We start from the raw sequence: 902069 nt of genomic DNA, 5'->3' as shown, positions 1-902069 counted from the left end.
CTGCGGAGGAGACCGGAGCTGCCCATTGCCAGATCGATAACCCGACGCTGGGCATGGAATATATTTGCGACTGGCTCGCGGACAAGCTGGGCGTGGACCAGACGGCGCTGCCAGCCCTGCTGCTGAAGCCGTTTCGCTAAGCCTGGCGGCGGCGTCGGCCTGATAGAATGAAGATAGAAGGAGGAGCGGAGATGGCGCGCGAGGCCCAGTTTCGTCCGATGCAGCACTGGCCCCTTACGGTGGACAAATTCATCGACCATGCCGCGCGCTGGCATGGGCAGACTGAGATTGTGTCCCGCGGTAACGACGGCATGGTCTCACGGACTTGCTGGGCTGACTTGCGGCTGAAGGCAAAGCGCATTTCGAACGCTTTGCTGGCAGAGGGTATCCAGCCGGGAGACCGGGTCGGGACCTTGTCGATGAACAGTGCGGATCATCTGGCCGCCTGGTTCGGGATCATGGGCATTGGTGCAGTATGCCACACGCTTAACCCGCGTCTCGCCGCAGAGCAGCTCGAATATATCGTCCGGCATGCCGGCGATCAGATCATTTTCGCCGATGCTGAGTTCGCGCCGCTCATTTCCGCCGCCGCCGCCCCGAACCCCGCCGTCCGCAGGATCATCTGGCTCGACGGCGATGGCCCGGAAGGGCTGGGTGCGTTCATCTCGCCCCATGGGGAGGATTGCGCCTGGGGGGAGTTTCACGAGGATAGCCCGGCCGGTCTCTGTTACACATCCGGCACGACGGGCAATCCAAAGGGTGTGATGTATACCCATCGCTCCAACTATCTGCATACGCTGATGGCGATGCAGCCGGACGCGCTTGACCTTAGCGCACGCGATGTCTGGTTGCCGGTCGTGCCCATGTTCCATGCCAATGCCTGGGGGCTGACCTTCGCCGCAGCGGCGGTGGGTGCAAAGCTTGTTCTGCCGGGGCGGCATGTCGACGGGGAATCGCTCTACAATCTTATGGAGGCGGAGGGCGTGACCGTGACCGCCGGCGTGCCGACAGTTTGGCAGAGCCTGCTCAACCATATGGACGCACGCGGCGTAAATCTGGATAAGCTGACACGCGCGCTCGTCGGCGGTGCGGCCTGTTCGCAGGCGCTGTACCTGGCCTTCGAGAAGCGCAACATTCTTGTCCAGCATAATTGGGGGATGACCGAAACCTCGCCGCTGGGCACGGCCTGCACCCTGACCACCAACGTCGCTGCCCTGCCGGCCGAAGCACAGTTGCGGCAGAGACTGAAGCAGGGACGGGTTGCGATCGGCGTCGACATGCGGATCGTGAACGAGCGGGGGGAGGCGATGCCGCATGACGGTCGGTCCCCCGGCTTTCTGCAGGTCCGCGGCCATTCCATTGTCGACACATATTTCGGGGCGGGCCGCTCCGCTCTCGACGCCGACGGCTTTTTCGACACGGGCGATGTCGCGACCATCGATGCGATGGGATATATGCAGATCACCGACCGTGCGAAGGACGTCATCAAGTCCGGCGGGGAATGGATCAGCTCTGTCGACATGGAAAATGCGGTGTTGATGCACCCTGCTGCGGAAGCGGCTGCCGTCATCGCCATTCCGCATCCCAAATGGGACGAGCGCCCGCTTCTGATGGTGAAGGCCAAGCCTGGTTGTTTGATCAGCGAAGAGGATGTGCGCCAGCATCTGGCGCGGCAGTTCGCCAAATGGGAACTGCCCGACATCATCCTTTTCGTGTCGACCGTGCCGCTGGGAGCGACGGGCAAGATCGACAAGAAGCTGTTGCGCGATCGCTATGCCACGGGCGGAGTTCATGCCCTAATGGAGCTGTAGACATGGGACGCTTGGGAGCGTTGCTCAATCTTTCGGGTCGGGTCGCCGTGGTGACCGGCGGGTCGCGCGGCCTTGGCATGCAGATAGCCGAGGCGCTGGGAGAATTTGGCGCGCAGGTAGTCCTGATCTCCCGCAAGGTGGCCGATCTCGATGAGGCGAAGGACCGGATGTCGGCCAATGGCGCGAAGGTACACGCTGTGGCGGCCAACCTTGCCGATCATGGTGCCATCGCTGCGCTCGCCGACGATATCGGTGCGCGCTTCGGCCGCGTCGACATCCTCGTCAACAATGCCGGCACGACCTGGGGCGCGCCGGCGGAGGATCATCCGCTCGACGTCTGGACCAAGGTCATCGATCTCAACGTCACCAGCCTATTCCTGCTGTCACAGGCGATGGCGCGCAATTTCTTCCTCCCCCAGCGCAAGGGCGCGATCATCAATGTCGCGTCGGTGGAGGGATTGCAGGCCCATCACCCGGCGTTGCCGGGCACCGTAGCTTACAACACGGCCAAGGGGGCCGTGGTCAACCTTACGCGCGCGCTGGCGGCAGAGTGGGGGCCGAAGGGCATAAGAGTGAACGCTATTGCTCCGGGATATTTCCCCTCACGGATGACGGCCGGGACGCTTGCGCAGTGGGAGGAGCGGCTCATCGACAACACGCCGCTCGGCAAGCTCGGCGGGCCTGACGACCTCAAGGGCGTGGCGCTTCTGCTCGCCTCGGATGCCGGGGGTCACATCAGCGGACAAACCATCGTCGTCGATGGCGGCGCGGCGATCATTTGAAGGAAAAAATTTGTGAAGCTCTACTGGTCTGCCCCCATGGCGTCGCTGGCGATCCTGATTCTTGCCTATGAAACGGATATTCCCGTCGAGCTGGTGGAGATGGACGTAGACAGTCGGCGCATGGCCGATGGACGCCATCTCTCTGAAATCAATCCCAAAAACTGCATGCCGGTGCTGGAAAGGGACGACGGATCGATCATCACGGAAACGCCGGTAATGCTCGACTGGCTTGCCGCCCAGGATCCGCAGCGGCGCTTCGCCGCGCCCGCAGGCAGTGAAGAGCATCTGCGCATCAGTGAGTGGATGGTCTATTTCGCGACGGAGCAGCACAAGCTTGCCGCCCTGCTGTTCTGGGACATCGACGATAGCGCGAAGCAGGCTGTCAGAAACCGTATGGCCGCACGCTTCGCGCTTCCCGAGATATCGCTTGAGGACAGCGGCTTCCTGGTCGGCGACAGGTTCACGATTGCCGACATCTACCTGTTCATCATGGCAAGAGGTTGCCAGCATCTGATCCCTGGATTCGATCTTGGCGCCAGCTTTCCACGCGTACATGCCTTTGTTGAACGGGTCGTCACGCGGCCAGCCGTTATCCGCGCTTTGCAGGACCATGCACCCCGCGGCGCGGCGCACTGACCCCGCCAAGAAAATTTGCCGCGCGCAGCGGCAGCAGTCATGAGGAAGAAAATGTCGATCGATTTAGCAGGGCGTGTAGCCATTGTGACCGGTGCCGGCGGCGGACTGGGGCGCGCGCATGCGCTGCTTCTGGCGCGCCGTGGCGCGAAGGTGGTTGTGAATGACCTGGGCGGCGCCTCCGATGGGAGCGGAGGGTCGATCTCCGCCGCGCAGAAGGTCGTCGCCGACATCGAGGCAATGGGTGGAGAGGCGATGGCGAGCGGCGCGTCCGTCACAGATCATCTCGAAGTAGAGGCGATGGTCGCCGACGCGGTGGGGCGCTGGGGGCGGGTCGATATCCTCGTCAACAACGCAGGCATCCTGCGCGACAGGACTTTCTCCAAGATGGAGTTAGCCGACTTCCGCGCGGTGGTGGATGTCCACCTGATGGGAGCGGTCAACTGCACAAAGGCAGTGTGGGAGCTGATGCGCGCGCAGAAATATGGCCGCATCGTAATGACCACTTCATCGTCCGGCCTGTACGGCAATTTCGGCCAGTCCAATTATGGCGCGGCCAAGATGGCGCTGGTCGGGCTAATGCAGACGCTGGGTCTGGAGGGTGAGAAATATAATGTCCGGGTCAATTGCTTGGCGCCAACGGCGGCGACGCGGATGATGGAAGGGGTGCTGCCGCAGCCGATGCTGGATGCGCTGGCGCCTGAGCGGGTGAGTCCGGCCGTGCTCGCGCTGGTTTCCGAAGACGCGCCGAACCGCAAGATCATTTGTGCTGGTGGCGGCAGTTTCGAGCAGGCGAATGTGACGCTTACGGTGGGCCTGTTTATCGAAGATCGACCGGACGCAGCCGAACAATTGCTGGCAGGCCATGATATCGTGGCGGACAGGAGCGGGGAGGTAATCCCCGTCAATGCGACCGTTCAGGGGCAGGTGGAGCTGGCAAAGGGCGGGTTTGACCTGGCCGCAATGCTGTGATGCAAGTGAGGGACTGTCCACTCTGAAATCTATGACGCTGGACCCGCCCGGGCCGTCAACATTGAACGACGTTGAGGCCTCCGAGCGAGGTTTCCTATGTCGAGGCTCCCGCAGCGCATCGTCTCTATGCCTGATCCAGGCTGACCCGGTGCGTTCCGCGACCCAGTCAGATGCAGGTCCTTCATGTCCTTGCACGCACTTTGGACCGGCCCCGGCAGGCATAGGCGGCCGCGCCTCCGGCAACGGCGGTGATGAGACGCCGCCGGCTGATCGCGATGCTGGCTTTCTCGTCCAGTTGGTCGAATGCGCGCTCTTATCCTAAGAGAGGCCCAACAGGTGGATCGCGGCATAGGCCATCATGCCCAGCAGGAACAGCGACGCCGCCACGACGGTCACGACGCGCGGTCCTCGCCTTCACATCGTCGCTGGATTGCCAGCCCGGCTAAATGGGAAGCTGGCTCGTATATTTGATCTGCTCCATTGCGAAGGAGGAGCTGATGTCGAAAATCGATGTTCGCTTGATCAGAGATTTGTAGATGCGGTCATAATCGTCAATGTCGCGGCATATCACCTTGAGCATATAGTCGACATTGCCGCTCATCCGGTAGAATTCGACGACCTCCGGAATATCTGCAACGGACCGTGCAAATTCGCGCAGCCACTCCTCTTGATGCTGGTTCGTCTTGATCGTCACGAAGACAGTGACGCCCAGGTCCAGGATTTTACGGTCGAGGATGGCAACGCGTTCCTTGATATAGCCGTCGGCCTCCAGGCGCTTGATTCGCTTCCAGCAGGGACTCGTCGACAGGCCGACTTCTTCTGCCACCTCGGACAAGGGGAGAGACGCGTCGCGTTGCAGGGATCGTAAAATCTTACGGTCGAGTGCGTCGAGCAATATTATCCTCCGAAGTGGATGATACCGAGAACATATTAATGGCAGATTCCGCAAAATGCCAAAAATTTGGAAGCAATTTTTGCCGCTGGTATCATAAACCGGGTCCAACGGAGGACCTATGATCAAACGGCATTTTACCGGACACCCCGCGACGGTCGGAGAAAGCTATGGACAGCATCTGTGGCACTCCATGTCCTTTGCCGCGGCGATGCTGGCAGGGGCCATTGTCTGCTTTGTCCACGCGCTGATCCCGTCAATGTTCGAACGGACCGGCAGCGGCATTATTCAACGCCTGCATGAACGGATGGTGAGCAACAGGAATCGTCAGCACGAGGTCTGAGCGCCCGCGTGCATGATTGCGCATATCTCCTTCAGCGGCCCAGTTGCGCCGGCAATCCCTTTTAAGTCAGGGCGCGCCTCTTGATGAATGGAGATCGGCCGCCTTTTCCCGAGGACGGGCGGGATACCAAGATCAATAATTTCCTTCCATTTCGCTCTTGACTCGCGGACGTTATCGCCTTTATTACGGATCGGTAATTCCAGCATAGCCCTCCATCGAGTTCCGATGGGCATGGCGGATAAAGCCTATGCGATTGGCGTATGCTGGAGCGTCACTTCGCTTAAATCTTGCAGGACATTTGATCATGAACATCGATCTTTCCGGCCGCGTCGCCATTGTAGCGGGCACCGGGGGCGACCTTGGGCGCGCCGCCCAGGTGCATGTCATTCTGACCCAAGGTACGCCCGAAAAGATTCTCGCCCGCATGGGGGAGGTTGGCGACCGTGCCGGACAGATCGCGCCCGGCAGTAGAACAGCGCAGGGCCAAGTCGAACTTGCCGACGCTGGCTATGTGGCGGTCGCGTCTGTGGGGGCATGAGCGTGAGCATGGGGATGGAGCCAATAGCGCTCAGCGCATATCGCGCGCTTGTCGGACAGGAAATCGGCGTGTCGCGCTGGTTCGAAATCGACCAGGCACGCGTAGATCGCTTCGCGGACGTGACCGAAGACTGGCAATATATTCATGTGGATCCCGTTGCCGCAGCCAATAGCCCGTTGGGCGGCACAATCGCTCATGGCTATCTGACCCTCTCGCTGCTGACGCCCATGGCGTTCGATGTGCTGCCTTCGGTCGCCGGTGCCGAGATGCTGGTCAATTATGGGATGAACAGCCTGCGCTTCCTCAGCCCGGTGCCGGTGGGCAGCCGCATATGCGGCCGCTTCCAGTTTCGGTCGCTGGAGCGGCGCGGCGACAGGCAATGGCGGTCGGAATTCGGGGTTTCGGTAGAAATTGAAGGGGCAAGCGCGCCGGCGTTGGTCGCGGAGTGGGTGACCCTTACCATGATGCCACCGCAATGATCCGCCCGCTGACCACCCGTTACCGCCGGGTGACGGGTGGTCATTATGTTCGCCGAGCAAGCTCTGTGTTTGATCCCATGGTTTGAGGTGGGATCGTGTCGTTGGCCTCGAAGGAAGCTATATAGGGCTTGTACCTCACGGAAGCGCCGCAAACACGTCGGTGGTCGCCGACCTTGCCGTGCACGACCGCGCTCAGCATATCCCTATTCGATCGCGTGCGCCGTTCATTGACCCCGGCCTTGATGTAGTTGCCTATGTCCCGCTTGACCCTAGCGCATATCTCGGAGCCAAGTAGCGGAAAGGGCATGATGATCGTGCGGCATGACACGTATTCGGGCTTGTCCGACTGATTTTGCGCGATGCTTTCCGACAGCGTGATGCCGCCGACGCTCAGAAACTGGCCCGCGCAGAGGCCGAAGCATTATGGGAACTGGCGCTCGCGGGAGGTTGTGACGACAGCGAATGCGAAAGACAGTCGCGCAAATTTCAGAACAGCATATTTCAGTGCAGAACCAGCAATCCGCTGCTCCTGCCTTTTGTCTATCGTTGGCTCCCATCCGGAATGGAGATCGACATTCGCCTAGGGTCAGGACTCGTTGATCAGAGCCAGAAGATGACGGTGGCAGCGAGGGCAATGGCCGAGAAGAAGGCGTTGGGGCACCGGTCGTAGCGCGTCGCGACCCGCCGCCAGTCCTTGATGCGGTCGAACATGATCTCGATCCGGTTGCGGCGCCTGTAGCGACTTTTGTCGTATTTGACGGCCTTGTTCCGGGATTTACGACCCGGGATGCAGGGGGTGATGCCCTTTTCCTGCAAAGCATCGCGGAATCAGTCGGCATCGCCGCGATCGGCAAGCCGCCATTGGCTTTGGGAAGTTCGTCCAGCAAGGCCGCCGCACCGATGTAGTCGCTGACCTGACCTGCGGTCATAAAGAAGCTGATCGGCCGACCATTGGTATCCGTCACGGCATGGAGCTTGGTGTTCATGCCGCCTTTCGTGCATCCGATCGGGTGTTCCGCGCCCCCTTTTTTTCGCAAAGCTCGATGCCGTGCGGTGTACCTTGAGATAGGTTGCGTCGATCATCACCGTCGTGCGTTCGGATGCCTGAGGCGCTGCCAGACCTTCCATCATCCGGATGAAAACGCCCTTGTCACACCACCGCTTCCAACGGGTGTAGAGCGTGTTGTGTGGTCCATAATCCTTCGGTGCGTCGCGCCACCGCAGCCCGGTTGCGATTGACGAAAATAATCCCGCTCAACACGCGGCGATTGTCAACCCGGTGTTTGCCGTGGCTCTTCGGAAATATGGATCAAGCCGCGTCATCTGCTCGTCCGTCAGCCAATATAGGTCGCCGCTCATATCCAGTCTCCTCACGGAGCCTGAAGCAGATCGGAGCGCTCAGATCAGTGGGTCCTGACCATAAGCGTCACAATCGGCAGCGATCGTGTAGTGGCCGGCGTCATCGCCCAGGCAGGCTTTGGCAGCTTCGTGCTGGCGGTGACCGACGCAAAACCGTTACAAGTCCACCGAGAGCATTGGCAGCAGGAAGATCCGACGATGAATGAGTCATCACAGCAAACAGCCACAGCCAGCATGTATGCGCGATATATCGCGTGCCTGAATCGCCGTGCCTGGAGCGAGCTCGGCGAATTCGTGGCCGCCGATGTGGTCCACAACGGGCGCATGCTTGGGGTGGATGGCTACCGGGCCATGCTTGAGGGGAATTTTCGAGACATTCCGGACCTGTATTTCAACGCCGATCTCGTCGTAGCGGATGAAAGTCACGTCGCCTCACGCCTTCGGTTCGACTGCACGCCCATCGGACAATTCATGGGTGTTCCAGTCAATGGGCGGCGCGTGGTCTTCTACGAACATGCTTTCTACACGTTGCGGGCAGGCAAGATCGCAGAAGTTTTATCGGTCATCGACAAGGCCGCAGTCGAAGCGCTGATGCGGCCGTAACAAGCCTGCTCCACCGCGATCGACATCTCCAACCACCTACCCCTTCAACCGTAGCGGCAGCCCGGCTGCCACAAGGACGACTTCCTCCACGACCGCAGCGATATCCTGATGGAGCCGCCCGGCCTCATCGCGGAACCGGCGGGCCAGCGCGTTGTCCGGCACGATCCCCAGTCCCACTTCGTTCGCGATCAGAACCAGCGGGACCGATATATTGCCGATCGCGCGGATAAGCGCGCTTTTCGCTATGGTCAGATCATGATTGCCCAGCATGATATTGGAAAGCCACAATGTCAGGCAGTCGACCAGCACTGCATCGGCATGCCGCGCTGCGTCGACGATGGCATCGCCAAGGGCAATGGGGGCTTCCATGGCCTGCCAGCACGGCCCGCGTTCCGACCGATGGCGGGCGATGCGTTCTGCCATCTCGTCATCGCCAGCTTCGGCGGTGGCAATGTAGACGAGCCGCCTCCCCACCGCCTCGCATTGCGCCTGCGCATAGCGGCTCTTGCCCGACCGCGCGCCGCCCAGCACCAGCAGGCGCTTCACGGCCCGTGCTCCCGAGCCAAAGCAATCAGCCCGTCCATGTCAAGATGCTGCTCCAGCGCGGCGGCAAGTTGATCCAGCGCCCTGTCCACCAGTGCGGCATGGTCATGGCCGCTGCTTCGCACGCCGATCCGCGCCAGCAGCGCCCCGCGCAGGGCCGCGCCGCCCAGCAGCCCGTGGCAATAGGTGCCAAGCACACGCCCGTCCGCGCTCGTCGCGCCGTCGCTTTCACCCCCCAGGGTCCGGGCGAAGGGCCGCGCGCAGTCAGGCCCAGCGGTTTCGCCCATATGCATCTCATATCCTTCGAAGCCCGCGCCCAATGCCGTGCCGGTCACCCTGCGCAGGGCTTTTCGGGGCGTCAGTTCGGTCGTCACGTCGAGCAGCCCGAGGCCTGCCATGCGCCCGGCAGCCCCTTCGATGCCGTGCGGATCGCACACCTCGCGTCCCAGCATCTGATATCCGCCGCAGATGCCGAGCACGGCGCCGCCATGACGGTGATGGTGGAGGATGTCGATGTCCCAGCCCTGCTCCCGAACGAAGGCCAGATCCGCCATGGTGGCTTTCGACCCCGGCAGCACGATCAGGTCGGCCTGCGGCGGGATCGGCTGACTCGGCGGCACCATCGTCACCGCCACATCGGGTTCGTGCCGCAGCGGATCGAGATCGTCGAAATTGGCGATGCGGGGCAGCATCGGGCACGCCACCAGCCGACGCGACGATCGTGCGGTGTGCGGGCGATCCAGCACCACTGCATCCTCGCTCGGCAGGCTGGCGATGCAGGGGAGCCAGGGCACCAGCCCCATGCCGCGCCAGCCCGTCAGTCGCCCGATCGCTTCATAGCCATCGGCGAAAAGCGCCGGGTCTCCCCGGAACTTGTTGACGATGAAGCCCCGGATCATCGCGGCGTCTTCCAGATCGAGGACCGCGCGTGTGCCCACCAGCGATGCGATCACGCCGCCCCTGTCGATGTCGCCCGCCAGCACCACCGGCAGCTTTGCCGCCCGGGCAAAACCCATATTGGCGATGTCGCCATCCCGAAGGTTGATCTCCGCGGGCGAACCCGCGCCTTCGACCACGACCATATCGCAGCGCGCCTGCAGACGCCGCCAGCTTTCGAGGACTTCGGGCATCAGGCTGCGCCGCCCCTCGCGGAAATTCTCCGCGCCCAGCCGCCCGCGCACCCTGCCATGCACCACAAGTTGCGATGTGCGGTCGGCTTCGGGCTTCAGCAGCACCGGGTTCATGTCGGTGTGAAGCTCCGCCCGGGCCGCGAGCGCCTGCAAGGCCTGAGCGCGCCCGATCTCTCCGCCATCGGCGGTCACGGCCGCGTTGTTCGACATATTCTGCGGCTTGAACGGCAGAACCGTCAGACCCCGGTTGGCAAGCGCCCGGCACAGCCCCGCCACCAGCACCGACTTGCCTACATCGGACCCGGTGCCCTGTATCATCAGGCCAGCCATGCCACTCCTCCCGCCAGCGCCCAGCATAAAGCGCAGGCTCGATGATAGATGCGTCGCGCCTGCGCCATGGCTGGCGCATCCGCTTCGCCGCCTTCGCCGATCCACGGCTTGTCCGCAACCGCGCCATCATAACGGACCGGCCCCGCCAGCCTTATGCCCAGCGCCCCGGCCATCGCCGCTTCGGGCCAGCCTGCATTGGGGGAGGCGTGGGCACGGCGATACCGCCATCCGATCCGCCACCCACCCGGAGCGGCAAGGCAGATCAGCAGGGCGGACAGGCGCGCGGGCACGAAGTTCATCGCGTCGTCCAGCCGTGCGGCCGCCCAGCCGAAGTCCCGCCATGGCGCTTCCTTGTGGCCGATCAGGCTGTCGGCGGTGTTGACCGCCTTCATCACCCAGATGCCGGGCAGGCCCGCCACGATCAGCCAGAAAAGGGGTGCGACGACGCCGTCGCAGAAGCTTTCCGCGAGACTCTCGATCGCAGCGCGCGCTATCCCTGCTTCTTCCAGCGTAGCGGTGTCCCGTCCGACGATCATGCCGACCGCCTGTCGTGCCTGCGCCAGATCCTTCCCCTGCAATGCAGCCACGACTGCCCCGAAATGCGTGTCGAGGCTGCGCTGCGCGAGAGCGGGCCATGCCATCGCCGCCAGCACAACCCACCCCGCCTTGGCCGCGACCAGCGTGAGTGCAACGCCCGCACCCCCTGCAAGAACCACGAGCGTCAGCACGGTGGCGATTCCACTCAGCCTGCGCGCGCGGGCGCTCCGTTCGCTCCCGTTCCAGCGGCGCGCGCATGCGCCGACGATCCGTGCAAAAGCACCAACGGGATGGCCGACACGTGCGTATAACGCCTGCGGCCAGCCCAGCACTGCGTCGATTGCAAGTGCAGCGAGGGCAACCGGCTCAGCCAAGCGCCGCCTCCAGCCGTTCCAGTGCATTCGCATCGGCGGGCAGCGCGATCCGCAGCAGATCGGGATAGTCTGCAAAAGGCCGGGTCAGGATATGACGCTGCGCCAGCCGTCGGAACAATGAGCCTGCGTCCGGAGATTCGATCAGGCGGAACAGCGGGCATGACCCTCGCCCGATGAGGCCAAACCGGCTCAGCACCGCATCGAGCGTAGCCGCCCGGCGCGTAAGCGCATGCCTCGTCGCGCCGATCCACGCGGCATCGGCATAGGCGGCAGCGCCCAGCGTCAACGCCGCAGCGTGAAGCGGCCAGTCGCCCAAGGTCGCGCGCATCTCGGCCAGAACTGCACGCGGCGCGATGACGAAGCCGAGGCGCAGACCTGCAAGCCCGAAGAACTTCCCGAACGATCGCAGCACGATCAGCCGCCGCCGGTCGGAGACTTGCCCGGCGATGCTCCATCCCGGATCGCAATCGGCGAAAGCTTCATCCGCGATCATCCAGCCGCCGTGCCGCTCCTGATGATCGAGCAGGGCAAGGAGATGATCGCGGGGGATGACCGCGCCATCGGGATTGTTGGGGTTGCCCAAGACCAGAATGGTGGGGCGGGTGGGCAGATCGGCGAGACCATCTACCGCATCCGCCCGAGCGAAGGCGGCGCCATAGCTGCCATAGGCAAGCCGCAGGTGGACGGCGGGCCGCCTGAGAAGCCGGGCGAGCAACCGCAGCCCGGCTTCGCTACCGGGGACGCCGCCGCAATATGCGGGATCGCACCCGAAGTGGCGGGCCGCCACCCTTTCCAGTCGTTCCAGCGCATCGGGTTCCGGCAAGGCCCGCCAGTCCACGTCGAGGGTCTGTGGCGGCTGCCAGCCGTTCGGATTGATCCCGGTGGAAAGATCGAGCCATGCCCCGCGCGGGCCGCCGAAGCGGGCGCGGGCGGCTTCGATCCTTCCTCCATGATGCATGAAGCCGGCTGTCATCGCGCCATTACCAGCGCTAGCAGTGCGCAGCTTTCGACCAGTTCGATCCCCGCGCCATGCCCGTCTCCCGATATGCCGCCGATCCGGGCGCGGAGCCACAGGGGCCAAAGGGCGAGGGCGGGCAGTGCCGCCAGCAGCATCGGCCCGACCGCAAGGGCGCAGCACGCCCACGCCAGCAACCATGTGACCAGTACCGGCAGGCTCGCGCCGCCCCGGAACAGCGTGCCGAACCCTTCGTGCAACGGCCGCAGCCAGCGCGCCCACGCGAGCGGCCCGATGCGCGCGAGCACCGGCGCCAGAGCGAGCGCGCCGAAGGCTCCTCCCCGCAAAATCAGCCAGATGAGAACCCCCTTCGCGAGCAGTTGCAGCGCGATGGCGGTCACGCCGAAGCTCCCCAGATGCGGGTCTGCCAGCACTTCGCGCATGCGTTTCGGATCGCCATGGGCCGCGCCCGCCGCATCCGCAATGTCGCCCAGTCCGTCGAGATGCAGCGCGCCGGTCAGGCCGACCCATGCCACTAACGCCAACAGAGCGCCCAGCGCCGGATCGCGCAGCGCGCCCAGCCATCCGGCCGCCGCCACGCCCGCGCCAACGACCATACCCGCCAGCGGAAACCAGCGGATCGCCGCGGCGAAATCCTCCTTCGCGGCAGCGATCGATGGAAGCGGCAGCCGCGTCATGAATTGCACGGCGAGGATCGCGCTCTTCATCCCGCCCCGCTTGCCCGCAGGCCGACGATCTGCCCGGAAAGCGGCGTCCCCGGCCAGATCCGCAGGCTCAGCAAGGCGCCATAAGGCAGGTCGACCGCCCAGACCTGCCGGAAATCGAGGCCGGTCAGCACCGATATCGCCGCCCGCATCGCGCCTGCGTGCGTGACCACCAGTGCGTCGGGTGGCAGGTCCGCCAAGGCCGCGCCGACTCTTGACGTGATGGCGGACCAGTTCTCCCCGCCCGGTGGCGGATGGGCCTCAGGATCGTTCCAGAAGCGCGCCAGCGATTCCGCGTCGACGCTGTCGGGGTCTGCGCCGTCCCAGCCGCCGAAATCCAGCTCCCGCCAGCGGCGATCGGCCTTCGCCGTCATGCCCCGCGCGCGCGCCAGGGTTTCCGCTCCGGCCCGTGCGCGCAGCAGGTCGGAACATGTGACCGTCATGATCGCAAAGCTGTCGGGCACGGCGTGGGTGACACCCCCGGCCGGATCGGCGGGAGGTTCATCGCCATGACCGTGCAGCAGGCCCGGCCGCAACGGCGGGCCATGGCGCACCAGATGGACCAGCCTTTCGCTCATATCGCCTGCGCCACCGCCGCCTGGGCGAAGGTTGCCATGCCGTTGTGCGCGGCCAGTGCCGCACGCACGAGATGCACCGCCACCGCCGCGCCCGATCCTTCGCCCAGCCGCATGTCCAGTTGGAGGAGCGGTCGCAGCCCGAAATGCCGCAGCAGCCGCGCGTGCGCCTGTTCGGCGGAACAATGGCCCGCGAGGCAATGATCCACAAAGCCATGCTGCGCGGCCACCAGCGGAGCGATGCTCGCGCAGCAGATGAACCCATCGAGCATGACCGGAACACGTTGCAATCGCGCCGCGAGGATCGCGCCGGTCATCGCCGCGATCTCCCGCCCGCCAAGGCGGCGCAGCGTTTCGAAAGGCGAGGTGCAATGGGAGCCGTGCAGCGCGATGGCGGCCTCCACCGCTTGCGTCTTGCGCGTCACGCCCGCCTCGTCCACGCCGCTGCCGCGCCCGCACCAGTCCTGTGCCGTGCCGCCAAAGGCCTGAAGACACAGCGCGGCGGCGGGCGTGGTGTTGGCGATGCCCATTTCCCCGACCACCAGCAAATGGGTGTCAGGCGCGACGGCGGCAGCACCGGCATTCAACGCATCGAGGCATTCGCCGGGCGACATGGCCGGTTCGAGCGCAATATCGCCGGTTGGCCGGTCGAGGTCGAGCGCCACGACCGACAGTTCCGCCCCGCATGCCTTCGCCAGTTGGTTGATGGCCGCACCGCCGTTGCGGAAGTTGGCGACCATCTGCGCCGTCACCTCGACCGGGAATGCGCTCACCCCTCGACTGGCCACGCCATGATTGCCGGCGAAGACCACCGCCTGCACCCGGTCCAGCGCAGGAAGCGTGCTGCCTTGCCACCCGCATAGGAAGGTCGCGATGTCCTCCAGCCGGCCGAGCGATCCGGCAGGCTTGGTGAGGCTCGCCTGCCGCTCGCGCGCCAGCCGAACCCACCCGTCATCCGCGCCGGGCAATGCATCCAGCGCGCGGGCGAATGGGGTTTCGTCATCGAAGCGGATCATGTGCAGACATATCCTTCGGGTGGGGTGCGGGCGATGAAATGGCCCTTCACCCCCTGTGGCCAGCGGGCATAAGGCACGGTGCCATCGGCGCTGTCGGCATGAAGCGCGGCATAGCGCAGGATCGCACGCGCATCCTCCTCGCCCGGCGCGAACCGGCCGAGCACATAACCGATCTTGCCGGGCGCGCGCACATGCACGGCGCAATGGCTCTGGCAGGCGAACAGGCAGGCCATTTCCTGCACCTGCACCCCGGCAAGGTCCGGGTCGTCCTGCTGCACCGTGTGCAGCGCCTGCATCAGCAGCGCGCCGCCCCGGCGACCGTTTTCGTCCTCACGCCGGTCGGGCGACAGGCGGCAGGTGAAACATACCACCACCGCCGGACCGGATTCCACCGCGCGCAGCATCAGAAACGGCTCCGGAGGCCGAGATAGACGGTCCGCCCAAGCGCGCCGTATCCACCCGCCGTTTCGTAATGCCTGTCGGCCAGATTCTCGACACGGCCGTGAAGCGTCAGGCCGTCCGTGACGCGCCACTGGGCGCGCAGGTCGATCAGCCAATAGTCCGGCAGCACGGTCGCGCTTCCTGCCCGGTCGAAGGTTCTGCCTGCATAACGCGCGGCCAGGCTCGCCCGCAGACCCTGAGGCAGATCGACGCCGCCTTCGACATTGGCGAGATGCCGGGGCACGCGGGCAAGCTGTCGCCCGAGATCGGCGCTGCCGGGCGAGCGATCTTCCGCCGCAATCCAACTATAATTGCCGGATGCGAACAGGATGCCCGCCTGTGCGCGTCCCGCCAGTTCCAGCCCTCTGGCGCGCGCCCTGCGCACATTGGCATAATAGCCAAAGCGGGTGGTGGCGGTGCCGGGAATGAAGCAGGCGGCGGGCAGGCTGCCGGTCGTCGGACAGGTGGCGAAATCAATGAGGTTGCGGGTATCCCGGTTGAACCAGGTCGCCGACAGGTGAACCTTGTCTCCCAATGTCTGCTCTGCCCCGACCGACCAGCCTTTCGCCTTTTCCGGCTGGAGCGCCGCCGATCCGTAGAGGCTGAAGAGCTGGTAGAGCGAAGGCGCCTTGAACCCCTCGTCATAGCTGGCGCGCAGCAATGTGCGGCCCTCATTGGGGGTGAAGACCGCGCCCGCAGTGAAGACCGTGTTGCCGCCAAACCGCGACTGGTCGTCATGCCGCGCGCCGCCGTTGAGGGTAAGGCCGTCGAGCGGCGTCACGCGCAGTTCGGCATAGACGCTGTTGGTGTCGGCGCTCTGCGGCACCAGCGCATAGGCCGCCCTGTTGTTACCGGGCGAGGCGCTGGTCATGCGCTGCTCTTCCCGTTCTGCGCCGAACACTGCCTGCACCTGATCCGACGCCCTTAGCGTCCCCTGATATTCGAAGCGGCGCACGCGGCCATGCGCATCGAAGTTCAGCGGGCGGATCGAGCGGGCCGGATCGTAATTCTCGCGGTCGGTTTCGGTCTGGAGCACCGCGAACCGGTTGGCGAGGCGGCCATCGAAAAGCGCCAGATTGACGCCCGCATAACCGGTCCACTCCCTTGTCAGCCCATAAGCGAGCGAATCGCCGGACGTGGCGTCGAACTCGTTGCGGGCATCGGCCCAATAGCCGCGAAGATCGACGGAGAGGTTGGGCGCGACTTTCAGCGTCGCAGTGCCGCTGGCCGAAGTGCGGCGATAGCCGTCCGCTTCGGTGCCATTGCTGCGCGCCGAAATGCCGTCCGTGCTGAAGGTCGAGCCGGAAACGCGCCAGTCGAGCAGCGCGCCCGCCCCGCCGATCCCGGCCTGCGCATTGACGGTGTCATGGGTGCCCGCTTCCACCGCCACGCTGCCTTCCAGCGGGCGTTCGGCGCGACGGGTCAGCACATTGACCACCCCGCCGATGGCATCGCTGCCCCACAGAATCGACTGCGGCCCGCGCAGGATTTCGACGCGGTCGATGTCGTCGATCAGCAGGTTGGAAAAGCCATAGCCGCCGCCGGTCGCCGAAGGATCGGAAATCCGTACGCCGTCGATCACCATGACCGTCTGCGAGGCATCGGCGCCCCGGATGCGCAGTGACGTCGCCGTGCCGAAGCCGCCGTTGCGGGTCAGGCTGATCCCCGGCGTTCGCAGCAGCAGGTCAGTGAGCGCGATGGGCTGCTGCGCACGGATGGCGGGTTCGTCAAGCACAGTGACGGTGGCGGAAGTCCGCGCCTGCTCCACGGGGCTGCGCAGCGCGGTAACGACGATGGACGGATCGGGCGCTGGCTCCATTCCGGCCTCTCCGGCCAGAGCGGGAGAAGCGAGAAGGGCGGAAACATAAACAGCAGAAAAATAGGCAGGACGCATGGTGCGGCTCCCTCCGGTACGAACGGCGTGGACCTGCCGTTCCGACCCGCGAGAGAAGCGCGCGCCCGACCGCGCCTTCAATGCGGCACGGACAGAGCATCGCTTCCCGCGCGGGGCATCCCGGCAGGCAGTGGCTGTCGTTGCGCGAGGGTGTGTGCCGACCTCGTGGAGGACGGCAACCTCGAACGTCCGGTGCACCCTGCCCGAACGAAGAACGACCGCGTCAGGCAGGTCTCCTGGCTCACGGGTCAAGGCCGGTCCGGCCGCCTTCTCAGGACGGTGAAGTCCCAATGGCGTAATGGCCGGTCGGCTCGCCGCTTACAGTTGCAGGGGCAGCCGGGGTTTTACACTCCGTTCCCTTTTGATCCCCTCTCGGGGAACCTGTCGCGGAGCCGCCCCTAGCGGCGTGTTTCGCGCGCCGCAAGCGGGAAGTGTTGCGCGCGCCTGCGGGCTGGCTTATGGACGCCGCTGCAACGGGTGCCCGAAAGGGCTTAATCGGGAAGTCCGGGCGGTGGCGACAAGCCACCCAATCCGGCACTGCTCCCGCAACTGTAACCGGTGAGCGCATCGCCATCATGCCATTGGGATCCGTCCCGAGAAGGCGGCGAGAGCGCGATGATCCGGAAGTCAGGAAACCGGCCTGTTGCGGTCGTTTCTCTGCGCGGGCGGGATGAACCGGGCGGACGAAGGCACACCTTCGCGGACGACACATTGTGCGTTGTTGCCGAAGGGAGCCTGTGATGACCAGCATCTGACATTGCCCGAGCGCGCCGTCCCCGGTGCGCAACCCGATCCCCTGCGCAGGCCGGCAGGCCCGGCGCTGCGCTGCTTCGTCCGTCTCATTCGTCAGGAGGCCTTCATGGTCCGTCCTTCCCGACACGATCTCGCCCTGTTCGGCGCGCTCGTCCTCGTCATGCTCGCTACCCGCACCCATTACGTCAGCAATCTCGTGCACCTGCCCGACACCAGCCTCGCCAGCTTCTTCGTGCTGGGCTTTTTCGTGCGCAGGCCATGGGCTTTTGCGGGTCTGTTCCTGCTTGCCGTCGTTATCGACTTCATCATGATCGGCTGGTTAGGCCGGTCGAGCTTCTGCGTCACCCCTGCCTACTGGATGCTCGCGCCCGCCTATGGCACGATGTGGCTTGCCGGACGTTTCGGCGCTGAAAGGCTCGGCCCCGTCGCCTCCGCGCTGCCGCTGTTGCTCCTGCTTCTTGTGGCCGCGGCGTTCCTGTCGCAGCTTTTTTCGAGCGGCGGCTTCTACTTTCTGGGCGACCGTTTCGCCGATCCCTCGCTGGCTGGCTTCCTGCCGCGCCTCGCCCGCCATTTCCCGCTTACCCTCTATTCGACCCTGTTGTGGAGCGCTGTTGCCGCAGGCGTTTACGGGCTGCTGTCCACCGCGCGATCCCTGTTCGCCGCGCGAGCATCCCGATGAGCGAAAGCGAGGAAGCCCATCGCGAACGCACCCGCAGACACAAGGCGGTGGTCGACGCCAAGATCGCCGCCGCCACGCGGGACAAGGGGTTGCTGCTGGTTCTCACCGGCAATGGCAAGGGCAAGTCGTCCAGCGCCTTCGGCATGGTCGCGCGCACTCTGGGATATGGCCGCAGGGCCGCGGTTTTCCAGTTCATCAAGGGGACGGAGAATGTGGGCGAACGCGCCTTCTTCTCCACCCATCCCGATGTGATCTGGGAAAAGTGCGGCGAAGGCTTCACCTGGGAAACGCAGGATCGCGCGCGCGACATCGCCGCCGCCCGGGCAGGCTGGGAAAAGGCCAGAGCCGCGCTATCCGATCCATCGATCAGCCTCGTCGTGCTCGACGAACTGACCTATCCGATCACCTATCGCTATCTCGCTGTCGGCGAGATCATGGCCGCCATCGAAGCGCGTCCGCCGATGCAGCATGTGGTGATTACCGGCCGCGCGGCGGATGACGCCCTGATCGCGGCCGCCGACACGGTCAGCGCCATCCGCGATGTCAAGCACGCCTTCCGCGACGGCGTGCGCGCGCAGGAAGGGATCGACCGATGACGATCGCCCGCTGCCCCGCGCTGATGGTCAGCGCACCGGCGTCGGAGCGGTAAACGGCAAGCGAGGGGCACAAGAGGCTGGACCTTGCGCCGATTGGTCCCTATCCTGTGCCGCATTCCCCGGGGGACCGTCCACAGACGGTTGAGAGGCGGCTGATGTAGCCGCGACCCGCTGAACCTGATCCGGTTGACACCGGCGGAGGGAGGGAGCGCCTGTATGACCCACAGTCCGCGCCCGCTTTCCACCCCTTTATGGAGGAAATGCGCCATGGACACGATTTCCCTCCTGACGCTGCGGCTTGCCGAGGCGATGGGCCTCTACATGATCCTGATCGGCATCGGCGGACTTGCCAGCCCTGCCCGCTGGAAGGCGGTGATGGACGATCTGAACGGCAGCCCCGCCCTTGTCCTGACGCTGGGCTTCGCGGTGTTCGCCGTGGGTGTCACGCTCGTCATGATCCACAGCATCTGGACCGACTCGCTGGCGATCATCGTCAGCCTGATCGGCTATGTCGCGCTGATCGAGGGCGCGCTGCTGATCGCGGTGCCGGGGCCGCTCATTCGTGTGGGCCATGGCTCGATTTCCTTCACCCGCGCCTGGGCGGTCTTTTCGCTTGTCCTTGGCATCCTCCTCTTTCTCGCGGGCCTGACGGGCCGCGCCACCGCCATCGTCTGAAAGGTATCATCATGGCAGATGTCCCCGCCCGCACCGAAATGCGCGTCACCACCGGACCCATACGCGGGTCGAAGAAGATTCATGTCGGGCCGCTCGGCGTCGCCATGCGCGAGATCGCGCTGGAGCCGGGCAGCGGGGAGCCGCCGGTCCGCGTCTACGACACGTCCGGCCCCTATACCGACCCCGATGCCCGCATCGACATCATGGCGGGCCTTCCGGCGCTGCGCCGCGAATGGATCATGGCGCGCGGCGATGTCGAGGATTATGACGCCCGCGCGATCCTGCCCGAAGACAATGGCATGAAGGGGCCGGACCGCTCGGGTGGCGTCCAACCCTTCCCCAACGTCGTCCGGCGTCCGCTACGGGCGAAAGCGGGCGGCAATGTCAGCCAGATGCACTATGCCCGCCGCGGCATCATCACGCCCGAGATGGAATATGTCGCCGTGCGCGAGAATCTGGGGCGTGAGCGGCTGGCCGAATATGTGCGGGACGGGCAGGACTGGGGCGCTTCGATCCCCGATTATGTGACGCCCGAATTCGTCCGGGACGAGGTGGCGCGGGGCCGGGCGATCATTCCGAGCAACATCAACCACCCGGAAAGCGAGCCGATGGCGATCGGGCGCAATTTCCTGGTCAAGATCAACGCCAATATCGGCAACAGCGCCGTCGCGTCCGATGTCGCGAGCGAGGTCGACAAGCTGGTCTGGTCGATCCGCTGGGGCGCCGACACGGTGATGGACCTTTCGACCGGGCGCAATATTCACGACACGCGCGAATGGATCTTGCGCAATTCGCCCGTGCCGATCGGCACGGTTCCCATCTATCAGGCGCTGGAGAAGGTCGGCGGCATCGCCGAGGAGCTGACGTGGGAGATTTTCCGCGACACGCTGATCGAGCAGGCCGAGCAGGGCGTCGACTATTTCACCATCCATGCGGGCGTCCGCCTGCCCTATATCCCGATGACGGCGAAGCGCGTTACCGGCATCGTCAGCCGTGGCGGGTCGATCATGGCGAAATGGTGTCTCGCCCACCACAAGGAGAGCTTCCTCTACGAGCGGTTCGACGAGATCACCGAGATCATGAAGGCATACGACATTGCCTATTCGCTGGGCGACGGGCTGCGCCCCGGCTCCATCGCCGACGCCAATGACGAGGCGCAGTTCGCCGAACTCTACACGCTGGGAGAACTCACGAAGCGCGCCTGGGAACAGGATGTGCAGGTGATGATCGAGGGGCCGGGCCATGTGCCGATGCACAAGATCAAGCAGAATATGGACAAGCAGCTTGAGGCTTGCGGCGAAGCGCCCTTCTATACGCTTGGGCCGCTGACCACCGACATCGCGCCGGGCTACGACCATATCACCAGCGGCATCGGCGCGGCGATGATCGGATGGTATGGCACGGCGATGCTCTGCTACGTCACGCCCAAGGAGCATTTGGGCCTGCCCGACCGCGACGATGTGAAGGTCGGCGTCGTGACTTACAAGCTCGCGGCGCATGCGGCCGATCTGGCCAAGGGGCACCCGGCGTCCAAGGTGCGCGACGATGCGCTGTCCCGCGCGCGGTTCGAGTTCCGCTGGCGCGACCAGTTCAACCTGTCGCTCGACCCCGATACGGCAGAGCAGTATCACGACCAGACCCTTCCGGCGGAGGGCGCCAAGACGGCGCATTTCTGTTCGATGTGCGGTCCCAAATTCTGTTCGATGAAGATCACGCAGGAAGTGCGTGACTTCGCCGCCCGGCAGAACCAGCCCGCCGACGCCTTCATCGCGGCGGACGAAGCGGAAGCCGGGATGCAGCAGATGAGCGAAGTCTTCCGCGAAAAAGGCAGTGAGCTTTATATGGGTTCGGCCGGGCGGGAGCACGACTGAGTTTGGACTGCCGCCATCATCAAAATGTCATGAGCTGTTGCGATGGCGGCACAAATCTATTGACCTGACCGTCATCGCAAACAAACATTGTCGGCGTTTCAGAACGATCCAACTGCGAGAGGAGAAGCCTCTGGATTTTCAGTCCAGAGGCGGCTTTATCGGCGCGCGTCCCTGTTGCGAGCGAGAGAGTTGAGATGAAGATAGCTGTTTTTGGGCTTGGCTATGTCGGGCTGTCGAACGCGGTGCTGCTGGCGCAGCATAATGAGGTTGTGGCGGTCGACATATCGGAGGAGCGGGTTGCGCAGCTCAATGCCCGCCAGTCGCCGATCAGCGATGTGGAGCTGGAGGATTTCCTCGCCAACCGGCCGCTCGATCTGCGCGCGACGACGGACGCGCAGGAAGCGCTCGCGGGAGCGGACTTCGCCATCGTCGCGACGCCGACCAACTATGACGCCGACACCAACAAGTTCGACACGCGTTCGGTCGACGCGGTGATCGCGACCGCCATCGCCGCCAGCGCGACCGTGACGGTGGTGGTCAAGTCGACCATTCCGGTGGGCTATATCGACGATGTGCGCGCGAGCCTTGGCACCGATCAGGTGATCTTCAGCCCCGAATTCCTGCGCGAAGGACGCGCGCTCTACGACAATCTCCACCCTTCGCGCATCATCGTGGGCGAGCGGTCGGAGCGGGCGCGGGTCTTTGCCGGGCTGCTGCTTCAGGGGGCGGAGAAGAAGGACGCGCAGATCCTCTTCACCGACGCGCGCGAGGCCGAGGCGATCAAGCTCTTCGCCAACACCTATCTCGCAATGCGGGTCGCCTTCTTCAACGAACTGGACAGCTACGCCATCGCAGGCGGCATGGACACGCGCCAGATCATCGACGGCGTCAGCCTCGATCCCCGGATCGGCGCGCATTATAACAATCCCAGCTTCGGCTATGGCGGCTACTGCCTGCCCAAGGACACCAAGCAGCTCCTCGCCAACTATGCGCAGGTGCCCCAGAACCTGATCCACGCCATCGTCGAGGCCAACCGCACGCGCAAGGATTTCCTCGCCGACCGGATCATCGCACAGAAGCCCAGAACCGTGGGCGTGTTCCGCCTCGTCATGAAGGCGGGGTCCGACAATTTCCGCCAGTCCTCGATCCAGGGCATCATGAAGCGGGTCAAGGCCAAGGGCATATCCGTCGTCATCTACGAACCCGCGCTCAATGAAGACGCCTTCTTCGGATCGCCCGTCATCCGCGACCTCGACCAGTTCCTCCAGACCTCCGACGTCATCATCGCCAACCGCATGACACCCGAACTCCAGCCCGCAGGCGACAAGGTCTTCACACGAGACCTCTTCGGGTCAGATTGAAATAAGGCTAGTTGCGGGACACCGCCGGAGTCCAGGTCTGGTAGGTGCGCCCGCGCAGGCCGTCGATGACGCCGAGCAGGGTCGCGACGACCGAAAGCAGGATCTGGTAGAGGCCGCCCAGCAGCGGAAAACCGGCCCGGCCCAGCAGCAGCGCGATGAGCGCGAGGCCGAACGCGGCGGCGGCGAGCAGGGGCTGGCCCGCCGCCAGCAGTCCCGCAAGGCCGAGCGTCGCGCCCGACAGCAACGGCACCAGCCCGAACCAGCGCAGCAGCTTGTGCGAGATATATTTGTAGCGGTCGCCCGGTCCATAGGCCGCGCGGATCGCGGGCCAGAGATAGCGGTGCGTGTTGAACGCGCGGCAGGCGATGCGCCGCTTGCGCCGAAATTCGTCGCGGCTCTCGGTCGTATTTTTTTCATAGGCGACGACATCGGTGGCGTGGATCAGCCGCTGACCCTTGAGCGTCACCGTCATCGACACGGTCATGTCGTCGAGCAGGTGCGGCGGCACCTGCGGATAGAGGCTGCGCCGCGTGGCGAAGATCGAGCCGTCCGCGCCCATGATCGACCCGACGGCAGATTCGCGGCGCTTGATCGCTTCCTCCAGCCGCCAGTATAGCCCGCCGACCTTCGCCACCGCGCCTGCATCCTCGTTGATATAGCGCAATGCCCCCGCGACGCCGCCGACCGCAGGGTCCGAGAAATAGCGCAGGAGGGGGTCGATAGCCTCGGGATCGAGCAGGACGTTGGCGTCGGTGAAGATCATGATCTCGCCCCGAGCCTCTTCGACCATGCGGCGCATTCCGGTCGCCTTGCCGGTGCGTTCGGTGGAAGGAACGACGCGCAGGAGGTCAGCCTCGGCCAGCAGCATCGGGAGCGTGGCGTCGGTGCTGCAATCGGAATAGGCGAGAATCTCGACAGCGGGATGCTGCGCCCGGATCGCGCGGAGATTGGCGATCTTGGCCGGGAGCGAGGCTTGCTCGTTGAAGGCGGAGAAGACCAGAGTGGCCGAAGGCAGCGGCGCCGCAGGATCGGGGTGGACGGGACGGCGCGCGAAGAGCCGCAGCGATAGCGGATATGTCACATAGGGATGCAGGAAGAGCAGCAGGCAAGCGCATGCCGCGAGCAGCAGGACAGCCGCCATGATCTATGAACCCTTTGCCTTTACCGGACGTTTGTCGTCGGGCAAAGCGATGTCGCCCCAACCACCGCGCGTCAAGGCTTGCATGTCATTACGGCGCAGGAGAGGGGTATGAAGGGCTTTCGATCGGGAAAGGGCAGGACGAGTGAGCCATAGATTGCCCACGCGGCAGGTGGAGAAGCCCTGGGGACGTGACGCACTGCCCGCGCCTTTCAAGGCGGACGCAGGCGAACGGATCGGCGAAATCTGGTTCGAGCCGCCCGCCGCGCTGCCCGACCTTCTCGTCAAATATATCTTCACCAGCGAGAAACTGTCGGTGCAGGTGCATCCTTCCGATGCTCAGACGCAGGCGCAGGGGCTTGGCCGTCAGGGCAAGGAAGAATGCTGGCTGGTCATCGCGGCAGACGCCGGTGCGGCGCTCGGCATCGGTTTCGATGCGCCCATCGCGGCGGAGGCGATGCGGGCGGCGGCGCTGGACGGGTCCATCGAGCAGCGTATGACATGGCATTCGGTAAAGCCGGGCGACTTCTTCTACATTCCCGCCAACACGGTTCATGCCATCGGCGGAGGCATCGCCCTGATCGAGGTGCAGCAGAACAGCGACATCACCTATCGCCTCTACGACTATGGTCGCCCGCGCGAACTGCATCTGGAAGACGGCATCGCGGTCGCGAAGGGCGAGCGATATGATAGCGGACGCTGGCACAGGGAAGTTGGCGAGCGGGACAGCGCGCAACTGGCCGACGGGCCGTTTTTCCGGCTGGATCAGGTTCGGGGCGCGCCCGGCGGCGAGGTGGCGGCGCGCTATCCCGGCGCGCTGCTGGTGATCCCGCGCACGGGCGCGGTGGAGATTGGCGGGGAACGGATCGCCGCAGGGAGTTGCGGGCTGGCGCAGCGGCTCAGCGATGTCGCATTCGACAGCGACAGCGTGGTGCTGCTGGCGGCCGCGTGTGGCACGCGCTGATCCGGCTATCCTCCTGATCTTTGAGGAGGATAGCCCGTTAAAGCGACAGCTATGTAGACAGCCGAAACGTTGTTGCAAAAATCGTTAGTTAGCTAACGAACGATTATGCCGTCTGTGCTTTCAATATCTTGTCGATGGTGAGCGGATAGTCGCGCAGACGGATGCCGGTGGCGTTATAGATGGCGTTCGCCACCGCCGCGCCCGCCCCGCAGATGCCGAGTTCTCCCACGCCCTTCGCCTTCATCGGCGAACTTTTGTCGTCCAGCTCGTCGATGAAGAGCACGTCCTGTTCCGGGATGTCCGCATGCACGGGCACAAGATATTCGGCCATGTCGTGATTGGCGAAAAAGCCGAAGCGCGTGTCCACGTCGAGCGCCTCCATCAGCGCCGCGCCCACGCCCATGGTCATCGCGCCGATCACCTGACTGCGCGCGGACTTGGGATTGAGGATGCGCCCGGCGGCGAATGCCCCGCCCATGCGGCGCACGCGCACTTCGCCGGTGTCCATATCGACCCCCACTTCGCAGAAATGCGCGCCGAAGGTCGCCTGCGCATAGCGTTTGTCGAGGTCGCCATATTCCATCGCATCTTCGGCCCACAGCCCTTCGCGGCCCGCAAGGCTGGCGAGCGTCTGCGACTGGTTGCCCTGTTTGACGAGGCCGTCCTCGAAGATCGCCTGACCGGCGGCATAGCCCGCCTTTTCCGCGAGTCTGGCGCGGAGCGCCATCGCTGCGGCATAGACGCCCGCCGTCGCGCTGTTCGCGCCCCACTGGCCGCCCGATCCGGCGGCGGCGGGGAAGCGGCTGTCGCCCAGCCGCACCGTCACCTGATCCAGCGGCACGCCGAGCATTTCGGCGGCGGTCTGGCCGATGATGGTATAGCTGCCGGTGCCGATGTCGGTCATGTCGGTTTCCACCGTCACGCGCCCCTGCGCATCGACCCCGATCCGCGCCGCCGACTTTGCCACGATGTTGTTGCGGAAGGCGGCGGCCATGCCCATGCCGACGCGCCAGCGCCCGTCGCGAACCTGTCCGGGTTTCGGGTTGCGCTTCGCCCAGCCGAAACGATCCGCCCCCGCGCGTAGACATTCGACCAGCTTGCGGCTGGAAAAGGGCCGCTGCGGACCGGCCTCGGGATCATATTGTACATCGTTGCGGATGCGCAGTTCGACCGGGTCGATGCCGCAGGCTTCGGCCAGTTCGTCCATCGCGACTTCGAGCGCGAGCAGGCCGACCGCTTCGCCCGGCGCGCGCATCGCATTGCCTTCGGGCAGGTCCAGCGTGACGAGCCGGTGCGCGGTGAGGCGGTGGGAGCCGCGATAGAGAAGGCGCGTCTGCATCGCCGCGACTTCGGGTCCGCCGCCCGGCTGGTCTCCCGACCAGACCTCGTGCGCGATGGCGTCGATCACGCCGTTCCTGTCCGCGCCCAGCCGGACGCGCTGGATCGTGGCGGGCCTGTGCGTCGTGTTGTTGGGAATCTGATGCCGCGCGAGCGCGACCTTCACCGGCCGTCCGACCTTGCGCGCGCCCAGCGCCGCCATCACGGCGTCGGCGCGCACGAACAGCTTCGATCCGAAACCGCCGCCGATATAGGGGGAAACCAGCCGGACATTCTGCTTCGGGATACCGAGCGTCTTGGCAACTTCGCCGACGCCCCATGCGATCATCTGGTTGGAGGTCCAGAGCGTCAGCTTGTCTCCATTCCAAGCGGCCATGGTCGCATGCGGCTCCATCATCGCATGGCTCTGGTCGGGCGTGGTGTATGTCTGATCGACCTTCACCGCCGCTCCGGCAAAGCCCGCGTCGAAATCGCCGGCACGGGTATCGGCTGGACCGTTAAAGCCCGTGGGCGGAATCGCTCCGTTCATCCGCTCCGCCGCCAGATCGAACCTTCCGCTTTCGGGGCTATAGTCGACGAGGACGAGCTTGGCCGCATCCCGCGCATTTTCGAACGTGTCGGCAACGACCAGCGCCACCGCCTGATCATAATGATCGACCTGCGGACCACCCAGCAACGGCACCGTGTTCATGTCGCCCTTGCCGAGCTTTCCGGCATTGGCATGGGTGACGACGCCGAGCACGCCCGGTGCGCCTTCCGCCGCGCGCGTGTCGATGGACGCGATCCGCCCCTTCGCGATCGCCGCGCCGACGATCCAGCCATAGGCGGCGTTGGGTGCGGCATCGTGGCGTTCATAAGCATAGGGCGCGGTGCCCGTCACCTTTGCCGCGCCTTCGATACGGTCGTGCGGGATGCCGACCACGCGGCCCCGGTCGATTGGGTTCGGCCCGGCAGGCGTGTCGAACTTCATGCCCGTGCCTCCTTCTGGCGGAAGACGGATGTCAGTGTCCGTTCGACCAGCAGTTTCTTGAAATCATTGTGCGGCGTCGTCCGGGCGCCGGCGAGCGCGGCTTCGGCGACGGCCTTCGCCCCGGTGCGCCCTGCCGCGTCCGCTTCCGCGACGCGCCAGGGTTTCGCGCCGATGCCGCCGAAAGCGAAGCGGGTCTTGCCATCCCGGCCCCACACCGCCGCCACCGACACCAGCGCGAAGGCGTAGGAACTGCGGTCGCGGACCTTGCGATAGACATGGGTGCCGCCGAGCGGTTTGGGCAGGGTGACGGAGGTGATGATCTCGCCCGGTTTCAGCACCGTTTCCTTGTCCGGCGTGTCGCCGGGGAGCAGGTGAAAATCGGCGATGGGGATGGCGCGCTGCGCGCCGGTCGCGTCCATCGTTTCAACATTGGCGTCGAGCAGGCGCATCGCCACCGCCATGTCGCTGGGATGCTGGGCGATGCAGGCGTCGCTCACGCCCATGATGGCGAGCGCGCGGCTGATCCCTTCGAGCGCGCCGCAGCCGCTGCCCGGCTTGCGCTTGTTGCAGGGCATGCGCGTGTCGTAGAAATAGACGCAGCGGGTGCGCTGGAGCAGGTTGCCGCCGGTCGTCGCCTTGTTGCGCAACTGGCCCGACGCGCCGGACACCAGCGCGCGGCTGAGCACCGCATAGTCGCGCCGCACGCGCCTGTCGGCGGCAAGATCGGTGTTGCGCACGAGCGCGCCGATCCGCAGGCCGCCCTCCGCCGTCTCCTCGATCCGGTCGAGGCCCAGATGATTGACGTCGATCAGATGCGCCGGCGTTTCGATCTGCAGTTTCATGAGGTCGAGCAGGTTGGTGCCGCCCGCGATGAAGCGCGCGCCCTGCACCGACCCGGCGGCGCGGGCGGCGTCCTGAACGCTCGTCGCGCGTTCATAGGTGAAGGGCTTCATGCCTTGGCCTCCCCGGCGACATCGCGCATCGCCGCGATGATGTTGGGGTAGGCGGCGCAGCGGCAGATATTGCCGCTCATCCGTTCGCGCAGTTCGGCGTCGGACAGGGCGACCCTGTCGAGATCGGCGGTGGCGTGGCTCGGGATGCCCGCCGCGATCTCGTCCAGCACCGCGACCGCCGAGCAGATCTGCCCCGGCGTGCAATAGCCGCACTGATAGCCGTCATGGACGATGAACGCCTTTTGCATCGGGTGAAGATTTTCGGGCGTGCCGAGACCCTCGATCGTCGTCACCTTCTCGCCATCGTGCATCACCGCCAGCGTCAGGCAACTGTTGATGCGGCGGCCCTCGACGATGACGGTGCAGGCGCCGCACTGGCCATGGTCGCAGCCCTTCTTGGTGCCGGTGAGGTGAAGATGTTCGCGCAGGACGTCGAGCAGGCTGGTGCGCGGATCGAGCTGCAGATGGACTTCGCGGCCATTGACGGTGAGTTCGACGGGGATCATCCGCCCTCCTTCCTGAGATGCGCCCGAAGGCCGGGGTGTCGCCGCCTCAACCTGCGTCGCCAGCGGCGCGGCGGCGGCGACCGCCGCCCCTCCCGCCAGCAGCCCGCGACGCGTCATCGGATTGGACGACATGAAAGCTCCTCCCTGTTCGCGCTGTCATTACGAAGGGGAAGCCAAAACGATCCCGGCCTTCGTTTCCGACGGGTTTCTATCATGACAGCGTTACCAGGCGAAGGGGTCGAATCGCGTATCGCAACGATAGCGGGGTGCGTCTGCACGGGGCAGGGGTGGATCGCCGATGCGGCGGTCCAGGGGCAAATCCCTGAATTTGCTGGGGATGAAGAAGCGGCGGGGAGAATCTGAATTTTCTGCGATTCACCCCTTGCCCCTCAAGCCGACCGCTGCTAGTTCCCCGCCACCCGCCGAGAGACACTTGTCCCGGCCGCCAGAGCGGGCGTAGCTCAGGGGTAGAGCACAACCTTGCCAAGGTTGGGGTCGAGGGTTCGAATCCCTTCGCCCGCTCCAGAAATCAAGGGGTTAGAAGAACCCCAGTTCCCGAAATTGTCGAAACCCTGCATATACGGATCGCATACGGATACCGGATATGAGAGACGGATTTTGGGAAAATCTCAGACCAGCAAACCAACGGGTTCCTCCAGCGAATCTCCGGACGGTGAATCGATGACCGGCAAGAATGTGCTGGTGTCCAAGAGTTTTCGCGATGGAGGTATCTACCTCTTCCTGCGCGGGGATTATAAGAAACCCACCTGGATGTGCCGGGTGAAGGCACCGGGTCAGACGGGATATATCTACAGGTCCACCCGCAGCACCGACGAACATCAGGCATATCGATTTGCCGACGACCTTTATCACCAGCAGCTGGTCAAAGCCTATTCCGGTGAGACCGAAAAGGGGACGAAGGTCTCCGTCGGGATCGATGCCTATATTGCCCGGTTCGAATCCGAGTGCGAGCAGCTGTCTGTCCGCTATCGTATTCTCCTGCTCAAGCGTGTCCTGACCCATATCGGCAAGCAAACCTTCGAAGGTCTGTTGATTGCCGCTGAGAAGTGACCCGGGGAAGCCAGTAATTTTCACTGAGAAGTGACCCATGTTTGAACACGTCCCTGGCTTTGAGCGGGGGACCATGGAGTGTTGGACATGGCATTATTGAGCGTCATCCGGCGCTGGCATTACCGCGATCATCTGTCGATCCGGGAGATAGCCAAGCGTACCGGTCTATCCCGCAACACGGTCCGTAAATATCTGCGGTCAGACACAGTCGAGCCGCAGTTCAAAGTGCCCGAGCGGCCGAGCAAGCTGGATCCGTTCGTCGATCGGCTGACGGTCTGGCTCAGGCGAGAGATGGGCCGATCGCGCAAGCAGAAGCGCACGATCAAGCAGTTGCATGCCGATCTGGTGAGCCTGGGCTTTGACGGGTCCTATGGCCGTGTCGCGGCCTTTGCTCGTGCCTGGCGCGATGATTATCGCCGCCAGCAGCAGATGAGCGGCAAGGGCACCTTCGTGCCGTTGTCGTTCGCACCGGGTGAAGCATTCCAGTTTGACTGGAGCGAGGACTGGGCGATCATCGATGGTGTCCGCACCAAGCTGCAGGTTGCACACTTCAAGCTCAGCTACAGCCGGGCCTTCTTCGTTCGAGCCTATCTGCTCCAGACCCACGAGATGCTGTTCGACGCCCATAATCACGCGTTCCGCGTGCTGGGCGGGGTGCCGCGCCGCGGCATCTATGACAACATGCGCACTGCCGTCGACAAGGTCGGGCGCGGCAAGGATCGGACCGTCAACGCCCGCTTCCTCACGATGGTGAGCCATTATCTGTTCGAGGCAGAGTTCTGTAATCCGGCAGCGGGTTGGGAGAAGGGGCAGGTCGAGAAGAACGTCCAGGATGCGCGGCATCGCCTGTGGCAGCCCGTTCCCCAGACCGAGACGCTCGACGCCCTGAACAGCTGGCTGGAGGATCGCTGCAAGGCGCTGTGGCAGGATATCCCGCACGGGATCGAACCGGGCTCTGTCGCTGATGCCTGGGCCGAGGAGGTGGCAAGCCTGATGCCGATGGGCAGGCCGTTCGACGGCTTTGTCGAATATGGCAAGCGGGTCTCACCGACCTGCCTCGTCCATCTGGAGCGCAACCGCTACAGCGTGCCGGCATCCTTTGCCAACCGCCCTGTCAGCGTGCGGCTCTATCCCGACCGCTTCCTCGTGGTGGCCGAGGGGCAGTTGCTGTGCGAACACCAGCGCATCATCGAACGATCCCATGATGGGCCAGGACGCACTGTTTATGACTGGCGCCATTATCTGGCAGTGGTCCAGCGCAAGCCTGGCGCCCTGCGCAATGGCGCGCCGTTCCTAGAGATGCCCGATGCCTTCCAGCGGTTACAGCGCCATCTGTTGCGCGCTCCCGGCGGCGACAGAGAGATGGTCGAGATCCTTGCCCTGGTGCTGCATCATGACGAGCAGGTCGTACTGCGCGCGGTTACCATGGCGCTGGAGTCCGGTGTTCCGACCAAAACCCATATCCTCAACTTGCTGCACCGGCTGATCGACGGCAAGCCGCTGACGACACCGCCGATCACGGCGCCCCAGGCGCTGAGGCTGGTCAGCGAGCCCCTTGCCAATGTGGAACGCTATGATGCGCTGCGCGGGGAGAACCGCCATGCGTCATGATCCCGCCAGCGGCGCCATCATCGTCATGCTGCGCAGCCTCAAGATGCATGGCATGGCGCAGGCCGTCACCGATCTCATGGAGCAAGGCGCGCCCGCGTTCGACGCGGCCGTCCCGATCCTGTCCCAGCTTTTGAAGGCGGAGACTGCCGAACGGGAAGTGCGGTCGGTATCCTATCAGCTCAAGATCGCACGGTTCCCGGCCTATCGCGATCTGGCGAGCTTCGACTTTGCCAGCAGCGAGGTCAACGAGGCGCTGGTCCGCCAGCTTCACCGCTGCGAGTTTATGGACGTGGCCGACAATATCGTGCTGGTCGGCGGACCCGGAACCGGCAAGACCCACATCGCCACCGCCCTAGGCGTCCAGGCCATCGAGCATCATCGCAAGCGCGTGCGGTTCTTCTCCACGGTCGAGCTGGTCAACGCGCTGGAACAGGAGAAGGCGCAGGGCAAGGCAGGGCAGATCGCCGGAAGGCTTGCCCACTCCGATCTCGTGATCCTCGACGAGCTTGGTTATCTGCCGTTCAGCGCCTCAGGCGGCGCCCTGCTGTTCCATCTGCTGAGCAAGCTTTACGAGCGCACCAGCGTCATCATCACCACCAACCTCAGCTTCAGCGAATGGGCCACCGTGTTCGGAGATGCCAAGATGACCACCGCGCTCCTCGATCGGCTCACCCATCACTGCCACATCCTCGAGACCGGCAACGACAGCTTCAGGTTCAAGAACAGCTCCGCTCAGCAGCCCAAAACCCGGAAGGAGAAAACCCCATCTTGACCCACCCCTGACATCCGAAACATAATCGCAAGGTGGGTCACTTCTCGATGAAAACCCCGGGTCACTTCTCAGCAGCAATCAACACGTACCGGGAATTCGCTCGTGCATGGGCTGGCGACGACGCATTGGGCGTAAGATGGCGCAACATTGGGAGCGACCTGTGCTGGAGGGCTGCCATGGCAGCACCATTTCTCCCTCATCCTGTCACCCGCCCCCCTTATGTCGGCGTGAAGAGCAGCGGCATGCCCGTCCGCGGGCGGATGGTGAGGCGGCTGATCGGCTCGGGCGTGAACCCCGGCGGCACGGCGATGCGGTAGCGGCGCACGACGCTGGCGATCACGGTCATGACTTCCTGCTGGGCAAAGCCCGCGCCGACGCAGACGCGCGGTCCCCGGCCGAAGGGGAACCATGCCTGCTTCGCCATCTCCGCATTAGCGGGATCGTCGAAGCGGTCCGGGTCGAAGGCATGGGGACAGGCCCAGTTGTCGCGGTTGCGCTGGGTGAGCCACGGGGCGACCACCAGCATCGCGCCCGCTTCCAGATGCTTGTCGCGCATGTCCATTGGGCAAGTCACCTCGCGCGGCAGGAAGGAGACCGGCGGATAGAGGCGCAGCGTTTCGCGGAAGATGTTGCGCACATGGCTCATGTCCTTGAGCATCGCGCCGGTCAGCGGCCGGTCGCCCGCGATCCCCGCCACCTCTTCTCGCACCCGATCCTGAATATGCGCGCATTCAGCGAGCATGTAGAGCGCCCAGGTCATCGTGCTCGCCGATGTCTCATGACCCGCGAGGAAGATGGTGGATACCTGTTCCATGACCTGCTGGCAGGTGAAATGCGCGCCGGTGTCGGGATGCTTCGCTTCGATCAGCGACTGGAGGATGTCGCGTGTTCCCTGTTCGCCGCGCGCATGAAAGCCTTCGTAGCGGGCTTCGACGATCGGGCGGAACACGTCATGGATCGACCTCGCCGGGCCCCGCGAGCGCCTTTCGAACCAGCCCGCCGGAATGCCGTAGAGCCGCAGCATCGAGGCGCTGTGGGCGAGCCGCTGGAATTTGCCGAAGGCGGTGTGGATGATGTTGGACCGTCGCGCGTCCAGCGTCTCGCTGAACAGGGTGCGGAAGATGATGTCGGCGGCGACATGGGTCATCATCGGGTCGATGTCGACCGGCCCGCCCGCCTGCCTCGCCGCCTCGATCCGCGCGAGCAGGTCGTCGGCTGCCGCGACCATCAGCGGCATGGAGCGGCCGAGCGCGGTGTGGGCGAAGGCGGGGTTCACCATCGCCCGCTGGCTTTCCCAATCCTCGCCATTGGCGGAGAAGACCGAATTGCCGATCAGCGGATCGAGGTTGCGGACCAGTTCGCTATGCTTGGGGTAAGCGGTGCCGCCGCGAAGGATCTGGTCCACCAGGCTCAGTTCGTTGGCGATATACATGGTGCGGCCGGGCAGGCGGATCTCGCCCATCTTCATCGTATAGCTCTTGTCGAAGAGCACGTGAATCCAGCTATGCCAGCCGCGCAGGAAGCGTTTCACGAGGCCGCGCTTGCTTTTGGGCGGCTGGGGGTAGGGGGGCGTAAAAAGGTCGGTCACGGAATCGTCCTGAAGGCGGCGACGGCCTGATCGACGGTGCGGGGTCCGGCGGTCAGGCTTATGAAGTCGAGCGGGGACAGGCGGTCGCCGACGCGCAGATAGTCGAAATGCGCCTCATATTTGTTCGACCAGCCGCCATGATAATTTTCCGGCTCGTAGAAGAGGTGGAAGCGCGGCGAGAGCATGTCGACCCTCGCGGCGTGGGCGGGCGCGACGAGGGTGAAGGGGTTGACGTCGAAATAGGCCGCGCCATCGGGCGGGGAACTGATGTCGATATAGCGGAAGGACTGGTCGGCCAGCGCCCTCAGGTCGTCATGATACCAGCGCGCGTCGCGGCGCAGGCCGATCACCGGCACCACCTGTCCCAGTCCCAGCATTGCGAACCGATCCGGCAGATGGCCGCCGCGCAGCGCGATCACCCGGCGCAGCAGGCGCATGCCAAGGATGGTGCCCGCGCTGTGGGTGACGAGTTGGATCTCGTCCCAGTCGCCGTCCAGTTCCGATGCGATCCGCGCGGCAAAGGCGTCGAGCCGCTCGTCGAGCGCTTCGCCTGGTCCGTGCCGCGCCAGCGCGCCATGATAGGTCATGAAACGCAGCAGCCATGGCACCACCAGCTTGGCGAGGATGCGACCTGACAGGAGAGCGCTCACCCCGACCCCGACGAGCGCGGCCGCCCACCATGGCAGCAGCGGCGACAGGACCAGCGCGGGAACGAGCGCGAGGAGCAGCGGGATCAGGAGGGCGAACAGCGGCGGATAGAGGATGGTGATGACCGGTCCCCTGCGCAGCCGCCGCATGCGGAGGAAGTCCATGTGCCGGGCGTGCCCCACATAGGCGCGCGCGGACCTGATGGCGAGGGAGAGGGGATTGCGAATCCAGACCTTCCCGATGAGGTCTTCCCAGCGCAGATATTCATAGTCGGTCTCGACCCCGGCGGTCGCGTTGGTGACGGTCCAGCCGGCGGATATGGCGGCGCCCGAAGGCCCGGCCTGCCGCCCGCTCACCTCCACCGCTTCGCCGGTCAGCGCCGTGTAGCGCGCGGCCTGCTCCCGATAGAGCTGGTGGTAGAAACGCACGCCGCGAGGGTCGAAGCCGCCGAGATAAAAGACTTTACGCTTGAACTTTTCCAACGGTCCCGCCCTAATCGCGCGCATGACCACGCCCGAACGCGACTACTGCTATTTCATCGACCATCGCAAATACAACCGCAATGTCGGCTGCCGCAAACATGACAATATGTATGGCATCAACGGCGGGGGGAGCGAGCGGGACCGCTGGCACGCCGACCTGACCTTTTACCGTCACATGCGGTCGAACGGCGATCCGATGGCGCTGCCGTCGCTGCTCGCCTGCCTCGTCTTTGGCTGGTTCTGCTGGAACTATCATCCGGGCAAGGGGCTGTGGCGCGGACAATTGTTGCGCCGCTTCGTAAAAGCGCCCAAGTGACCGCGCCATGACCAGTCCCAAGCATGTCAGCGTCGGTCCGATCGCCATCGGCAACGACCTGCCCTTCGTCCTTATTTCCGGTCCCTGCCAGATCGAGAGCCGCGACCATGCGCTGTTCATGGCGGAGGCGCTGGCCAAGGCGGCGGGCGCGGCGGGGGTGCCCTTCATCTTCAAGAGCAGCTTCGACAAGGCGAACCGCACGTCCGTGTCGGGCCAGCGGGGCGTCGGGATCGACGCGGGGCTGGCGATATTGGCGGAGGTCAGGGCGACGCTGGGCTGTCCGGTCCTGACCGACATTCATGACGCGACGCAGGTCGAGGCGGCGGCGCAGGCGGTGGACATCCTCCAGATCCCGGCCTTTCTCTGCCGCCAGACCGACCTGCTGCTGGCGGCGGGGCGGACGGGGGCGGTGGTCAATGTCAAGAAGGGGCAGTTCCTCGCCCCTTGGGACATGGCGGCGGTCGCGCAGAAGGTGGCGTCGACCGGCAATGAGCGCATCCTGCTGACCGAACGGGGGGCGAGTTTCGGCTATAATACGCTGGTGAGCGACATGCGGGCGCTGCCGGTGATGGCGCAGACCGGCTATCCGGTGGTGTTCGACGCCACCCATTCGGTGCAGCAGCCCGGCGGCCTCGGTTCGGCGTCGGGCGGGCAGCGCGAGTTTGCGCCCCTGCTCGCCCGCAGCGCGGTGGCGGCGGGCGTCGCGGCGATCTTTGCCGAAGCGCATGACAATCCCGATCATGCCCCTTCGGACGGGCCGGTCATGCTGCCGCTCGACTGGGTCGGGCCGATGCTGGAAACGCTCCGGGCCATCGACGGGGTGGTGAAGGGGCGATAGGATATCGCGCCCTTAACTTCGCATATTTCCCGCAAGTTTTGACATAAAGTTACGCACTCCTGATCCTATCGGAAAGTCCCGATCAGATCATAGTGCCGAAAATCGCAGGGTCGCGCCGCATAGGACAGGGCGGTCAGGGGCGCGTCTGTCCCGTGCCCCGCACGATCCACTTATAGGTCGTCAGCCCCTCCAGCGCCACCGGCCCGCGCGCATGGAGACGCCCGGTCGAGATGCCGATTTCCGCCCCCAGCCCGAATTCGCCGCCATCGGCGAACTGGGTCGAGGCGTTCCACATGACGATGGCGCTGTCCACCGCATTGAGGAAGCGGGCGGCGGCGTCCGCATCTTCCGTAATGATCGCGTCGGTGTGGTGGCTGGCATGGGCGGCGACATGGGCGATGGCGTCGTCCACCCCATCGACCTGCCGGATCGAGACGATGGCTTCGAGATATTCGGTGTCCCAGTCCTCGTCGGTGGCGGGCTTCACCCGCGCGTCCATCGCCTGCACCGCTGCGTCGCCGCGCACTTCGCAGCCCGCCTCGACCAGCGCGCCGACCAGCGCGGGCGCCTGCCCATAGGCGCGGTCGATCAGCACGGTTTCGGTCGCGCCGCACACGCCCGTGCGCCGCATCTTGGCGTTGACGACGAGCGCCTGCGCCATGGCGGGGTTCGCCGCGCCATCGACATAGCTGTGGTTGATGCCGTCAAGATGCGCGAGCACGGGCACGCGCGCTTCTTCCTGCACCCGCGCGACAAGGCTCTTGCCGCCGCGCGGCACGATGAGGTCGATGAAGGCCGCTGCCTTCAGCAGCGCGCCCACCGCCGCCCGGTCGGTCGTGGGGACGAGCTGCACGCAGTCGGCGGGCAAGCCCGCGCCGGTGATGCCTTCGATCATGGCGGCGTGGATGGCGCGGTTGCTTTCCTTCGCCTCGCTGCCGCCGCGCAGTATGACCGCATTGCCCGCGCGTAGACAGAGGGCGGCGGCGTCGGCCGTCACATTGGGGCGGCTTTCATAGATGATGCCGATGACGCCCAGAGGCACGCGGACGCGGCTCAGCTCCAGCCCGTTGGGGCGAACCTGCGTGTCGATCACCTGACCCAGCGGATTGTCGAGGCTGGCGACCTGTTCGACGCCCGCCGCTGCGCCTTCCAGCCGCGCTTCGTCCAGCCGGAGCCGGTCGAGCATCGCGGGCGACAGGCCGTTGGCGGCGGCGTTTTCCATATCGCGCATGTTGGCGGCGAGGATGTCCGGCGCATGATCCCGCAACGCCTGCGCCGCGCGGCGCAGCGCGTCGGCCTTTTGCGCATCTGTCGCCTGCGCCAGCGACGCGGCGGCCTGTCTGGCGCGGCCGCCCATCGTGGCGATCAGCATTTCGGGCGTCTGTGTCAGGTCGTTCATGGATGGTCTCGCCGAAAGGGTCGGCGCGCCTTAGCATGAAAGTCCGGGCCGGTGGAAGCGCTGGAGGCGGCTTAGGCCGACGACCGGACCATGGGTCGCGAATGGTCCGGCCGTCGACGGGACGGAAATCCGCCGCGCGTGGATTTCTATGCCCGTCCGAACCGGGGCGCATACCCTATTCAGGGGAGACGGGCGATTTTGCGGCCGGTCAGGCGGCTTGCGCCAGATCCTGCGTCCGGGTGGCGCGGATCAGGTGGCAGGGCGGGATGTTGCGCCATTCGCGCTCGTCGGTCACATCGTCGAAGACCGGTGCGAGCAGGCGGCGCACGAAGCGCGAATATTGGTAGATGAGGAACGCCCCGCCCGGCCGCAGCGCGGCGCGTGTTTCCGCGCAGATTGCCGCGCCCACGCCGCCCGGCAACGTCGAGAAAGGGATGCCCGAGAGAACATAATCCGCCTGATAATGGCCCGCTTCCCGAATGAAGCGGCGCACGTCGGCGGCGGAACCGTGGACGACGCGCAGGCGGGGATCGTCGATCTGCGCCTCCAGATAGGCGACGAAATCGAGATTGAGGTCGATCGCCAGCAGCGTCGCGTCGGCGGGCAGCCGGTCGAGGATGGTGCGGGTGAAGGTGCCCACGCCCGGCCCATATTCGACGAACAGGCGCGTGCCGCGCCAGTCCACCGTTTCCAGCATCCGGTCCACCAGCGCGGATGAGGAGGGAATGATCGACCCGATCATGCCGGGATGGCGGACGAACTGGCGGAAGAACATGCCCCACTGGCTGAAAAAGGCCCGCGCGCCCGTCTGTCCGCCCGTCCTGCTCTTCTTCAAGGGAATAGAGGCCATTCACACTCGCCTGTTCGATCCGATGGTTGCGATTCGCAAATCCCGCGCCCGCTGGCAAGATGGCTGCAACCCGATTGTCATGAACGCGGCGGCGGCGGATGGGTTTCCGTCCGCCGCCGTCACATAGGTTATCGCGCGGACGGTCCCGCCTCAGTCGCCCTGCGTGCGCGACCGGACCATGCCGGGCGACACGAAGCCGATGGGGTCGACCTGCATCGCGCGCTGTTTGAGCTGAGACTGGATCTGCTCATATTCGCGTTCCATTTCGGGCGTGACCGATGCGCGCGTTTCCTCCAGCGCTTCCTCGAAATGCGCCTGCGTCACCTTGTCGACGCTGAGCGACTGTCGCAGCGCGACGAGGCCCGCGCGGCGGACGAGGTCTTCGAGGTCCGCGCCGGTGAAGCGCTCGGTCCGTTCGGCGAGGCTGTCGATGTCGACATCGTCGGCGAGCGGCATTTTACCGGTGTGGATGCCAAGGATGCGCGCCCGGCCCGCCCTGTCGGGGACCGCGACATAGATCAGTTCGTCGAAGCGGCCGGGGCGGAGCAGCGCCGGATCGACCAGCGTGGGCCGGTTGGTCGCGCCGATCACCACCACCGATTGCAGTTCCTCCAGCCCGTCCATTTCGGCAAGGATGGTGTTCACCACCCGCTCCGTCACCGCCGGTTCGCCAAGTCCGCCGCCGCGCGCGGGCACGAGGCTGTCGAGTTCGTCGATGAAGATGACGGTCGGCGCCACCTGCCGCGCACGGGCGAAGAGGCGGGCGATCTGCTGCTCGCTCTCGCCATACCATTTGGACAGGAGGTCGCTCGACTTGGTGGCGATGAAGTTCGCCTGCGCTTCGCGCGCGACGGCCTTCGCCAGCAGCGTCTTGCCGGTGCCGGGCGGGCCGTAGAGCAGGAAGCCCTTGGCCGGGCGGATGCCGATGCGGCGGAAGGCGTCGGGGTCTTTCAGCGGCAGCTCGACCCCTTCCTTGAGGCGCATCTGCGCGTCGTCGAGACCGCCGATGTCGGCCCAGCCGATATTGGGCGCCTGCACCATCACCTCGCGCATGGCGGACGGCTGGACGCGCTTGATCGCGGCCATGAAATCCTCGCGCGTGACGGACAGTTCCTCCAGCACGTCGGGCGGGATCGTCCCTTCCTCCAGGTTGAGGCGGGGCATGAAGCGGCGCACCGTCTCGATCGCCGCTTCCCGGCTGAGCGCCGCGAGGTCCGCGCCGACAAAGCCATAGGTCATGCGCGCGAGTTCGGAGAGGTCCACCCGGTCGCCCAGCGGCATGCCGCGCGTGTGAATGCCTAGGATCTCGCGCCGGCCGCGCTCGTCGGGGACGCCGACGATGATCTCGCGGTCGAAGCGGCCGGGGCGGCGGAGCGCCTCGTCAATGGCTTCGGGCCGGTTGGTCGCGGCGATGACGACAAGGTTGGTGCGCGGTTCGAGGCCGTCCATCAGCGTCAGCAACTGGGCGACGAGGCGCTTTTCGGTCTCGCCCGTCACCTGGCCGCGCTTGGGCGCGATCGAGTCGATCTCGTCGATGAAGAGGATCGACGGCGCGGACTTGGCCGCCGCCTCGAAAATCTCGCGAAGCTGCTTTTCCGATTCGCCATAGGCAGACCCCATGATCTCCGGCCCGTTGATGAGGAAAAACTCGGCGTCGGATTCATTGGCGACGGCGCGCGCGAGGCGGGTCTTGCCCGTGCCCGGCGGGCCGTGGAGCAGCACGCCCTTGGGCGGATCGACGCCGAGGCGCTCGAACAGTTCGGGATAGCGCAGCGGCAGCTCGACCATCTCGCGGAGCTGGTCGATGGTTTCGGCCATGCCGCCGACATCGTCATAGGTGACGTCAGCGCGGCGCGATTCGCGCGGCTCTTCATATTCGGCGCGCAGTTCGACTTCGGTTTCCGCGTCGATGCGGACGATGCCCTTGGGCGTGGTCGATACGACGACGAGGCGGATTTCCTGAAGCGCGTAGGCAGGCGCGGCGAGCATCTGGCGAAGCTGGGGCGGCATGTCGCCGGGCGGCACCTGCTGCTGCCCGGAGGTCGCGACGATGTCGCCCGCCGAGAGCGGACGCTGAAAGAAAACCCGCTTGAGCGCATCGGGATTGCCCTGAAGCCGGAGGTTGTTTTGTGCAGGCGCGAACACGACGCGCTGGGCGGGGCGGGGGTCGGCCTTTTCGATCTGGACGAAATCGCCGGAGCCGACACCGGCATTGGCGCGCTGAAGCCCGTCGAGGCGAAGCACGTCGAGGCCTTCATCCTCCTTGTACGGGCGCACCACCCGCGCGGAGGTATTGCGCTTGCCCGCGATCTCGATCACGTCGCCTTCGGAAAGCTGCAACTCGGCCATGACCGCGATGGGAAGCCGCGCCAGCCCGCGCCCCGCATCCTCCGGCCGGGCGTTGGCCACCTGAATTTTCCGTCCGGTGCTTTCCTGATCGGCCACGTGCCATCCTCGTCTTTGCTGATGCGAAACGACATAGGAAACGCAGTGGCATTCGGAAAGTCCCCGCAGGCGATGCCGATGCGGAACAAAAAAAGGGCCGACCCGAAGGCCAGCCCGAAAAGTTTTAGGAGAGGATGCCTGAAAGGCCCGTTCTATGTGCACTGCGGCACGGGATATTGCAACTGCGAAAAGCAACATTCGGTTGCAAATTTTGCATCTTGCCATTTCCACGGATTTCCGGCTCATTAGGGGGAGGATGCTTGAGACCCGGATGCGGCTGTTCGATAAAGAGAATTGACGCGGCGCAGCGGATGGGCTTCGGAAACGTGACGGATCGATGCGCAGATTGCCGCCCCTTACGGCCCTGGAGGCCTTTGTGCAGGTCGCGCGCCTTGGCTCGGTGAAAGCCGCGGCCGAGGAACTGGCGCTGTCCACGCCCGCGCTCAGCCGCCGGGTGCAGGCGCTGGAGCGCTTCATCGGCCGCCCGCTGTTCGACCGCAAGCATCAGGCGCTGGAGATCAATGTCGACGGCCAGCGGCTGCTGGACGACATCGCGCCCGCGCTCGATTCGCTCAGTCAGGCGCTGGAAACGATCCAGAGCGGCGGCAACCAGTTACGGCTGCGGCTGGCGGTGATGCCGCTGTTCGCCACGCAGCGCCTGTTCCCCCATCTGGGCCAGTTGCGGCAACAGCATCCGCAGCTCCATATCGACATCGAGACGACGCCTCATGCGGTGGCGCGGCTGGGCGAAGGGCTGGACGCGGCGATCGTGCTGGTCGCCAAGGACATGGACCCGGCGCTCTATGCGCATGAACTGGACCATGAGGAAATCTACCTGATTGGCCGGCGCCAGTTGCTCGAAGGGCCGCAGGCGTTGAAGTCGCCGGAGGAACTGGCGCAGCAGACCGTCCTGCTGCACCGCGATATGGCGCTGTCCTTCGACGCGTGGAAAGAAGCGGCGGGCCTGCCCGAGTTGCAGCCGCTGGCGATCGACAATTATGATTCGGGCCAGCTCATGCTGGAGGCGGCGGCGCAGGGGCTGGGCGTCGCGGTGATGCACGCCAGCCATTTCGAGCAGGCGGGCGATTCGCGGCTGGTGCGGCTGTTCCCGATCCGGGTCGAAAGCCCCTATCGCTACATGTTCGTGTGCCGCCCCCGCGCGCTCCAGACGCGGGCGGTGCGCATTTTCCGCGACTGGCTGATCGCCGCCGACATCTGAACGAAAATCGGTAAGCGGCGGTTTAAGGATATTGAGCCGCTGCCGTTATGACCGGCATGACTGGGGCAATATCACCTTCCGCTGGCGGCCATCATGGGCTGACCGATCGTCTCGCGCGCTGGGCCAAAGGCCTGTCGGGCCGCACCGAGACCGAGGACGACATAGCAGAGGGCGAGGAGCCGCAGCGCGCGCGCGCCGGGACCGCCGCCAACCGCGAGGTCGTGCGCCGCCGCCAGCTCTATAACGACATCGGCGATTTCCTCTTCGCCCATGATCTCGACCTGACGCCCGTCAATTTCAGCGTCGCGCTGGATTATCTGACCGGCGCCAATGTGGGGGTCGAAAAGGCGATCAAGGCTGTGCTGATGGAGCGCGGCAAGATTACGAACGGGTGGGTCGAAGCGCTTTCCGCCGGGCAGCGGGCCGATGAAGTAACGCCCGAATCGCTCGCGTCGATGCTCGACAAGGTCGAGGAAAATCTGACCCATTTCAGCGGGCTGATGCATGAATCGCGCAATTCCGCGAAGGATTATGGCGCGGCGCTGCAGGAACATGCCAAGGATCTAACGGGCGAAGGCGACAATGAGCCGGTGCTCGCGCGCCTCGTCGGCCTGACCCGGTCGATGGTGGAAAAGACGCGGCAGGTCGAAGGCCAGTTGCGCGAAAACCAGAAACAGACGCAGGCGCTCAAGTCGAGCCTCGAAAATGCGCGCCGCGCCGCCGAGCACGACCATCTGACCGGCCTGCCCAACCGCCGCGCCTTCGAAGGCGTGCTGCGCGAGGAACTGGCGCTGGCGCAGGAAAATGGCGAGCAGCTATCGGTCGCCTTCTGCGACATCGACCATTTCAAGGTCATCAACGACACCCATGGTCACGATACCGGCGACCGGGTGCTGAAATTCGTGGCGGGCCTGCTGTCCAAGGCGTCCGACGACCGCTGCCATGTTGCGCGGCACGGCGGCGAGGAGTTCGTGATGCTGTTCCGCGGCAAGACGGCGGGCGAAACCTGCGAGGCGGTGGACCGGGTGCGGCAGGATCTGGCGGGGCGCAGTCTCGTCAACCGCGCCAATGGCGAGCGGATGGAGCGGGTGAGCTTTTCCGCGGGGGTCGCCAATGTGCTGGCCTATGAAGACCCGCGCGCCGCGCTCAAGGCCGCCGACCGGGCGCTTTACCTCGCCAAGGAACATGGCCGCAACCGTGTCTATCTGGCGGCGGAAGCCGACTAGAAGTCCGGCTTCTCGTAATGGGGCGGGGGGGTGATGACCTCCATCCGCTCTGACAGCAGGGGGCGGAAGGACGGGCGCGACTTGAAGCCCGCATACCAGCGGCGCACCGGCTCATGGCCCGCCCAGTCGATGCCGCCCAGATAATCCGCGACCGACAGGTGCGCCGCCGCTGCGATGTCGGCGAGGCTGAGGGTCGCGCCCGCCATCCAGCTCCGGTGGTCGAGCAGATAGTCCATATAGTCCATGTGGACATTGGCGCGCTTCATCGCCTCGCGCAGCACGCGCGCGTCGGGCGGCGCGCGTTCGATCAGGCGCTTCTTCATCCGCTCATGCAGCAGCGGGCCGACCACATCGCCGTAGAAATTCTGGTCGAAGAAAGCGGTCAGCCGCCGCACCTCCGCCCGCGCCGCCGCCGCGCCGGAGATCAGCGGGAATTTTTCCACCGTCTCCTCGAAATATTCGCAGATCGCCTGACTGTCGATCAGCGTCAGCCCCTTGTCCTGATCCACCATCACCGGCGTCGTGCCGGCGGGATTGAGGTCGAGAAACTCGTCCCGCTGCGCCCAGGGCGATTCGCGCACCAGATCGTACCCCACGCCCTTTTCCCCAAGGAGGAGCCGGACCTTGCGCGAAAAGGGGCAGAGCGGGAATTGATAGAGCAGCCACATAGGCGTTTCCTGTTAGGCGCGCGCGTGCCCGTGGGGAAGCGGCAAAATGCCGGGGCATGGTCCGCGCGGATCGTATCGGCCCGAAGAACGGCGATAAAGCGCGCTGCCTGCCCTTTCGATCCCGCAATCATGGCGATAGAAGGAGCCGCGATTGCGAGAATGATGTGTCGAAAGGATGCCGGATGTCTGACGATTTCTTCCCTGTGCCGAAGATCTGGGCGGAGGAAGCCGCTTTCGACCGGGCGGGGCGTGCGGCGGACTATGCGCGGTCGATCGAGGCGCCCGAAGCCTATTGGCTGGAGCAGGCAAAGCGGCTCGACTGGATCAGGACGCCGACGAAGGCCGACGAAAGCAGCTTCGACGAAGCTGATTTCGGGGTGAAGTGGTTCGCCGACGGGCAGCTCAATGTCAGCGTCAACTGCATCGACCGGCATCTGCCCACGCGCGGCGATCAGACCGCGATCATCTGGGAACCCGATTCGCCCGATGCGGCGCCGCGCCGCTACACCTACCGGCAGGTCCATGAAGAGGTGTGCCGGCTTGCCAATGTGCTGAAGAAAGCGGGCGCGCGGAAGGGCGACCGCATCACCATCTATCTGCCGATGATCCCTGAAGCGGCCTTTGCCCTGCTGGCCTGCGCACGCATCGGCGCGATCCATTCGGTCGTGTTCGGCGGCTTTTCGCCAGAGGCGCTGGCGGGGCGGTTGCAGGATTGCGATTCGACGCTGGTCGTGACCGCCGACGAAGGATGCCGCGCGGGCAGGAAGGTGCCGCTCAAGGCCAATGTCGACGCGGCGCTGAAGGACTGCCCCGGCGTCAAGACGGTGCTGGTCGTGAAGGCGACCGGCGGCGACGTGCATATGGAGGATGGCCGCGACCTGTGGCTGCATGAGGAGATGGCGGGCGTGGAGGCGGACTGCCTGCCCGAACCGATGAATGCGGAAGACCCGCTGTTCATCCTCTACACCTCCGGCTCCACCGGCAAGCCCAAGGGGGTGCTGCACACGAGCGGCGGCTATCTGCTGTGGGCGAGCCTGACCCACGAACTCTGTTTCGACTATCGGCCGGGCGATGTGTGGTGGTGCGCGGCGGACATCGGCTGGGTCACGGGGCACAGCTATATCGTCTACGGGCCGCTGGCGAACGGGGCGACGACGCTGATGTATGAAGGCGTGCCCAACTGGCCGACGCCGAGCCGCATCTGGGAAGTGGTGGACCGGCATCAGGTCCATACGATCTTCACCGCGCCGACTGCGCTGCGCGCGCTGATGAAGGAAGGCGACGGCTTCGTCCATGCGACCAGCCGCCAGTCCCTCAGGCTGCTGGGCACGGTGGGCGAACCGATCAATCCCGAAGCGTGGCGCTGGTATCATAATGTGGTGGGCGAAGGGCGCTGCCCGATCATCGACACATGGTGGCAGACCGAGACGGGCGGCGCGATGATCGCGCCGATGCCGGGTGCGACCGACCTCAAGCCCGGCTCCGCGACGCTGCCGATGCCGGGCGTGGTGCCGCAGATCGTCGATGCGGAGGGCAGGGTGCAGGACGGAGCGATCGAAGGCAATCTGGTCATCGCACGGAGCTGGCCGGGGCAGATGCGCACGGTGTGGGGCGATCATGAGCGCTTCTTCCAGACCTATTTCACGACCTTCCCCGGCAAATATACGACCGGCGACGGTGCGCGGCGCGACGCGGACGGCTATTACTGGATCACGGGCCGCGTCGACGACGTCATCAACGTGTCGGGGCACCGCATGGGCACCGCCGAGGTCGAAAGCGCGCTGGTGCTGCACGAAGCGGTCGCCGAAGCGGCGGTCGTGGGCTTCCCCCATGACGTCAAGGGGCAGGGCATCTATGCCTATGTGACGCTGAACAGCGGACAGGAGGGCGACGACGCGCTGCGCAGGACGCTGGTGCAGTGGGTGCGGACCGAGATCGGTCCCATCGCCACGCCCGACGCGATCCAGTTCGCGCCCGGCCTGCCCAAGACCCGGTCGGGCAAGATCATGCGCCGCATCCTGCGCAAGATCGCGGAAGGCGAGGTGTCGGCGCAGGCGCTGGGCGACACGAGCACGCTTGCGGACCCCTCAGTGGTGGAAAATCTGGTGGCCAACCGTCAGGGATGACGGCCGAAAGGCGACCCTGAACGCTCACGGGTGTTGACGATTGGTAAGGTGGGTCGAGGGTTTGCATCCCCTCGGCCGCTCCAAGTCTCTCAGTGAAGACCGTGCCGGATCGGCAGGGTCATTTCATATTGGACGTCGAGGGTTTGAAGGCTTTGGGGCGAAGGCCGAACTTGTTGTGGAATGCGCGGGTGAAGGCCGAAATGTCGGAATATCCGACGCTGAAGGCCGCTTCGGTCACGCTGACCTGCCCCGATTTGAGCAGTTCCCGCGCATGGTTGAGCCGCAGATCGCGCCAGTAGGCGTGAACGCTGTCGCCATAGGTCGCCTTGAAACCCTGCGCCAGTTTGGTCCGGTTCAGGCCCACCTTGCGCGCGAGCGATGCAAGGGAGAGCGGCTGTTCGAGATCGTCCATCATGAACGTCCGCGCCGCCGCGAGCTTGGAAAAGTCGGAGTGATTGAGCCGCAGTTCCTTCTCCGAACGGCTCATGTCCGCGCTGTCGAGCGCGTGCGTGAGGGTCGCCAGTATCTCCAGACTCTTCGCGCGCATGAAAGTGCGCCGCGCCGGACCGCGAAACTCGCACGCGAATATGTCGCTGAGCGGGGCCATCATCATCGGGCTGATCGGCAGGGTCTGATAACGAAACTCGCCCGAACGGCGCTTTGCCATCCAACTGCTGCTTTCCGGAAGGACCGTCTCGTCAATGTCGAGCAGGTTCGCAAAGGCGCTGGGGCAGAGATAGAGGCATGCATATTTCCATACGTCCGCGCACTCGATCTTGCGATTGATGACGGACCCGTCGGGATAGCGCGACACGATGCAGGAGCGCTCGGGCGTTTCGACGACATGCCGTTCCCCGACATGTTCATATCCCGCGCCGCGGAAACGGAACTGGATATGGAGCCAGTCGTCGCCGTCGACGACCTGCACCTGGCTCCTGTCGTCGGTCGGCGAGAGTTCGGTCATCAGCAGGTAGGCGCCGTCCGAAATCCTGACCGCCTCATGAAAAAATTTGGGATGAGACCGGTCGCCCTCGGCGGAGCGGAACTGCACGCCGTCGCCCTTGGCATACACACCGGCCTGCGAATAGAGTCCCGCATGGGTCGTTGATGGATCTATCAAAGTCCGATAGTCGGTGCTGTCCATTCTGAAAAACCCGCGCTTTTCGACTGCCGTCATGGAGCAGCAACATTGAGCATAACATCCCGGTCCCGGCTTTAGAAGCCGCAGGCCCGCGCGGGGCGGCAGAAAGAACCGCCTGCCCAATTTCCCGAACGAGAAGCAGAGAGATTTCCCCCCGATCCGATCATTGTGAATCGGCGAGAATCGTAATGCTGAAGAGCAAAAGGGGGTATCGTGGAACAGGATAAGAAACGGGGATATATCGGCTTTTGCGACACTTCGGTCGTTCCGGGCGAGGCGCGCGCGCGCCGGTTCCGCGGTCGATCCGCGAAAAGTCTCTTCCTTATCGCAGCGCAGGCGTCTTCCGCATTGCTGATGGCGGGCGCTGCCCACGCCCAGACGGCTGCGGCCAGCCGGGCGAACGACGACCCGGAGATCGTGGTCACGGCGCAGAAGCGGTCGGAAAAGCTGACCGAAGTGCCGCTGGCCATGTCCGTCATCCAGGCGGCGGATCTCGCCAAGCGGGGCGCGGCATCGCTGGCGGACATCGCGGCCTATATGCCGGGCGTCGCGATCTCCAACGGCGGTGCGCCGGGCCAGAACGGCGTCGTCATTCGCGGTCTGGCCACCAGCTATAACAATTCTTTCAACGCTCCGCTGGTCGTCACCTATATCGACGATCAGCCGACCGGCGCTTCGGCGGGCGGCTTTGGCGGTGCGCGCGGGGGCGCCTATACGCTCGACCTCATGCCCTACGACATCGAAAAGGTCGAAGTGCTGCGCGGCCCGCAGGGCACGCTCTATGGCGCCAATGCGATGGGCGGCATATTGAAATATTCGCTCAAGCGCCCCGACCTCACCAATATCGAGGCTCAGGCGGGTGGAGAAATCGCCCATGTGGCGTCCGCCAGCGGGCTGGACTGGGGGGTGCGCGGCGCGATCAACCTGCCGGTCGTGACCGACAAGCTCGGCCTTCGGGTCAGCATCTATAACCGCGAAACCGCGGGCTATATCGACAATATCGGGATCGGCCGCAAAAACTCCAATTCCACCCAGACAATCGGCGGCCGCGTCGCTGCGCTGTTCGTGCCGACCGAGCGGCTCAGCATCGAGGCGTCCGCGCTGTTCCAGCGCATCACATCGGACGACAGCACCGCCGTCACCCTTGTCGGACAGACCGGCGTGCCTGCCTATGGGCGCTATGTGCGTTCGACGAAATTCCCGGAAACCTACCGGCAGAGAGCGCAGAATTACGCGCTCAAGATCGACTGGGATCTCGATTTCGCGACGCTGACCAGCTCCACCAGCTATGCGAGCATGAAATATAACCAGCAGATCGACCTTTCGGGCATTCCCTATGTCCCGAGCGCGCCGACGGCCCTCATCCCCTATATCTTCAACAACAGCGTCAAGAAATTCACCCAGGAAACGCGCCTCGCATCGCCCAACAACGAGACGTTCACATGGATGGTCGGCAGCTTCTTCACGCGGGAAAAGCCGCATGAATATAACGATTTCCGCGCCTATTCGGCCTATGACGTGCCGCTGCCCGCGCCCAACAATATCCTGCTGCTGGGCACCACGCCGGGATCGCGCAACACCTATACCGAATGGGGCGCTTTCGCGAACGGCACTTTCCGCTTCAGCGAGAAGTTCGATATCGGTGCGGGCCTGCGTTACGGCGAAAACCGTTCCAGAGGCTGCGACGAGGGCTTCACCGGCATCTACGGCAATGGCGGAACCTATGCCTGCCAGACGCGCCCGTGGGACGGCGTGACGACATGGATGGTCAACGCGCGCTATCATTTCCAGCCGGACGCGATGATCTATGGGCGGATCGCCACGGGCTATCGCCCCGGCGGCGGGTGCGACACGTGCGGCAACCCCCTGCTGGGCGTGCCGCCAACCTATGATCCGGACCGGCTGACCAACTATGAGCTGGGGGTCAAGGGTCTCTTCCTCGACCGCCGCCTGCAATTTGAACTGTCGGCCTTCTACATCGACTGGACCGACATTCAGTTGCGTGTGACCAATTCGCAGGGCTTCAGCTATCCGGGCAACGGCGACACTGCCGTCAGCAAGGGCGTGGAACTCAACAGCTCCTATTCCTTCCGCAACGGATTGAAGCTGGGCGGCTTCGTGACCTACACCGATGCCAAGCTGACCGCACCGGCGCCGGGGGTGGGCGGCAAGGACGGCGATCAGCTTCCCGGATCGGCGCGCTGGGCCGCAGCGGCCATGGCGGACTATGCGCATGAGATCGGCAACGGCCTCAACGGGGTCGCGGGCATCGCCTATCGCTACAAGGACAAGGTGAACAGCCAGCTCGCGGGCACCGGCCAGCCCTTCCCGATGGGCGCGCAGAACATCGTCGATATCTACGGCGGTGTGGAGTTAAACGGGACTTCGGTTCGCCTCTACGCGAAGAACCTGTTCAACGACCGTTCCTATACCGGGCTGACCTTCCTCACCGACCGGACGCGGCCGCTGTTCATCCCGGTCCAGCCGTTCACGGTCGGGTTGCAGATCGACCACAGCTTCTGACCGTCCGGCGCCGTGGTCGTCGCGACCACGGCGCCGACACCGATTATCCCGAACGGACGCAAAATGATGTCGAACCTGATCGCCCTGCAAAGCCGGCTGGCGCAAACCGACTGTTCCGCGCTCCTGCTCCCGTCGTCAGACGAGTTTCTGAGCGAATATGCGAGACCCCGCGACCGGCGGCTGAGCTGGGTGAGCGGCTTTACCGGTTCGATGGGGGCGATGATCGTCGCGCGGGACGCTGCGGCGATATTCGTCGATGGCCGCTACACCGAACAGGCCACGCGGCAGGTGGATAGCGAGCGGGTCGAGGTGTGCGGTTTCGGGATCGCCGCGCAGGTCGCCTGGCTGCAGTCCCGGCTGGGAGCGGGTGCAACGCTGGCCATCGACACCCGCCTGCACAGCGAGCAGGAGCTGCGCCGGCTGAGCGACGCGCTGCGGGACGCGCGAATCGAGCCGGTGCTTCAGCCGCGTAACCTGATCGACGAGGTCTGGCTGGACGGGCGGCCGGAGGACAGCCGCGCCTCCGTATTCGACTATGACGTGCGCTATGCCGGGCTGCCGCGCGAAGAGAAAATCGCGACGGCGCGGTCGCGGATCGCCACGCGGGGGCAAAGTCTGCTGGTCGTGGCCGACCCCGAAGATGTGGCGTGGCTGCTGAACATCCGCTCGAACGACAGCCGCGAGGCGCTCGCCCGGCAATCCTTGTCCGATCCGGTGTCGCAGTTCCGCGTGCCCGTTCCCCTCTCCCGCGTGCTGCTTCCGGCGGAAGGCGCTCCGCTCTGGTTCATGGACCGGTCGCGGCTCGAACCCGCGCTGATCGCGGCGCTGGAGGGCATGGTCACGATTTGCCCGCCCGACGATTTCGATGCGGCGCTGGCCCGGCTGGCGGAGGGACAGAGGGTGGCGGCCAATGTGCGCCGGACGAACCATCATCACGCCACGATCGTCCAGTCCGCCGGGACGCTGGAAAATGACGCGGGCGTCGTCGCGGCGCGCGGCATCAAGCATGAGAATGAGATTGCCGCAGCGCGCCATGGTCACAAGGTGGACGCCGCGGCGGTCATCCGTTTCCTCGCCTGGCTGCAGGACAGCGTCGGCAAGGGGACCGTCACCGAACTGGACGCCGCCGAAAAGGTCACGCGCATCCGGGCGGAGCATGAGGAGTATCTCGGCCCGTCCATGAGCAACCTGAGCGCCAGCGGGCCGAACGCGGCCCTGCCCCATTATGTGCCTTCGCCCGACACCAACCGGGTCATCAACGATCATCCGATCTACTGGCTGGATTCGGGCGGGCAGTATCTGGGCTGTTCGACCGACAATACGGTCTGCTTCGCGGTCGGCGAGCCGGAACGCAAGCATGTGCTGGCGCATACTCTCGTGGTCAAGGGCTGGCTCGCGCTGGGACGTGCCCGTTTCCCCGAGGGCGTCGATTCAAGCCAGTTGGACAGTTTTGCCCGGCAGCATCTGTGGCATCATGGCATGGATTTCCGTCACGGCACGGGCCATGGCGTCGGCAATTTCATGAACATCCACGAGGTGCCGCATATCCGCCGGGAAATCGACCATCCGGCAATCGCGCCGATTGTCGCGGGCATGATCATTTCGAACGAGCCGGGCTATTATGAGGAAGGCGATTTCGGCGTGCGGATCGAAAGCCATATCCTTGCGGTGCCATCGCAATTTCCCGGTTATCTGGAGTTCGAGACGCTTTCCACGCTTCCGCTCGACCCGAACCTTGTGGACGAGACGCTGCTCGACCGGAGCGAAGCCGAATGGCTGGCCGCTTACCATGACCGGCTGGTGGACGGTTATCGGGACATGCTCGATGGCCCGTCATTGACGTGGCTGGAGAATATCGCGGGCAAGTTCCGGGCCATGGCGCTGGCCAAGGGCGCATGAGCGGTGGCCGGCATGATCCGCAGGAGGCGCAGGCCGTGACGCATCCCGTCGCCCTATTGCTGTCGCACTTTGGCGACGCCTTCAACGGACAGCGCGTCGACGAGATGGCGCGCTGCTACACGGACGGTTTCGCGGCGGTCGTCAACGGCGCGTTCGTCGACCGCGCGCCCTATCTCGAATCCAGCGTGCAGCTCCTTGCCGCGGGATATCGCGACATCCGTTTCGCGCTGCGCCAGTGCCGCGACCTCGGCGCAGACATGTTCCTGGCGGATGGCACGACCTTCGTCATCGACCCCGAAGGCGTGGAGCGCTGGTCCATCTTCTCGATCCTTTGCGTGGACGAAGGGCAAGGCCTGCAATTTTCCTATACCCATTCCTCGATGCCGGTGCCCGTGTCATGAGCAGACAGCATTTCGACTATGTCATCGTCGGCGGCGGTTCGGCGGGGTGCGCGGCGGCCGCGCGCCTGATCGCGCAGGGTGCGGGCACGGTCCTGCTGATCGAGGCGGGCAAGGATGTGCGCACCCTCGAAACCCGCATTCCCGGCTTCGTGCGGCAGGCGATCGGCAAGTTCGACTGGGGGTATGTGTCCGAACCGGACGCAAGCCGGCAGGGCCGGTCGGAGGGATGGGCGCGGGGGCGCATTCTGGGCGGCAGCAGCGCCATCAACGGCATGATGTTCGTTCGCGGCGCACCGCAGGACTATGACCGCTGGGCCGCGATGCAGAATCCCGGCTGGGACTGGGAGTCGGTCGCGCCGATATTCCGCGACATGGAGACCAGCGACCGCCCCGGCCCGGCACGCGGCCATTCCGGGCCGCTGAATGTCCGGACGGTGCGCAGGCCGCATGCGCTGACCCGCGCGTTTCTGGATGCCGCCGCCAATGCGGGCTATCCGATCAACGACGATTATAATGCAGGGGACCAGAGCGGTTTCGGGCTGGCGCAGCTTTCGCAGCGGCGCGGCATCCGCAACAGTTCGGCGGACGCTTTCCTGTCGGCCGTCCGCGACCGGGACGCTTTCACCCTGTGGGACGAGTGCGACGTCCAGCGTATCCTGTTCAGCAACGGCAGCGCCACCCATCTGGTCTGTTCAAGGCGGGGGGAGGAAATCCTGGTCGGCGCGGACAGGATCATCCTGAGCGCCGGTGCGGCGGGAACGCCCAAGCTGCTGATGCAGTCGGGCGTCGGCGATCCGGACGAGCTGGCAGCCTTCGGCATCTTCACCGCCATCGCCTCCCGAGAGGTAGGCAGGAACATGATGGAGCATCCGCTGGTCCGGATGGTGTATGAAACGTCGGTTCCGTCGCGCAACATGACCGGAGGTATCCGGCAGTCCATCGGCGAACTGGCCGATTTCCTGCTGCGCGGAGAAGGCATATTGGCCGGCGCCTTCGAAGCCGCCGGTTTCGTGAAGAGCGACGAGCGGCTGTCCGCGCCCGACATCCAGTATCATTTCCTGCCGCTGGGCATTCTCGATCCGGTCACCCATGCCGATCCGCTGCTCAAGCGGCCATCGCTGACCATCTACGCCAATCTGAGCCATCCCGCCGGACGCGGACGCATCACGCTGGCGTCGGCAGATCCGGCGGCGGCCCCGCGTATCATGCCCAATCTGCTCGGCGGCGGCGAACAGGACGTCAAGGCGCTGGCCGCCGCGATCCGCATCGCGCGCCGGATCATGGAGGCCGATCCCATGCGGGGGCTGGCAACGAGGGAACTGACGCCGGGGGCGGATTGCGGGGACGAGGCTGCGCTCATGAATCATGTCCGCGGCAATACGGAGATCGCCTATCATATTTCGGGCACCTGCCGGATGGGAAGCGATCCGGACGCGGTCGTGGCGCCCGACCTTAAACTGAACGGGGCCGATAATATCTGGGTCGCCGATGCATCGGTGTTTCCCGACCTCATCAGCGGCAACACCAACGCGGCCTGCATGATGATCGGATCGAAACTGGCCCTGCAACTGTCCGGCGGGCAGACCGGCCGATGAGGTCGCTGTATCCCGAAATCCAGCCGGGCGAGACAGGCTATCTCGATGTCGGCGACGGGCACCGGGTCTATTATGAACGCTGCGGAACGCCCGGAGCCAAGCCGGCGATATTCCTGCACGGGGGACCGGGGACCGGCATATCGCCCCAGCATCGCAGGCTGTTCAATCCGGACCGTTATGACCTGATCCTCTTCGACCAGAGGGGGTGCGGGAAATCGACGCCTCATGCCTCGGTCCGCTGCAACACGACATGGCATCTGATCGAGGACATAGAGCGTCTGCGCGCCATGTTCGGTTTCGACAAATGGCTCGTTCTGGGCGGCTCATGGGGATCGACGCTGGCGCTGGCCTATGCGCAGACGCATCCCGGCCGGGTCAGCGAACTGGTCCTGAGGGGCGTTTTCCTGGGCGATCAGGCGAGCCTCGACTGGTTCTACCGCTTCGGCGCTTCGGAAATCTTTCCTCACCACTGGGCGGCCTTTTCCGGCGCGATCCCGCCGGAGGAGCGGAACGACCTCATCGCCGCCTATGATCGCAGGCTGACGGCGCTCGAAGGGGCGGCGCAACTGGAAGTGGCGCGCGCATGGAGCCAGTGGGAAGCGGCCACGGTGTCGCTGCTCCCCGATCCGGCGCGCGAGGAAAGCGCACGGGAAGCGGACTATGCCCGCGCGCTGGCGCGGATCGAAACCCATTATTTCGTCAACAGATGCTGGTTGCGGCCCGATGCCCTGCTGAAGGACGCGACCCGGCTCGCCGACATTCCCGGCATCATCGTGCATGGCCGATACGACATCTGCTGTTCGGCCCGGAACGCATGGGAACTGCACCGCCGCTGGCCGCTGTCCGAACTGCATATGATCGAGGACGGCGGACATGTTTTCTCCGAGCCGGGCATTACCGACCGGCTGATCCGCGCGACCGACCGGTTTGCCGGCATTGCTGAAATTCCGTCGCCAACGAACTGATGGCCAAAACGAACTGACGGGGTGTCGAACGGAGTGGGAATGGCTTTGCTAGGTCAACGCTGATGCCGACGGTTCAGGAAAGATGGGTGCGATGATTCAACAGACGACTGTCCCAACGCCAGTTGAAGAACGCCTTTCAATCAAAGACCTGACGCCTGTCGAACCCTATATCGACGGGCGGTCGTCGCCATCCTCGTCCGAGGATCGCTTTTCCACCTATAATCCCGCCAATGGCGCCAGGCTGCTCGACATCGCGCATGGTTCGCAGGCGGACGTGGACCGGGCCGTCCGTGCCGCGCGCCTCAGTTTCGAGAAGGGCGCGTGGCGCAACGCGTCCCCCGGCGAGAAAAAGGCCGTCCTGATGCGATGGGCGGAGCTGATCGCGGATAACGCCGCGCATCTCGACCGCCTCGACGCGCTGGAGATGGGCAAGCCCGTCAGCCTGCCTGTGTTCAATGCGAGAATCGCGGCGGGCTTTCTGCAGTTCAACGCCGAAGCGATCGACAAGGTCGCCGGAGACGTGCTGACGAGCGACAGCCTGTCCACCGTCATCCAGCCGCGCGGGCCGCATGGCGTGGTCGCGGCGATCGTCCCGTGGAATTTCCCGACCTATAATTGCATCCTCAAGCTGGCCCCGGCGCTGGCCGCAGGCAACAGCGTGGTTCTCAAACCCTCCGAATTCTCGTCGCAGTCCGCCATGATGCTGGTCAGGTTCGCCCATGACGCAGGGCTGCCCGAAGGCGTGCTCAACATCGTTCCGGGCTGCGGCCATATCGTCGGTCGCGCGCTCGCCGAACATATGGATGTGGACATGGTGACGTTCACCGGATCGTCCGCAGTCGGCAAGCTCATCATGCAATATGCAGGCGCGTCCAACATGAAGGTGGTGGGCGCCGAATGCGGCGGAAAGTCGCCCCAGATCATCTTCGACGACGGGATAGATGCCGACAGGATCGCCCATTATATCGCCCGCACGATCGTCACCAATCAGGGGCAGGTGTGCAGTTTCGGTTCCCGCATCCTTGTGCAGGACAGCCTGCAGGCGGCGCTGGTTGAGAAGATCTCCGGCTACCTCGGCGAGATCGTTCCGGGCGACCCGCAGTTTCCATCGACCACCTATGGCCCGCTGGTGTCGGCAGGACAATTTGCCAAGGTCACGGATTTTGTGGATCAGGCGCAGGCGCAGGGCGCCAGACTGGCCCATGGGGGCCGCCGGCTGCTGGAGGAAACAGGCGGATATTTCATCGAACCCACCATCGTGACGAACGCGGCGGCCGACAGCCCGATCGTGCAGGAGGAGGTGTTCGGGCCGGTCGTGACGGTGCTTCCCTTCGCCGATATGGAAGAAGCGATCCGGCTGGCGAACGGCACCCGCTACGGCCTTGCCGCCTATATCTGGTCGACCCGCGCGGCGACGGGTTTCCAGATGGCGAATGCGCTGCGGACCTCGGTGACGGTGGTCAATGCCGATGCTGTCGCCAGCACCGGGCCGGGCTTCGCATTTTCCGGCGAGCCGTCCGGCCTCTCCGGCGTCGGCGTGGAAGGCGGCGTAGCGGGACTGGAGGCCTATCAGCGGCGCCAGACGCTCTGGTTCAATCACGGATAGGCGGATGAGGGGAGCCGCCTCTGCCGGTCCCGAGGAGGACGCCGGGGTGGCAAGACCGCCAGCGGAGGGCGGCGTTCCGGCGCGTCTCAGCCGCTTCGGGAATATCTACGTGCTCATCCTTCTGGTGGCGATCAATATCGTCAACTATGCGGACCGGACGCTGATCTCCGTCCTCGCGCCCGCCATCCAGCGCGAACTGTCGCTGAGCGACACGCAGGTGGGGGCGATCACCGGGCTGGCCTTCGCCCTGACCTACGGCATGGCCGGGTTGATGATCGCCCGCTGGGCGGACCGCTACGGCCATGCGCGCGTGCTGGTGACGGCGGTCGCGGTGTGGAGCGTCATGTGCCTGCTGACCGCGCACGTCCGCTCGTTCGCCCAGCTCTTCATCGTCCGGCTTGGACTGGGCATCGGCGAATCCGGTGCCGCGCCCGCTTCGCTGGCGTTGATCCATGGCGGCTTTTCGACGCGCGCGCGCCCCATTGCCTTTGCGATATTCTCGGCCGGAACGACGGTGGGGATCGGGGCGGGGGTGGCGCTGGGGGGATGGCTGGGATCGGAATATGGCTGGCGCAAGACCATGGCGCTCATGGCGATACCGGGATTGCTGCTCGCCCTGCTCTTTGCGGCGACGGTCAGACAGCCGGCAGCGGCGGTCACGCGACGGTCGGGAGCCGGCGGCTCTGTCCTGTCCGTCATATCGGGCATCGCCACGGACCCGCTGCGCCGGTCGCTGACATGCGCCTATGCCTGCGCCAGCTTTGCCTATGCAGGGTTCGCGCAATGGGCGCCGACCTTCTACATGCGCGATCATGGCATGAGCATGCGGGAAGTCGGGGCGACCTATTCCGTCACCTCGTCGGGCGGCGCGCTGTTCGGCATCCTGCTGGGCGGCATTGTCGGTGGCCGGACGCTGGCGCGCAATCCCGCGCTGGCGTTGCGCCTGTGCGGTGTGCTGGCGCTTTGCGCCGCGGCGGCCAGTGCGTCGGCCTTTCTCGTTGCGGACCGGTCGCTGTCGCTGCTGCTCTTCGCCCTGTTCGGGGTCGCGGCGGGAGCCACCTATGCGCCCACAATCGCCATGTTTCAGGAGCACAGCCCGGCCAGCACGCTCGCCTTCGCCAATGCCGCCATGCTGCTGGTGGCCGTCATCTTGGGGCAGGGGTTCGGCCCCTTTTCGATCGGCCTTGCCAGCGATATGCTGCACGATGGCGGCGTCGGAACGCCCCTTGCCATGGCGCTGGTGATCGCAAGCGCTTCGCTCCTGTTTTCCGCCGGTTTCCAGTTTGCCGCTTCCCGCGCGATGCGGCGCAAAAGCGCGGTTCCGCAGACGGAAATCTAGGTAGCGTTGAACACGGCAGGGCAGGAGCGGCACGCCCAACTAATTGTTAATTAACCATCATTCTTGCTCCAACAATCTGTTTCATTGAACTTTTTCTTCCGCGGCGGGTTAGCGGCGGAGGATCAGGAAGATCCCGATAAAGGCAAACCGGCGGTGACGCCGGGACGCAAAGCCTCCGGCCTTGGTGCAAGGTAGCGGGGCTGCCGAAGGACCGTGGTTCGATGGAAAAGCGCCCTATCGTACGACCATTGCGCAAACCTCCAACCTGCCGTCGCCGGGCAGCTCCTCCTGCCGCGCAGCCGCGCGTCCGGACCAGTCAGGAGAAGCCCAATGTTTTCCTTCGATCGGACATCATCTCACGGTAAATTGCTGGCCCTTTCGGCCTGTTCGACCTTCGCCCTGCTGCTGAGCGCCTGCGAAAGCAGCGGCGGCCTGCGCGTCGCCAGTGTCGGGTCGGGCGCGCCCGGCGCGGGAAGCGGCGGATCGGGTGGCGGATCAGGCACTGACAATGGCGGCGGCGCAGGCGGCGGCACGGGTGGCAGTGGCTCGGGCGGTAGCGGCTCTGGCAGCGGCGGTTCCGGCAGCGGCGGTTCCGGGTCCGGGACGGGCAGCGGCGGTTCCGGCACCGGTGGAACGACAACCACTGCTGGCCTGCTTCAGCAGGTTTCGCCGGTGCTCACCACCGCCGGCAACGCCGTGCTCGCCGTCTCCGACGGGCAGGGCAATGTCACAACGCCCGTCGCCACCGCTCTTCCCATATTGCAGCCCGTCACCGGCACGATCACGCGCGTCCTGAACGATACCGGCACGGTGCTGGTCGATGCGGGCGCGGGCCGAACCCTGCTCCTCCAGGGCGCGCAGGGCGTCGTGGGCGACGTCGTTTCGATCGACGTCGGCGGTCGGACAGTGACCAGCGGACTCGACGGCACTGCGGGCGCGGTCGGCGTCGGGCTGCTGGGCGATACCCAGCCGACCGGCACCGTGGCCAGCGTGGGCGTGCTCAATGCCGGGAATACGGCACTGGCGAGCGTCAACGGCATAGCGGACGTGCGCGTGACCAATGTCACTGCGCCGACCGGCGGCGTGGCCGACAATCTGCTGAACGTCGCGCTCGGCAGCAATCAGCTTCTGGGCAGCGGCGATCCCGCGCTGGTGAATGCCAGCCTGCTGCCCAATGGCATCGGTTCCACCGGCGCGGGGAGCGCGACGGGTGCGCTTGCCCCTGTGACATCTGTGGTTCAGCCGGTGACATCCGTGGTTCAGACTGCGGGAGCGGGGGTCACATCCACCGTGCAGGATGTAACCGGCGGCGCCCTGTCGCCGCTGGGCGTCAGCGCCGGGGCGGGGGCGTCAGCCGGGACGGGAGCCACTGTCACGACCGGTTCGGGCAGCCTGCTTGCGCCGGTGACGGGAACGGTCAGCAATACCGTCACCACGCTGACGGGCGGGCTGGGCCTGCACCACTGACCCATCGACCGGGGCGCGCCGACCGCGCGCCCCGGCTTCGCCGCTATTTATCGCAGGAACGTTTCATGCTCCTTGTCCTCGCCGCGCTGCCCGCGCCTGCGGCTGCGATGCCGCCTTCGACATTGTCGCCGCCCCTCATCCAGCAGGGCGAGCAGCCTGCCGCGCCCAACATTCCCGAAAAGGCCAATGGCGCGCCGCTTCGGGGCGACGTCGCCGTCGATGCGGACGACAGCAGCGCGGCCATTCGCGGCATCGACTTTGTCGGCGTGGACGCGCCCGAACGGGTCGCGCATGCCGCGCGCCAGTTCCTCGGCCGCCCCGCATCCCGCCAGACGCTTGCCGCGCTCGCCCGCGCGATTTCCGACGCCTATGCGAGGAGCGACATCGCCCTCTACACCGTCGCCATTCCGCAGCAGGATCTGTCGACCGGGCAGGTCAAGGTGCTGCTGGCCGAAGGGTTTGTGGAGGACATCGTCTATCCAAAGGGCGCAAGTCCCCTGATCCGGGCCTATGCAGAGCGCATGCGGGCGGAAAAGCCGCTCAGCCGCCGCGCGCTGGAGCGTTATCTTTCGCTGATCCGCGACATTCCCGGAGCGAAGGTCGACGTCGCGCTGGAACGGGGCACGAAGCCCGGCGGCGTCAAACTGGCGATCACACCGGCGCGCAAGCGCTTCGACGTCAGCTTCGGCATCGACAACCGCACGCAGAGCGGCCTTGGCAGCGGGCAGCTCCGCGCCACGGCGCAGGCCAACAGCCTGCTGCGCGACGGCGACCGGACCGATCTGGTGATGCTGGGCGCGACGGACCTGCGGCGTTACCAATATGTCGGACTCAGCCATCAGACGCCGCTGGGGTCCGACGGCCTCGCGCTGGGTCTCTCAGGATCTTGGCTGCGCACCCGGCTCAAAAATTTTCCCGTCACGGGGGAGGCGAAAAGCCTCGGGCTTTCGCTCAGCTATCCCGTCATCCGCAGCTATAGGCGCAACCTGACGGTCAGCACGGGACTTGACGGTCTGGACAGCGATGCGGCGCTTCTTGGTGCGGTGCTCTCTTCCGACCATATCCGCGCCGTCCGGGCAGCGGCCGGCTATTCGGCCATCGGCGACAGGGATGTGCTGACAGCAGGCCTCACCCTCAGCCGGGGACTCGACATATTGGACGCGCGCGGGACGCCGGGCTTTGCCGATACCGTCTTTACCAAGGTCACGGCCCGCGCGGGCTATGACCGGATGCTGGGAAAGCGCTTCGTGGGCCGCCTGCGCATGACGGGGCAATATAGCGCGGACCGGCTGGCGGGCAATGAGAGGTTCGCGGTCGGCGGGGCGGACTATGGGCGCGCCTTCGACACCGCTTTGCTCAGCGGAGACCGGGGCGCTGCGGGTTCCTTCGAATTCGCCTATCGCCCGGAACTGGGGAAGCCGCTCAAGGGCACCGAAGTCTACGGTTTCATCGACGGGGCCAGCGTCCGGATCAACCGCCGCACAGGCTTCGAAGGCCGCGACTACAGCCTTGCCTCGGCAGGCGGCGGCGTGAGGCTGGCCTATGCGTCCAAGGCGTCGCTGGGTCTGGAGGGCGCGCGCGTCATCAAATCTCCCTTTGCGGGCGTGGGCGACTGGCGTTTCAATGTGAGCTGGTACTGGAAGCTGAACCGATAGGAAGAAGGCGAAGGCATCGCCGGAATGGACGCGCGCCGAGTGAGCGGCAATCATGCACGTCACGCTCCGGCATCGCTCTTGAAAAATGGTGCCCGGGGACGGAGTCGAACCGCCGACACTGCGATTTTCAGTCGCATGCTCTACCAACTGAGCTACCCGGGCACGGGCCTTCGGGCGAACGGGCCGCCGGATGGAGGCGTGCCTATAAGCGTCAATCCGCTTCGCTGTCCAGCCCTTCGCCGTCATTTTTTTGGAAGCCTGCGGCGGCCGATGCGCCGGGCACGCGATAGCCTTCGCCCAGCCATTGCAGCAGGTCGCGGTCGCGGCAGGCGGGGCTGCAAAAGGGGCGGGTGGCGGCCTGTGCGGGCTGGCCGCAAATGGAGCAGGAGGCGGGTTTAGGCGACATGGCCCGCCGATATGGCGAGGGCAGGGTCGGCCTGCAAGCCGATCTCGCCACCGCGCCGCCGCGCCAGTTGCTCGATCCAGTCGGTGCGCTTGCGCAACAGGCCGATGATGGCGGGGGCGGCCGTGATCGTCGCCGCGCCGCCCCGGCCATGCCGTTCCGCCCGCCGCAGCAGCGCAAGGGCCGCCGTCAGCACCGGATCTTCGCGCATCAGTTCCATGAGATTCGCCCGCTCGCGCTTGCGGATGATCTGGAGGAAGCCGAAGCCGTTTACGGCGGTGCGCTCAAAGGGGAGGGGCAGATATTTGTCGATCTGCGCCGCCGCGATCATCCGCTCGTCCTTGTTGTTCATCGTCGGCAGGTCGATGCCGATGGAGCCGCTCAGCCCCATCCGCCGGACCGTCTGCGCGGCGAGCTTCGCGCCCTTGGGACCGAGCTGGGCCGGCGGGAGCGATCCGTCCACGTCGATCAGCAGCATCGCGGGCGTCAGATAGAGGCGCAGGGCCGCCGCTTCGGTCCCGACTTCCCCGCTCATCGCTTCTTCGAGCAGTTCGCTCCAGCCATGCGCTTCGAGCCGGTCTTCCTCATGCGCGGGGCAGGGAATGACCAGAGTGCCGGTGGCGCGGATGCGCTGGAGCAGGCTGGGGCCGGGATGCGGCTTGACGCCGGGCTGCGCGGCCCGCGCCTTGGCGCGCTTGGGGCGGCCTTCCTCGGGCACGGCCTCGCGCAGGATTTCGACGAGGACATTGGCCCCTTCCGCAAGACGGGGCGGCAGCGGTTCGAGCAGCGCTTCCTCGCCCGACACCAGTCGCACGATGCCGCGCTTCTTCGGAATGACGGTGGCGATGAGGCGGCCCTGCACCACGGCGCCCGCGCGCGCCGCGTCGCTCTCCCGCTCGACCAGCGCCTCGACCAGCCGGCCATGTTCGATCAGCGCGGCGCGGGCCTCGCCAATCCCTTCTTCGTAAAGCCATTCGGCCATGGATCAGTCCAATAGATAGCCCGCTGCCTTCAGCAGCGCGCGGGTTTCGTAGAGCGGCAGGCCCATGATCGCGCTGTGGCTGCCCTGGATCGCGCGGATGAGTCCGGCGGCCCTGCCCTGAATGGCGTAGCCGCCCGCCTTGCCGCGCCATTCGTCGCTGGCGATGTAGGCGTCGATCTCCATGCGGTCGAGCCGCTTGAAGATGACGACATTGGTCGACAGCCGATGGCGCGCGCGTCCTTCCGCGTCGATGAGCGTGATCGCGCTCAGCACGCGGTGCCGCCGCCCCGACAGAAGCGAGAGGCAGGCGCGTGCTTCCTCCTCGCTCTCCGCCTTGGGGAGGATGCGGCGGCCTGCCGCCACGACCGTGTCGCCCGACAGGATCAGGGCGCCGGGATGACGCTGCGCCACCAGCGCCGCTTTTTCGGCAGCGACACGCGCGGCGTAGAGCGCGGGCAGTTCCGCCTTGCGCGGCGTTTCGTCGATGTCCGCCGGATCGACGGCATCGGGAGCAACGCCGATCTGGCCCAGAAGGTCGAGCCGTCTGGGAGACGCAGAAGCCAGAATGAGCCGCATCCCGATGTGCGGCTTATTTGAAGCGATAGGTGATCCGACCCTTGGTCAGGTCGTAAGGCGTCAGTTCGACGAGCACTTCGTCGCCGACCAGCACACGAATGCGGTTCTTGCGCATCTTGCCGGCTGTATGGCCAAGAATTTCGTGATCATTTTCCAGTCGCACGCGGAACATGGCGTTGGGGAGAAGCTCCACAACCTGTCCGCGCATCTCAAGCAGTTCTTCTTTGGCCATAATATCCCGGATGTGCGTAAAATCGCGCCGCCATAGCGCCAAATGGTGCAAAATGAAAGTCAGGCGTGCGGGCCGAAGATTTCGCCCGCATCGTGCAGCGCCGCGAAGATCGCGTCGAGCTGGGTCGCGCCGATGCAATAGGGCGGCATGATATAGATGGTGTTGCCCAGCGGGCGCAGCAAGAGGCCGCGCTCCATGAACCAGGCGCGCAGCCGTGGGGCGAGGTCGGAGAGATAGCCTGCGTCATCGGTCCGCAGGTCGATCGCGGCGATGGCGCCGAGCTGACGGGGGTTGGCGAAGGCGGGATGGCCCGACAGGCGCGCCATCCGTTCGGCGATGGCGTCTGAAAGCCCGGCGATGCGCGCCAGCACATCGTCTTCGCGCCAGATGGCGAGGTTGGCGGCCGCCGCCGCGCAGGCGATGGCGTTGGCGGTATAGCTCGACGAATGGTAGAAGAGCCGCGCGCGGTCGGTCGAGCGGTGCGCTTCGAAGATCGGCGCGCTCGCCAGCGTGGCCGCAAGCGGCAGCGCGCCGCCGGTGATCCCCTTTGCGACCGGCATGATGTCCGGGACCACGCCCGCCTGTTCGCAGGCGAAGAGCGTGCCGGTGCGGCCCCAGCCCGTCATCACTTCGTCGGCGATGAACAGCACGCCATGGCGGCGGCAGATGGCGGCCATTTCGCGCAGCAGGTTCGCCGGATAGACGAGCATCCCGCCCGCGCCGAGAATCAGCGGTTCCACGATGAAGGCGGCGGGACGCTCGGCGCAGGCGGCTTCGAGCGCGTCGAGGCATGCCTGCTCGGAGCCGGGAGCGGGAAAGGGGACGGTGCCGACATCGAACAGCAGGGGCGTCCATGCCGCATTATAAACGCCGCGTTCGCCCACCGACATCGCGCCGATCGTGTCGCCATGATAGCTGTGCTGCATGACGAGAATGCGGTGCCGCTGCGGCTGCCCGATATTGTGCCAGTATCCCAGCGCCATCTTGAGCGCGACTTCGACGGCGGTCGATCCGCTGTCCGAATAGAAGACATGGGCGAGTCGCGGCTGACCGTCAAAGCGCGGCGCGATGTCGATCAGGCCTCGCGCAACCTCTTCCGCCGGGGCGTGGGTGTAGCCTGCGAAGATGAGCTGATCGAGGGTCGCGGCCTGCCGCGCGATGGCGGCGGCGATGCGGGGTTCGCAATGGCCATGGGTTGTGACCCACCAGCTCGAAATGCCGTCTATCAGCGAACGGCCGTCAGTGAGATGCAGCAATGCCCCGCGCGCGCTGGCGACAGGGGGGATCGGCTCATCGAGACCATGCTGGAAGAAAGGATGCCAGACCGGAGACGTCATGGCCGATGCGCTTATCGCGCAAAAAGGGGGAGGCCAAGAGCCTCCCCCGAATTAGCGGATCACTGTGCCGGGTTATTGGGCCGGGGTCGCCGGAGTGGCGGGGGCCGCCGGTTGTGCCGGGGCCGCTGCCGGAGCGGCGGGCGCGGCAGCCTGAATGCGCTGCTGAAGCGCGGGGTCGGCTGCTGCGGCCTGACCGATCTGGTTGAACTTTTCAGGCGCGATGCCCGATGCCTGAAGCGCTGCGACCATCTTGGGCTGCTTGTCGGCGTCGGAGATCGAGGCGTCCTGCTGAATCTTCGTCACTTCGACGGCGGCGGCTGCGAACTGCTTGATGTCGGCGTCGCTGAAATTACCAGCCTCTGCCGCAGGAGCGGGAGTCGCCGCCGGAGCGGGGGCTGCCGCAGGCGCCGCCTGGGCGAATGCGGGGAATGCGGCGAACAAGGCGGCCGATGCGATGCCGGCTTTCAGAAATTTGCTGTTGAGACCCGTCAACGTTCTTCTCCTCTTCGATCACACACTGAATATCAGACGGACAAGCTGGGAAATCCGTTCCGCCGGGGGAAGGGCGGAACGGCGAGTCGTGCGATTCAGGGGATGACGAGTCGACAAAATGCAGCACGCCGCGCCACGATAACGGTTCGTGGAACGGCGTAGGGGCCGACGACGGACGCGCCGACCCCCTTCCAGATGCTACCAGATCTTCACGCGATCTTTGGGCGCGAGATAGATCTTGCCGCCGGGCGCAGGCTTGAACGCGCCATACCAGCTATCGAAATTGCGCACGATGTCGGCGCGATATTGCGACGGGGCGTGCGGATCGGTCACGAGCCGCTGGCGCAGGTTCGCCTCGCGATAGTTACGCCGCCACACCTGTGCCCAGCCGAGGAAGAAGCGCTGGTCGCCGGTTGTGCCGTCGATCACCGGCGCCTTCTTGCCTTTCAATGACGCATGATAGGCGTCCAGCGCGACGGCAAGGCCGCCCAGATCGCCGATATTTTCGCCCAGCGTGAACGCCCCCTTCACATGCGATCCGGGGAAAGGCTCATAGGCGTCATATTGTTTCACCAGCTTGCCCGTCAGCTCCTTGAAGTTGGCGACATCCTGATCGGTCCACCACTGGTTGAGCTTGCCGGTCTCATCATATTTCGCGCCCTGATCGTCGAAATGGTGGCTCAGTTCATGGCCGATCACCGCGCCGATGCCGCCATAATTGACCGCCGGGTCGGCATGGGGATCGAAGAAGGGCGGTTGCAGGATCGCGGCGGGGAAGACGATCTCCACCATGCCGAAATTGGCGTAGGCGTTGATTTCCATCGGGGTCATGCCCCATTCCCAGCGGTAGATGGGCTTGCCGAGCTTCCCGACATTATAGTCGAACTCGAAAGCGCTGGAGCGCATCGCGTTGCCGAGCAAGTCGTCGCGGCGGATTTCCAGCCCGGCATAGTCGCGCCACTTGTCGGGATAGCCGATCTTGGGCGTGAAGGCGGCGAGCTTTTTGTGGGCGCGGGCCTTGGCGGTGGCGCTCATCCACGGCAGCGCGTCGATGCGGCGGCCCATGGCGGCGAGCACATTTTTGACGAGGTCGTCCATCGCCGCCTTGGTTTCGGGCGGGAAATATTGGGCGACATAGACCTTGCCCACTTCCTCGCCGAGCGTTTCCTTGAGGAAATCGACGCCCTGCTTCCAGCGTTCCGACCGCTGCGGCGTGCCTGACAGGGTGGTGCCGTAGAAGGCGAAGTCCGCGTCGGCGATGCTGTCGGGCAGATAATCGGCATAGGTGTGGAGGCTGGAGAGCAGCAGGCCGTCCTTGAGCACCTGAAGCGGCGCTTTGGCGATGAGCGCGGCTTCGCCGGTGATGGCGCTGGGCTGCGCCACCAGAAGGTCGGCGGGCCTGAGGGCGTTGGCGGCGTAATAGGCCGCGAAGTCGAAGCCCGGCGCGGACTGCGCGAGCTGGGCCAGCGTCATCTTGTTATAGGTCTTGTCGGCGTCGCGGCTGTCGATCTGGGTCCAGTGGACCTTCGCCACTTCGGTTTCGAACGCCATCAGCGCGGCGGCGCGGGCTTTCGCGCCGCTTTCCCCGGCCAGCGTCAGCATCTTTTCCAGATGCGCGACATAGGCGGTGCGGATCGCCGCCATCTTGTCGCCCGCGTCGAGATAATAGTCGCGGTCGGGCAGGCCGAGGCCGCCCTGCATCATCGAGAGGATGTAGGTTTCCGGGTCTTTGTCATCCTGTCCCACATAGAAGCGGAAGGGACCGCCTATGCCCTGCCGGGCGGCCTTCGCCGCGACCTTTGCATAGGCGTTTCTGTCGGCGATGTCCCGGATTTCGCCGAGCCACGGCTGAAGCGGGGCAAGTCCCCTGGCTTCGACCGCGGCCTTGTCCATGAAGCTGGCATAGGCGTTGCCGATCTTGCTCGACGGGTCGTTCTGCGCGGCTTCCAGGATGCCGCGCGTGCGCTTCTGCGACAGTTCCTCCAGCACGGTGAACGCGCCATAGTTGGACTTGTCCGCCGGAATGGGCGTGTTCTTCGCCCATGTGCCGTTGGCGTGATCGTAGAAATCGTCGCCCGGCTTTACCGACCGGTCCATGCCCGCCGTGTCGAAGCCGTAGGTGCCGTAGGTCGCCTTCGCGGGCGCCGGAGCGGCGGGCGGGGCGGCCTGTTCGGCGCTGGCGGAGGTGGCGGCGAGCGCGAGTGCGCTGACGGCCGCGTGGAGGAAAAGGCTCTTCATCTGTGCGTCCCTTGCAAGTCCCATGAAGCGCGCGCTGGCGCACGGGGGATGATGCGGACTTGAACGCCCGTCAAACATCGAAGTCCATGTCGTTGGTCGAAATTTATCGACCGTTGAAAGTTTCGGAAAGGTCGATGTGCTGCGCGAAGGCGGCGGCCAGAGTGGCGGGGGTCAGCGGGTCGAGCATCGGCAGTCGGCCTAGCGAGGGAACGCCGCCAAGCTGCGGGATGATCCGCTCATTTTCCGCATGCGGATCGCCGATGAAGGCGATGCCCGCGACCGGAATGTGGCGGGCCTTCAGCGCTTCGATGCTGAGCAGGCTGTGGTTGATCGTGCCGAGCGCAGTGCGGGCGCAGAGGATCACCGGCCGTCCCCAGTGGGCGAAGAGGTCGATCATCAGCAGTGTCTCGCCGATCGGCACCATCAGGCCGCCCGCGCCCTCGACCACCAGAGGCCCGTCGACCTGCGGCAGGGCGAGCCGGTCGAGTTCGATCTCCACCCCGTCGATCCGCGCGGCGAGGTGCGGCGAGGCGGGCGTGGTGAGGCGATAGGCTTCGGGCAGGATGCGGTGCGGCGGGAGGCCGGACAGGGCGGCGACGGTTTCCCTGTCGCCTTCGGGATCGACGCCCGCCTGGATCGGCTTCCAGTAAGAGGCGCCGAGCGCGCCTGCGAGACCGGCGGCGAACACCGTCTTGCCGATGCCGGTATCGGTTCCCGTGACGACGAGGACGGTCATGCGATGATGCCCTGCAGCGCTTTCCCGAGCGCGGCGACATCGGCGCGGCTGGCGTTGAGCGTCAGGGAAATGCGCAGGCGGCTAGTCCCGGCGGGCACGGTCGGCGGGCGGATGCCGCGCACGTCGAAGCCCGCCTCCTGCAGGGCGGCGGCGGCGGCCATGGCGCGGCTGTCATCGCCCAGAATGACGGGCAGGATCTGGCTGCGCGGGGCGGGCAGGCGCAGCGGGGCGCAGATCGCCTCTGCCGCGTCCTGCCGCAGCGTCTTGAGCCGATCGCGCAGATCGTCCGCCTGCTCGATCCGGTCGAGCGCGGCGGACACGGCGACCGCCATCAGCGGCGACGGCGCGGTCGAGAAGATGAAGGCGCGGGCGCGGTTGATGAGATAGTCGATATGGGTGCGCGGGCCGCAGATCAGCGCGCCCTCCGCGCCCATCGCCTTGCCACAGGTGTGGAGGGTGATGACGTTGTGGAGGCCGTCGAGTCCCGAGGACAGCCCCCTGCCGCCCGGACCGAAGACGCCCGTGCCATGCGCTTCGTCGAGCAGCAGCATCGCGTCGTGCACCGCCGCCAGCCGGGCGAGATCGGTAAGCGGGGCCATGTCGCCGTCCATCGAATAGAGCGTTTCGACCGCGATCCAGACCCGCCCCTTGCCGCCTTCGGCGCGGAAGGCGGCGATGAGATCGGAGAAGCTCTGCACGTCATTGTGGCGGGCGAAGACGGCGGTCGCCTTGCTCATGCGGATGCCGTCATGGGCGCTGGCGTGGATCAGTTCGTCCGCGACGATCAGGTCGCCGCGCTGGGGCAGGGTGGAAAACAGCGCCAGATTGCCCGCATAGCCATTGGCGACGAACAGGGCGGCCTGGGTGCGGAAGAAGTCGGCGGCCTTCGCCTCCAGCCCTTCATGTTCGGGCGCATTGCCGCGCAGCAGCCGCGATCCGCCAGATCCCAGCGGCACGCCGCGCGCCACCGCGTCGGCAACGGCCTGCGCGATGAGGGGATCGCCTGCAAGGCCCAGATAATCGTTGGAGGCGAAGTCGCGCCCGGCGCGCGGGCTGAGCCGGCGGAGCCGCCCGCGCTGTTCCAGTGCGGCAAGCTGGGACCGGAAGGGTTCGGCAGTCATGGGCGGCGCTATAGGCCCGCCCGACCCCGGCGGCAAGGCGGGCGGAGCGGGTGCCGGTGACGGCGCGCTTTCCCCTTAGCTTCGCATATTTCCCGCAAGTTTTGACATAAAGTTACGCGGCGCCGATCCTATCGGAAAGCGGCACCCTGTTTGTAGAGGGCCAACTCCCGTTAGGACAGCGGGCCGGTCAGGCCGGGTTGTGGGCTTTGAGGAAAGCGTCGAGCTGCTGGAGAAATTCCACTCTGTCCGCCTGCCGCGTGAAATGATGGTCGGCGAGCGGCTGTTCGATATAGATATAGTCGCGGCCCGCCACCTTGCCCGCGTCCTTCAGCCGGTCGGCCATCATGCGCGACTGGCTGACCTGCACCCGGCGGTCCTTCCTGCCGTGCATGAGGAGGATGGGGGTGGAAAACTGCGCGGCGAAATTGACCGGAGACACCGCCGAAAAATCGGGCGCCTGTTCCTTCAGCCAGTCCTTGCGCGAGGCGCTGTTGAGGAAGCGGCTGTCGTAGCGGGTCATGGCCCCAAGGTCCGACACGCCCGCATAGGACACGGCGCAGCGATATTTCGATCCGTTACGCTGGGCGGCGCGCATCGCGGCATAGCCGCCATAGGAGGCGCCGACCATGCAGACGCGCCCGGCGTCGGCAATGCCTTCCTTCACGGCCCAGTCGACCGCATCGTCGAGGTCGTCCTGCATCGCGAGACCCCATTGGCCTTCTCCCTTTTCGGCGAAGGCGACGCCATAGCCCGACGAGCCGCGATAATTGGGCTGGAGCACAGCATAGCCGCGCCAGGCGAGGAACTGCACCCACCAGTCCCATTCCTCCGCGTCGCGTGCGAAGGGGCCGCCATGGGGCATGAGGATGAGCGGCAGCTTCTTCGCTTCCCGCCCGGCGGGCAGCGTCAGCACGGCGGCGATGTCGAGGCCGTCGCGCGCCTTGTAATGGATGGTCTTCACCGGGCCGAAATGCGCCTTGGTGGGGAAACGGTCGCTGACGCGGGACAGCAGGCTCATCGCACCGGCGGACGTGTCGTAATAATAATAGGCGCCGGGCTGGTCGGCCGATCCGACATGCACGATCATCCGCTGTCCGTCGCGGCTGGTCGATACGATCCGGGCATGTCGGTCGCCCACCGCCTTGTCGATGTCCGCCTGAATCTTCGCGAGGTTGGCGTCAAACCAGTGGACCGACGGCGCGTCGGCGACATAATGCACCCCGGCAAGCCCCGTGCCCGCCGCATCTTCCTCGACCGATCCGATGTCGAAGCCCGGCGCGTCGAACAGCTTCTTGCCCAGTTCCAGCGTATCGAGATTGAGTTCGTAGAGCGCTTCGGTTCCCTCATGCGCGTCGCTGGCGATGGCGCGGGACGGGTCTGCCGTGAAGAGAATCGGCGCGATCAGCGTTTCACTGCGGCGGCGGTTCGCGCGGTCCACGATGCGGAAGCTGCTTTTCCCGTCGGGCCGGTAGAGGAGCTTGGCGGTGCGGGTGGCGTCGTTATAACCGACGCCCATCCGGACAGCGCCGGTCGCATCGGCATACCAACTCCGCACAAACTCGCGGGAGGGAACGACATTTTTGCGCCTGCCCGTGCTGACGTCCACTTCGTCGACCTGCGGCCAGAAGCCGGGATCGGAATAATAGATGGAGCTTTGATAGGCGAGCAGGATGCGCGGCGTGCCGTCGCGCGCGGTCCAGATCACGTCGCCTGCATTCTGTGCCGCCACATCCTTGGCGAGCAGGTTCATCTTCGATCCGTCCTGCCTGACGCTGACCACGCGGCTGATCGACCAGGGGGTGCCTTCGACATTGGATTCGGCGCCGATGCCCGCGATCAGCCATTCGTCATTAACCCAGCGCCACCAGTTGAGATCATTTTCGCCAAGCGCGAAGGAGCGGACGGGCTTGCCGCCGACGGCGACGTCCGCGACGATCAGCTTCTGCTCGCCGTTGACCGCCACGCGGCTCGCGATCCGCAGGCCGTCGGGCGACAGCGCGGGCGCGTCCATCATCGGCAGGGTCGCGAAATCTTCGAGCGTCCAGGTTTGAGCGGCGGGCGCGGGCGGCGCGGGTGCCGCCGTTTGCGCCATTGCCGCCATGGTCCACAGGCTGACACACCCAGCCAGCAGCGCGATCGACCGTTTCATTCACTCCCCCGAACGGATCATTTCCCCGCGGTCAAACTAGGCGGGATTTCGCCCGGGGTCATCCCGAATTTTGTGCCGGAACAGGAGTTTGCAGGAAAAGGGCCGCATCGGCGGAGCGGCCCCTCCTGCCTTGGCCTTATGCCCCGTGCGCCAGCGCGGCGAGGAGGAGCAGGGCGACGATGTTGGTGATCTTGATCATCGGATTGACTGCCGGGCCTGCGGTATCCTTGTAGGGATCGCCTACCGTGTCGCCCGTCACGGCCGCCTTGTGGGCTTCGCTGCCCTTGCCGCCATGATGGCCGTCCTCGATATATTTCTTGGCATTGTCCCACGCGCCGCCGCCCGAGGTCATCGACAGGGCGACAAAAAGCCCCGAGATGATGACGCCCAGCAGCAGCGCGCCCAGCGCCGCGAAGCCGTTGTCGGTGCCCGCGACCGCCGCGATCACGAAATAGACGAGGATCGGGGCCAGCACCGGAAGGAGCGAGGGGACGATCATCTCCTTGATCGCGGCGCGGGTGACGAGGTCCACCGTGCGGGCATAGTCGGGGCGAGACGTTCCTTCCATGATGCCTTTATTGCTGGCGAACTGGTCGCGCACGTCCTTCACCACATCGCCCGCCGCGCGGCCCACGGCGGTCATGCCCATTGCGCCGAACAGATAGGGCAGCAATGCGCCCAGCAGCAGGCCGACGATGACATAGGGGTTGGAGAGGCTGAAATCGACCGGCGCGGTGAGGCCGAGAGCCGAATTGTAGAATTTCAGATCCTCCGTGTAGGCGCCGAACAGCACCAGCGCGGCAAGGCCCGCGGAGCCTATGGCATAGCCCTTCGTCACCGCCTTGGTCGTGTTGCCCACCGCGTCGAGCGCGTCTGTCCTGACGCGGACGCTGTCGTCCATATGGCTCATTTCCGCGATGCCGCCGGCATTGTCGGTGACGGGACCATAGGCGTCCAGCGCCACCACCATGCCCGCCAGCGCCAGCATCGCGGTCGCGGCGAAGGCGATGCCGATGAGGCCCGCGAGCTGATGCGCGACGACGATGCCGACGACGATGACGAGCGTCGGCAGCGCGGTCGCTTCGAGGCTGATGGCGAGACCCTGGATGACGTTGGTGCCATGGCCGGTTTCCGAGGCTCTGGCGATGGAGCGGACCGGACGATAGTTCGTGCCGGTATAATATTCGGTGATGACGACGAGCAGGCCAGTAACGGCAAGGCCCACCATCATCGACCAGAACAGCGCCATGCCGGTATAGCCGCCCACCCCGTCGAGGTCCGCGCCGAAGACGGCGTTCATGTCGCCCAGCACCTGCGCCGTTACATAATAGATGGCCGGGATCGAAAGGATGGCGGTGGTCCAGAAGCCCTTGTAGAGCGCCCCCATGATCGACTGGCTGGCGCCGAGGCGCACCATATAGGTGCCGACGATCGAGGTGATGATGCAGATGCCGCCCACCACCAGCGGCAGAGCCATGAGCCGCAGCAGGAAGCCGTTGTCCACGCCGGTGACGAGCAGGGCGGTCAGCACCATCGTCGCGCCCACGGTCACGACATAGGTTTCGAACAGGTCGGCGGCCATGCCCGCGCAGTCGCCGACATTGTCGCCGACATTGTCCGCGATGACGGCGGGGTTGCGGGGGTCATCCTCCGGAATGCCCGCTTCCACCTTGCCGACGAGGTCGGCGCCGACGTCCGCCGCCTTGGTGAAGATGCCGCCGCCCAGCCGCGCGAAGATCGAGATGAGGCTGGCGCCGAAGGCCAGCGCGACGAGGCTGTCGATGACGAGCCGGTCGTCGGGGGCATGGCCTGCGGGGCCGACGAGATACCAGAAGAAGACGCTGATCGCGAGCAGGGCGAGGCCCGCCACGAGCATGCCGGTGATCGCGCCCGCCCGGAAGGCGACGGTGAGGCCGCTCTGCAGCGAGCCGCGCGCGGCTTCGGCGGTGCGGACATTGGCGCGGACGGAAATGTTCATGCCGATGAAGCCCGCCGCGCCCGACAGGATCGCGCCGATGAGGAAGCCGATGGCCGAGGTGAGGCCGAGGAAGAGGGCGACCAGCACGGCGACGACCACACCGACGATGGCGATGGTGGTATATTGGCGGCCGAGATAGGCCTTCGCGCCTTCCTGGATGGCGCCGGCGATCGCCTGCATGGTGTCGTTGCCGGGCGATGCGCTCAGCACCTGACGACTGGTGAATAATCCATAGAGCACGGCCAGCAGGCCGCACCCTATCGCAATGATGACGATGTCCATGCTTGTTCCTCTCCCCCTTCTGTTATGAAATCATCGCGCGCTCCGCAGGGAATGACGGACGGGCGAAGGGCAGGCAGGCGGGCGGCCGGACAGGAACAGTCCGGCGCAGGGCACCGCGGCAATCAGCATCGGGGCATGGCACAGGACACGCGCTCCAGCCGGCTGAGGATCAGGCGAACGAAGCTACAGCCCTGACCGCCCGCGTCAAGATGGCGGCGCGACGAGGGAGGTCAGCCGTCCGCCGCCGCGGTGGAGAGGCCGAGGCCCGGCACGCCGATGGAGCGCTTCCCCGAGAAATCGGTGCGGGCGACGATGACGCCGAGCTTTTCCATATAGTCGATGAGGCGGCGGACGCGGCCGGGCGAGCTGGTGCCATAGGCGCGGGCGAGGCAATGGTCGTCGGGGCAGGGCCGCCCGTCGAGCGCAGCGCGGGCGATGAGGAGGAAGGGCGCGAGCATATCCTCCGGCACGGGCGCTGCGGCCTTCAGCGCATCCTGCCAACGCGGGTCGTCGGCGTCGGCCATGCCCGCCTGCGCCATGGCGAAGCGTTTGCGGAAGGCGGGGAGGTCGAGCGGCGACTGTTTCAACCCCCTCATGCGGCAGCGGACGCCGAAATCCTGATAGAGGGTCGCGACCGAAGGGGCGGCGTCGCCGAGGTCGGCGACGATCTCCTCCAGCACGGCGACGACGACCGGCTCGTTCTGGGCGAAATCGAGTTCGGGCGCGGCGGGTTTCGCCTGCGGGGCGTCGGCGAGCTGGCGCATGATGTCTTCGGCCGGGCGCGGCGGGGGATCGGCGCGCGGCGGGGGAGGCGGCAGCGCATCCTCCGCTGTTCGGGCGAAGAGCAGTTCCTGAAAATCCTCGCCGGTCGTGACCGGGGGCGGCATCAGCTTGTGCGATCCGCCGCGCGTACCGGTCCTGACCGCGCCGATCCGCACATTGACCGGGCGGCGGGCGATGGCGGGACCGAGGCCGAGGAAGCGCCCGCGTTCGAGGTCGCGTATCTGTTCGGCCTGCCGCCGTTCCATGCCGAGCAGGTCGGCAGCGCGCGCCATGTCGATGTCGAGGAAGGTGCGGCCCATGAGGAAGTTCGAGGCTTCCGCCGCGACATTCTTGGCGAGCTTGGCGAGGCGCTGGGTGGCGATGACCCCGGCAAGGCCGCGCTTGCGGCCCCGGCACATGAGGTTGGTCATGGCGGCGAGGGAGAGGCGGCGCGCCTCGTCCGACACGTCCCCGGCGGCGACGGGCGCGAACATCTGCGCTTCGTCGACCACCACCAGCGCGGGATACCAGTGGTCGCGCGGCGCGTCGAACAGGGTGGAGAGGAAGGTCGCGGCGCATTTCATCTGCGCTTCGAGTTCGAGCGCGTCGAGGCTGAGCACCACCGAGGCGCGATGTTCGCGGATGCGGGCGGCCATGCGGACGATGTCGCGTTCATTATGGTCGCCCGCGTCGATGACGACATGGCCATATTCGTCCGCCAGCGTGACGAAGTCGCCTTCCGGGTCGATCACCACCTGCTGCACCATGGCGGCGCTTTCCTCCAGCAGGCGGCGCAGGAGGTGCGACTTGCCCGAACCCGAATTACCCTGAACGAGCAGGCGGGTGGCGAGCAGTTCCTCCACGTCGACCGTCACGTCCTTGCCGTGGCTGTCGGTTCCTATGCTGATGCTGGCGGTCACGCCCGGCTTTTGGCGCGGCGGGGCGGGGAGCGCAAGGGCGGTGAGGCGACATCGGCGCAACAGCCGAAGTTCACACCGTCGTCGAGGGGGCGGGAACGCAAATCCGCCATTTTGTGCGAACGGCGGCAGCGCGACGCGCCGCCCACGCGCCTGCGAAGCGACACCGGCGCGCCACAGTCGCGACACAGACGCGACGCCAGGGGGGCCGGGGCGCGGGCTTTTTCTTGACCGTCCGGTTGCTGCGATGCAGCATCGGCGTCCATGGCGACTCTGGCATCCAATCCGTCCGCACCCGCGATCACGCAGAACCCCGACATCCGCTATCTCGGGCGGCTGCTGGGCGATGTCATCCGCGCCTATGGGGGCGAGAAGCTCTACAAGCAGACCGAATATATCCGTTCCGCCTCGGTCGACCGGGCGCGCGGGTTGCAGGGGGCGGACCTGACCGACACGGGTCTCGATGCGCTGAGCCTCGACGACACGCTCAACTTCACGCGCGGTTTCATGCTGTTTTCGATGCTGGCGAATCTGGCCGAGGACCGGCAGGGCGTCGCCGCCGAGCCGGGCGCGGATGTCGCGTCGGCGGTGCAGCGGCTGGAGGGCGAGGGCGTCGGGCGGGAGGCGGTGCTGGAACTTCTGTCCCATGCCCTCATCGTGCCGGTGCTGACCGCGCACCCGACCGAAGTGCGGCGCAAGAGCATGATCGACCACAAGAACCGCATCGCCGACCTCATGCTGATGAAGGATGCGGGGCGGACCGAAACGGTCGAGGGCGAAAGTCTGGACGAGGCGATTTTCCGCCAGATCGCCCTGCTGTGGCAGACGCGCCCGCTGCGGCGCGAGAAGCTGTTCGTGCAGGACGAGATCGACAATGTCCTCACCTATTTCCGCGACATCTTCCTGCCCGTGCTGCCCGCGCTCTATGCCCGGTGGGAGCGGGTGCTGGGCGCGCGGCCGCAGAGTTTCCTGCGGGTGGGCAACTGGATCGGCGGCGACCGCGACGGAAATCCCTTCGTGCAGGCGCCGCAGCTCAAATCGGCGCTGGGGCGCGGGTGCGAGGCGGCGCTGGCCTTCTATATGGACGGGGTGCACGGGCTGGGGGCGGAACTGTCCCTTTCGACCGAACTCGCCCATGTGCCGCAGACGGTGATCGACCTGGCCGACGCCAGCGGCGACATGTCGGCGAGCCGGCAGGACGAACCCTATCGCCGCGCGCTGTCGGGCATCTATGCGCGGCTGGCGGCGACCTATGCGGCGCTGGTGGGGAAAGCGCCGCCGCGTCCCTCCGCGCTCAGGGGCGAGGCCTATGCCAGCCCGCAGGATTTCCGCCGCGACCTCGTCACCGTGGCGCAGGGTCTGGCGAGCGAGGGCGACGGCGCGCTGGCGACGGGCGGGGCGCTGGGGCGGCTCATTCGCGCGGTCGAGACGTTCGGCTTCCACCTCGCGACGCTCGATATGCGGCAGAACAGCGCCGTGCACGAGCGGGTCGTGGCCGAACTGCTCAAGGAAGCGGGAGTCGAGGCAGACTATCTCGCGCTCGACGAATATGCGCGGATCGCGCTGCTGCGGCGGGAACTGGCGAACAACCGTCCGCTGGCCGCGCCCTTTTCCGGCTTTTCGGAAGAGACCGCGTCTGAACTCGCCATCGTCCACGCGGCGGCATGGGCGCACCGGACCTACGGCCCGGCATGCATCACCCACTATATCATCTCCATGGCGCAGAGCGTGTCAGACCTGCTGGAAGTCAACATTCTGCTGAAGGAAGCGGGGCTGTGGCGCGCGGGCGTGGACGGCGCGCCGCCGCAGGCCGCGATCATGGCGATCCCGCTGTTCGAAACCGTGTCCGATCTGGAAGCCGCGCCGTCGATCATGACCGCCTATTTCGGCCTGCCCGAAATCGCGGGGGTGGTGAAGGCGCGGGGCCATCAGGAAGTGATGATCGGCTATTCCGACAGCAACAAGGACGGCGGATACCTGACCTCCACATGGAGCCTCTACAAGGCGAGCGAGGCGCTGGAGCCGGTGTTCGCCGATGCGGGCGCGGCGATGCAGTTGTTCCACGGGCGCGGCGGCGCGGTGGGGCGGGGCGGCGGCTCCGCCTTCGCCGCGATCCAGGCGCAGCCCAGGGGCAGCGTGCAGGGACGCATCCGTATCACCGAACAGGGCGAGGTGATCGCCGCGAAGTTCGGCACGCGCGATGTCGCCATGGCCAATCTGGAAGCGATGACGAGCGCGACGCTGCTCGCCAGCCTGGAGCCGGACGGCGTGTCGGCGCGCGACAATGCCCGGTTCGCAGCGGCGATGGACGAACTGTCGAACGCCGCCTTCAACGCCTATCGCGACCTCGTCTACGGGACGGAGGGGTTCAACATCTTCTTCCGGCAACTCACCCCCATTCAGGAGATTTCGGGCCTGAAGATCGGGTCGCGCCCGGCGAGCCGGACCAAGAGCACGCGGATCGAGGATCTGCGCGCGATTCCGTGGGTGTTCAGCTGGGCGCAGGCGCGGGTGATGCTGCCGGGCTGGTACGGCGTGGGGCAGGCGATCGCCGGGTTCGAGGACAAGGCGCTGCTGGCCGACATGGCGCAGCACTGGGCGTTCCTCAAATCCGCGCTCGCCAATCTGGAGATGGTGCTGGCGAAATCCGACCTCGGCATTGCGGCGCGATATCTGCCGCTGGTCGAGGATCAGGCGCAGGGCGAAGCGATCTTCGCGCGCATCCGCGACGGCTGGGCGCAGGCGCATGACGGGCTGCTGGCGATCAGCGGCCAGTCGCGGCTGCTGGAGAAAAGCCCGGCGCTGGAAACCTCGATCCGGCTGCGGCTGCCCTATATCGAGCCGCTGAACCTGTTGCAGGTCGAACTGCTCAAGCGCCATCGCGCGGGGGAAGACGACGCCCGGATCAAGGAGGGGATCGAACTTTCGATCAACGCCATCGCGACCGCGCTGCGCAACAGCGGATGAGGCGGTCCATTCACAACCAATTCAACCATGCCGCGTTATCCCCGTCAGTATGGCGATAAGGAGACGGACGATGACGGGCTTCCGACATCGGTTACTGGCGGCGGCGGGCCTTGTGGGCGCGCTGGCGCTCGGCGGCTGTTACGACGACGGCTACGGCTATGGCGGGGTGGGCGTGGGCAGCGGCTATTATGGCGGGGGCTATTACGACCCCTACTGGAATGGCGGCGGCTATTATCCCGGCGGCTATGGCTGGTATGACGGCTATTATTATCCGGGCAACGGCTATTATGTCTACGACCGGGGCGGACGGCGGCAGCGCTGGAACGACGCGCAGCGGCGCTACTGGGAAGGACGGCGCGGCGACGGGCGCTGGCGTGACGGGCGCAACTGGCAGGGACGGCCGCCGCAGGGCGGGAACTGGCAGGGCAGGCCTCCGCGCGATGGTAACGGCAACTGGCAAGGAAGACCCCCGCGCGGTGATGGCGATGGAAACTGGCAGGGCCGCCCGCCGCGTGGCGACGGGAACTGGCAGGGTCGTCCGCCCGGTGACGGGAACGGAGCGGGCCGCCCTCCGCAGGGCAACTGGACGCCGCCTCAGGGCGGCGGTGACGCGCCGCGCGGGCCGGGCCGCTGGCGCGGCGACGGGCCGGGACGCGGCATGACGCAGCCGGGCCTGCGCGATCCGCAGCGCGCAGCGCCGCGCATGGAACGGCCGCAGCGCCCCTCGGGCGATTTCCGCCCACGGGGACCGGGCCGCCTCTCCCCCCGTCCGGCGCCCGCCCAATAATGCGGGGTTCGGCGAAGGCTCTCGCGCTCATTCCCCTCCTGCTCGTCGCGGCGTGCGACGGGCGGGAGGAAAGCGCGATCGACAATCTGGCCAATGGCGCGAACCAGACGCAGGTCGAGAATAATGTGCGGTCCGAAGCGATGGCGGTGATGGAGCCGCTCGCTCCGCCCGCGCCGGGAACGCCCGGCGGCCTGCCGGTCGATCCCGCCCCCATTGCCGAAGGGGCCATCGACCCCGACAGCGCGCAGGGCGCGGCGCAGGTGGTGCAGGGCTATTACGGGCTGCTGGAGGAAAAGCGGTTCGAGGACGCGCAGGATCTGTGGAACCAGACGGGCGAGATCGGAGCGCAGGACGATGCGCATTTCGCCGCGCGATTCCGGGGGTTCAGCGAAATCCACGCGAATGTCGGCGCGCCGTCCGATCCGGAAGGGGCGGCGGGGTCCAGCTATGTGACGGTGCCGGTGCAGGTCTATGGCCGCATCGCCGCGACGGGCAAGCCGTTCCATACGCTGCGGCAGGTGACGCTGCGCCGGGTCAACGATGTCGACGGATCGACCGCCGAGCAGCGCCGCTGGCATATCGAGGCGATCGGTGCCTATGTCGCGCCCGAAACACCGCCTGAGGATGCCGCGAAGATCAGCGCCACCGACGGGATCGCGCGAAGGACGCCATAAGAGAAGGGCGGGACCGTCGCTGGTCCCGCCCTTTTGTCATCAGGCGACGGTCGCCTTGACGATCTTGCCGGGGGTGCGGGGCGGTTCGCCCTTGGGCAGCGCGTCCACATGCTCCATGCCGGAGGTGACTTCGCCCCAGACGGTATATTGGCCGTCGAGGAAAGTGGCGTCGTCGAAGCAGATGAAGAACTGGCTGTTCGCGCTGTTCGGGTTGGACGCGCGCGCCATCGAGCAGACGCCCCGGACGTGCGGCTCGCGGCTGAATTCGGCCTTGAGGTCGGGCTTGTTCGGATGGCCGCCCATGCCGGTGCCGGTCGGGTCGCCGCCCTGCGCCATGAAGCCGGGGATGACGCGGTGGAACACCACGCCGTCATAAAAGCCTTCCTTCGCATTTTCGACGATGCGGGCGACATGGCCGGGCGCGAGGTCGGGGCGCAGTTTGATGACGACGTCGCCGCCGCTGTCGAGGGAAAGGGTGAGCGTGTCGTCGGCCATGGATGATCCTCTTTTGGATGCCGGGGAAGAATGGACGCCCCATATAGGGAAGGGCGGCGGCAGGGCAAAGAAACTTGTGCCGCGCACAGGTTGCAATTCGCCCGAGCATCGGCGAAAGCGAAGCCATGTTACAGGAACCGGACAGTAGGGGGCGCGATGAGCGAGCGCGGCGATTCCGCCCAGCCCCCTCTTCACGGGGAAGAATTTGACGACATCCTGACCGAGCCGGCGGAAGCCAGCCTGGACGAGGACGACCGGCTGAAACCCGGTTTCGTCACCGCCGTTCTCGACGCGGTCGAGGAAGGCAATGACGAGGCTGCGCGCGATCTGGTGTCGCCGCTCCACCCGGCGGACGTCGCCGACCTTCTGGAACTGACGCCCGCCGAACGGCGCGGGCAGGTGGCCGCCGCGCTGGGCGACATCGTCGGCGCGGAAGTCCTGTCCGAACTCAACGACTATGTCCGCGACGACCTGATCGGGGCGCTGGCGCCCGAGCAGGTGGCGGAGTTCGCCGCCGAACTCGACACCGACGACGCGGTCGCCATCATCGAGGATATGGAGGAGGCCGACCAGCAGGCCGTCCTCGACGCGATGGAGCCGGAGGATCGCGCCGCGATCGAATCGGCGCTCGCTTACCCTGAAGAATCCGCCGGCCGCCTGATGCAGCGCGACCTCGTCGCAGTGCCCGAACATATGACGGTCGGGCAGGTGATCGACTATCTGCGCGACAATGACGACCTGACCCGCGACTTCTGGGAAATCTTCGTCGTCGACGCCGCGCACAAGCCCATCGGCACCTGCCAGTTGAGCTGGGTGCTGACCTGCCCGCGCGGCATCGCCATGGCCGACCTCATGAAGCGCGAGCAGACGCTGATCCCGGTCGACATGGATCAGGAGGAAGTGGCGCTGCGCTTCCAGAAATATGCGCTGATTTCCGCCGCTGTCGTGGACGGATCGGGGCGGCTGGTCGGCATGATTACGGTGGACGATGTGGTCCACATCATTTCCGAGGAAGCGGGCGAGGACATATTGCGCCTGTCGGGCGCGGGCGAAGGCGACATCAACGAACCGGTGATGGACAGCTATCGCGCGCGGGTGCGCTGGCTGCTGACCAACCTGCTGACGGCGCTGGTGGCGTCCACCATCATCGGTTTCTTCGAAGGCACCATCGAAAAGATGGTCGCGCTGGCGACGCTGATGCCGATCGTCGCGGGCGTGGGCGGCAATGCGGGCAGTCAGACGATGGCGGTGACGGTGCGCGCGCTCGCGACCAACCAGATCACCGGGTCGAACGCGCGGCGCACCATCCTGCGCGAGATCCGCGTGGCGCTGCTCAACGGGACCACGGTCGCGGTGGTGCTGGGCATCGGCGTGGCGCTGGTGTTCCAGAACCCGCATCTGGGCGGCGTGATCGCGGCGGCGATGATGACCAATATCGTGACGGCGGGGCTGGCCGGGGCAGCGGTGCCGCTGGCGTTCGACCGGCTGAACCTCGATCCGGCAGTCGCATCCTCCATCTTCGTGACGATGATTACCGATTCGATGGGATTCTTCGCCTTCCTCGGCCTTGCGACGGCGGCGGGATTGACGGGCTGACGCGAGCGCCCATCTTGGCAGTGCCATGCCGCTTCACATGACCAAGATCGCCTTCGGGGCGGAAAGCCCCGCCACGCTGCGCGCATGGCTGGAAAGCCAGCCGGGCGAGGCGCGCACCTCCACGCGATACCTGCCCAAGCGGGTGGCGGAGATGGCGGGCGGATCGCTGTTCTGGATTCACCAGCACCGGATCGTGGGCCGCAGCCCGATCATCGGGTTCGAGGAAACGGGAACCGGGCGGCACTGGATCAGGCTGGAGCCGCGCCTGATCGGCGTGCGGTCGACCCCGAAGCGCGCGCATCAGGGCTGGCGCTATCTGGAGGGGAAGGACGCGCCGCCCGACCTGACGGGGGGCGAGGCGGACGATCTGGACGCGATGCCGCCCGCGATGCTGGGGGAGCTGGCGCGGCTGGGGCTGCTTTAGGGCCGACCGACCTGCTTCTCGACTTCGCTCGAAGCGAACGGACGCGGTCCTAGCGTTCGCGGGTGGCGCTGAACTTCACCTTGGGGTGGCGTTCCTGCTGGTAGCCGATGTCCCATGCGCTCTTCGCCATGAAGACGAGATTGCCGTCGCGGTCCTTGGCCATGTTGGCGCCATTATAGGCGATGAGATCCTTCACCGCCGCTTCGTCGCCGCTGATCCAGCGGGCGGTGTCGAAGGGCGAGGCTTCGAGACCGGCGGCGACCTTATATTCCGCTTCGAGGCGGGAGATCAGCACTTCCAGTTGAAGCTGGCCGACGACGCCGACGATCCACTGGCTGCCGATTTCGGGATAGAAGACCTGGATGACGCCTTCTTCGCTGAGGTCGTCCAGCGCCTTGCGGAGCTGCTTGGTCTTGGTCGGGTCTTTCAGCGCCACGCGGCGCAGGATTTCGGGCGCGAAATTGGGCAGGCCGGTGAAGCGCAGGCCCGGCTTTTCGGAGAGCGTGTCGCCCACGCGCAGCGCGCCATGGTTGGGGATGCCGATGATGTCGCCGGGAAAGGCTTCGTCGGCCAGTTCGCGGTCCTGCGCGAAGAAGAGGATCGGCGAGTGGACCGCGAGCGGCTTGCCGGACCCTGAGGGGGTGAGCTTCATGCCGCGGCGGAACTTGCCCGAGACGAGGCGCATGAAGGCGATGCGGTCGCGGTGCATCGGGTCCATGTTCGCCTGAACCTTGAAGATGAAGCCGGTGACTTCGCTCTGATCGGGTTCGACGGCGGCGGGTTCGGCGGGCTGGGGGCGCGGCGGCGGGGCGTGCTGGCCCAGCGCGTCGATCAGTTCGGTGACGCCGAAGAGCTTCAACGCCGATCCGAAATAGACCGGGGTCAGATCGCCCGCACGATAGCGGTCGAGGTCGAATTCGGCATAGCCGCCCTGCGCCAGTTCCGCTTCCTCGCGCAGGCGATCCAGCGCCTGGGGGGAGAGGAGATCGGCAAGGGCGGGGTCGTCGAGGCCGGAGAGATGCGCTTCCTTCCCCTCATATTCGCGCGACGGGCCGGTCGGCTGGCGCAGGCGGTTCGTCGCGAAATCATAGATGCCCTCAAATTCGCCGCCCATGCCGGCGGGCCAGCTCATCGGGCAGACGTCGAGCTGGAGCTGGTCGGCGACTTCATCGAGCAGGCCGAAGATTTCGCGGCCCTCGCGGTCCACCTTGTTGACGAAGGTGATGATGGGGACGTTGCGCAGGCGGCACACCTCGAACAGCTTGCGGGTCTGCGGCTCGATGCCCTTGGCCGCGTCGATCACCATGACGGCGGAGTCGACGGCGGTCAGGGTGCGGTAGGTGTCCTCGGAGAAATCCTCGTGGCCCGGCGTGTCGAGCAGGTTGAAGGTGATCGTCTCGCCGTCGCGCGTGCGCTCGAACGTCATGACCGATGAGGTGACGCTAATACCGCGCTGCTGCTCGATCTTCATCCAGTCGGACCGGGCGCGGCGGTTGGCCCCGCGCGCCTTCACTTCGCCCGCAAGGTGGATCGCGCCGCCTTCCAGCAGCAGCTTTTCGGTGAGCGTGGTCTTGCCCGCGTCGGGGTGCGAGATGATGGCGAAGGTGCGGCGGGAAGGGATGGTCATGGCGCGCCCATATAGGGATTTTTGGGGCCAAGGCGAGTCGGGCGTTACGCGACCAGCGTCACGTCCATGCGGAAGCTGCGGGTGTCGCCGGGGAGGAGGGCCATGATGCCGGGCTTGTCCCACACATCGCCGGTGAAGCCGACCGGATCGGCCATTCCGGCCCAGGGTTCGACGCAGAGATAATGGGCACCGGGCTTCTGCCAGAGGCCGAGCCAGGGTGTGTCGGGGAAGGCGATACGCAGGTGCGGCTGGCCGGGCACGCCCCATGTGAGCGCGCGGCTGGCGAGATCGTCCCAGATGAGCGCGTCGCCTTCGAACATCGCATGGGTCGGGGCGAGCGTGTCGCCTTCGACCGGCGAGGGGAAGGTATCGCGGGCGATGAGGCCGGGTTCGTCGCCGACGCGGCGGATGGGGGCGGGTTCGGGATGCTCGAAGACGATGCGGTGATCCTCCGCCGCGCCGCCATAGGGGAGCGGCCATGCAAAGGCGGGGTGATAGCCGAAAGCGAAGGGCATTTTCGCTTCCCCCATATTGGCGACGGTCGCCGTCATCCGCAGGGTCGGGCCGTCGAGCGCGAAATCCATGTCGAGGCGGAAGTCGAAGGGATAGGCGGCGCGGCTTTCGTCGTCGGCGTCGAGGCGCAGCGTCACCCGCGCGTCGGACTGGTGGACGAGGGCGAAGGGCTTGCGGCGGGCGAAGCCGTGCTGGGGCATGGGATAGTCGCGCCCGTCGAGGCGATAGACGTCGCCGCGCGACCGGCCGACGAAGGGGAAGAGCAGGGGCGCGTGGCCCGTCCACCAGCGCGGATCGGCATCGGTCATGAGATCGCGGCCGTGCGCGTCCGCGAGAGACCAGAGTTCCGCACCTTCGGGCGCGATGCTGGCGGACAGGGCGGGCGAGGCGATGGTGAAGCGGGCGTCTGGGTCGGGCAAGAGGGCGGCTCCTGAAGCGGGACAGGACAGCGCATAGCGCGGCTGCGCAGGCCTGTCTCGACCGCTGATCGTTTCGGGGCGGGAACCGTTGCCGCGCGTCGGCGGTTTGGAGCGGCGGGAGGACGGAAAAGATGATGAAGATTGCCGCTGCCGCGCTTTGCATGACGCTGGCCCTGCCTGCGATGGCGCAGGACAAGCCGAAGCAGGAAGAGGAAAAGCCCCGCGATCAGACGATGGACAAGGCGGGCAGGATCGCGACCCAGCCCGCGCGCGACATCGGGCTGGACAAGGACGAGATACCGCCCGTGCTGCTGAAAGCCGTGGAGAACCCCTATGCCGCGCCGCCTTCGCGCACCTGCAAGGGGATCGCGGCGTCGCTCAAGGAGCTGAACGCGGTGCTGGGACAGGACTTCACCGTGGGCAAGGAAGCCAATGAGAACCGCACAGGCAAGATTGCCGAAGCGGTCGGCAAGACGGTGGTCAATTCGCTGATCCCGTTCCGCGGGCTGGTGCGCGAGATCAGCGGCGCGGCTCCCGCAGAGCGGCGGTTGCAGGCGGCGGTGACGGCGGGGATCGCGCGGCGCGGCTATTTGCGCGGGCTGGCGAGCGCGAAAGGGTGCAAGGTCGGCTGACCGAAATTCCGTTCATGCGGGCCTGCAAAGCGCGCCGACCTGCGCTCCGGTGCTCGGACGTCACGCTTTTCGGCTCCACCTGTTCGAAATTTCAGCCAGCCTTTCAGCGCTTATATCCGGCTTCCCCCTGCCGCATTTCCCCCTATATGGCGGGCATGACCGATCTGCCGACCATTGCCGACCTTCAGGACGAATATGAGTTTCTCGATGCGGACGACCGCTATCGGCTGCTGATCGACCTCGGCAAAAAGCTGGAGCCGATGCCCGACGCGCTCAAGACCGACGCGACGCTGGTGCGCGGCTGTTCGGCGGCGGTGTGGGTCTATCCGACGCGGACAGAGGATGGGCGGCTGCATTTCCTGGCCGACAGCAACGCCGCGATCACCAAGGGGATCATCGCGCTGGTCCTGCTGACCGTGCAGGACCGTTCGCCCGCCGAGATCGGGGCGATGGACATCGAAGGGGCGCTCGCGCCGTTCGACCTTAAAAATCAGCTCAGTTCCAACCGGACGCAGGGCATTCCCAACATGATCGCGCTCATCCGCGAAACCGCCGCGCGCTATGCCTGAGGCAACCTTATCGCAGGTTAGAACATTCTCCTCGCGTAACCACATGCATGAGGAGACGAGCGATGCGGGCCATCCTGACGATCGCGGCGGCCACGCTGGCGCTGGCGGCCTGTTCGGGCAAGAAGGACGAAGGGCCGACCCAGCGCGAGCAGATCGGCCAGACGTGGAAATATGAGGGCGGGGAAAGCGGCCGCCCGCGCCTTGCCTATATCGGCAGCCAGAATGCGGTGCAGACGATGACCGCGCCCGATACTTTTTCGGTACTGCTGCTCCAGCCGCTGAAGGAAGGCGGGGCGGACGTGACGGTGAAGCTGGTCGGCGCGCCCTTCACCTGCGACCTGTCCGACTGCCGCATCACCGCGACCACCGATGACGGGAAGACGCATGAGTGGAAGGGGCGGATGGCGACCACGGATGACGGCATCGCGATCCCGCCGTCGCAGGGCGCCTATGAGGCGATCCGCGACGCGAAGCGGGTCAAGGTGAACCTGATCGTCGACGGGAAGGAGAAGGTCGCGCCCTTCACCTTCGAGGTTTCGGGGCTGAACCTGAAAGGGTGAGCCTTATTCCTGCAAGGAGACGCCAGGGCTGCGCGGGTCGGCGGCGCCCTGCCAGTGGCCGTCGGGCAGCCGCTCGGCGGCGTTGGCCTTGAGGCCGAGGCGGGTGACGCTGACGCGGTGGCCGAGCTTTTCCAGCGGGGCTTTCAGGGCTTCGACCCCGGTGCCCTGTTCGAGCACGAGGCCATTGCCGTCGAAGAAGACAAGACCCTGCGCGATCGAATCCTGCGCGGACATGCCCCAGTCGAAATGGGCGATCAGCGCCTTTGCGACCTGCATGATGATGGTCTTGCCGCCCGCCGCGCCCACGGTGAAGACGGGCTTGCCCTTCGCATCATAGACGATGGTGGGGGACATGGACGAGAGCGGACGCTTGCCCGGCTCGACGCGATTGGCGACGGGCGCGCCGTTCTTTTCCGGCGTGAAGCTGAAGTCGGTCAGTTCGTTGTTGAGGATCACGCCGTTGGCGATCAACTGGCTGCCGAAGAAGCTTTCGATGGTGGATGTCCATGCCGCGATGTCGCCATTGCGGTCGACGGCGAGGAAATGGCTGGTGCCTTCTTCGGGCTGCGGTTTCGCAGGGGTGCGGCGTGGCGCGCCGGGCGGGGTGCCGGGCTTATAGTCGTTGAGTGCCCTGTTGATCCGGATGAGGGCGGAGCGGCGCCTGAGATAGGCGGGGGAGGTCAAACCCTTTACCGGGACCGATACGAAGGCGGGGTCGCCCAGCCATGTGTCGCGGTCGGCATAAGCGAGCTGCATCGCTTCGGCGATGACGTGCCAGCTTCGCGGATCGTCCCTGCCCCATTGTTTGAGCGGAAAGCGTTCGACCATGCCGAGGATTTCGAGCACGGTGACGCCGCCCGCCGAAGCCGGACCCATGCCGCAGACTTTCCAGACGCGATATGTGCCGCAGACCGGCTGGCGCGGGATCGCCCTGTAACCGGCGATGTCCGCCTCCGTCATGGGGACGGGGTTTCTGGGGGCGCCCGTGACGGCGGCGCTCAGCAGCTTCGCATTTTCGCCGGTGTAGAAGGCGTCCGGTCCTTCGGCGGCGATCCGCTTGTAGAGGGCGGCGAGCGGCGGATTTTTAAGGAGCGTGCCGACCGGCGGAGGCGCGCCGTCGACCCAGAAGAGTTTCTGGATTTCGGGGAAGCCGGCCCAAACCTGCTGCGTGGCGCGGAGCGCGGTGGCGGTGCGCTCGCCGAGCTGGAAGCCGTCTTCCGCATAGCGGATCGCTGGCTGGAACAGATCGGCCCAGGGCAGCCTGCCCCATTTGCGATGCGCGTCCCACGCCATGCGCAGATTGCCCGGCACGCCGACCGAATAGCCGCCGGGCCAGGCGTCGAGGAAGGCGAGCGGCTTGCCGTCCTTCATGAAGCGGTCGGGGCGGGCGGCGGCGGGGGCGGTTTCCCGGCCGTCGATCGTGTCGAGCGCGCCGGTGCGGCCGTCATGATGGAGGATGAAGCCGCCGCCGCCGATGCCGCTATTGTGCGGCTCCACCACGCCCAGCGTCAGCATCATGGCGATGGCGGCGTCGGTCGCGCTGCCGCCCTTGCGCAAAATCTCCTGCCCCGCGAGCGCGGCGCGCGGGTCGGCGGCGGAGACGGTGGCGCTGGCGGCGACGGGTTCGCGCGCGAGGATGGGCTGGGGAGCGAGGGCAGCGAGAGCGAGCGGGGCCAGCAGGCCGAGGAAGCGGGAAGTCATGGGCGGCACGATAGCCGGAAGGGGGCGCGCCGCAACCCGCTATGCGTCCGCCCCCACGGCGTCGGCGACATTGGCGAAGCCATCGCGGGCGAGCAGCGCCTTCAGCCCGCGGTTGATGCGGCGGGCGAGATATGGCCCCTCATAGACCATGGCGCTGTAGAGCTGGACGAGGGAGGCTCCGGCGCGGATGCGGGCATAGGCGTGATCTGCGGTGGCGATGCCGCCCACACCGATCAGCGGCAGACGCGCGCCCAGCAGGCGGCGGAAGTCCCGAAGGCGCTGGTGCGACAGGTCGGTGAGCGGCGCGCCGGAGAGGCCGCCCGCTTCCCCGGCATGGGGCGAACGCAGCGCGGGCCGGGTGATGGTGGTGTTGGAAACGATCAGCGCATCGACCCGGTGGTCGAGGCAGGCGGCGGCGATGTCCTCCACATCGGCGGGTTCGAGGTCGGGCGCGACCTTGAGGAAGATCGGCGTCGGGTCGCCGCCCCGCGCCGCCATCACCGCGCCCAGCAGCTCGTCGAGCGCGGCGCGGCCCTGAAGCGCGCGCAGGCCCGGCGTGTTGGGGGAGGAGATGTTGACGGTGAGATAATCGGCAAGCGGAGCCATGACCTGAACCCCCGTCGCATAGTCGGCGATGCCGCGCCCGGCGGCGGTCGCGTCCTTGTTCGCGCCGATGTTGATGCCGATGACCGGGCCGCCGCTGCCCTTGGGCCTGCGGTAGCGGGCGATGCGGTCGGCCGCCGCGCCCTGCCCGCCATTGTTGAAGCCGAAACGGTTGATGACGGCGCGGTCCTCGACGAGGCGGAACAGGCGCGGCTGAGGATTGCCCGGCTGCGCCAGCGGCGTCAGCGTGCCGAGTTCGGCAAAGCCGAAGCCAAGGCCGTGCATCTTGTGCGCGATCCGCCCGTCCTTGTCATAACCGGCGGCAAGGCCCACGGGGTTGGGGAAGCGGATGCCCGCCACTGTCGTCTCCAGCGCGGGATCGGGCGCGGGCATCGCCGGAACCGGCAGGAAGCGCAGCGCCGCGATCGAGAGATGATGCGCGCGCTCGGCATCGAGGGCGAAAAGCAGCGGGCGGAGCAGGCGGTAGGACATGCCCGGCCCATGCCATAGCGCCTCCGGGGCGTCGAGTCGGTGTCACCGGAAAACAACATTGCCCAAAAACCCGCAAAATGGATTGAATGGGAACGTCATCATCGGCGTTCGGGCGCCGGAAATGTCCGATCCATCCAATAAATCCCCCGCGATTCGGGCGTAAGGCCCGCCTGCGACCCGAAGGCTCCAAGGCTTTTTGCCGAAGAGACCTTTTCCTGACCCGGCGGCCAAACCGCCGGGTCATTTTTTTTGCCCTGAGACGGCGCGCAGCATGTGCAGCCATGACGTCACACCGCTTGCATCGCATGTGTCTTCCCTATTACAGGGGTAAGTGGGGTGAAAACATGGGGTTGCATCACGTCGATGGGACCGGCGGCGGTCTGGCGCTGCCTGATGGGAAGGGGCCGCTATCCTATCGGGTGGACGGGGCGCAAGGGCCGGTAAAGCTGCGCTATATCGCGCCGCCCGCGGCGTTGCGCGCCTATGTCGGGTCGCTTTACCTGTTCACGGTGTCCGCGCCGACATTCGCCGACCAGACACGCGCGGACGTGCCGCAGCTTCGCTTCATGCTGGAGGGCGAGGGCGACTATCATTTCCGCGACGGAACGGTGACGGCGACGCCGCCCGTCTGCCTGCTCGGTCCGACCATGGGCGCGACGCGGTTCCAACTGGATCGACCGTCGCGCGTGCTGGGCCTGTCGCTGCTGCCCGCCGGATGGATTTCGCTCCATGGCGGGGATGCGGACGCGATGGCGGACCGGCTGACGGATATGGGCGCGGCGAAGGGCGGCGTGCTCGCCGACCTGCTGGAACGGCTGCGGCCGCTGGGCGAGGATGCGGACGCGATGGCGGCGATATGCTGGGCGGCGCTGGCGCCCGTGATGCGGCCGCTGCGGCAGGCGACATGGGATCTGCTGGCGGCGGTGGACGACTGGCTGATGGGGGACGGATCGCCCCGGCCGGAGGCGCTGGCGGAGGCGACGGGTCTGTCGGCGCGCCAGCTTGCCCGGCTCACCAACCGCTATTATGGCGCGCCGCCCAAGCTGCTGGCGCGCAAGTACCGGGCGCTGCGCTGTTCGGCGAAGATCGCGCTCGACGGCATTAGCTGGCAGCAATTGTGCGAGGAGGGCGGCTTTTACGACCAGTCGCACTTCATCCGGGAAATCAAGCATTTCATCGGCCTGACCCCGCACCAGTTGCAGACCGAACCGAGCGCCGTCGCGCAACTGACGCTGCTGCGCCGGTCGCTGGGGGGCGATGTGGCGGTCATCAACCGGCTGTCCTGAAGGCTGGCCCGAGGACTGGCATAAATGGCTTGATTCTGGGTGCGCGCGGGACCACATGCGCAATCGGATCGAATCGGTCCGATTTGAGAATGGTTCGCAATGCGCCTGTCGAGTTTCGCCGATTATGCCGTGGTGCTGATGAGCGCCGCCGCGCGCCATTGCGGTGCTGCCCGTATGAACGCGACCACGCTGAGCGCCGAAACGGGCATCCCGCTGCCCACCGCGCAGAAGCTGGTGAGCCGTCTTTCGGCGGCGGGCTTGCTCGAATCGAGCCGGGGAACGGGCGGCGGCGTGCGCCTGTCCCGTCCGCCCGCCGCGATCACGCTGGCGGACGTGGTGGAAGCGGTGGAAGGCCCCATCGCCATGACCGCCTGCGCAGAGACGGGCGCGCATGACTGCAGTCTGGAAACGGACTGCCGCATCCGCCCGCACATGAATGTGGCGAACAACGCGATCCGCTCCGCGCTCGCCGGAGTGACGATCGCGAGTTTGACGAGAGAAATGGCATGACCGACGACGTAACCACCATCCGCAATCAGGAAGCGCATGAGGCGGCGCAGCGCGCATCCGCCTATGAGCATGGCTGGTCGTCGGCCATCGAACAGGATTTCGCGCCCAAGGGGCTGAACGAGGATACGGTCCGCTTCATTTCGGCCAAGAAGGGGGAGCCGCAGTGGCTGCTCGACTGGCGGCTGAAGGCGTTCGCCATGTGGCAGCAGATGGAAGCGCCCGACTGGGCGAAGCTCAACGTGCCGCCGATCGACTATCAGGACGCCTATTATTATGCCGAGCCGAAGAAGAAGGCGGAGCTGAATTCGCTGGACGAGGTCGATCCCGAGATCCTCGCCACCTATCAGAAGCTGGGCATTCCCATCGCCGAGCAGGAAGTGCTGGCCGGGGTCAAGGGCGCGCGCAAGGTCGCGGTGGACGCGGTGTTCGACAGCGTCTCGGTCGCCACCACCTTCCGCAAGGAGCTGGAGGAAGCGGGCGTCATCTTCCGCTCGATCAGCGAGGCGGTGAAGGAATATCCCGACCTGATCCGCAAATGGCTGGGCAAGGTCGTGCCGATGCACGACAATTATTTTGCCACTTTGAACTGCGCGGTCTTTTCCGACGGGACGTTCGTCTACATCCCCAAGGGCGTGCGCTGCCCGATGGAGCTTTCCACCTATTTCCGCATCAATGCGGAGAATACGGGGCAGTTCGAACGCACGCTGATCGTCGCGGACGAGGGCAGCTATGTGAGCTATCTCGAAGGCTGCACCGCGCCGATGCGCGACGAGAACCAGTTGCACGCCGCGGTCGTCGAACTGGTCGCGCTGGACGATGCGGAGATCAAATATTCGACCGTGCAGAACTGGTATCCCGGCGACGAGCAGGGCAAGGGCGGCATCTATAATTTCGTGACGAAGCGGGCGCTGTGCCAGGGGCGCAACAGCAAGGTGAGCTGGACGCAGGTGGAAACGGGCAGCGCGATCACCTGGAAATATCCGTCCTGCGTGCTGAACGGCGAGAACAGCGTAGGCGAATTCTACTCGGTCGCGCTTACCAACAATATGCAGCAGGCCGATACCGGCACGAAGATGATCCACAACGGCAAGGGATCGCGGTCGACCATCGTGTCGAAGGGGATCAGCGCGGGGCGGTCGAACAACACCTATCGTGGGTTGGTGCGCGTGGCGCCGGGGGCTGAGGGCGTGCGCAACTTCACCCAGTGCGATTCGCTGCTGCTCGGGGATCAGTGCGGGGCGCATACCGTGCCCTATATCGAGGTGCGCAATCCGAGCGCCCAGATCGAGCATGAGGCGACGACGAGCAAGATCAGCGACGACCAGCTTTTCTACGCGATGCAGCGCGGGCTGGATCAGGAAGCGGCGGTGGGGCTGATCGTTAACGGCTTCGCCCGCGAGGTATTGCAGCAGCTGCCGATGGAGTTCGCGGTCGAGGCGCAGAAGCTGCTGGGCATCAGCCTTGAGGGGAGCGTGGGGTGAGTAGGCCAACCCCCACCCCAACCCCTCCCCTGAAGGGGAGGGGCTTAAGTAGTCGCGAGACGAGCGGACGCCTGGACTCCCCTCCCCTTCAGGGGAGGGGCAGGGGGTGGGGGCTTTCGGTAGAGCGCCTCGATGCGATGGCGGAACACGCCCGCGCCAACCGCCGCAATCCGGCCGAGCCGGAAATCAGGCTATGGAGCATCCTCTCTGGCTCCCAGTTGGGCGGCTTCAAGTTTCGTCGGCAGGCGGCGGTCGGCGAAGCCATCGCTGATTTCCTGTGCCCGCAGAAAAGGCTGATCGTCGAAGTCGATGGGGATAGCCACGTCGATCTCTCTGCCGACGCCCGTCGCACGGCGAAGCTGGAAGCACTGGGCTATCATGTTTTCCGCGTCACGAACGCCGATGTGATGCAAAATCTGGACGGCGTGGCGCGAGCGTTGCTCGACCGTCTCGAAAGCCTTCCCGATCGGGGAGCGCCCCACCCCAACCCCTCCCCTGAAGGGGAGGCGCTTATCACACCTCAAGGACAAGAATTTTGAGCGACGAAGACGATATTCAGGATGCCCTTGCCGATTTCGCGGAGGATGTGGGGAACGGGCAGTCCTGGACTGCCGCGATCCGCATCCTGACCGAGGATTATGAGCTGGAAGAGGGCGAGCTGGAGGCGCGGGCGCGCAAGGATTTCGGCGATCTCGATGCCTATCAGGCCGAGGCGCGGGCCGCGCTGGAGAAGGGCGATACGGCCTTCGCCGAGAAGCTAAAATCCGACAAGGCGTTCCACAAGGCGAAGGCGCCCAACCTCGCCCGTATGGGTCCGGTGACGGAGTTCGTGACCGGCGTGTTGGAAAAGGGCGCGCCCGAGCCGGGGGCGGACTGGTGGCCCTATATGCCGATCAAGCGCCATATCGACACGCTATTCCCCGCGCCGGGCGACGTGCGCGACATGGCGTTCTGGACCGCGCGGACGCTCCAGCGCGCGCACAAGGGTTAAAGCGATGGCCGGCGCATCTTTCATCCTCCCCTGGAAGGGGAGGTGGCAGGGCGAAGCCCTGACGGAGGGGTGTCCCGCTATCGAGAGGGCGACACCCCTCCACCACTTCGTGGTCCCCCTCCCCTTCCAGGGGAGGAATTCTAAAAATTCAGCGCCGGGAATGGCTCATGCTTGATATTGAAAACCTGACCAACGAAATCGACGGCAAGGCGATCCTGAAAGGACTGTCGCTCCGCATCGACGCGGGCGAGGTCCATGCGATCATGGGGCCGAACGGCGCGGGCAAATCGACGCTGGCCTATACGCTGGGCGGGCGGCCGGGCTATGAGGTGACGGGCGGCAGCGCGACCTTCGAGGGCGCGGACCTGCTCGACATGGCGCCGCATGAACGCGCGGCGGCGGGACTGTTCCTGGGCTTCCAGTATCCGGTCGAGATACCGGGCGTTTCCAACCTGCAGTTCCTGCGCGAATCCCTGAACAGCCAGAAGCGCGCAAGGGGCGAGGCGGAGCTGAACGGCGGCGAGTTCATCCGGCTCGCGAAGGAAAAGGCGGGGCTTCTGGGCCTCGATATGGAGATGCTCAAGCGCCCGGTGAATGTCGGCTTTTCGGGCGGCGAGAAGAAGCGGGCCGAGATGGTGCAGATGGGCATCCTCGACCCGAAGCTGGCGATCCTCGACGAAACGGACAGCGGCCTCGACATCGACGCATTGAAGATCGTGGGCGCGGGCATCAACGCGATCATGCGCAAGAGCGACAAGGCGGTGCTGCTCATCACCCATTATCAGCGGCTGCTCGACTATGTGAAGCCGGACTATGTGCATGTGCTGGCCGGCGGGCGGATCGTGAAGTCGGGCGGGCCGGAACTGGCGCTGGAACTGGAGCGCGAGGGCTATGCCGAGGTGGTGGCCGCGTGAACGCTCTTGCCCTTCCAACGAGACGAGACGAGGCGTGGCGCTATAGCGATCTCGATGCGCTGGCGACCATATGGCCGGTGCCCGCACCTGTGCACATCGACGTGGAGGCTGGTCAGAGCGCGGCGCATCATCTGTTGCAGGACGCGGCGGACGGCGTGGCGGCGGTGCATGACCATGTCATTACGGTCGCGGATGGGGCGCGGTGCGATTTCCATCTGCTCAATGTCGGCGGCAGGCTGGGGCGCGTGACCTTCGACGTGACGCTGGGCAGAGGGGCGCATTTCGAACTCCATGCCGCGATCATCGGCGGCGGGGAGCAGGTGCTGGAGATCGTGACGAAGGTGCGCCACGCGCAGCCCGATGCCACCAGCGGCCAGACCATCCGCTCAATCCTTGGCCAGAGGGCGACGGGCAGTTACCTCGGCTCCATCAACGTGGCGCGCGATGCGCAGCGGACCGACGCCTTCCAGTCGGTGAAGGCGATGCTGCTGGACCGCACGGCGACGGCCAACGCCAAGCCGGAACTGGAGATTTACGCCGACGACGTGAAATGCGCCCATGGCGCGACGGTGGGCGAACTGGACCGGGCGGCGCTGTTCTACATGGCGTCGCGCGGCATGGACCCGGCGACCGCCAAGACGCTGCTGCTCAAGGCCTTCGTCGCGGGCGTGTTCGACGGGGTTGCGGACGAGGCGGTGAAGGACGCGCTGGAAGCGGCGGCGCTCGCGAAGCTGGAGACTTTGGTATGAGTGAGGATCGGGCAGCTTCACCGTTCGGGCTGAGCCTGTCGAAGCCCTCCACTGAGCGTAGCGAAGGGGCTTCGCCTGCGGCTCAGCCGAGCCCTTCGACTTCGCTCAGGGCGAACGGTTTGTTGAGGCTCCGCCACGACTTCCCCGGCGTGGGCGACTGGCATTATCTCGACAGCGCGGCGACGGCGCAGAAGCCGCAGGCGGTGATCGACGCTATCGCGCGGGCTTATGGTCCCGATTATGCGACGGTGCATCGCGGCGTCTATGAGCGGTCGGCGAACATGACGCTGGCCTATGAGGCTGCGCGGCGGAAGGTCGCGGGCTTCATCGGCGCGGCGTCGGACAGCGAGATCGTCTATGTGCGCGGCGCGACGGAGGGGATCAACCTCGTCGCACAAAGCTGGGCGGGGACGCAGCTCAAGGCCGGGGATCGCATCCTCCTGTCCTGCCTTGAGCATCACAGCAATATCGTGCCGTGGCAGATCGTCGCGGAGCGCGTGGGGGCTGAGATCGACGTGGTGCCGCTGACCGGCGAGGGCAAGATCGACCTCGACGCGATGGCGGCGATGATCCGGCCGCAACACAGGCTGGTCGCGTTGGCCCATGTGTCGAACGTGCTGGGCAGCGTGCTCGACGTGCGGCGCGCGGCGGAGATCGCGCATCGGCAAGGCGCGAAGATCCTGATCGACGGATGTCAGGCTGTGCCGCGGCTGGCGGTCGATGTGCAGGCGGCGGGCTGCGACTTCTACGTCTTTTCCGCGCACAAGCTCTATGGCCCGACCGGGATTGGCGTGCTGTGGGCGCGCAAGGAACTGCTCGACGCGATGCCGCCCTATCAGGGCGGGGGGTCGATGATCGACAGGGTGACGTTCGAGAAGACGACCTACGCGCCCGCGCCGACGCGGTTCGAGGCGGGGACGCCGCATATCACCGGCGTCGTGGGCCTTTCCGCCGCCATCGACTATGTGGAAAGCGTCGGCCTCGACCGCATCCATGCGCATGAGTGCGCGCTGGTCGGCAAGGCGCGGGCGGCGCTCGAAAGCCTTAACAGCGTGCGCGTGTTCGGTCCGGAGGACAGCGCGGGCATCCTTTCCTTCGAGGTGGAGGGGGTGCATCCGCACGATGTCGGCACCATATTGGACGAGAGCGGCGTCGCGATCCGCGCCGGCCATCACTGCGCGCAGCCGCTGATGCGGCATCTGGGCGTCGAGGCGACCGCGCGGGCGAGCTTCGGCATCTACAGCGACGAAAGCGACGTGGACGCGCTGGTCGCGGGACTGGAACGGGTCAGGAAGATTTTTGGATGAGTGACGAGCGGAAGATCATGGTCGAGGAAGTGGACGCGGTGGAAGCGCCACCCAAGGCGCGCGTGGAGGAGGCTCCGCGCCAGCGCGATTATCTGGACGGGTTTCTGGCGCAGAAGCCCGCCGAGACTCCGGCGGGCGAGCCGGGCGGGAGCCTGTATGACGGGATCATCGACGCGCTCAAGGAAATTTACGACCCTGAAATTCCGGTCAATATCTATGACCTTGGCCTTATCTACGGCGTCGATGTGACGGAGGATGGCCATGCCGTCGTCACCATGACGCTGACGACGCCGCACTGCCCGGTCGCCGAATCCATGCCGGGCGAGGTCGAATTGCGCGTCGGCGCGGTGCCGGGCGTGGGCGACGCGCAGGTGAACCTCGTCTGGGACCCGCCATGGGACCCGCAGAAGATGAGCGACGAGGCCAAGCTCGAACTGGGAATGTTGTGATGAGCACCGAGACCAAGACCCGCGCCCGCCCCGCCGCCGTCATCCTGACGCCAAGCGCGCAGTCGCGCATTGCCGAGTTGATGGGGCAGGCGCCCCACGGCGCGATCGGCGTCAAGCTGTCCACGCCGCGCCGGGGCTGTTCGGGGCTTGCCTATTCGGTCGACTATGTGAGCGAAGAGGCGAAATTCGACGAGAAGATCGAGACGCCGGGCGGCGTGCTCTATATCGACGGGGCGTCGGTGCTCTATCTCGTCGGGTCGACGATGGACTGGGTGGAGGATGATTTCGCCGCCGGGTTCGTCTTCAACAATCCCAATGCCAAGGGAAGCTGCGGCTGCGGAGAGAGCTTCACGGTCTGACGCCCGCCATGCCGGCTATGCTGATCCTTGGGCTGGGCTATACCGCCGGGCGGCTGGCGGAGCGGTTGCGGGGCGAGGGCTGGCGGGTGACGGGCGTGCGGCGGACGGCGGGGCCGGATGTGCTGGCGTTCGGTGACGACCACGCGGTGCGCGCGGCGATTGCCGGGGCGAGCCATATTCTTTCCTCCGTGCCGCCCGAAGGCGATGGCGATCCGGTGCTGGCGCGCTATGGCGACGCCCTTGCCGCTGCCCCGGCGGTCTGGAGCGGCTATCTGTCCTCCACTGGCGTCTATGGCGATGCGGGCGGCGCGTGGGTGGATGAGAGCAGCCCTACGGGCGCGGGACGGCGCAGCGCGCGGGCGCGGGCGGACGAGGACTGGGGAGCGCTGCGCCCCGATATGCGGCGCTTTCGCCTGCCGGGCATCTACGGGCCGGGGCGATCCGCGCTGGACCGGGTGCGGGAAGGCCGCGCGCATCGCATCGACCTGCCCGGACAGGTCTTCAGCCGGGTGCATGTGGACGACATCGTCGCGGGTGTGATCGCGTCGTTCGACGGACCGCCGGGCACCTATAATCTGGCCGACGACCTGCCCTGTTCGCAGAACTGCGTGATCGAGGCGGCATGCGACCTGCTGGGCGCGCCATGGCCGCCGCTGCAATCCATGGAGGAGGCGGCGCTGACGCCGATGGCGCGGGGCTTCTATGCCGAAAACCGGCGCGTCGCGAACGGGCGGGCGAAGCGGCTGCTGGGGTGGCGGCCGGCTTATCCGACCTTTGCAGAAGGGCTGCGGGCATGCCTGTGACGCAGGTCGGCACGTGGTTTACGCGCTGTTAACCATGGAATCGGCAGAAGCGGCACATGACCCGCTTCGACAAGAATTTCGCCGCCGTGCGCCAGCGCATGACCAGCCTGTCCGGCCCTGTGGGAGCCGTGCAAGGCGCGGTCCCGATCGCCAGCCTCATCGACCGGGTGAACGCCGTCAAGGGCCGTATCCAGCCCCGCTAGGCCGCCTTGGCGCGCAGGGCGACGGCCATGCCCGCTACCGCGAGCAGCGCGCCTGCCGCCGCCAAGGGCGACCAGCGATAGCCCTCCACCAGCGTCGAGATGAGCATCGCGATAACGGGAACCAGCACGTTGATATAGGCGGCGCGGCCCGCGCCCATGCGCTGAATCAGCGTGAAATAGAGCGGGAAGGTGACGACCGATCCGGCGATGCCCAGCCATGCGACGCCCAGCAGGAAACCGGGGCGCGGATCGAGGACCGGGGGGCCGACCGTTGCCCATGCCAGCGCCGCGTTGAACGCCGCGCCGATCAGCATCGCCCATGCCAGCACCGCCACCATCGGGAGCCGCCGCGCGATCTGCGTTCCCTGCATGACGTTCGAGGCCGATGCGCTCAGCAGACCCGCAAGTGCGAAGCCCGCACCCAGCAGCACCAGTGCGGGAGCGACCGCGCCCGTCTGGTCCGTCGAGGCATGATATTCGTGGATCAGCATCATGACGATGCCCGCGACCGCGACGACCGATCCGCCGATGAACGCGCGGCTGACCGGCTGGCGGAAGAAGAGGAAGGCCAGAATCGAATTGGGGATGAGCAGCATCGCATAGATCGCCGCGACCACGCCCGAGGTCAGAAAATGTTCGGCGCGATAGACGAAGTTGAAGTTCATGACGAACTGGGTCACGCCGACCGCGGTGGCGAAGGCGAAACCGGGCGCCCCGAGCGACAGCGGCACGCGGCGCATCCGTGCGAAGATCGCCATGGCGACGCCCGCCAGCGCGAAACGGTAACAGACCGACCAGCTTGCCGGAACGCTGCCGATCTGGTCGCGGATGACGATCCAGGTCGAGCCCCAGATGAGCGTGACGAGCGCGAACGGGACGACGATCCCGCCCTGCCGCCCGCTCATGGATCGAGCGCTTTCAGCGCGGCGGCGAGGGGCGCGACGCTCGCCGCATCCTGCGACCAGTTGGTGACGAGGCGGACCGCGCCTTCGCCCCAGTCGTAGAAGTCGAAGCCGTCGCTCCGAAGCTGCGCGGCTTCTCCGGCGGTCAGGCGGACGAACAGCTCGTTAGCTTCGACGGGATGGAGCAGGCGCGCGGGAATGGCGGCGGCCAGCGCCTGCGCGGCTTCATTGGCGGCGCGGGCGTTGGCGAGCCACAGGCCGCCCTCCACCATGGCGAGAAGCTGGGCTGCGAGATAGCGGCCCTTGGAGAAGAGATGGCCCGACCGTTTGCGCCAGCGCTTCGCTTCGGCGGCGCGGGCGGCGGCATCGGGGCCGAAATAGAGCAGGGCTTCGCCGATCATGCCGCCATTTTTGACGCAGCCGAAGGACAGCGCATCGACGCCCGCGCGCCATGTCACATCGGCGGGCGCGCAGCCCAGATGCGCGACGGCATTGGCGAAGCGCGCGCCGTCCATGTGGAAGCCGATGCCGTGCGTGCGGGCAAGGTCGCCCAGCGCCGCCACCTCGGCGGGTGTGTAGGCGCGGCCATATTCGGTCGCCTGCGTGATGCTGAGCGCGCGCGGGGGAGACTGATGCACGCCGGACCGCATGGCGGCGAGCTTCGCCGCGACGGCATCGGGGGTCAGCTTCGCGCCTTCGCCGGGCAGCGTCATCAGCGTCGCGCCGTGGGTGAAGAAGCCGGGCGCGCCGCCTTCGTCGGTGACGATATGCGCCTCTTCATGCGTGAGGATGCCGCCATAGGGCGGGCAGAGCGTCGCCAGCGCGATGCAGTTCGCCGCCGTCCCGCTCGCCACCCAGAGCGCCTTCACATCGGTTTCGAACAGCGTGGAAAAGGCCGCGTCGAGCCGCGCGCTCCATGCATCGCCGTCATAGCCATGGTCGGCGCGGTCGGCAGCGGCGATGGCGGCCATGACCTGCGGAGAAACGGGGGTGGTGTTGTCGGAGAAGAAATGCATGGGCGATGCGATAGCGGGGCGGCAGGGCAGCGGGAAGAGGCCAGCGCGGGATCGCTGGCTCTAATCGCCGCCAAATAGGTCAGTATAGATGACCCATTGTTTCGCGCGCCACTCTGTGACATAGGCGGCGCCTTCGAGCCAGAACAAGGAGACTCACCATGGCCGCCGAGCAGAAGTCGCGCTTCACCGTCACCCGCAACAGCCAGGCGGTAGCGGCGAACGAGCGCGCCGTACTGCTGGAAGACCCTGGTTTCGGGCGGATCTTCACCGATCATATGGTGACGATCCGCTACACCGACGGGCAGGGCTGGCACAGCCACAAGGTCGAGCCGCGCAAGCCGTTCGAAATGGACCCGGCCTGCGCCGTGCTTCATTATGCGCAGGAGATTTTCGAGGGCATGAAGGCATACCGGCTGGGGGACGGGCGGATCGCCATGTTCCGTCCGGAAGAAAATGCCCGCCGCTTCACCGTTTCCGCCGAACGGATGGCGATGCCGATCCTTCCCGAAGATCTGTTCCTTGAAGCCTGCACCGAACTGGCCCGGATCGACGGCGACTGGATTCCCGGCGGGGAGGGGACGCTCTATCTGCGCCCGTTCATGTTCGCGAGCGAGACGTTTCTGGGCGTGCGCCCGGCCAAGGAGTATATCTTCTGCGTGATCGCTTCGCCCGCAGGCGCCTATTTCAAGGGCGGTAAGAAGGCGGTGACGCTCTGGGTTTCGGAGCATTTCACACGCGCGGCGCGGGGCGGCACGGGCGCGGCCAAATGCGGCGGCAATTATGCCGCCAGCCTCGTCGCGCAATCCGAAGCCATCGACAATGGATGCGATCAGGTCGTCTTCCTCGACGCCGCCGAGAATAAGTGGGTCGAGGAACTGGGCGGCATGAACGTCTTCTTCGTGATGGAGGACGGGTCGATCATCACGCCGCCGCTGACCGGCACGATCCTGCCGGGCATCACCCGCGATTCCGTGATCCGGCTGGCCCGCGCCAAGGGCCATGACGTGCGCGAGGAACCCTACAGCTTTGCCCAGTGGCGCGCGGATGCGGGCAGCGGACGGCTGCGCGAGGCCTTCGCCTGCGGGACGGCGGCGGTGGTGACGCCCATTGGCACGGTCAAGAGCGCGAGCGGCGACTTCACCATCGGCAATGGCGACGGCGGGATCGTGACGGAAGGCCTGCGCGCCGAGCTGACGGGCATCCAGCGCGGGACGGTCGCCGATCCGGCGGGCTGGGTTTATACGCTCTGACAGGGCGCGCTTCGCGGTAACGGCATCGGGGGCCGGGCGGACGGGGGTTCGCCCGGCCCCTTTCTTTTCTGCGCAAGCCCTGTCCCTTTGTCGCAGGACAGACCGCCCCGCCGCCGCCCGCTAACCCGGTTCGCAGAAATTGGGAGAGGCGTGAATGTTACCCGACAACAAGGTCATTATCACAGTCGCCGTCAACGGCGGCATGCAGCAGGATCGCGACGGCTGCGTCGTGCCGAAACAGCCTGCCGAGATCGGCGAAGCGGCGGCGCGCGCCTATGAAGCGGGCGCAGCGATGGTGCATTTCCACGCGCGCGACAAAAATGGCCGGAACAGCGGCGACAAGGCGATCTATGCCGAAACCATCCGCGAGATCCGGGCGCGCTCGCCGATCCTGATCCAGACCACCAACGGCATCGGCGTGCGCCGCGATCCGGCCACCGGCCAGTTGCACTGGCCGTCCGACGAGGAGCGGCTGGGCATCCTCGGCATAGACCCGCCGCAGGATCTGTTCGGCATCGCAGCCGGTTCGGCCGACTTCTACAATCCGGGCGGCAATTATCCGGGCGAAACCCCCTATGTGAACTCGCCCGAACTGCTCAAGAGCACGATCAGGGCGGTGTATGAGCGCGGATCGGCGCTGGAATATGAAGTGGTGGAGGCGAGCGCGCTCCATCGGCTGATGCGCTACGCCAATGAGGGGATATTCGACCGCGAGCGGGACAATATCTGGCTGCTCCACGGCGGCGGCTTCGGCGCGACCCCGGCCATCGCGCGGAATGTGATCTTCTCGATCGACGAAGGGTTGCGGCTGTTCCCCAAGGCCATCGTCGGCGTGACCGCGACGGGCCACGACATGTTCCGCTTCGTCACGCTGGGGCTGGCGATGGGATGCGATCTGGTCCGCGTCGGGCTGGAGGACAGCATCCACCTGCCCGACGGATCGGTCGCCCGCGACAATACCGACATGGTGCGCGCGGCGGTGGAGATCGCGAAAATCTACGGCGCGCGGCCCGCGAGCGTGGACGAGGCGCGGGCGCGGTTCGGCCTCCGCCCCTGAGGTTCGCCTGTGTCCTTCGCGTGAAGGACAGAAACAAACGGGCAAAGCCGATAGGCAAACAAGAAAATATGAGAGAGGGAGAGGATATGTCCAATCGGCTTATGACGCTGCTGCTCGCAGGCACGAGCCTCGCCATGGCGTGCGGCGTCGCGCAGGCGCAGGATGCCGCGCCGCAGGGGGGAGCGACCACCGGGCTGGACGAGATCATCGTCACGGCCCAGCGGCGCGAGGAAAATCTGCAACGCGCGGCGGTGTCCGTCACCGCCGTGTCGGGCGATCAACTGGCGACGCGCGGGGTCACGACCGCACAGCAACTGACGCAGGTCGCCCCGGCGCTTCAGGTGTCGCCGGCGGCCGGTCCCTATACGGTCTTCACCATCCGCAGCGTCAGCAATTTCGGCGGCAACGCCTTTTCCGATCCCGCCATCGCGGTGAATATGGCGGGCGTCTACCTCGCCACGCCGACTGCGGTGCAGGGGCTGTTCTACGATCTGGAGCGCGTCGAGGTGCTGAAAGGCCCGCAGGGTACGCTCTATGGCCGCAACGCGACCGGCGGCGCGATCAACATCCTGCCGCGCCGCGCGCGGATAGGGGAGCGCGGCATGGATTTCAACCTGGAGGTGGGCAATTACGCGCGGGTGGCGACGTCCGGCGGGATCAACCTGCCGGTCAGCGAGAACAGCGCGCTGCGCGCCGCCTTCCAGATCGTCAAGCGCGACGGCTTTTTTTCGGACGGGACCGAGGATGAATCGGGCGAGGCGGCCCGCCTGTCCTATCGCATCCAGCCGTCGAGCGCCGTCACCATCGACATCATCGGCGACTATACGCATCAGGGCGGACGCGGCGGCGGGGCGACCGTGGTCAAGCGCTGCGGCACCCAAGTCTGCTTCTACGGCGACAAATGGACCAGCCTTTCGGACCAGCCGGGCGCTTACGCCCCGCTCGCGCCGCAGAGCCGGACGCAGTTCATCGACAGCGACTATTACGGCATCGCCGCCAATATCGACATTGATACAGGCTTCGGCACGCTGACCATGATCCCGGCCTATCGCAAGGCGGACCTGCGCTACAACAGCACGCAGGCGGGCTTTCAGATTCTGGAACGGCAGAAGCCCGAGCAGCTTTCGATGGAAGCGCGGCTCGCTTCGCCTGCCGGACAGCGGCTGGGCTGGCTGATCGGCGGCTATTATCTGCATACGAAGGCGGATGCGCGGTCGAACACCGAAAGCGCGGCGGCGCGGACCTATAGCGACCAGCTCATCAACACGTCGGGCGAGACGGCGGCGGGTTTCGGTCAACTGACCTTCGCGGTGACGCCTGCGCTGCGCCTGACCGGCGGCCTGCGCTATACGTGGGAAAAGAAGAGCAGCGACAGCGAGCGCTACACGGTGCGCAACGTGCCGGGGCCGGACCCCGTGATCCCGGTGGTGCCGGTCGGCGCGCCTGCCTTCACGGTCGACCAGTCGCTGACATTCGACGCGGTGACGTGGCGGGCGGGCGTGGAGTTCGACGCGGGTCCGCGCTCGCTGGTCTACGCCAATGTCGGCACGGGCTTCAAGGCGGGCGGCTTCTTCCTCGGCCCGCCGGGCGCCAACACCTATGATCCGGAACGGGTGACGGCCTACACCATCGGCACCAAGAACCGCTTTTTCGGCAATCGCCTCCAGATCAATGCCGAGGCGTTCTGGCTCGATTATAAGGACCAGCAGCTCGGCTATGTGAAGCTGGTGCCGCCCGCGGTGGTGCTGGTGACGGAAAATATCGGGCAGGTGCGCACCAGGGGCGTCGAGGTCGAAGCCGAACTGCTGGTGACGCAGACCACAAAGCTTGGCCTTCAGGCGCAGTGGCTCGACGCCAAGGTGAAGGAACTGATCTACAACACCATCGCGCCGCCCGCCGCCACGTCGCAGTGCCGCATCACCGGGACAGTGGTGAATTGCAGCGGCCTGCGTGCGCTGCGGTCGCCCGAATGGGTGTTCGCGGGCAATATCGAACAGCGTTTTCCGCTGGCAAACGGCGATTCCATCACCGCCAGCGTCTTCAGCCGTTACGAAAGCGGGCGCGAGCTCGACATCAGCTATATCCCGGAAACCCACGCCGGATCGTCGACGCGGACGGATGCGGTGCTGACCTACACGCTGGCGGATTCGAGCCTGTCGATCAGCGCTTTCGTCAACAATATCGAGGACAAGGCCGTCATCAGCAACGCCACGCCCAACCCGTCCTACTCGGCCAACGGCGTGGTCGCGGTGACATTGCGCGCGCCGCGCACCTACGGGTTGCGCCTGTCGGGCAAGTTTTGAGCGGGCCAGCCCGTCAGACCGGCCACGCCGCGCCGGTGGCGGCGTGGCTGACGGTCGGGATCTGTGCGCTCGTCTATTTTCTCGACGGGCTGGTCCACACCATCATGGGGCCGCTGGCGCCGGAATTCGCGCCGGCGCTCCGGCTCGACAGTGCGGCGCTGGGGCCGATCTTTTCGGCCAACCTGATCGGCCAGTGCATCGGGCTGATCGCCCTGCCGCCGGTCGCGGCCCGCTATGGCGACCGCTGGACGGTGGGGCTGTGCCTTGCCGGTTTCGGCGTTGCACAGGCGGCGAGCGGGCTGATGATGTCGGGCGGCAGCCTGTTCTGGATGCGGCTGGTGACGGGCGTGTTCCTCGGCGGCTGCCTGCCAAGCTGTCTGGCGATGGTGACGGCCGTGGCTCCGGTGGAGCGGCGGGGTCTGGCGATCACGGCGCTGTTCACGGGCTATGGGCTGGGCGCGGCGGTGGCGGGCATGGTCGCCGTGGCGTTTCTGGGGCTGGGCGGCTGGCGCGTGGCGATGATCGCGGTCGGCGCGATCTGTCTGGCGAGCGCGGCCGTCGCGCTGCTGTTCCTGCGCGATGTGCCCGATCCCGATGCGGCGGCGGGGGAGCGGGTGCCGCGCGCCAGTCCGCTGGCGCTGCTGTCGCGCCGCTATCGGATCGGCACGCTGATGCTGTGGCTGGTGTTCATCGCGCTGCTGACGATCAGCTATTGCCTCAGTTCATGGCTGCCGGTGCTGCTGGTGCGGCTGGGATATGACGCGGCGTTCGCGGCGGTGGCGCTGACGATCTTCTCGTTCGGCGGGATCGCGGCGGCGCTGTGCGTCGGGCTGCTGATCGACCGGTTCGGGGCAGTTCGGGTGCTGGTCATATTTCTGCTGATCTCTTCCGCGCTGTTTCTGGCGACCGGGCTGCTGATTTCGACGGCTGCCGCGCTGGCGGTGCGGGCGGCGCTGGCGCTCTGCGGCTTCTTCGCGCTCGGCGCTTATGGCGGGGTCAATGTCGTGCTCGCCGCCTTCTATCCCTATGCGCTGAGGTCGACCGGGATCGGCTGGGCCAAGAGCGTCGGGCGGATCGGCACGGTCGCAGCGCCCGTGCTGATCGGGTGGGGGCTGAAGGCCGGAATCGCCGAAACCGACATTCTGGCATCCTTTGCAGCGCCCGCCTTGCTATCGGCGGTTGCCTTGATGCTGTTTAGCGTGTCCAACCGACGAAAGGCCGTGGACGAACAACGCGGCTGATCGCGGCAAAGGAGAGCAAGGGTGTCCTACATCCGCAAGATCGAGGACTGGCGCGTCCCCGCTTCGATGGGCGGAGCCTATGAACGGCTGCTCGATACCGTGGGGACCGGCCAGTTCGGCGCGGCCATCCACGATTCGGTGATGGCCGTGACCGGCGGGGTGCGGCGCATCTACCTGTTCGAGGCGACGGATCGGGAAAATAGCGACCTGCAATATTTCTTCGGCGAACCGCGGCTGGAGGCGATGCTGCCCGCCTACAGCCAGTATTTCCACAATGTCGATCCGGTCTGCGACGCCTATGGCGCCGCGCCCGCGCTCAGCGATGTCGCGATCCAGCGCATCAGACCGGACGATGTCGCGCCGCAGGATTTCCGCCGCCGCTTCTTCGATCAGGCGGGCATCGTCGAGCGCGTGTCGATCATCCAGCGCGGGCCGTCCGCGTGGCGCGTCATGAATGTGTCCCGCCATCGGTCGAGCGGCATGTTCAGCGATCGCGAACTGGAGGCGCTGGTGGGCCTGGCCTGCCTCGCCCTGCCGATGCTGCCGCTCAACCGCCGCCGGTCGGCCGGGCGCGTGCCATCCACGATGGAGATCGAGCATAGGCTCGGCCATCTCTATCCCTGCCTGACGAAGCGCGAGCAGGAAGTGTGCGCGCGCGCGACCATGGGCATGTCGGTAGAGGCGACGGCGCTGGATCTGGGCATCGCGAAGACGAGCGTGATGACCTACCGCAAGCGCGGCTATCAGAGGATCGGGATCAGCAGCGTCAACGAACTGTGCGCGCTGGTATCGCATTGAAATGGAGTTGAAGGATGCGTCTGGCGAGTTTGAAGCGCGGAGGGCGTGACGGCACGCTGGTGGCCGTCAGCAGCGACGGCGCGCGCGTGGCGGCGGTGGCGGGCTATCCGACATTGCAGGCGGCGCTCGACGACTGGGATGCGGCGCAGGGCGCGCTGGGTGACGCTGTCGCGGCTGCGGAAACCGGGGAAGCCGTGTCGCTGGAGGATTTCGCCGCGCCCCTGCCGCGCGCGTGGCAGTGGCTCGACGGATCGGCCTTTCCCAATCATGGCGCGCTGATGCAGCTTGCGCTGGGCCATGCGCCGATCGAAACCGACCTGCCGCTGATGTATCAGGGGATGAGCCACCGTTTCATCGGCCCCGCGGACGATGTGCAGTTACCGAGCGAGGCGGACGGCATTGATTTCGAGGGCGAGTTCGCCGTGGTCACGGGCGATGTTCCGATGGGATGTCCCGCCGCCGAGGCGCTGGGGCATGTCCGCCTGCTGATGCTGGTCAACGACTGGTCGCTGCGCGCGATTGCGCCGGTCGAGATGAAGACGGGCTTCGGCTGGATTCAGGCCAAGCCCGCATGCAGCGCGGCGCCCTTTGCCGTGACGCCCGATGAACTGGGCGAGGCATGGCGCGACGGCCGCGTCTGCCTGCCGCTGACGGTCGAGGTGGACGGGCGGTGGTTCGGCCATCCCAACGGGTCGGCCATGGGTTACGGCTTTCACGAACTGATCGCGCATGCAGCGCGCACGCGCGCCCTGCCCGCCGGGACCATCATCGGGTCGGGCACGGTATCCAACGCGGACTATGACGAGGTCGGTTCGACCTGCATATCCGAGCGGCGCGCCATCGAAATGATCGCCAGCGGCAAGGCGGAAACGCCGTTCCTGTCGTTCGGCACGCGGGTGTCGATGCGGGGCGGAGCGGGCGCTTCCCCCTTCGGCCGGACCGATCAGCGGGTGGTGCGGGGTTAGCCCATTTGGGCGAGCGCCGTGACGGATGGCGCGATTTCAGGAATGATGGTGCGGTCGAGAAGACTCGAACTTCCACGGCCTTTCGGCCACAACGACCTCAACGTTGCGCGTCTACCAATTCCGCCACGACCGCACATCAACAGGGAAACCGGCGCGGCCGGTGCCTTGGTAGGAGGCGGCCCTTAGCAAAGGCTTTTACCCCATGCAACAACCGATCGCACTTTGCGTTGTGATTGATCGGAGACGATGACGCCGTCGGTAAGAGAGGGCCGCCGGCGCGGGAGACAGGGTTATGCTGCTGACGAAGTGGATGCCGGCGGGCGCGACTTTGGCCGCTGCGATGGTGATGGGCGTCAGCCTGGGTTCCTACGCCACCAGCCAGCCGAAGGCGGCCGCGGACGAGCCGGTGGAGGAGGCGCTATACGATCCCTCCATCCCCACGCAGGCCGAGGAAGCGGTGGTGATGCGCGGCCCTGCCGAAGTCCGGTGCACCGGATGCGGTCCGACTCTGGAAGAGCGGCGCTGGCGCGCGGAAACGGCGGGATGGGACAGCAACGGGACCGCGGGCGAGAGCAGTGACCCGGTGGTGCGCGACTATCTCGCCAGCCAGCCGCAGGAGGACGCGCCGCCGCCCGATCCGGTCGAGGTGGAGCAGTTGCCGGTCAACGTCATGCGCTTTGCCGCGAGCGATGTCGCAGGACAGCGGCGGGATGCGCAGGCACCCGTAGAGGACGCTGAAACGCCGCCGCCTCTGGTGAGGACGGCGGCGCTGCAATAGGCTTTTACTCTGCGGCGACCGTTTCGGCGGGCGCGTCGCTCAGGGGACTGGCGAGGCGGTTCACCATCTCCTTCGGGCACACCTGCCAGATGTACCGCCGCCAGCGATCCCAGTCGTCGAGGATGGTGTTCGACCATTTGCTGTCGGTGGCGACGGCATGTTCGGCGATCAGCGCCTTTACCTGCGCTTCCCAATAGGCGCTGTCGAGCCGCTGCCAGACGATGCTTTCGGGATTGGCCTGAGACGGGAAGCTGCCATCCTCGTCGAGGATGAAGGCCATGCCGCCGGTCATGCCCGCGCCGAAATTCGCGCCGGTCTTGCCCAGGATCACGGCGGTGCCGCCGGTCATATATTCGCACCCGTTCGCGCCGCAGCCTTCGACCACGACCTGCGCGCCCGAGTTGCGGACCGCGAACCGCTCGCCCGCCTGACCCGCCGCGAACAGCTTGCCGCTGGTCGCGCCGTAGAGGACGGTGTTGCCGATGATCGTATTGTCCTTCGACGACAAGGGCGAGGAGACGGTGGTGCGCACCTTGATGATGCCGCCCGACAGCCCCTTGCCGACATAGTCGTTCGCGTCGCCGAACACTTCGAGCGTGATCCCCTTGCAGAGGAACGCGCCGAGCGACTGGCCCGCCGACCCGCGGAGACGGACGGTCAGGTGCCCGTCGGCGAGCGTCGACATGCCGAATTTCTCGGTGACGGCGGCGGACAGGCGCGTGCCCACGGCGCGATGCGTGTTGCGCACCGTGTAGGTGAGCTGCATCTTTTCGCCGCGCTCGAAAACGGCGCGCGCGTCCTTCATCATCTGCGCGTCGAGGCTGTCGGGCACGGGGTTGCGCCCTTCCAGACTGAAGCGGCGCTGATCGTCGGGCGCGTCCACCTTCGCGAGGATGGGGTTGAGGTCGAGGTCGTCGAGATGTTCGGCGCCCCGGTTGACCTGTTTCAGCAACTCCGTCCGCCCGATGACTTCATCGAGGCTGCGGAAGCCGAGGCGGGCCAGGACTTCGCGCACTTCCTCCGCGATGAAGGTCATGAGGTTGATGACCTTCTCCGGCGTGCCGGTGAACTTCTGGCGCAGCTTCTCGTCCTGCACGCACACACCCACCGGACAGGTGTTGCTGTGGCACTGGCGCACCATGATGCAGCCCATGGCGACGAGCGAGAGCGTGCCGATGCCGAATTCCTCCGCACCCAGGATCGCGGCGATGACGATGTCGCGCCCGGTCTTGAGGCCGCCGTCGGTGCGCAGCTTCACCCGGTGGCGCAGCCCGTTGAGGGTCAGCACCTGATTGGTTTCGCTGAGGCCCATTTCCCACGGCGTGCCGGCATATTTGATCGACGTCTGCGGCGACGCGCCGGTGCCGCCGACATGCCCCGCGACGAGGATCACGTCCGCATGCGCCTTCGCCACTCCCGCCGCGACGGTGCCGATGCCCGCCTGACTGACGAGCTTCACGCATACCTTCGCGCGCGGGTTGATCTGCTTGCAGTCGTAGATGAGCTGCGCGAGATCCTCGATCGAATAGATGTCGTGGTGCGGCGGCGGCGAGATCAGCGTTACGCCGGGCGTCGAATGGCGCAGCTTCGCGATGAACTCCGTCACCTTGAAACCGGGAAGCTGGCCGCCCTCGCCGGGCTTGGCGCCCTGCGCGACCTTGATCTCGATTTCCTCGGCGGACCCCAGATATTCGGCATGGACGCCGAAGCGGCCGGACGCGATCTGCTTGATGACGCTGTTCGCGTTGTCGCCATTTTCATAGGGTTTGAAGCGGTTCGCGTCCTCCCCGCCTTCGCCCGAAACCGCCTTCGCGCCGATCCGGTTCATCGCGATGGCGAGCGTTTCATGCGCTTCGGGGGACAGCGCGCCAAGGCTCATGCCCGGCGTCACGAAGCGCTTGCGGATTTCCGTGGTCGCTTCGACTTCGTCGATCGGCACGGCTTCCCGCGCGAAGTTGAACTCCATGAGGTCGCGCAGATAGACCGGCGGCAGATCGCGCACGCCGCGCGAGAATTGCAGATAGGTCGAATAGCTGTCGGTCGCCACGGCGGTCTGGAGCAGGTGCATGAGCTGCGCCGAATAGGCGTGGCTCTCGCCGCCGCTGCGCTGGCGGTAGAAGCCGCCCACCGGCAGGCGCACCGCCGCCGCGTCATAGGCCGCTTCGTGGCGCAGCGTCGCGCTGTGATGGAGCGAGGCATAGCCTTCGCCCGAAATCTTCGCCGGCATGCCGGGGAAAAGATCGTTCACCAGCGCGCGGGACAGGCCCACCGCTTCGAAATTATAGCCGCCGCGATAGGAGCTGATGACCGCGATGCCCATTTTGGACATGATCTTGAGCAGCCCTTCGTTGACCGCCGTGCGATAGCGCTCAAGGCACTGGTCGAGCGTCAGGTCGCCGAACAGCCCACGCCCGTGGCGGTCGGCGATGCTGGCTTCGGCCAGATAGGCGTTCACCGTGGTCGCGCCCACGCCGATCAGCACGGCGAAATAATGGGTGTCGAGCGCTTCGGCGCTGCGCACGTTGATCGACGCGTAGGAGCGCAGCCCCTTGCGCACCAGATGGGTGTGGACCGCGGCCGCGGCGAGGATGCCCTGAATCGCCACGCGGTCGTCGCTGACGCCCTCGTCCGTCAGGAAGATTTCGGTGCGCCCTTCGCGCACCGCCTGCTCCGCTTCCTCGCGGATGCGGGCGATGGCGCTGCGCAACTGCTCCTGCCCGCCGGTCGCGGGGAAGGTGCAGTCGATTTCCGCCACGGCGGGACCGAAATAGGACTTGAGCCGCGCCCATTCGCCGCTGGTGATGACCGGCGAGTCGAGCACGAGCACATGGCTGTTCTGCGCCCCTTCCTCCAGAATGTTGTGGAGGTTGGAAAAGCGCGTCTTGAGGCTCATCACATAGCGTTCGCGCAGCGGGTCGATCGGCGGGTTCGTGACCTGGCTGAAATTCTGCCGGAAGAAATGGCTGATCGTGCGCGGCTTGTCGGAAATGACGGCGAGCGGGGTGTCGTCGCCCATGGAGCCGATCGCTTCCTTCGCGTCCTCCACCATGGGGCTGAGGATCAGTTCCATGTCCTCCAGCGTCAGGTTGGCGGCGACCTGACGGCGGGTCAGTTCCGTCTTGTCCCATTGCGGCAGCGCGCTGGGCGCGTCGGCAAGGTCCGCGACGGTCAGGAAGTCCTTGATGAGATCGCCATAGGGGCGCTCGCCCGCGATGCGGTCCTTGATCGCGCGGTCGTCGTAGATTTCGCCTTCCGCAAGATCGACCGCGATCATCTGGCCCGGACCCATGCGGCCTTTCCGGACGATGCTGGTTTCGGGCACGACCACCATGCCGGTTTCGGAGCCGACGATCAGCAGATTGTCGCCGGTCAGCGTGTAGCGCAGGGGACGCAGCGCGTTGCGGTCCACGCCCGCGACGACCCAGCGCCCGTCCGTCATGGCGAGCGCCGCTGGGCCGTCCCACGGCTCCATCACCGAGGCGAGATATTCATACATGTCGGCATGGGGCTTGGGCAGGTCGGCGCTGTCCGACTGCCATGCTTCGGGGACGAGCATGAGCTTGGCCGTGGGCGCGTCGCGGCCCGAGCGGCAGATCGCCTCGAACACCGCGTCGAGCGCGGCGGTGTCCGACGCGCCCGCCGGGATCACGGGCTTGATGTCCTCCGACTCCTCGCCGAAGGCGAGGGAGGCCATCTTGATCTCGTGGCTCTTCATCCAGTTCTTGTTGCCGCGGATCGTGTTGATCTCGCCATTATGGGCGAGCGTGCGGAAGGGCTGGGCCAGCCACCATTGCGGGAAGGTGTTGGTCGAATAGCGCTGGTGGAAGATGGCGACGCGGCTTTCGAACCGTTCGTCCTGAAGGTCCGGGTAGAAGACCGACAGCGATTCGGCGAGGAACAGCCCCTTGTAGATGATCGAGCGGCAGGACAGCGAGCAGACGTAGAAATCCTGGATCTGCGCGGCAATCACCTTCTTCTCGATCCGGCGGCGGATGAGGTAGAGATCCTTTTCGAATTCCGCGACGTCGCGTTCCTCCGGCATCGGGCCGGCGATCATGATCTGCTCGATCTCGGGGCGGGTGCGCTGCGCCTTTTCGCCGATGACCGACACGTCGACCGGCACCTGACGCCAGCCATAGATGGTGTAGCCCGCGTCGATGATCTCCGCCTCGACGATGGTGCGGCAGGTTTCCTGCGCGCTGAGGTCCGTGCGCGGCAGGAAGATCATGCCGACGGCAAGGCGGTTGGGCAGAGGCTTGTGGCCGGAGTCCGCGATGGCGTCGTCGAAGAAGCGGACGGGCAGGTCGACATGGATGCCCGCGCCGTCACCGGTCTTGCCATCCGCATCGACCGCGCCGCGATGCCAAACGGCTTTCAGCGCATCAATGGCGGAGGCGACGACGCGGCGGGAGGGCCGCCCATCGGTCGCGGCGACAAGGCCCACGCCACAGGCGTCGCCTTCCAGGTCCGGGTGATACATGCCCTCGGCAGCGATACGCGCGCGCTCTTGCGGGCTGGCCATATAGGGAGTGTCGGTCATCGGCGCTTCCTCTTGCATTCGGTCGGTTCGAGCCTGTCGAAAATCCTGTTCCCCGTTCTCGACAAGCTCGAACCGAACGGAGGGAAGTGGGATCAGGCGGCCACGCGCTCGCCCGCCGCTGCCCTGGCCTTGGTTTTCAGGTAGCGGTGCATATGTTCGGTTACGTCGCGGCCGTCGCGGATGGCCCAGACGACGAGGCTTGCGCCGCGCACGATGTCGCCTGCGGCGAAGACGCCGTCGAGCGAGGTCATCATCGTCTTGTGATCGACGCGCAGCGTGCCCCAGCGGGTGACGGACAGGTCTTCGCTGCCGAACAGCCGCGGCAGTTCCTCCGGGTCATATCCCAGCGCCTTGATGACGAGATCGGCGTCGAGCACATGCTCGCTGCCCGGATCGGCTTCGGGCGCGCGGCGACCGGATGCGTCGGGCTGGCCGAGGCGCATCTTCGTCACCTTGACGCCGGTGACATGCTCCGTGCCCTCGAAGGCGATGGGGGCGGTGAGCCAGACGAACTCGACGCCTTCCTCCTCGGCATTGGCGACTTCGCGCTGCGACCCCGGCATATTGTCGCGGTCGCGGCGGTAGAGGCACTTCACCGACTTCGCACCCTGACGGATGGCGGTGCGCACGCAGTCCATCGCGGTGTCGCCGCCGCCGATGACGACGACATTCTTGCCGGTCGCGAGCAGCGTGCCGTCCTCATGTTCGGGCACCGCGTCGCCGAAGCCCGCGCGATTGGAAGCGGTGAGATAGTCGAGCGCCTTGACCACGCCCGCCGCGCCGACGCCGGGCGCCTTGATGTCGCGGGGCTTGTAGACGCCGGTGGCGATCAGGATCGCGTCATGCTTCTGGCGCAGTTGCTCCAGCGTCGCGTCGCGGCCGACCTCGAAGCTCTGGTGGAAGACGATGCCGCCGTCGATGAGGCGCTGGACGCGGCGCATGACCACGTCCTTTTCCAGCTTGAAGCCGGGGATGCCGTAGGTCAGCAGGCCGCCCGCGCGGTCGTGCCGGTCGTAGACATGCACTTCATGTCCCGCCGCGCGCAGATATTCGGCGGTGGTGAGGCCCGCCGGACCTGCGCCGATGACGCCGACCGACTGGCCGGTCGGGCTGCCGGGAACGAGCGGTTCGACCCAGCCTTCCTTCCACGCGGTGTCGGTGATGAACTTTTCGACCGAGCCGATGGTGACGGCGCCGTGGCCGGAAAATTCGATGACGCAATTGCCTTCGCAGAGGCGATCCTGCGGGCAGATGCGGCCGCAGATTTCGGGCATGGTGCTGGTGAGATTGCTCAGCTCATAGGCTTCGCGCAGGCGGCCCTCGGCGGTGAGGCGCAGCCAGTCGGGGATATGATTGTGCAGCGGGCAGTGGGTCGAGCAATAGGGCACGCCGCATTGCGAACAGCGCGACGCCTGCTCTTCCGCCTTTTCGATGAGGAAGCTGCGGCTGATTTCCAGGAAATCGTCGGCACGATCGTCGGCTGCGCGCTTTTCGGGATAGGATTGCTCCTTGCCCACGAATTTCAGCATCGGATTGTCGGCCATAGCGCGTCCCTCACCAGTGTTCGGGCGCGGGATTAGCAGAAAAACCCGCAGAGTCACGCGCTTTCTGCTATTTAAGGAAGCTATATTGACCTAATTACCGGCATATCCCTTCGGATATTGTCGATTGGCGAAAGAATCGTTCAAATATTATGGCCGGATCGGCCTTATCTCACCGCGAGCCAGATCAGCGCGGCGGTTCCGGCGACGATTCGATACCAGGCGAAGGGCGCGAATCCATGGCGCGAGACGAGGCCGACAAATGCCTTGATGACGACGATCGCGACGACGAACGACACTGCGAAGCCCAGCGCGATGTCGCCCCAGCCGACCGTCGCGCTGGTGAGCTGGTCCCCCTTCTTGAGCAGTTCGAGCGCGGTCGCGCCCAGCATCGTGGGGATGGCGAGGAAGAAGCTGAATTCGGCGGCGGTGCGGCGCTCCACCCCCAGCGACAGCGCGCCCATGATCGTTGCGCCCGACCGGCTGACGCCGGGGATCATCGCGATGCACTGGATGAAGCCGATGCCGATCACGCGGACGAGCGGGATGTCCGCGATCCCGTGGAACCGCTGTTCCCTGACCAGCCGTTCGATGATGAGGATCGCGACGCCGCCCGCGATCAGCGCCCATGCGACCACGTGCGGCGCGCCGAGGAGCATTTCGATATAGTCGTGCAGCGCCAGACCGATGACGACCGCCGGGATGAAAGCGACGACAAGGTTGCGCAGGAAGCGCCAGCTTACCGGCTCCCGGCGCAGGAGGCCCATGCCCACGGCCCAGAAAGTGCGCCAGTAGAGGACCACCACGGCCAGAATCGCGCCCAACTGGATGACGACATTGAACATCGCCCAGACCGATGCGTCATAGCCCAGCAGTTCGCTGGCGAGGATGAGGTGCCCGGTCGACGAGACGGGCAGAAACTCTGTCAGCCCCTCGACGATGCCCAGCAGGATGACGGTCAGGAAATGAAAGTCCATGGCGGCGATGTCCTCATGGAAAAACGCCTCCCCCGGTCGGGAGAGGCGTGGGAAGGAAAAGGGCGGTCAGGGGAAAATCCGGCGCGCTGGCGTCAGGCGCTCACGCGCCCGGCGAAGCGGCCATGGCGTCGATAGCGCACCAGCCACTTGTCCGCGACGGCGGCCAGCGGCGTGGGCGACACGCCCAGATCCGCAAGGCCCGGCGCGCCCGGCGAGACGATATTGTCGCGCCCCAGCATCGCGAGCTGGTCGCGGGTGATCGGTGCGCCCGGCAGCATCGCCAGCAGGGAGGCCGCGCCATTCGGCACATCGACCAGCGTCCGGTCGCGGCCGATGGTCTTCGCGATCCAGGCGTTGATCTCCTTCATGCTCAGGATCTGCGGGCCGCCCAGTTCGAACGTCCTGCCGCCATGGATGCCCGGCGACTGCGCCGCATTGGCGATGGCGTGGGCGACATCGGCGACATAGACGGGCTGGAACTTCGTCGCGCCGCCGATCACCGGCACTATGGGGAAGAGTCGGATGAGTTCGGCGAAGCGGTTGAGGAACTGGTCCTCCGGCCCGAAGACGATGGAGGGGCGGATGATCGTGGCGGTGGGGAAGGCGGCCTTCACCGCTTGCTCGCCCGCCGCCTTCGACCGCCCATAGGCGGACGGACTGTCCGCGTCCGCGCCGATGGCCGAGACATGGACCAGTGCCGTCACGCCCGCCGCGGCCGCAGCCCTCGCCACATTGGCCGCGCCCTGATGGTGGAAGGCGTCGAAGTCGCCCGTCAGCACGCCGACCAGATTGATGACGACATCGCTGCCATGGATCGCGCGGGCGACGCTCTCGGGCTTGCGGATGTCGGCCGCGACGAACTGCGTCTGCCCCAGATTGCCGAGCGACTTCACCTTGGCCGCGGTGGCGAGGTTGCGCTGGGCGATGCGCACGCGCGCGCCCCGTTCCATCAGCGCCTGTGCGACCTGCCGTCCGAGGAAGCCGCCGCCGCCCAGCAGCGTAACCAGTGTGTCCTTCATCGCGCGCGTCCCATGTCTTGCCAAAGGGGAGGAAAGTCCGTTCCGTCCCTTGCAACAGCCGCCGCGCGCTGACAACCGCCCGCGCGCGCGGGCTGTGCCTTTTTTAGCCCAGCCAGCCCTGAAGACCGGCGATCATCCAGAGGCCGAGGCCCAGGAACAGCAGCGCCGCGCCGACCTGAAGCGCGCGTATCGGCACCTTCTTCGCCAGCGCTTCGCCGAACAGCACGGCAGGCACGTTGGCGGCCATCATGCCGAGCGTGGTGCCCGCCGTCACCGCGAACAGATTGTCGAAGCGCGCACCCAGCGCGACCGTCGCCACCTGCGTCTTGTCGCCCATCTCGACGAGGAAGAAGGCGATCAGCGTCGTCACGAACACGCCGGCCTTCGACGGTGCGGCGAGCGGCGCGTCCTCGTCGATCTTGTCGGGAATCAGCGTCCACCCCGCCATCAGGATGAAGGAAGCGGCGACGGCATAGCGGAACCATGGCTGCGTCAGCACACCCGCAATCGAATGGCCGATCAGCGCGGCGAGGAAATGGTTGGCGAGCGTCGCGGCGAAAATGCCGAAGATGATCGGCACGGGCTTTCGGAACCGGGTGGCGAGCAGCATCGCCAGCAATTGCGTCTTGTCGCCCATTTCGGCGAGTGCCACCAGCGCGGCGGAGGTGAGGAGAGCTTCCATCGAACGATCCGGGGCCGGGTGGGAAGAAAGCGCAATGCCACCGCCGCTTCCCACCCGGCCGGGCAGACAAGCGTCGATGCCATTGGTCTCGCCCGATGCGGCGCGATGCCGCGTCCCATATGCCATGGCCTCTCGGCCAAATATGTTGACATATGGCCCGTCCGCTTTGCGCCGGACGGCTGGCTACTCCCCAGATGACGGATCGCCCTTACGCCAGATTGCGGCGCGGCGCAAGGAAGGGCGCCGGGATCAGGGATTGGCTTCCGATTGCATCCGGCGGCGTTCGGCGAACCATTGCGCCATCATCTGTGCGTAGCAGCCGGTGTTCGCGCCGCCGATGGGGGAACAGCCCATGGGCGTCGTGTTGCGCTGAACCTGTTCCATCGTCGCAACCTGACTGCCCCAGCCGGGCCCACCAGCGACCTCCGGCTTTTCGCGCAGTTTCTTCGGGATGCGATAGCGTTCGGATTCGGGGCGGCGGGCGCAGACGACGATGTCTTCGCCCTCGCTCTTGGGACAGGGGTCTTCGCCATAGACGGTGAGGTTGAGGACGCGCTGCGGCGGCGGGGCGGGCTGCGCCGCGACGGGCAGCGGGGCAAGAAGGGCGATCAGTGGCAGGATCAGGCGAACGCGGCGCATGGCTAAGGTTCCTTCAACGCCCCCGTTGCGGATTGGCACGAACAGGACGCCGCGAGGCCGCCCCAGCCGTCATGGCTGGGCCGGAGAGGTGGTGTCCTGCGGCTGTTGTCCGGCGGCGGCCTTTTCCTCCGCCTGCACGCGCGCCTCGATCGCCTTGCTGTCGGCGTCGATGGTGGAAAGGCGCTTGGCCCGCTCGGCCGCGACCAGATCCTTCCAGCTTGCATTGTCCGCCGCCTGCCGCTCCGCCTTGGCGAGGCGGGAGAGCTGAGCGAAGCAGCCGGTCGCGCCGCCCGCGCCCACGGGCGAGCAGCTTTCGGTGCCCGACCGGCCGACATATTCCATCGAGCGGACGCGCTCGCCCCATGCCTGTTTGCTCGGTTCATTGGGATCGCCGCGCAGCGGTTCGGGGATGCGGTATCGTTCCTCCTCGCCCTTGCGCGCGCAGACCACGATGTCGCCGCCCTGGCTCTGCGGGCAGGCATCTTCGCCATAGACGATGACGATGTTTACTTTCTCGTTGCCGGGATCGGTGACGGCGGTGGGCGAGGCGGGTTGCTGGGCCAGCGCGGGGACCGATCCGCCCGCCAGCAGCGCGGCGGTGGCGATCAGGAAAATCTTGGTCATCGGTCCGTCCTCTCTCAGATGCGCTTCGAGAGCGCGATGGCAGCGCGGCAGCCCAGCCTGATGGCGCCCGACAGCAGCGGATAGGCCGGCGCCTGCTCCGCCCCATGGGCGATGGCGGCGTCGCGATGCTCGACCTCTTCCGCCTGAAAATCCGCGATGGCCCCGGCAAGTTCCGGGTCGTCATCCCGCAACTGCTGAAGCTGCTCGGCATAATGGCGGTCGATCTCCGTCTCGATGGCGGCGGTGCAGGCCATCGCGGCTTTCGGCCCGATGGCCGCCGTGACCGCGCCCAGCGCGAAACCGGCGGCGGACCAGATCGGCGCAAGTGCGGTCGGGCGCACGCCGCGCCGCACGATCATCGCGTCGAACGCCTCGCGGTGGCGCTCTTCCTGCGCGGCCATGCCGGAGATGACGCGGCCCAGCGGATGACGGTCGCCCATGACGGCGAGCTGCCCTGCATAGATGCGCGTCGCGCCGAACTCGCCCGCCTGATCGACGCGCAGCATGGCGGTGCGATCGGCGGCGCTGGAACGGCGGGTCGGGCGGGGGAAGCCGGGGGTTGCGCTCATGCCTTCCTCGCTTTGACGATCAGGGCCAAGATGGCGAGCGCGGCGGCGCTGGACAAGAGGCCGTTATAGCCCGCGAGCGAGATGCCGAAGAGATCCCATGGCGCGACGTCGCAGCGGGTGATGGGGCTGGCCATGATCTGATTCAGCAGGTCTGTGCCGCTGCCGCCCGTGGGCGTGGTGGAGCAGGTCGTCAGCCCTTCCCACCAGCCATATTCGACGCCCGCGTGGAACAGGCCGATGAGACCGCTGATGCCGATGGCAAGCCCCGCAAGGCCTGTGAAGCCGAGGCTCCAGCACGCGCGGGCGCGCAGGCCATAGGCGATCAGCGCGAGCGGGATCGCGGCCATATGCGGATAACGCTGCCACCAGCACATCTCGCAGGGGTGCAGCCCGCCGAAATATTGCGAGGCATAGGCGCCGCCCAGCAGCAGGACGGGCGCCGACAGCGCGATCAGACGGGCGAGGGGCAGGCTCTTCATGGCCGATACCTAGACCCTTCCCATGCTTTCGTCATGCTGAACCTTTTTGCGGCAGCGCCTATTTGCCGCGCGGCGGCTGCGCCATTGCGATGGTGGCGGCGGGCGTGGAGGCGAGGCGGCCGATGGTTTTCAGCGCATAGTCGAGCTGAAAATCGGTGATGCCCTTCTTCTTCAGCTCCTCCGCGCTCATGGCGAAGCGCGGATCGTCCTTCGCATCCTCCTCCAGCGTCTTGTCGTCGCTCCTGATCTCGTTGATGAGATGGCGGCGCAGGTCGCTTTCGCGGAATTTCGGGCGGTTCTTGTAGTCGGGATCGCTGATCTGCGGCACCTTGATGTCCGGCTCGATCCCGCCTTCCTGCACGCTGCGGCCCGAAGGTGTATAATAGCGTGCGGTGGTGAGCTTGAGCGCGGTGGTGCTGGACAGCGGCAGCATCGTCTGGACGCTGCCCTTGCCGAAGCTGCGTTCGCCCATGACGAGCGCGCGATGCTGGTCCTGAAGCGCGCCCGCGACGATTTCGGACGCGGAGGCCGATCCCGAATCGACCAGCACGATGACCGGCAGCCCCTTCGCATCGTCGCCGGGCTTGGCATAATAGCGTTCGACATCGCCCTTGGCGCGGCCGCGCTGCGACACGATTTCGCCGCGTTCGAGGAAACTGTCGCTCACGCTCACCGCCTCGTCCAGCAGGCCGCCGGGGTTGGAGCGCAGGTCGAGGACATAGCCGGTGGGCTTGTGGCCCAGGCTCTTGTCGATGCTGCGGATCGCCTGCCGCAGGTCCGCGCCGGTGTTGGCCGAGAAGCTGACGATGGTGATGACGCCGATATTGTCCTTCACCTCCCACTTCACGGGCTTGAGCTGAATGATTTCGCGCGTGAGGGTCAGGTCGATGGGCTTGTCCCGGCCCGCGCGCACGATGGTGAGCTTGATCGCGGTGCCGGGCGCACCGCGCATCTTGTCCACCGCCTCGTCGAGCGTGCCGCCGTAGATGAGCTGCCCGTCGATATGGGTGATATAGTCGCCCGCCTTGATCCCCGCGCGCCACGCGGGCGTATCCTGCGTCGGGGCGATCACCTTGACCGCGCCATCCTCCTGCGTGACCGACAGGCCAAGGCCGCCATAGCTGCCCTCGGTCTGGGTCTTGAGATTCTGGAAATCGCGCGCGTCGAGGAAACTGGAGTGCGGGTCGAGGCTGGCGAGCATGCCGTCTATCGCGCCCTTGATGAGCTTTTCATCGTCGACCTTCTCGACATAGTCGGTGCGGACCTTCTGGAACACGTCCATGAACTCGTCGAGCGCCTTGTAGCTGGACGCTTCGCCCGCCGACAGCGCAGCCGTGGTGGCGGGAATGAGCGCGAGCGCCCCGAGCGCGACCGCGCCCTGGAGAAAAGTGGATTTCATGGCTGTCCTGCGATTGGGCATCAAGCGTCCGATATAGGGCGATTCGCGGGCGAAGGCAAAAGCGCGCTTCGGCCAACCGTCGTTCATCGCCGATGAGCGTCGGGTTAACGCACCCCTAGCCCAGCCCCACCAGCGGCACGATGTCGACCGGGCGGCCGTTGCGGCGCAGTTCGACGGTGATGGCGGGGCGTTCGGCGCCGGTGACGCCCACGGGATCGCCCTGCCGCACGGTGTCGCCGACCTGCGCCGTCACCCGGTGGAGGCCGGTGATGAGCGTGGTCCAGCCCTGCCCATGGTCGATGATGAGGATCTGGCCATAGTCGCGATACGGCCCGGCGAAGGCGACGCGCCCGGCGGTCGGCGCGATGGCCTGCGCGCCGGGGCGGGTAACGAGCGTCAGGCCGCGCGAGCGGACGCCGCCGTCATTCACCTCGCCCATGCCGGTGACGAGCTGGCCGAGGACGGGCAGGCGGTAGGGCGGCGGGCCGGAGTCGGCGCGGGCGCGTTCGGGCGCGGGGGCGGCGGCTTCGTCGGGGCGGGCGGGGCGGAGCAGCGGTCCCGACAGGGCGGCGAGCCGGTCGCGCACATCGCCCGCTTCCTCCAGCCGATCCATGAGATCGCCGATGTCGCGCGCCTTTTCGCTGAGCGCCAGCGCGCGTTCGCTCTCCAGTCCCGCATTGGCGCGGTAGTCGCGGGCGGCGACGCGCTTTTGCGCTTCGAGCGCGGCGAGCGCGGCCTGCCGCTGCTGGCGGTCGCCCTGCGCCTGCGCCAGCGCATCGGCGGCCTGCTGCGCGGTGGCGCGCAGGGCGCGGCTCGCCTCCAGTTCGGCGCGAAGGCCCGCGGTGCGCTGTTCGATGACGGGCAGGATCTGGCCGAGCACGGCGCGCATATGGACCGCATCGGCGATGCTGCCGGGCTGCACCAGCGCCAGCGCGAGCGGACGGCGCGCCATCATCTGAAGCGCAGCGGTGAGGCGCACGACCGGTTCCTGCTTCGCGGCGAGGCGGGCGGTCTGGGCGCGCTGCATTCGCGCGATGATGGCGATGCGGGCGCGGGCGGCTTCGATGTCGGCTTCGGCCTGCTGGATGCGGGCGGCGAGCGCGGCGGCCCTGCGGCGGGCCTGTTCGGCTTCGTCGCGGGCGAGGCTGGCCTGCTGTTCGAGGCGAGCCGAGCGGTCGCGCGCCTCGTCCGACTGGCGGCGCGCGGCCCTGAGCGCCTGCTGCTCCTGCGCCAGCGTGGTCCCGGCGGTGCCCGAAAGGATGATCGCGCTGTCGGGCGCGGCGGGCAGGCGCGTGGCGGCGAGGGCGATGAGGCCCGTCATGACGCCTGTGATGATGAACGCGCGTTTCACCGTCCGCCCCCGCTTCCCCGCCTGACTAGGGGCAAAGCGGCAGCGTGGCTAGCCTTCGCGGTGATAGGGGTGGCCCGACAGGATCGAGCAGGCGCGCCAGAGCTGTTCGGCGAGCATCGCGCGCGCCATCATGTGCGGCCATGTCATCGCGCCGAACGCGATGAGGAGGTCGGCGCTTGCCCGCTCCGTGTCGTCGAACCCGTCCGCCGCGCCGATGAGGAAGCGGCACTCGCGCGCGCCATTGTCGCGCCAGCCCTCGATCCGGCGGGCGAAGTCCATCGAGGAAAGCTGCCTGCCCTTTTCATCGAGCATGACTGTGATCGTGCCGGGACCGGCGGGGGGCAGCCTGCCACCCCCGCCCTTGCCGGAACCCTCCGGCAGTTCGGTGATGCGATACGGCATCGTCAGCCGCTTCACATAGCGGTCGACCAGATCGGCTTCGGGTGAGCGCCCGATCTTCCCGCGCGCGATGATGTGGAGGAGCATCGATCACAGTCCGTTCGGGCTGAGCCCTTCGACTGCCTGCTTGCAGCAGGCGCTCAGGATAAACTTCACCAAAGGTGAAGTCGAAGCCCCATGCCGACCGACGGGAGGCAGACCCTCGCTACGCTCGGGCGAGCCCTTCGACAGGCTCAGGGCGAACGGGTGTGTTTCGTTGCCGATCAGGCGTTGCCCGCGACCGGCGCGTCGACGAAGCCCCACATGCGCTCCAGATTGTAGAAGCTGCGCACTTCGGGCTTGAAGAGGTGGACGATCACGTCGCCCGCGTCGATCAGCACCCAGTCGGCGACCGGCAGCCCTTCGACCCGTGCGGAGCGGCCCGTTTCCTTCTTGATCCGTTCGGCAAGATGCTGGGCCATCGCCGCGACCTGACGCGACGAACGGCCGCTCGCGATCACCATGTGATCGGCGATGCTGCTCTTGCCTTCGAGGGGGATGGAGACGGTTTCCTGCGCCTGGTCGTCGTCGAGCGACTGCATGACAAGGGCGTGCAGGGCGGCCACGGATTCGGCGCTGGAGGCCGTATCGTTGGCAGGGGCGGCGTTGGTCAATTAAACTCCAATCTAGACGATATACCGGCGCGTGAGCGGATCGCGCACACGCGTTGCTTCATATTCGCGATGCCAGAGGGGGTCCGCCTGCCGCAGCAGGGTCGCCGATCTTGGATCAGGGCGGAAGCGCAATAGCACGAGCGCCGGCACTCTCCAATTCGTCCAGTCTGCACTCTGGCGCGCGGGCCGGACGAAGCGCCGCAGCCAGCTCATGGCCACAGAGCCACGGGCACCCGCATCATAACCCGGACGGGCGATCACCGCAATGGGCATGTGCCGCGCGATGCCGCGCCAGTCGCGCCACTGGCTGAACTGGGCCAGATTGTCCGCCCCCATCAGCCAGATGAAGCGGTGGCGCGGGTAACGCCGGGTGAGCGCTTTGAGGGTGTCGACGGTGTAGCGGGTGCGCAGGTCGCGCTCGATCGCGGTGGCGCGGATCGGGGCGCGGCGGGCAATTTTGCGCGCATGGGCGAGGCGGGCGGGGAGCGGGGCCATGCCTCTGGCGGGCTTCAGAGGATTGCCCGGAGAGACGAGCCACCACACTTCGTCGAGACCCAGCGCCTTCGCCGCGAAGAGCGAAATGGCGCGATGCCCGCCGTGCGCCGGATTGAAGGAGCCGCCGAGCAGGCCGATGCGTGTCATGCCGCGGTTATGGAGGGCCGGGGGAGCGGGGGCAAGAAGCGCTGCTTCAAAGCCGGTTCCTGCGTCCCCCTTCCGGAAATACCATGTCAGGCCGGCATGCGGTAAAGCGCGCACAGCTTGTTGCCGGCCGGATCGCGCAGATAGGCGAGGTAGAGGAACCCGTGCGAGCCCATGTCCCGGACGCCGGGCGCTTCCTCGCACGGGGTGCCGCCCGCCTTCAGCCCCGCGGCGTGCCACGCGTTTGCCTGCTCGGGCGATTCGGCATTGAAACCGATGGTGCCGCCGTTGGCGCAGCAGGCCTGCTCGCCGTTGATCGGCTTCGTGATGGAAAAAACGCCCGAGGGCGTCACGTAGAAAAAGCGTCCCTTCTCGTCCGCGAAGCCGGGGCCGATGCCCAGCGCACCCAGCGTGGCGTCGTAAAAGGCCTTCGAAGCGTCGATGTCGTTGGCGCCGACCATGATGTGACTGAACATGGCGTCATTCCTCTTTCTCTGTCTGAATCGGGGCGTGGAACGGCCCGGACTGCGCGCGACGGGATGCATAAGCGGGCCGGGGATGTCCAGCCTGCCGCTCCTTTTCCGGGCGACGGGAGCGCCGGACCTACTCGCCCACCGGCAACGCTCTCGCTTCGTCCGCCTGCGAATCGCGGATCAGCAGTTCCAGCGGCTCCACCGCCTCGATCTCCTTGCCGCCGGTCTCGACGTCAAGGTCACGGAAGCGGCGGCCTGCGGGGAGGACGCTGCGGTCGAAGCTGCCGACGAACTTGTTGTAATTGTCGACCGCGCTGCTGAGACCCGAGCCAAGGCGTTTCAGGTGCGTGGCGGCGGTGGCGAGGCGTTCGTAGAGCTGCTTGCCGAGGTCGGCGACCTCCTTCGCCTGATCCTGCATCTTCGCCTGCCGCCAGTGGCCCGCGAGCGTGCGTGCGAGGGGGAGGAAGGTCGCGGGACCGCAGATGATGACGCGGTTGCGCGCGGCGCGTTCCCACAGTTCCATGTCGGCTTCGAGCGCGGCGGTGACGAAATTGTCGCCGGGCACATACATGATGACGAAGTCGGGCGCTTTGGCGAACTGTTCCCAATAGGCCTTGCGCCCGAGCGCGTCGGCGTGGGTGCGCACGGCGCGGGCATGATCGGCGAGGAAGCGTTCGCGGGTCGGATTATCGACCGAATCGACCGCGTTCAGATAGGCTTCGAGCGAGCATTTCACGTCGACCACCAGCTGCTGGTCGCCGGGCAGGCGGATGATGAAGTCGGGGCGGAGGCGGCCGTCTTCCACTGCGACCGACACTTCCTCCTGAAAATCGACGAAGGGGGAGAGGCCCGCGGTTTCGATGAGGTTCTTGAACTGCTGCTCGCCCCAGCGGCCGCGCGTCTTGGGCGCGGCGCGCAGCGCGTTGACGAGCTTGGCGGTTTCCTCGCGCACCTGACCCTGACCCGCATGGACCGCCGCGATCGCCTCGCGCAGTTCGGCGTAGCTGCCCACCCGCTCCTTCTCGACGCGGGCGAGGCCTTCCTCATAGCGTCTGAGCGTGGTCTCGACGGGGTTGAGCAGGGTCTTGAGTTGCGCCTCGCTCTTCTCGTTTGCCTGGGCGAAGCGCTGGTCGGCGCGGGTGAGGAACTGGGTCTGGGCCGCGTCGAGCAGGCGGCCGCCGATTTCGCTGAACTGGGCCGAAAGCTGTTCCTTGGCGTCCTTCAGGGCCGCGATCTGCGCCTCGAAAGCTTTGGCTCTCTCCTGCGCTTCGGAGCGGAGCGCCGCGAGGTCGCGCAGCGCGGCTTCGCGTTCGGCGCGGACGGCGTCGAGATGGCGGGCAGCATCGGCCTGCGCCGATTCGAGGCGGGCGATCTGGGCGGCGGCCTGCGCCACCCGCTCCTTCTCCACCGCCAGTTCGGCAAGGGCGGCGTTGCGCTGCGCTGTCGCAGTTTCGAGGCGGGCGGACAGGTCGGCGCGTTCGGCGGCAAGCGACGCGGTCGCTTTCCCGCGCAGCAGCCAGCCTGCGGCAAGGCCGATGAGCAGGGCGGCGAGGGTGAGGAGGGCGGCGATGCTGTCCATAAGAGCCTTGCGCGAGTGAACGAAACAGGAACCTAGCGGGGGCGGTCAAGCCCTGCAAGTGAGACAGCGATGTGGACAGCCAAACAGATTTTCAAAAATCGTTAGTTAGCTTACTAATGATATGCGGGAGGCGGCGAGCCGGGCGACGGCTTCGTCCAGCATCGCATCGCTCTTGCAGAAGCACAGGCGCACGAGGTGCGTCACAGGATGGGCGGGGTAGAAGGCGGAAACGGGGATGGCGGCGACCCCGGCTTCTTCGACGATGCGGTCGCAGAATGTGCGGTCGTCCATGGCGATGCCCGATGCGGGCAGGTCGATGGACAGGAACCATGTGCCCGCGCCCGGCAGCACGGCATAGCCCGCCGCGCCAAGCCCCGCCGCCAGCCGGTCGCGCGATGCCCGATAGGCGGCGCGCTGGTTGTCGAACCAGTCGGCGCTCCACGCCAGCGCCTGCGCGCAGGCCCATTGCAGCGCGGGCGGGGTGGTGAAGGTCAGGAACTGGTGCGCGCGGGCGAGCAGCACGGCGAGCGGCGGGGCGGCGCACATCCAGCCGACCTTCCAGCCCGTCACGGAAAAAATCTTGCCCGCCGACCCGATCTTGACCGTGCGGTCGCGCATGCCGGGAAAGGCCATCAGCGGACGATGGGCCGCGCCGTCGAACACCATATGCTCCCACACCTCGTCGCAGATCGCGATCAGGTCATGGGCGACGCACAGGTCGGCGAGCAGCGCCAGTTCTTCCTCGCGCAGCACCGCGCCCGCCGGGTTCAGCGGATTGTTGAGGAGGATGAAGCGCGTGCGCGGCCCGATGGCGGCTTCCAGCGCCGCGCGGTCGAGGGACCAGCGGGGCGGGGCGAGCCGAAGGACTTTCGCGACGCCGCCCGCCCGCTCTACGAGCGGCAGATAGGCGTCATAGAGCGGCGCGAACATGAGCACCTCGTCGCCCGGCCGCACCAGCGCCAGCAGGCTGGCCGCCAGCGCCTCGGTCGCGCCGGAGGTGACGATCACCTCTTCGGACGCGAGGTTCAGCGCCTGATGGCGGGCATAATGATCCGCGACCGCCGCGCGCAGTTCGGGCAGGCCCGGCATCGGCGGATACTGGCTCGACCGTTCCAGCATCGCCTGCGCGGCGGCGGCCAGCACTTCGCGCGGGCCGGCGCTTTCGGGGAAACCCTGCCCCAGATTGATCGCACCGCTGGTCCGCGCGCGGGCGGACATATGTTCGAAAATGGTGGTGGGCATGTCCCGGAAGACGGGATGGCCGGGCGCTGCGGTGGTCATCGCGCGGTTATAGCGGGCGGGCGCGGCGCGTCCATCGGGCGGGTGGTGAGGATAATTTTAAGGATCGCACGCTAGCTTCTGCGGATCATGTCGCGTTTCACCCTGCGTCCCCCATCTTCGCTGACTCCGCTGTTGACGGGCTGCGTCTATTTCGCGGCGGCGTCGGCCGCGCTGCTGGTGTCGCGATTCGAGGGCGGGCTGGCGTTCATCTGGGGCGCCAACGCCTTTCTGATGGCCGAACTGATGACGTCGCGCAAACAGCACTGGCCGCGCGCGCTGATCGCGTGCGGCGTGGCCAGCGCTGCGGCGACGGCGCTGTTCGGCATGGGGCCATGGGCCGCGATCCCGATGGCGTTCATCAACCTCGCCGAATCGCTGATCGTCGCGCTGCTGTGCCGCCGCTTCGTGCCCGATCATCGCGTGGTGGGTTCCATCCGCCCGCTGATGGTCTTCATCCTCGCGCTGTGCGGATGCGCCAACGTCGTCGCCGGGCTGCTGGCGGCGGGGGTGGCGTCGTGGCTGACGCCGGTCACTTTCGCGGCTTCCTTCGCCCAGTGGTATGCCGGTCATATTCTGGGCGCTCTGACCTTCACGCCGATCCTGATCCTGCTGTTGCAGGGCGAATTCAGGCGGTGGGTGCGCGACACGTCGCGGCGCGACAAAGCGGAAGCGGCGCTGCTGATCGGCCTGTTCGTCGCGGTGACGGTTGCGGTGTTCCTGTCGCCCCTGCCGCTGCTGTTCCTGCCGCTGCTGCCGCTCATGCTGATCGCCTTTCGCATCGGCCAGATCGGCACGGCGGCGGCGATCATCCTGCTGGCGGGCATCGGCGGCGTGGCGACCATCGCGGGGCTGGGACCGATCGGCGCGGCGGCGGGGCATACCGGCGGCCATGTGCAGTTCTTCCAGTTCTTCCTTTCCATCAGCTTCCTGCTGTCGGTGCCAGTCGCGGCGGAACTGAATGCGCGCCGCCGCCTGTTCCGATTGTTGCAGGAAAGCGAGGCGCGCTATCGCGCCATTACCGAACATAGCGGCGACGTGGTGCTGACGGTGGGGATCGACGGCATCACCCGCTACGCATCGCCCGCCGCGCGCGAGCAGATCGGCTGCGCGCCCGAACTGCTGGTGGGACAGCCCGCCGTCGATCTGGTCGATCCGGAGGACCGCGCCCCGGTCATCGCCGCCCATCGCGCGGCGATGTTGCAGCCCGGCAGCGTGCACCGGGTGGAGTTCCGCCCGGTGGCGCGATCCTCCGATGCCTATGAATATTGCGAGATGGTGACGCGCGCGTTGGTCGATGAAAGGGGCATTCCCAACGGCGTCGTCGCCACGGTGCGCGACATTTCGCGGCACAAGGCGCGGCAGCGCGCGCTGATGCAGGCGGCGGCGCGCGATTCGCTGACGGGGGCGGACAGCCGCCGGGCGTTCCTTCACAAGCTGGACCGCGCCATCGCGCAGGCGGCGGAGGGCGAACGATCCTGCCTGCTGCTGATCGACATCGACCATTTCAAGGCCGTGAACGACCAGCATGGCCATGGCGCGGGCGACCGGGTGCTGGCCGGCTTCGTGCAGCGGCTGGCGGCCGGTCTCGACGGCGGCGAAAGCATCGGGCGGCTGGGCGGCGAGGAGTTCGCCATCCTGATGCGGGGCTATAGCCTCGAGGACGCATCGCGGCGCTGCGAGCGGCTGCGCGCGCTGCTGCGCGAGCCGATCCCGACCGGCGGCGGCGTCGATATCGCCATCACCTTCAGCGCGGGGCTGGCCGAACTGCATGGCGCGGCGGAACGGTCCACGGTGCTGGAGGCGGCCGACGCTGCGCTCTATCGGGCCAAGCGCAGCGGGCGCAACTGCGTGCGGCTGGCGGCGTAGGAACATTCTGCCGCCCCGGCCGCAAAATTCCGAATGATATGTTGTAACTTCTACCGCGCTAGCCTATGTAGCGGCGACCATGAAGCTGACCCTGCGCCACGCCCTGATGACCGGCCGGATCGATCGCATCGCGATCGGCCTGTCGGGCCTGTGCGTCGCGCACTGTTTCGTGACCGCCGTGATACTGGGTGTGCTGGCGTCGGCGGGGGGCATTTTCGAAAGCCCGATCTATCATGAGGCGGGCCTCGTGCTCGCGATCCTGCTGGGCGCGGTGGCGCTGGGCCATGGCGCGGTCGTCCACGGCTATATGATGCCCGCTGCCATCGGATCGCTGGGGCTGGGCGTGATGGCGGGCGCGCTGACGATGGACCATGGCGTGCAGGAAAGCCTCTACACGCTGCTGGGCGTCGGCATCCTTGCGCTCGGCCACGACCTCAATCACCGCGCCGGGCGATAGCGGCTTTTCAGACCGGGCGCCGGTCCTGCCGGTGTTCGCCCTTGACCCAGCGCACCGTGCCGGTGCTCGCCCGCATCACCACGCTCTGCGTCGTCAGCTTGCCACCGGGCAGGCGCTTCACCCCGTCAAGCAGCGATCCGTCCGTGACTCCGGTCGCGGCGAAGATGCAGTCGCCCTTCGCCAGATCCGCAAGATCGTAGATGCGGTCGAGATCGGTGATGCCCCATTTGCGCGCGCGGGCGCGCTCATCCTCGTTGCGGAAGAGGAGGCGGCCCTTGAACTGCCCGCCGACGCAGCGCAGCGCCGCGCAGGCGAGCACCCCTTCGGGCGCGCCGCCCGACCCCATATAGATGTCGATGCCGGTTTCGGGGTCGCTGGTGGCGATCACCCCCGCCACGTCGCCATCGGGGATCAGCATGATGCCGCAGCCGACTTCGCGCAACTGGGCGATCAGCTTCTCGTGGCGCGGACGGTCGAGCACGCAGACGATGATGTCCTGCGGATCGACGCCCTTGGCCGCCGCCACCGCCTCGACATTCTCGCGCGGGGACCGGTCGAGGCCGATGGTGCCTTCGGGATAGTCCGGCCCGATGGCGAGCTTTTCCATATAGACGTCGGGCGCGTTGAGCAGGCCGCCTTCCTCCGCGATGGCGAGGACGGCGAGCGCGTTGGGACCGGCCTTTGCGGTGATGGTCGTGCCTTCCAGCGGGTCGAGCGCGATGTCGATCCGGGGACCGGTGCCGATCGCGCTGCCGACCTTCTCGCCGATATAGAGCATCGGCGCTTCGTCGCGCTCGCCCTCGCCGATGACCACGGTGCCGTCCATGTAGAGGCTGTTGAAGGCGTGGCGCATCGCCTCCACCGCGGCGGCATCCGCCGCCTTCTCGTCGCCGCGCCCGATCAGGCGCGAGGCGGCGATGGCCGCCGCTTCGGTGACGCGCACCATTTCGAGCACCAGCACGCGATCGAGCACCGCACTTGCCTGCACCATCGTTCCTCGCCTCATATTCGCCCTGTCGCAGCGGCGATTAGGCGCATGGACCCGGCTTGTCGAGCGCGCGCGGCACCGCGTCAGTCGAGGATGTGCATCACCATCGGCGTGTCGAGCAGGCTGTCGGACCCGGCGAGCCGCTCCAGCGTGTCGCGCACGCAGCGTTCCTCGCCCGCATGGGTGACGATGGCGACGAGCACGCCGTCCGCCTGATTCGCGCCGCGCTGGATCATGCTTTCGATCGAAACGCCCGCGTCGCGCGTGGCCGCCGCGATTTCCGCGAGAACGCCGGGACGGTCCTGAACCTTGAAGCGCAGATAGGCGCGGCCGATGCGCGCACCCGCATCGGCGGGATGCTGCGGCGTCAGCGCAGCGACGGGCATGGCGAAGGCGTCGCCATATTCGTCACGCGCGACGTCGATGAGGTCGGCGACGACGGCCGATGCGGTCGGCCCTTCGCCCGCGCCCCGCCCCTGAAAGAAGAGGCGGCCGACGAAATTCCCCTCCGCCACCACGGCATTGAGCGATCCGTCGACATGGGCGAGCGGGTGATCCACCGGCACCAGCATCGGGTGGACGCGCTGGAACAGCCCTTCGGGGCCATTCTGCGCCATGCCGACGAGGCGGATACGAAAGCCCAGCGCGGCGGCTTCGGCAATGTCGGCGGCGATGACGTGACGGATGCCGGTGGTGGCGACCGCGCCGAAATCCAGCTCCGTGCCAAAAGCGAGGCTGGCGAGGATGGTCAGCTTGTGCGCGGCGTCCACGCCGTCGATGTCGAAGCTCGGGTCCGCCTCCGCATAGCCCAGCTCCTGCGCTTCCTTCAGCACCTCCTGGAAGTCGCGGCCTTCCTTCTCCATGGTGGTGAGGATGTAATTGCAGGTGCCGTTGAGGATGCCGTAGACACGGGCGATCTCATTGGCGGCGGCGCCTTCGCGCATCCCCTTGATGACCGGGATGCCGCCCGCGACCGCGGCTTCATATTTGAGCGCGATGCCGCCCTGTTCGGCGAGGCGCGCGAGGTCGAGGCCGTGATGCGCCAGCATCGCCTTGTTCGCGGTGACGAAGGGTTTGCCGGCGGCAAGGCATTGGCGCGCGAGGGTGAGGGCCGGGCCGTCCGACCCGCCGATCAGTTCCACCACCACATCGACATCGTCGCGCGCGGCGAGCGTCGTCATGTCGTCCACCCACTCATAGGCGGAAAGGTCTACGCCGCGATCCTTGTTACGGTCGCGCGCGGAGATGGCGACCACCTGAATCGGGCAACCCGCGCGGCGCGCGATCAGGTCGCCGTTGGTTTCGAGCAGGCGAATGACGCCGCCGCCCACCGTGCCCAGACCGACCAGCGCGACGCGCAGCGGGGCATGGCGGTGCAGATTGGACATGGCGGCTGGTCTTTCGCTGATGAATGAAGTGCGCGCGCTGATAGCCGCCCGCGCGCGCCTGTCCAAGCAAAAGCGTGGTCCGCCGCTACGGCCTTCCTCTTACGCGGGCGCGCGCGTCCGGCCGCAGGGGCCGAGCGCCGCGATCACCAGCGCATAATCCTCGCGCGCGGCGGCGGCGTCCTGCGGGCCGAGCGCGCGGACCGACTGCGCCGGAAGCACGGACGGCAGGCTGCAGGCGAGACGATACCAGAGCAGCGTGCCGGGCTGGGGGGCGTGCGCGGCTTCATCGACGATCTCGCCGAGCGCGACGGCCCAGCGCGGCTCCTGACCCGGCCGGCGCAGGATGGAAAGCGAAACGGGATCGCCGTTCTGCGTGCGCAGGAAAATCTGCGTCTCGCCCTCGCCCGTGATCGTGCCCGCGACATGGAAGGCGTCGCCTACGCCCAATATGCGCGGCGGCGCGTCGGTGGCGACAAGCGCGGCCTGCACCGCCTTCACCTGCGCCAGCCGTTCGGGCGTGGCGGCAATCTGCGCGTCGGGCGCGACCAACTGAAGCTCGCCGGGGCGCGGTGCCGCGCGCGCGAAAAGGATGACGGACGCTTTCTTGAGCTTCGGCAGCTTGCCGCGCGCGTCGACGGGCGCATCGTAAAGATAGGTGACGCGAGGTGCGATTCCCGACTCTCCGCGAATCAGATTCGTCACATCGGCCTCCACAAACAGCCTTTTCCGGCCCGTCGCAGGCGCACCGGCGGCGTCATTCCGGATCGCGACGATGTTGCGGATGCGCACTTGGGCCACGATCGGCGCGCCATCGGACAGATCGGCCACATCGGCGTAGGACAGGGACGCGGCCGAAGAATATGGTGACGCTACCATATTTTGTGCGGCGGCAAAGCCATAGAAAACCGCGGGATCTACGGCAAAAGTGAGGCACAGCGCCCCGAGCGTCGCAAAGGTTGTGGCGGGTTTCATAGTCAGCTTCGTCCTAGGGTTGTAGCTTGTGGCAATCATGTCACATGCAAGTCATTCCGATATGAAATGGTAAACCGAAATAAGGAATTCGATAAAGCGTTTGCGTGCCACGATGCGCCGCGATAGGAGTTTCCGCGGTAGCAAATGAACGGATAGGGGCCACAGGTGACCGGGACACTCCCGGTCGGCTAGGGTCGTTTTTGGCTGATTTGTATAAACCACTGGTAAGTTGAGTTAAGGAGTGTCGTTGCCGAATGGCCTATGCTGACCACTCGCAAGGATCGAGTCGCACGATATCGATCGTCATCGTCGCCCTGATTCACGCTGTTCTCGGCTATGCCTTCGTCACCGGTCTTGGCATGAAATATGTCAAAAAGGCGGCGGAACAGCTGAACGTGATCGACGTGAAGGAGGAACCGCCACCACCGGATGAGGAGCCGCCGCCGCCGCCGCCAGACCAGCCGGTCGAACCGCCGCCGGTCGTCGCGCCGCCGCCGATCGTGCAGACGCCTGTTCAGGCGCCGCCGATCCAGACCGTGAGAACGCCGCCTCCGGTGTTCAACCCGGTTCCGGTCGCCTCGCCCCCGCCCCCGGCACCGCCGCCCCCGCCTGTCGCCGCCACCCGCGCTTCGCCGCGTGGCGCGCCGGGAAGCTGGGTCAGCGACGCCGACTATCCGAGCCGCGCGCAGCGTGAAGAACGCTCGGGCACGGCCGGGTTCCGCCTGGAAATCGGGCCGGACGGGCGCGTCACCAACTGCACCATCACCTCGTCGACCGGTCATGCCGACCTCGACGAAGCGACCTGCCGCCTGCTGCCGCGCCGTGCGCGCTTCAAGCCTGCGACGGGCAGTGACGGGCAGCCGATGGCGGACACCTATAATGGCCGCATCACCTGGCGCCTGCCGGAATAATCGAAATCGGCGGGCGGGCGCATGGGCGCCGCCCCGCCTAGCTGGATCTCATTGAGAGGGAAGTCTTGAACATGTTGATGTATCTCGCAGCCGCGGCTCCGAAGCCGGAAAACCCCTATGGTCTGATGGAAGCTCTGGAACAGGGCGGCACTATCGCATGGACCGTGTTCCTCATCCTGTGCGCCATGTCGGTCGGCACCTTCTATATCCTGTTCACCAAGCTGATCGAACAGCAGAAGGTCATCAACCAGGGCAAGAAGGTCCGCGCGACCTTCTGGCGCGCCGCGTCGCTGCGTGAAGCATCGGCCAAGCTGGAAAAGAACTCGGCCTACAAGCAGATCGTCGATGACGGCATCAAGGCTCAGGAAGAGCATGGCAAGCTGAAGGACCCGGTCGAAGCGCATGACTGGCTGCACGGCTCGCTGGCGCGTTCGGAAGCCGCGATCAACTCGTCGCTGGGCGGCGGTCTCGCCTTCCTCGCGACCGTGGGTTCGACCTCGCCGTTCATCGGTCTGTTCGGTACGGTTATCGGCATCTACCGCGCGCTCATCAAGATCGGCGCCGCCGGTCAGGCGTCGATCGACGCGGTCGCCGGTCCGGTCGGTGAAGCGCTCATCATGACCGCGCTGGGTCTGGCCGTGGCCGTTCCCGCGGTGCTCGCCTACAACTTCCTGCAGCGCCGCAACAAGGCGATCGCCGAGCAGCTCAACGGCTTCACCGTCGACCTGCTGGCCTTCCTGGTTTCGGACGGCGCGGTGAAGCCGACCGTCGCGGCCGCTCCGGCTGCTGCGGCCGCCAAGCCCGCTGCTGCCCCGACCAAGGCCTGATCGGTCTTTTCAAGACGCCGGTGTGAGGACCGGGCGGCGGCTGCGACCGCCCGGTTCCTCCCGCCGATCATGGCTCCCCGCGGCTCCTGTAGTAACGGGGCGCCATCGACACCAAGGTTAGGATAGTATCAATGGCAATGAGTGTTGGCTCCGACGGCGGTGACGACAAGCCGATGTCCGACATCAACACGACGCCGCTCGTCGACGTCATGCTGGTGTTGCTCATCATCTTTCTCATCGCGGTCCCGGTCGTCGTCCAGACGGTCGACTTGCAGCTTCCCAAGGTGGCGTTCGAGCCGACCACGACGAAGCCGGAAAATGTGTCCCTTTCGGTCACGACCGGTTCCGACGGTAGCTGCGCGGTGTTCTGGGGCATGACCCCGGTCAATTCGAGCGAACTGCTCGACCGCGCGGTCAAGAAGCTCGAAGCGGATATCAAGAAGGCAGGCGGCGTCGAAAATCTGACGCCCGAAGATCTGCCCGAAGTGCATATCCGTGGCGACATCAACACCCCCTATCGCTGCATCGGTGGCACCATCTACACGATGCAGCGCGCCGGTTTCCCCAAGGTCGGATTCATTTCCGAACCGGAACCGGGCCAGGGCGTGCAGCGGCTTTAATCTAGGAGTAGTCTCCCATGGCTATGAGTGCCGGCCGCGATGACGGCGAACCAATGGTGGAAATGAACACGACGCCGCTTATCGACGTCATGCTCGTTCTCCTCATCATGTTCATCATCACCATCCCGATCCAGACCCATGCGGTGAAGATCGACCTGCCCCAGAACGCGCCGCCCACGGATACCGTGGTCGACCCGATCAAGAACAAGGTCGCGATCGACGCCGGCGGCGTCATCACCTGGAACGGATCACCGATCGACCTGCTGACACTGCGTCAGTATCTGCAGCAGTCGCTGCGGTTGCCGGTCGAACCGGAGCTTCAGTTCCAGCCCAGCGCCCAGACCCGTTACGTGGTCGTCGACGAGGTGCTGGCTGAGATCAAGCGCGCTGGCGTGACCAAGCTGGGTTTCGTCGGCAACGAACAATATGGCAATTTCTGATCGCTGACCGCCCCGCCGCCCAACGCACGACTTCCCGGAATGCGGGGGTGGGGCGGGCAGAAGCAGAATGCCGATGTTCCGGAGGGTCGCTTCATGCGGCCCTCTTTTTTTATCCCTCGTCCGGGCAGCCGCGGCGTTCCGCAGCACCCGCTGCACCTGACCCGCTCCCCATGCAAAGTCCGGTCCAGCGCGGACGGATCTTAACCTTTGGCTAACCGCGATCTGCGAAAACCGGCGATCGGATAGGCACAGTGCGGGCTTATGGGCGCGGAACCACACATCGAACAGGACCGGACCGCACGGGCGACCGACCGCCGCCCCGTGCACATCCCGGTCAAGGTGCGCCGCCCCGGTGAGACGTGGCACAGCAGCTGCATCGCCGACCTGTCGCTCAGCGGCTTCCGGTTACAGAGTTTCATGAAGCTGGCGCGGGGCACGGACCTGTGGATCATGCTGCCCGGCTTCGAAGGCCGCCGCGCGCATGTGACGTGGAGCCGCGCGCATGAATCCGGATGCACTTTCGAACGCCCGCTGCATCCCGCCATTCTCGACCATATCGTGAAGCTCAGCCAGCACGTCTGATCCGTCCTGCCCGGCGGCACGGCAGTGAGCGGGAACGGGGATGTGGCCGCGGCCTCCGAGCTACGCTCGTATATCGTGGGCAATGGGCGGATATGGCCCGAAACGCCGCCCCGATCCGCACCTGCCCGCCCCTCAGGCCGTCAGCGCATCCTGAAACTGGAGGCTCGCAAGGCGGGCGTAAAGGCCGCCCTGCGCCACCAGCGCGGCATGATCGCCCTGCTCGACGATGCGGCCTCCATCCATCACGAGGATGCGGTCGGCGGCGCGGACGGTCGCGAGCCGGTGGGCGATGACGACGGTCGTGCGATCCCGCATCAGCCGCCCGAGCGCGTCCTGCACCAGCCGTTCCGATTCGGCGTCGAGCGCCGATGTGGCTTCGTCCAGCAGCAGGATCGGCGCGTCGCGCAGCAGCGCGCGCGCGATGGCGATCCTCTGGCGCTGCCCACCCGAAAGGCGCGCCCCGCTTTCGCCGAGGAAGGTGTCCAGCCCCTGCGGCAGGGCGCGCAGGAATGCGTCGGCATTGGCGGCGCGGGCGGCGTCCCAGATCTGCTCGTCGGTCGCATCCCAGCGCCCATAGCGCAGATTGTCGCGCGCCGACGCGGCGAACACGACGCTGTCCTGCGGCACCATCGCCATCGTCGCGCGGATCGCCGCGGGATCGGCCTGCGGCAGAGGCACCCCGTTCAGCAGCACGCGCCCGCTGTCGGGATCGTAGAAGCGCAGCGCGAGCTGGATCAGGGTCGATTTGCCCGCGCCCGAAGGGCCGACGACCGCCACCGTCTCGCCCGGCGCGACGCTGAAGCTGACGCCGTGCAGCGCCGCCTGATCGGGGCGGGTGGGATAATGGAAATGCACATCCTCGAACGCCAGCCGCGCGCCGCCTTCGCCGGTGCCGAGCGGACGAGGCGCGGCGGGCGGTGCGATGTCGGGCTGCGCAGACATAAGCTCGTGCAGCCGGCTCGCCGCGCCCGCGCCGCGCAGCAGGTCGCCCCAGCTTTCCGACAGCGATCCGAACGCGCCCGCGACAAGGCCGCCGGTCAGGACGAAGGCGGCGATGCTGCCCCCCGACAGGTTACCGTTCGCCACATCGAGCGCGCCCTGCCACATCACCGCCGTGATCGACCCGAAGACCAGCGCGATGACCACTCCGGTCATCAGCGCGCGCAGGCGAATGCGCGCCTTCGCGGTCCGGAATCCCGCGCCGACCGTCGCATCGAAACGGGCCGCCTCGCGTGTTTCCTGCCCGAACGCCTGCACGATCTTCATCGCGCCCAGCACTTCGGCGGTGACGCTGCCCACGTCCGCGAGCCGGTCCTGACTGGCGCGCGAAAGGCCGCGCACCCGGCGGCCAAGGCCGATGAGGACGATGAGGATGACCGGGATGCCGAGTAGCAGCATCGCCGCCAGCTTGGGCGCGAGGATGAAGAGATAGGCGAGGCCGCCGATGCCCGTGACGAGGTTGCGCAGCGCGACCGACACGGTGGAGCCGACCACCTGTTCGACGATGGCGGTGTCGGCGGTCATGCGCGACGCGATTTCGGACGGGCGGTTTTCCTCGAAGAAGCGGGGCGCCTGACGCAGCAGATTGGCCTGCGTCGCGCTGCGGATGTCGGCGACGACCCGTTCGCCCAGCCACGACACGAAATAGAAGCGCAGCGCGCTGGCAATGGCGAGCACGACGACGATCATCAGCAGATATTCGAACCAGCGGCTGATGTCCCCGCCGCCCATGAAGCCCCGGTCGATGACGAGGCGAAAGCCGCTGGGGATGCCGAGCGTGGCGGCGGACGACACGATCAGCGCGGCGAGCGCGGCGGCGATACGGCCGGGATAGGCGCGGGCGAAACGCCACAACATAGCGAGGCTGCCGAGCGTCGGGCGCGGCGTCGCCGGGGGCGGGGTCTGCGGTTCGTCCTGCATGGACCCGGCGCTTAGCAGGGCAGGCGCGCGTCCTCAATCCTGCCGGACACGAAGGCTCACGCGTCGGGCGCGACCGCGTCGGCCCAGCGCATCACCTGCCGCGCGTCACCCGCGCCGGTCAGCGCATAGGCCATGTCGCCCCGCTCCCAGTAGGCGATGGTTTCGCCCGCGCGGCGCGCCATCAGCGGCGTCGCTTCCGCCGGGGTTTCCGCCCGGTCGGCGAAGAGCGAGAGATGGTCGCCGTCGGGCGTCGTGACGCTCATGGCGACGGCGGGGCTGCCCGGCGAGGGGACGAGCTGCACATCGGTGACGCGCCAGCCTGCCGGGAGCGTCGGCAGCGACAGGCCTGCCGACCGCGCGACCTCCTCCCGGTCCAGGGGCGCGCTTTCGATCTTCGACGCCATCGCCTGCCGCAGAAGGCCCGCGCGGCGGGACGCGGCGGCTTCGTCGAGGAAGCTGCTCGCCTGCGCGGGCTGCGGAAATTCGCCCAGCGCGCCGCGCGCGATCCAGCCGGTCGCGACTAGCGCGGCGACGGCGGCGGCCCTGCCCATATGCCGCCATAGCCGACCCCCGTCATTGTCATTGGCCACCGGCAGGCGCGTGTCGCGCGCGCGGCCCACAAGGGTGCCCTTCGTCCCGTCCTTCATCAGGCGGAAGTCGATATGCGGCCAGCGCCTGCGCCAGCGCCGCGCGACGAGGCGCTCGCCGGGGCGGGCGGCATCGTCCAGCAGCACGACACCGCCGGACGACAGGCGCGAAAACAGGCTGTCCGCCGCGCCCCGCACCAGCGGATGCACGCTCCATGGCGGACCGTCAATGATGAGCAGGTCGATGCGTTCGGGCAGATGATCGACCGCATACCAGCGGCCCGGCCAGTCGGCGCTTTCGTGAGTCAGCGGGGCGTGGCGGATGTCTACGTCAAGCCCATGGTCGCCGAGCCACTGGCGCGTCGCATCGACAAAGCCGCCATGCTGGTCGAAACTGTGCAGCCGCCCGCCGCCATGCAGTTGCAGCGCCCGCGCCGCGATGAGCGAGGACGCGCCCGCGCCCAGTTCCACCACATGCGCCGGGCGCAGCCGGGCGATTTCGCGCACGATATGGCGCAGGAAACCGACATCGGCCTTCCAGCTTCCCAGATGCGGCAGCGCGTCGTGCGGCAGGTCCAGCTCGTCGAGCAGCGCGCGCTTGTCGGCGGGGCGGCCGCCCGACAGGCTGGCGAGCAGCCACGGCCAGCCGATCGCGCCGAAACCGATCCGCCACGCCATGTCGGACGCGCGGCGGCGCAGGTCCGTGCGCGCGCCATCCTCCTCTTCGAGCGGCAGGAAGCGGGTAAGCTCGCGCGATGTCACGGGACGGGACGCTCCTCTGGCGGATGGGGCCGGACCTGTGCATATGGCACTGGACCGCGCCGTCAATCGCGCATGACAGGAAGGCCGATGATCCGTCTCATTTCAGCGACCGTCGAACGCTGGCCCGTCCGGGGCGCCTTCATCATCAGCCGGGGAGCCAAGCGCCATGTCGATGTCGTGGTCTGCACCGTGAGCGACGGCGCGCATGAAGGCCGGGGCGAGGGCACCGCCATCTATTATGAAGGCGAGAGCGCGGAGGGCTGTGTCGCGGCGCTGCGCTCCTATGCCGGGCCGATGGAGCGCGAGGCGCTGCTCTCCCACATGCCGCGCGGAGCGGCGCGCAACGCGCTGGACTGCGCGCTGTGGGATCTGGAGGCGAAGCGCGCGGGCGCGCCGGTGTGGCAACTGGCGGGCCTTGCAAAGCCGCAGCCGATGCCCACCGCCTTCACCATCAGCCTTGGCGATCCGGCGACGATGGAAGCGGATGCGCGGGCGGCGGCGGAGCGGGGCTTCGCGCTCCTCAAATGCAAGCTGACGGGCGAGGGCGACCGGGCGCGGATCGCGGCGGTGCGGCAGGGTGCGCCCGACGCGCGGCTGATCGTCGACGCCAACGAAAGCTGGCACGATCGCGACATCGCGGCGGAGGCGGCGGCGCTGGCCGCTCTGGGTGTCGAGATGGTGGAGCAGCCCGTGCTGCACGGGCAGGAGGGGCGGCTGTCGGGCGTGGCGTCCCCGGTACCGCTCTGCGCCGACGAGAGCTGCCACACGCGCGCCGACCTCGACCGGCTGGGCGATTTCGATGCGGTCAATATCAAGCTCGACAAGGCGGGCGGGCTGACCGAGGCGCTGGCGCTGCGGGCGGAGGCGCGGGCGCGGGGGTTTCGCGTGATGGTCGGCTGCATGCTCGGCACCTCGCTCGGCATCGCGCCCGCCGCGCTGGTGGCGCAGGGGGCGGACTGGATCGACCTGGACGGCGCGCTGCTGCTGGCGGAGGACCGGGCGGGCGGGCTGACGGTCGAGGGCGGGATGTTGCAGCCGGGGACGCTGTGGGGGCTGGGGCGGTAGGCAACTCCGTCCTCCCCTGTAAGGGGAGGGGGACCGGCGCAGCCGGTGGAGGCACGCGCTCGGCTACGGCTTCCCGCTGACGTCCCGCACCGGCTGGACCGGGGGATAGGGCATGATCGCGCTGCCGTCCGGCGCGGCGGTGAAGCTGGTCTGCGTCGGATAGGCGAACTCGATCCCCTCCGCCTTGAACCGTTTCCAGATGGCGAGGCCGATGCGGTGGCGCATCTGGAAATAATCGTGATGATCGGGATCGGGCACGTCGAAATTGAGCTGATAGTCGAGGCTGCTCGCCCCGAAGGCGACGATCCCTGCGTTGACGAAGATCATGCCCTCCCCCTCCACGATGGCGCGCAACAGGGCCGGGATCGCCTCCGCCTTCTCGTCCGGCGTCTGGTAGATGATGCCGATGGCGTAGGTCACGCGGCGCTGGGTCAGCGTCTGGAGGCTGGTGATCTCCTTCTGCAGCAGGTTGGCGTTGGACATGACCTTTTTTTCGCCGCTCATGGCGCGAAGGCGCGTGCTTTTGAGGCCGATGCGTTCGACGCGCGCGGTGGTCTGGTCATAGGTGATGACCTCGCCCCGGCGGAACGGCTTGTCGAAGATGATGGAAAGCGCGGCGAACAGGTCGGAAAAGATGCCCTGCGCGGCGAGACCGATCGCGATGCCGCCGATGCCGAGGCCCGCGACGAGGCCGGTGACGTTGACGCCCAGATTGTCGAGCACGACGATGGTCGCGATGGCGAACAGGGCGAAGGTGACGAGCACGCGGATGAGGCCCATCGCGTTGGCCAGCGTCTCCGCCCCGCCATCCTCCGCCAGCGTCTTGCGCTCGATGAGGCCAAGGATGATCTCCCGCGCCCAGATCGCGCCCTGAAAGACGGTGGCGATGGTGAAGAGGAAAGCGACCGTGCGGAACAGGCTTTCGGGTGCGTCGGCATAGCCCACGACCAGCCGCGCCGCGACCATGATGCGGAAGAAATGGCCTGTTCTGGACGCGGCGCGGCCAACGACATTGGCGTAGCTCAGGGGATCGCCCCGCGTCCCGCGCCAGCGCTTGCCCGCGCCCTTGAGCGCGGAAAGGGCGAGATAGATGAGAACGCCCGCGCCGAAGGCGATCAGGATCGAAAGATAATGGACCTGCACCCAGTGCGTCGTCGTGTGCCACATCTCGGCCAGATTGGGTGCTGGAAGATCGAGGTCGAGAGCGGGGGCGGCGGTCTTCTTGTCGGCCATGATGTCCTGTCGATCCGGTGGATCACGCCGCCTTGGGCAGCGGGGCGCAATCCGAAATAGCGTCGAGGAAGGCGATGAGGCCGCGTTCCTCGCGCGAGAGATAGCGCGTCCGGCGCGGCAAGCGAAGCCCTGCGCGCCATTCGTCCTGCCCTTCGTGACAGAGCGCGATCAGGGCGGGGTGAACATAGCTTTTGCGGCTGATCGCGGGGGTGTTGCCCAGCGCCTGCGCCACCGGGTCGAGCAGTTGCTTCAGCGTCACGTGGCCATCGGCCAGCGTCCCGAACGCGATGGCGGTGGCGCCCCATGTGCGGAAATGCTTGGCGGTGAAGGGACCGCCCATGGCCTCGGCGATATAGGCGTTGACGTCGTTCGAGGTGATCGGGCGCGGATCGCCGTTCTCGTCGAGATACTGGAAGAGGTGCTGCCCCGGCAGATCCTGCACCTGCCGCACGAAGCGGAGCAGCCGCGCGTCGGTGATCGTCTGCTGCTGTTCCTTGCCCGACTTGGCGCGGAAGCGGAGCGTCAGCGATTTGCCGTTGAGGTCGACATGGCGGCGGCGCAGCGTGGTCGCGCCGAAACTGTTGTTGGTCGTCGCATAATGTTCGTTGCCCACGCGCAGCTTGGCGAGATCGAGCAGGCGCACGACCGCAGCGACGGTCCTGTCCTTGCGCAGCCCGCGCTTCGACAGGTCGCTTTCGAGGCGCGCGCGCAGCCGGGGCAGGGCGCGCCCGAATTCGGGGCAGCCGGCATATTTCTCCGCCTCGCGCGCGGCGCGGAAATCGGGGTGATAGCGATATTGGCGGCGACCCCGGTCATCGTAGCCCACCGCCTGAATATGGCCCCATGGCGACGGGCAGAACCAGCAGTCGCGATAGGCGGGCGGCAGGGCGATGCGGTTGAGCCGGTCGATCTCGTCCCGGTCGGTGATGCGATCGCCCGTCGCGTCATAATAGGCCCAGCCGCGTTTCAGGGCGCGGCGCGTGATGCCGGGAATGCTGTGGTCCGCATGGGTGACGCTGGGCTGGGGCATGGCTGTCCTTCTCATGCCCGAAAACCCGCCGTTCATCGCTTCGTTCCGCAACCCCTGGGGCCGCGGGCCGTTGACCCACCTCCCCCCAAGCCGGAGAAGTGCCATGCCATCCGTTGACCAAAGCCGTATCCTGATCGTCGCCACCGACGGTTTTGAGCAGTCCGAACTGTTCGATCCGCGCCAGAGCCTGATCGACGCAGGCGCGAAAGTGACGCTCGCCTCGCCCGCGACCGATCCCATTCAGGGCATGAAGCATGATGAGAAGGGCGACACGATCACCCCCGACATCACATTGGATCAGGTGAAGATCGAGGAATATGACGGGCTGCTGCTGCCCGGCGGTGTCGCCAATCCCGATACGCTGCGCACCAACGACAAGGCCGTCGAGATCGTGCGCAACTTTGCCGTATCGGGCAAGCCGGTCGCCGCGATCTGCCACGGGCCGTGGCTGCTGGTGGAGGCCGATGTGGTCGACGGGCGGACGGTTACGTCATGGCCCTCGGTCCGCACCGACCTTGCCAATGCGGGGGCGAGCGTCGTGGATCGCGAAGTGGTGGTCGACGGCAATCTCATCACCAGCCGCAAGCCGGACGATATTCCCGCCTTCGTCGACGCCTTCAAGGCTGCCGTAGCGGATGTTGCCACAGCGGACGCCTGAGGAAAGAGCCGCTGCCGCCGCCCGGCTGCCGCCAGGGCACGGGGCGGCGGCGCAGCACCGAAAGATGCGCCAGCGCGAGGAGCGCGCTGACGGTGGCGAGCGGCGTCATCCACGGCAGCAGCGCGGGTTCGAGCAGGGCTGCGATCCCCGCCAGCGTCAGGATGCAGAGCGCGGTGACAAAGGCGCGCGCCTCGCCATCGGGACCGCGCAGCCAGAAAAGGCAGGTAGCGACGCCGGTCAGGAACGCGGCCGCGAAAGCGACGGCTTCGACCGGCACGCTCGCGCTCAGCGCCATGAGCGGCAGCAGGAACAGGGCGATGCGCATGCGCGTCTGGCGCGCCAGTGCGTTGGCGCACAGCGGATAGAGCAGCGTTTCGCCCGCCAGCGCCGCCAGCAGGATCGCGGCGGCGCGACCCCCGTGGCCGCTCGCCAGCGCGCCGAGCGCGGCCGCCCCCCATGGCAGCAGGCGCCGGGGCGTCATGCGGATATGGCTGATCCACGATTCCGCGCCGCGCAGCGTGAAGCGCCGGTCGGCGAGGCGCAACTGGAAGCCGCCCAGCAGGAACAGCGCCATCGTCGCGTGCGGCAGGATCGCGGGCGCGAGCACGGGCGCGGCCAGCAGCAGGCCGAGCAGCAGCCCGTGCGCGAGGCTGACGAGGCGCAGCTCGCCGCTCATGCGGGCAGCCCCTGCCGGGCGACCAGCGCCGCCTGAAGATCGCGCCGCGCCGCGTCCTTCGCACGGCGGCTGACATAGGTGTCCAGCCCGATCTGGAGCGCGAGCATCATGAAGATGAAGGGCTGATAGGCGATGCCCACGAACAGCGATCCGATCATATAGACGACATGCCCCTGCTGGAGCGCGAGAGCGAAGGGCGCGATCCACGCGTCCTGCGGTCCGTCGCGGGTGCGGAAGCGGCGGCGGATCGCTTCGGTGCGGATGAAACAGATGCCGTGCAGCAGCGCCCAGAGGGCGAAACCGAAATAGCCCTGTTCGCCCAGCATCTCGAAATAGGCGCTGTGATAGGCGCGGCCCTTGTCGGTGACGAGGCGGCTTTCGACGCGCGTGCCCGCGCCGTCGCTCACCGTTTCGCGGGTGTGGTAGGTGAAGCTGTTGGCGAGATAATTGTCGAACCCGCCGCCGCCGGGGTGCTGCTTCACATAGTCGAGCGTCCACATCCACACAGCGACGCGGGTGGAGGCGCTTTCGTCGCCCTGATGATTCTCGATGGTCTTCATCCGGTCGGTGAAGCTCGCGGGCAGGAAGGGGATGGCGGCGAGGCCCGCGAAGGCGAGCAGCGGCGCGTAGACGAATTTCCGCTTTGACCGCATCAGCATCATGCCCGCAAGTATGACGAGGCAGACAAGGCCGGTGCGCGCTTCGGTGCCGATGGGCATCAGCATGCAGGCGAAGCACAGGCAGTAGGCAAAGAGCTTCACGCGCCAGTCGGGCGGGAAAACTGTGCCATGATGCGTGAACCAGAGGATGAGCGGGATCAGCGAGATGGCGACGCAGGAGATGATGGAGCCTTCGTAAAGGCCGCTGTTATTCTCTACCATCAGGTTGAGCACGCCGTAGCCGCCGCCCGACAGCGCCGTCTTCATGCCGCCGTTGATGATGATCGTGCTCGCGCACAGGATCATGAAAAGCGCCAGCGCCTCGATCCGCAGCCTTGTGCGCAGGACGAGGGGAAGGAACACGCCCGCGACGATCGCCTTCCACACCCAGTTCCATTTCGTCATCGCCTCCAGCGGGAAGTCGGCGGTCATGGTGGTGTAGCCGCACCAGGCGAGCAGCAGCAGCATCAGCCCCTGCCGCGCGGAGAAGCGGCAGTCCTTCTTGTCGTCCACCGCCAGCCACGCCCCCACCATCAGCGCGAAGGCGATGGCGGAGATGGGAATGGCGTTGAGCAGGAAATAGGACAGCCGCTGGGGCGAGACGATGTCGATATAGGCGTAGAGCGCGACCAGCAGGAACGGGCGCCTGAGGCCCATGACGCCGAACAGCCCCAGAAAGGCGAGGAAGAAGAGGTCACGCATCGGCCGGAGCCTCCGCGCCCATGTCCGATTCGTCCGGCGCGGGATCGCGGTCCAGATCGGCGCGCGGCAGCAGCCGCCACGCCGCCAGCAGAATCGCGCCATGGCTTACCAGCAGGGACAGCGCGTCGATCATGGGAGAAGGATGGTTCCGGTCAGCACGGCCCTTTCCCTAGCGCGACAGAGTTTATGGGCCGTTAAACCTTTTCGGGCAGACCGTGCGGGCTATGACTCGCATTCTTCATGTGCTGGACCACAGCCTGCCGCTGCACAGCGGCTACACCTTCCGGACACGGGCGATCCTGCGCGCGCAGGTGGCGCGGGGCTGGGAGGTGCGCGGCATCACCGGGCACCGCCACACCGCGCAGGGACCGCTGGTGGAGGAGGTCGACGGTCTCATCTTCCACCGCACGCCCGGCATCGCGGCGGAGGGCAATCCGCTGATTCGCGAATGGCGCGACATCGCCGCCCATGCCGACGCCATCGACGCGCTGGTGCGGCAATGGCGGCCGGACATCATCCACGCCCATTCCCCCGTGCTGAACGCCATGGCGGCGCAGAAAGTGGCGAAGCGTCACGGCCTGCCCCTGATCTACGAGATTCGCGCCTTCTGGGAGGATGCGGCGGTCGGCAACGGCACCGGCGTCGAGGGCAGCCCGCGTTACTGGCTGACGCGTCAGCTCGAAACCCATGCGGTGCGGCAGGCGGATGCGGTGGCGGTGATCTGCGAAGGGCTGCGCGGCGACCTGATCGCACGTGGCGTCGATCCCGCCCGGATCGTCGTGTCGCCCAACGGCGTCGATATGGACCAGTTCGGCACGCCGGTGCCGCGCGACCCGGCGCTGACGGCGAAGCTGGGGCTGGAAGATGCCGATGTCGTCGGCTTCATCGGCAGCTTCTATGATTATGAAGGGCTGGATGACCTGATCGCCGCCATGCCGCGACTCGTGCGCGCCCGGCCGAAGGCGAAGCTGCTGCTGGTGGGCGGCGGCCCGCGCGAGGATGCGCTGCGCGATCAGGCGACGGCATCGCCCTTCGCCGACCGCATCCGCTTCGTCGGGCGCGTGCCGCATGACGAGGTCGAACATTATTATGCGCAGGTCGACGTGCTTGCCTATCCGAGGAAAGCGATGCGCCTCACCGATCTGGTGACGCCATTGAAGCCGCTGGAGGCGATGGCGCAGGGGCGGCTGGTTGCGGCGTCGGGCGTTGGCGGCCATCGCGAACTGATCGAGGATGGCGTCACCGGCACGCTGTTCGCTCCGGACGATCCGGCGGCGATCGCGCAGGCTCTCGCGGGTCTGTTCGCGCAGCGGGCGCAGTGGGACGAGCGCCGCGCCGCCGCCCGCGCCTTCGTCGAGGCTGAGCGTAACTGGGCCGCCAACATCCTGCGCTACGAACCCGTTTACGAGCGGCTGCTCGCCCGCCCCGCCGACGCGCGGGCGGCGGCCTGAGCGGCGGACATGATGCGACATTCCCGCAGGGCAGGCACGATGGCGGCGCTGGGCGCGCTGGCGGCAGCGCTGGCGGTGCTGTTCATGCCGGTCGGCCTCATCGAAACGGTCGTCGCGTCGAGCGGCATCAGCGAGGCGGTGCCCGCCGCCGCACCGCCGCTGGGACAGACGGCACGGCTGCTGCTGGCGGGCTTTGCCGGGCTGATGGCGGCGGGGATCACGGGATTGACGGCGCGCACGCAGGACGGTGGGCGCGAGGATAGTGAAGAGCAGGTGCGCGAGCCACGCGCCCGAGGAGCAAAGACAATGGGTTTCGCCTTTTCCAAGCTGACCGCGCTGGCACGGGGCCGCGCTGCCCCTGTCGAGGATGCGCCGGTGCCTGCGCTGCGCCGCGCCGACGCGCATCCCGACGCGCCGGCGCGCGCGCCGATCTTCGCCAGCAAGGATTTCGACGGCCTGGATATTTTCGACCGCGCCCCGCCCGCTGACGAGGCCGCGGCCCCCGCCGAACCGACCTTCCTGCGCGCCGCTCCCCCCGCGTTGGAGCCGGACGTGGAAGAGGCGGAGCCGCTGTGGGACGAGCCTTTGTCCTTCGCCGCTCCCGCCGACCGCCGGCCCGCCGACCGCCTGGAAGAGCCGCTCGCGCCGCTGCCGCTCCGCGCGCCGACGCAGGGTCTGTCGATCACCGAACTGACCGAGCGGCTGGAACGCGGCCTGTCGCAGCGCACCCGCGCCACCGTGCCGCCCGTCGCATGCAGCGGCGTCATCGCCGACATGCCGGTCGCGCAGCCCGTGCCGGTGCGCGACCATGTCGCCCGCGATACCGACGCCGCACTGCGCGAGGCGCTGGGCACGCTGCGGTCGATGGCGGGCCGCCGATAGGGCGTTACCAGTCGGCGATGGTCAGGGCGGAAATTTCGACCCACGGACCATATTGATCCTGTCCGCTGGCATCGACCTGGATGTCGGCGACGAAATGGCCGGGGAGAGCGAACTCGGCCGATTCGATCCCCTCATGATAGGCCGCGGCGCGCTCGGCGGCGTTCGGCCCGTGCAGGCGCAGGCGGACGATGTGGCGGCGCCCTTCGAACAGGGCGCTGGCCCAGGGACGGCTGGTCGCCCGCTCGATCTCCGTGGTGCGCCCCCCGCGCACGATCAGATGCGCCAGCAGGCGGGACAGCGGATCGGACCCTCTTGGCCCGATCGCTTTGTTTCGGACCAGATTGGCGGAACCCGATTGCGGAACAACTCTTGTCATTGGCCATGGCTCCTGCGATAAGTGTTCATGAAATGTTCTATCCTTCGCGACACCCGTGCGCCCGGTTCGCGCCCCAGCCGCAGGTCGAAGACCAGTCGCGGATCGCGCACGCAATCCCGCCCGAACCGCGTCGGCGGAATGTGGAATTCCCGCAGAAACTTCTCGATTTTCATCAGCAACATCAAATTCTTCTCCCCCGTGAACCGCGACTCGTGCCCCGCGATTCGATAGGCAGATTCCTATCTCTAACCCAATTTCCTACTTGTCTAGGAAAATTCCTATCATTATGGACCTGATATGGATGAATCTCAGCACGCCCGCATCGCTCTCGACCGGCTGATCGCCGAACGGGGGGAGAATTATGCCGATCTGTCGCGGCTGATCGGGCGCAATCCCGCCTATATCCAGCAGTTCATCAAGCGCGGCACGCCCCGCAAGCTGGACGAGGACGACCGGCGCGTTCTGGCGCGCTATTTCGGCGTGGCGGAAGAAATGCTGGGGGCGGCCGCGCCCGATCCGGCGCGCCTCGCCACGCGCGGGCGCAGGCTGCCCGCGGTCGTCGCCGTGCCCCGGCTGGCGCTGGGCGCATCGGCGGGCGTGGGATCGCTCGACGACGATGAGCGGGCGGCGGGCGCGCTGGCGTTCGACGCGGGCTGGCTGCGCCACATGGGGGTGCGACCGCAGCGCGTGTCGATCATCCGCGTCGACGGCGAATCGATGGCGCCCACGCTCAACGATGGCGACGACATCATGGTCGACCATGACGATGCCGCCGACCGGCTGCGCGACGGCATCTATGTGCTGCGGCTCGACGGCGTGCTGATGGTGAAGCGCGTGGCGATGGGGCCGCTGCGCGGACGCTTCAGCGTCCTGAGCGACAACGCCCATTATCCCGACTGGGCCGACATCGACCCCGAACTGGTCGACATTGTCGGGCGCGTCGTGTGGACCGGGCGGCGGTTGCACTAGTGTGGTGGATTTGAAATACGCTACATAGTGCGGCAAGGCGGTGAGCGTATTTCAAATCCATAAACCACAATAGAATCATGTAGTTACCAGTGACCCTGATGAATCTGAAGTTCGCTCAGCCTCACCGGATAATGTGACGAACTTCAGATTCGGGTCACTAGGACGCTGCGATGCGCATCTGTGTCGCCGCACGAGGAGATACGCACGCATGAACGACAATGGCGCGGTGATCGCGAAGGCGCTCGAATGGCGCGGCGCGCCGATGGCGCTGGCGACGGTGGTGTCGACCTGGGGATCGGCCCCGCGCCCACGCGGCAGCCATATGATCGTCCATGCCGATGGCCGTTTCGAAGGCAGCATATCAGGCGGCTGCGTCGAAAGCGACGTGCTGCAACGCGCCGCCGAGGTGATCGCCGGGCGGGACGCGCATCTTCAGACCTACGGCGTCGCCGACGGCGATGCGTGGGAGGTGGGGCTGCCCTGCGGCGGCGAGATCGCGGTGCTGGTGCAGCCGGTGAGCGGCAAGGGCTTCCCGCCCGCCCTGTTCGAACGCATCATGGAGGAAAGCGGGCAGGGCCGCGCGCTGACGCTCTGCACCGATCTTGCCACCGGGATCACGCGCGAGGGAAGGGCGGAGGGCGAGTTCCTCAACCGTTACGATCCGCCCCGGCGGCTGCTGATCGTGGGGGCGGTGCAGATCGCGCAGAGTCTGGTGCCACTGGCGCAGGCGATCGGGGTGACGCCGGTGGTGATCGACCCGCGCGGGCGTTTCCTGACGCCCGAGCGCTTTCCCGGCGTCGAGCTGGACGACCGCTGGCCCGACGAGGCGGTGGCGGCGCGCGCGCCCGGCGAGGCGACGGCGGTGGTGACGCTGAGCCATGACATCAAGATCGACGATCCCGCGCTCGCGGCGGCGCTGCGTGCGCCGACCGGCTATATCGCGGCGCTGGGATCGCGCCGCAGCCATGCCGCCCGGCTGGAGCGGCTCGGCGCGGCGGGCTTCGGGGCGGAGGATCTGGCGCGGATCGACGGGCCTGCAGGGCTGGACATCCGGGCGGTCGGCGCGGCGGAGATCGCGCTGTCCATCGCCGCCGGGATGATCGCGGGCTTCAATGCGGTGTGCTGAGGGGAAAGTTTGCCCTCCGCCGCAAGGGTGGCGGAGGGCATATCCTCAAGGCTGTCGGGCACCAAGGACATGGCGCGGATATCAGAGAGTCTGCAAACGGCAATACCCAAAATGCGGTATAACCCAATTATTCATTCGTAAAATTTCCCGGTTTTGTAATTTTATTGCAATTTCAGCAGCATCGCCCGCCGCCTTTTCCGCCATATTTCGCCTCTTGTCGGTCCCGGAAAAAGGCGGTGCGGTCCATCGGCTGCCGGTCGGGGTGATGCGCCGCCATATGCGCGACATAGGCGTCATAATCGGGCAGCCCCACCATGAGTCGCGCGCTCGCCCGCAGGCGGTGGAAAAGGCCGCTCATGCCGCCGCACCCGCTGCCTGCGCGCCGATCTCCCGCACGCTCGGCGCGTCCGCACGCCGCGCGGCGAGGCAGGCGCGGATCGTGAAGCCGAGCAGCGAGAGCACAACGAGGAGGAAGATCGCCACCAGCGCGGCGTCGACCCGGTCGTTGAAGACGATGGCGTTCATTTCCGCCGCCGACCTGGCGGGCGCCAGCAATTCTCCCCGCTCCGCCGCCGCGCCGAATTTGCGCGCATGGGCGAGGAAACCGACCTTGGGATCGGCGGAGAAGAGCTTGAGCCAGCCCGCCGACAGTGTGCACACAAGCAGCCAGCCCGCCGGCACCATCGTCACGAACGCATAACGCTCTCGCTTCATGCGGAAAAGGACGGCGGTGCCGAGCATCAGCGCGATGGCCGCGAGCATCTGGTTGGAGATGCCGAACACCGGCCAGAGCGTGTTCACGCCGCCCAGTGGATCGGTGACGCCCTGATAGAGGAAGAAGCCCCATGCCGCGACGGTTAGGCCCGTGGCGACGAAGCCGGGCCACTGCCGCGCGCTGTCCTTGAAGGAGGGCACGGCGAGCGCGATCAGATCCTGCAGCATGAAACGCCCCGCGCGCGTGCCCGCGTCCACGGCCGTCAGGATGAAGAGCGCTTCGAACAGGATCGCGAAATGATACCAGAAGGCCTTCATGCCCACGCCGCCGACCACATGGCTGAAAATTTCCGCCATCGCCACGGCCAGAGTCGGCGCGCCGCCCACGCGCGAAATGATGCTGTGTTCGCCCACATCTTTCGCCGTCTGCGCGATCAGGTCGGGGGTGATGGGAAAGCCCATGGCGGTGACGGCGGCGGATGCGCTCGCGGCGTCGGTGCCGATCAGCGCGGCGGGGCTGTTCATCGTGAAATAGATGCCGGGGTCGAGGATCGACGCGCCGACCAGCGCCATGATCGCCACGAACGCCTCCATCAGCATCGCGCCATAGCCGATCATCGGCGCGTCGCCCTCGCTCGCGATCAGCTTGGGCGTGGTGCCGCTGGCGATGAGCGCATGGAAGCCTGACACCGCCCCGCAGGCGATGGTGATGAACAGGAAGGGGAAGAGGCCGCCCGCCCACACCGGCCCGTCGCCGCCGACGAACTGGGTGACCGCGTGCATCTTCAGCGGCGGGGCCATGATGACGATGCCGATGGCGAGCGCCGCGATCGCCCCGATCTTGAGGAAGGTCGACAGATAGTCGCGCGGCGCGAGCAGCAGCCAGACCGGCAGGACGGAGGCGACCGCGCCATAGCCGATCAATATCCAGCAGAGCTGCACCGGCGTGAAGGTGAAGGCCGGTCCCCAGACGGGCGACGCTGCGACCGCCTGCCCGTAGACGATGGCGGCGATCAGGCCGATCAGGCCCAGCAGCGACACTTCGCCGATCCGCCCCGGCCTGATCCAGCGGGTATATGCGCCCATCAGCATGGCGAGCGGCACGGTCGCGGCGACCGTGAACATGCCCCACGGGCTTTCGGCCAGCGCCTTCACCACGATCAGCGCCAGCACCGCGAGGATGATGACCATGATCATGAAGGCGCCGAACAGCGCGATGGTGCCCGCCGCCTGCCCCATTTCCATGCGGATCAGTTCGCCCAGCGACTTCCCGTCGCGCCGCATCGAGATGAAGAGGACCATGAAATCCTGCACCGCGCCCGCCAGCACCACGCCCGCGATGATCCACAGCGTGCCGGGGAGGTAGCCCATCTGCGCGGCGAGCACCGGACCCACCAGCGGCCCCGCCCCCGCGATGGCGGCGAAATGATGGCCGAACAGCACGGTGCGGTCGGTCGCGACATAATCGAGACCGTCCGCGCGCCGGATCGCGGGCGTGGGCCGCGCGGGATCGAGCCGCATGACATGGCGTGCGATGAACAGCGCATAATAGCGATAGGCGACGAGGAAACAGCTCACCGCCGCGACCACGATCCAGAGCGCGTTGACATTTTCCCCACGCGAGACGGCAACGACGCACAGCGCCACCGCGCCCAGGATGGCGGTCAATATCCATGGGATGTGCCGGGTCACGCAGGCCTCGCTGGAACGGGATCGGAAAGCCCGCACCCTAGGCATCCTGTCCCGGAAGGCAAGCTGCCCGCCGCATCGGAACGGAAGCGGCGGCTCGCTGGTTCCCTTTCTCCCCGCCCGATCAGGATGGCCATGACCCGCGACCCCCATGCCTTCGACCCGCCGCCCGAGGCACGGCAATTCTACACCGACAGCCTGCGGGAACTGGTGAGTTCCGGCATCCCCTTCATGCTGTCGGGCACCTATGCGCTGGGCTGCTACACCGGGATCGTGCGGCCGACCAAGGATCTGGACGTATTCTGCAAGGCGGGCGACGCGCCCCGCATCCTCGCCCATTTCCGGCAGCTTGGCCATGAAGTCGAGTTCGAGGACGAACGCTGGATCGGCAAGGTGTGGCAGGGGGACAATTTCTTCGACGTCATCTACAATATCTCGTCGGCCAGCCTGCCCGTGACGGAGGAATGGTTCCGCAGCGCCGCCCATGCCGAAGTCTATGGCGTCACCGTGCGCATCACCCCGCCGACCGAATTCATCCTCTCCAAAATCTATATTCAGGACCGCTACCGCTACGACGGCGCGGACGTGGCGCACATGATCCTGAAACAGCATGAGGCGATCGACTGGCAGAAGCTGCTCGACGCGGTGGAGCTGCACTGGGAAGTGCTGCTCATCCACCTTCTCAACTTCCGCTTCATCTATCCGACCGAACGGCACTGCATTCCGCTCTGGCTGTTCGAGGAACTGCTGGGCCGGTTGCAGACGCGCGCCGAACTGCCGGTGCCCAACATCCGCGTGTGCCGGGGGCGGCTGCTGTCCCCGCGCGATTATCTCGTCGACATCACCGACTGGGGCTTCGCCGATGTTGTCGGCAAGGGACTGGAGGAAAGCCATGAGCGCAACAAGTGACGCCGAAGCGAGGTTTGGCCCGCCGGGCAGCCTGACCGTCGCCGCGATCGGCGACCTGCACGTGACCGAAGCGTCGGAGCATAAATATCGCGACCTTTTCGCCGAAATTTCGCAGAAGGCGGACGTGCTGGCGCTGTGCGGCGACCTCACCAATTTCGGCAAGACGCGCGAGGCGGAGATCCTGGCTGAAGACCTGCGCGCCTGCACCATTCCCACCGTCGCGGTGCTGGGCAATCACGATCATGAATGCGGCCAGCCGCAGGAAGTCGCGCGCATCCTGCACGGCGCGGGCGTCACCGTGCTGGACGAGCAGGCGGTCGAGATCGGGGGCGTGGGCTTTGCCGGGGTGAAGGGCTTTGTCGGTGGCTTCGGGCGCGGTGAGCTGGGTGCGTTCGGCGAAGCGGCGATCAAGGGCTTCGTCGAGGAATCCATCAACGAAGCGCGCAAGCTCGAAAACGCGCTCCGCTCGCTGCGGACGGAGCGGGTCGTGGCGGTGCTGCATTATGCGCCGGTCGCCGAAACCGTGGCGGGCGAACCGGCGGAAATCTTTCCCTTTCTCGGGTCGTCGCGCCTCGCCGACGCGATCGACCGTTTTGACAATGTGCGTTTCGCGGTCCATGGCCATGCCCATCGCGGCACTTTCGAAGGGAAGACGCCGCGCGGCGTGCCAGTCTATAACTGCGCGCAATTTGTGGTGTCGGAACAGTTCGGCCGGCCCTATGCGCTGATCGCGGTGTAGGCGCCGCTCCGATCGGCGCTGCGGCGGCCGCAAGGGAGGCAGGCGGACGATGGCGGATCGGGCAGGCAGGGGGAGCAGGACGCGGCGGCTGGCGCTGATGGCGATGCTGGCGCCGCTCGCTTCCTGCGTCGCGCCGGGCACGAATCGCCCAACGCCGCAGCCTGTCGCGCAGGCCGCCCCGCAACCGTCCAGCCCTGCGCCCGCTCCGGTGCAGCCGGTCGCTCCGGTCGAATGGCAGGACCGCCCGGTTCTGCCCGGCCAGTGGACCTATGCGGCTGACGCGGGCGGGTCCGTGGCGGCATTCGGCGCTGACGGGCGGCTCACGCTGCGATGCGACCGGGCGGCGGGGCGCGTGGCGCTGGGCGGGCCGGGCGCGGCGGCATCGGTGACGGTGCGGACCAGCTACGGCGCGGCGTCCTGGCCTGCCACGGCGGGAAGCACCCCCGGCACATGGATCGCGGCGCGGGCGGCGTCCGATCCGGTGCTCGACCAGATCGCTTACAGCCGGGGCAAGATCGCGGTCGAAGTGCCGGGTCAGCCCGCGCTCATCCTGCCGGCCTGGGCGGAACTGGGCCGCGTTGTCGAGGATTGCCGGGGATAGCGTGACGCGGCGCGAAACGCGGACGCGCAAGTATGATTCCAAAAAAGAAAATTACAAGGCTTGATCGCGCGGCGCGTCTGATTCACAGTCATCCCGTGGCCGAACAAAGGCTTGAAGCTGGCGACGGCCATACGGGCTTCAACATAGCGAAAGGAGGTGATCCGATGTCTCATGGTTCAGCAATGGGATCGGTCAAGTCCATTCGGGGAATGCGCCGCTGAGCGACGCCGCTGCGTCGGTCCTCTCCATCACGATTGAGCGATTTGCGCGCCACCATACAGGCCGTCGCTCGTCGTAGGACGGGATAGCGCGACTATCATTCTCCTTGGGCGGCACTTCCGGCCGCTGACCATGTCAATGATGGGCCGTCGGGGCGGGCTTCATGGCGCGCGTCCGGCGGCCCCTCTCATTTTTTTCGCCTATCGCTCCGCGCCCTTCGCCTTGTCCCACGCGCGCGCGGCGGTATAGCCCAGATAGCCGGTGCCGAAGAGCGCATAGAGCGGTTCGGGCAGCGCGTTCAGATAGGCGCGCATTCCCGCCGTCATCGCCGCCGCCAGTTCCGGGCGCACGCCCGCGATCAGGCCCATCGGGATCGACCAGAGCAGCAGCGCATAGATGAGGTAGAGGAAAGCCGGACGCGCGCGGGCGGCGAACCTGTCGGGCGGCGGATCGTTCTGTGGGCGCATGATTCTAACCGATCCGGTTCGCAAGCCAGCCATAGAGGAAGGCTTCGTTGGCGGGCCGCTGTTCGGCGAGATGGATGTAGCGTTCCCCCTGCAGGGACTCCAGCGCCTTCAGCAGCACACTGTCCCCCGCAGGCCCGCGCAGCAGGCGAAACGCCCGGAACGCGCCGAGCGTGCGCGCCCCCATCGCCCGGTCGACCTTGAGGTCGGGATAATCCTGCTGGTTGCGGTTGAGCGCGTTCAGCGCCCGCTGGAAAAAGCCGATGGCGGTGCCCGCGCCCATATTCACGGCGGTGTCGAACAGTTCGGCCGCCACAGGCCAGCTTCCCTCCGCGACGAAAGCGAAGCCCGGCTGATCCCAGTAAAGCCGCCGGTAAATGCCCGCCGCGATCTTGCGCGGCAGCGTCCGCATGTCGCCGAAATAGCCATTGTCGCGCGCCACATCCAGCGTGACGCCCATGTTCGTCGGCCCGCCGCGGTCGGCGGGATGGTGCACATAGCCGCCTTCGCGGGCGATGACGTCGTCGATCAGGTCGTCAATGGTCATGGAAAGCCTTTCGCATGGGAGAGGCCGGATATTTATCCCATATGGTTTGTTGTAGGACAGCATTTAATCTCGCCCCCCCATGCTTCCCTGCCGCCCGCTCCGGCGTTAGAGGCAGGACGAACAGGACAGGAAAGGCCCGAAGCGCATGGACATCGACATCCCCCACTCGCTGGGCCGCGACGAAGCGAAGCGCCGGGTCGAGGCGGGCCTGCCCAAGCTGGAGCAGCATATTCCGGGCGGCGGCACGGTCACGGCGCACTGGCCCGAACCCTATCGCCTCGACATGCGGATCGACGTGATGGGCCAGTCGATCCCGACGCAGTTGCTGATCGAGGAGGCGAACATCCGCGCCACCGTATCGGTGCCGATGATGCTCAAGATGATGTCCGGCCCGATCTCCGACTTCATCCGAGGCAGCGCGCAGAAGATGCTGACGAAACCTGTGTGACGCTGCGCCCCCAGAAACGAAAACGCCGTCCCCTGCATGTCGCAAGAAACGGCGGTTTTCCTTGGTCGGGACGAGAGGATTCGAACCTCCGACCCCCACACCCCCAGTGTGATGCGCTACCAGGCTGCGCTACGTCCCGACCGGAGGGCGCGCTTTAGAGGGGCGCGGGGGAAGTTGCAAGGGCTGTTGTGCGGGGGTCGGCGGCCTGATTGCACCACCCTAATCATATTGCTTCGCCGCCCCCATTTGTGTTAGCCGCCCCCGCTTGATCCGTGGGCCGCATGGCGGCGCGCGGTCCTTAAAAAAACAAGGCGAAAGTCCACTCATGTTCATTACCCCAGCCTTTGCCCAGACCGCCGGCGGGCAAGCCTCCGGCGCTGGAATCCTGGTGCAGATGGCGCCGCTGGTCCTGATCTTCGTCGTCTTCTACTTCCTGCTCATCCGTCCGCAGCAGACGAAGATGAAGCAGCACAAGGCCAAGATCGACGCGGTGAAGAAGGGCGATCAGGTCGTGACCGGCGGTGGTCTCGTCGGCAAGGTGGTGCGCGTGGACGACATCTACGCCGACATCGAACTCGCGCCGGGGATGAAGGTGAAGGCGGTCAAGTCGACCCTCGCCGACGTGATCGACCCCACCACCGCCAAGCCCGCGAACGACTGAGCGCCCCTGCGATGCTGAACTTCTCGCGCTGGGCGGTCTTCGCGATCCTCCTGCCTCTGGCGATCGGCGCTCTGTGCGCGATCCCGACCTTCCTGCCCGAATCGACCGTCGCGCAGCTTCCGCGCTTCATGCAGACGCGCGTCAATCTCGGCCTCGACCTTGCGGGCGGCAGCCACCTGCTGCTGGAAGCGTCGACGCAGGACGTGGCGAAGCAGCGGCTCACCAACATGGAGGAGCAGGTCCGCACCGAACTGCGCCGGGGCGACCCGAAGATCGCCATCGGCGACATTTCGAGCCGCGACGGCAAGCTCAGCTTCATGGTGCGCGACCCGAGTCAGGTCGACGCCGCCGTTGAGCGCATCCGCCCGCTGACGCAGGGCGCGGGCCTCACCGGGCAGCGCGATTTCAATGTCGAGGTGGTGAACAGCAGCAGCATCGTCATCACGCCGACCGACGCGGGCATCGGCAATGCGGTCAAGAGCGCGATGGAAGTCGCGACCGAAGTCATCCGCAAGCGCATCGACGAAATGGGCACGCGCGAACCCACGATCCAGCAGCAGGGCAGCAACCGCATCGTCGTGCAGGTGCCGGGGCTGCAGGATCCCAAGGCGCTGAAAGACCTGCTGGGCCAGACCGCCAAGCTCGAATTCAAGCTGGTCGACACGACCGCCAACCCCGCCGAAGTGGCGCAGGGCCGTGCGCCGGTGGGCAGCGAAGTGCTGCCCTATCCCGGCAATCCGTCCGGCTCTCCCGTGATCGCTGTCAAGCGGCAGGTGATGGTGTCGGGCGAGGATCTGACCGACGCCACGCAGGGATACGACCAGAATAATCAGGCCATCGTCAACATCCGCTTCAACGGCTCTGGCGGGCGCAAGTTCGGTCAGGTGACGTCGCAGAATGTCAACCGCCCCTTCGCGATCATCCTCGACGGCAAGGTGCTCTCCGCCCCCAACATCAACGAACCGATCCTGGGCGGCAGCGCGCAGGTCAGCGGCAATTTCACCGTCGAAAGCGCGAACCAGCTCGCCATCGCGCTGCGTTCGGGCAAGCTGCCCGTCGCGCTGACCGTGGTGGAGGAACGCACGGTCGGGCCGGGCCTTGGCGCGGACTCGATCCGGGCGGGCCTCATCGCCTCGATCATCGCGGTGGTCGCGGTCGCCGTCTTCATGTTCGTGAGCTACGGGCGCTTCGGCATCTACGCCAACATCGCCGTCACCATCAACGTGCTGGTGATCCTTGGCGTCATGGGCATCCTCGGCGCGACGCTGACGCTGCCGGGCATCGCGGGCTTCGTGCTGACCATCGGCACGGCGGTCGACGCCAACGTCCTCATCTACGAACGCATCCGCGAGGAGCGGCGGCGCGGGCGCAACATCGTCGCGTCGATCGAACATGGCTATAAGGAAGCGAGCCGCACCATCTTCGAAGCGAACGTGACCCACGCCATTGCGGGCGGCATCATGCTCGCGCTCGGATCGGGGCCGGTCAAGGGCTTCGCCATCGTGCTGCTGATCGGCATCGCGACCAGCGTGTTCACCGCCGTCACCTTCACCCGCCTGCTCGTCGCCCGCTGGGTCCGCACCCATCGCCCGACCGAAATCAACATCTGATGCGCTCGGAGCCACTTCTTCCGTTCGCCCTGAGCCGCAGGCGAAGCGTGCCTCGCTCCGCTCGGCAAAGGGCTTCGACTTCGTTCAGCCCGAACGGGTTAAGGTAACGCCATGAAACTGCTCAAACTCGTCCCCGACAATACGAACATCGGCTTCGTCGCGATGCGCAAATGGGCGTTCGCGCTCACCGCGCTGCTGACCGTGCTGGCCGTGGGCGCGACGCTGCACAAGGGGCTGAACATGGGCGTCGACTTCGTCGGCGGCCTGATGATCGAGGCGAAGTTCCCGCAGACCGTGGAAACGGACAGGGTCCGCACGACCATCGCCCGGCTCAATGTCGGCGAAAGCTCGCTGCAACAGTTCGGCGATCCCAAGACGGTGCAGATCCGCCTGCCCCTGCCCGAACAGGGCGGCGCGGGCGCCTCCAACGCCGTGGTCGAAAAGACCCGCAAGGCGATGGAAGCCGAGTTCCCCGGCGTCACCTTCTCCCGCTACGACACCGTGTCGGGCAAGGTGTCGGGCGAACTGGTCCAGACCGGCGTGCTGGCGGTGATGCTCGCGGTGATCGGCATCGCGATCTTCTCCTGGTTCCGCTACGAATGGCAGTTCGGCATCTCGACCTTCGTCGCGATCATGCACGACGTGCTGATGACGCTCGGCTTCTTCGCCGTCACCCAGCTTGAATTTGATCTCAACATCGTCGCGGCAGTGCTCACCATCGTGGGCTATTCGATCAACGACAAGATGGTGATTGACGACCGCATCCGCGAAAATATGCGCAAATATCGCAAGATGGACAAGAAGGCGCTGATCGACCTGTCCGTCAACGAAACCCTGCCGCGCACGGTCATGACCTCGATGACCATCCTGCTGGCGCTGGGCGCGCTGCTGCTGTTCGGCGGCCATGTGCTGCGCGGCTTTACCGCCGCGATGATGCTGGGCGTCGTGGTCGGCACCTATTCGTCGATCTACGTCTCCTCCTCGCTGCTGATCTCGCTGGGCCTCACCCCGGCGGCGGCGGAGAAGAAGGCTGCGAAGAAGAGCTTCGTGGGCGATGCCGAGCGCGTGGGGCCGCGCGACGACGGGGCGAAGCCCTGAGCGATACGGGCATCAAGCTCCGCCGCGATGAGAGCGGGCAGGGGCCGATCGTCACCGGCTTTCAGGGGCGCGGCTTTCGCGTGCGCGACGATGTGTTTCCTGACGGCCTGCTGCTGTCGCCCGTGCGCGCGCTCGCGTGGGCGAATGCGCCCGCGGTGGATGCGCTGACGCCGGACGCGCTGGGCGACCTGCTCGACCTCGATCCCGCGCCCGAATTTCTGCTGCTGGGCACCGGTGCGGGCCTGCGCCAGCCGCCGCGCGCCTTCGTCCGGGCGCTGGAGGCGCGGAGCGTGGGCGTCGAAGCGATGGACAGCCGCGCCGCCGCCCGCGCATGGGGCGTCCTGCGCGCCGAGGAGCGGCAGATCGTGGCGGCGCTCCTCCCGCTCTGACCCGCCTGTCCTACCCCGCCCGCAAAGGGCAGGGTGCAGGGCATGATCCGGAGGCGGAATAGGAAAGCAAATGTCCTACCCGCGCAACTCTCTGTCAAAACTTGCGGGAAATATGCGAAGTTAAGCGGAAGCGGACGCCGCGCCCCCCGATCGGGCGCGCCCCATGCGCCAGCCTTGCGCGCTCCTGCATATCTGCCTAAGACGGAAGGCAAGTTCCGGTCTCCCGTGAGACTGGCGATCGTTGATGAAAGTTTCGGCCATGGTGCAGCACAGCCGCCCATCGCCGCAGAGTTCCGGTCCGTCCGGACGGGGCGCGGGCAATCCTGCCCGGCCCGGTGCGGACACAGGGAGCAAGGCTGCGGCCATTCCTCCCCCGTCCAAGCAGCGGGGCCATGGCGCCTCCGGGCAGCGCGAACGGCGGTCCTATGCCGCCATCGACCTTGGCACCAACAATTGCCGCCTCCTGATCGCCCGGCCATCGGCGGACGGCTTCATCGTCGTTGACGCCTTTTCGCGCATCGTGCGGCTGGGCGAAGGGCTGGCCGCGACCGGACGGATCAGCGACGCGGCCATCGACCGCGCCATCGCCGCTCTTTCCGTCTGCGCCGACAAGCTGCGGCGGCGGCATGTGACGCTGGCCCGCTCGGTCGCGACCGAAGCCTGCCGCCGCGCCTCCAACGGCGCGGATTTCATCCAGCGCGTCTATCGCGAAACCGGCATCGCGCTCGACATCATCAGCGCGCAGGAGGAAGCGCGGCTGGCGGTGATGGGGTGCCATGCGCTGCTGGAGCCGGGCAACGGCCCCGCGCTCATCTTCGACATTGGCGGCGGATCGACCGAACTGGTGCTGGTGGACGCGCAGGGCGACGGTGCTCCCCGCATCGTCGACTGGGTCAGCGCGCCGTGGGGCGTTGTGTCGCTGACCGAAAGCGAGGCGTTCGACCATGACGATCCCGTCCAGCGCGCCGCCGCCTATGGCCGGATGCGGGCGCGCGTGGCCGAAGCCTTCCTGCCCCTCGCCCGCCGCCTTCCGCGCGACGCCGACGGCATCCGCCTGCTCGGCACATCGGGCACGGTGACGACGCTCGCCAGCCTGCATCTGGGCCTGCCGCGCTATGACAGGCAGGCGATAGACGGCCTCATCGTGCCATGCGAATCGATGCGCGCCATATCGGAGCGATTGTCCGGCATGGCGCTGGCGGAACGGCAGAAGCTGCCCTGCATCGGCACCGAGCGCGCCGATCTGGTGGTGGCGGGCTGCGCCATCCTCGAATCCATCCTCGACATCTGGCCGGCGCAGCGGCTGGGCGTCGCCGACCGGGGCATTCGCGAAGGCATATTGCGCGGCCTGATGGACCGCGACGGGAGGCCGATGTGAGGGGGGCGGGCGCAGGCAAGGTGCGCGTCAAAACCGCCAAGGGCCGCACCGCGCAGTCGGTCCGCTGGCTCGAACGGCATCTCAACGACCCCTATGTCCGCAAGGCGAAGGCCGAAGGCTGGCGCAGCCGCGCCGCCTTCAAGCTGATCGAACTCGACGAGAAATTCCATTTCGTGAAGGGATCGAAGGCGGTCGTCGATCTGGGCGTCGCGCCGGGCGGCTGGGCGCAGGTCGTGCGCAAGATGGCGCCGAAGGCTGCGGTGGTCGGCATCGACCTCCTGCCCACCGATCCGATCCCCGGCGTCACCCTGTTCCAGATGGATTTCATGGACGACGCCGCGCCCGACCTGCTGCGCGAAGCGCTGGGGCAGGAGCCGGACCTCGTCATTTCGGACATGGCGGCCAACACGGTCGGCCATGCCCAGACCGATCATCTGCGCACCATGGGCCTGGTCGAGGCGGCGGCGATGTTCGCGGTGGAAAATCTGCGCAAGGGCGGCACCTTCGTCGCCAAGGTGTTCGCAGGGGGCACCGACGCCGACCTCCTCGCCATCCTCAAGAAGCATTTCACGACGATCAAGCACGCCAAGCCCCCCGCCAGCCGCAAGGGCAGCGTCGAATGGTATGTCGTGGCGCAGGGGTTCAAGGGGCGCGCGGACGAAGCGGCCTGAACGGCCAAGAGGGGGAATATTGGTCGCCACGGTTTCGACGGTCGCCTATCTCGGGCTGGAAGCGCGCGGGGTGGAAGTGCAGTGCCAGCTCGTCGCGGGCCTCCCCAATTTCATCCTCGTCGGCCTGCCCGACAAGGCCGTGGCCGAAAGCCGCGAGCGGGTGCGCAACGCCATCGCCGCCATTGGCCTGTCGCTGCCGCCCAAGCGGATCACGGTGAACCTGTCGCCCGCCGATCTGCCCAAGGAAGGATCGCATTTCGATCTGCCGATCGCGCTCGCCCTGCTGGGCGCGATGGGGGTGATCGACGCCGAAACGCTGGCGGGATACGTCGTGGTGGGCGAACTGGGCCTTGACGGGCGCACTGCCCCGTCGCCCGGCGTGCTGCTGGCCGCGCTCCATGCGGGCGGGCGGGAGATGGGTCTGGTCTGCCCGGCGGCGCAGGGGGCGGAAGCGGCATGGGCGGGGCAGGTCGAAGTCGTCGCCGCGCCCGACCTTTTGAGCCTGCTCAACCATTTCAAGGGCACTGCCGCGCTGTCTCCGCCGCAACCCGGCGCGGTCGAAGCGCCGCTCCGCACTGCCGATCTGCGTCAGGTGAAAGGGCAGGAAGTCGCCAAGCGCGCGCTGGAGATCGCGGCGGCGGGCGGGCACAATCTTCTGATGGTCGGTCCACCGGGCGCGGGCAAGTCGCTGATGGCGAGCTGCATGCCCGGCATCCTGCCCGACATGACGCCCGCCGAAGCGCTGGAAAGTTCGATGGTGGCGAGCGTCGCGGGCACGCTGGAGGGCGGGCGGATCAGCCGCGCGCGTCCCTTCCGTGCGCCGCATCACAGCGCGTCGATGGCGGCGCTGGTCGGCGGCGGCCTGAAGGCCCGGCCCGGCGAGGTCAGCATGGCGCATCTGGGCGTGCTGTTCCTCGACGAACTGCCCGAATTCCAGCGCACCGTGCTCGATTCGCTGCGTCAGCCGCTGGAGACGGGCGAGGTGACGGTCGCGCGGGCCAACGCGCATGTCACTTTCCCCGCGCGGGTGCAGTTGGTCGCGGCGATGAACCCGTGCCGCTGCGGCCATCTGGGCGATCCGGCGCTCGCCTGCTCGCGCGCGCCGCGCTGCGCCGCCGATTATCAGGCGAAGGTGTCGGGACCGCTGCTCGACCGCATCGACCTGCACGTCGAAGTGCAGGCCGTCACCGCCGCCGATCTCGTCCTGCCGCCGCCCGCCGAAGGATCGGCCGAGGTCGCCGCGCGCGTGGCGGCGGCGCGGCGGGTGCAGACGGGCCGCTATGCGGGAACGGCGACGCGCACCAATGCCGAAGTCGATGGCGATGCGCTGGAACGATGGGCCGGGCCGGACGCGGCGGGGCGGCAACTGCTGGCGGAGGCAGCGGCTGCCATGAAGCTGTCGGCGCGCGGCTATACGCGCGTCCTGCGCGTGGCGCGGACCATCGCCGATCTGGCGGGAACCGACCGGGTGGGCCGCGTGCATGTCGCCGAAGCGCTCAGCTACCGCCGCCGCGCCCCGGTCAACTGACCGCCTTATTTCTTCTTGCCGAAATCCACCGTGACGACGTTGGAGCCGTCTTCGCTCACCACCGGCGGCGCGTCATTCTCCGCCTCTTCATGCGGCTCGGGCGCTTCGTCGGCATTCACCTGGAACTGGAGCGCGAAGTTGACCGCCGGATCGACGAAGGCCGTGATCGCGGAGAAGGGGATATAGAGGTGCGCCGCGACCTGATTGAAGGTCAGGCTCACCTCGAAATGCTGGTCGCTGACCTTGAGATCCCAGAATTTATTCTGGAGCACGATGGTCATTTCGTCGGGGAAACGCTCGACCAGATGGCGCGGAATATCGACGCCGGGCGCCTGCGTCTTGAAGGTGATGTAGAAATGATGCGCGCCCGGCAGCCCGCCGGTCGCCTGCACTTCCCCCAGCACCCGGCCGACGACCGCGCGCAGCGCTTCCTGCACGATCTCGTCATAGGGAATCAGGCTGTCGGGCAGGTCTTCGCTCATGGGTGAATGTCCTAGCGACGGGAAACCGGGGGTCAACCCCGCGCGCGTCATTGCATGATGGGCGCGAGGCGCTATAGGGCGGCCATGCGCACGGCCGAAATTCACCGCAACACTGCGGAAACCCGCATCGACGTGACCGTCAATCTGGACGGCACGGGCCTCTATACGGTGTCGACCGGCATCGGCTTCCTCGACCATATGATCGAGCAGCTTTCGCGCCACTCGCTCATAGACATGGACGTGAAGACGGTGGGCGACCTTCATGTCGACCAGCATCACACGACCGAGGATACGGCCATCGCCATCGGCGAGGCGGTGGCGAAGGCGCTCGGCGACAAGCGCGGCATTTCCCGCTACGGCAGCGTCTATTCGCCCATGGACGAGACGCTGACGCGCGTTGCGCTCGACATTTCGGGCCGCCCCTGGCTGGTGTGCAAACTCCCCTTCACCGTCGAGAAGATCGGCGAGTGGGACGCGGAGATGGTGGAGCATTTCTTCCACAGCTTCGCACAGGCGGCGGGCGTCACGCTGCACATCGAAAATCTTTACGGCAGCAACAACCACCATATCGTCGAAAGCGCGTTCAAGGGGCTGGCCCGCGCGCTTCGGCAGGCGGTGGAGATCGACCCGCGCAAGGCCGACGCGATCCCGTCGACCAAGGGCATGCTGTAACGCGATGACCGTTGCGCTGATCGACTATGGCGCGGGCAACCTCCATTCGGTGCACAATGCGCTGCGCAAGGCGGGCGCGCGGGATGTCGTCATCACCGCAGACGCCGAAGTCGTCCGTACCGCCGACCGCATCGTCCTGCCGGGCGTGGGTGCCTTCCGCGCCTGCCGCGACGCGCTGGTGGCCATACCCGGCATGGTCGAGGCGATGGGCGATGCGGTGCGGACGCGGGGCGTGCCCTTCCTGGGCGTGTGCGTGGGCATGCAGTTGCTGGCCGACGCGGGCGAAGAGTTCGGGCGGCATGAGGGGCTGGGCTGGGTGCCCGGCACAGTGCGGCGGATCGAGCCTGCCGACCCCGCCGTCAAGGTGCCGCACATGGGCTGGAACGATGTGCGCCTGACCGCCGCCGCGCCCGGGCTGCTGGAAGGCGGGGAGGCCTATTTCCTGCACAGCTATCATTTCGACGCCGCCGATCCGGCGCATGTCGCCGCGCTGACCGACCATGGCGGCCCACTGGTCGCTGCGGTCGCGCGCGACACGATCGTCGGCTGCCAGTTCCACCCGGAAAAGAGCCAGCGCTACGGCCTTTCCTTCCTCACCCGTTTCCTGGAGTGGCGTCCGTGAGCCTCATCGTCTTCCCCGCCATCGACCTCAAGGGCGGACAGGTCGTTCGCCTTGCCGAAGGCGATATGGACCGCGCGACCGTCTATGGCGACGATCCCGCGGCGCAGGCCGTCCTGTTCGCGCAGGCCGGGGCGCAGCATCTGCATGTCGTCGATCTCGACGGCAGCTTCGCGGGCCATGCCGTCAATGCCGTAGCGGTCGAAGCGATCGTCGAAGCCTTTCCGGGCCATGTCCAGCTCGGTGGCGGCATCCGCAACCGCGAGGCGGTGGAGCGCTGGTTCGACCTTGGCGTCTCGCGCATCGTCATTGGCACGGCGGCGCTCAAGGACCCCGCTTTCGTGAAGGCGGCGGCGCGCGACTTTCCCGGCGGCATCGTCGTCGCGGTGGATGCGCGCGACGGCTTCGTCGCGACCGACGGCTGGGCGGAAAAGAGCGACATGCCCGTCATCGACCTCGCCCGCCGGTTCGAGGATGCGGGCGTCGCCAGCCTGCTCTTCACCGATGTGGGCCGCGACGGGCTGCTCAAGGGATGCAATATCGACGCGACCGTGGACCTCGCCCGCGCGACCGACATCCCGGTGATCGCGAGCGGCGGCGTGGCGGGCATCGCCGACATTCGCATCCTCAGCCTCCATGCCGACGAAGGAATTGAAGGCGTCATCACCGGCCGCGCGCTTTATGACGGGAGGCTCGACCTCAGGACCGCGCTCGCAGTGGCGCAGGCGGCGGCGTGAGGCCATGACCGTCCGCACCCGCGTCATTCCCTGCCTCGATGTCGCGGGCGGCCGCGTGGTGAAGGGCGTCAATTTCGTCGACCTGAAAGACGCGGGCGATCCGGTCGAGCAGGCGCGGCTGTACGACGCGGCGGGCGCCGACGAACTCTGCTTCCTCGACATCACCGCCACGCATGAGGCGCGGGGCACGATCCTCGACGTGGTGCGGCGCACGGCGGAAGTGTGCTTCATGCCCGTGACGGTCGGCGGCGGCGTGCGGACGCCCGAGGATGCGCGCGCGCTGCTGCTGGCGGGCGCGGACAAGGTGGCGGTCAACAGCGCGGCGGTCGCTCGGCCCGAACTGGTCGCCGACATCGCCGACCGCTTCGGCAGCCAGTGCATCGTCGGATCGGTGGACGCGCGGCGCGTGGGCGAAGGGCGCTGGGAAATCTTCACCCATGGCGGGCGCAGGCCGACCGGGATCGACGCGCTGGACCATGCCGCCCGGCTCGCAGAGCTTGGCGCAGGCGAACTGCTCGTCACCTCGATGGACGGCGACGGCACGAAGCGCGGCTATGATCTGGCGCTGACCCGCGCCATTGCCGATGCCGTGTCGGTGCCGGTGATCGCAAGCGGGGGTGTCGGCACGCTCGACCATCTGGTCGAAGGCGTGGTCGAAGGTCATGCCAGCGCGGTGCTGGCCGCTTCCATCTTCCACTTCGGCCAGCATAGCGTGGGCGAAGCCCATGCCGCGCTCGCCGCCGCCGGGGTGCCGGTGCGCACGCCCGTTCCACCCCGCCAGTGAGGCTTGCCCATGCGCTCGACCCTGCACCAGCTTGAAGCCACGATCCGGGATCGGCGAAGCGCCGACCCGGCATCCTCCTATGTCGCGAAGATGGCGCACAAGGGCCGCGCCAAGATCGCGCAGAAGGTGGGCGAGGAAGCGGTCGAGACCGTTATCGCCGCCATGGCCGGACACCGCGACGAAGTGGTCGGAGAAAGCGCGGACCTGCTCTTCCACCTGCTGCTGCTGCTCGCCGACATGGACGTGCCGTTCGACGCGGTGCTCGACGAACTGGAGCGGCGCGAGGGCATATCGGGCATCGCCGAAAAGGCGGCCCGCCCGAAGGACTGATCCGCCAGCGGAAAGAAGTTGCGTCCCCTGCGTTGATGCGCGAACCTTTTGCATCGAAACAGGGGGAGGGCAGATATGCTTCGTTCCGTGATCGGCGGCCTGCTGGGCGGGCTGGCCTTGTTCGTCACCGGCTTTATCTTCTGGGGCACGCCGCTGTCCGCCATCGCCATGAGCCGGGCGGACGATCAGGCGAGCGCCAATCTGCAGGCCGCGCTGGCGCAGGCGCTCAACGCCAGCGGCACCGGCGTCTATGTCATCCCCGATCCCTCCACCGCGCAGGGCACCATCCTCTACGGACGCGGGCCGGTGGCGCAGATCTTCTACAACAGCAGCGGCTTTCCCGTGATGGACGGAGCGTCGCTGATCGGCGGTCTGATCCTGTCGCTGATCGTCGGGCTGCTGATCGCACTGGCGCTGCGGCTGGCGCTTCCCGACTTTGTCAGCCGGGTGCGCGCGGCGGTGTTCTTCGCGCTCGCGGCCGTGCTGTGGATGGACATCGGGCAGGCCGTGTTCAACCATGCGCCGTGGGGCTATATCCTCTATCTCGCGTTCAGCGATTTCGTCGGTCTGGCGCTCGCCGGGCTGGTTGCGGCGAAGCTGATGGAGAGCAGGGCGACGGTCACGGGCGCCGATACGCTGCACTGACCGCTTCGTCCGCCATGCGGATCATGCAGGCGGCGTGGCGGCGGGCGACCGCCATCCGGTCCGCGCCATAGCCGCCGCCCATGGTGCTGGCGACCGGGATGCACCGCCCCAGCGCCTGCGCGACGACGAAACGGTCCCGCGCCGCCAGCCCCTCGTCGGTCAGCGCCAGCCGCCCCAGCCGGTCCTCGCCATGGGGGTCCACTCCGGCCTGATAGAGGATGAGATCCGGCCCGAAATCGTCGAGCACGCGGGGCAGCACGTCGCGCACCGTCGCCAGATAGGCGTCATCGCCCGTCCCGTCGGGCAGCCCGATGTCGAGCGTCGAGCGCGCCTTCCTCACCGGGAAATTCTTCTCCGCATGGACCGACAGGGTGAAGATGTCGCTCCGTCCCGCCAGCAGCGACGCGGTGCCGTCCCCCTGATGCACGTCGAGGTCGAGAATCAGGATGCGCGCCGCGTCCCCTTCCGCGATCAGGCGGCTGGCGGCGATGGCCAGATCGTTGAACACGCAATAGCCCGCGCCCGTATCGGCCAGCGCATGATGGCTCCCGCCCGCGGCATTGGCGGCATAGCCATGCTGCTGCGCCAGCTTGGCCGCCGCCCATGTGCCGCCCGGCGACAGCAGCGAGCGGCGCATCACCCGCTCCGTCACGGGAAAGCCGATGCGCCGTTCCTTGGCGGCGGGCACGGTCAGGCTCAGCACTTCCTCGACATAGACGGGATCATGGACCGCCTCGATCCAGCGGCGCGGCATCGGTTGGGGCGTGTGGCGAAGGAACGGCGCACCGCTTTCCGCCAGCGCATCCATCACCAGCCCATATTTGTCGAAACGAAAGCCGCTGCCGGGTGTTGCAGGCGAGACATAGGCGGGGTGGTGAACAACGTGCAGCATGATCTTTTCGGGCTATCGCGATTTGAACGATGGCCGCTTTGCGCTATCTGGTCCAGCATGAACCGTCCCATGATGATCCGTTTGCCCCTGCTGGCGCTTGCCGGCCTGTCTTCCCTTCCTCTTTCCGCCCAGACCCCGCCCCCCGCCGTCGCCCCGACGCTGGCGCCGCCCACCGTCCAGCCCGTTCCCGCCCCACCGCCGCCGGTGCCGATCCCCGCTCTCTCTCCGGCGCAGGAGGCATGGGCGAACCAGTGGCTGAAGAACGGCGCGGCGCAGGGGCTGATGGCGCGGCAGAAGGACAGCGTAGCCCTGAAGGGCGACGCGCTGGTGACGGCGCTGCTCGACCGGGCGAAGGCGCTGGGGACCGGGCGGGTCGATACCGCCGACTTCCTCGACATCTGGGCGCTGCGCCCCGCGGCCTTCGATCCCCGGCCCGGCCTCGCCAGGGCGGTGAGCGAGGACCGGCTGGCGCAGTGGGCCAGCGGACTGACGCCGCCCTGGGCGGGCTATGAGACGCTGCGCAAGGGTCTTGCCCGATATGAGGCGATCCGCGACAAGGGCGGCTGGCCGTCGCTGGCGGCGACTTCTCCCGCCGATGCGGTGCGCAGGCGCATCGCGCTGGAAGATCCGGCGGTGACGCCCGGCGAGCCGCTGACTGCGGTGATCCAGCGGGCGCAGCGCCGCTATGGCCTCAACCCCACCGGCACTCTCGACACGCGCACGCTGGCCGCTCTCAATATCGGGGTGGACGACCGGATCGCCGCGATCATGGCGAATATGGAACGCTGGCGCTGGATGCCGCGCAGCCTGCCGGTCAACCGGGTGCAGGTGAACATCGCCGCCGCCGTGCTGACGGTGTTCGAAGGCGACCAGCCGGTCAGCTCGATGCGGGCCGTCACCGGCAGCCCGGACAATGCAACGCCGATGCTGGCGTCGAGCATCCATTCGATCGTCGTCAATCCGCCATGGAACGTTCCGATGTCGATCGCGAAGCGCGAACTGTTTCCCAAGGGCCGCGCGACCCTCCTCAAGCAGGGTTACAAGATCATCAAGACGCCCGAGGGCGGCGAGCGGATCGTGCAGCCCGCCGGTCCCAACAGCGCGCTGGGCCGGTTGAAGTTCGATTTCAACAACCCCTTCGCCGTCTACCTGCACGACACGCCCTCGCGCGGGAAGTTCGCCAGCTATGACCGGCTGGCGAGCCATGGCTGCATCCGCCTCGAAAAGCCCGTGGCGCTCGCCGAGCAGATGGTGGCGGGCGACCCGACGCTCGACGGACAGATCCAGGCCCTGATCGACGAGGGCAAGACGCAGCGGGTTTCGTTGCCGAAGGAAGTCGCGGTCTATCTGCTCTACTGGACCGCCTTCGCCAACAATGACGGCGTGGTCAGCTTCCGCGCCGACCCCTATGGCTGGGACAAGCTGCTCGCGTCGAAGATCGAGGCGTCGAGCCGCCGGGTCGATCCGACCGCCGCGCCATCCCCCTCCCTTGCATCGAAGGACTGACGTTCCATGCGCAAAATCGCCCTCATTGCCCTTGCCGGCACGCTGATCCTCGCTGCCTGCGGCAAGAAGGAGGAAGAGGCGCCTGCGACCAACAATCTGGTCGAGCCGCCGGTCGAAAATTTCATCGTCGACGAACCCGACGCGCCGCTGCCCGAACCGCAGAACAACGCCGCCGCGACTCCGGCCGCGCCGCCGCCATCCGTGTCGGAACAGCAGCAGATTCTCGACGATGCCGAAGCGACCGGCATGACGGCCCGGCTGCCCGAAGGCGGCGAACAGAGCCAGCCTGCGGACGAGGCGAGCAGGACAGGCGAATGAAGGCCGCCGCCCCGGTCTTCAAACAGAGCGCAGCATTTGTTATACGGCGGTCATGGATCGCCGCAATTTTACGAAGTTCGCTTTAAGCGGACTCGCCTTTTCGTTTCTGTCGGACAGCATGGGTCGCGCCGCTCTGCCGACGATGGCTGAACCCGCCAGTCTGGCTCCGGTTCCCGCCACGCCGAAGGCCGTCGCCGCCAAGCCCTACGCGCCGCTGCTGGAGCGGGCTAAGGCCGCGCTCGACAATCACGCGCATCATTTCGAACTGCGCGACAGGGTCGCCATCGTCGATTTCGATGCGCCCTCACGCGATATGCGGATGCACATCGTCGATCTCATCGGCGGGCAGACGAGCAGCTATCTGGTCTCGCACGGTCGCGGCTCCGATCCCGCCCATTCCGGCTGGCTGCACAGCTTTTCCAACGAACCCAATTCGCTGGCCAGCAGTCAGGGCGCGTTCAAGACCGGCGACATGTATTTCGGGCAGCATGGCCGCTCGATGCGCCTCATCGGTCTCGATCCGCAGAACAGCAATGCGGAGACCCGCGCCATCGTCATCCACGGCGCCGACTATGTAAGTGAGGATCATGTCGCCGCATGGGGCAAGTGCGGCCGGTCCGAAGGCTGCTTCGCCGTCGCGCCGCATCTGGTGCCGCAGGTTCTGGGCATGATGGGGCCGGGACGGATGCTCTACGCCGACCGCATCGGTAACGCCTGACCGGCAGACGGCAGGATCGGTCCTGCAGCTAGGATGCGCCGATCAGCGCCGGGCCACCTGCGCCGCGCGCAGCATCGTCTCGGCGGCGGCGGGAGAAACCGCCGGGCTGAAATGGAATCCCTGGCCGACATGGCACCCGCCCGCGCGCAGATAGTCCACCTGCTGCGGCGTCTCGACGCCTTCGGCCACCGTCCTGATCCCAAGGCTGTAAGCCAGATTCAGCACCGCCCGCACGATGGCGGCGTCGTCCGGATCGGTTTCGAGATCGCGCACGAACTGGCGGTCGATCTTGATGACGTCGATCGGAAACTGCTTGAGGTGGGATAACGAGGCATAGCCGGTGCCGAAATCGTCCAGCGCGATGGCGATGCCCTGACCGCTCAGGCGCTTGAGCGTGCGCGCCACACGATCCGCGTTACGGCCCAGAAACACCGATTCGGTAACTTCCAGTTCGATGGTGGATGTCGGGAGGCCCGCTTCATTCAGGCGGTCGAGCAGGCGGTCGTGGAATCCGCTGTCGTCGAGGTCCGCGCCTGACAGGTTGATCGCGACATGGCCGACATCGAGGCCGCCCGCCCGCCAGCGCGCGCAATCGCGCACGATGTGGCGGATCATCTGGTCGGTGATGGCGGGGCCGAGTTCGGGATGTTCGAAGGCGGCGGCGATGTCGCACGGCATGACGATGCCGCCGCCGGGTGTTGGGGAGCGGAACAGCGCTTCGAACCCTATGATGGCGCCGCTGTCGAGCGCGACCTTGGGCTGATACCAGGCGCAGGCGGCGTCGCGCGCCAGCAGGTCGCGCGCCCGGTCCAGCATCGCCACTTCGCTTTGCCAGTGGGTCAGCAGTTCCGGCCCGAACAGGGTCGCGCGGCCCCGGCCATTATCCTTCGCGTCATAGAGCGCGATGTCGGCATGTTTGATGAGCGAGGCGCTGTCCCGTCCGTGATCGGGAAACATTGCCACGCCGATGCTGGCGCGGCAGTCGATCGGGCGGCCATCGTGGCTGAAGGGCGCATGGAGATGCTCGGTAATGCGCGCCAGCAGCGGGTGAAGCGCCCGCGCGCCCGTCAGCCGGGTCAGCAGCACCGCGAATTCGTCGCCGCCCATCCGGGCGATCAGGTCGCCCGGCCGTAACGCGTCGCGCAGCCGTTCGGCCACGGCGCACAGCAGCGCGTCACCGGCGGCGTGCCCCGCCGTATCGTTGACGCGCTTGAATTCGTCGAGGTCGATCAGCAGCACGGCGGCATGGCTGGCCCTCCGGCTCCCCCCGCCGGGACGCGTCGTCGCCTCGTCCAGCGCTTTCAGGAAATGGGTGCGGTTGGCAAGGCCGGTAAGGGCGTCGGTCATCGCCTGCCGTTCCAGATGCCGCTCGGCCGCCTTGCGGTCCGTAATATCGACGACACTGGTCATGAAGCAGGTTTCGCCGTCGATCATGACCGGCCGGGAAGACAGCAGCGCGTTGCGGATCGCCCCGTCGCCGCGACGCAGGCGGCATTCGAAATTGTCGATGGCTTCTTCGCGCAGCAGGTGATGGACCAGCGCGCTCCGCTCCGCCGCGTCGACATAGCACTGGTCAGCGCTGGCCAGCACGGTGGCTGCGCCCCCGCCATAGGCTTCCTGCGCCGCGCGATTCTGCCGGACGATGCTGCCATCCTTGCGCGTGACGAGCAGGGGCAGCGGAACCGCCATGAACATGCGCTCCAGCGTATCGCGGCCCGTGGCCAGCGCATCCTGCGCCCTGCGCGCGGCGTGCATGGCCACCCATTCCTGCCGTTGCAGGCGATTGCTGCGCACGACGGCGATGCACATGCCGCAGTGGAGGATGAGAAGCGCCATCGCCATGCCGGGCAGGGTGGCGGAATGGGGCGCGGGCGCGGCATAGCCCGTCAGCAGGATGAGCGCGCAGACGAGCCCGCCGCCCGCATTGCCGCGAAAGCTGGTCGGCACCACCAGATAGAAGACCAGCGGCAGCATGACGAGCACGAAGATCGCGATGTCGCTGCGCGAACTCACCAGAAAGGCGACGCCGATCGCCGTCACCACCTGCCAGACCGCGCACAGCCGCACGAGCGCGGGGAAGGTCGTGACCCGGCGGCAGAGATACAGACATGCGAGCGACCAGACCACGATGGCGACGCGCGCGGGCACGGCGACCCAGAAATGCGGCGTTCCGGCAAAGCGCCAGTCGCTGATGAGGAACAGGGCGTTGAGCAGGACGGACAGCAGGAAGAGGCGGCGTGCGTGGCGGCACGACTCGGGCACGCGCTCTGCCTGGAAGGCCGCCTCCCGTTCACGGCTGCGGAATTCGCCGGTAAAGGTAGAAATGTCAGTCACATCGTGTCCGGGCTGAGGAGAGGCCGTATTACCGGAATCGCCGTTACGATTTTCCTAACCACGAAGGCTTCCGGCGGGGAAAAGCGGAAGGGCGGGGGCGGGTTGACCCTGTGGGCGCGCGTCGCTATAGGCGCGGCTGCCCAGCGGCCTGCCGTGCGAAGACTCGTCTCCCTGCGACTATCGGCTGAGCGACATTAGAGCTGAACATTGCCGGGTGCTCTTGCGGCTCCAGGGGGCTTTCACGCCCACCGGGGCCTTTGCTGTTTGGCGGAATCTCCGTCAGGCCGCACAGACGCGGGAATGCCGGTAAAGTAACTGAAAAGGTGAAGGGCTTCATGCCAACGATCAACCAGCTGGTCCGCAAGGGCCGCGAATTGCAGAAGACCAAGTCCAAGGTCCCTGCCATGGAAGCGAACCCGCAGAAGCGCGGCGTTTGCACCCGCGTCTACACGACGACCCCGAAGAAGCCGAACTCGGCGCTCCGCAAGGTGGCGAAGGTGCGTCTGGTCAACCAGCGCGAAGTCATCACCTATATTCCGGGTGAAGGCCACAATCTTCAGGAGCACTCGGTCGTGCTGATCCGTGGCGGCCGCGTTCGCGACCTTCCCGGTGTGCGTTACCACGTGCTGCGCGGCGTTCTGGATACCCAGGGCGTCAAGGACCGCAAGCAGAGCCGTTCCAAATACGGCGCGAAGCGTCCGAAGTAAGAAGGGGAGACCAGAAACATGTCACGTCGTCGTCGCCCCGAAAAGCGCGTTATCCTGCCGGACCCCAAGTTCGGCGACATCGTGCTGTCGAAGTTCATGAACAGCATCATGCAGGACGGCAAGAAAGCCGTTGCCGAATCGATCGTCTATGGCGCTCTCGAAACCGTCGAGACCCGCGCCAAGAAGGATCCGATCGGCATGTTCCACGATGCGCTGAACAATGTGAAGCCGGGCATCGAGGTCCGCAGCCGCCGCGTCGGCGGTGCGACCTATCAGGTTCCCGTCGAAGTGCGTCCCGAACGCGCGCAGGCGCTGGCCATCCGCTGGCTCATCACCGCCGCGCGCAACCGCAGCGAAACCACGATGGCCGCGCGCCTGTCGGGCGAGCTGCTGGACGCTGCCAACAACCGCGGCAATGCGGTCAAGAAGCGCGAAGACACGCACCGCATGGCGGAAGCGAACCGCGCCTTCTCGCACTATCGCTGGTAAGGGGCATGGCGGGCGCCTATATGTCCGCCATCCCAATCAGGTTCCTAAAAGTCGGTCCGTTCGTCAGGGGTGCTACCCATGGCGGACGGATTGGTTTAGGGGCCACGCGCACATCCTAAACGAATCCCCAACCGCCGGCGCGCCGGCAACGGAGAAGCATCATGGCCCGCAGCCATCCGCTCGAACGCTATCGTAACTTCGGCATCATGGCCCACATCGACGCCGGCAAGACCACCACGACCGAGCGTATCCTTTACTATACCGGCAAGTCCTACAAGATCGGCGAAGTCCATGACGGCGCCGCCACGATGGACTGGATGGAGCAGGAGCAGGAGCGCGGGATCACGATCACGTCGGCTGCGACCACCTGTGTGTGGAAAGCCGATGAGGGCAAGGGGCTTGAGCACCGGCTGAACATCATCGACACCCCCGGCCACGTCGACTTCACCATCGAAGTCGAGCGTTCGCTGCGCGTGCTCGACGGCGCGGTCGCTGCGTTCGACGGCGTTGCGGGCGTGGAGCCGCAGTCGGAAACGGTGTGGCGTCAGGCGGACAAGTACAAGGTGCCGCGGATGTGCTTCATCAACAAGCTCGACCGCACCGGCGCCAATTTCTATTATTGCGTGCAGACGATCATCGACCGTCTGGGCGCGACCCCGGCCGTTCTCTATCTGCCCATCGGCGCGGAAAGCGACTTCAAGGGTCTGGTCGATCTGGTCAACGATCGCGCGATCATCTGGAAGGATGAGAATCTCGGCGCCGAGTTCACCTATGAAGCGATCCCCGACGATCTCGCCGACAAGGCCGCCGAATATCGCGAAAAGCTGATCGAACTGGCCGTCGAGCAGGACGACGAGGCGATGGAAGCCTATCTGGAAGGCAACCTGCCCGACACCGCGACGCTGAAGGCGCTGATCCGCAAGGGCACGCTGAACCAGTCGTTCGTGCCCGTGCTGTGCGGTTCGGCGTTCAAGAACAAGGGCGTGCAGCCGCTGCTCGACGCCGTTGTCGACTATCTGCCTTCGCCGCTCGACATTCCCGACGTGCAGGGCATCAACCCCGACACCGAGGAACCCGACAGCCGCGCGACGGCGGACGACGCGCCCTTCTCGGGCCTTGCGTTCAAGATCATGAACGACCCGTTCGTGGGTTCGCTCACCTTCCTGCGCGTCTATTCGGGCACCCTGACCAAGGGCACCTATCTGAACTCGGTCAAGGACAAGAAGGAAAAGGTCGGCCGCATGCTGCTGATGCATGCGAACAGCCGCGAGGACATCGACACGGCCTATGCCGGCGACATCGTCGCGCTGGCCGGCATGAAGGAAACCACCACCGGTGACACGCTGTGCGCCGAGCGCCAGCCGATCATTCTGGAGCGGATGGAATTTCCCGAGCCGGTCATCGAACTGTCGGTGGAGCCCAAGACCAAGGCCGACCAGGAAAAGATGGGCGTCGCGCTCAACCGTCTGGCCGCCGAAGATCCCTCGTTCCGCGTCTCGACCGATCACGAATCGGGCCAGACCATCATCAAGGGCATGGGCGAACTTCACCTCGAAATCCTCGTCGACCGCATGAAGCGCGAGTTCAAGGTCGAGGCGAATGTCGGCGCGCCGCAGGTGGCCTATCGCGAATATCTCAAGAAGCCGGTCGATGTCGACTACACCCACAAGAAGCAGTCGGGCGGCACCGGCCAGTTCGGCCGCATCAAGGTGAAGCTGACGCCGGGCGAACGCGGTGCGGGCATCATCTTCAAGGATGAGATCAAGGGCGGCAATATTCCCAAGGAATATATCCCCGCGATCGAAAAGGGCATGCGCGAAACCGCCGCCACCGGCTCGCTGATCGGCTTCCCGATCATCGACTTCGAAATCCTGCTCTACGACGGCGCCTATCACGACGTCGACTCGTCGGCGCTGGCGTTCGAAATCACCGGCCGCGCCGCGATGCGCGAAGCGGCGCAGAAGGCGGGCATCACCCTGCTGGAGCCGGTCATGAAGGTCGAGGTCGTCACCCCGGAGGAATATCTGGGCGACGTCATCGGCGACATGAACAGCCGCCGCGGCCAGATCCAGGGCACCGACACCCGCGGCAACGCGCAGGTGGTCGAAGCCATGGTGCCGCTGGCCAACATGTTCGGCTATGTGAACTCGCTGCGTTCGTTCACCCAGGGGCGTGCGAACTACTCGATGATCTTCTCGCACTATGACGAAGTGCCGCAGAATGTGGCGGACGAAGTCAAGGCGAAGATGGCCTGACGACTTTCCCCGGCCGGGCCGTGCGAACGGCTCGGTTAGGGGCTGGTAATCTCGAAATTTGCTGCTATGGACGCGCCTTCGCGAGGCGCGGCCGAGCGGTCAGACCAAAGCTGATTTTGATTAGAAGGTAGGATAAAATGGCTAAGGCTAAGTTTGAGCGGAACAAGCCGCACTGCAACATCGGCACCATCGGTCACGTCGACCATGGCAAGACCTCGCTGACCGCAGCGATCACCAAGGTGCTGGCCGAAACCGGCGGCGCGACCTTCGTCGATTACGCCAACATCGACAAGGCTCCCGAAGAGCGCGAACGCGGCATCACCATCTCGACCGCGCACGTCGAGTATGAGACCGAAGCGCGCCACTATGCGCACGTCGACTGCCCCGGCCACGCCGACTACGTCAAGAACATGATCACCGGTGCCGCCCAGATGGACGGCGCGATCCTGGTCGTGTCCGCCACCGACGGCCCGATGCCCCAGACCCGTGAGCACATCCTGCTCGCCCGTCAGGTCGGCGTGCCGCAGCTCGTCGTGTTCATGAACAAGGTCGACCTCGTCGACGACGCCGAAATCCTCGAGCTGGTCGAGCTGGAAATCCGCGAACTGCTCAGCAGCTACGATTTCGACGGCGACAACATCCCCGTCATCCCCGGTTCGGCCGTGAAGGCGCTGGACGGTTCGAACGACGAAATCGGCAAGAACGCCGTTCTCAAGCTGATGGCTGCCGTCGACGAATTCATTCCGCAGCCCGAGCGTCCCGTCGACAAGGCGTTCCTGATGCCGATCGAAGACGTGTTCTCGATCTCGGGTCGCGGCACCGTCGTCACCGGCCGTGTCGAAACCGGCATCGTGAAGGTCGGTGAGGAAGTCGAGATCGTCGGCCTCAAGGACACTGCCAAGACCACCGTCACCGGCGTGGAAATGTTCCGCAAGCTGCTCGACGAAGGTCGCGCGGGCGACAATATCGGCGCGCTGGTTCGCGGCGTGAAGCGTGAGGAAGTCGAGCGCGGTCAGGTTCTGGCCAAGCCCGGCACCATCACCCCGCACACCGAATTCGACGCCGAAGTCTACGTGCTGTCGAAGGAAGAAGGCGGCCGTCACACGCCGTTCTTCGCCAACTATCGTCCGCAGTTCTACTTCCGCACCACCGACGTGACCGGCGAAGTGATCCTGCCCGAAGGCACCGAGATGGTCATGCCCGGCGACAACGTGAAGCTCGGCGTCAAGCTGATCGCCCCGATCGCCATGGACGCGGGTCTCCGCTTCGCCATCCGCGAAGGCGGCCGCACCGTGGGTGCAGGGGTTGTCGGCACGATCTCGAAGTAATATAGGCCCAGCGGCGCGGATCACCCGATTCGCGCCGCTCGGTTTTTTCAACCGCCTCGGATCGCCTTTCTCCGGCTTCCAAAAAGCTAGAAGGGCAAGAAGAGGCGGATATTTTTTGTGAGCGCATTTTTACAAATCAACGGCTGCTCCGGCTGATTTTTGAAAATGCGTGGGTTTTTGGCTCTTTCGCATCGGTACAGGAATTATGGACAGCAACATCCGCATTCGCCTCAAGGCGTTCGATCATCGCGTGCTCGATCAGGCGACCGGCGACATCGCCGACACCGCCCGCCGCACCGGCGCCCTCATCCGCGGTCCGATTCCCCTGCCGACGCGCATCGAGAAGTTCACGGTCAACCGTGGCCCGCACATCGACAAGAAGTCGCGCGAGCAGTTCGAGGTCCGTACCTACAAGCGTATGCTTGACATTGTGCAGCCGACGCCGCAGACGGTCGACGCGCTGATGAAGCTGGATCTGGCTGCCGGCGTGAACGTGGAAATCAAGCTGGCCTGATCGCTGGCAAGTCCCTGCCACCCGCAAGGAGGGCAGGGTATCGGGCATTCCGGCCTCCTGTCTTCGGGTAGGGCCGGAAGCTCAAACGACACAAGGGATACCGCACGGCCGCTCCGGTGAACCGGTCAGGTCCGTGGTCTCTGGTCCCCCGTCGCCTTTCCCGAGAGGGATCGGCATCCAACCCTGACGGGGTGATCGCTATATTCGGGTTGGGCCGCGCGGGAGGAATCCCGAGCGGTTTTTTCGTTGGATACGCCCGCTGCTACGGCGGGCCTCTATGGGAGTAATCAGTGATGCGCACAGGCGTGATCGCTAAGAAAGTCGGGATGACCCGTCTGTTCCAGGAGGACGGACGTCATATACCGGTTACGGTTCTGGCCCTTGAGGGCAATCAGGTCGTGGCCCGCAAGGAAGTCGAGCGCGACGGCTATGTCGCGGTTCAGCTCGGCGCGGGCGTCGCGAAGGTCAAGAATGTCGCCAAGCCGCAGCGCGGTCACTTCGCCAAGGCGGAAGTGGAGCCGAAGGCGCGTCTGGTCGAATTCCGCGTCGCCGAGGATGCGCTCCTCGATGTCGGCGCCGAGATCGCGGCCGATCATTTCATCGCCGGCCAGTTGGTCGACGTCGCCGGTCACACCCAGGGTAAGGGCTTCGCCGGTGCCATGAAGCGCTGGGGCTTCGGGGGCATGCGCGCCACCCATGGCGTGTCGATCAGCCACCGTGCCCACGGTTCGACCGGTAACCGCCAGGACCCGGGCCGCGTCTTCAAGAACAAGAAGATGGCCGGCCACATGGGCGACCGTGAGCGGACCCAGCAGAATCTGGAGATCGTCCGCACCGACGTCGAGCGCGGCCTGCTGTTCGTCAAGGGCAGCGTTCCGGGCGCCAAGGGCACCTGGCTCACCGTCTCCGACGCCGTCAAGGTGAAGCGCCCGGCCGATGTGCCGTATCCGGCCAGCCTCAAGGCTGCTGCCAACAGCAACAATGGTCCGGCCGAGACGCCTGCTGAAGAAGCAGCCGCTCCCGAAGCGACCGAAGGCCAGGAGGGCTAAACCATGAAGGTCAATGTACAGACCCTCGACGCCGCAGCCGCCGGTGAGCTGGAGCTGAACGATGCCGTGTTCGGTATCGAGCCTCGCACCGACATCCTGCACCGCGTCGTCACCTGGCAGCTTGAAAAGCGCCGCGCTCCCGCCCGCGCCACCCGCGAGCGTTCGGACGTGGCCCGCACGGGCAAGAAGTTCGGTCGTCAGAAAGGCGGCGGCACCGCCCGTCACGGCGATCGCAAGGCGCCGATCTTTATCGGCGGCGGTAAGGCGCACGGCGCCCGCGCCCGCGACTTCGGTCACGACCTCAACAAGAAGGTGCGTGCGCTGGGTCTCAAGATGGCGCTGTCGGCCAAGGCCAAGGACGGTTCGCTGATCGTCCTCGACAATCTCGACGTGGCGGAAGGCAAGACCAAGGCTCTGGTCGCGCACCTCGCCAAGCTGAACCTGAACAAGGCGCTGTTCATCGACGGCGACGCCGTGAACGTCAGCTTTGCGAAGGCTTCGGCGAACATCGTCGGCGTGGACCTGCTGCCTGCCGTTGGCGCCAACGTCTACGACATCCTTAAGGCGGATTCGCTGGTGCTGACGCGCGCCGCGGTCGAAAAGCTGGAGGCGCGTTTCAATGGCTAAGAAAGAAGCCGCGACCGTGGACAACCGTCATTACGACGTGATTGTCTCGCCGGTCATCACCGAGAAGTCGACGCTTCTCTCCGAGAACAACGCCTACGTCTTCAAGGTCGCCAACGACGCGTCCAAGCCGGAGATCAAGGCCGCGATTGAGGCTCTCTGGGGCAAGACCGTCGTCAGCGTGAACACGCTGGTCGCCAAGGGCAAGACGAAGCGCTGGAAGGGCAAGCCCTACAAGCGCAGCGACGTGAAGAAGGCGATCGTTCGTCTGGCCGAAGGTCAGTCGATCGACATCACCGAAGGAGTGCGCTGATCATGGCGCTTAAGAGCTACAACCCGACCAGCCCCGCCCAGCGCGGCCTGATCCTCGTCGACAAGTCGAGCCTGCACAAGGGCAAGCCCGTCAAGGCGCTGACCGAAGGCAAGCGCAAGACCGGCGGGCGCAACAACAAGGGTCATGTGACCTCGCGCGGCATCGCGGGCGGTCACAAGCAGCGCTATCGCATCATCGACTTCAAGCGTCGCCTGTGGGACGTGGAAGGCACGGTCGAGCGTCTGGAATATGACCCCAACCGCACCGCCTTCATCGCGCTCGTCAACTATCCCGACGGCACCCAGGCCTATATCCTGGCTCCCCAGCGCCTCGCGCCGGGCGACAAGGTGATCGCGGGCAAGAAGACCGACGTGAAGCCGGGCAACGCGATGGAACTGGGCCAGATGCCGGTCGGCACCATCATCCACAATATCGAGATGAAGCCGGGCAAGGGCGGTCAGCTCTGCCGTTCGGCGGGCACCTATGCCCAGCTCGTCGGTCGCGATCGCGGCATGGTGATGGTCCGCCTGTCCTCGGGCGAGCAGCGCTACATCCGTTCGGACTGCATGGGCACCATTGGCGCCGTGTCGAACCCCGACAACGCCAACACCAACCTTGCCAAGGCCGGCCGTAACCGCTGGCTCGGCAAGCGCCCGCTGACGCGCGGCGTGGCGAAGAACCCGGTCGATCACCCGCACGGCGGTGGCGAAGGCCGGACCTCGGGCGGCCGTCATCCGGTGACCCCGTGGGGCAAGCCGACCAAGGGTGCCCGCACCCGCCACAACAAGGCGACGGACAAGTTCATCATCCGTAGCCGCCACGCGAAGAAGAAGAGGTAAGCGAGATGGCTCGTTCCGTCTGGAAAGGTCCGTTCGTGGACCTCAGCCTTCTGAAGAAGGCGGAAGTCGCCCAGGACGCCAATGGTCGCTCCGGTCCCATCAAGACCTGGTCGCGCCGTTCGACGATCCTGCCGCAGTTCGTCGGCCTGACGTTCAACGTCTATAACGGCCGCAAGCATGTTCCGGTGCTGGTGAACGAGGATATGGTGGGTCATAAGCTGGGCGAATTCGCCCCGACCCGCTACTTCCCCGGCCACGCCGCCGACAAGAAGGGCAAGCGCTGATGAGCAAGGAAAAGGCTCCCCGTCGCGTCGCCGACAATGAAGCGCTCGCCGTCGGCACGCAGATCCGCGGTTCGGCCCAGAAGCTGAACCTCGTCGCCACGCTCATCCGCGGCCGCAAGGTCGAGGACGCGCTGAACATCCTCGCTTTCTCCAAGAAGGCGATGGCGGTCGACGTGCGCAAGGTGCTGGCTTCGGCCATCGCCAACGCGGAAAACAATCACAATCTGGACGTCGACGCACTGGTCGTCGCGGAAGCATCGGTCGGCAAGAGCTTCACCCTGAAGCGCTTCCACGCCCGCGGCCGCGGCAAGTCGACCCGGATCCTCAAGCCCTTCAGCCGCGTGCGCATCGTCGTGCGTGAAGCTGGCGAAGAAGCGGAGGCTTAAGCACATGGGTCACAAGAGCAACCCGATCGGTCTGCGTCTGCAGATCAACCGCACCTGGGACAGCCGCTGGTTCGCGGAAGGCCAGGATTATGGCCGCCTTCTGCTGGAAGATCTCAAGATCCGCCAGTTCATCATGAAGACGCTGCCGCAGGCCGCGATTTCCAAGGTCGTGATCGAACGCCCGGCCAAGCTGTGCCGCGTGTCGATCTACGCCGCCCGCCCCGGTGTCATCATCGGCAAGAAGGGCGCGGACATCGAGAAGCTGCGCAAGAAGCTGGGCAGCCTGACCTCTTCGGACGTCAGCCTGAACATCGTCGAAATCCGCAAGCCGGAAATCGACTCCAAGCTCGTCGCGCAGGGCATTGCCGATCAGCTTGAGCGCCGCGTGGCGTTCCGCCGCGCCATGAAGCGCGCGGTGCAGTCGGCCCTGCGTCTGGGTGCCGAAGGCATCAAGATCACCTGCGGCGGCCGTCTGGGCGGCGCGGAGATCGCGCGCGTCGAATGGTATCGCGAAGGTCGCGTTCCGCTGCACACGCTGCGCGCGAACGTCGATTATGCCGAAGCCACGGCCCACACCGCCTATGGCGTGTGCGGCATCAAGGTGTGGATCTTTAAGGGCGAGATTCTCGGCCACGATCCGTTCGCCACCGACCGGCTGATGCTGGAGGCTCAGACCTCCGGTGTGCGCCCGGCGCGCTGAGAATAAGGTAGGTATAGCGTCATGCTGCAACCGAAGAAGATGAAGTTCCGCAAGGCCTTCAAGGGCAGGATCAAGGGCGACGCCAAGGGCGGTTCGGCCTTGAACTTCGGCTCTTACGGCCTCAAGGCTCTGGAACCCGAGCGCGTCACCGCCCGCCAGATCGAAGCGGCCCGCCGCGCGATCACCCGCCACATCCGCCGTCAGGGCCGGTTGTGGATCCGCGTGTTCCCCGACGTGCCGGTTTCCAAGAAGCCTGCCGAAGTCCGTCAGGGCAAGGGCAAGGGTTCGGTCGAATATTGGGCGGCCCGCGTAAAGCCCGGCCGCATCCTGTTCGAACTGGACGGCGTGCCCGGTCCGCTCGCAGCAGAGGCCTTCTCGCGCGCCGCGATGAAGCTGCCCATCAAGACGAAGGTCGTTGCCCGCCTCGGCGACACCTCGCACCTGGAGGGTTAAGCCGTGGCGAACGTCGCAGACCTCAAGACCAAGACGGACGACGAACTGTCGACCGAACTCAACAACCTGAAGCGCGAGCAGTTCAACCTGCGTTTTCAGGCGGCCACCAACCAGCTCGAAAAGCCGAGCCGGGTGCGTGAAGTCCGTCGGTCGATCGCGCAGATCAAGACCCTCCAGACCGAGCGTTCGCGCTCGGCTGCGAAGTAAGAAGGAAATCACACGATGCCCAAGCGCGTGCTGACGGGAACGGTGGTTTCCGACAAGACCGACAAGACGGTGGTGGTTCGTGTGGAGCGCAAGGTTAAGCATGCGCTCTACGGCAAGATCATCCGCCTGTCGAAAAAGTATCACGCCCATGACGAGGGCAATGTCTACAAGGAAGGCGAGACGGTCCGCATCGAGGAGACCGCCCCGATTTCCAAGCTCAAGACCTGGAAGGTCATCGAGCGCGTGGACACCCACAAGTCGCCGGAAGTCTCCCACTAAGGGAAGCCTTCCGGTCTTGTGACCGGTCGCCGATCCTTCAAGGATCGAAAAAGTTCGGACGCGGGCTGGCCTTTTCCCTTGGGAGGCGGTACAGGCCCGCGCTTCGCGCATTTCGATTCACCGGGTCGAACGCATGAATTCGGAACCGCCGGGAATTGCCCCGGTAGGCCAAATGAGAAGGAACCGGATCTATGATCCAGATGCAATCCAATCTTGACGTCGCTGACAACAGCGGCGCCAAGCGCGTCCAGTGCATCAAGGTGCTGGGCGGGTCGAAGCGCCGCTTCGCCGGCGTGGGCGACATCATCGTCGTCTCGATCAAGGAAGCCGCGCCGCGCGGCAAGGTGAAGAAGGGTGACGTGCACCGCGCCGTCATCGTCCGCACCGCCAAGGACATCCGCCGCGCCGACGGTTCGGTGATCCGCTTCGACGGCAACGCCGCCGTGCTGATCAACAAGAACCAGGAGCCGATCGGCACCCGTATCTTTGGCCCGGTCGTCCGTGAGCTGCGCGCGAAGCAGCACATGAAGATCATCAGCCTTGCGCCCGAGGTGCTGTAATGAGCGCTGCCAGAATCAAGAAGGGCGACACGGTCGTCGTCCTGGCCGGCAAGGACAAGGGCCGCACCGGCTCCGTCCTTCAGGTGATGCCGAAGGATGACAAGGTGCTCGTCGAGGGCATCAACATCCATGCGCGCCACCGCAAGCCCGACCAGTCGAACCCGCAGGGCGGCATCGACCGCAAGCCTGCGCCGCTCCACATTTCGAACGTGGCCGTGGCCGGCGCGGACGGCAAGCCGACCCGCGTCCGTTTCGAGGATCGCGACGGCAAGAAGGTCCGCGTGGCCGTCAAGTCCGGTGAGGTGCTGTAATGGCCGACAAATATACCCCGCGCTCCAAGGCGCTCTATGACGCCGAGATCGCCAAGGCGATGACCGAGAAGTTCGGTTACAAGAACGTCATGGAAGTCCCCCGGATCGAAAAGATCACGCTCAACATGGGTGTGGGCGAAGCGACCCAGGACAAGAAGAAGGTGACTTCGGCCGCCGAGGAAATGGAACTGATCGCCGGTCAGAAGCCGGTCATCACCAAGGCCCGCAAGTCGATTGCGCAGTTCAAGCTGCGTGAAGGCATGCCGATCGGCGCCAAGGTGACGCTGCGCCGCGAGCGCATGTATGAGTTTCTCGACCGCCTCATCAACGTCGCGCTCCCCCGCGTGCGCGACTTCCGTGGTCTGAACCCGAAGAGCTTCGATGGCCGTGGCAACTATGCCTTCGGTATCAAGGAGCAGATCATCTTCCCCGAGATCAACTATGACCGCATCGACAAGGTGCGCGGCATGGACATCATCGTGACCACCACGGCGAAGACGGACGATGAAGCGCGCGAGCTGCTGCGCCTCTTCGGCTTCCCCTTCCCGCTCGAAGAGAAGCAGGCGGCCTGAAACGGTCCCGCTTCTCTTCCATCAACTTTGCAAGGAAGAGAACTTAAGTCATGGCGAAACTGAGTTCGATCAACAAGAACGAGCGTCGCAAGAAGCTGGTGAAGAAATATGCCGGCCGCTATGCGAAGCTCAAGGCGATCGCGAATGATACCGCGGCCGACGACAGCGATCGTCTGATCGCGCGTCTGAAGATGGCGGAGATCCCCCGCAACGGCAATCCGACCCGTGTCCGGAACCGCTGCGAACTGACCGGGCGTCCCCGCGCTTATTACCGCAAATTCCGTCTCTGCCGCGTGCAGCTTCGTGATCTGGCCAACAAAGGCCTGATCCCCGGCGTCACCAAGTCGAGCTGGTAAGGATCATTTGAGATGGCATTGACCGATCCCCTGGGTGATATGCTCACCCGCATCCGCAACGGGCAGCAGGCGAAGAAGGATAGCGTGGTTTCCCCCGCGTCCAAGCTGCGCGCCCGCGTGCTCGACGTGCTCCAGCGCGAAGGCTATATCCGCGGCTATTCCGAGGAAGCCCTCGGCAAGCATGCCGGCCTCCGCATCGAGCTGAAATATTTCGAGGGCCAGCCGGCGATCAAGCATGTCGCCCGCGTGTCCAAGCCTGGCCGCCGCGTCTATTCGGGTTCCAAGGAACTTCCGGTGATCCGCAACGGCCTTGGCATCACCATTGTCTCGACGCCCAAGGGCGTTCTGTCCGACGCCGAAGCGCGCGAGCAGAATGTCGGCGGCGAAGTGCTGGCGGAGGTGTTCTGATGAGCCGCATCGGTAAAAAGCCGGTCGCGATCCCTGCCGGGGTCACAGCGACCATCGAAGGCGGGCAACTGTCGGTGAAGGGTCCCAAGGGCACCCTCGCAATGCCGCTGCGCGACGAGATCAGCTACACGCTGGAAAATGACGGCATCTCGGTGCAGCCGGCCAACAAGACCAAGCAGGCGCGCGCCTTCTGGGGCATGCAGCGCACGCTGGTCCAGAACCTCGTCACCGGCGTGACCGAGGGCTTCTCGAAGAAGCTGCTCATCACCGGTGTCGGCTATCGCGCCAATTCGCAGGGCAAGACGCTGAAGCTTCAGCTCGGCTATTCGCACGACGTCGATTTCGCGGTGCCTGAAGGCATCGAGATCAAGACCCCGGATAACACCACGGTCGAGATCAGCGGCATCGACAAGCAGAAGGTGGGCCAGGTGGCCGCCGAAATCCGTCGCTGGCGCAAGCCCGAACCCTATAAGGGCAAGGGCATCAAATATGACGGCGAGTTCATCTTCCGCAAGGAAGGGAAGAAGAAGTAAGATGGCAAAGCTTTCCCTCTTCGCGCGGCGTCGTCGCCGCGTCCGCACCGCGCTCAAGGCGGTTTCCGGTCACAAGCCGCGCCTCAGCGTTCACCGCTCGGGCCGTCACATCTACGCTCAGGTCATTGATGACGCCGCCGGCAAGACCGTCGCCGCCGCTTCGACCCTGGACAAGGACGTGCGCGGCAAGACCGGCGCCACGGCCGAGGCCGCTGCCGATGTCGGCAAGCGCGTCGCTGCTGCGGCGACTGCTGCCGGCGTCACCAGGGTCGTGTTCGACCGCGGTGGCTTCCTGTTCCATGGCCGCGTCAAGGCGCTGGCCGATGCCGCCCGCGAAGGCGGGCTGGAGTTCTGATGATGGCTGACGAAAACGAAATCCAGTCGCAGGCGGGCGCTCCCGCTGCGGTCGAAGGCGGCGAGCAGCCGACGGAAAACCGCGGTCCCGGCCGTGGCCGTGGCAACCGTGGCGGCGGCGACCGCAACCGTGGCGATCGCGGCGGCCGTGGCCGTCGTGACGACCGTCGCGGTGGCAACCGTGACGAGGAGCAGGGCGAGGAACTGATCGAGAAGCTGGTCCACATCAACCGCGTCTCGAAGACCGTCAAGGGCGGCAAGCGCTTCGGCTTCGCGGCGCTGGTCGTCGTGGGCGACGGCAAGGGCCGTGTGGGCTTCGGCCATGGCAAGGCGCGCGAAGTGCCCGAAGCCATCAGCAAGGCGACCGCATCGGCCAAGAAGGCGATGGTTCGCGTTCCGCTGAAGGAAGGCCGCACGCTGCACCATGACGGTCTCGGTCATTTCGGCGCCGGCAAGGTGACGGTGCGTTCGGCTCCGGCGGGCACCGGCATCATCGCGGGCGGTCCGATGCGCGCCGTGTTCGAAAGCCTCGGCGTCGCGGACGTCGTGACCAAGTCGAACGGCACGTCGAACCCCTATAACATGATCCGTGCGACCTTCGCGGCGCTGGGCGAACAGACCAGCCCCAAGTCGGTGGCGCAGCGTCGCGGCAAGAAGGTCGCCGACCTTCTGCGTCGTGGCGGTGCCTCGGCCGAAGTCGCGCAGGCCGACGCCGAAGCGATTGCGGAGTAACAGGATATGGCGAAGATCAAGATCAAGCAGATCGGTTCGCCGATCCGCCGCCCCGCCGACCAGAAGAAGATTCTGATCGGCCTGGGCCTTGGCAAGATGCACCGCGTGGTGGAGCTGGAAGACACGGCGGAAGTCCGCGGTGCCATCAAGAAGCTGCCCCACATGGTGCAGGTGGTCGAAGGCTAAGCCTTCTTCCCGAAGCGAAAACAGGAAAAGGCCGGGGTGCGCAGGCACGCCGGCCTTTTCCGCGTCCGGTGCACACTATCCTATATCGCCGCGCCGACGCTAGACGATGGCGGTCGCCTGCCGGCGGCTCGCAGGCCCGCCGCGCATGAAGATTTCCTACCGGCGACAGTTAATGTGTATCCGTCATCCCAGACCCACGTGGCGTAGATGGCCATGAGCTTTGAGTGTCCCGCGTGCATATCGCGTAATTTGATTCGGCGGGGTGACTGTGGAGCAAGAGATCGACGGCAGTGGCGGCGTGGAGAACGGGCGCCGACGGCGCTGGACGCTGGAAGAGAAGCGCGCGGTGGTGGAGCTGTCGCTCGATCCGGCGTGCAGCATGGCGGAGGTGGCCGCGTGTTTCGATGTCCTTCCGGCCCAGATATATGCCTGGCGCCGCGAGTTGCGCGAGATGGCGGAGGACGCGGCGCGCGAGGACAGGGCGATGTTCCTGCCGGCGGTCATCGAGCCGACATCGGTGCCGGCGGTGCTGCTCGAACCGGAGGCCGCGAACGCGCGGCTGCTGCCGGACGCGGTGGTGCAGGTCGCAATGGAAGTGCGCGGCGTGCCAGTGATGGTCGCCCACGGCGCAAGTTCGACGCTGGTCGCCTCGGTAATCGCAGCGCTGCTGAGGGCGCGATGATCGGGCCGGGCAGCGACGCCAAGGTGCTGATCTACACCAAGCCGATCGATTTCCGCTGCGGCATCGACACGCTGGTGGCCAAGGTCCAGCACGAGTTGAGCCAGGATCCGTGGCGCGGAGTCGCCTATATTTTTCGTTCCAAGAGGAAGGACAGGCTGAAGATTCTGTGGTTCGACGGCACCGGCATCTGGCTGATGACCAAGCGCGCCGAGGCCGCCGAAGGATTCGCCTGGCCGCCGGCGGTCGATGGCAGTTTTTCGATCACGGCGGCGCAGATGGCAGCACTCACCTCGGGCATGGACTGGCGTCGGCACCGCGCGCCAAGGCGCGTAAATCCGCCTAAAATCGAGGGTTTCGCTGATGCGTGAGATAGTCGCGACAGGCCGAGTCAACTGCGCTGGACGCGTCGTTACGCATGTGATTCGATGCCTGCCATGGACCCGCTGACGGCCTCCTGCAAAGACCCAGTTGCGCTGCTCGCGACCATCGCGAAGCTGACCGCCGAGGCGGCCGAACGCGACCAGCAGATCGTTCGCATCAACGCCGAGAACGAGGCGCTCGCCCGCGCTGCGGCCCAAGCTGAGGCGCGCGAGATCATCGCGCTCGCCACCGCGAAAGCGGCCGAACACGCCGCCGTCATCGCCGAGGCGAAGGCCGCCGAGATGGAGGACGCGCTCGCGGCCGCCCGCGATGAGGTCAAGCGCCTCAACGACATTCTCGACCAGTTCAAGCGCCACCGTTTCGGCCAGAGCGCCGAGCGGCTCGATCCCGACCAGTACCAGCTCGTGCTCGAAGAGCTCGAAGCTGCCTTGTCGCGCGCCGAGGCCGGGCTCGAAGCGCTGATCGACCAGGCTGACGCGACCGGCGAGACAAAGCGCCGCCGCCGCAACAACCGTGGAGCGCTGCCCGCCCATCTCGAGCGTATCGAGCAGGTCGTCGACATCGAAGACAAGCAGTGTGCCTGCTGCGGCAACGATCTTCATGTCATCGGCGAGGACGTCACCGAGCGCCTCGACGTCGTGCCCACCATCTTCCGCGTGCTGGTCACCCGCCGTCCGCGCTATGGCTGCCGCGGCTGCGACGAGGGCGGCGTCACCCAGGCGCCGGCGCCAAGCTTCATCGTCGATCAGGGCCTGCCCACCGACGCGCTCGTCGCCCAGGTCATCGTCGCGCGCTACGCCGATCACCTTCCGCTTTACCGGCAAGCCCAGATCTACGCCCGCCAGGGGATCGATCTCGACCGGGCAACGCTCGCCGACTGGGTCGGGCGCGTCGGATGGTGGCTGACTCCGCTCAGGCAGCATCTGCTCGCCGAGCTGCGAAGTTCGGTGAAGCTGTTCGCCGACGAGACGCGCATGCCCGTGCTGGCGCCCGGGACCGGCAAGACCAAGAGCGGCCAGCTGTGGGCCTATGCCCGCGACGATCGGCCATGGGGCGGACTCGCGCCGCCCGCCGTCGTCTACATGTACGCCGCCGGCCGCGGCGGCATGCATCCGATCGACCATCTCGGCGACTTCGCCGGGGTGCTCCAGGTGGACGGCTATGCCGGCTACAATGAGATCAAGCGCCGCAATGGCGTCACCCTCGCATTCTGCCTGCTTCACGCGCGGCGCAAGTTCTACGATTTCCGCGAAAAGGAGCCCGTTGCCGACGAGGTGCTCCGTCGCTTCTCGGCGATCTACAAGATCGAGGCGACGCTCAGGGACACCTCGCCCGAGGCGCGGTTCGAAGGGCGGCAGCTGATACTGAAGCCGCTGTTCGATAACCTGCGCGACTATCTCTCGAAGAACCTCGGCCGGTTCAGCGCCAAGGGCAAGATGGCCGAAGCGATCAACTATATGCTCAACCACTGGCAGCAGCTCACCTATTGCCTGCTCGACGGCCGCGTCGAGCTCGATACCAACACGGTCGAAAGAAGCATCCGCCCGATTGCCCTGTCGCGCCGCAACTCGTTGTTCGCCGGCAGCGATGCCGGGGCAGACAATTGGGCGGTGCTCGCCAGCCTTCTCGAAACGTGCAAACTCTCGGACGTCGATCCGCTCGCCTGGCTCACCGCCACCCTCACCAAGCTTGCCAACGGTCATAGCAACAAGGACCTCGATTCCCTCATGCCCTGGCACTTCCCCAAGATCGCCGGGCGCAACGCCCCCTCTTAAGACGCTTGACCGGCACGTTTCCGCCACGTGGGTCTGGGATGACGGATACGTTAATGTCGAAACTTGCGGGAAATATGCGAAGCTAAGCCCCGCCACCTCCGTTCGAGCGGCCGCGACAAAAGGCGTGACAAGCCCGCCCGATCCGACTAAAGGGCGCGCTTTCCATCAGCGCGAACATAGCGAAAGCGAGTGCACATCATGACTTTCAAGCTCAACGAACTCACCGATAATGAAGGCGCCCGCAAGGGCCGGATGCGCGTGGGCCGCGGTATCGGCTCGGGCAAGGGCAAGACCGCCGGTCGCGGCCAGAAGGGTGCGAAGGCGCGCTCGGGCGTCAGCATCAACGGCTTCGAAGGCGGCCAGATGCCGCTCCACATGCGCCTGCCGAAGCGCGGCTTCAACAACATCTTCGCCAAGGATTATGCCATCGTGAACCTGGGCGCGCTGCAGAAGGCGATCGACGCCGGCAAGCTCGACGCGAAGGCCACCATCGACCATGCGGCGCTCAAGGCCGCTTCGCTCGCCCGTGGAGGCAAGGACGGTGTCCGCCTGCTCGGCAAGGGTGAACTGACCGCCAAGGTCAGCCTGCTGGTCGCCGGCGCGTCGAAGGGCGCTGTCGAGGCGGTCGAGAAGGCCGGCGGCAAGGTCGAAGTGATCGAAGTCGTCGCGGCAGCCGACAAGGCGAAGGCGAAGAAGGGCACTGCCCTTGCCGCCAAGAAGGCTGCCAAGCAGGGCTGATCGCAGTCCAGATCTTGCAAGCGTGACCCCGCTGCCCGATATGGGCTGGCGGGGTCGCGCATTTGGGGGAATCCTCTTGTCGCTTCTGTGACAACTCCCGTTCGACAGGATCGATCAGCCCCGCTAAGGGAGTGAACGATTCCGACCCGCGGACCCGTTTTCGCGGCATGTGTGATTTGAAGGGCAGCCACCATGGCATCGAGAGCCGACCAGCTCGCATCCAATCTCAGCCTCGCCAAGTTCAGCCAGGCGACCGACCTCAAGAAGCGCCTCTGGTTCACGCTGGGCGCGCTGATCGTGTTCCGCTTCCTGAGCTTTGTGCCGCTGCCCGGCGTCGATCCGACCGCCCTGTCTCAGCTCTACAGCCAGACCAACGGCGGCATTCTCGACATCTTCAACACCTTCTCGGGCGGTTCGCTGTCGCGCATGAGCCTCATCGCGCTCGGCGTCATGCCCTATATCACCGCGTCGATCGTGGTGCAGCTCGCCGCCTCGCTGTCGCCGCAACTCGCCGCGATCAAGAAGGAAGGCGAGAGCGGGCGCAAGAAGCTCAACCAGTATACCCGCTACGGCACGGTCGGCCTGACCGCCGTTCAGGGTTATTTCATCGCGGTCGGCCTTGAAGGGTTCGGCGCGCAGCAGGGGCTTCAGGCGGTGGTCGATCCCGGCCTGCTGTTCCGCCTGACCGCGGTGATCTCGCTGATCGGCGGCACCATGTTTCTGATGTGGCTGGGCGAGCAGATCACCTCGCGCGGGATCGGCAACGGCACGTCGCTCATCATCATGGCGGGCATCGTTGCCCAGTTGCCGGTGACGCTCAGCAATCTGTTCAAGTCGGGCAGCGAAGGCTCGATCTCGGGCCTGCTCATCGTGGCGATCATCATTCTGGCGCTCGGCCTCATCCTGCTGATCTGCTACATGGAGCGCGCGCAGCGCCGCGTCCTCATCCAGTATCCCAAGCGCCAGACGCGTCAGGGGCTGATGCAGGCGGACCGCAGCCATCTGCCGCTCAAGGTGAATACCGCGGGCGTCATCCCGCCGATCTTTGCCAGCTCGCTGCTGCTGATGCCGCTGACCATTTCGCAGTTCGCCGGCCGCACCGTCGCGGGCGAAAGCCGGATGGGCGATTTCGTCCTGACGCTGAACCAGTATCTGTCGCACGGCAGCCCGGTCTACATGGCGCTCTATGGCCTCGGCATCGTCTTCTTCTGCTTCTTCTACACCGCCGTGGTGTTCAATCCGGAAGAGACGGCCGACAATCTCAAGCGCAACGGCGGGTTCATTCCGGGCATCCGTCCGGGCAAGAACACCGAAAATTATCTCGACTATGTGCTGACGCGCATCACCGTCATCGGCGCGGCCTATCTGGCCTTTATCTGCCTGGTGCCGGAATTCGCCATCGCACGGGCGGGCATCCCCTTCTACCTGGGGGGAACCAGCCTGCTGATCGTGGTCAACGTCACGGTCGATACCGTGACCCAGATTCAGAGCCACCTTCTCGCCCATCAATATGGCGATCTCATCAAGAAGGCGAAGCTCAAGGGACGCCTGCGCTAACAGGGCAGCCCGCACGAAGCGCAAGCAAAGGGGAGAATGCGCGCAATGAACATCATTCTGCTTGGCCCTCCGGGTGCCGGGAAAGGCACACAGGCATCGCGGCTGGTGGAGAGCCGGGGCATGGTGCAGTTGTCGACCGGCGACATGCTGCGCGCTGCGGTGAAAGCAGGCACGCCGGTGGGTCTCAAGGCCAAGGCGGTGATGGAAGCGGGCGAACTGGTGTCCGACGAGATCGTGTCGGGCATCATCGGCGAAGCGCTCGACGCACTCGCCGCCGACACCGGCGTCATTTTCGACGGCTATCCCCGGACCGAAGCGCAGGCGCATTCGCTCGACACGATCCTTTCGACACGCAACCGCACGCTCGATCATGTGATCGAACTCGAAGTCGATGAGGATGCGCTGGTCGAGCGCATCACCGGCCGCTTCACCTGCGCCACCTGCGGCGCGGGCTATCATGACAGCTTCAAGCAGCCCAGGGTCGAAGGCGAGTGCGACAAGTGCCACGGGCACGAGTTCAAGCGCCGTCCCGACGACAATGAGGAAACCGTGCGCACCCGCATGGCCGAATATCGCGCCAAGACCGCGCCGATCCTGCCGATCTATGAGGCGCGCGGCATTGTGTCGCGGGTGGACGGCATGGCGGACATGGACGATGTGACCGTGGCGATCGCCGCGATCCTCGATGGGAAAGCGGGCTGACCAGGGACGGACGCTTCTGTCCGGATCTGCCACGATCTTAACGGAATCGTTGCTCGCCTGTTGCTAAGGGAGCGTCGATGGTTGCATCGACGCATTCCCGAAGCCGGTTGACGGAGCTGGACGCCCTGCGCGGCATCGGCGCGCTCTGCGTTCTCGTCTTCCATTATTCGACCCGCTTCCACGAACTGTTTCCGCAGGCGGCGCACGTCCCGTTCAGTTTCCCCGGCGGCAATTACCGGGTGCTGCTGTTCTTCACTATTTCGGGCTTCGCGATCTTCTTCACGCTGGATCGCATCGGGTCGGTCGCGGACTTCATCGTCAACCGCTTCGCCCGGCTCTATCCCGCCTATCTGGTGGCGATGCTCGTGACGCTGGCGGTCGAATATGCCGGTCATGCCAGCCGCCTGCTGGTGGGGCCGCTGGCCATTCTCGCCAACATGACGATGTTGCAGGGCTTCGCCTTCATTCCAGAGGTCGATGGCGCCTACTGGACGCTGACGGTCGAGATCGCTTTCTACATCTGCATGGCGGCGATCTGGACATGCGGCGGCGTGCGCAGGCTGGAGCCGGTGCTGGCCGGGTGGCTGGCGCTGCGCTGGCTGTGGTGGCTCTGGCCCGACATGCCCGAACGCATCATCATGCTGCTGGCGCTCCGCTATGTGCCCTTCTTCGTGCTGGGGATGCTGGCCCACCGCATCTGGTCGGGACAGAGACGATTGATGCAGCAACTCCCCGTCGCGCTGTTCGCGCTTCTCTCCATCGCGGTCATGGAGACCTGGGACATCGTGGTGATGGGCCTGCTGATGGTGGCGCTGTTCGTGGCGCTCATTCACGGATGGCTGCGCTTCCTCGCGCTGCGCCCGCTCGTCTGGATGGGCGGGATCAGCTATTCCTTCTACCTCGTCCACCAGCATATCGGCTTTGTCGTGATGCTGGAGGTCGCAAGGGCGGGGTATAGCCCGTGGATCGCCTTTTTCGCGGCCTTCCTCGTCGCCCTGCTGTTGGGGACGATCATCAACCGCCTTGTCGAGCGCCCCGCCGCCGACGCGATACTGGCGCGATGGAAGGGACGAAAGGGCAGGCGCGGGGCCGCGACAGGCGCCCGCCTCGCCGGATAGAGGGGTGGGGCGGACGCCTTGCAGCACCCGCCCACGCCGCCTTATTTCTTCGCGACCGGAGCCGCCGCCGCGGCGTTGGCGGGAAGTCCGCCCAGTTGCGTCACCAGCTTGCGATAGGCGTCGAGATAGGCGAGCACGATGACCTGTCCGATCTCGGTATTCTGGTATCCGCTGCCGCCGGCCGCCGCGAAGCCGCCCCACCAGCCACCGCCCGCGCCGCCGCCGAAACCGACGTCCGTCTTGCGGGCATAGCCTTCGGTCAGCGCTTCTTCCTCGGTCGTGCGCGCATTGACGATGGAAAGCGTGACGTTCGCTTCCTTCTTCTTGATGTTGAGGCCGCCGATAAGCGCGCCGCCAAAACCGCCCATCAGGCCGCCCAGCGCGCCGCCGATGCCGCCGCCGCCCGAATTGCGGTTGGACGACACGATGTCAGGCTCCAGATAATAATCCGCCGCCTTGACCTGTCCCTTGCCTAGGTTCGATCCGGCCTGAAGCTCGCCCGAATCCGCCATGGCGCGCTCCATCGCGCGGCTCTGCATCGACCGGCCGCGATTGACGATCCTGAAGCAGCCCGACTGCTGGATGAAGACCTTGAGGATGGCTTCCGGGCTGCCGAGGTTCAGTTCGCGCCACCACTGATTGTCCGGCTCGACGATGGCGACGGTGCCGAGATTGCGGGTGCAGACCGGGATTTCCTGCGTCGCGCGCTCCTGATCGCGGCGGCCCGAAGACGCGCCCTTGGTCGTTCCGTCCTTGTAGGTCTTGCCCGACGAACTCATGTTCGTCTGCGCCATCGACGCGGTCGGCATCGCCACCAGCGCCACCGTCGCGAGCAGCGCGGAAACCGTCTTCACCATTGCTTCAAACCCCCATTCATGCAGTTACGTGCCTGTTGTTAAGCCTGTGGTGCGACCCCGCTGTTACGCCGCCGTCTTAGCATGACGCTCCAGCCGATTCCACCGTGCTGACAAGCGTGCGAAGCCCTGCTATCGGCGCGCGATGACCGATCTTTCGCATATCCGCAATTTTTCCATCATCGCGCATATCGACCATGGCAAATCCACCCTGGCCGACCGCCTGATCCAGCGCACCGGAGGCCTGACCGACCGGGAAATGAGCGCGCAGGTGCTCGACAATATGGACATTGAGAAAGAGCGGGGCATCACCATCAAGGCGCAGACCGTGCGCCTCGATTATGTCGCGAAGAACGGCGAGACCTATGAACTGAACCTCATGGACACGCCGGGCCATGTCGACTTCGCCTATGAGGTGTCGCGCAGTCTGGCCGCGTGCGAAGGCGCGCTGCTGGTCGTGGACGCCGCACAGGGGGTGGAGGCGCAGACGCTCGCCAACGTCTACCAGTCGATCGAGCATGACCATGAGATCGTGCCGGTGCTGAACAAGATCGACCTGCCCGCCGCCGAACCGGAAAAGGTGCGCGCGGAGATCGAGGAGGTGATCGGTCTCGACGCGTCGGAAGCCGTGCTGGCGTCGGCCAAGTCCGGCATCGGCATCGACGAGGTGCTGGAAGCTATCGTCGCCAAGATCCCGCCGCCCAAGGGCGACCGCGACGCGCCGCTGGAGGCGATGCTCGTCGATAGCTGGTATGACCCCTATCTGGGCGTCGTCATTCTGGTGCGCGTCATCAACGGCGTCATCAAAAAGGGTCAGAACATCAAGTTCATGATCGGCGGCACCGAACATCTGATCGACCGCGTCGGCTGCATGCGCCCGAAGATCGAGGCGCTGCCCGAGCTTGGCCCCGGCGAGATCGGCTTCATCACCGCGCAGATCAAGGACATCAGCCAGACCCGCGTCGGTGACACCATCACCACGGTCAAGAACCCCGCCGCCGCGCCGCTGCCGGGCTTCAAGGAGGTGCAGCCGGTCGTCTTTTGCGGCCTGTTCCCGGTCGACGCCAACGACTTTGAAAAGCTGCGCGATTCGATCAGCAAGCTTCGCCTCAACGACGCCAGCTTCTCGTTCGAGATGGAAACATCGGCTGCGCTGGGCTTCGGCTTCCGCTGCGGATTCCTGGGGCTGCTCCATCTGGAGATCATTCAGGAGCGGCTGACCCGCGAATATGATCTCGACCTCATCACCACCGCGCCTTCGGTCGTCTACGACATGCATATGAAGGACGGCAGCGTGAAGCATCTTCACAACCCCGCCGACATGCCCGATCCCAACCATATCGAGATGATCGAGGAGCCGTGGATCGAGGCGGTGATCTACTGCCCCGACGAATATCTCGGCTCCATCCTGAAACTCTGTCAGGACCGGCGCGGCATCCAGAAGAATCTGACCTATGTCGGCGGACGCGCGCAGGTGACATATGAACTGCCGCTCAACGAAGTCGTGTTCGACTTCTACGACCGGCTGAAGTCGATCAGCCGTGGCTATGCGAGCTTCGACTATCACCAGATCGGCACGCGCGAAGGCGATCTCGTCAAGATGAGCATCCTCGTCAACAATGAGCCGGTCGATGCGCTCTCCATGATCGTTCACCGCTCCGCCGCCGAAGCGCGCGGACGGCACATGTGCGAGCGGCTGAAGGATCTGATCCCCCGCCACCTGTTCAAGATCCCGATTCAGGCAGCGATCGGCGGCAAGGTGATCGCGCGCGAAACCATCGCCGCGATGCGCAAGGACGTCACGGCGAAATGCTATGGCGGCGACATCACCCGCAAGAAGAAGCTGCTGGAGAAGCAGAAGGAAGGCAAGAAGCGGATGCGCGAATATGGCAGCGTCCAGATTCCGCAGGAAGCCTTCATCGCCGCGCTGCGCATGGGGGACGAAAACTGAGGCGGCTTGGCTCCGGCCCGGCGATCTGCGAGAGTCGCGCTTCCTGACGGGAGAGCGACATGCGTGTGATGGTGCTGGTCAAGGCGACGGCGGACAGCGAGGCGGATGGCCCCATCGATCCTGCCATGATGGCGGCGATGGGCCGGTTCAACGACGAGCTGGAGGCGGCGGGACTGCTGGTGGAGGCCAATGGCCTCAAGCCCTCCTCCTACGGCAAGCGGATCGCGTTCGACGGCGCGGAGAGGCGCGTGATCGAAGGACCATTCCTGCCTGCGCGGGAACAGGTCGCGGGCTACTGGATCTGGAGCGTCGCCAACATGGACGAGGCGGTCGCATGGGCGAAGCGCTGTCCCAATCCCATGCCCGGCCCCAGCGAGATCGAGATTCGTCCCTTCTACGAACTGGACGATCTGTCCTGACCGCAGCCGCGCGGGTTGACGCGTTGCCGGGCGCATGATGATAGTGGCCCCATAGCGCGAACAAGGGAGGCGGCGTGAGCGACACCTGGCTGTATGACGAACATCCCGCGATGGTCCGCGCCAACCCGCTGCTGTTCCTGCTGCTGCTCGTGTCGGTGGTCGGCATCCTCGCCATTGCGGTCTGGTGGATACGCTGCAAGGGGGAGCGGCTCGCGCTTTCCGACCGCGAAGTGCTGATGGAACGGGGCATCCTGTCGAAGCAGCGCACCGAAATCGCGCTGTCCTCGATCCGGTCGGTCCGCATTACCCAGTCGCTGTCCCAGCGGATGTTCGGCGTTGGCCATGTCGAACTTTTCAGCGCGGGAGACATGGCGGAAATCGCCATCCGCAACATGCCCCGACCCGACCGTATCCGTGCGCTCGCGGCGTCGCGCAACCTCGATCTTCTGCCCCAACGATAGACAATTTCAGAGCGCCCCTTGACTCGGGGCCATTTATTTCAACGATAAGTCGCACAGGGGGCCGCCCGAGCACCCGCCACGCAAGAGGACGCCATGTCAGGACCGTCCGTTCACACAGGGGTGGACGGCGCTGCTAAAGGGTGTCGCCATGGTGGGCTTGCGAGTGATGCCGTCCTTGCCGGATCTGAGCGCGGAGGAACGCGCGGCGGTTCGGCAGGCCTGCGGCTTCGCCTGCGTGCGGTGCGGTGTCACCATCTACCGCTATCTGGGGCTGCCGGACGGACCGGGCGCTACCCTGCTGTGCCCGACCTGTCACGGTCTGGTCGAGGAAGGGCGGCTGACGGCGACTCAGGTGCACAGCTTTCACGCCAACCCGGTCGTGCGGCAGCGCCATTTCGCGCGCGACCGCCTGCCTTTTTCGGCGGAACTGCCGCAGCTCATCGTCGGCGGATCGCGGCTGCTGCGCGACACGCCGATCCCGATCACGCTGGAAGGCGAGCCGGTGCTGGTCTTCGCCCCGCCGCGCCGTGCCAATGGCGCCACCCGCATCAGCGTGCGTCTGGGCGGGGTGGATGGACAGCCCGAACAGATTGTCGACGGCAATGAATGGATGCCCGCCAATGGCAGTTGGCATTTCCTGCTGCGCGGCGACCGCTATTCGATGATGGCGACGCGGGGCGATGGCCTGTGCGTCCTGCGCATCGTCGCGCGCAACCGCATCGCGGTCGAGCATCTGCGCACGACGCTCAAGGGGCGCAGGCTGGAAGTCACGCCCGACTGGTTCGAGATCGACGGAAAACGTTATATCGACCGGATCGGCAGCGGCACGCTCGTGGGGCTGGAGCTTTAGCGCTTTACCCTGATTTCGAACAGCTTGGGCCAGAACTTGCCGGTGATGAACACGCGGTCGCTGGCCGCGTCATAGGCGATCCCGTTCGCCACCGCCTCGCTGTCGGTAACGCCCGCCGCCTTGCGCAGCGGCGCGACGTCGATCCAGTCGATCACCGCGCCGGTCGCCGGGTCGATCCGCGCGATTTTCGTGTCATACCAGATATTCGCCCACACCTCGCCGCGCACATATTCCAGCTCGTTCAGCCGTTCGACCGGGCGGCCGTTCCACGTCACGGTAATCCGCCGCTGCTCGGCCAGCGTATCGGGATCGAGGAATCGCAACTGCGCCGTCCCGTCGCTCATGATGATGTGCCGCCCGTCCTGCGTCAGCGCCCATCCTTCCCCCTCGTAGCGAAAGTCCGACAGCGGCCTGAAGCCCGACAGCGACCAGACGAAACCCTGCCGGTGCCGCCATGTCAGGCTGACGATCCGGTCCTTCCAGTTGACGATTCCTTCGCCGAAATAGCGGCTGTCGAGCACGCGCCGCTCAAGTATCTTGCCGCTTTTCAGCGCGACCTTGCGGATGTCCGACCGGCCCTCCAGCCCCGTGCTCTCATAGAGCGCCCCGTCGAGGTAGAAGAGGCCTTCGGTAAAGGCGCCCGGATCGTGCGGATAGGTTTTCACCAGCGTCCATGGCGTATCGGCACGGGCTGGCGCGGCAAGGACGAAGGCGCAGGCCAGCGCCAGCAGCGCCCGCTTCATTCCGCGACCGGCGCAGCGAGGGCGGCGGCCAGCCAGACCGGCGCGGTCGCGGGGTCGATTGCCTCCACACGGCGCAATTCAATCGAAAGGCCAAGGTCGGGCAGGGCGGCACGCTGCCGCCTTTCGTCGGCCCGGTCCAGCGGCACCGCCACCAGCCGCCGGTTCACCTTGCTGCGGTAATGCATCCGCGCGGTATTCTCCTGCCCGACATAGCAGCCCTTGTCATAATCGACGCCGTGCAGTTCCTCCGCATTGGCTTCCAGCCACAGGACTGCGTCCTGTCCCAGTTCGCCCACGCCCTCGAACACGCCCAGCGCCAGCCGGTGCACCCGGAAAGCAGGGGCGGCATCGCCATCGCCCGGCGCGGCCAGCCAGCGATGGCCAAGGTCCGGCAGGCGCGGATCGAAAGGCCGGTCGCGCGCCTCCAGTGACCAGTGCGCAGCGAGTCCGTCTTCCCGCGCGATCGTCACCCTGCGTCGCAACCGGTAAAGCGCCAGCCGCTTTGCCAGCGCGTCCGCCTGCGCCGCTTCGCAATCGATCAGCACGTCGTCGCCATCTGCCCACAGGATGAAGTCGAACAGCGCCTTGCCCTGCGGCGTCAGCAATCCGGTCCAGCGCGGCTCCCCTTCCGCCAGCGTCAGCACATCGCGCGTCAGCAACCCCTGCAGGAAGGGGCGCGCCTCGTCTCCGGAAATTCTCAGGATCGCGCGGTCGGTGAGGGTGGTGCCGGTCATCGCCTTTAGGTAGGACGGCGGCACGCATTCGCCAAGCCGCCAGCCGACACAGGAGTCCGCCATGCCCCAGACCTTCGACATGATCCTGAAAAACGGCACCGTCCATACACCCGGCGGGGCGGAGAGTGCGGACGTGGGCGTGCGCAGCGGGCGGATCGCCGCCATCGGCGCCAGCCTTGGCGACGCAGGCGAAGTGATCGACTGCACCGGCCTCGACGTGCTGCCCGGCTGCATCGACAGTCAGGTCCATTTTCGCGAGCCGGGTCTGGAACATAAGGAAGATCTCGAATCGGGGAGCCGCGCCGCCGTGCTGGGCGGCGTCACCGCGGTGTTCGAAATGCCCAACACCAATCCCAACACCGACACGGCCGAGCGCGTCCATGACAAGCTCGCCCGCGCGCATCATCGCATGTGGTGCGACCATGCCTTCTATGTCGGGGCGACGGCGGACAATGCCGAGCAGTTGAAGGAACTGGAGCGTATTCCGGGCACGTCAGGCGTCAAGATCTTCATGGGCGCATCGACCGGCAGCCTGCTGGTCGACGATGACGACGCGCTGTCGCGCGTGCTGGCGTCGGGCAACCGCCGCGTCGCCATCCATGCCGAGGACGAAGCGCGGATGAATGCGCGCAAGGATCTGCGGGTGGAAGGCGATCCGTCGTCCCATCCTGTCTGGCGCGACGACGAAAGCGCGATGATCGCGACGAAGCGGATCATCGCGCTCGCCCGCAAGGCGCGGCGCCGCATCCACATCCTGCACATCACGACGCCCGCCGAACTCGAATATATCGGCCAGAACAAGGACATCGCGACCTGCGAGGTGACGCCGCAGCATCTGACGCTCGCCGGGGAGGATGCCTATCCGCGCCTTGGCACCTATGCGCAGATGAATCCCCCGATCCGCAGCGCCGCGCATCGCGACGGTCTGTGGTTCTGGCTCAATCAGGGCGTGCCTGATGTGCTGGGAAGCGACCATGCACCCCACACCGTCGAGGAAAAGGCCAAGCCCTATCCCGCCTCGCCCAGCGGCATGCCGGGCGTGCAGACGCTCGTGCCGCTGCTGCTCAACCATGTGGCGGAGGGGCGTCTGACGCTGCGCCGCTTCATCGAACTCACCTCATCCGGGCCGCAGCGCGTGTTCGGGCTGACCGGGAAGGGGCGGATCGCGGTCGGCTATGACGCGGACTTCACGGTCGTCGATCTCAAAAAGCGCTGGACGGTGGGCAAGGACTGGCTCGCCTCCCGCTGCGACTGGTCGCCGTTCGAGGGGATGGACCTGACCGGAAAGGCTGTGGGCACGATCGTTCGCGGGCACAGGGTCATGTGGGAAGACGCGCTTGCCAACGCCGCCATCGGCGAGCCGGTGCGGTTCGAAGCGACGCAGTTCTAGTCAGGCGCGGGCTGTCCGGCTGCGGCGGGCGACGGCAATCCCGTCGCTGGCGAAGAAGACAAGACCCACCCAGATAAGGCCGAAGCTCACCATCTGCCCGGTGCTCAGCTTCTCCCCGAACAGCAGAACGCCGCACAGGAACTGGAGCGTCGGCCCCAGATATTGCAGCAGCCCCAGCGTGGCCATTGACAGACGCTGCGCCGCGACGGCGAACAGCACCAGCGGCACGGTCGTCACCGCGCCCGTCACGATCAGCAGCAGGGTGGTCGCCAGATCCTGCCCGAAACCCATCCCGCCATGGCCCGCTTCCCAGACGAGATAGGCGAGGGCAGGCGGCGCGAGCAGCGCGGTTTCGACGCCCAGCCCGGTCATCGGCGCCACGACCGTCAGCTTGCGCACCAGTCCGTAGAAAGCGAAGCTGAGTGCGAGGGTCAGGCTGATCCACAGAGTCGTCAGCGCCGACGCCGCGAGGATCGCCACGCCCAGCGCGGCGATCGCGATCGCCGCCACCTGCCACTGGCGCAGCCTTTCCTTCAGCACCACCACGCCCAGCGCCACATTGACCAGCGGATTGAGGAAATAGCCAAGGCTCGCCGCCACCACCTGTCCCTGATGCACAGCCCAGACATAGGTCAGCCAGTTGATCGCGATCAGCGCCGCCGAAATAGCGAGCGGAAGGGCAATCCGCCGGTCCCTCAGCGCAATCACCAACACCTTAAGGCCGCCCCGCGCGGCGAGGATCGCCACGATCAGCAGCAGCGACCAGATGATGCGCTGCATCACGATCTCGGTCGGATTGACATGGTGGAGCATGCGGAAGAACAGCGGCAACAGACCCCACAGCCCATAGGCCGCGATACCCGCGATCAGTCCCCTGCGCAGTTCGGCATCGGCGTCGGTCAGATGATGCCTCCGCCCAGAAACAGGCGCAAAGCACCGAAAGCGGCCACCAGCAGGCAGAAATTCTGCCCGCTCCTCTTCGATGAGATCAGGCCGATCAATGCGCCGAACAGCGCCATCGGCACCAGAATCCAGTTGAGCGCGCCCAGCAGCGGAAACACTGCCGGGATCATCAGGATCAGCGTCACGATGCCGACGAAGATGGACATGATGTTGAACATACGGCGTAGATGGCCCCTTCGACGGTTCAGGACAAGCCGACGCGGCGGGCCAGTGCGGTGAAACTGGACCGGCGTTCAACAAAAAGGCTGCGATTCACCAAATTTCCTAACGCAAAATTAACGCTTGTTCTTCATCGCCTGTTTACGAAGGAGTGAAGGATGGCGCTTTTCCGGTCTGTTTCGGTCGTGGCCCTTTTGCTGGCGCTTTCCGCCTGTGGGAAGGGCGACAAGGACGCCAATCTTGCGGCGCTCGACGCGCAACTCACGAACAACAGCGCGGACCCTGCGGTCAGGGGCGCGCTGGCCGATCCCATCGTCGTCGACCCGCAACTGGTCGGCCAGTCCGACCGCAATGCCGTGCGCACGACGCCCAAGCTGCCGACCGGAGGCGCGCCGGTGCTGCCGCAGGATGTGCGCGCCGCCCAGGCGCAGGCAGTGAAGACTGCGGGTGGCAAGCTGCTGACCGCGCCCGCGCCGACCACTGCCGAACCTCTCGATTCGACCGTCACGCTCGGTGCGCTGGCGCGGAACAGCGGCAATGCGGGCTGCGCGAAGAAGCTCGTCTATGGCGCGCAATGGGCGACGCGCCTGCCCGAACCCTTCGGCGCTTATCCCGGCGCGCAACTCACCGAAGCGGCGGGCGCAGAAACGGACGGCTGCACCCTGCGCGCGGCGAGCTTCGTGACCGCAGCGCCCCGGCAGGCGGCGATGGACTATTATTACACCATCGCCCGGCGCGCGGGCTATGACGGACAGCATCGCGTGATGGGCGGCGATCATGTGCTGGGCGGAACGCGCGGCTCGGATGGCGCGGCCTACTTCATCCTGTTCACCGACGCGCCGGGCGGCCGCACCAGCGTGGACATCATCGCCGACAGGGGCCGCTGACCCTCGGGGGATTGCGGCCTTTCGCCCCGCGCCGATTCGCGATAGGGGCTGCTTCCATGACCAATTTGTTTCTCGTGATGGGCGGCGGGGCCGTGGGGGCCGCGCTGCGCTATCAGCTCGGGCGCTTCGCCGGGCAGATCGCGCCGGGCGTGGCGTGGCCCTGGGGCACCTTCGCCGCCAATCTGATCGGCGGCTTCGCCATGGGCTTGCTTGCCGGATGGCTGGCGCGGGGTGGAGCAGGCGCGGGCGAGCCGATGCGCCTGCTGCTGGGCGTCGGTCTTCTGGGCGGATTTACGACCTTTTCGGCCTTCAGCCTTGAAACGATACTGATGATCGAGCGCGGGCAGGCGACGCTGGCGCTCGCCTATGCGCTCGCTTCGGTGATCGGCGCGGTCGTCGCGCTGGCACTGGGCCTCACCGTCATGCGGAGCGTCGCGGCATGAAGGGCCGCCCGCCCGCCAGAGGCAGCGCGCCGCGCAAGGGCGCGCCGGGCCGCAAGCCCGCAGGCCCGCGCAAGGATGGCAAGCCTGCCTTCAAGCCCCGCGCGCCTGCCGCCACCAAATCCGCCGCCAAGCCTGCTGCGGTCAAGGCTGCTCCGCCCAAGGCCGCTCCGGCAAAGCCGAACCCTGCCAGGGGCGTATCGCTCGACGTGCGCCAGTTTCGCGTCGGCGCGGACGATGACGGCATCCGGCTCGACCGCTGGTTTCAGCGGCATCTGCCCGATGTCGGCTTCAACCTCGTTTCGCGCTGGTCGCGCACCGGCCAGTTGCGCGTCGACGGCGCGCGCGCCGCGCCGGGCGACCGCATCGCCGAAGGGCAGACCATCCGCGTCCCTCCCGCCGAGCAGAAGCCGGAAGCGGCCGAAAAGCCAAAGCGCGTCCGCGTCATCGACCTGACGCCCGAAGAGATCGCCTATGCGCAGGAGATGGTGATCCATCGCGACGCGCAGGCCATCGTCATTAACAAGCCGCCCGGCCTCGCGACGCAGGGCGGGACGAAGACCGACGAGCATGTCGACAAGCTGCTCGACGCGCTGCTCTACGATCTCGACAGCCGCCCGAAGCTGGTCCACCGGCTCGACAAGGACACGTCCGGCGCGCTGCTGCTCGCGCGCACCAGCCGCGCCGCCGCCCATTTCGCCAAAAGCTTTTCCAGCCGCACCGCCCGGAAGGTCTACTGGGCGCTGGTGATGGGCGTGCCGAGCATCGAGGACGGCATGGTCGAACTGCCCATCGCCAAGCAGCCCGGCACCGGCGGCGAAAAAATGCATGTCGATCAGGAGGAAGGGCTGCCCGCCCGGTCGCGCTACCGCGTGATCGAGCGTGCCGGGAACCGCGCGGCCTGGGTCGAGCTTCAACCCTATACCGGCCGCACCCATCAGCTCCGCGTTCACATGGCTGCCATCGGCCATCCCATCGTGGGCGACGGTAAATATGGCGGGAAGGACGCATTCCTGAGCGGCACGATCAGCCGCAAGATGCACCTCCACGCCCGCCGTATCCGCGTCGATCATCCCGACGGCGGGCGCGTCGACGTGACGGCGCAATTGCCCCCGCATTTCGCCAACAGCCTCACCGACCTCGGCTTCGATCTGGCGCTGGGCGACATGCCGCTCGACGACGAGATCGACCGCACACCCACGCGCGAGGATGAGAAGAAGGTCGCGCGCCAGCACGCCAAGCAGATCCGCAAGGGCCGCAAGGGCGAACGCCGCGCGCGGGGTGGTGCGCGCAAGGCATGACGAACCGCCTTGTCGTTTTCGACTGCGACGGCACGCTGGTCGACAGCCAGCATGGCATCTGCACGGCAATGACACGCACGTTCGAGGAGGCGAATCTGCCGCCGCCCGACCGACTGGCGATCCTTTCGGTCGTCGGCCTGTCGCTGCCGCACGCCATAGCGCGGCTGCTGCCCGACGCGGAGGACGATTATCACCATCATCTCGCTGATCGCTACAAGCTCGCCTTTCAGGCGATGCGGAAGGCGGAGGGGGTGCAGGAGCCGCTCTATCCCGGCATCGCCGATCTTATCGTGGCGCTGGACGACGAGGGCTGGATGCTGGGCGTTGCGACGGGAAAGTCGGATCGCGGTCTTGCGCTCTGCCTCGCCCATCATGACATCGCGCATCATTTCGTGACGCTCCAGACCGCCGACCGGCATCCGTCGAAGCCGCATCCCTCCATGCTGCTGGCCGCCATGGCGGACGCGGGCGCCTCACCCGAAACGACGGTGATGATCGGGGACACCAGCTTCGACATCGCCATGGCGCTGGCGGCGGGCACGCGCGCCATCGGCGTCGGCTGGGGCTATCACGCGCCTACGGAACTGGTGGAAGCGGGCGCGCAGGCCGTAGCGATGGACAGCGCACAGTTGCATGCGCATATCGGCGCGGCATGAGCGATCTTCCTCCCTCGCCGCCGGTCGATCCCGACCGGGTTGCGCGCCAGCGCCATTTCGCCATATCGCTGTTCCGCCTCTCGGGCGCGTTCATCGTGATGTTCGGCTTCCTCGCCATCGCGCAGCGTTTCTCATGGGTGCAGGGGACGAAGGCCAAGGCGTTCGGCACGATCATGGTGCTGACCGGCCTGTTCCAGTTCGTCATCGTGCCGCGCCTGCTCGCCGCCCTGTTCCGAAAGAGGCCGCCGGAATGAAGCGCTTCTACAAGGAGGTGGCCCTCACGAAAGCAGAGGGCGGCTGGTCCATCGCGCTCGACGCCCGCCCGGTCCGCACGCCCGCCCGCGCGCTGCTGGTGCTGCCGACGCCCGCGCTGGCGGAGGCTGTCGCCGATGAGTGGCGCGGGCAGGGCGACACCGTCGATCCCGCCTCGATGGCGATGACCGGTCTCGCCAATGCGGCGATAGACCATGTCGCGACCGATCCCGCCGCCTTTGCCGCCACCATCGCCCGCTACGCGCAGAGCGACCTGCTCTGCTATCGCGCGGATGGTCCCGATGCGCTGGTCGCGCGGCAGGAGGCGGCATGGAATCCGCTGCTCGAATGGGCGCGGGCGCGCTACGATGTCGCCTTTGCGGTAACGCAGGGCATCATCCCCGTGCCGCAACCCGAGGAGACCCTTTCGCGTCTCGCGGCGGCGGTGCTGACGCTCGATCCCTTCACCATGGCGGGGCTGTCGACTCTGGTGACGATCAGCGGCTCGCTCGTCTGTGGCCTCGCCATCGTCGAGGGAGGGCACAACCCTGAAAGCATCTGGCGCGCCGCAGAGATCGACGAGGCGTGGCAGGTGGAACAGTGGGGCGAGGATGCCGAGGCGACTGCCCGTTCCGCCCGCCGCTACGCGGACTTCGCGACAGCCGCTGCCTTTTGCGCGCTGTGTCGCAACCGAAACGACTAGGAACCTGCCCGCTTCTTCATGCATTATGCGGCAAAAGGGGCGCGCAGGACGCGGCCCGTTCCCGACGACATGAGGAGAAGCCCCTTGGCTCACAGGTTGACCAGGTCGATTGTGCCCGCGCTGCTGGTTCTGGCTGCTGCGCCCGCTTTCGCGCAGGACGCGCCGCCCGCCGCGCCACCCGGAGTCGCGCCCGCGCCGGAGGCTGCCGCCCCGGAAGCGCCCCCCGCCGCGCGCGAACTGACCTCCGCCGAAATTGTCGCTTTCAACAAGGCCCTTACCGACTTCTCCGCCGCGCAGGCGGCGCAGCAGAAGGGCGACAATCAGGGCGCAGTCGCCAGATATGACGCGGCGCTGCCCGCGATCCGCACGGCGGTGGAAGCGGACCCGTCCAAGATCGACAATGTGAATTTCCTCGCCAACGCCCTCTATGCCGACGCCGCCGCCTATGGCGTGCTGGGCCAGATGGACAAGGTGATCCCGCTTTACGAGGAATCGCTGCCGCACTGGCGCACCATCGTCGCGGCGAAGCCGGAGGACGCGGCCAGCCGCGCCATTCTCGCCGGCATCCTCGTGCAGATCGGCAATCTGAAGCTGGGCGTGCAGGATCGGTCGGGCGCGCGGCCCTATTATGCGGAGGCGCTGGCCCTGTCCCGCAAGGCGGTGGCTGACGCACCCGCGGACAATGTGGCGAAGAATCTGCTTCTTTCTGCGCTGATCGGCGCAGGCCAGACCTCGACCGAGGAGGGGATGCTGGAGGAAGCGCTGGCGATGGGCAAGGCGATGATGGCGGACGGCACGATCGACGCGTCCAACCGCCCGACCGTGGAGGCGATGACGCAGAGCGCGGGATAGTCGGCGACAATCTGGCGCGCCCTCTTCATCTTGGCGGCAGCTTGTTCTATGCCCCTTGGGCTTCACCCCGATGGGACATCAGAATTTGATCCTGGACCTTGCCGCCGCCGCTTCGGGCGCCATCCGCTTCGACGATCTGGGGCTGGACCCCGTCGCCCTGAACCTCGGCTTCTTCACTATCAAATGGTATAGCCTCGCCTATCTGGCGGGAATCCTCATCGGCTACTGGTATCTGCTGAAACTGGTGGCCCAGCCCGGTTCGCCGATGGCGCGCCGCCATGCCGACGACATGATCTTCTACGCGACGCTCGGCATCATCATCGGCGGGCGGCTGGCTTATGTCATCTTCTACCAGCCCGAAATCCTCGCGCATCCGCTCGACATCTTCAAGCTCTGGAACGGCGGCATGTCCTTCCACGGCGGTGCGGTCGGCGTGTCGCTCGGCATCCTGTATATGGGGTGGAAGGAAAAGCTGAACTGGCTGCGCATCCACGACTATGTCGCCTGCGTCGTGCCCTTCGGCCTGTTCTTCGGCCGCCTCGCCAATTTTGTGAACGGCGAATTGTGGGGGAAGGAAACGGATGTGCCATGGGCCATCATCTTCCCGACCGGCGGACCCTTCCCGCGTCACCCGAGCCAGCTTTATGAAGCCGCGCTGGAAGGCGTCCTGCTCTTCCTCATCCTCGCCTACGCCTTCTGGCGGACCAAAGCGCGCTACGAACCGGGCAAGCTCGTCGGCATATTCCTCCTCGGCTATGGCTGCTTCCGCTTTGCGGTCGAATATTTCCGGGAAGCGGACGCGCAGTTGATGGAGTTCGCCGCGCGCACCGGCCTTCATATGGGCCAGTGGCTCTGTCTGCCGATGATTGCGGGCGGCCTGTTCCTTATCGCCACCGCCAGGGGCCGACGCCAGCGGGTCGAGCCGGTCGCGGGCAGCGCCAGTGTTGGCTGAGCCGCTCTGGCAGCGGCTCGCGCGCCAGATCGAGGCGGGCGGGCCGATTTCCGTCGCTTATTATATGGGCGAAGCAAACCAGCATTATTACGCCACGCGCGATCCGCTGGGCGCGGACGGCGATTTCACGACCGCGCCGGAAATCAGCCAGATGTTCGGCGAACTGATCGGCCTTGCGCTCGCGGATGTCTGGATGCGGTCGGGGCGTCGGCCCGACGCCTATTATGTCGAACTGGGGCCGGGACGCGGGACGCTGGCGTCCGACGCGGCGCGGTCGATGGAGCGCGCCGCCTTCGCGCCGCGCATGCATCTGGTGGAAACCAGCCCCGTCCTGCGCGGCCGCCAGAGCGCCATGCTGCCCACCGCGATCCATCATGACACGGTCGAGAGCCTGCCCGATCATGGTCCGCTGCTGGTCGTCGCGAACGAGTTTTTCGACGCCCTGCCCGTGCGCCAGTCGATCCGCGTTGGCGATGAATGGCGCGAGCGCGTTGTGGTGCCACGTGCGGAGGACGGGCGCTTCATTCCCGTTGCGGGCTATCGCCGCATCGAATCGGGCCTGCCGCCCATTGCCGCGCAGGCGGAGGATGGCGCGATCATCGAAACGCCGCTCGCGGGCGCCAGCGTCGCCTTCGCACTCGCCAACCGCATTGCGCGGCAGGGCGGGGCGGCGATCATCGTCGACTATGGCTATGAAGGTCCGGCTTTCGGCGACACGGTGCAGGCGGTGAGGGACCACGGGTTCGCGGACCCCTTTGCCGATCCGGGGGAGGTGGACCTGACCGCCCATGTCGATTTCACGGTGCTGAAGAACATGGCGCTCCAGGCCGGGCTGCGCGTCTATGGCACGGTGGGGCAGGGTGAATTTCTGCGGCAACTGGGGATAGAGGCGCGCGCCGAACAACTGGCCCGCACCGCGCCGGAGCGCGCCGCCGAAGTAGAGGCCGCCGTTCGCCGCCTGACCGATCCGGATCAGATGGGCACGCTGTTCCGCGCAATGGCGTGGACTCACCCCGACTGGGGCGATCCCGCCGGGTTCGAAGGCTGACCGCCGATCAGTCGTCCTGGTGGTAGCGGCTCAGCTTGCGGATGAAGCCGATAAGGCCGGTCTGCCGGCTGCGCTTCATGCGTTCGGCGTGGAGGATGGTCTGCACCCGCGCGAAGCAATCGTCGGCATCGACATTGCAAAGCACATAGTCATAGCCGTCCCAGTGCGCGATTTCGCCCGCCGCGCGCTCCATGCGGCCTTCGATGACTTCGTTGCTGTCGGTCGCGCGTCCGCGCAGGCGCCGTTCCAGCTCCTCCATCGACGGCGGCAGGATGAAGATGCGCACCACGTCCCCGCCCGCGATCTGGTGCAACTGCTGCGCCCCCTGCCAGTCGATGTCGAACAGCACGTCCTTGCCCGACTTCAGCATCGCTTCCACAGGCGCGCGGGGCGTGCCGTAACGCTGTCCGAAAACATGCGCCCATTCCAGAAACTCATGCTCGTTCGCCATGCGACGGAACTCTTCCAGATCGACGAAGCGATAATCCTTGCCGTCCACCTCACCGGGGCGCATCGGCCGCGTGGTGGCGGACACCGACATGGACAGGTCCGGCTCGGCCGCCAGCAATTTGCGCGCGATAGTGGACTTGCCCGCGCCCGAGGGCGAGGAAAGGACAAAGAGCACGCCCCGGCGCTTGAAGTCGGGCGTCTGGTTCTGGATGCTGTCGGCCATGGCCGCTAGTGCCGCCAAGGACGGATTTTTGCAAGAGGGGGGAGCCACGATGAGCAGGAGCAACAGACGGAGGAACCGGCGCGGCTATCTGCTGGCGGCCGCTATCGCAGCGGCGGCCTGCGCGCTGCTGTTCCTCATGCACCGCCCGCCCATCTGCACCTGTGGCCGGATCGAGCTGTGGCATGGCGCGCTCGACAGCGGCAACAGCCAGCATATTGCCGACTGGTACAGCCTCAGCCACATCATCCACGGCTTCCTGTTCTACGGAGCAGCCTTCCTGCTGCTGCGGCGACATCCCGTGGGTGTCAGGCTGGCGGCGGCGGTCGCGGTGGAGGCCGCATGGGAACTGCTGGAAAATTCCCCGCTCATCATCGACCGCTATCGCACCGCCACCATCGCGCTCGGCTATTCGGGCGATACGATCCTCAACTCGATGAGCGACATCGGCATGATGACGGTCGGCTTTCTGTTCGCCGCCCGTGCGCCGACATGGCTGACTGTTGGCACCGCGATCTTTCTGGAACTGCTCGCGCTCGCGGTCATCCGCGACAATCTGACGCTCAATATCCTGATGCTGACATGGCCGGTCGACGCTGTCCGCGACTGGCAGGCCGCGCTTTAGGCTTCGCCCGTTCTCCGGGCGCTGCGGATCGGAATCGGCTGGTTCGCGCTGGCCGGATCGCTCTGGTCGGTGAGCAGCTTCTGGGTCTTGCGCCGTTCCGCCTCTCGCCTGGTTTCGAAAAGGCGGCCCGCGAGATAAGCGCCGCCGACGAACAGCGCGCCCGCCGGATAGCGCATGATGAGCCGCTTGGCCCCTGCGCCCGCGACAAGGCCGACGATGCCCTTCTTGCCCGTCGATGCGGCGACGCGCGCGGCGATCACCGTTGCGCCAAGCTGAGCCGCCTTGCGCAGGATGCTGCGCTTGCGGGGCGGGCGGACCGTGACCAGCGGAGCGGAGGGCGTCAGGCTTTTCTTCTTCATACCACCTCAATGGTTCGGCAGGCTGGGGGTTCCGCCACGGTCATACCATATTTTCCGGCCGCACCAGCCGGTCGAAGGTCGCTTCGTCCACCAGCCCCAGTTCCAGCCCCGCTTCGCGCAGGGTCAGCCCCTTTTTATGTGCATGTTTGGCGATGGCGGCGGCATTGTCATAGCCGATCTCGGGCGCCAGCGCCGTCACCAGCATCAGCGACCGGTCGACCAGCTCCGCGATTCGCGCCTCGTTCGCCTCCAGCCCGTCGATGCAGCGTTCGACGAAACTGTCCATGCCGACGCTCAGCAGGTGAATGGACCGCAGCACCGCCGCACCGATCAGCGGCTTGAAAACGTTCAGCTCCATATGCCCCTGCATGCCGCCGACCGTCACCGCCTGATGATTGCCGATCACCTGCGCCGCCACCATGGTCAGCATCTCGCACTGGGTCGGGTTGACCTTGCCCGGCATGATCGAGCTGCCCGGTTCATTGGCGGGAAGGTCCAGTTCCCCCAGCCCCGAACGCGGCCCGCTGCCCAGCAGGCGGATGTCGTTGGCGATCTTGGTGAGCGCCACCGCGATGCTGTTGAGACGGCCGGAAAAATCGACCAGCGTGTCATGGCTGGCGAGCGCCTCGAACTTGTTGGGCGCCGTGACGAAGGGGAAGCCGGTGATCGCGGCGATCTCCGCCGCCACATCTTCGGCGAACCCTTCGGGTGCATTGAGGCCGGTGCCGACCGCCGTCCCGCCCTGCGCCAAGCGGGACAGGCCATGCTCGACCAGCGGCTGCGTGCGCGTCCGGGCGAGGCGGATCTGCGCATGATAGCCGGAAAATTCCTGCCCCAGCGTCAGCGGTGTCGCGTCCTGCAGATGGGTGCGTCCGATCTTGACGATATGGCCCCATGCCTGCGCCTTCGTCAACAGCGCCGCCTCCAGCCGTTCGAGTGCAGGCAGCAGATGATCGCGCGCGGCCAGCGCGCCGGCGATGTGCATGGCGGTCGGGAAACTGTCGTTGGAAGACTGGCCTGCATTCACATGATCGTTGGGGTGCACCGGCGACTTGCCCCCGCGAGTTCCCGTCAGCATCTCGTTGGCGCGGCCCGCGATCGCTTCGTTCACGTTCATGTTGGACTGGGTGCCGCTGCCCGTCTGCCAGATGACGAGCGGAAACTGGTCATCATGCTTGCCCGCGATCACTTCGGCGGCAGCGGCTTCGATGGCGTCCGCCAGCGTCGCGTCGAGGCCGTGGCGGCGGTTCACCCGCGCAGCCGCCTGCTTCACGATGGCCAGCGCATGGACGATGCCGATGGGCATGCGCTCGCTCGCGCCGAAGGGGAAATTCTCGATGCTGCGCTGGGTCTGTGCGCCCCAATAGGCGTCGGCGGGAACTTCGATGGCGCCGATGCTGTCGGTTTCGGTGCGGGTCGCGGACATGGAGATGCGCCTTTCGGGTGGGTCACGCCGATGTAGGGCGCGCCCGGTCAAATCCAATGGCGTTCAGCCGTCGGCGGCGACGCTGTTCGCGCCCCTGGCGGCGCGCACGCCCGCGCGGCCATTCTCGGCCAGTTGCCGCTTCAGGTCCGTGGGGTGCGGCGCGACGAGGAAGCCGAAGCTGACCGTTCCTTCCTTCGTCTCGACCGCATGATGAAGCCGATGGGCCTGCACGATCCGCTTCATGTAGCGCGAGCGCGCGACATAGCGGTTGCGGATGCGCTGGTGCACGATGATGTCGTGGAAGCCGAGATAGATCGCACCATAGCCCGCAATGCCCGCGCCCATGGCCGTCGCCCATCCGCCCCAGCCCCATTGCACTCCGCCCAGCAACAGCAGGATGGAGGGGAGGGCGAAGATCACGAAATAAAGGTCGTTCGCTTCCCAGTTGCCCTTGCGGGGGCGGTGATGGCTGGCGTGCAGGAACCAGCCCGGCCCGTGCATCACCCAGCGGTGCATGACATAGGCGAAGCCTTCCATCGCGGCGAGCGTGGCGAAGAAAATCAGCAGCAGGGCGACGGGCGGCATGGTCCCCATATAGTCCACCCGGCCGCTATGCGCGACCCCCATCGCGCAATGCCCGGAACCGGGTGAGGCCCGCATCGAGATCGGCGATGAGGTCGGTCGGATCTTCAAGGCCGATGTGCAGGCGCACCACCGGCCCTTCCGCTTCCCACCGCGTCGCGCTGCGATAGCGGGCCGGATCGACGGGGAGAGCCAGACTCTCGAACCCGCCCCAGCTATAGCCGACGCCGAAATGCTGGAGGCCGTCGATCAGAGCGGCGCGCGCCGCTTCGTCGCCGCCCTCCAGCACGATGCCGAACAGCCCCGTCGATCCGCTGAAATCCCGCTGCCACAGCGCATGGCCGGGACAGTCGGGCAGGGCGGGGTGCAGCACCCGCGCGACGCCCGGCTGGTCCTTCAGCCAGCGGGCGACGGCCAGCGCGCTGTCCCGATGCTGCGCCAGCCGCACGCCCAGCGTCCGCAGGCCCCGCGCGGCGAGCCATGCGTCGTCGGGACTGACCATCTGGCCGAAGAGATAGGCGGTCTGCCGCAACCTGCCGAACCACTGCGCGGTTGCGGTGGCGCTGCCCATCATCACGTCGGAATGGCCGACGATATATTTGGTGCAGGCGAGGATCGAAATATCGACGCCATGGGTCAGCGCCGGGAAATAGAGCGGCGTCGCCCATGTATTGTCCATCAGCGTGACGATCCCGTTCGCCTTTGCCCAGCCGGTGAGGGCGGGAATATCCTGCACCTCGAAAGTCAGGCTGCCGGGGCTTTCGAGGAACAGCGCGCGGACCGGACCGTCCTTTAAGTAGACATCGAGTGAGACAGCTTGCGGGTCATAATAGATCGTTTCGATACCGAAACCACGTAGGGTCTGCTCGCAGAAGTTGCGGGTCGGATCATAGGCGCTGTCGGCCATCAGCAGCCGGTCGCCGGGCTTCAGCACCGCCATCAACGCGCAGGCGATTGCCGCCACCCCCGAGGGAAAGAGCATCGTCCCTTCCGCGCCCGGCTCCATCTCCGTCAGCGCGTCGGCGAGGGACCAAGCGGTCGGCGTCCCCTTGCGCCCGTAGAAGAGCCGCTCATGCGTGCTGCTGCCCGCGGCCTTCCGCAGATGCGCGACATCGTCGTAGAGAATGGTGGAGGCGCGCCACACCGGCGGGCTAACGATGGCGCCCGGCTGGCCCGGCATCCCCGTCCACTCAGGCTTGCGCCCCGCCTGCGCCAGCTTCGTCAGCGGTCTGCGCTTGTCCTCGTCACTCACGCTTCACCTGTCGCCTTCGGTGTCTCTTTATCCGCGCCCCATTCGGACCAGCTTCCGTCATAAAGCGCCACGTCGCCCTTGCCGAGATGCTCCAGTCCCGCGAGGAGGATGGCGGCGGTGACGCCGCTGCCGCAGGTGGTGACGATCGGACGGTCCAGGTCGATCCCGGCCTGCTCATAAAGCGCGCGAAGGTCTGCACCCGACTTCATGCTGCCATCGGCGGCGAAGAGCGCGGAATAGGGCAGGTTGCGGGAACCGGGGATATGGCCCGATGCCATGCCGGGGCGCGGTTCCGCCTCCGCGCCGGTGAAGCGGCCCGCTCCCCGCGCATCCAGCACCTGCGCCGCGCCGCTTTCCAGATTGGCGAGTATATCCGCCTTGGACCGCACCTGCGCGCGGTCCAGCTTCGCGATGGCCGTGCCGGATGCGGATGCCTGCGCGCCGCTTTCCACAGGGCGTCCTTCCGCCTGCCAATTGGCGAGGCCGCCGTCGAGGATCGCGAGCGATGCGCCGATGCCATAGGCGCGGATCATCCACCAGGCCCGCGCCGCGCTGCGGATCGGGCTGTTGTCGTAGACGACGATGCGGCTGTCGCCATGCACGCCCAACGCCTGCATCCGCTGCGTCATCATGCTGTCGCTCGGCAGCATGTGCGGCGCGGGATCGTCCGGGTCGGCGAGCGTGTCGAGGTCGAGAAAGGCCGCGCCAGCTATGTGCGCCGCCTCAAACTCCGCGCGGGCATCCCGCCCTGATCCGGGCAGGAACAGCGTGGCGTCGAGGATGATGAGGCCGGCCTGCCCCAGTTCCCCGGCAAGCTGGGCGGTGGTGACGAAAATGGTCATGGCGTCCCCAAGGAAAAAGCGAAGGATCGGACCTGCCTTAACGCCCGGCGACCCGACTGGCAAAGGCCGCTGCGCGTTGTCAGGTCGGGGTCAGTTCGGCGGCGGCGCGGGCGGCGGGGCGGCGATACTGGCGCGGTCCCCGATCGAGCCGCAGCGGCGCGAGCCGGTCGGCGGGCGGCTCCTGCTCCTGCCCGATCACGAAGGCGCGGACGGTGCGGCCTTGTCCTGCTTCCCATCCATAGGCAGAATCGAAGGCGGCAAGCGGGACCAGCAGGCTGCGTTCGCCCACCGTTACCGGCTCGATCTGAGCGGAACCGAGCCGCAACTCGCCTGTCAGCGTCAGCGTCTCACCGGGCGCGATGCCGACCACGCTGTGCAGCGGCAGGCCGACCTGCCCCGCAAGAAAGCCCTGAAGCAGCGCATCCTGCTGCGCACCGGCGTTGCCGATGACGCCGCGCACCAGCATATCCTGCGCCGTGGCTGCCCCATTGTTGGTGAGGTGCAGGCTGTAGGCGATGGTGACGCCCATGAGCGAGAAGCGCGCCTGCGTGATGCTCAGGTCCATGCCGATCCACGGACGGGCAGGATCTGGCGCAACCGGTTCGGGTGGCGGCGGAGCGGGCCGGGGCGGGCGGGGCGCGGGAGGGGTTCTGGCTGTCTCTATCGGTGCCTCGATCACCGGTTCCGCGACCAGCGCGACAGGCGCGCGCCGACGCCGCGCCAGCATGAAGACAGCGATCCCCGCCGCTCCTGCGATCAACAGGCCGACGACCCAAGGAAGCGGGCTGGCTTCGCCTTGTGCCGCCGCTGCTTCGCGACCGGCGAGGGCATCGTCGGCCTCCGGTGCCGAGGCCGGATCGGGCGTCGCAGCCACCGGCGGGGGCGGGAGGCTTTCGGCTGCGGGCTGCCGCGCGGGATCGGGGGCTGCGGTGCGCTCGGGCGTCCCCTCCGCCGGTGGCGGTGCGGGGCGTTCGCGCTGCGCCTTGGGCCTGGGGGACGCTGGTGCGGGCTGAACCGCGACCGGAGGCGGGACGACCGTGGGGGTGACGGTCGGCGGCGCAGCGTTCTGCGCCGGAGGATCGCGGTAGATGTTGATTTCCGGTCCCTGCCGGTTGCTATCCGGCGGCGATGCCGATCCGGCGGGCGGCAGGGAGAAAACGGGCGCGGTCTGCTCCCCCTGTTGCGCGAGGGCGGGCGCGGCCAGCAGCAGCGGCGCTGCGATCAACAACGGACGAATGAGCGACCCCATGACGGTCCAGCCAAGGCACAAGATGCGCTGAACCGCAAGTGAACGAAGCGGATACATGACATTGACCGTGCGATGGCGTAGATGGCCGCCCATGACCGACCTTTCCAAGCCTCCCCTCCATCTGGGCCAGACCAGCGCGCTTCCCGCGTCCCCGGAAGCGGCAGTGCTCGACTATGTGCCCAATCCCCGCCCCGGCAAACCCTATCTCGTCCGCTTCACCGCGCCCGAGTTCACCTCGCTCTGCCCTGTGACCGGCCAGCCCGACTTTGCCCATCTGGTGATCGACTATGCGCCCGGCGAGACCATCGTCGAATCGAAATCGCTGAAGCTCTTCCTCGGCGCATTCCGCAATCATGCCGCCTTCCACGAGGATTGCACCGTGGGCATCGGCGAGCGCCTGTTTGCGGAAATGAACCCGGTCTGGCTGCGCATCGGCGGCTACTGGTATCCGCGCGGCGGCATTCCCATCGACGTGTTCTGGCAGTCGGGTGAACCGCCCGCTGGCCTGTGGCTGCCGCCGCAGGACGTGCCGGGCTATCGCGGCCGGGGCTGATCAACCGCCTTCCCGCCCTATTGTTTGACGAATGCACAGGATGGTTCGACCAACGACATGCCGTCGCTTGACCGATGCGACGAAACGGTTGATCGCGCGTTCATCGGGCGCGCGATAGTCTCTCTCGCGCCTCTTCAAGACGTGTCGGAGTCTGTCGAACCTATGTCCCTCACCAAGATCCTGCCGCTGCTTGTCGCAGCAGCCCCGCTGGCCATGGCCGTTCCCGCCCTCGCGCAGGGCGCAGCGCCCTCCGGCCCTGCCGCCGGCATCACCACCCAGCTTCCGCGCGGCGCCGCGCCCAGCCATTATGCGATCGAGGTGACGCCCGACGCGGCGAACCTCAATTTCACGGGCAAGACCGTCATCGACGTGACCGTGAGCCAGAGCTTGCCGACGCTCGTGCTGAATGCAGCGGACCTGATTTTCGGCGACGTGACGCTGACGCCCGCGAGCGGTCAGGCCATGAAAGGCACTGCAAAGGTCGATGCGGAAGCGCAGACTGTGACCTTCGACTTCGGCACGCCGCTCGCGCCCGGCAGATACAAGCTCGCCATCGCCTATGCGGGCGTCATCAACCAGCAGGCGAACGGCCTCTTCGCGCTCGATTATACCGATAATGCGGGGCAGGCGAAGCGCGCGCTCTTCACCCAGTTCGAAGCGCCCGATGCGCGCCGTTTCGTGCCCAGCTTCGACGAGCCGAGCTACAAGGCGACGTTCGATCTGTCGGCGGTGGTCCCCACCGGACTGATGGCGGTGGGTAACATGCCGGTCAAAAGCTCGACCAACCTTGGCGGCGGCAAGACCCGCGTGACGTTCGGCACGTCGCCGAAAATGTCGTCCTACCTGCTCTTCTTCGGCCTTGGCGAACTCGATCGCGCGACCAAGATGGCGGGCAGCACCGAAGTCGGCGTCATTACCGGCAAGGGCAATACCGGCAAGGCACAGCTTGCGCTCGACGCGTCAGCCGCGATCCTGCCGTACTATAACGACTATTTCGGTGTGCCCTATCCGCTGCCCAAGCTCGACAATGTCGCCGGGCCGGGCCAGAGCCAGTTCTTCAGCGCGATGGAAAACTGGGGCGCGATCTTTACCTTCGAACGCGCGCTGCTGGTCGATCCGCGCTTCACTTCGGAAGCGACCAAGCGCCGCATCTACGAAACCGTCGCACATGAAATGGCGCACCAGTGGTTCGGCGACCTCGTTACGATGGCGTGGTGGGACGACCTGTGGCTGAACGAAGGCTTTGCGAGCTGGATGGCGACCAAGGTGACGGACAGGCTGCAACCCGAATGGGAAATGCTGCTGACCCGCGTCGACGGGCGGGAGGCGGCGATGAGCTTGGATGCGCTCGCGACCACGCACCCGGTCGTGCAGAAGATCACGACCGTGGATCAGGTCAATCAGGCGTTCGACGCCATTACCTATCAGAAGGGTGAAGCTGTCATCACCATGCTGGAAGGCTATGCCGGCGAGGATGCGTGGAAGTCAGGTATTCAGGCCTATATGAAGGCCCACGCCTACGGCAATACCGTGACCGACGATCTGTGGAAGGCGGTAGAGGGCGCGGGTGCCAAGGGGCTTGTCAGCATCGCGCATGATTTCACCAGCCAGCCGGGCATTCCGCTGGTGAAGGTGGAGAGTGCGCAGTGCCGGGGCGGCCAGACGGTCCTGACGCTGAGCCAGAGCGAGTTCAGCCGGGACCAGAAGGGCAAGACCCCGCTCAGGTGGAATGTGCCGGTGAAGGCGCAGACGCTGGGCGGCGAAGCGCAGCGCCTGATCCTGCAGGGCAATGGCCAGATCACGCTGCCGGGCTGCGGTGCCTATGTCGTCAATGCGGGTCAGACGGGCTATTATCGCTCGCTCTACCCGCAGGCCAATGTAAAGGCGCTGGCGAAGGACTTTACGAAGCTTGCCAGTATCGACCAGACCGGCCTCCTCGCCGACAATTTCGCGCTGGGGCTGGGCGGCTATCAGCCCATCGGCCTTGCGATGGATCTGGTGGATGCGGTGCCCGCCAGCGCGACGCCTGCCGTGCTGGCCGAAGTGCCCGGTTATCTGTCCAGCGCCTATTCCATGCTGGAAAGCGACAAGGCGGCGCAGGGCCGCGTGGTCGCTTACAGCTCGCGCAAGCTGACGCCGTTGCTGTCTTCCATCGGCTATGACGCGAAGGCGGGCGAGGGGCCGCAGGTTCCCGTGCTGCGTCAGGCGCTGGTTTCGACGCTGGGCGATATGGGCGACAGGGCGGTGGTGGCCGAAGCCAACCGCCGCTTCGCCGCTCTATCCACCAACCCGCAGGCGCTCGACGGGCCGCTGCGCGAGACGTGGTTGGCGATCATCGCCAAAAATGCCGATCAGGCGACCTGGGACAGGCTGCGCGCGATGGCGAAGGGCGCGAAGAGCGATCTGGAAAAGAGCAGCACCTACGCGCTGCTGGGCAGCGCCCGCGACGAGAAGCTGTCGGCTCAGGCGCTCACCCTCGCGCTGACCGATGAGCCGGGCAAGACCACCAGCGCCGCGATCATCAGCGCCGTGGGTTATGAGCATCCGATGCAGGCGGTCGACTTCGTGCTGGCGCACCGCCAGCAATATGAAGCGCTGATCGACGTATCGGCGCGCAGTCAGGCGCTGGGCCGTCTGGGTGGCGGATCGGCCGATCCGGCGATGGTGACGAAGCTCGACGCCTATGCCACGCGGTATCTGACGCCCGAATCGCGCAAGGTCATCGACCGGTCGATTGCCGCGATCAGGACGCGGATCGAGACGCGCGGCCGCCTCAAGGCTCCGCTCGCTTCATGGTTCGCGGGCAGGCGGTAAGGAATGGGAGGGCGGTGGAGCGATCCACCGCCCTTTTTCACTGGAGGCCGAGCGCCTTCACGATGTCGTCCCAGGCGACCAGCTTGAAATTCTGCGCCGCCGCGGCGTTGTGGCCGTCCTGCGCAATGAAGATGCCGCCGGGATAGCCGGGGCCGAAGTCGCCCAGCATCAGTTCAATGCCGTCCGTTTCCTCCGCCCCGCCAATGACGCCAGCCACGATGCGGAAACGGCCGACATAGCTGTCATCGGACAGGCGGTAGAGGACATAGGCGTTGTCGCCCTGGCTCGACACGACGACATAGCCGTCCTTTTCGCCGATGGGCGCGATGGCGACTCCTTCCGCGTCCATGACGAGGTGCCTGCCGTCCGCTGCCGCGATCTTTGTCGGGCTGGTCGGTCCGGTCGCGCGCGCATCGAACCGCCAGAGGCCGACATCCTCCTCCGCGACATAGAGGATGTGCGTGCGGTCATCGACCGCGCAGCCTTCCGACTGCGTGCCCAGCTTCATCGTGCGGACGATCCGGCCGCTGGGAGTTGCGCCGGATGCGTCGACCAGCACCTGATTTACGGTGCCGTCCTTGAGCACGATGAAGGCGGACAGTCCCGCCTCGTCCCGGCCAAGGCAGATGCCATAGGCTTCGCCGCTGCCCCCATCGACTTTGCCGAGCGCGGTCAGCTTCGCGGTGGCGGGATCGAGCCTGAAAAGCGCGACCTTTGCACGGGCGATGTCGTTGCGGTCGGATGCCGCGACGAGGATACCCGCCGTGCCGTCAATGGTAACGCCCTCCTTCAGGTCGACATTATTGACCCGGCCCGCGTCCAGAAAGTCGCGGGTCTTCCCGTCAAGTCCATAGACATAGAGGCCCGCTTTCTTGTCGGTGCCCACGATCAGGCTTTGCGCGGGGTCGGCCGCGTTGCGCCAGATCGCGGGATCGTCGGCAGCATCGGCATTGGGCGTGCCCACCGGCGTCGTTTCGCCGCGCGCGGTCACTGACGCTGCCGGAGCGGCGTTGGCAATGCGCACCGCTACCGGCACTTCGGTTTCACTGGCAGCGCAGCCAGCAAGCGCCAGAGCGCTGGCCGCAAACGCGGCGCTATATATTATCTTCATCGGTGACGGTCCCTGCCCTGTGTGCGCGGCACTGCTGGCGCGCAACGGTGACAGGGGCGTGACGCCTGCATGACAATATTGTCGCAAGGCGGCGCCCGTCTGTCACTGAAATGTCTCCGGATCGACGCTCAACCGTAAGCTGCGAACCTTAAGAGCCGCCCCGACCGCGCCGGACAAGGCACGATCACACACAGGGGACCATCATGATTTCGACGCGCCAGCGGCCGATGCGCCGCGCTCTCATTCTTTGCCTGCTCGCCTCCGCCGCGACGCCTGTCGCCGCGTTCGCGCAGGCGCCCGCCGAAGCGGAAGCCGAAGCAATCGTTGTCACCGGCACCCGCCCGATTGCGGAGTCGGAGGCCGCCGCACTCGAAATCCAGAAGAATTCGGACTCGCTGGTGACGGTCGCAGCATCGGATTCGGTCGGCCGCCTGCCGGACCAGAATATCGCGCAGGCCGCCAGCCGCCTGCCGGGCATCAGCGTCGAGCGCGATCAGGGTCAGGCTCGCTACATCAACCTGCGCGGCGCGCCCAAGACCTGGACCACCCTGTCCTTCGACGGCATCAACGTCGTCAGCCCCGAGGGGCGCGACGCCCGTTTCGATTCGATCCCGTCCGCCATCGCGGGCAAGATCATCGTGTCGAAGGCGGTGACGCCGGACATGCCGGGCGAAACCGTCGCGGGCAACGTCAATGTCGTGACCCGCTCGGCCTTCGACTATGCGGGCTTCCACATCGCGGGGAAGGGCGGCCTTGGCTTTGCCGAACTGGGCGACCGCAAGGAATATGAAGGCAATCTGGTCCTGTCGAACCGCTTCGACACGGGCATTGGCGAGATCGGCGTGCTGCTGTCGGGCAGCTATTACGAACGCAACATGGTCACCGACAATTTCGAGAACGACTATGAGCGCGTGTCGCGCGATGCGCGTCCCGGCAACGCCACCCGCTTCTGGGTGCACGAGACCGAGAACAAGCTCTATCGCCTGACCCGCAAGAACTGGTCGGTGTCGGGCCGCGTCGACTGGAAGCCCGACGACCGCACGACCATTTCCGCCCGTTCGATCTACACGATCTTCACCGACGACGAGGCGCGCGACAATTACCGCTTCGACCTCGACGACCGGGAAAATGATCTGGTCGCCAACACCGCCGCCTGCGGCGCGAGCACGGCCAACACCACATCGGGCTATGCCGACATCTGTGCGGGCAACACGCCGCAGAAGGGCACGATCTACGGCATCGACATCCGCCAGCGTTCGACCCTGCGCGCTTACAAACAGTCGGTGTTCACCAATACGCTGGAGGGCAGTCACGAACTGGCGGACGGCTGGAAACTGAGCTGGACGGGTAACTACACCGAATCGAAGGACGACCGTTCGGTCGTGGGCGAGGTAAGCTGGGAAAGCCCTTCGGCCCGGAACCTGCGGCCGACCGTCGCCTATGATTTCACCGATCCCAATTTTTCGCGCCTGACGCTGTTCCGCACGATCCAGACCGGCACGGGTGCGGCCACGCGCTACACGGCGGGCGATCAGGTGACGGCGGTGGACAGCTTTGCCAAGACGCCGACCGGCTTCACCGTGCTGGACGCTGTGGATACGACGAAGGCCTATACCGGCCGCGTCGTGCTGGCGCGCGAGCTGGACAATGCGACGCTGAAGGCCGGTTTCCAGTATGACCGCCGCAACAAGATTGCCGACGAAAACCAGATTTCCCTGAACGCCGCGCAGGCGGCCACGATCCTGCCGCAGGATTATGCCCAGTTCTCACTCGACCAGAAATTCCTCGGCGAAATTCCGATGGGCTACACCTTCCGCTATTTCGATCAGGACAAGATGCGTGCTGCGTCGGCCGCCGCGCGCAAGGCATTCTCCTTCACGCCAAACACCGGCAACAATTACAACGTCCGCGAGGAAGTGTTCGCGGGCTACCTGGTGGGCACCTTCCGTTACGACTGGGGCACCGTCGTCGGCGGCGTCCGGGTCGAGCATATCAAGAATGAGGGGCGCGCCATCGGAACCGTTGGCACCGCGTCGCAACTGATCGTCGCGAAAGCGGACCAGACGCTCGCTTTCCCCAGCATGCACATCAACTATAATCTGGACGATACCAAGAAGCTGCGCCTGTCCTTCAACAGCGGCGCGGCGCGGGCTGACTATGACCAGCTTCGTCCCAATGTCGTCATCAACGACACCAATGAGACCATCTCGGGCGGCAATCCTGCGGTCCGGCCAGAGCGCGCCTATGGCGTGGACGCCTATTTCGAATGGTATGTCCGTCCGCAGGGCTATCTGATGGTCGGCGCTTTCTACAAGAAGATCGAAGATGTGCTCTACACCGCGCGGCGCATCTACAACTCGCCTGCGCTCAACAGCAACAATATCGACCGCTCCGGCTACCAGTTCAGCGGCATCGTGAACGGCGGCACCGGCCGCCTCTTCGGCATGGAAGCCGCCGCGCAGCTTCAGCTCGAACCCTGGACGCAGGATCTGGGCCTTCCCGATTTCCTCGGCGGCTTCGGCGTGTCGGCCAATGTGACGCTGAACGACAGCAAGGTCGATATCGACGGACGCAGGATGCGCCTGCCGGGCACGTCCGACTTCGTCTATAATATCGGCGGCTATTATGAGAAATATGGCCTGTCGGTCCGCCTCCAGTATCAGAACCGCAGCAAGTGGCTCGATACGGTGGGCACCCTGACCGATGGTGGCGACACTTACTGGGCCTCGGACGACGAACTCGATTTTTCGGCGCGCTATGCGGTCACGAAGAATTTCGAGATTTATTTCGACGCCTCGAACCTGCTCAACAATCCGGGCCGCCGCTTCTCCGATCCGGGCAGCCTGCTGCGCGCCAGCGGTGTCGCCGCCGCCGATACGAGCAATCAGACGATCGAGTGGGAGCGGTTCGGCCGCCGCTATACGGGCGGTATCCGTTTCAACTTCTGACGGCGACGTTATCGATTGTTGGGAAGGGGCGGCGGACCATGGTCCAGCCGCCCCTTTTGCGTCCGCCGATAGAGCGGTCAGTCGAGCGCGACGCCGAGATAGGCGGCGACCGCTTCGGGCGCATCGCCCACGGCATCGACCGCCTCCTCCAGTTCCTCGCGCGAAACGCCCAGCCGCCCGGTCCAGTAGGACAGATGCACCTCGTCCTCTATCCCGATATGATCGCCGGGGGCGGCACGGTCCTGATCTTTACGCATATCAGCTCCTTGTCGCTGCCGGGGTGGAAGGCAAGAAACGCATAAATCGCCTGCTCTTGCCTCTTCCCTTTAGGACAGGGGCGAGGCTGCCCAGTGGCGCAACCGTGCATAGAGCGCAGCGATCACCCCGCCGAAGATCAGGATCGCGAGCGGCACGGCCCAGTGATTTTCGCCCACAAGCGCCAGCGGCGTATCGCTGTCCGTCCCCGCGACGATCCCGGCGAAGGCGACGCCGAACAGGCTTTCGCCCACGATGAAGCCGGTTGCCATCAGCACGCCCATGCGCTCGGCGAACTCGGGATTGGACTGGCGCAGCGCCCACCGATTGTAGAGATGGCCGATCAGCGCCCCCACCGGAATGAGCAGGGTGAGCGCCATCGGCAGGTAGATGCCCATGCCCACGGCAAGCGGCGGCAGGCGCAGCTTGCCCGCGCGGCCCAGCATTTCGTCGATGGCGATGACCACAACACCAATGCCCGCGCCGATACCGATGAGACCCCAGTCGAGATCGCCGCCGAGCACACCCTTGGCGAGCGCGGAGATGAGCGCGGCCTGCGGCGCGGGCAGGGCGTTCGCCCCCGCGCCGCTCGCGCCCGCAAAGCCAAAGGCGCTGTTGAGCAGGTCGAGCACCGGCGGGATCACCAGCGATCCGAAGATCACGCCCAGCACCAGCGCGATCTGCTGCTTCCACGGCGTCGCGCCGACAAGCTGGCCGGTCTTCAGATCCTGAAGATTGTCGTTGGAGATGGTGGCGATGCCGAACACGATGGCGGTGGTGAAAAGCGCATAGGCGATCAGCGCCTGAGTCTGTGTCGGGTCGCCGCCCGATCCGTAGAGCGCGGCGAGCATCAGCGACGCGCCCAGCACGGCAAGGATGCCGACGCCCGAGATCGGGCTGTTCGACGCGCCGATGAGGCCCGCCATATAGCCGCACACCGATGCGATCACGATGCCCGCGACCAGCACATAGGCCAGCGTCAGGCCGATCACCGGCACGGGATTGGCGGCGATAGGGCCGCCCTGCGCGAACACCCACAGGAGGACGCCGATCGGCACCAGCGTCAGCAGGATGGTGCCGCCGACGATGCCGATGGGCAGGTCTCGCTCCGTAATGTCGAGGCTGGCGGCGTTCCCCGCCCTGCGCGTGGCGTTGGCGACGAGCGCGGAGCGGATGCCGCTGACGATGGGGCCGAGGATCTTGAGCAGGGTCCAGATCGCGGCGATGCCGATGGTGCCTGCGCCGATGAAACGCGCCTTCATTCGGAACGTCGTGCCGACGATTTCTGCAAGGTCGGCTCCTGCCGGCAACGGGGCAGTGAGGTAGGGGACGAGGCCGACCCAACTGATGAGCAGGCCGATGAACATCGCAACGCCCACCGACAGCCCGACCAGATGGCCCACGCCAATGAGCGCCATGGAGAAGCTGGTAGATACGGATGTCGCGCCCGCGCCGAATTTGAAGAAGGTTGCAGCTTCCTCGGCGATCAGCCTCGTCTTGGCGACGATGGAAAAGGCGGCTGCGGACACGGCGCTGGCGACGATGGCGGCTAGCCCGCGCCTGTTCTCCTCCAGCCCCTCGCGCGATCCCGCGCCGACCTTCAGCACTTCGGCGGCTGCGACGCCCTCGGGATAGGGGAGATCCGATCCGGTGACGAGCGCGCGGCGCAGTGGCACCGAATACATGACCCCCAATATGCCGCCCAGCGCGATGGTGCAGGCCGACAGCCAGTAGGGGAAGCCATGCCACCAGCCGATGATGACGAGGCCCGGAAGCACGAAGATGATCGCGGACAGCGTGCCCGCGGCCGAAGCGATCGTCTGGACAATGTTGTTTTCCAGAATCGTGCCGGTGGAAAACAGCCGCAGCACTGCCATCGAAATGACGGCGGCGGGGATAGAGGTCGCGAACGTCAGCCCAATCTTGAGGCCTAGATAGACATTGGCGGCCGTGAAGACGAGTGTGATAAGCCCGCCCAGAATGACGCCGCGCAGCGTCAATTCCGCCATTGCCGGGCCTGCGGCCTTGTCAGTTGTCACGCTAAATCCCCTCGCCTGAGCGCACCTACTTTACGTCTGTAATAATGTTGCTTGGCCGTGGATCAATCGTAAAGTGTCAGCGAGCGTTGGCCGCTATCGCACGGACCGGCACGGTAAGCGCGTCGAGCCATGCATCGACCTGCGCCGTCCACCGGGCATAGCCCCGCTCGTTCATGTGCAGCCCGTCCGGGCGGAACAGCGACGCATCGGGCAGACCGTCCGCAGCCAGCAGAGCCTTGCCCACATCGAGATAGTCGAATCTGATGGCCGCCGCCTGCGCCGCGACACCTGCATTGACAGCCGCCATATGCGGGCGGAGCGTCCAGCGGATCGGGCTGGGCTTCAGGGAGAGATAGGCGAGCGGGACGCGCGGATAGTCCGCCCGCAGCCGTTTGAGCAATGTCAGGACGTCCCGCGTCACCGCCTCGGGCGTCGCGCCCGCCGCCAGATCATTCTCTCCGACATAGACGATGATGGCACGGGGCGGGGCGGCGGGCAGCAGCCGCTTGTAATAATGCAGCACATGCGCCGTCGTCGCTCCGCCGAAGCCGCGATTGACGGTGCCGCGATCGCTGAAACTATGGGCGACATCCCACAGGCGAATGCTCGAACTGCCCAGGAACAGGACCGCATCGCGCGTGACCGGTCCTGCCACATTGGCCTTGGCGAACAGGTCGATCTCGCGGGAGAAGGGGAAGCTCGGATCGGCGTTGGGCTTTTCCGGCGACTGCGCGAGGGCGAGCGCCGGGATGGCGAGCATGAGCGCCCAGCCCGCCGCTCCGGCAGCGCGCCCGGCCCAGAGCGCCTTAATGGCTATGCAGCCGCCGCAGCCGGTATTTGCCATCGGCATAGGGTCCGAACATGTCGGTGATCGCCGGATGCTCGACCGGTTCGTCGCTGTCGTCCGCCACCAGATTCTGCTGGCTGACATAGGCCACATAGCTGGATTCGCCATTTTCGGCGAGCAGGTGGTAGAAAGGCTGATGCTTGTCGGGCCGGGCGGCTTCGGGGATCGCTTCATACCATTCCTCGCTGTTGGCGAAGACCGGGTCTATGTCGAACACCACGCCGCGAAAGCCGAACATCCGGTGTTTGAGGACATCGCCGATGCTGAAACGGGCATGAACGATCGGAGGAGCAATCACGCCAGCACCGAAAATCTGGGCGGCGGCGGAAAGCGGAGCGGTGTCTTTCATATCTTCAATTTAGGAGCGTTCCGCGCGGACACAAGAAAAATACCCGACAGCCCGCTTGGCAACACCGATTTCATTCGCTAATGGCCGCCGCTCGACCGGGACCGAGCCGCTTTGCGGCGCGAGACCCATCTGCGGAGAGGTGGCAGAGTGGTCGAATGCGCCGCACTCGAAATGCGGTGTGCCTTTACGGGTACCGTGGGTTCGAATCCCACCCTCTCCGCCAGAGCTTCCGAAAGTGGCTGAAATGCGCTAATCTGCGCTATGGCCAAGGAAAAATCTCACAAATTGCTACACAAGGCTGCTACACAAGGCGGCGAGGAAATGGTTAAGCCAGCGGGTCTCATCTCGCGCGGCGGAAGCTGGGGCGTCAGGGTCCGTGTGCCCGATCGGCTACGCGCTCATCTCGGAAAAAGAGAGATTTGGAAGTCGTTCGGGGCTGTCAGTTACGCAGATGCCTGTCGGCTCGCGCGGATCGAGCGTGTGGCTATCGATAGGCGCTTTCTAGAAGCGGAGGTCGAGCTTGGACGTGCCCCAGCCGCACCGCTCAACGATGAGGAACTGTTGCACCTTGCCCGCGCATTTCTACACAAGATGGAAGTGGACGCCGGACCATTGCCGATCATGCCAGCCGATCGTGAGGCAGAAAGTGATGCGGTGGATGAGGAGGCTGCGTTGGTTGGTCAGGGCGTCGAAGATGCTTCCGTGCAACGCGTTGCAAAATCCTTCGCTGCCTGGGCTGGCCGAAAGGTCGATGACGGCAATCCGGAACTGCTGAGGCTCAGCGAGGCGGTCCAGCAGGCCTGGCTAGAGCATCTCGGGCGACGCTCTGCCCGGCTCGCGGGTAGGACGGTGGCGACGGTCGATCCCATATTCGCGGGCGTAGACGGCTCGCAGCCGCTATCGGCGCCGCTGACCGTCCGCGCGGCAATCACGGCCTACAAGAATGATCCAGAGCGATCAGGTGTAGCGGCGAAAACGCGAGCGGCTTGGGATTTCCGCTTTCGCGCTATCGAAGAAATTCTTGGCCCCGATCGCTTGATTGGGTCCATTCGGCGGGAGGATGTGCGAGCCTGCCGTGACGCGCTGATGAAGATGCCCGCCAATGCGCCGAAGCACTTCCCCGGCCTGCCGATTGCGGAAGCAACGATGCTGGGCGAGAAGCAAGGACTACCCAAGCTCTCGCCGAAGAGCGTCATGTTGTATGTCGAACTGTTGAGCAGCCTGTTCAAATGGCTAGAGCGCGAGGAAATGGTGGCGCGCAACCCCGCCCAGGGTATCAAGGGTCCGCCCCAGTCTAGCGAAAAGCCCAAGCGTCCGCTGACTGCGGAAGAAATCAACGCATTGCTGCTGGCGACGGCACCTGAGGACGGCGTCTCTACTTCGTGGACCTACTGGATGGTGCGAATTGCCCTGTTGAACGGGATGCGGCTTGGCGAAATCGCGGGGCTGGCGGTCGACGACATCGAGAAGGTAGGCGACGTTTGGGTCTTTAGAGTGCGCCCTAATGCGTTTCGAGACCTGAAAACAGATGCGTCGCGACGCGACATTCCAATACATCCTGTTCTCATTGCGTGCCGATTGCTGAATTTAATCCGAGACCGTCAGCCCGGAGAAATGCTCCTGCGCGATGCCCCTGCCGTGGGAGGTACATCGAATGCCGCTCAGAAGCGTTTGGCACGGCTAGTGAGAGGTTCGATCGCGGACCGGAAAGCAAGCTTCCACTCGCTTCGACACAACTTCCGGGATGCGATGCGTGCTGCGGGCACGCCGCATGACATCGCTGCGAAGCTGGGCGGTTGGTCCAACCAGGGAAGTGAAGTCATGGAAAGCTACGGTGCGGGTCATACGCCCAATGTACTTAGTATTTGGATTCAAAAAGTCGAATATGCCGAGGTAATTTTTAGTCACAACACTTAGCGCCACGCATGCATCAACTTGTTTGTCAATAAAAAAGCTGTTGATGCGATGAATATTACTATCTATATCGTTATGCAGAAGTCATTGCGGCGGTGATAGGTAGTTATTGTGAATGTTATCATTGATCCGGTGAGCTCACGGCGGCGGCAAAATATCTGCCTGCGTGCATCACCAGTTTTGCTTGATGCGTTAGACTTGGCCGTTGAGCGGTGGAATGGGAGTTCGCTGGGCGAACCTATCTCGCGCTCTGGATTTGTTCGCCGACTTCTCGCGGAACATCTCGATCTAGCGCCTGCGGAATTGAACCCAGTTGCAATGGGCGATGTCAAGGAGAACCGACATGACTGATTGGCGGCTAGCCTCTCTTATTCACGACGCTCGGTTTCGGGCCCGCTCTGGGCATTTGCTGCGGCTGGCTGTATTGCGCGGACGACCGGCATCGCTGGCGTTTGTTTCACCGCATTCGGATTGATGGGCTTTTCGGGTTGAAGGGCTGGGCTCGGAGTTCTGCGGCGCTGCCGCATGGGCTACGTCGGCGCAGGCTTCAGCCGGAGAACGAGGGCGCGGAACAGGTCGGCATCCGGACAGGCGGAAGCGAAGGCAATGCGGATGCGGCTAGCACTTTCTACGACGCGCGCAGCGACCTTGAGCAGCCGCAGGCGCAAGGTGGTAAACTCCGCGCTTGCCAGAGCAGCGGTCCTGGGCATCGCCTGCTGGATGCGCCATAGCAGCCAGTATGCGGCAGTGTGCAGTATCAGGCGCATCTGATTGGCATTGGCCGAGCGGCACGAGGTTCGGTCGCTGGCGAGCTGGGACTTGTGGCGCTTGATCAGGTTCTCGGCCTGACCACGCGCGCAGTAGAGCGTGTCGTAGATGTGCTCGGCCGATCCTGTTGCCAACGAGGTGACGACATAGCGGATGTCCATGCCCAGCGTGCTGGCCTCGATCCGTGCAACGACGCGACGCTGGCACTTCCAGGTCTTTGCCCCATAGCGGGTCTCGGCATAGTTGCGCAGGACGGGACACTGACGCTGGGCGCGCTTGACCGCGCAGGCATCGGCGACCGCAACAATGGCGGGATCGGCGCGCAGCGCTGAATTGGTGGGCAGGCCGAACACGTAATCGACGCGGGCCGCATCGCAGTAGGCCATGACCTCGGGTCGACCATAGTGCCCGTCGCCGCGGATAGTGATGTGGGTATCGGGCCAATTACGGCGCAGGTGACGCACCAGGCGTCGGATGTGCCCCGCCGCCTCCTTTCCAGAAGGCGTCTTGCCTGTGCGCAGCAGCATGGCCACCGGCCTGCCGGTCGCGGTGTCGTAGATATGGATCGGTAGGAAGCAGCGCTCCCCATGATGCCCGTTCCAGAACGAGAGCTGTTGATAGCCATGCACGACGTCGCACGTGTCGTCGATATCCAGCGTGACCGCTGTCGGAGGGGCGGGATAGCTGGCGCAGTAGATGTCGATCATCGCGGCCATCATGCTGGCCAGTTCGCGCGTAGTCGGTGCATTTTCCCACCGGCTCATCGTCGGTTGGCTGGCCAGCCCCGCGCCCGATTCCGGCAGCTTGCCGAGCGCCAGGCGGAAGCCTGGATCGTCGCGCAGAGCATCGAGATCATCGGCATCCTCATAGCCGCACGCAATCGCGAACACACGGGCACGCAGAATGTCATCCAGGCGATGGATCACCCGCGCTGGATCGCGCGGATCGGCAATACAAGCCGCCAGGCGCTGGCAAATCCCCATCGCGCGCTCGGCCTGTGCAAGCAGTAGAACACCGCCATCCGAGGTAAGCCGGCCACCGTCGAACGCAGCTGTGATTTTCTTGCGGCCGACTGCTGGGAATCCAAATGAGCTTGCGATATCATCGTTCATGGCGGGTGTGGCCCGTGGCATTTTCTGCCCTGCGGCAGGTTCGGCTTAGACACCCAGTTCCTAATTCAGATCAGAGGCTTACGCCACTCCCGCCAACCCTTCAGGACACTTTTGGTGAATAAGGCGGGCTAGGATTATCTACACTGAAATCGGAACTGCTTCCAACACTGGCGGATCGCAAGTTGAATGAGCAGCGGCGGCAAGCCGGACGTGTTCATCGCGCAGTTGCGTCATCGGCTGGCGGTGCTGCGCCAACGACTGGCGCAGCCGTGGAGCAGGCATTCGCGTTGCAACTCGGCAGCCATACTCCGACCCAAGCTCAGAAGAGGGATCAAGTTAAGCTCGACCCATGTATTGCCAAGCTGCGTCTGTCGCCGGATGGCGGATTGCTTCTTGTGGCAATGAAGTCGGAGGCGGAGCGAAATAACGGGCGTCCTGTAGACTTAGTAGCTGAGCGTGCCGGTGAAGTACTGGGTATTGGTCGCATCCGGGCCGTATGTGCCAAGGATGAACTGCTCAGGCGCGGGCTGATCCGACCTGTGGTCAACAGCTTGGGTGGCCCAGATGGTTATCGGGTCATTATGCCGCGGGAAGCTTAACGTGCCACTGGACGGCTATATATCGGGACGGGAAATTGTCGCTGGAGTGCGTACACAATTGTCCGGCCTCAAGGCGGGGCAGCGGGCAGCTTTTGGCTGGGATCAGGTCAATGCCTTGTCAGAATGCCCTGCCAACGTGATGCGTGTTCCGCCGGAAGACCTGCTCCCGGCGTGGCAAGCGCTCCAGGCGTCATTCCGGCTTGAATACGTTGCTGGCTTCGTTCGGGATATTGTCCCACGCGAGACGGCACGCTGGTTTTTGTTCCAAGCCACCAAATTCAACGCTGAGGCAGCCACACTGTTTGACAAGGCTGGTGCGCGGCTGGTGGCTGACGTGATCGTCCCTCGATCTGTGGTGGACGCGATCGTCCGGCGCAAAGCCAGACAAGCAGCCTGAGCGGCTGGCGATGCTCGAGGCTATGGGCGGCGGGAAATGATGCGGGAAGTGGGAAAAGTAAAGCAGGATGCGGTGATGACCCGTTGTTCGATCTGCAATCATTCGCACTCGGCTGCGATCGACACAGCGTTGGCGACCGGCGGGAAGTTGATCGCGACCGCTGCGAATTTCGGGGTCTCAAAGTCTGCATTACATCGCCATCAACGGCGGTGCACAGAGCGAGCGCTTGCCTACGCCGGCAACGTCGACGCATTCTTGTTCTCTTCGCGTCCCATCCCTGCAAGCGTTGCTCCTGCCGACGCACCGCGCGTCTGTCTATCTGGCGAACTACTGGAAGCGATGTGCCCACTCGAAAAAGCAGAGGATGCAATTGGTGAGATGCTGGAGACGAAGCTGAGGCATCTCAACGCCATATATGCTTATGCATTGTCGCGGGGCGTGGCGAAAGACGACGTGACCAGCATTCTGCGGGCCGGCCGGGCGATGCAGCGCCTCTTTGAACTTGACCTTGTGACCGCTCCGCAGCGGCTGCGCTATCAAGCCGAGCAGGCTGTAGACCCTATTATGAAGATGCTCGCGACTATCCTCGATAGTGCGCACACATCGCAAAATACGAACGGGACGCGAGATTTTGCAACCCGTTGCAACGAGGCAACCGAACTCGGACGTCATCGCTATCGCTATGGTGGGCAATATGCATAACGGTGCTAGCCCCGCAAGAGAAGCCAATCGGCCGGCATGGCGAAACTTGACCAAGCGTGCCGTTCGCGCTCAGGCTAAGGTGGATCGCCGGATCGCAACGGCGCTAGCGAATGGAGAGGTTTATCGCGCTAGGGCGATAATGCAGCGTTCCCTTCGGGGTCGTGCGAGCAAAATCGTCGCGGCGATTGAAGCGAATGCAAATTTGCGCCCAGTCGATCGCCTGAAAAAGCGAGATGCTGTCGCTCGTGCGGAGACTTTGTCGCCGTGGCGGGGCACAATGGAATACGTTGAAGTGCGAGCGAAACGCAAACCAAGCGGCGGCGAAAGGCTCTACCTCGCATTCGGATGGGAAAGCCGCGTTCTACAAGAACAGGTAGGCCATGCTATCCAGCCGTTTCTAAAACGCGATGACCGCTGTTTTCTCCAGCGCGGCGTTGATCACGCGGTCCGACATGCCATCGCGCTGATGCGCGATCGGGATTGGCGTTGGATTATCGAAGCCGACATCACCAATTTCTACCCCTCGATTGGTAAAGAGGAAGTCGCAAGACTTCTTCCTGTCGACGGTAGGATATCCCACGTAGTGATTACGTCGGACCATGCTAACCCGAGGTATACCTACCCACGGTTTATGAAAGGCTGCAGCACGGCCGTACATGCTTTGACTGCGTTTAGGGGATTACCCCAGGGGGCGAGAACCTCTCCTGCCGTTGCGGATGCGTTCGTTGCGCAGCAGCTCGCAAAGCTGTCGCCTGATTTCGCGACCGTCAATTTCGGTGACAACTTCCTTGTTGGAGGTCGGACCCGTCGAGAGGCTCTCCAGAATTTCGAGGCCCTGGTCGCTGCATTTGGCGGCTGCTCCAACTCACAGTTGACCGTTGTACAAAAGCAATTACGCCGTTGCGATCAAGGCTTCAAATTCCTCGGATACCAACTCAGGATGCAGCGCCACCGAACGATCGTAGGTCCGCAGGATCACCATCTTCACCGAGCGATCCTCCAATTCGACCGCATCTTAAATCGGGCAGACGGCCCTAGCGGCCCGATGAAAGTCTGGCACGAAGTGTCATCACGAATTGGCTCTTTCTCATTGTGGCAAGGAGCGGCAAGTTGGTCCTTCCGCATGATACAAGTGTTAGCCAGGTACAATCCCAAACGCTCGTTCATGGCTCGGCTGGCATTGGATCGCCTCAAGGAAAAAATGCGATCGCAGATGATGCTCTAATAATGCGTGCGGTTTCAAAGCTGGCGTAAGCCCACCATCAATCAGGCCACTAGCTCGGTGACCGCGACGCCTAGCGCGTCGGAAATGCGAACCATGACGAGCAAGCTGGGATTGCGCTTTCCGCGCTCGATGCCGCCCAAATAGGTAAGATCGATTTTCGCGTCGAAGGCTATCCGTTCTTGGGTCAGGCCACGATCTTCTCGCAACCTGCGCACATTTTTGCCGACCCTGATCCGCCAATCCTCCATCGTCGAGTGAATCGGCGACAATGACTATAGTCACCAGGGACTATAGTCCCTAATGATGGTTGAAAGGTAATTGGCTTCCGGAGGGAATATGGAATTGGCGCGAGTGATTATCGGATTGGCTGCAGTATCGGTGCCGTCGGTGGCTCAAGCGGGTTGGCAATACACCCAGTGGGGCATGTCGTCGGCAGAGGTTGCGGGCGCATCAGGTGGCAAAACGCAGCCGCTGGTATTTGACCCGAATTCGGTCGATCCGATGCTCAGAGATCATCTTCCAGAAATTGCTGCGGATGCTCCAACCATGCATGCGCCATACCAAACAGGCGGACGTCAATTTGATGTGGAATTCCATTTTTCAAATGATCGGCTGGACCGGGCGACGCTACACCTGAAGGCACCCCTAGATTGCTTCAAACTTGCTGGTGAGATGGCTGCCGCATATGGAATTCCAGACAAGCATTATGAGCGCTCAAATACATCATGGTGGCGGGACAAGGAAAAAGGCAACCATGTTATGTTTTCGGCATGGGCCAATGAACAATGCACAATAACTTATCAACCACTATCAAATAAAAGTGATTCAGGACTTTAAGATAATTTTGATAGAAAAATGACGAACACTTTGCTATTGCATCATGCAACATCGTTGGTTGTTGCTGAGTGCCGATGGCAAAGTGTTGGGATAATTTACGGTTCATAGCTTATTACCGGGTGTCTACAGACCGGCAGGGGCGAAGTGGTCTTGGTTTGGAGGCACAGCAGGAAGCGGTTCACAAATTTCTGTCTCAGCGCCCACACACATTGATCGCTGAAAAGATTGAAGTCGAAAGTGGGCGTAACGCTGATCGGCCGGAACTGGCGAAAGCATTTGGCCTTTGCCGTCTCCACCGGGCCACTCTTATAATCGCCAAACTTGATCGGCTCGCGCGTAGCGTAGCGTTCGTCTCTAACATTTTAGAAAGTGGCGTCGATTTCGTCGCGGCCGATTTTCCGGAAGCTAACCGGCTTACGATCCACATTTTGTCAGCCGTTGCCGAACACGAGGCGCGGATGATCTCCGATCGTACCAAGGCAGCTTTGAAAGCTGCGAAGGCGCGTGGCGTGGTTCTCGGTGGTGACAGAGGCAACCTTCCCAGTGTTGCCGCCAGAGGTGCGCAAGCGAGTGCTGTTGCCCGCTCGAGACAAGCTGATGAGCGAGCGCAAGACGTGGCCCCGTTGATTATGTCGCTTCGCGATGCCGGGAAAAATTTTGAGGATATCGCGATTGAACTTCAAGGTCGCGAAATTCCAACAGCAAGGGGAGGTGTATGGACCGGGCAGAAGGTTTCGCGCTTGATGCGCCGTGCGTTGCAACTGTGAAGCGCCCAAGGCAAAATCGCGTCACGCCGTTTGGCACGATTGAAGCAACCCATCATAAGGGTTCGCTTATGGGAAACCGCGGTGATCTTCACGCGCCCGATGGAACGCTCGGCCGGGAATGGCGCAGCCGTCGCTGGTTGAGCTGTATTCTTGACGGCAAAGGGTGGAAAGCGCCAATGGACACGCCGGGCCATTATTATCCTTTATTTTTTCATGACGAGGCAGTTGCTATGGCGGCGGGGCACAGGCCGTGTGGAGAATGTCGTCCCGCTGCTCTTGCTGCATTCATCACTGCCTGGAAAATTGGTCAGGGGTTTTCTCCGCGTGATTGGGTTCCGCTGCGACAAATTGACCAAGGCTGTCATGGAGCGCGCATTTCTGAGCGGACAAATAGGCGGAAGGTTGAACTTTCTAACATGCCTGATGGGGTATTTGTATTTGCTCCGGAAATCGACAGACGGCCCCTCCTTTGGCAAGATGATATGTTATGGCCCTGGCAGCATGGTGGTTATGGGCACCCAATCAGTCGATGCAAGCTCATGGATTGTATCCAGCTAACGCCAGAGCCAATGGTTGCTTCTCTGCGAGCCGGATATGTCCCGCTTGCTGGCGTCGAATTGCAACCCGTTGCAAATTTCTAATAGGTCGAGTTGCCGACGCGACAATTTGCGCCATTGTCGATCATTCCGCTAGTAAGCCGCTATCCCCAAAAGCTGCCGTTCGTTTAACTTGATGATGGTTACATCTTTGCGTGGCGTCAGCCGCCCATCTATCGTCAGATGGAAAAGTCGGGAGGAAGAACGAGCGTGGCCGAATTGGACAAATCTCTCCAGCTTGAGGCTGTCTACTACAGCGCACCTGCTCCGCGCTCCTTGGCGGGTCGCGTCCGTCAAGGTGGTGTAATTTCGGCTGTGGCCGTGGGCCATCGTCAGGCGGCTTTGGCGGTGATGTGTAGGGGCTGATTTTCCTCCTCGATCATGGGTTGGTTGAGTTCGGCCATGCCTTCGATCTGCATGTATCGGTGCTGGAGCTGCCACTCGTCGTTCTGCTCCATCAGCACAGCCCCGACGAGGCGGATGATGCTGTCTTCGTTCGGGAAGATTCCGACGACGTCGGCGCGGCGCTTGACCTCCTTGTTGAGCCGCTCGAGCGGATTGGTTGAGTGTAACTTCGTGCGGTGCTGGGTGGGGAAGCCGGTGTAGGCGAGCACGTCGGTTTCGGCCTCGTCCATGCAGGCGCCGAGCTTGGGCCAACGGGTGCGCAACTGGTCGGCGACCTGTCGCCAGACCTGCGTTGCGCTTTTCTGATCGGGCTGCAGGAAGACCTGGCGGATCGCGGCGGCGACGACAGTGTTCTGGCCCTTGGGCACATAGGACAGGGCATTGCGCATGAAGTGCACCCGGCAGCGCTGCCAGGTGGCGCCCATGACGCGGGTGATCGCGCCCTTGAGGCCCTCGTGAGCATCGGAGATGACCAGCTTCACGCCGGTAAGACCGCGCCGAACAAGGTCCTTCAGGAAGTCGGACCAGAAGACCTCCGCTTCCGAGGGGCCGATATGCAGGCCGACGATCTCGCGCCGGCCCTCGGTGTTGACGGCCATGGCGATTATTGCGGCAACGCTGATGATCCGCCCGCCTTCGCGTACCTTGAGATAGGTGGCATCGAGCCAGAGATACGGCCATTCGCCGGTGAGCGGGCGTTTCAGAAAGGCATGGACGCGCTCGTCAATGTCCTTGCAAAGCTTGGAGACGGTGGACTTGGAGATGCCGGTCATGCCCATGGCCTGGACGAGTTCATCGACCCGCCGGGTGCTGACCCCGCCGATCCACGCTTCCTGGATCACCGCAACCAGCGCTTTCTCGACCATCTTGCGGGGCTCAAGGAAGCCCGGAAAATAGGACCCAGCACGCAGCTTGGGGATTTTCAGGTTCAGCGTGCCTACCCGGGTATCCAGCGAACGGTCGCGATAGCCGTTGCGCCAGGTCGCGCGCTCGCTGCTGCGTTCGTGGCGACCCGCGCCGATCAGGCCATCAACGTCGGCCTCCATGATCAGCTGCAGCACGTTCTCGGCGATGGTGCGCAAAAAATCCGGTTGGCCGCCCTTTGCAGCCAGCTCTTCGATCAGTAATCTGTCCTCGGTCATCGGGAACTCCTCTTCGTCACGGTTGAAGTGTGCAAACTCCACCATAACGATGAACCCGGTGGCCACCAGCGACGCCGCATTCCGGGGTGGGGCATGCCCCACCCCGGAATACACCATCGCCTACACCGGAAATTACACCACGAGCGCGGACGCTAACCCTTGGCGAGCATCGTTGCGCTGGGCCTAGTGTTCGACCGGGTCCATTTTCCGGGGGTCTACGTGCCGCAGGGCGACTACGATCGCGATGCATGGAAGGCAGAAATCGACCGCATTGCTGCGCTGTCTCCAAGCAGATTTGATGATCCGCGCGCACTAGTCACATTGATGAAATTTGCCGACCTGTCCGAAAGAATGCCGGGCTTCTTTGCCTTCGACCGTACAAAGGACGATCCACTGGACAAGGATAACGCCGACCGCGAGATGGTCGAACGGATGTACGCGGAAATGTGGGGGCCCCCGTCGAAGAATTTCATCCCAACTTTCGCGCCTTGGCATCACAAGGGAGTACCGGGCAGTGACGAGCACCTAACCTACCCCGGCGACTACTACTACCAGGCTGCCGCCCTCCGGAAGTCAGGAGAGCTTGGCGCTCCACTCGTTAGCGACATGCCGGGCCTTCCTGTACCGGGCGCTGTAGGCGACATGACGGGTGACGCAAAGGCATTATCTGGGTTCCTTGCACTACAAACCATGCACGTTGCGCTAGACGGTGTGCCGCTCCTCGCGCCAGACGACATCATGGAATTCAGGAATGCAAACTCTCAGGCGTTGCGAGCATTCCGTCGCGCGATGTTGCGCTACGCTGGGGAGTGGCGTGACAAGCTCAAGGAGCTACCGCCCGAGGAGGTTGTGCGCGAAACTGCATTCCTCGTGCAAACCGAAATCGTACCTGCGCTTGATGAACTTCGCCAGCTTGCCAGTGACCCTGCACGGCCTTGGTATAAGCGCGCGGTTGATGGGATAAAAATGGCTGCTGCGTTGGCAGGTGCCTGCATGATGGTGGACAAGGAGAAGGCGTTCGGTGCGATGCTTGCTGCCGCTGCGCCTATGTTTTTCGCGGAGGTCGACGCTAAGGGTGACAAGTCACAGAAGGTGCGTCGAAGTGACCTCTACTACCTGCTCAAACTTCAGCGAGTGGGGTAGGTAGATGCTTTGTCTGACGCTGGTTTGAACACGCCACGCAGACAATTTAGGTCGATTTTCTACCTCTTCCAACATTCTGCCTAGGAACTTCGGTCATATTGAAGGCCGTCGGCTTTCGCTCTCACCTTGCCCTAACGGGACCGACCGCTATCGGCCCAAAAGCCGACGAACTGCCGGGCGGTAATGCGCCCATCCAAACCGTTCGATTGACGGATCAGCGCGCCTCTGAGCGGACAATCTGCTTCTGCGAGGACTGCTACGCTTCTGCCGTTCAAACACTCAGAACTGAACGTCAGCTCTTGCTTGAAGCTGACACTCGGCGTTCTCCTGAGTGGTATCGTGCTGTCATAATGGTTTAATGGCCTAGCCCGTCCTATTCACCAGACGGGATCTGGTGGTTTGGCGGGAGTGGCATAAGCCTCTGATCTGAATTAGGAACTGGGTGTCGAAGCCGAACCTGCCGCAGGGCAGAAAATGCCACAGGCCACACCCGCCATGAATGACGATATCGCAAGCACATTCCGATTCCCAGCGGCCGGGCGCAAGAAAGTCACAGCCGCTTTCGACGGTGGCCGGCTGACATCGGACGGCGGTGTCCTACTCCTGGCGCAGGCCGAGCGCACGATGGGGATTTGCCAGCGGCTTGCGGCTTGCATTGCCGACTGGCGCGATCCTGCGCGGGTGGTTCATCGCCTCGACGATATCCTGCGCGCCCGCGTGTTCGCGATCGCCTGCGGCTACGAGGACGCCGATGACCTCGACGCCCTGCGCGACGATCCGGGCTTCCGGCTGGCGCTGGGCAAGCTGCCGGGATCGGGTGCGGGGCTGGCCAGTCAGCCGACGATGAGCCGGTGGGAGAACGCACCGACTACGCGCGAACTGGCCAGAATGATGGCCGCGATGATCGACATCTACTGCGCCAGCTATCCCGCCCCGCCCGCGGCGGTGACGCTGGATATCGATGATACCTGCGATGTCGTGCACGGTTATCAGCAGTTGTCGTTCTGGAACGGGCATCATGGCGAGCGCTGTTTCCTGCCGATCCATGTCTACGACACCGCCACCGGCCGGCCGGTGGCGATGCTGCTGCGCACCGGCAAGACACCGTCGGGTGTCGAAGCTGCTGGCCACATCCGGCGCCTGGTGCGTCACATCCGCCGAAACTGGCCGGAAACGCACATCACCATCCGCGGCGACGGGCACTATGGCCGGCCCGAGGTCATGGCCTTCTGCGAGGCGGCCAGCGTCGATTACGTCTTCGGCCTGCCGACCAACGCCGCGCTGCGTGGCGATCCGGTCATCGTCGCTGTCGCCGATGCCTGCGCGGTCAAGCGAGCTCAGCGCCAATATCCGGTCCTGCGCACCTATGCTGAGACCAGCTACGGCGCGAAGAGCTGGAACTGCCAGCGCCGCGTCGTCGCCCGGATCGAGGCCAGCACAATGGGCATGGACATCCGCTATGTCGTCACCTCGCTGGCCAAAGGCTCGGCCGAGCACATCTACGACACGCTCTACTGCGCTCGCGGCAACGCCGAGAACCTGATCAAGCGCCACAAAACTCAGCTCGCCAGCGATCGCACCTCGTGCCGCTCTGCAAACGCCAATCAGATGCGCCTCATCCTGCACACCGCCGCCTACTGGCTCCTGTGGCGCATCCAGCAGGAAATCCCAAAAGCCACCGCACTCGCCGCCGCCGAGTTCGCAACGCTGCGCCTGCGGCTGCTCAAGGTCGCTGCCCGCGTCATAGAAACCGCCACTCGCATCCGCGTCGCCTTCGCGTCAGCCTGCCCGGATGCCAGCGTGTTCAGAGCCATCGCCATCAGCCTCAGACCAGCACCCACATAGCCAGCGCGGCTGTGCCGCCGAATCCCCGAGCCCCAGTCCATCAACCTCGAAAAGCCCATTGCTCCTGCCGCGCTGAAAAACGCCGGCCAAGCCGCTCGCCCAGGTCACGCGGCCACCGACAGATCTAGGCGGACCGCCCCCGAGGAGCAGTCTCATGAATAGGCCGGGCTAGATGCCCGGGCGTAACCTATCCAACGCCCCCCGCTGCCCGATGCACAAGGCTCTTGAGCTGGCTCAAGAAGCCGATAGCACTTCCTGTTTGTACATCCATTGGATACACTCGCCACCATGTTGGGGAAAGATTTCGAACTTCGCATTCGCGTTTAAAAAGCTCTTCGCGGTAAATTCTTGGAAACCTGTCACCGGCAGGACCAACCTGCCGCGCAGGTCATCCGGAATTCATGCGGAAATAGGTCGCCAAGGCAAAGTTGGATAGCGGATCGAAGGGATTCAAAAAGTAAGATGCTCACCGGGGAAATTCGCAATCAGGTCGATCAAATTTGGAACGCCTTTTGGTCTGGAGGTGTCTCCAATCCGCTCTCGGTGATCGAGCAGATCACGTATCTCTTGTTTATCAAGCGGCTGGATGACCTCCACACGCTGGAGGAAAACAAGGCGGCGGCGCTCGGCATCGCCATGGAGCGCCGGATTTTCCCCGAAGGCCAAGACGAAAAGGGCCGCGCCTACGCCGATCTTCGCTGGTCGCGCTTCAAGAATTTCGAAGCCCGCGAAATGATGGACGTGGTGGCGGAACACGTTTTTCCCTTCCTGCGCCAGCTTGGCGAGGAAGGCTCCAGCTACGGCCACCACATGAAGGATGCGCGGCTCGGGTTCAGCAACGCTGCGCTGCTCGCCAAGACCGTCGATATGCTCGACAAAATCCCGATGGAGGATCGCGACACCAAGGGCGACCTCTACGAGTATATGCTCGGCAGGATCGCGAGCGCAGGAACGAACGGCCAGTTCCGCACGCCGCGTCATATTATCCGCCTGATGGTCGAGATGACGCGCCCGACGCCCGAGGACGTGATTTGCGATCCCGCGGCTGGCACCTGCGGCTTCCTCGTCGCGGCTGGGGAGTACCTACGCGACAATCACCCGGCGCTATTCCGGGATGAGCGGCTGCGCAAACACTTCCACAGCAACTTGTTCCACGGGTTCGACTTCGACCCGACCATGCTCCGTATCGGTAACATGAACATGACGCTGCACGGCGTCGATAGCCCGGATATCAGCTACCGTGACAGCCTCGCACAGGAGCATGATAGCGACGCCGGGCGCTACTCGCTGATCCTAGCAAACCCGCCGTTCGCCGGATCGCTGGATTACGAGGTTACGGCCAAAGACCTCCAGCAGATCGTCAAAACCAAAAAGACTGAGCTGCTGTTCCTCGCGCTATTCCTGCGTCTTCTCAAGACCGGCGGGCGGGCCGCCGTTATTGTGCCCGATGGCGTGCTGTTCGGCTCGTCCAAGGCGCACCAATCCTTACGCGAAATGCTGGTTGAAAAGCATAAGCTGGAGGGCGTGGTGAAACTGCCTTCCGGCGTGTTCCGCCCCTATGCGGGCGTGTCCACCGCCATCTTGTTCTTCACCAAGACGGGCGTGGGCGGGACCGAGAATGTCTGGTTCTATGACCTCCAGGCCGATGGCTACTCTCTCGATGATAAGCGCACCGCGCTGCTGGATGACGACAAGCTGGGCGTGTTACCTGCATCGCCGCTGAATGATGCCGATCACGCAAAAAGCAATTTGCCCGATGCGCTGGCGCGCTGGCTGCGCCGGGAAGAGGGTGAGCTTGAAAACCCGCGCACGGCGCAGAGCTTCTGCGTGCCCAAGGCCGATATCGCCGCCACCGGCACCTATGATCTTTCGCTCAACCGCTACAAGGAGGTCGACCACGCGGAGGTCACGCACGACAGCCCCGCCGACATCATCGAGGAATTGCGCCAGCTCGAAGCGGAAATCAGCGATGGTCTCACCAAGCTGGAGGCGATGCTGGGATGAGTGCGGTTTCAATGCAAAGGTTAGGTGACGTTGCTGAGTTTGTTCGCGGCATCACATTTAAGCCGGATGATGTAATCGACATTAATGCCCCTGATGCAGTCGTCTGCATGAGAACAAAAAATGTGCAAGCAGACTTGGATGTTTCTGACTTGTTGGCAATTCCACCGTCATTTGTGAAGCGTCCGGATAAGTATCTCAACGAAGGGGATATTCTCGTTTCCACCGCTAATAGCTGGAATTTAGTTGGGAAATGCTGCTGGGTTCCAAAACTGAATATGAAAGCTACGCTCGGTGGTTTCATATCTGCGCTGCGCAGCACTAGCACAAATCTTGATGGGCGATATCTTTATCATTGGTTTTCATTTGACCCTGTTCAAACATTAGTTCGAAATTGCGCACGACAGACAACCAACATTGCAAACTTGAGTTTTGATCAGTGCCTAGGCGGCGTGGACAAATTTGAGCCAGTATCTGGCGGTGGCGAGGTGGACCATTCCGAGGAAGCTGTTGGCCAGTTGGTCGTAGCGGGTGGCAATGGCGCGATTGATCTTGAGATGGCCGAACATGCGCTCGATGCGATTGCGCTGTCGGTAGAGCACCCGATCATAATGGATTTTCACACGGCGGTTTGATCGGCCCGGAATGACGGCCTTGATCGTCCTTTCGGCGAGGTCCGCGCGGATGGCGTCGGCGTCATAACCCTTGTCTGCAAGGAAGGCATCGGGTGCGCGCTCGGGCAAATCGATCAGCGCATCATACGCCTTGCAGTCCGCTGCTTCACCGCCAGTCAGAATGAAGGCGAGCGGTCGTCCGAGGGCATCAGCCAGGCAGTGAAGCTTACTGGTGAACCCGCCCCGCGAGCGGCCAAGAGCGCGTCGATGAGTCCCCCTTTTCCGCCCGCTGCCGAGACGTGGGCGCGGACTGTGGTGCTGTCGATGCTATAGTGGCCGCTGTCCGCCATGATCTCAGCCAGGGTGACCGCAACCGTTTCCCAGACGCCAGCCTCGCTCCATCGTCGGAACCGCCGATAGATTGTGTTCCAGCTACCATATTTGGGCGGCACGTCTCGCCACGGAGCGCCACACCGGAGCCGCCAGAGAATGCCGTTGATGATCGAACGGTTCTGCTCAGGTGGCCTGCCTCGGCCACGGTTCTCCGGCTCGATCGGCAGCAAGTCCTTTAAAACGCGCCACTCTGCTTCGGTTAAATCGCCCCGGCTCAAGCCTGCCTCCAAAAAGCAGCCTTGAATCAAGGCAAGTGTGCCACGTCAATCGCTAACCCATGCGGCAATCGTTTGGCGAAAGCCCGGTTCCGTGCGAGCATGGTTACATGGAAGTGCTGACAATCCTCGTTGTGATCGTCGCGGTGCTCTCGGCAGCCACGACAAACGCAATCGTGCAAAGGCGCCTGCTCGCTTCAGGACGTGGATGGTTCCGCAGCACAGTCGTTTCCGGCTTTACAGGCTTTCTTGCAGCTATTGGCATCATCGCTGTTGATTTCCACTGAGAGTTGACCCGGGAGGGGCATAAGTTTCCACTGAGAAGTGACCCATGTTTTGACTTCCCTCTGGCTGATTGGTCGGAGGATTCAGGAGTGATCGACATGGCGTTATTGAGTGTAATCCGGCGCTGGCATTTCCGGCAGCAGGTTCCGATCCGGGAGATCGAGCGGCGCACTGGTTTGTCGCGCAACACGATCCGCAAGTACCTGCGGGCGGACACGGTAGAGCCGCAGTTCAAGGTTCCCGAGCGGCCGAGCAAGCTGGACCCGTATGCGGAGAAGCTGTCAGGCTGGCTGCGGATCGAGGCTGGCAAGTCGCGCAAGCAGCGGCGCACGGCGAAGCAGATGCACGCCGATCTCGTGGTCCTGGGCTATAACGGCTCATACGGGCGCGTTGCGGCCTTCGTGCGGACCTGGAAGGCCGATCGTCAGCGCGAGCAGCAGACCAGTGGTCGCGGCACGTTCGTGCCGCTGGTCTTTGCGCCGGGCGAGGCGTTCCAGTTCGACTGGAGCGAGGACTGGGCCTTGCTGGGCGGCAAGCAGACCAAGCTGCAGGTGGCGCACACCAAGCTGTCACACAGCCGCGCCTTCACCGTCCGAGCTTATCTGCTCCAGACTCACGAGATGCTGTTCGACGCTCTGACCCAGGCCTTCCGGGTGCTGGGCGGCGTGCCGCAGCGCGGGATTTTCGACAACATGAAGACCGCGGTTGATCGGATCGGCACGGGCAAGGCTCGGCAGGTCAACGCGCGCTTTGCCGCGATGGCCAGTCATTACCTGTTCGAGCCCGAGTTCTGTAACCCGGCTTCCGGTTGGGAGAAGGGACAGGTCGAGAAGAACGTGCAGGATGCACGGCGCCGGCTGTGGCAACCCATGCCCAGCTTCCCCGACATCGATGCGCTCAACGTCTGGCTCGAGGAGCAGTGCATCGCGCAATGGGGTCAGATCCAGCATGGCGTCCTGCCCGGCACCATCGCCGATGTGCATGCCGAAGAGGTCGCCAGTCTGATGCCGCTGGGCCGGCCCTTCGATGGCTTCGTCGAGCACACCAAGCGGGTATCGCCGACCTGCCTGGTCTCCTTCGAGCGCAATCGCTACAGCGTGCCAGCCTCTTTCGCCAACCGGCCGGTGAGCCTGCGGGTCTACCCTGACCGGCTCGTCATCGCCGCCGAGGGCCAGGTCCTGTGCGAGCATGGCCGGATCATCGAGCGGTCCCATGACCAGCCAGGGCGGACCATCTATGACTGGCGGCATTACCTGGCGGTGATCCAGCGCAAGCCTGGCGCCCTGCGCAACGGCGCGCCCTTTGCCGAGATGCCCGAGGCCTTCCGGCAGTTGCAGGGCTTCCTGCTCAAGCGCCCCGGCGGTGACCGGGAGATGGTGGAGATCCTCGCGCTGGTCCTGCAACATGATGAGCAGGCGGTGCTCTGTTCCGTCGAACTGGCGCTGGAAGCTGGCGTGCCGACCAAGACCCATATCCTCAACATCCTCCACCGGCTGCTCGACGGCAAGCCAACCAGCATCGCCGCCATCGATACCCCACAGGCGTTGAGCCTGCGCCGGGAGCCGAAGGCCAATGTCGCGCGCTATGATACGCTGCGCGGGAAGGATCTGCGTCATGCGTCATGATCCCGCCAGCGCCGCCGTCATGGTCATGCTGCGCTCCCTCAAGATGTACGGCATGGCCCAGGCCGTCGCTGACCTCATCGAGCAGGGGGCACCCGCCTTCGATGCGGCCATCCCCATCCTCTCCCAGTTGCTCAAGGCCGAGATGGCCGAGCGCGAGGTTCGGTCCATCGCCTACCAGATCAAGGCGGCCCGGTTCCCGGCCTACAAGGACCTGGCCGGCTTCGACTTCGCTTCCAGCGAGGTCAACGAAGCCATGGTCCGCCAGTTGCATCGCGGCGAGTTTATCGATGGCGCCCATAACGTCGTCCTGATCGGTGGCCCCGGCACCGGCAAGACGCACGTCGCCACCGCACTTGGCGTCCAGGCGGTCGAGCATCACCGCAAGAAGGTCCGCTTCTTCGCCACCGTCGACCTGGTCAACGCGCTGGAACAGGAAAAGGCCATGAACAAGGCAGGCCAACTGTCCGAACGGCTCCTGCGCCTCGACCTCGTCATCCTCGACGAGCTCGGATACTTGCCGTTCAGCCCGTCAGGCGGCGCGCTGCTGTTCCACCTGCTGAGCAAGCTTTACGAGCGCACCAGCGTCGTCATCACCACCAACCTCAGCTTCAGCGAATGGGCTGGCGTGTTCGGTGATGCCAAGATGACAACGGCTCTGCTGGACCGGCTCACCCACCACTGTCACATCCTCGAGACCGGCAATGACAGCTTTCGGTTCAGGGCCAGCGCCGCGGACCCCAAATCACGAAAGGAAAAATAACCCGCTTGACCCACCACCCGCATAGCGGGACATACCTTCCAACCGGGTCACTTCTCGATGAAAATCCCGGGTCAACTCTCAGTGGAAATCAACACTCAAGCACCTGATGATGCACGGCCTCAAGGTCGCCGAGGGCGACCGGCTAGGCAAGTCGATCATTTTTGCCAAAAACCACGACCACGCGCAGTTCATAGCCAAGCGGTTCGACACAAACTATCCGCATTTGGCTGGTCAGTTCGCACGCGTGATCGATTTCAAAACCGAGTATGTGCAGTCGTTGATCGATGATTTTTCCGATCCTGAAAAGTCGCCGCACATCGCGATCTCGGTCGATATGTTGGATACGGGCATCGACGTACCCGAGGTGCTAAATCTCGTGTTCTTCAAGATCGTGCGCTCCCGAACCAAATTCTGGCAGATGATCGGGCGTGGAACGCGCTTGCGTTACGACCTGTTCGGCCCAGCGCGGCACAAAGAAACCTTCAACATTTTCGATTTCTGCCAGAACTTCGAGTTCTTCAATCAGAACCCCAAAGTCGTCGATAGCCCAGTGGGCGAGTCGCTAAGCCAGCGTCTTTTCACCGCGAGAGTGGCGATTGCCGCGCATCTCCAGGAATTGCCGGAGGCGGAGCGGGAGGGCGGACTGGCGCAGCTCAATTCCGATATTCGGGGGCGGCTGTTCGATGAAGTCAGCGGCATGAGTCTCGACAATTTTCTCGTGCGCGTCAAACGCCGCGCCGTTGAGCAGTTCCAGCAGCGCGAAGCGTGGGATCGTTTCAGCGGCGAGGACCAGAACACCCTGATCCATGAGGTGGCGGGGCTTCCCACGGCGCTGGTCGATAACGACATCGCCGCCAAGCAGTTCGATTATATTGTTCTGAGCGGCCAGCTTGCTCTCCTGCAAAACGATGCGATCTTCTCCCGGTGCAAGGAAAAGGTCGTGGCGCTCGCCGGGAAGCTTGAAGAGCTGGGCAATGTGCCCATGGTCGCCGCCGAGATGCAGCTCATTATGGAAGTGCAGACCGACGAATATTGGCAGGACATCAATGCCTGGACGCTGGAGCAGATGCGCCGGCGTTTGCGCTCGCTCATCAAACTGATCGAAGGCGATGAACGACAGATTGTCTACACAGACTTTGAGGACGAGATTGGCGAAGGCGCAGTCATAGCGCTGCCGGACGTGAGTGTGGGCACCGACAAGGCGCGCTTTCATATGAAGGTCCGCCACTTCCTGAAATCCCATGCCGATCACATCACGATTCAAAAGCTCCGCCGTAACGAGCAGTTGACGCCACAAGACCTCGCAGAGTTGGAACGACTTTTGCGTAATGAGGCGGATGCGTCAGACGACGATTTCGCCCTATTGCAGGAGGAGGGAGGGCTTGGGCTGTTTGTCCGTTCTCTGATTGGTCTAGATCGCGAAGCGGCAAAATCCGCCTTCGGCGATTTTCTGGCGGCGCAAAATCACAGTGCCAATCAGATTGAGTTCATCAATCTAATTATCGATTATCTGACTGAACGGGGTGCAATGGACCCGCGCCGCCTCTATGAGAGCCCGTTTACGGACTTTGATGACCAGGGCGTGAGTGGTGTATTCCAGCAGGCCGACGTCATGCGAATTGTGCGAGTCTTGAATGATTTGCGTGAGAGAGCGGCCGCATAACGCTCAGTACGAACGGCGCTTTGGATCAAGAGTTCTGACTGTCGGACGTCGTGTAGCAGGGCGTGTTGCTGTGAAGCGGCGTCGCGTTGGCCAATGGCAAGTTGTGTCAGAAGGTGCCGTTCAAAAAGTCGACTGGCGAACGGTTGGATTTGGTCGTCTGCTGCCGACAGCCGCCGCGAGTGATGTCGGCTATTCCCGCAACTTCCTCGGAACCGGACAGTCGCCTATCGAGCATTTCTAGCCCTCTAAATTGCTACATAAAAATTGAAGCTTGCTCGCAGCGGTAATGCTAATATACTGATTTTAATATGAATTATTGCTATGGGATAGTCTCCCACCCTCTCCGCCATTTATGTCCCCTCCGGATCGCCGCTGTCCGCCAGTCCGGAAGGTCCGGCCGCCGCTTATCGGTCGGCGGTGTCAAGGTTCGCTATTTCCGCGAGGAGGCGTGTCGCGTGCTCCGGTCGGCATATCAGAATGTCCGGCATGTGCGGGTTAGGCTGGTTGTAGCGGGGCGGGGTGCCGTCGATACGGGAGGCGTGGAGGCCGTGGGCGCGCGCGACGGCGACGGGCGCGCAGCTATCCCATTCATACTGGCCGCCGGAATGGAGATAGATGTCGGCCTGGCCGAGGATCAGGGCCATGGCCTTTGCGCCGGCGCTGCCCATAGGGACGAGGTCCGCGCCGATCGCCTGCGCGACGGCGAGCGCCTCGCGCGCAGGGCGGGTGCGCGACACCACCATGCGCAATCTTTCCGGCGCAGGCGGCAGCGCGAGCGGCTGGTCGGTGCGCAGGACGACGCCGCCGTCGAGGCCGGGGAGGGCGACCGCGCCCACGCTCGCCACGCCGTCGATGGCAAGGCCGACATGCACCGCCCAGTCGGTCCGCGCCTCGCCATATTCGCGCGTGCCGTCGACCGGATCGACGATCCAGACGCGCGACCGGGTAAGGCGGTCAGGATTGTCCCTCTCTTCCTCGGAGAGCAGCCCGTCGTCGGGCCGCTGTTCGCGCAGCGCGTGGCACAGATACTGGTTGGCGGTGGCGTCGCCCGCCTTGCCCAGCGCCTTGAGGCTCAGCACGCCGCTGTCGCGCACCGCCAGCAGCAGCCGCCCCGTCACCTCGGCCAGATGGGCGGCAAGCTGCGCGTCGGTCATGGCCCCGCTCATTTGAGGGGCATGATCGCGCGGACGATATGGTCGGCGGCTTCTTCGGCGGTCATTTCCGCGGTGTTGACGCGCACTTCGGGGTTTTCGGGCGCCTCATAGGGGCTGTCGATGCCGGTGAAGTTCTTGAGCTGGCCCGCCCGTGCCTTCCTGTAGAGACCCTTGACGTCGCGCGCCTCCGCGACCTCGATAGGCGTGTCGACATGGATCTCGATGAACTCGCCTTCGGGCAGCATCCTGCGCACCATCTCGCGTTCGGCGCGGAAGGGGGAGATGAAGGCTGTGAGGACGATGAGGCCCGCGTCGGCCATCAGCTTCGCCACTTCGCCCACACGGCGGATATTTTCGATCCGGTCCGCCTCGGTAAAGCCCAGATCCTTGTTGAGACCGTGGCGCACATTGTCCCCATCCAGCAGGAACGTGTGGCGGTTCATGAGGTGGAGGCGCTTTTCCACCTCATTTGCGATGGTCGATTTTCCTGCGCCGGACAACCCTGTGAACCACAGGATGCGCGGCACCTGATTCTTCATCTGCGCATGCTGCTCGCGACCGATGTCTGTGGCCTGCCAGTGGACATTCTGCGCCCGGCGTAACGCGAAGTGCAGCATGCCCGCGCCGACCGTGCGGTTGGTGATCTTGTCGATCAGGATGAAACCGCCCAGCGTGCGGTTGTCGGCATAGGGCTCGAAAGTGATCGGCCGGTCGGTCGCCACCTCCGCAACGCCGATGGCGTTGAGGTCCAGCGTCTTGGCGGCGAGATGCTCCATCGTGTTGACGTTGACGACATATTTGGGCGCCTGCACCGTCGCCGACACGCTCTGCGTACCGATCTTGAGCCAGTAGGAGCGGCCCGGCAGCAGGGCGTCGTCGTCCATCCATACGATCGTCGCCTCGAACTGGCTGGATACCTGCGGCGGATCGTCTGACAGGGCGATCACGTCGCCGCGCGAACAGTCGATCTCGTCGGCAAGGCAGAGCGTGACCGACTGGCCCGCCACGGCGGCGTCCCGGTCGCCCTCAAGCGTCACGATGCGGCTGACGGTGGACGTCTTGCCCGAAGGCAGCACCCGCACCGCATCGCCCGGCCGCACCGATCCGCTGGCGATCAGGCCCGAAAAGCCCCGGAAGTCGAGATTGGGGCGGTTGACCCACTGGACCGGCATCCGGAAGGGCCGCGCCTGATCGCCCGCCGTGCGCACCTCGACCGTTTCGAGATGATCGATCAGCGTCGGGCCGTCATACCAGGGAGTGTTGGCCGAACGGGTCGTGATATTGTCACCCCGGAAGCCCGAGATCGGCATGGCGGTGAAGCTGTCGATGCCGATCGAGCGCGCGAATTCGCCATAGTCCTTTACGATCGCGTCGAAGACGGCAGGGTCGTAATCGACCAGATCCATCTTGTTGACCGCCAGCACGATGTTGCGGATGCCGATCAGGTGGCAGAGATAGCTGTGCCGCCGCGTCTGAACCAGCACACCCTTGCGCGCGTCGATCAGGATGACGGCCAGATCGGCGGTCGATGCACCCGTCACCATATTGCGCGTATATTGTTCGTGCCCCGGACAGTCGGCGACGATGAACTTGCGCTTTTCGGTGTTGAAGAAGCGGTAGGCGACGTCGATGGTGATGCCCTGTTCGCGCTCGGCGGCAAGGCCGTCGACGAGCAGGGCGAAGTCGATCTCCTGCCCCTGCGTGCCGACTTTCCGGCTGTCGCTTTCCAGCGCGGCAAGCTGATCCTCGAAGATCATCTTCGAATCGTAGAGCAGCCGCCCGATCAGCGTCGACTTGCCGTCGTCCACACTGCCGCAGGTGATGAAACGCAGCATCGTCTTGTGCTGATGCGTTTCGAGATAGGCGTCGATGTCCTGCGCGATGAGCGCGTCGGTCCGGTAGATGGGGTCTGCGATGGTGTCGGTGCCGGTCATCAGAAATACCCCTCCTGCTTCTTTTTCTCCATCCCCGCGCCGCCTGCGTCCTTGTCGATGACGCGGCCCTGCCGTTCGCTGGTGGTGGTGAGCAAAGTCTCCTGGATCACTTCGGGCAGCGTCCTGGCTGTGCTTTCGACCGCGCCGGTCAGCGGGAAGCAGCCCAATGTGCGGAAGCGGATGGAGCGGTTGACGATCTCGGGCCGCCGACCCAGCACCTTTTCCAGCCGTTCGATGTCGTCGGCCATGAAGAGCTGGCCTTCCCATTCATAGGTCGGCCGTTCCTCGGCGAAGTAGAGCGGGACGATGGGCACGTCGTTCAGGTGAATATATTGCCAGATGTCCAGCTCGGTCCAGTTGCTGATCGGGAAGACTCGGATGCTCTCGCCCTTGTTCTTGCGCGCGTTGTAGAGGTTCCACAGTTCCGGCCGCTGGTTCTTGGGGTCCCAGCCGTGCGAGGCGGTGCGGAAGGAAAAGATCCGCTCCTTGGCCCGGCTCTTTTCCTCGTCGCGGCGCGCCCCGCCGAAGGCCGCGTCGAAGCCGTAAAGGTCGAGCGCCTGCTTCAGCCCCTCCGTCTTCCACATGTCGGTGTGCAGCGGGCCATGGTCGAACGGGTTGATCCCCCGCTCGCCTGCTTCAGGGTTCTGGTAGACCAGCAATTCCATCCCGCTCTCGCGCGCCATCCGGTCGCGCAGATCGTACATCGCCTTGAACTTCCACGTCGTATCGACATGGAGCAGCGGGAAGGGCGGCGGCGAGGGGTAGAAGGCCTTGCGCGCGAGATGCAGCATCACCGCGCTGTCCTTCCCCACGCTATAGAGCATCACCGGCCGTTCAGCCTCCGCCACAACCTCCCGCATGATATGGATCGCCTCTGCCTCAAGACGGTCCAGATGGGTCTGCGTTACGTGGTCGGCCATGATCGCTCCAAACATGATGCGGCCCTCATGCACCACTGGAATCATAATAGATCATCCCATATGGGAGGGTATGTTGCGAAGGAGATTTTCGGGTGCGCTGGGATCAATCGCGGCTGGTGGAAGCGCTGCATCGGGGCATTTTCGACCGCCCGTTGTGGAGTGAATTTCTCGATCAGTTGAGGGATATGGCAGGCGTTGCGCATGTCGGGCTGCGCGTGCGGACAGGGGATGAGGATGCCTCTCTCCTGCTGCATTCCGCACGCGGTCGGGGCGCATCCGTGCCGCTCGACCCGTCGGTTTACGACCGGATGCGGCCGGGGCGCGTCTATGCGCTGGAGGAATTGATGGAACGAGATGACGATTCCATGGCCGGCTCGCTGGCGCTGCGCCATATGCGGATCGTGCGCGTGAGCGACGGGGGCGAGATGGCCGCATGGCTTCATTGCGCGGACGATACGGAACTGAAGCCGAGCGTCGGTGCGCTGCTGTCGGCCATGGTTCCGCACCTTGCCATCGTCCTTAAAACCTATGGTGTGCTGGAGCAGGAGCGGCAGCGCGCTTCTGTCGCGGCGGAGACCTTCGGTCGCCTTAACGCTGGCTGGATCACGGTGGACGCGTCCTGCCGCATCGTTGACATGACTCCCTATGCCGACGAATTTTTCCGCAAGTCGCCGCTGCTGCGGCGCGGTCGTTACGATCGGCTGGTGCCGGCTTCGCCGGTCGTGGATCGGGAACTGACGGCGTTGGTCAAGGCCTTCGGGAAGGGGGAGGACAGGCCGCCAAGAGCCTTCAATCTAAGCCGCGATCCGCTTGCCGACATTTTGGTCGCCCCGTTGCGGAACGGTGCCGCCGGATCGCAGAAGGCGGCGGTCGCGATCCTGTATCTCAGTGGCGATCACTGGTCGCGGCAGGACCGTCACGAACAGATCGCCGCGCTGTTCGGCCTCCTGCCCAGCGAAGCGCGCATGGCATGGGCGATGACGCAGGGGCTGTCCATTGCGCAGGCGGCGGCGTCCATCGGCCTCAGCATCGAGACGGGGCGTCATTATTCCAAGAATATCTACGCCAAGACCGGCGCTAGGGGCCATGCCGATCTGGTCCGGATCATCCTGACGAGCGCGCTCGCCATCGTCTGACCGTCAATGTTTGGCGCCGACCTTGCCTTCGTGGCTGGACGCGGAGGGGTTGAGCAGTTGGGCGCCGGTGGGGAGGCCGGTGCCGCCCATATCGAGCCGCTGCGCCTGTTCTTTCGCCACCCGCATCGGGTCGTCGCGCTCGGCGATCGCGGCGCGGGTCGCCGCGTCGGCCTCGGCGTCTTGGCCATCGTCCGCGCCACCGCGAGTCCAGCCGAGGATGATCGACATGCGACGGTTGCGCGGGTCGTAGGCGTCGTCCTTGATGAACGGCTCGCGGTCGGCGACCCCCTCGATCCGGGCGAAACGGCTGCCCGGAATGCCGCCCTGGCTCAGCGCCTGCCGCGTCGATTCGGCGCGCGCGGATGACAGCATCCAGTTGTTCATCGTCCGTCCCGCCGCATAGGGCAGGCCATCGGTATGACCCCGCACGATCAGCGGATTGGGCATGGTGCCCAGCGCCTGCGACACTTCGCCGATCAGCGCGCGCGCCTGCGGCACCAGCGTCGCCGTTCCCGACTGGAACATGGCGAAATCCGCCTCGTCGATCAGGTCGATGCGCAGTCCTTCACGGGTTTCGGTGAAGCGCACATTCTTGCGCAGCTTGGCCAGACCCTTGCGGGTCATGCGGTCTTCAAGGCTCTTCTTGATCGCCTCGAACTTCTGCCTGTCGGCGGCGCGCATCGCCTTGCCGCCTTCGTCCTTGGTGCCGCTGGCATCGCGCGGAATGGTGATGGCGAGCGTCCCCTGACCGCCGGTCGTCGGATAATTTTCCTTGCTCATCATGCTGTCGCCGCCGAGCAGGCCGGTCGACCCGGCCGACGCCATCTTGAGTTCCACCAGCGTCGGCGTGAAATAGTCGGCCAGCCCCTTGCGCTGCTTTTCGGTGGTCGCGCCCAGCAGCCACATCAGCAGGAAGAAGGCCATCATCGCCGTCACGAAGTCGGCATAGGCGACCTTCCATGCGCCGCCATGATGGCCTCCATGGCCATCGACGATGATCTTCTTGACGATGATCGGCCTTGGTTCAGGCTCGTTCGCGCCGCGCTTTTTCTCGGCCATGGCTTATTTGTTCCGCATGCCGTCGAACACCTCGGCGAAGCCGGGCTGGTTGGCGTGGATCAGGCTGGATCGCGCGGCCTCGATCACCAGCGGCTGCGGATGGCCGTGCAGCGAGGCGATGATGATCTGCTTCACCACATGATAGATGGCGCCGTCCTGCTCGATCACCGCGCGGCAGCGGTTGGCGAAGGGGTTGACCATGCCATATGCGAGCAGCACGCCAAGGAAGGTGCCGACGAGCGCCGAGCCGATCATCGCGCCCAGCACCGAAGGCGGCTGGTCGATCGACCCCATGGTCTTCACCACGCCCAGAACCGCCGCGACGATGCCGAGCGCGGGGAGGGCGTCCGCCAGTCCCTGAAGATTGTCGGCGGGCTTCAGTGCTTCGTGGTGGTGTGTCTTGAGGCTGTTGTCCATCACCTCCTCGACTGCGTGCGGATCGAGCGTGCCCGAGGACACGACGACGAGGCGCAGCGTGTCGCTGATGAGGTGGATCAGCGTCTTGTCCTTCATCAGCTTGGGATATTCGCCGAAGATGGGCGATGTGCCCGGATCTTCGATATGCGGCTCCAGCGCCACCGGACCTTCGACCCGCAGCGTCTTCATGAGCTTGCTGACAAGGAAGATGCAGTCGAGGAAATCCTGCTTCTTATATTGCGGACCCTTGAACACCTTGCCGAGGCCGCCGCCCAGCGCCTTCAGGTCCGAACCTGAATTGCCGATGATAAGAGCGCCGACAGCCGCGCCGCCGATGATGATCATTTCGTGGGGAAGGGCATGCAGAACCGGGCCGATGTCGCCGCCGGTAAAGATGAAGCCGCCGAACACCATGCCGAGCAGGACGACAAGGCCGATGATTGCGAACATGAATATCCCCGAAGTTACCGGCCTTGTCAGGCCCCTGATCTGTCCGGCATCGAACCGATGCCCGTCAGATGGTTAATACGGACTGGTTAGCGTCCGGTTTAGGACCGGCGATTCTTTTTGCCGGTCAGTTGATGAGGTCGAACAGCGTCTGCTTGTTGATCCGTGCGAAAGCCGACTGCGCCGCTTCGAGCTGAAGCAGTTGCGACTGGACGCGGGAGATGACTTCCTGAAGGTCGGTCGATTCCAGAGCGCCCTGACGCTCCTTCAGGTTGATGTCGACTTCGGTGAGACGGTTGCCCACCGTTTCCAGCCGATCCGCCCGCACGCCCTGCTTTGCCTGTTCGACCGTGATATGGCCCTGCGCCGCCTGCACGCCTTTCAGCGCTGCGGCGACATCGGTATCGGTGCCGGTCTGGAGCGCGGTGATGCTCTGCTGGAAGATCGCGTCGATCGACATGGCGGTGCCGTTGACGTCGATGCCTTCGGACACTTCCTGCCTCGTCCCCGCCACCGACAGGTTGAGGCCGCGGCTGACCGGAACCAGAACGCTCTGCCCGTCGTCGAACACGGACGTGCCCTGATAATCTTTCTGGTTCAGCAATTCGTTGACCGTAGTGCGCAGCGTCGACATTTTCTCGACGAAGGCGGCGCGGCTGGTGTCGTTCAGCGAACCGTTACGCGCGTTCGTCATCAGTTCCTGCGCCTGCACCAGCAGGTTGTTGATTTCGTTCAGATTGGCTTCCGCGTTGCTGGCGCGGGTGGTGCCATATTTGACATTGTCCTGCCATGCGGCCTGCTGCGCCTGCGACCGGCCCACTTCCGACAACTGGACCCAGGACAGCACATCCTGCGAAGGCTTGGTCAGCGTGACGCCGCTGGAAATCGCCGTCTGCCCGTCAACGATGCTCTGCGACAGTTGCTGCTGGCGGCGCATTTCGGCGACGATGATCTTGTTGGTGATGCCTACCATGATTCGTCCTTCCCCTGTCAACTGATCCGAAGGATCGAATCGACTACATCTTTGGCGACCTGAATGATCTTCGCGCTCGCCGAATAGGCTTGCTGGATGCGCAGAAGGTCTGCGGCCTCCATGTCGAGATCGACGCCGCTCACCGATTCGCGCGCAGCCACCGCCTGATCGTTACGGCTGGTCGCCGTGTCGCTTTCCGCCTTGGTCGACGCCAGCAGATTGGCATGCGCGGTGATGATGCCGGTCCAGCCCTGCTCGACGCTGCCATTGCCGCGCAGCGCGGACGTGACGGTGAGGAGATTTCCGTTGAGCGTCCCGTCCGCGGACCGCGTCGCAAGGTCGACCGGGTCGGTGATGAGCGTCGCAAGGGTCGCAGCGGTGGTGCCGGACAGCAGAGCGCCGCCCGCCTGCCCCGCATCCGTCAGACCCTGCGCGTGCCAGGTGTTGAGGTCGGTCACGAACTTCGCCGCGAGCGTGTCGAGATCGGCCCGCCGGTCCGCAACGGTCGACGCAGCCGAGAAATAGCCGCCCAGCTTGCCGCTGCCCGGCGCGCCGAGCGCGGTGCCGTCGGCGAGACTGAACGCCAGCGTGCCGTTCGCGTTGGTGTCGACGGCAACGCTCGTCGCTGTGTTGCCGGTGACGAGCGCCTGGCCGCCATAGGTGATTTCCGCACTGTCGTGCGCACCGAAGCTGATCGTAACGTTGAGATTTTCGGAAAGCGCGGCAAGTGCGGAATCGCGGCCGTCGAGCAATTGCGCATAGGCAGACGTGCCCGGCCGCGCGCGCAGCAGGCTGTTGTTGATGTCGGCGAGCGCGGAGAGCGACGCGTTGATGCTCTCGACCGAACTGCGCGCTTCGGTCGCGATGCCCGTGGAGACGTTCTGAAGATCGCCCGCCGTCTGGTTGAAGGCCTGCGTCACGCGGCTGATGCTGTCTATGGTGGTGACGCGCAGCGACTTGTCGTTCGGGCTGGCGGCCAGTTTCTCCATATTCTGATACATGCCAGCCATCAGCTTGCCGATGCCGGTGCCTGTGTCGTTGAGCGCGGTTTCTGCGTCCGTCAGCCAGCGCAGCCGCGCCGAAGCGCTGCCCAGCGCCATGCCGGTCGAGCGCACGGTCGAATCGAGATAGGGATCGGTCGCGCGGTTGATGCTCAGCACCTGCGTGCCGCCGAAATTGGCGTTCGACACATAGGTCGCCATGGTCGCCGTCGATGCGCCCGATTCCCCCGTCGTCGCCGATCGCCGCGCATAGCCCGTCGTGCTCGCGTTGGAGATATTTTCCGAAATCGCGGCCATCGCTGTGCGGTAGGCCTTGGTGCCCGACGCACCGATGATGAAGAGGTCGCTCATGCGCCTTCAGCCGCAGCCGGGGCGTCCGGCGCTGCCGGTGACGGTGGGGCAGGCGAGGCAGCGACGCGGCTGCCGAACTGCTGAATCAACAGCTCGGCAATGCCCATCGCGCCCTTTGACGCCATGCTGTCTGCGGTGCGGGCGTCGGCCATGTCCTGAAACTGCTGCGTCGCGCTCGAATCGCTGATGCCTTCCGCAAGGCTGGCCGAGCGCATCGCGCCGATCATCTGGCGCAGGAACACAGCCTCGAACTGCTGCGCGACTTTTTCGAGCGCAGCCTTGCCGCTGTTGGCGGGAGCGGGCGTCGCGCCCGGCGAAATCTTTGCAACCTGCATCACAGCACCACCAGTTCAGCCTTGAGTGCGCCAGCCTGCTTGAGTGCTTCCAGGATCGCGACCATGTCTGCGGGGGAAGCGCCTATGGCGTTCACCGCCTTGACTATATCGGCCAGCGACGCCCCACCTTTAAAATTAATCATGGGCTTCTTCTGCTCGTCGATGCTGATGCTGCTCGACTGCTCGGTCGCGGTGCGGCCCTGGCTGAAGGGCGCGGGCTGCACGACGCGGGGGCTTTCGTTGACGCTGACCGTGATCTTGCCGTGCGCGATGGCGGCGGGGTGGATCTTCACCGCGCCGTTGATGACGACGGTGCCGGTGCGGGCGTTGACGATGACCTTGGCCGGCGCGTCTGCGGGCGACACTTCGATATTCTCGATCATGCCCATCATCATGATGCGGCTTTCCGCGCCCTGCGGCGCATTGACCGCGATCGAAACCGCATCGACTGCGCTCGCGCGCTTGTCTCCGAAGGCGCGGTTGATGCCGTCCGCCACGCGCAGCGCGGTGGTCAGGTCGGCTTCGGAAAGGTTGAACGTCAGCGTGGGCGCGGTGTCGAAGCCGGTGGCGACCGCGCGCTCGACCGTAGCTCCGCCCGGAATGCGCCCGGCGGACGGGACGTTCACCGAGACCTGACTGCCGTCCGCGCCTGAAACGCCGAGACCGCCGACGGCAAGATTGCCCTGCGCCATGGCGTAGATTTCGTTATCGGCACCGCGCAGCGGTGTCATGATGAGCGTGCCGCCGCGCAGCGACTTGGCCTTGCCCAGCGCCGAAACGGTCACGTCCAGCCGCTGACCGGGCTTGGAGAATGCGGGGAGGTCCGCCGTCACCAGCACCGCTGCCGCATTCTTGAGCGCCGGATTGACGCCCTGCGGCAGCGTAAGGCCGAAGCGCGAGACGACGCCCTTCATGCCCTCGGTCGCATATTGGATGCTGTCGTCGCCCGTTCCGGCGAGACCCACGACGATGCCGTAGCCGGTAAGCTGGTTGGGCCGCACCCCCTGAAAGGTGCCAAGATCCTTGACCCTTTCGGCATGGGCGACAGGCGCCCCGATCAGGACGAAGGCAGCGAGGATAAGGCGCAGGAGGCGGATCATGATGCTGTCCAAATCCTCGTCAGAAGGGGCTGATGGCCGAGAAGAAACGCTGGAGCCAGCCCTGCCGGCTCGCATTCGCGATCTCGCCCTTGCCCTTGTAGATGATCTTCGCGTCGGCCACGCGGGTCGAAGCGATGCGGTTGTCGGGCGCGATGTCGGCTTGGCGGACGAGGCCGCTGAGCTGGATATATTCGTCGCCCCGGTTGAGCGTCAGCGCCTTTTCGCCCTTCACCATCATGGTGCCGTTGGGATAGACCGCCGCGATCGTCACCGTGATTTCGCCCGACAGCGCGTTGGACTGGCTCGCCCCGCCCTTGCCAGTGAAACTGTTGGTGCCGCCTGCCGCTACATCGCTGGCGGAGAACAGCTTGGAGAAGATGCCGGTGGTCGGCGGCGTCAGGCCGATGGAGCCGTTGCGGGCCGTGTCGGCGCTGGTGCTCTTGGTCGCCTGCGTCCGTTCGACGAGGACGATGGTGATGATGTCGCCGACGCTGGTCGCCCGCGCGCCGCTGGTCAGCGGCGTGTAGCCCATCGACGCCTGAAAGATGGAGCCGTTCGCCGGTGCGGCGGCCGGCTGAGCGACGACGGTCGGCGCGTAATAGTCGCGTTCGATGTCGCGCTTCTTGCGGCCCGCGTCGGCTGGCGCGGCGGCCAGCGCGAGGGCCGAAGCGGCGATGAGAAGGGAAGTGAGGCGCATCTGTCAGCCCTCAGATATTCTGGTTGGCGTACTGGAGCATTTCGTCCGTCGCCTTGATCATCTTGCTGTTCACCTCATAGGCGCGCTGCGTCTCGATCATGTCGACCAGTTCCTCGACGATGTTGACGTTCGAGGTTTCGAGGAAACCGGAGCGGATAACGCCGCGGCCTTCGAGACCCGCGACGCCCACCTGCGGTGTGCCGCTGGCGGCCGTCTCGACGAGCAGGTTGCCGCCCAGCGACTGAAGGCCCGCCGGGTTCATGAAGCTTGCGACTTCGATCTGGCCGAGCTGGCTCGGTTCGCTCTGACCCTGCAGCGTCGCGGAGATCGTGCCGTCATTGCCGACCGACACCGAAGTCGCACCCTGCGGCACAGTGATCTGAGGAATCAGCGGCAGCCCTTCCGACGTGACGACCGTGCCTTCGGCGCTGACGCTGAAATTGCCCGCGCGGGTATAGGCGATGGAACCGTCCGGGCGCTGCACCTGAAAATAGCCCGACCCCTCGATTGCCATGTCGAGCGTGTTGCCGGTCTGGTTCAGCGTCCCCTGCGTGTTGATCTTGCTGGTGCCCTGAAGCGCGACGCCCGACCCCAGATTGAGGCCGTTGGCGAACTTGTTCTCGCTGTCGCTGTTCGCGCCTGCCTGAATGATCTGCTGATAGGCCAGCGTCTCGAAATCGGCGCGGTCCTTTTTGAAGCCGGTCGTGTTGACGTTCGCCAGATTGTTGGCGATCACGCGCATCTTCGTGTTCTGCGCGTCGAGGCCGGTGCGGGCGACATGAAGGGCGGCGTTGCTCATCGTGACATCTCCAGGGTGCGGCCCTCAGGCGGGCTGCTCATGCACGCATCTAAGCAAGAGGCGTGCCAAAATTAACCATCTGCCGTTCAGCTATCGAGGCGCATCAGCGAAGCGCCGCCATCGTCAAGCTGCTTGGCGGTGTCGATCATCTTGATCTGCGTTTCATAGGCGCGGCTGGCCTCGATCATCTGGATAAGGGCGGTGGTCGCATTGACGTTCGATCCTTCGAGCGATCCAGACGTCACGGTCGCGAGCGGGTCTGAGGGGAGGGCGCCGCCATTGACTTCGCGGAACAGCCCGTCCTTGCCCTTGGCGATGCCCGAACCTGCGGCATTGACGAGCTTGAGCTTGTCGACCTGCTGCGGGTTTGCGGGATCGCCGCCCTGCGGCACGCCCCAGATGCTGCCATCCTGCGCGATGGAGACGCTGTCCATCTGCGGCAGGACGATGGGTCCGCCTTCGCCCAGAACGGCAAGGCCGTCGCCGGTGGTCAGGAGGCCGCTGTCCGTGACCTTGAGGTCGCCGCGGCGCGTATAGGCTTCGCTGCCGTCCTCGGCCTGGACAGTGAGCAGTGCGTCCCCGTCCATGGCCACGTCGAGCGGATTGCCGGTAGAAGTGACCGCGCCTTGCGCCATGTCGGCGGCGATCACCTGTTCGGACGCCTGTGCCCGTGTGTCGAAGGTATCGCCCTTGATCCAGCGTGTCTCGGCATTCGCCACTTCGGCGCGGAAGCCGACAGTGTTGACGTTCGCGAGATTGTTCGCGACCGACGCCTGCCGCGCCATCGCGCCGCGCATGGCGGTAAGAGCCGTGTTGACGAGCCGATCCATAGGCGATTCCTTCTATTGCGGCTTTTACGTGCGCATGTTGACGATGGTGGTGGTCAGCGTGTTCGCTGCCTCGATCGCCTTGCTGTTCGCCTGGAAATTGCGCTGCGCCGCGATCAGCGCGACCAGTTCGTCGGTAATATCGACGTTGGAACGTTCCAGCGAGCCGGAGTTGACCGATCCATACATGCCCTGATTGGCGGTGCCGAAGATCGGGCTGCCGCTCGCGACCGTCGCGGACCAGTGGGCATTACCCTGCTGGCGCAGACCTTCCATGCTGTTGAACGAAGCCATCGCGACCTGACCCAGATAGCGGGTAGTGCCATCCGCATAGATCGCCGAAACCAGACCGGCCTTGTTCACGCCGACGCTGGTGAGCTGAGGCCCGTTGGCGACACCGTCCAGCGTGGTGGGAATTTGCAGATCGGTCAGGTCGGCCGGGGTCGTGGCGCTGGTCGGAGCGGCGGTCAATGTGCCGGTCTGCGGATCGACCGCCAGAACCTGCATGCGCGCGCCGGTCGTGTCGACGGCATAGCGGTCGTCATCGACGGCGAACGCGCCGTTGCGGGTGTAGCCGACCGTGCCGTCGGCCGCCTTGACGGTGAAGAAGCCTTCGCCGGTGATGGCGAGGTCCAGCGTCTTGTCCGTGGTTTCGATCGTGCCCTGCGTATATTGCTGGTTGATGCCCAGAACGCGGACGCCCTGACCCGCGACCTGATGCGTGGTCTGCATCGGCGATGCGGCGAAGATGTCGCCGAACTGCGCCTTGCTCTTCTTGAAGGCGGTCGAGTTCACGTTGGCGACGTTGTTGGAGATGGTCGACAGGTCGGCTTGCGCGCCCTTGAGACCGGAAAGCGAGACGTAGAAGGACATGGCGTTGCTCCTTGGGTGAAAAGGATGGGTTGAAAGACGTTACATGAGGCTCAGCGCGTCGGACGGGCTGTAGCTGCCGAGCGCGGTGATGAGTTTGGAAGAGGAACCGTCGGCGGGGGACTGGACCGCCGCGATGGTGGCCCAGGTCGCGACCTTGCTGGGGCTGGCGCCGTTGACCTTCACCTGAAGCGCCGAGGTGGCGAGCGTTTCGCCCGCGTCATTCTTGCCGTTCCAGTAGAAGGTGACGTCGCCGGCCGCCTGCGGTCCCATTTCGATGGTCTTGACCGTGTTGCCGGCGGCATCGACCAGATCAATGGAGGCGCCTTCGACGGCCTTGGTCAGGGTGATCTGCCCGGCATAGCCGCCCGCGGCGTCCGGCGCGGCGATGTTGCTCTGGACCAGCATGGACTTGCCGATCCAGCTTGCAGCGTCGCCAAGTCGGCTGCCCGTGAGCTGGCTCGCGAGGTTCTTGAGCGTCGCGTTCATTTCCGCGATGCCCGACGAGTTGGTGATGGTCGCCATCTGCGACACCATCTGCGCGTTGTCGACCGGCTCGAACGGGTCCTGATACTGCATCTGCGCGGTCAGGAGGGTCAGAAAGCTCGCTTGATCCATCGTCGACTTGCCGGTGCCGACATTCTTGTTCGGATTATAGACGGACAGCCCCGCGCTGTCGGTGGCGGTGGTCGTCGTCATTTGCCGATCCTTATGGTTTCCATCATCAGCGATTTGGCGGTGTTCAGCACCTGCACGTTGTTCTGGTACATGCGGGCGGTTTCGATCATGTCGACCAGCTCGGCATTCTCATCGACCGCCGCTTCCCACACATCGCCGTTCGCGTCGGCGAGCGGGTGGTTGGGATCGTGGCGCTTGGTCGGCTGCGCGCTGGTGGTTACGACATTCTTGACCTTCACCGTCGATACGCCCGGCGTGTCGGTAACGCTTTCGAACACCGGCTTGATCGCGCGATAGGCTTCGCCCGCGCTGCCGGTGACGTTGCCCGCATTCGCCATATTGGACGCGGTGGCGTTGAGGCGCACGAGCTGCGCGCTCATGGCGCGGCCGGCGATGTCGAAGACGTTCATGGGCGCATGGTTGCTCATGCTCATTCTCCCTTCAGCGCGCGGTTGATGGTGTTGATGCGGCCCTCAAGAAAAGAGAGAGTGGTGCGATATTTGACCGCATTTTCCGCAAAGAGCGTCTGTTCGGTGCTGAGTTCGACCGTATTGCCGTCGAGGCTGGGCTGAAGCGGGACGCGATAACCCATCGAATCATCGACCGCTTTGGACACGTCGGTCGCCGATCCGCCGTTCCGCGCAGTCGCTTCCTTGAGCGCCGCCTCGAAATCAATGTCGCGCGCCTTGTATCCGGGCGTGGAGGCATTGGCGATGTTGGACGCGAGCAGTGACAGCCGCTGCGACCGCAGCGCCAGCGCCTTCCCGTGTATCCCGAACAGATTGTCTTCGACCGACATGCTCATATTCGCTCTAAAGTTTCACCTTCACCCGCCGTTCTGAAGCCTGATGGCGTCTCCTGCGGGTGATCCAGCCGGTTATCAGCAAGAGCCGTGCCAGTTTGCGTGGGTGACGCATCGGCAAGGCGGCAATCGCTGGAAATCGGCGGCTTTCTGCGTGTGAGCGGCAAGGGCGGCAATTTTCTGCCGCCCGCCGGAAAGATGTTGCCGCGCTCGGTGCGGCGGGAATTTTCGCAAGGTAAGGCGGTGGTCGGAATGGCGTGGCTGGGGCAGTTTTTCGATCCGCTGACGTTGCTGGCCATGTTTGCAGGCATTGTCGCCGTGACCGTCATGCAGAATGGCTGGACGGCCTGGCGCCGCGCCATCGCTTCGCTGCGTCCGCTTTTCTCCGCCGATCCTGCCGCCGACCGGGACGCCGCGCGCAATGCGATGCTGCGGATAGATCAGGTCGCGCAGTTGCGTGGCCTCGCCTGCACCGACAGGGTCCGGACGACCAATCCCTTTTTGGCGGATGCCGCGCGCCGGCTTGCAAACAGTGACCGCGTCGATGCGTTCGAACTCTGGGTCAGTCAGGCGCTGGCCGACCGCGCGCAGCGCCACGGAGCGGTGCACAGGCTATGGTTCTCCATTGCCGATGCCGCGCCCGCGCTCGGCATGGCGGGCACGATCATCGGCCTTGTCGGCATGTTCGCGGCGATGGACGACCCTGCGAAACTCGGCCCTTCGATGGCGCTTGCGCTGCTGACGACCTTTTACGGCGTCGTCATCGCCAACATGATTGCAGCGCCTGTCGCAGCCCGTCTTTCCGACCTTTCGGAGCGCGAGCTTGCCTGGCAGCGCGAAGCGGCCGAGCGGATGCTCGCCATCGCCCGCCGCGAAAGCGCGCCCGCGCGCCGCGCCGCGATCCGCGAAGTCGCATGAGCGCCTCGACTGCCAACGCAGCCGCCCGGCGCAACCGCTGGGCGGTGAGCTTCGCCGATCTGCTGCTTCTCATCCTCGGCTTTTTCGTGATGCTTCAGGCGAGTGGACCGCGCCGCGACGCGATGCTGGCGCAGGTCAGCCGCCAGTTCGGCGGCCGGGCCATGGCGCAGGGCGAGGAGTTGCGCGCCGCCGATCTGTTCGCGCCCGGCGAGGCGCTGTTGACCCCCGCTGGCCATGCGAAGCTGGCCGCCATCGCCCGGCGCTTCAGGCAAGGGAAGGGCGGGATCGACCTGCGCAGCAGTGGCGTCGATGCAGCACACCAGCGTTTCGACGCATGGGATCTTGCCGCCGCCCGGCTGGGCGCGGTCGCCCGCGCACTTCGCGCCGGGGGCATAGCGCAGGATCGCCTGCGCATCCGCGGTCTCGATCAGGCCGACGCCGTTTCGGGCGAAGGACAGCGTATCCGCATCGCTCCCGGCGGGCGCTAGGAAGGACTGGCACGGAATTTGCTTAAAGCGGCGAAAGACTGTCCGACCTTTACCGGAGCCAGGCCCGTGATCCGCTTCTCTTACGTCCTTCTCGTCGCAGCCGCGCTGACAGGCGCTCAGTCCGCCACCGCGCAGGCTCCGCAGAAATTCGAAAATCTCGACAGGATCGACAGCCTCGTCGCCATGACCGTTGGCGCGAACCTCGGCGAACCGGGCGGACCCGCTGCGCCGGTCGACCGCCGCCTGCGCCTCGCCGCCTGTCCCGTGACGCCGAGCGTCGAAGGCCCGGTCTTCGGCGCGGCGATGGTGAAGTGCGATGCGCTAGGCTGGCGCATCCGCGTGCCGCTGGTCGCCGGAGCCGCCGCTGCCGCGTCCGGCCCGCTGCCCCGCGCGGCCGCGGCACCCGCGAACCGCTTCGCCCGCCCCGTTGCCGCTGCTCTGAAGGAAGCCGTCGTGCGCAAGGGCGATCCCGTGCAACTGATGGCTGGCAATGCGGCCTTCAGCGTGTCACGCATGATGCTGGCGGACGAGGATGGCGCCCTGGGCGACACGATCCGCGTGCGCGAGGACAAGAAAAGCGCGCCCATTTTTGCGCAGGTTGTCGAAATGGGCGTGGTGCGGATACCAGGATTTAATGATTTTTGAACTTGTCCGTTATAGTCATGAGGGACGAGTGAAGGATTTACCCGATGATTAATTCCGTTGGCCAGGGCATCAGCAGCGCGATCGGCGCGAACAGCCTGCGCGAAACCGGCAAGGCCCGTGCCTCTTCGACCGGCAGCGCAAGCGCGCCCGCTTCGTCGACCGCGTCCGCCAGCCCTGCCGCCCGCATGGCTGCCGAAGGCGCTCCGGTCGATCTCGACCGCATCGCACAGATCAAGGCCGCGATCGCTTCGGGCAACTACCCGGTCGATGCCGACGCCATCGCCGAGCGCATGATCGCGCTCGACCTGCCGGCCTGACAATCATGCCGCTGGGCCTTGCAGCGCTCGACAGCCTCGGCCACGCGTTCGAGGATCTGCGCCGCGTGCTGGGCGGGAACGATCCGCAGGCGATCGAAGCCGCCACCGCGCGCGTTGCGGAAGCCGCCGCCTCGGTGCAAGCCATCGGCGCATGGCGCAGCGATCCGGAGCTGACGGAGCGCCTTCACGCTCTTGCTCCCCTTATCGAAAGCGCACGCATCCGCGTGGCCCTGCTCGCCGATCATGCGGGCCAGCGGCTCTCCGCTCTCGCGGCGCACGGCGCCACCGCCGCGCCGCTGACTTACGGCCGCTGAAGATATTTTTTCATTTCGGGCTAAAGCGGCGCCATCTGGCGCCGTTTTTCGTTCTGCCGGTTCTTTTTCTGAAGCGGCGTTAACCAAATCTTGGCACAAGCCTTGCTCTAATATCCCTGCTAGCAATTGGGGTATTGGGTTCAGTGGCGCTGTTTTCAGGCATATCGGCAATGCAGGGTTCGCCCGGCAATCGCGTGACCAACGCGATCGCCATGGCCAGCCGCCGCACGGGTGTCGACTTCAGCTACCTGCTGGGCCAGGCAAAGATCGAATCGAGCCTTAACCCCACTGCGCGTGCGGCGACATCGTCCGCGACCGGCCTCTATCAGTTCATCGACCAGAGCTGGCTCGCCGTCGTCAACAAGCATGGGTCGGAATATGGCCTCGGCTGGGCGGCCGATGCGATCAAGCAGAGCGGCGGGCGCTATTATGTCGCCGATCCCGATCTGCGGCAGCAGATCCTCGATCTGCGCAAGCATCCCGAAACGGCATCGGTCATGGCGGCGGAACATGCCGCCGACAACAAGGCCTATCTCGAAAGCCGCCTCGGCCGCGAGGCGCAGCCGGTCGACCTTTATCTCGCACATTTTCTGGGCGTGGGCGGCGCGGCCAAATTCCTTTCGGCGCATGACGCCAATCCCGACGCGACCGCCGCCTCGCTGTTTCCGTCCGCGGCGCGCGCCAACCGCTCGATCTTTTACGACAGGTCGGGCAACGCGCGCAGCTTCGCCGAAATCCGCGACCGCTTCGCCGCCAAGCTCCAGAAGGGCAGCGACGCCATTGGCGATCCTGTCCAATATGCCGACGCTTCGCTGCCCGACGGCGCGAAGATGGTTCAGCCCGCCGATTATGTGCGGATCGAAACCCAGCGCCTGAGCGACCAGCCCGACGTGACCGTCGCGCCGCAGCCGCAGACGGCGCGCCTCGCCTATCTCATGCTCGCCACCCTCGGAAGGTAACGGCCCGATATGACGCCTGCTCAGGTCAAATCGAAAATCTGGATGTCGACCGCAAAGGGGGCGGTGCTGCCCTTCGCGACGCTGATGGTCGTAATGTTCATGATGGTGCCGGTGCCGGCGATCATGCTGGACGTGGGGTTCATCACCAACATCATGATTTCGCTCGCGGTGCTGATGGTGGCGCTCAATGCCGCCAAGCCGCTCGACTTCTCCAGTTTTCCGACCGTGCTCCTGTTCGCGACGCTGCTACGGCTTGCGCTCAACGTTGCCTCGACCCGCGTCGTGCTGGTGTCGGGGCATGAAGGATCGGATGCGGCAGGGCAGGTGATCGAGGCATTCGGTCACTTCCTGATCGGCGGCGACTATGTCGTGGGCATCTTCGTCTTCGCGATCCTGATGATCATCAACCTCGTCGTCATCACCAAGGGCGCGGGCCGCGTGTCCGAAGTGTCGGCGCGCTTCACCCTCGACGCGCTGCCCGGCAAGCAGATGGCGATCGACGCCGACCTGAACGCGGGCCTGCTGACGCCAGAGGAAGCCAAGATCCGCCGGCAGGAAGTCGCGACCGAGGCCGACTTCTACGGCTCGATGGACGGCGCCAGCAAGTTCGTGAAGGGCGACGCGGTCGCAGGCATCCTGATCCTCGTCATCAATATCGTCGGCGGCATCATCCTCGGCGTCGTCAGCCACAAACTGCCCATTGGCGAAGCTGCGCAGACCTATGTTGTCCTCGCCATCGGTGACGCGCTGGTGGCGCAGATCCCCGCGCTGCTGCTCTCCATCGCCGCCGCCTCCATCGTCACGCGCGTCAAGAGCGAGCAGGATCTGTCGTCGCAGGTCGCGGGCCAGTTCGGCAGCGGCAAGGCATGGGTGCCCGTCGCTGCGATCCTCGGCTTCCTCGGCGTTCTGCCGGGTATGCCGCACATGATCATCCTGCCCGCCGCCGCCGTTGCTGGCGGCATCGCGTGGCAGTTGCGCAAGGCGAGCCAGAAGAAGGCTGCCGAGCCTGCTCCCTTGCCGCCCGCGCCTAACCCCGCGCTCATCGAATGGGACGATGTATCGGACGGCGCGATTCTGGGCCTCGAAATCGGCTATGGCCTCATCGCCCTCGTCGACGAGCGCAAGGGCGCGCCGCTCATGGCGCGGATCACCGGTATCCGCCGCCAGCTTTCGAAGGAACTGGGCTTTGTCGTGCCGATGGTGCGCGTGAAGGATAATCTCGCGCTCGAACCCAACCAGTATCGCATCACAATCGCCGGAGTCGTCGTGGGCGAGGATGAAATCTGGCCCGAGGATCTGCTCGCGCTCGACAGCGGTGCGCTGGAAGGCACCGTGCAGGGCCGCGCGGCGAAAGACCCCACATTCGGTCTCGATGCGGTCTGGATCAGCCAGGCGACGCGCAGCGAGGCGGTCATCGCCGGCTATACCGTGGTCGATCCGCCGACGGTGGTCGCCACGCACCTCAACCAGCTCATCGCGATGAACGCTGCCGAGATGTTCGGCCTCGACGAAGCGCGCAAGCTGCTCGACAATCTCAAGGACGTTGCGCCCCAGCTCGTCGATGGCCTGACGCCGGGCACGCTCAGCCTGACGCAGATCAGCGCCGTCTGCCGCGCGCTTCTGTCCGAAGGCATCGCGCTCAAGGACTTCCGCCGCATCTGCGAAGCGATGGTCGACGCCGCGCGCCCCGACATGACGCACGAGCAACTGGTGGAGGCGGTGCGCCAGCGCATCGGCGCGCTCATCATTCAGGGGCTGGTGCCCGTAAAGATGCCGCTTCCCGTCATCACGCTCGACGGCGAACTCGAAGCCATGCTGGCGCAGGCGATGCGCGTGGCGGGCGACGCCAAGCATCCGATCGAACCCAGCCTCGCCAATCGCATCGTCGAGCAGGTGGTGAACGCCGCCCGCCCGATCATGGGGCAGGCGCGCAATTTCGCCATCGTCACCTCGCCGGTCGCGCGCCGCGCCCTCGCGCGCCTGTTCAAGCCGCATCTGCCCGAAACGCCGGTGCTGTCCTTCCTGGAAATTCCGGACGGTAAGGGAGTGGAAGTGGTTGCGGTCGTAGGAAACGAATCACGCATCCAGCCGCGGCACGATCCCCTGCCGCAGCGGGAACGGGTCGCCTGAGGGAAAGCTGAGCCATGTATATGAACAAGATCGCGGCCGGTGCCCACACTTATGCCAAGCCTGGGGATAACAGCCCCGAACGGCTCGCCCGCCAATATATGCCGCTGGTGCGCAAGATCGCCTGGCACGTCCATGGCCGCGTTTCGACCGCGATTGAGGTGGAAGACCTGCTTCAGATCGGCATGGTCGCGCTGGTCGAAGCCGCCAACAGTTTCGAGGACCGGGGTCTGGGCTTTGGCGCCTATGCGCAACTGCGCGTGCGCGGCGCGATGATCGACCATCTGCGGCGGCAGGCTACGCTGTGTCGCTCCGCGATGGCCAAGCGCAAGGAACTGGGCAAGGTTCGCAACAGCCTTGAGCAGCGACTGGGGCGCCTCCCCACCGAAGCGGAAATGTCGGCCGAAATGGGCCTCGACCCTTCCGACTTCCGCGAGATCGCCGACAGCGTGGAGATGGTCCAGCATACCAGCATGGACGAGGTCTATTCCGACCAGTCGATGTGGTTCGCCGATGTGGAGGATCGCGCCGATCAGGTGCTGGAACGCGAATCGCTCAAGAAGGCACTGGCCGCCTGCATCGGCGAACTGCCCCAGCGCGAGGCGATGGTGCTCCAGCTCTATTTCGTCGAGGAACTGAACCTTGAGGAAATCGGCCAGACGCTCGACATCGGCGCGGCGCGGGTCTGCCAGATCAAGAAGGCGGCGCTCGACAAGCTGCGCGAAAAACTGCGCGACTGGAACGATTGACCCGCGCGCCTGCGTTGCCGTCTCACTCGTCGTTCGCGGCGAGCACGGGGCGGCTCGCACCCGTGGGCCAGCGGAAGCGGAGCGGGCGATAGCTTTGCGCCTGCCACCATGGGTCGGCAACTTGGAACAGGCCGTGCTCGGCGGCCCAGCGGCCAACGTCCTTTCGCGCTGTCAGCGCCGCCAGTATCGGCGAGGCGAATAGGCCCGCCACCACCGGCAGAGTCCAGCCCAGCGCATCCGCCCGGATCGCCAGCAGCGTGAGGCCCGCGCCCAGCAGCAGATGCCATTTGAACAGCCAGATCGCGCCGCTCATGGCCATGCCGTCGCGGTCGCGGGTCTGGCCGTTCCAGTTGCTCTTGCGGCCCATCAGGATGCCGAACAGGTTGATCGTCTGCGTCAGCATCGCGACCGGGGCCATCAGGATCGACAGCAGGATGTCGGCGATCACCCCCCGCGTCATGCGCAATCCGCCGCCAAACCCTATGCGTCGCGCCGGATCGGCCAGTGCCCAGAGGATCGCGAGGATTTTCGGGCCGAACAGCAATACCGCCGTGACCGCCAGCAGCCCGCCCGAAGGCAGCACCGCCGCCGGTGGCCAAAGTCCGCTCGCCGCTCCGCCCAGCACTACCAGAATGAGTGCGAGCCATAGGGGCGAAGTGCAATAGGCGCTCGCGCCCACCAGAAGCTGGAAGCGGCTCACCGGATGCAGCCCGGCTATCCTGAAGAGCAGCGGGACGTGCTGGATATTGCCCTGACACCAGCGGCGGTCGCGGGTGAACAGGTCCGGCATCGAAGGGGGAAATTCCTCGAAACTGTCGTCGGCTGTGACCATGTGCACATCCCACCCGCGACGGCGCAGCAGCGCGGCTTCCAGCATATCGTGGCTCATGATGTGGCCGCCGAAGGGCGCGCGACCGGGGAGTTCGGGCAGGCCGCAGCTTTCGGCGAAGGCGTGCACGCGCACGATCGCGTTATGGCCCCAGAACATCCCTTCGGACCCCGCCCACCAGATCATCCCCGCGGCGGAAATCGGCCCGAACAGGCGGCTGGCAAATTGCTGCCATCGCGCGAAAAGCGTCGTCGCGCCCATCACCGTGGGCACGGTCTGGATCAGTCCGACATGCGGATGTCGTTCCATGTCGGATGCGAGCCGTGCCATCGTCTGCCCACTCATCACGCTGTCGGCGTCGAGCACGACCATATGGTCATAGCCACCGCCGAACCGCTGCACCCATTCGGCGATATTGCCGGGCTTGCGCCCGACATTGAGGGCACGGCGGCGGTAATGAACCGGGCGGGAAAAGGACGCGCGCATTTCCTGAAAGGCGCGCCGCTCCGCCTCGCCATTTTCCGCGTTGGAATCGGACAGGATGAAAAATTCGAACCGCTCCCCGCCCATCACCTGCGCGAGGCTCCGTTCCATGATCGACAGCCGACCCAGAACGCCGAGAAAATCCTCATTGCACACGGGCAGCAGGATCGCGGTCCGGCCCCGTAGCGGCTCGGACGCCAGCAGCGGGCGAGGGGTGACGCTGCGCCCCTGACCCACCGTCAGCAGCAGGAAGCCGATGGTCGCGGTGGAAAAGCCGAACGCGATCCAGGCGAAGAGCGACACGAAGAGGGCAAGATAGACCCCCTCCATCGCGCTGATGCCGTCGAGACCGATGGAGCGGCGCATTTCATGCGCGGCCATGGCGGCGGGGAGGAGGGCGAGCGCGATCACCAGCAGGCGGCGCGCCCAAATGTCGATGTTGAAGGGACGACCCGTCAGCGCAGGGGGGCGCTCGGCGAAATCCTGCTCGGGCATGTCGAGCGGCTGTTCCGCCGGAACCTCTTCGAACGCCCGCGCCAATGGCTTCTCCCCGGCTGCGGCGCCTGCCGCCGGACCGCCTCCCTGCCTCATATCACAAACACCTGCAACTGACCCGCGCCTTTGAACCATCGCGTGAGGATGCGGTTCCGTTCATGCGCCCAGCGGGTAATGCAGCATCTCGCTGAACCCACGATTGCCGGACCGCAATTGCAGGCGGACATCCGCCGGAACGGCGCTGCTCCGCCGAACGTCGATGACGGCCCGGAACAGGCCGGGCTTGCCCAGCACGGGATAGCCCGCCGTCTTGACGATATTGCCGTTGGCGACATCGCTCCAGACCTGCGGCTTTGAATCCTGCGGCACATCGGAAAAATCGACAACCAGCCGTTCGACCCCGTCCGCACCGCCACGGCCGCGCCAGATATTTTCGACGATGGCCAGCCCGGACGAAGCGGGAAACCGTGCCGCACTCCAGTCCAGCCGATAGCGTGCGTCGATCCTGCGGCCCGGCCGCACGGCTCCATCGGGCGTCCAATATGCCGCAACATTATCGGTATATTCGCTGTCGGTGGGAAAGGCGTAGAGCCGCACCTGTCCCGACCCCCACGGGGCTGTGGGGGTGGCCCAGAGCGAAGGGCGACGGTCGTAGAAGACGCCGTCATCCTGATAATGGTCGAAATCGCGGTCGCGCTGGAGCAGGCCGAAGCCCCTGGGGGCGCGTTCGACAAAGGCGCTGAAATGCGGGTTCGCCGGATTGACGATCGGCCGCGCCTGCACGCTGCCGTCCCCGCTGGCGATGGACAGCATGTCGCTGTCGTGAATTTCCGAACGCCAGTCCGTCCCTTTTGAGCGGCTCGCCTGATCGTACCAGAACATGCTGGTCATCGGCATCAGGCCAAGTTCGCGGATGGCGCGGCGGGGGAAGAGCGCGGCAGTCACGTCCTGCCTGACGCCGTCCCTGCCAAGGCTGCTGACGAAGCGGAACGCGCCGGTGATCGACGGGCCATCCAGCAGGGCATAAATGGTAACTCTGCCGGTGCCCGTGCGCTCCAGCCAGAAATGGGTGAAGCGGGGAAATTCTTCCTGACCGACGATGCTGGTGTTGATCGCGACGGCGCGGGCGGACAGGCCGAACTGCTTCTGCGGGCCGGGCGCACGGAAATAGCTTGCGCCAAGGAAGGACAGCCAGTCTCCGTCGCGCGCGGCGTTCATGATGCGGAAGCCTGCAAAACCCGCGCCCGGCCCCAGCGCGGCCACCGCATTGCCTTCAGGCGCGTCGAACATCGACGGGTCGTAACGTAGCGGGGTGGCGCGGCCCTTTTCCACGGTCGCGATCTCGACCGGCTGGGGCGCGGTGGCGGACAAAGGGAAAAAACGCACGCCCGTGTCGCCGGGCAGACCGCCCCACAAGGTCCGCTCGTCGCGGAAGCGCGCGGCGTGAAGCGCGTCATAATCGACCTTCGCGGCACCCGGATGCGGCGGGGTTTCCCGATAGGGCGCACTGGCAAGCCCCTGCGCTCGCGCGACCAGCGCTTCCCAAGAGAATGCGCCGCCCTTCGTCTGGGCGCGGAGGCGCTCGGGCAGGAGGAGGGCAGCGCTGGAAGCGGCGATCATCGCGCGGCGGTTCATTTGCGTCATGGGCGTCATCATGGATCGGGCAAACGCGCGCGCCAAGCCCTGTATCCATCGCCGGCTCCTCGAACGCGATGAAGCCTCCGTCCGGGGGGACGGAGGCTTCGAAGAGGTTGGTCGTTCGATCGAAGGTGTCGCCACGGCGCGGTGGGGACTGTTGGTGCGCCGGGGTTACTTGGGCGGCTGGCGGTGACCAGACCTCAGCCGACCAATCTTGTATTCAGCCTTAGCTGATCAGCTTCAGCACGCCCTGCTGGCTCTGGTTGGCCTGCGCCAGCATCGCGGTCGAAGCCTGGCTCAGGATCTGCTGCTTGGCGAGCGCGGTCGATTCTGCCGAGAAGTCGGCGTCTTCGATGCGGCTGCGGGCGTCGGTCAGGTTGGTGACGTTGGCCGTCAGGTTGTTGACCGTCGATTCGAGGCGGTTCTGGGCGGCACCAAGCGTAGCGCGGGTCGTCGCAACCGTCTGGAGAGCGGTGTTATAGACGGTCAGCGAACCATCGGCGGCTTCCACGGCACCGGCGTTCGTTGCAACCGCCGAAAGGTCGAGGGCGGCGAAGGAGAGGTCGACCGTGTCCGAAGCGCCCGAACCGGCCTGGATGGTCACGACGCCTGCCGTGCCGGCGGTGCCGTCGAACAGTTTCTGGCCGTTGAATTCGGTGTTGGTCAGGATGTTGTCGATCTGCTTGCCCAGTTCGTCCAGCTCCGCCTTGATGTTCGCCTTGGCGTTGGTGTCGTTGGTGCCGTTCTTACCCTGGACGGTCAGTTCACGCATACGCTGGAGCATGTTGCTGACTTCGCCGAGCGCGCCTTCCGCGGTCTGCGCCATCGACATGCCGTCATTGGCGTTGCGGATGCCCTGGGTCATGCCCTTGATCGAGGCGGTCATGGTCGAAGCGATGGCGAGGCCGGCGGCGTCGTCCTTCGCGCTGTTGATGCGCTTGCCGGTCGACAGGCGTTCCATCGCCGAAGACAGCGCCTTGCTGGCCATGGTCGAAGCATTGGCCGCACGCAGGGCCGAAGAGTTGGTTCCGATAACAGTCATGATATTCCCTTTCCGTTCAATCACTCGGTCGCTGCCATCAGGGCGCTTGCGGCCTCGAAAGGGGATAACGGCGGGGGGCGTCAGGGCTTTAACGCGGCCTGTCATTTTTTTGCGAACGGATATGATTCGAACGCCGCGGCCGGTCCCTTACGCGCGCGCAACGCGCGCCTGTTAGACCAAGGTCGAACAAGTTGCCGTTTTTACCGGAAAAAAATTGCCGGTCGGGCGGCAAGCTGCCGGCCGGCGTTAACCATCTAATAACCACGCTCACGGTAAAACCCATTCATCGAAGGGGCAGGGGCGTACGGGGGTACAAGCCAGCCATTATGTGGGATTTTGGTCATGTCATCGCTTGACGTGAGCCGTGGGGTCTGTGCGCTCGTTCCGGGCCTGCAGCACTGGCTCGAAAATGCGTTCTATGCCGTGCGGGTCGTCGATGCCGCCAGCCCTCGTGACAGGGACAGCCGCCGCGTGCTGCTGGCGACGGAAATCGGTCATGCGACCCACCGGGACATCCTCATCACGATCGTTGAAGGCGCGCCGTCGCTGCTGGCCGCTGCGAACGGCCTGCCTGCGCGGATCGCCTTCGGCATGGCGGACATGGGCTTCGCCTTCGCCCTCATCGCCGAACTCGCTCGCCCCGCCAATGTCCCGGCGGTCGGCGATAACGGTAGCGCGCGCCTGATGACGATGGCCGGACGCGTCGCCCGCAGCGACGCCACCGTGCTCATCCAGGGCGATACCGGCACCGGCAAGGAAGGCATGGCGCGCTTCCTTCATGCCCAGTCGGGCCGCTCGACCCACGATTTCATCGCCGTCAATTGCGCCGCGCTTCCCGAAACCATGATGGAAGCGATGCTGTTCGGTCACAAGAAAGGCAGCTTCACCGGCGCGGCCAACGCTTCCGAGGGTCTGTTCCTCGCGGCGGATGGCGGCACCTTGTTCCTCGACGAAATCGCCGAACTCCCGCTGGCGCTTCAGGCGAAGCTGCTGCGTGCCCTGCAGGAAGGCGAAGTGCTGCCCGTCGGCGCGACCCATCCGGTGCCGGTCAATGTCCGCGTGATCGCGGCGTGCAACCGCAACCTTGCCGAGGAAGTCGCCGCAGGCCGCTTCCGCGAAGATCTTTACTGGCGGCTCAACGTCATGCCGCTCGAACTGCGCCCGCTCAGCCAACGGCGCGGCGACGTGAGTGCGATCACTGCCGCCATGCTGTTGCGCCTGTCCGACATGGGCAAGGCCGACCTCATCTGGCCAACGACCGACGCTATCGACAAGCTTTCGGTCCATAACTGGCCCGGCAACGCCCGCGAACTGGGCAACGTGCTCCAGCGCGCGATGGTCCTGCGCGACGGAGACCGGATCGAAGCCGACGACCTTCACATGGGCGCCGCCCCACAGATCGCCGCCGCGCCCGCGCAGCCGATCATCGCCCCTGCCGCCTTCGCGCCCGCGGAGCCGGTGCGCCTGCGCGATGTCGCCCGCCATTCCAAGCTGGAGGCGATCCGCACCGCGCTGCGCGAGACGGACGGCCACCGTGCCGCCGCCGCGCGGAAGCTCGGCATTTCCGAACGCACGCTGCGCTACCGGCTCGCCGAAATGCGCGAGCTGGCGGCAGCCTGAGGGAGCGCTGAACCATGGCGATCAACGGCCTATCCCCGACCGACAGCGTGATGGCGATCCGCAACGCCATCCTGCAGAAGAACGCCGCCCTGCGCGACGTATCGTCCGCGCCGACGGTTGGCGGCAACGCTCCGCTGGGCGGTGTTCAGGACAGCAAGCCCGGCGCCTTCACCGATGCGCTCTCCAGCGCGCTGCAACAGGTGAACGGCCTCCAGAATCAGGCAGGCGAAGCCGCCGCCGCGTTCGAACGGGGCGAAACCACTGACATTGCCGCCGTGATGCTGGCCAAGCAGCAGGCGTCGGTCAGCTTCGAAGCGACCCTTCAGGTCCGCAACAAACTCCTGTCCGCCTACAAGGACATCATGAGCATGCCGGTATAATCCATGAGCGAGAACGCCCTCTCCACCACGGTCGGCACTGCCGCCCCCGCCATCCCCGCTGCTCCGGCCGCCGCCTTTGGCGGTGGGCCGGGGGGCTTCGACGCCATCAAGGCCCGCTTCACCGGTCTCATCCGGCAGCCTGCGGTGGCCAGGAGCATGCCGCTGATCGGCCTGCTCGGCACCGTCGCCATCGCCGGGGCTGCCTGGCTGGCGCTGCGCGAACCGCCGCAGCGCGACCTGTTCCGCGGCCTTCCCGATTCCGACAAGTCGGCGGTCGCGCAGGTGCTGGACCAGAACGGCATCAAATATGACTTCGACAATGGCGGCGCGATGACCGTGGGCGAAGGCGATTATTTCAAGGCGAAGATGATGCTTGCCGCGCAGGGCCTGCCCAAGAGCGCGCCCGACGGCAACAGCATGATCGACAGCCTGCCGATGGGCGCGAGCCGCGCGGTGGAGGGCGAGAAGCTGCGCTCCGCCCGCGAAATGGACCTCGCCCGCACGATCGAGGCGATCGACAGCGTTGAAAGCGCCAAGGTGCACCTTGCGGTCGAACCGCCCAGCGTCTTCCTGCGCGAACGGACGAAGCCTTCCGCTTCGGTGATGCTGCGCCTTGCCAATGGCCGGTCGCTGACCGACCAGCAGGTGAGCGCCATCGTTCACCTCGTCGCGTCCTCGATCCCGGAACTCAGCCCCGACGATATTTCGGTGGTGGACCAGAATGGCCGGCTGCTCAGCAACAATGACGGCAACGCCGCCGACGACCGCCAGATCGCCATCCAGTCGCGAATGGAAGATCGCTACAAACAGTCGGTGATCGCGCTGCTGACGCCGATCCTCGGACAGGGCAATTTCTCCACCGAGGTCCACGCGGAACTCAACTTCGCCGAGCGTCAGGCAACGCGCGAAACCTATCCTCAGGATGAAGCGCGCCTGCGGACCGAACAGGGCACCTGGGCATCCGACCCGCGCGGTCAGGGCGCTGGCGAAGCGTCGGGCATTCCGGGCGCACTGAGCAATCAGGCGCCGGTCAACCCGACCGTGACGCAGACCAACCCCAACGGTCAGGCGGTGGCGCAGGGCCAGACCGCGCAGGCGGGCCAGCCCGGCACGCCGCCCAATCCGCTGATGAAGACGGAAGAAACCTTCAACCGCTCGTTCGAACTGGGACGTGAGGTGTCGGTGACGAAGGACGCGGTCGGCACGGTCAAGCGCCTGTCGGTCGCCGTCGCGCTCGACAATGGCGCGGACGGGAAACCACGCTCGGCGCAGGAAATCGCGGCGCTCGAAGCGCTGGTGAAGGGCGCGATCGGCTTCGATCAGGCGCGCGGCGACGTGGTCGCTCTGTCTTCGCGCAGCTTCGTCAAGGAAGCCGCCGTAGAAGCGCCATGGTATGAGGCCGACTGGATCGCGCCGCTCACCCGCAATGTCTCGGCCCTGCTGGTCGCCTTGCTGGTCATCTTCGGGATCGGCAGGCCGCTGCTCAAGCGCCGTGCTGCCGCGCAGGAAGCGGGCGGCGTGGCGCAGGCGCAGGCGGGTCAGAAGATCGGCCGCGAAATTTCGGGCGAACTCATGCGCCAGGCGGCTGCACCCTCCGCCAACGGAGGGGAGGCTCGCGTCACGCTCGACATGATCTCCTCCACTTATGATTACGCCCAGCGCGCTGACCTCATTCGCAATTTCGTGAAGCAGGACCCGGATCGCGCCGCTCTGGTCGTCCGCGACCTTCTCAAGGAAGCGAAGAAGGAAAAGGAAAATGCCTGAGATCGTCCCCGGCCGTCCCGAGGCGCTCAAGGGCAGCGCCGCCGCCGCCGTTCTCCTGATGCTGTTCGACGAGGATGAGGCCGCGCAGATCCTCTCGCGTCTCGAACCCGACGAAGTGCGCCAGCTCGGCTACGCCATGTATGACGTGCAGGATGTCGAGCCGGAGGAAGTGAACGAGGCGCTCGACCATTTCGTCAACAAGGCCAAGAAGCGGACCACCATCGGCTATGGCGCAACCCGCCACATCCGCGGCGCGATGACCAAGGCGCTGGGTGAGGAGCGTGCCGAAACCATCCTTGCCCGCATCACCCCGCCGACCCGCTCCACCCAGCTTGAGATGCTCAAGTGGATGGATGCCAAGGAAATCGCCACGCTGATCGAGGCGGAGCATCCGCAGATCATGGCGATCGTCCTCGCCCATCTCGAAGCGCCTGTTGCCGCCGATGTGCTGCAACTGCTGCCGGTCGAATATCAGGAAGAGATCGTCTACCGCATCGCCACGCTCGGCCCGGTGTCGAACGAGGCGCTGGAGGATCTGGAGAATCTTCTCCTGCGCGGCCCCGTCAACAAGCAGGGCGCGGCGTCGCAGCGCGGCGGCACGGGCGAAGCGGCCGCGATCATGAACAATGTCCGCAAGGACAGCGAGCAGCGGATCATGAAGGCCGTCGCCAAGCGCGACAAGATGATCGCCCAGACCATCGAGGAGGAGATGTTCGTCTTCGACAACCTCATCGACATGGACGACAAGAATCTCGGCACCCTCATGCGCACCATCGACAGCAGCGTGCTGGTCGTGGCGCTCAAGGGCGCGAACGACATGCTGAAGGCCAAGATATTCAGTTGCATGTCCGCCCGCGCCGCGCAGGCCATCGCCGACGAGATCGAGGAACGCGGACCCATCCGCCTTGCCGAAGTGATCGACGCGCAGAAGCTCATCATCGCGACCGCACGCCGCATGGCGGACGCGGGCACCATCATGCTCGGCGGAAAGGGCAATGATTTTGTATAGGATCTGGGGCGCAGACGCGGCGAGCGAAGCCGCACCGGTTGCGGTTGCGGGCTTCCGCCCGGTCGAAGGCGGCTTCCGCAGTCTCTACACTGCACCCGCAGGGCAGCAGACCGCTGCGCTGCGCGGCGAACGGTCGCCCGCAGAACCCGTCGACGCGCTCGAAGAAGCGCGTGTGGAAGCCTTCACCATGGGTTTCGAGGAAGGGTGCCGCATCACCGGCGAAGCTCAGGCAAGCGAGGTCGAGGCGCAGGAGCGTCTGGCCGGAGCGCTCGAAATGCTCGCGCCCGCGCCCAGCGGCATGCTGTCCACCATGCTGTCCGCCACTGTCGTGCGCCTCGTCGAACAGATTGTCGGCGAAGTCGAGATCGACATGGAACGGCTCGTCCAGCGGTGCGATACCGTCGCGGCCTTTATCGAGAATAATCAGGATCGCAGCGCCCTCCACGTCCATCCCGACGATGCCGATCTGCTCAAGGACGAAGTCATCGGCGTGCCCCTGATCGCCGACAAAGCGATGCAGCGCGGCTGTGTCCGTCTGGAAACGGCGGACGGCTGGGTCGAGGATGGCCCGGATGTGCGCCTGTCGCGCTTGCGCGCCCTGCTCGACGACATGGAAGGAAAGGCATGATCCGCGCGGCGCTGGCGCAGGCGGAAAGCCTGTTCGACCATCTTCAGGTGCAGAACCGCGCGCCGCGCCATGTCGGCCGCCTCGTCAGCCATGACGCAGGCATGCTCGAAGTGAGCGGCTTCCGCCGCCCCATCGGATCGGGCGCGCGCGTGCTGGCGAGCGACGGTTCGGTCTGCCGCGCCGAAGTAGTGGGCTTTCGCGGCGACCGCACGCTGCTCGTGCCGCTCGATGCCGACGCGCCGCTCGAAAACGGCATCCGCGTCGAGCCGGACAGTCAGGCGAACATGGTGCAGGTGGGCGACGGCCTCATCGGCCGCGTCATCGACGCGATGGGCCAGCCGCTCGACCGCAAGGGTCCGATCATCGCGGGCGGCGTCTGGCCGCTCAACGGCGTCAAGGGCAACGTCCTCGACCGGGGCCGTGTCACCGAACCCTTCGATCTGGGCGTCCGAGCCGTCAACGCGCTGCTGACCGCGGGCCGCGGCCAGCGCATCGCCATCATCGCCGGGTCGGGCGTCGGCAAATCGGTTCTGATGGGCCAGATGATTGCCGGGGCCGAAGCCGATGTGGTGGTCGTCGGCCTCATCGGCGAACGTGGCCGCGAAGTCAGCGACTTCCTCGAAACCAAACTCAAGCACACGATGGGCAAGAGCGTGGTCGTAGCCGTGCCTGCCGATCATCCCCCTGTGCTGCGCCTGCGCGCCGCCGCGCGCGCCACCGCCATCGCCGAATATTTCCGCGCGCGGGGAAAGAAGGTGCTGCTCCTGATCGACAGTCTTACCCGCTGCGCCCATGCCCAGCGCGAAATCGGCCTCGCATTGGGCGAGCCGCCCGCGATGAAGGGCTATCCGCCCTCCGCCCTCGCGCTGATCCCCCGCCTTGTGGAGCGGGCAGGCGTGGACGCGCGCAGTGGCGGCTCGATCACCGCGCTCTACACCGTGCTCGCCGATGGCGACGATACGGACGATCCCATCGTGGATGCGGCGCGCGCCATCGTGGACGGGCATTTCGTCCTGTCGCGCCACCTGTCGGAACAGGCGATCTTTCCCGCCATCGACATCGGCAAGTCGCTCTCGCGCGTCATGGCCGATGTGGTGAATGACGAACATAGGCAGGCGGCGGCGGGCTATCGCCGCCTCTGGGCCGCCTATGAGGAAAATCGCGACCTCATCCTGATGGGCGCCTATCGCCCCGGTAACGATCCGGTGATCGACGAAGCGGTGCAGCGTCGCCAGGAAATTCTCGACTTCATCCGGCAGGATCAGAAGAGCCGCGTCGATCTGTCCACCAGCGCCGACGCGCTTGTCGCGGGCTTTGGCGCATGAAGGGGCTTGTCGGACGCCGCCAGCGCGTTTTGCGCGTCCGTCATGCACAGCATGCGATGGCGGCCGCCGAAACCGCGCGCGCGCGGGACGAGGCGGCGGGCATCGCGCATAATATCGAACGGCTTTCGCGCGTTCGACACGAGCTTTTCGGCGCGCAGGGTCTCGCCACCGGCGCGTCCTTCGCCGCGATGCAGGAACTGGCGACCCGGCTGGAGCAGGCCGGAAGGCAGCTCGACGGCGCGCTCTATGACGCCAATCGCAAGGTCGAGACCAAGGAAGGCCTGACGCTCGCGGCGAACCGCGAAAAGGAGATCGCCACCCGCCTCAAGGACCGCGCTCGCGCGGATCTGGAGGAATGGCGCGAAAACAAACTGGCCGCATTGCCGCGCTGTCGCCGGATGCTGCGGTCGGGGGAGGCATGAGAAAATGAATATGCTGACCAGTCTCAAGGCTCTGCTGCTGCCAGGCATTGCGCCCGCCAGCGCGAAGACGGGCGATGCCGCCGTTGGCGAGGGCGTGGATTTCGCCGCGATGATGCAGGACGCAGCCGCGCCGCTGTCTCCAGCGTCGCCATCCACTGCAACGATCCCTGCGGCGCCCATGCGCAATCCCGATCCCGCTCTGGAAGATGGCATGGCTTTGCCGGAGGAAATTGCGGCCGAGCCTGCGGATCAGATGGCGATGCCCTTGATCCAGCCCGCCCCACCTCCAGCGCTGTCGACGCCCCGGCTGGACTCGCCGCCGGACGATGAGGCGCCGCTGACGAAGCAGGCCAACGCTCCCCTGCCGTCCGTTTCTGCGCACACGAAAACTGCCCCTGCCATTCACGGCGGCTCACATCCGCTCGAGGATGAAGCGGCCATTCCCGCGCCGGACGATGGCGCAGACGACCTGCCCGGCGAAGAAACGTCCACCGGGCCGGATCTGCTGTCTGCGACGCAGCCGACGCTGTCTGCGCCCTCGATTGTCGTGGCCCCCGTTCCGGCGTCGACCGATGCCGCCGTGACGCAGCAGGTCGAACAGTCGCAGCCTGCTTCGATACCGGCTGCCCCGGCCATTGCTGCGCCTCCGCAGCGACAGGAGGCTGCCGAGGGACCGCAGGCGGCGCTCACGCCTTCTCCGGCGATGCAGTTCGACGCGTCCGCCGCAGAATCTCCGTCACCGCCGGTCGCAGCGGCCCAGCTCGCCGCGTCTGGCTCGAAACTACCCGCTCTGACGGCTGTGCCGGACGTTGCGGTTCCATCGTCGGACGGCCCGGAAATACCCACGCGTGCCGCTGCTCCTGCATCGGCCAAGGCTGTCGATGCGCCTGCCACGCCGCGCCGGTCGATGAGCGAAGTGATGTCGCTGCTGCAACTGGCCCGCGACCAACTGCACAGCCGCGACACCGCCGCTCCTGCGCCGGTCGTGGGTGGCAAGGCGGATACGCCGCCGGATCGTTCCGGCGCGACGCCCGATCCAGCCGCGCCGCCGGTGATTGCGGCGCCCTCCGCGATGCCGCAGCCTGTTGTTCAGGGCGGCAACGCGCTTCCGACCGTCAATCTTTCCGCCGCACTCGGCGCGCAGTTCGTGGACATGGGCGTTTCGGGCCAGTGGATCGACGGTCTCGCCCGCGACATCGCGCGCTTTTCCGTTGACGGGGCGCAGGGCCGTTTCCAGATCGACGCAGGCCAGCTCGGCCCGGTTCAGGTGGACATCCGCCAGTCGCAGGACGGCGCGGCGGTCAGCCTTACCGTAGTAAGCGAGGGAGCTGAGCAGGTGCTGCGGCAGGAAAGCGACCGCCTGCGCACCGACACGAGCCTCTCTGCCGTCCGCATCACCGATGTGAAGATCGAGCGCGGTCATGTCGTCACGGAAGCGGCGCGCTCCGATAGCGGCAACAGCGCCGCTTCGCAGCAGCAGGGCCAGCATCCGGCGTGGGGTCAGTCCTCCACGCAATCGCATATGCAGGGGCGGGGACAGGGCCGCGAAAATTTCGCTACCGGCGCTAAAGCGCAGGGCGAAGCGGCCGTTCTCAAGAGCGAACAGGCCGGCGGAAACGCAGCGGACCTGCCGCGCGCGCGCTACGCGTGAGCCAGATTAAGCCCGGGGGACCGAAACGATGAGCGAAGAGCCGAAGGCCAAGAAGAAAAAAGGTGGGAGCATGAAAATGATCCTGCTGCTGGTCGTCGGCATCGTCGTGGGTGGAGCCGGGGCGGCGGGCGGCCTTTATGCCGCGGGTTTCTTCAGCTCCAAGGCGGAAGGTCCGAAAGAAGATCCCAACAAGCCCGTGCTGGTGCTTGCGGGAGAGGATGCGCAGGCTGTCGCGACCGCGCATGGCTGGGCCGGTGAGGCAGGCGGCGGCGGCGGCGGTGAGGGCGGCGGTCATGGTGGCGGCGCTGCACCCGAAGGGCACGCGCCCTCCGCAGGACATGCGCCGGGCAAGGGCATCGACCTGCCTACCCCCGCCAATCCCGCTGCCTATCAGGCGACCTATTTCCAGTTGCCCCAGCCCTTCACGTCAAACATGTCGGACACTGACGCCTTCGCGCAGATCAGCGTCGCAGTGTCGACCTATTACGACTATCGCGTCATCGCGGCCGTCAAGCAGCATGAGATGCCGATCCGCAGCCAGGTGCTGATGATGCTGGCGGAACAGCCGCAGGAACTGCTCGACACGCCCAAGGGCAAGCAGATGCTGCAAAAAAAGATTCGCGACGTGGTGAACGATGTCCTGAAGCAGAAGACCGGCTATGGCGGCGTGGACAATGTCTATTTCACCAACTTCGTGATCCAGTAACAGCGCGACCGGGCCGTCCCCGGCTCAGTTCGGGGCGGCCGGCTTAACCGGAATTTTACCATTTTCGTTATTTTATAGGCCTGCCCTGGAAGGGAGCGGGACGTCCCCGTTCGCTTGGCCAGGGCAGGGGACGAAGATGACGGATGTTCAGACCTACGCTTTCGGGCGGGGGGAAAGCCAGGCGCCGATCATGCTGTCGGGGCTGGACCGGCTGGCGGAAAAGCTCGGGCGGCGCATTCGCGCGCTTGTCGAGCCGCTTGCCGGGGTGCGGCCGCATATTGCGCCTCAGGACACCCGCGTGCTCGATTTTGGCGCATGGTCGGCGGATGTCCCGCCCTTTTGCAGCCTGTCCATCTACCGCCTGCTGCCGTTGAAGGGACAGATGATGCTGCGCCTCGACGCCGGCATGATCTCTACCCTTGTCGATTGCTTCTACGGCGGTATCGGCAACCGCCCGCTTCCCGCCCGCAGCGAATTCACGCCGACCGAGGATCGCCTGATCGTGCGGCTCGCCGATTCGATCGTTGCCCGGCTGGTCGAAACCTGGACCGACATCCTCGTGCTCGACCCCGGCCTTATCCTGCGTGAAAGCGGCGTGGGCTACGCCGCCGCGGCGCAGCCCAGCGACCAGATGGTGCTTCAGCGCTTCATGGTGTCGCTGACGCGCGGTCAGGAATGGCCCATCGACATTCTCTTCCCCCTTGCGGCGCTGCGCGCGGTCGAGGCGCTGACGGGCACGAACCTCCCGGCCGACGACGAACATCGCGATCCGGTATGGCAGACGCGCATCGCGCGCCGCATGCGCGACATCCGCCTGCCCGCGCGCACCGTGGTGGCGCGCCCCAATCTGTCCATCGCCGACCTCATGCAGTTGAAGGTCGGCGATGTCATCCCCGTCACCATCGGCCGTTCGCTGCCCCTCATCGTGGGCAACCGCATCGTCGCCCATGGCAGCGTCGGCGAACAGGATGGCCGCGCCGCATTCCAGATTGAAAAGCTTGCACAGGAAACCGACCAATGAGCGATATGAGCGAAGCGCCCCGCCTGGATCAGGGCGACGATCCGGTGAGCCGGATGACGAATAACCGGCAGTTCAGGCTGCTGGCCGACATTCCCGTGCGCATGTCGGTGGAGGTCGGCTCGACATCGCTGCGCCTCGCCGAGGTCATGGATCTGGCCGAAGGCTCCATCGTGGAGCTGGACCGGCAGGCCGACGATCTGCTCGACATCATGGTCAACGGCGCGCTGATCGCAAAGGGGGAGGTCGTCACGGTCAACGGCCGTTATGGCATCCGTATCGTCGACATCGCCGCCACCGAAAACCGCCTCGCGGGCATCGAACGGCGCGGCTGACCGCAGGCCTTGTGATTTTGCGCTTGCCTTGGACGCGGAAAGTGCGAATCGACAGGCATTAACCACGACAAGCGGGCGGCCCTTCAATGGTCTGGTATTTCGTCAAACTGCTGATCCTCCTGCCGCTGGTCGGCGGCATGGCGTTCGGCGCGCTGTGGCTGTGGCGCAAATATCAGCCCGGCATGATCGGCGCGGGGCAGGGCGACCGTTCGCTCAAACTTCTGGAAGCGCTGCCCATGGGCGCGTTCGGCAAGCTCGCCGTTGTCGAGTTCGAGGGCAGGAAGATCCTCGTCGCCGTCACCCGCAACCGGATCGAGAAGATCGCGGAAGGCGACGCCACCCGTGCGCGGTAAGACGCTCTGGCTGATCGGCGGCGCGCTGCTCGTCGCTGGCCTCGCCCTTGCCGAACCCGCGCTGGCGCAGGCAGCGGCAACGCCTGCCGCGCCGGTCGACAATGGCGGTGCGCTGACCCGCGCGCTGGGTCAGGTGTCGGGCGACGGGCGTTCGCTTTCGCTATCCCTGCAAATCCTGATCCTCATGAGCCTGCTGACGGTGCTGCCGTCGCTGATCCTCATGATGACCAGCTTCACCCGCATCATCATTGTCCTGTCGCTGCTGCGTCAGGCGCTGGGCCTGCAACAGACCCCTCCCAATCAGGTGCTGGTGGGCCTTGCGCTCTTCCTCTCGCTTTTCGTGATGCGGCCCGCCATCGACACGATCAATGCGCAGGCCTTCGATCCCTATGGCAAGGGGCAGATCAGCATCGAGGAAGCGGTAGGCCGGTCGGGCAAGGTGCTGCACGGGTTCATGGCCAAGCAGACGCGCGAGAGCGATCTGAAGCTCTTCGCCAATCTCGCCAAGGCGCCCGCCTTCCGCACGCCCGACGACATCCCCTTCACAATCCTGCTTCCGGCTTTCGTCACCAGCGAACTCAAGACCGCGTTCCAGATCGGGTTCATGATCTTCCTCCCCTTCCTCATCATCGACCTGGTGGTCGCTTCGACGCTGATGGCGCTCGGCATGATGATGCTGTCTCCCACCATCATCTCGATGCCCTTCAAGCTGCTGCTTTTCGTGCTGGTCGATGGATGGGCGCTGACCATGGGGTCGCTGGCGGGGTCGTTCGCGATATGACGCGCCGCTGCATCTCCTCTCCGTTCGGTTCGAGCGCAGTCGAGAACCGTTTGCGCGGATGTTTCTCGACTTCGCTCGAAACGAACGGGCGTGGGGTGTAGCCTCTGATGGAAAACGCCGACTTCTTCATGGGTCTGGCCCAGCAGGCGCTGTGGATCACGGCGCTCGCGGCTGCGCCCATCCTGATACCGGCGCTGATCGCGGGCCTCGTCATCGGCATGGTTCAGGCGGCCACGTCCATCAACGAACAGACGTTGAGCTTCATTCCCAAACTGCTGGTGGTTGGCGGCATGCTGGTGCTGTTCGGCGGGTCGATCATGGTCCTCATCGCCGATTTCACCCGCGAGATATTCGAGCGCATTCCGGACCTTCTCCAATGATCGCGCCGGGCTTTGCGGGCGTCGAAACGCAGCTCTGGATCTGGCTGATCGCCATGATCCGACCGGGAGCGGCCTTCATCGCCGCGCCGGTGTTCGGCGCGCCCGCCGTGCCGCTTCAGCTCCGCCTCATCCTCGCGCTCGCGCTCGGCCTTGCCGCGCTCAACAGCGTCACGATCCAGCTCCCCCAGGACGGCGTCGCCAGCATCGAGGGCATCATGCTGGTCGCGGGCGAAGTGCTTGCGGGCCTCGCCATGGGGTTCGCCGTGCAGATCGGCTATGCCGCCGCCTTCGTCGCGGGCGAAGTGATCGGCAACGCCATGGGTCTCAACTTCGCGGCGATGGTCGATCCGTCTTCCGGGCAGGGGACGCAGGCGGTGGGGCAGTTCCTGTCGATCCTCGCCACCTTCCTTCTGCTCGGGATGGACGGACACCTGCTGCTCGCCAGCTTCGTCGTGCAAAGCTATGTCGCGATCCCGCCGGGCGCGGGGCTGCTGTCGAACGACACGATATGGCGCATGATCGAATTCGGCGGATCGCTGCTGGGCGCGGGCGTCACCGTCGCGCTGCCGGTCGCCTTCGCGCTCGTCCTCGTGCAGATCATGATGGGGATGCTGTCCCGCGCGGCACCTTCGCTCAACCTTTTCGCCGTGGGCATGCCGATGGCGATGATGGCGGGGCTGGTGCTCCTCGCGATCGGCGTGCCGATCATGGCGGAGGGGATGACCGCAGCGCTCAAGGCAGGTCTCGAACAGGCGCGCGACCTGTCGGAGGGCCGCTGACATGGCGGGCGGGAGCGAAGCGGGCGAAAAGACCGAAAAGCCGACAGCCAAGAAATTGCAGGACGCCGCCAAAAAGGGCGACATCCTCCAGTCCCGCGAACTCGGCACAGCGCTGGTCGTGATGGCGGGCATCGGCTGTATGGCGGTGATCGGCCCTGCGCTGATCGACGCCCTGTCGCACATGCTGACCGATGCGCTCCGCTTCCGGCGCGAGGACATCGTCGATTTTTCCCCGGCGGATCGCGGCGCTGTTTTGCTGACGGGCATCCTGCTGCCGGTCGGAGGCGTGATGCTGGCGACTTTCCTCGCCGCCATCGCCGCGCCCGCCCTGCTGGGATCGCTGGGTTTCCGCCCCGGCGCCTTCGCGCCCAAGCCCGAAAAGCTCAACCCGGCCGCGGGCCTCAAGCGGATCTTCGGGATGCAGGGGCTGATCGAACTGATGAAGTCCATCGCCAAGGTGCTGCTGCTCGGCAGCATCGGCGTGTGGATATTGTGGGACCGGCTGAGCCAGATCACCGGCCTTGGCAGGACGAATGTCAGCTCGGCTATCGCGGATGTCGGCGACATCTTCATCTTCACCTGCCTCGCCATGGCGGGCGGGCTGTTCCTGATCGCCGGGATCGACGTGCCCGCGCAGATCATGCAGCGCGCCAAGCGCCTCGGCATGAGCAAGCAGGAAATCAAGGATGAGCATAAGGAGAGCGAAGGCTCGCCCGAGCTCAAGGGGCATATCCGCCGCCGCCAGTTCGAGGTGCTGAGCGGATCGACGCGGAAGGCCGTGGCGGAATCGACCGTCATCATCACCAACCCGACCCACTTCGCCGTCGCTCTGCGCTATCGCCCCGGTCAGGACTCCGCGCCGGTCGTCGTCGCGCGCGGGTGCGACGCCATTGCCGCGGCGATCCGCGAACTGGCCGACACCAACGGCGTCACCGTCCTCCAATATCCCGAACTCGCCCGCGCCATCTACTTTACCAGCCGCGCGGGGCAGATCATCAACGAAGGGCTGTATATGGCGGTCGCGACCGTCATCGCCTTCGTCTTCCGCGTTCAGAACCGCATGGCGAGCGAGATGGACCGCCCCTTCATCACGGTTCCCGACGAACTGCGCTTCGACGCCGAAGGACAGAAAGAGACAGCGAAGTAGACAGCCAAACGCATTTTCTTCGGCTTTTGAATCAACGTTCTAGCTGTCTACTTCGGTGTCGCTTTAAAAAAATGGCGATGACGCCCTAAAGCCTTTGCGTGGCGATCCGTTATCGGTTGTCGGGGACACGTAAGGATCGTGCGTCATGGACGAGTTTAGATCGCGGACAGAGATCGCGCCTGTCGACCGTTCGGTCGTGCGGGCAGCGGCGCCCGCACCGGCGGTGAAGCCGGTGACCGCCAGCCAGGGCGCGGACGGTCCGGCTGCGCGTGCGCGCCGGGCGCCATCCGAGGTTGCCGCCAAGCCGCTGGACGACGATCTGGCCAGCGTCGCCGAGTTTGTGGAAGTGCATGCGCGCGTATCCGCGATCCTGTCCGATCTCGACGCCGGGTCGCTGGACGTCGAGGATGCCACCAGCCAGCTCGTCCCCAAGCCCATCGTGATCGTGCCCCTGCCGCCCGCCAGCCGCGAAGCGGTGGAGCATGCGGAAACCGTCGCAAAGCGGATCGTCGAGCGCGCCTCCTACGCGCACAGCGCCCACGCGCAGATTTCGCGCGGCACGGTGGAGCATATCGCGAGCCAGTGACCCGCCTTTTGCGCGGCCGCGACAATCTTTCCTAAAGGTCTGGCTGCTAGGGCCGTTCTATCTCACTGAAAGGACGGCGCATGAGCACCCTAGGCAGCAGCATTGTGACGGCGCTCGGCGCAGGGTCGGGTATCGACACGTCCGCCCTCGTCAAAAGCCTGGTCAGCGCCAGCCGCGATCCCAAGCAACAGGCGATCACCAGCCAGCAGTCGCTCAACAGTTCCCGTATTTCAGCGGTCGGATCGGCGATCAGTTCGCTCGACACCTTCGCCGACGCGCTGACCGAAGTGCTCTCCGGCGCGGCCTATACCGGAACGCCCAGCAGCAGCGACGCGGCTACGGCGAACATCTCCGTGCTGAGCGGCGGCACGCCCGCCGGACTCCCCGTCCGCCTTTCCGTGCAGCAGCTCGCGACCGCGCGCGCCCTGTCCTCCACCGCCGTCGCAGGCGCCAAGAGCAGCGATCCCGTCGGCACCGGCACGCTGACGATCAAGGGCGCTGACGGCACAGAAACCGAAATCACGGTCGATTACCGCAACAACAGCTATTCCGGCCTCGCCGCCGCGATCAACGCCAGCGGCAGCGGCGTTACCGCGCGCGTCGTCACCGACCAGTCGGGAACGCGTCTGGTCCTCAAGGGCGAAACGGGCGTTGAAAACGACTTCACGGTCGCGGTTACGGGCGCTGCCGACGGCACCGTGCTCAAGGGGCTTGCCTGGGACAATGGCGTCACGGCATCGACCATGACCAGCAATTCCGAGCCGCAGAACGCGAAGATCACGCTCGACGGTCAGGCATATGAATATGCCAGCAACACGATCGACGGCGCGATCCCCTATCTGCGCATCGGCATCGCGAAGGTTTCTGAGCCGGGCACCAGCGTCACGCTGTCGATGACACAGCCGACGGCGGGGCTGTCCGATCTGCTCAAGGAATTTGTCAGCGCCTACAATACATTGTCCAAAGCGCTGGCGACCGCCACGTCCAAGGGCACGGACTCATCCAATGCGGGCGTGCTCAACGGTGTGTCCGCGGTGCGTGACATGCAGCGGCAGCTTGCGGCGCTTACGTCCACCCCGCTCGCCAGCACCGGAACCTTCCGCACGCTGGCCGACATCGGCATCACGACCAACCGCGACGGCACGCTCACACTCGACAGCACGCGGCTGGCCGCGGCGATGGAAGCGGACCCAGAAGGCGTGACCAACATGGTCAACCCCAAGACCGCTACTGCCGCCAATCCCGGCCTTTCCAAGCTGATGGACGATGTGCGCGACAATATCGAGCAGGACAATGGTTCGCTCAAGCTGTTGCAGAAACGCTATCAGGATCTGGCGAAAGGCTTCACCGATCAGCTCACCAAGCTGGACACCCAGATGTCCAGTTATGAGGAGCAGCTCACCAAAATCTATGCGGCGATGGACACGCGGCTGGCCGCGCTCAAGGCGACGCAAAGCTACCTTGACCAGCAGGTCAAGGTCTGGACGAACAGCAAAGACTAAGAACGGGACGACGACACAATGTTCTACAGCCAGGGTTATGCAGGTGGTGCGGCGGCGCGGCGTTATGCGGCGGTCCATTCGGGCAGCCGGACCGAAGGCGCGACGCCCCACGCTCTCGTCAAGATCCTGTTCGACGAACTGCTGCTTGCCATGGACGCGGCGGCGCTCGCCGAGCGCAATGGCGACCGCATGAAGGTGTCCGACAAGCAGGCGCGCGCCATGTCGATCATCTATGCGCTCGAATCGAGTCTCGACTTCGACAAGGGCGGCGACGTTGCCATGGGCCTTGCGCAGATCTACCGCGAAGCGCGCCGGCTGCTGCTGGAAGGCGCGAAGGATCACACGGCGGAGCCGGTGGAACGCGCCCGCGCTATCGTCGCGGAAATCGCCGACGCGTGGAACCAGATCGGCTGATCCACCTGGCCCCGACTGGCCTGCCGCGACGGGGTTGCACCCCCATGCGGCGGGCGGTATAGGCGGCACTCGCAAAGGGCGGCCCGGCGGGGTCGCCTTTTTGCGTTTCGCGCAAATCAGACCGCGCATCGAACGTCACAGTCCAGAAAGGGAAGGCCCATGTCGATTACGCCGCTCATGCCCGTTTACCCCCGGTGCGACGTGCGTCCGGTGCGAGGCGAGGGCTGCTACCTGATCGGCGAACGCGGCGAGCGCTATCTGGATTTTGCCAGCGGCATCGCGGTCAATCTGCTGGGCCATGGCCATCCCACGCTCGTCAAGGCGATTGCGGATCAGGCCGCGACCCTGATGCATACCTCGAACCTCTACGGCATGCCGCTGGGCGAAAAATTCGCGCAACGCCTCGTCGACAACACGTTCGCCGACACTGTCTTCTTCACCAATTCGGGCGCGGAAGCGGTCGAATGCGCGATCAAGACCGCGCGCCGCTATCATTACGCCAACGGCGAAGCGCACCGGCACAGGATCGTCAGCTTCGACAACGCCTTCCACGGGCGGACGCTGGGGACGATCTCGGCCACCAGCCAGCCCAAGATGCGCGACGGCTTCGAACCGCTGCTGCCCGGTTTTCAGGTCGTGCCGTTCAACGATCTGGAAGCCGCGACGGCTGCGGTCGATGACAATACGGCCGGCTTCCTGCTGGAGCCGGTGCAGGGCGAGGGCGGCGTGACGCCCGCGACGCAGGAATTTCTCAAGGGGCTGCGTCAGCTCTGTGACGAGAAGGGGCTGCTCCTCATCCTCGACGAAGTGCAGTGCGGCTATGCGCGCACCGGCACCTTCTTCGCGCATGAGCAATATGGCGTGAAGCCCGACATCATGGCGGTGGCCAAGGGCATCGGCGCGGGCTTCCCGCTGGGCGCCTGCCTCGCCACCGAGGAAGCGGCCAAGGGCATGGTGTTCGGAACGCACGGGTCCACCTATGGCGGCAACCCGCTCGCCATGGCGGTGGGCCTTGCCGTGCTGGACGAAGTGCTGGCCGATGGCTTCATGGATCATGTGAAGGCGATGGCCGCGCGCCTGCGCTCGTCGCTCGAACAGCTCATCCCCAATCATGACGACATGTTCGAGGATGTGCGCGGCATGGGCCTGATGCTGGGCATCAGGATGAACGACGCCTATGACGCGCGCGGCTTCGTGGCGCATCTGCGCGACCATCATGGCCTGCTGGCGGTGTCGGCGGGGCAGAATGTCGTGCGCATCCTGCCGCCCCTCGTCATCGAGGAAAGCCATATCGCCGAAGCCATGGAAAAGATGTCCGCCGGCGCGCGGACCTTTGCCTCGGCCAAGGCGGCCTAGTCCAACCCCCGTCCGGGCCTGAACGCAGTGCCCGGACGGATGAGGGGGTTCATCATGACCAAGCATTTTCTCAACCTCTCCGATGCGGGCGGCGACGCCATCGCCGCGATGATCGCCGACGCCATCGACCGCAAGGCTGCGCGGGCGGGCAAGCCCAAAGGCGCGGTCGACGCCGATGCGCCACTCGCGGGCCATACGCTCGCGATGATCTTCGAGAAGAACTCTACCCGCACGCGCGTCAGCTTCGACATGGCGATCCGGCAGCTCGGCGGCACATCGCTGATCCTCGACGGCGCGACCAGCCAGCTCGGGCGCGGCGAAAGCATCGCCGATACCGCGCGCGTCCTGTCGCGCATGGTCGATGCGATCATGATCCGCACCGACGATCATGCCAAGATCGAGGAGATGGCGCACTACGCCACCGTGCCGGTCATCAACGGCCTTACCGACCTGTCGCATCCGTGCCAGATCGTCGCGGACCTTCTGACCGTGGTGGAGCATGGCCTTGCGCTGCCCGGCAGCCAGTGGGCATGGCTGGGTGACGGCAACAACGTCCTTCATTCGATCATCGAAGCGGCGGGCCTGCTGAAGTTCGATGTGCGCGTGGGCGTGCCGCAGGGCTATGATCCCGATCCGTCCTTCATGGAGGCCGCGCGCGCCGCCGGATCGACCGTCACCCTGACGCGCGATGCGGTGGAGGCGGTTGCGGACGCGGACGTGGTCGTCACCGATACCTGGATTTCGATGGGGCAGGCCCATGCCGAGGAAAAGCTCAAGGCGATGATGCCCTATCAGGTGACGCCGGACCTGATGGCGCATGCAAAGCCGCAGGCGAAGTTCCTCCACTGCCTGCCCGCACACCGCGGCGAGGAAGTCGTGCCCGAAGTCATCGACGGTCCCCAATCGCTGATCTGGGACGAGGCGGAAAACCGCATCCATGGCCAGAAGTCGGTGCTGCTCTGGGCGCTGGGGCGGCTCGGTTGAGATCGGCGGGCAGGCTTCCTATCTGGGGCGCCTGCCCGCATCATCGGATGCTTGACCTGTTCCGTCGCGCCGCTCGCGCGCTTCGGACCACCGGAGCTGTGACGTGACCGCCGACCATCTCGATACGGCCCTTGGCTTCACCATCCCCTCGCGCCATGTGCGCGGGCGCGTCGTGCGCCTGGGGCCGGTGCTGGACGAGGTGCTGGCCGCACACGCCTATCCCCCGCCGATCGAGCGGCTGCTGGCGAGCGCGCTGGTGCTCGCGGCGCTGCTCGGCAGCACGCTGAAGCAGGAAGGCGGGCAGATGACGCTTCAGGCGCAGACGCAGAATGGCGTCGTCAGCCTGCTGGTCGCGGACTATAAGGACGCGGCCCTGCGCGGCTATGTGAAGTTCGATGCGGATCGCCTCGCCGAACTGGGCACCGATCCGTCGCTCTTCGGCCTGTTCGGCAAGGGCTATCTCGCGATCACTTTCGACCTTGCCGAAACTGGCGAGCGCTATCAGGGCATCGTGCCGCTGGAGGGGCAGTCGCTGGCCGAAGCCGCGGAGCATTATTTCTTCCAGTCGGAACAGATCCCCAGCGTCATCCGCATCGCGACGCGCCACGACGCGGGCGAAGGCTGCATCGCGGCGGGGATGCTGCTCCAGCACCTGCCCGAAGGAGAGGTCGGGCGCGAGCGGCTGCATGTGCGGCACGACGAGCCGGAATGGGAACATGTGCAGGCGCTGGCCGAAACGCTGCGCGCCGATGAACTCACCGACACCGCGCTGCCGCTCTCCGACATCCTCTGGCGGCTGTTCCATGAGGAAGAGGAAGTGCGCGTCACGGAGGAAGGGCAGCTTGCCAAGGGGTGCCGCTGCGACCTGACGCACATCCGCGACGTGATCGGCCGCTTTCCGGCGAGCGAGCGGTCCGAAATGGCGGACGAACAGGGCATCATCGGCGTCGATTGTGCTTTCTGCTCGCGCATCTTCCCGATCGCGCTCGACAGTTTCGTTCCGAATTGAAGGGGCTTTTCCGCTGTCCCCGGAATGAGGCAGGCGGTGCCTTTTACGTTATGAAATTGCCGCAATTATGGTGCAGGGGACGGCTGGTCGCGGTCTGAACGAGCGCGACGCCAGTCAGACGGAACTGGACAGGGGCATGAATAAAGGTTTTCAACAGGGTCTTTGCGCCCTCGCCATTCTGATGGCTTCCAGCGCTGCCTACGCGGCTGGAGCGCCCGCACCGGCCCTGCCTTCCGCGCTTCAGTCGCTGGAGACGGGGGAGTGGGAATTGCGCGGGCGCGGCGAAGGGGCGGAAGTCCGCAAGCTCTGCGTCACCGACCTGCGCCAGTTGCTTCAGGTCCGGCATGGGAAGGCACAGTGCCGCAGCTTCGTCATCAGCGACGCGCCGCATGACATGTCCGTCACCTACGATTGCGCGGCGGCGGGCAATGGGCGCACGGACCTAAGGGTCGAAACGTCGCGCCTCGTGCAGATCCGCTCGCAGGGCGTGGCGGAAGGTGCGCCCTTCGCTTTCTCGGCCGAAGGGCGGCGCGTGGGTGCGTGCAAGGGGTGAGGGAGCGCCCGCCGCTTGCGTTGCACCCGATGGAGCGATAGCGCGGCCCCATGGTTGCCAAAGAAACAAAATTCGCTGTCGTGCTGCTTTCGGGCGGACTCGACTCCATGGTCGCGGGCGGTCTGGCGCGGGAAGCGGGCTACCGCATCCTTGCCCTGTCGATCGACTATAACCAGCGGCACCGGGTCGAACTTCGCGCCGCCGCGCGGGTCGCCGAATCGCTCAATGCGATGCGGCATATCGTCCTGCCGCTCGACCTCACCGCCTTCGGCGGATCGGCGCTCACCGCCGATATCGCGGTGCCCAAAGGCGGGGTGGGACCGGAGATTCCCGTCACCTATGTGCCCGCGCGCAACACCATCTTCCTGTCGCTGACGCTGGGCCTTGCCGAAGTGGCGGGGGCGAGCGACATCTTCATCGGCGTCAATGCGCTCGACTATTCGGGCTATCCGGATTGCCGCCCCGAATTTATCGACGCCTTTCAGAAAATGGCGACGCTCGCCACCAAGGCGGGTGTGGAGGGGCACCCCATCCGCATCAACACCCCGCTGCAATATATGAGCAAGGCCGACATCGTGCGGGAGGCCAACCGGCTGGGCATGGACGCGGGGATAAGTTGGTCCTGCTACGATCCCACGCCCGACGGCAAGCATTGCGGCCTGTGCGATAGCTGCCGCCTGCGCGCCAAGGGCTTCGACGAAGCGGGCCTGCCCGATCCCACCGTCTATGCCACCCGGCCCTGACACCGGAGTGGCGCGATGAGCTACGCGGTCAAGGAAATGTTCCTGACCCTTCAGGGGGAGGGCGTGCAGGCAGGACGGCGCGCGGTTTTCCTGCGCTTTGCCGGCTGCAACCTGTGGAGTGGGCGCGAGCAGGATCGGGCGAGCGCGGTCTGCCGCTTCTGCGACACCGATTTCGTCGGCACCGATGGCCTTGGCGGCGGGCGCTTCGCGGACGCGCGGGATCTGGCGGATGCGGCGCTGCGTTTCTGGGGTGAACGGACCGAGGGACGCTATATCGTGCTGACCGGCGGCGAGCCGATGCTCCAGATCGACGATGCGCTGATAGACGCGCTACATGGGCACGGCTTCACCATCGCGATAGAAAGCAACGGCACAATCCCGGTCCATCCCGGCATCGACTGGGTCTGCATCAGCCCCAAGGCGGGCAGCGATGTGGTGCAGAGATCGGGCGACGAACTCAAGCTCGTCTGGCCGCAGCCGGGCGCGGGGCACAGCCTTGCCGATGTGGCGGAGATGGAGGCCTGGGCCTTTGCCCATCACCTGATCCAGCCGCTCGACGACGCGCGGGCGGCGGACAATGCGCGCGCGGCGGTCGATCTGGTCATGGACCGCCCGGTGTGGCGTCTGACGGTGCAGGCCCATAAATATCTGGGTCTGCGCTAAAGCATTTTCGAATCGGACGGGCTCGTCCGCTGGCTCGGAAAATGCGGCACACAAAGAAATCTAGACCGGTCAGGGCTTCCCGACGCCGGTGCGGTCGTTCCACGCCTGATGGCAGGCGGGCTGGAGCACGCCCTTCTTCCAGCAGGCCGCTTCCATCGACGGCAGGGCGATGACATAGTCGTATCCCGGCGTGCCATAGGCCTGTTCCCCGGCCAGCACGGTCGCCTTGCGGATGGAGCCGAGGCCGTTGCGCCCCACCTCATTGAGTTTTCCCCGGTCGGCGAAGATCGCCTCACGCCCGACGCGCGCCGCCGCCTGGCAGAATCCCTTTTGCGCCTGCACCGTCGAATAGCTGGAATAGATGCGGGTATTATACATGTCGGACGCGGACTGGCCGGGCTTGCCCTTCCCCTTGGTGCGTTGGAAATAGCCGAGCAGCGCGGCCTGCGCGGCGTCCAGTTCCGCGTCATGATGGGCGATCATGGCGTTGTAGTTGCTGGTGGTGAGCAGGGTCGGATCGAAATCGCACTGGAGCGCCGCCACATTGAGCGCGGCGCGCAGGTTCCAGGCGAGGCCCGCCCTGATCTCCGCAGGCGTCGCGCCCGGCAGGCCCAGCGCCGTGGCGGCGGCGTCGTCCGTCAGCGGCGGGGCGCTGAGATCGGGGGGCGACCAGAAGAACTGGGCGGCGGCAGGCTGCGCGGCCATTGCCGCGACGGTGAGAGTGGCGGCGGCCATGGCGCGGCGCAGGAAGGGGGGCTTCGTCATCTCAAACCTCTTTGTCGGTGCGGATCGCCGCCTGTGCTGCCCGCTTCTGTTGAAGTGCGCTGTCTTTCCGGACGCTGAACGGAGCGCCTACTGATCAGACAACACTTCAGCCTCCTGATCGGCCGGCGCGGCTTCCGCTTTTTTCGCCGGAGCGGCCGCGCTCATGTTGCTGACGGCGTTGGCGCCGGGCATGGCCACTGCCGCGCCTTCGCTCTGCACGCCGTCGAGGTCGGTCATGGCGTCGGTCGCCGTGCCGTCCACCACGTCCATATCCTTCATCTGCACCTTGGTCTCGCTCTCGTCCTTGCCGCCGCACGAGGCGAGCGGAAGAGCGATGAGCATGGCGGAAAGGGCAGTGATGGCGGTCCGGCGCATCCGGGTCTCCCTGGCAATAAGGTCAAGCCCGGCGGCCCCCCACCTGGCGAAGAGCGCCGACCCTAGCGAGCGGATTCGCATTGCTCAAGTCCCCCGCCACATCGCCGCAGCCGGCTGAGAAAGGCCGGGAAATGCGCATGCAGCGCCAGATCGAGCGCCGCCATGGAGGCATCGCCGCCCAGCGCCGCGATGCTGGTCACGGGATATTCGCTGATGCCGCACGGCACGATGCCGCCGAAATGGGACAGGTCGGGATCGACGTTGATCGAAAAGCCGTGCAGCGTAACCCAGCGCCGCACGCGGATGCCGAGCGCGCCGATCTTCGCTTCCCGGCCCTCCCGGTCGTCGGTCCAGATGCCGATCCGTCCCTCCGCCCGTCGCGCCGCGATGCCGAGGTCGGCGAGCGCCGCGATCATCCACCCTTCGAGATGATGGACGAAGTTGCGCACGTCCCTGCCGCGCTGCCCCAGATCTATGCTGAGATAGCCGATCCGCTGCCCCGGCCCATGATAGGTGTATCGCCCGCCGCGCCCGGCATCGTGCACCGGAAAGCGCGGGTCGAGCAGTTCCGCCGGATCGGCGCTGGTCCCGGCGGTGTAGAGCGGCGGATGCTCCAGCAGCCAGACCCGCTCGTTCGCTTCGCCCGCGTAGATGGCGGCGGCGCGCGCTTCCATGTCGGCGAGCGCGGCGGGGTAATCGACAGGCGACGCATCGACGCGCCATTCCACCGATGGCTGGAAGGGCAGGGGCGCTTCGCTCTGCTGTTGCGATGGCGTTTCGGCAGACATGGGCGTTCCTTGACTTGGACGCGGCGAGCGATCAAGTCTCGCGCTCATTTTCGCTCCATAAGGGCAGGCATAAAGATATGGCGACACTGTCGATCGGCAAGGCGTGGGAGGAAGCGGTGGCCTTCGTCGCGCGCGAAGCGGCGTTGCTGCTGCCTGTCGCCCTGCTGTTCGTGGCGCTGCCCATCGTGCTGCTTCAGGAGATGACGCCGCCCGAACTGGTGCAATGGTCAGCGACCATGAAGGGGACGATGCCGGCAGTGCCGCCGAGCTACTGGCTGAGCCTGACGCTCGCCATCCTGCTCATCTGGTTCGGGTCGCTGACGCTGTTCGCGCTGGCGCTGCGGCCGGGGATCAGCGTGGCCGAAGCGCTCCGGCTTGCGTTGCATCGCCTCCCGGTGCTCATCGGGACGAGCGTGCTGGCGGGGCTGCTGCTGTTCGTCATCGTCATCCTGGTATCCGCGCCGCTCATTCTGCTGGGTGGCAATACCGGGGCGGTGATCGCCATGGTGGGCGTCGGCCTGTTCGTGGGAACGCGGCTGGCGCTGCTCAACCCGGTGGTGATCGACGATCATCTGGGCGTGCTGGCGTCGCTCAGGCGCGCATGGGCGCTGACCAAAGGCGGTTTCTGGCGGCTTCTGGGCTTCATCGCCATCGTGCTTGTCGTCTCGACCATAGCGGGTTCGGCGGCGCAGGCCGTGTTCGGCGTCATCGGCGGTCTGGTCGCGGGCGTGGACGGCGCGCGCCTCGCAGGCGGCATCGCCGCTGCGGGTGTGTCGGGCGTGGTGCAGGTCTATATGCTTGTGATGCTGGCGCGGCTCTATCGTCAGGCGGCGGACTGATCCAGCACGGGCACATGGCGCGCCGCTTCACGCGGCAGGATGCCGGCAAGGCGCGGATCGGCGAACGTCTCGACTTCGCGCGCGAACGGCACGAAGCCCGATTTGATGTAGAAACCCATCGCCGCCGGGCTGTCCAGCGTGCAGGTGTGCACCCAGAAGCGCTCCACCCCCTTGCGCCAGGCGAGCGACACCGCCTGTGCCATCAGCCAGCGGCCCAGCCCCTTGCCGGTATAGCCGGGCGCGAGGCCGAAAAAGCTCAGTTCGCAATCGGGAAGCGCGCGGAAATCCAGTTCCAGCAGGCCCACTTCGGTCCCGCGCGGATCGGTGACGGCATAGACCTCCACCGCCGGGTCATGGATGATGGCGCGCAGCGCGTCATCCGCCATGACGAGCCGGGAAAACCACAACCACTCCTCGCCCACGCGGCGGAAAAGCGTGCGGTAGGCGTCGAGGTCCGGGCTTTTCCAGCGCACCAACCGCAGCGGCGCGGGCGGAACCGGCGCGGGCCTGGGCCGGTCCCGCATTTCCAGATGAGTGACGATGGTCGCCACCATCCCTGGCTCCACCGGCGTCAGGCCCACGGGGCTAGCTCCAACTCGCCATCGGCGGCAGGCTCATCAGGATGGCGTCGATATTGCCGCCGGTCTTGAGGCCGAACAGCGTGCCGCGATCGTGGACGAGGTTGAATTCCGCATAGCGCCCGCGCCATTCCAGCATCGTCGCATAGTCCGCATCGGTCCAGTCCTCTCCCATCCGCCGCCGCACGATCGGCGGGAAAGCGGCGAGGAATGCGTCCCCCACCGCGCGGGTGAAGGCGAAGTTCGCATCGAACGCCGCATCGTCCGGGCATTCGAGATGATCGTAGAAAATGCCGCCGACGCCCCGATGCACGCCGCGATGGGGGATGAAGAAATAGTCGTCCGCCCATGCCTTGAACCGGGGATAATGATCCGGATCGTGCGCGTCGCACGCCTCTTTCAGCACGGCGTGAAAATGCGCTGTATCGTCTTCGCGGGGCAGAGGCGGATTAAGATCAGCGCCCCCGCCGAACCAGCTTTTGGTGGTGACGAGGTAGCGCGTATTCATATGCACGGCCGGGACATGGGGGTTGGCCATATGCGCAACCAGGCTGATGCCGGTCGCGAAGAAGGCGGGATTGTCCGCCGCGCCATGGATCGTCTGGGCAAAGGCCGGGGCGAACTCGCCGCCCACGGTCGATATGTTGACGCCGACCTTCTCGAATATCCTGCCCTTCATGACGCCGCGCACGCCGCCGCCGCCTTCGCCCGGCGCCTGTCCCTCCGCCTCCCGGTCCCATGCCGTGTAGGTAAAAGACGCATCGCTTCCTGCCTCGCGTTCGATGGTTTCGAACTCGGCGCAGATGCGGTCCCGCAGCGATTCGAACCAGCCGCGCGCCGCCTGCTGCCGGGCGTCGAGCGGGAAGGGGACGGCGGGCACGGGATTGGTCATGCGGGAAAGGCCTCTGTCTGGCGCAGCGCTTCGGCGACCGCGATGCCGGTCGATACGGCAAGGTTGAGCGACCGGAAGCCCGGCGCCATGGGGATGCGCACGCGGATGTCCGCGATGTCACGCACCTCCGGCGGCACACCGGCGCTTTCCGATCCCATCATCAGCACGTCGCTCTCCTCGAACCGGACATCGGGCAGGCGCTGCGACGCATGCGCGCTCAGCAGCAGCAGGCGGCGGCCCTGCGCGCGGCGTTCCGCGTCGAAGGCGGCGAAATTGGCGTGGCGCGTCACGTCCGCGGCCTCCCCATAATCCATGGCCGCGCGTTTCAGCCGCGCGTCCGAAAAGGCGAATCCGGTCGGCATGATGATGTCGACGGGGACGGAAAAGCAGGCGGCAAGGCGCAGCACCGCGCCGACATTGCCCGCGATCTCCGGTTGGTAGAGAGCGATACGCATGGCCGCCGCCATAATGCACTGCGGCAAATTGTCATAGGGTGCGCGAGTTTGCTGTTGGCAAAGCGCTTGCAGTCTGGTTATCAGGCCCACGAACCACGCCGGGGGGAAGGCGGGGCCAGCCATGGCTGACATCCCAAATTCCTTGATTAACAGTGTCGGCGACGGCAATGCGGTGTGCAGGGAAGTCTTGCAAGGGTAGAGGTGCATGGCGAGCGTAGAGCATTCTGACGGACAGGCATTATCCGGCGAGGAAGGTGTGCGTCGCCGCGATTTCATCAATATCGCAGCCGTGAGCTTCGCGGGCGTAGGGGCGGTGGTGACCGTTCTCCCGCTGATCGACCAGATGAATCCCAGCGCCGACGTGCTGGCGCTCGCATCGACCGAGGTCGATCTGTCGGCGATCCAGCCGGGGCAGGCGATCAAGACGACTTTCCGCTCGCAACCTCTTTTCGTGCGTCACCTGACCCCGGCGGAAATCGCTGAGGCGGACAAGGTCGATGTGTCGAGCCTGCGCGATCCGCAGACGCTGGACGAGCGCACGGTCGACGGCAAGAAGGAATGGCTCATCACCATGGGCGTGTGCACGCACCTCGGCTGCGTGCCGCTCGGCGCGGGCGAGGGCGAGAATCGGGGTGAGTTTGGCGGCTATTTCTGCCCCTGCCACGGTTCGTCCTACGACACCGCCGCCCGCATCCGTAAGGGGCCGGCGCCCAAGAATCTGGAAGTTCCGAAGTTCAGCTTCACTTCCGACACCGCCATTCTCGTGGGTTAAGGGGGTAATTTCATGAGCTTTCCCTGGGCTGAACATTATACCCCCAAGCATCCGCTGATGCAGTGGGTGGACGAGAAGCTGCCGCTGCCGCGCCTCGTCTACAACGCCATCGGCGCGGGCTATCCGGTGCCGCGCAACCTCAACTATTTCTGGAATTTCGGCGTGCTCGCCGGTCTTGCTCTGGTGATCCAGATCGTCACCGGCGTCATCATGGCGATGCACTATGGCGCCAACGACCTGGTGGCGTTCGGCACCGTCGAACAGACGATGCGCGACGTCAATGCGGGCTGGCTGATGCGCTATGCGCACGCCAACGGCGCGAGCTTCTTCTTCATCGTCGTCTATCTCCACATCTTCCGCGGCCTCTTTTACGGTTCCTACAAGGCGCCGCGCGAAATGGTGTGGCTGCTGGGCCTCGTCATCTTCCTGCTCATGATGGCGACCGCCTTCATGGGCTATGTGCTTCCCTGGGGGCAGATGAGCTACTGGGGCGCGAAGGTCATTACCGGCCTGTTCGGCGCGATCCCGGTCGTCGGCGAACCGATCCAGACCTGGCTGCTGGGCGGCTTCGCCCCGGGCAATGCGTCGCTCAACCGCTTCTTCTCGCTGCACTTCCTGCTGCCCTTCGTGATCGCGGGCGTCATCATCCTGCACATCTGGGCGCTGCATATTCCGGGTTCGTCGAACCCGACGGGCGTGGAGGTGAAGGGGCCGCAGGACACTGTGCCCTTCCACCCCTATTACACCGCCAAGGACGGTTTCGGGGTCGGCGTGTTCCTGATCCTCTTCGCGATCATGCTGTTCTTCGCACCCAATTATCTTGGCCATCCGGACAATTATATCGAAGCGAACCCGCTTTCGACGCCCGCGCACATCGTGCCCGAATGGTATTTCTGGCCATTCTACGCGATCCTGCGCGCCTTCACGGTGGACTTCTTCTTCGTGCCGGCAAAGCTGCTGGGCGTGCTGGCGATGTTCGCGTCGATCCTGCTGCTCTTCTTCCTGCCCTGGCTCGATACCTCGCCGGTGCGGTCGGGCAATTATCGTCCGACGTTCAAGAAGTTCTTCTGGATTCTCATCCTCGACGTGCTGATCCTGGGCTATTGCGGCGGGGCGCCGGCGGCGGAACCCTATGTGATGATCTCACAGGTCGCGGCGGCCTATTATTTCGCGCACTTCCTCATCATCCTGCCGCTGATCGCGCGCTTTGAAAAGCCGCTGCCGCTGCCGGGGTCGATCACGGAATCGGTGCTCAATCGCCACAACATCAAAGGCGAAGAGGACGCGCTGCCCGGCATGGGCGCCGATCCCCAGCCTTCGAACGCCGGTTAAGGGGGAACAGGTTCCATGGTTCGCATCGGCGCATTTCTGGTCGGCCTCTTCTTTTCGGGCTGGCTGCTGATTTCCTTCCTGTTCGGCGCGGCTGCCTTCGTGTCCGATCCGCCGCAGGCGACGGTGGAACATGAGTTCCATCGCGACCCCAAGCATGTGTCCTTCTCGTTCGAAGGGCCGTTCGGCAAATATGACCGCCGTCAGTTGCAGCGCGGCTTTCAGGTGTTCAAGGAAGTCTGCTCGGCCTGCCACAGCCTGAAGTTCGTCGCGTTCCGCGACCTGCAGCAGCTTGGCTATAGCGAAGCGGAAGTGAAGGCGATCGCGAAGCAGTGGGCGATCAAGACGCCTGACGTCGATCCCAAGACCGGCGAAGCGTCCACGCGCGATCCCGTTCCGGCCGATCACTTCCCCAAGCCGTTCGCGAACAATGTCGCGGCGGCGGCGGCGAACAATAACGCCATCCCGCCAGACCTGTCGCTGATGACCAAGGCCCGCCATCATGGCAGCGCCTATGTCTATTCGCTGCTGACCGGCTTCCAGCCGCAGCCCGCCGAACTGCTGAAGGAATTTCCGGACGCCAAGACGCCGGAAGGGCTGCACTATAACCCCTATTTCGCCAACCTGAACCTCGCCATGGCGCCGCCGCTGACGGCGGACGGTCAGGTCACTTACGGCGACGGCACCAAGCCGACCGTCGACCAGATGGCGCAGGATGTCGCGGCCTTCCTGACGTGGACGGCGGAACCGAAGCTGGAAAACCGCCACCGCGCGGGTGTGGCGACGGTCCTGTTCCTCCTGATCGCGACGGCTCTGGCCTACATGGCCTACCAGAATATCTGGGCGGAAAAGAAAAAGGCCGTCTGATCGGATCAGGCGCGAAGATAGAGGGCGCGGCTTCCTTGAGGGAGCCGCGCCCTTTCTTTATGGAGGCGGGCATGAGCCGCGACACGCTGACCGCTCTCGTGCGGACAATCCCAGATTTCCCCAAGCCCGGCATCCAGTTTCGCGACATCACGACGCTGCTGGCGGATGGCGAAGGCCTGCGCGAACTGGTCGAGCGGCTGGTCGCAATCGCGCGTCCGCTCGACGCCGACCTCATCGTCGGGATCGAGGCGCGGGGCTTCATTCTGGGGGCGGCGCTCGCCACGGCGTTGGGCAAGGGCTTCGTGCCGGTGCGCAAGGCGGGCAAGCTCCCCGGTCCGACAGTGGGCATCGACTATGTGCTGGAATATGGCACCGACCGTCTGGAACTGCATGAAGGGCAGGCTCCGGTGGGCAGCCGCGTCATCCTGATTGACGACCTCATCGCGACGGGCGGCACCGCCATCGCCGCCGCGCAACTGCTGCAGGAGCAGGGCGCGAGCGTGCTGATGGCGCTCTTCGCCATCGACCTTCCCGATCTGGGCGGAATGGCGGCATTGAAGGCGCAAGGGATTCCGGCGGAAGCGATACTCACTTTCGAGGGGCATTGACGCGCCGCCGTCAGGCCGCCGGATCGAGCCTTCCTGCGAGCAGCGCCGGTTCGATCCCGTCCACCGCCACCGCCAGCCGCTCGTCGATCAGGTCCAGAAGCTGCGTCCAGCTATCAATATGGTCGAGTTCGCCGGGGCCATCGGAAATGCCGCGCAATCCCGTCATCGGTATCCCGAACCGCGCGCAGGCACGCGCTATGGCGAAAGTTTCCATGTCGACCATATCGGCGTCTATGGCGGCATAATCGTCGCCCCCCACCACATTCGCGCCGGTCGAAAGGCGCGCGGACGGCAGGTCGAGCGGCGTCAGGAGCGGCACGTCCACCGGATGATCCATCAGCGGCGTCACCCCCTTGGTGAAGCCCAGCCGCGACGCATCCATGTCGCGCCACGACACGCTCCGCACCTGAAATATCTCGCCCAGCGGGCAACGCCGCGATCCTGCCGAGCCGAGCGAGACAATCAGGTCGGGCAGCGCGTTATCCGCCGCCATGCGCTGCAACGCCATGCCGGTGGCGAGCGCCGCCTCGATCGGGCCGACGCCGGTCAGCAAGGCATCGAACCGCGCCCGCAGATGCGGCCCATATTCCATCTCGACCGCCATGACGAACAGCACCCGCTTGCCCGCCAGCATTTCGCATTGCGCCATGTCGTTCCCCGCTCGTGACTCCGCCATAGCGGGCGGATCGACGGGCGCAAGCGGGGGCTAGAAGGAGGCGGTCAGGTTGAACGAATGATAGAGGGTCCAGTCGCCCGCAGGCGCGTTGGGTGCATTGCGCAGGAACGCCCCCTTGGCCAGCGCCACGCCGTCATATTCGAAGCGCAGCCTTTTGGGGATCAGCCAGTATCGCAGCCGCGCCTCCATCTGATGCCCGGCAAAGCGGCCTGACGCACCGCTCGCATCGCGCACTCCAGTGGCTGAAAAGGCATCGGTGCGGGAGGCGAGCCAGAAGGCGCGATAGCCGACGAACCAGTCCCACGCCTTGTTCGGCGTCGCTTCCAGCCGCAGCCCCGGACCGAGGATGTTGGTACGCGCCATGGCATTGTAGAGCCCGGCTGGCGCGAGGTCCGCGCGGCGCATTCCGAACAGCGTGTCGAACCGGCCGTAGCGCCCGCCCGGCCGGTCACCGCTCGCCCAGTCGAACTCGGCGCTGAGGCGCGGCGTCCAGGCGACAGGGAACGTATAACCGGCATCGGCATGGAAGAAACCGGCACTGACCTGCTGGCGGGCAGCGTCGGGAAGTGCGGAGGCGCTGATATGGCCGGTCTGGTGGAACGCCTCGACTTCAAAATCCACCAATCCCGCCTTGGGTTCGCGGATGATCCGCCCGCCCCATGTGTCGAGCGACCGGTCGCGCGTCGGGCGACCCGGCTCGTCCCGCTCGCCGAGGTGGAAATAGCTTCCCTCCGCCATCACGCCGCCCGGAAGGCCCGCCTTGCTAACGATGCCGCCCCACAGCACCAGATCCAGCCCTTCATAATCGAAGCGGACGCGCGCGTTCCGGATGCCGTCGCGGTCATCGGGGCGGCGCTGCTGGGGCAGGGTGTAGATGGCGACGGCGCTCAATCCGTGCCGCGCGGTGAGGTCGGCCCGCAGCCCCGTATAGCCGTTGGTGGTGTTGCGATAATCGTCCGCCGCGACCAGACGCCGGGAGCCGAGATTCAGCATCATCCGCCCCGCCGTCAGCGTCAGGCGCGATCCCGCGCCCATCGGCGCGCGAATGTCCCGGCTGACATAGGCCTGAACCAGTTCGAGCGTATTCACTTCCCCGGTCGAAACCGGCGTGCCGGGATCGTCGCCATAGACGCGGCTGTCGAAGAGTTCCGCGCCGATATGCCAGCCGCCCGAACGGTAATCGGCGGCGACCTGCGTGCGGATATTGAACAGACTGTCATCACGGTCATAACCGGCGCGTGCCTGCCCCGAAATGCTCTCGAACCGCAGCCGGGTCGCGCCCGACAGCGTCAGCCCGTCACGGGCGTCGGCGGACACCGGGACCGCCAGCACGAGCAGCGACAGGCAACGCCACAATTTCATGATACAGCTATTTCTCCAAATCAATTGATTTGATACATATGCATCATGACAACGCCTGATGCCAATGGCTGGCTTGCACTCCTGCATCAATTGCCCGCCCGGCCGCCCTATGCACGCGTGAAAATCTGGCGGCGGCTGCAGGCGATGGGAGCCGTGCCGCTCAAGAACGCCGCGCATGTGCTGCCGCGCACGCCCAAAGCGGAGGTGGCGTTCCGCGCGCTGATGGAGGAAGTCAACGCCAGCGGCGGCGAAGCGACCCTGATCGACGCGCGGCTTCTTGCCGGGCAGAGCGACGATGATGTGCGGCAACTGTTCGACGCCGCCCGCGACGCGGACTATCGGGAGATCGTCGAGTCTTCACGTCAGCTTCTCGAGACCGGGCCTGTCAGCGGCGCGGAGATCGCGCGGCTGCAGAAGCGCATGGCTGACATCGAAGCGATCGACTTTTTCGGCGCGCCGGGCCAGCAGGCGGCACAGGCCGCGCTCGCCGATCTCGACCGCCAGCGTTACGCCCATCCCGACGTCGGCCGGGCAAACGCGCACCCACCGGAACAGCCGCTCAATCTCAAGAGGCGTATCTGGGTGACGCGCAGCGGCGTGCATGTCGATCGCATCGCCTGCGCCTGGGCGATCCGGCGGTTTATCGACGGCAAGGCCCGCTTTCGTTTCGTCGATGCACGGCATCACACGCCGCAACCCGACGAGCTGCGTTTCGATATGGCGGACGGCGAAATCACGCATGAAGAAGACCGGTGCAGCTTCGAAACGCTGCTGCTGCATGCGGAGCTGACCGGCGACGCGGCGCTCGTCGCCATCGGCGAGATCATCCATGACCTCGACATCGGCGACGGCAGGTTCGCGCGGCCCGAAGCGGCGGGGCTTGGCGCGATACTGTCTGGCATCTGCGCGTCGAGCGACGACGATCTCCAGCGCATCGCGATGGGAAGCGATGCGCTGAACCAGTTCCATGCCTATTTCAGCAGCAGGACCGCGACATGACCCGCCCGACACCCGATCATGGCATATCCTTCGCCGAAGCGGTGAAGACATGGGCGCAGATCGCGGCGCTCAGCTTCGGCGGGCCTGCGGGCCAGATCGCGGTCATGCACCGTATTCTCGTCGAGGAGAAAAAGTGGATCGGCGAGGGGCGTTTCCTGCATGCGCTCAACTATTGCATGCTGCTGCCCGGTCCGGAAGCGCAGCAACTGGCCATCTATATCGGCTGGCTGCTTCATAGGACGAAGGGCGGGCTGGTGGCGGGCGGCCTGTTCGTGCTGCCCGGCTTCCTTGCGATTCTGGCGCTGAGTTTTGTCTATGTCCTGCTCGGCCATGTGCCGCTGGTCGAAGGTCTGTTCTTCGGTCTCAAGGCGGCGGTGCTGGCGGTCGTGGCGCAGGCAGTGGTGCGCGTGGGATCGCGCGCCCTGCGCAACGGCGCGATGCGCGGCATCGCGGCAGCGGCGTTCGTCGCGATCTTCTTTCTGGGCGCGCCCTTCCCGCTGATCGTGCTGGCGGCGGGCCTCGCCGGCTATGCGGGCGGGCGGGCGGGGCTGGCGCAGTTTGGCGGGGCTGGCCATGGAGGGCATGGGCAGGGAGCGATTGTCCATGACCGCGACACGGCGCTGGGCGAAGGCCTGCCCGACCATGCGCGACCCGATCTGCGCTGGTCGCTGCGCATCTGCGGGACGCTGCTGCTGCTCTGGCTCGGTCCGGTGCTGGCGCTGTTCCTGACACTGGGCGATGAAGCGACCTTCTTCCGGATCGCCAGCTTCTTCAGCCAGATGGCGGTCGTGACCTTCGGCGGCGCCTATGCGGTGCTCGCCTATGTGGCGCAGCAGGCGGTGGAGGGCTTCGGCTGGCTGCGGCCCGGCGAGATGCTCGATGGTCTCGGCATGGCGGAAACCACGCCCGGACCGCTCATCATGGTGACGCAGTTCGTGGGCTTCCTGGCCGCCTATCGCGACGCGGGTGCGCTGACGCCGCTTCTGGCCGCGACACTGGGCGCGGTGCTGACGACATGGGTGACGTTCCTGCCCTGCTTCCTCTGGATTTTCGCGGGCGCCCCCTTTGTCGAGCGGCTGCGCGGCAACCGGGCGCTTTCGGCGGCACTCGGCGCGATCACCGCGGCGGTGGTCGGCGTCATCCTGAACCTCGCACTGTGGTTCGCGATCCATAGCCTGTTTCGGCAGGTACGACCTGTAACGATAGCGACGGGAACCATCGACCTGCCGGTCCTGTCCTCCATCGACCCGATTGCCGCCGCCCTGTCCGCCGCCGCGCTGGTTGCCGTGTTCCGGTTCCGGATGGGTGTGTTGCCGGTTTTAGCAGCCTGCGCTGTGGCCGGAGCGGCGATCCGGCTGGCAGTCTGAACTCCACGCCACATGGGATGGAGCGTGCGCTGGCACCCGGACGCGCTATCTTGTCGCGCCGTTTCAGGGATCGGCGGTCTTCGGCCTAACCGCCGATCCGCACCCCGATCCATAATGTGCGCGGTGTGCCGAGGTCGATCGACCCGCCCGCATTGCGCGTCACCACCCGCGCGTCGAAGATATTTTCGGCGCGGCCGATCAGGCTGACAGTTCGGCCGATGGGGAAGCGCGCGAAACCATCGACGGTGAGCGCGTCGGGCAGCGTATCGGTCTGCAGGTCGTCCTCATATTGACGTCCGACATAACGAACGGTCCCGGACAGCGAGAACACGTTTTCAACTGTCCACATCGCTGTCGCACTTGCCGAATGACGCGGCGACTGCGCGGGGGCAAGTCCGTCGAGCGCAGTGCCCGGCGCATCCACCTTGCTGTGGCTGTAGGCGTAGGATGCGCTGAGCGAGAGATGCGGGGTCAGAGCCGCGCTTGCCGTCAGTTCGATCCCGCGCGCAAGCACTGCGTCGACATTCTGCCGCTGTCGGGTGTTGGGTGCGACAGTCACGTTGGCGATGGCGTTGTCCAGCCGGTTGACGAAAAGGGTCGCCGCCAGATCCACGCCCTTCGCCGGATGAAGTTCCAGCCCGGCTTCCGCGCCTTTCAGCTTTTCGGGCTTGAGCGCCGCATTGGCCTGCGTCGTGATCGGGAAGACCACGAACGGACGGTAAAGCTCGTTCAGCGTCGGCAGGCGAAAGCCGCTATAGGCCGCGGCGCGAAGCGACAACGCCTCATTGACCCGATAAAGCGCGCCCGCCCGCCCGGAAAAGGCCCAGTCGGACCGGTCAGGGAAGTTGCTCGTGCTGGTCACGACGCCGGTCGGCCCCACGGACCTGAACGACGCATCGCTGATCGACCAGTGATCCGCCCGCGCGCCCGCCGTCAGCACCAGCCGCCCATCGAAGGCAGGGGGCGTCCAGTCATCCTCCACGAACAGGCCCGTGGTGACCTGCTTTCCTCCTGCGTGGCGCCGGGCGGTCAGCGGGTTGGCCGCGAGGTTCGCGTTATAGGCGTCCTCCATCATGTCGCCCTGGGCAAAGCGCGTGTCCGCCCCGATCCGCAGCACATGGTCCGCGCCGACAGGGGGGCGCAGTTCCAGCTTGCCGCCGATACCCGTGGACGGCGTATTGCGCTGATCCAGAGACTTGCGGAAGCTGGTGGCGGAAATGACGATGTTGGAGAAATTGCGCGCCTGAAGATAGGCAAGGGCGTCGACCTGCCACGGCCCGCGGCTGACAAGGCGGATGCTGGCATCCTGACCCTGGCTCATGCTGTCCGCGCCGCGAAAGCGCAGCGTCCGGCGATCCTCGAACAGCGTCGCGCGGAACTGGACTTCCGCACTGGCAGACAGCGGCGCGACGGCGCGCAGATTGGCCGACCAGCTTTCATAGGCGGCGGGCGTCGTTGCGCTCACCCGCTGGGATCGCGGCGTCGTCTGGAACCCGTCGCCGCGGTCCCAGCGTCCCGACAGGCTGGCATAGCCGTTGCCCAGATCCGGCGTGATGGACGCAGCTACTTCGGTGGCGTCCCGGCTACCGGTAAAGGCGCTGGCGGAGAAGGCGGGCAACGCGTCGCGCGTCGCGCTCGAAAGCTCGATCGTGCCTGCGACCGCGCCTGCTCCGAAGGGGCCGATCCCGCCGCCCCGCGTCACCCGCACCGATGACAGCCGGTCAGGCACGATGGCGCTGAACGGGATATAGCCGAAGAAGGGATCGGCCACCGGCACGCCGTCCAGGAGGACGAGCGTCCGGCTCGACGCGTTGCCGCCCAGCGCCCGCAGTGTTGCGCCCTGATTGGAGGGGTTGGACGAGCGGCTGTCCGACCGCCGGAACTGCTGGAACCCGGCCACATCGGCAAGGAGATTCTCGATCCGCCCCGGCGCATTGTCGACCAGCCGCGCCCGGTCGATCTCGACTGACCCATAAGCCGGAGCGCCCGGCGGCTGTCCAAGGCCGGTGCCGGTTACGATGATCGTGGGCGCGGGGCCGCCCGCATTGTCCTGCGCGTGAACGCTGCAGGGGGTTAGTAACGCAAGCGTAATCAAGGGCGCATGTTTCATGGCGCGGCCTTCTGCCTTCAAGGCGCGAGCTTGTCACTCCGTCCAAAGGATAAGCTGCATAATTTTCCCTGTCGGGACGGGAACCGCCACATTGTCCCCGCCGGTCCGCGCGGCTAGGGTTGCCCATGGCCGCTCCGCCTTCCCTCGACCGCCCCTCGCTGGTCCTCGCCGCGCTTTCCACCATTGTTGAATGGTATGATTTCACCCTGTTTCTCTATCTCGCGACAGTCATAGCGCGGCTCTTCTTCGTCGGGCACGATCCCGTGCTCGCGGCGCTGGCCGGCTTTGCCGTCGCCTATCTCATGCGACCGCTCGGTGCGATGGTGTTCGGTCATTTCGGTGACCGGCACGGACGCCGCACGACGCTGCTGGCGTCGATGACGCTGATGACGGCCGCGATGCTGGCGACGGCCCTGCTTCCGACCGCGGCGCAGATCGGTCCGTTGGCGGGCGTGCTGCTGATCCTCCTGCGCTGTATCATGGGTTTCGCCGTGGGCGGAGAATATACCGGCGTCGTCGCCTATATGCTGGAAGGCGCGCCGGTTCACAGGCGCGGCCTCGTCACCTCGCTGGCCGCCGCGACGAGCGAGGTGGGCGGTCTGCTGGCCGCCGGGATCAGCGCGCTGACCGTTTCGCTGCTGCCAGCGCCGGCGCTCGACAGTTGGGGGTGGCGGCTGCCTTTCCTTTTCGGCGCGCTGCTGGCCGGGCTGATCCTGATCGTGCGATCGTTCATGGCGGAATCACCCGCGTTCGAAGCGGCACGTGAAGCCGGGACCCTCTCCCGAAGACCGGTCGGCGAAGCGCTGGCGCACCATCGCGCCGGTATTATGCGTGGCTTCGTCATCTCCGCTTTGGGGTCGATCACCTATTATATCGGCATCACCTACCTGCCGGTGCATCTGGTGGCGCAGGGCGGCCTTTCCGAAGCACTCGCGTTACAGCTCGCTACCTTGGCCGCTGTCGCGGTGATCGTGGCGACCCCGTTCGCGGGCATCGCCGCCGACCGGTTCGGGCGGAGGCCGACCTTGGTCGTTCTGGCCATCCTTGCTGCGGCGCTGCCATATCCGGCGTTCAGACTGCTTGCTGGAGCGGATGCTCTCGCTGTCGTGGGGAGCGCGCTGGCGCTCGCCGCGCTGGCGGGAGGCGTTAGTGCCGTGGGCGCCGTCGCCACGGCTGAGCAATTCCCCGCGCGTGAACGCCTGAGCGGTCTCGCGCTGGGCGCTACGAGTGCAACAGCCCTGTTCGGCGGCCTGACGCCGTTGCTCGCCCAATGGGCCATCGGCCAAAGCGGCTCACCGGCGGCCCCCGGCATCATGATCGCGATTGTGGCGCTGGCCTGCCTTCCTGTGCTGTTTGCGCTTCCTGAGGGGCGGCTCGACGCTTGACGCGGCACGCCAGAGTGGTGGCTCGACGCGCGCGCCTTTTGCCCTTGCCTCATCCGCCTCCCCACGATAGGGAGCCGCCTTCCAGTGCGATGGAAAAGAAGCTGATTGAACCCGCTTCCAGCGAAAATCAGGTTCATGCGGAGCGGTGGCCGAGTGGTCGAAGGCGCTCGCCTGGAAAGTGAGTATACGTCAAAAGCGTATCGAGGGTTCGAATCCCTCCCGCTCCGCCAATTCACCATTTTGATCGCCGACAGCCTTCAACACCTTGAAGGGGAAGGATAATTCAGGGGTTCGAACACCCTCATTCCAGTCATAAACGACTGGGGTGTCCAAAGTCAGTTTTAGAACGATTCTCTTGTCCTCAAAGGTCCCATTCTTCCAAAGATTCCAAGGGTTTCCGATAAAATCAAAAGCGGTTCGAAAAGTCGCGTCGTAGTCTGGTAGAGCGGTCCCGCACTTCGCCGTTTTTTCCGCGATCACGAGTTTGTCGCGCTCCAGAATCTCAATCTCGCTCTCGTAGCGTTTGATGACCGTTGCGCTTTCAGAAGCCATGATACGGTCGAGCAGGCCAGCAATCTTTTTGTCCGCCGCAGCGGCTTGGATTCGAAGCGTGGCCTTCATCTCCTTCGCTTTGCCGCTCGCCTCATCCCAACGCTTCCGAAACAGCTTGGAGAATAGGTCGAAGAGCGCATCGCTTGGCTTGAGCTTCACAAGCAGCGACTCAAAAGCGTCCTCGACGATTTCACGCCGGACGGACTTGCCGAATTTCTCACAACCGCGATGGCGGCAGACATAGTATGGGAAACGCTTGCCGCTCCGCCCTGTACTGTAGTTGCTCGTCATCGGGTGATGGCAGCAGCCGCAGGTCACGACCCCGCGCATGGGGAAGTCGATGTGGACGTCGGCCCGCGCCGGGGCCATCGGCTTCCCGAACAAGCGTTCTTGGTTCTTCTCGAAGGTTTCGACAGAAATCAGTGCGGGGTGATGACCCTTGCGCGGTGACACGTCCCACTTCTTGCTCTGAATCAGTCCGCAGTAAAGCGGGTGTGTCAGGATGCGCTTGGCCTGTTGATTGGTAACATGCCCGTGGCGTGTTTTGGGGAACGCGGGATGCGCTTCAAGGAAGCGTTTGAATTCCGCCTGCGTACCCAAACGCCCGCTCGCGAAGGCCTCAAGACCCTCGGCGATGATCGAGGCAATCGGCTCTCGCCTTACCAGCACGCTCCCGCCCGCCGGGCTTTTCTCGTACACATAGCCGAGCGTTGGATTGTGGACGTAGAAACCCGACTGCATCCGCGCGCGCATCCGCGATGTCGCCTGCTGACCATTCTTCAACCGCTGATGCTGGGCGAGCGTGGCGGTCAAAGTTTCTAGAAAAACGCTGTCGGGGTCATCGTCGAAATCGTGGTTCGGCGATTCAATCGTTCCTCCGGCAAGGACGATCAGGTCTTTCAAATCGAAATGAGTACGCACTTCGCGCGCGAGACGGCTGGGGTCATCGACGATGACGACGATGCCCAGCTTGCGGTTCTTCCGCATGAACGCAATCATCTGATCGAAGCCGGGACGCTTGGCGAGCTTGCCCGACACGTCGTCCATGAAGACGGCAATCACTTCATGATTGCGATGGCCTGCATATTCCCGGCAACGAGTTTCCTGTGAGGCAAGACCATTACCCTCCCGGGCCTGCTTTTTGGTGCTAACCCGGCAATAAACAACAGCTTTTTGATCGGTTTTTCTCATGGCGCAAAATACCCCTTCGGGGTGTCGTCGATGTTGAGCGCGCCCTCCTCCCGGAGGTCAACAATTTCCGCATTCGCGGTCGCTGTCAGACTAGCATGGCGGCTATGCCCTTTGAAAGCATAGTTTGCCCGTGCAGAAAGGGACAATTGAAGCGGATGAAATCCAAAAGCCTGATCGACGAAAGATGTTGCTATCGAATCCAGATAGCGGATTATTTCGTCTTTTTCGGTATCCGGCAGATGAAGCTGGCTCATTGATGAGCGCAATTCTTCCATTTCGTCTGGCGTCAGAGGTTTCATCAAACCCGTCCCCGCCGCTACAGCGGCGCTCGATTGAGCATGGTCAGGTTGATCTACGAGCGCGTCATGGCGCTCGCGGGGGGATAATCGAAAGCCCCCTAGCCATTCCCCTAAATATTGGGCGTCCCTCACGCCCTTATCATTTTTGCCTTCGCTTCCGCTTTCAGCTTATTGTTACATCGTAACATCAAGGAAATGCAGGATGCAATTTTCCTGCGTGCTGCGACGCTTCATGCATCCGGCTGTATGCGATATAGTGCCAGCACGAATTCTATATGATCAGGAAGGGCCGTTACCGTCTGGCGCAGCGTCCACGCTTTTACCATCGAGCCATTGAGCTTGTCGTGCGGCACTGTTGCCTTATCGAGAATTTTCGAGGCTGGAATGCCAGTCCGCTCAATCTCGTGGCGAAGGGCGTAGAAATCCGCTCGACTGATCTTGCGATATCCGTCGCGTCGAGGTGATGGGTAATTCTCTCGCACTTCACGGGGCGACTTGTCAGGCTGGCCGGATAAATGACCGATGAGAAAATCCCAGTGATCGGCGCGCACCTTTCGGACGCTTCCACGGCGTAGCGCCACCAGAACGCCAAGCGTCAAACCTGCCGGAGCCGTATCATGCCTTGCAAGACCTTCGACGGATTGGCCTGATCGCGTCAGTTCATGCCTGAAGCGCACAACCATGTCGGATGTGACGTCGATACGATGCTCATCGCGCCCTCGCGGACCACTCTTGGATTTATGCGCTATTCCGTCCGGGCAATCCGTTGCCGATGGAAGAGCTGCCAACACGGCACAGACAAATTTCAGATGATCGACACGCGCCGAAGGTGATGCGCGCAACCATCCATTGACGGTTCGGGCATCAAGACCGGATGGCAGATCGCGCAGTCCCTTGAACAGCAGGCGCGCAGATAGCCCGGTGCGTTGAAATTCGGTTTTCAACGCCCTTCTGATGGGCTTCGTCAGGTCAATGGTGTCCGCATCGCTAGAATAGCTTTGCAGGGCAATCAGGTTTTCGACGGTCACGTGAAAGGATACATCGGGATAGATAAAATTTTAGATAAATTTGCCGCAAATTGTAGGTAAAAATAATAATGCCTTATTCATAACCCGCTATTCTGTGTCGCATGACAGTTACACCTGAACAGCAAGGCCGGAATAATAACAGAAGCGATGCTTCGGCTGCAAATTTGTTCGAAGGCGGCGCGCTTAGATTCATGGATCGCGTAGGCGATGCGATGACAAAGCGTTTCGACGAAATGTACTCGTCAGAGAATTTGCACAAGATGATGGATAAGGCGCTGGAAAATCTTCCGCCCGAAATCCGCGAAGGGTTAAGTCAGCTCTTCAACGCTTTGAGTGGCGCGCTCTCGGGCAACGATCCGGCGAAAAGCCAGGAATATGAAACCATCAAGGAAGTGTACGGCACGGGCGGAACCGATAATGAAGCCGTGCGCATGGCGTCCAATTTTGCTCAGCGCGATGACGCCCAGTTCGCAGCAGCCGTAACCATCGGCAACGGCAGCGGCGCGATCACGGAAGTGAACGGAATTCAGTATGTGAACGGCAAGCCGATCAACGACAGCGACGACGACGACGCTGAGGCTCTTCAGGAAATGGCCGACGAGATGGAGCGTCAACGCAAGTGGTCGGAAGAGACTCACCGCTTCGGCGACGTGGAGATGTCCGGCGAAGAGTGGGAAGAATTAAGCGAACAGCTCTCCGGGAACACGCCGTTGCGTAAGCGGATGATCGAAAGATTGATGGCGCAGGGACAATCCCAGAAACAAGCCGAAGAGACCGTCGATAAGGCGGCTGAAGTTTCGCACATCATGAATGTACCGGAATCCCAGCGCACCCCAGAGCAGCGACAGATTTTGACCGAGGCTGAGAAAAAGCCGGGCGTCGCACAGGTGATAAAATGGGGTGCTGAAGCCCGCAGTAATGAGGTCTCCAGAGACGAAAGTTATGCGCCTATGGAAGCTGACAGAAATGTTTCCGTTCGAAACAGGACCGACGCATTCGCCTCTGATATTGATCAGTCAGGTTCAGGAACGAAAATTTTGAATTCCAACGATGGCACAACGCGTACATTTGCCTCCGCACCAGATTTGACAGCGGTCTACACAAAGGCTGTAGCTGCAACCGAGCCGCTTGAGCGCGGCCCGCAGCAAATTGCAGCGGCGAGCGTTAAGCCGCCAGCGCCAGCCGCAAACATGAGTGGTTTGGACGTTTAATTCCCGCCGGGAGCGATACCGCGCACATCGAGGGAGGCCAAAGCGGTGCCGCGAGCGCGTTCAAGTCCGGCAGGCGTATAGTCCAGCGTACCCAGACGAACGAGTAATAGCGGTTCACCATCCGCCTTGCGGGCATAGATTGCACCGACGCGTGCAGGTACATTTCCGGTAAGCACCATTGGAAGACCGATGCGCTCAGTTCCGTCCTTTGCGCGGTGAACCGTATCAGCGACGACCATTGGGCGCGCTCCTACCTTTGCGTCCGCTCGCAGCATATCGTCGATCCTGCCCCCGAGAAGTGCCTGTTGTGGAATTTCCGACCGTGCGGCATCAAAGATGCGGACATTCGTCAGTTTGGCTGCGACGCACATGCTTGTTGAAGTCTGAGAGCGGGAACGGTCGCCTTCGAGCTGGTAGCCGACTGATCCATCGGCGTTTGAGGTCACGGCGTTCGCATATTCATCGACGGCTAGACCGCCATCTCTCTGAGCGTCGTTACGGAGTGAAAGGCGGTCGCCAATAATCATGGTGCGCTGGCCTTCGGCTTTCAGTGCGGCGTTCATTTCCGCCATCGGCAGACACTGCTTTGCGTCCATCGCCATCGCGGGCGCAGAACATGCCATAGCCGCAGCCATCGTTGCACCAAATGCTGAACGCAGAACCGTTGATCTTTTCATCTTAGCCTCGAAATATTGATCGTCCAATCACACCATCTGGCCCGTCAATTCTCGGCTTTGTCTGCTGGCTTGAGCCAGTCTCTAATCCCATCGTTTATGGGACTGGCGGCAACCGCCGCCTTCTCCGCCCCATGAAACGACCGCAAAGCCGCTTTTCCTTGGAAAAAGAGATACCACGTATCGAAATAGAAAAGAAGAAAATTCGATCCCATAAACGATGGCTCCCGAGACCAAGCCTGACCCCGTAAGCCATGACCGCCAGAGAGTTAACGCCCGCCGGGGCCGAACCCGGTCGCCTGATAGGCTATGCCCGTGTCAGCACCCAAGACCAGAACCCGGCTCTCCAGCATGACGCCCTGCTGGCGGCAGGGTGCCACGCCGTCTATGAGGACCGGATTTCCGGTGTTGATTTCCACTGAGAGTTGACCCGGGATTTTCATCGAGAAGTGACCCGGTTGGAAGGTATGTCCCGCTATGCGGGTGGTGGGTCAAGCGGGTTATTTTTCCTTTCGTGATTTGGGGTCCGCGGCGCTGGCCCTGAACCGAAAGCTGTCATTGCCGGTCTCGAGGATGTGACAGTGGTGGGTGAGCCGGTCCAGCAGAGCCGTTGTCATCTTGGCATCACCGAACACGCCAGCCCATTCGCTGAAGCTGAGGTTGGTGGTGATGACGACGCTGGTGCGCTCGTAAAGCTTGCTCAGCAGGTGGAACAGCAGCGCGCCGCCTGACGGGCTGAACGGCAAGTATCCGAGCTCGTCGAGGATGACGAGGTCGAGGCGCAGGAGCCGTTCGGACAGTTGGCCTGCCTTGTTCATGGCCTTTTCCTGTTCCAGCGCGTTGACCAGGTCGACGGTGGCGAAGAAGCGGACCTTCTTGCGGTGATGCTCGACCGCCTGGACGCCAAGTGCGGTGGCGACGTGCGTCTTGCCGGTGCCGGGGCCACCGATCAGGACGACGTTATGGGCGCCATCGATAAACTCGCCGCGATGCAACTGGCGGACCATGGCTTCGTTGACCTCGCTGGAAGCGAAGTCGAAGCCGGCCAGGTCCTTGTAGGCCGGGAACCGGGCCGCCTTGATCTGGTAGGCGATGGACCGAACCTCGCGCTCGGCCATCTCGGCCTTGAGCAACTGGGAGAGGATGGGGATGGCCGCATCGAAGGCGGGTGCCCCCTGCTCGATGAGGTCAGCGACGGCCTGGGCCATGCCGTACATCTTGAGGGAGCGCAGCATGACCATGACGGCGGCGCTGGCGGGATCATGACGCATGACGCAGATCCTTCCCGCGCAGCGTATCATAGCGCGCGACATTGGCCTTCGGCTCCCGGCGCAGGCTCAACGCCTGTGGGGTATCGATGGCGGCGATGCTGGTTGGCTTGCCGTCGAGCAGCCGGTGGAGGATGTTGAGGATATGGGTCTTGGTCGGCACGCCAGCTTCCAGCGCCAGTTCGACGGAACAGAGCACCGCCTGCTCATCATGTTGCAGGACCAGCGCGAGGATCTCCACCATCTCCCGGTCACCGCCGGGGCGCTTGAGCAGGAAGCCCTGCAACTGCCGGAAGGCCTCGGGCATCTCGGCAAAGGGCGCGCCGTTGCGCAGGGCGCCAGGCTTGCGCTGGATCACCGCCAGGTAATGCCGCCAGTCATAGATGGTCCGCCCTGGCTGGTCATGGGACCGCTCGATGATCCGGCCATGCTCGCACAGGACCTGGCCCTCGGCGGCGATGACGAGCCGGTCAGGGTAGACCCGCAGGCTCACCGGCCGGTTGGCGAAAGAGGCTGGCACGCTGTAGCGATTGCGCTCGAAGGAGACCAGGCAGGTCGGCGATACCCGCTTGGTGTGCTCGACGAAGCCATCGAAGGGCCGGCCCAGCGGCATCAGACTGGCGACCTCTTCGGCATGCACATCGGCGATGGTGCCGGGCAGGACGCCATGCTGGATCTGACCCCATTGCGCGATGCACTGCTCCTCGAGCCAGACGTTGAGCGCATCGATGTCGGGGAAGCTGGGCATGGGTTGCCACAGCCGGCGCCGTGCATCCTGCACGTTCTTCTCGACCTGTCCCTTCTCCCAACCGGAAGCCGGGTTACAGAACTCGGGCTCGAACAGGTAATGACTGGCCATCGCGGCAAAGCGCGCGTTGACCTGCCGAGCCTTGCCCGTGCCGATCCGATCAACCGCGGTCTTCATGTTGTCGAAAATCCCGCGCTGCGGCACGCCGCCCAGCACCCGGAAGGCCTGGGTCAGAGCGTCGAACAGCATCTCGTGAGTCTGGAGCAGATAAGCTCGGACGGTGAAGGCGCGGCTGTGTGACAGCTTGGTGTGCGCCACCTGCAGCTTGGTCTGCTTGCCGCCCAGCAAGGCCCAGTCCTCGCTCCAGTCGAACTGGAACGCCTCGCCCGGCGCAAAGACCAGCGGCACGAACGTGCCGCGACCACTGGTCTGCTGCTCGCGCTGACGATCGGCCTTCCAGGTCCGCACGAAGGCCGCAACGCGCCCGTATGAGCCGTTATAGCCCAGGACCACGAGATCGGCGTGCATCTGCTTCGCCGTGCGCCGCTGCTTGCGCGACTTGCCAGCCTCGATCCGCAGCCAGCCTGACAGCTTCTCCGCATACGGGTCCAGCTTGCTCGGCCGCTCGGGAACCTTGAACTGCGGCTCTACCGTGTCCGCCCGCAGGTACTTGCGGATCGTGTTGCGCGACAAACCAGTGCGCCGCTCGATCTCCCGGATCGGAACCTGCTGCCGGAAATGCCAGCGCCGGATTACACTCAATAACGCCATGTCGATCACTCCTGAATCCTCCGACCAATCAGCCAGAGGGAAGTCAAAACATGGGTCACTTCTCAGTGGAAACTTATGCCCCTCCCGGGTCAACTCTCAGTGGAAATCAACAGTCCTGGTACTACCAGGCATCTTGGCAAGGGAGACGCTGCGCTCTCCCGTTGCATCCCTCTGGCCATTGGCGCATCACCGGCATTGAGCCGGATGACACGCCATCGGGGAGACTTCCGCTCTCCCCAAACAGAGATGCTTTCGCCCCTCTTGCCCCATCGACCAAACGGGCGTGCCTGCCCCTTGGAACCCAACCGCCTCCGGCGCGGCAAGGAGCGTTCCTGCTCCCTTGACCCATGCCCATGGCGTGTGCCGCCCGTGGACCCTGCACGATGGTTTCGCCCATCGAGACGACCAATCCCGCGCCGATTGGATGGCGTCAGAGCATCCGTTCTCTGGACGGCAGTCGCAAAAATTGGGGACTATCGCCTAAGGTCACTAGCCTGCACATTCGGTTTTGGATAACAATTGAACAAAGCGCGAACCTGGAGGAAATTATGAGTTTCGAGCCTGGCGATGTAGTTCGACTAAAATCAGGCGGCCCTCTAATGACTGTCGAGCAGGTAGGCACGGCTGCAATGACCGGTGAGGACACCGTTTGGTGCGTCTGGTTTGAGAAGATCGGAAACCGCCAAGCCAGACAAGAGGCCACGTTCCGACCATCCTCTTTGGAAAAGCGGTCTCCGTCATATGGCGGTAGCTTCAGCGTTTCGAGGGCTTGAGCATGTTGCGCGCAGCCTTCTTCGGAATTGACCGGCATCGCGACCCATATGTGGGAGACCTCACCGGTGCCGCGCGTGACGCAACCGCACTTTGGGCGATCATGTCGGATTCCATCGATGGTCTCGATGCGCAACTCATCACCAACGAGGATGCCACGCTGGAGGCAATGCGCGCAGCGCTTGATGCAACCTTAGCATCAGCCGACGAAACGGACGTCGTGATCCTCGGCTTCGCAGGTCACGGGACGCCCGACCATCGGCTTGTTCTCCACGATACTGACGTAGATAATCTTCCTGGCACGACGTTCGGTATGGACGAATTGGCGCAACGATTTCGCGATACTAGGGCGCGCGCTGTTATCCTGTTGCTTGATTGCTGTTTCAGCGGCGGCGCGCCAGCCCGTGTCCTCGACGTTGGACTCGTGCCAAGAAATGCGATCGCCTTTCCCTTGGTTGATGTTGCCGGACAAGGCCGCATCCTTTTCGCAGCTTCGTCGGCTCAGCAGGAGGCGCTCGAAGATCCGCAAACCCGGCACGGTTTGTTCACCAAAGCCGTCATTGACACACTGCTCGCGGCGGATGCACCGCTCGGCGTTCTTGAGTTGGTTGATCGCGTCACTCGTCTAGTCGGAGCCAATGCCGGACGCTTTGGATACGAGCAATCGCCTACCATGTTCGGTCAGACCCAAGGCGACTTTATGCTACCGCCGGGCCGTGTGGGTGAACGCTATAGAGCAGCCTTCCCTGAGTACAATGCTCTTCAGACTACCGGTGATATCCGGGAATTGAGCCAAGTAGGCATTCCGCAAGAAGCAATTGACGCTTGGCATGAACGTTTCCCCGCTGGCTTGAATGCTTTGCAAATCGCCGCAGTCAACGAAAGAGGCGTGCTGGGCGGCAACTCGCTGATGGTTATTGCGCCTACAAGCGCAGGCAAAACCTTCGTGGGCGAACTGGCCGCGTTAAAGGCCATCGCAGATGGCAGAAAAGCTGTCTTCTTATTACCCTATAAAGCGCTCGTGAATGAGAAGTTTGAAGATTTTTCTGCACTCTATGGAGAGCGGCTTGGCCTACGGATCGCGCGATGCAGTGGCGATTGGCAAGATCAAGTAGGCGAAGTTCTGCGTGGTAAATACGACATCGCCTTCTTCACTTACGAGAAATTTTTGAGCCTTTCGGTTTCTTCGTCGCACATTCTTAATCAGATTGGCCTTGTAGTTCTTGATGAGGCGCAGTTCATCACTGAACCCGGCCGTGGCATGGTAGTAGAGCTTCTACTTACCAGCTTGGTTAGCGCGCGCCAGCGTGGCGTATGTCCGCAACTCATCACATTGAGTGCGGTTATTGGCCATGCCAACAGTTTTGATCGCTGGCTTGATTGCGCCCTGCTTCAAACCGACGAGCGACCTGTTCCCTTGGTTGAAGGAGTGATGGACCGCACCGGAGCATTCACCAAAATGGGGCCGAACGGTGCTGAAACGATTCAGATGATCGAACGCCATCGGGTTCAGCAACGTAGGACAAGGCCATCCTCACAAGACGTGATTGTTCCGCTCGTCCAGCACCTTGTGGAAGCGGGCGAAAAGGTCATTGTGTTCCGAAATGCGCGCGGTCCTGCAAGCGGCTGCGCCGAATATCTTGCCAACGAACTTGGCTTGGAACCCGCGTTGGATGTTCTGGACGCCTTACCAGAAGGCGATCCGTCTGCAATGTCGGACAGCCTACGCCGCGCCCTTGCGGGCGGAGTAGCCTTCCATAACGGCGACCTGACACGTGACGAACGCGTTGCCGTCGAGCGAGGTTTTCGTAGCCTGAACGGCAATATCAAGGTTCTTGTCGCGACCAGCACTGTTGCGGCTGGCGTCAACACTCCGGCCTCAACGGTCATCATCGCCGAGACAGATTTCCCAGGCCGCGAACGCATCCCCTATACAGTAGCGCAGTACAAGAACATGGCTGGGCGCGCGGGCCGACTAGGCTTTGAGGCTGAAGGAAAATCCATCCTGCTCGCCGAAACGCCGATGGAGCGGAACCAACTTTTTAGAAGATATGTCCAAGGCCAGCCGGAGGCGATTACGTCGTCTTTCAACCCCAATCAGCCAGGCACGTGGGTTATTCGCCTGCTTGCACAAGTTCGTGACGTTCCGCGTGAAGCGGTCATTGATCTTATCGCAAACACTTACGGCGGATATCTGGCCGCAATCCAAAATCCAGCTTGGCGCGATCATATGGCTGACTCGTTGGAGCGACTTCTGAACCGCATGATTGCGGACGGGCTAGTTGACGAAGAAGGCGATAGCCTCCGGCTCACAATGCTCGGACGGGCCTGCGGTGAATCGCCTCTAAGTCTGGAATCTGCAATGCGTTTAGTTGAGCTGCTGGGTCGCATCGACCCGACTGACGCATCGCTGGAAAACCTCTTGGTACTGGTCGAGTGTCTGCCGGAGCGCGACGAAGATTATACACCACAGAGCGGCAAGAATGGTGAGCCGCGCTGGCAACAAGAGGCTAGTGGGCGGTTCGGCTTCAACATTGGGCGCTCATTGGCCCATCGTGCAGAAAGCGATGTGGCATTCTATGCACGTTGCAAACGCGCCCTTATCGTGAGCGACTGGATAGCAGGCGAACCCACTACCGACATCGAGGCCCGATATTCGTCGAATGCGTTCTCGCGCGTGGGGCATGGCGACATCAGAGGATATGCGGATGGCTCGCGTTTTCTCTTAGATTCGGCATTACGTATTTCTGCCATCGTGCTTGGTCGGGCCGAGGATCAGGATGCGGCAGCCCTACTGATGACCAGGCTTGACCTTGGGCTTCCGGCTGACGCGCTTGCCATCTCTGCACTCGCATTTCCGCTGACACGTGGCGAAATTCTTGCGCTCTATCATGCTGGGCATCGCAACCAAGATGCCATCGCATTGCTCAATCCTGATCAGTTAACCGCGATCATTGGACGGCGCGGCGATGCGCTTCATCGAACGTTCCAACCAATTATAGCGGGCGCGGCGTGATAGAAAAAAATTGCGTGATTTTCTGCCATGGAAAAATAAAGCCAGCACTTGGATGATTGGCAGATAAAGGGAACATGATGTCTTTTGGTCTTGCACGGGAAAACACCGATCTCCTTTTTTGCAATGTAGATTGGTTTAGCGTCGAGCGTGGGCAGCAGGCCGCTCTTGAGAATGAGATTGACGCCTACCATGCTGAAAGGCTTCTCAATACGTCAGATGATGCTCTCATAGAGTATTTTAACTCTAAATATTCTATGGAAGTCCCAGAACTTCACACTGAAAATATCACCGCCGATCAAAGGGAAGTGAATATTGATGTCAGTCAGGATCATGGGCGATACATCCGCGATAGAAGCCGACCGTTCCATATCGCGGGGACCCAAATCGAAGTTGAAGTTCCATTTTCAGGGGATGGGCAGTTTTTTCGGGTCCAGCCTACAACGTTCTCTATGTCGCCGCCACGGGGACAGGTGCGCGGTAACAATCTGATACTTTCAATCCAAGGGACGAATCTTGCAGGCGAACAGGTCAGGAATCAAATCGATCGCACAATTGGCGAAATAGAAGCAAATCTTACGAACCTGCGAGCCTCCGCTTCCACGTTCAATGCCAGCATAGCTGGCCGTGTTCAGACACGTCTTTCAGGTCGAAAGGAAAAGTTACTTAGAGATCGAAACCTTGTTGCCAGTCTGGGTTTTGCGATGAAACCCCGCGACAATGCGGGTAGTACATACGCCAGCCCGCAAGTCCGGAAAAAGCTGCCACCTGTGCAGCCACCAGCCAGCAGTGCCCCCTACAAGCCGGAGCCAGCGCTGGCGGATGAGCAATACGAGAACATTCTGCAAATCATGTCAAACATGGTCCGCGTGATGGAATATAGCCCTTCCGCATTCGCTCATGCCGACGAGGAAGCAATACGCACTCACTTCCTGATGCAGCTCAATGGCCAGTATCAGGGACAGGCGACTGGCGAGACATTCAATTATGAGGGCAAAACCGATATCCTCATTAAGGACCAAGGCCGAAATATCTTTATCGCGGAATGTAAATTTTGGCGCGGTGAAAAGAATTATTCCGAAACGATAGACCAGCTTCTCGGCTACCTATCATGGCGCGACACGAAAGCGGCCGTCGTCGTCTTTAATCGCAACAAGGACTTTTCGGCGGTCTTAGCAAAGATAAAGGAGACTACCGAAGATCATCCCAATTGCAAGAAGCTCATTCGACAAAAGACGGAAACAAGCTGGCAATATCGTTTTACCCACCGCGACGATCCTAATCGCGAAATGGTCATTACGGTCATGGCGTTTGATGTTCCTCATGCTCATTAAGCAGAATGAACCATGAGCCGAAAAATGAACGATTTGGAGACCGATGACAGTCCCGCGCCAAAGGCTGGCGACCTCGTAAGTAATCTTGGCAATCCAATTCTCCTCAAGAACGTGAACATGGCTGGAGTAAGCGCGGAAGCGGCGCAAGGTGGCCAGAAAATCCAGATATGGACAAGGATGGCGCTTACCTCCGACCAAGACCTCTTCCAGAAGATCATCGCCAACATCGCTGGCGCTATTGAACATGCAGCCAACGCCGTTGGGGAATATCCAAGCTTGAGTCGGGCGCAGACCGTTTTCCTCGTGCTACGCCCTGATGACACTGGGGAGCTGTGGGTCGATAAAGCGGCGATGTGTACCTACAGCGCCCTCAAGCGGCCCGGTCCCATGGCGGCTGGCACGGTGCTTTTCGAGAATGATATCGCTGACATCACCGGGTTGTGGTTCCCGCTTGTAGAGGTTGGACCGAAAGACCGCATTCTTTGCATCATCCGCGAAGGATGGCGCTTCGCCTTGTATTTCGATTTCAATCCGGACGGGGACTTGGTGATTGAAGAGGCCAAGCGGGCGCTTGGCACGCTGTTCCGGCGCATGCGGTACGCCGACCTCTATGCGTCTCTAGCTCACGAGCCGACCTTCAAAAGCATGGTCGGAGTTGGCTGGTTCCCATTTCTTGAATTGGGTATCGCCGAAATCAGGACTCTTCTGGGCATGATCGAAGCGGAGTTCGCGCTGAATGAGGCGGAGCAAAATCTCATATCCGCGTTCGATGAGACCCGGCTGGAGCGAATGTTCTCGCGCTGGATGGAGCGGGCACACCTAAATGAACGGGAAGCGATCCTGCGACCAGCGATCAACGCATTCAAAAACTCCGAACCCGTCACCGTTATTAAAATCATCCTGAGCGAGATCGAGGGCGTGATGTCGGATGCCTATTATCAGGTGCATGGCGAAAGACCCTATCGTTCCAATAAGCTCCCCGATTTCATGATCGAACAGGCCGAGCTTCGAGCAGGCGGCAAGGACACCCTGTTTTTCCCGGTAGAATTTGGGAAGTATCTCAAGGATTACACCTATGCCGATTTCAAAAAAGACGATGTTGGAACAGCAGGGTCACGCCATGCTGTCAGCCATGGCAGAGTGGCAGGCAACGAATACACCATGGCCAGAGCATTGCAGGCATTGCTGACGCTCGATCAATTGGCTTTCTATATGTAGCGCCCCGCCTTCAATTATGGGACAAAACCGCGAGGAGCGCGCTCTGCGTTGGCAGGCCTATCTTCCTAATCAGTTCGGTAGACCATTCTCCCGGTTCTCTTCATGGGGTTTTCCGCGAACGCGCCGCCGTTCAAGGCCGCTCGCTTCCTTCGTGCAGCTCCGCGCCGCTGGTGGCTGCGCCAGCCTTTGATCGGCGACTTCGCCGTCCGCTCGTCCTTCTCCCCACGAACCGAGGGAATGGTCCTTCGGACGACATGAAGGAGGATATCATGACCGACATCAACCAGAACCGTCCCGGCAATCAACCGAGCCACAGGCTCTACACCGTCAACGGCGATGGCGAAAACGCCCGCTGGACCGACATAGGTGTCGCCTTTGAAATCCGCGACCGCAAGGGCTTCACGCTCTGCCTGAATGCCTTGCCATTGAATGGCCGCGTGGTGATGCGCATTGCCGATACCAAGGACGACAAAAAGGGGCGCGCATAGCGCCCCTTTCACCGTCATCGCGGAGACGGGCCGCGAATGGCGATTTCGGCACGGATCATCGCGAGATGCGATTGCGCCGATGCGACGTGCGATTGCGCAGCACTGAGGCCGAGGCTGGCCTGCTGGAAAAGAGCTGCGAGCTGCGCATCGGTTTTCTTCGCCAGATCGTCTTTGATCATTTTGAACATGGATTCCTCCTGTTGTTTGCGCCGCCCCCGATGGGCCGCGTTGACGAGGCAGGAATCTGTGCGGTGAATGAGGTGCATTGCCCGTAATCGAAATGGACATGGAGAAGGCTGAACAACGCCTTGCACCAAACCAGTTCATCGACACGGATACACGACATCAATGGAAAGGCCCAACGGGGCGGACAGACGTCAGGCCGGAAAACTTGGAAGACCAAGCGACTGGCAAACCGCAAGCGGCTTGCCTTTCTTGCCGCAGGCAATCGGGTAAAACTCAGATTGGATAGAAACATCCGGCGTTTCCCATTCGGGCCGCGCCCTATGCGCTTATTGCGCACCGAGCCTGTCGTCTCGGCCAGAAGGTGACGGTCGCTATCGCAAGAGCTTGGGGCCTTGCCCCTGGCGCACTTCGGAATGGCTTCCGCCCAGCTTCCTCCACTGCGTTCCGTGCAGCCGGTCCCCCGCGAAGCCACTCGCTCCGTTTGCACTCCCATTCTCGCCGAAGGGCAGAGGTTCATAAGCCAGCCGAGGCTCAGGAAACCTCAAGCCCGATGGGGAGATATAATGGGAGAAACCACACCAAGAATTTATGTCGCGTGCCTTGCCGCCTATAATAACGGCTATCTGCACGGCGAATGGATAAACGAGGAAGCAGACGCCTCAGAATGGCGGCAGTACCTTGATACCAGCCCTCAGCTTTCGCTTTTTTGAGCGAAAGCGAGTTTTCCAAACCGGAAAAACGCTAAGCTCCGCTTAGTGTATGGATAAAAACATAAACTTGCTTTTGGTTTGATAATCTGATAAAATCCTAAGTATGGCTTTGCGTTCTGACAGTAAATTAAACCGACTTCAGCAGGAACTCCCCGAAGGGCTTCTGGTGGATGCCGCATGGCTGGAAGCGCATGGCTATTCATCGGCGCTGCGAAGCCAGTATGTCAGCTCCGGCTGGCTCGATAATCCGGCGCGGCGCGTCTATCGCCGTTCGCGCGCGCCGCTCACATGGGAACAGGCGGTAACATCGCTTCAGACATTGCTAAAACTCCCGCTGACCGTTGGCGGTCGCACCGCGCTCGAACAGCAAGGCTATGCTCATTATCTGTCCGCCAGTTTGCGCGAAGTTCACCTCTACGGGCCGAAACGTCCGCCAACATGGCTGGACAGCCTTCCGCTCGACGTGAAATTTCATTGGCATAACAGCCTGCGGCTCTTTCCCGGCGACGATCAATCAGGAGCGCCAAGCCCCGTCATGCTGAGCGGCGGCGGATTGATATCATTTTCAATCCGCTATTCGAGCAAGGAACGCGCCGTTCTCGAATTGCTCGACGAATTGCCTGACCATGAAAGTTTCCATCAGGTAGATGCACTGATGGAAGGGATGAGCGATTTGAGTCCGCGCCGCCTGCAAACGCTTCTTGAGGCGTGCGCCAGCGTGAAGGTGAAGCGGCTCTTTCTCTTTTTTGCCGACCGCCATAATCATGCATGGCGTAGCCGTCTCGATATGACCCGCATCGATCTTGGATCAGGCAAGCGCGTTCTCGTCAAAGGCGGCAAGCTCGACCCGCATTATCACATCACCGTGCCATCCGATCTGGGAGGTCATTGACCGTCATGGCTTTCCTCGACGCTTATCGGCAGCAGGTAGCACTTCTCATCCGCGTCATTCCTTTCGTGGCGAAGGAGGAAGTTTTCGCACTCAAGGGCGGCACGGCGATCAATCTGTTCGTGCGCGACATGCCGCGCCTTTCGGTGGACATCGACCTAACCTACCTTCCGGTCGAAGACCGCAAATCCTCGCTTGCCGCAATTGACGCTGCCATGCTGCGGATCAAAGACAGGATCGAACGGGCAATACTGGGCGCAAAGGTCAATGCCTCACGCTCGGCGGATGAAAATATCATCACCAAACTGGTCGTTCGTGCAGCCGATGTGCAGATCAAAATCGAGGTGACGCCCGTGCTGCGCGGCACGGTCTATGATCCTGTCATGACCGCCGTAGTGCCCACCGTTGAAGACGATTTTGGTTTCGCCGAGATTTCGGTTGTGTCGTTTGCAGACCTCTATGCAGGCAAGATCGTGGCTGCGTTCGACCGCCAGCATCCGCGCGATCTTTTCGATGTGCGTGACCTGCTGGCGCATGAGGGCATCAATGATGAGCTGCGCCGGGCCTTTCTTGTCTATCTCATCAGCCACAACCGCCCGATGGCGGAAGTTCTGGCCCCGACGCGCAAGCCTCTTGAAGAGGAATTCCTGCGCGGCTTTGACGGCATGACGCAGGAGCCGGTTGCACTTGCCGACCTTAAAGCCGCACGAGAAGAAATCATCGACGCGATGGTTGCGGACATGCCCGATGAGCATCGGCGTTTTCTCGTCGGTTTCAAACGCGGCGAGCCGGATTGGAGCCTTCTCGGAATCCCGGAAGCGCAGAACCTGCCCGCCGTGCTGTGGAAACAGCGCAATCTGGACAAGCTTCCCGCTGCCAAACGGCGCGAGTTGGTAGATGCCCTTGAGCGCGTGCTGTTTTCGTGAGCGACCAATTTGACTTATCTTTACTTCAAGCCGTGAGCGATTGGCAGCGCGGCGGCGATGCCAAGCAAAATATTCGTCGTGGCCAAACGCTGAAAGAAGCCTGCGCGCACCTTCCTGTACGTTTTCGTACTTCTGCGTTGTGCTGCTTTCGGCAAATCGCTCTGCCGAAAGGCGGCGTATGGAACCTCATCGGTGAGGATCGCCTCTCCGAGAAAATTTCATCGTGGACAATCGATATCGAGGTCGCAAAGAATTTTAAAAATGGAGTGCCCCCTGAAGGACAAGGTTATCAAGGTGTAATCCTCTGCATTTCTCCACCTTCTGGAAGCGTAATTGTCAATCTTCGAGAACTCTATGGCGACGCATATTTTCGGGATGCTATGGAGAAAAATAGAGATGCAATTGTCGGTTATCATGACGGAGCGGGCCGATATGGCGGGAAGCAAAATGAAATTATTCTTGAAATAGCAGCCATCACGCAGGAAGATATTTATTCCATGGGTGGGCATTCAAGCTCTTTCGAGCAGCTTGTGAACGAAGCTGCGACAGAAATTTATGGGCCTAATGCGACGTTCCAACAACGCGAGGCGCTACTGCTTAAAGTCAGCCATATTCGATCCGAAGCAGGGCCTAACTGGTTGAGCACCGAGGCGACACAGCGTGTCCTTTCTCGCATGAAGCCTCATGCCGAACGGTTGGGAGACATTAAGCAGCGTCAGGAAAAAACGTAATCGTTACAGCGGGTACAGTCTCATCCCAGCTCAGGGCCGCGCGGCTGCTGGCTTCTCGCGCGTCCACGATCCGCACCGTCCGGCTGATAATCGCCGCGCACCATCCCGCGGTATTGAGCGGCATCGCGGTAAAGGTCCAGAATCTGCGCGGCGTGAAGTCCGCGCACCTGACTGATTTGCTGCTGAAGGTTCTGGCGGTCCTTCATCTGGGCAGTGACAAGATCATGCCGCTGCGCCCTGTCACGTTGCACACCGAAAAAGGCTTCCATCTCGTTCCGCTTCCGCGTTTTGAAGTACCGCCCCGTCATAATGTCCCACACGCCAGCAACCCCTTTGCGGACACGCGCCGAGCGCGCCAGCTGTTCCGCGATATTCCGCTCGCGCTGTTTATCGGCGAGGATTTTGCGTTCTTGGCTGTGCTGCTGTTTCATGTCCTGCTTGCGCTCATTGAGCGGCTTCATCGCATTATGAGCGATGCGCTTGGCTTCCGAGATATAGCGCGACAGGCGCGGCGCGACGGTTTCACCGATTTCGCGCACGGCATCGGCAACACCGCGAAGCTGTTTCGGATCGCCAAGGCGCGCGCGCACATCTTTTGATTTTTCGCCCGTGACACGGGCAATGGCGAACACGCGCCCGTCAATAGTGACGGCGACATGGTTTTTCCGCCCGCCCTGTGCCAGAAACATGCCGCGCTCTTCCAGCGCACGAGCAAAGGCCGGGCCGTTAACGTCTGATTTCCAGCATTCCATGATGGCGGCTTTCACCTCGCGCGGGTCGAGGTCTTTGCGTTTCGATTCCTGCCACTGGTCCAGCGTGAAATTACGCGGATCGCGCAGACGCGCATCACGGAAACCATCCGGCATCTGCCAGCCAAGTTCGAGGTAAAGCTGTTTGGACACGTCGCGCAGCCGCATCTTGAAATACGGCATCGGGATCGCGGTCATTTTTTCGCTGTCGATGCGCGACCATACCGCATGGGCATGGCGGCGACCTTCCTTCTCATGGAAAACGATCATGCGCGGCTGACCGGAAAGGCCGAGGCGCTGTTCGATCAGATTGCACGCCTGTTCGAATGTTTCGACATGCACCGCCTCACCCGCAGGCGGATTGAGCGACACGGAAAAGAGGTGTTGCCGGCATTTCGTGCCGAGCGACAGCGCATAGGATTCCTTCATAGCGCCCATGAGGTTGTCAGAAATGAAGCCACTGACTTCATGCACCTCGATAAGCTCATTCTGTTCGCCGTTCAGGAGATGCCGTCCAAGCTGCATCGCGCCGCCGCGCTTGGATGCCTGAATAATCATGGCTCTATCTCCAGATTGAGGGCTTCAATCAGCAGGCGGCGTATCTCGTGAACGGCAGTCGCGGCTTCGTTCAGCGCCGCTTCCGTGTCGGGCGTGACAGACAGACTTCCCGTGTTGGCGGCTTTGGCGAGCTGGTTTAGGTTCGAGGAAAGACGGGATTGCCCCAGCATTCCCATCAATTGGGCCAGAGCCTTTTCATCAGCCACGGGCTTGCGTGGACGGCGGCGGCGCTCCGCCAGTCCTAAATCATCCTCCCCGAACAGACGGGAATGGATATAGGCCGCAAGCGACATCTTGCCCGCCTCGGCTTCCAGCCGGGCACGCTGCTCGAATGTCAGGCGAAGCGAAAACGGGGCCGGGCGTTTTGCCATCCCGCCCCCGCTCAACCAGTTTTGCGCCTCCGCACGGCAGCCGGACGGCTGACGCACGGCGCGTCTCCATCCTTGCCTTCATTCTCGTTGCTGGGTTGTCCGCGACCGAGGCTGGAACGACGAAGCACGTCATTCCATTCCTTCAGGATTTCGGTAAGATGGTTCGAACCTGCTCCCAGCAGGTCCGCCACTGAGTCTGAAGATATCGCCCTGACGCACCAATTGCGCTCAGAAGCCCGCAAATTTGCGCCATTGCGTTTCGATTTCCACGGTGGAGAATCGATTCCAGACCGTGAATGCGTACTTTCCCCGTACCTTTCTCCGCAGGCCATGGGCGCAGTACGGTTTACCTTTTCAGCCCTGCGGTTCCCATTTATCCTGAACGCGAGAAATCATCCGCGCTTCAGATGCGCTGCATCCGGGAGAAAATGGCTCTATTCTGCGGCTTCCGGCTCCGGCCTGCGAGACGTTTCCCGATTTTAAATGGGAATCCTGCGGTCCATCAATAATGGAATTGCGGGACTGCCGATGGGAAAAGATGGCGCCCAGACCGCAAAATCCGGGCGATCCCGCGTTAACTTTTGCGCGCTAGCGGAAGAGCGCAGTTAACGGAGGACGCCATGGCACCGAATTCACCTCATTATCAGTTCGATCCTTCCAGCATCGGCTGGCTGCATCGCAAAGTGGCGCTACAGCGACAGGGGAGGGAAAGCGGCGTTTTCGTAACGGCGGCCGATCTGAAGCGTATCGCAGAAGCCGACCCTTCGGTCTTTACCGACCCGGTCTTTCAGGAGCAGATACGCCTTGCGCTCGAAGACCGCCTGCCGACCCGGACTGGACGGCTTCCGGCCGATCCCGTCCTGTGGTTCAGGACGCTCATGGCCGACATTCTCATCGAAGACCTGGCCGAGGAAATCCGCGCAGAGCGCAGGGCCGGTGGCCGCAAGCGCCTGAGAGGCGATTGGGAACCCCGCGTCGAGGCAGCCGAAAAAATATCCGCAGATCTTTGCATGCACATGACCGGCCGTTCGCTCCTCAACAGGATATCCGCACAGAAACGGGGATGATTTATAATGATGTCGGCATTTCCGATGTGCTGACATGTGAGCCCTCCATCGACATGGAGGTGACGATATGAATGAAACGGCCAGGTGCGGCGCACGGCAGCTCGAGGAGCGCGCCGTCGCGCTGCTCAAGCCGCATGCGCGCAATGCCCGCACCCACTCTCCCGCGCAGCTCAGGAAGCTCGAGGCAAGCATAAGGCGCTTTGGCTTCGTGAACCCGGTACTGATCGACGATGAGGACCAGATCCTTGCCGGCCACGGTCGTGTCGCTGCTGCAGAGGCTCTCGGCATGGCGAGCGTCCCGGTGGTACGCATCTCCGGGATGACGCAGGCCGAGCGCAGAGCCTATATCATTGCCGACAACCGGCTGGCGGAACTTGCAGGCTGGGACGAGGAACTGCTTCGGCTCGAACTTGCCGCGATCGAGGATCTCGATTTCGGGTTCGATCTGGAACTGACAGGCTTTGCAACGGCGGAGATCGAAAAGCTGCTCGGCAGCGCCGCGACCGCTGCAGCGGAAAGCCCCGTGCCAGAGCCTGTCACCGATGCTCCCGCAGTCTCGATGCCAGGCATATTGTGGCAGATGGGAAGACATCGGCTGATCTGCGGCGATGCACGGGACTATGGGGTGGTGGACCGGCTGATGGCCGGCGAGCAGGCGCAGATGATCTTCACCGATCCGCCCTACAATGTCCGCGTCGACAACATAGGCGGTCTGGGCAGGGTCAGGCATGCCGAGTTCGCCATGGCTTCGGGAGAAATGAGCGAGGCGGAGTTCGAGGCGTTTCTGAGAGGGGTGCTCGGCAATCTGGCGCGGGCCAGCGCGGATGGTTCGATCCACTTTGTCTGCATGGACTGGCGACACATGCGCGAACTGCAGGCAGCAGGTGAAGCGGTTTACGACGAGCTCAAGAACCTGATTGTCTGGAACAAGGACAATGGGGGGATGGGCAGCTTCTACCGCTCGAAGCACGAACTGATCTACGCGTTCAAGAAGGGCAGGGCACCGCACATCAACAACTTCGAACTGGGACAGCACGGCCGCTACAGAACAAATGTATGGGATTATCCCGGAATCAGTTCGCTCTCGGCCACCCGCGCATCGGAACTGGCGATGCACCCGACAGTGAAGCCTGTGGCGCTGGTGGCAGATGCGATCAGGGACTGCTCGAAGCGCAACGGGATCGTTCTCGATGCCTTTTCCGGCTCGGGCACGACGATCGTGGCGGCGCAGGAGACCGGCCGCCGTGGCTACGCGGTGGAAATAGAACCCCGCTACGTCGATGTGGCCGTGCGCCGGTGGCAGGAGGCGACCGGTGGGGAAGCGATCGATGAGGTGACCGGCATGACCTTTGCCGAACTGGAAAGGAGCTGAGGGAAGCGGAAGGCCCGGCGCCGGTGGCGCCGGGCCGGATCGCCAGCCGCCATCACGGAAAGGGTCGGCATTTTCCATGATGTCGAGGGAACCCGGTCCTGTGCCAGGCGGCATCCTCCAACAGCGCGGAGGCACGATTGAGCGATTACGAGGTTGGCTACCGCAAGCCCCCCCGATCCGGACGGATCAGACCTGGCGAGGTACGCAACCCCTTCGGCCGGGCAGGCCGGAAGCCCGGAGCGATTTCTGCGCCGGGGCTGGACGAAGCAGGGCTGCTCGAACGCATCGCAGGCGAGCCGGTATCGATCGATGGCCGTGTCATGACGCGGCGGGAGGCCTCGGTCCGGACCCGGTATATGAGCGCGCTCAAGGGCAAGGGTTCGGCCATCCGGTATATCGATCGGCTGAGCGCAGACGCCGGGGCGGAGGCGAACGGTGGGCGCGTGCTGCATCTTCCGTGCGACGATTTCGAGAAGTGGAACACCGAAGACGCGATGAGGCAGAAGGATGCCCGACTGAAGCAGGAACGGCGTAACATGAGGCGGCGCAGGCGACGCGCCGGTGCAAAGCAGGACGCCGGTGCCATGCCTGCCCTGAAGTCAGAGCGCGAAATATTTCTCGATATTGAAGAAGAAGCGTTAGAGCGGGAGGGAAAGCAGATCAGTATGCGCGAGCTGCGGCTGCGGATGTTTGTGGCGCACGCGGCGAAAGGCAATCAGGCGGCGCAGGCCGCTATCGCCCGGATCGAAGCGGCTGCCAGAATGCCGGAAGGCAGAAGGCCAGGCTATCTCGTTGTCCCGGAAACGCCGACGCTGGAAATATGGGCTGTGGCTGCGGCGAAGCAGCAGGCGCGATATCGTACGCAGTCGGTCTGCGACGAGGATTTTCCGGAATCCGGACCGTGATGCCGGGCCGTGCTACCGTGCGGCCCCTGTCCGATCGTCGATACCGCATGCAGCCAGTCCTGCGCGGAACGAGGCGTCGAGCGGATAGGGGTGCAGGCCTTTTGCGGTGATCTGGCCGGTCAGGACCATACTCTCCTGAGGCATGCCATATACCGACGCTGCAGCCGCCTGCCGGAACTGGAGCGTGTGACCGGCGCGCATCTTATCGAGCATTGCCCGGGCGGCCTCGCCGCTGGCGAGCGTTGCGGTTGCGGTCATGGCCCGGCTCATCCGCAGGGCCTGCGCGGTCACGCCGGCAACCGTATCCGCAGGCATGTCCGGCCGATCGCCGACCGGATTGTCGGCCGCCCTGAGCTCGCGATAGGGGAGGGCATCGACCCGCCAGAGAATGTCGCCGCTCGGCAGGCGGATGCGCCCGCCGCTGCCGACGCCCACCAGCAGGCCGAACTGCGAGTTCATCTCGACCATCGGATAGAGCCCGCCCGAGCGGGTGAAGGACAGGCCGGCCGCACGGTCGTGGACGGCGACCACGCAGCTCGAGCGGCCGGTAATGGGGTCGGCGGTGCGCTCGACCTGCCAGACCGGCCCTGACTTTGCCTGAACTCCGCCTGCGGCCAGAAACGCAAGCGCAAGGGCGATCGCCTGACGGCCCGTCATGCCCGAACCTCGCCGACAAGATGATCGACAAGCGCTGCCACGTCCGGCAGGCGGCTGAAGCGCGACAGCGGCAGCGACCGCAGGCCGGGCCGGATCGCCTTGACGCCATCGGCACTGGCGCGGCTGTGCCGCACGGCTCTGGTGCCCAGGTCTGGCAGCGGCTCGCCGGGGGCAGCGCCAAACCAGCGATATTCGGTAAAGCAGCGCATGGCAGGATCGAAGGGTGTCCAGATGACGCAGCCTGAAGGCTTTGCGGCGAGCCGGACGTTGACCGGCACCTCTCTCGTGCTGCCACCTGCAACGGAGCTTTTGAGCTGGATGTGGCGCATGAGTGCGCCCACCTCGACGACCATATCATAGCCATCGCGATCTGCGTCCGAATACAGGTAGCTGAAGTCGATGCCGCGCGACAGGAGCTCGATGCCAAGCTCGCCCAGCAGCCTGTGGCGGAATACCGTCTCGCGCAGCGACGACTGGTGGGTCAGGTGCCCGGCCCGCGCGGAAACGGGCAGGCCATCGTCAGGGGCAGCAGCAGTGGCAATCATCGACACATCTCCCAGAATGGGCGACGGCCTGATCCCGATGACTTCCCCGTCGCGCCTATGTCCTCTCGGAGCGACGGCCGAAGCCGGATGTTCGAAACCTGCTATGCACAGGCGCATGCGCCTTTACCGTTGCCGGCTGGACATGCGCGCATGCCACCCGGCCCCGAATAATCCGTGACCGAGTATGCATAGTGAGGTTTCGACGCCCCGCCTCCCGGCTTTCACGGGAGGCACCTGCACATTGCTCGACTGGCGTGCGCAGGCAAGTGGAATGTGGCGCTGGAAGGCAGATTGCGGGCTGGACGCCATCACAGGGCCGGCGGGGACCGGATCTCCCGTCATGGTGACTATTATCCAGCAACCAGCGGAGCAGCGCGCAAAGGCCAGCGAGATCGGCCGGCACAGGGGCTTACGGCAAGCTCTGGGACTTTGTGCTCGCTCCGGTTTGGAGCGGCACAAAGTTGCTAACAGACATTCAGTGCGCGAGCCGCCACGTCCGCTTAGCGCCCTAGTTTCAGCCGTTCGGTTGATTGTCGGCCGATTCCAAAAGCCGCTGTTCGTTCATCAAATTGGGCAGGGTTGGGTGAGGATCTGAGTTTTACGGTTTGGACCTCGTTTTAATCTCGCGTGGTCGGATTGTGATACGGTTAACGATGCTTTCGACCAGCTCCGCCGATCCGCACAGAATTTCAGAATAATCTTGTAAAACGCAAAAATTCATATATAAATTCCCTCAACGTGGGGAATTCACTATGATTGATATTCGGCAGGCAATTTTGGAAACGCTTCCCAAGGATCTGTTGTTGGACCTTGAAGACCGGCTGCGTGCCGAAGCGCTGACAGCTTTTGAGGTCGTTCGCCGCGAACTTCCGTTGAATGCTAAGCGCAGCCGCGAGGCGGAAGGACAGATCAGATTTCGTCTTCAAGAGCAGGGTTATGAGGAAGTGGTTCAGCGCCACGGTGGTCAGTTGCTGATCGATGGCGTAATGCTCGGCACCGACCTCAAGGTGTTCCAACCTTTTGCGCGGTTTGTAGGACCGAACTTGGGTGTGGTGCTAGGGTTTGCGGCGATGCCAGAACCGCGCAAGATGCCAGCAAAGAATCAGTCGCGCGCGGCAGGCGTGTGCCTTAACGTGCATCTGCAGCCAAGCATGTTCGAGGATGAACACAGCCCAAAGGCTACGGATATATTCGCGCTCTTCCTTACCGCTCGTGACCGGCAGCGGGCCGGAATGATCGAAGAGATCGCAATCGGCGTGATCGGTTCGTCGTATAAGGACTTTTTATTTTACGAATCTCTCGACGCCTTTATGACAGGCTATGCGGCGACGCCCGTCGTCCCCGAGGGACCGGAAGATGGTACGGCAACCGTAAAGCTGCGCAAAACCAGAAAACTGTTCGTACCGCCGGAAGCGCAGCCCGACCCGGAAGTCGGCGACGGGTCGCCCCAGTAAGTTTGCGTTGATCGTTTCGATTTAGCGGACGCTCCGTGCCCCCGGGTACGGAGCCATAGGGATTCAAACAGATGCGCATAGGTACTCCTGGGTTCATGCCCACTCGACTTCTAGAGGCACGCAATGCCCGCCGGATTGCGACAAAGTCCGCGCTTGCGCGCCGTCTCGGCATCAGCCCCACCACCGTGTCGCGCTGGGAGGATGAGTCGTCGGACCAGTCCCCCGACCATACAACCTTGGTTCGACTAGCGGATGAATTACAGGTCCGCCCTGAGTTTTTCCTCCGCCCTCCGTTCCATAGCGATCGGCCAACCTTCCTGCGCTCGCTCGCCAGTACGTTGGTGCGCGACCTCGATTACCAGAAGGCGCAGATGCGTTGGCTGCAGGAGATCAGCTTCGTCCTTGGCCATTATGTCGACCTCCCCGAACTCGACATCCCGGACGTGTTGGAGGGGGGGAGCTACAGCCAGCTACGTGAAGATGATATAGAGCGCATTGCCCTACGTCTCCGCCAGCATTGGAATATGGGCGAAGGGCCGTGCGGCGATGTTGTAGCGCTCATGGAGCGCATTGGTATTGTCGTCGCGGCGATTCCCATGAACACAACCAAGCTCGACGGCCTATGCAGTTGGTCGCCTGTGGATGGCCGTCCCCATGTGCTACTCGCGACGGACAAGATGTGTTTCACGCGGCGGCAAATGGATGCCGCCCATGAATTGGCCCATGCCGTGCTGCATCAGGCGGTTCCAGAGGAAGAGTTCCAAGCGAACTTGCGCATGATCGAACAGCAGGCATTCCGCTTGGGCAGTGCCCTTCTGATGCCTTCGACTACCTATCCGCATGAGGTCCGTCATCCCTCGCTTGCGATGTTCACGAGCTTGAAGGAGCGCTGGCGAGTCTCGATCAAGGCGCAGATCAAACGTCTGTCTGACCTTGGTATCCTCCCAGACGACTATGCGCGCCAACTCTACAAATTATATTCGGCCAAAGGCTGGTCAAAGGGCGAGCCGCTCGATCAGCACTGGCCGGTGCCGGCGCCACGGGCATTGCGCGATAGCTTAAACCTGATTGTTGAAAATGGGGTTCGCAGCAAAGCTGACCTGCTTGCTACCGAGTTCACCGTCTGGGCCAGCGACATCGAACGGCTATGCGCGCTTCCCCAGGGGTGGTTTGAGCGGGATGCCGCAGAAGTTGTATCGCTCAAGACGCGTGACGATGCGACGCATACGCTAGGTTCAAGCGGGGCGGAGGTCATTCAGTTCCCAACCCGACAACCACGCCGCTAGAGCACCATTGCGACTAAAGGAGTTTGGGTGAACATGGCGACGGCGTTCTGATCGTGGCAGAGTGATTGGTCAGCACGAGAAACGCGCGACCTTATCCGTGATGCCCTGATTGGGGCCATTGAGAGGATCGCGGCTAAATTTGAAGAAGCCGATCGGCCGGAGATCGATTATGATAGCCGGACGTCAGCGCCTCACTGAAAGCTAGGCTAGTAAAACCATGCCGCTAGCGGCAGTATCTGGATCCCCCGGGTGTGGTTTATCGAAGCCGGACCTTCATCATCATCAATAGCTGCGATCCTATTGCTGCAGCAAGTCCAGCGCCTCACGCCGCCCAGCATGGGCGCGCAGCGCAACCTTGGTGCGTTCCGAAAGTTCGCCTTTCCCGCACGCCGCAGCGAGGATAAGCTCATGTCCGAGGTCGCAGACATGCCCAGCCGGGTTTTCTACGATATCGCTAATCAGGCCCTGGCGCACCTCTTCGGCGTCCCGACCCGCATAAACGAGTTCGTCTGGCGCCGCGGCTCGTAGAAACGCGGCGCGCACGATCGAGTCCGTATAGGTGTCTAGCAGATAGTCGGTTGCCTTGAGCACCGTCGATAGCGGATGCCGCCGCGGGCCTAGAAGTGGCAGGTCCGGCTCCAAGACCGTTCGCATGGTCTGACACGCGGACGCGACCGATGCAAACACGGCGGCCTGGCTGGCGTCAGGTGGCGCGAAGATCGATCCCTGCTGGAGTTGCAGCGGTGGCGCAAAACCGTCCTGCAACAAGGCATCGTGGATCAGGCCGCTATCCTTTGCGGCGACAAGCCGTTGCCGCCGGGCGGCGAAGAAAGCCGGAAGCGTGATGCCGCGATCGACCAGATCGTCATATTGCAACAGTTCGGCGCACCACGGGCAGCCTCGTTCTTGCCAGTTGGGCAAGCATAGCTCGTATGTCGCATCGACCGTGTTGCGGGCATGGAGGACCGCATCCTCCGGGCTGCGCCATCCCAACATCGATTTGGCGTTGCGCCACCGGGCCAGATCGGCCGGTCGGGCAATCGCGACGTGATAGTGCAACCGCGCCTTACAACCCATGGCGCGCAGCCGGCCCTGATAAGCCGACATCCGCGTTCCGGTGATGAACGCATCATCGAGAACCAGTAATGCTTCATCGGAACCTAGGCCCAATATCGCCTTCCGCAGTGCGAGATTCGGTTCGCGATCAGGGCCTTCCTCGTCCAGCGCCAGCGTTGAATGCTCATAATGTTCTACCGCCCCATCGCCGCTGAGAATAGATGCAGCGAGTTGGCCAAGTTCCCGGGCTGCGGCGTGCAGCGGGGTGACCACCACCGAAGGGCGTGGCTCAAGCGCGCGTAGCTGCTCGGCGAACCGCGCTCGAAATGGCGCAGACCGCGCCAACATCTCGGTATCGATGTGAATGGCATTATGCCGCGTCGGGCCATCCGTCCGGTGATCCCGGTGCAAGGAAACCAAGCCCGCCTCGGGGAACGTTTCGATGAACGCTTTTGCCGCTTCCGAATGGCGAATGCGGACCACACGTTCGACGTCATTGTGGGTGAGTGGAAAATAGGATCGTGGATCAACCTCGACAATCGTTCGCCCACCTTCCTCGCCTTGCTCAAGCGGCTGGAACTCGGGCATTCCGGAAATATCGCTGAGCGAAGCCAGACCAAGATCCGCGCCCATCTGAAATATCGCGACGTAGGAAAGGACGAGCGGAAAGTCACTCATTTCGACCAGATCGTTTAGAACCCCGATCAGCGATCCGGAATGGGTTGCACTCAGGATACATGCAACCTTTGCAGGGTTTGCGGCCGCTTCCCCATCGGTGCTCGCATCAAGTTCGGCGGATAGCCGGTCCAGTGCCTCGGCGGCGACTGCCATGCGCTCGGTCGATCCGTCCTGATATTCGCTGAGCATTTCGACCGGCAACGGCGCAGTCCCCCGGGAATCGCCGACCAGTCCGGCTAGATCGAATGCGATCGATGAGATCGACCAAGTATCAACCAATATCGCGGTGCAATCGTGCATATACGGCAGCAGCCAAAAGCATACCGCGTCAATTGCGTGGCGCGAGAACTGGATATTACCGACGCGCAGGAAAGCACGCGCCAAACGCTGCGACGGGGCGCGATAGAAGCTCCCGGGAATCATCGGCAGCAGCGCCCTGCTGCGCTCGACGAGACAGGCGAGCTCGCGATCCCGAAGTGCGCTCAGGATTGCGATTTCGTCCAGCTTTCTCGATGCAAATGGCGTGTCGGGACCGGCAGGGTTGATATTTGCCGAGAGATGCAAGGTCTCTCCGGAGGTGTGGAGCACCGCGATCGGCATGTCGGGCATGCGCGCAAAAGCGAAATCTGGCGTCGAAAGCGCATCGCGCAACGCATCAAGAAAGGGGCTGCCTCGTCTTGCGCCAGTCACTGCCTCAGCAAGGTCGTCCGGCACGAAGCGGTCGCGAACGTCGGGCCTGACGACGACGCAGGCGGCTTGCTGTCGCGCATCGGAATGGTCCGTATACAGCGTCTCGAACATCGCTTCCATCGATTGCCCGGCGGAGTGCTGCACCACCAGCACGCCAAGCGCCGCCTCTCCGGTCCCGACAGTTGCCGTGAAAACGTGCACCTTGTCGCTCGCTCAGGGCTGCGGCCAGAGGAACTGCCAATGCGTTCCCCGGACACGTCCGCGTGCGCCGTCTGCTGCGACATCCAGCATCCGGATCTCGGGCGCTGCATTTACGAAGGAAGCCGTCAGCCAGAACTCAGCGGTTCGCAGGGACACGAATGCCTGCATCTGGTTTGCCGCCCGAAGCGCACGTTGAATGCCAAGTCCGGATGCCGGGTCGATCCCCTTGGAACTCAATCGCTCGAAAAGCAGACCATCCAGCAACTCACGGCGGTTGCGATTGACATGACTGGCGCCGGCCGACGACGCTAAAAAGCCGTCCACAATGCCGGGGCCAAAGTCAGAGATCGAGGCTTCGACGATGGCGGAGGCGCGAATCCGTTCAAGATAGGCCCGGACTTCCGCGACGCCGCCATGTCGCTCGGCCAGTTCCTCCGGTCGGTTCGCGACATGCTTGCGGACACGAAGCATGCGGCTGCCCTGTTGATTGCCGCTGAGAAGTGACCCGGGGAAGCCAGTAATTTTCACTGAGAAGTGACCCATGTTTGAACACGTCCCTGGCTTTGAGCGGGGGACCATGGAGTGTTGGACATGGCATTATTGAGCGTCATCCGGCGCTGGCATTACCTCGATCATCTGTCGATCCGGGAGATAGCCAAGCGTACCGGTCTATCCCGCAACACGGTCCGTAAATATCTGCGGTCAGACACAGTCGAGCCGCAGTTCAAAGTGCCCGAGCGGCCGAGCAAGCTGGATCCGTTCGTCGATCGGCTGACGGTCTGGCTCAGGCGAGAGATGGGCCGATCGCGCAAGCAGAAGCGCACGATCAAGCAGTTGCATGCCGATCTGGTGAGCCTGGGCTTTGACGGGTCCTATGGCCGTGTCGCGGCCTTTGCTCGTGCCTGGCGCGATGATTATCGCCGCCAGCAGCAGATGAGCGGCAAGGGCACCTTCGTGCCGTTGTCGTTCGCACCGGGTGAAGCATTCCAGTTTGACTGGAGCGAGGACTGGGCGATCATCGATGGTGTCCGCACCAAGCTGCAGGTTGCACACTTCAAGCTCAGCTACAGCCGGGCCTTCTTCGTTCGAGCCTATCTGCTCCAGACCCACGAGATGCTGTTCGACGCCCATAATCACGCGTTCCGCGTGCTGGGCGGGGTGCCGCGCCGCGGCATCTATGACAACATGCGCACTGCCGTCGACAAGGTCGGGCGCGGCAAGGATCGGACCGTCAACGCCCGCTTCCTCACGATGGTGAGCCATTATCTGTTCGAGGCAGAGTTCTGTAATCCGGCAGCGGGTTGGGAGAAGGGGCAGGTCGAGAAGAACGTCCAGGATGCGCGGCATCGCCTGTGGCAGCCCGTTCCCCAGACCGAGACGCTCGACGCCCTGAACAGCTGGCTGGAGGATCGCTGCAAGGCGCTGTGGCAGGATATCCCGCACGGGATCGAACCGGGCTCTGTCGCTGATGCCTGGGCCGAGGAGGTGGCAAGCCTGATGCCGATGGGCAGGCCGTTCGACGGCTTTGTCGAATATGGCAAGCGGGTCTCACCGACCTGCCTCGTCCATCTGGAGCGCAACCGCTACAGCGTGCCGGCATCCTTTGCCAACCGCCCTGTCAGCGTGCGGCTCTATCCCGACCGCTTCCTCGTGGTGGCCGAGGGGCAGTTGCTGTGCGAACACCAGCGCATCATCGAACGATCCCATGATGGGCCAGGACGCACTGTTTATGACTGGCGCCATTATCTGGCAGTGGTCCAGCGCAAGCCTGGCGCCCTGCGCAATGGCGCGCCGTTCCTAGAGATGCCCGATGCCTTCCAGCGGTTACAGCGCCATCTGTTGCGCGCTCCCGGCGGCGACAGAGAGATGGTCGAGATCCTTGCCCTGGTGCTGCATCATGACGAGCAGGTCGTACTGCGCGCGGTTACCATGGCGCTGGAGTCCGGTGTTCCGACCAAAACCCATATCCTCAACTTGCTGCACCGGCTGATCGACGGCAAGCCGCTGACGACACCGCCGATCACGGCGCCCCAGGCGCTGAGGCTGGTCAGCGAGCCCCTTGCCAATGTGGAACGCTATGATGCGCTGCGCGGGGAGAACCGCCATGCGTCATGATCCCGCCAGCGGCGCCATCATCGTCATGCTGCGCAGCCTCAAGATGCATGGCATGGCGCAGGCCGTCACCGATCTCATGGAGCAAGGCGCGCCCGCGTTCGACGCGGCCGTCCCGATCCTGTCCCAGCTTTTGAAGGCGGAGACTGCCGAACGGGAAGTGCGGTCGGTATCCTATCAGCTCAAGATCGCACGGTTCCCGGCCTATCGCGATCTGGCGAGCTTCGACTTTGCCAGCAGCGAGGTCAACGAGGCGCTGGTCCGCCAGCTTCACCGCTGCGAGTTTATGGACGTGGCCGACAATATCGTGCTGGTCGGCGGACCCGGAACCGGCAAGACCCACATCGCCACCGCCCTAGGCGTCCAGGCCATCGAGCATCATCGCAAGCGCGTGCGGTTCTTCTCCACGGTCGAGCTGGTCAACGCGCTGGAACAGGAGAAGGCGCAGGGCAAGGCAGGGCAGATCGCCGGAAGGCTTGCCCACTCCGATCTCGTGATCCTCGACGAGCTTGGTTATCTGCCGTTCAGCGCCTCAGGCGGCGCCCTGCTGTTCCATCTGCTGAGCAAGCTTTACGAGCGCACCAGCGTCATCATCACCACCAACCTCAGCTTCAGCGAATGGGCCACCGTGTTCGGAGATGCCAAGATGACCACCGCGCTCCTCGATCGGCTCACCCATCACTGCCACATCCTCGAGACCGGCAACGACAGCTTCAGGTTCAAGAACAGCTCCGCTCAGCAGCCCAAAACCCGGAAGGAGAAAACCCCATCTTGACCCACCCCTGACATCCGAAACATAATCGCAAGGTGGGTCACTTCTCGATGAAAACCCCGGGTCACTTCTCAGCAGCAATCAACACAACAACAGGGTGGAGAACAGCCACCTTCCGTTCCGACGAAGGGAGCGGGCGATGCTGCGTTTCAGGCAGATGAAGGCGCTGCAGAAGTTCGCCTCGGTTCATGCCAATCTCCACAACCACTTTTCACTGGAGCGCCATCTCGTCGATCGGAAAACCTACAAGGAAAGACGCTCTGCCGCCCTGGCAGAGTGGTGGTCCATCGCGAGCTGAGGGCAGGCGCCCCAGGCCCGAAATGCATCCGGTGGAGACGAGTTCGCATTAGACTGACAGCACCGTGATAGGGCATGGCCCGTTCCTTCGTGTCATTCTGATGTGCCGACGATTAAGCCGTCGCCGATCCACTGACCGAGCAAAGCGGCGGCGCGGGCAATGCCGTCGGCCTCGCCAAGCGTTTCGACCAGAGACCCGCACATGGCGCCGAAATCCGCGCCGCTTGCGCACAGCGATATCGCCCCTTCTTCCACGCCATCGATCGTCCGGAAGCAGGGCGTGAAATCCTGTCGCCACACCAGCAGCGCTGCAGGTTCAGGCAATGCGACAGCCTTGGGTGGCATTTCGCTCTTGGAGAGCGCCGCCCAGATCGCGGCGGCATTGCAGGTTGCCGGAAGGACCGCGAGGCTGGGCGTGAAGTGAAGTGCGGCGCTGTCCCAATCGACACTGGCCAGCGCCTCGGGCGTCATGGCTGTCGCATCGGCGGCGGTGAAGGCACGGGACAGTCCCCATTCTAGCGCCGCCAGTTCGGCGACTTCCGGGTCGTCGGGATAGATCGAATCCAATGTATCGGCAAAGCCGGCCGGATAGGCGTCGAGCGTCCAGGCGCTTGGAGGGTTTGCGTCGATGTGGGTGGCTGCGGCGGCGAGAAAGGCTTCGTCGCCCAGCCATGCCTGCGTCTGCTCATAGGTTTCGGCGAGGCAGGCCATCAACTGCGCTCGGTAATTATTCTGGTAGACCGACAGGCCGGGGGCAGCGGCGCGACCGATGCGGCGCGCGGCATCCAGCGATCCGTCCATTAGCCATGCGCGGAAATCGCCCTGAAGCGTGGCCAGGCTCATGCCGCTTTCCGTTTCATTGATGTGCCGATGGCACGTGCCGTTACAAGCTCGTCCAGCAAGTCACCGAGCGGCGGGATGGCGTCGTCCCGCTCGATCATCGTCGCCACCGGGCCGACGCGGGCAATGGCCTGTTCGTAGAGCGCCCATACCGGCGGCGGGACGGGCTGGTCATGGGTATCGATCAGCATGTCGGCGCCCTGGCTGTGCCCGGCGAGATGGATCTGGCGCACGCGGTTCGTGGGGACGCCGTCCAGATAGGCAAGGGGATCGAAGCCGTGATTGCTGGCGCTCACGAAGATATTGTTGACGTCGAGTAGCAGATGGCAGCCGGTACGGGCGCACATCGCGTCGATGAATTGCCATTCGGTCATCGTCGATCCGTCGAAGGCGACATAGCTGGACGGATTTTCGATCAGCATCGTCCGGCCCAGCACATCCTGCGCCATTTCGATATTGGCGCACACCGTATCCAGCGCCTCCTGCGTATAGGGAAGCGGCAGCAGATCGTGGGAATTAAAGCCCTGGAAGCGTGACCAGCTGAGGTGATCGGAAACGAACAGCGGTTCGATCTCGTCGACCAGGGCCTTCAGCCGATCCAGATAGGCACGGTCGAGACCATCCGCCGACCCGATCGACATGGAGACGCCATGCAGCGCGACTGGATGACGCTCGCGCACCCGGCGCAACATATCGCGCGGCCGCCCGCCGGGCACCATGAAATTCTCCGAGATGACCTCGACGAAATCCACCGCGACATCCGTTTCCAGGAAGTCGCGATAATGGTCCTTGCGTAGGCCCAAGCCAAAGCCGGGAACTGACGTGGTCATGGCGAAACTCTCGCGCGAAAGGGTCTGCCCGGCCCGGGGGAAGAGACGGCCGGGCAGGAGCGGTCAGTTGGCTTTGGGTTCGGTAGTGGTGCCGCCGGCGGCGGCGCAGGCCTTGGCCGACATTTCCTTGAAGCCATGACCCTTGCACACATTCATGCCCTTGCAGTCATTCTGCGCGGTCTTGCAGTCAGACGTACCCTTGCAGCTGTTGACGCCATAACAATGGACGGAGTCGGCCTTCTCACCCTTGGCGTTGGCGGGAACGGAGGTAGCGGCGGCGGCGAGCGCGATCAGGGCGGCGGTGGCGGCGAAGCTGATGCCGGTCTTGGTGGGGGTCATGGGATGCTCTCCAATAGGATGTGCCTCGTTGGCCCTGGAGATACGTGCCGAGAATGCCGACGGTTACATCTCGGCCATATTATTTTTCACCAGCGCAGCAGCCGCGGCCCGAGCAGCGCACCCATGGCCGCCGCCAGAGCGATCCCCAGCGTATACCATGTCAGCACGAAGATGGCCGAAACCTCCGGGCAGTGCAGGCAATAGAGCGTCGCGGCGCAGGATCCCGCCGCGAGGCCCGCCGCCGCGCCCGCCGCCCGCAATCGGGTCGGTGCGAGTCGACGGAACGACCAGAGCAGGCCAATAAAGATCGGTGCCGACAGGGAGAGCACCAGCCAGGGGCATATCTTCCAGCTGTGGCCAAGCCACATCGCCAGCCAGTCTCGCGGCGGCGCATGGGCCAGTTCCAGTCCGCCGATTGTCGCCAGCAGGCAGACAGGGATCGCCATCAGCCACAGCCAGCGCAGATCCGTCCTGTCGGGCCGCGCCAGCCGCGCGACCATAAACAGCGCGCACAAGCTGAGCGAGAGAGTGTAGGTCCACTTCACCCAGAAGGAATAGCCGCGCATCGCGAGACCAAGGTCGGGACGGATACCGAGGCCCCAGGCAATGAGGATCACCGTCACGACCGCGCCGACCGCGATGCCGAGCGCGATCCGCCGTCCGACCGCAAAACGGCGCACGGGTCGCAGGTTCGCCGAGAGGGATTCGATCAGGGAGTCGGTGTTCATCGCCGCTCTCCCGTGATGCGGGCGGCCAGCGCCTTGAGGCCGCGATGGATGGAGACCTTGACGTCGGACTCGCCTATCCCGGCGCGATCCGCCGCTTCCGAAACAGACAGGCCATCGATCTTCGTCGCGCGGATGACATCGGCCTGCTTCGGCGGCAGGCCGTCCAGCAGCCGGTCCATGTCCATGCGCGCGTTACTCGCGCCTTCGAACCCTTCCGTGGCCAAAATCTCTTCCAGCCCTTCGACCGCGCAAGTCTGGCGGCGCGCGCGGAAATGATCGATCATCTTGTAGCGCGCGATGGCGAACAGCCAAGCGGTGAACGGGCGGTCCAGATCATAAGTGGCGCGGCGTGTATGCACGGCGATAAGCGTTTCCTGCACAAGATCCTCGATATCGTCCGCGCCCTCGCGCATCCGGCGACGGTAGAAGGCGTGGAGCAGGGGCACGATCGCGCGCAATAGCGCGGCATGGACCACGGCGTCGCCGTTCAGGCCGCCGATCATCATCCCCCGCAACTGGTCTTCGCTTGCCCGCATCGATGCTCCTGACCCTCGTTCGGGGAGGACGTCGCAAAGGTTACAGGATGCATAGAATAAATTTCCGTGGCCCGCACCGTAACCTTTGCGAGAGCGACGTCGAATGGCCCTGCATCACCGGCCCGATTCACGGGTCCGGGACGGAGACCCGAAATGAACAAGACCCATGCCACCCTCGCCGCCGCGCTCGCTCTTTCCATCGCTGGCGGTGCCGCCGCCGCGCCCGCCGCCAAGCCGATGGAGAAATGCTACGGCGTGTCGCTCGCCGGCAAGAATGACTGCAAGGCGGGGGCCGGCACCAGCTGCGCGGGCACCTCGAAGATCGACTATCAGGGTAATGCCTGGAAGCTGGTGAAGGCCGGCACCTGCGTCAGGACGAAGACGCCCAAGGGCCTCGGCTCGCTGACGCCCAAGGCCTGATGCGCACCCCAATGCCCGCCCGCATCCTCTATAGGATGCGGGCTTCCCATTCCCTTCTGTGGAGCATATCGCCATGTCGCTGATCGTGACTACTTATGATCGCATGACCGCGATCCTCGCCCGATTGGTGCCCGTGGCGCTGCTGCTGCTGATCGCGCGTCTTGGCATTGCTGCCATCTTCTTCCTGTCGGGGCGAACCAAAGTGGACGGGTTGCTCACGATCACGCCCGCTACCTATGAACTGTTCCGCGCCGAATATGCGCTACCGCTCGTTCCGCCAGAAGTTGCAGCACATGCCGCGACTTATTCAGAGCATCTCTTTCCCATCCTGCTGGTGCTGGGCCTCTTTACCCGCCCCGCTGCGGTGGCCCTGCTCGGCATGACCGCCGTTATCGAGATCTTCGTCTATCCCGACGCATGGCCGACGCACCTGAGCTGGGCGGCGATCCTGCTGCCGCTCATCGCGCGCGGCGGTGGACGCTGGTCGCTCGACGCCTTGATCCGCGCGCGTCTCCGGACGACGATGTCGGTAACCTGATAGGCAGGCCGTTCAAACAAATGTCGGGACAGAACGGTCCAGCCACGAAACGTTCTATCGCCGCGGTCGCTACTGCCTCATAAGCTGTATTCCAGCGAACAAGGCGAATCCGATGGCGCGAACGGAGGATGGCGAGGCGCGCCTGGCGCGTGAACGGTTAAGCGCCGCGCTACGCCTGACGGCTTCGGGCGATCCCAAGGCCTTGAGGCGGGTCTATGATCTCACCTCAATGAAGCTGTTCGGCATTTGCCTGCGTATCTCCGGCGACAGGGAGGCGGCGGAGGATATTTTGCAGGATGTCTATGTGAAGGTATGGCGGCGGGCGTCAGCGTTCGACGAGCGCTGCGCGAGCCCGATCAGCTGGCTCGCGATGATCGCGCGCAACGCCGCCATCGACTGGCGCCGCGCGGAAAAGCGGTATTTCGCCGACGGAGATGACCGGCTCGAGGCGATGGCGGACGACGCCCCTTTGGCCGATTATGTGATGCAACAGGACGAGGCGCGACGCCGGCTGCTCGCCTGCCTTGATGGATTGGACGAGAAGCAGTCCGACGCGATCCGGCGAACCTTTTTGGGTGGCCTCAGCTATCCCGAACTCGCCGCGCAACTGGGCGCGCCGCTCGGGACGGTGAAAAGCTGGATCAGGCGGGGCATGCAGGGCTTGAAGGAGTGCCTTGGCGATGGTTGACGATCCGACGCCGCCCGACCGGCAAGAACTCGCGGCCGAACTGGCGCTGGGCCTTCTGGAGGGGGCGGATCGCGCCGAGGCGCTGCGCCGGTGCCTTTCCGACCCTGCTTTCGCGGCGGAGGTCGAGGCATGGGGCCATCGACTCTCGCCCTTGCTCGACATGACGCGCGCCAAGGCGCCGTCCGAGCGCGTATGGTCCGCGATCGAGGCACGCACGGCGGATATGGGATCGCTCAGGCGCGAACTGCGGCTGTGGCGCGGCGGCGCGATCGTCGCCGGCGCCATCGCAGCGTCCCTGGCCCTGGTCATGATCCTGCCCGTGACCCGACCCGTTGTTGACCCGGTGGGCGTCTCGCAACTGGCGGACGCCCAGCGCGCGACCCTGATGGCGGTCAGCTACGATCCGCGAACGGGCTCGCTCCGGCTGAGCGCCAGCGGATTGGGCGGAGAGGGCAAGAGCCCCGAACTGTGGGTGATCCCCGAGGATGGCGTGCCGCGCTCGCTTGGGCTGATCGGCGCCCAGGGCGGATCCCTGCCTGTCGACCCGGGCCTGCGGGCCTTTCTGCGCGACGGCGTGACCCTCGCCATCACGATGGAAGATTCCGCGACCGCGCCGCATCGGGCGCCGAGCGCGGCACCGGTCCTGACCGGCAAAATATCAATCATCTGACCACGCTGCATCTGCTGGGCCGTTGGCTCCGTATCTTGTCTCGCGCCCCGCCTCCCGGGCGTGCCAGAAGAAGGATGCTCCCATGAAAGCCCAAAATCGTAAAATCGCCTTCGCCTTTGCCGGCGCGCTCCTCCTGATCGGGCCCGTCTCGGTCCAGGCCAAGAACCCGATGGTGGGTGGCGCGGCCATGTATCCGACCAAGACCATCGTCGAAAACGCTGTGAACTCGAAAGATCACACAACGCTGGTCGCCGCCGTGAAGGCGGCAGGCCTCGTCGACACGCTGTCCGGCCCCGGACCCTTCACCGTGTTCGCGCCCACCAACGAAGCCTTCGCCAAGCTGCCGGCCGGAACCGTCGACATGCTCGTCAAGCCCGAGAACAAGGAGAAGCTGACCGGTATCCTGACCTATCATGTCGTGCCCGGTCGCATGACCGCGATGGACATCGCGGCCAACGCCAAGGCGCATGGCGGCAAGGCGATGCTCACCACTGTCCAGGGCGAGCAGTTGACGCTGTGGAAGGGCAAGATGGGTGGTTGGTGGATCTCCGACGTTCATGGTGGCAAGGCCAAGATCACGATCGCCAATGTCATGCAGTCCAATGGCGTCATCCATGTCATCGACACGGTGCTGATGCCCTGAACGCTGCGCTCCCCGGGGCTGTCGGTGGACGGCCCCGGGAATAGGCCACGCGAAGTTTTCACGACCGGGGAGTGGCAACATGACCTATGTCACCATTGGCGACGAGCTTGTCCGGCTCTTCAGCCGCCACGAAGCGCGTGATATCACCACCGCTTTCGTCTAGCGCCGAAAGCGCCAACTGCTCAACTATTCGAAAATGTCACCTGTCGCGTCGGGTTCCTCGTTGGCTGCAAGGCTGATCAGCGCTTTATGCGGAGGCTTCCACCCATCGCGTTCAAGTTCGAAGCGAGAGATCAGAAGCGGAAGCTGGCAGTCGCTATCACGCTTTGGGTGTCGGATTTGTTATCGCGATTGGTACTGGCGCTGTCGCTATTATAAGCATTCCGCGCCGGTATGCGCAGCCCGTTATCCGCCACCTTCTCGAGCAGTGCTCTGCCACAATAACGATGGCGAACCTGGTCCAGCAGGAAAGCGGACCGGCGGCATTTGAGGAACCAAAATTGGTGGCTGAATGGCGACATAGGGTCGATGGTTGCCCCCGCCGATGCCGCGTCGTGGGACAAAGCTGCCGTTCGTTGGAGATCGGTCGTATGGCAGCTTACGGCGCCCGACCTGCCAGTCGGGCAGCGACGTAGATGATCTTGTCCCTTTTGCGCACGTCGGCGGCAGGATCGCTTATTCTGACTGTAAAGCCAAACGTGACGAAGCTCGCGGCCGATTAGGCGCGCGTCGGGCTGTAGGCATGGTCATTCGGGAGGGGATGATATGTCATGCTAATCGAAATCGGTGCGGCCTATCGCCGAGACTGTGACCTCCACTGTCATTCCGAGAAAGGCGTCGGCGCCGCCGACATAGCGGCCATCGACAGGGCTCAACTGCGCGATGCTCCGGCCGACCGCGACGGGGACCAGATGCGCTTCTCCCATGCGGCCATTGGTCGGGTCGAACGCGACCCAGTCCGCGCAGGGCAAATATACCTCCGCCCACGCATGCGTCGTCCCGTGCGGGCTGGCGACCTCGGCGGGATTGCCCAAGATGGGTGGATCGAAGAGATAGCCGGACACCGCGCGGGCTCCGAAACCGAGATGTCGGACGGCTTCAATGAACAGCGTGGCGAGATCGCGGCACGAGCCCGAGGCGAGATCGAGTGTCTCCTGCGGGGACTGCGTCCCGACCTCTTCTCGCGTGACATAGGTCATACCAGCGCGGGCGGCCGCGTTCATGTCTTGCAGGAGCGACAGCGTGTCGGTGCCGGCGCCAAGCACCTGCGCATGCGCCCAGGCCGCGACAGATCCATCCGGATCCGCATGCTCCGGAACGAGGAGTGCGCCGAGGTCTGCCCGCTCCTCGTGCGAATAGTCGAAAGGATAGCGGTGTGCATGTGGCGCGATCTTGAGGATGGGCCAAGCAGCCGCGGTCTGGTCAACAATCACGCAATTGGTGATCTTCAGGCGTTCCGAAGGGTTCGGAAAGGAGGCTGTGGCGATAAGGTTGCCGAAGACGTCTTGCGTCCACTCCAGTTCCGCCGCGGGTTCGAAACTGAGGTCGGCGGAGATGAGGCGTAGTGCGTGCGAACTGCGCGGTGTGAGCATCACCCGATGCGCGAGAATCTCGACGGGCTCGCGATACCTATAAGTGGTGACATGCAAGATATGCAGCCGCATTCCGTCGCCTCCTGACTCGGGACATTGGGTCCGGAAGCCTTCTCAACTCCGATCGGCATGCCCGCGATCGGGATTTTCGCGCCGCACTGCCGCCGCGCCTTCCTTGGCCCAGGCGGCAGCGGCGACGTTTGCGACCAGCCTGACATTGTCGAGCGTGGCAGCGCGAGCGACGGCATGGTGATGCGCTTCCTGAGCGCGGCAGAGGATTGAGGATAGCTGCATGAGGATGGCCTTCTCTTGAAAAAGATAATCAGTCCTTTTTGGACTGTTGCGCCGGAGGCGTTCCCTTGAGAGATGGATTGGAGGCATTCTGCTTGGGCGGCTCCGGCTTCTTCGGTTTTCGCGCTTCGCGGTTGCCGCGTTGTTGTCCCTTGGCCATGTTGTTGTTTCCTTGATTTAGGGCCCGGCTGGCCCTTGGTGCGGATGTTCAGCGCTCCGACAGCGGCTCGTGTTGATGTGCTCCGCCTGCGGGTGGTGGGGTGCGAAACTGTGCATGCGCCGCCTTCTCGGTGTCGGCGGTCGGGTTGCGAAGGAGGGCGATGCGTGCCCTGGGCCGCGCAAAGCTTGAATGTGAGATAGACGGCATAAGAAGCTCCGCGTCAGAGCGGGAGCATGAACGACTCTCAGTCGCGACCAGGCTCGATACGGACGGCGCGATAATGGTTATATGGGGACGCGGGTCCCCGCACGCCAGTCCCACTTGGCGGATCCGCAGATAATTCATCTGCATCCTTGATATTTGCTCCGTCCAGCCCGACATTGTGCAGCGCAGCAATTCGATTGGACTGGTCTGCATGTCAGGGCTTCCGCCGTGGCCAGGAGAACGCCGCATGCGAAGCTTGAACGACACGCTCAGCCGTCTGTCCCGATTGCGGGACCACGCCTTGCCCGGCTTACCGGGCAGGTTCGCTGAAGACCGGCTGTCGGATCTCGCGGCATTCGGGTCCAATCCAGGTGCACTCCGGGGCCGCTTCTACATTCCCCACATTCGGGATGCATCGACAGCGCTGGTGGTCGTGCTACACGGCTGCACCCAAAATGCGGCCGGATATGACCATGGCTCGGGCTGGTCGCGGCTGGCCGACGAACAGGGGTTCGCGTTGCTTTACCCGGAACAGCAACGCGGCAACAACGCCAATCTTTGCTTCAACTGGTTCAACCCGGGCGACACGAAGCGCGATGCTGGGGAGGCGCTGTCGATCCGCCAGATGGTCACGGCAATGGTCAAGGAGCATGGAATCGATCCATCCCGCATTTTCGTGACCGGGCTTTCGGCGGGCGGCGCGATGGCGTCGGTGATGCTCGCCACCTATCCGGATGTTTTTGCGGGCGGCGCGATTATCGCCGGTCTGCCCTATGGTACAGCCACCTCCATCCCCGAGGCGTTCGATCGCATGCGGGCGCATGGCGGCCCTCCGGCGGTCGCGCTGGGCAAACTCGTCACCGCTGCCTCGTCGCACAAGGGTCCTTGGCCGACGATCTCGGTGTGGCACGGCGATAGCGACGCGACCGTCAGTCACCGAAATTCGGCACTTATCGTCGAGCAATGGCGCGCCGTCCACGGCCTCGATCACGCGTTGGGCTCCATCGAGAAAGGCGAAGGCTATCTTCGCCGAGTGTGGCGCGATGCCAACGGGCGCGACCTGATCGAGGAATATTGCATCTCTGGCCTTGGCCATGGCACTCCACTCAGTACCTCCGGCGCGGACGCCTGCGGAACGGCGGGGCCGTACATGCTCGAGGCCGGGATTTCTTCGACACGGCGGATCGCGAGCTTCTGGGGACTGGCTGAGGCGCGGGCCGAAGACGGAGCCCAGCTTGCACGATCGCAGCCCTCCGCCGCGCCGCCGGGCGCAGGCATGACCGTTGCCACCGGGTCTCACCGCGCCGCCCGTTCGCAGGTCGCTTCCGGCAGCGTTGGACGCGTGATTGAAGATGCTCTGCGCGCTGCCGGCCTGATGCGCTAAGCAGCGCGCGAAAGGACTCCGATGGAGCTCTCGCAACAGTTTTACGTCCTGCTGCTTGCCGGGCTGGGTGTGCTGGTGCTGATGACGGCCTGGCTGCCAATGCTGCTTCGTAAGGCTCCCTTGTCTCTTCCGATCCTGTGCGTCGCCGCAGGCGCAGCGCTGTTCGCGCTGCCGCCGCTCCGGCCCTTCGCGATCCATCCGCTGCGATTTCCGGTCGTGGCGGAGCGACTGAGCGAGCTTGTCGTCATCGTCTCGCTGATGGGTGCGGGCCTCAAGATTGATCGGATGATCGGGCTGCGGAGTTGGTCGCTCACGTGGCGGCTGCTGGGCATCGCAATGCCGATCACCATGCTGGTTGTCGCTGGCTTAGCATGGGGGCTTGGGTTAGCCGGGCCGGCGTCGGCGCTGCTGATCGCCGCCGTACTCGCGCCAACGGATCCGGTGCTTGCCAGCGATATTCAGGTGGGCGGTCCCGGGGAGGGGAAAGAGGACGAAGCACGTTTCGCCTTGACCTCCGAGGCCGGGCTCAATGACGGTCTCGCTTTCCCCTTCATCCATCTTGCGATTGCGCTCAGCGCAGCTTCTTCGGAAGCGCCGACCTGCTCGAATGGTTCGGGCACAATCTTCTTTGGAAGACCTTGCTTGGGGCGGCCGCAGGCTATGCCATTGGACGCGGCCTCGGTTATCTGACCTTTCACCTGCCGATGCGCGCGAGTCTCTCGCGCACAGGGGACGGCTTCGTCGCGCTGGCGGTTACGCTGATCGCCTACGGTGTGGTCGAAATGCTGGGCGGGTTCGGCTTCCTGGCCGTCTTCGTCTCGGCGCTGGCACTGCGCAACGCCAGCCGCGACGACGACTATCACGACCGGCTGCATGGGTTCGCCGAAGAGGCGGAACGGTTGCTGATGATGCTGCTGCTCGTACTGTTCGGCGGCATCCTTGCCTTCGGCCGCCTGCTCGTTGGCTTCGACTGGTCAATGCTGCTGTTCGTCGCGGGTGTCCTGCTGGTGGCCCGCCCGGCTGCAGGCCTGCTCAGCCTAGTTGGATCGAAGCTGCCTTGGCGCGAGCAGCTAGTGATTTCCTTTTTCGGCATCCGTGGGATGGGTTCGATCTACTATCTCGCCTACGCGCTCAATCATGGGTCTTTCGTCGACCCACACCGGCTCTGGGCGATCATCGGCGGTGTCGTGCTCGCTTCGATTCTGTTGCACGGCGTCACCGTAACGCCGGCGTTACGATTGCTCGACCGGTGGCAGCGGCTCCGGGGTGGACCATACCCCGACTCGGAACGAAAGGTGTTGCCGCCGGTTAGAGGATAGCTTGCGATCATCCCTCGTCAGCCGAGGGTAGATATGAGCAAATCTAGAATTCTTGTCGTCGAAGACCAAGCTTTGCTTCGTTGGCACGCAGTCGACATGATCGAGAACGCCGGCTTCATCGCCTTGGAGGCCGAAGATGCCGATGCGGCTATTGCTTCCTTGAAGCTAAGCGCGGACGTTCAGTTGGTTTTCACCGATATCGAAATGCCGGGGTCGATGGACGGCATTCAGCTTGCAGCACTCATTCGTGATCGATGGCCTTCCATGCATGTCATCGTGACCTCAGGACGAGAACCAGTTGACGTGAGCACATTGCCAGCCGGCTGTCCGTTCGTCGCAAAGCCACCGATGTGGCCCGCCTTGATCGAAACAATGAGGTGTCTCACCGCGGCCTGAGAACGCGTTCGAAGCTGGGTTCCATCTTTTCCCGGACAGCCTTGCGGCAAGCGTGTAGAGCGAAGGTCTCTCTTACGATTGGACGAACGATGTTGGCCGCCCGGACGCCCGATATGCATGACTGGCGCCCCGATCAACTGCGTCATGCGATCAGGGCGGCTGGGGTCGCGTTATGGTCGTGGAATGTCGATACAGATGCCTTCGCGATGGACGAATTGGGGTTCGAACTCTGGGATCTGCCCGCCAGCGACCAAGTGACCTTCGGCGAGTTGTCCGCGCGGATTCACTCGGCGGACCGTGATCGCGTTCAGTCTGCCTTCAGTGCCACCCGCGCAATCCTTGGACCCTACGAGACTGACTTTCGGATCATCGTTGGCGACACGGTCCGCTGGGTGGCGGCGCGTGGCCAGGGAGAGGATGTCGGCATCGTCGGCCGGACGATGTACGGCATCTTCCTCGATGTAACGGGGCGCAAGCAGGCCGAAGAAGGCCACGAACTGCTGGCCGGCGAAATGAGCCATCGCGTCAAGAACCTGTTGGCGATCGCTTCGGGTCTGACGGCTATCTCATCCCGCTCGGCCGGCAGCGTCGAGGATCTGGCGCGCGAATTGACCGGTCGGCTCTCGGCACTCGGTCGCGCGCATGATCTGGTGCGGCCGCTCCCCAATGGCCAAGGGAACGCCGCACTGCTCGGAGACCTGCTGGCCGTGCTGTTGGCTCCCTATGATGGCCTTGGCGCCTTCAAGGGCCGAATTCGCGTGGCGGTTGAACGCATGGGCGTAGGCGAGAGCACGGCGACCGGCCTTGCCCTTGTGATCCACGAGCTGGCCACCAACTCGATGAAATATGGGGCGCTTTCGGCCCCCGTTGGCACGCTCGACCTCTCCAGCATTGCTGACGGCGAAGACCTGGTGTTCACATGGCTGGAACATGGTGGGCCCAAGGTCCTCGATCCGGTGGGACGTGCTGGTTTCGGGAGCAAGCTTGTCCAGCGCAGCGTGACCGGTCAGCTCGGCGGCACGATCCAATACGACTGGGCCGAGAGCGGTCTCGTGGTGACGCTCCGCATAGATCGCGGCCGGCTTGGCAGCTAACAGTCCAAACTGGGTTGGTTTGCGCCGCCAATGCCCGTTTTCCTGCGCGGACCGGCCGACACAAGCGCCACCTTGTTTTCTGGATTGCCGGTCCCCACATTAAGGCCGTTGGCATTCGCGTCTCCGCGATATTCAATCGCAAATCGGCAGCGCTGGCTCCCCGCTTGTGAAGCGACGACATCTCGTCGCGGTCCAGCGGGAGGATGCTATTCATGACATTTCGACCTCTTCACGATCGCGTGCTGGTCCGCCGTATCGAGGCTGCCGACAAAAGCGCCGGCGGCATCATCGTCCCCGATATCGCCAAGGAAAAGCCACAGGAGGGCGAGATCGTTGCCGCGGGCACGGGCGTCAAAGCGGAGAACGGCGTGCTCACGCCGCTCGACCTCAAGGCGGGTGACCGCATCCTGTTCGGCAAGTGGTCCGGTTCGGAAATCAGGCTGGACGGCGAGGATCTCCTCATCGTGAAGGAAAGCGATGTCCTCGGGGTCGTTGGCTGACCTAAGTTTTCCCGCCTTACGTCGATGCTCGCCCCGGCAGCAGCCGACCCTCCATAAAAGGATGAGATAAAATGCCTGCCAAAGACGTTAAATTCTCGCGCGACGCCCGCGAAGGCATTGCGCGCGGTGTCGATATTCTCGCCAACGCCGTCCGCGTAACGCTTGGCCCCAAAGGCCGCAACGTCCTCATCAACAAGAGCTATGGCGCGCCACGTATCACCAAGGACGGCGTGACCGTCGCCAGGGAAATAGAGCTTAGCGACAAGTTCGAGAATATGGGCGCGCAGATGATCCGGGCGGTCGCGTCCAGGGCGCAGGACCATGCCGGCGACGGCACGACGACCGCGACCGTGCTCGCTCAGGCGATCGTGCGGGAAGGCATGAAATCCGTCTCCGCGGGCATTGATCCGATGGACTTGAAGCGCGGCATCGACATTGCCGTCGGGGCTGTTGTGGCCGAACTCAAGGCCCGCTCGAAGCCGGTTTCCAACAATCAGGAGATCGCCCAGGTCGGCATCGTCTCGGCCAATGGCGACGAAGTCGTCGGTCGCAAGATCGCCGAGGCGATGGAAAAGGTCGGCAAGGAAGGCGTCATCACGATCGAGGAAGCGACCGGTGTCGAGTTCGAGCTGGACGTGGTCGAAGGCATGCAGTTCGACCGTGGCTATCTTTCGCCCCACTTCATTACCAACGCTGAGAGGAGCCTGGTCGAGTTTCAGGATCCCTATATTCTGATCCACGAGAAGAAGCTCGGCGCTCTCCAGGGGCTGCTCCCGATCCTGGAGGCGGTCGTTCAGGCGGGTCGCCCCCTGCTCATCATCGCCGAAGACATTGAGGGAGAGTCTCTCTCCACGCTTGTCGTCAACAAGCTGCGCGGCAGCCTGAACGTCGCCGCCGTCAAGGCGCCAGGCTTCGGTGACCGGCGCAAGGCGATGCTCGAAGACATAGCGGTCCTGACCGGAGGCAATCTCATCGCCGAGGATCTCGGCATCAAGCTCGAAACGGTGACGCTGGACATGCTGGGACAGGCCAAGCGTGTCACGATCGACAAGGACACAACGACCATTGTAGATGGCGCCGGCGATGCCGGCGCCATCAAGGGGCGCGTCGAATCGCTCCGGTCGCAGGTCGAGAACAGCGGCAGCGATTATGATCGCGAGAAGCTGCAGGAGCGGCTTGCCAAGCTCGCCGGCGGCGTGGCCGTCATGAAAGTGGGCGGTGTGTCCGAGACGGAAGTGAAGGAGCGGAAGGATCGCGTCGACGACGCGTTGCACGCAACGCGCGCGGCGGTGGAAGAAGGCGTCGTGCCCGGTGGTGGCACCGCCTTGCTCTATGCCTCCAAGGCGCTGGATGGCCTCAATCCAGTCAATGACGATCAGCGGCGCGGTATCGACATCGTCCGCAAGGCGCTTCAGGCTCCGTTGCGGCAGATCGCCGAAAATGCCGGACATGATGGTGGCGTGATCGCCGGCCGCCTGCTCGATGAGCGTGACGAGAATTTGGGCTTCAATGCCCAGACCGAGCAATTTGAGAACCTGTTCCAGTCCGGCGTGATCGATCCGACGAAGGTGGTGCGGATTGCCTTGCAGGACGCGGCCTCGGTTGCGGGCCTGCTGATCACCACCGAAGCGGCTGTTGCGGATTTCACCGAAGAAAGCAGCCATTCGTCCATGACCGGCGGCATCGGCGGCAGGGGCTTCTGACAAACGGCGACGGGGTCGGGCGGCAACGCTTGCCCCTGCGGTTGCCCCATCTCGTCTTCTCGTCATCAGGAGCAGCTTCATGACCTCCCAACCGACACCCGACATCGATCTGACCGACGAAGAATTGATGCTTAAATACGGGATCCAGCGCGTCCCCACCGACCGCTTTCACTACAGGTCCTTCCGCTACTCACGGCTGGAGGATGCCCTGCGACAGGCCATGAGGGATCAGCCTCCGGCCTAGCGTCGACCGCTTGTCACCTGCCCGAACCGTCGTCGCAAAGGAGTTGCCTCATGGCCCATACATCCGCATTCTGCCTGGCTCAGGAGGCCTTGCATCGCGACCGGGCGGCGGGGACCAATCTCGCTAATGTCCGGATCATCGCGGAATCTGCGGCCGCAGCCTGGGCGCGCGAAGCCGTTCTTGCCCTTCGCCGCGAAGGTAAGCTTGGCGGCGAAGACCGCCTGCCGGCCGCGGCTTCGCTATCCGAAGAGGCAGAGGATGCGGCCTTCAGCGAAAATCCCGACCGCAGTCTCGCAATCTGATGGCGCTGCGGACCACCCGAACGTCGATCACCTTCAAGGCGCCATTTCATCTGACCGCTTTGGACGAGACCCTGCCCGCGGGCACCTACGACATCGATACCGAAGAGGAAATCATCGAGGGGAATGAGCGCACGGTCTACCTGCGGGTGGCAACGCTCATTCATGTGCGGACCCATAATATGGTCCAAACCTTCACGATCGATCCAAAGGAGTTGCAGGCAGCCTTCGACGCCGATGATCGCTCCTGAAGCGACCGTGCATTCATCCCGTTTCCCGGCAACAGACTTCGCCCGCAAGTTCGACATGAACGCGGATAGCGAGATTTTCGATCTGCTGGAGCGCCATCTCGCGTCGCTGGCGGCTGCGAACTTCAATCCCTTGAACGATCGGTGCGTCGTCCGGAGGGGGCGTCAATTCCACGGATCTCAAGCGGCCTGGGCGACCCGGTGCCGGCGAGCTGACCCGGCATCGAACCTCAATTCTGAGGTAACGGCCTGGTCGCCAGCCAAATCACATGGCGGTCACCCCGGCCGTGCTCGCCGGTACGCATGTGCACCTCTTCGACGATGAAGCCCGCATTTTCGAGTTGGTCGGCAAAGCCATAAGCCGGATAGCCGGACCAGATTGCGAGAACACCGCCGGGACGCAGTGCTGCATGCGCCAATTGCAAACCTCCAACCGAATAAAGACGGTCATTGGCGAGACTGATCAACCCATCGGGTCCGTTGTCGACATCCAGCAGGATCGCGTCAAATCTTTCGGGCGATCCGGCGATAAGGTCGTGTACATCGCAAATTTCCACCGCGAGCCGCGGATCGGCCAGCGCATCGCCGAACAGATGGGCCAGCGGTCCCTTGGCCCAATCCAGAACCTTGGGGACGAGTTCGGCAACGACCACGCCGGCATTTGCGGGCAAGACGGCCAGCGCCGCGGTCAGGGTAAAGCCCATGCCGAGCCCGCCGATCAGCAATTGTGCATCGTCTCTGCGAACGCGCTGGCAGGCAAGCGTTGCCAGAGCCTGCTCCGACCGGCTGACCCAGCTTACCATCAACTGGATTTCACCATATTCGATCGCGAAATCGCTGCCCCGCTGGCGCAGAAGCAATTGACCGCCGCCAGGAATATCCGCCGTGTCGATCAATTCAATCGGCAGATCGCGGGTGTCGATGACGCCGCTCAGGAGACGCTTCGTTCTGATTTGGTCTCGCTGGCCGGTCGCGCAGCCGTATCATCGCCCGCCAAGATTTCTGCGGCAGCGCGTCGGCGTCCGATCGCATTGCGAACCGCGTAGTTGCGCCGGTTATTTGCTGTACGCAATTGGCCCATATTCATCCTGTCAGGTTGATATCGCGCGCGGCGTCGGCCGGGTTCGGCATTCATCAGGCAGCGAGATCATGTCCCTGCTCACATCGATGCAATGAAGACAAGTGCTATCTTGAAATTGCCCGCCCCATCGCCGCTCAGGGGTAAATGCGATGCCAATGGCATCATTGACAGAGCCAAGTAAAGGCGCAAGGTTCGCGTGGTCCTGATGCTGTATCTGCTAGCTGCCGCAAACCGGCGGCAGGCTCCCCAGCAGCGCCTCAGCCTCCTGCAACCCCTCCATACTTTCGATGGCACGGTCAAGCGGTCTCCCACCAAGCCCATCATCATGGCGGTTAAGGAAAGCAATCGCGCCCGGCGCGCCTAATCTGGCGATCGCCGCTCGAGAGATGCGGCCTTGCCGGGCAGCCTGTTCGGGCGAAAGGCGCGGCGTGCTGTCAGCTTTGCGGAAGCCCCTAGACATGGGAAATCCCCACTGCAATCCCGTAAGCGGCCTTACGTGGAGGGTATGTTACGGTGCTAGAGAAGCGCTCGGCCAAAAGCCGCCAAGCCTTGCCCGGCCCCGAGCAACGCGCACGTATATCTTTGGGAGCGGCCCTGCCGGCTTCGCGATCACACTGGGCGACGCGTGCCAGGTAAAAATCCTTGGTGACCGACATGACTGTCTCCTCGATAAGTCAGAATGTTTATTTCAACCGAGCATCTCCGCGACCACGCGGCGTAGTTCGCGGGGCGGAAGAACGCCGACGGGATAGTGGCCCGATGGCATCTGCGTTTTATGCCGATGCATCGATACGGCCGAGGGGCAGCAAACGGGTACGAATTTGAATTTCATTATGGTCCTGTGCGCCTTTGACGCAGAGTCTATAAATTGGTCGCAAGGCCGAGATGATCGGCGAGGGGCGATAACGTTCGATCCGGGGGGATCGGGTTAGCGCGTTCGGACTGTTGTACGTGCATGGTGGCGACAGTGGTTTAACGCCGCCAATTAGCGCACGCGGCAGCCGTCCAGAGAACTGTCCAGCACGATTGAGACCCAGAAGGCCTTGTCAATGGGCCGACAGAAAGCCGGCCGCGCGGTCAGGCAGATTCGAGATTCACCGCAGACTGTTTGCCGCGTTGATCGGTCTCGACTTCATATTGAAGACGCTGATCTTTCTGCAGCGTCACCATGCCAGCGCGTTCTACGGCGCTGATATGGACGAAGCTATCATCGCCACCCGTTTCAGGAGCTAGAAAACCATAGCCTTTGTCTGCATTGAAGAATTTTACTGTGCCGATGGGCATGAGGATGTCCTTTTCAATATGAGATATCCACCCGCAAAGATCGCAGGCGGAGCTGGTAGCGCAAGAAAAGGAAGAAGCGCCCTTGGGGGCAAAATCCGTCGCAGGCGACGATAGCAAATTACCTATGGCGTATCGAAATATAAAAGTCAAATGACGGCGCTATGGTCGGTTATTGGAAGCCGCTCGCTGCCTCATCGGTTCAAATTGCCCAGTCTAGGGCGCGTGGACAAATTGGCTACTGCGCCAACTTCCAGATCAGGTGGCCTATGATGAAGTAGGTTGCGATGATGCCAATAGCTGCAAGAAAGCCTGTAAAGCCGGAAACGACTGTGCTGCGGAACCATCCACGTCCTGAAGCGAGCAGGCGCCTTTGCACGATTGCGTTTGTCGTGGCTGCCGAGAGCACCGCGACGATCACAACGAGGATTGTCAGCACTTCCATGTAACCATGCTCGCACGGAACCGGGCTTTCGCCAAACGATTGCCGCATGGGTTAGCGATTGACGTGGCACACTTGCCTTGATTCAAGGCTGCTTTTTGGAGGCAGGCTTGAGCCGGGGCGATTTAACCGAAGCAGAGTGGCGCGTTTTAAAGGACTTGCTGCCGATCGAGCCGGAGAACCGTGGCCGAGGCAGGCCACCTGAGCAGAACCGTTCGATCATCAACGGCATTCTCTGGCGGCTCCGGTGTGGCGCTCCGTGGCGAGACGTGCCGCCCAAATATGGTAGCTGGAACACAATCTATCGGCGGTTCCGACGATGGAGCGAGGCTGGCGTCTGGGAAACGGTTGCGGTCACCCTGGCTGAGATCATGGCGGACAGCGGCCACTATAGCATCGACAGCACCACAGTCCGCGCCCACGTCTCGGCAGCGGGCGGAAAAGGGGGACTCATCGACGCGCTCTTGGCCGCTCGCGGGGCGGGTTCACCAGTAAGCTTCACTGCCTGGCTGATGCCCTCGGACGACCGCTCGCCTTCATTCTGACTGGCGGTGAAGCAGCGGACTGCAAGGCGTATGATGCGCTGATCGATTTGCCCGAGCGCGCACCCGATGCCTTCCTTGCAGACAAGGGTTATGACGCCGACGCCATCCGCGCGGACCTCGCCGAAAGGACGATCAAGGCCGTCATTCCGGGCCGATCAAACCGCCGTGTGAAAATCCATTATGATCGGGTGCTCTACCGACAGCGCAATCGCATCGAGCGCATGTTCGGCCATCTCAAGATCAATCGCGCCATTGCCACCCGCTACGACCAACTGGCCAACAGCTTCCTCGGAATGGTCCACCTCGCCACCGCCAGATACTGGCTCAAATTTGTCCACGCCGCCTAGCTTGCAGGAATACAGATGAAGCCGCGGAACTTATCAAGCTGCTGCAGCTATCGCACTTGCGAATGACGGCTTCGGATGTAAGCCGACATACTGAAACCTGGATCTTTGGTCGACTGCGGCCCCCAACGAAAGAGAACGTAGACGCAAACGATAGTGCAAGATCGGGTTGCATCAAAGGAGCGCGCAGCCAATGATCCCGTGATGCAAACGAACGATGGCCCAACAGACCCCGAGCTGATCCGCTTCCTGCGCGAGGAACTGGGCGGAGACGTCTCACCTGCCGAGACAGCTTGGGAGCATGTCGGGCCTATCTGGTTGTGGCGCGGGGAAGGCAAGGATGGCCAGCCCTCATCGATGTCGTGGCATTTTCTGACGATCGACGGCGAGGTCGCCGAAGCCATCCGTGTAGCATCCTCTGGCCAATCGGCGGCTTGGGGGTCGGTCTACGTAGAGGCTGGCATCGGCAAAACATGTTGGCGTACATCGGTCTTCCCGAGCAAGGCCCGCCAGGGCTACATGCTGCCCATCAAGGCGAGCGTGAGAAAAGCAGAAAAGTTGGCCGAAGGCGACGTGATCACGGTGCGCGTTACCCTATCCAAGGGACCATCACGCTAGAAATGAGCGCCCGGCGTCAGGGAAGGTGGTCCGCGCAGTTCTGACCGGCGTGGTGACAACTTTCCTGGACGGCTCCATCCTCGCGCTTCGCTGCTCGCCAGTCGTCATTCGAGAAAATGGCCTGTTTCGAAGTAATCCGGCATGGCCAGCATAGCTCCAGAACGGCGCAAGTGGGCCGCGAGCGGCCGGAAAAGCATAAGATCTGCACCTAAGGAGCTGAACTCTGGTTCTGGGCCTCCCGAAAGGGTCGCCCTTCGCCATCACGAGAAGCGTTGCCGAACTAACGGCCCGAGGATAAAGTTGTAAAACAAACTCGATATATTCTTTCATCGGGTTTGCTGATTTTTCTATCCGCGCACCATCTGCCACTGGCAATACAGATATTAACTCATTACGGTAGCGGAATCGGGTGAAAACCCCTTACTTGTGTGGGGGACCTTCCGCAAATGCAGGCGTTCCTGATCGATCCCCGATCCTATTTCCTGAAATTCTCGCTCTATCTTTTCACTTTCGTCCTGTTCTCGATGCTGCTGCTCTTTCTTTGCGCAGCCGTTGTATTTCGTTTGGACGAGATTGATGGTCACAGTGTCAGCGATATCAGCAGGATCGGATTTGATACTCGCGATACAGGGAAGTCGCGCATGCTGAGCGAAATGATATATGCACAGGTTAAAGACAGCCAAGCCTTGTCGACGCCGCCAAGTTCCGCGATCCAGGAAGAGTTCTCAATGGTCACCACGGCCCCGGTCGGGAGGATCGTCTCTTATTATCCAGACTATAGGAGAATCTTCAAAGGCCAGACAATCAGTACATTATGGGATCTTCTGCCTTATCTCTCTTTTCAGGATCGTGAGGTTGCAATCTATCGTTCGCTGAGCGATTACCGGTCAGAACGCAAATGGGCATTCGAGATCTATGCAGAGTCCGGAGATGGGGAAGTCTCCTCCGAGGCTCGTGTCAATCTTGTTGCCTATCTCTGGTACTGCCGGACCATCGTCATGCCGAAGCTCAGGCGCCTGCTGGCATCTAGGCAGATACATCCTGCCGAGAGGCTTATAAATACAACCCTTGATACGTTGAGGCTGTTCAGGGTGGACGACGATCAGGTCGATCGATGGACGACAAAGTGGATGAGCGTGCTTTATTTTATCGGAGTGCTATTCGGTCGTCCCGACGAAGTCATGGCCAATCCGATCGCCGCCCAGGAATCGCTGGATAAGCTGATTGAAGCGATGGATGCCGAAGCCTCCCATGTAACGTTGCCCCATATGGCAGGTCCGCCTTTCTTCAAGGCTCTGGTCGAGCTCTCCATCTCGACCCGCGGCGAAGATACAGATATGCACCTTGAGCCGTCCGCCAGCGGCGCATTCATCTCTGCTCTTCAGTCGCGCAACCAACTGGAAAGCGACCTTATCAACCTGCTCGTCATACGCGGCGCGTTCTGGCGCGCTTGGGGACTGTGCGTACCGAAGCCGATCGGGGACCAAGGGCGCTGCACGAGCGCACGCAGCGCCTTTAATGCCACCTATGGCCGGTCCAGGCCTCTCATAAAGAGCGAGGGCTTCGGACGGACCGTGGACTGGCTAAAGAGCCGCTCAAATGAGTGGTAAGATAGTGAAGACATTCAGAGAGTTCAGGGTCTGGCTGCTGGCGATCATTACGGGGATGGCAGGCCTTCTGCCAGCCGCCTTCGGTTATCTTTCATCAAGCGATGGAGTGACGATCGGCGAAAATATTCAGATCGCCTTCGAGATGCTGTGGCCAGACATGGCCATGGCCGTAACAGCCCTGGCGCTGCTCTTTTACGCCGACATCATCGGCAAATTTCTTTTGCGCGAACTGAAATTCTTACGTTTCAGCCATTATCATATCGTAAGGGGGAATGACAGGCGGGCCAAGATCGGATCCTATACGATCCTGTCGTTGGCCTCTCTACTACTCGTCGTTTTTATGCCGATCTTTCTGATTTCATCCATCTTCATTGTGAAGAACGAGATCAAATATCTAACTCGTTCGGCGCAGATGGATTTCAAATATCGTCATGTCAATCTCGCTGAAAGCTATATTAAGGCTTATAAATTTGATGACGCGGATCGGATCTTCCACTATTTGGACAAGCATTATGGCGATGTATTTGCGCAGAGCCGGATCGCTGTCATTCGTGAGCGCAAACGCCACTTCATTTTATTGAGCGACTTGGCCAAGGATCAGGAGAATCGCCTCGGGCTCGTTCCAGCCAACGCCTATCGCAAAGCGGCCATCTATCTGATGAGCCCCTATGAACCTGACAACGGCATCCTCCTTGCAAAATATAAGGCAACCTATCGGGACGCCTTAGGCAGCCATCTGTGGCTTCTGGGCCGGTGCCGCAGAGGGCATGAAGACAGGGATCTTGTCATAGGCAAGCTCAAACTTCTCGTCGAACCGGAAATTCTGCGCGGCCTCGTGAGGGCGGCAGGAGATCCGCTCCGCTGGTATTGCCGTATGGCCAAGGTTGGCAGCTACAGCGAACAGGTGATCCGCGAGCGCTGGCAATATGAAGATATCGCGCGCCTCACAGAAATACGGGCGGCGCGGCGTCGTGGTGTGATTCCCATAGGGAGCGCACCGCAATAGGCTAGCAATGCGCACCGGTGTCGCTGTTCGCTACATCGATGCCGCTCACATGCTCCGTCGACTAGGGGCCGTTTGTCTGGGGCTGCCCATGGTCCTGCCGCCGACCTGTTGATCATGCAGGTCGCGTAACGCAGCACTGCCCTGCGCCAGGCGTCGTGTCAGTCATCGGATTCAATAACGCGGTAGTGGAGATATCGGGCATATTGAGCGACGGCGCGGTGAGACGGCGCGGCGCGTCCAGTCAGGTGCCAGGCGTGCGGCTTGAGGCGAGCTGACGCGCATCGCCCATTGGGGAGGCCGCCATATGCTAGAACCTGCTTGACGCACGCTCCGGCCCCTGCAATCAATCGGAAGTAAATTGGGGGAACGCTATGAAAGTTAAAGCCTTATTCGTCGCGGCATTGGCGACGGCCGTTGTTACGCCGGCCCAGATCCTGGCTGCAGCGCCAGAAGCCAAGCACTATGTAGTGGTCAACGAGGAAATAGGCCTTCCCGTCTTCCCATATGACATAACTGACCGTCCTTATACGGTTATCGGCGAGGTAAAAGCGGGTGTGCGCAAGGCCACCATCTTCAGCAAGGCGCCCAGCCAAGAGAAGATTTACCGCGAGTTATGGGAGCGCGGCGAAAAGCTGGGCGCCGACGCGGTGATCAAGGCGCAGTATGGCGACGCTCACGTGACTGCCTTGAGCTGGGGCTCCAGCAGCGCTACCGGGGTAGCGATCAAGTTCCTCGATCCCGCAGCGCCCGCGAGCAACTGATGCTCGCCTTAGCGGCGATGCTGACAATTGCCGCCTTCGGCGCGGCCGGGTCGCAGGCTCAGCCAGCGGTTTTGCCCTCTAGTCCTCAGGCTGCAGGCGGGATGATTGCGACGACAACGCCGCCAGTCGCAACGCCGCTGCTTCCCGCTGGCACGCCCGTGCGCCTGATGGTCCTCAAAGAGATCAACAGCCGCACGGCGCGTCTGGGCGACAGGTTTAAACTGCGAGTAGACGAACCGATCTACATCGACGGCGCGTCGGCGGTGCCTGTTGGATCGACCGCTTGGGGCGAGATAGCGAGCGTCGAAAAGAACGGCGCTGTGGGTAAGGGCGGGCGACTGGGCGCCAAGCTCCTCTACCTCGATCTTCCCTCCGGCCGTGTGCCCTTGCGCGGCGGTTACGCTGACAAAGGCGACGGCAACGGTGCCGGCGTGGTGCTGGCGGTTGTAGGTTTCGGCATCTTGGGCCTCCTTACCGGAGGCGACAGCGCCAGGTTGAAAGCGGGGGACAGCTTTACCGGCTATGTGGATGTGACGCCGCCACCGGCAGCTCCACCCTCGGTCGTCGCGATCCCCTCCGCGCCGCTGCAGGCGTCGGCCGCTATTGCCGACTGACGATCCCAGGCATCGGTATTTGCCGATCGATCGACAGATACTCTCGCACGGAAACCCGTGCCAGTCCGGACGTCGACATAGCGCGAGACGGCGGCCGAACATATGTAAGCGGGGTCTGACGGTCGCCTTGCGCGCCATGCATCTGCCGGGATGATTGCCGCTCTTTGAGCGGAGTGGCCGGTGTCGGACGGGATTGAAGATTCAGCTGGGAGCCTGTTTCCATTCGCCAGAGCAAAAGGCGGCCGGGGTTCGGATGCCCGTCACGCTGACCGATCGTTCCGTGCATCGTCCGTTCCGTGCCGCCGGTAGTGGTGGGCCGCAACGCGCAGATCCGCGCACTGCACAATCTGCTCGACTTGCCGGGCGGTCGGAGCGACAGCGACACCGCTGAATCGGACGGGCGCGCTGCGTTGGGCGCGCGCTGCCCCGCCATGATTATGGACGGGGCTCTGGGCAGTGGAAGCGGCATCGGGCCGCCTTCCGCTGCGAAAGGACCATCCATGGCACGTCCCGTCAAACTGGACGATCTCGACCTCATCCTGCTCTCGACCGCATCGGCACGAGAGAGCGGGCTGCTGCATCCGCTGCGCGAAAGCATCCGCCACAGGAGCGACGCGGTGGAGGCAGCCATTGCCGGTCTGCTGCGGCGCAGGCTGGTGGAGAAGGGGGCGGTCACGGACCGGTCGGCGATATGGAAGGAGGAGGGCGGGGAACGCATCGGCCTTGTCCTGACGCCAAAGGCCCGTGCACTCATCGACGGGGAGGCAGAAGCGTCCTGCGTGACGGATGAGGCCACGCCGGTTGCCGCGCCGCGTTCCGGCTCGAAGAGCGCGACGGTGCTCGCCATGCTCGGACGTGAGGGTGGCGCATCGCCGGCCGAGCTCATCGATGCGACCGGCTGGCTGCCCCATACGATGCGCGCCGCCCTGAGCGGCCTGCGCCGGAAGGGCCATGCCATCGGCCGGGAGAAACGGGGCGAGGTTGCGGTCTATCGCCTCGTCACGGGCGCCTGACGATGAGCCCGATGGACGCCCGCATCGAGGCGGAACTTGCAGCCCTTGAAGGCCTGTCGTCGGCGGCGCTGAAGGAGCGCTGGGTAACGATGACCTCAAGTCCCGTGCCCCGCATCAGTCCGGCCATGCTGCGGCTGGCACTGGGCCGGGAGATACAGGCACGGGCGCTGGGGGGCTTTGACCGCCAGACGGGCCAGAGACTGGCGCAGGCGATGGCGGCGGGAAGCGGCACCGTGGCGGTATCGCCCGGCACGCGGCTGGTGCGCGAATGGCAGGGCAGGGCCCATGTCGTGACCGTCGGCGAGGATGGCGCGGTGCGCTGGGAGGGGAGGGGTGTATCGCTCCCTCTCCGACGTTGCCCGCGCCATCACCGGCACGCGCTGGTCCGGGCCTGCCTTCTTCGGCCTCAGGAAGAGGATGGCGGCATGAAGAGCGTGCGCTGCGCCATCTACACGCGCAAGTCGAGCGAGGAGGGACTGGCACAGGACTTCAACTCGCTCGACGCAAAGCGCGAGGCCTGTTCCGCCTATATCCTCAGTCAGGCGAGCGAGGGCTGGAGCCAGGTTCCGGACCGCTATGACGATGGCGGCCTCTCGGGCGGCACGCTCGAGAGGCCGGCCCTGAGACGGCTGCTGGAGGATGTGGCGCAGGGGCGGATCGACATCGTCGTCGTCTACAAGGTCGACCGCCTTACCCGCTCGCTCCTCGACTTCTCGAAACTGGTCGAGGCGTTCGATGCCGCCAGCGCGTCGTTCGTCTCGATCACCCAGTCGTTCAACACCACCACCAGCATGGGACGCCTGACGCTCAACATGCTGCTCTCCTTTGCCCAGTTCGAGCGTGAGGTGACCGCCGAGCGCATCCGCGACAAGATCGCGGCCTCGAAAGCGAAGGGCATGTGGATGGGCGGCATCCCGCCGCTCGGCTATCGGCCCGACGGGCGCAGCCTCGCTGTCGTCGAAGAGCATGCCGCGCTCGTGCGCACGATCTTCGGGCTCTATCTCGAAACCGGCAATGTCCGCTGTCTGGCGCAAAGGCTCGAGCGGGACGGGCTGCTGGCGCCGATGCGCACCACCGGCACCGGCCGGCGCATCGGCGGACGCCCGCTCAGCCGGGGCCAGCTCTATCTGATGCTCAAATGCCGGACCTACACCGGCAGGGTGCAGCATGGGGACCAGGTCTATCCCGGCCTCCATGACGCCATCGTCCCGGACGAACTCTACGATGCGGTACAGGCGCAGCTTGCCGCCAATACCCATGGGCATCGCCAGAGGATCCGCGCGGCAGCGCCCAGCCTTCTGGCCGGCAGGATCGTCGATCGGACCGGCGTCCCGTTCATCGCCAGCCATGCGTCGAAGGGGAGCGCGACAGGGGCGCAGAAGCGCTGGCGCTACTATGCCAGCGCGCCGCGGCAGTCTGGCGGGCAGGGATCGACCGTGCGTATTCCCGCGCGCGAGATCGACGCGATGGTCCTGCACCGCATCGCCACGCTGTTCGAGGACATGCTGGATCTCATCGAGAGGACTGCGCTCGAGGTGGACCCCAGGCGGCTCCCGGCGCTCGAAATAAGGGGCAGGGAGATCGCGGCCCAGCTCCGGGGCAGGAACAGGGAACTGCTCGACACCGTCCTCCTGCGCGTCGAGGTGGAGGAGGGGAGGACCATGATCCACTGCAGCAGCGAGGCCATTGCCGCGCTGCTGCAGGCAGAGCAGGCCGATCACGCGCCTGCGCGGGTTACGCTCGTCGACGGGGCGCGGCTGCGCCGCTCTGGCCGCGCCATGAAGCTTGTACAGCAGGACGGGCGCACGGTCATGGCGCAGCCCGATGCCTCGCTCGTCCGCCTCATCGTGCAGGCGCACCGCTGGTGGGATGAGCTCCGGAAGGGCGAGGTCAACATCACCATGCTGTGCGAGCGCGAGAAGGTCTCCGACGCATGGATGAGCCGGGTGCTGCGGCTCGCCTTCCCCTCGCCCGCCATCACCGGCGCCATCCTCACAGGGCGGCAGCCTGCAGGGCTCAACAGCGCAGCGCTCCTCGCCACCGGCGCTGTGCCCGTGCGATGGTGCGAGCAGGAAAGGATGATGATGCAGACCAGCTAGCGGATCACGGGAGCCCTTAGATGGAAATGGAGCTGCTCAAACGGCTCGACCCGATGAGCAAGGATTATCTCGACAAACTCGAGCATGTTCGTGGTGCGGTCGCTCACCATGTCTATTCCGAGGAAGGTACTTGGTTTCCCAAGCTGGCTGAAGACATTGACAGTGCGGAGCAAACCCGTATTTCCGATCGCTCCGAAGAGGAATTTTCGCAGTATGCGCTAATCGATCCGCCGAATAATCTTGAAGACCAATGGCTTGATCAGACGTTCAACGTCGAATTTGTACATTGAGATTGTAACGCCTGCATCGCGACTGCCGACCCGCCCAAAGGCCCGGCATTCGCACCCAGTCCTGCAAAGCGTATGCGCTTCTGTAAATCGGCCGACGCGCATTTGTGGAGATAACCGCTGAGGCGCTGCGCGACTTCCGCATGGATCGTCGGCAGCAACATCGGTCGTCCCAGCGCGACTCCGCCGCCCAGGAGGATGCGCTCGGCGGACGTGACCAACAGAAGTATCGTCAGAAATTCGGCGAGGTCATGCGCAACATGCGCCCAGATGGGATCTCTCGCGGAAAGTTGATCAACCGGCCCACCCGCTCTGCTGATAAGGGCGGGGCCGCTTATCAAGCCTTCGAGACAATCGCGATGGAAAGAGCAGATGCCTCGAAAGGTGTCGCCCGGCGATCGGCGGAGCCGCACATGGCCGGCTTCGGGATGCAGTGCGCCATGATGGACCTTTCCATCGACGACCAGCCCCAATCCCACGCCCGTTCCGATCGTCAGATAGGCATGGGTGCGGCAGCCTGTCGAAGCCCCCCACAGCCCTTCGGCCAGGGCAGCGCCGCCGACATCGGTGTCGAAACCGATCGGCAGATCGAAGCTGTCCCTGATGCGCCGCAGCAGGTTGAAGTTGGACCAGCCGGGCTTCGGCGTGGTCAATATATATCCAAAGTCCTCACGGCTGGTGTCGAGGCCGACAGGTCCGAAACTCGCGACGCCGATCGCCGCGAACGGCGTCTCGCTCATCCACCGTTGAAGCGTCTCGATCATGAAGGCCAATACCGCCTCTGGACGGTCGCCCGTGGCCATGCGCTCCTGCCGGAGGATGCGCGTCCCCTGCGTCAGCGAAGCGATGGATTTGGTGCCGCCCAGTTCGAGCGACGCGACGACGGGAGTCTCGGTCATGCGACGATGCTGCTGCTGTCGCCGTCGAGCGCGATTTGCAGCACCGGCGCAGGCGATCCGGCGAAGGCGGACCGCGCCTCCGCCGGATCGCGGGCAGGCGTAGCAAGGCCGACCAGATCCGCAAAGCTCCAGACGCTCAGGTCGTCGAGCACGAGCCAGCTATAGGCTTGGAACGGGGCGTCTTCGGGGTTGCCGACGACCAGACCGGTTCCGTTGAGCAGCCGCCATGGCCCCAGCAGATTGTCGCTCACTACGCCATAAAGCCCGTTCGGTCCTCTTGGACCGCCAGCGGCGAAGACCTTCGCCTGCGTCGACCAGAAGAGATAGAAGCGCCCGCCATGGCGAACCATATGGGGCCGCTCAAGCTCGTTGTTCAATCGGTCGGCATCGACCAGCGGGGGGAGAAACGTGCAGACTCCTCCCTCCCGCCGGGCGACCCCGATCAGCCCGTTCCAGTCGGATGGTGAGCCCGGCTTGGACGCGCTGAACAGGATGAACTCTTCGCCGGTTTCCGGATGGATGACAGGGAATGGGTCTCGGAATGCCTTGATGGTGCCGACGGCGCCACCCCCCGTCATATCCGACCGGTACAGGCGGTCGTCCGGAACGAACAGCTCTTCGGGCGTCGTCCAGTCATTCACCCCGGCCCCGGCCTCGGACAGCCGAAGCGTGCCGCGGATGAGGAGCATTCGCTGGAGGAAAGTAGGCACTGCCTCCCCGCGAACCCCTGCCGAAGTATAGTAGAGCGAGAGCGTCTTGCCGTCCTCTTCCAGCACGGCCGTTCCCGCCCATTCCCTGCTTCCCGGATTGAGGTCGTCAGGCAGAAGGTGGCCCAAGTCCAGCCAGCCTTCCTGCCTTTTCTGCATCAGCCGGAGGCGGGCTACGGCGTGGCGTGCCTCCGGGTCCGGCATGACGGGCGCCGTCAGGGCGATGACCAGCGGGCCGCCGGAGAACTTAACCGTCCGCCCTTGCCTGTCGATGATCGGCCAATGATCCCAAAGGTCTGTCCCGGGCAGCACCGGAGCGGACTTCTCGATCACGGGCGCTCGATGGTCATCGCCGATGGCGGCAACATGGGTCGCAGTCCAGTGGAAGGTGGATATGTCCACTTCAGTCGCAACCCCGTTCCCTGATGTCACCGCTGACGTCATCGCTCAGAAGCCCACCTTGACTGCGGCGGAAATGGTGCGCCCGTTGATCGACCGCGCCCGAACGATGCCGTTCTCCGGGATCGCGCCTTCTTCCGCCTCGGTGAAGCCCTTGACGTTGAAGAGGTTGTTGGCGTTCAGCGACAGCTGCACCCGCTCGATGGGCCGGTATTGCAGGAAAGCATTGACGGTGGTGTAGCCCGGCAGCTTCAACTGATCGCTGTCCTGCGCGTAGCTGGACGTCGTCCCGATAACGTTTGCACCCACCGTGACCGGACCGAGATCGACCTGTGGCGTCGCCTGGAACACGAACTCAGCCTGACGACGCGGCACCTTGCCAACGACCCCCGGATTCAATGCATCGCTGCAGATCTTGGACTTGGTCCAGGTGCCGCCAGCGGTCAGGCTGAAGATACCGGCGCGGTAATTGCCCTCCAGTTCCAGGCCATAGGCGCGATATTTGCGATCGACGAACCGCTGTGTGGTGGCTTCGAAATTCTGCTCTTCCGTGCGCGCCCAGAAGGCGGTTGCGTAGAGGGCAAGGTCGCCCGTGCGATATTTGACGCCGCCTTCGGCCTGCTTGACCATGTCGACCGCCGCGTTCGAATCGACCAGATGCCCGTCCACGGTGCTGACGGCCGGGCCGAACAGCAGGCGATCGGCATTGGCGCGGCCGCCCTGGCTGTAGCGGGCGAAGACCGCCAGATCGTCAGCGAGGCGATAGTTCGCGCCCAGCGAATAGGACCAGTAGTGGAAATTATAGTTCACCGGCGCCGGGCTGCTGAGCGGAATGACCGAGACGCGCGTTTCCGCGTCGGAGATTACGCCGTCGCCATTCACGTCGCGCGACACCGTGCCGGTGCGGCCACCGCCCAGGTCGGCGCCCGCGATCGATCCGTTGGCGTCCCCGAAATCATAGCGGATGCTGCCGTCCAGCGTCAGCTTGTCCGACGCCCAGCTGAGCGAGGCGAAGGGCGCGTTCGTATTATAGTCGATATTATAGCTGCGCCGGCAGCAGCCGCCAAAATAGCTGGCGCCATAGCCGAAGATGCCGTCCTGCGTCACGGGCACACCCATCGCGGACTGCACATTGACGAGCGCCGCCCTGCCGCCGCCGACCACGTCGGACAGCAACGACGTCCAGAGCCATTCGGTGTCGATCGTCTGACGCGATTTGTAGAAGCCCGCCGTGAAGCTGAGCTTGCCGCTGCCCATTTCGAAATCGCGCGTCACGCGGATATCGTTGGTGATGTTGTTGAGGCTGTTGAGCTTAGTGTCGAACACGACGATCTGGGCGAGGAGCCCGTTGCCGTTCAGCGACGAGGGATTGGCGATCGCCTGCCCGGCGTTGGGACCGTTCGCATAGCTGAGGGTCGCGCCGGCGCCGCCCATGGCTGTGGCGATGCTCGTCGCGGAATCGATATTGGCGGGGAAGTTCGAGATGAAGCGCCCGGACACGTCCGAGTAGCGGAAACGCTCGGTCACTTCCCAGCCATCGGCGATCTCGAACCGGCTCTCCAGCCCGAACGCCTTGACGACGGGATGCTGCCCGTCACGGATATCGTCGACGACCGGGTTGTTGTTGCCGTCCAGCGTCACGTTGCGCGTGATGTAGCGCGAATGCAGCGTGTCCTGGTTGATGCTGAAGCCGGGAATGTTGCTATATTTCGGGTCTTTGTTCGTGCCCGTCACCCGCACCGGGTTGGGCAGATAGCCGATGGCCCGGTCGTTCAGATATTTGCCGTAGAGCCGGATATAGCCGCCGGCAAATTCCTTGGTGATGTTGAACTTGAGCTGCCCGCCCTTGTTGCCGTCATAGCCGGCCTGGCGCGGGCCGGTGCCCTGCCGGTAGAAGCCGCCGATATGGAAGCGCAGGTCGTCCGACAGCTTGCCGCCATAATCGACGTCGAGCCGGTAGTCGCTATAGTCGAGCCCGGTCGAAGCCTGGATCGCGCCGCCCTCGGTCTCGCCGGTCTTCGAGATGAGGTTGATGACGCCGCCGGGCGAATTGGACGCGAAGGTGGACGCCGAACCGCCGCGTATGGCTTCGACCCGCTGCACGTTGAAGTCCGACCGCAGGAAGATGTCGGCGTTGCCGAAGGTGATGTCGCCATATTCCAGAGCGGGCAGGCCGTCTTCCTGCAACTGCAGGAATTTGGCGCCGCCGGACGCGACGGGCAGCCCACGGACTGCGATGTTGGCATTGCCTTCGCCGCCCGAGGATTCGGACCTGATGCCCGGAATGTTGCGGAAAATCTCCGCGACCGAGCGCGGCGCGGCCTGCTGAATGGCGTCGGCGCTGAGCGAGCTGACCGAGACGGAACTGTCCAGCTTGTTCTGGCCGCGCGCGACAGCGGTAACGATGATATCGGAAGAGTCGGTTCCAGCAGGCTGGGCATCCGCCGCGTCGCTTTGAGCCAGGGCCGAAGCAGGCATCATCAACGCGGTCGTTGCCAGCAAAATTCCAAATGCTTTCATGTCATCACTCCCCAAATGGTCGGTTGCGCCGACTCGATGCACCTATTGCATAGGATGTGCGCAAACGTTTGCCAAGAATTATTTGGCAAACGTTTGCGCAATCGGTTATGACAATGATCGACAGACCGGAAATCGCAGCGAATCCGGCAAGTTTTGGGAGAGGGAAGGCCGTGTTGTTTCGACCCAAGCCACGTCTGAGCGCTATCCGGATCGCCGAAATGAATCTGGGCTTTTTCGGCCTGCAATTCTCGTTCGGCCTGCAACAGGCGAACATGAGTCCCATCTACAGCTTTCTGGGCGCGGACGAAGCGTCGATGCCGTTGTTGTGGCTGGCCGGACCCATAACCGGCCTCCTCGTGCAGCCGCTGGTCGGCGCGCTGAGCGACCGCACGAACAGCCGCCTGGGAAGGCGTACGCCCTATTTCCTGATCGGGGCCGCCCTATGCAGCATCTGCCTGTTCGCCATGCCCTATAGTCCCGTCCTGTGGGTCGCCGCGTCGCTTCTGTGGATACTCGACGCTGCCAACAACGTCGCCATGGAACCCTATCGTGCCTATGTGAGCGACCGCCTCGACCCCAGCCAGCAGAGCTTGGGCTTTCTTACGCAATCCGCTTTTACGGGTCTTGCGCAGACACTCGCCTATTTGGCTCCCACCCTGCTCGTCCAGGCGGGCGTCAGCGCCGACCTGATCGACGCCAACGGCATTCCGGAGATTACGCGGATCGCCTTTCTCATCGGCGCGGTCCTGTCGATCACCACCATTGTCTATTCGGTCCTGCGCGTGCCGGAATTGCCTCTGGAGGCAGACGAGCGCCAGCGCATGACGGGCGAAGGGCTGGCCGCGAGCGCCGCGCTCGGCGATTTCGTCGCGGCGTTCAAGGATATGCCGCGCCCCATGCGGCAACTGGCTGTCGCGATGCTTTTTCAATGGTTCGCGATGTTCGCTTACTGGCAATATATCGCCTTTGCCCTCGGCCGATCGCTGTTCGGCACGGCGGACGCGGGCAGCGCGGCCTTTCGGCAGGCCGTTCTACTCACCGGCCAGGCAGGCGCGCTTTATAATTTCGTCGCCTTCTTCGCCGCGTTCGCGATGATGCCGATCGTGCAGCGCGCGGGTGCAAAACCGGTCCACGCCGGGGCGATGCTGCTCTCGGGCCTCGCCATGCTGTCGCTCGGTCTGGTCACGACCAGGATGGGCCTTATTCCTGCGATGATCGGCATCGGCATTGGCTGGGCCAGCCTGATGGGCAACCCCTATGTCATGCTGGCCGGCGCCATTCCCCCCGCCAGAACCGGCGTCTATATGGGTATCTTCAACATGTTCATCGTCGTCCCGATGATGATCGAAACGCTGGTTATGCCGCTCATCTATCGGCCCCTGCTGGCCGGGGATCCGCGCAATGTCCTGCTCCTGTCGGGCGCCATGATGCTGATCGCGGCTGCGGCGACCCTGCGCGTGAAGGAAGGCAGGACCGAAGCGGCTAGCGCGAACTGACCTATGCCGACCCGCGCAGGATCAGTTCCGGCTTCATCGCGACGGACGTGACCGTCTCTCCCGCCATGCGCCGCATGAGCAGGTCGACCAGCAGTCTCGCGCCATTGCGCATATCCTGCCGAACGGTGGTGAGGGGCGGGACCGTATGCGCCGAAATGCTGATGTCGTCATAGCCCACGATCGACACATCCTGCGGCACCCGCAGCCCTTGGTCGGCAACCGCCCGCATGGCGCTCATGGCGATCACGTCGGACGCGGCGAAGATACCGTCGGGCGACGGATGACTTTCAAGGTAACGCGCCATGTCTTCATAGGCGTCCTGGTCCGTCAGGTGCAGCGGCAACAGGATTTCCTCGACCTCCGCGGCTTGGTCAATGGCGCGATGGAAGCCCGCATAGCGATCGGCGAATTCGGGAACGGCCGGGTCACCCAGAAACGCCAGCCTGCGGCGGCCAATGGTGATAAGGTGCCTCGCTGCGATTTCGCCTCCCGTCAGATTGTCGGTGCCGACGGTGATCTGAACCAGGTCCGGGCGATTTGCGCCCCACACGACCAGCGGCGCAAACTGCTTCGCCACGCCTTCTATGACATCGGTCTGGTCCGATTGTCCGATCAGGATGATGCCATCGACCCGCCCGGACAGGACCATATTCTCCAGCCAGCTTGCGTCGCCCGGGACGACCCTGGACAGCAGCAGGTCGTAGCCTTGTTCCGCCAGGGCATCGGCAAGAGGGCCGAGCAGACCCATGAAGAACGGGTCGGACAGGCTTTGCTGTACCTCATGACCCAAGGGGAAAACCACGCCCACCGCGCCGGTGCGGCGCTTGCGGAAGAAGCTCGCGGTCTGGTTCAGCCTGAAACCATGTTCTTCCGCAAGGGCCCTGATGCGTGCCTTAGTCTTTGCCGAAACCCGTGGATTGTCATCAAGCGCGCGCGAGACCGTCGACACATGGACGCCAGCTATCTTCGCCAGTTCCACCAAGCCTATGGTCTTCATCGGAATAGAAAATCCTCCAGCAATTGATGGCTCCCTTATAAGAAGTCTTTATCATGTTTCGATGCTCGACTCTAATGTCGCAGCTTCCATCGTTTCCAAAGGGAAGGCGCGGTATTGTCGACAAATGCGCTCATTGCAATGACGCTGCCGATTGTCCGGTTCCTGAATGATTCAATCAAAACCGGAGCCTGAATCACATCGAGACCATCACATCAATGGGCCTGAACCTAACTCCGCGGTCGAATTTTTAAGGTCGGTCGGTCGCTGAGCCGCGGTCGCAGAAGCTCTGGATAAGTTCCTCGGAGGCTTCCCAAAGACGCCTTGCGATAATCTCGTCCAGTGCAGCCAACGGAATCCGCGCCGGTGAGGGATATCCGCGCGTTTCGCCGAGCGCGTCCGGGCCGTAATAGCCGCCCGGCTTGACGTCGGCAGATGTTGCGGCGAACAGCGTCGGGAGAGCGCCTTGCGGGGCCGGCTGGAAAAGAAACCATAACAGTGTCCGTGCCAGGCCCATTCCGCTCCAGCGACCCGGAGCATTGTGCAAGAGGTCGGTACGCGCGACGCCGGGATGCGCGATGATGCTTGTCACGCCCCAACCGCCGGTAATGCTGCGGCGCTGCAACTCGAAGCCGAACATCAGGCAGGCGAGCTTGGATTGGCTGTACGCCGGCATTGGCTTGTAGCCCTTCTCGCTGTTGAGATTGTCAAGGTTGATCGCGCCGCTGCGCGCGGCGACGCTCGAAAGAGAGACGACCCTTGCGTTGCCTGCCTTGCGAAGCAGCGGGAGCAGATAGTTCGTAAGCGCGAAGTGCCCGAGGTAATTGGTTCCGAACTGAAGCTCGAAACCGTCCCTCGTCTCCTCGCGCCTGGGAGGAACCATCACGCCGGCATTGTTTATCAGTAGGTCGAGCTTCTCCTCCTGGCCTGCCAGTCGGGCCGCGAACGTCGCGACGGAAGCCAGGCATGCGAGGTCGAGCAACTCGAACCGCACGCGCGCGGATGGAAGCTCGGCGAAGATCCGGGCCAACGCGGCCGCCCCCTTCTGCGAACTCCGGCCAGCGATGATCGTGTTCGCGCCCGCGCGCGCCAAGGCGAGTGCGGTCTCGTACCCGAGGCCTCCCGTCCCGGTGACCACCGCGACGCGGCCTTCCTGAGAGGGAATATCTGCCACCGTCCATTTACGCATGTTTCATCCGTTCATATATATGCACCGAGTGCAGGATAATATTTGCACTCAGTGCATATTTCAAGAAGGTCAGCATGCCGGCGGGGTCCCACGGGGGGAAATCAGAGGAAGGTGCCAGGGCTCGCAAACACCGCGAGACCATGGAGCGCATCACCGAGGCCGGGATACGCCTCTTTCTCGATCGCGGTTACGAAGCGACCACGCTGGACGATATTGCCGCCGCGGCCGCGATCTCGCGGCGAAGCTTCTTCCATTACTTCAAGTCCAAAGACGACATCCTCATCTCCCTGCAGAGCGGGATGGGGACCACGATCGCCGAGGCGATCCGCAATGCGCCCCCGGACAAGCGCCCGATCGAGGCCGTGCGTGATGCCGTCCTCGATGTATGCGCCGCGGTCCCCCCCGACGACATGCTCGCGATCGACCGATTAATGCGATCGAGCAACACCGTGCAGGCCCGCAAGCAGGCCAGCTATGTCGACCAGGAACGAACCTTGCTCGCGGCCTTGCGCGAGCGCTGGCCCGAACCGGAACGGGAATCCGCGCTCAAGCTCGTCGCGATGATCGCGATGGGCGCCATTCGCCTGTCCACCGAAGCGTTCAATCAGGAAGACGGCGCGCGCACGATGCCCACCCTGTTGCGAGAAACCTTCGGCGCTCTGGAGACAGAGTTGCTCACGCGCCGGTGAGCTCGGGAGCGCTGCAGGCGACGTCGTCTACATCAGGCCGCCTTCGACCGCTTCGCGGACTGTGCGCACGCTGGGCCGAAAACCGAGCCTGCGGGCTAGGGATCCATCCACATGCAGATACCATGGGTCCGGCATCGGTTCTGACGATGCGTCCATATCCTTGCCGACGAAGCGCACCAGTTCGTAGAGTGTCGTCGCCGCGTCGTCCGCGATATTGACGATCTGCCCGTCGAACGTACCAGTCAACGCCAGTCGGATGGCCGCTGCAATATCGATGTGGTGGACGGTGCTCATCCGCTGCGCCGGGTGGAAGGCGAACGCACGCAGGTGGGACGGCAGCGCCTCAAGATGACCGTCACCGTCGCCATACACAAATGGGAAGCGCAGGACGGACCAGGTGAGGCCGCTTCCCCGGAGTACCCGCTCGGCAGCCACTTTGCTCGCGGGATAGGCCTGCTGCGGATCGACGATATCGCTTTCCCGACCTGGATGGGGGCCGCTCCGACCGGAAACATGGGCGGTGCTGGCCATGACGAAGCGTGCGTCGGGAGCGCGCGCCTTTGCTGCGGCGATCAGGTTTTGCGTCCCCTCAAGATTGCTCTTCCAGATCAGATCCGTATCGGCGGTGCGAAACACGGCGGCAAGATGCACGATTGCCGAGATGCCATCGACCGCCCTTTCAAGCGCGTCGCGGTCGAAAAGGTCGCCTCACAGACGTTGGCACCGACACTAACGGTCTTGCCCGCCCGGACCAGGGCGCGGCAGCTGACGCCGGCTTGGACGAGTCGGGTCAGCAGGCGTTCTCCGACGAGCCCGGTTGCGCCGGTCAAAAGGATTGTCATCCCATTCCTCCTTCGGATCTTTGAACGAGGCGCTCGGTGGCAGTCCGAAGAACCCGCGCCACGATCTCAGCATCGGCCTCGCTGACGCCGCCGAACGCCGCTTCGTGAATGAAACTGAGGTCAGGCAGTTCTGCCCAGAGCTGCTCGCCGGCGGGCGTGAGGCGAAGCGATTTCTGCCGCAGATCGACGCTATCCTGCACCTGCTCGACCAAATTTTTGGCCACGAGCGTCCCGACCACGGCGCTCAGGGTCGCCCGTTCGACCTGGAGCTTCGTTACAAGGTCGCGCTGCTTCGAGGGGCCGACTGTGGCGAGTTCATGCAGGACGTACCATTGCGTGGCACCCAGCCCATGGACACGAAGCGTGTCCTCCATCACCGCTCTTCCCGCGAAATAGCATCGCTTCGCCCACATGGCGATCGACGGGAGACCTTGTTTGGAATTATTGTCAGGAGACTAACAACGTGTCAAGCACCTCTCATGTCGACCTCTCGTTAAGAGGGGAAGCGGCTATGAGCCCGGGAACGGCGGTAATGGCCGTGCACTGCTGCCCATCAAAATGAGGCGGGAATGGCGCGTCTTGGCAGATGCAGCCGTTCGGGGGCTGGTCCGTGAAGGGCTTGAGTTGGTCGGATTCAGTCCTCCTCGCCGTCCGCCAGCAACCGCATCGCCGCACCGTCCAGATCGTCATACTGGCCGCTGCGCATCGCCCAGAAAAAGGCCGCAAGGCCCATCATGCCGCAGCCCAGTGCCAGCGGGATGAGCAAGGCGAGGCCAGTCATCGCGCCGCCCCCTTCAGCCGCAGAGCATTGGCGATCACCACCAGCGAGGACAGCGACATGGCGATAGCGGCCACCAGCGGGGTCACCTTGCCCGCGATGGCGAGCGGCACCGCCAGCACATTATAGCCAATGGCGAGCGCAAAATTCTGCTTTACCACCCGCACTGTGCGCCGTGCGGCGCGCAGCGCAATCGCGACTGGCGCCAGCCTGTCGCCCAAGAAGACGATATCGGCTGTAAGCTGGCTGGCATCGCTAGCCGACGCCGGCGCCATGCTGGCGTGCCCTGCGGCAAGCGCAGGGCCGTCATTTAGCCCGTCACCGACCATCAGCACCTTCTGCCCCTGCGCCTTGAGACGGTCGAGCAGCGCCAACTTGTCCGCAGGTCGAAGTCGGCCGATAGCGGTCGTGCCAGTCGAGCGCGCGATTTCCTCCAGCGCCTCGGGCCGGTCCCCACTGGCGATGAGTGTCCCAAGACCTGCAGCGCGCAACGCGGCCAGCGTCTCGGCCGCATCGGGCCGCAGAACATCGTTGAACGGGAGCAGGTGAACATCCGCGCCGTGGCGATATTCGCTCGCCAACTCAAACAGGGTGATCAGGCTGTGCGGCCGGGCGAGCGATACCGGCACGCCGCGATGGTCGGCGAACAACCCCTCGCCTGGCACCTCACGGATGGAGTCCAGCGTGGCGGGTCGGACGCCCTCAGCCTCCAGCGCCTGTCGCAGCGCGATGCTCAGAGGGTGGCGGCTCGCCTGCGCCAACGCGAGCAGGATGGAGCGGTCTTCCCCATTCAGACAGTCAAGGGCGCGCGGCACTGGACGGCCCAAGGTCAGCGTGCCGGTCTTGTCGAACACGGCCTCAGTGATTTCGGCCAGACGTTCCAGCGCCGAACCCTCTTTGACCAACACGCCCTGCCGCATCAGCGCGCTGCAAGCCACGATTTGCGCGGCAGGGACAGCGAGGCCGAGCGCACAGGGACAAGTGATGAGCAGCACCGCGACCGCGATCAGCAGCGACTGGTGCACGCCCGCACCACCGACCATCCAGCCGATGAAAGACAGGGCGGCGAGCAGATGGACGCAGGGCGCGTACCAGCGCGCCGCCCGATCGGCGAGGCGGACATGACGCGATTTGCTTTGCCCCGCCTCCTCCATCAGCCTTGCGATGTCTGCGATCACCGTGTCGGCGCCCGCCGCCGTCACCTCGACCGTCAACGGGCCGGCGACGTTAAGCGCCCCGGCCCGCACGACATCGCCCGCATGGACGCGAACGGGCGTGCTTTCTCCAGTAAGGAACGAAATGTCGAGGCTGCTGTCTCCCGCCAGAACGCGCCCGTCCGCCGCCAGCCGTTCTCCCGCCGCGACCAGCATACGCATGCCGGGACGAAGCGCGTCGCCCTTCGTCCAGCGGCTTTGTCCCGCCTCGTCCAGCACCAGCGCGCCAGGCGCTGTCTGCTTCAGCAGCGCCGCGACCCCGGCCCGCGCCCGACCGCGCATCATGCCATCGAGGCAGCGTCCCGCGAGCAGGAAGAAGAGCAGCATTACCGCCCCGTCGAACCAGGCATGCGCGCCGCCGCTTATGGTCTCGAACAGGCTCATACTCGTGGTCAGCAGCACGCCAATGCTGATCGGAACGTCCATGTTGGTGCGTCCTTGCCGCAGCGCCGCCCAGGCGGAACGGAAGAAGGGTTGGCCGGCGTAGGCGACGGTCGGCAGCGCGATCAGGGCGGAGAGCCAGTGGAACATCTGCCGAGTGGCGCCTTCCGCACCGGACCAGATGGATACCGACAGCAGCATGATGTTCATCGCGGCGAAGCCGGCAACGGCGAGGGCTCGGAGCATGGCCCGGTTCTCCGCCGCCGCAACGTCAAGGCTAGGGTCGGCCAGCGCCTCGGCCTCGAAACCGAGCCGGGCGAGCGCCGCCTTCAGGTCTGGCGGGCTCAAAGCCGGATCATGCCGGATTGCGACGCGCCTGGCCCCCATGTTGACGCGGGCCGATTCGATACCGTTCACCTTCGGCAGGCCGTTCTCGATTTTCGAGATGCAGCCCGCGCAGTGGATGCCAGGGACGGCTAGGAGGCTTTCGCGTGTTTCGGCCAGCGGTGCGGGTTCAGGGAGGAGCGCCCGTGTCGCCATCAGTCGATCTCCCGCAGCAGATGCTGCTCGCTGCCACCATGCCAGACGTCGAGGCGAACGCGCCAGCGACCGGGTGGCAGCGCAGCTTCGCTGACATAGCGGCCGGGCGCGGCCTCACGAAAAGCGAGCGGAATATCGGCGGCCCGGCCGAGCGGATGCTGCGCGAGCGCCTTCACAGTCCCGCCCCGGACCGGCGCGCCGGTCCCGCTGCCCAGCGTCAGCACGACGTGGCGCGCACCATCCGTCGCCACCCCGTCCTTCCAGCGCAACCCATCCTGAGCGCGGGCAGCGGCCAGCCAGCCATTGAAGCGCTGGCTCGCGACATAGCTGTTCTCGACCACCGTGCCGCCGAAGGACCGGACGGCGACGGTCGCCATCAGAAAGTTGACGGCGATCACCACCGCGAAGAAGGCGACCAGGATCGCAGTCATGTGCCAGCCGGTGAAGCGGCGCGCGGGAAGGCTGTTGGACATTATCGGGACCTTTCGAAACGGGCGGGCTCGCTGTCGCCGCCGCCCTCGCGGTCAGTAGCGCGAACGGTGAAACGGAAGTCCTGGCGCTGCGGCCCGGCGCCTGGGAGGGCGACGAACAGGCGCAGCCTGGCGACGCTGTCGGCGGGCACGGTTGTGCCGACGTCGGCTTGGGCCTCGTCACGAGTCATGCCGTCGGTCCAGAGGCGCGCCCCCGGCAGCCCTTCGACCGTCACCACGATCGGGCGTGGCCGAGCCTCCATGTTGCGGAGCTTCACCGTATAGGCGTTGCGGACCATGCCGTCGGACAGGCGCACGGCGATCGGATTGCGGTCCTGCTGCGCGCTGACGTCGATGCGGGTGCGCGCGCCGAGCGTGAACAGCATAGCAAGGCCGATCCCGCACCACAGCGTGAAATAGGCGATGGTGCGGGGACGCAGCAGCGTCCTCAACACCGGTTGGGGCGCTGCGCCCTTCTTCTCCGCTTCCGCATCGTCCTCGGTGCAATAATCGATCAGGCCGCGCGGGCGGCCGACCTGTGCCATCACCTTGTCGCAGGCGTCGATGCACAGCGCGCAGGTGATGCAGCCGATCTGCGGCCCTTCACGGATGTCGATGCCGGTCGGGCACACCGCAACGCACTGGTTGCAGTCGATGCAGTCGCCATAATCGCCCGGATGCGCCTCCGCCTTCTTTAGGCTGCCGCGCTTTTCCCCGCGCCAGTCCTTGTAGGTGACGACCAGCGACTTCTCGTCCAGCATCGCGGTCTGGATGCGCGGCCAGGGACACATGTAGATGCACACCTGCTCGCGCATGAAACCGCCCAGGACGAAGGTGGTGGCGGTCAGCACGCCGACCGTCGCATAGGCCACGGGCGCGGCGGTGCCGTCCCAGAATTGCTGCTGGAGCGTCGGCGCGTCGGCAAAGTAGAAGATCCAGGCGCCGCCCGTCAGGAAGGCGATGGCCAGCCATGCGGTCCATTTGAGCAGGCGCCTCGCCAGCTTCGCCGGGGTCCAGGGCGCCTTCGCCAGCCGGATCTGCGCGTTGCGGTCGCCGTCGATAAAGCGTTCGACATGCTGGTAGAGGTCGGTCCACACCGTCTGCGGGCAGGCATAGCCGCACCAGGCCCGCCCGACTGCCGAGGTGACCAGGAACAGCCCCACCCCCGCCATGATCAGCAGGCCGGCGACATAATAGAATTCATGCGGCCAGATCTCGATCGCGAACATGTAGAAGCGCCGGTGGGCGAGGTCGATCAGCACCGCCTGATCGGGCGCATAGGGCCCGCGATCCCAGCGCAGCCACGGCGTCACCCAGTAGATGGCGAGCGTCGCCACCATCACCGCCCATTTCAGGCGGCGATAGAAGCCGTCCACCGCCTTGGGATAGACGCCGTTGCGCTTTTCGTAGAGGTCGGAGGAGCCCGCAGGCATCAGCATGCTGCCTGCCCCCGAGCGAGCTTATTTGCCGACATCGCGCGCCCCTTCGGCAGTCGCAACGACCGGCGCCGCTTCGCCGCCCCCCAGGCTGTGGACATAGGCGGCGAGCATCCGCACGGTCGCGCTGTCGAGCTTATCGCCCCAACGAGGCATCACGCCCTGGCGGCTGTTCCACACGGTCTCCCGGATCGTGTCGGGGTCGCCGCCATAGAGCCAGATGCCGTCTGTGAGGTTGGGCGCGCCGAGTTCGCGACTGCCGTGCCCAGTGGGGCCGTGGCAGACGGCGCAATTGTCAGCGAAGAGCCTTGCGCCGCGCTGCGCCGTCGCGCCGGGACGATCCTGCCGGCTGATGGCGCGGACATAGGCGACGACATCATCCACCTGCGCTGCGGTCAGCAGCTGGTCGCGGCCGAAGGCGGGCATCTGCGACATGCGGGTAGCCGTATGGTCGGGATTGCGCACGCCATCGAAGATCGTCTGCTCGATCGTCGCCAGGTCGCCACCCCACAGCCAGTCGTCGTCATTGAGGTTGGGATAGCCCTTCGACCCCGCCGCACCTGAACCATGGCACTGCACGCAATGCACGCGGAACGCGGCCCGCCCGCCCTCGACCGCCGCCTGCATCAGCTGCGGCTTTCCGGGTAGCGCCTCGATCGGCGTTTCGGCGATCGCCTTGCGGATCGGCGCGACCTGCGCCTCCCGCGCAGCCAGCTCCTTGTCCAGCGCGCCCCGGCTCGACCAGCCGAGTATGCCCTGCGTGGCGCTGTGGATCATCGGCCAGGCGGGATAGGCGATGGTGTAGGCGACCGCGAAGAGAATGGTGGCGTAGAAGGTCCACAGCCACCAGCGCGGCAGCGGCGTATCCAGCTCCCGGATGCCATCCCATTCATGGCCCTTGAGCTCCGTGCCCGTCGCGGTGTCGACATGCTTGTCGTCAGCCATGATCGGCCTCCGTATCTTCGCGATCCTTGAAGATCATCGTGGATGCGGCGCGGCTGTGCGCCCGGCCGCGCGGCAGGAAATGCCAACCCACCAGAACGAGGTAGCTTACCCCCATGAACACCAGCCCCCAGCTGTCGGCGAAATGCCGCAGCGTGTCATAGCTGCTCATCGCTCCACCTCCTGCGGCTCGGCGGCGTTCACGTCGACCAGCGTCCCCAGCATCTGGAGATAGGCCACCAGCGCGTCCATCTCCGTCAGCCTGTTCGGATCGCCGTCGAAATCGCGCACCTGCGCCTTGGGATAGCGCTTCAGCAGGTCGACAGTGTCGGCGGTTGGGTCCGCCTGGGCCGCGAGGTCGGCATTCGCCTTGGCCACGTCATCCTTGCTATAGGGCACGCCGACATCGGACAGCGCCGTCAGATGCGCGGCCATGTCGCCCACCTTCAGGTCGCGCTCGGCGAGGAAGGGATAGGTCGGCATGATCGATTCCGGCACCACCGCGCGCGGGTCCTTGAGGTGCTGGACATGCCATTCGTCCGAATAGCGACCGCCCACGCGGGCAAGGTCCGGCCCGGTGCGCTTCGACCCCCATTGGAACGGGTGGTCGTACATGCTCTCGGCGGCGAGGCTGTAATGGCCGTACCGCTCGGTCTCGTCCCGGAAGGGGCGGATCATCTGGCTATGGCAGTTGTAGCAGCCTTCGCGGATGTAGATGTTGCGCCCCGCCAGCTCCAGCGGCGTGTAGGGGCGCACCCCCTCCACCTTCTCGATCGTGTTGTCGATCCAGAAGAGGGGCGCGATCTCCACGATGCCGCCGATGGCCACGACGATCAGAGCGGCGATGCCCAGCAGCGATACGTTCCGCTCGAGCTTGCCATGGTCGAAAAATCGGGATGCCATGAGGGCGTCTCCTTAAGCGGGCTGGGCGATCAGCGGCTTGTCGGCCGCCGGGTCATAAGGCCGCGTCGTGCATCGGCTTTTCAACGCGCAGCGGGCTGCCGGCAATGGTCCGGCCGATGTTCCAGGCCATGATGATCGCGCCGGAAAGGTAGAGCAGGCCGCCGGCCGCGCGGCTCAGGTACATGGGCAGCATGGCGCTCACGACCTCCGAGAACGAATAGACCAGATAGCCGTCCGACCCATATTCGCGCCACATCAGCCCCTGCATGATGCCCGCGACCCACATCGACGCGGCGTAGAGGACGATCCCCACCGTCGCGAGCCAGAAGTGCCAGTTGACGAGACGCAGCGAATAGAGCCTTGTCCGCTTCCACAGGCGGGGGGCGAGATAGTAGAGCGAGGCGAAGGTGATCATGCCGTTCCAGCCGAGCGCGCCCGAATGGACGTGGCCGATGGTCCAGTCGGTATAGTGCGACAGGCTGTTCACCGCCTTCACCGACATCATCGGGCCTTCGAAGGTCGACATGCCGTAGAAAGCGAGCGCCATCACCATCATGCGGATGATCGGATCGGTGCGGATCTTGTCCCAGGCGCCGTTCAGCGTCATCAGCCCGTTGATCATGCCGCCCCAGCTCGGCATCCACAGCATGATCGAGAAGACCATGCCCAGCGTCTGCGCCCAGTCGGGCAGCGCGGTGTAGTGCAGGTGATGCGGCCCCGCCCAGATGTAGAGGAAGATCAGCGACCAGAAGTGGATGATCGACAGGCGGTAGCTGTAGACCGGCCGTTCCGCCTGCTTCGGCACGAAATAATACATCATGGCGAGGAAGCCGGCGGTCAGGAAGAAGCCCACCGCATTATGGCCGTACCACCACTGGGTCAGCGCATCCTGCACGCCCGCGAAGGCGCTGTAGCTCTTGGAGCCCAGAAAGCTGACCGGCACCGTCAGGTTGTTGACGATGTGCAGCATCGCGATCGTCAGGATGAACGACAGGTAGAACCAGTTCGCCACATAGATGTGCGGCTCGCTGCGCTTCAGGATCGTGCCGCCGAAGACCACGAGATAGGCGACCCATACGATGGTCAGCCACAGGTCGACATACCATTCGGGTTCGGCATATTCGCGGCCCTCGGTCACGCCCATCAGGTAGCCGGTAGCGGCCAGCACGATGAAAAGCTGGTATCCCCAGAAGACGAAGTTCGCGAGCGCGGGCGAGAAGAGTCGGGCGCGGCAGGTGCGCTGGACGACGTAGAAGCTGGTGGCGATAAGCGCATTGCCGCCGAAGGCGAAGATGACCGCGGAGGTGTGCAGCGGCCGCAGCCGCCCGAAGCTGGTATATTCAAGGCCCAGGTTGAGCGCCGGGAAGGCGAGCTGCAAAGCGATGTAGAGGCCCGCCAGGAACCCCGCGAGGCCCCAGAAGACGGTGGCGATCACGCCCCAGCGGATCACATCGTCATAATAGCGCCCTCGATCATGCTGCCTCCTGACCAGTCCTCGCGCGAAGGCTGCATAATCGGCGGTGCGCATGCCGTAGATGGCCAGGCCGAGCGCCACCGCGCTCACGATCCCCATATGAACGGAAAAGCCGCTGTCGCGCGCCGCCAGCATCGCCGCGAAGGCGAGCAGCGCCAGCGCGAACCAGCCGCCCGTCCGCATTACCAGTCTGTCCATGGATCTACCCCGCAAAGGCTTTGCGGCGCCCTGTTGGAAAGTGCCCGCCGCTATGCCCCGACCTCTGTCAAAAGCGATGCGGCGGGTCTTTACGGGAAAATGCGTAGGCCGTGAGGTTCGCGGTGAATGAGCCGGACGGGCAAGCGTCAGGCCGCCTCGGACAGCGTCTTCAGTGCAGCCATGTTCACCAGCCGCACGCCGCGTCGCCCGACCAAGTCGATGAAGCCGTCACGTTTCATCTCGGTCATCTGCCGGGAGACCGTTTCAATGGTAATGCCCAGAATGTCGGCGATCTGCTGCCGCGACAGCGGGAGCGCGATCACGCCGTCCCTGTCCGCGTGCAGCCGCCGGCTTATGTCGAGGAGGAAAGTGGCGACTTTCTCCCGCGCAGACTTGCGCCCCAACAGGAGCATCCAGGCGCGGGTGCGGTCGAGATCATCCAGCGTTCGTTGCAACAAGCGATGCTGCAATTCCCCGTGCCGCATGGCGAAACCATCGAAACCGCCACGCGGGAAAAGACACAGCCGCGCGTCGGTCAACGCCGTAACACTATGCGGCGTTCGTGCGCCGAAAGGGCGGCCGATGAAGTCGGAGGCATAGACGACGCCGACAATCTGCTCGCGCCCGTCGCCTGTGGACGTGGCGAGCTTCAGCGTGCCCTCGATCACATTGGCGACGACCATGCTATCGTCTCCTTCCCACATCACCGTCTGTCCCGCCTGCAATGTGACCCGCCGCCCCAGGCGGCTCAGCGCGTGGCGATCGCCTTCGCTGAGGTCTGCGCAGATGGCACGGTGGCGCACGATGCAAGCGTTGCAGCACTGGCTACCGCAGGATCGTGCCGGGATCGGGAAGGCGCCATTTTGCGCCATGTCAAATCGCATATCCATGCCGCTGGATGACGAGAGCGCATGCCGCGACCTATCCGTAAATGTCCCTATCGGTGCGCGGGGTCGAAGGAATGAAGCCGGAAATTGCGTGTCAGGCTTCACTCATCATACTGATGAATTCTTCGTCTCCTCTACCCGGCGTGAAAGGCGATACGCAGCGCCTCCGCCAGACTCTTCACCCTTAGCTTCTGCATCAGGTTGGCACGGTGGATTTCCACGGTCCTGGGACTGATCCCCAGATCGTAGGCGATGCTCTTATTGGGCAGGCCCTGCACGAGCCCGTGCAGCACGTCGCGTTCGCGATCCGTCAGCACGTTGAGCCGCGCCCGCGCCTCCTCAGCGCGCGCGATGGCGCCGCGCTCCGCCAGGGACAGCGCCTTGGCGGCCTCGATAGAGGCAAGCAGGGCTGCCTTCTCAAAGGGCTTTTCGATGAAGTCGCTGGCGCCCGTCTTCATCGCCGCGACCGCCATGTCAACATCGCCATGGCCAGTCATGATCACGACCGGCAGGGTGATGCCGCGCGCGCGCAGTTCCCGCTGTACCTCCAGCCCGTCGATGTCGGGCATGCGCACGTCAAGCAGCACGCAGCCGCGAGGCAGCGCGCCCGCCTCCTTCAGGAACTCCAGACCGCCCGCGAACAGGCGCACGGCATAGCCGCTGGTCCGGAGCATGAAGGACAGCGAGCGGCGGATCGCCTCGTCATCGTCCACGACATAGATGATGTAGGGTTCGCTCATGCCGGTCTTCCGTTGCTAGTCCGCGGCGTCCAGGGTGAAATGGAAGGCGGTGCCGCCCCATTGCGACGGCGTGGCCCAGATGCGGCCGCCATGCCCCTCCAGGATGGTCTGGCTGATCGAGAGGCCGAGGCCCATCCCGTGCGCCTTGGTGGTTGTGAAAGGGGTAAAGAGCGTGCGCGACATTTCAACATCCAGTCCCGGCCCGCTGTCGGCCACCACGACCTCCACCCGGCCGTCCTCCGCCGGGGTGGCGGTCAGGCGCAGGATGCGCGCCGGGCGGTTCTGCATCGCCTCCACTGCATTCTTCACCAGGTTGATGATCACCTGCTGGAGTTGGACCCGGTTGACCAGCACCTTGTCCACCTGTCGGTCGACGGCGATGTCCATGTCGATCCCGCGGCTGTCCACGCCGATGAACGCCAGAGCGACGCCCTCGGCCAGAGCGACGCGCAGCGGCTCTGGCTGGCGCAGAGTTTCGCCCTGACGGATGAATTCGCGAAGCGACCGGATGATCTCCCCCGCGCGCAGAGCCTGGTTGGCACTTTCGGCCATCGCCTCGCGCAGCATGTCCCGATCAACCGGGCCGTCCACGTCGAGAAGGTCGCGCCCTGCCTCCATATAGTTGGCGATCGCGGTCAGCGGCTGGTTCAGCTCGTGCGCGAGGGCGGAGGCCAGTGTGCCCATCGCCGTGACGCGGCTGGCATGGGCCAGTTCGGCCTGGAGGTCGGCGACGCGCCGCTCGGCCTGCTGCCGTTCCGTGAGGTCGCGGATGAAGCCGGTGAACAGCCGCCGCGTCCCGTCGTTCACCTCACCCACCGACAGTTCGATGGGGAAAGTGGACCCGTCCCGCCGCCGCGCGCTGGTGAGCCGCCCAATGCCGATGATCCGCTTTTCGCCCGTGGCAAGATAATGGCCGATATAGCCGTCATGCCGCTCGCGGTCGGGGGACGGCATAAGGATCGAGATGTTCTCGCCCAGCACATCGCTTTCGGCATATTGGAACATGCGCTGCGCCGCCGCGCCGAAGGAGACGATGTGCCCCGCCATGTCGATGACGATCAGCGCATCGGGCACCGTCGCCAAGATAGATCCCAGCAACGCCTGCTCCAGGCTGTGCGCGCGCTCGCTCAGCCCGTCCGTCTCGTCATCCGCCACCGCCATGCCGCGACCATGCCGCCCTTTCAGTGCGCCAGCAAGAGCGGGACGGGCGCATCGCGCAGCAGGCGGCGGGTTACGCCGCCAAACACCGTTTCGCGCAACCGGCTATGGCCGTATGCGCCCATGACGATCCAATCGATCGCTAGGTCGCCCACGACGCGCAGCAGCGCCTCGTCAACAGTTTCCTCCTGCCGCGGCCAGCTACGCAATTCGGCCTCGATGCGATGGCGGGACAGATATTCCAGCGCGTCGGTGGCCGGCAAGACATGCTTCCCGCCCTCCTCAATCGTCACGACCAGCACCGCATCCGCCAGTTTGAGGAGCGGAACGGCGGAGCGGAGCGCAGTGCCGGCTTCCTGCGACCCGTCCCAGGCCACCAGAGCCCGCCCGGCAACGGCGAAGCGCGTCGCCGCCTGCGGTACGCCCAGTACCGGTCCGCAGCGGCTCAGCGCCAGGTCCGGGACGATGGAAAGCGGGTCGAGCATGCCGCTGCGCGGCCCTCGCGGCAGGGTTGCCACGACCAGGTCGGCCAGGCGTGCGGCGGACAGGATACCGCTTACGGCCTCGCCCTCGCACTGAATCCAGTCCCATTGCACGCCTTCCCGCGCCAGCCGCGCCTCGACCTCCGTCTGCGCTTTGCGGTCGATGTCCCGCAGTTCCGCCATGATCGTCGGCGCGAAGCCCGCACCGCCATAGAGATCGGCCGCCACCAAATCCGGCAGCATCGTCACCTGCACGCAACGAATATGGGCACTGGTCGCCCGCGCGATGTCGAAGGCGGCCTGAAGTCGGCTTTCCTGACCCAGATCGTCATGGATATGAAGCAATATCGATTTCATGGCCCCGGCCTTTCCGAGCGGATGCTTCCGATCGCCTTTCCCTAGGCCGGAGGTCCGAGATCGCACCATCAGGGATAGTCCTTATTTCCTCGGACGCCCGGAAACCGGAAAGAGAGGCCATGACATGGACGACGATACGCCTGGAACTGGCCCGCACGGAGGGTTTCCCCAATGGTTCGGCGGCGCGCAGCTATGTGCTGCGCCTGCCGCTGCAATCCGACGGGCTGATCGACGAGCAGGAATATCGGACCCACCCTGAACTGGCGACCGCCCGCCGTTTCTGGCCGAACGAGCCGGATCGGCGCGGCTATCTGCTACGGACGCCGGAGGGGTGGGTGCTGTCCTATGCCCGCGGGGAAGAGGATGACGAAAGGATATTCCGGCTGGAAGCGCACAGCGTCCGACCGGGCAGCTATCTGACGCTGACGGAGCCCGACGGCGCGCAGCTCCCCTTCCTGGTCAAGGGCCTCGCGCCCGCCTGAACGAAAGGACATGGCTATGATCCATCTCGAAACCCGCGCCGGCTTCAGCCTCGCGGTCCGCCCTGCCACGCCCGCCGATGCCGCCGCAGTGATCGACTTCTTCGACCGGGTGTCGGACGAGGATCGCCGGTTCCGCTTCCTGTCCTCGATCCGCCACCTGACGGCGGCGCAAGCAAAGGACATCATCGACTTCGACTATCACCGGCGCGAGACCTTCCTCGCCTTCCTGCCCGGCACGGACGAGATTATCGCTGCCGCCACGCTCGCAGCCGACCGGACCGGGGAGAGCGCCGAAGTCGCGATCTCCATCGACGCTGACTATAAGGGACGCGGCATCGGCTGGACTCTGCTCGATCACGCAGCTGTCGAGGCCCGGCAATGGGGCATCCGCCGACTGCGTTCGATCGAAAGTCGCGAAAATCACTCCGCGATCTCGCTGGAGCGGGAGAAGGGTTTCTCCGCGCGAGCCGTGGATGGTGATGCTACCCTAGTGATGCTGGAGCGCTGTTTCTGAACAGCGCTGGCACCGAGAGGCGCTACCGTGCCAGCGCCGGATCGATGCTGTTCGCGAGAGGCCGTCCCGCCTCGAAATCGCTAATGTTCCCCAGCGTCGTTTCGGCGATGCCCTCCAGCGCCTCCTGCGTCAGGAAGGCCTGGTGCCCGGTGACGAGGACGTTGGGGAAGGTCAGAAGGCGCTGGAAATCGTCGTCTTCGATGATCTCGTTCGACAGGTCCTCGAAGAAGAGATCGGCCTCCTGCTCATAGACGTCGAGCGCGACGCCGCCGATCCTGCGGGCCTTGAGTCCGGCGATCAGCGCCCGCGTGTCGATGAGCGCACCACGGCTCGTGTTGACGATTACCAGTCCCTCGCGCGCCTTCGCAATTGCATCGGCGTCAATGATATGGCGCGTCTTGGGTGTCAGCGGGCAATGCAGCGAGACGATCTCGGCCCGCTCCAACAACTCGGCGGACGGCACATAGGAAACGCCTATCGCCGCCAGCTCCGGATCCTCGACGACGTCGCTCGCCAACACTTGGCAGCCGAAGCCTAGTTGCAGCGTGCGCGCCACCAGCGCGCCGATCCGGCCGGTGCCGATGACACCTGCGGTACGACCGTGCAGGTTGCGGCCAATCAGGCCGTCTAAGGAAAAATTATTCTCCCGCACCCGCGCCCAAGCGCGATGCACCTTGCGGTCGAGTGCCAGCAGCAGCGCAATAGTGAACTCGGCGACGGCATGCGGCGAATAGGCTGGCACCCGTACGACAGCGACACCCAGCCTCGCCGCAGCCCGGAGGTCGGTATTGTTGTACCCCGCACAGCGCAACGCCACCAGCCGCGTGCCTTGCGCCGCCAGCCGTTCCAGCACGGCAGCGTCGGCCCGGTCGTTGACGAAGATGCAAACAGCCGGAAACCCCTGCGCCAGAGGCGCCGTGCTCTCATCCAGCCGGGGTTCCAGGAAATGGAGCTCATGCCCGTGCACAATATTGGCCCCGCTCAGGAACTGCCGATCATAGTCTTTGGTGCCGAAGATCGCGATGCGCATGGCCGCATAGTGGCAGGACCAGTTGGGCGGTCAATGGTTCGGATACCCGCAAACAGAGAAGGGCACCGTTTCAGCGGCGGCACCCCTCTCGGAGGTCAGAAGCGCATACCCAAGCCAACGCCGAAGACCAGTGGGTCTAGCTCCACATGGACCTTCTGCACGCCCGCAGCGCTCGTGCTAAGCCGCGCGTTGGTGTCGATGTCGATATATTTGATGTCGAAGTTCAGGAAGACCTTATCGGTCAGGTCGATGTCCACGCCGGCCTGCGCCGCCCAGCCGAAGCTGTCGGACATGTGCACCTTGGTCTTGCCGACAGCGCCCTCCAGAGCCGTGGAAGCGTCCTCATTGTAGAACAGCGTGTAGTTGATGCCGGCACCTACATATGGACGTACCTTGCCCTGGGGCAGGATATGATATTGCGCCGTGAGCGTCGGTGGCAGCACCCAAGTGGAAGCGAGCTTGCCGATGCTGCCCGTCGTGCCGGTACGACCACTGGCGCTATGCTTGGTGGTCGCTGCGATCAGTTCGAAGCCGATATGGTCGGCTGCCATCCAGGTGAAGTCGATCTCCGGCGCGATTGCATTATCGATGCTCACCTTTTCGCCGGGGAACCCAGGCAGCACACTACCACTTTTTTCGTTGGGCGCGACGATGATGCCGCGCAGGCGGATCAGCACATCGCCCTGTTTCGCCTGCGCCGGCGTGGCGAGCGCGCCGGCAATGGCTGCGGCACCCAGCAATAGGACTGTCCTGTTCATAGGGGTCTCCTTCCCTTCTGGTTGGTGACTGCCCTTTGCGCCCCACCGGCCGATTGGACATTGATCCGGCGCAACGCGTTATTTGACATGGCGCAATGTGCACTGACCGCGCCCGTGCGATCACGTGTGGATGTGGACCTATTATCACGATCTGCTCGCGCGTCCGGTGCCGCGCTACACCAGCTATCCCACCGCAGCCCAGTTCAGCGATGCTGTGGGAGAGGCTGAATTGATGGCACGGCTGGACGCACTGGAGACGGACACGTCGCTCTCCCTCTATGTCCATATTCCCTATTGTCATGATATCTGCTGGTATTGCGGCTGCAACACCGGAGCGGCTAATCGCATCCAACGCCTGACTGCCTATATCGAGGCGCTGGAGCGCGAAATAGCAATGATTGCCACGCGTTTGTCCGGCCGCGGCCGGGTGCGGCGCATCGCCTTTGGCGGGGGCAGTCCCAATTCCCTGCCGCTGGTCGATTTCGTCCGGTTGTCGCAACAGCTGAGCCGCTGTTTCGATGCGCATGATGCGCAGATCTCGGTGGAGCTGGACCCCCGCCGACTGGACAACCAATGGATCACGACGATGGCGGCCATGGGGGTGAGTCGCGTCAATCTGGGCGTGCAGACCTTCGCACCGGCGGTGCAGGCGCGGATCGGTCGCATTCAGCCGCACGACCTGGTGAAGCGCGCGGTGGAGGGCTTCGCCCGCGCCGGCGTGGCGACCGGTTTCGACCTGATGTACGGCCTGCCGGGACAGACAATTGAAGACCTCATCGCTACGCTGGACGCCAGCATCGTGCTTGCGCCCGCACGGATCGCGCTGTTTGGCTATGCCCATATGCCACGCCTGCTGCCGCGCCAGCAGCGGATCGACGCCAACGACCTGCCGGATTTGGCAACCCGCTTCGCCATGGCGGCGCAGGGGCACGATCGGCTGATCGACACGGGGTATGAAGCGGTCGGTTTCGACCATTTCGCCCTCCCTGGGGACGGGCTGGCGCACGCCACGCGCGAGGGGAGGCTGCGGCGCAATTTCCAAGGCTTCACCGACGATGACGCCGACATACTCATCGGAATGGGCGCGAGCGCGATCAGCGCCTTTCCCGATCTGCTAGTCCAGAATGAGAAGCGCGCCGGGGCCTGGCGCGAGCGGATCGCTGCCGGCCGGCTTACTGCCACCCGCGGGCTCATCCGCGATGGGGAAGACCGGCGGCGGGGGCGCATCATAGAGGCACTGCTCTGCCGGGGCGAGGCCCATCCGGGTGAGACACCCATGCCCGATCTGTCGGATTTAGAGGCGCTGGGGCTGGTCCGGCGCAGCGAGGGACGCATGCTTCTGACGCCGGCCGCTCGTCCCTATGCGCGGGCCATTGCAGCACGATTCGACGCCTATCTGGCGGCCGAGGAAAGGCGTTTCAGCCATGCGGTCTAGCGCGGCATGGCTAACGGCTGCTGCTTGCCTCAATCTGGCGGCGGGAGCTCTGCCGGCACCGGCGGTTGCGCGCTCCATCCCATTTTGCGGCGCGCCGCCGCCTGGCTGGGTTCCGATCGACCGTCGCCATACGCCAAGACAACCCGCGCAGGGCAGTGCCTGCCATGTTCTGCTGTGCAACGCCGATCGCGAGAGGCGGAGAGGTTTCGGCGATCCGCTCGATCTAAGAAGGTGAGCGCTTCCAAAAAAATGAAAGATTAGTCGCTGAACTGCGTGGAGTCACGCGGATGCGCTTGCCGGCTGATGAAACCTTGAATGACCGGTTCCGGCGTAAGTCGACATTCCGTCCGCGGCATCGGAACGGCTTGAAGTGGTCGCGACCTGCCGGTTAGAGGAACGACCGCTGTTGGTAGTCGAAAATCGCGCGCTGACCGTCCGATTTGGGTCGAAAACGGAACGCCGCATCGTGGGGCAAGCGGCCGTATCGGTAGTGCGGACTGCGTGGTAGATCTGAACGGAAGCGGTAGTTCGGCGGCTGGGGGCAAAGCCCTGTTGGGGCACTGTCAAAGCAAATGCACCGGCCGTTAGGATGTCGGAGTTAGGCGCTGGTTCATGCCCCGCCTCCGCAAACCAGCCAATCCATTCCGCTACTTCAACTCGTCGCCCGAGGTGATCCGGCTCGTGGTGCTGATGTATGTCCGCTATCCGCTGTCGCTGCGGAATGTGGAGGATCTGCTGTTCGAGCGTGGGATCGACATCTGCCATGAGACGGTGCGGCTCTGGTGGAACAGGTTCGGTCCGCTGTTTGCGGGGGACATCCGCCGGCAGCGGATCAGCCGCATGCGAGGCTTCCGCCACTGGCGCTGGCACCTCGATGAGATGTACGTGAAGATCAATGGAGAGATGGTCTATATCTGGCGTGCCGTCGATCACGAAGGCGAGGTTCTCGAGAGCTACGTCACCAGGACGCGCGATAAACGGGCAGCTCTTGCCTTCATGAAGAAGGCGCTCAAGCGCCATGGATCACCCGAGGCGATCACCACGGACGGACTGCGCTCCTACGGTGCCGCAATGAATGAGCTTGGTAATCGCGACAGGCAGGAAGTCGGACGCTGGGCCAACAACAGGACGGAAAACAGCCACCTGCCTTTTCGGCGACGAGAGCGGGCGATGCTGCGCTTCAGGCAGATGAAGGCGTTACAGAAGTTCGCCTCAGTCCACGCCAATCTCCACAACCACTTCTCACTGGAGCGCCACCTCGTTAACCGAAAGACCTACAGGGAGAGACGCTCTGCCGCCCTGGCAGAGTGGTGGTCCATCGCGAGCTGAGGGCAGGCATCCCAAGTCCGAAATACATCCGGTGGAGACGAGTTCGCATTAGACTGACAGCACCTCCCGGTGGCTATGCGCGGCGATCCGGGTATGTGCCGGAACGCGGATCTGGATCGTGTAGGGGCCTTCCTTTGTGGGATCGCCCGACAATATGATGCTTTGAATGCCCGCGACGCCGGAGGTTCCAGCGCCCGGGCCGGCCTTGACTAGGCGGCGTGGACAAATTTGAGCCAGTATCTGGCGGTGGCGAGGTGGACCATTCCGAGGAAGCTGTTGGCCAGTTGGTCGTAGCGGGTGGCAATGGCGCGATTGATCTTGAGATGGCCGAACATGCGCTCGATGCGATTGCGCTGTCGGTAGAGCACCCGATCATAATGGATTTTCACACGGCGGTTTGATCGGCCCGGAATGACGGCCTTGATCGTCCTTTCGGCGAGGTCCGCGCGGATGGCGTCGGCGTCATAACCCTTGTCTGCAAGGAAGGCATCGGGTGCGCGCTCGGGCAAATCGATCAGCGCATCATACGCCTTGCAGTCCGCTGCTTCACCGCCAGTCAGAATGAAGGCGAGCGGTCGTCCGAGGGCATCAGCCAGGCAGTGAAGCTTACTGGTGAACCCGCCCCGCGAGCGGCCAAGAGCGCGTCGATGAGTCCCCCTTTTCCGCCCGCTGCCGAGACGTGGGCGCGGACTGTGGTGCTGTCGATGCTATAGTGGCCGCTGTCCGCCATGATCTCAGCCAGGGTGACCGCAACCGTTTCCCAGACGCCAGCCTCGCTCCATCGTCGGAACCGCCGATAGATTGTGTTCCAGCTACCATATTTGGGCGGCACGTCTCGCCACGGAGCGCCACACCGGAGCCGCCAGAGAATGCCGTTGATGATCGAACGGTTCTGCTCAGGTGGCCTGCCTCGGCCACGGTTCTCCGGCTCGATCGGCAGCAAGTCCTTTAAAACGCGCCACTCTGCTTCGGTTAAATCGCCCCGGCTCAAGCCTGCCTCCAAAAAGCAGCCTTGAATCAAGGCAAGTGTGCCACGTCAATCGCTAACCCATGCGGCAATCGTTTGGCGAAAGCCCGGTTCCGTGCGAGCATGGTTACATGGAAGTGCTGACAATCCTCGTTGTGATCGTCGCGGTGCTCTCGGCAGCCACGACAAACGCAATCGTGCAAAGGCGCCTGCTCGCTTCAGGACGTGGATGGTTCCGCAGCACAGTCGTTTCCGGCTTTACAGGCTTTCTTGCAGCTATTGGCATCATCGCAACCTACTTCATCATAGGCCACCTGATCTGGAAGTTGGCGCAGTAGCCAATTTGTCCACGCGCCCTAGAGCGTCGATTTCCGCGGGGGTGAGCCTGATCTGCGTCTCCCGCGCGAAGGCGACACCGTAGGAGAAGAGCAGCGATGCCAATCCCAGCATGGGCGCCAGCCGGCTGCTCACTTTCCGCCCCGCACGAAGGCGGAGACCATGGCGATGGTTGCCTTGGGCTGTTCCTCCATCAGCCAGTGGCCGGCGTCGGGTATCACGCCTTCGGTCACATCGGTCGCGGCATAGCGCATGACGGTCGCCATCATCGGGCCAAAGGACTTCTCCCCGCCGATCGCCAGAACCGGCATTGTCAGCTTGCCCTGGGCGAGGAAGGCTTTGTCGTCGATCGCATCCTGATCGAAGGCCGCGAACTGGGAGAAACCCGCATGCATCGCGCCCGGCTGCGCATAGAGGCTGGCATAATGTTCGCGCGAGGCTTCGCTGAACCGGGCCGGCGTGGCCGAGAACTCGTTCCAGAAGCGGTCGAGGTAGATGCGTTCGCGCCCGGCGACCAGTCGCTCTATGTCCGGCCCGCCAAAGCGGAAGTGCCAGAGCAGCGGATTCTTCAATATCTCCTCCCACGGCCCGACGCCGGGCAGCGGCGCATCCATGAGGACGAAGCGCTTGACCCGGTCGCGGTTCTGCGCCGCAAAGGCATAGCCGACCATATTACCGATATCATGGGTGATGAGATCGACCTGACCGATCTTCAGCGCGTCGAGCAGACCCGCCATGTCGGCGCCCTGCGTTTTCTTGTCGTAGCCCGACGCAGGCCTGGCCGAGAGGCCCATGCCCCGCAGGTCAGGCACGATCACGGTATGGTCGCGCATGAGGTCGCGCGCGAGCGGTGCCCACATGTCGCCCGTCTCGCCATAGCCGTGCAGCATCAGCACCGCCGGCCCCTTGCCGCCGATCCGCACATGCAGTGTCGTCCCGTCGGTCGCAATCTCCTTCATCTGGAAACCGGGCGGAAAGACGAAATCCTGGGCCGAGGCCGGCAAGGGCGCCAGCGCCATGCCAAACAGCATCAAAGACAAGGCAAACGGCTTCATGATGTCCCCCATCAGATCTCAGGATAAGTCCGGTAGATGCCTGTAATCGCTCGATTGGCATTCGCTCTCCTTTGACATTATGCTCGGAACGAAACGATCAGGGTAGGTCGGAAAAGGCGAACCGATATCTCGGAAAAGGCGAACCATGAAGCTCGACGGCATCATCGCTTTTGTGACAGTCGCGGACTGCGGATCGATAAACGAGGCGGCGCGGCAGCTTCGCCTGTCGAAATCCGCCGTGAGCGAGCGGCTGACCGAACTGGAACATGCTGTGGGCGCCCGGCTACTGAGCCGCAACAGCCGCCAGCTTGCCCTGACGGAAGACGGCCTGGCGCTGCTCGACCGCGCGCGGCGGATCGTCGCAGAAACGCGTGAGGCGAAGGAGGATCTGGCGCGGAGGCGCGGTGAAATATCGGGACCGCTGCGCATCGCCGTGCCGCGCGCCTTTGGAGATCTGCATCTGGGGCCGATCCTCTACGACTTCATGCATCGCTATCCGGATGTCAGCGTCACGGCGGACTTCGACGACCGGATCAGCGATCTGGGCAGCAGCTTCGACGCGCTGGTGCGCATCGCGCCTGCGGACCTGCCCAAGATGGCGAGCGAGCGCCTCACAATCAGCCGCCGGACACTGGTGGCCGCCCCGTCCTATCTCGACCGGCATGGCAGGCCGGAGACGGTCGATCAACTGGAGCAGCACAAGGCCATCCACTATATGGAGCGCGGCCCCGACGACTGGACGTTCAAGGCGGAGATCGAGCGCGTCGTCGCGCGGGTGACGCCGAGGCTCCGGGTCACGTCCTGCTATGCCATGCGCGACGCCGCCATCGCGGGGATCGGCATCGCGTGGCTACCGACTTTCCACAGCTATCAGGCGGTCAGGGATGGCACGCTCGAAATATTAGATATCGGCGTCGATCCTGATGTGACGCCGATCACGATCGCCTATCATAACGGCCTTGGCCCATCCGCGAAGATGCGCGCGCTGATCGATCATTTAAAACTTAGCATCGGCGATCCGCCCTATTGGGATGAAGGCATGCCTCTCGCCACGGTTGCAACAGTTTGAATGGTGGTAGTAGTCTAATGCGAACTCGTCTCTGCCGGATATAATTTGGGCTTTGGAGGCACGTCCTGAGCTCAAGATGGATCGCCACTCTCAACCGCTCCGGCTTCCCGGAGGCATTTTCAATCGGATCGTGGAGGCGCTTTGGCAATTGGAACCCACACAATCAAATCGCCACCAAACCGCGTTCGTCCGCCCACGCGCCGTGTCCCGTAAAATCCTGCTCGACTTCGCAGCCGACCAGAGGGCACTGTCAAAGCAAATGCACCAGCCGTTAGGATGTCGGAGTTAGGCGAGGCTCCATGTCTCGTCCACGAAAACCAGCCAATCCATTCCGCTACTTCAACTCGTCGCCCTAGGTGATCCGCCTCGTGGCGCTGATGTATGTCCGCTATCCGTTGTCGCTGCGGAATGTAGAGGATCTGCTGTTCGAGCGTGGGATCGACATCTGTCACGAGACGGTACGGCTCTGGTGGAACAGGTTCGGCCCTCTGTTCGCAGGAGACATCCGCCGGCAGCGGATCAGCCGGATGAGAGGCTTCCGCTACTGGCGCTGGCACCTTGATGAGATGTACGTCAGGATCAATGGAGAGATGGTCTATCTCTGGCGTGCCGTCGACCACGAAGGCGAGATCCTCGAGAGCTACGTCACCAAGACGCGCGATAAACGGGCTGCTCTTACCTTCATGAAGAAGGCGCTCGCTCAAGCGCCACGCAACACCCGAGGTGATCACCACAGATGGCCTGCGCTCCTACAGCGCCGCAATTGAATGAACTTGGTAATCGCGACAGGCAGTTGGTCGGACGCTGGGCCAACAACAGGGTGGAGAACAGCCACCTACCCTTCCGGCGACGAGAGCGTGCGATGCTGCGCTTCAGGCAGATGAAGGCATTACAGAAGTTCGCCTCCGTCCACGCCAATCTCCACAATCACTTTTCACTGGAACGCCATCTCGTCGACAGAAAGACCTACAAGGAGAGACGCTCTGCCGCCCTGGCAGGGTGGTGGTCCATTGCGGGCTGAGGGCAGGCGTCGAAAGCCCGAAATGCATCCGGTAGAGACGAGTTCGCATTAGACTGACAGTGCCGCATTATTCGAATGTAAAATATTGATATAGAACAAGAAAGAAGAAGAAATTTGCGCGCGGCGTGCTGGCGACCGGGTTTCGTCAAGCGTGTAGAGGTGACTTGCGGCCGCTGAACAGCAAGATGCCATACGAAACAAACGTTTGTGGCTGAGATGGCTATATGGGCCGAACTCGCGAACATTTAAATGGTTGTCGGAGTGACGGAGGGGAATCGAACCCCTCCCTGGCGCTAGCTTGATGAGGCATTCCGCTAAAACGAATCTCACGCTATCGCTTGCGTGGATCAGCTACCCCACCAGGGATCACGTCAGCACCCGCTTTTCCGTGCACGATAAGTTCGGCATATGCATCCATACCAACCTCCATGTTTGGCACCTGAATGGTGACCGTGGGTGATCTGCCCCCGCCGAGTAAGCCGGTTGATTTGTCAGTGGATTATTTCCGCCGCCGTTGCCCATTGGTCGCATGTGGGACACGATACTTTCAGTGAAGTCCTTGGGTGTATCGGCTTACAAATCAATGTCTGTTTCTATTATTTGCAGCCATTGATCCAATAACAGCGCGCCAAAGCCGGTGCCGCCTTTGCCGCCTAGCGAGCGGCGGCGGGTGGCCCATACGACCCCCTCAATATCAAGGTGCGCCCATTTCGTATGTTCGCGAAACTTTTCCAAGAAAAGAGCGCCGGCAAGCGGGGAGCCCCAGCCCATACCGAGATAGCCGGGCACCCCGACATTGGAGACATCGGCAACTTCGGATTCAACCACGTATTCTTGTGAAGAATGGTAAGGGAAGCGCCAGAGCCACTCTCCAGACGCACGGCCAGCCCGAACGAGATCTTCGGCCAGTTGATCATCCGAGGCATAAAATGCTGCATATTCTTCTGAAAGTATTGCACCGGCCATGCCTGTCAGCGTCGCGACATCGATCGTCCATGTCGGCCGATATTTGCGAATTCCCCACGTCATGGCGTCGGCCAGCACCAGCCGGCCTTCTGCGTCGGTATTTCCCACTTCAATTGTCAGCCCTGACATTGAGGTGAGTATATCACCTGGCCGATATGACAGTGCGTCAATCTGATTCTCGGACATTGGCACGATCGCGACAACGTTCACTCGCGATGCACGTTTCGCGGCAAGTTCCAGAGCTCCAAAGACAGCCGCACCGCCGCCCATGTCCGAACGCATCTTGTGCATTTCGCTAGCGGACTTCACGTTGAGTCCGCCCGCATCGAAGGTCAGGCCTTTGCCGACCAGGATGGCATCCCAACTACTGCGCCCCGGGTCGCCGCACCATTCCACGGAAACCAGACGGGCGCCAAACTCGCCGCCTCTTGCAACCGCGAGAAGGGCGCCCGCCCCGGCGGCTTCGAGTTCGGCCGGGCCAAGCACACTCACTTTGCAACCCAATGCTTCAAAGACCGTCTGACTTTCCGCAGCCCACGTTACCGGATTGAGCAAATTGGAAGGCGACTCGACCCAGGCGCGGCTACGGTTGACTGCCTCGACAATCGTTGAGATCACGTCGGCAGATGCCCTGTCCGCCTCCTGCACGATCAGCCGCTGAGGCCGAAATCCCCTACGCGCTGTCTTCCTTCCATTTTCAAGCTGAAAACCATGCAGCAAGGCTCCCTTCAACATGGCATGGAAAGCATCGATGCCGATGAGGGAAACCGCAGGAAGGGAAATTTCTTCAAACCGGTGCGCCACCATCGCGTCGAACAGGTGGCCACCCGCCAGAAGCCAACAATCCTTTGTGCCGGTGTCGACGCCGAGGACCAGCAGTCGTCGCTTCTGATCTGCGCCGAAGAGTTCGATCGCACGTCCGGGCTCGATCGGCGCGAGCGATCCCACGATCGCGGCCAGATCGTCGACATTCGCGACATCGCTAATGATCTCGCCCGATCCGGTTAGAAGCACCAGTCCAGCCAGCACATGGTCAGACGAAGCAACCGGATCGACCCTCAATGTCTGCCAGCGCGTTTGGGTCAATTCTGTTCTTCCTCCCGGATTAGATGCAAAGGAATATGGACATTCGCGTGGGACGAACTGTGCCTAGGAATGATCCACCAGTGTCGGCGTCCAGCCGCCCGGCCGCTTCTCAAGGATGAGCCGACTCCAGAACACCGCCGCAATCGTGATACCGCCCATGATAATCAGGCTTGGCCTTCCATATTCCTCATCAGTCACCTTGGCGATCGCAAATACCAAGGCCAGAGCAAGGCCGAGCACAGGAGCAAAAATTCCAAAAGGCGCCCGCCAATAGCCATCTTGCCCCGTTTTCCCTTTCAGGCGGCCGATCAACACGGCAAGGCAGACGAGGCCCCAAGCGTAGACCAGCAAGCCGCTCATAAACACCAGCAAGGCATGCGCGCTGGCCAGGCAGCACAGGGCCGAAAAGACGGCCAACACAAGCGTCGCGCGGCGCGGCACGCCGGATTTATGGCTCACATGGTTCAGGAACCGGTTAACTGGGCCGGAAAACACCCCATCGCGCCCGAGGCTGAAATATAGCCGCGCACCCAGCATGATTTGGACGATCATGGCGTTGAAAATGGCGAGAGCGATGCAGACGCTGATTAGCTTGCCGGCTCCCGAACCAAGAGTTTGGGTCAGAAATGTCGCCAGAGGTGCGGGACTGCGCAGGATAGCGCCGAGATCGGGAGCTCCAAGGACCACCAGGACCATCGGCACGGCGATGGCGAACGCGCCGACGAAACACGCAATCAGCACCACGCGCCCCATGGCCTTGTGAGGGTCGATCAGCTCCTCACCGAAATAGAGCGCTTGATTGCCGCCGATCGTGGCATAGGCCGCGTTGACACCGCCAAGTGCCAAAGCGGCCAAAGTTGGCGCTACGAGCAGCCCCTCGGGTCCGGCCACCACGGGATTGGCGATGATCGTCAGCGGATCGCCCGAGGAATGGAGCAGGCCGGCTGCACCGAGGGCGACGATGGCCAGCATCTCAATCAGGAGGAACACGCCCGTGACCCAGGCACCGGCACGCACGGCCAGCAAGGCTATACCCACCGAAGCAGCCAATGCGATCCCAGTTAGGAGGCTGGCCGAGACGTCCGGTAGGACGTAGTTGATATAAGTCGCGAAGGCTTTGGCTTCAAAGGCGATCAGTGGTGCCAATGTCGTTGCCCAGATGGCCAGCGTGACTGCGGCGGCCCAGGCGCCCAATATCGTGCCGACCCCCACATAGTCGCCGCCTGCATAGGGATAGGCCGATCCGAGTTCGGCATAGACCGTGCCCCAGATCACCGCGACGCCGATGCTCAAAAGGAACAGGGGGGCAGCGGCGGAGCCGGTCTGCAACAGCACGTCCGATCCTATGCCGAATACCGAAAGCGCCGGCGACAGGCCGGACATGGCCAGGAACAGGCATCCCCAAGTGGTGAGCTGCTTGTGGAGCTTACCTGCGACCGGACGCTGTGCATCCGCAGCGTTGCCGTCTACCATATCGACTGTTTCACTGATGGCCATGCCATTCCCCATGTCTTGCGGCCTTCCATCGCCGTACATTGACGCCGTTCGGCGCTCAGGCCGCGCATTGCGCCGCGATACGCTGGAAAAGGTCGAGATGTGCTTCGCGCCAATGGTCTCTGGAGGCTTCCGGCAAAGAAGAGAATTTCACGATGACCACATCCCGGTCCAGATCGACCCAGAGATATTGACCATAAACCCCGACCCCCAGGAGTATCCGTTGCGACCGATCCGGTACCCACAGCTGGTTCCGGTAATGTCCATCGGGGAAGCGTCGCTGTCCTACCTCCGACGCCAGCCACGCGGCGCGGCTTTCGGCATCGCCTGCCAACGTATCTTCAACGAAAGCGGGCGGCACCAGCGCGCGATCCGAGAATGCCAATCCGAACCTTGCGAGATCCCTGGCCGTCGATAAGAAGCATCCGTCATAGAGTGCGTTGCCCGTTGGCCCGAGCATACAGCGGGCGTCATGCGCTGCGCCGATCTTGACCCACAGTTCCTGGGATATGAGCTGGGGCAGCCGAAGACCCGACAGCCGTTCCAATATCCAGCCGAGGACATCCGTGATGCAACTGCGATAAGCCCATCGCTCGCCATGGGGTCGATCATTCACTGTGGTGAGCAGGAAATCGTAGATCGTGTCCGGGACTGACGGATCGCGCTTGAAATCCCACCCGTCTGCCTGACCCTTGATCCGGATCTCAGCATCCGGGTCTTCGTAATCCTCGCTGAATTTCGTGCCCGTGGTCATGTCGAGCACCTGTTGCACGGCGGCGTCTCCGAACGATGAGTTCGCCAGTTCCGGAAGATAGTCCTTCACGGGAGCGCGGACGTTCAGCTGCCCTCTGTGCGCCATGATCCCGGCGATCGTCCCCAAGAGGGACTTGGTAATGGACGCCGCCATGTGCAGCGTCGATGGTTTCATGCCATTGTCGTAATGTTCGACCAGCAACTTGCGGCGATGCACTACAACGAACGCATCAGTGTAGGTCGCATCAAGAACTTCGCGAACGGATCGCCCAGCTCCGACCTGAAGCGTATCAATCGTGTATCGCGGCGTGCTGAGGTCGCGCTCGAACGCCGGGTTCCGCTCGACCTCGCCAGTGGCAAAGATCGCAGGCATGTTCTGGAATGCCCAGCGGTTGAATGGCGGATATTCCCAGTTCCTGTGCGTAACGATCCGTTCGGAAGGCGGAGGCGATCCCACCATCAGCCCCATTTCCAAAGCGGTTGATGGCTTTTTTCCGCCGAACTCGATGGGGGAAGACGTCGACAATACCAACTCCAGAGATTGCAGGCCGCACCTTGCCGTGTTTGCGTCTAATCACGAAGCGCCTTCGAAATGCCCTCCAGACCTGCGTGAAGCTCATCTTGGGTGGGCCACAGATAGCCGATGCGGAAGAAATTGGTCGGCATCTCGAACCAGTGCCCCGGCCCCACATATGTCCCATGTTTCTCCAGCAGACGTGCATAGAATGCTTTGGTATCGAATGCCGCGTCTGCCACGATTTTCGGGAAGCAGACGACGCCCCCGCTGGGTTCGATCCAGTCGATCATCGGCTCGCTGGCAACCCAATCGCGCACGATGGACAAGCGCTTGCGCATCTCCACCCGCAGCAGGGCCAGGAAATCGTCTCGCTGCTCCAGCACAGCCCCACTTATCCACTCGTCGACGATGCTGCCACAGATGTTGATCTGCTCCTTCGCAGCCAGAAATTTGACATACAGCTCGGGATCCTTGGTGATGAGCCACCCCGTCCGTACGCCCGGAATGCCATAGGCCTTAGACAGCGACGAAACGCTGATCACATGATCCGCAAGGCTTGAGCTGATAGGAAGCTGCACATCGTATGAGAGATCGCGGTAGGTCTCATCGACCAGCAGATGGATGCCCAAATCCCCGGTGAGCGAAACAAGGCCATCAAGCTGCTCACGCGTAAGCATCGTTCCCGTTGGATTGTGCGGGCAGGTGACACTCACTAGCCGCGTGTTGGCCTGGATCGCCTGCCTCACTGCGTCGAGATTGATCGCGAAGCCGTCTTCGAACTTGAGATCGATCAGGCTGATCTGGCAACCGATCGCCCTCGGCGTTTCGATATTGGTCGCGTAATTCGGCCGAATGACGACCAGATGGTCGGCTGGCCGAAGCAGCGTGGTCGATATGATGAAGAGCGCCCCTGCGGCGCCGGTAGTGACGAGAACGTCGTCCGCCGACAGACCGGAACCCTGCGCCGCGACCAGCTCCCGAAGGCGCTTGTCCCCCCTATGCTCGCCATAGAGCAATGTCAGGTTGGGAATGGTAAGGCCGAAATCGGCGATCGTCCGATCGCGGATCGAGCTTTCGGAAAGATTGTTGCGGATGAGGTCGTAGCCATATTCTTCGGGCGATTCGACTTCGATCGCCATTCTTGCATATTTCATTGCCGATCCTCAGCCTTGTCGTTGTTCAGATGCGGAGCTGGCGCCCGCCAATATATGTGTGAACCCGAAGGAGGCGTGGCGCCATGGAAGGAGACGCTCTTCGTCATCCTCAGAAAGTTCGCGCGATCGAAAGACCAACTCTGCGCGGCGGCAGGTAACGGAAGGAATAGGGGAAAAGGGAGGCCGCACCGCCGGTAAGGACGCCACGGCGATTGGTCAGGTTGTTAGCAAATAGATTGATGGCCCAGGGACCGTTTTCAACGCCCGCCTTGAGGTCTACCTTCACATAGCTCGGATAGACCTGACGCTCGGCCGGCGGTGGCCCGGTGAACGCGCCGATGCGTCGACCGACATAATCAAGCTGACCGCCAACAAATCCCGACCAGTTGTCGGATAGTGGAAAGTCCTGCTGGAGCGACAGGCTAGCGGAATAGCGGCTGGTGAAGGGCAGGCGATCACCTTTGACGCCGTAGACCGTGGACGCAGCCGGGAACGGCTCTGAAAGCTCCGCGACGTTGAATGCTCCCCAAGCTGTTGCCGTCATGCCCTGCCAGGGCTTGGCCGTCAGCGAGAGTTCAATGCCCTGGCTCTTCGCCTTGGCGCCATTTGCGTTGTAGGTCAGACTGGTCGCCGCATCCACGAGCGAGATCTGAATGTCGCGCCAGTCGATATGGTAAAGCGATGCGTCGACGAACAATTTGTTGTCGAAGATGCTGCCTTTCATCCCGATTTCATAGTTGGTCGTCGTGTCCGGCTTGTAGCTCAAGGGCAAGCCAAACAGAGCTGCTGTCGAATTTGGACCGCCGGGGCGATAGCCTGTCGCAAGTCTGGCATAGATCATCCAGCTCGACGCGAGCTTCAGCCGGGGTGTGATCAGATAGGTGAATTTTGAATCGCGTGTCATCGTCTTGGGGAAAATAGCCGGCGATCCACCTTCGAACGCATCCGCATAGGGGCCGGTATCGACCTCGCCATAGCTTTGCCTGATCCAGCTTTTGCGGCCGCCAAACTGGATGTCGAACATCGGCGAGAGTTTCACCGTCACGTCCGAAAAAGCCGCATATTCGCGGTACGTGACTTTCCAGTCGAATAACGCAAGCTCGCCGGCGACCGCCCCGGTCAGGGGGTCCGCCGCGTCGATACGCTGCCAGTCGGGGGATTGTTCATCCGTGAAGAATGCACCCACGCGCCAGTCGATCCAATCCTTGATCTGCGCGGATGCTCGCAATTCCTGCGAAAATTTCTTGGTGAGATAACGCTCTTTCAGCGGAGCGCCGGCAACGCCGAAGGTGGCGTCGCTGAACGATCCCGGCGCCTGGCCGAGATAGAAACTGTAATCGAACGAGTCCCGGAGATCATTGACGCTGTAGCCCGTGAGCGACGTCAGATCCACCTTGCCCAGATCGAGGTTCATCACGACGCTATAGGCTTGCACCTCGTGTTCGCCGACCCCTACGCCTCGCACGACACTTTGTTCGCGGGCCGCCAGATTATAGCCTGGGCCAGTGTGCTCTTCATCAAGGGCCCCAGTCTTGGTCTTCTGATAAAGGGCGCTCGCACGAACTGAAAAACTCTCGGACAGGTTCAGCAGCGCCGAAAGTCTTCCCCCAAAAGCCTTGCTATGGTTCACATCCTTCTGGCCGGTCAGAACATTGTCGATATAGCCAGGGTCAAACCGGCTGAACCCGGTTGCCCGAAACGCAAAGGTTTCGCTGACGGGGACGTTCACTGCGCCGCGGACGACATAACCAATGTCACCAGAATGCGAAACGCTGTTGAGACCCGCCTCGACACGGCCTTTGAACTCCGTCAGCGATGGGGCCGTCGTTACATATTTGAGAAGCCCGCCAATACTGCTGGCGCCGTAAAGCGTGCCTTGCGGTCCGCGAAGCACCTCTATGCTGGAGAGATCGCTCGGGTCGAGATCGAGAGCCGGGGTGCCGCCGCCAAGGCTGGTGGATGAACCGAATGGCACATCGTCGATCGTGACGCCGACCGTGGGATTGGTAAAGCCGCCTGTCGTGACGCCGCGAATGGCGATCGACGCTGCGCCATTCGTTTCAAACGGCACGAGCGCCAGCCCCGGAACGGCGGAGAAATAGTCCTTGATCGACGTCTTGTTGCTGCCAACAAGCGTGTTGACCTTCAATACGGTCACAGGCACCGCCACGTCTTTCAGCAATTCGTCCCGCTTCTGGGCCGTCACGATGATCTCGGCGGTTGATGCCTCGCCTGCGGCACTGACCTGCGCCGTAGCCATGGTGGGCATTATCAGGCCCGCTAGGCCAAGCGAAATTTTCATGCGGCGCGAAAAACTGGTTCCCATTTCTCTTACCCCCGATGACCGGGCCGGCGTTGGTGCAGGCTCCCAATTAGGCCTCATGATCAGGGCAGATCCTGCTTCACGGAAGGTGCGAAGGATATAAATATGGTGCTTTGAAGGCACCATATTGTTAGATATTAGCCGCGACGAAATCCTGGGCGCGCTGACGCAGAAAATGCCGAAGCGAGGCCAGCACTGGCGTAGACCAGCGATCCTCTCGCGCGACGAGGATATAGCCGCCGAGCACGGCTGGACGAGTATCCGGGATATTGACCTGCACGAGCGAACCTTCTGCCAGATCCGCTTCAACCAGGAAGCGGCTGGCGAGCGCGACGCCGCGACCCTGCTTGGCGGCGGCGATGGCGAGATGCGCGTGCCAGCAGACCGGACCTTCGAGGCTGGCAGGAGGCTCTATGCCGTTGAGCCGCAGCCATGCCCGCCATTCGCTATCATCTTCCTCGTGAAGAAAAGGCAGGCGGCGAGCATCGATCGGGCCAAGCGCGGACGCAACCGCAGCGCTGGCGACCGCCATCACCTCCGGCCGGGCCAGCTCGAAGCAACGCAACCCACGACCGCCGGGCACGGTCGGCCCATCGTCGCGATAATAGCGTATGTCGGCATCGGCCTCATGTATCGAGAGATTCGGCGGGATATCGGTTGGCTTCAGTTCCACGCGGAAATCGGCATTGGCGCGCTCGAACGCGGCAAGCTGAGCGGAAAGCCATTGGATCGAAAGGCCGGGCACGCACCACAGGCGCAAGGGACCGTTGCGACGGCGACCTTCGAATTCCTGGGTGGCGAACAGCAGTTCGGCAAAGGCGGCAGAGACCCGGCTATGGAAGCGCTCGCCCTCGGGGGTAAGCGCCAGTCGGTTGCCGGACCGTGAGATCAACGGCCCGCCCAGCCATTCTTCCAGCTGCTTGACATGGCGGCTTACGACAGCGTGGTTGAGCCTGAGGTGCGCTGCCGCCTTCCGAATGCCGCCGAGCCGGAACACCGCTTCGAACGCGCGCAACGAGGCAAATGGGGGCAGCGCAATCTCGCCTGACGATTCTGCGAGGGTATCTGCGCTTGAGGAACGAGGGGCAGCGTCCGGCTCTTTGGTCATGATCCCGTCGATGATGCGCCGACTGTGGCAGGAATTGCCCAGCGAACGCGCCGACGGTGCTGCCAGAGCACCACATTGTCAATCTAGGCGACTTCAATGGCACCGGGTTCCGACTGCACATATGCCTGTCATACGCCCGAAAACGGGTATCTGCGACGGGGCCAATGCATGTCCGATAACGGGTTGATCCAGAAAGATCGCCGCCATCTCATCCATTCCGTGCTGTCCTGGGGGGAGCATGAACGGCGAGGTGCGACCATTCTCACTTCGGGCGATGGCGTCTGGCTTACCGATGGCGACGGCAATCGTCTGCTTGACGCTTTCTCGGGATTGTGGTGCGTCAACATCGGCTATGGTCAGCAGAGCGTGGTGGCTGCAGCAGCCGAACAGATGGCGCGCCTGCCCTATGCCACAAACTATTTTCATTTCGCGAGTGAGTCCGCGGTCGAGTTGGCCGCGCGGCTCGCCGAACGTGCGCCGGGCGATCTCGATCATGTGTTCTTCACTCAGGGCGGGTCGGACGCGGTCGATACCGCCATCAGGCTGATCCGCTACTATTTCAACGTTACCGGGCGACCGGAAAAGAAGCACATGATCGCGGTCGATCGGGGCTATCACGGGTCGAGTGCGGCTGGCTCAGGGATCACGGGCCTGGCTGTGTTCCACACCCATTTCGACGCGCCAGTTGCGACGCAACATCATATACCCACCGCCTGGCCCTATCGCTTCGATGGCAGCGACGCCGATCTAATCGCCGCGTCCGTCCGCCATCTGCGCGCGAAAGTGGCTGAGATCGGTCCCGACAGGGTCGCGGCTTTCTTTGCCGAGCCGGTCGTCGGCTCCGGCGGCGTGATCGTGCCGCCCGATGGCTGGTTCAGGGCGATGCGGGATACCTGCGCCGAACTGGACATAGTATTTGTGGCAGACGAAGTGATCACCGGCTTCGGACGCACCGGGCCAATGTTCGGATCAGCGTATGACGGCGTCGCCCCTGATGTCATGACCCTCGCCAAAGGCCTGACCTCGGGGTACGTCCCGATGGGGGCTACGCTTCTGTCCGACCGGCTTTATCGCGCGATCGTTGACGCAAGCGGCAAGGCAGTGATCGGCCATGGCCAGACCTATTCTGGGCATCCGGTAAGCGCGGCCGTCGGCCTCGAGGTGCTCCGCCTTTACGAGGAAGGCGGGATCATCGCCAACGGTCAGGCCAGCGGCGCTCACCTCGCCAGCGCGTTGACGGCGCTAAGCGACCATCCGCTGGTGGGCGATGTCCGCTCCCGTGGGCTGCTTGCCTGCATAGAGCTTGTAACCGACAAGGTTGCAAAAACACGGCCTGATCCTGCGCTCGGCCTGCCCGACGCACTTGCCCGCTGCGGCTTTGAACGGCGCGTCCTGTTTCGCGCATTCGGCGATGCGATGATCGGGCTTGCGCCGCCGCTTATCAGCACGATCGACGAGATCGACGAGATGGTCGCGCGGGTGAAATCGACACTCGACGACATGCTCGCCATCCCCGCTATTCGTGAAGCCCTCAACGGTTGAGACGGACGCTACCGCGCCCGGATGCCGTCAGATCTGCGCGAGAGCGGCTAACGGCAAGCGATGTTCCGCCAATGCCGAGCTAAGCCGCCATTCCGCCGACAGAGGGCCAGCCGGATGAGGGGCTTCCGCCACTGGCGCTGGCACCTCGATGAGATGTACGTGAAGATCAATGGAGAGATGGTCTATATCTGGCGTGCCGTCGATCACGAAGGCGAGGTTCTCGAGAGCTACGTCACCAGGACGCGCGATAAACGGGCAGCTCTTGCCTTCATGAAGAAGGCGCTCAAGCGCCATGGATCACCCGAGGCGATCACCACGGACGGACTGCGCTCCTACGGTGCCGCAATGAATGAGCTTGGTAATCGCGACAGGCAGGAAGTCGGACGCTGGGCCAACAACAGGACGGAAAACAGCCACCTGCCTTTTCGGCGACGAGAGCGGGCGATGCTGCGCTTCAGGCAGATGAAGGCGTTACAGAAGTTCGCCTCAGTCCACGCCAATCTCCACAACCACTTCTCACTGGAGCGCCACCTCGTTAACCGAAAGACCTACAGGGAGAGACGCTCTGCCGCCCTGGCAGAGTGGTGGTCCATCGCGAGCTGAGGGCAGGCATCCCAAGTCCGAAATACATCCGGTGGAGACGAGTTCGCATTAGACTGACAGTGCCCGTATCGGCAGTGTTCATCTGGAGCTATCGTTCACAGCGGTTGATTTAAGCGACCGACTTTGATCGACGCTCGACAGAGAAGTCCACGATCGGCACGTGAGAATCAGAAATGACGATGACAGACCAATATGGGTCGGTGGCCGGTCGACAGCGGTTCGTCGCCGATCATCGCAAGCCGGACTGTCTCCTGCCGGCCCAAGTCTGTTCATTGACAGAGGCCATCAAGAAACGCCCGTTTCTGGCGCACCGGAGCGCGGGACCGAGCAGCGATAAAATGGCGCTTTCGCCTGCCTCACATATGAGCACCGGCGGCAGCCAATGACTCTTTCACCCGCGCCGTTGCCATTTCAGGAGGGTCGGTTTCGCCGAGGAGCGCGAAACTGCCATTCAAGGCGAACGTGCAATGGCCGTGCACCGTCGCAACCAGCGAACGTGCGAGGCGTGGAGCCTTTTCCCGTGCGTCCGCGGGTAATATCGCTTCGACTTCGCGCACGACTATATCGGTCAGCACGCCGCGGCGCTCGGCGAGAATTTCCGGAATGACACCGTCTGCGGGCAGTCGATGGTCATAAATCGCCATCCAGAGGTTGGGGTGCTGCGTCGCAAAACTGAAATAGCCTTCGACGAGCGATGCAATCCGGTCCCCGTTATCCTGGGCGAGTTGGCGTTCGAGATGCGCTGCCCATTGCTCAAATGTCCGCGTATTGATCGTGGCCAGCAGCACGTCATAACTGCCGAAAATATTATAGAGCGTGCCCACCGTGTAGCCGATCCGTTTGGCGACCTCGCGACCGGAAAAGCGTGCAAAGCCCACCTCGGCCAGCAATTTATGGCCTTCATCGAGGATCAGTGCTTCCAGCTCCGCGCGGCTATGGTCGGATCGTCTGCCCATAGGATCGTCTAGGATTTTAATTGAACACTGTCCAATATTTTAATTGAACACCGTTCAATTTACCTGTATCGAGCAATCTCCACGTCGAATGGAAGGTGAGTCATGCTGGTTGCGTTGCTTTTGATCGTGGGCGGGATCGTGCTCTTTGATACGCGGCGCCGCGTCATGGAGCTGGAAGACCGTATCATCATGATCGAGACGGAGGCCCAACCAGCGGCAGCACCGGGTGCGCCGGAGCCAGTCCGGGCCGAGCACGCACCGGCAGAAGAACAGCCGCCTTTCACGCCGACTGCAGCGGCGCGTCGTTCACCATGGACTGAGACCTTCGCCGAGCCGGAAGTTGCGGCTGAGCCTGAGGTCATCGGTGACGAGCAGATCGGTGAGGCCGCTTATGTTCAGCCCGCCTCTGGGTTTGAAGACCTGTTTGGACGGCGTCTTCCGATCTGGGCGGGAGGTGTCACGCTGGCGGTTGCGGGCGCACTGCTGGTCAAATATTCGATCGATTCCGGGCTGCTGTCGCCTATCATCCGCGTTCTGCTGGGCCTGATCTTCGGTGCCGGGCTGATTGGCGGGGCGGAAGTCGCATTGCGGCAGGAGGCGCGGGTGCGCGATGTCCGCGTGCGGCAGGCGCTGGCGGGGGCTGGGCTTGCCACCCTCTATGCCGTCATACTGGCGGCGGCCAATCTTTATCATCTGATGGGGCCGGGTATGGCATTTGCCGGTCTGGCCGGAGTGACCGCGCTGGCCATGGGCCTGTCGCTGCGCTTCGGTCCGCCCAGCGCGATGCTGGGGCTGGTGGGTGGTCTGGCCGCGCCGGCACTGGCGGGGGCGGATGAGCCAAATATCCCTCTGTTGTCCTGCTATCTTGCACTCACCGTCGGTGGCCTTTGCGCCCTGTCGCGGACCCAGCGCTGGATGTGGCTGGGCGTGGGCGCGTTGATCGGGGGTGCGGGCTGGGGCGGCTTGCTGCTGCTGTCGGGCGCGCTGGATCTGGCGTCTTCCCTGTCGGTGGGCCTGTTCATTCTGGCGCTCGGCATTGCCTTTCCGCTGTTCGCTTTCTCGGGCAGCCGGGCCACGCTGATCCGCATGGTGTCGGCTGTCGCGGCATCGGCGCAGATGGCGGCGCTGATCGCGACCGGCGGTTTTACGCTGCTGCACTGGGCGCTGTTTGGCCTGCTTTCGGCCGCCTTCCTCTGGCTGAGCGGTCGGGAGCCGGCGCTGCGCCGCCTGATGCCTGTCGGGCTGGCAGTGGGGCTGCTGCTGTCCGGAGCCTGGCCTGCACCTGCTGCTTCCAGCTTCGCGCCGGTCATTCTGGGGCTGGTCCTGATCTATGGCGGCGGCGCGCTGTGGCGGCTCTGGCGCCCGGCGGGTGGCCTGATCGAAGCGGGACAGGTTGCCGGCGCAGCGCTGGGCAGTCTGGCGGTGAGCGCACTGCACTTCTACCGCGGGTCGGCGGCCGACGATCTGCGCTTCGCCCTGATGGCGCTTGTCGCCAGCGCCTTGCCTGCCCTCGCTATGGCGATGGGGTGGAGCAATCCGGCGCAGCGGAGTGATGCGCGCGCTGCCCTGTTGGCAACCGGCGCGGCGATCCTGCTCGTCCTTGCCGGCATTTTTGGCTTGGCCGGATGGACCCTGCCGCTGGTGGTCGGAATCGTCGCAGTCGCCCTGTTGCTGCTGGCGGCGCAGGCCGGGAATGCGCGGATCGAATGGAGCGGCTGGGCCTTTGCTTTCACGGCCGTCGCCTCGCTCGTGTCCGGCGGTCGGGGTCTGGACGAGCTGGGCCGGTTGGCCGGGATGGGCGCGGACGCCGCGCCGGGCATAGCCCTGCTGCGCTGGAGCGGCGTGGCGCTGGCCCTGACTCTCTTTGCGTGGCGGGCGAGACTGGCCGAAGGGCGGCTGGTGGCGCAGATCGTCGGTGCGCTCTGCGCCTATGGCGCCATTGCGCAGGTCGCGCCGGTCCTCTGGCTTGGCCCCATCGCTGCGCTTGGCCTTCCGTTACTGGCCGAAGGGGCGCGCCGCCTGCCGCCGCTGCGCCTGCTGCCTGCGCTGGCGACCCTGTTCCTGCTGACGCTGCTGTGGGCGGCGGAACCGCTGCTGGCCTGGGTTGAACCGGCGGTGATGTCGCTGCTAGGGCGGCCGCTGCTGGTGAACCTGTTGCCCGATATGACCGACATGCTGCTTCACCTTGCCCTGCCGGCCGCGCTGATTGCGCTGGCGCTGGTCCGGGGGAAAGCCGCGATCGGGCCGATCGGACGGCAACTGGCGGCGATCGTGATCGGCCTGTTTGGCACGATTGCCCTGCATATCCTCTACAGGCAGGCCTTCGCCATCGCCGACCACGCCGCCTTCGTGCGGGCCGGGCTTGCCGAGCGTACGATCTGGGAAGGCCTGCTGATCATGGCGGGCTGGGCCGCATGGCGCCGGTTCAACAGGCGGGGGGTCGCCCTGACGCTGCTGGCGGCCGGTATCGCCCATAACCTGCTCTACACGCTGTTGCTCCATAACCCGCTCTGGGCGGCGCAGGCGGTTGGTAGCGTGCCGCTGTTCAACCTGCTGGCGCCTGCCTTTGCCATTCCATTGGCCGGGCTATGGCTGGCCGGACGGATAATGCCCGAACCGGCCGAGCGTTGCGCGCGCTTTCGCGACGGTGGCTTCATGGTCCTGATCCTGCTTTTCGCCTTCGCCACGCTGCGCCAGTTGTTCACCGGGCCGATGCTGAACCTGCGACACCTGTCGGCGGGCGAGGATATTGGCCGCTCCGTGCTGGCGATCATATTGGCCACCGGCTTCCTGCTGTGGGGCATTCGCCGGGGTGGACGCGACTGGCGGATCGCATCGCTGCTGCTGATGCTGGGTGCCGTGGCAAAGGTGTTCCTGCTCGATGCATCGGGCCTGACCGGCCTGCTGCGCATCGCATCCTTCCTGGCGCTGGGCTTCAGCCTGATTGGCATCGGCTGGCTCTACAGCAGGCATCTGCGCGCCGACACCCATTAACGTGTCGTCATCATCTCGCGCTTATGGCCTTGATCATAAGGGGTATTGTTCATGTCCGCACCTGATCTGTCACTGCTTGCCAAACGTCGGTTCGCGCCTTTGTTCGTTGTCCAGTTTCTGGGGGCGTTCAACGACAATCTGCTGAAGTTCGCTCTGCTGTTTCTGGCCAATTTCGTCCTGTTCCGGACGGCGCCTGGCAAGGCGGAACTGCTGGCGACGATCGCGACGGGCCTGTTCATCCTGCCCTATTTCCTCTTCTCCGCGCTGGCCGGGCAGATTGCCGACGCCTGGGACAAGGCGAAGCTGGTGCGGGCGGTCAAGGCGGCGGAAATTGCCATCATGACGCTGGCACTCATCGGTTTCTGGCTGCAGTCCGTGCCGTTGCTGCTGACCTGCCTGTTCCTGATGGGTCTGCATTCCACCATTTTCGGCCCGGTCAAATTCTCGATCCTGCCGCAGCATCTGCATCATCGGGAAATGATGGGCGGCACGGGCCTGATCGAGGCGGGTACATTTCTCGCGATCCTGAGCGGGCAGTTGCTGGCCGGGGTGATTTCGGCGCAGACGGCGGGCCTTGTCGCGGTCGGCGTCGCGCTGCTGGGTTTTATCGCCAGCCTTGCCGTCCCGTCCGCGCCGCCGGTGGCGAAGGGGCTGCGGATCGACGCCAATATCTTTCGCAGCACCTGGCAGATACTGAAGGCGGCGCGCCATGGGCGCGGCGTGTGGCTGTCCATCCTGGGGATAAGCTGGTTCTTCGCCGTGGGAGCCGTCCTGCTGGCGCAGTTCGCGCCGCTGGTCAGCGGCGTGCTGCATGCGCGGCAGGAAGTCGCCACCCTGTTCCTGCTGGTCTTCTCGCTGAGCGTGGCGCTGGGGTCGCTGCTGGTCAATCGCCTGCTGCGCGGCGAGGTTTCGGCCCGTTTCGTGCCGGTGTCAGCGCTGGCGCTGGCTGGCTGCATGATCGACCTGTGGCTGTCGACCGGCGCCTATGTTCCGCAGGGTGGCGAAGCGGGCATTGCCGCCTTCGTCGCGTCGGCGGGGAGCTGGCGCATCCTGATCGACCTGTTCGGCATCGCCTTTGCCGGGGGCATGTTCATCGTGCCGCTCTATGCGATCCTTCAGACCCACGCCCCGCGCGAGGAGCGATCGCGCACCATCGCGGCGAACAATATCGTCAATGCCGCCGTCAGCGTGGCCGTGGTGCTGGCGGTGACGCTGATGCTGGCGCGCGGGGAAAGCGTGCCCGGCGTGATCGGCGCGATGGGCTTTGCGACGCTGACGATCGCGCTGATTTCCTGCTGGCTTCTGCCTGAAACGGTAATCAAGTCGCTGTTCCGGGGGCTGTTGCGGCTGCTCTATCGCGTCGAGGTGACGGGCGTCGAGAACATGCCGCAGGCGGGGACGCCTGCCGTGGTCGTGGTCAACCATGTGTCCTTTCTCGACGGGTTGCTGCTCGCCGCCTTCCTGCCGGGCAAGCCGACCTTTGCGGTGCATACCCGCATTGCGAGAGCCTGGTGGATCAAGCCCTTCCTGCCGCTGTTCGACGCTTTCCCGGTCGATCCGACCAATCCGATGGCGGCCAAGGCGATGGTGAAAGCGGTGCGCGAAGGACGGACGCTGGTGATCTTCCCGGAAGGGCGTATCACCGTGACCGGCGCACTGATGAAGGTGTTCGACGGCCCCGGTATGGTTGCCGACAAGGCCGACGCGCCGATCATCCCGGTGCGCATCGACGGCGCGCAATATACGCCTTTTTCGCGCCTGCGCGGCAAGGTGCGGTTGCGCAGCTTCCCCAGGGTTAAACTGACCGTTCTGCCGCCGCGCCGCTTCAGCATAGAGGGGGAAATGACTGCGCGGGCGCGCCGCGCCATCGCCGGACGTCGCCTGTATGACGAGATGAGCGCGATGATCTTCGCCACCTCACGCACGGAAGAGACGCTGTTTCAGGCGCTGCTGGAGGCACGGTATATCCATGGGCGCAAGGCGCCAGTGGTGGAGGACATCAAGCGCGAGCCCATGTCATATGACCGGCTTGTCACCGGCAGTCTTGCGCTCGGCCGTCCGCTGGCGGCTGCCAGCCGCCGGGGCGAGGCGGTCGGCGTGCTGCTGCCCAATGTGGCGGCGGTGGTCGCGACCTTCTTCGCATTGCAGGCGCACGGCCGGGTGCCGGCGATGCTGAACTATACGGCGGGCCTTGCCAGTTTGAAGGCCGCCTGCACAGCTGCGCAGATCCGCACCATCGTCACCGCCCGAGCCTTCGTGGATCAGGCGAAGCTCGGCGAGATCGTCGCTGCGCTTGCGGGCGAAGGCCTGAACATCCTCTGGCTGGAGGATATCGGCGCGACCATCGGCACCGGGGCGAAGCTGCGCGCGCTGATCGCCAGCCGCTTTGCCGGGCGGGCGCACAGGAGGTTGCGCATCGCGCCCGATGCCCCGGCGGTGATCCTGTTCACCAGCGGATCGGAAGGGCTGCCCAAGGGCGTGGTGCTGAGCCACCGCAACCTGCTGTCCAACTGTCGCCAGTTGGCCGCGCGGATTGATTTCAACACGGCGGACATGGTGCTGAACGCGCTGCCGGTGTTCCACAGCTTCGGCCTGACCGGGGGCACGCTGCTGCCGATCCTGCACGGGGTGAAGACGCTGCTCTATCCCAGCCCGCTTCATTACCGCATCGTGCCGGCGCTGGCCTATGACAGCAATGCGACGATCCTGTTCGGCACCGACACTTTCCTGTCCGGCTATGCCCGCATGGCGCACGGCTACGACTTCTACTCCGTTCGCTACATCTTTGCGGGGGCGGAGCGAGTGCGCGATGAAACGCGCAAGGTCTATGCCGACAAGTTCGGCCTGCGCATCCTGGAAGGCTATGGCGCAACCGAGGCGGGGCCGGTGATCGCGGTCAATACGCCGATGCATTTCCGCGCCGGCACCGTCGGCCGCCTGCTGCCGGGCATCGAGGCGAAGCTGGACGATGTGCCCGGCATCACCGAAGGTGGCCGCCTGTCGATCCGTGGTCCCAATATCATGGCCGGCTATATGAAGGCCGATGCACCGGGCGTGCTTCAACCGCCGGAGGAAGGCTGGCATGATAGCGGCGACATCGTCACCATCGACGGCGAAGGCTTCGTCACCATTCGCGGCCGCGCCAAGCGCTTTGCCAAGATCGGCGGAGAGATCGTGTCTTTGCCGGCGGTGGAGGGCTATGCCGCAGCGCTCTGGCCCGACGCCGAACATGCCGTCGTCACCCGTCCGGACGCGCGCAAGGGTGAGCAACTTGTGCTCTTCACCACCCGCAGGGGCGCGAAGGCAGGCGATCTTCAGGCATGGGGCCGCGCCAATGGCGTCACGGAACTCGCCATCCCGCGCGACATTCGCGAAGTGGACGCTCTGCCCGTGCTGGGCACGGGCAAGCTCGACTATGTCACCATGGGGCAACTGGCGGCAGCGTGACTGGCGAAACGCGCGCGCGATGGCGATCCCAGCGTCTCAGATTGAAAGCGGAATGCAGGACGCAAGGCAGGTGCAAGGCGAGCGCTCAAACCCCGTCGGATTTGAGCCATCCGCTTCTTCCTGGATCACGGGGTCGGGATCAAATGGGGCATACGAAGATCGAAAGCACGGTCAGATACCTCGGGTAGATGTGGAGGGGGCACTCACATCGGCAGAGGGCACGAAAATCTAAGGCAGCCTGACTCCTCGCCATTGCGGGGGCCAATGAGCGCGCCGCGTTCCTTGAATGAGGCGGTAAACTGAAGATTCTGGGTAACCAGACTTTGGAAGATGAGGTGGCTGCGCTGGAACGCCGCAGGATCAGCGAAGCACTGGATCGCACCGGGCGCAATCACACCCATGCAGCGCGTGAACTTGGCCTCTCGCGAGCGGGACTGCTAAAAAAGATGGATCGGATGGGACTACGCTGAACAAACATCCGTCTTTTCATTGCATCATATGAATAAGGGGCAGCGACCGGACGGCAGGCGGTCAGTTCCAGTCCGGGGGTGGCAGTTGGCCCGGTGGATGCCCGGCGTTGGGGAAACGTCCGCACGCGACCTTGGAGGAAGCAGCGGTAAGCGGCGACGGAGGATCGGCAATGATATGGCCGGCCGCTCGGATATCACTGGCCCATGCCGAAGGGACAGGCGCGTGTCTCGGGCGCGACGATCGCCGGTGTCGCGAAGGTGACCGAACTGGCGAGCCTCTGCAACTCCCCTGCATATTGCTGGACCAGCGCATCGCGCTGAAACCCTGCGCCGTTTAGTTCTTCCTGCTTCCCGTCACGCGCTTTGGCGCTTGCGGCGGCAGTCGCGGCCAGTGCGGCATCGGCGGGGCTGGCCTTCGCGGCCTCGGCATCCTGCTTTGCCTTCTTCGCGAAGGCGTCCAGCTCCTGCGTCAATGTCGCGACGTTCGCCTGTGCAGAAGCGAGTTTTGCATTGGTCGCCGTCACGGACGACAGATCGGGGGTCGCCATCGGACCTGCAACCGGGGTCGGGGTTCCTGCCTTCCCGACTTCCTCCGCCTGCCGCACGAGCGCCGCATATTGGGCGAGGCTGTTGCGCATCGCGTCAAGGCCCGGATTCTGGCTGCGCTCCACCGCGATCGCGGCCTCTGCGAGGCCCACGCTGATCGAACAGGCTCCATGATACTGGAAAATATCCTCCAGCCCGCGACTGAGCGTGTAACTGCTGGTGGAACAGGCCTCGCGATTGGTGATGTCGCGACGCAGCCGGTCGCGCGCCTTTTCCATCGCAGCGGCCAGAACGTGAATGGTGAGATTGCTGAGGTAGGTCTGGTTGATCGCTTCGCGCGATCCGCTCAGGATCGCGGCGGACCCGGACAGCGCCTTTGCGGTATTGACGCCGCCGACGAAGGAACCGAGGCCGCTGGTGATGATGGCGCTGATGCTGAGAGAGGAATTGACGGCGGCGTCCGCATTTTTGAGCATGGCAACGTAGCGCGTGCATTTGCGGTTGGACGTGGCCATCAGGATGTCGATGATCTCGTTCCGCTGCTGGGTGGTGTAGCGACTGCTGGACAGCCCGCCTTCCGAACTGCTTCCGATGACATGCTGGAACGATGCCGCAATCGCCCCGCAGTCGGAATGCCGGCCCCCCGCCTGGACCGGCTTTGCCATCTGGTCTTCATCCACCGGTCCGAAAATGGCTGTCAGGAACTGATCCCCGCTGTCGAAGCATTTTTCCTCCCGTTCGGAAAAAAGAGGCTCCGCCGATGCGAGGTTGCGGTCTCCGATAACAGCGCCAAGGCCCAGCGGTCCGGCGCCGGAGCCTGCGCAGCCGGACAGGGCAAAGATGAGCGCCACGGCGAATGGATGGAAATGACGTGCCAGCAAAGAACCCCCCAAGGCCAGGAAATGGACTTGCTACCCTGAAGAAGAGGGTCAATTTTCTGCATCGACAAGTCAATACGACAGCAAGATTGTTTCCATCCCTTTCGGATGGACTACAGGCTGGCCATTCCTCACCATGGCAGACACGGAGATATTCTGGAGGTGATGCCTGCGCCCCCGCTCATAGGAGGCTGCAAGGTTTCTTCTCACGCGAGCGCCGCCAGCCGATTGGAAAACCTATAAGGAGAGGCACACAGGTCGTCAGGAAGCGGAAAGCAGGCGATGCGATGCCTTGCCCACGCCAATCTCCTACGCAGCGAAACGTGATCGTCCAGAGCGGCTCATCGCGAGCAGAATGGTGAAGGCCGTCAGCGAAGAAACCATACCCACTGCGAAAAAGATTGTTGCGGGGATCTGTCCCCAGTAACTGCCCATGATTCCCGCGAGCAGGCTGCCAAGAAACTTGGCGATGTACCATGCGCCCATAAGCATGGCGGCGATCCGAACCGGTGAAAGCGTGCCGATCAGGCTCAGGCCAACCGGCAGGGTCAGCAACTCCCCAACGGTGAGAAACAGAAAATAGGCCAGCACCCAGCCAGCGCTTACCGGCTGGCCGGTTGATGCATGGAGCGCTGCTGCCCCCATCATGACCAACATCGCCATCGCGGCAACTGCGCAGCCGATGCTCATCCGGCGCAGCAGCGCGGCGGGCGATCCATCACGGTCGTGCCGCCGCCAGAAGCGGATCAGCGGTGGCGTGAGCAGAATGATGAGGAGCGGATTGATCGCCTGAAACCAGGTCGCGGGTATCTCGAACTGCCATCCGCCGATGACGACATGACGGTCGGTCTGGTCGGCCACCCACAACGCAATGACATTGCCGCTTTGCTCATAGCCGATGCGGAACAGGACGACCACCAGAACGATCGCCAGTATCAGGCGAAGATTGCGCCAGTCGTCCCCACTCAACGACGGACTTTGTATGCGATTTCGATGGTGGATGCCCGGTTCCGGTGGCAGGAATCGCAGCGATGCCAGATAGATTGCCAGTCCCACCGCCATGCCGATCCCGGCGGCAGAAAAGCCCCAGTGCCAGCCATATAGCTCGCCCAGCGTCCCGCAGACAAAGGGCGCCAGCAGGCCACCCAGGTTGATGCCCATATAGTAGGCGCTGAACGCCTGAGGTCGGCGTAGGTCGCCCTCGTCATAGAGGCTCCCGACCTGCACCGCGAGCGGCGGGATGAACAGTCCGTTGCCGATGGCGACCAGCCCCAGCGCAGGAAAAAGCATATCCTCGAACGCCATCAGGAAATGCCCCGCCATCATCAATACGCCGCCGATCACGACGCTGCGCGTCCGGCCCAGCCAGCGATCCGCGATGATGCCGCCGAAGAAGGGACTGAAGAAGGCGGCCGCGCCATAAAGACCGTAGATCAGCGACGACTGCGCCTGTGGGAAGTGCAGGTGCCGCGTCATATAGTAGACCAGCAATGCCTGAAGGCCGAAATAGGAGAATTCGGCCCACATCTGTGTCAGGAACAGGCTGGTGAGTCCCGGCGGATGACCGAAAAGCGAGCGGGGGGCACCGCGTCCGGGGGGCGCTGCCCGTGCCGCAGATGAGGTCAGCGGTGTGTTCCTCACGTCAATAATCAAGCCCGATGGTCAGCAGGCCCATGCTGAGCACGACCCAGGTGAGAAACAGGCCCGCCACCGGGACCAGTATCGACCAGATTTTCGCAAACCAGCGCCGATCAGGGCTGCGAAGCACCACATAGGCGTTGTAGACCGAAACCAGCGTGCCAAGAATGGCGGCGACTTCCATAAGCTGAATCAGGCGCATCCAGATGTCGAGGCGCCCATCGAGCAGCCCGACATCGGTGTTGATCGCCGCGATCATGCCCATCCACCCGGCCGCCACCAATAGCGCGACAACCGCAGTAAACCGCATGACGCGATCAAACAGAAGCGCACGTCCCGACACGGGTGAGCGGTAACCGTAGACCTTCCGCATCCCCGCCACGACCGGCCATGCCAGCGCCGTGAGCAGCATGATGCCCAGCGCCGCCAACAGCGCGGGCATGATCCATCCGGCATCGAGATCAGCGGGCGCGGGCAGGAAAAGTATGATCGGGGCGAACTCGGCGATGGAAAAGGCAGCTACCCGGCCATGTTCCACCCTCGCGGCCAGCCGTCCGCTGCCGCCGACCTCACGCCACTGGAACGGCGCCACTTCGCGCCAGCGCTTTGGCACGCCGGCAGGATCGAGCAGCGCAGAGACGGTGATCGTGTCGTCGCTGTTCTGGCTTACCTCGACCTCCCCCAGAAGACCGATGAAGCGCAGCCAGTTGGATGTGGACGCCCGGCTGCTGACATAATGACCGACCATAAGCCGCCCATGGTCCCGCGCGGTGGACGCGGTGCGGCGTTCAGAACCCGATTCCGGGAAGTAGCGCGCCATGAACTGATCGAACAGCCTCTGGCGGATAACGTGCGCAGCCGCTTCTTTTCCCGCGCTGTTGAACGACATGTAGATGCCGACATTGCTGTTCACCAGCAGATGCAGGTCCGAATGGAACCAGTTGGTATCGCCGCCATGGCCCACGATCACCTGTCCGTTGCGATCCTCATGATAGAAGCCCAGCGCCATCGCGGGGAGCGCCGGGATGGGCCGGTTGACATCCGCAAACATCCGCGCGCGCGTCTCCGGCTTCATCAGCGCACCGCGATTGTCGAGAAACGCGAGCATGAAGCGGGCCATGTCCTGGCCCGTGGACGACAATGCACCGGCGGGCGACAGTTCGATAATCTCGTAAGGCTTGGGTTCTTCGGACGCGACGTTATAGCCTTTCGACAGGAGCGGCGCGAGCGATGCGGGAAGGGGCTGCTCGAAGCTCGAATGGCGCATGTTCAGCGGTGCGAAGATGTGCCGCTGAACATAATCCTCGAACCTCTCGCCGGACACCCGCTCCACGACATAACCGGCAAGCGACGCGCCATAGTTGGAATAGGCCGGCATTTCACCCGGCGCATAGATGCGCGCCGGCACCCAGCGCTTGAGCACATCGCCCAGCGGGTGTTTCTGCCCGGCCTTCTCGACAATCAGATATTTCGCCGTTTCCTCGAAACCGCCCGTATGCGTCATCAGGTGCCGCATGGTGATCGGCTTGCCGTGCGACGGCGGAATGCGGAAATCGAGATAGGCATTGATGTCGCGGTTGAGGTCGATCTTGCCCGCCTCGACCTGCTGCATCACCGCCGTCCATGTGAACAGCTTTGAGATCGAGCCGGGCCGGAACATCGTCCGCGCCGGATCGACCGGCACGCGCGAACGCATGTCCGAATATCCATATCCGCGCGCCGTCAGCACCTGCCCATCCTTCACGACAACAACGACCGCGCCTGCGATGCCGCCCGCATCGAGCGAATAGGGCAGCAGGCCATCGAGCCAGGCGTTGATGTCTGCCGCCGTCAGCGAGGCCGGTGCGTGCCCATTTGTCGACGTTTGCGTTCCGGAAGCGGAAACCGCCGCGCGCGCGGGATTGAGGTCGGCGGACGATTGCGCGGTCGCGGCCGTCGCCGACATGGTCAGCATCGAGAGGAGGGCAATCCAGCGAGTGAACAGGCTTGCCATCAGAAACTTGCTCCTACCGTCATGCCAAAGCTCCTCGGCCGGATCGGCGACGCGTTCAGCAAGGTGCCCGGCCGCGTCTGGAACTGGCCCGCGTTGATGAGGCCATGCGAATTGTTGAGGTTGCGAGCGTAGAACTGGACGTTGAAGCGGCCAACCTCGAAGCCCGCCCGCACATCGACCGTGGCATAACCGTCAATTGTCAGGCGGCGTCCATAGGTCAGCAGGTAGGCCAGGTCGAAATCGGTCGTCTGATCGCTGACGATACGGATGCTGCCTCCGGCAAAAGCGTTGACGCTTCTGCTCATCGGCCAGCGATAATCGGCGGAGATATTGCCGCTCCACTTCGGCGCATAGGGCAGGCGATCGCCTTTCACCCCCGGAGCCACCAGATCCGGCGCGCCGATGTCGATGCCGGGCAAGTCGTCTTTCAACTTCGCATCGTTATAGGCGATGCTGGCGGTAAAATCGAAGCCCCTGATCGGGCGCAGGGCAACGGTGATTTCGGCTCCCTTGCTTCGAGCCTTGTCGCCATTGCCATCGGCGCTCACCGGACCGATGCTGGTCTGGTAGGTCACAACGGTCTGGATGTTCCGCCAGTCGAGATAGTAAACGGACGCATCGACGGCGAGCGATCGGTCGGCGGTCTCCGCGCGCAGGCCCGCCTCATAGCTGACCAGCGTGTCAGCGTCGAACTGACGCGGGAAATCGGATGGAGCGCCGGGGGGCACGACATTCGGCCCGCCGGGGCGATAACCTTTCGCTACCCGCGCATAGACCGACGCATGATCGCTCAATTCGAGGCGCGGAGACATGGACCAGGTAAGGACATTTTCGGACGACCTGCCACGCTCGATTTCCGGCCCGACCGCTCCGCCCGACAGAGGCAGGAAGGACCCGTCCAGAAGCTGTGCCGTCGATTGGGTGTTATGGCTGTAACGGACACCCCCGGTCAGGTCGAACCGGGACCCCAGATGCAGCGTTGCGCTGCCGAAACCCGCATATTCCTTATAGATCGAGTCGAGGCGAGCTACCAGGAAATCGGGAAAGGAAATGTCGGCCCCGCCCGGCCCGACCGGCAGCACGAGAGTAGGATCGACCGTCTCTCCGGTGGCCAGATCGAAGGGCACATATTGCTGGAAAATCCGCCCCTTCTCGCGCGTGTAGTAACCGCCGACCAGCCATTCGAGCCGGTCATTATCGGGCGAAGCGAGCCGTAGTTCCTGCGTGAACTTCTTCTGCGTCACTTCAGAGGGGAAGAGCAGCCCGCGCGTATCCGGCTCGGTCCCGAAAATCGCATCGGCAACGCCCGGAAGCTGGTATGTCGCATCGTTCCGATCTTTGGAGAACAGCTTGCCGTAGCTCGTCACGGACGTCAGCGTCGCAAAGCCCCAGTCCCAATCCAGCGTGCCATTGTAGAGCCGATAATCGACGCTGGTTCTGCCGGGGGAAAACTCCGTCCGGGTGAGGCCGGAAACCGGGGCGCCTGTGGCGGGATCGGTCGGTTGCGGCGCGAGACTTACCGGATCGGCATCGAAGGACGCGCGCGAATCCCCGCGCAGATTCTGCAACAGCGCTGACAGACGTACAGTCAGTTGATCGGAAGGTTTCACCAGGATCGAGACTCTTCCGCCGTAGCTGTCCACGTCATTGGCGTCCCGCCGCGCCGCCCCAAGCGTGTCGATGAAGCCACCCGTTCTCCGGTAAAAGCCGCTGGCGCGCACCGCGATGCCGTCGGACACGGGCATATTCAGGACGCCGTTGGCGGACCACCCCATATCGCCGCCCTTGACCGTTTCAATTCCCGCTTGCGCCTTGCTCTCCCACTCGCCGATCTTCGGCGCAGCCGTCACATATTTGACGACACCGCCCAGCGAGTTGGCGCCATAGAGAGTGCCCTGAGGTCCGCGCAGCACTTCAATCCGCTCGACATCGAAAGGGTCAATGTCGCCCGCCAGTCCTGCCGCGTTGCTCTGCCCGGTGCTCGAACCGAACGGCGTATCGTCGACATAGACCGCGACGGTCGGACTGGCGCCACCGGTGTTGATGCCGCGCAAAACGACACGCGTCTGGCCGGGCGTTGATTGCTGGATGCTGAGGCCGGGCACCAGCGCCGTATAATCCGCAATATTGCGGACCTGCTGCCGTTCCAGAGTGGCCGACGATACCACCGAAATCGACTGGGGCACGTCGAGCAGCCGCTCTTCCCGTTTCTGGGCCGTGACAACGATCTCGTCGGGTTGATAGGTGTCCGCTGCCGGCGGCACGTCCGGTCCAGCCTGCCGAGCCGCCGCTGATGGAATTGCGATCAGTGCCGCGCCTGCCAGACAGACCGCTTTTCGCCTTACCGCCATGTGAAACTCCCTTGGATGCGCCCTTAGGATGCCCTATGTTTCATTTTTGGCAACATATTTCTTTCATAGCATCGCCGTAGTTCACAAAGCCACCGCTTTCCGCTAAATTCGAAACTTCGATCATGGCTAAGATACCCCGCAACACCTCACATCCCGGCCCAGCGATTCGCGCGGCACGTCTCGATCAGGGTCTCAGCCTTCGCGACCTTGCGGTCCGGACCGGACTTCCCTTCTCCACCCTGTCGAAGCTGGAAAACGGCAAGATGGGGATGAGCTATGACAAGCTGGTCCTGTTGGCTCAGGCTTTGGGTGTTGAAATCGGCAAGCTCTTCTCGTCCGCGCCTCTCGCCCCTCCGCCAAGGCAGGCGGTGGGCCGTCGCAGCGTCACGCGGGCGGGAAAATGGCCCGAATCCAGCTCCGAGCGCTACCGCCATCATTATCTGGCGGCCGAGCTGCTCGATAAGATGATGGTCCCCATGATCATCGACGTGCAGGCCCGCTCGCTGGAAGAGTATCGCGGCATCGCGAGACATGAGGGCGAAGAATATCTGTATGTGCTCAGCGGCGCGATGGAACTCCATTCCGATCTTTACGCGCCATTGCGGCTCGATCAGGGGGATTCCATCTATTTCGACAGCGGCATGGCGCATGCCTATGTCCGCGTGAGCGATGAGCCTTGCCAGCTTCTGTCGATCTGCGCCGGGCCTGGCATTCAGCGTTTTGCGGAAACGGCCAATCATCGCTGGAGCGACATGCCTGAGGAACGGCCGCAGGCGGAATCATCCAATAGCGACGACTGAAGTTTGGCGATGTTTCATATATTGAAACATGTTTCGCATTATGCGATGAGCCGGCCATGGACATGTCTTTCAACCGGTGGAGCGTCGTGCTCCCAGCCGCCCCGGCGCTCTTCCAGCTAACCGCCGGTGCCGGTCGATGAGCCGGCGGCTCCTGACGCATCGGCGGATCGAAAATCGCATGCGCGAGCCGTTTCGGATCGCGGGTTATCAGTTTCATTCGATGCCGTCGGTCGTCGTATCGCTCCGGCAGGACGGTGTGTGTGGGCGAGGGGAAGCGGCGGGGGTCTATTATCTCGATGACGATCCCGGCCATATGGCGGCAGAGATTGAGCGCGTTCGCCCTGCGATAGAGGCTGGCGCAGGGCGGGCGGACCTGCTGCAACTGCTTCCCCACGGTGGTGCCCGCAACGCGATCGACTGTGCGCTCTGGGATCTGGAAGCAGGTCTGAGCGGCCGGTCGGTGTGTGACATGGCCGGACTGGGCGTCGCCAAGCCGCTTGTCACCACCTTCACGCTTCCAGCCGACACGCCCGCCGCAATTCTCGATCGCCTTGCCAGCTTCCCTGCCGCTCATGCTCTCAAACTGAAGCTGGATGGAGACCTGGATGCGGACGTAGCGCGCATGCGCGCCGTGCGGGTCGCGCGTCCCGACATCTGGCTGAGTGTCGACGCCAATCAGGGCTATGGGCCAGAGTCCTTCGACGCGCTTGCAGCCGCACTGGTGGAAAATAATGTCGCGCTGCTGGAGCAGCCGAACCGGCGCGGGGAGGAGGCCGGTCTGGACGGCTGGCGCTGCCCGGTCCCCCTGGCTGCGGACGAAAGCATCCTCGACAGTCAGGAACTGGAACGGCACGCCAGTCGCTTCGATGTGGTTAACATAAAACTCGACAAATGCGGCGGCCTGACCGAGGCGCTGCGCATGGTCGAACTGGCCCGAAAGCTGGGCGTCAGGCTTATGGTCGGCAACATGGCAGGGTCCAGCCTCGCAATGGCGCCTGCATTCGTCGTCGGGCAAGTCTGTGAAATCGTCGATCTTGACGGAGCGTGGTTCCTGGCCGACGACGCCGTTGCCTCCAGCATGTATCGGGCCGGAACCTGTGTCGTTCCAGGAGGATTCTGGGGCGGATTATAAGATGGGCGCTGTCGAAGCACGAGCGTCAGCCGCTTGCTGCCTCATCGTGCAAAGCGCCAGTGATCGAGATCGAATAGCGTGCGGTCGCCCGGCCCCTTAAAAACGAGGTAGAGATCGCGGGTGCCGATTGCGTCCTTGATGGAGGTGGTGCGTTCCTGCCACTTCCCGATCGGGTCGGTCTCGCCGACCTGAAGCGTTCCGATCACCGGACCGTCGACGCGATCCAGGCGCAGTTCGATGGCCGATCCTCGCGCGCCGTTCGCGACCGATGCGATGAAGCGCTTTGCCCCGGCCGCCCCGAAGTCGACACCTGCAACCCTGATATAGGTGCGGTCGAGCGTTCGGGTCACGTACACGCCGTCCAGGGGGTTGCCGGCAGTCGTGACGCCCGGCGCCCAGTCATAGGGCCGATCGCGATTGCGCCTGATCCGGGAGGTCCAGGCGATCGTTTCCGCTTCCACCCGTTTATAGGGATTGAGAGCTTCCAGTTGCGGCGCACCGGTGACATCCCACCAGTGCAGGTTGGGGATGGTGCCATCCGCATTATAGCTGAACTTTGCCACGCTTACCGAGCGCCGTTCATGATGGATCGGCGTCACCGCGAAGTTCAGTTCATAGTGGAAGCCGAACAGATAAGACCCGCCCTTATAGTCGATGATGCCGGGATGATTGCCCGTGGCGCGTGCATCATGATCCATGATCGGACCTTTATAGGTCCAGGGTCCGGTTGGCCTGTCACTCATCGCATAGCCGATCCCTTCGGAACAGCAGGTCGAGGCAAAGGCCATATAGTAGCGATCATTGTGCTTATAGAACCACGGCCCCTCCTGATAATCGAGAATCCGGTCGACCTTGGTGATTGGTCCTGAATAGGAGGTCATGTCCTCGTCGAGTCTGACATACCAGAGATCGGGATTGCCCCAGTAAAGATAGGCCTGCCCGTCATCATCGACCCAGACTGTAGGATCAATGAAGCCATCTTGAGCAGCGATCAGTGGTTTGCCAAGCACGTCGACGAACGGCCCTTCCGGTTTGTCGGCGACCGCTACGGCGATGACGTTCTTCGGCGATCCAGTGACGCTGACCGGGGCATAGAGGTAAAATTTCCCGTTCCGCGCCACCACCTGCGGTGCCCAGGCATCGTTGGTCTGCACCGCCCACGGGAAGGTTTTGAGCGATGCGACCGTTCCGCGATCCGTCCAGTTGACCATGTCAGTCGAACTGTAGAGCAGCCAGTCGCGCATCTCGAAACCGGTGGCGTCGTCCTCGTCATGGCTGGTGTAGAGATAGACGACGCCGTCATGCACCAGGGGAGCCGGATCGGCGGTGAAGCGGGTCTGAATGATGGGCGGACCCGGCTGGGCGATAGCTGGCAGCGTTGCGGCGAAAGCGGAAAGCGCGGGAAGGCCCACCTGCAACCAGCGAAGCGATCCTTTCATCAGAACCGCACCTTTGCAGCTTTGCCGGTATAGGAGATGAGCTTCGTCGCGGGCAGCATGTCCAACCCGCCTTTGCCAGTGCCGCTCATGAGGACGAGCTTGAGGTCGCGGCGCGCTGTCATGCCCGGGAAGCGGCCCCGGCGAGCGCCTACGCTCAGCGTCTTCGCTGCGTCGTTCCAGACCAGATCATAAGTGGCGCGGGCGCCCTTTTCGTAAGCGTAGGTTTCGTTGTCATCCTCGTAGAGGGTGAAGTGCGCGTCGGCGCCGGGATAGATGCGAATCTCGTATGCCGCGCCGGGGTCTTGTGTCGCATATTGGATATTCGGCCCCATGGGCAAAATCGACCCCGCCCGCACATAGAGCGGAATCAGATCGAGTGGCGTTTGGCGCATCACCCGTCGGCCGCCGTCGAAACGCTCGTTTGTCCAGAAATCATACCAGCCAGCGCCTTGGGGCAGATAGGTTTCCATCCGCTCGTCCAGGGCCGTCGACGTTCCGTCACTCGCCTGCCGCTCGCTCGGTCGACGCCAGGCGAGGCGCAGCGCGCGATTGCCGTCGACCTGATAATAGTCGATCCCGACCTTGACGGCCTGCCCTTTGCGCAACGTGACGAGAGCGCCCTTGTAGCGCGCGGCGCCCGCCGCCCAGTCTTCCACGACGGTCCTGCCGTTCAGCTTCAGGCGAAAGCCGTCATTGCCTTCCAGCCCGATTTCATATTCGCCATCTTCAGGCGCCGTGATCGTGCCTTCCCATCTCGCGGAAAAATGCTGGAGATCGGCGAGCCCGCCAGGAATTTCGGCAAGGGGAGGGTCGGGCCAGTTATGGTCGACCTTGAGATCGACGAACTTGCCCTTGGGCGCCTCGAAATTCTGCCCTTCGAAATATTGCCCCGCAAGCCCCGGCTGGCCGTCCGGGGTGCGCAGATATTCGGTCGGAATCGTCGCGGCTGGAGGCTGCACGATGTTGTACATCGCGCGCGTTACCGGATGGACGAGGATGGACGGTCCGAACATGAAGCTGTCGTCGATCCTGTCGGTCGTGCGATCGTCGGGGAAGTCCATCATCAACGGCCGCATCAGCGTATAGCTGTCCGACGTCACCTTCGCGCTAAGGCTGTAGATATAAGGCAGCATTCGGTAGCGCAGCCGCGTGGACCTGAGCAGCGAGGCATAGACGGCCGGGTCGGTCTCCCTGAACAGATAGGGTTCGCGCTCGACGTTGGTGCCGTGAATCCGCATGATCGGATTGAAGGCCGAAAATTGCAGCCAGCGGGCGTAGAGTTCGCGCCACGCCGGGTTCTTCTCGCCGCCGGGAAAGTCCGCGACGAAGAAGCCGCCCGTGTCCTGCGTCCAGTAAGGGTTGCCGGTGACGGTCACGTTGACGCCGTCGGCCACCTGCTGCTTCAGCGTCTTCCAGCTTGCATAGATGTCCCCGCTCCACGATGCCGCAGCCGTCCGCTGAGCGCCCGCCCAGCCCGACCGGGTGAGCGTGAAGACGCGCCTGTCGCTGGTCGCCCGCTGCCCGTCATAGGTGCCCTGCGTCGTCAGCAGGGAATAGGGATTGAGATAGCGCGTGAAATCGCCCAGCGCGTTGCGGCCCAGCGCCTTGGTGTCGCGGATATTGTCCTGCGCGTTCCACATCGCGCTCGACACCTCGATTTCGGTGCCGTCCATCCAGAGCGCATCGACGCCCTTGTCGAGCAGGCCGGACTTGATGTGCCTGAAATAGATTTGTCGTCCCAGCGGACTATATGCGTCGTAAACCCGCGCATGTTTCGATATCCAGTGCAGCGGCTCGAAGCGCAGGCCGTGGCTGTCCAGTTCCCTGGCCAGCGCCGTATCGTTGCCGATAGACGGCCAGATCGACACCATCAGCTTCATGTGCATGTCATGCACATCGCGCGCCATGCCGGCGGGATCGGGATAGCGCGCCGCGTCCCAGGTCATGCCGCTCCAGCTACCGTCCTTGTCCGAACCCCAATATTGCCAGTCCTGCACGATATAATCGAGCGGGAAGCCGTCCTTCCGGAAGCTGCGGGCAACATCGAGCAACTGGGCCTGCGTCTTGTATCGTTCCTTGCTCATGAACAGGCCGAATGCCTGTTTGGGATACATCGGCGCCTGGCCGGTCAGGGCGCGATAGGCTCCTACCACCGCGTCCGGGGTCTCGCCTGCCATGAAATAATAGTCCACACCCCCCGGCGCGCTTTCGGCCCACATCGACGCGCCACCGGCATCGTCCTTGAACTTCATCTGGGAATAGCTGTCCCACATCACGCCATAGCGACGGGAGGACATCAGCACCGGGATGACGATGCCGACATTGGTCTGGACCAGGAGCAGTTCCTTGCCCCGGCGATTGCTCGTGTCGGTGCCGTTGAACCCCAGGCCATAAATCGCCTCGTCAGGGTGCAGGGTGAAGCTGTTGGTCGCCTCCAGCGTCGGCGCGCCGGAGATGGTGCGCTTGGTCAGCGTCTGCGGCGCGGCGGCATTCTCTTCAGTGTAGAGCTCTCCCGAAGTATCGAAGAAGCGCAGCGCGCCATTCGCCTTGCTAATTTCGACCCGCAGCTTCGCGCTTCTGATCGTCAACGCGGCGGCGGTCTCCGATACGGTGAAATGAATGGGCTGAGGCTTGGCGATCACCGCCAGACTGGGCGCGGTCCAGTAATTTTCGCCGAGCGTCGCGTTCACGCGAAGGGTCGCTGGGCCGTAGAAGATGAGGTTCTTGGTGACGCTGTCGACGCGGATCTGCACGCCTTGGGCGAGGCGGGTGAAGGCAAAGCCACTCGCAGCGGCCGGCATGACGTTTTTCATGTGACCGCGCGCATCGAGGCCGGTCGAGGAGGCGCTCACCCGCGGCTCCTTTGCCGCTGCTATGGTTGGCACAGAACCGACAGCCAGCACGGCCGCTGACAGCCAGAAACGGCATTTTACACCCATCGCGCCTCTCCATTTTTCAGCGTCGCTCCGGTTTGCGCCGACGTTTACGTAAACATTCCCCGACCCAGGCGCCTTCATGAGACACTTCTCCTGAAGGCTCCATGGTGACGGCAATCGACGTGGCAGATCCGCCGCGTTGTTGGCGCGCCGCCGATTCCGCTCCGCCGGTTAGCCCTTAGTCGTGCAGCCGGACTGTAAGGAATTACTCCGACTATTGCCATTGGAAATAATCCACCCGATTTCCTAGGACGCGGCCCCGCATGGCTTGGCGCCCACCGGACATTCGTCACAACGCGTCAGCATGGCGAGGTTGGACCGCCACCGGAGACGGCCATGACGTTTCGACCCACGCCTCCGTGTGGGAGGCGACCCGCTGTAGGTGGCATGGCCGATATAGCCGTTGTCGTTTCGATCCACGCCTCCGTGTGGGAGGCGACGCGTCGTCATCGCCCCGTCCTTCGCGCCCAGCAGTTTCGATCCACGCCTCCGTGTGGGAGGCGACTGCCCGACCCCACCGGGCCGATGATGATCTTGATGTTTCGATCCACGCCTCCGTGTGGGAGGCGACTGGCGTGCGCCGCCCATGGCGTGACGAACATCGCGTTTCGATCCACGCCTCCGTGTGGGAGGCGACACTCCGTTTTCGGAAGTGAGGCGGCGGCGAAGGTCGTTTCGATCCACGCCTCCGTGTGGGAGGCGACCCGCCAATCTTGAGGATTGGGTGGTGCGGGTGGAGGTTTCGATCCACGCCTCCGTGTGGGAGGCGACGGCCAGCGGTTCACGGGATCACGCCGGAATATGAGTTTCGATCCACGCCTCCGTGTGGGAGGCGACGCGCGGCCGCTGCTTCGACATCCAGGCCGCCTACGTTTCGATCCACGCCTCCGTGTGGGAGGCGACCTGGCCGACACCCGCCAATGCGGCAAGGCGATTGGCGTTTCGATCCACGCCTCCGTGTGGGAGGCGACGGCACCAAATTCGAAATTGGCGACATAGACACGTCGTTTCGATCCACGCCTCCGTGTGGGAGGCGACGGGTTCCATGCGGGCGAAGGCGAGGGGATCGAATGTTTCGATCCACGCCTCCGTGTGGGAGGCGACGCCGGTATCGCAACGACATGCGCAAGAAGGACCCGTTTCGATCCACGCCTCCGTGTGGGAGGCGACAAGATGCCGAGGCAGCGAAAAGCATCATGGCGCGGTTTCGATCCACGCCTCCGTGTGGGAGGCGACACGTGCCGCCCGGCGCGGCGCTGAATTTCATAGAGTTTCGATCCACGCCTCCGTGTGGGAGGCGACCGGAGCGGCCTTTACCCCACCGCCCTGCCCCTGACGCGTTTCGATCCACGCCTCCGTGTGGGAGGCGACGTTCCGCCTGCGCGGCCTTCAGGCGTTCCATACGGTTTCGATCCACGCCTCCGTGTGGGAGGCGACGGTCAGAGCCATGGCGTTGCGCAGCAGTTCGATGTTTCGATCCACGCCTCCGTGTGGGAGGCGACAATCTGCAACTGCACTTCGAGCCGCGCCGTGGTGTTTCGATCCACGCCTCCGTGTGGGAGGCGACCGGAAGGCGTCGGCATAATCGGACGCCCAATCGTGTTTCGATCCACGCCTCCGTGTGGGAGGCGACCGGTAGGCGTGATTGCGACCGCGTGGCGTGGTAATGTTTCGATCCACGCCTCCGTGTGGGAGGCGACTCGCGAGTAGATTGCGCCGCTGGCTGCGCGTGAGAGTTTCGATCCACGCCTCCGTGTGGGAGGCGACCGTCAGTATCAGCGGTAATACTTTTCATGATGAAGTTTCGATCCACGCCTCCGTGTGGGAGGCGACGCGCCGGAAAGGGGCACACGCCAAGCGTCGAGGTGTTTCGATCCACGCCTCCGTGTGGGAGGCGACCCGACGGTCACCTCCGAGCGCACCCTCGCGACCGTTTCGATCCACGCCTCCGTGTGGGAGGCGACGCGTCGTCATCGCCCCGTCCTTCGCGCCCAGCAGTTTCGATCCACGCCTCCGTGTGGGAGGCGACCTGGCCTGCGTCACAATCAAGGTTTCGATCCACGCCTCCGTGTGGGAGGCGACGCCCGTAACAGCATCCTTGGGCCACGCCTGCGCGAGTTTCGATCCACGCCTCCGTGTGGGAGGCGACTGCCCGACCCCACCGGGCCGATGATGATCTTGATGTTTCGATCCACGCCTCCGTGTGGGAGGCGACAAGGTCTCTACGCGGCCGGCGTAGTGCTGCAGCGGTTTCGATCCACGCCTCCGTGTGGGAGGCGACGCGTGCCGCGCGGGATCACGCCGATCAGCGGACATGTTTCGATCCACGCCTCCGTGTGGGAGGCGACGGGTGGCGTTAAGCCCGTGCAGCATTCCCTTCGTGTTTCGATCCACGCCTCCGTGTGGGAGGCGACCATCTGCTTGACCCGATCGTCAGTCGCATCCGGGTTTCGATCCACGCCTCCGTGTGGGAGGCGACCGGGAGACGAAGGCGAGGCCGTTTATGAGCATCTGTTTCGATCCACGCCTCCGTGTGGGAGGCGACGGGGGCCGCTGGACGTCGGCGGCGCGGCGGCACGGTTTCGATCCACGCCTCCGTGTGGGAGGCGACCGGTGTCTCCGTTGACAAGAGGCGTCGAAAGCGCGTTTCGATCCACGCCTCCGTGTGGGAGGCGACGGGTAGCCCGTCCGATGATCTGGGTATCGTCGACGTTTCGATCCACGCCTCCGTGTGGGAGGCGACTATTGGCGTCGTTGATGCCGATCGACGTTACGACGTTTCGATCCACGCCTCCGTGTGGGAGGCGACGTTCGAGCGCCTATTTCTGATCGGATCGACCATGTTTCGATCCACGCCTCCGTGTGGGAGGCGACTGCTGGAGCGCGATGGCTCGCTGGCAAGGCGCTGGTTTCGATCCACGCCTCCGTGTGGGAGGCGACCAGAGCGCCGGGCCAAAACGCTGGCCCTCATGATGTTTCGATCCACGCCTCCGTGTGGGAGGCGACGCGAAAGCGATGTGGAGCCGTTCGACGCATTCATGTTTCGATCCACGCCTCCGTGTGGGAGGCGACGCCCCGCGTCGACGCCTTCCGTCGTCTCCAGCTTGTTTCGATCCACGCCTCCGTGTGGGAGGCGACTTTCTCCTCGGACGGATCGACGCGCCAGCTCTTGTTTCGATCCACGCCTCCGTGTGGGAGGCGACGCCCTATTGCTTATGACAATGAGAAAGAACCGTAAATCTGGAACTTTGCGCGAACTCCACGGAATTGGCCCGCCGATGAGACCCCGGATATGGCGGCATTGCCCAAACCTCAGCTTTTCCGGAGGTTACGGCGGATTGCGAACATGCCGGACTTTCACCCACAGATATAGGTTCGCGCGTCGTCAAAAAAGCAGCGGGCCGTCCAGATCAATGACCGGGCTTGCGCCAACATGTTCGATCCGACGCTTGCCGTCCGCGCCCAGTCTGTAGAATCGCAAACTGTCCTTCGACTGATTGATCTCAGCAAGCAAATGTGCCCGCAAGCGCGTCCATTGCGCTGGGTCCACCTCGCATTCGAACACCGAATTCTGAACCCGCTGGCCGTAATCCAGGCAAGCGCGCGCGACCCGGCGCAATCGGCGGCGCCCCTCCGCATCCTGCGTGTTCACGTCATAGGTTACAAGCATCAGCATGGATCATTTCCAGATGAATGGCGGATAGCCGTCCAGGTCGCCGCGGACATGGCGCGACAGAAGCAGCGCCTGGACATGCGGCACCAGCCCCATCGGCATGGTCTCGCCCAGGAAAGGATGGCGCAGGTCGCGCTTCTTGCGATCCTGCCAGGCGACCAGCACCGCTTTGCGCCCATCCTCTGTGAGCGATACGGCGCCACCTTCGTCGATCGCGAAGTCACGAGCCTTTAGTTGTCCGCGGTTTATCAATGTCAGCGCTTGCCGGTCTGCCAGCACCGGGCGCAACTCTTCCATCAAATCCAGCGACAGGCTGGCCCGTCCCGGTCGATCGGCGTGCAGAAAGCCGACCTGCGGATCGAACCCGACACTTTCCAGCGCGGACCGGCAATCATGCCCCAGCATGGCATAAAGGAAAGACAGAAGCGCGTTGACCCGATCGAGCGGAGGCCGACGGGAGCGGCCGCGAAAGGAAAAGGCGGTGCGATCACCCTGTATCATGGCATCAAAGGCGCCGAAATATACGAGCGCCGCTTCCCCTTCATGGCCTCGCAAAGTCGCGACATCCTGTGCTGCTGCGGCGCGACGTGCGATATGGACGAGGCGCGCTTCGGCGGTTTCGATCGTGGCGCGGGCTGCCGCTTCCATCCTGTCGCCATGGTCGCGCAACGCTCGGCGCAGCACGGTCCGCTGGTTGGCGGCCTTGGCTGTGACGATGCCCCGCACAATCGGCACGGCGCGCGCCGGATCGTCCGCCATCCTGTACTGGGTCCGCCGCAGCAGGACGTTGCCGGTGCGCAGCCCCTCCATCCGGGCCAGGAATTTGCCATTGGGTGTCAGGAAGGACAGGGCGATCCCCGCATCGGCGCAGGCCGCCATCAGCGCCGGGGAAGCGCCCGGACGGCCAAAGCACACAACGCCGCCGATCATGTGCAAGGGTGCGCGGCCGCGTTCCTGTCCATCCACTTCCACTACGATGTTGGCGCCGTCCTTGCGTAACCAGGCATTCTCGCTGGTCACATAGATGGTGTTGAGATGACGACGCATTTTCTCTCCTCAGTCATCTAACTGAGCGGTCAGCCAGCGCTGCACGCACGGCGGCTTCTCCAGCCTTGTGGGCCGACATTGATCGGCGAGCGAACAATGTTTGCATCCCGGGCCGAAGCGCGGCGGCGGTGTGTGGGTTTCCGCGATCATCGTGCGGACATCGGCGGCGACTTGCAGGGTCAACGCGCGCAGGGCTTCGTCGAATGTCACAATCAGGCGCTTTTTCGTTTGTGCGTAAAAGAGCGCGCCTTCCGGCACCGCCTGGCCGAACATTTCCTCCAGGCAGATGGCCTGGGCGCAGAGTTGCACCTCGTCCGCGCGGTGGGACTTGGGGCGGCCTCTTTTATATTCGACGGGATAGGGCGCCGCACCCCGTTCGCGGAACTCGACCGCATCAGCCTTGCCCGTCAGCCCATGGGCCAAGGACCGTAGCGCGATGCCCCGCACCGTGCGGACGCCCTGCCGCCGGTCGGGGCGTCCGCCATCGACGCGTTCGTGGAGAATGCGCCCTTCTGCGGTGGCGCCGTCCTCGGCCCATATCCGCTCGACATGGATCAGCGCGCATTGGCGCGGGCAGAAAAGATAATGCTGCAAGGCCGACACCGGCACCAGTGCGTCCTCGACGGCAGGGTCCGGTGGGGGCGGTTGCATCAATAATCGTTCTCCATACAATATGCATCAAAAAATTGACCAATTCATGTGCTTCGATTACTGCCCTCTTGCCGACCGGGAGTGAGAGCGCGCAATGAGAAGATCGAGACATATCAAGATCAAAATCCTTGGAATCAGCGTGATCGAGATCGAATGGTGGCCACCATAGTATGTCGTCTCCGCATGGAGGCGTGGATTGAAATTCCATTCAATACGCATGAGAAATAGCGGGCCTTGCACTGACAAGGCCCGCACCCTCACCGTTCGATGATCTCGACCCCGGACGGGAGATTCTCGCGATCAATGGTCACGCGATAATCCTCCCAGCGGCGCGCGGGCGGCCAGTTGTCGGTATTCTTGTAATAGCCATCGCTGCCGATTTCATGCGCCGCGCCCTGATGCACGCGCAGTGTCCTGACCCGGTCGAACAAAGACTGCGCCTGCGCATTGCCTAGCGCGCTTTGATGCCGGAACAGGATGAGCTTGCGGCTGGCCATCTCGCCCCGCGCGGCGGAGCGGTCATGGTCGAACATATTGCCCAGCGCCTGCCACAACAGTTCCAGATCATCCTCGGAAAAGCCCGTGCCCTTGACCGGGTGGGACGCAAGCGGCGCGGAGACATAGCCATGCGCGCGATACAGGCCATAGGGCACGATATGCTTGCGGCCCATGGTGCGCGCACCCTTTTCCTCAGCATCCTTTTCGGTCGTTGCGGCCATGCGGGTGATGGAGATTTCCAGCGGCAGGATCGGCTCGACCGACCTGGCGAAGCTGAACTGGACCGGCCCGCGCACCTGCCCTGCGTTGACGCCCGTGGACATCACCGCGCCGAATGTGCGAACGTCCCAGAAATTGGAACACATCCACGCCGTCAATTCACGCGCCTTGGCCTCCTCCTTCGGCAGTTTCTTGAAATCTTCCGTCTTGGTCACATCCGGCATGACAGCCGCCCAGGCTTCCTTGTGCAGCAGATTGAGTGTCGATCCTTCGGACATGTAGATGCGGTTGTCCGACGCCATCGCCACATAGTTGCGAACCTTGCGCTTCAAGGCCACGTCCGACACCAGCCCCAGATTGGTTTCCGGGTCCAGCCGCGGCATGTTGCCGGCATCGGGATCGCCATTGGGATTGCCGTTCGTGACATCGAAATAGAGGATGAATTCGTGGCGGTTCGTTACCGGATTGCTCATTCTTCGTCCCCCTGTTCAGTTGCGCTTTCGGCTGCTTCCAGTTCGGCAGCCACCTCGGGCCGGCCTTTGAACTGATCCTTCCGCTGATGATAATAGCCCACGGCAAAACGCCCCTGTTCGGCCAGCGGCAGGGCGCGGGGCAGGTCGAGCGACAGCTTTTCGAGGATATCCTCGATCTCGCGTTCGACCCATCCGCCCTTGCCGGACTTGCGGAGCTTGCCCAGATGGTTCTGCGCGCCGCGCAACAGCAGCGGAAAGACACTGGCGGGCGTTGCGGACGCCGCGCCGAAGTAGCGGTCGCGGATGGTGGCGTTGACCCGGCCCAGCGCCATGCGCTGCGCCGTTTCCAGCACCGCGAACAGGCGGCCCAGTTGATAGGCCCGGTTGGGTTCGTCAGGCGCAAGGCTCACAGGCACATCCTCCTTTTTCGGGTCGATACGATGGTCTCGGTGCAGCACCGCGCGGATCACGGCGGCATGCCAGCCGCTCAGCGGGTCGTCGCCCGCGCGCAGCCGGATGATCGCGGCCGCCAGCAGGCTTTGCGGATAGCGGCCGCCCGACAGGACCGCGCGCATCACCTCGCCGGCAAGCAGCGGCGGGATATTCTCGAACTTTTCCTGCAAAGCGGTGGTGCGCGCCAGCAGGCGGTTGACCGAAGGCGCCCGGCCCCAGCCCATCGGCACAGGTTCGATACGCAAGTCGGCATGGTGATCGGCCAGACGCCGGGCGAACTCGTCCAGCGTGCCCGTCAGCCAGTAGCGCACGGACAAGCGCGCGGCGTTAGGCGACAGGCCGAGGATGTGGAAGCGCGTGCCCGGCTCAATGTCGGCACGCAGTTCCGCGATTGGCCTACCCTTGCTGACGGCGTCCATCTCCTCGCCGATCTTGCGGGCCTCTTCCGCGTCGGTGATGTCACCTGCCATCCAGTTGCCGAACAGCGCATCCGCCGCCTCCGCCGCTTTGGCATCGCTGGCGTCCGCCCAGAAAACGACCGTCGCGTCGCCGATGGGGCGGCGGACGCGGTTGGGACCGTCGCGGGTCAGCAAATGATTGAGTGCGGCCCCGTAGCGAAAGGCGGCGGCCTGGCTGGTGGGCGCATTGGCGCCCTGATCCTTGCCCAAAGACGTAAAGGCGTCGAGATTGAAGGAAACGAGCGCCGCTCCGGCAGTTTGTGCGCCTTCCACGCCCTTGATGGTGGGATGCAGCCGCGCTATCGGTCCTCGCTCCCCCGATATCAGGCAGAAAACGCCGTCGCCCTCTTCATCGCCCGCCCGCGCGCTGGCCAGCGCCCGCGCCGCGGGGCGGTCGTGCAGATAAGCCATGTCGCCGTCGAGACGGAACATGAAATTGGCGTCGAGCATTTCCGGTCTGAACTTGTCCGACTGATCGAAATGCTCGGGCCGCCATTGTTCAAGAAACCGCCTGAGCGCAACAAGCCCTTCATCCTCCTGCCCCGCCAGCCGTTCCAGATGCGTGGTTACGAAGGCCGCATGTTCCTGCGCGGTGCGTTTGCCTTCACCGGCGGTGCGGCCAAGCACATAGGCGCTCTTGTCCCACAGGAAATTCGGGGCGATGCCGACCGTCCGCTTGACCGCGGCGGGCACCATATGGATTTTAGGGCGCGGCTTCTTGCCCGAAAGGTCATGCCGATCCTCGACATCGACAACCCTGCCGTCAGGATCGAGTATGATGCACCAGCCGAATTTTTCCGGACTGCACCCCGGCTCCGCGACGCCCTCAAGCCGATGATAATAACGGTCGAGCGCCTGGAGGATCGTCATGCCACCACCTCGTCCGCACTGAAGGGCGGCACTTCGATAACGCCGTCTTTCATCTTTGCGCGGAAGAAGCGGGATTCATTTCCATTCGCGAAGTCTATGTCGTGCAGCATCCAGCCGAGATCGGCGTCGCGCCGATCGGCCGGCAGTTCGCAGGGCGGCAGGGGTTCGCCGTCGGCGATCAGGGCAAATTCGGCGTCAAATTCCCGCGTCCCCAGGCAGGGGCGGTGAAAACATTGGCCCTGCGCGGCGCGGCGGTTGAACATGCTCACATGTTTGGCGGCGCTGTCCTCCGGCCCGGCCTTGCCGGTCAGGGTGAAATGCGCCTCGATCACATAAGCAACATCGACCAGCACCAGCGCCGCGCGTTGCTGGCGATTTTCATCCACGGCGATGCCCAACCCTTCGGTCGTGCCGCGCTTCATGGCACTGACTACATTGGCGGCGCTCGCCTTCGCGCCCACCTCGTTGCGGCGGATCGACCGGAAGCGGACCGGCCTCAGCACGTGGATGCGGTCGACATGCCAGCGGATCGCCGGCTTCCAGTGGATCGCCTCCAAAATGCCGCGCGCCGCCGACGGCGTAATCACATCATAGCTGACGCGCTCGACCTTCATCTCCGGTCTCGTGAAACAGGCGCGTTCGCCCCAGACATGCAGTCGAATACCCATTTGGTGAATCCCCCAGCGCGATCTCATGTTCTGTTATTGTTCTGAATCAATCAAGCTATTTGTATACTCCATTTCGGTGTTATTACATGATATTACTCTCGCTGGTCCGCCATGTGGGATCGTCCAGCCGCAGGCCGAACCGCTCATCATAAAGCGACGGGTTTTCGAGCAGGACGAAGCTGTCGCCATAGTCTTTTGCGCGAATAGCCTGCGCCGCGCCGCTGGCCAGCAGGGTTTGGCGCGCTCCGGACGGCACAGGCACGATATATTGCTGAAGCCTGCGTTGCGCGCCGGACGGCAGGAAAGGTCGGCTTTCATCCTTCATTTCGGCGATCAGTGCGTCGATCGACGCTTTCTCTTCGGTCGTTGCGCCCCACGGCACGATCACCGGGTCCATCACATCGTCGATCATGCGGAAAGCCTGCGCGATGCGCGCAAAGGGGAACTCAAGCCTGCGGCAGCTATCGCGGATGGCCGCGATGATCTCGATCGGGGATCCATCCGGCAGGCGCGCCTTGTCCAGCGCGGCATAGCCCTGCTCCCAGTAAAGCCAGCGATAATATTCCCGCACCGCCTCCAGACCCAGAATGTCCGCGTCGGGATCACGCATGATCTTACGCTCCGCGTTCTTCGCCGCCTGGTAAAAGGGGATCATCGCCCGCGGCACGGGCTTGCGACCTTCCACCTCGGCCGGTTCGAACACCACCGTTCGTCCCAGCCCTTCAATCCGGCCTTCGCGATTGCACCGCCCGGCCGCCTGCGCGATATTGGACAGGCCCGCCACCGCGCGCCACACCTCGGGAAAGTCGACGTCGACGCCGGCCTCGATCAGGCTGGTCGCCACCAGCCGCACGGGCAGGCGTGCAGCTAGGCGCTGGCGCAAGTCCGCCAGCACGGCGCGGCGATGGCGCGCGCACATCAGGGTCGTCAGATGCGCGGCGCCATCCTGCTTCTCTATCGCCTCGAACAGGTCGCGCGCGTGGGCGCGGCTGTTGACGATGCAAAGCATCTGCGGCTGCGCAGCAAAGCGCGCTGCGATCTCCGCGTCGCTGACCGGATCGTGACGCCATTCCACGCGCACACGGCGAAGCTGTTTATAGAGACCCTGCGGATCGGGCGCGAGTTCGCGGTCGTCGCCGATCTCCAGTCCCTCGGCGTGGCCATCCCTCGTTTTTCTGGGCAGCGCACCGTCCTGGACCCGCAGTGCCGGCTGGGTAGCGGTGCACAGGATGACGGTCGCGCCATAATTGCGCGCCAGTTCGTCGATCGCGGCCATGCAAGGGCGCAACAGGTGGATCGGGATGGATTGCGCCTCGTCCAGAATGATGACGCTTTTGGCGAGATTATGGAGCTTGCGCGCCTTGCTGGTCCGGGCTGCAAACAGACTTTCGAAAAATTGCACCGCGGTCGTGACGATCAGCGGCGCATCCCAATTCTGTGCGTCGCGCCGCAATTTGGCCAGCCCGGCCGGCCCTTCGTCATCTTCATCATTCTCTCGCGCGGGTTCGCGCCGATCCCAATCGAAGCTGGAATGATGTTCCAACACATCTTCGTCGCCCAGGATCTTGCGGAAAATCTCCGCCGTCTGTTCGATGATCGAGGTGAAGGGGATGACGTAGATGATGCGGCGCAGATCATGGGCCGCCGCATGTTCCATCGCAAAGCTAAGCGATGTCAGCGTCTTGCCTCCGCCAGTCGGCACCGTCATGGTGAAAAGGCCCGTCGGCAGCCCCGCCTTTCCATTGGCATGATCGAGTATTTGCGAGCGCAGCCGGTTGAGCGGGGTGTCGCAACGCCTGTGCCCCGCCATATAAGTGCGAACTTTGGCAAGATGATCGGCAGTGATGACCCCGCCCCGGGCAGGCAGCGGTTCGCCGCTGGCCTGCGTAAGAAAGGCTTCGGTGGCAAGAAAATCGGCATCGACCAGGCAGGAAAATAGCATCCGTACGAAAAAGGACGGGGAAAAAGTGGCGTCGATGCGATTGCGATCGAAGCGCGGCAGTCCTGTCGTCAGCACCTCGGCGCCGGGCAGCCCAAGGACATGATCCTCCCAGCCGGTATAATCTTCAACCGATTTGGTCAGCCGCATCGACAGGTTGCCGCCTTCATGGCCGCCGCCATCCATCAGCCCGGCATGATGGCCCGCCAGGCCAAATGCCATGATGCGGCCAAGATATGGCTGATAGAGGCGCGCGGCCTCTTTCGCCCCGGCGCTGCTGTGATCCGGCCCCTTGGGACCGCCAGCCTTGGGCGCGCTTCGGATATAATTCTGGTAGGACTCTGACATTTTACCAATGTCGTGCAGCAGACCCATGGCGCACGATATGTCGGCCGCGCCGAACAGCGATGCAAATGCTGCCGCGCGATGACCAACTTGCGACAAGTGGTGAGACAGAGGCTCCCAATGGGCCTCCGGTCGCCCATCAACAGAGTGAGCAAATATTTCCATCTGTCCCCTCATAGTGAATTGCTTGGGCAGATCCATTGACCTGGTTCTTCGTCGCCAGGCGCATCCAAACCCCGTTGCCAAAATGAGCATTATCCGGATCATCGCCACTGGTTTTCGGGCTATCGAGTGTTAGACGCAGCCTCGCAAGGGGACGACAGTGTTATCGTATCTGGACAGATGGGTTCGGTTTGCGAAACCGTGATTGATCGCTGGAAAATCTGGCGACATTATTGCACTATAGACAGATGAAAGATGCTCGCATTTACTTATTGTTTCTGTCGCTTCTGTCGGTCGCCGCGGCGCCCGCCCCTGCTGAGCCCAAACATAGGGCGACCCCACTAACAAGTCCGGGCACATGGTTCACGGATGACGATTATCCCATGGAGGCCGCGCGCGCCGAAATCGAAGGGACCACCGCATTCCGGCTGGAGATCGACAGGGCAGGGATGCCCCAGCGCTGCATCGTCACCATAAGTAGCGGGTCTGCCAGTCTCGACAACGCCACCTGCGACAAGCTTATGGTCCGCGCCCGCTTTACAATCCCGAAAGATGCCAGAGGCAGGTCTGTTTCCGACATATACAACGGCAGGATAACCTGGCGGCTTCCAGATGCAGACGCGCCCGCGCAACTGCCTTCCATTCCTCACATCATGAAGGTGACTTTCTATGTGAATCCCGATGGAACCACCTCTGACTGCAGTGCGACATTAAATGATGTTGAGCCTGGTCCTTCTGAAATATGCGCCGCCCAGGTCTTGGGCAGGCATTTCCCCATACAAACAGATGCGTCGGGTAAGCCAGTGCGGCAGAAATTGCGAATGGTGATGGGCATCGAAAAGGCTTCCGATTAATCGCAGCTAGGCGGCGTGGACAAATTTGAGCCAGTATCTGGCGGTGGCGAGGTGGACCATTCCGAGGAAGCTGTTGGCCAGTTGGTCGTAGCGGGTGGCAATGGCGCGATTGATCTTGAGATGGCCGAACATGCGCTCGATGCGATTGCGCTGTCGGTAGAGCACCCGATCATAATGGATTTTCACACGGCGGTTTGATCGGCCCGGAATGACGGCCTTGATCGTCCTTTCGGCGAGGTCCGCGCGGATGGCGTCGGCGTCATAACCCTTGTCTGCAAGGAAGGCATCGGGTGCGCGCTCGGGCAAATCGATCAGCGCATCATACGCCTTGCAGTCCGCTGCTTCACCGCCAGTCAGAATGAAGGCGAGCGGTCGTCCGAGGGCATCAGCCAGGCAGTGAAGCTTACTGGTGAACCCGCCCCGCGAGCGGCCAAGAGCGCGTCGATGAGTCCCCCTTTTCCGCCCGCTGCCGAGACGTGGGCGCGGACTGTGGTGCTGTCGATGCTATAGTGGCCGCTGTCCGCCATGATCTCAGCCAGGGTGACCGCAACCGTTTCCCAGACGCCAGCCTCGCTCCATCGTCGGAACCGCCGATAGATTGTGTTCCAGCTACCATATTTGGGCGGCACGTCTCGCCACGGAGCGCCACACCGGAGCCGCCAGAGAATGCCGTTGATGATCGAACGGTTCTGCTCAGGTGGCCTGCCTCGGCCACGGTTCTCCGGCTCGATCGGCAGCAAGTCCTTTAAAACGCGCCACTCTGCTTCGGTTAAATCGCCCCGGCTCAAGCCTGCCTCCAAAAAGCAGCCTTGAATCAAGGCAAGTGTGCCACGTCAATCGCTAACCCATGCGGCAATCGTTTGGCGAAAGCCCGGTTCCGTGCGAGCATGGTTACATGGAAGTGCTGACAATCCTCGTTGTGATCGTCGCGGTGCTCTCGGCAGCCACGACAAACGCAATCGTGCAAAGGCGCCTGCTCGCTTCAGGACGTGGATGGTTCCGCAGCACAGTCGTTTCCGGCTTTACAGGCTTTCTTGCAGCTATTGGCATCATCGCAACCTACTTCATCATAGGCCACCTGATCTGGAAGTTGGCGCAGTAGCCAATTTGTCCACGCGCCCTAGGGCTTGCTTCACCACCACTTCATTTGCCCGGCCCCTGGCACGGCGTATCGGCGGCGGTCCAATCAATTTGATCGCCCTTGTCGAGCAGGGGCTCGCTCCGGCCGACGTCGGCCTTCAAAGCAAAATCCTGTTCCACTCTTGTCATATCATTGTCAAAGCCCGGAATGAGATCATTTGCGGTCCGGACATCTTCCGCGCTGATCTCCGGGGTTAGACTTCGGGTGGATTGAACGGATCGCACGACATTGTCATTGATTGAAATGCCCCGCCAATAGGCGACACCACCGAGAGTGCGGCGCATGCGCTTGCCCGCCACGTTCCAGTGCCAGCTGCCGTTGGGCTTGGGCAGGCGCAACACCGTCGCCCAGCAGCGGAAGCGAGGAAATTCAATGGCAAAGGGAGCTGACTGATCCTGTTCCTTGGGACGCTTCCGTTTGTTAGGGGCGTAAAGACCCGCACCGTGCATGTAGCTGTACCAGCCGTCTTCATCGCTGCCTTTCCATTCGAGCTTTCCCCGTCCGGTCAGGGTGAGGATCAACGCGGCCTGATCGTCGGCATAGCGCCACTCAACCTTATCCGCATCGACCCAGTCAGCCTGTTGTTGCCAATAGCTCTGCAACTGGCGGTCGGTTTCCTCAGGTGACAGACTGGCCAACATTGTTCGCATGGAATAGATTCCGTCTCCGCGCAGAATATTACGAAGCGTCACCTTGGCGGGCTTTGCTATTCCTTCGCGCATATCGACTTCCTCGAAGCCGATCAGTTGAGGCTCCTTTGGAACGGCAGGCGCAACGGACTCCAGTGTCCCGCCTTCCTTGCGCAGCGGGAGCACCCAGCGGAAGGGCGGTGGCGGGATTAGCGCAAGATGCTGATCGCCGAGCCTCGTGCCGTCCAGCCAATAAGGTTTGCCGCCTATCGTTGCGCGAACCAGAACATGGTCGAACAGGACGGGACTTGGCAACCGCTGATCCATCCCGTCGCCGCCAGCGGCCTGAACCAGCACCGCTTCTGCTGAAACGTCCAGTTCACGCAGGATGGCAAGCAACAATGCGGTTTTGGCCTTGCAGTCCCCAAACCGGCGCGTCCAGCTTTCGTCTGTAGTGGCAGGGCGATAATTTCCGCCGTTCAGCCCCACATAGACGTAGCGGATATGGTTCTGCACCAGTGCCAAAGCGGCTTCGGCACGCGCCGCCGGGTTCTCGTCGGCTGCGGCGATCTTTGCGATCTCCTGCCTGAGCTGCGATCCCGGTTTCAATGCCGACGCTTCGTCGAAAAGTCTCCACATGCGCTTGGAAACATCTGTCCAATCGGCGAAATCAGAATATTCCAGCAACCGGCGGACGTTATAACGCGCTGGCGCTCCATCGGTCGGCGTGGCGGCTTTGGGATCACGCAACATATAGTCGACCGCCTCGTATTTATACTCAGCCTTGGGCGTGAGTTCCCCCATGTCGGGCGTTCCCTGCCAACGCAGCTTTTGGCCCGCAGGCCAGCTCAGTCGCATGCGATAAGCGCCCGGATTTCCTTGCGGCGGCAATGCACTGAGGCCGAAATGATGGTCGCCCAAGGTCGGGTCTCGTCCGTGTATGGTGGCTGCGAACTCGAGTTCGTCGCCGACCTGAAGTCCGGGCGTTTGCAAATTTGCCGTCAGGATTCCGGTCAGCGTGGAGGCTTCGAGGTCTACCTCTTGCCGTACGACAGCGAAGCGCGTCTTCTTCAGTACATCTAGCGGCTTGCCATCGCGCCAGATGCGCAGTTGATGGACGGTTACAGAGCCGCTTGCAGGATTCCAACTGGTGGCAATATTGCCGATGGGCAAAGCGTCGGCGGTGAGCAGCCTGACGCGCCATGCCGTGTAAATATCTTCACCGTCGTCGCCTATCCGTGTCTGCGTATCAGAGTAAATGGTGCGCGCCGCCGCCCCAATCTGCGCAATCCCATCCGTCGGCGCAGGTGGTGGCAATACCCAGGTGGCAGGCTTGCCATATTGAACTTTGTCGGCGGCGAATGCCGTATTTGCTGCTGCAACAGCCGCAACGGTCAGACCCATGATAATCCGCAGCAAAACTACCCCCAAATTGCCGTAAGACTTGGCAAGAGCTTGTCTTTCGTAGCGACTCTAACACGTCGGTTGGTCGGATGGCGAGAGCATCGTCAGAGCCGCTAGATAGCCCGCGGCTCTTGCTGCGCACCCCATGTCAGGCTCGGGTCAGCGAAATGCAATATTTTCCTGCCCCATCCGTTTCAGGCACATCAGGGGCAAACAATATATGACCGAAAATGAGCGGCGCGCTCATCATCCGCATGTGGCGTCGGTAGAGCCTGGCGATCGCCTCGTGATACTCGCGCGGGCGATACAGGTGCGGGATCGTGACGCCGCGACCCTGCTCGAGGCGCAGGCCGCCAACTGGGCGCGGCTTGGGGACGCATGTCTGGGATATTCTCTTTACCGCCAACGCTCGGTCTTCGGGAATGCAGCCGATGTGTCGGAGTGGAGTCACCTTGAACTGAGCTATTTCCGTAAAATAGTGCCCGCTGATGTCATATCCGAACTGGTCCTGAAGCCACAGGCGAAGGGAGTGGAACTGCTCCGCGCGGAGATACTTTTGACCAGTCCTTCCAGCTTTGTCCTGCCGCATGATTGGCAAGGCTCGGCCGGTCGGACCGAATGGCAGGCGTCGCTGGAATATATTGATGTGCTACCCGCCCATCTCGGCGAATATCGGGACTATATGGCGGAATATTTCGGGCCTGCCGCCGCGACTCTCGTCCAAACGAATAGAATCGGAACCTTCAGGTCGATGGAAACGGCGGCGGTCCTGTATCGGAACCCTGAGCTGAAAATCGACTGGAACCAGATACATTTGTGCGAGGTGGATGCCGATCATTTCGACGGCTTCGGCCCGTTGTTCAGTTCGGTCTTCGAGCAAGGTTCGCCGGACGATCGACTGGCGGGCGTCTTCGCGAAGCTGGGGCAGATACGCACGGTGCCGCTCTGGACCTCGAACGAAACCCTCGTGGAAGATTTTGTAGCAGCGGGAGATTAAGGCAAATGCGCCGGCGGTCAGGAGATGGGCGCTAGAGGTTAATCTCTGCTTCGTCTCCGCAAGCCGGCCAACCCGTTCCTTTCCCCATGAGGAGAGAGAGGGGGGAGCAATGCCTTGCCCCATCAGAACTATTCACGAATGCAAACGGACAGGATGCGGCAAGGCGCCTCTGACGCTGCGAGATAGGCATGCCCCATGCCGCTATCGAAATACACCGAATCCCCCTGTTTCAGACGCACCGGTGCATAATCCTCGCAGCAAAATTCTATCTCTCCCTCGATGACGAACGCAAACTCTTCGCCCTCGTGGCGAATCCATTCGCCAAACTCTTCAATCGTTTTTGTCTTGACGGTGGAAACGATCGGATTGGCTCTTTTTCTCAAGAGATCCATCGACAGGTAGGAATTGACATAGTTGTCGGATTCGACCGCTACGGCGTCAACGATCCGTGTGACGGCGAGCCGTCGGGCATGGGCGGAGCGGGATGCCTCCGGATTATGGCCCTTCGCGTCGAAGAGGCGGGCGATGTCCACCCCCAGTCCCTCACCCACCTGCACGAGCTTTTCGTAGGTCAGCGACGCTTTGCCGTTCTCCACCTTCGAAAGCGTGGTTCGAGGCAGTCCTGTGCGCGACGCGAGTTCGGCAAGCGTCAGCCCGCATTCTTTGCGGACCGTGCGCAGGGATTCGGCAAGGGATAACCGGGGCTTCATGATCTGGCTCAAACTTCAGCACCCTATTGCCATATTTCTGCAATAGTGCAAACGTTCCGATACAGAACATAATTTCTGATTCGGAACATACCGCTATGGGCAAGTCTGCATCCGCAGGCGGGAATCATGCGATTGTTCCTATAACAAAAAATCTCCGAAAATTGCGTAATTAAATATAGAATTTCAAAAGTTGACGATATTTGTTTCGAAGAAATAATAATAAGTTATTTTGATTATTTAAGACAGCGCGATTTAATAATGCAGTTTTTGTTGAGATTGAAACTGCGAATATAATCTTGAGATTATCTGGCGGCCCGTCGCGGCACTTAAACAGGGAGACTATTGTGGCAGGGTTCCAGGATCGTAAGTGGCAGCGTCGGAAACCGGTAACGCGACTGCGGAATGCGACGGCGCTTGGCGTCGCCCTGTGCGCGCAGATGCTATCGGCTCATGCTTTCGCGCAAACTGCTGATCCGCAATCTGCACCATCGGCTGAGCAGGCGAAGCAGGGCGCCCCGTCGGGCGATACCGACATCGTCGTCACCGGCTCCCGCGTGCAGCGCGACGGTTTCAAGGCGCCGACGCCGACCACCGTATTGGGCGTGGCGCAGATCGCGGCCAGTTCTCCCAACAACATCGCGGATGTCGTCAATCAATTGCCCGCCCTCTCGACCGGCTTTTCACCCCGTGCCGCCAATATCGGCAGCAGCAACGGGACCGGCGGCCTCAACGTTCTCAACCTCCGTGCGCTGGGCGCTACAAGGACGCTGGTGTTGCTAGACAGCCGCCGCGTCGTTGGCTCGAACCCCAGCGGCAATGTCAATATCAATACCATCCCCCAACAGCTCGTCGAACGCGTGGACATCGTGACCGGGGGCGCATCGGCGGCCTATGGCTCGGATGCCGTCACGGGCGTCGTAAACTTCATTTTGAACAAGAAATTCAACGGATTAGCAATTGATATTCAGGGCGGAATTACCGAAAGGGGCGACGGCGAAAGCGGCAAGATCGAAGCCACCTTCGGCACCGGTTTCGCGGACGATCGGGGCCATTTCGAAATCAGCGGATCGGCGTCCAACCAGGCAGGCGTTTTCAGCACCGATTCCCGATCATGGTTCAACAGCACGAAGCTGGTGGGCAACACGGTCGCCGGCGGCCCGGCACGCATTTTCGCCTCCGATGTCAATCTTTCGACCGCGACCGCCGGCGGCCTGATCATCAGGGACCCGGCAAATGGGCCGCTCCAGGGGATTCAGTTCGGCGCGGGCGGCGTCCCGACGCAGTTCCAGTTCGGCGCCGCCACCGGCACATCGAATCTGATGATCGGCGGTGAAAAAAATGACATCGCGGCGTCTGTTCCGCTCGCGCTGCAGGTGCATAACCGCAATCTGTTCGGTCGGCTGAGTTATAAATTGTCGGACGACATCACCGTCTACGGCGAAGGCTCCTTCGGCAGTTCGCGGGTGTTCAACCCCTCGGTCTATCAGTTCAAGCTCGGTAACCTCATCATAAAGGCGGATAACGCCTTCCTGCCCGCAAGTGTCAGCACGGCCATGGCGAATGCCGGTTTGTCGCAGGTCAAATTCGGCACATGGAATCAGGATCTGGGGAAGCTGGACGTTCGCAACTCCCTTGAAACCTATCGCGCTGTCGCGGGTCTTGACGGGATGTTCGGCAGCGGCTGGACGTGGAACGCCTATTATCAATATGGCCGGACGAACCTCGTCAATCGCGTCGACAACGAGTCCATCACCGCACGCTATAATCAGGCCATCGACGCCGTCTTCAACGCGCAGGGCGCGATCGTCTGCCGAAACCCTTCAAACGGCTGCGTTCCGCTCAACATCATCGGGACGGGCGTTGCTTCGCAGGCCGCGAAAGACTGGGTGTTGGGCACGGCGATCCGGCATTCGAAAATAGAGCAGCAGGTTGCGGCCGCGAGCATCCAGGGTGAGCCTTTCTCGACATGGGCAGGCCCGGTTTCGATGGCGTTCGGCGCAGAATATCGCAAGGAATCCACTCACGAAACCTCCGACGCCCTGTCGCTGGTGAACGGCTATTTCTCAGGCAATTTCAAGCCGACGAACGGCGCCTATAATGTGAAGGAAGCGTTCCTCGAAACGGTCATACCGCTGGCCAAGGATCTTCCCTTCGCGCAATCGCTCGAACTGAACGGCGCACTGCGTGCCACCGACTACAGCACATCGGGATATGTCACGACCTGGAAACTGGGCGCCACCTGGCGGCCGGTCAACGATCTGCTGTTCCGCGCGGTGCGCTCCCGCGACATCCGGGCGCCCAACATCGCCGACCTTTTTGCGAACGCGCCGATTACCTCGACCGTTACCGATCCATTCAACGGGGGCCGCGCCGATACCGTTGCTGCCTACCTTACCAGCGGCAACCCGAATCTGGTGCCGGAAATTGCGTCGAACCTTGGCCTGGGTGTCGTCTATTCGCCTTCCTGGCTGCCCGGTTTCCAGGCGTCCTTCGATTATTACCGCATCGACATAAAGGGCGGCATCACGACGCTGGCGTCCAGCGCCCAGCAGGCGGTCGACCTCTGCTATCAGGGGATCGCGGTCGTCTGCTCCTATATCACGCGGGACAATAGCGGGCATATCACGGCTCTTCGCCTTGCGGGGATCAATGCGGGCCGCATCCTGAACACCGGCTTCGACATCGAACTATCCTATCGCAAGGATCTGTCCGAGTGGCACGATGGACTTGGCAACCTGACCTTGCGCGCCTTGATCAATCGCGTGGACAAGCTGACCGTGGACACCGGCATCACAAAAAAGGACTATGCGGGCGAAGTCGCCAACCAGACCTCGCCCTTCGGCGCCCTGTCGGCCTTTTTTCCGGATCTTCAGGCGACACTGTCCGCAAATTATGTGCAGGGTCCTGCGACCGTCAATCTGACCGGCCGCTACATCGGTTCCGGCGTGGTCGATAACAGTTTCACCGCAGCATCAATCTCCCGCAATCGCGTCTCGCCGGTTTTCTATCTGGACGGATCATTCGCGTGGAAATTGCGGAGCCTTCCGGGACAGCCGGAATTTTACGTGGCAGTCGACAATATATTCGATCGGGCGCCGCCCGTCGTCGCACCGCTTGCGGCCAATCCGTTCCTGAACTCCGGCACGAGTCCGGGTCTGTATGACACGCTGGGCCGCGCCTACCGCGCCGGCATCAGAGCGAGGTTCTGAACGGTCCCGTCCGGAGCACGGTCAAGCCGACCGCCGCTGCAGAAAGGGGACTTTCGGCAGCGGCGGCCCCGCCTGTCCGATCTCAGCGGGGTTCCGCATCGCCCGAAGGGATAACGGGCAGCACGATATGCGAAGGATAGCGCGAACCGTGGTAGATCTTCTGCCGCGCGACGACCGCGTCCTTGTCGTCGACCAGCCCGTTATTGTCCGCCCCGGTGTTCAGGTTGCGAAGATAATAGGGGTAATAGCTGCTCTGGACGTCAATGCGGATACGGTGGCCTTTCCGGAAGAGATTGCCCGTCGCTCTCCAGAAGTCGATCGTATATTCGTAGACCTTGCCCGGCTCGATAGTGCTCAGCGCCGCCGGATTGAACGCCCCGGCCCTGGCGGGATCGCGGTATCGGGCGCGCATCACGCCTTCGGTCAGGAGCGCGGCATAGCCGTCCGGGTGAACGTCCACCAGATGAACGATCCAGTCGGTGTCGCGGGCCGATGTCGCGGCGAAGAGCTTGATCTGGATGGGGCCGATCACTTCGGTGTCTTCGGTGAGCGGCGGGGTGGTGTAGACCAGCACTTCGCGCCCTGACTCGGGCTTTCGCGCGTCGACCGCTCCGTCCTCGATCTCCCCTCCGGTCCAGGGCGACAGCGTCGGCTTGCCCGGATCGTAGATATAGCTGTCCGATCCGTTGGCGCGGGGCGCCTGCGTTGTCAGAACCCCGTCGCCCGAAAGGGAATTGGCGTTCCCCCCACTGGCGAGATAATATTTGGTCCAGCGCGTTTCCGGCAGCGGCCAGTCCGACGCATTCCGCCATATATTCGGACCCATTACAAAGACCCGCACGGGCGGATCTTTTTCCACGCCATTGTCGATCTTTTTCAGATAGTGATCGAACCACCGCAGCGTTTCTTCACGGAAGTCGACTGCCAGCGCCTCCGGACCGTAATCGACATTCCCGACCTTCCGAACCGGCCAGCCGTGCGGCCAGGGGCCGATGATCAGCCGGGGCGATCTGGCTTCCGCTGTCGCTCCATACCGTTTCATGCCCATGTAATTCATCGGCGATCCGGGCTGGTCCACGTCGAACCACCCGGTGAAATTCAGAGACGGAACCGTTATCTTTGAATAGCCCTCCGGACCCTGATAACTGACGTCGGCGAAATATTTCGACGTCGATATGTTGTTGACGATGAGTTTTTCGAACCACGGTGAATCGAGCATTCCCCGCCGCTTGTTGATGTCGACATATGGGCCTTTCCAGGCGTCCTTGAAGCGGGTTTCGGAAAAGCCGCCATAGCCCGCCTTGCTGCGCACCTGAAATGTCCGGCCGGACATCCATGCGGCCCAGTCGAGAAACCAGGGCATCATCAGCCCCTGCTGATAGGGGATATTCCACATCGGATCGGGCGGCGCCATGTTGGGAACGATCGCCTTCAGCGACGGCGGCGCCATGCTCGCCGTAAACCATTGGGTCCATCCGTCGAACGACGTCCCCTTCATGCCGACGCGTCCGTTGCTCCAGCTTTGTCTGGCGAGCCATTCGACAAGGTCGTAGCCGTCGGTCTTGTGCTTCGGATCGAACGGTTCCCACTTGCCATCAGAATCGAAACGCCCGCGCATGTCGGCGATCGCGACCGCATAGCCCCGCTCCGCGAACCAGCGGGCTTCGTCCCAGCCGCCCGCGCTCAGGCGGCCGTCATTGCTGTAGGGCGTCAGGACGAAAATGACGGGCAGGGGTTCTTGCACATCGGGGCGGTAGATGTCGACGGACAGTTCCACGCCGTCGCGCATCGCTACTTTCTGGCCGCGCGTTTCGATGAATACAGGCGATTTGGCGGGTGCTTCGGTAAGGGCGGACGGCTGCGCGACGGCGGTGCCATTGCCCCATGCTGCCATCGTCAGCAGCGCGCCTGTCGTAAAGATCGTCGTTCGCATCAAAGCTCCTCCTCTCATTAGCCGCGCGTCGATGGATTCAGAATGATCTGCCGATGAAAAAGCCGATCGACCGCAGACGCTATATTCTCCCCATAATTTTCATAAATGACCTATTTTTGCCGAATTGGCAAAAATTTGTTTTTGAATGATTATGTGCGGGGCAGAACCGTGGAATCGCCGCCATTCACACTGGAATCTGCTGCGCCGGACTCCCGGAACTTCGAGCAGAGCCCGCCCTTATCCCCACGGCCTTTCGCGAAACCATTTGGTGACGACATATTTGGTGCCGCGCTCCACTGGGCGCGCGGCGTGTAGGCTGGCGCGGTTGGGCGCGCCGTCGCGGTCCAGATTGTTCCAGATCAGGATCATGCCCTCGACCGGAGGCACCATGAATTCGCACAGGGGGAAATGCGTCTCACCGCCCGCTTCGACGGGGGAAAGGTAGATCATCGCCGTCCAGGTGCGCTGGCCGCCGCTCTTACGCATCGCCTGCCAGTAATCGGCCTCGGGCGGGAAATAATCGCAATGGGCGCGATATTCCTGCCCTGCGGTGTAGCGCTGCCCCTGTAGCGTCTCGCCATGGTCGGCGGGCAGGCCGGTGAGCGCGCAGATTCGCCCGGTGACAGCCTCCACCAGCGGATGCGACGGCGACAGGTTGCCGCTGTGGCTGGTGCGATAATCGGCATTGGCGCTGCCGGAAAAGAGCGTGGACGGTCTGGCGCTGGCGTCAATCATCGCGCGCATCTCCGCGCATTCCTCGACGCTCATGAAATTCTGGCGGCCGTAGATTTCGAGAGCGGGGGCGTCGATGCGGCTGACCATGGGATTGCGGTCGAGCTTGCGCCGCACGCTTTCGCCAAAGGCCGCGCGCGTGGGGGAGGCGGTGCCGCCATCGTCGGTCGGATCGGTCATGCGCGCGTCCTGCCACAGGGGATGCGGTCATGAAAAGACCCCGGCACGTCGCCGCGCCGGGGCCAGGGGTTCCTGAAGGCCAGTCCAGGAAGGGCGATTACCAGAAGAAGTTGTGGATCACATCGACGACATAGCCGTCGCGGATGTCGACCAGCAGCGCGTCGTCATAATAACGGACCCAGCGCAGCGTGCCGTAAGCGGGCGGCAGGCGGTAGCTGTAGGGATCGTCCAGCCAGTAGCTGTTCCCGTAGAGCAGGCTGTTCAGGTAAATGCCGATCGAAAAGCGCTGATAGCCATAGCCCCACCCGCGCGGCGCATAATAGCGGCCGATGCGGTAACGGTCTCCGTAGCGGGCGCGATAACCCTGCCAGTCATAGCGCCGGTCCTGCCGCCAGCCATTGTCCCACCGCCGCTGGTCGTTCCAGCGCGCGCGGTCGTCGAGGCGGCGGCCCCAGTCGCGGTTGTCGGCACGGTCACGGCCGTTCCAGCCTTCATTGTTCCAGTTCGCGCCGCCGTTCCAGCCGCGCCGGTCGTCGTCACGCCTGTCGTTGCGCCAGTCGCGGCGGTCGTCGCGGCGATCCCGCCGCCAGTCCTGCCGGTCATCGCGACGATCGTTGCGCCAGTCCTGCCGCTGTTGCCGCTGGGCGTCGGTCCAGCCGGGTTGCGGCGCAACCGGGCGGTCGCGCACCCCGTTGTCGGCGGGGCGAGGGGTATCGCGCTGCCAGCCTCCCGAACCGGGCTGCACGACGGGCCGTTCGGGCCGTTCGCGGCCCTGCCAGTTCGCACCGGGGCCGGATTGGCCGACCGCACGGTCCGCGCGCTCCGGGCCGCGCTGCTGCCAGCCGCGTCCCACGCTGTCGCCGCGCGGGCCATTGTCGCCGCGCGCGCCGCGATTGCCCCACTGGGGCCGCTCGCCGCGCTGCTGCTCGGCCTGTGCATAGGCGGGCGCGATCCCGCCCATCACGGTGGCGGTCATCATGCCCGCCAAGATCATCTTCCTCAACATCGTCGTTCGTCCTCGGGCGGGGGCATGATGCCCACCGATAAAGCGCTTCTAGAAGGCGCGCCATGTCGAGATGCTGAACCTGATCGTCAGCGATTTGAAAGAAACCGGCCCCGACATTTATGTCGCCGCAGCGATGCAAAGGCGCGGTCGGCGCAAAAGCTGATCCAGATCAAAGCATGCTGCCCGTTCTGTCTATAGGGACGCTGTGTGAAAGCTGTTTCCAATGCCGGTCATGTCCGCATGGCCCTGCGCGATGCCACGATGGACGACCATCGCCGTGTCGATAGCATCTATACCGGGTTTTCCCTCGGTACGCCTCGGTCTTACGCGGCTTTCCTGACAGCCCATGCGCGCGTGCTGGGCGCGCTGGAAGCCGCCGTCGCGCCCGACCGGCCGCGCCAGCCGCTGCTGGCCGACGATCTCGCCGCGCTGGGCGTCGCCATGCCCGATCCGCTGGCGCAGCCCGATGTGCGCCGCGACGGCGCGCGCTGGGGCGTGCGCTACGCGCTGGAGGGATCGCGGCTCGGCGGCGCGATGCTCGCGCGACAGGTGGGGGAGGGGCTGCCCCGCGCCTATCTGACCGCCGCGCATGGCAAGGGCGAATGGATAGCCTTCCAGCGCGCGCTCGACAGCGCGGCGGCGGAGGGCGGCGAAGGCTGGCTGGAGGACGCCGTGCAGGGCGCTCGGGCCGCCTTCGCCCTGTTTGCGCAGGCTGGCGAAGCCGAACAGGCCGCCGCGCGTGCCTGACCGGAACGGCGCGCCCCTCCACGAACCGGTCGACCTTACCAACTGCGACCGCGAACCGATCCATGTGCTCGGCATGGTGCAGCCCTTCGGGTTCCTGATGGCGCTGACCGCCGACTGGCTGGTGGCGCGCGTGTCCGCGAACAGCGCGGACTTCATCGGCCTGCCGCCCGACCGGATGCTGGGCAAGCCCATAGCGGCGCTGCTGAGCGGGGAGGCGATCCACACCCTGCGCAACCGCATCACCCTGCTGCGCGGCCCCGATTCGGTCGAGCGCATCTTCTCGCTGGCGCTGGTCGAGGGCGGCGCGCTGTTCGACGTGGCGGTGCATTTTTCGGGACCGCTGGTCGTGATCGAGGCGGAACCGGCCAGCCATGACGAGATGGAGGCGAGCAGCACGGTCCGTTCCATGGTGTCGCGGCTGGGGCAGGTGGAAGGCATGGCCGCTTTCCTGCGCGACGGCGCGCGGCAGGTGCGGGCGCTCACCGGCTTCGACCGGGTGATGGTCTACCGATTTGCGGGCAATGGCGATGGCGAGGTGGTCGCCGAGGCGCTGCGGCCCGGCGTCGAGAGCTTCTTCGGTCTCCATTATCCCGCGTCCGACATTCCGGTGCAGGCGCGCGCGCTCTATCTCCGCAACATCTTCCGCATCATCGCCGATGTCGATGCGCAGCCGGTGCCCGTGGTGCCGCAGCTCGATCCGGTGGGCGCGGCGCTCGACATGTCGCTGTGCCTGACGCGCGCGGTGTCGCCGATCCACGTCGAATATCTGCGCAACATGGGGGTGGGGGCGTCGCTGTCCATCTCCATCATCGTGGAGGGGCGGCTGTGGGGTCTCTTTGCCTGCCACCATTATGGCCCGCGCCTGCCGACCTTCGCGCAGAGGAGCGCGGCGGAGCTGTTCGGCCAGATCTTCTCGATGATGCTCGAAAGCCGCGAGCGGGCGGAAACGGCGGCCTATGAAGGGCGCGCGCGGCAGGTCGCCGACCGTCTGCTGGCGGCGGTGGCGCAGGACCATGACCTGCTGACCAACGCGCGCTGGATGGGCGACATCATCTTCGACACGATCCCGGCCGACGGCGTGGGCGTCTATATCGACGGGCAGATGACCCTTTCGGGCCTGACGCCCGACGAACCGGCCTTCGCCGCCATTGTCGCCATGCTCAACCGGGTAGCGGCGAGTCAGGTCTATACGACCGACCGATTGTCCGAAGTCCTGCCAGAAGCGGCGGCCTATGCCGACCGGGCGGCGGGCCTGCTCGCCATCCCGCTGTCGCGTCGGCCGCGCGATTATGTGGTGCTGTTCCGGGCCGAACAACTGCGGTCGGTGCGCTGGGCGGGCGATCAGGAAAAGGCCGTCGAATACGGTCCCAACGGCCCGCGCCTGACGCCGCGCAAGAGTTTCGAGGCATGGTCCCAGATCGTGCAGGGCACGGCGACCCCCTTCATGCCCGCCGAAATGCGCGTCGCCGAAGCGCTGCGCACCGCGCTGCTGGAAGTGGTGCTGCGCCTGTCCGATTCCGCCGATGCCGAACGGCAGCGGGCGCAGGAGAAGCAGGAACTTCTGATCGCCGAACTCAACCACCGGGTGCGCAATATCCTGTCGCTGATCCGGGGGCTGGTGTCGCAGACGAAGGGCAGCGCGGCTTCGGTCGAGGAGTTTATCGGCACGCTCGAAAGCCGCATTCACGCGCTCGCCCGCGCGCATGACCAGATTACGGCGGACCGGTGGAGTCCCGCGCGGCTCGTCGACCTGATCGAGGTGGAGGCGGGCGCCTATCTGGGCGAAAAGCGCGACCGGGTGCGCCTGTCCGGTCCCAATGTGCTGCTGACGCCGGGCTGCTTCACCGTGCTGGCGCTGGTGATCCACGAGATGCTGACCAATGCGGCCAAATATGGCGCGCTGTCCGACAGCGGAGCCGTGTCGATCGGGTGGCGCGTGGACGAGGATGGAAGCCTGCTGATCGACTGGACCGAAAGCGGCGGCCCGGCGGTGGTTGCACCGACGCGGCGCGGCTTCGGATCGACGGTGGTGGAGCGCTCCATCCCCTATGATCTGGGCGGTCAGGCGGAGATCCATTTCCGGTTGGCGGGGATCGTCGCGCATTTCTGCATCCCCTCGCGCCATGTCGTGTCGGTGCTGCCGGACCTGAAGGATGGCGAGCGGCGAAAGGCCGTCCCGCCGGTGCCGCCCGGCCTGCTGAAGGGGCGCACGGTGCTGCTGGTCGAGGACAATATGATTATCGCCATGGACGGCGAGGATGCCCTGCGCGATCTGGGGGCGGACGTGCTGACCGCCGCGAGCGTCGCACGGGCGCGCGAAACCATCGCCACGCACGCGGTGGACGTGGCTGTGCTCGACTTCAACCTCGGCGATGAGAGCAGCCTGCCGATCGCCGACCTGCTGGCGGAACGGGGCATCCCTTTCCTGTTCGCCACGGGATATGGCGACGGGCTGGAACTGCCCGCCCGATTTTCCGGCGTGACGCTGGTGAAGAAACCCTATTCCGGCGAAGCTCTGGCGCAGGCGCTGGCGCGCTGACATCGCCCGCGAAACGATCGGTTTCATGTCCCATCCTTGCGGTTCGGCGCCCATCCCAATATCGGCCATGCCTGTCCTATTCCGGCACCCGGCTGCATGATCCTGTTGCTGACGGCCCGGCGCCGGACTTTTCGATAGGATCAGGAGCGCGCAACAAAATGTCAAAACTTGCGGGAAATATGCGAAGCTAAGCGCCCGCGGTGCCATCGAACGGACCCCAGCATGACCTTGCCCAGCCTCTTCATTCCGCATGGCGGCGGCCCCTGCTTCTTCATGGACCCGGCAGACCCGCAGAACCCCCATTGCGCGCCGATGTGGCAGCCGATGCAGGACTATCTCTCCGCCCTGGTCGCCGGTCTGCCGCAAAGGCCGCGCGCGATCCTGCTGGTGTCCGGCCACTGGGAGGAAGAAGCCTTCACCGTCCATACAGGCGAGCGGCCCGGCCTGCTGTTCGACTATCACGGCTTTCCGCCCCACACCTACACGCTGCGCTGGGACGCGCCGGGCGCGCCCAATGTCGCCGCGCGCGCGGCGGCGCTGCTGGGTGCGGCAGGGTTCGCCACCGCGACCGAAAGCGAACGGGGATGGGATCACGGCGTCTTCATCCCCATGAAGGTCGCGGTGCCGGGCGCCGACATTCCGCTGGCCCAGCTTTCGCTCCGCCACGATCTCGATCCCGCCGCCCATATCGCCGCCGGCCGGGCGCTTGCGCCTCTGCGCGACGAGGGCGTGCTGATCGTCGGATCGGGCATGAGCTTCCACAATCTGCGCGTTCGCGGCGGTGAGGCGACGGCGCCTTCGGTCGAGTGGGACGATGCACTGACGCAGGCCGTGACCGATCCCGACCCGGATCGCCGCGCCGCCCGCGTGGCCGCGTGGGAGGCGCTGCCCCATGCGCGCTTCGCTCATCCGCGCGAGGAGCATCTCTTGCCGCTGATGGTGGCGCTGGGCGCGGGCGGCGATGACGCGGCAACGTTCGCACATCGCAGCACCGTGCTGGGCTGGGCCGTGTCCGGCTACCGCTTTGGCTGAGCGCCGGGATGGCCGAGCGCCGGGACGGTGCGGGCGGCTTCTTCGGGCGTGATGCCCGGCGGGGGCGCGGCGGCGATCTGTTCCTCGCCGCGCATGATTCGGCCCGCCCGCTGGATCGCGCCGCGCAGGCGGGGATAGATGCCGCAGCGGCAGATGTTCGTAATGGCGGCGTCGATCTGCTCGTCGCTGGGATCGCTGGTCCGGCGCAGCAGCACCGAAGCGGCCATGATGACGCCGGGGATGCAATAGCCGCATTGCGACACATTCTCCGCCGCGAACGCCTGTTGCAGCGGGTGGCCGCGATCGGGCGACAGCGCCTCTATGGTGGTGACGAACCGGCCTTCGGTCTTGCCGATCGTGACCTGACAGGACCGCACCGCTTCCCCGTCGATATCGACCGTGCACGCGCCGCAATCGCCGGTGCCGCAGCCATATTTGGTGCCGGTGAGGTTGGAGGCGTCACGCAGCGCCCACAGAAGCGGCGTGTCCGGGTCCATCCTATAGTGCACCGGGCGGTCGTTGACGGTGAACTTCGTCATGCCGCCGCCTCTTCCTCCTCGGCTTCCGCCTTGTGGTAGAGGACTTCGTTGCGGATGTGGATCGTGCGCGAGGCGAGGCGGATTTCCTGGATGAAGGTCGCGAACGCGCCCGCCTGCAACAACATGGCGAGGCTGAACAGGATCGCGACCGGCGTGCCGAGATGCGCCCCGAACAGGTTGCCCGCGAACAGCAGGATGACGACGAGGCAGACCGCGCAGGCGGACGCGACCGACAGGAAGATCGACGCGTTGACGACGCTCATCCGACGGTCGAGCACCCGGATTTCGGCGACCATCCGGTCATGTTCCTTGCCGCGCGTGGTCAGCACAAGATCCTCGACTGCACGGGCGCGGTCGATGATGCGCGCCAGCCGGCTGACGCACACGTTGAGGAACGCGCCGATGCCCGCGAGCAGGAACACGGGCGCAAGTGCGAGCTGGATGGTCTGCGCGACCTGACTGACCTGAGGAAGCGCGGGGATCATGGTCATGGATGGACGATGCCTGCTGCTGTTGTTCCCCGGCCAGGGCCAGGGAACAGAAAGTCAGACTATGGCCGATAAATCAAGCCACGCCCTTCGACGAGGGCGTGTTGATGCCCATCGACTTGAGATACTGCTTGATGTTGCGCGCGGCCTGCCGCAGCCGCTGCTCGTTCTCGACCATGGCGATGCGCACGAAGCCTTCGCCATCCTCGCCATAGCCGACGCCCGGCGCGACCGCGACCTTGGCATGGGTGAGGAGCTGCTTGGAGAATTCGAGGCTCCCCATGTCCTTGAGCGCGGGGGGCAGCGGCGCCCAGCAGAACATCGACGCACGCGCCGGGGGAATGTCCCACCCCGCCCGCGCAAAGCTTTCCACCAGCACGTCGCGGCGCTTGTGGTAAAGCTGGCGGTTCTTCTCGACAATGTCCTGCGGGCCGTTGAGCGCGGCGCAGGCTGCCGCCTGAATCGGCGTGAACGCGCCATAGTCGAGATAGGATTTCACCCGCGTCATCGCCGCGATCAGCTTGCGGTTGCCGACGGCAAAGCCCATCCGCCACCCGGCCATCGAATAGGTCTTCGACAGGGATGTGAACTCGATCGCCACGTCCTTCGCGCCCGGCACCTGAAGGATGGAGGGCGTCGGGTTGCCGTCATAATAAAGCTCGGAATAGGCGAGGTCGCTGAGCACCCAGACCTTGTTCTCCTTCGCCCATGCGACCAGCCGCTCGTAGAAAGCAAGGTCGACGGTCTCCGCCGTGGGATTGGACGGATAGTTGACGACGAGGATCGACGGGCGCGGCACGGTGAAGGCCATGGCGCGGTCCAGCGAGCGGAAATAATTCTCGTCCGGCGTCGTCGGCACCGACCGGATGGTCGCGCCCGCGATGATGAAGCCGAATGTGTGGATCGGGTAGCTGGGATTGGGCGCCAGCACCACGTCGCCCGGCTCGGTGATGGCGGTCGCAAGGCTGGCGAGGCCTTCCTTCGATCCCATGGTCACGACGACCTCGGTATCGGGGTCGATGTCCACCCCGAAACGGCGGCCGTAATAATTGGCCTGCGCCTTGCGTAGACCCGGAATGCCGCGCGACTGGGAATAGCCGTGTGCGCTCGGCTTCTGCGCCACTTCGATCAGCTTCTGGATGACATGATCGGGCGGCGGCAGATCGGGATTGCCCATGCCAAGGTCGATAATGTCCTCCCCCGCCGCACGGGCGGCCGCGCGCATCGCATTGACTTCAGCGATGACATAGGGCGGCAGGCGCTTCATGCGGTAGAATTCTTCGGACATTATAGGGGCTTTCCTGAAAGCTCTCGGTGAGGAATAGTGCGTGACGCGCCGTGAGCGTGTCACATTCCGGCTATAACCCGCCGGTGGGAGACGCGCCAGCGAAAGCGGCATGGGTGCGAATGCCAGGAAGAGGACGGTGGCCATGGAAAAGAACGACGTCATGGAACCGCATCTGCCGACGCTGGAAGAGATGCAGCAGTGGACGCAGGTCATCGGCCGCGCGCAGCAGTTGATGCTGGAGCAGGCGGCAAGCGTCACCGGCCAGAGCCTGCCCTTCGACCCTGAACTCATCGCGCGCATCCAGAGCAGCTTCGCTGACGAAGGGCTGGCGCTGTGGCAGCGGTTCCTCGACAATGGCGGCTTGCTCCGCGACGCGCCCGATCCGGCTCCCGCCGGCAGCCCCGCGGCGCAGCGGGACCGGCGTTTCGCCGACCCGTCCTGGACCGAGCATCCCTTTTACGACCTCATCCGGCAGAGCTATCTGCTGGTGTCGGACTATCTGATGAAGGTGGTGGACGCGGTGGATGGCGTCGATCCCAAACAGAAGGCGAAGATGCGGTTCGCGACCAGCGGCCTGGTCGATGCGCTGGCCCCCAGCAACTTCCCGCTGATGAACCCGCAGGTCGTGCAGAAGACGATCGAGAGCGGCGGAGAAAATCTGGTCAAAGGCCTGAAACATATGCTGGCCGACCTTCAGCGCGGGCAACTGACGCATACGGACGGCACGGTGTTCGAACTGGGCCGCAACATCGCCTCGACACCCGGCAAGGTGATCCACGAAACGCCGCTCTACCAGTTGATCCACTATACGCCTTCGACCGAAGCGGTCTTGGAAACGCCGCTCATCATCTTCCCGCCGTGGATCAACCGCTTCTATATTCTCGACCTGTCGCCCGAAAAGAGCTTCGTCAAATGGGCGGTGGATCAGGGACTGAGCGTCTTCCTCGTATCCTGGAAGTCGGCGGATGCGTCGATGAAGGACATGGTCTGGGATGACTATATCCTGCGGGGCCAGATCGACGCGATCGACACGGTGCGCGGCCTGCTGGGGGTGGAGAGCGTCCACACCATCGGCTATTGCGTGGCGGGGACGACGCTCGCCGCGACGCTGGCGCTTCTGGCGGCGCGGGACGAAGCGGACAAGGTGGCGAGCGCGACCTTCTTCACCGCGCAGGTGGATTTCAGCGAGGCGGGCGATCTCGCGCTCTTCGTCGATGATGAACAGATGAAGCTGGTCGATCAGCTTTCCGCTTCGGGCTTCCTCGACGGTCGCTACATGGCGGCGACGTTCAACCTGCTGCGCGGGCGCGACCTCATCTGGAACTATGTGGTCAATAATTATCTGCTGGGGCAGGATTATCCGCCCTTCGACCTGCTCCACTGGAATGGCGACACGACCAACCTGCCTGCGCGCTGGCACCGCGACTATCTGACGCAGCTTTATCGCGACAATCTGCTGGTGGTGCCGGGCGCAATCAGCGTGGATGGGACGCCGATCGACCTTACGCAGGTGAAGACCCCCGCTTATGTGCAGGCGGGGCGGGAAGACCATATCGCGCCGCTGCAAAGCGTGTGGAAGCTCACCCGCCATCTTGGCGGACCGGTGCGTTTCCTACTCGCGGGGTCGGGTCATATAGCGGGCGTGGTCAACCCGCCCTCGGCGATGAAATATCAATATTGGTCCTGCGAGGACGCGCAGGAGACGCTGGACGCATTTCTTGCGACCGCGAAGGAAACCAAGGGCAGTTGGTGGCCGGACTGGCGGCAATGGATCGAAGGGATCGATTCGCACACGGTCAAGGTGAAGGGGGCGCGCATTCCCGGAGAAGGCACGCTCAGTGCGATAGAGGATGCGCCGGGGCGCTACGTCAAGGAACGGTGAGGCCTAGCAAGCTACTACGAGTTTTGTTGCAGCGCACAAAAAGAACTTGCATCGTGTAGGTTGATGCATTATTGTGCAGTGCAGCAAATCGGAGAACGGGCATGGCAGTTCCCCCCAAGACCCCGGCGCGCAAACCGCGCAAGAAGGCCGGATCGACGACCCTGTCGGCCAGCGAGGCGCTGAAGGCGGCGGAAGCCGCGATCAGCGTTCCGGCCAAGCCGGCACGTCGTGCCGCGCCTGCAAAGCCTGCTCGCCCGGTCGCGGCCATCGCCGCCACCACGGCGGTCGACGCCGCGCCGGAGCCGCAGGAGGTGCTGCCCACGCCCGCGGAGCCTGTCGCTCCGTCCCCGATCACAGAGAGCCTGCCGGAACAGGCCGATCCCGTTGCGACCCAGCCGCTGTCCGGCCCAGAAGGAACCAAGATCATGAACGAAGTTATCGAAAACGGTAAGAAGTTCGCGGAAGAAGCCAAGGCCAAGCTCGAAACGGCCTATGCCGACTTCAACGAGAAGACCAAGGCTCATGTCGAAAAATCGACCAAGGCGATCGAAGAGCTGAGCGACCTTGCCAAGGGCAATGTCGAAGCGATGGTCGAATCGGGCAAGATCGCGGCCAAGGCCATGGAAACGCTCGGTCAGGAAGCCGTCGACTACAGCCGCAAGAGCTTCGAGAAGGCGACCGCTTCGTTCAAGACCTTCTCGACCGTCAAGACGCCGACCGAATTCTTCCAGCTCCAGTCGCAGCTCCTCTCCAGCAGCTTCGACGAGTTCACCAAGGAAGCCGCGCGTCACAGCGAAGCTCTGGTGAAGCTGGCCGGCGAAGTCGCCCAGCCGCTGACCGAGCGCGTCACCGTCGTCACCGACAAGGTGAAGGCGCTCGCCGCCTGAAGGCAGGCCAGCGACCGGAATTGAAAAGAAGGGCGCGCTTCCCACAGGAAGCGCGCCCTTTTCCATGGATCAATATGGGCCTTCGGCACGGCGGGCGGCGCGCTCGCCTCTTGTCATGGACAGCCGAATCGCCATATCCTCACCCATCATGGACATCCGCAGCATCCCTTCATCGGCACTGGCCGCCCGCATGGCTGACCGCGACTCGGACGATCAGGGCGAAGGTCCGGGCGGCCCCAGCGTCGGCATTGCGACGCGCACCCGCACGAGGACCAAGAAGCCCTCGCTTTACAAGGTGCTGATGCTGAACGACGACTACACGCCGATGGAGTTCGTCGTCCATGTGCTCCAGAGCTTCTTCCGCATGGACATGGAAGAAGCGACGCGGGTGATGCTCCATGTGCACCAGCGCGGCGTCGGGGTTTGCGGCATCTTCAGCTATGAGGTCGCCGAAACGAAGGTCAATCAGGTGATGGATTTCGCCCGGCAGAACCAGCACCCGCTCCAGTGCACGCTGGAAAAGGCGTAAGCGAAACGGCTAGATGCGAAGGCCGCTCGCCCGGTCGAAGATGGCGAGCACCAGCGGGTCGCTTTCTGCGGCCCGCACGGCGACATGAAATTCGATCTGCGGCAGGGAAGGCATGTGCGGCACCGGAGCCAGCCGGCCGCTGTCGACATGTTCGCCCACCATCGGCGCGGGAAAGGCGCCTATCCCTCCGCCCTGCACCACGATGTCGATCATCGTGCGGACATTGTTGCACAGATTGACCGGACTGTCCGCCAGGCGCGAGGCGGCGAGTGCCTCCTTGACCACGCGATAGAGCGGCGATGCGTCGGAGAGCGACCAGACCGGCGCGCGCTCGGGAATGGAGGCCGCCATGTCCGGACTGGCGAGCCAGACCAGATCGACCGCGCCGATGGGCAGGGTGCGGAGCATCGGATGCGCGACCCGTCCCGCGCCGAAAATCATGTCGGCCCGCCCTGACGCGAGCTGCTGGATGAGGTCGACGGTGAGCGCGATGTCGATCTCAAGGCTGACGTTCGGCAGGTCGCGGGTCAGGCCGGTGACGAAGCCGGGCAGACAGATCGCCGCCGCGATCTCTCCTGCGCCCACGCGGACGACACCGCGCGCGCCGCTTGCGTCGGCGCATCCCATGAGCACACCCTGAAAGCGTGCCCAGAGCGGCTCGCTTTCGCGCACCAGCTCGCGGCCTGCGGGGGTGAGCGCCATGCTGCGACCCTCCCGACGGAAAAGCGCGGTGCCGAGGTGGCTTTCCAGTTCGCGCACGCGAGCGGAAATCGCGGGCTGCGTCGTGTTGAGCCGCGCCGCCGCCGCCGCGAACGTCCCCAGCCGCGCGATCCAGAACAGCGTTTCGAGATGATAGAAAGCGATACGATTGATAGCCATGATTTGGGTTTAACGGAAAAAACAAATCATTGGTATTGATCGTTCGTCCCCCTTAGACCGGCTCACAAATTGAGGAGAATGCGCCCCATGGTGAACAAGCTCTACCCCGATGCCGCTGCCGCTCTGGAAGGTCTGCTGTTCGACGGGATGCATCTGTGCGCGGGCGGCTTTGGCCTGTGCGGCATTCCCGAGCGGCTGATCGACGCGATCCGCGATGCGGGGGTGAAGAATCTGACCATTGCGTCCAACAACGCCGGGATCGACGGCGAGGGGCTGGGCAAGCTGCTGCGCACACGGCAGGTGAAGAAAATGATCTCCTCCTATGTCGGTGAGAACAAGGAGTTCGAGCGGCAGTTTCTGGCAGGCGAACTGGAGGTCGAGTTCTGTCCGCAGGGGACGCTCGCCGAACGCTGCCGCGCGGGCGGGGCGGGGATTCCGGGCTTCTATACCAAGACCGGCGTCGGCACGCAGGTGGCCGAGGGCAAGGAAGTCAAGACGTTCGACGGGCAGGACTATATCCTCGAACGCGGCATTTTCGCCGATGTCGCCATCATCAAGGGGTGGAAGGCCGACGAAAGCGGCAACCTCATCTTCCGCAAGACCGCGCGCAACTTCAATCAGCCGATGGCGACCGCCGCGAAGATCTGCGTCGCGGAAGTGGAGGAAGTGGTGCCGACCGGCAGCCTCGATCCCGACGCGATCCACCTGCCCGGCATCTATGTGAAGCGCATGATCGTGGGCGCGCCCTACGACAAGAAGATCGAGTTCCGCACGACCCGGACACGGGAAGCGGCGTGATGCGCCGCGCCGCCCTGGCGGCGGGTGCGTTCGCGGGTCTTGCCGCCTGCTCTCCGGCTGCGCAGGTCGCGGCCCCGGCGCCAACACCCGCGCCCGCGCCTGCCAATCCGCCCGCCGGGATGCAATATCTCTACGGATCGGGCGAAGCCGCCGCCCTGTCGGTGCAGGTATGGCAGGCGCTGGCGGCCTATGTCAGCGACAGGGTGAAGGCGCGACCCGCCAATTCGGTGGTGCTGGCGGACGGCGCGTCGCTCGCCACGCCGTCCTTCGCGCCGTGCGGGACCAAGCCCTATGCGGCGATCTTCGACGTCGATGAGACGGTGGTGCTCAACATCGGGTTCGAATTTCACGATGCGCGCACGGGCCGGGGCTGGAACGCCGCCGACTGGGACGCGTGGGAAAAGACGGGCGAAGGCGCGGTCGCTGCGGTTCCGGGCGCGGCGGAAGGCGTGGCGAGGCTGCGCGGCATGGGCGTGACGGTGATCTTCAACACCAATCGCGCCGTCGCCAATGCCGAAGCGACCGCGCGCGCCATCCGTGCGGCGGGGCTGGGCGAGGCGGTGCATGGCGAGACGCTCTACCTCGCGGGCGACGATGGACAGGGCAATCGCAAGGACGGCCGCCGCGCGACAATCGCGGCGAAATATTGCGTGCTGGCGCAGGGCGGCGACCAGTTGGGAGACTTTTCCGATCTGTTCAATGCGACCGGCCAGAGCGTCCCGGCGCGCCGCGCGCTGACGGTCGGGACGCCCGTTTCGACATTATGGGGGCGGGGCTGGTTCGTGCTGCCCAACCCTGTCTACGGCACGGCCCTCAGGGGCGGCTTTGACGATGTGTTTCCGATGGACAAAAGGTGGGACTTGCCCGCCGATGGAGGGAAGAACTGATGCCCTGGACTCGTGACGAGATGGCCGCGCGCGCGGCGAAGGAACTCAAGGACGGTTTTTACGTGAACCTCGGCATCGGCATCCCGACGCTGGTGGCGAACCATATCCCGGCAGGGGTCGAGGTGACGCTCCAGTCGGAAAACGGAATGCTGGGCATCGGGCCGTTCCCCTATGAGGGCGAGGAGGACGCCGACCTTATCAACGCGGGCAAACAGACGATCAGCGAACTGCCGCAGTCGGCCTATTTTTCCTCCGCCGACAGCTTCGCGATGATTCGGGGCGGGCATATCGACCTTACCGTGCTGGGCGCGATGGAAGTGGCGGAAAATGGCGACATCGCCAACTGGATGATTCCCGGCAAGATGATCAAGGGGATGGGCGGCGCGATGGATCTCGTCGCGGGCGTCAAGAAGATCATCGTCGTGATGGAGCACAATGCCAAGGACGGCAGCCCCAAGTTCATCCCCTCCTGCACCCTGCCGCTGACCGGCAAGAATGTGGTGGACATGATCGTCACCGATCTCTGCGTTTTCCAGCGTCCCGACCATGACAGTCCGTTCCGGCTGATCGAGTGCGCGCCCGGCGTGACGGCGGAGGAAGTCGCTGCTAAGACGAGCGCCCATTATATCAATTAAGGCGCGTTCATGAGCCTCGACGGCACTTATGATGAGGGCAATGTCTTTGCCCTCATCCTGCAAGGCAAGATTCCTTCGGTCAGGCTCTATGAGGATGCGCATACGCTTTCCTTCCTCGACATCATGCCACAGACGAAAGGCCATGCCCTCGTCATTTCCAGATGGTCCAGGGCGCGCAACCTGCTGGAGATGGAGGAGCAGGCCATCGCGCAGGTAATGGCCACCGCGAAGAGGGTGGCGATCGCGATCCGTCAGGCGCTCAACCCTGACGGCATCCAGATCGCGCAGTATAATGGCGCGCCCGCGGGACAGACGATCTTTCACATGCACGTCCATATCCTGCCGCGCTGGTCGGGAGACGCTACGGGCTTTGCAGCCCATGGGCAGGCGGGGCAGGCCGATCCGGCGCAACTCGCCGCGCTGGCGCAAGAGATACGCGCATACCTCTGATGCGGGATGGCGTCGCAATCGGCCCGTGCGACAGGGTCTGAGATGGCATTGCGTCCCTTCAACGCGCCCGGTGCGCGGCTGGCGCTGCGCACCAAGCGGCGTGCCGACCGGCTGACCGCGCTTGCCGGTGAGAGCGAGGTCATCCTCGATGTGTCGCGCCTGCTCTCGCGCGCCTTCCATGCCTCGCCCACCGGGATCGACCGGGTGGAATATGTCTATGCGCGCGAGCTGCTTGAACGGATGCCCGACCGGCTGGCCTTCGCCGCCGTGCATCCGGCGGGCGGCTATTATGGGCGGCTGAGCGGCGCGGCGGTGCGCCAGTTCCTCGCCTTCACCGCCGCCAAATGGCGCAACGCGGATGCGGCGGACCTGCGGGAAGGCAAGTCGGTGATCCGGCATATGTTCGCCACCCGCCCCCGCCCGGTTCCACGACCCACGCGTCCGCGCATCTATCTTCAGGTATCGCCCCATCATCTCGACGACCATGAACAGGTCGGCGCGATCCTTCGGGCGGAAGGGGCGAAATTCGTCACTCTCGTCCATGATGTGATCCCGCTGAGCCACCCTGAATATGCCCGGCCGCAAGGCGCGGCAGAGCATGGCAGGCGGGTGCGCACGATCGACCGCTATGCCGCAGGGATCATCGGCAACAGTCAGGCGACGCTCGACGCGCTCGCTCCGCACCTGACGCGTGGCCTGACAGACCGGATCGTGCGGGTCGCGCATTTCGGAGCCGACGCGCCCGACATCTTCGGCGCAAGCGGGGAGCCGCTGCCCGAGCGGCCCTATTTCGTCTATATCTCGACCATAGAGCCGCGGAAGAATCATCTGCTGCTGCTCAATGTCTGGCGGCGGCTGGTCGAAACGCTGGGGGATGCCGCGCCCATGCTGGTGCTGATCGGACGGCGGGGCTGGGAAAATGAGAATGTCGTCGACATCCTCGAACGCGGCGAAATTCTGCGCGGTCATGTGATCGAGGCGGGCGAGGTGTCGGACGCGCGAATGCAGGCGCTGACTGCGGGTGCACGCGCGATGCTGATGCCGTCCTTCGTGGAAGGGTTCGGGATGCCGGTGGTCGAGGCGCTGGCGGCGGGCGTGCCGGTCATATGCAGCGACATCAGCGCGCATCGCGAAGTCGGCGGCGACGCGCCCGACTATCTCGATCCGCTCGACGGCCCCGGCTGGATCGGCGCGATAAACGCTTATGCGTCCGAAGAATCGCCGCAGCGGGCGGCGCAGATGGAGCGGATCGCCGAATGGCGCGCGCCGACATGGCGCGGCTATTTCGACATCGTGACGGACCTGCTGGACGAACTGCAGGCCAGCTTCGCATGACCCCTGCGCTGCCATTCCTGCGGTCGCCCCCCTTTCCCGGCGTGGCGGCGCATGCGGCGGCGATCAGCGTCGAGGCGGAGGAGGGCGCGCCGGTTTCCGAAGCGCTGCTCGACCGTATCGCGCGCGAGCGGGTCGGCGGATGCTTCTGGGGCGCACAGCCCGAGGGGATACGGATTGTCATCGGCAGCGGCGTCCCTGTCCCGGTGTCGGGAATACAGGGGATGGATGTGGAGCAGGTCGGCATCCTGTCGGGCGCGAAGGCGCGCAAGTGCGGCGGGCGCAGGCTGCCCGCCGACTGCGACCTGTGGGCGCTCATCGGCGGGGCGGATCGGGTTCATGCCAGCATCGACGAAGAGGCTGCGCTGATTGCCGGGCTGCTGGGCGTGCCGGTGGTCGGGGGAGATGGCGAGCCGATTTCCGGCGCAGCCCTGCACGCCGAAGCGGCGCGGCGGATCGGCGCTGCACGCTATCGCGACTGCTTCACCGGCGAACCGATCGACGTGGAGGCGGCGGTCACGATCCTGTCCGACTGGCGGCGGCACATGGACGGCAATCGTGGCCTTTCGGCGGCGAGCGGCATGGCTTTCTGGAAGCGCGATGCGATGAACCGCCTGCTGTGGGACGGCCATCGCGCGCCGCCCTTCCTGTCGGCGCGGCGCGGCCTTGCCAGAGCGAAGCGGGAGCGGGGCACGCTCGCGATCTGGCCCAGCCGCGTGCCGGAAACGCTGCGCACGGAAGCGGAACAGGCGGGCGTTCCGGTCGCGCGGGTGGAGGACGGGTTCCTGCGCTCCAAAGGGCTGGGCGCGGCGCTGCATCCGCCCGGGTCGGTCGTGGTGGACCGCAGTGGCATCTATTATGACGCGCAGGGGCCGAGCGACCTTGAAACGCTGCTGGCCACGCAGGATTTCGCGCCGGAGATGATCGCGCGGGCGAAGGCGCTGCGCGAGCGGCTATGTGCGTCCGGCGTCACCAAATATGGACGCGGCGCCGGCCAGGTGATCGACCTGCCGCAAGGGGTGCGCACCGTTCTGGCGGTGGGGCAGGTGGACGATGACCTGTCCGTGCGGCAGGGCGGTGCGGGAGTGGCGGGCAATCTCGATTTTCTCACCCGCGTGCGCGCGGCGGAGCCGGACGCGTGGATCGTCTACCGTCCGCATCCCGATGTGCAGGCGGGGCTGCGCAGGGGGCATATCCCTGATACGGTCGTCCTGTCCCACGCCGATGCGATCGACACGGGATCGCCGCTCATGGACCTCGTGCAGGCGGTGGACGAAGTACATGTTCTCTCGTCGCTGACCGGATTCGAGGCGCTGATGCGCGGATGCGGCGTGACGGTGCACGGCATGCCCTTCTATGCGGGATGGGGGCTGACGCGCGATCTCGCGCCGCCCTGCCCGCGCCGGGGGCGGGTGTTGCATATTGATCAGCTTGTCGCCGGTGCGTTGATTCTCTATCCACGCTATGTTGATCCGGTGACCGGGCTTGCATGTGGTCCCGAATTGATGGCGGAACGGATCGCCAGCGGTCCCGCGCCGGCGTCGAACTGGCTGATACGGCTGCGAACATTGCAGGGCAGAGTGCAGAGATTTATGACCTTGTCAGCCGAGCGGGCCAATGGCTGAGACGCGTTTCAAGACTTTCCTCTTCCTTCAGGGGCCGCACGGTCCCTTCTTCTCGATGCTGGCGGATGCGCTCCGGGCGAAGGGGCACGGTGCGCTGCGGATCAACATCAACGGCGGCGACAAGGTGGACTGGCCGGGCGAAGGCGCGACCGACTATCGCGGAACGCTGAACGACTGGCCGCTCTATTTCGACGATTTCGTGGTCAATCACGGCGTCACCGACCTGATCCTCTATGGCGACTGCCGCCCCTATCATACGTCGGCGCATGGCATGGCGCGGCTGCGCGGCATCCGCGTTCATGTCATGGAGGAAGGCTATATCCGGCCCGATTTCATGACGTTGCAGGATGACGGCGTGAACGGCAATTCGACGCTGCCGCTCGATCCGCAATGGTATCGCGATCAGGCGAAAGGGCTGCCGCCGCTGCGGTTGGACGAAACGCCCGTCCCGTCGACCTTCCGCCAGCGGGCCCGCAACACGATGCGCAACGGCCTCGCCGCCGCGGCGATGGGCCTCTATTTCCCGCATTACCGCACGCACCGGCCGCACAGCATGCTGGCGGAATCGGTGGGCTGGTTCCGCAAGCTGGCGGGCAGGGATGCGGAACGGCGGCGGTCGGCCGAGACATGGGCGTCGGTGCGCGATGAAGCCTTCTTCACCCTGCCGCTGCAACTCAATTCCGATTACCAGATCAGGGTTCATTCCCCTTTCGGGGACATGCGCGCTGCGCTGCGCTTCGTCATCAAGAGCTTTGCCCATCACGCGCCCGCGCACACGCATCTGGTGGTGAAGCGCCATCCGCTCGACGCGGGGCTGGTGGGCTGGGGGCGGCTGACCAAGAAGCTGGCGCGGCGCTATGGCGTGGCGGACCGGGTTGCCTATCTCGCCGACTGGGACATTGCCGAAGTGGTGGAACTGTCGCTGGGCGTCGTAACCGTCAACAGCACGGTGGGGACGCTGGCGCTCAACCGCGCCAAACCCGTGGCGGTGATGGGTCATGCGGTCTACAAGGTGCCGGGCGTCGTCCATGGCGGGCCACTCGATGATTTCTGGTCGCGTCCGCAGGCGCCCGATTGCGAACTCTATGGATGTTTCCGACAGGTGCTGGAGGATCGCTGCCTGATCCGGGGCGGCCTGCTGAGCGATGTGGGCCTCAATATGCTGATCGAGAATGCTTTGCCCCGGCTGATCGGCGACAGGGATGCTGGCAAAGTATCGGCAGACAGCGCATTGCCGCCGCCACACAAGGCGTGGAAAGTCGTCGCGGCAGCGGAGTAGCGCTGTGCGGCAGTCATGACGATCGTTCGCGCGCAATGCGGCCAGTGCGCCGTCGGCTGCGGTATTCGTGCAATGGTGCGCGAAGGGCGCGCGCTTTCCATCGAGGGGGACCGACAGCATCCTGCAAATATGGGTGCGTTGTGCGAACGGGTGGAAGCGCTCGATGCGCAGGCGGGGGCGCTGGAGGGGCGATTGCTGACGCCGCGTATCGGGGGGCGGCGGCAAAGCTGGGACCGGACCGTCTTGCTCGCCGCGAAGCGCCTGGCGCAGATCGTGGCGAGGCACGGGTCGGGATCGGTGGCTCTGCATGTCGGCGGGGGCATGCTGATCGAGGATCTTTACGTCGCCAACAAGCTGGTGAAGGGTTTTCTAGGTTCCGGCCATATCCATGCGCCCGGTGCCGGAGGCGGCGCGGCGGCGCAGCGCTTCGGGTTCGGTGAGGATGTGGTGCCCGCCACCGGCGAGCATGTCGACCGGGCGGAGATGATCCTGATCGCGGGTTTCGATCCGGGGCGCAGCCATCCGGTGCTGATGGAACGGATCTCGGCGGCGCGGGCCGATCATGACGCGCAGGTGATCGTGCTCGCACCCGCTTTCGAAGACGCATGCGATCTTCACGTCGGCGCGACGGCGCAGGACAGTGCGCTGCTGGTTGAGGGACTGCTGCTGCATTGCCGGAACATGGGGCTGCTTGACGAATTGTGGCTGCGCGATCATGTCGCGGTGCCGGACGATTTCTGGATGAAGCTGCGCCACGGTCGGGATCTCTGGTCGCTGGCGCGTCGGTGCGGGATGAGCGTGGCCGACCTGCGCGCGCTGTTCGACCGATGGGCGCGGACGCCGGCGGCGGTGACGCTCTACCCGCAGGACGATGTGGCGCTGGCGGCGGCGGTCGGCAACCTTCATGTCGCAACCGGACGGATCGGGCGCAGCGACGCCGCGCCCTTCCCTGTTCCGGCGAGCGCGCACGGCATGGCGCTGCGCGAGACGGGGTGCGTGGCGTATGAGCTGGCGGCGCATCGCGGCTTCGATGCGCAGGCGCGGGCGCAGGTGGCGCGCTTCTGGGGCGCGCGGGCGATGGCTGAAGAGCCGGGTCTGGAAAGCGATGCGCTGCTGGACGCGATGGCGGACGGGCGGGTGAAGGCGCTCTGGAGCATCGGTGAAGCGGGCGATGACGCCGGATGGCTGGCGCAGGCGCGGGCAAGTGTGCCGCTCGCCATCCGCTCCACTGCGCAGGCGGGCGAAGAGGGCTGGGATTTTGAATTTCCCGCGCCCGTCTGGGTGGAGAAGGACGGGACGCTGACGGGTCTCGACCGACTTATCAGCCGTCATCGCCGCCTGCTGGACCTGCCCTGCGAGGCGCGGCCGGACTGGTGGGCCATGACCAGGGTCGCGCAGGCGATGGGCTGGGGCGACGCTTTCCATTATGAACGGCCGGCGGACATCTATCGCGAGCATGTGCGGCTGACCGCTTATGGCAATGACGGCGCGCGTGTGCTGAACCTCAAACGCCATGCGCCGATCTCGAACCCCGCCTATGACGAGCTGACGCCATGGCGCTGGGGAGAGGTGCCGTTCGAGGACGGCCGGTTCGCGACACCGGACGGGCGGGCGCGGCTGATCCCGCCTCAGTCGGTGGCGGCGATGCCCTGAAGATGCGCGAGCAGCGTGTCGCCATTGGCTTCCCATGTGAAGCGCAGGGCGGCGGCGCGCACCGCCTGCCGATCCGGCGGATCGTCGAGCGTGTCGCGGATCGCTTCCGCAATCGCTTCGGGCGTGCGGTCCACGATACGGCCCGCTTCCGGACGGTCGACCAGTTCGCGCGCGCCGCCGACATCGCTGATGACCAGCGGCGTGCCACAGGCGAGCGCTTCGACCCAGGCGTTGGCCAGCCCTTCGGACTCGGACGGCATCGCCATCACGTCCGCGGCGGCGAAGATGCGCGGCAGCTTGTGATGGGGCACGGAGCCGAGAAAGCCGATGCGCCGCTCCACGCCCAGTTCCTGCGCCAGAGTCTCCAGTGTGCGGCGATAGGCGCCCTGACCCGCAAGCAGCAGCGTGACGCCGGGCAGCAGCGGCAGCGCGCGGACCAGAAGATCCTGCCCCTTGCGCGGGATGAGCGCCCCCACGCACAACACTACCGGGCCGCTGAACCCCAGCGCCGCCTTCGCCGCGTCCTGATCGGCGAGTTCGAACGTGTCGAGATCGACCCCGGTATAGTGGACGCGGATCTTGTCGCCGTCGATGCCCATGCGCTCCATCGACCGCTTCATCGCGCCCGATACGGCGAGCAGGCCTGCCGCCCGGTCCGCCGCGCGGCGGACGAGTTTTCTGGTGCCTGGCTGCACGCCCCAATAATGGATGTCCGCGCCGCGCGCCTTCACCGAATAAGGGATGCCGAGCGCTTTCGACAGGCGCTGCGCGACCGGGCCGTCAGGAAAGAAGAAACTGGCGTCGATCACGTCGAACGGGCGCTGCGCATGGAGCCGCTTCACCAACGGCAGGATCGCGCGGGTCATCGCGCCTACATTGCGCGCGCGGCCGAATTTGGGGATGAGCGTGAAGATCGGGCGATAGACGGTGAGTTCGCGCCAGCGCTCCTTGCGCGGCAGCGCGCGCAGAGCGGCATAGCGTCCCGCACTGGAGAAAGGCCATGGCGGAAGGCCGACCGGCGCGATGACGGTCACGTCCGCTTCCGGACGGCTTGCCAGTTCACGCGCCTGCCGTTCCACGAACACGCCGAAATTGGGCCGGCTGATGTCGGGGAAGAGCGTCGATAGCATCAGTATGTTGAGCGCCATGGTCCCTCTCCTCTAGCCGCCCGGCTTTAGCAAAGGGTTACGGCTGTAAAATCCGCTTGGCTAGAGCCGTCGGACGAGTTGCACCGCGACGGCGGCCCATGGCGGGTCGGTCAGCACCAGTTGGCGTGCGCCCGACCCCAGCGGCAGGATCTGGAGCCGGTCGCCCTCGCGCCCGATAAGGCGGCCGAAGAGGAAGCGCCCGGCGGGGCGGGGAAAGAGGATGTCGCGGTTAAGCATCGTGCCGAATTCTGCGGGCGCGATGCGGCGGCACCAGATGGCGTCGCCGCTCCGATAGTCGCCGATGCTGGCATTGACATGGACGCCGACCATGCCTTCGGACCCGACCGGGGCGGGGAAGGACAGGGGGCGGGTCGGCGCGCGTGTGCCATCGGGGCCGAGCAGGGCGGCGACCGGCACGTCGGCCTGTCCCGGCAGCGCCACCAGCTCGGCGCTGGTGACGCCGAGCGCGGTCGCGATGCGATTGAGCCATTTCACCGATACGGTGCGCGTTCCAGTTTCAAGCCGCCCGATTGTCTGCGCCGTGGTCGGCGGTTCGCAGAGCGCGCCCACCTGTTCGAGCGTCAGCCCCTTCGCCTTGCGCACTTCGCGGATGCGGGTAATCATCTCATGATCCTGAATAACCTATCTGGTTCAATCTTTCCTACAAAAACGCCGCCATGGCAAGCGCTTCGCTCGACCGGAGCGAGGTTTTCCATGGGCCAGATCAAATATATCGAGCAGCAGATCGAGGGGCTGGATGGACGGATGCAGAGCGTGCTGGTCCATATCGGCGAATCGCCGCTGGCCTGGCTTCATGCGCGCGGGATGCTCACCGCGCGGCGCTATGCGGCGGGGGAGGCGCTGCGCCGCGACTGGGAGCGGGCGGGGCTGCGCGCGCGGGTGACGATGCACTGGGACAGCGCGCCGCGACAGGGCAAGCGCGACAGCGGGGCGCAGCCAGCCGACCCGACGCTGACGCAGATGGCGGCACGCGAGCGGTTCGACGGCGCGATCGCGGCGGCGGGACCGGGCCTTGCCGACATATTATGGCGCGTGGCCTGCGCGGGGGAGGGGCTGGCCGCGGCGGAAAAGGCGCTGGGCTGGCCGACGCGTGCGGGCAAGCTGGTGTTGACGCTGGCGCTCGACCGGGTGGCGGACTGGTATCGCGTGCCCTGAGCGGCGATCAGCCAACCATGCCTGCGCCAAGCAGAAGCAGCAGCTTCACATCCATCGCATAGCCCTCCGCCCGCCACGCCGCGATCCGGTCCGCAAGGGCGGCAAGGGGAATGCGATGGACGCGAATGTCCTCCCCCGCCACTCCCCCGCCGTCGCCGGTTTTTTCAAGGCCGTGAGCGCGAAAGAGCGTGAAGCTTTCCGACACCATGCCGGGCGAGCTCCAGAACTGGCCGAGCGATTCGAGGCGGTCCGGTCGGTAGCCGGTTTCCTCCTCCAGTTCGCGCGCGGCGGCGAGATGCGCGTCCTCGCCTTCGTCCTCGTCGCCGACCAGTCCCGCGGGCAGTTCGATGCAGCGGCGGCCCAGCGGCACGCGATACTGATCGACCAGCAGGACGTGGCGCCCGTCTGCCGCTTCGTCGACGGCAAGGATGACGGCGGCATGGATGCCGCGCGCGCGGCCGACATATTCCCATTTGCCGCGCCGCTTGGCCGTGATGAAGCGGCCCTCCCACATCACTTCTTCCGCTGCGTCGCGGTCCGGGTCGGTCATAGTTCGATCAGCCTGTCGGGAAGCTCGTTGATGTCATCGGCTTCGCGCGGGAAATGCTCGGCGAGGACGACGCCGATCTGCCGCACCGCGTCGGCCATCCCCTCGCCGGGCCGCCCGTCGCGGATCGCGGCGACGAGAGCGGCCATCGCGTCGCCCCAGACTTCGGGCGCGACTTTCGTGTTGATGGCGCTGTCGGCGACCAGTTCCGCCCGATGTTCGTCGAGGCTCAGATAAAGGAGGACGCCGGTGCGGCCATGGGTTCGCGCTTCGGCGGCGGTGCGGAAGAGGAGGATGGCGCGGCGGCGCACCCGACGCGCCTTGGTCGCGCGCGGCGTCACCAGCATCCGCAGAGGCATGATCGCCAGAAGATAGCGCACCACGAGGAATTTGAGGATGAGGAGGCCGAGCAGGCCCGTCAGCAGCTTCCAGTCGGCCAGTTCATGCTCCCAGTCGAGCATCAGCATCGAAAGCAGCGCGCGCAGATGCGCCGGGAAGGCCGCCATCAGGGCAAGTGCGATGAACACCGCCGCCGCCGCCCAGCTCAGCCCCACATCATGATAGCTGTCGGACCGCCGCGCGACGATGGTGACGATCTCGCCGGAGGTATCGGCTTCGGCGGCCGTCACGGCAGCCGTGACAAGGTCGCGGTCGGCAGGGGTCAGGCGCATTACCATCACCAGCCTCCCGACGCGCCGCCGCCGCCGAAGCTGCCGCCGCCCGAAAAGCCGCCGCCGCTGAACCCGCCGCCGCCATCGCCGCCCCAGCCGCTACCGCCCGATCCCCATCCCGAACCCGTTCCCGGCCCCCAGATGATGACCGGCCCTGCGCCGCCGCGATAACGCTGCCCGCCCCGCGCACGGGAGAGGAGTGGCAGGAGGACGAAAAAGACAACGAAAAGGATGATCCAGAACGCGACGATGCCACCGCCGCCGCTGTCATGGCTTCGCGCCTCCTGTTCCGCCTGTGCGACGCGTTGCCGCGCCTGATCGGGCGGAAGGGCAAGGATCGTGGTGATGGCGTTCACGCCCGCGTCGATGCCGCCCGCCATGTCCCCCGCCTTGAAGCGGGGCGCGATGTCGTTGCGCACGATCTGCGAGGACAGCGCGTCGGTCAGCACACCTTCAAGCCCGTAGCCGACTTCGATCCGGATCTTGCGTTCGGCAGGCGCGACGATCAGCAGAGCGCCGTTGCTGTCCTTGTCCCCGATGCCCCACGCGCGGCCCAGACGATAGCCATAGTCCGATATGTCATAGCCTTGCAAATCGGGGATGGTGGCAACCACCAGCGACCGGCCGCTCGCCTGCTTCTGCGCGATCAGTTTCTGACTGAGCGCCTGCTCCTGTTCGGGCGACAGCAGGTTCGCCGCATCGACCACGCCCTTGTCGTCGAACGCGGGAAAGCTCTGCGCCCACGCGCACGGCGCGAACGCCAGCAGCGCGAGGACGAGGAGCATGCGGCGCAGCACGGGCGGCGTCAGTTGCCGAAGTCGACCTTCGGCGCCTCCTCCGCGCCTGGCGTCGTCGCCTGGAACGGGGTCATGGGCTTGGCCCCATGGATCAGCTTGGCGCCGATCGCGTCGGGGAAGGTGCGGATGCGGGTGTTATACGCCTGCACCGCTTCATTATAGTCGCGGATGGCGACAGCAATGCGGTTTTCCGTCCCCTCAAGCTGCGACTGGAGCTGGAGGAAATTCTCGTTGGTCTTGAGGTCGGGATAGGCTTCGGCGGTCGCCAGCAGGCGTCCCAGCCCCTGACTCAATTGCGCCTGCGCTTCCTGATATTGCGCGACCTTGGCGGGATCGTTGAGGTCGGCGGCATTGATCTGGATCGAGGACGCCTTCGCCCGCGCTTCGGTGACGCGGGTCAGCGTCTCCTGCTCCTGCTTGCCCGCCGCCTTCACCGTGGCGACCAGATTGCCGATCAGGTTGGCGCGGCGCTGATATTGCGCCTGCACGTCCGCCCATTTGGCCTTGGCGGTCTCCTCGGCGGTGGGGACGCTGTTGATACCGCAGGCGGAGAGCGCCAGCGCCCCCATCAGCGGCAGGAAAATGGACGTCAGGCGGCGCAAGAGCATGGACTGGTCCCCGGCATGGTTTCGTGCCTGAAATAGGGCGTTGCCCCAAGCCACGCAACGGGCCATCCTGACATTATTGAACAGCCACAGGGAAGGCGCGCGCATGGGACTGATTTTCGAGTTCAAGACCTTCATCAATCGCGGCAATGTGATTGATCTGGCGGTTGGCGTCATCATCGGCGGCGCATTCGCCACCATCACCAAATCGCTGACCGACGACATCATCATGCCGGTGATCGGCTTCCTGTTCGGCGGGGTCGATTTCTCCCGCTTCTTCGTCCGGCTGGGGGAAATACCTGCGGGGTTCAAGGGCAATCCCGACAGCTATGCCGACCTCAAGTCCGCCGGCGTCGCGATGCTGGGTTGGGGCGAGTTCCTGACGGTGATGGTGAATTTCGTCATTCTCGCCTTCATCATCTTTCTGCTGGTGAAGGCAGTCAACCGGCTGACCCATAAACCGGAAGAGGAAGCACCCGCGGCTCCCGCGCCGACGCCCGAGGACATCGTGCTGCTGCGCGAGATCCGGGACAGTCTTAAAAAATAATCGTTTTTGCGACGAAACGAGCGTGCGACGGGAACCATCTTTGGCGCGGCCGGTTGATCGGCGTCAGGGTTCGGGATGGCACAGATGCTTGTCGGACCCGGTGCCGATACGTCAGCCCCAGGGGGCGCAACAGGAGAATACGCCGTGAAAACCTTCGTCACTGTCCTTGGCCTTGCCAGCATGGTCGCACTCGCCGCTTGCGATTCCAAGCAGGAGAACAAGGTCGAGAACGCATACGAGAACAAGGCGGACGCACTCGACAACCAGGCCGACAATATGGAGGACATGGCGGACAATCTGAGCGGTAACGCCGCTGCCGCCGCCGAAAACGCCGCCGACCATCTGGAGAACAAGGCCGACGCCACGCGCGACGCGGGCGAAAAGGCCGAAGAAGCCGTGGAAAAGAGCGAAGGCAAATAAGCTTCGCCATCAAGGATTGAAGAGGCGCTGCGGGCAACCGCGGCGCCTTTTTCGTTTCATCTCAACGCGGCCTTCCTTTAACGGGCCTTTAACCACAGTCCGCCCATGGTGCCTCCGCGCGCATCCACGGGACCGGCTTAATGGACGAACTGCTTCAGGAATTTATCTCGGAAACGCAGGAGACGCTGGAGGCGCTGGCCGGAGAAGTCGTCGCCTGGGAAGCCGATCCCGCCGACCGCGACCGTCTGGATGCGATTTTCCGTTTCTTCCACACCGTCAAGGGGAGCTGCGGCTTCCTCAACCTGCCACGCTTCGAACGGCTGAGTCATGCCGCCGAAGACGTGCTGTCAGAGATTCGCGCCGGAAATCGTGAGGCTGATCCTGCCACGGTGAGCGCTGTGCTGGGCGTGATGGACCGCATCGGCGAACTCGCCGAAGCCGTGGCGGCGGGCGCGGCCCTGCCCAACGAGAATGACGATTTCCTGATCGGCGCGCTGATGGCCAAGGCTGAAGCGGTGGACGATGGTATCCCGGATACGGCCGCAGCGCCCGTCGCCATCGCGCGGCTGGGCGGCGCGCAGAGCGGTCCGCGCACCATCCGCCTGCCGCTGAGCCTCATCGACCAGCTTATGAACGGCGTGTCGGACATGGTGCTGGCGCGCAACGAAATGTCGCGCAAGCTGCGCGAGCGGACCGGCGATCCGGAACTCGACAATGTGTTCGAGCGCCTGTCCACTTGTGTCGCGGACATGCGCGATGTCATTTCCAAGACGCGGATGCAGCGCGTCGACCGGCTGTTCGCCGCGATCCCGCGCATGGTGCGCGACCTTGGCCGCGATCTTGGCAAGCGGATCGACCTGACGCTGGAGGGCGGCGACGTCGAAATGGACCGCGAAATGGTGGAGATGGTCGTCGACCCGCTCACCCATATCGTGCGCAACAGCATCGACCATGGTATCGAAACCCCGGAGCGCCGCCGTGCGGCAGGCAAGCCCGAAGCGGGCAGCCTGCGCCTCGAAGCGCGCCAGTCGGGTAACCAGATCGTCATCGCTATCGCCGACGACGGCGCGGGCATCGACACGGCGCGGCTGGTTGAAAAAGCGATTGCCGCCGGACGACTGACGCCCGAGGCGGCAGCGCGCATGAGCAATGCGGAAAAGCTCGACCTCATTTTTCAGGCGGGGCTGTCGACGGCCCGGCAGGTGACGCAGGTGTCCGGACGTGGCGTGGGCATGGATGTCGTGCGCGCCAATGTCGAACGGATCGGCGGCGTCATCGCGCTGGACAATCATCCCGGACAAGGCCTCACCATCACGCTGCGCGTGCCACTGACGCTGACGATCATCCCCGGCCTCATCGTCCGGGCGGGCGGGCAGCATTTCGCGATTCCGCGCGCGGCTGTTGTCGAAATTCTCCACGACACCAACGAGACGCTGCAGATCAGCGTCGTGGGCGGCGCGAAGGTCGCGACGATCCGTTCGGTGCGCCATTCGATGATCGACCTTGAGGATGTGCTGGGCCTCGAAAAGCCCGATCAGTCCGCGCCGCGCGCGATCATGGTGGTGCGGTCGGCTTCGGGCGTCCCCTTCGCCATGGGCGTTTCGGCGGTCGACAATCATGAGGAACTGGTGATCCGTCCCGCGTCGCCGCTGGTGATGGCGAGCGGCGTCTATGCCGGCATGACGCTGCCCGACAATGGCAAGCCGATGCTGCTGCTCGACGCGGCGGGCCTCGCCAACGCGGCGCGGCTTCCCAATATCGCCGATGACCGCGCCGCGCGCCAGCAGGAAGAGCGCGATGGCGCGACGAGCGGCGTCGAAATGGTCGCTGCACTGCGCTTCGAGGAAGTGACGGGCGAGAGGCGGCTGCTCAAGCTGGCGCTGATCGAGCGGGTCGAGGATATCGACGCCAGTCTGTTCGGCCAGTCCGCCGGTCGCGCCTTCGTGCGTCTGGACGGGCGGCTGGTGCCAGTGGTGAACGGCATCTCGCGCTTCGACCGGGAAAAGGTGTCGGCGCTGCGCCTGCGCGACGGGCAGCGCGAAGCCTGCTATCCGGTCGCCGCCGTGCTCGACATCGTGCAGATGCCCGCCGTGCCCGACATGGTCGCGCTGCAGGGCGTGTTGAGTGGCGTCGCGGTTATCGACGGCGAGCATCTGGAAGTGCTCAATCCTTTCGCACTCTTTGCCGCCCTGCCCGAGGAGGCGGCGGGCGAACAGCCGCGCGGACGCTGCCTGCTGGCCGATGGCGAGGATGGATGGACACGCGAAATCCTTGCGCCGCTGCTGCGGCAGGCGGGTCAGGATGTCGTGATCGGCCTGCCCGCCGATGGCGAGGTGGGACCGCAGGACGTGGTGCTGTGCATGGATTCGAACGCCGCGCAGGCTGCTGAGATCATGGGATGCCGCGTCGTCCAGCTTCGCACGTCCCCGCGTCCGGCCGGGCCGCAGGAACAGGGCAGCATCTATCGTTACGATCAGGACGCGCTGATGGCGGCGATCACGGGACGCTGAGGGGACAGCCATGATGAACAATCTCTATCTTCTCGCGACGCTGGCCGGCACGCGGATCGCCGTGGAAGCGTGCGAGGTCGAAGCGGTGGTGCGCCTGACCGACATATCGCCGGTGCCGGGCATGGGGCCGCATGTGGCCGGGCTTTCCGCGCTGCGCAGCCGGGTGCTGACGATCATTGATGTGGCGGCGCTGATCCACGGACATCCGACCCCGGTGCAGGACCGGGGGCTTGCCATCATCGCCAACATCAGCGGCCACAGCTATGGCCTGATGGTCGACGCCGTGTCCGATATCAGCCATGTGCCCGGCGGCGAAGTGCCGTTGCGTGGACAGTTGTCGGCGGCGTGGGCGCCCCATGCGCGCGCCATCGTCGAGCATGACGGCCATCCCTGGTTGCTGGTGTCGCTGGCCGCTTTCATCGAAGGCAACAGCCTGCCGCAGGCGGCGTAAATCCCCACCATCGCGTTTACCAAATCCTCGCTATTGGCTGCTAGGCCGTTCGCACGGCACATAAAGCTAAGGGACGCCTCATGAAGAACTGCCTCGTCGTCGACGACTCGAAGGTTATCCGCAAGGTCGCCCGACACATATTGGAATCGCTCGACCTGACGGTCAGCGAGGCGGTGGACGGTCAGGATGCGCTGACGCAGTGCGAAGCATCCGCGCCCGATGTTGTCCTGCTCGACTGGAACATGCCGGTGATGAGCGGGATGGAGTTCCTTCAGGCGCTTTCGACCGCGAATGTCGCGGCGCGGCCAAAGATCATTTTCTGCACCACCGAAAACGGCATCAGCCACATCAAGGCGGCGGTGGAAGCGGGCGCGGACGAATATGTCATGAAGCCTTTCGACCGCGAAACGCTGGAGAGCAAACTGGCCATAGTGGGCGTGATCTGATCCGCCGCCGCCGGGCTGTCAGACAAGTCCGGCCTTCGCCTGCCTTCGCACCCTGGACTTCTGCCATGACCGTGAGCGCATATTCCACCGCTTCCTTCCGCGACAGCCAGCCGCCCGTCCGCGTGCTGGTGGTGGACGATTCGGTTGTGGTGCGCACGGTGATGGAGCGCATTCTGAGCGACAAGCCCGGCTTCGCCGTCGTCCAGAAGGCGAGCAATGCCGAGCTGGCGCTGGCGTTTCTGGCGCAGCAGGACGTCGATCTGGTCCTGCTGGACATCGAGCTTCCCGGCCAGAGCGGCATGGCGGTCCTGCCGCAGATTCTTTCGATGCGGCCTAACGCCAAGGTCGTCGTTCTGTCGGGCAAGTGCGAGGAAGGAAGCGCCGCTGCCGTCGAGGCGCTCGCGCTCGGCGCCAGCGACATTCTTTCCAAACCGGGCAGCGGCAGCTTTGGCGAGCAGTTTCCCGAAGAACTGATCGGACGGCTTGCGCGCCTGTTCGGCGACCGGCCGATGCCGCATGCGCCGGCCAGACCGCCCCGGCCCGTCGTCGCGACGCCGGCTGCCGAACCGCTCGCCTGTCTCGGCATCGGCGCATCGACCGGCGGCATTCATGCGCTCGGCCAGTTGCTCGGCGGGCTGAAGGCGCCGCTGGGCGTTCCGGTGCTGTTGACCCAGCATCTGCCCGCGAGCTTCACGGTCTATTTCGCGCAGCAGCTTGCCCGTATGACGGCGATGCGCGTCAAGGTGGCGCAGACCGGCGACCTGCTGAACGCCGATACGCTCTATGTCGCGCCGGGCGACGCCAATCTCCAGATCCGGCGGGGGCTGCATGGAAGGGTGCATGTGGCGCTCAACACGCAGCGCACGCCTTCGGGCAATCTTCCGGGCGTCGATCCCATGTTCTCCGCCATGGCCGAAGCCTATGGCGCAGGCTCGGCAGGCATCGTGCTGACCGGCATGGGGCGCGACGGGACGACCGGCGCGCGGGACATCGTGACGGCCGGGGGATGGGTCGTTGCACAGGATGAAGCAAGCAGCGTGGTGTGGGGCATGCCGGGGTCCGTCGCGGGCGCCGGGCTCACCTGCGCGATCATGGAACCGGGAGCGATGATGGGTTATGTTGCGCAACGCGGGCGGGTGGCCGCCTGATGAACGATCCGCAGACTCCGTCCGACGCCTTTCGCGGCACCGCGCAGATCTTCACGCGCCTGCTGGAAGCCCGGACGGGGCAGACCCTGTCGGAAAGCCGCGCGTGGCGGATGGAAACCGCGCTGCGTCCGGTTCTGCGCGCGCACGACCTGCGCGACGTGCAGGAACTGGCGACGAAGATATTGAGCCGGCGCAGCCCAGCGCTGGAAGATGCGGTGATCGACGCGCTGCTCAACAATGAGAGCAGCTTCTTCCGCGATCTCCAGATATTCGACATGATCCATCGCCATGTCCTGCCCCGCATCCGCGAGGAGCGGCAGGATCGCACGCTGCGCATCTGGAGCGCGGGCTGTTCGACCGGGCAGGAAGCCTATTCGCTGGCCATCCGCCTGCGCAACGAGGCTGCGCGCTGGGAAGGGTGGCGGATCGAGATACTGGCGACCGACATTTCGACCGCCGCCATCACGCAGGCGCGGGCGGGGCTGTTTTCGCAGATCGACGTGCAGCGCGGGCTGGGCGTCGGCGACCTCATCAAATGGTTCGAACCGCAGGGCGACGACTGGCGCGCAAGCGACGAATTGCGCCGGATGATCGACTTCAGGCAGGACAATCTGTTCGACGCGAAAGCGCCTTCGGGCGCATATGACCTGCTGCTGTGCCGCAACGTGCTGCTCTATTTCTCGCCCGAGCGGCGCAGGGCGGTGCTCAGCCTGCTGGCGAACCATAGTCATGACCGCTCCGTCCTGTTGCTGGGCGCGGGAGAAACCGTCATCGGGCAGGGCGACATGTTCGTGCCGCATGGCGACTATCGGGGCGCCTATGCCCCGAAATCCGGTTCCCTCGACCGTTCGGACGGTCTGGCGCTCCGCTTCGGCTAGGCCGTCGTATCGCTTGATTGCCGGGTCTGTCTCCGCCATGGTCGGGCTGGTTCGGGCAAAGGGCGCGACCGATCGCACTGCGGGAAATGACTGGCCTATCGCGATGACCGACATGCCGATGATCGAGACGCCGTCTCCCAATTATGATGACCGCAGCCTGCCGATCACCATGCTGGTGCTGCACTATACCGGGATGCCGGACGCCGCGAGCGCGATCAACTGGCTCGCGAACCCGGAATCGAAGGTGTCGGCTCATTATGTCGTGACCGAGGACGGGCAGATCATCCATATGGTCGACGAAGAAAGGCGCGCCTGGCACGCGGGGCGGTCGCACTGGCGCGGCATCGACGACATCAATTCCGCCAGCATCGGCATAGAGATCGTCAATCCGGGGCATGAGTGGGGCTATCGTCCCTTTCCCGAAGCGCAGATGGGGTCGCTGATCCCGCTGGTCCACGACATCGTGACGCGCCGCGGGATCACGCGCGGCAACATCGTAGGTCACAGCGACATCGCGCCCGCGCGCAAGCAGGACCCTGGCGAGCTGTTTCCATGGGGCCAGCTCGCGCGGCTGCGGCTGGCGCTCCCGCGGCCGACCAAGAACCTCATGGACCCGCACTGGACCGACAGCGGCTTCATGCTGGCGCTGGAACGGTTCGGATATGACATCGCCGATCCGCAGGCGGCGGTCGTCGCATTTCAGCGGCGCTTCCGCCCCGAGCGGATGGACGGCGTGATCGACGGCGAATGCCGCGCCATCCTGCTGGCGCTGCTCCTGCCCAAGCCGCAGGGTGACGATTAAGCGGGATGACTAAAGCATTGCGACGCGCTAAGGCCTGCTCTGCCAGAGGGCCGGGCGGCCGCGGCGTGGCGGGTAACTTCCACGGCGAGGAAAGTCCGGGCTTCACGAAATGACGGTGCCGGCTAACGGCCGGCTGGAGTGATCCAAGGGACAGTGCAACAGAAAGCAGGTCGCTCAGGTTTCGACCCAGTGACATTGAAAGGGTGCGGTAAGAGCGCACCGCGCCCCCGGCAACGGGCGGCGGCACGGTAAACCCCACCGGAAGCAAGACCGAATAGGGGCGGCGCGCAGCGGCAACGCTGCTAGGCTTGTTTCGGCCGAGACCGTCCGGGTTGGTTGCTGGAGGGGCGGAGCAATCCGTCCCCTAGAGGAATGGTCGCCTATCCCCGAAAGGGGTGGACAGAACCCGGCTTACAGGCTCTCTGGCATTTTTCCCCTGAAGACAGCGCGGCGCGGGCTGGCCTTTTGCCAGGGCAGTCCCTACTCTTTACCGATGGCAAGACAGAGCCGATCCAACGACTGGGGCTTTCCCCGCTGGCGCAGCTATGGTGCGGCGCGCGAAGCGCAGCAGGTGCGGCTGTGCGACCGGCATGGCTGCGACAGGCCCGGCGACTGCCCCGCGCCCAAATCGCCCAACAGCCCGGAACGCTGGTATTTCTGCAGCGACCATGCGGGCGAATATAACCGGAACTGGGATTATTTTCAGGGACTGGACGCCGAGGAACGCGAGCAGCGCGCGCGGGCCGAGCGGAGGGACGCGGGCGGATACCAGTCGAGCGCCTATCATGGCTGGGGCGGGCCGGGCGACGGCACCCGCTCGCGCGACGAGCTTCATGCGCTGAAGGCGCTGGAGCTGGAGGACGACGCCGATTTCGAGGCGGTGAAGAAGAGCTGGCGGCGGCTGGCCAAGGAAAATCACCCGGACGTGAAGCCGGGCGACGCACAGGCGGCGGTGCGGTTCCAGACGATTCAGGCAGCCTATGAAGTGCTGCGCTCTGCCGAAGAGCGAAGGACATGGAAGCCGCGGGGGGACGCGGATTGAAGGATCATGTCCGTGCCAACTGGCGCAATGTCGTGCTGGTGTGCCGCAAATGTTCCAAGAAGATCGACGGCGGCTTCGGTCCCGATGGCGACGAGCGGCTGGCCAGGGCGCTCCGTCGGCACCTTTCACTCAAGAAGGGGCGCAAGGCGGCAGCGGGGATCGTCGAGGTCGGCTGCCTTGGCGTCTGCCCCAAGGGGGCGGTGACGGTGGTCGATGGCGCGGACAGCCGCGAATGGGTGCTGGTGCGCCCCGGCGCCGATCTGGATGAGCTGGCGGGGACGCTGCATCTTGGAGAGAATGCGCGCGCCTGACAATGAAAAGGGCGGCGTGTCGCCACGCCGCCCCTTCGCTTTTCATGCCCTGAGGGGGCGCACTCAGCCCTGCTGGTCGGCGCGGCTGACGCCCTGACCGTCGAGATTCTGGGCCGCGAAGTCCCAGTTGATCGCTTCCTTGAGCACGCGCTCCGCATAGTTGGGGCGCGCGTTGCGATAGTCGATATAATAGGCATGTTCCCACACATCGAGGATCAGCAGCGGCGTGTGGCCTTCGTGCGCGACGGGCGTGTCGGCGTCGTGATAGCTGGTGACTTCGAGCTTGCCGTCCTTGAGGATCAGCGCGGCCCAGCCGCTGGCGAAATGGCCCACGGCCTCCGCCTTCAGCTTGTCGATCAGCGCGTCGACCGAACCGAAGGCTTCGTTGATCTTCGTCAGCAGTTCGCCCGATGGCTGCGTCTTGGCAGGGCTGAGCGAGTGCCAATAGAAAGTGTGGTTCCAGATCTGGCCCACCTGATTGAACAGGCCGCCCTTGGACGACTTGATGAGTTCGACCAGCGACTTGCCCTGAAGCGAGGCGTCGGCGGCGACCAGCTCGTTCGCCTTCACAACATAGGCATTGTGGTGCTTGCCATGGTGATAGTCGAAGGTTTCGGCGGACAGAATGTCGCCGAAGGCGTCCTTGGCATAGGGCAGGTCGGGCAGAACAAAGGCCATGGCGGAACTCCTCGGTTTCGTTATGGGGCGGCCGCTCAACGGACGGAGCGAGCCAATGGTTCAATGATGCCGGCGTGGCTGCAAGCCTGCCGCGCCCCCCATATGCGCTCCCTTTCGCGGATTGGAAGGGTAATGTGCCTATTGCGAAACGATTGCAGAAACCGGCGGCGCGCCTCAGCCTTGCGGGGGGCTGGTCTCGCCGATCTCGTCGGCCTTGGCTTCGTCCCCCAGCGTCAGGCCATGGCGCATCAGCATGGGCAGATTTGCGGCGGCGAAGACCACCGACACGATGGTGACGCCCCACACCTTGACCGCGAGCCACGCGTCGAAGCTCATCGTGCGGCGCATGACTTCGTTGGCGATGGCCATGGCGACGAAGAAAAGCGCCCAGTTGCGCGACAGTTTCATCCAGCCTTCATGCGTCAGCCCGTCATAGGCGGCCTGAAGCAGCACCTTGAGTAGCGGCTGGCCGCGCACCAGCCCGGCGAATAGCATCATCGCGAAGAAAGCGTAGATGATCGTCGGTTTGATCTGGATGAAGGTTTCGTCGTGGAAATAGAGGGTCAGGCCGCCGAAGAAGAGGATCAGCAGCGCCGAGAGCCACAGCATCGGCGACACACGGCCCAGCTTCACCTTCGACACGATGACGGCGACGACGATCGCGGCCATGAAGGCGGCGGTGCCGATGCTCATCGCGGTGATCGGATTGCCCGCGCCGAAGAACCAGCCCGCGCCCTTGTAGCTGAGGAAGAAGACAAGCAGCGGCCCGAAATCGAGCGCGAGACTCAATGTGCCGCCATGGGCGGGCGCTTTGGGAGGCAGGGCTTCAGCGGGCATAGGCCGTGCCCGCAATGGCCTTGGCCATGTCGCCCGGATCGAAGGGGCGCAGATCCTTGATCTTTTCGCCGACGCCGATGGCGTGGATGGGCAGGCGATATTTCTCCGCCGCCGCGACCAGCACGCCGCCGCGCGCCGTGCCGTCGAGCTTCGTCATGACGAGGCCCGTCACCTGCGCGGTTTCCTTGAAGACTTCGATCTGGTTCAACGCATTCTGTCCCGTGGTCGCATCGAGAACCAGCACAACGTCGTGCGGGGCGGCGGGGTTCAATCGGCCGAGCACACGGCGGACCTTGGCGAGCTCGTCCATCAGTTCTGTCTTGTTCTGGAGGCGCCCTGCGGTATCGACGATGAGCACGTCGATACCCGTGGCGGTCGCCTGCTTCACGGCATCGAATACGATCCCCGCCGCGTCCCCGCCTTCCTTGCCTGCGACGATGGGGACGCCGAGGCGTTCGGCCCATATCTTGAGCTGCCCGATGGCCGCCGCGCGGAAGGTGTCGCCCGCCGCCAGCATCACGCCATAATCCTGCTCCAGGAAATTATTGGCGAGCTTGGCGATGGTGGTGGTCTTGCCCGATCCGTTGACGCCGATGACGAGGATCACCTGCGGGCGGGGGAACGCCTCGATCTCCAGCGGGCGGGCGACGGGGGCCAGCACCTTTTCGATCTCTTCGGCGATGATCTCGCGCAGATATTCCTCGGTGATCTCGCGATTGTAGCGGCCCGCCGCCAGCCGGTCGCGCACGCGCGCGGCCATGGCGGGGCCGAGGTCGGTCATGATGAGCGCTTCCTCGATCTCGTCGAGGGTCCGGTCGTCGAGCGCGGCCTTGAACAGGCCGGACAGATTCTCGCCGAGCCGGTCGGATGTGCGGCGGAGACCCCCGAAGAGACGGTCGCGCCAACTGCTGCCAGTATTTTCGGTCATTATGCCGCCTCTTGCGCCAACAGGACGCCCTTCTCAAGCCCCGTGATGGCCGCCGTCACGATGGTGGAGGGCGTCTGCGGCGTCGAAAAGCAGACGGGCGCGAAATTTTCGGCGTGGCCGGTGAGACCGCTGCGCTCGACCAGCACATTCTGGGTCGTGCCGGTGAGGCTCGCGAGCCAGCCCGAGCGCCGGGCGGCGCAGGCGTCGCGGAGGCGCGCGGCGCGGGCCTTTATGGTGGCGCGGTCGACCTGAGGCATCCGGGCGGCGGGTGTGCCTTCGCGCGGGGAGTAGGGGAAGATATGGCCGTGAACGATGTCGCAGTCTTCGATCAGCGACAGGCTGTTTTCGAACATCGCCTCGTCTTCGGTCGGGAAGCCGGCGATGATGTCCGCGCCGATGCTGATGTCGGGGCGGGCGGCCTTGAGCCGCCGGACAATGGCGACCGCGTCGGCGCGGCTGTGGCGGCGCTTCATGCGCTTCAGGATCATGTCGTCGCCCGCCTGAAGCGAGAGATGAACGTGCGGCATCATGCGCGGGTGATGGGCGAGGAGGTCGAACAGCCGCTCGTCCATCTCCACGCTGTCGATGGAGGAGAGGCGCAGGCGCGGCAGGTCGGGCACGCCCTTCAGGATGCGCTCGACCAGCAGGCCGAGCGACGGGCTGCCGGGCAGGTCAGGTCCGTAACTGGTGACATCGACGCCTGTCAGCACGATTTCCCGATAGCCCGCATCGACCAGTTCCCGCGCCTTGCCGATCACAGCGCCTGCGGGGACCGAGCGGCTGTTACCCCGGCCATAAGGGATGATGCAGAAGGTGCAGCGATGGTCGCAGCCATTCTGCACTTCCAGGAAAGCGCGGGCATGATCGGCAAAGGCGCTGGCCAGATGCGGCGCGGTGTCGCGCACGGTCATGATGTCGGCGACCTTCACGCGGTCGGTGGCGGGCAGGAAGGACGCGGCGTCCATCTTCTCCCGATTGCCGATCACGCCGTCCACTTCGGCCATGGCGGCGAAGCTCTGCGGCTCTGTCTGCGCGGCGCAGCCGGTGACGAGGATGCGGGCGTCGGGGCGCTCGCGGCGGGCGCGGCGGATCGCCTGCCGCGTCTGGCGCACGGCCTGCGCGGTGACGGCGCAGCTATTGACGACGATAAGGTCGTCCTGATCCGCCGCCAACTGTCGGATCGCCTCGCTCTCCGCGATGTTGAGGCGGCAGCCCATGGTGATGATCTGCGGCCCGCTCATCAGAAGCGGGACCAGTCGGCCTCGCCATCGAAGACATGGGTGGCGGGGCCGGTCATCTGGATATGGCCGCGCGGCGTCCAGCCGATGAGGAGGTCGCCGCCCGGCAGGCTGACCGTGACGGGGCCGGTCATGAGCTTCCGCCGGATCGCCGCGACGGCGGTGGCGCAGGCTCCGGTGCCGCAGGCGCGGGTGAGGCCCGCGCCGCGTTCCCAGACGACAAGGCGGATGTGATTTTCGCCCACGACCTGCGCGAAGTTGACGTTGACGCGCGCCGGGAAGAGCGGGTCATGCTCGATCAGCGGACCGAGCCGGTCGAAGTTCACACCGTCGAGAGCGTCCACGAAGAAGACGACATGGGGATTGCCGACATTGACGGCGGCGGGGGCGGGCAGGTCTTCCCAGCTTGCCGCCATCGTCAGCGTGTCCATCGGGTATGCGAGAGGGATAGCATCCCATTCGAAGCGCGGCGCGCCCATGTCGACGCTGGCGCCGCCGTCGATCAGGCGCGCGTCGAGCAGGCCCGCCTGCGTGCGGATGGTGACATCGCGGCCCACGAACAGCGGCACGCAGCGGGTCGCGTTGCCGCACGCCTCGACCTCGCTGCCGTCGGCGTTGAAGATGCGCATGGAGACATCGGCGTCCGCAGCTTCGCCGATGACGATCAACTGGTCGCAGCCGATCCCGGCATGGCGGTCGGCGATGGCGCGGGCGCGCGCCTCGCTCATGGCGAGCGGGGCGGAGCGCGCGTCGATCACGACGAAGTCGTTGCCGAGGCCATGCATTTTGGAAAAGCGTCCCATGATGGGCGCGCATGTACTGCGGATCGGGCAAAAAGGCCAGCCGCGCCGCTGCGGAGGGTGCGGCTGGCCGGTGCGCTTATTTGAGGATGACCTCACCCCACAGCATCGACCCCACCAGCGTGCGGAACTTGCCGCGGTCCCCGCTTTCCTGATCGAGCGTCTGGAGCGACTTCTTCTGCCAGGCGAGATAGGCGTCGCGCTGCTTCATCGCTGCCTGCGCGTTGGGCATGTCGGCGTAGGTGACCATCAGGTAGAGGTCCGGTTCGCCCTCACGCGGGTAGAGATTGCTCATGACCTTGTAGCTCTTGATCCAGCCCTGCGACTTGGCGAATTCCTGCTGCTTCTTCCATTCGGTCGCGAGGAACTGGGTGTAGGCGGTGTCGCCGCCCGGCAGCACCTTGATCATCGACACATCGGTGAAGTCGCCTGGATCGGCGGGGTAGGTCTGCGCCAGCAGCGGCGCGGCGCAGGTCAGGGCAGCGGCCATCAGGCCGGCGCGCAACATCGTCTTCATGAAATCACCCCTTGCTTGAAGCGCGGCTGGCGAGCCTGCCAGACGCATCCGCGCCAGCGGCCAGCGACCTCTTATAATGAGTCGCGGACGGGGACGTTGGGGAGATTATCAGCCGTGGAGAGTAGAGCAATGTTTATTGCTGGCGTGTTTCCTGTTTGGTTGTGCAGCATCATTTAATGCTCTACTACAAAAGAAACCCTGAAGGTCTGCACGGATTTGACTGGCTTGCCAAATTCATCCTTGAGTGCGGTAGCATCCTGCATGCGAACTTGCATACAAGCAACATCCACCAAGCCGCCCATTCCAATGTCTGCTGGCGTTCTGGAACAACCTGTCACCTTGCCTGCGGCGTCGATGGCCACGGCGACGGTCACGGTCTTCTCTTTTGCGCCACGGGGCAAGCTACGAACATTCAAAGTCAGGTCGGGTGGCCATTTGAGTGACCAGTTAAATTGCCCTTGCCATAAGATAGCGCCGATGATCACGCCGTATCGTACAACCCCTTGCTCATCAGTCGCAGGTTTGTAGCTCGCACCGCTCATGCCCTCGCATGTTTGTCGGTCCAGTTCGGCTGACCCGCTCGAATGAAGCAATGTGCAATCATAAGGCTTGCCATCGGCTGACACGAGAAGCCGGTAAATTGTTACGCCTTCTTCACCTGCTTCCAAAGTTTCCTTAGGGAATTGCAACTTGGGAATCCAGCTCTTGACTTTGGTCGGCGCTGGCGGGGTCACTAGCCCGCCTTATTCACCAAAAGTGTCCTGAAGGGTTGGCGGGAGTGGCGTAAGCCTCTGATCTGAATTAGGAACTGGGTGTCTAAGCCGAACCTGCCGCAGGGCAGAAAATGCCACGGGCCACACCCGCCATGAACGATGATATCGCAAGCTCATTTGGATTCCCAGCAGTCGGCCGCAAGAAAATCACAGCTGCGTTCGACGGTGGCCGGCTTACCTCGGATGGCGGTGTTCTACTGCTTGCACAGGCCGAGCGCGCGATGGGGATTTGCCAGCGCCTGGCGGCTTGTATTGCCGATCCGCGCGATCCAGCGCGGGTGATCCATCGCCTGGATGACATTCTGCGTGCCCGTGTGTTCGCGATTGCGTGCGGCTATGAGGATGCCGATGATCTCGATGCTCTGCGCGACGATCCAGGCTTCCGCCTGGCGCTCGGCAAGCTGCCGGAATCGGGCGCGGGGCTGGCCAGCCAACCGACGATGAGCCGGTGGGAAAATGCACCGACTACGCGCGAACTGGCCAGCATGATGGCCGCGATGATCGACATCTACTGCGCCAGCTATCCCGCCCCTCCGACAGCGGTCACGCTGGATATCGACGACACGTGCGACGTCGTGCATGGCTATCAACAGCTCTCGTTCTGGAACGGGCATCATGGGGAGCGCTGCTTCCTACCGATCCATATCTACGACACCGCGACCGGCAGGCCGGTGGCCATGCTGCTGCGCACAGGCAAGACGCCTTCTGGAAAGGAGGCGGCGGGGCACATCCGACGCCTGGTGCGTCACCTGCGCCGTAATTGGCCCGATACCCACATCACTATCCGCGGCGACGGGCACTATGGTCGACCCGAGGTCATGGCCTACTGCGATGCGGCCCGCGTCGATTACGTGTTCGGCCTGCCCACCAATTCAGCGCTGCGCGCCGATCCCGCCATTGTTGCGGTCGCCGATGCCTGCGCGGTCAAGCGCGCCCAGCGTCAGTGTCCCGTCCTGCGCAACTATGCCGAGACCCGCTATGGGGCAAAGACCTGGAAGTGCCAGCGTCGCGTCGTTGCACGGATCGAGGCCAGCACGCTGGGCATGGACATCCGCTATGTCGTCACCTCGTTGGCAACAGGATCGGCCGAGCACATCTACGACACGCTCTACTGCGCGCGTGGTCAGGCCGAGAACCTGATCAAGCGCCACAAGTCCCAGCTCGCCAGCGACCGAACCTCGTGCCGCTCGGCCAATGCCAATCAGATGCGCCTGATACTGCACACTGCCGCATACTGGCTGCTATGGCGCATCCAGCAGGCGATGCCCAGGACCGCTGCTCTGGCAAGCGCGGAGTTTACCACCTTGCGCCTGCGGCTGCTCAAGGTCGCTGCGCGCGTCGTAGAAAGTGCTAGCCGCATCCGCATTGCCTTCGCTTCCGCCTGTCCGGATGCCGACCTGTTCCGCGCCCTCGTTCTCCGGCTGAAGCCTGCGCCGACGTAGCCCATGCGGCAGCGCCGCAGAACTCCGAGCCCAGCCCTTCAACCCGAAAAGCCCATCAATCCGAATGCGGTGAAACAAACGCCAGCGATGCCGGTCGTCCGCGCAATACAGCCAGCCGCAGCAAATGCCCAGAGCGGACCCGAAACCGAGCGTCGTGAATAAGAGAGGCTAGAGCAGCCGCCAGAATGAAAGGCATCATTTCATCCGATCCTTATCTAAGGCCACGGCAGCCTTGCGCTGCCCGTAGAGGAAATAGACGAGCAGCCCCACCGCGTTCCACGCCGCGCAGGCGAGGATGGTCTTCACGGGTAAGCTCATGAAAAGATAGGCGCAGCCCGCGACCGCGCCGATGCCGACGACCCAGGCGGCGGGCGTGCGGAACGGGCGGCGCAGGTCCGGCGCGCGGCGGCGCAGGACGAGGAGGCAGAGGCCCACCGCGGCAAAGGCGATCAGCGTGCCCGCGTTCGCCAGCGCCGCGATCTCGTCGATGGGGAGCAGGCCCGCGATGACCGCCACCAGCACCGCCGTGACGGCGGTGATGCGCGCGGGCGTTCCGCGCTTCGAGATGTGGGCGAGGCTCTGCGGGAGGAAGCCGTCGCGCGCCATGACCAGGAAGATGCGGCTCTGCCCGTAGAGGAAGCCGAGCAGCACGGTCGGCAGCGCGATGACGGCGGCGATGGCGACGACGCGCGCGACGCCGCCCTGACCCATTTCGCGCAGGATGAGCGCGAGCGGCTCGGGGCTGTCGGCGAAGCGGATGAAGGGCATGGCGCCGATGGCGGCGGCGGCGACGAGGACGTAGATCAGCGTGCAGACGATCAGCGATCCGACGATCCCGATGGCAAGGTCGCGGTCCGGGTTCTTCGCTTCCTCCGCCGCCGTGGAGATGGCGTCGAAACCGTAGAAAGCGAAGAAGATGATCGCGGCCGCCGCCATCACCCCGCGCTCCACCCCGTCCGGCCCCATATGCTTGGCGAAACCGAAAGGCATGAAGGGTTCGAGGTTCGCCGTGTCGAAGGCGGGCAGGGCGTAGGCGACGAAGAGGCTCAGCGTCACGATCTTGATGAGAACGAGGATGGTGTTGAGGCGGGCGCTTTCCTTCGTGCCGACCATCAGCAGCCCGGCGACGACCGCGATGATGAAGATGGCGGGCAGGTTGACGATGCCGCCCAGCTCCGGCCCCCGGGTGAGCGCCTCCGGGAAGCCGAGCGGGGTCAGCAGCGGCCCGGCATAGCCTGACCAGCCCACCGCCACCGTCGAGACGACGAGGCTATATTCGAGGATGAGGGACCAGCCGACGATCCACGCAATCCCTTCGCCCAGCACGACATAGGAGTAGCTGTAGGCGCTGCCCGCTGCGGGCATCATCGTCGAGAGTTCGGCATAGGCGAGCGCGGCGCAGGCGCAGATCGCGCCCGCTATGGCGAAGGAGAGGAGGACGGCCGGCCCGGCCCGGTCCGCGCCGACACCGATCAGCGTCAGGATGCCCGTCCCCACAATTGCGCCGACGCCGAGCGCGAGCAGGTGCGGCCATGACAGGGTGCGGGCGAGCCGGTGCCCGCTCTCCTGCGGCACCATCGCCTCCATCGGCTTGCGGCGTGTCCAGCTCATCGCGGTCGGCTCCCCTCTGCTTTCCCCTTAGCTTCGCATATTTCCCGCACAATGCGACATAAAATTGCGCGGGGGCGATCCTATCGGAAAGTGGGGGCTTGGCCGCGGCATTGTGGATCACAGCTTAGCAACGAGGGGCCGGATAGGAGAGGCTCAGGCACCGTGGGTCATCCGCAACCGTCATCCCGGCCTTGAGCCGGGGTCCCGCTTTTCATGGGGGCAGAAGCGGGATGCCGGGTCAAGCCCGGCATGACGAAGGGGTAGCCGGAGTCGACCATTTATTGCCGGTTGATAGGCCTTAGCGGGCTTCCTGATAGCTGACATCAAGCGATAAGGCTAAAGCGGCAGAAGGAGACTACCATGCAGACCGTCGAACTGTTCGAGAAAGATGAGATGACGCCCCTTTTTCAAGGCGATTTCTCCTTTTTGCCCCGGATAGGGGAATATATCTCCAAGGACGCGGGAGGATATTTTAACCACTACAACGTGGTTGAGGTCTGGCACCGTGAAGAGGGCGCAACTGGCGTCTTTCGAGCGTGCATTCGTGTCGAAATCAACGACTAGGCCTTAACCGAGGATAGGTGGCAGCCGACCATTAGGAGACATTCCGGTCCCGAACGAACGCATTCCATGCAGCGTCCCGATCTTCTAGCTTTTCCTTTCGTCTTCGGATCAACGCTCTCACGGAAAGCCATAGAGCCAAAAGGCCGACAATGACTCCGACGACAATCAGCACAGGCTTTGGAACGGGAATAATGCGCGACGCAGCTAAACCCAAAGCGCCTCCCGCCATCAGGAACTTGTCTGTTTTGGTGTATGATCTCGCCATTCTACAGGCCTCCGCAGAGCCATGTAGCGTCTCTGAGTTAATGACCGCTTTCCACCCAAGTCCGTTACCCACCCTCCCGCTTGCCATTCCCCCCGCTTTCCCCTAAGGGCACCCCCAGCATCGGGCGGCGTGCCGTTCGACTCTGACGACTCCAGGACGCCCAGATGGGGCATCGGATGGACGCTGGCCGGCGAGGTTTCGCCCGCCGGCGATTTTGTCGTTTGGGGATGCAAGGGTTTTTAAGCGGGGCGGGACGCTCCGGTTTTGAGGTGGTGATGTTCGATTCGCTCAGCGATCGTCTAGGCGGGGTCTTCGACAAGCTGCGGGGGCGCGGTGCGCTCACGGAGGACGATGTCCGCGCCGCGATGCGCGAGGTGCGGATCGCGCTGCTCGAAGCCGACGTCGCGCTGCCGGTGGTGCGCCAGTTCGTCGATCAGGCGACCGAGCGCGCGGTGGGCAGCGACGTGCTGCGCTCCGTCACGCCCGGCCAGATGGTCGTCAAGATCGTCTCCGACACGCTGACCGAAACGCTGGGGTCGGAAAGCAGCGACCTGCTGATCGACGTGACGCCGCCCGCCGTCATCATGATGGTGGGCCTTCAGGGGTCGGGCAAGACGACCTCCACCGCCAAGATCGCCAGGCGGCTGAAGGAAAAAGAGCGCAAGAAGGTGCTGATGGCGTCGCTCGACGTGCAGCGCCCGGCCGCGCAGGAGCAGTTGGCGGTGCTCGGCACGCAGACCGATGTCGCGACGCTGCCCATCGTTCCGGGGCAGCAGCCGGTCGAGATCGCGAAGCGCGCGCTCCAGTCGGCGAAGCTGCAGGGCTTCGACGTGGTGATGCTCGACACGGCGGGCCGCCTCCATGTCGATCAGGCGCTGATGGACGAGATGAAGGCGGTCGCCGATGTGGCGAATCCGGCGGAAATCCTGCTTGTCGTCGACTCGCTGACGGGGCAGGACGCCGTCAATGTTGCGACCAGCTTTACCGCGCAGGTGCCGCTGACCGGCGTCGTTCTGACGCGGATGGACGGCGATGCGCGCGGCGGCGCGGCGCTGTCGATGCGCGCGGTCACGGGCCGCCCGATCAAGTTCGCGGGCACGGGCGAGAAGCTCGACGCGCTCGAACCCTTCCACCCCGCGCGCGTGGCGCAGCGCATCCTCGGCATGGGCGATGTCGTGTCGCTGGTGGAGCGCGCGGCGGAAACCATCGACGCGGAAGAAGCCGACAAGCTCGCCAAGAAGATGGCGAAGGGTCAGTTCGACATGAACGACCTGCGCATGCAGCTCAACCAGATGCGCCGCATGGGTGGGCTTGGCGCGCTGGCGGGCATGCTGCCGGGCCTCAAGAAGGCGCAGGCGGCGATGGCGGCGAGCGGGGCGAACGACAAGACGCTGATCCATCTGGACGCCATGATCGGCTCCATGACGCCCAAGGAGCGGGAAAAGCCCGCGCTCATCAACGCCAAGCGCAAGATCCGCATCGCCAAGGGCGCGGGCCGCACCGTGCAGGACGTCAACAAGCTCCTGAAAATGCATCAGGAGATGGAAACGGCGATGAAGAAAATCCGCAAGATGGGCGGATTGAAGGGTCTCGCCAAGATGTTCGGCGGCGGGGGCATGGGTGGTCTGGGCGGCCTTGGCGGGCCGGAGGGCGGATCGCCGCCCGACCTGTCGGGGCTTGGCGGCCTGGGCGGCGCCATGCCCAAGCTGCCGCCCGGCTTTCAGAATTTCATGAAGAAGTAATCCGTTTCAAATCATTGAATAGTAAGTAGAAAGGCAAGAATTTCATGGCAACCTCCATCCGTCTGTCGCGCGGCGGCTCCAAGAAGCGTCCCTATTACCGCATCGTTGTGGCCGACAGCCGCGCGCCGCGTGACGGCAAGTTCATCGAGCGTATCGGCAGCTACAACCCGCAGCTCCCCAAGGGCGACGAAAAGCGCGTGATCCTCGACACCGAGCGCGCGAAGCACTGGGTCGAAGCCGGCGCGCAGCCGACCGACCGTGTCGCCCGCTTCCTCGACGCCGCGGGCGTGAAGGAGCGCGCCGCGCGCAACAACCCCAAGAAGGCCGAGCCGGGCCAGAAGGCCAAGGAACGCGCCGAAGATCGCGCCGCGAAGCTGGCCGAGGCCGAAGAAGCCCGCAAGGCTGCCGAAGAAGCCGCCAGCGCCCCGGCCGAAGCGCCTGCCGAGGAAGCCGCTCCTGTTGAGGAAGCTGCCGCCGAAGACGCCGCTCCCGCCGAGGAAGCCGCCGCCGAGCAGGCCGAGGGCTGAACCCCTTGAACGACAGGCCCGTCACTCTGGCCGTGATGATCGGCGCCCATGGAGTGACGGGCGAAGTCCGCCTGAAGCTGTTCGGCGAAGGGGCGGAAAGCCTCAAAAGCTATGACGGGTTCGACGCGGCGGGGCGCAGGCTGACGCTGAAGTCGGTGCGCCCCGGCCCGAACGGCGCGGTGGCGCGCTTTGCCGAGATCGGCGACCGCAGCGCTGCCGAAGCGCTGCGGGGCATGGAACTCACCGTGCCCCGATCCGCCCTGCCGCCGCTGGGCGAGGGCGAATATTATCATGCCGACCTGATCGGCCTGCCCTGCATATCGAGCGAGGGCGAGGCGCTGGGCGAAATCGTCGCGGTCGAGAATTTCGGCGCGGGCGACATCGTCGAAGTGCAGCGGCCCGGCGTGGACGGCAAGCCCGGCAAGCGCTTCATGGCACCTATGCACATGGTGACGCTGGGCGAGGGCGGCGCGGTGATTGACGCGGCTTACGCCCAATAGTATACAGGACGTATATACGAAAGGCGCCGTCATGGGCGAAAGCTACAAGGCCAAAATCTTCAAGTCGGGCAACAGTCTGGCGCTCCGCCTGCCCAAGGCGCTCGGCCTTACCGAAGGGGCCGAGATGGTCCTGCGCGAGGAACAGGGCCGCTATATCATCGAACCCGCCGACACGCCCCGGCGCAAGATCGACGTCAGCAAATTCGCGGGCAAGGTGCCGTGGCTGGAGCCGCGCACCTATGAAGAGGGCGAATTTGAGGACAGCCCGCGCGACTGGCATCTGCTTGGCCGTGACGATGGCGCATGACCATAAGGCTGCTCGATACCAATAGCTGCATCTACGCCTTTACCGGCATCTATCCCGCGCTGACCGCTCGCATGGCGGACCAGCCCGAAGGCAGCCTGTTCATATCGTCGATCACCTATGCCGAACTTGCCTATGGCACGGTGAGGGGCAAGCCGCCCCCGCAGGCAACACTGGACGCGTTCATCAATGCGGTGGGCGTTCTGCCGTTCGATGAAGCAGCGGCGATGGCCTATGCACAGATTCCGTTTCGGCGCGGCAGTTTCGACCGGTTGATCGCCGCGCATGCGCTTGCTCTCGGCGCACATCTCGTGTCGCGGAACGCGCGGGACTTCGCCGACATTCCCGGCCTGCGCGTCGAGGACTGGACGGCCTGACGAACTGGACGCTGGCCGCATCATCGCCTATGCGGCGCGCATGGCCCGCATCGTCACCGCCGTCTATCTGATCTTCATGCTGGTCGCTGGCTGGCGGCTATATGCGGTGCGCTGGACGGTCGCGGGGAAGGTGGGGGCGGCGCTGGCGCTTTTGCTGCCCATTCCGCTGCTGCTGCTGATCCCTGCGCTGACGCATCCAGAGCGGCCCTTCGCCGACATGCTGCGCATGATCGGCCTTGCGCTGCTGGTGTGCGGCATCCTGTGCATGGGCGGTGGCTGGTCGGCGGCGCGCATCCGGGCGCGGCGCAAATGAGTTTCACCGCGCAGATCCTGACGCTCTATCCGGAGATGTTTCCCGGACCGCTGGGCGTATCGCTGGCGGGGCGGGCGCTGGGCGAAGGCAGATGGGCGTGCGATCCGATCCAGATCCGCGATTTCGCGACCGACCGGCATCGCACCGTGGACGATACGCCTGCGGGCGGCGGCGCGGGCATGGTGCTGCGCGCCGACATATTGGCGCGGGCCGTCGACCATGCGCTGGAGAAGCGGCCCGACCTGCCCGTGCTGGCGATGACGCCGCGCGGCGCGCCGATCACGCAGGGGCGCGTGCGCGCGCTGGCGGAAGGGCCGGGTGCGACGATATTGTGCGGCCGGTTCGAGGGGTTCGACGAGCGGATTTTCGATGCGCGCCCCATCGAACAGGTCAGCATGGGCGACATCATCCTGTCCGGCGGAGAGATGGGCGCTCTGCTGCTGCTCGACGCTTGCGTGCGGCTGCTTCCCGGTGTAATGGGCGCGGCTTCCAGCGGAGTCGAAGAGTCCTTTGAAACGGGGCTGCTCGAATATCCGCACTATACCCGCCCGGTGGAATGGGAGGGGCGCACGATCCCTGAAGTGTTGCGATCGGGGGATCATGCGAAGATCGCCGCCTGGCGGAAACAACGGGCGGAGGACGATACACGGCTAAGGCGGCCGGACCTTTGGGAACGCCACATCGGCGTTCGGGACCAGCCGCCCTCTGGTGCGCGACGACAGAAGGACTGAGTTTAGACATGAACATCATCCAGCAGATCGAGGCGGAAAGCATCGCCGCTCTGGCCAGGGACATCCCCGAATTCCGCCCCGGCGACACGCTGCGCGTCGGCGTGAAGGTGATCGAAGGCGACCGCAGCCGCGTCCAGAATTATGAAGGCGTGTGCATCGCCCGCTCGAACAAGGGCATGGGTTCCAACTTTACAGTGCGCAAGATTTCGTTCGGCGAAGGCGTGGAGCGCGTGTTCCCGCTCTATTCGCCCAACATCGACAGCATCACCGTGGTCCGCCGCGGCGTGGTGCGTCGCGCCAAGCTCTACTATCTGCGCGGCCGCACCGGCAAGCGCGCCCGCATCGCCGAGCGCCGCGACAACCGCGAGGGCTGAAGTCCGCGCGGGCAGATGCCCGCTGCGGCTTGACAGTTGTAAAATGGAGACAGGCGGTGCCCATGTGGCGCCGCCTTTTTCTTTGTCTTTCCGTCGCTTGGACGCGAATCGATCCCGGCGGGGTAGGTTCGTTACGGAAATGATAGGAAGTGCCATTTGCCCCATGGTGGATTTGCCGCCGCGTTCCGTTTCCCACTGTTGCTGAATGTTTCCGATCCTCGCTGAAGGGACAAAGGGGGCGGGCCGGAGCCGCATTGAGCCAGCGATACTATGGAGGAGAGGCCCATCTGACACGAGATTAGGGGGCTGTTCATGAACGTCAGAACTATGGTTTCCTTGGCGGCGCTGAGCGTCGCGATCGCTTCTTCGGCAACGGCATATGCACAGGACGCTGCACCACAGGGCGCCGCAGCGGACGAGGGCGCAGCCATTATCGTCACCGGCACGCGCGCGACGGGCATCACGGCAGCCGAGAGCGCTGCACCGATCAAGGTTCTCGACAGCGCGATGCTGGACAAGGTTGGCCAGCCCAACCTCAATCAGGTGCTGACGCAGCTGGTCCCGTCCTTCACGGCGGAAGCCTTTGGCGGCGACACGGCCAATCTCACTTTGTCGGCGCGCCTGCGCGGCCTCAGCCCCAACCATGCACTAGTGCTGGTCAACGGCAAGCGTCGGCATGGCACCGCCAATCTCCATGTCCTCGGCGGACCTTATCAGGGTGGCGCTGCGCCCGACCTCGACATGATCCCGCCCGGTGCGATCGGGCGGATCGAAGTTCTGGAAGACGGCGCAGCCGCACAATATGGGTCCGACGCGATTGCGGGCGTCATCAATATCATACTGAAGAGCGACAAAGACAGCATTTCCGGCAATCTGACCGGTGGCCAGCATTATGAAGGCGATGGAACCACTTATTCGGGCAGCGTCACTTTCGCGCCCTATATCGGGGAAGACACCTATCTCAACTTCACCATGTTCCACCGCTATCATGGATTTACGCAACGCGGCGGCGTGGACTCGCGTATCTACAATCCCGATGGCTCTCTTCGCTCGGATCTGGGCGCAGCGCATACGGCAATGGCGGCAGTCGGTCTGCCGGGTGCGCCCTATACCAACCGCATCGTAGGCGATTCCCGATCGACACTGAGCACTGTCATGTACAATGCGGGTCATGATTTTGGGGGTGTGGAGATCTACGCGTTCGGCAGCTACGGCCGCCGCGAGGCCAGCGCTTACGAAAATTATCGCCAGCCATGGCGTGTGTCCCGCTCTCCGGTATTGGGGGTTGCTGGCGAGGAAATTCTTTTCAGCAAGACCGGCTTCAACCCGCGTGAGGCGATCAAGGAAGATGATTTTTCGAACACCGCCGGCATCAAGGGGGAAGCAGGCAGTTTCCGCTGGGACATCAGCACCACTTACGGCCAGGATTATGCGAAGCTCTACACGCTGGATTCAGCCAACCGGACATTGTTCATCAACACCGGCACGACCCCGACCAATTTCTATGACGGCTTCCTGAAAGCGTCAGAATGGACGACGAACATCGACATCGCCAAGGAAATCGAAGCCGGGCTGGCCGCGCCGATCAACGTCGCGTTCGGCGGAGAATATCGGGAGAACCTGTTCCAGATCGGCAAGGGCGACTTTGCGTCCACCTATTTCGAGGGCGGCCAATCCTATCCTGGCTTCCTCGCGACCGATGCCGGCAAGCATAAACGGAACAACAAGGCGGCTTACCTGGACGTAGCGATCAACCCGGTCGAGATGTGGAAGATCGACGGCGCGGTGCGCTACGAGGATTATAGCGATTTCGGCACCAAATGGACGTGGAAGGTCACAAGCCGCGTCGATTTTACCGATCAGATCGCGTTACGCGGCACCGTCAGCACAGGCTTCCGGGCGCCTTCGTTGCTCGAATCCTACTACAGTTCAACCAATGTCGGCCCGACGACCGCCTATGTTCAGTTGCCGCCCAACAGCGCGGCCGCCAAGCTGCTGGGCTATGACGATCTGAAGCCGGAAACGTCGACCAACTACAGCGTCGGACTGGTGCTGCGGCCGACGCCCAAGCTCAACATCACGCTCGATGCCTATCAGGTGAAACTGAAGAACCGGATCGTCGGGACCGGGTCGATCGTCGGCCTGACCGGCGGCGAAGTGACGAACCAGGCCGTGCTGGACGCGATCGCTGCCCATGGCAATGTGCTCGACCCCTATGTGCTGGAGGTCGGTGATGCGGGCATCAACCTCTTCACCAACGGCGCTGATACCCGCACGCGCGGCGTCGATCTGACGGCCAGCTATCCTACGCCGCTGGCAGATGGGTCAATTCTCTGGACGCTGTCGGCCAACTATAATGAGACGAAGATCACGCGGTTGCGCCTGCCTGACGATCTCTACGCGGCGGATGCGCGCAGTATCCTCGAAAAGGCGTCGCCCAAATACAAGATCATCGCCGGCGCGCTGCTGAACATGGGGGCGCTCAGCGTCAACCTGCGAGAGACCTTCTACGGCAAATCGTCGCAGGTCGTCATCTATAACGGCACGACGCCCACGGTGACGGCGGGAGCGGCGGCGATCACCGATCTTGAGGTCAGCTATGAGTTGAGCAAGGGGCTGACCGTCAGCGTCGGAGCCAACAACCTGCTCAACAAGAAAGCTGACGCGGTGCCGAACGGGCCTGACGGCTTGCCGATCGACGGTGGCGCGGTGCTGGATGCGCCTGTCACCTTCACCCCCTATGGTATTAACGGGGGCTATTGGTACGGGAAGATCGGCTTCAAATTCTAGCAGCCGCAATGGATGATGGCCGGGCTGATCCGGCCATCATCACTCAGCCCTCAGCCTTTCCGGCTCGTCCACCACAGCCCTGCCAGGCTGATCGCGGCGGCGGCAGACATGTAGAGGCCGACGATGGCGATGCCATGCGCGCCGATCAGCCAGGTCGCGACGATGGGGGCGAGCGCGCCGCCGATGATGCCGCCGAGGTTGAATGCGAAGGACGCGCCGGTATAGCGCAACTGGATCGGGAAGAGCGCGGGCAGGTAAGCGCCCAGCGGCCCGTAGACGAAGCCCATCAGGAACAGCGCGGCGCTCAGGATCAGGAAGATCGGCAGCAGCGCGCCCGTCCCCATCATCGGCCCGAAGGCGATCCCCATGGCGATCGTGCCCGCGCATCCCCATGCCAGCACCCGCGTCGGGCTGGAACGATCCGCCCACCAGCCCGCGAGCACGATGCTGCCCGCCATGAACAGGATCGCGCCCAGCTGCAGCGACAGGAAGGCGCTGCGGTCGATCTTCAATGCCGTGGTGCCGTAGCCCAGCGCGAAGGCGGTCGCGATATAGTAGATGGCGAAGCAGGCCGCGCAGGCGAAGGTGCCCGCAATGGCCGCGCCCAGATGCGAGGAGAGGAGGGTCGCGAGCGGGACGGCGGGTGGCGGGCTTTCCGCCTTGGCCGCAGCAAACTCCGGCGTCTCGGTGAGCTTCAGCCGGACCCACAGGCCCAGGAACACCAGCACCGCGCTGCCCAGGAAGGGCAGGCGCCAGCCCCAGGCGTAGAAGTCTGCGTCCGACAGCATGGTGCCGAGGATCAGGAACAGGCCGTTCGCCGCGATGAAGCCCACCGGCGCGCCCAGTTGCGGGAACATGCCGAAGCGCGCGCGCCAGCCGGGCGGGGCGTTTTCCACCGCCAGAAGCGCCGCGCCGCCCCATTCGCCGCCGAGGCCCAGCCCCTGTCCGAAGCGCAGCAGGCACAGGATCAGCGGCGCCCACCAGCCGATCTGCGCATGGGTGGGGAGGAAACCGATCAGCAGCGTGCATCCGCCCATCAGCATGAGCGACGTGACGAGCGTCGCCTTGCGCCCCACGCGGTCGCCATAATGGCCGAAGATCGCGGCGCCCAGCGGCCTTGCGAAGAAGGCGAGTGCGAGGCTGCCATAGGAGGCCATGAGCTGCGCGGTGGGGGATGAGGCGGGGAAGAAGAGCGACGGGAAGATCAGGCTGGCGGCGGTGGCGTAGATGTAGAAGTCGTAAAATTCGACTGCCGTGCCGATGAGGCTCGCCGCCAGCACGCGCTTGTGCCGCCACATTTCGCCGATGCCGTTGCTGCTGGTCATGTCGTCCCCCCTCTGCCCGTGCCTTCCTATCTCGCGTCAAAAGGCGGAATGGCAAGCCCGGCGATGCAAAAAGGGCCGGAAGGCATGTGCCCCCGGCCCTTCGCTTGTCCTGTTTGCGCGATCAGGCGGCGGCGACAAGCGCCGCGCTGCGGACGCCGTCGTCCACATGATCCTCGAACTGGGCGAAATTATCGACGAACGCCTTGACCAGCGTCGCGGCGGTGGCGTCATAGCCGTCCTTGTCCGCCCACATGGCGCGCGGATCGAGGATGGTCGAATCGACGCCGTTCACCGCCACCGGCACTTCGAAGCCGAAGTTCGGGTCGGTGCGGAATTCGACATTGTTGAGGCTGCCGTCGAGCGCGGCGTTGAGCAGCGCGCGCGTCACCTTGATCGGCATGCGCTTGATCCCCGGCATCGTCGCCTTGCCGCCCGCCCAGCCGGTGTTGACCAGCCAGCAGGTGACGCCGCCCTTGTTGATCCGCTCCTTCAGCAGATTGCCGTAGACGCTGGGGTGGCGCGGCATGAACGGCGCGCCGAAGCAGGTGGAGAAGGTGGCGGTCGGTTCGGTCACGCCGATCTCGGTCCCGGCGACGCGCGCGGTATAGCCCGAGAGGAAGTGATACATCGCCTGCTCGGGCGTCAACCGCGCGATCGGCGGCAGCACGCCATAGGCGTCGGCGGTCAGGAAGATGATGTTCTTGGGCACCGGACCCAGATTCTTCTCCGACGTGTTGGGGATGAAGTCGATCGGGTAGGAGCCGCGGCTGTTTTCCGCGAGGCTGTTGTCGTCGAGGTCGATGGCGCGGGTTTCCTCGTCCATCACGACATTTTCCAGCACCGTGCCGAATCGCTTGGTGGTGGCGAAAATCTCCGGCTCCGCCTCGGCGGAGAGGTTAATCATCTTGGCGTAGCAGCCGCCTTCGAAATTGAAGACCGCCGTGTCCGACCAGCCATGCTCGTCGTCGCCGATCAGGGTGCGGCTGGCGTCCGCCGACAGCGTCGTCTTGCCGGTGCCCGACAGGCCGAAGAAGACCGCCGTGTCGCCATCCGGGCCGATATTGGCCGAACAGTGCATCGGCATCACGCCCTTCACGGGCAGCAGATAGTTGAGGATGCCGAAGACCGACTTCTTCATCTCGCCGGCATAGGCGGTGCCGCCGATCAGGATCAGCTTCTCGGTGAAGTTGACCGCGATCACGGTTTCGGTGCGGCTGCCGTGGCGCGCCGGATCGGCGCGGAAGCTGGGCAGGTCGATGATGGTATATTCGGGCGCGAAGCCGGGCAGCTCATCGGCGGTCGGGCGGACCAGCAGCGTGCGGATGAACAGGTTGTGCCAGGCGAACTCGTTGATGACGCGCACCTTGACGCGATGTTCGGGCTGCGACCCGCCGAACAGGTCGGCGACGTAGAGCGTTTCCTTTTCACCCAGCGCCTTGAAGAAATCTTCCTTGAGCGCGGCGAAATGGTCGGGCGTCATGGGCACGTTGGTGTTGCCCCACCAGACGGTGCTTTCGGTCTCCGCGTCGCGGACGATGAACTTGTCCTTCGCGCTGCGGCCGGTGTGCTTGCCGGTCTTGACGACCAGCGGCCCGTCCTTCGACAGCTTGCCCTCGCCATTGCGCACGGCGGCTTCCACGAGCGCCGCGGTGCCGAGATTCCAGTGCTGGGTGGCATGGGTGGAGATTCCCTGGTCAGCCAGGGTGATTGAGGATTTGGCCTGCACGCCGTAGCTCCTATATGTTGATGTCGGCTGCGTCCCCTGAGGAACGGCCGATCCGCCCATTGAGCGCCGCCTGCCGCAGCGTCTTCATTCGCAGACGGGATAAGGCCATAGGGCGTCGGACCCCAACCGTCAAATCCCGCCGCCGCGCGCCCTGTGCCGAAATCGTCCACACAGGTAAGCGAATCGGATGGACCGCCGCACCCGACCCTTTCTTGCGAGGGCGGGCCGCATCGTCTAACGCTCGCTCTCGCCCTTTTCCGATCGTCTGGAATGCTGCATGACCGCGACCATCGCCCTGGTGGATGACGACAAGAATATCCTGACTTCCGTGTCGATCGCGCTTCAGGCGGAAGGCTTTCTGACGCGCGTCTATTCGGACCCTGAAAGCGCGCTCAAGGCGCTGCTGGAAAACCCCGCCGACCTCGCCGTCTTCGACATCAAGATGCCGCGCATGGATGGCCTAGAACTGCTGCGCCGCCTGCGCGAACGCAGCCAGATGCCGGTCATCTTCCTCACGTCCAAGGCGGATGAGCTGGACGAGGCGCTGGGCCTTGCGATGGGGGCGGACGACTATATCGCCAAGCCCTTTTCGCAGCGGCTGCTGATCGCGCGCATCCGCGCCATCCTGCGCCGGTCGGAAATGCGCGCGACGCCCGAAACGCCCGACGAGCCGGTCGCCGACCCGATCCTGCGCGGGCGGCTGGAGATGGACCCGGCGCGGCATCGGGTGAAATGGAACGGGAAGGACGTGACGCTGACCGTCACCGAATTCCTGATCCTCGAAACGCTGGCCCAGCGCCCCGGCGTCGTCAAGAACCGCAATCAGTTGATGGACGCCGCCTATCAGGACGATGTCTATGTCGACGACCGCACCATCGACAGCCACATCAAGCGGCTGCGCCGCAAATTCCGCGAGGCAGATCCCGATTTCAATGCAATCGACACCCTCTATGGCGCCGGCTACCGATTCTCGGAGGAGTGAGGCGGCGCCGCTGGCGGTGCGCTGGTCGGGGCGGCTGAGCCTCACCCCGCGTATCCTTGCGGTCAACGTCTTCGCGCTCGCGCTGCTGGCGGGCGGCTTCTTCTATCTCGACAGCTATCGCACGCGCATCGTCGACGCGCGCCTCGAACAGTCGACGCGCGAGCTGAAGCTCCTTGCGCTCGGCCTGCAGGCCGCGCCGCCAAGCCGCGACGACGCGCTGATCGCCGCCTATGCGCGCCAGACGGAGGACCGGGTGCGCCGCTATGGCGCGGACGGGCGACTGATCGCCGACAGCTTTGCGATGGATGCGCCGCGTTACGAACTGCGGTCGCCCGAAAGCGAGGAGTGGCAGCGGCACGTCGCCCGCTTCCTCGACAAGGTGGTGGACAAGGTGGTCGACGCCGACCGTCCTCCCGATTTCGAGGAACCGGCGCTCGACCGGGCGGAGGCGTGGCCCGAACTGCTGCTGGCGCGCAAGACGGGCCATCCCCAGTCGATGAACCGTTACGCGCCCGACCGCACCTTCATGATCTCCGCCGCCGTGCCGCTGCCGGACGGAACGCTGCTGCTGGCGACGGAGAATGCGCGCGACATCACCCGCATCGTGCGGGCGGAGCGGCTGCGGCTCGGCATGGTGCTGGCGGTCGCGGTGCTGGCTTCGGTGCTGCTGTCCCTGTTCCTTGCGCGCACCATCGTCCAGCCGCTCCAGCGCCTCGCCCGCGCCGCCGTCCGCGTGCGCCTCGGCCGTGCGCGCGAGGTGATGGTGCCGCGCCTGCCCGAGCGGCGCGACGAGATCGGGATGCTCGCGCGCGCCCTGTCCGACATGAGCCAGGCGCTGCGCCAGCGGATCGACGCGACCGACGCCTTCGCGGCGGATGTGAGCCATGAGCTGAAAAATCCCATCGCCTCGCTGCGCTCCGCGCTCGACGCGCTCGACCGGGTGGAGCGGCCGGATCTGCGCACGCAGCTCATGGCCATCGCGCAGGACGATGTGCGGCGGCTCGACCGGCTCGTCACCGACATTGCCGAGGCATCGCGCGTCGACGCCGAACTGTCCCGCACGCGCTTCGAGCCGATCGACCTTGGCATCCTCATCGAACGGATGGTGATCGCGCGGGAAGCGCGCGGGGTTCCGCGCGGCGTCCGCCTCGCCTTCGCCCGCCCGCGCAAGGATGTGGCGGTGGTGCCGGGCGACGAGGGCCGCCTGATCCGCGTGCTCGACAACCTCATAGACAATGCCGTGTCCTTCTCGCCCGACGGCGGCCTCGTCCGCATCGTCGCGACGGTGGCGGACGGGCAGGTGCTGGTCAGCGTCGAGGATGAAGGTCCGGGCGTTCCCGAATCCGAGCGCGAGCATATTTTCCGCCGCTTCCACAGCGTCCGCCCCGAAGGCGAGGCGTTCGGCAAGCATTCGGGTCTCGGCCTTGCCATCGCGCGCTCTATCGTCGAGGGGCATCAGGGCACCATCGCCATCGGCGACCGCGAGGACGCGCAGAAAGGGGCGCGCTTCGTCGTCCGCCTGCCGATGGCGGTCGCGCGCGATCCGGGCATCGTGTCGGAATAGGACGGCATCTGCCATTTGCTTCGCTGCCCCAAGGGGCTACAAGGGACGCGGGGGACACGGGGCCGGACCATGGCGCGCGCATTATCGTCTGAAACGCTTCACGCGACGAGCGTGGCCATCGCCGGCCGCGCCGTGCTGCTGTCCGGGCCGAGCGGCAGCGGCAAGTCCGACCTCGCGCTGCGCCTCGTCGACCGGGGCGGCATTCTGGTCAGCGACGACTATACGCTGGTGAAGCGGGTCGACGGCCGTCTCGTCGCCACCGCGCCCACGACCATCGCGGGAAAGATGGAGGTGCGCGGCATCGGCATCGTCGACCTGCCCCGCATCCCAGAAGCGCCCGTCGCTCTGCTCATCGACCTGTTCGACCGGGTGGAGCGGATGCCGCTCGACCCGCTGCTGCGCATCGTCGCAGGGATGCAGGTGCCCGTCATCAAGATCGCGCCGTTCGAGGCTTCCGCCCCGATCAAGGTCGAACTCGCGCTCGACAAGATCGGCCTCAGGTGAACGAGCCGAAAACCATCCTGCTGCTGTCCGGCCTGTCGGGCGCGGGCAAGACCACCGCGCTCAAGACGCTGGAGGATATGGGCTGGGAAGTGGTCGACAATATCCCGCTCGTCCTGCTCGACCGGCTGCTCGACACGCCGCTGCCCGAAGGCCATGCCGGGGAGTATGCCCGCCCGCTGGCGCTCGGCATCGACGCGCGGACGCGCGGCTTCGACGCCGCCGCTATCGTCCAGCGGATCAAGACGCTGCGCGAACGGCACGGGCATGACATCGAAACGCTGTTCCTCGACTGTTCGGGCAGCGAGCTGGAGCGGCGCTTTGCCGAGACCCGCCGCCGCCACCCCCTCGCGCTCGACCGTCCCGCCGCCGACGGCATCGCGCGCGAGCGGGAGCTGACCGAACCGCTGCGCCGCTGGGCCGGGCAGGTGATCGACACGACCGGCACCACCACCAACGCGCTGCAACAGGAAATCCGCGCGCGATTTTCCCGCGAGCGGCTGTCGGACCCGGTGCTGACGATCCTGTCCTTCGGCTTTTCGCGCGGCGTGCCCCGCAACGCCGACCTGATGTTCGACATGCGCTTTCTGCGCAATCCGCACTGGGTCGACGCGCTGCGGCCGAAGACGGGCCTCGACCCGGAGGTCGCCGCCTATATCCGCGAAGACCCCGCCTATGAGGATGCGGTCGGCCGGATCGAGCAACTGCTCGCCACGCTGCTGCCCCGCTATGCCGAGGGCGGCAAGACATACATCACCGTCGCCTTCGGCTGCACGGGGGGCAAGCACCGCTCCGTCCACGTCGCCGCGCGCGTCGCGAAATACTTGCAAGCGGCGGGCTTTTCGCCCACCCTCTTGCACCGCAATATTGAATCGGTGCCCCAGGAAAGCCTGGAGAAGCACCGACCGGGAGGCCCGAAAGCATCACATGACACAAATGGGCCGTAGAATCAGATGATCGGACTCGTACTCGTCACCCACGGATCGCTCGCCACGGAATTCGTCGTCGCGATGGAGCATGTCGTGGGACCACAGCAGCAGATCGCGACGATCTGCATCGGCCCGGAAGACGACATGGAGCTGCGCCGTGCGGACATCGCCGCCGCCGTCGCCCGCGTCAATGACGGGTCGGGCGTGATCCTGCTGACCGACCTGTTCGGCGGCACGCCGTCGAACCTCGCCATCTCGCTGCTGAAGGCGGGCGAGATCGAGGTGATCGCGGGCATCAACCTCCCCATGCTCATCCGCCTCGAAAGCGCGCGCAAGGTGATGGACGTGCGCGCCGCCGTCGCCGCCGCGCGCGAGGCGGGGCAGAAATATATCAGCGTCGCGTCGGAACTATTGGGTAGCACTGCATGACAGAAATCAGCCGGGAAGTCCGGATCAGCAACAGGCGCGGCCTTCACGCCCGCGCGAGCGCCAAGTTCGTCACGCTGGCGAGTGGCCTGCCCGCCGACATCACCGTCAGCAAGGACGGCAATCACGTCACCGGCACGTCGATCATGGGCCTCATGATGCTGGGCGCGGCGATGGGCGACCATATCGTCATCAAGGCGGCCGGGCCGGAAGCGGAGGATTCGCTCGGCAAGCTCGTCACGCTGGTCGAGGAGAAGTTCGGCGAAGAGTGATCCTCAGCCGTCGCCGACTTCGCCCACCTTGCGCATCTGGGTGAAAATGTCCCAGGTCGCAATAAAGAGCGCGGCGATCACCGGCCCGATGACGATGCCGTTGAAGCCGAACAGCTCGATCCCGCCCAGCGTGGTGATGAGCACGACATAGTCGGGAATGCGCGTTTCACGCCCCACCAGGATCGGGCGGAGCAGATTGTCGACCGACCCGATGATGAGCGCCCCGCACCCGACCAGCACCGCGCCCTGCCACACCGCGCCGGTCGCGAACAGGTAAAGCGCCACCGGCACCCAGACCAGTCCCGATCCGATCGCCGGCAGCAGCGAGAAGATCCCCATCAGCACGCCCCACAGCAGCGCGCCCTGTATCCCCAGCATCCAGAAGACGACGCCGCCGATCAGCCCCTGAACGATGGCGACGATGATGCTGCCCTTCACCGTCGCGCGGATGACGACGACGAACTGGCGCAGCAGCGCCTCGCGCTGGTGCGGGCGCAGCGGGGCCGCTTCGGCAAAGCGCTGCGACAGCCGGTCGCCGTCGCGCAGCAGGAAGAAGGCGAGGTAGAGCATGACGCCGAGCGCGATGATGAAGCTGAACGCGCCCTGCCCGATCAGCAGCGCCTGCCCCGCGAGCGAGCGGAAGCTGCTGGTGAGGCCGCGCGTGACGGTGAGGCGGGCGGCGTCGAAATTGCTGACGCCGAAACGCCGCAGGATGGCGTGCGACCAGTCGGGCAGCGCGCCGACCATCTGGGCGAACATGCGTTCGAAATTGATCTGGCCCGACTGGATGAGGCCATAGAAATGCGCCGCTTCCTGCACCAGCGCGAAGGCGAGGAAGATGGCGGGCACGATGACGATGGCGATGATCGCCACCAGCGTCATCAGCGCGGCGCTGTTGCGGTGCTTTGGCATCGCCTTCAGCAGCCACTGGTTGAGCGGCCAGAACAGGATGGCGACGATCACGCCCCACAGCACCGCGGCGAAGAAAGGTTCCAGCACCGCGGCGAAGGCGATCGACACCAGCGCCACGAGCGTCAGGAAGAAGCCGTCCTCGATGCGGTGCGATTGCTTGTCGGTCATTCCACCCCCGTAAGAAAATCCAGCGGGCAAATCCATGGGGAACGGCTCCTGTTCCATGCCCCCTGTCATTTTGTTCGTCGCGCCGCTAGAGAAGCCGCCTTCCCTGCTGGAGCATCGGACGACGTGGCGCGCGAAATCACCGGCTTTTCCAACCCGCTGGTCAAGCGCGTCCGATCCCTGCGCGAAAAGAAATATCGCAAGGCCGAAGGACTGTTCCTGGCCGAAGGGCTGCGCATCCTGACCGAAGCGCGCGAAGAGGGCGTGCTGCCCGAAATGCTGTTCCACGCCGGGTCGACGCATCCGCTGGCCCGCGACCTGATTGCCGCGATGGAGTCGGCGGGGGGCGATGTGATCGAAACCACGCCCGACATCCTGTCCAAGATCAGCGGCAAGGACAATGCGCAGGCGGTGGTCGGCGTCTATCGCGACCGGCTGACCCCGCTCGCCGATCTGGACCGGGGCAGCGCCGACATCTGGATCGTCGCCCAGTCGCTGCGCGATCCGGGCAATCTGGGCACGATCCTGCGCACCGGGGACGCGGTGGGGGCGGGCGGTCTTATCCTGATCGACGATTGCGTCGATCCCTTTTCGGTCGAATCGGTGCGGGCCAGCATGGGCGCGCTCTTCACCCAGAAGATCGCGCAGGCGCGGTGGGAGGAATTCATCCCCTGGCTGCGCTCCGGCCCCGGCCAGTTGATCGGCACCAGCCTCAAGGCGACGCACGATTATCAGGAGCCGTCCTACGAAAGCCCGAGCTTCCTCCTCGTCGGCAACGAGGCGCAGGGGCTGCCCGAAGCCTATGAGGCGCAGTGCGACCTGCTGGTGAAGATGCCGATGCTGGGCAAGGCGGACAGCCTGAACGCGGCGGTGGCGACTGCGGTGATGGCCTATGAGCTGCTGAACCAGAAGCGGCGGGTGCGCTGATCCTTCGCTTGCGGGGGAGGAGGCTGGACTGCTATCCTGCGCGCCGGTGACAGGGAGTGACGGCGCATGTTCGACGATCTGATCGGGAAGCTGGGTGGCCTTGAAGCGGTGGCGGCGCAGGTGGGCCTCGAGCCGGCGCAGATGCAGGCGCTGATGAGCGAGATCGCGGCGAAGATCGGCTCGGGCGAAACCAGCGTCGCCGCACTCGCCGAAGTGGCGGCGGAACATGGCGTGTCGGCGGACGCGCTTCAGGGACTGCTCGGCAACCTCACCGGGCCGGAAGGGCTGCTCGGCCAGTTGGGCGGGATGTTCGACCGGGACGGCGACGGCAATCCGCTCAATGAGCTGGGCAGCATCGCCAAGGGCCTGTTCGGCTGACAGGTTTAGCGACGCAAAGATTTTTTGGCCTTGCCTTGGCGGCGCGAACCGGCCAATTCGCGGACATCATCATTATTGCGAACGATCCGCAACTGGCTGCGCGCGGCCAGACTGAAACGCAAGGACGACTTTGTTGACCGACGTGACGACCGACAAGCCGGCTCTGGAACCGACCGGCGCGCTTTCCGTGGAGACCGTGCTGTCGGTCCGGCACTGGAACGAGCATCTGTTCAGCTTCCGCATCACGCGGCCCGCCAGCTTCCGCTTCCGGTCGGGCGAGTTCGTGATGATCGGCCTGCCCGGCGACAACGGCAAGCCGCTGCTGCGCGCCTATTCGGTCGCCAGCCCGAGCTGGGACGAGGAGATCGAGTTCCTGTCGATCAAGGTGCAGGACGGGCCGCTGACGTCGAAGCTGCAACTCATCCAGCCGGGCGACCAGATCTATCTCGGCCGCAAGCCGACCGGCACGCTCGTCACCGACGCTCTGCTGCCGGGCAGGCGGCTGTTCATGCTGTCGACCGGCACGGGCCTTGCGCCCTTCCTCAGCCTGTCGCGCGACCCGGACGTGTATGAGTTTTACGAGCAGGTGGTGATCGTCCATTCGGTGCGCCGGGTGAGCGACCTTGCCTTCCGCGACGAGCTGGAGGGCAAATGGGCGGAAGATCCGCTGGTGTCCGAACAGGCGCCCGCGCAGTTCCATTATGTGCCGACCGTGACGCGCGAACCGTTCGAGGGCAACACGCAGCGCATCGACGCGCTGGTCGAGAGCGGCGCGCTGTTCGAAGGCATTCCGGGCGCGGCGAAGTTCGACCCCGAAACCGACCGGATCATGATGTGCGGCAGCATGGAGATGATCAAGCAGTTCGCGGCGTTCTTCGAGGCCGAAGGCTTCACCGAAGGCAGCAACGCCGCGCCGGGACAGTTTGTGATCGAAAGAGCGTTCGTGGGTTAAGCCTGACGACGCGGGGATAGGAAAGGCCGGAGGTGTGATCCTCCGGCCTTTTTTGTGGCACAAGTCGAAGCGGGACCCCGGCTCAGGGCCGGGGTGACGAATGGAGGGGCAAGCGTGCTATCTCCCTTGCTGTTCGACCACCTGAATTGTCCGTCACCCCGGGCTTGACCCGGGGTCTCGCTTCTTTGAAGCTGCGGCGATGGGACAGGGCGGCTGGGTCTATATCATGGCAGACCGCTACCGGGGGACGATGTATGTCGGGGTCACTGCTGACATTGCCGCCCGCATTTACCAGCATCGCAGTGGCGCCGGATCGGACTTTTGCGCGCGTTATGGATTGCGGCGGCTGGTCTGGGCGGAACGGGGCGAGGACATACGGGCCTGTATCGAGCAGGAAAAACGGGTGAAGCGGTGGCGGCGCGAGTGGAAGTTCGACCTGATCGAGCGGGTCAATCCTGAATGGCGCGATCTGTCCGAGACGTTGGCCTGAAAGGCAGCGCGACCCCGGCTCAGGGCCGGGGTGACGTGAGCGTGGTTACGCCCGCCCTTTCATCCACGCGTCCACATTGGCGGCCAGGACGGTCATCGGGACGCCGCCGCCTTTCACCACCATGTCATTGAACAGGCGGAAGTCGAAGCGGTCGCCGAGCGCCTTCTGCGCCGCCCCGCGAAGCCGCACGATTTCGCCGTGGCCGACCTTGTAGCCGCAGGCCTGACCCGGCCACGCGCAGTAGCGGTCCACCTCGCCCTGCACATCCTCGACGCTGGAGCCGTTGGTGGTGGCGAACCAGTGGATCGCCTGTTCGCGGGTCCAGCGTTTCGCGTGGAGGCCGGTGTCGACCACGAGGCGGCAGCAGCGATAGGCGATGGACTGGAGATAGCCGAGCCGCCCGGCGGGATCGCCTTCATAAGCGCCCAGTTCGTCGCCGAGCTGTTCGGCGTAGAGCGCCCAGCCTTCCGAATAGGCGTTGAAGGCGAGGAGCGAGCGGATGAGCGGCAGCCGGTAGGTATATTCGCCCTGCCAGATATGGCCGGGTATCCCCTCATGATAGCAGAGGGTCGGCAGCGAATAGCGCGGCCAGATGCCCGTATCGCGCAGGTTGATATAATAGTTGCCGGGGACCGATCCGTCGATCGTGCCCGCGCCGGCATAGGCGCCCGGCGCGCCCGCCTCGATCTCCACCGGAACGCGCTTGACGATCAGCTTTGCCGGAACCAGCGTCGCGAAGGCGCGGGGGAGGCGGGTGCGGATATCGGTCAGGCGCCCGTCGATATAGGCGAGGATCTGGGCGCGGCCCGTATCGTCATTGGGAAAGAGGTAGCGCGGGTCTTTGCCCATGGCGGTCATGCGTTCGCCGACCGTGCCCTTGGTCATGCCGAGGCCTTTGAGCAGGGCGTCCATCTGCCCTTCCAGCGCGGCGAGCTGGTCGAGGCCGAGGCGGTGCACCTCGTCCGGGGTCATGCGAGTGGTGGTGCCTGCCTGAAGCGCCCATGCGTAATAATCCTCGCCTTGGGGCAGCTTCCACACGCCCGCGTCCATGGTCGCGGCGGCGCGCTGGCGCTGGAGTTCGGCGATCTGGGCCGCGAGGGCGGGTGCGACCTTTTCGCGCACGATGGCGGCGGCTCTGGCGGCGTAACCGCCGGGCACGTCCTTCGTGCGGCGGACGAGGGATGCGACGGGCACCCATTGCTCGACGGGCTGGGCCTGAACGGCGGTCATCTGGCGCAGCGTCTTGTCGAGGAGGAAGGCGGGGGCGGTGACGCCGATGCCTGCGTCATGGCGGAGGCGCTCGGTCTCTCCCGCAAGATTGGCGGCATAGGCGTCGAGGCGGGCGAGGTAAGCGTCGGCATCGGCGACCGTCCCGATCGCATGGTTGCTGTCGAGGAAGTCGGGCGTTTCGACGAAGCTGCCGGTATTCTGCGCGACGGCATAGGGGCTGTTGCGGTAGGACCAGTTGCTGTTCATCATCGCCATGTCGCCGAAGGGGAAGGCGAAGCCCGCCGCCGCCAGTTCATGCGCGGCGAGCGTCACGTCCACATCGGTGCGGGTGGCCGGGGAAAGGGCGGCGCGGTCGATGGCGCGCAGCTTTGCGAGGCGGTCCTTTACATGGGCGGCGACAAGTGCCTGCCCGGCGGGGCTTTTGTCGCCGAGGCGCGATTTGAGCGCGGCGCGGGGGCCGGTGTCCAGCCCCAGGCCGCTGGCGCTTTCGGGTGCGTCGGCGAGCATCTGTTCCGCCATGTCGGCGAGCGTCGCCTGCGCGGCGGCATCCGGCCCCTGCGCGGCGCGGGCGGGCAGGGCGGTGAGCGCGAGGGCGGAGGAACCGGCGATCAGGAAGTCGCGGCGGGTGGCGGTCATGGAGCGGCTCCGTCTGTGTCTTTTCCTCCTTAGCTTCGCATATTTCCCGCAAGTTTTGACAGACTATTTCCTATCGCCGACAGATTGTTACCCGTCCGCCGCTCCGATGGCGGCCGCGAGCGCGGGGCGGAGCAGCGCCCATTCGTCCGATGCGAACGGCCCGGCGTCGAGCAGATGGTGGAGAAGCTCGCGCAGGGCGATGCGCTGGCGATGGGGCATGGCGGCGTGCTGGCCATTCCGGTCCGCGCCGAGCGCGCGCATCGCGGCATAGAGCAGGCGCAGGTCGGTGTCGGTGCGCGTGCCGATGCGCTGCCCCCGGCGCATCATCGGGCGGACGCGCTTTTGGCGGGCGAGCGCGAGCGCGCGGTCCCGGCTTTCTTCAAGGCCCATTTCCAGCGCCCAGTCCCACGCGGCCGCGAAGCTTTCCGCCCCCGCCTTCTGCCGCAGATGATAGGCCGAACGGGCCGAAAGGCCGACGCTGCGCGCCGCATGGGCGATGACGCCGCAGCGCGCGAGCATGGCGATGAAGGCGCGCTGCGCCTCCGTCGTCCAGCCGCGCGCGCGGCGCAGGTGGGTCACGGGGGTGAAGAGGAGGGGATCGCTGTCTGTCATGCGGGCGAGGCTGCCAGAAGCGCGGGCGGGTAGGACAGATGCGAGGAGGGGCTTTTCCTGCGGGCGCGATGGGCTAAGGGCGGATCGACATTCAGCCCTGGCGGACTGCAAATGGCGGCTTTCCGAGCTTCCGGTGCTCACGTACTTTTAGTACGCTGCGCTCCGGGTCTCAAAAAGCCACCATTTTCGTCACACCATCATCTGAATGCCGGCCCGCCCTAGAGGGGGGCAACCCGATCTGGAGATACGCCATGCTGCTGCGCCATGCCCGTTCGCTGCTGTTCCTGCCCGCGTCCAACCCGCGCGCTATCGCCAAGGCGCGGAGCCTGCCGTGCGACATGGTGATCCTGGACCTGGAGGACGCCGTGCCGCCCCATGCCAAGCAGGCGGCGCTGGACGGCGCGGTCGAGGCGCTGGGCGAAGGCTTTGGCGGGCGGATCGCCGCAGTGCGCATCAATGCCGAGGACGCGCCGAGCCACGGGACCGAGATGGTGGCGGTGAAGGGCAGCGCGGCGGACTATGTGGTGCTGCCCAAGGTGGAGCGGGCGGGGCAGGTGAAGGACGTGTTCGCGGTGACGGGGAAGCCCGTGATCGCGATGATCGAAAGCGCGCGCGGCGTGCTGGCCGCGCCTGCCATCGCCGCGGAGGAAGGTTGCGCGGGGCTGTTCATGGGCAATAACGATTTGCGCCGCGACCTTGGCATCCCGCCGTCTGCCGACCGGGCGGGGCTGTCTTATGCGATGCAGGCGGTGGTGCTGGCGGCACGGGCGGCGGGCATCGCGGTGTTCGACGGGGTGTTCAACCGGCTGGACGACGAGACCGGGCTGGAAGTGGAATGCGCGGAGGGGCATGCGCTGGGCTTCGACGGCAAGACGCTGATCCATCCGGGGCAGATCCCGGTCGCCAATCAGATTTTCGGCCCGGACGCACAGGCGGTGGCGGACGCGCGGCGGCTGATCGAAGCGGCGACCGGCGGGGCGGAACGCTTCGAGGGACGGATGATCGAGACGATGCATGTGGAGGAGGCCAGAGCGCTGATCGCGCGGGCGGATGCGGTGGGATGACCGCAGAGCCAAGTGTTGCATGCAGGTGACAGCGTTGGCTGAAAAGCGCCCTTTCCGGCTCGGCTCATCGCTGCCGGGTTGATCCCATCTGACCCTTTTGGCGTTTTCTCCCCATCGAGTTCTTCCCCCGAACTCCGGTGAAAAAAGGGTCTTATCATGAATCGCACCACGCTTGTGGCGCGCCGGCTGCTTGCGGCCAGCGCGCTCCCGACGCTTTGCCTCGCGCCCGCCTTCGCGCAGGACGCCGCGCCCGCCGACGAGGGCGACACCATCGTCGTCACCGGCAGCCGCATCCAGCGCAGCGATTATAATGTCCCCAATCCGGTCGTCACGGTGACGGCGGAGAATCTGGAGCAGGCGGGCAACGTCCAGCTGGTCGATACGCTGCGGCAGAACCCGGCGCTCATCGCATCCTTCGGCGGGGCGCAGACGTCCGGGTCCAATTCCGATTTCGGCGCGGTCGGCGTTCAGTTGCTCAACCTGCGCGGGCTGGGCGAAAACCGCACGCTGGTGCTGGTGAACGGCCGCCGCCATGTGTCGAGCATTTCCGGTTCCGCCGCCGTCGACATCAACACCATCCCCAACGACCTGATCGAGGGCGTCGACGTGCTGACCGGCGGCGCATCCGCCATTTACGGCGCGGACGGGGTGTCGGGCGTGGTCAATTTCCGTCTGATGCGGAATTTCGACGGGTTCAAGGCCAGCGGACAGGTGGGCATTTCCAGCCGGGGCGATGCGGGCCAGCGCTACGGTTCGATCACCTATGGCAAGAATTTCAGCGACGGGCGCGGCAATATCGCGCTGTCCTACGAATATCGCGATCAGGATCGCCTGAGCAGCGCGAACCGTTACCGCACCGGCAATCCACTGGGTTCCTATGGCATCGTGCGCGATCCCAATGACATTCCCGACGATCCGACCCGGCCCGACCGCGTGCCGACCAACAATCTGCGTTATGCCGACAGTTCGCCGGACGGCGCAGTGGACTTCGACGTGCTGGCCTGCATCAACGATGGCGACTGCATCCCCGACTTCACAGGCTCTGGCAAGGTCTACGATCGTGGGCGGCTGCTGCCTTCGTCGGGCGGGCTGACGCAGGGCGGGGACAGCACGCAGCTTGCGGGCTATCAGGGCGATCTTCAGGCCTATAATCGCGTCCATAATTTCAATCTTCTGTCGCATTACGACTTCAGTGATGCGTTCAAGGTCTTCGTCGAGGCCAAATATGTGAAGAACCGCACCTTCACGCTGGCGCAGCCTTCGTTCGATTTCTTCACCTATCTGTCGCCCGACAATCCCTATCTGCAGGACCGGTTCGCAGGGCTGGCCGACACGTCGCAGGGCGCGTTCATCTCGCGCGACAATTACGACCTTGGCGTGCGCGGGGAACGGAACGACCGCGAGACGATGCGCTTCGTCGGCGGGGCGGAGGGGCGCATTTCCGACCATGCGAGCTATGAGCTGTCCTATACTTTCGGCCAGACCAAGTCGAAGGTGCTGCTGACCGACTATCGCATCGGCGACCGTTACTGGGCGGCGATCGACGCGGTGCGCGATCCGGCGACCGGCAATATCGTGTGCCGATCCACGCTCGATCCCACGGCGAACATCAATCCCGACAATTATGACGCTCCTGCGAGCAGCTTCACGCCGGGCGCCAACAGCGGATGCCGTCCGCTCAACCTTTTGGGCAACAATGTGCGCGATCAGGCGGCGCTCGACTGGGTGAACGCCGACATCCTGAACCGCGCGCGGGTGCAGCAGCATGTCGTGTCGGGGTCCATCTCCGGCGACTTCGGCCAGTTTTTCGAACTGCCCGGCGGCCCGGTCGGCTTCGCCATCGGCGCGGAATATCGCAAGGAAAAGAGCCGGTTCGTGCCCGACCAGTTGCTGCAGGAGGGGGCGCTTCAGGACTTTTCGCTGCAACTGCCCGAAAGCGGCAGCTTCGACGTCAAGGAAGTGTTCGGCGAGCTTTCCGTGCCGGTGCTCAAGGAAGTGCCCTTCGCCTATAATCTGAGCTTCGGCGCGGCGATCCGCCTGTCGGATTATTCGACCATCGGCAAGACGACGACGTGGAAGGTGGACGGCACCTATGCGCCGATCCCCGACCTGACGCTGCGCGGCACCTGGTCCGAAGCGGTGCGCGCGCCCAACATCACGGAACTGTTCGCCCCGCGCAACGGCGGCTTTTCCTTCATCACCGATCCGTGCGATCCCGTCGCGCTGCCCAACGGCACACAATATCGCGCCGCCAACTGTCAGGCGACGCTGGCGGCGGCGGGGCTTTCTCCGGCGCAGATCGCCGCGTTCAACCCCGAAAACGATCCGACCGCGACGGTCAGCCTGCCGGGCTTTTCCGGCGGCAACCGCAATCTGCGCGAGGAAACGGCGCGGACCTGGACGGCAGGCGTGGTGCTGCGGCCCCGCTTCATTCCGGGCCTGACCGCGTCGTTCGACTGGTATGACATCAAGCTCAAAAATGCGGTGAACACGCCGACCGCCGAGGAACTGGCGCAGCTCTGCGTCGATCAGCCGACGCTCGACAATGTCTATTGCCAGAACATCACGCGCGCGCAGGGCACGGGCTATATCAGCAGCTATTTCGTGCAGCCGCAGAATGTCGCCAATTTCCGCACGGCGGGCGCGGACTTCAAACTGAACTACGGGTTCGACACGGCGAAGGTCGGCAGCTTCGCCATCGGCATCGTCGGCGGCTATCTCGACCGGCTGGAGTTCATCCCGACGCCGGGCGCGACCGTCAATATCGACCGGGGCGAGGCCTATTATCCCAAGTGGAACGCCACCGGCGACGTGACGTGGAAACTGAATGCCCTGACCGTCAATTACGGCATAAGCTGGTTCAGCAAGACCGACCGCTACACGCGCGAGGAACTGGCCGGCAACCCGGACATCGCCGCGCCCGAATACCTCAAATATAAGGAAAAATGGCAGCATGACCTCTACGTCGCCTATGACGTGGACAAGCGCTTCCGCTTCTACATGGGCGTCAACAACCTGTTCGACCAGCAGCCGTCCATCGCGTCGGCCAACTATCCGGTCAGCTTCGTCGGCCGCTATATGTATGCGGGCGCGAAGATCACGATGTGATCGCGCGGGTCATCGGATGAGGGGAGGGGCGGCGGTGGGCCGTCCTCCCTTTTTGAGCCGGATGCCGTTTTGCCGGAGGAGCAGGGAAGCGGAATGCCGGGTCAGGCCCGGCATGACGCTTTCGGCCCAGTGTGGACATCCCCCTCCCGCAGGCGGGAGGGGGATGTCTGTGTCCGCTTACCACCCATACTACCGTTCCCGCCTGCCTTAAACCGCCCCATGCCGCGCGGTCAGCAGGTAGTTGATCGCCTTGTTCTGCGACAGTGCGAAGCCACGCGCGGGGTCGAAGGAGAGGCCGCTGCTGTCGGTGACGGCGAGGCCTGCGTCGGTGAGCAGGGCGGTGAGTTCCTCGGGGGTCAGGAATTTGCCCCAGTCGTGCGTGCCTTTGGGGATGCCGCCGACGCTTTCGCCCACGGTAATCATCGCGAGGCGCGACAAAGGCGTGCGGTTGGGGGTGGAGAGGATGAGGAGGCCACCGGGGGCGAGCTTGCCGGCCAGCGCGGCGACGAAGGCGGCGGGGTCGGCGACATGTTCTATCACTTCCATCGAGGTGACGAGGTCGAAGCCGCTTTCGGCAAGCTGCTCCACCGGCGTCGCGCGATAGTCGATGGCGAGGTTCTGGCCGGTCGCATGGGCCTTTGCCGCGGCGATATTTTCCGGCGCGGCGTCGAGGCCGGTCGCCTGCGCGCCCAGCCGCGCGAGCGGTTCGGTGAGGAGACCGGCGCCGCAGCCGACATCGAGCGCGCGTTTCCCTTCGAGCGGGCGGAAGCTGCGCTCGCGCCCCGGCCAGTGCGCGTCGATGGCGGCGCGGATGTAGCGCAGGCGCACCGGGTTGAGCCTGTGCAGCATCGCGCTGGAGCCGTCGGGGTTCCACCAGTCGGCAGCCATCTCGCCGAAATGGGCTGCTTCGCGGGGGTCGATGGTGGCGGTGCTGTCGGTCATGCGCCTCTTTATAGCCGCTGCGTCCGCGATGCCTAGCCGCCGTCCGCGCGCCCGAGGGCAGCAGGGTTGCTTGCCATATCCGCCCCGGCTGCTAAAGAAGCGCCGTTTTTAGCCCCTCGGGACATTTTCTTTCACGCAGACAGGGTGGTTCGACAAGCAAATGGCGCGTATCGTGATGAAATTCGGCGGCACCTCGATGGCGGGGATGGAGCGAATTCGCAGCGTCGCCGCGCGGGTGCGCCATGTCGTCGAACAGGGGCATGAGGTCGCGGTCGTCGTGTCCGCCATGGCGGGCGACACCGACCGGCTGGTCGGATTCTGCAAGGAAGCATCGCCGCTCTACGATCCGGCGGAATATGATGTCGTGGTCGCCAGCGGCGAGCAGGTGACGAGCGGCCTCCTTGCCATGACGCTCAAGGCGATGGGCGTGGAGGCGCGGAGTTGGCTCGGCTGGCAGTTGCCGATCCGCACGACCGAAGCCCATGCCAAGGCGCGCATCTCCACCATCGAAACCGACGCGCTGGTCGCCGCGATGCAGTCGGGTCAGGTCGCGGTCATCCCCGGATTTCAGGGGATGATGGAGGACGGGCGCGTCTCCACGCTGGGACGTGGGGGGTCGGATACTTCGGCGGTGGCGGTCGCAGCGGCGGTCAAGGCCGACCGGTGCGACATCTATACCGATGTCGACGGCGTCTACACCACCGACCCGCGCATCGTTGCGCGCGCGCGCAAGCTCGACCTCGTGACTTACGAGGAAATGCTGGAACTGGCGTCGGTGGGCGCCAAGGTGCTCCAGACCCGTTCGGTCGGCCTCGCCATGAAGGAAGGCGTGGTCGTGCAGGTGCTTTCCTCCTTCGACGACCCCTCCCAGGACGACCTTCCCGGCACGCTGATCGTGAGCGACGAGGAACTGGACGCCAAGCTCAAGGAAACCAAGATGGAACGGCAACTCATCACCGGCATCGCCCACGACAAGAACGAGGCGAAGATCATCGTCACCCGCGTGCCCGACAAGCCGGGCGCGGTCGCCAGCATCTTCGGCCCGCTGGCGGATGCGGCGATCAATGTCGACATGATCATCCAGAACGACAGCAAGGACAATGAGGAGACCGACGTCACCTTCACCGTCCCGCGCGCCGACCTCGCCCGCAGCGTCGACATCCTCGAAGCGAACAAGGATTCGATCGGCTTCCGCCGCATCATCACCGACACCGAAGTCGCCAAGATCAGCGTCGTGGGCGTTGGCATGCGCAGCCATGCGGGCGTCGCGGCGACGATGTTCAAGACGCTGGCGGACCGCGGCATCAACATCGAGGCGATCTCCACCAGCGAGATCAAGGTTTCGGTGCTGATCGACGAGGACGAGACGGAGCTTGCCGTGCGCGTGCTGCACACGGCCTATGGGCTGGACGCGCCGGCGGCCTGATCGCGGAGGGCTTGCGGCAGGGATCATGCGCATCTATTCTGCGCATGATCCACGGAGCCAAGCCCATGAACGAGCAGACGCGGCCCCCGCGCAGGGCGACCAATATATCGCTGGACACAGCGCTGCTGGCCGAGGCGAAGGCGCTGGGCGTCAACATCTCACGCGCCTGTGAAAAAGGGCTGGCGGATCAGATCCGCATTTCCCGCGCGCAGCGGTGGCGGGAGGAAAACCGCGATGCGCTGGCGTCGTCCAATGCGCATGTCGAGCGGGAAGGGCTGCCGCTTTCGCGCCATCGCGCTTTCTAATGGCGAAGTTCGACCTGTATCGCGCCAAGGATGGCGATCTCTATCTGCTCGACTGTCAGGCCGACCTGCTGGGCGACCTCAACAGCCGGTTCGTCGTGCCGCTGATGCCGCAGGATCAGGCGCCCAAAGCTGCGGCCCGTCTCAATCCGGTCTTCGATATAGCGGGCGAAGCGCTTGTCATGGTGACGCAGTTCGCCGCGACCGTGCCGCTGAGGGAGCTGGGCGCGCCGCTGATGTCGTTGCAGGCGCATGAGCGGGAGATCGGCAATGCGCTCGACATGCTGATCTGCGGATTTTGACGCGAGTTGCGATTTTTGCCCAACCCTTCTAACTGCCGCTCGCTCTTGCTGATACGGATGATCCCATGACCCACGCCCGACTTTCCTCCCTCATGGCGCGCGGCGCCGAGTTTCTCGGGTGCGAGACGGCGATCCTGTGCGGGGCGATGAGCTGGGTGAGCGAGCGCAATCTCGTTTCGGCGATCTCGAACGCGGGCGGGTTCGGCGTGATCGCGTGCGGGGCGATGACGCCCGAGCTGCTCGACGCGGAGATCGCGGCGACGAAGACGCTGACGGACCGGCCCTTCGGCGTCAACCTCATCACCATGCATCCGCAGCTTTTCGACCTGATCGACGTGTGCGCGCGGCACGATGTGGGGCATGTCGTGCTGGCGGGCGGGCTGCCGCCCAAGGGCAGCATCGAGGCGATCAAGGCGAAAGGCGCGAAGCTGATCTGCTTCGCCCCGGCACTGGCGCTGGCGAAGAAGCTGGCGCGGTCGGGCGTCGATGCGCTGGTGGTCGAGGGGATGGAAGCGGGCGGCCATATCGGCCCGGTGTCGACCAGCGTTCTGGCGCAGGAAATCCTGCCCGAGATGGCGGAGCAGCTTCCCGTGTTCGTCGCGGGCGGGATCGGCCGGGGCGAGGCGATCGCCGCCTATCTGGAGATGGGTGCGGCGGGCGTGCAGCTTGGCACGCGCTTCGCCTGCGCGACCGAGAGCATCGCGCATCCGGCGTTCAAGAAGGCGTTTTTCCGCGCGTCGGCCCGCGACGCCATCGCCAGCGTCCAGATTGACCCGCGCCTGCCGGTGATCCCCGTGCGCGCGCTCAAAAATGCGGGGACGGAGAGCTTCACCGCCAAGCAGCGGGAAGTCGCCAATCTGCTCGACAGCGGGACCATCGAGATGATGGAAGCGCAGCTTCAGATCGAGCATTATTGGGCAGGGGCGCTGCGCCGCGCGGTGATCGACGGGGATGTCGAGGGCGGATCGCTGATGGCCGGGCAGTCGGTCGGTATGGTGACGAAGGAGGAGCCGGTCGCCGCGATCATCGCGCAGCTTCTGGACGAGGCCGCGCAGGCGCTGGAGCGGCGAGCCGCCTGAAGACTTGCGACGAACCGAGTCGACGGGGCATTTCCACAAGAGGCTTTGACCGGCATGAGGGGCACTTCCCCAACGGAGAAGCTGATGTCCGCGACCCGCCGTTTTCTTGGGCGAATTTCCCTGGTGTCGCTCGTCGCCATCGCCGCCTGTTCGACCCCGCCGCCGCCTCCTCCGCCCACGCCGCCGCCCCCGGTCGTGCCGACGATCCGCCCGACACCGCCCGACAATGCGGTCGAGGGGATGAGCATTCCGGAAAAGGGCGCGGACGGCAAATATCTGACCGCCAATCGCGGCGTCACGGCCAATACGGCGTTGTGGCATGTGCGCATGGCGCTGAATGTCGCTGCGCTCAACTGCGACAAATATGGGCCGACCGCGCGGACGCAATATAACCAGATCCTGTCGGTCCATCGCGACATGCTGGACAGCGCCAACGATGCGGTCGACCGCAATTACACCGCCGCCTATGGCAGTTCGGCGGTGGGGATGCGCGAGCGGCTGAATACCGTGGTCTATAATTTCTTCGCGCTGCCGCCCGTCATCAAGCATTTCTGCCCGGTGGCGGTCACGGTCGGGGCGAAGCTGCTGTCGACGCCCTCGTCGCAGATGCTGGTGATGGCCCCCGAATGGCTCGCGGAGCTGGAGAAGCCGTTTCAGGATTTCTACGAAGCCTATGCCGACTATCTTCGGCGGCTGGCCGAGTGGCAGTCGCGTTTCGGGGCCACGGTGACGCTGCGCCTGTCGCCCGCGCCGCTGCCGCCGCCGCCGGTGCCGCCGGGCGAAGCGCCTGTGGGATGGAAGCCGGGGATGGCGCTGCCGCCGTCTTCGCTGCCGCCTGCACCCATGCCCGCGCCTGCGGCGTCGGGCGGGGCGACGGTGCAGCCGGTGCCGTCCGCGAGCGCGCCTGCACCCGCCGGGCCGCCCGCTCCGGCGCAGGCCGTGCCGGGTGACACGCCCTTCGGCCCGCCGCCGGTCACGCGCACGCTGCCGGGCAACGGCGCGCCCACGCTGTCGGTGCAGCCGCTCCCCGCGGGCAACGAATAAGCGAGTTCAGGCGCGCGCGTCGAAGGCGGCGCGCGCGGCCTCCACGGCTTCGCGGTGCCGCTCCGCCCACATCCACACGCCGCAGAAGGCGGCGCTGAGGCTGTTGCCGAGCGGGGTCAGCGCATAGTCGACATGGGGCGGCACCACCGGGTGCACGGTGCGGGTGAGCAGGCCGTCGCGCTCCATCTGGCGCAGCGTCTGGGTCAGCATCTTCTGGCTGATGCCGTCCACCGCGCGGCCGATGTCGCTGAAGCGCATTGTGCCTTTCTCCTCCAGTTCCTCCAGCACGAGCAGCGTCCATTTGTCCGCGACGCGGCCGATGAGTTCGTTGACGAGCCGCTCGACGCGCGGGTCGGTCGTCTCCTCCTCCGGCCCGGCCAGATAGGCTTCGGCATCGGCACGGACGGGAGCGGGGAAGCGGCTGCTGACGGATTTGACCATTGTTACTCCGTGGTGAGTATGGAACTTTTCGGTGCCTTCTTTCCAGAGGAGAGCATAGCCCCATATAGAGCGTCGGGCCAAGTCACAAAGGAGCCAGTCCCATGCAGATCACAGGCAACACCATCCTCATCACCGGCGGCGGATCGGGCATCGGCGCGGCGCTGGCGCATGAATTTCATGCGGCGGGCAATCAGGTCATCGTCGCCGGGCGGCGGCAGGCGGCGCTCGATGCGGTGGTGGCGGAGCATCCCGGCATGGCCGCGATGACGCTCGACATGGCGGACGCAGCGGGGATCGTGGCGTTCGCGCAGGAGGTCGTGGCGAAATTCCCGGCGCTCAATGCCGTGCTGCTGAATGCGGGCATCATGGTGGCGGAGAAGGAGATCGAGCTGCCGACCGCCGAAGCGACGGTCGCGACCAATCTGCTGGGGCCGATCCGGCTCGCCCACGCGCTGCTGCCGCATCTCAAGGCGCAGGCGGCCTCGACCGTCCTGACGGTGTCGTCGGGTCTCGCCTTCGTGCCGCTGGCGGCGACGCCGACCTACAGCGCGACCAAGGCGGCGATCCATAGCTGGTCGCTGTCGATGCGCGAGCAGCTCAGGGATACAAGCGTCGAGGTGATCGAGATCGCGCCGCCGGGCGTGCAGACCGACCTGATGCCGGGCCATGCCGAGAATGCGGAGATGATGCCGCTCGACGCCTTCATCGCCGAGACGATGGCGCTGCTGCGGCAACAGCCTGCGCTGCCGGAAATCCATGTCGAGCGGGTCAAATTCCTGAGCGAGGCGACGCGGCGCGGCGAATTCGATCAGGTGTTCGCCATGCTCAACCGGCAGCACCGCTAACGGTAGAGGGCGCTTTGGGGGGCAGGGGGAAGAGGCGCGCGAACCGCTGCGCCAGCGCCCTGTCCCCCTCGACCCGCAGCGCGCCCGCAAAGCCCTCCCACGGCGCGCCGCCATAGATGATGGCGACCAGCGCATTCTGGTCGCCGTCGATCAGCACGTCCGCGCCCGCCGCCGCGCCCCGGTCGATATGGAAATCGCCGTCGCGGAAGCTGCCCAGAAACTCTTCCTCGCCGAAGCGCAGGCCGATGGTGGCGTTCATGTCGCCGATGCGGCTGCGGTCGATCATCGTGCGCAGCGACAGGATCACCGAGACGGGACTCATCGGCTTGCCCGGCTCCATCGTGGGGGATCGCGCGGCCCAGCGGCCCAGCACCTGAAACAGGATTTCCGATTCGCGGCCCCAGTCGGTCAGCTCGTAAATCTGGCTGGCGGCGGGCGGGGGCAGGCGGCGGCGCACGAGGATGCTCGCCGCCTCCAGCTCCTCCAGCCGCTGCGTCAGCACATTGGCGCTCAGGCCGGGCAGTCCGGCGCGAATATCGGTGAAGCGCTTTGGCCCCAGCATCAGTTCGCGCATGATCGGCATCGCCCAGCGATCGCCGATGATGTCGAGCGCGTGCGCGACGGCGCAGCCATCCTGATAGGCGCGTTTGCGGGTTTGGGACTTCATGGTTATCTTTTCTAACTTAACTGTTGCATAAAATAATCACGAAGCGCAGAAAGTTCAAGGGGCGAGTCGGCTGTCGAGCCACCCGGCGCGGATGATAGAGGAGAGAGCAATGGCCTATATGGACGGTTTCGTGATCCCGGTGCCCAAGGGCAACAAGGAACGATACAGGGAGGTCGCCGCCTATGCCGCGCCGATCTTCATCGAACATGGCGCGCTGCGCGTCGTGGAATGCTGGGCCGACGATGTGAAGCCGGGCAAGGTCAACGATTTCCGCACCGCCGTGATCGCGGAGGAGGGCGAGGACGTCGTCTTTTCCTGGATCGAGTGGCCCGACAGGGCGACCCGCGACGCCGGCGCGGAAAAAGTCATGAAGGATGAACGGATGCAGCCCAAGGAAGGGGAGGACATGCCTTTCGCGGGCGCCCGCCTCATCTACGGTGGATTCGAAGTGCTGCTGGACGCGAAAGCCTGAGGGAGAGGGACGATGGCTGATCTGAACGGCAAATTCTTCTGGTATGAACTGATGACGAGCGATCCGCAGGGCGCGCTCGCTTTCTATGGCGATGTGGTCGGCTGGACATCGCAGCCCTTCGGCGGCGGGCAGGTGGAGGAACCCTATCATGTGGTCTCCGGCAGCGCGGGCGGCATGGGCGGCGTCATGGCGATCACGCCCCAGATGGCGGAGTGCGGGATGCGGCCATGGTGGGGCGGCTATATCGGGTCGGCGGATGTGGACGCCGACGCAGCAAGGCTGGAAGCGGCGGGCGGCAAGGTGATGCGCGCGCCGGAGGACATTCCCGGCGTCGGGCGCTTTGCGGTCATGAACGATCCGGGCGGCGCGACCTTCATGCTGCTGAAAGGCAACAGCCCCGAGGGCATGGAGCCTGCCCCGCCGATGGCGCAGGGGCATGTCGGCTGGCACGAGCTTTACAGCGGCGATTTCGACCGCGACCTTGGCTTCTACACCGGGCAGTTCGGCTGGAGCCGGGGCGAGGCGATGGATATGGGGCCGATGGGCAGCTACCAGCTCGTATCACAGACGGGCGGGACCGATTTCCAGAGCATGACCGGCGGCATCATGCCGCGCCCCAAGGAAGTGCCGGTGCCGCTGTGGCTCTTCTATTTCGTGGTGGGCGACATTGACGCGGCGGCGGGCAGGGTCTCGGCGGGCGGCGGGCAGGTGCTCAACGGACCGATGGAAGTGCCCGGCGGCGGCTGGATCGTCCAGGCGACCGACCCGCAGGGCGCGATGTTCGCGCTGGTGGGCATGCGGAGCGCGGCGGCATGAGCGACGCCATCGTCCCGTGCCTCTGGTTCGACGGGCAGGCGCTGGAGGCGGCGCGCTTCTACGTCTCCGTCTTCGGCGGATCGGTGGATCATGTGAGCCATTATCCCGCCGATGCGGGCGCGCCGGGCGAGCGGGTGCTGCTGGTCGAGTTCACGCTGCGCGGCCAGAGCTATCAGGCGCTGAACGGCGGGCCGCACTTCCAGTTCAACGAAGCGGTGTCGCTGTCCGTCGCGTGCGAGGATCAGGCTGAGCTGGACCGGCTGTTCGACGCGCTGACGGCGGACGGCGGGGCGGACGGCCCATGCGGATGGGTGAAGGATCGCTACGGCCTGTCGTGGCAACTGGTGACGCGCGGGATCATGGCCAATTATCGCAGCGGCGACGCCGCCGGGATCGCGCGGATGATGCAGGTGATGATGACGATGCGGAAGCTGGACACGGTGGCCATGCAGGCCGCGTTCGAGGGAGAGGCGGCATGAGCGGGCACGATCTGTCGGTAAGCGCGCCGGTCGCTGCGCCGCGCGAAATCTGCTGGAAGGTGTGGACCGACCTCAAAGACCAGTGGTTCTGCCCGAAACCGTGGCGGGCGGAGGTGATCGAGGAGGATCTGCGGCCCGGCGGGCGCAGCGCGATCCGGATGTTCGGTCCCGATGGCGAGGACACCGGGCCGATGGAAGGGATCGTGCTGGAGGCCGTGCCGGGCGAACGGGTCGTGACGACGGACGCCTATGCGGCGGGATGGGTGCCGCAGACGCCGTTTCTCACGATCGTCTGGACCTTCGCGCCGGAGGGTGAGGGGACGCGCGTCACAGCGACGGCGCGGCACTGGGACGCCGATGCGATGCAGCGGCATCTCGACATGGGGTTTCATCCCGGCTGGGACCAGATGCTCGCCCAGTTCGTCGCATTGTGCGAGGAATCGGCGGCGAGCGCATGAACCCTGGCGCCTGAACGAAAAAAGGGCGCTCCGCAGCGGGAGCGCCCTTCCTTCGCGACCGTGAAGGAAATCGCTTACGCCTTGTAGACCCTGTCCACGGCGGCGCGGAACTTCGCCATATCGTCCGCCGAACCCACGGTCACGCGCGAGACGGTGGGCCAGATCGCCCAGTTGCGGCCGATCTGCACCTTTTCGGGAGCGGCGAGCAGAGCGGCCTGCATGTCCTTGGCGGGCTTTTTCCAGTCGACCATGAACATGTTGGCCTGGCTGCCCGGCTGGACCGAAATGCCCTTCTTCGTGAGCCAGGCGATCGTTTCCTCGCGGTTGCCGATCATTTCCGCGCGGCGCGCCTTGATGAGGGCGGCTTCCTTGTAGACCGCGTTGCCGCAGTGCATCGCCGTGATGGCGAGGCCGCCGGCTGCCGGGCCGAACAGCATGATGCGCTTCTGCACTTCGGGATCGGCGAAGGTGAGGCCGAGGCGGACACCCGCCATGCCGAACAGCTTGGAGAAGGTCCGCATGACGATGATGTCCTTGCGGTTGCCGATCAGGCTGGCGGCGCTGGGCGCTTCCGAGAAGTGGAGATAGGCTTCGTCGACCAGCAGCATCGCGTCGGCGGGCTTGTTGTCGAGCAGCCACTGGATGTCGGCGAGCGGCGTGATCGTGCCGGTCGGGTTGTTGGGGGTGCAGATATAATAGAGGCCCGCGTTCGGATTGGCGGCGAGCATCGCCTTCACGTCATGGCCCTTGCCGATGGCCTGCGGCGCCTTGGCGATGGGGGCTTTCAGATAGTCGGCGGTGCGCCATGCGGATTCGAAGGTCGGGTCGGCGGTGACGAGACCCTTGGTCGGCGAGCAGTAGGCCGCGACGATGCTGACCAGCGGGCCGCCCGAACCGGGCCACGGCACGATCTGTTCTTCGGCAATGCCCTCGACCGACGCGACGGTCTTGATAAGGTCGCCGCGATAATTGTCCGGGTCATACCAGTTGCCGAAGGATGCGGCTTCGGCGGCGGCCTGAACGCCCGAGGGGAAGGGGCCGGTCCAGCATTCGTTCGCACCGATGCGCACCGCGCCCTTGATGCCGCGCCCGGCCTGCTGCTGCGCCAGCGCCGCGGCGGGGAGGAGCGAACTGGCGGCGACGCCCGCGCCGACCAGCGCGGTGATTTCGGCCAACTGGCGGCGCGAATAGCCGCGGTCCATCAGGTCTTCTCTGGCTTCCTTGTTCAGCATCATGGTCATGGTGTGATGTCCCCTGTCTGCGATGAGAGCGTCTCGGTTCTTTTTCGGTATACTCAGACGGGGAAACGAAGCGGCGGCGCATTTCCGCAATGTGCCGTTTGATTTTCTGTTTCCCTCACGGGAAACGAAACGGCAGCGGCCCGCTCTGCCCTGCGCCTTCAGGCGCCGGGCAAAAGGATTACGCCTTCCACACCTTGTCGACGGCGGCGTTGAAGGCTTCCATTTCTTCCATCGAGCCGACCGACACGCGCGACACGTTGGGCCAGATGGGCCAGCTCCGTCCGATCTGCACGCCCTGCGCGAGAAGGGCGTCGAGCATCGGTCTGGCGGGCTTGCCCCAGTCGATCATGAACATATTGGCCTGACTGCCGGGGATCACCTTGATCCCCTTCGCCTTCAGATGGCTGACCGACTTTTCGCGCGCGGCGTTCATTTCGGCGCGGCGCTGCTTGATGAGCGCGGCTTCGGTGACGGACGCGGTGCCGCAGGCGACGGCGGTCATCGGCAGCATCGCCGTCACCTGCCCGCCATCGTAGCGGATCATCTTTTCCATGAGCGTGGGGCTGGCGAAGGTGAGGCCGAGGCGCATGCCCGCCATGCCGAACAGTTTCGAGAAGGTGCGCAGGATCATCACATCGTCGCGCGTGGCGGCGAGCTTCGCGGCGTGGGGACCGTCGACCCAGTGGATATAGGCTTCGTCGACGACGAGGATCGCGTCTTTCGGCTTGTTGTTCGCCAGCCATTCGATGTCGGCGATGGGCGTCACCGTGCCGGTCGGATTATTGGGCGAGCAGATATAATAGACGCCCGCATTGGGGTCCGCCGCCAGCATCGCCTTCACGTCATGGCGGTAGTCGCTGGTGAGCGGCACTTTCCTGACCGGTGCGCCGATCCAGTCGCCGGTGCGCCAGATCGCTTCATAGGTGGGGTTGGCGGTGACGATGCCGCGCGTGGGCGAGGCGTAGGCGACCGCGACGCGGCTCAGCGGATCGGACGAGCCGGGCCATGCGAGGATGCGGTCGGCAGGAATGCCCTCGACCGAGGCGACGGCGGCGAACAGCTTGGCATGTTCATCGTCCGGCTCGTAGCGGTTGCCCTCCTGCGCCAGCTTCGTGGCGGCGGCGACGCCCGAGGGGAAGGGGCCGGTCCAGCATTCGTTCGCGCCGATGCGCACCGCGCCCGCGACCGCCTTTGCCGCCTGCTGCGCCTGCGCTTCGGGCATGCGGTTCGTCGCGGCGGCGGCGCCCAGCAGCGCGGCGGCCTTAGCCATCTGGCGGCGGGAATAGCCGCGGTCGATCAAGTCCTGCCGGAATGTGGGTTGCGCGTCGGTGGCCATCGTTCCTGTCCCTCTCTCCACGGAGCGAAGCGCGCCCCGGTCATCCAGTTGGACGATTGTGAGGATTGTTTCCGCCATGTAAACGGACAAAGTGGATGAATAATGCGCGGCCACCTATTGAAATCGCCTTGGTAAGCCCGCCGTCAATCTGATAGCGCAACGACATGCTCAGCACGCCCGCCGCCGCCGCCCGCCAGATCCTGATCCGATTGCAGGAAGTCATGGCCGCGCGCACCAGCGCGCAGGCGAAGCTGAACAAGGTGGTGGAGATCATCGGCGAATCGCTGTCGAGCGAAGTCTGTTCCATCTATCTGGTGCGCGAAGGGCTGCTGGAGCTGTTCGCGACGCGCGGGCTGAAGCAGGAGGCGGTGCACGTCACCCGCATGGCGATGGGCGAAGGTCTGGTCGGCCTGATCGCCACCAATGTCGAGACGCTGAACCTCGACGAAGCGGCGGCGCACCCGGACTTTTCCTACCGCCCCGAAACCGGCGAGGACATGTTCCACAGCTTCGCGGGCGTGCCCATCGTGCGACGCGAGCGCGCGCTGGGCGTGCTGTGCGTCCAGCATGTCGAGCCGCGCCGTTATGAGGAAGTCGAGATCGAGGCGTTGCAGACGGTCGCCATGGTGCTGTCCGAACTGATCGCCAATGCCGAGCTGGCCGACGACGGACCGTCCGATTCGCGTGTCGCCGATACCGGCACGACGATGCTGCACGGGCTGCAACTGGTGATGGGCATGGCGCGGGGCCATGCCGTGTTCCACCAGCCGCGCATCCATGTCGAACATACGGTGGCGGAGGATACGGAGGCGGAGCGCGCGCGCGTCATTTCCGCCTTCACCAAGATGCGCGAACAGATCGACCGGATGACCGGCGCGGCGGAGTTCGGCACCGAGGGCGAGCATCAGGAGGTGCTCGAAACCTACAAGATGTTCGCCTATGACGAAGGGTGGATCAGGCGCATCAACGAGGCGATCGACAGCGGCCTGACCGCCGAGGCCGCGATCGAGCGGGTGCAGCAGCGCACGCGCATGCGGATGCGGCAGATCGACGATCCGCTGCTGCAGGACCGGATGCACGATCTGGAGGATATGGCGAACCGCCTGCTGCGCACCGTTTCGGGGCAGCTCGGCACGGCGGCGACGATGGGCCTGCGGCAGGACGCGATCCTGATCGCGCGCAACCTTGGCCCCGCCGAACTGCTGGAATATGACCGCCGCCGCCTGAAAGGTGTGATCCTGGAGGAAGGGTCGCTGACGGCGCACGTCACCATCGTCGCGCGCGCGATGGGCGTGCCCGTGCTGGGCCGCGTGCGCGACGTGCGGCATCAGGTGAATGAGGGCGACCTCATCCTGATGGACGTCAACGAAAACGCCCTGCTGATCCGCCCCAGCGCGGACATGGACGAGGCGTTCGAGAACAAGCTGACCATCACGCAGAAGCGCCGCGCCGAGTTCGCCGCGATGCGCGACCTGCCTTCGGTGACGCTGGACGGTCAGCGGGTCGAGCTGATGGTCAATGCCGGGCTGCGCGAGGATGCGCAGGCGCTCGATCTGGTGGGGGCGGACGGCATCGGCCTGTTCCGCACCGAGTTTCAGTTCCTCGTGTCGGCGACGCTGCCGCAGCGGGAAAAGCAGCAGCGGCTCTACAAGGATGTGCTCGACGCGGCGGGCGACCGGCCCGTCATCTTCCGCACGGTCGACATCGGCGGCGACAAGGCGCTGCCCTATATGCAGCGCGACGAGGACGAGCAGGAGGATAATCCGGCGATGGGATGGCGCGCGCTGCGCCTTGCGCTCGACCGCGACGGTCTCATGAAAGCGCAGGCGCGCGCGCTGCTGGAGGCGAGCGCGGGGAAGGTGCTGAACATCATGTTCCCGATGGTGTCGGAACCGTGGGAATATGAGCAGGCGCGCGCGCTGGTGGAGGCGCAGCGCGACTGGCTGGCGGGGCAGCGCAAGAAGCTGCCCATCGCGGTCAGATATGGCGCGATGCTGGAAGTGCCCGCGCTTGCCGAAGTGCTGGACCTGCTGCTGCCCCGGCTCGATTTCCTGTCGATCGGCACCAATGACCTGACCCAGTTCCTCTTCGCCGCGGACCGCGCGCATCCGCGCCTTGCCGAGCGTTACGACTGGCTGAGCATCGCGATCCTGCGCTTCCTCGACCGGGTGGTGCGGGCGTGCGCGGCGCATGACGTGCCGGTGGGCGTGTGCGGCGAAATGGGCGGACGGACGCTGGAGGCGATGGCGCTCATCGGGCTTGGCATCCGCCGCCTGTCGATCACGCCCGCGTCGGTCGGGCCGGTCAAGGCGATGATCCGCGCCATCGACGCCGGCGAAGTGCAGGCGGGCATGCGGCAATGGCTGGACAGCGGCGTCACCGATATTCGCGGGCGGCTGTCCGGACTGGCGAGCGCGCGCAATATCGAACAGGGCTGATTTCCGGCAGTTAGAGGGCCGGCAGCGTTGACAAGCGCCGTGCCACAATGAGACAAGGCCAGCGCTAAAAAAGGTCGCGGAGCAGCATGGCGGAAGAGACAGAATTCGACACCGGCGCACCCACGCCGCCCGAAGCGCAGCCCACCACGCCGGGCGCGAAGCTGCGCGCCGCGCGCGAGGCGCAGGGTCTGTCGATTCAGGATGTCGCGACCCGAACCCGCATCGCCCAGCGCCAGTTGGAAGCGGTGGAGCGGGACGATTATGCCGCGCTGCCGGGCATTCCCTACGCCGTGGGCTTCGCGCGCGCCTATGCGCGCGCGGTCGATCTGGACGAAGTGGCCATCGCCGCCGATGTGCGCCACGCGGTCCACAACAGCGACATGGGCGCGAACCGCTATGAGGCGTTCGAGCCGCTCGACCCCGCGCGCGTGCCGCCGCGCCGCCTTGCCTGGGTGGCGCTGGCCATCGTGGTGCTGCTGGTGGCGGGCTATCTCGTCTGGCGCACGCAGATCCTGACCCCGCCGACGGGCGAGGAGATCGCCCGCGAGGAGAGCGCCCCGGCGCCCGCCCGCACGGTCGGCGCGCCCGCGCCGGTTCCGCCCGCCGCGCAGCCGGTGGTGTTCACCGCCGTCGACGATGTGTGGCTGCGCATCTATGACGAGGCAGGCGAGCGGCTGAAGGACGGCCTGCTCAAAAAGGGCGAGCGCTTCACCCTGCCCGCGACGGCGAAGGGGCCGATGATCCTGACCGGGCGGCCGCAGGCGCTGTCGGTGACGGTCGGCGGCAAGGCGATTGCGCCGCTCGGCCCGGCGGACCGCACCATCGCGGACGTGCCGGTCAATGCCGAGGCTCTGCTGGCACGCGGCGCTGCGCCTGTGTCCGCTGCCGCGCCCGCTGCGGCGACCGCGCCCAAGCCCGCCGCGCCAAGGCCCGTTCCGGCCGCCACGCCCGCGCCCGCCGCAGCGGAGCCTGCCGCGCCCGCGCCGCAGCCCGCAGGCGAACCCTGATTTCCCGCAACGTCGCGCTTTACCGCGCGAATTTAGCGCTTATGGTTAAGCGCCAAGTGACAGAAGTCGGGGAATATCATGCGTAACGCCCTTTTTGCGACATCGGCTGTGCTGATGGCGCTCGCCATGCCTGCCGCCGCCCAGACCACGGTCGAAGGACGGGTGGACCGGCTGGAGAAGGAAATGCGCGCCGTCCAGCGCAAGGTGTTTCCCGCCGGGCAGCCGCTGGAGGCGGAGATCACCAAGCCTGCAGTCACCGCGCCCGCGCCGGGCACTCCGGCGAGCACGCCGATTGCGGACCTGACGGCGCGCGTGGGCGCGCTCGAATCGCAGCTCGCGCAGATGACGGGCCAAGTCGAGGAAAACAGCTTCAAGCTGAAGCAGCTCGAAGAGGCGTTCAACCGTTACAAGGCGGAAAGCGACGCGCGCGTCGCGGCCGCTGCGCCCGCGCCTGCACCTGCGGTTTCCGAACCGCGGCCCGCGCCTGCCGCGACCGCGCCCAAGCCTGCTGCACCGAAGCCCGCCGCCGCATCCCCCGCCGCGAGCGAGGAGCGCAAGACCGCCGTCGCCGCCATCGAACGGCCGGGCACCGGCAACGCCGCCGAGGACGCCTATACCTATGGCTTCCGCCTGTGGGACGCGAAATTCTACCCCGAAGCGCAGGCGCAGTTGAAGGCGACGGTCGACAAATATGGCGACAGCGCCGTCGCCAGCAAGGCGCAGAACCTGCTGGGCCGCGCCTATCTGGACGAAGGCAAGCCCGCACTCGCGTCGGTCGCCTTCTACGAAAATTACCAGAAGCGCCCGCGCGGCGACCGCGCCGCCGACAGCCTCGCCTGGCTGGGCGAAGCGCTGATCCAGCTCAAAAAGCCCGCCGACGCGTGCAAGGTCTATCAGGAACTGGAAGAGGTCTATGGCGCGACCATGTCCTCTTCGCTGAAAGCGATGATGGCGAAGGGGCGCACGACGGCGAAGTGCAGCAGCTAGGGTGCTTGGACACATCCGGTGGCCGGTCGAATGGCGGCTTTTGGGTTGGAAGCCGATCGAAGCTGCCGGTTCAATTACGCGGCCTGTAAATGTGTCCCGCTTATATTGGGGTTTTTCTGCTTCCCCAAATTTACTTCACAACGCCCGGTGGCAGTAACTGAATGGTCAGATAAACAACTTGCTCAGGTTTGTTGAGCTTGCTCGCAGTAACAGTCACACGAGGGATACGCCCCTCGATAGGCGATCCGAGCCAGATACCATAGCCGTATTTTGGTTTCTCGACGCGCTTTGTAGCCGTAAAGCCTGGCAGCGCAGCTTGAACCGCATCGATAAGTTCTTTGCTATCGGTAATTTTGTTCACTTTGACAATAAAATTACATTGCGGCGCATAACTATTCTTGGTTCCAAACGGTCCCGTTATGATCAAGCTGCCTGAAAACCGTGCGAACGGACGATTGTTGAGGTTCTCTCCGTCCTCGCCAAGCCAGATATCGGAAATCCCATAGTCTGAGACATTTTGAGAGAGAGTGGTCGCTGCAACGCTAAACGATCCGATCAGCGGCTTCGGAGCGGAAAAGTCCGGGAGATTGGCGACCGTTGGGCGAAATTCCGGCGCATTTGATTTCATTGCTTCGGCATAGGCGGCGGCATCGAACGGCTTGGCAAGGCAGGTCTTCTGAAAAAGGGAAGCGACCTCCGAACCGGATAAATTGCCCGCCGAAAACCCGTCCATAGGGTCATCGATTGACCGCGCCCCATAGCCGGCCATCAGGCCGACATAGCCAGGGTCGCCATATTTGTCGGAGAGAAGAATATAGTTTGGGCCTTGCGCAGTCTGGGCGATGCCAACGAATGGTACGGCCATCGCGGCCAGGATGTAGAGACTGAAATGGACCTTGAACTTCATAATAGGCTCCAAAAATAATCCAAGCTTCCGCCATCGACGCCGTAAGTATAGGCCAGACCGGCGTCATTTCGAGCTTGCTGGTGAACAGGTGAATTGAGGGGGGAACGGGTCTCAGCCGGGTACGTAAATCCAGATATGACGGGGGCCACCGGCTAATGACCTGAGAGTTTTCGCTGCTTCGGATTGGACCGGCCTTCCCTGGCAAGGGTATTCATACAAATCCGACATCGCTACCAACGTCCCCGCAGGCGCGTTGTTCAGCTCGTAAGTCCCGTAAATCATGTTGCGGTACAGCGCCAAGCTACCCCACAGATCATGAAGCTGCTTATCCTTCGGACATAAAGCACCAGTTTCGAGCATCTGCCGGATAGCTGCCACGGCGCGCGGATCGCCACCCACAGCGGCGCCGGTCAGTAAAAGTTCGGCCTGTACTGGATCTTGCGCGATGTTAGCGTCCGCGCTCGTGGTGTAATTTCCGGTGTAGGCGATGGTGTATTCCGGGGTGGGGCATGCCCCACCCCGGAATGCGGCGTCGCTGGTGGCCACCGGGTTCATCGTTATGGTGGAGTTTGCACACTTCAACCGTGACGAAGAGGAGTTCCCGATGACCGAGGACAGATTACTGATCGAAGAGCTGGCTGCAAAGGGCGGCCAACCGGATTTTTTGCGCACCATCGCCGAGAACGTGCTGCAGCTGATCATGGAGGCCGACGTTGATGGCCTGATCGGCGCGGGTCGCCACGAACGCAGCAGCGAGCGCGCGACCTGGCGCAACGGCTATCGCGACCGTTCGCTGGATACCCGGGTAGGCACGCTGAACCTGAAAATCCCCAAGCTGCGTGCTGGGTCCTATTTTCCGGGCTTCCTTGAGCCCCGCAAGATGGTCGAGAAAGCGCTGGTTGCGGTGATCCAGGAAGCGTGGATCGGCGGGGTCAGCACCCGGCGGGTCGATGAACTCGTCCAGGCCATGGGCATGACCGGCATCTCCAAGTCCACCGTCTCCAAGCTTTGCAAGGACATTGACGAGCGCGTCCATGCCTTTCTGAAACGCCCGCTCACCGGCGAATGGCCGTATCTCTGGCTCGATGCCACCTATCTCAAGGTACGCGAAGGCGGGCGGATCATCAGCGTTGCCGCAATAATCGCCATGGCCGTCAACACCGAGGGCCGGCGCGAGATCGTCGGCCTGCATATCGGCCCCTCGGAAGCGGAGGTCTTCTGGTCCGACTTCCTGAAGGACCTTGTTCGGCGCGGTCTTACCGGCGTGAAGCTGGTCATCTCCGATGCTCACGAGGGCCTCAAGGGCGCGATCACCCGCGTCATGGGCGCCACCTGGCAGCGCTGCCGGGTGCACTTCATGCGCAATGCCCTGTCCTATGTGCCCAAGGGCCAGAACACTGTCGTCGCCGCCGCGATCCGCCAGGTCTTCCTGCAGCCCGATCAGAAAAGCGCAACGCAGGTCTGGCGACAGGTCGCCGACCAGTTGCGCACCCGTTGGCCCAAGCTCGGCGCCTGCATGGACGAGGCCGAAACCGACGTGCTCGCCTACACCGGCTTCCCCACCCAGCACCGCACGAAGTTACACTCAACCAATCCGCTCGAGCGGCTCAACAAGGAGGTCAAGCGCCGCGCCGACGTCGTCGGAATCTTCCCGAACGAAGACAGCATCATCCGCCTCGTCGGGGCTGTGCTGATGGAGCAGAACGACGAGTGGCAGCTCCAGCACCGATACATGCAGATCGAAGGCATGGCCGAACTCAACCAACCCATGATCGAGGAGGAAAATCAGCCCCTACACATCACCGCCAAAGCCGCCTGACGATGGCCCACGGCCACAGCCGAAATTACACCACCTTGACGGACGCGACCTTGCGCGATCCCATTTCCGTCCCGATAGGCCAAGCCGAGAGAGTAACGAGCCGATACGTCACCGCCCTCAATTTCTTTTTTGAGAAGCGGAATTGCGGTGGCGTAATCAGCATTACTATAGGCCTTCATGCCTGCGGTACGCTTCACTCCGACCGAACAACCAGCCAACAACACTGCAATTGAGGCAGAAAGCAACAATTTTGCTGTAAATTTCATTTCTACCCCCCAGGATGCGGCATGAATAATGAAATAGGATGCTGGCTGTCCAGCAAAAATACCTGTTGTCGAGCGTCGTAAATAAGAACCGGGAAGGCACATCTGATTTGGATGAAAATCTCTTTATTTTGGACCAACACGGGACGCGCTCTAGATTTTCGAGTTGGTGCGAACTGTCAGTATCTCGGTGATGTCCGGTTTCTGGATGTAATGAACAGCGTCAGAATGTCTGTAGCTGGGTCGTTGGAGACGGCCCCAATTCATCCCCTGCGCCCTAACCCGCTAAAATTCCTCGGCGATGTCCATGAGGCCGAGCAGTTTTTTGGGTGCGACCTGTCGCCAACTTGCGCGGATGCGGGTGGCGAGGTGGTCCCAGTCATTCTCGCCGCGGTCGAGCCGGATGCCGATCCATTCGTCGCCGAAATAGGCGGGGCGGTAATAGATGTCCGGGTCCATTTCGATCAGGCTCGCCTGTTCGTCTGGCGCGGTGGTCTTGACCAGCAGGGCGGTGATGCCGTCGCCATGATGATCGCGCGACACCCAGGCGAACTTCTTGCCCTTCGCGATGCCGAAGCAGGGCATGCCGTGCGACAGCGTCTCTTCCGCCTGCGGCTGCGCCAGCGCGATTTCGCGCACCTTGTTGAGCAGCCAGTCGGGCTGCCGTTCGCGCGTGACGAAGGCGGCGAGGGTGCGGGAATAGAGCTGATGCTCGGCGATGAGGATGCGCGCGGCGAGGCTGTCGGCGGTGTCGCCGGGCAGGATCGCGACCGGCGTCTGGCCCAGCACCGGCCCGTCGTCCAGCTCCGCCGTCACGATATGGACCGAGCATCCGGCAAAGGCATCGCCCGCGTCGATGGCGCGCTGGTGCGTGTCCAGCCCCTTATATCTGGGCAGCAGGCTGGGGTGGATGTTGAGCATCCGGTTCTCCCAACCGGCGACGAACTCGGGCGAGAGGAGGCGCATATAGCCCGCGAGCGCGACATAATCCGCGCCAGCCGCGCGCAGTTGCGCGTCGATGACGGCGTCGAATTCGGCGCGCTTCATCCCCTTGTGGCTTTGCCCGAAGGTCGCGATCCCCTCCGCCGCCGCGAGGGCGAGGCCGGGCGCATCCGGATCGTTGGCCGCGACCAGCACGATCTCATAGGGGCAGTCGTCGGCCTTCGCGGCGTAGAGCAGGGCCGCCATGTTCGACCCGCGACCGGAGATGAGAACGCCGACTTTTGCCTTTTGCATGAGGAACTCCCCTCCCGCTTGCGGGAGGGGTCGGGGGAGGGCCGGTTCGGCACCACCTGACACCCTCCCCTAACCCCTCCCGCAGGCGGGAGGGGGATTGGTCGTGCTTACCCTGAATGCGTGGCGGACCAGTCCGCCTTCGCGCTCCATGTTTCGGCGGAGCCGCGCACGGTGCAGCCCTTTTCGCCCTGCACGATGGAGCCGATGAGGAAGACGGTTTCGCCCGCATCCTCCAGCGACTTGGTGACGCCCGCGACATGCGCTTCGTCCACGGCCAGCACCATGCCGACGCCGCAGTTGAAGGTGCGAGCCATCTCCTCCGGCTCAATATGGCCCTGCGCCTGGAGGAAGGCCATGAGGCGCGGCTGGTCCCATGCGTCGGCATCGACGAGCGCATGGCTGCCTTCGGGCAGGACGCGGGGGATGTTTTCGAGCAGGCCGCCGCCGGTGATGTGGGCGAGCGCGTTGATCATGCCCGCGCGCACCAGCGGCAGCAGGCTCTTCACATAGATTTTCGTCGGCGCCATCAGCGCGTCGATCAGCAGCACATCCTGATCGAACAGGGCGGGGCGGTCGAGCTTCCACCACTTGTCGGCGGCGAGGCGGCGGACGAGCGAATAGCCGTTCGAATGCACGCCCGAGGACGCGAGGCCCAGCAGCACGTCGCCCGGCTTCACCCGGTTGCCGGTCAGCGCCTTGGACCGTTCCACCGCGCCCACGCAGAAGCCCGCGAGATCATAGTCGCCATCGGCATACATGCCCGGCATTTCCGCCGTTTCCCCGCCAATGAGCGCGCATCCGGCGAGGCGGCATCCTTCGGCGATGCCGGCGATGACGCGTTCGGCCACGCCCCCTTCGAGGCGGCCGGTGGCGTAATAATCGAGGAAGAAGAGCGGCTCCGCGCCCTGCACGATGAGGTCGTTGGCGCACATGGCGACAAGGTCGATGCCCACGCCATCGTGGCGGTCATGGTCGATGGCGAGCTTGAGCTTCGTGCCGACGCCGTCATTGGCCGCCACCAGCAGCGGGTCGTCGTATCCGGCGGCCTTCAGGTCGAAGAAGCCGCCGAAGCCGCCGAGATCGGCATCCGCGCCGGGGCGTCGGGTGGCCTTGGCAAGGGGGGCGATCGCGCGGACGAGGGCGTTGCCGGCGGCGATGTCGACGCCAGCCTTGGCGTAGCTGTAGGATTCGGTGTCGCTCATATCTGCGCGCCCTAGAGCAAAGGGGGGCAAAACGGAAGGCTTGGCAGGGCCGCCGTTTCCCGCCAAAAGGGCGCGCGTGAGCCTCAGCCTGTCCTTTTCCCGCTTTTCGCCCCGCGCGGTGCTGCGGTCGCTGTCCCGCCCGGCGCAGATCATGATCGCGGTCGGCATCGGCCTCGCCGCCGCGACTCTGGTGGCGCAGATGGAGGGAGAGCGGGGCGTGCCCCCCATCGCCAGCGGCGGCGATTTCGAGGTGCGCGGCGTCAGGGTCGACGTGGCCGCGAAGGATGCGGACAGCGCGCGCTACGCCGGATGGCGCATGGCGCAGCGGCAGGCGTGGCGGATGCTGTGGGCGCGCACCCATGGCGGCGCGGGCGCGCCAGCCCTCTCCGATTCGCAGCTTGAGGGGATGATTTCGGGCGTCGAGATCGAAAGCGAACAGGTCGGCCCCACGCGCTATGTCGCGACTTTGGGCATATTGTTCGACCGGGCGCGCACGGGCGCGCTGCTGGGCGTTTCGGGCAATGTCATGCGATCTCCCCCGCTGCTGGTGATCCCGGTGCTGTGGGACGGGGGCAGCGCCGTGTCCTACGAACGCACGAACGAGTGGCAGAAGGCGTGGGCGCGATACCGCACCGGCGACAGCGCCATCGACTATGTGCGCGTGGCCGGGTCCATCGCCGATCCGATCCTGCTCAATGCCGGGCAGGCGGGGCGGCGCGGGCGGCTGTGGTGGCGCGTGCTGCTCGATCAATATGGCGCGGCGGACGTGGTGGTGCCCATCGCGCGGCTCGACCGCAGCTATCCGGGCGGTCCCGTCACCGGCACCTTCACCGCCCGCTACGGTCCCGACGACACGCTGATCGGCAGCGTTCAGCTCCGAGCGTCGAACGACAGCGGCATTCCGCAGATGCTGGACGAAGGGGCGCGGCGGATCGACGAGATGTATATCCGCGCATTGAACGATGGCCGCCTGCGCCCCGACCCCTCGCTCATCATCGAGGAGCCGGTCGATCCCGACACGCTGGGTCTGGAAAACACCGCCGATGCGGCCATCGAGGCCATAGACGCGCCCATTCCCGGCGCGGCGACGGCGGCGGGCTTCACCATCCAGTTCGACACGCCCGATGTCGCCTCGGTCGGCGCGGGCGAGGCGGCGGTGCGCGCGGTGCCGGGCGTCCGCTCCGCCGCGACGAGCAGCCTCGCGCTGGGCGGCACATCGGTGATGCAGGTGAGCTTCGACGGCACCGCCGACATGCTGCGCGCCGGATTGCAGGCGCGCGGCTATCAGGTCGCGGCGTCCGGCAACACGCTGCGCATCGTCAGAAGGGCGTCCGCGCCCGCGCAATGAGCCAGATCAGCCTGCCCTTCGACTGGCATGGGGAAAGACAGCAGGGCGATTTCCTTGTCAGCGACGCCAATCGCATTGCGGTCGCGCATCTGGAGCAGTGGCGCGACTGGCCGCTGGGGGTGAGCGTGCTCAGCGGCCCGCCGCGTTCGGGACGCTCGACGCTCGCGCGCCTGTTCGCGGCGATGAGCGGGGGGGAGGCCATCGACGACGCGCAGGCGATGGACGACCGCGCGCTGTTCCACGCATGGAACGAGGCGCAGACCGCGCACCGCCCGCTGCTGCTGGTGGGCGATGCGCCGCCCGAGCAATGGCCGGCCGCGCTGCCCGACCTTCGTTCCCGCCTCGCCGCCGCGCCCCATGTCGCCATCGCGCAGCCGGACGAAGCGCTCGCCCGCGCGCTTTTCTGCCGTCATCTCGACGCGGCGGGGGCGGGCTATGCCGCCGATCTGCCCGACTGGCTGCTGCGCCGGGTGGAACGCAGCTATGCGGCAATCGAGGAGGCCGCCCGCCTGCTCGACCGCGCGGCACTGTCATCTGGCCGTAAGATTTCGCTCCCAATGGCGAAAGAGGCTCTGCAAAGCGCCGGTTTTCTGCCTATAGTCCCGTCCGATCCCGCCACCCCCCAGCGCGAGTAAAAAGTGGCCGAAGCCGATCCCTCCGCCAGCCTTGCCCCGGCAGAAGCGCGCTATTTCAATCGCGAACTGTCCTGGCTGGCGTTCAACCAGCGGGTGCTGGAGGAGGCGATGAACCGCGCGCATCCGCTGCTGGAGCGGCTGCGATTCCTTTCCATCTCGGGCGCGAATCTCGACGAATTTTTCTCGGTGCGGGTGGCGGGCCTCAAGGGACAGCAGATTCAGGATGTGGACCTGCGTTCGGCGGACGGCCTCACCCCCGCGCAGCAGCTTGCGGGCATCACCGAAGCGACCGCGCATCTGATGGCGGCGCAGCAGCGCGTCTGGGCCGCGTTGCATGGCGAACTGGCGCAGGTGGGGATCGAGGTGATCGGCCCTTCGGCGGAGATGGACGGCGATTGCGCCGACTGGCTGCGCAACCATTTCCTGACGCAGATCTTCCCGATCCTGACGCCGCAGGCGCTCGATCCGGCCCATCCCTTCCCCTTCATCCCCAATCAGGGTCTGTCCATCGTCTTCGATCTGGAGCGGCTGTCGGACAAGCAGCCGATCCGCGAGCTGGTGATGATCCCGCCCTCGCTCGCGCGGTTCGTGCGGGTGCCGGGCGATCCGGCGCGCTATATGGCGCTGGAAGCCGTGATCCGGCGCTTTTCCGTCGACCTTTTCCCCGGATACCGGGTGCGCAACAGCGGCGTGTTCCGCATCATCCGCGACAGTGACATCGAGATCGAGGAAGAGGCCGAAGACCTCGTCCGCTATTTCCGCAGCGCCATCAAGCGCCGCCGCCGGGGCCGCGTGATCCGGATGGAGATCGAGGAGCGGATTCCCGAACCGGTCGAGGACATGTTGCAGGACATGCTTCAGGGCCACGACGCCATCGTCGAGGAAGTGGAAGGCTTCATCGGCATCGGCGACCTGTCCGGCATCGTCGAGGAGGATAGGCCCGACCTCAAGTTCGAACCCTATGTCCCGCGCTTTCCCGAGCGCATCCGCGAATATGGCGGCGACTGTTTCGCCGCGATCCGGGCCAAGGATATCCTCGTCCACCATCCCTATGAGGCGTTCGACGTCGTCGTTTCCTTCCTCAAGCAGGCGGCGTCCGATCCCGATGTGGTGGCGATCAAGCAGACGCTCTACCGCGCGGGCAAGCAGTCGGCGATCATCCGCGCGCTGATCGACGCCGCCGAAGCGGGGAAGTCCGTCACCGCGGTCGTGGAACTGAAGGCGCGGTTCGACGAGGAACAGAATCTCCTGTGGGCCGACGCGCTGGAGCGGGCGGGCGTTCAGGTGGTCTACGGTTTCATCGACTGGAAAACGCACGCCAAGGTGTCGATGGTCGTGCGGCGCGAGGGCGAGCAGTTCCGCACCTACTGCCATTTCGGCACCGGCAATTATCACCCCGTCACCGCGCGCATCTACACCGATTTGAGCTTCTTTACCGCCGACCCCGCCTATTGCCGGGATGCCGCCGCGCTGTTCAACTATATCACCGGCTATGTAGAGCCGGAGCGGCTCGAGAAGCTGGTGATGTCGCCCCGCGACCTGCGCAACACGCTGTGCGCGCGGATCGACGCGGAGATCGACCATGTGCGCGCCGGACGGCCCGGCACCATCTGGGCGAAGATGAACAGCCTCGTCGACCCCGCCATCATCGAAAAACTCTATGCGGCGAGCAATGCAGGCGTGCAGATCGACCTTATCGTTCGGGGCATCTGCTGCCTGCGTCCGGGCGTGCCGGGCATGTCGGAAAATATCCGGGTGAAGTCGGTCGTCGGCCGCTTCCTGGAGCATAGCCGCATCGCCATATTCGGCAACGGCAAGGCGCTGCCCAACAATGGCGCCATCGTCTATATCAGTTCGGCCGACTGGATGCCGCGCAACTTCGACCGCCGTGTCGAGTTCATGGCACCTGTGGAAAATCCGACAGTGCATGACCAGATCGTCGATCAGGTGATGGTGGCGAACCTCATCGACACAGAGCAGAGCTGGACGCTGGACGCGCACGGCCATTACAGCCGTGTTGAGGCGGGCGAGAGGCCGTTCAACCTGCACCGCTATTTCATGACCAACCCGTCGCTGTCCGGGCGCGGCGCGGCGTTCGACAATGAGGCGGTGCCCACGCTGCGGCTGCGCGGGCGGGCCTGACCCCCATGAACTCCATGCTCCGCCGCCTGCGGGACGCCGCCGAACTGGTGGCGGGCGCCGCCGACCCCGCCCATGCGCGCACCGCGATCATCGATATCGGGTCGAACAGCGTGCGCCTCGTCGTCTATGACGGGCCGCCGCGCATCCCCTTCATCCTCTTCAACGAAAAGGTGATGGCGGGCCTTGGCGCGTCGCTGGCGAAGACCGGGACCATCGAAACCGAGGCGATGGAGCGAGGACTGCGGGCCGTCAGCCGCTTCGCCCGCCTGTGCCGGACGATGAAGGTCGGCGACATACGCTGCGTCGCCACCGCCGCCGTGCGGGACGCGAGCAACGGTCCCGATTTCATCGCGCGGGCGCAGGCGATGGGACTGACCGTCGAACTGCTGAGCGGCGCGCAGGAAGCCATTGGCGCGGCGATGGGCGTGCTGTCGGGCATCCCGCAGGCGGACGGCATCGTTGGCGATCTGGGCGGCGGAAGCTTGGAACTGGCGCGGATCAGGGGCGGGCAGGTCGAACAGACCATCTCTCTTCCGCTGGGCGTGCTGCGCCTGCCGCAGATCCGCGCCAAGGGGCCGCGCGCGCTGGAACGCAGCGTCGTCAGGATGCTGGACAAGGCGGGATGGGCGCCGGAACCGGGCCTGCCCTTCTACATGGTGGGCGGATCGTGGCGCGCGCTCGCCCGGTTCGACATGCAGATCACGCAGTTCCCGCTGCCGGTCGTCCACCAATATGAGATGACCGCCGCGCGCGCCGAACAGTTGACCCGCATCGTCAGCCATATCGACAAGGCCCGGCTGAAGCTCATTCCCGCGATGACCGGGTCGCGCGTGCCGACGCTGCCCGACGCCGCCGCACTGCTGTCGGTCGTGGTGCGGCAGTTGAAGTCGAGCCGGCTGGTCGTGTCCGCTTACGGACTGCGCGAAGGGCTGCTCTACGAAGCGCTGCCGCCCGACTGGCGCGCGCAGGACCCGCTGCTGGTCGCGGCCGAGGCGGAAGGGGAAGCGCAGGCGCGCTTTCGCGGCCATGGCAACCGCATCGACCGCTGGATCGCGCCGCTCTTCCCCGACGATGCGCCCGACATGGCGCGCATCCGCCGCGCTGCCTGCCTGCTGGCGGACGTAAGCTGGCGCGCGAACCCGGATTTCCGCGCCGAGCGTGGCGTGGAGATCGCGCTGCACAGCAACTGGGTCGGCATCAGCGCGGTCGAGCGGGCGATGCTGGGGCAGGCGCTGCACAGCCATTTCGGGGGCGGGCTTTCGTCTCCGCCGGGCCTCGACCGCATCGCCTCGCCCGATCTGCTGCGCCGCGCCGCGCTCTGGGGGCTGGCCATCCGTCTCGCCCAGCGGCTGTCGGGCGGAGTCGAGGGGCCGCTCGACCTGTCGCGGCTGGAGCGGGAGGCGGATCGTATCACGCTGCGCCTCGACGATGAGGATGCCGATCTGTTCGGGGAGGCGGTGGACCGGCGGCTGCGCAATCTGGCGCAGGCGATGGGGCTTAAATACCGGATGGTGACGGAAGCGGGCTGATCGCCGCGACGGAGCGGTCGGCGCGCAGACGGATGGTCAGGTCGGCGCGGCCCGGCATGTCGGCGAGCATGTGCCGCGTCAGCCGCTCATAATGCTGGATGAAGCGGGCGATCTGGGCCGGGTTCATGACGCCAGCGCCGCCCCGCGCGCGCAGCCCGTCCTCCTGCTCGCCGCGCCAGCGCTCCACGACGCCGAAGTCCGGCGCGGCGAGGAAGGCGACGGCGTCGATGCGGGCGAAGAAGGCGCGATAATCGCCTGCCAGCGCGGCGTTCACATGGGCGCGCCAGCGGCCGTCGCGATCCTCCTGCGCCTCCAGTGCGTTGACGGGTGGGGCGAGCGCCGCATCCGCCTGCGGTCGCGCGCCGACACACCAGCCTTCCAGAATCAACAGCCGCGTGCCCGCCGGAGCGCTCGTCCATCGCTCGGGCGGCATCCGGTCGTCGGCGCTCTTGTCGAAGCGTGGGAGCGCGGTGGCCTCGCCCCGCGCCAGCGTGTCGATGATCCGTCTGCCAAGCGCCACGTCATGCGTCCCCGGCACACCGCGCGTCCGCAGCAGCGGATGGACCCGCGCCGCCAGCGTCTCCCGCTCCGCGCGGGTCAGGTAGAGGTCGTCGATGGAGAGGAGCGCGCAGGGGACGCCCCGCGCCCCGATCCGATCGCGCACCGCCTGCGCCAGCGTCGATTTGCCGCTGCCCTGCGCGCCCGCGATGCCCAGAATGGCGAGCGGCCTCCCCCTCGCAAGCAGCCGCTCCGCCAGCGCGGTCACGGCGTCGATGGCGGTCAGACCGCCGCCACCAGCAGCTTGTCGATCTTGCGCCCGTCCATGTCGACGATCTCGAAGCGCCAGCCCTGATCCTCCGCATAGTCGCCGACTTCGGGCAGGCGCTTGAGCAGCCAGAGCGCATGGCCCGCGACCGTCGCATAGTCGCGATCTTCCGACAGGTTGATCTCGATCCGTTCGGCAAGCTGGTCGATGGGCATCTGGCCCGACACCAGCAGGCTGCCGTCCTCGCGCTCCACCATATCGGGTTCGTCATAGGCGTCGCGGTCGGACGCGAAATGGCCCGCGATGGCGGACAGGAGGTCGGCGGGGGTCACGATCCCTTCGAAATGGCCATATTCGTCATGGACCATCACCATCGGCACATCGGACCGGCGCAGCACCTCCAGCGTGTCCATCGCATCGACCTGATCGGGGACGACATCGACCTTGCGCATCAGCGCTTCGAGGTTGAGCGGCTCGCCCCGGAACAGCGCGGTCATGATGTCGCGCGCCTGCACGATGCCGATAATCTCTTCCACCGACCCGCGCCCCACCGGCAGTCGGGTATGCGGCGTCGCCAGCAGCTTGGCGCGAATCGTTTCGTCGTCCGCGCCGATGTCGATCCAGTCCACGTCCATGCGCTGCGTCATCACTTCGCGCACGGGACGGTCGGCGAGGCGCACGACGCCCGAGATGATCGCGCGCTCGCTTTCCTCGATGATGCCCGACCGGCTCGCTTCGGCGACGATCAGGTGCAGTTCCTCCGCCGTTACATGGCTTTCCGATTCGCGCGCGAGGCCCAGCAGCTTGAAGATGAGAGCGCTCGATGCGTCCAGCACCCAGACGATCGGCGCGGTGACTTTTGCCAGCCCCATCATCGGCTTTGCGACAAAGATGGCGATGGGTTCGGGCGCGCGCAGGGCGAACTGCTTGGGCACCAGTTCCCCTACGATCAGCGAGGCATAGGTGGTGAGGCCGATGACGAGCGCGAAGCCCAGAGTCTGCGCCAGATGCGCGGACAGGCCCAGCATCGCCAGCCTTTCGCCCACCGGCCCGCCAAGGCTCGCGCCCGAATAGGCGCCGGTGCCGATGCCGATGAGGGTGATGCCGATCTGAACCGTCGACAGGAACTTGCCGGGGTCCGCCGCCAGCGCCAGCGCGGCGCGCGCGCCCTTGCGCCCCGCCTTCTCCATCGCCTGAAGCCGGGGCCGCCGGGCGGACACCACCGCCAGTTCGGACATGGCGAACACACCGTTCAGCGCCACCAGCACGAGGATGATGACGAGGTCTGCCCAGGGGAAGGGCGTGGATGGGGGAGGGGGGATCGTGGCCATGTCGGTCGGAAACCCCTATAACCGCAAATCTTTCATTTTCACAACATCGACACCGCAGCGCCGCTCAAGACGGCAGTCAGCGGCAGTTCAGTTCGCGAGTGGAACAAAGCGGCTGGCTTCGCCTTTTTGCAGGCAGTCGGAAGAACAAGGGACATGAACGACATGAAGATCACCCATCGCCTGATGTGCGCCGCCGGCCTTGCCGCGATGCTCGCCACCACCGCCTGCACCACCGATCCCGATACCGGCGAGCGCCGCGTGTCGAAGGCCGCGATCGGCGGCATCGGCGGCGCGCTGGGCGGCTATCTGCTCGGCGACCTCGTCGGCGGACGGCGCGACCGCACGGAAAAGATCCTCGGCGCGGGCATCGGCGCGGTCGCGGGCGCGGGCATCGGCGCCTATATGGACGCGCAGGAGCGCAAGCTGCGCGAACAGACCGCAGGCACGGGTGTCGACGTGATCCGCGACGGCGACAATCTGCTGCTGCGCATGCCTTCGGGCATCACCTTCGCCTATGACCGGGCGGACGTGCAGCCGCAGTTCCAGCCGACGCTGAACGATGTGGCGTCGGTGCTGGCGCAATATCCCAAGACCTATATCGACGTATATGGTCACACCGACAGCGACGGCACGGACGCCTATAACCAGACGCTGTCGGAACGGCGCGCGCAGGCGGTGGCGGACTATCTGGTGCGGCAGGGTGTGCAGTCGGCGCGCATCGCGACGCGCGGTTTCGGCGAGAGCCAGCCCATTGCGTCGAACGCGACCGAGGAAGGCAAGGCCGCCAACCGCCGGGTCGAAATCAAGATCGCGCCGGTGACGGAAAGCGACGTGCGCGGATGATGCATGAGGGGGGCGGGCCGGATGCGGCTCGCCCTTTTCTCAGAAGCTCGCCTTGACGCCGTCGATCACGAACTGGGCGGCGAGCGCGGCGAGCAGGACGCCGAGCAGGCGGGTGATGACCGCCTCTATCTTTGCGCCGAGCAGCGCCATGATTGGCCCGGCGGCGAGCAGCGACCCCAGCATCAGCGCCAGCGTGAGAACCACCGCGCCCAGCACCACGCCGCGTTCGGCGATGCCATCGGCGCGCGACATCAGCAGCATGACGGTGGCGATAGACCCCGGCCCGGCGATCATCGGCATCGCCATGGGGAAGACCGACACATCCTCGATCTCGGGCGTGTCCGCGATCTTCTGCGCCCGGTCCTCGCGCCGCTGGGTGCGTTTTTCGAACACCATGTCCATCGCGATGATGAACAGCATGATGCCGCCCGCGATGCGGAAACTGTCGAGCTGAATGCCCAGAACGCCCAGCAACTGTTTTCCCCAGAGGGCGAAGACCAGGAGAATCGCCGCCGCGATGCCGACTGCGCGGATCGCCATGGCGCGCCGTTGCGCATGGCTCGCGCCGGTGGTGAGGCTGGCATAGATGGGCGCGCAGCCCGGCGGGTCGATGACGACGAAGAGCGTCACGAAGGCGGAGAGGAACAGCGCGATCATCGCGCCTTCACCCGATCGTCGATGACCGTTTCATACTCCTGCCCGGTCCACATGCGCACGGTGACGCGGCGGGCATTGCCGGGTTCGACATCCGCGCTCCAGAGCAGGCTTTCGTCCGGGGGCGGCGGGGCGTCCTTCGACGGCGGACCGTCGGGGCGCGGGCCGCGCCTGCACGTCGCGACCTTGCCGGTCAGGGCGTCGGGCGCGGGGCGCGGCTCAGCCAGGGTGTCGCCATGGTCGAGCACCCATTTCCATGCGCCCTTTTTGTCGCGCCGCCAGATGGTCGTGAAATAGCCCGCCGATCCGTCAGGCCGGGTCCAGTTGCCCGTGCTCGCGGCGAGATTGCCGTCGCAGGAAACATAGACGATGGCGGGGGACCATGTGACGGATTTCGGCGGATCGGCCTGTTTTTTGAGCCAGTCCTTCGCCAGCACCCTTTGCGGCACGAACATCACCGCATCGTCGGCGGCGGTGGCGCGGAAGGCGGTCCATTGGCCCTTTTCCTGCGCCAGCCGGTTGAAAGCGATTTCCGCCGCGATCACGCTGCTGGGGTCGGGCTGGTAGCGCATCGGCGGCTTCGCACCGATGAGCGCGCCCGCCGCCAGAGCGAGGATCGCGGCGCGCCTCACAGCCCCTCCGGCTTCGCCAGCCCCGCGCGCGCATGGGCCGCGACCAGCGTGTTACGCAGCAGCACCGCGATGGTCATCGGGCCGACGCCGCCCGGCACCGGCGTGATCGCGCGGACATGGGCGAGCGCTTCGGCGGTCGCGACATCGCCGACGATCCGGCTTTTTGTCGCGTCATCGGGATCGGCGACGCGGTTGATGCCCACGTCGATCACGGTCGCGCCCGGCCTGATCCATTCGCCCTTCACCATTTCCGCCCGGCCCACCGCCGCCACGACGATGTCGGCGCGGTGGACGACGCTGGCGAGGTCGCGGGTGCGGCTGTGGGCGATGGTTACGGTCGCGTTTTCGGCGAGCAGCAGTTGCGCCATCGGCTTGCCCACGATGTTGGAGCGGCCGACGACGACCGCTTCCAGACCCGACAGGTCGCCCAGTTCGTCCTTCAGCAGCATGATGCAGCCCATCGGCGTGCAGGGCACCAGCGCTTCCTGCCCGGTCGCGAGCAGGCCCGCATTGACGACATGGAAGCCGTCCACATCCTTGGCCGGGTCAATGGCGGCGATCACCTTCGCTTCGTCGATGTGCCTCGGCAAGGGCAACTGGACGAGGATGCCGTCCACCCGCTCATCCTGATTGAGTTCCTCGATCAGGTCGAGCAGATCGTCCTCGCCGATGCTGTCGGGCCGCTTGAACTCGAAGCTTTCCATGCCGACCGCGACGGTCATCTTGCCCTTGGAGCGGACATAGACGGCGCTCGCCGGGTCTTCGCCGACCAGCACGACGGCAAGGCCGGGCTTGCGCCCCGTGCTGCCGACGAAACCGGCGACCCGTTCCGCCACCCGTTCGCGCAGCCCGGCTGCAAAGGCTTTTCCGTCGATGATCTTGCCGAGTGTCATGGGGGTCATACCAGTCCGAAAAGCGGCGGCAGGATCGCCTGCCGGATGATGAGGATGGCGAGCAGCACGACCATGGGCGACAGGTCGAGCGCGCCGAGATCGGGCAGGACGCGCCGGATCGGATTGTAGATGGGGGCGGTCATCCGATCGAGCGCGATCAGCACCGTGCGCACGAAGTCGTTGCCGATGTTGATGATGTTGAACGCGATCAGCCAGCTCATGATCGCCTGGATGATGATGATCCACCACAGGACATCGAGCAGGATGACGATGATCTGATAAAGCGCGTAGGCCACGAGGCTCTCCGATTATGGGTGACTGCCGCTCTAGCCGAGGGGGAGGGGCGGGGACAAGCATTGTCGGGCATGAGCCTTTGCCGGACAACGCACGCGCCTGCGTTCCGCGCCGCCCATTTACAGGAATCAATATTCTAATTAAGGGTCGTTCGGAAGAAATGACGGAGGGGAAACGGGATGTCGGGCAGAAACGCGGCCTATCGCTTTGGCCTCTATGGCGCGCTCGGCGCGATGAGCCTGCTGCTTGCCGCCTTCTTCCTGTTCGTGGGGTATATGAAGGCGAGTGCGCCTCTGCCGGAGTTGGCGCTGCACGGGGCATGGACGGTGCATCTGCCCGAAGCGGCGGGGCGTGCGGTGGGGGTCAGCGAAATGGCGCTGGCGCTCGCGCTCCTTGCGGGGCTGGCGCGGCCGGGCGCAGGAGCGGTGGCTGCGCTGATTCTTGTCCTCAACCAGATCGCCGCCGCTGCGGTCCATGCCGGATCGGGCGAAAGTGCGGCGCTGCCCCAGAACGCCGTGCTTATCGCCCTGTGCCTCGCCGTCGCGGGGCTGCAGCGGGTTCGGATGAGGAGGGCGGGCGCGCCATCGCCCGTGGCTTAAGCGCCTCTCGCTGCGCCGTCACGGGCGGCAGGGCTTGCCCTCATATTCGAAGCGGTGCCGGGCATAGGCGCGGCCGTTCCAGCGCAGCACCGGAAAGCAGAAGCCGGGGCTGCCAACCAGCAGGTCGGGATAGCCGCCCGCTCCCTTTGTGGGGCGGAACTCGGGGATGCCCAGCGCCTCCGTCATCAGCTTCCACGCGCCGTCCGCCTGTTTCGACAGCAGCCAGAAATTCTGACCGGTGTTGCCGTAGCACATGCCGCCACCCTCGGTGACGACCGCTTCGGGCCGTCCGTCGCCGTTCAGATCCCGATAGGTCGCGATCGCTCCGGGTTCGTAGGATGCCTCGGGCGGCTCGCAATTGCCCGACCGCCACTGCCGCCCGTGCGGCTTGAAGCCCGCCGCCTTGAAGATCGCAGCCTGTTCGGCGGGCGGGGGCGGGGGCGGAGGCGCGGCGAGGGCCGGAGCGCTCGCTCCCAAAAGGATGGCAAGGCCGAGAAAAGAAACGCGCATCCTCTGCTCCCCAATGATGGCGATGGGGAGCGTAACACAGGCGTGCGCCGGGGAGAATAGCGCCGAAGCGACCGGAAACCGGGCGACAGAGAGGTGTGCTATGGCGGTTATTTCCGCACCAGCGTGCCTGCGCCGCGGTCGGTGAAGATTTCCAGCAGCATGGCGTGCGGCACCCGCCCGTCGAGGATGACGGCGGCGTCCACTCCGCCTTCGACGGCGCGGACGCAGGTTTCGAGCTTGGGGATCATGCCGCCGCTGATCGTGCCGTCCGCCTGCAATCCCGCGATGGCGACAGGATCGAGGTCGGTCATCAGTTCGCCCTGCTTGTCGAGCACGCCCGCGACATCGGTCAGCAGGAAGAAGCGCGAGGCTTTCAGCTCCGCCGCGATGGCGCCCGCCATCGTGTCGGCGTTGACATTATAGGTGTGCCCGTCCGCGCCGATGCCCACGGGCGCGACCACCGGGATGATGCCGTTCTGGCTCAGCGTGTCGAGGATCGCGCGGTCGACCGAAACGGGATCGCCCACAAAGCCCAGATCGACATTGCGCTCGATCCCGCTGTTGGGATCGGCCTCGCGCTTGCCGAGCACCTTTTCGCAGGTGACGAGGCCGCCGTCCTTGCCCGAAATGCCGACCGCGCGCCCGCCCGCGCCGGCGATCCAGCCGACGATTTCCTTGTTGATGGAGCCTGCCAGCACCATTTCGGCGATCTTGGCGGTTTCGGCGTCGGTGACGCGCAGACCGCCCACGAACTGCGATTCGACGCCCAGCTTCTTGAGCATCGCGCCGATCTGCGGTCCGCCGCCATGGACGACCACCACATTGATGCCGACCGCCTTCATGAGCACCACATCCTCGGCGAAGTCGCGCGCGGCTTCCGGGTCGCCCATCGCGTGCCCGCCATATTTGACGACGAAGGTCTTGCCCGCATAGCGCTGCATATAGGGCAGCGCTTCGACGAGGACTTCGGCCTTGGCGAGCAGGGCGGGATCGGGGGCGTTGTTGCTGGTCATGCGCGCGCGCATAGGGCCATAAGGCCGGAGCCGCAAGAAAAGCCTCGTCCGTCCGGCTGTCTACTTCGCTGTCGCGCTATCGCCGTCCAGTCGCCTGCCCAGCGCCACCAGCAGATAGATGACGGGCGGCACCAGGAGCGCGGACAGGATGACCTTGGCCAGCATCTGCCCCAGCAGCAGCTCGCCGATGGGAAAGACGCCGTAGAAGGCGATGCTGACGAAGAGCAGGGTATCGACGATCTGCGACAGGATGCTCGCCAGCGCGGCGCGCAGCCACAGGAGGCTGCCGCCCTCGCGACCTTTCAGCGCCGCGAACAGGGTGACGTTGAGCGTCTGGGAAATGCCGTAGGCGACGATGCCGCCGAGCCAGATGCGCGGCGTTCCGCCAATCATCATGGCGAAGGCTTCGGCGCGTTTGGGGTCCATGTCTCCGGCGGCGGGCGCGGCCAGCACGACGACCGAGAGCAGGATCGAGGCGATCAGCGGCAGGAAGCCGATCTGCACCAGCCGGTTGGCGACCGCGCGCCCATGGAGTTCCGCCACCGCACTGGAGATCGTGACCAGCAGCAGGAAGGCGAAGATGCCTGCCTCCACCGCCAGCGGACCCAGCCCGACCATCGGCCCGATGGCGGACAGCGGACCCAGCGCCACCTGCTTGTTCCCCAGCACGCCCGCGATGCAGACCATGCCGCCGTAGAAGATCGAGAAGGAGAAGAGCGAGCGGCTGATGGGCGCGGGCGTCGGGGTCATCGCCGCGCCTTATCGGGATTCGCGCCGGGGGGAAAGACGGGGCCGCTTCATCCCGCCGTGGGCCGCAGAAAGGGGAGCATATGCGCCACATAGTCGCCCTTTCCGAGCGGCACGCCGTTCGCGCGCAGGATCGCATAGGCGGTCATGACGTGGAAATAGAACTGCGCCAGCACCCAGTCGCGCACATATTGCCCGGCGGTAAGGTCGAAGGTCATTCCGATGGGGAGCGCATGGGCGATGGGCCGGTCCGTGTCGGCCGAGGCATGCTCCCCGAACGCATCGAGCAGCGCCAGCGTTTCGGCGATCCGCGCGCGGGCGTCGGCCATGGTGCCGGGACGGTCGCCCGCGTTGCGGCCTTCGTTCAGCAGGTCGGTGAGAGATTGCGGAAAATCCTCCCCTTTCAGGCGATGCATCCCTTCGCGCGGCTGGACGCAGGCGAAGCGGATCTGGGTCGCGAGCGGGAACATGTCGGGCGCGAGCCGCGCGGACAGCAGCGCGTCGCCGCTGCCAGCCGCCTCCGCTTTGTCGAGCCAGGCGGAAAGCGTGCGCAGCATCGGCGCGCAGGTCGAGACGAGGAGCGTTTCGGGGGTCATGCGGCTTTATAGGGCGCGCCGCCCCAACGGACAATCAGGGTTCGCGCCGCATCCAGAACTGCATCGGATGCGCGCTTTCCCCCGTTTCGCCCACGTCGCGCCAGTCGAAGCTGGCGATCATCCCCGCCACCGGCGCATAGCCGCGCCCGCGCCAGAAGGGGTCGAGCGGGGCATAGCCGGCCGGGCGGGCGGGGTGATCGGGTGGGCGGATCACGGCGCAGAAACAGGTGGCTGCAAAACCCAGCGTGCGCGCCTTCGCCTCGCGCCGGTCGAAGAAAGCGTGGCCGATACCCTGCCCGCGCCATTCCGGCAGCAGCACCGATTCGCCGAAATAATAGAGGCTGGAAAGGTCGAAGCCGTGCGCCGCGACGGGGGCGGCGAAGGCGTCGGCATGATCGCGCATCGGTGCGGCGGTGGCGGCGCCGACCAGAGCGTCCCCGGCAAAAGCCCCCACGACGATCGCGCCGGGGCTTTGCGCATAGGCGTTCAGATAATCGCGCTCATAGGCGCGGTCGCCTTCGTAGAGATAGGGGAAAGCGCGGAACACCGCGATCCGCAGGTCGGCAAGGGCGTCGAGCGCCGACAGCAGCGACGCGCCCGTCAGATCCTCGATCCGGACGGGCGGCGGCGCCAGACCGCTTATTCCTTGGTCGGAGCGGCGTTGGCGGGCGCCGCGCCATTGACGCTTTCGGCGGCGTTGGTGGCGTTGGACGCAGCGCCCTCGGCGGTCGCGCTCGCTTCGGCGGGTGCGGCGTCGGCGGCGGGCAGCGGCAGGTTGGAACCCTGCGTGTTGAGCCATGCGATCAGGTTGGCGCGATCCTTGGGATTGCCAAGGCCCGCGAAGGTCATCTTCGTGCCCGGCGCAAATTCACGCGGGCTGGTCAGCCAGTGGTCGAGATTCTCGAAGGTCCAGGCGCCGCCCTTGCTCTTGAGCGCGTCGGAGAAGGGGTAGCCGCCCTTGCCCTGACCGACGGGTTCGCCGACCGTGGCGTAAAGGTTGGGACCGATGCCGTTCGCGCCGCCCTGATTGACGGTGTGGCAGGCAGCGCATTTGGCGAAGACCTTCTCGCCCGCCGCGACATCGGCGCTGGCGAGCAGGGTGTTGAGGCCCGGACCCGACGCCGCGCCGCCTTCACCTTCCGCCTCGACGCCCTCGATGGCGTAGCCCATCTTTTCGGGGCGGTGGCTGTCGAAATATTTGGAACTGACGATCGCACCGCCCAAGGCGATGATGCCCGCAAACAAAGCCCAGCCCGCAACGGTATTGAAACGATCGCCCATCTCGCTTGACTTCCCTTACCCAATCGTTGGCGGATGTCGGCCCCGCCCCCTGTCGCCGGATGCCATAATGGCGGACACGCGAGCGCGCAAGCCGGGTTGATCCCAAATGCTTGCGCGCGCGGGACGGAGACCTTAAGCGGCGCCAAGCCCATGGACAATTACCCCGCCCCCGCCCGCGCCATCGTCGCCGACCTCATGCAGAAGGCCGCCGCCGACCCGGCGCGCGCCGTCGCCTATCAGGGCGCGCCCGGCGCCAATTCGCACCTCGCCGCGCTCGGCTATGCGCCCGATTGCGTGCCCCTGCCCTGCTTCGCGTTCGAGGACGCGATCGACGCCGTGCGATCCGGCCTTGCCGCGCGGGCGATCATCCCGATCGAAAACAGCCTGCACGGCCGCGTCGCCGACATGCATTTCCTGCTGCCCGAATCGGGCCTGTCCATCGTCGACGAATATTTCCTGCGCATCCGCCACTGCCTGATGGCCCCGGACGAAAGCCCGATTTCCAGCGCATTGAGCCATCCGCAGGCGCTGGGCCAGTGCCGCCATTATCTGCGCGAGCGCGGCATCCAGCCGGTCGCCTATGCCGACACCGCAGGCGCGGCGGCGCTGGTGGCGGAGCGGCGGATCGCGGGCGAAGGCGCCATCGCGCCCTATCTCGCCGCCGAAATCTACGGCCTGCGCCTGATTTCCGAGAATATCGAGGACAGCGACGACAATATGACGCGCTTCCTCGTCCTCGCGCACGAACCGAAGATGCCCGCGCCCGATGTCGGGCCGGTCATGACCACCTTCCTGTTCGAGGTGAAGAACATCCCCGCCGCGCTCTACAAGGCGATGGGCGGCTTTGCGACCAACGGGGTCAACATGACCAAGCTGGAAAGCTACCAGCGCGGCGCGAGTTTCGCGGCAACGGAATTTTTCTGCGATATCGAGGGCATGCCGGGCGATCCGGCTGTCGACCGGGCGCTCGCCGAACTGGAGTTTCACACCAAATGGGTGCGCCAGCTCGGCAGCTACCGGCAGGCGCGTCCGCGCACCTGAGGGTGACGGGACGGCGCGGGGCGGTTATAGCATGGCCATGGTCGCAGCCATCCTCCTGTCCGCGCTGGCGATGAGCGCCATCGTCGCCGTGCGCTATCTGCTGGCGAGCGGCGGCTTCGCGCTGGCGACGCGCATCCGCCAGCCGGGCCTCTATCGCGGGCTGGAAGGACAGATGGGGCGCGAGGTGGGCTGGTCGCTGCTGTCGGCGTTCATCTATGGCGTTCCCGCGGGGATCGTCGCCTGGGGCTGGCAGGCGCGGGGATGGACGCGCATCTATACCGATGTTGCGGCCTATCCGCTCTGGTGGCTGCCGGTGTCGGTGCTGCTCTATCTGGCGGCGCACGACACATGGTTTTACTGGACGCACCGCTGGATGCACCGGCCGCGCCTGTTCCGCATCGCCCATGCCGTCCATCACGCCAGCCGCCCGCCGACCGCCTGGGCGGCGATGAGCTTTCATCCGTGGGAGGCGCTGACCGGCGCGGTCGTGATCCCGGCGCTCGTCTTCCTCATCCCCATCCATGTCGGCGCGCTGGCCGCTGTGCTGACAATCATGACGGTGATGGGGGTGAGCAATCATATGGGGTGGGAGATGTTTCCGCGCTGGATGGTGAGGGGGCCGCTCGGCGGCTGGCTCATCACCGCGACCCATCATCAGCGGCACCATGACCAGTATCGCTGCAATTACGGCCTTTATTTCCGCGTCTGGGACCGCCTGTGCGGCACCGACCGGGGGCTGGGAGACTTTTCGAAGGGCAGGGCATGACGGCAAGGGCAGGCACGATCGTAACGGCGCTTGCGGCGATGGCGGGGCTGACCGGAGCCGCGCCCGCCGACCTCGCCCAGCCGCTCAGCATGGACATGCTGGGACTGCGGTCGGCGAAGGGCAAGGTGCTGGTGTGCGTCACCCGCCGTCCCGATCATTTCCCCGACTGCCGCGACGACCCGGAAAAGCGGGCCTTCACCGTCCCGGCGAAGACGGGGCAGATCCCGCTCGGCATGCTGACGCCGGGCCAATATGCCATCGCCATCATCCATGACGAGAACGGCAATGGCCGGCTCGATACCTTCGCGGGCATTCCGCGCGAGGGCGTGGGCTTCTCGCGCAATCCCGCTCTGCGCTTCGGTGCGCCCAGCTTCCGGTCGGCGAGCTTCGCCGTTGCGGGATCGGCGGTGGAACAGGACATCCGCCTCAAATATTTCCTCTGATGCACGGGGCGACATAGCGGACGCATCCCTTGCGCGCATGGGGTGACGCGCCCCATATTGCGGTCTAAGGGCGGAGCGATCCGCATCGACAGCAGGAGACAAGAGCGTGGCGACCCTGGGACTGAGCGAAACCGAAAAGGCGGCGGTGGAGGATTTCCGCCGCGACGTGGTGGAGCCGTCGCGCACCAGCCTGGTGATCGTCGATTTCTGGGCCGAATGGTGCGGCCCCTGCAAGCAGCTCACGCCCGTCATCGAGAAAGTGTGCGCCGAATATGCGGCCAAGGGCGTCAAGCTGGTCAAGGTGAATGTGGACGAAAATGGCTTCATCGCCAGCCAGTTCCGCGTCCAGTCGATCCCGACCGTCTATGCCATGTTTCAGGGTCAGCCGGTCGCGGACCTTTCGCAGGCACGCACCGAAGGACAGCTCAAACAATATCTCGATCAGCTTCTGGCTCAACTGCCGATCCAGTCCGATGAAAAGGCGCTGGCGCAGGAAATCGCGCCGCTGATCGCCATGGGAGAGCAGTTGCTGGCCGATGGCGAGGCGGATCGCGCCCTGTCGGTCTTTTCCCAGATTGCCGAAATGGACCCCGATAACGCCGAAGTCGCCGCCGGTCAGGCGCGCGCGCTGGTGGCGCTGGGGCAACTGGACGAGGCGGAAGCCGCGCTGGCGGCGCTGCCCGCGGAGGCGGCGAAGCACGCCGCCGTCGATCAGGCACGCGCCGCCATCGCGCTGGCCCGCGATGCGAAGCCTGTCGCCGACCTTTCCGGCATCGCGGCGAAGGTCGCGGCCGATCCGAACGATCATGACGCGCGCTTCGAACTGGCGGGCGGACTGATGGCGAACGGCGACCGCGACGGCGCGGCCGAAGCGCTGCTGGAAATCGTCCGCCGCGACCGGGCATGGAACGATGGCGCGGCGAAGGCGCAACTGCTCACGATCTTCGAGGCGGTGGGTCTGGAAGATCCTTGGGTCGCCGGGCAGCGGCGCAGGCTGTCGCAGATCCTCTTTTCGTAACGCCCATGCCGCTCGCCCGCGTTTCGATCTTTCCGCTGTCCGGCGCGCTGCTGCTGCCGGGGATGGAGTTGCCGCTCCACATCTTCGAGCCGCGCTACCGGGCGCTGATCCACGACGCGATGGCGCGCGACCGGCGCATCGGCATGATCCAGCCGCGCGGGGCGGGCGCTGTGCCGCCGCTGTTCGACATGGGATGTCTCGGCCATGTCAGCCATATCGAGGCGCTGGAGGACGGGCGTTTCAACATCATCCTGACCGGCCTTGCCCGCTTCCGGGTGGTGCGCGAACTGTCGGTCGCGACGCAGTTCCGGCAGGTCGAGGCCGATGTCGAACAGGCGCCGCAGGAGGACGAATCCCTCGCTGCCGTGGAACGCGCAGCGCTGGAGCAGGAATCTCGCCGCTTCGCCGATTCGCTGGGCTATGTGGTGGACTGGACGGCGGTATCGCGGCTGGACGATACCGCGCTGGTCAACGGCATCGCGCAGATCGCGCCCTTCGACCCCGCCGCCAAGCAGACGCTGCTGGAGGCCGACAGCCTGTCCGAACGGTCGGAGCGGATCATCCAGTTGATGCAGATCGTCGGCCGCATCGAGCGCGATGGCGGAGCGACGATGCAATGAGCGGGGCAGTGAGCGGGCAATGAGCGGCGCTGCGCCGATAGAGCCGTGGCTGCTGGAAAAGCTGGTCTGCCCGGTCAGCCGCGCGCCGCTGCGCTGGGATGAGGCGCGGCAGACGCTGGTGTCGGACGCGGCGGGTCTTGCCTTTCCGGTGCGGGACGGAGTGCCGGTGCTGGTGGCGCGGGAGGCGACGCCGCTCTAGCGCGCCTTCGTGAAGGCGGCGATGCATTCGACTTCGAGCGGTGCGCCCGCCGCCAGCCCGTCCGCTCCGAACGCGCTGCGGGCGGGCAGGCGATGTCCCGAGAAATAGGGCAGATAGGCAGCGTTGAAGCGCGGCCAGTCGGCCATGTCGTCCAGCATCACCGTGCATTTGACGACATCGCCGAAGCCAAGGCCGTTGTCCTTCAGAATGCGCTCGATCGAGTCCATCGCGCCGCGCACCGCGGCGTCGAAACCCTCGCCATGCCGGTCCATGCCCTGCGGCACCTGCCCGATCTGCCCCGACAGGTAGAGCGTGTCCCCAACCCGCACGGCGGGGGAGAAGGGCAGTTTCGCCGGGAGCGGCTGGGGCGGGGGCGCTGGCTGCGCGGCGAGGGGCATGGCGGCGGTCATGAAGGCGGCGGCGAAGAGGCGTTTCATCGTCTTTCTCCTCAAGGAGAAAGGGGCCGGTCCGTTCCCGAACCGGCCCCTTTCACCCGTGCACTTCGGTCAGAATTTGAAGTCGAGACGGGCGTAATAGTAGCCGCCTGACGTGCCGTAGGGACCGTGGCCGTAAGAGGCGCTGTAAGCGCCTGCGCCGTTGATGTAGGGCGACACGCCCGCGCCAACGACAACGCCTTCCAGCAGCTTGGGAATTTCCGGCTTCTTGTTGAAGAGGTTGTTCGCGCCGATGGAGAAGGTCACGGCATCGGTGAAGTCGAACCCTGCCTCCAGATCGGTGATCGCCGTCGCCTTGACTACGCCGTTGAAATAGAGCTGGTTCGCATTGACGCCGTTCACGATCGCGCCGTCTGCGATCAGGAAGCCGCCCGCAGGCAGATCGCCCGAAGGGGTCCGGGCGTTGAACGCCGGACGAACGAGCACGCTGGTCTTGCCATAGAATGTTTCGCGCGCGTTGAGTGTGAACCGGCCCGACTTGAACAGGGCGTTGGCGACGACCTTATAGTCGGGATTGGAGCGCTCGATATTGCTTTCCGACGCGGCGTTGAAGATCGGATAGCCCACCTTGTTGTTGGTGATCTTCGTCTTGTTGTAGTTCGCGGTCAGCGACAGGTTGAGCGTGCCGAAATCCAGCGCGACGGGATAGGCGGCGGAGAAGTCGATGCCCCATGTGCGGGTGTCGATGCCGTTGGTGAAGCTCGACACGCCGATGGTGCCGCTGGTGAAGAGCGCGCTGTCGAGCACGATGCCCGCCGCGTTCAGCGCGGACAGGATTTCGCTGCCGCCCGGTTGTGCAACGCCGTTGAGAACGGCGTTGCGTGCCGCCGTGCCCGTGATACGGTCCTTGATCTTGATGAGGTAGCCGTCGACCGTGACCGCGAGCTTGGGGACGGGACGCAGCACGAACCCGGCGGAGAAGTTCTTCGACTTTTCCGCCTTCAGGCTGCCGAAGCCCAGCAGCGCGGCGGCAGGCGTGCCGGCGGGAAGCTGCGCGATGGCGCTGGTCGGACCCACGTTGATGGTCGAATATTTCTGCTCGGCAAGGGTCGGTGCGCGGAAGCCGGTGCTGGCCGTGCCGCGGATCGCGAAGGCGGGCGAGAAGTCGTAGCGCGTGGTCGCCTTCCAGATCGCGGTGTCGCCGAAGTCGGTATAATCTTCATACCGTCCCGCGAGGTCGACGCTCCAGCCGTCCACCGGCTCGGCAATGAAGTTGATGTAGCCCGCCTTGGAACTGCGCGCGAAGTCGCCCGCGTCGGTCGCCTTGTATCCGGGGAAGGACTGGACGCCGGTCTTGTAGGTGGAGATGGGGTCGCCCTGAAGGATCTCGTAGGTGTCGCGGCGATATTCGCCGCCGAACGCCACGGTGAGGGGGGACGCCATGCCGGTGTCGAATTCCTTGCGGATGTCGGCGGTGACGGTGGTCTGGCTGAGCTTGAACCCGCCGTCATAGGCGCTGGTGGGCGAATTGGCGGTGCCGATGCCGCGAAGCTGGTTTTGATAGCTTTCCTGCCAGATTTCGCGGTGCGCCGACGATTCGGTGTAGATCGAATCCTTCTGCGCGCCGTAGGTGGTGCTGAGGTCGTAGTTCCAGCCGCCGCCAAACTCGCCCTTCGCGCCAACGGTGAAGCTATATTCGTCCTCGACGACATGCTGGAGCGGCACCATGCCGACGACGCCCGTGTTGCCGAAGCAGATATTGGGGTCGTAGGCGGCAGGCGTTACGTTGCCGCCGACGTTGCCGGTTTCGTAGCAGATGCGCTTGGGATGGCGATAACCCTGCTTCGCCCAGCCTTCGCGGCGGGCATAGTCGCCGAAGCTGTAGAGTTCGACGCCGCCGAAATCATAGCCCATATTGTAGAAGGCGATGCTGAGCTTCGTCTTGGGCTGGCCGCCGTTGATCCCGGCGAGTGCGTCGCCGGTGAGGTTCGACCATTGCGCGGGCGCGTTGGGCTGGAGCGTGCCGTCCATCTTCGTGACCTGCACCTGACCCTGACCGACCGTGGTGTAATTCTGACGGCGGTGAAACAGGGTCAGATTGAAGAAGCCGTCTTCGCCCAGCCTGAAGCCCATATTGCCCGAGGCGGAGAAGAGTTCGCCTTCGCTGTCATAATATTGGCCGCCCGTGACCTTGAAGCTGCCGCCTTCGGTCTGGTCTTTCAGGATGAAATTGATGACGCCCGCGATGGCATCGGTGCCGTAGACGGCGGCGGCTCCCTCCTGAAGCACCTCGACGCGCGCGACCGAGTCGGGCGGGATGAGGTCGATGCTGGGCGCGGCGGAACCTTGGAACGCCCCCGAGATGACCTGAAGGATGCCGTTGCCGTGGCGGCGCTTGCCGTTCACCAGCACCAGAGTGTGATTGGGCGACAGGCCGCGCAGGCGTGCCGAAAGCGAGAAGCTGGAAAGGTCGGTGCCCTGCGTCTGCGCCGTGAAGCTCGGCACGATCTGCGTCAGCACCTGATTGAGGTTCGGCTGGCCGACATGGCTGATCGCTTCCTGGCTCAGCACCTGAACGGGCGCGGCGGCTTCGGCCGCCTGCATCCCCATGGCGCGCGTGCCGGTGACGATGATCGCGGCGCCTTCGTCGGACTGTGGCTCCTGCGCGGTCTGCGGTTCCTGCGCCATAGCGCATGCGGTCCAGGACGAGGCGAGGACCAAGGATAGTTTGAGTGCGGCAAAGCGCGTCATTCATGCCCCCTGTTTTGCATTCGTTTGATGACATCAGGGGAAACGAAACAGCGGACGGCGATCCGCTACTGCGCTGCACAATTTTTACATGATTTCGTAATGTTTCCGTAATGTTTCTGGAAATTTCAAGCCGGAAGTCGGGCGATTCCAACTGCGAATCGAGCGACTTCCCGCTTGTGCGATTGCGAGAGGTTCAGGAGGCGACGGCTTCCGCGATCAGCTTCCGCCCCTCCGCGCTTTCCCAGTCCATCGCGCCCACCACGCGCGCGATTTCCCTGCCCTGTGCGTCGTAGACGACGGTCGTGGGCAGCACTCCGGTCGCGTAGTGGAAGCCGAAGCGGTTTTCCGGGTCGGCATAGGCGGGGAGGTGGGGCAGCTTATGCTTTTCGAAGAAGGGCTTTACCGCCGTCAGTCCCTGCGTGTCCTGAGAGATGGTGAGGACTGCCGCGCCCTTCGCGCCCTGCTGGGCCGCCAGCGCGTCGAGCGTCGGCATTTCCGCGACACAGGGCGTGCACCATGTCGCCCACAGGTTGACGATCAGCGGGCGGCCCGCAAAATCCTGCAGCGTCTTCTCGCCCCCGGCGGGATCGAGGAAGGCGAAATCGGGCATGGGCTGGCCCGCCTTGCTGCGGTCCACCTTATAGTTGAAGCCTTCGCCCTTGCCGGGCGCGGCCTCGCCGGGCGTAGCGGCAACCTCTCCGCTGGCGGCTGCATTGGCTTGCTCCTTGGGCTGCGATTGCCTATCGCAAGCCGCCAACGGGCCAAGCAGGAGCAGTATCATTAGCGCGCGGGAAGACGATAGCATGGCAGCAGGCTCCAACAGCATGTGGGGCGGCCGGTTTGCCGCCGGCCCGGCGTCGATCATGCGCGAGATAAATGCGTCCATTCCTTTCGACAAGCGCCTGTGGAAACAGGACATCGCAGGGTCGAAGGCGCATGTCGCGATGCTGGCGAAGCAGGGCATCGTGTCGCAGGCGGATGCGGATGCGATTGCGGCGGGCCTCGACACCATCGCGGCGGAATATGAAGAAAGCGGCGTGCCGGTGAACCTCGACCTTGAGGATATTCACATGGTGACGGAATCGCGCCTCGCCGAACTGATCGGTCCGGCTGCGGGCCGCCTGCACACCGCGCGCAGCCGCAACGATCAGGTCGCAACCGATTTCCGCCTCTGGGTGCGCGACGCCATCGACGAGGTGGAGCAGGGGCTTTCCGGCCTCCAGCGCGCGCTCGTTGCGCGGGCGGAGGAGAATGCCGACGCGGTGATGCCGGGCTTTACCCATCTGCAATCGGCGCAGCCGGTGACGCTGGGCCATCACCTGATGGCTTATTATGAGATGGTGCGGCGGGATCGCAGCCGCTTTGCCGACGCGCGCGCGCGGCTGAACGAATGTCCGCTGGGCGCGGCGGCACTGGCCGGGACGGGCTTCCCGACCGACCGGCATATGACGGCGGAAGCGCTGGGCTTTGCAAAGCCCACGGACAACAGCCTCGACAGCGTCAGCGACCGCGACTTTGCGCTCGATTATCTGATGGCGGCGACGCAGGCGGCGCTGCATCTTTCGCGGCTGGCCGAAGAGTTCATCATCTGGGCGAGCCAGCCCTTCGGCTTCGTAAAGCTGCCCGACGCCTATTCGACCGGCAGTTCGATCATGCCGCAGAAGCGCAACCCCGACGCCGCCGAACTGGTGCGCGGCCATGCGGGGCGGATCATGGGGTGCATGACCGCGCTCTGCGTCACGATGAAGGGGCTGCCGCTCGCCTATTCCAAGGATATGCAGGACGACAAGCCGCCGGTGTTCGAGGCGCATGACCTGCTGGCGCTCTCTATCGCCGCGATGACGGGCATGGTGGAGACCGTGACCTTCCGCACCGAGCGGATGCGGGGGTTGGCCGAAAGCGGTTTTGCGACCGCGACCGATCTGGCCGACTGGCTGGTGCGCGAAGGGGGCATCCCCTTCCGCGAGGCGCATCACATCACGGGCCGGGCGGTGGCGGCGGCGGAGGAAGCGGGCGTGCCGCTCGACCGGCTGCCGCTGGAGACGCTGAAAGCCATCGACGCGCGGATCGACGAGCGTGTTTATGCGGTGCTGACGGTCGATGCATCGGTCGCCAGCCGCAGGAGCCATGGCGGCACCGCGCCGGAACAGGTGCGCGCGCGCATCGCGCAGGCCAGGGAGGAACTGGGGTCATGAAAAAAGCGGCAACGGGCGCGCTGGCGCTGGCTCTCCTCGCGCTCGGCGGATGCGGCGGCAAGGAGCAGCTCAAACCCGTGCAGGGACAGAGAGTGCCCGCCGTGCCGGTGGGTGCGGCGACGGCCCCGACCGGCACGCAGTTGATGGAGCCGAGCGTCCAGTCGCGTCCCGGACGCAACGTGGAACTCCTAACCCAGTCGCGCAAGCGGCAGGACGATGAATTCGACCTGCCGCCCGAAGCCGACCCCAAATAGACCGACAGGACAGTCTCTTGGATCATTTCACTTATGTCGATGGCGCCATGCAGGTGGAGCAGGTGCCGATGGAAGCGATCGCGCAGGCGGTCGGCACGCCCGTCTATGTCTATTCGACCGCCACGCTGGAGCGGCATGTCGGCGTTTTTCGCGACGGGCTGGCGCAGCTTGCCGATCCGCTGATCGCCTTCGCGGTCAAGGCCAACCCGAACGCCGCCGTCCTAGCGACGCTGGCGAAGCTGGGGCTTGGCGCGGACGTGGTGTCGGGCGGTGAGCTGCTGCGCGCCATCGCGGCGGGCATTCCGGCCAGCCGCATCGTCTTTTCGGGCGTCGGCAAGACGGCGGACGAGATGCGCCTCGCGCTCGACCACGGCATCTACCAGTTCAATCTGGAAAGCGAGCCGGAGGCGGAGATGCTGTCGGACGTCGCGCTGGCGATGGGCCGCAAAGCGCCGGTCGCCTACCGCATCAATCCCGACGTGGATGCAGGCACCCACGCGAAGATTTCGACCGGCAAGTCGGAAAACAAGTTCGGCATCCCCTATGCCCGCGCGCTGGAAAGCTATGCCGCCGCCCGCGCGCTGCCGGGCCTCGACGTGCAGGGGGTGGCGGTTCATATCGGCAGCCAGCTCACCGACCTCGCGCCGCTCGAAGCCGCGTTCGTCAAGGTCGGTGCGCTGATCGAGGCGTTGCGGGGCGAGGGGCATGCGATCCGCACGGCGGACCTCGGCGGAGGCCTTGGTGTGCCCTACGATCCCTCGCAGCCGGTGCCGCCCAGCCCCGCCGACTATGGCGCGATGGTGACGCGCGTGACGCAGGGGTGGAATGTCCGCCTGATGTTCGAGCCGGGACGGGTGATCGTGGGCAATGCGGGTGCGCTGCTGTCGCGCGTGGTGCGGGTGAAGCAGGGCGCGCAGGCGCCGTTCGTCATCGTCGACGCGGCCATGAACGACCTGCTGCGCCCCAGCCTCTACGATGCTTGGCACGACATCCGCGCGGTGCAGCCCTCGGGTGAGCGGGCCACCGCCAATGTCGTGGGTCCGGTCTGCGAAACGGGCGACACCTTCGCGATGCACCGCGACATGGACGTGGTGGGTCCGGGCGATCTCGTCGCGTTCATGACGGCGGGAGCCTATGGCGCGACGATGGCGGGCACCTATAACAGCCGCCCGCTGACCCCCGAAGTACTGGTGTCGGGCGACAGATGGGCGGTGGTGCGCGAGCGGCCCCCGATCGAGGCGCTGATCGCGGGCGACATCATTCCCGACTGGGTCGCCGCCTGATGCACAGCCTGCCCGTCTTTCTCCGTCTGGAGGGGCGGGCGGTGATCCTGACCGGGGAAGGCGAGGCGGCGGACGCCAAGCGCCGTCTGCTCGAACGCGCGGGCGCGCGCATCGTCGGGGCCGACGACCCGGAGGCGCGCGTCGCCATCGTATCGGATGGAGACGAGGAGATGGCGCGGCTGTTGCGGGCGCGCGGCATATTGGTGAACGCCACCGACAATCTCGCGCTCTGCGACTTTACTCTGCCTGCCATCGTGGAACGCGACCCCGTGCTGATCGCCATCGGCACAGGCGGCGCGTCAGCGGGGCTGGCCAAGGCGCTGCGGCAGCGGCTGGAGCGCTGGCTCCCCGCGCGGCTGGGCGCGCTGGCCGAAGCGCTGGCGGGGGCGCGGGAGGCGATCCGGGCGCGCTGGCCCGATGCAGCGGAGCGCCGCCGCGCCATCGACGCGGGGCTGGCGGAGGGCGGGATGATCGACCCGCTGAAAGAGGAAGCTGGCGAGGCCGTCGCCGGATGGCTGGCGGCGGGTGCGGATGTGCGGGGGGCGGGCCTTGTGCCCGTCCGCCTCCTGTCCGCCGATCCCGACGATCTGACGCTGCGCGCCGCGCGCCTGCTGGGGGAAGCGGATCGCGTCTATCATGCGCCCGATGTGCCGCCCGTCATTCTCGACCGGGCGCGCGCCGACGCGGTGCGCATCGTTATGGTGCAGCCGCCCGCCGATCCGGGCGAGGGGCTGTCGCTCTGGCTAAGCCTGGTCTGATTGCAGCCGTTCGATCTCGGCATGGAGCGCCGCGATCGAGGAGACGAGCCGCGCGCGGTCCATTTCCATTTCCTGCAGGGCGTCGCGCGTTTCGCCCAGTTCCACCGCGCGCCGCGCGATCCGGGCGTCGAGTTCGGCATTGTGCCGGGCCAGCACGCCCATCTGTTCGGCCCGCTGGCACAGGTGCCGCAGCCGCGCATCGAGTATGTCGAAGTCGAAGGGCTTGACGATCAGGTCGTCCGCGCCCGCTTCCAGCGCCGCGACGGTCGCAGGCGCATCGGGCCGGTCGGCGATCATGACGAAGCAGGCATCGGGCGCGATCCGCCCCGAACGGATCTTCCGCATCACCGTGACGGCAGGCAGAAGCAGCAGGTCCATGTCGATGAGGACGATGTCCACCGGCCGGGTCTGGAGCAGCGAAAGCGCGCGGAAGCCGTCCTCGGCCAGCGCCACATCATAAGCGAGATGCGACAGGCGGCGTGCGATGACGTCGCGCGCGGTCGGATTTTCGTCCACCAGCAACAGCCGCAACCGCCGCTGCGCCCGTGCCGGTTCGCCCGCCGGTCCATTGTCCTGCCGTGCCAGCATGCGCTTCAAGAACTGCATCGGTCCCACCTTCCTGACGATGGACCATAGGATTGCAGCGCGAAGAAATGGTTAACGCGCCGCGCGCGCGATCAACGGCGTTCAGTTCGCCTGTTCGCGCCCCTGCTTTTCCGGCTCGGGCGCATAGGCGCGCAGGAACAGGCCGACGGCGACCAGCGCCTCCCGCTCAAGGTCGGCCGGTTCGGCTTCCTCCAGCCGTCCCATTATCAGTTCATGGTAGGATTCCGCCATCAGGAGGGACATCAGGCTCCGTGCTGCTTCCGCCGGATCAGCGCGACGCAACTGCCCCCTTTCCATCGCATCCGCAAGGAACGTCGCCAGCAGCTTGCGCGTCGCATTGCGCGTCAGTTCGAAGAAGATGCGCGACATTTCGGGGAAACGCCGCCCTTCGGCGATAATCAGGCGATGCAGGGCAATACCCTCCGCCGAGGTGATTTTCACGATCAGGCTGATCGCTGCCCGTTGCAGCGTCAGCGCAAGCACCCCACATGGGTCGAGAATTTGCGAAAGCTGCTCCCGATATGCCTCAGTCGCCCGTTCCAGCATGGCCGAAAACAGCGCTTCCTTGGACGGGAAATAATTCCACAACGTCCCCTTCGATCCGCCCAGTTCGGCGGCGATCGAGGACATCGTCGTGCCCGCATAGCCATGTTCCACAAAGGACGCATGTGCCGTATCCAGAATGGCGTTGCGCCGATCCATTCGCCGGGCTTCTCGCCGGGAGGGGGAAGGATGGGATGCCGGCTCGGTCATAAAAACGTACCATAGAGTACGATAAACCTGTTGACAAGGTGAAACGGGGGAGGCAATGCGAAAATCCATACTATGTGGTACGGTTTGATATGTCGCTGAGTCGGTCGGCCTCCCGCTTTCGTCTCGGGGGCGCACTTTCTTCCTTCGCGTTGCTGGGCGCCTGCGCCGCTGTCCCGAAGCTGGGACCGGAGCCTGTCGTGCGTGCGCCGCAGTCGGTGGAGGCGGGACGCAGCCTTGCCGCGCCCGTGGCGGCGTGGCCGGGCGATGGGTGGTGGCGTGCCTATGGCGATCCGCAGCTCGACGGGCTGATCGAGGAAGGGCTGCGCGCGTCCCCCGATGTCGCCGCGGCGGGCGCCCGTTTCCGCCGTGCCGCCGCGATGGCGCAGCAGGCGGGCGCGGCGCTGCTTCCTTCCGTCGATGCGGAAGCGAGCGCGGCCGCCACCAAGCAGAGCTATAATATGGGCCTGCCCAAGCAATTCGTCCCGCAGGGATGGCTGGGCACCGGGCGAGTGGCGCTGGACCTCGGCTTCGACCTCGACCTATGGGGCCGGAACCGTGCGCAGCTTGCCGCCGCTACATCCGAAGCGCGGGCGGCGCAGATCGACGCGCAGCAGGCGCGGCTCGCGCTCACCACCGCGATTGCGGATGCCTATGCCGATCTCGCCCGCCTTTTCGATGAGGCGGATATTGCGCAGCGGACGCTCGACATCCGGCTCGCCAGCCAGAAGCTGGTGGCGGATCGCAGCGCCAACGGCCTCGAAACGCGCGGCAGCGTGCGACAGACGGACGCTACCGTAGCGACCGCCCGCGCCCAGCTTTCCGGAGCGCGCATGGCGATCGAGCTGCGCCAGCACCAGATCGCGGCGCTGATCGGCGCCGGGCCTGACCGAGGCCTGTCGATCACGCAGCCGCGGGTCGGCGCGCTCGCGCCGCTCGGCCTGCCCGCCGATGTGACCACCGATCTCGTGTCCCGCCGCCCCGACATCGCCGCCGCGCTCGCCCGCACGGAAGCCGCCGCGAAGCGGATCAAGGTGGCGCGCGCCGACTTCTTCCCCGCCATTCGGCTGAGCGCGCTCGTCGGTGTCCAGTCGCTCGGCTATGATACCGTGTTCGGCGCGAACGGCGCATCGGGCGCGCCCGTGCCGTTCCTTGACCGCCTGTTCAAGGCGGATTCGCTGTTCGGCACGGTCGGTCCCGCGATCAGCCTGCCGATCTTCCACGGCGGCGCGTTGCAGGGGCAATATCGCGGCGCGCGGGCCAGCTATGACGAAGCGGTTGCGAATTACGACAGGACCGTGCTTGCCGCCTATCAGCAGGTCGCCGACGCCGTGACCATGCGGCGCACGCTGGACCAGCGCCTCACCGAAGCGCGTGCGGCTCTGGCGGCGACCCAGGATGCCTATACCGTGGCCCAGCGCCGCTATCAGGGCGGCCTGTCCACCTATCTCGACGTCCTGAATGTGGAGGATCAGTTGCTCGCCGCCCGCCAGACTCTCGCCGGTCTGGAGGCGAGCGCCTTCTCCACCGACATCGCACTCATCCGGGCGCTGGGCGGGGGCTTTGCCGCCGGCGCCGCTTTCTCCGAGGACCGACCGCATGGCTGACGCCGAAACCCTGCCTCAGGACGAGGCATCCGATGCCAGCGCCGACGGACGGCAGTCCGCGCGCCGGACATGGCTCTATCGCCTCGGCGCGCTCGTCATCGTCGCGGCGCTGGTCTGGGGCGTCTATTATCTGCTGTTCGGGCGTAATCATGTGGGCACCGACAATGCCTATGTGAACGCGGAAATGGCGCAGGTGACGCCGCTCGTTTCGGCGCAGGCCATCGACGTGCGCGTGACCGACACGCAGCCCGTGCGCAAGGGCGACCTGCTCGTCCGGCTCGACCCGACCAATGCGCAGATCGCCATCGCGCAGGCGGAGGCCGACCTTGCCGAGGCCCGCCGCAGGTTCCGCCAGACCGGCGCGACCAGCCAGTCGCTATCGGCGCAGGTGGTCGCGCGCGACGCCGACATCGTTCAAGCTCGCGCCGCGCTGCAGAGTGCGCAGGCGGATTATGAGAAGGCCCGCGTCGATCTCCAGCGCCGCGAAGCGCTGGTCGGCGAGGGCGCGGTGTCGGGCGAGGAACTCACCGCCGCGCGCAAGGCGTTCGCCAGCGCGCAGGCGGCGCTTGCGCAGGCGCGCGCCGGGGTGAGCACTGCGCAGGCGACGCGCAACGCCGCGACCGGGCAACTGGAGGCGAACGATGCGCTGGTGCGCGGATCGACGGTGGAAACCGACCCGTCCGTGCTGGCCGCCAAGGCGCGGCTGCGTTCGGCGAAACTGGATCTGGAGCGCACGATCATCCGCGCGCCCATCGACGGCGTGGTGACGAAGCGGCAGGTGCAGGTGGGGCAGCGCGTCGCGCAGGGCAGCCCGATCATGACCATCGTTCCGCTCGACAAGGTCTATGTCGATGCCAACTTCAAGGAAAAGCAATTGCGCGGCGTCCGGGTCGGCATGCCCGCGAAGGTCACGTCCGACCTTTATGGCGGCGACGTGGTCTACCATGGCAAGGTCGTGGGCTTCGCCGGCGGGACGGGATCGTCCATGTCGCTGATCCCGGCGCAGAACGCGACCGGCAACTGGATCAAGGTGGTCCAGCGGCTGCCGCTTCGCATCGAACTCGATCCTAAGGAACTGAAGGCGCATCCGCTGCGCGTGGGGCTTTCGATGGACGTGGAACTCGACCTTTCCGACAGATAAGGACGCGCCCGGCATGAGCGGCGACGAAGACATTTATTCCCGGCTTTCGCCGCGCACCCGGACCCTCGCCATGCTGGTGCTGGCGCTCAGCAACCTGATGGTGGTGCTCGACCTCACCATCGCCAATGTGTCGGTGCCGCATATCGCGGGCAATCTGGGCATTTCGCCCGATCAGGGGACGTGGATCATCACCTCCTATGCGGTCGCGGAAGCCATCTGCGTGCCGCTGACCGGATGGCTGGCGCAGCGGTTCGGGGTGGTGCGTGTCTTTACGCTGGCGATGGTGGGATTTGGCATCTTCTCCCTCCTGTGCGGGCTGTCGCCGACGCTCGGCATGCTGGTCGCCGCGCGGATCGGTCAGGGCATTTGCGGCGGACCGATCATGCCGATGTCGCAGACGCTGCTCATCCGCATCTTTCCTCCCGAAATTCGCGGGCGGGCGATGGGGCTGTGGGCGATGACGACGCTGATGGGACCGGCGCTGGGACCGATCGTGGGCGGTTACATCAGCGACAACTGGAGTTGGCACTGGATCTTCTTCATCAACCTGCCGATTGCGGTGCTGTGCGTTCTTGCCGCGCAGGCGCTGCTGCGCCCTGTGGAAACGGAGATCGCCATCGTCCCGATCGACAAGATCGGGCTGTTCCTGCTCGTCTTCTGGATCGGTTGCCTCCAGATCGTGCTGGACATCGGCCGCGATCATGACTGGTTTGCCGACCCGATGATCGTGGCGCTCGCGGTGATGGCCTTCATCGGATTTCTGGTGTTCGTCATCTGGGAACTGACCGAGGAACACCCGGTTGTCGATCTGCGCGTCTTTCGCCATGTCGGCTTCAGTTCGGGCCTGTTCACCCTCTCCCTCTGTTTCGGCTCCTATTTCGCGAGCATCGTCGTCATCCCGCAATGGTTGCAGATGTCGATGGGCTATACCGCGACCTGGGCGGGCATCGTCACGGCGCTGACCGCCATGGCTGCGCTCTTCACCGCGCCCATCGCTGCGCGGCTCATGTCGAGCGTGGACGCGCGGCTGCTCATTTCGTGCGCCGTCGCATGGATCGGCGTCATGTCGCTGTGGCGGGCGCACTGGACCAGCGACATCAGCTTCGGCGAAATGGCTCTGCCCCAGTTCATCCAGGGGTTTGCGCTGCCCTTCTTCTTCATTCCGCTGACATCCCTGACGCTGGGGTCGGTCCTGCCGAGCGAGACGGCATCGGCGGCGGGGCTTCAGAATTTCGTCCGCACCATGGCGACCGCCATCGCGACATCGCTGGTGCTGACCGAGTGGGGCGATTCGCAGCGCGTGTCGCGCAGCGAGATGGCGGGCGCGCTGCAACCCGACCAGACCCAGACGCTTCTGGGCAATCTTGGCCTGTCCGCCGATCAGGCGCGCCAGACCATATCCAACATCGTCGAGCAGGAAGCGATCGTCATCGCCGTCGACCATGTCTTCTTCATATCGGCGATCATCCTTTTTGCCGCTGCCATTATCGTATGGTTCGCGCCCAAGCCGCGTTCCAATGTGGACACGTCCGCCGCGCATTGAGGTCAGGCGCGGGGAAGGTCTCCGGGCCGGTTGATATTGGGCAGGGTCAAGCCGGGAATCGCGACCTCCCGCGCGCCGGTCCGTTCCATCCAGCCGCGGATCGAGCGGCTGTTCTCCTCCTTCAGATGGGCATCGAGCAGCGGCGCCAGCGACGCAGGCCACCAGCCGAGCAGGGGCTGCCCCTCCAGCACCGCAGCCTCCGGCCCGAAGAGCAGCGGGGGCAGGGCAGGAGGATAGACCGGCATGTCGCATCCGGTGGTCAGCACTCCGGCAAAGCCCCCGGCCGCTGCATGATGGAGCGCGGCGTTCAGCCCGCCCAGCGGCCCGAGGCCGGGCGCGGGCCGGTCGGAAAGCCCGCCTTCCCGGCCGCAGATCACCCATGCGTCGACATGCGGGGTGAGCGCGGCGGTGGCGTGGTCGATCAGCGTCCGCCCGTCCGGCATCGCCGCCAGCGCCTTGTCGCTGCCGAAGCGGCTGGACCGGCCACCGGCGAGGATCGCGCCCAATAGGGGTGAAGGCCGCATCGCCGCTCCTTTTGTTGCGCGTCCGCAGTGCCTATAGCAGAAGCGATGCACAAGCCCGATCCCGCGCCGCTTTCCCGCTTCGACCGCATAGATGCCGCAGGATCAGTGCTGCCCGTCGACCGTCCGCTGGCCGAAGAAGTGCCCGTCGCCATCGAATTTAACGGCATCGGCTATGCCGTGCTGATGGCGACGCCTGCCGACCTGCCCGACCTCGTCACCGGTTTCGCGCTGGCGGAGCGGCTGCTGGGGGAAGGGGACGCGGCGCTCGATGTGGACCTGCATGAGAGCGGAGCGGGCGTCGTCGCGCGCGCGACGCTGCCTGCGGGGCGGACCGATGCCCTGCTCGAACGGGTGCGGCACCGCGCGACCGACTCCTCCTGCGGCCTGTGCGGGATCGAGAATCTGGAACAGGCGATCCGGCCCCTGCCGCCCGTCACCGCAAGGACGCAGGCCGACCGGGCCGCGATCTTCCGCGCGCTCGACGGGCTGCGGGCGCATCAGCCGCTCAATGCTGCGACCGGCGCGGCACATGCGGCGGCGCACGTAGATGCGGACGGGGCGATCCGCCTCGTGCGGGAGGATGTCGGGCGGCACAATGCCTTCGACAAGCTGATCGGTGCGATGCGGCGCGGGGGGAACGGCTGGGATGGCGGCTTTGCGCTGCTGTCGTCGCGCTGCTCCTACGAACTGGTGGAAAAGGCGGTGCTGGCGGGATGCCCGCTGCTCGTCACAATCTCCGCGCCGACCCGGCTTGCCGCGCAGCGCGCGCGCGAGGCTGGCCTGCCGCTGGTGGTGCTGGCGCGGGCCGACGCGGTGCTGGCGCAGGGAATCGCGCTGGACTGAACGCTCTTGGCAGAGGCTATCCTTTCCCCTAAGGGCGCGGACGCGGGGGCTTTGAGCGCCCGTATCTGACTCGCGCCGGTGCCCTTCGATGGGCTGAAAACGGGAATGTGGTGAGGGATATGGTCCCAATTCCACGGCTGTCCCTGCAACTGTAAGCGGTGAGCGCGATGCATCTGGCTCCATGTCCGGAGCCGGCCACTGGATTTGCGTCCGGGAAGGCCCGTGCATCGAAGCTGCGACCCGCAAGCCAGGAGACCTGCCGGCGTAAAGTCGCTCTTGCTGCGGTTCAGGGGATGGCCGGAGCACGGTTTTCCGTCGAGCGACGCCATGCGGCCGGGGCCGCATCGTGCCGCGCGCGGGGGACAATCAGGCGTCATCCCCTTCCGCATGGCGCGACCGCTTGCGCGGCAGACCCCGGCATCCAAGTCGTTCGACGCCGGGGCAAAGAGAATGAAAACACTGGGACTTTCAATAGTGGCCGTGCTGGCCGCCACGCCGGCGCTGGCGCAGGACGACAATATCGTCGTCACCGCCGCCGGAATCGAACAGCCGCGCGACGAGGTCGGGCAGGCGATCACCGTCATCGACGCGAAGACCATCGAAACGCGGCAGGCGGTCGACGTGGTCGATCTGCTGGCGACGACGCCGGGCGTCCGCTTCAACCGCAACGGATCGGTCGGCAGCGTGACCGGCGTGTCGCTGCGCGGCGCGGAGACGACGCAGACGCTCGTGCTGATCGACGGGGTCAAGGTCAACGACCCGAGCGGCATCGGCGACGGTTATGATTTCGGCCCGTTGCTGACCGCCAATGTCCGCCGCATCGAAGTGCTGCGCGGATCGAACTCGGTCGTCCATGGCAGCCAGGCCATCGGCGGCGTCGTCAACATCATGACGGGCGTTCCGGCGCAGGGCTTCGGCGCCAACGCTTCCGTCGAATATGGCTATAGCGACACATGGAGCGCGAAGGCGGACGTGTCGGGCAGCAGCGGCATCGCATCGGGCGGCGTGGGCGCGGCCTATTTCCGCACCGACGGCATATCCTCTGCGGCGGGCGGCACGGAGCGCGACGGGACGAAGAATATCGCCACCAACGCGCGGCTGAAGCTCGCTTTTTCCGACGCGCTGAGCCTCGACCTGCGCGGCTATTATATTCACGCCGACCTCGATTATGACAGCTTCTTCGGCGCGCCCGCCGACAGCAGCGACGTGAGCAAGCTGGACCAATATGTCGGCTATGCGGGCCTCAACCTCTCGCTGATGGACGGCAGGCTGACGCAGCGTGCCGCCGTCACCTGGCTGCGCAACGACCGCGACTATTATTTCGTGCCCGCGACCGACCCCGACTATGGTTACAAGGGCACGAACCTGCGCTTCGAATATGAGGGCGTCTATGCCCCCGTCGATGCCGCCAAATTCATCCTGGGCTATGAGCATGAGCGGCCGGACTATGATTTCTTCGGCTTCGGATCGACCGACAGCGCGCGGATCAACATCGACAGCGTCTATGGCCTCGCCATCGTCAAGCCGCTCGAAGGCCTCGCCGTGACGGGCGGCGTGCGCCACGACGATCACAGCCAGTTCGGCGGCGCGACCACCTTTGGCGCGAACGCCAATTATTCGCCCAATGCCGGGGCGACCAATGTGCGTCTGAGCTACGGCGAAGGGTTCAAGGCGCCGTCGCTTTACCAGCTTTACGACAGCTTCAGCGGCAATGCGGCGCTGCGGCCCGAGCGGTCGAAGAGCTACGACGTCGGGTTCGACCAGCGCCTTGACGACGGACGTGCCACCCTGTCGCTCACGGCCTTCCGCCGCGATACGCGCAACCAGATCAACTATGACAATGCGACCTTCACCTACGGCAATCTCGACCGCACCCGCGCGAAGGGCGTTGAGGCTTCGGTGGCGCTGAAGCCCGTGGAGGCGCTGACCGTCACGGGCAGCTATTCCTATATCGACGCGCGCGACCGGTCGCGCGGCTCGGCGAATTTCGGCAATCGCCTTGCGCGGCGGGCGGTCAATCAGGTGAGCGTTTCGGCGGACTATGACTGGTCCTTCGGCCTGTCGACCGGCGCGACCGTCACGATGGTGGGCGACAGTTTCGACAATGCGGCGAACACGCGGCGGCTCGACGGCTATGCGCTGGTGGGCGTGCGCGCGTCGCTGCCGATTGGCGAGCATCTGGAGATTTATGGCCGGATCGACAACCTGACCGATGAAGCCTACGCCACCGCCTATGGCTACAGCACCTATGGCCGCTCCGCCTATGGCGGCGTGCGTGTCCGCTTCTGACGCACAACCGGGGGAGGCGGGCGCAGCGCCCGCCTTCTTCCTATCGCGCGGCGTTCACCCGCGCGACGATGCGCCGCGCGGCGAGCACGTATGCGGGGCCGCCGCACACGGTCCACGCCTGCGGCACGCTGATGCGCGGGATGGCGGCGAGGGCGCGGTGGTGCAGCATTTCCGTGCCCTGATCCTGCACCCGGTCGGTCGCGCTTTCGACGATCAGCCAGTCGGGCCGCGCGGCCACCATTTCTTCCAGACCGACCTGAGCCAGCGCGGGCTTGCCGAGCCGCGCGGCGAGGTTGGTGAGGCCGACGCGCCGCATCATATCGTCGATCAGCGTGCCGGTGCCGGTCAGATAGCCGCGCCGCTGATAATAGGCCGCGACGCCCCCGCGCCTGACGCGGGGCAGGGCGGCGAGGTCGCGGTTCATTTGCGCGATCAGCGCTTCGCCGCGCGCGGGATGGCCGATGGCGCGCGCGACCTGCCGGATCTGGTCGAGGATCGCGCCGTAACTTTCCGCGCTGGCGAGGCCGAGGGTCGTCCAGCGTCCCGGCGGCGCGCCCGCGACCTGCCCCGGCCCGGTGGGAAAGCCGAGCAGCAGGTCGGGCTGGATCGCCAGCACTTCCTCCGCGCCCCGGTGCAGCATAGGGAAGGCGCGCGCGCGGTCCGCCGCCGCCGACAGTTCGGGATCGCGCGCATTGTGGCTGAGCGCGGCGATCTGTTCCGGATCGGCGAGCGCCAGAAGATATTGATCGGCGCAGACGTTGAGCGAGACGATGCGGCGCGGCCTGTGCGGCGCGGCAGCTCCGGTCAGCAGGCCAAGGGCAAGAGTGGCGGTCAGGGCGGCGCGGATCATGCCGCCCCGCTTAGCGGCCCCGCGCGCCGAGGCAAGCCATGACGCGCCGCCGCCATCCGCTGCTGCTGCCGGTCCTTATCCTGCTGGTGCTGGCGGGAGCGCTGGGATCGGTCGCGCTCGGCACCGTGCCGCTCAGCCCGGCGCGGGTGCTGGCGACGCTGACCGGTGGAGGCGACGAAATCGCGCGCACCATCGTCATCGACCTTCGCCTGCCGCGTATGGCGCTCAGCCTGATCGTCGGCGCGATGCTGGGCCTGTCGGGCGCGGCGTTGCAGGGCTATCTGCGCAATCCGCTGGCCGAACCCGGCGTGCTGGGCGCGTCCAACGCCGCCGCGCTGGGGGCGGTGGTGGCGCTCTATTTCGGTTTCAGCACCGTCCACCCGCTCGCCCTGCCGCTGCTGGCCATCGGCGCGGCATTGGCCGCCATCGGCCTTCTCTTCCTGCTCGCCGGAACCGCTGAAAGCCCGCTGACGCTGATCCTCGCGGGCATCGCCGTCGCCACCCTGTCGGGCGCGGGGATCAGCCTGTCGCTCAACCTTTCGCCCAATCCCTTCGCCGCGATGGAGATCATGAGCTGGCTGATGGGCAGCCTTGAAAACCGGGGGATGGACCATGTGGCGATCGCGCTGCCGTGCGTCGCCGTCGGGTGCGCGCTGCTGATCGCCGACGCGCGGGCGCTCGATGCGCTGAGCCTTGGCGAAGAGGGCGCGCAGGCGCTGGGCGTCGATCTGCCGCGCACCCGGCTGCGCCTGATGCTGGGGCTGGCCATCGGCGTGGGCGGGGCGGTCGCGGTGTCGGGCGCCATCGGTTTCATCGGCCTGATCGTGCCCCATCTGGTGCGGCCGCTGACCGACCGTTCGCCATCCGCCGTGCTGCTGCCATCGCTGCTGGGCGGGGCGGCGCTGCTGACCTTCGCCGACATCGGCGTGCGCCTGATCCCGACGACCAATGAGCTGAAGCTCGGCGTCGTCACTGCGCTGCTGGGCGTGCCCGTCTTCCTCGTCCACCTGATGCGGGAGCGGCGCTTATGGTGAGCATTGCCGCCCAGTCCCTTTCCGTGCGGTTGGGCCGTCACCCCGCCGTGCGCGGCGTCGATCTGGCGCTGGAACCGGGCGCGCTGGTGGGGATCGTCGGTCCCAATGGCGCGGGCAAATCGACGTTGATCCGCGCGCTGCTGGGCCTTGCGAAGGCGGACGAGGGGCGCGTCCTCATCGACGGGCAGGATGCCGCGCGGCTCGACCGGCGGGCGGTCGCGCGGGCGGTCGCCTATCTGCCGCAGGGGCAGACGCTGCACTGGCCGCTCGGCGTCGAGCGGCTGGTGGCGCTGGGCCGCCTGCCGCATCTGGGGCCGCTGTCCCGCCTGTCGCCGCAGGACGAGGCGGCGGTCGCGCAGGCGATGGCGCGCGCCGATGTGCTGCACCTGCGCGACCGGATCGCGACCGAACTGTCGGGGGGAGAGCGCGCCCGCGTCCTGCTGGCGCGGGCGCTGGCGGTGGGAGCGCGGGCGCTGATCGCCGACGAACCGCTCGCCTCGCTCGATCCGGGGCATCAGATCGACGTGATGGCGCTGCTGAAGGCGGAAGCGCAGGGCGGTGCGCTGGTCGTCACGGTGCTGCACGACCTTGGCATGGCGGCGCGCTGGTGCGACCGTCTGGTGCTGATGGACCGGGGGACGCTCGTGGCGGAAGGCGCGCCGCTCGATGTGCTGACGGCGGAGCGGTTGCGCCAGGTTTACGGCATCACCGCCCGGATCGGGCAGGAGGACGGCGTGCCGCTCGTCCTGCCCACCGGGCGCGTGCGTTAATCGCCGAAGCCGCGCGGGGCGGCGTCGACCACGCCCGCGCCGACCTCGTTCACCTCCAGGGCGCGCTCGGCGACGCCCGCCCGGTTGAAGCGGAACGCGCCATCGATGCCGGAAAAGCCGCCCGCATCGCGCAGCCGCGCGGCGGGGAAGGGCGTGCCGGGCTTCCAGTCCTGCGCGATGCGCACCGTCAGCAACACCGAATCATAACCGAGCGACGACAGCCGGTAGGGCGCGCTGCCGAAGCGGGCGCGATATTTGGTGACAAGCTGGCGATAGAAGGCGTCCGACACGCTGGCGAACCATGCGCCGCGCAGCACCGGGCTGGCGGCGAGCGCGGTGTCCGCGTTCCACAGTTCGGTGCCGAGCAGCCGTGCGGTCGCGCCGCCATTCTTGCGCACCAGCGGCGCGATCTGAAGCGCGACGCGCCCGCTGTCGGCGATCAGCAGCGCGTCGTAGCTGGACGATGCCTCCAGTTTCCGGACCGCCGCCGTCATCGAGGCGGGAGAGCGGTCGAACGTCTGCATCGAAACGACCGTGCCGCCCGCCTGTTCGACCGCGCGCAGCATCGCATTGCCCGCCCGCTCGCCATAGGTGCCGCGCGGCACCAGCGCGCCGAAGCGGGTCAGACCCTTCGACTTGGCGAAATCCACGACCCGCTCGATCGACTGGCCGGGATTATAGCCCATGACGTAAACGCCGCTGCCCGCCGCGCTGACATCGTTGGAAAAGCTGATGACGGGCACGTTCGCGCGCGCCGCGATGGGACCGACGATCCGCGCGTCCTCCGCCAGCAGCGGCCCAAGGATCAGGCGATTGCCATCGGCCAGCGCCTTGTTGACGGCCACCGCCGCGCCCATCGCCGTGTCATAGGTGGTGATGCGCACGCGGTCGGTCTTCGTGTCGAGCAGCGCCAGCGTGGTGGCGTTGGCGATGGACTGGCCGACGCCCGCATTGGCGCCGCTCATCGGCACGAGCAGCGCGACGCGGTGGCGCGCGGTGTCGGTGGGCAGACCCTGCACCACTTCGGGCGCGGTCGGGCGCGTGGGGGCGGTGGGTGCTGTCGGCGCGTTCCCCTTGGGCACGATGGACTGACAGGCGGCGAGGAACAGCGCGCTCGCGACGAAAGCGATCCGCGCGCCCTGCTTTACGGCGGCGAACGGTTTGGCGAGCCGTGGGGCTTGCCGGGCGGCATCCGTCTCTGTCATCTGGCGTCCTTATGGAAACTGAACCTCTTGAGCCGGGGCTTTACATCGTCGCAGGGCCGATCGGCAACCTTGGAGACCTTACGCCGCGCGCAGCCGATGTCCTGCGGCGGGCCGATGTGGTCGCCGTGGAAGATACACGGGTGAGCGCACGGCTGCTGCGCCATGCCGGGTCCGACCGTCCGATGGTGCCCTATCACGACCATAGCGCCGACCATGTGCGCCAGCGGCTGATCGAGCGGATGGGGCAGGAGGCGGTGGCGCTGCTGTCGGACGCGGGCACGCCGCTCATTTCCGATCCGGGATACAAGCTGGTGCGCGACGCGCGGGCGGCGGGCCGGAAGGTGACGACGCTGCCCGGCCCCAGCGCCGCCATCGCCGCGCTGACGCTGTCGGGCCTGCCGACCGACCGCTTCCTGTTCATGGGCTTCCTGCCCGCCAAGGCGAAGGCGCGGGGCGATGCGCTGGACGAAGTGGCGGGGCTGCGCGCGACTCTTGTCTTCTACGAGAGCGGCCCGCGCCTGTCGGACAGTCTTGCCGCGATGGCCGCGCATCTGGGCGACCGCGAGGCGGCGGTGAGCCGGGAGATCAGCAAGGCGTTCGAGGAGACGGCGACGGGCACTCTGACGCAGCTTTCCGTCCGCTACGCCGATGCGCCGCCCAGGGGAGAGATCGTCGTGACGGTCGGCCCGCCCGGCGAAGCGCCGCCCGCCAGCGCCGAAGATGCCGACGCAGCGCTGCGCGAGGCGCTCACCCGGCTGCCCGTGTCGAAGGCGGCGGGCGAGGTGGCGAAGAAGCTCGGCCTCGACCGGCGCGCGCTCTACGACCGGGCGATGGACCTGAAAGGGTGAAGAAGCAGCGGGCCGAACAGCGCGGGCGGCAGGCGGAACGGATCGCGGCATGGTGGCTGCGCCTCAAGGGGTGGGAGATACTGGGCCGCCGCCTGCGCACGCCCGCGGGCGAGGTCGATCTGGTGGCGCGCAGGGGCGCGATGATCGCTTTCGTCGAGGTGAAGGCGCGCGGGACGGCAGCGGAACTGGAGCTTTCCATCGACGAGCGGCGGCTGGCGCGGGTTGCGGCGGCCGCCGAAATCCTGTGGCACGACTTGGCGCGGCCGGGCGACGACATGCGAATCGACGTGATGCTCCTTGCGCCGGGGCATCCGCCGCGCCATCTGGCGAACGTCTGGCACGGGGGGTGACTATCCGATCGGCCATCAACCCCGTTCGGGCTGAGCGAAGTCGAAGCCCATGCCTGAGCGCAAGCGAAGGCGCGGGCACCTCGCTAACGCTCGGCGGAGCCCTTCGACTTCGCTCAGGGCGAACGGATAAGGAATGACGATGACCAACCTTAACCCCCTGACCGTCGCCGTGCAGATGGACCCGATGGAGGGCATCAACATCGCGGGCGATTCGACCTTCCACATCATGCTGGCGGGGCAGGCGCGGGGGCATCGCCTCTACCATTATCTCGCGCCGGACCTGACGTTCCGCGAGGGCCGGGTGCTCGCGAAGGCGCGGCCAGTAAAGGTGCAGAAGGTCAGGGGCGACCATTACGTGCTGGGTGAGCCGGAGATGCTGGACCTTGGCCGCGACGTGGACGTGGTGCTGATGCGGCAGGACCCCCCCTTCGATTTGAGCTACATCACCGCCACCCATCTGCTCGAACGGGTGCAGGAAGAGACGCTGGTGGTGAACGACCCGGCGAGCGTCCGGAACGCGCCCGAAAAGCTGTTCGTGCTCGATTATGCGCGCTTCATGCCGCCGACGATGATTACCCGCGATCTGGCCGAGGTCCGCTCCTTCCTGGCCGAACATGGCGAGATCGTGGTGAAGCCGCTCTACGGCAATGGCGGGGTCGCGGTGTTCCATGTCGGGGCCAACGGGGCGAACCTGTCCTCGCTGGTCGAGCTGTTCAAGACGAGCTGGGTCGAACCCTTCATGGTGCAGGCGTTCATCCCCGGCGTGGCGCAGGGCGACAAGCGGATCGTGCTGGTGGATGGCGAGGTCATGGGCGCGGTCAATCGCATTCCGGGCAAGGGCGAAATCCGATCCAACCTCGCGGTCGGGGGATCGGCGGCCAAGACCGAACTGACCGAGAAGGAGCGCGAGATCTGCGCGGCGCTGGGTCCGGAACTCAAGCGCCGGGGGCTGCTGTTCGTGGGGATCGACGTGATTGGCGGCGAGTGGCTGACGGAGATCAACGTGACCTCTCCGACCGGCATCGTGTCCATCGAGGCGTTCGACGGCACCGATACCGGCGGCCTGATCTGGGACGCGATCGACGCGCGGCTGGCGGAGCGGGCGGCGGCCTGACTGAACGCGGCGGGGATTCGTGCGTTGGACGGCTTTGATCCGTTAGCAAGGCTTCGTCCGCCCATGAGCATTCCGACATGACCGACTGGGTTCTGCGCCTCATCGACGCGGGCGGCTATTGGGGCATCGGCTTCCTCATGGTGCTGGAGAATGTCTTTCCGCCCATCCCGTCCGAACTCATCATGGGCATCGGCGGCATCCGCGTGGGACAGGGGCGGATGGCGATGGAATGGCTGCTGCTGGCGGGGACGGTCGGCACCACCGTCGGCAATTATTTCTGGTATCTGGTCGGGCACATATTGGGCTTCGCGCGGCTTAAGCCTCTCGTCGACCGCTATGGCCGCTGGGCGACGCTGGAGTGGAAGGATGTGGAGGCGCTGGACCGGCTGTTCGGCAAATATGGCCAGATCGTCGTCTTCGTCTTCCGCTTCATGCCTGCGTTTCGGACGATGGTGTCGCTGCCCGCCGGTCTGTTCCGCATGGGGCATGTGCGCTTCCTCCTCTGGACGGCGGCAGGCGCGCTGATCTGGAATGTCATCCTCGCCTATGCGGGCTATTTCCTCGGAAAGGCGTTCCGCAACATCGACGCCTATCTGGGGCCGGTGACGACCGCCTTCATCGTCGCGGCGGTGATCGCCTATCTGTGGCGGCTGGCGACGTGGAGGCCTGCCGCACCGCGATCCTGATGCGTCAGGCGCGGGGGTGGGCGTTGCGGTAGATGTCGAGCAGGTGGGCGGCGTCGACCTGCGTATAGACCTGCGTCGAGGAAAGGCTGGCGTGGCCCAGCAGTTCCTGAAGCGAGCGCAGGTCCGCGCCGCGCCCCAGCAGGTGCGTGGCGAAGCTGTGGCGCAGGGCGTGGGGCGTGGTGCGATCCGACAGGCCCAGCCGTCCGCGCGCGCCCTGCACCGCGCGGCGGATGAGCGCGGGGGAGAGGGGGCCGCCGCGCGCGCCGAGGAACAGGGCTGTGCTCCGGTCGATGCGGTGGGGGCAGTGTTCGACATAGGTTTCGATGGCGGCGCGCACCTGCGGCAGGAGGGGCACGATCCGGGTCTTGCCGCGCTTGCCCGTGACGCGCAGCGTGTCGCCGAGCGGCAATATCTCGCCGGTCAGCCCCATCGCCTCGCCGATGCGAAGGCCCGCGCCATAGAGCAGCAGCAGCACCGCCCAGTCGCGCGCGCCGATCCACGGTTCGCGCGCCGTTTCCGCGATGTCGCCCGCCAGCGCCACGGCTTCGTCCGGGGAGACGGGGCGGGGGAGGCCGCGCTTGACGCGCGGGCCTTTGAGTTGAGGGACGCGGGCGTCCTCGCCGCCGATGAAGCGCAGAAAGCCGCGCACCGCCGACAGTTCCCGCGCGGCGGAGAGGTTGCCGATGCCGTCCATGCGGCGATGGGTCAGGAAGGCGCGGAGGTCCGCCTGCTCGATCCGCGCCAGCTCTGCCGCGTCGACCGGCCCGCCGCGATGTTCGGCGAGGAAAGCGAGCAGGCGTTCCGCCGTCGCGACATAGGCGCGCACCGTGTGGGTGGACCGCCGCCGGTCGAGCGCCAGATGCGCGCGCCAGCGTTCGAGGAGAGAGGGGGCGGCAGGTGTCATCGACCGCTTAGCTTCGCATATTTCCCGCAAGTTTTGACATAGAATTGCGCGGATAGGACATAATAGGATCGCGCGGATGGGAATGCGGCAAAGGGAAGCGAGCGCGTCATGGGGTCCACGCTACCAGAGGGCGCGGTGCTAGGACAGCGGCGCGGGTCCGTTGCTGTCGGCGGCTTCGCGCCGCGCGCGGGCGGTGTCGGTCAGATCCTGCCGTCGGGCCATGGCGAGCCATGCGCTTTCGGCGCGCAGGAAGCGGTCGCGCACATTGGTGAGGGTCGCGGCGGCGGCATCGTCATGCGCCTGCGCCGCAAGGGCGCGATAGTCGGGAGCGGCCACGTCGATCTCCTCGGAAATGGGGGTAGGAAGCTGGCGCGGAGCCGGACGAGCCGGCTCCGCAGCCGTCACGTCATTCGGCGTGCGCGATGTTCACCGCAGCCATCTTGCCGCGCTTGTCCTGCTCCAGATCGTAGGACACGCGGTCCTTTTCACGCAGCGTGGCAAGGCCGGCGCGCTCGACGGCGCTGATGTGAACGAAGGCGTCGGTTCCGCCATTGTCGGGGGCGATGAAGCCATAGCCCTTGTCCGCGTTGAAGAATTTGACGGTGCCGATAATGCTGCTCATGAGAGCGTCCTTTCTTTCAGAACGGCGGACCCTGTGTGGACCCGCCGGGTCGCTAAAGGGGCAGGGAAAGAAGGAAGAGGGAGCAGCAAAGCGCCGAAGACCGTCGATTTGCGACTGTAGCCCGCGCCTTATAGCGCATCGGGGCCGCAATAGCAAAGGCGGGCGGCCCGGCGGCGCGCGCGTCCTTGAAATCCGCGCCGAAATGGGCACATGGGACTTATGCAGCCTCCCTTCGATCCGGCCGATCTGCCGACCGGCGTCCTGATGCAGGTCAGCCCGCTCGTCGCGCGGGTGCTGGCGCCCAATCCCTCGCCCTTCACCTATACGGGCACGCAGACCTATCTTGTGGGAACGGACGCCGTGGCGGTGATCGACCCCGGCCCGGACGATCCGGCGCATCTGGGGGCGCTGACGGCGGGGATCGCCGGGCGTCCGGTCGTCGCGATCCTTTGCACCCACACGCATCGCGACCACAGCCCCGCCGCCCGGCCGTTGAGCGAGCTGACCGGAGCGCCGATCGTCGGCTGCGCGCCGCTGACGCTGGAGGACGACGGGCCGCGCGCCGACGCCGCGTTCGACGCGCATTATATGCCCGACCGCATCATGGCCGACGGCGAACGGGTGAGCGGCCCCGGCTGGACGCTGGAGGCGGTGGCGACGCCGGGGCACACGTCCAATCATCTGTGCTTTGCGCTGATCGAGGAAAAGGCGCTGTTCAGCGGCGATCATGTCATGGGCTGGTCCACCAGCGTCATATCGCCCCCCGATGGCGACATGACCGCCTATATGGCGTCGATGCAGCGGCTGCTGGAGCGCGACGACGCCATCTATTATCCTGCGCATGGCGATCCGGTCGAGCAGCCGCAAAGGCTGGTGCGCGGCATGATGGGGCATCGCAAACAACGCGAGGGGCAGATATTGCGCTTTCTGGAGCGCAACGGATCGGGCGCGATCCCCGACATGGTGGCGGAAATGTACAGGGGCGTCGATCCGCGGCTGCATTCCGCCGCCGGGCGCTCCGTGCTGGCGCACCTCATCGACCTCGACGCTCGCGGGCTGGCGCGCCCGGCCGGGAATGGCCTGTGGCGGACGGGCTGAAGCGCTATGGCCCGCCGGTCGCGCTGGCGCTGCTGATCCTTGCCGTGGGCGCGGCGATGCTGGTGGGCTGGCAGCGCTATAATCGCGACTATGTGGTGAGCGTGGAGGATGACGGTTCCGCCGTCACCAAGATCATCGCTGAACGCATTTCGGGCGCGAGCGCGCTGCGCGTCAGCCGGCTCAACGGCACGATCCAGAGCACGGCGCAGGATGTGCGCGGATTTGGCCTGCTGAAATCCGATCAGGTGGTGAAGATGCCCTATTCGGTCGATTATTTCGTCGACCTGTCGGGCCTGTCCGCGCGCGATCTGGAATGGAACCCGAACACGCGCACGCTGATCGTGAACGCCCCGGACGTGCGGCCTGACACGCCCAATGTCGATGAAAGCCGCCGCACGCTGGTGCGCACCAACGGTGTCTTCGTGACGCGGCAGGCGGGCGAGGAACTCAGCCGCCGGCCGTCCGCCCATGCGCAGGCGCGGGCGATGGCCTCCTCCCGATCGCCCGAGCGCATGGCGCAGGCGCGGGAATATGGGCGCGCCGCCGTCGCGAAGATCATGGGCGCGCCGCTCGCCGCCATCGGCTATGGCGACGCGCGCGTGCTTGTGACCTTTCCGCCCGAACGCCGCGACACGAACCGCGAGCGCTGGGACGTGACCACCCCGATCAACGAGGTGCTGGCCAACCGCCAGCCGCAGCGCTAGGGCGCAGCAGAAACCAAGGAGCGACGAGGGCCATGAACGCATTTACCGGCATCCCGCAGGGCACCGATCTGCGCGCGGAAATCGACCGCCTGCGCAAGGAGCGCAACGCCGTGATCCTGGGCCATTATTACCAGAAGCCCGAAATTCAGGATCTGTCCGATTTCGTCGGCGACAGCCTGGAACTGTCGCGCAAGGCGGCGGAGACGGACGCGGAGGTGATCGCCTTTTGCGGCGTGCGTTTCATGGCGGAGACGGCCAAGATCCTGTCGCCCGAAAAGATCGTCGTGCTGCCCGACATGGACGCGGGCTGTTCGCTTGAAGACAGTTGCCCGCCCGCCCAGTTCAAGGCGTTTCGGGAGGCGCATCCCGATCATATTGCCTTGAGCTACATCAACTGCTCGACCGAGGTGAAGGCGCTTTCCGACATCATCGTCACGTCATCGTCGGCGGAAAAGATCATCGCGCAACTGCCGAAGGACCAGAAGATCATCTTCGGTCCCGACAAGCATCTGGGCGGCTACCTCAAGCGCAAGCTGGGGCGCGACATGCTGCTGTGGCCGGGCGTGTGCATCGTGCATGAGGCTTTCAGCGAGACCGAACTGCTCAAGCTCAAGGCCCAGCACCCGGACGCGCCCATCGCCGCGCATCCCGAATGCCCGCCCTATATCGCCGATCATGCCGACTATATCGGATCGACCAGCGGCATCCTCGACTATTCGCGGACGATGCCGGGCGACACGCTGATCGTCGCGACCGAACCGCACATCATCCACCAGATGCGCAAGACCATGCCGGACAAGAATTTCATCGGCGCGCCCGGCGCGGACGGCAACTGCAACTGCAATGTGTGCCCCTATATGGCGCTCAACACGCTGGAGAAGCTCTACCTCGCGCTGCGCGACCTCAAGCCGCGGATCGAGATGGAGGAAGGGCTGCGTCTGCAGGCCAAGAAGAGCCTCGACCGGATGCTGGAAATGGCGAGCGGCACGGTGGGGCAGGGGGACGTGGGGCCGCGCTAATCCCAGAGCGTCGTGCAGGGAAAGGCCGCAAAGACGGGGTCGCGGGTCAGCAGCGTCAGCCCCTCAAGTTCCGCCTGAGCGGCGAGCAGCCGATCAAACGGGTCGCCATGCGTCAGCGCATATCGTCCTGCACGCAGGGCGTGACCCAGCTTGACGTCGAGCGGGAGGAAGCCTTCGGCCTCCACCGCGTCGGCAAAGGCATCCATGGCGACGCCGGGCTGCAATTTGCCGAGACGGTGCTTGGTCGCAATTTCCCACGCGGTCGCGGCGCTCACGAAAATGTCGCCCGAAGGCGCGGTGATGTGACGGATCGCCTTGCCCAACCGCGTGCGATCATTTGCCCACCACCAGATCAGCACATGGCTGTCGAGCAGCAGGTTCAATCGTCACGCCCTTCCCAAAGGCGCAATTCTTCCTCTGGCAGCGGATCGAAGAAGGCAGCGTCGTCGTAGACGATCTGCCCTTCGAACCGTCCCGGCCTGCGCTCAGGACGTTCGGTGGCGATGGGCACCAGCTTGGCGTAGGGCTTGCCCGCTTTCGCCAGAATGATCTCCTCGCCCGCATGGGCGCGATCGAGCAGTTTCGAGAAATGGGTTTTCGCTTCGTGGACATTGACGATGGCGTTCATCTCGCAAAAGTGGACTAAGTCGTGGACTAAGTCAAGATGAAGGTGGTTGCGACGATGCATCGTCTGATTGTAGAGAGCGCCGCATGAGCTTCTCCCTTCCCGGTTTCGACCTTGCCGCATTCGTCGCTTCCACGCTGGCCGAAGATCTCGGTCCCGATGGGCGCGATGTGACGAGCGAGGCGGTGATTCCGGCCGATGCGCTGTTCGACGGGGTGATGGACAGCCGTGACGCGGTGACGCTGGCCGGGCTGCCGATTGCGGCTGCTTTCTTCCGCGCGCTCGATCCCGATGTGGAGATCGAGCTGCTGCACCGGGATGGCGACCGGGTCGCGGCGGGCACCGACCTGATGCGCATCCGGGGCAAGGCGCGGGCGATGCTGACGGCGGAGCGGTCGGCGCTGAACACTGTCCAGCATCTGACCGGCATCGCCACCATGACCCGCGCCTATGTCGATGCCATCGAGGGCACGGGCGCGACCCTGCTCGACACGCGCAAGACGATACCGGGCCTGCGCGTGCTGGAGAAATATGCGACGCGCATGGGCGGGGCGACCAATCACCGTATGGGCCTGTGGGACGCGGCGATGATCAAGGACAATCATGTCGCGGTCGCGGGATCGGTGGAGGAAGCGGCGCGCCGCGCCGTCGCCGCCGGAGTGGCGAGCATCATCGTCGAGGTCGACAGCATCGGCCAGATCGAACCTGCGCTGGCCGCCGGGGCGACGCACCTGCTGCTCGACAATATGGATGCGGCGATGCTGCGCGAGGCGGTCGCTCTGGTGAACGGGCGCGTGCCGACCGAAGCGTCGGGCGGCGTCACGCTGGAGACCATCCGGGCGCGGGCGGAAAGCGGCGTCACCTATATCAGCGTCGGGCGGCTTACCCAGTCCGCGCCCGCCGCCGACATCGGGCTGGATTTCGCCTATGCCTAGGGCGCTGCTGCCCCTCATCGCGCTCGCCGCGCCGGCCACCGCCATGGCGCAGGAGACGCAGTGCCGCATCCCCGTCATCCTGCCGCGCCCGCAGGTCGAGGGGCCGAGCGCCGACGAGCCGAAGCGGGTGCTGCCCATCGGCAGCTACACGCTCGCGGTGAGCTGGTCGCCCGCTTATTGCGCGCGGTCGAAGGGCGGGGCGAAGGACGATTTCCAGTGCCGGTCCGGCCATGATTTCGGCTTCACCCTGCATGGGCTTTGGCCGGACGGCTATGGCAAGGAGTGGCCGCAATATTGCAAGCCCGCGCCGGTGTTGCCGCGCAAGGTGGTGCGGGATCATCTCTGTGCCACGCCCTCAGTCCAGTTGATCCAGCATGAATGGGTGAAGCACGGCACATGCATGCCGACGACGCCCACGAAATTCTTCGCCCTGTCGCGGAAACTCTACCGGGCGCTGCGCTATCCCGACATGGCGGAACTGGCGGCGCGGCCCAGCCTGTCGGCGCGTAGCTTCGCGACCGCCTTCGCCGCCGCCAACCGGGGCATGCGCGCCGACATGCTGAAGCTCAACGTCAACCGCGACGGGACGCTGGGCGAAGTGTGGATCTGCATGAACCGGCAGTTCCGCTATACGCGCTGCCCCGCGCATCAGGGCGGGGTCAATGACGGCAGCCGGATCGCCATCGTCCCCCGCGGTTAGGCGTCGATCGTCGCCGTCGAGGGATGGTGGCGGTCCAGATGTTTGCGGATGATGCGCAGATTCTTCGTGTTCGACTTGAAGAAGAAGTCGAACGCGTCGCCCGCGAAGGGGATCGCGCCCACCAGCGTGTCGAACCCGACATTGGCCGCCATGCGGGTGAGCTGCCATTTCGACATGCCGAGGTTGCGCGCTTCCCAGACGATCCACGCGCCCATCGCCGCCGTGGCGACATCGCCCACCACCGGGATCAGGCCGACGATGCTGTCGAGGCCGACGCGGCGGGTGGTGCCGGGGATGACGAACAATCCCTCCAGCAACTGCTCCATCGCTTCGATCCGGCGGCGGATCGACGCGGGATCGCGCCCGAAGCCTGGCATGTCGCGCATCACGCGGTCGAACTGATCCTGTGAAATCGCCATCCGTCCTGTCTCCTTAAGACACTCAGTTGGTGCTGCGGAACAGATGGTTCAATGGGTGGCGTGCACGGGGCGAGGGGAGGAAGCCGCTCAGCCGCCGCGAGACGAGCGACCAGCGCACCGGCGCACCGAGCGGAATATAGCCGTTATGCGCCGTCATCCGCGCTTCGGCGTCGGCGATGCGGGCGGCGCGTTCGGCTTCGCTGGTGGCGAGGCTGGCGGCGGTGAGCTGGGCATCGGCCTGCGGATCGCAATGCACTTTGCGCGGGCAGCCGATGCGGCCGAGATACCAGATCGCGCTGTCATAGGCGGCCACTTCGTCCACCAGCCGCAGGTCGGCGTCCGCGCGCATCGCCACGCGCTTCGCGGGCAGGCCGACGGTGGCAAGGTCGCGGGCGATCAGCGCGAACAGCAGGGTCGATCCGGGACCGTTGGGAAGAGCGATGCGCAGCGGTGGCGGGTCGCCATGATCGGCGCGCCAGCGGGTGACGCTGGCCGCTGCCTGCGCCCGCCGCTCATCGAGCGGCATGGCCGCCCACGCGGGCGGCGTCGGATCGCGGCCAAGATCGAGCGCGCCGGGCAGGATCGTCTCGCTCGTCGCCCACCCGCCGAGCGGGAAGACGGCGGGCAACTGGCTGCGGTCGATGGCCATGTTGATCGCGGCGCGTATGCCTTCGTCGTCCAGCAGGTCGCCCGATCCCACCACCGCAAAGCCGAGCAGCCCCTGCACGGGATCGACGCGCACATCGTTGCGGTCCACCCCGGCGGGCACGAGCAGCGGCAGGTCGGAATAGCGCCCGCCCAGCACCAGCGCGGCGTCCCCCTCGCGATAGCGTATGATGGCGAGCGCGGCACGTTCGGCGCGGACGACGCGGGTCTGCCAGGGCGGAATCGGCTGATCCTCATCGCCATCGTCGCCGCTCAGCCGGTCGATGGGTGTCAGGAACAGGGCGCTGCCCTGCGTCGCGCGGCGATAGGGTCCGGTGCCACCCGCCCGGGACAGCACCGCCATCTGCGGCTGGGCGAGCATCTGGAGGATGAAGGGGCGGGGCGCGGCCAGCCGGATCTCGATCACCTCGCCGGTCATGGGGATCACCGCCTGCACGGCGTCGAGCGGTCCTTCCGGGTCGAGCCGCCGCAGCATTTCGATTCGCGCCATCAGCATCCGGGCGACATCGGGCGCGGTGACGCGCGATCCATCCTCCCAGAAGGCGCGGCGCAGGCGGAAGATGTAGCTGCGCCCATCATCCTGCACGATCCAGCGCTGGGCCAGCGCGGGCAGGATGTCGCCGCTCGCGTCGAAGGCGACGAGACCCTGCGCCGTCGTTTCGAGGATGAGCTTGGCGGCGGGATCGGGCAGGTTGGGGAGCGGGCGGGCGAAATCGTCCCTGTCGCCGATGACGCTGACGACGACCGGCCCGCGTCCTTCGTCCGAACATCCGCGCGCCAGCAGACCGAGCGCCGCTGCGGCGGTCAGGAGGGCGAGGCGGCGGCGGGGAGCGGGGGCGGTCATGCGGCGCCGACCCTAGCCTGCGCCGCCGCTCCCGCCAACACTCGACGCGATCAGGGGTGGCGTGCGGCCTTCGCTTCGCCCTGCGGGCCGAACAGCATCACCTGGTCCGCCTGGCTGTCGTAACGCGGCCAGGCGGGAAGGCCGCCGCCGTTGGGATCGCCCCGGCGCACGAAATTCACGACATAGCCACTCATCGCCCGGCCCATGGCGTTGTCGCGGGGCGTGGTCGCCGCGCCATATTTGATCGCCTGCGTATCGAAGAAGAAGGGGATGTCGCTGGCATGGGCCGCGCCGGGCCTGCCGAGCGACTGCGCCACATAGTCGAAATAATAGGCGTAGACGGGGAGTTTGCGCTCCGTGAGCGTCGCGGCGAGACGGTGCGCGCCCGCGATCATGTAACCGTCCGGTCCGCCGATGTCGGCGCTGGTCGCGCCGATCATCACCGGCACATGCGCGAAGCGGTCGGCGGCATAGGCGTCGGCGGGCGACACGGCGATGCGCCCGTCCGGGTAGGGCGGGACGTAATGGAGGCGTGCGGCGTCGGCCAGCGTGGCGAGGTTGAGATTGTCTATGACCTGCGCAGGGGTGAGCGCGCGCAACTGCGCGAGCGCGTCCGCGCCGCTGCCGACGCCCTTGCTCGCTGCGAAGTCTGCGCCGACCTGCTCCGCCTGCGCGGGCGAGCCTTTCATCGCGCCGTCGCCGCCCGACAGGATGATGGCCCGCGCGAAAAGGCCTTTCGTCATCGGCGATGTCAGCAGCGCGTGGACCGACATGCCGCCCGCGCTTTCGCCCATGATCGTCACCTGCGCGGGATCGCCGCCGAAGCGCGCGATGTTGCGCCGGACCCACCGGAGCGCGGCGATCTGGTCCATCAGGCCGTAATTGCCGAGCAGCCCCCTGTCGGCATCGGCGGCGGTCAGGGCGGGGTGGGCGAAGGTGCCGAAGCGACCGATCCGGTAGTTGAAGCTGACGACCATGATCCCCTGCTTCGCCAGCAGCGCGCCCGAATAGGTGGGGGGCGAGGAGCCGCCGTTCACGAAGCCGCCGCCATAGATCCACACGAGCACGGGCAGCTTCGCCGCAGCGGACGCGCGCGCAGGCTTCCAGACATTGACGTAGAGGCAGTCTTCCGAAGGCGGCGTGCCGAGAGGAGCGGCGTCGCTCGGGAAGGGAAGCTGCATACAGTCGTTGCGATAGGCGGTGGCGTCGCGCACGTCGCGCCACGGCTGCGCGGGCTGCGGCATCCGCCAGCGCAGGTCGCCGACCGGCGGGGCGGCGAAGGGAATGCCCTTCCAGCTTGCGATATCCTGCTCGACCTGACCGCGCACCCTGCCGAGATCGGTCGCGACGACAGGGGAAGCGGGCGGGGCGGCGGCGGCGGGCGCGAGCGCCGACAGAGCGGCGAGCAGCGAGAACAGGGCTTTGGGACGCACGGGCTTTTCCGCTCCGGTGGAATGAGGAGCGGGGAATAGAGGCATTTTACAGGCGCGATGGCAATGGCTTCTACGACCATTGGCTGACCCCGGCGGGGGAAAAGAAAAGGGCGGCGCCTCCCATGGAGACGCCGCCCTTTGCAGATCGGGCCGGCCCCGCCGTGTGGCGAGGCGGCTGGCCGATTACTTCAGCTCGACGGTCGCGCCGGCTTCTTCGAGCTGCTTCTTCAGCTTCTCGGCTTCGTCCTTGTTCACGCCTTCCTTGACGGCCTTCGGCGCGCCTTCGACCAGCGCCTTGGCTTCGGTCAGACCGAGGCCGGTGATGGCGCGGACTTCCTTGATGACGTTGATCTTCTTGCCGCCGTCGCCGGTCAGGATGACGTCGAATTCGGTCTGCTCTTCAGCAGCGGCAGCAGCCGGGGCGCCAGCGGCGGGGCCGGCGACGGCGACGGCAGCGGCGGCCGAAACGCCCCACTTTTCTTCGAGAGCCTTCGAAAGCTCAGCGGCTTCGAGGACGGTGAGGGCCGAAAGCTGATCGACCAGAGCGTTGATGTCTGCCATGTGTCTAATTCCTTGTTTGGGGCGGAATGCCCCGTCAGATGAGGGTCAAAAAATCGGTTCGGGAAAGGCTTACGCCGCTTCCTTCTCCGCATAGGCGTTGAAGACGCGCGCCAACTGCGCAGCCGGTGCCTGGGTGACGGTCGCGAGCTTGGTAGCCGGGGCGACCAGAAGGCCGACCAGCTTCGCACGCAGTTCATCCAGCGACGGCATCGACGCGAGAGCCTTCACGCCCTCCGCATCGAGCAGCACTTCGCCCATCGCGCCGCCAACGATCTCGAGACGATCGTTGGTCTTTGCGAAATCGATCGCAACCTTGGCGGCGGCGACCGGATCGGCCGAGGTGGCGAGACCGACCGGACCGGTCAGCAGGTCGCTGAGGCCGGTATAGGCGGTGCCATCAAGGGCGATGCGGGCGAGGCGGTTCTTCGTAACCTTGTAGGAAGCGCCGGCTTCGCGCATCTTCTGGCGCAGGACGGTCGACTGGGCGACGGTCATGCCAAGGTTGCGGGTCACGACGACCACGCCAACATTTGCCAGCTCTGCGTTCAGCGCGGAAACGACCTCAGCTTTCTGATTACGATCCATGCCATTACTCCACTTCATGTCCGTGCAGACGAACCGCACGGACGACTAAAACCCGCGCGAACGCGGGGCACTGGGGTCCGAAGGGGAGAGATCGACCGGCCCGCGCCATCAAGGAACAGGCAGACCCGGAAGGGCGTCGAAACCCGTCCGGCAAAGAACTTTTCCCCGTCTAGGCCGGGCATTAAGAAGGGCATATTCCCTTCACCGACTGTCTCGGACGGAAGACGCGCGGGACGAATCCCGTGCGTCTGCTGCGCGCGCCCTTAAGGCATCGCGCCCCGCGCGTCAATCGAGGTTGGGCCGCAGATAGCGTTCGGCGGTGTCCAGGTCGATGCCGCGCCGCTGCGCATAATCCTCCATCTGGTCGCGGCCCACGCGCGCGACGCCGAAATATTCGGCCTGCGCATGGCCGAAATAAAAGCCGCTGACCGCCGCTGTGGGCAGCATCGCGAAGCTTTCGGTCAGCGTCACGCCGGTCGCATGATGGGCGTCCAGCATGTCGAACAATATGGGCTTCAGGCTATGTTCCGGGCAGGCGGGATAGCCGGGCGCGGGGCGGATGCCGCGATATTGTTCCTTGATCAGCGCCTCGTTGGTGAGCTGCTCCCCTTCCGCGTAGCCCCAGAGCGCGGTGCGGACATAATGGTGCAGCCGCTCGGCAAAGGCTTCGGCGAGGCGGTCGGCCAGCGCCTTGAGAAGGATGTCCGAATAATCGTCGATTGCTGCCTTGAACCGCGCCAGATGCGGTTCGATGCCGTGTATCGACACGGCAAAGCCGCCCATCCAGTCGCCATTGGGGCTGATGAAGTCGGCAAGGCACATGTTCGCCCGCCCTTCCCGCTTGGCGATCTGCTGGCGCAGCATGGGCAGGCGCACATGTTTTTCGTCCTCGACATGGACAACGATGTCGTCGCCTTCGCGGCGGCAGGGCCACAGGCCCGCGACGCCGCGCGCGGTCAGCCATTTCTCGTTGAGGATGCGGTCCAGCATCTTCTGCGCGTCGGCGAACAGGCTGCGCGCGCTCTCGCCCACGACCGCGTCGTCGAGGATCGCGGGATAGTTGCCCGCCAGTTCCCACGCGCGGAAGAAGGGAGTCCAGTCGATATAGTTGACCAGATCCTTCAGATCCCAGTCGGGGAAGCGATGCACGCCGGGCAGGAGCGGGCGGGGCGCTTTGAGCGCCTCGTCCATCTCGAATCCGTTGGCGCGGGCGTCCTCGATGCTGAGCAACTGGCTCTGCCCCTTGCCCTCGCGCGCGGCGCGTACATGGGCATAATCGTCCTTCGTCTTCTGCACGAAGTCGGTCTTCTGCGTGTCGGACACGAGCGCCGTCGCCACGCCCACGGCGCGGCTGGCGTCGAGCACATGGACGACCGGGCCGGTGAAGGCCGGGTCGATGCGCAGCGCCGTGTGCACTTTCGACGTGGTCGCGCCGCCGATGAGGAGCGGCATCGTCATGTTCGCGCGCTGCATTTCCGCGGCCACCGTCACCATCTCGTCGAGCGATGGGGTGATGAGGCCGGACAGGCCGATCATGTCGGCGTCATTCTCGTTCGCGGCCTTGATGATGTCCTGCCAGGGCACCATCACGCCCATGTCGATGACTTCGAAGCCGTTGCACTGGAGCACGACGCCGACGATGTTCTTGCCGATGTCGTGCACGTCGCCCTTGACCGTCGCCATGACGATCTTGCCCTTGCCCTTCGCGCCCGGCTCCTTCGCCGCCTCGATATAGGGGAGGAGGTGGGCGACCGCCTTCTTCATGACGCGGGCGGATTTGACGACCTGCGGCAGGAACATCTTGCCCGCGCCGAACAGGTCGCCGACGACATTCATGCCGTCCATCAGCGGGCCTTCGATCACCTCGATGGGGCGGGCGGCGGCGAGGCGGGCTTCCTCCGTATCCTCGACCACATACATGTCGATGCCCTTGACCAGCGCATGTTCGAGGCGCTTTTCGACCGGCCAGCCGCGCCATTCCTGCGCCGCCTTTTCCGACGCGGCGTCCTTGCCCTTGTAGCTTTCGGCGAGGGCGACAAGGCGGTCGCCCGCTTCCGGGTCGGTGTTGAGCAGCACATCCTCGCACGCCTTGCGCAGCGCGGGGTCGATGGCGTCATACACGTCGAGCTGGCCCGCGTTGACGATGGCCATGTCGAGTCCGGCGGGAATCGCGTGGTAGAGGAAGACGCTGTGCATCGCGCGGCGGACCGGCTCGTTGCCGCGGAAGGAGAAGGAGAAGTTCGACAGGCCGCCCGAAATATGGACGTGCGGGCAGCGGGCCTTGATCTCCCGGCAGGCCTCGATGAAATCGACGCCGTAATTATTGTGCTCCTCGATCCCCGTCGCCACGGCGAAGATGTTGGGATCGAAAATGATGTCTTCGGGCGGGAAGCCGATCCCGACCAGCAGCTTGTAGGCGCGCTCGCAGATTTCGACCTTGCGCGCCTGCGTGTCGGCCTGACCCGTTTCGTCGAACGCCATGACGACGACCGCCGCGCCATAGGCCATGCATTTGCGGGCATGTTCGAGGAAGATCGCCTCGCCTTCCTTCATGCTGATCGAATTAACGACCGGCTTGCCGCTGACGCATTTCAGGCCCGCTTCGATCACTTCCCATTTGGAGCTGTCGATCATGACGGGGACGCGGCTGATATCGGGTTCCGACGTCATGAGCTTGAGGAAGGTTGTCATCGCCTCGACCGCGTCGAGCAGACCTTCGTCCATGTTCACGTCGACGATCTGCGCGCCGTTTTCGACCTGATCGCGCGCGATGTCGATGGCGGCGGCATAGTCGCCCGCCATGATGAGCTTCTTGAACTTGGCCGAGCCGGTGACGTTGGTGCGCTCGCCGATATTGACGAAGGTGGCGGTGGAGGTTTGGGTCATTTCGGCCTTCTTCTCCCCTCCCGCTTGCGGGAGGGGTCGGGGGAGGGTCTGTAATGAGGCGGGCAGAACATGCCCTGCCCTAACCCCTCCCGCAGGCGGGAGGGGGACTAAGCGCTACGCCGCGATGTGCATCGGTTCGAGGCCCGCGAGCCGCGTCACGACCGGCAGCTCCGGCACCGTGCGCGGCTTTTCGCCCGCGAGCGCACGCGCCACTGCGCCGATATGCGCGGGGGTCGTGCCGCAGCAGCCTCCGACCATGTTGACGAGGCCTTCGTCCACCCAGTCGCGGATCAGCTTCGCGGTGGTTTCGGGGAGTTCGTCATATTGTCCGAGTTCGTTGGGCAGGCCGGCATTGGGATAGGCCAGGATCAGCGTGTCGGCATTCTTCGACAATTCGCTGAGATAAGGCCGCAGCAGGTCCGCGCCGAACGCGCAATTGACGCCGATGGTGAGCGGCTTCAGGTGGCGCAGCGAATACCAGAAGGCGTTGATCGTGTGGCCCGACAAGTTGCGGCCCGACATGTCGGTGATGGTGAAGCTGAGCATCAGCGGCACCGGGCGGCCGGCCGCCGCTTCCGCCTCGCGCGCGGCCATGCCCGCCGCCTTGGCGTTGAGCGTATCGAAGCAGGTTTCGACCAGCAGGAAGTCCACGCCCCCCGCGATCAGCGCGTCGCACTGCTCGCGATAATCGGCCTTGAGCGTGTCATAATCGACTTCGCGATAGGCGGGATCGTTGACGTCGGGCGAGATGCTGAGCGTCTTGTTGGTGGGACCGATGGATCCGGCGACGAAGCGGGGCTGGCCGTCCTTCGCCGTCGCCTTCTCGCAGGCCGAGCGCGCCAGCTTCGCGGCGGCGACGTTGATGTCCCACACCAGATGTTCGCAGCCATAGTCGGCCATGGCGATCTTCGTGGAGGAAAAGGTGTTGGTCTCCACCATGTCCGCGCCCGCCTCCAGATAGGCAGTGTGGATGCCCTCCACGATGTCGGGGCGGGTCAGGCAGAGAAGATCGTTATTGCCCTTCTGGTCCTTGGGCAGGTCAAGGTCGCCGCGATAGTCGGCTTCGGTCAGGCCGTGCTTCTGGATCGACGTGCCATAGCCGCCGTCGAAGATCAGGATCTTTTCGGCGGCAAGTTTACGCAACTGGTCTTCGGCGGTCATGCGGCTTTCTCCGATGAGGCAAGTGCCGCCCTGGGCCGCAGCCCGAGCAGGTGGCAGATCGCATAGCTGAGTTCCGCCCGGTTGAGCGTGTAGAAATGGAAGTCGCGCACGCCGCCTTCGTAGAGGCTGCGGCACAGTTCCGCCGCGATGGTGGCGGAGACGAGCTGGCGCGATCCGGGATGGTCGTCCAGCCCTTCGAACAGGCGCGCCATCCAGCTCGGCACGGCAGTGTTGCACATGGCGGCCATGCGCTTGGTCGCGGCGAAATTGCTGACGGGCATGATGCCGGGCACGATGTCGGCGGTGATCCCTCCGGCCAACACCTTGTCCATGAAGCGGAAATAGGCTTCGGGCGAGAAGAAGAACTGGGTGATCGCGCGGGTCGCGCCTGCGTCCAGCTTGCGTTTCAGATTGTCGAGATCGCTCTGCGCGCTGGCGGCGTCTGGATGGACTTCGGGATAGGCCGACACGCTGATCTCGAACGGATGGAGCTTCACCAGTCCCTCGACCAGTTCCGCCGCCCCATTGTAGCCGTCCGGATGCGGCTCGAACCTGCCGCCCGCTTCGGGCGGATCGCCGCGCAGCGCGACGATGTGGCGCACGCCCGCATTCCAGTAGGCGTCGGCGATCTCCGCGATCTCGGCCTTGCTCGCGGCCACGCAGGTCAGGTGCGCGGCGGCGGCGAGCGGGGTTTCCTGCGCGATACGGGCGACGGTCGCATGGGTGCGCTCGCGCGTCGATCCGCCCGCGCCATAGGTGACGGACACGAACTGCGGCGCCAGCGGCGTCAGCGTTTCGATCGCCGACCAGAGCTGCGCTTCCATCTTCTCCGTCTTGGGGGGGAAAAATTCGAAGCTCACGCGCGCGTCGCCAGCCAGGTCCGCATAGAGCGGCGCGGCAGGATCATTGAGGGTCATGCGGAAATCCGTCCTTCGATAGGCAGGACGCGCGCGCCCTTGCGCCGTCCCAGCCAGAGTTGCACCGTGAGTTGATCGCCCGGCAGCGTTTCGACCCGCTCCAGGGCAAGGCCCGCCGCCGCGAACCAGCCGTCGATCTGTTCGTCCGAAAAGCCGAGCCGCGCATGCTGGTCGCGGGTGCGCAGTTCTTCCCGCTCGTGCGGGGCGAAATCTGCGATGAGGACGCGGCCGTCCGCCGCCATCACGCGCGCGGCTTCGGCGATTACGGCTTCGGGCGCCTGCGCATAATGCAGCACCTGATGCAGCACGACCGTGTCCACGCTGCCCGCGTCGAGCGGCAGGTCCATGAAATCGCCCAGCAGCAGCGCGTAGCGGTCGCCCGCATCCTGCGGCAGCTTGGCGCGGGCGAGGCGGAGCATGTCGGGGCTGCGGTCCAGCGCGGTCACGGCGCGGGCGTCCTGCCCGAACAGTTCGATCATGCGCCCGGTCCCGGTGCCGATGTCGAGCAGATGGCCGATGGGTTCGGGCGTCAGCAGCGCGCGCATCGCGGCTTCCACCTCTCCTTCCGCGACATGGAGCGAGCGGATCGCGTCCCATTGTTCGGCATGATCGGCGAAATAGCTTTCCGCCGCCTTCGCCCTGTCCGCACGCACCGCGGCCAGCCGGGCAAGGTCCGCCGTCTGCCACAGCGCTTCGGCGGCGGACGGTTCGAGCCGGTCGAACAGCGTCAGGAAAGGTTCGACGGCGCGGGTGCGGGGCAGGCGCAGGAACACCCAGTTTCCTTCCTTGCGCCGTTCGACGAGGCCCGCTTCGGCAAGGATGCGCACATGGCGCGACACGCGCGGCTGGCTTTGCCCGACCACCTGTGCGATTTCGCCCACGGCCAGTTCCATCGCGCGCAACAGGTGCACGATCCGCAGCCGCGTCGGATCGCCCAGGGCGCGGAAAATGTCGAGCGACGCTGCCATGGCCAATTCATATAAAGAAATCTTTATATACGTCAATGCCGGTGCGCCGGGTTGGCCTTTACCGGGTTCTTTACCGCAAGCGTCATGAAATGGGATTGAATTGCTTCGCCCAAGGCATTACGAATCGGTGCGCAGGCGCAATGGGGGGTGAGCTTTTCTCCGAGAGTGGTCTGCAATTTGTTTTTCTCAGAGAGGGGTTTTTGCCCATGACCAAGTCGATTGCTCTTTCGCTCGTTCTCGCCGCTTCGCTCGGCCTCGCTGCTTGCTCGGGCAAGAGCGAAGAAAACGCCGCCAACAACGCCGCCAATGCGGCCGAGAACGCGTCGAACGCTGCCGACAACGCCATGAACGCCGCGCTGAACGCCGCCGACAACGCCGCCAACGCTGCGTCGAACGCGACCAACAACGCCGCGAACGCGATGTAAGACCCGTTCGGGTTTTGAGATTACGAAAGGGTCGCGCCGATAACGGTGCGGCCCTTTTGCTTTTGAGGAGCCGATGCGAATGATCCGTTTTGCCATGGCGTTCGCCATGCTTCTACCGCTGGCCGCGTGCGGCGGAGGAGACGGCGAGGGGGATGGGGTCGGCGGTGTGACGGCGGCGCAGGCCGACGCGCTCAACCGCGCGGCGGCGCGGGTGGATGCGCAAGGAGAGGTCGCGAACGACGCCGTTCCTGCGTCCTCTCCGTCGTCGAAGCCCTGACACGACGCAAAAAAGGGCCGCCCTTGCGGGCGACCCTTCTGCCATGGGGAATGGCGCTGCCTTAGCAGTTGCGGTCGATGGCCCGACCGGCCAGCGCACCCACGCCCGCGCCAATGATGGCGCCCGTGGTGCCGTCCCCGCCCCGGCGATAGCCGTAGCGGTCGCGGCCGCCCTTGCCGATCTCGTTACCGAGCAGGCCGCCGGCGATGGCGCCGATGATCGTGCCGCCCGTGCCATTGTCCCGGCAGCGATAGCCGCCGCGATACCCGCGATAGCCATTGTTGCGATAATAGCGGTCGCCACGATAGCTGCGATAATAGTCGCCACGGTCGTATCCGCCGCGATAGCCGCGGTAGCCGCGATCATAGCCGCCGCGATAATAATCCCCGCGGTCGTATCCGCCGCGATAATATTGCGCGCTGGCCGGGGCCGTGGTGGCCGCGAAGGACGCGACGCCCATGGCGAGGGCCGCGCCCAGATTCACAAGAAACTTCGTCTTCATGGCGGTTCTCCTCATCTTGCCATCCTCTGGGGCGGCCGTCTGACAGAACGGGAAAGCCCTTCGATTGCACCCCTTATGGCCGAGTCGCCTTGAGCCGAGGCTGAATGCGGGTGACAGGCTGCGTTCAGGGACCGACATTCTATCACATGCCTGCTGCGGCCTGTCGACAAATCGCATAAGGCCAGTGCCGATGCTGCGAATCCTGATCGTGCTGGCGCTGGCCATCCTGCTGCTGCCGCCCGCGCCTCCATCCAAGCCTGCGGCGATCCGGCCCGCAGACCTGCTGGTGCGGGCGCAGCCGCTGGCGCTCAGCAGCGCCGATCCCGCGCTCCGGCGGGCAGGGGCGCTCACCTATCTGGGCGGCTGGTCGCTCGAAAGCGACAATCCGGGCTTCGGCGGCATTTCGTCCATGCTGGTGGGGGAGGGCGGACAGGTGCTGGCCTTGAGCGATTCCGGCATCCTGATGGGATTTCACATGGGGGCGGGCGAGCCGCGCCGCCGCCCCTTCATCGCGCCGCTGCCGATCCGGCCGCAGGACCGGGACCGGCCTTGGTGGCAATGGGATTCGGAATCGCTGACTCACGATCCCGCGACCGACCGTTACTGGGTGGGGTTCGAGATGTTGCAGGCGATCTGCCGCTATTCGCCCGGCTTCGCACGGGTGGAGGCGTGCCGGACATGGCCGGAGATCGTGGCGTGGCCCGAAACCGGCTCCATCGAATCGCTCGCGCGGCTGCCGGACGGGCGTTTCCTTGCCATCGGCGAGATGGGGATGACGAGCGACGGGCGGCATGAGGTGCTGCTGTTCAGCGGCGATCCGGCGGAAAAGAGCACGCCCGATCCCGTCCACCTGCGCTACGCCCCGCCGCAGGGGTTCCGCCCCACCGACGCGGTGGCGCTGGACGCGCGGCACCTGCTGGTGCTCAATCGCCGCCTGACGATGAAAGATCTGTTCACCGCCACGGTCGCCATCGTCGATCTGCCCGAACGGCTGGAGCCGGGCGCGCTGCTCAGGGCGCGGACGCTGGCTCTGCTTGCGCCGCCGCTGCTGGCCGACAATTTCGAGGGGCTGGCCGTGACCCGCGAGGGCGGTCGGCCGGTCGTGTGGATCGTGTCGGACGACAACCACGAATTTTTCCAGCGCACGCTGCTGCTGAAATTTGCGCTGCCCGGCTATTCTTGAACGAAGGACGCAAAAAAGCGGCCCGGTGAGGGGCCGCTCCTTATGCCGAAACCTTACAGAAGGCGATCAGGCCGCGACGGCGGCCTTCTTCTTGAGGATGTCGCGCTTCAGGCGGCGGGCCTTGAGCGACAGCTTCTCGTCGCCGGTCTTGACCAGCCAGTTGTCGAGGCCGCCATTATGCTCGACCGAACGCAGGCCATGGGTCGACACGCGCAGCTTCACCGTGGTTTCCAGCGCCTCGGAAATCAGCGAGACATTCTGGAGGTTGGGCAGGAACACACGCTTGGTCTTGTTGTTGGCGTGGGACACATTGTGACCCACCTGGCGGCCCTTGCCGGTCAGCTCGCAGATGCGCGACATATCAAATCAACCTTCAAAAATTCGGGTTCGTTCGGAAAGCCGCGCCGATAACGGGATTCGGGCCAGCCGTCAACCCGCGGCGGCGCTTGACCGCAACCCTTTGGCGCACGCGGCGTTGAGATGTTTCGTTAGCGCAAAGGAGCCGGATATGAAAGCCATCGGTGGCATATTGATCGTCCTGTTGCTGATCCTGGCCGGGGGCATCGCCACCGGTTTCATCGACCTGCAACGCACGCAGACGGGCAGCCTGCCGGAAGTGCAGGTGAAGGGTGGTCAGCTTCCCAAATATGAGGCGAGCGTCGCCAAGGTTGAGGTCGGCACCCGGAACGAGACGGTGGAAGTGCCCACGGTCGACGTGAAGAAGCCCTGATCTTTCCCTGACGCGCGCGGGCGGGTAGGGCAGGGCGATGGTTTCGCCCTTTCCCCTGCCCGATCCGATGCGCCGCGCGCTCGATCTCGCGCGTCTGGCGGGGGAGTCGGGCGAGGTGCCGATCGGCGCTGTCGTGACGAGGGACGGTGCGATCGTCGGCGAAGGGCAGAACCGCAACCGCCGCGATCTCGATCCCACCGCTCATGCAGAGATCGTCGCGATGCGGGCGGCGGCGGCGCATCTGGGCGATTTTCGCCTGACCGGCTGCGACCTGTGGGTGACGCTGGAACCCTGCGCGATGTGCGCGGGGGCGATTTCCCATGCGCGGATTGCGCGGCTTTACTATGCCGTCGCCGATCCCAAGGGGGGAGCGGTGGAACAGGGACCGCGCCTTTTTACCCAGTCGCAATGCCTGCACCGGCCCGAAGTCTATGGCGGCCTTGCCGAGGCGGAAGCGTCAGCGCTGCTGCGCGACTTTTTCGCCGCCCGGCGCTGAATAGTCGATGCGGTAGAGCCGGTAGGGCAGCGTCATGCCCGTGCGCAGCGTCACGGGCCGGAGCCATGCCGGAACCTGTCCCCGCATGAGGCCCGCATAGAAGCCCTGGGGACTGCGCGCCTGATAGATGGTGCCTTCGGGGAAGTTGGGACAGAGCAGCAGATAGGTCGCATGATGCTTCGCCGCGATGGCGCGGAAGCCGCTTGGCCGACCGTCGAACGCATGATGGATGTCGAGGATGGTCGCGCCGTTGCGGTGATAGGGTCCGGCGAGCGCGCTGTGATGCGTCGTCGCGATCAGGCGCGGCCCCAGATCGACCATGGTGAAGATCGTCGCGGGCGGCAACTGGTCCAGCACTTCGAGCGCGGGCAGCGTGCGGCAGCGCCCGTTCGCCTTGTTGATCGCATCGGTCCTCGCCTTGGCGGAGGGGCGCCAGGGTTTCGGCACGGTGCCGGTCGCCTGCCGGTAGAGGTTCAGCGCCTGCGGGTAGAGCGGATAGGCGAAGGCGATGGTCGCCAGCAGCGCCGCGCCCGCCCCCGCCACGATCCGCGCGCGGCGCGATCCGGTGAGTAGCATCGCCGCCAGCCGGTGCGCGGCCCATGCGGCGGGCGGGATCGCCATCAGTTGCGCCGCCGGACCCGCGCGGAGCTGCCAGAAGAGGAGCGCGGTCGAAAAGAGCATCATCAGGCCGACCGTCGCCCAGGCCCAGAGCCGTTCGCTGTCACGCCGCGCGTCCCACAGCGCCCAGAGCAGGCCGAGCAGCCCCGCCACCGGCACGGCAAGCAGCGGCACGACGAGGCTCTGCGCCTGCGCGGTGATGGGCTTGGCCTCGCGGATGTTGACGAGCCAGAGCCGCTGGAGTTCGGGCGAAATCTGATAGGGGGACAGGCATTGCGGCCAGTTGAGATAGAGGAACGCCGCCACCGCGCCGCCCACGACCGCTCCCGCCGCCATCCGCACGGGCCATGTCCGCAAGGGCAGGAGCGCCAGCATCGTCATGCCCGCGCCCGCCGCGCCGAACACCGCGACCCAGATGGGGGAGATCGCGTCGCATACCATCGCCCGATTGGCGTAGCTCGCGAACAGCAGGTATAGGATCGACGTGCCGCCCGCGAGGCTCAGCGCATAGGGCAGCATCCGCCTCTCCGCGCCGGGCCGGAACACCCAGCGCAGCGCGATCAGCGCGCCGCCCGCCGCCAGATAGACGATCATTTCCATGCCGATGGCGACGGACAGCGCGCTGGTCAGCCCCGCGACGATGCCGCCGCGCACGCGCCGTTCGTCGATCACCCCCGCGAGCATCGCCAGCGCCAGCGCCAGTTGCCAGCCATGATGATCTATGCGCATCGGCGCATACATTCCGAGCGCCATCTGTGTGGCGAGCGGGGCCAGCGCGGCGAGCAGCCAGCCGTTCGGCCCCGCCAGCCGCCGCCCGATGAAGCCGAGGCTCAGCATCAGCGGAAAGAGCGGGAACAGCGGCGCGATGCCGCAGGCCAGCCGATCCGCCAGCCCCTGATCCACGAAGGCGCGGAAGAACAGCATGAGGGCCGCGATGGGCAGGTCCACCAGCCGCGACCAGTGGATGTTCGCCCCGCCCGGCGGATCGAGCCGATATTGCCGCAGGTCATACCAGCCCTGTCCGGCGAGCCAGTCCTTCACCTGCACATAGCGGATGTTGTCGTCGGTATCCCCCAGCACAAGCCAGTGGATCGCCTGCCATCGGTCCGCGACATTGGCGGCCGCGATCACGACCCACAGGAGGAAGGTCAGCCACACCCAGTGCCGTGCGCCATAGCCGCCGACGATCCGCAGCCAGTGGGGAAAGCGGGCGCGCAGGGATTGGCGGCTAGGCAAGGTCATGGCGGTGGATTAGACGCTCGTCCGTAAAGCGCAACGGGGCCGTTCATGAATTTGCTGTCACGATTGTCACCGGAGCAGCAGGCGCTCTTCTGGCAGATCGCCCGCTATGGCGTGACGGGCCTGTTCGTCACCGCCTGTCAGGCCGCGATCTACTGGACGCTGGCCGCGCCCGTGGGGCTGCACCCGCAACTCGCCAACACGGCGGGATTCTGCGCGGCGGTGCTGATCGGCTATGTCAGCCATAACGCCTTCACCTTTCGCGGGCAGGAGAAAGAGGGCAGCCATGCCGCACGTGGCGTCCGCTTCGCGGCGGTGTCGCTGGTCAGCTATGCGCTGAATGCGCTGTGGGTTTTCCTGTGCGTCACGCATATGGGCTGGCCGGAATGGTCGCCCATTCCGGCCATGATCTTCGTGACGCCGGCGGTGGTGTTCGCGCTCAACCGCCAGTGGGTGTTCCGGTAAAGGCCGCCGGTCCGCCAAAATCCTCCCCTTGCAGGGGAGGATGTTTTCAGTGGACGAAGCGGGCGACCACGTCGCGGTAGGATCGGCTGACCTTCACCTGCGCGCCGCTTTCGAGGACGAGGAAGCATTCGCCGTTGGTGTGGGGCTTCACCTGCCGCACCTGGCTCAGATTGACGATGGTGGAGCGGTGCACGCGCTGGAAATTCCGGGGGTCGAGCCGCTTTTCCAGATCCTTCATCGTTTCTCGCAGGATCAGCGAATTGTCGGCGGTGTAGATGCACATATAGTCGCCCGCCGCGTCGATCCGCTCGATCGAATCCACATCCACGCGGAAAATCTGCCCGCGATCCTTGATGTTGATGAGCTTTTCAAAGCGGTTGGACGCGGGCGCATCGTCGTCCGCCGCGAAATCGTTCATCGCCTGCGGGGCGACTTCGGCCAGCACCTCGCGCAGCTTTTCCACCTCCTGCACCTGCCGCTTTTCGGACAGGCGCTGGCGCACCCGGTCGAGCGCGTCGGCAAGGCGGCCTTCCTCGACCGGCTTCATGAGATAGTCGACCGCCTGCGCTTCGAACGCGCGGATCGCATAGTCGCTGTAGGCGGTGACGAAGATGAACAGCGGCGGCTCCACCTCCATCATCCCCTGCACGACGGAAAAGCCGTCGAAGCCGGGCATCTGGATGTCGAGGAACACAAGGTCGGGTTTATGCGTCTTGATCGCACGGATGGCTTCGCGGCCATTGGTGCAGGTTTCGATGATTTCCACATCCTCATGCGCTTGCAGACGGAGTGCAAGGCCTTGAATAGCCAGGCTTTCGTCGTCGACGAGGATCGTTCTGATGGTCATGCGGCCACTTTCGATGTTTCATCCATGTTCAGCGGAAGTTCGATGATGACCGAAAATCCGCCCGGAGTGGAACGCGTTTCGAAGCTCTGCCGTTCCCCGAAGGCCTGAATTAGCCGGTCGCGGATATTCGGCAGGCCAACGCCGGTCCCTTCGCTCATGGGAATGTGCGGCGTCATTCCGCTTTCGTTCAATCCCGGCCCGGTGTCCGATACGACGATCCGGACGTTTTCACCGGCAGGCTGCGCGCTGACCGTGATGTCCGCGCCTTCCTCCTTGGGGGTGACGGCATATTTGATCGCATTTTCGACCAGCGGCTGAAGAAGGAGCGAGGGAAGCCGCGCCTTGCCCACCGCCGGGTCGATGCTGAAACTGGTGCGCAGCCGGTCCTCGAAGCGCATCTTCTCTATCTCCAGATAGAGTTTCAGCGTCTCGATCTCCTGTTCGATCGTCACCTGCGCGGTGGGTTCGTTGATGAGCGTGTAGCGCAGGAAGGAAGAAAGGCGTGAGAGCATCGCGTTCGCGCGGTCCGTCTGCTTCAGCAGCACCAGCGTCGAGATGGAGTTGAGCGTGTTGAACAGGAAATGGGGATTGAGCTGATAGCGCAGCATCGCGAGCTGCGCGTTCGCCGCCTGATTTTCAAGCCGCAGCAACTGGTCCGCCTGTTCTTCGACCGTCAGGTAGAAGTTGATCGCGTAATAGAGCGCGGACCATGCGCCGATCAGCGTGACGGACAGGTAGAAAGCGCCGAGGAAAAGCTGCAACCCCGCCGTTTCGCTCGCGCGGTTCTGGGTCGAGAAGACCCATGCGTCGATGAAGGCGACGAGACCCGCCGCCAGCACTACGGTGACGATGGACACGCCCCATGTGACGATGGGCCGCTGCCTTTGCAGGAAGCGGAAGACGACCGCGATCAGCAGCGTCACCGAATAGCCGGTGATAGTGGAGATGAGCACCGGGATCAGGCTGGAGAGCGGCTGTCCGTTGGCGACGGTCGAGGAGCCGCGCAGCAGGAAGGCGCCCGCCCATCCCAGCGACTGAAGGTTCCAGAAAGCGCGGTTCTTGTCCGCGAAGAAGGGCTGGGGCTGAATGCGGGTCGCGGACATGACGCTGACGACCCTAGAGGCTTTCGGCGCGCTCGGGAAGCGGGGTCAGGCGGCGACCGCCGGCTCGTCCGCCATGGGCGTCACCTCGTCGGTGCAGATCCAGCAGAGTTCGGTCAGGTCCAGTGCGCGGCCGTCATGCGCCTGAATCATCACACCGAGGATCGGCTGCCGGTCGCGAATGTCGGCCAGCACCTGACAGGAGGGCGGAGCGCAGCCCCATTTTTCACCCCACACGCGCAGCGCGATCATCGCGGGAGCGAGATCCTGCCCCTTTTCGGTGAGGCGATATTCGACCTTCCGCCGGTCGCACATCATCGGCTGGCGCAGCATGATGCCGTTTTCGACGAGGCGCGACAGCCGGTTGGCGAGGATGTTGCGGGCGATGCCCAGCGTGGACTGGAACTCTTCGAAATGGCGCAGGCCCGCGAGCGCGCCGCGCAGGATGAGGAAGGACCAGCGCTCGCCCATCGCCTCCAGCGCGGCCGGGAGCGCGCATTGTTCCAGATCCTGGGCAAGATTATGTTTCATAAGCCAACATGCATAGCGCAAAGCGGCGTTTGATGCAAAAGCTCCGCTTGTCTGACCATAAGTGGGATTTTTTAGTTGCGCCGCAAGCCTGTTCTCACACAATCGGGCCACGATGCTGCGTCAATATGAACTTGTCGAACGGGTGAAGCGCTACGATCCGGATGCGGACGAAGCGATGATCAACCGCGCCTACGTCTTTTCGGTCCAGAAGCACGGGAGCCAGAAGCGCGCCAGCGGCGACCCCTATTTCAGTCACCCGATCGAGGTGGCGGGCATCCTGACCGATTTCAATCTCGACGATCAGACCATCGTCACCGCGCTGCTCCACGACACGATCGAGGACACGCTCGTCACCTATGAGGAGATAGAGAGCGCCTTCGGTCCCGATGTCGCGCGCATGGTCGATGGCGTCACGAAGCTCAGCAAGATCGAGGCGATGAGCGAGAATGAGCGGGCTGCGGAAAATCTCCGCAAATTCCTGCTCGCCATGTCGGACGACATCCGCGTGCTGCTGGTGAAGCTGGCCGACCGGCTGCACAATATGCGCACGCTGCATTTCATCAAGAACCCGGACAAGCGCCGCCGCATCGCGCGCGAGACGATGGACATCTACGCCCCGCTCGCCGAGCGGATCGGCATGTATGACTTTATGCGCGAGATGCAGCTCCTCGCCTTCCGCGAGATCGAGCCGGAAGCCTATGACAGCATCACCCGGCGGCTGGAGCAACTGAAGGAAGGCGGCCATGACAAGGTCGACCGCATCGGCGCGGAACTCCAACTGCTGCTGGCGGGCAAGGGGCTGTCGGTCAGCGTGTCGGGCCGCGAAAAGCATCCCTACTCCATCTGGAAGAAGATGCAGGAACGGCACATCAGCTTCGAACAACTGACAGACGTGATGGCGTTCCGCGTCATCACCGACAGCACCGAGGACTGCTACCGCGCGCTCGGCATCATCCACCAGACGTTCAAGATGGTGCCGGGCCGGTTCAAGGATTATATCTCGACCCCCAAGCGCAACGGCTACCAGTCGCTGCACACCACCGTCATCCATCAGGACAACGCCCGGATCGAGGTGCAGATCCGCAGCCGGTCGATGCATAATGACGCCGAACTGGGCCTCGCCGCGCACTGGGCCTACAAGCAGAAGGGCGACGCCGCCGACCAGCATGCCGCATGGCTGCGCGACCTCGTCGAAATATTGGAGCAGAGCCAGGACGCGGACGAACTGCTCGAACATACCCGCATGGCGATGTATCAGGACCGCATCTTCGCTTTCACCCCCAAGGGCGAGCTGCACCAGTTGCCCAAGGGATCGACCACGGTCGATTTCGCCTATGCCGTGCACACGTCGCTCGGCAACCAGACGGTAGGCGCAAAGGTCAACGGGCGGGTCGTGCCGCTGCGCACGGCGCTGGAAAATGGCGATCAGGTCGAAATCCTGAAATCGGTGGGGCAGGAACCGCAGCCCGGCTGGCTGACCTTCGCCATCACCGGCAAGGCGCGCGCCGCCATCCGCCGCTACATCCGCCAGAAGCAGCGCGGCGAGGAAATCAAGCTGGGCGAAAAACTCTATGAGGAGATTGTCGGCCGCTTTTCCCCCGATCTGGCGAAGGAGCTGGGGGACAAGGCGCTCACCGCCGCGATCAAGCGACTGAAGCTGGAGGATCGCGCGGCGCTGATGGTCGCCATCGCGACGCACCGCGTGCTCGACCATGAGGTGATGGAAGCGCTCGTCCCCGGCTCCACCACCGCCGAAGGCGTGGAGGAAGCGCATCCGCGTCAGCATCAGCCGGTCTCGATCCGGGGGCTTACGCCCGGCATCGCCTACAGCCTGGGCGATTGCTGCCACCCGGTGCCGGGCGACCGGATCGTGGGCGTGCGCCGCACCGGCGAGCCGATCGAGGTGCACACGATCGACTGCCGGTCGCTGGAGGTGGAGCAGGACGACGACTGGGTCGACCTTGCCTGGGACAGCAAGTCGAAGGGCGGGACCGCGCGCCTGTCCGTCATCGTCAAGAACCAGCCCGGCGCGCTCGCCGCCGTCGCCAACGTATTCGGCGCGACGAAGGCGAACATCCTCAACCTGCAACTGGTGAACCGCGAAGGGCCGTTCCACACCGACGTCATCGACCTGGAGGTCGCCGACGCGCAGCATCTCAATCGTATCCTGTCCGCCCTGCGCGCGCTCGACATCGTGGTGCAGGCGGACCGGGTGTAGATCGCCGCTGTTCCGCCTGTGCCAGAACGGGGCAGGTTTCCGTTAACCCTGTTCCGATGTTGGAGTGCGGGCAGGCGAGGCCTATCGTCCCGGCCATGCGCACCCTGTCCACCTGTCTCCTCGTCTCCGTCGCGGTCATCTCATCGGCGATGGCGCAGGCGGGGCGGGCGCCCTTCACCGTTGCGGAAACCGGAGCCACCTACGGCACCATCGGCGATGCGCTCGCCGCCATCGGGGACGGGCGCGGCACGGTGGTGGTCGCGCCGGGCACCTACCGCCAGTGCGGCGTGCAGCAGGGCGGCGACGTCACCATCCGCGCCGCGACGCCCGGCACCGCGATCTTCGACGGCGTGCCGTGCGAGGGCAAGGGCGCGCTTGTCCTGCGCGGCCGGTCGAGCAGTATCGACGGCCTCATCTTCCAGAATATCCGTGTGCCTGACGGCAATGGCGCGGGCATCCGCCTCGAAAGCGGGAACCTCTCCGTCGCCAACAGCCTGTTCCGCAACAGCGAGGAAGGTATTTTGACCGGCGACTATGCGGGCGGGCAGGTGACGATCGACAAGTCGACCTTCCGCAAGCTCGGCCGGTGCGACCGCGACCTCGACTGCGCGCACGGCGTCTATATCGGTAGGCTCGCCAGCCTTTCCGTCACCAACAGCCGCTTCGACCAGGGTGATGGCGGTCATTATCTCAAGACCCGCACGGCGCGCGTCACCATCACCGGCAACAGCTTCGACGACAGCGCCGGACATCTCACCAACTATATGATCGACCTGTCCAACGGCGCGAGCGGGGTCATTTCGGGCAATGAGATGGTGCAGGGCAGGGACAAGGACAACTGGTCCGCCTTCATCACCGTCGCGCCCGAAGGCCGCGAACATTCGAGCGCGGGGCTGACGATCGAGGGGAACAGCGCCGGTTTCGTGCCGGGGCTGGAGCGCGGCTCCACCTTCGTTGCCAATTTCACCGACGATCCGGTGAAGATCGGCGCGAACCGGCTTGCGCCCTCGATGAAGGTCAAGGACCGCCGCTGATCCTCCGGCGCTGACTTTCCCGCGCGGCGCGTGTAGGGTGGCGCGATGCGCACCACCTATTACAGCGCCACCGTGCGCCTCTATCACCTGAGCGACGACGGCGGCGCGACCACCATCCTCTACGGCCCCCTGAGCGAAGCGCTGCGCGTCGCGGAACAGCAACCGGCCGAGGTGCAGGACGGGCTGTTCCTCGCGACCGACAATGACGTGGTGGCTTATCTGGATTTTGTGGAGGGGTGATGCCTACCCCTCGAAACCGAAGGGCGCGCGCGTCCTTCTGTAATCGTCGGGCAGCATTTCGCGGCCGATGGGCGGGGCGGAGCGGGCCATGCAGTTGGCGCGGTGGCACAGGCGGCAGGTGACGCCGATGGGGGTCGGCTCGGCCGGAGCCGCGTCCCGCGTATAGACCAGCCGGTGTGCGTGTTCGGCTGCGCAGCACAGCGCGATGGCGCGTTCGACCTTCGCCGCGCCCCAGCCGCCGCCACCCGCCGTCACCGTGCGCGCGATGGAGAAAAATCGCTGGCCGTCGGGCAGTTCCAGCCATTGCGTCACCACTTCGCGCGGGCGCTCGAACACCCGGTGCACCGACCAGAGCGGGCAGGAACCGCCGTGCCGCGCGAAGGGAAAGCCCGCGCCGTCGAGCCGCTTGGAGACATTGCCCGCCGGATCGACGCGCAGGAAGAAGAAGGGCACGCGCTCCTGCCCCGGCTTTTGCAGCGTGGTCAGCCGGTGCGCGGTCTGTTCGAAGCTGGCGCCGAACTGCCGCCCCAGCGCCTCGACATCGTAAGCCTTGGCCTCCACGGCCTTGGCGAAGGCGGAATAGGGCATCAGGATCGCCGCCGCGCCGTAGCTCGCCAGCGCCCGCCGCGCGAGCCGCTGGCCGCTGGCGCCCGAAAACTGCCCTTCCTTCAGCAGCGCGTCGAAGCCCTTGCGCATTTCGAGATAGGCGATCTGGAGCGCGAGCTGGAACTGCGCGCTCGCTCCGTCCAGCGTCTCGTCCAGCAGCACGGCGTCGCGATGCCGGTCGAGCCGCCGCATCGACCCCGCCATCACATCCGAAGGCAGGTGCCGCACCCGCAGATTGTGCCGTGCGCGCAGCCACCCGGACAGCCCGCCTTCGGCCTCCGCCTCCGCTGCCAGCCGCTCACCCAGATCGTCGAGCAGCGGGAAACAGTTGCGACGCGCGGCGAGGAAGCGGCGCGATTCGGCGACCGGATCGGCGGCGTCCTCCGCCGGAGCCGCATCCGCGCCCCGGTCGGCGAGCGCCAGATGCTCCTCGCGATAACTGGTGTAGAGCCGCAGCAGCGCTTCGGTGATGCCGGGATAATTGACCGCGACATCGCCCGTCGCCAACGCGGGCAGGTCGATGTCCGCGAACATCGGATCGCGAAGGACGGCCTGCAGCCGCGCCGTCTGTTCCGCGCCGCCATCGCCCGCGACCTCCGCCATGTCGAGCCTGTAGGTGCGGGCGAGGCGCAGCAGCATGTCGGCGGTCAGCGGCCTCTGGTTGCGTTCCAGCAGCGCGACATAGGAAGCGCTGATGTCCAGATCGGCCGCCATGTCCGCCTGCGTCAGACCCAGCTCGCGCCGCAGCCGCCGCAGCCGCGGACCCATATAGACCGGGCGGTCCTTCGCCATCAGATCGTCTCCCTTGTGCACTCTTTACAACTTTACACCGGATTTCTGTAAAGATCGACAACTGAACTTCGGCCCCTCTGCGCAAAGTCGCTTTACCTGTCTACTTCGCCGTCCATTCCCGCACTCAAGGATGGACGATCATGACCTATCACAGCGAAATCGCGAAAGCCGGCGAACTGCTTGGCGGCCAGCAGGACTGGGACGGCATCGCCGCCGAATCGGTCGCGCGCATGCGCCTTCAGAACCGGTTCCAGACCGGCCTCGACATTGCGCGCTACACCGCGAAGATCATGCGCGAGGACATGGCCGCCTATGATGCGGACCCGGCCAACTACACGCAGTCGCTGGGCTGCTGGCACGGTTTCATCGGCCAGCAGAAGATGATCTCCATCAAGAAGCATTTCGGCACGACCAAGGGCCGCTACCTCTATCTGTCGGGCTGGATGGTCGCCGCGCTGCGCAGCGAGTTCGGCCCGCTGCCCGACCAGTCGATGCATGAAAAGACCAGCGTCCCCGCGCTGATCGAGGAACTCTACACCTTCCTGCGTCAGGCGGACGCCCGCGAACTGGGCATGATGTTCCGCGAGCTGGATGCGGCCAAGGCGGCGGGCGACGCGGTCGCCACCCACCGGCTGCTGCACAAGATCGACGAATATGAGACGCATGTCGTCCCCATCATCGCCGACATCGACGCGGGCTTCGGCAATGCCGAGGCGACCTATCTGCTCGCCCGCAAGTTCATCGAGGCGGGCGCCTGCTGCATCCAGATCGAAAACCAGGTGTCGGACGAAAAGCAGTGCGGCCACCAGGACGGCAAGGTCACGGTGCCGCATGAGGACTTCCTCGCGAAGATCCGCGCGGTCCGCTACGCCTTCCTCGAACTGGGCGTCGACGATGGCATCATCGTTGCGCGCACCGACAGCCTTGGCGCGGGCCTGACCAAGCAGATCGCCTACAGCCGCGAGGCGGGTGACATCGGCGATCTCTATAATGGTTTCCTCGACTGCGACCCGGTCGATCCCGCCGCGCTGGGCCATGGCGACGTGCTCATCAGCCGCGACGGCAAGCTGGTGCGTCCCAAGCGCCTGCCTTCGAACCTCTATCAGTTCCGCGCGGGCACCGGCGAGGATCGCTGCGTCCTCGACTGCATCACCGCGCTGCAGAACGGCGCGGACCTGCTGTGGATCGAGACGGAAAAGCCGCATATCGGCCAGATCGGCGGCATGGTCAGCCGCATCCGGGAAGTCATCCCCAACGCCAAGCTGGTCTACAATAACTCGCCCAGCTTCAACTGGACGCTGAACTTCCGCCAGCAGGTGTTCGACGCATGGGAGAAGGAAGGTCGCGACCTGTCCGCCTATGACCGCGCGAAGCTGATGAGCGTGGACTATGACGGCACCGACCTCGCCGCCGAAGCCGACGAGCGCATCCGCACCTTCCAGAAGGATGCGGCGCGCGAGGCAGGCATTTTCCACCACCTCATCACCCTGCCGACCTATCACACGGCGGCGCTCAGCACGGACAATCTCGCCAAGGAATATTTCGGCGATCAGGGCATGCTGGGCTACGTCAAGGGCGTGCAGCGGCAGGAAATCCGCCAGGGTATCGCCTGCGTCAAACATCAGAACATGGCCGGGTCCGATCTGGGCGACGACCATAAGGAATATTTCGCGGGCGAAGCGGCGCTCAAGGCGGGCGGCGCACACAATACGATGAACCAGTTCGCGGCCTGACCGGCCGCGGGGGAACCTGTTCGCCGCCTGATCCCATTCCGCTGCGCGGTGTGCAGACCATGCAGCGACGCCTTCCCGGCCGGTTAACCCGATGCCGGTCGGGAAGGCAGCTATTTCCGCAATTTCGTGGCGCGCCACGATCGAGAGCCATCATGCGGCCCGAGGGGCACTCTCGTCCGCATGCTTGGGTGGAAGAACTGGACGGTCCGGCGGCGCACGCCGGGCCGTCTTTTTTTGCCGTTGTGCCGGTCCGGTGAAATCCGTCCGGCCCTGTATCCCGCGCGGACGATGGGCTATGTGGACGCCATGGCCTACACGCTCATCACCGCCAATCGCAATTACAGTAGCTGGTCGCTGCGCCCATGGGTGCTGATGAAGGCGCTCGGCATCGCGTTCGAGGACCGGGTCGAACCCTTCGCCGCGGCGACCAACTATGCCGCCTTCCGCAGCTTTTCGCCAACGGGGCAGGTGCCTGCGCTGGTGGACGGGGACCGCACCGCCTGGGATTCGCTCGGCATCGCGCTCTACCTTGCCGACCGGCACCCCGGCGTCTGGCCCGCCGACGAAGCCGCGCGCGCCTTCGCGCAGTGCGCCGTTGCGGAAATGCACAGCGGCTTCGCTACCCTGCGCAACGACTGCACGATGAATGTCGGCGTCCGGGTCGAACCCAATATGCCCTCGCCCGCACTCCATCGCGACATCGCCCGTTTGCGCGAACTGTGGGGTCAGGGGCTGGACCGCTTCGGCGGGCCGTTCCTCGCGGGCAGCGTCTTCACCGCCGCCGACGCCTTCTACGCGCCGGTTGCCTTCCGGGTGCGCACATACCGCCTTGACGTGGGGCCGGTGGCGCAGCGCTGGGTCGACCATATGCTCGATCACCCCGCCATGCGGCAGTGGGAGGCGGAGGCGCTCGCCGAAACATGGCGGGAGGACGCGCATGAGGCGGAACTGGCGGCGGCGGGCCGGATCGTCGCGGATTATCGGGCGACGTAACTTTCTTGTCGCAGACAAAGAAAAAACGGCCACTTCCTGTCGTGCGGCCCCTTCCCCGAATGGCTTTCCGGGTCTAGGGGGTGGCATCATGGTTAAGCCCCGCACCCTTTATGAGAAGATCTGGGACGCGCACGTTGTCGAGCGCCGCCCGGACGGCACCTGCCTCATCTATATCGACCGGCACCTCGTCCATGAGGTGACGTCGCCGCAGGCGTTCGAGGGGCTTCGCATCGCAGGGCGCAAGGTGCGGCGGCCCGACCTGACGCTGGCGGTGCCCGATCACAACCTGCCCACCACCGCGCGGCGCGATGCGGCGGGCAACCGCATTCCCATCGCCGACCCCGAAAGCGCGCAGCAGCTTGCCGCGCTGGAGAAGAACGCGCCCGAATTCGGCGTCCGCCTGATCGGCGACGCGGACCCGGAGCAGGGCATCGTCCATGTGATCGGCCCGGAACAGGGCTTCACCCTGCCGGGCACGACGCTGGTGTGCGGTGACAGCCATACCAGCTCGCACGGGGCGCTGGGCGCTCTGGCCTTCGGCATCGGCACGAGCGAGGTCGAGCATGTGCTGGCGACGCAGACTCTGCTGCTCAAGCAGTCGAAGACGATGGAAGTCGTGGTCGAGGGCGAACTGGCCCCCGGCGTCACGCCCAAGGATGTCGCGCTCGCCATCTGCGGCCGGATCGGCACGGCGGGCGGGACGGGTCATGTCATGGAATATCGCGGGTCGGTCTTCCGCGACATGTCGATCGAGGGCCGGCTGACCGTCGCCAACATGTCGATCGAGGCGGGCGCGCGATCGGGCCTGTTCGCGCCCGACGACAAGACCTTCGCCTATCTGGAAGGCCGCCCGATGGCGCCCAAGGGGGCGGACTGGGACGCGGCTGTCGCTTACTGGCGGACGCTGCACACCGACGAGGGCGCGACTTTCGACCGGACGGTCGTGATCGACGCCGCCGACATCGTGCCGACCGTCACCTGGGGCACAAGTCCCGAAGATGTGGTGGCCGTGACCGGCACCGTGCCCGATCCGCTGAGTTTCGCCGATCCGAGCAAGCAGGCCGCCGCGCAGAAGTCGCTCGACTATATGGGCCTCACCGCCGGGCAGCGGATGCAGGATGTCGCCATCGAGCATATCTTCATCGGAAGCTGCACCAACAGCCGGATCGAGGATCTGCGCGCCGCCGCCGCTCTGCTGAAAGGACGGACCAAGGCGCCGGGGGTCAAGCATGCGATGGTCGTTCCCGGCTCCGGCCTCGTCAAGCGGCAGGCGGAGGAAGAGGGGCTGGACCGCATCTTCCTCGACGCCGGGTTCGAATGGCGCGAGCCGGGCTGTTCGGCGTGCCTGGGCATGAACCCCGACAAGGTGCCCGCGGGCGAACGCTGCGCATCGACCAGCAACCGCAACTTCATGGGCCGTCAGGGACCGGGATCGCGCACCCATCTGGTCTCGCCAGCGATGGCCGCCGCCGCCGCCATCACGGGCCGGCTGACCGACGTGCGCGAATTGCTGAACAAGTAAAACGGGGAGAGGTCGCGATGAAGAAGATATTCTGGCTGCTGACGCTGGGCGCTCTGGCCAGCGCCGCCATGGCCGCGACGCTGGGCCGCGCCGAAGACTCGCCGCCCACGGACATCAAGAAGAGCCGTTGATGGAAAAACTGACCACAGTCGAAGGACGCGCCTACCCGTTCGGAATGAAGAATGTCGACACCGACATCGTCATTCCGGCGCACTGGCTCAAGACCATTTCGCGTTCCGGCCTTGGGCGCGGGGCGTTCGAGGTTCTGCGCAAGGAACCGGGCAACGTCTTCGACGATCCGCGCTATGCAGGCAGCCCGATCCTGATCGCGGGCGACAATTTCGGTTGCGGGTCGAGCCGCGAACATGCCGCCTGGGCGCTCGACGACCTCGGCATCCGCGTCGTGATCGCGCCCAGCTTTTCCGACATCTTCTCGGGCAACGCGTTCAAGAACGGCATCCTGACCGTGGTGCTGCCGCAGGACGCGGTCGACCGGCTGCTGGAAGTCGCGAAGACGGACGAGATACACGTCGATCTGGAAGCGCAGACCGTCACCACGCAGTTTCAGGACCGCTTCTCCTTCGAGATCGATCCGTTCCGCAAGCATTGCCTGCTGGGCGGCCTCGACGAAATCGGCCTGACGCTGGGCGATGCGGACGTGATCGACCGCTACGAAGCCGTTCAGGCGCAGGAACGTCCATGGCTGGCGCCCGCCGCCGTTGCGTAATCGCGCGTCAGTTCCTATCACAGGATAACGGACCGGCATCAGGACAGGGCAGACCCGCATGACAACTTTCGACGATCGCGAAAAAGCGTTCGAAAATATGTTCGCCCACGATCAGGAAATGGAATTTCGCATCCAGGCGCGCCGCAACCGGCTGCTGGGCGAATGGGCGGGAGCGAAGATGGGCCTGACACCCGAAGAGACGGACGCCTATGCCAAGGCCGTCGTGCAGGCGGATTTCGAGGAAGCGGGCGACGAGGATGTGATCCGCAAGCTGCTGGGCGACATGACGCAGGCGGGCGTCGACATCGACGAAGCAGGCGTGCGCGCCGCGCTGGACGAGCAGGCGGTGATCGCGCGCCGCATGTTCATCGAATAAGGACGCGCCGCAGCGATGCCGATGGCAGCCGACGATATTGCGGACATGATCCGCGCCGCAATCCCCGATGCGCAGGTGGAGATCACCGATCTGGCCGGGGACGGCGACCATTATGCCGCGCGCGTCGTGGCGGAAAGCTTTCGCGGCATGACCCGCGTGGCGCAGCAGCGCGCGGTCTATGCGGCGCTGGGCGGGCGGATGGGCGGCGTGCTTCACGCCTTGCAACTCACCACCGCCGTTCCCAACTAGATCGCCAGCGACTTTTCGCGCGCCATCGCGAAGCCAGACAGAATGGACACCACTTACATGACCGACGCCGTGCACCAGCGCATCGCCGACATCGTCAACGGAAACGATGTCGTCCTCTTCATGAAGGGCACGCCGCTCTTCCCCCAATGCGGCTTTTCCAGCCGCGCCATCGCGATCCTGGAGCATCTGGGCGTCGCCTATGACACCGTCGACGTGTTGCAGGATCAGGGCATCCGTCAGGGGATCAAGGCTTTCTCGGACTGGCCGACCATCCCGCAGCTTTATGTGAAGGGTGAATTCGTCGGCGGCAGCGACATCATGATGGAGATGTATGAGGCCGGCGAACTGCAGCAGCTGATGACCGATCAGGGCGTCGCCGCCGCAAACTGACCCCGCGCGCCGGGAATAAATATGGGGCGGTCCGGGATGCCGGGCCGCCCCTTTTGCATACCTGCATGAAGCCGATTGACTACATCCGTAATCAATGCGATTACATCTGTAGTTGCCAAAGACGAATCGGGTGCGGGTCAGGTGAGCGAGAAGATCAGCGAAGCGGAACTGGTGGTGATGGAGGCGCTGTGGGAACAGTCGCCGCAGACCGCCAGCGATGTCGCCGAGCGCGTCGCCCGCGAACGGGACTGGAGCGTCCAGACGGTCAAGACCCTGCTGTCGCGGCTGATGGCGAAGGACGCCATCGCCGCCGATCAGGACGGCCGCCGCTTTCTCTACCGCCCGCTGGTGCAGCGCGACGATTATGTCGCGGGCGAATCCGGGCGGCTGGTCAATCGCCTGTTCGGCGGGCGCGTGTCGCCGCTGGTGGCGCAACTGGCGCAGCAGGATCAGTTGACGGCGGACGACATCGCCGAGCTTGAGGAAATCCTGAAAGGGCTGAAATCATGAGCGTCTGGGTCGCCGAAACGCTGATCGCCACGACATTGCTGATGGCGCTGGTGATGATGGTGCGGCGGCCCGTGGCGCGCTGGCTGGGGGCGGGGACGGCCTATATGCTCTGGGCGCTGCCGCTCGCGCGCATGGCGCTGCCCGCGCTGCCCAATGACGTCGATCCATCGCCGCTGCATGTCGCGGTCGATCAGGCGGGGTTGCCCGCGCTGCTCGCCGTGGCGCCCGCAACGGCGGCGGCGCCTGTCGCCGACACCGCTATGCCATGGCTGGAGATCGCTATTACGCTGTGGCTTATGGGGCTGATCGCCTTTCTCGCGGTGCAGGCGGTCGGCTATGTGCGCTTTCGCCGCCACATGCTCGACGGCGCGACCGATCTGGGGCGGGAGGGGCGCATCCGCCTCATCGCCAGCCCCCATGCGTCGGGGCCGCTGGCCTTCGGCGTGCTGCGGCCCTTCATCGTGCTGCCCGCCGATTTCGGCCTGCGCTACGACCCGCAGGAACAGGACATGGCCATCGCCCACGAACGCGCGCACCATGAGCGCGGCGATCTTGCCGCCAACATGATCGCGCTGCTGCTGCTGGCGGTTCACTGGTGCAACCCCGTCGCCTGGATCGCCTATCGCGCCTATCGCGCCGATCAGGAAACCGCCTGCGACGCCCGCGTGCTGGGAGTTTATGGCCGCGATCAGGCCCATGCCTATGGCCGCGCCATCCTGAAGGCGGCGGGCGGACGGCAGTTCGCCGGTGCCTGTCACCTGACCCGCATCACCGCCTTGAAAGGGAGGCTGAAAATGCTTTCGAACCACGATATGTCGTTGCGCCGCATCAGTTGGGGCATGGCCGCCGTCGCGCTCGTCACCGCCACCGGCCTTGCGCTGACCGCATCGGGCAGCCGCGCCGCGCAGCAGATGGCGGCGATCACGCAGAAGGTGGAGACGGCCGACTTCGCGCGCCTTTCCGATCTGGTGGCGGAGCCTGCGGCCATCGCTGCCCCCGCTGAACCCGCCGCGCCCTCTGCCCCGGCACAGTCCGCGCGCGCTTCCTCAGCCTCGCCGGTCGCCGTCGCCGCTCTAGCCGCGCCCGATGCGCCGATTGCGCCCGCCGCCGACATGATCGCGCCGGTCCCGCCGACACCGCCCGCGCCGCCGGTCGTGCGTTCGGGCAGGGACGGCATCACCGTCACCTACGCCGACGGTCGCGTCGAAACCCACCGCATCCCTTCCGCCGCAGACATCGCCCGCTCCGTTCCCGTGATCGACGTGCGCGAAGGCTGCGACGCGGGCAAGGACAGCACCACCCATCGCGAATTTACCGACAGCAGCGGCCGCAGGCATGTGCGCGTGCGCATCTGCACGGCGGGCGCAGACCGCGCGGCGGCGATGGCCGACCGTCAGGCCCGCATCGCCGAGCGGGAAGCGGAACGCGCCGCGCGCTATGAGGAGATGGCCGCCGACAGGGCAGCGCGTCAGGCAGAACTGGAAGCGGCACGCGCCGAACGGTCGGTGCAGGTCGTCACGCTGGGTCGCCTGCGCGCCGCTCGTGCCCAGATGGCGGTCAATCCCTCCATCCCCGCCGATGCCCGCACGCAGGCGCTGCGGGAGATGGACAAGTCCATCGCGCGGCTGAGCACGGATCGCGACTAGACCGTAACGATTTCCGGCAGGATGGCGTCGAGCAGCAGCATGCCCGCTGCCGTCACCTGCACACGCGGCCCTGAGCGGCGGATCAGCCCCAGCGCCGTCAGCCGTTCCACTGCGGCATGGTCGATCAGGGCGTCGTCCGCGATCTCGCTCGACCCGGCGATCCGGCTGAGGTCCACGCCCTCGTGCAGGCGCAGCCCCATCAGCAACGCCTCGCGCGCGCGATCTTCCCCCGCCAGCGGCTCTTCGCTCTGGATGCCGTGGCCGTTGCGCCCGATCCCGCTCATCCAGTTTTCGGGCTTACGGTGCCGCAGCGTCGCGATGCCGCCGCGCCGCCCGTGCGCGCCCGGCCCGATCCCGGCATAGTCGCCATAGCGCCAATAGGTGAGGTTATGGCGGCTTTCCTGCCCCGCGCGGGCATGGTTGCTGATCTCATAGGCGGGAATGCCCGCCGCGACCGTCATCGCCTGCGTGCATTCATAGAGGGTCGCGCCATGATCGGGATCGGCCGGGGTCAGCCTGCCCTGCGCCACCAGCGTCGCAAAGCGCGTCCCCGGCTCGATCGTCAACTGGTAGAGCGAAAGGTGCCCCGTGCCGAAGGAGAGGGCGCGGGCCAGTTCCGCTTCCCAGTCGGCTTCGCTCTGCCCCGGCCGCGCGTAGATGAGATCGAAGCTCACCCGCCCGAACGCGCGCTGCGCCGTGTCGAGCGCCGCCAGCCCCTCCGATACGTCATGCGCGCGCCCTAGGAAATGCAGCGCCTCGTCCTCCAGCGCCTGCAAACCCAGCGACACGCGGTTGACGCCCGCCGCCGCCAGATCGGCAAAGCGCGCCGCCTCGACCGAATTGGGATTGGCCTCCAGCGTGATTTCGATGTCCGGCGTGAAGCCCCAGTGCCGTTCCGCCGCGCCGATCAGCGTTTCCACGAGGGCAGGGGGCATCAGCGATGGCGTGCCGCCTCCGAAGAAGATCGAGGAAAGCGGCCGCTCCCCGGTCAGCGCCGCCTCATGCGCCATGTCCGCCAGCAGCGCCGCCTGCCACGCAGCCACATCCACGCTGTCGCGCACATGGCTGTTAAAATCGCAGTAAGGACATTTGGAAATGCAAAAGGGCCAATGAATATATAAAGCGAGAGGCTGGCCGGTGGACGGCTGGGGCGGGGGTTTGGTGGACATGATCGGGGGCTTCCCTAAACGGGTTTGGCGCGGCTTGCCATGGGCGCTGTGCGTTGCCGCGCTGTGCGGCGGCGGCGAGGCTGGCGTGGCGTCGGAGGCGATCCTGCCGCCAGCGCCTGTCATTGCGCCGACGCCTGCCGCCCCGGTGGCCGCCGCGCCCGCCGCGCGGACTGCCTATGCCTATCCCGTCGCGCCGACTGCCGCTGTCATGGCCGCGAGCTTTTACGGCATGGAGGAAGCGCCGCGCGGGAATGCGCTGCTTCGTCAGGCGATGCTCGACGCGCATAATGACGAGCGCGCCGCCCTGCGTCTTGCGCCGCTGGCGTGGGACGATGCGCTCGCCGCCGACGCGGCCCGCTACGCCGAAGAAATGGCGCGCACGGGCGCCTACCGTCACAGCGCCAGAGCGAGCCGCACGATCCCCAGCGGCGAAAATCTGTGGATGGGGCCGCGCCGCCTCTCCAGCTATCAGGTTATGGCGCAGGCCTTCCTCAACGAGAAGGCGGACTTCATCCCGACCGCGAAGCTGCCCGACTTCAGCCGGACCGGCCACTGGCAGCAGGTCGCGCATTACACCCAGATGATCTGGCGCGGCACGCAGAAGGTGGGCTGCGCGCTGGGCGAGGGGCGCGATTATGATTATCTCGTCTGCCGCTATTTCCCGGCGGGCAACGCCTTTGGCAAAGGTCCGTTCGATGCCGACGAGGCGACGCTTGCGATGGCCTCGCCGGGCGAGGGGCCGCGTTAGAAGACTGCCGCCACCAGCCTGGCGAAGGCGTCGGCGCGGTGGCTCATCGCATGTTTGGCGTCAGGGTCCATCTCGCCGAAGCTGATCGCATGGCCGTGCGGCTGGAACATCGGATCGTAGCCGAAGCCTTTGTCGCCGCGCGGCGGCCATACCAGCGTGCCGTCGACCCGCCCCTCGAACGCCTCGACATGCCCATCGGGCCATGCGAGCGCCAGCGCGCAGACGAAATGCGCGTCATGGCCCGCATCCGGCCCGCTGGCCTCTACGCCCTCCCACACCTTGCGCATCGCAAGGCCGAAATCCTTGTCCGGCCCGGCCCAGCGCGCGGAGAAAAGCCCCGGATCGCCGCCCAGCGCCTCGACGCACAGGCCGCTGTCATCGGCGAGCGCAGGCAGACCTGAAAGGTCCGCCGCCTGCATCGCCTTGAGTTCGGCGTTGGCGATGAAGGTCGTGCCGGTCTCCTCCGGTTCGGGCAGGTCGAGGCTGGCGGCCGAAATCGGCTCGATGCCATAGGGGCCGAGCAGCGCCGCGATCTCCCGCACCTTGCCCGCATTATGGCTGGCGATCACCAGCTTGCCGGGACCAAGCTTGCGGATCGCCTGTTCCTGCCCGAAATCGTCAGACATTGATGTTCCTCTTCGTCATCCCGGCCCTGAGCCGGGATCCCGCTTTTCTTCAAGGGGAAGCTGGACCCCGGGTCAAGCCCGGGGTGACGAAGGGTTTCAGCGCCCCGTCGCTGCGTCCTGCGCGGCGAAAATCTTTGCGCAGCCGATACGGGCGAGGCGCAGGAGGCGGAGCAGTTCCTCCTCGTCATAGGCTGCGCCTTCCGCTGTCGCCTGCACCTCGGCGAACTTGCCGTCGCCCGTCAGGATCAGGTTGGCGTCGGTCTCCGCATTGCTGTCCTCGGCATAGTCGAGGTCGAGCACGGGCGTTCCTTCATAGATGCCGCAACTGATCGCCGCGACCTTCTGGATGATCGGGTCTTGCGCCAGCGCGCCACTCGCCAGCAGCTTGTCCACCGCGATGCGCAGCGCGACCCAGCTCCCCGAAATCGCCGCCGTGCGCGTGCCGCCATCGGCCTGGATCACGTCGCAGTCGATCACGATCTGCCGCTCGCCCAGCTTCTTCATGTCGACGACCGTGCGCAGCGAACGGCCGATCAGGCGCTGGATTTCCTGCGTGCGGCCCGACTGCTTGCCCTTCGCTGCCTCGCGGCTGCCGCGCGTGTGGGTGGCGCGGGGCAGCATCCCATATTCCGCCGTGACCCAGCCCGATCCCTTGCCGCGCAGGAAGGGCGGCACTTTCTCCTCCACCGACGCGGTGCACAGCACCCGCGTGTCGCCGAAACTGACGAGGCAGCTTCCCTCGGCATGGATGGTGAAGCCGGGCTCCATGGTGATGTCGCGCATCTGGTCGGGCGCGCGGCCGGAAGGACGCATAGAAATTCTCCGCAAATCAGGTTGCGGCCGCCTTAGAGCATCGGTGCCGATTGTGGGAACCGCTTTTTCCAAAGGCGTCGAAATGCCCCGCCGCGTCAGGGCGGCGGGGCATCGCGTCCGGTCAGAAGCGGTAGCCGATCGTCAGTTGAAGGATCGGATAGACCTTGTAGCCGTCAATGTCGTCCTGCACGCTCTGGCGTTCGGCTTCGAGGTCGGCGCGCAGTTCGGCCGAATCGAGCGTGCCGGTGTAGGTCAGCGGCTTGATCCTGACGCGGCCCTGGAACAGCGCGCCCGCCTCGACCCCGAACACGAAGCCCGACGACAGGCCGCCGCCATAGCCCAGCGTCAGCGCCGGCGCGAAATTCTTGATGTCGGTGTTGGCGCGCAGCGTGCCGATCTCCGCCGCCGTATAGGTCGTGCCGTTGATGTCGTAGGTGCCGCCGCTCGGCTCCGCCGTGGCGCGCGCCTTGTTGCCGTTGATGCGGAAGCCGCCCGACAGGCGGAAGCCGCCGCCGAAGGGATAGACGTCGAGCATCGCGCCGAAGGACTGCAGCTTCACCTTGCCGTCATATTCGATGTCGTCGGACTCGAAGCCGTGGCTGATCGACAGGAAGCTGGCATTGGCGCGGATGCCGATATTTTTCGACAGGCGGTATCCCACTTCCGGGCCGATGCCCAGCGTGCCGCCGGTGATGCCGGCATAGAGCCGGGCGTCGTCGTCCTGCGCCGCGAAGGCGGGAGCGGACAGCAAAGCGGCGGCCGTGGCCGCTGTAACAGCAAGAAACTTCATATAAATCCCCCAATAAGCAGGTCCCTGTACAGGACCGGAATGCGACCACGGCGGCGTCTTAGCCGCAGGACATGGCGTCGCATCCCGCAAATGGGGGAGGAGCGGTCGCAGGCGGCGGAGGCCACGCAGGGGCGTGGCAATCGCGCCACAAGATGCTAGGGACGCGATCATGACGATAAGAATGGCGATGGCTGCGGCGATGCTCGCGGTGCTTGCGGGATGCGCCGCAAAGGAAGAGGGGCTGGAGCCGCCCAGGGCGCCGGGCGATGTCATCCGCTTTACCGCCGGACGCTGCTTCGGCGCGTGCCCGGCCTATACGTTGCAGGTGTCGCCCGACGGTTCGGGCCTGCTGGAGCCGCAGCGCTTCACTTCGGTGCCCGGCCCGACGCGCTTTACCGTGACGAATGTCCAGTATCGCAAGCTGGTGGCGACGCTCGCGCCGCACCGCCCCGCGACCGGCACGGCCAAGCGGATCGCGCAGGGGCAGGATTGCGAACGCTTCGCCACCGACATGCCTGCCTATGTCATCGAATGGACGCGGCCCGATCAGCCGGTCACGAAGCTGGAATATCAGTCCGGCTGCATGGACGCCCGCTACGGCCGCCTGCGCGTGGCGATCGCGGCGGTGCCGAAGATCCTCGACCTGCAGCCGATGCTGAACCCCAAGGCGGTGACGCCTTGAGGCGGCGGCGCGCCTCGATTACATAAGCGCCATGTCGGTCATCCCGATTTCCGAACTGAACGATCGCGCCCGCGACGTTTTCCGCCTGGTGGTGGAAAGCTATCTGGGCACCGGCCTGCCGGTCGGATCGCGCACGATCAGCAAGATCGCGTCGCTCAGCCTGTCGCCTGCCTCGATCCGTAACGTGATGCAGGATCTGGAGGAACTGGGCCTGCTCGCCGCGCCGCACACATCGGCGGGGCGGATGCCGACCGAAACGGGGCTGCGCCTCTTCGTCGACGGCATGATGCAGGCCGCCGAACCCTCGGTCGAGGAACGCCGCGCCATCGAGGCGGGGATCGCCGAAAGCGGCCCGATCGAGGAAGCGCTCTCCGCCGCCACCGCCACGCTTTCGGGCCTGTCCGCCTGCGCGGGCATCGTCATGGTGCCCAAGCGCGAGCCGGTGCTGCGCCAGTTCGGCTTCGTGCCGCTGAACGGGCGGCAGGCGCTCGCCGTGCTGGTGGGCCAAGATGGATCGGTCGAGAACCGCGTGCTCGACCTGCCCGAAGGCGTCAGCGCGGTCGCCATGAACGAGGCGGCGAATTTCATGTCCGCGCGCTTTGGCGGCATGACGCTGCGCGAAGCGGGCGAGGCGCTGGCGCGGGAGATGGAGGCGGAACGCAACGCGCTGGACCAGAGCGCCCGCGATCTCGTCGCGCGCGGCCTCGCCATCTGGTCGCACGATGCGGACGACCGCCCGGTCCTGATCGTGCGCGGCCAGTCGCACCTGCTGGACGATGCCGCCGCAGCCGACCTCGAACGCGCGCGGCAATTGCTCGAAGCGCTGGAGGGCAAGCAGGACATTCTCGACCTGCTGCGCGGCGCACTGGCAGGCAGCGCGACCAAAATCTTCATCGGATCGGAAAACAAGCTCTTTTCCCTGTCGGGTTCTTCGGTCATAGCCGCGCCCTACCGTGGCGCGGACGGCCGGGTCGTCGGCGTGGTCGGCGTGATCGGCCCCACGCGCTTGAACTATGCACGGGTGATCCCCATGGTGGATTTCACCGCACAGACGCTGTCGAGATTGATGAGATGAGCGAAGACAAAAATCAGGAAAATACCGAAGTCGTGGACATTCTGCCCGAAGACGCCGCGCCCGCCGCCGATGCGCCGGTGGATCGCGTCGCCGCGCTGGAAGCCGAGCTGGCGAGCGCGAAGCAGGACATCCTCTACGCCCATGCCGACACGCAGAATGTGCGCCGCCGTCTGGAAAAGGAACTGGCCGACGCGCGCGCCTATGCCGCGACCGCCTTCGCGCGCGACATGCTGTCGGTGGCGGACAATCTGAGCCGCGCGCTCGCCGCGATTCCCGCCGACCTGCGCGAGGACGAGAAGTTCAAGAGCCTCGTCGTCGGCCTTGAAGCCACCGGGCGCGAGCTGGAGAGCGTGTTCAGCCGCAACGGCATCGTGAAGCTGGAGTCTGTCGGCCAGCCGCTCGACCCCAACAGGCATCAGGCGATGATGGAAGTGCCGTCCGCCGATGCGGAGCCGGGCACGATCCTCGTCGAAATGCAGGCGGGTTACACGATCAAGGACCGGCTGCTGCGCCCCGCCATGGTCAGCGTGGCGAAAAAGCCGGACTGAAGGCGCGCGAGGGGAGGGGCTGACCCTTTCCTCGCCGGGCATCTCTCATGAAGATGCAATAAAAATATATCGTAACTCTTGACGCTTTCCCTTTTTAAGATATATCGCAAAGCATCATGACATATATGAAAGATGCACAGATGCGATTTTCCCATCCCTTCCACGGCCGCCATGGCGGCCCGATTCGCGGCCATGGCCGCTTCGCTTTCCCGCACGGCTTCGGTCGCGGCGGCTCGCGTCCCGACGGCTTTGGCGATGAGGGCGAACGCGGAGGCCGGGGCGGCGGGCGCGGGGGCGGGCGCCGCCGCCTGTTCGACAATGAGACGCTGCGCCTCATCCTGCTGAAGCTCATCGCCGACGAACCGCGCCACGGCTACGACCTGATCCGCGCCATCGAGGCGCTGTCGGGCGAAGCCTATGCGCCCAGTCCCGGCGTGGTCTATCCGACGCTGACCCTGCTTGCCGAGATGGACTTGATCGCCGAACAGCCCGGCGAAGGCAGCCGCAAGCGCTTCGCGATCACCGATGCGGGCCGCGCGCAGATCGACGAGCGCCGCGCCGCGCTCGACCTCGCGCTCGAACGCCTGTCCTCGCTCGCGAAGAAGGCGCAGCGCATGGATGGCGGCCCCGTCCGCCGGGCGATGCACAATCTCCGCTTCGCGCTCCAGAACCGCCTCGAAAAGGAAGGCGCGGACGAGCAGACCCTGCTCGATGTCGTCGCCCTGATCGACGAGGCCGCCCACAAGATCGAAAGGCTCTGATCCATGACCGTCACCGCCACTGTCCCCACGACAAACGCCAGCCGTTATCTCCAGCAGCTTTCCAAGCACTGGAGCCACAAGTTCGACGTCACCTTCGACGCGGACAAGAGCGTCATCGCCTTTCCCATGGGCGCTTTACGCATGGAGGCGCAGGCCGATGCGCTGATCGTTACACTCGACCCGACGCCGGAGGCCGATGTGGAGCGGTTCAAGCAGGTCGTCGCCGACCATCTCGACCGCTTCGCCTTCAAGGAAGCGCCGCTCGCCTTCGACTGGAAATAGGCGGGTCGTTCAGACCGCGTCGATCATCTCCGCCAGCACGGCGAGGCAATCCCTGCCAAGCTGCGCTGAGCGGGCGGGCGACCAGCCATAATCGGCGTCGGGCAGATCGTCATTGTCCTTGAACGGCATTTCCAGCGTCATCGCGACCGCGCCGAAGCGCTCGGCGATCTGGTTGGTCGACATGGACAGGTTCGCCTTGCCCGCGCCCGCCACCGGATAACCGAGCCGCGTCTGGAAATCGGGCGTCCGCGCCGCCAGTGTGTCGCGATAGCGGTGATAGAGCGCGAGCTGCCCCTCGGTGATCGAAGGAATGCCCTCGAACCCGGCGATGAAGACGGCGGGAATCGCCTCGTCGCCATGAACGTCCATCGCGAAATCCACGCCTGTCGCATCCATCGCGTCGCGCACCAGCTTCACCTCGGGGCTGCGCTCCATCGTCGGCTCGTGCCATTCGCGGTTGAGGTTCACGCCCGCCGCATTGGTGCGCAGGTGGCCGCGGCGGCTGCCGTCCGGATTCATGTTCGGAACGACATGGATCGTCGCCTTCTGGCGCAGCAGCCGGGCGACGGCGTCCTGTTCGTCGCACAGCCGCTCCAGCGCGCCTTCCATCCACCATTCCGCCATCGTCTCGCCGGGGTGCTGCCGGGCATAGAGCCACACCTGCTTCGCCCCGTCGCCCAGCGTCAGCAGGTCGATCGGCTGCCCGTCCAGCGTCAGTCCCAGTTCGCGATGCGCGACGCCCGGCTGAGTTGCGGCCCAGGCGATCAGGTCATGGTGCCGCTCCATCGAGTAGGGCGCGAAATAGGCGAACCAGACCGCGTTGCTGTCCGGCGTCGCCCGGATCGTCAGCACGCCATCGGCATAGCCGGTGTCTGCGAGGAACCAGTTTTCCCGATCCTCGCTCATCCGCGCGCGATAGCCCGGCCAGCCGCCGGGATAGGCCGACTTTGCGCCGTTGGCGATGGCCAGTTCCACCTCACGCCCCGCCGCGTTGGCGAGGCGGAAGTGGAACCACTGGTAAAAGTCGCTCCGGTGATCGGTCACGATCTCCAGTTCGGCGCGCACCGCGCCGCCCGGCGTGTCTGTGATGGAAAGGACGCGGATATTGCCGCTGTCGAAGCCGCTCGAAATGCTGATGGTCATTTGACGATCATAGTGCGCCCCGATTCGCCCGGATAGCCCCCGATCAGCACATCGGCGAGTTTCTGCGCGGCGGCGGCGGGCTGCGACGCGGGCGTCCCCTGCCGCGCTTCGGTCATGGCGCGGCCTTCCCAGACGGTCTGCGAATCGGACCGGCGGCGCAGTTGCACCTGCAATTCGGTGGTCACGATGTCCTTGGGCTTGCCCGACAGGTTGATGCCGATGCCAAGGCCAAGTCCGCCGAAGCTGCCGCCCCGGCTCCCGCCACCGAAGCCGCCGCCCACGCCTACGCTAACCGGACTGCCGCTGCGGTCGACGCCGGTCGGGCGGAAGCCCCGGCGAAAGCTCACCAGCGCCACATAGTCGCTGGCCGCGCCCGCCGGCGCGGGGGTGAAGCCGACCCGCTGCCACGCCTGCGCCACGGCGCCAGCATAGGTCTGGAATTCCAGGCTCACGTCCGGGTTGCCGGGCATCTCCTCCACCGCGACGGTGCCCGACCGCGCGGGATCTGGGACGTGGAAGCGCGTCACCTCCACCGGCGGCGTGCTGGCGGCGCAGGCGGCGAGGGGGAGGGCAAGGGCGGCGGTGAGGATCAGGCGCTTGGACATGGATGTATCGCTCCGGATAGGGCTTTGCTGCGTAGACGGCACGGGCGGTTCACTTCCCTCTAACGCGTCATCCACGAATGTGCTGCATGAACGATGAACGGCGGCAAAAAGCGGCTCCGCGCCCTTGACTTTGCCCGGATCGACCCATAGGGGCTGCGCTTCGATTTTCCGACCTCATTTCGATTCATCAAAGGCCGATAGCCATGAAGATCCGCAACTCGCTCAAGTCGCTCAAGGGCCGCCACCGGGACAACCGCGTGATCCGTCGCCGTGGCCGCACCTACGTCATCAACAAGACCAACCGCCGCTTCAAGGCCCGCCAGGGCTAAGGCAGCGCGCGCCGCTCCGGCGGCGGCGGTTTTATCGAGCATGGCAGGCGCCCGGTCGATGGCCGGGCGCTTTTCGCATGTCTGCGTCAGAAGCTCGGGCTTTCGTCCCGGCCCTTGAGTTCATCGCCGCGCACCGCCGCGACGTGAAGGACGTTGGTCGATCCCGGCGTTCCGAACGGCACGCCCGCCAGCACCACGATCTTGCCGCCCTTTTCGACCATGCCGTGACGCAGCGCCATGCGCCGGGCCTTGCCGATCATCTCTTCGAAATTGCCGATGTCCTTGGTGCGCACCGCATGCACGCCCCATGTGAGGCCGAGCTTGCGCGCGGTGTCGGATCGCGGCGTCAGCGCGAGGATGGGCGCTGCGGGCCGTTCCCGCGCGACGCGGCGCACCGTGCTGCCCGACGAGGTGAAGCAGGTGATGGCGCTCGCCCCGGTGACGGCGACGATGCCGCCCGCCGCTTCGGCCAGCGCGTCGGCGGTGGTGGGATCGGGCAGCGTCTCGGTATAATGGAGCCGCCCGAAATAGCCCGGATCGCGCTCCACGCTGTGCGCGATGCTGTCCATCATCGTGACGGCCTCGACCGGCCAGTCGCCCGCCGCCGTTTCCGCCGACAGCATGATCGCGTCCGCCCCGTCATAGACCGCCGTCGCCACGTCCGACACTTCGGCGCGGGTGGGGGAGGGAGATTTTATCATGGATTCGAGCATCTGCGTCGCGACCACCACCGGGCGGCCCAGCCTGCGCGCGGTGGCGACGATCTGCTTCTGGAGCGGGGGCACGGCCTGCGGCGGCAGTTCGACGCCCAGATCGCCGCGCGCCACCATGACGCCGTCGGCCAGTTCGACGATCTCCTCCAGCCGCTGCACGGCGGAGGGCTTCTCGATTTTGGCCATCAGCGCGCCATAGCCGCCCATCAGCTTGCGCGCCTCGGCCAGATCCTCGGGCCGCTGCACGAAGCTCAAGGCGATCCAGTCGCATCCCTGGCTGATCGCGAAGCTGAGATCGCGCCGGTCCTTGTCGGTCAGCGCGGGGACGGGCACCACCACGTCCGGCACATTGACGCCCTTGCGGTTGGACAGCGCGCCGCCGACCTCGACCACCGTGTCGATCCGCGCGTCGCTGACCGCCTTGACCCGCAGCACCAGCTTGCCGTCGTCGAGCAGCAGCCGCGTTTCGGGCACCAGCGCGGCATAGATTTCGGGATGCGGCAGGTTGACGCGGCGCGCATCGCCGGGCGTTTCGTCCCGGTCCAGCACGAAGGACGCGCCGGTTTCGAGGATCGCCAGCCCCTTCTCGAACGTCCCCACCCGCAGCTTTGGCCCCTGAAGGTCGCCAAGGATTGTTGTGGGTCGGTGAAATTCCTTTTCCAGTTCACGGATGGTCGCGATGCGCCGGGCATGATCCTCATGCGCGCCATGGCTCATGTTGATGCGGAACGCGTCGGCGCCCGCCACGAACAGCGCCCGGATCATTTCCGCGCTGTCGCTCGCAGGGCCAAGGGTCGCGAGGATGCGGACCTTGCGTGAGCGGGGCGGTAACTTCGTCATGGTTTCTCCTGACCGTCTTGACCGTCGCTGGCCCGGCCTCGGCGGCCTTGCCAGTGCGTCGTTATGGGTTATCCGTGCTGCACGACAGGATGATGTATTTTCAGCGAAAGGAACGCCGATGGCCGACACCATACTCACAGATGCCGTGGCTGCAACCGCCTTCCGCCGCCTGATCGCGCATTTGCAGCACCGCACCGATGTCCAGAATATCGACCTCATGGGAACGGCGGGCTTCTGCCGCAACTGCCTCGCCGACTGGATCGCGGAGGCGGACGGCGCGATCACGAGGGACGAGGCGCGGGAGATCGTCCACGGGATGCCCTTCGCCGAATGGAAGGCAAAGCATCAGGGCGAAGCGACGCCCGAACAGATCGCCCGCATGAAGGAGAGTGTAGCGAAGAACGCCGACACTCATTAGAGGCGAGCGCCAACCCGATTCACATATGGAGATTTTTGCATGAGCGAGGGCAATGTCGCCGCCGACCAGCTACGGCTTCTGATCGAACGCATCGAGCGGCTGGAAGAAGAAAAGAAGGGCATCGGCGACGACATCAAGGACGTCTATCTGGAGGCCAAGGCGACCGGATATGATGCCAAGATCATGCGCCAGATCATCCGCCTGCGGAAGATGCAGCCCCACGACCGGCAGGAAATGGAAGCGATCCTTCAGACTTACCTTGCCGCGCTGGGCATGGAATAAGGGCGCATCGACACCGTAAGGAGAGCGCCCATGACCGAGATGATCGTCAGCACCACCAGCCGCCTCGAAGGCAGACCGGCGAAGGAATATCTCGGCGTCGTCACCGGTGAGGTGATCGTGGGCGCCAACCTGTTCCGCGATCTTTTCGCCAGCGTGCGCGACATCGTGGGCGGGCGTTCGGGCGCTTATGAGGATGTGCTCCAGCGCGCCCGCGATCAGGCGCTGGGCGAAATGCGGATGCGTGCCGCGACACTGGGCGCGAATGCGGTGGTGGGCGTCGATCTCGACTATGAGGTGATCGGCTCCAACGGGTCGATGCTGATGGTGTCGGCGTCGGGGACCGCGATCATCTGCTGACTGCGATTCACCCCAGAAAGCCGCTGAGCGCGGATGGATCGAAGGTGATCGCGGTGAAGCCGAATATCCCCATGGCGACCCCCATCGCGCCGAAAACCCATCCGATCAGAAGCGGCAGCGATGTTTCCGCCAGCGCGGCGACGGCCGCCAGCGATACGGCGGTGGAGACCATCGCCTCGCTGGCGTCGAACTGGTCGTCATGGACGTTGAGCGCGTCGTAGCGATCGCTCGACGCCCGGGCCTGTTGCGCCAGTTTCGGTGCTTCGGCCCGATATTTGCCGATCTGCCGATCGAAGTCTTCGAGCGTCGCTTTCGCTGCCGGAGCCGTGACGGCGATCTGGGCGCGGGCGGTTTCCACGATATGCTGCTTGGTGCGCGTCGCCTGATACTGGCCCCATCGGTCAACCGCATCGGACTGGGCCTGCTGCATCGCCTGGACGATATTGCCGTCCTTGATGTTGCACAGGGCCATGAACACGGACAGCATCACGACGGTGATCGCAACCCGGCGGTTGAGCCGCCTGTCCTTGGCCTGCGCGCTCACTTCTATTTCCATGGCGCGCAGATAACGCGGGCGGCGCGGCGAACGCCAGTTACAAGCGGTTCATGTCGCTTGCCGCCTCGTCTTGCGTCGGGCGGCGGGTGAAGCTAGAGACCGCGCTTCTCATTCCGACAGCAGCAGGAGACGGCCGTGGCCGGCCATTCCAAATTCAAGAACATCATGCATCGCAAGGGCGCGCAGGACAAAAAGCGTTCCTCGATGTTCTCCAAGCTGAGCCGTGAAATCACGGTGGCGGCCAAGATGGGCATGCCCGATCCGGACATGAACCCGCGCCTGCGCCTCGCGGTGAACGCGGCCAAGGCCCAGTCCATGCCCAAGGACAATATCCAGCGCGCCATCGACAAGGCGTCGGGCGGCGATCTGGAGAATTATGAAGAGGTGCGTTATGAAGGCTATGGCCCCGGCGGCGTCGCCATCATCGTCGAGGCGCTGACGGACAACCGCAACCGCACCGCCACCAACGTCCGCACCGCTTTCTCCAAGAATGGCGGCAATCTGGGCGCGTCGGGCGCGGTCAGCCACGGGTTCGAGCGGCTCGGCCTCATCACCTATCCCGCGAGCGCGGGCGACGCCGACGCGGTGTTCGAAGCCGCGCTGGAAGCGGGCGCGGACGATGTCGCCTCGAACGAGGATGAGCACGAGATCTGGACCGCGATGGACGCGCTCCACGAAGTCGCCAAGGCGCTGGAAACCAAGCTCGGCGCGGCGGACAGCGCCAAGCTCGCGTGGAAGCCCACCACCACCGTCGAAGTCGACGAAAGCAACGCCGCGACGCTCCTCAAGCTGGTCGACGTGCTGGAGGACGATGACGACGTCCAGACCGTGTGGGGCAATTACGAAGTGTCCGACGCGGTGATGGAGAAGCTGGGTTGACGCAGTTTCCCTCTCCCCGTGGGGGAGAGGGTTGCGCAGCCTTGGCGGCTGTGTCGCCTAGGCGAAGCTGGGAGAGGGGTTGGTCCAACGCCCGAGACCGCCGCCCCCCTCTCCAAGCGCGGCTAGCCGGCAAACCGGCAAGCCTTGCTATCCTCTTCCCCAGGGGGAGAGGATTACAGTTATGATCCTCCTCGGTCTCGATCCCGGCCTTGGCACTACGGGCTGGGGTCTTATCTCCGCTGACGGCAATCGCCTCACGCATATCGCCAACGGGCAGATCAGGACCGATGCGGAGATGGCGCTGGCCAGCCGTCTTCTGGCGCTCGATCTGGCGCTCGCCGACCTTATCCTTGAGCACAGGCCCGATGGCGCGGCGGTCGAGGAGGTGTTCGTCAACGTGAACCCGCAATCGACGCTGAAGCTGGGGCAGGCGCGCGGCGTGGTGCTGTTGGCGGCGTCGCGCTCGGGCATGGAGGTGGGCGAATATGCCGCCCGGCTCGTCAAGAAATCGGTCGTGGGCGTCGGCAATGCGTCCAAGGATCAGGTGCATGCGATGGTGCAGCGGCTGCTGCCCGGCGCGAAGATCGCCGGGCCGGACGCCGCCGATGCGCTCGCCGTCGCCATCACCCACGCCCACCATCTCGCGAGCGCGCGCCGTATCCCCACGCGCTGAGCGGCGTCAGCCGAACAGGTCGGCGAAGAAGTCCCGCATCGACCGGAAGCTGCGAGCGTCCGCGTCGGCGCTGTAGGCGAGCCGCTTTTCCGGCATGTTCACCGCCTTGTCGGTGAAGGCGTGGCCGGTATGGCCATAGGCGTGGATCTGCCAGTCGCATCCCGCCTGCGTCAGTTCCTTCGCCAGTGCGACAGTGGCGTCCGGCGGCGCGATAGGATCGTCCCAGCCGTGGCAGACGAGCAGCTTGGCCTTGATCTCCGCGTTGGGAAAGGGCGGCGCATCATAAACGCCGTGGAAGCTCACCCCGCCCGCGAAATCCGCGCCCGACCGCGCGAGGTCGAGCACGCATTTGCCGCCGAAGCAGAAACCGATGGCGGCGGTGCGCGCCGCATCGACCTGCGGCAGCGCTTTCAGCCAGCCGAGCGGCGCGTTGACCCGGTCCCGCATCAGCGCCCGGTCGTCGTTCAGTTCGGCCATGTATCGGCCCATGTCGGGATCGTCCCGGCGCGTCCGCTTGCCCTGCCCGTAAACATCGGCGACCAGCACGACATAGCCCAGAGCCGCCACCCGCTCCGCATAGGCGAAGTCCGATTCCTTGGTGCCGAGGATATTGGGAAAGAGCAGCACGCCGGGCCGCGGCCCTTCTGCCGCGTCGTCGAAGACCGCGACATTCTCGAACGGCGCGCCGCTCTGTTCCTGCACTAGCACCTGCCGCACGATCGCCATCACCTGTCTCCTTCGCTGTCTCTTTATATGCTGCCGAAGCCCGGCGCTTCGCCCCGCGCCGCGCGGTCGATCCGGCGCGGGCGCTTCCAGCCGATCGCGGGCCGCTTGCGCAGGTGCAGCGTCGGCCAGTCGCCGCGGTCGCTCCGTTCGGCAAGGCGCATCCCCTGCCGCCGGTAGGCCGCGATCACCGCATCCGCCTGTTCGTTCAGCAGCCCCGCCAGCACCACCGATCCGCCCTCCTCCACCAGCGCGCAGAGCGACGGCGCCAGTTCGATCAGCGGCCCGGCAAGGATGTTGGCGATGAGCAGATCGTAGGGCGCGCGCCCGGTCAGCGCGACATGATCCGCGCCCGCCGCCGTGACCAGCGCCAGTCGCCCCGGCCCGTCGCCCAGCGGCACCCCGTTGGCGCGCGCATTGTCCGCGCTGATATCGACGGCGACCGGGTCGATGTCCGACGCGATGGCATGGGCGCGCGGCCATAGTGTGAGCGCGGCGAAGGCGAGCAGCCCGGTGCCGGTGCCGATGTCGGCGACGTTGCGAAAGCGCATTCCCACGCGCCGCATCCGGTCCAGCATGGCGAGGCAGCCCGCTGTCGTTTCATGCTGCCCGGTGCCAAAGGCGCGTCCCGCCTCGATCAGCAGGTTGACGTGGCCGGGCAGTTCCGGATCGCCCGCGATGTTGCGCACATGGAAGCGGCCTGCGGTCACGGGTTCCAGCCCCTGCTGGCTGATCGTCACCCAATCCTCGTCGGGCAGCGCTTCGACCTGCGGCTTCACGCCCGCTGCGCTCGGCACCAGTGTCTTGAGCAATTTGATGGCGGCGGGGCCGGGCCGCCCCTCGAAATAGGCGTCAAGCCGCCAGACGCTCCCGTCATCCTCCGCCTCGCTGGTCATGAGCACCGGCGGATGCTCCATCAGCGCGAAGGCCGCGATGTCTCCGTCCAGCGCTTCGGCTTCGGCGCGGGTGCAGGGCAGGGTGACTTTCCAGCTTTGCGCTGGCGCGGCATCGTTGGTCATCCCGCCGCCTTTAGAGCAGGGGGACGGTAAGGGGAAGCGAGATGGAAAGTGGATCAGCCTTGCTCGTCACCCCGGCCGAAGAGCCGGGGTCCCGCTGCCTTGAACCGAAGGAAGAAGCGGAACCCCGGATCAAGTCCGGGGTGACGGAGGTGGCCGGCTTTAAAGTTAAGCGACCTGCCGTCCGAAGTCGGAGGATGCATTGCGCAGGCTGGTGAGCTTGCCCTCGACGCTGACGAAGCCGCGTTCGAGCTGGTCGATTTCCGACGCGACGACTTCGGTGTCCTGACGGATGGCCGAGATGGTGCTCGACATCGAATCGGCGGCGAGCGCGGTTTCATCGACGGCGGCGGTAATCATCGTGACGGTCTGCGCCTGCGCATCCATTGCGTGACGGATGCGTTCGGCGCTGGCCTTCACTTCGCCAACCGTGTCGCGGATGCGCTCGTTCGTCTCGACGGACTGGCGGGTCGATGCCTGAATGTCGGCGATCTTGCCCGCGATTTCATCGGTCGCGCGCGCGGTCTGGTTGGCGAGGCTCTTCACTTCCTGCGCGACGACGGCAAAGCCGCGCCCCGCATCGCCCGCGCGCGCCGCCTCGATGGTGGCGTTGAGGGCGAGGAGGTTGGTCTGGCCCGCAATGTCGCGGATCAGGCCCAGGATCGATTCGATCGACTTGGCATGTTCGGACAGGGTGGCGGACATGGTGACGGCGTCGCCTGACTGGGCGGAAGCGCGCTGCGCAACTTCGGCGGCGCTTTCCACTTCGGTGCGCGCATCCTCGATGGCGCGGATGAGACCGGCGGAGGTGCGTGCGGCTTCGCGCATGGCGATGGCGGACTGTTCGGCGGCGGCGGCGACTTCGGACGCCTTGCCCAGCATTCCGCGCGTGGCGGCGGACGCGTCCTTCGCCTGCTCGCGCAGCGATTCGCCCAGCTTCGATGCGCCGTCTATCTCGCCCACAATCCGCTGTTCGAACAGCGTGCCATAGCGTTGCCGTTCCACCCGCTGATAATCGGCCTGGTCCTGCGCCAGCACATTGCTCATGAAGCCCGCGTCCAGCATCGCCATTTTCAGCATCGGCGCGGTGAAACGGCGGACATCGGCCATGTCGCCGCCGCTCTTTTCCCACAATATCTCAAGGATGCAGTCGTTCGCCGCAGCGACGGCCCGCAGGACGGATTCGACCGCCACGCCATGCTTTCGCGCATGACGCACGCAGTCGGCGGCGGATTTCGCCCACTCGCCTTCGCGGAAATGCAGCAGTTTCTGCGTGATATAATTGTCGGTCTCGCGCCGGATGCGGTCGACCACATCCGCATCGAGTTGCCGGTCCAGCCCGGTATCGCCGATGTAGAGTTCATAAAAGGCGCGGCTGATTTTCGGTATGTCAGGCTGCACCAGCATGCCGATCTCGCCGATTTGACGGGCGAGGTCGGTTTCCCGTTCGAGACTGGCCATAAATTCGGCCTGATGGCTGGCGGCGGGCATGAAGGACAGCATGAACGCAAAAACCCCTGTCGGTGCGATGACTCCGAATAACAGGGGCGGTTCTAGGCCATTCTGGTTAATCAGTTCTTATTCGTCCGGGCTTTTATGTCGCGGCGCTTTATCCGCACCCGAGGGCGTCTTGCCCTTGCGTGCGTTCGTGCCTAAGGGGACGGGACTCAACGGGACAGCACTGAGGACAGGGTTAGACATGGCGCGAACCAACAGCCGGCCGCTCTCGCCGCATTTGACGATCTGGAAATGGGGTCCGCACATGGCGGTTTCCATCATGCACCGCGTCACCGGCAACGGCCTTGCCACCGCTGGCGCGCTCGGTGTCGTGTGGTGGCTGATGGCCGCGGCGATGGGACCGGAAGCCTATGCCTTCTTCATCAGGTGCGCGACTTCGCCGATCGGCTATCTGGTGATGGTGGGGCTGAGCTGGTTCTTCTTTCAGCATCTGGTCTCGGGCCTGCGCCACTTCGTGCTCGACATGGGCGCGGGCTATGAGCTGCGCACCAACAAGAGCTGGTCGCTCGCCACCTTCGCGCTGTCGGCGGGGCTGACCGTCCTCTTCTGGCTCTTCATCTTCGGAAAGGCGTTCTGATGGGCAACGGCACTGGCATCGGTCGCGTTCGCGGCCTCGGATCGGCCCGGCACGGCGCGCATCACTGGCTGGCGCAGCGCTATACGGCGGCAGGCAATCTGCTTCTGGTCGTGTGGCTGCTCATCAGCCTCGCGACGCTGCCCGGCCTCGATTATCAGAGCGTGACGGGCTGGATCGCCAATCCGCTGGTCGCGGTGCCGCTGATGCTGATGCTGGTCAGCGTCTTCTGGCACCTGCGCCTCGGCATGCAGGTGATGCTGGAGGATTATGTTCACGACAAGGGGCTGGCCTTCCTGTCCATGCTGCTGCTGAACTTCTACGCCATTGGCGGCGCGGCCGCCGGCATCTTCGCGATCGCCAAGATCGCCTTCACGGGGATCGTCAAGTAATGAGCGAAGCCTACAAGATCATCGACCACACATATGACACCGTGGTCGTCGGCGCGGGCGGTTCGGGCCTGCGCGCGACCATGGGCAGCGCCGAAGCGGGCCTCAAGACCGCCTGCATCACCAAGCTGTTTCCGACGCGCTCGCACACCGTCGCGGCGCAGGGCGGCATCGCCGCTTCGCTCGGCAACAATTCGCCCGATCACTGGACCTGGCATATGTATGACACCGTCAAGGGGTCCGACTGGCTGGGCGATCAGGACGCCATCGAATATATGGTGCGCGAAGCGCCCGCCGCCGTGATCGAGCTGGAACATGCGGGCGTTCCGTTCAGCCGCAATGAGAATGGGACGATTTACCAGCGGCCCTTCGGCGGCCATATGCAGAATATGGGCGCCGGCCCGCCGGTGCAGCGCACCTGCGCCGCGGCCGACCGCACCGGCCACGCCATGTTGCACGCGCTCTATCAGCAGTCGCTGAAATATGACGCGGACTTCTACATCGAATATTTCGCCATCGACCTCATCATGGAAAATGGGGAATGCCGGGGCGTCATCGCCATCTGCATGGAGGATGGCAGCATCCACCGCTTCCGTGCCCATGCGGTCGTGCTGGCGACGGGCGGCTATGGCCGCGCCTATTTCTCCGCGACTTCGGCACATAGCTGCACCGGCGACGGCGGCGGCATGGTGCTGCGCGCGGGGCTGCCGCTTCAGGATCTGGAGTTTGTGCAGTTCCACCCGACCGGCATCTACGGCGCCGGCGTGCTCATCACCGAAGGCGCGCGCGGCGAGGGCGGCTACCTCACCAACTCGGAAGGCGAGCGCTTCATGGAGCGTTATGCGCCGTCCGCGAAGGATCTGGCCTCGCGCGATGTCGTGTCGCGGTCGATGGCCATGGAAATGCGCGAAGGACGCGGAGTCGGTCCCAACAAGGACCATATCTTCCTGCACCTCGACCATATCGACCCCAAGGTGCTGGCCGAACGTCTCCCCGGCATCACCGAAAGCGGCAAGATCTTCGCAGGCGTCGACTTGACCCGTCAGCCGCTGCCGGTGACGCCTACGGTCCATTACAATATGGGCGGCATCCCCTGTAACTATCATGGGCAGGTAGTGACCAAGGTCGGCGACGATCCCGAAGTTGTGGTGCCGGGTCTCTATGCGGTTGGCGAAGCGGCGTGCGTGTCGGTCCATGGCGCGAACCGCCTCGGCTCCAACAGCCTGATCGACCTCGTCGTGTTCGGCCGCGCCACCGGCCTGCACCTCAAGGAAACGCTGAAGCCCAACGGCAGCCACAAGCCGCTGCCGCAGGATTCGGCCGATCTGGCCCTGTCGCGCCTCGACAAATATCGGAACGCGAAGGGCGGATCGCCGACCGCGCAGATCCGTCTCGAAATGCAGCACACCATGCAGAAGCATGCCGCCGTGTTCCGCGACAGCGCGCTACTGGCAGAGGGCGTCACCAAGATGGAGCAGGTCAACAAGCGTCTGGAGGATGTCTCCGTCGCCGACCGTTCGCTCATCTGGAACACCGACCTCATCGAGACGCTGGAACTGGACAACCTCATGTCGCAGGCGGTGTGTACGATGGTGAGCGCCGAAAATCGCAAGGAAAGCCGTGGCGCGCATGCGCATGAGGATTTCCCGAACCGCGACGACGCAAACTGGATGAAGCACACCGTAAGCTGGTTCGAAGGCTGGGGCGGCGCGGGCGGCAAGGTCAGCCTCGATTACCGCCCGGTCCACGACTATACGCTCACGGACGAAGCCGAATATATCAAGCCCAAGGCGCGCGTTTACTAAGACGCGCCGGAGCCGGAAAAGAAAGAAGGGCGGGCCGCATGGATCCGCCCTTTTTCATGATGACGGGAAGGGCAGAAGGGCGTCGTACGTCGCGCGATCCGGTTTTCCGTCGATCTTCTGCCCCTGCCGCAGCAGAAAAGCGTGACGGACGATTTCCGCCTGCTGCTCGATCCCGTAGCGGGCGAAGGGCTTGCCCGGAACGACCTCATAACCGTAGCGGCAGAAGGGGTGACGCATCAGCGGCAGCCACCATTTCCCCGACCGCTGCGCCTGCCAGACATGCGTCATCTCATGGATGAAATGCGCCTGATGATGAAGCGGCGTCGCGCAGAAATCGTCGCAGAAGAGACCGCCTTCGGGATGGAACCACAGGTCGCCATTGGGCGCCATGGTGACGCCGCGCGGCTGGAGCGGCCACCAGCGCCGGTTGTGGACCCGCACCCTGCCATAGTCGATGGCGCCGCCGAACATGGATCGCGCCAGCGCGGCCTCTCCATCCGTCAGCGCCCGGCCGGTCAATGCTCGTCATGCTCCTTCGCCGGCCCCGAAGCGCCAGCCGCCTCGGGCTTGCGGATCACCGCGTCCACCAGCAGCCGGTCGCCATTGCCCATCAGGAAGGTGAGTTGCATCTTGCCGCGCCCGATCGCCGTATCGTTGACGCCCCACAGCATCAGATGCTTGCCGCCGGGCGCGAAGGCGACTTCGCCCTTGGCGGGCACATCCACGCTGTCGACCGGCTTCATCGACATGACACCGTTTTTCGCCACGCTTTCATGCATTTCGACCTTGAGCGCATAATCGGTGATGACGCCCCGGATCTGCGCGCCCGAGTCCCCGCCATGCGCGACGAAATAACCGGCCGAGGGCATGTCCTTGTTGGGCGACAGGCGCACCCACGCCTGATCAATATAGGACGGCGCGGGATCGCCGCATGCGCCCAGCGCCAGCGGGGCGAGCAGGGCGGTAAGGGCGAAAGCGTTGCGCATCCATGTCTCCGTGATTGTCTCGTTTCCGGTCGTTCCTCCACGCTAATCGCGCACGCTTCTTGTGCCAAGAAAAAGCGCGCTTATATCGCCCATGCAAACCGGCCTTGCCCTGGCGCATTCGTGGGGTATGGGGCCATCAACCGCTGAACGCATGATTTGGGGTTAAAAGAGGAAGAAATGGCAAAAGTTATCGGGATCGACCTGGGCACCACCAATAGCTGTGTGGCTGTGATGGACGGGGGCAAGCCCAAGGTCATCGAAAATGCGGAAGGGGCGCGGACCACGCCCTCGATCGTCGCCTTCGCCAAGGATGGCGAGCGCCTGATCGGTCAGCCGGCCAAGCGCCAGGCGGTCACCAACCCGGACAACACGATCTTCGCGGTCAAGCGCCTCATCGGCCGCCGCTTCGACGATCCCATGACCAAGAAGGACATGGAACTCGTCCCCTACGACATCGCAAAGGGTCCGAACGGCGACGCATGGGTCAAGGCGGGCGGAGAGGATTACTCGCCCTCGCAGATCAGCGCTTTCATTCTCCAGAAGATGAAGGAAACCGCCGAGAGCTATCTGGGTGAGACGGTCACGCAGGCGGTCATCACCGTTCCCGCCTACTTCAACGACGCCCAGCGTCAGGCGACGAAGGACGCGGGCCAGATCGCGGGTCTCGAAGTGCTGCGCATCATCAACGAGCCGACCGCGGCCGCGCTCGCCTACGGGCTGGAGAAGCAGGACGGCAAGACCATCGCGGTATACGACCTTGGCGGCGGCACCTTCGACATTTCGATCCTCGAAATCGGCGACGGCGTGTTCGAAGTGAAGTCGACCAACGGCGACACTTTCCTCGGCGGCGAGGATTTCGACGCCAAGCTGGTCGAATATCTGGCGGCCGACTTCCAGAAGGCCGAAGGCATCGACCTCACCAAGGACAAGCTGGCGCTCCAGCGGCTCAAGGAAGCCGCCGAAAAGGCGAAGATCGAACTGTCTTCGGCGCAGACGACCGAAGTCAACCTGCCCTTCATCACCGCCGACCAGAACGGGCCGAAGCACCTCGTCAAGACCGTGACGCGCGCCGATCTGGAGCGTCTGGTCGCCGACCTCATCAAGCGGACGATGGAGCCTTGCAAGAAGGCGCTGGCCGATGCGGGCGTCACCGCCAGCGAGATCAGCGAAGTCGTGCTGGTGGGCGGCATGACCCGCATGCCCAAGGTGCGCGATGCGGTGAAGGACTTTTTCGGCAAGGAACCGCACACCGGCGTCAACCCCGACGAAGTCGTCGCCATGGGCGCGGCGATTCAGGCGGGCGTGCTTCAGGGCGACGTCAAGGACGTGCTGCTGCTCGACGTGACTCCGCTTTCGCTCGGCATTGAGACGCTCGGCGGCGTGTTCACCCGCATGATCGACCGCAACACCACGATCCCCGCCAAGAAGAGCCAGGTCTACTCGACTGCCGACGACAATCAGCAGGCGGTGACGATCCGCGTGTTCCAGGGTGAGCGTGAAATGGCGGCGGACAACAAGCTGCTGGGCCAGTTCGACCTCGTCGGCATTCCGCCCGCTCCGCGCGGCGTGCCGCAGATCGAAGTGACGTTCGACATCGACGCCAACGGCCTTGTCAACGTTTCCGCCAAGGACAAGGGCACCGGCAAGGAACAGCAGATCCGCATTCAGGCATCGGGCGGCCTCAGCGACTCCGACATCGAGCAGATGGTCAAGGACGCCGAGCGCTTCGCCGAAGAGGACAAGAAGCGGCGCGAGGCTGCGGAGGCCAAGAATAACGCCGAAAGCCTCGTCCACACGACCGAGGCCCAGCTTGCCGAGCATGGCGACAAGGTCGACGCGTCGCTCAAGGGTGAGATCGAAACCGCGATCGCGGCGACCAAATCCGCGATCGAGGGTGGCGACGCCGAAGCCATGAAGAGCAAGGCGCAGGAACTCGCCACCGTCGCGATGAAGCTGGGTCAGGCCATTTACGAGAAGGAACAGGCTGCCGCCGCTTCGCCAGAAGCCGATGCGCCCAAGGCTGACGACGGTGTCGTCGATGCCGAATTTTCCGAAGTGGACGACAACAAGGCGTAAGCCGATAGACTGTCCCCGCCGCCCGCATATCCGGCGCGGCGGGGACAGCCGGGAACGATATGACCGAGACGGATTATTACTCGCTGCTCGAAATCGAGCGCACGGCGGACGGCGCGACCATCAAGAGCGCCTATCGCAAGCTCGCGATGAAGTATCACCCGGATCGCAACGGGGGATGCACCGACAGCGAATCCAAATTCAAGGCCGTGTCGGAAGCCTATGAGTGCCTGAAAGACCCTCAGAAGCGCGCCGCCTATGACCGCTACGGTCACGACGCCTATGTCAATGCACAGAACGGCGGAGGCGGCGGCGGGTTCCGCGGGCAGGCGGGCGGCTTTTCCGACCTTGGCGATATTTTCGAGACGATCTTCGGCCAGTCGGGCTTCGGCGGCGGCGGGCGTCAGCAGCAGCGCCGGGGTGCCGACCTGCGCTACGACATGGAGATCAGCCTCGACGAGGCCTATCATGGCAAGCAGACCGAAATTCAGATCGAAGTGTCCGCCGCCTGCGAAACGTGCGACGGATCGGGCGCGCAGCCCGGCACCGGGGTCAAGACCTGCGCCACCTGTCAGGGCCATGGTCAGGTCCGTGCGCAGCAGGGCTTCTTCGTGGTCGAACGCACCTGTCCGTCCTGCCATGGCGCGGGACAGGTGATCGAAAGCCCGTGCCGCTCCTGCCGGGGCGAAGGGCGGGTCGACAGGCCCAAAACGCTCTCGGTCAACATCCCGGCCGGTGTCGACGAAGGCACGCGCATCCGCCTGTCCGGCGAAGGCGAGGCGGGCGCACGCGGCGCACCGGCAGGCGACCTCTACATCTTCCTCCACGTAAAGCGCCATTCGATCTTCGAACGCGACGGCACCACGCTCTTTTGCCGCGCGCCTGTCAGCTTCACCACGGCGGCGTTGGGCGGCGTCATCGAAGTGCCCGGCCTCGATGGCAGCCGCAACGAGATCAAGATTCCCGCGGGCATCCAGTCGGGCAAGCAGATCCGCCAGCGCGGCGCGGGCATGCCAGTGCTCAACGGCCGGGGGCAGGGCGACCTCGTCATCCAGGTCGATGTCGAAACGCCCACGAAGCTCAGCGCCCGGCAGAAGGAACTGCTCGAAGCCTTCCGCGAAACCGAAACGGGTGAGGAATGCCCGGCATCGACCGGCTTCTTTGGCAAGCTCAAGGAATTGTGGGGGGACTAAAGTCTCCCCGCTTCCCGCCGCGCCCACCAGTAGAAGGGCAGGCCCGCCGCCATCAGCAGGAAGCTCGAACCGCTCGGGACCAGCCCCGCGCCCCACAGCGTCCAGAGCGCATAGCCAAGCCCCAGCAGCGCCGCCGGAACCGCCAGCCGGAACCGCAGGCTGGCGAGCGCGCAGCCGACATAGAGCCACAGCGTCGCCGATGTCGCCAGCAGCGCCATCGCGGTAAACAGCGCCACCAGCCCCTGCAGGCTGTTCGCCACCAGCAGCAGGCTGGCCAGCACGGTAGACAGGATGAGGCCGCGCACCGGCGTGCCCTGCGCATCGGTCTTCGCCAGCCAGCGCGGCAGCTCGCCCGCCCGAGCCATCGCCAGAGGGGCTTCCCCCTGCAACAGCGTCCATCCGTTGAGCGCGCCAAGGCAGCTCACCGCGACGAAGATCGCGATGAAATGCGCCGGGCCGGGTGACCAGTAGCGGCTGACGAACGCACCGAAGGGCGATCCGGTCTGCGTTTCCGCCGCAGGCAGCGTCAGCGCGATGCCCGAACAGACGATGAGGTAGATGAGGCCCGTTGCCGCCGTCCCGATCAGCGTCGCGCGCGGGATGGTGCGCGCCGGGTCGCGCACCTTGTCGGCGGCGATGCTGGCGGACTCGAAGCCGAGCAGCGCCCAGAGAGTGAGCGCCGCCGAAGCCGTGATTCCCGCGCCGGTCAGCCCCTGCGCAGGGAAGGGCGCGACCTGCGCTTCGCCGCGTCCGAGGATCATCGCCAGCAGCACCAGCACGACGGCAATGGGCACCAGTTTGACGACTGTGGTCCAGATCTGCGTCAGTCCCGCCGCCCGCGCGCCCAGCAGGTTGACGCCGGTCATCGCCCAGAGAAAACCGATGGAGCAGGCCACGCCCATGCCGGGTCGTGCCAGCACCGGCGCGATGCTGCTGAGATTCGCCGTCGCCGCGACCGCGATGGTGACGTTGGTGATGATGATCGAAAGCCAGTAGATCCACCCGATCGCGAACCCGGCCAGCGGTCCATAAGCGCGCGCGATCATCTGCGACGCATTGGCGTCCGGCATCGCCACCGTCAGCCGTGCGATCACGAAAGCCAGCAGCAGCGATCCCGCGATGGTGAAACCCCATCCCGCCACCGCGTCCCAGCCGAAGGGGGCGAGGGCGGCGGGCAGGAGAAACACGCCCGACCCGATCATATTGCCCATGACGAGGGCGATGCAGGCGGCAAGGCCCAATGTGCGGGACGAAGAGGGAGGCGCGCCGCGCTCGATGCTCATGCGCGCGATGCTAGAGAAGGGGAGGGTGTCTGGCCAGATGCATGCTGACCCATCCTTTCCGCCAAAGGAAAGGAAGGGTCAGCGCGCCCTGCGGCTCACGCCGCCAGGAACAGGTCCGGGTCGAGCGCCATCAGCGTTTCGGCCCCGCCCTCGATCTTGCGGCGCAGCGCGCCCGCATCGGGCATGATCCGCTCCGCAAAGAAGCGCGCCGTCACCAGCTTGGCCTGCAGGAACCCGGCGTCTCCTTCACCCGCCGCGATCAGCGCGGCGGCCGCCTTCGCCATGCGCAGCCACATGAGGCCGGTCGCGACGATGCCGAGAATGTGCATATAATGATGCGCGCCCGCCCCGGCATTGTCCGGGTTCTTCATCGCATTCTGCATCAGCCACATGGTCGCCGCGCCCAACTGGCCGCTCGCCTTTTCCAGCGCATCGGCAATAGGCGCGAGCTGTTCGTCGCCCTTCGCGGCGGCGACTTCCTCACCCACCGTCTTGAGGAACGCCTGCAACGCCCGGCCGCCGTTCATCGGCAGCTTGCGGCCCACAAGGTCCATCGCCTGAATGCCGTTGGTGCCTTCGTAAATCTGGGCGATGCGGGCGTCGCGCACATATTGTTCAACGCCATTTTCCCAGATGTAGCCATGGCCGCCGAACACCTGCTGCGCCGCGACCGCCACGTCGAAGCCCTTGTCGGTGCCGTAACCCTTAACCACCGGAGTCAGCAACTGGAGCATGTCGTCGGCCGCCTGCCGCTCTTCCTCGCTCGCCGCATTGTGCGACAGGTCGACCTGAAGCGCGGTCCACAGGATGAGCGCGCGGAGCCCTTCGGTGATCGCCTTGCCCTCCATCAGCATCCGTCGCACATCGGGGTGAACGAACAGCGTATCGGCCTTTTCCTGCGGTTCCCTGGGGCCAGTGAGAGCGCGGCCCTGACGGCGGTCCTTCGCATAATGGACGGCGTTCTGGAACGCGATATCCGCCTGACCCAGCCCCTGAAGGCCGACGCCCAGCCGCGCCGCGTTCATCATGATGAACATGGCGGCCAGACCCTTATTCTCCTCGCCGACCATCCATCCGGTCGCGCCGTCATAGTTCATGACGCAGGTCGCGTTGCCGTGGATGCCCATCTTGTGTTCGATGGAGCCGCAGGACACAGCGTTCCGCTCGCCCAGCGATCCGTCCTCCTTCACGAAGACCTTGGGCACGACGAACAGAGAAATGCCCTTGCTGCCCTCCGGCGCATCCGGCGTCTTGGCGAGGACAAGGTGGATGATGTTGTCGACAAGGTCATGCTCGCCCGACGAAATGAAGATCTTGGTGCCGGTGATGGCGTAGCTGCCATCGGCCTGCGGCACCGCTTTCGTCTTGATGAGGCCGAGGTCGGTGCCGCAATGCGGCTCGGTCAGGTTCATGGTGCCGGTCCATTCGCCGCTCACCATCCGGGGAATATAGCGATGCTGCAACTCGCTGCTGCCCTTCGCCAGCAGGGCGGAGATCGCGCCCGAGGTCAGGCCGAAATACATTTCGAACGCCTGATTGGCCGCCGACATATATTCGCCCACCGCCGTGGCGATCACCATAGGGAGACCCTGGCCCCCGAACTCCTCGGGCGCGTGGAGCGTCGTCCATCCGCTCGCGACATACTGGTCATAGGCCGCCTTGAAGCCCATGGGCGTCGTCACGCTGCCATCGGCGTTGCGGACGCAGCCTTCCTTGTCACCCGATAGGTTGAGCGGAAACAGCACTTCGGCGGCCATCTTGCCGCCTTCGGTCAGGATCGCCTCGACCAGATCAGGGGAGGCCGCCGCGAATCCGGGGAGATTGGCATAGCGATCAAGCCCCACGACATGATCCAGCACGAAACGGGTGTCGCGAACGGGGGCGGCGTAGGTCGGCATGATCGTCTCCTGAAAACTTTTATCGGTAGTCGAAGGAATTACTTGTTCTCGATGGACGCGACGAACGCGGCCACATCGTCACCCGCGCTCTTCTGCTCCAGCGCCGACACGAAGGCGGCGAGTTCGGCGATGGCGGCGTCGATGTCTTCCTTCTGCCGGGTGAGAAGGTCGATGCGCGCCCTGCACTTGTCCACCGTGACGCGGCGCTGCGCCTCATGCTCCTCGTCGGCATCGTAAAGGTCGATCATCTCGCGAATGTCAGTCAGGCTGAAGCCCACGCGCTTGCCGCGCAATATCCACGCCAGCCGTGCCCGGTCGCGCCGTGAGTAGATGCGCGAAAGCCCGTGCCGCTCGGGTGAAATCAGCCCCTCATCCTCGTAAAAGCGCAGCGCCCGTGCGGTCACGCCGAACTCGTCCGACAGGTCGGTGATGCTATAACTCTGCCGCTCGCTATGATCGGGCACGTCGATGGCGGCGATGCTGCTGCGTGTGGTCATGGCTCCGATGTAATCCTGCTTTACGTTTACGTCAAGGTTAGAGACGGTCGGCCGCGATCCGGCCCCGGACCTTTTGCCCGAGTGACAGGGCCGGGCCAAGCGGCTAGGGCAGGGCCATGATGGGGGGCATAAGATCCAGCGCGACCGCACGCGGCCTGCTTCAGGCGCTGGCGCTGCTCGTCCTCGCCGTCCATCTCGTCGCGCCGACCGGCTTCATGCCCATGCGCACCGAGCGGGGCGTCGTCGTCACGCTCTGCACCGGGCAGGGCGCGGTCAACATGGTCGTGCCACAGGACAAGGCGCCCGGCCGCGGCGACCGTCGCCCCGACGATGGCATGAAGGGGCAGCAGCATTGCCCCTTCGCCATGTCGGCGCAGCCCGCCGTTCCGCCGCTCGTGCTCGCCGATCTGCCGCTCCCGGCATGGCAGGTCGCCTTCGGGCCTGTCGCTTTCGCGCTCAAGACCGGCCTCATTGCGCGCCTCGCCGCGCCGCCGCCGCCCTCTTCGGGACCGCCCACCGCTTTCTGATCCCCGCTGCCACGCCATAGCGCGCGGCCTCTTCCGGTTTTTCAGAAAGCATCCTCATGCCAAGCATCCATGCCGCGCGCAGCCTGCCGCTGTGCGCCCTCGTCCTTGCCCTCTCAGGTCGTCCGGCCTTCGCCGAAGAGGAAGCCGGTCGCCCGGCCATCATCGTCACCGCCGCCGCGCTCGACGATGCCGCGACGGAGCGCGTCCGGCGCACCCCCGGCGGCGTCGATCTCGTCGCTTCTACGGAATATGAAAACCGCCTCGCCGTGTCGTTGCGCGATGTCCTTGCCTTCTCCCCCGGCGTCTACACCCAGCCGCGATTCGGGCAGGAAGTGCGCATCTCGATTCGCGGATCGGGCCTGTCGCGCGGCTTCCACATGCGCGGCCTGACGCTGCTTCAGGACGGCATCCCGATCAACATGGCCGACGACAATGGCGATTTTCAGGAACTCGACCCGCAGGTCTTTTCGCAGGTGGAGGTGTATCGCGGCGCCAACGCCCTGCGCCTCGGCGGATCGACGCTGGGCGGCGCGATCAACGCCGTGACGCCGACCGGGCGAAGCGCGCCGGGTATCGAAGCGCGCATGGACGGCGGCAGCTTCGACACGCTGCGTGGCAAGCTCGCCTACGGCCATGCGGATGCGCGCGGAGATGTCTACATCGCTGTCTCAGGAGACCGTTCGGACGGCGATCGCGCCCATGCGGACCGCAGGGCGCTGCGCTTCAACAGCAATGCCGGATTGCGGATCGGCCACAGCGTCGAAACCCGTTTCTACGCCAGCGTCCAGACGATCCGGCAGAAGCTGCCCGGCGCGCTCACCGAACGGGCGGCGCTGAACGATCCGGGGCGCGGCAATTTCGCGGGCGATCAGGCGCGCGATATCGATTCGATCCGCCTCCAGAACCGCACCACGGTCGCGCTGGCCGCCGGAACGCTGGCCTTTGGCGCTTACTATAACGCCAAGAGCCTCCATCACCCGATCTTTCAGGTGATCGACCAGAAATCCGAAGATCGCGGCGTCTTCGCCAGCCTCGACCTTGCCGGGAGCATCGGTTCGATCCCCGCCGCGATCACCATCGGCACGCAGGCGCGCTTCGGGCGCACCGCCGCGCGGCAGTTCATCAACCTGTCCGGCCGGTCCGGCGCGCCCATGGCCAACGCGCTCCAGACCGCGCGGACGATCAACAGCTATGGCGAAGCGCGCATCGCGCCCGTCGCCGACCTCTGGCTGATCGCGGGCGGCATCTACACCCATGGGACGCGCGACATCGCGAACCGCTTCGCGCCGCAGCGGAGCGGCCGCGTCAGCTTCGATGCCTTCGCGCCCAAATTCGGCCTGCTTTATGACCGGGGCGCGTGGCAGATCTACGGCAATATCAGCCGGTCGGTCGAACTGCCCGGCTTTTCCGAACTCAGCCAGACCCCGGCGGGCGGCGCGCCCGGCTTCACCCCCGTCCGCCCGCAACGCGCCTGGACGGCGGAGGTCGGCACGCGCGGCACGGTCGGCATCGCAAGCTGGGACATCAGCCTCTACCGCGCCGACATCAGGGGCGAGATGCTGCAATATAATGTCGTGCCGGGCGTTATCCCCGCCGCCACCTTCAACGCCGACCGCACGCGCCATCAGGGGGTCGAAGCGGGTCTCAGCCTCGTGCTCGCCCCATGGGCGAAGGTCCGGCAGGTCTATCAGTATAGCGACTTCCGCTTTCGCCGCGACACACAGTTCGGCGACAACCGCCTGCCCGTGGTGCCGCGCCATGCCTACCGCGCCGAACTGACGCTGGGCAGCGAATCGCTCAGCCTTTCGCCTGCTGTCGAGTGGCTACCGCAGGGCGCCTGGGTGGATTATGCCAACAGCAAGCGGGCGGGGGGCTATGCTCTCCTCAACCTCGGCGCGCAGGCGGTGTTGCGCGATGGCGTGACGCTGTTCCTCGACGCCCGCAACCTGACGGCCCGGCGCGCCATCGGGGACATCAGCGCGCTCGTGCGCTATGTGCCCGACAATCCTGCCACATCCACCGACGAAGGCAGCGCCGCCTTCTACCCCGTCGAACGCCGCGCGGTTTACGCGGGCGTCCGCGCGCGCTTCTGATAAGGGGGCAGCCGATGACACAGACAGGCTTCTACCGCGCGATGTGGCGCTGGCATTTCTACGCAGGCCTCATCGTGCTGCCCGTCCTCGCCCTGATGGCGGTGACGGGGGCGCTCTACCTCTACAAGCCGGAGATCGAGGCGCGGCTTTACCCCACGCGGCTCGACGGTCCGGCGGCACGGACGCTGCCGCCCTCCCGTCTGATCGCGGCGGCGAAGGGTCAGGTGACGCAGATCCTCCATCCCGCCGATCCAAAGGCAAGCTGGCAGGTCGTGACCCGCGAAGGAAAGGCGCCGCCCGTCACCCATTTCGTCGATCCGCGCGACGCCCGCATCCTTGGCGACATGCGCGGCGGCGGCGTGATGAAGACGATCAAGGATCTGCACAGCCTCGCGCTCACTGGCCCGGTCGGCAATCGCCTCGTGGAGGTGGTCGCGGGCTGGGCGATCCTGCTCTGCGTCACCGGCCTCTATCTGCGCTGGCCGCGCCGGGGACAGCCCGCGCTGGCGCTAAGGGGAAGGGCGCAGGGCCGCCTCTTCTGGCGCGACCTGCACGGCACGCTGGGCTTCCTTTCGGCGGGCGTCATCCTGTTCCTCGCCGTCACAGGCATGCCGTGGACGGAAATATGGGGCGGCGGCCTGCGCGGGATTGTCGCCGCGAACCAGTGGGGCCGACCAAAAATGGCGGCGATCCCGCTCGATACGCCAGCGAAGGACGCGCTGCCCTGGACCCTGCGCGACGCTGCGCCGGGCGCTGGCCGCCCCGGCGACATCGGCGTGGATGCAGTTGCCCGCATCGCCGCGCGGCGCGGCCTGCCCTCCGGCTACCGGATCATTCTGCCCGCCAGTCCCGGCGCGCCTTACCTCATCGCCACCGAAGTTACCCGCGCGCAGGACGCCCGCGCCATCCTGATCGACGCGGCATCCGGCGCGGTCGAGCAGGATATGGACTGGCGCATGTTCGGCCCCGGCGCGAAGGGCGTCGAATGGGGTATCGCCACGCATCAGGGCCAGCAATATGGGGAGCCGAACCGGCTGCTGATGCTGGCGGGCTGCCTCTGTCTCCTCGTGCTGTGCCTCACCGCGCCCGTCCTCTGGTGGAAGCGCCGTTTCGCCACGCCGCCGCCCGCCAGCCCGCAGGCGCGCCGTACCGTGGCGGGCCTCATGATCCTGATCGGCGCGCTCTTTCCCCTGACCGGCGTCAGCATGATCGGGGCGCTGGGCGGGGAGTGGCTCGTGCGGCGGCTCCGGTTTCCTTTGTCGGCGGGAGGGACTAAAGGCACGGCATGATCCGACTGTCCGGCCTGAAGCTCCCTCTCGACCATGTCGCCGACGCCGTTCCCGCCGCCATCTGCGACCGGCTGGGGCTGGAGCCAGCCGCCCTTCGCGGCTTCACCCTCGTGCGCCGTGGCAACGACGCGCGCCGCCGCAACGCGATCCAGATCGTCTATACATTCGACCTCGATGTCGCGGATGAGGCGGCCATCCTCGCCCGCTTCGCCGACGATCACGATGTTCGCCCAACCCCGGACACCCGCTATCGCTTCGTCGCCCAAGCGCCACAAGGCTGGACCGGCAAGCGTCCGGTCGTCATCGGCGCGGGACCATGCGGTCTGTTCGCGGGCCTCATCCTCGCCCAGATGGGCTTCCGCCCCATCATCCTCGATCGCGGCAAGGTGGTGCGCGAACGCACGAAGGACACATGGGGGCTGTGGCGGCGGGGCGAGCTGAACCCCGATTCCAACGTCCAGTTCGGCGAAGGCGGCGCGGGCACCTTCTCCGACGGCAAGCTCTATTGCCGGGTGAAAGACCCGCGCTTCCTCGGCCGCAAGGTGCTGGAGGAGTTCGTCGCCGCCGGTGCGCCCGATGACATCCTCTGGGAAGCGCACCCCCATATCGGCACCTTCCGCCTCGTTTCCATGGTCGAATCCATGCGCCGCCAGATCGAGGCGCTGGGCGGCGAATATCGCTGGCAGCACCGTGTCGACGATCTCGTGCTGGACCCGGACGGAGAGGGGGGCAAGCAATTGCGCGGCGTCGTGCTCCACGATGGCAGCGTCATCGAGACCGATCATGTCGTGCTCGCCATCGGTCACAGCGCGCGGCCCACATTCGAGATGCTGCATAGTCGCGGCGTCCATATGGAAGCCAAGCCCTTCTCCATCGGCGTGCGCATCGAACATCCGCAGGGCTGGATCGACCGCGCCCGCTACGGCAAATGCGCGGGCCATCCGGACCTTGGCGCGGCGGCCTACAGCCTCGCTCACCATTGCGGCAACGGGCGCACCGTCTACAGCTTCTGCATGTGCCCCGGCGGGCGGGTGGTCGCCGCGACATCGGAGGAAGGGCGCGTCGTCACCAATGGCATGAGCCAGTATAGCCGCGCCGAATTCAACGCCAATTCCGGACTCGTCGTCGGCATAGAGCCGGAACGCGACTATCCCGGCGGCCCGCTCGCGGGGATCGACTTTCAGCGCCACTGGGAATCGGCGGCCTATGTCGCGGGCGGTTCCTCTTATCACGCGCCGGGGCAGACCGTGGGCGACTTCCTCGCAGGGCGCGCCTCGACCGCACTCGGCTCGGTCGAGCCGTCCTACAAGCCCGGCGTCACGCCCACCGACCTGTCGCACTGCCTCCCCGTCTTCGTGATCGACGCTTTCCGCGAGGCGCTGCCCGTCTTCGGCCGCCAGATCGCAGGCTACGACCATCCCGACGCGGTGATGACGGGCGTGGAAACCCGCACATCCTCGCCCGTGCGCATCACGCGCGGCAGGGATTTCCAGAGCCTCAACGTCGCTGGCCTCTATCCGGCGGGGGAGGGGGCGGGCTATGCCGGCGGCATCCTGTCCGCCGCGATCGACGGCATCAAGGTCGCCGAAGCGCTCGCCATCGCGATCATGGCGCGGTGAGCGCCGCGTTCACCACTCTTTAAATCCCTTCTGGCACATTGGCAGCATCAGCCGGAGCCAGATCATGAACGCGCCCTATCATACGGTCCTGCACCGCTTTCACCGCTCGTCGGAGCGCCTCGACGTCAGCCGCGCGTCCACGCTGCGTCTCGACGATGGCGATCCGCTCGACGTGCTGCTGGAGGATGTGGCGGTCGGCGGCTGCCGGATTTCCGGCGTCCGCGATCTTGCGCCGCAGGAAGCCATCATGATCGGCCTTGCCGGTGTGGGTTCGCGTCCCGCGCGCGTCGTGTGGTCGCAGGGCGGGCAGGCGGGTTGCGAGTTCGATCAGGCGCTGACCTTTAGGGAACTGGAAGAAACACAAGCGGCAGGCAATGTCGTGACCGGCAATTTCGCGACCTTCAGGGTGCAGGCCGAAGCCGCTCTCTTCGCCGAACAGCCCAAGCTCAGCCGCCGCGCGCGCCTTGCCGTGCTGGCGGTGGCGGTGATCGCGAGCTGGGGCATCGCCATCGGCCTCGCCAGCCTCGCCATGAGCCTGTTCGCCTGACGGCACGTCAACCTGCCGATCTGCCTTTCCCGCATCGCTGCACGACCGACGGCGCCATGCGCGCGTCCAGAGTCTGCCGGACGACCCGTGCCAGTATGGCATAGCCGCTCGGGCTCAGGTGAATGGCGTCCTCCCGATAATGGCTGCGCGGCATGCCATCTGCCAGCAGCGGCCCGGTAATATCGACATAGGCGGCATTTTTGATCTTCGGGACCAGATGCCGGAGAAGGAGATTATATTCCTGCAGTCGCGGCAGATATTGTAACCGCCCCGGACTGGGCTTCATCGACAGGATGAAAAGCGGCACGCCCTTCAGCACGCGATCCCGCGTCACCGACAGCCGCGCCAGATCGCGCGCGATCGCACGGATGTCGCGCCCTCCCGCGATGTCATTCTCTCCGGAATAGAGGATGATCGCCGCCGGACGCCCCTCATCCGGGGAAATTTTGGAGAAACGGCTGGCGATGTCGTTCAGCATCGCGCCGTCGATCCCGCGATTGCGCGCGTCCCAGGGCGTCAGATCCTTCTCAAGGCTGGTCCAGCGGTGGATGGAGGAACTGCCGAGGAACCACAACATGCATGTCCCCGGACGCTCGTGGTCGTCAGGCAGTTCCCCGTCGTCGTGGGGCAACAGCCCGCCCAGCCATGCAGCGGCCATGATCGCGACGAACGTGCCCGCACCGACCAGCAACTTTGCGACCTTCGACCTCACATTTCACTCCGGCAGGTCTGTTCTTCTTGCAGGATAAAAATAAGATTCCGTAAGCCTGATGCACCGCAGGATTAGCATCATGATAACCCTTTTCTGACACTTGCCTACATCGTCGGAAATATTGGCCGGAAAACGGATGGATAGACTATCGTGACAGGATCGGTCCTCATCATTTCCTGCCGGATCAATCGCCGGTGACGCAGGATGAAAATTCCGCAAGGCCATCGCCGTTCCATCGTCTCGAATGGATCGACGTCGCCCGTGGCCTCGCTATCATTCTCATCATCGTCCATCACAGCCGCGACTATGCGCTTGTTCTGGCGCCGCCCCTGCCGTCGGACCTGATACGCTGGGCCTATTTCGATCCGCTGCTCGTCCATATCCGCCTGCCCCTGTTCTTCACCATATCGGGCATGGTGTCCTTCGGCTTTTCAGCCCGGCCAGCGAAACGCATCAGGCTTCGCCGGGTCGCTTCGCTGACCGCCGTTTATGGCGTCACTTCAAGGTTTGTGCGCCAGACAACGATTTGACGGACATTTCGGGAACATCGGTCATGCCACGAGCTTGAGCCGCGCCAGCGGATCGTTCAGCGGCCGAAATTCGCCCGCAGAAATTCGCTTGGCCTGGTCCCAAAGATAATCGCCGGTCAGGCTGATGTGCGCCCAGCCCATTGGCGACAGATGGGCAAGCAGCGCTAGATCAAATTCGATGTCGGTAGCACCGAGATGCTGCACAGCCCGGTCAAGATAGAGCGTGTTCCAATAGGAAATCGCCGCGATCAGCAGATTGAGGCCCGAAGCGCGGTATTCCTGGTTTTCGAGGCTTCGATCCGTAAATCGGCCCTGGCGATTGGTGTAGATGGCCGCTGCCAAAGTATGCCGCGCCTCCCCCTTGTTCAGGCCCGCTTGGCATGCCCGCCGAAGCGTGGGCTGTTCCAGCCAGTCGAGCGCGAACAGCGTGCGCTCGATGCGGCCGAGTTCGGCAAGCGCAAAATCCAGTTTGTTTTGCCGCTTGTAGGCAGCAAGCTTGCGCATGATGACCGAGGGCGCGACAGTGCCATCCTTGATCGACGCCACGACCCGGACGATGTCATCCCAATCGGCTTCGATCGCGGCTGTCTTGATCGTGCGGCCCATCAGACATTCGATGCCCCGATAGGATGATGGTGCCAGAATGGAGCCAAGCTTGCGATCCGCAATGTCGCGCAATCGCGGGACGAATCGGAAGCCCAGTAGGTGGCACAACCCGAACACATGGTCACTGGCACCGCCGGTGTCGGTATAATGTTCGTGCAACGGGAGTTGCCCGGCGCCCAGAACCAGACCATCGAGCACATAGGGCGCTTCCCCGGCTGTTGCGGACATGATCCGCGAGCCGAAGGATGCAAAATGGTCGGAGACATGCGAATATATCTTCACCCCTGGCTCTGCACCGTACTTGGCATTGACCTCGGCGGCGCCCGACCGGCTTCTTCCGGAGCGGAAAAACTGGCCGTCGGACGACGAGCTGGTTCCCGCGCCCCAGTGGCGCGCGAACGGAAGCTGATGATGGGCCGCGACTATCGTCTGGAGTGCGTGGCTGTAATTTTCGGGCGACAGGTACCAATTGTGCGTCCACGCGATCTGAGCATAGGTCACGCCTTCGCTGGCATTGGCCATGCGCTCCAAGCCCAGATTGGTGCCGTCCGCCAGGATCGCCGCGAGCACGGCATTGGGGTTGTCGTGTTCCTTGCCGGATCGCAGCTCGCGAAAGGCTGATAGAAAACCCGTGCGTTCGGCCACTTCGAGCAAAAGCTCGGTTATCCTGACGCGCGGGAGCAGACCATCGAGCCGCCGGTCGAGCGCTTCGGCTTCGGGCGGGCTGATTGGCGGCATTTGCTGGATTTTCAATCGGTCGCGGTCCAAAGACACGCCTTCAAGGTTTCCGCCTTTCAGCTGCTTGGCAAAGCGGCGCAACCGCCAATCGAGCGTTCTACCGCGCCCGGCAAGGTAGGCTTGAGCATCGGTCTCGAAGGCAAGCTGCTCCAGGGCTTTCGCTGTGTCGCGACGGCTGAGCAGATAGGCGTCGAAGCGCTGATAGCTACGGCTGCCCTCGACCCACACATCGCCAGCACGCAACCCGTCGCGCAAAGTCGCAGCAACCGCAATTTCGTAGAGCCGACGGTTGATGCGCCCGCCGCTGGTGATGATCTGCTTCCATTTGCGGTTCGGGAACGGCAGTGGAACACTGTCGGGGAGATGGCGTGCTTTGCGCTGGTTGGCATCCCTGATGACATCGATGGCCTTGATCAACTGCAATCGGCTGCCGGACGCCTTGAACGAGAATGCCTCGAAGAAGGCGGGGCCGAACCGGCGCAGCGTCGCATAGCGTTCGGTCGCCATGACCAAGGCATCCTCGCCGGCGAGGTTGGCCAGCGCGTCGACCTGCGCCTTTGCGGCCACCAGCTTGTGCCAACCCACCATTTCATCGATCAGCTCGAGCGGATCGCCGCCGTGCTGGATCGCTTCATCAAGGGCCGAAATCGTCGCGCCGAACAGTCGCATCAGCTGGCCGACGGACTGGATGCTGTCCTGATAGCGCCTCTCCCGGCCGCGCCGTGCGCGGGTGAACATGCCGCCGATCAGACGATCGAACATCTGGATCGCACCATCGGCAAGCCGGGCTTCAAGATCGATGACGGCTGCCACAAGCGTCGCGCGGCGGCGATTAAGGCTGTAGTCAGAGAGGAGAAAGGCCGGGGCCACGCCGCCTTCGCGAACAAATTGGGCGAAGCGGAATTCGGGGATCTCGGAGCTGACTGCGGGATCGATGCCAATATTGCGCACAAACCGCAACCGCTCCAAGAGGCCATTGATGTTCGCTGTATTCGGCGCTTCATCGTAGGCGCGGAGCCAGGCCAAGGGCGTCATCCCGAAATCGGAATTGTTGACGAGCAGGTCGTCGAGATGCGCCATCTCGGAGGAATCTAGCGTCTCGATGAGTGCGGCTGCGGCCGCTTTGCGCGCGCGAGCCCGTCCGGCAAGTCCGGCCCGCTCCAAGGTATCCGAGGCGGGCAAGATGAAGCGCTTGTCCTTCAGCCCCTCGATCAGTGCGCGAACGATGGGTTCGCCGCGATCTGTGTGTCGCGCGGCGGCTTCCGCCAGTTCCAGCGCGAAAGGAATGTCCATGCGCCGGAAGGGATGAAGCCCCAGGTATCGGGCGACGATCTCGGCATGGTCGTTTCGGGTCTGTGAGCGCTGACCATAGCTGGTGAGCGCTGCCGGATCGACGTGCAGTTGGGCGGCGAGGTAATGCAAAACGGGGGTCGGGACGGCATTGTTTCCCGGCAAGCCGAATCCAAGATGACGCATCAAGGCAATATGGCTTGCGAGGCCAAGCCTGTTCGGCGCGCCGTAGCGCCTGCCGATCACTTCGATGTCTTCGGCGGACAACGTGTAGTTGGCGATGATCGCGATGTCGTCGGTCGGCGGCTCGAATAGGCATCGGCGCTCGTGATCAGTCAGGAGCCGTCGTCTCGCCAATTTGCCCTCCCACCGATTCGTCGCGTCAGATTAACGCGAGGGTCTGCCAATGCGAAGAGGTGCACTGTCCGATAGACGATCCCTTAGCGAACATGTGTCGGCAGCGCCGCCATCGCACCGAAAACCTGTGTTCCGCCTGTCTCGTTTGACTGGTCCGATTTGTTTTGCGTTGAAGGCCCCTTCTGCGATACAAGTCCCGGATGACCAACACCCTGATCGGCTATGCCCGCTGCTCAACGGACAAGCAGGATCTTGCCGCACAGCGCGACGCTCTGGTCCAGCTTGGGGTGGCACCGGATCGAATTTATACCGACCACGGTTTCACCGGGACCAATCGTGCGCGACCAGGTTTGGATCAGGCCTTGGCCGCAGTTCGCAATGGCGACACGCTGGTGGTGCCCAAGCTCGACCGACTTGCGCGCTCCGTTCCCGACGCACGGGCGATCGGCGACCAGCTGACGGCACGCGGCGTGAGATTGCAACTCAGTGCCAGCGTCCACGATCCCGGCGACCCCATGGGCAAGCTGTTCTTCAACATCCTTGCCACCTTCGCGGAATTCGAAGCCGATCTGATCAGGATGCGGACCCGGGAAGGTATGGCCGTCGCCCGCGCCCGGGGAAAGCTGCGCGGCAAGAAGCCAAAGCTATCTGATCGGCAGCAGAAGGAGTTGCGCCGGATGTATGACACCGGCGATTATTCGATCAGCGACCTGGCCGAACTGTTCTCGATTTCGCGTCCGACAGTTTATCGCACCCTTGGCCGGCAGCCCACGGTCACTGCCGTGACGGCGGAACCAGCTTGACTATGCACCTTATATAGTGCATATGGTAGCCATGGGATCGGGGACCGCACAACGCATCGAGCTGGTGTTCTACCAGACCGATGCAGGCAATGTCCCCGTTCGCGACTGGCTACTCGGTCTCCCTGAAGCCAATCGCCGCGAGATTGGCCAGGACTTACAGCGGGTCCAGTTCCGCTGGCCGGTTGGCATGCCGCTGGTTCGCCCTATGGGAAAGGGGCTGTTCGAAGTGCGTACATCCCTGCCTGACGGAACGATCGCGCGTGTGCTGTTCTGTTTCCACCAAGGCGAACTCTACGCGCTGCATGGATTTATCAAGAAGTCACAGACGACGCCAGCCGCAGATTTGGAATTGGCACGCAAGCGCCAGAAAGAGGTTGAAAATGGCTGAGAACAAACATCGCGGCCCGACGCTGGACAGCTTCCTCGAGGAAGAAGGTGTGCTCGCGGAATTCCAGGCCAAGGCCATCAAGGAAGTCATCGCTTGGCAGCTTTCCGAGGCGATGCGCGAACGCAAGCTCAGCAAGAAGCGACTGGCGCTATTGATGCATACCAGCAGGACACAAGTAGACCGCATGCTTGATCCCGCCGATGGCAATGTCACCATCGAAACCCTGCAGCGCGCTGCCGCCGTCGTGGGGCGTAGGGTCGAGCTCGCGCTGATCTGATAAGCAAACAAGGCCGACTACGCCGAATGTTCCGCTTATGTCCGCCAAATCGTTGTTTGGCGCACAAACCTTGAGGTGACGCCTTTATGCGGGATGGTCGGTCGTGATGCTGCTGATTATTCCCGCCTGGCCCAACGACCGCTGGCTTCCCCCCACGCCGGGCGCCCTGTTCGAACTGTTTCGCGGCGGATCGGTGCTCTGGTATCTCTGGGCGCTCACGCTCGCCTATCTGTTCACGGCGGCCACGATCCGGCTGCCTTCGCCGCTCGCTGTCCTTACAGCCCTGCTGACCGGTGTCTGCCTGATCCGGTCAGGTGCCGAACTGCGCGGTGCGTTCGGCTCGCTGGGCAATTATCTGCCGCTCTACGTCATGGGCGCGCGCTACGGCGGACCTCTGACGCGGCTTTCGTCTCTGCACGATGTCAGGCTGATCGGGGCGGTGATCGTCGCCTATTTCATTCTGCTGCATTCCGCCGTCGCGTTTCCCGGCGTGGAACTGGCCCGGCATCTGGCGGGCGCTGCGACGGGCATCCTCGTCGCGGCGCAGCTCGCGGGCATATGGCCGTCGCACATGGCGCCGTTCGCGTGGCTGGGTCGCCGGACCCTTCCGATCTATGTGCTGCATTTCCCCATCGTCGCCCTGCTGGGCTGCGCCGCCCTGCGTTTCGGCCCGTGGGAGCCGAGGGCGGCCATGCTGCTGCTGTTTCTGCCCATGCTGGCGGCTGCGACCCTCGCCGCGTCGCTCATGCTGTTCCATCTGGCGGAGCGCATGGGTCTTGCATGGGCCTTCGCGATGAAGCGTGCGGGGAAGGCCCATGACGGGATCGCCCCTGCCGAAATGCGGACCCGGCCGTCCTGAAGCGAGCCGTCAGGCTGCACAGCCTGTGGTCGGCGGGTTTGCTTGGTTCAGGCTAAAGGGAATGGATGCCCGACAAGGATTCGAACCTTGATTGACGGAGTCAGAGTCCGCTCTCTTACCATTAGAGGATCGGGCATCAGGAGCAGGGGCGTGCCCCGCTCGGGAGGCCGCAGATAGGGCGGCGCGCTGGCCCCGTCAAGCGCATTTGTCGCCTTTCCGGGCCTTGCGCCCATCAAAAAGCCCGCCGGACACAGGTGCGTCCGGCGGGCTTTTCATCGGGATGGAGCGGCGCTTATTCGCCGTCGCTCTTCAGCAGGTAATCGCCCGCATCCGCGTCGGTGCCGTGGGTTTCGCCCTCGACAACGCCCAGCGGATCGTCGCCGATCGCCGCTTCCGGACCCTGCGCGAGTTCGGCGGCATGTTCTTCGGCGGCGCTGCGCGGGGCGATGAGGTCCACCTGGCTCGTGCTCCGCAGGGCGGCCCGCAGCGCCGCGTCACGCGACGAGGCGGCGACGCGCATCCGGTTCATGCCAGCGCCTGTGCCCGCCGGGATCAGGCGGCCGACGATGACGTTTTCCTTCAGACCGACGAGCGTGTCCTTCTTGCCCTGAACCGCCGCTTCGGTGAGCACGCGGGTCGTTTCCTGGAAGGACGCGGCCGAGATGAACGAGCGCGTCTGCAGCGAAGCCTTGGTGATGCCGAGCAGCACCGGCTTGCCCGCCGCCGGCTGGAAGCCGGGCTGGAGCTTGCTGTTGATCTCGTCCATTTCCTCGCGGTCGACTTGCTCGCCCACCAGCAGGGTGGTGTCGCCGGACTCGATGATCTCGACCTTCTGCAGCATCTGACGAACGATCGTCTCGATGTGCTTGTCGTTGATCTTCACGCCCTGCAGACGATAGACTTCCTGGATTTCCGCGACCAGATATTCGGCCAGCGGCTCGATGCCGAGCACTTCGAGGATGTCGTGCGGATCGGGCGAACCGCCGATCAGGTTGTCGCCGCGCTTGACATAGTCGCCTTCCTGAACGTCGATCACCTTGCTCTTGGGGATCAGATATTCGACCGGCTCGCCGCCATCTTCGGGGACGATGGCGATCTTGCGCTTCGCCTTATAGTCCTTGAGGAACTGGACGCGGCCGGAGACCTTGGCGATGATCGCATTGTCCTTGGGCTTGCGCGCTTCGAACAGTTCGGCGACGCGCGGCAGACCGCCGGTGATGTCGCGGGTCTTGGCCGCTTCGCGGCTGACGCGCGCCAGCACGTCACCGGCCTGCACCTGCGCACCGTCGTCCACCGACAGCGTCGCACCCACGGCCAGCATGTAGCGGGCCGCTTCGCCCGACTGGTCGTCGAGCAGGGTGAGGCGCGGACGGAGGTCTTCCTTCGAACGGGCCGAGCCACGGAATTCCGTGACGACGCGCTGGGCGATGCCGGTCGCTTCGTCGGTCTGTTCGGTCAGCGTCTTGCCGTCGATCAGATCCTGATACTTCACGATACCGGGCTTTTCCGTAATCACCGGCATGGTGAAGGGGTCCCATTCGGCGATGCGGTCGCCCTGTGCGACCTTGTCGCCATCGGCGAACAGGATGGTCGCGCCATAGGGCAGGCGATGGGTGGCGCGCTCGCGGCCCTCGCTGTCGATGATCGCGATCTCGCCGTTGCGGGCGAGGCTGAGGCGGCGGCCCTGCTTATCGGTGATGGTCGGCATGTCGCGCAGTTCGATCGTGCCGTCCGCCACGGATTCGAGGTTCGACGTTTCGTTGAAGTTCGCCGCGCCGCCGATGTGGAAGGTCCGCATGGTGAGCTGCGTGCCCGGCTCGCCGATGGACTGCGCCGCGATGACGCCGACCGCTTCGCCGATGTTGACCGGGGTGCCGCGGGCGAGGTCACGGCCGTAGCACTTGGCGCACACGCCCATCTTGCTTTCGCAGATGAGAGGGCTGCGGATCTTCACCGCCTGCGTGCCGATGGCCTCGATCTGGGCGATCATGGCTTCGTCCAGCAGGGTGCCGATGGGGATCACCACGCTGCCGTCCTTGCTGTCGACGATGTCCTGCGCCGTGGTGCGGCCCAGAATGCGCTCGCCGAGCGAAGCGATGACGCTGCCGCCCTGGACGATGGCCTTCATCTCCAGCGCCTTGTCGGTGCCGCAATCCTCCTCGACGACGGTGCAGTCCTGCGACACATCGACCAGACGGCGGGTCAGGTAGCCCGAGTTCGCCGTCTTGAGCGCGGTGTCGGCCAGACCCTTGCGGGCGCCGTGGGTGGAGTTGAAATATTCAAGGACGGTCAGGCCTTCCTTGAAGTTCGAGATGATCGGCGTTTCGATGATCTCGCCCGAAGGCTTGGCCATCAGGCCGCGCATGCCCGCGAGCTGCTTCATCTGGGCCTGCGAACCACGGGCACCCGAATGCGCCATCATGTAAATGGAGTTGATCGGGGCCATGCGGCCGGTCTCGTCCTTGGGCTGGGCGCGGATTTCGTCCATCATGGCGTTCGCCACCTGATCGCCGCAACGGCTCCAGGCGTCGATCACCTTGTTGTACTTTTCCTGCTGGGTGATCAGGCCGTCCTGATATTGCTGCTCATAATCGGCCACCAGCGCCTTGGTCTCATCGACATAGGTCGTCTTGCTGTCGGGGATGACCATGTCGTCCTTGCCGAAGCTGATGCCGGCCTGGAACGCGTGGCGGAAGCCCAGCGCCATGATGGCGTCGGCGAACAGCACCGTGTCCTTCTGGCCGGTATGACGATAGACCTGGTCGATGACGTCGCCGATTTCCTTCTTGGTGAGAAGGCGATTGACCACGTCGAATGGCACCTTGTGGCTCTTGGGCAGGCATTCGCCCAGCAGCATGCGGCCCGGAGTGGTCTCGAACCGCTTCATATACTGGTTGCCGGCTTCGTCGGTCTGCGGCACGCGGCTGATGATCTTCGAGTGCAGCGTCACCGCCTTGGCATAGAGCGCCTGATGCACTTCCTGCATGTCGGCCAGCAGCATGCCTTCGCCCGGCTCGCCTTCGCGTTCCATCGACAGATAATAGATGCCCAGCACCATGTCCTGCGACGGCACGATGATCGGCTTGCCGTTGGCGGGCGACAGGATGTTGTTGGTCGACATCATCAGCACGCGGGCTTCGAGCTGGGCTTCCAGCGAAAGCGGAACGTGCACGGCCATCTGGTCGCCGTCGAAGTCGGCGTTGAAGGCCGAGCAGACGAGGGGGTGGAGCTGGATCGCCTTGCCCTCGATCAGCACAGGCTCGAACGCCTGAATGCCGAGGCGGTGGAGCGTCGGCGCGCGGTTCAGCATCACCGGATGCTCGCGGATCACCTCGTCCAGAATGTCCCAGACTTCCTTGCGCTCCTTCTCGACCCATTTTTTCGCCTGCTTGAGGGTCATGGACAGACCCTTGGCGTCGAGGCGGGCGTAGATGAAGGGCTTGAACAGTTCGAGCGCCATCTTCTTCGGCAGGCCGCACTGGTGCAGCTTGAGTTCCGGACCGGTCACGATGACCGAACGGCCCGAATAGTCGACGCGCTTGCCGAGCAGGTTCTGGCGGAAGCGGCCCTGCTTGCCCTTGAGCATGTCGGACAGGGACTTCAGCGGACGCTTGTTCGCGCCGGTGATCACGCGGCCGCGACGGCCATTGTCGAACAGGGCGTCGACCGCTTCCTGCAACATGCGCTTTTCGTTGCGGACGATGATGTCCGGGGCGCGCAGTTCCATCAGCCGCTTCAGGCGGTTGTTGCGGTTGATGACGCGGCGATAGAGGTCGTTGAGGTCCGACGTCGCGAAGCGGCCGCCGTCCAGCGGCACCAGCGGACGCAGTTCGGGCGGGATGACCGGCACGACGTCGAGGATCATCCATTCGGGGCGGTTGCCCGATTCCAGGAAGGACTCAACCACCTTGAGGCGCTTGATGATCTTCTTGGGCTTGAGTTCCGACTTGGTGACGGCCAGTTCGTCCAGCAGCGCCTGCTTCTCGCCCTCAAGGTCGAGGTCCATCAGCATCTGCTTGACCGCTTCCGCGCCGATCCCGGCGGAGAAGGCGTCCTCGCCATATTCGTCCTGCGCGTCGAGCAGTTCGTCTTCGGTCAGAAGCTGGAACTTTTCGAGCGGGGTCAGGCCCGGCTCTGTAACGATGTAGGATTCGAAATAGAGGACGCGCTCAAGCTGCTTCAACTGCATGTCGAGCAGCAGGCCGATGCGCGAGGGCAGCGACTTCAGGAACCAGATGTGCGCGACAGGCGCGGCCAGTTCGATATGGCCCATGCGCTCGCGGCGGACCTTCGACACCGTGACTTCGACACCGCATTTTTCGCAGACGATGCCCTTATACTTCATGCGCTTATACTTGCCGCACAGGCATTCATAATCCTTGATCGGACCGAAGATGCGAGCGCAGAACAGGCCGTCACGCTCGGGCTTGAACGTGCGGTAGTTGATCGTCTCGGGCTTCTTGATCTCGCCGAAGGACCAGGACCGGATGCGCTCGGGCGAAGCCAGACTGATCTGGATCTGGTCGAAGGTTTCCGGCTTCTGGATCGGATTGGCGAAGTTGGTCAGTTCGTTCATTTCGAATTCCTCGAAAGAGATTCTATTGCTTGTTCATATTTCGGCAGCTGTTCGCTAGCGGCACGCCTGTAAGTTTCGTCAACTCTCCTCCTCCATTGCAAATGCTCTCCATCTTGCAATGAATGAGGCAGGCCACGAACCATGCCTGCTCCGTCGATTACTGCTTCCAGTATGCGCTTTGCCTGTTCCTCGACGCGTTCAAGAAGGCGTTTCTTGTCGCCAAGATAACCCCTCACCGTCTCAAAATTTTGATCTACTGTCTTAAAATCCAAGTCGCTACCTGTGAAATTTAGGCCCAGATCGGCAAAGGTGCGTTTGAAGCTAGGAACCACCGTCACGTTATTCTCAGCGCGAACTAGAGCGGTAGACCTTGCGTCAAACATCTGATCCGATCCTCCAATTTCGGAGAAATAGTGGAGGATAACACCATCCTTTTCAATGCGCTCAGACCTGCTTAGGGCATTTCCCTTGGCTTCGATGCAGACCCAATCCGAGTTTTCCACCAACTGGCGGAAAACCGGATTGAGTTCAGTGTCCGAAACTAGCGACAATCCTTACTCCGCCGCCTGCGCGAAGCCGTCGCCGTCTTCCTCGACCTCGTCCATCGCGGCGAGTTCGACGTTGAGGCCCAGCGAGCGCATTTCCTTGACGAGCACGTTGAAGCTTTCGGGGATGCCAGCCTCGAACGTGTCGTCGCCCTTGACGATCGCCTCATAGACCTTGGTGCGGCCGACCACGTCGTCGGACTTCACCGTCAGCATTTCCTGCAGCGTGTAGGCGGCGCCATAGGCCTGGAGCGCCCACACTTCCATCTCACCGAAGCGCTGGCCGCCGAACTGCGCCTTACCGCCCAGCGGCTGCTGGGTGACGAGGCTGTAGGGACCGATGGACCGTGCGTGGATCTTGTCGTCGACGAGGTGGTGGAGCTTGAGCATATAGATGATGCCCACCGTGACCTTGCGGTCGAACCTGTCGCCGGTGCGGCCGTCATACAGGTCCGACTGACCCGACGAATCTAGACCCGCCAGCTCCAGCATCCGCGACACGTCGGCTTCCCGCGCACCGTCGAACACCGGCGTCGCCATCGGCACGCCGCGGCCCAGATGTTCGGCCAGATCGACGATCTGGTCGCCATCGCGGCCCTCGATCTGGTCGGCATACTGCTCGCCATAGGCTTCGAGCAGGCGCTGCTTGACCGCGTCGGGCATCGCCCCGGCCTGCGCGTTCGGGTTGGCTTCGCGCCAATCCTCCAGCGCATGCTTGATCTGCTGGCCAAGGCCGCGCGCGGCCCAGCCCAGATGCGTTTCGAAGATCTGGCCGACGTTCATGCGGCTTGGCACACCCAGCGGGTTGAGCACGATGTCGACATGCGTGCCGTCTTCCAGGAAGGGCATGTCCTCGATCGGCAGGATGCGCGAAATGACGCCCTTGTTGCCGTGACGGCCCGCCATCTTGTCGCCCGGCTGCAGCTTGCGCTTCACCGCGACGAAGACCTTGACCATCTTGAGCACGCCCGGGGGCAGTTCGTCGCCGCGCTGCAGCTTGTCGACGCGATCCTCGAACTTCTCGACGATCAGCTTCACCGCTTCGTCATACTGCGCCTTGACGGCTTCGATGCCGGCCTGACGCTGATCGTCCTCGACGGCGAACTTCCACCATTCGTGCCGCTCGACCTCGCCCAGCAGAGCCTCGTCGATGACCACGCCCTTGCGGACGCCCTTGGGAGCCGCGGACGCGGTCTGGCCCAGCAGCATTTCCTGCAGCCGGTTGAAGGTCGCGCGGTTGAGGATGGCGCGTTCGTCCTCGCGGTCCTTGGCGAGGCGGTCGATTTCCTCCCGCTCGATCGCCATGGCGCGCTCGTCCTTGTCGATGCCGTGGCGGTTGAACACGCGCACTTCCACGACCGTCCCGGCGACGCCCGGAGGCAGGCGCAGCGACGTGTCGCGCACGTCGCTCGCCTTTTCGCCGAAGATCGCGCGGAGCAGCTTTTCTTCCGGCGTCATCGGGCTTTCGCCCTTGGGCGTGATCTTGCCGACCAGGATGTCGCCCGGCTCCACTTCGGCGCCGATATAGACGATGCCCGCTTCGTCGAGGTTGCGGAGCGCTTCCTCACCGACATTCGGGATGTCGCGGGTGATGTCCTCCGGCCCCAGCTTCGTATCGCGGGCCATGACCTCGAACTCCTCGATATGGATCGAGGTGAAGACGTCATCCTTCACGATCCGTTCGGAGATCAGGATCGAGTCTTCGTAGTTGTAGCCGTTCCAGGGCATGAACGCGACGAGCGTGTTGCGGCCCAGCGCCAGCTCGCCGAACTCGGTCGACGGGCCGTCGGCGATCACGTCGCCTGCTTCAATGAGGTCGCCGACCTTCACCAGCGGACGCTGGTTGATGCAGGTGTCCTGATTGGAGCGCTGGAACTTCTGGAGCGTGTAGATGTCGACGCCCGACTGGCCGGGTTCGACATCGCCGGTGGCGCGGATGACGATACGGGTCGCATCGACCTGATCGACGATGCCCGCGCGGCGCGACGCCACGGCTGCGCCGGAGTCACGGGCGACCGTGCCTTCCATGCCGGTGCCGACGAAGGGCGCTTCGGCCTGCACCAGAGGCACGGCCTGACGCTGCATGTTCGATCCCATCAGCGCGCGGTTGGCGTCGTCATTCTCCAGGAACGGAATGAGCGAGGCCGCGACCGACACGAGCTGCTTGGGGCTGACGTCCATCAGCGTGATGTGGTCCTTGGGCGCCATCAGGAATTCGCCCGCTTCCCGCGCGGAGATCAGGTCTTCCACGAAGCTGCCGTCGGCATTCACTTCGGCGTTGGCCTGCGCGATCGTGTGCTTGGCCTCTTCCATGGCGGACAGGTAGACGACATCGTTCGTCACCTTGTTGTCGACGACCTTGCGATAGGGCGTTTCGATGAAGCCATATTTGTTGACGCGGCTGAAGGTGGCGAGGCTGTTAATCAGACCGATGTTCGGGCCTTCGGGCGTCTCGATCGGGCAGATGCGGCCATAGTGGGTCGGGTGAACGTCGCGGACTTCGAAGCCCGCGCGTTCGCGCGTCAGACCGCCCGGCCCGAGCGCCGACACGCGACGCTTGTGCGTCACTTCCGACAGCGGGTTGGTCTGGTCCATGAACTGCGAGAGCTGCGAGGAACCGAAGAACTCACGCACCGCAGCCACGGCGGGCTTGGCGTTGATGAGGTCGTTCGGCATCACGGTCGACACATCGACGCTCGACATGCGTTCCTTGACCGCGCGCTCCATGCGCAGCAGGCCGACGCGATACTGGTTCTCCAGCAGCTCACCGACCGAACGCACGCGGCGGTTGCCGAGATTGTCGATGTCGTCGATTTCGCCCTTGCCGTCCTTGAGGTTCACCAGTTCCTTGACCACGGCGAGGATGTCCTCGGTCCGCAGCGTCGTCACCGTGTCCTCGGCGTCGAGGTCGAGGCGCATGTTCATCTTCACGCGGCCCACGGCCGACAGGTCGTAGCGTTCCGGATCGAAGAACAGCCCGGCGAACAGCGCTTCGGCGGTTTCCTTCGTCGGCGGCTCACCGGGGCGCATGACGCGATAGATGTCGGACAGCGCCTGATCGCGGTCTTCGGCCTTGTCGGCTTTCAGCGTGTTGCGAATCCAGGGGCCAGTGGTGACATGGTCGATGTCGAGCAGCTCGAGGCGGTCGATGCCCGCCTTGTCGAGCTTTTCGAGATTTTCCGGCGACACTTCGTCGCCCGCCTCGATATAGATTTCGCCGGTGCTCTCGTTGATGAGGTCGTAGGCGCTGTAGCGGCCATAGACTTCCTCTGTCGGGATCAGCAGCGTCTCAAGCCCGTCCTTCTCCGCCTTGTTGGCGGCGCGGGGGCTGATCTTGTGGCCGGCGGCGAACACGACTTCACCCGACTTGGCGTCGACGATGTCGAAGGCGGGCTTCAGGCCGCGCCATGCTTCGGCGAGATAGGGGATCTGCCAGCCGCCTTCGCCACGGACATAGGTGACCTTGTTGTAGAACTGGCCCAGAATGTCTTCTGGCGTCAGGCCCAGCGCGAACAGCAGCGCCGTCACCGGCAGCTTGCGCTTGCGGTCGATACGGACGTTGACGATGTCCTTGGCGTCGAACTCGAAGTCGAGCCATGAACCGCGATAGGGGATCACGCGCGCGGCGAACAGATATTTGCCCGACGCATGGGTCTTGCCGCGGTCATGGTCGAACAGGACGCCCGGCGAACGGTGCATCTGGCTGACGATCACGCGCTCGGTGCCGTTGACGATGAAGGTCCCGTTGCCCGTCATGAGCGGCATGTCGCCCATGTAGACGTCCTGCTCCTTGATATCGAGCACGGAGCGGGTTTCGGTGTCGGCGTCCACTTCGAACACGATGAGGCGCAGCGTCACGCGCATCGGCGCGGCGTAGGTGATGCCGCGCTGGCGGCATTCTTCCACGTCATATTTCGGATCTTCGAGTTCGTAGTGAACGAAGTCCATTTCGGCGGTGCCGGCGAAGTCGCGGATCGGGAAGACCGAGCGCAGGGTCTTTTCGAGGCCCGACACATAACCGATCGACGGATCGGACCGCAGGAACTGTTCGTAGCTCTCCCTCTGGACCTCGATCAGGTTCGGCATCTGAACCACTTCGTGAATGTCGCCGAACACCTTGCGGATGCGCTTCTTCGCGCCGGTGTTGCTGATGGGGGGGAGAGCTTTGGTCGCCATGCGTTCCTGCCTGTAACGGTTCGTCGTGTTTTCCCGCATCGCAGCGGAAATTCAGCCCTGTTGCGGTGGAATGACCGGCGATTCGCGCCTGTCATTCCACGCAAAAAAGTGCGGGCCGGGACTGTCCGATCCGCACTGTCAGCGTCTGTAAACCCGCCCAAATTCGCCCAATCCCGCCGGTTCCGGACGCTAGCCGGTGCCGGTCCCCGGGCGATCCGGGGGACGGTCCCTTCCGCCAACGAGCGGCGGGCAGGACCGATTTCCTGATCGCATATAGGAGCAATCTCCTATTTTGTGAAGAGGCTCCATCGCCCTCCCGCCAGCATCGCTCCGCCCAGCGCCAGACCGGCATAGGCGATGACGATCCCGGCAAGGCCGCCGCCCGCCGCCAGCATCATGTCGGTCAGCATCGGCGCCAGCGCGCCCACCAGACTCGCTACCGCGACCGCCGTGCCCAGCAGGGCAGGGAATCGCGCGCCCGGCGCGACCTCGGCGATCATCATCGCGCCGGTCTGGCCCGGCAGCGCGCTCGCCACGCCCCACAGCAGCACGAAGGCGGCGACGCCCGCCATCCCGAACGGTCCCGCCGCCAGCAGCGCCGCGCTTCCCCCCGCGAGCATCAGGCCACTGCGCGCGAACGCTTCTCTGCCCCCGATCCTGTCGGCGACCCACCCTCCGGCGAGCAGGGCGGGCAGCCCCATGAAGTTCGCAATGCCAAAAGCCGTTACTGCCTGCCCATGGCTCAGCCCTTGCCGCATCAGCCCATCGACCAGGGCGAAAAGGATGCCGTTGATCGACAGTTGCACCATGGTCATCGCGGCCGTCACCTGCACCGCGCCGGGGCGCGGCAAGACCGCTGTCCGCCCGGCATCTGGCGCATCGGCCCCGGTAGCGAGGCCGCGCCGTACGACCAGCAGCAACGGCATCGTCGCCAGCATCGCCGCGCTCGCCAGCATCATCGCCGTGCGCCAGTGCCATAGGTCCGCGATCAGCGTCAGCGCGGGCGGCATGATCGCGCCGCCCAATATCGTCGCGCCCAGAAACAGCGCCAGCGCCCCGCCCCGCCGCTGCGGCATGTCGCGGGTGATGATCGCGATGCCCGGCACGATGGTCGAACCCGCAATTCCCGCCCCCGTCAGTGCGAGCGCCGCCGTCAGCCATATCCTATCCTGCGCCATCGCCGCGCCCAGCCATCCTGCCGCCGCCAGCGCGATGCCGCCCGCGATCACCGCACGCGCATCCATCCGCCCGATCAGCCGGCCGACGATGAGGTTCCCGCCGCTCATCGCCACCAGCAGAACAGTCGCCGCCAGACCGAGGGAGCCGAAATCGCCCGTCATGTGCGGCAGGATCGCGGGCAGCGTCATCAGCGTCCCGCCCTGCACAATCAGGGCGATGACCGACAGGACCAGAACGGACGGGGCCAGAACGGACGGGGCAGAAACGGAAGGGGATCGGGGAGCGCGCACAGGTTTCCAGTATCCATAAACCGCCCGGCCTTAACGCAAATTTTGTCCGATTCGTCCAAGGCTCGCAAAAATATGCCGTGATACGGCACTTCTGACCTTCGCCCGAAACAGGACTGCCCCCGTGATTCGCACGGAAGATATTTACGACGCCGCCGCCGACGATGACGCCTTCGCCCGGCTCGCGGCCCTGCTGGCCGAAGCCGCGGGCGCGCGTTCCGCCGTGCTGCACTGGGGGCGCAGGCCCGGCGACGCGACCGAAATCAGCTATTCGGGCTATTTCACGGCCGACCAGATGGCCGTCTATGACGAGGAATTTCAGGACGACGACCTGTGGGGCGGGGCGCTGGACGGGCGACCGTCCAACCGCGTCTGGGCCTTCGACTCGATGGTGCCCGACAGCGCCTATGAAGGCAGCCGCATATATAATGAATGGATACGCCCGATGGGCGACGACACCTTTCGCTGCCTTGGCGGCGTCGTCCAGCATGGCGAGGCGGTTGGCCATGTCGGCCTGCATCGCGGGCGGACGCAGCGCGCCTTCGACGCGCGCGAGGTTGCGATGGTGCAGGATCAGGTCGGCCATCTCGGCCGCATGTTCGACATCCGGCGCAAGCTCGACCGCGCGGTGCATCATGGCCGGGCGCTTCATGCCACGCTCGACCTGCTGGACCATGCCGTTTTCACCCTCGCGACGGACGGCCTGATCGTCGCCAGCAACCGCACAGCCGACGCGATGCTGCGAACGGGCGATGCGCTGCTGCTGCGACGGCGGCGGATCGCTGCGCGCGACCCGCGTGACGAGGCCCGGCTTTTCTCCGCGCTGCGCGCCGCCGCCGCCCGTGACGCCACGCAGGCGAGCGCGATTGCGCTGCATCGGGAACGGGGCGCGCCCTATATGGCGTCCATCGCCGCCATCTGGACCGGGCAGCAGCGGCAGATCGTGATGATCGTCACCGATCCTCATGGCCGCGACGCGAGCCTCGCCGACCGGGTGCGCGCGCTCTATGGTCTCACCGCAGCCGAAGCGGACATCGTCGTCGGCCTTGCGGACGGCAAGGCGGTGGAAACCGTGGCGCAGGAACGGGCGGTGTCGCTCGCTACCGTGCGCTCGCAGCTCAAGGCCATCTACCTCAAGATGGACGTCACCCGTCAGTCCGAACTGGTCGCCCGCATCGCCCGCCTGCCGCGCTTCCCGCTCGCCGACTGAAGCGGGCCGGGTCAGGGCGCTGACGCGTTCGCAGGCGCTTCGGGCGGCACGATCTTCACGGTTTCGAACCGCTCCCTGCGCCGGACGCCCGCCAGCCCCGCATCGGTAGGGGCGACCGGCGGCACGGCCACCGGCACGCGCTGGCGCATACAGTCGTTGCGGTTCGCGCGCGGCGTCCGGGCGCAATTCCACAGCGCGCGCTGCAACCCGCTGCCCGCATCGTGAATGTAGGAAAAGCGCATCGCCGCCATGTCCGCCAGCGTCAGCGGCACCTGTCTGGGCGCTTCGCCCGCGACCCAGCCCATGATCCGGCACTGCGTCCGCCCGGCGCAGAAAGTGCGCGCCAGTTCCGGCCAGCGATCGGGCGCACTGCCGCGCGGCAGCTCGACGAGGAAGCTGCGCGCGTCCGCGATGGAGATCAGCTTCACCCCCGCCACGCTCTTGCCCAGCGCCTCCATCCCCACCTGTTCGGGATGCGCGGCCAGCGCGCTTGCGCCTTCAGACAGCGGCAGGGGCAATCCGCCCCCCGGCATCGCCCGGTGCGCCCTCGACAGCATCGCGATCTTCGGCACCACCGGCTCCCCCGGCGTGCGCCCGAAGCGGAAGGCTGGCGGCGTTCCCCACCAGCCGCGCCAGCGGAAGAAGAGATGCGTGCCCACTGCCGTGATCTTGTCGAGACTGCCGCTCCAGTAAGGCACCACCCAGTCGGTGTGATAATGGGTGGCATAGCCCACCGGCTGGAACACCTTGCCCGCCAGCGCCGCGCGTGCAATCTCCTGCGCCCGGCTCCATGCGGCAGCGCCCGGCACCCGCGCCAGCGCGCCGTCGCAGGTGAAGGTGAACTGGCAGCCCGTGCGCCGTTCCTGCCCCTGAAACACGACGCCGCATACCGTCTTGGGGAAGGCGGGATGGCGCACGCGGTTCAGCACCACCTGCGCCACCGCCCGTTCGCCCACGGTATCGTCGCCTGCTTCATAAAGCTGCGCCGCCGCAAGGCAGTCGGTCGCGCGCGCGAAATCGCCCTCATCTCCTGCAAAGAGGAAAGGCCGCGCCGCCGGATTGGGATCGCGGGAAAAGGGGATTTTCGCGTTGAAGGCGCGCGCCTCAGCAGGATCGAGCGCGAACACCTGCACAGGCTCGACCGGCGGCGGCGCGGCGCGGGGTCCGCGCAGCCGCGCCCCCGCCGCCACTGCCTCGAAGGGCCGGTCCGCTCCGGTTGCGCGCGGACGGCTTTCCCAATGGGCGACCGCCATCGGCAGACCGATGAAGATCAGCGCCCAGACCAGCCACATGACCGCATGTGGCCGGGCGGGGGTGTCCGCATTGCTCATGACAAAAAGACCGGACCTGCGTTCCTATTCCGGCAGGAAGTCGGGCACCGACAGGTAACGCTCGCCAGTGTCGTAGTTGAAGCCCAGCACGCGGCTGCCCGCAGGCAGTTCCTTCAGCTTCTGCGCGATTGCCGCCAGCGTCGCGCCGGACGAAATGCCCACCAGCATCCCTTCCTCCCGCGCCGCGCGCCGCGCATAGTCCTTGGCGTCGGCGGGATCGACCTGGATCACGCCGTCGAGCAATTGCGTATGGAGGTTTGCCGGGACGAAACCGGCGCCGATGCCCTGTATCGGATGCGGCCCCGGTTGCCCGCCGCTGATGACCGGGGACAGCGTCGGCTCCACCGCGAACACCTTGAGGTCGGGCCACGCCTTCTTGAGCACCTGCGCCGTCCCGGTGATATGACCGCCCGTGCCCACGCCCGTCACCAGCGCGTCGATGGGCGCGTCGCCGAAGTCGGTCAGGATCTCGACCGCCGTCGTATGAACATGCACGTCGATATTGGCGGGGTTTTCGAACTGCTGCGGCATCCAGCTTCCCGGCGTCTGGCTCACCAGTTCCAGCGCGCGTTCGATCGCGCCCTTCATGCCCTTCTCGCGCGGGGTGAGGTCGAAGGTCGCGCCATAGGCGAGCATCAGCCGCCGCCGTTCGATCGACATGCTTTCGGGCATGACCAGCACCAGCTTATAGCCCTTGACCGCCGCCACCATGGCGAGGCCGACGCCGGTATTGCCCGATGTCGGTTCGATGATGGTGCCGCCGGGCTTGAGGTCGCCCGAAGCCTCCGCCGCCTCGATCATGGCGAGCGCGATGCGGTCCTTGATCGACCCGCCGGGGTTCGACCGTTCCGACTTGATCCACACTTCAGCATCGCCGAACAGGCGCTGCACGCGGATATGCGGCGTGTTGCCGATGGTTTCGAGTATCGAGGCAGCTTTCACGACTCTTTCTCCTGATGGATGTCCGCTCGCCCGATGTCGGGTGGATCGAAACTATGCGCAAGGCGCAACTCTGGAAAGAGCCGTGCCCAGTAAAGCGTGATGAGGATCGCGCCGATGCCCCCGCCGATCACCGCCGCCACCGGCCCGACCAGCGCTGCGAGGAACCCGCTTTCCGCCTCGCCCAGTTCGTTGGACGCGGAAATGGTCAGCTGCGACAGGCTCGACACGCGGCCGCGCATGGCGTCGGGCGTATGGATCTGCACGAGCGACTGGCGCACGAACACCGATACCATGTCTGCACCGCCCAATACGATGAGGGCAGCGATGCCCACTTCAACCGCGATGGATCGTGGCAGGAACGCGGTGCAGCCGAAGGCGATGGTGGCGAGGCCGAACAGGATGACCGCACCCAGCATCTTCAGGCCGACATGCGTCTTCATCGGCCGGAAGGAGAACCACAGCGCCGTCACCGCCGCACCGATGCCGGGCGAGGCGGCGAGGTGGCCGAGGCCCGTCGATCCCACCTGCAATATGTCGCGGGCATAGACCGGCAGCAGCGCCGTCGCGCCTGCCAGCAGCACCGCGAACAGGTCCAGCGTGATCGTGGCGAGCACCAGCCGGTTGCCCTTCACATAGGTGACGCCGTCGATCATCTGGCGGACCGGATGGCGGCTGGTGTCGCGCTGCGGCTGCGGCACCCTGCCGATGAAGAACATCGCGACGAGGGCGAAGCCGTAAAGCCCCGCCGCCAGCGCATAGGCGCCCCATGGCGTCGCGGCATAGGCATATCCGCCCACCGCCGGGCCTGCGATCATCCCCGTCTGCCACGCGACGCTGGAAATGGCGATGGCGTTGGGCAGCACCTCCACCGGCACCAGATTGGGCGCCAGCGCGCCATAGGCCGGACCGTTGAACGCCCGCGCCACGCCCACGATCACCGCGATCCCGAAGATCAGCGGCAGGCTGACCCAGCCCTCATAGGTCGCGAAGGCCAGCAGTCCCGCCGCCGCCGTCAGCAGCGCAAGCGTGACGCGCGTGATCGCCCGCCGGTCATAATGATCCGCCACCCATCCCGTCACCGGGGTCAGGAAAAAGAGCGGCAGGAACTGCGCGAGGCCGATGAGGCCGAGCTGCGCCGAAGCACCTGCCGTCGACATCGTTTCGCGTGCGATATTATAGGCCTGCCACCCCAGCACGATCATCATGCTATATTGCGCCAGAACGGCGGCGAACCGCCCGACCAGATAGGCCCGGAAATTGCCGAAGGTCAGCGGGTGGCGCGGGGCGGGGGGGATGCTCATCGCCTCCCGCCTTAGCCGCCGCGCGCAGTGTCAGGCAACGGGGAAGGGACTGCGGACGATCAGCTTTTCTTGGGCAGCTATGAGCGATGCTTGTCGAAGCGGCCGCCGGACGGTCATAACGCGAATGTCACATGCCCGTCGGCGTCGATGCGCCATGCCGGGTTCCACGCGATCTCCCACGCATGATCGTCGGGATCGGCGACATAGCCTCGAAAGCCGCCATGCGGCGGGGCGTCGGCCGGTCTCAAAAGGCTGCCGCCCGCCTCGACCAGCCGCTCCATCAGGGGTGCGACATCGGCCTGGTCCGCGACATTATGCGCGAGGGAAAAGGCGCCCGGAGACACGAGGCCGTGCCTGCCCATGTCCGTTTCCAGCGCCGACTTTTCAAAGGTTCCGAGCACGAAACCGTTCATCTGGTAGAAGATGATCTCGTCATTCTCGAACACCGGCTTCCACCCGAAGCCTTCGGTGTAGAAGAGCCGCGACCGGGCGAGTGCGCTGACGCCGAGCGTGATGACGGAAATCTGCTGTTGCATGTCCGGCTGTCTACATCGCTGTCGCTTTATTTGAACAGGCTTCCCAAAATGCCCCGCACCAGCTTGCCCGCGATCCCGCCGGAGGAGGAGCGGCGGCTAGACCCGCCGAACACCGCGCGGCCCAGTTCGTTGGCGACCTGACGCCCGACCGAGGAGGCGGCGGAGCGGGTGGCGGACTGCACCGCTTTCTCGAACGCGCCGGGCTTGGCGGCTTCCCGCGCCGCCGCCGCGTCGCGCCGCGCCTGTTCCTTCAATTCCGCCTCGCGCTGCTTCGCCTCCACTTTGGCCTGCGCAGCCGCAGCCTTGTCGGCCTCCGCATTCGCCTTGGCCGCCTGCGCCGCCGCGGCCGCCGCCTGCCCCCGCGCGGAGAGGATTTCTTCCGCCGACTCGCGGTTCATTGCCTCGTCATATTTGCCCGCGCAGGGCGAGATCGACTGGATGATCGCCCGTTCTTTCGACTCCAGCGGCCCGAGCCGTGAGCGGGGCGGGGCGATGAGCGTGCGCTGGACGATGCCGGGCGACCCGTCCTCCTGCAACAGCGACACCAGCGCCTCGCCCACCTTGAGTTCGGTGATCGCCGTTTCGACATTCAGGTCCGGGTTGATGCGGAACGTCTCCGCCGCTGCCTTGATCGCCTTCTGGTCGCGCGGGGTGAAGGCGCGCAGCGCATGCTGCACCCGGTTGCCGAGCTGCCCCGCCACATCCTCCGGGATGTCGATCGGGTTCTGCGTGACGAAATAGACGCCCACGCCCTTCGACCGGATCAGCCGCACGACCTGCTCGATCTTGTCGGTGAGCGCCTTGGGCGCATCCTCGAACAGCAGGTGCGCCTCGTCGAAGAAGAAGACGAGCACCGGCTTGTCGGGATCGCCCACCTCGGGCAGCGTCTCGAACAGTTCGGACAGCAGCCACAGCAGGAACGTCGCGTAGAGCTTTGGACTCTGCATTAGCTTGTCGGCGGCAAGGACGTTGATATAGCCGCGCCCCTTCTCATCCACCTGCAGCATGTCGTGGATGTCGAGCGCGGGTTCGCCGAAAAAATGGTCGCCGCCCTGGGCTTCCAGTTGCAGCAACTGCCGCTGGATCGCGCCGACGCTGGCCTTCGTCACATTGCCGTAGCGCGCCGAGAGCGCATCGGCATTCTCCGCGCAATAAGCGAGCATCGCCTGAAGATCGCCGAGATCGAGCAGCAGCAGCCCTTCCTCGTCGGCATATTTGAAAGCGATCGACAGCACGCCTTCCTGTGTTTCATTAAGGCCCATGAGGCGGGCGAGCAGCAGCGGCCCCATTTCGCTGACGGTCGTGCGGACAGGATGGCCCTGTTGCCCGTAAAGATCCCAGAAGATCGCCGGATTGTCGGCATAGGCATAGTCGATAACGCCGATTTCCGCCGCGCGTGCGACCAGCCTGTCAGCATTCTTGGCGGTGGGGGAACCCGCCATGGAGATGCCCGCAAGGTCGCCCTTCACATCCGCGAGGAACACCGGCACGCCAAGGGCGGAAAAGCTCTCGGCAATCCCCTGCAACGTCACCGTCTTGCCCGTGCCTGTCGCGCCCGCGATCAGGCCGTGCCGGTTTGCGCGGCGCAGGTTCAGATATTGGGGGATGCCGCCATCCTTCTCCGGCGCGCCCAGTCCGATGAAGATCCCATCGCTCATCCCCGACATCCTTCCCAAAAAGAAGACCCGTTCGCCCCAAGCCGCCGACGCTTCGGCAAGGCTCGGCCCGAACGGGTCCGATATGGCGCACCGATCCTAGCGAACGGGGCAGGGGCGGCAAGTGCCTCTTATTTGTCGCGCAGGCGCACCGGCAGGAAGATCGGCTGCTGTCCGCGACGCAGCACCTGAAGCAGGATCGCGTTGCGGCCCTGTGCCGCCACGGCCTTCACCTGCGCGTCCAGTTCCGCCTGGCTCGCGACCGGGCGATTGTTGGCGCTGATGATGACATCGCCACGCCGCAGCCCCTTGGCGCCTGCGTCGGTGGAGCCGTCGACCGCAGTGATGACGACGCCGCGCGTGTCGGCGGCGACGCCGAGCTGGCGGATGATCGTGGGGGTCAGCGGAATCGCCGAAATGCCGAGCGACTGCTGCGCCGCCTGACCCGGATTCTGGTCCTGCTGGCTGAAATCGTCGTCATCCTGATTCTGCGCGAAGCTGTTCAGTTCGTCTTCCGACGGACGTTCGCCCACCACCGCCGTCACCGTCTGGCGCTGGCCGTTGCGGATAAGGACGATGGGGACGCGCGATCCGATCGGCTGGCTCGCGACGATGGAAGACAGATTCTGATCGGGGCTGACTTCCTGACCCGCGACGCTGACGATCACGTCGCCTGCCTTGATGCCTGCCTTCTCCGCGCCCTTGCCCGGCTCGACGCCCTGCACGAACTCGCCGCGATTCTTCGCAAGGCCCAGCGAGTCGGCGAGGTCTTCGCCCAGCGGGCTGATCTGCACGCCCAGATAGCCGCGCTTGATCGCTTCGCCCTTCATCAACTGCTGCACGATGGGCGCGGCCTGTTCGGACGGGATAGCGAAGCCGATGCCGACATTGCCGCCCGAAGGCGAGAGGATCTGGCTGTTGATGCCGATCACATTGCCGCGCATGTCGAACATCGGGCCGCCGCTATTGCCCTGGTTGATCGACGCATCGGTCTGGATGAACTTGTCGTAGGTGCCGCCGGTGCCGCGATGCAGGGCGGAGATGATGCCCGCCGTCACCGTCCCCGACAGGGCGAAGGGATTGCCGATCGCGACCACCCAGTCGCCCACGCGCGCCTTGGTGCTGTCACCGAACTTGACGAAGGGAAGCGGTTTTGGCGAGACGATCTTGAGCACCGCAAGGTCGGTCGCCGGATCGCGGCCCACCAGCTTGGCGGTATATTCTTCCTTGTTGGTCAGCGTCACCGTGATTTGCTCGACGCTCGCGCCTTCCGCGCCCGCCGACACGACATGGTTGTTGGTGACGATGTAACCGTCCGCCGAGATGATGAAGCCCGACCCCAGCGACTGCGCCTGCCGCGTCTGCGGCTGGCCCTGACCCATGCCGAACATGTCGCCGAAGGGGGTGCCGGCGAACGGGTTCTGCACCTTTACCCGCTGCTTGGTCGAAATGTTGACCACGGCGGGCTGGAGCTTTTCCACCATGTCGGCGAGGCTGGCGGGAGCGCCCGCCGGGGCTGCGGCCTGAAGCCCCTCATTCTGCGCGACCTGCGCGCCGACGTTGGAAGCGGTGGTGACGGCGATGGCGGTGCCGCCGAGGAGCAGGGCGCCGGTGATGGCATAAGCGTAACGCACTCGTGACGGTCCTCTTCAGATCTTTAGGGAAAGGCAAGGGGCGGGACTGGTTCGGATGGTCCTCAAAAATGCGCCGTCTTGCCTTAACCCTGTTTGAATGACGCTGGTTCCGTAATGATCTCCGGGCGGCGGTTCAGCGCCGTCCCTGAAACTGTTGCAGGAACTCGTTGTTGGGCGAAAGGATGATGTTGGTCTGCCCGGTCCGGTCCGGCGAGAAGGTGTAGCGATAGCTCTGCATGGCCCGGTAGAAATCGTAGAATTGCGGGTCTTTGCCATAGCTTTCGGCATAGATACGGGCGGCGTTTGCGTCGGCCTCCGCGCGGATGATCTGGGCCTGCTTCGCGCCCTGCGCCCGGATGGTCAGCGCCTCCTGCTCGCGCGCGGTGCGCATGCGGGTGAAGGCGCTTTCGAGCGGCGTGCCATCGGGCAGGTCGGCCCGCTTGATCCGCACGTCCACGATCTCCGCGCCATATTGGCGGGCGACGCGGTTAAGGCCGGTCTCGATATTCTGCATCACCTGCCCCCGCTCGGGGCTGAGCAGCGCGGCGAAGGGACGTTTGCCCAGCTCGTTGCGCAGCGCGGAGCCGAGGATCGGTCGCAGCGCGTCCGACACCCGCTCCTCGCTGCCCGCCGCGATATACATGCGCAGGGGATCGACGATCCGGTATCGGGCAAAGGCATCGACCTGAAGCCGCAACTGGTCGGTGGACAGCACCTGCTGCCGCTCCATTTCGACCGACAGCACGCGCTTGTCGATCCACACGATCTGATCGACAAAGGGCACGCGCAGAATGACGCCCGCGCCGGTCTGGCCAAAACTCTCGTTGGACCGGTAGCGGTTGATGATCGCCTTGGGGTCGCCGAAGCGGACGATGACGCCCTGCTTGGTTTCGGGAACGATGGCGATAGTGCTGCCCAGCAGGATGAGCGCGAACAGCGCGATCAGCGCCAGCGCGACGGGATGGCGTGCGATGCCCATCAGCGTCCCTCCACAGTGGTCGCGCTTTCGGCCGGGGCCGGCTGGGCGCGCTTCTTGAGTTCGGGGAGCGGCAGATAGGGCGTCACATTATTCCCTTCGACGATGGTCTTGTCGACGTTCGACAGCACGCCCTCCATGGTTTCATAATACATGCGGCGGCGCGTGACTTCGGGCGAGAGCTTATATTGCTCATACACCTTGTCGAAGGCCGCGGCCTCGCCCTGCGCCTTCGCCGTCACCTGCTGCGCGGCGGCGCGGGCTTCGTTGAGATAGGTCTGCGCGGTCTGCTGCGCCGCGGACACCGCCTTGAACGCATCGTTCACCGCCGTGGGCGGATCGGCCTGCTTGATCGCGACGCCCTGGATGCGGATGCCCGACTTGTAGCCGTCGAGGATCTCCTGCATCTTCTGTTCGACCTGCTGTTCGATGGTGGTGCGTCCCGCGCCCAGCGCATCGTCGAGGCTCACGCTCGCCAGCACCGCGCGCATCGCGCTTTCCGCGACTTCGCGCACGGTCGCGTCGGGATCGGAAAGCTGGAACAGGTAAAGCTCGGGATTGCGGATGTTCCACCGCACCGAATAGGCGAGGTCGATGATGTTCTGGTCGCCGGTCAGCACCAGATTCTCGCTCTCCGCGCTCACCGACCCTATGTCGATGGTCCGGATTTCCTCGACATCCACCGTCGTCACCGCCTCGAACGGGGCGGGCAGGGTCAGGCTGATCCCCGGCGTCAGCGTGCGGCTATATTTGCCGAGCAGGGTAACGACGCCGCGCTCCTGCGGGCCGACACGGTGGAAGCTCGTCAGCACCAGCCACAGGACGACGATGATGGCGATGGCGATCGGCCACAGCGCCTTGCCCGCCGCCCGGGGGGGCAGGCCGCCGAAGCCGCCGCCGTTTCCGCCGCCATTGCCGAAGCTCTCGCGCCCGCGCCGTAGCAGTTCCTCGATCGCGGACGGGCCTTTCTGCGCGCCGCCGGGGCGGCCGGGCTGGGTCCACGGATTGCGCGGGCCGCTGTCGCCGCCTTTCTTTCCGTCTCCGTCCGGTCCGTCATTCTTGCCCCCCCAGGGGCCTTGGACCATCGCTGCGATCGCGGGTATCCACCCGAATTTTCCTGTCATGGCCTCTTCTATAGGTAGGAGACGCCCCGAAAAACAGTGCCAATGGCCGCGATTATTTCCTAGAGGGTCTCGCCATGACCGATCTTGCCGATTTTACCGCCCGCCTTTCCGCCCTGACCGAAGGTCGCGCCAGCGTCCCGCGCGTGAAGGACGGGGTGATGACTCTGGTCCTCGACGTGGCGGGTCTCGGCCCGGCGCAGCGCGAAGGCCTTGCCGCCGCCATCCGCGAAGGCGGCCTCACTGTGCCGGGCGTGAACGAAGTGCGCGTCGTCGAGACCGCCGAGCGCAAGCCGCTGCGCATCCTCGCTATCGCATCGGGCAAGGGTGGAGTCGGCAAGTCCACCCTGTCCGCCAACCTCGCGGTCGCACTACACCGGCTGGGCGTGAAGGTCGGTCTCGTCGACGCGGACATTTACGGCCCCTCGCAGGCGAAGCTGATGGGCAGCGAGGACAAGAAGCCCGTCGCGCAGGACAAGAAGCTGGTGCCCGTCACCGGCGTCGCCGACATCCCGATGCTGTCGATGGCGCATCTGGTGGAGCCGGGTAAGGCGCTGGCATGGCGCGGCCCGATGGCCGGCAATGCGCTGGGGCAACTGATCGACGCGGATTGGGGCGACACCGAACTGCTGGTGGTCGACATGCCGCCCGGCACCGGCGACATCCAGCTTTCGATGGTGCAGAAACACAAGCCCGCAGGCGCGCTCATCGTCTCCACACCGCAGGATCTCGCCCTCATCGACGCGACCCGCGCCGTCAGCCTGTTCGATCAGGCGGGCGTCCCCATCGTCGGCGTGGTCGAGAATATGGCGGGCTACGCCTGCCCCCATTGTGGCGAAGTTTCCGATCCCTTCGGGCAGGGCGGGGCGGAGCATGTCGCGGGCGACCTTTCCGCCCCCTTCCTCGGCCGCATTCCGCTCGCCATCGACATCCGCCGCCGCTCCGATGCGGGCGATCCTCCTGCGGCGGGAGAAGGCGCGCACGCCGACGCCTTCATGGCCATCGCCCGCAAGCTCACCGATTGGCTGAAAACTGCCTGACCTACAGGCTCAGATGCAGGAACTGATTGAACGCGCTTTTTTCATAGTCTCCAAAGGCCGGACCTTCGATGAAGCCATGCCGACGGTAAAGCGTGAGGGCCGGATCGAAGGCCGGTCCGCTGCCCGTCTCCAGACTCAGCCGCGTCATGCTCCTTGCCCGCGCCTCCGCCAGGATGTGCCTCAGCATCGCTGCTGCGACGCCCCGCCGCAAATGGTCCGGATGCGTGCGCATCGACTTGATCTCGCCATGATCGGGCCGGATCGCGCGTAACGCTCCAATACCGACGACATGACCATCATCCCATGCGGTCCAGACGCTCAGGTCGCTGGCCCGCATGGCGTCGAGATCCAGCGCGAATACGGCGCCAGCGGGACTGTTGTCCTGCATGCCCGACAGGTGGAGGGCGAGCAGGGCGACGGTCTGCGGTTCGGCGAGATCGGCGGCAAGAATATCGAACATCACCCAACGCTAGTCCCGTGTCCCGGCAAAGCAACTGCCTTGCACAGTGCCCGGCGCTCCCCATCTGGAATGGGAAGGAGACACGCCATGCCGCTTACCGCCCCGCAGGACATTGCCGACCTGCTCGACGAAACCCGCACCATCGCTCTGGTCGGCATATCCGACCGGCCCGACCGCGCCAGCTATTCGGTCATGGCCTTCCTTCAAAACCATGGCTACCGCGTCCTGCCCGTGAACCCGCAACTTGCGGGCGAGCATGTGCATGGTGAGTTCGTCTGGGGCCGCCTGTCCGACATCGGGGTGCCTATCGACATGGTCGACATCTTCCGCCGCAGCGAAGCGGCGGGCGAGGCGGTGGACGATGCCATCGCGGCGGGCGCGAAGTCGGTCTGGATGCAGATCGGCGTCGTCAACGAAGCCGCTGCCGCCCGCGCGGAAAGCGCGGGCCTGAAGGTCGTGATGGACCGCTGTCCCGCCATCGAGATACCGCGCCTCGGCGTCGCGCCGATTTCGCCGCAATAGCGCTAGGCAACCGCATCGCCGCCCCCTATCAGGACGCCTATGGGGCGTGCACCGCGACAGCTTGCGACCGGGAGGAAGGGCATCGACCGCCGCAGCCTGCTGGTCGGCGGCGGCGGGGCGGCGGGGCTGCTCATCGCGTGGGGGCTGTGGCCGCGCAACTACAGGCCCAACCTCAAGGCAGGGCCGGACGAGACGGTCTTCAACGCCTTCCTCAAGATCGACCGTTCAGGGCAGGTCATCGTCGTCGTCCCGCAGACGGAAATGGGGCAGGGCGTCACCACCCTGCTGCCGCAGATCGTCGCCGATGAACTGGGCGCGGACTGGCGCACCGTCGCTGTCCAGAGCGCACCCGTCAGCCCGCTCTACGCCAACACGCTGCTGGCGAAGGAATGGCTGGAAAGCGACTGGACGCGCCTCTTCGGCGCAGCCGGCGATTGGGCGCTCGATCAATATGCGACGCGCAGTGCGCTGATGCTGACGGGCGGGGGCACGTCCGTCGCGATGTTCCACGACGCCTGCCGGGACGCAGGCGCGGCCGCGCGCGTGCTGCTGTGCAAGGCGGCGGCGGCGCGCTGGGACGTTCCGTGGGAAAGCTGCGACATTCAGGATGGCCTCATCACCGATGGAGCCGACCGCCGCATGAAAATTGGCGAGGTGGCCAGCGACGGTGTGAACTTCGACCTTCCGACCATTTTTCCCTATCGTCAGGGGCAGGACGGCCGCCTGTCGGGACAGGATCTGCCGCGCCTCGACACCCCGTCCAAGATCGACGGCAGCCATAATTTCGCCGCCGACATCCGCCTGCCCGGCATGGTCTTCGCTTCGATCCGGCAGGGGCCGATCGGCGACGCAATCCTCGCAGGCCTTGACGAACGCGCGCCCGCGTCCGTCACCGGCTTCCTCAAGCTCATAAAGCGGGACCGCTGGGTCGCGGCGGTGGCGAGCAACTGGTGGGCGGCGAACAGAGCGCTCGATCTCGCCGATCCCGTCTTCACCCTGCGCGGCCGCCCGGTTGACAGCGAAGGGATCGACGGCGCGCTGGAAGCGGCTTTCTCCGGCGGTGCGGGCAAGCGGCTCTATGCGCAGGGCGACCTGCTCCCCGTGTTCGAGAAAGCGACCATCCTTGCCAGCGAATATCAGGTCGATGCCGGCCTGCACCTCGCGCTCGAACCGCCCTGCGCCACCGCGCGGGTGACGGGGGAGGGGGCCGAAGTCTGGATGGCGACGCAAGCCCCCGGTCTCGCGCGGGACGCCATCGCCGACGCGCTCGGCCTGTCCGCCGATGCCGTTACGCTTTACCCCCTCCACGCAGGCGGCTCCTTCGGGCGCGCGATGGACTGGGACGCGGGCGTGCAGGCGGCGCTCCTGTCGCAGGAAATGGGCCGCCCGGTGCAGCTTCTCTGGTCGCGGGCGGAGGATGTCATTCAGGACCGCCCGAGCGCCCCCGCCAAAGCGCGCATGGCAGCCAAGCTCGGCCGCAACGGCGCAATCGAAGGCTGGCTGGCCAAAGTCGCCGCCCCCTGCGCCATGACACAGACATGGGGCCGCATCGCCGACCGCAAGTCGCCAGCGCAGGCCGCCGCCGATGCCGCCGGAACCTCGACCCGGCTCGCCGTCGCGGGCGTGGCGCTGCCCTATGCCGTTCCCAACTGGGCGATCGACCATTATCCGGCGGACGTGGGCTTGGCCCTCGGCTTCGCGCCGGGCAACGCCCGCCTGCATGGAGCCTTCTTCACCGAATGCTTCATCGACGAACTGGCGTATCTGGCGAAGGTCGAGGCATTGTCCTTCCGTATCCAGATGCTCGGCGGCAACCCCCGTCTTGCCCGGTGCCTTTCCACCGCCGCCGCGATGGGCGGCTGGCAGGGCGGGATCGAGGGCAGCGGTCAGGGGATCGCGGCGCATATGGGTGGCGGCGCCTATGGCGCGGTGATGGTCGAGGCGGAAATGGCAGGGGAGGGCATCAACGTCACCCGCATCGTCGCCGCCATCGACGCGGGCGATGCCGTCAATCCCGACATCCTGCGCCAGCAGGTCGAGCGCGGCCTGATCTACGGCCTCGCCTATGCGACAGGCGCGTCGGTGCCCTATGCCAAGGGGCTTCCGGCGCGCGCGATCATGGGCCGCATGGGCCTGCCGCGCCTCGCCGATGTGGGTGAAGTCACCGTCGAACTCATTCGCAGTACCGCCGCGCCGGTCGGCGTCGTCGATGTCGCAGCGCCGCTTGTCGCGCCCGCCATCGCCAACGCCCTGTTCACATGGACAGGGCAAAGGCTGCGCTCGCTTCCGCTAGGGAGCATGGCATGATCCGGCCCCCCGACCATCCCGCCATTCCCGCGCCGCGCGTCGGCGTTCTCCTCATCAACCTCGGCACGCCCGATGGCCCCGACCCGGCCTCGGTGAAGCGCTACCTCGCGGAGTTTCTCTCCGACCCGCGCGTGGTGGAAATCCCGAAGCTTGTGTGGCAGCCGATCCTGCGCGGCGTCATTCTCACCACCCGTCCGAAGAAGTCGGCCCATGCCTATAGCCAGGTGTGGACCGAGCGCGGTTCGCCACTCGCCTTCCACACCCGCGACACCGCCTTCGGCGTGCAGCAGGCGCTGGGTGACAAGGTGCTGGTCGACTGGGCGATGCGCTATGGCAATCCCTCGATCCCCTCGCGGCTCGCCGCGATGAAGCAGGCGGGCTGCGACCGCATCCTCCTCGCGCCGCTCTACCCGCAATATAGCGCAGCGACGACCGCCACGGCGAACGATGCCGCCTTCGCCGCGCTGAAGGCGATGCGCTGGCAGCCCGCCGTTCGCACGCTGCCGCCCTATCATGATGATCCCGCTTACATCGCGGCGCTGAAGGGATCTATCGAAGCGCATCTGTCCGCGCTCAACTTCGCGCCGGATGCGCTGCTCGCCAGCTTCCACGGCATGCCCGAACGCACGCTGCATCTGGGCGACCCCTATCATTGCCAGTCGGTCAAGACCGTCCGCCTGCTGCGCGAGGCGCTGCCGCTCCCTGTCCATATGAGCTTCCAGTCGCGTTTCGGCCGGGCGAAATGGCTGGAGCCGGAGACCGAATCGACCCTTGCTCAAATGGTGGAGAAAGGTGTCCGCAATGTTGCTGTCGTGACACCGGGCTTTGCCGCCGACTGCCTTGAAACGCTGGAGGAAATCGCGTTGCGGGCGAAAGAGGTTTTTCTGGCGAAAGGCGGCGAGAAATTCGCCTATTTGCCCTGTCTAAATGCGTCCGGCGAAGCTATCACCCTGTATCAGAGGCTGCTGAGCCGCGAGCTTTCGGGTTGGATCGACTGACCCTGTTTCCAGGAAGAGGATGCGCATATGTCGAGAGTGGCGATCGTGACGGGTGGAACACGGGGCATCGGCGAAGCGATCAGTCTGGCATTGAGGGACATGGGCTACACGGTCGCCGCCAATTATGGAGGCAATGAGGAGAAGGCGCGGGCCTTCTCCGACCAGACCGGTATCGCGGCCTATAAATGGGACGTGGGCGATCATCAGGCGTGCCTAGACGGTTGCGCGCAGGTGGCGCAGGATCTGGGTGCGATCGACATCGTCGTGAACAACGCAGGCATAACCCGCGACGGCGTGCTCGCCAAGATGAGCTTCGATGACTGGAACGAGGTCATGCGCATCAACCTTGGCGGCTGCTTCAACATGGCGAAGGCGACCTTCGGCGGGATGCGCGAGCGCGGCTGGGGCCGCATCGTCAATATCGGCTCGATCAACGGGCAGGCGGGCCAATATGGGCAGGTGAACTATGCCGCCGCCAAATCGGGCATCCACGGCTTCACCAAGGCGCTGGCGCAGGAAGGCGCGAAATCGGGCGTCACCGTCAACGCTATCGCGCCCGGCTATATCGACACCGACATGGTCGCCGCCGTGCCCGCGCCGGTGCTGGAAAAGATCGTCGCGAAAATCCCGGTCGGCCGGCTTGGACAGGCGCATGAAATCGCGCGCGGCGTCGCTTTCTTCTGCAGCGAGGAAGGCGGCTTCGTGACCGGCAGCACGCTGTCGATCAACGGCGGCCAGCATATGTATTGATGGACAGGGGCGGTTCCGACATGGCTCCGGAGCCGCCCTTCGCGCCGCCGGTCAAGCGCAGCGTGACCATCGCCGGGCACCAGACCGCGATCAGTCTGGAGCCGCTGTTCTGGGACGCGCTGCGCCGCGCGGCACAGGGCGAGGGGCTGCCGCTCAACGCTCTTATCGCCCGCATCGACACGGCCCGGCTGGCGGCGGCATCGACCCCCAATCTCGCCAGCGCGATCCGTTGCTGGCTGTTCGCGCGGGCGCTATCTGTTGATCCGGATAAAACCGCAATTGATTCGCATTAGTGTTCGCGTTATGGCGGCGGCGAAGGGAGGCAGGACATGCTTCAAGCCGCAAGCCGCGCGTTCGACGACGACCGGTCCGATCTGTTCGATCAGCCTCAACCGGCTGCGCGCTCGCATGCGGCGCCGGCCGCGCTCCCCGTCGCTCCCGCGCGCTACGGATCGCAATCGCGCCTGAACCTGCCCGTCATTCTGGCGATCGTCCTTGTCCACGGCCTGCTGCTCGCTCTGTTCCTTCAGATACGCAATGAAGTGCAGAGGCGGCAGGAAGCGAAGCTGACCGTCGTCAATCTGACGCCGCCGCCCCCGCCTCCCGCCGCTGCCGACACGCCGCCGCCTGCGCAGCCGCAGGTCGCCGCGCCCCCGCCGCTCGTCCAGACGCCCGTGACATCCGCGCCGCAGGTGCAGACCGCGCCCGCGCCGGTCGCCTTTGCGCCGCCCACCATAGTCGCGCCCCCGTCGCCCGCACCCGCCGCCGCCCCTGCGGCAGCTCCGGCTCCCCCCGCTATCGTGCAGGCGAGCGACCTCGGCACCCAGATGCTGTCGGGCAAGCCGCCCCGCTACCCCATTGAAAGTCGTCGCAGGCGAGAGCAGGGCACGGTTGCGCTCGCGCTGGTGCTCAGTCTCGACGGCTCGGTCGAAAGCATCAGCATCGCCCAGAGCAGCGGCTTCCCGCGCCTCGACGATGCCGCCCGCGACGCGGTGAAGGGCTGGCGCTGGAAGCCGACCCTGCGCGGCGGCCAGCCGGTGCGCGTGCGGGGCACGGTCGAAATCCCCTTCGTGCTGAAGACCGGCGCGGCCTGACACGATGCTGATCGCCATTCCCGACCTGCTCGACGCAGCGGGCGTTGCAGCCATCCGCGCGCTCGTCGACCCTGCGGACTGGATCGACGGCAACGCCACGTCCGGCCCGCAATCCGCCCTCGCCAAGCGCAACCTGCAATTGCCCGAAGACAGCGCCGTCTCGCGGCAGGCAGGGCAGATGGTGCTGGAGGCGCTGGGCCGTTCGCCGCTGTTCATCGCCGCGGCGCTGCCGCTCAGGATATTCCCCCCGCTCTTCAACAGCTATTCAGGCGGGCAGGCGTTCGGCGTTCATGTCGACAATGCCGTGCGCGTCCAGTCGTCCACGGGCCTGCGCGTCCGTTCGGACCTGTCCATGACGCTGTTCCTCGAAGAACCGGACGCCTATGATGGCGGCGAACTCACCATCGAAACGCAGTTCGGCGTCCAGCAGGTCAAGCTCCCCGCCGGGCACGCGGTCCTCTATCCGTCATCCTCGCTGCATCGGGTCGAACCCGTGACAAGGGGTCGCCGGGTCGCCAGTTTCTTCTGGCTTCAGTCGATGGTTCGCGACGATGCCGCGCGCCAGACGCTCTTCGATCTCGACCGTGCCGTGCAGGGCGTTGCCGCCGAACTGGGGCAGGACCATGGCGATGTCATCCGCCTGACCGGCGTCTATCACAATCTCCTGCGCCGCTGGGCCGACGCCTGAGCGCTCAGAGCCATTTCAGCTTTTTGAACCGGGTGTAGAGGATCGCGCAGATCACCGCGATCACGCCGAGCACCACGAAATAGCCATAGCGCGTGCGCAGTTCGGGCATATGTTCGAAGTTCATGCCGTAAATGCCCGCAATCGCGGTCGGCACGGCCAGGATCGCGGCCCATGCCGCAAGCTGGCGCGTGATGTCGCCGGTGCGCTGCTGCTCCAGCAGGTTGGACGATTCGAACACGCTGTTCAATATCTCCCTCAGGTCGTCGACCATCGTCTGCACCCGCCGCACATGATCGCGCACGTCATTGAAGTAGAGCCTTGCTTCCGGATCGACGCAGGGCAGGTCGATCTTAACGAACTTGGTCGCGACCTCATGCATCGGCACCAGGATGCGAGAAAAGCGGATCAGCTCGCGCCGCAGGGTGAAGATGCGCGTCACTTCCTCGCGCCCGAGGAAATGATCCAGCATCTGCTGTTCCATCGCCAGCACTTCCTCTTCGATTCCCTCGATGATCGGCAGGTAGCCGTCGACGATGAAGTCGAGGATCGCGTGCGCGACATAATCCACCCCCTGCGCCAGCCGCTGGGGCATCGCTTCCAGTTCGGCTCTCAGCTTGAGATGGGCGCGCGCCGATCCATGACGCACGCTGATGATATGGTCCTGCCCGATGAAGAGCGCGGTTTCGCCATAATGGATGCCGTCATCCTCGATATGCGCGGTGCGCGCGACGACGAACAACTGGTCGCCGTAGACATCGACCTTGGGAAGCTGGTTCGCGTTGATCGCGTCCTCGACCGCCAGCGGATGAAGGTTGTAGGTGCGCGCCAGCGTCTTCATCTCTCCGGGCGAAGGGTCCGCGACGCCGATCCAGATAAATTCCGACTTGTCCTGCGCACAGGCGACGCGTTCGTCGATGGCGACGGGACGGACCCGCTGCCCGTTGCGATAGAGATAGGCGGCGATCACGGTCATGCGGCACGGCATCCTTGCTTCCTCGCCACCGGCTAGCAGAAGTCGGCGATGCTGTCGCGACCGCCTTGCGCTTCGTCCCGCCCACGGTCCGCCTCATATGATTTTTCCACAACCGGCTGGTGTGTGACTTCGGCCTGACATAGTTGCGGGCGAAGGGGGTATCGGGCCGATGCGTGGCAGCCTTGGGGAGGGGGCGGCCGCGCCGTCATGCTGGAGCCGCGCCTTGACGATCATGACTATCGACTTCGAGGCGTCCTGCCTGCCGCGCCACGGACGGTCTTTCCCCATCGAGGTCGGCATTGCCACTCCGGTCATGAGCCGGAGCTGGCTGATCCGTCCGACGGACGAATGGCTGGGGTGGGACTGGACCGCAGAGGCGGAGGCGCTGCACAACCTCACCCGCGACCGCGTTCTGCGCGAAGGATTGCCCGCCGCGCAGGTGCTGGCCGAACTGGCGCAGACGGTCGGAAATTGCCGCCTCGTGTCCGACAGCAGCCTCGACCGATACTGGCTCGACCGGCTGGCCGAGGCTGCCGGAAAGCCCGCCCCCTTCGCCATTGACCATGCGGGCAGCCTGTTCGATGAAGCCGGGACATCCTCCGCGACCGTCGCTGCCGCCATCGCGCGGGCGAGCGCGCAGGTCAGCGCCCGGCATCGCGCCAGCGCGGACGCGCTGTGGCTGGCGCATGTTCTCGATCACGCGCTCGCCCCTGAACCGGCCCCGATGATGGAAGCCGCGCAATAGGACAGCGACGGATCAGCAACAATTTGTCATCCCCGGCCCATATGGCGGACATCCTCCTCCGCTATGCAAGGCTGCCACCCCCGCACCGGATCGGCAGGGCGGCTGGAGGAGAATATGCATGTCCCGCCAGATCGTCGCGGAGGGTGAAGGCGGCGCGATGCCGCCGCAAAGCGGCATGTCTCGCCCGGCCAGCCCCCTGATCCTGCTCGCCGAAACGCAAGGGGATGTGCGGCGGACCGTGCACGATCATCTTGAACAGACCGGCTTTCGCGCGATGCCCGCCGCGTCGGCGGACGCCCTCTTCCATGCGCTCACAAGCGCCCACGTCGGCGCGGTCGTGCTGGATGCGGGACTGCGCGGCGCGGACGGCATGGATCTGTGCCGTGACCTGCGCGAACGCAGCGACGTGCCGATCATCCTCGTCGGCGCCAACTGCACCGAGGTTGATCGCGTCGTGGCGCTTGAGCTGGGCGCGGACGATTTCATGGCCAAGCCCTATTCGGTCCGCGAACTCGCCGCGCGGCTCCGCGCCGTCCTGCGCCGCACCCGCGCTGAACGTGTGCGCGGTTCGCGCAACCGCAAACAGGCGCGCTTCGAGGGGTGGACGGTGGATTTCACCCGCCGCGAAGTCAGCGCGCCCGATGAGAGGAAGGTCCACCTGACGGCGGCGGAATTTGCGCTGCTGGGCGTGTTTCTCGATCATGCCCGTATCATCATTCCCCGCAAGCGGCTGATGGAACTGGCGGGCGTGCGCGACACGCCCTCGTCCGACCGCAGCATCGACGTTCTGGTCAGCCGCCTGCGCCGGAAACTGGGTGGGCAGGGGCGCCGCGCGCCCATCGTGACCGTTCGCGGCGCGGGCTATATGTTCAGCGCCGTCGTGGATCGCGGCTGAGGCGCCTGCACGCTGAAAGAGGCGGGCAACCGGCTTTCGTAGTCTGGTCCTCTCCAGACATGCTTTCTTACAAACCCGCTGCGACGCAGCAAAACCTGTCGCCTATCCTGCAATCTGAGCCGGTTTCCCCCGCACCGGCAACGACATGTGAGAAGGACAGGATCATGAACGAGCTTATCGGTCGCGTCTTCAATTTCGAGAAGAAAACCTATCCCGACAAGAACAGCCTCTACAGCAGGCTCGCCAATGAAGGGCAAAGCCCCAAGGCGCTGATGATCTCCTGCGCCGATTCGCGCATCGTACCCGAACATATCATGCAGGCGGAGCCGGGTGACCTGTTCGTCTGCCGCAACGCGGGCAATATCGTTCCTCCCCATGCCAGCCAGTTGGGCGGCGTCACCGCCACGGTCGAATATGCCGTCATGGTGCTGGGCGTGCGCGACATCATCGTGTGCGGCCACAGCGACTGCGGTGCGATGAAGGCGCTGGCGACCGAAGCCGATCTTACCTCCATGCCCAACGTCGCCGCCTGGCTGCGCCACAGCCATGCCGCGCAGAAGGTCTGCAAGGAAAATTACCCCGCCGACCTCAGTGACGCGGAAAAGCTCCGCAACATGGCGCTGGAAAATGTCGTGGTGCAGCTTGCGCACCTGCGCACCCACCCGTCGATCGCGTCGGGCATCGCGCGGGGCGAGATCGCGCTGCACGGCTGGTATGTCGACATCCATGCCGGTCAGGTGCTCGGTCTCGACGGTGAAACCGGCCGCTTCGTTCCGCTGCGCGAGGGCGAGCCGCTGCCCGTCGCGCTTCCCCAGGCCCGCCGTCTGGCGGGCGACACCTCCTTTGCCGTCGCGGCGGAGTAAGCCATGCTGAAAGCCCTTTCCGGCGTCAATTTCGGACGCGACTTCACGGCGTCGATCGTCGTTTTCCTAGTGGCGATGCCGCTTTGCATGGGGATCGCCGTTGCGTCAGGGGTGCCGCCGGAAAAGGGTCTCATCACCGGCATCATCGGCGGCATCATCGTCGGCCTGTTCGCAGGCTCTCCGCTTCAGGTCAGCGGTCCGGCCGCCGGCCTTGCGGTCATCGTCTTCGAAATCGTGCGCGAACAGGGTCTGTCCGCGCTCGGCCCCATTCTGATCCTCGCCGGCGCCATTCAGGTCGTTGCGGGCATCGCGCGGGTAGGCGGCTGGTTCCGCGCCATCTCGCCTGCGGTCGTGCACGGCATGCTGGCGGGCATCGGCGTCCTCATCGTCGTCGGCCAGTTCCACGTTCTCTTCGACGACAAACCGCTGTCGAGCGGCCTGCACAACCTGATCGCGATGCCGGGCCAGATTTTCGGCCTCACCAATCAGGATGCGGCCACCGCTTTCATGGTCGGCCTCGTCACCATCTTCGCGATGCTGGGCTGGGAGAAATTCCGTCCCGCCTCGATGAAGCTGCTGCCCGGCGCGCTGGTGGGCGTGGTTGCTGCAACGCTCGTCGCCTTCTTCTTCAGCCTGCCGGTCGCCCGCGTCGCGGTGCCCGAAAGCATCGTCGCGGCTGTCACGCTGCCCGAACAGGGTCTGGTGGCGCAGTTGATGAATCCCGCCATTCTCACCACGGCCATCGCCATCGCCTTTATTGCGAGCGCGGAAACCCTGCTGTCAGCGGCGGCGGTCGACCGGATGCACAATGGCGTGCGCACCAACTACAACAAGGAACTGAGCGCGCAGGGCATCGGCAACCTGCTCTGCGGTTTCGCGGGCGCACTGCCGATGACGGGCGTGATCGTCCGTTCCTCCGCCAATGTGCAGGCGGGCGCCACCTCGCGCCTGTCCACCATCCTGCACGGCTTCTGGATACTCGGCTTCGTCGCGCTGCTGCCTTGGCTGCTGCGTGAGATTCCCATGGCTGCTTTGGCGGGGGTGCTGGTCATCACCGGCGTCCGGCTCGTCAGCCTTTCGCATGTGAAGCATCTCTTCCATCTCTACGGTCCGCTTCCGGCGATCGTGTGGGCGGCGACGCTGATCTGCGTGGTGACGACCGACCTCCTGACCGGCGTGCTGGTCGGCATCGGCCTGTCGCTGCTGGAACTGCTGCCCCATGCCCGCCGCCTCGGTCTCGACGTCCAGCAGGCGGACCGCGGAGAGGCGCAGGAGGTTGCGCTTCAGGGGTCCGCCACCTTCCTCAGCCTCCCCGGGCTGTCGGCGAAGCTGGAGTCGCTTCCGGCCAAAGGTCTCATCATTCTCAATGTCGAACGGCTGGCCCATATCGACCACACCTGCGCCGAAATGCTGCGGGAATGGGTGTCGCGGCGCCGCGGGGCGGGGGAGCCTGTTGAACTGTTCGGCGCAACCGGCAGGCTGCGCCAGATCGTCGCCTGACGTCACGCCCCCCGCGACCGTCAGGATACTGGGCCGCCGCGTCTTGGAGGCGGCGGCCTTTCTTTTACGATCGCGCGAAAAATGTTGCAGCCGCGCAACAGGACGCCAATGCATTTCGCACCTGCAAGAAAAACAGCTTTGCGACCGCCCACTTTTGCGCCTATCCCTGCGTCCGTCCGATGATATCGACGGCGCAACAGATCGTCGGATCACGGAAGCAGGACGGAACATTCTTTCGTAAAAGGGGAATGTTCATGAAGTATAAAATCGCTTGTGCCGCCATCGCGCTCCTTTCCAGCGCCCAGGCATTTGCACAGGATGAACCCGCAAAGCCCATCACTGTTACCGGCAGCGTGGCACTCGTGTCGGACTATCGTCTGCGCGGTGTTTCACAGAGCGATCGTGGCATGGCGGTGCAGGGCGGCTTCACTATCGCGCATGAAAGCGGTGCCTATGTCGGCACCTGGGCGTCCAACCTTTCGGGCTGGGGGACTTTCGGCGGCGCGAACATGGAACTCGACCTGATCGGCGGTTACGCCGTTCCGCTCGGCGAAGGTTCGACGCTGGACATGGGCCTGACCTGGTACATGTATCCCTCGGGCCTCAGCAAGACCGACTTCGCCGAACTCTTCGGCAAGCTGTCGCACCAGATCGGCCCTGTGAAGGGACTTCTCGGCGTCGCCTATGCGCCCAAGCAGCAGGCTCTGGGCGAAGTATGCAGCGACGCGGACTGCACGGTCTTCCGTCCGGGCAAGAAGAACGACAACCTGTATGTCTGGGGCGACGTGAGCGGCGCGATTCCGAACACGCCGGTTTCGCTCAAGGCGCATCTGGGCTGGTCGAAGGGTAATCCGGGCCTTGGCCCCAACGGCACCTCGGCCGCGCCCACCGGCAAGTATCTGGACTGGCTGGTCGGCGCTGACCTTGCCATCCCCGGCACGCCGCTGACCGCCAGCATCGCCTATGTCGACACCGACATCGCCCGCGTCGAAGAAAACTACATCCGTCCCAACTTCTCGGTGGTCGATCCCGACAATGCCGGCAAGTCGATCGCGCGCGGCACGGTGGTCTTCTCCATCTCCGCTGCGTTCTGATCCATGAGATAGCGGGTCGGTCCGTCCGGCCCGCTATCCTTCCGGCCCGTGACAAATTGTTGCTCGGCCGTTCAGGCTCCCGGCGCGGTTGACCCGCGCCGGGCCGCACCTTATCCCGCACACATGATCCATGTTGCGCTGACGAAATCATGACCGCTCCGTCGATCATCCTGGTCGAGGACGACCCGCCGCTCCGCACGCTGACCGCCCGCGCTCTTCAGGAGCATGGCTATCAGGTGCGGCCTGCTTCCTCCGGACCCGAAATGTGGGTGGCGTTCGAAGCTGGCCCGGTCGACCTCGTCGTGCTCGACGTGATGCTGCCCGGCACCAACGGTATCGACCTCTGCCGCCAGATCCGGCGCAAGAGCGACGTGCCGATCATCTTCATCAGCGCCAAGGGCAGCGAGACCGACCGGATCGTCGGGCTTGAACTCGGTGCCGACGACTATCTCCCCAAACCCTTCGGCACGCGCGAACTCATCGCCCGCATCCGCGCCATCCTGCGCCGCGTCGGCGTAGAGCGCGGCCCGGACGAGCATCGCGAGAGCGAAGCCCATTTCGAAGGATGGAGCGTCAATTTCCCCCGCCGCGAACTGCGCTCGCCCACCGGCGCCGTCGTGGAACTGACCGGTGCGGAATTCGACCTGCTCGGCTCCTTCCTCAGCCATCCGCAGCGCGTCATCGCGCGCGAACGCCTGATCGAACTGTCCCGCACCCGCATGGGCGACAGCTCCGACCGCAGCATCGACGTGCTGGTCAGCCGCCTGCGCCGCAAGCTCACCACGATGGACAAGGCAGCGCCCATCACCACTGTGCGGGGCGTCGGCTATATGTTCAACGCCGAAGTCACCCGCGCTTGAACCTGCATTTCAGAGGATCGCTCGGCCTGCTGGGCCGCCTCTTTGCGATCCTGCTGTTGACGGTCACGCTGGAATTCGCGGTCGGCACGCTGATCTACGAACGCGCGAGCCAGCTTTCGCTTCAGGACGACGAAGCCCGGCGGCTGGCCGAACATCTCATCATCGCGCGCAAGCTGCTCACCGAACAGCCGCGCGAGGAACGGCCCACATTGGGCTACCAGCTCACGACCGACCGCTATGACGTGCACTGGTCCCCCGTCGCGCCGCCTCCGCCGCCGCTCTCGCGGGAACTGGAGCGGATGCGGCGACAGATCGTGGCGTGGGAACCGAGCCTCGAAAAATCGGGCCTCTGGTTGCGCATCACGCCGGGGCGTCATTCGGAAATCAACGGCGGCCTGCGGTTGCCGGACGGGAGCTGGCTCTATTTCGGGATGCGGCACAATGGCGGCAAATGGGCCTTCACCATCGGCCGCATGGGCATGGCGCTCATCCCGGTGCTGGCGCTGCTGATCGCGGGATGGCTGCTCATCCGCCGCACCCTCGCGCCGTTGCGCGATCTCACTCATGCAACGCATATGATCGGGCGCGGGCAGGAAGTCGTCGTGCCGGAGGCGGGGACGAGCGATGTGCGCAACCTCATCGCCGCGTTCAACGCCATGCAGGGCCGCATCCACCGCCTGATCGACGAACGGACGGAGACACTGGCGGCCGTGGGCCACGATCTGCGCACACCGCTCTCGCGCCTGCGCCTGCGCCTCGAATCGGTGCGGGACGCCGAAGTGCAGGAGGCGATGGGGCAGGATCTGGAAGAAATGGGGGCGATGCTCGAATCGCTGCTCGCCTATCTGGGCGGCGACGAAGATCCCGAAACTCCCGTCCGCACCGACATCGCCGTCACCGTCGCCACCATCGTCGACGCCTTTCAGGACCATGGGCAGAACGTGACTTATGATGGCCTCGACCATCTGGAAATGGAGGTGCGTGCGCTCTCCCTCCGCCGCGCGGTGCGCAACCTGATCGAGAATGCGCTTCACTATGGCCAGCGCGCCCGCGTGTCGGTGGACCGCAAGGGCGAGGAAGTGCTGATCCGCGTGGACGATGACGGCCCCGGCATCCCGCGCGACCGGCTGGAGGAAGTGCTGCGGCCCTTCTCCCGCCTCGACGACGCGCGCCAGCGCAACACGCGCGGCCTCGGCCTTGGCCTTGCCGTGGTGCAGAAGACCGTCGCGGCGGAAGGTGGCCGCCTGACCCTCGCCAACCGGCCCGACGGTGGGTTGCGCGCCGAAATCTGCCTCGTCTTGCCGCGCGTGAAGCGGACCTAGAAAGAGAAATTATCGGTCGCCCAACAAAACCCGTTTATCGGGTCGCCTTTTGCCGGGCTATGTCCTTGGCCCTGAAAGGCAAGAGGCGATCATGATAGCTGACCGAGCGGAAGACGACCGCATCGTCGAGGGATATTGGGACGTGGACCAGCTCGTCGCGGAGCTGAGCGCCGCGCGCGCCCGCTGGCGGCAGGCGCAGCAGCATCACGCGGAATATGGCGCGGAGGGCTTCCCCTCGCGCGACAATCTGACCAAGATCATGCAGGCGCTGTGCGGCGCGCTTTTCCCGCTGCGCCTCGGCCCCAGCTTCGTGCGTCTCCACAATGAGGACGCATTCGTCGCCGAAACGCTGCAAACTGTGCTCAGCCGCCTCTACGGGCAGATCCGGCTCGAACTCATCTATGCGCTGAAGGACGAGCCTGCGGCCGCCGTCGACGCCGAAGCCGCCCGCATCATCGGCGCCTTCGCGCAGAGCCTGCCCGCACTGCGCGAACTGCTCGACACCGATGTCGACGCCGCATTTCTGGGCGATCCCGCCGCGCGCAGCGTCGATGAAGTGCTGATCTGCTACCCGTCGATGCTGGCGATCATCCACCACCGCCTCGCCAACCGCCTGCATGTGCTGGGCGCGCCGCTCGTCGCGCGAATCATCTCGGAAATCGCGCATGGCAAGACCGGGATCGACATCCATCCCGGCGCGCGCATCGGCCACAGCTTCTTCATCGACCATGGCACCGGCGTCGTTATCGGTGAAACCGCCATCGTGGGCGACCGGGTGCGCCTCTATCAGGGCGTGACGCTGGGCGCGCGCAGCTTCCCCTCGGACGAGAAGGGTCGGCTCGAAAAGGCGGTGCCGCGCCATCCGATCATCGAGGACGATGTGGTAATCTACGCGGGCGCGACCGTGCTCGGCCGCATCATCGTAGGCAGCCGCTCGGTCATCGGCGGCAATGTCTGGCTGACCGACAGCGTGCCCGCGGACAGCAATGTCCGTCAGGCGAAGGCCCGCTACGAAGTCACCAGCCGCGTCGAAGTCTCCGCCCCGCACCGCGTCCATGCTCTCGTGGAAAGCACGGACGGGTTGGGAGAGAATATCTAGCTATCTTGCCGCGCAGCTATCGCCGTCGCCCGCGATGAGGTCGAGGCAGCGTCCGTCGATGTCACCTTTCGGCACCGGCAGGCCGATCAGCGCGGCGAGGGTCGGCATGATGTCCACCGTCTCGACGCCCAGCGGCTGCTCGAAATGCTGTATGCCCTTGCGCCAGAAGAGGATGGGCACGCGCCGGTCGGTGTCCCATGGCGACCCGTGCGTGGCGACGCTGCCCATCACGGCCTGTTCGGGGATCGACATGACGCGGGGCTTCAGCAGCAGGAGGAGATCGCCCGACCGTTCAGGGTCGAAGCTCGCACGCGCTTCCTGAAGCAGTGTCCAGCTTTCGGGCGGCCCGGAAGGTGAGGGCGTGGCGGCGATCTGCGCTTTCGTGAACACCGTCTCCACCTGCGGGTGGGCGCGCAGCAGCCTGAGCGCCGCTGCCTGCACCCTTGCGCGCTGCGGGGCGGTCAGTCCCCTGTCGATATAAAGATCGCCCGCAGGTCCGTCGCCCCAGATCACCTTCCTGCCCGCCAGACCGGCCTTGGCCGCCACCGCGTCCGAGAGAGCCTTGGGCGTCAGCGCCTTGTCGACCCGCTGCTCCATCGGCATCGCGTTCATCCGGTGCCGTTCGGGCAGGTCGTGCCCGCCATGATCGGCGGTCAGCACCACCACATAGTCGATCCCGTCTCTGTCCAGCCGGTCGAAGAAAGCGCCTAGTTCTCTGTCGAGCCGGTCGATCTGGATGCAGCTTTCGGTGCCCTCGGTGCCGTAGGTGTGGCCGATATAGTCTGTCGCGGACAGACCGATGGAGATGATGTCGGTCTGCGCCTGTCTGCCAAGGTCCATGGCCTCGATGGCGGCGGCGGCGAAGGCCAGCGTCATCGCGTCCTGCTCAGGCGAAATGCGGAAGCCCTTATAGTCGCCCGCCGCCCGCGCGAAGCGTCCAGTGCCGACCACCTTGTCGCCCGCCCGAACCGGGAAGTCCTTGGCCGCGCACTGAGCCGGCAGGTCGAAGCCCGCATTGGCCTGCGCCAGACGCTGCGCCATGACCTCGTTCACCTTCGCCACCAGCGGCGGGATCGCGACGCCCTTGTAGCTGACATAGCCCTGCGGCCCGCCCAGCCACCAGACCTGATCGGCGGTCGGCCCGCCCATCATGATCGCCGCGCGATCCTTGCCCGAAATGGATACGACGCGGGTCGCCGGATTGGCCAGCTTCATCCGCCCGCCCAGCGTCGGCACGCGCAGGTGGATGGGGGACGCTTCATATTTGTCGCTGCTGGTGCCAGGCTGGCTTTCATCCTCTGCGCAATAGACTGCCTTGTCGGCGCGTGCGGTGGACAGGTCGAACCATGTATTTGCGATGATGCCGGTGCGCGACGGGCGGCTGCCGGTCAGGATCGTCGAGTGGCCGGGGCAGGTTTCGGTCGCGGCATGGCTCTGGTAGCCGCGCGGGAACACCACGCCGTCCTGCGTCAGGCGTTTCAGGCCGCCGCTATAATATTGCCGATATTCGCTGAACAGGTCAGCGGAAAACTGGTCGACGCTGATCGCAACAATCAGCCGGGGCGGTGTGGCGGGCATGGTCTCCTTCGCCACCGGCGAAGGGGAAGGCGCCTGCGCCGCCAGAGGCATGGCCGTGGCGGCGAGGAGGGCGGCTGCGACTTTTTTCCACATGACTATGACCTTCCGGTGCCTTGACGGCGGATAGGGAGCGACCTAGCCCCGAGCCATGGTCGCGACCAGAGGCCCGATGCGGATTTTTCAAGTCATATTGATGACGCTCGCGCTGCTGTCGGGCTTTTCCGACGCACGGGCGCAGGGTGCGTTCGGTGGCGGCCCGCTCCATATCGCCGCGCGCCTCGTCGCGGAGAGCGATGCGCCACGGGCAGGTGCGACCACCGGCATCGCCTTTGCCATGACGCCGGAGAAGGGCTGGCACGGCTATTGGGAAAATCCCGGCGACGCGGGCCTTGGCATGACGGTCCAGTGGACGCTGCCCAAGGGCGTCAGCGTCGGGCCGCTCCGCTATCCGGTGCCCGAAACGCTCGTCATCGCGGGCCTGATGAACCATGTCTATGAAGGGCCGCACGCGATCCTCTCGACCCTGACGCTGGCGCCGGGCATCGCGCCGGGAACGACGCTGCCGATCCGGGCGAAGGCCAACTGGCTGGCCTGCACCGACAAGGTATGCGTGCCGCAGAGCGGCGACCTCGCGCTCGATCTGGTTGCGGGAGACGGCGATGTTCCGGCATCGAAGCGATCCATGTTCGACGCATGGCGCACGCGCCTGCCGCGCCCGCTCGGGTCCGAGGCCATCTATAATGTCAAGGACGGCAGGCTGCGCCTTTCCGTTCCCTTCCCGGCAAGCGCGCGGGCGAGCGAGGTGCATCTCTTCCCGCTGGCCGAGGGTTTCGCCCGCTACGCCGCGCCGCAGACGGTGACGCGGCAGGGAGACCGGTTGCTGGTGGAGACGGAGGCCGCGCAACCGGCCAAGGGCGGAGCGGTGCAGGCGGTCCTGCGCACCGGCGATCATGTCGGCTTTCTCCTGACCGCCCGTCCCGGCGCGGTCGAGGGCGCGGCCGGTGGGGGGCAGGCGGGCGCGATCCTCGCCGCGCTGGGCGGTGCGCTGCTCGGCGGTCTCCTCCTCAACATCATGCCCTGCGTTTTTCCCATCCTCGGCCTGAAAGCCATGAAGCTCGCCAAGGCGGGCGGCGACGAACGCACCGTCCGGCGCGAGGCGCTGGCCTATGCCGCCGGGATCATCCTCACCTGCCTCGCGCTCGGCGGCGTGCTGCTCGCCCTGCGCGCCGCCGGAGGCGCAGTCGGCTGGGCCTTCCAGTTGCAGGACCCGCGCATCATACTCGCGCTGCTGCTGCTGGTGGTCGCCATCGCCTTCAACCTTGCGGGCCTGTTCGAACTGCGCGCCTATGGCGGGGGCGAGGGGCTTGCCGGGAAGGGAGGACTTGCGGGAGCCTTCTGGACCGGCGCACTGGTCGCCTTCGTCGCGACGCCCTGCACCGGGCCGTTCATGGCGGCGGCGATGGGCGCGGCGCTGCTGCTGCCGCTCGCAGCCGCGCTCGCCATCTTTGCGGGGCTGGGCCTCGGCCTCGCGCTGCCCTTCCTGCTGCTCGCCTATATCCCCGCGCTGCGCCGCCGCCTGCCAAAACCCGGTGCATGGATGGGCCGCTTCCAGAAAATCCTCAGCGTCCCCATGTTCCTGACCGCGATCGGCCTTGCATGGCTGCTGGGGCAGCAGCGTGGCGTCCCGGGCATGACCATCGGCATCCTCTCAGCGCTCGCCCTCGCGCTTCTCCTCTGGTGGCTCGGCAGCCGCCAGCATTCGGGCAGGAGCGGCGGCTGGATCGCTGCGCTGACGGCGCTCGCGCTGCTCGCGGGGGCTGCGTTCGCGCTCCCGGCCTCCGCGCCCGCTGCCGCCGAAAAAAGCGATGAAGCCGTCCGCTTCGATGTCGCGAAACTGGGCGAACTGCGCGCGCGGAAGAAGCCTGTCTTCCTCTATTTCACCGCCGACTGGTGCCTCACCTGCAAGGCGAACGAAGCCGCCGCCATCGACCGAACCGAAGTGCGCGACGCTTTCCGCAGGGCCGGTGTCACCGTCATGGTCGGCGACTGGACCAATGCCGATCCCGCCATCACCCGCTTCCTCGAAAGCCAGGGCCGCTCGGGCGTGCCGCTCTACCTCTGGTATGCGCCGGGCGGGGAAGCGCAGACCCTGCCGCAGCTTCTGACGCCCGCGACGCTGACGGCGCTGGTGCGCTGACCATGGCGAAGGTCCGCGCCGACCAGTTGCTCGTCGACAATGGCCTTGCCGAAAGCCGGGCGCGCGCGCAGGCGCTGATCCTCGCGGGCCTCGTCTTCCTTGGCGACCGCAAGATCGAGAAGGCGGGGCAGCAGGTCGCCCCCGACGCCGAACTCGACGTGCGCGGCCGCGACCATCCCTGGGTTTCGCGCGGCGGAATCAAACTCGCCCACGCGCTAGATGCCTTCGCCATCGACGTGACCGGCTTCGTCGCGCTCGATGTCGGATCGTCAACCGGCGGCTTCACCGACGTGTTGCTGAAGAACGGCGCGGCGAAAGTCTATGCGGTCGACAGCGGCACCAACCAGCTCGCCTGGAAGCTCCGTTCTGACGCGCGGGTCATCGTTCACGAACAGACGAGCGCGCGCATCCTCACGCAAGCCCACATCGCCGATCCCATCGACATCATCGTCTGCGACGCCAGTTTCATCAGCCTCGCCAAGGTGCTGGAGCGCCCGATCACCTTTGCCCGCCCCGGCGCGCAGATGGTCGCGCTCATCAAGCCGCAGTTCGAGGCGCGGCGAGAGGAGGTGGGCAAGAATGGCGTGGTGCGCGACGCGGCCGTTCATGACAGGGTATGCGCAGAGGTGCAGGACTGGGTGCGAGAACAGGGCTGGGCCGTCGCGGGATTGACGCAAAGTCCGATTACCGGACCGCAGGGCAATGTGGAGTTCCTCCTCCACGCCCGGCTTGGCGGATAAGCCCGCCAGCTTCGTTAAACGCCCCGATACATAATGATACACGCCGCCACCAAGGGCCAGCTTGTATCCTTGCACAAGGCCCGATAGCCCACCACGATGCGCCCGTTTCCGCTTCTTCTCGCCGCCTGTTCGCTCGCCCTCAGCCTGTCCGCCTGCGGCGGCAAGAAGGAACAGAAGCCGCGCGCGGTCCCGCTGGTGGAAGCGACAGCCATTTCCCGCACGAGCTTCACCGACGATCTGGAGGCGGTCGGCACCGCGCTCGCCAATGAACAGGTTGTGCTGTCCGCACCCGTCACCGAACGGATCGAGGCGCTGAACTTCGCCGATGGCGGCTATGTGCGGCAGGGGCAGGTGGTCGCGCGCATGTCGGTGGCGCAGGAACAGGCCGAACTCGCCGCCGCGCAGGCGCAGGCGAAGCAGGCGCAGCAGCAGCTCGACCGGATACAGGCGCTGAAAGCGCGCGGCTTCGCCACCGCCGCCTCGCTCGACCAGCAGCTTGCGATCGCCAACGCGGCGAAGGCGTCCGCCGACCAGTCCCGCGCCGCCATCGCCGACCGCGTCGTGCGCGCGCCATTCTCCGGCTTCGTCAGCCTGCGCACCATATCGGCGGGCGCGATCATCCCGGCGGGGACGGCGATCGCGACGGTCAGCGACATTTCGCGCATCAAGCTCGACTTCACCGTGCCCGAAACGCGCCTGTCGACAATCCGCGAAGGGATGCCGATCAAGGCGGTGTCGGCGGCGTGGCCCGGCCAGCCGTTCAACGGCACCATCGCCACCATCGACCCGGTGATCGACCCTGCCACCCGAGCCGTGCGCGTCCGCGCGATCCTGCCCAATCCGGGCCGCCGCCTGAAGCCCGGCATGCTGCTGACCGTCAGCGTTCTGTCTCGCCAGCGCCAGTCGCTTGCTGTGCCCGAACTGTCGGTCGTGGGCGATGGCGAGGACCGCTTCGTCTTCGTGCTGGAAGGCCGCACCGCCAAACGGGTCAAGGTCGATACCGGCGTCCGCCAGAACGGTCTCGTCGAAATCACCGGCGGGCTTGCGGCGGGCCAGAAGGTCGTGACCGAAGGCGTCGTCAAACTTACGGACGGCGCGACCGTTCGCCTCGCCGGAGACAAGGCCGCGCCGGGCGCCGGCAAGGCGGGCTAGGCCGATGCAGCTTTCCGACCTTTCCGTCCGCCGCCCGGTCTTCGCCGCCGTCGTCGCCGTGCTGCTCTGCATCGTGGGCATCGTCGGCTATATGAGCCTGTCGGTGCGCGAATATCCCGACACCGATCCGCCCATCGTCTCGGTCGAGACGACCTACACCGGCGCAGCCGCATCGGTGGTGGAAAGCCGTATCACCCAGTTGATCGAGGATGCCGTCGCGGGGGTGCAGGGGATCGAAACGATCACCTCCACCTCGCAGGACGGCACGTCGAACATCAACATTGAATTCAATCCCTCCCGCGACATCGACACCGCCGCCAACGATGTGCGCGACCGGGTGGGATCGGTGGTGGAGGACTTGCCCGAAGACGCGCTCGCGCCTGAAATCCGCAAAGTGGATTCGGACGCCCGCGCGATCCTGTTTCTCGCTTTCTCGCGCCCCGGCTGGTTGCCCCTGCAGATCAGCGATTATCTCGACCGCAATGTCGTCGACCGCTTCGCCGCCATCGACGGCGTCGCGCGCGTCAATATCGGCGGCGAAGCGCGCCCGTCCACGCGCGTCTGGTTCGACGCGGCCAGGCTGGCGGCGTTCGGACTGACCCCGGCCGATGTCGAAAACGCGCTGCGCCAGCAGAATGTCGAGCTGCCCGCCGGGCGCTTCGAATCGCGGGACCAGAACCAGACGCTGCGCGTCGAGCGCCCCTTCGCCACGCCTGACGAGTTCGCCAATCTCGTCGTCGGACGCGGCGCGGACGGTTATCAGGTGAAGCTGGGCGATGTCGCGCGGATCGAAAAAGGGGCGGAAAATCCCTATAGCAGCTTCCGCTCCAATCAGGGGACGGCCATCGGCATCGGCATCATCCGCCAGTCCGGCGCGAACACGCTGGACGTGGCGCAGCGCGCCAAGGCGCTGATCGAGGAGATGAAGCCCAGCCTGCCGCAGGGGATGCGGGTCGCCATCGGCACCGACGAATCGCTCTTCATCGAACGCGCGATCGAGAATGTGTATGACACGCTGATCGAGGCGGCGCTGCTCGTCATCCTCGTCATCTTCCTGTTTCTGGGATCGGTCCGCGCGACGCTGATCCCGGCGGTGACGGTGCCGATCTGCCTGCTCGCGACCTGCGCGGTGATGTGGCTGCTGGGGCTGTCGATCAACCTGCTGACGCTGCTCGCCTTCGTGCTCGCCATCGGCCTTGTGGTCGACGACGCCATCGTCGTGCTCGAAAATGTCTATCACCGGGTCGAGCAGGGCGACGATCCGCTGGTCGCCGCTTACCTCGGATCGCGGCAGGTGGGCTTTGCGATCATCTCCACCACGCTGGTCGTATGCGCGGTGTTCGTGCCGGTCATGTTCCTTGCCGGGCAGACCGGGCTTCTGTTCCGCGAGCTTGCCATCGCGATGATCGCGGCCATCGGCTTTTCGGGTTTCATTTCGCTCAGCCTCGCGCCGATGCTCTGCTCCAAGCTGCTCAAGACCGCAGAGCGCGGGCGGCTGGCGCGCTGGGTGGACGCGCGGTTTCAGCGGCTGGAGAGCGGTTATGCCCGCTGGCTCAACCATGTGCTGCGCAGGCCGCTGCTGCCGCTGGCCGGCGTGGCGCTGTTTCTGGCGCTCGCGGCGTTCCTCTTCACCCGCCTGCCGAGCGAGCTTGCGCCTGCCGAAGACACCGGCGTGGTCGAGGCGCAACTCTCCGCGCCCGAAGGCACCGGCTTTGCCCGGATGATGCAGTATATGAAGAAGGTGGAGGACGACCTTGCCTTCCTGCGCAAGGACGGGACGCTCCAGAATCTTGTCATCCGCACGCCCTCCGGCTTCGGCACGACCGACGATTTCAACGGCGGCAACGTCATCGCCTTCCTCCGCCCGTGGGAGGACCGCACGATCAAGACGTCCGAAGTCGCCGCCATCATCAACAGGGTGATCGCCGACCAGCCCGGCATACGCGGCAACGCAGCGCCGCGGTCGGGCCTCGGGCGCGGGCGGGGCTTGCCGGTCAACATCGTGCTCGCCGGCGCGACCTATGAAGGCCTGATCGCCGCGCGGGACCGTATCCTCTCCGCCGCCGCAGACTATCCCGGCCTCATCAACGTCGACAGCGATTACAAGGAAACCAAGCCGCAGATGCGGATCGAAACCGATCTCGCCCGCGCGGGCGACCTCGGCGTTTCCGTGAATGATGTCAGTCAGGCGCTGCAGAGCCTGCTCGGGTCGCGGCGCGTGGGCACCTATGTCGACCGGGGCGAGGAATATCGTGTCGTCGTGCAGGCGGAGGATCAGGGCCGCCGCACCCTCGCCGATCTCGAACGCATCAACGTGCGCAGCCGCAGCGGCGCGCTCATTCCGCTCTCTTCGCTGGTCACGGTGCGCGAGGTGGCGGGGCCGCGCCAGCTCAACCGCTACAACAAGCTGCGCGCCATCACGCTGACCGCCGCACTGGCGCCCGGCACCTCGCTCGGCGAAGCGCTCACCTTCCTTGAGGATCAGGCGCGCCAGTCGCCCGAAGTGCTCGCCATCGGCTATCGCGGCGAAAGCCAGTCGCTGCGCGAAACGGGCGGGTCGATCTGGCTGGTCTTCGGCCTCACCATCCTCATCGTCTATCTGCTGCTCGCCGCCCAGTTCGAGAGTTTCATCCACCCCGGCGTCATCATCGCCACGGTGCCGCTGGCGGTGGCGGGCGGCGCTCTGGGGCTGGCGCTGACCGGCGGGTCGATCAACCTCTACAGCCAGATCGGCATCGTCATGCTGGTCGGCCTCGCCGCCAAGAACGGCATCCTCATCGTCGAATTCGCCAACCAGCTCCGCGACGAGGGGATGGAGGTTGCGCAGGCGATCCGCGAGGCGGCGCAGCGCCGCCTGCGCCCGATCCTCATGACATCCATCGCGACGGTGATCGGTGCGGTGCCGCTCGTCCTGCGGGGCGGTGCGGGGGCGGCGGCGCGCAACTCCATCGGCGTCGTCGTGGTCTTCGGCGTCAGCCTCGCGACGCTCATCACCCTCTTCCTCATCCCGATCTTCTATTCACGCGTTGCCAAGCGCACGGTTTCTCCGCAAACCGTCAGTCGCAAGCTGGATGGGGCATTGCAGGATTCGCCCGATCCGGCGGAGTGACATTGCGGGGAGTGTTGCCGTCGATGAATGAGATCGCGTCGCAGGGCCAGTTGCGCCTCGCCTATCTGCGCTGGGCGCTGGTTACGGTGCCCGCCATCCTGTTTCTGGGTTTCCTTTCCGGCCGGATGGCCAACAGCGGCTATGGCAATCGCTGGTTCGACGCGCTGGAAAAGCCCGCGCTGATGCCGCCGGGCTGGCTGTTCGGTGTTGCATGGACGATCCTTTACATCCTCATGGGCCTCGCCTTCGCCATCGTCCTTCATGCGCGCGGGGCGAAGGGGCGGGGGGCGGCGATTGCGCTGTTCTTCCTGCAGCTCGCGATGAACCTCGCCTGGTCGCCGCTCTTCTTTCGTGCGCATCAGGTGGACGGCGCGCTGCTGCTGATCGTCGCGCTGTTCGCGGTGGTGGCGCTCACCGCAGCTTTGTTCTGGCGCATCCGCCGCGTCGCGGGCCTGCTGTTGCTGCCCTATCTCGGCTGGCTGGCCTTCGCTTCATTCCTCAACTATGAGATCGGCCGGTTGAATCCCGACGCCGATACCCTTGTCGCTCCGGCGCTCAAGACCCAATTATAGACGAGTGGGCGTGCCTGCCCGCGCAATGAGGATAGTGCAATGCAGAGCGAGAACCGCTTTTTCGACGATCTGGCCAAGCTGGTGAACGGGGCCGCCGGAACCGTGGCGGGGATGACGCGCGAGTTCGAATCCAACGCGCGCGAACGGGCGAAGGAATGGATCGGCGGCATGGAATTTGTGTCGCGCGAGGAGTTCGATGCGGTCAAGGCCATGGCGGCGGCGGCGCGTGAGGAAGTCGAACTGCTCAAAGCCCGGCTCGACGCGTTGGAAGGCAAGGCGGGCGAACCGCTCCGGAAGAGCGTGAAGCCATCGGCGCCCAAGGCGGGCAACGCGGAGTGATCCATCTGTCTTTTCGTCCGCTTGGGTGATAAGGCCCGGCGATGATGGACAGTGACGAATATGAACAGGGTAGCCATGAAGCGGCGCCCATCGACATGCTCGCCGCCTTTTTCGAGGCGCATGGCTGGAGTTTCGATCAGGTTGGCGATGACGAGATCGTCGCCAACACGCAGGGTTCATGGGCGCAATATGAACTGCGCGGCATCTGGCGCGACGAGGATCAGGTGCTTCAGCTCCTCGCTCTTCCCGACATCCGGGTGACGGAGGAAAAGCGCGCCACCATCTACGAGACGCTGGGCCTCATCAACGAGCAGCTCTGGATCGGCCATTTCGAACTCTGGTCGTCGAGCGGCATCATCCTGTTCCGCCACGGCGCGCTGGTGGGCGCGGGCGGCACGCTGACGCTCGATCAGGCGCAGTTGCTGGTCGAAACCGCAATCGACGAGTGCGAGCGTTTCTACCCTGTCTTCCAGTTCGTGCTGTGGGGCGGAAAGTCGCCGTCCGAAGCGATTTCCGCCAGCCTGATCGAAACGCGCGGCGAGGCCTGAGCGGCATGGACAGGCTCTGGCCCGGCCATCTTTTCATGGTCGGATGCGGCAATATGGCGGGGCAGATGCTGGCGCGCTGGCTCGACTGCGGTCTCGATCCGTCGCGGGTGACGGTGCTGCGGCCCAGTGGACGGGCGGTGGCGGAGGGTGTCGCCGTCCTCACCGACTATCCCGAAAAGCTGGAGCCGGGAACGACCGTGCTGCTCGGCATGAAGCCCTATCAACTGGCGGATGTCGCCGCGCGGCTCGCGCCGCTCTGCCGCGCCGACACCGCTATCCTCTCGATCCTCGCTGGCACGCCGCTGGCAAGCCTGCGTGCGCAATTCCCAGCGCCGCAGAGCATCGTGCGGGCGATGCCGAACCTGCCTGTGGGCTTGGGGGAGGGCGTCACCGCGCTCTTCACCGATGAGGCCACGCCGCCGGAGAGCCGCGCGCAGGCCGGGGCGCTGATCGAACCGCTCGGTCTGGCGGAGTGGATCGGCGACGAAGCGCTCTTCAACGCGATCACCGCGCTGTCGGGCTGCGGCCCGGCTTTCCTGTTCCGTTTCGTCGACGCGCTGGCGCGGGCGGGGGAGGCCATCGGCATTCCCGTCGATCAGGCCGCGCGCATGGCGCTCGCCACGGTACAGGGTTCCGCGAACATGGCCGCGCGTGCCAGGGTCAGTCCGGCGACGCTCGCCGATCAGGTCGCCTCGCCCGGCGGCATGACGCGCGAAGGTCTCAATGTGCTCGACGCCGACGAGCGGCTGCTGACGCTCCTCACCGATACGCTGGCGGCTGCCCGCGACCGGGGCGAGGCGATGGCGCGCGGCGCGTAAAAGGACCGATCCATGCTTTCTCCCGATGCGCCCATCCTGCTGCTCACCACTGGCGGGACCATCGACAAAATCTATTTCGACGCGCTGTCCGATTATCAGGTCGGCGAAACCGTGGTGGCTAGGCTGCTGGAGATCGCGCGGGTCAAACGCCCCTTCCGGATCGAGGAAGTGACGCGCAAGGACAGCCTTGAACTGGATGATGCCGACCGCGCGCTGATTTACGCCCGCGTCGCCGCCGCGCCTGAAAGCCATGTCGTCATTACCCATGGCACCGATACGATGACGGAGACGGCGAAGCATCTCGCCGCCATCCCCGGCAAGACCATCGTGCTGGTCGGCGCGCTCGCCCCGGCGCGTTTCGGGGAGAGCGACGCGAGTTTCAACCTCGGCATGGCGTTCGCGGCCGCGCAGGTCGCGAAGCCGGGCGTCTATATCACCATGAGCGGATCGGTCTTCCGCGCCGACCGGGTGGTCAAGGATCGCGAAAAAGGCGCGTTCGTGCCCAGGGCGGACTGACCGCTCCGTCCTCCGTCAACTCCGCCGGAACATTGCGCACCCGTTACGCATTGTTGCGGGCGGGGTGCATGACGAGGAGGAGAGTTTCCCATGGCCGAGTATGAAGAGCGTCCCGCCACGACCACGACCGTGATCGAAAAGCGCAGCGGTGGCGGCATGACCTTCGCCATTCTGTTGCTGGTGGTGGTTGTCGCGGTGGCGGCCTTTTTCCTGATTTCCAGCCAGACCAACAAGGACAACGCGGTGTCGAGCGCCGCGACCCAGGTCGGTCAGGCCGCAAGCGATGTGGGCGATGCCGCCAAGGATGCGGCGAGCAGCGCCAACGGCGAGTAGCGCCAGACCGAGTTTTGCCGCTGTCGGGCAAAAAGAAAGGGCGCCCCGGTCGGACCGGAGCGCCCTTTCTTACATGGCGCGAAGGGGGAAGGCTCAGCCTTCCAGCTTGGCGTATTTCGGTGCGGCTTCGTTGAGAATGCGCAGGATTTTCTTGAGCGCGCTCGGCTCGTCCGTCTCTTCCATCGCGGCCAGTTCGCGCGCGAGGCGGCTGGACGCCGCTTCGAAGATTTGGCGTTCGGAATAGCTCTGCTCGGGCTGGTCGTCGGCGCGGAACAGGTCGCGGGTCACTTCGGCAATCGACACGAGGTCGCCCGAATTGATCTTCGCTTCATATTCCTGCGCGCGGCGCGACCACATGGTGCGCTTGACCTTGGGCTTGCCCTTGAGCGTTTCCATGGCCTCTTCCAGCGTCTTGTTGCTGGACAGCTTGCGCATGCCCACGCCCTCGGCCTTGTTGGTCGGCACGCGCAGCGTCATGCGTTCCTTTTCGAAGCGGAGCACATACAGCTCCAGCTCCATGCCCGCGATCTGCTCCTTTTGCAGTTCGATCACACGGCCAACGCCATGCTTGGGGTAAACGACATAATCACCAACGTCAAAGGACAGCGCCTTGGCAGCCATTTGATACCTTTCCAATTTGACCGGGGGAACGGGACGAACGCGGGGCATGAGCGTGTAGGGACATGCCGGGAGGTCCACGGCGCCGCCGTCAAGACATGAAGTTCATTCTCCAGGGCGGGACAGGGGGATGTCCAGCCGTCGCTGACCGCTTTAGCAGATTCGTAACAAAATTACCACCCCCGGACACAAAGTCTGGGGGTGGGGCCGGATCGAAAGCGCTAGAAGCGGGAAATCAGTTGCCCGAACCCGGCTCCGGCGAGAAGAACTGCTCCAGCTTGTTCTCGACCCCGTTCATGGCCTCGGCATCGGCGGGCGCTTCGCCCTTCACCGTGATATTGGGCCATTCGGCACTGAATTTGGTGTTCAGTTCCAGCCATTTTTCAAGGCCGTTCTCGGTATCGGGCAGGATCGCTTCGGCAGGGCATTCGGGTTCGCACACGCCGCAGTCGATGCATTCATTGGGGTTGATGACCAGCATATTCTCGCCCTCGTAGAAGCAGTCCACGGGGCAGACTTCCACGCAATCCATGAATTTGCAGCGGATGCAGTTGTCGGTGACGACATAGGTCATGGGCTGGGCACTCTTGGTTCTACGGTCAAATCGCGGCCCTGCTATGCGCGCGGGCGATGAAGGTCAATGAGGATATTATTGGCCCCGGCACAGGGGCGGTTTTCGCGCCGCCGCCCCCTTAGCTTCGCATATTTCCCGCAAGTTTTGACATTTTGTTGCGCCGCCCCGGTCCTATCGGAAAGTCGCAGGCCGATTGTAGCGCCCCCCGCCCGCTGTAGGCGACGCCCTCAGCCGCCGACCGTCAGTTCCTCATAGCAGGCCAGCGCTTCGGGGGCGGGACCGCGCCGGGAAGGGAGGGTGACGACGCGCACGACGCGGACGCCGCTGGGGTGCGGGAAGGTGATGAGGTCGCCTGCGCGCACCGGCGCATGGGCGCGGTCGATGCGGCGGCCGTTCAACCGGATATGCCCGTCCTCCGCGAGCGCCTGCGCCACCGAGCGGCTTTTCGACAGGCGCGCGAACCACAGGAACTTGTCGATGCGAAGGCTGGGGCCATGCCCCACCGCCGCCGCGTCAGCCATTGCGGCCCAGCAGCTCGGCGAGGCCCGCAAAGGCGTTGTTAGCAGGCGCGGGCGTGCTGCCCGACGATGCGGGACGCGGGCCACGGTCGCGCGGCGGACGGCGGTCGCCTTCGCCCTTGGCTTCGGGACGCGCGGCGCGGGGCTTGCCGCCATGGGGCTGACGGTCAGGGCGCGGTTTCTGGCGGCCACGGAAGGCCCAGTTCGCGCCGACAGGGGCCGGCTCAGGGGCTGCGGCCTCGACGGGTTCCGCGCCTTCGACCGCTTCGGCGGGTTCGGCGACCGGGGCGGGGGCGGGCGCAACCGGCTCGACGGGGCGGAAGCCCGCCAGCCGCATCAGCGTCAGGAACGCGGGTTCATTAAGGCCCAGCGACACGATCTGCGGGCTGGTCGCCATGAAAGGCTCGTTCTTCGCGATGGCTTCATGCGCGGCGCGGGCCATGCGTTCGGCCATGTCGATACGCAGCATCTGGTCGCCAAAGCCGCGAAAGCCCGCGACCCGCGCGCCCATCTGCGCAGGCCGCTCGCCCGCGGGGATCAGCGTCAGGCCGGGGCCGGGCAGCGGCAGGCAGGGCTTCGCAATCCGCGCCGCCAGCAGCGCCGAGCGCCAGCGCGCCGCGCCGGGCTTGAGGAGGCCGGGATGATAGATGTCGAGCACGCCGATATCTATGCCCGCCTTGCGCAGCAGATGCCGCTGGTCCTTGTCGAGATGGGCAAGTGCGGCGTCGAGGTCGATGCGCGCGATGATGCCGCCCGCATCGGCAAGCTGGGCGAAGACCGCGCGCACCACCGGCGGCACAGCGGGATCGGCGGCGCTCTCGCTCATCTTGACGAGGGGGAGGAGATGCTTCTGCTTCTGCGCGTCGAACCATGTCGCGAGGCGGGCGACGACCTGCTTCTGCACATCCTGCCCGAGCGCCAGCAGCGCGCGGTCGGGGCGGATTTCGGGCGACAGCAAAGTCGGCCCGGCCAGCAGCGTCGCGACCGGCGTGTCGCCCCACGCGATGCCCGGCGCCTGCCCCGCCTCGTCCGTCAGCGCGAAATCCGCGTCGGGAGTCGCAACCAGTTCTTCAGCCTTCACGCGCAACACCTTTCCAAGCCGGCGGTCGGCCGCCGCCAGCAACAATTTGCGATCGGCAAGCCGCGTAGCGGGATCGACCGAGAATCGGAAGCCGTCAAGTCGCCCGATTGTCTCGCCATCGACGCAGACTGTCCCGTCCGGCTCCACCGTGACCGGCAGATCGCTCGCATTCTGGCCGATGTCGCGCAGCAGGACGGAGGTGCGCCGGTCCACGAAACGCTGCGTCAGCGCGGCGTGGAGCGCATCGGACAGCTTTTCTTCAAGGGCGCGGGTGCGCTCCGCCATTTCGGCGGGATGGGCGAGCCAGTCGGCGCGGTGGGCGATATAGGCCCATGTCCGCGCGGCGGCGATGCGGCCCGAAATCGTGTCGATGTCCCCCTGAACCGAATCGAGTCGCGCCACCTGTCCCGCAAACCAGTCGCGCGGAATGTGGCCCGATTCTTCGGACAGGAAGCGCCAGATGCTGCTGACCAGACGGGCGTGATGGTCCGCGCCGAGCTTCTGGAAATCGGGCAGGCTGGCTGCCGCCCAGAGCCGCGCCACCTGACGCTGGCCGCGCGCGCGTTCGATCACCAGCGGATCGTCGGCGAGGCGCTTGAGCACGGCGAGGTCCACCGCCTCCGGCGCGGCGCGCAGTTCGGGGCGGCCGGGCTTTTCCTCCAGATCGGCGATCAGGTGGGCGATGCTGTCGGTGCGGGGCGTGCCGTCGCGCCAGAAAAGCTGGTCGATGGGCGGGAAGCGATGCGCCTCTATCGCCTCGATCTCCTCAGGCGTGAACGCGGCGTCGCCATCTTCATGACCGAGGCTGCCGAAGGTGCCGTCCTTGTGATGCCGCCCCGCGCGGCCCGCGATCTGCGCCATTTCGCTGACCGTGAGGCGGCGGGTGCGCCGTCCGTCGAATTTGCGCAGCGAGGCGAAGGCGACATGCGCGACATCGAGGTTGAGGCCCATGCCGATGGCGTCGGTCGCGACCAGATAGTCGACCTCGCCATTGAGGAACATCTGCACCTGCGCGTTGCGGGTGCGGGGGGAGAGCGCGCCCATCACCACCGCCGCCCCGCCCCGGAAGCGGCGCAGCATTTCGGCGACGGCGTAAACTTCCTCGGCGGAGAAGGCGACGATGGCGGATCGCTTGGGCAGGCGGGACAGCTTCTTCGCGCCCGCGTAGGAAAGAGTGGAAAAGCGCGGGCGGCCGATGATCTCCACGTCCGGGACCAGCGCCTTCACCACGCGGGCGACGCTGGCGGAACCGAGGATCATCGTTTCCTCCCGCCCGCGCGCGCGCAGGATGCGGTCGGTGAAGATATGGCCCCGCTCCGGGTCCGCGCCCAGTTGCGCCTCGTCCAGCGCGACGAAGGCGAAGTCGCGGTCGAGCGTCATGGATTCGGCGGTGCAGAGGAAATATTGCGCCTGCCGCGGCACGATCTTTTCCTCGCCGGTGACGAGCGCCACCTTGTCCGCGCCCTTGATCGCCACCACCCGGTCATAGACCTCGCGCGCCAGCAGCCGCAGCGGAAAGCCCATCATGCCGCTGGAATGGGCGCACATGCGCTCAACCGCGAGGTGGGTCTTGCCGGTGTTGGTCGGTCCCAGGACCGCAGTGACAGGGGAGCGGGCGAACTGGGCCATGGTCGTCCCTATGTCGGGCACGCCCGGCGGATCGGCAAGGGGAATAACGGGTTCCCTGTCCGTCAGGCAGATGATCGGGGGAAGGCCACGCTTCGTCGCGGGGAGGAGGGGCGCGGCGACCTCTTTATTTGACATTAACCCTATGGCTTCACAACGGTGCCGCCCACGCATGGCGCGGGGGACGTTGCCGGGCGGCTCAACCCCCGGGGGGAATGCGGGTTTGTTTCAGGATCGTTCGTTCGGAATGCAGCAGGGCGGCGCCACGGCGTCGCTATGGGCGGCCGAAGTCCTGCGCGCGCCGAAGCCGCCGCAGGACTGGCGCGCGCGGCTGCGCGAATGGGCGGACGAAGTCGAACTGGTCCCCGACCTTGGCCAGCGGATCGGCAGCCGGACATGGTTTCGCGGCCTTGCCACCTGCTTTGGCCTGTGCGCCACCGCTCTCTATCTCTCCCCCGGTTTCCAGCCGGTGCCCGGCGCGCCCGGCCCGGTCCTCTCCGACGCGCAGTATGACGAGGTACGCAGCCAGATGATTACGCCGCTGGCGCTGGGTGCGGACAGCGGGCGGCATATGGGATCGACCGACGCGGTGCAGCCGCTGCGCGCGACGCCCGAACGCCCGCAGATCGAACTCAGCGCGCAGGTGGGGAGCAGCGACACGCTGGCCCGCGCCCTGTCGCGCGCAGGCGTGAGCGGCGGGGACGTCGCAACCGTCATGAGCATGGTGGGCGGCGACATCGGCGCGGGCGTGAAGCCCGGCACCCGGCTCGACATCGTCCTTGGCCGCCGCGCCAGCCGCGACCGGCCCCGGCCGCTCGACAAACTCTCCTTCCGCGCGCGGCTCGACCTCGACGTGGAAATGGCGCGGGACGGGGGCGTGCTTTCCGTCCGCCGCGTTCCGATCCGTGTCGACAGCACGCCGCTGCGCATTCAGGGCGTGGTCGGCGACAGCATCTATCGCTCGGCCCGCGCGGCGGGCGCGCCGCCCAAGGCGGTGCAGGCCTTCCTGCGCGTCATTGCGGGGCAGGCGGACCTTGGCGCGATCGGCGCGGGGGACCGTTACGACATCGTTACGGAATATCGCCGCGCCGAAACCGGCGACGTGGAAGTCGGCGAGCTCCTCTACGCGGGCCTCAAGCGCGCGCGGGGCAAGTCCATCGACATGCTCAAATGGACCAAGGATGGCCGCACCGAATGGTTCGAGGCGTCGGGCGTCGGCGAACGGCGCGGCGTCCTGTCCTCCCCGGTCGCGGGGCATATGTCTTCGGGCTTCGGGATGCGGCGGCACCCGATCCTTGGCTATACGCGGATGCACGCGGGCATCGACTTTGCGGCGCGCTACGGATCGCCCATCTATGCCGTGACCGATGGCGTCGTCGCCTTTGCCGGGCGGCATGGCGGGCATGGCAATTATGTGCGGCTCCAGCACGGTGGCGGGCTTGCGACCGGCTATGCGCATATGAGCCGGATCGCGGCGGTGCCGGGTCAGCGCGTGCGGCGGGGTCAGGTGATCGGCTATGTGGGATCGACCGGCCTGTCGACCGGGCCGCACCTCCACTACGAACTCTATCGCAACGGCGTGACGGTCAATCCGCTGTCGGTGCGCTTCACCACCACGGCGCAGCTTGCCGGGGCGGAACTCGCGGCGTTCCGCGCGAAGTTGGCACAATATCAGGGGCTGCGCGTGGGGCTGCACGACAGTTTTGCGCAGGCGTCCGCCGCTCCGCCCGCGCCGACCGGGGAAACAAGCCGCTTGGCGGGGCTGCGCCACCTGCGCTAACGGGCGGGGATGACCGCCTCCGTCACTGCCATCCTGCTCGCGGGCGCGCGCCCGACGCCCGATCCTATCGCGGTGGCGGCAGGCGTGGCGGTCAAGCCGCTCGCGCCGGTCGCGGGGCGGCCGATGATCGACTATCCCGCGCGCGCGCTGCTCGATCATCCGGCGGTGGCGCGGCTCATCATCCTCACCCAGCGGCCCGACCTCTACGCTGCCGATCCTGCGACCGCATGGCTCGCCGCCGACCCGCGCGTGCGGTTCGAGGCGGGCGGGCAGGGCATCGCATCGTCGCTGCTGGCGCTGATGGAGGGGGAGGGCGTTGGCTATCCGCTGCTGGTGACGACCGCCGATCATGTGCTGCTCGACCGCGCGATGCTCGACCAGTTCGTCGGCGAGGCGGACGGCGCTGACATTGCCGTCGCGCTGGTGGAGCGGCGCACTCTGCTGGCGCGCTACCCGCAGTCGCGGCGGACGTGGCTGAAATTCCGCGACGGCTGGTGGTCGGGCGCGAATCTCTTCTGGTTCGGCAGCGAGCGGGCGAAGCGGGTCATCGCGCTGTGGCAGCAGGTCGAGCAGGACCGCAAGAAGGGGTGGAAGATCCTCGCCGCCTTCGGCCCGCTGGCGCTGATCGGCGCGGCGCTGCGCATCCTGACGCTGCGCGGCGGGATCGCGCGGGTGGGGCGCAGGTTCGGCCTCGACGCGCGGCTGGTGGCGATGGAGAAGGCCGAAGCCTGCATCGACGCCGACAAGGTTGAGGACGTGGCGCTGATCGAGGCGATCTTGGGGAATGCGCTACACCGAAATTCCTCCCCTGTAAGGGGAGGGGGACCACGAAGTGGTGGAGGGGTGGCCCCCTCCCGATAACTGGATACCCCTCCGTCACGCGCTTCGCGCGCGCCACCTCCCCTTGAAGGGGAGGACCTGCCTACTTTCGGAAGCTCTCCGCCGCTGCGCAGGCGAGTGCGTCGGCGCGTTCGTTTTCGGGGTGGCCCGCATGGCCCTTCACCCATTGCCATGTCACCTGATGGCGGGCAGTGGCCTTTACCAGTTCCTGCCACAGTTCGGCATTCTTGACCGGCTTTCTGTCCGCCGTCCTCCAGCCATTTTTCTGCCAGCCGAAAACCCATCTGGTGATGCCGTCCATCACATATTTGCTGTCGGTATAGAGCGTCACCCGGCACGGTTTCTTGAGGCTGTTCAGCGCCTCGACCGCCGCCATCATCTCCATGCGGTTGTTGGTGGTCTGCGCCTCGCCGCCGGAAATGTCCTTCTCCTTCGCGCCGAAGCGCAGCACCGCGCCCCAGCCGCCCGGACCCGGATTGCCCTTGCATGCGCCATCGGTGAAAATTTCGACTTGCGGCAGGTCGCTCATGCGCCGAGCAGGCCCGTCGGATCGGCCTTCGCATAGAAGTCGAGGCGCCGGAGGTAAGCGAGCGGGTCTTTGCGCGTCACCAGCGCGTCGGCGGGCGTGTTGATCCAGTCATAGGCGCGCGTCAGCAGGAAGCGCAGAGCCGCGCCCCGGCACAGGATCGGGAAGACGGTGCGCTCCGCGTCGGTCAGGCCGTGCGCTTGCCCATAGCCCGCGCCCAGCGCTGCCGCGCGATCCGCGAAGAAGGCGCCGCCGTCATGGCTGAACGTCCATGCGCTGTGCGTGACGGCAAGGTCGTAGGCGCGGATGTCGGTGCAACTGAAATAGAAGTCGATGAGGCCCGTCACCCGGTCCCCCAGCATCAGCACATTGTCGGGGAAGAGGTCGGCGTGGATCACCGAACGCGGCAGATCGGCGGGCCAGTGCGCGTCGAGGAAAGCGAGTTCCTCTGCCACCCGCGCGCCAAGGCCCGGCGCGATGCTGTCGAAATCGTCGCCGCATTTCGCCGCCAGATCGTGCCAGCCCGCGATGTCGAGCGCGTTGCGCCGCTCTCCGTCGAAGCCCTGCGCCGCCCGGTGCAGCTCGCCCAGCGCCGCGCCCGCCGCTTTCGCCTGCGCCGGGGTCGGTTCGGTCACGCTGATGCCGGTCAGAAACTCGATGAGGCAGGCGGGGCGGCCGCCAAGCTGTTGCAGCCGCTGCCCGCTTGTGTCGGCGATGAAGCGCGGGACGAGGCAGCCGCGCGCGCCCAGATGGTCGAGCAGGTCCATGAAGAAGGGCAGGTCCGCTTGATCCACCCGCTTTTCGTAGAGCGTCAGGATGTAGCGATGACCCTTTCCGTCCGCGCCGGTGGTTTCGAGCAGATAATTGCTGTTCTCGACCCCCTCCGCGATGCCCTTGGCCGATACCAGCCGTCCGGCGTTGTAGCGGGTGAGGAATGCGTCGATCTCTTCGGCGGGAACATGGGTGTAGACCGCCATGGATCAGGCCGCCTCCAGCCCGCGCGGCAGCTTAAAAGCGATGCTTTCGCGTGCGGTTTCGACCTGTTCCTCGGTCACGTCGAAGCGGGCGGCGATGGCGTCAACCACTTCGCGCACCAGCACTTCGGGCGCGGATGCGCCTGCGGTGAGGCCCAGCGTCGCTACGTCGCCGATCCAGTCGAAGTCGATCTCATCGGCGCGCTGGATCAGGCGCGCGCGCGTTCCTTCGCGCTCGGCCACTTCGACGAGGCGCAGCGAATTGGAGCTGTTGGGCGCGCCGATCACATAAAGCGCCTCGCACCGCGCGGCGATGGCCTTGACCGCGGTCTGGCGGTTGGAAGTCGCATAGCAGATGTCCTCGCCCTTGGGCGCGGCGATGGTGGGAAAGCGGCGCTCCAGCGTGGCGACGATGGCGGCGGTGTCGTCCACCGACAGGGTGGTCTGGGTCAGGAAGGCGAGGTTGTCGGGATCGGCGGGCGCGAAGGCTTCGGCGTCCTCGACCGTCTCGATCAGCGTCATCGTGCCTTCGGGCACCTGACCGAAGGTGCCGATGACCTCAGGATGCGCCTTGTGCCCGATGAAGAGGATATGGCGGCCCGCATCGACCTGCCGCTCGGCCTGGCGGTGGACCTTGCTGACGAGCGGGCAGGTGGCGTCGAGATAGTCGAGGCCGCGCTGCTCCGCTTTCGTGGGCACCGCCTTGGGCACGCCATGGGCGGAAAAGACCACCGGCACGCCATCGGGCACCTGATCCAGTTCCTCGACGAAGATCGCGCCTTTGGCCTTCAGGCTGTCCACCACATATTTGTTATGGACGATTTCGTGCCGGACATAGACGGGCGCCCCATATTTCTCGATCGCCTTTTCCACGATGATGATGGCGCGGTCGACCCCGGCGCAAAAGCCGCGCGGCGCGGCGATCAGCAGGGTCAGGGGGCGGCGGGCGGCGGGCGCGTCTGTCATGCTCCGCCGCTTAGGCGAATGTGCCGCGCGAAGAAAGAGCCTTGAGGTTGCGCGGGGGGCGGGGGATGGATAAGGAAGCGCAAAGCTGGCCGCCCCGACGGCCGCGCCTGTTAAGGATAGTCTGCCCGTGAAGATTGCACCCGTCGCCACGACCGCCATGCTCGCCCTCGCTCTGGCGGGCTGTTCGCGGCGCGGCGAGATCGACGCGACGGGCGGCGTGGTCGCGGTGCGCTCCGCCTGCCCGAGCGCGGCGATCCCGGCTGGGACGGGCGACGTCACCCTGTTCAACCCGGCAAACAGCACCGACGCGTCCGCCATCGACGTGGTGGCGAACATCACCGACCTGCGCTCCACCTGCTCGGACGGAGCGCAATTCTATACCGAAGCGACCTTCACCGTGAACGCGCGCCGCACCGACGCCAGCGTCGCGCGGCAGGTGACGCTGCCTTATTATTCCGCCGTGGTGCAGGCGGGCACCAATGTGATCGCCAAGCGGGTGGGGCAGGTGACGCTCAATTTCGCGCCCGGCGCCTATCGCGCCAGCGCGCAGGCGAAGGCGGGTTCCTATGTCGACAAGGCCGCCGCCACGCTGCCCGCCGACGTGCAGGCCAAGATCACGCAGAAGCGCAAGGCGGGCGATGCCGACGCCGCCATCGACCCCTTCGCCCAGCCGGACGTGAAGGCCGCGCTCCAGCGCACCAGTTTCGAGCTGCTCGTCGGGTTCAACCTGACGCAGGACCAGCTCCGATATAATGCGACCCGCTAAGGCTTAGTCCCATTCCACCGTTCGGGCTGAGCTTGTCGAAGCCCTGCCCTTCTTGAAAGAAAAGAGCAGCCCTTCGACAGGCTCAGGGCGAACGGAACTTGCAGGAAAGTTTCGTCCCTTGTCCCTTTACACCCGTTTCACCGCCCATCTCGACGCCGTGCTCGACGCGCTGGAGGCCGAGGGCGCGCTGCCCGCAGGCCTGAACCGCAAGCCCGTGACGGTGGAGCCGCCGCGCGACCCGAGCCATGGCGACCTTGCCACCAACGCCGCGATGGTGCTGGCGAAGCCTGCGGGCACCAATCCGCGCGCGCTGGCTGAAGCGATTGTCGCCAAAGTGCAGGCTCTCGACGAGGTGGAGAGCGCCGCCATCGCCGGGCCGGGCTTCATCAACCTGACGCTCAATGACGCGGTATGGCGCGAGGAGCTGGCGGCGATCCATGCCGATGCGGACGATTATGGCCGCTCGACTGTGGGGCACGGGGTGACGGTCAACGTCGAATATGTCTCCGCCAACCCGACCGGCCCCATGCATATGGGCCATTGCCGGGGCGCGGTGGTGGGCGACGCGCTCGCGACGCTGCTCGAATATGCCGGGCACAGGGTGATCCGCGAATATTATATCAACGACGCGGGCGGTCAGGTCGATGTGCTCGCCCGCTCGGCGCATCTGCGCTACCGCGAGGCACTGGGCGAGGATGTCGGCGAGATCCCCGAAGGACTTTATCCCGGCGACTATCTGGTCCCGGTGGGGGAGGCTCTGGCCGCCGAACATGGCGACCGTTTCGCAAGCGCGCCGGAGAGCGAATGGCTCGTCCTCTTCCGCACCTTCGCCGTCGCGAAGATGATGGACATGATCCGCAACGATCTGGCGCTGCTGGGCATTCATCACGACATTTTCTCGTCCGAGGCGGAATTGCAGGCGGCGGGCAAGCCGGGCGAGGCCGAAGCCTGGCTGCGCGCGCACGACCTTGTCTATGACGGGACGCTCGAAGCGCCCAAGGGCGAGCTGCCCGACGACTGGGAACCGGTGGAGCTGCCGCTGTTCCGCTCGACGAAGTTCGGCGACGATCAGGATCGGCCGATCAAGAAGTCGAACGGCGCATGGACCTATTTCGGCGCGGACATGGCCTATCATTTCCAGAAGGCGCAGACCGCCGACCAGTTGATCGACATATGGGGCGCGGACCATGCCGGGACGGTGAAGCGCATCCAGGCCGCCGTCGCCGCGCTGACCGAAGGGCGCGCGCGCTTCGACGTGAAGCTGATCCAGATGGTCCGCCTGCTGCGCGACGGCGAGCCGGTCAAGATGTCCAAGCGCGCGGGCAATTTCGTGACGCTGGCCGATGTCGTCCGCGAAGTGGGCAAGGATGTCGTCCGCTTCACCATGCTGACGCGCAAGGCCGATGCGCAGATGGACTTCGATTTCGCCAAGGTGGTCGAAGCGTCGAAGGACAATCCCGTCTTCTACGTCCAATATGCCCATGCGCGCATTTCCTCGCTCGGGCGGCGGGCGGAGGAGGCGGGGATCGTCCTGCCGGATGCCGACCTGTCCCTTCTTGGGACGGCGGAACTTGCCCTCGTCAAACTGGCCGCGCAGTTCCCCCGTGTGGTGGATGGCGCGGCGCAGGGGCGGGAGCCGCACCGGATCGCCTTCTATCTCAATGACTTGGCTTCCTCTTTCCACGGCTGGTGGAACATGGGCAACGACGATCCGCGCGCGCGCGTCATTTTGGCCGACGATCCGTCACTCACCGCAACCCGTCTTTTCCTCGCGAGGGGAATCGGGCAGATTATCCGCAACGGGCTGGCCCTTATGGGCGTGGCCGCTCTCACGGAAATGGGCTGAGGCAAACAGGCGGAAGGACTGGCATGGGCGATTATGCGCGGGGAAGACTGGATCTGGACGACGATGACAGGCTGCCCTGGCTGGAGCCGGCATTCGACGAGGTCGAGGATGAAGGCATCTCCCCGCTCAAGCTGCTGGGCTTCATCCTGCTGGGCCTTGCCATCGTCGGCGCGGTCGTGGCGGGCGTGTGGTGGGTGCAGAACCGCTCCGGCGGCGGCGGTGCGGGCGAAGGCCAACTGATCGCCGCGCCCGCAGGCGACTATAAGGTCGCGGCAAACGAGGCGGATGCAAAGAAGTTCGACGGCGAGGGCGACGCCAGCTACGCCGCGAGCGAAGGCGTCGTGCGCGACGGGCGCATCGACCCCAGCCGCGTGCCCGAAGCCCCCATCGCCAAGACCGCGCCCGCGCCGGTCGCGAGCCGCCCCGCCGCACCCGCCCGCCCCTCGCAAAGTGTGACGGCGAAAGTGGAGGACGAAACCCGCGCCCCCGCAACCGCGGCAGCGCCCAAGGCCGCGCGCAGCGGCACGATCCAGCTTGGCGCCTATGGCAACGCGGCGCTGGCCAAGGACGCATGGGGCAAGCTGTCGAAGCGATTCGCCTATCTCGCCCCGCTCGCCATGACGGTCGAGCCGGTGGAGATCGGCGGCAGCACCCTCTATCGCCTCCGCGCGGCGGCGGGCGGGCAGGCGAGCCTTGTCTGCGGCAAGCTCAAGGTCGCGGGGGAAAGCTGCCTCGTGGTGAGCTGACGGGCGCATAAAGCCCTTCGACACGGGGGCGGCCAGCCGCTACCATCTCCCTCATGAAGCCTGTCATCTTTGGCCTGTCCGGTCCCGTTCTCACGCCCGACGAACGCGCTTTCTTCGCGCAGGCGCAGCCGGCGGGCTATATTCTCTTCAAGCGAAACTGCGTCGACCGCGACCAGATGCGGGCGCTGACCGACGATCTGCGCAGCCTGCACGGACGCGACGACCTGCTCATCATGATCGACCAGGAAGGCGGGCGGGTCGCGCGGATGCAGCCGCCGGTATGGCCGGCCTTTCCTGCGGGCGCGGCGTTCGACCGGCTCTATGAGCGCGCGCCGTCGAGCGCCATCGCCGCCGCCAGAGCCAATGCCCGCGCCATCGCGCTGATGCTCGCGGACGTGGGCGTCACGGTCGATGCGCTGCCGCTGCTCGACGTGCGGCAGGAGGGCGCGAGCGACATCATGGGCGACCGGACGCTGGGCGCGGAGCCGATGCGCGTCGCCGCGCTGGGCCGCGCGACGCTGGAAGGACTGGCGGAGGGCGGCGTCGTCGGCATCGTCAAGCATATGCCCGGCCATGGCCGCGCCATGGTCGACAGCCATCATGAACTGCCCGTGGTAGACGCGGACCTCAACGCGCTGGAAACCGACCTTGCGCCCTTCCGCACGCTGCGATCCGCGCCGATGGCGATGACCGCGCATGTCGTCTATACCGAATGGGATGCGGACCGCCCGGCGAGCCTTTCGCCGACGATCATCGGTGAGATCATCCGTGCGTCGATCGGCTTTGACGGGCTGCTGATGTCCGACGATCTCGACATGCAGGCTTTGCAGGGCAGCATCCCGGATCGGGCGGCCGGGGTGATCGCGGCGGGATGCGACATCGCGCTCAACTGCTGGGGGCGGATGGACGACATGGCGGGCATCGCCGAACGCCTGCCCGACATCACCGACGCCGCCCGCGACCGGCTGGACCGGGCGATGGCGTCGGTGACGCGCGGCGGAGACCAGCCGCCGATGGAGGAACTGATCGCGACGCGCGACACTCTGCTGGGACTGGTGGCGGCTTGAGGGCGGACCCCGTCTCATCCTCCCCTGCAAGGGGAGGGGGACCGTCGCGTAGCGATGGTGGAGGGGTGTCACGCTATCGACAGGGGGACACCCCTCCGTCAGACTTCGTCTGCCACCTCCCCTTGCAGGGGAGGATTTAATGGACGACCTCTTCGCTTCGCCCGTGGTTCCGCCGGTCCATACGCTGACCGTCAGCTTCGATAGCTGGGAGGGGCCGCTCGACCTGCTGCTGACGCTGGCGCGGGGGCAGAAGGTGGATCTGCGCGAAATCTCGATCCTGGCGCTGACCGAACAATATCTCGCCTTCATCGACAGCGCGCGGCAGTTGAAGCTGGAGCTGGCGGCGGACTATCTGGTGATGGCGGCGTGGCTTGCTTACCTCAAGTCAGCGCTGCTGCTGCCCAAGGCGGAGCAGCCCGATCCCAGTCCTGAGGAACTGGCGCTGCGCCTGCACCTGCGGCTTCAGCGCCTCAACGCCATGCGCGACGCCGCCGCCCGGCTGATGGCGCGCGACCGGATCGGGCGCGACGTGTTCGCCCGCCGCGCGCCCGAGGGGCTGCGCATGGTCCGAAAGGCGCAGTGGCAGGCGAGCCTCTACGATCTCATCGCCGCCTATGGGCAGGTCCGCGCGCGCACGCAGCCGGTCGTCCACACCATCGCCGTGCGTCCGGTCATGACGCTGGACGAGGCGATCCAGCGCGTCGGATCGCTGGTCGGCGCGGCACTCGACTGGACCCGGCTCGAAGCCTTTTTGCCCGAGGAACTGGACGCGCCGAGGGCGAAGTCGGCGCTGGCGAGCAGCTTTGTCGCGGCGCTCGAACTGGCGCGGCAGGGGCGGCTGGAGATCGCGCAGGAAGGCATCTTCGCGCCGCTCTACCTGCGCGCGGCGGTGCCGGAGGCGCGGGCGTGACGGAAGAGCCGGACGATTTCCTGCGCGCGGTGGAAGCGACGCTGTTCGTCGCCGAAGCGCCGCTGACGCCCGCCGAGATCCGGCTGCATGTGGGGGAAAGCGGCGACCTGTCCACGGCGCTGTCCGCCCTGGCGGATCATTATGCCGGGCGGGGCGTCAATCTGGTGGAGCGGGGCGGGCGCTGGCATTTCCAGACCGCGCCCGACCTCGCCCATATCCTGCGCCGCGAGAAGGACGAGATGCGCCGCCTGTCGCGCGCGGCGATGGAGACGCTGGCGATCATCGCCTATCATGAGCCGGTCAGCCGCGCGGAGATCGAGGCGATTCGCGGGGTTCAGGTGGCGAAGGGCACGCTCGACGTGCTGATGGAGGCAGGCTGGGTCCGCCCCGCCGGGCGGCGCGAAGTGCCGGGCCGTCCGCTGATTTATGCGACGACGCCCGAATTTCTCTCCCATTTCGGCCTTGGCAGCCGCCGCGACCTGCCCGGCGTGGACGATCTGCGCGCTGCGGGCCTGCTCGATCCGGTCGATCTGGCGCTGGAGGGTCTTGCGGGGCAATCCGTTGTGGAAAATGACGACGAAGACGCTTAGGGTGCAGGCCCATAAATTACGAGGATCGAGACAGGATTGTTCGGGATGCTGCGGGAGGAGAAGCGTGAAGAACGGGCCGGTTGCCCCGTTCGAGCGCTTCGACGCGCCGCAGCGCCCGGGCAATCCTGCCCCGAAGGGGTGGGACGAAAATGATCGCCGGAGCGGTCGAGCGCTCGCGAGATAGTCCCGCTATCCCGCTTCGCGCTCTCCCTCCCGGCAACCATTTTCGTCTCCATCTCGACCTCGCAATTTACGGGCCTGCACCCTAGATAGGGCTTCTGCTAGGAGTATATTAAAATGGGTTCCTTTTCGCTGATGCACTGGGTCATCGTGCTCCTGGTCGTCATGCTGCTGTTCGGTGGCGGCCGGATTTCCGGCCTGATGGGCGACGTGGCCAAGGGCATCAAGAGCTTCAAGAAGGGCATGGCCGAGGACGACGACGTGCCCGCCGCCAAGCCCGCCACCCGGATCGAGGGCCATCGCGTCCCCGAACAGGATTCGGGAACCACGGTTTCGGGCGCGACGGAAGAAAAGACCAAGGCCTGAGCCTCCTCTCCAGCACAGGCCGGTAGCGCCCCATGTTTGGTATCGATTCGTCCGAACTTCTGGTGATCGTCATCATCGCGGTGATCGTCATCGGTCCCAAGGATCTGCCGCGCGCGCTCTACAAGGTGGGGCAGATCGTGGGGAAGGCGCAGGGCATGGCGCGCCATTTCCGCACCGGCATCGACGCCATGGTGCGCGAGGTGGAGCTGGAAGAGCTGGAAAAGAAATGGGCTGCGCAGAACAAGCGCATCATGGACGAGCATCCGCCCGAAACCGCCGCTTCGCTGCCGTCGCCCGACCCGGAAGGGCATCCTTCCGCAGCGGCGCAATCCGCCGAGGCCGAGGTGCATCCGCCTGTCGTCGCAGAGCCTTCACCGCCCGCGTTTGCGCCGGCCGCCGCAGCCGAGGGGCCGCCCTATCTGGCGGGCGTGAACGGCGCGCCCGTGCGCAAGGGTGACGCGGCGGCATGATTTCCGACATCGACGACAGCAAGGCGCCGCTGCTCGACCATCTGATCGAGTTGCGCAGCCGCCTCCTCAAATGCGTCTACGCCCTCTTCGTCACGGGGGCGATCAGCTTCTATTTTTCCGACCAGCTTTTCGCGATCCTCGTCCATCCGCTGAAGGAAGCGTTCGGCGACGGGGGCGGGCGGCTGGTCTACACCAAGCTTTACGAAGCCTTCTTCGTGCAGGTGAAGATCGCGGTATTCGGCGCTTTCTGCCTCTCTTTCCCGATCATCGCCAATCAGCTCTGGGCCTTTGTCGCGCCGGGTCTTTATGCGAAGGAGAAGAAGGCGCTGCTGCCCTTCATCGTCGCGACGCCCTTCCTGTTCACCCTTGGCGCGAGCCTCGCCTATTTCGTGGTGATGCCGACGGCGTTTCATTTCTTCCTCGGCTATCAGGGGAACAGCAGCGGCCTTGCGGTGGAGGCGCTGCCCAGCGCGGACGCCTATCTCGGTCTCGTCATGCAGTTCATCCTCGCGTTCGGCATCTGCTTCCTGATGCCGGTGCTGCTGATGCTGCTGAACCGCGCGGGCTTCGTCAGCCGGGCGCAGCTCATCGGCCTGCGCCGATACATGATCGTCGCCGCATTCATTCTGGCGGCGGTGCTGACACCGCCCGATGTCGTGTCGCAATTGATGCTCGCGATCCCGCTGCTGCTGCTCTACGAAATCACGATCGTCGCCATCTGGTTCACCGACCGCAGGCAGGCGCGCGACGCGGCGGCGGAAGAAGCGTCCGCCTGACGCCGGCATAAAAAAGGCCCGCCGGTAAGGGCGGGCCATGCTAGGGAGCTAAAAGGGAAAGGCTTAGTCGGCGGCGTCCTGCACGGCCTTGCCCGCGCTCTGCACGTCGCGGCCAGCGCCTTCGACGGTGTTGCATGCGGCAACCAGGAGCGAGCCGGTCAGCAGCACGGCGGCCAGAATCTTCTTCGTCATCGAACGTCTCCTCTCGAAATCGGGCGCCCGCCACAGCGGGAACGAGAGGCAAAACCCGCCATGCGATATAACGTTCCGCAGACGGAAAGAATAAAGATTTCAGCGGAAAACCGGCCCCAAAAATGCTGAGCCCGGAACGCGTCGGGGGGGAAGACGTTCCGGGCTCATATTTTATGGATAGCAAGAGCGGGGGGCAAAAGATTTGCTATCCGGATGTAAGAACCATCCGGAGTGTCGATTGGTTCCGGTCCGACGCGAAAAAATGCAATTATTTTTCTGCGGCGATTTCAGCTACTTGCATGATTATCCAAGATTAAAGGATAAAATATTCCCCTGCGGCGGAAGGCGGCGGCGATCAGATCAGCGGACGGCCGCTGTTGCGATATTCCGGACGGATCGTCGATTGGGGAAGGGTGTCCTCAAAGGAGGGCGCAGGAGCGGCGGCAGGCGCGGGCGCAGAAGGCATCGGAGGGACAGCCAGCCCCGCCGCCATCATCTCGACCGGCTGGGCCGTCCGCGCAGGCCAGACCGTGCGCGCCGGTCCTGAAATCAGCTCCCGCCCGGCATAGACGCGCCCGAACGCCGCCGCCGATCCGTTGAAGCCGGGATTGCGATAAAAGATATGCGCGCCGATCACCGCCACCGGGCGCAAGCTGTCGGCCCATGAGGGATGAACGGCCAGCGTGTGATAATGGGTCGCAAGCCCGACCGGCGCATAAACCCGCCCGGCGAGCGCCTCCTGCGCCACGCGGCGCGCGCGCATCCATGCGACGGCGGCGGGAAGCCGCATCATAGACCCGTCGCAACTGAAGGTGAACTGGCATTTATAGTCGGCGCGCTCCGATCCTTCATAGACGACGCCGCAGACCGACGCGGGCCAGAGCGGATTGCGCGCCCGGTTGAGCACCACCTGCGCCACCGCGCGCTGGCCGTCCTCCGGCTCGTTCCCGGCTTCGTAATAGATGGCGGAGGTCAGGCAATTAAGCGCGCGATAGCTGTCGAGCGGGGTCAGCCCCCGGAACATGGCGGCGGGCGCGGCGGCGACCTGATCCAGGCCCAGCACATGCGCGCTGCGCACCGGCTCCGCGCCGGGGGCGGGATCGAAAGCGCCCTCGGCGAAGAAGAAGGCGGAGCCGGGGAAATTCTGTCCGCTCTCTTCGGCGGGATCGACGGGGCGATGGTCGCGCGAGACCGCCAGCATGTCGAGCGGCGCTGCAGTGATGAGGCGCGGCGCGACCAGCAGAAGCAGCGCGGCCAGCGCGATCGCCGCGCGACCATGCCATCCTGCCTGTTTCACTGTCGCCTGCATCCTGCCGCCCCTACAGCAAGGAGGCCGCCACTTCTTCACCCGATTTGGCCGCGTCCCGCATTGGGACGGCGGCCGCGCCAAAGGTTAAAATGCGCGCTTGAGGCGGGGCAGCATTCCCTTGCTTGGCAAAGCCGTGCGGCCTCGGCTATCCCGCTGTCATGCTTCACGCCTCCGACAGCCTCGCCCTCATCGGCAACACCCCGCTCGTCCGCCTCGCCGGTCCTTCAGAGGAAACCGGCTGCGACATCTTCGCCAAGTGCGAGTTCGCCAATCCCGGCGCGTCGGTGAAGGATCGCGCCGCGCTCTTCATCGTCAACGACGCTGAGGAAAAGGGGCTGCTCAAGCCCGGCGGCACCATCGTCGAAGGGACGGCGGGCAATACCGGCATCGGCCTCGCCCTCGTCGCCAGCGCCAAGGGATACCGGACGATAATCGTCATGCCCGAAACGCAGAGCCGCGAGAAGATGGACACGCTGCGCGCTCTGGGGGCAGAACTGGTGACGGTGCCCGCCGCCGCCTATTCCAATCCTGGCCATTTCGTCCACACCAGCCGCCGCATCGCGGAGGAGACGGAGAACGCGATCTGGGCGAACCAGTTCGACAATATCGCCAACCGCAAGGCGCATATCGTCGGGACCGCCGAGGAAATCTGGACACAGATGGAGGGCCGCATCGACGGGTTCACCTGCGCGGCGGGCACCGGCGGCACCATCGCGGGCGTCAGCCTTGGCCTCAAGGCGAAGGACGAGAGCGTCACCATCGCGCTCAGCGACCCCCATGGCGCGGCGCTCTACAATTATTACGCGCATGGCGAGCTGAAGGCCGAGGGCAGCAGCGTCGCCGAAGGGATCGGGCAGGGACGCATCACCGCCAATCTCGAAGGCGCGCCCATCGACACGCAGTTTCGCATCTCGGACGAAGAGGGGCTGCACTGGGTCCGCCGTCTGCTGAGCGAGGAGGGGCTGTGCCTTGGCCTCTCGTCCGGCATCAATGTGGCGGGCGCGGTGGCGCTGGCGAAGCAGTTGGGGCCGGGCAAACGCATCGCCACCATCCTGTGCGACACGGGCTTTCGCTATCTGTCCACGCTCTACAACCGGCAATGGCTGGAATCTAAGGGGTTGACGGTCTTCCCCTGGCTCGCGCACAATGGTTAATCGCCGACACGGGTCGCGGCGGGAAAACGCATAAGGGTTGCATGGCTGACACGCCCCGCCGACAGGAAGGGTTGCAGCGCGTCCAGATCGGCCTCACCGGGCTGGCGGGCGTGGTTCTGCTTGTGGGCCTCGCCAATATCGTCATCGAAAAGGCGCGGCTGGACGATCCCGCGCTGCCGCCGCCGGTCGTGCCGACGCTGACGCAGAACGCCGTCTCGCCCAAGGAGCCGCTGGCCGAACTCGGCGTCCAGCCCGCCCCGGAACAGGCGCCCATCGTTCCCGATCTCCAGCCCGATCCCAATATCCGCAAACCGATGGATCAGGACCCGAACCAGTCGTCGCAGCAGCGCTGAACGTGCAGGTCCGGGCAGGCATGTTCCGCCCATGAAGGCGGGCCTTTTCCGATTCCTCTGGCTCTGGCTGCCCGCGCTTGCTGTCTTTCTGGCCGGGCTGCATCGCGCCTGGCTGACGGGGCAGGCCGATCCGTGGGACTGGAGCATGGCCGCGGCGCCGGTCATGGCGGCGGCGGGGTTCGCGCTCGCGCGGCGTCCGGCGCCGGTGATGCTGTGGCTGGGCATCGGCGCGGCGGGCATGGCTCTCCTCTTCTGCGCTGTCGCATCGGCGCGCGCGCCTTCGCCCGTCGCCGCCGCCGGGTTGCTCGCGGTCGCGGCGGCATCGGGCGCGGGCGGGAGATGCATCCGTCGGCAGGGGCGGTCGCGCGCTTTGGGCCTTGGCGTGCTGATCGTGGCAGGACTGCTCGTCTGGCGCGGCCCTGCCCAGCCGCTGCGGCAGGCCGCGGACCGCCCCAAGCTGGCGGTCATCACCGCGCTCCCCCTGTTCTGGGCGGAACCGAGAGCGGGCGGGATGGAGCGGCGGGACGCGCCCATCGTCACCGTCCTGCGCACCCGCTTCACGGTCGAGCCGCTCGACGATCCGCTGCGCCTTGGCGCGAGCGGCGCGCGCCGCCTGCTGCTGGCGCAACCGCGTGCGATGACTCCGGCGCAGATGGTGGCGCTCGATGACTGGGTGCGGGGCGGGGGGCAGGCGCTGGTGCTCGCCGATCCGGCGCTGCGCTGGCCGTCCGCCCTGCCGCTCGGCGACCGCCGCCGCGCGCCGCCGGTCAGCCTGCTCGGTCCGCTGGCCGATCATTGGGGCATCCCGTTGTCCGGCAGGATGATCGCGGGGGAGGAGCGGCATTTCCTGCCCGATGGCGCGCTTGTCACCCTGTCCGGTGCGACGCTGGGGCCGGATGGCGTGGCCGTTACGCGGCGGATCGGGCGCGGCGCGGTGACTTTGGTGGGAGACGCGGACCCGATCGACGACAGGCTCTGGCTCGCCGATCCTGCTTCGCCGCTCGATCCCCGTATATGGAGCGCCGACACGCCTGCCGTGGTGGCGAACTGGCTGGGCGTGTCCATGTCCTCGCCCGGCATCTGGATGCGGCAGGCGGACGATGTCCTCGCGGCGATCCGCTGGGCGGTGCTGGCCGGGACAGGCTGGGCGATGCTGGGCGTGTGGGCCGTGCGCGGGGATAAGGGGCGGTCGTGCGCCAGAACAAAAAGAGAAAACAGGCTGGAAGAGGAGTAGAAAATCGGCTAATCCCGTTTCTCACCTGATTTTCCCAGCTCCTCCCAAAAAATCCCTTCACAGCCAAACCTATGCTTGGTAAGTAACCTGCATTGGGGTTTCAGGTGCTGATCGGTCCTGTGGCGTGGATTCGCTTTTGCGATTCCGGCGACGGGAAGCCTGTGCCCCAAGGAACAAGGGGCATTTTCCAGCGTGTCGGACGTCATCCTCTATTCGGGCAACGCGTTCAGCGTCGCGGACGGCAAAGGCCGGTTCGTGCTGCCCCTGGAGATGCGCAAGCTGGTCACGCAGGCGAGCGGCGGGCAGAACCGCCTGTGCCTGTCGGTCCATATGGACAATGGCTGCGCCACGGGTTTCGGCCTCAGCCACAAGATCCACCTGTTCGAGGAAGTCGAAAAGCTCGAACGGCAGGCCTATGAGGCCGGTCGCCCCTTCAACGCCGATCTGGAACGCGAAAACCGCCTCGGCACCATCGAGGACGTGAATTTCGACGATGGCGGGCGCTTCTTCCTGCACCCCGATATCAAGGAAGAAGCCCAAATCGACGACGCGATCTTCTTCTATGGCGTGGGCCGTTATTTCCAGATCTGGAAGCCCGAAGCGCTGGTCGCCAGCCCCGACCGCCCGGCGCTGATCCGCAACAAGGTCCAGCGCTGGATCGACGCCCGCGCCGCCGGAGCGGTCAAGTGAGCGCGCCCGCCGCCCCGCATGTCCCCGTCCTCCTCGCTGAAGTGCTCGACGCCCTTGCCATCGCCCCTGGCGAGGTGCATGTCGACGGCACTTTCGGCGCGGGCGGCTATTCCAGCGCCATGGCGCTGGCGGGTGCGCGCGTCTTCGCCTTCGACCGCGATCCCGATGCGATCCGGGAAGGACAGGCGGTGGCCGATGCGCATGGCATCGCGCTCATCCCCGGCGAATTTTCCCGGATGGAGGAACTGCTGGCCGACCGCGGCGTGACGGCGGTGGCGGGCGTCACGCTCGACATCGGCGTCTCCTCGATGCAGCTCGACCGGGCGGAGCGCGGCTTTTCCTTTCAGTCGGACGGTCCGCTCGACATGACCATGGCGCAGAACGGGATGAGCGCCGCCGATTTCCTCAACACCGCCCCGGAAGAGGATATCGCCGACGTCATCTACCGTTATGGCGAGGAACCGCGCTCGCGCCGCGTCGCCCGCGCCATCGTGGAGGCGCGCCCGCTGGAGCGCACGGCGCAGCTCGCCGCTGTGGTCCGCCGCGCGCTGGGTTACAAGCCGCATGACAAGAAAGACCCCGCGACCCGCACCTTTCAGGCGATCCGCATCCATGTGAACCGCGAACTGGAGGAGCTGGAGCGCGGCCTCGAAGCGGCCGAAGCGCTGCTGGAAGAAGGCGGGCGGCTGGCGGTCGTCACCTTCCACAGCCTTGAAGATCGCATCGTCAAGCAGTTCCTGCGCAACCGCAGCGGCGGGGAAGGGGCGGGATCGCGCCACCTGCCGCAACGGGCCGCCGGTCCTGCTCCCACCTTCGCCAAGCCTGCCAGAGCGGTGCGGCCCGGCGAGGCGGAACTCGCGCGCAACCCCCGCGCCCGGTCCGCCACGCTGCGCAGCGCCGTGCGCACTTCCGCCCCTGTTTCCTCCATCCGGAGCGCCCGCGCATGATCGCCGTCAAAAGACTGCAAAGCCTGATCTGGGTGATCCTCGTCGCGCTGGGGGCGCTGGGAGCCTATATGGTGTCGCTCAAGGTCGCGACCGAGCGCAACGAGCTGATGAAGGTGCGCGCCCAGATCGCGCGGGCGAAGGCGGACATCCGCTATCTGGAGACGGAATTCAGCGCCCGATCCTCGATGCGGCAGCTCGAAAGCTGGAACCAGCATGATTTCCTCTATGCGACCCCCACGGCGCAGCAATATCTGCGCGGGGAGCAGGCGCTGGCGCATCTCGACGGGGTGCAGCCCAACGGTCCCGATTATGTCGCGCCGCCGGTGATGGTCGCGATGGTCGAAACCCCCGCCGACCTGCCCGCCGCGACGCAGAAAGCGCCCGAAAGCCCCGCCGCAACCCAGATCCGCAGCGACATCGCCGTGATCCGCGAGGCGCACGCCGCCGACAATGTCGACCGGCTAGACAAGCCTGCGCCGAAAACGGCGGCGCAGCAGGCGAAGGCCGACGCGGACGTGTCGCGCCCCAACCCCGTCGCGCGCAAGGCTGAACGTATGGCGATGCTGGACGCCAAGCTGCTCGACGACAGCACGCTGGGCGACCTTACCGCCAAGGCGGCGCGCGAGAAACGCAAGGAGGTGCGCTGATGGCCACGATCATCGTCCAGCCCGGCGGTGCACGCGCCGGGCGGCAGCGGGTCGACCTGACAGCGACCGCGCACAACCGGCTGATGCTGCTGCTGATCCTGTTCCTCGCCATCACCGGCGTCCTTGTCCTCCGCCTGACCTGGGTGGGGGTTTTTTCGCATGGGGGGAGCGGCGGCGACGGGCTGGGCGGGCTGCTGCCCGCGCGCGCCGACATTGTGGACCGCAACGGCGTGCCCCTCGCCCGCACGATGGACGCCTATTCGATCGCGGTGCGCCCTTCGAAGCTGATCGGCGAACCCGCCGAACTCGCGCGCAAGCTGCACGAGATTTTTCCCGACGAACCCGAAGCGGCTTTCTATAAAAAGCTGACCGGGCGCGGCTGGGCCTATCTGCGCCGCCGCGCCATGCCGGAGGAAGTCGCGGCGGTGAACGCGCTCGGCGAAATCGGCATCGAATTTCCGCGCGAAAAGGAACGGCTCTATCCGCAGCGCACGCTCGCCGCGCATGTGCTGGGCTTTGCCCCCAATGCGGAGGGGCAGGGGGGCATGGGCGCGGAGGCCGCCTTCAACGACCGCCTGACCGATGCCGCGCGGCTGGGCCAGCCCTTCGCCCTTTCCATCGACAGCCGGGTGCAGGGCGCGCTGGAAAGCGAGCTTTACGCGCAACTCGTCCAGACGCGCGCGAAGGGCGCGGGCGGCATCATCATGGACGCCAACACCGGCGAGATCATCGCCATGGCCTCGATTCCCGTGTTCGATCCCAACAAGCTCCAGAATTATGCGGGTAAGAGGTGCAGCGAATCGCCGCTCTGCAACCATATGGTGCAGGCGCGCTACGAACTGGGTTCCTCCTTCAAGCCACTGTCCATCGCCGCCGCCATGGACGCGGGCGTCGTCACTTCCATGAGCAAGCGCTATGACGCGACCGCGCCGCTTCCCATCGGCGGTTTCCGCATCAAGGACGACCATCCGCTCGGCCGCTGGATCAACGTGCCCGAAATCCTCGTGCACAGCTCCAACATCGGCACCGCGCGCATCGCCGATGAAATGGGCGCGGCGCCGCTCCAGAAGCTGTTCCGCAGCCTCGATTTCGATCAGCGCGCACCCATTGAGTTCCATGAACGCGCGGCGGGTCTGTGGCCTTCCAACTGGGGCCGCATCACCAGCATGACGACATCCTACGGCCATGGCATCGCGGTGACGCCGCTGCACCTCGCCGCCGCCTATGCCGCGCTGGTCAATGGCGGCATCTGGCGGCCCGCCACCGTGCGCAAGCTCGACCCCACCAATGTTCCCGAAGGCCGCCGCGTCTTTTCCGCCGCCACCAGCGCGCGGATGCGCCAACTGTTGCGGATGATCGTCGCGGCGGGTACAGGACGGAGCGCCGACGCCAAGGGTTTCCGGGTGGGCGGCAAGACGGGTTCCGCTGAAAAGCCCCAGGAAGGGCGCTATAACAAGACTTCGCTGGTGACGACTTTCGCTTCTGCCTTCCCGATGGACAATCCCCGCTACGTCGTGGTCGCGATCATGGACGAGGCGACGGGTCAATATGGCCTGCGCACCGCCGCATGGACCGCCGCGCCCGTGGTCAAGCGCGTGGTTGAGCGGGTCGGCCCGATGCTGGGCGTGATGCCGGACGAACAGCGCGACGTCGATATTTCCGATCTCATGCCGCTGCTCCACGGCGACGCGGAGAAGGAATGATGCGTCTGGGATCGCTTGTCGAAGGGCTGGGTGCGGACGCGGGCGGGAACGCCGACGCGCCCGTCACCGGCTTCGCCATCGACAATCGCAAGGTCGCGCCCGGCACCGTCTTCGGCGCATTTCAGGGTCTGCGCGTCAATGGCGAGGATTTCATCGCTGACGCCGTGAAGGCGGGCGCGGTCGCGGTCGTCGCGCGGCCTGAAGCGAAAGTGGAGGGCGCGGCGCATATCGCCGACCCCAATCCCCGCCGCCTCTTTGCGCAGATGGCCGCGCGCTTCTTCGCGCCCTTCCCCGACGTGACCGTCGCCGTCACCGGCACCAACGGCAAGACCAGCACCGTCGAACTGGCGCGCCAGATCTGGCGGATGCTGGGGCACAAGTCGGCCTCCATCGGCACGCTGGGCGTCACCACTTCGGTCGATCAGGTGTCGACGGGTCTCACCACGCCGGACATCGTCACCTTCCTCGCCAACATGTCGGGCCTGAAGCGCGAGGGCATCACCCATGCCGCGTTCGAAGCGTCGAGCCACGGTCTCGACCAGTATCGCACCGAAGGGCTGCCCGTTATGGCGGGCGCTTTCACCAACCTGTCGCGCGACCATCTCGACTATCATGGCGATATGGACAGCTATTTCGACGCCAAGATGCGGCTGTTCGACGAGGTGGTGAATGCAGATGGCCACGCGGTCATCTGGGCGGACGACGAATGGTCCGGCAAGGCGATCCAGCGCGCACGCAAGCGGGGGCTTCGTGTGCTGAGCGTCGGGGTGCAGGGGCAGGGCTTGCGCCTTGCCAACCGCACCCCGACCCAGTTGGGTCAGACGCTGGAGATCGAGGCGGCCCAGGAACTTGGAGGCCAGGCCTATAAGATCAACCTGCCGCTGATCGGCGCCTACCAGGCGGCGAATGCGCTGACGGCGGCGGGCCTCGTCATCGCGACCGGCGGGGAGACCGCGAAGGTGCTGGAGCTGCTCGCCCGCGTGCAACCGGTGCGCGGACGGCTGGAGCGCGCCGTCATCACCCGCGCGGGCGCGCCGGTCTATGTCGATTACGCCCATACGCCCGACGGTCTGCGCGCCGCGATCGAGGCGCTGCGGCCCCATACGCGCGGGCGGCTCATCACCCTGTTCGGCGCGGGCGGGGATCGCGACGCGGGCAAGCGCCCGCAGATGGGCAAGGTCGCCGCCGACCTGTCCGACCATGTCATCGTGACCGACGACAATCCGCGTTCGGAAGAGCCTTCCGCCATCCGCGCCGCCGTGATGGCGGGCGCACCCGGAGCGGAGGAGATTGGCGGCCGCCGCCCCGCTATTGCTGCCGCCATAGCGCAGGCGGGGGCGGACGACATCGTGCTGCTGGCGGGGAAGGGGCATGAACAGGGCCAGATCATCGGCGATCGGGTGCTGCCCTTCGACGATGTGACCGTTGCGCGGGAGTGCGCGGGGTGATGCGCCGCGCTCTCACATCCGTTCGGTTCGCGTGGCTGCTTCTCGACTTCGCTCGAAGCGAACGGGGATGGTGATGACCCCGCTCTGGACGTTCGCCGAGATCGCTGAAGCCACGGGCGGCGCCGCGTCGGCGCCGTTCGCCGTTTCGGGCGTTGCGTTCGACAGCCGGGAAGTCGGGCCGGGCGACCTGTTCGTCGCGATGAGGGGCGAGGCGACGGACGGCCACAAATTCGTCGGCAAGGCGTTTGATCAGGGCGCAGCCGGGGCCATCGTCAGCGAAGCGGTCGATCACCCCCATATCCTCGTCCCCGACAGCGCCGCCGCGCTCGAAGCACTGGGCCGCGCGTCGCGCAGGCGCATGAGCGGCAAGGTGATCGGCGTCACCGGGTCGGTCGGCAAGACGGGCACGAAGGAAGCCCTGTTTCTCGCCCTCGACCGTGCCTGTCCCGATCGGGTGCATCGGTCGGTCAAGAGCTACAACAACCATGTCGGCGTGCCGCTGAGCCTTTCGCGGATGCCGCGCGAAACCGCGTTCGGCGTGTTCGAAATGGGCATGAACCATGCGGGCGAACTCGCCGCGCTCACGCGTCAGGTCCGTCCGCACGTCGCCATCGTCACCGCCATCGCGCCCGCGCACATCGAATTTTTCGGCACCGAGGAAAAGATTGCGGAAGCCAAGGCCGAGATATTCGAGGGGCTGGAACCCGGCGGCACGGCCATCATCCCCTATGACAGCCCGCATGTCGCGACGCTCTATGCCAAGGCGGAGCGGCACGCCGCCCATATCCTGACCTTCGGCATGAGCGAAGGGGCGGACGTGCGCGCGCTCGATGTCGTGCGCTCCCCCAGCGGCGGGAGCATCGTGACGGCGACGCTGCCCAATGCGGACATCTGCTTCACGGTCGGAGCGCCCGGCGATCACTGGGTGTCGAATGCGCTCGCCGTGCTGGCGGCGGTCGAGGCGGTGGGCGGCGATCTGGCGGCAGCGGGCCTTGCGCTCGCGGAAATGCCGGGGCTGCCGGGCCGGGGCGAACGCCGCGTCCTGCCGGTTGCGGGCGGCGAAGCGCTGCTGATCGATGAAAGCTACAACGCCAATCCGCTGTCGATGGCGGCGACGCTCAAGCAACTGGGCCGCGAACAGGCGGGCCGCCGCATCGCGATCCTCGGCGGGATGCGCGAACTGGGCGACCGCAGCGCCGACCTTCACGCCGGGCTGGCCGATCCGCTCGCCGAAAATGGCGTCGATTATGCGATCCTCGTCGGCGCGGAAATGACCCCGCTGGCCGATGCACTGGGCGGCGGCATTCCCCATGCGCATGTGCCCGACACGGCGGCCGCCATCCCCCTCATCCAGACCGAAATGCGCGCGGGCGACGCGATCCTCGTCAAGGGTTCGAACGGGGTGGGCCTGTCCCGCCTCGTCGCCGCCCTTGCCGACGCCGCCCGTGACGGAGACACAGACTGATGCTCTACTGGCTTGCCCAGACCATGGATTTCGCGGGGATCTTCAACCTCATCCGCTACCTGTCCTTCCGCGCGGGCGCGTCCATCGCGACGGCGCTGATGATCGGGCTGCTGATCGGTCCGCGCTTCATCGGCTGGCTGCGCGTGCGGCAGGGCAAGGGCCAGCCGATCCGCGACGACGGCCCGCAGAGCCACCTCGCCAAGCGCGGCACGCCGACCATGGGCGGCCTCATGATCCTGACCTCGATGGTCGCGTCCGTCCTTTTGTGGATGGACCTGTCGTCCATCTATGTCTGGGCCTGCCTGTTCGTGACTTTGGGCTTCGGCGCGATCGGCTTCCTCGACGATTATGACAAGGTGACGAAGGCCAGCCACAAGGGGCTTTCGGGCAAGGCGCGGCTGCTGGCGGAGTTTCTGATCGCGGGTGTCGCCTCCTGGATGATCGTCCACAGCCATGGCAACACCGCGCTCTACGTGCCTTTCTACAACGGTCCGGCCATCGAGCTTGGCCCCTTCTATTTCTGTTTCGCGGCCTTCGTGATCGTGGCGTTCGGCAATGCGGTGAACCTGACGGACGGCCTCGACGGCCTTGCGACCATGCCGGTCATCATCGCCAGCCTCGCTTTCCTCCTCATCGTCTATCTCGTCGGGCGCGCGGACTTCGCGACCTATCTCGGCATCCCGCATGTGCCGGGCGCGGGCAACCTGACGATCCTGTGCGGCGCGATCATCGGGGCGGGCCTCGCCTTCCTCTGGTTCAACGCGCCGCCCGCCGCCGTCTTCATGGGCGACACCGGGTCGCTGGCGCTGGGCGGCACCATCGGCGTGATCGCGGTGACGGCGCATCATGAGATCGTGCTGGGCATCATCGGCGGCCTTTTTGTGGTCGAGGCGCTGTCTGTCATCATCCAGGTCTTCTTCTACAAGCGCACCGGCAAGCGCGTGTTCAAGATGGCGCCGATCCACCATCATTTCGAACAGATGGGCTGGGCCGAACCGACCGTGGTGATCCGCTTCTGGATCATCGCCTTCGTGCTGGCCCTCGCCGGTCTCGCCACGCTGAAGCTGCGGTGATCGCATGATCGTATCCGACGCTTTCCGGGGCAAGACCTACGCCGTGCTCGGCCTCGCCCGATCCGGCCTCGCCACGGTCGAAACGCTGGCGGCGAGCGGCGCGCGCGTCGTGGCATGGGACAGCCGCGAGGAAGCGCGCGCTCTGGTCGAAGGGAAAGCCGAACTCGGCGATCCGATGGAGATCGACCTTGCGGGCTTCGACGGCATCGTCGTGTCGCCCGGCGTGCCATTGAACCGCCATCCCATCGCCATGCGCGCGAAGCTGGCGGGCGTGCCGATCATCGGCGACATCGAACTGTTCGCGCTCGCCCGCCCGACGCTCCCGCCGCACAAGGTGGTCGGCATCACCGGCACCAATGGCAAGTCGACCACCACCGCGCTGATCCATCACATCGTTCAGCAGGCGGGCTATCCTACCGTCATGGGCGGCAATATCGGCCTGCCGATCCTGAGCCAGCCGCCGCTGGAGCCGAACCTCAAGGGCGCGGGCGTCTATGTGCTGGAACTGTCGAGCTACCAGATCGACCTGACGCAGAGCCTCGACTGCGATGTCGCGGTGCTGCTCAACATCACGCCCGATCATCTGGATCGCTACAATGGGTTCGAGGGCTATGTGGCGTCCAAGGCGCGGCTGTTCGAGATGCAGTCGGCCGGCCATGCCGCGGTGATCGCGACGCAGGACGATCCGAGCCGCTCGATTGCTCAAGGTCTGAACGCCAGCGTCGTCGAAGTGGCCTCCACCGACATCGACCCGGTCGATCAACTCGGCTGGCCCTCGCTCCAAGGGCCGCACAATGCGCAGAACGCGGCTGTCGCCATCGCTGTCGCACAGGCGCTCGGCATAGACGAAGCAACCATCGCCAATGCCCTCGCCAGCTACGCCTCGCTGCCCCACCGCATGCAGGCGGTCGGCACCCGCAACGGCGTCCTCTACGTCAACGACAGCAAGGCGACCAATCCCGCCTCCACCGCGCCCGCGCTCGCCGCATGGCCCGCAAAGGACGGCAAGGCGCGCATCCACTGGATCGTCGGCGGCCTTGCCAAGACCGACAATCTGGACGAGTGCGCGCCGCATTTCGCGAACGTCGCCCATGCCTACACCATCGGCGAAGCGGGGCATATGTTCGCCGATCTGCTGCGCCCGCATATGGCCGTGGACGACAGCGAGATGCTAAGCGCCGCCGTCCGCCGTGCCGCACGCATCGCGCAGCCGGGCGACGTGGTGCTGCTTTCCCCCGCCTGCGCCAGTTTCGACCAGTTCCGCGATTTCGAGGCGCGGGGCGACGCCTTCGTCGCGGCGGTCGAGGCACTCGAATAGAAGAACGAGCGGGGGCAGGGGCATGAACAGGGAAGGCGGAACGGGCATGTTCAGACCGGGCGAACTGGTGAAAGGCTTCAAGGGCCGCACCGTCCCGCGCGAGCGCACGGCGCTGGCCATCTGGTTCTGGGAGATCGACCGCGTGCTCCTGTCGCTGATCGTCACGCTGATGGCGATCGGCCTCGTCGCGGTCGCCGCCGCATCGCCCGTCGCCGCCATCGACCGTTCGACGGCGCAGGTCGCGGTCAATCCGCTCATCTATTTCTACCGTCAGTTGATGTGGGTGTTCATCGGCCTGCCGATCATGCTCGTCATTTCCATGCTGCCCCGTCCGCAGGCGCGGCGGCTGGCGATCTTCTTCTGCGCCTTCTTCTTCCTGATGCTGCTCGCCGTGCCGCTCCTCGGCAGCACGGTCAACGGCGCGAAGCGCTGGATCGACCTGCCCGGTTTCCGTTTCCAGCCGTCCGAGTTCCTCAAGCCCGCCTATGTCGTTACGATCGCGTGGCTGCTGTCGCTGCGCACGAAGGATATGAGCCTGCCGGTGATGCCGCTGACCGGCGCGCTGACGCTCCTGATCGCGGCGATCCTGATGAAGCAGCCGGACTTCGGCCAGACCGTCATCTTCCTCGCCTGCTGGGGGTGCCTGCTGCTGCTGTCGGGGCTGGAGATGAAGTGGATCGCGATGCTGGGCGGCGTGGGCCTCGCGGGCCTCGTCGGCGTCTACATGTTCTATGAGAACGGGCGGCAGCGGATCAACGACTTCCTCGGCATCGGCGTCCAGATGGACACGGGACCGGACCAGACCGATCTCGCCTTCCGCACCATCACCCATGGCGGTTTTACCGGCGTCGGGCCGGGCGGCGGGCAGAACAAGTTCCGCCTGCCCGAAGCGCATACCGACTATATTTTTTCCGTCATCGGGGAGGAGTTCGGCCTGCTCGCCTGCATCGCCATCGCCTGCGTCTATCTCGCCATCGTGGTCCGCGTGTTGCTGCGCCTGCTGGACGAGGAGGATAATTTTACCATTCTCGCCGCCGCGGGCCTCACCACCCAGTTCGGGTTGCAGGCGATCATCAATATGGGCGTCAATGCGCAGATATTTCCTTCGAAGGGCATGACGCTGCCCTTTATCAGCTATGGCGGCTCCTCTATGCTGGCGCTTTGTATCGGCGTCGGCCTGCTGCTCGCATTCACGCGGCGCAATCCCTTCATGGGTCGGCACACGGTCGTCAAATGGAGTGGTCGATGAGCATTTCCCGTCACTTCGTCCTCGCCGCCGGTGGGACGGGGGGCCATATGATTCCCGCTCATGCAGTGGCGGAGGAGCTGATGGCGCGCGGCCACCGCGTCGCGCTCGTCACCGATGAGCGCGGGGCGAAGATCCCCGGCATCTTCGAAAGCGCGCAGGTCCATGTCATGCCCGCCGGGCGCATGACGAAGAACCCGGCAAGCTGGCCCGGCGCATTGAAGGCGATCCTCGCCGGGCGGGCGATGGCGCGGCGGCTCAACGAAACCTTCCGCCCCACCGCTGTCGTGGGATTCGGCGGCTATCCCGCCATGCCCGCGCTGCTGGGCGCGCTGGCGGACGGCATTCCGACCGCGATCCACGAGCAGAACGCGGTGCTGGGCCGCGTCAACCGCCTGCTTGCGGGCCGGGTCGACGCCATCGCCACCGCTTATCCCGATGTGCAGCGCCTCAGGCGCCGCCATGCCGACAAGGTGCATCTGGTCGGTAACCCGGTGCGCGAGGAAGTGAAGCAGCTCCGCGAGGAGGAATTTCCCGCGCTGACCGACGAAAGCGTCTTCCGCGTCCTCGTCATCGGCGGCAGTCAGGGTGCGACGATCCTGTCGAGCGTGGTGCCCGAGGGGCTGTCGATGCTGCCCATCGCGCTGCGCCGCCGCCTTCAGGTGACGCAGCAGTGCCGCGCCGAGGACATCGAGCGCGTGCGGAAGGTCTATGCGGAGATGGAAATCCCCGCCGACCTTGCCACCTATTTCAACGACGTGCCCGAAAAGCTCGGCTGGTCGCATCTGGTGATCGCGCGGGCGGGGGCATCGACGCTGGCCGAACTGACATGCGCGGGCCGCCCGGCGATCCTCATTCCGTTGCCGAGCGCGATGGACGATCACCAGACCGCCAATGCGCGCGAAATGAGCGAAGCGGGCGGCGCGCGCACGATCCCGCAGAACCGCTTCACCGCCGTCGAACTCGCCAAGCAGATGCAGAAAATGGCGATGGAACCCGGCGCGCTCCAGAATGCGGCGAAACGCGCATGGAATTGTGGCCGCCCCGACGCCGCGCGCGACATGGCCGACCTGCTCGAAAGCATCGGCAAGGCGCCGATCATGAATGACCCCGTCAAGGTCGGCCCGACGCCGACCACGCTCAATCTCCAGGGAGTTCCCGCATGAAGGGTGTCGGCACCGACATCGGCACGATCCATTTCATCGGCATCGGCGGCATCGGCATGTCCGGCATCGCCGAGGTGATGCACAATCTGGGCTACTCCGTGCAGGGCTCCGACATGGCCGAAGGCTATGTGATCGAAGGGCTGCGCAGCAAAGGCATCAGGGTGATGATCGGCCACAAGGCCGAAAATCTGGGCGACGCCGCCGTGGTCGTCACTTCGACCGCGATCAAGCGCGGCAACCCGGAGGTGGAGCTGGCGCTGGAAAACCGCATTCCCGTCATCCGCCGCGCGGAGATGCTGGCGGAACTGATGCGATTGAAGTCCACCGTCGCGGTCGCGGGCACCCATGGCAAGACCACGACGACTTCGATGGTGGCTGCGCTGCTGGACGCCGGCGGGGTGGACCCGACCGTCATCAACGGCGGCATCATCAACAGCTACGGCTCCAACGCGCGTCTGGGCAACAGCGACTGGATGGTGGTGGAGGCGGACGAGAGCGACGGCAGCTTCCTGCGGCTCGACGGCACGCTGGCGGTCGTCACCAATATCGACCCCGAACATCTCGACCATTATGGCAGCTTCGACCGGGTGAAGGACGCTTTCGTCGAGTTCGTCGGCAATGTGCCTTTCTATGGCGCGGCGATGCTGTGCCTCGACCATCCCGAAGTGCAGGCCATCCTGCCGCGCGTGCAGGACCGGCGCATCGTCACCTACGGCTTTTCGGCGCAGGCGGACCTTCGCGGAGAGAATGTCCAGCCCATACCCGGCGGCAACCGCTTCGACGTGCAGATTCGCGAGCGGGACGGATCGACCCGCCGGATCGAGGGGATCGAACTGCCGATGCCGGGCCGCCATAATGTGCTCAATGCCATGGCGGCGATTGGCGTGGCGCTGCAGATGGGTATCGACGACGCGACGATCCAGACCGGCTTTTCGAAGTTCGGCGGGGTAAAGCGCCGCTTCACCAAGGTCGGCGAAATCGCGGTCGGCGGCGGCGTTGCCACCGTGATCGACGATTACGGCCACCACCCGGTCGAGATCAAGGCGGTGCTCGCCGCGGCGCGAGAGGGGGCGAAAGGCCGCGTCATCGCCGTGGTCCAGCCGCACCGCTTCACCCGCCTGCACGATCTGATGGACGAGTTCCAGCAGGCGTTCAACGACGCCGACATCGTCTATGCCGCGCCCGTCTACACCGCGGGCGAGCAGCCGATCGAGGGCGTGGACAGCGCCGCGCTGGTCGCTGGCCTCAAGCGGCGCGGCCACCGCAACGCCGCCACCGTGGCGGACGCCGCCGATCTCGCCGCGCACATCGCCGCCGACATCCAGCCAGACGATATGGTCATCTGCCTCGGCGCGGGCGACATCACCAAATGGGCGGCGGGCCTTGCGCCTGCGGTCGCGGAAAAAGCGAAGGAAGCCGCCTGATGTTCGAGCTGTTCGCCGTGGGCCTCGAAATGCAGAAGCGCATGATCGACGCGCAGATGAAGGGGATCGAAGTCGCGCGCGACATGGTCGACGCGGCGCAGCGCCAGGTCGAAACCAGCCGCGCAGCGCAGCAGGCTGGCGAAGCGAACATGCGCGCGGTGAAGGGCTGGATGAACCTGTGGGGCTTTCGTTCTTGAGCGAAACCCTTGCCCTTCCTTCCGTGCGCGGTTCGCTGAAAGCCGATGCGCCGCTTGCACCGCTCGTCTGGTTCAAGGCGGGCGGCGCGGCGCAATGGCTGTTCGAGCCGCAGGATGCGGACGACCTCTCCGCCTTTCTGCGCGACCTCGATCCTTCGGTGTCGGTCATGGCGCTGGGCCTCGGCTCCAACCTCATCGTGCGCGATGGCGGCGTGCCCGGCGTGGTCGTTCGCCTCGGCAAGCCCTTCGCGAAAGTGGAGCGGCTGGACGCCACCACTCTGACCTGCGGCGGCGGCGCTTCGGGTATTCTCGTCTCATCGACCGCGCGCGACGCGGGCATCGCCGGACTTGAGTTTCTCCGCTCCATCCCCGGCACCGTGGGCGGCTTCGTGCGCATGAACGGCGGCGCTTATGGCCGCGAGACGTGCGACATCCTTGTCGAAGCGGACATCGTCCTGCGCTCGGGCGAGCGGGTGACGCTCGCCAACGCCGACCTTGGCTATACCTACCGCCACTCGACCCTGCCCGAAGGGGCTGTCGTGGTGAGCGCGACATTTCGAGGCCGCCCCGGCGATCCCGCCGCGATCCAGGCCGAAATGGACCGCATCGCCGCCGCGCGCGAGGAAAGCCAGCCGCTGCGCAGCAAGACCGGCGGATCGACCTTCAAGAACCCGGACGGGCACAAGGCGTGGCAGCTCGTCGATCAAGCGGGCTGTCGCGGCCTCCAGATCGGCGGCGCGCAGGTGAGCGAGAAGCATACCAACTTCCTGCTCAACACCGGAGACGCCACCAGCGCCGACATAGAAGCGCTGGGCGAGGAAGTCCGTCGCCGGGTCAAAGACAAAAGTGGAATAGAATTGGAATGGGAAATTCAGCGCGTGGGGTTGGCGAAGTGAGCGACCTTGACACCCCGTTCGCCCTGAGCCTGCCGAAGGGCAAGGCTGAGCGCAGCGAAGCCACTTCGCCTTCGGCTCAGTGCGGGGCTTCGACTTCGCTCAGCCTGAACGGCCATTATACTGTGCGTTTTCTATGACCCGCGGTCCCTGGCATGTCGCCGTCCTGATGGGCGGATGGTCGGCGGAGCGGCCGGTGTCGCTGTCGAGCGGGGAGGGCGTCGCCAAGGCGCTGGAGCAGCGCGGCCACCGCGTCACCCGCATCGACATGGACCGCAACGTCGCCCAGCGGCTCGCCGAAGCGAAGGCGGACGTGGTCTTCAACGCGCTGCACGGCGTTCCGGGCGAGGACGGCACCATTCAGGGTCTCATGGACCTGATGGGTCTCACCTACACGCATAGCGGCCTTGCCACCTCGGTCATCGCCATTGATAAGCAACTGACCAAGCAGGCGCTCGTCCCGCACGGCATCCCGATGCCCGGCGGCAATATCGTCGAAAGCGAAAGCCTGTTCGACGGCGACCCGCTGCCGCGCCCCTATGTGCTGAAACCCGTCAACGAAGGCAGCTCTGTCGGCGTCGCCATCGTGACGGCGGAGGGCAATTACGGGAACCCAATCGCGCGCGACAGCGTGGGGCCGTGGCAGGATTTCCCGCAGCTTCTGGCCGAACCCTATATTCGCGGCCGCGAACTGACGACCGCCGTGCTGGGCGACGAGGCGCTGCTCGTCACCGAATTGCGGCCCAAGAGCGGCTTTTACGATTTCGACGCCAAATATACCGACGGCATGACCGAACATGTCTGCCCCGCCGACATCCCGGCGGAAATCGGGGAGGCGTGCAAGGCGATCGCGCTGCGCGCCCATCAGTTGCTTGGCTGCAAGGGTGCGTCGCGTTCCGACTTCCGCTGGGACGACAGTCAGGGCGTCGAGGGGCTGTTCCTGCTGGAGGTCAACACCCAGCCGGGCATGACGCCATTGAGCCTCGTGCCCGAACAGGCGGCCAGGCTGGGTATTGACTATGCGACTCTAGTCGAGATGATTGTCGAGGAGGCGCTGGGCCGCGCCGCCAATGCAGCAAGGGCGGGGGAGAAACATGGCTGAAGCACGCATCCGGCGCGGCGGCACCGCCCGGCTCAGCAGCGCCAAGGGGCGCGCGACGAAGGGCGGTCGCGGCCGGGCGCTCAAGCGCCAGAGCTGGGTCGATCAGGTGATCGAGCATCTCCCCGTCAGCGAAGCCACGCTTCAGCGCATGGCGAGCTGGGCCATCGTCGCGATCATCGGCGGCGTCGTCATCGGCATCGCGATCTTCGCGGGCGTCCCCGGCATGATGCGCGCGCAGGCCGCCGATCTTGCCGCGCGCGCCGGGTTCGAGGTCGACAAGGTCGAGGTGCGCGGCGTCGAGCGGATGGACGAGCTGCCCGTCTACAATATCGCGCTGGGGCAGGTGGACCGCTCGATGCTCTCGCTCGACCTGCCGAAAGTGCGCGAGGAGATGCTGAAACTGGGCTGGGTCAAGGACGCGCGCATTTCCCGCCGCCTGCCCGACACGCTGGTCGTCGACATCGTGGAGCGTGAACCGGTCGCCGTGTGGCAGCATGAAGGCCAGTTGCACCTGATCGACGTCAACGGCGTGGTGTTGCAGGCGGTGTCGGCCAGCGCGATGCCCGACCTGCCGCTGGTCGTCGGTCCCAATGCGAACCGGCAGACGGCAGGCCTCAACAAGCTGATGGAAAATGCGCCGGCGCTGAAACCGATGCTGGCGGGCGCGACATGGGTCGGCAACCGCCGCTGGGATCTGCGCTTCCAGTCGGGCGAGACGCTCTCGCTGCCCGAAGGCGAGAAATCCTCCGCCTCCGCGCTGGTGAATTTCGCGCGGATGGACGGCGTCAACCGGCTGCTGGGGCGCGGCATCGTGAAGTTCGACATGCGCGATCCCGACCGCTTCGTCCTGCGGCTGCCGCAGGGGCAGGTTCAGGAAAAGCCGACCGACGCCTCCGCCGACAAGGCTCCGTCCCAGGGTGAGGAAGGCTGATCCCATGGCGCAGCCCAAGGTCGAAAAGCTCATCACGGCGGTCGACATTGGCTCCTGGAAAGTGTCGGCGCTGATCGCCGGACGCACGGACACGGGCGAACTCGCGATTCTGGGCACGGGGCAGCGGGAAAGCCGGGGCGTGCGCCGCGGCTTCATCGCCGACATGGAGCGCACCGAACTCGCCGTGCGCGAAACCGTCGAGCAGGCCGAGCGCGTGGCGGGCACCAACATCGAAGATGTGTGGGTCAGCTTTTCGGGCGGCAGTCTCGTCAGCGACGTCGTCACGGTCGAGCGCGACATGGGCGGATACCGCGTCGAGCAGACCGACATCGACGATCTCCTCACCACCGGCCAGCAGGGCATCGACCCCGATGGCCGGGTCGTGCTCCATGCCCAGCCGACCTGCTTCACCATCAACGGCAAGGTGCCGGTGAAGAAGCCGCTGGGGATGCACGCCGACCTGCTGGGCGTCGACATCCATGTCGTGCTGGCCGACGGCGCGCCGCTCGCCAATCTCGACCTCTGTGTGCGCGGCGCCTATCTCAACGTCAATTCCATCGTCGCCGCGCCGATCGCGACGGGCCTTGCCTGCCTGTCGGAGGAGGAGCGCGATCTGGGCGTGGCGCTGGTGGAACTGGGCGCGGGCGTCACCAACGTGTCGCTCTATGCGGGCGGGATGCTGGTCGGCCTTCATTCCATCCCGATGGGCGCGTCCGACATCACGGACGACCTTGCCTCGGCCTTCGGCATCCGCCGCAGTCAGGCGGAGCGGATCAAATGTTTCTACGGTTCGGCGATGCAGAACCCGCGCGACTTCCGCGAGATGATCGAGATCGCGCCGCCCCATGGCGACAGCGCGCTGCCGGGGCAGGCCGCCGGGCCGAATGCGGAGGGCGGCAAGATCACGCGCGCGGCGCTGGTGGGCGTGATCTGCGAACGGCTGAACCAGATCATGATCGAGGTGAATGCGGCGCTGTCCGGCATGGGCTTCAATTCGACCGGGCGTCAGGTGGTGCTGACCGGCGGCGGCGCGGAGATGAAGGGCATTGCCGACTATGCGCAGGGCGCGCTCGGCCGGGCGGTGCGGATCGGGCGTCCGCGCGGGCTGGCCGCCATGCCCGAAGCGCATAGCGGCCCGGCCTTCGCGACGCTGGCGGGCCTCGCGCTTTACGGCGCTTCCAACCCGGTTGATCTCCGCGCGATGGCCCCTGCGCCGCAGACGGTGCATCGGCTGGGGACGCCGATGTGGTGGCAAAGGATGATGCGTGCGATCAAGACGAACTACTGATCGAACAAAATTGCGTTCAGGTGAAAATAGCTGGTGAAAAAGGCTATTTTCTGGTGTTAACAGTATATGACGGTGTCGCTTCCTGACGAGGAAGCTGAGGGAGCTAATATTATGAGCATTGAGATCAGCCCGCCCCATGTGGACGAACTGAAGCCGCGCATCGCGGTCATCGGCGTCGGCGGCGCGGGCGGCAATGCCATCGCGAACATGATCGCCGCCTCGGTAGAGGGCGTGGACTTCATCGTGGCCAATACCGACGCGCAGGCGCTCAACAGCTCGCCGGCCGAACGCCGCATCCAGCTCGGCCCGCAGATTACGGAGGGTCTGGGCGCAGGCTCGCGTCCCGAAATCGGCAAGGCGGCGGCGGAAGAGACCATCGTTTCGGTCGAGGAAGCGCTTAACGGCGCGCATATGTGCTTCATCACCGCCGGCATGGGCGGCGGCACCGGCACCGGCGCGGCCCCCGTCATCGCCAAGGCAGCGCGCGACCGTGGCATCCTGACGGTCGGCGTCGTGACCAAGCCCTTCACCTTCGAAGGCAATCGCCGCATGAAGTCGGCCGAAGCGGGCATTGAGGAGCTGCAGAAGCATGTCGATACCCTCATTGTCATTCCGAACCAGAATCTGTTCCTGATCGCGAACCCCAACACCACCTTCAAGGAAGCCTTTCAGATGGCGGACGAGGTGTTGCAGCAGGGCGTCCGGTCGATCACCGACCTCATGATCATGCCCGGCCTCATCAACCTCGACTTTGCCGACGTGCGCTCGGTGATGGGCGAAATGGGCAAGGCGATGATGGGCACCGGCGAAGCGGAAGGCGACGGCCGCGCGCTTCAGGCGGCGGAAAAGGCGATTGCCAACCCGCTGCTCGACGGCGTGTCGATGCGCGGCGCGAAGGGCGTCATCGTTTCCATCGTCGGCGGCGACGACATGCGCCTCATGGAAGTGGACGAGGCCGCGAACCACATCCGCGAACTGGTCGATCCCGATGCGAACATCATCTGGGGGTCGGCGTTCAACGACAATCTCAACGGCAAGATCCGCGTGTCCGTGGTCGCCACCGGCATCGACAGTGACAATGGCGGGCAGGCCCAGCCGCTTACCCAGCCCTTCAGCTTCGCCAGCCGTCCCTCGGTCGCGGTGCCGCAATCCGCGCCCGCAGCGCCCAAGCCCGCCGTCACGCTGACGCCGCCGACGCCCGCTGCGCCGGAAACGGAAGAAGCCGAAGCGCTCGAACTCGACGTGCCCGAAGCGCCCGCGCCCGCGCCGGTCGAACCGGCTGCGTCCGCGCCCTTCTCCCCGCCCAGGCCCGCCGCGATCTTTTCCGACGAAGATGCGGACGAGGATGAACTGGTGCTGGGCGAGGAAAGCGCCGCGCCCGCCGCGCCTGCTGCCGCCCCCGCTCAGCCCGCTCCGCGCGTGTCGACCGGCGGCACCCTGTTCGAACGCATGGCGGGCCTGACGCGCGGCAGTGAAAAAACCTCCGGCGCGGACGATGCCGCATCGGGTGTCGACATTCCCCGCTTTCTGAACCGCCAGAGCAACCAGTAAGCGGCGCGGCCCCGCCGCCCGCCCCGGACAAGCGCGCCACCGACCGTCCAAGGCGGTCCGGCGCGCTTTTTCATGAGCAGCCATTCCCCGTTCAGCAGCATTGTGGTTAAGGGCCGGACGTGAAACCCATAACGCACCTGATTTCCGCGCTCGCCCTTGCCGCCGCCGCGCCCTTCGCCGCGCAGGCCCAGTCGGACCAGTCGCAGCTCACCCGCCCCCTCGGCGCGGCCGACCTCAACAGCCATCTCGCCCGCCTCGCGTCCAACCCGCGCGACATGAGCGCGCTGATTGGCGCGGGCGAAGCGGCATTGGCGCTCGACGATCCGCGCGCCGCCGCCGGTTTCTTCGCCCGCGCCGAAGCGGTGCAGGGCAATAACGGGCGGGTCAAGGCCGGGCTGGGCCGGGTGATGCTCAAGCTCCAGAATCCCGTCGAAGCGCTCCGCCAGTTCAACGAGGCGGCGCGGCTCGGCTATCCCGAAGCCGATCTCCTGTCCGACCGGGGTCTTGCCCGTGACATGACCGGCGATCAGGCAGGGGCGCAGCGCGACTATCAGGCTGCTCTCGCCCGCACGCCGCAGGATGAGGAACTGATCCGCCGCTACGCCGCATCGCTCGGCATATCGGGGCAGGTGGAGGCGGCGGACAAGGTGCTGGACCCGCTGCTCTACAAAAGCGACCGCGCCGCGTGGCGATACCGCGCGTTCATCTACGCGATGAACAACAGGCAGACGGACGCGCGCAAGGTCGCGCTCCAGACCATGCCCGAACAGCTCGCGACGGCGATCACGCCCTATATGCAGAAAATGCCCTATCTGACCGCCGCGCAGAAGGCGGCGGCGGTACATTTCGGCCATTTCCCGCAGCAGGTGGGGACAAGCATCGCCGCCATCGTGCCGACCCCGCCCGCGCCCGGTATCGTCGTCGGTTCGCGCCCGCCCGCCGCTGCTGCGACGACGGTTGCCGCCGCCACCCCGCAGCCCAAGGCGCTCACCCGCGCGGAGCAGCGCCGTCAGGCCCGCGAAGCCCAGCGCCTCGCCAGCGCGCAGGCGACGCGCCCGGTACAGCCGACGACGCGGCCCTCTCAGCCGCAACTGGCGCAGGCGCAAAGCGCGCAGCCGTCCGTCCCGCGCGCCGTGCAACCGACCCCGGCGCCCGCACGCCAGTCCATCCCGCTCGCCACGCCCGCGCCCGCAACGCAGGCGCCTGCTGCGACGCCCGTTACCCAATCGCTTCCGTCCGCCGCCACGCCAGCGCCGCAGCCCGCGCCTGTGCGTCAGGCCGCCGCTTCGGGCAGTGCGCCGGTTCAGGGACCGCCCGCGCCCGGCTTCGAAACGCTCTCGCCCGCCGCAGCCGCGCCCACGCCCGTCCAGACCGCCGCCGCGCTGCCACCGCCGCCGCCGTCTTCCGTGCCGCTGCCCAATCCCGAAGCCACGCGCACGCTCGCCGACATCATCCGCGCCATCGACGTCCCCGAGACCGAGCGCGAGACCCGCGTCGCCGCCGTCAATCTGGACGAAATCGCCGCGCTTCAGGCGCAGCGCCGCGCCGAACGCCAGACCGCCGCAAAGGCCGCCGCCGACAAGGCGAAGAAGGAAGCCGCCGCCAAGGCGAAGGCCGAAGCCGATGCGAAGGCCAAGGCAGAAGCGGAAGAGAAGAAGCGCCTCGCCGCCAACCCGTCGCGCAACTGGCTTCAGGTCGGCGTCGGCCAGAGCAAGTCCGCGCTTTCCTTCACCATGAAGCGGCTGCGCGGCAAATATTCCGCCCTCGCGCCGCAGGACGCGTGGAGCGCGGGCTGGGGCCGCACTAACCGGCTGCTCGTCGGCCCGTTCAGCAGCTTCACCCGCGCCAGGGATCTGGAAACGAAGCTCAAGGCGGACGGCGCGGACGTGTTCGCGTGGAAAAGCGACGCGGGAGAGGTGGTGGAGAAGCTCGGGGGCGAGTAAGGGGCGGGCATGACCAGCCTCGCGCCCTATGCCTGCCACCCCGACGCCAGCCGGGGCCGCCTCCATCCCGAAACGGGCGGCGAGGCGCGGGGGCCGCGCGACATCTTCCAGCGCGACCGCGACCGTATCATCCACTCCATCGCCTTCCGCCGCCTGCGCCACAAGACGCAGGTGTTCGTTTCCCCCGACGGCGATCATTTCCGCGTCCGCCTGACCCACAGCCTCGAAGTCGCGCAGATCGGCCGCACCACCGCGCGCACGCTCGGCCTCAACGAGGATCTGACCGAAGCGCTCTGCCTCGCCCACGACATCGGCCATCCGCCCTTCGGCCATGCAGGCGAAGATGCGCTGGAAGTCGCGCTGGAGGCGCATGGCGGCTTCGACCACAATGCCCACACGCTGCGCACGCTGATGCTGCTGGAAAGTCCCTATCCGCTGTTCCGGGGGCTGAACCTCAGTTGGGAGATGCTTGAGGGGCTGGCGAAGCATAATGGCCCCGTCACCCGTCCCGGCTGGGCGATGCGCGAAATCGACGCGCTCTACCCGCTTGACCTTGCCAGCCACGCCTCGCTGGAGGCGCAGTTGGCCGCCATTTCCGACGACATCGCTTACGATAATCACGACATTGACGATGGCCTGCGCGCCGGGCTGCTTGCGCTCGAACAACTGCTTGAAGTGCCGCTGGTGCGAAGCTGCTGGGACCGGGTGCGGGCGCGCTATCCCGATGTGCCGCAGGACCGGCTGCTGCGCGAACTGGTGCGCGAACAGATCGGCGTGATGGCCAACGACCTTATCGCCACGACCCGCCGCGCCATCGCAGAGTCGCGGATCGAGACGGTCGAGGATGTCCGCGCGCTGGGACGCACGCTCGTCGGCTTCTCGCCCGAACTGGCCGAGCAGGAACGGGTGCTCAAGCGCTTCATGTATGCGACGCTCTACCACCATCCCGAACAGCTCGCCGCCGCCGACCGCGCACGAATCATCGTTTCCGACCTGTTCCGCGCCTATCAGGCCGACCCAGCGCTGATGCCGCCCGAATGGCGCGACGATTGCGCGCTGGAGGAGCCGTCCCGCAGCCGCCACATCGCCGACTTCATCGCGGGCATGACCGACCGCTACGCCGAAAAGCGCCACGCGGAAATCTACGGCCTTCCCGTTCTGGCGGATTGACGCGCCCTGTCCTTTGCCGCAATGCGATAGGCGTCTCCGGCGGATTCGTCCGCCGGGCACGATGCGGGAGAGCATGGGCGGCCTTTGAGGCCAGACCCGTCGCCGAAGGAGCAACCGCCCCGGAATCTCTCAGGCCAAAGGACCGCATCGGGCGCAAGGCACTCTGGAAAGCGGACGGCGCAACACCGTCCCACCGAAGGGGTAAGCCATCCGGTCCCGCGACCGCTGGTCAAAGCTCTCAGGTTCCGTGACAGAGGGGGTGGCAGCGATCTTGCCCGCATTGAGGGCAGGCTATCCCTGTCGCCACACGACCTCTCACGGAAAGGCCGGCCTCTCATGACCGCCAATGACGACATCGCCCATCTGGAAGAAGAGCTGCCGTTGCAGGAGCTTCCGCTCGACGGCTGGCACCGGGCGAAGGGTGCGCGCATGGTCGGCTTTGCCGGCTATCACATGCCGATCCAGTATGAAGGCATCATGGCCGAGCATCTGTGGACCCGCGAGCATGCGGGCCTGTTCGATGTCAGCCATATGGGCCAGCTTACTTTCTCCGGCGAGGGCATCGACGAGGCGCTGGAGCTTCTCCTGCCCGCCGACATCAAGGGACTGAAAGCCTTTCGCCAGCGCTATTCGATGCTGCTGGACGAAGAAGGCGGCATTCTCGACGATCTGATGGTCTCGCGGCTCGGCGGCGGCGCGTTCGACGGTGCAGCGATCTACATGGTCGTCAACGGCGCGACCAAATATGACGACATTGGCTGGATGATCGAGCATCTGCCCGACGAAGTGGTGATGAACCACATGGACGAGCAGGCGCTGCTCGCCTTGCAGGGACCGGAAGCGGGCGAGGCGCTCTCGACCCTCATCCCCGAAACCGCCGATCTTCTCTTCATGCAGTCGGGCCTGTTCGCGTGGCGCGGCGTGCCGCTGTGGATCAGCCGGTCGGGCTATACCGGCGAGGACGGGTTCGAGATCAGCGTGCCCGCCGACGATGTGACTTTGCTCGCCGATGCGCTGTGCGCTCTCCGCCAAGTGAAACCGATCGGCCTTGGCGCGCGCGATTCGCTGCGGCTGGAGGCGGGGCTGCCGCTCTATGGCCACGACCTGACGCCCGCCGTGAGCACCATCGGCGCGGACCTTGGCTTCGCCATCGGCAAGCGGCGGCGCGAGGAGGGGGGCTTCATCGGCCACGCCCGCGTCATGAAGGAGCTGGCGGACGGCCCCGGCACGAAGCGCGTTGGCCTCACCATCGAGGGCCGCCTGCCCGCGCGTGAAGGCGCGAAAATCTATGCCGGATCGGTCGAAGTGGGCGAAGTCACCTCCGGCGGCTTCGCGCCCAGCGTCGGCGCGCCGGTCGCGATGGGCTGGGTCAGCCTGCCCCACGCCGCCATCGGCACGCCGCTGGAGATCGAGGTGCGCGGCAAGCGCATCGCCGCCGTGGTCGCGCCCATGCCGTTCGTTCCGCACCGCTATCGCCGCAAGGCCTGACCGTCACATCTTTGCCGAAGGGGAGTATCCATATGAGCCGTTATTTCACCGACGAACATGAATGGATTGATGTCGAGGGCGAAATCGCCACGGTCGGCATCACCGATTACGCGCAGGAGCAACTGGGCGACATCGTCTTCGTCGAACTGCCTGCCGAAGGCACGAGCTTCGAAAAGGGCGACGACGCCGCGGTTGTCGAATCGGTGAAGGCCGCCTCGGACGTCTACGCCCCCATTTCCGGCGAAGTCGTGGAAGCCAACAGCGCGCTGGAGGACGAACCCGCGCTGGTGAACAGCGACGCGGAAGAGGATGGCTGGTTCTTCAAGCTGCGCATCGCCGACGCGAGCGAGCTGGAAGGCCTGATGAACGAAGCCGCCTACAAGAAGTTCGTCGCGAGCCTTTGACCGACATTCTCCCCTCCCCTTCAGGGGAGGGGCCGGGGGTGGGGTTTGCCTCAACGCGCGACGCATAGGGCCATACCCCACCCCAACCCCTCCCCTGAAGGGGAGGGGCTTAGAAAGGAATGAAATGCGCTACCTACCCCTTACCGACAGCGACCGGCAGGAGATGCTCTCCGTCGTCGGCGCGTCCTCCATCGACGATCTGTTCGTGGACGTGCCCGCCGAGGCGCGGCTGTCCGGTCCGATAGAGGGACTGCCGCTCCATGCCAGCGAACTGGCCGTCGAACGCCATATGAGCGCTCTGGCGCGGCAGAATCTGTCGGCGGGGGAAGCGCCCTTCTTCCTGGGCGCAGGCGCCTATCGCCACCATGTTCCCGCCAGCGTCGATCATCTGATCCAGCGCGGCGAGTTCCTGACCGCCTACACCCCCTATCAGCCGGAAATCGCGCAGGGCACGCTTCAGGTGCTGTTCGAATTCCAGACGCAGGTTGCACGCCTGCTGGGCTGCGATGTGGCCAATGCGTCGATGTATGACGGCTCGACCGCCTGCTGGGAAGCCATTGTTATGGCCCGCCGCATCACGAAGCGCGGCAAGGCGCTGCTCTCGTCGGGCCTGCATCCGCATTATGTCTCGGTCGCGCAGACTATGGCGAAGTTCACCGGCGACGCGCTGGTGCACGAAGACCCGACGCTGGAAGCCGCGACCGACATCGACGCGCTGATCGCCGCCATCGACCGGGACACAAGCTGCGTCGTCGTGCAGTATCCCGACATATTGGGCCGCATCGCCGACCTGACCCCGCTCGCCGACGCCGCCCATGCGGCGGGCGCGCTGCTGGTCGCGGTCGTGACCGAACCCGTTGCGCTGGGCGCGATCAAAGCGCCGGGCCATATGGGCGCGGACATCGTCGTGGGCGAAGGTCAGTCGATCGGCGTCGGTCTGCAATTCGGTGGGCCTTATCTCGGCCTCTTTGCGTGCAAGCAGAAATATGTCCGCCAGATGCCGGGCCGTCTGTGCGGCGAAACCGTCGACGCGGCGGGCAAGCGCGGTTTCGTGCTGACCCTTTCGACCCGCGAACAGCATATCCGCCGCGAAAAGGCGACTTCGAACATCTGCACCAATTCGGGCCTGTGTGCGCTTGCCTTCAGCATCCATATGACGCTGCTCGGTGAAAGGGGGCTGCGCGAACTGGCGGGCCTCAACCATGCGCTCGCGGTTCAGGCCGCGGATCAACTGGCGCAGGTGCCGGGCGTCACGCTGCTCAACGACAGCTTCTTCAACGAATTTACGCTGGTGCTGACGAAGGACGCGCGCGAGACGGTGCGCAACCTTGCCGACCGGGGCGTGCTGGCGGGCGTGTCGCTCGGCCGTCTGTTCCCCAATTCGACCGCCGTCGGCAACGGCCTCGTCGTCGCCGTCACCGAAACCACGACGCCCGAGGACATCGAAGCGCTCGCTGCTGCGCTGCAGGAGGAACTGGCATGACCATGCTCAAGGAAGGCCGCCCGACCGCGCCCGAACCCGTCAAGGAAGCGCATATGGCTCCCGCCACCGCCACCGGAAACCGCGCGCTGATGCTGGAGGAAAAGCTGATCTTCGAGATCGGCTCGACCGACACCACCGGCGTCGATTTCGCCGATACGCCCCAGGTCGCCAGCCGTCTCGGGAGTCTCGCCCGCGTCGACAGCATCGGCCTGCCCGGCCTGTCTGAGCAGGAGACGGTGCGCCACTACACCCGCCTCAGCCGCCAGAATTACGCCATTGACCTTGGCCTCTTCCCGCTCGGGTCGTGCACCATGAAGCACAACCCGCGCCTCAACGAGAAGATGGCGCGGCTTCCGGGGTTCGCGGACATCCACCCGCTGCAACCGCAATCGACGGTGCAGGGCGCGCTTGCCGTCATCAATGAACTCGCCATCTGGCTCATCAGGCTGACCGGCATGCACGGTGTCGCCATGACGCCCAAGGCGGGCGCGCACGGTGAACTGTGCGGCCTGCTCTGCATCCGCGCGGCGCTGGAAGCGCGGGGCGACGCGCGGCAGGTGGTGCTGGTGCCCGAAAGTGCGCACGGCACCAATCCCGCCACCGCCGCCTTCTGCGGTTACAAGGTGGAGGATATTCCCGCCACCCCGGACGGCCGCGTCGATCTTGAAGCGCTCAAGGCCCGGCTCGGTCCGGACGTCGCGGCGGTGATGATTACCAATCCCAACACCTGCGGCCTGTTCGAACGCGACATGAAGGTGATTTCCGACGCGGTCCACGCGGCGGGAGCCTTCGTCTATTGCGACGGCGCGAACTTCAACGCCATCGTCGGGCGCGTGCGCCCCGGCGACCTTGGCGTCGACGCCATGCACATCAATCTGCACAAGACCTTCTCGACCCCTCATGGCGGCGGCGGACCCGGCTCCGGCCCGGTGGTGTTGTCCGAGGCGCTCGCGCCCTTTGGCCCGCTCCCCTACACCGCGCGCATGGCGGACGGCACGATCCACCTGATCGAAGAGGATAATGTCGGCGAGGAAATGCCGCAGAGCTTCGGCCGCATGTGCGCCTTCCACGGCCAGATGGGCATGTTCACCCGCGCGCTGACCTATATCCTCTCCCACGGCGCGGACGGCCTGCGGCAGGTGGCGGAGGACGCCGTCCTCAACGCCAACTATGTGCTGCGCAGCCTGGACGACGTGCTCGACGCGCCGTTCGGTCACAGCGGTCCCTGCATGCATGAGGCGCTGTTCAGCGACAAGGGGCTGGCCGAAGGCTTCACCACGCTCGACATCGCCAAGGGGCTGATCGACGAAGGCTTCCACCCGATGACCATGTATTTCCCCCTGGTCGTCCACGGCGCGATGCTGGTCGAACCGACCGAGACCGAGAGCAAGGCCGCGCTCGACCAGTTCATCATGGCGCTGCGCAGCCTCGCCGAGCGGGCGAAGGCCGGAGACGAAGCCTTGAAGGGCGCACCCTATCACGCCCCCCGCCGCCGCCTCGACGAAACGCTCGCCGCGCGCAAGCCGGTGCTGAGCTGGACCGAAGCGGACGTCGCGCAGGCCGCGGAATAGGGTGAAGACGGGGCTGCGGGCGAAGGCTCGCTGCCCCGGCCGTACCGGATAGCTGGCGAAAATGGCAGCTTCCTCTCCCCTCGCGGCGCTCTAACCTGGCGCAGCAGATGGAGGGGAGAGCGATGCTATTTGCCGAAGCGCCCGCGCATGTTCCGGCGGATCGGATCGTCGATTTCGACATCTTCAACCCGCCGGGCGTCGAGCAGGATTATTTCGCCGCATGGGAGGCGCTCGCCACGCCCGACGGTCCGGGCATCGTCTGGACGCGCGCCAATGGCGGCCACTGGATCGCCACGCGCGGTGCGCTCGTGCGCGATCTTTGGGCCGATAACCGCCGCCTGTCGAGCGAAGTGCTCGCCGTCACGCCGGGACTGGGGGATGTCATGCGCTTCATCCCCCTGCAACAGGACCCGCCCGAGCATCAGAGCTATCGCAACGCCGTCATGAAAGGTTTCGCTTCGCGGCATATCGTCGCGATGGAACCGAAGGTGCGGGCGGTGGCGCGGGAGTTGATCGCCGGCCTTGCCCCGCGCGGCGGGTGCGAGTTCATGGCCGACTTCGCGGAAATCCTGCCGCTGCACATCTTTCTGACGCTGATCGACGTGCCGCTGGAGGATCGCCCCCGCCTGCGGGCACTGGGCGCACAACTGACCCGCCCGGACGGCACGATGACCGTCGAGCAGTTGCGCGACGCGGCCGATGATTATCTGGCGCCCTATATCGCACAGCGCATGGCCCATCCGGGCGACGATCTGTTCAGCCGCATTCTCGCCGAACCGGTCGCGGGCAGGCCGTGGACGCTGGACGAGGCACGCCGGATGTGCCGCAACCTGCTGTTCGGCGGCCTCGACACGGTGGTGGCCGCGGTCGGCATGGCGGCGCTGCATCTGGCGCGCCATGCGGACGATCAGGCTGCGCTGCGCGCCGATCCGGCGCTGATCCCCGATGCCGCCGACGAACTGATGCGCCGCTATCCGACCGTATCGGTCAGCCGCAATGTGGTGGAGGATATGGCGGTCGACGGGGTGGCGCTGAAGCGGGGCGACATCGTCTATCTCCCCGGCATCCTCCACAATCTCGACGCCGCCAGTTTCGACGCGCCGCATGAAGTCCGATTCGACCGTCGCCTCAATGCCGCCCGTCACACGACCATGGGTGCGGGCGCGCACCGGTGCGTCGGGGCAGGGCTGGCGCGGATGGAGATGATCGTCTTTCTGGAGGAATGGCTCGCGGACATTCCGCCTTTCCGCCTCGACGCCGCCGCGCCTGTGCGGATGAAGGGCGGCAATGTCGGAGCGTGCACGCATCTGCCGCTGCGCTGGGACTGAAAGCCGCTTCATTTCGCGCGCGCGCCGCGATAGGGCGAGGCATGCCGTCGCGTCTTTCCGATCTGGTCGCCGCCGAACTTTCCGCACCGGCAGACCCGCGCGCCGCCGCGATGGCGGGCGCGCTTGCGGCACAATATCCGCAGGCGGCGCGGGCGGTGCTCTTCTACGGCTCCTGCCTGCGCGAAGCCCATCTCGACGGGCTGATGCTCGATTTCTACCTGATCGTGTCCGACTATCCCGCCGCCTATGGCAAGAGCTGGCTTGCGCGCGCCAACCGGCTGATCCCGCCCAATGTCTTTCCGTTCGAACATCAGGGTCTGATCGCCAAATATGCGGTCCTGTCCGAAGCCGACTTCACGCGGCTCAACAGCCCGGCGGCGGACAATGTGTCGGTGTGGGCGCGCTTCGCCCAGCCTTCGCGCCTGCTCTGGGCCGCGGACGATCTCGCCCGTCAGCGCGCCGTCGCCGCCGTGGCGCAGGCCGCGCCGACGCTGCTGTCGCTGGCCCGGCCGATGGCGGATGGGGAGGGGGATGTGCTGGCGCTCTGGCAGGCCGGTTTCGCGCAGACCTACAGTGCCGAACTGCGCGCCGAGCGGAAGGGGCGCTCGCTTTCCATCGTCGATGCCGATCCGGACCGCTACCGCCGCTTCGGGGAGGCGGCGCTCGCCGATGGCCTGCCCCCGCCGCCGGACGATGCCGCCGCGCAATGGCGCAGGCTCCAGCGGCGGGGCAAATGGCTGTCCGTCGTCCGGCTGGCGAAGGCCAGCTTCACCTATGCGGGCGGGATCGACTATCTGGCGTGGAAGATCAACCGTCATGCCGGGACGCAGATCGCGATCCGGCCATGGCAGCGGCGCTGGCCGCTGATCGGCGCGCTTACTCTGCTGCCGCGGCTGCTTCGGGGTGGGGCAATCCGCTGAGCGCGGTCGACAGCGCCTGTCCCAGCGCGGCGAGCGTATAGGGCTTGCGCAGCACCAGATGCCCTTCGAAATCCGCGCCCTGGCTGACATCGCCGGCATAGCCGGTGACGAACAGCACCGGCAGGTGGCGGACATGCGGCGGCAGCGCCTTTATCATTTCCGGCCCGGTCATGTCGGGCATCAGAACGTCGCTGATGATGAGGCCGATGTCCCCATTGTTCGCCAGCAGGCGCGCCGCCTTCGACGGGTGATCGCAGGCGAGGGGGAGGTGCCCCAGTTCGCGCAGCGCCGCCATCGTCTGATTGAGCACGCGCGGGTCGTCCTCCACGACGAGGATGCGCGTGGGCGGCTGTTCCACCGGCCCGCCGCCGGGCTGGACGGCATCCGCGTCGCATTCCGCCTCGGTCGTGCAGCGCGGCAGGTAGATGCGCACGCTGCTGCCTTCGCCGACCTGCGATTCGATCCGGATCTCGCCCTCGCACTGGCGCACGAAACCGAAAATCTGGCTGAGGCCAAGGCCCGTGCCCTTGCCCACCGGCTTGGTCGTGAAGAAGGGTTCGAACACACGCGCCAGCACTTCGGGCGTCATGCCGCATCCATCGTCCGCGACGCTCAGTTCCACATAGTCGCCCGCCGCGCAGTCGCCCACTTCGCCTGCCTTGAGGCTCACCTGCGCGGTCGACAGGGTCAGGTGTCCGCGCCCGTCCATTGCGTCGCGCGCATTGACGCACAGGTTGAGGATGGCGTTTTCCATCTGATGCTGGTCGACGAAAATGCGCCAGCCGCTCGCCTTGCCGTTCAGCGTGACGATGATCTGGTCGCCGATGGTGCGGTCGATCAGGTCCGCCATGCCCGCGACCAGCGCGTCGGGATCGACGGCGGTCGGCAGCAGCGGTTCGGACCGGGCGAAGGCGAGCAGGCGCCGCGTCAGCGCCGACGCGCGGTTGGCGCCGTCCAGCGCATTGTCCAGATGCCGCGCCGCCTCGACAGGCTTCAGCCGCAGGTTGCGTTTGGCCAGTTCGAGGCCGCCGACGACGACCGCCAGCATATTGTTGAAATCATGCGCGATGCCGCCGGTCAACTGGCCCACGGCGTCCATCTTCTGCATCTGGCGCAGATTGTCCTGCGCCTCCGCGCGTTCCGCCGATTCACGCTGCAACTGTTCATAGGCGTCCGACAGTTCGGCCGTGCGGGCGCGCACGGCGGCCTCCAGACGATCGGCGCGCTCAGTCTCCTGCTCCGCCTGCCGCCGCGCCCGCCGCCGGTCGTCATAGGCCGAATGCGCAAGCCACGCGGTGAAGAGCGCGCTCACCAGCAGCGCCAGCCCCAGCAGGCGCGATGTCTTGCCCACCCATTCGGTCCGGTCCCCCGCCAGCGTCACGGCGAGGCTGCGTTCGCGCAGGCGCGCATTTTCCGCGTCGATGACGATGTTGAGCAGCGCGGTGATGCGTTTCAGATCGCGGCTCTTCCCCGCCTGATGGAAGGCGGCGAGCGCGGCCATCTTCTGATCGTAGGTCGTGCGCAGGCCGATCGCGTTCAGCGTGCGGCCGCGCTGTTCGAAGGCGTAGCCCAGCGCTTCCACATTGCCTCGCTGCCATGTCGACTTGCGGGTGGCGAAGGCCAGCGTCCTGAGCTGGCTGGCCGCCGCGCGCCACTGGTCCTGAAACAGCCGCCCGGTATTGGGATCGAGGCTGATGACATAGCGCGCCAGCGTGACTTCGGACCGGGCGACCTGCGCTTCGAACCGGCGGGCGAGCGCGATGACTTCGAAGCTGCGCTGCTGTTCGGCAAGCGCGCGCTGATGGTCGCGGGTGGCGTTGCTCGCGGTGTAGAGCAGCGCGCCGAGCGATCCCACGAGAAGGAGCACGAGGAGGAATGGCAGGACACGGCGTGCGAGCGCGCGCAACGCCCCCCCCTGTTCCATGTGAGTATCGGCTTCGGCCATTTCGGAGCTATCCTTAGCCTAAGCGGAGGCAAGGCGAAACTGCCCATATGACTATGCGCGCGTTTCGTCGCTTCTTGCTTGACCGGCGCTCCCGCCGTGGCGGTCAGTCGATGGCGCCCGTCGCCCTGCCGGCTGCTTCGAACATGCCGATGATCTGTTCGACCTGCGCGTCGCTATGTTCGGCGCACAGCGAGCAGCGCAGTAGGAAGGTGCCCGCAGGCGTCGCGGGCGGGCGGGCCATGTTGACGTAGAGACCCAGTTCCAGCAGCGCCTGCCACATGGCGACCGCCTGCGTCTGGTCGCTCAGGATCACCGCGATGATCGCCGACTGCGGCGTTTCCGTCCCCAGCTTGAAGCCGAGATCGGTCAGCCCCTTGTGCAGCCGCTGGCTGTTCTTCCACAGATGGGCGCGCTTTTCGCCCGCGTGCATGAGCTTGCGGATGCTGGTCGCGGCGGTCGCCACGACGCTGGGCGGCAGCGACGCGGTGAAGACATAGGGGCGGCAGACGAGGCGCAGCACCTCGAACTTGGGATGGTTGGAAACGCAGAAGCCGCCGACCGTTCCCACCGATTTGGAGAAGGTGCCGACGACGAAATCGACGTCCTTCTCGACGCCCTGTTCTTCATACACGCCCCGGCCATGCTCGCCGAAAAAGCCCATGCCATGCGCTTCGTCGACAAGGATCATGCAGTTGGCATGTTTGCGCACCGCCGCGACCATGGCGGGCAGGGGGGCGACATCGCCCAGCATCGAATAGACGCCTTCCAGCACCACGAGCTTCAGCGCGTCGGCGGGCAGGCGCCCGAGCCTTTTGTCCAGATCCTCGACGCTGTTGTGGCGGAAGCGCACGATCTCCGCATCGCCCAGGAAGCAGCCGTCATAGATGGACGCATGGCTGTCGGCGTCGAGCACGACATAGTCGCCCTTGCCCGCCAGCGTCGAAATGACGCCGAGGTTCGCCTGATAGCCGGTCGAAAAGACCATGGCGCCGGACGTGCCGTAGAAATCCTTGAGCGCCTCCTCGACTTCCCGGTGCCCCTGATAGGTGCCGTTCAGCACGCGGCTGCCGGTCGTGCCCGCGCCGAACTCGTCGAGCGCTTTCTTGCCCGCCGCGACCACGTCCGGGTCGAAGGTCATACCCATATAATTATAGGTGCCGAGCAGGATCGTGTCCTTGCCCTTGATGACCGCCTGCGTGGGGGACAGCACCTTGTCCATGACGATGGCGAAGGGATCGCGCACGCCCGTCGCCAGCAGCGCTTCGCGCTCCGCGATCAGGCCGTCGAACTTGGAGAAGAGGTCGCGCGCGTTGCTCTTTTCCGCGGGGGTGCGGGCGTCGTTCGCGGTGGCGGCTGCGTCGGTCATATGTTTATCGTCCCATAGCCGTTCAGGCTGAGCGAAGTCGAAGCCCTTAGCCGAGCGGAGCCGAGGCTTATGCTTCGCCTTCGCTCAGCAACGCCCTTCGACTTCGCTCAGGGCGAACGGAAATCTCAAATCAGTCAAGCAGTCTTGAGCTTCGCCACCGCGTCGACCAGCTGGCCCACGGTTTCGATCTCGGCCTGCATGTTCATCGTGATGATGATGTCGAATTCGTCCTCGATCGCCGCGACGAAGTCCATCACCGTCAGGCTGTCCCACTCCAGATCGCCGGCGAAGCTGGTGCTTTCGGTCAGGTCGATGCCCTTCTTGTTGAAGGGTTCGATCTGCGCGGTGACGCTGTCGAAAATTGCGCTGCGATCCGTCATTGTCGTCCCGGTCTTTCCGTCAAAGCGCGGCTTTTGCCGCCCCGACCCGCTCTTTGGCAAGCGAATAAGGCGTCAATCGGGCAGCAACGCGCCCGAATGTGCAGCCATGTTCCGCGCGTCAGCGGAAATTGTCGGCGTAGGCCTGAATTTTCAGCGTCTTGGGCGGCGTGGGCAGCACGCTGTAGTCGAGGCCGTGCTTCTGCGCATAGGCGACCGCCGCGTCCTGCGAGGGAAAGGTCAGCCTGACCTGACTCTGCGTATCGCCCGATCCGGCCCAGCCGGTCAGTGGATCGGGCTTCTTTGCCTCGCTCTGCGCGAAATCCAGCACCCATTTGTGCGTCAGCGCCTTGCCCGACTGCATGGCGTTCTTCTGGATCTGGTAGATGCGCGCGCTCATCGCGAAGGACTCCGGTAAAATCTCCTGCCGCGTTGCACCAGCGCTCGGCGCGAAGTCAAGACTTCGACCGCGCATCGGCATTTTTGGTGCGCAGCGTGGCGCTGGCCGCCGCCGGATCGTCGGGCCATGGATGGCGCGGATATCGGCCGCGCATTTCCTTTGCCACGTCGCGCCAGTTGCCTGCCCAGAAGCCCGGCAGGTCGCGCGTCGTCTGAATGGGCCGTCCGGCGGGCGAGGTGAGCGACAGCAGCAGCGGGATACGCTGGCTCCCCACCGTTGGATGCTCGCTGAGGCCGAAGAGCGCCTGCACGCGCAGTTCCACGCGCGGCCCGCCCTCGGCGGCATAGTCGATGGCGTGATGGCTTCCGGCGGGGGAACGGAAATCGGGCGGGGCGAGCCGGTCGAGCTGGCTCTTGCCCTCCCATCCGATCAGCCCTTCCAGCACGCCCGACAGGTGCGAGCGGTCGATGTCGCCCAGCTTTCGCTTGCCCGCCAGCAGCGGCGGCAGCCATTCGTCCAGCGTCGCCATCAGCGCTTCGTCGGACAGCGCCTCCACCCCCGCGAATGCTGCCCGCATTCGCAGCGATTGCGCTGCGTCCGACCATGGCAGAAGCGAAAGGCCGCCCTGCGCCACGCCCTCCACCAGCGCGGCCACCACCGCATCGGGATCGGGCCGGTCATCCGATCCGCTCGACAAACGCACCGCGCCCAGCCGCCGTTCGCGCAAGGCTTCGATCCCGCCACTGGCGGGCCGGAAGCGCACCGTGCGATGCTCCGCGATCCGTGCGCCGAACAGGGCGATCACGTCCGCCTCGCCGATGGGGGCGGCCGACAGGATGCGCGCGCCCGCCGCGCTCCCCTGCACTTCGCCTACCGCGAGCCACTCTTCGCGCGCCAGCGGCGACAGCGGATCGAGCCGGAAGCCGCGCCCGCCCACGCTCGCCCAGTCCGCGCCATCCGCCGACCGGCGCTTCGCCACCCGGTCGGGGAAAGCGAGGGCGAGGCAGAGGCCGACGTCATTTTCTCCCCTCCCTTCCAGGGAGGGGCTGGGGGTGGGTGGCGAGCGAAGCGAGCCTCCTGCGGAGGCACCCACCCCAACCCTCGAAGGGAGTCCCGCGCCTCCCTTCGACTTGAAAGGGAGGGGCTTCAATAAAGTCGCCCACCGCTTTGCCAGCCCCCGCGCCGCATCCGCGCGCCTGCCGCTTTCCCGCCGCCAGCGCTGCCGCCGCAGCGTCAGGTCGATGTCCTGCCCGCCGACGCCGCGTTCGCCCAGCAGCACGGCGACCTCCGCCGCCACCTCGGCCAGCCCCATCTCGCCCGCGCGCACCAGCATATGCGCCAGACGCGGTGACAGCGGCAGCTTCGCCAGCGCTTTCCCATGCGCCGTGATCCGCCCGTCCCCGTCGAGCGCGTCCAGCACCGTCAGCCGCCGCCGCGCTTCTTCCACCGCGGCGGCGGGCGGCGGATCGAGCCAGCGCAGGCTCGCCGGATCGTTGACGCCCCACAGCGCGCAGTCGAGCAGCAGGCTCGACAGGTCGCTTTCCAGTATCTCGGGCGGGTCGAAGGGCGGCATCCCCGCGCTCGCCGCCGCTTCCCACAGTCGGTAGGCGACACCGGGTCGCTGCCGCGCGGCGCGTCCGGCCCGCTGCGTCGCCGCCGCCTGACTCGCCCGCTCCGTCACCAGCCGTGTGACGCCCGCCGCCCGGTCGTAGCGGGGCCGCCGCGCCAGCCCGCTGTCCACCACTATCCGCACGCCGTCGATGGTCAGGCTGGTTTCCGCGATAGCGGTGGCGAGGATCACCTTGCGCCGCCCCTCTCGCGACGGGCGGATCGCCGCGCGCTGCGCCGCCGGATCGAGACTTCCGTGCAGCCGGTGGACTTCCGCCAGCCCCTCGATCCGCTCCGCCGTCCGCTCGATCTCCGCCACGCCGGGCAGGAAGGCGAGCAGGTCGCCCTCCGCTTCGTCGCTCAGCGCCCGGCGGATCGCGCCCGCCATCTCATCCTCAATGCGCTTTTCCGCCGCGCGTCCGATATGGCGCAGTTCCAGCGGCTGAATGCGCCCTTCGCTCTCGATCACCGGCGCGCCGCCCAGCAGCGACGCGAAGCGCGCGCCATCCAGCGTCGCGGACATCGGCACGATCCGCAGGTCGGGCCGCAGCGCCTCCTGCGCATCGAGCGCCAGCGCCAGCCCGAAATCGCTGTCGAGGCTGCGTTCATGCACTTCGTCGAACAGCACCGCCGACACGCCACCCAGTTCCGGGTCGTCCTGTATCCGCCGCACGAAAATGCCTTCGGTCAGCACCAGCAGCCGCGTGCGCGCGCTCGCCTTGCTGTCCATCCGCGTGGCGTAGCCCACCGTGCCGCCGGGCTGTTCGCCCATCAGTTCGGCGATCCGCTCCGCCGCCGCCCGCGCCGCCAGCCTCCGGGGCGACAGCAGCAGCACCTGCCCCGTGCACCATGGCTCGCCCAGCAGAGCGGGCGCCACCGCCGTGGTCTTGCCCGCGCCCGGGGGCGCCACCAGCACGGCGTTGCTCCCTTCGCGCAGCGCGGCGAGCAGATCGGGCAGCGCGGCATGGATCGGCAGGTCGGTCATCGCCGTTCCTCTCGCGCCAAATGCCCTTTGGGGCAAGGGGCGGCCGGGTTCCACGGAAACAGTTGCCGTCTCGAACGTTGCGGGCGAATAAGAAGCTGAAGTCATGCGCACGCGTGGCGGATGGCGCACGAAGGGGCATGACGGGCATGGCGATCCTGCCGGGGGATGCGGAAAGATACCGCACCCTGTTCGAAACGATGGATGACGGCTTCTGCATCATCGAATTTTTTGATGGACCGCACGGACCGCTCAGCGACTATATCCATGTCGAGGCGAATGCCGCCTATGAGCGCCATGCGGGCATCCGCAATGTCGTCGGCCAGAAGCTGCGCGAAATGGTGCCGGACGAAGCGGACGGCTGGGTCGAGCTTTACGGCGCGGTGCTGCATACGGGCAAGCCGATCCGCTTCGAACGCGAACTGGTCGCGACCGGCCATCATCTCGAAGTGCATAGCTTCCGCGTCGGGCCGTTCGAAGACCGGCAGGTCGCCGTGCTTTTCAAGGACATCACCGACCGCGTGAACGCGCAGCGCGCGCAGCAGGAACTGCATCAGACGCTGGAGGCGCGCATTGCGGAGGCGCTGGCCGAGCGTGAGGAAGTCGAAACCGCGCTGCGGCAGGCGCAGAAGATGGAGGCGGTGGGCCAGCTTACCGGCGGCCTCGCGCACGATTTCAACAATCTGCTGGCGGGTATTTCCGGCGCGTTCGAGATGATCGGCGTCCGGCTGGCGCAGGGGCGGACGGGGGATGTCGAGCGTTATCTCGCCGCCGGGCAGGGGGCGACCCGCCGCGCCGCCGCGCTCACCCACCGTCTGCTCGCTTTCTCCCGCCGTCAGACGCTCTCGCCCAAGCCGACCGTTGTCAACCGGCTGCTCAGCGATTTTTCCGAACTGGTGCGGCGCACGGTCGGGCCGCAGATCGAGGTGCAGACCATCGCCGCGAGCGGCCTCTGGCCCGCGCTGGTCGATGCCAACCAGCTCGAAAATGCGCTGCTCAACCTCTGCATCAACGCGCGTGACGCCATGCCCGATGGCGGCACGATCACGATCGAAACCGCCAACCGCTGGCTGGATGAGCGCACCGCCCGCGACCATGGACTGACGCCGGGCCAATATGTGACAGTCTGCACCAGCGACACCGGCACCGGCATCGACAAGCAGACGCTGGAGCGTGTGTTCGACCCCTTCTTCACGACCAAGCCGATCGGGGAGGGGACGGGCCTTGGCCTGTCGATGGTCTATGGCTTCGCGCGGCAGAGCAACGGCCATGTCCGTATCTATTCCGAAGTCGGGCAGGGCACGATGGTGTGCATCTACCTCCCCCGCCACCGGGGCGAGGAAGAGGAGGATGCGCCGATCCTCGTCGAACCCGCGCTTACCACGGACTCGGACCGGACCGTGCTCGTCATCGACGACGAACCTTCGGTGCGGATGCTGGTGTGCGATGCGCTGACCGATCTTGGCTATCATTGTCTGGAGGCGGGCGACGGTCCTTCGGGGCTGCGCATCCTCGAATCGGCCGGACGTGTCGACATGCTCGTCACCGATGTCGGCCTGCCCGGCGGCCTCAACGGACGGCAGGTGGCGGACGCCGCGCGGACGATGCGTCCGGGCCTGCGCGTGCTCTTCATCACCGGCTATGCCGAAAACGCGGTCCTGAACCACGGCCATATCGAACCGGGGATGGAAGTGCTGACCAAGCCCTTCGCCGTCGATGAACTGCGCCGCCGCGTCGCCACGCTTGCCCAGCCCGATCAGCCGAACCCTCAGCCGAACAGGTAGAGGTGGATCGGGTTCTTCGGGTCCAGCAGCATCTTGGCGGTCAGCGCCAGCGACATGACGATCAGCAGCGGCTTGATGAGCCGCGATCCGAACCGCATGGCGAGGTGCGACCCGATCTGCCCGCCGGCGATGCTGCCCACAGCCATGGCGAAGCCCGCGATCCAGATCACATGCCCGCCTGCCAGCATCGTCAGCAGCCCGGCGAGGTTGCTGGCAAGATTGGCCGCCTTCGTCTGCGCCGTCGCGCGCAGCAGCGCCAGCCCGCCCAGCGCGATGAAGATCGTGGTGTAGAAGGCTCCCGCGCCCGGCCCGAAAAAGCCATCGTAGAAACCGACCATCCCGACCAGACCGGAAAGGCCCGCCATCCCGACGCGGGCGTGCCGGTCCGCCTCGCCCAGCTTGGGCGAAAAGGTGAAATAGCCCGCGATCAGGATCAGCAGCGCGGGCATCAGCCCCGCGAGGATCGACGGATCGACCCGCTGGACGAGCCAGGCGCCGCCCACCGATCCGGCGAACGCCGCGATCACCGGACCCTTGTAGGTCGCAAGGTCCATATGCCCCCTGCGCGCATAGGCGACGCATGCGCCGAACGTGCCGAAACAGCTCTGCAGCTTGTTGGTCGCCACCGCCTGCACCGGCGGAATGCCCGCTGCCATCAACGCAGGCAGGGTGATAAGGCCTCCGCCGCCCGCCATCGCGTCGATACATCCCGCCATCAGCGCGGCGGCCATCAGGAAGGCGATGGTTTCGGGGGACAGGATCATGGAAATTTCCCCGTTCGGGCTGAGCGAAGTCGAAGCCCTCCACTGAGCATGGCGAAGTGGCTTCGCTTCGCTCAGCCAAACCCTTCGATTTCGCTCAGGGCGAACGGATGACAGGTTGAAGAACGGACCAACCCGCCCCTATCCTCAATAGGCGCGCGCAATCGCGAACTCGACCGCTTCGGTCAGCGCGGCCTTCGCCCGTCCGGCGTCGAACCGGCCCAGCGCGTCGATGGCCCGCTGCCCATAATGGCGCGCGCGCGCCAGCGTGTCGGCGATCGCGCCCGTCTTGCGCAGCAGGCCGGTGGCGTGAGCGAGATCCTCCTCGCCGATCCGGTGCCCGGCGATGGCGGCTTTCCAGAAGGCGCGATCCTCCTCGCTGCCGCGCGCATAGGCGAGGATCACCGGCAGCGTCACCTTGCCGTCGCGGAAATCGTCGCCCGCATCCTTGCCCATCGTCGCGCCGTCCGACTCATAGTCGATGGCGTCGTCGATCAACTGGAACGCGATGCCGAGGTTGCGGCCGTACACGTCGAGCGCCTGCTCCTCCGCCTCGCTGCGGTCGGCGACCACGGCGGAGATGCGGCAGGCGGCGGCGAAGAGCGCGGCGGTCTTCGCGCCGATGATGTCGAGATACTGTTCCTCGCTCGTGTCGATCTTGCGCTGGGCGGTGAGCTGGTTGACCTCGCCCTCCGCGATGATCGCCGACGCGCCGGACAGGATCTTGAGCACCTTGAGCGACTCCGCTTCGACCATCAGTTCGAAGGAGCGGGAGAAAAGGAAGTCGCCGACCAGCACGCTGGCGCTGTTGCCCCAGATGATGTTGGCGGTCTTGCGGCCCCGGCGCAGGCCCGAACCGTCGACGACATCGTCATGCAGCAGCGTGGCGGTATGGATGAACTCGACCGCGGCGGCGAGCTTGTAATGGCGGCTCCCCGCATAGCCCACCAGGTCCGCGCAGGCGAGCGTCAGCATCGGGCGCAGCCTTTTGCCGCCACCCGCGATCAGATGTCCGGCCAGTTCGGGGATCAGCGGGATGCGCGACTGCATCCGGTCCAGAATGACGGCATTGACCTGATTCATGCCGTCGGCCACGAGATTCATGATCGGGGCGAGGGACGGCTCCGCTTTCGCGCGGCCGATGGGGTGAACGTTGCCGGGGGCGGGTGCGGTCATGACCCGGCCCATGTGGCGGCGCATCGCGCGAAAGGCAAGTCTTATAGCTTGCGCCGCGGGCCGGAAGCGGCAAAAAGCGCGCCATCTGGAACCGGAGACGCCGTCATGGACGAAACCCTCAAGCGCTACCGCGAAAGCATCGACAATATCGACGCGGCGCTGGTGTTCATGCTGGCCGAACGCTTCAAGATCACGCAGGCGGTGGGCGAACACAAGGCGACGCACGACCTGCCGCCCGCCGATCCGGGGCGTGAGGAACGGCAGGTCGCGCGCCTGCGCCAACTGGCCGCCGACGCCCGTCTCGATCCCGATTTCACCGAGAAATTCCTGCGCTTCATCATTGACGAGGTGATCCGCCACCACGAGCGTCTGCGCGAAGGCTGATCGTCAGGCGCCTTCCGCCGCCTCCAGCGGCGCGACCTTCCTCGGTCCCGACCGCCCGAGCAGTACACCGCCCAGCGCAAGCGCGAAGCCCGCAATCTGCACCGGCCCCAGCCGCTCGCCGAACAGCGCCCACGCCTCGACGGCGGCGAGCGGCGGCACGAGCAGCAGCAGCATCGACATGCGCGTCGGCCCCTGATGCCGCACCAGCCAGACCAGCAGGCTGAGCGCGCTGACCGAAAGGCCGACGACCGACCAGCCGAAGCTCAGCCACAGCACGGGGCTATTGTCCCATCGCCATTCGCCCACGATCAGCATCGCGGCGATGGCGACCGCCGCGCCGCCCAGATTCTGCACCGCGCCCGACATCAGGATCGGATCGCCACCGATCTCGCCGCGCTGGATCAGCGTGCCCGCTGTCATCCCGATGATGCCGCACACCCCCAGCACCGCCGGAATGACCGGCACGCCGCCCCCGCCGCTGCGCTCGATGGCGGGCAGCAGCACGCAGGTGACGCCGGTGATCGCGATGGCGAGGCCCGCCCATGCCCGCCCCGGCAACCGCTCGCCCAGCAGCGCGACGCTTGCCACCGCGACCATCAGCGGCTGCGTCGCGCCCAGCAGGGACATGATGCCCGCGGGCATGCCGTGGCTGATCGCCCACCAGCTTATCGTCAGATATATCCCGTGCAGCATCGCGCCCGCCGCCAGATGCTGCCCCAGCCGCCTTCCGCGCGGCCAGCCCTGTCCCGCCACCGCCGCCGCGCCGCCGAGCAGCAATGTCGTCAGCAGCAGGCGCAGCGCCAGCACCATTTCCGGCGCGGCATGGGGCGCGACCGCCCGCGCGACGATGAAGCCCGTCGACCAGATGAGCACGAAAAGGATGGAAGCGATCAGGCCGAACATGCCGAGCCTCTGGCGCAAGTGCAGGCTGTTGTCGAGCGGCCCAATGGAGAGGAGGAAAGGCCGTTCAGGCGGCGAGGCGCAGAAACGGCACCGGCTCGGTCGAACGCAGCACGATGGGCTTGCCTTCCGACGCCTCGAACAGTTCGCCGTCGAGGATGACGCTGCTCCTGTCGCCCTCGATGCGGATCATGTCGCCCTGTTCCAGATGAATGCCCTGCATCCGCGCCTTGCCGATGCGGCGGAAGATGCTGGCCCAGAACAGGCGCAGCAGCGCGGGCAGGCTCTGGTCCACCGCCATCAGCTTCATGCGGCCCCGCCCGCCGCCGCCCGTCTGCACGCCCAGCAGCAGCTTCTCCAGCGTGGTGACGATCAGCACGGAAAAGCGTCCCGCCAGCTCGCCGTCGCGGATGAGCGAGATGCGCACCGGCTTGCTCGACGGCGGCAGGAAGCGCGCACGGATGCCGAACAGCAGCGAAAACAGCACCGCCAGCGCCGTGATGAAATGGCTGAGGCCGTTGGAAAGGCCCAGCGGATAGATCTGGTTGCGGCAATAGAGCATCGTGTCGGCAAGGCCCGCTCCGCCCAGAAACATGCCCAGCACCGGCCGCGAGCCAGCCTGTCCGTCCGACAGGGCGATCAGTTCGCGCGCGACGACATGATCCTCGACCCCCGACTTGGCGATCTCCAGGATGCGCTCCAGCGCCTTGATCGGGTCGCCATGGATGCCGAGGTCGAGCGCGATGAGGTTTGTCTTGCCGTTGGGCAGCACCGCGATGGGGGGCACCCGGCCCTGAAAATGCTCGCCCTGATAGAGTTCGGTGAGCGACGCCTGCACCGTGCCGTCGCCGCCGTTGATGACGATGACGGCCGGGTTCACGCGGGCGATGGTCTGGAACGCGCGTCCGATCTGATCGACATGCTCCACCTCATAATGGAAAATGTCGGGATGGTTGGCGCAATAGCTGCGCACGCGCGGAAGCGTCTGCCGGTTGCCCGTGGATTTGGGATTGGACAGGAGCGCGACGCAGACCATCTATGCCGTCACATATATTGCAGGGTGATGGTGATCTTCGTCACGCCCGCCCCGGCGTTGAAGGCCGCCTTCTCCACGCCCGGTTTGCCGAGGTTGAAGATGCTGAGCTTGGGATTGTTGGAAAATCCCCCGCCGTCGCGCGAAATGTCGGTCCGGCCGTTACCGTCGCGGTCGTGCCGCACGGCGATGGCATAACGGCCCGGCTGCGGCACCGGCACGCAGAAGCGCATCGCGCCGTCGCGGGGCTTTACGCCCGTTTCGATGCGGTTGAGCCATTCGCCCTTGGTCAGCCATGCGGCTTTCGTGGCGGGATAGGACTGGACGCGCACCGTGCCGCTCGCGGCGGCAAAGCCGCGCACGTCGACCAGCACCGCCGGTCCCTTCGCATTGGGGCCGCAGCGTTCGAGATCGTTGGCGATTTCCTGCCCGTGGGCCATTGCCGGAACGGATGCGATGACCGCCGCCGCCGACAGGAACCCCAGTGCAACTTTCAACATGACCATCAGACTCCTGGAAGCTATAGCCGACCGGAATGGACCGGACGGACAGCCCCTGTTCGCCCCCGCAAACTTACTCATCGGCATATGGGATGGGTTTGCGGCCAAAACATGGTGATGGAACGACGACTTAGAGAATGCTGACCGCCACCGACCGCTACCTCGCCCGTCTGATCGCGCTGCCCATGCTGGGTTCCTTCGTGATCGCAGCGATGCTGTTCCTGCTCGACAAGATGCTGAGCCTCTTCGATTTCGTCGCGGCGCAGGGCGGGCCGGTCAGCGTCGTGTGGCGGATGCTGGCCAACATGCTGCCCGAATATATGTCGCTGGCGATCCCCATCGGCCTGATGCTCGGCATCCTGCTCGCCTTCCGCAAGCTCGCGACGACATCGGAACTCGACGTGATGCGCGGGGTCGGCCTGTCCTACCGCCGCCTGCTGCGCGTGCCCTATATGTATGCGATCGCGCTCGCGATCATCAATTTCGGCATTGTCGGCTTCGTCCAGCCGCTCTCCCGCCACGCCTATGAGGCGCTGCGTTTCGAACTGCGCTCGGGCGCCCTGGGCGCGTCGATCAAGGTCGGCGAATTCACGACCTTGGGCAAGCGGATGACGCTGCGCATCGAACGCAGCAAGGAGGAAGGACGCAATCTTCAGGGCATCTTCGTGCGCGCCGTCAGCCGTAATGGCCAGTCGGTCGCGGTCACGGCGGAGCAGGGCACCTTCCTCGCCACCGACGATCCCGACACCATCATCTTCCGCCTGCGTAACGGCGTGCTGGTCAATGACGGCCCCAAATATAAGACGCCGCGCATACTTTCCTTCTCCAGCCACGACCTGCCCATCGACCTGCCCCAGATCGAGCGGTTCCGCGGGCGCGACAATGACCGGGAAAAGACGATCCCGGAACTGTTCGTCATCGGGAAAAGCCAGGAAACCCCGCCCAAGCTGAAGGACGAGGTGCGCGCCAATTTCCACTTCCGCATGGTGGAGGTGGTGTTCATGCTGCTGCTGCCGCTCGCCGCGCTCGCCTTCGCGATCCCGCCCAAGCGATCGACCTCCGCGCTCGGCGTCTTCCTGTCGATCATCTTCATCGTGACCTATCACAAGATCAACCAATATGGCGAAAGCGTCGGCGCGCTGGGCCGGATCGACCCGATCATCGCGCTGTGGGGACCGTTCCTGCTCGCCTCCGCTCTGGTGCTGTGGATGTATCACGTTCTCGCCCACCGGCCCGGCGGCCAGCCCATCGCGGCGCTCGAATATGCGTTCGGCAAGCTTGGCAAGCAGGTCGTGCGCCTGTTGCGCCTGCGCCGCCGCCGCAGCGACGCGCTGCCCGATGCCGCGGAAGGAGCGGCCTGAACCCCATGAACCTCGATTTCTTCCCCTCGCGCCGGATGGCGCTCTACATGGTGAAGCTCTTCTTCACCCGCAGCTTCGCCGTGCTGGCGATGCTCGTCGCCATCCTCCTGACGCTCGACCTGCTGGGCGAATCGGGCGACGTGCTCGCCTATGCCGGTAATGGCGACGCGGAACTGTGGCATTATGCGGGCCTGCGCGCGCCCCAGATCGCCGCCACATTCCTGCCATTCTCGGTGCTGCTCGGCACGCTCATCATGCTGGCGACGCTCAACCAGAACAGCGAGATCATCGCGATGAAGGCGGCGGGCCTGTCCGCGCACCAGATCCTCGCGCCGCTGATCGCCGCCGCGCTCGGCATGTCGGCGCTCAGCTTCGTCTTCAACGAACGCATCGTCGTGCGCGCGACCGCATCGCTCAGCGCATGGCAGGCGGTCGATTACGGCCCGATCCCGCGCGACAGCGGGGTCAAGTCGAACCCGTGGGTGCGCGACGGCAACAATCTCGTCAACGTCGCCATCGTCGCGGGACGGGGCACCAACGTCCAGTTGCGCAAGGTGGAAATCTACAACCGCGTCAACAACAGCCTGACGACCATCGTGCAGGCGCCGCGCGGCCATTATGACGCCGCAAGCAAAAGCTGGGTGCTGGAAAATGCCCGCCAGTTCGACGTGGCGCGCGGCACCGTCCGCGACATGGGCACCGTCCGCTTCGGCCGCGACATCCGCCCCGACCAGTTCACGCTGGCGAAGGTCGATCCCGACGCGCTGACCTTCGACGAACTGCGCGCCGCCATCGCCGACCTGCACGACGCGGGCCGCCCCACCGCCGAGCTGGAGGGCAATCTCTGGCACAAGATTTCCGGGCCGCTCTCCGCGCTGCTGATGCCGATCCTTGGCTCGGTCGCCGCCTTCGGCCTCGCGCGGTCGGGCGCGCTCTTCCTGCGCGCCGTCACCGGCATGGCGCTGGGCTTCGCCTATTTCGTCGCCGACAATTTCTCGCTCGCGATGGGCAGCCTCGGCGCCTATCCGCCGGTGCTGGCGGCGTGGGCGCCTTTCTTCCTTTTCCTGCTGGTGGGCGAAACCGTTCTCTTCCGCACGGAAGAATAGCCCAAAAAAGAAGGCTCCGGCGACCAAGGGGAGTCGCGCAGAGCCTTCCACAGGGGGCGTCCCGGTCCCTAGAGGGGGGAAGAAAGACCGGAACAGCACCCATATGGGCGGCTCCAATCCCGTTTCAACCCGCAACTAAAAAATTTCGGGAGAGCGCCCTTAACGGCCCATCGTGCTCCGCGCGATCTTGCCGACTAGCGGCATCATCCCGGCATAATTGCCCTTCCGATACGGCGATTCCGCGTCCAGCGTTTCCATCAGCCGCGCATGCGCCTTGCCCAGCGCATGATAGGGCACGCTCGGCAGCAGGTGGTGCAGCGCGTGATAGCGCAGCCCCACCGGCGCCCACAGGGCGGGCAGGGTGCCGGGCGGCGGCACGTTGACCGAATCGAGATACTGCGCCGTCACCGTCATCGCCTCGCCCTCATTTTCCCAGAGGTGAGCGACGAGAGTGCGAAGCTGGTTGATGACGGTCATCGCCGCATGGATGCCCATATAGACGAGCAGCGGCTTCCACCCGAAGGCGAAGACGCTGCCGATCAGCGCCAGCGCGACGAGGCACGCGCCCGCTTCCTGCCATGCCCACATGCGCGCGAACTCGCCTTCGGGCGCGCGGCGGCGATAGGCCGGGTTGATCGACAGCGCCGAAAATTCCGCCACCACCCTGGCGCGCAGCGGCGGGATCAGCAGGCTGAGCGGCGTCAGCACGCCGAACCGCAGAATCAACCCCACCGGCGCCAGCGCCGCCACCACGATGAACAGCGGCAGCGACCATGGCTTCATCAGCGCCAGCGGCAGATATTCCGGGTCTTCGCTGGTGCCGTAACGGGTGCGCGCATGGTGCTGCGTGTGGACGCCTTCATACATGAACGAAGGGATCATGAGCGGCAGGCCGACGATCAGGTTCCATGCCCCACGAAATCCCGGCAGCGCGCCCTTGCGATAATGGGTCAGCTCATGGATGAAGCTCGCCGCGCGATAGAGCGCCAGCATCGCCACGATGGCGCAGCCGACCGCGACCGCCACATTGTCGACAAGGATCGCGCCCGCCATCGCGCCCCAGCCGACAAGCGCCGACGCCAGCATGTCGCTCCAGAAGATACGCGGGTCCGCCACGGAAAATTCGCGCGCCAGATCGGCCGCCGCGCGCAGCATCGCGCTGTCGTCGGGGATCGCAGCCCGCGCCCGCTGCGCGGCGGCAAGAATGGGGTCGTGCTTCGTCATGCGGGCCGATCTAGCCTCCAAATGCGCTGACATCATGGCAGCACCATGACATATTCACCATGTTGCCACCCGCTTTCCCGAGCGCAATTGACTTTGCGCGGACAAGCGTGGAACTGCTCGCCAACTTCGTTTTCCAAAAGGCGGCATCCGTGGCGCAGACCGATCTGGTGATTACCCCCGTTTCCGGCAAGGCTGATATGAAGGCCTTCATCGACCTGCCATGGCGGCTTTACGCCGGCGATCCCAACTGGGTGCCGCCGCTCAAGGCCGAGGTGAAGGAGCTGCTCACCCCCGGCAAGAATCCGTTCTTCGGTCATGCGACGGCGCAATATTTCCTCGCCCGGCGCGGCGGGCAGGTGGTGGGGCGCATCTCCGCCCATATCGACCATCTCGCGACGCAGCAGCCGCCCGAACAGGGCATGGGTCCGGGCACCGGCAATTTCGGCATGTTCGAGGCGGAGGACGACGCGACGGCGCAGGCGCTGATCGCCGCGGCCGAGGACTGGCTGCGCGGTCAGGGCGTGACCCGCGTGCTGGGGCCGATTTCGCTCTCCATCTGGGAAGAGCCGGGCCTCCTCATCTCGGGCCACGATCATCCGCCCACCGTCATGATGGGCCATAACAGCCCCCGCTATCAGGCGATGATCGAAGGGGCGGGCTACACCCCCGTCAAGCAGCTCAAGACCTATGAACTCGACATCACGAAGAATTTCCCGCCGCTGATCGAGCGCATCGTCCAGTCGGGCGAGAAAAACCCGCGCATCCGCGTGCGGCAGGTCGACAAAAAGCAGTTCGACAAGGAAGCCGCGATCATTCTCGGCATCCTCAACGACGCATGGGGCAATAACTGGGGTTTCGTCCCCATCACCGACGAGGAAGTCGCGCACACGGGCAAGAAGCTGAAGCCCATCGTGTTCGAGGATCTCATCATGATTGCCGAGCTGGATGGCGAGCCGGTCGCCTTCATGATGACGCTGCCCGACCTCAACGAAGCGCTGAAACCGCTCAACGGGTCGCTCTTCCCGTTCCGCTGGATCAAATTGCTGTCATGGCTGCGAAAGCCGCAATGCCGCACCATGCGCGTGCCGCTGATGGGCGTGGTGCAGCGCCTGCAGTCGTCGCGCATGGCGAGCCAGCTCGCTTTCATGATGATCGAATATATCCGCCGCAACGCCGTCGCCCGCTATGGATCGAACCGCGGAGAACTCGGCTGGGTGCTCGACGACAATCAGGGCATGAACGCCATCGCCGACGCGATCAACGGCACGGTGAACAAGATCTACCAGATCTACGAAAAGCCGCTCTGAAACCTGTCCGAAGTTTAATGATTACCGCCCCGTAACGTCTGCAACCCTGCCGCGCCCGCTTCGTTGACAACCCAGGTAACGACGAAAGGAGTTTTATCATGGGTGAGACCATCGACAAGCTGAAGGCTGCCGGCAACAAGGCTGCGGGCGCGGTCAAGGACGGCATCGGCAAGGCCACCGACAATGAACGCCTGCAGGCCGAAGGCAAGGCGCAGAAGGCCAAGGGCACGGCGCAGGATGTGTCCGGATCGGTCAAGGGCGCGCTCGGCGACAAGATCTGATTTTCCGACCCTCGAGGGTTACGGGCCTCGCTCCTGAAAAGGAGCGGGGTCTTTTCTATTCCTCCCCTAGAAGGGGAGGGGGACCGCTCGCGAAGCGAGTGGTGGAGGGGTATCCCCCTATCGGGAAGGCGACACCCCTCCGTCAGCCGCTACGCGCCTGCCACCGGATCATCCGGCTTCGCCAGATACGCCCTCACATCGCGCCGCAATTCCCCCGCGCACAGGTAAAGCGCTATCACGTTGGGGATCGCCATCAGGAAAAAGCTCGAATCGACGATGCCCACTACCCGGCCAAGGTCGATGGCGGCGGCGGGCGGCAGGGCGACGACATAGAGAATCTTGTAGGTCCACTGCGCCCCGGGTCCATGGCCGAACAGATAGCCCCACGCCTGCAAGCCATAAAAGCCCCACGCCACCAGCGTCGAATAGGCGAAGAGGAACACCACGACCGCCAGCAGCCACGGAAACCATGGCGACACCTTGGCAAAAGCGGCGGATGTGATCGCGATCCCCTCCAGCCCCGTATTCCAGGTCCCCGCGACCACCAGCGCGAGGCCGCCCAGCGCGCAGACGATCATCGTGCCGAGCAACGGCTCCAACAGCGCGACCAGCCCTTCCGACACCGGATGCCGAACCCGCGCCAGACTGTGCGCCATCACCGCCGATCCGACGCCCGCCTCGCTGGCGAAGACCGCGCGCCGCATTCCCGCGACGAATGCCCCGACCGTGCCTCCCGTCGCCGCCGCGCCCGACCATGCGCCGTTCCAGATCAGCGCCAGCGCCGCCGGTATCTCGCCCGCATGCAGGATCAGGATCGCCGCGACGCCGATCAGATAGACCGCGACCTTGAGCGGCGTCAGCCGCTTCGCCACTTCGCCCAGCCACGCCGCCCCGCCCAGCGTCACCAGCGCCACCGCCCCCGCCAGAAACACGCCATAGGCCCACCCGTTGCTGAGGCCCGTCACCACCTTCACCTGCGCGAAGCTCTGGTTGACCTGCACCATCGGGATCGCCCCGAACAGCGCGAAGAAGGCGTAGGCGCCGCCCAGCGCCAGCCCCAGCTTCGGCCAGCCGCGCGCCGCGCCCACGGCTTTCAGAACATACATCGGCCCGCCATGGACATGGCCTCGGCGGTCGAACACGCGATATTTGAGGCCCAGCGTCACCTCCGCCATCTTCACCGTCATCGCGAACCAGCCGATGACGAACATCCACAGGATCGCGCCCGGCCCGCCCATCGTCAGCGCAACCGCCACGCCCGCGATATTGCCAAGGCCGATGGTGCCCGACAGCGCGGTGGAAAGCGCCGCCCACTGGCTGACATCGCCCTTCGCCTCGCCCGCGCGCGGCTGGCTGCGCAGGATGCGCAGCGCCCGCCCGACCTGACGCACATTGGGAAAACCCAGCCATGCGGTGAAGAACAGCATCGGCACCGCCAGATAGAGCACGATCAGCTCGATCTGCGCGCCGAACAGCGGCACCCTGAAGAAGACGGCGGCGGAAAGCCCGTCCACGAACGCATTGAATGGCTCCATGCCTCCGGGATGCCGCCGCCCGCCGGGAAAGTCGATTAAAGATTGCTCATGAACGCGCTGCCGGGTTGCGAGCCATGGGCGGATCGGTGCATGGAAGGCGGCATGAGCAGGCAATATTTCGGCACAGACGGCATCCGTGGCCGCACTAACCAGTGGCCCATGACCGCCGACCTCGCGATGAAGGTCGGCATGGCGGCGGGCACGCATTTCCTGCGCGGCAGCCACCGCCACCGCGTCGTCATCGGCAAGGATACGCGGCTGTCGGGCTATATGGTCGAAAATGCGCTGGTCGCGGGCTTCACCGCCGTGGGCATGGACGTGGTGCAGTTCGGCCCGATCCCGACGCCCGCCGTCGCGCTTCTCGCCCATTCGATGCGCGCGGACCTCGGCGTCATGATCTCCGCCAGCCACAATCCCTATTATGACAATGGCATCAAGCTGTTCGGGCCGGACGGCTACAAGCTGTCGGACGAGGACGAACTGCGGATCGAGGTGCTGCTGGGGCAGGACATCCCGCTCGCCGCGTCGAAGGACATCGGCCGCGCCCGCCGCGTGGAGGATGCGCGCGGCCGCTATATTCACGCGGTCAAGTCCAGTTTCCCAGCCGACCTGCGGCTCGACGGCCTCAAGATCGTCGTCGATTGCGCCAACGGCGCCGCCTATCAGGTCGCGCCTTCGGCCCTGTGGGAACTGGGCGCGACCGTGGTCGCCATCGGCGTCGATCCCAACGGCACCAACATCAACGATGGCTGTGGATCGACCGCGCCGCTGCTGCTTCAGGAAACCGTGGTGTCGGCGGGCGCGGACGTGGGCATTGCGCTCGATGGCGATGCCGACCGCCTGATCGTCGTGGACGAAAAGGGCCGACTTGTCGACGGCGATCAGATCATGGCGCTGATCGCCGCCAATTTCGCCAGGGAAGGCACGCTGCGCGGCGGCGGCCTCGTCGCGACGGTCATGTCCAACCTTGGCCTCGAACGCTTCCTGTCGGGGCGAGGCATCGGCCTTGAACGCACCAAGGTCGGCGACCGCTATGTGCTGGAGAGGATGCGCGAGGGCGGCTTCAATGTGGGCGGCGAGCAGTCGGGCCACATGATCCTGTCCGATTACGCCACCACCGGCGACGGCACCGTCGCCGCGCTTCAGGTGCTGGCCGCACTCGTCCGCTCCGGCAAGCCCGCCAGCGAAACGCTGCACCAGTTCGACCCCGTGCCGCAGCTCCTCAAAAATGTCCGCTTCGCCGGCGGAAAGCCGCTGGAGCATGACGATGTGAAGCGCGTCATCGCGCAGGCGGAGGCCGAACTCACCGGTTCGGGCCGCCTCGTCATCCGCCCCTCCGGCACCGAACCCGTCATCCGCGTCATGGCGGAGGGCGACCGCGAGGATCAGGTGCGCGACGTGGTCGACCGCATCTGCGCCGCCGTGGAAAAGGCCGCGGCGTGAGTAGCACGAAATTACCGTTCGCCCTGAGCGAAGTCGAAGGGCACCGCCGACCGCAGGGAGGTGTCTTCGCCCCCGCTCTGACAGAGGCTTCGACTTCACCTTCGGTGAAGTTTATCCTGAGCGCCTGCTGCAAGCAGGCAGTTGAGCGGCTCAGCCCGAACGGATTGCGTTTCGATGCTTGAGATGCGCCCCGATTGCGAACGCTGCGGCGCGGACCTGCCCGCCGACGCGCCGGGCGCGTTCATCTGCTCCTTCGAATGCAGCTTCTGCGCGCCCTGTGCGGAAGCGCTCGACGACCGCTGCCCCAATTGCGGCGGCGAACTGATGGACCGCCCGACCCGAACGGGCAAGGCGCTCGCCAGCAATCCCGCCTCGACCCAGCGGCGCTTCAAGGGGTGAGCATCGCGCGCATCCTCATCGTCGCCGGGTCCGACAGCGGCGGCGGCGCGGGCATTCAGGCGGACATCAAAACGGTGACGCTGCTCGGCGGCCACGCCATGACCGCGATCACCGCCATCACCGCGCAGAACACGCTGGGCGTTCAGGCGGTCCACCCCGTGCCGACCGACATGGTGCTGGCGCAGATGGAAAGCTGCATCAGCGACATCGGCGTCGATGCGGTCAAGATCGGCATGATCGGCAGCGCGGAGACGGCCAGCGCCGTGGCGGACAGGCTGGCGCAGCTTTCCGTCCCTGTCGTCTTCGATCCCGTCATGGTCGCCACCAGCGGCTCAAGCCTTGCCGACGGAGCGACCGTCGCCGCCTTCGAAAAGCTGATGCAGGTCGCCACGGTCATCACCCCCAACCTGCCGGAACTTGAAGCGCTGAGCGGTCGGGCTATTGCCAATCTCGACGAGCTGGAGGATGCGGCACAGGCGTTGAGAGAGCGAATCGGCGCGGTGGTGCTGGCGAAGGGCGGGCATCTGCCGCAGCAGCCTGACGACGACCGCCCGCTGATCCATGACCTGCTGGTCGATGCCGACATGATGGCCGACTATTCGGTCGCGCGGGTGGAGACGCGGCACAGCCACGGCACGGGCTGCACGCTGGCGAGCGCAGTGGCGGCGGGGCTGGGCGCGGGCCTGTCGCTGGGTGAGGCGGTGGACCGGGCGGAGGCGTTCGTCGCCGCCGCGCTCGGCGCCGCACCGGGGCTGGGGGCAGGCCATGGACCGATGGGTCATACGCTGGGTCGCACGCCCTTCTATCATCTGCTTGCCGCAATGGACCGAAACGGTTGGGACGCAGCGGCCTTCGCCGCGCGCTATGGCGACGCTGGTGACTAAGTCCGGGCCTGATTTCGCTCACGAGCTGCGCCATCATCCCGGCCTCGTCGCGGGCGTCGATGAAGCGGGCAGGGGACCGCTCGCCGGACCCGTGGTCGCCGCCGCCGTCATCCTGCGGCAGGAAGATTGCCCGGACGGCCTCAACGACAGCAAGCAGCTCACCGCCGCCCGCCGCGCCGCGCTGGAGATCGAGATCAAGGCGCGCGCCCTCTGCTGGGGCGTCAGCATGGCGAGCGTCGAGGAAATCGACGATATCAACATTCTCTGGGCGACGATGCTGGCGATGACCCGCGCGGTGGAGGCGCTGTCCCACGACTGCGCGCATGTGCTGGTGGACGGCAACCGCTGCCCGAAATGGCGCTGGGCCTCCACCGCCATCGTGGAGGGGGACGCCAAATGCCTCTCCATCGCCGCCGCCTCCATCCTCGCGAAGGAGGCGCGCGACCGGATGATGATCGCCGCCGCCGCCGACCACCCGCATTATGGCTGGGAAACCAACAAGGGCTATGGCAGCGCCCGGCACCTCGCCGCGCTGCGCGAACATGGGCCGACCCCGCTCCACCGCCGCAGCTTCGCGCCGGTGGCGCAGCTCGTGCTGCTTTAGAGCATTTTCGAAGCGGACGGACCCGTCCGCTGGCTCGGAAAATGCGGCGAACGATCTAAGCCGCGATCAGCCGGTCCATCGCTTCGGCGACCATCGCCTGCGCTTCCCTGGGCGAGAAGGTGCTGCGGTCGAGGCAGAGTTCCAGCCACAGCCCGTCGACCAGCGCCTGCAGGCTGATCGTCGCGATGCGGATGCGGGCTTCGGGCAGGTGGGGCGCCGCCGCACGCAGCAGATCCTCCAGTTGTCCGCGCGCCCCGGCGTAAACTTCCGCATGGACCGCTGCGATATCCCGGTCGGATTTGACGAGGCTCCAGAAGGCGATCCACGTCGCCAGCAGGTCCGGGTCCAGCACCGGCGCCACGAAATTCGCTTCCAGTCCCGCGCGCAGCCGGTCGCGCGGATCGTCGCCCGCCGCATCCACCGCCGCGTTGACCGCCGCCGACACCTTGCGCCCCACATCCTTGTAGGTGGCGAGGATCAGCGCATCGACGCCCTCGAAATAATGGGTCAGCAGTCCCGAAGACACGCCGGCCTTGGCGCATATGCCGCGCACGGACGTTCCGCCCACGCCCTTTTCGGCCAGACAGGCCGCCGTCGCGTCGATCAGTGCCTGACGCCGCACGTCAGCGGTTTCCCGCACAAATCTTGCCCGCTCACGTACCGGTGGAGGCAGCGCCTCGCTCATGACTCGCATATTCACACTACCCCCTCCGCTCCTTTGCGCGTGCTGCAAGTCAGTTGCAAGAGCGTTTCGTCGAACGGAAACCGTAGCGGAAAAGGACAGTGCGCCGCCTTGTCCGGCCCTACTATCGTCCGCCCAGTCCCTCCAGCGCGGCGAAGCGCTGCGACCAGAGCGCGCCGTGCACCGCCATCCACTGCACCACGGGGCCAAGCCCCTTCACGCGCGCGGCATAATGGGTCTCCCGCCCCGCGCGGCGCGCCGTCACCAGCCCCGCCTGCCGCAGCTTGGCAAGATGGCGCGACACCATCGGCTGCGACACGCCCGCGCTGCGGGTCAGCGTCTGGACATTCTGCTCCCCGTCGCGCACCAGCGCCTCCAGCAGCGCGCGCCGCGTGCCGTCCGACAGAGCCTTGAACAGCGCGTCGGCGGCGGCCGGGTGAGCGGCGGGGGCAGGCTGGTTCGTCATGGTTAACGCATAACCCGACGATTATGGATCGGTCAATGCCGCCGCCTTTTTCCGCTCCCCCAGCGCGTTAACCAAAAAAAGTCCGGGGCGGGGCCGCGATGAGTCTTTCCTGCCACACCGCGCCATCTTGAGTCTTCGCCGCCCGCTTCGACTCAACATCTTGTGTCCATCCTCCACAGCACAGCGGCGTTAACCAATTTTCGAACGGTGCGTGCTAAGTCGCTGATCTTGACGCCGGACTCCCGAGGACTCATCGCATGGTCCTCAAGACGAACGGGGGCAGACGAACATATGGGTGTGATGGAGCGGGTCGCGGCGCCGCGACGCAGGAAAGCGGCTGCGCCGGTGGACAACAGTGCGGCGATCGCCACCGACCGCCTGCTGCGCGGCGATTGCATCGCCGAAATGGCGAAGCTGCCCGACGCCTGCGTCGACATGATCTTCGCCGATCCGCCCTATAATCTCCAGCTCGGCGGCGACCTCTTCCGTCCCGAGGGCAGCCGCGTCGATGCCGTCGACAATGACTGGGACAAGTTCGACACGCTCGGCAGCTACGACCGCTTCACGAAAGCATGGCTGCGCGAGGCGCGCCGTATCCTGAAGCCCAACGGCACCATCTGGGTGATCGGCAGCTACCACAATATCTTCCGGGTGGGCACCGCGCTTCAGGACGAAGGCTTCTGGATTCTCAACGACATCATCTGGCGCAAGTCCAACCCCATGCCCAATTTCAAGGGCACCCGCTTCACCAACGCGCATGAAACGCTGATCTGGGCGAGCCAGGGGGAGGACGCCCGCTACACCTTCAACTACAAGGCGATGAAGACGCTCAACGACGAGCTTCAGATGCGCTCCGACTGGGTGCTGCCGATCTGCGCCGGTCCCGAGCGGCTCAAGCGCAACGGGACCAAGGCGCACCCGACGCAGAAGCCCGAGGCTCTGCTTTACCGCGTCCTACTCGCCTGCACGAAGCCGGGCGACGTGGTGCTCGATCCCTTCTTCGGCACCGGCACCACCGGCGCGGTCGCCAAGCGGCTGGGGCGCAGATGGATCGGCATCGAGCGCGAGGAGGACTATATCGAAGTCGCGCTGGAGCGGATCGAGGCCGCGCTTCCGCTCGACGAGAGCGCGCTCACCATCATGCAGACCGCGCGCCAGCAGCCCAAGGTGGCGTTCGGCACGCTGGTCGAAACCGGCTATCTTGATCCCGGCACGGTCCTGACCGACACGAAGCGCCGCTGGCAGGCGGTGGTCCGCGCGGACGGATCGCTCAGCGTCGGGACGGACACCGGCTCGATTCACAAGCTGGGCGCGACGCTGCAGGGCGCGCCGAGCTGCAACGGCTGGACCTTCTGGCACCATGAGGCGGGCGGCAAGCTGCAACCCATCGACACGCTGCGCCAGACCTACCTGCTGGCGAACGAGCCTTAACCTTCGCTGCGCAAAATCCCCTCGTGTCGGGCGAAGTCGAGGCACGGTCTCGCAGCGGCTTCTCGACTTCGCTCGAAGCGAACGGATAGGGATAGTTCATGATCGCTCCTCTCCCGGCCCATGCCCGCCTCTACCTTCGGCCCGTCTGGTTCGTGCCGTCGCCGATCGGCCTTCCGGACGGCAGCGCGGCGCGCATGGGCAATGGCCTGATCTGGTTTCAGGGCTATGAGCTGAGCGCTTTCGACGGCCAACGCCGCATCGCGCGCCAGATCGTGCCGGTGGCGGAGTTCGAGGCGACCGTCGCCACGCTCCCCGATCCGCTCGCCGGGCGTGCGCAGCGCCTCGCCGCCGCCATCTCCGCTCCGCGCGCGCCGCTGGCGCTTCGCGACCGCACGATCCGCTTCGATTCGCCGCAGGTGATGGCGATCCTCAACGTCACGCCGGACAGCTTCTCGGACGGCGGGCAGCACATGGCCGATCCGCATGCAGCGGCGGACGCGGGGTTCGCGATGGCGGCGGCGGGCGCGGCGCTGATCGACGTGGGCGGCGAATCGACGCGGCCCAAGGCCGACAAGGTCTGGGAAGGCGACGAGATCGCCCGCGTCGTGCCGGTCATCGAAAAGCTCGCGGCGGCGGGCGTCCCCGTCTCCATCGACACGCGCAAGGCCGCCGTGATGGAAGCCGCCCTCGCGGCGGGCGCCGCCATCGTCAACGATGTGTCCGCCCTCGCGCACGATCCGCGCAGCCTTGAAGTCATGGCGCGCGCCGACTGCCCCATCGTCCTGATGCACGCCCCCTCCGCTGGCGACGATCCGCACGACCGCGCCGCGCTCGGGCCGGAGGGCTATGGCGATGTCGTCGCCGCCGTCTTCGACCATCTCGAAAGCCGCATCGCCGCCTGCCTCGCCGCGGGGATCGCGCGCGAGCGCCTGATCGTCGATCCGGGCCTCGGTTTCGGCAAGACGCTGGCGGAAAACCTCGCGCTGGTGAACGGCCTTGCGACCTTTCAGGGGCTGGGCGTGCCGCTGCTCTTCGCGGGCAGCAGGAAGCGGCTCATCGGCGCGCTCTCGAACGAAGCGCCGGCGGCCGACCGGCTCGGCGGCTCCATCGCGCTCGCCTTCCGTGCGGCGCAGCAGGGGGCGCAGATGGTCCGCGTCCATGACGTGAAGGAAAGCGTGCAGGCGCTCCACCTCTGGCGCGGCCTCGCCGACGCGGGGCTGAGCGCGGTCTGACGCCCGGCGGCATGTCCTATCCGCCCCGAATGGGGCAGCAGACATGTCCCTGTCACCGCAAGCGCTCGCACGGCGAAGGCGACGCAACAAAATATCCCACTTCTGTTCCGAAATGTCGAAACTTGCGGGAAATATGCGAAGTTAAGCGTCCGCGATCCTATTGCGGCGCGGCGGCGTTGGCGGCCGGAGCCTCTTCCTGCGCTGCCGCCTTGGGCGCAAATACGCGCAGGCTGGTCAGCGTCCGGTCGGCGATGCCCTGATACTGCTCGCTCAGCATTTCGGGATAGACGAAGGTCGCGGTCACGATCCCGCCATCGGCCTGTTTCACCAGCCGCACCGCCACATTATTGCCTTCGCCGTCATTGGCGGTGCCGCGATATTCATTCTCGCCGATATAGTCGCCATCGACGCCCTCGGCCCCGTTGCTGATCGCCTCTACGATCTGCTGGAGCGTCTGGTCGCCGTCATTCTTCTGCCAGAAGACGCGGATATCCGCGCCCGCGCCGGGGTCCTGCGCGACGATGCCGTCCGCGCTGCTCGCGCCCTTGTCCCGTGTCCAGCCTTCGGGCAGCGTGATCGAAAAGCCCCGCTCCACATTGACATAGTTGCGGCTCTCGACCTCTTCCGCCGCGTCCTGCCTGCTGGCGACGGCGTTCGCGGCGGCCGCATTGGCGGCGGCGGCCAGCTCTTCCTGGCTCGGCATGTCGCCGACCGGCTCGGTCCGGCCGCACGCGGCCAGCAGCAGGAGGGCAGGGGCGATGGCGGCGGCGAAGGCGGCATGTTTCATGCCCCGTTCCAAAGCATAGCCGCCCGGATATTACAACGATGCTTGGTCCCGAAACGACAGCCCGTTCACGCCGCGCTGTCGATTCCGAGTTCAGCGAGCTTGCGGTAGAGCGTTGATCGCCCGATCCCCAGCCGCCGCGCGACCTCGGTCATGCGCCCGCGATAATGGCCGATGGCAAGGCGGATGACGTCCGCTTCGATATCTGCGAGCGCCCGCACATGGCCGTCCTGTTCGAACAGGGTCACGCCCGCGCCTTCGCGGTGGGAGGCAGGCGCAGGGCGGGGGTGAAGCTGGTGAATGTCGGCGCTCGCCCGCGCGCTGATCTGCGCGGCGATCTGCGGAAAATCCTGCGGCGTCAGCGCGTCGCCCTCGCACAGCACCGCCGCGCGGAACAGGGCGTTCTGCAACTGGCGCACATTGCCCGGCCAGCCATGCTGCATCAGCATCGCCAGCGCATCGTCGGTGAGGCCCAGGCTCCGCATCCCCGGCTGCGTCGCGATCCGCGCGAGCAGGTGTCGGCACAGCGCAGGCACATCGCCCATCCGCTCGCGCAGCGGCGGCACGGTCAGTTGCACGACGTTGAGGCGATAATAAAGATCCTCGCGGAACCGCCCCGCCTCGATCTCGTCCAGCAGCTTCCTGTTGGTCGCCGCGATCACGCGCACATCGACATGGATCGGACGCCGCGCGCCGATGGGCTGCACCTCGCCGTCCTGCAACACCCGCAGCAGCTTGACCTGCGCGTCGAGCGGCATCTCGCTCACTTCGTCGAGGAAGATGGTGCCCATGTCGGCGCTCGCGAACTTGCCCACATGCCGGTCGAACGCGCCGGTGAAGGCACCGCGCTCATGGCCGAACAGTTCCGATTCGACGAGGTTGGCGGGAATCGCGCCGCAATTGACCGTCACCATCGCCTGCTTGTGGCGCGGCGAGGCGGCATGGATCGCGCGCGCGATCACATCCTTGCCGACGCCGCTCTCGCCTTCGATCAGCACGGGCACGCGCGCCCGCGCCGCCTTGGCCGCGATGGCGAGCGCCGCGCGGAACTGGGGCGCAGCGCCCACCACATCCTCGAACGAAAGCGGGGCGGTGATCTTCTCCGTCAGCGGGCGCAGCTCGCCCGCCGATCCGTCCGCCAGCGTCGCGTTGAGCGCGGCGAGCAGCCGTTCGGGCGCGATCGGCTTGGCGAGATAGTCGGTCGCCCCCGCGCGCATCGCGTCCACCGCAACCGCGACATTATTGTGCGCGGTCAGCACCAGAATCGGCAGCGCCGGGCGGCGCTCGCGGATTTCACGGATCAGCCCCGCCGGTTCGTAATCGGGACTCCACTGGTCGAGCAGGATCGCGTCGAGCTGCATCCCGTCCTGCGTTCCCAGCGTCGCGATGGCGGTTTCTCCGTCCGCCGCGAAGATGGTGCGCCACCCCGCGCGCGTGGCGAGCGCCGACACGAGACGGCGTTGCGCCGGCTCGTCGTCGATCAGCATCAGTATCGGTACGCCGTCGCGCGTCATCCGGACCCCTCTTCAATGACAGGGGGCTTACCGTAGCGTCCGGGAGTAAAGGCGCGCTTAACCCACTCAAGATTTTCTTGCACCGCCTTGGGTTGAGGGTAAGGGATCTTGCCGATAAGGGTTTCGGGTCAACGATCGCACGAGGGGAAGCATATGGCGTCCAACGACATGAAGAGCGCGAACCAGACCTATGCCGGCTTCGTCGGGCTGGTGAAGTGGGGCACGATCGCCAGCGTGGCGGTGGCGACCGTGGTGGTGCTGCTGATCTCCAGCTAGGGCCGCGCGTCGAAAATTTTGCATAAGGGGGGTGCCGCGCTGATGAAGATAGCGGTGGTGAAGGAACAGGCAGCGGGCGAAAAGCGCGTCGCGGCCACGCCGGAAACGGTCAAGAAGTTCAAGGCGCTGGGCGCGGACGTGGCCGTGGAGGCCGGAGCAGGTCTGACGGCGTCGATTGCCGACGCCGATTATGCGGCGGCGGGCGCTGCCGTGGGGACACGTGCCGCGACGCTTGCCGGGGCGGACATCGTGCTCGGCATTCAGGGACCGGCGCCCGACAGCCTTGGCGGCGTTAAGCCGGGCGCATGGATCGTCGCGGGCCTCAATCCCTTCGGTGAGCGCGCCCGCGTCGACGCCTATGCGGCGGCGGGGCATGAAGCGCTGGCGATGGAATTCATGCCGCGCATCACCCGCGCGCAGTCGATGGACATCCTTTCCTCGCAGTCGAACCTTTCGGGTTACAAGGCGGTGCTCGACGCCGCGGCCGAATATGGCAAGGCCTTCCCGATGATGATGACGGCGGCGGGCACCGTCTCTGCGGCCAAGGCCTTCATCATGGGCGTGGGCGTCGCGGGCCTGCAGGCCATCGCCACTGCCCGTCGCCTCGGCGCTCAGGTCAGCGCGACCGACGTGCGCGCCGCGACGAAGGAACAGATCGAATCGCTCGGCGCCAAGGCCATCTTTGTGGAGAAGGTCGCCGGGATCGAGGGCGAAGGCACCGGCGGCTACGCCACCGAGATGTCGGACGAATATAAGGCCGCGCAGGCCGAACTCGTCTCCGCCCACATCGCCAAGCAGGACATCGTCATCACCACCGCGCTCATTCCGGGCCGTCCCGCGCCGCGCCTCATCACCGACGCGCAGATCGCGACGATGAAGCCGGGCAGCGTCATCGTCGACCTCGCGGTCGAGCAGGGCGGCAATGTCGAAGGCGCAGTGGCGGGCGAAGTGGTCGAGCGCCACGGCGTGAAGATCGTCGGCCACCGCAACGTGCCCTCGCGCCTCGCGACCGACGCTTCGGCCCTGTTCTCGCGCAACCTGTTCAATTTCCTCAGCGCCTTCTGGGACAAGGAAAAGAACGCGCCCGTGCTGGACGAGGAAATCGGCAACGCCATCCGCCTGACGCAGGGCGGCAAGGTCGTCAACGAACGGTTGCTGGGGTGAGGGGCTGCATCGTCCTGATCCTGCTCGGATTGGTCACGCTGATCGGCCCTAATCCTGCGTGGGCAGAAGCCCGTCCCACTCTGCTTACGGTCTGGAGGGTCCAACCTCCGACCGACTCTTCAACTACTGAGCGCAGCGTTAAAGACGGCGAAATCGTCCTCAAGCAGTCGCTGCTTCCGATGAGTTTGGCTACGCTGGATCAGTCTGTCGAAATTTCAGCGAACGGCTTGAGCGTTGAAGCAGGCTCTCAGTTGGTCCAGGCATTGACTCAACAAGGTCGAGCCTATTGCGCATTGGATACAGTTAGCCGCGCAAAGGCCTCGCTCTTCGTCAAGCCGATAAAGGGGCTCGCCATCTGCTTACTCGATAGCAACGAGGACGGCCGGTTTGATAGTGCTTTCGGAATGCCAGGTGGTACCGGGCTGCTGATGGTCGAAGGGACAATTCCAAAATCGGCTCTATCGGTTGATATTCCCTACACCCAGCGGCCCGTGGAGGAGATCAAAGGCGATTTCTTCGTTGCCTTGCGGTACGAGCAATATTTCAACATCTACGGTAATCGCATGTTCTTTCTGGACTATGGCGGTCGCGGTAAAACACAGTCTTTGACGAATTTTGTTAAATTCAATGCGAAGGGACCGTTCCCGCAATCGGTGGATGTATACGGAGCGCGGTTTACTATTCTGAACGCGGAAGCCGAAGGGGTAGCTCTACGTATCGATCAGCCTCTTCTCATGAAAACATTTGCTGTTCACAGCTATACGACCACAACGTTCATACCGATCAGATATTAGGGGGGGCTATCTGGATGGACTTCATCTCCATACTTTCGATTTTCGTGCTGGCGTGCTTCGTCGGCTATTATGTGGTGTGGTCGGTGACGCCCGCGCTGCACACGCCGCTGATGGCGGTCACCAACGCCATTTCGTCGGTCATCATCGTCGGCGCGCTGGTCGCTTCGGCGGAGGCCGGGAGCATCGCGGCGAAGGTGCTGGGCCTGCTCGCGGTCGTGCTGGCGTCGGTCAACATCTTCGGCGGCTTCGCCGTCACCGAACGCATGCTCGCCATGTACAAGAAGAAGGAGCGCAAGTGATGCACGAACTCGCGCCCGTCTCGCCCTTCGTCGCGCTCGCCTATCTGGTCGCGGGCGTCCTCTTCATCCTCGCGCTGCGCGGCCTGTCCAGCCCGGCGACCAGCCGCCGCGGCAACCGCATGGGCATGGTCGGCATGGGCATCGCCGTCGCCACCACGCTCTATACGCATGACGTGGTGAGCCTGCCCGAAATCGTCGGCGCCATTATCGTCGGCGGCGGCATCGGCTTCGTCATCGCACGCCGCATCGAAATGACCGCGATGCCGCAGCTCGTCGCGGCCTTCCACAGCCTCGTCGGCCTCGCCGCCGTGCTGGTGGGCGCGGCGGCCTATCTCAACCCCGGCGCGTTCGGCATTCTCGATCCGCTGACGGACGAGATCCACAACGCCAGCCGGATCGAAATGGGCCTTGGCGTCGCCATCGGCGCGATCACCTTCTCGGGATCGGTCATCGCCTTCCTCAAGCTCAACGGCAACATGTCGGGCAAGCCGATCATGCTGCCGGGCCGCCACCTCATCAACCTCGGCACGCTGGCCGCGATCCTGGGCCTCATCGCCTATTTCGTGACCGACCAGAGTCCCTGGATCTTCTGGACCGTGACGGCGCTGAGCTTCGTCATCGGCTTCCTGCTCATCATCCCCATCGGCGGCGCGGACATGCCGGTCGTCGTGTCGATGCTGAACAGCTATTCGGGCTGGGCCGCCGCCGCCATGGGCTTCACGCTCGGCAACAGCGCGATGATCATCACCGGCGCGCTGGTCGGCTCGTCGGGCGCGATCCTCAGCTACATCATGTGCAAGGCGATGAACCGCAGCTTCATCAGCGTCATCGCGGGTGGCTTCGGCGCGGAAACCGGCCCTTCGGGCGGCGGCGCGGCGGCGGTCGACCGCCCCTACAAGCGAGGCAGCGCGGAGGACGCGGCGTTCCTGATGAAGCAGGCCGACAGCGTCATCATCGTGCCCGGCTACGGCATGGCCGTCTCTCAGGCGCAGCACGCGCTGCGCGAAATGGGCGACCTGCTCAAGAAGGAAGGCGTCAGCGTCAAATACGCCATCCACCCGGTCGCGGGCCGCATGCCCGGCCACATGAACGTGCTGCTGGCCGAAGCCAACGTCCCCTATGACGAGGTGTTCGAGCTGGAGGACATCAACAGCGAATTCGGTCAGGCCGACGTCGCCTTCGTGATCGGCGCGAACGACGTGACCAACCCGGCGGCGAAGACCGACAAGACATCGCCCATCTACGGCATGCCGATCCTCGACGTCGCCAACGCCAAGTCGGTGCTGTTCGTGAAGCGCTCCATGGGCGGCGCGGGCTATGCCGGCGTCGACAACGAGGTCTTCTATATGGACAACACCATGATGCTGCTGGCCGACGCGAAGAAGATGGTCGAGGAAATCGTCAAGGGGCTTGCCCACTAACCGGGCCTTCCCCTAACCATCAACGGGACGGCGGGGCAGCGCTCCGCCGTCCCTTTTCATATCGGGGATTTGAGGAACATCATGCGCAAACTCGGCCTGATCGGCGGCCTTAGCTGGACCTCGACCGCGCGCTATTATCACATCATCAATCAGGCCGTGCACCGCGCGAAGGGCGGGCAGCACAGCGCGCCGCTGCTGATCGAAAGCCTCGACTTCGCACAGGTCGCAGGATGTGCGAGCGAGGACGACTGGGATTGCGCGGCGGGCCAGCTCATCGCCTCGGCCCGGCGGCTGGAGCAGGCGGGCGCGCAAAGCCTGCTCATCTGCGCCAATAGCATGCACCGCGTCTACGATCAGGTGCAGGCGGAAGTCGGCGTCCCCATCATCCACATCGCCGAAGTCGTCGGCGCGCGGATGCAGGCGGACGGGATCGAGCGCGCCGCGCTCATCGGCACCCGCAACGTCATGACGGAGAAATTCTACCGCCAGCGTCTCGTCGCCCACGGCGTCTCGCTCCTTCCCGCCGACATGGACCTTGCCGAGCGCATCGACCGCATCGTCTACGACGAACTCACTGTGGGGAAGGTCAGCAAGGAATCGGAGCGCTTCATGAAGTCGGAACTCACCGACATCGCCAAGCAGGACGTGCAGGCGGTGGTGTTGGCCTGCACCGAACTGGAACTGATCGTCGACGTGAAGGCGAACGTGCTTCCGATCTACGACTGCACCCATATCCATGCGAAGGCGGGGGTCGACTTCATCCTGGGGTGAAGGGGGGATAGCCGCTCTGCCGTCGGGCGCGCGCCACTGCCCGCGACGCCCCCTCTTGCGGCCCGGCGATCCCACGTCTAAAGGGCGCGCAACTTTCCAACAATCCGGAGTATTGAGGGCCATGGCCGTCACGCGCACCTTTTCGATCATCAAGCCCGACGCCACGCGCCGCAACCTGACCGGGGCGGTCACCAAGAAGCTGGAAGAAGCGGGCCTGCGCGTCGTCGCGTCGAAGCGCATCCGCATGAGCCGCGAGCAGGCCGAAGGCTTTTATGCCGTGCACAAGGAGCGCCCCTTCTTCGCCGATCTCGTCGCCTTCATGATCTCCGGCCCGGTCGTGGTGCAGGTGCTGGAAGGCGAAGACGCCGTAAAGCGCAACCGCGACATCATGGGCGCGACCAACCCCGCCAATGCCGACGAAGGCACGATCCGCAGGGACTATGCGGAATCGATCGAGGCCAATTCGGTCCACGGTTCCGACAGTGAGGAAAATGCGGCGATCGAGATCGCCTATTTCTTCAAGCCCGAAGAAATCGTCGGCTGATCCCTGCGATCGCCGCCTGACAGGTGAAAGGCCCGGCCGCCAGAAAAGAGCGCTTCCGCCCTCGGCGAAAGCGCTCTTTTCTTTTTTGAGGTCGCATTTTCCGAGTCGTTGACCGTGAACGGTCAACCTGAAAATGCTTTCAGAGCGCGCCGGGCTTTTTCGTCGGCAGGGCGGGCTGAGCGGTGTGAACGCGCGGCGCTTCGGCCGCGCGGGCCTTGACGAACAACTGCCAGGACGACACGGCCAGAACGGCGGCGAGCAGAGGCTGGAGCAGCCGGTCGGGCGCGCGCGACGAGAGGTAGCTGCCGACGATCACGCCGGGGATCGAACCGATCAGCAGGTTCGTCAGCAGCGTGCCGTCGACGTCGCCCATCAGCCAGTGGCCGGTGCCCGCGATCAGGGCCAGCGGCACCGCATGGGCGATGTCCGACCCGACGATCCGCGACACCTGAAGCCGGGGATAGAGCGTCAGCAGCACGGTGACGCCGATGGCCCCAGCGCCCACCGACGAAACCGTCACCGCCGCGCCCAGAAAGGCGCCGAGCAACGTGGTGCTGACGAAGATGCCCGTTCGTGACTTGGGCGGATCGACGACGTCGCGGTGACGGAACAGCCAGCTTCGCGCCAACACGCCCACGGCGGTAAGGGCCAGCAGGGAGGCGAGCGTGGTCAGGATGATCTTTTCGGTGGACTGGCCCACTTCTCCCACTTGCGAGAGCAGGAACAGCGTGACCAGCGCGGCGGGCACGCTGCCCAGCATCATGCGCCGCACGATGGCCCAGTCCACGCTTTCGCGCGATCCATGGACGGCGGACCCGGCGATCTTCGTGATGGCGGCGAAAAGCAGATCGGTGCCGACCGCCGTCTTGGCCGAATAGCCAAAGAAGAGGACGAGCAGCGGCGTCATCAGCGATCCGCCGCCCACGCCGGTGAGGCCCACGAGCAGGCCGACGAGCAGCCCCGCAACGGCGTGTAAGAAGTCTATGGTCATGAATGCCACATCGTCCATCGGACGGCGCGCCACAAAGCGCTTTTAGGTTTCAGGGGGCAAAGCAGGGCTAGGGCCGTTTCGCTGTCAGCCGCGCCCAGCGCGCATCGACCGCCACCTGCGCTCCCGTCGCGGAAAGCCCTTCGACGCGGGCGACGCCGCGCAACGTCAGGCTGTGCCCCGCGATCCAGCCGCCCTTGATGCCATAGCCGATGTCGTAGAGCGCGACGCTCTCATGGGTGTCGCCGCCCGCGGTGAAGCGGGTCGCGATGGCGACCGGCAGCCGCTCGTCGCCGACACTCTCGTCGGGCAGCTTCGCCCTGGCGCGCGCCTTCTTGAGCGCCCCGTCGAACCACCCCGCCTCGATCCGGGCGTCGCCGCTTGTGTCGACGGGCGCAAGGGCGAGGGCGGCGGGGAATCGGATCGTCTGGCTCTGGATGATCTGCGCCGGATCGCTGGCGGCGAGCGCGATGCGGTCGTCCCCGACCGAGGCGGCGCGCAGGACCAGCTTCGCGGCGCGGGCCGAAGCCTTGCGGCTCTCGCCCGCTTTTTCCGCGCGTTCCTCACGCTTGTCCGCCCAGTTGAGATAGAGGGTGACGGCCGAAATCACGACCGCGAGCACCGCGACGCTTTCGCCCAGCGTGATCCAGCGGCGGCGGATCGCGGCGGCCTCCTTCGTCTCGGGCGCGGTATCGCTCATGTCAGGCGATCTGGGGCGGGATTTCGAAGCGGTCGATCACCCAGTCTTCCGCCTGCGCGCCGCCGATCCATTCCTGCATCCACGGATGCGCGATGATAGCGCGCATATAGGCTTCGGCGAAGCGGGCGACGGGAAGCTGATAGGTGATGAAGCGGGTGACGACCGGCGCGAACATCAGGTCCGCGGCGGAAAAGTCCCCGAAAAGATACTCGCCGTCGCCGCCGTGACGCGCGCGCGCCTGCGCCCAGAGCTGCATGATGCGGGCGATGTCCTGCGCCACGGCGTCGGAGGGCGGGACAGCGTCGAAGATGCGGCGGATGTTCATGCTGTGCTCGCGCCGGAGCGCGGCGAAGCTGGAATGCATTTCGGCGGCCATGGAACGGGCCATGGCGCGCGCGGCGGGATCGGCGGGCCAGAACAGGTCGCCGTCCGTTTTGTCATTCAGATATTCGACGATGGCGAGGCTGTCCCACACGACGATGTCGTCGCCGTCCCACAGGATCGGCACCTTGCCCGAAGACGGCGCGAACTCGTCGCCCTCGCGCCGCTTCTCCCACGCCTCGTCATAGAGGGGAACGGTGACTTCCTCGAACGGAAGGCCCGACAGCTTGCACGCCAGCCAGCCCCGCAGCGACCAGCTCGAATAGGCCTTGTTGCCGATAAAGAGTTTCATCATGGGGTGGAGATTAAAGCGCGGCGGCAAGAAGTCGAGAGCGGCATGTCGGATTTCGGAGCGGATTTTTGGACCGGACGCCGGATCGGCGTGGTGGGAACGGGGCGCGTTGCGCGCGCGGTGGCGCTGGCGTTGCGCGATCCGGCGAGTGCGCCGGTGAAGATATGGGGCCGCGATCCTGCGCGGCGGGACGCGGCGGCGGCGATGACCGGCGGGCAGGGGGCGGAGAGTCCGGCGGTGCTCTGCGCGCAATGCGACATCGTCGCGCTGGCGGTGGCGGACGATGCTCTGGAAACGGTGGTGGCCGATCTGACGGGCGCGGTGCGGCCCGGCACTTTCATCTTTCATGTGAGCGGACGGAGCGGCGCGGCGGTGCTTGACCCGCTGGCGTATCGGGGTGCGCTGACAGCGGCGATCCATCCGGCGATGACCTTCACGGGGGACACGTCCACCGAAGTCGCGCGGATGGCGGGCGCGTGCTTCGCCGTGACGGCTGCGAATGACGAAGCGATGGCTTTGGCGCAGGCGCTGGTGCGGCGGCTGGGCGGAGTGCCGGTTGCGGTGGCGGAGGCGCATCGGACGCTTTATCATGCCGCTCTGTCCCACGCCGCCAACCATCTGGTGACGCTGATCGCCGGGGCGCGGGCCGCGCTGGAAGCGGCGGGAGTGGAGGAGCCGGGCGCGCTGCTCGCTCCGCTGACGCGGGCGGCGCTCGACAACAGTCTCGACCGGGGGATGGCGGCGCTGTCCGGCCCGCTGCTGCGCGGCGACGCCGGGACGGTGGCGGATCATCTGGCGGCGCTGGAAAGAGACTGCCCCGAAATGCTGCCAGCCTATCGTGCGATGGCGCGCGCGACGATCGATGCGCTGGAGCGGCGGGGCGGACCCGTTTCGCCCGCTATCGCGGCGCTGCTGGATACGCCGGATAGGGGCGGTGCATCGGGTGTCGAAGGATAGGCGATTGTTTTTCAAAAGATTTGGGGAACGGAGCCGCAGATTCGTCGTTGTTTCTCAGAACAGGAGAGAAACATGCTGGACTATGGCCATCGGGCGATTGCGCCCCGGAGCATCCACGGAATCCTGATCGGCATGATGATCGCCGTCCCGGTGTGGGTCGCGATCTTTCTGCTCATCGGCATCATCTGAACCCGGAGTCAGTGGGGCGCGCCCTCCACATGCCGGAGCTTGTCGGGATTGCGCATCACATAGATTGCCTTCACCCGGCCATCCTCGATCAGCAGCGCCGTCGTCTGCAAGATTCCGTCCGCCTCTTTCGTGACAAAGCCGGGCAGGCCATTCACGAATGCCCGTCTGACCAGTTCGGGCATACCGCGCCGCAGCCGGGAAATGGCTGACAGACCGCGCATGACCTCGACCGCGCCGTCCAGAATACGGCCAGCTGCAGGGCGCCTGCCGCCGCCGTCTGAATAGAAGCGGACATCGTCCGCGAGCAGCGCGCTCAGTCTGGCTGCATCGCCATCCCGCGACGCTTCGTAAAAAGCCGATGCGATCGCCAGCCCGCGGTCGCGGTCCACCGGAAAGCGCGTCCGCTCGCTGCGCACATGTTCCCTCGCGCGGGCGGCGAGCTGACGGCATGCGGCGGCGTCCCTGCCAATGGATCGCGCGACATCGTCGAACGTCTCTGCGAACACATCGTGCAGCAGAAATGCCGCGCGCTCGAGCGGAGAAAGGCGTTCGAGCGCGAGCATCAGGGGAAGCGTGACATCCTCCGTAGGCTCCGCCTCCACGACCGGTTCAGGAAGCCACGGCCCGACATAGTCTTCGCGCCGCACCCGCGCGGATTTGAGATGGTCGAGGCACAGCCGCGTCACCATGCGGCGGAGAAACGCGGCGGGGACGCGCACCGCTTCCCTGTCCGCCCCGGCCCAGCGGATGAAGGCTTCCTGAAGCACATCCTCCGCATCGGCCATCGACCCGAGCATGCGATAGGCGACGCGCAGCAAAGTGGCTCGCTGCGCGTCGAAGGCCGCGGCGCTTTCGTCCGTCACTCGGCCCAGCCCAGCGCCGGATCGTAGAGATGGAAGCCGACCGCCAGCCGGTTCCAGCCATTGATGACGTTGATCGCCAGCGTCAGTTGCACCTGTTCTTCCGGGCTGAACTCCGCCTCGAGCGCGGCGAAGACATGGTCGGGCGCGCGTTTGGTGGCGACCTGCGTCAGATGCTCGGTCCAGCCCAGAGCGGCCCGCTCGCGCGGGGTGTAGCAGGGGGCTTCTTCCCACGCGGCGACCAGATGGATGCGCTGCTCCGCCTCGCCTGCCTTGCTCGCATCGGACGTGTGGATGTTGAGGCAGTTGGCGCAGGCGTTGATCTGGGACGAGCGGATCTTGACCAGTTCCAGAAGGCTCTTCTCAAGGCCGCATTTCTCCACCTGCATGGACAGGTCATACCAGGCTTTGAAGAGGGGGCCGCCAGCGGAATAGATGTTGGTGCGGTCGTTCATGGTTCGGTTCCTTTCATCGTGGTGGATACCGCCATGACGACGCAGCATTCGTCTGTGTGACATGCCCGCGTCATTTTGTCGAAAATAGGGGTTGGGGAGAATCGCGCATCGGCGAAATGCCGGCGGCAGGGTCCGCACGTCGATGGCCAATCTTCCCTGCCGCGCCATCGGGCGCTCTGAAAAGCCGGGCATTCGGGAAGGAATGGAGCCGAGCCGGAATCGAAATAAGGCGATATTGCCACGTATACTCAACTAATTAACACTATTCGCGATATGAATGTGCCCCCAACGAGGCCCCTATTCGTTCGGTACTAGGGCGCCATATTCCAGTTCGTCGAGGCGAGAGGCGGCCCGGCGAATATATCCAAGCAAGTCTCTGTCATTGTCGCTTGCTTCCCAAACGGCCAGGCTCATCTGTAGCAGACTATGGAAATGATCGAATTTGGGGGCATCTGCCTCCCACATTCCCGTTAATGCGGAGCATACATCCTTCGCTTGCTGGTAAGTGGCAATCGTTGTTTCTGGATCGTTGTAAATGCGATTGAACGTAGCGCCGCGCGTACTGCCCAACTTTAAATGCAGGGTTCTCTTGCCATTGAGCAGCTTAGTAATCTCAACGCGCGAATTTTCGCGAGCGTTCTTGTAGGACCGCAACGTTGCCGCTGCTTCCTTGCGAGACTGCCCAGCGAGATGCAAGTAATAGAAAATCGGAAGTGTGTAACCCTGCTCGTGACTTACCTGTTTGAAATATGACAGTGGCTGCTCGACGGGTGTGCGGTTGATGAAATTTCGCAGGATGGCGTCCACGGTCACTTCCTCACGCACCGTCCTTACTGGAGACAATATTTCAGCAGGGACGGTCTGGGCATCGCCGATGACGCGAAGCGTCGGTGCGCCATCCACCTCATTGAACTCGCCTTCCCGGATGAACTTGATCTGCTCCAGCGATTTCGGATCGATCAATATCGACCGCTGCCCACCTTCCAACTGGCCATCAGCCAGATTGGCAACCATGGCATCCTGCGGGCCAAGCTCTAGGCGGCGTGGACAAATTTGAGTCAGCATCTGGCGGTGGCGAGATGGACCATGCCGAGGAAGCTGTTGGCCAGTTGGTCATAGCGCGTGGCGATGGCGCGGTTGATCTTGAGATGGCCGAACATGCGCTCGATGCGGTTGCGCTGTCGGTAGAGCGTCAGGTCGTAGTCGATCTTCACGCGGCGGTTTGATCGACCGGGAATGACGGCGTCAATGTTCCGCGCGGTTAGGTCGGCGCGGATCGCGTCTGCATCATAGCCTTTGTCTGCAAGGAAGGCATCGGGCACCCGCTCAGGCAGGTCGATCAGAGCATCATACGCCCGACAATCTGCCGCTTCGCCGCCCGTTAGCAGGAAGGCGAGCGGTCGTCCGAGGGCATCGGCCAGGCAGTGAAGCTTACTGGTGAACCCGCCCCGCGAGCGGCCAAGAGCGCGTCGATGAGTCCCCCTTTTCCGCCCGCTGCCGAGACGTGGGCGCGGACTGTAGTGCTGTCGATGCTATAGTAACCGCTGTCCGCCATGATCTCGGCCAGCGTTACAGCGACGGTCTCCCAGACCCCGGCCTCGCTCCATCGCCGGAAGCGGCGATAGATGGTGTTTCAACTTCCGTATTTTGGCGGCACGTCGCGCCACGGTGCACCGCAACGGAGTCGCCATAGGATGCCGTTGATGATCGAGCGGTTCTGCCCTGGTCGCCTGCCTCGCCCGCGATTTTCAGGCTCTATGGGCAACAGGCCTTTCAGAACGCACCATTCCGCTTCGGTGAGATCGCCCCTGCTCAAGCCTGCCTCCAAAAAGCAGCCTTGAATCAATCAACAGCGTTCGCGTCAATTGCGTCCTTGTCAAATAGGCGGCAAATATACTCCATGGCAAAGGCAATACCCACGAGATTTAGCGTCCTTCCCGAAAATGAAGCTGCTGCCATCGCGCACCTCGAAGCGCGCGGCTATTCCCCGGCGGCCATCAAAACGGATGATGGTGGGTTGAGTGTATTGATTTTCAGTCCGCTTCCTGACGACCAGATGTTTGGGCTGGTCCAAGCCTTGCCGGTGCATCTGAGCGCCAAGATCGGCATCGTTATGGGTGATCAACCGCCGTTCGCTTCAAAGCTCTGACCTGAATTTGTCCACGTCGCCTAGCAGGCGCTGAACCATAGGCATGATTGATTCGCGGCTCTGCCTGTCACGTTCATCAAGGATCGCACGAAGATCGGCGTAGCAGATTGGCCGGGTTTCGCCGGGATAGCGATAGTAGATGAACCCTTCGATCAGTTCGTTTTCAGTCTTGCCTGCGATCACCGGCTTGGAGTTGTGCGCCTCAACGTGGATCACGCCCACGATCAGTTCATCGAGTTTCAACGTTGCGACACGGAAGCGGGGTGTCGGCTCTAGCGCAGCGCGGATAGTCTGGCTGAACTTATTCTGGTCAGTATCGGTGAAACGATCATCCTTGAGGCCGCAGACGGAAAAGCCGTCCGGCTTGTCCTTCACCCCAAAAAAAAGATAGCCGCCGCGATGGTTGGCGAACCCGGCGATGGTTTTCAGCGGTTTGCCAAAGCCCTTGAGATTGAAATTCTCCTTGCACTCGAACTCGTCAGATTCACCCGCTATGCATCGCCAGATATCGTCGCTGCCTTTGGCGAAAAAGGACCGGAGAACCGCTTCGCAAATCGGGTCGGCAGGCTTTGCGGGAACCGGCGCGGCGACAAACACCGGGGAAACGACAGCCGATGGCGTGAAGCTCGCCATGAACGCCTTCGCCTCGTCCTCGCTGGCGGCGGCGATTTCCGGTCCATAGCTGCGGTCTCGAATGCCGGTGATCCGGCCAGAATTCACCGCCCGATCCTGCCGATTGAAGTAGAACTGGATATCCTTGTTCTTCATCCCCATGCGGAGCATGGCTTTGATCAAACTGATTTCCTCATCTGTGATCGAGCGTTTTGGCAAAGATAGACCTACTCGTCCGTCACACCTAGAAACTCATTAACTGCCTTCGCCAGCAGCACCCGCCGCGCTTCAAGGAAGGCACGATAGCTCCCGACTTCGAGCAACTCAGGTTCTGATGGGATACCTTGCAGCGCGAGTAAACCCGGCCCCTGCTTGGTCAGAAAGTCGGCGAGATAAATCGACGGAGCCTTGTCGCTGATCTTGCGATTGGTGCGTCCGCCAATGAAAGTCAGATTGGCGACATCATCTGCATCGCGTGACGAAAAGCCGTTTTTGGTAAGCAGCGCCTTGGGAAAGAAATGGTGAAATTGAAGCCGATGCTGTGAACCCGAATGATCCAGCGAGATTTGCAGATTCGAGGTCCAGTCTTTCGCGCCAAGCGCCCTAAAGGTAAGGAACATCGTCTTGAAGAGCGAACTGCGCTGATCGCGCCCCTCGAGGTCTTCGGGCGTGATGTTGAGCCTACCGAATTGCAGCCGAACCCGATCGATGAGTGCGTCGGCTGAGCCGCCCTTTGATATGATGCCCAAATCCTGATCGAGAATGGTCTCACTGGAACCGCGTGAAAACCTCCCCTTTGCGTTGGCCAACAATGCCCATTGCCGCAAGCGGTCGGATTCTTCAGGAGACAATGCATATCCCTTGGCGTGTCCGAAATAGGCGACCACGATCATCAGGAACGGCGAGGAGAGCAGCGCTGGGCCATCGATGCCGACATTGCTCTTGAGGAAGTTGATGGCGAACCGCATTCCCTCGGTTGCCTCCTTCCAGCCAGTCTGGAGCACATCGAGCGATAGCCGTCCCGCTGTCAGAAACCGTGATTGCCCAGTTGCGAAGGCAATCAGTGTTTTCAGATGGATGCCAAGGTCCAGATCGAAGCCCAGCTTGGCGCATTCGGTCTGGAACTTTTGGAAAATCTCGAGGCTGTGCCGCCACCGTGCCGTGATCTGCGCCAGCGCCAAATCGGAGCTGCGCAGCTTCGCACCCAGCGAGTTCACGCGCACGAAAATTTCGGTGACTTCCTCATAGGTCAACGACCGTTCGAGGACATCCATGCGATAGACATATTTGCGGATACGGCGAAGCTGGGCGAGCCGCTTGCTATATTTCTCATATCGCGGATCATCGAAGCCAGTGACGCCTGCGCTTTTCAAGAAGCTCGTATCGCTGTCACTCTTGAACACCTCCGACACTTTCACCCATTGGGCCAGTGCGGCGAGTTTGTTGGTGGCTACAACGAAGGTCATCCGCTCAAACCGCCTTTGGAGATCGTCCTCAGTCGAATCCACCTCGTCCGTCTCGGTTGCCTCTTCGTCGGCGTCCTCATCGACTTCCGTGATAACTTCCTGCCGTTCGGGGTGTTCGAGGTTGAACAGCAATTCGATCGGCTTCACCCGTCCGCGAACTTTTACCGGCTCACCCCGGATGATGGCAGACAGGGAAGTCAGGCGCTGTTGGCCATCCAGCAGCAGGCGCGTCGTGGCATAGGAGTTTTCCGCCTGGCTAATCGCCATATCTTGAAGCGGAACGGCCTCGTCGGTCTCCCACAACAGGATCGCTCCCGATGGATAACCGCGATAAAGCGAGTCCATCAGATCGCGAACGCGCGGAGACCGCCAGACATATTGCCTTTGCATCTCTGGCAACCGAAGTTCTCCACGCTCAACCATGCCCACGAGTTCTTCGACTGATGCTTCCGCCTTTGCCACGTAACCCCCTGCTTCCGTCCCGCTATTCGGGAACGACTTCTGCCCCAATGGCCAGTAAATGAAAATTGGAGGCCGATGGCAAGGTGAAGATCGGCAAGCCCAATGCTTTCGCCTTATGCGCCAAGGCTTCGGCCTTTCTGCCCGGCGAAGCGTGAGCGATCAGGATGCTTTCACATAAAGTTAGGATGTAGCGGTTGCGCTGCTCTGCCGTGCGGGCGGTGGTCTGGCCCATGGTGTCCGGAAGGGCGAAACGATAAGCGTGCGACCGTCTTTCTCGGCACTGCGAAGCGCGGCGGAGAGGCGCGCATTCTCGACCGGCTCAACCGGGACGTTCGGGTGAAGATTTCCGTCGCGCCGCGTGCGGGTGGAAAGCGGGCTTCGATATCAACGCTTGCTGCCTGAAACCAATTAGCCGCGATCGAAGGGAGCGGCCCGCGCATGGGGTCGGTGGGTGGGACAAGCGAAGGGGCCGCCCCTTCTTGGGGCGGCCTCATCAAAATAATCTACGCTGCTTTCTCGATCGCTTCTGTGGCCGCCAGTTGGTGCAGATAAGCAACGGCGCGTTCGGCATGGGCGGCGGCTAGGACAATGGCGCGGGTGTCGTTTTGCAGCACCTTGATCCAGCTTGCGATATAGCTGGCATGATCAGGGCGCGGCTCAATACAAAGCCCCAGATCGGCGGCCAGGAAGGCAGCGCCTAGTTCCGCGATATATCCTGACAGTCCAGCCCTAATGTGACTTCCACCGCAAATTTTCGGGGCGCGGATCATGCGGCCATCTCCTCAGGCTGGGGCTGCTGGGCGTGCATCCAGTCGGCGGCCGCCTGCGCCTTGCTGGCGGCGGTGAAGATGGCACGAGGGTCGTCTTTGAGTGCGCGCAACCACGATGCTACGTAGGCGGCATGATCGGCCCGCGGATGGTGAGCGATCCCGAGGTCGGCGAGCACGAACGATGCGGTCAGTTCAGCGCAAATTTCCTCGATCGCCAAGCTGTCGCGCTTGAAACGTTCGGCAAAGTTGCGGTCGAGCCGGTGCTTTGCCCCTGTGGCGTGGGCCGCCTCATGCAAAAGCGTGCCCATCTGTGCTGATGCATCCCGAAACGAGGCAAAGGTCGGCATGAAGATGTGATCGAGGTCGATCCGGTAGTGCGCATCGTAGGCGCCCTCGGTGACCGGGATCTTGAGGGCCGCGACGAAAGCTTCGGCGTGCCCGAACCGCTCGCCCTCGGGTAGAACTGCGACAGGTGAGGGTTCATAGCCCTCGACCTGGGCGAGGTTGAACACGGTGAAGGCCCGCGCGAACATGCGGCCGGGTCCGGCTTCGCCATCGTCATGATCATCATCGGTGCGCGATGCGGCCTGTTTCCAGAACACAACCGTCGTTCCGCGTTCACCTTTGCGGACCTGTGCGCCAAGCGATGCCCACTGGCGATAGGTCCCCCAAAGACCGCTGGAATAGGCAGCCGCTTCGGCTGCGATCCAGAGCGCGAGCACGTTGACGCCGCGATAGCGGCGGCGGGAGGTGACGTTCTGCGGCCTGGTGGTGGCAGCGCCATCATGGTGCCAGGGCATACGCCAATCGCCGGCACCGGCTTCGATGGCACATACAATCTCGGTAGTAATGCGCGAATAGACGTCGGCTCGCGGCGTAGCAGGGTAGGATCGGGACATGGCAGGTCTCCACGACGGGCGGAGGGAAACTGTCTTCCGCTCCTTCAATCCGTCACCCGCAAACCCGCCTCCTCTTCCTCTCCCGCCATACCGTTATGCGGTGTGGCGGTACCCGGTGCGATCTGTTCAAGAACACGCTGGATTCTGGCCACCTCGGCCTGAAGCGTCACCCGCTGCGGCTCTGGAAGCCGCTTCTCGCGCAACAACAACCGTGCCTCATCAGCACCGCGCTGCCATGCCGGGCGATGCCGTTCGGCGATGCAGGCATTGGGGCAGCGGACCGGTTCGCACATGGAGATCATTGGCCCGCTTGCGCCTGGCTCCGAACTCCGGTTCAGGCACAGGGCAGTTGCCGGATCAAAGAAGCAATCGGCCAGCGGGCCGACATGCAATGTCCGCGCGAGACTGCCCAGCATGGTGCGCAGACGTGGACGGTCGGCAATCATGGCAGGTAGCGGCGCCAACTCGTGGGCGGCAGTATCAAGCACAACTCCGACCCTGTTCGCGGCAGGTCCGCCAAGGCGTGCGCCACTTTGCCGCTCGTCGAAGTAGACAAGGATATCGTCGATCTGCCCGAGCGCACGCTGGGCTTCGATCTCTCCCCGAAATCCGGACCGGCTGCTGCCAGCATAGCCTTCGAAAGCCGCAACGCTGGCATGCTTGTACTGGATCATGCCGGCAATTGTTCCGAAGGGCCGGTTGGCGATGTGCCAGGCGATTGTGCGGCGAAACTGACGCGTTGTCAGACGCCATGGTCGGCCGTCGGGTCCGGCAGGAATGACGGGTGCCTGCGCGGATCCGAATTGGTCATTGAGGTGATCGCGGAACCGGTTGAGTTGCCGGACTATCTCTGCAGAGACGTGCGTCTTGGTATTGGCCCGGAGCGTGAGGACTGGCCACAGGGTCGTTGTTCCGCGCGCTTGCCCTGCACGCGCGGAAAGGCGTTCGAGGACATCGATGGCTTCAGCGACTGGCGCGATGGTAACCCACTCGGTCTCCTCGCCGCCGCCGCGCTTGCCCTTGTAAGCAGTGGACTTGATACGATGCCGCAAGATCGTACCGTCTTCGGCTTTGGTAATAGACAGGCATCCCTGCCTCATGGCTTGGATCTCGCTGTCCCGCATGCCTGAGAGAAAGGCACATACGATATAGGCTGCGGACTGCAGCATGACTTCCTCGAGGGGCAAAACCTTGGCATCGAAGCGGGTGCGCCAAGGCAGGCCAGTATCGGGATCGGCAGAAATGGGCGTATCCATGCCGCCGATCTCGGTGCCGAGTTCTGCGATGGCAGCGGCGATGAGGTCTGGTGCACCGGTGGCGAGGCCAAGGTGCATGGCAGGTTCGGCCTGCGCGTTGATACCGGCATGGAGGTGGATCAGGTGGTAGTTGATCGGCGGCGTGACGGCGCCGGTTTGCGGGTCTGTTCGCGTTGCGCCGTTATGTGCCGTGGTCCAGATCGGAATGCCGCGCCCATGCTGCCGCAAGGATGCAACATAGTCGAGAAGGCGTTCGCGTTGCCGTAACCGACGAACAGCGGGATCCAGACCTTCCCCAGCGGCAATCAGACGGTTGCGCGTTGCTTCAAGGCGATCGAGTTCCGCCCGTGCGGCAAGGATATCGCCTGCGTGGCAGGTCACGTAGCGCAACGACCAGGAGAGCAGCGGCGTCATGATCGATTCGGGAATGCGCGGCGTCCGGTTCTCCCCTGCAATATGCTTTGCGCCCGCCACGGAAAACGGACTTCGTCCCGGCCACGGTTCGAAGGACAGGTGCGCAGTCGGCAGATGATGCTGCAACTCGTGCAGGTCAAAGACGATCCGCAGCAGCGCTGCCGCTACAACTGGGCGCAGCCCGGCAAGGCGCAAAGATCCGGCGTAGCGATCGACCAGAGCCTGATCGACCCGGCCGAGATCGAAACGCCCCAGCTGAGCCTTCACGAAGTCGAAAAAGCGCAAGGTCCGGTTGGCCTCGCCGCGCACCCCGGCCGGCTCAAGCCGCGAACGGTGACCGGGGAGATCGACATTGAGCCGCGCATGGAGAATCTGGCGCAGGGCATCAGCAATAGATGGGTCTTCAATACCGCCGAAATGTACCGTGACATGGCAGCGCCGCGCGTTGTCGCGAAATACGCCGGGAGCCAGATCCCACACCGGATCGCCGTATCGTGAAATATGCGCGCGATCGCAGCCGGGGCGCAAAGGCGCGGACATAAGCACAGGGAGGGCATCGCGCTCATCGTCGCTCTCCGCCAGAAGCTGGACAACGGTCATACCCGTGCCTCTGGCGGCAGATAGACCGTGGGAGGGTCGTTCGCGACTTGCGCACGGGCCCTTGCCACGACGCCTTCGGCGAAGGCAGGCAGGATCTGCTGAACGATGCGATCATGGGCATGACCAAACTTGGCGGTCCAATCAGCGGCACTCAGGCCGATCCGCTGAGCGTCGACGAAGGAGAGAAAGGCGAGAATGGCAGGCAGCTTGCGCGCGGTAATGACCGCGTTGCGGCAATCGAGGCAGGCCCAGAACGGTGTTGGGCATGGCGTGCCGACGGATGCGAAGGGACTGGAATAGAAGTTGCCACAGCTTGCAAGCCAGACGTCTTGTTCGCCATCGAGCAGTGCGGTTGAAATGCCCCCATCATCGGGATCAGGGCTTGCCAACTTGCCGCGCAGCCGGTCCTCGTCTTGAGGAGGCAGGATCATTGGACCAGCGAGCGCCTCTTCGAGGGCATCTGCCACGGTTTGCTCGTGCAGCGGTCTGAGGGAGGGAATATCGGCGTAGTGCCGTGCCGCGATATCGACGGTATGACCTACGGCGAAGCGGGCCATGTGGCCTTCGGTCTTCAGATACCACAAGGCCTTGTGCGTCTTGCGCAGATACGAAAGACACAGATGGAGCGGTTTACCCTGATCATCGGTAATACAATGGCGCTGCGTCCAGGCACTGACCTTCAAGCGCAGTTGACGAATACCTGCGGTGATCTCGCCCGGCTGAAAATAGACCCAAAGGTTATCGCTAAAGTTATGGACCCTGGCCTTGGACGATAGGGCGATGATGCGTCGGATCAGACCGCCAGGGGTGGATGAGCCGCGATCACGCACCCGGATTGTCTTGTGCTCGGCACCGTGTGCCCGCAGCTTGGTGTAGGCGATATCGACGGTACCACCTGCGGCATTGCGCAGACAATCGAGGGTGAGCGACTTGCAGCACTCCAGCTCAAGCCCTGTCTCGAGTAAGAGCAGAACAAGAAGCGGGACGATATCGTCGGCAGTAAGATAGTGGGCTGCGTGGAGGCTCAGGTTAAGCCTGTCACTGGTGAGATCGCGCTTTTTGCGCAGCTTGTACAGGCTCTGAAACGTGGGATCACGGTAGCCCAGAACACCGTATGTCTCGATGGCAGCATGGGCTTTGCAATATGCGCCATCGATCTGCGCCACCTCATCGATCTGTGGCCCCGATCGCAAGCGGGCCTCGATCGCAGCAATATCCGCGCGTGCCGCATCGCGCAGCTGGCGGGCTACATACGGACTGTAGGCATCGCGTGGACGGGAACGAACGTGTGCGTGTGAGCTGACGTAGCGCAGTCGTTCCCGCAAGCCGCAATCGACAAGCTCAGGGCTGTCGTCCGCGATGCGACGTAGGACGGAAACGACCTTGGCGACATAGGTTTGTCCATGCACGCGAGACTTGCCCTGCGCGCTGAGCCATGTCTCAAATCCATCGATGTGATGGGCGCGAAGGTCAGCAGGGCCGTTGATCCGGTCGCCTGTCCCGGCCAGGTAGGCAAAGAAGCTTGGCAGCTGGTTGGCGTATGTCTTGAGGGAGGAACGTACCATGATGGGGCCGCGCGGTGCGGCCAGCTTGAACAGGCTCCGGGCAAAAGCGAGCGCCAGGCCGCGCGGCCGCAAGCCCGTGAAATCGACGAGCAGCTCGCCGCCATATAAGGGATGAATCATGAAGCGCAGCGTGCTGATCTGCGACCATGGATCGGCTTGGGGCGCAGCCGCCTCGGTCTCGAAGCTGACCTTGCGTCCTTTGCGTGGAGCAGCGCTCATGATCGAAGATAGCCTGGTACGAGTGCCAACAGCTCTTCGACTGCCGCATCGACGGTATCGGCACGCGTGGCGAGGTGATCCAGATAAATAGAGGTCGTCGCGAGGCTCGAATGGCCAAGCAATCGCTGGACCTGTTGAAGCGGATCGCCGACCAGCTGGCGATAACCTTCCATGGCGCCCACTGGTGCCGCTGCGTCGGCGAGGCGGCGCTGGATCAGCATGGCCAGCATGTGGACTGCAAAGGAATGCCGGAGTTGATGGGGGCTAAGCCGGACCGGGATGCCTGCGTCCGTGCAACGGCGGCTTGCCCGTGCGAAGATCGCTTCCCACGAGTTGGGCAACACAGGATGGCCCACCTCGGTCAGCCAGAGGACCGCGGCTTCGCGCGGCGTTCCATCGTCAGCGCAAATAACAAGCCTTGCGCGTTCATCCGGTGTGACGACCTCCATGTCCATCGTGCCACCGCCAACGAGAGGCAATGCGCGCTGCCCGAATGAGGGGCTGTGGATGAAGATCGGGCGGTCGATGGCTTCCCAGCCACGGCGCTGTGCGAACTTGGCGACGGCCGCCGCTCGCTCAACGGCGATGTAGGCGTCAAACACCGGCAACAAACGGCGCGGTAGCAGCATGCTTCGCCCCCTGTCACCCTTGGTAAGTGCCGCCGGAAGCTCGACCCGCCGCTGACGTTCCGAGCGGGCGTCGCAAACCGGAATCTCAGCTGCGAGCAAGTGGGATGCCTCTTCCAGGCGCAGGCCGGTGGTGACCAGCAGATCGGCGAACAGCGCGTTGCGCGCGCCATTGCGGTCACGCGCTCCAGGACGCTCGGTCCCTTCAACGGTCAGGCCGCGCAAACCAACTTCCCGGAAGGCGCGGTAATCGGTGAGATCGATGAAACGGACGTCGGAACGACGGGCTGCGCGCTCATAGGCGTCATTGCGGCCCGTGACTGCCGCCCGGCGCCCATCGTGCGATCGTCGCCAGACCTGACGATGCGTAAAAGGTGTACGCTCGATCAGACCCTCCCGTTCGGCCCATCGATAAAGCTTGTCGAGCGAGGCAATCGCCCGGTTCCACGTCGATGCCGAAATCCGGAACTCAGCATCGCTGCGCCGCCGGGCACGATGATAGGCACCGACATCATTGGCATCGGCTTGCCAAACAGACTTGCCACGGGCCGAAGCGAGAAAGCGAACCCAGACCAGAACATCATAGCCATGGGCGCGCAACGAGTGTCGCGAACGCGAACCGTTCAGCGGCAAATCGAGGAAGTAGCGCTCAAGGTGGAGATCATAGATCGCACCATCACGCAGGATTACCGGGATGTAGGAGTCCAGGCCATCCGCCGTCCGGCGCTCCTGAATGACGATCGACGCACCTGAAGTATCCACAGCTTGTCAGTCCCTCCCCCAGACCCCCTCCCAACTCCAGATCGCACACGTTGCGCGCCTGCGGGACGGTGGTCATCAGGCCGGATTACGCCAGCTTATGGATAGCGCTTCATCCGGCCTGATGCCCCCCTGCGTTGCGCCAAAACATACCGTTCAAGTGTGCGTGAGGCACGGTGCAGACTGTCCAGATAATGCTACTAATTCCTCCCGTGCGTACCCTTCATCGCCCCATCTCTCCCGGCCAAAGTTGCGATCAAGGCGGCTCTCGTGCCGAGTCCAGTGCACGGTCTCATGGCCCCTAGTGGAATAATATCCGTGGGCATCATGGAAAGCTGCGAAGGGCGGTAGCTGGATGCGGTCGGCCGACGGGATGTAGTAAGCCCTGTCGCCGCCATGGTTCACGGTCGCCGGAATGCTGGCAAAGAATGCCTCGGCGGCTTCGATGCGCTCCACCTCCGGCACAGATTCAGGCACGATATGGAATCGTTCGGGCAAGCCCTCGATCTGCGCCACGTTGAACACGGTATAGGTCTTCAGGAAACGGAAGCCCTGTTCCCGATCCTCGCCCGTGGAATCGTCATGTAGGGTCTTTGTGCTGTCGCCATAATAGACCACGGTTGTGCCATGCTCCCCCTTGCGCACTTGCGCGCCCAAGGCTTGCGCCTGCTTGTAGGTCATCCATGACGGGCTGACGAAACCCGATGCCTGCGCCTCTATCCACAAAAGAAGAACGTTGATCCCGCGATAGGACTCGCCGGTAGCGCGCAAGGGTCGAGTCTGCCCGGACTTGGCCATGTCACCGCCGCTCCACGGTTTCAGCCAGGGACGGGTGCCTTGCTCAAGTTCAGCCAAAATGCGGTCGGTGATACGGCTGTGCGGGTCTTGTTTGCCGGTGTTCTGGGTCATCGTCTTCACTCCCTTCCAATCCGCGCAGCGGGTCATGCCGCGCATGACCCCTGCCGACCCGGCGAGGGGCGGAGAGAGTGGGGGCAAGGTCCGGTGCCGGGGGTGGTGCGGGCGCAGCGCAGCGAGCCACGGCCCCAAAGCGGCACCTTGCAGGGAGAGAGAGGCAGAGCCTCTTTCTCCCTCCAGAACTGTGGCAAGATCGCGCCGCTGGCGGCGCTCAATCGCGAGCCTAGGAAGCCATTCTACAATCGATGCACAGAAGCCGTCATGCGGCACCGTGCCAGGGCACGCGTCATATGATATTCGACGCCAGCGTAGCCGATGCCGACCTGCTCGGAGATCTCCGCATAGGTCATGCATTTCAGCCGGTGCATCAGGAAGATGCGGCGGGTCTTGCGCGGCATGGCCAGCAGTGTCCGCCGATAAACCCTTCGGATGTCTCCCTCCTCAATTCCCCATGTTTGCTCGGGAGGCGCCGGTGCATCCCGACCCTCGTCGATCGGACAGGTGACGATGTGTGCCGACGCCCTGCGACGCGCGTGGCTGATAAGAAGGTTGCGCGCGCATCGGGTGAGATAGGCTGGCGGATTCTCGATTTGTTCGACAACTCCCGCAGCGAACAGCTTCACGAAAACCTCCTGCGCGAGGTCAGGAGCATCGTCTCCGCCCACCCTCTTTCGGAAGAAACGCAGAACCCGCGCATATTCTGTCCGGTAAAGCGCCTCGAAGGCTGCCGTAGAACGGGAGGGGGTCATTGCCTTCTCTACCGACATTCGCGATCGTTCAGCGGGGCGTCGCGCGAGGCGCGGTAGAGCGTGATGCCGGCTTCGATGCGATCAAGGATGAAGGTGTCGCGCTCGATCCTGGCGATGCGGATGTCGGCCTTGGCAAGTATATCGATATCGACCGCGCATCGATTGCCCAATTCGCTGTCGATGACAGCGCGCACCCGCTGCCAGCAACGCTCATCCTGGAAGGCAGGATGGTTGACGACGATCCAGAATTCATAATCCGAGAACTGGATTGTTTGCCGGTCCTCATACCAGGACCGGCGCGCATAGGGGCCGATAAGGATGATCCGTTTGATCTGCCCTGGCTGGGGCGCCTGGACCTTTTCGGGCTCGAAGCAGGCGCGAATGATACGCGCGATGCGTTCGATCTCATTCTGTTTGCGCCGGACCAGATGATTGACGCGCGCCATCACCACTTCGCGAGCGTAAACGTCGATAGAGGGTGTCATTTGCAGCTCGCACACCAGCGGTCCGCGCGTCTGGGCGCGGATGGTGCAAGCGGTGTCCGCTGTGCGCCGCCATCGCGGCTTGCAGCAACTGCCCGACCTTAACGGCCGGACCTACATAATGCCTAGCAGGGTTATCCCCGGGATGGCCGCCAGTCCTTCCATCCCGTGCCGCCGAATATGCCAGACTGGAGGAATCCGGGCAAGCTGTCTGGCGGGACCGCTATTTCCCGGCGGCGGCTTCCAGTTCGGCGATCCGTTCCGAGCAGACCTGATGGACGACGCGGCCAAGTTCCTCGACGCGTTCGCCAAGCCATGCCAATTCTTCTTCGCTGATCCGATAGTGCTTGGAATAGCGGGCCTTGGTGTAGGCTTCCTTGAGCTTTTGGAACATGGCGCGTTCGCCGTGCGTGGCTCCAGGCCAGATGCCATAGAGGCGGCGGTCTAGCCCTTCGGCCAGCGATCGCAGGAAGGCGATATTATGATTATATGGCGTGTAGAAAGTCAGGGTGAGCAATAGGCCCTGATAGAGACGTTCAGCCGCCTGATGAAGGTCGAAGGCGGCCTTTTTCCAATCGCCATGTCTACGAGCGTCGGCGTAGCCACGAAAGAAGCTAGCTGCACCCGAGCAGTTCTCTTCAAAATACTCTCTTGCAGTGTCGAGCGCCTGCTGGGGTGTCTTCGGCTTGGGCGTCGCCAGTTCGCTGCCGTCCGTCTCGTAAAGCGCGATCCCGTCGTTGGCGACTTCCATGAAGAAGACGCGGCCGTGGGCGAGGCCGTCATTCACCTCGTGCAGCGAATGGACAATGAAATTGACCGGCGTGCGCAGCGTCTTCTCGATTGTGTAGGCGCGGATCAGCCGCTCCTCCGCCTTGGCCCAGTAAGCAGCCCGGTCGGTCAGTTCCTTCTGGCTGACAATGATGAGGATATCGTAGTCGGACTTGTACTGGTTTGCCGACAGCGGCGCATCCACCCAGTCACCCCGCGCATGGCTGCCAAAGAGGACGACCTTCAGGATGCGCGCGCCCTTCCGGGGGCCGGTGGCATTCTCGATTGCGTCGCGAAACTCCTCGAAAATGACCTCGACGATGCGCTCAAGCTCGCGCTGCTTTGCCGCAGGAAGGTGATCGGTATCGGTGCGCATTGCCAAGATTCTTTCGGGATTCGCCGTTGTTTGGCAAGCGCAATCGCACCGAGGCTACGGCCTAAAGATCAAGACGTTCGAAACCCGTGATGCATTCATCGGGAAGGCGGAGTAGGAAAGACTTGGGCTGGGACGAAGCGGTCATACCGAGCCGGCGCGCTGAACGACGGTCTCTGACAACAGCCGCCGTTCGCACACCGCGACCTGCGAGCGGGTAGATTCGCCATATAGGCGGCAGGCTTCAGCCGTGCTCGCTCCCTGCGCCAGCGCAATCTCAACTTCACGCAGCTTTCCGATAATCTCTTCCGGCTTGTGCTTCTTGTTCGGCATTCATCGACCCTTTCGTGGTCCAGACTATCATAGTCTCTGGGCCACTAACCGGGGGGCAGATCAACCGGTGCGGGCGCGATCATGCGATCGCTGGATTGCGGGCCGGGATCGACCGTGGCGATCTTCGGCGGCGGCCCGGTGGGCCAGGCGGCGGTGATGGCTGCGGTCGATCCGGGACTGCGTCAAGATCATCCTGGTCGAGCCGCTGGCTTCGCGCCGGGCGATGGCGTGCGATCTGGGCGCGACCCATGCGATCGATGCTGCGGAGGGCGACGTGACGGCCGCGATCTGCGCGCTCGTGCCGGACGGCGTGGAATTCGCGCTGGAAACCAGCGGGCGGGAGGCGCTGGTGGACGCCGCGCTGGCGTCGCTCGGCAGCCATGGCATGCTGGGCTTTGTCGGCGTGCCGCCAAAGCCGGACAACAGTATCAAGATCAACCTCGCCGCGCTGATCACCTATGGTCACCGGATCATCGGCATCATTGAGGCGACAGCGACCTGGACGGCTCCATTCCCGAACTGGTCGCCCTCCACCGCGCAGGGCGGTTTCCGTTCGACAAGCTCTTGCGAACCTATCGGCTGAGCGAGATCAATGCCGCAGTGGCAGCCCAGCACAGGGGCGACTGCATCAAGGCCGTGCTGATTCCCAGACGCGACCCAATCCGGCACCCGTGATCCGGTCCGGCGTCAGCTACGATCCATCGCAAGGGTGGAGGTGCGGCCAGTCGGAGACGCGTGCGTCTACCGCAGCTTTACGCCAAGATGCCTGCCGTAAAAGGGTGCCAGCCGGCCGACGGCCTGGTTCACATAGTCGGGGATATGGTACATGTCATAATGACCCGCGCCTTCGACGACAAAGAAATCCTTGTCTGCGGTCGGCGCGAGATCGAACAGACTTTGCCCGTGCTCATATTGGCCGGTATTGCCACGAACGCCGCCGACGACGACCTGAAGGGGCTGCGTCAGCAGTTCGGGCACAAGGTTGAAGGCATCGAAACCCAGCAGATAGCCAAAGCTTCTGAACAGGATCCGATTGGTCGAGTTGGGATGGGTGTAGCGGGATTCCCGGTAGAATGCGATCGCCTTGAGCAGGTCCGGGTCGGTAATGCCCGCGGCGTGCGCTTCATCAAGACTATCGGGAATCCACGGATCGCGCCTGGGCGGGCCGCCGCGGGCCTCTGCCGTCCTTTGCTTGCCGACCGCCTCCAGCGTCTTTAGCATCTCTTCCCTGGGCGACATCTGGCGGAAGGCGCGCCCTATATTGCCGCCCACGACCGTTCCCACCGCCTTGAAACGGTGTTCGGTGAGCGCCGCATTAACCGCGTAGCCGCCACCTGCACAAATGCCGAGCACGCCCAGGCGCTCTTCGTCAACGAAGGGCTGGGTCACGAGATAGTCGACTGCACACCGTATATCTTCGACACGCGCCGCCGGGTCTTCAAGGTCGCGCGGTTCGCCGCCGCTTTCGCCCTGGTAGGACGGGTCGAAGGTGAGCGCGACAAAGCCCTGCGCCGCCATTTTCTCCGCGTAGATCGCGCCGATCTGCTCCTTTACGCTGCTGCCAGGCGTAGCGAGGACGAGGGCTGCATAGGTCTTGCCCGCGTCGAAACCGTCCGGAACGTAGAGATTTCCGGCCATGTCGATCGCGCGATTCTTGAATGAGATGGGTTTCAATTCGACCTTCCTTCTTTCCCGATTCTTCAGGACCAACGCAGGTCGTGCCTGCTGAGCGGGAAGGAGCGCACGCGCTTCCCCGTGGCTCGGAATATGGCATTGCAGACCGCCGGCGTCACCGGCGGCACCGGCGCTTCGCCGCAGGGCGCGCATTTGTCACCGCCGCTGTTGCCGCCGAAATGCACGCGGACCTCGCAGGCCTCGTTGATCCGCAGCAAAGGATAATCGTCGAAATTGCCCTGGACCACGCGGCCCTTTTCGATCGTGATTTCCTCATGCAGGGCATTGCTGAGGCCGAAGAGGATGCCGCCTTCCATCTGCGCGCGGACGCCGTCCGGGTTGATGACATGGCCGCAGTCGAAGGCGACGTCGATGCTGTGGACCGTAAGGTCGCCCTGTGGCGTGACCGAGACTTCGGCGATCTGGGCATTGATGTTGCCATGGTCGAGGATAATGGCGATGCCCTGCGCACGCCCCTTGGGCAACGGCTTGCCCCAGTCGGCCTTTTCCGCGACTTCGTTCAGCACCTTGAGCCAGCCCGGGTCCTTGGCGTTGCGCAGCAGCCAGCGCCGCAGTTCCACAGGGTCCGTGCCGCCGGCATGGGCGACCTCATCGACGAAGGATTCGAGCTGGAAACCCGCCCCCGACCCACGGAAGCTGTGGGCCATGACATTCGTCACCATCGGGTGAAATTCGACCAGTATATTGTCGATGCTATATTCATTCTCGGTCGAGAGCGGGCGCATGGCGATGACGTCGAAGCCGGTGAAATTCGGGTCCTGCTGCAACTGGAAGCTGTGGCCGGCCTGTCGGACGAACCAGGCGGTTGGCAGTCCGTCGGGACCGAGCCCGGCCTGGAATTTCGTGATCGCGTTCGGGCGATAGCGGCCCTGCCGCATCATTTCCTCCCGCGCCCAGATGAGTTTAACCGGCCTGCCGACGGCCTTGGCGACCGCCACCGCCTGCCGGACTTCGTCATTATGGTTGCGCCGTCCGAACTGCCCGCCGACCATCATCGGGTGGACGAAAATCCTGTCTTCGCTGAGGCCGGATTCTTCCGCCGCGACCATCCGGGCATTCTCCTGCTGTTGGGTGGAGAGCCATAGATCGACGCGATCTGCGGTGACGTGGGCCGTCGCGTTGAGCGGCTCCATGGGCGCATGTTCCAGATAGGGCGATTCATAGGTCGCCTCCACCACGGTCCGCGCGGTTTTCATGGCAGCCGGCACATCGCCGACCGATTTCGCGACCTTGCCCGGCGTATCGAGCCTCGCCAGATATTGATCGCGATAGCCGGTGCTGCTGGCGGTGGCGAGATCGCCCTCGTCCCATTCCACCGGCAGGGCGTCGAGCGCCTTGCGGGCGTTCCAATAATGGTCGGCGACCACGACGACGGCAGCCCGCAACCGGCTTTGGAACGTAACGGGCGTCGACGTGTCGTGCTCCGGCCCGAGCGCGATCACGGTTACGACGCCCGGCATGGAGTTCACCGCCGCCGCGTCGAACGACCGTAATCTTGCGCCTTGTACGGGCGCATGGCGGACCGCCGCGTAGAGCATGCCCGGCATGTGGAAATCTATGCCATAGATGCCCGATCCATCGACCTTCGATGCGGCATTGAGTTGCTTGACCGACCGCTTGCCCATCAGGGTCCATGCGCTCGGGGGTTTGATCGCCGGCTCCTTCGACAGCGTGATCGCTGCGGCCGCGGCAGCCAGTTCGCCATAGCCAAGCCGGCGTCCCGACGCGGGGTCGAGGATCGCATTGTCCTTCGAGACGAGATCGGCGGCCGGGACATTCCATTGCGCGGCGGCGGCGGCCTTCAGCCGCTCGCGGGCGCTGGCGCCGACCTGCTGGACCACTTCGCGCAATTCGTTCGATCGGCCGGCAAACCATGTTTCATGGCCGCCAGGCCGTGAGTAGACCTTGTTTTCCCGGAAGTCCCGGCGGACCTGCGCCGGTTCCAGTTTCACCTTGGTCGGATCGCACCCCAGTTCTTCGCTGAGATACAGCACCATGGAGCTGTTGGTGCCGTTGCCCGCCTCGCCCTTCGGCGTCTGAAGGATCACCGTCCCGGTCGGCGCGATCGCAAGCCAGGCGCTCATCTCGATATCGCCGGCGGCGGGATCGCCGACATTGGCGGCGGCGCTTTCGGGCAGCACGCGCATGCCGATCGCCAGTCCGCCGCCGAGGACGACGGATTGAAGGACGAACTGGCGCCGGGTCATCGTGCCGCAAGTGTTCATGATGAGGCCCTTATGGTGTCGGTGCGAGGCATGGAAGCCGGCAGTGGGGCGGGTCGAACGGCCGGCGCCGACGGACGGTGTACAGGAACGGCAAGCGCGATCACGGCCGCATTCTCTCCTCACGCGGCGGGCGGCGCTCTGCTCGACCTCGACCTGTCGCGCCAGTCTAGGATGGCGGCCGAGATCCTCACAATCCCGTAAATCGGAAACCTGCCTCTAGCTTTTGCGGATGCCCGAACGTCCTCTGGCGGTGCTATAAGCAAAAGGCATTTCTCATATCCCCCGTTTATATTTTCATTTTGCGCTAAAGTGACACAGCCTTAATCGAGTGAAGGTGCAGATAGGATTATCAGACGTCTCTATCGTTCAAGTAAAATGGTAAAATCACGAAATAGATGCGGTGAAATATTTGATGCACTAAATGGATATTATTGAAATATACTGAAATACTCGATTAAATCGATAGGGTCATGGACGGCTTATTCGCCAAATCCGTCGATTCAATTCGATCAGGGGCAGGGGCAGTCGGGCAATGCTTCGATCTTCCCGGCGCCGTTGGAGAAGGCCAGGCGTGTCGCCCCCGCGGCGGCATCAAAGGCAGGTCGCACGGAAATGACGACCAAAAACTGAAAAATAATATGGGAGGGTGACCGTGAAGAAAGCTGTTTCAGCCCTGTTGTCGGGCATTTCGATGCTTGTCGTGGGCGGCATCGCCGCGCCGGCGTCGGCACAGGACGCACCGCAGGCGACGGACAATGTCGGCCTGCAGGACATCGTCGTGACCGCGCAGAAGCAGGCGCAAAACATGCAGGACGTGCCGATTTCCGTCGCGGCCGTTACCGCGCAGGCGCTGACCGATCTGAACGCGACGACGCTGCAGGGGCTGCAGGGATCGGTTCCCAACCTGCAGGTCGGCACCAACGGCACCAAGTCCCAAAGCTCCGTCTATACCATTCGCGGCATCGGCATCATCGAGCCGGACCCCTATGCCGGCAACACGGTGAGCATCGTCATCGACGGCATTCCGCAATTCTTCTCGATGGGCGCGCTCGCCGACATTTACGATGTGGAACGGGTCGAGGTGCTGCGCGGACCGCAGGGGACGCTGTTCGGGGCCAACACCACTGGCGGCGTCGTCAATGTCATCAACACCCAGCCGCAGAAGGATTTCGGCGGCAAGCTGGACGTCACCTACGGCAATTACGACCAGTTCCGGGCGGCGGGCGCTCTCAACGTGCCGATCAACGAGCAGCTTGCCGCGCGCGTGGTGATCTCGCACGACCAGCGGGACGGCTATATCAGGAACGTGGTCGACGGGCGGGACCTGGGCCGGCGCAATTCCACCCTGTTTCGGGGCGCGCTGAAATACAGCCCCAATGCCGGTTTCGACCTGACCCTGTCCGGCGAATATGTGCGCGCCCGCAACGGCGCGCCGGTCGTGATCCAGGGGGCGCTGCCGGGCGAGGCGGCCTATGTGCCGACGGGTTTCCGCAACCAATATGCATCGCCCTGCTCGGCGGTCGGCCAGCGGTGCAAGGCGCCGGACAAATATGTGGGCGCGCAGACGTTCGGGCCGCTCGATGCCAACGGCAATGTCGTCGACCCGATCAAGGACGAAAGCAATCTGGACAGCTATCGCGCGTCGCTGACGCTGAACGTCTACGATACCGCGATCGGCGACATTACCGCGATCACCGGCTATCGGTCCTTCACGTTGCTGGACTATACGGACGAGGGCGCATCGACCGTCTGGCAGGCGGACACGCGTCGCCGCACCAAGGCATGGCAGATGAGCCAGGAGTTGCGCACCGCGGTCGACCTGACCGATCGGATCAAGCTGCAGGTCGGCGGCTTCGCCATGTGGGACCATTACAAGCAGCTGGGCATATTGCGGCTCAATTTCTCCGGGCCGACCACCTATGATTTCGCCACCGATACCGTGACCTACAGCTTCCCCGGCCTGCACCAGTCCAGTTCGCAGGATCAGGACAATTATTCGATTTCGGGCTTCGCGCAGGCCTATTTCGACCTGACCGACCAGCTTCGCCTGCAGGCGGGCATCCGCTACACGCACGAACAGACGAGCATGCTGGCCTCCACCCGCACCACGCTGTCGGCCAGCGGCATCACGACGCAGGACGGCATCGATCCGGCGACCGGCCAGCCCAACAGCATCGATTTCGGATCGGTCGCGCCGCCGCGCGGCAAGAAGAGCTGGAACAATGTCGGCTGGAAGCTGGGCCTGGATTACAAGCCCACCGACGACCTGATGCTCTACGGCTATTGGGCGCGCGGCTTCAAATCTGGTGGCTTTGTGGGACGGCTGTCGCTCGCGTCCGACCTTGGCCCCTATGACCCGGAATATGTCGATACGTTCGAAGTGGGCGTGAAGGCCGATCTGTTCGATCGCCGGCTGCGGGCCAACCTGACCGGATTCTACACCGACTATCGCGACATGCAGCTGTCGCAGATCTACTTCATCAACGATCCGGTCACGGGCAGCACGGTCGGGTCCACGATCATCAACGCCGCCAGCTCGCACATCAAGGGCATAGAGGCGGAGTTGACGGCGGTGCCGGTCACCGGCCTGACATTGAGCGCCGCACTGGCCTATCTCGACGCGAAATATGCCGATTTCCAGTATCAGCTGGGCACCGGCGGTTCGATCGACATGAAGGGCGAGCGGCTGCAGAACGCGCCCAAATGGTCGTCGTCTGTCGATGCCAGCTACGAATTCCCGATCGGCGACATGACCGGCCGGCTTCATGCGCAGTATAATTATCAGAGCGAGAAGCTGCTCGCGAACATCATCGACGCGCCGCGCGCGCGCATCCAGCCGCAGCATATCGTGAACGCGAATATCGACCTGGAGATCAACGATCATTTCCGGGTCGGGCTGTACGCGACGAACCTGCTCAACAAGCATTATATCAGCGTGGCAAGCGACTTCGTCGGCGTGCTTGCGCCCCTCTCCTATGCGCCGCCCAGGATGTACGGCATTTCGGCGGGGTATAAATTCTGATCGAGGAACCGCCTTCCGACCGCGATGTCCGGGGGCGGTCCGCGAGCGGGCAGGTCTGTCCGCTGTCATTATCCACGATGCGGCGGGGCGATTCCCGCCGCATGATCGAAGCGAGGCGCCCGGGCGCTGCAGGCGGAGCAACGCGATGAGGACATCCATTCTACCGACGGCAGCGGCGGACGGCGACATGTTGTCGCTGGTTCATCGGCTGGGCGATCCCGCCTTCTTCCTGGCGCCGCAATTCCATCCGCTGCTGCGCGAACTGCGCCGCAGCGCGCCGGTCGCCTGGACCCAGGCCTGGGAAGATCGCGGCTTCTGGTCGGTGACGCGCTATCACGACATTCGCGAGGTGCTGAACCAGCCTCAGCTATTCTCCTCGCAGGAATATGGCAGCCAGATGCCGACCGATCCGCATATGTACGACACGGCCGAGGCGCGCCAGGCAGGCGGCGTGGGGCTGATCCCCACCTTCACCGACGGCCAGATCCACGACGACATCCGCAAGGCGGTCTACAAGCCGTTCGGGCCGGCCCAGGTCGCCAAGCTGACGGAGCTTTGCCAGCAGGTCTGCGACGAGCTGATCGACGGCGTCATCGACCGGGGCGAATGCGAGTTCGTCGGCGACGTCGCGGCGCGCGTGCCGATGTACATCATCTGCATGATGCTGGGCCTGCCGCGCGCCGACTGGGACATGCTGCACAGTTCGGTGAACAGCGCGATCAACAACGAAGACCCCGACGTCCAGCTTGGCGATACGCCGCTCGAAACCTTCCGCATCGCCCAGAAATTCCAGATCGACTATCTGCGCGACGCGATCCGGGCGCGGCGGGCATCGCCCACGGACGACCTGATCGCCCGCTCTGCACTGGCCAAGATCGGCGACGATCTGGTGCCGGAAGAGAATATCCTGTGGTGGTGCTGGTCCTTCCTGCTGGGCGGGTTCGAGACGTCGCGCAACGTGATTTCGGAAGGACTGCTGGCGCTGATCAACCATCCCGCCCAGGCCGAGCGGCTGCGCCTGGCGCCGGAGGGCGAGCGCGAAGCGGCGGAAGAAATGGTGCGCTGGACCACGCCGTCGCCCCAGATGCTGCGGGTAGCGACCGCCGACACGGTGATCGCGGGCCAGCCGATCAAGAAGGGCGACTGGCTGATCGCCTGGCTGGCATCGGCCAACCGCGACGAGACGGTGTTCGAAAATCCCTATATGCTCGACCTGGAGCGCAAGCCCAATCCGCATTTGTCCTTCGGCTATGGCACGCATAATTGCATCGGCCGCTATATCGCGCTGCTCGAAATCCGCCGCATCATCATGACCGCGCTCCAGCGGCTGAAGAATATGGAGGTTGCCGGCGAGATCGACCGGGTCGCGTCCTGCTTCGGCATGGGCATCAAGCGCATGCCGATCCGTTTCCAGGCGCGATAGGGGGGTGGGGAGACGGGGCCTGGCGGCGGCGCTTGCCGGCCTGTGCCTGGCCGGCGTCGCGGTCGCGCGGGGCGGCGGTGGACAGATCAGGGCGTGGCCGGCACAGGACTGGCCGACCACCGGCGGCGCGTTCGACGCGCAATATTATAGCCCGCTGGCGCAGATCGACACGCGCAACGTGGGCAGGCTGGGCCTTGCCTGGTCGATCGACCTGCCCGGCGAACAGACGCTGGAGTCCGCGCCCCTGGTGGTGGGCGGCATCCTGTATTTTACGGGGCAGATGTCGAAGGTCTACGCCGTGGACGGCGCGAGCGGCCGGCTGCTTTGGACCTATGACCCGGAAAGCTACAAATATCGGGTCGCCAACCAGCGGTCGCATTTTCCGGTCAATCGCGGCGTCGGCTATTCGAATGGCAGGCTGTTCGTCGGCACGCGCGACGGCCGGCTGATTGCGATCGATGCCCGCAGCGGCAAGATGCTGTGGAGCCGCCAGACCGTGGACGAAGCGTCGCGCATGTATATCAGCGGCGCGCCGCTCGCCTACAAGGACAAGGTCGTCATCGGCAACGGCGGCGGCGATTATGGCGAGCGCGGCTATCTGACAGCTTATGACGCTAAGACCGGCCGGCAGACCTGGCGCTTCCACGTCGCCCCCGGCGATCCGGCCAAGGGCCATGAGAGCGACGCCATGGCGATGGCGGCCAAGACATGGAGCGGCGAATATTGGAAGCGCGGGACGGGCGGCGGGCCGTGGAACGGCTTCACCTACGATCCCGAACTCGACCGCGTCTATATCGGCACCGGCAATAGCGGCCCCTATGATCCCGAAGCACGCAGCCCCGGCGGCGGCGACAATCTGTTCCTGTCCTCGATCGTCGCGGTCGATGCCGATACCGGACGCTATATCTGGCATTATCAGGTCAATCCGCGCGAAGCCTGGGATTTCAAGGCGACGATGAACATCATCCTTGCCCGGCTGACGATCGGCGGGCGGGAACGCCGGGTGCTGATGCAGAGCCCGACCAACGGTTTCTTCTACGTGATCGACCGGGACACGGGGAAGCTGCTGTCGGCAGAGAAAACCGGCAAGGTCACCTGGGCCGAGCGGATCGACATCGCCACCGGCCGCCCGGTGGAGGCGCCCAATATCCGATATGCCGATGGACCGGTGACTTTCTGGCCCAGCCCCTTCGGCACGCATAATTGGCAGCCCATGGCGTTCAGCCCGCGCACCGGGCTGGTCTATATTCCGACGATCAAGCTGGCGGCCCGCTATGCCCGGTCGCCAAATGCGCTGTTCGAAGGGGGGGGAACCGAGTTCACGCTTCTGAAGGTCGATGCCGACGATGCGACCGGCGCGCTGATCGCCTGGGACCCGGTCGCGCAAAAGCCGCGCTGGTCCGTCAGGCAAGGCGATCTGTGGAACGGCGGCGTTCTGGCGACGGGCGGCGACCTGGTGTTCCAGGGCGATTTCGACGGCTATTTCAATGCCTTCGACGGGCGGTCCGGCAGGCGGCTGTGGCGGTTCGACGCCAAGCTGGGCATCATCGCCGCGCCGACCAGCTACAGCATAGGGGGACGGCACTATGTGTCGGTGCTGGTCGGCTATGGCGGATCGACTCAGTCGCTGGCCCTGTTCACCAGGGCCGGGTGGAAATATGGCGCGCAGCCGCGCCGGTTGCTGACCTTCGCGCTCGATGGCAGGGCGAAGCTGCCCTGGACGGCGCCGCGCGACTTCACCGTCACCCCGATCGACGACCCGGCGCTGGCGATCGACCAAGCGGCGGCGGACCGTGGCGCGCGGCTTTACAACAACAAGGGCTGCGTCGTGTGTCACGGCTTCAACGGTCGATCGTCCGGCGCGCCTGCGCCCGACCTCCAGGAATCGGGCATCGCGGCCGATCCGGCGGCGCTCGCCGAATTGCTGCACGGCGGGGCGCTCGCCGAAAACGGCATGCCCAGGTTCGAGGAACTGACCACGGCCGAGATCGGGGACCTGCACATGTATGTGCGGCGCATCGCGCGCGAGACGGCGACGGGCAAGCCGGTCGCGCCGCCCGCGCCTTCGGGCAAATTCTAGAACTATCGCGTCCCAGGAGAGCGACCCATGCCATCTTCCCGCCTTCGCTTCGGCGCCTTCGTCGCCCCCTTCCACCCGGTCGACGAGAATCCGATGCTGTGGATCGAACGCGATTTGGAACTCGCCGAGTGGCTGGATCGCCTCGGCTATGACGAGTTCTGGATGGGCGAGCATCATTCGGGTGGCTACGAGATCAACGCCAGCCCGGAAGTGTTCATCGCCGCGGCGTCGCAGCGCACCCGGACGATCAAGTTCGGCACCGGCGTATCGTCTGTCCCCTATCACCACCCGCTGATGCTGGCGGACCGGATGCGGCAGCTCGACTATCTGACGCGCGGGCGCACCATGTTCGGGATCGGGCCGGGATCGCTGCCGTCCGACGCCCATATGCAGGGCATCCCCACGTCCAGCGTCCGCGACAGGCTGGACGCATCGATCGAGCCGCTGGTGCGGTTGCTGCGCGGCGAGACGGTGACGACGCGGAACGAGTGGTTCACGCTGCAGGAGGCCCGGCTTCAACTGCTACCCTATGATGAACAGGGCATGGAGATCGCCGTCGCCAGCATGGTGTCGCCGACCGGCGCGCGGGCGGCGGGGCAGTGGGGCCTCAGCATGTTGTCGATCGGGGCGACATCCGCCGGGGCATTCAACGGGCTGGGGTCCAACTGGGCGATCGCCGAGCAGATGGCGCAGGACCATGGGCAGCGCGTCGACCGCAGCCGCTGGCGGCTGGCAGGCCCTGTCCATGTCGCGGAAACGCGGGAAAAGGCGCGGGAGAATATGCGATACGGCCTTGCCAAATGGGTCGATTATTTCGCGTCGGTCGCGGCGCTGCCGTTCAGTCCCGCGCCGGGGCTGGACCCCGTGGACGCGATGATCGACACGGGGTTTGCGGTGATCGGCACGCCGGACGACTGCATCGCGCAGATCGCCCGGTTGCAGGAACAGTCGGGGGGCTTTGGCTGTTTCCTCCAGATCCATGTCCCCTGGGCCGATTGGGCGGAAACGAAGCGATCCTACGAACTGATCGCCCGCCACGTCATGCCCAAGGTCAATGGGCTGAACGTCAACCGCCATGCGTCCGAACATTGTCTGCGCAACAATAATGCGCTGTTCCGGGGCGAATTGCAGTCCGCCCAGAATGCGCGCGTCGCGCAGCATGCGGCGCAGAAGGGGGAGGCGAATTTGAACCCCGACATACTCGCCATGCTGAAGGAGAAGGCGCAATGACCGGTCGCATCGAAGGGAAGGTCGCCCTGATCACCGGCGGCGCTTCGGGCATGGGGCTGGCGACGGTCGAACTCTTCCTGGCCGAGGGCGCGAAGGTGGTGGTCGCCGACGTGGACGAGGAAGGTGGCGGCGCGCTGGCTGCGGCGCATGGGGACAGGCTGGTGTTCGCGCGCTGCGACGTGACGGTCGAGGCGGATGTCGCAGCGGCGGTGGACAAGGCGCGGTCCGCCTTCGGCACGATCGACATCATGTTCAACAATGCCGCCTTTCCCGGACCGCCCACCGGTATCCTGGACATGACGACGGAGCTGTGGGACCGGATCATGAACCTGGTGCTGCGCGGGCCGATGCTGGGCATCAAACATGCCGCGGCGGCGATGAAGAAGGCGGGCGGCGGCGCGATCGTCAACACAGCGTCGGTCGCGGCGCTGGAATATGGCTGGGGACCGATCGCTTATTCCACGGCGAAGGCGGCGGTGCTGCAGCTTACGCGCTGCGCGGCCGCCGAGCTGGCGGAACATGGCATACGCGTCAATGCCATCTGCCCCGGCGTGATCGCGACGCCGATCTTCGCCCGCTACCTGGGCCTGACCGGCCAGGCGGCGGAAAATGCGCGGCAGCTGGTGATCCGCAACGCGGCCAAGATACAGCCGCTGCGGCAGGCCGGCCTGCCGGAGGATATCGCGCGCGCCTGCCTGTTCCTGAGCAGCGCGGAGTCCCGGTTCATGACCGGCACGCATCTGGTGGTGGATGGCGGGCTGACGGTCGGGGACCGGCATAGCTGGGATCCGGCCGCGCCCGCGCCGGTCGATCATATCGGCTTCACGCCGGAGGTGATCGAGAAGCTGAACGCAGGCGAGATGCCCTGACCGATAGGCAGGCTTGCGCAAACAGCCATTGCCTAGAAACGCTTCGTCCCGTCGAGTGGCGCAAAGCCAATCGGCGGGAGAGGACAGGATATGCGCGATCGGGATCAGGCCGGTCCGGCGACGGAGCAGGCCTTGATCGAACGCCTGTCGCGGCTTGAGGACAGGCGCGCGATCGAGGATGTCGTCCACCGCTATTGCCGCGCCTTGGACCGTGCCGATATTGCCCTTTTCCGGTCGAACTTCTGGGAGGATGGCGGTTTCGGGCCGGGCAGGCCGACCGCCGTCGCACGGGATTTCGCCGAGCCGCTGATGGCCGCGATGACCGCCAAATATGCGGCGACCCACCATGCCATAACGACGATGCAGGTCGATCTTCGCGGCGACCGCGCGTCGGGCGAAACCTATGCCATCGTGCACCATCGCAGCGTCCCCACCGCCGCCGGCAATGCGGCGGTGCTGGGCGCGGCGTGGATCGACCATATCGACGTCGAAGCGGCCCATGATCTGGTCATCGGCGTTCGCTACATCGACCGGTTGGAAAGGCGCGGAGGCGAATGGCGGATCGCGCTGCGGACGCTGATCTTCGACTGGTCACAGGTCCAGCCGAGCAATGTCCGCCATTTCGGTTCCTTCACGCCCGATACGCCGGTCGGTCGGCGCGGGCGGGAGGACCTGTCCTATGGCGACGCGGGAGCCGCATCAGCGGGCTGATCGAAGGATCGTAGCGCAACGCCGCGAAAAAAAAACGGCGGGGTGGAGAAGGGAGAGGCGCATGGAACGGGCACGGAACGGGTCAGGCTGGTATGTCGTCGGGCTGTTGAGCCTGCTCTACGGCCTTTCGATCGTCGACCGGTTCGCGCTGGCGTTGCTGGCCGAACCCATCATCGACGCCTTTGCACTGTCGGCGTCGCAGATGGGCCTGCTGCTGGGTGTCGGCTTTGCGCTGCTCTATTCGGTCACCGGCCTGCCGCTCGCGCATCTGCTGGACCGGAGCGTGCGCAAATATGTGCTGGCGGCGGGGGTCGCGATCTGGTCGCTGTGCACCATCCTGTCGGCCTTTTCGCAGGATTTCCTGCAATTGCTCATCTGCCGCAGCGGCGTCGCCATCGGCGAGGCGGTGCTGACACCGGCGGCGATATCGCTGATCGCCGATCTGTTCGACCAGGATCGGCGGCGCCTGCCGATCAGCGTCTATAGTTCGGTCAGCAGCTTCATGGTGACGGGCTCCTTCATCCTGGGCGCGGCGGCGCTGCAGGTCGCGACGTCGTGGAGCCCGTCGATCGGCATGGCGCCGTGGCGGATCACGCTGCTGATCGTCGGCGCGCCGGGCCTGGTCATGGCGCTGATCTTCCTGCTCACCGTGCGGGAGCCGGCGCGCCACCACGATGCGGGGCCGCTGGCGCAGGGGGGCAGCACCGCGGACCTGATCGCCTATCTGCGTGCGAACTGGCGCTTCTACCTGCCTTTCTACCTGGCGCTGGGATCGATGAGCGCCCTGCTGTTCGCCATCCTGTCCTGGTCGGCGACGCTGCTGGCGCGCGAACATGGCTATGGCACGGCCGACGCGGGCTATATGTTCGGGCTGATCGGGATCGGCACCGGGCTGGTCGGCACGTTCCTGTGGCCTGCCATCGCGGCGCGGATCGACCGCAAGGGGAGAGGCGACGGGTTGCTGCACATGATCCTGACATGCGTGGTGATCGGGTCGCTGGGATCGTTCCTGGCCATGACGGTGGGGTCGCGCCTCATGCTGTTCGTCGGCCTGGGGCTCGCGATGGCGACCTTTCCTCCGATCAACACCGCCCTGTCCTCGCTGCTGATCCAGGGATGTGGGCCGGCGGCCATCCGGGCGCGGCTGATCGCGATCAATATCCTGGTCATGAACCTGATGGGCTACACGATCGGGCCGCAGTTCGTCGGCGCCTATATCGACGTGCCGGGCAACCAGATCAGCGACGCCATCGCCTTGCTGGCGGCGGTGGCCGGCCCGGTTGCGGCGATCAGCCTGCTGGTCGCGCGACGATCCTTCGCGCCGGCCGGGGAGGCACGCGCGCCCGTCCCGGACATGGGTGCGCCCAGCTTTTCATGAGGCGGGGGTAGGGCGACATGGACTTTCGACAAATACGCTACTTCGTGCATGTCGCCGACTTTCGGAATATCACCCGCGCATCCTCCATCCTGCGTATCTCCCAGCCCGCGCTCAGCCGGCAGATGCAATTGCTGGAGCAGGAATTGGGCACCAAGCTGTTTCACCGGCAGGGTCACGGCCTGGTTCTGACGTCGGACGGGGCCTTGTTCCTGGATCATTGCACCCGCCTTCTCAACCAGTTCGAGGAAGTGAAGGGCCTGTTCCAGCAGCGGCGCGCCAGTTCGGAGCTGACCGGCACCGTGGGCGTGGGGATGCCGGTGCCGATGATGCCGATGTTCGCCGACCCTTTCCTGGGGCAGTTCGCCAAGACCTATCCCGGCATCCGGCTGCGCATGGCCGAAGGTTTCAGCGCGCTGCTGCACGAATGGCTACTGAGCGGGAGCATGGACCTGGCGCTGCTCTATGGCATGAGCGCCAGCAAGGTTCTGGTGCAGGAGCGGCTGCTGGTCGAGGATCTCTTTCTGTTGGCGCCCGCCCAGGCGCCGTTCGTCCAGAGCGGCCGGCCGATCGCGCTGCACGAGATTGGCGACATGCCGATGATCCTGCCGCATCGGCCGCACACGCTGCGCGACCTTGTCGATCAGAACGGTTTCATGCCGAGCGAGATCATCGAGGTCGATGCGCTGACGCTGATGGTCGAGCTGGTCAACCAGGGCAAGGGCGTGACGCTGCTTCCGGGGCCGACGCTGAACCAGGTGTCCCACAGCAATGTCGCGGTCGTTCCCCTGACCGATCCGGGCATGAACTGGGACGTGACATTATGCTATTCGTCGCTCCGGCCGCTGAGCGAGGCGGCGCTGGCGGTGCATCGCTGCGTGCGGACGGAGGTCAGGCGGCTCGTCATGACCGGGCGCTGGAAGGCGCGGTGGATCGCCGGAACGGAGGATGTCCTGCCCTAGGACGCGATGGCGCCGTCTCCGGCGACGCCCGCGCGCGCAAAGGCGGCGCGGCCTGCGCCGTCGATGCGGATCACGTCTCCGTTGATATAGGGGATGCGGCAGATCGCCAGCACCAGTTCGGCAAATTCGGCAGGATCCCCCATGCGCTTGGGGAAGGGCACCCAGCCGGCCGCCTGCTGCTGGAGTTCGGCGCGGGACAGGCCGGAAACCGACAAGATCGGCGTGTCGAATTGACCCGGTGCGACGGCCACGACGCGGATGCCCCAGGGAGCAAGGCTGCGCGCGCTGCCCAGCGTCATGCCGCCGACTCCCGCCTTCGAAGCACTGTAGGCAGTGAGGCTGGAGGGCGAATCCAGTCCCGCGACCGAGGCGACATTGACGACCACGCCGCGCTCGCCATCGCCCACAGGCGCGGATCGCGCCGCCGCCGCCGCGAACAGCCGCGTGCAATTGAACGTGCCGACAAGGTTGGTGGTGACGACATCGACGAAATCCTTGAGCGACGCGGGCGTCATCGCATCGTCGAGAATCTCGGCATCGCGCACGATGCCGGCGGCGTTGACCAGTATCCGGGGCGGCCCGTGACGATCCGCGCTGGCGGCGATCGCGTCGGCCACCTGCGCCTCGCTGGCGACATCGACATCGAAGAAGAGGCCGCCGGTCGCGTCGGCGACCTGGCGTCCCGCCGCAGGATCGCGATCGAGGATGGCGACGCGGCCGCCGGCCATCGCGATGGCCCGCGCGGTCGCGGCGCCAAGGCCGGACGCGCCGCCGGAAATGATCGCCAATTGGCCCCTGATATCCATGCGGCGGTCCTCCTCCTAACAGTCACGCTTCGCGGCGTCGGCAGGCAGCTAGCACGGTGGATCGGGCGGCGGCGCTTGTCGCTTGTCCAACACTGAGTTGAGGAAACAGGAATTGCGGGCGCCGGAGGCGTCGTCAAAGCATCGGGGCATCGAGAAAAGCAGCGAAGTGGGACCTGGATGATGCGGTTGAGGAAGGGCGCGCTGGCGCTGATATCGACTTATGGACTGGCGGTCGCCAACCCGGCGGTCGCGGCGGGTGATGCGGCGCACGGAAAGATGGTGTTCGCGCGCTGCGCCGCCTGCCACAGCATGACGCCGGGCAAGAAGATGGTCGGCCCGTCGCTGGCCGGGATCATCGGCCGCAAGGCGGGCACGGTCGAGGGCTTCACCTATTCGCCGGCGATGAAAGCCTATGGCAGAAATTGGGACGTCAAGGCGATGGACGCCTTCCTGGCCTCACCCAAGACGGCGATCCCCGGCACCCGCATGATCTTCGCCGGCCTGCCCAACGCCGCCGATCGCGCCGACCTGATCGCCTATCTGTCGGCTGCGCCCAAATAGGGGCGATGCAAGGCGGGGCTATGCCGCGCCACGCGTTACCGGGATAAGCGCGCCGCTGATGCTGCGCGCCGCGGGGGAGGCGAGGAACAGGATCACGTCGGCGATCGCGGCAGGCCGAACCCAGCTGGAGAAATCCGCGTCGGGCATGTCCGCGCGGTTGGCCGGCGTGTCGATGATGCTCGGCAATATGGCGTTGACGGTGATGTCGCTGCCCTTGAGTTCGTCGGCAAGGCTTTCGGTCAGTTTGTGGACGGCCGACTTCGACGCGGCATAGCCGCCCATGCCGGCGGCCGCCATGATCGCACTGCCCGCGCCGATATTGACGATGCGTGCCGAAGGCGCCTGCTTGAGCGCGGGCAGCGCCGCCTTCGTCATGGTGACGCATGTCAGCGCGTTCATGGCGAACATCCGCGTCCATGTGGCAGGGCCGCCATCGGCCAGCGTTTGCCAGACGAAGCCGCCGGCGATGTTGACCAGCACGTCCAGCGATCCGAGCGCGGCCGTGACCTGGTCCACCACGGCGGCCGCCGCGTCGGCATCGGTCAGATCCACGCCGCCTAAGTCCAGCGCGCCCGCCAGAGCTTCCGGCGCGGTGGGGGCGAAATCCACGCGCGCCACCCGATCGCCCTGGGCCGCGAACGCCGCGGCGACGCGCCGGCCCAGTTCGCCGAAACCGCCGGTTACTATGATTGTCCGTGCCATGTCGTGTCCGCTCCTTTCCCGAACGCTGCGCGTCCCCTGTCCTGCAGGGACTTAGGGAAGTTTCCGCTCCAACGGCATAGCGGCTTGTGCAATTTAGGCTTGTGGGAAACGGCATGGACGGCGCGGCGGCGGGCGCGGCAGATACGCGGCTATGACGCCCGCACCGCAGATATCCTCGCCGCCACCGCTCGCGCCCATGCTGGCGGGCCTTCGCGTGCTGGAGATCGGCCATTTCGTCGCAGCGCCCTTCTGCGCGCGCCTGTTGGCCGATCTGGGCGCGGACGTGATCAAGATCGAGCCGCGCACCGGCGATCCCGCGCGCCAGTGGGGGGCGATGGTCGACGGCCGTTCGCTGTGGTGGTCCATGCATGGTCGCAACAAGCGCAGCGTGACCATCGACCTCAAGTCGGAAAAGGGGCGGGATCTGGTCTTGCAGCTGGTCGCGCAATGCGACGCGATCGTGGAAAATTTCCGGCCGGGACAGTTGCAGCGCATGGGGCTTGGCCCCGACCGGCTGCGGGAGATACGGCCGGACCTGATCGTCGCGCATGTTTCGGGCTACGGCCAGGATGGGCCGGGCGCCGGTCGCGCCGCCTTCGGCGTCATCGGGGAAGCGATCGGCGGCCTGCGCTACCTGACCAACCATGCGCCGGGCGTGGTCGACCTGCCGCCCGTGCGCGTCGGCGTCAGCATCGGAGATTCGATCGCCGGCCTCTACGCCGCCTTCGGCGTGGTCGCCGCGCTCTGGCAGCGGGATCGCGCCCATGGCGACGGCAAGGCCCGCACCATCGACGTGGCGTTGACCGAAAGCATCCTGAGCATGATGGAAGGCATGTTGCCGGAATATGGCGCGCTGGGAAAGATCAAGCAGCCGACCGGCGGCGCGATCTCCACGGCGGCGCCGAGCAATGCCTATCCCAGCGCCGACGGCGAATGGGTGTTGATCGCGGCCAATTCCGAACCCCTGTTCGCCAGCCTGATGCGGCTGATCGGGCGTCCCGAACTGATCGGCGCGCCCGGTTATGCGAGCAATCCAGAGCGTGTCGCCAACGCAGCGCAACTGGACCATGTCATCACGCAGTGGAGCCGCACGCATGACGCCGACCGGCTGGTCGCCCTGCTGGATGCGGCGGACATTCCCAACAGCAAGGCCTTCACGGCCGCCGATTGCGCCACGGACCCGCAATATCGCGCGCGCGGGATGGTGCGCGAAGTGCCCGACCGGCATTTCGGCACGGTGCTGCAGGCCGGCATGGTGCCGCACGTCCCGGAATCGCCAGGTACGATCCGATGGACCGGCCCCGATCTGGGCGAGCATAATCATGCGGTGCTGGGCGAATTGCTAGGCCTGCCAAGCAGCGCGATCCATGCGCTGGAGCTGGAGGGGATAATATGACCATGCCCGCCCAAGCCGTGGAAATCGTCGAGGTCGGACCGCGAGACGGCTTTCAGTCGGTCGGACCCTTCATTCCCACGCCCACCAAGATCGCGATCGTCGAGAGCCTGTATGCCAGCGGGGTCCGGCGGATGGAAACGACGTCCTTCGTCAGCACGAGCGCGCTCCCCCAACTGGCCGACGCGCCGGACATCGTGGCTGCGAGCGCGCGGCTGGAGGGCCTGGATTCGCAGGTGCTGGTCCCCACTGCCCGCCATGCGCAGCGCGCGCTGGAGGCGGGCGCCCGGCATCTGAGCGCGGTCCTGTCGGTCAGCGAGCGGCACAATATGGGCAATGTCCGCCGCACGCCGATGGAGTCGGCCGCCGATTACGCCCAGATGGTGGCGGCGATGCCGGCGGATTGCACCATGCGGCTGAATATCGCCACCGCCTTCGATTGCCCGCATGTCGGGCGGACCGAACAGGATGCGGTGCTGGCCCTGCTGGAGCCGCTGGTCGCGGCGACCGCCGACGTGGAGATTGCACTGTGCGATACCACCGGCCGCGCCGATCCGGCGCAGGTCCGCGCGCTGTTCGGCGCGGTGCGGACATGTTTTCCGCAGGTGCGCGGCTGGGCCTTTCACGGTCACGATACCTATGGTCTGGGGGCCGCCAATGTGCTGGCCGCCTGGGATGCGGGCGTGCGGGTGTTCGACGCGGCGGCGGCGGGGCTTGGCGGCTGCCCCTTCGCACCGGGCGCCACCGGCAATGTCGCGACCGAGGACCTGGTCTGGATGTTCGACCATATGGGCGTCGAGACGGGCATCGACATGGACCGGCTGATCGACGCGGCGCTCAAGGTGGCGGCATTGCCGGGCGCGCAGATCGGCGGTCGCGTGCGCGACGCGATCGGCGCGCGCCGCTGCCTGGCGATCGCATCATGAGCGCGCCTCACCCGCCGCGCCTCCTGTTCCAGAAGGTCTGGGACGATCATGTCGTGGCGTCCATGGGCGAAGGGGCGGTGCTGCTCTACATCGACCGCCATCTGGTGAACGAAGTGACGAGCCCGCAGGCCTTCGAAGGGCTGCGCGCCGCCGGTCGCGCCGTGCGCCGCCCCGGCGGGACGATCGCGGTGGCCGACCATAATGTTCCCACGGACAACCGGGCCGGCGGCGTGGCCGCGATCCTGGAGCCGGAAAGCCGGGAGCAGGTCGAGACGCTGGAGCGGAACGTCGCCGAGTTCGGCATCCCCTATGTGCCGCTTCGCAGCGCGCGGCAGGGCATCGTCCATATCATCGGGCCGGAACTGGGGCTGACCCTGCCGGGCTCCACCATCGTGTGCGGGGACAGTCATACCTCCACCCACGGCGCCTTCGGGGCGCTGGCATTCGGCATAGGCACGTCCGAGGCCGAGCATGTCCTGGCCACCCAGACTTTGCTCCAGCAGCCGGCGCGGTCGATGCTGATCCGCGTCGACAATCAATTGGGGGCGGGGGTGACGGCCAAGGATCTGGCGCTGCACATCATCGGCCGCATCGGCACCGGCGGGGCGACCGGGCATGTCATCGAATATGCCGGCGAAGCCGTGACGGCGCTCGACATGGCGGGGCGCATGACCCTGTGCAACATGTCGATCGAAGCAGGCGCGCGCGCCGGCATGATCGCCCCCGACCAGAAGGTGTTCGACTGGCTTGCGGCCGCGCCGCTGGCGCCCAAGGGCGAGGCGCTCGAACGGGCCAAGGACTATTGGCGCACGCTCAAGTCCGACGATGGCGCGGTTCACGACCGCACGGTCGAGATCGATGCGCGCGACGTGGCGCCCATGGTCACATGGGGCACCAGCCCAGAGGCGGTGACCGGCATAGGCAGCATCGTGCCCGATCCCGCCGCCATCGCCGATCCGGCCAATCGGTCGCAGGCGGAGACGATGCTGGCCTATATGGGGCTGGAGCCCGGCCGTCCGATCGCCGGCACGCCGATCGACATGGCCTTCATCGGCAGTTGCACCAATGGCCGGATCGAGGATCTGCGCGCCGCCGCAGCGGTGATCGGCGGCCGCCATGTCGCGCCGGGCGTGCGTGCCCTGGTGGTGCCCGGATCGGGCCAGGTGAAGGCGGCGGCGGAAGCCGAGGGGCTGGATCGCCTGTTCATCGACGCAGGGTTCGAATGGCGGGAGGCGGGGTGTTCGATGTGCCTGGGCATGAATCCCGATCAGCTTGGCCCAAGGCAGCGCTGCGCATCCACGTCGAACCGCAATTTCGAGGGACGGCAGGGACCGGGCGGGCGCACCCACCTGATGTCGCCGGCCATGGCGGCGGCCGCCGCGCTGAGCGGCCATATCGTCGATGCGCGGGACTTCTGACGATGGAGCGCTTTACCCGCCTGTCCGCCGTCGCCGCGCCGCTGCCGATGTCCAACGTGGATACCGACAAGATCCTGGCCGGCCGCTTCCTCAAGACGACCAAGCGCCAGGGCCTGGGCGACAAGCTGTTCTGGTCGCTGCGGCAGGAACCCGATTTCATATTGAACCGGGCGCCCTGGGACCGGGCTGGCATCCTGATCGCGCTGGAGAATTTCGGTTGCGGGTCGAGCCGCGAACATGCGCCCTGGGCCATGCTCGATTTCGGCATACGCTGCGTGATCGCGCCGAGCATTGCCGACATCTTCTACAATAATTGCTTCAAAAACGGCATATTGCCGATCACCCTGCCCGAAACCGTGGTTCGTCGCCTGATGCGGGTGGTGTCCGATCCCGCCACCGCGCACATGAGCGTCGATCTGGTCGCGCAGACGGTCGAGCCGGCGGGCGGCCCGGCGATCCGGTTCCAGGTCGACGCCCGGCGCAAGCAGGATTTGCTCGCTGGCGTGGACGAGATCGCGCGGGCGACGGACAGGGCGCCCGATATCGAAGCCTATGAAGCGTGGCGACGAAAAGAGCGGCCCTGGATCGCGGACATCGATCTCGCGTTGCCGTGATCCGTCCCCTGACCGCCGATCGACCAGGACATATAATAAATAGATAAACAAAGAGGATGAGGAGGGTAGATGCGCAGTTACCGGATGGTCCGTTTGCCGCTGTTATGCGGTGTCGTCATGCTTGGCCTTCAGGCCGCGCAGGCGCGCGCCGCAGACGATGCCGATGCGGTGGCCGAAGAACCGACGACGCAGGACATCGTGGTGACGGCGCAGCGGCGCGCGGAGCGGTTGCAGGACGTGCCGATCACGATCGCGAACCTGTCGTCGGACACGATGCGGCAGGCCAGCGTCGTTCAGTTGCAGGATATTTCGAAACTGACGTCCGGCGTCCGGTTCGATTCCCGCTACAGTTTCTTCACGCCCACCATCCGCGGCATCAGCACGTCCAACTATCTGCCGGGCAGTTCGTCCAACGTCGCGCTCTATCTGGACGGTTTCGCGAGCGTCGCGCTCGCCTCTTCGAACTTCCAGCTGATGAATATCGACAGCATCCAGATATTGAAGGGGCCGCAAGGCACGCTGTTCGGCCGCAACACCACCGCCGGCGCGGTTCTGGTCAACACGGCGAAGCCCAGCAACGAGACCAGCGTCGTCGCGGAGGCAGGCTATGGCAGCTATGACGCGCAGCGCTATCAGTTCTATGCCACGACCGGGCTGACCGACGACATCGCCGTCGATCTTTCCGCGCAATATGGTCGCGGCGACGGGTGGATCGAGAATATCTTCACCGGCGACAAGAATGCGGGCCGATACCGGAATTTTTCGGTGCGGGCCGGGCTGCTCGTCCGCCCCACCGAAACGCTGTCGCTGCTGTTCCGCTATGAACATGCCTATCGCAACGATCCGACGGGATCGCTGCTCAACGCCTATGTGCTGGAGGGCCGGCCCGGCTGCGTCACCTGCAGCCGGCCGGGCGCGATCACCGCCACGCGGCGGGGCCAGATCGCCGAGGACGAGAAGCTGGGATTCATCAGCAGGTCCAACGCCTATCAGCTGACGGCGACGCTCGATGCCGGGTTCGCGGACATCACGTCCTACACCCAGTATCGCACCGACGATTCGGAGCAATTCTATTCGATCGATCTGACCAACCTTGCCGTGACGGCCCAGTCGACCAAGGAAGAGGACACGCTGTTCACCCAGGAAGTGATCGTCAATTCCAAGCCCGGCGGGCGGCTGCAATGGACCGTCGGAGCATTTTATTCGGACTGGAGTTCGCAATGGCCCTATGTCGGCCTGGCGCCGGCGGGCGTGCCGGGCGCGCGCCCGCCCTATCCGCAGCTGCTGGAATCGGGGATCAAGAGCGTGTCGCGCGCCGTGTTCGGCGACGCGACCTATGAGATCGTGGACAATCTGTTCGTCACGGCAGGGCTGCGCTATACCCGTGACTCGCTGAAGGACGCCTATTCCAACTTCCTGGCGATCGGGCCGCGGCGGCCGCCGACATTGACGACGAGCCGCCTGACGCCGCGTGGGGTGATCCGTTATCAGCTGAACAATGCGTCGAACATCTACGCGTCCGTATCCAGAGGCTATAAGGCGGCGATCTACAATATCAGTTCCACGACGACGCCGGGAACGCCGATCCTGCCGGAAGAGATATGGGCGTATGAGGCCGGGTATAAATATGCGTCCCGGAACCTGTCGTTCAACATATCGGGCTATTATTACGACTATAGCAATCAACAGCTTGCCCAGTCGCGGATAGTCGACGGCATCGCGACGACCTTGATCGCCAACGCGGCGTCATCCAGGCTCTATGGCATCGACGCCGACATACGTTACGCGCTTGACGAGCATTTCGCGGTCAATGTCGGCGGCAACTGGAGTCATGCCCGATATCGGAGCTTTCCAGGCGCGCCGACCTTCAATCTCGCGAGGTTTCTGGCGACCGGCACCTTCGTCAATGAAGTGATCGACGCAAGCGGCTTCCATCTGGCGCGTGCGCCCGACTTCACGGCCAATGCCGGGGCCAGTTTCACGGCCGGCGTGGGGGGCGGGACGATGACATTGTCCGGCAACCTCTATTACACGTCCAAATTCTACTTCGACCTGGTGCAGAAGCTGCCGCAGGAAAGCTATGCGACGCTCGACCTGCGCGCGGAATGGATGGACCCGTCCGAACGCTATACGCTGGCCCTGGCCGGCAAGAATGTGACCGACACCAACTATCTGAACCAGGCATCGCAGAACGGCCTGGGCATCGGCGCGAACTGGGCCGCGCCGGCGCAGGTCGAAGCATCCGTCCGGGTCAAATTCTGACCATGCGACATTTCGCCCCCAACCCCCTGTCGCCACTGCAAGGAAGCGGTCCATGAACTATTCGATCACGGTCAATGGCCAAGTCAGACAGGTGGAGGCGGAGGCCGATACGCCGCTGCTGTGGGCGCTGCGCGACCATATCGGACTGACCGGCACCAAATTCGGATGCGGCATCGCCATGTGCGGCGCCTGCACGGTCCATGTGGACGGGATGGCGGTGCGATCCTGCGCCGTGCCGATCAGCCAGGTGGTGGGCGAGATCACGACGATCGAGGGACTGGACGGCCCGGAAGCCAAGGCCGTGCGGGACGCCTGGATCGACGGCGACGTGCCGCAGTGCGGCTATTGCCAGTCGGGGCAGATCATGAGCGCGGTGGCGCTTCTGCGCGAAGTGCCCAGCCCGACCGACCAGGACATCAACCTTGCCATGACCGGCAATCTGTGCCGGTGCGGCGCCTATGTGCGCATCCGCGCGGCGATCCACAAGGCGGCCAAGACGCTGGACGCGGCGGCATGAAGCGCCGCCATTTTGCCCTTCTGCTGCTGGCCGGCGGGGTCGCGGCGGTGGCGGGCGGACGGGCCGCGACGAGAGCGGATGCCGTGCTGCCGACATCGTTGAGGCCCGCGTCGGACTTCGCGGCGATCGCGGACCCCGCGCAGCGCTCGCTGGCCCTGTTCGGCGAAGTGGGGAAGGTGTTGCAGCATCCGCGATGCATGAACTGCCACCCGGCCACCGACCGGCCGACCCAGACGGATGCGATGCGCCCGCACATGCCGGGGGTCGTGGGCGCCGAGGGCGGGATCGGCGCGCCGGGGCTGCATTGCAATGCCTGCCACCAGCAGGAAAATTACGATGTAGCCGGCGTTCCGGGCAATCCGAAATGGGCCTTGGCGCCGGCGGAAATGGCCTGGCAGGGCAAGACGATCGGCGAGATCTGTCGTCAGATCAAGGACCCCGAACGCAATGGCGGGCGCGATATGGCTGCGCTGCAAGAGCATATGGCGACCGACGAGCTGGTTGGATGGGGCTGGCATCCCGGTGGCGATCGAACACCCGTGCCCGGCACGCAGGCGCAGTTCGGCATCCTGTTCAAGGCGTGGGTCGATTCCGGCGCGCATTGCCCGGCATGAACAAGTTGCAGCCGGTCATATGCGGCAGGGCTGACGATTTTGCGTCAATCGTTGCGCGGCCTCAGGCTGTCATGATCAGGCTCCAGCGTGACGCGCGCCGAATTGATCACGCGCGCGACCCCGCAATAGAAACCGCCGGTCACCAGCAGTTCGACGCAATCGCGGTTCGAAAAGAGGCTTTGCAGCCGCGCCATGGTATCGCTCGACGCGCCTGGGCTCATCGCCAGATCGTCCGCCAGCGCGAGAATGGCGCGCTCGCCTTCGTCGAAAAGGTCGGACGCCTTCCAGTCGGGCAGCGCGGCGATCTGCGCCGGGGTGACGCCTTCGTCCAGGGCAAGATGGCGATGATGCGCATATTCATATTCGGCGTCGAGGAGGGCGGCGATGCGGATGATGAGTAGCTCGCGCAGCCGCCGGCTCGCGGTCATCTCGAACCGCAGCGCCCAGGCGAACGGCGCCCAGGCGCGCACCAGTTCGGGCGACCAGGCAAGAACGCGATACAGGTGCAGCACGGTGCCCCACCGTCTTTTCAGGCGTGCGAAAATGCCCGCGACGATCGGATCGTCGCTGCCTTCCGGAACCATGGGTATCATGCTGTGCGGACCTTCCTCATATCGATCGTGCCTGCTCCTGCCAGAAACGATCCCGGATCGACCGCTTCAGGACCTTCCCGACCGTGCTCTTGGGCAGACTGTCCCAGATCTCGACGGACTTGGGGCATTTCACCGAACCCAGAAGGGCTTTGCAATGGGCGATGAGTTCGTCGGCAGTCGCATCCTGCCCCGGCTTGAGCGCGACCACGGCGGTGACGGCCTCGCCCCATTTTTCGTCCGGTATGCCGATCACCGCGCAGTCCAATATGGCGGGATGGGCGAGCAGCGCTCCCTCCACCTCGGTCGAGAAGATGTTGAAGCCGCCGGAGATGATCATGTCGCGCTTGCGGTCGACAATGTAGAGATAGCCGGCCTCGTCCTTGATGCCGATGTCGCCGGTATGGTGCCAGCCGAACTGGGACACGGATCGCGTCGCCTCCTCATTCCTGTAGTAGCCGGCCATGACCAGGCTGCCCCGCGCGACGATTTCGCCGGGCTCGCCGGCGGCGAGGATGCGTCCTTCATCGTCCATCACTTCGACATCGGAGAACATGGTGGGCCGGCCGCAACTGTGCAGCAGCTTGGCGCTGGCGGGCGCCTGCACCGCGCGTTCAAGATCGGCGGACGACAGATAGGTCAGGAAGAAGGGCGCTTCGGCCTGCCCGAAGGATTGGCACATCACGGGACCGAATGTTTCGACCGCCTGGCGCAGCTTTTCGGGAGCGACGGGCGCGGCCGATATCAGGAAGAAGCGCAGCGACGAGATATCATGGTCGCCCAGCGCCGGGTAGGACAGCAGGGCGTAGAGGACGGTCGGCGGCAGGAACAGGTGCGTGACCCGGTGGCGGGCGATGGCGTCCAGGATGGCGGCCGGATCCGCGCTGGTCATCAGTATGTTCGTCGGTGCTTTGGGCAGCAGCATCAGCCCCAATATCCCTGCGGCATGGGTGATCGGCGCGACGCAGAGATGGACGGGATGGTCGGAGGGCGGCGCGCAGGTCCAGAAGTTGGCAATGAGGGTTTCCCACGTGCGGTTGGTCCACACCGCGCCCTTCGACCGGCCGGTGGTGCCGCCGGTGGCGAAGATGGTGCAGGGCCGATCATCGTCATCGGCAAGGGGCGGGAGCGCCGGGTCGGCGTCGGATCGCAAGCTGTCGAGCGAACGACCGAGCGGGCTGCGACCATCGAGGCACATACACAGGTCCAGCCCCTGCACGGCGGAACCGATCTGCGCCGCTTCCGCCTCGAACTTGCTGTGGAACAGCAGCGCCCTGGCCTCCATGGTCCGGGCAAGAGCGATATTGTCGTCGATCAGGTTGCGGGCGTTAAGCGAGACCCAGACCCGTCCGCTGCGCAGCACGCCCAGCACGGCGAGGAAGCTGGTCGCATCATTCGGTCCGTAGATCGCGACGGTCGCATGGGGCTTCAGGCGCGACGCCATGATCGCGCGGGCGATCGCATCGACCGCCTGCGCGGCGGCGGCATAGCTGATCGCCGCGCCGTTGGGCTGCACGAACGCGATGCGATCGGGGTGATGCCGCACCGCTCTCTCGAAATGGGATATCAACTGCATGGGCATGGTCTCGCTTGTCGACAACGCAAGGCGATCGCAGCGCGGCGTCGCGCCGGAGCCTGCGATGGCGACATGATAGGCTAATGATACAAGAATATACAACAAGTAAATTGATATTATTTTATGACGGGTATAGGATGGCGGGGATGCCCACGCGCTGATGCGGCCGCCTTGATCGGTTCATGAACGAGCGACTGGGAAAGGGAGAGGTGATTTGATGATGATCTGGGGCCTGCGCGCCTATGCCGCCATCCTGATAGCGACGGGCCTGCCGCTGGCGGCCGGGGGCGGATATCTGGTGGCGCTCCAGGGATCGCCTTATTATCTGATCGCGGGTGTCGGCCTCATCCTGTCCGGCGGTTTGTTGTGGGCGCGGCGGTGCGAGGGCGCGCTGCTCTATCTCGCCATCCTGTTCGGCACGATCGCCTGGGGAATATGGGAGGCCGGGGCGGACGGATGGCGCCTGATCCCGCGGCTGGTAGGGCCGGTGTTGCTGGGACTTTTCCTGCTCATTCCCGGCTTTCGGCGTCTGCTGCACGGCAGAGCCTTTCCCCGGCCGCTGGCGATCGGCCTGGCGGCCGTCGCCGCTGTGGCGATCGGCGCGGGTCTGCATACGCTGAGGCCCGTGGCTCTGGACCCCATCTATCAGAACGGCATGACGTCCATCGCCACGCGGCAGGCGGGGCAGGGGGCGGACGACAATGGCGATTGGGCGGTGTGGGGACAGAATGCGGGCGGCGCGCGGTTCAGTCCCCTGTCGCAGATCACGCCCGACAATGTCGCCGGGTTGAAGGTCGCCTGGACCTATCGCACCGGCCGCGACCCCAAGGGGCAATATCCGCGCCTGTCGGTGACGCCCCTCAAGATCGATCGCACGCTGTATCTGTGCACGGGGTGGAACGACATCGTCGCCCTGGATGCGGAGACCGGGAAGGAGCGGTGGCGGGCGAAATCGGGGGCGATGACCGACCCCTATGGCAGCTGCCGGGGGGTCGCCTATTATCGCGTGCCTGATGCGACGGGCTCCTGCGCCACGCGCATCATCACCAATACCGTCGATGCCCGGATCATCGCCGTCGATGCGCGGGACGGTCGTCGCTGCCAGGGCTTCGGCAAGAATGGCGAAGTGTCGCTGCTGCCGGGCATGGGGCATGTGCCCAAAAGCTATTATCTCGTGGATTCCGCGCCGGTGATCGTGCGCGGGCGCATCATCCTGGGCGGGCGCGTGCTCGACAATCAATATTGGGGCGAACCTTCCGGCGTCATCCGCGCCTATGATGCGGTGACGGGGGTCTTTTCCTGGGCCTTCGACGTCGGGCGTCCCGATCGGCAGTCCGAGCCGCCCGCAGGCGAAACCTATACGCGATCGACGCCCAACAGCTGGGCGCCGATGAGCGCGGACGAAACGCTGGGCCTGGTCTATGCCCCGATGGGCAATCCGACGCCCGACTATTATGGCGGGCAGCGCCGCCCGTTCGACGAGACATATTCCAGCGCCACGGTGGCGATCGACGCGGCGACCGGAAAGCCGCGCTGGGTGTTCCAGAGCACGCATCACGACATCTGGGATTATGACGTGTCGTCGCAACCCACGCTGGCGGACGTTCCGATGGCCGACGGCCGCGTCCGCCGCCTGCTGGTGCAGGGCACCAAGCGCGGCGAGCTATTCGTGCTGGATCGCGAGACGGGCAAGCCCGTCCATGCCGTCGTCGAACGGCCCGCGCCGCAGGCCGGAGCGGTCGCCGGCGAGCGCCTGTCGCGAACGCAGCCCTTTTCGGTAGGGATGCCCTCGTTGGCGGGACCGGACCTGGCGGAAAGCGACATGTGGGGCGTCAGTCCGCTCGACCAGCTTTGGTGCCGCATCGCCTTCAAGCAGGCGCGTTATGACGGCAAGCTGACCCCGCCAGGCCTCACGCCCAGCCTTATCAACCCCGGCACCGCGGGCGGCAGCAATTGGGGCAGCGTCACGATCGATACGGACCGCCATATCCTACTGGCGAACGCCACCCAGATGCCCATGTGGGTGCAGTTGCTGACCCGCGCCGAAGCCGACCGGCGCGGGATCGAGGTCTATGACGCGGACGGCAAGAAGACGTTCGCGGGCGCAGGCCCGCAGATGGGAACGCCGGTCGCCGTCGATGTCCGGCCCTTCTTCTCGCCCTTGCAGGTGCCGTGCGCCAGTCCGCCCTATGGCACCATGAGCGCCATCGATCTCGTCAGCGGCAAGCTGATCTGGACGAGGCCATTGGGTTCGGCGGAAAATTCCGGCCCATTGGGGACGCGGTCTCACCTGCCCTTCACGATCGGCACGGCGAGCTTCGGAGGGTCCATGGCGACCCGCAGCGGCATCACCTTCATCGCCGCGTCGCAGGACGACCATCTGCGCGCCTTCGACACGCGCACAGGCAAGCTGCTGTGGGATGCCAGGCTGCCGGCCGGCGGCCATTCTACCCCGATGAGCTACCGATCGCCCCAGAGCGGGCGGCAGTTCATCGCCATCGCCGCCGCAGGCTTCAAGACGCTCAATTCAACCGTCGGCGATTACATCATCGCCTACGCCCTGCCCGACGAAAAAGGGACCGGCGTTTCAAAGGAGAGGCACTGACCATGACGAACATCAGAGGCAGGGGGCAGGGCGACGCACCCCAGCAGGTCTGGCATATCGGCGATGTCACCATCACGAAATTCGTCGATTGCGTGGAGGAGCATGACCTGACCCACCTGTTCCCGAAGGCGACGGTCCAGGCGCTGCTGGACATTCCGTGGCTGCAACCCAATTTCCTGACGGCGGACGGGACCGGCATATTCAGCTATCATGCGCTGGTGGTGGAGACGCCGACCCGGCGGATCATCGTCGACACATGCTGGGGTTATGAAAAGGGGCGGGGCCCGTCGGAGGAGCTGGCGCAGATCCAGTCCCTGCTGCTGGAGGATCTGGAGGCGGCGGGCTATCCGCGCGAAAGCTTCGACACCGTGCTGTGCACCCATCTCCATGCGGATCATGTCGGCTGCAACACGATGATGGTCGACGGCAAATGGGTGCCGACCTTCACCAACGCGCGCTACATCCTCAACCGCACCGAGTTCGAATATTGGAAGGCGCCCTATGACATGGTGCCGGACCCGGAATTCATCCACACGATGGAGGCGACATTCTACGATTCCGTCGCGCCGGTGCACGAAGCCGGCCTGATCGACCTAGTCGAGGGAACCCACAAAATCTGCGAAGAAGTGACCCTGGTGCCCACGCCCGGTCATTCGCCCGGCCATGTCAGCATCCATATCGCGTCGCGCGGGGAGCAGGCGCTGATTACCGGCGACATGGCCCATCACCCCAGCCAGCTCGTCCATACCGACTGGAGCCTGCGCTGGGATTTCGACGGCGAGCAGTCGGTGCGGACGCGCGAACAGGTGTTTTCCGACGCCGCCGACAAGCCGATCCTGGTGATCGGAACCCATTGGGCGGGCGTGACGGCGGGCCATGTCAAACGCGACGGCGACTCCTACCGTCTGCAATGCGACTGATGGCGTGCGGCGCGGTCCCGGCCCTCATCGTCACGTCGAGAGCAGGGACCGCGCGCTTTTCCGATCGCCAGGATCGGCGGAAACGCTGCCTTTTTCGGCCAATATCACGCCATAATCAAAAGGCATTTCTCATAGCATCCCTTTGTATTGGCTTTCAAAGCCTCCGCCCTGTTTGATGTGGGCAACCCCATTATCGAGACGATTGGAGAGGCTCATGGAATTCGGTGTACTTTTTACGTCGCAGCCCGACATCAACAAGGATGCCTATCCTTATCACGACATTCACCGGCAAGTAACGGAGATGGTCGTTGCTGTCGATCGTCTGGGCTATGACATGGCGTGGATCGCCGAACATCATTTCAGCAACATGTATGGGATCATGCCCGACATCTTCGCCTATACGGCATATCTTGCCGCGAAGACGAAGAACATCAAGCTGGGCGCGGCCGTCGTCACCCTGCCGATGGCGCACCCCGTCCGCGTCGCCGAAAACGCGGCCTTCCTCGACGTGCTGACCAACGGGCGGTTCCTGCTGGGCTTCGGGTCGGGATATCGCCCCTATGAGTTCGCGGGTTTCGGCGTTCCCTTCGACGAACGGCGCGACATCCAGGAAGAGGCGCTGCCGCTGATCTACGACCTGCTCACCAAGAAGAAGGTCACGCACAAGGGCAAATATTTCAACGTCGACATCTCTGGCGACTATGAAATCTTCCCGCAGGCGATCCAGAGCCCGCATCCGCCGCTCTACCTGGCGGCGGCGACCGAGCGGTCGATCCACAAGGCGGCGGACCGCGGCCTGGGCGTCATGTTCTCCGGCCTGTCCTCGACCGAGCAGCTTGCCGCCGAGGGCGACATGTATCGCAAGGCAATGGAGAAGACGCCCGACGCGCTCCGGTCCAACCCCGCCTTCGGCGAGATCGACATCGCGCGTTGGGTCTATGTCGCCGAAACCGACGAAAAGGCGCGCAAGATCACCGAGGAAGGCATCCTCAAGCATATGAACATGTATGACGGCAAGCAGACCGTCGGCTATCTGGGCACGGTGTCGCCGGACCTTTACGCCAGCAGGGGCGGGGACTGGTATGCCGACCTGGTATCCAAGAACGTCCTGATCCACGGTTCGCCCAGCACCGTCGCGGCCAAGGTGGCCGAACTGCAGGAGAAGGTCGGCATGACGTCGCTGCTGTCCATGTATCCGCCCTATTATGGTTCGGAGAGACTGCTCGATTCCTTCACCCTGTTCCAGGAAGAGGTCGCGCCGCAGTTCAAGAAGCAGAAGACGCTCAAGGTCGCCTGACGCGCACGCGCCGCCACCCAGGACGTCGTCTCGTTGCCGCTGGAAGACCGAGGCAACGGGGCGTCGTCGCACGCGGCGGTGAGACAGAATGAGACTGACCATCGGGCGCTCGGCCGGGTTTGCCGGCGAGGAGAGGGAATATATGACGGACATTGCAGCCAGCGTCTTGGCCGGGACGGCGACGGTGGGCTTTATCGGCCTGGGGCATATGGGCGGGCCGATGGCGCGGTGCCTGATCCGGGCGGGGTTGCCGGTCATCGTGCAGGACATCTCGCCGGCCGTCGCCCGGACGATCGCCGGAGACGAGGCCAGGATCGTCGCAACGCCGGCCGCACTCGCCGCCGAAGCGGATGTCATCCTGATGAGCCTGCCGACGCCCGACATCGTATCGGCCGTGTGCGAAGGGCCTGACGGCATCATGGCAGGCGGCGCCACGCGCATCGTCATCGACCTGTCGACCACCGGGCCGCGCGCGACGGAGCGGCTGGCCGCGCGGTTTGCCGAAAAGGGCGTCGCTTTCATCGACGCGCCGGTCAGCGGCGGCGTAAGCGCGGCGGAGCAGGGGACGCTGACCATCATGGCCGCGGGCGACAAGGCCGCCTATGACGCGATCGAGCCGTTGCTGAAGATCGTCGGCGGCAAGCTGTTCTACATGGGCGGGCAGGCCGGGATGGGCCAGTCGATGAAGCTGGTGAACAACATGCTGGCCGCCGTCAACGCCATGGGCGCCTTCGAAGTGCTTGTGCTGGGCGCGAAGCTGGGGCTGGACGCGCAGCAGATGCTCGACGTGCTCAACGTTTCGAGCGGACAGAATTTCATGACCAGCGTCAAGATCCCGCAATGCGTGATGCCGCGCACCTTTCCGCCACGCTTCGCCACCACGCTGATGCACAAGGACGTGCGGCTTTGCCTGGAGGAAGCGGACGCGGCGGGCGCGCAGATGTGGGTGGGCCAGGTCGTGCGCCAGATGCTGGCCTTCGCCATCGCGCAGGGCGGCGGCGACAAGGATTTCGCGGCGACGATTCAGCATTATGAACAATGGGCGGGCGCGACGGTCGGTTCCGCCCCGCTCCCCGCCCAGCAGGCCGCAGAATGAGCGCGCGGCAGGACGGAGCGCCCCGGTTCGACAGGGACGAGGCGATGGCGCTGCTGCGCCATGTGGTGGGCGAGGAAACCTTCCAGCGGCGGCAGGCCGGCATCAACGGGTTCAACCAGGAAATCCGCCGGTTGGGCGAGGATTATTGCTTCGGCGAAATCTGGACGCGGCCGGGCCTGCCGCCCAAGCTGCGCAGCATCGCGTGCATCGGCATGCTGATCGGGCTGAACCGGGGCGCGGAATTGCGGATTCACATCGGCGGCGCCCTCAATAACGGCTGCACGGTCGAAGAGATCAAGGAAGTGCTGCTCCAGTCGGTGATCTATTGCGGCCTTCCGGCGTGCAACGACGCCTTCCGCATCGCCGAGGACGTGCTGCGGGAACGCGGGATCGATCTGGGCATGGCAACGCCGGGCAGCTGACAGAGCGAGGATTACAGGATCATGGCCGGCACCGGACCCTTGCAGGGCATTCGCATACTCGACCTTTCCACCGTCCTGATGGGGCCCTATGCGTCGCTGCTGCTGGCGCAGATGGGCGCGGACGTCATCAAGGTGGAGGCGCCGGAAGGCGACATCGTCCGGCTGATCGGCAAGGCGCGCAATCCCGGCATGTCGGGCATCTACCTGACCGCCAATCGCGGCAAGCGCAGCATCGTCCTGGACCTCAAGCAGCCGCAGGATCGCGAGGAATTGCTGCTGATCGCGCAGACCTGTGACGTGATGCTCTACAATCTGCGGCCACAGGCCATGGCGCGGCTTGGCCTGGCCTATGAGGATGTCGCGGCCGTCAAACCCGATATCATCTATGTCGGCACGTTCGGCTATGGCGAGGACGGGCCATATGCGGGGAAGCCGGCCTATGACGACCTGATCCAGGGGGCATCGGGCGCGGCATCGCTGTCCGCGCTGGTCCGGCCCGGCGCGGCGCCCGCCTATCTGCCGATCGCCATCGCGGATCGCATGGTGGGCATCCATGCGGTCAACGCCATCCTCGCCGCGCTGGTGCACCGTGAACGGACGGGCGAGGGACAGCGTGTGGACGTGCCGATGTTCGAAACGATGGTCAGCGTCGTTCTGGGCGACCATATGGCAGGACTGACCTTCGACCCGCCGCTCGACGATGGCGGCTATGCCCGGCTGCTCGCGCCCGATCGCAAGCCGATGCAGACGAGCGACGGCCATGTCTGCGTGCTGATCTACAATGACAAGCAATGGAAGCGGTTCTTCGAGATGCTGGGGCGGGACGATGCGCAGACCGACCCGCGCCTGCAGAACCAGAGCACCCGCACCACTCATATCGCCGCCATCTACGCCGACCTGGCGCAGATATTCCTGACCAAGACGACCGCCGAATGGATGGCCTTGCTGGAAAAGGCGGACATTCCGGTGATGCCGCTCCATGACCTCCAGTCCCTGCTGGACGATCCGCATCTGGCCGCGACCGGCTTCTTCGAGCAACTCGACCACCCCAGCGAAGGCAGGATACGCGGGATGCGGATACCCAGCCGGTGGAGCGCGACACAGCCGGGCGCGCCCGGCCCAGCGCCGCGTCTGAACGAACATGGGGACGAGATACGGCGGGAAGCCCGCCAGATGCTGGCCGCGCGATCGGCCGATCCGGTGCTGCGCGTCGCCAATGGCGGGGACCTGTAACATGGGTCCGCTGGCGGGGTTTCGCATCGTAGAGATTGGCGGCATCGGGCCGGCACCGCTGGCCGCGATGCTGCTGGCGGATATGGGCACCACGGTGCTGCGCCTGTGTCGCTCCGATGATCACGGACCAGGGCTGCGCAAGCCGGTCGCGCTGGACCTCGTCATGCGCAATCGCCGGTCGCTGGCGATCGACCTCAAAAACCCCGCGGGCATCGATCTGGCGCTGGAACTGATCGAAAAGGCCGACGGCCTGATCGAAGGGTTTCGCCCCGGCGCTGCAGAGCGGATGGGGCTGGGGCCGGACGCGGCGTTGGCGCGCAACCCCCGGCTGGTCTATGGGCGGGTCACAGGGTTCGGGCAGGACGGACCGCTGGCGCAGGCGGCCGGCCACGACATCAACTATATCGCGCTGACGGGGGCGCTGGACGCCATCGGCGTCGCCGGCGGAAAGCCCGCCATCCCGATGAACCTGCTGGGCGATTATGCCGGCGGCTCGCTCTATCTGGTGATGGGGATGCTGGCCGCGATGCTGGAGGCGCGCCAGTCGGGCAAAGGGCAGGTCGTGGATGCCGCCATCGTCGACGGCACGGCATCGCTGATGACGATGATCTACGGCTTGCGCCTTGCCGACCTGCACGCCCGGCCAAGAGGCGAAAATCTGCTGGACGGCGGTTCGGCCATCTACAATGTCTATGAATGCCTGGACGGAGCCTATGTCTCCGTGGGGCCGATCGAACCCAAGTTCCGGGCCATCCTGTTCGGCCTGATCGGGATCGATCCCGCAAGCGGCGACGACCCCGATCTCCAGGCGCGGCTGGAGGCGCTGTTCAGGACGCGGACCCAGGCCGAGTGGCGCACCTTGCTGGAGGGCACCGACGCCTGTTTCGCGCCGGTCCTGTCGATGGCGGACGCGCCGCACCATCCGCATAATCGCGCGCGCGGCACATTCGTCACGATAGACGGCGTCACCCAACCCGCGCCCGCGCCCCGGTTCAGTCGAACCGTCCCGGCCCTGCCCACGCCGCCCGAAGCCCCGGGCGCCGGCGGCGAGGCCGCCCTGCTGGAATGGGGCGTCCATCCGGCGGACATCGAAGCGCTCGCGCGCAAGGGCGCGATCACATGCATGAAAGCAGCAGCCGCGCATGTCTGACGACGTTACGATCATGATCCGGGATATGGCGGAGCGCGTCTTCGCCGATCATTGCGACCGGCAGGTGCTGGCGGCCGCTGCCGTCGGGCAGTGGCCGGGGGCGCTGTGGGATGCGGTCGAAAGCACAGGGCTGACGCTGGCTCTCGTATCTGAAGAAGGCGGCGGCGCTGCGTTGCCGATCGCCGCCGCCCTGTCGCTGGTCGATCTGGCGGCCGAATATGCCGCGCCCATTCCACTGGCCGAAACGATGATCGCCGCCTGGCTGCTCGACCGGGCCGGGCTGCCGGTGCCGGCCGGCCCCCTGACCTTTGCCTCGTTCGACGGGTCGGCGGACACTCTGGTCGCCGCCCGCGTGCCGTGGGGCAGGCAGGCCGGCATCGTGGCGCTGGTCGATGGCGCACTGCTGCTGCTCGATCCCGAAATCGCGGATGTCGCGCCGGGCGCCAATGTCGCGGGCGAGCCGCGAGACCGGGTGACGATCGACGATGTCGCCGTCAGCGGCGTTCCATCGCCGATCACGGCGGACGACATGCGGGCGATCGGCGCGGCGATCCGAACCATGCAGATTGCAGGTGGGCTGAAGCGCGCCACCGACATGGCCCTGCAATATGCGCAGGACCGGGTGCAGTTCGGCAAGTCTTTATCCAAATTCCAGGCGATCCAGCAAAATCTGGCGGTGCTGGCGACCCACACCGCCGTGGCGTCAATGGCCGCGACGATGGCGCGCGCGGCGCTGGCGACGGGCAGGCTGCTGCCCGATGTCGCCATCGCCAAGGCGCGGGCGGGGGAGGCGGCGGGCGCCGGCGCCGCGATCGCGCATCAGGTGCATGGCGCGATCGGCTTCACGCTGGAGCATGATCTGCAATTCTTAACCAAGCGGCTTTGGTCCTGGCGCGACGAGTTCGGGAACGAGGCCGAGTGGAATCTGGTCTACGGCCAGCGGATCGCCCGCGCCGGCGCCGATGCGCTGTGGCCGGCGATCACGGCAGGGGCATAGGACGGGCGGATGGTCGATTTCAATTTTCAGCAGGTGCCGTCCAATGACGCGATGGAAACGCTGCGCCAGGAAGTGCGCGATTTCCTGGCGGTCGAGATAGGCGATCGCAAACCGGCCGAACGCGCGCTGAGCTGGGCCGGACATGATGCCGCCTTCAGCCGCAAGGTCGGCGAGAGGGGCTGGCTCGGCATGACGTGGCCCGGGCGCTACTGCGGGCATGAACGCAGCGCGCTCGAACGCTATGTGGTGCTGGAAGAGATGCTGACGGCCGGTGCGCCCGTGTCGGCGCACTGGATTGCCGACCGTCAGTCCGGGCCGCTGATCCTGCGCGTCGGCACGGAGGAGCAGCGGCAGCGCTACCTGCCCGGCATCGCGCGCGGCGAGATATTCTTCTGCGCGGGTCTGAGCGAGCCGGACACCGGGTCAGACCTCGCCTCCGCCCGGACGCGGGCGGTGGAAACGGATGCGGGCTGGGTCGTCAACGGCACCAAGATCTGGAACACCAACGGCCATCGCAGCCACTATATGATCCTGTTCTGCCGCACGGACGCGCCCTCTTCGGATGCGCGACATTCGGGCTTCAGCCAGTTCATCGTGGACATGTCGCTGCCCGGCATCGAAGTGCGCCCCATTCTCGACATGGCCGGCGAGCATCATCTGAACGAAATCCATTTCAGCGACGCGCTGCTGCCGAAGGACGCGCTGCTGGGTCCGAAGGGCAGCGGGTGGCAGCAGGTGATTTCCGAACTCGCGCATGAACGCAGCGGGCCGGAACGGTTCCTGTCCTCCTTCCCCCTGCTGGTGGAATTGGCGCGGGCGCTGGGCGACAGCCCTTCTGCCCATGCCGCCGCGTCGCTCGGTCGGCTGGCGGGGCAGGTGGCCGTGCTGCGCCAGATGTCGCTTTCGGTCGCCGGCATGTTGCAGCGGGGCGAAGACCCGACCGTCGCGGCCGCCATCGTCAAGGATCTGGGCGCGGTGCTGGAGCAGGAGGTCATAGAGGTGGCGCGCCTGCTGGTGGCAACCGAGCCCGATCTGACAGGGCAGGATTTCGCAGCGTCGCTTGCCACGACGCTGCTGGCGTCCCCCTCCTTCTCGCTGCGCGGTGGCGCGCGCGAAATCCTGCGCGGCATCATCGCGCGCGGGCTCAATCTCAGATAGGCTGATATCATGACCAAGCCCGTTCTCCTCGATATTGCCGATGGCATCGCGACCATCACGCTCAATCTGCCCGAAAGCCGCAATCCCATCTCCGCGCAGGAAACGGTCGATGCGCTGGTCGACGCGCTCGACAGCATGAACCGCGATCTGGATGTGCGGGTGGCCATCCTGACCGGCGCGGGCAGCGCATTCTGTTCGGGCGGGGATCTCAAGTCGATCGGCCAGCCGGGCGGCCTGGGCGGCGGCGATCCGGTGCGGACGCCGGCGCAATATGCTCATAATATTCAGCGCGTGCCGATGATGTTCCAGACGCTGGAAGTGCCCGTCATCGCCGCGGTCAACGGTCCCGCCATCGGGGCGGGATGTGATCTTGCCTGCATGGCCGACATCCGCATCGCCGCGCGATCCGCCATTTTCGCCGAAAGCTTCGTGAAGGTCGGGCTGATCCCCGGCGACGGCGGGGCATGGTTACTTCCCCGGATCGTGGGCTATTCCAAGGCTTGCGAAATGGCGTTTACCGGCGATCGCATGGATGCGCAGGAGGCGCTGGCCTGCGGCCTTGTTTCGAAGGTCGTCGAGGATGATGAACTGATGCCGGCCGCGCTGGCGCTGGCGAAGCGGATCGCCGTCAATTCGGGCGATGCGGTCCGCATGTCCAAGCGGCTGCTGATGCGTGGGCGGGAATTGCGTTTGGCCGAAGTGCTGGAACTGTCCGGTGCGATGCAGGCCCTGGCGCATACCACCGTCGAGCATAAGGACATCGTGGCTGGGCTGGTGGCCCGGCAGCAGTCCAAGCTAACGCCATCGTCCTGACGGGGTGGGCTCTAGCCCTTTCTTCAGGAATCGAGGTGCATCGGTGGGCCGTCCAGCACGATCGTCTTGGTTTCCAGGAAGGGCAGCAGGCCTTCGACCCCGCCTTCGCGGCCTATGCCCGATTGCTTGAACCCGCCGAAGGCGATGGTGAAGTCGGTGCGCATCCCGTTTTGCCCGATTGTCCCCGTCCGCAGGTTGCGGGCGGCTGCATAGGCCCGGTCGGGATCGTTGGTGAAGACCGCCGCGTTGAGGCCGAAGGGGGAGTCGTTGGCGATGTCGATGGCCTGCGCCTCGCTCGCGGCCGGGATAACGCTGACCACCGGGCCAAATATTTCTTCGCGAGCGATCGTCATCTGATTGTCCACTTGGCCGAACACCGTCGGTTCGATGAAGAAGCCGCGATTGAGGCTCGCGGGGCGCTTGCCCCCGGTGGCAAGGACGGCCCCGTCAGCCTGGCCCTTGCCGATATAGTTTTCCACTATATCGCGCTGGCGCGCAGTGGCGAGCGGTCCCATCTGGATGGCCGGGTCGAACGGGTCGCCGACCTTCAGCCGGGCAAATTCGGCCACCATCGCGTCCAACAGCGCGTCGTGGCGATTGCGCGGAACGATCACGCGGGTCAGAGAAGCGCAGACCTGTCCGGTCAGGACCGGCGTCGATTGGGCGAGCGTCCTTGCCACCGCCGCGACGTCATAATCCTCCAGCACGACCGCGGCGGATTTTCCGCCCAGTTCCAGCGTGCAGCGGGCCACGCGCTCGCCGCAGATCGACGCAATCTTGCGACCGGCACCGCTCGATCCGGTGAAGGTCACCTTGTCGACATCGGGGCTGCGTACCAGCCGTTCGGACACGCCCCGATCGGCGACCAACACGTTCAGGACGCCCGCCGGCAGGCCGACCGCCTGCGCGATCTCGGCCATCAGAAGGGCGGTGGCGGGCGCTTCGGGAGAAGGCTTGAGCACGATCGTGCAGCCGGCCAGCAGGGCAGGGGCGATCTTGTAGATGATGAGCTTGAAGGGCGCGTTCCACGGCACGATGGCGGCCACGACGCCGACCGGTTCGCGCACCAGCAGGCCGGTGTGGCCGACGGCCGGCTTGTGCCGTTCTTCGAAGACGAAGTTTTCGGCGAGGTCGGCGTAATAATGCATCGCGCCGATCGAGGCCGGAACCATCGCGCCGCTGAGCGATCGCAGGGCGCCCATCTCGCTCGTCCACATGTCGGCGATTTCGGCCTGGCGCGCGGTCAGGGCCTCACCCATCGCGTTCAGATAGGCGGCCCGCTCCGCATGCGACATGCGCGGCCATGGGCCGTGGTCGAAGGCGCGCCGCGCCGCCGCGATGGCGCGATCCATGTCCTGTGCCTGCGCCTCCGCCACGGTCAGATAGACCTCCTCGGTGGACGGGGTGACGACCTGGAAACTGGCGCCGGCTGACGGCGCCACCCATTCCCCGTCGATGAAGAAGCGATCGGGATGGGCGACGGCCGGAGCGGTACGGGAAGCGAGAGTGGCCATGTGCGATACCTGACGCGATGGGCGCGAACGGCGGGCCGCCGCGCCGTGACAAACGGGACTATGCCGGTGTTTCCACGCCGGAGTCGTCGATGAGAGGCCGGCCGAGGGCCTAGGCCACTGCTTCCTCGCGCTTGATCCAGCGGCCGTTGCCCGACGCGTCGACCACGCGATCATGATGCACGTCGGTTGAGGGATGGATCGGGCGCATCCAGTCGGCCAGTTCCAGAATGATGCCGTCGGGATCGGTGAAGTAGATGGAGCCGAGGAAACTGGTCGGCTGCTCCGTGACGGTGATGTCGTCGAGCGGATCATTATGATACCAGGTCTCCGTCACCTCGACTCCTTCGGCGACCAGGATGTCGCGATATTCCTGCAATTTGTCGGCGGGAACCCGGAAGGCGACATGATGCATCGACCCATGCGCGCTGACCGATTGCGGGAACGGCGGATTGGCGATGCCGGGCGCAGCTTCCGGGGCATCGGGGAAATAGAAGAAGGCCAGCGATGCGCCGTTGCCGACATCGAAGAAGAAATGCTGCCCCCGGCCGTTGGGAATGTCGATCGTCTTGATGAGGGGCATGCCCAGTATGCGATGGTAGAATTCGATGGTGCGGTCCATATCCTTGACCACCAGGGCCAGGTGATGGAGGCCGGATATTTCGAACCTCGGGTTCCTGACTTCATCCATCCTCGATCTCCTTGTTCATCCTATCGCTTGGCGGCGGCGTCGCTGATGATCGACCCGCACGGCCGAACGGCCGCGCCCGTGGGCAAAGGGCTCCGCGCACCAAGATTGCTTGAGTGGATATCGGCCTGTGCGGTCGGGGCGAACAATTCTGGATTGTGCAATCCAGCCTCCCAACTTGCGCACTATACGGCCGCCGTAAGCGACGGTTATGTCCGATGAGGGCATCGCCGCCCACGACAATTGATCCGGGGAGGGAATGGAGCGCGATCGGCGCGCGGACCGGCCGTGCGACGCGCATGACATCCTCTTCCAGGCAAGGAGACGATGTTCATGATCAATCGCCGGTCTCCTTACTACCCCTGGCTGCTCCTGACCGTCCTGTCGCTCGCCTATCTTTGCGCATCGATCGACCGGATCGTGATCAGCCTGCTGGTGGAACCCATCAAGGCGGATCTGGACCTGACCGACACGCAGATCAGCCTGCTGCTGGGCCTGGCGTTCGTGCTGCTCTTTTCCATCGCGGGCATCCCGATGGGCATGCTGGTCGATCGCGTGGATCGGATGCGCCTCCTGGCCTGGAGCGCCGGCGTGTGGAGCGTCATGACGGCGCTTTGCGGCTTGGCGGGCGGCTTCTGGATGCTGTTCGTCGCGCGGGCCGGGGTGGGCGTGGGCGAAGCGGCGCTGACGCCGGCGGGCTATTCGCTGATATCGGACGCCTTCGAAAAGAAACGACTGGGCCTGGCGCTAGGCATATTCACCACGGGTGGAGCGATCGGGACCGGCGTGTCCCTGGTCGTGGGCGGATATGCTGTGGGGGAACTCAGCCGGCATGGCGATTTCGTGTTTGCAGGACTGGGCTCGCTGCATCCCTGGCAGCTGACCCTGATCGTGCTGGCGCTGCCCGGCCTGGTGCTGGCCGCGATCATCGCGATGATGCCGCAACCGGCGCGCCTGATCGGTCAGCGCCGCGCGGACGATCCCGCATCGTCCGGGGCGCTTGCGCAATTCTATCGCGACAACCAGGCGATGCTGGCGCGGCATCATCTCGCGTCGGGGCTGTGCAGCATGGTGCTGCTGGCGGGATATTCCTGGATCGCCGCTCTCTTCGCGCGCGTCCATGGCTGGCAGCCCGCCGATGTCGGGTTCGCCGTGGGTATCGTGTCGATCATCGGCGCGCCGGCGGGATTGTTGGGCGGTGGCATGATCGGCGATGGACTGATCCATAAAGGCCCGCACATACGCCTTGTCGTCTGTGCCGTGTCGGTCGCCTTGGCCGCCATATTCGGTCTGATCTATCCGCTTGTGCAGTCGCCCGCCGCCGCCATATTGGCGTTCGGCGCCATGGCGCTGTTTGCGACGGTGCCGATGGGGGTCGGCAATGCCGTCCTGCAACATGTCGTGCCGGGCGAAATACGGGGCCTGGTCTCGGCGATCTACTCCTTCTGCCTCAGCATGATCGGCATGGCGGGGCCGACCCTGATCGCGGGCATCGCCGACCTGTTCTTTCCGTTTCCGACCGGAATGCGCTACGCGACGGCGCTGGTCGTCCCTGCCGGATTGGTCGCCGCGGCGTTGCTGTGGCTGTGGACCATTCCGCCCTACCGCCGGCTGATCCGCCGTATCGACGCGCAGGATGCAGCCCCCGTCACATAGACCGATGAAACAGATGGCCAGGTCGCGACGAACCCATGGGGATCGCGACCCGCCGCAGATGGACAAGAAAGGACAGGATCATGGCTGAAATCGCAGTGGAAGGGAAACGGCATACCCAGCATCAGGTGTCTGCGCCGGGCGTGGGCGTCATCGATTTTCCCGGACTGCCCGAAGGGACGCAGACGCGCATCCTGCCGTTCAAGGCAGCCGACGGCGTGCCGTCGCGGGGCGTGCTCTATACCCGCGGAGGGGAAAAGACGGTCGTCTGCTTCTCTCATCCGCGCGCGGACATGAGCCAGCATTATGTGATCCCGCATGTGCTGGAGGCGGGCTATGCCGCTTATGGGCATCAGTGCCGCGGCCTCAACAACGATGTCGATTGCGAGCATGAGAAGATCGTCCAGGATCTCGCCGCCGGCTTCCGGTTCCTGAAGGAGGAAATGGGGTTCGAGAAGATCGTGCTGGTCGGCAATAGCGGCGGCGGCGGCCTCTTCACCTTCTACCAGGAACAGGCGAGCAAGACGCCGGGCGAACGGCTGACCGATACGGCGGCCGGCGAGCCGCTGGACCTCAATTCGATCGAGATGCCCCGCGCCGACGGGCTCATCATGATGGCGACCCATCCGGGCGAGGGGGCGCTGATGCTGAGCGTCATCGATCCGTCGGTGGTGAACGAGGATGATCCGCTGTCGGTCGATCCCGCGCTCGACATGTATAATCCCGCCAACGGATATCGCGAGCCGCCGGAATCCAGCCGATATGCGCCGGAATTTCTGGAACGTTATCGTGCGGCCCAGGCCGCGCGGGTCGCGCGTCTGGACGCGAAGGCCCGCGGATGGATCGCGGAAAACGCCTTCTACAAGGCCAAAATGGCGGAACCCGGCTTTGCCGACCTGCCTGTCGAGGAACAGCATTTCATCCGCCGTCGCGCGGTTGCCGGGCGCTATATGATCATCTACCGCACGGAGGCGAACCCGGCCTATTGCGACTTGTCGCTCCATAGCTGGGAATCGCGGCGGGAAGTGGGATCGGTCGCCACGACCGATGTGATGCGCGGCAATTACGGTCCGGGCGGTTTTTCCCGATACATCACCCCGCGCGCGTGGCTCAGCAGCTGGTCGACGGCATCGCGCGCCAATGTGCTGCGCAATCTGGGCTCGATCCACGAGCCGCTGCTGATGCTGGCCTATCGCGGCGACAATGTCTGCTTCCCCGACGACAACAAGGCGCAGGTGGACGCCTGCCCGTCGACCGACAAGACGATGGATTTCATCGACGGCGACCATTACGGCCTGCCGCTGACCGAACGGGACAAGGGCATGGCGATCATCGTCAAATGGTTGAAGATGCGCTTTCCTGCGGCTAGCTGAGAGGCAGGACCATGAGCGGGGCAGCGCGCTTCGCCATAGCTGCAAGGGCTTGATGAGCATGACGTCGCGATCGCCGCCGGTACGGGCGAAATGGGCCAGGCTGGGGCTCGACCTCGTCAGCCTGAGGCTCATCGTCGCGGCGGCCGAAGAGCAGAGCTTCGCCGCCGCGGCGCAGCGCGAAAATACATCCCTATCGGCCGTCAGCCGGCGCGTCGCCGAACTGGAGGCCCGGATCGGGGTGTTGCTTTTCGATCGGCGCGACCGGGGGGTCTCGCTCACCGACGCGGGCAAGACATTCGTGTCGCAACTCTACGATGTGTTCGAACGGCTCGACCGGATGGCGCTCGACCTGGAGGCGGCGCGGGGCGGGGCGCGGGGGCTGGTGCGGCTCCACGCGCATATGTCGGCGACGGTCGGCGAGCTGCCGGCCAAGCTGGCGGCGTTCACCGTCGCCAACCCCGGCATCGAGGTCATGATCACCGAGGAGACGAGCGCGGCGGCCGCCCATGCGGTTTCGGTCGGCACGGCCGATCTGGCGCTGATTTCAGGAACCTTGCCGCCCAGCGACCTCAGCATCATTCCGTGGCTGGAAGACGAACTGGTGGTCATCCTGCCGATGGATCACGCGCTGGGCGGGCGCGCTTCGATCCGGCTGGAGGATCTGATCGGCGATCCGTTCATCGGGATGCAGCGGGACAGTGCGCTATTGTCGCTCTATCGGCAGCAGGTCCATGCGATGGGCCAGCAGCTTAACGAGCGCGCCCATGCCACCAGTTTCGAATCGATCCGTCATATGGTGTCGGAAGGTCTGGGCGTCGCCATCCTGCCGGCCGCGGCCGCCTACCCGCATGCCGACGACAATGCCTTCATGGTTCGCAAGCTGGATGAAAGCTGGGCGCGGCGATCATTGGTGCTGTGCGCGCGCGAGCCCGAACGGCGATCGGCCGCGACGCGATTGCTGATCGAGCATCTTGTCGCCGGTTCGGCCGGTCAGTCCAGCTCAAGCCGGTAGACCCGGCCCGCCGTCGCGGAGAACAAGGCCGTCTTTTCCGCTTCGCCATAGGATGCAGCGATGCGTTTGAACGCGTTGAACAGGGTGCGATAGCTGCATTGCCCCTTGTCCGGCGGGAAATTGCTTTCGAACATGCAGCGATCCGGCCCGAGCATGTCGATGCAACTGTCCATATAGGGGCGCCATGCGGACGCCAGTTCCTCGGACGAGGGCGGCACCGGCCGCTTCTCATAAAGGCGGCCGAGCAAGCGAATGGCGAGGCCGCCCAGCTTCATATGGACATTCGGCGCCGCCGCGATCCGACCGATTGCGGCCTTCCAGTCGCGGAACACCGCTGCGCGATCATCGGCATAGCGGCCCACGCCGATCGGGCCGCCGCAATGGTTGAGCACGATCGTGGTTTCGGGAAAGGCACGGGCGAGGTCGAGCAACTCGTCCATCTGCGGATGGAACAGCCAGGAATCGAAGCTGAGGCCGAGATGCGCCAGGTGAGCAAAACCCCGGCGGAAGGCGGTTTCAGCCATCAATTCCTGTGGGCGCACCGGATAGATGCTGCCGACGACAGGGTCCGCGTCATGGGCAGTGGAATGCCGGATGCCTCGGAAATGCCCGCCGCCGGCGGCGATCTCCGCCTCCAGCACGGCGCGGACGTCATCGCCCAGCATCAGATCGGCATGGCCGACGATCCCGGCGCAGAGGGCCGGCGACCCGTCGCCATCCTGCTGCGCAAGCGTGGCGACTCGCGCCGCGAACTCGACCTCGCCGACCGGGCGCATCGCTTCGGGTCCGTCGGGCCGATACATGCTGTGACATTCGACATAGACGCTCGCCACGATATTGTGGCCCGACGTCATGTCGGCGATCGCGGCATCGGCCAGATAGGGCTCGCCTGGACGGTCCCACAGATGATGATGCGGGTCGACGATCGGGCGGGCGGGATCGATCGCCTCCTCGTCATGCAGCGCAAGCCAGTCCGGTCGCGGCAGGCTGTATATGCGCGGGGCAGGTGCGGACGGGTGCTGGCCGGTGGTCATGGCATTGCCCTTTCTACGCGCGCGGTTCAGCCCGTGAGACCGCCGCCGCATATGATCACCTCTCCGGTGATATAGTCGGATTCGGGGGTGCAGAAGAGATAGACCGCGCCCGCCGCTTCTTCCGGCACGCCCGCGCGCCCCAGCGGGATGGTCTTGGCCCATGCCTCGATCATCTGCGGCTGGATGCCGACCTTTATCTGGTTGCCGGCGATGTCGATGGTCGCCTGCTCCGCCGCGATGGCCTGGGTCAGGCGGGTCTCGATCAGGCCGAAGGCAACGGCGTTGACGTTGACGTTGAACCGGCCCCATTCCTTCGCCATCGTCTTGGTCAGTCCGACGATCGCGGCCTTGCCGGACGAATAGCCGGCCTGGCCGGCATTGCCGGAAAGCCCGGCGATGGAGGAAATGTTCACGACCTTGCGGTGGAGCCGGCGGCCTTGCGCGCTTTCCTGCTTCACCAGCGCGCGAAGGGGCGCGGAGGCCGCGCGCAGGATGCGGAAGGGCGCCTTCAGATGGATGTCGATCATGGCGTCGAACTGATCGTCGCGGGTGTTCCCGATCGTCGAATCCCACGTGTAGCCGGCATTGTTGACGATGATGTCGATCCCGCCGAAGCCGTCCGTGGCGGCGTCGATGAAGCGATCGGCAAAGTCGGGCGCGGTCACGTCGCCATTGACGGCGATGGCGTCGCTGCCGGCTGCGATGATTTCGGCTGCGACGGCATCGCCCGGATCGGCGTCCAGATCGTTGACGATCAGGCGCGCGCCTTCGCTCGCCAGCTTCAGCGCGATGGCGCGGCCGATCCCTCGGCCCGAGCCGGAGACGAGCGCGACCTTTCCTTCCAGTTTCTTCATGGCGTTTCGTCCTGTTCACACGCGAAGATGGCTCTGCCGAGCAGTTTGATGTCGCCCGCCTGGTTCTTCATTTCCAGATCGATGGCCGCGCGGCGTTCGCCATCTTCCACGAACGGCTCGCCCGACGTGCCGCTGCAGGTCAGTGCATCGCAAAGATGCGTGATGCCGCTGAACCGCGTCGAAAAGGCGCGCAGCCGGTGGGGTGGGACGGCATTGGTGACCGCACGGCCCATATAGGCCATTACCAACATGCCCTGCGCGAAGACATCGTCAAATCCTGCGGCGCGCGCGACGTCCAGATCGACATGCGCTTCGTTCACGTCCCCCGACGCGCCGGCATAGAAAGCGAGCGTCGCGCGGGTGATGGGAGGAAAGCTTTCCTCGATATGCAGCGGGCGGGCGCTCATTGGAGGGGCGCTTCCTGCTTGATGACGAAGGTGCGGCGGATCTCCGCCGCCAGCCGGCCATTCTGGTCCGTAACCGCGACATGCTGGATGACGAAGGTCAGCTGGCCGTTCTTCTTGTCGAATATGTCGCTGACGCGCGCCTGGAAGGTCAGCCGGTCCCCGACATGGACGGGCCGATGATAGGTGAAGCTCTGGTCGGCGTGCAGGATGTCGCCGATCCCGATGCCGATTTCCTCCACGAAGCCGAAGGGATTGTCGGCATCCAGCATTTCCAGGCAGAATAAATAAGTCGGCGGAATGGCGACCAGCCCGCTTTCGTCCGGGTCAATGACGGCCGGGTTGGTTTCGCCGATCGCCTTGAAGAAAGCGTGCAGCCGGCGCGGCTCCACGACCGCGGCCACGGGGCGGAAGCGGTGGCCGACATAGGCGCGATCGACCGCGGGCATCACAGCTTCTCGTAGAGGGTTACGACGCAGGCTCCCCCCAGGCCCAGATTATGCTGGAGTCCGACGCGCGCCCCGTCGACCTGTCGCACCCCCGCTTCGCCGCGCAACTGCCAGCTGATTTCGGCGCATTGGGCAAGGCCTGTGGCGCCAAGCGGATGGCCCTTGGACAGCAGGCCGCCCGACGGATTGGTGACGATGCGCCCGCCATAGCTGTTGTCGCCATCGCTGATGAAGCGGGCGGCCGTTCCCTCCGGGGTCAGTCGCAGCCCTTCATAGCTCAATATTTCATTGGCGGTGAAGCAATCGTGCAGTTCCACCACGTCCAGATCTTCCGGGCCGATGCCCGCTTCCTCATACACCTTGTCCGCCGCAGCACGGGTCAGGTCCACACCGACCGCCTTCATCGGGCTGCGTTCGGCAAAGGTCGAACCGAAATCTGTCGTCATCGCCTGGCCGCGAATGGCGACGCGGGCGTCGAGTCCGCGCGCCTTGGCGAACCGTTCCGACACCAATATCGCCGCCGCGCCGCCGCATGTGGGCGGGCAGCATTGGAGCCGGGTGATCGGCCCCAGCATCCGCGGGGAGGCGAGCACCTCCTCGACCGTGACCTGCCCTCTGAATACGGCGCGCTCGTTATGTTCCGCATGGCGGCGGGCCTTGACCGCCACCTGGGCGAAGACCGCGTCGTCCACGCCGTAGCGCGCCTGATATTCCACACCGGCCGAGCCGAACAGCTTGATCGCCATGGGCGCGTTGCCCGCACCGGGCGTATCCTCCGCAATGTCGATGAAGCGCGCCAACGGGGTCGGACGGTCGGCATAATGTTCCTGCAAGGCGCCCGGCGACATTTGTTCGAAGCCCAGCGCCAGCACGCAATCGGCCGCGCCCGACGCGATCGCCTGGCGCGCCAGATACAGGGCGGACGATCCGGTCGCGCAATTATTGTTGACGTTCACGACCGGGATGCCGGTCAGGCCGACATCGTAGAGTGCTGCTTGGCCGCTGGTGGAGTCGCCATAGACATAGCCGACATAGGCCTGCTGCAGGTCGGCATAGTCGATCCCCGCGTCCCGCAGGGCGTCGCGCGTAGCTGTGGCGCCCATGCTGATATAGGATGGCGAAACGCTGGGCTTGACGAAGGGGGTCATGCCGACACCGGCGATATATACGGTCCGACTCATAAGGGCTTTCCTGGTCCATACCTTTTGGATATTAAGTTACCGACTAGTAATAAGGATGCACCATGTCAAATGACAAGCGCGGTCCCCTTGCGGCGGACAGGCTGGAGAGCGCACCAAGGCGACCGGCCAGCCTCTGGAAGAATGCCGTGACGCGCGATCAGGAGCGGCAGGCGAAGCGCATGGCGGTGCTGCTGACGGCGGCGGACATGTTCCTGGCCCGCGGTTCGCACCGAGTCGCGATGACCGACATCGCCGACGAATTGGGCATCACCAAACCGGCGCTGTATAATTATTTCAGCAGCAAGGACGATCTGCTGGTCGAATGCTTCCGGCAAAGCAACCAGGTGATCATCGAACAACTCGATAGGATCGAACGCTCCGCGGGACCGGGGCTAGAAAAGCTGCGCGCCATCATTCGCGCCTATGCGCGGCTGATCACGGTGGATTACGGATCGGTGATGATCCGGTTGGAGGACCGTGACCTGCCCGACATCCTGCGCAATGAGGTGCGCGGTTACAAGCGCGCCATCGATGCCCGCGTCCGCGCGACGATCGAAGGCGGGATCGCGGACGGGTCGATCCTGCCATGTGATGTGAAGCTCGCGACCTTCGCGATCATGGGGGCGCTGAACTGGATCGGCCAGTGGTTTCGCAGCGATGGCCCCTACAGCGTCGACCGCATCGGGGACGAATATGCCGACCGCCTGACCAAGGGCCTGGCGAAGAATTGAAGCGGCACGCCATTTTGCGACCGTCCGGCTGAGGAAGAGGACAATCATGATCCATGAATTCAGGCGCTACCGGATAAAGCCGGGTATGTTGGCGAGCTATCTCGATGCATTCGAGCGGCTGGCGCTGCCGTCCGCCAAGCGCCATATGAGATTGCTGGCCTTCTGGACGTCCGACATCGGCGACCTCAATCATGTCTTCCATCTGTGGGAATTTGAGGATCATCAGCATCGCGCGGACAGCTATGCCGCCATGCGCGCCGAACCCCAATATCGCGACGAGTTCGTGCCGCTGGCGCTGCCCATGGTCGAGGCGATGCACAGCAGCATTCTGACCCCGACCGGATTTTCCGCCGCGCTGCCCCTGATCGCCGGCCGCTGATCTCGGCCCTTCGTCCCGGCCCATCGTCCCGGCGACGCATATAAAAGCCTGCGTTGCGGATTGGAGAATTGGCCGGGGAGGGGGCTGGGTTATGTCCATGTCATGAAGAGCAATATATCGCCCGGCATCACGGGTTGCGAGAGGGTGACGTTGCAAGTCACGGGACATAAGTGGCGGACCGCGCAGGACGCCCCTTCGCCGGAGAGGCTGCTGCCATGATAGACCAGAAATCCCGCTACTATCCCTGGCTGCTGCTGGCGGTGTTGTGGATCACCTATCTGCTGTCGTCGCTCGACCGCATCGTCATCAACCTGCTGGTCGAACCGATCAAGGCGGATTTCGGGCTGAGCGATACGCAGATCAGCTTGCTTCAGGGACCTGCATTCATCACCGCCTTTTCCGTGGCGATCATCCCCATGGGGATATTGGTGGACCGGGTGAACCGGACACGGTTGCTGGGGGCTGCGCTTGGCCTGTGGAGCGTCATGACGGGTCTGTGCGGACTGGCGAGCAGCTTCTGGACGCTGTTCGCCGCGCGAGCCGGCGTCGGGCTGGGCGAAGCAGCGCTCAATCCGGCAGGCTATTCGCTGATCTCGGACGCCTTCAAGAAGGATCGGCTCGGCCTTGCGCTCGGCATCTTCGTCATGGGCGGCGCGGTCGGGGCCGGGCTGGCGTTCATATTGGGCGGTGTCGTCATCGGCGCCCTCAGCCGTCATGGCGACATCGTCGTGCCGCTGCTGGGCACGCTGCGCCCCTGGCAGCTTACTTTCGTCATCCTCGCGGTGCCGGGGCTGATCATGGCGCTCATTCTGTCCACCCTGCCCAATCCGTTGCGCAAGACGAGCGCCACTGCCGCCGGGCGGCCGGGCGAAAGCATGATCAAGGGCTTTTACCGCCAGAACTGGCCGCTCCTGGCGCGGCATCATGTCGCCATGGGTTCCGCCAACACGGTGCAACTGGGAATGCTGGCGTGGATCGCCCCCCTGCTGACGCGCGTCCACGGATGGGATTCGGCGACGATCGGCATGGTCGTCGGCAGCGTCATGCTCGTCGCCTTGCCGATCGGCCTTATCGGCGGCGGCTATATCGGCGACGCGCTGATGCGGTTCGGTGCGCACATGCGGCTGGTGGTGTGCGCGGCTTCGATCGTGTGCGCCGCGATGTTCGGCATATTCTATCCGCTGCAGTCCGACCCGTGGCACCTGGTCATCGTCTTCGGCGTGGCGAGCCTGTTTGCCGGCATTCCGCCCGGCGTCGGCAACGCCGCCCTGCATCACGTCGTGCCCGGCGAGATAAGGGGGCGCGTGTCAGCCATCTATTATCTCATCGTGCTGGTCCTTGGCATGGCAGGCCCCACGCTGGTGGCGCTGGCGTCGGACAATCTGTTCCCCTTCGCCACCGGCATCCGCTACGCCACGATCATGGTCATTCCGCCGATGATGCTGTTTTCGGCATTGATGTATCTCTGGGCCATTCCACCTTATCGGCGCCTTGCCAATGAAGTGGAATCCGAACAGAAATCCTCCGATCTGAAGGTGCGTGCGGTCTGAATTCGGGTGAGAGCCTGCTTTGCATAATGGGCAATAGCTGGTCGATGCGAACCTAATCTAATCGATGTCGGTAGCCGACTTGGATCCGCGAATATAGGCCGGATCAAACAAGAAAATCTGTTTATGGGAGGGAGTCCGTATGGACCTGTCACTATATCTCGACGACGATCTGGCCAAGATTCCTGGCCTCAAGGACAAGTCGATCATCGTCACCGGGGCAAGCAGCGGCATCGGCCGGGCGGCGTCCTTCATCCTGGCGAAGGCCGGGGCGCGCCTGATCCTTGCCGACCGGGACGAAACGGGCGGCCGGGAAACGCTCGACATCGTGCGCGATACCGGCGGCACGGCCGATTTCGTCGCGGCGGACATGGCATCGGAGGCTTCGGTCCAGAACATGGTCGCGGCCGCCGTTTCCGCCTATGGCCGGCTCGACGGGGCGTTCAACAACGCGGCCGTGGTGCAGACCGGAGAATTTCACGAAACATCGGACGAAGAGTTTCAGCGCGTGCTGGATATCAATCTGTCCGGGGTCTTCTACTGCATGAAGCACCAGATCATCGAGATGCTCAAGACGGGCGGCGGGTCGATCGTCAATACCTCGTCGCTCACCGGCATCTGCGCCTTCGGCAAGAATGCGGCCTACGCCGCCAGCAAGTTCGGCGTCGTGGGCCTGACCCTGACCGGCGCGCATGATTACGGCGATCGGGGCATCCGCGTGAATGCGGTGTGCCCAGGCCGGTCTCGCCCCTCGGCCATGTCCAAGGAGGGCGGCAACAGTTCGCCGGAGCAGAATGCGCGCCGCTTGCGCCAGATTCCGCTCGGCCGGGCGGGTATCCCACGCGAGCTGGCGCAGGCCGCGGCCTGGCTGCTGTCGGACGGCGCATCCTATGTCACCGGCGTCATCATGCCGGTCGACGGGGGCATCATGACCGGCCCCTATTACAAGGTCGAGGACGCGGCGGCGCTGGAGTAAGAATGATGGCGAACAGGGAACTGACGGGGCGCGCCAAGGCGGTGAAGGAGGAGTTCATCCGCCTGCGCGGCTTCTGGGTGGACGAATATGATGCGATGGCGATCCTGTGCCCGGATTTCCTGGAAAAGCTGGTCGCAACGGGCGGGGTGGTGAAGAAGAGTTCGACTCTGTCCCCCCTGTTGCATCATCTGGTCGCCGTCGCCCTGGACGCATCCATCACCCATCTGTTCGACACCGGCACGCGCCTGCACATGCGGGCCGCGCTTGCCTTGGGCGGCACGCGCGAGCAGCTGGTCGAGGTGATCCAGATCGTCAGCTTCCTGGGGATGCAATCGCATCTCGTCGGCCTGCCGATCATCCTCGACTTGGTGCCGGAGGGCGACCCCCTGCGTGAACAGGCGAAGCGCCCTATGGAGGAAAAGGACGAGGCGCTCAAAAGCCAGTTTGCGGAGAGCCTGGGCGTCTGGACCGAGGCCCATGACCTGCTCCTCGCCCTGTCCGACGACTATTTTCCGACCTATCTCGAACAGTTGCGCGTCCCCTATGCGACGAGTGCGCTGACGCCGCGCGAAAAGGCACTGGTGCTGTTCGCGGCCAATGTTTCCGTGACCCATTTGAACGAGCAGGGCATCAGGACGTCGGCGACGGCGGCGTTGGCGTCGGGTTGTTCGGGCGAGGATCTGCTGCACGTCATCCGGCTCGCCAGTTCGCTGGGCATGCAATCCTGCGTCGTGTCTTTCCCGATCCTGGTCGACGAACTGGAAGCGGCCGGTGCGCTGGAGGTTTCCGCCTGATGTCAGGCCGTCAGGTGCGCCAGTAGCGCCTTGGTGGCGGCCGAGCAGCGATCGGCCTCTCGCGTGCAGAAGAAATGCGGGCGCTTTGACCAGCTTTCATCGAGCCTGAGCACCACGAGGCCAAGCTTCTCCGCATAGGGATGGACGGTCGTGCCCGGCAGGATCGAGATTCCCAGACCCTCCGACACCATGCGGCGGATCGATTCAAAACTGGTCGTCAGCGCGCGCTCTTTCATCTTCCGTCCGACCGCGCTCAATTTTTGCCGATACATCGCAAAGAGTCCGCTGTCGCGCGGCATGCAGATGAAGGGCTCATCGGCTAGATCCTCCAGCGTCACGGCCTCCCGGCCGGCCAGGGCATGACCCTTGGGCAGGATGACGACCAGTTCATCCTCCGACCAGGGGAAGAGAAGCAGGTTGGGGGGAGGCGGGGAACCAGGGATGAGCGCCATGTCGATGTCGCCCACCGTCACGCCATGGATGGCGGCCACGGCGGTCTCTTCGGTGATCTGGACCTCTATGCCGGGATGTTTGCGCATGAAATCGGCGATGCGCGCGGGGAGATCGCCGGATATGGCCGACATGGGTGCGCTTATCCGCACCAGGCCGCGGGTGCCCTTGCCGACCGCTTCCAGGTCGAGCGCGATCAGTTCCAACCGTTCGAAGACGTCATATAATTGCTCGACGAACCGCGCGCCTGCGTCGGTCAGCGCCACGCCCCGGTCATGGCGGTCGAAGAGGGCGATGCCCACGCGCTGTTCCAGTTCGGCAACGCGACGGCTGACGGCGGACAGGGACGTGTTTTCCCGCTGCGCTGCGCCGGCAAAGCTCTGCTCTTCGGCGGCGGCGAGGACGATCCTCAAGGATACCAGGTCGAAGCCGGCTCTGGGCCAGGTATGTGTCGGAGTCGCCTGTTTCAGCTTGGATTGATCCGTCATCGACCTTTTGTGGCGCTTCGTCGGTCGCAAGACAAGCATGGCGATTGCCAAAGTCTTGTTTGCGCAAACAGGAATTGTCCCCGCGCAGGCGGCATGAAATTCCAGCGCGGTTCGGTTTTTCAGGAGAGGCAGCGGCGATGAAACGCCCCATAAGCATGTGTCGGACGTCATGACGAGCGCAGCGAGCCAGCAGGCATCGGAAGCGCCAGCCCCGCGCCACGACCTGGTGATCATCAGCGCGAGCGCGTCCCAGACATCGCGTTCGGAGATGGTCGGAGACTATCTGGAGCGGTTGCTGACCAACGACTATGGCTCGATCGCGCATATCCGCGTCCGGGAGCTTCCGCCCGCCGCGCTCGCGCGGGCCGATGTGGACGACGGGGCCATCGCCGACGCGCTGTCGAAACTGGCGCAGGCCAATGCCGTGGTCGTCATCACCCCCACCTACAAGGGCAGCTACAGCGGCCTGCTCAAGATCTTCATCGACCTTCTGCCGCAATATGCGCTGCGCGGCAAAGTGGTCCTGCCGCTCGCGACCGGGGGCACCATTGCGCACATGCAGATGATGGATCATGCGCTTCGGCCCGTGCTGCAGACCATGTGGCCGAGACACATCGCCCAGGGATGTTTCCTTCTGGATCAGCATATCGAGCGCGATGAAAGCGGCGGCATTTCGCTCGCCGAAAACAACGTGCCGCTGCTGTTCGAGGTGATCACCGCCTTCGAACAAATGGTTGCCCTTTAAAGTGGCGGCAGGACGGCGGCCGAAGACGCAATTCACAACACTGCCTTTAGCAATCCAGAATTGCCCCTCCGCCAGGCTCGGCAAATAATCGCGGGGTTCCCAGCATCAATATCGGCCCTTGCCGATAGCGGGCCATATCCAAATTTCATTTGAGAGGATCATTGAGTGACTATACAGGCGCATCCCACAAAAGCTTCCTGCTTCGAAGGCTATAAGGTCATCGACGTCGATACCCACCTGTCGGAACCGCACGATATGTGGATTTCGCGGGCGCCGGCAAAGTTCAAGGACCGCGTGCCGCAGGTTAAGGTCATGAACGGCGAAAAGGCGTGGGTGATCGACGGCGACAAGCTGATCGGCAAGGGCGCCTGCCCCAACAGCGCCATTCTCAAGGACGGCACCAAGCCGCCGGGCTTCGCCTTCCTGCAATATCAGATGGAGGAAGTGCATCTGGGCGCGTCGCAGGTCAAGGAACGCCTGGAGTTCATGAACGACTACGGCATTTCGGCGCAGATCATCTATCCCAATCTGCTCGGCTTCGGCGGCCAGCGGGCGGCCAATGTCGACCCGGAACTCCGGTTGCTGTCGATGCAGCTCTACAATGATGCAATGGCGCAGATGCAGAAGGAATCGGGCAATCGGCTGTTCCCGATGGCGCTGCTGCCGTGGTGGGACATCCAGGGATCGGTGAAGGAAGCGATCCGCTGCGCCGACATGGGCCTACGCGGGATCAACATCAATCCCGATCCGCACACAAAGACCGACAATCAGGGCAATCTGCTGCCCGCGCTGGGCAGCACCGCCTGGGACCCGCTGTGGGAGGTCTGCACCGATCGGGGCCTGCCGGTCAATTTCCACATCGGTGGTTCGGAACAATCGATCGACTGGTTCGGCGACCAGGCCTGGCCCTCCTTCGACATGGAGCATAAGGGGCTGCTGGGCGGCGCCATGCTGTTCTTCGGCAATGCGCGGGTCATGGCAAACCTCATCCTGTCGGGCGTGTGCGATCGTCACCCCAAGCTGAAGTTCGTTTCGGTGGAAAGCGGTATCGGCTGGGTGCCGTTCCTGCTCGAGGCGCTCGACCACCAATATTATGAAATCCTGACCAAGCCCAGCCTTCAGCGCCGGCCGTCGGAATATTTCGCGACCAACTTCTATGCGTGCTTCTGGTTCGAGCGCCGCAACCTGTCCCAGGTCATCCGCGACGTGGGCGTCGACAATGTCCTGTTCGAAACCGACTATCCGCACCCCACCTGCCTGTATCCGGTCGATGGCGTGTCGGCGGCGATGGGCGATCTGGGACCGGAGAATATTCAGAAGGTGCTGAGCGGCAACGCCGAGAAGCTCTACAACATCAAGGCGTAACCCGATGCGCGCCCGGCGTTTCCGACGGGGGAGAGACGCCGGGCAAGAGCGCATCGGGCGATGCACCATGGCGCGTGCATCCGCCGCAGCATTTCTCCGCTGCGGATATCACATAAGGACGATGACATGAGTGAATTCGATCTCGTGATTCGGAACGGAACGGTTCTGGACGGAACGGGAGCCGATCCGATCAAGGCCGATGTCGCTGTTTCGGGCGGCCTGATCGTCGCCGTCGGCGCTTTCGATGGCAAGGGCGCGGAGGAAATCGACGCAACCGGCCTGATCGTGACACCGGGCTTCGTCGACACGCATACCCATTATGACGGCCAGGCGATCTGGTCCGACCGCCTGCTGCCGTCGACGCAGCATGGTGTCACCACCGCGATCCTGGGCAATTGCGGCGTGGGCTTTGCGCCTTGCCGGAAACAGGACCATGAGGAACTCGTCTGCCTGATGGAGGGCGTGGAAGACATTCCCGAAATCGTCCTGACCGAAGGGTTGAGCTGGGACTGGGAGACGTTCCCGGAATATCTGGACGCGCTGGAACGGCGCCCGCGCGACATCGACGTCGGCGCCTATCTGCCGCATTCGCCATTGCGCGTTTATGTGATGGGCGAGCGCGCCGTGCGCCGCGAAGAGGCGACGGAGGAGGATCTGAAGCAGATGCGGCAGATCGTGCGCGAGGCGATCGACGTCGGCGCGCTCGGTTTCGCCACATCGCGCGTGACATCGCACCGCAACAGCCGGGGCGAGGCGATCCCGACCTATGAATCCGACTTCGCTGAACTCCATGCCATCAGCGGCGCCCTGAAGGAGGCGGACAGCGGCATTATCCAGGTCGTGCCGAACATCGACAAGGACCGGGTCAAGCAAGAATTGTTCGATCTGGGCGACGTGGCGCGGCGATCGGGCCGGCCCATTATGATGTCCTTCGCGCAATATCATGACGATCCCGCCGGCTGGCGCGACAATATCGCGATCATCAACGACCTCAACCGGGAGGACGGACTGACCTTCCAGGCGCAGGTTCATACCCGATCGACCTGTGCCTTGCTGGGCTTCGACGCATCGACCAATCCGTTCGCGCTGTGCCCCTCCTATCTCGCCATTGCCGACCTGCCGCTTGCCGAGCGGATGGCTGAATTGCGCAAGCCGGAGATACGGGCCAAGCTGCTGGGTGAGACGCCGGTCGATACCGGTCATCCGATGTTCGGCGTGATGCGTCGCTTCGGGGCCATGTTCCCGCTCGGTGCGGACCCGGATTATGAGCCGCGGCCCGAAGAAAGCATCGCCGCACGCGCCGCCGCCGCGGGTGTCACGCCCGAGGAAATGGCCTACGACCTGCTGCTGGAAGACGATGGCAAGGCATTGTTCCTGATGCCGCTGGCCAACTATGCCGACGGGGATCTGGAGGCCGTGCGCGAGATCATGCTCAACGACGACACGTTGATCGGGCTGGGCGACGGTGGCGCCCATTATGGCGTGGTCTGCGACGCCGGCTATCCCACGTTTATGCTGACCTATTGGGCGCGCGATCGTGCTTCGGGCAAGCTTCCGCTGTCCTGGGTGATCCACGCCATGACGCAACAGCCCGCGCAGGCGGTGGGCCTGAACGATCGCGGCGTCATCGCGCCCGGATATAAGGCGGACATCAACGTCATCGATTATGAGGGGCTGAAGCTGCATCGCCCCTTTACCGTTCGCGACCTGCCCAATGGCGGGCGGCGGCTGACGGATGTGCCCGAAGGCTATCGCGCTACGATCCTGAGCGGCCATATCACATGGCGCGACGGCATCCCGACTGGGGCGCTGCCCGGTCGTCTGATCCGGGGCAGCCAGCAACGGTTGGCCGCCTGAAATGGTGTGGCGGCCGGGCTAACCGGTCAGCCGCACAGGTGACGAAAGGGCGGTGCCGGGACTATCTCGGCACCGCCCTTTCGTCGCAGGACGCGCTTCAGAATTTGACCATGTTGATCAAGCCCCCGTCGACCGGCAGCACGGTGCCGTTGACATAGCGGGATTCGTCCGACGCCAGGAAGAGGCTGGCCTGCGCGATATCCCACACCTCGCCCTGTTTGCCCGTCGGGCTCATCGCGTCGCGCGTCGCCCACATCTGCTCAACGTCGCCGCCGTAGAGCTGCGTGTTATTCTGCACGACGATGGGCGATTTGATGAGGCCGACCAGCACAACGTTGCTGCGGATGCCCTTTGCTGCATATTGGATCGCGATTTCCCGCGAGATGGCGATCATCGCGGCCTTGGACGCGGCATATCCCAATTTGGCGAAGGGCAGGGTCCGAACACCATTGATCGACGCGATATTCACGATCGAGCCTGACCCGCTCCGTTCCATATGCGGCAGGGAGAATTTTGCGGTGAGATAAACGCTCTTCGCGTTGATCCGCATCATGCGGTCCCATTGTTCCTCGGCATATTCCACCGGCCCGCCGGATTCGGTGATGCCGACATTATTGTGCAGCACGTCCAGCTTTCCGAACGCCGCGATGCAGCCGTCGATCATGGCGCGGCAATCGTCGGTGCGCGATACGTCGGTGCGGGTGGCGATGCACTCCCCGCCCTCCGCATTGATCTGGTCCGCCGTCGCCTGAGCGGAGTCCATATCGATATCGGCGGCGACGACCTTAGCGCCTTCGCGTGCATACAGGATCGCGCACGCCTTGCCATTGCCTATCCCGTCGCCCCGCGTTCCCGCACCGGTCACGATCGCGACCTTGCCTTCCAACCTTCCGGGCATCTTGGTCTCCTGAGATATTCGCTGTTATCGCTGAAATGATATGCGCCCGCGCGCCGCGCCGTGGAATAAGAATGCAAGAAACTATATATATCTAGTTGGTATAAGTCAATCGCGCCCGGTGGTGCCCGTTGCGCGTTCGGCGCGATTTCGATCTGCCGCCGAACGGGGAAATATGGGCTATCGTCGCCGGAATCGTGACGGAAAACGGTCGCTCTTAGTGCGGCCGGCGCGATCGGGCGTTTTTTGTGGCTGGCGCCGGCTGACTGGGACGAACCAGTTCTTTCAGTCGGGTCATCTCATCGGTGGGTTCCTCCGCCGGATAGAGCCACTGGCGATCATGTTCATCCATCATCGCTTGCATGATGCTCAGGAAGCCCTGGACCGGTCCGGCCCCGGCATCGTCCAGAGCCTTGGCGATCCGCGCATATTGCGCGTCGGCCAGCGCAGTGAGAAATGTTTGGCCGCGCTCGCTCAGCACCAGATGCCGCCGTCGTTTGTCGCGTTCCGACGATTGCTGTTCGATCAGCCCGCTTTCGATCAGCGTCCGCAGCGGTGCCTGTATCGCCTGCGCCGTGACCCTCAACAAGGTCACGATCTCACCCACGGTCACGCCGGGCCGCAATGCGACCAGAAACAGGATTCGGTGATGTGTCCGGCTGAGCCCCGTCGCCGTCAGCGCCTTGTCGGCATCAGCCGCCACCGCGAGATGGACGAACAATATCAGGCTGAGCGCTTCTGAAATTTCAGCTTTGCCCACCGGTCGATCGATCTTGCCGCCTGATTTCATCCCGACGGCGAACTCCGCGTGCCGACACCAACTTGTCAGCGCGAATTATCACAAGCAGTTTCAGCAATCAATTTGCTATCTTGGTCAGGCCGGTATGAACGCGCGCCGCAATGCGTTCAATCTGGCCTGCTGTAGCTGCCGCGCGGGCGGGCTGTCTGGTACCAGCAGATCGAAACCGTGGAAGGCGCCCGGCACGACCAGCAATTCGGTCGGCACGGCGGCGTCGATCAGGCGGCGGGCATAGTCGATATCCTCGTCGACGAACAGATCGACGGCGCCGACGCCGATCCACGCTGGCGGCAGTCCCGCAAGATCGGCCGTGCGCGCCGGTACGCCCGCGCGGAGCACGCTGTCGGTTCCCGGTGGCTCGCCCAGCAGGGCCTCCCAACCCAGCCGATTGCATTGCGGCGTCCATATCAGCGTGCCGACATGGGGTGGCACCGCGCGGCTGCTGCCGGTCCGATCGTCGAGCATCGGATAGACCAAAGATTGGAACAGAATCGGATATTCGCCTCGGCCTCGCGCAGCGATGGCAAGGAGCGCTGCATGGCCGCCGCCAGCGCTTTCCCCGGCGATTGCTATACGCGCCCGGTCTACGCCCAATTCGTCGGTATGGGCGTGCATCCAGGCCAGGCCGCAATAATTGTCCTCGACCGAACCGATATAGCGGACTTCCGGCGCAAGTCGGTAATCGACGGACACGATCACGGCGTCCAGCGATCGCGCCATGTCCTGCAGCATCGCCACGTCGTGATGGGCGGCGCCGGTGACGAAGCCGCCGCCATGCATATGCAGGATGCCGGGACATGAAAGGCCCGGCCTAGCATTGATGATATGGATCGGTATGTCGGGATCGCCCGGCGCACCGGGGATCAGCTTTCGGCTCACGGGAACATCGTCCCGCCACTGGCGATCCGGCACGGACCGCCCGGCACGCAGCATCGATAGGTTGACATCGTCGCGGGTCATCAGCGCCCATATTTCGCGTGCGGCGTTCCGCAGCGCCGGATCGACATGGCCGAGCGCATCGGTGGGAAAAGGCTGGAAATCCTGCATCGTCATCCTGTCATCCGGGCGCGTCGATTGACCGGTTCATGGGGCGTTTTCCGACCGGAATCGAGCAGATAACGCGCAAGGCAGCCTTGCCGTAAACGGCATGGACGCAAAATCACCCCTGATATCAACTGCGCGGGCAGCACGGTCTGGCGGCACGATGCCGCCGATGATCGACGGCCGTGGACACGACATATCGTCGGCGGGCTTATCGGAGAGGATTTGCACCATGGACTTTGGTTATTTCACGATGCCTTCGCATCCGCCCGAGCGCGGCCTGAAGGCCGGATATGACTGGGATTTGCAGACCGCGCGTTGGTGCGACGAACTTGGCTATACGGAGGCCTGGTTCGGTGAGCATCACACCTGCGTCTGGGAGCCCAATCCGGCGCCCGATCTGCTGATCGCGCAGGCATTGCTCCAGACCAAGACGATACGGCTGGGGCCGGGCGGCTTTTGCCTGCCCTACCATCACCCCGCCGAACTGGCGAACCGCATCTCGATGCTCGATCATATCTCGGGCGGGCGGTTGATGGTCGGCATGGCGGCATCGGCGATCCCGACCGACTTCGCGATGTTCAACGTCGACGGCGCATCCGGCGCCAACCGCGACATGACGCGCGAATCGCTGGAAATCATGCTGCGGCTCTGGAGCGAAGAAGGGCCGTTCGAGCATGTCGGCAAATTCTGGACCGTTCGCAAGCCCGAACCGATCCCGGAGCAGCATCTGGGTGCGCACCTCAAGCCCTTCCAGCGGCCGCATCCTCCGATCGGCATCGCTGGCGTGTCGAAGGGCTCAGAAACGCTGAAAATGGCCGGCGAGCGCGGCTTCATGCCGATGAGCGTCAATCTCAATCCGTCCTTCGTCGGATCGCACTGGGAGGCGGTGGAGGAAGGCGCTGCCCGCAGCGGCCGCACGGCGCTCCGGTCGAGCTGGCGCTTGGTGCGGGAAATTCTGATCGCGGATACCGACGCGGAAGCCACGCGGCTCGCCGTGGAGGGGCCGATGGGTCGGATGATGGCGGAATATTATATCCCCTTCCTCAAACGCGCCAAGATCCTCGATTTCGTGAAGCATGATCCGTCCGTCCCGGACTCCGACGTCACGCCGGCCTACTGCGCCAAACATAACTGGGTCGTCGGCACGGCCGACACCGTGGCCGAGCGGCTGGACCAGATCTATCATGACGTAGGTGGCTTTGGTGCGCTGCTCGTCTATGGCTTCGACTACGCCGACACGCCCGAAATCTGGTACAATTCGCTTGCTCGAATAGCCACGGAGGTCGCCCCGAAGCTGGCACATCTGAAGCCGGATTAGATCGAATATATCGGCCGCCGCAGTGCCGGGCGACGTTCAAAGGTCGCCTATGCGAGGCGCCTGACACTCGTCGCCCTCGCGGGACTCAGCGCCGCGGTGACGCCCCCCGACATCGCTTCCGCACAGGTCGTTCGGCGTGCGCCGGCCCATCATGTTCGACGCGTGGTAGTCGACCGCGGGCCGGTGAGAGCACGTACCGTCGTCGTCGCAGGCGGAGCGTTGGTCATCCGCGGGATCGACCGGAAGCTCGACTATACGCTCGACCGCATCGACGGCAGCTTCCTCCAGACCACGACCGTCGACCCGGGCAACAGCTACGGCGGCACGATCGTCGTTCCGTTCAACAAGAAAACGCCATTGGTTGCGGACGTAGCGTGGATGGATGCGAACTCCTGTAGTGGCTTCATTCGCCTCAACCGCAGCATGGCCCGATGGTGGAAGCTGTTTGGCGACGAAGTCTACAGGTTCAACATCCACCGGTCGTTCTGGATCGTGGATTGTCGCTCTTAACCGGATGGCGGCTGCTGTCTGAAACGGACGTACGCTGCTTTCTTAGTGAACGACTTGGTTTGGTCGCGTGCCGCCGGAAGAAGAGCGCCGCGTCGTGGGACATACCCGTCATTCTCGATGGCATCCGCCAACGACGGTTCCCGACGAAACCGGACATTTCTCGCAAATCGCGCCGCCGGTCCAGCACGAGCATGTCTGGGCGGATTCCGTCGGTAATCTACGTAGCGCGCTTTGGAACTCAGTTCCTGCAACTCAGACAAATTGCCACTTTTCTTATGACATAATATCTGTCAAAAGAGCCACCTGGATTGGGAGGCTCGGATGAAGCGAGATGTGATCATGATATGCGCGGTTATGGCTCTGGGAGCTTGCAGCCGAGCGCCCGAGCAAAATCGGCAGGCTGCCGAAAGTGGGAAAGTGGGGTCGCCGAAGCTGATGGGGGATGCCTCGAGCGCCAATTCGCCAGGCTGGCGGGCAGTCATCGCTGAGCTGGATAAGGACAGATCCACGAGCGAGCGCGTCAATGGAGTCGCTCAGGAAGCGTTGCAGTTTATGGGGGGGGCTGCACCCGCCCAAGCGCCCTCCCCCACGCCGGCTCGCCAGCAGGCTGCCAACATGCTCGCCAGCATCCTGCCGCCCATCGGTAGCGGGGCAGGCGCAAGCCGCGTGACACAATATGAAGTGAATATCGATCCGCCAGCCGGCGCTAGCTATGTCGGTCGTGCGACCATATCCTTCTCAGGCGACCCGCCGGTTACCGTCTATTATCTCAAGAAGCCGATCGCGAGGCCGGGCAAGCCCGACGCTGAGGGCGGAAAGAGGATTTTGGACGAAACGATGGATATCGTTGGCCTGCCGACTGGATCATCGGCCAGAACCAGCTTTGGTGGCAAGGACAATCTCTTGGCCTTCTGCATGGCCCGACCGGTGGCTGAAAGCCGCCAGGCGACATGCTCTGCCAGTGTGGCCGACATTCCTTTGCTGTTGGTGACAACCTATCCGCGGCAGAACGATATCGATGAGGTCTTCAAGCAGGATCCGATCGACCGAATAGTCAGGGTGTTTCAACGCTTCCGCACCTAAAGTCGTGGGTTAGAGACCGACATTCCTTGCGATCCTCCGGCGTACCAACGTCTTTCACGAGACGGAAATGGGGGCGCTCCCCTAAGACAAGAAGGAGACAACTCCCGATGCTCATTTGGGTCCTGCTTCTCGCGTGGATCGGATCCGTTGTGATCGTCGTCCGCTCCTTTCCGAGGGCACCCGAGGTACAGCGTCGTCTGCAGGCCCTATCGTTCATGATCATACCGTGGGGTCTTGCGATTCTCTCCGGTCCTTTCGTGATAGACCATCATGCGGTCGGCACGCACATCCGGGAACGGATGGTGATCGCCCAGTATGCGGCGATGGCGCTTCTTTGCTTATTTGCCGCTGTCGGCATCGTTCGGGCTCGTGGCGGGAGACGATGCGCATCGGCGATCGCCGTCGCCAATTTCATCCCCGTCTTCCTGCTGGTCTGCGTCAGCGTCATGATCCTTGACCCCGGCTCCTGAGCGACGCGCAATGGGCGTTCTGAACCGAGCGCCGCCAACCGCGGCAGCCAGCGCCGCTTCGCCCGCGTCACGCCGACCCGAAGGGCATACCACTCGGCGCGAAGCCGGTTGCCATCCTATGTCGCAACATCCTCTCCAAGGCTGAACGTCCGACAGAGCGGCTCGAACGTCAGGGGCAATCCAAACACCCTGCCATCGTCGTCGAAGAGTTGCTGAGCAAGACCGTCCGTCAACGCGCAGCGGTGCTCATAGCCTTCCGCAACGGCCTGCTGGCGAAAATCCGACCCGTCCACGAACAGAATGCCAGCCAGCGGCTCAATCTTCGCCACTTCGCAGCGCCTTTGATCAATGTGGCGCGGGATCAGAATTTGCAACCCCCGCCACCCCGACCAGAACAGGCCCACGGCCGCGCGGGTCTCGATGATCCGCACGAAGTAGAGCTTCGTAAGGTCGATCGGCAGTTCCTCGTCATCCTTCACGGCGCATGTCCTTCCGTCCGGCCAAGGGGTTCGACAAAACTCGATGCTCTTATAACATATACATTGTCAAAAGAAACATGTCCTGATAGATCGTCATCATCTGAAGGGGATCGATCATGGCGCGATTCGGGGTTTCGGTAACGGCGACGCTGCTTCTCGCATTCATGGTCGGCGCCTGCGATGCCGCAAAGAACGGTCATGAAACCGCCAACGCCCGCACGACAGCTGCGGCGCAGCACCTCTCACTATCTGATGAAAAGCTGGAGCAGGCAGGCGATTGCGTTACCCCTCCCGCGACGGGAGGGACGCTCGCCAGCGATGACCCGCGCTGGCGCAGCTTGGATTTCTGGGTCAATCGCATGCGCAGTGGCATGGCGCGCCCGGCGGATGCCGGTGACCGCTCGGGTATCGGCCATTTCTGCGGCACCTGGTCGGTCGCGATCTTCCAGCCCAATATGGACAAGTCGGCCGGCGTGATCGGGTTGCGTGTGGCGGCGGACGGCAGCTATGTCGCGATCGTCCGCGAAGGTGTCGCCGATGATGATTATGCCTTTCATATCGACCGCGGACAGATGTCGGCGAGCGACGCTGGTCTGCGCTTCGTTTCAGGTCAGGGATGGAATGACGAGGGTCAGTGGCTCCCGGTGACGGGCGGCGGCATGGTCGCAATGATGCAGCAGAAGATCCTGTGGTTCCGACCCATCGGACCGAATGCCAGGAAGCAGGTCGATGCGATGACCAATGCGGCGAGCAGTGCGGGCCGGGATGCGGCCTCCAATGTCGCGCTCGCCATGGCGGTGGCCAAAGCCTGGACGCCAGATGCGGAACTGCGCGCACTGGAACTGCGGCCGCATGATGGCGACTTCTCCAGCCCGGTGGTAGTGCCGAGCTTCTACTCGCGCGCCAAGAACATCACTATGGTCATGCTCTTCGACACGGCGGCCGGGCAATTACCGACAGGCAAGACCTATGCGGGCGACGTGACCCGAACGACTAAGGCAATTCCGGCTGACGCCATGGCTCTGCCTTCGCCAGCCGGCGGGAGCCGGGAAGATGGTCCCGCTGTCCTGCGCTGGTGGGGCGATGGCGACGCCGCAGGCCTCTGGTGGGTGTTCACGCGTCCCATGGCAGGCAATCGCCGGGGCGACGTGTGCTACGATGTCGCGCAACGCGGTGTGCGGGATTGTCGTGCCCTGTTCGGTGATGAAGTCGCCGATTATGAGCGGCGCGCGGCGCAGGCGAGAGCCGCCCGACGCCGCGCGCAATCGGCCCCGCCGGCAAATGGCGTCTTTGACTTCAGCCCGCCCTCAAATTCGCTCCCCCGCTGCGATCAGGTGCAGATTGGGCCAGGCGTTAGATGCGAAGGTCAGCAGGGGACGATGTCTTTCTAACCCACAGTATAAACAGCCGGAGCCCTACGCTTATTTTGAAAGGACCATATGGTGGGAAAGTTCTCGAACGTAGCGAACAATCTGCTGGGACTGGCTGTGATCGCCCTGCTCGGCTGCTGGATCTGGGGCGCGCGTGCGCAGGCAATTGATCGCCATTGCTTTGCGCTCAAGGCAAATGAGCAGGAGCCATTCGGCCTTGTGAGCTGGATTACCACAGGATGGGACTGGCCGATCCACTGGCTGAAAGGCACGCCGGCCGATCCCATCCCCTGCAAGCCCGGCGTTCAGGGCGTCACCAGCCGCGGGTTCAGCGGCGTCGATATGCCCAAGGAAGGCACAATGGTCGGCGATGTCCTGCGCGGGAAAGAGGGACAGATCGCTCCGAGCGGTTTGACCGGATCATTGCCTGGCAGCGACCCCTCGGTTCCGACGACCGGTCATCGCAACGTCGATCGCTATCTGGTCGAGCATTCCGGTAGCCCGTCGAGCACACAAGGCACGCCGCCACCAGCCGGCAATGCCGGAGCGGATCAGGGCCTGACGCCGGAAGCACGCGCGTTGCTCGAAAAGCGGTTGAAGGAAGAACAGTAGGTCCGCTGTCATCCCGCAACGCGCATAGGATGACGCGCCGCATAACGCGCCAGCAGCATAGCCGCTTCCATGGCGGTATCGCGGTCCAGCGAAGTCATGACGGTCGCAACGGCTGCGCTGTCGTGCCGACTGGCCATGCAGAGCCGGAGCGGCTTCTCGCCTGTCCCAACGATCACGCACAGACCCCGTGCATCCGAAATGTCAGCAGTCGCCTGAATCGCACGTACCTGCGCCCGCCATGCGTGGGGAAGATAGCCCCCGAGAAACGCCAGGTCATCATCATGCTCAGGCCCGTCACTCAGTCCGCGCGAAAACCTCGCGACCTCTTTCGCGTCTTCCGCCGACCGATAGACAGTGAGCATGACAGCGCCGACGTCGCTCCGTCCCATCCAGCGCCGCGCCCAGGGTCCTCGTGCGGTATCTATCGCGAGTTCCTCGCCACTTCGGGCGCCCCATGGCGCGAGCAAAGAAGGTTGCGCATTGGCATGCGGAGCAGCCAGCGCCAGCGCTCCGGCTAATACCATAGATCTCATGCGCTTACCCCCAATTGCCGGGCCAACCGCTCAAAGGGGAGCGGCAGTCGATCCGGGAACAGCTGAGCCAGCAGATCGGGCGAAGCCACGCCAGCAGATGCAGCGGCTTGTGCCAACAACGCGATGGCGAGATGATCCGCCGCGAGGTTCATCGCCGTGGCGGCCTGACGCACGTCTTCAACCGCGGCGACGTCCCTGACCATTGTCGCAACCTCGCCCGGCAGATGGCCCACATCACCCGACCGCAGCGCCAGCACCCCATCCTGTTTCCACAGCACCTGCGAAGCTGCAGAGCGAAGTTGCGTGCCCAGATGCGACATATCGGTAGAGACCTCCCGGCGGGGACTCCTGTTGCGCCACCAGTTGCCAAGCCGGACGTGCCAAGGCGGCCGCGCTCCGACGGTCGGCCATCGCACGGCAAACCTACGGGCCCGGCCGGGGGCGGGAAAGTCGCCATCTGGCGCGAGCGGAGACGCAGCAGGCTCGACTGCCGGTGCCTGAGACGGAACCGCCTGCACGTCGGAGGATACCGCATCGACCAGTGCGAGCTTGCGCATGGCCGGCAGCACCCCGGTCGCTTCGCCTTCGGCGCCTACGAAGACCAGGCTGGTTTCGCTGGTCAGCAAATTGCCCTTCAGCGCAAGATCGCGAACCCGCTGGCGATCGACTGGCCTGTCACCGTCAAGCAGGGCTGCG

899 protein-coding genes, 7 tRNA genes, 1 other RNA gene, 7 pseudogenes, 1 CRISPR repeat array and 7 riboswitches (2 of these 922 running past the window's edge) are annotated in these 902069 nt (G+C 65.1%); of the genes and pseudogenes, 537 read left to right on the top strand and 377 right to left on the bottom strand.

What is annotated here, in order from left to right; translation table 11 throughout:
* The 5 genes in view from SAMIE_RS15090 to SAMIE_RS15070 are tightly spaced (at most 51 nt apart) and all read left to right on the top strand, a layout consistent with a single transcriptional unit that may run on beyond the window.
* On the top strand, positions 1-140 hold the 3' end of the coding sequence (locus SAMIE_RS15090; RefSeq protein WP_083952572.1) for an alpha/beta hydrolase family protein. 1117 nt of this gene lie to the left of the window's left edge; only the last 140 of its 1257 coding nucleotides appear in the window; its start codon lies off the left edge, out of view; its stop codon occupies positions 138-140.
* A gap of 27 nt (positions 141-167) precedes the next feature.
* Positions 168-1811 (top strand): long-chain fatty acid--CoA ligase, encoded by a 1644-nt coding sequence (locus tag SAMIE_RS15085; protein ID WP_232037271.1) that lies wholly within the window; start codon positions 168-170, stop codon positions 1809-1811.
* A gap of 2 nt (positions 1812-1813) precedes the next feature.
* Positions 1814-2593 carry an SDR family oxidoreductase gene (locus SAMIE_RS15080; protein WP_066701971.1) on the top strand — a complete coding sequence of 260 codons (780 nt, stop codon included), beginning with the start codon at positions 1814-1816 and terminating at the stop codon, positions 2591-2593.
* A 12-nt stretch (positions 2594-2605) separates the two neighbouring features.
* Positions 2606-3229, top strand: a complete 624-nt coding sequence (locus SAMIE_RS15075; protein ID WP_126516867.1) for a glutathione binding-like protein — start codon at positions 2606-2608, stop codon at positions 3227-3229.
* 51 nt (positions 3230-3280) lie between these two features.
* Positions 3281-4198 carry an SDR family NAD(P)-dependent oxidoreductase gene (locus SAMIE_RS15070; protein ID WP_066701976.1) on the top strand — a complete coding sequence of 306 codons (918 nt, stop codon included), beginning with the start codon at positions 3281-3283 and terminating at the stop codon, positions 4196-4198.
* A gap of 442 nt (positions 4199-4640) precedes the next feature.
* On the opposite strand, the gene SAMIE_RS15065 is transcribed toward SAMIE_RS15070, so the two are convergent.
* Complete coding sequence (locus tag SAMIE_RS15065) at positions 4641-5093, bottom strand: Lrp/AsnC family transcriptional regulator (protein ID WP_083952573.1); 453 nt, start codon at positions 5091-5093, stop codon at positions 4641-4643.
* A 118-nt stretch (positions 5094-5211) separates the two neighbouring features.
* Here SAMIE_RS15065 and SAMIE_RS15060 point away from each other — a divergent pair, with 118 nt between their 5' ends.
* From SAMIE_RS15060 to SAMIE_RS24150, 4 genes are all read left to right on the top strand, one after another.
* The gene (locus SAMIE_RS15060) at positions 5212-5433 is read left to right on the top strand and encodes a DUF6356 family protein (protein WP_066701978.1); all 222 of its coding nucleotides are present in this window, start codon (positions 5212-5214) and stop codon (positions 5431-5433) included.
* Between the two features lie 304 nt (positions 5434-5737).
* On the top strand, positions 5738-5971 hold the full coding sequence (locus SAMIE_RS15055; RefSeq protein WP_066701981.1) for a hypothetical protein: 234 nt from the start codon (positions 5738-5740) through the stop codon (positions 5969-5971).
* Positions 5968-6450 (top strand): MaoC family dehydratase, encoded by a 483-nt coding sequence (locus SAMIE_RS15050; RefSeq protein WP_066701983.1) that lies wholly within the window; start codon positions 5968-5970, stop codon positions 6448-6450. The genes SAMIE_RS15055 and SAMIE_RS15050 overlap by 4 nt, the downstream gene beginning before the upstream one ends.
* Before the next feature lie 346 nt (positions 6451-6796).
* On the top strand, positions 6797-7120 hold the full coding sequence (locus tag SAMIE_RS24150) for an S-4TM family putative pore-forming effector (protein WP_369691272.1): 324 nt from the start codon (positions 6797-6799) through the stop codon (positions 7118-7120).
* On the opposite strand, the gene SAMIE_RS24145 is transcribed toward SAMIE_RS24150, so the two are convergent.
* The 3 genes and pseudogenes from SAMIE_RS24145 to SAMIE_RS24135 all read right to left on the bottom strand — a co-directional run.
* Complete coding sequence (locus SAMIE_RS24145; RefSeq protein WP_369691270.1) at positions 7051-7266, bottom strand: transposase; 216 nt, start codon at positions 7264-7266, stop codon at positions 7051-7053. The genes SAMIE_RS24150 and SAMIE_RS24145 overlap by 70 nt on opposite strands.
* A gap of 12 nt (positions 7267-7278) precedes the next feature.
* On the bottom strand, positions 7279-7581 hold the full coding sequence (locus tag SAMIE_RS24140; protein WP_369691271.1) for a hypothetical protein: 303 nt from the start codon (positions 7579-7581) through the stop codon (positions 7279-7281).
* A gap of 9 nt (positions 7582-7590) precedes the next feature.
* A pseudogene (locus tag SAMIE_RS24135) lies at positions 7591-7686 on the bottom strand (transposase); the annotation flags it as partial.
* 213 nt (positions 7687-7899) lie between these two features.
* Between SAMIE_RS24135 and SAMIE_RS15040 the strand changes: the two are divergent.
* On the top strand, positions 7900-8412 hold the full coding sequence (locus SAMIE_RS15040) for an ester cyclase (RefSeq protein WP_197724639.1): 513 nt from the start codon (positions 7900-7902) through the stop codon (positions 8410-8412).
* 36 nt (positions 8413-8448) lie between these two features.
* On the opposite strand, the gene cobU is transcribed toward SAMIE_RS15040, so the two are convergent.
* The 9 genes from cobU to SAMIE_RS14995 are packed head-to-tail and all read right to left on the bottom strand — an operon-like array spanning position 8449 to position 16932.
* On the bottom strand, positions 8449-8958 hold the full coding sequence (cobU, locus tag SAMIE_RS15035; protein WP_174522246.1) for a bifunctional adenosylcobinamide kinase/adenosylcobinamide-phosphate guanylyltransferase: 510 nt from the start codon (positions 8956-8958) through the stop codon (positions 8449-8451).
* Positions 8955-10415, bottom strand: a complete 1461-nt coding sequence (locus SAMIE_RS15030) for a cobyric acid synthase (RefSeq protein WP_066701987.1) — start codon at positions 10413-10415, stop codon at positions 8955-8957. Before SAMIE_RS15030 ends, cobU begins: the two co-directional genes overlap by 4 nt.
* Positions 10403-11326, bottom strand: a complete 924-nt coding sequence (cbiB, locus tag SAMIE_RS15025; protein WP_066701989.1) for an adenosylcobinamide-phosphate synthase CbiB — start codon at positions 11324-11326, stop codon at positions 10403-10405. The genes SAMIE_RS15030 and cbiB overlap by 13 nt, the downstream gene beginning before the upstream one ends.
* Entirely contained in the window at positions 11319-12299 is a 981-nt protein-coding gene (locus SAMIE_RS15020; RefSeq protein WP_066701990.1) for an aminotransferase class I/II-fold pyridoxal phosphate-dependent enzyme, read from the bottom strand. The genes cbiB and SAMIE_RS15020 overlap by 8 nt, the downstream gene beginning before the upstream one ends.
* Complete coding sequence (cobS, locus tag SAMIE_RS15015) at positions 12296-13009, bottom strand: adenosylcobinamide-GDP ribazoletransferase (protein ID WP_066701994.1); 714 nt, start codon at positions 13007-13009, stop codon at positions 12296-12298. The genes SAMIE_RS15020 and cobS overlap by 4 nt, the downstream gene beginning before the upstream one ends.
* Positions 13006-13584 carry a histidine phosphatase family protein gene (locus tag SAMIE_RS15010; RefSeq protein ID WP_066702000.1) on the bottom strand — a complete coding sequence of 193 codons (579 nt, stop codon included), beginning with the start codon at positions 13582-13584 and terminating at the stop codon, positions 13006-13008. Before SAMIE_RS15010 ends, cobS begins: the two co-directional genes overlap by 4 nt.
* The gene (gene cobT / locus SAMIE_RS15005) at positions 13581-14597 is read right to left on the bottom strand and encodes a nicotinate-nucleotide--dimethylbenzimidazole phosphoribosyltransferase (protein ID WP_066702002.1); all 1017 of its coding nucleotides are present in this window, start codon (positions 14595-14597) and stop codon (positions 13581-13583) included. The genes SAMIE_RS15010 and cobT overlap by 4 nt, the downstream gene beginning before the upstream one ends.
* A complete protein-coding gene (locus SAMIE_RS15000) occupies positions 14594-15001 on the bottom strand; it encodes a DUF1636 domain-containing protein (protein WP_066702005.1) in 408 nt (135 codons plus the stop codon). The genes cobT and SAMIE_RS15000 overlap by 4 nt, the downstream gene beginning before the upstream one ends.
* Positions 15001-16932, bottom strand: a complete 1932-nt coding sequence (locus tag SAMIE_RS14995) for a TonB-dependent receptor plug domain-containing protein (protein WP_066702007.1) — start codon at positions 16930-16932, stop codon at positions 15001-15003. Before SAMIE_RS14995 ends, SAMIE_RS15000 begins: the two co-directional genes overlap by 1 nt.
* 209 nt (positions 16933-17141) lie before the next feature.
* A riboswitch (cobalamin riboswitch) is annotated at positions 17142-17332 on the bottom strand.
* Positions 17333-17390: 58 nt separating this feature from the next.
* Positions 17391-17590, top strand: a riboswitch (cobalamin riboswitch).
* A 201-nt stretch (positions 17591-17791) separates the two neighbouring features.
* On the opposite strand from SAMIE_RS14995, the gene SAMIE_RS14990 reads away from it, so the two are divergent.
* The 5 genes from SAMIE_RS14990 (at position 17792) to SAMIE_RS14970 (ending at position 22867) form a co-directional block, all read left to right on the top strand.
* Positions 17792-18364 (top strand): hypothetical protein, encoded by a 573-nt coding sequence (locus SAMIE_RS14990; RefSeq protein WP_066702009.1) that lies wholly within the window; start codon positions 17792-17794, stop codon positions 18362-18364.
* A complete protein-coding gene (gene cobO, locus SAMIE_RS14985) occupies positions 18361-18960 on the top strand; it encodes a cob(I)yrinic acid a,c-diamide adenosyltransferase (RefSeq protein ID WP_066702010.1) in 600 nt (199 codons plus the stop codon). The genes SAMIE_RS14990 and cobO overlap by 4 nt, the downstream gene beginning before the upstream one ends.
* 110 nt (positions 18961-19070) lie before the next feature.
* Positions 19071-19181: riboswitch (TPP riboswitch) on the top strand.
* Positions 19182-19227: 46 nt separating this feature from the next.
* On the top strand, positions 19228-19635 hold the full coding sequence (locus SAMIE_RS14980) for a DUF2065 family protein (RefSeq protein WP_066702012.1): 408 nt from the start codon (positions 19228-19230) through the stop codon (positions 19633-19635).
* A gap of 11 nt (positions 19636-19646) precedes the next feature.
* The gene (thiC, locus tag SAMIE_RS14975) at positions 19647-21506 is read left to right on the top strand and encodes a phosphomethylpyrimidine synthase ThiC (protein WP_066702015.1); all 1860 of its coding nucleotides are present in this window, start codon (positions 19647-19649) and stop codon (positions 21504-21506) included.
* 194 nt (positions 21507-21700) lie between these two features.
* Entirely contained in the window at positions 21701-22867 is a 1167-nt protein-coding gene (locus SAMIE_RS14970) for a nucleotide sugar dehydrogenase (RefSeq protein WP_083952655.1), read from the top strand.
* A gap of 7 nt (positions 22868-22874) precedes the next feature.
* Here the strand turns inward: SAMIE_RS14970 and SAMIE_RS14965 are convergent, their stop codons facing one another.
* On the bottom strand, positions 22875-24008 hold the full coding sequence (locus SAMIE_RS14965; RefSeq protein ID WP_126516865.1) for a glycosyltransferase: 1134 nt from the start codon (positions 24006-24008) through the stop codon (positions 22875-22877).
* Between the two features lie 142 nt (positions 24009-24150).
* Between SAMIE_RS14965 and SAMIE_RS14960 the strand changes: the two genes are divergently transcribed.
* A complete protein-coding gene (locus SAMIE_RS14960; protein ID WP_066704204.1) occupies positions 24151-24969 on the top strand; it encodes a class I mannose-6-phosphate isomerase in 819 nt (272 codons plus the stop codon).
* 103 nt (positions 24970-25072) lie between these two features.
* Here the strand turns inward: SAMIE_RS14960 and paoC are convergent, their stop codons facing one another.
* Genes paoC through paoA form a run of 3 tightly spaced genes read right to left on the bottom strand, consistent with a single transcriptional unit; the run spans position 25073 to position 28868 of the window.
* Positions 25073-27277, bottom strand: a complete 2205-nt coding sequence (paoC, locus tag SAMIE_RS14955; RefSeq protein WP_066704202.1) for an aldehyde oxidoreductase molybdenum-binding subunit PaoC — start codon at positions 27275-27277, stop codon at positions 25073-25075.
* The gene (locus SAMIE_RS14950; RefSeq protein ID WP_066704197.1) at positions 27274-28230 is read right to left on the bottom strand and encodes an FAD binding domain-containing protein; all 957 of its coding nucleotides are present in this window, start codon (positions 28228-28230) and stop codon (positions 27274-27276) included. Before SAMIE_RS14950 ends, paoC begins: the two co-directional genes overlap by 4 nt.
* Complete coding sequence (gene paoA, locus SAMIE_RS14945) at positions 28227-28868, bottom strand: aldehyde dehydrogenase iron-sulfur subunit PaoA (RefSeq protein ID WP_066704193.1); 642 nt, start codon at positions 28866-28868, stop codon at positions 28227-28229. Before paoA ends, SAMIE_RS14950 begins: the two co-directional genes overlap by 4 nt.
* 318 nt (positions 28869-29186) lie before the next feature.
* Between paoA and SAMIE_RS14940 the strand changes: the two genes are divergently transcribed.
* From SAMIE_RS14940 to istB (SAMIE_RS14925), 4 genes are all read left to right on the top strand, one after another.
* Positions 29187-29261: transfer RNA gene (locus SAMIE_RS14940), tRNA-Gly, on the top strand.
* 156 nt (positions 29262-29417) lie between these two features.
* Positions 29418-29807, top strand: a complete 390-nt coding sequence (locus SAMIE_RS14935; protein ID WP_126516864.1) for a hypothetical protein — start codon at positions 29418-29420, stop codon at positions 29805-29807.
* Between the two features lie 87 nt (positions 29808-29894).
* A complete protein-coding gene (istA, locus tag SAMIE_RS14930) occupies positions 29895-31418 on the top strand; it encodes an IS21 family transposase (RefSeq protein ID WP_126516717.1) in 1524 nt (507 codons plus the stop codon).
* Positions 31408-32190, top strand: a complete 783-nt coding sequence (istB, locus tag SAMIE_RS14925; protein ID WP_126516718.1) for an IS21-like element helper ATPase IstB — start codon at positions 31408-31410, stop codon at positions 32188-32190. The genes istA (SAMIE_RS14930) and istB (SAMIE_RS14925) overlap by 11 nt, the downstream gene beginning before the upstream one ends.
* 217 nt (positions 32191-32407) lie before the next feature.
* On the opposite strand, the gene SAMIE_RS14920 is transcribed toward istB (SAMIE_RS14925), so the two are convergent.
* Both SAMIE_RS14920 and SAMIE_RS14915 read right to left on the bottom strand, forming a co-directional pair.
* Positions 32408-33778 carry a cytochrome P450 gene (locus SAMIE_RS14920; RefSeq protein ID WP_126516863.1) on the bottom strand — a complete coding sequence of 457 codons (1371 nt, stop codon included), beginning with the start codon at positions 33776-33778 and terminating at the stop codon, positions 32408-32410.
* Positions 33775-34908, bottom strand: a complete 1134-nt coding sequence (locus tag SAMIE_RS14915) for a hypothetical protein (protein ID WP_126516935.1) — start codon at positions 34906-34908, stop codon at positions 33775-33777. The genes SAMIE_RS14920 and SAMIE_RS14915 overlap by 4 nt, the downstream gene beginning before the upstream one ends.
* A 22-nt stretch (positions 34909-34930) precedes the next feature.
* Between SAMIE_RS14915 and SAMIE_RS14910 the strand changes: the two genes are divergently transcribed.
* Complete coding sequence (locus tag SAMIE_RS14910; RefSeq protein ID WP_126516862.1) at positions 34931-35224, top strand: hypothetical protein; 294 nt, start codon at positions 34931-34933, stop codon at positions 35222-35224.
* A gap of 7 nt (positions 35225-35231) precedes the next feature.
* Positions 35232-36062, top strand: coding sequence for a 3-deoxy-8-phosphooctulonate synthase (kdsA, locus tag SAMIE_RS14905; protein WP_126516861.1), 831 nt, complete (start codon positions 35232-35234; stop codon positions 36060-36062).
* 133 nt (positions 36063-36195) lie between these two features.
* Here the strand turns inward: kdsA and SAMIE_RS14900 are convergent, their stop codons facing one another.
* The 3 genes from SAMIE_RS14900 to SAMIE_RS14890 all read right to left on the bottom strand — a co-directional run bounded on the left by SAMIE_RS14900 (position 36196) and on the right by SAMIE_RS14890 (position 40756).
* Positions 36196-37461, bottom strand: coding sequence for a glutamate-5-semialdehyde dehydrogenase (locus SAMIE_RS14900; protein ID WP_126516860.1), 1266 nt, complete (start codon positions 37459-37461; stop codon positions 36196-36198).
* A gap of 208 nt (positions 37462-37669) precedes the next feature.
* On the bottom strand, positions 37670-38311 hold the full coding sequence (locus SAMIE_RS14895) for a class I SAM-dependent methyltransferase (RefSeq protein ID WP_126516859.1): 642 nt from the start codon (positions 38309-38311) through the stop codon (positions 37670-37672).
* A gap of 150 nt (positions 38312-38461) precedes the next feature.
* Positions 38462-40756 (bottom strand): CDC48 family AAA ATPase, encoded by a 2295-nt coding sequence (locus tag SAMIE_RS14890; protein ID WP_126516858.1) that lies wholly within the window; start codon positions 40754-40756, stop codon positions 38462-38464.
* A 337-nt stretch (positions 40757-41093) separates the two neighbouring features.
* Between SAMIE_RS14890 and SAMIE_RS14885 the strand changes: the two genes are divergently transcribed.
* Positions 41094-41975 (top strand): LysR substrate-binding domain-containing protein, encoded by an 882-nt coding sequence (locus SAMIE_RS14885; RefSeq protein ID WP_126516857.1) that lies wholly within the window; start codon positions 41094-41096, stop codon positions 41973-41975.
* Between the two features lie 56 nt (positions 41976-42031).
* Positions 42032-43201: a GGDEF domain-containing protein gene (locus SAMIE_RS14880; protein ID WP_126516934.1), complete on the top strand. Its 1170-nt coding sequence runs from the start codon at positions 42032-42034 to the stop codon at positions 43199-43201.
* On the opposite strand, the gene SAMIE_RS14875 is transcribed toward SAMIE_RS14880, so the two are convergent.
* Positions 43198-43869, bottom strand: a complete 672-nt coding sequence (locus SAMIE_RS14875; RefSeq protein ID WP_066702312.1) for a glutathione S-transferase family protein — start codon at positions 43867-43869, stop codon at positions 43198-43200. The two genes, SAMIE_RS14880 and SAMIE_RS14875, sit on opposite strands and share 4 nt — an antisense overlap.
* A 182-nt stretch (positions 43870-44051) precedes the next feature.
* Here SAMIE_RS14875 and acs point away from each other — a divergent pair, with 182 nt between their 5' ends.
* Complete coding sequence (gene acs / locus SAMIE_RS14870; RefSeq protein WP_066702315.1) at positions 44052-45995, top strand: acetate--CoA ligase; 1944 nt, start codon at positions 44052-44054, stop codon at positions 45993-45995.
* A gap of 118 nt (positions 45996-46113) precedes the next feature.
* Here acs and SAMIE_RS14865 read toward each other — a convergent pair whose 3' ends face one another.
* Positions 46114-47172: a helix-turn-helix domain-containing protein gene (locus SAMIE_RS14865; protein WP_083952588.1), complete on the bottom strand. Its 1059-nt coding sequence runs from the start codon at positions 47170-47172 to the stop codon at positions 46114-46116.
* Positions 47173-47349: 177 nt separating this feature from the next.
* On the opposite strand from SAMIE_RS14865, the gene SAMIE_RS14860 reads away from it, so the two are divergent.
* From SAMIE_RS14860 to SAMIE_RS14820, 9 genes are all read left to right on the top strand, one after another.
* Positions 47350-49659, top strand: coding sequence for a TonB-dependent receptor (locus tag SAMIE_RS14860; protein WP_066702323.1), 2310 nt, complete (start codon positions 47350-47352; stop codon positions 49657-49659).
* Positions 49660-49722: 63 nt separating this feature from the next.
* Positions 49723-51558, top strand: coding sequence for a M24 family metallopeptidase (locus tag SAMIE_RS14855; protein ID WP_066702326.1), 1836 nt, complete (start codon positions 49723-49725; stop codon positions 51556-51558).
* A complete protein-coding gene (locus SAMIE_RS14850) occupies positions 51555-51959 on the top strand; it encodes a hypothetical protein (protein ID WP_066702328.1) in 405 nt (134 codons plus the stop codon). The genes SAMIE_RS14855 and SAMIE_RS14850 overlap by 4 nt, the downstream gene beginning before the upstream one ends.
* Positions 51956-53554: a GMC family oxidoreductase gene (locus SAMIE_RS14845; RefSeq protein ID WP_066702332.1), complete on the top strand. Its 1599-nt coding sequence runs from the start codon at positions 51956-51958 to the stop codon at positions 53552-53554. The genes SAMIE_RS14850 and SAMIE_RS14845 overlap by 4 nt, the downstream gene beginning before the upstream one ends.
* Positions 53551-54519 carry a prolyl aminopeptidase gene (pip, locus tag SAMIE_RS14840; protein WP_066702336.1) on the top strand — a complete coding sequence of 323 codons (969 nt, stop codon included), beginning with the start codon at positions 53551-53553 and terminating at the stop codon, positions 54517-54519. Before SAMIE_RS14845 ends, pip begins: the two co-directional genes overlap by 4 nt.
* A gap of 91 nt (positions 54520-54610) precedes the next feature.
* Complete coding sequence (locus SAMIE_RS14835; protein ID WP_066702340.1) at positions 54611-56125, top strand: aldehyde dehydrogenase family protein; 1515 nt, start codon at positions 54611-54613, stop codon at positions 56123-56125.
* A 46-nt stretch (positions 56126-56171) separates the two neighbouring features.
* Positions 56172-57464 carry an MFS transporter gene (locus tag SAMIE_RS14830; RefSeq protein ID WP_066702343.1) on the top strand — a complete coding sequence of 431 codons (1293 nt, stop codon included), beginning with the start codon at positions 56172-56174 and terminating at the stop codon, positions 57462-57464.
* 131 nt (positions 57465-57595) lie between these two features.
* Positions 57596-57672: riboswitch (cyclic di-GMP riboswitch) on the top strand.
* A gap of 122 nt (positions 57673-57794) precedes the next feature.
* The gene (locus tag SAMIE_RS14825; RefSeq protein ID WP_066702346.1) at positions 57795-58931 is read left to right on the top strand and encodes a hypothetical protein; all 1137 of its coding nucleotides are present in this window, start codon (positions 57795-57797) and stop codon (positions 58929-58931) included.
* Positions 58932-58996: 65 nt separating this feature from the next.
* The gene (locus SAMIE_RS14820; RefSeq protein WP_066702348.1) at positions 58997-60586 is read left to right on the top strand and encodes a ShlB/FhaC/HecB family hemolysin secretion/activation protein; all 1590 of its coding nucleotides are present in this window, start codon (positions 58997-58999) and stop codon (positions 60584-60586) included.
* 86 nt (positions 60587-60672) lie between these two features.
* On the opposite strand, the gene SAMIE_RS14815 is transcribed toward SAMIE_RS14820, so the two are convergent.
* The 13 genes from SAMIE_RS14815 to SAMIE_RS14755 form a co-directional block, all read right to left on the bottom strand.
* Positions 60673-60748: transfer RNA gene (locus SAMIE_RS14815), tRNA-Phe, on the bottom strand.
* A 49-nt stretch (positions 60749-60797) separates the two neighbouring features.
* Entirely contained in the window at positions 60798-60992 is a 195-nt protein-coding gene (gene yacG, locus SAMIE_RS14810; protein WP_066702350.1) for a DNA gyrase inhibitor YacG, read from the bottom strand.
* Positions 60982-61971: a ribonuclease gene (locus tag SAMIE_RS14805; protein WP_066702355.1), complete on the bottom strand. Its 990-nt coding sequence runs from the start codon at positions 61969-61971 to the stop codon at positions 60982-60984. Before SAMIE_RS14805 ends, yacG begins: the two co-directional genes overlap by 11 nt.
* 3 nt (positions 61972-61974) lie before the next feature.
* On the bottom strand, positions 61975-62547 hold the full coding sequence (locus SAMIE_RS14800; protein ID WP_066702358.1) for a Maf family protein: 573 nt from the start codon (positions 62545-62547) through the stop codon (positions 61975-61977).
* A 13-nt stretch (positions 62548-62560) separates the two neighbouring features.
* Positions 62561-62779 carry a translation initiation factor IF-1 gene (infA, locus tag SAMIE_RS14795; protein ID WP_003049127.1) on the bottom strand — a complete coding sequence of 73 codons (219 nt, stop codon included), beginning with the start codon at positions 62777-62779 and terminating at the stop codon, positions 62561-62563.
* A 59-nt stretch (positions 62780-62838) separates the two neighbouring features.
* Positions 62839-64116: an adenosylmethionine--8-amino-7-oxononanoate transaminase gene (locus tag SAMIE_RS14790; protein ID WP_066702361.1), complete on the bottom strand. Its 1278-nt coding sequence runs from the start codon at positions 64114-64116 to the stop codon at positions 62839-62841.
* 72 nt (positions 64117-64188) lie between these two features.
* Positions 64189-64608 (bottom strand): DUF4168 domain-containing protein, encoded by a 420-nt coding sequence (locus SAMIE_RS14785; RefSeq protein ID WP_066702363.1) that lies wholly within the window; start codon positions 64606-64608, stop codon positions 64189-64191.
* Between the two features lie 198 nt (positions 64609-64806).
* Positions 64807-66846 (bottom strand): M13 family metallopeptidase, encoded by a 2040-nt coding sequence (locus SAMIE_RS14780; protein WP_066702370.1) that lies wholly within the window; start codon positions 66844-66846, stop codon positions 64807-64809.
* A 103-nt stretch (positions 66847-66949) separates the two neighbouring features.
* Positions 66950-67582: a dethiobiotin synthase gene (bioD, locus tag SAMIE_RS14775; protein WP_066702375.1), complete on the bottom strand. Its 633-nt coding sequence runs from the start codon at positions 67580-67582 to the stop codon at positions 66950-66952.
* Positions 67579-68703 carry an 8-amino-7-oxononanoate synthase gene (locus SAMIE_RS14770; RefSeq protein ID WP_066702378.1) on the bottom strand — a complete coding sequence of 375 codons (1125 nt, stop codon included), beginning with the start codon at positions 68701-68703 and terminating at the stop codon, positions 67579-67581. The genes bioD and SAMIE_RS14770 overlap by 4 nt, the downstream gene beginning before the upstream one ends.
* A 187-nt stretch (positions 68704-68890) precedes the next feature.
* Positions 68891-70852, bottom strand: a complete 1962-nt coding sequence (locus tag SAMIE_RS14765; RefSeq protein WP_232037269.1) for an alpha/beta hydrolase family protein — start codon at positions 70850-70852, stop codon at positions 68891-68893.
* Positions 70853-70988: 136 nt separating this feature from the next.
* On the bottom strand, positions 70989-73112 hold the full coding sequence (locus SAMIE_RS14760) for a sodium-translocating pyrophosphatase (RefSeq protein ID WP_066702385.1): 2124 nt from the start codon (positions 73110-73112) through the stop codon (positions 70989-70991).
* 230 nt (positions 73113-73342) lie between these two features.
* A complete protein-coding gene (locus SAMIE_RS14755; protein ID WP_066702388.1) occupies positions 73343-74794 on the bottom strand; it encodes an ATP-binding protein in 1452 nt (483 codons plus the stop codon).
* A gap of 261 nt (positions 74795-75055) precedes the next feature.
* Here SAMIE_RS14755 and ppc point away from each other — a divergent pair, with 261 nt between their 5' ends.
* The 3 genes from ppc (at position 75056) to SAMIE_RS14740 (ending at position 79219) form a co-directional block, all read left to right on the top strand.
* Entirely contained in the window at positions 75056-77758 is a 2703-nt protein-coding gene (gene ppc / locus SAMIE_RS14750) for a phosphoenolpyruvate carboxylase (RefSeq protein WP_066702391.1), read from the top strand.
* A 70-nt stretch (positions 77759-77828) separates the two neighbouring features.
* A complete protein-coding gene (locus SAMIE_RS23800; protein ID WP_066702394.1) occupies positions 77829-78545 on the top strand; it encodes a hypothetical protein in 717 nt (238 codons plus the stop codon).
* Entirely contained in the window at positions 78545-79219 is a 675-nt protein-coding gene (locus SAMIE_RS14740) for a hypothetical protein (protein WP_066702397.1), read from the top strand. Before SAMIE_RS23800 ends, SAMIE_RS14740 begins: the two co-directional genes overlap by 1 nt.
* A gap of 39 nt (positions 79220-79258) precedes the next feature.
* Here the strand turns inward: SAMIE_RS14740 and SAMIE_RS14735 are convergent, their stop codons facing one another.
* Entirely contained in the window at positions 79259-79714 is a 456-nt protein-coding gene (locus tag SAMIE_RS14735; RefSeq protein WP_066702399.1) for a peptidylprolyl isomerase, read from the bottom strand.
* 156 nt (positions 79715-79870) lie between these two features.
* Here SAMIE_RS14735 and mgtE point away from each other — a divergent pair, with 156 nt between their 5' ends.
* A complete protein-coding gene (gene mgtE / locus SAMIE_RS14730) occupies positions 79871-81310 on the top strand; it encodes a magnesium transporter (protein ID WP_066702405.1) in 1440 nt (479 codons plus the stop codon).
* 25 nt (positions 81311-81335) lie between these two features.
* Positions 81336-81734, top strand: a complete 399-nt coding sequence (locus tag SAMIE_RS14725) for a DUF1489 family protein (RefSeq protein WP_066702407.1) — start codon at positions 81336-81338, stop codon at positions 81732-81734.
* Positions 81735-81783: 49 nt separating this feature from the next.
* Here SAMIE_RS14725 and SAMIE_RS14720 read toward each other — a convergent pair whose 3' ends face one another.
* A complete protein-coding gene (locus SAMIE_RS14720; RefSeq protein WP_066702410.1) occupies positions 81784-83361 on the bottom strand; it encodes a peptide chain release factor 3 in 1578 nt (525 codons plus the stop codon).
* Positions 83362-83405: 44 nt separating this feature from the next.
* Entirely contained in the window at positions 83406-84293 is an 888-nt protein-coding gene (locus SAMIE_RS14715) for an aldose 1-epimerase family protein (protein ID WP_066702413.1), read from the bottom strand.
* Between the two features lie 134 nt (positions 84294-84427).
* On the opposite strand from SAMIE_RS14715, the gene SAMIE_RS14710 reads away from it, so the two are divergent.
* The 3 genes from SAMIE_RS14710 (at position 84428) to SAMIE_RS14700 (ending at position 86054) form a co-directional block, all read left to right on the top strand.
* Complete coding sequence (locus SAMIE_RS14710) at positions 84428-84925, top strand: hypothetical protein (RefSeq protein ID WP_408641266.1); 498 nt, start codon at positions 84428-84430, stop codon at positions 84923-84925.
* Between the two features lie 146 nt (positions 84926-85071).
* Complete coding sequence (locus SAMIE_RS14705) at positions 85072-85494, top strand: SufE family protein (protein ID WP_066702418.1); 423 nt, start codon at positions 85072-85074, stop codon at positions 85492-85494.
* Between the two features lie 62 nt (positions 85495-85556).
* Positions 85557-86054, top strand: a complete 498-nt coding sequence (locus SAMIE_RS14700; protein WP_066702421.1) for a hypothetical protein — start codon at positions 85557-85559, stop codon at positions 86052-86054.
* A 3-nt stretch (positions 86055-86057) separates the two neighbouring features.
* On the opposite strand, the gene ggt is transcribed toward SAMIE_RS14700, so the two are convergent.
* Positions 86058-87755, bottom strand: coding sequence for a gamma-glutamyltransferase (gene ggt / locus SAMIE_RS14695; protein WP_066702426.1), 1698 nt, complete (start codon positions 87753-87755; stop codon positions 86058-86060).
* A 39-nt stretch (positions 87756-87794) separates the two neighbouring features.
* The gene (locus SAMIE_RS14690) at positions 87795-88850 is read right to left on the bottom strand and encodes a quinone-dependent dihydroorotate dehydrogenase (protein WP_066702429.1); all 1056 of its coding nucleotides are present in this window, start codon (positions 88848-88850) and stop codon (positions 87795-87797) included.
* 344 nt (positions 88851-89194) lie between these two features.
* Here SAMIE_RS14690 and SAMIE_RS14685 point away from each other — a divergent pair, with 344 nt between their 5' ends.
* The 12 genes from SAMIE_RS14685 to SAMIE_RS23440 all read left to right on the top strand — a co-directional run bounded on the left by SAMIE_RS14685 (position 89195) and on the right by SAMIE_RS23440 (position 97902).
* On the top strand, positions 89195-90136 hold the full coding sequence (locus SAMIE_RS14685) for a helix-turn-helix domain-containing protein (protein WP_066702432.1): 942 nt from the start codon (positions 89195-89197) through the stop codon (positions 90134-90136).
* A gap of 99 nt (positions 90137-90235) precedes the next feature.
* Positions 90236-90646, top strand: coding sequence for an RrF2 family transcriptional regulator (locus SAMIE_RS14680; protein WP_066702434.1), 411 nt, complete (start codon positions 90236-90238; stop codon positions 90644-90646).
* Positions 90643-92127 carry a Fe-S cluster assembly protein SufB gene (gene sufB / locus SAMIE_RS14675; RefSeq protein WP_066702436.1) on the top strand — a complete coding sequence of 495 codons (1485 nt, stop codon included), beginning with the start codon at positions 90643-90645 and terminating at the stop codon, positions 92125-92127. Before SAMIE_RS14680 ends, sufB begins: the two co-directional genes overlap by 4 nt.
* Before the next feature lie 137 nt (positions 92128-92264).
* Positions 92265-92666: an endonuclease domain-containing protein gene (locus tag SAMIE_RS14670; protein ID WP_066702439.1), complete on the top strand. Its 402-nt coding sequence runs from the start codon at positions 92265-92267 to the stop codon at positions 92664-92666.
* Positions 92663-93118, top strand: coding sequence for a hypothetical protein (locus tag SAMIE_RS14665; protein WP_066702441.1), 456 nt, complete (start codon positions 92663-92665; stop codon positions 93116-93118). The genes SAMIE_RS14670 and SAMIE_RS14665 overlap by 4 nt, the downstream gene beginning before the upstream one ends.
* A 167-nt stretch (positions 93119-93285) precedes the next feature.
* Positions 93286-94032 (top strand): Fe-S cluster assembly ATPase SufC, encoded by a 747-nt coding sequence (gene sufC / locus SAMIE_RS14660; protein WP_066701032.1) that lies wholly within the window; start codon positions 93286-93288, stop codon positions 94030-94032.
* Positions 94029-94781 carry a SufD family Fe-S cluster assembly protein gene (locus SAMIE_RS14655; protein WP_066701031.1) on the top strand — a complete coding sequence of 251 codons (753 nt, stop codon included), beginning with the start codon at positions 94029-94031 and terminating at the stop codon, positions 94779-94781. The genes sufC and SAMIE_RS14655 overlap by 4 nt, the downstream gene beginning before the upstream one ends.
* Entirely contained in the window at positions 94778-96088 is a 1311-nt protein-coding gene (locus tag SAMIE_RS14650) for an aminotransferase class V-fold PLP-dependent enzyme (RefSeq protein ID WP_232037262.1), read from the top strand. Before SAMIE_RS14655 ends, SAMIE_RS14650 begins: the two co-directional genes overlap by 4 nt.
* Positions 96085-96537: an SUF system Fe-S cluster assembly protein gene (locus SAMIE_RS14645; RefSeq protein ID WP_066701029.1), complete on the top strand. Its 453-nt coding sequence runs from the start codon at positions 96085-96087 to the stop codon at positions 96535-96537. Before SAMIE_RS14650 ends, SAMIE_RS14645 begins: the two co-directional genes overlap by 4 nt.
* Positions 96537-96896 (top strand): HesB/IscA family protein, encoded by a 360-nt coding sequence (locus SAMIE_RS14640; protein WP_066701028.1) that lies wholly within the window; start codon positions 96537-96539, stop codon positions 96894-96896. The genes SAMIE_RS14645 and SAMIE_RS14640 overlap by 1 nt, the downstream gene beginning before the upstream one ends.
* Before the next feature lie 8 nt (positions 96897-96904).
* The gene (locus SAMIE_RS14635; protein ID WP_066701027.1) at positions 96905-97699 is read left to right on the top strand and encodes a Rossmann-fold NAD(P)-binding domain-containing protein; all 795 of its coding nucleotides are present in this window, start codon (positions 96905-96907) and stop codon (positions 97697-97699) included.
* A gap of 56 nt (positions 97700-97755) precedes the next feature.
* The gene (locus SAMIE_RS23440; RefSeq protein WP_162849072.1) at positions 97756-97902 is read left to right on the top strand and encodes a hypothetical protein; all 147 of its coding nucleotides are present in this window, start codon (positions 97756-97758) and stop codon (positions 97900-97902) included.
* Here SAMIE_RS23440 and SAMIE_RS14630 read toward each other — a convergent pair.
* On the bottom strand, positions 97899-98807 hold the full coding sequence (locus tag SAMIE_RS14630) for a DMT family transporter (RefSeq protein ID WP_066701026.1): 909 nt from the start codon (positions 98805-98807) through the stop codon (positions 97899-97901). The genes SAMIE_RS23440 and SAMIE_RS14630 overlap by 4 nt on opposite strands.
* Complete coding sequence (locus SAMIE_RS14625; protein ID WP_066701025.1) at positions 98804-99820, bottom strand: threonine aldolase family protein; 1017 nt, start codon at positions 99818-99820, stop codon at positions 98804-98806. The genes SAMIE_RS14630 and SAMIE_RS14625 overlap by 4 nt, the downstream gene beginning before the upstream one ends.
* Positions 99821-99978: 158 nt before the next feature.
* On the opposite strand from SAMIE_RS14625, the gene SAMIE_RS14620 reads away from it, so the two are divergent.
* The 6 genes from SAMIE_RS14620 (at position 99979) to SAMIE_RS14590 (ending at position 107434) form a co-directional block, all read left to right on the top strand.
* Complete coding sequence (locus SAMIE_RS14620) at positions 99979-101070, top strand: branched-chain amino acid aminotransferase (RefSeq protein WP_066701024.1); 1092 nt, start codon at positions 99979-99981, stop codon at positions 101068-101070.
* Positions 101071-101224: 154 nt separating this feature from the next.
* Entirely contained in the window at positions 101225-102127 is a 903-nt protein-coding gene (locus tag SAMIE_RS14610) for a BKACE family enzyme (protein ID WP_066701023.1), read from the top strand.
* 86 nt (positions 102128-102213) lie between these two features.
* Complete coding sequence (locus SAMIE_RS14605; protein ID WP_066701022.1) at positions 102214-104430, top strand: TonB-dependent receptor; 2217 nt, start codon at positions 102214-102216, stop codon at positions 104428-104430.
* Complete coding sequence (locus SAMIE_RS14600) at positions 104427-105671, top strand: MFS transporter (protein ID WP_066701021.1); 1245 nt, start codon at positions 104427-104429, stop codon at positions 105669-105671. The genes SAMIE_RS14605 and SAMIE_RS14600 overlap by 4 nt, the downstream gene beginning before the upstream one ends.
* A 21-nt stretch (positions 105672-105692) precedes the next feature.
* A complete protein-coding gene (locus tag SAMIE_RS14595) occupies positions 105693-106469 on the top strand; it encodes a helix-turn-helix transcriptional regulator (protein ID WP_066701020.1) in 777 nt (258 codons plus the stop codon).
* A 14-nt stretch (positions 106470-106483) separates the two neighbouring features.
* Positions 106484-107434, top strand: a complete 951-nt coding sequence (locus SAMIE_RS14590; RefSeq protein ID WP_066701019.1) for a fumarylacetoacetate hydrolase family protein — start codon at positions 106484-106486, stop codon at positions 107432-107434.
* A 46-nt stretch (positions 107435-107480) separates the two neighbouring features.
* Here the strand turns inward: SAMIE_RS14590 and SAMIE_RS14585 are convergent.
* A tRNA-Leu gene (locus SAMIE_RS14585) sits at positions 107481-107567 on the bottom strand.
* Positions 107568-107726: 159 nt separating this feature from the next.
* On the opposite strand from SAMIE_RS14585, the gene SAMIE_RS14580 reads away from it, so the two are divergent.
* Positions 107727-108212 (top strand): hypothetical protein, encoded by a 486-nt coding sequence (locus tag SAMIE_RS14580; RefSeq protein ID WP_066701018.1) that lies wholly within the window; start codon positions 107727-107729, stop codon positions 108210-108212.
* Between the two features lie 4 nt (positions 108213-108216).
* On the opposite strand, the gene gltB is transcribed toward SAMIE_RS14580, so the two are convergent.
* The 17 genes from gltB to SAMIE_RS14495 form a co-directional block, all read right to left on the bottom strand.
* Positions 108217-112752, bottom strand: coding sequence for a glutamate synthase large subunit (gltB, locus tag SAMIE_RS14575; RefSeq protein ID WP_066701041.1), 4536 nt, complete (start codon positions 112750-112752; stop codon positions 108217-108219).
* 92 nt (positions 112753-112844) lie between these two features.
* Complete coding sequence (locus SAMIE_RS14570; RefSeq protein ID WP_066701017.1) at positions 112845-114296, bottom strand: NAD(P)-dependent oxidoreductase; 1452 nt, start codon at positions 114294-114296, stop codon at positions 112845-112847.
* 164 nt (positions 114297-114460) lie between these two features.
* Complete coding sequence (locus SAMIE_RS14565; protein ID WP_066701016.1) at positions 114461-115270, bottom strand: undecaprenyl-diphosphate phosphatase; 810 nt, start codon at positions 115268-115270, stop codon at positions 114461-114463.
* 92 nt (positions 115271-115362) lie between these two features.
* Positions 115363-116289, bottom strand: a complete 927-nt coding sequence (locus SAMIE_RS14560) for a complex I NDUFA9 subunit family protein (protein ID WP_066701015.1) — start codon at positions 116287-116289, stop codon at positions 115363-115365.
* A 103-nt stretch (positions 116290-116392) separates the two neighbouring features.
* Positions 116393-116971: a TMEM165/GDT1 family protein gene (locus tag SAMIE_RS14555; protein ID WP_066701040.1), complete on the bottom strand. Its 579-nt coding sequence runs from the start codon at positions 116969-116971 to the stop codon at positions 116393-116395.
* Positions 116972-116981: 10 nt separating this feature from the next.
* Positions 116982-117176, bottom strand: a riboswitch (yybP-ykoY riboswitch).
* Positions 117177-117220: 44 nt separating this feature from the next.
* Positions 117221-117610: a hypothetical protein gene (locus SAMIE_RS14550; RefSeq protein WP_066701014.1), complete on the bottom strand. Its 390-nt coding sequence runs from the start codon at positions 117608-117610 to the stop codon at positions 117221-117223.
* Positions 117611-117679: 69 nt separating this feature from the next.
* Positions 117680-118234: a hypothetical protein gene (locus SAMIE_RS14545; RefSeq protein ID WP_066701013.1), complete on the bottom strand. Its 555-nt coding sequence runs from the start codon at positions 118232-118234 to the stop codon at positions 117680-117682.
* 14 nt (positions 118235-118248) lie between these two features.
* Positions 118249-118803 (bottom strand): demethoxyubiquinone hydroxylase family protein, encoded by a 555-nt coding sequence (locus SAMIE_RS14540; protein WP_066701012.1) that lies wholly within the window; start codon positions 118801-118803, stop codon positions 118249-118251.
* Complete coding sequence (locus tag SAMIE_RS14535) at positions 118800-119282, bottom strand: disulfide bond formation protein B (RefSeq protein WP_066701011.1); 483 nt, start codon at positions 119280-119282, stop codon at positions 118800-118802. The genes SAMIE_RS14540 and SAMIE_RS14535 overlap by 4 nt, the downstream gene beginning before the upstream one ends.
* Positions 119283-119340: 58 nt before the next feature.
* Positions 119341-120681 carry a S41 family peptidase gene (locus SAMIE_RS14530; protein ID WP_066701039.1) on the bottom strand — a complete coding sequence of 447 codons (1341 nt, stop codon included), beginning with the start codon at positions 120679-120681 and terminating at the stop codon, positions 119341-119343.
* A 115-nt stretch (positions 120682-120796) separates the two neighbouring features.
* Positions 120797-122002: a murein hydrolase activator EnvC family protein gene (locus SAMIE_RS14525; protein WP_408641265.1), complete on the bottom strand. Its 1206-nt coding sequence runs from the start codon at positions 122000-122002 to the stop codon at positions 120797-120799.
* Positions 122003-122080: 78 nt separating this feature from the next.
* Positions 122081-122518, bottom strand: a complete 438-nt coding sequence (locus SAMIE_RS14520) for a 23S rRNA (pseudouridine(1915)-N(3))-methyltransferase RlmH (RefSeq protein WP_066701009.1) — start codon at positions 122516-122518, stop codon at positions 122081-122083.
* 176 nt (positions 122519-122694) lie between these two features.
* Positions 122695-123084, bottom strand: a complete 390-nt coding sequence (rsfS, locus tag SAMIE_RS14515; protein ID WP_066701008.1) for a ribosome silencing factor — start codon at positions 123082-123084, stop codon at positions 122695-122697.
* A gap of 12 nt (positions 123085-123096) precedes the next feature.
* Positions 123097-123726, bottom strand: coding sequence for a nicotinate-nucleotide adenylyltransferase (locus SAMIE_RS14510; protein ID WP_066701007.1), 630 nt, complete (start codon positions 123724-123726; stop codon positions 123097-123099).
* Positions 123727-123812: 86 nt separating this feature from the next.
* On the bottom strand, positions 123813-124199 hold the full coding sequence (locus SAMIE_RS14505; RefSeq protein ID WP_066701006.1) for a VOC family protein: 387 nt from the start codon (positions 124197-124199) through the stop codon (positions 123813-123815).
* A 127-nt stretch (positions 124200-124326) separates the two neighbouring features.
* Positions 124327-125775, bottom strand: a complete 1449-nt coding sequence (gene rmuC / locus SAMIE_RS14500; RefSeq protein ID WP_066701005.1) for a DNA recombination protein RmuC — start codon at positions 125773-125775, stop codon at positions 124327-124329.
* Positions 125776-125880: 105 nt separating this feature from the next.
* Entirely contained in the window at positions 125881-127056 is a 1176-nt protein-coding gene (locus SAMIE_RS14495) for an aminotransferase (RefSeq protein WP_066701004.1), read from the bottom strand.
* 87 nt (positions 127057-127143) lie between these two features.
* Here SAMIE_RS14495 and SAMIE_RS14490 point away from each other — a divergent pair, with 87 nt between their 5' ends.
* A complete protein-coding gene (locus tag SAMIE_RS14490; RefSeq protein WP_066701003.1) occupies positions 127144-128922 on the top strand; it encodes a sensor domain-containing diguanylate cyclase in 1779 nt (592 codons plus the stop codon).
* Positions 128923-129001: 79 nt separating this feature from the next.
* Positions 129002-129379 carry a MerC domain-containing protein gene (locus SAMIE_RS14485; RefSeq protein ID WP_066701002.1) on the top strand — a complete coding sequence of 126 codons (378 nt, stop codon included), beginning with the start codon at positions 129002-129004 and terminating at the stop codon, positions 129377-129379.
* 7 nt (positions 129380-129386) lie between these two features.
* Here the strand turns inward: SAMIE_RS14485 and glpX are convergent, their stop codons facing one another.
* From glpX to SAMIE_RS14470, 3 genes are all read right to left on the bottom strand, one after another.
* Positions 129387-130370, bottom strand: coding sequence for a class II fructose-bisphosphatase (gene glpX / locus SAMIE_RS14480; protein ID WP_066701001.1), 984 nt, complete (start codon positions 130368-130370; stop codon positions 129387-129389).
* A gap of 80 nt (positions 130371-130450) precedes the next feature.
* Positions 130451-131755 (bottom strand): homoserine dehydrogenase, encoded by a 1305-nt coding sequence (locus tag SAMIE_RS14475; protein ID WP_066701000.1) that lies wholly within the window; start codon positions 131753-131755, stop codon positions 130451-130453.
* Positions 131756-131854: 99 nt separating this feature from the next.
* Entirely contained in the window at positions 131855-132727 is an 873-nt protein-coding gene (locus SAMIE_RS14470; RefSeq protein WP_408641240.1) for a hypothetical protein, read from the bottom strand.
* A 254-nt stretch (positions 132728-132981) separates the two neighbouring features.
* On the opposite strand from SAMIE_RS14470, the gene SAMIE_RS14465 reads away from it, so the two are divergent.
* From SAMIE_RS14465 to SAMIE_RS14445, 5 genes are all read left to right on the top strand, one after another.
* Entirely contained in the window at positions 132982-133638 is a 657-nt protein-coding gene (locus tag SAMIE_RS14465) for an energy transducer TonB (RefSeq protein WP_066700999.1), read from the top strand.
* A gap of 71 nt (positions 133639-133709) precedes the next feature.
* Positions 133710-134465, top strand: a complete 756-nt coding sequence (locus SAMIE_RS14460; protein WP_174522230.1) for a MotA/TolQ/ExbB proton channel family protein — start codon at positions 133710-133712, stop codon at positions 134463-134465.
* Positions 134466-134596: 131 nt separating this feature from the next.
* Positions 134597-135085 carry an ExbD/TolR family protein gene (locus tag SAMIE_RS14455; protein ID WP_066700997.1) on the top strand — a complete coding sequence of 163 codons (489 nt, stop codon included), beginning with the start codon at positions 134597-134599 and terminating at the stop codon, positions 135083-135085.
* A 17-nt stretch (positions 135086-135102) separates the two neighbouring features.
* Positions 135103-135525, top strand: a complete 423-nt coding sequence (locus SAMIE_RS14450; RefSeq protein ID WP_066700996.1) for an ExbD/TolR family protein — start codon at positions 135103-135105, stop codon at positions 135523-135525.
* Between the two features lie 261 nt (positions 135526-135786).
* Positions 135787-136107 carry a PilZ domain-containing protein gene (locus SAMIE_RS14445; RefSeq protein WP_066700995.1) on the top strand — a complete coding sequence of 107 codons (321 nt, stop codon included), beginning with the start codon at positions 135787-135789 and terminating at the stop codon, positions 136105-136107.
* Positions 136108-136239: 132 nt separating this feature from the next.
* Here the strand turns inward: SAMIE_RS14445 and SAMIE_RS14440 are convergent, their stop codons facing one another.
* The gene (locus SAMIE_RS14440; protein WP_066700994.1) at positions 136240-138027 is read right to left on the bottom strand and encodes an ABC transporter transmembrane domain-containing protein; all 1788 of its coding nucleotides are present in this window, start codon (positions 138025-138027) and stop codon (positions 136240-136242) included.
* A gap of 56 nt (positions 138028-138083) precedes the next feature.
* The gene (locus SAMIE_RS14435) at positions 138084-139376 is read right to left on the bottom strand and encodes a class I SAM-dependent methyltransferase (protein WP_066700993.1); all 1293 of its coding nucleotides are present in this window, start codon (positions 139374-139376) and stop codon (positions 138084-138086) included.
* Between the two features lie 87 nt (positions 139377-139463).
* On the opposite strand from SAMIE_RS14435, the gene dgcA reads away from it, so the two are divergent.
* Positions 139464-140441 carry an N-acetyl-D-Glu racemase DgcA gene (gene dgcA / locus SAMIE_RS14430; protein WP_066700992.1) on the top strand — a complete coding sequence of 326 codons (978 nt, stop codon included), beginning with the start codon at positions 139464-139466 and terminating at the stop codon, positions 140439-140441.
* 63 nt (positions 140442-140504) lie between these two features.
* Here dgcA and SAMIE_RS14425 read toward each other — a convergent pair whose 3' ends face one another.
* Positions 140505-141674 carry a mechanosensitive ion channel family protein gene (locus SAMIE_RS14425; RefSeq protein WP_066700991.1) on the bottom strand — a complete coding sequence of 390 codons (1170 nt, stop codon included), beginning with the start codon at positions 141672-141674 and terminating at the stop codon, positions 140505-140507.
* A gap of 22 nt (positions 141675-141696) precedes the next feature.
* Complete coding sequence (locus SAMIE_RS14420; RefSeq protein ID WP_066700990.1) at positions 141697-142704, bottom strand: DNA topoisomerase IB; 1008 nt, start codon at positions 142702-142704, stop codon at positions 141697-141699.
* 103 nt (positions 142705-142807) lie between these two features.
* On the opposite strand from SAMIE_RS14420, the gene SAMIE_RS14415 reads away from it, so the two are divergent.
* Entirely contained in the window at positions 142808-143362 is a 555-nt protein-coding gene (locus SAMIE_RS14415) for a type 1 glutamine amidotransferase domain-containing protein (RefSeq protein WP_066700989.1), read from the top strand.
* On the opposite strand, the gene SAMIE_RS14410 is transcribed toward SAMIE_RS14415, so the two are convergent.
* Genes SAMIE_RS14410 through SAMIE_RS23435 form a run of 3 tightly spaced genes read right to left on the bottom strand, consistent with a single transcriptional unit; the run spans position 143322 to position 145532 of the window.
* Positions 143322-144038 carry a hypothetical protein gene (locus SAMIE_RS14410; RefSeq protein ID WP_066700988.1) on the bottom strand — a complete coding sequence of 239 codons (717 nt, stop codon included), beginning with the start codon at positions 144036-144038 and terminating at the stop codon, positions 143322-143324. The genes SAMIE_RS14415 and SAMIE_RS14410 overlap by 41 nt on opposite strands.
* Complete coding sequence (locus SAMIE_RS14405) at positions 144035-145399, bottom strand: putative O-glycosylation ligase, exosortase A system-associated (protein ID WP_066700987.1); 1365 nt, start codon at positions 145397-145399, stop codon at positions 144035-144037. The genes SAMIE_RS14410 and SAMIE_RS14405 overlap by 4 nt, the downstream gene beginning before the upstream one ends.
* Entirely contained in the window at positions 145392-145532 is a 141-nt protein-coding gene (locus SAMIE_RS23435; protein ID WP_162849071.1) for a hypothetical protein, read from the bottom strand. Before SAMIE_RS23435 ends, SAMIE_RS14405 begins: the two co-directional genes overlap by 8 nt.
* Positions 145533-145623: 91 nt before the next feature.
* Between SAMIE_RS23435 and SAMIE_RS14400 the strand changes: the two genes are divergently transcribed.
* Together SAMIE_RS14400 and SAMIE_RS14395 are read left to right on the top strand one after the other, a co-directional pair.
* Positions 145624-146850, top strand: coding sequence for a TIGR04063 family PEP-CTERM/XrtA system glycosyltransferase (locus tag SAMIE_RS14400; RefSeq protein ID WP_066700986.1), 1227 nt, complete (start codon positions 145624-145626; stop codon positions 146848-146850).
* Between the two features lie 9 nt (positions 146851-146859).
* Positions 146860-147732, top strand: coding sequence for a hypothetical protein (locus SAMIE_RS14395; RefSeq protein WP_232037260.1), 873 nt, complete (start codon positions 146860-146862; stop codon positions 147730-147732).
* Between the two features lie 4 nt (positions 147733-147736).
* Here the strand turns inward: SAMIE_RS14395 and SAMIE_RS14390 are convergent, their stop codons facing one another.
* Both SAMIE_RS14390 and SAMIE_RS14385 read right to left on the bottom strand, forming a co-directional pair.
* Complete coding sequence (locus SAMIE_RS14390) at positions 147737-148108, bottom strand: hypothetical protein (RefSeq protein ID WP_066700984.1); 372 nt, start codon at positions 148106-148108, stop codon at positions 147737-147739.
* Complete coding sequence (locus SAMIE_RS14385) at positions 148105-148290, bottom strand: hypothetical protein (protein ID WP_066700983.1); 186 nt, start codon at positions 148288-148290, stop codon at positions 148105-148107. Before SAMIE_RS14385 ends, SAMIE_RS14390 begins: the two co-directional genes overlap by 4 nt.
* Before the next feature lie 115 nt (positions 148291-148405).
* Between SAMIE_RS14385 and SAMIE_RS14380 the strand changes: the two genes are divergently transcribed.
* On the top strand, positions 148406-149077 hold the full coding sequence (locus SAMIE_RS14380) for a S24 family peptidase (protein ID WP_066700982.1): 672 nt from the start codon (positions 148406-148408) through the stop codon (positions 149075-149077).
* A gap of 208 nt (positions 149078-149285) precedes the next feature.
* Positions 149286-150203: an XdhC family protein gene (locus SAMIE_RS14375; RefSeq protein ID WP_066700981.1), complete on the top strand. Its 918-nt coding sequence runs from the start codon at positions 149286-149288 to the stop codon at positions 150201-150203.
* A gap of 172 nt (positions 150204-150375) precedes the next feature.
* Here the strand turns inward: SAMIE_RS14375 and SAMIE_RS14370 are convergent, their stop codons facing one another.
* Together SAMIE_RS14370 and SAMIE_RS14365 are read right to left on the bottom strand one after the other, a co-directional pair.
* A complete protein-coding gene (locus SAMIE_RS14370; RefSeq protein ID WP_066700980.1) occupies positions 150376-150561 on the bottom strand; it encodes a YbdD/YjiX family protein in 186 nt (61 codons plus the stop codon).
* Positions 150558-152609, bottom strand: a complete 2052-nt coding sequence (locus tag SAMIE_RS14365; protein ID WP_066701037.1) for a carbon starvation CstA family protein — start codon at positions 152607-152609, stop codon at positions 150558-150560. Before SAMIE_RS14365 ends, SAMIE_RS14370 begins: the two co-directional genes overlap by 4 nt.
* Positions 152610-152741: 132 nt before the next feature.
* On the opposite strand from SAMIE_RS14365, the gene SAMIE_RS14360 reads away from it, so the two are divergent.
* From SAMIE_RS14360 to SAMIE_RS14350, 3 genes are read left to right on the top strand one after another with little or no spacing between them, the layout of a single operon-like run.
* Complete coding sequence (locus SAMIE_RS14360; protein WP_066700979.1) at positions 152742-153515, top strand: nucleotidyltransferase; 774 nt, start codon at positions 152742-152744, stop codon at positions 153513-153515.
* Complete coding sequence (locus SAMIE_RS14355; protein WP_066700978.1) at positions 153499-154254, top strand: metallophosphoesterase family protein; 756 nt, start codon at positions 153499-153501, stop codon at positions 154252-154254. The genes SAMIE_RS14360 and SAMIE_RS14355 overlap by 17 nt, the downstream gene beginning before the upstream one ends.
* Before the next feature lie 49 nt (positions 154255-154303).
* The gene (locus tag SAMIE_RS14350; protein ID WP_126516855.1) at positions 154304-154855 is read left to right on the top strand and encodes a hypothetical protein; all 552 of its coding nucleotides are present in this window, start codon (positions 154304-154306) and stop codon (positions 154853-154855) included.
* Between the two features lie 419 nt (positions 154856-155274).
* On the opposite strand, the gene SAMIE_RS14345 is transcribed toward SAMIE_RS14350, so the two are convergent.
* Positions 155275-155541 carry a 3TM-type holin gene (locus SAMIE_RS14345; protein WP_066700977.1) on the bottom strand — a complete coding sequence of 89 codons (267 nt, stop codon included), beginning with the start codon at positions 155539-155541 and terminating at the stop codon, positions 155275-155277.
* Positions 155542-155545: 4 nt separating this feature from the next.
* The gene (locus tag SAMIE_RS14340) at positions 155546-156085 is read right to left on the bottom strand and encodes a glycoside hydrolase family 108 protein (protein WP_066700976.1); all 540 of its coding nucleotides are present in this window, start codon (positions 156083-156085) and stop codon (positions 155546-155548) included.
* Between the two features lie 145 nt (positions 156086-156230).
* Here SAMIE_RS14340 and SAMIE_RS14335 point away from each other — a divergent pair, with 145 nt between their 5' ends.
* A complete protein-coding gene (locus SAMIE_RS14335; RefSeq protein ID WP_066700975.1) occupies positions 156231-156533 on the top strand; it encodes a polyhydroxyalkanoic acid system family protein in 303 nt (100 codons plus the stop codon).
* Between the two features lie 62 nt (positions 156534-156595).
* On the opposite strand, the gene SAMIE_RS14330 is transcribed toward SAMIE_RS14335, so the two are convergent.
* Positions 156596-156672: transfer RNA gene (locus tag SAMIE_RS14330), tRNA-Pro, on the bottom strand.
* Positions 156673-156858: 186 nt separating this feature from the next.
* On the opposite strand from SAMIE_RS14330, the gene yajC reads away from it, so the two are divergent.
* From yajC to SAMIE_RS14295, 7 genes are all read left to right on the top strand, one after another.
* The gene (gene yajC, locus SAMIE_RS14325) at positions 156859-157194 is read left to right on the top strand and encodes a preprotein translocase subunit YajC (RefSeq protein WP_066700974.1); all 336 of its coding nucleotides are present in this window, start codon (positions 156859-156861) and stop codon (positions 157192-157194) included.
* 11 nt (positions 157195-157205) lie between these two features.
* Positions 157206-158804, top strand: a complete 1599-nt coding sequence (secD, locus tag SAMIE_RS14320; protein WP_066700973.1) for a protein translocase subunit SecD — start codon at positions 157206-157208, stop codon at positions 158802-158804.
* A gap of 111 nt (positions 158805-158915) precedes the next feature.
* Positions 158916-159902 (top strand): protein translocase subunit SecF, encoded by a 987-nt coding sequence (gene secF / locus SAMIE_RS14315; protein ID WP_066700972.1) that lies wholly within the window; start codon positions 158916-158918, stop codon positions 159900-159902.
* A gap of 47 nt (positions 159903-159949) precedes the next feature.
* Positions 159950-160291, top strand: a complete 342-nt coding sequence (locus tag SAMIE_RS14310) for an MTH938/NDUFAF3 family protein (protein ID WP_083952507.1) — start codon at positions 159950-159952, stop codon at positions 160289-160291.
* A 259-nt stretch (positions 160292-160550) separates the two neighbouring features.
* Positions 160551-161669 carry a Ppx/GppA phosphatase family protein gene (locus tag SAMIE_RS14305; protein WP_066701035.1) on the top strand — a complete coding sequence of 373 codons (1119 nt, stop codon included), beginning with the start codon at positions 160551-160553 and terminating at the stop codon, positions 161667-161669.
* Entirely contained in the window at positions 161666-162340 is a 675-nt protein-coding gene (locus tag SAMIE_RS14300) for an RlmE family RNA methyltransferase (protein ID WP_066700970.1), read from the top strand. Before SAMIE_RS14305 ends, SAMIE_RS14300 begins: the two co-directional genes overlap by 4 nt.
* A gap of 19 nt (positions 162341-162359) precedes the next feature.
* A complete protein-coding gene (locus tag SAMIE_RS14295) occupies positions 162360-163868 on the top strand; it encodes a YifB family Mg chelatase-like AAA ATPase (protein ID WP_066700969.1) in 1509 nt (502 codons plus the stop codon).
* Positions 163869-163873: 5 nt separating this feature from the next.
* On the opposite strand, the gene SAMIE_RS14290 is transcribed toward SAMIE_RS14295, so the two are convergent.
* On the bottom strand, positions 163874-164350 hold the full coding sequence (locus tag SAMIE_RS14290; RefSeq protein WP_066700968.1) for an SspB family protein: 477 nt from the start codon (positions 164348-164350) through the stop codon (positions 163874-163876).
* Positions 164351-164434: 84 nt separating this feature from the next.
* On the opposite strand from SAMIE_RS14290, the gene hisB reads away from it, so the two are divergent.
* The 6 genes from hisB to SAMIE_RS14260 all read left to right on the top strand — a co-directional run bounded on the left by hisB (position 164435) and on the right by SAMIE_RS14260 (position 168137).
* Positions 164435-165022, top strand: a complete 588-nt coding sequence (gene hisB / locus SAMIE_RS14285; protein ID WP_066701034.1) for an imidazoleglycerol-phosphate dehydratase HisB — start codon at positions 164435-164437, stop codon at positions 165020-165022.
* A 4-nt stretch (positions 165023-165026) separates the two neighbouring features.
* The gene (hisH, locus tag SAMIE_RS14280) at positions 165027-165644 is read left to right on the top strand and encodes an imidazole glycerol phosphate synthase subunit HisH (RefSeq protein WP_066700967.1); all 618 of its coding nucleotides are present in this window, start codon (positions 165027-165029) and stop codon (positions 165642-165644) included.
* Complete coding sequence (gene hisA, locus SAMIE_RS14275) at positions 165641-166378, top strand: 1-(5-phosphoribosyl)-5-[(5-phosphoribosylamino)methylideneamino]imidazole-4-carboxamide isomerase (protein WP_066700966.1); 738 nt, start codon at positions 165641-165643, stop codon at positions 166376-166378. Before hisH ends, hisA begins: the two co-directional genes overlap by 4 nt.
* A gap of 4 nt (positions 166379-166382) precedes the next feature.
* A complete protein-coding gene (gene hisF, locus SAMIE_RS14270) occupies positions 166383-167162 on the top strand; it encodes an imidazole glycerol phosphate synthase subunit HisF (protein ID WP_066700965.1) in 780 nt (259 codons plus the stop codon).
* A gap of 9 nt (positions 167163-167171) precedes the next feature.
* A complete protein-coding gene (locus SAMIE_RS14265) occupies positions 167172-167492 on the top strand; it encodes a phosphoribosyl-ATP diphosphatase (protein WP_066700964.1) in 321 nt (106 codons plus the stop codon).
* Positions 167493-167567: 75 nt separating this feature from the next.
* A complete protein-coding gene (locus tag SAMIE_RS14260) occupies positions 167568-168137 on the top strand; it encodes a hypothetical protein (RefSeq protein ID WP_066700963.1) in 570 nt (189 codons plus the stop codon).
* Here SAMIE_RS14260 and SAMIE_RS14255 read toward each other — a convergent pair.
* Positions 168112-169029 carry a histone deacetylase family protein gene (locus SAMIE_RS14255; RefSeq protein WP_066700962.1) on the bottom strand — a complete coding sequence of 306 codons (918 nt, stop codon included), beginning with the start codon at positions 169027-169029 and terminating at the stop codon, positions 168112-168114. The two genes, SAMIE_RS14260 and SAMIE_RS14255, sit on opposite strands and share 26 nt — an antisense overlap.
* Before the next feature lie 57 nt (positions 169030-169086).
* Here SAMIE_RS14255 and SAMIE_RS14250 point away from each other — a divergent pair, with 57 nt between their 5' ends.
* The 3 genes from SAMIE_RS14250 to SAMIE_RS14240 are packed head-to-tail and all read left to right on the top strand — an operon-like array spanning position 169087 to position 171571.
* A complete protein-coding gene (locus SAMIE_RS14250) occupies positions 169087-170535 on the top strand; it encodes a L,D-transpeptidase family protein (RefSeq protein WP_066700961.1) in 1449 nt (482 codons plus the stop codon).
* A gap of 6 nt (positions 170536-170541) precedes the next feature.
* A complete protein-coding gene (locus tag SAMIE_RS14245) occupies positions 170542-170853 on the top strand; it encodes a hypothetical protein (RefSeq protein ID WP_066700960.1) in 312 nt (103 codons plus the stop codon).
* Positions 170854-170905: 52 nt separating this feature from the next.
* Positions 170906-171571, top strand: a complete 666-nt coding sequence (locus SAMIE_RS14240; RefSeq protein WP_066700959.1) for a murein L,D-transpeptidase catalytic domain family protein — start codon at positions 170906-170908, stop codon at positions 171569-171571.
* A 42-nt stretch (positions 171572-171613) separates the two neighbouring features.
* Here SAMIE_RS14240 and SAMIE_RS14235 read toward each other — a convergent pair whose 3' ends face one another.
* Positions 171614-173905 (bottom strand): putative bifunctional diguanylate cyclase/phosphodiesterase, encoded by a 2292-nt coding sequence (locus tag SAMIE_RS14235; RefSeq protein ID WP_066700958.1) that lies wholly within the window; start codon positions 173903-173905, stop codon positions 171614-171616.
* 335 nt (positions 173906-174240) lie between these two features.
* Here SAMIE_RS14235 and rpsL point away from each other — a divergent pair, with 335 nt between their 5' ends.
* The 31 genes from rpsL (at position 174241) to SAMIE_RS14080 (ending at position 195297) form a co-directional block, all read left to right on the top strand.
* Complete coding sequence (gene rpsL, locus SAMIE_RS14230) at positions 174241-174612, top strand: 30S ribosomal protein S12 (RefSeq protein ID WP_007686591.1); 372 nt, start codon at positions 174241-174243, stop codon at positions 174610-174612.
* Between the two features lie 18 nt (positions 174613-174630).
* Positions 174631-175101, top strand: coding sequence for a 30S ribosomal protein S7 (gene rpsG / locus SAMIE_RS14225; protein ID WP_021227559.1), 471 nt, complete (start codon positions 174631-174633; stop codon positions 175099-175101).
* 161 nt (positions 175102-175262) lie between these two features.
* The gene (gene fusA / locus SAMIE_RS14220; RefSeq protein ID WP_066700957.1) at positions 175263-177356 is read left to right on the top strand and encodes an elongation factor G; all 2094 of its coding nucleotides are present in this window, start codon (positions 175263-175265) and stop codon (positions 177354-177356) included.
* Between the two features lie 137 nt (positions 177357-177493).
* Entirely contained in the window at positions 177494-178684 is a 1191-nt protein-coding gene (gene tuf, locus SAMIE_RS14215; RefSeq protein WP_066700956.1) for an elongation factor Tu, read from the top strand.
* A 205-nt stretch (positions 178685-178889) separates the two neighbouring features.
* Positions 178890-179198 carry a 30S ribosomal protein S10 gene (rpsJ, locus tag SAMIE_RS14210; protein WP_007686587.1) on the top strand — a complete coding sequence of 103 codons (309 nt, stop codon included), beginning with the start codon at positions 178890-178892 and terminating at the stop codon, positions 179196-179198.
* A 293-nt stretch (positions 179199-179491) separates the two neighbouring features.
* Positions 179492-180247 carry a 50S ribosomal protein L3 gene (gene rplC, locus SAMIE_RS14205; RefSeq protein WP_066700955.1) on the top strand — a complete coding sequence of 252 codons (756 nt, stop codon included), beginning with the start codon at positions 179492-179494 and terminating at the stop codon, positions 180245-180247.
* A 3-nt stretch (positions 180248-180250) separates the two neighbouring features.
* Positions 180251-180874 (top strand): 50S ribosomal protein L4, encoded by a 624-nt coding sequence (rplD, locus tag SAMIE_RS14200; RefSeq protein ID WP_066700954.1) that lies wholly within the window; start codon positions 180251-180253, stop codon positions 180872-180874.
* Positions 180867-181184 carry a 50S ribosomal protein L23 gene (locus tag SAMIE_RS14195; RefSeq protein WP_066700953.1) on the top strand — a complete coding sequence of 106 codons (318 nt, stop codon included), beginning with the start codon at positions 180867-180869 and terminating at the stop codon, positions 181182-181184. Before rplD ends, SAMIE_RS14195 begins: the two co-directional genes overlap by 8 nt.
* 2 nt (positions 181185-181186) lie before the next feature.
* Positions 181187-182023 (top strand): 50S ribosomal protein L2, encoded by an 837-nt coding sequence (gene rplB, locus SAMIE_RS14190; RefSeq protein ID WP_066700952.1) that lies wholly within the window; start codon positions 181187-181189, stop codon positions 182021-182023.
* A 5-nt stretch (positions 182024-182028) separates the two neighbouring features.
* Entirely contained in the window at positions 182029-182307 is a 279-nt protein-coding gene (gene rpsS / locus SAMIE_RS14185; protein ID WP_066700951.1) for a 30S ribosomal protein S19, read from the top strand.
* Positions 182307-182693, top strand: coding sequence for a 50S ribosomal protein L22 (gene rplV / locus SAMIE_RS14180; RefSeq protein WP_004208717.1), 387 nt, complete (start codon positions 182307-182309; stop codon positions 182691-182693). The genes rpsS and rplV overlap by 1 nt, the downstream gene beginning before the upstream one ends.
* 4 nt (positions 182694-182697) lie before the next feature.
* The gene (gene rpsC, locus SAMIE_RS14175; RefSeq protein ID WP_066700950.1) at positions 182698-183393 is read left to right on the top strand and encodes a 30S ribosomal protein S3; all 696 of its coding nucleotides are present in this window, start codon (positions 182698-182700) and stop codon (positions 183391-183393) included.
* 21 nt (positions 183394-183414) lie between these two features.
* The gene (gene rplP / locus SAMIE_RS14170; protein ID WP_066700949.1) at positions 183415-183846 is read left to right on the top strand and encodes a 50S ribosomal protein L16; all 432 of its coding nucleotides are present in this window, start codon (positions 183415-183417) and stop codon (positions 183844-183846) included.
* 3 nt (positions 183847-183849) lie between these two features.
* Entirely contained in the window at positions 183850-184053 is a 204-nt protein-coding gene (gene rpmC / locus SAMIE_RS14165) for a 50S ribosomal protein L29 (protein WP_066700948.1), read from the top strand.
* Positions 184054-184068: 15 nt separating this feature from the next.
* Positions 184069-184332 carry a 30S ribosomal protein S17 gene (gene rpsQ / locus SAMIE_RS14160; protein ID WP_066700947.1) on the top strand — a complete coding sequence of 88 codons (264 nt, stop codon included), beginning with the start codon at positions 184069-184071 and terminating at the stop codon, positions 184330-184332.
* 191 nt (positions 184333-184523) lie between these two features.
* Positions 184524-184892, top strand: a complete 369-nt coding sequence (rplN, locus tag SAMIE_RS14155; protein WP_066700946.1) for a 50S ribosomal protein L14 — start codon at positions 184524-184526, stop codon at positions 184890-184892.
* Entirely contained in the window at positions 184892-185203 is a 312-nt protein-coding gene (rplX, locus tag SAMIE_RS14150; protein WP_066700945.1) for a 50S ribosomal protein L24, read from the top strand. The genes rplN and rplX overlap by 1 nt, the downstream gene beginning before the upstream one ends.
* The gene (gene rplE / locus SAMIE_RS14145; protein WP_066700944.1) at positions 185203-185775 is read left to right on the top strand and encodes a 50S ribosomal protein L5; all 573 of its coding nucleotides are present in this window, start codon (positions 185203-185205) and stop codon (positions 185773-185775) included. The genes rplX and rplE overlap by 1 nt, the downstream gene beginning before the upstream one ends.
* Before the next feature lie 50 nt (positions 185776-185825).
* On the top strand, positions 185826-186131 hold the full coding sequence (rpsN, locus tag SAMIE_RS14140; protein ID WP_007707881.1) for a 30S ribosomal protein S14: 306 nt from the start codon (positions 185826-185828) through the stop codon (positions 186129-186131).
* 12 nt (positions 186132-186143) lie between these two features.
* Positions 186144-186539 carry a 30S ribosomal protein S8 gene (gene rpsH / locus SAMIE_RS14135; protein WP_066700943.1) on the top strand — a complete coding sequence of 132 codons (396 nt, stop codon included), beginning with the start codon at positions 186144-186146 and terminating at the stop codon, positions 186537-186539.
* Positions 186539-187072 carry a 50S ribosomal protein L6 gene (gene rplF, locus SAMIE_RS14130; RefSeq protein WP_066700942.1) on the top strand — a complete coding sequence of 178 codons (534 nt, stop codon included), beginning with the start codon at positions 186539-186541 and terminating at the stop codon, positions 187070-187072. Before rpsH ends, rplF begins: the two co-directional genes overlap by 1 nt.
* Position 187073: 1 nt before the next feature.
* Positions 187074-187427 (top strand): 50S ribosomal protein L18, encoded by a 354-nt coding sequence (gene rplR / locus SAMIE_RS14125; protein WP_066700941.1) that lies wholly within the window; start codon positions 187074-187076, stop codon positions 187425-187427.
* A 2-nt stretch (positions 187428-187429) separates the two neighbouring features.
* A complete protein-coding gene (gene rpsE, locus SAMIE_RS14120) occupies positions 187430-188158 on the top strand; it encodes a 30S ribosomal protein S5 (protein WP_066701033.1) in 729 nt (242 codons plus the stop codon).
* A gap of 6 nt (positions 188159-188164) precedes the next feature.
* Positions 188165-188344 (top strand): 50S ribosomal protein L30, encoded by a 180-nt coding sequence (gene rpmD / locus SAMIE_RS14115; RefSeq protein ID WP_022682102.1) that lies wholly within the window; start codon positions 188165-188167, stop codon positions 188342-188344.
* A 268-nt stretch (positions 188345-188612) separates the two neighbouring features.
* Positions 188613-189026: a transposase gene (locus SAMIE_RS14110; RefSeq protein WP_062346444.1), complete on the top strand. Its 414-nt coding sequence runs from the start codon at positions 188613-188615 to the stop codon at positions 189024-189026.
* Positions 189023-189394, top strand: coding sequence for an IS66 family insertion sequence element accessory protein TnpB (gene tnpB / locus SAMIE_RS14105; RefSeq protein ID WP_062346440.1), 372 nt, complete (start codon positions 189023-189025; stop codon positions 189392-189394). Before SAMIE_RS14110 ends, tnpB begins: the two co-directional genes overlap by 4 nt.
* Positions 189395-189688: 294 nt before the next feature.
* Positions 189689-191182: an IS66 family transposase gene (tnpC, locus tag SAMIE_RS14100; RefSeq protein WP_066522435.1), complete on the top strand. Its 1494-nt coding sequence runs from the start codon at positions 189689-189691 to the stop codon at positions 191180-191182.
* Positions 191183-191380: 198 nt separating this feature from the next.
* Positions 191381-191920: a 50S ribosomal protein L15 gene (gene rplO, locus SAMIE_RS14095; protein ID WP_066702906.1), complete on the top strand. Its 540-nt coding sequence runs from the start codon at positions 191381-191383 to the stop codon at positions 191918-191920.
* A 192-nt stretch (positions 191921-192112) separates the two neighbouring features.
* A complete protein-coding gene (gene secY / locus SAMIE_RS14090) occupies positions 192113-193477 on the top strand; it encodes a preprotein translocase subunit SecY (protein WP_066702909.1) in 1365 nt (454 codons plus the stop codon).
* Between the two features lie 45 nt (positions 193478-193522).
* Positions 193523-194179 carry an adenylate kinase gene (locus tag SAMIE_RS14085; RefSeq protein WP_066702910.1) on the top strand — a complete coding sequence of 219 codons (657 nt, stop codon included), beginning with the start codon at positions 193523-193525 and terminating at the stop codon, positions 194177-194179.
* 77 nt (positions 194180-194256) lie between these two features.
* Entirely contained in the window at positions 194257-195297 is a 1041-nt protein-coding gene (locus SAMIE_RS14080) for an acyltransferase family protein (RefSeq protein WP_066702911.1), read from the top strand.
* A 41-nt stretch (positions 195298-195338) separates the two neighbouring features.
* Here SAMIE_RS14080 and SAMIE_RS14075 read toward each other — a convergent pair whose 3' ends face one another.
* On the bottom strand, positions 195339-196076 hold the full coding sequence (locus tag SAMIE_RS14075; protein WP_232037429.1) for a CsgG/HfaB family protein: 738 nt from the start codon (positions 196074-196076) through the stop codon (positions 195339-195341).
* Between the two features lie 220 nt (positions 196077-196296).
* On the opposite strand from SAMIE_RS14075, the gene lepA reads away from it, so the two are divergent.
* The 4 genes from lepA (at position 196297) to SAMIE_RS14055 (ending at position 199832) form a co-directional block, all read left to right on the top strand.
* Entirely contained in the window at positions 196297-198102 is a 1806-nt protein-coding gene (gene lepA / locus SAMIE_RS14070) for a translation elongation factor 4 (protein WP_066702912.1), read from the top strand.
* Positions 198103-198161: 59 nt separating this feature from the next.
* Positions 198162-198521 (top strand): YciI family protein, encoded by a 360-nt coding sequence (locus SAMIE_RS14065; protein ID WP_066702915.1) that lies wholly within the window; start codon positions 198162-198164, stop codon positions 198519-198521.
* A gap of 74 nt (positions 198522-198595) precedes the next feature.
* Positions 198596-198982 (top strand): PH domain-containing protein, encoded by a 387-nt coding sequence (locus tag SAMIE_RS14060; RefSeq protein ID WP_066702918.1) that lies wholly within the window; start codon positions 198596-198598, stop codon positions 198980-198982.
* A gap of 148 nt (positions 198983-199130) precedes the next feature.
* Positions 199131-199832: a hypothetical protein gene (locus tag SAMIE_RS14055; protein ID WP_066702925.1), complete on the top strand. Its 702-nt coding sequence runs from the start codon at positions 199131-199133 to the stop codon at positions 199830-199832.
* On the opposite strand, the gene SAMIE_RS14050 is transcribed toward SAMIE_RS14055, so the two are convergent.
* The gene (locus SAMIE_RS14050; protein WP_066702933.1) at positions 199829-200575 is read right to left on the bottom strand and encodes a glutaminyl-peptide cyclotransferase; all 747 of its coding nucleotides are present in this window, start codon (positions 200573-200575) and stop codon (positions 199829-199831) included. The genes SAMIE_RS14055 and SAMIE_RS14050 overlap by 4 nt on opposite strands.
* Entirely contained in the window at positions 200572-201309 is a 738-nt protein-coding gene (gene ygfZ, locus SAMIE_RS14045; RefSeq protein ID WP_066703009.1) for a CAF17-like 4Fe-4S cluster assembly/insertion protein YgfZ, read from the bottom strand. Before ygfZ ends, SAMIE_RS14050 begins: the two co-directional genes overlap by 4 nt.
* Positions 201310-201370: 61 nt before the next feature.
* On the opposite strand from ygfZ, the gene SAMIE_RS14040 reads away from it, so the two are divergent.
* Positions 201371-202699 carry a dihydroorotase gene (locus tag SAMIE_RS14040; RefSeq protein WP_066702936.1) on the top strand — a complete coding sequence of 443 codons (1329 nt, stop codon included), beginning with the start codon at positions 201371-201373 and terminating at the stop codon, positions 202697-202699.
* Here the strand turns inward: SAMIE_RS14040 and rarD are convergent, their stop codons facing one another.
* Positions 202700-203602 (bottom strand): EamA family transporter RarD, encoded by a 903-nt coding sequence (gene rarD / locus SAMIE_RS14035; protein ID WP_083952602.1) that lies wholly within the window; start codon positions 203600-203602, stop codon positions 202700-202702.
* Entirely contained in the window at positions 203599-203820 is a 222-nt protein-coding gene (locus SAMIE_RS14030) for a hypothetical protein (RefSeq protein WP_066703011.1), read from the bottom strand. The genes rarD and SAMIE_RS14030 overlap by 4 nt, the downstream gene beginning before the upstream one ends.
* Before the next feature lie 159 nt (positions 203821-203979).
* Between SAMIE_RS14030 and SAMIE_RS14025 the strand changes: the two genes are divergently transcribed.
* The 9 genes from SAMIE_RS14025 (at position 203980) to SAMIE_RS13985 (ending at position 210912) form a co-directional block, all read left to right on the top strand.
* Positions 203980-204708, top strand: coding sequence for a hypothetical protein (locus SAMIE_RS14025; RefSeq protein ID WP_066702938.1), 729 nt, complete (start codon positions 203980-203982; stop codon positions 204706-204708).
* Positions 204709-204764: 56 nt separating this feature from the next.
* A complete protein-coding gene (gene crcB / locus SAMIE_RS14020) occupies positions 204765-205151 on the top strand; it encodes a fluoride efflux transporter CrcB (RefSeq protein WP_066702940.1) in 387 nt (128 codons plus the stop codon).
* Positions 205148-206449 carry an RluA family pseudouridine synthase gene (locus SAMIE_RS14015; protein WP_066702948.1) on the top strand — a complete coding sequence of 434 codons (1302 nt, stop codon included), beginning with the start codon at positions 205148-205150 and terminating at the stop codon, positions 206447-206449. Before crcB ends, SAMIE_RS14015 begins: the two co-directional genes overlap by 4 nt.
* Positions 206446-207105, top strand: a complete 660-nt coding sequence (locus SAMIE_RS14010) for an HAD-IA family hydrolase (RefSeq protein WP_066702950.1) — start codon at positions 206446-206448, stop codon at positions 207103-207105. The genes SAMIE_RS14015 and SAMIE_RS14010 overlap by 4 nt, the downstream gene beginning before the upstream one ends.
* On the top strand, positions 207102-207359 hold the full coding sequence (locus SAMIE_RS14005) for a hypothetical protein (RefSeq protein ID WP_066702952.1): 258 nt from the start codon (positions 207102-207104) through the stop codon (positions 207357-207359). The genes SAMIE_RS14010 and SAMIE_RS14005 overlap by 4 nt, the downstream gene beginning before the upstream one ends.
* The gene (locus SAMIE_RS14000; RefSeq protein WP_066702954.1) at positions 207356-208060 is read left to right on the top strand and encodes an ATP12 family chaperone protein; all 705 of its coding nucleotides are present in this window, start codon (positions 207356-207358) and stop codon (positions 208058-208060) included. Before SAMIE_RS14005 ends, SAMIE_RS14000 begins: the two co-directional genes overlap by 4 nt.
* Before the next feature lie 96 nt (positions 208061-208156).
* A complete protein-coding gene (locus tag SAMIE_RS13995) occupies positions 208157-208912 on the top strand; it encodes a tetratricopeptide repeat protein (RefSeq protein WP_066702963.1) in 756 nt (251 codons plus the stop codon).
* 70 nt (positions 208913-208982) lie between these two features.
* Positions 208983-209864 carry a prolipoprotein diacylglyceryl transferase gene (gene lgt / locus SAMIE_RS13990; protein ID WP_174522253.1) on the top strand — a complete coding sequence of 294 codons (882 nt, stop codon included), beginning with the start codon at positions 208983-208985 and terminating at the stop codon, positions 209862-209864.
* A complete protein-coding gene (locus SAMIE_RS13985; protein WP_066702966.1) occupies positions 209854-210912 on the top strand; it encodes a class I SAM-dependent methyltransferase in 1059 nt (352 codons plus the stop codon). Before lgt ends, SAMIE_RS13985 begins: the two co-directional genes overlap by 11 nt.
* 7 nt (positions 210913-210919) lie before the next feature.
* Here SAMIE_RS13985 and gmk read toward each other — a convergent pair whose 3' ends face one another.
* Positions 210920-211585 (bottom strand): guanylate kinase, encoded by a 666-nt coding sequence (gene gmk / locus SAMIE_RS13980; protein WP_066702969.1) that lies wholly within the window; start codon positions 211583-211585, stop codon positions 210920-210922.
* A gap of 49 nt (positions 211586-211634) precedes the next feature.
* On the opposite strand from gmk, the gene SAMIE_RS13975 reads away from it, so the two are divergent.
* Positions 211635-212207 (top strand): DUF2585 family protein, encoded by a 573-nt coding sequence (locus tag SAMIE_RS13975; RefSeq protein WP_066702972.1) that lies wholly within the window; start codon positions 211635-211637, stop codon positions 212205-212207.
* Here the strand turns inward: SAMIE_RS13975 and SAMIE_RS13970 are convergent.
* From SAMIE_RS13970 to SAMIE_RS13945, 6 genes are all read right to left on the bottom strand, one after another.
* The gene (locus SAMIE_RS13970; protein ID WP_066702974.1) at positions 212204-212566 is read right to left on the bottom strand and encodes a hypothetical protein; all 363 of its coding nucleotides are present in this window, start codon (positions 212564-212566) and stop codon (positions 212204-212206) included. The two genes, SAMIE_RS13975 and SAMIE_RS13970, sit on opposite strands and share 4 nt — an antisense overlap.
* A gap of 40 nt (positions 212567-212606) precedes the next feature.
* Positions 212607-213992, bottom strand: coding sequence for a class II fumarate hydratase (gene fumC / locus SAMIE_RS13965; RefSeq protein WP_066702976.1), 1386 nt, complete (start codon positions 213990-213992; stop codon positions 212607-212609).
* A 63-nt stretch (positions 213993-214055) separates the two neighbouring features.
* Positions 214056-214577: a sterol desaturase family protein gene (locus SAMIE_RS13960; RefSeq protein WP_408641264.1), complete on the bottom strand. Its 522-nt coding sequence runs from the start codon at positions 214575-214577 to the stop codon at positions 214056-214058.
* A gap of 25 nt (positions 214578-214602) precedes the next feature.
* Positions 214603-215826: a cystathionine beta-lyase gene (metC, locus tag SAMIE_RS13955; protein WP_066702979.1), complete on the bottom strand. Its 1224-nt coding sequence runs from the start codon at positions 215824-215826 to the stop codon at positions 214603-214605.
* Positions 215823-216668, bottom strand: coding sequence for a 3-mercaptopyruvate sulfurtransferase (gene sseA / locus SAMIE_RS13950; protein ID WP_066702982.1), 846 nt, complete (start codon positions 216666-216668; stop codon positions 215823-215825). The genes metC and sseA overlap by 4 nt, the downstream gene beginning before the upstream one ends.
* A gap of 79 nt (positions 216669-216747) precedes the next feature.
* Positions 216748-218010 (bottom strand): hypothetical protein, encoded by a 1263-nt coding sequence (locus SAMIE_RS13945; RefSeq protein WP_232037257.1) that lies wholly within the window; start codon positions 218008-218010, stop codon positions 216748-216750.
* Between SAMIE_RS13945 and queF the strand changes: the two genes are divergently transcribed.
* The gene (gene queF / locus SAMIE_RS13940) at positions 218009-218470 is read left to right on the top strand and encodes a preQ(1) synthase (RefSeq protein ID WP_066702984.1); all 462 of its coding nucleotides are present in this window, start codon (positions 218009-218011) and stop codon (positions 218468-218470) included. The genes SAMIE_RS13945 and queF overlap by 2 nt on opposite strands.
* Before the next feature lie 162 nt (positions 218471-218632).
* Positions 218633-221284 (top strand): M1 family metallopeptidase, encoded by a 2652-nt coding sequence (locus SAMIE_RS13935; protein WP_066703025.1) that lies wholly within the window; start codon positions 218633-218635, stop codon positions 221282-221284.
* Positions 221285-221321: 37 nt separating this feature from the next.
* On the opposite strand, the gene SAMIE_RS13930 is transcribed toward SAMIE_RS13935, so the two are convergent.
* The gene (locus tag SAMIE_RS13930; protein WP_066702986.1) at positions 221322-222395 is read right to left on the bottom strand and encodes a phytase; all 1074 of its coding nucleotides are present in this window, start codon (positions 222393-222395) and stop codon (positions 221322-221324) included.
* A gap of 203 nt (positions 222396-222598) precedes the next feature.
* Between SAMIE_RS13930 and SAMIE_RS13925 the strand changes: the two genes are divergently transcribed.
* Positions 222599-225343: a TonB-dependent receptor gene (locus SAMIE_RS13925; RefSeq protein WP_066702988.1), complete on the top strand. Its 2745-nt coding sequence runs from the start codon at positions 222599-222601 to the stop codon at positions 225341-225343.
* A gap of 77 nt (positions 225344-225420) precedes the next feature.
* On the opposite strand, the gene SAMIE_RS13920 is transcribed toward SAMIE_RS13925, so the two are convergent.
* The 4 genes from SAMIE_RS13920 to hspQ form a co-directional block, all read right to left on the bottom strand.
* Entirely contained in the window at positions 225421-225600 is a 180-nt protein-coding gene (locus tag SAMIE_RS13920; RefSeq protein WP_066702991.1) for a DUF3606 domain-containing protein, read from the bottom strand.
* A 69-nt stretch (positions 225601-225669) separates the two neighbouring features.
* Positions 225670-227607 carry an OPT family oligopeptide transporter gene (locus SAMIE_RS13915; protein ID WP_126516932.1) on the bottom strand — a complete coding sequence of 646 codons (1938 nt, stop codon included), beginning with the start codon at positions 227605-227607 and terminating at the stop codon, positions 225670-225672.
* Positions 227608-227713: 106 nt separating this feature from the next.
* On the bottom strand, positions 227714-228487 hold the full coding sequence (locus SAMIE_RS13910) for a GDSL-type esterase/lipase family protein (protein WP_066702999.1): 774 nt from the start codon (positions 228485-228487) through the stop codon (positions 227714-227716).
* Positions 228444-228833, bottom strand: coding sequence for a heat shock protein HspQ (gene hspQ / locus SAMIE_RS13905; RefSeq protein ID WP_066703002.1), 390 nt, complete (start codon positions 228831-228833; stop codon positions 228444-228446). The genes SAMIE_RS13910 and hspQ overlap by 44 nt, the downstream gene beginning before the upstream one ends.
* A gap of 133 nt (positions 228834-228966) precedes the next feature.
* Here hspQ and SAMIE_RS13900 point away from each other — a divergent pair.
* Together SAMIE_RS13900 and SAMIE_RS13895 are read left to right on the top strand one after the other, a co-directional pair.
* A tRNA-Ser gene (locus SAMIE_RS13900) sits at positions 228967-229056 on the top strand.
* 38 nt (positions 229057-229094) lie between these two features.
* Positions 229095-230750, top strand: coding sequence for a site-specific integrase (locus tag SAMIE_RS13895; RefSeq protein ID WP_083952601.1), 1656 nt, complete (start codon positions 229095-229097; stop codon positions 230748-230750).
* Positions 230751-231277: 527 nt separating this feature from the next.
* Here the strand turns inward: SAMIE_RS13895 and SAMIE_RS13885 are convergent.
* Complete coding sequence (locus tag SAMIE_RS13885; protein WP_013039775.1) at positions 231278-232627, bottom strand: IS1380-like element ISSp1 family transposase; 1350 nt, start codon at positions 232625-232627, stop codon at positions 231278-231280.
* Between the two features lie 269 nt (positions 232628-232896).
* Here SAMIE_RS13885 and SAMIE_RS23425 point away from each other — a divergent pair, with 269 nt between their 5' ends.
* The 4 genes from SAMIE_RS23425 (at position 232897) to SAMIE_RS13865 (ending at position 235550) form a co-directional block, all read left to right on the top strand.
* Positions 232897-233226, top strand: coding sequence for a hypothetical protein (locus tag SAMIE_RS23425; RefSeq protein ID WP_126516853.1), 330 nt, complete (start codon positions 232897-232899; stop codon positions 233224-233226).
* Positions 233227-233284: 58 nt separating this feature from the next.
* The gene (locus tag SAMIE_RS13875; RefSeq protein WP_066704239.1) at positions 233285-233623 is read left to right on the top strand and encodes a hypothetical protein; all 339 of its coding nucleotides are present in this window, start codon (positions 233285-233287) and stop codon (positions 233621-233623) included.
* A 36-nt stretch (positions 233624-233659) separates the two neighbouring features.
* Positions 233660-234325 carry a hypothetical protein gene (locus SAMIE_RS13870; protein WP_126516852.1) on the top strand — a complete coding sequence of 222 codons (666 nt, stop codon included), beginning with the start codon at positions 233660-233662 and terminating at the stop codon, positions 234323-234325.
* A gap of 139 nt (positions 234326-234464) precedes the next feature.
* Positions 234465-235550, top strand: a complete 1086-nt coding sequence (locus tag SAMIE_RS13865) for a reverse transcriptase domain-containing protein (protein WP_162849069.1) — start codon at positions 234465-234467, stop codon at positions 235548-235550.
* A 41-nt stretch (positions 235551-235591) separates the two neighbouring features.
* Here SAMIE_RS13865 and SAMIE_RS13860 read toward each other — a convergent pair whose 3' ends face one another.
* Positions 235592-235798 (bottom strand): helix-turn-helix domain-containing protein, encoded by a 207-nt coding sequence (locus SAMIE_RS13860; RefSeq protein WP_066704245.1) that lies wholly within the window; start codon positions 235796-235798, stop codon positions 235592-235594.
* 88 nt (positions 235799-235886) lie between these two features.
* Between SAMIE_RS13860 and SAMIE_RS13855 the strand changes: the two genes are divergently transcribed.
* The 3 genes from SAMIE_RS13855 (at position 235887) to SAMIE_RS13845 (ending at position 237795) form a co-directional block, all read left to right on the top strand.
* The gene (locus tag SAMIE_RS13855) at positions 235887-236387 is read left to right on the top strand and encodes a hypothetical protein (RefSeq protein ID WP_126516851.1); all 501 of its coding nucleotides are present in this window, start codon (positions 235887-235889) and stop codon (positions 236385-236387) included.
* Between the two features lie 74 nt (positions 236388-236461).
* On the top strand, positions 236462-237154 hold the full coding sequence (locus tag SAMIE_RS13850; RefSeq protein ID WP_083952647.1) for a recombinase family protein: 693 nt from the start codon (positions 236462-236464) through the stop codon (positions 237152-237154).
* Positions 237103-237795, top strand: a complete 693-nt coding sequence (locus SAMIE_RS13845; RefSeq protein ID WP_126516850.1) for a hypothetical protein — start codon at positions 237103-237105, stop codon at positions 237793-237795. The genes SAMIE_RS13850 and SAMIE_RS13845 overlap by 52 nt, the downstream gene beginning before the upstream one ends.
* Positions 237796-238082: 287 nt before the next feature.
* Here the strand turns inward: SAMIE_RS13845 and SAMIE_RS13840 are convergent, their stop codons facing one another.
* On the bottom strand, positions 238083-239297 hold the full coding sequence (locus SAMIE_RS13840; RefSeq protein ID WP_006954973.1) for an IS256-like element ISSpma2 family transposase: 1215 nt from the start codon (positions 239295-239297) through the stop codon (positions 238083-238085).
* A 159-nt stretch (positions 239298-239456) separates the two neighbouring features.
* Between SAMIE_RS13840 and SAMIE_RS13835 the strand changes: the two genes are divergently transcribed.
* The 3 genes from SAMIE_RS13835 to SAMIE_RS13825 all read left to right on the top strand — a co-directional run bounded on the left by SAMIE_RS13835 (position 239457) and on the right by SAMIE_RS13825 (position 244289).
* Entirely contained in the window at positions 239457-240440 is a 984-nt protein-coding gene (locus tag SAMIE_RS13835; RefSeq protein ID WP_126516849.1) for a hypothetical protein, read from the top strand.
* A 495-nt stretch (positions 240441-240935) separates the two neighbouring features.
* On the top strand, positions 240936-242285 hold the full coding sequence (locus SAMIE_RS13830; RefSeq protein ID WP_162849047.1) for an IS1380 family transposase: 1350 nt from the start codon (positions 240936-240938) through the stop codon (positions 242283-242285).
* A 462-nt stretch (positions 242286-242747) separates the two neighbouring features.
* Entirely contained in the window at positions 242748-244289 is a 1542-nt protein-coding gene (locus SAMIE_RS13825; RefSeq protein WP_066704335.1) for a type I restriction-modification system subunit M, read from the top strand.
* A gap of 440 nt (positions 244290-244729) precedes the next feature.
* On the opposite strand, the gene SAMIE_RS13820 is transcribed toward SAMIE_RS13825, so the two are convergent.
* A protein-coding gene (locus SAMIE_RS13820) for an IS5 family transposase (RefSeq protein ID WP_197724633.1) occupies positions 244730-245511 on the bottom strand; the annotation gives its coding sequence in 2 pieces (ribosomal slippage) (positions 244730-245187 and positions 245187-245511; 783 coding nt in all).
* Between the two features lie 107 nt (positions 245512-245618).
* Between SAMIE_RS13820 and SAMIE_RS23420 the strand changes: the two genes are divergently transcribed.
* The 4 genes from SAMIE_RS23420 to SAMIE_RS13805 all read left to right on the top strand — a co-directional run bounded on the left by SAMIE_RS23420 (position 245619) and on the right by SAMIE_RS13805 (position 249841).
* Positions 245619-245795, top strand: a complete 177-nt coding sequence (locus SAMIE_RS23420; RefSeq protein ID WP_162849068.1) for a hypothetical protein — start codon at positions 245619-245621, stop codon at positions 245793-245795.
* 96 nt (positions 245796-245891) lie between these two features.
* On the top strand, positions 245892-247418 hold the full coding sequence (istA, locus tag SAMIE_RS13815; RefSeq protein ID WP_066704330.1) for an IS21 family transposase: 1527 nt from the start codon (positions 245892-245894) through the stop codon (positions 247416-247418).
* On the top strand, positions 247408-248178 hold the full coding sequence (gene istB / locus SAMIE_RS13810; RefSeq protein ID WP_066704332.1) for an IS21-like element helper ATPase IstB: 771 nt from the start codon (positions 247408-247410) through the stop codon (positions 248176-248178). Before istA (SAMIE_RS13815) ends, istB (SAMIE_RS13810) begins: the two co-directional genes overlap by 11 nt.
* A gap of 106 nt (positions 248179-248284) precedes the next feature.
* On the top strand, positions 248285-249841 hold the full coding sequence (locus SAMIE_RS13805; protein ID WP_083952555.1) for a type I restriction-modification enzyme R subunit C-terminal domain-containing protein: 1557 nt from the start codon (positions 248285-248287) through the stop codon (positions 249839-249841).
* A gap of 404 nt (positions 249842-250245) precedes the next feature.
* On the opposite strand, the gene SAMIE_RS13800 is transcribed toward SAMIE_RS13805, so the two are convergent.
* The 3 genes from SAMIE_RS13800 to cysD are packed head-to-tail and all read right to left on the bottom strand — an operon-like array spanning position 250246 to position 253849.
* Entirely contained in the window at positions 250246-250995 is a 750-nt protein-coding gene (locus tag SAMIE_RS13800) for a 3'(2'),5'-bisphosphate nucleotidase CysQ (protein ID WP_083952554.1), read from the bottom strand.
* Between the two features lie 8 nt (positions 250996-251003).
* Positions 251004-252929, bottom strand: coding sequence for a sulfate adenylyltransferase subunit CysN (gene cysN, locus SAMIE_RS13795; protein WP_066701549.1), 1926 nt, complete (start codon positions 252927-252929; stop codon positions 251004-251006).
* On the bottom strand, positions 252929-253849 hold the full coding sequence (gene cysD / locus SAMIE_RS13790) for a sulfate adenylyltransferase subunit CysD (RefSeq protein WP_066701676.1): 921 nt from the start codon (positions 253847-253849) through the stop codon (positions 252929-252931). The genes cysN and cysD overlap by 1 nt, the downstream gene beginning before the upstream one ends.
* 92 nt (positions 253850-253941) lie before the next feature.
* Here cysD and SAMIE_RS13785 point away from each other — a divergent pair, with 92 nt between their 5' ends.
* Complete coding sequence (locus SAMIE_RS13785; RefSeq protein WP_232037255.1) at positions 253942-254985, top strand: helix-turn-helix transcriptional regulator; 1044 nt, start codon at positions 253942-253944, stop codon at positions 254983-254985.
* A gap of 3 nt (positions 254986-254988) precedes the next feature.
* Here the strand turns inward: SAMIE_RS13785 and SAMIE_RS13780 are convergent, their stop codons facing one another.
* The 13 genes from SAMIE_RS13780 to flgB form a co-directional block, all read right to left on the bottom strand.
* Entirely contained in the window at positions 254989-256044 is a 1056-nt protein-coding gene (locus SAMIE_RS13780; RefSeq protein ID WP_066701555.1) for a flagellar motor protein MotB, read from the bottom strand.
* A gap of 3 nt (positions 256045-256047) precedes the next feature.
* Positions 256048-256911, bottom strand: coding sequence for a flagellar motor stator protein MotA (motA, locus tag SAMIE_RS13775; protein ID WP_010338868.1), 864 nt, complete (start codon positions 256909-256911; stop codon positions 256048-256050).
* A gap of 124 nt (positions 256912-257035) precedes the next feature.
* Positions 257036-257881, bottom strand: coding sequence for a flagellin (locus SAMIE_RS13770; protein WP_066701557.1), 846 nt, complete (start codon positions 257879-257881; stop codon positions 257036-257038).
* 17 nt (positions 257882-257898) lie between these two features.
* Positions 257899-259233, bottom strand: coding sequence for a flagellar hook-associated protein FlgK (gene flgK, locus SAMIE_RS13765; RefSeq protein WP_066701559.1), 1335 nt, complete (start codon positions 259231-259233; stop codon positions 257899-257901).
* On the bottom strand, positions 259230-259568 hold the full coding sequence (locus tag SAMIE_RS13760) for a rod-binding protein (RefSeq protein ID WP_066701561.1): 339 nt from the start codon (positions 259566-259568) through the stop codon (positions 259230-259232). The genes flgK and SAMIE_RS13760 overlap by 4 nt, the downstream gene beginning before the upstream one ends.
* Positions 259568-260668 carry a flagellar basal body P-ring protein FlgI gene (locus SAMIE_RS13755; RefSeq protein ID WP_066701684.1) on the bottom strand — a complete coding sequence of 367 codons (1101 nt, stop codon included), beginning with the start codon at positions 260666-260668 and terminating at the stop codon, positions 259568-259570. Before SAMIE_RS13755 ends, SAMIE_RS13760 begins: the two co-directional genes overlap by 1 nt.
* 19 nt (positions 260669-260687) lie before the next feature.
* Positions 260688-261365: a flagellar basal body L-ring protein FlgH gene (locus SAMIE_RS13750; RefSeq protein WP_066701563.1), complete on the bottom strand. Its 678-nt coding sequence runs from the start codon at positions 261363-261365 to the stop codon at positions 260688-260690.
* Positions 261366-261375: 10 nt separating this feature from the next.
* Positions 261376-262164 (bottom strand): flagellar basal-body rod protein FlgG, encoded by a 789-nt coding sequence (gene flgG, locus SAMIE_RS13745; RefSeq protein ID WP_066701565.1) that lies wholly within the window; start codon positions 262162-262164, stop codon positions 261376-261378.
* A gap of 86 nt (positions 262165-262250) precedes the next feature.
* A complete protein-coding gene (locus tag SAMIE_RS13740; protein ID WP_066701567.1) occupies positions 262251-262994 on the bottom strand; it encodes a flagellar basal body rod protein FlgF in 744 nt (247 codons plus the stop codon).
* A gap of 24 nt (positions 262995-263018) precedes the next feature.
* The gene (locus SAMIE_RS13735; protein WP_066701569.1) at positions 263019-263864 is read right to left on the bottom strand and encodes a flagellar hook-basal body complex protein; all 846 of its coding nucleotides are present in this window, start codon (positions 263862-263864) and stop codon (positions 263019-263021) included.
* 39 nt (positions 263865-263903) lie between these two features.
* Complete coding sequence (locus SAMIE_RS13730) at positions 263904-264560, bottom strand: flagellar hook assembly protein FlgD (RefSeq protein WP_066701571.1); 657 nt, start codon at positions 264558-264560, stop codon at positions 263904-263906.
* Positions 264557-264967 (bottom strand): flagellar basal body rod protein FlgC, encoded by a 411-nt coding sequence (flgC, locus tag SAMIE_RS13725; protein ID WP_066701577.1) that lies wholly within the window; start codon positions 264965-264967, stop codon positions 264557-264559. Before flgC ends, SAMIE_RS13730 begins: the two co-directional genes overlap by 4 nt.
* A 2-nt stretch (positions 264968-264969) precedes the next feature.
* Positions 264970-265338, bottom strand: a complete 369-nt coding sequence (gene flgB / locus SAMIE_RS13720) for a flagellar basal body rod protein FlgB (protein ID WP_066701686.1) — start codon at positions 265336-265338, stop codon at positions 264970-264972.
* A 255-nt stretch (positions 265339-265593) separates the two neighbouring features.
* Here flgB and SAMIE_RS13715 point away from each other — a divergent pair, with 255 nt between their 5' ends.
* From SAMIE_RS13715 to SAMIE_RS13680, 8 genes are all read left to right on the top strand, one after another.
* Positions 265594-266259: a motility protein A gene (locus tag SAMIE_RS13715; protein ID WP_083952556.1), complete on the top strand. Its 666-nt coding sequence runs from the start codon at positions 265594-265596 to the stop codon at positions 266257-266259.
* Positions 266256-266747, top strand: a complete 492-nt coding sequence (locus SAMIE_RS13710) for an OmpA/MotB family protein (RefSeq protein WP_066701581.1) — start codon at positions 266256-266258, stop codon at positions 266745-266747. The genes SAMIE_RS13715 and SAMIE_RS13710 overlap by 4 nt, the downstream gene beginning before the upstream one ends.
* A 66-nt stretch (positions 266748-266813) precedes the next feature.
* Positions 266814-267392, top strand: coding sequence for a flagella basal body P-ring formation protein FlgA (locus tag SAMIE_RS13705; RefSeq protein WP_066701583.1), 579 nt, complete (start codon positions 266814-266816; stop codon positions 267390-267392).
* Positions 267393-267436: 44 nt separating this feature from the next.
* Positions 267437-267709: a flagellar biosynthesis anti-sigma factor FlgM gene (flgM, locus tag SAMIE_RS13700; RefSeq protein ID WP_066701585.1), complete on the top strand. Its 273-nt coding sequence runs from the start codon at positions 267437-267439 to the stop codon at positions 267707-267709.
* Positions 267710-267714: 5 nt separating this feature from the next.
* Positions 267715-268023 carry a hypothetical protein gene (locus tag SAMIE_RS13695; protein ID WP_066701587.1) on the top strand — a complete coding sequence of 103 codons (309 nt, stop codon included), beginning with the start codon at positions 267715-267717 and terminating at the stop codon, positions 268021-268023.
* A gap of 170 nt (positions 268024-268193) precedes the next feature.
* Positions 268194-268982 carry a lysozyme family protein gene (locus SAMIE_RS13690; RefSeq protein WP_126516848.1) on the top strand — a complete coding sequence of 263 codons (789 nt, stop codon included), beginning with the start codon at positions 268194-268196 and terminating at the stop codon, positions 268980-268982.
* Positions 268983-268991: 9 nt separating this feature from the next.
* Positions 268992-271112: a flagellar biosynthesis protein FlhA gene (gene flhA / locus SAMIE_RS13685; RefSeq protein ID WP_066701591.1), complete on the top strand. Its 2121-nt coding sequence runs from the start codon at positions 268992-268994 to the stop codon at positions 271110-271112.
* Between the two features lie 14 nt (positions 271113-271126).
* Entirely contained in the window at positions 271127-271858 is a 732-nt protein-coding gene (locus tag SAMIE_RS13680; RefSeq protein WP_066701593.1) for a sigma-70 family RNA polymerase sigma factor, read from the top strand.
* A gap of 22 nt (positions 271859-271880) precedes the next feature.
* On the opposite strand, the gene mdoH is transcribed toward SAMIE_RS13680, so the two are convergent.
* From mdoH to SAMIE_RS13665, 3 genes are all read right to left on the bottom strand, one after another.
* Positions 271881-273761 carry a glucans biosynthesis glucosyltransferase MdoH gene (gene mdoH, locus SAMIE_RS13675; protein ID WP_066701595.1) on the bottom strand — a complete coding sequence of 627 codons (1881 nt, stop codon included), beginning with the start codon at positions 273759-273761 and terminating at the stop codon, positions 271881-271883.
* A gap of 60 nt (positions 273762-273821) precedes the next feature.
* Complete coding sequence (locus SAMIE_RS13670) at positions 273822-275309, bottom strand: glucan biosynthesis protein (RefSeq protein WP_066701597.1); 1488 nt, start codon at positions 275307-275309, stop codon at positions 273822-273824.
* Positions 275310-275529: 220 nt separating this feature from the next.
* Positions 275530-276345, bottom strand: coding sequence for a flagellin N-terminal helical domain-containing protein (locus SAMIE_RS13665; RefSeq protein ID WP_066701600.1), 816 nt, complete (start codon positions 276343-276345; stop codon positions 275530-275532).
* Between the two features lie 342 nt (positions 276346-276687).
* Between SAMIE_RS13665 and SAMIE_RS13660 the strand changes: the two genes are divergently transcribed.
* The 25 genes from SAMIE_RS13660 (at position 276688) to queE (ending at position 298453) form a co-directional block, all read left to right on the top strand.
* Positions 276688-277965: a sigma-54 interaction domain-containing protein gene (locus tag SAMIE_RS13660; RefSeq protein ID WP_066701602.1), complete on the top strand. Its 1278-nt coding sequence runs from the start codon at positions 276688-276690 to the stop codon at positions 277963-277965.
* A 20-nt stretch (positions 277966-277985) separates the two neighbouring features.
* Entirely contained in the window at positions 277986-278345 is a 360-nt protein-coding gene (fliE, locus tag SAMIE_RS13655) for a flagellar hook-basal body complex protein FliE (RefSeq protein ID WP_066701688.1), read from the top strand.
* Between the two features lie 3 nt (positions 278346-278348).
* A complete protein-coding gene (gene fliF, locus SAMIE_RS13650; protein WP_066701604.1) occupies positions 278349-280109 on the top strand; it encodes a flagellar basal-body MS-ring/collar protein FliF in 1761 nt (586 codons plus the stop codon).
* Positions 280102-281118 carry a flagellar motor switch protein FliG gene (gene fliG, locus SAMIE_RS13645; RefSeq protein ID WP_066701606.1) on the top strand — a complete coding sequence of 339 codons (1017 nt, stop codon included), beginning with the start codon at positions 280102-280104 and terminating at the stop codon, positions 281116-281118. Before fliF ends, fliG begins: the two co-directional genes overlap by 8 nt.
* Positions 281105-281746 (top strand): FliH/SctL family protein, encoded by a 642-nt coding sequence (locus SAMIE_RS13640; RefSeq protein WP_066701608.1) that lies wholly within the window; start codon positions 281105-281107, stop codon positions 281744-281746. Before fliG ends, SAMIE_RS13640 begins: the two co-directional genes overlap by 14 nt.
* Positions 281743-283071 (top strand): FliI/YscN family ATPase, encoded by a 1329-nt coding sequence (locus SAMIE_RS13635; RefSeq protein WP_066701609.1) that lies wholly within the window; start codon positions 281743-281745, stop codon positions 283069-283071. Before SAMIE_RS13640 ends, SAMIE_RS13635 begins: the two co-directional genes overlap by 4 nt.
* Positions 283068-283493 (top strand): hypothetical protein, encoded by a 426-nt coding sequence (locus SAMIE_RS13630; RefSeq protein WP_066701614.1) that lies wholly within the window; start codon positions 283068-283070, stop codon positions 283491-283493. The genes SAMIE_RS13635 and SAMIE_RS13630 overlap by 4 nt, the downstream gene beginning before the upstream one ends.
* A 10-nt stretch (positions 283494-283503) precedes the next feature.
* Positions 283504-285144, top strand: a complete 1641-nt coding sequence (locus SAMIE_RS13625) for a flagellar hook-length control protein FliK (protein ID WP_126516847.1) — start codon at positions 283504-283506, stop codon at positions 285142-285144.
* Positions 285145-285172: 28 nt separating this feature from the next.
* The gene (locus SAMIE_RS13620) at positions 285173-285850 is read left to right on the top strand and encodes a flagellar basal body-associated FliL family protein (protein ID WP_066701621.1); all 678 of its coding nucleotides are present in this window, start codon (positions 285173-285175) and stop codon (positions 285848-285850) included.
* A 136-nt stretch (positions 285851-285986) separates the two neighbouring features.
* Positions 285987-286871, top strand: a complete 885-nt coding sequence (locus tag SAMIE_RS13615; RefSeq protein ID WP_066701623.1) for a flagellar motor switch protein FliM — start codon at positions 285987-285989, stop codon at positions 286869-286871.
* Positions 286868-287203, top strand: a complete 336-nt coding sequence (fliN, locus tag SAMIE_RS13610; RefSeq protein ID WP_066701625.1) for a flagellar motor switch protein FliN — start codon at positions 286868-286870, stop codon at positions 287201-287203. The genes SAMIE_RS13615 and fliN overlap by 4 nt, the downstream gene beginning before the upstream one ends.
* An 86-nt stretch (positions 287204-287289) precedes the next feature.
* Positions 287290-287556 carry a FliO/MopB family protein gene (locus SAMIE_RS13605; RefSeq protein ID WP_066701627.1) on the top strand — a complete coding sequence of 89 codons (267 nt, stop codon included), beginning with the start codon at positions 287290-287292 and terminating at the stop codon, positions 287554-287556.
* Positions 287546-288337, top strand: a complete 792-nt coding sequence (gene fliP / locus SAMIE_RS13600; protein WP_066701629.1) for a flagellar type III secretion system pore protein FliP — start codon at positions 287546-287548, stop codon at positions 288335-288337. The genes SAMIE_RS13605 and fliP overlap by 11 nt, the downstream gene beginning before the upstream one ends.
* A gap of 107 nt (positions 288338-288444) precedes the next feature.
* Positions 288445-288717, top strand: coding sequence for a flagellar biosynthesis protein FliQ (gene fliQ, locus SAMIE_RS13595; protein WP_066701631.1), 273 nt, complete (start codon positions 288445-288447; stop codon positions 288715-288717).
* Positions 288714-289496 carry a flagellar biosynthetic protein FliR gene (gene fliR, locus SAMIE_RS13590; protein WP_066701633.1) on the top strand — a complete coding sequence of 261 codons (783 nt, stop codon included), beginning with the start codon at positions 288714-288716 and terminating at the stop codon, positions 289494-289496. Before fliQ ends, fliR begins: the two co-directional genes overlap by 4 nt.
* Before the next feature lies 1 nt (position 289497).
* A complete protein-coding gene (locus SAMIE_RS13585; RefSeq protein ID WP_066701635.1) occupies positions 289498-290643 on the top strand; it encodes an EscU/YscU/HrcU family type III secretion system export apparatus switch protein in 1146 nt (381 codons plus the stop codon).
* A 145-nt stretch (positions 290644-290788) separates the two neighbouring features.
* Positions 290789-291229, top strand: coding sequence for a hypothetical protein (locus SAMIE_RS13580; RefSeq protein WP_066701638.1), 441 nt, complete (start codon positions 290789-290791; stop codon positions 291227-291229).
* Between the two features lie 80 nt (positions 291230-291309).
* A complete protein-coding gene (fliD, locus tag SAMIE_RS13575; RefSeq protein WP_066701640.1) occupies positions 291310-292731 on the top strand; it encodes a flagellar filament capping protein FliD in 1422 nt (473 codons plus the stop codon).
* Positions 292732-292749: 18 nt separating this feature from the next.
* The gene (locus SAMIE_RS13570) at positions 292750-293145 is read left to right on the top strand and encodes a flagellar export chaperone FliS (protein WP_066701642.1); all 396 of its coding nucleotides are present in this window, start codon (positions 292750-292752) and stop codon (positions 293143-293145) included.
* A 159-nt stretch (positions 293146-293304) separates the two neighbouring features.
* On the top strand, positions 293305-294501 hold the full coding sequence (locus SAMIE_RS13565) for an aspartate aminotransferase family protein (RefSeq protein WP_066701643.1): 1197 nt from the start codon (positions 293305-293307) through the stop codon (positions 294499-294501).
* A 54-nt stretch (positions 294502-294555) separates the two neighbouring features.
* Entirely contained in the window at positions 294556-295485 is a 930-nt protein-coding gene (gene argF / locus SAMIE_RS13560) for an ornithine carbamoyltransferase (protein ID WP_066701690.1), read from the top strand.
* Between the two features lie 103 nt (positions 295486-295588).
* Positions 295589-296494, top strand: coding sequence for an Hsp33 family molecular chaperone HslO (gene hslO / locus SAMIE_RS13555; protein ID WP_066701644.1), 906 nt, complete (start codon positions 295589-295591; stop codon positions 296492-296494).
* Positions 296495-296630: 136 nt separating this feature from the next.
* Complete coding sequence (locus SAMIE_RS13550; RefSeq protein ID WP_066701695.1) at positions 296631-297047, top strand: DUF3617 domain-containing protein; 417 nt, start codon at positions 296631-296633, stop codon at positions 297045-297047.
* Positions 297048-297097: 50 nt separating this feature from the next.
* Complete coding sequence (gene queC / locus SAMIE_RS13545; RefSeq protein ID WP_066701645.1) at positions 297098-297790, top strand: 7-cyano-7-deazaguanine synthase QueC; 693 nt, start codon at positions 297098-297100, stop codon at positions 297788-297790.
* 15 nt (positions 297791-297805) lie between these two features.
* On the top strand, positions 297806-298453 hold the full coding sequence (gene queE / locus SAMIE_RS13540) for a 7-carboxy-7-deazaguanine synthase (RefSeq protein WP_066701651.1): 648 nt from the start codon (positions 297806-297808) through the stop codon (positions 298451-298453).
* A 69-nt stretch (positions 298454-298522) separates the two neighbouring features.
* Here the strand turns inward: queE and SAMIE_RS13535 are convergent, their stop codons facing one another.
* The 3 genes from SAMIE_RS13535 to lipB form a co-directional block, all read right to left on the bottom strand.
* Entirely contained in the window at positions 298523-299218 is a 696-nt protein-coding gene (locus SAMIE_RS13535) for a hypothetical protein (RefSeq protein ID WP_066701652.1), read from the bottom strand.
* An 87-nt stretch (positions 299219-299305) separates the two neighbouring features.
* Positions 299306-299593 carry a hypothetical protein gene (locus SAMIE_RS13530; protein ID WP_066701653.1) on the bottom strand — a complete coding sequence of 96 codons (288 nt, stop codon included), beginning with the start codon at positions 299591-299593 and terminating at the stop codon, positions 299306-299308.
* A 62-nt stretch (positions 299594-299655) separates the two neighbouring features.
* The gene (lipB, locus tag SAMIE_RS13525) at positions 299656-300381 is read right to left on the bottom strand and encodes a lipoyl(octanoyl) transferase LipB (protein WP_066701654.1); all 726 of its coding nucleotides are present in this window, start codon (positions 300379-300381) and stop codon (positions 299656-299658) included.
* Between the two features lie 77 nt (positions 300382-300458).
* On the opposite strand from lipB, the gene SAMIE_RS13520 reads away from it, so the two are divergent.
* Entirely contained in the window at positions 300459-301220 is a 762-nt protein-coding gene (locus SAMIE_RS13520) for a hypothetical protein (protein ID WP_066701656.1), read from the top strand.
* Here SAMIE_RS13520 and SAMIE_RS13515 read toward each other — a convergent pair.
* From SAMIE_RS13515 to SAMIE_RS13505, 3 genes are read right to left on the bottom strand one after another with little or no spacing between them, the layout of a single operon-like run.
* Entirely contained in the window at positions 301205-301801 is a 597-nt protein-coding gene (locus SAMIE_RS13515; protein ID WP_066701658.1) for a GNAT family N-acetyltransferase, read from the bottom strand. The genes SAMIE_RS13520 and SAMIE_RS13515 overlap by 16 nt on opposite strands.
* A gap of 4 nt (positions 301802-301805) precedes the next feature.
* Positions 301806-302690 carry an oxygen-dependent coproporphyrinogen oxidase gene (hemF, locus tag SAMIE_RS13510; RefSeq protein WP_066701660.1) on the bottom strand — a complete coding sequence of 295 codons (885 nt, stop codon included), beginning with the start codon at positions 302688-302690 and terminating at the stop codon, positions 301806-301808.
* Entirely contained in the window at positions 302687-303145 is a 459-nt protein-coding gene (locus SAMIE_RS13505) for a tRNA (cytidine(34)-2'-O)-methyltransferase (RefSeq protein WP_066701662.1), read from the bottom strand. Before SAMIE_RS13505 ends, hemF begins: the two co-directional genes overlap by 4 nt.
* Before the next feature lie 205 nt (positions 303146-303350).
* Between SAMIE_RS13505 and petA the strand changes: the two genes are divergently transcribed.
* From petA to SAMIE_RS13485, 4 genes are all read left to right on the top strand, one after another.
* On the top strand, positions 303351-303917 hold the full coding sequence (gene petA, locus SAMIE_RS13500) for a ubiquinol-cytochrome c reductase iron-sulfur subunit (protein ID WP_066701669.1): 567 nt from the start codon (positions 303351-303353) through the stop codon (positions 303915-303917).
* A 12-nt stretch (positions 303918-303929) separates the two neighbouring features.
* Complete coding sequence (locus SAMIE_RS13495) at positions 303930-305249, top strand: cytochrome b (RefSeq protein WP_066701670.1); 1320 nt, start codon at positions 303930-303932, stop codon at positions 305247-305249.
* A gap of 15 nt (positions 305250-305264) precedes the next feature.
* On the top strand, positions 305265-306113 hold the full coding sequence (locus SAMIE_RS13490) for a cytochrome c1 (protein ID WP_066701671.1): 849 nt from the start codon (positions 305265-305267) through the stop codon (positions 306111-306113).
* Positions 306114-306184: 71 nt separating this feature from the next.
* Positions 306185-306721 carry an adenine phosphoribosyltransferase gene (locus SAMIE_RS13485; RefSeq protein ID WP_066701672.1) on the top strand — a complete coding sequence of 179 codons (537 nt, stop codon included), beginning with the start codon at positions 306185-306187 and terminating at the stop codon, positions 306719-306721.
* A gap of 10 nt (positions 306722-306731) precedes the next feature.
* Here the strand turns inward: SAMIE_RS13485 and SAMIE_RS13480 are convergent, their stop codons facing one another.
* Both SAMIE_RS13480 and SAMIE_RS13475 read right to left on the bottom strand, forming a co-directional pair.
* Entirely contained in the window at positions 306732-307355 is a 624-nt protein-coding gene (locus SAMIE_RS13480) for a 5'-methylthioadenosine/S-adenosylhomocysteine nucleosidase (protein ID WP_066701696.1), read from the bottom strand.
* Between the two features lie 72 nt (positions 307356-307427).
* Complete coding sequence (locus tag SAMIE_RS13475) at positions 307428-308759, bottom strand: alginate export family protein (RefSeq protein WP_162849067.1); 1332 nt, start codon at positions 308757-308759, stop codon at positions 307428-307430.
* 45 nt (positions 308760-308804) lie between these two features.
* On the opposite strand from SAMIE_RS13475, the gene SAMIE_RS13470 reads away from it, so the two are divergent.
* Complete coding sequence (locus tag SAMIE_RS13470) at positions 308805-309758, top strand: chromate resistance protein ChrB domain-containing protein (protein ID WP_066701674.1); 954 nt, start codon at positions 308805-308807, stop codon at positions 309756-309758.
* Entirely contained in the window at positions 309755-311125 is a 1371-nt protein-coding gene (gene chrA / locus SAMIE_RS13465) for a chromate efflux transporter (protein ID WP_126516845.1), read from the top strand. The genes SAMIE_RS13470 and chrA overlap by 4 nt, the downstream gene beginning before the upstream one ends.
* A gap of 85 nt (positions 311126-311210) precedes the next feature.
* Here the strand turns inward: chrA and SAMIE_RS13460 are convergent, their stop codons facing one another.
* Positions 311211-313235, bottom strand: a complete 2025-nt coding sequence (locus SAMIE_RS13460) for a TonB-dependent receptor plug domain-containing protein (RefSeq protein ID WP_066704107.1) — start codon at positions 313233-313235, stop codon at positions 311211-311213.
* A 125-nt stretch (positions 313236-313360) separates the two neighbouring features.
* Between SAMIE_RS13460 and SAMIE_RS13455 the strand changes: the two genes are divergently transcribed.
* Together SAMIE_RS13455 and SAMIE_RS13450 are read left to right on the top strand one after the other, a co-directional pair.
* Positions 313361-314620, top strand: coding sequence for an MFS transporter (locus tag SAMIE_RS13455; protein WP_066704104.1), 1260 nt, complete (start codon positions 313361-313363; stop codon positions 314618-314620).
* A gap of 139 nt (positions 314621-314759) precedes the next feature.
* Positions 314760-314850 (top strand) — tRNA-Ser (locus tag SAMIE_RS13450).
* Here the strand turns inward: SAMIE_RS13450 and SAMIE_RS13445 are convergent.
* The 3 genes from SAMIE_RS13445 to SAMIE_RS13435 all read right to left on the bottom strand — a co-directional run bounded on the left by SAMIE_RS13445 (position 314810) and on the right by SAMIE_RS13435 (position 317690).
* Complete coding sequence (locus SAMIE_RS13445) at positions 314810-316363, bottom strand: recombinase family protein (protein WP_083952643.1); 1554 nt, start codon at positions 316361-316363, stop codon at positions 314810-314812. The two genes, SAMIE_RS13450 and SAMIE_RS13445, sit on opposite strands and share 41 nt — an antisense overlap.
* Positions 316360-316662, bottom strand: coding sequence for a hypothetical protein (locus SAMIE_RS13440; protein WP_126516844.1), 303 nt, complete (start codon positions 316660-316662; stop codon positions 316360-316362). Before SAMIE_RS13440 ends, SAMIE_RS13445 begins: the two co-directional genes overlap by 4 nt.
* A 230-nt stretch (positions 316663-316892) precedes the next feature.
* The gene (locus SAMIE_RS13435) at positions 316893-317690 is read right to left on the bottom strand and encodes a hypothetical protein (protein ID WP_126516843.1); all 798 of its coding nucleotides are present in this window, start codon (positions 317688-317690) and stop codon (positions 316893-316895) included.
* 101 nt (positions 317691-317791) lie between these two features.
* Here SAMIE_RS13435 and SAMIE_RS13430 point away from each other — a divergent pair, with 101 nt between their 5' ends.
* Positions 317792-318901: a hypothetical protein gene (locus SAMIE_RS13430; RefSeq protein ID WP_126516842.1), complete on the top strand. Its 1110-nt coding sequence runs from the start codon at positions 317792-317794 to the stop codon at positions 318899-318901.
* On the opposite strand, the gene SAMIE_RS13425 is transcribed toward SAMIE_RS13430, so the two are convergent.
* Together SAMIE_RS13425 and SAMIE_RS23795 are read right to left on the bottom strand one after the other, a co-directional pair.
* Entirely contained in the window at positions 318898-319605 is a 708-nt protein-coding gene (locus SAMIE_RS13425; protein WP_126516841.1) for a hypothetical protein, read from the bottom strand. The genes SAMIE_RS13430 and SAMIE_RS13425 overlap by 4 nt on opposite strands.
* Before the next feature lie 17 nt (positions 319606-319622).
* Positions 319623-319790, bottom strand: coding sequence for a hypothetical protein (locus SAMIE_RS23795; protein WP_232037253.1), 168 nt, complete (start codon positions 319788-319790; stop codon positions 319623-319625).
* 39 nt (positions 319791-319829) lie between these two features.
* On the opposite strand from SAMIE_RS23795, the gene SAMIE_RS13420 reads away from it, so the two are divergent.
* The gene (locus tag SAMIE_RS13420) at positions 319830-319997 is read left to right on the top strand and encodes a recombinase family protein (protein ID WP_126516840.1); all 168 of its coding nucleotides are present in this window, start codon (positions 319830-319832) and stop codon (positions 319995-319997) included.
* 78 nt (positions 319998-320075) lie between these two features.
* Here the strand turns inward: SAMIE_RS13420 and istB (SAMIE_RS13415) are convergent, their stop codons facing one another.
* Positions 320076-320846, bottom strand: a complete 771-nt coding sequence (istB, locus tag SAMIE_RS13415) for an IS21-like element helper ATPase IstB (protein WP_066704332.1) — start codon at positions 320844-320846, stop codon at positions 320076-320078.
* Positions 320836-322362, bottom strand: a complete 1527-nt coding sequence (gene istA / locus SAMIE_RS13410; RefSeq protein WP_066704330.1) for an IS21 family transposase — start codon at positions 322360-322362, stop codon at positions 320836-320838. Before istA (SAMIE_RS13410) ends, istB (SAMIE_RS13415) begins: the two co-directional genes overlap by 11 nt.
* Before the next feature lie 347 nt (positions 322363-322709).
* On the opposite strand from istA (SAMIE_RS13410), the gene SAMIE_RS24055 reads away from it, so the two are divergent.
* The 5 genes from SAMIE_RS24055 (at position 322710) to SAMIE_RS13385 (ending at position 329186) form a co-directional block, all read left to right on the top strand.
* Complete coding sequence (locus SAMIE_RS24055) at positions 322710-323135, top strand: YodC family protein (RefSeq protein ID WP_332003047.1); 426 nt, start codon at positions 322710-322712, stop codon at positions 323133-323135.
* 2 nt (positions 323136-323137) lie between these two features.
* Positions 323138-326149, top strand: coding sequence for a DEAD/DEAH box helicase (locus SAMIE_RS13400; protein WP_066703583.1), 3012 nt, complete (start codon positions 323138-323140; stop codon positions 326147-326149).
* A gap of 74 nt (positions 326150-326223) precedes the next feature.
* Entirely contained in the window at positions 326224-327480 is a 1257-nt protein-coding gene (locus SAMIE_RS13395; RefSeq protein WP_197724638.1) for a hypothetical protein, read from the top strand.
* A gap of 24 nt (positions 327481-327504) precedes the next feature.
* Positions 327505-328698: a hypothetical protein gene (locus tag SAMIE_RS13390; RefSeq protein WP_066703586.1), complete on the top strand. Its 1194-nt coding sequence runs from the start codon at positions 327505-327507 to the stop codon at positions 328696-328698.
* A gap of 269 nt (positions 328699-328967) precedes the next feature.
* The gene (locus SAMIE_RS13385) at positions 328968-329186 is read left to right on the top strand and encodes a hypothetical protein (protein WP_066703627.1); all 219 of its coding nucleotides are present in this window, start codon (positions 328968-328970) and stop codon (positions 329184-329186) included.
* A 14-nt stretch (positions 329187-329200) separates the two neighbouring features.
* On the opposite strand, the gene SAMIE_RS23415 is transcribed toward SAMIE_RS13385, so the two are convergent.
* Positions 329201-329374 (bottom strand): hypothetical protein, encoded by a 174-nt coding sequence (locus tag SAMIE_RS23415; RefSeq protein WP_162849065.1) that lies wholly within the window; start codon positions 329372-329374, stop codon positions 329201-329203.
* Positions 329375-329935: 561 nt separating this feature from the next.
* Between SAMIE_RS23415 and SAMIE_RS23610 the strand changes: the two genes are divergently transcribed.
* The 4 genes from SAMIE_RS23610 to SAMIE_RS13365 all read left to right on the top strand — a co-directional run bounded on the left by SAMIE_RS23610 (position 329936) and on the right by SAMIE_RS13365 (position 332628).
* A complete protein-coding gene (locus tag SAMIE_RS23610; protein WP_197724637.1) occupies positions 329936-330082 on the top strand; it encodes an antirestriction protein ArdA in 147 nt (48 codons plus the stop codon).
* A 103-nt stretch (positions 330083-330185) separates the two neighbouring features.
* Positions 330186-330974 carry a type IV toxin-antitoxin system AbiEi family antitoxin gene (locus tag SAMIE_RS13375; RefSeq protein WP_083952618.1) on the top strand — a complete coding sequence of 263 codons (789 nt, stop codon included), beginning with the start codon at positions 330186-330188 and terminating at the stop codon, positions 330972-330974.
* Positions 330975-330979: 5 nt separating this feature from the next.
* On the top strand, positions 330980-331897 hold the full coding sequence (locus tag SAMIE_RS13370) for a nucleotidyl transferase AbiEii/AbiGii toxin family protein (RefSeq protein WP_174522261.1): 918 nt from the start codon (positions 330980-330982) through the stop codon (positions 331895-331897).
* A complete protein-coding gene (locus SAMIE_RS13365; RefSeq protein WP_126516839.1) occupies positions 331894-332628 on the top strand; it encodes a hypothetical protein in 735 nt (244 codons plus the stop codon). Before SAMIE_RS13370 ends, SAMIE_RS13365 begins: the two co-directional genes overlap by 4 nt.
* Before the next feature lie 20 nt (positions 332629-332648).
* On the opposite strand, the gene SAMIE_RS13360 is transcribed toward SAMIE_RS13365, so the two are convergent.
* Entirely contained in the window at positions 332649-333935 is a 1287-nt protein-coding gene (locus SAMIE_RS13360) for a relaxase/mobilization nuclease domain-containing protein (RefSeq protein ID WP_066703592.1), read from the bottom strand.
* The gene (locus SAMIE_RS13355; RefSeq protein WP_232037252.1) at positions 333932-334363 is read right to left on the bottom strand and encodes a hypothetical protein; all 432 of its coding nucleotides are present in this window, start codon (positions 334361-334363) and stop codon (positions 333932-333934) included. The genes SAMIE_RS13360 and SAMIE_RS13355 overlap by 4 nt, the downstream gene beginning before the upstream one ends.
* 563 nt (positions 334364-334926) lie before the next feature.
* Here SAMIE_RS13355 and SAMIE_RS13350 point away from each other — a divergent pair.
* The 3 genes from SAMIE_RS13350 (at position 334927) to SAMIE_RS13340 (ending at position 337650) form a co-directional block, all read left to right on the top strand.
* Positions 334927-335373, top strand: coding sequence for a hypothetical protein (locus tag SAMIE_RS13350; protein WP_066703598.1), 447 nt, complete (start codon positions 334927-334929; stop codon positions 335371-335373).
* A gap of 67 nt (positions 335374-335440) precedes the next feature.
* Positions 335441-336745, top strand: a complete 1305-nt coding sequence (locus tag SAMIE_RS13345; RefSeq protein ID WP_066703600.1) for a site-specific DNA-methyltransferase — start codon at positions 335441-335443, stop codon at positions 336743-336745.
* 137 nt (positions 336746-336882) lie between these two features.
* Complete coding sequence (locus SAMIE_RS13340; protein WP_066703603.1) at positions 336883-337650, top strand: hypothetical protein; 768 nt, start codon at positions 336883-336885, stop codon at positions 337648-337650.
* Between the two features lie 12 nt (positions 337651-337662).
* On the opposite strand, the gene SAMIE_RS13335 is transcribed toward SAMIE_RS13340, so the two are convergent.
* Together SAMIE_RS13335 and SAMIE_RS13330 are read right to left on the bottom strand one after the other, a co-directional pair.
* Positions 337663-338307, bottom strand: coding sequence for a hypothetical protein (locus SAMIE_RS13335; protein WP_066703606.1), 645 nt, complete (start codon positions 338305-338307; stop codon positions 337663-337665).
* Complete coding sequence (locus tag SAMIE_RS13330) at positions 338304-338852, bottom strand: hypothetical protein (RefSeq protein WP_126516838.1); 549 nt, start codon at positions 338850-338852, stop codon at positions 338304-338306. Before SAMIE_RS13330 ends, SAMIE_RS13335 begins: the two co-directional genes overlap by 4 nt.
* Positions 338853-339604: 752 nt before the next feature.
* Between SAMIE_RS13330 and SAMIE_RS13325 the strand changes: the two genes are divergently transcribed.
* Together SAMIE_RS13325 and SAMIE_RS13320 are read left to right on the top strand one after the other, a co-directional pair.
* Positions 339605-340306: a hypothetical protein gene (locus SAMIE_RS13325; protein WP_066703609.1), complete on the top strand. Its 702-nt coding sequence runs from the start codon at positions 339605-339607 to the stop codon at positions 340304-340306.
* A 95-nt stretch (positions 340307-340401) separates the two neighbouring features.
* The gene (locus SAMIE_RS13320; RefSeq protein WP_197724636.1) at positions 340402-341592 is read left to right on the top strand and encodes a helix-turn-helix domain-containing protein; all 1191 of its coding nucleotides are present in this window, start codon (positions 340402-340404) and stop codon (positions 341590-341592) included.
* A gap of 297 nt (positions 341593-341889) precedes the next feature.
* Here SAMIE_RS13320 and SAMIE_RS13315 read toward each other — a convergent pair whose 3' ends face one another.
* Both SAMIE_RS13315 and SAMIE_RS13310 read right to left on the bottom strand, forming a co-directional pair.
* On the bottom strand, positions 341890-344136 hold the full coding sequence (locus SAMIE_RS13315) for a hypothetical protein (protein ID WP_232037250.1): 2247 nt from the start codon (positions 344134-344136) through the stop codon (positions 341890-341892).
* A gap of 93 nt (positions 344137-344229) precedes the next feature.
* Entirely contained in the window at positions 344230-344688 is a 459-nt protein-coding gene (locus SAMIE_RS13310; RefSeq protein WP_066703621.1) for a hypothetical protein, read from the bottom strand.
* A gap of 120 nt (positions 344689-344808) precedes the next feature.
* Here SAMIE_RS13310 and istA (SAMIE_RS13305) point away from each other — a divergent pair, with 120 nt between their 5' ends.
* The 3 genes and pseudogenes from istA (SAMIE_RS13305) to SAMIE_RS13295 all read left to right on the top strand — a co-directional run.
* The gene (gene istA / locus SAMIE_RS13305) at positions 344809-346332 is read left to right on the top strand and encodes an IS21 family transposase (protein WP_126516836.1); all 1524 of its coding nucleotides are present in this window, start codon (positions 344809-344811) and stop codon (positions 346330-346332) included.
* Positions 346322-347104 (top strand): IS21-like element helper ATPase IstB, encoded by a 783-nt coding sequence (gene istB / locus SAMIE_RS13300; protein WP_126516718.1) that lies wholly within the window; start codon positions 346322-346324, stop codon positions 347102-347104. Before istA (SAMIE_RS13305) ends, istB (SAMIE_RS13300) begins: the two co-directional genes overlap by 11 nt.
* 85 nt (positions 347105-347189) lie before the next feature.
* A pseudogene (locus SAMIE_RS13295) lies at positions 347190-347399 on the top strand (IS6 family transposase); the annotation flags it as partial.
* Positions 347400-347491: 92 nt separating this feature from the next.
* Here SAMIE_RS13295 and SAMIE_RS13290 read toward each other — a convergent pair.
* From SAMIE_RS13290 to SAMIE_RS13270, 5 genes are all read right to left on the bottom strand, one after another.
* On the bottom strand, positions 347492-348241 hold the full coding sequence (locus tag SAMIE_RS13290) for an HvfC/BufC N-terminal domain-containing protein (protein ID WP_066703772.1): 750 nt from the start codon (positions 348239-348241) through the stop codon (positions 347492-347494).
* Positions 348238-349068 carry an MNIO family bufferin maturase gene (gene bufB / locus SAMIE_RS13285; protein WP_066703775.1) on the bottom strand — a complete coding sequence of 277 codons (831 nt, stop codon included), beginning with the start codon at positions 349066-349068 and terminating at the stop codon, positions 348238-348240. The genes SAMIE_RS13290 and bufB overlap by 4 nt, the downstream gene beginning before the upstream one ends.
* Before the next feature lie 63 nt (positions 349069-349131).
* Entirely contained in the window at positions 349132-349407 is a 276-nt protein-coding gene (gene bufA2, locus SAMIE_RS13280; RefSeq protein ID WP_066703778.1) for a BufA2 family periplasmic bufferin-type metallophore, read from the bottom strand.
* Between the two features lie 86 nt (positions 349408-349493).
* Positions 349494-350135 carry a DUF1109 domain-containing protein gene (locus SAMIE_RS13275; protein ID WP_066703781.1) on the bottom strand — a complete coding sequence of 214 codons (642 nt, stop codon included), beginning with the start codon at positions 350133-350135 and terminating at the stop codon, positions 349494-349496.
* A complete protein-coding gene (locus tag SAMIE_RS13270) occupies positions 350132-350671 on the bottom strand; it encodes a sigma-70 family RNA polymerase sigma factor (protein WP_066703784.1) in 540 nt (179 codons plus the stop codon). Before SAMIE_RS13270 ends, SAMIE_RS13275 begins: the two co-directional genes overlap by 4 nt.
* 153 nt (positions 350672-350824) lie before the next feature.
* On the opposite strand from SAMIE_RS13270, the gene SAMIE_RS13265 reads away from it, so the two are divergent.
* The 5 genes from SAMIE_RS13265 (at position 350825) to SAMIE_RS13245 (ending at position 353630) form a co-directional block, all read left to right on the top strand.
* A complete protein-coding gene (locus SAMIE_RS13265) occupies positions 350825-351091 on the top strand; it encodes a BufA1 family periplasmic bufferin-type metallophore (RefSeq protein ID WP_066703787.1) in 267 nt (88 codons plus the stop codon).
* A 73-nt stretch (positions 351092-351164) separates the two neighbouring features.
* Positions 351165-351629 carry a DoxX family protein gene (locus tag SAMIE_RS13260; protein ID WP_066703790.1) on the top strand — a complete coding sequence of 155 codons (465 nt, stop codon included), beginning with the start codon at positions 351165-351167 and terminating at the stop codon, positions 351627-351629.
* Positions 351630-351741: 112 nt separating this feature from the next.
* Complete coding sequence (locus SAMIE_RS13255; RefSeq protein ID WP_066703793.1) at positions 351742-352317, top strand: sigma-70 family RNA polymerase sigma factor; 576 nt, start codon at positions 351742-351744, stop codon at positions 352315-352317.
* Complete coding sequence (locus SAMIE_RS13250; protein WP_066703796.1) at positions 352310-352987, top strand: anti-sigma factor; 678 nt, start codon at positions 352310-352312, stop codon at positions 352985-352987. The genes SAMIE_RS13255 and SAMIE_RS13250 overlap by 8 nt, the downstream gene beginning before the upstream one ends.
* An 82-nt stretch (positions 352988-353069) precedes the next feature.
* Entirely contained in the window at positions 353070-353630 is a 561-nt protein-coding gene (locus SAMIE_RS13245; protein WP_083952625.1) for a fasciclin domain-containing protein, read from the top strand.
* A gap of 773 nt (positions 353631-354403) precedes the next feature.
* Here the strand turns inward: SAMIE_RS13245 and SAMIE_RS13240 are convergent.
* Positions 354404-355294 carry a transglutaminase family protein gene (locus SAMIE_RS13240; protein ID WP_066703799.1) on the bottom strand — a complete coding sequence of 297 codons (891 nt, stop codon included), beginning with the start codon at positions 355292-355294 and terminating at the stop codon, positions 354404-354406.
* A 42-nt stretch (positions 355295-355336) separates the two neighbouring features.
* Entirely contained in the window at positions 355337-355516 is a 180-nt protein-coding gene (locus SAMIE_RS13235) for a hypothetical protein (RefSeq protein ID WP_083952626.1), read from the bottom strand.
* Positions 355517-356124: 608 nt separating this feature from the next.
* Between SAMIE_RS13235 and SAMIE_RS13230 the strand changes: the two genes are divergently transcribed.
* From SAMIE_RS13230 to SAMIE_RS13195, 10 genes are all read left to right on the top strand, one after another.
* Complete coding sequence (locus tag SAMIE_RS13230; protein ID WP_066703802.1) at positions 356125-357261, top strand: extracellular catalytic domain type 1 short-chain-length polyhydroxyalkanoate depolymerase; 1137 nt, start codon at positions 356125-356127, stop codon at positions 357259-357261.
* A gap of 21 nt (positions 357262-357282) precedes the next feature.
* Complete coding sequence (locus SAMIE_RS23995) at positions 357283-357951, top strand: cation:proton antiporter domain-containing protein (RefSeq protein ID WP_267886525.1); 669 nt, start codon at positions 357283-357285, stop codon at positions 357949-357951.
* Positions 357900-358580 (top strand): cation:proton antiporter domain-containing protein, encoded by a 681-nt coding sequence (locus SAMIE_RS23990; RefSeq protein WP_267886526.1) that lies wholly within the window; start codon positions 357900-357902, stop codon positions 358578-358580. The genes SAMIE_RS23995 and SAMIE_RS23990 overlap by 52 nt, the downstream gene beginning before the upstream one ends.
* Before the next feature lie 33 nt (positions 358581-358613).
* Positions 358614-358976, top strand: coding sequence for a response regulator (locus tag SAMIE_RS13220; RefSeq protein WP_066703805.1), 363 nt, complete (start codon positions 358614-358616; stop codon positions 358974-358976).
* Positions 358977-359089: 113 nt separating this feature from the next.
* Positions 359090-360070, top strand: coding sequence for a sensor histidine kinase (locus SAMIE_RS13215; protein ID WP_066703809.1), 981 nt, complete (start codon positions 359090-359092; stop codon positions 360068-360070).
* Between the two features lie 212 nt (positions 360071-360282).
* The gene (locus tag SAMIE_RS13210; protein ID WP_066703812.1) at positions 360283-360570 is read left to right on the top strand and encodes a co-chaperone GroES; all 288 of its coding nucleotides are present in this window, start codon (positions 360283-360285) and stop codon (positions 360568-360570) included.
* Between the two features lie 71 nt (positions 360571-360641).
* Positions 360642-362273, top strand: coding sequence for a chaperonin GroEL (groL, locus tag SAMIE_RS13205; RefSeq protein ID WP_066703815.1), 1632 nt, complete (start codon positions 360642-360644; stop codon positions 362271-362273).
* Positions 362274-362352: 79 nt separating this feature from the next.
* On the top strand, positions 362353-362517 hold the full coding sequence (locus SAMIE_RS23410; protein ID WP_157077786.1) for a hypothetical protein: 165 nt from the start codon (positions 362353-362355) through the stop codon (positions 362515-362517).
* A gap of 50 nt (positions 362518-362567) precedes the next feature.
* On the top strand, positions 362568-362819 hold the full coding sequence (locus SAMIE_RS13200; protein ID WP_066703818.1) for a hypothetical protein: 252 nt from the start codon (positions 362568-362570) through the stop codon (positions 362817-362819).
* A complete protein-coding gene (locus tag SAMIE_RS13195) occupies positions 362819-363067 on the top strand; it encodes a hypothetical protein (RefSeq protein ID WP_066703821.1) in 249 nt (82 codons plus the stop codon). Before SAMIE_RS13200 ends, SAMIE_RS13195 begins: the two co-directional genes overlap by 1 nt.
* A 227-nt stretch (positions 363068-363294) precedes the next feature.
* Here SAMIE_RS13195 and SAMIE_RS13185 read toward each other — a convergent pair whose 3' ends face one another.
* A complete protein-coding gene (locus tag SAMIE_RS13185) occupies positions 363295-363960 on the bottom strand; it encodes a spermidine synthase family protein (protein ID WP_232037246.1) in 666 nt (221 codons plus the stop codon).
* A 381-nt stretch (positions 363961-364341) separates the two neighbouring features.
* On the opposite strand from SAMIE_RS13185, the gene SAMIE_RS23405 reads away from it, so the two are divergent.
* The gene (locus tag SAMIE_RS23405) at positions 364342-364509 is read left to right on the top strand and encodes a hypothetical protein (protein WP_162849063.1); all 168 of its coding nucleotides are present in this window, start codon (positions 364342-364344) and stop codon (positions 364507-364509) included.
* A 713-nt stretch (positions 364510-365222) separates the two neighbouring features.
* On the opposite strand, the gene SAMIE_RS13175 is transcribed toward SAMIE_RS23405, so the two are convergent.
* Both SAMIE_RS13175 and SAMIE_RS13170 read right to left on the bottom strand, forming a co-directional pair.
* Positions 365223-365429, bottom strand: a complete 207-nt coding sequence (locus SAMIE_RS13175; protein ID WP_066703827.1) for a cold-shock protein — start codon at positions 365427-365429, stop codon at positions 365223-365225.
* Positions 365430-365664: 235 nt separating this feature from the next.
* Positions 365665-365871 carry a hypothetical protein gene (locus SAMIE_RS13170; protein WP_126516830.1) on the bottom strand — a complete coding sequence of 69 codons (207 nt, stop codon included), beginning with the start codon at positions 365869-365871 and terminating at the stop codon, positions 365665-365667.
* 107 nt (positions 365872-365978) lie between these two features.
* On the opposite strand from SAMIE_RS13170, the gene SAMIE_RS13165 reads away from it, so the two are divergent.
* From SAMIE_RS13165 to SAMIE_RS13120, 9 genes are all read left to right on the top strand, one after another.
* Positions 365979-366760 (top strand): IS5 family transposase gene (locus tag SAMIE_RS13165; RefSeq protein WP_197724633.1). Its coding sequence is split into 2 segments (ribosomal slippage): positions 365979-366303 and positions 366303-366760, totalling 783 coding nucleotides; the frame shifts between segments, so codons are not numbered across the junction.
* Between the two features lie 201 nt (positions 366761-366961).
* Complete coding sequence (locus tag SAMIE_RS13160) at positions 366962-367375, top strand: DUF1905 domain-containing protein (RefSeq protein WP_066703240.1); 414 nt, start codon at positions 366962-366964, stop codon at positions 367373-367375.
* Between the two features lie 446 nt (positions 367376-367821).
* Positions 367822-368985: a hypothetical protein gene (locus tag SAMIE_RS13155; protein ID WP_066703244.1), complete on the top strand. Its 1164-nt coding sequence runs from the start codon at positions 367822-367824 to the stop codon at positions 368983-368985.
* Entirely contained in the window at positions 368975-369991 is a 1017-nt protein-coding gene (locus SAMIE_RS13150) for a hypothetical protein (RefSeq protein ID WP_126516834.1), read from the top strand. Before SAMIE_RS13155 ends, SAMIE_RS13150 begins: the two co-directional genes overlap by 11 nt.
* Positions 369992-370362: 371 nt before the next feature.
* On the top strand, positions 370363-370752 hold the full coding sequence (locus SAMIE_RS13145; RefSeq protein WP_066703251.1) for a hypothetical protein: 390 nt from the start codon (positions 370363-370365) through the stop codon (positions 370750-370752).
* Between the two features lie 101 nt (positions 370753-370853).
* On the top strand, positions 370854-371366 hold the full coding sequence (locus tag SAMIE_RS13140; protein WP_066703254.1) for a hypothetical protein: 513 nt from the start codon (positions 370854-370856) through the stop codon (positions 371364-371366).
* 500 nt (positions 371367-371866) lie between these two features.
* Positions 371867-372379, top strand: a complete 513-nt coding sequence (locus SAMIE_RS13135; protein ID WP_083952616.1) for a DUF3489 domain-containing protein — start codon at positions 371867-371869, stop codon at positions 372377-372379.
* 2 nt (positions 372380-372381) lie between these two features.
* A complete protein-coding gene (locus SAMIE_RS13125) occupies positions 372382-374478 on the top strand; it encodes a recombinase family protein (RefSeq protein ID WP_232037244.1) in 2097 nt (698 codons plus the stop codon).
* A gap of 20 nt (positions 374479-374498) precedes the next feature.
* Positions 374499-374768, top strand: coding sequence for a hypothetical protein (locus SAMIE_RS13120; protein WP_174522257.1), 270 nt, complete (start codon positions 374499-374501; stop codon positions 374766-374768).
* Here the strand turns inward: SAMIE_RS13120 and SAMIE_RS13115 are convergent.
* Genes SAMIE_RS13115 through SAMIE_RS13105 form a run of 3 tightly spaced genes read right to left on the bottom strand, consistent with a single transcriptional unit; the run spans position 374738 to position 379290 of the window.
* Complete coding sequence (locus SAMIE_RS13115) at positions 374738-375664, bottom strand: ROK family protein (RefSeq protein ID WP_066703260.1); 927 nt, start codon at positions 375662-375664, stop codon at positions 374738-374740. The two genes, SAMIE_RS13120 and SAMIE_RS13115, sit on opposite strands and share 31 nt — an antisense overlap.
* Complete coding sequence (locus SAMIE_RS13110) at positions 375661-376773, bottom strand: glycoside hydrolase family 68 protein (RefSeq protein WP_232037242.1); 1113 nt, start codon at positions 376771-376773, stop codon at positions 375661-375663. The genes SAMIE_RS13115 and SAMIE_RS13110 overlap by 4 nt, the downstream gene beginning before the upstream one ends.
* A 45-nt stretch (positions 376774-376818) precedes the next feature.
* Positions 376819-379290 carry a TonB-dependent receptor domain-containing protein gene (locus tag SAMIE_RS13105; RefSeq protein WP_066703261.1) on the bottom strand — a complete coding sequence of 824 codons (2472 nt, stop codon included), beginning with the start codon at positions 379288-379290 and terminating at the stop codon, positions 376819-376821.
* Positions 379291-379508: 218 nt separating this feature from the next.
* Here SAMIE_RS13105 and SAMIE_RS13100 point away from each other — a divergent pair, with 218 nt between their 5' ends.
* Positions 379509-380786, top strand: a complete 1278-nt coding sequence (locus SAMIE_RS13100; protein ID WP_066703264.1) for an MFS transporter — start codon at positions 379509-379511, stop codon at positions 380784-380786.
* A gap of 1 nt (position 380787) precedes the next feature.
* Here the strand turns inward: SAMIE_RS13100 and SAMIE_RS13095 are convergent, their stop codons facing one another.
* Positions 380788-381783: a LacI family DNA-binding transcriptional regulator gene (locus tag SAMIE_RS13095; RefSeq protein ID WP_066703266.1), complete on the bottom strand. Its 996-nt coding sequence runs from the start codon at positions 381781-381783 to the stop codon at positions 380788-380790.
* Between the two features lie 247 nt (positions 381784-382030).
* The gene (locus tag SAMIE_RS13090; RefSeq protein WP_066703268.1) at positions 382031-382969 is read right to left on the bottom strand and encodes an SDR family oxidoreductase; all 939 of its coding nucleotides are present in this window, start codon (positions 382967-382969) and stop codon (positions 382031-382033) included.
* 140 nt (positions 382970-383109) lie between these two features.
* On the opposite strand from SAMIE_RS13090, the gene SAMIE_RS13085 reads away from it, so the two are divergent.
* On the top strand, positions 383110-383658 hold the full coding sequence (locus SAMIE_RS13085; protein ID WP_197724635.1) for a TetR/AcrR family transcriptional regulator: 549 nt from the start codon (positions 383110-383112) through the stop codon (positions 383656-383658).
* 27 nt (positions 383659-383685) lie between these two features.
* Here SAMIE_RS13085 and SAMIE_RS13080 read toward each other — a convergent pair whose 3' ends face one another.
* From SAMIE_RS13080 to SAMIE_RS13015, 14 genes and pseudogenes are all read right to left on the bottom strand, one after another.
* A complete protein-coding gene (locus tag SAMIE_RS13080) occupies positions 383686-384309 on the bottom strand; it encodes an NAD-dependent epimerase/dehydratase family protein (protein WP_232037241.1) in 624 nt (207 codons plus the stop codon).
* Between the two features lie 187 nt (positions 384310-384496).
* Positions 384497-384874 carry a MarR family winged helix-turn-helix transcriptional regulator gene (locus tag SAMIE_RS13075; RefSeq protein WP_232037239.1) on the bottom strand — a complete coding sequence of 126 codons (378 nt, stop codon included), beginning with the start codon at positions 384872-384874 and terminating at the stop codon, positions 384497-384499.
* A 260-nt stretch (positions 384875-385134) separates the two neighbouring features.
* The gene (gene ccoS / locus SAMIE_RS13070; RefSeq protein WP_066703276.1) at positions 385135-385281 is read right to left on the bottom strand and encodes a cbb3-type cytochrome oxidase assembly protein CcoS; all 147 of its coding nucleotides are present in this window, start codon (positions 385279-385281) and stop codon (positions 385135-385137) included.
* Positions 385278-387413: a heavy metal translocating P-type ATPase gene (locus tag SAMIE_RS13065; protein ID WP_066703279.1), complete on the bottom strand. Its 2136-nt coding sequence runs from the start codon at positions 387411-387413 to the stop codon at positions 385278-385280. The genes ccoS and SAMIE_RS13065 overlap by 4 nt, the downstream gene beginning before the upstream one ends.
* Positions 387413-387886 (bottom strand): FixH family protein, encoded by a 474-nt coding sequence (locus tag SAMIE_RS13060; RefSeq protein ID WP_066703281.1) that lies wholly within the window; start codon positions 387884-387886, stop codon positions 387413-387415. Before SAMIE_RS13060 ends, SAMIE_RS13065 begins: the two co-directional genes overlap by 1 nt.
* A complete protein-coding gene (ccoG, locus tag SAMIE_RS13055) occupies positions 387886-389322 on the bottom strand; it encodes a cytochrome c oxidase accessory protein CcoG (RefSeq protein WP_066703283.1) in 1437 nt (478 codons plus the stop codon). The genes SAMIE_RS13060 and ccoG overlap by 1 nt, the downstream gene beginning before the upstream one ends.
* A 21-nt stretch (positions 389323-389343) precedes the next feature.
* The gene (ccoP, locus tag SAMIE_RS13050; RefSeq protein WP_066703286.1) at positions 389344-390264 is read right to left on the bottom strand and encodes a cytochrome-c oxidase, cbb3-type subunit III; all 921 of its coding nucleotides are present in this window, start codon (positions 390262-390264) and stop codon (positions 389344-389346) included.
* Positions 390257-390433 (bottom strand): cbb3-type cytochrome c oxidase subunit 3, encoded by a 177-nt coding sequence (locus SAMIE_RS13045; protein ID WP_066703288.1) that lies wholly within the window; start codon positions 390431-390433, stop codon positions 390257-390259. Before SAMIE_RS13045 ends, ccoP begins: the two co-directional genes overlap by 8 nt.
* Positions 390430-391164 (bottom strand): cytochrome-c oxidase, cbb3-type subunit II, encoded by a 735-nt coding sequence (gene ccoO, locus SAMIE_RS13040; protein WP_066703292.1) that lies wholly within the window; start codon positions 391162-391164, stop codon positions 390430-390432. The genes SAMIE_RS13045 and ccoO overlap by 4 nt, the downstream gene beginning before the upstream one ends.
* A 12-nt stretch (positions 391165-391176) precedes the next feature.
* Positions 391177-392836, bottom strand: a pseudogene (ccoN, locus tag SAMIE_RS13035) (cytochrome-c oxidase, cbb3-type subunit I).
* A gap of 146 nt (positions 392837-392982) precedes the next feature.
* Positions 392983-393726 (bottom strand): Crp/Fnr family transcriptional regulator, encoded by a 744-nt coding sequence (locus tag SAMIE_RS13030; protein WP_066703297.1) that lies wholly within the window; start codon positions 393724-393726, stop codon positions 392983-392985.
* 131 nt (positions 393727-393857) lie between these two features.
* Positions 393858-394463 carry a response regulator FixJ gene (gene fixJ, locus SAMIE_RS13025; RefSeq protein WP_066703299.1) on the bottom strand — a complete coding sequence of 202 codons (606 nt, stop codon included), beginning with the start codon at positions 394461-394463 and terminating at the stop codon, positions 393858-393860.
* Between the two features lie 15 nt (positions 394464-394478).
* Positions 394479-395624, bottom strand: coding sequence for a sensor histidine kinase (locus SAMIE_RS13020; RefSeq protein WP_066703301.1), 1146 nt, complete (start codon positions 395622-395624; stop codon positions 394479-394481).
* A 20-nt stretch (positions 395625-395644) separates the two neighbouring features.
* Positions 395645-396460, bottom strand: coding sequence for a universal stress protein (locus SAMIE_RS13015; protein WP_066703304.1), 816 nt, complete (start codon positions 396458-396460; stop codon positions 395645-395647).
* Between the two features lie 119 nt (positions 396461-396579).
* On the opposite strand from SAMIE_RS13015, the gene SAMIE_RS13010 reads away from it, so the two are divergent.
* Positions 396580-396942: a hypothetical protein gene (locus tag SAMIE_RS13010; protein ID WP_066703307.1), complete on the top strand. Its 363-nt coding sequence runs from the start codon at positions 396580-396582 to the stop codon at positions 396940-396942.
* A 16-nt stretch (positions 396943-396958) separates the two neighbouring features.
* Positions 396959-397456 carry a GNAT family N-acetyltransferase gene (locus SAMIE_RS13005; RefSeq protein ID WP_066703310.1) on the top strand — a complete coding sequence of 166 codons (498 nt, stop codon included), beginning with the start codon at positions 396959-396961 and terminating at the stop codon, positions 397454-397456.
* 22 nt (positions 397457-397478) lie between these two features.
* Here SAMIE_RS13005 and SAMIE_RS13000 read toward each other — a convergent pair whose 3' ends face one another.
* Positions 397479-398486, bottom strand: a complete 1008-nt coding sequence (locus SAMIE_RS13000; RefSeq protein ID WP_066703313.1) for a 2-hydroxyacid dehydrogenase — start codon at positions 398484-398486, stop codon at positions 397479-397481.
* A 95-nt stretch (positions 398487-398581) separates the two neighbouring features.
* Positions 398582-399244, bottom strand: a complete 663-nt coding sequence (locus SAMIE_RS12995) for an OmpW/AlkL family protein (RefSeq protein ID WP_066703315.1) — start codon at positions 399242-399244, stop codon at positions 398582-398584.
* Positions 399245-399374: 130 nt separating this feature from the next.
* Here SAMIE_RS12995 and SAMIE_RS12990 point away from each other — a divergent pair, with 130 nt between their 5' ends.
* Together SAMIE_RS12990 and SAMIE_RS12985 are read left to right on the top strand one after the other, a co-directional pair.
* Positions 399375-400679 carry a radical SAM protein gene (locus SAMIE_RS12990; RefSeq protein ID WP_066703317.1) on the top strand — a complete coding sequence of 435 codons (1305 nt, stop codon included), beginning with the start codon at positions 399375-399377 and terminating at the stop codon, positions 400677-400679.
* Positions 400680-401291: 612 nt separating this feature from the next.
* Entirely contained in the window at positions 401292-402008 is a 717-nt protein-coding gene (locus SAMIE_RS12985; RefSeq protein WP_126516832.1) for an IS6 family transposase, read from the top strand.
* Between the two features lie 209 nt (positions 402009-402217).
* Here SAMIE_RS12985 and SAMIE_RS12980 read toward each other — a convergent pair.
* Positions 402218-402999, bottom strand: a protein-coding gene (locus tag SAMIE_RS12980; protein WP_197724633.1) for an IS5 family transposase whose coding sequence is annotated in 2 segments (ribosomal slippage) — positions 402218-402675 and positions 402675-402999 — 783 coding nt in all. Because the reading frame shifts where the segments join, the coding sequence is not laid out codon by codon here.
* 107 nt (positions 403000-403106) lie between these two features.
* On the opposite strand from SAMIE_RS12980, the gene SAMIE_RS12975 reads away from it, so the two are divergent.
* Positions 403107-403313, top strand: a complete 207-nt coding sequence (locus tag SAMIE_RS12975) for a hypothetical protein (RefSeq protein WP_126516830.1) — start codon at positions 403107-403109, stop codon at positions 403311-403313.
* A gap of 129 nt (positions 403314-403442) precedes the next feature.
* Here SAMIE_RS12975 and SAMIE_RS12970 read toward each other — a convergent pair whose 3' ends face one another.
* Complete coding sequence (locus SAMIE_RS12970) at positions 403443-404366, bottom strand: alpha/beta fold hydrolase (protein WP_066703943.1); 924 nt, start codon at positions 404364-404366, stop codon at positions 403443-403445.
* 145 nt (positions 404367-404511) lie between these two features.
* Here SAMIE_RS12970 and SAMIE_RS12965 point away from each other — a divergent pair, with 145 nt between their 5' ends.
* The gene (locus SAMIE_RS12965; RefSeq protein ID WP_066703916.1) at positions 404512-405435 is read left to right on the top strand and encodes a LysR family transcriptional regulator; all 924 of its coding nucleotides are present in this window, start codon (positions 404512-404514) and stop codon (positions 405433-405435) included.
* 356 nt (positions 405436-405791) lie between these two features.
* Positions 405792-406456, top strand: a pseudogene (locus tag SAMIE_RS23790) (IS6 family transposase).
* Positions 406457-407029: 573 nt separating this feature from the next.
* On the opposite strand, the gene SAMIE_RS12955 reads toward SAMIE_RS23790, so the two are convergent.
* The 6 genes from SAMIE_RS12955 to SAMIE_RS12930 all read right to left on the bottom strand — a co-directional run bounded on the left by SAMIE_RS12955 (position 407030) and on the right by SAMIE_RS12930 (position 415764).
* The gene (locus tag SAMIE_RS12955) at positions 407030-408508 is read right to left on the bottom strand and encodes a M17 family metallopeptidase (RefSeq protein ID WP_066703919.1); all 1479 of its coding nucleotides are present in this window, start codon (positions 408506-408508) and stop codon (positions 407030-407032) included.
* Between the two features lie 63 nt (positions 408509-408571).
* The gene (locus tag SAMIE_RS12950; RefSeq protein WP_162849062.1) at positions 408572-410005 is read right to left on the bottom strand and encodes an APC family permease; all 1434 of its coding nucleotides are present in this window, start codon (positions 410003-410005) and stop codon (positions 408572-408574) included.
* 55 nt (positions 410006-410060) lie between these two features.
* The gene (locus tag SAMIE_RS12945) at positions 410061-411224 is read right to left on the bottom strand and encodes a serine hydrolase domain-containing protein (RefSeq protein WP_066703925.1); all 1164 of its coding nucleotides are present in this window, start codon (positions 411222-411224) and stop codon (positions 410061-410063) included.
* 101 nt (positions 411225-411325) lie between these two features.
* Positions 411326-412426 carry an aminotransferase class I/II-fold pyridoxal phosphate-dependent enzyme gene (locus SAMIE_RS12940; RefSeq protein WP_066703928.1) on the bottom strand — a complete coding sequence of 367 codons (1101 nt, stop codon included), beginning with the start codon at positions 412424-412426 and terminating at the stop codon, positions 411326-411328.
* Positions 412427-412535: 109 nt separating this feature from the next.
* Positions 412536-414752, bottom strand: coding sequence for a TonB-dependent receptor (locus tag SAMIE_RS12935; protein WP_066703931.1), 2217 nt, complete (start codon positions 414750-414752; stop codon positions 412536-412538).
* A 127-nt stretch (positions 414753-414879) separates the two neighbouring features.
* Complete coding sequence (locus tag SAMIE_RS12930; RefSeq protein ID WP_066703937.1) at positions 414880-415764, bottom strand: LysR substrate-binding domain-containing protein; 885 nt, start codon at positions 415762-415764, stop codon at positions 414880-414882.
* 261 nt (positions 415765-416025) lie between these two features.
* Between SAMIE_RS12930 and SAMIE_RS12925 the strand changes: the two genes are divergently transcribed.
* Together SAMIE_RS12925 and SAMIE_RS12920 are read left to right on the top strand one after the other, a co-directional pair.
* Positions 416026-417399 (top strand): aminotransferase class III-fold pyridoxal phosphate-dependent enzyme, encoded by a 1374-nt coding sequence (locus tag SAMIE_RS12925; protein WP_066703940.1) that lies wholly within the window; start codon positions 416026-416028, stop codon positions 417397-417399.
* Positions 417400-417492: 93 nt separating this feature from the next.
* Positions 417493-418002, top strand: a pseudogene (locus SAMIE_RS12920) (IS6 family transposase); the annotation flags it as partial.
* 356 nt (positions 418003-418358) lie between these two features.
* Here SAMIE_RS12920 and SAMIE_RS12915 read toward each other — a convergent pair.
* Complete coding sequence (locus SAMIE_RS12915) at positions 418359-418958, bottom strand: TetR/AcrR family transcriptional regulator (protein WP_066703656.1); 600 nt, start codon at positions 418956-418958, stop codon at positions 418359-418361.
* Between the two features lie 102 nt (positions 418959-419060).
* On the opposite strand from SAMIE_RS12915, the gene SAMIE_RS12910 reads away from it, so the two are divergent.
* The 3 genes from SAMIE_RS12910 to SAMIE_RS12900 all read left to right on the top strand — a co-directional run bounded on the left by SAMIE_RS12910 (position 419061) and on the right by SAMIE_RS12900 (position 425869).
* Positions 419061-421952, top strand: coding sequence for a DUF2339 domain-containing protein (locus SAMIE_RS12910; protein WP_066703653.1), 2892 nt, complete (start codon positions 419061-419063; stop codon positions 421950-421952).
* Between the two features lie 51 nt (positions 421953-422003).
* Positions 422004-425399: an acyl-[ACP]--phospholipid O-acyltransferase gene (locus SAMIE_RS12905; RefSeq protein WP_066703650.1), complete on the top strand. Its 3396-nt coding sequence runs from the start codon at positions 422004-422006 to the stop codon at positions 425397-425399.
* 335 nt (positions 425400-425734) lie between these two features.
* Positions 425735-425869, top strand: coding sequence for a helix-turn-helix domain-containing protein (locus tag SAMIE_RS12900; protein WP_232037230.1), 135 nt, complete (start codon positions 425735-425737; stop codon positions 425867-425869).
* 194 nt (positions 425870-426063) lie between these two features.
* On the opposite strand, the gene SAMIE_RS12895 is transcribed toward SAMIE_RS12900, so the two are convergent.
* The 4 genes from SAMIE_RS12895 to SAMIE_RS12880 form a co-directional block, all read right to left on the bottom strand.
* A complete protein-coding gene (locus SAMIE_RS12895) occupies positions 426064-427266 on the bottom strand; it encodes a hypothetical protein (RefSeq protein WP_126516831.1) in 1203 nt (400 codons plus the stop codon).
* Between the two features lie 336 nt (positions 427267-427602).
* The gene (locus tag SAMIE_RS12890) at positions 427603-428934 is read right to left on the bottom strand and encodes a peptide MFS transporter (RefSeq protein ID WP_066703644.1); all 1332 of its coding nucleotides are present in this window, start codon (positions 428932-428934) and stop codon (positions 427603-427605) included.
* A 1-nt stretch (position 428935) separates the two neighbouring features.
* Complete coding sequence (locus SAMIE_RS12885; protein ID WP_066703642.1) at positions 428936-430924, bottom strand: serine hydrolase domain-containing protein; 1989 nt, start codon at positions 430922-430924, stop codon at positions 428936-428938.
* Entirely contained in the window at positions 430924-433188 is a 2265-nt protein-coding gene (locus SAMIE_RS12880; protein ID WP_232037228.1) for a TonB-dependent receptor, read from the bottom strand. Before SAMIE_RS12880 ends, SAMIE_RS12885 begins: the two co-directional genes overlap by 1 nt.
* A 209-nt stretch (positions 433189-433397) precedes the next feature.
* Between SAMIE_RS12880 and SAMIE_RS12875 the strand changes: the two genes are divergently transcribed.
* Positions 433398-434075: a helix-turn-helix domain-containing protein gene (locus SAMIE_RS12875; protein WP_066703639.1), complete on the top strand. Its 678-nt coding sequence runs from the start codon at positions 433398-433400 to the stop codon at positions 434073-434075.
* 136 nt (positions 434076-434211) lie between these two features.
* Positions 434212-435207 (top strand): dipeptide epimerase, encoded by a 996-nt coding sequence (locus tag SAMIE_RS12870; RefSeq protein ID WP_066703636.1) that lies wholly within the window; start codon positions 434212-434214, stop codon positions 435205-435207.
* Between the two features lie 41 nt (positions 435208-435248).
* Here the strand turns inward: SAMIE_RS12870 and SAMIE_RS12865 are convergent, their stop codons facing one another.
* The 9 genes from SAMIE_RS12865 to SAMIE_RS12825 form a co-directional block, all read right to left on the bottom strand.
* Positions 435249-436646 carry a glycoside hydrolase family 43 protein gene (locus SAMIE_RS12865; RefSeq protein ID WP_066703634.1) on the bottom strand — a complete coding sequence of 466 codons (1398 nt, stop codon included), beginning with the start codon at positions 436644-436646 and terminating at the stop codon, positions 435249-435251.
* On the bottom strand, positions 436646-439498 hold the full coding sequence (locus SAMIE_RS12860) for a TIM-barrel domain-containing protein (RefSeq protein ID WP_232037227.1): 2853 nt from the start codon (positions 439496-439498) through the stop codon (positions 436646-436648). Before SAMIE_RS12860 ends, SAMIE_RS12865 begins: the two co-directional genes overlap by 1 nt.
* Positions 439499-439923: 425 nt before the next feature.
* Positions 439924-442785: a CRISPR direct-repeat array (repeat unit 32 nt; unit sequence GTTTCGATCCACGCCTCCGTGTGGGAGGCGAC).
* Between the two features lie 182 nt (positions 442786-442967).
* Positions 442968-443252: a CRISPR-associated endonuclease Cas2 gene (gene cas2, locus SAMIE_RS12855; RefSeq protein WP_456299961.1), complete on the bottom strand. Its 285-nt coding sequence runs from the start codon at positions 443250-443252 to the stop codon at positions 442968-442970.
* A 9-nt stretch (positions 443253-443261) separates the two neighbouring features.
* The gene (gene cas1c / locus SAMIE_RS12850; RefSeq protein WP_066704070.1) at positions 443262-444302 is read right to left on the bottom strand and encodes a type I-C CRISPR-associated endonuclease Cas1c; all 1041 of its coding nucleotides are present in this window, start codon (positions 444300-444302) and stop codon (positions 443262-443264) included.
* A 9-nt stretch (positions 444303-444311) separates the two neighbouring features.
* Complete coding sequence (gene cas4, locus SAMIE_RS12845) at positions 444312-444953, bottom strand: CRISPR-associated protein Cas4 (RefSeq protein WP_066704073.1); 642 nt, start codon at positions 444951-444953, stop codon at positions 444312-444314.
* Between the two features lie 257 nt (positions 444954-445210).
* Positions 445211-446143 carry a type I-C CRISPR-associated protein Cas7/Csd2 gene (gene cas7c / locus SAMIE_RS12840; protein WP_066704076.1) on the bottom strand — a complete coding sequence of 311 codons (933 nt, stop codon included), beginning with the start codon at positions 446141-446143 and terminating at the stop codon, positions 445211-445213.
* Complete coding sequence (cas8c, locus tag SAMIE_RS12835) at positions 446140-447924, bottom strand: type I-C CRISPR-associated protein Cas8c/Csd1 (protein WP_066704078.1); 1785 nt, start codon at positions 447922-447924, stop codon at positions 446140-446142. The genes cas7c and cas8c overlap by 4 nt, the downstream gene beginning before the upstream one ends.
* Positions 447921-448592 (bottom strand): type I-C CRISPR-associated protein Cas5c, encoded by a 672-nt coding sequence (gene cas5c, locus SAMIE_RS12830; protein ID WP_066704081.1) that lies wholly within the window; start codon positions 448590-448592, stop codon positions 447921-447923. Before cas5c ends, cas8c begins: the two co-directional genes overlap by 4 nt.
* Before the next feature lie 82 nt (positions 448593-448674).
* Positions 448675-451041: a CRISPR-associated endonuclease Cas3'' gene (locus tag SAMIE_RS12825; RefSeq protein ID WP_066704084.1), complete on the bottom strand. Its 2367-nt coding sequence runs from the start codon at positions 451039-451041 to the stop codon at positions 448675-448677.
* A 245-nt stretch (positions 451042-451286) separates the two neighbouring features.
* Between SAMIE_RS12825 and SAMIE_RS12820 the strand changes: the two genes are divergently transcribed.
* Entirely contained in the window at positions 451287-451892 is a 606-nt protein-coding gene (locus SAMIE_RS12820) for an energy transducer TonB (RefSeq protein WP_066704087.1), read from the top strand.
* A 6-nt stretch (positions 451893-451898) separates the two neighbouring features.
* On the opposite strand, the gene SAMIE_RS12815 is transcribed toward SAMIE_RS12820, so the two are convergent.
* Positions 451899-452680 (bottom strand): IS5 family transposase gene (locus tag SAMIE_RS12815; protein WP_197724633.1). Its coding sequence is split into 2 segments (ribosomal slippage): positions 451899-452356 and positions 452356-452680, totalling 783 coding nucleotides; the frame shifts between segments, so codons are not numbered across the junction.
* Between the two features lie 107 nt (positions 452681-452787).
* Here SAMIE_RS12815 and SAMIE_RS12810 point away from each other — a divergent pair.
* Positions 452788-452994 carry a hypothetical protein gene (locus tag SAMIE_RS12810; RefSeq protein ID WP_126516830.1) on the top strand — a complete coding sequence of 69 codons (207 nt, stop codon included), beginning with the start codon at positions 452788-452790 and terminating at the stop codon, positions 452992-452994.
* Positions 452995-453035: 41 nt separating this feature from the next.
* Here the strand turns inward: SAMIE_RS12810 and SAMIE_RS12805 are convergent, their stop codons facing one another.
* The gene (locus SAMIE_RS12805) at positions 453036-455066 is read right to left on the bottom strand and encodes a DUF3857 domain-containing protein (protein WP_232037226.1); all 2031 of its coding nucleotides are present in this window, start codon (positions 455064-455066) and stop codon (positions 453036-453038) included.
* Between the two features lie 220 nt (positions 455067-455286).
* On the opposite strand from SAMIE_RS12805, the gene SAMIE_RS12800 reads away from it, so the two are divergent.
* The gene (locus tag SAMIE_RS12800) at positions 455287-456063 is read left to right on the top strand and encodes a hypothetical protein (protein WP_066702558.1); all 777 of its coding nucleotides are present in this window, start codon (positions 455287-455289) and stop codon (positions 456061-456063) included.
* 128 nt (positions 456064-456191) lie between these two features.
* On the opposite strand, the gene SAMIE_RS12795 is transcribed toward SAMIE_RS12800, so the two are convergent.
* Positions 456192-456785: a helix-turn-helix domain-containing protein gene (locus SAMIE_RS12795; RefSeq protein WP_066702555.1), complete on the bottom strand. Its 594-nt coding sequence runs from the start codon at positions 456783-456785 to the stop codon at positions 456192-456194.
* Positions 456786-457210: 425 nt separating this feature from the next.
* Here SAMIE_RS12795 and SAMIE_RS12790 point away from each other — a divergent pair, with 425 nt between their 5' ends.
* Entirely contained in the window at positions 457211-459982 is a 2772-nt protein-coding gene (locus tag SAMIE_RS12790) for a TonB-dependent receptor plug domain-containing protein (RefSeq protein WP_066702553.1), read from the top strand.
* A gap of 82 nt (positions 459983-460064) precedes the next feature.
* Here SAMIE_RS12790 and SAMIE_RS12785 read toward each other — a convergent pair whose 3' ends face one another.
* The 3 genes from SAMIE_RS12785 to SAMIE_RS12775 all read right to left on the bottom strand — a co-directional run bounded on the left by SAMIE_RS12785 (position 460065) and on the right by SAMIE_RS12775 (position 463833).
* Positions 460065-461915 carry a CocE/NonD family hydrolase gene (locus tag SAMIE_RS12785; RefSeq protein WP_066702551.1) on the bottom strand — a complete coding sequence of 617 codons (1851 nt, stop codon included), beginning with the start codon at positions 461913-461915 and terminating at the stop codon, positions 460065-460067.
* Between the two features lie 237 nt (positions 461916-462152).
* Positions 462153-462827: a prolyl hydroxylase family protein gene (locus SAMIE_RS12780; protein WP_066702549.1), complete on the bottom strand. Its 675-nt coding sequence runs from the start codon at positions 462825-462827 to the stop codon at positions 462153-462155.
* 97 nt (positions 462828-462924) lie between these two features.
* Complete coding sequence (locus SAMIE_RS12775) at positions 462925-463833, bottom strand: RcnB family protein (protein ID WP_066702541.1); 909 nt, start codon at positions 463831-463833, stop codon at positions 462925-462927.
* Positions 463834-464094: 261 nt separating this feature from the next.
* Between SAMIE_RS12775 and SAMIE_RS12770 the strand changes: the two genes are divergently transcribed.
* The 3 genes from SAMIE_RS12770 (at position 464095) to SAMIE_RS12760 (ending at position 468151) form a co-directional block, all read left to right on the top strand.
* Positions 464095-464580: a biliverdin-producing heme oxygenase gene (locus tag SAMIE_RS12770; protein ID WP_066702579.1), complete on the top strand. Its 486-nt coding sequence runs from the start codon at positions 464095-464097 to the stop codon at positions 464578-464580.
* A complete protein-coding gene (locus tag SAMIE_RS12765; RefSeq protein WP_066702576.1) occupies positions 464573-467119 on the top strand; it encodes an HWE histidine kinase domain-containing protein in 2547 nt (848 codons plus the stop codon). The genes SAMIE_RS12770 and SAMIE_RS12765 overlap by 8 nt, the downstream gene beginning before the upstream one ends.
* Before the next feature lie 222 nt (positions 467120-467341).
* A complete protein-coding gene (locus SAMIE_RS12760) occupies positions 467342-468151 on the top strand; it encodes a DODA-type extradiol aromatic ring-opening family dioxygenase (protein ID WP_066702538.1) in 810 nt (269 codons plus the stop codon).
* On the opposite strand, the gene SAMIE_RS12755 is transcribed toward SAMIE_RS12760, so the two are convergent.
* The 3 genes from SAMIE_RS12755 to SAMIE_RS12745 form a co-directional block, all read right to left on the bottom strand.
* Positions 468136-468690 carry a (2Fe-2S)-binding protein gene (locus SAMIE_RS12755; protein WP_066702536.1) on the bottom strand — a complete coding sequence of 185 codons (555 nt, stop codon included), beginning with the start codon at positions 468688-468690 and terminating at the stop codon, positions 468136-468138. The two genes, SAMIE_RS12760 and SAMIE_RS12755, sit on opposite strands and share 16 nt — an antisense overlap.
* Positions 468687-469175 carry a DUF2721 domain-containing protein gene (locus tag SAMIE_RS12750; protein WP_174522250.1) on the bottom strand — a complete coding sequence of 163 codons (489 nt, stop codon included), beginning with the start codon at positions 469173-469175 and terminating at the stop codon, positions 468687-468689. Before SAMIE_RS12750 ends, SAMIE_RS12755 begins: the two co-directional genes overlap by 4 nt.
* Positions 469176-469254: 79 nt before the next feature.
* Positions 469255-470466 (bottom strand): LL-diaminopimelate aminotransferase, encoded by a 1212-nt coding sequence (locus tag SAMIE_RS12745; protein WP_066702530.1) that lies wholly within the window; start codon positions 470464-470466, stop codon positions 469255-469257.
* Between the two features lie 142 nt (positions 470467-470608).
* Between SAMIE_RS12745 and SAMIE_RS12740 the strand changes: the two genes are divergently transcribed.
* From SAMIE_RS12740 to clpS, 3 genes are all read left to right on the top strand, one after another.
* On the top strand, positions 470609-472348 hold the full coding sequence (locus SAMIE_RS12740; protein ID WP_066702529.1) for a PHA/PHB synthase family protein: 1740 nt from the start codon (positions 470609-470611) through the stop codon (positions 472346-472348).
* Positions 472349-472449: 101 nt separating this feature from the next.
* Positions 472450-473235: a phasin family protein gene (locus SAMIE_RS12735; protein WP_066702527.1), complete on the top strand. Its 786-nt coding sequence runs from the start codon at positions 472450-472452 to the stop codon at positions 473233-473235.
* 148 nt (positions 473236-473383) lie between these two features.
* Positions 473384-473764 carry an ATP-dependent Clp protease adapter ClpS gene (clpS, locus tag SAMIE_RS12730; protein ID WP_408641239.1) on the top strand — a complete coding sequence of 127 codons (381 nt, stop codon included), beginning with the start codon at positions 473384-473386 and terminating at the stop codon, positions 473762-473764.
* A gap of 9 nt (positions 473765-473773) precedes the next feature.
* On the opposite strand, the gene SAMIE_RS12725 is transcribed toward clpS, so the two are convergent.
* On the bottom strand, positions 473774-474643 hold the full coding sequence (locus SAMIE_RS12725) for a LysR family transcriptional regulator (protein WP_066702525.1): 870 nt from the start codon (positions 474641-474643) through the stop codon (positions 473774-473776).
* Positions 474644-474730: 87 nt separating this feature from the next.
* Here SAMIE_RS12725 and SAMIE_RS12720 point away from each other — a divergent pair, with 87 nt between their 5' ends.
* Genes SAMIE_RS12720 through SAMIE_RS12685 form a run of 8 tightly spaced genes read left to right on the top strand, consistent with a single transcriptional unit; the run spans position 474731 to position 483302 of the window.
* The gene (locus tag SAMIE_RS12720; protein WP_066702523.1) at positions 474731-475441 is read left to right on the top strand and encodes a CoA transferase subunit A; all 711 of its coding nucleotides are present in this window, start codon (positions 474731-474733) and stop codon (positions 475439-475441) included.
* A complete protein-coding gene (locus SAMIE_RS12715; RefSeq protein WP_066702520.1) occupies positions 475441-476328 on the top strand; it encodes an HAD family acid phosphatase in 888 nt (295 codons plus the stop codon). The genes SAMIE_RS12720 and SAMIE_RS12715 overlap by 1 nt, the downstream gene beginning before the upstream one ends.
* Positions 476328-476963: a CoA transferase subunit B gene (locus SAMIE_RS12710; RefSeq protein ID WP_066702517.1), complete on the top strand. Its 636-nt coding sequence runs from the start codon at positions 476328-476330 to the stop codon at positions 476961-476963. The genes SAMIE_RS12715 and SAMIE_RS12710 overlap by 1 nt, the downstream gene beginning before the upstream one ends.
* A 9-nt stretch (positions 476964-476972) precedes the next feature.
* Positions 476973-477413, top strand: a complete 441-nt coding sequence (locus SAMIE_RS12705) for an HIT family protein (protein ID WP_066702514.1) — start codon at positions 476973-476975, stop codon at positions 477411-477413.
* A 42-nt stretch (positions 477414-477455) separates the two neighbouring features.
* Positions 477456-478748 (top strand): glycosyltransferase family 4 protein, encoded by a 1293-nt coding sequence (locus SAMIE_RS12700; protein WP_066702511.1) that lies wholly within the window; start codon positions 477456-477458, stop codon positions 478746-478748.
* The gene (locus SAMIE_RS12695) at positions 478745-480370 is read left to right on the top strand and encodes a capsular polysaccharide export protein, LipB/KpsS family (RefSeq protein WP_066702509.1); all 1626 of its coding nucleotides are present in this window, start codon (positions 478745-478747) and stop codon (positions 480368-480370) included. The genes SAMIE_RS12700 and SAMIE_RS12695 overlap by 4 nt, the downstream gene beginning before the upstream one ends.
* The gene (locus tag SAMIE_RS12690) at positions 480363-481649 is read left to right on the top strand and encodes a capsule biosynthesis protein (RefSeq protein ID WP_083952594.1); all 1287 of its coding nucleotides are present in this window, start codon (positions 480363-480365) and stop codon (positions 481647-481649) included. Before SAMIE_RS12695 ends, SAMIE_RS12690 begins: the two co-directional genes overlap by 8 nt.
* A gap of 15 nt (positions 481650-481664) precedes the next feature.
* Positions 481665-483302: a molybdopterin oxidoreductase family protein gene (locus SAMIE_RS12685; protein WP_066702507.1), complete on the top strand. Its 1638-nt coding sequence runs from the start codon at positions 481665-481667 to the stop codon at positions 483300-483302.
* On the opposite strand, the gene SAMIE_RS12680 is transcribed toward SAMIE_RS12685, so the two are convergent.
* Together SAMIE_RS12680 and SAMIE_RS12675 are read right to left on the bottom strand one after the other, a co-directional pair.
* Positions 483278-484450, bottom strand: a complete 1173-nt coding sequence (locus SAMIE_RS12680) for a glycosyltransferase (protein WP_066702504.1) — start codon at positions 484448-484450, stop codon at positions 483278-483280. The two genes, SAMIE_RS12685 and SAMIE_RS12680, sit on opposite strands and share 25 nt — an antisense overlap.
* A 60-nt stretch (positions 484451-484510) precedes the next feature.
* Positions 484511-485074: a helix-turn-helix domain-containing protein gene (locus tag SAMIE_RS12675; protein ID WP_066702496.1), complete on the bottom strand. Its 564-nt coding sequence runs from the start codon at positions 485072-485074 to the stop codon at positions 484511-484513.
* 90 nt (positions 485075-485164) lie between these two features.
* Between SAMIE_RS12675 and SAMIE_RS12670 the strand changes: the two genes are divergently transcribed.
* A complete protein-coding gene (locus tag SAMIE_RS12670) occupies positions 485165-485626 on the top strand; it encodes a DUF6456 domain-containing protein (protein WP_066702494.1) in 462 nt (153 codons plus the stop codon).
* 7 nt (positions 485627-485633) lie between these two features.
* Here SAMIE_RS12670 and SAMIE_RS12665 read toward each other — a convergent pair whose 3' ends face one another.
* From SAMIE_RS12665 to SAMIE_RS12650, 4 genes are read right to left on the bottom strand one after another with little or no spacing between them, the layout of a single operon-like run.
* On the bottom strand, positions 485634-486176 hold the full coding sequence (locus tag SAMIE_RS12665) for an NUDIX hydrolase (RefSeq protein WP_066702491.1): 543 nt from the start codon (positions 486174-486176) through the stop codon (positions 485634-485636).
* Positions 486173-486850 (bottom strand): TPM domain-containing protein, encoded by a 678-nt coding sequence (locus SAMIE_RS12660; RefSeq protein ID WP_066702489.1) that lies wholly within the window; start codon positions 486848-486850, stop codon positions 486173-486175. The genes SAMIE_RS12665 and SAMIE_RS12660 overlap by 4 nt, the downstream gene beginning before the upstream one ends.
* Entirely contained in the window at positions 486850-487641 is a 792-nt protein-coding gene (locus SAMIE_RS12655; protein WP_066702486.1) for a TPM domain-containing protein, read from the bottom strand. The genes SAMIE_RS12660 and SAMIE_RS12655 overlap by 1 nt, the downstream gene beginning before the upstream one ends.
* Before the next feature lie 8 nt (positions 487642-487649).
* Entirely contained in the window at positions 487650-488249 is a 600-nt protein-coding gene (locus tag SAMIE_RS12650; protein WP_066702484.1) for a LemA family protein, read from the bottom strand.
* Positions 488250-488352: 103 nt separating this feature from the next.
* Between SAMIE_RS12650 and mscL the strand changes: the two genes are divergently transcribed.
* From mscL to SAMIE_RS12595, 11 genes are all read left to right on the top strand, one after another.
* Positions 488353-488793: a large conductance mechanosensitive channel protein MscL gene (mscL, locus tag SAMIE_RS12645; RefSeq protein WP_066702482.1), complete on the top strand. Its 441-nt coding sequence runs from the start codon at positions 488353-488355 to the stop codon at positions 488791-488793.
* A 144-nt stretch (positions 488794-488937) separates the two neighbouring features.
* Positions 488938-489213 carry a hypothetical protein gene (locus SAMIE_RS12640; protein WP_066702479.1) on the top strand — a complete coding sequence of 92 codons (276 nt, stop codon included), beginning with the start codon at positions 488938-488940 and terminating at the stop codon, positions 489211-489213.
* Positions 489214-489353: 140 nt separating this feature from the next.
* Positions 489354-491723 (top strand): chemotaxis protein CheA, encoded by a 2370-nt coding sequence (locus SAMIE_RS12635; RefSeq protein WP_066702470.1) that lies wholly within the window; start codon positions 489354-489356, stop codon positions 491721-491723.
* Between the two features lie 13 nt (positions 491724-491736).
* Entirely contained in the window at positions 491737-492174 is a 438-nt protein-coding gene (locus tag SAMIE_RS12630; RefSeq protein ID WP_066702569.1) for a chemotaxis protein CheW, read from the top strand.
* Positions 492175-492254: 80 nt separating this feature from the next.
* On the top strand, positions 492255-492620 hold the full coding sequence (locus SAMIE_RS12625) for a response regulator (protein WP_066702465.1): 366 nt from the start codon (positions 492255-492257) through the stop codon (positions 492618-492620).
* Between the two features lie 65 nt (positions 492621-492685).
* The gene (locus tag SAMIE_RS12620; protein WP_066702464.1) at positions 492686-493768 is read left to right on the top strand and encodes a chemotaxis protein CheB; all 1083 of its coding nucleotides are present in this window, start codon (positions 492686-492688) and stop codon (positions 493766-493768) included.
* Entirely contained in the window at positions 493768-494646 is an 879-nt protein-coding gene (locus SAMIE_RS12615; protein WP_066702463.1) for a CheR family methyltransferase, read from the top strand. Before SAMIE_RS12620 ends, SAMIE_RS12615 begins: the two co-directional genes overlap by 1 nt.
* 103 nt (positions 494647-494749) lie before the next feature.
* Positions 494750-495448: an N-acetylmuramoyl-L-alanine amidase gene (locus SAMIE_RS12610; protein WP_066702567.1), complete on the top strand. Its 699-nt coding sequence runs from the start codon at positions 494750-494752 to the stop codon at positions 495446-495448.
* A gap of 42 nt (positions 495449-495490) precedes the next feature.
* Positions 495491-495878, top strand: an RNA gene (gene rnpB, locus SAMIE_RS12605) — RNase P RNA component class A.
* A 63-nt stretch (positions 495879-495941) separates the two neighbouring features.
* Entirely contained in the window at positions 495942-496490 is a 549-nt protein-coding gene (locus SAMIE_RS12600) for a J domain-containing protein (protein WP_066702462.1), read from the top strand.
* Positions 496463-496801 carry a hypothetical protein gene (locus SAMIE_RS12595; protein ID WP_066702461.1) on the top strand — a complete coding sequence of 113 codons (339 nt, stop codon included), beginning with the start codon at positions 496463-496465 and terminating at the stop codon, positions 496799-496801. Before SAMIE_RS12600 ends, SAMIE_RS12595 begins: the two co-directional genes overlap by 28 nt.
* A gap of 63 nt (positions 496802-496864) precedes the next feature.
* Here the strand turns inward: SAMIE_RS12595 and SAMIE_RS12590 are convergent, their stop codons facing one another.
* The 7 genes from SAMIE_RS12590 to SAMIE_RS12560 form a co-directional block, all read right to left on the bottom strand.
* Positions 496865-497479 carry a superoxide dismutase gene (locus SAMIE_RS12590; RefSeq protein WP_066702458.1) on the bottom strand — a complete coding sequence of 205 codons (615 nt, stop codon included), beginning with the start codon at positions 497477-497479 and terminating at the stop codon, positions 496865-496867.
* Positions 497480-497653: 174 nt separating this feature from the next.
* A complete protein-coding gene (gene ispZ / locus SAMIE_RS12585; RefSeq protein WP_066702455.1) occupies positions 497654-498316 on the bottom strand; it encodes a septation protein IspZ in 663 nt (220 codons plus the stop codon).
* Positions 498306-499244 (bottom strand): signal recognition particle-docking protein FtsY, encoded by a 939-nt coding sequence (gene ftsY / locus SAMIE_RS12580; RefSeq protein WP_066702453.1) that lies wholly within the window; start codon positions 499242-499244, stop codon positions 498306-498308. Before ftsY ends, ispZ begins: the two co-directional genes overlap by 11 nt.
* The gene (gene mtaB, locus SAMIE_RS12575) at positions 499244-500485 is read right to left on the bottom strand and encodes a tRNA (N(6)-L-threonylcarbamoyladenosine(37)-C(2))-methylthiotransferase MtaB (protein ID WP_066702450.1); all 1242 of its coding nucleotides are present in this window, start codon (positions 500483-500485) and stop codon (positions 499244-499246) included. The genes ftsY and mtaB overlap by 1 nt, the downstream gene beginning before the upstream one ends.
* Positions 500485-501285, bottom strand: coding sequence for a diaminopimelate epimerase (dapF, locus tag SAMIE_RS12570; RefSeq protein ID WP_066702448.1), 801 nt, complete (start codon positions 501283-501285; stop codon positions 500485-500487). The genes mtaB and dapF overlap by 1 nt, the downstream gene beginning before the upstream one ends.
* A gap of 76 nt (positions 501286-501361) precedes the next feature.
* The gene (locus tag SAMIE_RS12565; RefSeq protein ID WP_066702446.1) at positions 501362-501799 is read right to left on the bottom strand and encodes a hypothetical protein; all 438 of its coding nucleotides are present in this window, start codon (positions 501797-501799) and stop codon (positions 501362-501364) included.
* A 173-nt stretch (positions 501800-501972) separates the two neighbouring features.
* On the bottom strand, positions 501973-502533 hold the full coding sequence (locus tag SAMIE_RS12560; RefSeq protein WP_126516829.1) for an energy transducer TonB: 561 nt from the start codon (positions 502531-502533) through the stop codon (positions 501973-501975).
* Between the two features lie 131 nt (positions 502534-502664).
* Here SAMIE_RS12560 and SAMIE_RS12555 point away from each other — a divergent pair, with 131 nt between their 5' ends.
* Positions 502665-504014 carry an IS1380-like element ISSp1 family transposase gene (locus SAMIE_RS12555; RefSeq protein ID WP_013039775.1) on the top strand — a complete coding sequence of 450 codons (1350 nt, stop codon included), beginning with the start codon at positions 502665-502667 and terminating at the stop codon, positions 504012-504014.
* Between the two features lie 195 nt (positions 504015-504209).
* On the opposite strand, the gene SAMIE_RS12545 is transcribed toward SAMIE_RS12555, so the two are convergent.
* Entirely contained in the window at positions 504210-505625 is a 1416-nt protein-coding gene (locus SAMIE_RS12545; protein WP_066702641.1) for an amino acid permease, read from the bottom strand.
* 360 nt (positions 505626-505985) lie between these two features.
* On the opposite strand from SAMIE_RS12545, the gene SAMIE_RS12540 reads away from it, so the two are divergent.
* The 10 genes from SAMIE_RS12540 to SAMIE_RS12495 all read left to right on the top strand — a co-directional run bounded on the left by SAMIE_RS12540 (position 505986) and on the right by SAMIE_RS12495 (position 514112).
* Positions 505986-506189 carry a hypothetical protein gene (locus SAMIE_RS12540; RefSeq protein WP_066702644.1) on the top strand — a complete coding sequence of 68 codons (204 nt, stop codon included), beginning with the start codon at positions 505986-505988 and terminating at the stop codon, positions 506187-506189.
* Positions 506190-506729: 540 nt separating this feature from the next.
* Entirely contained in the window at positions 506730-508196 is a 1467-nt protein-coding gene (ffh, locus tag SAMIE_RS12535; RefSeq protein WP_174522251.1) for a signal recognition particle protein, read from the top strand.
* Positions 508197-508240: 44 nt separating this feature from the next.
* The gene (gene rpsP / locus SAMIE_RS12530; protein WP_066702647.1) at positions 508241-508723 is read left to right on the top strand and encodes a 30S ribosomal protein S16; all 483 of its coding nucleotides are present in this window, start codon (positions 508241-508243) and stop codon (positions 508721-508723) included.
* A 5-nt stretch (positions 508724-508728) separates the two neighbouring features.
* Positions 508729-509223 (top strand): ribosome maturation factor RimM, encoded by a 495-nt coding sequence (rimM, locus tag SAMIE_RS12525; RefSeq protein ID WP_066702650.1) that lies wholly within the window; start codon positions 508729-508731, stop codon positions 509221-509223.
* 31 nt (positions 509224-509254) lie between these two features.
* Complete coding sequence (locus SAMIE_RS12520) at positions 509255-509530, top strand: AbrB/MazE/SpoVT family DNA-binding domain-containing protein (protein WP_066702653.1); 276 nt, start codon at positions 509255-509257, stop codon at positions 509528-509530.
* Positions 509527-509904, top strand: coding sequence for a type II toxin-antitoxin system VapC family toxin (locus SAMIE_RS12515; RefSeq protein ID WP_066702656.1), 378 nt, complete (start codon positions 509527-509529; stop codon positions 509902-509904). The genes SAMIE_RS12520 and SAMIE_RS12515 overlap by 4 nt, the downstream gene beginning before the upstream one ends.
* Positions 509905-509944: 40 nt before the next feature.
* Positions 509945-510217, top strand: a complete 273-nt coding sequence (locus SAMIE_RS12510; RefSeq protein WP_066702666.1) for a hypothetical protein — start codon at positions 509945-509947, stop codon at positions 510215-510217.
* On the top strand, positions 510214-510948 hold the full coding sequence (trmD, locus tag SAMIE_RS12505; RefSeq protein WP_066702783.1) for a tRNA (guanosine(37)-N1)-methyltransferase TrmD: 735 nt from the start codon (positions 510214-510216) through the stop codon (positions 510946-510948). Before SAMIE_RS12510 ends, trmD begins: the two co-directional genes overlap by 4 nt.
* Positions 510949-510956: 8 nt before the next feature.
* Positions 510957-511322: a 50S ribosomal protein L19 gene (rplS, locus tag SAMIE_RS12500; RefSeq protein WP_066702675.1), complete on the top strand. Its 366-nt coding sequence runs from the start codon at positions 510957-510959 to the stop codon at positions 511320-511322.
* Between the two features lie 312 nt (positions 511323-511634).
* Complete coding sequence (locus tag SAMIE_RS12495; protein WP_066702678.1) at positions 511635-514112, top strand: TonB-dependent receptor plug domain-containing protein; 2478 nt, start codon at positions 511635-511637, stop codon at positions 514110-514112.
* 50 nt (positions 514113-514162) lie between these two features.
* Here the strand turns inward: SAMIE_RS12495 and SAMIE_RS12490 are convergent, their stop codons facing one another.
* On the bottom strand, positions 514163-515437 hold the full coding sequence (locus tag SAMIE_RS12490; protein ID WP_066702679.1) for an MFS transporter: 1275 nt from the start codon (positions 515435-515437) through the stop codon (positions 514163-514165).
* A gap of 121 nt (positions 515438-515558) precedes the next feature.
* Positions 515559-517163 (bottom strand): phosphoenolpyruvate carboxykinase, encoded by a 1605-nt coding sequence (locus SAMIE_RS12485; RefSeq protein ID WP_066702785.1) that lies wholly within the window; start codon positions 517161-517163, stop codon positions 515559-515561.
* Between the two features lie 277 nt (positions 517164-517440).
* Here SAMIE_RS12485 and SAMIE_RS12480 point away from each other — a divergent pair, with 277 nt between their 5' ends.
* The 6 genes from SAMIE_RS12480 (at position 517441) to SAMIE_RS12455 (ending at position 521837) form a co-directional block, all read left to right on the top strand.
* Positions 517441-518145, top strand: coding sequence for a response regulator transcription factor (locus SAMIE_RS12480; RefSeq protein ID WP_066702681.1), 705 nt, complete (start codon positions 517441-517443; stop codon positions 518143-518145).
* Positions 518114-519709: a sensor histidine kinase gene (locus SAMIE_RS12475; RefSeq protein WP_066702683.1), complete on the top strand. Its 1596-nt coding sequence runs from the start codon at positions 518114-518116 to the stop codon at positions 519707-519709. The genes SAMIE_RS12480 and SAMIE_RS12475 overlap by 32 nt, the downstream gene beginning before the upstream one ends.
* A gap of 69 nt (positions 519710-519778) precedes the next feature.
* Complete coding sequence (locus SAMIE_RS12470) at positions 519779-520213, top strand: HPr kinase/phosphorylase (RefSeq protein WP_066702686.1); 435 nt, start codon at positions 519779-519781, stop codon at positions 520211-520213.
* Positions 520210-521157 carry an RNase adapter RapZ gene (gene rapZ / locus SAMIE_RS12465; protein ID WP_066702689.1) on the top strand — a complete coding sequence of 316 codons (948 nt, stop codon included), beginning with the start codon at positions 520210-520212 and terminating at the stop codon, positions 521155-521157. The genes SAMIE_RS12470 and rapZ overlap by 4 nt, the downstream gene beginning before the upstream one ends.
* Positions 521158-521163: 6 nt before the next feature.
* On the top strand, positions 521164-521568 hold the full coding sequence (locus SAMIE_RS12460; RefSeq protein ID WP_066702692.1) for a PTS sugar transporter subunit IIA: 405 nt from the start codon (positions 521164-521166) through the stop codon (positions 521566-521568).
* Positions 521565-521837 carry an HPr family phosphocarrier protein gene (locus SAMIE_RS12455; protein ID WP_066702708.1) on the top strand — a complete coding sequence of 91 codons (273 nt, stop codon included), beginning with the start codon at positions 521565-521567 and terminating at the stop codon, positions 521835-521837. Before SAMIE_RS12460 ends, SAMIE_RS12455 begins: the two co-directional genes overlap by 4 nt.
* Positions 521838-521840: 3 nt before the next feature.
* Here the strand turns inward: SAMIE_RS12455 and SAMIE_RS12450 are convergent, their stop codons facing one another.
* Complete coding sequence (locus SAMIE_RS12450; RefSeq protein WP_066702711.1) at positions 521841-522917, bottom strand: AI-2E family transporter; 1077 nt, start codon at positions 522915-522917, stop codon at positions 521841-521843.
* Between the two features lie 123 nt (positions 522918-523040).
* On the opposite strand from SAMIE_RS12450, the gene SAMIE_RS12445 reads away from it, so the two are divergent.
* The 4 genes from SAMIE_RS12445 (at position 523041) to SAMIE_RS12430 (ending at position 525661) form a co-directional block, all read left to right on the top strand.
* Entirely contained in the window at positions 523041-523841 is an 801-nt protein-coding gene (locus tag SAMIE_RS12445) for a TrmH family RNA methyltransferase (RefSeq protein ID WP_066702713.1), read from the top strand.
* A gap of 66 nt (positions 523842-523907) precedes the next feature.
* Positions 523908-524219, top strand: coding sequence for a hypothetical protein (locus SAMIE_RS12440; protein ID WP_066702716.1), 312 nt, complete (start codon positions 523908-523910; stop codon positions 524217-524219).
* Between the two features lie 133 nt (positions 524220-524352).
* Positions 524353-525171, top strand: a complete 819-nt coding sequence (locus tag SAMIE_RS12435; protein WP_066702720.1) for a ferredoxin--NADP reductase — start codon at positions 524353-524355, stop codon at positions 525169-525171.
* A 199-nt stretch (positions 525172-525370) separates the two neighbouring features.
* A complete protein-coding gene (locus SAMIE_RS12430; protein WP_066702723.1) occupies positions 525371-525661 on the top strand; it encodes a GIY-YIG nuclease family protein in 291 nt (96 codons plus the stop codon).
* A gap of 45 nt (positions 525662-525706) precedes the next feature.
* Here SAMIE_RS12430 and SAMIE_RS12425 read toward each other — a convergent pair whose 3' ends face one another.
* Together SAMIE_RS12425 and SAMIE_RS12420 are read right to left on the bottom strand one after the other, a co-directional pair.
* Positions 525707-527527 carry a DUF885 domain-containing protein gene (locus SAMIE_RS12425; protein ID WP_066702726.1) on the bottom strand — a complete coding sequence of 607 codons (1821 nt, stop codon included), beginning with the start codon at positions 527525-527527 and terminating at the stop codon, positions 525707-525709.
* Between the two features lie 87 nt (positions 527528-527614).
* Positions 527615-528139 carry a hypothetical protein gene (locus SAMIE_RS12420; RefSeq protein ID WP_232037223.1) on the bottom strand — a complete coding sequence of 175 codons (525 nt, stop codon included), beginning with the start codon at positions 528137-528139 and terminating at the stop codon, positions 527615-527617.
* Between the two features lie 251 nt (positions 528140-528390).
* On the opposite strand from SAMIE_RS12420, the gene SAMIE_RS12415 reads away from it, so the two are divergent.
* Positions 528391-529203, top strand: coding sequence for an HpcH/HpaI aldolase/citrate lyase family protein (locus SAMIE_RS12415; RefSeq protein WP_066702729.1), 813 nt, complete (start codon positions 528391-528393; stop codon positions 529201-529203).
* Between the two features lie 156 nt (positions 529204-529359).
* Complete coding sequence (locus SAMIE_RS12410) at positions 529360-532311, top strand: TonB-dependent receptor plug domain-containing protein (RefSeq protein ID WP_066702732.1); 2952 nt, start codon at positions 529360-529362, stop codon at positions 532309-532311.
* A gap of 207 nt (positions 532312-532518) precedes the next feature.
* On the opposite strand, the gene ubiG is transcribed toward SAMIE_RS12410, so the two are convergent.
* Positions 532519-533253, bottom strand: a complete 735-nt coding sequence (gene ubiG / locus SAMIE_RS12405; RefSeq protein ID WP_066702734.1) for a bifunctional 2-polyprenyl-6-hydroxyphenol methylase/3-demethylubiquinol 3-O-methyltransferase UbiG — start codon at positions 533251-533253, stop codon at positions 532519-532521.
* Positions 533254-533413: 160 nt separating this feature from the next.
* On the opposite strand from ubiG, the gene SAMIE_RS12400 reads away from it, so the two are divergent.
* From SAMIE_RS12400 to SAMIE_RS12380, 5 genes are all read left to right on the top strand, one after another.
* Positions 533414-534679, top strand: a complete 1266-nt coding sequence (locus SAMIE_RS12400) for an aspartate kinase (protein ID WP_066702736.1) — start codon at positions 533414-533416, stop codon at positions 534677-534679.
* Positions 534680-534744: 65 nt separating this feature from the next.
* Positions 534745-534984: a type II toxin-antitoxin system CcdA family antitoxin gene (locus SAMIE_RS12395; protein ID WP_066702738.1), complete on the top strand. Its 240-nt coding sequence runs from the start codon at positions 534745-534747 to the stop codon at positions 534982-534984.
* Positions 534984-535283, top strand: a complete 300-nt coding sequence (locus SAMIE_RS12390; RefSeq protein ID WP_066702739.1) for a CcdB family protein — start codon at positions 534984-534986, stop codon at positions 535281-535283. Before SAMIE_RS12395 ends, SAMIE_RS12390 begins: the two co-directional genes overlap by 1 nt.
* Positions 535284-535348: 65 nt before the next feature.
* Positions 535349-536362, top strand: coding sequence for an NAD(P)H-dependent flavin oxidoreductase (locus SAMIE_RS12385; protein WP_066702740.1), 1014 nt, complete (start codon positions 535349-535351; stop codon positions 536360-536362).
* An 84-nt stretch (positions 536363-536446) separates the two neighbouring features.
* The gene (locus SAMIE_RS12380; RefSeq protein WP_066702741.1) at positions 536447-537406 is read left to right on the top strand and encodes a hypothetical protein; all 960 of its coding nucleotides are present in this window, start codon (positions 536447-536449) and stop codon (positions 537404-537406) included.
* 6 nt (positions 537407-537412) lie between these two features.
* On the opposite strand, the gene SAMIE_RS12375 is transcribed toward SAMIE_RS12380, so the two are convergent.
* Entirely contained in the window at positions 537413-537847 is a 435-nt protein-coding gene (locus tag SAMIE_RS12375; protein ID WP_066702742.1) for a winged helix-turn-helix transcriptional regulator, read from the bottom strand.
* Between the two features lie 101 nt (positions 537848-537948).
* Between SAMIE_RS12375 and SAMIE_RS12370 the strand changes: the two genes are divergently transcribed.
* A complete protein-coding gene (locus SAMIE_RS12370) occupies positions 537949-538692 on the top strand; it encodes an SDR family oxidoreductase (RefSeq protein WP_066702743.1) in 744 nt (247 codons plus the stop codon).
* Here the strand turns inward: SAMIE_RS12370 and SAMIE_RS12365 are convergent.
* On the bottom strand, positions 538673-539359 hold the full coding sequence (locus SAMIE_RS12365) for a winged helix-turn-helix transcriptional regulator (protein WP_066702744.1): 687 nt from the start codon (positions 539357-539359) through the stop codon (positions 538673-538675). The genes SAMIE_RS12370 and SAMIE_RS12365 overlap by 20 nt on opposite strands.
* A gap of 109 nt (positions 539360-539468) precedes the next feature.
* Between SAMIE_RS12365 and SAMIE_RS12360 the strand changes: the two genes are divergently transcribed.
* Genes SAMIE_RS12360 through SAMIE_RS12345 form a run of 4 tightly spaced genes read left to right on the top strand, consistent with a single transcriptional unit; the run spans position 539469 to position 541584 of the window.
* On the top strand, positions 539469-539831 hold the full coding sequence (locus SAMIE_RS12360) for a DUF1428 domain-containing protein (RefSeq protein ID WP_066702753.1): 363 nt from the start codon (positions 539469-539471) through the stop codon (positions 539829-539831).
* Between the two features lie 12 nt (positions 539832-539843).
* Positions 539844-540647, top strand: coding sequence for a VOC family protein (locus SAMIE_RS12355; protein ID WP_066702756.1), 804 nt, complete (start codon positions 539844-539846; stop codon positions 540645-540647).
* Entirely contained in the window at positions 540644-541126 is a 483-nt protein-coding gene (locus SAMIE_RS12350; RefSeq protein ID WP_066702759.1) for a VOC family protein, read from the top strand. Before SAMIE_RS12355 ends, SAMIE_RS12350 begins: the two co-directional genes overlap by 4 nt.
* Positions 541123-541584: an SRPBCC domain-containing protein gene (locus SAMIE_RS12345; RefSeq protein WP_066702761.1), complete on the top strand. Its 462-nt coding sequence runs from the start codon at positions 541123-541125 to the stop codon at positions 541582-541584. The genes SAMIE_RS12350 and SAMIE_RS12345 overlap by 4 nt, the downstream gene beginning before the upstream one ends.
* Before the next feature lie 74 nt (positions 541585-541658).
* On the opposite strand, the gene SAMIE_RS12340 is transcribed toward SAMIE_RS12345, so the two are convergent.
* Together SAMIE_RS12340 and SAMIE_RS12335 are read right to left on the bottom strand one after the other, a co-directional pair.
* Positions 541659-542825 (bottom strand): pyridoxal phosphate-dependent aminotransferase, encoded by a 1167-nt coding sequence (locus SAMIE_RS12340; protein WP_066702763.1) that lies wholly within the window; start codon positions 542823-542825, stop codon positions 541659-541661.
* A 178-nt stretch (positions 542826-543003) separates the two neighbouring features.
* A complete protein-coding gene (locus SAMIE_RS12335) occupies positions 543004-544161 on the bottom strand; it encodes a pyridoxal phosphate-dependent aminotransferase (protein WP_066702765.1) in 1158 nt (385 codons plus the stop codon).
* A gap of 164 nt (positions 544162-544325) precedes the next feature.
* On the opposite strand from SAMIE_RS12335, the gene ptsP reads away from it, so the two are divergent.
* The 3 genes from ptsP (at position 544326) to SAMIE_RS12320 (ending at position 548593) form a co-directional block, all read left to right on the top strand.
* The gene (ptsP, locus tag SAMIE_RS12330) at positions 544326-546599 is read left to right on the top strand and encodes a phosphoenolpyruvate--protein phosphotransferase (RefSeq protein ID WP_066702767.1); all 2274 of its coding nucleotides are present in this window, start codon (positions 544326-544328) and stop codon (positions 546597-546599) included.
* Positions 546600-546685: 86 nt separating this feature from the next.
* Positions 546686-547606, top strand: a complete 921-nt coding sequence (locus SAMIE_RS12325; protein ID WP_066702770.1) for a helix-turn-helix domain-containing protein — start codon at positions 546686-546688, stop codon at positions 547604-547606.
* Positions 547607-547684: 78 nt separating this feature from the next.
* Complete coding sequence (locus tag SAMIE_RS12320; RefSeq protein WP_066702773.1) at positions 547685-548593, top strand: tetratricopeptide repeat protein; 909 nt, start codon at positions 547685-547687, stop codon at positions 548591-548593.
* Positions 548594-548723: 130 nt separating this feature from the next.
* On the opposite strand, the gene SAMIE_RS12315 is transcribed toward SAMIE_RS12320, so the two are convergent.
* A complete protein-coding gene (locus tag SAMIE_RS12315; RefSeq protein ID WP_066702776.1) occupies positions 548724-549500 on the bottom strand; it encodes a hypothetical protein in 777 nt (258 codons plus the stop codon).
* Between the two features lie 111 nt (positions 549501-549611).
* Positions 549612-550046: a hypothetical protein gene (locus tag SAMIE_RS12310; protein ID WP_126516828.1), complete on the bottom strand. Its 435-nt coding sequence runs from the start codon at positions 550044-550046 to the stop codon at positions 549612-549614.
* Between the two features lie 58 nt (positions 550047-550104).
* Here SAMIE_RS12310 and SAMIE_RS12305 point away from each other — a divergent pair, with 58 nt between their 5' ends.
* Complete coding sequence (locus tag SAMIE_RS12305) at positions 550105-551319, top strand: IS256-like element ISSpma2 family transposase (RefSeq protein WP_006954973.1); 1215 nt, start codon at positions 550105-550107, stop codon at positions 551317-551319.
* On the opposite strand, the gene SAMIE_RS12300 is transcribed toward SAMIE_RS12305, so the two are convergent.
* From SAMIE_RS12300 to purM, 3 genes are all read right to left on the bottom strand, one after another.
* Positions 551286-551687 (bottom strand): outer membrane protein assembly factor BamD, encoded by a 402-nt coding sequence (locus SAMIE_RS12300; protein WP_126516827.1) that lies wholly within the window; start codon positions 551685-551687, stop codon positions 551286-551288. The two genes, SAMIE_RS12305 and SAMIE_RS12300, sit on opposite strands and share 34 nt — an antisense overlap.
* A 180-nt stretch (positions 551688-551867) precedes the next feature.
* Positions 551868-552818 carry a phosphoribosylglycinamide formyltransferase gene (purN, locus tag SAMIE_RS12295; RefSeq protein ID WP_066704362.1) on the bottom strand — a complete coding sequence of 317 codons (951 nt, stop codon included), beginning with the start codon at positions 552816-552818 and terminating at the stop codon, positions 551868-551870.
* Positions 552819-552925: 107 nt separating this feature from the next.
* Entirely contained in the window at positions 552926-554020 is a 1095-nt protein-coding gene (gene purM / locus SAMIE_RS12290; protein ID WP_066700505.1) for a phosphoribosylformylglycinamidine cyclo-ligase, read from the bottom strand.
* Between the two features lie 151 nt (positions 554021-554171).
* On the opposite strand from purM, the gene SAMIE_RS12285 reads away from it, so the two are divergent.
* The 4 genes from SAMIE_RS12285 to SAMIE_RS12270 are packed head-to-tail and all read left to right on the top strand — an operon-like array spanning position 554172 to position 559674.
* Positions 554172-555368: a heavy-metal-associated domain-containing protein gene (locus tag SAMIE_RS12285; RefSeq protein WP_232037423.1), complete on the top strand. Its 1197-nt coding sequence runs from the start codon at positions 554172-554174 to the stop codon at positions 555366-555368.
* On the top strand, positions 555365-556003 hold the full coding sequence (locus SAMIE_RS12280; protein WP_066700504.1) for a P-loop NTPase family protein: 639 nt from the start codon (positions 555365-555367) through the stop codon (positions 556001-556003). Before SAMIE_RS12285 ends, SAMIE_RS12280 begins: the two co-directional genes overlap by 4 nt.
* A 3-nt stretch (positions 556004-556006) precedes the next feature.
* Complete coding sequence (locus tag SAMIE_RS12275; protein WP_066700503.1) at positions 556007-558145, top strand: RNA degradosome polyphosphate kinase; 2139 nt, start codon at positions 556007-556009, stop codon at positions 558143-558145.
* Positions 558146-558150: 5 nt separating this feature from the next.
* Entirely contained in the window at positions 558151-559674 is a 1524-nt protein-coding gene (locus SAMIE_RS12270; RefSeq protein ID WP_066700501.1) for a Ppx/GppA family phosphatase, read from the top strand.
* On the opposite strand, the gene SAMIE_RS12265 is transcribed toward SAMIE_RS12270, so the two are convergent.
* Positions 559643-560440 (bottom strand): kinase, encoded by a 798-nt coding sequence (locus tag SAMIE_RS12265; RefSeq protein WP_232037222.1) that lies wholly within the window; start codon positions 560438-560440, stop codon positions 559643-559645. The two genes, SAMIE_RS12270 and SAMIE_RS12265, sit on opposite strands and share 32 nt — an antisense overlap.
* A 14-nt stretch (positions 560441-560454) precedes the next feature.
* Positions 560455-561771, bottom strand: a complete 1317-nt coding sequence (locus tag SAMIE_RS12260; protein ID WP_066700498.1) for a hemolysin family protein — start codon at positions 561769-561771, stop codon at positions 560455-560457.
* A gap of 162 nt (positions 561772-561933) precedes the next feature.
* On the opposite strand from SAMIE_RS12260, the gene SAMIE_RS12255 reads away from it, so the two are divergent.
* Positions 561934-562614 (top strand): OmpA family protein, encoded by a 681-nt coding sequence (locus tag SAMIE_RS12255; RefSeq protein WP_066700523.1) that lies wholly within the window; start codon positions 561934-561936, stop codon positions 562612-562614.
* Between the two features lie 39 nt (positions 562615-562653).
* Here the strand turns inward: SAMIE_RS12255 and SAMIE_RS12250 are convergent, their stop codons facing one another.
* Genes SAMIE_RS12250 through SAMIE_RS12235 form a run of 4 tightly spaced genes read right to left on the bottom strand, consistent with a single transcriptional unit; the run spans position 562654 to position 565089 of the window.
* Positions 562654-563271: a MarC family protein gene (locus SAMIE_RS12250; RefSeq protein ID WP_066700497.1), complete on the bottom strand. Its 618-nt coding sequence runs from the start codon at positions 563269-563271 to the stop codon at positions 562654-562656.
* On the bottom strand, positions 563268-563840 hold the full coding sequence (locus tag SAMIE_RS12245) for a YybH family protein (RefSeq protein ID WP_232037422.1): 573 nt from the start codon (positions 563838-563840) through the stop codon (positions 563268-563270). The genes SAMIE_RS12250 and SAMIE_RS12245 overlap by 4 nt, the downstream gene beginning before the upstream one ends.
* 56 nt (positions 563841-563896) lie before the next feature.
* Positions 563897-564793 carry a bifunctional methylenetetrahydrofolate dehydrogenase/methenyltetrahydrofolate cyclohydrolase FolD gene (gene folD / locus SAMIE_RS12240; protein ID WP_066700521.1) on the bottom strand — a complete coding sequence of 299 codons (897 nt, stop codon included), beginning with the start codon at positions 564791-564793 and terminating at the stop codon, positions 563897-563899.
* A 5-nt stretch (positions 564794-564798) separates the two neighbouring features.
* Positions 564799-565089, bottom strand: a complete 291-nt coding sequence (locus SAMIE_RS12235) for a YggT family protein (RefSeq protein ID WP_066700495.1) — start codon at positions 565087-565089, stop codon at positions 564799-564801.
* Between the two features lie 177 nt (positions 565090-565266).
* Between SAMIE_RS12235 and SAMIE_RS12230 the strand changes: the two genes are divergently transcribed.
* The gene (locus SAMIE_RS12230; protein ID WP_066700494.1) at positions 565267-565686 is read left to right on the top strand and encodes a DoxX family protein; all 420 of its coding nucleotides are present in this window, start codon (positions 565267-565269) and stop codon (positions 565684-565686) included.
* 18 nt (positions 565687-565704) lie between these two features.
* Here the strand turns inward: SAMIE_RS12230 and SAMIE_RS12225 are convergent, their stop codons facing one another.
* From SAMIE_RS12225 to SAMIE_RS12200, 6 genes are all read right to left on the bottom strand, one after another.
* Complete coding sequence (locus tag SAMIE_RS12225) at positions 565705-566196, bottom strand: hypothetical protein (protein WP_066700492.1); 492 nt, start codon at positions 566194-566196, stop codon at positions 565705-565707.
* A gap of 107 nt (positions 566197-566303) precedes the next feature.
* Complete coding sequence (gene argB, locus SAMIE_RS12220) at positions 566304-567221, bottom strand: acetylglutamate kinase (protein WP_066700490.1); 918 nt, start codon at positions 567219-567221, stop codon at positions 566304-566306.
* A 48-nt stretch (positions 567222-567269) separates the two neighbouring features.
* Positions 567270-567959, bottom strand: a complete 690-nt coding sequence (locus SAMIE_RS12215) for a queuosine precursor transporter (protein WP_066700488.1) — start codon at positions 567957-567959, stop codon at positions 567270-567272.
* 47 nt (positions 567960-568006) lie between these two features.
* Positions 568007-568552, bottom strand: coding sequence for a DUF1993 domain-containing protein (locus SAMIE_RS12210; protein ID WP_066700486.1), 546 nt, complete (start codon positions 568550-568552; stop codon positions 568007-568009).
* 34 nt (positions 568553-568586) lie between these two features.
* A complete protein-coding gene (locus SAMIE_RS12205; RefSeq protein WP_066700519.1) occupies positions 568587-569156 on the bottom strand; it encodes a GNAT family N-acetyltransferase in 570 nt (189 codons plus the stop codon).
* Between the two features lie 35 nt (positions 569157-569191).
* On the bottom strand, positions 569192-569833 hold the full coding sequence (locus SAMIE_RS12200) for a c-type cytochrome (RefSeq protein WP_066700485.1): 642 nt from the start codon (positions 569831-569833) through the stop codon (positions 569192-569194).
* A gap of 150 nt (positions 569834-569983) precedes the next feature.
* Here SAMIE_RS12200 and SAMIE_RS12195 point away from each other — a divergent pair, with 150 nt between their 5' ends.
* From SAMIE_RS12195 to SAMIE_RS12170, 6 genes are all read left to right on the top strand, one after another.
* Positions 569984-570874, top strand: a complete 891-nt coding sequence (locus SAMIE_RS12195) for a prephenate dehydratase (protein WP_066700484.1) — start codon at positions 569984-569986, stop codon at positions 570872-570874.
* A gap of 37 nt (positions 570875-570911) precedes the next feature.
* Positions 570912-571640 carry a sterol desaturase family protein gene (locus tag SAMIE_RS12190; protein WP_066700517.1) on the top strand — a complete coding sequence of 243 codons (729 nt, stop codon included), beginning with the start codon at positions 570912-570914 and terminating at the stop codon, positions 571638-571640.
* Positions 571637-572083: a DUF2141 domain-containing protein gene (locus SAMIE_RS12185; protein WP_066700482.1), complete on the top strand. Its 447-nt coding sequence runs from the start codon at positions 571637-571639 to the stop codon at positions 572081-572083. Before SAMIE_RS12190 ends, SAMIE_RS12185 begins: the two co-directional genes overlap by 4 nt.
* Before the next feature lie 106 nt (positions 572084-572189).
* On the top strand, positions 572190-573101 hold the full coding sequence (locus SAMIE_RS12180; protein WP_066700480.1) for a tetratricopeptide repeat protein: 912 nt from the start codon (positions 572190-572192) through the stop codon (positions 573099-573101).
* Positions 573102-573106: 5 nt separating this feature from the next.
* Entirely contained in the window at positions 573107-573721 is a 615-nt protein-coding gene (locus SAMIE_RS12175) for an LON peptidase substrate-binding domain-containing protein (protein ID WP_066700475.1), read from the top strand.
* Positions 573722-573740: 19 nt separating this feature from the next.
* Entirely contained in the window at positions 573741-573920 is a 180-nt protein-coding gene (locus SAMIE_RS12170; RefSeq protein WP_066700474.1) for a Trm112 family protein, read from the top strand.
* On the opposite strand, the gene SAMIE_RS12165 is transcribed toward SAMIE_RS12170, so the two are convergent.
* The 3 genes from SAMIE_RS12165 to SAMIE_RS12155 form a co-directional block, all read right to left on the bottom strand.
* The gene (locus SAMIE_RS12165; protein ID WP_066700472.1) at positions 573917-574357 is read right to left on the bottom strand and encodes a RidA family protein; all 441 of its coding nucleotides are present in this window, start codon (positions 574355-574357) and stop codon (positions 573917-573919) included. The genes SAMIE_RS12170 and SAMIE_RS12165 overlap by 4 nt on opposite strands.
* A gap of 69 nt (positions 574358-574426) precedes the next feature.
* Positions 574427-577066 (bottom strand): TonB-dependent receptor plug domain-containing protein, encoded by a 2640-nt coding sequence (locus tag SAMIE_RS12160; RefSeq protein WP_066700470.1) that lies wholly within the window; start codon positions 577064-577066, stop codon positions 574427-574429.
* A gap of 193 nt (positions 577067-577259) precedes the next feature.
* On the bottom strand, positions 577260-577847 hold the full coding sequence (locus SAMIE_RS12155) for a TlpA family protein disulfide reductase (RefSeq protein WP_066700468.1): 588 nt from the start codon (positions 577845-577847) through the stop codon (positions 577260-577262).
* A gap of 43 nt (positions 577848-577890) precedes the next feature.
* On the opposite strand from SAMIE_RS12155, the gene argH reads away from it, so the two are divergent.
* From argH to SAMIE_RS12135, 4 genes are read left to right on the top strand one after another with little or no spacing between them, the layout of a single operon-like run.
* On the top strand, positions 577891-579261 hold the full coding sequence (argH, locus tag SAMIE_RS12150; protein ID WP_066700515.1) for an argininosuccinate lyase: 1371 nt from the start codon (positions 577891-577893) through the stop codon (positions 579259-579261).
* Complete coding sequence (locus SAMIE_RS12145; protein WP_066700466.1) at positions 579258-579515, top strand: hypothetical protein; 258 nt, start codon at positions 579258-579260, stop codon at positions 579513-579515. The genes argH and SAMIE_RS12145 overlap by 4 nt, the downstream gene beginning before the upstream one ends.
* A gap of 17 nt (positions 579516-579532) precedes the next feature.
* Entirely contained in the window at positions 579533-580798 is a 1266-nt protein-coding gene (lysA, locus tag SAMIE_RS12140) for a diaminopimelate decarboxylase (protein ID WP_066700463.1), read from the top strand.
* A complete protein-coding gene (locus SAMIE_RS12135; RefSeq protein WP_066700462.1) occupies positions 580798-581556 on the top strand; it encodes a precorrin-2 dehydrogenase/sirohydrochlorin ferrochelatase family protein in 759 nt (252 codons plus the stop codon). Before lysA ends, SAMIE_RS12135 begins: the two co-directional genes overlap by 1 nt.
* Here the strand turns inward: SAMIE_RS12135 and SAMIE_RS12130 are convergent.
* Both SAMIE_RS12130 and SAMIE_RS12125 read right to left on the bottom strand, forming a co-directional pair.
* On the bottom strand, positions 581542-582162 hold the full coding sequence (locus SAMIE_RS12130; protein ID WP_066700460.1) for a response regulator transcription factor: 621 nt from the start codon (positions 582160-582162) through the stop codon (positions 581542-581544). The two genes, SAMIE_RS12135 and SAMIE_RS12130, sit on opposite strands and share 15 nt — an antisense overlap.
* An 81-nt stretch (positions 582163-582243) precedes the next feature.
* Positions 582244-582864, bottom strand: coding sequence for a TetR/AcrR family transcriptional regulator (locus SAMIE_RS12125; protein WP_066700458.1), 621 nt, complete (start codon positions 582862-582864; stop codon positions 582244-582246).
* 140 nt (positions 582865-583004) lie between these two features.
* Here SAMIE_RS12125 and SAMIE_RS12120 point away from each other — a divergent pair, with 140 nt between their 5' ends.
* Genes SAMIE_RS12120 through SAMIE_RS12110 form a run of 3 tightly spaced genes read left to right on the top strand, consistent with a single transcriptional unit; the run spans position 583005 to position 587203 of the window.
* On the top strand, positions 583005-584519 hold the full coding sequence (locus SAMIE_RS12120; RefSeq protein ID WP_066700456.1) for an efflux transporter outer membrane subunit: 1515 nt from the start codon (positions 583005-583007) through the stop codon (positions 584517-584519).
* Positions 584512-585660, top strand: coding sequence for an EmrA/EmrK family multidrug efflux transporter periplasmic adaptor subunit (locus SAMIE_RS12115; protein WP_066700454.1), 1149 nt, complete (start codon positions 584512-584514; stop codon positions 585658-585660). The genes SAMIE_RS12120 and SAMIE_RS12115 overlap by 8 nt, the downstream gene beginning before the upstream one ends.
* Before the next feature lie 13 nt (positions 585661-585673).
* Entirely contained in the window at positions 585674-587203 is a 1530-nt protein-coding gene (locus tag SAMIE_RS12110; protein WP_066700451.1) for a DHA2 family efflux MFS transporter permease subunit, read from the top strand.
* Between the two features lie 2 nt (positions 587204-587205).
* Here the strand turns inward: SAMIE_RS12110 and mobA are convergent, their stop codons facing one another.
* Positions 587206-587727, bottom strand: coding sequence for a molybdenum cofactor guanylyltransferase (mobA, locus tag SAMIE_RS12105; RefSeq protein ID WP_066700450.1), 522 nt, complete (start codon positions 587725-587727; stop codon positions 587206-587208).
* A gap of 45 nt (positions 587728-587772) precedes the next feature.
* Here mobA and fdhD point away from each other — a divergent pair, with 45 nt between their 5' ends.
* Both fdhD and SAMIE_RS12095 read left to right on the top strand, forming a co-directional pair.
* A complete protein-coding gene (gene fdhD, locus SAMIE_RS12100; protein WP_066700449.1) occupies positions 587773-588570 on the top strand; it encodes a formate dehydrogenase accessory sulfurtransferase FdhD in 798 nt (265 codons plus the stop codon).
* Positions 588571-588629: 59 nt separating this feature from the next.
* Positions 588630-588848: riboswitch (cobalamin riboswitch) on the top strand.
* 172 nt (positions 588849-589020) lie between these two features.
* Positions 589021-590859, top strand: coding sequence for a TonB-dependent receptor plug domain-containing protein (locus tag SAMIE_RS12095; RefSeq protein WP_066700447.1), 1839 nt, complete (start codon positions 589021-589023; stop codon positions 590857-590859).
* A 40-nt stretch (positions 590860-590899) separates the two neighbouring features.
* Here SAMIE_RS12095 and SAMIE_RS12090 read toward each other — a convergent pair whose 3' ends face one another.
* Positions 590900-591709 carry an ABC transporter substrate-binding protein gene (locus SAMIE_RS12090; RefSeq protein ID WP_066700445.1) on the bottom strand — a complete coding sequence of 270 codons (810 nt, stop codon included), beginning with the start codon at positions 591707-591709 and terminating at the stop codon, positions 590900-590902.
* A 38-nt stretch (positions 591710-591747) separates the two neighbouring features.
* On the opposite strand from SAMIE_RS12090, the gene SAMIE_RS12085 reads away from it, so the two are divergent.
* Both SAMIE_RS12085 and SAMIE_RS12080 read left to right on the top strand, forming a co-directional pair.
* Positions 591748-592743, top strand: coding sequence for a FecCD family ABC transporter permease (locus tag SAMIE_RS12085; protein WP_066700442.1), 996 nt, complete (start codon positions 591748-591750; stop codon positions 592741-592743).
* Positions 592737-593513, top strand: coding sequence for an ABC transporter ATP-binding protein (locus tag SAMIE_RS12080; RefSeq protein WP_066700440.1), 777 nt, complete (start codon positions 592737-592739; stop codon positions 593511-593513). Before SAMIE_RS12085 ends, SAMIE_RS12080 begins: the two co-directional genes overlap by 7 nt.
* Here the strand turns inward: SAMIE_RS12080 and SAMIE_RS12075 are convergent.
* Positions 593510-594718, bottom strand: coding sequence for a penicillin-binding protein activator (locus SAMIE_RS12075; RefSeq protein ID WP_066700439.1), 1209 nt, complete (start codon positions 594716-594718; stop codon positions 593510-593512). The two genes, SAMIE_RS12080 and SAMIE_RS12075, sit on opposite strands and share 4 nt — an antisense overlap.
* Before the next feature lie 11 nt (positions 594719-594729).
* Here SAMIE_RS12075 and rsmI point away from each other — a divergent pair, with 11 nt between their 5' ends.
* From rsmI to SAMIE_RS12055, 4 genes are all read left to right on the top strand, one after another.
* A complete protein-coding gene (rsmI, locus tag SAMIE_RS12070; RefSeq protein WP_066700434.1) occupies positions 594730-595566 on the top strand; it encodes a 16S rRNA (cytidine(1402)-2'-O)-methyltransferase in 837 nt (278 codons plus the stop codon).
* Positions 595563-595916: a YraN family protein gene (locus SAMIE_RS12065; RefSeq protein ID WP_066700432.1), complete on the top strand. Its 354-nt coding sequence runs from the start codon at positions 595563-595565 to the stop codon at positions 595914-595916. The genes rsmI and SAMIE_RS12065 overlap by 4 nt, the downstream gene beginning before the upstream one ends.
* 139 nt (positions 595917-596055) lie before the next feature.
* The gene (gshB, locus tag SAMIE_RS12060) at positions 596056-597030 is read left to right on the top strand and encodes a glutathione synthase (RefSeq protein WP_066700430.1); all 975 of its coding nucleotides are present in this window, start codon (positions 596056-596058) and stop codon (positions 597028-597030) included.
* A 77-nt stretch (positions 597031-597107) separates the two neighbouring features.
* On the top strand, positions 597108-597716 hold the full coding sequence (locus tag SAMIE_RS12055) for a DedA family protein (protein ID WP_066700428.1): 609 nt from the start codon (positions 597108-597110) through the stop codon (positions 597714-597716).
* 4 nt (positions 597717-597720) lie between these two features.
* Here SAMIE_RS12055 and SAMIE_RS12050 read toward each other — a convergent pair whose 3' ends face one another.
* From SAMIE_RS12050 to SAMIE_RS12040, 3 genes are all read right to left on the bottom strand, one after another.
* Positions 597721-598620: a tyrosine recombinase XerC gene (locus tag SAMIE_RS12050; protein WP_066700426.1), complete on the bottom strand. Its 900-nt coding sequence runs from the start codon at positions 598618-598620 to the stop codon at positions 597721-597723.
* A 138-nt stretch (positions 598621-598758) separates the two neighbouring features.
* Positions 598759-598956: a hypothetical protein gene (locus SAMIE_RS12045; RefSeq protein WP_066700424.1), complete on the bottom strand. Its 198-nt coding sequence runs from the start codon at positions 598954-598956 to the stop codon at positions 598759-598761.
* A 70-nt stretch (positions 598957-599026) separates the two neighbouring features.
* The gene (locus SAMIE_RS12040) at positions 599027-599242 is read right to left on the bottom strand and encodes a cold-shock protein (protein WP_066700422.1); all 216 of its coding nucleotides are present in this window, start codon (positions 599240-599242) and stop codon (positions 599027-599029) included.
* A 219-nt stretch (positions 599243-599461) separates the two neighbouring features.
* Here SAMIE_RS12040 and SAMIE_RS12035 point away from each other — a divergent pair, with 219 nt between their 5' ends.
* From SAMIE_RS12035 to nadA, 3 genes are read left to right on the top strand one after another with little or no spacing between them, the layout of a single operon-like run.
* On the top strand, positions 599462-600340 hold the full coding sequence (locus tag SAMIE_RS12035) for an MBL fold metallo-hydrolase (RefSeq protein WP_066700417.1): 879 nt from the start codon (positions 599462-599464) through the stop codon (positions 600338-600340).
* Positions 600325-601044, top strand: coding sequence for a DUF4230 domain-containing protein (locus SAMIE_RS12030; RefSeq protein WP_066700416.1), 720 nt, complete (start codon positions 600325-600327; stop codon positions 601042-601044). Before SAMIE_RS12035 ends, SAMIE_RS12030 begins: the two co-directional genes overlap by 16 nt.
* Positions 601045-601076: 32 nt before the next feature.
* Positions 601077-602063 carry a quinolinate synthase NadA gene (gene nadA / locus SAMIE_RS12025; RefSeq protein WP_066700415.1) on the top strand — a complete coding sequence of 329 codons (987 nt, stop codon included), beginning with the start codon at positions 601077-601079 and terminating at the stop codon, positions 602061-602063.
* On the opposite strand, the gene SAMIE_RS12020 is transcribed toward nadA, so the two are convergent.
* On the bottom strand, positions 602060-602446 hold the full coding sequence (locus tag SAMIE_RS12020) for a type II toxin-antitoxin system VapC family toxin (RefSeq protein WP_066700413.1): 387 nt from the start codon (positions 602444-602446) through the stop codon (positions 602060-602062). The two genes, nadA and SAMIE_RS12020, sit on opposite strands and share 4 nt — an antisense overlap.
* Positions 602443-602691 carry a type II toxin-antitoxin system Phd/YefM family antitoxin gene (locus SAMIE_RS12015; protein WP_066700411.1) on the bottom strand — a complete coding sequence of 83 codons (249 nt, stop codon included), beginning with the start codon at positions 602689-602691 and terminating at the stop codon, positions 602443-602445. The genes SAMIE_RS12020 and SAMIE_RS12015 overlap by 4 nt, the downstream gene beginning before the upstream one ends.
* A gap of 83 nt (positions 602692-602774) precedes the next feature.
* On the opposite strand from SAMIE_RS12015, the gene nadC reads away from it, so the two are divergent.
* Positions 602775-603623 (top strand): carboxylating nicotinate-nucleotide diphosphorylase, encoded by an 849-nt coding sequence (gene nadC, locus SAMIE_RS12010; protein ID WP_066700410.1) that lies wholly within the window; start codon positions 602775-602777, stop codon positions 603621-603623.
* The gene (locus SAMIE_RS12005) at positions 603616-604323 is read left to right on the top strand and encodes a ribonuclease T2 family protein (RefSeq protein ID WP_066700409.1); all 708 of its coding nucleotides are present in this window, start codon (positions 603616-603618) and stop codon (positions 604321-604323) included. The genes nadC and SAMIE_RS12005 overlap by 8 nt, the downstream gene beginning before the upstream one ends.
* Here SAMIE_RS12005 and SAMIE_RS12000 read toward each other — a convergent pair.
* The 9 genes from SAMIE_RS12000 to SAMIE_RS11960 form a co-directional block, all read right to left on the bottom strand.
* Positions 604320-604742 (bottom strand): DUF4112 domain-containing protein, encoded by a 423-nt coding sequence (locus SAMIE_RS12000; RefSeq protein ID WP_066700406.1) that lies wholly within the window; start codon positions 604740-604742, stop codon positions 604320-604322. The two genes, SAMIE_RS12005 and SAMIE_RS12000, sit on opposite strands and share 4 nt — an antisense overlap.
* A gap of 22 nt (positions 604743-604764) precedes the next feature.
* Positions 604765-606252 (bottom strand): ABC transporter substrate-binding protein, encoded by a 1488-nt coding sequence (locus SAMIE_RS11995; protein WP_066700404.1) that lies wholly within the window; start codon positions 606250-606252, stop codon positions 604765-604767.
* Positions 606253-606302: 50 nt separating this feature from the next.
* Complete coding sequence (locus tag SAMIE_RS11990; RefSeq protein ID WP_408641231.1) at positions 606303-607685, bottom strand: carboxylesterase/lipase family protein; 1383 nt, start codon at positions 607683-607685, stop codon at positions 606303-606305.
* A gap of 183 nt (positions 607686-607868) precedes the next feature.
* On the bottom strand, positions 607869-608246 hold the full coding sequence (gene rplL / locus SAMIE_RS11985; RefSeq protein ID WP_066700403.1) for a 50S ribosomal protein L7/L12: 378 nt from the start codon (positions 608244-608246) through the stop codon (positions 607869-607871).
* A gap of 69 nt (positions 608247-608315) precedes the next feature.
* The gene (rplJ, locus tag SAMIE_RS11980) at positions 608316-608831 is read right to left on the bottom strand and encodes a 50S ribosomal protein L10 (protein WP_066700401.1); all 516 of its coding nucleotides are present in this window, start codon (positions 608829-608831) and stop codon (positions 608316-608318) included.
* Positions 608832-609116: 285 nt separating this feature from the next.
* Complete coding sequence (gene metH, locus SAMIE_RS11975; RefSeq protein WP_066700397.1) at positions 609117-611717, bottom strand: methionine synthase; 2601 nt, start codon at positions 611715-611717, stop codon at positions 609117-609119.
* Positions 611718-611831: 114 nt separating this feature from the next.
* A complete protein-coding gene (locus SAMIE_RS11970; RefSeq protein ID WP_066700392.1) occupies positions 611832-612878 on the bottom strand; it encodes a homocysteine S-methyltransferase family protein in 1047 nt (348 codons plus the stop codon).
* A complete protein-coding gene (gene metF, locus SAMIE_RS11965) occupies positions 612875-613795 on the bottom strand; it encodes a methylenetetrahydrofolate reductase (RefSeq protein WP_066700391.1) in 921 nt (306 codons plus the stop codon). The genes SAMIE_RS11970 and metF overlap by 4 nt, the downstream gene beginning before the upstream one ends.
* Positions 613792-614763 (bottom strand): ArsR/SmtB family transcription factor, encoded by a 972-nt coding sequence (locus SAMIE_RS11960; protein WP_066700389.1) that lies wholly within the window; start codon positions 614761-614763, stop codon positions 613792-613794. Before SAMIE_RS11960 ends, metF begins: the two co-directional genes overlap by 4 nt.
* Before the next feature lie 206 nt (positions 614764-614969).
* Here SAMIE_RS11960 and SAMIE_RS24050 point away from each other — a divergent pair, with 206 nt between their 5' ends.
* Together SAMIE_RS24050 and SAMIE_RS11950 are read left to right on the top strand one after the other, a co-directional pair.
* A complete protein-coding gene (locus SAMIE_RS24050) occupies positions 614970-615188 on the top strand; it encodes a circumsporozoite protein (protein WP_066700387.1) in 219 nt (72 codons plus the stop codon).
* A gap of 79 nt (positions 615189-615267) precedes the next feature.
* Positions 615268-615465 (top strand): hypothetical protein, encoded by a 198-nt coding sequence (locus SAMIE_RS11950; RefSeq protein WP_066700386.1) that lies wholly within the window; start codon positions 615268-615270, stop codon positions 615463-615465.
* Between the two features lie 61 nt (positions 615466-615526).
* On the opposite strand, the gene SAMIE_RS11945 is transcribed toward SAMIE_RS11950, so the two are convergent.
* Positions 615527-615967 carry a glycine zipper 2TM domain-containing protein gene (locus SAMIE_RS11945; RefSeq protein WP_066700382.1) on the bottom strand — a complete coding sequence of 147 codons (441 nt, stop codon included), beginning with the start codon at positions 615965-615967 and terminating at the stop codon, positions 615527-615529.
* A 190-nt stretch (positions 615968-616157) separates the two neighbouring features.
* Here SAMIE_RS11945 and SAMIE_RS11940 point away from each other — a divergent pair, with 190 nt between their 5' ends.
* Positions 616158-617150: an esterase-like activity of phytase family protein gene (locus SAMIE_RS11940; RefSeq protein ID WP_066700380.1), complete on the top strand. Its 993-nt coding sequence runs from the start codon at positions 616158-616160 to the stop codon at positions 617148-617150.
* Positions 617151-617216: 66 nt separating this feature from the next.
* Here SAMIE_RS11940 and rpmB read toward each other — a convergent pair whose 3' ends face one another.
* Positions 617217-617510, bottom strand: coding sequence for a 50S ribosomal protein L28 (gene rpmB, locus SAMIE_RS11935; RefSeq protein WP_066700376.1), 294 nt, complete (start codon positions 617508-617510; stop codon positions 617217-617219).
* A gap of 148 nt (positions 617511-617658) precedes the next feature.
* On the opposite strand from rpmB, the gene SAMIE_RS11930 reads away from it, so the two are divergent.
* Together SAMIE_RS11930 and SAMIE_RS11925 are read left to right on the top strand one after the other, a co-directional pair.
* Positions 617659-617880 carry a hypothetical protein gene (locus SAMIE_RS11930; RefSeq protein WP_066700374.1) on the top strand — a complete coding sequence of 74 codons (222 nt, stop codon included), beginning with the start codon at positions 617659-617661 and terminating at the stop codon, positions 617878-617880.
* A 37-nt stretch (positions 617881-617917) separates the two neighbouring features.
* Positions 617918-618376, top strand: a complete 459-nt coding sequence (locus SAMIE_RS11925) for a nucleoside deaminase (RefSeq protein ID WP_066700373.1) — start codon at positions 617918-617920, stop codon at positions 618374-618376.
* On the opposite strand, the gene SAMIE_RS11920 is transcribed toward SAMIE_RS11925, so the two are convergent.
* Positions 618338-620236 carry a hypothetical protein gene (locus SAMIE_RS11920; RefSeq protein WP_066700371.1) on the bottom strand — a complete coding sequence of 633 codons (1899 nt, stop codon included), beginning with the start codon at positions 620234-620236 and terminating at the stop codon, positions 618338-618340. The two genes, SAMIE_RS11925 and SAMIE_RS11920, sit on opposite strands and share 39 nt — an antisense overlap.
* A gap of 45 nt (positions 620237-620281) precedes the next feature.
* On the opposite strand from SAMIE_RS11920, the gene SAMIE_RS11915 reads away from it, so the two are divergent.
* The gene (locus SAMIE_RS11915; RefSeq protein ID WP_066700370.1) at positions 620282-620698 is read left to right on the top strand and encodes a GtrA family protein; all 417 of its coding nucleotides are present in this window, start codon (positions 620282-620284) and stop codon (positions 620696-620698) included.
* Between the two features lie 46 nt (positions 620699-620744).
* Here the strand turns inward: SAMIE_RS11915 and SAMIE_RS11910 are convergent, their stop codons facing one another.
* From SAMIE_RS11910 to SAMIE_RS11900, 3 genes are read right to left on the bottom strand one after another with little or no spacing between them, the layout of a single operon-like run.
* Positions 620745-621545 (bottom strand): LytR/AlgR family response regulator transcription factor, encoded by an 801-nt coding sequence (locus tag SAMIE_RS11910; RefSeq protein WP_066700369.1) that lies wholly within the window; start codon positions 621543-621545, stop codon positions 620745-620747.
* Complete coding sequence (locus SAMIE_RS11905) at positions 621542-622648, bottom strand: sensor histidine kinase (RefSeq protein ID WP_066700368.1); 1107 nt, start codon at positions 622646-622648, stop codon at positions 621542-621544. Before SAMIE_RS11905 ends, SAMIE_RS11910 begins: the two co-directional genes overlap by 4 nt.
* A 45-nt stretch (positions 622649-622693) precedes the next feature.
* Positions 622694-623176 carry a winged helix-turn-helix transcriptional regulator gene (locus tag SAMIE_RS11900; RefSeq protein ID WP_066700366.1) on the bottom strand — a complete coding sequence of 161 codons (483 nt, stop codon included), beginning with the start codon at positions 623174-623176 and terminating at the stop codon, positions 622694-622696.
* Positions 623177-623288: 112 nt separating this feature from the next.
* On the opposite strand from SAMIE_RS11900, the gene SAMIE_RS11895 reads away from it, so the two are divergent.
* From SAMIE_RS11895 to SAMIE_RS11885, 3 genes are all read left to right on the top strand, one after another.
* Positions 623289-625394, top strand: coding sequence for a RelA/SpoT family protein (locus SAMIE_RS11895; RefSeq protein ID WP_066700365.1), 2106 nt, complete (start codon positions 623289-623291; stop codon positions 625392-625394).
* A gap of 95 nt (positions 625395-625489) precedes the next feature.
* Positions 625490-626428 (top strand): right-handed parallel beta-helix repeat-containing protein, encoded by a 939-nt coding sequence (locus tag SAMIE_RS11890; protein WP_066700363.1) that lies wholly within the window; start codon positions 625490-625492, stop codon positions 626426-626428.
* Between the two features lie 45 nt (positions 626429-626473).
* A complete protein-coding gene (locus SAMIE_RS11885) occupies positions 626474-626668 on the top strand; it encodes a hypothetical protein (protein ID WP_066700361.1) in 195 nt (64 codons plus the stop codon).
* Between the two features lie 3 nt (positions 626669-626671).
* Here the strand turns inward: SAMIE_RS11885 and SAMIE_RS11880 are convergent, their stop codons facing one another.
* A complete protein-coding gene (locus SAMIE_RS11880) occupies positions 626672-628066 on the bottom strand; it encodes a helix-turn-helix domain-containing protein (protein ID WP_066700349.1) in 1395 nt (464 codons plus the stop codon).
* A 140-nt stretch (positions 628067-628206) separates the two neighbouring features.
* Between SAMIE_RS11880 and SAMIE_RS11875 the strand changes: the two genes are divergently transcribed.
* From SAMIE_RS11875 to SAMIE_RS11835, 9 genes are all read left to right on the top strand, one after another.
* Entirely contained in the window at positions 628207-629799 is a 1593-nt protein-coding gene (locus SAMIE_RS11875) for an isocitrate lyase (RefSeq protein WP_066700348.1), read from the top strand.
* Positions 629800-630105: 306 nt separating this feature from the next.
* On the top strand, positions 630106-630792 hold the full coding sequence (locus SAMIE_RS11870) for a glutathione S-transferase family protein (protein ID WP_066700512.1): 687 nt from the start codon (positions 630106-630108) through the stop codon (positions 630790-630792).
* 88 nt (positions 630793-630880) lie between these two features.
* Positions 630881-632314, top strand: a complete 1434-nt coding sequence (leuC, locus tag SAMIE_RS11865) for a 3-isopropylmalate dehydratase large subunit (protein WP_066700346.1) — start codon at positions 630881-630883, stop codon at positions 632312-632314.
* A 130-nt stretch (positions 632315-632444) separates the two neighbouring features.
* Positions 632445-633041 (top strand): 3-isopropylmalate dehydratase small subunit, encoded by a 597-nt coding sequence (leuD, locus tag SAMIE_RS11860; protein ID WP_066700344.1) that lies wholly within the window; start codon positions 632445-632447, stop codon positions 633039-633041.
* Between the two features lie 58 nt (positions 633042-633099).
* Positions 633100-633417: a DUF1476 domain-containing protein gene (locus tag SAMIE_RS11855; protein WP_066700342.1), complete on the top strand. Its 318-nt coding sequence runs from the start codon at positions 633100-633102 to the stop codon at positions 633415-633417.
* A 15-nt stretch (positions 633418-633432) separates the two neighbouring features.
* Positions 633433-633666: a BolA/IbaG family iron-sulfur metabolism protein gene (locus SAMIE_RS11850; RefSeq protein ID WP_066700340.1), complete on the top strand. Its 234-nt coding sequence runs from the start codon at positions 633433-633435 to the stop codon at positions 633664-633666.
* A 57-nt stretch (positions 633667-633723) separates the two neighbouring features.
* Positions 633724-634056: a Grx4 family monothiol glutaredoxin gene (grxD, locus tag SAMIE_RS11845; RefSeq protein WP_066700338.1), complete on the top strand. Its 333-nt coding sequence runs from the start codon at positions 633724-633726 to the stop codon at positions 634054-634056.
* A 141-nt stretch (positions 634057-634197) separates the two neighbouring features.
* A complete protein-coding gene (locus SAMIE_RS11840) occupies positions 634198-634566 on the top strand; it encodes a BlaI/MecI/CopY family transcriptional regulator (protein WP_066700336.1) in 369 nt (122 codons plus the stop codon).
* Entirely contained in the window at positions 634563-636212 is a 1650-nt protein-coding gene (locus SAMIE_RS11835; protein WP_066700334.1) for a M56 family metallopeptidase, read from the top strand. Before SAMIE_RS11840 ends, SAMIE_RS11835 begins: the two co-directional genes overlap by 4 nt.
* Here SAMIE_RS11835 and hemW read toward each other — a convergent pair.
* Complete coding sequence (gene hemW, locus SAMIE_RS11830) at positions 636209-637381, bottom strand: radical SAM family heme chaperone HemW (RefSeq protein WP_083952466.1); 1173 nt, start codon at positions 637379-637381, stop codon at positions 636209-636211. The genes SAMIE_RS11835 and hemW overlap by 4 nt on opposite strands.
* Here hemW and SAMIE_RS11825 point away from each other — a divergent pair.
* Entirely contained in the window at positions 637380-638129 is a 750-nt protein-coding gene (locus SAMIE_RS11825; RefSeq protein ID WP_232037220.1) for a CAP domain-containing protein, read from the top strand. The genes hemW and SAMIE_RS11825 overlap by 2 nt on opposite strands.
* Here the strand turns inward: SAMIE_RS11825 and rdgB are convergent.
* The 3 genes from rdgB to SAMIE_RS11810 form a co-directional block, all read right to left on the bottom strand.
* The gene (rdgB, locus tag SAMIE_RS11820) at positions 638126-638755 is read right to left on the bottom strand and encodes an RdgB/HAM1 family non-canonical purine NTP pyrophosphatase (protein ID WP_066700332.1); all 630 of its coding nucleotides are present in this window, start codon (positions 638753-638755) and stop codon (positions 638126-638128) included. The genes SAMIE_RS11825 and rdgB overlap by 4 nt on opposite strands.
* A gap of 96 nt (positions 638756-638851) precedes the next feature.
* Positions 638852-639568 (bottom strand): ribonuclease PH, encoded by a 717-nt coding sequence (rph, locus tag SAMIE_RS11815; RefSeq protein WP_066700331.1) that lies wholly within the window; start codon positions 639566-639568, stop codon positions 638852-638854.
* Between the two features lie 121 nt (positions 639569-639689).
* The gene (locus SAMIE_RS11810; protein WP_066700329.1) at positions 639690-640358 is read right to left on the bottom strand and encodes a hypothetical protein; all 669 of its coding nucleotides are present in this window, start codon (positions 640356-640358) and stop codon (positions 639690-639692) included.
* 169 nt (positions 640359-640527) lie between these two features.
* Between SAMIE_RS11810 and SAMIE_RS11805 the strand changes: the two genes are divergently transcribed.
* The 5 genes from SAMIE_RS11805 (at position 640528) to SAMIE_RS11785 (ending at position 643706) form a co-directional block, all read left to right on the top strand.
* Complete coding sequence (locus SAMIE_RS11805) at positions 640528-641040, top strand: DUF6438 domain-containing protein (protein ID WP_066700327.1); 513 nt, start codon at positions 640528-640530, stop codon at positions 641038-641040.
* A 31-nt stretch (positions 641041-641071) separates the two neighbouring features.
* Positions 641072-642115, top strand: a complete 1044-nt coding sequence (gene hrcA / locus SAMIE_RS11800) for a heat-inducible transcriptional repressor HrcA (protein ID WP_066700325.1) — start codon at positions 641072-641074, stop codon at positions 642113-642115.
* The gene (gene grpE / locus SAMIE_RS11795; protein ID WP_066700323.1) at positions 642112-642663 is read left to right on the top strand and encodes a nucleotide exchange factor GrpE; all 552 of its coding nucleotides are present in this window, start codon (positions 642112-642114) and stop codon (positions 642661-642663) included. The genes hrcA and grpE overlap by 4 nt, the downstream gene beginning before the upstream one ends.
* Positions 642664-642803: 140 nt before the next feature.
* On the top strand, positions 642804-643424 hold the full coding sequence (locus tag SAMIE_RS11790) for a PadR family transcriptional regulator (protein WP_083952471.1): 621 nt from the start codon (positions 642804-642806) through the stop codon (positions 643422-643424).
* A 3-nt stretch (positions 643425-643427) separates the two neighbouring features.
* A complete protein-coding gene (locus tag SAMIE_RS11785) occupies positions 643428-643706 on the top strand; it encodes a DUF2218 domain-containing protein (protein WP_066700321.1) in 279 nt (92 codons plus the stop codon).
* Between the two features lie 9 nt (positions 643707-643715).
* Here the strand turns inward: SAMIE_RS11785 and SAMIE_RS11780 are convergent, their stop codons facing one another.
* The gene (locus SAMIE_RS11780; RefSeq protein WP_066700316.1) at positions 643716-644849 is read right to left on the bottom strand and encodes a M14 family metallopeptidase; all 1134 of its coding nucleotides are present in this window, start codon (positions 644847-644849) and stop codon (positions 643716-643718) included.
* The gene (locus tag SAMIE_RS11775; protein ID WP_066700314.1) at positions 644846-645454 is read right to left on the bottom strand and encodes a hypothetical protein; all 609 of its coding nucleotides are present in this window, start codon (positions 645452-645454) and stop codon (positions 644846-644848) included. Before SAMIE_RS11775 ends, SAMIE_RS11780 begins: the two co-directional genes overlap by 4 nt.
* A 203-nt stretch (positions 645455-645657) precedes the next feature.
* Here SAMIE_RS11775 and ykgO point away from each other — a divergent pair, with 203 nt between their 5' ends.
* Entirely contained in the window at positions 645658-645783 is a 126-nt protein-coding gene (gene ykgO / locus SAMIE_RS11770; RefSeq protein ID WP_004210176.1) for a type B 50S ribosomal protein L36, read from the top strand.
* 86 nt (positions 645784-645869) lie between these two features.
* Here ykgO and pyk read toward each other — a convergent pair whose 3' ends face one another.
* A complete protein-coding gene (gene pyk / locus SAMIE_RS11765) occupies positions 645870-647336 on the bottom strand; it encodes a pyruvate kinase (protein WP_083952465.1) in 1467 nt (488 codons plus the stop codon).
* A gap of 118 nt (positions 647337-647454) precedes the next feature.
* Between pyk and SAMIE_RS11760 the strand changes: the two genes are divergently transcribed.
* From SAMIE_RS11760 to SAMIE_RS11750, 3 genes are read left to right on the top strand one after another with little or no spacing between them, the layout of a single operon-like run.
* Entirely contained in the window at positions 647455-647754 is a 300-nt protein-coding gene (locus tag SAMIE_RS11760) for a DUF1244 domain-containing protein (protein ID WP_066700312.1), read from the top strand.
* A gap of 39 nt (positions 647755-647793) precedes the next feature.
* A complete protein-coding gene (locus tag SAMIE_RS11755) occupies positions 647794-648036 on the top strand; it encodes a DUF2312 domain-containing protein (RefSeq protein ID WP_066700309.1) in 243 nt (80 codons plus the stop codon).
* Between the two features lie 30 nt (positions 648037-648066).
* Positions 648067-648393, top strand: a complete 327-nt coding sequence (locus SAMIE_RS11750; RefSeq protein WP_174522219.1) for a heavy metal-binding domain-containing protein — start codon at positions 648067-648069, stop codon at positions 648391-648393.
* A 7-nt stretch (positions 648394-648400) separates the two neighbouring features.
* On the opposite strand, the gene SAMIE_RS11745 is transcribed toward SAMIE_RS11750, so the two are convergent.
* Entirely contained in the window at positions 648401-648949 is a 549-nt protein-coding gene (locus SAMIE_RS11745) for a DUF4337 domain-containing protein (RefSeq protein WP_066700307.1), read from the bottom strand.
* Between the two features lie 135 nt (positions 648950-649084).
* On the opposite strand from SAMIE_RS11745, the gene SAMIE_RS11740 reads away from it, so the two are divergent.
* Positions 649085-649828, top strand: a complete 744-nt coding sequence (locus SAMIE_RS11740) for a YebC/PmpR family DNA-binding transcriptional regulator (RefSeq protein ID WP_066700306.1) — start codon at positions 649085-649087, stop codon at positions 649826-649828.
* A 181-nt stretch (positions 649829-650009) separates the two neighbouring features.
* The gene (gene ruvC, locus SAMIE_RS11735; RefSeq protein ID WP_066700304.1) at positions 650010-650501 is read left to right on the top strand and encodes a crossover junction endodeoxyribonuclease RuvC; all 492 of its coding nucleotides are present in this window, start codon (positions 650010-650012) and stop codon (positions 650499-650501) included.
* A 6-nt stretch (positions 650502-650507) separates the two neighbouring features.
* Here ruvC and SAMIE_RS11730 read toward each other — a convergent pair whose 3' ends face one another.
* The 3 genes from SAMIE_RS11730 to SAMIE_RS11720 form a co-directional block, all read right to left on the bottom strand.
* Positions 650508-651227 carry a dienelactone hydrolase family protein gene (locus tag SAMIE_RS11730; protein ID WP_066700302.1) on the bottom strand — a complete coding sequence of 240 codons (720 nt, stop codon included), beginning with the start codon at positions 651225-651227 and terminating at the stop codon, positions 650508-650510.
* A 23-nt stretch (positions 651228-651250) separates the two neighbouring features.
* Positions 651251-652243, bottom strand: a complete 993-nt coding sequence (locus tag SAMIE_RS11725) for a 50S ribosomal protein L11 methyltransferase (RefSeq protein WP_066700298.1) — start codon at positions 652241-652243, stop codon at positions 651251-651253.
* Between the two features lie 165 nt (positions 652244-652408).
* Positions 652409-653743 (bottom strand): methyl-accepting chemotaxis protein, encoded by a 1335-nt coding sequence (locus SAMIE_RS11720; protein WP_066700296.1) that lies wholly within the window; start codon positions 653741-653743, stop codon positions 652409-652411.
* 196 nt (positions 653744-653939) lie between these two features.
* Here SAMIE_RS11720 and sdhC point away from each other — a divergent pair, with 196 nt between their 5' ends.
* The 3 genes from sdhC to sdhA are packed head-to-tail and all read left to right on the top strand — an operon-like array spanning position 653940 to position 656526.
* Positions 653940-654335 (top strand): succinate dehydrogenase, cytochrome b556 subunit, encoded by a 396-nt coding sequence (gene sdhC / locus SAMIE_RS11715; protein ID WP_066700295.1) that lies wholly within the window; start codon positions 653940-653942, stop codon positions 654333-654335.
* Positions 654335-654724, top strand: coding sequence for a succinate dehydrogenase, hydrophobic membrane anchor protein (sdhD, locus tag SAMIE_RS11710; RefSeq protein WP_066700294.1), 390 nt, complete (start codon positions 654335-654337; stop codon positions 654722-654724). Before sdhC ends, sdhD begins: the two co-directional genes overlap by 1 nt.
* Complete coding sequence (sdhA, locus tag SAMIE_RS11705; RefSeq protein WP_066700293.1) at positions 654724-656526, top strand: succinate dehydrogenase flavoprotein subunit; 1803 nt, start codon at positions 654724-654726, stop codon at positions 656524-656526. The genes sdhD and sdhA overlap by 1 nt, the downstream gene beginning before the upstream one ends.
* A gap of 54 nt (positions 656527-656580) precedes the next feature.
* Here the strand turns inward: sdhA and SAMIE_RS11700 are convergent, their stop codons facing one another.
* The gene (locus tag SAMIE_RS11700; protein ID WP_066700287.1) at positions 656581-657045 is read right to left on the bottom strand and encodes a vgr related protein; all 465 of its coding nucleotides are present in this window, start codon (positions 657043-657045) and stop codon (positions 656581-656583) included.
* A complete protein-coding gene (locus SAMIE_RS11695; protein ID WP_066700284.1) occupies positions 657042-657512 on the bottom strand; it encodes a copper chaperone PCu(A)C in 471 nt (156 codons plus the stop codon). Before SAMIE_RS11695 ends, SAMIE_RS11700 begins: the two co-directional genes overlap by 4 nt.
* Before the next feature lie 177 nt (positions 657513-657689).
* Between SAMIE_RS11695 and dnaK the strand changes: the two genes are divergently transcribed.
* Positions 657690-659588 (top strand): molecular chaperone DnaK, encoded by a 1899-nt coding sequence (gene dnaK, locus SAMIE_RS11690; RefSeq protein ID WP_066700281.1) that lies wholly within the window; start codon positions 657690-657692, stop codon positions 659586-659588.
* A gap of 59 nt (positions 659589-659647) precedes the next feature.
* Complete coding sequence (gene dnaJ, locus SAMIE_RS11685; protein WP_066700280.1) at positions 659648-660778, top strand: molecular chaperone DnaJ; 1131 nt, start codon at positions 659648-659650, stop codon at positions 660776-660778.
* On the opposite strand, the gene SAMIE_RS11680 is transcribed toward dnaJ, so the two are convergent.
* The 3 genes from SAMIE_RS11680 to SAMIE_RS11670 form a co-directional block, all read right to left on the bottom strand.
* Positions 660775-662061, bottom strand: a complete 1287-nt coding sequence (locus SAMIE_RS11680; protein ID WP_066700277.1) for an amino acid permease — start codon at positions 662059-662061, stop codon at positions 660775-660777. The two genes, dnaJ and SAMIE_RS11680, sit on opposite strands and share 4 nt — an antisense overlap.
* A 95-nt stretch (positions 662062-662156) precedes the next feature.
* The gene (locus SAMIE_RS11675) at positions 662157-663959 is read right to left on the bottom strand and encodes an acyl-CoA dehydrogenase C-terminal domain-containing protein (RefSeq protein WP_066700275.1); all 1803 of its coding nucleotides are present in this window, start codon (positions 663957-663959) and stop codon (positions 662157-662159) included.
* A gap of 38 nt (positions 663960-663997) precedes the next feature.
* Positions 663998-664456, bottom strand: a complete 459-nt coding sequence (locus SAMIE_RS11670; RefSeq protein WP_066700274.1) for a MerR family transcriptional regulator — start codon at positions 664454-664456, stop codon at positions 663998-664000.
* A 116-nt stretch (positions 664457-664572) separates the two neighbouring features.
* On the opposite strand from SAMIE_RS11670, the gene SAMIE_RS11665 reads away from it, so the two are divergent.
* From SAMIE_RS11665 to SAMIE_RS11645, 5 genes are all read left to right on the top strand, one after another.
* Positions 664573-664983, top strand: a complete 411-nt coding sequence (locus SAMIE_RS11665; protein WP_066700273.1) for a DUF2946 family protein — start codon at positions 664573-664575, stop codon at positions 664981-664983.
* Between the two features lie 56 nt (positions 664984-665039).
* Positions 665040-667076 carry a TonB-dependent receptor family protein gene (locus SAMIE_RS11660; protein WP_066700272.1) on the top strand — a complete coding sequence of 679 codons (2037 nt, stop codon included), beginning with the start codon at positions 665040-665042 and terminating at the stop codon, positions 667074-667076.
* A 14-nt stretch (positions 667077-667090) separates the two neighbouring features.
* Positions 667091-668365 carry a PepSY-associated TM helix domain-containing protein gene (locus SAMIE_RS11655; RefSeq protein ID WP_066700270.1) on the top strand — a complete coding sequence of 425 codons (1275 nt, stop codon included), beginning with the start codon at positions 667091-667093 and terminating at the stop codon, positions 668363-668365.
* Complete coding sequence (locus SAMIE_RS11650) at positions 668362-669984, top strand: NAD(P)/FAD-dependent oxidoreductase (RefSeq protein ID WP_066700268.1); 1623 nt, start codon at positions 668362-668364, stop codon at positions 669982-669984. The genes SAMIE_RS11655 and SAMIE_RS11650 overlap by 4 nt, the downstream gene beginning before the upstream one ends.
* A 64-nt stretch (positions 669985-670048) precedes the next feature.
* A complete protein-coding gene (locus SAMIE_RS11645; protein ID WP_066700266.1) occupies positions 670049-670531 on the top strand; it encodes a PilZ domain-containing protein in 483 nt (160 codons plus the stop codon).
* A gap of 7 nt (positions 670532-670538) precedes the next feature.
* On the opposite strand, the gene SAMIE_RS11640 is transcribed toward SAMIE_RS11645, so the two are convergent.
* Positions 670539-671243 (bottom strand): GDSL-type esterase/lipase family protein, encoded by a 705-nt coding sequence (locus SAMIE_RS11640; RefSeq protein WP_066700264.1) that lies wholly within the window; start codon positions 671241-671243, stop codon positions 670539-670541.
* 194 nt (positions 671244-671437) lie between these two features.
* On the opposite strand from SAMIE_RS11640, the gene SAMIE_RS11635 reads away from it, so the two are divergent.
* On the top strand, positions 671438-671773 hold the full coding sequence (locus tag SAMIE_RS11635; protein WP_162849060.1) for an acyltransferase family protein: 336 nt from the start codon (positions 671438-671440) through the stop codon (positions 671771-671773).
* A gap of 21 nt (positions 671774-671794) precedes the next feature.
* Here the strand turns inward: SAMIE_RS11635 and SAMIE_RS11630 are convergent, their stop codons facing one another.
* Entirely contained in the window at positions 671795-674764 is a 2970-nt protein-coding gene (locus SAMIE_RS11630) for a Tn3 family transposase (protein ID WP_066704273.1), read from the bottom strand.
* Positions 674765-674964: 200 nt separating this feature from the next.
* On the opposite strand from SAMIE_RS11630, the gene SAMIE_RS11625 reads away from it, so the two are divergent.
* From SAMIE_RS11625 to SAMIE_RS11610, 4 genes and pseudogenes are all read left to right on the top strand, one after another.
* A complete protein-coding gene (locus SAMIE_RS11625) occupies positions 674965-675567 on the top strand; it encodes a recombinase family protein (RefSeq protein ID WP_066520976.1) in 603 nt (200 codons plus the stop codon).
* Between the two features lie 31 nt (positions 675568-675598).
* Positions 675599-675955 (top strand): type II toxin-antitoxin system RelE/ParE family toxin, encoded by a 357-nt coding sequence (locus tag SAMIE_RS11620; protein WP_066520988.1) that lies wholly within the window; start codon positions 675599-675601, stop codon positions 675953-675955.
* The gene (locus tag SAMIE_RS11615) at positions 675948-676232 is read left to right on the top strand and encodes an XRE family transcriptional regulator (protein ID WP_066520978.1); all 285 of its coding nucleotides are present in this window, start codon (positions 675948-675950) and stop codon (positions 676230-676232) included. Before SAMIE_RS11620 ends, SAMIE_RS11615 begins: the two co-directional genes overlap by 8 nt.
* Before the next feature lie 97 nt (positions 676233-676329).
* Positions 676330-677091: pseudogene (locus SAMIE_RS11610) on the top strand (acyltransferase family protein); the annotation flags it as partial.
* Between the two features lie 62 nt (positions 677092-677153).
* Here SAMIE_RS11610 and SAMIE_RS11605 read toward each other — a convergent pair.
* The 5 genes from SAMIE_RS11605 to SAMIE_RS11585 all read right to left on the bottom strand — a co-directional run bounded on the left by SAMIE_RS11605 (position 677154) and on the right by SAMIE_RS11585 (position 687857).
* Positions 677154-677227: transfer RNA gene (locus tag SAMIE_RS11605), tRNA-Gln, on the bottom strand.
* 156 nt (positions 677228-677383) lie between these two features.
* Positions 677384-681667 carry a DNA-directed RNA polymerase subunit beta' gene (gene rpoC / locus SAMIE_RS11600; RefSeq protein ID WP_066699161.1) on the bottom strand — a complete coding sequence of 1428 codons (4284 nt, stop codon included), beginning with the start codon at positions 681665-681667 and terminating at the stop codon, positions 677384-677386.
* On the bottom strand, positions 681664-682218 hold the full coding sequence (locus tag SAMIE_RS11595) for a hypothetical protein (RefSeq protein ID WP_126516823.1): 555 nt from the start codon (positions 682216-682218) through the stop codon (positions 681664-681666). Before SAMIE_RS11595 ends, rpoC begins: the two co-directional genes overlap by 4 nt.
* A gap of 3 nt (positions 682219-682221) precedes the next feature.
* Positions 682222-686388: a DNA-directed RNA polymerase subunit beta gene (rpoB, locus tag SAMIE_RS11590; RefSeq protein WP_066699163.1), complete on the bottom strand. Its 4167-nt coding sequence runs from the start codon at positions 686386-686388 to the stop codon at positions 682222-682224.
* Positions 686389-686675: 287 nt separating this feature from the next.
* The gene (locus SAMIE_RS11585; protein ID WP_083952436.1) at positions 686676-687857 is read right to left on the bottom strand and encodes an MFS transporter; all 1182 of its coding nucleotides are present in this window, start codon (positions 687855-687857) and stop codon (positions 686676-686678) included.
* Between the two features lie 121 nt (positions 687858-687978).
* On the opposite strand from SAMIE_RS11585, the gene SAMIE_RS11580 reads away from it, so the two are divergent.
* Positions 687979-689064 carry a helix-turn-helix transcriptional regulator gene (locus SAMIE_RS11580; protein ID WP_066699165.1) on the top strand — a complete coding sequence of 362 codons (1086 nt, stop codon included), beginning with the start codon at positions 687979-687981 and terminating at the stop codon, positions 689062-689064.
* 11 nt (positions 689065-689075) lie between these two features.
* On the opposite strand, the gene SAMIE_RS11575 is transcribed toward SAMIE_RS11580, so the two are convergent.
* The 8 genes from SAMIE_RS11575 to hflK form a co-directional block, all read right to left on the bottom strand.
* The gene (locus tag SAMIE_RS11575; protein WP_066699166.1) at positions 689076-690395 is read right to left on the bottom strand and encodes a cell wall hydrolase; all 1320 of its coding nucleotides are present in this window, start codon (positions 690393-690395) and stop codon (positions 689076-689078) included.
* Positions 690396-690419: 24 nt separating this feature from the next.
* Positions 690420-691337, bottom strand: a complete 918-nt coding sequence (gene cysK, locus SAMIE_RS11570) for a cysteine synthase A (RefSeq protein WP_066699168.1) — start codon at positions 691335-691337, stop codon at positions 690420-690422.
* Complete coding sequence (locus SAMIE_RS11565) at positions 691334-692638, bottom strand: MFS transporter (protein WP_066699176.1); 1305 nt, start codon at positions 692636-692638, stop codon at positions 691334-691336. Before SAMIE_RS11565 ends, cysK begins: the two co-directional genes overlap by 4 nt.
* Positions 692639-692751: 113 nt before the next feature.
* Positions 692752-693174 carry a VOC family protein gene (locus SAMIE_RS11560; RefSeq protein WP_066699179.1) on the bottom strand — a complete coding sequence of 141 codons (423 nt, stop codon included), beginning with the start codon at positions 693172-693174 and terminating at the stop codon, positions 692752-692754.
* A 26-nt stretch (positions 693175-693200) separates the two neighbouring features.
* Complete coding sequence (locus tag SAMIE_RS11555; protein ID WP_066699181.1) at positions 693201-694832, bottom strand: helicase HerA-like domain-containing protein; 1632 nt, start codon at positions 694830-694832, stop codon at positions 693201-693203.
* Positions 694833-694960: 128 nt separating this feature from the next.
* On the bottom strand, positions 694961-696463 hold the full coding sequence (locus SAMIE_RS11550) for a Do family serine endopeptidase (RefSeq protein ID WP_066699183.1): 1503 nt from the start codon (positions 696461-696463) through the stop codon (positions 694961-694963).
* Positions 696464-696596: 133 nt separating this feature from the next.
* Complete coding sequence (gene hflC, locus SAMIE_RS11545; RefSeq protein ID WP_066699185.1) at positions 696597-697442, bottom strand: protease modulator HflC; 846 nt, start codon at positions 697440-697442, stop codon at positions 696597-696599.
* Positions 697442-698563 carry an FtsH protease activity modulator HflK gene (hflK, locus tag SAMIE_RS11540; protein WP_174522209.1) on the bottom strand — a complete coding sequence of 374 codons (1122 nt, stop codon included), beginning with the start codon at positions 698561-698563 and terminating at the stop codon, positions 697442-697444. Before hflK ends, hflC begins: the two co-directional genes overlap by 1 nt.
* Before the next feature lie 74 nt (positions 698564-698637).
* Here hflK and SAMIE_RS11535 point away from each other — a divergent pair, with 74 nt between their 5' ends.
* Positions 698638-699600, top strand: coding sequence for an Mrp/NBP35 family ATP-binding protein (locus SAMIE_RS11535; RefSeq protein ID WP_066699187.1), 963 nt, complete (start codon positions 698638-698640; stop codon positions 699598-699600).
* Between the two features lies 1 nt (position 699601).
* On the opposite strand, the gene SAMIE_RS11530 is transcribed toward SAMIE_RS11535, so the two are convergent.
* Positions 699602-700060 carry a GNAT family N-acetyltransferase gene (locus SAMIE_RS11530; protein ID WP_066699289.1) on the bottom strand — a complete coding sequence of 153 codons (459 nt, stop codon included), beginning with the start codon at positions 700058-700060 and terminating at the stop codon, positions 699602-699604.
* Positions 700061-700147: 87 nt separating this feature from the next.
* Between SAMIE_RS11530 and SAMIE_RS11525 the strand changes: the two genes are divergently transcribed.
* Genes SAMIE_RS11525 through SAMIE_RS11495 form a run of 7 tightly spaced genes read left to right on the top strand, consistent with a single transcriptional unit; the run spans position 700148 to position 706419 of the window.
* The gene (locus SAMIE_RS11525; protein ID WP_066699189.1) at positions 700148-700582 is read left to right on the top strand and encodes a CoA-binding protein; all 435 of its coding nucleotides are present in this window, start codon (positions 700148-700150) and stop codon (positions 700580-700582) included.
* 39 nt (positions 700583-700621) lie between these two features.
* Positions 700622-702889, top strand: a complete 2268-nt coding sequence (locus tag SAMIE_RS11520) for a molybdopterin cofactor-binding domain-containing protein (RefSeq protein WP_066699191.1) — start codon at positions 700622-700624, stop codon at positions 702887-702889.
* Entirely contained in the window at positions 702886-703887 is a 1002-nt protein-coding gene (hemH, locus tag SAMIE_RS11515) for a ferrochelatase (RefSeq protein ID WP_066699201.1), read from the top strand. The genes SAMIE_RS11520 and hemH overlap by 4 nt, the downstream gene beginning before the upstream one ends.
* A gap of 27 nt (positions 703888-703914) precedes the next feature.
* A complete protein-coding gene (phbB, locus tag SAMIE_RS11510) occupies positions 703915-704637 on the top strand; it encodes an acetoacetyl-CoA reductase (protein WP_066699203.1) in 723 nt (240 codons plus the stop codon).
* The gene (locus SAMIE_RS11505) at positions 704637-704930 is read left to right on the top strand and encodes a ribbon-helix-helix domain-containing protein (protein ID WP_066699209.1); all 294 of its coding nucleotides are present in this window, start codon (positions 704637-704639) and stop codon (positions 704928-704930) included. Before phbB ends, SAMIE_RS11505 begins: the two co-directional genes overlap by 1 nt.
* Before the next feature lie 36 nt (positions 704931-704966).
* On the top strand, positions 704967-705731 hold the full coding sequence (locus tag SAMIE_RS11500) for an energy transducer TonB (RefSeq protein WP_066699212.1): 765 nt from the start codon (positions 704967-704969) through the stop codon (positions 705729-705731).
* A 4-nt stretch (positions 705732-705735) separates the two neighbouring features.
* On the top strand, positions 705736-706419 hold the full coding sequence (locus SAMIE_RS11495; protein WP_066699213.1) for a Fe2+-dependent dioxygenase: 684 nt from the start codon (positions 705736-705738) through the stop codon (positions 706417-706419).
* A gap of 4 nt (positions 706420-706423) precedes the next feature.
* Here the strand turns inward: SAMIE_RS11495 and SAMIE_RS11490 are convergent, their stop codons facing one another.
* Positions 706424-707392 carry a magnesium and cobalt transport protein CorA gene (locus SAMIE_RS11490; protein ID WP_066699216.1) on the bottom strand — a complete coding sequence of 323 codons (969 nt, stop codon included), beginning with the start codon at positions 707390-707392 and terminating at the stop codon, positions 706424-706426.
* Positions 707393-707624: 232 nt separating this feature from the next.
* On the opposite strand from SAMIE_RS11490, the gene SAMIE_RS11485 reads away from it, so the two are divergent.
* The 8 genes from SAMIE_RS11485 (at position 707625) to epsC (ending at position 715770) form a co-directional block, all read left to right on the top strand.
* Entirely contained in the window at positions 707625-708137 is a 513-nt protein-coding gene (locus SAMIE_RS11485) for a 3'-5' exonuclease (RefSeq protein ID WP_332004606.1), read from the top strand.
* Positions 708138-708312: 175 nt separating this feature from the next.
* Entirely contained in the window at positions 708313-709032 is a 720-nt protein-coding gene (locus SAMIE_RS11480) for a response regulator transcription factor (RefSeq protein ID WP_066699292.1), read from the top strand.
* Positions 709033-709196: 164 nt separating this feature from the next.
* Positions 709197-709895 carry a carbonic anhydrase gene (locus tag SAMIE_RS11475; RefSeq protein WP_066699222.1) on the top strand — a complete coding sequence of 233 codons (699 nt, stop codon included), beginning with the start codon at positions 709197-709199 and terminating at the stop codon, positions 709893-709895.
* A 3-nt stretch (positions 709896-709898) separates the two neighbouring features.
* Complete coding sequence (locus SAMIE_RS11470; protein WP_066699224.1) at positions 709899-711395, top strand: SulP family inorganic anion transporter; 1497 nt, start codon at positions 709899-709901, stop codon at positions 711393-711395.
* Positions 711396-711643: 248 nt separating this feature from the next.
* The gene (locus tag SAMIE_RS11465; RefSeq protein ID WP_066699226.1) at positions 711644-712489 is read left to right on the top strand and encodes a TorF family putative porin; all 846 of its coding nucleotides are present in this window, start codon (positions 711644-711646) and stop codon (positions 712487-712489) included.
* A gap of 149 nt (positions 712490-712638) precedes the next feature.
* Positions 712639-713349 carry a response regulator gene (locus tag SAMIE_RS11460; protein ID WP_066699232.1) on the top strand — a complete coding sequence of 237 codons (711 nt, stop codon included), beginning with the start codon at positions 712639-712641 and terminating at the stop codon, positions 713347-713349.
* A complete protein-coding gene (locus SAMIE_RS11455) occupies positions 713346-714671 on the top strand; it encodes an ATP-binding protein (RefSeq protein ID WP_066699235.1) in 1326 nt (441 codons plus the stop codon). The genes SAMIE_RS11460 and SAMIE_RS11455 overlap by 4 nt, the downstream gene beginning before the upstream one ends.
* A 91-nt stretch (positions 714672-714762) precedes the next feature.
* The gene (epsC, locus tag SAMIE_RS11450) at positions 714763-715770 is read left to right on the top strand and encodes a serine O-acetyltransferase EpsC (RefSeq protein WP_066699237.1); all 1008 of its coding nucleotides are present in this window, start codon (positions 714763-714765) and stop codon (positions 715768-715770) included.
* Here the strand turns inward: epsC and SAMIE_RS11445 are convergent, their stop codons facing one another.
* Positions 715771-717441 (bottom strand): alkaline phosphatase family protein, encoded by a 1671-nt coding sequence (locus SAMIE_RS11445; protein ID WP_066699238.1) that lies wholly within the window; start codon positions 717439-717441, stop codon positions 715771-715773.
* Between the two features lie 76 nt (positions 717442-717517).
* On the opposite strand from SAMIE_RS11445, the gene SAMIE_RS11440 reads away from it, so the two are divergent.
* The 10 genes from SAMIE_RS11440 to SAMIE_RS11395 all read left to right on the top strand — a co-directional run bounded on the left by SAMIE_RS11440 (position 717518) and on the right by SAMIE_RS11395 (position 727672).
* On the top strand, positions 717518-719545 hold the full coding sequence (locus SAMIE_RS11440; protein WP_066699295.1) for a protein-disulfide reductase DsbD family protein: 2028 nt from the start codon (positions 717518-717520) through the stop codon (positions 719543-719545).
* Positions 719546-719547: 2 nt separating this feature from the next.
* Positions 719548-720285: a TlyA family RNA methyltransferase gene (locus SAMIE_RS11435; protein WP_066699240.1), complete on the top strand. Its 738-nt coding sequence runs from the start codon at positions 719548-719550 to the stop codon at positions 720283-720285.
* Between the two features lie 96 nt (positions 720286-720381).
* On the top strand, positions 720382-721437 hold the full coding sequence (locus tag SAMIE_RS11430; protein ID WP_066699242.1) for an efflux RND transporter periplasmic adaptor subunit: 1056 nt from the start codon (positions 720382-720384) through the stop codon (positions 721435-721437).
* Positions 721438-721441: 4 nt separating this feature from the next.
* The gene (locus tag SAMIE_RS11425) at positions 721442-724546 is read left to right on the top strand and encodes an efflux RND transporter permease subunit (protein ID WP_066699244.1); all 3105 of its coding nucleotides are present in this window, start codon (positions 721442-721444) and stop codon (positions 724544-724546) included.
* 23 nt (positions 724547-724569) lie between these two features.
* The gene (locus SAMIE_RS11420; protein ID WP_066699298.1) at positions 724570-725118 is read left to right on the top strand and encodes a TspO/MBR family protein; all 549 of its coding nucleotides are present in this window, start codon (positions 724570-724572) and stop codon (positions 725116-725118) included.
* A 39-nt stretch (positions 725119-725157) separates the two neighbouring features.
* Positions 725158-725457 (top strand): accessory factor UbiK family protein, encoded by a 300-nt coding sequence (locus SAMIE_RS11415; protein ID WP_066699245.1) that lies wholly within the window; start codon positions 725158-725160, stop codon positions 725455-725457.
* A gap of 41 nt (positions 725458-725498) precedes the next feature.
* Positions 725499-726005, top strand: a complete 507-nt coding sequence (locus tag SAMIE_RS11410) for a type III secretion system chaperone family protein (RefSeq protein ID WP_066699248.1) — start codon at positions 725499-725501, stop codon at positions 726003-726005.
* Positions 726006-726010: 5 nt separating this feature from the next.
* Complete coding sequence (locus SAMIE_RS11405; RefSeq protein WP_066699250.1) at positions 726011-726823, top strand: pyrroline-5-carboxylate reductase family protein; 813 nt, start codon at positions 726011-726013, stop codon at positions 726821-726823.
* Positions 726824-726835: 12 nt separating this feature from the next.
* Complete coding sequence (locus SAMIE_RS11400; protein ID WP_066699252.1) at positions 726836-727339, top strand: asparaginase domain-containing protein; 504 nt, start codon at positions 726836-726838, stop codon at positions 727337-727339.
* Between the two features lie 90 nt (positions 727340-727429).
* On the top strand, positions 727430-727672 hold the full coding sequence (locus SAMIE_RS11395; protein WP_066699254.1) for a hypothetical protein: 243 nt from the start codon (positions 727430-727432) through the stop codon (positions 727670-727672).
* A 93-nt stretch (positions 727673-727765) separates the two neighbouring features.
* Here the strand turns inward: SAMIE_RS11395 and SAMIE_RS11390 are convergent, their stop codons facing one another.
* The 4 genes from SAMIE_RS11390 to SAMIE_RS11375 all read right to left on the bottom strand — a co-directional run bounded on the left by SAMIE_RS11390 (position 727766) and on the right by SAMIE_RS11375 (position 732092).
* Positions 727766-728293 (bottom strand): CarD family transcriptional regulator, encoded by a 528-nt coding sequence (locus SAMIE_RS11390; protein ID WP_066699256.1) that lies wholly within the window; start codon positions 728291-728293, stop codon positions 727766-727768.
* Between the two features lie 232 nt (positions 728294-728525).
* A complete protein-coding gene (fdxA, locus tag SAMIE_RS11385; RefSeq protein WP_066699260.1) occupies positions 728526-728864 on the bottom strand; it encodes a ferredoxin FdxA in 339 nt (112 codons plus the stop codon).
* Between the two features lie 227 nt (positions 728865-729091).
* Positions 729092-729385 (bottom strand): RNA-binding S4 domain-containing protein, encoded by a 294-nt coding sequence (locus SAMIE_RS11380; protein ID WP_066699262.1) that lies wholly within the window; start codon positions 729383-729385, stop codon positions 729092-729094.
* Positions 729378-732092 (bottom strand): helicase-related protein, encoded by a 2715-nt coding sequence (locus tag SAMIE_RS11375; RefSeq protein WP_174522210.1) that lies wholly within the window; start codon positions 732090-732092, stop codon positions 729378-729380. The genes SAMIE_RS11380 and SAMIE_RS11375 overlap by 8 nt, the downstream gene beginning before the upstream one ends.
* A gap of 244 nt (positions 732093-732336) precedes the next feature.
* Here SAMIE_RS11375 and SAMIE_RS11370 point away from each other — a divergent pair, with 244 nt between their 5' ends.
* Positions 732337-733869, top strand: coding sequence for a M23 family metallopeptidase (locus tag SAMIE_RS11370; protein WP_066699263.1), 1533 nt, complete (start codon positions 732337-732339; stop codon positions 733867-733869).
* Positions 733870-733878: 9 nt separating this feature from the next.
* Positions 733879-734730 (top strand): nucleotidyltransferase family protein, encoded by an 852-nt coding sequence (locus SAMIE_RS11365; protein ID WP_083952438.1) that lies wholly within the window; start codon positions 733879-733881, stop codon positions 734728-734730.
* Positions 734731-734791: 61 nt separating this feature from the next.
* Here the strand turns inward: SAMIE_RS11365 and rnhA are convergent, their stop codons facing one another.
* Genes rnhA through ispH form a run of 3 tightly spaced genes read right to left on the bottom strand, consistent with a single transcriptional unit; the run spans position 734792 to position 737175 of the window.
* Positions 734792-735238: a ribonuclease HI gene (gene rnhA / locus SAMIE_RS11360; RefSeq protein ID WP_066699265.1), complete on the bottom strand. Its 447-nt coding sequence runs from the start codon at positions 735236-735238 to the stop codon at positions 734792-734794.
* Entirely contained in the window at positions 735235-736212 is a 978-nt protein-coding gene (thrB, locus tag SAMIE_RS11355; protein WP_066699268.1) for a homoserine kinase, read from the bottom strand. Before thrB ends, rnhA begins: the two co-directional genes overlap by 4 nt.
* 3 nt (positions 736213-736215) lie before the next feature.
* Positions 736216-737175 (bottom strand): 4-hydroxy-3-methylbut-2-enyl diphosphate reductase, encoded by a 960-nt coding sequence (ispH, locus tag SAMIE_RS11350; RefSeq protein WP_066699271.1) that lies wholly within the window; start codon positions 737173-737175, stop codon positions 736216-736218.
* Positions 737176-737332: 157 nt separating this feature from the next.
* Here ispH and SAMIE_RS11345 point away from each other — a divergent pair, with 157 nt between their 5' ends.
* The 9 genes from SAMIE_RS11345 to tatC all read left to right on the top strand — a co-directional run bounded on the left by SAMIE_RS11345 (position 737333) and on the right by tatC (position 744892).
* Positions 737333-737941 (top strand): hypothetical protein, encoded by a 609-nt coding sequence (locus tag SAMIE_RS11345; RefSeq protein WP_066699302.1) that lies wholly within the window; start codon positions 737333-737335, stop codon positions 737939-737941.
* A 118-nt stretch (positions 737942-738059) separates the two neighbouring features.
* Positions 738060-739787 carry an arginine--tRNA ligase gene (argS, locus tag SAMIE_RS11340; RefSeq protein WP_066699276.1) on the top strand — a complete coding sequence of 576 codons (1728 nt, stop codon included), beginning with the start codon at positions 738060-738062 and terminating at the stop codon, positions 739785-739787.
* A 23-nt stretch (positions 739788-739810) separates the two neighbouring features.
* Entirely contained in the window at positions 739811-740533 is a 723-nt protein-coding gene (locus SAMIE_RS11335; protein ID WP_066699278.1) for an SPOR domain-containing protein, read from the top strand.
* Between the two features lie 53 nt (positions 740534-740586).
* Positions 740587-741600 (top strand): beta-N-acetylhexosaminidase, encoded by a 1014-nt coding sequence (nagZ, locus tag SAMIE_RS11330; protein WP_066699280.1) that lies wholly within the window; start codon positions 740587-740589, stop codon positions 741598-741600.
* Positions 741601-741739: 139 nt separating this feature from the next.
* Positions 741740-742510 (top strand): segregation and condensation protein A, encoded by a 771-nt coding sequence (locus SAMIE_RS11325; protein ID WP_066699308.1) that lies wholly within the window; start codon positions 741740-741742, stop codon positions 742508-742510.
* Entirely contained in the window at positions 742507-743100 is a 594-nt protein-coding gene (gene scpB, locus SAMIE_RS11320; protein ID WP_066699310.1) for an SMC-Scp complex subunit ScpB, read from the top strand. Before SAMIE_RS11325 ends, scpB begins: the two co-directional genes overlap by 4 nt.
* A 297-nt stretch (positions 743101-743397) precedes the next feature.
* Positions 743398-743646: a twin-arginine translocase TatA/TatE family subunit gene (locus SAMIE_RS11315; protein WP_066699311.1), complete on the top strand. Its 249-nt coding sequence runs from the start codon at positions 743398-743400 to the stop codon at positions 743644-743646.
* A 32-nt stretch (positions 743647-743678) separates the two neighbouring features.
* On the top strand, positions 743679-744116 hold the full coding sequence (gene tatB, locus SAMIE_RS11310; RefSeq protein ID WP_066699312.1) for a Sec-independent protein translocase protein TatB: 438 nt from the start codon (positions 743679-743681) through the stop codon (positions 744114-744116).
* The gene (gene tatC, locus SAMIE_RS11305) at positions 744113-744892 is read left to right on the top strand and encodes a twin-arginine translocase subunit TatC (protein ID WP_066699314.1); all 780 of its coding nucleotides are present in this window, start codon (positions 744113-744115) and stop codon (positions 744890-744892) included. Before tatB ends, tatC begins: the two co-directional genes overlap by 4 nt.
* A 63-nt stretch (positions 744893-744955) precedes the next feature.
* Here tatC and SAMIE_RS11300 read toward each other — a convergent pair whose 3' ends face one another.
* Entirely contained in the window at positions 744956-745084 is a 129-nt protein-coding gene (locus SAMIE_RS11300; RefSeq protein ID WP_066699317.1) for an entericidin A/B family lipoprotein, read from the bottom strand.
* A 355-nt stretch (positions 745085-745439) separates the two neighbouring features.
* Entirely contained in the window at positions 745440-746393 is a 954-nt protein-coding gene (locus SAMIE_RS11295; protein WP_066699320.1) for a cell wall hydrolase, read from the bottom strand.
* 158 nt (positions 746394-746551) lie between these two features.
* On the opposite strand from SAMIE_RS11295, the gene SAMIE_RS11290 reads away from it, so the two are divergent.
* The 28 genes from SAMIE_RS11290 (at position 746552) to SAMIE_RS11155 (ending at position 778530) form a co-directional block, all read left to right on the top strand.
* Positions 746552-747547 (top strand): cysteine synthase A, encoded by a 996-nt coding sequence (locus SAMIE_RS11290; RefSeq protein WP_066699474.1) that lies wholly within the window; start codon positions 746552-746554, stop codon positions 747545-747547.
* A 41-nt stretch (positions 747548-747588) separates the two neighbouring features.
* Positions 747589-747900 carry a hypothetical protein gene (locus SAMIE_RS11285; protein ID WP_066699323.1) on the top strand — a complete coding sequence of 104 codons (312 nt, stop codon included), beginning with the start codon at positions 747589-747591 and terminating at the stop codon, positions 747898-747900.
* Between the two features lie 31 nt (positions 747901-747931).
* Complete coding sequence (locus SAMIE_RS11280) at positions 747932-749134, top strand: DUF4350 domain-containing protein (protein ID WP_066699325.1); 1203 nt, start codon at positions 747932-747934, stop codon at positions 749132-749134.
* 192 nt (positions 749135-749326) lie between these two features.
* The gene (locus SAMIE_RS11275; RefSeq protein WP_066699326.1) at positions 749327-749824 is read left to right on the top strand and encodes a division/cell wall cluster transcriptional repressor MraZ; all 498 of its coding nucleotides are present in this window, start codon (positions 749327-749329) and stop codon (positions 749822-749824) included.
* A complete protein-coding gene (gene rsmH / locus SAMIE_RS11270) occupies positions 749821-750771 on the top strand; it encodes a 16S rRNA (cytosine(1402)-N(4))-methyltransferase RsmH (protein WP_066699328.1) in 951 nt (316 codons plus the stop codon). The genes SAMIE_RS11275 and rsmH overlap by 4 nt, the downstream gene beginning before the upstream one ends.
* Positions 750768-751418, top strand: coding sequence for a colicin transporter (locus tag SAMIE_RS11265; protein ID WP_066699333.1), 651 nt, complete (start codon positions 750768-750770; stop codon positions 751416-751418). Before rsmH ends, SAMIE_RS11265 begins: the two co-directional genes overlap by 4 nt.
* Positions 751418-753121, top strand: a complete 1704-nt coding sequence (locus SAMIE_RS11260; RefSeq protein ID WP_066699336.1) for a peptidoglycan D,D-transpeptidase FtsI family protein — start codon at positions 751418-751420, stop codon at positions 753119-753121. The genes SAMIE_RS11265 and SAMIE_RS11260 overlap by 1 nt, the downstream gene beginning before the upstream one ends.
* Positions 753121-754569 (top strand): UDP-N-acetylmuramoyl-L-alanyl-D-glutamate--2,6-diaminopimelate ligase, encoded by a 1449-nt coding sequence (locus SAMIE_RS11255; RefSeq protein ID WP_066699340.1) that lies wholly within the window; start codon positions 753121-753123, stop codon positions 754567-754569. Before SAMIE_RS11260 ends, SAMIE_RS11255 begins: the two co-directional genes overlap by 1 nt.
* A gap of 73 nt (positions 754570-754642) precedes the next feature.
* The gene (locus SAMIE_RS11250; RefSeq protein WP_066699476.1) at positions 754643-756034 is read left to right on the top strand and encodes a UDP-N-acetylmuramoyl-tripeptide--D-alanyl-D-alanine ligase; all 1392 of its coding nucleotides are present in this window, start codon (positions 754643-754645) and stop codon (positions 756032-756034) included.
* On the top strand, positions 756034-757107 hold the full coding sequence (mraY, locus tag SAMIE_RS11245; RefSeq protein ID WP_066699341.1) for a phospho-N-acetylmuramoyl-pentapeptide-transferase: 1074 nt from the start codon (positions 756034-756036) through the stop codon (positions 757105-757107). Before SAMIE_RS11250 ends, mraY begins: the two co-directional genes overlap by 1 nt.
* A gap of 4 nt (positions 757108-757111) precedes the next feature.
* The gene (murD, locus tag SAMIE_RS11240; protein ID WP_066699343.1) at positions 757112-758425 is read left to right on the top strand and encodes a UDP-N-acetylmuramoyl-L-alanine--D-glutamate ligase; all 1314 of its coding nucleotides are present in this window, start codon (positions 757112-757114) and stop codon (positions 758423-758425) included.
* A gap of 46 nt (positions 758426-758471) precedes the next feature.
* Positions 758472-759674: an FtsW/RodA/SpoVE family cell cycle protein gene (locus SAMIE_RS11235; RefSeq protein WP_066699348.1), complete on the top strand. Its 1203-nt coding sequence runs from the start codon at positions 758472-758474 to the stop codon at positions 759672-759674.
* On the top strand, positions 759671-760837 hold the full coding sequence (gene murG / locus SAMIE_RS11230; RefSeq protein ID WP_066699350.1) for an undecaprenyldiphospho-muramoylpentapeptide beta-N-acetylglucosaminyltransferase: 1167 nt from the start codon (positions 759671-759673) through the stop codon (positions 760835-760837). Before SAMIE_RS11235 ends, murG begins: the two co-directional genes overlap by 4 nt.
* Positions 760834-762261: a UDP-N-acetylmuramate--L-alanine ligase gene (murC, locus tag SAMIE_RS11225; protein WP_066699352.1), complete on the top strand. Its 1428-nt coding sequence runs from the start codon at positions 760834-760836 to the stop codon at positions 762259-762261. The genes murG and murC overlap by 4 nt, the downstream gene beginning before the upstream one ends.
* Positions 762261-762458 (top strand): hypothetical protein, encoded by a 198-nt coding sequence (locus tag SAMIE_RS11220; protein ID WP_066699354.1) that lies wholly within the window; start codon positions 762261-762263, stop codon positions 762456-762458. Before murC ends, SAMIE_RS11220 begins: the two co-directional genes overlap by 1 nt.
* A complete protein-coding gene (gene murB, locus SAMIE_RS11215) occupies positions 762455-763354 on the top strand; it encodes a UDP-N-acetylmuramate dehydrogenase (protein ID WP_408641230.1) in 900 nt (299 codons plus the stop codon). Before SAMIE_RS11220 ends, murB begins: the two co-directional genes overlap by 4 nt.
* A 133-nt stretch (positions 763355-763487) precedes the next feature.
* Complete coding sequence (locus tag SAMIE_RS11210; RefSeq protein WP_066699365.1) at positions 763488-764453, top strand: D-alanine--D-alanine ligase; 966 nt, start codon at positions 763488-763490, stop codon at positions 764451-764453.
* Positions 764446-765384 carry a cell division protein FtsQ/DivIB gene (locus SAMIE_RS11205; protein WP_066699367.1) on the top strand — a complete coding sequence of 313 codons (939 nt, stop codon included), beginning with the start codon at positions 764446-764448 and terminating at the stop codon, positions 765382-765384. Before SAMIE_RS11210 ends, SAMIE_RS11205 begins: the two co-directional genes overlap by 8 nt.
* A 4-nt stretch (positions 765385-765388) precedes the next feature.
* The gene (gene ftsA / locus SAMIE_RS11200) at positions 765389-766672 is read left to right on the top strand and encodes a cell division protein FtsA (RefSeq protein ID WP_066699369.1); all 1284 of its coding nucleotides are present in this window, start codon (positions 765389-765391) and stop codon (positions 766670-766672) included.
* Positions 766673-766783: 111 nt separating this feature from the next.
* The gene (gene ftsZ, locus SAMIE_RS11195; protein WP_066699372.1) at positions 766784-768223 is read left to right on the top strand and encodes a cell division protein FtsZ; all 1440 of its coding nucleotides are present in this window, start codon (positions 766784-766786) and stop codon (positions 768221-768223) included.
* A gap of 119 nt (positions 768224-768342) precedes the next feature.
* Entirely contained in the window at positions 768343-770166 is a 1824-nt protein-coding gene (locus SAMIE_RS11190) for an SPOR domain-containing protein (RefSeq protein WP_408641229.1), read from the top strand.
* A gap of 9 nt (positions 770167-770175) precedes the next feature.
* On the top strand, positions 770176-771336 hold the full coding sequence (locus SAMIE_RS11185; RefSeq protein ID WP_066699374.1) for a deoxyguanosinetriphosphate triphosphohydrolase: 1161 nt from the start codon (positions 770176-770178) through the stop codon (positions 771334-771336).
* A 54-nt stretch (positions 771337-771390) separates the two neighbouring features.
* Positions 771391-771491, top strand: a riboswitch (glycine riboswitch).
* A gap of 181 nt (positions 771492-771672) precedes the next feature.
* Positions 771673-772824: a glycine cleavage system aminomethyltransferase GcvT gene (gcvT, locus tag SAMIE_RS11180; RefSeq protein ID WP_066699376.1), complete on the top strand. Its 1152-nt coding sequence runs from the start codon at positions 771673-771675 to the stop codon at positions 772822-772824.
* Positions 772825-772856: 32 nt separating this feature from the next.
* On the top strand, positions 772857-773228 hold the full coding sequence (gene gcvH, locus SAMIE_RS11175) for a glycine cleavage system protein GcvH (protein ID WP_066699380.1): 372 nt from the start codon (positions 772857-772859) through the stop codon (positions 773226-773228).
* Between the two features lie 124 nt (positions 773229-773352).
* Positions 773353-774711: an aminomethyl-transferring glycine dehydrogenase subunit GcvPA gene (gene gcvPA, locus SAMIE_RS11170; protein WP_066699382.1), complete on the top strand. Its 1359-nt coding sequence runs from the start codon at positions 773353-773355 to the stop codon at positions 774709-774711.
* Positions 774708-776282, top strand: a complete 1575-nt coding sequence (gcvPB, locus tag SAMIE_RS11165; RefSeq protein WP_066699385.1) for an aminomethyl-transferring glycine dehydrogenase subunit GcvPB — start codon at positions 774708-774710, stop codon at positions 776280-776282. The genes gcvPA and gcvPB overlap by 4 nt, the downstream gene beginning before the upstream one ends.
* A gap of 122 nt (positions 776283-776404) precedes the next feature.
* On the top strand, positions 776405-777610 hold the full coding sequence (locus tag SAMIE_RS11160; RefSeq protein WP_066699387.1) for a cytochrome P450: 1206 nt from the start codon (positions 776405-776407) through the stop codon (positions 777608-777610).
* Between the two features lie 41 nt (positions 777611-777651).
* Positions 777652-778530: a hypothetical protein gene (locus tag SAMIE_RS11155; RefSeq protein WP_066699391.1), complete on the top strand. Its 879-nt coding sequence runs from the start codon at positions 777652-777654 to the stop codon at positions 778528-778530.
* Here SAMIE_RS11155 and SAMIE_RS11150 read toward each other — a convergent pair.
* The 5 genes from SAMIE_RS11150 to hrpB all read right to left on the bottom strand — a co-directional run bounded on the left by SAMIE_RS11150 (position 778487) and on the right by hrpB (position 785211).
* Positions 778487-780475 (bottom strand): ATP-binding protein, encoded by a 1989-nt coding sequence (locus SAMIE_RS11150; RefSeq protein WP_066699395.1) that lies wholly within the window; start codon positions 780473-780475, stop codon positions 778487-778489. The genes SAMIE_RS11155 and SAMIE_RS11150 overlap by 44 nt on opposite strands.
* Positions 780476-780578: 103 nt before the next feature.
* Positions 780579-781841: a serine palmitoyltransferase gene (gene spt, locus SAMIE_RS11145; RefSeq protein ID WP_066699398.1), complete on the bottom strand. Its 1263-nt coding sequence runs from the start codon at positions 781839-781841 to the stop codon at positions 780579-780581.
* 134 nt (positions 781842-781975) lie between these two features.
* Positions 781976-782221 carry an acyl carrier protein gene (locus SAMIE_RS11140; protein WP_066699400.1) on the bottom strand — a complete coding sequence of 82 codons (246 nt, stop codon included), beginning with the start codon at positions 782219-782221 and terminating at the stop codon, positions 781976-781978.
* Between the two features lie 118 nt (positions 782222-782339).
* On the bottom strand, positions 782340-782618 hold the full coding sequence (locus SAMIE_RS11135) for an ETC complex I subunit (RefSeq protein ID WP_066699404.1): 279 nt from the start codon (positions 782616-782618) through the stop codon (positions 782340-782342).
* Positions 782619-782673: 55 nt separating this feature from the next.
* Entirely contained in the window at positions 782674-785211 is a 2538-nt protein-coding gene (gene hrpB, locus SAMIE_RS11130) for an ATP-dependent helicase HrpB (protein ID WP_066699405.1), read from the bottom strand.
* Positions 785212-785357: 146 nt separating this feature from the next.
* Here hrpB and SAMIE_RS11125 point away from each other — a divergent pair, with 146 nt between their 5' ends.
* Positions 785358-786992: an ATP-binding protein gene (locus SAMIE_RS11125; protein WP_066699485.1), complete on the top strand. Its 1635-nt coding sequence runs from the start codon at positions 785358-785360 to the stop codon at positions 786990-786992.
* On the opposite strand, the gene SAMIE_RS11120 is transcribed toward SAMIE_RS11125, so the two are convergent.
* Both SAMIE_RS11120 and SAMIE_RS11115 read right to left on the bottom strand, forming a co-directional pair.
* Positions 786977-787756, bottom strand: a complete 780-nt coding sequence (locus SAMIE_RS11120) for a TSUP family transporter (RefSeq protein ID WP_066699406.1) — start codon at positions 787754-787756, stop codon at positions 786977-786979. The two genes, SAMIE_RS11125 and SAMIE_RS11120, sit on opposite strands and share 16 nt — an antisense overlap.
* 144 nt (positions 787757-787900) lie before the next feature.
* On the bottom strand, positions 787901-788929 hold the full coding sequence (locus SAMIE_RS11115) for a polyprenyl synthetase family protein (protein ID WP_066699493.1): 1029 nt from the start codon (positions 788927-788929) through the stop codon (positions 787901-787903).
* Positions 788930-789034: 105 nt separating this feature from the next.
* On the opposite strand from SAMIE_RS11115, the gene SAMIE_RS11110 reads away from it, so the two are divergent.
* On the top strand, positions 789035-789313 hold the full coding sequence (locus tag SAMIE_RS11110; protein WP_066699498.1) for a chorismate mutase: 279 nt from the start codon (positions 789035-789037) through the stop codon (positions 789311-789313).
* Positions 789314-789316: 3 nt separating this feature from the next.
* On the opposite strand, the gene SAMIE_RS11105 is transcribed toward SAMIE_RS11110, so the two are convergent.
* From SAMIE_RS11105 to SAMIE_RS11095, 3 genes are all read right to left on the bottom strand, one after another.
* The gene (locus SAMIE_RS11105; protein WP_066699407.1) at positions 789317-790216 is read right to left on the bottom strand and encodes a DMT family transporter; all 900 of its coding nucleotides are present in this window, start codon (positions 790214-790216) and stop codon (positions 789317-789319) included.
* 64 nt (positions 790217-790280) lie between these two features.
* Positions 790281-791249, bottom strand: coding sequence for a diacylglycerol/lipid kinase family protein (locus SAMIE_RS11100; RefSeq protein ID WP_066699408.1), 969 nt, complete (start codon positions 791247-791249; stop codon positions 790281-790283).
* Between the two features lie 8 nt (positions 791250-791257).
* A complete protein-coding gene (locus SAMIE_RS11095) occupies positions 791258-791752 on the bottom strand; it encodes a DUF2141 domain-containing protein (RefSeq protein WP_066699410.1) in 495 nt (164 codons plus the stop codon).
* Positions 791753-791883: 131 nt separating this feature from the next.
* Here SAMIE_RS11095 and lptF point away from each other — a divergent pair, with 131 nt between their 5' ends.
* Both lptF and lptG read left to right on the top strand, forming a co-directional pair.
* Positions 791884-793107, top strand: coding sequence for an LPS export ABC transporter permease LptF (gene lptF / locus SAMIE_RS11090; RefSeq protein WP_066699412.1), 1224 nt, complete (start codon positions 791884-791886; stop codon positions 793105-793107).
* A gap of 5 nt (positions 793108-793112) precedes the next feature.
* Positions 793113-794213 carry an LPS export ABC transporter permease LptG gene (gene lptG / locus SAMIE_RS11085; protein ID WP_066699413.1) on the top strand — a complete coding sequence of 367 codons (1101 nt, stop codon included), beginning with the start codon at positions 793113-793115 and terminating at the stop codon, positions 794211-794213.
* 159 nt (positions 794214-794372) lie between these two features.
* On the opposite strand, the gene SAMIE_RS11080 is transcribed toward lptG, so the two are convergent.
* A complete protein-coding gene (locus SAMIE_RS11080; RefSeq protein ID WP_066699414.1) occupies positions 794373-795437 on the bottom strand; it encodes a fatty acid desaturase family protein in 1065 nt (354 codons plus the stop codon).
* Between the two features lie 149 nt (positions 795438-795586).
* Between SAMIE_RS11080 and SAMIE_RS11075 the strand changes: the two genes are divergently transcribed.
* Positions 795587-796744 carry a hypothetical protein gene (locus SAMIE_RS11075; RefSeq protein WP_066699500.1) on the top strand — a complete coding sequence of 386 codons (1158 nt, stop codon included), beginning with the start codon at positions 795587-795589 and terminating at the stop codon, positions 796742-796744.
* Between the two features lie 98 nt (positions 796745-796842).
* Entirely contained in the window at positions 796843-797025 is a 183-nt protein-coding gene (locus SAMIE_RS11070; protein WP_066699417.1) for a CsbD family protein, read from the top strand.
* A 149-nt stretch (positions 797026-797174) separates the two neighbouring features.
* Here the strand turns inward: SAMIE_RS11070 and SAMIE_RS11065 are convergent, their stop codons facing one another.
* The gene (locus SAMIE_RS11065) at positions 797175-798560 is read right to left on the bottom strand and encodes an alanine/glycine:cation symporter family protein (RefSeq protein WP_066699418.1); all 1386 of its coding nucleotides are present in this window, start codon (positions 798558-798560) and stop codon (positions 797175-797177) included.
* A 102-nt stretch (positions 798561-798662) separates the two neighbouring features.
* On the opposite strand from SAMIE_RS11065, the gene glmM reads away from it, so the two are divergent.
* From glmM to SAMIE_RS11045, 4 genes are all read left to right on the top strand, one after another.
* Positions 798663-800003, top strand: coding sequence for a phosphoglucosamine mutase (gene glmM, locus SAMIE_RS11060; RefSeq protein WP_066699503.1), 1341 nt, complete (start codon positions 798663-798665; stop codon positions 800001-800003).
* Positions 800004-800177: 174 nt separating this feature from the next.
* On the top strand, positions 800178-800402 hold the full coding sequence (locus SAMIE_RS11055) for a DUF1272 domain-containing protein (protein ID WP_066699419.1): 225 nt from the start codon (positions 800178-800180) through the stop codon (positions 800400-800402).
* Positions 800399-801286 (top strand): bifunctional hydroxymethylpyrimidine kinase/phosphomethylpyrimidine kinase, encoded by an 888-nt coding sequence (gene thiD, locus SAMIE_RS11050; RefSeq protein WP_066699422.1) that lies wholly within the window; start codon positions 800399-800401, stop codon positions 801284-801286. Before SAMIE_RS11055 ends, thiD begins: the two co-directional genes overlap by 4 nt.
* Positions 801267-801890: a ribonuclease HII gene (locus tag SAMIE_RS11045; RefSeq protein ID WP_066699424.1), complete on the top strand. Its 624-nt coding sequence runs from the start codon at positions 801267-801269 to the stop codon at positions 801888-801890. Before thiD ends, SAMIE_RS11045 begins: the two co-directional genes overlap by 20 nt.
* A 55-nt stretch (positions 801891-801945) precedes the next feature.
* Here the strand turns inward: SAMIE_RS11045 and betI are convergent, their stop codons facing one another.
* Both betI and SAMIE_RS11035 read right to left on the bottom strand, forming a co-directional pair.
* The gene (gene betI, locus SAMIE_RS11040; protein ID WP_232037218.1) at positions 801946-802584 is read right to left on the bottom strand and encodes a transcriptional regulator BetI; all 639 of its coding nucleotides are present in this window, start codon (positions 802582-802584) and stop codon (positions 801946-801948) included.
* A gap of 112 nt (positions 802585-802696) precedes the next feature.
* A complete protein-coding gene (locus tag SAMIE_RS11035) occupies positions 802697-803038 on the bottom strand; it encodes an ArsR/SmtB family transcription factor (RefSeq protein ID WP_066699427.1) in 342 nt (113 codons plus the stop codon).
* Between the two features lie 291 nt (positions 803039-803329).
* On the opposite strand from SAMIE_RS11035, the gene SAMIE_RS11030 reads away from it, so the two are divergent.
* Positions 803330-804469, top strand: coding sequence for a site-specific DNA-methyltransferase (locus SAMIE_RS11030; RefSeq protein ID WP_066699430.1), 1140 nt, complete (start codon positions 803330-803332; stop codon positions 804467-804469).
* A gap of 98 nt (positions 804470-804567) precedes the next feature.
* Positions 804568-805701, top strand: a complete 1134-nt coding sequence (gene folP / locus SAMIE_RS11025) for a dihydropteroate synthase (protein ID WP_066699432.1) — start codon at positions 804568-804570, stop codon at positions 805699-805701.
* Between the two features lie 157 nt (positions 805702-805858).
* On the opposite strand, the gene SAMIE_RS11020 is transcribed toward folP, so the two are convergent.
* Together SAMIE_RS11020 and SAMIE_RS11015 are read right to left on the bottom strand one after the other, a co-directional pair.
* Positions 805859-806488: a hypothetical protein gene (locus SAMIE_RS11020; protein WP_066699439.1), complete on the bottom strand. Its 630-nt coding sequence runs from the start codon at positions 806486-806488 to the stop codon at positions 805859-805861.
* 65 nt (positions 806489-806553) lie between these two features.
* The gene (locus SAMIE_RS11015) at positions 806554-807999 is read right to left on the bottom strand and encodes a sigma-54-dependent transcriptional regulator (RefSeq protein ID WP_066699441.1); all 1446 of its coding nucleotides are present in this window, start codon (positions 807997-807999) and stop codon (positions 806554-806556) included.
* Between the two features lie 153 nt (positions 808000-808152).
* Between SAMIE_RS11015 and SAMIE_RS11010 the strand changes: the two genes are divergently transcribed.
* The 7 genes from SAMIE_RS11010 to ndk all read left to right on the top strand — a co-directional run bounded on the left by SAMIE_RS11010 (position 808153) and on the right by ndk (position 813268).
* Positions 808153-808275 (top strand): aa3-type cytochrome c oxidase subunit IV, encoded by a 123-nt coding sequence (locus SAMIE_RS11010; RefSeq protein WP_066699445.1) that lies wholly within the window; start codon positions 808153-808155, stop codon positions 808273-808275.
* A 42-nt stretch (positions 808276-808317) separates the two neighbouring features.
* Positions 808318-809439, top strand: a complete 1122-nt coding sequence (locus tag SAMIE_RS11005) for an NAD(P) transhydrogenase subunit alpha (RefSeq protein WP_066699449.1) — start codon at positions 808318-808320, stop codon at positions 809437-809439.
* Positions 809440-809468: 29 nt separating this feature from the next.
* On the top strand, positions 809469-810233 hold the full coding sequence (locus SAMIE_RS11000) for a hypothetical protein (RefSeq protein ID WP_126516822.1): 765 nt from the start codon (positions 809469-809471) through the stop codon (positions 810231-810233).
* 14 nt (positions 810234-810247) lie between these two features.
* Positions 810248-810532, top strand: coding sequence for an NAD(P) transhydrogenase subunit alpha (locus SAMIE_RS10995; RefSeq protein ID WP_066699453.1), 285 nt, complete (start codon positions 810248-810250; stop codon positions 810530-810532).
* Positions 810532-811953, top strand: coding sequence for an NAD(P)(+) transhydrogenase (Re/Si-specific) subunit beta (locus tag SAMIE_RS10990; RefSeq protein WP_066699456.1), 1422 nt, complete (start codon positions 810532-810534; stop codon positions 811951-811953). The genes SAMIE_RS10995 and SAMIE_RS10990 overlap by 1 nt, the downstream gene beginning before the upstream one ends.
* Positions 811954-812034: 81 nt before the next feature.
* A complete protein-coding gene (locus SAMIE_RS10985) occupies positions 812035-812724 on the top strand; it encodes an aspartate/glutamate racemase family protein (protein ID WP_066699463.1) in 690 nt (229 codons plus the stop codon).
* Between the two features lie 121 nt (positions 812725-812845).
* Positions 812846-813268, top strand: coding sequence for a nucleoside-diphosphate kinase (gene ndk / locus SAMIE_RS10980; protein WP_066699465.1), 423 nt, complete (start codon positions 812846-812848; stop codon positions 813266-813268).
* 139 nt (positions 813269-813407) lie between these two features.
* On the opposite strand, the gene SAMIE_RS10975 is transcribed toward ndk, so the two are convergent.
* The 3 genes from SAMIE_RS10975 to SAMIE_RS10965 form a co-directional block, all read right to left on the bottom strand.
* Entirely contained in the window at positions 813408-814259 is an 852-nt protein-coding gene (locus SAMIE_RS10975) for a sulfite exporter TauE/SafE family protein (RefSeq protein ID WP_066699506.1), read from the bottom strand.
* Positions 814260-814326: 67 nt separating this feature from the next.
* Positions 814327-814956: a hypothetical protein gene (locus SAMIE_RS10970; protein ID WP_066699467.1), complete on the bottom strand. Its 630-nt coding sequence runs from the start codon at positions 814954-814956 to the stop codon at positions 814327-814329.
* A gap of 1 nt (position 814957) precedes the next feature.
* Positions 814958-815632 (bottom strand): glutathione S-transferase family protein, encoded by a 675-nt coding sequence (locus SAMIE_RS10965; RefSeq protein ID WP_066699471.1) that lies wholly within the window; start codon positions 815630-815632, stop codon positions 814958-814960.
* A gap of 42 nt (positions 815633-815674) precedes the next feature.
* Between SAMIE_RS10965 and SAMIE_RS10960 the strand changes: the two genes are divergently transcribed.
* Positions 815675-816586, top strand: a complete 912-nt coding sequence (locus tag SAMIE_RS10960; RefSeq protein WP_066699511.1) for a Rossmann-like and DUF2520 domain-containing protein — start codon at positions 815675-815677, stop codon at positions 816584-816586.
* A gap of 197 nt (positions 816587-816783) precedes the next feature.
* On the opposite strand, the gene SAMIE_RS10955 is transcribed toward SAMIE_RS10960, so the two are convergent.
* The 4 genes and pseudogenes from SAMIE_RS10955 to SAMIE_RS10940 all read right to left on the bottom strand — a co-directional run bounded on the left by SAMIE_RS10955 (position 816784) and on the right by SAMIE_RS10940 (position 819906).
* On the bottom strand, positions 816784-817638 hold the full coding sequence (locus SAMIE_RS10955; protein WP_408641228.1) for a sigma-70 family RNA polymerase sigma factor: 855 nt from the start codon (positions 817636-817638) through the stop codon (positions 816784-816786).
* Entirely contained in the window at positions 817635-818090 is a 456-nt protein-coding gene (locus SAMIE_RS10950; protein WP_066699513.1) for a carboxymuconolactone decarboxylase family protein, read from the bottom strand. Before SAMIE_RS10950 ends, SAMIE_RS10955 begins: the two co-directional genes overlap by 4 nt.
* Before the next feature lie 297 nt (positions 818091-818387).
* Positions 818388-819104 (bottom strand): hypothetical protein, encoded by a 717-nt coding sequence (locus SAMIE_RS10945; protein WP_066704373.1) that lies wholly within the window; start codon positions 819102-819104, stop codon positions 818388-818390.
* Positions 819105-819148: 44 nt separating this feature from the next.
* A pseudogene (locus SAMIE_RS10940) lies at positions 819149-819906 on the bottom strand (IS5 family transposase).
* Between the two features lie 84 nt (positions 819907-819990).
* On the opposite strand from SAMIE_RS10940, the gene SAMIE_RS10935 reads away from it, so the two are divergent.
* Positions 819991-820239 (top strand): hypothetical protein, encoded by a 249-nt coding sequence (locus tag SAMIE_RS10935; protein WP_066704297.1) that lies wholly within the window; start codon positions 819991-819993, stop codon positions 820237-820239.
* Here SAMIE_RS10935 and SAMIE_RS10930 read toward each other — a convergent pair.
* From SAMIE_RS10930 to SAMIE_RS10870, 13 genes are all read right to left on the bottom strand, one after another.
* Complete coding sequence (locus tag SAMIE_RS10930) at positions 820228-821034, bottom strand: AlbA family DNA-binding domain-containing protein (RefSeq protein ID WP_066704294.1); 807 nt, start codon at positions 821032-821034, stop codon at positions 820228-820230. The two genes, SAMIE_RS10935 and SAMIE_RS10930, sit on opposite strands and share 12 nt — an antisense overlap.
* Positions 821035-821078: 44 nt before the next feature.
* Positions 821079-822779: a GmrSD restriction endonuclease domain-containing protein gene (locus SAMIE_RS10925; RefSeq protein WP_066704291.1), complete on the bottom strand. Its 1701-nt coding sequence runs from the start codon at positions 822777-822779 to the stop codon at positions 821079-821081.
* 22 nt (positions 822780-822801) lie between these two features.
* The gene (locus SAMIE_RS10920; RefSeq protein ID WP_126516820.1) at positions 822802-823011 is read right to left on the bottom strand and encodes an LOG family protein; all 210 of its coding nucleotides are present in this window, start codon (positions 823009-823011) and stop codon (positions 822802-822804) included.
* Positions 823012-823282: 271 nt separating this feature from the next.
* Positions 823283-823549 (bottom strand): zincin-like metallopeptidase domain-containing protein, encoded by a 267-nt coding sequence (locus SAMIE_RS10915; RefSeq protein ID WP_126516819.1) that lies wholly within the window; start codon positions 823547-823549, stop codon positions 823283-823285.
* Positions 823546-824448, bottom strand: a complete 903-nt coding sequence (locus tag SAMIE_RS10910) for an ArdC family protein (RefSeq protein ID WP_030538914.1) — start codon at positions 824446-824448, stop codon at positions 823546-823548. Before SAMIE_RS10910 ends, SAMIE_RS10915 begins: the two co-directional genes overlap by 4 nt.
* Positions 824449-824492: 44 nt before the next feature.
* A complete protein-coding gene (locus SAMIE_RS10905; RefSeq protein ID WP_030538913.1) occupies positions 824493-826718 on the bottom strand; it encodes a site-specific integrase in 2226 nt (741 codons plus the stop codon).
* Positions 826715-828502, bottom strand: a complete 1788-nt coding sequence (locus tag SAMIE_RS10900) for a hypothetical protein (RefSeq protein WP_030538912.1) — start codon at positions 828500-828502, stop codon at positions 826715-826717. Before SAMIE_RS10900 ends, SAMIE_RS10905 begins: the two co-directional genes overlap by 4 nt.
* Positions 828499-829890 carry a tyrosine-type recombinase/integrase gene (locus tag SAMIE_RS10895; RefSeq protein WP_030538911.1) on the bottom strand — a complete coding sequence of 464 codons (1392 nt, stop codon included), beginning with the start codon at positions 829888-829890 and terminating at the stop codon, positions 828499-828501. The genes SAMIE_RS10900 and SAMIE_RS10895 overlap by 4 nt, the downstream gene beginning before the upstream one ends.
* A 153-nt stretch (positions 829891-830043) precedes the next feature.
* Positions 830044-830796, bottom strand: coding sequence for an ArdC family protein (locus SAMIE_RS10890; RefSeq protein ID WP_126516928.1), 753 nt, complete (start codon positions 830794-830796; stop codon positions 830044-830046).
* A 242-nt stretch (positions 830797-831038) separates the two neighbouring features.
* Positions 831039-831569 carry a sigma-70 family RNA polymerase sigma factor gene (locus SAMIE_RS10885; protein WP_083952533.1) on the bottom strand — a complete coding sequence of 177 codons (531 nt, stop codon included), beginning with the start codon at positions 831567-831569 and terminating at the stop codon, positions 831039-831041.
* Complete coding sequence (locus SAMIE_RS10880; RefSeq protein WP_232037217.1) at positions 831560-832051, bottom strand: hypothetical protein; 492 nt, start codon at positions 832049-832051, stop codon at positions 831560-831562. Before SAMIE_RS10880 ends, SAMIE_RS10885 begins: the two co-directional genes overlap by 10 nt.
* Positions 832052-832256: 205 nt before the next feature.
* On the bottom strand, positions 832257-833177 hold the full coding sequence (locus SAMIE_RS10875; protein WP_066701224.1) for a HEPN domain-containing protein: 921 nt from the start codon (positions 833175-833177) through the stop codon (positions 832257-832259).
* Positions 833178-833318: 141 nt separating this feature from the next.
* On the bottom strand, positions 833319-833507 hold the full coding sequence (locus SAMIE_RS10870; protein ID WP_066701223.1) for a transposase: 189 nt from the start codon (positions 833505-833507) through the stop codon (positions 833319-833321).
* Positions 833508-833730: 223 nt separating this feature from the next.
* On the opposite strand from SAMIE_RS10870, the gene SAMIE_RS23780 reads away from it, so the two are divergent.
* A complete protein-coding gene (locus SAMIE_RS23780) occupies positions 833731-834090 on the top strand; it encodes a zinc-binding dehydrogenase (protein WP_232037216.1) in 360 nt (119 codons plus the stop codon).
* Positions 834091-834248: 158 nt separating this feature from the next.
* Here SAMIE_RS23780 and SAMIE_RS10860 read toward each other — a convergent pair whose 3' ends face one another.
* Positions 834249-835181 (bottom strand): alpha/beta hydrolase, encoded by a 933-nt coding sequence (locus tag SAMIE_RS10860; protein WP_197724632.1) that lies wholly within the window; start codon positions 835179-835181, stop codon positions 834249-834251.
* Between the two features lie 26 nt (positions 835182-835207).
* On the bottom strand, positions 835208-837409 hold the full coding sequence (locus SAMIE_RS10855) for a xanthine dehydrogenase family protein molybdopterin-binding subunit (protein WP_066701222.1): 2202 nt from the start codon (positions 837407-837409) through the stop codon (positions 835208-835210).
* Positions 837410-838079: 670 nt separating this feature from the next.
* Here SAMIE_RS10855 and SAMIE_RS10850 point away from each other — a divergent pair.
* The 8 genes from SAMIE_RS10850 to SAMIE_RS10815 all read left to right on the top strand — a co-directional run bounded on the left by SAMIE_RS10850 (position 838080) and on the right by SAMIE_RS10815 (position 849099).
* Positions 838080-840449 carry a TonB-dependent receptor gene (locus SAMIE_RS10850; RefSeq protein WP_232037215.1) on the top strand — a complete coding sequence of 790 codons (2370 nt, stop codon included), beginning with the start codon at positions 838080-838082 and terminating at the stop codon, positions 840447-840449.
* Positions 840450-840594: 145 nt separating this feature from the next.
* Positions 840595-841872 (top strand): cytochrome P450, encoded by a 1278-nt coding sequence (locus SAMIE_RS10845; protein ID WP_066701220.1) that lies wholly within the window; start codon positions 840595-840597, stop codon positions 841870-841872.
* Positions 841873-841876: 4 nt separating this feature from the next.
* A complete protein-coding gene (locus tag SAMIE_RS10840) occupies positions 841877-843952 on the top strand; it encodes a PQQ-dependent dehydrogenase, methanol/ethanol family (RefSeq protein ID WP_066701219.1) in 2076 nt (691 codons plus the stop codon).
* Positions 843953-843979: 27 nt separating this feature from the next.
* Positions 843980-845182 carry an LLM class flavin-dependent oxidoreductase gene (locus SAMIE_RS10835; protein ID WP_066701218.1) on the top strand — a complete coding sequence of 401 codons (1203 nt, stop codon included), beginning with the start codon at positions 843980-843982 and terminating at the stop codon, positions 845180-845182.
* On the top strand, positions 845179-846051 hold the full coding sequence (locus tag SAMIE_RS10830; RefSeq protein ID WP_066701217.1) for an SDR family NAD(P)-dependent oxidoreductase: 873 nt from the start codon (positions 845179-845181) through the stop codon (positions 846049-846051). The genes SAMIE_RS10835 and SAMIE_RS10830 overlap by 4 nt, the downstream gene beginning before the upstream one ends.
* A 90-nt stretch (positions 846052-846141) precedes the next feature.
* On the top strand, positions 846142-846762 hold the full coding sequence (locus SAMIE_RS10825; protein WP_066701216.1) for a nuclear transport factor 2 family protein: 621 nt from the start codon (positions 846142-846144) through the stop codon (positions 846760-846762).
* Positions 846763-846823: 61 nt separating this feature from the next.
* The gene (locus SAMIE_RS10820; RefSeq protein ID WP_066701215.1) at positions 846824-848140 is read left to right on the top strand and encodes an MFS transporter; all 1317 of its coding nucleotides are present in this window, start codon (positions 846824-846826) and stop codon (positions 848138-848140) included.
* 17 nt (positions 848141-848157) lie between these two features.
* Positions 848158-849099 (top strand): LysR family transcriptional regulator, encoded by a 942-nt coding sequence (locus SAMIE_RS10815; RefSeq protein WP_066701214.1) that lies wholly within the window; start codon positions 848158-848160, stop codon positions 849097-849099.
* Here the strand turns inward: SAMIE_RS10815 and SAMIE_RS10810 are convergent.
* A complete protein-coding gene (locus SAMIE_RS10810; protein WP_066701213.1) occupies positions 849096-849905 on the bottom strand; it encodes an SDR family NAD(P)-dependent oxidoreductase in 810 nt (269 codons plus the stop codon). The two genes, SAMIE_RS10815 and SAMIE_RS10810, sit on opposite strands and share 4 nt — an antisense overlap.
* Positions 849906-850085: 180 nt before the next feature.
* On the opposite strand from SAMIE_RS10810, the gene SAMIE_RS10805 reads away from it, so the two are divergent.
* On the top strand, positions 850086-850466 hold the full coding sequence (locus tag SAMIE_RS10805) for a c-type cytochrome (RefSeq protein WP_066701230.1): 381 nt from the start codon (positions 850086-850088) through the stop codon (positions 850464-850466).
* 18 nt (positions 850467-850484) lie between these two features.
* Here SAMIE_RS10805 and SAMIE_RS10800 read toward each other — a convergent pair whose 3' ends face one another.
* Entirely contained in the window at positions 850485-851168 is a 684-nt protein-coding gene (locus SAMIE_RS10800; protein ID WP_066701212.1) for an SDR family NAD(P)-dependent oxidoreductase, read from the bottom strand.
* Positions 851169-851319: 151 nt separating this feature from the next.
* On the opposite strand from SAMIE_RS10800, the gene SAMIE_RS10795 reads away from it, so the two are divergent.
* The 7 genes from SAMIE_RS10795 (at position 851320) to SAMIE_RS10765 (ending at position 858912) form a co-directional block, all read left to right on the top strand.
* Complete coding sequence (locus tag SAMIE_RS10795; protein WP_066701211.1) at positions 851320-852564, top strand: CaiB/BaiF CoA transferase family protein; 1245 nt, start codon at positions 851320-851322, stop codon at positions 852562-852564.
* A complete protein-coding gene (locus SAMIE_RS10790; RefSeq protein ID WP_083952529.1) occupies positions 852561-853487 on the top strand; it encodes a hydroxymethylglutaryl-CoA lyase in 927 nt (308 codons plus the stop codon). The genes SAMIE_RS10795 and SAMIE_RS10790 overlap by 4 nt, the downstream gene beginning before the upstream one ends.
* Positions 853484-854905, top strand: coding sequence for a 3-isopropylmalate dehydratase large subunit (gene leuC, locus SAMIE_RS10785; protein ID WP_066701210.1), 1422 nt, complete (start codon positions 853484-853486; stop codon positions 854903-854905). The genes SAMIE_RS10790 and leuC (SAMIE_RS10785) overlap by 4 nt, the downstream gene beginning before the upstream one ends.
* Positions 854906-854907: 2 nt before the next feature.
* Positions 854908-855519, top strand: a complete 612-nt coding sequence (gene leuD, locus SAMIE_RS10780; protein ID WP_066701209.1) for a 3-isopropylmalate dehydratase small subunit — start codon at positions 854908-854910, stop codon at positions 855517-855519.
* Between the two features lie 69 nt (positions 855520-855588).
* Entirely contained in the window at positions 855589-857781 is a 2193-nt protein-coding gene (locus SAMIE_RS10775) for a TonB-dependent receptor (protein WP_083952528.1), read from the top strand.
* A gap of 52 nt (positions 857782-857833) precedes the next feature.
* Positions 857834-858298, top strand: a complete 465-nt coding sequence (locus tag SAMIE_RS10770; RefSeq protein ID WP_066701207.1) for a (2Fe-2S)-binding protein — start codon at positions 857834-857836, stop codon at positions 858296-858298.
* Positions 858295-858912 (top strand): Isoquinoline 1-oxidoreductase subunit, encoded by a 618-nt coding sequence (locus tag SAMIE_RS10765; RefSeq protein ID WP_066701206.1) that lies wholly within the window; start codon positions 858295-858297, stop codon positions 858910-858912. The genes SAMIE_RS10770 and SAMIE_RS10765 overlap by 4 nt, the downstream gene beginning before the upstream one ends.
* 44 nt (positions 858913-858956) lie before the next feature.
* Here SAMIE_RS10765 and SAMIE_RS10760 read toward each other — a convergent pair whose 3' ends face one another.
* Positions 858957-859505: a carboxymuconolactone decarboxylase family protein gene (locus SAMIE_RS10760; protein WP_083952527.1), complete on the bottom strand. Its 549-nt coding sequence runs from the start codon at positions 859503-859505 to the stop codon at positions 858957-858959.
* A 16-nt stretch (positions 859506-859521) separates the two neighbouring features.
* Entirely contained in the window at positions 859522-861078 is a 1557-nt protein-coding gene (locus SAMIE_RS10755) for an AMP-binding protein (RefSeq protein WP_162849058.1), read from the bottom strand.
* A 217-nt stretch (positions 861079-861295) separates the two neighbouring features.
* Between SAMIE_RS10755 and SAMIE_RS10750 the strand changes: the two genes are divergently transcribed.
* The 10 genes from SAMIE_RS10750 to SAMIE_RS10705 all read left to right on the top strand — a co-directional run bounded on the left by SAMIE_RS10750 (position 861296) and on the right by SAMIE_RS10705 (position 872769).
* Positions 861296-863683 (top strand): membrane-bound PQQ-dependent dehydrogenase, glucose/quinate/shikimate family, encoded by a 2388-nt coding sequence (locus SAMIE_RS10750; RefSeq protein ID WP_066701203.1) that lies wholly within the window; start codon positions 861296-861298, stop codon positions 863681-863683.
* Between the two features lie 2 nt (positions 863684-863685).
* Positions 863686-864603, top strand: coding sequence for an MBL fold metallo-hydrolase (locus tag SAMIE_RS10745; RefSeq protein WP_066701202.1), 918 nt, complete (start codon positions 863686-863688; stop codon positions 864601-864603).
* 214 nt (positions 864604-864817) lie between these two features.
* On the top strand, positions 864818-865900 hold the full coding sequence (locus SAMIE_RS10740; protein WP_066701201.1) for an LLM class flavin-dependent oxidoreductase: 1083 nt from the start codon (positions 864818-864820) through the stop codon (positions 865898-865900).
* Positions 865901-866042: 142 nt separating this feature from the next.
* Complete coding sequence (locus tag SAMIE_RS10735) at positions 866043-866996, top strand: NAD(P)-dependent oxidoreductase (protein ID WP_162849057.1); 954 nt, start codon at positions 866043-866045, stop codon at positions 866994-866996.
* Complete coding sequence (locus SAMIE_RS10730; RefSeq protein WP_197724631.1) at positions 866993-867418, top strand: carboxymuconolactone decarboxylase family protein; 426 nt, start codon at positions 866993-866995, stop codon at positions 867416-867418. The genes SAMIE_RS10735 and SAMIE_RS10730 overlap by 4 nt, the downstream gene beginning before the upstream one ends.
* Before the next feature lie 21 nt (positions 867419-867439).
* Positions 867440-868651 (top strand): CaiB/BaiF CoA transferase family protein, encoded by a 1212-nt coding sequence (locus SAMIE_RS10725; protein ID WP_066701199.1) that lies wholly within the window; start codon positions 867440-867442, stop codon positions 868649-868651.
* Position 868652: 1 nt separating this feature from the next.
* Positions 868653-869801 (top strand): CaiB/BaiF CoA transferase family protein, encoded by a 1149-nt coding sequence (locus SAMIE_RS10720; protein ID WP_066701198.1) that lies wholly within the window; start codon positions 868653-868655, stop codon positions 869799-869801.
* Positions 869794-870798 carry an acyl-CoA dehydrogenase family protein gene (locus SAMIE_RS10715; RefSeq protein WP_066701197.1) on the top strand — a complete coding sequence of 335 codons (1005 nt, stop codon included), beginning with the start codon at positions 869794-869796 and terminating at the stop codon, positions 870796-870798. The genes SAMIE_RS10720 and SAMIE_RS10715 overlap by 8 nt, the downstream gene beginning before the upstream one ends.
* Before the next feature lie 9 nt (positions 870799-870807).
* Positions 870808-871956: an acyl-CoA dehydrogenase family protein gene (locus tag SAMIE_RS10710; RefSeq protein WP_066701196.1), complete on the top strand. Its 1149-nt coding sequence runs from the start codon at positions 870808-870810 to the stop codon at positions 871954-871956.
* A gap of 9 nt (positions 871957-871965) precedes the next feature.
* Positions 871966-872769 (top strand): crotonase/enoyl-CoA hydratase family protein, encoded by an 804-nt coding sequence (locus SAMIE_RS10705; protein ID WP_066701195.1) that lies wholly within the window; start codon positions 871966-871968, stop codon positions 872767-872769.
* A gap of 23 nt (positions 872770-872792) precedes the next feature.
* On the opposite strand, the gene SAMIE_RS10700 is transcribed toward SAMIE_RS10705, so the two are convergent.
* Both SAMIE_RS10700 and SAMIE_RS10695 read right to left on the bottom strand, forming a co-directional pair.
* Positions 872793-874283, bottom strand: a complete 1491-nt coding sequence (locus SAMIE_RS10700; RefSeq protein WP_066701194.1) for an aldehyde dehydrogenase — start codon at positions 874281-874283, stop codon at positions 872793-872795.
* A gap of 109 nt (positions 874284-874392) precedes the next feature.
* Positions 874393-874971 (bottom strand): VOC family protein, encoded by a 579-nt coding sequence (locus SAMIE_RS10695; RefSeq protein ID WP_066701193.1) that lies wholly within the window; start codon positions 874969-874971, stop codon positions 874393-874395.
* A gap of 330 nt (positions 874972-875301) precedes the next feature.
* Here SAMIE_RS10695 and SAMIE_RS10690 point away from each other — a divergent pair, with 330 nt between their 5' ends.
* The 3 genes from SAMIE_RS10690 (at position 875302) to SAMIE_RS10680 (ending at position 879006) form a co-directional block, all read left to right on the top strand.
* Positions 875302-876624 carry an MFS transporter gene (locus SAMIE_RS10690; protein WP_162849056.1) on the top strand — a complete coding sequence of 441 codons (1323 nt, stop codon included), beginning with the start codon at positions 875302-875304 and terminating at the stop codon, positions 876622-876624.
* Between the two features lie 80 nt (positions 876625-876704).
* Positions 876705-877994, top strand: a complete 1290-nt coding sequence (locus SAMIE_RS10685) for an alpha/beta fold hydrolase (RefSeq protein WP_066701191.1) — start codon at positions 876705-876707, stop codon at positions 877992-877994.
* A 58-nt stretch (positions 877995-878052) separates the two neighbouring features.
* Positions 878053-879006: a LysR family transcriptional regulator gene (locus SAMIE_RS10680; RefSeq protein ID WP_162849055.1), complete on the top strand. Its 954-nt coding sequence runs from the start codon at positions 878053-878055 to the stop codon at positions 879004-879006.
* Here the strand turns inward: SAMIE_RS10680 and SAMIE_RS10675 are convergent.
* Genes SAMIE_RS10675 through SAMIE_RS10655 form a run of 5 tightly spaced genes read right to left on the bottom strand, consistent with a single transcriptional unit; the run spans position 878985 to position 882928 of the window.
* Complete coding sequence (locus tag SAMIE_RS10675; protein ID WP_066701189.1) at positions 878985-880040, bottom strand: amidohydrolase family protein; 1056 nt, start codon at positions 880038-880040, stop codon at positions 878985-878987. The genes SAMIE_RS10680 and SAMIE_RS10675 overlap by 22 nt on opposite strands.
* Before the next feature lie 26 nt (positions 880041-880066).
* Positions 880067-880894, bottom strand: a complete 828-nt coding sequence (locus SAMIE_RS10670) for an SDR family NAD(P)-dependent oxidoreductase (RefSeq protein WP_066701188.1) — start codon at positions 880892-880894, stop codon at positions 880067-880069.
* The gene (locus SAMIE_RS10665) at positions 880891-881301 is read right to left on the bottom strand and encodes a MaoC/PaaZ C-terminal domain-containing protein (RefSeq protein WP_066701187.1); all 411 of its coding nucleotides are present in this window, start codon (positions 881299-881301) and stop codon (positions 880891-880893) included. The genes SAMIE_RS10670 and SAMIE_RS10665 overlap by 4 nt, the downstream gene beginning before the upstream one ends.
* Positions 881298-881747 carry an FAS1-like dehydratase domain-containing protein gene (locus SAMIE_RS10660; protein ID WP_066701186.1) on the bottom strand — a complete coding sequence of 150 codons (450 nt, stop codon included), beginning with the start codon at positions 881745-881747 and terminating at the stop codon, positions 881298-881300. Before SAMIE_RS10660 ends, SAMIE_RS10665 begins: the two co-directional genes overlap by 4 nt.
* Positions 881747-882928 (bottom strand): lipid-transfer protein, encoded by a 1182-nt coding sequence (locus tag SAMIE_RS10655; protein ID WP_066701185.1) that lies wholly within the window; start codon positions 882926-882928, stop codon positions 881747-881749. Before SAMIE_RS10655 ends, SAMIE_RS10660 begins: the two co-directional genes overlap by 1 nt.
* Before the next feature lie 62 nt (positions 882929-882990).
* Between SAMIE_RS10655 and SAMIE_RS10650 the strand changes: the two genes are divergently transcribed.
* From SAMIE_RS10650 to SAMIE_RS10630, 5 genes are all read left to right on the top strand, one after another.
* A complete protein-coding gene (locus tag SAMIE_RS10650; RefSeq protein WP_066701184.1) occupies positions 882991-883659 on the top strand; it encodes a TetR/AcrR family transcriptional regulator in 669 nt (222 codons plus the stop codon).
* A 46-nt stretch (positions 883660-883705) separates the two neighbouring features.
* Positions 883706-884038 (top strand): NIPSNAP family protein, encoded by a 333-nt coding sequence (locus SAMIE_RS10645; RefSeq protein ID WP_066701183.1) that lies wholly within the window; start codon positions 883706-883708, stop codon positions 884036-884038.
* Positions 884039-884253: 215 nt separating this feature from the next.
* Positions 884254-885588 carry an MFS transporter gene (locus SAMIE_RS10640; protein ID WP_066701182.1) on the top strand — a complete coding sequence of 445 codons (1335 nt, stop codon included), beginning with the start codon at positions 884254-884256 and terminating at the stop codon, positions 885586-885588.
* 139 nt (positions 885589-885727) lie between these two features.
* Complete coding sequence (locus SAMIE_RS10635) at positions 885728-886561, top strand: SDR family NAD(P)-dependent oxidoreductase (RefSeq protein ID WP_066701181.1); 834 nt, start codon at positions 885728-885730, stop codon at positions 886559-886561.
* A 2-nt stretch (positions 886562-886563) separates the two neighbouring features.
* Entirely contained in the window at positions 886564-887355 is a 792-nt protein-coding gene (locus SAMIE_RS10630; RefSeq protein ID WP_066701180.1) for a carboxymuconolactone decarboxylase family protein, read from the top strand.
* A gap of 2 nt (positions 887356-887357) precedes the next feature.
* Here the strand turns inward: SAMIE_RS10630 and SAMIE_RS10625 are convergent, their stop codons facing one another.
* The gene (locus SAMIE_RS10625) at positions 887358-888293 is read right to left on the bottom strand and encodes a LysR family transcriptional regulator (RefSeq protein ID WP_232037214.1); all 936 of its coding nucleotides are present in this window, start codon (positions 888291-888293) and stop codon (positions 887358-887360) included.
* 169 nt (positions 888294-888462) lie between these two features.
* Here SAMIE_RS10625 and ssuE point away from each other — a divergent pair, with 169 nt between their 5' ends.
* From ssuE to SAMIE_RS10610, 3 genes are all read left to right on the top strand, one after another.
* A complete protein-coding gene (gene ssuE, locus SAMIE_RS10620) occupies positions 888463-889038 on the top strand; it encodes an NADPH-dependent FMN reductase (RefSeq protein WP_083952524.1) in 576 nt (191 codons plus the stop codon).
* 165 nt (positions 889039-889203) lie between these two features.
* Positions 889204-890403: an amidohydrolase family protein gene (locus SAMIE_RS10615; RefSeq protein WP_066701178.1), complete on the top strand. Its 1200-nt coding sequence runs from the start codon at positions 889204-889206 to the stop codon at positions 890401-890403.
* A gap of 126 nt (positions 890404-890529) precedes the next feature.
* Positions 890530-892260, top strand: a complete 1731-nt coding sequence (locus SAMIE_RS10610; protein ID WP_066701227.1) for an N-acyl-D-amino-acid deacylase family protein — start codon at positions 890530-890532, stop codon at positions 892258-892260.
* Between the two features lie 97 nt (positions 892261-892357).
* Here SAMIE_RS10610 and SAMIE_RS10605 read toward each other — a convergent pair whose 3' ends face one another.
* The 3 genes from SAMIE_RS10605 to SAMIE_RS10595 all read right to left on the bottom strand — a co-directional run bounded on the left by SAMIE_RS10605 (position 892358) and on the right by SAMIE_RS10595 (position 895007).
* Positions 892358-893158, bottom strand: a complete 801-nt coding sequence (locus tag SAMIE_RS10605; RefSeq protein WP_066701177.1) for an SDR family NAD(P)-dependent oxidoreductase — start codon at positions 893156-893158, stop codon at positions 892358-892360.
* 214 nt (positions 893159-893372) lie between these two features.
* Positions 893373-893945 (bottom strand): MarR family winged helix-turn-helix transcriptional regulator, encoded by a 573-nt coding sequence (locus SAMIE_RS10600; protein WP_066701176.1) that lies wholly within the window; start codon positions 893943-893945, stop codon positions 893373-893375.
* Between the two features lie 84 nt (positions 893946-894029).
* Positions 894030-895007: an alpha/beta hydrolase gene (locus tag SAMIE_RS10595; RefSeq protein WP_066701175.1), complete on the bottom strand. Its 978-nt coding sequence runs from the start codon at positions 895005-895007 to the stop codon at positions 894030-894032.
* 220 nt (positions 895008-895227) lie between these two features.
* On the opposite strand from SAMIE_RS10595, the gene SAMIE_RS10590 reads away from it, so the two are divergent.
* The 4 genes from SAMIE_RS10590 to SAMIE_RS10575 all read left to right on the top strand — a co-directional run bounded on the left by SAMIE_RS10590 (position 895228) and on the right by SAMIE_RS10575 (position 898379).
* Positions 895228-896316, top strand: a complete 1089-nt coding sequence (locus SAMIE_RS10590; protein WP_066701174.1) for an LLM class flavin-dependent oxidoreductase — start codon at positions 895228-895230, stop codon at positions 896314-896316.
* A 162-nt stretch (positions 896317-896478) separates the two neighbouring features.
* Positions 896479-896826, top strand: a complete 348-nt coding sequence (locus SAMIE_RS10585; protein ID WP_126516817.1) for a hypothetical protein — start codon at positions 896479-896481, stop codon at positions 896824-896826.
* Positions 896827-897147: 321 nt separating this feature from the next.
* A complete protein-coding gene (locus tag SAMIE_RS10580; RefSeq protein WP_126516816.1) occupies positions 897148-897909 on the top strand; it encodes a hypothetical protein in 762 nt (253 codons plus the stop codon).
* Between the two features lie 107 nt (positions 897910-898016).
* Entirely contained in the window at positions 898017-898379 is a 363-nt protein-coding gene (locus tag SAMIE_RS10575) for a hypothetical protein (protein ID WP_066701171.1), read from the top strand.
* Positions 898380-898495: 116 nt separating this feature from the next.
* Here the strand turns inward: SAMIE_RS10575 and SAMIE_RS10570 are convergent, their stop codons facing one another.
* Positions 898496-898858, bottom strand: a complete 363-nt coding sequence (locus SAMIE_RS10570; RefSeq protein ID WP_066701170.1) for a hypothetical protein — start codon at positions 898856-898858, stop codon at positions 898496-898498.
* A 116-nt stretch (positions 898859-898974) separates the two neighbouring features.
* Here SAMIE_RS10570 and SAMIE_RS10565 point away from each other — a divergent pair, with 116 nt between their 5' ends.
* Positions 898975-900249 (top strand): hypothetical protein, encoded by a 1275-nt coding sequence (locus SAMIE_RS10565; RefSeq protein ID WP_126516815.1) that lies wholly within the window; start codon positions 898975-898977, stop codon positions 900247-900249.
* A gap of 96 nt (positions 900250-900345) precedes the next feature.
* Positions 900346-900840 carry a hypothetical protein gene (locus SAMIE_RS10560; RefSeq protein ID WP_126516814.1) on the top strand — a complete coding sequence of 165 codons (495 nt, stop codon included), beginning with the start codon at positions 900346-900348 and terminating at the stop codon, positions 900838-900840.
* Positions 900841-900848: 8 nt separating this feature from the next.
* On the opposite strand, the gene SAMIE_RS23775 is transcribed toward SAMIE_RS10560, so the two are convergent.
* Positions 900849-901016, bottom strand: coding sequence for a hypothetical protein (locus tag SAMIE_RS23775; protein WP_157077769.1), 168 nt, complete (start codon positions 901014-901016; stop codon positions 900849-900851).
* A gap of 353 nt (positions 901017-901369) precedes the next feature.
* On the bottom strand, positions 901370-902069 hold the 3' end of the coding sequence (locus SAMIE_RS10550; RefSeq protein WP_066701166.1) for a VIT domain-containing protein. It continues 719 nt past the right edge of the window; 700 of the gene's 1419 nt are visible here — the last part of the coding sequence; its start codon lies beyond the right edge, outside the window — the gene reads right to left on this strand; the stop codon is at positions 901370-901372.

The sequence above is a fragment of the Sphingobium amiense genome (assembly GCF_003967075.1).
Classification (GTDB): Bacteria; Pseudomonadota; Alphaproteobacteria; order Sphingomonadales; family Sphingomonadaceae; genus Sphingobium; species Sphingobium amiense.
The sequence above is the reverse complement of the archived record's forward strand: the minus strand, read 5'-3'. Positions and strand labels throughout refer to the sequence as shown.

Bases quoted from the DNA above. Each gene is read 5' to 3' on its own strand.
- SAMIE_RS15085 (WP_232037271.1), top strand. From the start codon at position 168: ATGAAGATAGAAGGAGGAGCGGAGATGGCGCGCGAGGCCCAGTTTCGT.
- SAMIE_RS15080 (WP_066701971.1), top strand. From the start codon at position 1,814: ATGGGACGCTTGGGAGCGTTGCTCAATCTTTCGGGTCGGGTCGCCGTG.
- SAMIE_RS15070 (WP_066701976.1), top strand. From the start codon at position 3,281: ATGTCGATCGATTTAGCAGGGCGTGTAGCCATTGTGACCGGTGCCGGC.
- SAMIE_RS15060 (WP_066701978.1), top strand. From the start codon at position 5,212: ATGATCAAACGGCATTTTACCGGACACCCCGCGACGGTCGGAGAAAGC.
- SAMIE_RS15055 (WP_066701981.1), top strand. From the start codon at position 5,738: ATGAACATCGATCTTTCCGGCCGCGTCGCCATTGTAGCGGGCACCGGG.
- SAMIE_RS15050 (WP_066701983.1), top strand. From the start codon at position 5,968: ATGAGCGTGAGCATGGGGATGGAGCCAATAGCGCTCAGCGCATATCGC.
- SAMIE_RS24140 (WP_369691271.1), bottom strand. From the start codon at position 7,581: ATGATGGAAGGTCTGGCAGCGCCTCAGGCATCCGAACGCACGACGGTG.
- SAMIE_RS15030 (WP_066701987.1), bottom strand. From the start codon at position 10,415: ATGGCTGGCCTGATGATACAGGGCACCGGGTCCGATGTAGGCAAGTCG.
- SAMIE_RS15020 (WP_066701990.1), bottom strand. From the start codon at position 12,299: ATGACAGCCGGCTTCATGCATCATGGAGGAAGGATCGAAGCCGCCCGC.
- cobS (WP_066701994.1), bottom strand. From the start codon at position 13,009: ATGAAGAGCGCGATCCTCGCCGTGCAATTCATGACGCGGCTGCCGCTT.
- SAMIE_RS15010 (WP_066702000.1), bottom strand. From the start codon at position 13,584: ATGAGCGAAAGGCTGGTCCATCTGGTGCGCCATGGCCCGCCGTTGCGG.
- cobT (WP_066702002.1), bottom strand. From the start codon at position 14,597: ATGATCCGCTTCGATGACGAAACCCCATTCGCCCGCGCGCTGGATGCA.
- SAMIE_RS15000 (WP_066702005.1), bottom strand. From the start codon at position 15,001: ATGCTGCGCGCGGTGGAATCCGGTCCGGCGGTGGTGGTATGTTTCACC.
- SAMIE_RS14995 (WP_066702007.1), bottom strand. From the start codon at position 16,932: ATGCGTCCTGCCTATTTTTCTGCTGTTTATGTTTCCGCCCTTCTCGCT.
- SAMIE_RS14990 (WP_066702009.1), top strand. From the start codon at position 17,792: ATGGTCCGTCCTTCCCGACACGATCTCGCCCTGTTCGGCGCGCTCGTC.
- cobO (WP_066702010.1), top strand. From the start codon at position 18,361: ATGAGCGAAAGCGAGGAAGCCCATCGCGAACGCACCCGCAGACACAAG.
- SAMIE_RS14980 (WP_066702012.1), top strand. From the start codon at position 19,228: ATGGACACGATTTCCCTCCTGACGCTGCGGCTTGCCGAGGCGATGGGC.
- thiC (WP_066702015.1), top strand. From the start codon at position 19,647: ATGGCAGATGTCCCCGCCCGCACCGAAATGCGCGTCACCACCGGACCC.
- SAMIE_RS14970 (WP_083952655.1), top strand. From the start codon at position 21,701: ATGAAGATAGCTGTTTTTGGGCTTGGCTATGTCGGGCTGTCGAACGCG.
- SAMIE_RS14965 (WP_126516865.1), bottom strand. From the start codon at position 24,008: ATGGCGGCTGTCCTGCTGCTCGCGGCATGCGCTTGCCTGCTGCTCTTC.
- paoC (WP_066704202.1), bottom strand. From the start codon at position 27,277: ATGAAGTTCGACACGCCTGCCGGGCCGAACCCAATCGACCGGGGCCGC.
- SAMIE_RS14950 (WP_066704197.1), bottom strand. From the start codon at position 28,230: ATGAAGCCCTTCACCTATGAACGCGCGACGAGCGTTCAGGACGCCGCC.
- paoA (WP_066704193.1), bottom strand. From the start codon at position 28,868: ATGTCGTCCAATCCGATGACGCGTCGCGGGCTGCTGGCGGGAGGGGCG.
- SAMIE_RS14935 (WP_126516864.1), top strand. From the start codon at position 29,418: ATGACCGGCAAGAATGTGCTGGTGTCCAAGAGTTTTCGCGATGGAGGT.
- istA (WP_126516717.1), top strand. From the start codon at position 29,895: ATGGCATTATTGAGCGTCATCCGGCGCTGGCATTACCGCGATCATCTG.
- istB (WP_126516718.1), top strand. From the start codon at position 31,408: ATGCGTCATGATCCCGCCAGCGGCGCCATCATCGTCATGCTGCGCAGC.
- SAMIE_RS14910 (WP_126516862.1), top strand. From the start codon at position 34,931: ATGACCACGCCCGAACGCGACTACTGCTATTTCATCGACCATCGCAAA.
- kdsA (WP_126516861.1), top strand. From the start codon at position 35,232: ATGACCAGTCCCAAGCATGTCAGCGTCGGTCCGATCGCCATCGGCAAC.
- SAMIE_RS14900 (WP_126516860.1), bottom strand. From the start codon at position 37,461: ATGAACGACCTGACACAGACGCCCGAAATGCTGATCGCCACGATGGGC.
- SAMIE_RS14895 (WP_126516859.1), bottom strand. From the start codon at position 38,311: ATGGCCTCTATTCCCTTGAAGAAGAGCAGGACGGGCGGACAGACGGGC.
- SAMIE_RS14885 (WP_126516857.1), top strand. From the start codon at position 41,094: ATGCGCAGATTGCCGCCCCTTACGGCCCTGGAGGCCTTTGTGCAGGTC.
- SAMIE_RS14880 (WP_126516934.1), top strand. From the start codon at position 42,032: ATGACTGGGGCAATATCACCTTCCGCTGGCGGCCATCATGGGCTGACC.
- SAMIE_RS14875 (WP_066702312.1), bottom strand. From the start codon at position 43,869: ATGTGGCTGCTCTATCAATTCCCGCTCTGCCCCTTTTCGCGCAAGGTC.
- acs (WP_066702315.1), top strand. From the start codon at position 44,052: ATGTCTGACGATTTCTTCCCTGTGCCGAAGATCTGGGCGGAGGAAGCC.
- SAMIE_RS14865 (WP_083952588.1), bottom strand. From the start codon at position 47,172: ATGACGGCAGTCGAAAAGCGCGGGTTTTTCAGAATGGACAGCACCGAC.
- SAMIE_RS14855 (WP_066702326.1), top strand. From the start codon at position 49,723: ATGATGTCGAACCTGATCGCCCTGCAAAGCCGGCTGGCGCAAACCGAC.
- SAMIE_RS14850 (WP_066702328.1), top strand. From the start codon at position 51,555: ATGAGCGGTGGCCGGCATGATCCGCAGGAGGCGCAGGCCGTGACGCAT.
- SAMIE_RS14845 (WP_066702332.1), top strand. From the start codon at position 51,956: ATGAGCAGACAGCATTTCGACTATGTCATCGTCGGCGGCGGTTCGGCG.
- pip (WP_066702336.1), top strand. From the start codon at position 53,551: ATGAGGTCGCTGTATCCCGAAATCCAGCCGGGCGAGACAGGCTATCTC.
- SAMIE_RS14835 (WP_066702340.1), top strand. From the start codon at position 54,611: ATGATTCAACAGACGACTGTCCCAACGCCAGTTGAAGAACGCCTTTCA.
- SAMIE_RS14825 (WP_066702346.1), top strand. From the start codon at position 57,795: ATGTTTTCCTTCGATCGGACATCATCTCACGGTAAATTGCTGGCCCTT.
- SAMIE_RS14820 (WP_066702348.1), top strand. From the start codon at position 58,997: ATGCTCCTTGTCCTCGCCGCGCTGCCCGCGCCTGCGGCTGCGATGCCG.
- yacG (WP_066702350.1), bottom strand. From the start codon at position 60,992: ATGTCGCCTAAACCCGCCTCCTGCTCCATTTGCGGCCAGCCCGCACAG.
- SAMIE_RS14805 (WP_066702355.1), bottom strand. From the start codon at position 61,971: ATGGCCGAATGGCTTTACGAAGAAGGGATTGGCGAGGCCCGCGCCGCG.
- SAMIE_RS14800 (WP_066702358.1), bottom strand. From the start codon at position 62,547: ATGCGGCTCATTCTGGCTTCTGCGTCTCCCAGACGGCTCGACCTTCTG.
- infA (WP_003049127.1), bottom strand. From the start codon at position 62,779: ATGGCCAAAGAAGAACTGCTTGAGATGCGCGGACAGGTTGTGGAGCTT.
- SAMIE_RS14790 (WP_066702361.1), bottom strand. From the start codon at position 64,116: ATGACGTCTCCGGTCTGGCATCCTTTCTTCCAGCATGGTCTCGATGAG.
- SAMIE_RS14780 (WP_066702370.1), bottom strand. From the start codon at position 66,846: ATGAAGAGCCTTTTCCTCCACGCGGCCGTCAGCGCACTCGCGCTCGCC.
- bioD (WP_066702375.1), bottom strand. From the start codon at position 67,582: ATGACCGTCCTCGTCGTCACGGGAACCGATACCGGCATCGGCAAGACG.
- SAMIE_RS14770 (WP_066702378.1), bottom strand. From the start codon at position 68,703: ATGACTGCCGAACCCTTCCGGTCCCAGCTTGCCGCACTGGAACAGCGC.
- SAMIE_RS14765 (WP_232037269.1), bottom strand. From the start codon at position 70,852: ATGAAACGGTCGATCGCGCTGCTGGCTGGGTGTGTCAGCCTGTGGACC.
- SAMIE_RS14760 (WP_066702385.1), bottom strand. From the start codon at position 73,112: ATGGACATCGTCATCATTGCGATAGGGTGCGGCCTGCTGGCCGTGCTC.
- ppc (WP_066702391.1), top strand. From the start codon at position 75,056: ATGGCGACTCTGGCATCCAATCCGTCCGCACCCGCGATCACGCAGAAC.
- SAMIE_RS23800 (WP_066702394.1), top strand. From the start codon at position 77,829: ATGACGGGCTTCCGACATCGGTTACTGGCGGCGGCGGGCCTTGTGGGC.
- SAMIE_RS14740 (WP_066702397.1), top strand. From the start codon at position 78,545: ATGCGGGGTTCGGCGAAGGCTCTCGCGCTCATTCCCCTCCTGCTCGTC.
- SAMIE_RS14735 (WP_066702399.1), bottom strand. From the start codon at position 79,714: ATGGCCGACGACACGCTCACCCTTTCCCTCGACAGCGGCGGCGACGTC.
- mgtE (WP_066702405.1), top strand. From the start codon at position 79,871: ATGAGCGAGCGCGGCGATTCCGCCCAGCCCCCTCTTCACGGGGAAGAA.
- SAMIE_RS14725 (WP_066702407.1), top strand. From the start codon at position 81,336: ATGCCGCTTCACATGACCAAGATCGCCTTCGGGGCGGAAAGCCCCGCC.
- SAMIE_RS14720 (WP_066702410.1), bottom strand. From the start codon at position 83,361: ATGACCATCCCTTCCCGCCGCACCTTCGCCATCATCTCGCACCCCGAC.
- SAMIE_RS14710 (WP_408641266.1), top strand. From the start codon at position 84,428: ATGAAGATTGCCGCTGCCGCGCTTTGCATGACGCTGGCCCTGCCTGCG.
- SAMIE_RS14705 (WP_066702418.1), top strand. From the start codon at position 85,072: ATGGCGGGCATGACCGATCTGCCGACCATTGCCGACCTTCAGGACGAA.
- SAMIE_RS14700 (WP_066702421.1), top strand. From the start codon at position 85,557: ATGCGGGCCATCCTGACGATCGCGGCGGCCACGCTGGCGCTGGCGGCC.
- ggt (WP_066702426.1), bottom strand. From the start codon at position 87,755: ATGACTTCCCGCTTCCTCGGCCTGCTGGCCCCGCTCGCTCTCGCTGCC.
- SAMIE_RS14690 (WP_066702429.1), bottom strand. From the start codon at position 88,850: ATGTCCTACCGCCTGCTCCGCCCGCTGCTTTTCGCCCTCGATGCCGAG.
- SAMIE_RS14685 (WP_066702432.1), top strand. From the start codon at position 89,195: ATGGGGTTGCATCACGTCGATGGGACCGGCGGCGGTCTGGCGCTGCCT.
- SAMIE_RS14680 (WP_066702434.1), top strand. From the start codon at position 90,236: ATGCGCCTGTCGAGTTTCGCCGATTATGCCGTGGTGCTGATGAGCGCC.
- sufB (WP_066702436.1), top strand. From the start codon at position 90,643: ATGACCGACGACGTAACCACCATCCGCAATCAGGAAGCGCATGAGGCG.
- SAMIE_RS14670 (WP_066702439.1), top strand. From the start codon at position 92,265: ATGGCGGAACACGCCCGCGCCAACCGCCGCAATCCGGCCGAGCCGGAA.
- sufC (WP_066701032.1), top strand. From the start codon at position 93,286: ATGCTTGATATTGAAAACCTGACCAACGAAATCGACGGCAAGGCGATC.
- SAMIE_RS14650 (WP_232037262.1), top strand. From the start codon at position 94,778: ATGAGTGAGGATCGGGCAGCTTCACCGTTCGGGCTGAGCCTGTCGAAG.
- SAMIE_RS14645 (WP_066701029.1), top strand. From the start codon at position 96,085: ATGAGTGACGAGCGGAAGATCATGGTCGAGGAAGTGGACGCGGTGGAA.
- SAMIE_RS14640 (WP_066701028.1), top strand. From the start codon at position 96,537: ATGAGCACCGAGACCAAGACCCGCGCCCGCCCCGCCGCCGTCATCCTG.
- SAMIE_RS14635 (WP_066701027.1), top strand. From the start codon at position 96,905: ATGCCGGCTATGCTGATCCTTGGGCTGGGCTATACCGCCGGGCGGCTG.
- SAMIE_RS23440 (WP_162849072.1), top strand. From the start codon at position 97,756: ATGACCCGCTTCGACAAGAATTTCGCCGCCGTGCGCCAGCGCATGACC.
- SAMIE_RS14630 (WP_066701026.1), bottom strand. From the start codon at position 98,807: ATGAGCGGGCGGCAGGGCGGGATCGTCGTCCCGTTCGCGCTCGTCACG.
- SAMIE_RS14625 (WP_066701025.1), bottom strand. From the start codon at position 99,820: ATGCATTTCTTCTCCGACAACACCACCCCCGTTTCTCCGCAGGTCATG.
- SAMIE_RS14620 (WP_066701024.1), top strand. From the start codon at position 99,979: ATGGCCGCCGAGCAGAAGTCGCGCTTCACCGTCACCCGCAACAGCCAG.
- SAMIE_RS14610 (WP_066701023.1), top strand. From the start codon at position 101,225: ATGTTACCCGACAACAAGGTCATTATCACAGTCGCCGTCAACGGCGGC.
- SAMIE_RS14605 (WP_066701022.1), top strand. From the start codon at position 102,214: ATGTCCAATCGGCTTATGACGCTGCTGCTCGCAGGCACGAGCCTCGCC.
- SAMIE_RS14590 (WP_066701019.1), top strand. From the start codon at position 106,484: ATGCGTCTGGCGAGTTTGAAGCGCGGAGGGCGTGACGGCACGCTGGTG.
- SAMIE_RS14580 (WP_066701018.1), top strand. From the start codon at position 107,727: ATGCTGCTGACGAAGTGGATGCCGGCGGGCGCGACTTTGGCCGCTGCG.
- gltB (WP_066701041.1), bottom strand. From the start codon at position 112,752: ATGACCGACACTCCCTATATGGCCAGCCCGCAAGAGCGCGCGCGTATC.
- SAMIE_RS14570 (WP_066701017.1), bottom strand. From the start codon at position 114,296: ATGGCCGACAATCCGATGCTGAAATTCGTGGGCAAGGAGCAATCCTAT.
- SAMIE_RS14565 (WP_066701016.1), bottom strand. From the start codon at position 115,270: ATGGACTTTCATTTCCTGACCGTCATCCTGCTGGGCATCGTCGAGGGG.
- SAMIE_RS14560 (WP_066701015.1), bottom strand. From the start codon at position 116,289: ATGAAGGACACACTGGTTACGCTGCTGGGCGGCGGCGGCTTCCTCGGA.
- SAMIE_RS14555 (WP_066701040.1), bottom strand. From the start codon at position 116,971: ATGGAAGCTCTCCTCACCTCCGCCGCGCTGGTGGCACTCGCCGAAATG.
- SAMIE_RS14550 (WP_066701014.1), bottom strand. From the start codon at position 117,610: ATGCGCCGCGTTCGCCTGATCCTGCCACTGATCGCCCTTCTTGCCCCG.
- SAMIE_RS14545 (WP_066701013.1), bottom strand. From the start codon at position 118,234: ATGACCAAGATTTTCCTGATCGCCACCGCCGCGCTGCTGGCGGGCGGA.
- SAMIE_RS14540 (WP_066701012.1), bottom strand. From the start codon at position 118,803: ATGAGCGCAACCCCCGGCTTCCCCCGCCCGACCCGCCGTTCCAGCGCC.
- SAMIE_RS14535 (WP_066701011.1), bottom strand. From the start codon at position 119,282: ATGAAGAGCCTGCCCCTCGCCCGTCTGATCGCGCTGTCGGCGCCCGTC.
- SAMIE_RS14530 (WP_066701039.1), bottom strand. From the start codon at position 120,681: ATGAAATCCACTTTTCTCCAGGGCGCGGTCGCGCTCGGGGCGCTCGCG.
- SAMIE_RS14525 (WP_408641265.1), bottom strand. From the start codon at position 122,002: ATGACGGGCCTCATCGCCCTCGCCGCCACGCGCCTGCCCGCCGCGCCC.
- SAMIE_RS14520 (WP_066701009.1), bottom strand. From the start codon at position 122,518: ATGCTCCTCCACATCATCGCGCGCGGGAAGATCGGGCGCTCACCCGAA.
- SAMIE_RS14510 (WP_066701007.1), bottom strand. From the start codon at position 123,726: ATGACACGCATCGGCCTGCTCGGCGGCTCCTTCAATCCGGCGCACGGC.
- SAMIE_RS14505 (WP_066701006.1), bottom strand. From the start codon at position 124,199: ATGTTCAGTCACATCATGGTCGGCGCCAACGACATCGACGCTTCGAAG.
- rmuC (WP_066701005.1), bottom strand. From the start codon at position 125,775: ATGGACAGCATCGCCGCCCTCCTCACCCTCGCCGCCCTGCTCATCGGC.
- SAMIE_RS14495 (WP_066701004.1), bottom strand. From the start codon at position 127,056: ATGACCACCGCAGCGCCCGGCCATCCCGTCTTCCGGGACATGCCCACC.
- SAMIE_RS14490 (WP_066701003.1), top strand. From the start codon at position 127,144: ATGTCGCGTTTCACCCTGCGTCCCCCATCTTCGCTGACTCCGCTGTTG.
- SAMIE_RS14485 (WP_066701002.1), top strand. From the start codon at position 129,002: ATGAAGCTGACCCTGCGCCACGCCCTGATGACCGGCCGGATCGATCGC.
- glpX (WP_066701001.1), bottom strand. From the start codon at position 130,370: ATGGTGCAGGCAAGTGCGGTGCTCGATCGCGTGCTGGTGCTCGAAATG.
- SAMIE_RS14475 (WP_066701000.1), bottom strand. From the start codon at position 131,755: ATGTCCAATCTGCACCGCCATGCCCCGCTGCGCGTCGCGCTGGTCGGT.
- SAMIE_RS14470 (WP_408641240.1), bottom strand. From the start codon at position 132,727: ATGAAACCCGCCACAACCTTTGCGACGCTCGGGGCGCTGTGCCTCACT.
- SAMIE_RS14465 (WP_066700999.1), top strand. From the start codon at position 132,982: ATGGCCTATGCTGACCACTCGCAAGGATCGAGTCGCACGATATCGATC.
- SAMIE_RS14460 (WP_174522230.1), top strand. From the start codon at position 133,710: ATGTTGATGTATCTCGCAGCCGCGGCTCCGAAGCCGGAAAACCCCTAT.
- SAMIE_RS14455 (WP_066700997.1), top strand. From the start codon at position 134,597: ATGGCAATGAGTGTTGGCTCCGACGGCGGTGACGACAAGCCGATGTCC.
- SAMIE_RS14450 (WP_066700996.1), top strand. From the start codon at position 135,103: ATGGCTATGAGTGCCGGCCGCGATGACGGCGAACCAATGGTGGAAATG.
- SAMIE_RS14445 (WP_066700995.1), top strand. From the start codon at position 135,787: ATGGGCGCGGAACCACACATCGAACAGGACCGGACCGCACGGGCGACC.
- SAMIE_RS14440 (WP_066700994.1), bottom strand. From the start codon at position 138,027: ATGCAGGACGAACCGCAGACCCCGCCCCCGGCGACGCCGCGCCCGACG.
- dgcA (WP_066700992.1), top strand. From the start codon at position 139,464: ATGATCCGTCTCATTTCAGCGACCGTCGAACGCTGGCCCGTCCGGGGC.
- SAMIE_RS14425 (WP_066700991.1), bottom strand. From the start codon at position 141,674: ATGGCCGACAAGAAGACCGCCGCCCCCGCTCTCGACCTCGATCTTCCA.
- SAMIE_RS14420 (WP_066700990.1), bottom strand. From the start codon at position 142,704: ATGCCCCAGCCCAGCGTCACCCATGCGGACCACAGCATTCCCGGCATC.
- SAMIE_RS14415 (WP_066700989.1), top strand. From the start codon at position 142,808: ATGCCATCCGTTGACCAAAGCCGTATCCTGATCGTCGCCACCGACGGT.
- SAMIE_RS14410 (WP_066700988.1), bottom strand. From the start codon at position 144,038: ATGAGCGGCGAGCTGCGCCTCGTCAGCCTCGCGCACGGGCTGCTGCTC.
- SAMIE_RS14405 (WP_066700987.1), bottom strand. From the start codon at position 145,399: ATGCGTGACCTCTTCTTCCTCGCCTTTCTGGGGCTGTTCGGCGTCATG.
- SAMIE_RS23435 (WP_162849071.1), bottom strand. From the start codon at position 145,532: ATGATCGACGCGCTGTCCCTGCTGGTAAGCCATGGCGCGATTCTGCTG.
- SAMIE_RS14400 (WP_066700986.1), top strand. From the start codon at position 145,624: ATGACTCGCATTCTTCATGTGCTGGACCACAGCCTGCCGCTGCACAGC.
- SAMIE_RS14395 (WP_232037260.1), top strand. From the start codon at position 146,860: ATGATGCGACATTCCCGCAGGGCAGGCACGATGGCGGCGCTGGGCGCG.
- SAMIE_RS14390 (WP_066700984.1), bottom strand. From the start codon at position 148,108: ATGACAAGAGTTGTTCCGCAATCGGGTTCCGCCAATCTGGTCCGAAAC.
- SAMIE_RS14385 (WP_066700983.1), bottom strand. From the start codon at position 148,290: ATGTTGCTGATGAAAATCGAGAAGTTTCTGCGGGAATTCCACATTCCG.
- SAMIE_RS14380 (WP_066700982.1), top strand. From the start codon at position 148,406: ATGGATGAATCTCAGCACGCCCGCATCGCTCTCGACCGGCTGATCGCC.
- SAMIE_RS14375 (WP_066700981.1), top strand. From the start codon at position 149,286: ATGAACGACAATGGCGCGGTGATCGCGAAGGCGCTCGAATGGCGCGGC.
- SAMIE_RS14370 (WP_066700980.1), bottom strand. From the start codon at position 150,561: ATGAGCGGCCTTTTCCACCGCCTGCGGGCGAGCGCGCGACTCATGGTG.
- SAMIE_RS14360 (WP_066700979.1), top strand. From the start codon at position 152,742: ATGACCCGCGACCCCCATGCCTTCGACCCGCCGCCCGAGGCACGGCAA.
- SAMIE_RS14355 (WP_066700978.1), top strand. From the start codon at position 153,499: ATGAGCGCAACAAGTGACGCCGAAGCGAGGTTTGGCCCGCCGGGCAGC.
- SAMIE_RS14350 (WP_126516855.1), top strand. From the start codon at position 154,304: ATGGCGGATCGGGCAGGCAGGGGGAGCAGGACGCGGCGGCTGGCGCTG.
- SAMIE_RS14345 (WP_066700977.1), bottom strand. From the start codon at position 155,541: ATGCGCCCACAGAACGATCCGCCGCCCGACAGGTTCGCCGCCCGCGCG.
- SAMIE_RS14340 (WP_066700976.1), bottom strand. From the start codon at position 156,085: ATGACCATTGACGACCTGATCGACGACGTCATCGCCCGCGAAGGCGGC.
- SAMIE_RS14335 (WP_066700975.1), top strand. From the start codon at position 156,231: ATGGACATCGACATCCCCCACTCGCTGGGCCGCGACGAAGCGAAGCGC.
- yajC (WP_066700974.1), top strand. From the start codon at position 156,859: ATGTTCATTACCCCAGCCTTTGCCCAGACCGCCGGCGGGCAAGCCTCC.
- secD (WP_066700973.1), top strand. From the start codon at position 157,206: ATGCTGAACTTCTCGCGCTGGGCGGTCTTCGCGATCCTCCTGCCTCTG.
- secF (WP_066700972.1), top strand. From the start codon at position 158,916: ATGAAACTGCTCAAACTCGTCCCCGACAATACGAACATCGGCTTCGTC.
- SAMIE_RS14305 (WP_066701035.1), top strand. From the start codon at position 160,551: ATGGTGCAGCACAGCCGCCCATCGCCGCAGAGTTCCGGTCCGTCCGGA.
- SAMIE_RS14290 (WP_066700968.1), bottom strand. From the start codon at position 164,350: ATGAGCGAAGACCTGCCCGACAGCCTGATTCCCTATGACGAGATCGTG.
- hisB (WP_066701034.1), top strand. From the start codon at position 164,435: ATGCGCACGGCCGAAATTCACCGCAACACTGCGGAAACCCGCATCGAC.
- hisH (WP_066700967.1), top strand. From the start codon at position 165,027: ATGACCGTTGCGCTGATCGACTATGGCGCGGGCAACCTCCATTCGGTG.
- hisF (WP_066700965.1), top strand. From the start codon at position 166,383: ATGACCGTCCGCACCCGCGTCATTCCCTGCCTCGATGTCGCGGGCGGC.
- SAMIE_RS14265 (WP_066700964.1), top strand. From the start codon at position 167,172: ATGCGCTCGACCCTGCACCAGCTTGAAGCCACGATCCGGGATCGGCGA.
- SAMIE_RS14260 (WP_066700963.1), top strand. From the start codon at position 167,568: ATGCTTCGTTCCGTGATCGGCGGCCTGCTGGGCGGGCTGGCCTTGTTC.
- SAMIE_RS14255 (WP_066700962.1), bottom strand. From the start codon at position 169,029: ATGCTGCACGTTGTTCACCACCCCGCCTATGTCTCGCCTGCAACACCC.
- SAMIE_RS14250 (WP_066700961.1), top strand. From the start codon at position 169,087: ATGAACCGTCCCATGATGATCCGTTTGCCCCTGCTGGCGCTTGCCGGC.
- SAMIE_RS14245 (WP_066700960.1), top strand. From the start codon at position 170,542: ATGCGCAAAATCGCCCTCATTGCCCTTGCCGGCACGCTGATCCTCGCT.
- SAMIE_RS14240 (WP_066700959.1), top strand. From the start codon at position 170,906: ATGGATCGCCGCAATTTTACGAAGTTCGCTTTAAGCGGACTCGCCTTT.
- rpsL (WP_007686591.1), top strand. From the start codon at position 174,241: ATGCCAACGATCAACCAGCTGGTCCGCAAGGGCCGCGAATTGCAGAAG.
- rpsG (WP_021227559.1), top strand. From the start codon at position 174,631: ATGTCACGTCGTCGTCGCCCCGAAAAGCGCGTTATCCTGCCGGACCCC.
- fusA (WP_066700957.1), top strand. From the start codon at position 175,263: ATGGCCCGCAGCCATCCGCTCGAACGCTATCGTAACTTCGGCATCATG.
- tuf (WP_066700956.1), top strand. From the start codon at position 177,494: ATGGCTAAGGCTAAGTTTGAGCGGAACAAGCCGCACTGCAACATCGGC.
- rpsJ (WP_007686587.1), top strand. From the start codon at position 178,890: ATGGACAGCAACATCCGCATTCGCCTCAAGGCGTTCGATCATCGCGTG.
- rplC (WP_066700955.1), top strand. From the start codon at position 179,492: ATGCGCACAGGCGTGATCGCTAAGAAAGTCGGGATGACCCGTCTGTTC.
- rplD (WP_066700954.1), top strand. From the start codon at position 180,251: ATGAAGGTCAATGTACAGACCCTCGACGCCGCAGCCGCCGGTGAGCTG.
- SAMIE_RS14195 (WP_066700953.1), top strand. From the start codon at position 180,867: ATGGCTAAGAAAGAAGCCGCGACCGTGGACAACCGTCATTACGACGTG.
- rplB (WP_066700952.1), top strand. From the start codon at position 181,187: ATGGCGCTTAAGAGCTACAACCCGACCAGCCCCGCCCAGCGCGGCCTG.
- rpsS (WP_066700951.1), top strand. From the start codon at position 182,029: ATGGCTCGTTCCGTCTGGAAAGGTCCGTTCGTGGACCTCAGCCTTCTG.
- rplV (WP_004208717.1), top strand. From the start codon at position 182,307: ATGAGCAAGGAAAAGGCTCCCCGTCGCGTCGCCGACAATGAAGCGCTC.
- rpsC (WP_066700950.1), top strand. From the start codon at position 182,698: ATGGGTCACAAGAGCAACCCGATCGGTCTGCGTCTGCAGATCAACCGC.
- rplP (WP_066700949.1), top strand. From the start codon at position 183,415: ATGCTGCAACCGAAGAAGATGAAGTTCCGCAAGGCCTTCAAGGGCAGG.
- rpsQ (WP_066700947.1), top strand. From the start codon at position 184,069: ATGCCCAAGCGCGTGCTGACGGGAACGGTGGTTTCCGACAAGACCGAC.
- rplN (WP_066700946.1), top strand. From the start codon at position 184,524: ATGATCCAGATGCAATCCAATCTTGACGTCGCTGACAACAGCGGCGCC.
- rplX (WP_066700945.1), top strand. From the start codon at position 184,892: ATGAGCGCTGCCAGAATCAAGAAGGGCGACACGGTCGTCGTCCTGGCC.
- rplE (WP_066700944.1), top strand. From the start codon at position 185,203: ATGGCCGACAAATATACCCCGCGCTCCAAGGCGCTCTATGACGCCGAG.
- rpsN (WP_007707881.1), top strand. From the start codon at position 185,826: ATGGCGAAACTGAGTTCGATCAACAAGAACGAGCGTCGCAAGAAGCTG.
- rpsH (WP_066700943.1), top strand. From the start codon at position 186,144: ATGGCATTGACCGATCCCCTGGGTGATATGCTCACCCGCATCCGCAAC.
- rplF (WP_066700942.1), top strand. From the start codon at position 186,539: ATGAGCCGCATCGGTAAAAAGCCGGTCGCGATCCCTGCCGGGGTCACA.
- rplR (WP_066700941.1), top strand. From the start codon at position 187,074: ATGGCAAAGCTTTCCCTCTTCGCGCGGCGTCGTCGCCGCGTCCGCACC.
- rpsE (WP_066701033.1), top strand. From the start codon at position 187,430: ATGGCTGACGAAAACGAAATCCAGTCGCAGGCGGGCGCTCCCGCTGCG.
- rpmD (WP_022682102.1), top strand. From the start codon at position 188,165: ATGGCGAAGATCAAGATCAAGCAGATCGGTTCGCCGATCCGCCGCCCC.
- tnpB (WP_062346440.1), top strand. From the start codon at position 189,023: ATGATCGGGCCGGGCAGCGACGCCAAGGTGCTGATCTACACCAAGCCG.
- tnpC (WP_066522435.1), top strand. From the start codon at position 189,689: ATGGAGGACGCGCTCGCGGCCGCCCGCGATGAGGTCAAGCGCCTCAAC.
- rplO (WP_066702906.1), top strand. From the start codon at position 191,381: ATGACTTTCAAGCTCAACGAACTCACCGATAATGAAGGCGCCCGCAAG.
- secY (WP_066702909.1), top strand. From the start codon at position 192,113: ATGGCATCGAGAGCCGACCAGCTCGCATCCAATCTCAGCCTCGCCAAG.
- SAMIE_RS14085 (WP_066702910.1), top strand. From the start codon at position 193,523: ATGAACATCATTCTGCTTGGCCCTCCGGGTGCCGGGAAAGGCACACAG.
- SAMIE_RS14080 (WP_066702911.1), top strand. From the start codon at position 194,257: ATGGTTGCATCGACGCATTCCCGAAGCCGGTTGACGGAGCTGGACGCC.
- SAMIE_RS14075 (WP_232037429.1), bottom strand. From the start codon at position 196,076: ATGAGTTCGTCGGGCAAGACCTACAAGGACGGAACGACCAAGGGCGCG.
- lepA (WP_066702912.1), top strand. From the start codon at position 196,297: ATGACCGATCTTTCGCATATCCGCAATTTTTCCATCATCGCGCATATC.
- SAMIE_RS14065 (WP_066702915.1), top strand. From the start codon at position 198,162: ATGCGTGTGATGGTGCTGGTCAAGGCGACGGCGGACAGCGAGGCGGAT.
- SAMIE_RS14055 (WP_066702925.1), top strand. From the start codon at position 199,131: ATGGTGGGCTTGCGAGTGATGCCGTCCTTGCCGGATCTGAGCGCGGAG.
- SAMIE_RS14050 (WP_066702933.1), bottom strand. From the start codon at position 200,575: ATGAAGCGGGCGCTGCTGGCGCTGGCCTGCGCCTTCGTCCTTGCCGCG.
- ygfZ (WP_066703009.1), bottom strand. From the start codon at position 201,309: ATGACCGGCACCACCCTCACCGACCGCGCGATCCTGAGAATTTCCGGA.
- SAMIE_RS14040 (WP_066702936.1), top strand. From the start codon at position 201,371: ATGCCCCAGACCTTCGACATGATCCTGAAAAACGGCACCGTCCATACA.
- SAMIE_RS14030 (WP_066703011.1), bottom strand. From the start codon at position 203,820: ATGTTCAACATCATGTCCATCTTCGTCGGCATCGTGACGCTGATCCTG.
- SAMIE_RS14025 (WP_066702938.1), top strand. From the start codon at position 203,980: ATGGCGCTTTTCCGGTCTGTTTCGGTCGTGGCCCTTTTGCTGGCGCTT.
- crcB (WP_066702940.1), top strand. From the start codon at position 204,765: ATGACCAATTTGTTTCTCGTGATGGGCGGCGGGGCCGTGGGGGCCGCG.
- SAMIE_RS14015 (WP_066702948.1), top strand. From the start codon at position 205,148: ATGAAGGGCCGCCCGCCCGCCAGAGGCAGCGCGCCGCGCAAGGGCGCG.
- SAMIE_RS14010 (WP_066702950.1), top strand. From the start codon at position 206,446: ATGACGAACCGCCTTGTCGTTTTCGACTGCGACGGCACGCTGGTCGAC.
- SAMIE_RS14005 (WP_066702952.1), top strand. From the start codon at position 207,102: ATGAGCGATCTTCCTCCCTCGCCGCCGGTCGATCCCGACCGGGTTGCG.
- SAMIE_RS14000 (WP_066702954.1), top strand. From the start codon at position 207,356: ATGAAGCGCTTCTACAAGGAGGTGGCCCTCACGAAAGCAGAGGGCGGC.
- lgt (WP_174522253.1), top strand. From the start codon at position 208,983: ATGGGACATCAGAATTTGATCCTGGACCTTGCCGCCGCCGCTTCGGGC.
- gmk (WP_066702969.1), bottom strand. From the start codon at position 211,585: ATGGCCGACAGCATCCAGAACCAGACGCCCGACTTCAAGCGCCGGGGC.
- SAMIE_RS13975 (WP_066702972.1), top strand. From the start codon at position 211,635: ATGAGCAGGAGCAACAGACGGAGGAACCGGCGCGGCTATCTGCTGGCG.
- SAMIE_RS13970 (WP_066702974.1), bottom strand. From the start codon at position 212,566: ATGAAGAAGAAAAGCCTGACGCCCTCCGCTCCGCTGGTCACGGTCCGC.
- fumC (WP_066702976.1), bottom strand. From the start codon at position 213,992: ATGTCCGCGACCCGCACCGAAACCGACAGCATCGGCGCCATCGAAGTT.
- SAMIE_RS13960 (WP_408641264.1), bottom strand. From the start codon at position 214,577: ATGCCGCCCGTCGCCCTGCTGCTGATTTTCTTCGCCACGCTCGCCGCG.
- sseA (WP_066702982.1), bottom strand. From the start codon at position 216,668: ATGACCATTTTCGTCACCACCGCCCAGCTTGCCGGGGAACTGGGGCAG.
- queF (WP_066702984.1), top strand. From the start codon at position 218,009: ATGACCGACCTTTCCAAGCCTCCCCTCCATCTGGGCCAGACCAGCGCG.
- SAMIE_RS13945 (WP_232037257.1), bottom strand. From the start codon at position 218,010: ATGGGCGGCCATCTACGCCATCGCACGGTCAATGTCATGTATCCGCTT.
- SAMIE_RS13935 (WP_066703025.1), top strand. From the start codon at position 218,633: ATGTCCCTCACCAAGATCCTGCCGCTGCTTGTCGCAGCAGCCCCGCTG.
- SAMIE_RS13930 (WP_066702986.1), bottom strand. From the start codon at position 222,395: ATGAAGATAATATATAGCGCCGCGTTTGCGGCCAGCGCTCTGGCGCTT.
- SAMIE_RS13925 (WP_066702988.1), top strand. From the start codon at position 222,599: ATGATTTCGACGCGCCAGCGGCCGATGCGCCGCGCTCTCATTCTTTGC.
- SAMIE_RS13920 (WP_066702991.1), bottom strand. From the start codon at position 225,600: ATGCGTAAAGATCAGGACCGTGCCGCCCCCGGCGATCATATCGGGATA.
- SAMIE_RS13915 (WP_126516932.1), bottom strand. From the start codon at position 227,607: ATGGCGGAATTGACGCTGCGCGGCGTCATTCTGGGCGGGCTTATCACA.
- SAMIE_RS13910 (WP_066702999.1), bottom strand. From the start codon at position 228,487: ATGCCGATGGCAAATACCGGCTGCGGCGGCTGCATAGCCATTAAGGCG.
- hspQ (WP_066703002.1), bottom strand. From the start codon at position 228,833: ATGAAAGACACCGCTCCGCTTTCCGCCGCCGCCCAGATTTTCGGTGCT.
- SAMIE_RS13895 (WP_083952601.1), top strand. From the start codon at position 229,095: ATGGCCAAGGAAAAATCTCACAAATTGCTACACAAGGCTGCTACACAA.
- SAMIE_RS13885 (WP_013039775.1), bottom strand. From the start codon at position 232,627: ATGAACGATGATATCGCAAGCTCATTTGGATTCCCAGCAGTCGGCCGC.
- SAMIE_RS13870 (WP_126516852.1), top strand. From the start codon at position 233,660: ATGATGCGGGAAGTGGGAAAAGTAAAGCAGGATGCGGTGATGACCCGT.
- SAMIE_RS13865 (WP_162849069.1), top strand. From the start codon at position 234,465: ATGCAGCGTTCCCTTCGGGGTCGTGCGAGCAAAATCGTCGCGGCGATT.
- SAMIE_RS13860 (WP_066704245.1), bottom strand. From the start codon at position 235,798: ATGGAGGATTGGCGGATCAGGGTCGGCAAAAATGTGCGCAGGTTGCGA.
- SAMIE_RS13855 (WP_126516851.1), top strand. From the start codon at position 235,887: ATGGAATTGGCGCGAGTGATTATCGGATTGGCTGCAGTATCGGTGCCG.
- SAMIE_RS13850 (WP_083952647.1), top strand. From the start codon at position 236,462: ATGGCAAAGTGTTGGGATAATTTACGGTTCATAGCTTATTACCGGGTG.
- SAMIE_RS13845 (WP_126516850.1), top strand. From the start codon at position 237,103: ATGGACCGGGCAGAAGGTTTCGCGCTTGATGCGCCGTGCGTTGCAACT.
- SAMIE_RS13840 (WP_006954973.1), bottom strand. From the start codon at position 239,297: ATGACCGAGGACAGATTACTGATCGAAGAGCTGGCTGCAAAGGGCGGC.
- SAMIE_RS13830 (WP_162849047.1), top strand. From the start codon at position 240,936: ATGAATGACGATATCGCAAGCACATTCCGATTCCCAGCGGCCGGGCGC.
- SAMIE_RS13825 (WP_066704335.1), top strand. From the start codon at position 242,748: ATGCTCACCGGGGAAATTCGCAATCAGGTCGATCAAATTTGGAACGCC.
- SAMIE_RS23420 (WP_162849068.1), top strand. From the start codon at position 245,619: ATGGAAGTGCTGACAATCCTCGTTGTGATCGTCGCGGTGCTCTCGGCA.
- istA (WP_066704330.1), top strand. From the start codon at position 245,892: ATGGCGTTATTGAGTGTAATCCGGCGCTGGCATTTCCGGCAGCAGGTT.
- istB (WP_066704332.1), top strand. From the start codon at position 247,408: ATGCGTCATGATCCCGCCAGCGCCGCCGTCATGGTCATGCTGCGCTCC.
- SAMIE_RS13805 (WP_083952555.1), top strand. From the start codon at position 248,285: ATGATGCACGGCCTCAAGGTCGCCGAGGGCGACCGGCTAGGCAAGTCG.
- SAMIE_RS13800 (WP_083952554.1), bottom strand. From the start codon at position 250,995: ATGACCGACGCGCAGCTTGCCGCCCATCTGGCCGAGGTGACGGGGCGG.
- cysN (WP_066701549.1), bottom strand. From the start codon at position 252,929: ATGACCGGCACCGACACCATCGCAGACCCCATCTACCGGACCGACGCG.
- cysD (WP_066701676.1), bottom strand. From the start codon at position 253,849: ATGGCCGACCACGTAACGCAGACCCATCTGGACCGTCTTGAGGCAGAG.
- SAMIE_RS13780 (WP_066701555.1), bottom strand. From the start codon at position 256,044: ATGGCCGAGAAAAAGCGCGGCGCGAACGAGCCTGAACCAAGGCCGATC.
- motA (WP_010338868.1), bottom strand. From the start codon at position 256,911: ATGTTCGCAATCATCGGCCTTGTCGTCCTGCTCGGCATGGTGTTCGGC.
- SAMIE_RS13770 (WP_066701557.1), bottom strand. From the start codon at position 257,881: ATGGTAGGCATCACCAACAAGATCATCGTCGCCGAAATGCGCCGCCAG.
- flgK (WP_066701559.1), bottom strand. From the start codon at position 259,233: ATGAGCGACCTCTTCATCATCGGTGCGTCGGGCACCAAGGCCTACCGC.
- SAMIE_RS13760 (WP_066701561.1), bottom strand. From the start codon at position 259,568: ATGCAGGTTGCAAAGATTTCGCCGGGCGCGACGCCCGCTCCCGCCAAC.
- SAMIE_RS13755 (WP_066701684.1), bottom strand. From the start codon at position 260,668: ATGATCCGCCTCCTGCGCCTTATCCTCGCTGCCTTCGTCCTGATCGGG.
- SAMIE_RS13750 (WP_066701563.1), bottom strand. From the start codon at position 261,365: ATGCGCCTCACTTCCCTTCTCATCGCCGCTTCGGCCCTCGCGCTGGCC.
- flgG (WP_066701565.1), bottom strand. From the start codon at position 262,164: ATGAGCAACGCCGCCCTTCATGTCGCCCGCACCGGCCTCGACGCGCAG.
- SAMIE_RS13740 (WP_066701567.1), bottom strand. From the start codon at position 262,994: ATGGATCGGCTCGTCAACACGGCTCTTACCGCCATGCGCGGCGCGATG.
- SAMIE_RS13735 (WP_066701569.1), bottom strand. From the start codon at position 263,864: ATGTCCTTCTACGTCTCGCTTTCCGGTCTCAAGGGCGCGCAAGCCGAC.
- SAMIE_RS13730 (WP_066701571.1), bottom strand. From the start codon at position 264,560: ATGACGACGACCACCGCCACCGACAGCGCGGGGCTGTCCGTCTATAAT.
- flgC (WP_066701577.1), bottom strand. From the start codon at position 264,967: ATGAGCAACCATGCGCCCATGAACGTCTTCGACATCGCCGGCCGCGCC.
- flgB (WP_066701686.1), bottom strand. From the start codon at position 265,338: ATGTCGGTCGAAGACAATCTGTTCGGGATACACGGGAAGGCGCTGGCG.
- SAMIE_RS13715 (WP_083952556.1), top strand. From the start codon at position 265,594: ATGGCGTGGCTGGGGCAGTTTTTCGATCCGCTGACGTTGCTGGCCATG.
- SAMIE_RS13710 (WP_066701581.1), top strand. From the start codon at position 266,256: ATGAGCGCCTCGACTGCCAACGCAGCCGCCCGGCGCAACCGCTGGGCG.
- flgM (WP_066701585.1), top strand. From the start codon at position 267,437: ATGATTAATTCCGTTGGCCAGGGCATCAGCAGCGCGATCGGCGCGAAC.
- SAMIE_RS13695 (WP_066701587.1), top strand. From the start codon at position 267,715: ATGCCGCTGGGCCTTGCAGCGCTCGACAGCCTCGGCCACGCGTTCGAG.
- SAMIE_RS13690 (WP_126516848.1), top strand. From the start codon at position 268,194: ATGCAGGGTTCGCCCGGCAATCGCGTGACCAACGCGATCGCCATGGCC.
- flhA (WP_066701591.1), top strand. From the start codon at position 268,992: ATGACGCCTGCTCAGGTCAAATCGAAAATCTGGATGTCGACCGCAAAG.
- SAMIE_RS13680 (WP_066701593.1), top strand. From the start codon at position 271,127: ATGTATATGAACAAGATCGCGGCCGGTGCCCACACTTATGCCAAGCCT.
- mdoH (WP_066701595.1), bottom strand. From the start codon at position 273,761: ATGAGGCAGGGAGGCGGTCCGGCGGCAGGCGCCGCAGCCGGGGAGAAG.
- SAMIE_RS13670 (WP_066701597.1), bottom strand. From the start codon at position 275,309: ATGACGCAAATGAACCGCCGCGCGATGATCGCCGCTTCCAGCGCTGCC.
- SAMIE_RS13665 (WP_066701600.1), bottom strand. From the start codon at position 276,345: ATGACTGTTATCGGAACCAACTCTTCGGCCCTGCGTGCGGCCAATGCT.
- SAMIE_RS13660 (WP_066701602.1), top strand. From the start codon at position 276,688: ATGTCATCGCTTGACGTGAGCCGTGGGGTCTGTGCGCTCGTTCCGGGC.
- fliF (WP_066701604.1), top strand. From the start codon at position 278,349: ATGAGCGAGAACGCCCTCTCCACCACGGTCGGCACTGCCGCCCCCGCC.
- fliG (WP_066701606.1), top strand. From the start codon at position 280,102: ATGCCTGAGATCGTCCCCGGCCGTCCCGAGGCGCTCAAGGGCAGCGCC.
- SAMIE_RS13640 (WP_066701608.1), top strand. From the start codon at position 281,105: ATGATTTTGTATAGGATCTGGGGCGCAGACGCGGCGAGCGAAGCCGCA.
- SAMIE_RS13635 (WP_066701609.1), top strand. From the start codon at position 281,743: ATGATCCGCGCGGCGCTGGCGCAGGCGGAAAGCCTGTTCGACCATCTT.
- SAMIE_RS13630 (WP_066701614.1), top strand. From the start codon at position 283,068: ATGAAGGGGCTTGTCGGACGCCGCCAGCGCGTTTTGCGCGTCCGTCAT.
- SAMIE_RS13625 (WP_126516847.1), top strand. From the start codon at position 283,504: ATGCTGACCAGTCTCAAGGCTCTGCTGCTGCCAGGCATTGCGCCCGCC.
- SAMIE_RS13620 (WP_066701621.1), top strand. From the start codon at position 285,173: ATGAGCGAAGAGCCGAAGGCCAAGAAGAAAAAAGGTGGGAGCATGAAA.
- SAMIE_RS13615 (WP_066701623.1), top strand. From the start codon at position 285,987: ATGACGGATGTTCAGACCTACGCTTTCGGGCGGGGGGAAAGCCAGGCG.
- fliN (WP_066701625.1), top strand. From the start codon at position 286,868: ATGAGCGATATGAGCGAAGCGCCCCGCCTGGATCAGGGCGACGATCCG.
- SAMIE_RS13605 (WP_066701627.1), top strand. From the start codon at position 287,290: ATGGTCTGGTATTTCGTCAAACTGCTGATCCTCCTGCCGCTGGTCGGC.
- fliQ (WP_066701631.1), top strand. From the start codon at position 288,445: ATGGAAAACGCCGACTTCTTCATGGGTCTGGCCCAGCAGGCGCTGTGG.
- fliR (WP_066701633.1), top strand. From the start codon at position 288,714: ATGATCGCGCCGGGCTTTGCGGGCGTCGAAACGCAGCTCTGGATCTGG.
- SAMIE_RS13585 (WP_066701635.1), top strand. From the start codon at position 289,498: ATGGCGGGCGGGAGCGAAGCGGGCGAAAAGACCGAAAAGCCGACAGCC.
- SAMIE_RS13580 (WP_066701638.1), top strand. From the start codon at position 290,789: ATGGACGAGTTTAGATCGCGGACAGAGATCGCGCCTGTCGACCGTTCG.
- fliD (WP_066701640.1), top strand. From the start codon at position 291,310: ATGAGCACCCTAGGCAGCAGCATTGTGACGGCGCTCGGCGCAGGGTCG.
- SAMIE_RS13570 (WP_066701642.1), top strand. From the start codon at position 292,750: ATGTTCTACAGCCAGGGTTATGCAGGTGGTGCGGCGGCGCGGCGTTAT.
- SAMIE_RS13565 (WP_066701643.1), top strand. From the start codon at position 293,305: ATGTCGATTACGCCGCTCATGCCCGTTTACCCCCGGTGCGACGTGCGT.
- argF (WP_066701690.1), top strand. From the start codon at position 294,556: ATGACCAAGCATTTTCTCAACCTCTCCGATGCGGGCGGCGACGCCATC.
- SAMIE_RS13550 (WP_066701695.1), top strand. From the start codon at position 296,631: ATGAATAAAGGTTTTCAACAGGGTCTTTGCGCCCTCGCCATTCTGATG.
- queC (WP_066701645.1), top strand. From the start codon at position 297,098: ATGGTTGCCAAAGAAACAAAATTCGCTGTCGTGCTGCTTTCGGGCGGA.
- queE (WP_066701651.1), top strand. From the start codon at position 297,806: ATGAGCTACGCGGTCAAGGAAATGTTCCTGACCCTTCAGGGGGAGGGC.
- SAMIE_RS13535 (WP_066701652.1), bottom strand. From the start codon at position 299,218: ATGACGAAGCCCCCCTTCCTGCGCCGCGCCATGGCCGCCGCCACTCTC.
- SAMIE_RS13530 (WP_066701653.1), bottom strand. From the start codon at position 299,593: ATGCGCCGGACCGCCATCACTGCCCTTTCCGCCATGCTCATCGCTCTT.
- lipB (WP_066701654.1), bottom strand. From the start codon at position 300,381: ATGTCTGCCGAAACGCCATCGCAACAGCAGAGCGAAGCGCCCCTGCCC.
- SAMIE_RS13520 (WP_066701656.1), top strand. From the start codon at position 300,459: ATGGCGACACTGTCGATCGGCAAGGCGTGGGAGGAAGCGGTGGCCTTC.
- hemF (WP_066701660.1), bottom strand. From the start codon at position 302,690: ATGACCAATCCCGTGCCCGCCGTCCCCTTCCCGCTCGACGCCCGGCAG.
- SAMIE_RS13505 (WP_066701662.1), bottom strand. From the start codon at position 303,145: ATGCGTATCGCTCTCTACCAACCGGAGATCGCGGGCAATGTCGGCGCG.
- petA (WP_066701669.1), top strand. From the start codon at position 303,351: ATGGCGAGCGTAGAGCATTCTGACGGACAGGCATTATCCGGCGAGGAA.
- SAMIE_RS13495 (WP_066701670.1), top strand. From the start codon at position 303,930: ATGAGCTTTCCCTGGGCTGAACATTATACCCCCAAGCATCCGCTGATG.
- SAMIE_RS13490 (WP_066701671.1), top strand. From the start codon at position 305,265: ATGGTTCGCATCGGCGCATTTCTGGTCGGCCTCTTCTTTTCGGGCTGG.
- SAMIE_RS13485 (WP_066701672.1), top strand. From the start codon at position 306,185: ATGAGCCGCGACACGCTGACCGCTCTCGTGCGGACAATCCCAGATTTC.
- SAMIE_RS13480 (WP_066701696.1), bottom strand. From the start codon at position 307,355: ATGCTGGCGGGCAAGCGGGTGCTGTTCGTCATGGCGGTCGAGATGGAA.
- SAMIE_RS13475 (WP_162849067.1), bottom strand. From the start codon at position 308,759: ATGAAATTGTGGCGTTGCCTGTCGCTGCTCGTGCTGGCGGTCCCGGTG.
- SAMIE_RS13470 (WP_066701674.1), top strand. From the start codon at position 308,805: ATGACAACGCCTGATGCCAATGGCTGGCTTGCACTCCTGCATCAATTG.
- chrA (WP_126516845.1), top strand. From the start codon at position 309,755: ATGACCCGCCCGACACCCGATCATGGCATATCCTTCGCCGAAGCGGTG.
- SAMIE_RS13460 (WP_066704107.1), bottom strand. From the start codon at position 313,235: ATGAAACATGCGCCCTTGATTACGCTTGCGTTACTAACCCCCTGCAGC.
- SAMIE_RS13455 (WP_066704104.1), top strand. From the start codon at position 313,361: ATGGCCGCTCCGCCTTCCCTCGACCGCCCCTCGCTGGTCCTCGCCGCG.
- SAMIE_RS13445 (WP_083952643.1), bottom strand. From the start codon at position 316,363: ATGAGAAAAACCGATCAAAAAGCTGTTGTTTATTGCCGGGTTAGCACC.
- SAMIE_RS13440 (WP_126516844.1), bottom strand. From the start codon at position 316,662: ATGAAACCTCTGACGCCAGACGAAATGGAAGAATTGCGCTCATCAATG.
- SAMIE_RS13430 (WP_126516842.1), top strand. From the start codon at position 317,792: ATGACAGTTACACCTGAACAGCAAGGCCGGAATAATAACAGAAGCGAT.
- SAMIE_RS23795 (WP_232037253.1), bottom strand. From the start codon at position 319,790: ATGGGATCGAATTTTCTTCTTTTCTATTTCGATACGTGGTATCTCTTT.
- SAMIE_RS13420 (WP_126516840.1), top strand. From the start codon at position 319,830: ATGACCGCCAGAGAGTTAACGCCCGCCGGGGCCGAACCCGGTCGCCTG.
- istB (WP_066704332.1), bottom strand. From the start codon at position 320,846: ATGCGTCATGATCCCGCCAGCGCCGCCGTCATGGTCATGCTGCGCTCC.
- istA (WP_066704330.1), bottom strand. From the start codon at position 322,362: ATGGCGTTATTGAGTGTAATCCGGCGCTGGCATTTCCGGCAGCAGGTT.
- SAMIE_RS24055 (WP_332003047.1), top strand. From the start codon at position 322,710: ATGCCCATGGCGTGTGCCGCCCGTGGACCCTGCACGATGGTTTCGCCC.
- SAMIE_RS13400 (WP_066703583.1), top strand. From the start codon at position 323,138: ATGTTGCGCGCAGCCTTCTTCGGAATTGACCGGCATCGCGACCCATAT.
- SAMIE_RS13395 (WP_197724638.1), top strand. From the start codon at position 326,224: ATGATGTCTTTTGGTCTTGCACGGGAAAACACCGATCTCCTTTTTTGC.
- SAMIE_RS13390 (WP_066703586.1), top strand. From the start codon at position 327,505: ATGAACGATTTGGAGACCGATGACAGTCCCGCGCCAAAGGCTGGCGAC.
- SAMIE_RS13385 (WP_066703627.1), top strand. From the start codon at position 328,968: ATGACCGACATCAACCAGAACCGTCCCGGCAATCAACCGAGCCACAGG.
- SAMIE_RS23415 (WP_162849065.1), bottom strand. From the start codon at position 329,374: ATGTTCAAAATGATCAAAGACGATCTGGCGAAGAAAACCGATGCGCAG.
- SAMIE_RS23610 (WP_197724637.1), top strand. From the start codon at position 329,936: ATGGGAGAAACCACACCAAGAATTTATGTCGCGTGCCTTGCCGCCTAT.
- SAMIE_RS13375 (WP_083952618.1), top strand. From the start codon at position 330,186: ATGGCTTTGCGTTCTGACAGTAAATTAAACCGACTTCAGCAGGAACTC.
- SAMIE_RS13370 (WP_174522261.1), top strand. From the start codon at position 330,980: ATGGCTTTCCTCGACGCTTATCGGCAGCAGGTAGCACTTCTCATCCGC.
- SAMIE_RS13360 (WP_066703592.1), bottom strand. From the start codon at position 333,935: ATGATTATTCAGGCATCCAAGCGCGGCGGCGCGATGCAGCTTGGACGG.
- SAMIE_RS13350 (WP_066703598.1), top strand. From the start codon at position 334,927: ATGGCACCGAATTCACCTCATTATCAGTTCGATCCTTCCAGCATCGGC.
- SAMIE_RS13345 (WP_066703600.1), top strand. From the start codon at position 335,441: ATGAATGAAACGGCCAGGTGCGGCGCACGGCAGCTCGAGGAGCGCGCC.
- SAMIE_RS13335 (WP_066703606.1), bottom strand. From the start codon at position 338,307: ATGACGGGCCGTCAGGCGATCGCCCTTGCGCTTGCGTTTCTGGCCGCA.
- SAMIE_RS13330 (WP_126516838.1), bottom strand. From the start codon at position 338,852: ATGATTGCCACTGCTGCTGCCCCTGACGATGGCCTGCCCGTTTCCGCG.
- SAMIE_RS13325 (WP_066703609.1), top strand. From the start codon at position 339,605: ATGATTGATATTCGGCAGGCAATTTTGGAAACGCTTCCCAAGGATCTG.
- SAMIE_RS13320 (WP_197724636.1), top strand. From the start codon at position 340,402: ATGCCCACTCGACTTCTAGAGGCACGCAATGCCCGCCGGATTGCGACA.
- SAMIE_RS13315 (WP_232037250.1), bottom strand. From the start codon at position 344,136: ATGGAAGCGATGTTCGAGACGCTGTATACGGACCATTCCGATGCGCGA.
- SAMIE_RS13310 (WP_066703621.1), bottom strand. From the start codon at position 344,688: ATGCTTCGTGTCCGCAAGCATGTCGCGAACCGACCGGAGGAACTGGCC.
- istA (WP_126516836.1), top strand. From the start codon at position 344,809: ATGGCATTATTGAGCGTCATCCGGCGCTGGCATTACCTCGATCATCTG.
- istB (WP_126516718.1), top strand. From the start codon at position 346,322: ATGCGTCATGATCCCGCCAGCGGCGCCATCATCGTCATGCTGCGCAGC.
- SAMIE_RS13290 (WP_066703772.1), bottom strand. From the start codon at position 348,241: ATGAGCCTGGCCACGCTTCAGGGCGATTTCCGCGCATGGCTAATGGAC.
- bufB (WP_066703775.1), bottom strand. From the start codon at position 349,068: ATGACCACGTCAGTTCCCGGCTTTGGCTTGGGCCTACGCAAGGACCAT.
- bufA2 (WP_066703778.1), bottom strand. From the start codon at position 349,407: ATGACCCCCACCAAGACCGGCATCAGCTTCGCCGCCACCGCCGCCCTG.
- SAMIE_RS13275 (WP_066703781.1), bottom strand. From the start codon at position 350,135: ATGAACACCGACTCCCTGATCGAATCCCTCTCGGCGAACCTGCGACCC.
- SAMIE_RS13270 (WP_066703784.1), bottom strand. From the start codon at position 350,671: ATGCGGGCAAGCGAAGACCAGTTGCGGGGGATGATGATCGGCGGCCTG.
- SAMIE_RS13265 (WP_066703787.1), top strand. From the start codon at position 350,825: ATGAACAAGACCCATGCCACCCTCGCCGCCGCGCTCGCTCTTTCCATC.
- SAMIE_RS13260 (WP_066703790.1), top strand. From the start codon at position 351,165: ATGTCGCTGATCGTGACTACTTATGATCGCATGACCGCGATCCTCGCC.
- SAMIE_RS13255 (WP_066703793.1), top strand. From the start codon at position 351,742: ATGGCGCGAACGGAGGATGGCGAGGCGCGCCTGGCGCGTGAACGGTTA.
- SAMIE_RS13250 (WP_066703796.1), top strand. From the start codon at position 352,310: ATGGTTGACGATCCGACGCCGCCCGACCGGCAAGAACTCGCGGCCGAA.
- SAMIE_RS13245 (WP_083952625.1), top strand. From the start codon at position 353,070: ATGAAAGCCCAAAATCGTAAAATCGCCTTCGCCTTTGCCGGCGCGCTC.
- SAMIE_RS13240 (WP_066703799.1), bottom strand. From the start codon at position 355,294: ATGCGGCTGCATATCTTGCATGTCACCACTTATAGGTATCGCGAGCCC.
- SAMIE_RS13235 (WP_083952626.1), bottom strand. From the start codon at position 355,516: ATGCAGCTATCCTCAATCCTCTGCCGCGCTCAGGAAGCGCATCACCAT.
- SAMIE_RS13230 (WP_066703802.1), top strand. From the start codon at position 356,125: ATGCGAAGCTTGAACGACACGCTCAGCCGTCTGTCCCGATTGCGGGAC.
- SAMIE_RS23995 (WP_267886525.1), top strand. From the start codon at position 357,283: ATGGAGCTCTCGCAACAGTTTTACGTCCTGCTGCTTGCCGGGCTGGGT.
- SAMIE_RS13220 (WP_066703805.1), top strand. From the start codon at position 358,614: ATGAGCAAATCTAGAATTCTTGTCGTCGAAGACCAAGCTTTGCTTCGT.
- SAMIE_RS13215 (WP_066703809.1), top strand. From the start codon at position 359,090: ATGCATGACTGGCGCCCCGATCAACTGCGTCATGCGATCAGGGCGGCT.
- SAMIE_RS13210 (WP_066703812.1), top strand. From the start codon at position 360,283: ATGACATTTCGACCTCTTCACGATCGCGTGCTGGTCCGCCGTATCGAG.
- groL (WP_066703815.1), top strand. From the start codon at position 360,642: ATGCCTGCCAAAGACGTTAAATTCTCGCGCGACGCCCGCGAAGGCATT.
- SAMIE_RS23410 (WP_157077786.1), top strand. From the start codon at position 362,353: ATGACCTCCCAACCGACACCCGACATCGATCTGACCGACGAAGAATTG.
- SAMIE_RS13200 (WP_066703818.1), top strand. From the start codon at position 362,568: ATGGCCCATACATCCGCATTCTGCCTGGCTCAGGAGGCCTTGCATCGC.
- SAMIE_RS13195 (WP_066703821.1), top strand. From the start codon at position 362,819: ATGGCGCTGCGGACCACCCGAACGTCGATCACCTTCAAGGCGCCATTT.
- SAMIE_RS13175 (WP_066703827.1), bottom strand. From the start codon at position 365,429: ATGCCCATCGGCACAGTAAAATTCTTCAATGCAGACAAAGGCTATGGT.
- SAMIE_RS13170 (WP_126516830.1), bottom strand. From the start codon at position 365,871: ATGGAAGTGCTGACAATCCTCGTTGTGATCGTCGCGGTGCTCTCGGCA.
- SAMIE_RS13160 (WP_066703240.1), top strand. From the start codon at position 366,962: ATGCAAACGAACGATGGCCCAACAGACCCCGAGCTGATCCGCTTCCTG.
- SAMIE_RS13155 (WP_066703244.1), top strand. From the start codon at position 367,822: ATGCAGGCGTTCCTGATCGATCCCCGATCCTATTTCCTGAAATTCTCG.
- SAMIE_RS13150 (WP_126516834.1), top strand. From the start codon at position 368,975: ATGAGTGGTAAGATAGTGAAGACATTCAGAGAGTTCAGGGTCTGGCTG.
- SAMIE_RS13145 (WP_066703251.1), top strand. From the start codon at position 370,363: ATGAAAGTTAAAGCCTTATTCGTCGCGGCATTGGCGACGGCCGTTGTT.
- SAMIE_RS13140 (WP_066703254.1), top strand. From the start codon at position 370,854: ATGATTGCGACGACAACGCCGCCAGTCGCAACGCCGCTGCTTCCCGCT.
- SAMIE_RS13135 (WP_083952616.1), top strand. From the start codon at position 371,867: ATGGCACGTCCCGTCAAACTGGACGATCTCGACCTCATCCTGCTCTCG.
- SAMIE_RS13125 (WP_232037244.1), top strand. From the start codon at position 372,382: ATGAGCCCGATGGACGCCCGCATCGAGGCGGAACTTGCAGCCCTTGAA.
- SAMIE_RS13120 (WP_174522257.1), top strand. From the start codon at position 374,499: ATGGAAATGGAGCTGCTCAAACGGCTCGACCCGATGAGCAAGGATTAT.
- SAMIE_RS13115 (WP_066703260.1), bottom strand. From the start codon at position 375,664: ATGACCGAGACTCCCGTCGTCGCGTCGCTCGAACTGGGCGGCACCAAA.
- SAMIE_RS13105 (WP_066703261.1), bottom strand. From the start codon at position 379,290: ATGAAAGCATTTGGAATTTTGCTGGCAACGACCGCGTTGATGATGCCT.
- SAMIE_RS13100 (WP_066703264.1), top strand. From the start codon at position 379,509: ATGAATCTGGGCTTTTTCGGCCTGCAATTCTCGTTCGGCCTGCAACAG.
- SAMIE_RS13095 (WP_066703266.1), bottom strand. From the start codon at position 381,783: ATGAAGACCATAGGCTTGGTGGAACTGGCGAAGATAGCTGGCGTCCAT.
- SAMIE_RS13090 (WP_066703268.1), bottom strand. From the start codon at position 382,969: ATGCGTAAATGGACGGTGGCAGATATTCCCTCTCAGGAAGGCCGCGTC.
- SAMIE_RS13085 (WP_197724635.1), top strand. From the start codon at position 383,110: ATGGAGCGCATCACCGAGGCCGGGATACGCCTCTTTCTCGATCGCGGT.
- SAMIE_RS13075 (WP_232037239.1), bottom strand. From the start codon at position 384,874: ATGGAGGACACGCTTCGTGTCCATGGGCTGGGTGCCACGCAATGGTAC.
- ccoS (WP_066703276.1), bottom strand. From the start codon at position 385,281: ATGACTGGCCTCGCCTTGCTCATCCCGCTGGCACTGGGCTGCGGCATG.
- SAMIE_RS13065 (WP_066703279.1), bottom strand. From the start codon at position 387,413: ATGGCGACACGGGCGCTCCTCCCTGAACCCGCACCGCTGGCCGAAACA.
- SAMIE_RS13060 (WP_066703281.1), bottom strand. From the start codon at position 387,886: ATGTCCAACAGCCTTCCCGCGCGCCGCTTCACCGGCTGGCACATGACT.
- ccoG (WP_066703283.1), bottom strand. From the start codon at position 389,322: ATGCTGATGCCTGCGGGCTCCTCCGACCTCTACGAAAAGCGCAACGGC.
- ccoP (WP_066703286.1), bottom strand. From the start codon at position 390,264: ATGGCTGACGACAAGCATGTCGACACCGCGACGGGCACGGAGCTCAAG.
- SAMIE_RS13045 (WP_066703288.1), bottom strand. From the start codon at position 390,433: ATGAGCAGCTATGACACGCTGCGGCATTTCGCCGACAGCTGGGGGCTG.
- ccoO (WP_066703292.1), bottom strand. From the start codon at position 391,164: ATGGCATCCCGATTTTTCGACCATGGCAAGCTCGAGCGGAACGTATCG.
- SAMIE_RS13030 (WP_066703297.1), bottom strand. From the start codon at position 393,726: ATGGATATGCGATTTGACATGGCGCAAAATGGCGCCTTCCCGATCCCG.
- fixJ (WP_066703299.1), bottom strand. From the start codon at position 394,463: ATGAGCGAACCCTACATCATCTATGTCGTGGACGATGACGAGGCGATC.
- SAMIE_RS13020 (WP_066703301.1), bottom strand. From the start codon at position 395,624: ATGGCGGTGGCGGATGACGAGACGGACGGGCTGAGCGAGCGCGCGCAC.
- SAMIE_RS13015 (WP_066703304.1), bottom strand. From the start codon at position 396,460: ATGAAATCGATATTGCTTCATATCCATGACGATCTGGGTCAGGAAAGC.
- SAMIE_RS13010 (WP_066703307.1), top strand. From the start codon at position 396,580: ATGACATGGACGACGATACGCCTGGAACTGGCCCGCACGGAGGGTTTC.
- SAMIE_RS13005 (WP_066703310.1), top strand. From the start codon at position 396,959: ATGATCCATCTCGAAACCCGCGCCGGCTTCAGCCTCGCGGTCCGCCCT.
- SAMIE_RS13000 (WP_066703313.1), bottom strand. From the start codon at position 398,486: ATGCGCATCGCGATCTTCGGCACCAAAGACTATGATCGGCAGTTCCTG.
- SAMIE_RS12995 (WP_066703315.1), bottom strand. From the start codon at position 399,244: ATGAACAGGACAGTCCTATTGCTGGGTGCCGCAGCCATTGCCGGCGCG.
- SAMIE_RS12990 (WP_066703317.1), top strand. From the start codon at position 399,375: ATGTGGACCTATTATCACGATCTGCTCGCGCGTCCGGTGCCGCGCTAC.
- SAMIE_RS12985 (WP_126516832.1), top strand. From the start codon at position 401,292: ATGCCCCGCCTCCGCAAACCAGCCAATCCATTCCGCTACTTCAACTCG.
- SAMIE_RS12975 (WP_126516830.1), top strand. From the start codon at position 403,107: ATGGAAGTGCTGACAATCCTCGTTGTGATCGTCGCGGTGCTCTCGGCA.
- SAMIE_RS12970 (WP_066703943.1), bottom strand. From the start codon at position 404,366: ATGAAGCCGTTTGCCTTGTCTTTGATGCTGTTTGGCATGGCGCTGGCG.
- SAMIE_RS12965 (WP_066703916.1), top strand. From the start codon at position 404,512: ATGAAGCTCGACGGCATCATCGCTTTTGTGACAGTCGCGGACTGCGGA.
- SAMIE_RS12950 (WP_162849062.1), bottom strand. From the start codon at position 410,005: ATGGCCATCAGTGAAACAGTCGATATGGTAGACGGCAACGCTGCGGAT.
- SAMIE_RS12945 (WP_066703925.1), bottom strand. From the start codon at position 411,224: ATGGGGCTGATGGTGGGATCGCCTCCGCCTTCCGAACGGATCGTTACG.
- SAMIE_RS12940 (WP_066703928.1), bottom strand. From the start codon at position 412,426: ATGAAATATGCAAGAATGGCGATCGAAGTCGAATCGCCCGAAGAATAT.
- SAMIE_RS12935 (WP_066703931.1), bottom strand. From the start codon at position 414,752: ATGGGAACCAGTTTTTCGCGCCGCATGAAAATTTCGCTTGGCCTAGCG.
- SAMIE_RS12925 (WP_066703940.1), top strand. From the start codon at position 416,026: ATGTCCGATAACGGGTTGATCCAGAAAGATCGCCGCCATCTCATCCAT.
- SAMIE_RS12915 (WP_066703656.1), bottom strand. From the start codon at position 418,958: ATGGGCAGACGATCCGACCATAGCCGCGCGGAGCTGGAAGCACTGATC.
- SAMIE_RS12910 (WP_066703653.1), top strand. From the start codon at position 419,061: ATGCTGGTTGCGTTGCTTTTGATCGTGGGCGGGATCGTGCTCTTTGAT.
- SAMIE_RS12905 (WP_066703650.1), top strand. From the start codon at position 422,004: ATGTCCGCACCTGATCTGTCACTGCTTGCCAAACGTCGGTTCGCGCCT.
- SAMIE_RS12885 (WP_066703642.1), bottom strand. From the start codon at position 430,924: ATGGCAAGCCTGTTCACTCGCTGGATTGCCCTCCTCTCGATGCTGACC.
- SAMIE_RS12875 (WP_066703639.1), top strand. From the start codon at position 433,398: ATGGCTAAGATACCCCGCAACACCTCACATCCCGGCCCAGCGATTCGC.
- SAMIE_RS12870 (WP_066703636.1), top strand. From the start codon at position 434,212: ATGAGCCGGCGGCTCCTGACGCATCGGCGGATCGAAAATCGCATGCGC.
- SAMIE_RS12865 (WP_066703634.1), bottom strand. From the start codon at position 436,646: ATGAAAGGATCGCTTCGCTGGTTGCAGGTGGGCCTTCCCGCGCTTTCC.
- cas2 (WP_456299961.1), bottom strand. From the start codon at position 443,252: ATGCTTGTAACCTATGACGTGAACACGCAGGATGCGGAGGGGCGCCGC.
- cas1c (WP_066704070.1), bottom strand. From the start codon at position 444,302: ATGCGTCGTCATCTCAACACCATCTATGTGACCAGCGAGAATGCCTGG.
- cas4 (WP_066704073.1), bottom strand. From the start codon at position 444,953: ATGCAACCGCCCCCACCGGACCCTGCCGTCGAGGACGCACTGGTGCCG.
- cas7c (WP_066704076.1), bottom strand. From the start codon at position 446,143: ATGAGCAATCCGGTAACGAACCGCCACGAATTCATCCTCTATTTCGAT.
- cas8c (WP_066704078.1), bottom strand. From the start codon at position 447,924: ATGACGATCCTCCAGGCGCTCGACCGTTATTATCATCGGCTTGAGGGC.
- cas5c (WP_066704081.1), bottom strand. From the start codon at position 448,592: ATGGGTATTCGACTGCATGTCTGGGGCGAACGCGCCTGTTTCACGAGA.
- SAMIE_RS12825 (WP_066704084.1), bottom strand. From the start codon at position 451,041: ATGGAAATATTTGCTCACTCTGTTGATGGGCGACCGGAGGCCCATTGG.
- SAMIE_RS12820 (WP_066704087.1), top strand. From the start codon at position 451,287: ATGAAAGATGCTCGCATTTACTTATTGTTTCTGTCGCTTCTGTCGGTC.
- SAMIE_RS12810 (WP_126516830.1), top strand. From the start codon at position 452,788: ATGGAAGTGCTGACAATCCTCGTTGTGATCGTCGCGGTGCTCTCGGCA.
- SAMIE_RS12805 (WP_232037226.1), bottom strand. From the start codon at position 455,066: ATGGGTCTGACCGTTGCGGCTGTTGCAGCAGCAAATACGGCATTCGCC.
- SAMIE_RS12800 (WP_066702558.1), top strand. From the start codon at position 455,287: ATGACCGAAAATGAGCGGCGCGCTCATCATCCGCATGTGGCGTCGGTA.
- SAMIE_RS12790 (WP_066702553.1), top strand. From the start codon at position 457,211: ATGCTATCGGCTCATGCTTTCGCGCAAACTGCTGATCCGCAATCTGCA.
- SAMIE_RS12785 (WP_066702551.1), bottom strand. From the start codon at position 461,915: ATGCGAACGACGATCTTTACGACAGGCGCGCTGCTGACGATGGCAGCA.
- SAMIE_RS12780 (WP_066702549.1), bottom strand. From the start codon at position 462,827: ATGACCGATCCGACCGACGATGGCGGCACCGCCTCCCCCACGCGCGCG.
- SAMIE_RS12775 (WP_066702541.1), bottom strand. From the start codon at position 463,833: ATGTTGAGGAAGATGATCTTGGCGGGCATGATGACCGCCACCGTGATG.
- SAMIE_RS12770 (WP_066702579.1), top strand. From the start codon at position 464,095: ATGGACGACCATCGCCGTGTCGATAGCATCTATACCGGGTTTTCCCTC.
- SAMIE_RS12760 (WP_066702538.1), top strand. From the start codon at position 467,342: ATGACCTTGCCCAGCCTCTTCATTCCGCATGGCGGCGGCCCCTGCTTC.
- SAMIE_RS12755 (WP_066702536.1), bottom strand. From the start codon at position 468,690: ATGACGAAGTTCACCGTCAACGACCGCCCGGTGCACTATAGGATGGAC.
- SAMIE_RS12750 (WP_174522250.1), bottom strand. From the start codon at position 469,175: ATGATCCCCGCGCTTCCTCAGGTCAGTCAGGTCGCGCAGACCATCCAG.
- SAMIE_RS12745 (WP_066702530.1), bottom strand. From the start codon at position 470,466: ATGTCCGAAGAATTCTACCGCATGAAGCGCCTGCCGCCCTATGTCATC.
- SAMIE_RS12740 (WP_066702529.1), top strand. From the start codon at position 470,609: ATGGAAAAGAACGACGTCATGGAACCGCATCTGCCGACGCTGGAAGAG.
- SAMIE_RS12735 (WP_066702527.1), top strand. From the start codon at position 472,450: ATGGCAGTTCCCCCCAAGACCCCGGCGCGCAAACCGCGCAAGAAGGCC.
- clpS (WP_408641239.1), top strand. From the start codon at position 473,384: ATGGACATCCGCAGCATCCCTTCATCGGCACTGGCCGCCCGCATGGCT.
- SAMIE_RS12725 (WP_066702525.1), bottom strand. From the start codon at position 474,643: ATGGCTATCAATCGTATCGCTTTCTATCATCTCGAAACGCTGTTCTGG.
- SAMIE_RS12720 (WP_066702523.1), top strand. From the start codon at position 474,731: ATGGTGAACAAGCTCTACCCCGATGCCGCTGCCGCTCTGGAAGGTCTG.
- SAMIE_RS12715 (WP_066702520.1), top strand. From the start codon at position 475,441: ATGCGCCGCGCCGCCCTGGCGGCGGGTGCGTTCGCGGGTCTTGCCGCC.
- SAMIE_RS12710 (WP_066702517.1), top strand. From the start codon at position 476,328: ATGCCCTGGACTCGTGACGAGATGGCCGCGCGCGCGGCGAAGGAACTC.
- SAMIE_RS12705 (WP_066702514.1), top strand. From the start codon at position 476,973: ATGAGCCTCGACGGCACTTATGATGAGGGCAATGTCTTTGCCCTCATC.
- SAMIE_RS12700 (WP_066702511.1), top strand. From the start codon at position 477,456: ATGGCATTGCGTCCCTTCAACGCGCCCGGTGCGCGGCTGGCGCTGCGC.
- SAMIE_RS12695 (WP_066702509.1), top strand. From the start codon at position 478,745: ATGACCCCTGCGCTGCCATTCCTGCGGTCGCCCCCCTTTCCCGGCGTG.
- SAMIE_RS12690 (WP_083952594.1), top strand. From the start codon at position 480,363: ATGGCTGAGACGCGTTTCAAGACTTTCCTCTTCCTTCAGGGGCCGCAC.
- SAMIE_RS12685 (WP_066702507.1), top strand. From the start codon at position 481,665: ATGACGATCGTTCGCGCGCAATGCGGCCAGTGCGCCGTCGGCTGCGGT.
- SAMIE_RS12680 (WP_066702504.1), bottom strand. From the start codon at position 484,450: ATGGCGCTCAACATACTGATGCTATCGACGCTCTTCCCCGACATCAGC.
- SAMIE_RS12675 (WP_066702496.1), bottom strand. From the start codon at position 485,074: ATGATTACCCGCATCCGCGAAGTGCGCAAGGCGAAGGGGCTGACGCTC.
- SAMIE_RS12670 (WP_066702494.1), top strand. From the start codon at position 485,165: ATGGGCCAGATCAAATATATCGAGCAGCAGATCGAGGGGCTGGATGGA.
- SAMIE_RS12665 (WP_066702491.1), bottom strand. From the start codon at position 486,176: ATGACCGACCCGGACCGCGACGCAGCGGAAGAAGTGATGTGGGAGGGC.
- SAMIE_RS12660 (WP_066702489.1), bottom strand. From the start codon at position 486,850: ATGGTAATGCGCCTGACCCCTGCCGACCGCGACCTTGTCACGGCTGCC.
- SAMIE_RS12650 (WP_066702484.1), bottom strand. From the start codon at position 488,249: ATGCTCTTGCGCCGCCTGACGTCCATTTTCCTGCCGCTGATGGGGGCG.
- mscL (WP_066702482.1), top strand. From the start codon at position 488,353: ATGGGACTGATTTTCGAGTTCAAGACCTTCATCAATCGCGGCAATGTG.
- SAMIE_RS12635 (WP_066702470.1), top strand. From the start codon at position 489,354: ATGGACGAACTGCTTCAGGAATTTATCTCGGAAACGCAGGAGACGCTG.
- SAMIE_RS12630 (WP_066702569.1), top strand. From the start codon at position 491,737: ATGAACAATCTCTATCTTCTCGCGACGCTGGCCGGCACGCGGATCGCC.
- SAMIE_RS12625 (WP_066702465.1), top strand. From the start codon at position 492,255: ATGAAGAACTGCCTCGTCGTCGACGACTCGAAGGTTATCCGCAAGGTC.
- SAMIE_RS12620 (WP_066702464.1), top strand. From the start codon at position 492,686: ATGACCGTGAGCGCATATTCCACCGCTTCCTTCCGCGACAGCCAGCCG.
- SAMIE_RS12615 (WP_066702463.1), top strand. From the start codon at position 493,768: ATGAACGATCCGCAGACTCCGTCCGACGCCTTTCGCGGCACCGCGCAG.
- SAMIE_RS12610 (WP_066702567.1), top strand. From the start codon at position 494,750: ATGACCGACATGCCGATGATCGAGACGCCGTCTCCCAATTATGATGAC.
- SAMIE_RS12600 (WP_066702462.1), top strand. From the start codon at position 495,942: ATGGCAAGACAGAGCCGATCCAACGACTGGGGCTTTCCCCGCTGGCGC.
- SAMIE_RS12595 (WP_066702461.1), top strand. From the start codon at position 496,463: ATGGAAGCCGCGGGGGGACGCGGATTGAAGGATCATGTCCGTGCCAAC.
- SAMIE_RS12590 (WP_066702458.1), bottom strand. From the start codon at position 497,479: ATGGCCTTTGTTCTGCCCGACCTGCCCTATGCCAAGGACGCCTTCGGC.
- ispZ (WP_066702455.1), bottom strand. From the start codon at position 498,316: ATGCCCGCTGAAGCCCTGCCTCCCAAAGCGCCCGCCCATGGCGGCACA.
- ftsY (WP_066702453.1), bottom strand. From the start codon at position 499,244: ATGACCGAAAATACTGGCAGCAGTTGGCGCGACCGTCTCTTCGGGGGT.
- mtaB (WP_066702450.1), bottom strand. From the start codon at position 500,485: ATGAGCGGGCCGCAGATCATCACCATGGGCTGCCGCCTCAACATCGCG.
- dapF (WP_066702448.1), bottom strand. From the start codon at position 501,285: ATGGGACGCTTTTCCAAAATGCATGGCCTCGGCAACGACTTCGTCGTG.
- SAMIE_RS12565 (WP_066702446.1), bottom strand. From the start codon at position 501,799: ATGAAGACGATGTTGCGCGCCGGCCTGATGGCCGCTGCCCTGACCTGC.
- SAMIE_RS12555 (WP_013039775.1), top strand. From the start codon at position 502,665: ATGAACGATGATATCGCAAGCTCATTTGGATTCCCAGCAGTCGGCCGC.
- SAMIE_RS12545 (WP_066702641.1), bottom strand. From the start codon at position 505,625: ATGAGCTGGACACGCCGCAAGCCGATGGAGGCGATGGTGCCGCAGGAG.
- SAMIE_RS12540 (WP_066702644.1), top strand. From the start codon at position 505,986: ATGCAGACCGTCGAACTGTTCGAGAAAGATGAGATGACGCCCCTTTTT.
- ffh (WP_174522251.1), top strand. From the start codon at position 506,730: ATGTTCGATTCGCTCAGCGATCGTCTAGGCGGGGTCTTCGACAAGCTG.
- rpsP (WP_066702647.1), top strand. From the start codon at position 508,241: ATGGCAACCTCCATCCGTCTGTCGCGCGGCGGCTCCAAGAAGCGTCCC.
- SAMIE_RS12520 (WP_066702653.1), top strand. From the start codon at position 509,255: ATGGGCGAAAGCTACAAGGCCAAAATCTTCAAGTCGGGCAACAGTCTG.
- SAMIE_RS12515 (WP_066702656.1), top strand. From the start codon at position 509,527: ATGACCATAAGGCTGCTCGATACCAATAGCTGCATCTACGCCTTTACC.
- SAMIE_RS12510 (WP_066702666.1), top strand. From the start codon at position 509,945: ATGGCCCGCATCGTCACCGCCGTCTATCTGATCTTCATGCTGGTCGCT.
- trmD (WP_066702783.1), top strand. From the start codon at position 510,214: ATGAGTTTCACCGCGCAGATCCTGACGCTCTATCCGGAGATGTTTCCC.
- rplS (WP_066702675.1), top strand. From the start codon at position 510,957: ATGAACATCATCCAGCAGATCGAGGCGGAAAGCATCGCCGCTCTGGCC.
- SAMIE_RS12495 (WP_066702678.1), top strand. From the start codon at position 511,635: ATGAACGTCAGAACTATGGTTTCCTTGGCGGCGCTGAGCGTCGCGATC.
- SAMIE_RS12490 (WP_066702679.1), bottom strand. From the start codon at position 515,437: ATGACCAGCAGCAACGGCATCGGCGAAATGTGGCGGCACAAGCGCGTG.
- SAMIE_RS12480 (WP_066702681.1), top strand. From the start codon at position 517,441: ATGACCGCGACCATCGCCCTGGTGGATGACGACAAGAATATCCTGACT.
- SAMIE_RS12475 (WP_066702683.1), top strand. From the start codon at position 518,114: ATGGCGCCGGCTACCGATTCTCGGAGGAGTGAGGCGGCGCCGCTGGCG.
- SAMIE_RS12470 (WP_066702686.1), top strand. From the start codon at position 519,779: ATGGCGCGCGCATTATCGTCTGAAACGCTTCACGCGACGAGCGTGGCC.
- SAMIE_RS12460 (WP_066702692.1), top strand. From the start codon at position 521,164: ATGATCGGACTCGTACTCGTCACCCACGGATCGCTCGCCACGGAATTC.
- SAMIE_RS12455 (WP_066702708.1), top strand. From the start codon at position 521,565: ATGACAGAAATCAGCCGGGAAGTCCGGATCAGCAACAGGCGCGGCCTT.
- SAMIE_RS12450 (WP_066702711.1), bottom strand. From the start codon at position 522,917: ATGACCGACAAGCAATCGCACCGCATCGAGGACGGCTTCTTCCTGACG.
- SAMIE_RS12440 (WP_066702716.1), top strand. From the start codon at position 523,908: ATGTTCGACGATCTGATCGGGAAGCTGGGTGGCCTTGAAGCGGTGGCG.
- SAMIE_RS12430 (WP_066702723.1), top strand. From the start codon at position 525,371: ATGGGACAGGGCGGCTGGGTCTATATCATGGCAGACCGCTACCGGGGG.
- SAMIE_RS12425 (WP_066702726.1), bottom strand. From the start codon at position 527,527: ATGACCGCCACCCGCCGCGACTTCCTGATCGCCGGTTCCTCCGCCCTC.
- SAMIE_RS12420 (WP_232037223.1), bottom strand. From the start codon at position 528,139: ATGACAGACAGCGATCCCCTCCTCTTCACCCCCGTGACCCACCTGCGC.
- SAMIE_RS12415 (WP_066702729.1), top strand. From the start codon at position 528,391: ATGCTGCTGCGCCATGCCCGTTCGCTGCTGTTCCTGCCCGCGTCCAAC.
- SAMIE_RS12410 (WP_066702732.1), top strand. From the start codon at position 529,360: ATGAATCGCACCACGCTTGTGGCGCGCCGGCTGCTTGCGGCCAGCGCG.
- ubiG (WP_066702734.1), bottom strand. From the start codon at position 533,253: ATGACCGACAGCACCGCCACCATCGACCCCCGCGAAGCAGCCCATTTC.
- SAMIE_RS12400 (WP_066702736.1), top strand. From the start codon at position 533,414: ATGGCGCGTATCGTGATGAAATTCGGCGGCACCTCGATGGCGGGGATG.
- SAMIE_RS12395 (WP_066702738.1), top strand. From the start codon at position 534,745: ATGAACGAGCAGACGCGGCCCCCGCGCAGGGCGACCAATATATCGCTG.
- SAMIE_RS12390 (WP_066702739.1), top strand. From the start codon at position 534,984: ATGGCGAAGTTCGACCTGTATCGCGCCAAGGATGGCGATCTCTATCTG.
- SAMIE_RS12385 (WP_066702740.1), top strand. From the start codon at position 535,349: ATGACCCACGCCCGACTTTCCTCCCTCATGGCGCGCGGCGCCGAGTTT.
- SAMIE_RS12380 (WP_066702741.1), top strand. From the start codon at position 536,447: ATGTCCGCGACCCGCCGTTTTCTTGGGCGAATTTCCCTGGTGTCGCTC.
- SAMIE_RS12375 (WP_066702742.1), bottom strand. From the start codon at position 537,847: ATGGTCAAATCCGTCAGCAGCCGCTTCCCCGCTCCCGTCCGTGCCGAT.
- SAMIE_RS12370 (WP_066702743.1), top strand. From the start codon at position 537,949: ATGCAGATCACAGGCAACACCATCCTCATCACCGGCGGCGGATCGGGC.
- SAMIE_RS12365 (WP_066702744.1), bottom strand. From the start codon at position 539,359: ATGAAGTCCCAAACCCGCAAACGCGCCTATCAGGATGGCTGCGCCGTC.
- SAMIE_RS12360 (WP_066702753.1), top strand. From the start codon at position 539,469: ATGGCCTATATGGACGGTTTCGTGATCCCGGTGCCCAAGGGCAACAAG.
- SAMIE_RS12355 (WP_066702756.1), top strand. From the start codon at position 539,844: ATGGCTGATCTGAACGGCAAATTCTTCTGGTATGAACTGATGACGAGC.
- SAMIE_RS12350 (WP_066702759.1), top strand. From the start codon at position 540,644: ATGAGCGACGCCATCGTCCCGTGCCTCTGGTTCGACGGGCAGGCGCTG.
- SAMIE_RS12345 (WP_066702761.1), top strand. From the start codon at position 541,123: ATGAGCGGGCACGATCTGTCGGTAAGCGCGCCGGTCGCTGCGCCGCGC.
- SAMIE_RS12340 (WP_066702763.1), bottom strand. From the start codon at position 542,825: ATGACCATGATGCTGAACAAGGAAGCCAGAGAAGACCTGATGGACCGC.
- SAMIE_RS12335 (WP_066702765.1), bottom strand. From the start codon at position 544,161: ATGGCCACCGACGCGCAACCCACATTCCGGCAGGACTTGATCGACCGC.
- ptsP (WP_066702767.1), top strand. From the start codon at position 544,326: ATGCTCAGCACGCCCGCCGCCGCCGCCCGCCAGATCCTGATCCGATTG.
- SAMIE_RS12325 (WP_066702770.1), top strand. From the start codon at position 546,686: ATGGCGGAAGAGACAGAATTCGACACCGGCGCACCCACGCCGCCCGAA.
- SAMIE_RS12320 (WP_066702773.1), top strand. From the start codon at position 547,685: ATGCGTAACGCCCTTTTTGCGACATCGGCTGTGCTGATGGCGCTCGCC.
- SAMIE_RS12315 (WP_066702776.1), bottom strand. From the start codon at position 549,500: ATGAAGTTCAAGGTCCATTTCAGTCTCTACATCCTGGCCGCGATGGCC.
- SAMIE_RS12305 (WP_006954973.1), top strand. From the start codon at position 550,105: ATGACCGAGGACAGATTACTGATCGAAGAGCTGGCTGCAAAGGGCGGC.
- SAMIE_RS12300 (WP_126516827.1), bottom strand. From the start codon at position 551,687: ATGTGCCTTCCCGGTTCTTATTTACGACGCTCGACAACAGGTATTTTT.
- purN (WP_066704362.1), bottom strand. From the start codon at position 552,818: ATGCAAAAGGCAAAAGTCGGCGTTCTCATCTCCGGTCGCGGGTCGAAC.
- purM (WP_066700505.1), bottom strand. From the start codon at position 554,020: ATGAGCGACACCGAATCCTACAGCTACGCCAAGGCTGGCGTCGACATC.
- SAMIE_RS12285 (WP_232037423.1), top strand. From the start codon at position 554,172: ATGATCGCGGTCGGCATCGGCCTCGCCGCCGCGACTCTGGTGGCGCAG.
- SAMIE_RS12280 (WP_066700504.1), top strand. From the start codon at position 555,365: ATGAGCCAGATCAGCCTGCCCTTCGACTGGCATGGGGAAAGACAGCAG.
- SAMIE_RS12270 (WP_066700501.1), top strand. From the start codon at position 558,151: ATGAACTCCATGCTCCGCCGCCTGCGGGACGCCGCCGAACTGGTGGCG.
- SAMIE_RS12260 (WP_066700498.1), bottom strand. From the start codon at position 561,771: ATGGCCACGATCCCCCCTCCCCCATCCACGCCCTTCCCCTGGGCAGAC.
- SAMIE_RS12255 (WP_066700523.1), top strand. From the start codon at position 561,934: ATGAAGATCACCCATCGCCTGATGTGCGCCGCCGGCCTTGCCGCGATG.
- SAMIE_RS12250 (WP_066700497.1), bottom strand. From the start codon at position 563,271: ATGATCGCGCTGTTCCTCTCCGCCTTCGTGACGCTCTTCGTCGTCATC.
- SAMIE_RS12245 (WP_232037422.1), bottom strand. From the start codon at position 563,840: ATGCGCTACCAGCCCGACCCCAGCAGCGTGATCGCGGCGGAAATCGCT.
- folD (WP_066700521.1), bottom strand. From the start codon at position 564,793: ATGACACTCGGCAAGATCATCGACGGAAAAGCCTTTGCAGCCGGGCTG.
- SAMIE_RS12230 (WP_066700494.1), top strand. From the start codon at position 565,267: ATGTCGGGCAGAAACGCGGCCTATCGCTTTGGCCTCTATGGCGCGCTC.
- SAMIE_RS12225 (WP_066700492.1), bottom strand. From the start codon at position 566,196: ATGCGCGTTTCTTTTCTCGGCCTTGCCATCCTTTTGGGAGCGAGCGCT.
- argB (WP_066700490.1), bottom strand. From the start codon at position 567,221: ATGCGCGCGCGCATGACCAGCAACAACGCCCCCGATCCCGCCCTGCTC.
- SAMIE_RS12215 (WP_066700488.1), bottom strand. From the start codon at position 567,959: ATGACCCCGACGCCCGCGCCCATCAGCCGCTCGCTCTTCTCCTTCTCG.
- SAMIE_RS12210 (WP_066700486.1), bottom strand. From the start codon at position 568,552: ATGACCCCCGAAACGCTCCTCGTCTCGACCTGCGCGCCGATGCTGCGC.
- SAMIE_RS12200 (WP_066700485.1), bottom strand. From the start codon at position 569,833: ATGGGCGATCGTTTCAATACCGTTGCGGGCTGGGCTTTGTTTGCGGGC.
- SAMIE_RS12195 (WP_066700484.1), top strand. From the start codon at position 569,984: ATGGACAATTACCCCGCCCCCGCCCGCGCCATCGTCGCCGACCTCATG.
- SAMIE_RS12190 (WP_066700517.1), top strand. From the start codon at position 570,912: ATGGTCGCAGCCATCCTCCTGTCCGCGCTGGCGATGAGCGCCATCGTC.
- SAMIE_RS12185 (WP_066700482.1), top strand. From the start codon at position 571,637: ATGACGGCAAGGGCAGGCACGATCGTAACGGCGCTTGCGGCGATGGCG.
- SAMIE_RS12175 (WP_066700475.1), top strand. From the start codon at position 573,107: ATGCCGCTCGCCCGCGTTTCGATCTTTCCGCTGTCCGGCGCGCTGCTG.
- SAMIE_RS12170 (WP_066700474.1), top strand. From the start codon at position 573,741: ATGAGCGGCGCTGCGCCGATAGAGCCGTGGCTGCTGGAAAAGCTGGTC.
- SAMIE_RS12165 (WP_066700472.1), bottom strand. From the start codon at position 574,357: ATGAAACGCCTCTTCGCCGCCGCCTTCATGACCGCCGCCATGCCCCTC.
- SAMIE_RS12160 (WP_066700470.1), bottom strand. From the start codon at position 577,066: ATGACGCGCTTTGCCGCACTCAAACTATCCTTGGTCCTCGCCTCGTCC.
- SAMIE_RS12155 (WP_066700468.1), bottom strand. From the start codon at position 577,847: ATGATACTGCTCCTGCTTGGCCCGTTGGCGGCTTGCGATAGGCAATCG.
- argH (WP_066700515.1), top strand. From the start codon at position 577,891: ATGTGGGGCGGCCGGTTTGCCGCCGGCCCGGCGTCGATCATGCGCGAG.
- SAMIE_RS12145 (WP_066700466.1), top strand. From the start codon at position 579,258: ATGAAAAAAGCGGCAACGGGCGCGCTGGCGCTGGCTCTCCTCGCGCTC.
- SAMIE_RS12135 (WP_066700462.1), top strand. From the start codon at position 580,798: ATGCACAGCCTGCCCGTCTTTCTCCGTCTGGAGGGGCGGGCGGTGATC.
- SAMIE_RS12130 (WP_066700460.1), bottom strand. From the start codon at position 582,162: ATGCAGTTCTTGAAGCGCATGCTGGCACGGCAGGACAATGGACCGGCG.
- SAMIE_RS12125 (WP_066700458.1), bottom strand. From the start codon at position 582,864: ATGGATCGGCGCAACGCCATTCTGGATACGGCACATGCGTCCTTTGTG.
- SAMIE_RS12120 (WP_066700456.1), top strand. From the start codon at position 583,005: ATGTCGCTGAGTCGGTCGGCCTCCCGCTTTCGTCTCGGGGGCGCACTT.
- SAMIE_RS12115 (WP_066700454.1), top strand. From the start codon at position 584,512: ATGGCTGACGCCGAAACCCTGCCTCAGGACGAGGCATCCGATGCCAGC.
- SAMIE_RS12110 (WP_066700451.1), top strand. From the start codon at position 585,674: ATGAGCGGCGACGAAGACATTTATTCCCGGCTTTCGCCGCGCACCCGG.
- mobA (WP_066700450.1), bottom strand. From the start codon at position 587,727: ATGCGGCCTTCACCCCTATTGGGCGCGATCCTCGCCGGTGGCCGGTCC.
- fdhD (WP_066700449.1), top strand. From the start codon at position 587,773: ATGCACAAGCCCGATCCCGCGCCGCTTTCCCGCTTCGACCGCATAGAT.
- SAMIE_RS12095 (WP_066700447.1), top strand. From the start codon at position 589,021: ATGAAAACACTGGGACTTTCAATAGTGGCCGTGCTGGCCGCCACGCCG.
- SAMIE_RS12090 (WP_066700445.1), bottom strand. From the start codon at position 591,709: ATGATCCGCGCCGCCCTGACCGCCACTCTTGCCCTTGGCCTGCTGACC.
- SAMIE_RS12085 (WP_066700442.1), top strand. From the start codon at position 591,748: ATGACGCGCCGCCGCCATCCGCTGCTGCTGCCGGTCCTTATCCTGCTG.
- SAMIE_RS12080 (WP_066700440.1), top strand. From the start codon at position 592,737: ATGGTGAGCATTGCCGCCCAGTCCCTTTCCGTGCGGTTGGGCCGTCAC.
- SAMIE_RS12075 (WP_066700439.1), bottom strand. From the start codon at position 594,718: ATGACAGAGACGGATGCCGCCCGGCAAGCCCCACGGCTCGCCAAACCG.
- rsmI (WP_066700434.1), top strand. From the start codon at position 594,730: ATGGAAACTGAACCTCTTGAGCCGGGGCTTTACATCGTCGCAGGGCCG.
- gshB (WP_066700430.1), top strand. From the start codon at position 596,056: ATGACCAACCTTAACCCCCTGACCGTCGCCGTGCAGATGGACCCGATG.
- SAMIE_RS12055 (WP_066700428.1), top strand. From the start codon at position 597,108: ATGACCGACTGGGTTCTGCGCCTCATCGACGCGGGCGGCTATTGGGGC.
- SAMIE_RS12050 (WP_066700426.1), bottom strand. From the start codon at position 598,620: ATGACACCTGCCGCCCCCTCTCTCCTCGAACGCTGGCGCGCGCATCTG.
- SAMIE_RS12040 (WP_066700422.1), bottom strand. From the start codon at position 599,242: ATGAGCAGCATTATCGGCACCGTCAAATTCTTCAACGCGGACAAGGGC.
- SAMIE_RS12035 (WP_066700417.1), top strand. From the start codon at position 599,462: ATGCAGCCTCCCTTCGATCCGGCCGATCTGCCGACCGGCGTCCTGATG.
- nadA (WP_066700415.1), top strand. From the start codon at position 601,077: ATGAACGCATTTACCGGCATCCCGCAGGGCACCGATCTGCGCGCGGAA.
- SAMIE_RS12015 (WP_066700411.1), bottom strand. From the start codon at position 602,691: ATGAACGCCATCGTCAATGTCCACGAAGCGAAAACCCATTTCTCGAAA.
- nadC (WP_066700410.1), top strand. From the start codon at position 602,775: ATGAGCTTCTCCCTTCCCGGTTTCGACCTTGCCGCATTCGTCGCTTCC.
- SAMIE_RS12005 (WP_066700409.1), top strand. From the start codon at position 603,616: ATGCCTAGGGCGCTGCTGCCCCTCATCGCGCTCGCCGCGCCGGCCACC.
- SAMIE_RS12000 (WP_066700406.1), bottom strand. From the start codon at position 604,742: ATGGCGATTTCACAGGATCAGTTCGACCGCGTGATGCGCGACATGCCA.
- SAMIE_RS11995 (WP_066700404.1), bottom strand. From the start codon at position 606,252: ATGACCGCCCCCGCTCCCCGCCGCCGCCTCGCCCTCCTGACCGCCGCA.
- rplL (WP_066700403.1), bottom strand. From the start codon at position 608,246: ATGGCAGACATCAACGCTCTGGTCGATCAGCTTTCGGCCCTCACCGTC.
- rplJ (WP_066700401.1), bottom strand. From the start codon at position 608,831: ATGGATCGTAATCAGAAAGCTGAGGTCGTTTCCGCGCTGAACGCAGAG.
- metH (WP_066700397.1), bottom strand. From the start codon at position 611,717: ATGACCCAAACCTCCACCGCCACCTTCGTCAATATCGGCGAGCGCACC.
- SAMIE_RS11970 (WP_066700392.1), bottom strand. From the start codon at position 612,878: ATGACCGCCGAAGACCAGTTGCGTAAACTTGCCGCCGAAAAGATCCTG.
- metF (WP_066700391.1), bottom strand. From the start codon at position 613,795: ATGACCCTCAATGATCCTGCCGCGCCGCTCTATGCGGACCTGGCTGGC.
- SAMIE_RS11960 (WP_066700389.1), bottom strand. From the start codon at position 614,763: ATGGCAGCGTCGCTCGACATTTTCCGCGCCCTGGGCGATCCGACGCGG.
- SAMIE_RS24050 (WP_066700387.1), top strand. From the start codon at position 614,970: ATGACCAAGTCGATTGCTCTTTCGCTCGTTCTCGCCGCTTCGCTCGGC.
- SAMIE_RS11950 (WP_066700386.1), top strand. From the start codon at position 615,268: ATGATCCGTTTTGCCATGGCGTTCGCCATGCTTCTACCGCTGGCCGCG.
- SAMIE_RS11945 (WP_066700382.1), bottom strand. From the start codon at position 615,967: ATGAAGACGAAGTTTCTTGTGAATCTGGGCGCGGCCCTCGCCATGGGC.
- SAMIE_RS11940 (WP_066700380.1), top strand. From the start codon at position 616,158: ATGCTGCGAATCCTGATCGTGCTGGCGCTGGCCATCCTGCTGCTGCCG.
- rpmB (WP_066700376.1), bottom strand. From the start codon at position 617,510: ATGTCGCGCATCTGCGAGCTGACCGGCAAGGGCCGCCAGGTGGGTCAC.
- SAMIE_RS11930 (WP_066700374.1), top strand. From the start codon at position 617,659: ATGAAAGCCATCGGTGGCATATTGATCGTCCTGTTGCTGATCCTGGCC.
- SAMIE_RS11925 (WP_066700373.1), top strand. From the start codon at position 617,918: ATGGTTTCGCCCTTTCCCCTGCCCGATCCGATGCGCCGCGCGCTCGAT.
- SAMIE_RS11920 (WP_066700371.1), bottom strand. From the start codon at position 620,236: ATGACCTTGCCTAGCCGCCAATCCCTGCGCGCCCGCTTTCCCCACTGG.
- SAMIE_RS11915 (WP_066700370.1), top strand. From the start codon at position 620,282: ATGAATTTGCTGTCACGATTGTCACCGGAGCAGCAGGCGCTCTTCTGG.
- SAMIE_RS11910 (WP_066700369.1), bottom strand. From the start codon at position 621,545: ATGACCATCAGAACGATCCTCGTCGACGACGAAAGCCTGGCTATTCAA.
- SAMIE_RS11905 (WP_066700368.1), bottom strand. From the start codon at position 622,648: ATGTCCGCGACCCGCATTCAGCCCCAGCCCTTCTTCGCGGACAAGAAC.
- SAMIE_RS11900 (WP_066700366.1), bottom strand. From the start codon at position 623,176: ATGAAACATAATCTTGCCCAGGATCTGGAACAATGCGCGCTCCCGGCC.
- SAMIE_RS11895 (WP_066700365.1), top strand. From the start codon at position 623,289: ATGCTGCGTCAATATGAACTTGTCGAACGGGTGAAGCGCTACGATCCG.
- SAMIE_RS11890 (WP_066700363.1), top strand. From the start codon at position 625,490: ATGCGCACCCTGTCCACCTGTCTCCTCGTCTCCGTCGCGGTCATCTCA.
- SAMIE_RS11885 (WP_066700361.1), top strand. From the start codon at position 626,474: ATGCGCACCACCTATTACAGCGCCACCGTGCGCCTCTATCACCTGAGC.
- SAMIE_RS11880 (WP_066700349.1), bottom strand. From the start codon at position 628,066: ATGGCGAAGGACCGCCCGGTCTATATGGGTCCGCGGCTGCGGCGGCTG.
- SAMIE_RS11875 (WP_066700348.1), top strand. From the start codon at position 628,207: ATGACCTATCACAGCGAAATCGCGAAAGCCGGCGAACTGCTTGGCGGC.
- SAMIE_RS11870 (WP_066700512.1), top strand. From the start codon at position 630,106: ATGGCCTACACGCTCATCACCGCCAATCGCAATTACAGTAGCTGGTCG.
- leuC (WP_066700346.1), top strand. From the start codon at position 630,881: ATGGTTAAGCCCCGCACCCTTTATGAGAAGATCTGGGACGCGCACGTT.
- leuD (WP_066700344.1), top strand. From the start codon at position 632,445: ATGGAAAAACTGACCACAGTCGAAGGACGCGCCTACCCGTTCGGAATG.
- SAMIE_RS11855 (WP_066700342.1), top strand. From the start codon at position 633,100: ATGACAACTTTCGACGATCGCGAAAAAGCGTTCGAAAATATGTTCGCC.
- SAMIE_RS11850 (WP_066700340.1), top strand. From the start codon at position 633,433: ATGCCGATGGCAGCCGACGATATTGCGGACATGATCCGCGCCGCAATC.
- grxD (WP_066700338.1), top strand. From the start codon at position 633,724: ATGACCGACGCCGTGCACCAGCGCATCGCCGACATCGTCAACGGAAAC.
- SAMIE_RS11835 (WP_066700334.1), top strand. From the start codon at position 634,563: ATGAGCGTCTGGGTCGCCGAAACGCTGATCGCCACGACATTGCTGATG.
- SAMIE_RS11825 (WP_232037220.1), top strand. From the start codon at position 637,380: ATGATCGGGGGCTTCCCTAAACGGGTTTGGCGCGGCTTGCCATGGGCG.
- hemW (WP_083952466.1), bottom strand. From the start codon at position 637,381: ATGTCCACCAAACCCCCGCCCCAGCCGTCCACCGGCCAGCCTCTCGCT.
- rdgB (WP_066700332.1), bottom strand. From the start codon at position 638,755: ATGTCTGACGATTTCGGGCAGGAACAGGCGATCCGCAAGCTTGGTCCC.
- rph (WP_066700331.1), bottom strand. From the start codon at position 639,568: ATGCGTCCTTCCGGCCGCGCGCCCGACCAGATGCGCGACATCACCATG.
- SAMIE_RS11810 (WP_066700329.1), bottom strand. From the start codon at position 640,358: ATGAAGTTTCTTGCTGTTACAGCGGCCACGGCCGCCGCTTTGCTGTCC.
- SAMIE_RS11805 (WP_066700327.1), top strand. From the start codon at position 640,528: ATGACGATAAGAATGGCGATGGCTGCGGCGATGCTCGCGGTGCTTGCG.
- hrcA (WP_066700325.1), top strand. From the start codon at position 641,072: ATGTCGGTCATCCCGATTTCCGAACTGAACGATCGCGCCCGCGACGTT.
- grpE (WP_066700323.1), top strand. From the start codon at position 642,112: ATGAGCGAAGACAAAAATCAGGAAAATACCGAAGTCGTGGACATTCTG.
- SAMIE_RS11790 (WP_083952471.1), top strand. From the start codon at position 642,804: ATGCGATTTTCCCATCCCTTCCACGGCCGCCATGGCGGCCCGATTCGC.
- SAMIE_RS11785 (WP_066700321.1), top strand. From the start codon at position 643,428: ATGACCGTCACCGCCACTGTCCCCACGACAAACGCCAGCCGTTATCTC.
- SAMIE_RS11780 (WP_066700316.1), bottom strand. From the start codon at position 644,849: ATGACCATCAGCATTTCGAGCGGCTTCGACAGCGGCAATATCCGCGTC.
- SAMIE_RS11775 (WP_066700314.1), bottom strand. From the start codon at position 645,454: ATGTCCAAGCGCCTGATCCTCACCGCCGCCCTTGCCCTCCCCCTCGCC.
- ykgO (WP_004210176.1), top strand. From the start codon at position 645,658: ATGAAGATCCGCAACTCGCTCAAGTCGCTCAAGGGCCGCCACCGGGAC.
- pyk (WP_083952465.1), bottom strand. From the start codon at position 647,336: ATGACGAAGTTACCGCCCCGCTCACGCAAGGTCCGCATCCTCGCGACC.
- SAMIE_RS11760 (WP_066700312.1), top strand. From the start codon at position 647,455: ATGGCCGACACCATACTCACAGATGCCGTGGCTGCAACCGCCTTCCGC.
- SAMIE_RS11755 (WP_066700309.1), top strand. From the start codon at position 647,794: ATGAGCGAGGGCAATGTCGCCGCCGACCAGCTACGGCTTCTGATCGAA.
- SAMIE_RS11750 (WP_174522219.1), top strand. From the start codon at position 648,067: ATGACCGAGATGATCGTCAGCACCACCAGCCGCCTCGAAGGCAGACCG.
- SAMIE_RS11745 (WP_066700307.1), bottom strand. From the start codon at position 648,949: ATGGAAATAGAAGTGAGCGCGCAGGCCAAGGACAGGCGGCTCAACCGC.
- ruvC (WP_066700304.1), top strand. From the start codon at position 650,010: ATGATCCTCCTCGGTCTCGATCCCGGCCTTGGCACTACGGGCTGGGGT.
- SAMIE_RS11730 (WP_066700302.1), bottom strand. From the start codon at position 651,227: ATGGCGATCGTGCGGCAGGTGCTAGTGCAGGAACAGAGCGGCGCGCCG.
- SAMIE_RS11725 (WP_066700298.1), bottom strand. From the start codon at position 652,243: ATGACCAACGATGCCGCGCCAGCGCAAAGCTGGAAAGTCACCCTGCCC.
- SAMIE_RS11720 (WP_066700296.1), bottom strand. From the start codon at position 653,743: ATGCTGTCCTTCATGCCCGCCGCCAGCCATCAGGCCGAATTTATGGCC.
- sdhC (WP_066700295.1), top strand. From the start codon at position 653,940: ATGGCGCGAACCAACAGCCGGCCGCTCTCGCCGCATTTGACGATCTGG.
- sdhD (WP_066700294.1), top strand. From the start codon at position 654,335: ATGGGCAACGGCACTGGCATCGGTCGCGTTCGCGGCCTCGGATCGGCC.
- sdhA (WP_066700293.1), top strand. From the start codon at position 654,724: ATGAGCGAAGCCTACAAGATCATCGACCACACATATGACACCGTGGTC.
- SAMIE_RS11695 (WP_066700284.1), bottom strand. From the start codon at position 657,512: ATGCGCAACGCTTTCGCCCTTACCGCCCTGCTCGCCCCGCTGGCGCTG.
- dnaK (WP_066700281.1), top strand. From the start codon at position 657,690: ATGGCAAAAGTTATCGGGATCGACCTGGGCACCACCAATAGCTGTGTG.
- dnaJ (WP_066700280.1), top strand. From the start codon at position 659,648: ATGACCGAGACGGATTATTACTCGCTGCTCGAAATCGAGCGCACGGCG.
- SAMIE_RS11680 (WP_066700277.1), bottom strand. From the start codon at position 662,061: ATGAGCATCGAGCGCGGCGCGCCTCCCTCTTCGTCCCGCACATTGGGC.
- SAMIE_RS11675 (WP_066700275.1), bottom strand. From the start codon at position 663,959: ATGCCGACCTACGCCGCCCCCGTTCGCGACACCCGTTTCGTGCTGGAT.
- SAMIE_RS11670 (WP_066700274.1), bottom strand. From the start codon at position 664,456: ATGACCACACGCAGCAGCATCGCCGCCATCGACGTGCCCGATCATAGC.
- SAMIE_RS11665 (WP_066700273.1), top strand. From the start codon at position 664,573: ATGATGGGGGGCATAAGATCCAGCGCGACCGCACGCGGCCTGCTTCAG.
- SAMIE_RS11660 (WP_066700272.1), top strand. From the start codon at position 665,040: ATGCCAAGCATCCATGCCGCGCGCAGCCTGCCGCTGTGCGCCCTCGTC.
- SAMIE_RS11655 (WP_066700270.1), top strand. From the start codon at position 667,091: ATGACACAGACAGGCTTCTACCGCGCGATGTGGCGCTGGCATTTCTAC.
- SAMIE_RS11650 (WP_066700268.1), top strand. From the start codon at position 668,362: ATGATCCGACTGTCCGGCCTGAAGCTCCCTCTCGACCATGTCGCCGAC.
- SAMIE_RS11645 (WP_066700266.1), top strand. From the start codon at position 670,049: ATGAACGCGCCCTATCATACGGTCCTGCACCGCTTTCACCGCTCGTCG.
- SAMIE_RS11625 (WP_066520976.1), top strand. From the start codon at position 674,965: ATGACCAACACCCTGATCGGCTATGCCCGCTGCTCAACGGACAAGCAG.
- SAMIE_RS11620 (WP_066520988.1), top strand. From the start codon at position 675,599: ATGGGATCGGGGACCGCACAACGCATCGAGCTGGTGTTCTACCAGACC.
- SAMIE_RS11615 (WP_066520978.1), top strand. From the start codon at position 675,948: ATGGCTGAGAACAAACATCGCGGCCCGACGCTGGACAGCTTCCTCGAG.
- rpoC (WP_066699161.1), bottom strand. From the start codon at position 681,667: ATGAACGAACTGACCAACTTCGCCAATCCGATCCAGAAGCCGGAAACC.
- rpoB (WP_066699163.1), bottom strand. From the start codon at position 686,388: ATGGCGACCAAAGCTCTCCCCCCCATCAGCAACACCGGCGCGAAGAAG.
- SAMIE_RS11575 (WP_066699166.1), bottom strand. From the start codon at position 690,395: ATGAGCAATGCGGACACCCCCGCCCGGCCACATGCGGTCATGTGGCTG.
- SAMIE_RS11565 (WP_066699176.1), bottom strand. From the start codon at position 692,638: ATGAGCATCCCCCCCGCCCCGCGCCACCCGCTGACCTTCGGCAATTTC.
- SAMIE_RS11560 (WP_066699179.1), bottom strand. From the start codon at position 693,174: ATGCAACAGCAGATTTCCGTCATCACGCTCGGCGTCAGCGCACTCGCC.
- SAMIE_RS11555 (WP_066699181.1), bottom strand. From the start codon at position 694,832: ATGAGCGATGGGATCTTCATCGGACTGGGCGCGCCGGAGAAGGATGGC.
- hflC (WP_066699185.1), bottom strand. From the start codon at position 697,442: ATGGGCATCGCACGCCATCCCGTCGCGCTGGCGCTGATCGCGCTGTTC.
- hflK (WP_174522209.1), bottom strand. From the start codon at position 698,563: ATGACAGGAAAATTCGGGTGGATACCCGCGATCGCAGCGATGGTCCAA.
- SAMIE_RS11535 (WP_066699187.1), top strand. From the start codon at position 698,638: ATGACCGATCTTGCCGATTTTACCGCCCGCCTTTCCGCCCTGACCGAA.
- SAMIE_RS11530 (WP_066699289.1), bottom strand. From the start codon at position 700,060: ATGTTCGATATTCTTGCCGCCGATCTCGCCGAACCGCAGACCGTCGCC.
- SAMIE_RS11525 (WP_066699189.1), top strand. From the start codon at position 700,148: ATGCCGCTTACCGCCCCGCAGGACATTGCCGACCTGCTCGACGAAACC.
- SAMIE_RS11520 (WP_066699191.1), top strand. From the start codon at position 700,622: ATGGGGCGTGCACCGCGACAGCTTGCGACCGGGAGGAAGGGCATCGAC.
- hemH (WP_066699201.1), top strand. From the start codon at position 702,886: ATGATCCGGCCCCCCGACCATCCCGCCATTCCCGCGCCGCGCGTCGGC.
- phbB (WP_066699203.1), top strand. From the start codon at position 703,915: ATGTCGAGAGTGGCGATCGTGACGGGTGGAACACGGGGCATCGGCGAA.
- SAMIE_RS11505 (WP_066699209.1), top strand. From the start codon at position 704,637: ATGGACAGGGGCGGTTCCGACATGGCTCCGGAGCCGCCCTTCGCGCCG.
- SAMIE_RS11500 (WP_066699212.1), top strand. From the start codon at position 704,967: ATGCTTCAAGCCGCAAGCCGCGCGTTCGACGACGACCGGTCCGATCTG.
- SAMIE_RS11495 (WP_066699213.1), top strand. From the start codon at position 705,736: ATGCTGATCGCCATTCCCGACCTGCTCGACGCAGCGGGCGTTGCAGCC.
- SAMIE_RS11490 (WP_066699216.1), bottom strand. From the start codon at position 707,392: ATGACCGTGATCGCCGCCTATCTCTATCGCAACGGGCAGCGGGTCCGT.
- SAMIE_RS11485 (WP_332004606.1), top strand. From the start codon at position 707,625: ATGACTATCGACTTCGAGGCGTCCTGCCTGCCGCGCCACGGACGGTCT.
- SAMIE_RS11480 (WP_066699292.1), top strand. From the start codon at position 708,313: ATGTCTCGCCCGGCCAGCCCCCTGATCCTGCTCGCCGAAACGCAAGGG.
- SAMIE_RS11475 (WP_066699222.1), top strand. From the start codon at position 709,197: ATGAACGAGCTTATCGGTCGCGTCTTCAATTTCGAGAAGAAAACCTAT.
- SAMIE_RS11470 (WP_066699224.1), top strand. From the start codon at position 709,899: ATGCTGAAAGCCCTTTCCGGCGTCAATTTCGGACGCGACTTCACGGCG.
- SAMIE_RS11465 (WP_066699226.1), top strand. From the start codon at position 711,644: ATGTTCATGAAGTATAAAATCGCTTGTGCCGCCATCGCGCTCCTTTCC.
- SAMIE_RS11460 (WP_066699232.1), top strand. From the start codon at position 712,639: ATGACCGCTCCGTCGATCATCCTGGTCGAGGACGACCCGCCGCTCCGC.
- epsC (WP_066699237.1), top strand. From the start codon at position 714,763: ATGATAGCTGACCGAGCGGAAGACGACCGCATCGTCGAGGGATATTGG.
- SAMIE_RS11445 (WP_066699238.1), bottom strand. From the start codon at position 717,441: ATGTGGAAAAAAGTCGCAGCCGCCCTCCTCGCCGCCACGGCCATGCCT.
- SAMIE_RS11440 (WP_066699295.1), top strand. From the start codon at position 717,518: ATGCGGATTTTTCAAGTCATATTGATGACGCTCGCGCTGCTGTCGGGC.
- SAMIE_RS11435 (WP_066699240.1), top strand. From the start codon at position 719,548: ATGGCGAAGGTCCGCGCCGACCAGTTGCTCGTCGACAATGGCCTTGCC.
- SAMIE_RS11430 (WP_066699242.1), top strand. From the start codon at position 720,382: ATGCGCCCGTTTCCGCTTCTTCTCGCCGCCTGTTCGCTCGCCCTCAGC.
- SAMIE_RS11425 (WP_066699244.1), top strand. From the start codon at position 721,442: ATGCAGCTTTCCGACCTTTCCGTCCGCCGCCCGGTCTTCGCCGCCGTC.
- SAMIE_RS11420 (WP_066699298.1), top strand. From the start codon at position 724,570: ATGAATGAGATCGCGTCGCAGGGCCAGTTGCGCCTCGCCTATCTGCGC.
- SAMIE_RS11415 (WP_066699245.1), top strand. From the start codon at position 725,158: ATGCAGAGCGAGAACCGCTTTTTCGACGATCTGGCCAAGCTGGTGAAC.
- SAMIE_RS11410 (WP_066699248.1), top strand. From the start codon at position 725,499: ATGATGGACAGTGACGAATATGAACAGGGTAGCCATGAAGCGGCGCCC.
- SAMIE_RS11405 (WP_066699250.1), top strand. From the start codon at position 726,011: ATGGACAGGCTCTGGCCCGGCCATCTTTTCATGGTCGGATGCGGCAAT.
- SAMIE_RS11400 (WP_066699252.1), top strand. From the start codon at position 726,836: ATGCTTTCTCCCGATGCGCCCATCCTGCTGCTCACCACTGGCGGGACC.
- SAMIE_RS11395 (WP_066699254.1), top strand. From the start codon at position 727,430: ATGGCCGAGTATGAAGAGCGTCCCGCCACGACCACGACCGTGATCGAA.
- SAMIE_RS11390 (WP_066699256.1), bottom strand. From the start codon at position 728,293: ATGGCTGCCAAGGCGCTGTCCTTTGACGTTGGTGATTATGTCGTTTAC.
- fdxA (WP_066699260.1), bottom strand. From the start codon at position 728,864: ATGACCTATGTCGTCACCGACAACTGCATCCGCTGCAAATTCATGGAT.
- SAMIE_RS11380 (WP_066699262.1), bottom strand. From the start codon at position 729,385: ATGGCTGACGCGGCGGCGGTGGGGCATGGCCCCAGCCTTCGCATCGAC.
- SAMIE_RS11375 (WP_174522210.1), bottom strand. From the start codon at position 732,092: ATGGCCCAGTTCGCCCGCTCCCCTGTCACTGCGGTCCTGGGACCGACC.
- SAMIE_RS11370 (WP_066699263.1), top strand. From the start codon at position 732,337: ATGCAGCAGGGCGGCGCCACGGCGTCGCTATGGGCGGCCGAAGTCCTG.
- SAMIE_RS11365 (WP_083952438.1), top strand. From the start codon at position 733,879: ATGACCGCCTCCGTCACTGCCATCCTGCTCGCGGGCGCGCGCCCGACG.
- rnhA (WP_066699265.1), bottom strand. From the start codon at position 735,238: ATGAGCGACCTGCCGCAAGTCGAAATTTTCACCGATGGCGCATGCAAG.
- thrB (WP_066699268.1), bottom strand. From the start codon at position 736,212: ATGGCGGTCTACACCCATGTTCCCGCCGAAGAGATCGACGCATTCCTC.
- ispH (WP_066699271.1), bottom strand. From the start codon at position 737,175: ATGACAGACGCGCCCGCCGCCCGCCGCCCCCTGACCCTGCTGATCGCC.
- SAMIE_RS11345 (WP_066699302.1), top strand. From the start codon at position 737,333: ATGCTCGCCCTCGCTCTGGCGGGCTGTTCGCGGCGCGGCGAGATCGAC.
- SAMIE_RS11335 (WP_066699278.1), top strand. From the start codon at position 739,811: ATGGGCGATTATGCGCGGGGAAGACTGGATCTGGACGACGATGACAGG.
- nagZ (WP_066699280.1), top strand. From the start codon at position 740,587: ATGAAGCCTGTCATCTTTGGCCTGTCCGGTCCCGTTCTCACGCCCGAC.
- SAMIE_RS11325 (WP_066699308.1), top strand. From the start codon at position 741,740: ATGGACGACCTCTTCGCTTCGCCCGTGGTTCCGCCGGTCCATACGCTG.
- SAMIE_RS11315 (WP_066699311.1), top strand. From the start codon at position 743,398: ATGGGTTCCTTTTCGCTGATGCACTGGGTCATCGTGCTCCTGGTCGTC.
- tatB (WP_066699312.1), top strand. From the start codon at position 743,679: ATGTTTGGTATCGATTCGTCCGAACTTCTGGTGATCGTCATCATCGCG.
- tatC (WP_066699314.1), top strand. From the start codon at position 744,113: ATGATTTCCGACATCGACGACAGCAAGGCGCCGCTGCTCGACCATCTG.
- SAMIE_RS11300 (WP_066699317.1), bottom strand. From the start codon at position 745,084: ATGACGAAGAAGATTCTGGCCGCCGTGCTGCTGACCGGCTCGCTCCTG.
- SAMIE_RS11295 (WP_066699320.1), bottom strand. From the start codon at position 746,393: ATGCAGGCGACAGTGAAACAGGCAGGATGGCATGGTCGCGCGGCGATC.
- SAMIE_RS11290 (WP_066699474.1), top strand. From the start codon at position 746,552: ATGCTTCACGCCTCCGACAGCCTCGCCCTCATCGGCAACACCCCGCTC.
- SAMIE_RS11285 (WP_066699323.1), top strand. From the start codon at position 747,589: ATGGCTGACACGCCCCGCCGACAGGAAGGGTTGCAGCGCGTCCAGATC.
- SAMIE_RS11280 (WP_066699325.1), top strand. From the start codon at position 747,932: ATGAAGGCGGGCCTTTTCCGATTCCTCTGGCTCTGGCTGCCCGCGCTT.
- SAMIE_RS11265 (WP_066699333.1), top strand. From the start codon at position 750,768: ATGATCGCCGTCAAAAGACTGCAAAGCCTGATCTGGGTGATCCTCGTC.
- SAMIE_RS11260 (WP_066699336.1), top strand. From the start codon at position 751,418: ATGGCCACGATCATCGTCCAGCCCGGCGGTGCACGCGCCGGGCGGCAG.
- SAMIE_RS11255 (WP_066699340.1), top strand. From the start codon at position 753,121: ATGCGTCTGGGATCGCTTGTCGAAGGGCTGGGTGCGGACGCGGGCGGG.
- SAMIE_RS11250 (WP_066699476.1), top strand. From the start codon at position 754,643: ATGACCCCGCTCTGGACGTTCGCCGAGATCGCTGAAGCCACGGGCGGC.
- mraY (WP_066699341.1), top strand. From the start codon at position 756,034: ATGCTCTACTGGCTTGCCCAGACCATGGATTTCGCGGGGATCTTCAAC.
- murD (WP_066699343.1), top strand. From the start codon at position 757,112: ATGATCGTATCCGACGCTTTCCGGGGCAAGACCTACGCCGTGCTCGGC.
- SAMIE_RS11235 (WP_066699348.1), top strand. From the start codon at position 758,472: ATGTTCAGACCGGGCGAACTGGTGAAAGGCTTCAAGGGCCGCACCGTC.
- murG (WP_066699350.1), top strand. From the start codon at position 759,671: ATGAGCATTTCCCGTCACTTCGTCCTCGCCGCCGGTGGGACGGGGGGC.
- murC (WP_066699352.1), top strand. From the start codon at position 760,834: ATGAAGGGTGTCGGCACCGACATCGGCACGATCCATTTCATCGGCATC.
- SAMIE_RS11220 (WP_066699354.1), top strand. From the start codon at position 762,261: ATGTTCGAGCTGTTCGCCGTGGGCCTCGAAATGCAGAAGCGCATGATC.
- SAMIE_RS11210 (WP_066699365.1), top strand. From the start codon at position 763,488: ATGACCCGCGGTCCCTGGCATGTCGCCGTCCTGATGGGCGGATGGTCG.
- SAMIE_RS11205 (WP_066699367.1), top strand. From the start codon at position 764,446: ATGGCTGAAGCACGCATCCGGCGCGGCGGCACCGCCCGGCTCAGCAGC.
- ftsA (WP_066699369.1), top strand. From the start codon at position 765,389: ATGGCGCAGCCCAAGGTCGAAAAGCTCATCACGGCGGTCGACATTGGC.
- ftsZ (WP_066699372.1), top strand. From the start codon at position 766,784: ATGAGCATTGAGATCAGCCCGCCCCATGTGGACGAACTGAAGCCGCGC.
- SAMIE_RS11185 (WP_066699374.1), top strand. From the start codon at position 770,176: ATGACCAGCCTCGCGCCCTATGCCTGCCACCCCGACGCCAGCCGGGGC.
- gcvT (WP_066699376.1), top strand. From the start codon at position 771,673: ATGACCGCCAATGACGACATCGCCCATCTGGAAGAAGAGCTGCCGTTG.
- gcvH (WP_066699380.1), top strand. From the start codon at position 772,857: ATGAGCCGTTATTTCACCGACGAACATGAATGGATTGATGTCGAGGGC.
- gcvPA (WP_066699382.1), top strand. From the start codon at position 773,353: ATGCGCTACCTACCCCTTACCGACAGCGACCGGCAGGAGATGCTCTCC.
- gcvPB (WP_066699385.1), top strand. From the start codon at position 774,708: ATGACCATGCTCAAGGAAGGCCGCCCGACCGCGCCCGAACCCGTCAAG.
- SAMIE_RS11160 (WP_066699387.1), top strand. From the start codon at position 776,405: ATGCTATTTGCCGAAGCGCCCGCGCATGTTCCGGCGGATCGGATCGTC.
- SAMIE_RS11155 (WP_066699391.1), top strand. From the start codon at position 777,652: ATGCCGTCGCGTCTTTCCGATCTGGTCGCCGCCGAACTTTCCGCACCG.
- SAMIE_RS11150 (WP_066699395.1), bottom strand. From the start codon at position 780,475: ATGGCCGAAGCCGATACTCACATGGAACAGGGGGGGGCGTTGCGCGCG.
- spt (WP_066699398.1), bottom strand. From the start codon at position 781,841: ATGACCGACGCAGCCGCCACCGCGAACGACGCCCGCACCCCCGCGGAA.
- SAMIE_RS11140 (WP_066699400.1), bottom strand. From the start codon at position 782,221: ATGACGGATCGCAGCGCAATTTTCGACAGCGTCACCGCGCAGATCGAA.
- SAMIE_RS11135 (WP_066699404.1), bottom strand. From the start codon at position 782,618: ATGAGCGCGCGCATCTACCAGATCCAGAAGAACGCCATGCAGTCGGGC.
- hrpB (WP_066699405.1), bottom strand. From the start codon at position 785,211: ATGACCGACCTGCCGATCCATGCCGCGCTGCCCGATCTGCTCGCCGCG.
- SAMIE_RS11125 (WP_066699485.1), top strand. From the start codon at position 785,358: ATGGCGATCCTGCCGGGGGATGCGGAAAGATACCGCACCCTGTTCGAA.
- SAMIE_RS11120 (WP_066699406.1), bottom strand. From the start codon at position 787,756: ATGATCCTGTCCCCCGAAACCATCGCCTTCCTGATGGCCGCCGCGCTG.
- SAMIE_RS11115 (WP_066699493.1), bottom strand. From the start codon at position 788,929: ATGACCGCACCCGCCCCCGGCAACGTTCACCCCATCGGCCGCGCGAAA.
- SAMIE_RS11110 (WP_066699498.1), top strand. From the start codon at position 789,035: ATGGACGAAACCCTCAAGCGCTACCGCGAAAGCATCGACAATATCGAC.
- SAMIE_RS11105 (WP_066699407.1), bottom strand. From the start codon at position 790,216: ATGTTCGGCCTGATCGCTTCCATCCTTTTCGTGCTCATCTGGTCGACG.
- SAMIE_RS11100 (WP_066699408.1), bottom strand. From the start codon at position 791,249: ATGGTCTGCGTCGCGCTCCTGTCCAATCCCAAATCCACGGGCAACCGG.
- SAMIE_RS11095 (WP_066699410.1), bottom strand. From the start codon at position 791,752: ATGGTCATGTTGAAAGTTGCACTGGGGTTCCTGTCGGCGGCGGCGGTC.
- lptF (WP_066699412.1), top strand. From the start codon at position 791,884: ATGCTGACCGCCACCGACCGCTACCTCGCCCGTCTGATCGCGCTGCCC.
- lptG (WP_066699413.1), top strand. From the start codon at position 793,113: ATGAACCTCGATTTCTTCCCCTCGCGCCGGATGGCGCTCTACATGGTG.
- SAMIE_RS11080 (WP_066699414.1), bottom strand. From the start codon at position 795,437: ATGACGAAGCACGACCCCATTCTTGCCGCCGCGCAGCGGGCGCGGGCT.
- SAMIE_RS11070 (WP_066699417.1), top strand. From the start codon at position 796,843: ATGGGTGAGACCATCGACAAGCTGAAGGCTGCCGGCAACAAGGCTGCG.
- SAMIE_RS11065 (WP_066699418.1), bottom strand. From the start codon at position 798,560: ATGGAGCCATTCAATGCGTTCGTGGACGGGCTTTCCGCCGCCGTCTTC.
- glmM (WP_066699503.1), top strand. From the start codon at position 798,663: ATGAGCAGGCAATATTTCGGCACAGACGGCATCCGTGGCCGCACTAAC.
- SAMIE_RS11055 (WP_066699419.1), top strand. From the start codon at position 800,178: ATGCTTGAGATGCGCCCCGATTGCGAACGCTGCGGCGCGGACCTGCCC.
- SAMIE_RS11045 (WP_066699424.1), top strand. From the start codon at position 801,267: ATGGCGACGCTGGTGACTAAGTCCGGGCCTGATTTCGCTCACGAGCTG.
- betI (WP_232037218.1), bottom strand. From the start codon at position 802,584: ATGCGAGTCATGAGCGAGGCGCTGCCTCCACCGGTACGTGAGCGGGCA.
- SAMIE_RS11035 (WP_066699427.1), bottom strand. From the start codon at position 803,038: ATGACGAACCAGCCTGCCCCCGCCGCTCACCCGGCCGCCGCCGACGCG.
- SAMIE_RS11030 (WP_066699430.1), top strand. From the start codon at position 803,330: ATGGGTGTGATGGAGCGGGTCGCGGCGCCGCGACGCAGGAAAGCGGCT.
- folP (WP_066699432.1), top strand. From the start codon at position 804,568: ATGATCGCTCCTCTCCCGGCCCATGCCCGCCTCTACCTTCGGCCCGTC.
- SAMIE_RS11020 (WP_066699439.1), bottom strand. From the start codon at position 806,488: ATGAAACATGCCGCCTTCGCCGCCGCCATCGCCCCTGCCCTCCTGCTG.
- SAMIE_RS11015 (WP_066699441.1), bottom strand. From the start codon at position 807,999: ATGACGCGCGACGGCGTACCGATACTGATGCTGATCGACGACGAGCCG.
- SAMIE_RS11010 (WP_066699445.1), top strand. From the start codon at position 808,153: ATGGCGTCCAACGACATGAAGAGCGCGAACCAGACCTATGCCGGCTTC.
- SAMIE_RS11005 (WP_066699449.1), top strand. From the start codon at position 808,318: ATGAAGATAGCGGTGGTGAAGGAACAGGCAGCGGGCGAAAAGCGCGTC.
- SAMIE_RS10995 (WP_066699453.1), top strand. From the start codon at position 810,248: ATGGACTTCATCTCCATACTTTCGATTTTCGTGCTGGCGTGCTTCGTC.
- SAMIE_RS10990 (WP_066699456.1), top strand. From the start codon at position 810,532: ATGCACGAACTCGCGCCCGTCTCGCCCTTCGTCGCGCTCGCCTATCTG.
- SAMIE_RS10985 (WP_066699463.1), top strand. From the start codon at position 812,035: ATGCGCAAACTCGGCCTGATCGGCGGCCTTAGCTGGACCTCGACCGCG.
- ndk (WP_066699465.1), top strand. From the start codon at position 812,846: ATGGCCGTCACGCGCACCTTTTCGATCATCAAGCCCGACGCCACGCGC.
- SAMIE_RS10975 (WP_066699506.1), bottom strand. From the start codon at position 814,259: ATGACCATAGACTTCTTACACGCCGTTGCGGGGCTGCTCGTCGGCCTG.
- SAMIE_RS10970 (WP_066699467.1), bottom strand. From the start codon at position 814,956: ATGAGCGATACCGCGCCCGAGACGAAGGAGGCCGCCGCGATCCGCCGC.
- SAMIE_RS10965 (WP_066699471.1), bottom strand. From the start codon at position 815,632: ATGATGAAACTCTTTATCGGCAACAAGGCCTATTCGAGCTGGTCGCTG.
- SAMIE_RS10960 (WP_066699511.1), top strand. From the start codon at position 815,675: ATGTCGGATTTCGGAGCGGATTTTTGGACCGGACGCCGGATCGGCGTG.
- SAMIE_RS10950 (WP_066699513.1), bottom strand. From the start codon at position 818,090: ATGAACGACCGCACCAACATCTATTCCGCTGGCGGCCCCCTCTTCAAA.
- SAMIE_RS10945 (WP_066704373.1), bottom strand. From the start codon at position 819,104: ATGGTTGCCAATCTGGCTGATGGCCAGTTGGAAGGTGGGCAGCGGTCG.
- SAMIE_RS10935 (WP_066704297.1), top strand. From the start codon at position 819,991: ATGGCAAAGGCAATACCCACGAGATTTAGCGTCCTTCCCGAAAATGAA.
- SAMIE_RS10920 (WP_126516820.1), bottom strand. From the start codon at position 823,011: ATGGGCCAGACCACCGCCCGCACGGCAGAGCAGCGCAACCGCTACATC.
- SAMIE_RS10915 (WP_126516819.1), bottom strand. From the start codon at position 823,549: ATGATCCGCGCCCCGAAAATTTGCGGTGGAAGTCACATTAGGGCTGGA.
- SAMIE_RS10910 (WP_030538914.1), bottom strand. From the start codon at position 824,448: ATGTCCCGATCCTACCCTGCTACGCCGCGAGCCGACGTCTATTCGCGC.
- SAMIE_RS10905 (WP_030538913.1), bottom strand. From the start codon at position 826,718: ATGACCGTTGTCCAGCTTCTGGCGGAGAGCGACGATGAGCGCGATGCC.
- SAMIE_RS10900 (WP_030538912.1), bottom strand. From the start codon at position 828,502: ATGAGCGCTGCTCCACGCAAAGGACGCAAGGTCAGCTTCGAGACCGAG.
- SAMIE_RS10890 (WP_126516928.1), bottom strand. From the start codon at position 830,796: ATGACCCAGAACACCGGCAAACAAGACCCGCACAGCCGTATCACCGAC.
- SAMIE_RS10885 (WP_083952533.1), bottom strand. From the start codon at position 831,569: ATGTCGGTAGAGAAGGCAATGACCCCCTCCCGTTCTACGGCAGCCTTC.
- SAMIE_RS10875 (WP_066701224.1), bottom strand. From the start codon at position 833,177: ATGCGCACCGATACCGATCACCTTCCTGCGGCAAAGCAGCGCGAGCTT.
- SAMIE_RS10870 (WP_066701223.1), bottom strand. From the start codon at position 833,507: ATGCCGAACAAGAAGCACAAGCCGGAAGAGATTATCGGAAAGCTGCGT.
- SAMIE_RS23780 (WP_232037216.1), top strand. From the start codon at position 833,731: ATGGCGTGCGATCTGGGCGCGACCCATGCGATCGATGCTGCGGAGGGC.
- SAMIE_RS10855 (WP_066701222.1), bottom strand. From the start codon at position 837,409: ATGACCCGGCGCCAGTTCGTCCTTCAATCCGTCGTCCTCGGCGGCGGA.
- SAMIE_RS10845 (WP_066701220.1), top strand. From the start codon at position 840,595: ATGAGGACATCCATTCTACCGACGGCAGCGGCGGACGGCGACATGTTG.
- SAMIE_RS10835 (WP_066701218.1), top strand. From the start codon at position 843,980: ATGCCATCTTCCCGCCTTCGCTTCGGCGCCTTCGTCGCCCCCTTCCAC.
- SAMIE_RS10830 (WP_066701217.1), top strand. From the start codon at position 845,179: ATGACCGGTCGCATCGAAGGGAAGGTCGCCCTGATCACCGGCGGCGCT.
- SAMIE_RS10825 (WP_066701216.1), top strand. From the start codon at position 846,142: ATGCGCGATCGGGATCAGGCCGGTCCGGCGACGGAGCAGGCCTTGATC.
- SAMIE_RS10820 (WP_066701215.1), top strand. From the start codon at position 846,824: ATGGAACGGGCACGGAACGGGTCAGGCTGGTATGTCGTCGGGCTGTTG.
- SAMIE_RS10815 (WP_066701214.1), top strand. From the start codon at position 848,158: ATGGACTTTCGACAAATACGCTACTTCGTGCATGTCGCCGACTTTCGG.
- SAMIE_RS10810 (WP_066701213.1), bottom strand. From the start codon at position 849,905: ATGGATATCAGGGGCCAATTGGCGATCATTTCCGGCGGCGCGTCCGGC.
- SAMIE_RS10805 (WP_066701230.1), top strand. From the start codon at position 850,086: ATGCGGTTGAGGAAGGGCGCGCTGGCGCTGATATCGACTTATGGACTG.
- SAMIE_RS10800 (WP_066701212.1), bottom strand. From the start codon at position 851,168: ATGGCACGGACAATCATAGTAACCGGCGGTTTCGGCGAACTGGGCCGG.
- SAMIE_RS10795 (WP_066701211.1), top strand. From the start codon at position 851,320: ATGACGCCCGCACCGCAGATATCCTCGCCGCCACCGCTCGCGCCCATG.
- SAMIE_RS10790 (WP_083952529.1), top strand. From the start codon at position 852,561: ATGACCATGCCCGCCCAAGCCGTGGAAATCGTCGAGGTCGGACCGCGA.
- leuC (WP_066701210.1), top strand. From the start codon at position 853,484: ATGAGCGCGCCTCACCCGCCGCGCCTCCTGTTCCAGAAGGTCTGGGAC.
- leuD (WP_066701209.1), top strand. From the start codon at position 854,908: ATGGAGCGCTTTACCCGCCTGTCCGCCGTCGCCGCGCCGCTGCCGATG.
- SAMIE_RS10775 (WP_083952528.1), top strand. From the start codon at position 855,589: ATGCGCAGTTACCGGATGGTCCGTTTGCCGCTGTTATGCGGTGTCGTC.
- SAMIE_RS10770 (WP_066701207.1), top strand. From the start codon at position 857,834: ATGAACTATTCGATCACGGTCAATGGCCAAGTCAGACAGGTGGAGGCG.
- SAMIE_RS10765 (WP_066701206.1), top strand. From the start codon at position 858,295: ATGAAGCGCCGCCATTTTGCCCTTCTGCTGCTGGCCGGCGGGGTCGCG.
- SAMIE_RS10760 (WP_083952527.1), bottom strand. From the start codon at position 859,505: ATGATACCCATGGTTCCGGAAGGCAGCGACGATCCGATCGTCGCGGGC.
- SAMIE_RS10755 (WP_162849058.1), bottom strand. From the start codon at position 861,078: ATGCAGTTGATATCCCATTTCGAGAGAGCGGTGCGGCATCACCCCGAT.
- SAMIE_RS10750 (WP_066701203.1), top strand. From the start codon at position 861,296: ATGATGATCTGGGGCCTGCGCGCCTATGCCGCCATCCTGATAGCGACG.
- SAMIE_RS10745 (WP_066701202.1), top strand. From the start codon at position 863,686: ATGACGAACATCAGAGGCAGGGGGCAGGGCGACGCACCCCAGCAGGTC.
- SAMIE_RS10740 (WP_066701201.1), top strand. From the start codon at position 864,818: ATGGAATTCGGTGTACTTTTTACGTCGCAGCCCGACATCAACAAGGAT.
- SAMIE_RS10735 (WP_162849057.1), top strand. From the start codon at position 866,043: ATGACGGACATTGCAGCCAGCGTCTTGGCCGGGACGGCGACGGTGGGC.
- SAMIE_RS10730 (WP_197724631.1), top strand. From the start codon at position 866,993: ATGAGCGCGCGGCAGGACGGAGCGCCCCGGTTCGACAGGGACGAGGCG.
- SAMIE_RS10725 (WP_066701199.1), top strand. From the start codon at position 867,440: ATGGCCGGCACCGGACCCTTGCAGGGCATTCGCATACTCGACCTTTCC.
- SAMIE_RS10720 (WP_066701198.1), top strand. From the start codon at position 868,653: ATGGGTCCGCTGGCGGGGTTTCGCATCGTAGAGATTGGCGGCATCGGG.
- SAMIE_RS10715 (WP_066701197.1), top strand. From the start codon at position 869,794: ATGTCTGACGACGTTACGATCATGATCCGGGATATGGCGGAGCGCGTC.
- SAMIE_RS10710 (WP_066701196.1), top strand. From the start codon at position 870,808: ATGGTCGATTTCAATTTTCAGCAGGTGCCGTCCAATGACGCGATGGAA.
- SAMIE_RS10705 (WP_066701195.1), top strand. From the start codon at position 871,966: ATGACCAAGCCCGTTCTCCTCGATATTGCCGATGGCATCGCGACCATC.
- SAMIE_RS10700 (WP_066701194.1), bottom strand. From the start codon at position 874,283: ATGGCCACTCTCGCTTCCCGTACCGCTCCGGCCGTCGCCCATCCCGAT.
- SAMIE_RS10695 (WP_066701193.1), bottom strand. From the start codon at position 874,971: ATGGATGAAGTCAGGAACCCGAGGTTCGAAATATCCGGCCTCCATCAC.
- SAMIE_RS10690 (WP_162849056.1), top strand. From the start codon at position 875,302: ATGATCAATCGCCGGTCTCCTTACTACCCCTGGCTGCTCCTGACCGTC.
- SAMIE_RS10685 (WP_066701191.1), top strand. From the start codon at position 876,705: ATGGCTGAAATCGCAGTGGAAGGGAAACGGCATACCCAGCATCAGGTG.
- SAMIE_RS10680 (WP_162849055.1), top strand. From the start codon at position 878,053: ATGACGTCGCGATCGCCGCCGGTACGGGCGAAATGGGCCAGGCTGGGG.
- SAMIE_RS10675 (WP_066701189.1), bottom strand. From the start codon at position 880,040: ATGACCACCGGCCAGCACCCGTCCGCACCTGCCCCGCGCATATACAGC.
- SAMIE_RS10670 (WP_066701188.1), bottom strand. From the start codon at position 880,894: ATGAAGAAACTGGAAGGAAAGGTCGCGCTCGTCTCCGGCTCGGGCCGA.
- SAMIE_RS10665 (WP_066701187.1), bottom strand. From the start codon at position 881,301: ATGAGCGCCCGCCCGCTGCATATCGAGGAAAGCTTTCCTCCCATCACC.
- SAMIE_RS10660 (WP_066701186.1), bottom strand. From the start codon at position 881,747: ATGCCCGCGGTCGATCGCGCCTATGTCGGCCACCGCTTCCGCCCCGTG.
- SAMIE_RS10655 (WP_066701185.1), bottom strand. From the start codon at position 882,928: ATGAGTCGGACCGTATATATCGCCGGTGTCGGCATGACCCCCTTCGTC.
- SAMIE_RS10650 (WP_066701184.1), top strand. From the start codon at position 882,991: ATGTCAAATGACAAGCGCGGTCCCCTTGCGGCGGACAGGCTGGAGAGC.
- SAMIE_RS10645 (WP_066701183.1), top strand. From the start codon at position 883,706: ATGATCCATGAATTCAGGCGCTACCGGATAAAGCCGGGTATGTTGGCG.
- SAMIE_RS10640 (WP_066701182.1), top strand. From the start codon at position 884,254: ATGATAGACCAGAAATCCCGCTACTATCCCTGGCTGCTGCTGGCGGTG.
- SAMIE_RS10635 (WP_066701181.1), top strand. From the start codon at position 885,728: ATGGACCTGTCACTATATCTCGACGACGATCTGGCCAAGATTCCTGGC.
- SAMIE_RS10630 (WP_066701180.1), top strand. From the start codon at position 886,564: ATGATGGCGAACAGGGAACTGACGGGGCGCGCCAAGGCGGTGAAGGAG.
- SAMIE_RS10625 (WP_232037214.1), bottom strand. From the start codon at position 888,293: ATGACGGATCAATCCAAGCTGAAACAGGCGACTCCGACACATACCTGG.
- ssuE (WP_083952524.1), top strand. From the start codon at position 888,463: ATGACGAGCGCAGCGAGCCAGCAGGCATCGGAAGCGCCAGCCCCGCGC.
- SAMIE_RS10610 (WP_066701227.1), top strand. From the start codon at position 890,530: ATGAGTGAATTCGATCTCGTGATTCGGAACGGAACGGTTCTGGACGGA.
- SAMIE_RS10605 (WP_066701177.1), bottom strand. From the start codon at position 893,158: ATGCCCGGAAGGTTGGAAGGCAAGGTCGCGATCGTGACCGGTGCGGGA.
- SAMIE_RS10600 (WP_066701176.1), bottom strand. From the start codon at position 893,945: ATGAAATCAGGCGGCAAGATCGATCGACCGGTGGGCAAAGCTGAAATT.
- SAMIE_RS10595 (WP_066701175.1), bottom strand. From the start codon at position 895,007: ATGACGATGCAGGATTTCCAGCCTTTTCCCACCGATGCGCTCGGCCAT.
- SAMIE_RS10590 (WP_066701174.1), top strand. From the start codon at position 895,228: ATGGACTTTGGTTATTTCACGATGCCTTCGCATCCGCCCGAGCGCGGC.
- SAMIE_RS10580 (WP_126516816.1), top strand. From the start codon at position 897,148: ATGAAGCGAGATGTGATCATGATATGCGCGGTTATGGCTCTGGGAGCT.
- SAMIE_RS10575 (WP_066701171.1), top strand. From the start codon at position 898,017: ATGCTCATTTGGGTCCTGCTTCTCGCGTGGATCGGATCCGTTGTGATC.
- SAMIE_RS10565 (WP_126516815.1), top strand. From the start codon at position 898,975: ATGGCGCGATTCGGGGTTTCGGTAACGGCGACGCTGCTTCTCGCATTC.